Genomic DNA, 918,793 nt, shown 5'->3' on the forward strand with positions numbered 1-918,793 from the left:
AGGAGTTCCTGGCACTTCTGCGACAGACGGCCGAAAGCCCGCCACAGCCGGTGGTCCCGGTCGTCCACCAGGGCCGCGTCCTCGGGCAGGCCGTACTGACTTTCCAGTTGTTCCGCCAGCTCGTCGCTCAGCGCCGCTTCGCGACGAGCCGGTGTCCAGGTCCGTTGTGCCTCTCGGCGGGTCGCGACGACGAGCCACCCGGCGAGCGCCCGTGGCTCGATCAGCCGGTCGAGGTGGCGCAGCAGCGCGAGCCAGACCGTCTGCACCACGTCCTCCGCGGTGTTGCGGTCCAGCCCGTGCCCGCGCGCGACGTGCCACACGAGCGGCGTCAGGTCGGCGATCAGCACGTCGAGCGCCCTGCGGTCGCCGTCGCGCGCGGCGACGACGCAAGCGGCGTGCCGGTCCGTGCCGTCCAGACCTTCCCACGGTGGGCGCTCACCGGCCGTGCGCAGTTCTCCCACGTCGTCACCTCCTTCTCGGCGTCCCCCAGCCGAAGCTGATCGTCACACACCACCATCGCCGGCGGTGCGGTGGCGGTCCGCGATGCCCCCTCGCACCGCGGACCGCCTCCCCCCTCACTGCGGGCGACTCCCGATCGGCACCCCTCGAAGCCGACCGGGGCAACCCTTCCCCCAGCGGTCTCAGTCCGGCTCCCGGATGCCGTCGCGGACGGCGTCGAGCCGCACACCAGACGGAGTGGCGCTCATGCGTTCTCCTCTGTCGGGGTCGAGACCGGTCATCAGATAAGGAGTGAGTAGTTCTACGCTGGATACACAGCGGCCCTTTAACAGTTCACCGTTCGCGTCGGCGGGACGCGTGGTCGCAGGCGTGCTGGGCCGGCAAGATCACCCGGACGAGCTAACCGCGTCGCACCCCGCTCGGTATGGTCTAGACCATGCTTGAGGTCATTGCCCTGGACGCCGCCGACGCCGAGGCCGCGCAGGCCGGCGGGGCGCACCGGTTGGAACTCGCCGTCGACATGGGCGCGGACGGGTTGACGCCGCCCGTCACCGTGCTGCGCGACGTGCTGTCCGCGACCGACCTGCCGGTGCGGGTCATGCTGCGCGACGCCCCCGCTTTCGCACCCGGCGACCTCGACCGGCTCCGGCGGGACGCGGCGGCGCTCCGGGACGCGGGGGCGTCCGAGTTCGTCTTCGGCTTCCTCGACGCGCAGCGCTGGGTGGACGAGGCGGCGTGCGCGGCGCTGATCGGGGAGTTGGACGGCTGCGCGTGGACGTTCCACCGCGCGCTCGACAACTCCGCCGACCCGGAGGCGGCCTGGACGGTCGTCGGCCGGCTGGGCTGCGACACGGTCCTCGCGGCCGGGAGCGCCAAGGGTGTCGCGGACGGGTTCCCGGTGCTGGAACGGCTGGCCGCGCGGCAGGACGAGGTGCGGCTGCTGGTCGGTGGCGGGCTGAAGGCCGCGCACGTGGCGCCGTTGAAGGCGGTCGGTGTCACCGGGTTCCACGTCGGGAGCGCGGTGCGGCCGGACGGGTGGAACGGCCCGGTCTCCGCCGACGCCGTCCGGATCTGGGCCGATTTGGTCTAGACCGCTCGCCGATCCGGACATTAGCATCGCCGTTGCTTCCCGTGGAATAGCCGTTGCGTATTGCGCAACAGCGGACGAAGGGTGGGGCGAGGATGCGGATCGCAGTGGCAGCGGCAGCGGTGGGCGCCGTCGTGCTGGCCGGGTGCGCCCCGGTCCAGTCCGGCTCGGCGCCCACCGGCGGTGACGAGCGGACCGGGCAGCTCCGGGTCTGGCTGTTCGACGAGGTGAACCGGGGCCCGAAGGAAGCGGTCGTCCGCGAGGCGGTCACCGAGTTCGAGCAGGCGCACGAGGGCGTGACCGTCGACGTCCAGTACATCCAGGTGCAGACCCGGGCCGAGCGGTTCAAGGCCGCGTTCAGCGATCCGGCCAGCGCGCCGGACGTCGCCGAGTTCGGCAACACCGACCTGGCCGGCTACGTCGCGGGCGGCGGGTTCGCCGAGCTGGACCTCGGCCAGTGGCCCGACGCGAAGGACCTCCTGCCCGCCGTCCTCGACACCGGCAAGGTGGACGGCAAGGTCTACGGCGTCCCCTGGTACGTCGGCGTGCGCGCGCTCTACTACCGCACGGACGTCTTCGAGGAGCTGAACCTCGATCCACCGACGAAGATCGACGAGATCGCGCCGCTGGCCAGGCGGATCCGGGCCGCGAAGCCGGACATGCTCGGCATCTCCGCCGGTGGCAAGTACACCTACGGCGCCCTGCCGTTCGTGTGGGCCAACGGCGGCGACATCGCCCGCAAGGACGGCGACGAGTACGTCTCCACCATCGACAGCCCCGAGGCCAAGGCGGGCCTCCGCCAGTACACCGAGCTGATCGCGGACGACATCTGCCCGCCGCCGCAGTGCGCGGGCAACGGCGGTGACGCGAGCGTCGAGGCGTTCCGCGCGGGCAAGGCGGCGATGGTGGTCGGCGGCGACTTCAACCGCAAGTCGGTCGACGCGTCGAGCGCCGCCGGGAAGTACGCGGTCGTGCCGCTGCCGGGGAAGCAAGCCGGTGACATCGCGCCGGCGTTCGCGGGCGGCAACCTGCTCGGCGTGCTGAAGGGCAGCGAGCGCCGGACGTTGGCCGACGAGTTCGTCCGGCTCCTGGGTGGCAAGGCGTACCAGCGCAAGATGTTCGACGCGATGGGCAACCTGCCGACGTTCGGGGACGTGCAGGCCGAGGTGGCGAAGGCGAACCCGGCGCTGGAGCCGTTCATCGAGACCCTGGAGGCGGGCACGCGGTTCGTGCCGGTCACCCCGGACTGGGCGAAGATCGACGCCCAGGCCGTGCTGCCGACGCTGTTGCAGCAGGTCGCCGCCGGTGGTGAGGACCTCGACCGGGCCGCCGCGCAAGCCGCCGAGCAGATGAACGCCGCCTTCGGCGGATGATGCCGACGAGGAAGGGCGACGGGCGGATCGCGTTCGCCTATCTCGCCCCCGCGCTGCTGGTGCTGGCCGGGTTGATGGGCTACCCGGTCTACCAGCTCGTGCTGATCTCCCTGTTCGACTACGGCCAGGAGCAGGTCAGCGGTGGCGCGCCGCTGACGTTCCTGGGCCTGGGGAACTACGCGAAGCTCCTCCAGGACGACCGGTTCTGGGCGGTGCTCGGGCAGACGGTCGGGTTCGCGGCGGTGTGCGTGGTCGGGACGCTGGTGGTCGGGGCGGTGCTGGCGGTGCTGGCCACGAGGGTCCGGACGTGGGCTCGGATGACGTTGTTCCTCGCCGCCCTGGGCGCGTGGGCGACACCGGCGGTGGCCGGGTCGACGATCTGGCTGTTCCTGTTCGACGCCAACTTCGGGTTCGTCAACGAGGTCCTGGGCACCACCGGGTTCTCCTGGACCTACGACAAGTGGGTGGCGTTCGGGCTGGTCGCGGCGCAGGTGGTGTGGTGCTCGTTCCCGTTCGTCATGGTCACGCTCTACGCGGGCATCAAGTCGATCCCCGGCGAGGTGCTGGAGGCGGCGGCGCTGGACGGCGCGTCGACCGCGAAGACGGCGACGAGCGTGATCCTGCCGCTGCTCCGGCCGCTGCTGGTCGTGGTGACCATCCAGTCGGTCATCTGGAACTTCAAGGTGTTCACCCAGATCTACATCATGACCGGCGGCGGCGGGATCGCCGGGCGGAACCTGGTGCTCAACGTCTACGCCTACCAGCAGGCGTTCGCCGCGTCCGAGTACGGGCTGGGCGCGAGCATCGGCGTGGTGATGACGGTGCTGCTGCTGGCCGTCACGGTCGGCTACCTGCGGGCGTTGCGGCGGAGCGGGGAGGTGCTGTGAACCGGCGGGTGTCGCGGGGCGTCGCGGAGGCCGTCACGGTCGTGGTCGCGGCGGTGGTGGCGTTCCCCCTGTACTGGATGGTGCTGACGGCGCTGAAGCCCGAGGCGGAGGTGATCTCGGCCGATCCCCGGCCGTGGACGCTCGCGCCGACGCTCGACAGCTTCGTGCGGGCGCTGACCGTGCAGAGCTTCGGCCGCTACCTGCTGAACAGCATCGTGGTGGCGGTCGTCGTGGTGCTGCTGAGCCTGCTGATCTCGTTCCTGGCGGCCACCGCGCTGACCCGCTTCCGGTTCCGCAGCCGGACCACGTTGCTGGTCATGCTGCTGGTGGTGCAGATGGTGCCGGTCGAGGCGTTGACCATTCCGCTGTTCTTCCTCATGCAGTCGGTGCGGGACGTGGCGCCGGTGTTCGGGCTGAACCACCTGGGTTCGCTGGTGCTGGTGCACCTCGCGTTCAGCCTGCCATTCGCGATCTGGATGCTGCGCGGGTTCGTCGCGGCGGTGCCGGTGGAGCTGGAGGAGGCGGCCACGCTGGACGGCGCGTCCCGGTTCCGGTTCCTGTGGCAGGTGCTGTTCCCGCTGGTGGCGCCGGGGCTGGTGGCGACGAGCGTGCTGTCGTTCATCCACGCGTGGAACGACTTCCTGTTCGCCAAGACCTTCATCATCTCGGCGGCGGAGAACCAGACGCTGCCGCTGGCGTTGCAGGTGTTCGTGAAACCCGACCAGAACGACTGGGGCGCGATCATGGCAGGTTCGACGTTGATGACGATCCCGGTGCTGGTGTTCTTCATCCTGGTGCAGCGGCGGCTGGTCGCGGGCCTGGCGGGGGCGGTGAAGTCGTGATCCTGCCGCGTCCGGTGTCGTTCGTCCCGGGTGAGGGGGCGGTCGAGTTCGACGGCACGGTCCACGTCTCGCGGGTGGCCGGGCCGGCGGAGGGGTACCGGCTGTCCGTGGCGCGGGACGGCGTGCGGGTGTGGGCGTCCGACGACGCGGGGGAGTTCTACGCGCGGCAGACGGTGCGGCAGTTGAGCGGGCCGGGGGCGTTCCGGGCGGTGCCACCGGGTCGGGTGACGTTGCCGGTGTGCGAGGTGGCGGACCACCCCCGGTTCGGCTGGCGCGGGGTGATGCTGGACGTGGCGCGGCACTTCCTGCCCAAGCACGACCTCCTGCGGTACGTCGACCTGCTGGCCGCGCACAAGCTGAACGTGCTGCACCTGCACCTGACCGACGACCAGGGTTGGCGGTTCGAGTCGCTGAGGTTCCCCCGGCTGCACGAGGTCGGCGGGTGGCGGGCCGACTCGCGGTTCGGCGACCGGCGGTCCGGCGGCCTGGCCGGACGTCCGCACGGCGGCTACTACACCCAGGACGACCTGCGGGAAGTCGTCGCGTACGCGGCGGCGCGGCACGTCGCGGTGGTGCCGGAGATCGACGTGCCGGGGCACAGCCAGGCGGCCATCGCGGCGTACCCGTCGCTCGGGGTGTCGGCCGGTGGGGTGTGGACGGACTGGGGGATCAACCCGAACGTCCTGACGCCCGACGAGTCCGCCGTGGACTTCTACCGGCAGGTGTTCGACGAGGTGCTGGACGTGTTCCCCGGCGAGGTGATCGGGTTGGGCGGTGACGAGGCGGAGGGCGGCGACGGCCGGTTCGTGCGCCTGATCGCGCAGCACCTCCACCGGCGCGGGCGGCGGCCGTTCGGGTGGGACGAGGTGCTCGACCGCCCGTCGGGCAGCACCGCCGGCCCGCTGCCCACCCGCACGATCATCGCGTCGTGGCGCGGCGAGGAGCCGGGTCTGGCGGCGTTGGCGCGGGGGCACGACGTGGTGATGTGCCCGGAGCAGCACCTGTACCTGGACTACCGCCAGTCCGACGACCCCCGTGAGCCCATCCCCGTCGGCACGGTCACCACGCTGGAGGACGTCTACCGGTACGAGCCGCCGACGGACCGGGTGCTCGGCGCGCAGGCGAACCTGTGGACCGAACACCTCGACTCGCCGAGGCGCCTCGACTACGCCGCCTTCCCCCGGCTGAGCGCGTTCGCCGAGGTCGTGTGGAGCCCCGCCGGGCGTGACGTGGCGGAGTTCCGGACCCGGCTGGCCGAGCACCACCTGCCCCGGCTCGACGCGCTGGGCGTCGAGTACCGCCCCCTCGACGGTCCCCGGCCGTGGCAGGAGCTCCCGGGCGTGCCCGGCTTCCCCCGGTAGGCCTCAGTCCTCTTCCGGCATGATGATCCACGCCGCGATGTAGAAGACGGCGCCGGCGCCGAACCCGAAGAGCGTGGCGGCGACCAGCAGGACGCGCAGCAGCGCGGCGTCCACGCCGATGAGCTTGGCGACGCCGCCGCACACGCCGGCGACCATCTTGTCGTTCCGGCTGCGACGGAGCTTCTTGATCTTGTCGGTGGCTTCGTTGAGCACGTCGTTCGTCATGCCTCAAGAGTGCTCTGCCAGGCGTTTCGGGACATCGGGGACGCACCCTGACTTCCCCCGGACCCCCGTTCTCAGGGTTCGGCCCTCCTGTGGTCGGCCCTTCGGGGTTCGACGAGGACCTTGCCCTGAGGTCGCCCGCTTCGGCGCCCGTAGCCGACGACCTCGTCCGCGCCCAGCTCCCGCACGACGTCGGCGCTGCGGGGGGACGCGGTGGCGGTGCCGTGCGCGCCCGCGTACTCGGCCGGCTGCACGGCCAACCCGCCGATCCCGCCGCGTTCAAGCGGGCGCGCGGAACAGCGCCGGGCCGCTACCGCCGCTTACCCTCGGAGCTGTGACGCCTGACGCACCTGAGGAGCTGGCCGCCGAGCTGGACCGGGTCGGCTACCTGCCGGACGCGGGCATCGCGACGGCGGCCTACCTGGCGCTGCGCATGCACCGCCCGCTGTTCTGCGAGGGCGAGCCGGGTACCGGCAAGACGTCGCTCGCGGTGGCCCTCGCGCAGGCCCTGGACCTGCCGTTGATCAGGCTCCAGTGCCACGAGGGCATCGACGCGACGCAGGCCCTCTACGACTGGGACTTCCCCCGCCAGCTCCTGCACCTGCGCGCCCTCGAAGCGTCCGGTCCGGTGGACGCGGAGGAAGCCGAGGCGTCCCTCTACACCCGCCGCTTCCTCCTCGCCCGGCCGCTGCTCCAAGCCCTCGAAGACGCGCCGTGCGTGCTGCTGGTGGACGAGGTGGACCGGGCGGACGACGAGTTCGAGGCGTTCCTGCTGGAGGTGCTGGGCGAGAACTCGGTGACGATCCCCGAACTGGGCCGCATCACCGCGACGACCCCGCCGCTGGTCGTGCTCACCTCCAACCGCACCCGCGAGGTGCACGACGCCCTCAAGCGCCGCTGCCTCTACCACTGGCTGGAGCACCCCGACCTGGCCCGCGAGGTGGCGATCCTGCGGCGTCGGCTGCCCGGCGTCACGGAGCGCCTCGCGCACCAGGTGGCGTCCGCCGTGCGGCGGTTGCGCGACCTCGACCTGATCAAGCAGCCGGGCGTCGCCGAGTCCCTCGATTGGGCGGAAGCCCTGCTCACCCTGGGCCGCACCGAACTGGACGCGGAAACGGCGGCCACCACGCTCGGTGCCGTCCTGAAGTACCGGGAAGACGCCCGACGCGCCCTTTCCTCCGGTGTGCTGACCGGCGTGGGCGGGAGCACAATCGTGGGATGACCGGAGCCGGCGCGACGACCGGGCTCGTGGGGTTCGCCCGCGCGCTCCGGCACGGCGGCGTCGCGTGCGGGCCGGAGCGGGTGCAGGCGTTCGTGGCCGCCGTGGACCACGTCGACCTCGCCGACCAGGGCCAGGTGTACTGGGCCGGGCGGCTCACCCTCTGCTCCGAGCCGGACGACCTGCCCCGGTACGACGCGGCGTTCACCGCCTGGTTCGGTGGGGTGCCCCCGCAGCAGCCGGGCAAACGCGCCCGGCAGACCAGCCACCTGGCCGCGCTCGGCGAGGGCGCGGCGCGGCGGAACGGGCGGGCGCCGACGCTCAAGGCCGCCGCCAGCGACGTGGAAGTGCTGCGGCGCAAGGACATCGCCACGCTCAGCCCGGCGGAGAAGCGGCACCTGCGAGAGCTGCTGGCCGCCCTCGAACCGGTCCCACCGACACGCCGCGCACTGCGCCGCGCCCCCTCCCGTCGAGGCGGGATCGACCCGCGCCGGACCCTGAAGGACGTGCTGGCCACCGGCGAGCTGACCAGGCCGCGCCACCGGAGCAGGAAGACCCGGCCGCGCAAAGTGGTCCTGCTGATCGACGTGTCCGGCTCGATGAAGCCCTACGCCGACGCCCTCCTCCGCTTCGCGCACGTCGTCGCCCGCCGGATGCCCGTCGAGGTCTGCACCCTCGGCACCCGGCTGACCAGGGTCACCCGCCAGCTCCGCCACCGCGACCCCGAGCAGGCCATGGCCGCCGCCGCCCGCGCCGTCCCCGACTTCGAGGGCGGCACCCGGCTCGGTGAGACGATCAAGGTGTTCCTGGACCGGTGGGGACAGCGCGGCGCCGCGCGGCGGGCCGTGGTGGTCATCTGCTCGGACGGCTGGGAGCGCGGCGACCCGGCGCTGCTCGCCGACCAGGTGCAACGGCTGGAACGCCTGGCGCACAAGGTGGTCTGGGTCAACCCGCACGCCGGCCACGACGGCTACCTGCCCGTCCAGTCCGGTATCGCCGCCGCCCTCCCGCACCTGGACCGGCTGCTCGCCGGCCACAGCCTCGACACCCTGCAGGCCCTGTTGGAGGAGGTACGACTTGCGTGACGTCCTGACCGAGCTGGCCCGTCGCGTCGACCGGGGGGAGACCGTCGGCGTGGGCACGGTCGTCGCCACGTTCAGCTCCGCGCCCCGACCGCCCGGTGCGGCGATGCTCGTCGGCGCGGACGACGAGGTGGTCGGCAGCGTCTCCGGCGGCTGCGTCGAAGGCGCCGTCTACGACCTGGCCAAGGAGGCCGTCCGGACCGGCGAGCCGGTGCTCCAGCGGTACGGCGTCAGCGACGACGACGCGTTCGCGGTAGGTCTGACCTGCGGTGGGATCATCGACGTCTACGTGGAGCCGATCAACCGGGACTCGTTCCCGGAACTGCCCGAGGTGCTGGAGGCGGTCGAGGCGCGCGAGCCGGTCGCCGTCGCCACGGTCGTGGAGCACCCCGAGTGGGTCGGCCGGCGGCTGGTCGTCCGGCCGGACCGGGCCATCGGGGACATCCCCTCGGACCGGGCCAGGGACGCGATCACCGACGACGCGCGCGGCCTGCTCGCCACCGGCCGCAGCGGCACCCTGCACTACGGGCCGGACGGCCAGCGGCGCGGTGAGGGCATGACGGTGTTCGTGAACTCGTTCGAGCCGCCGCCCCGGCTGCTGGTGTTCGGCGCGATCGACTTCGCCGCCGCCCTGGCGAAGCTGGGGGCGTTCCTCGGCTACCGCGTCACGGTGTGCGACGCGCGCCCCGTGTTCGCCACGAAGAGCCGGTTCCCGGAGGCCGACGAGGTGGTCGTGGACTGGCCGCACCGCTACCTCGCGGCGCAGGCCGACGCCGGGCAGGTGGACGAGCGCACGGTCGTCGCCGTGCTGACCCACGACCCGAAGTTCGACGTGCCGCTGCTGGAGGTCGCGTTGCGGCTCAAGCTCGGCTACGTCGGCGCGATGGGCTCCCGCCGCACCCACGACGACCGGCTGCGGCGGCTCCGCGAGGCGGGTCTGACCGGCGGCGAACTGGCCGGGCTGGCGTCCCCGATCGGCCTCGACCTGGGCGCCCGCACGCCCGAGGAGACGGCGGTGTCGATCGCGGCGGAGATCATCGCGCTGCGGTGGGGCGGGGGAGGTGAGCGGCTGGCCCGGACGGGCGGCTCCATCCACAAGTGAGGGGGTTGTTCGACATGACGACGAAGAGCAGGCTCGGTTGTGACTCCCATCACCACCACTCAGGGAGGGTCGGTCAATGAGGATCACCGTCACGGTCGACGGAGTCGACTACAGCGACGAGGTCGAACCCCGCACGCTGCTGGTGCACCACCTACGCGAACGACTCGGCAAGACCGGCACCGTCGTCGGCTGCGACACCAGCAACTGCGGCGCGTGCACGGTCCACCTCGACGGCCACAGCGTGAAGTCGTGCGCCGTGCTCGCGGTGCAGGCGGACGGCCGCGAGGTCACCACCGTCGAGGGGCTGGCCCGCGAGGGCAAGCTGCACCCCGTCCAGCAGGCGTTCCACCGGAACCACGCCCTCCAGTGCGGGTTCTGCACCCCGGGCATGATCATGCAGGCGATCGACCTGCTCGCGGACAACCCCGATCCCGACGAGGACGAGGTGCGGCACGGCCTGGAGGGCAACCTCTGCCGCTGCACCGGCTACCAGAACATCGTCCGCGCGGTCCGCGACGCGGCGCGGCAGATGCGCCCCGGCGCCGGCCCCGAAGCCGAGCGGGTGGACGAGACGACGCTGGTCGACCGCGCCCCGACGCACGCGGGCGGTGGTGGGGAATGACCGCCACCGCCGAACCCGAGGCCGGTCGCGAGGTCGGCAAGGCGAGGCTGCGCAAGGAAGACGCCCGGCTGATCACCGGCGCCACCCGCTGGACCGACAACATGCAGCTCACCGGGATGCTGCACATGGCGTTGCTGCGCAGCCCCGTCGCACACGCCCGGATCACGTCGATCGACGTCACCGAAGCCGTGAAGATGCCCGGCGTGCTGACGGTCCTCACCGGCCAGGACGTGGCCGCCGACCAGGGCAGCCTGCCGTGCGCGTGGCCCATCACCGAGGACATGCTCGCCCCGCCCGCGCCGTCGCTCGCCGTCGACCGGGTGAACTTCGCCGGTGAGGCGGTCGCGCTGGTCGTCGCCCGGAGCGCGGCCGAGGCGCACGACGCGCTGTCCGCGATCGACGTCGACTACGAGGACCTGCCGGTCGTGCTCGACATGGAGCGGGCCATCGCCGACGACGCCGACCTCGTGCACCCCGACCTGGGCACGAACAAGAGCGCCACGTGGGTGTTCGACTCCGCCGAGGCGGGCACCGGGTCCGACGTGGACCAGGCCCTCGCCGACTCGGAAGTGGTGGTGGAACGCACGTTCCGCCAGCAGCGGCTGATCCCGGCGTTCATGGAACCGCGCTCGGTCGTGGTGGACCCGGCGCCCGACTCGGTGACCATGTGGTCCGCCACCCAGGTGCCGCACATCCTGCGCTGGATGCTGTCCGCCGTGCTCGGCATCCCCGAGCAGCAGATCCGGGTGATCGCGCCCGACGTCGGCGGCGGCTTCGGCGGCAAGCTCCAGGTCACCCCCGAGGAGGTGCTGACGCTGCTCGTCGCGCGGCGGCTCGGCAAGCCGGTCAAGTGGACCGAGACCCGCACCGAGTCGATGCTGTCCGCGCACCACGGCCGCGACCAGCTCCAGCGCATCACCATCGGGGCCCGCCGCGACGGCACGGTCACCGGCCTGAAGGTGGACCTGCTCGCCGACATGGGCGCCTACCTGCGGCTGATCACGCCCGGCGTGCCGATCCTCGGCGCGTTCATGTTCAACGCGATCTACAAGTTCCCGGCCTACCGCTTCACGTGCACCAACGTGTTCACGAACAAGGTGCCGACCGACGCGTACCGGGGCGCGGGCCGGCCCGAGGCGACGTTCGCGATCGAGCGGATCATGGACGAGCTGGCCGCCGAGCTGGGCCTCGACCCGATGGACCTGCGCGAGCGGAACTGGATCAAGCACGAGGAGTTCCCGTTCACCACGGTCGCCGGCCTCACCTACGACTCCGGCAACTACGAGGCCGCCACCGACAAGGCGAAGGAGCTGTTCGGCTACGACGCGCTGCGCCGTGAGCAGTCCGACCGCCGCGCCAACGGCGACCCGGTGCAGCTCGGCATCGGCATCTCCACCTACACGGAGATGTGCGGGCTCGCCCCGTCACGCGTGCTCGGCGCCCTGCGCTACGCGGCGGGCGGTTGGGAGCACGCGGCCCTGCGGATGCTGCCCACCGGCAAGGTCGAGCTGATCACCGGCACCTCGCCGCACGGCCAGGGCCACGTGACGGCGTGGAGCCAGATCGTCGCCGACCGGCTCGGCGTGCCGTTCGAGGACGTCGAGGTGCTGCACGGCGACACGCGCGTCTCGCACCGCGGCATGGACAGCTACGGCTCCCGGTCGCTGGCCGTGGGCGGTGTGGCCGTCGTGCTGGCGGCGGAGAAGGTGCTGGCCAAGGCCCGCACGGTCGCCGCGCACCTGATGGAGGCGGGCGAGGAGGACGTCGAGTTCACCTCGGGCGAGTTCACCGTGCGCGGCACGTCCACCACCCTGTCCCTGGGTGACGTCGTGGTCGCCGCGCACGTCGCGCACAACCTGCCCGACGGCGTGGAACCCGGTCTGGACGCCGAGGCCACGTTCGACCCGGACAACTTCTCCTACCCGCACGGCACGCACCTGTGCGCCACCGAGGTCGACACGCTGACCGGCGCGGTGAAGATCCGCTCCTACGTGTGCGTGGACGACGTCGGCAAGGTGGTCAACCCGATGATCGTGGAAGGCCAGGTGCACGGCGGCCTCGCGCAGGGCATCGCCCAGGCCCTGTACGAGGAGGCGGTGCACGACGAGTTCGGCACCCTCACCACCGCCACCCTCGCCGACTACCTGCTGCCGTCCGCCGTCGACCTGCCGCACTTCACCACCGACCGCACCGAGACACCCGCGTTGAGCAACCCGCTCGGCGTGAAGGGCGTCGGCGAGGCGGGCACCATCGCGTCCACTCCGGCCGTGGTCAACTCGATCGTGGACGCTCTGCGGCACATGGGGGTCGAGGACGTGGAGATGCCGTGCACCCCGATGCGGGTGTGGAAGGCCATCCACCGCCGTGGCGACGAGGTGCCGGCGACACCCGGCGCGGGCGGCGGTCTCGGTTCCGTGAACGTCGACGATCAGGCGTACGCGCGGGGAGGTGCGGAATGATCCCGGCCGCGTTCGACTACGTCGCGCCCACCACCGTGGACGAGGCGGTGCGCGCGCTCGCCGCCGGCGGCGAGGACGCCAAGGTGATGGCCGGCGGGCAGAGCCTCATCCCGGTGCTGCGGATGCGGCTGGCCGCGCCGACGCTGGTGGTCGACCTGTCCGGGCTGACCGAGCTGACCGGCGTGCACGACGACGGCGACTCGCTCCGCATCGGCGCGATGACCACGCACTACGAGGTGCGGCGCGACCCGCTGGTGCGCGAGCACGCCAAGCTGCTGTGCCTGGCCACGGACACCGTCGCCGATCCGCAGGTCCGGCACCGGGGCACGTTCGGCGGCTCGCTGGCCCACGCCGACCCGGCCGGCGACCTGCTCGCGCCCGCGTCGGCGCTGGACGCGGTGATGGTGTGCGCCGGGCCGACCGGGACGCGGGAGGTGCCGGCGGCGGAGTTCTTCGTCGACTACTTCACCACCGCGCTGGCCCCGGACGAACTGCTCACCCACGTGAAGGTGCCCAAGCTGACCGGCTGGGGCGCGCACTACGAGAAGTTCAACCGGGTCGCCCAGGCGTGGTCGATCGTCGCGGTCGCGGCGGCGGTGCGGGTGTCCGGCGGCCGGATCACGGCGGCACGGGTCGGCCTGACCAACATGGCGTCCACGCCGGTGCGGGCACGCGGGGTGGAGGAGGCGCTGGTCGGGCAGGAGGCGACCGCCGAGGCGATCACCGCCGCCGCCACCCGCGCGGCCGAGGGGGCCGACCCGCCCAGCGACGGCAACGCCGACGCCGAGTACCGGTCCCACCTGGCCCGGGTGCTGACCGAACGCGCGGTGAGGGCCGCGGTGAGCGCATGAAGCTGGAACACAGGTTCACCGTTCCCGCGCCCGTGCCGGACGTGTGGGCGGCGCTGCTCGACCCGGTGAGGGTGGCGCCCTGCATGCCGGGCGCCACCCTCACCGGGGTGGACGGGCAGCGCTTCACCGGCACCGTCAAGGTCAAGCTCGGTCCCGTCACGCTGCTGTACAAGGGGACCGGCGAGTTCACGTCCGTCGACGAGCGGGTGCACGCGGCCGTGCTGAAGGCGTCCGGGAAGGACACCAGGGGCAACGGCACCGCGTCCGCCACCGTGTCCGTGGCCCTGACCCCCACCTCCGCCGAAGGCGCTTCCGGCGGTTCAGGCACGTCAGGCACCGAGGTGTACGTCGTCACCGACATGAACATCACCGGCCGTCCGGCGCAGCTCGGCCGGGGTCTGATCAACGAGGTCAGCGGTCGGATCATCGGAGAGTTCGCGGAATGCCTGGCGACACGGCTCGCGCCGGCGGAAGCTGAGGAGGTGACTCCAGCCGAGACCGCCACCCCGACCGCCCGGCCCGGGCTGCACGCCGTGCCGGACGAGCCGATCGACCTGCTCGACACCGCCGGCCTGCCCGTGCTCAAGCGGGTGCTGCCGATCGCGGCCGGGCTGCTGGTGCTCGTGCTGGTGGTGCGCAGATTCCGCGGACGGCACCGCTGAACGGACGTGGCGGGCGACCGGTCCTCGGGCTGGTCGCCTGCCTGTCCGTCCTGGCGGCCTGCACCGGGTCGCCGGTGGTGATCACGTCGCCGCGTCCGCCGACGACCACCACGTCCGCGGTCCCCGAGCCGCCGTCGTTCACGCTGGCCGCGGGCGGGGACATCCTGATCCACCCGGCGCTGACCGAGCAGGCGGACCGCGACGGCGCGCGCAACTTCGTGCCGCTGCTGGAGGGCCTGCGCGAGGCGATCGACGCCGACGTGTCGATCTGCCACCTGGAGACGCCGCTGTCCGCGCCCGGCGAGCCGACGTACGGCTACCCGGCGTTCAGCGCGCCGCACGAGGTGGCGCACGCGTTGAAGGCCATCGGCTACGACAGCTGCTCGACCGCGTCCAACCACACCCTCGACCGGGGCGCGCCCGCGATCAAGACGACGCTGGACGTGATGGACGAGGCCGGGTTGAAGCACACCGGCTCGTTCCGGTCGCCGGAGGAGTCGGCGACGCCGCTGCTGCTGGACGCGGGCGGCGTGAAGGTCGGGCACATCGCGTTCACGTACGGCTTCAACGGCGTTCCGCTGCCGAAGCCGTGGATGGCGAACCAGTTGTCGACGGGAGGCGTGCTGGCGGCGGCACGTGCGGCGCGCGAGGCCGGTGCGGAGGTCGTCGTGGCGAGCCTGCACTGGGGCGACGAGTACCAGCACGAGGCGACGCCGCAGCAGCGGGAGATGGCACGGGCCGTGCTCGCCGACCCGGCGGTGGACCTGATCATCGGCACGCACGTGCACGCCGTGCAGCCGATCGAGCAGATCGGCGGCAAGTGGGTCGTCTACGGCATGGGCAACGAGGTGGCCAGGCACTCCGAGCCGCGCGGCATCACGGAGGAGGGCATCGTCACCCGCTTCAAGTTCGTCAAGGGCCCGGACGGCTGGGCGGTCCAGGAGGCGTCCTACATCCCGACCCTGGTCGAGCTGGGCCCCCCGATCCGCGTGGTCGACCTGACCCGCGTCCCCGCCAACCCCCGCCGAACCGAAGCCCTGACCCGCACGGACGCCATCGTCCGCAGCCTGGGCTCCACCATCACCCACCCCTGACCGGCACTGCCGCAACGACCCGCACGTGTGACCGTCAGGCACGGCCTGCCCCACTGGTACCGCCGTAGGATCACATCCGTGCAGCGCCGGAGGGGGTGATGTGGTGGTCGACAGGTTCCATGACCCGTTGCTGACGACGAAGGAGACCGCCCGCCACCTCTTGATCCCGCAGCGGACGCTGAACCACTGGTTGGCCGAAGAAGCGGGCGGTGCGCCTTTGGTGCACAGGGTGGATCCGGAGCGGCGAGGGTGGCCGACGGTTCCGTTCATCGCGGTGATCGAGGCCTACGTCCTGCGGTCGCTCCGCGATCTCGGCCTGACGAAGCGGAAGATCAGGGACGCGGCGGCGGCCGTGCGCGGCGAATTCGGCACTGCGTACGCCCTGGCGACGAAGAAGATCGTCACCGACGGGGTCGACATCTTCCTGGAGTACGCCGACGGCGACCTGGCCAGGGTGGGGGACCAGCAGCGCCCGATCAGGGAAGTGCTCGACGGCTACCTGCGCTACATCGAGTGGGACGCGGGCGACGAGTTCGCCTCGTCGTTGCGGCTGCGCCAGTACCCGGACATCGCTCCGGTGGTGATAGATCCCCGGTTCGGGTGGGGTGCGCCGGTCATCGAGCAGAACCGCGTCCCGGTCGACGCGATCGTGGAGATGTGGCTGGCGGGCGACTCGCTGAAGGATGTCGGGTACGAGTACGACCTGGACCCCGACCAGGTCGAAGCGATCTGCCGGGCCGCGCAGCGTGTCCCAGCCTGAGTTCTTTCTCGATCGCGGACTCGGACGCGGTGTGGCCGATGGTCTGCGTGCGCACGGCTGGCTCGTGCACCGCATAGCCGAGTACTTCCCCGACGACGCGCAGTGCGTAGCCGATGAGGACTGGCTGTCGTACGGGCTGGAACGTGGCTGGGTCCCGTTGTGCAAGGACGGGCGGATCAAAGGGCGCAACCACGAGCGCGAACCGCTGGTGGTCCACTCCGCGGTGCTCTTCTACCTGAACAACCAGCAACTCCGGCGGGACGAGATGGTCGCCCGCTTCCACCGGGTCCGATCGGCGATCGACCACGCCGTGGAACGAGGCGGACCGGCCGTCTACGCAATCGGCGAATCGGCCATCCGGCGAACCTGGCCCTGAACCACCACCCCCGACCCCGCGCGAGTCCTACGTTCGAACGCGTGAGTCCTACGTTCGAACGCGTGAGTCCTACGTTCGAACGCGTGAGTCCTACGTTCCGAACGACCGTGTCCTACGTTCAGAACCCCCGAGTTCAACGCTCAGAACGTGCGACCAGCCGGTTCGAGCACACCCCGGACCCGGTCCAGACGGGCCAGCCACCGGGCCGTGGTCTTCTCGTCCGCCGCGAACTCGGCGTAACGGTCGGGCACGGGGGCGTGAGCGGGCACGGGGAGCCAGCCGTCCACCGGGCGCAGCGAGTCGACCGCCACGTCACCGTCCAGCAGCGCCAACGTCCCCAGCCCGCACGCGAAGTCCAGCTCCGGCAACGCCCCCGCCAACGCCAGGCCGGCGGCCATCCCCACCGACGTCTCCACCGCCGACGACACCACGCACGGCAGCCCGCACGCCTCCGCCACGGCCAACGCCCGCCGCACCCCGCCCAACGGCGCCACCTTGATCACGGCCACGTCCGCCGCGCCGGCCACCGCCACCCGCATCGGGTCCTCCGCCCGGCGGATCGACTCGTCCGCCGCGATCCGCACGTCCACCCGCCGCCGCACCGCCGCCAACTCCTCGATCGACCGGCACGGCTGCTCGACGTACTCCAACCCGCCCGCGGCCCGCTCCAACGCGCGGATCGCGACCACGGCCCCGTCCACGTCCCAAGCCATGTTCGCGTCCACCCGGATCGCCCCCGCCGGACCGAGCGCGTCCCGCACCGCCGCCACCCGATCCAGGTCCGAGGACAGCACCGACCCCGGATCGGCCACCTTCACCTTCGCCGTCGAACACCCCGACGCCGCCACGATCGCGTGCGCCCGCTCCGCCGACACCACCGGGACCGTGCAGTTCACCGGGATCCGGGACCGGACCGGCGCGGGCCACCCGTCGTGCGCGGACTCCAGGGCGCACGCCAGCCACGGCGCGGACTCGGCGTCCGAGTAGTCCTCGAACGCGCAGAACTCACCCCACCCGGCAGGGCCTTCCACCAGCAGGCCCTGCCGGACGGTGATGCCGCGGAACCGGTTGCGCATCGGGATCGAGTAGACCAGCACCACCCGATCGTAGAGCGGGCCCGGGAACCCGATCAGGGACGCATGGCGCGCGAATCCGGCACCCGGTGCACGACGGGCCGCTCCCGGCGTTCCGGCGCGGTCATCCGCTCGACCACGGCCGTGGGAGTTCACGACAGCCCAGTGAAGAGGCACCTGGGAGGTGAGGCGGGACGCCCTACCGTAGCGGGTCCAGTGAGGCGACGCGGCGCAGCGCGCTGTCCGTGAGGTCGGGGTCGGACTCCTCGACCACGATCCGCAACGCGTCCTCGAACTGGTCCAGCCGCCGGTCCAGCTCGGCCAGCTCGCGGGTCGTCTCGGCGATCGCGGCGGCCAGACCAGGCCGGTTCTCCGCCCGCCGCAACGCCTCCCGCACCACCAGGCTGTCCCGCAACGCCACCAGCGCCCGCCACAGCAGCCGTTCGACCTGCGTCACCCGCTGGGCTTCCAGGCCGCGCAGCCCGTCGAAGTGCGCGCACAGCCGCCCGGCCCGCCGACGCTGGACCGGGTCGGTGAACTGCCCGCAGTGCACGACGTCCCGCGCACCGCCCGCCAGCACCACGTCCCACTCGGTCAACCGGACGGGTAAGACCGCGACGAGCGCCAGGATGAGCAACGGCACGCAGGCCAGCCCCATCGACCACCACAACGTCGGCGCCATCACCGCCAACGTCGCCGCCGGCACCACCGCCAGCACGGCGAGAGGTCGGATCCGGTCGCGGCGGGCCCGGCGGGTGGCGGCACGTCGAGCGGGCCCCACCTCGGCTTCCGGACGCCACATCCACCAACGGGGTAACGGCAGTACCTGGTTCATGTCCACCTATCAGCGGGTCGCGAGGAACGCCCTGAACGCTTTGGGGGAGAAGGAAAGCACAGGGCTCGCGTCGCCGAGCTCGGAGTCCCGCACCGCGACCGCAGTGGGGGTGGAACCCACTTCGGCACAGCCGTTCGCCGACTCGCTGTACGACGACTCGCGCCACTCGAACCCCATCGCGATCACAACTCCTTCGTAGCCTTCTCGGCCCAGGCCGGGAAGTCTTCCGGCCTGTCGGTCCGGACACGCAACCGGGTCAACGCGTCCCGGTACGCCATCACCCGAGCAGGCTCCTCGTAGCGGACGCCCTTGACCCGGCTCTCGATGTAGGCACAACCGGGTCGTGTTCCGACTCGCTGGGGAAGGACAACACGATGAACCCGCCGTCCACGCCAGTGTGGGCACCGGCCGACGCGGGCAGTGGCGGCATCTCGATGTTCGGGTGCTCGCGCAGTTCGACCAGCGTTCCAGCTGCGCCCGGACGATGGCGGGACTGCCGACCCGGAGTCGTAGCGCGGCCTCGGAGATCACCGCCCACACCTGTGGCGCGTCCTCCAGGTCGAGCACTTCGTCCTGGCGCGCCATCCGCAGCTCGACCCGCTTCTCCACTCCGGTGGCGGGAACCCGGTGCGGCTGTACGGCTGAGAGAGGGGTGTCCATGGTGTTCACGAATGGTGGAATCGCGGTCCGACTCGTGGGTTACGGCCTGGAGCAGGTGGTCGAGCACTTCCAGCGAGCGCTCGACCGGTTCCGCGCGGCGGCGTCAGCTGATGTCGGGCAGCTTGGGACCGAGTAGGTCGTCCGCGTCCACGATCTTGTACGCGTACCCCTGCTCGGCGAGGAACCGCTGCCGGTGCGCCGCGTAGTCCGTGTCCAGCGTGTCCCGCGACACCACCGAGTAGAAGTGCGCCTGCCGACCGTCACCCTTGGGCCGCAACAACCTGCCGAGCCGCTGCGCCTCCTCCTGCCGTGACCCGAACGTCCCCGACACCTGCACCGCCACCGACGCCTCGGGCAGGTCGATGGAGAAGTTCGCCACCTTCGACACCACCAACGTCCGCAGCTCGCCGCGCCGGAACCGGTCGAACAGCGCCTCGCGCTCCTTGTTCTTGGTCGAGCCCTGGATGATCGGCGCGTCCAGGGCCTCGCCCAGCGACTCCAACTGGTCCAGGTACGCCCCGATCACCAACGTCGGCTCGTCCGGGTGCCGGTCGAGGATCGCCTTCACCACGGCCAGCTTGGTCCGCGCCGTGGAGCACAGCTTGTACCGCTCCTCCGGCTCGGCCGTCGCGTACTCCAGTCGCTCGTTGTCCGTCAGCGTCACCCGCACCTCGGTGCACTCGGCCGGCGCGATCCAGCCCTGCGCCTCGATGTCCCGCCACGGGACGTCGTACCGCTTCGGCCCGATCAGCGAGAACACGTCGCCTTCCTGGCCGTCCTCGCGCACCAGCGTCGCCGTCAGCCCGAGCCGGCGCCGTGACTGGAGGTCGGCGGTCATCCGGAACACGGGCGCGGGCAGCAGGTGCACCTCGTCGTAGACGATCAGGCCCCAGTCCCGCGAGTCGAACAGCTCCAGGTGCCGGTACTCGCCCTTCGACTTGCGGGTGATCACCTGGTACGTGGCGATCGTGACCGGGCGGATCTCCTTGCGCTCGCCCGAGTACTCGCCGATCTCGTCCTCGGTCAACGTGGTCCGCGCGATCAGCTCCCGCTTCCACTGCCGACCGGCGACGGTGTTCGTCACCAGGATCAGCGTGGTCGCGCCCGCTTCGGCCATCGCCGCCGCCCCGACCAGCGTCTTGCCCGCCCCGCACGGCAGCACGACCACGCCCGAGCCGCCCGCCCAGAACGCCCGCGCGGCCAGCCGCTGGTAGTCGCGCAGCTGCCAGCCGTCCTCGACCAGGTCGATCGGGTGGGCCTCGCCGTCGACGTACCCGGCCAGGTCCTCCGCCGGCCACCCGATCTTGAGCAGCAGCTGCTTGAGCCGGCCGCGCTCGCTCGGGTGCACGATCACGGTGTCCTCGTCGACCCGCTCGCCGAACATCGGCTTGACCTTCTTGTGCCGGAGCACCTCCTCCAGCACCGCGCGGTCCAGGGAGTTCAGCACCAGGCCGTGGGTCGGGTGGTTGGTCAGCTGGAGCCGGCCGAACCGGCCCATCGTGTCCACCACGTCCACCAGCAGCGGCTGCGGCACGGGGTAGCGGGAGAACCGGACCAGCGCGTCGACCACCTGCTCGGCGTCGTGGCCGGCGGCACGGGCGTTCCACAGCGCCAGCGGCGTGACCCGGTAGGTGTGGATGTGCTCGGGGGCGCGTTCCAGCTCGGCGAACGGCGCGATGGCGGTGCGCGCGTCGTCCGACAGCGGGTGCTCGACCTCCAGCAGCAGGGTCTTGTCCGACTGGACGATCAAAGGGCCGTCGGTCACTGGTGCGCACTCCTGTCGCTTGGCGGTTCTCCCAGTGTGCATACCGGGGGCAAGTCGGTGGCGGACGGTGTCCGCGCGACCACCGGGCGCTTACGGACTCGGTTGGGTAAAGCCGTACCCGAACGCATGATCAACTCGTGATCGGCTCGGTAATTTCCCTGCGCCCCGCCACGCGACCATACGCGCGGACCTCCGGGGCTTCCCGGATGAACGAAGGTCTTCATGAGCACGGACACGCCCGCGTCCGCCCCGCAGTACCAGAACGCCCCGCAGCCCGAGCCGATTCCCGAGGCCCCGAAGAAGCCGAGCGTCATGTCCCGCATCCTGCGGGCCGTCCTCGCCCTCGTGGTCGCCGGCGCGGTGATCTACGGCTTCAACTACTTCACCAGCGACGCGGCCCAGTCCGAGGCGGGCGACTGCGCCAGCGTCACCGGCACGACGGCGAAGCCCGAGTTGGCGGTCGTGGACTGCGGCGCGGCCGAGGCGAACTACACCATCGGCAAGGTGCTGGGCTCCGCCACCGAGTCGTGCCGGGGCGACTACAACGAGTACACCGAGACCAACCGCCGCGGCCCGGACTCGAAGCTGTGCCTGATCCCGAAGCTGGTCGAGGGCTCCTGCTACGACCCCGCGACCACCGGCGTGGGCTTCGCCGCCGTCGACTGCACCAAGTCCGGCGTGGTCAAGGTGGTCAAGCACCTGCCGGGCACCATGGACGAGGCCGCGTGCGGCGAAGACGAGCCGTGGGTGTTCCCGGAGCCGAAGCTGACCGTCTGCTTCGGTGCGCCCGACAGCGCCTGACCCGCCTCGCGGGTGCGCGTGACGCGGCCGACGTGCCGTACCTTTCGGGGCGGTCACGCGCACCCGTCCAGCAAGGATGATCATGAGCGACGAGTCGAACCAGCCCTCCGGTGACGCAGCCCCGGCCCGGCCGGGCGGCAGCGTGAAGAAGATCCTGATCGGCGTGCTCGCCGTCGTGGTGATCGCCGCCGCCGTGTACGGCGTGCGCTACCTCACCAGTGACGCCGCGACCGCCGAGGCCGGCGACTGCGTGGGCGTCGCCGCCGAGGCGGACGGCCGCGCCGACGTCACCACGCTCGACTGCGACGCCGACAAGGCGTCGTTCAAGGTCGGCAAGGTCCTCGACGCGACCGCCGACACCTGCCCCGAAGAGGGCATCTACACCGAGATCGTGCCGAACGGCCCGGTCGGCGACGGCTACAAGCTGTGCCTGATCCCGAACATGGCCGAGGGCGCCTGCTACGGGCCCGCCGAGGGCAGCGGGTTCGACCGGGTCGAGTGCACGGGGCCCGAGACGTTCAAGGTCACCAAGGTCGTCCCGGGCTCCACCGACACGACCGCGTGCCCGGCCGGCTCCGGCATGGCCTACCCGGAACCGGCGGTCACGTACTGCCTGGCCCCCGCGGAGAGCTGAACCCCCGGAACGCCCGGAACGCCCGGCACGCACCGGGGGGACGACCCGGTCCGTGCACACGCGCGGGTGAACCTGCTCAACCAGGCCCGCGACCGTGCCGATGCCCTGTTCCATGCGGAAGATCGGGTGGGGCGTGGTGGCGGTCGGGGTGCTGGTGGCGGGCGCGTTCGCGTTCACGCTGCTCGGCGGCGGCCCCAAGAGCCCCGAGCCGGGCGTCTGCGGGCACATCGAACGGGCGGACGAGGGCGCCGGCGCCCTGTACCGGGCCATCGACTGCGGGGCCGAGCACGCCAACGTGCGGGTCGCGAAGGTCGTCGAGGAAGCCTCCCAGTGCCCCACCGGCGGCTCGCCGTACACGATCTTCACGCGGTCGGCGACGTTGTGCCTGATCCCCAACTTCGTCCAAGGTGCCTGCTACGAGGGCGACAAGACCGTGGGCATGCGGAAGGTCGACTGCACCAGCGCCGAGGCGGTCCGGGTGACGAGCGTCGCCAAGGGGCGCGGCGAGTGCGCGAACGGACACAGGGTCACCTATCCGGAGCCGGCCGTCACCTTCTGCCTGGTCCGGGTGGCGGAGTTGCGCTGAAGCGCGTTGCCGATTCGAGCGCCACTCACAGGCGTGGTGAAGCTCTCCGGGGGCGGGGCGGCGAGAACGAGTGCGGTAGTGCGAAATCGTGTTCGCCTACTCACGCAACGCGACCGCGATCCGCGAGACCGAGCAGTGATCGCCGCGTAATCGATCCATAAAAGCGGAAAAAAGAAGGGCCTTCCCGCAATGGGAAGGCCCCTCTCGCTAAAGCCGAGTGCTGACGGTGGGTCAGTTGGTGGTTCCGGGCGGCAACAATCCGCCGACGTCCAAGCGCTCCGGAAGCACCTCTTCGGTGTCCATCATGTCGGCCACGCGCTGCAACCGGACCGGGTTCAACGACAGCGGGAACGTGCCCACCGACACCAGCGCCGCGGTCTGCTGGTCGACGTCCATGTAGCCGGTCAGCGCGTTCTGCACGGACAGCTTGTCGTTCGACGCCGCCTCCTGCGCGTCCCGCAGGACCTGCCGGAACAGGGCCAGCGTGCGCGGGTTGGCGTCGGCGAACTTCTTGCTCGACGAGTACCCCGACATGGGGAAGTCCTTGGTCGGGCCGACCGCCGTGTCGGTGAGGATGCGGGCGCCGGCGTCGCGCTGGGCCTGGGTGATGTACGGCTCGGTCATCCACGCCGCGTCGACCCGTCCGGCCCTCAGCGCGTCCACCATCTGCGTGAACGGCATCTCCTCGGGCTTGATCCGCTGCTTCTCCACGCCCGCCGTCTTGAGCACGGCCTTCGTGGTCAGCGCGCCGACGTCGCTGCTGGACGGCACCGCGATGCGCGGGCTGGGCAGCTTGCCGGGGCTGTCGTACGCCTCGTCCAGCGTGACCAGCGCCATCGTGTTCGTGCCCGCCTGGTAGGCCTCGCCCTGGAGCTGGAGCTCGGTGCCCTCGGCGAAGCTGCGGAACAGCGTCACGTGCGTCGACCAGGTCAGGTCGAGCGTCGTGTCGAGCTGCTTGATGCCCTCGACCTCGCTGTTCAGCGGCACGAGCTGCACCTGGAGCCCGGCCTTCTCGAACAGCTTGTTGTTGTAGGCGAGGCGGAGCGGCGCCACGTCCACCACGGGCAGCACACCGATGCGCAGAGTGTTGCGTTCCACCTCGGGGCGGTCGTTCCCGTCCGAGCCGGGAAGGAGTCCGCACGCCGTCAAGGTGGCGGCACAAGCGAACAACGCTGCCGCACGTCGCAGAACACGCGCTGGGGTAGGCATGGCACCTCTCGCCGGGATGACCTAGAGAGCGGGGTCTATTTGATCAACGAATTCTCGACGCAGTTGTCGATGCGGGGGATCGTAACCACCCAGAGGTATGAAACGACAGCCCTGCTCCGATACGGTGAGTGCTTCCGGAGTCTTCCCCGACGCCGGGGTCGAGCACTACGCTCCCCGCCTGGTGGCACTGGTCGTCGCTGACCGTGGTGTCCCTGTGCGGGGTGGGGTGGCCTAGCCGGCACCACCGGTCCTGTGCTGCAATTCGGCCCGATTTCGAGTCCATGCTTCGGTCCGCGGGGGAGAGGCCGGGGAACACTGCTGCCGGAAGAGGAAGCCCAGGGTGGCCCGTCGAGAGAGAGGTCCCAGCCAGACAGGCGTGGGGATTACACCGCGCTCCGAAAGGCCCGGAACGGGTGACGGACTGGCTGCGCAGAGTGATGGAATGGTGACCGAGTCAACGGGTGTCCGGCCGAGTCCGGCGAGCAGGGCCGCGGCCGACCGCGAGGCGGCGAAGACCCGCGGCGGTGCGGGCTGGCGGCTGCGCAACTGGCGGCTGCCCACCAAGCTGACGGCCGTCCTGCTGATCCCCACCATCGCCGCGGTCGCCCTCGGCGGCCTGCGGGTGAACTCGGACCTCGCCGACGCGACCGACCTGAACCAGCTGGCGAACCAGATCCAGCTGGAGGCCGCGGTCGCCGACCTGGTGCAGCAGCTCCAGCGTGAGCGCGACCTCAGCGCGAGCCACGTGGCGTCCGGCAAGCAGCTCGACCGCGTCGTGCTGGACCGCCAGCTGCGCCGCGTGCAGGACACCGTGCAGGCGCTCAACGGCAGGATCGCCGAACTCAGCGCCGACCTGGACGACGAGGTGGTGACCCGGTTCCGCCGGGCGTCCAGCCAGCTCGACCGGCTCAACAGCCTGCGCAACGCCGTCCGCGACACCCAGTACCCGTCCGACGCCGTGATGCGCACCTACTCCGAGTCCGTGGAAAGCCTCCTGGACCTCGGCGAGCAGGCCATCGCGGGCATCAACGAGCCCGAACTGGTGCGGCTGCACCTGGCCACCAACGCGATCGCCCGGATCAAGGAGCAAGAGTCGCGCAAGCGCGGCATCATGCTCGACGTCTTCCAGGGCGGCGTCTTCGGACCGGGCCAGGAGCGCCAGCTGCTCGCCGCGAACGCCGAGCTGGACGCGGCCCGCAACGACTTCCGCAAGTCCGCGACCGCCGACCAGGCCAAGATCTACGACGACACGGTCACCGGTCTGATCGTCGACACCGCGAACGACATGCAGGAGACGGCGCTGAACCTGGCCGCGGCCGGGAAGCCCATGACGTCGCTGCGTCCGGAGAAGTGGGACATCGCGTCCACGCTGACGGTGAACCTGACCCGTGACGTGGAGAACCTGCTCCTGGAGCAGCTGCAGACCCGCACCGACCAGCTGACCGGCGCGGCCCGTGCCGCCGCCTTCCGCGACTCCGGCATCGTGCTGGGCGCGCTGCTGCTGGCGTTGATCATGGCGCTGTTCGTGGCCCGCTCGATCCTCAACCCGCTGCGCATCCTGCGCCGCACCGCGCTGGAGGTGGCCGACCACGGCCTGCCCGAGGCGGTCGGCCGGATCCTGGTGGACCCGAACCCGCACGAGGCGGCCAAGACGGCCATCGCGCCGGTGCCGATCACCACCCGCGAAGAGGTCGGCCAGGTGGCGCGGGCGTTCGACGCGGTGCACGGCGAGGCCGTGCGGCTGGCCGCCGAGCAGGCGCTGCTGCGCGACAACGTCAACTCGATGTTCGTCAACCTGTCCCGCCGCTCGCAGGCCCTGGTCGAGCGCCAGCTGAACCTCATCGACCGGCTGGAGCAGGACGAGCAGGACCCCGACCAGCTGGCCAGCCTGTTCGAGCTGGACCACCTCGCCACCCGCATGCGGCGCAACAGCGAGAACCTGCTGGTCCTGTCGGGCACGGACCTGTCCCGCCGGCTGACCCGCCCGGTCCCGGCCGCCGAGGTGCTCGGCGCCGCCGTGTCCGAGGTCGAGCAGTACGCCCGCGTGCAGGTCGGCCAGACCCCGGAGCTCACCGTCCAGGGCCGCGCGGTCAACGACCTCGTGCACCTGATCGCGGAGCTGCTGGACAACGCCACCGCGTTCTCCGACCCGGTGACGAAGGTCACCGTGCGCACCGCCCGCACCCGCAACGGCGAGCTGGCGATCGAGATCCAGGACCGCGGCGTCGGCATGGGCGAGCAGGAGATCATCGACGCCAACGTGCGGTTGGCCGACCCGCCGGACGTGGACGTCGCGGTTTCCCGCCGCATGGGCCTGTACGTGGTCGCGCGGCTGGCCAAGCGGCACGACATCCGGGTGCGGCTGCGCGCCAACGAGGACATCGAGGGCGGCACCACCGCGCTCGTCGTCGTGCCCGACACGCTGGTCCAGTCGCCCGGCGCGATGGGTTCGCCGATGGGCGCCGAGCCCAGCCCGGTGTTCGGCGACTCCGGTTTCGGGGACGCGGGCTTCGGCGACTCGGGCTTCGGCGGCGACCAGGCGTTCGGCGAGTCCGGTTTCGGGCACACGGCGCAGCGCGCGTCCGGCATCGCCGGGGCGTTCGGCACCGGCACCCTGTCCCGCCTGGACGACGACGCGAGCTTCCCGAGCATCCCGCGCGTCGAGGACGAGCCGGCGTTCCCGGTGAGCTTCGTGCAGGGCGAGGGCGACCACGACCCGGTGCGGATGCCCGCCTTCGGCGACACGCCGACGTTCGGCCAGACCCCGTCTGAGACGTCGGGCGAGCTGTCCCAGTGGCTGCCGATGGGCGAGGACCGCGACGTCGAGCGCGAGCCACAGGGCTCGTTCGGCGAACCGACACTGTTCACCGCCTACGAGGACCGCGGCGAGCACGACGCCGCCTACGAGCACGGGTTCGAGACGACCCAGTTCGCGCCGGCGCTCGACCAGGGCTTCCTGGTCGACCCCGACCCGGAGCCCGCGCACCTCAACGGCTCGGTCACCGAACCCGCCGCCGAGTCGTTCACCGAGTCCGTCACGGAGTCGGCGCCGCAGCGCCGGATCGAGCACGACGACGCGCCGACCGAGCGGCTGCCGATCTACGAGGCCGTCCTGTCGCAGTGGTTCCAGTCCGTGGGCAGCGAGACCTCGGCGGCGAACGCGCAGGCAGTGCCGCCGGCGGCCGAGCCGGAGCCCGTCGCGCAGGAGGCGCCGGCAGCGCGCGAGGAGTCGGTGCTGCCGACCCGCACGCCGCGTCCCGTGCCGCCGGTCGCGCCCACGACGTCCGACGACGCGCTCCCCCAGCGCGGCTCTCAGGCCCCGCTCGCGGGCCGCCTTTCCGCGCGGGAGACCGGAAGCGAACTCCCGCTTCGGGGCGAGGTCGCCGCGACGCGTGCGGAGGGCACTAGTCTGACCGAGGGCGGGCTGCCCAAGCGGCAGCCCGGCTCATCCGACAATCTGCCCAAGCGCGCCGCGGAGGTGCACCGCGTGACCGAGCCCGAACCGGTCGCCGAACCCGAGCCGGCCGCGCCGGCCGAATCGGTGTGGGAGTCCCCCGCCGACGAGGGTTGGCAGGCAGCGCAGTCCTTGCTCAGCAAGGAACCAGAGACCACGACACAGGCGGGGTTGCCCAAGCGGGTGCCCAAGGCTCAGCTTGTGCCGGGATCCGCCGCACCGAAGCCGCAGGTTTCGGAGCGGCAACCGCAGCGGCCCCCGCTGCCACCACGATCGGCTGACGCGATCCGTGGACGCATGTCGAGTCTTCAGCAGGGCGTCCGTCGAGGGCGACACGCTTTGATCGACGCTTACGCTGGTGACATGTCGAGCCGGCAAGACGAGGAGCAGGAGTGACGACCGCAGCTCAGCCAGGCAGCTTTGGTTGGCTTATCACCGACTTCGTGCGCCGGGTTCCCGGTGTGGCACATTCCGTGGTCGTGTCGGCGGACGGGCTACTGCTCGCCGGCTCGCAGGGTCTGCCCCGCGACCGCGCCGAACAGCTGTCCGCCGTGGCATCCGGGCTCGTCAGCCTCACGGCGGGCGCGGCACGGTGCTTCGAGGCGGGCACGGTCAACCAGACCGTGGTCGAGATGGAGCGGGGTTACCTGTTCCTGATGTCGATCAGCGACGGGTCGTGCCTCGCGGTGCTCGCGGCGCCGAACTGCGACATCGGCCTCGTCGCGTACGAGATGACGCTTCTGGTCGAGCGCGTGGGCCAGCAGCTCACCCCGGAGCTGCGTGCGCAGCTCCAGGGTGTGGTTCGGCGGTAGATCCTCATGAGATCGTGGGGGTGAAGGCAGATGGCTGAACGATCTGGCGGCGGCGGCCGACGCTTCGGTAGGAACTTCAACTACCAGGAGTGGGCGGCCGGGGGCTTCCAATTCGCTGAGCCGGATGCCGACCCCGCACAGGACGAGGAAGCCGAGGACGTACCCAACTCGTGGTCCGGCCGCCGGGCGGAGCAGGCGCAGCGGCCACGGGTCGAAGGCACAGGGCAGGGGCAAGGCGATATGTCTCAGCGTGAGGTTGACGACTCGTCGTACGACTACGACGACGTTCCCAACCGGTTCGACATCGACGGGTACGGCAGCGGCCTGTTCGGAGGTCCGGGAGCCGATCTCTTCGGTGCCCACGGCCTGCCCGACAGCGTGCCGGAACAGGTGCCTTACGCGACCGGTCCGCAGCCGGTCGTGCGGCGCGAGGAGAACCCCGCGGCCGAGTCCGGGTCCCTGGTCCGCCCGTACACCAGGACCGGTGGCCGCACCCGGCCCGATTACGACCTCGCGATCGAGGCGCTGATCTCCACCAGCGAAAAGGGTCTCGACCGCGACGCGGCGGTGCTGCCCGAGCACCGGTCGATCTGCGGGCTGTGCACCGACACCAGGTCGGTGGCCGAGGTGGCCGCTCACCTCAGGCTCCCGCTCGGCGTGGCCAGGGTGTTGATCGGCGACATGGCGAGCATGGGTTTGGTTTTGATTCATCAGGGTGGCCTGGTCGTGGGGGACCGGCCGTCCATTGATTTCCTTGAGAGGGTGCTCAGTGGGCTTCGCAGGCTCTAGCCCCAACGCGGCCGAAGGCGAACGGAAGCCGACGACCTCCGCGAAGATCGTGGTGGCCGGTGGCTTCGGCGTGGGCAAGACTACGTTCGTCGGTTCCGTGTCGGAGATCGTTCCGCTGACCACCGAAGCGGTGATGACCGAGGCCAGCGCCGGGGTCGACGACCTCTCGGCCACGCCGAACAAGGTCACGACCACGGTGGCCATGGACTTCGGCCGGGTGTCGCTGGACCAGGATCTGATCCTGTACCTGTTCGGCACACCGGGCCAGCACCGGTTCTGGTTCATGTGGGACGACCTGGTGCGGGGCGCCATCGGCGCGATCGTGCTGGTCGACACCCGCCGGTTGGCCGACGCGTTCGCGTCGATCGACTTCTTCGACGACCGGCAGCTGCCGTACGTCGTCGGCGTCAACTGCTTCGACGGCCTGCTGCACCACCGCATCGAGGACGTCCGCGACGCGCTCACCATCGACCAGTCCGTGCCGATAGTGACGTGCGACGCGCGCAACCGGCAGTCGACCAAGCAGACGCTCATCACGCTGGTCGAGCACGCCATGCGCCAATGGATGTCGGTCCGCGCGGGCTGATCGTCCCCCGGGGTCGACGCTTCCGCTGATCCGACGGCTGACGCGCCGAAGGGCGGTCTCCTCACGGGAGGCCGCCCTTCGGCGTCCTCGGGGTCAGGCCGTGGCGGTGGTGTGGTCGTGGGTCCGGTCGATCTCGCTGGTCGAGGCCGTCACGTCGTGGGTCGTCGAAGTCGGTGACCACGCCGAGGTGACCACCCAGTGCGGTGATGCAGCGGTGGGGTCGACCGTGATCTTGCGAGTGAAGCACTGCCGGGTCGTGCTGTCCGGCAGTGCTGCCCGGTCGTCTTACGCGCGGTCGTCTTCTACGAGGGCGGCGGACGTGATGCGGTGCAGGGGGAAGCGGCGGACCTCGCCGTAGCTGACGTCCACGCCCTCCAGCACGCCGCCGCCGACGAGCTGCGGCGTGATGACGCGGCGGGCGGCGGTGCCGTGGCTGTCCACGAAGTCCACCAGGACGCTCCGGCCGCTCCGCGCGGCCTGCTGCAGCAACGCGAGCGTGGCCGACGGCCCGGCGCCCAGGTGGCCGGGCACGGAGATCCGCGCGCCGCCCGTGGTCGTCGCCGCGCGGTCGCCCGCACGGACCATCCGCACCAGCTCGTCCAGCTGCTCGTCGGACGGCGTGCTCGGCTGCACCTGCCGGCGGCGGCCCTTCCCGGCGATCCGGCGACCGCCGACCCGCAGGTTCAGCACGTGGCCGTCCGGGCCCTCCGCGGCGGGCGCGAACCCGGCCGCGCGCAACCCGTCCAGCACCTCGGCCAGCGGCAAGGGGCTCACCACCACGGTCGGCGCGATCTTGCGCAGCGCCAGCCGTTCCGCCGCCGCGTGCGACAGCACCTCGGTGATCAACACCGGGTCGTCGCAGCGCAGGAACGACCCGGCCGAACCGCCGCGCAACCGGCCGTGCCGGCGGGCCGCGTCGTCGATCAGGTAAGTCAACGCCTGCGGCACGGGGGTGCGCGACCGGGTCTTGAACAGCTCGTGCAGGTCGGCGGCGCTGCGGCCGGCGTCGAACGCGCGCCGCACCGACCCCTCGCGCACCCGGTACACGGTGGCGCTGCCCACCGACTCGACGTCCGCCACCAGCGCGATCTCGTCGGCCAGCTCGGGGTCGAGCCGGCCGGGGGCGACGACGGTCAGGTCGGCCTGCACCAGCACGTGGTCGACGGGGGCGGGCAACGCGTCGCCGAGCCGTTTCGCGGCCGGGCCGGGGCCTTCGGTGAGCAGCGTGCGGCCCTGCGCGGTGATCGCGTTGTGCGCGAGGACACCCATCTTGGTGCCCTCTTCCACGGTCCAGCGCACCAACTCGTCACGCAGCCGCCCGCCACGCCTCGGCGCCCGCCACGCCAGCACGGCGGCCAGCTCGTCCGGGTCGGTCACGGCGGTGCCGGGCTCCAGCGCGGCCAGGGCTTCGAGGATGCGCCGGCGGTCCCTGGGCGCGCCCGGCCGGTTCAGCTCGGGGGCCAGCGGGTTGAGCAGCCGGTCCCGCTCGTCGCGCTGCCCGATCAGGCCGGGCAGCCGGGGCAGGTCGAGCCACGCCTGGGCCAGCGCCGCCCACCGGTGCTCGGGCGCGGCGACCAGCCACGGGTCGGCCTGCGTGGTCGGCACCCACTCGGGCTCGACGCCCTCGGTGTCGGCGACCAGGCCCGCGTTCACCACCAGTTCCACCAGCAGCGCGGCCTGGCGGTCGTCCACGTCCAGGTCCTTGGCGAGCTTGCGCAGGTCGCGGACGCCCACGCCACCCGACCGCAGCACCGCCGGCGGGTCCTCCGACCAGCTCTTGAGCAGCGTCTCCACGTGCCGCGACAGCTCCAGCGCCTCACCGCCGCCGGTGTGGTCGATGCCGGACGGGTCGCGGCGGACGGTGGCGAGCGGCGGTTCGGTGGTCTGGATCGAGCCCAGCGGCCGGTCGCCCCGGACCTTCAGGCCGACCTCGCGGGGGAGTTCGACGGTCAACGAGTCACGGCGGACCAGCAGGCCGCGGGCCAGGAGCTTCTGGATCGGCGTGCGGGCGTTGGCCAGGGAGACGACCTGCGCGGCGTCCTTGGTCTGCCCGACCGGCGGGCCGTCGGCGAGGGTCCGCAGCACGCGCAGCTCGTCCGGCTCCAACGGCGACAGGTCGACGTCGGCGAGGCTCGGCACCGACCGGCCCAGGCCGCACGGGAACGGGTTGACCGCGTCCCTGGTGGCGGGCGGGGTGGAGAGAGCGTCGTCGTCGCCCCACAGCAGGGCGCGGGCGCGCAGGCCGTCGACGGCCGGTCGGATGTCCGTCGCGCCGAACAGCTCCTGCACCGCGGACCTCGGCACGGGGGCGACGTCCGCGTCCAGCACGAGCAGCGCTTCGAGCACCGTCAGCGTCAGCGTGTCGAGGTCTTCGCAGGCGCGCGCCACCGAGGCGCGCGACCCGATGCGGGTGGCGAGCACGGTCGTGTCGGCCGGTGGGGGCGTCGCCAGGTCCGGCCGGGCGCGCAGCAGTGCCACGAGCGCCGTGTCGTCCTGCGCCCGCAGCCACTCGGCGAGGGTGGTGCCGGACATCCCCACCACGGTATATGCCGACCACCCGGCCCGCGCTGACCAGCCCCTGAAACTCACCCCGGGGACCTTCGGCCCGACCCCGCCCACCAGTCCGTTCGTCAGCGGCGGGTGCTGCGTGCCCGGTGGTCCTGGAGGTACGCGTCGGGCGGCGTGGTGGGGGTGGACGGCCAGGCGTCGCGGTCGGCCAGGTGGAGGACCAGTGCGGCGATGTTCCAGGCGTCGTCGTCGCCCCGGTGGTGCCTGCCCTCCAACGGGAGGCCCGCGACGGTCAGGGCGCGCGCCATCCCCGGCCGCTTGCGCAGGCCGTGTGCCTGCGCGAACACGAGCTTCACGTTCCAGTGCCGCCGCCCGAACGGGTACCGCACACCGGTCGCCCGGCACTGGCGGGTGAACTGCTCCCGGTCGTAGTCGCCCCAGCTCGCCCACGGGCGCACGCCCGCCTCGTGCTCCACCTCCAGCAGCCGGCACGCCTCGGCGAACGTCACCCCGGTGTCGACCTCCGCCTGGGTCAGCCCCGTCAGCTCCGTGCAGAACGGACTGACCGCGGACCGCTGCGGGCGCACCACGACCCGGTGCTTCCCGACCCGCTCGCCCGCGGCCAGGTCGACCGTCGTCAACCCGACCTCGATGATCTCGTGCACCTGGCCGGGAGGCGGCTCGCCGTCCCAGCACGTCGCCTCGACGTCGACCACGTTGACCAGCGCTGCCGGAGTGCTCACCCGGACGAGGGTAGGGATGAGGCACACTTGTGCCGACCGCAGGCATCACCGAGGAGGAACCGTGGCCAAGGCCCGCCCCGAGCGCATCGACCCGCACTGGCCGGAGCCGCCGGTCGGCGAAGAGCACCCGGTCACCGAGCTCACCAGCCACCTCCAGGGCGCGCTGTCCCCGTTCGGCACGACGACCTTCCCGCTGCCGGTCGAAGAGCTGGGCTACCGCCACCCCGTGACGGAGATCAACCGCTAGCGACCGCCGGCAACCGCCAGGCACCCGAGAACGCGCGTGGCCGTCGAGCCGCGCGCGTTCCGCATATCCGCGCGGACTACTCTCGAATCCTCTTGAGCTGTGCTGTTCTGGGAGGTTCGATGCCGGTCCCCGGCCCTGGTTACTCGATCACCGTCCGGCTGGAGGCCCCGCCGTCGGCGTCGGCCGCCGGTGACCTCACCTCGGCGGTCGGCCGGGCCGGCGGTGTGATCACCGCGTTCGACGTGGTGGAGTCGCACACCGACCAGGTGATCATCGACCTCACCTGCAACGCGCTGTCGGCGAACCACGCCAAGGACATCACCGACACCCTGGAGCTGCTGCCCGGGATCGTCGTCCGCAAGGTGTCGGACCGGACGTTCCTGGTCCACCTCGGCGGCAAGATCGAGGTCTCGTCCAAGGTTCCGCTGCGCAACCGCGACGACCTCTCCCGCGCCTACACGCCCGGTGTCGCCCGCGTCTGCATGGCGATCGCGGAGAACCCGGACGACGCCCGCCGGCTCACCATCAAGCGGAACACGGTCGCCGTGGTCACCGACGGCTCGGCCGTGCTCGGCCTGGGCAACATCGGCCCGGCCGCCGCGCTGCCCGTGATGGAGGGCAAGGCCGCGCTGTTCAAGAAGTTCGCCGGCGTCGACGCCTGGCCGGTCTGCCTGGACACCCAGGACACCGAGGAGATCATCCGCGCGGTCGAGCTGATCGCGCCGGTCTACGGCGGCATCAACCTGGAGGACATCGCCGCGCCGCGCTGCTTCGAGATCGAGGCGCGGCTGCGGGAGAAGCTCGACATCCCGGTGTTCCACGACGACCAGCACGGCACCGCGATCGTGGTGGTCGGCGCGCTGCGCAACGCGTTGCGCGTGGTCGGCAAGAAGATCTCCGACTGCAAGGTCGTGGTGTGCGGGGTGGGCGCGGCCGGCTCGGCGATCATCCGGCTGCTGCTCAAGCAGGAGCCCGGTGACGTCGTGGCGGTCGACGTCGACGGCATCGTGCACCGCGACCGGCCCGGCCTGGACGACAACCTGAAGTCCGTCGCCGCGTCGACCAACAAGGAGAACGTCAGCGGCCGGCTGCACGACGCGCTGGTCGGGGCGGACGTCTTCATCGGCGTGTCCGCGCCGAACCTGTTCGGTGCCGAGCAGGTCGCCACGATGAACAGCGACGCGATCGTGTTCGCGCTGGCCAACCCGGACCCGGAGATCGACCCGATGGAGGCGCAGAAGCACGCCGCCGTCGTCGCCACCGGCCGCAGCGACTTCCCGAACCAGATCAACAACGTGCTGGCGTTCCCCGGCGTGTTCCGCGGTCTGCTCGACGCGCACGCCCGGACCATCACGGACTCGATGTTGATCGCCGCCGCCATGGCCATCGCGGACGTGGTGGACGGCGACCGCCTCAACGCGTCGTTCATCGTGCCCAGCGTCTTCGACTCGACCGTGGCGCCGGCCGTCGCCGAGGCGGTCCGGAAAGCCGCGACCGAAAGCGCCTAGATCGGGACTCGACCACCACGGGCGGTCACGTCGATCGTTCGCGCGCCGCGAGCGGTCGGCTTCCGGGCGACCGAGCCCGCCGTCTGCGAAGCAGCGGCGATCCGACACCGCCTAGCATCGGTCTCATGAACCAGTTCACCCACTTGGACGCCTCCGGCGCGGCGCGGATGGTCGACGTGTCGGAGAAGGAGCCCACCGCGCGGACGGCGGTCGCCTCCGGTGTGCTGCGCACGACGGCCGAGGTGGTGGGGTTGCTGGGGAGCGACACCCTGCCGAAGGGCGACGCGCTGGCCACGGCCCGGATCGCCGGGATCATGGCGGCCAAGCGGACGTGGGAACTGGTGCCGCTGTGTCACCCGATCGCGCTGTCCAGCGTGAAGGTGGACCTGGTGCTGGGCGACGCCGAGGTGCGCATCACGGCGACCGTCCGCACCACGGACCGCACGGGGGTGGAGATGGAGGCGTTGACGGCCGTCTCGGTCGCCGGGCTGACGCTGCACGACATGGTGAAGGCGGTCGACCCGGCGGCGTCCCTGGACGCGGTGCGGGTGGAGCGCAAGGAGGGCGGCAAGACCGGCCTCTGGGAGCGGACGTGACACCCGCCGACGTACGTCCGGACCGGGAGGTGGCAGTGCGGGCAGCACGGGTGATCACGGCGTCGAACCGGGCTTCGGCGGGGGTGTACGCGGACCGGGGCGGTCCGATCATCGTCGCCTGGCTGCGCGAACGCGGCTACGACGTGCCGGAACCGGTGGTCGTGCCGGACGGCGAGCCGGTGGCGGAGGCGTTGCGGGCGGCCGTCGCGGACGGGGTCGCGGTGGTCGTCACGACCGGCGGCACGGGCATCAGCCCCACCGACCGCACCCCGGAGGCGACCCGCTCGGTGCTGGACTTCGACGTGCCGGGTGTGGCGGACGCCATCCGCATGTCAGGCTGGCCGCGGGTGCCCACCGCCGTGCTGTCGCGCGGGGTGGCGGGCGTCGCGGGCCGCACGTTCGTGGTGAACCTGCCCGGCTCGACCGGCGGGGTCCGGGACGGGCTGGACGTGCTGGCGACCCTGCTGGAGCACGCCGTCGACCAGGTTGCCGGAGGTGACCACGCATGACCGAGGTCCTGCGCGCGACCGTCAGCGATCAGCCGCTGTCGGTGGAGGAGCACGCCAAGCTCGTGGAGCACGCGGCGGCGGGCGCGGTGGTGACGTTCGCCGGGGTGGTCCGCGACCACGACCACGGGCGCTCCGTGCGCGAACTGGAGTACGTCGGCCACCCGACGGCGGGCGCCGTGGTCGCCGAGGTGGTGGCGGACGTCGTGGCCCGGTTCGAGGGCGTCCGCGCGGTCGCCGTGTCGCACCGGGTCGGGCCGCTGGCGATCGGGGACGTCGCGCTGGCGTGCGCGGTGTCCTCCGAGCACCGGGCCGAGGCCTTCGCGGTGTGCTCGGAACTCGTCGACGAGGTGAAGCGGCGGCTGCCCGTGTGGAAGCGGCAGGTCTTCACCGACGGCACCGACGAGTGGGTCAACATGCCCTGAACGGGTTGGGGACCCCGGACCGCCGAGGAAGGCGGTCCGAGGTCCCTGTTCCGTGGTGCGCCGGCTCTCGCCGAGCACAGGTCACTTGGTGGCGATCTTGTGACCCGGCATGATCAGGTCGGCGTTCGGGATGAACGCCTTGTTGAGCTCGTGCAGCTTGGCCCAGCCGCCCTCGACCTTCAGCTCCTCCGCGATCTTCGACAGGCTGTCGCCCGCCTTGATCTCGTAGTCGCCGTTCGGGTTGGTGGACGGCAGCGCCACGGTCACGGGAGCGGGCGCCTGCTTGACCGGTGCGGTCTGCACCGGGGCCTGCTTCTGCGGCACCTGCTTCTGCGGCGCGGGGGCCGCCTGCCGGGGCGCGGGGGCCGGAGCCTGCCGCGCGGGCGCCGGGGCGCCGCCGAGGCCCTTGGGCCCGCAGACGGGCCAGGCGCCGATGCCCTGGGTCTTCATGACGTTCTCCGCGACGCGGATCTGCTCCTCGCGGGAAGCCTGGTGGGGCATGCCGGAGCCGCCGTGCGACGTCCACGTGGACGGCAGGAACTGCAGGCCGCCGTAGTAGCCGTTACCGGTGTTGATGCTCCAGTTGCCGCCACTCTCGCACGCGGCGACAGCGTCCCAGTTGACGCCGGACTGCGCGTTGGCGGTGCCGGCGGCCATGGCCAGGGGTGCGCCCACGATGACGCCGGCGACGGCGACCTTCGCGATGCGACGGCTGGTGACGCTGGTGGTCGGGCGGTGCTTGCCTCGGTAAGAAGCCATTTCCCTCTCTGCCACCCGCACCTGCCCAGGCGACTCGGGTTCGGGCCCGGTACGTCGTCTGGCTTGTCCTGTCCGGCGGTTGTCTCTCGCTCGGGGGTTGTTCCGGGACACCCTTGGACAGGTTCGGTGCGTGGCGTCCCGGTGTAGCTCTGGTCGGTCGGGGCCGACCAGAGAGCGACGGTACGTAACCGGGAGCCCCATGCCAAACGTTCTTGTCTGTGACGGACGTCACTGTAACGCGGGCGGGTGACGCCGCGAACGTTGTGTTTACCGAGGTCAAGGCACCGTTATCGGTCTGTTTCCGTACCGAGATCCACCGAGATCAATCACTTTCGGTGAGGTATAGCTCACGCGCTAACCCGTCCGTGGAGGACGATCTCATCCCCCGGCGAAGGGCGGCAACACGTCCAGTTGCGCACCGGCCGACACGGGCGTGTCGTGATTCCGGACGGCCACCCCATCGAGGAGGAAGCTGCACGCGGGCAGGACGCGCCCCAACCGGTCCCCGTGACGGCGCCGCAGGACCTCGATCGCGGACGCCACGGTGGCCCCGTCGCCGGACAGCTCGACGCTCTCGTCGGCGACCCCCGCCGCCGCCCGAGCCCCCGCGAAGTACCGCACCGTGAGCCGCACCCCAGCCTCCGATCGCACCCCAGCCTCCGATCGCACCCCAGCCTCCGATCGCACCCCAGCCTCCGATCGCACCTCAGCCCCCGATCGCGCTCATGGGCCGGTCCGGCTGGCTGAAGCCGGCCTCGTCGATGCCGTGCCCGGCCGCCTTCGCCCACGAGTTCCCGCGCCACAGGTCGGCGATCTCCTCGTCCGACGCGCCACCCCGCAGCAGCGACCGCAGATCCGTCTCCGACCGGCTGAACAGGCAGTTCCGCACTTGGCCGTCGGCGGTCAGCCTGGTCCGGTCGCAGGCGGAGCAGAACGGCCGGGTCACCGACGCGATCACGCCGACCACCGCCGGGCCGCCGTCCACCAGCCACCGCTCGGCGGGCGCGCCGCCCCGCTCGCCCGGCTCGGGCGTCAGGGTGAACCCGGTGCGCAGGGCGGCCAGGATCTCCTCGGCCGTCACCATGTCGTCCCGGTTCCAGCCGTGCTGCGGGTCCAGCGGCATCTGCTCGATGAACCGCAGCTGGTAGCCGTGGTCGAGGCAGAACCGCAGCAGCGGCACGGCCTCGTCCTCGTTCACGCCGCGCATCAGCACCGTGTTCACCTTGACCGGCGTCAACCCGGCCTCCCGTGCCGCGGCCAATCCCGCGAACACGTCCGACAGCCGGTTGCGCCTGGTCAGCGTGAGGAACCGGGCCGGGTCGAGGGTGTCCAGCGAGACGTTCACCCGGTCGAGGCCCGCGGCCACCAGCCCGGCGGCCCGCCGCGCCAACGTCAACCCGTTCGTGGTCATCGAGATGCGCGGTCGGGGCGTCAGCGCCGCGGTCGCCGCGATCACGTCGTCCAGGTCGGGCCGCAGCAGCGGCTCGCCACCGGTGAACCGGATGTCGGTCACCCCCAGGCGGGTCACCGCGACGCCGATCAGCCTGGTCAGCTCGGCGTCCGTGAGCAACTCCGGCTTCGGCAGCCAGTCGAGGCCCTCGGCGGGCATGCAGTAGGTGCAGCGCAGGTTGCAGCGGTCGGTCAACGACACGCGCAGGTCGGTCGCGATCCGGCCGAACCGGTCGACCAGGAGCGGTGAGCCCGGACGTTCGGAGGTGTCGGACTCCGCGGTGCCCGTCTTGCCGCGCACGGCGGGTAGACCCAACTCGACAGCTGTCACCCCTACCAGGGTAATCGTCCGACACTTGTGGGTGCTGGGGGAAATGGGGGATGGCAGGACGCGGAGAGGTGGACGAAAATGCCGGTCCCGGTGCACCGAACGCTAAATTGCCCGACATGACGAGGGAGCACGACGTGCCCGCCGACGTGCTGGACCGGTTCAGCGCCTACGTGAGGGAGACCAGCGCGCTCACCACCCTGTTCCACAGCCGGGTGGCGGAGCAGCTGGGCCTGTCGCCGACCGACGGGAAGTGCCTGGACATGGCGATGCGCGCGGACGGCCCGATCACGGCCGGCCGGATCGCCGAGCTGTCCGGCCTGTCCACCGGCGCGGTGACCGGCGTGATCGACCGGCTGGAGCGCGCCGGGTACGTGCGGCGCGTGCGCGACCCGCACGACCGGCGGAAAGTGCTGGTCGAGGTGACCGTCGGGGACGAGGGGGAGTTCGACCACCTGTTCGCCGGCGCACAGGAGGCCCTGCGCGAGGTGCTGTCCCAGTTCACGCCGGAGGAGCGGGACGTGCTGGAGCGGTACAACCAGATCCTCGTCGAGACGTTTCGCCGGCGCGTGATCGGGGCCTGAGCCGGCAGCATTGCCCGCATGGCCGCTCAGTGGAACTACCTGATGGACATGGACGGCGTGCTCGTGCACGAGGAGCACCCGATCCCCGGCTCCGGCGAGTTCGTCGCCGAGCTGACCGCGAACGCCATCCCGTTCATGGTGCTCACGAACAACTCCATCTACACCCAACGGGACCTGCGCGCCCGGCTCGTCCGCACGGGGCTGGACGTGCCCGAGGCCGCGATCTGGACCTCCGCGCTGGCCACCGCGAAGTTCCTCGACTCGCAGCGGCCCGGCGGCTCGGCGTACGTGATCGGCGAGGCCGGCCTGACCACGGCGCTGCACGAGATCGGGTACGTCCTGACCGACCGCGACCCGGACTACGTGGTCCTCGGCGAGACCCGCACCTACAGCTTCACCGCGATCACCAAGGCGATCCGGCTGGTGGAGCAGGGCGCGAAGTTCATCGCGACCAACCCGGACGCCACCGGCCCGTCCCGCGAGGGCTCGCTCCCGGCCACCGGCTCGATCGCCGCGCTGATCGAACGCGCCACCGGCCGCGCGCCCTACTACGTGGGCAAGCCGAACCCGTTGATGATGAGGTCGGCGCTGCGCGCGCTGGGCGCCCACTCCGAGACCACGCTGATGATCGGCGACCGGATGGACACCGACGTGCGGGCCGGCCTGGAGGCGGGGTTGCGCACGATCCTGGTGCTGACCGGCATCTCGGCCGAGTCGACCGCCGAGCTGTACCCGTACCGGCCGACCCGGGTGGTCAAGTCGATCGCGGACCTCGTCGGCCACTCCGCCGACCCGTTCCCCGAAGCGGTCTGACGGCGGCGGTCCGGCCCCACCCGGCCTGCCGCGGCACGGTCCGCCGCCGGCACCCGGTTGATCCGTTCGGCCGACCGCCCGGCCCGGTCGCGCGGAAGCTCCGCGCGTCCGGTGACGGGGCCGTCGCACGCGGCGCCCAGGCGGTCCAGCAGGTCCGCCTGGAGCCGCAGCCGGTCCCCGTGCTGCCACGGGTGCCAGGCGTGCCCCGCTTCGGCGGCGATGGCCACCACCGCCTCGTCCGGTTCGCCCGCGACCGGTTCGAGTTGCTCTCTCACGGGCAGGAGATGCCGCCGCGCGCCGCTCATCCGGCACGCCGTCCAATCTCCCCCGCCAGGGGGAGATGTCCGGTCCGAGGCCGAAGCCGCCTGGCGCACCGCTGATCGTCTTGTGCGCACCACACCCGCGCGTCGCTTATCGTCGCGGGTGTGGACAGACCGCTCTTCGTGGTCGGCGACGTGCACGGGCACCTCGCCGAGCTGACCCGCGCCCTGCACGCCTCGGATCTGGTCGACGCCGAGGGCGACTGGTGCGGCGGCGACGCGGAGCTGTGGTTCCTCGGCGACTTCGTGGACCGGGGCCCGGACGGCATCGGCGTGATCGAGTTCGTGATGCGGCTCGCCGAGCAGAGCGAAGGCCGGGTCGACGCCCTCATCGGCAACCACGAGGTGCTGCTGCTGGGCATGCACCGGTTCGGCGACCGGAACGTTCCGGGTGCGCCGACACCGCGCAGCTTCGCCCGCAGCTGGCAGCTCAACGGCGGCCTGCGCAGCGACCAGGACCGGCTCACCGGCGCGCACATCGACTGGCTGACCACCCGCCAGGTGCTCACCGAGGTGGACGGCCACCTGCTGATGCACTCCGACACGCTCGCCTACCTGGAGTGGGGCGACACGATCGACGAGGTCAACGAGGCGGTGTGGGACGTCCTCAAGGGCGACGACCTGGACCACTGGTGGGAGTGCTGGCGCAAGATGACCACCCGCTACGCGTTCCGCGGCCCGGACGGCGCGGCGGTGGCGGACGAGCTGCTCGAAGTGCTCGGCGGCCGGGAGGTCGTGCACGGCCACAGCGTCATCGCCGACCAGCTGGGCGTGGCGCCGCCGGAGATCGACGGCCCGCTGCGGTACGCCGACGGCCGGGTGCTGGCCATCGACGCGGGCCTCTACAGCGGCGGCCCGTGCCTGGTCGTGGAGCTGGACCACGACGACTAGACGAGTAATGCGTAAGTCGAGGCGGTAGCCGAAGACGGACGAAGGGTGTTCAAGATCAGTTTGTGACGACCGACCTGAACACCCTTCTCACCGCACTCTACGTCAAGATCGACGACCACCTCACGGGCAGGCGCCGGCCGGGCCGGCCACCGAAGCTGACCGATGCGGAGCTGGTCACCCTGGCCGTGGCCCAGGCGCTGCTCGGCTTCACCTCCGAGGCCCGGTGGCTGCGGTTCCTGCCCGTCCGGATGCCCGGCGCGTTCCGGTACCTGCCCGGCCAGTCCGCCTACAACCGCCGCCTGCGCGCCGCGTTGCCACTGGTCAAGCAAGTCATGCGCATGTTGGCGGCCGACACCGACCTGTGGACCGACACCACCTGGATCGTCGACTCCACCCCGGTCGAATGCGGACGCTCCCTGCCCACCGTGAAGCGCTCGGAACTGGCCGGCTGGGCCAAGTACGGCTTCTGCCGCTCACACTCGCGCTGGTTCTGGGGCTTGCGCCTGCACCTGGTCTGCACCCCGGCAGGACTACCCGTCACATGGGCGTTGGCCGACCCGAAGATCGACGAGCGACAGGTGCTCATGGCCATCTGCGACCACGAACCCCACCTGCTCGCCGACCGCCCCGGCCTGCTGATCATCGCCGACAAGGGCTACGTCTCCCACGAACTCGACCACTACCTCGCCGAGCGCGGAGTCCGACTGATCCGGCCGTCCTACCGCAACCGGACCCCGCATCCCGGCGAGCCGCTGCTCAAGTCCGTCCGCCAGCTCATCGAGTCGGTCAACGACACGCTCAAAGGACAGCTGGACCTGGAACAGCACGGCGGGCGCACCATCGAGGGCGTCGGAGTCCGCATCGCCCAACGACTCCTGGCCCTGACCGCCGCCATCTGGCACAACCGCGCCACCGGCCAACCCGTCACCCGGTCCCTGACCGCCTACGACCACTGACCGAGTTACGCATTACTCGTCTAGGCACCAGGGCGGGGACTCCTAGGGCAGGGGGACGATCTCCTTGCCCAGGGGCATCAGCGACACCGGCACCATCTTGAAGTTCGCGATGCCCAGCGGGATGCCGATGATCGTCACGCACAGCGCCAGGCCGGTGACGACGTGGCCGATGGCGAGCCAGATGCCCGCGACCAGAACCCACACCACGTTGCCGATCAGCGACGCGCCGCCCGCGCCCGGCCGGTCCACCACCGTGCGACCGAACGGCCACAGGGCGTAGTTCGCGATCCGGAACGACGCCAGCCCCCACGGGATGGTGACGATCAGCACGCAGCAGATGATGCCGGCGACCACGTACCCGACGGCCAGCCAGAAGCCGCTCAAGACCAGCCAGATCAGGTTCAAGATGATCCTCACGCGTTCATCTTGCCCGATTAAGCTCCGGTCCCGTGCCGAACAAACTCCGCTGGGGCGTCGTCGCGACGGGCGGCATCGCCGACGTCGTCACCGGCGACCTCCGCCTGCTGCCCGACGTCGAAGTGCTCGCGGTGTCGTCCCGCGCGCTGCCCAAGGCCGAAGCTTTCGCGGCCAAGCACGAGATCCCCCGCGCCTACGGCGACTACGCGGACCTCCTCGCCGACCCGGACGTGGAGGTCGTCTACGTGGCGACGCCGCACGTGCAGCACCACGAGGTGACGCGTGCGGCGCTGGAGGCGGGCAAGCACGTGCTGTGCGAGAAGCCCGCCACGCTCACCCTGCCGCACCTCCAGGACGTGGTGGACCTGGCGCGCGAGCGCGGCCTGTTCTTCATGGAGGCCATCTGGAGCCGGTTCAACCCGCTCACCGCGAAGCTCCGCGAGGTGGTCGCGGAGGGCGCGGTCGGCGAGCTGCGATCGGTTCGGGCGGACTTCGGGTTCACCCTCGAACGCGACCCGGCGCACCGGCTGTGGAACCGGGCGCTCGGCGGCGGATCGCTGTTCGACCTGGGCATCTACCCGGTGTCGTTCGCGCACATGCTGCTCGGCGAGCCGGAGACCGTCGCCGCGCACGGTTCCCTGGTCGACGGCGTGGACGCCGAGGTCGGGATGCTGCTCGGCTACCCCGGCGGCGAGCACGCGCTGTTGGCGTCGTCGCTGGTCAGCCCTCTGCTGTCGAGGGCGGTCGTGTACGGGACGCGTGGCCTGGTTGAGCTGCCGGGCATGCACCACGCCCCGACCGCCATCATCGTGAACGGGGTGGAGCACCGGGCGGAGATCGAGGGCGCCGGGTACGTGCCGCAGTTGCGGGAGGTCGTCGCGCGGGTGAAGGCGGGCGAGGTGGAGAGCCCGACGATGTCGCACGCCGAGTCGCTGGCCATCCTGCGGACCATGACCAAGGTCGCCGACCAGGTGGGCCTGAGCTACGACCAGGACCTGACCGGCCTGGCTCCCTGACCGGCCCGGCTACCTGGTCGCCTGCCCCGACCCGGCGTGCCCCGACCTGCCTGCCTGCTCCGAGCTGTCCGCCTGGCCCGACCGGCCGGCGGCCAGCAGCGCCTCCGTCACGTGCACGACCGCCTCGACCCGGCGGCTGCTCGGCGTGAGCAGGTGGCTCAACGCCACCCGCACGATCGTCTCCGCGACCAGGTGCACCCGCCGGTCGGGCAGGTCGGGCCAGTGCCGCCGGATGTGCCGGCCGAACACCGTGGTGGCCTGGGTGAGCACCGGTCGGCCCCTGGTGGTCAGGAACGGGAGCATGTCCTCGGCGTTCGCCCCGGTCAGGACCGACCTCGCCAGCTCGTCCTCGTCCGCCAGGTCGAACGCGAACCGGATGCCCTCCCGCAGCCCTTCGAGCGGATCGGGCGTGCCGAGCAACCGCTCGCGCACGCCGTCCAGGAACTCGGTGGTCTTGTGCAGCGCCACGGCCTGCACCAGCCGTTCCTTGTTGCCGAACTCGTTGTAGACGCTCTGCCTGCTGACGCCCGCCCTGACCGCGACCTCCGCCATGCGCAGGCCACGGGATCCGTGTGCGGCCAACAACTCGGCCGCCGCGTCGAGCAGGGCACGGGTGAGTTCCGTCACGGCGCAGAGCTTTCCACAGCGCCTAAAGTGCGGTCGTGCCGCTGACCGTCGGATTCGACCTCGACATGACCCTGATCGACCCCAGGCCCGGCATGGCGGCGGTGATGGACGCGGTGGCGGCGGAGAGCGGCTACCCGCTCGACGGGGCGCACTTCGCGGCGAACCTCGGCCCGCCGCTCGACATGGTCTACCGCGAGTCCGGCGTGCCCGAGGCGGACATCCCCGACCTGGTCGCCCTGTTCCGCGCGCTGTACCCGGAGGTCGTCATCCCGGCCACGGTCGCCCTGCCGGGCGCGGCGCAAGCGCTTGCCGTGGTGCGTGAGCTGGGCGGCACGACGATCGTGGTGACCGGCAAGTACCGGGCCAACGCGGCGCTGCACCTGGCCGCGCTCGACTGGGAGGTGGACCACCTGTTCGGCGAGCTGTGGTCGACCGGCAAGGCCGAGGCGCTGAAGATGCACGGCGCCGCCGTCTACGTCGGTGACCACGTGGGCGACGTGCGGGGTGCGAAGGCGGCCGGCGCGGTGTCCGTCGGCGTCGTGAGCGGGCCGTGCAGCGGTGACGAGCTGGCCGCCGAGGGCGCGGACGTGGTGCTGCCGGACCTGACCGCGTTCCCGGACTGGCTGCGGACGAACGCCTCGCGGCTCACCGCCGGGTCCGGGACTCCCGCACCGCGCTGAACACGCCCAGCGCGAGCCCGGCGGGCGCGAGCAGCCAGCCGGCGGCGAACACCCAGACGGGCAGGCCGCGTTCGCCGACGATGAACATCGCGACGATGGCCACCACGCCGAGCGCGAACAACGCCATGGCGAGCGGCATCAGCTTCGGGGTCGTCGACATGCGTGGGATCGTAGTCGCGCTTTCGGAGGTGCCCCGGCGGCGGTGTTCTGGATAGTCTGGTGGGACGCGCCCTGGGCACGCCCCGGGCGCGTTCGTCGTGTGATCGCTTAAGGATTGGTGAGAACGGTGCCGACCGGCAAGGTCAAGTGGTACGACACGGAGAAGGGCTTCGGCTTCGTCACACAGGACGGTGGCGAAGACGTCTACGTGCGGAAGTCCGCGCTGCCTCCGGGTGTCGAGGGCTTGAAAGCCGGTCAGCGGATCGAGTTCGGCATGGCCGAGGGCAGGCGCGGTCCCCAGGCGCTGTCCGTCCGGCTGATCGACCCGGCGCCCTCGGTCGCGGAAGCCCGCCGCCGTCCCGCGGAGGAGCTGCACGGGCTGATCGACGACATGATCAAGCTGCTGGAGGTCAAGGTGCAGCCGGACCTGCGCCGTGGCCGCTACCCGGAGCGGAAGAACACCAAGCTGATCGCCGACGTGGTCCGCGCCGTCGCCCGGGAGCTCGACCCGTAAACCCGTGGACCCGCGGTCCGCGCTGCGGGGTGACCACCACCCGCGCGAGGTCGCGAACGGTCGACTTCCAGGCGACCGAGCCGCTGCCTGGGCAGCGGCAATCAAACACGGTCGTCCACGGACAGGACCCAGGTGCCACGGGCGACGAAGTCGAACGCGCCCGTGGTGCTCGTCTGGATGCGCGCGCCGTACTGCTGGACCTCGACGCTCTCCAACTGGTCGTCGGGGTTCGGCAGCACGAGCGTGTACGCGTACCGGGGGTCGCGCTCGGTGAACAGCTTGCTCCGCAACGGCTCCTGCGGCTCACCCCGCCCGTTGCGGTAGGTGAACTTCACCGACCAGGCGCTCCCGGCCAGCTCGCCCGGCACGGAGATCTGCACCGGCTTGCCCGGTCGCACCCGCAGCACGCCGGCGGCGTCCGGGTCCGCCTCGCAGTCCTCCGACTGCAGGTCGCAGTACTGCGTCGGCTTGACGTTGATCGCCTCACCGTCGGCGTAGAACGTCACCTCGGGGTCGACGGGGGCCGCGCAACCGACCAGGACCAGCAGCAACAGGGGAAGCAGAACTCGGCGCACGGCAGTCGAGCCTACGTGCCCGCCCGGGGCGCGACGGGCGCGGCCCGCAGCGGTCGGTCGCCGCGCAGGCCCGGGATCAGCGTCGTGCCGCGCCGCGTCTGGATCGTCTGCGCCAGCCCCACCGCGAGCAGCACCGACAGCACGGTGAACCCGACCCAGTACTCGGTCGGCAGCAGCACGCCCAGCGCGCCGCCGAACACCCACGCGAGCTGCAGGATCGTCTCCGACCGGCCGAACGCCGACGCCCTGGACTCGTCCGGCACGTCGTCCTGGACGACCGCGTCCAGCGACACCTTCGCCAGCGAACTCGCCGTCGCCCCGATCAGCCCGACCGCCGCCGCCGTCAGCAGACCCGGCAGCACCGCCGCCAGCACCGTCGACGCCAGGGCCGCCGTCAGGCACCCGATCACGACCTGGTCCGGCACGCCGAAGTGCAGCCGCGCGCCCACGATGTTGCCCAGGAAGCTGCCGACACCCGCCGACGCCGCGATCACGCCCAGCAGCAGCACCTGCATGAACGCGTCACCCTCGGTCTGGGCGCGCACCACGAACGCGGCGAACAGCATCAGGAACCCGGTCAGCATCCGGATCGCGCCGTTGCCCCACAGCGCCACCACGACCGTCCGGCCCAACGGCTGCCGCTTCGGCTTCGGGCTCGCCCGCAGCGACGCCGGCACCTCGCCCTCGGTGACCTCCACCCACGACGGGATGCGCAGGCAGTAGTAGGCGTTCGCCAGGCACAGCAGAGCGGTGAACCACAGCGCGCCCGGTGACCCGAACAGGTTCGCGAGCCCGGCCGCGACCGCACCGAACACACCACCCGCGGCCAGGCCGAACACCGTCATCCGGGCGTTCGTCTTGGACAGCGTGATGTCCCGCGGCAGCACGCGCGGGGTGATGGCGGCCTTGAGCACGGTGAACGACTTGGACAGCACCATGCTGCCCAGCGCCGCCGGGTACAGGCCCCAGTTGTCGAAGTTCAGCGCCATCACGATGGCCAGGAACACGCGCAGGATGCACGACGCCGCCAACGCCACCCGCCTGCCCTGCTGGATGCGGTCCAGGGCCGGGCCGATCACCGGGGCGACCAGCGCGAACGGCGCCACCGTGATCAGCAGGTAGAGGGCGACCTTGCCGCGGCTCTCGCCGGTCGCGGCGGAGAAGAACAGGGTGTTGGCCAGCGCGACCGCCATCGCCGCGTCGGCCGCGTAGTTCAGCATCACCGCGTACGTCAGCGACGACAGGCCGGACTGCTTGGCGCCGTCGGCGTGCGCGGCCTTGCGGAACGCGGCCAGCGCCTGGCCGGTGAGCTGCCTCGTGCGGAACCACACGACCCGGGTGACGGTGAGCTTCTTCGGCAGCGTCGGCGCGGTCGGCTTGTCATCGTCCGGCGGCGGCGCGAAGCGGGCGGACTCCCGTTCGTCGCGCGGCTGGTGGGTGCGGTGCTGGTCCGTCGGCTGGTCGTGGGGTGGCGGTGGTCGCCGACCGGGCGGCGGTGGCGGCTGGTTGTGCGGTGGCCTGCCGTGCGGCGGCTGGTTGTGCGGCGGCTGGTTGTGCGGCGGCGGCTGGTGGCGCGGCGGCGGGTCGTCGTGCGGCGGTTGTCCGGGCACCGGGTACGGCCGGGTGCGCGGCTTGTACTCGTCGTCCTCCCACGGGTACCGCCGCGACGGGTCTTCCGGCCGAGGGGGTGTCACACCCCAATCCTGCCTCACCCGGTGCGGGCTGTCCCGCAGTTGCGCCCGGCGGCGCGCGGTGGTGTCCCGCACCCCGACCACGTCCGACGCGCGTTCAGCCCCGGTTCGGCGCAGGTTCAGTCGCCGGGGAACCGCACCCGGAAGATCGTCGGCCAGTTCTTGCCGGTCACCAGGAACTCGTCGGTGCCCGGCACGGCCGCGATGCCGTTCAGCACGTCGCTCTTCGGCACGCCGTCCGGCCGCAGCGAGCTCAGGTCGACGGTCGCCGTCACCCGACCGGTCCCCGGGTCGATCCGGACCACCTCGTCCGAGTGCCACACGTTCGCCCACACCTGCCCGTCGACGCACTCCAGCTCGTTCAACCGGTCGAGCGGCTGTCCGTCGCGCCGCACCGACACCGACCCCGTCTCGGCGAACGACCCGGGATCGCGGAAGGTCAACCGGTCCGTCCCGTCGCTCATCACCAGCCGGCCGGCGTCACGGCACAGCCCCCAGCCCTCGCCCTCGTACGTGACGCGCCTCACTTCTTCGAGGGTGGTCCGGTCCCGTTCGATGGCCACGCCATCGCGCCAGGTGAGCTGCCAGATCCGGTCGTCGACCACGGTGATGCCCTCGCCGAACATCGTCCCCGGCAGGTCGACCCGCTGCTCCACTTCACCCGTCTCGGGGTCCACCCGGCGTAGCGACGACTGCCCCTCCAGGCCGGTTCCCTCGTAGAGCACCCCGTCCACCAGCTCCAGGCCCTGTGTGAACGCGTCCGGGTCGTGCGGCACCGTGCCGAGCACTTCGAGCCCCGTCGGGCCGCTCGGCGGAGTCGAGCACGCCGCCGACAGGACCAACACGACCGCCATCAGGAGCCACCGCACGTCCAAAAGGGTGGCACGTGTGCACGGGGCTGCGAAGACGTGCGGCACAATTCACCTGTGACCGCCACGCCGACCCAGCAGCCCAACCCAGCGCTCGCCGATCCCGAGGCAGTCCGGTTCGCCCGGGCCGCCGCACAAGAGGAGGCGGGCGCGGACCGCGTCGGCGACCACGTGGGCACGGTCGCCGAGGACCAGGTGTCGGCCACCCACCTCTTCGAGGCCTACCAGTCCGGCTACCGCGGCTGGAACTGGGCCGTCACGCTCGCCTTCGCGGGCCCCGGCACGCCGCTGTCGGTGAGCGAGGTCGTGCTCCTGCCCGGCGACGACGCGCTGGTCGCGCCCGAGTGGGTGCCGTGGCACGAGCGGGTCCGCGCCGGCGACCTCGGTGTCGGCGACCTGCTGCCCACGCCCGACGACGACCCGCGGCTCGCGCCCGCGTACGCCGGCTCGGACGACCCGGCGGTCGAGGAGACCGCGCTGGAGATCGGCCTGGGCCGGGTGCGCGTGCTGTCCCGCGAAGGCGTGCTCGACGCCGCCCAGCGCTGGCACGGCGGCGACTTCGGGCCGCGCAGCGAGATGGCCCGCAGCGCCCCCGCCACCTGCGGTACCTGCGGTTTCTACACCCGGATCGCCGGTTCCCTCGGTGCCGCCTTCGGGGTGTGCGCGAACGAGATGACGCCTGCGGACGGGCACGTCGTGCACGTCGAGTTCGGGTGCGGCGCGCACTCCGAGACCGAGGTCGAGGGCGGCCCGCTGGTGCCCGTCGCCGAGGTCGTCTACGACGACGCGGAACTCGACGTCGAGGTCAACGCGTCCCCGGCCGACGAGAGCGGGAAGTGAGCGCGGACCCGTTCGGCACCGAGGCGCTGCGCGAGTCGGTCCTGGCCGCGTGGCGCGGATCGCCGACGAGGTTCCGGGAGGACGCCAACGCCGAGGAGGACCTGAGGCTCGGCGGCTACCGCGACCGGCTGCTGGTCGAGCTCGCGCAGAACGCGTCCGACGCCGCCGGCGACACCCCCGGCGTGCTGCGACTGTCCCTTGTGGACAACGAACTGCGCGCGGCGAACACCGGCGCGCCGCTGGACGCGGCCGGTGTGGCGGCTCTGGCGTCGCTGCGCGCGTCGTCGAAGGTCTCCGACACGGTCGGCCAGTTCGGTGTGGGTTTCGCCGCCGTCCTGGCCGTGACGGAAGAGCCGCGCGTGGTGTCGCGGTCCGGCGCGGTGGCGTTCTCCGCCGCACGCACGCGTGAGGCGGTGCCGTCGCTGGCGTCGGCCCGCGGCGGTGACGTGCCGGTGCTGCGGCTGGTGTGGCCGTCCGACGAGACGGACGTGCCCGACGGGTTCGACACCGAGGTCCGGCTGCCCCTGAAGTCGCACGCCGACGGGCTGCTCGCCGAGTTCGCCGCGCAGGCGCCCGACCTGCTGCTGGCCCTGCCCGGCCTGCGCCGGATCGAGGTCGGCTCCGAGGCGTGGGAGCGGACCGAGTCCGACGGCGTCGTGGTGCTGACCGGGCCGTCCGGCGCGCAGCGGTGGCTGGTGCACCGCGTCGGCGGCGAACTGCCGTCCTCGCTGGTCACGGGCGTCGAATCGCGTCCGCACTGGTCCGCGTGCTGGGCGTGGCCGATGGACGAGCCGCTGTCCGGCGACGTCCTGCACGCGCCGACGCCCACGGACGAGAAGCTGTCGCTGCCCGCGCGGCTGATCGCGACCCTGCCGGTGGAGCCGTCCCGGCGACGGGTGCTGGCGGGCTCGGCGGCGTCGTTCGTGCTGGACCAGGCCGCGTCGGCGTACCCGGCGCTGGTCGCCTCGCTGCCCGCGATCGAGCGGACGTCCCTGGTGCCGCTGCCCGGCTTCCCGCTGTCCGAAGTGGACGACCAGCTGCGGACCGGCATCCTCGGGGCGTTGCGGACGGCCTCCTGGCTGCCGCTGGCGGACGGCGAGTGGACCGCGCCGTCCACCGCGAAGGTGCTGGACCTGGCGTCGTTCGAACTGGTCGAGCTGCTGGAGGACGTGATCCCCGGCCTGCTCGACTACGAGCTGACCCTGCCGCCGCACGCGAAGGCGCTGGCGGCTTTGGACGTGCCGCGCCTCGGCGTGGCGGAGGTGGTCTCGGCGCTGGCCGGTGTCGGCGGCGACCCGGCGTGGTGGCACGAGGTGTACGACGCCCTGTCGCCCGTCGCGGACGTCGACTCGACGGCGCGCGAGGCGATGGGCTCGCTGCCCGTGCCGCTGGTCGACGGCCGGCTCGTGAGCAGCCCGCGCGGTGTGCTCGTGGGCACCGACTCGGAGCTGTTCTCCGTGCCCGGCCTGCGCATCGCGCACCCCCACGCCGCCCACCCGCTGCTGCTGCGGCTCGGCGCGACCGAGGCCGGTGCGGATGAGCTGCTGGATTCAGAAGCCGTGCGCGAGGCCGTGCACCGGAGCATGGACGACCCCGAGCTGGACGGGCCGGAGCTGGTGCGGACCGTGCTGCGGCTGGTGTCGCGGGCCGGTGGACGGCCGTGGCTGGCGGAGCTGGCGCTGCCCTCGACGGACGGCGAGTGGCGGCGCGCGGACGAACTCGTGCTGCCCGACTCGGCGCTGCTGACGGTGCTGGAGTCCGACGCGCCGTTCGGGGTGCTCGACGCGTCGGTGGCCGAGGAGTGGCCGCGTTCGGTGCTGACGGACGTCGGCGTGATCGACGGGTTCAGCGTGGTCGAGGACGACTCGCCCACCGAACCGGACCACGACCTGGCCGACGAGGGCTACTGGTGGGACACGTTCGACGTGCCGCCCACCCGGGTGCTCGGCATCCGGGACCTCGACCTGGTGGCGAGGGACAAGTGGCCGGAGGCGCTGGCGATGATGGCCGCCGACCAGGTGGCGTGGCGCGCGGTGACCGAGCCGGACGGCTACACGGGCTGGTGGCTGGCCAGGTACGCGACCATCGAAGGCGTGCCGCTCGGGTCCTGGCGGTCGGCCGACGCGGACGGCCTGGAAGGCCTGTACGACGTGGTCCCGCCAGTCGACCTCCCGCCGCACGTGCTGGCGGCGGCCGGGGTGCGGACGTCGTTGAGCGTGGTGGACGAGGACGACGTCGCCGATCTGCTGGCTCGCCTGGGTGATCCGGCGCGCAAGCTGTCCGACGCTCTGGTGCTGCGCGTGCACGCGTTGCTGGCCGAGGTGGCGGACTCCGTGAACGTCGAACCACCGGACCGCGTGCGCGTGCTGACCGGCGCCGCCGAATCGGCCGACGACGTGCTCGTGCCCGACCTGCCGTGGTTGCTGGGGGTGCTGGAGCCCTCGCAGGTGCTGGCGGCCTCGGGCGCGCCGGCGGAACTGGCCGAACTCCTGGCCCTGCCGCTCGCCTCGGAGGAAGTGTCCGGGGCGGTGGTCGGTGAGGGCGACGAGGTGGTCTGGTCGGAGCTGGGTGCCGTGCGGCTGGCGTGCGACCTGCTCGGGGTCGAGCTGCCGGGCGGTTCGCTGATCGTGCACGACGACTTGGTGGTGGCGGCGGAGGGCGCCGAGCACTCGGTGTCGTGGTGGGTGGACGACACGGCGGCGGACCAGCCGGTGCTGCACGCCGCCGACACCCCCGAGGGCTTGGCGCGCGCCCTGGCGTGGACGACGGGACGGTGGGACGACCGGCACACCTTCGCCGCCCTGATCGCCGACCCGACACCCTCCGTGCTTCTCGGCTGATCTGCTCTCCAGCCGGCAGCGGTGAGCAGGGCTTGTCTTCGGAGGGAGACCGGCCTGGCTGGTGAGGATTACCACGCCATGCGGAGCAATTCACGCGTCCGTGCGGGCCGATAACGGAATGTGTCGTTATCGGCCCGTTTTCCGTACCTGCTCGGGTGATGATGTGCGAATGCTTGTTCGACTATTGTTCTGGGTATGGGTGTTGTGCCGGTGTTGTTGACCGAGGATGACGTGTTCGCCGCCGTTGCGGAGGTTGAAGCGTCCATTCGGGCATTGCACCGGCGGCGGTTGGAATTGCTCGCCGAGGTGGTGCGCTGCGGGTACGACCTGGATTCGTACCGGCGGTCGGTTCGGGTGAATCCGGTGGAATTCAAGCAGTGGGTCGCGCAGGTGGGGTTGTTCCTGCCGTCGGTCGCGCCGACCGGGCAGTCGTTGCCGCCGCCGTGCCGGGTGGCGGGTGCGGCGTTGGCGGAAGGTGTGTTGTCGGAGGGGCATCTGCGGGAGTTGGCGCGGGCGGTCGGGACGCTGAAGCTGCCCGACTGGTCGGAGGAGGTCCTGGTCGAGGCGGCGCGGTCGGTGGAGCCGAAGGTGGTCCGGCAGCTGGCGGACCGCATCCGCGACCGCGTCGAGCAGGACGCCGTGGACGAGGTGGACGAGCCGGCGGCGGAGCCTGCGGATGTGGTGTACCTGCGGGATTTGCCGGGTGGACGGGTCGAGTTCTGGGGTGAGCTGTCGGCGGAGACCGGTGCTCGGTTCACCGCGATGCTGGAGCCGTTGTCCGTGCCGCGTCCGGAGGGACCGAAGGACCTCGCGCACCGGTTGGGTGAGGCGTTCGCCGACGTGGTGTCGCTGGCGTCGCGGTCGGGAGACCTGCCGTCCGAGGCCGGGGAACGTCCGCACATCAGCGTCACCGTGGATGTGGAGACGCTGCGGCGCGGGGTGGGACACGCCGTGCTCGACGGCGACCACTACCTCAGCGCCGCTCAGGCGCGGCGGATCGCGTGCGACGCGAAAGTCATCCCTGTGGTGCTGGGTGGCGATTCGGAAGTGCTGGATCTGGGGCGGACGAAGCGGACGGTGAGTGTGGCGCAGCGCAAAGCGTTGCACGCCCGCGACCGGGGATGCGCTTTTCCTGGGTGTTCACGGCCACCGAAGTGGTGCGACGCGCACCATGTGCGGCATTGATCGGACGGCGGGGACACCGATCTCGGGAACCTCGTTCTTTTGTGCCGCGCGCATCACACGCTGGTGCACCACTCACCATGGCGGATCACCATGACCGGAGGCATCCCGACGTTCATTCCGCCACGACACGTCGACCCGGCCCAACGGCCCCGGCAGAACCTGCTCCACCGACCACCCCTGCCCCTCGCGGCCTGACCACCCACGCCACACCAGCGCCTCTGCGCAGGTCAGTCCAGCCCTTGGCCGTGCTGGGCCGTGCGGCTGCCTCGGCGGGCGGCGGACCGTTGCCAGGTGAACACGCCGTAGCCGATGATCCCCAGCAGCCCGCCGGTCAGGCACGTCCACACCAGTACCGTGTCGCCCCGGCCGAACAGCAGCACACCGGCCAACCCCAGGAACCACAGCACCGTGCCCGCCACGATCGCGGGCACCGGGTCCGCCAGCTTCGGCGGTAGCGGCGGCGGGGGCGGGAGGGGTGTTGCGTCCTGTTCGGCCACGTCCGGCAGGCTACCTCGCCGAAACACGGGTGAGGCACGCTCTGCCTGCTCAAACCTCAGCCGCACCGATCAGATCCAGGAGATGCGATGGCCACCGCCGAGACACCCGCCGCCGACACGCCCGCCGGTGGCCCGGCCCGGTCCAAGCTGGACGGGTACTTCAAGATCTCCGAACGCGGCTCGTCGGTCGGCCGGGAGGTGCGCGGCGGGCTGGTCACGTTCGTGACCATGGCCTACATCGTCGTGCTGAACCCGCTGATCCTGGGCAGCTTCGCCGCCGACGACCCCAACGCCAAGGTCGACGTGCTCGGCAACATCCTCACCATCCCGCAGGTCGCGGCGGTCACGGCGCTGGTCGCGGGCGTGATGACGATCCTCTTCGGACTCGTCGCCAACTACCCATTCGCGCTGGCCACGGGCCTGGGCATCAACTCGTTCGTCGCCGTCACGATCGTGCCGCAGATGTCCTGGCCCGAGGCGATGGGCCTGGTCATGGTCAACGGGCTCGTGGTGCTGCTCCTGGTCGTCACCGGCGTCCGCACGGCCGTCTTCAACGCGGTGCCGGCGGAGCTCAAGGCGGCCATCGCGGTCGGCATCGGACTGTTCATCTGCTTCATCGGCCTGGTCGACGCCGGTTTCGTGCGCCGCCTGCCGGACGCGGCGGGCACCACGGTGCCGGTCGGCCTCGGCATCAACGGCTCCATCGCCTCCTGGCCGACGCTCGTCTTCGTCGTCGGCCTGGTCCTCACCGGCATCCTGGTCGCCCGCAAGGTCAAGGGCGCGATCCTCATCGGCGTCCTCGCGGCGGCCGTGCTGTCCATCTTGATCGAGGCCATCGTCCAGGTCGGCCCGTCGAAGGGCGTCAACCCCTCCGGCTGGAACCTCGGCTACCCGGCCCTGCCCGAGCAGGTCTTCGGCCTCCCCGACCTCTCCCTCCTCGGCGACGTCTCGTTCGGCGCGTGGACCAGGATTCCCGCCCTCGCCGCCGCGCTGCTCGTCTTCACGCTGGTGCTCACCGACTTCTTCGACACCGTCGGCACGATGACCGGCCTCGGCAAGGAAGCCGGCGTCATCGGCAAGGACGGTCAGCTGCCCGGTGTGTCGAAGGCGCTGTTCGTCGACGGCCTGGGTGCGGTCGCGGGTGGGGCGGCGTCCTCGTCGTCGAACACCGTCTACATCGAATCGGCGTCGGGGATCGCGGAGGGCGCGCGGACCGGGCTGGCGAACGTCGTCACCGGCCTGCTGTTCCTCGCGGCCATGTTCCTCACCCCGCTGTACGCGGTGGTGCCGATCGAGGCGGCGGCACCCGCGCTGGTCATCGTCGGCGCGTTGATGATCATCCAGATCAAGGAGATCGACTTCACGGACTTCTCCGTGGGCCTGCCCGCGTTCCTCACCATCGTGGTCATGCCGTTCACCTACTCGATCGCGAACGGCATCGGCGCGGGGTTCGTCAGCTACGTGGTGCTGCGCGCGCTGACCGGTCGGGCGCGCAGCGTGCACCCGCTGATGTGGATCGTGGCGGCGGCGTTCGTCGTCTACTTCGGCATCGGCCCGATCCAGGCCGCTCTCGCCGGCTGAATGGGCGATTTCACATCCTGGGCGGCGAGATCGTGAGGTATGCTAACTACGTGGCGGAGACCGAGGCTGAAGCAGGACTGGCAAGCCGGCTGCGGCTGGCCGTGGTCCGGCTCACCCGTCGGCTCCGCGCGCAGCGGGTGAACTCCGCGATCTCGCTCACCCAGGTGTCCGCCCTCTCCACGCTGCACAAGTGCGGGCCCCTGACGCCGGGCGAGCTGGCCGCGAAGGAAGGCGTCCAGCCACCGTCGATGACCAGGGTGATAGCGGCTCTGGAGGAGTACGGGTTCGCCACGCGCCGACCGCACCCCACGGACGGTCGCCAGGCCATCGTGGAGCTGAGCGCGTCGGGGCTCGACTACATCAACGAAGAGGTGTCCGCCCGGGAAGCCTGGCTGGACAAGCGGCTGGCCGAGCTGACACCGGACGAACGGGCGGTGCTGTCGCGCGCCGCCGAGATAATCGACAGGATGGCGGGGCAGTAACGACGTGCCGGCGTACGCGGGTGGGGCAGAGAACGATCAGCTCGATCGCAACACCGCCGCACCCCCGCCCGAGCACGTCGGACCTCCGCCCGAGCACGCCGCACCCCCGCGTTCCCGGATGTTCGGTTCGCTGCGCGTCCGCAACTACCGCCTGTACGCGTCCGGCCAGGTCGTCTCGCTCATCGGGCTGTGGATGCAGCGCGTCGCGCAGGACTGGCTGGTGCTGGAGCTGTCCGACGGTTCCGCCGTCGCGCTCGGCGTCGCCGCCGCGTTGCAGTTCGCGCCCACGCTGTTCCTCTCCCTGTGGGCCGGTGTGCTGGCCGACCGGATGGACAAGCGCAAGCTGCTGCTGTTCCTGGAGAGCGCGCTCGCGCTGTGCGCCCTCGCCCTCGGCCTGATCGACGTCACCGGGGTCGCGCAGTTGTGGCACGTCTACGCGCTGTGCCTGCTGATGGGCACGGTGAGCGCGGTCGAGACGCCGGTCCGGCAGAGCTTCGTGGTGGAGATGGTCGGCCGCGACCAGCTCACCAACGCGGTCGCGTTGAACTCGATGACGTTCAACCTGGCCCGGATGGTGGGCCCGGCGGTCGCCGGTCTGCTGATCGTCGTGATCGGCACCGGCTGGGTGTCCATCATCAACGCCGTCACGTTCGCCGGCGTGATCCTCGGCCTGCTGCTGATGAACGCGTCCAAGCTGTACCGGGCCGCACCGGTGCCGCGCGAGAAGGGCCAGCTGCGCGAGGGCCTGCGGTACGTGCGGCAGCGCCCGGACCTGGTGATCCTGCTGGTCCTGGTGTTCTTCATCAGCACGTTCGGGTTGAACTTCTTCGTCACGCTGGCCGTGCTGGCCCGCAACACGTTCGGTGGTGACGCCGACGCGTACGGGCTGCTGTCCACGATGCTGGCCGTCGGCACGTTCGCCGGTGCGACGCTCGCCGCCCGGCGCAGCACGCGGGGCAAGCCCCGGCTGCGGTTGCTGATCATCGGCGCGCTGGCGTTCGGCGTGCTGGAGGTCGCGGCGGGCCTGATGCCGACGATGTGGCTGACGGGGGCGATGCTGATCCCGGTCGGCATCGGCATGATGACGTTCACTACCACCGCGAACGCGACCGTGCAGCTGGCCGTCTCACCCGAGATGCGCGGCCGGGTCATGGGCCTGTACATGCTGGTCTTCCTGGGTGGCACGCCGGTGGGCGGCCCGGTCATGGGCTGGCTCGCCGAGCACTTCTCCGCCCGCGCGCCGATCGTGTTCGGCGGCGTGGTGTCGATCGTGGCGGCCGTGATCGGCGGGATCGTGCTGGCCCGGCGGGGTGGCTTCACCCTGCCGACGCGCCGCCTGGGTCTGCGCCGCCGCCGCGCTCGCGCCTGAACCCACGCGCGCCTGAACCCACGCTCGGTGCCGACGCGTCCGACAATGTCCGGGTGGTGATCGCGACGGACTGGGTCCGGCTGCTCGTCGTCTGCCTGATCTTCACCGCGGTCGCGGGCGCGGTGGTGTGGTGGGCCGGGTTGGCGTCGCCGCGGCCGGTGGTGCGGGCGGCCGTGCGGGCGGTGGCTCAGCTGGCGGCGGTGTCGGCGGTGATCACCGCGGTGCTGGCGTCGCTGCCGTTGACGGCGGGTTTCCTGGTGCTGATGGCGGCCGTGGCCACGGGCACGTCGGCCGCTCGCACGAAGACGGGCCGACGTGGCGCGTGGGTGGCCGTCGCCATCCTCGCCGGGACGGCGCCGGCGATCGCGGTGCTGGTGGCGAGCGGACTGGTGCCGTTGCGGGGAATCGCGCTGGTGCCGGTCGGCGGCATCCTCATCGGCGGCGCGATGACCGCCACCACGCTGTCCGTCCGCCGGGCGCTCGACACGCTGCGGGACCGGCACGGCGAGTACGAGGCCGCGTTGGCGCTCGGGTTCACCGAACCGGTCGCGGTGCGGGAGCTGATCCGCAAGCCTGCCGCCGAGGCGCTGATCCCGGCGCTCGACCAGACCCGGACGGTGGGCCTGGTGACGCTGCCCGGCGCGTTCGTCGGGATGCTGCTCGGCGGTGCGCCGGTGTGGCAGGCGGGGGCGTTGCAGCTCGTCGTGCTGCTGGGTCTGCTGGCGGTCGAGGCGGTGGCGATCGCGGTGGTGGTGGAGCTGGTCGCACGCGGTCCTGTGCGCAGGACTGGTGCGCCGACAGAAGTTAGGCTAACCTAAGTCTCGTCGCTTCGTGGTGGGAGCGGCAGTCAGTTCGGGAACAGACGGGCCCCGCCCTCCGGTCGTACCACCGGGAGGCGGGGCTCCGTCGTACCCGGCGGCGCCCGCGGCGTCGCACCCGGCGGTGCACCCGGAAACTCGCGTGCCGACAGCGGGCGTTCCTGTCACGATCTGATTGTGTTGACAGCCCGGAACGTGACGCTGTCGTTCGGCCCCCGGACCGTGCTCGCGGAGGTGGATCTCGATGTTCGCGCAGGTGAACGCGTAGGCCTGGTCGCGCCGAACGGGGTGGGCAAGTCGACCCTGCTGCGGGTGCTGGCGGGCGAGCTGGCCCCGGACGCGGGCACCGTCGCCGCGCGCGGGGTGGTCGCCCACCTGACCCAGGAGACCGACATCCGGCCGGGCGAGTCGCTGCGGGACCACCTGGCCCGCCGGACCGGCGTCGACTGCGCCGTGCGCGAGTTCGAGGCCGCCACGCGGGCGTTGGCCGAGGGCGCGCCGGGAGCCGAGGACGTGTACGCGCGGGCGTTCGACCTGTGGACCGCGTCCGGCGCGGCCGACTTCGCCGAACGCGCCGACGAGGTGTGCGACCGGCTGGGCCTGCCCGCGACCCTGCTGGACGAGCGCGGCTCGGGGGAGCTGTCCGGCGGGCAGTCGGCCCGGCTCCGGCTGGCCGCCGTGCTGCTGACCACGGCGGACGTGCTGCTGCTGGACGAGCCGACGAACGACCTCGACCTCGCCGGGCTGGACCTGCTCGAATCGCACGTCCTGCGCAGCCCGGCCGGCATGGTCCTGGTCAGCCACGACCGCGAGTTCCTGGCCCGCACCGCCACCGCGATCGCCGAGCTGGACGAGTTCGGCCACGGCCTGACCGTGTTCGGCGGGGGGTGGGACGCGTACCTCCAGGAGCAGGCCAACGCGCGGCGGCGGGCGCAGGAGGAGTACGAGGCGTACGCGGCCAAGCGCGACGCGTTGACGCAGCGGGCGCGGCAGACGCGGGAGTGGTCGCGGCAGGGCGTGCGGCGCAACGCGAAGTCGGACGAGAGCGACAAGCTCATCAAGTCCGCCCGCAAGCAGGGCGCGGAGAACCTGACCGCGAAGGCGTCCATTGTGGACCGACAGCTGGCCCGGCTGGAGGCGGTGGAGGAGCCGCGCGAGCCGTGGGAGCTGCGGTTGACGCTGCCCGGCGCGGGCCGGGGCAGCCAGGTCGCCTTCACGTTGCGCGGCGCGGTGGTGAGCCGCGGTGACGTGGCGCTCGGGCCGATCGACCTCACCATCGGCGCGGGGGAGCGGTGGCGGATCACCGGCCCCAACGGTTCCGGCAAGTCCACGCTTCTGGGGGCGTTGCTGGGACGCCTGCCGCTCGACGCGGGCGACCGCAGCCAGGGGCCGGCGGTCGTGGTGGGCGAGGTGGACCAGGTCCGCGCCGACTTCGCCGTGGCCGAGACCGTGCTGGACGTCGTCACCGCCCACACCGGTCTCGCGGAGGTGGAGGCCCGGACGCTGCTGGCGAAGTTCCGGGTCGGGGCGGACGCCGTGCTGCGGCCCGCCCGTTCGCTGTCGCCGGGTGAGCGGACCAGGGCGGGGCTGGCCGTGCTCCAGGCCAGGGGCACGACGTGCCTGGTGCTGGACGAGCCGACCAACCACCTCGACCTGGCCGCGATCGAACAACTCGAACAGGCGCTGGGGGACTACGAGGGCACGCTGCTGCTGGTGACCCACGACCGGCGGCTGGCTTCCGCCGTGGGGGTTGACCACACCTTGGACGTGCGGAGCCTGGCAAGATAGGCGCATGGGCACCGAGGAGGACTGGCCGATCGAGCAGACCTGGTCACTGCGCAACACACATTGGCACGCCTATGTGGAGCACACCTCTCTCGACCACGCCTCCCCGCGCCAGGAGCGCCTGGAGCGGACGCCGGAGGAGGTCCTGACCACGCCGACCGAGGTCGCGGCGTGGCTGGAGGTCAACCTGCGGAGCGCGACGAAGCCGGAGGAGGCCGGGAAGAAGCGCGCCAAGGACGAGCGGGACTTCTCCGACTCGAACCGGGTGCACGCGTCCCTGGCGTCCGCCGGCGAGAGCATCTACACCGGCGTGAAGGGCATGTTGACGCTCGCGGTGGAGGCGGTGACGCCCGACGAGTGCCGCAGCTCGCACGACGGCGCCGACGTCGCGCCGCTGAAGGCCGGCCGCCGCCGCTGACCCACTGCGGCTGATTCGCTGTCGCCGACTCCCTGCGGCTGACCAGCCGGGGTGCCCCGCGAGGCACCCCGGTCGGACCGGGCTACAGGCCGACGGGCCAGGTGTGCACGGGCTCGCCGGCGTGCGACAGCTCGACGTAACGCCCGAGCATCGCGCTCAGCGCCGCGTCCCGGTCGGCCCCGCGTTCCTCCAGCAGCGCCACCGTGTCGCGCTGCCACTGCGACCCCGTGCGCCGCGCCAGGCACCGCGCCTCGATCACGCCCAGGTAGCGCTCGCGCGCCGCGTCCGACACCCCGCACGCCTTCAGCCCTTCGTGCGCGAGCGGCAGCAGTCGGCGCAGGACGAGTTCGTCCGGTGGCACCCAGCCGATGCCCGGCCAGTAGAGCTGCGCGCCCATGCCGTGCCGCGACCCGGCGTACAGGTTCTCCTCCGCCGCGTGGAACGACATCTGCGTCCACAGAGGACGTTCGAGGGTGGTGAGGGCGCGCTGGGCGCCGTAGAAGAACGCGGCGTTCGCCATCGTGTCGAGCACCGTCGGCCCGGCCGGCAGCACCCGGTTCTCCACCCGCAGGTGCGGCACCCCGTCGACCACGTCGTACACCGGCCGGTTCCACCGCCACACGGTCCCGTTGTGCAGCCGCAGCTCGGTCAGCGACGGCGTGCCGCCCGACCCGAGCACGTCCAGCGGGTCCTCGTCACCGGTCTCCGGCAGCAACGCCGGGAAGTACCGCACGTTCTCCTCGAACAAGTCGAAGATCGACGTGATCCACCGCTCGCCGAACCACACCCGTGGCCGCACGCCCTGGTTCTTCAGCTCCTGCGTGCGCGTGTCGGTGGCCTGGAGGAACAGCGGGATCCGGGTTTCGTGCCACAGCGCCCGACCGAGCAGGAACGGCGAGTTCGCCGCGATCGCCACCTGCACCCCGGCCAACGCCTGCGCCACGTTCCAGTGCGCCGCGAAGTCGTCCGGCGCGACCTGCAGGTGCAGCTGCACGGACGTGCAGGCGGCCTCCGGCATGATGGATTCCGCGTAGCTGGACAACTTCTCCCCGGCCCGCCCCGGCAGCGGCGCGCCGTCCATCGACAGCACGACCTCTTCGCCGCGCGCCGCGATGATCTGGTCGTTCAGCGTCGTGTACCGCGCCTGCTGCGACAGCCACCGCCGCTCGAAGTGCTCCTGCCGCAACGTCGGCAGCACCCCGATCATCACGATCGACGTCCCGGCGTCGTGCGCCTTGTCGTCGGCCGACGCGAGCGTGGAGACCAGCTCCCGCTCCAGGTCGAGGGTCTCGTTCCCGGCCAGCTCGCGCGGCGGGACGTTGACCTCCAGGTTGTGCTGACCCAGTTCCAGCGTGAACGACGGGTCGTCGATCTTCTCCAGCACCTCGGAGTTGGCCATCGCGGGCCGACAGGCGTCGTCGACCAGGTTCAGCTCGATCTCCAGCCCCATCTGCTGCCGGGGGAAGGAGAAGCTCTCCTCCGCGAGCATGGTCCCCAGGGCGTCCATGCACCGCTGCATGCGCTCGCGGTAGCGCTGGCGGTCCTCTCTGGTGAACGTCCGACTGGACACATCCGTACCCATGCCGCCTCCCAATCGGTAAGGGCTGCTCCGGCGGGCTTAGCGGAGGCCAACCGTGACACAGCAAGTACCGGCCCGCCAGCGCCCAAATCGGTGCTCTCTGTCACATGCCGGTAACAATCAGCGAGAACATGCTGGTTATCACGGTGTGGGAGACTTTCGCCGTGATCGAGATCGACGACCCGGCCGACCCCCGGCTGGACGACTTCCGGGACCTGTCGACGGCCGACCGCCGGCCGGACCGCCCCGGCGGGCGGGGACTGGTGATCGCCGAGGGCGTGGTGGTCGTCGAACGCCTGCTCCAGTCGCCCTACCCGGTGCGCGGGCTGCTCGGCGTCCGCCGTCGCGTGGAGGCGCTGGGTGAACTCCCGGCGCCCGCGTACGTCACGTCCGCCGAGGTCATGGCCGAGGTGGTCGGCTTCCACCTGAACCGGGGCGTGCTGGCCGCCGCCGACCGCGCACCCCAGCCGGACGTCGCCGACCTCGTCGCCTCGTCCCGCCGGCTCGCCGTGCTGGAAGGCGTCGGCGACCACGAGAACCTGGGCTCGCTGTTCCGCAACGCCGCCGCGCTCGGCATCGACGGCGTGCTGCTCGGGCCGGGGTGCGGCGACCCGCTGTACCGGCGCAGCGTCCGCGTCTCGATGGGGCACGTGCTGCGCGTGCCGTTCGCGTCGGTGCCCGACCTCACCGAGGGCTTCGACCTGCTGCGCCACAACGGTTTCACGGTCGCCGCCCTCACCCCGCGCGCCGACGCGACCGGCCTGGCCGACGCCGGGCTGCGCGGGCGCAAGGTGGCCGTGCTGCTCGGTTCGGAAGGGCCGGGCCTCACCGACGAGACCATCGCGGCGGCCGACGTGGCCGTCCGCATCCCCATGGCGGGCGGTGTCGACTCGCTGAACGTGGCGACGGCAGCGGCGATCGCCTTCTACGCGATCGCGTGAACCGCTACGTTCTGACCGAGCAGAGGAGGACGTAGGTGGAACTGCGGGTCCAGGACGGCAAGGCCGTGCTCGCTGGTCGCGACGACGCGGGCGAGCGGGAAGTCGACCCCCACGCCCTCCCGCTCGGCGCGGGCCTCGCCGAAGCGTTGCACGAGTGGGCGAAGGTGGCGGACGCGGTGACGCGCACCGACACACCGTCCGACGACGCCGCGAGCGCCCTCGTGACCAGGCGCGGACGCCAGTTGGCCGGTCGGTTGGCCGCCGACATGCGCACGTCGGTCGAGTACACCGACCCGGTGACCGGTGACCTGGTCGTGGTGGACGTGCCCGCCGACTCCGGGGCGGAACCCGACACCGTCGAGGCGCCGGAGGCCGAGCCGGTGCGGCCGGAGCCCGAGGAGGCGACCCCCTGGGGCACCGGCCTGACCGTCACCGTGATCGTCGCCGCCGTGGTGACGTTCACCGTGTACACCCTGTCCGTCGGCCTGGGCGAAACCAGCCAGTGGCTCGCGCTGCTGGCGAACGCGCTGGTGGTCGGCGGCATCGCCCCGTCCGTGTGGCTGGCCCGCAAGACGCCGGTGTGGCGGTGGGTTGCCTACGGCGTCGTCGCGGGCGTCCTCGCGGCCTGGCTCTCCCTGCTGCTGACCACCCTGCTCTAGCCGGTCACGCCAGGGACTCCCGCCACGCGGTGTGCAGGGCGGCGAACCGACCGCGCCCGCCGATCAGCTCCTCCGGCGTGCCGTCCTCCACCACCCGGCCGTCGTCGAGCACCAGCACCCGGTCGGCGATCATCACCGTCGACAGCCGGTGGGCGATGATGAACGCCGTCCGGTCGGCCAGCACGGTCTCCAACGCGCGCTGCACCGCCCGCTCGGTCGGCACGTCCAGGCTGGACGTGGCCTCGTCGAGCACCAGCACCGCCGGGTCGGCCAGGAACGCCCGCGCGAACGCCACCATCTGCCGCTGCCCGGCCGAGAGCCGCCCGCCGCGCTTGCGCACGTCGGTGTCGTAGCCCTCGGGCAGCGACCGGATGAACTCGTCCGCGCCGACCGCCAGCGCCGCCGCCTCGATCTCCTCCCGCGTCGCGGCCGGCCGGCCCAGCGCGATGTTGTCCAGCACCGACCCGTCGAACAGGAAGTTCTCCTGCGTCACCATGACGACCGCGCGCCGCAGGTCGGCGTCGGCCACGGACCGCAGGTCGATCCCGTCCAGCAGCACCGCGCCGGACGTCGGGTCGTAGAACCGCCCCACCAGCTTGGCCAGCGTGGTCTTGCCCGCGCCGGTCGCGCCCACCAGCGCCACGGTCTGCCCGGCGGGCACGGCCAGGTCGAACGTCGGCAGCACCACCGGCGTCGTGTCCGAGTAGCGGAACACGACCCGGTCGAACCGCACCGAGCCGCGCACGTCGCCGAGCGGCGTCGGCTCCTCCGGTTCGCGCACCTCGGGCTGTTCCTCCAGCAGGCCGGAGATCTTCTCCAGCGCCGCCGTGGCCGACGCGTAGGCGTTGGCGAACATCGCGAGCTGGTCGAACGGGTCGTAGAACCGCCGCACGTACAGCGTGAACGCGGCCAGCACACCCAGCTCCAGCTGCCCGTCCGCGACCCGCAGCGCGCCCCAGGCGAGGATCACCGCCAGGGACAGGTTGCCGATCACCCGCACCAGCGACGTGAACGCCGCCATCACGCCCATCGCGTCGGTGTTGGCGTCGCGGAACCGGGTGTTCAGCTCGCCCATGATCTTCTCGTTGCGGCGCTCGCGGCGGAACGCCTGCACCGCGCGGATGCCGTTCATGGTCTCCACGAACTGCACGATGATCTTGGCGATCGCGCCGCGGGTGCCCCGGTAGGCGCGGGCCGAGCGGCGGTTGAACCAGCGGGTGAGCAGGATCAGCGGCACGAACCCGGACAGCACCACCAGCGCCAGCGGCACGTCCAGGTACAGCAGCACCACCGAGATGCCCAGCAGCGACAGCATCGACGTGAAGAACCCGTCCAGGCCCTCCTCCACGAGGTCCTGCAACGAGTCGACATCACTGGTCAGCCGGGAGATGACCTTGCCGGACGTGTACTTCTCGTGGAACGAGACGGACAGCCGCTGCACGTGCCGGAACACGCGCTCGCGCAGCACCAGCAGCATGTCCTGGCCGATCCGGCCGGTGAGCCGGACGAACGACCAGCGCAGCAGCGTCGCGGAGATCGCCGCCACCACGTACCCGCCGACGCACCACGCCAGGGTGTCCGGCCGGCCGTCCAGCGCGGCGGGCACCCCCGCGTCGATGGCCGCCGCGATCAGCAGCGGACCGGACAGGTTGACCAGGTTCTCCGCCACCACGATCACCAGCGCGAGGATCGCCGCCCTGGAGTGCGGGCGGACCAGCTCGCCGAGCAGCCGCCGCGACCGGGCCTGCAACTTCACCCCGGTCGCGTGGTCCACGTCGACGTCCTCGGCGGCGACGCCCCGCCACGCCTCCTCACCCGGCACCGGCTCCTCGCCCCGCGCCGTCGGCTCCACCGTGGTCACGCCGCCACCCCCTCGTCCTCCATAGTGGACAGGAGGTTCCGGTACTCCTCGTTGTCCGCCAGCAGTTCCGTGTGCGTGCCGGTGGCCGCTATCCGGCCGTCGACCAGCATCGCCACCCGGTCGGCCAGCTGCACCGTGCTGGGCCGGTGCGCGACGACCAGCGCCGTCACGCCCTTGAGCACGCGGCGCAGCGCGGCCTCCACCTCGGCCTCGGTGTGCACGTCCAACGCGGACAGCGGGTCGTCGAGCACCAGCACCGCCGGGCGACCGACGACCGCCCGCGCCAGCGCGAGCCGTTGCCGCTGACCGCCGGACAGGGACAGGCCCTGCTCGCCGATCCGGGTGTCCAGGCCCCACGGCAGGGCGTCCACGAACTCCTCGGCCCGCGCGACCTTCAACGCCTCGCGGACCCGCTCCTCCGTCTGGCTGCCGTCCCCGTCGCCGGGTCCGACGTCCGTCGAGCCCAGCGCCACGTTCTCGGTGACGCTCGCGGAGAACAGGATCGGCTCCTCGAACGCCGTGCCGACGACCCGGCGCAGCTCTTCCAGGTCCAGCTCGCGCACGTCCACGCCGTCGAGCGTGACCCGGCCGGCCGTGACGTCCGCGAGCCGTGGCACCAGCGCGGTGACGGTCGTCTTGCCCGAGCCGGTCGCGCCGACGAGCGCCACCGTCTCACCCGGCCGGATGTCCAGGTCGACCCCGCGCAGCACGTCGTGCTCGGAGCCTGGGTGCCGGTAGTGGACGCCCTCGAACCGGACGTGCCCGCGCACCGGGGTGGCCGCGGGCTTCGGGTCGGCCGGGCTGGTCACGGTCACCTCGGCGTCGATCACCTCGAAGTACCGCTCCAACGCCGACGCGGTCGAGTTCGTCTCCGCCAACAACCACCCGATGGAGTCGATCGGCCAGCGCAGGTAGGCGCTGACCGTGATGGCCGCGACGAGCGTGCCGACGGTGACCGTGCCGTCCGCGATGCCGATCGAGCCGAACGCCAGCTGGCCCGCGATGCCCAGCTCGGGCAGCACGATCAGCACCGCCCACAGCGCGGCGAAGATCCGCACCTTGGCCAGTTCCGTGTCCCGCAGCTCGCGGGCCTGCCGGAGGAACCGCTTGGTCAGGTGCGGTCCGCGGCCGAACGCCTTCAGCACCCGGATGCCCAGCACCGACTCCTCGACCACGGTGGTCAGGTCGCCGGACTGGTCCTGCGCCCGGCGGGCGACGACCTTGAACTTCGACTCGAACAGGTACGACAGCGCGACCAGCGGCAGCGTGCTGGCCAGCACGATCAGCCCGAGCACCGGAGAGAGCCAGAACAGCACGCCCAGCCCGACCACCACGATCAGGCTGTTGACGACGAGGAAGATGACGGCGAAGCCGACGAACCGCCTCACCTGGGTCAGGTCGGTGGTGGCCCGGGACAGCAGCTGCCCCGACTGGTAGCGGTCGTGGAAGGCCACCTGCAACCCCTGCAGGTGGTGGTACAGCTCGGCCCGCATCCGCGCCTCGACGTCCGACGCCGGTCCGGCGATCAGCTTGCGGCGGGCGTAGAACAGTGCCGCCTCGGCGCAGCCGAGCAGCCCGACGATGCCGATGAGCAGCGGCAACGTGTCCAGGTCGCGGTCGGCGATCGGGCCGTCCACGATCTGTTGGGTGATCAGCGGGATGCCCAGCCCGCACATCATCGCGAGCATGGTGGCGGCCATTCCGAGCCCCACCGGTGTGCGCACGGGTTTGAGGTACGGCCACAGCCTGCGCAGTGTCGCGGCTGTGGAAGTACGGTCTTCCGACACGAGTCCCCCTCCGGTCCACCCTGACGGTACGAAGGTGGACCGACAATCGGCATCCGGTTTTCCCTCGTCCGACCCTGCAAGCTCGACTTAGGTGGAGGTGTCAAGATGGAGGTGCGTTTCCTGCGCGCCGAGCCGACGATGGCGTTCCCGCGAGGCAGGCTCCTGGCGGTGCGCGGCGGGCGGTTGCACGTGCTCGCGCCGGACGGCTGGGACGTGGTCGGCGGCGCCCGGCCCGAGGGCGCGCGGCCGATCAGCCGGGAGGACGCCGCCGAATGGTGCGGGTACGAAGGGGCGGACGCAGCGGTGCTCGACACCGTCCCGTCACCCGAGTAGCTACTTCTTGCGCAGCATGGTCGGCGCGGTGATCAGCCCGGCCACGCCGTAGCTGACGCCCGCGAACAGGGTCAGCACGGTCCACTTGTCACCGACGTCGGTGAACTGGCCGGGCAGCTCGAAGTAGTGCGCGAGGCCCAGCAGGATCGGGCCGGTCAGCACGATCGGCCACACCGGGCGGACCTTCAGCGCCCACAGCACCGGCCCGGCCAGCAACGCGCTGACCAGCAGGGCGATCGGCAGGCCGATCACGACCAGCAGGATGAACGCGCCCAGGCTCGTCTCGTTGACGACCCGGTCGAGCAGCCCGGCGCGGTAGGCCCAGATCCAGGCGATGAGCAGCCCGGACCCGACGGCGGCCGACACCAGGACGCGCACGAGCACCTTGAACGCGAAGCCGCCTGCCGTGGTGCGCGGGGTGTCAGTCACGGGCAGAAGTGTGGCCGACCGGGTGCCGTGCTGTCACCGGTGCGGCCAGCACGAAGCCGATGACACCGGCCAGGACCGCACCGGCGGGCACCGACACCCAGATGGTCAGCAGGGTGAGCACGGCGGTGAACGTCACGCCGACCGTCGCGAACCCGAGCGGGCGTTCCTGGTGGGCGGCCTTGAGCACGGCCCAGCCGACCAGCACGCCCACCACCATGCTGATCGGCATCGCGAACAGGCCCATCGCCAGGCAGTCCCAGTCGTCCTTCGAGCAGATCGCCCCGGACGCGATCAGCTCCCGCAGCCCCCACCAGGCCGCCCCCGAGCCCGCGCCCAGCGCCGCACCGACGACCACTCGTCCCAGCATGACGCCCGGATACCCCCTTGATCACCTCCGGCAAACCCGTCCGGTCGCCACCAGGCCGCCCATCAGCGAGGACACCGAGCGCATCGCGGCGAGCAACACCGGTCCGGGCAGCTCGGAGCCGTCGTGGGCCGGCTTGGCGCCGACCACCAGGACCACGACCGCGATCAGCAGCCCCACCCCGAGGCCCGCCACCGCGGTGACGCCCGACCGGTCCACGCCCAGGCCGCGCAGCGCGAGCCACGCGCAGCGCGAGCCAAGCGACCAGGGCGCTCAGCGGGGGCAGCAGGGGCGCCAGCAGCAGCGCGACGGCCCCGCACCCGTGCTCGACGGGTCCGCACGCCTCTCCCAGGAGCCAGGACCACAGTCACCAGCGGAGACCCGCGAACCCGCCCACCACCGCCGTCGCGCCGTGCCGCCCGGTGGACCGGCGGAGCGCTCGCCCGGTGTTGTCGGCCGGTGTGCTCAGCCGCGGTTGGAGCGGACGCCCAGCAGGACGTCTTCCCACGACGGCACGATCGGGTGGTTCTTCTTGCCGCGCTTGGGCGGTGCTTCCTTGCGGGCCGGCTGCTTGACCCCGGCCCCGGCAGCGGGCTGCTGCTGGGGCGGCGCGGTCGGCGCGGCCGGCTCCTCGGCCGCCGGTGCGGGCTCCGGCTCCACCACGGGCAGCGGCTCCGGCGCCGGCGGGGGCTGCGGAGCCGGCTCCTGCGCGAGGATCTCCGGCTCGTCCAGCTTCTCCAGCTCCAGCGCCTGGCGGGCCAGCCGGGTCACCGGCCGGACCGTGCGCAGCGTCCGGTTGGGGTTCGGGTCCATGAGCTCCATGGCGCCGTCGTCCAGCGCGGTCACCGTGCCGCCGTGCGCGCCGGGGTGGAACGCCCAGTGCGCCAGGTTGTCCGACCTGCCCGCGGTCCAGTGCAGCTGGACGACCCACCGGCCGTCCTCGCCGCGCCACGAGTCCCAGCTCACGTCGGCGTACTCCTGGCCGCGCAGGCCGAAGGAGTGCGCGACCACCTCCCCGAGCGTCTGCACGTCCGGCCCGTCCTCGCGGACGGGGTGCGCGCGCTGCGCCAGGTCCGCGGTGCGGGACCGCTCCAGCAGCACCGGGTACGCGTACCGCTCCACCCGGTGGGCCGGGATGCCCGCCGCCGCCGCGACCTGCGCGACCGATTCGCCGGCGCGGATGCGGGCCTGGATCTCCCGCGGCCGCATCTGGCTCTCCACCTCGATCTCGATCTGGCCGAGTCGGGTCAGGTCGCCGCGCGCCGCCGCGCGGAGCCGTTCGTCGGCCGGGAGCGCGAAGCGCTCGCCGCGATCCGGGTCCTCTAGGATGACGGTCTTGCCGTCGTCTTCGAGCCCGATGACTCGCAACGCTCGCATCATGGCCTCCCGGATGACTCACCTCGCCAGGTACTGACGTTAATGCGGCGCGCCGCCTTGACGTGGGCGACTCGCCGGGTCCACCGATATCTTCGTGTGATCTTGCCGTATGTCGTCGGCGTCCGCACCTTCGTTACGGAGAGTTCATCCGGCGCGCAGCCGCCGGAGCGGCTCGAACAGGCTTGGCAGCACGTCATCGGGCGGGACGGGACGTGGCCCCGCGCCGGGTGCGGTTTCCCGAAGTGCACGGTCGGTCAGCGGCGTCGTGACACCGCGTGAAGCACAGCGGGGCCCGCCGTGGTCGGCGGGCCCCGCTGCGGGAGACGTGGTGCGGGTCGGTCAGAGCTTCGACACGACCCAGTCGACGGCCTTGGTCAGCGTGCTCACGTCGGTCGGCTCGACCGCCGGGAACATGGCCACCCGGAGCTGGTTGCGGCCCAGCTTGCGGTACGGCTCGACGTCCACGACGCCGTTGGCGCGCAACACCTTGGCGACCGCCGCGGCGTCCACGGCGTCGTCGAAGTCGATGGTGCCGACGACCTGCGAGCGGTGCGCCGGGTCCGCCACGTACGGCGACGTGTACGAGGTGGACTCGGCCCACGAGTACAGCCGCGACGACGAGTCGGCGGTGCGCTCCACGGCCCAGGACAGGCCGCCGTTGCTCAACATCCACTCGATCTGGTCGTTCATCAGGAACAGCGTGGCCAGCGAAGGCGTGTTGTACGTCTGGTCCTTCGTGGAGTTGTCCAGCGCCGTGGTCAGCGACAGGAACTCCGGCACCCAGCGGCCCGACGCGCCGATCTCCGCGACCCGCTCCAGCGCGGCCGGGGACATCAGGGCGATCCACAGCCCGCCGTCGGACGCGAAGCACTTCTGCGGCGCGAAGTAGTAGACGTCGAAGTCGGTCGCGTCGACCGGCAGGCCGCCCGCGCCGGAGGTCGCGTCGATGGCGACGAGCGCGCCGTCGGAGCCGGCGGGCCGGGCCACGGGCACCGCGACACCGGTCGACGTCTCGTTGTGCGCCCAGCCGACCAGGTCGGCGCCCTCGGCGTAGGCGATCTCGGGCGCGCTGCCCGGGTCGGCCTTGACCACGATCGAGTCACCCAGGAACGGCGCGTCCGAGGTGACCTTCGCGAACTTCGACGAGAACTCGCCGTAGGTGAAGTGCTGGGCCCGCTCACGCACGAGGCCGAACGCGGCGGCGTCCCAGAACGCGGTCGTGCCGCCGTTGCCCAGGACCACCTCGTAGCCCTCGGGCAGCGAGAACAGCTCCCGCAGACCGGCGCGCACCGAGCCGACCAGGGACTTCACCGGCTTCTGCCGGTGGGAGGTGCCCATCAGCGCGGCGCCGTCGGCCGCGAGGGCCGCCAGGGCCTCGGGACGGACCTTGGAGGGCCCGCAGCCGAACCTGCCATCGGACGGCAACAGGTCGGAGGGCAGGACCAACGTGGTCGGGTCGGCGGTCTGGGTCATCGCGAAGCCTCCGGTTACCGGGGAGGGGGACGGCACGACCGGCGCCGTTGCCGGGCCCTCAGTGTTGCAGCCGCGTGGCCGGGCGGTGACAGCCGGGTGTCGCTGGTCACGTCGGCGACGACCGGCACGTCCCGTCAGGCGATCTCGTCCCAACCCTCCACCTCGGACGGTGTGCGCGGGCCGGGGCCGACGTACTTCGCGGCCGGGCGGACCAGCCGGCCGGTGCGCTTCTGCTCCAGGATGTGCGCCGCCCACCCGGCGGTCCGGGCGCAGGTGAACATCGCGGGCATCATGTGCGGCGGCACCTCGGCGAAGTCCAGGATGACCGCGGCCCAGAACTCGACGTTCGTCTCGATGGCCCGGTCCGGCCGGCGTTCCCTCAGCTCGGCCAGCGCGGCCTGCTCCAGCGCGTCGGCCGCCTCGTACCGGGTGGCGCCCAGCTCCAGGCACGTCCGCCGCAGCACCCGCGCCCGCGGGTCCTCCGCCCGGTACACCCGGTGGCCGAAGCCCATCAGCCGCTCGCCCCGGTCGAGGACGCCCTTCACGAACCCGCGCGCGTCGCCGGTCCGCTCGACCTCCTCGATCATCGGCAGCACCCGCGCCGGCGCGCCGCCGTGCAGCGGGCCCGACATGGCGCCGATCGCGCCCGACATGGCCGCCGCGACGTCCGCGCCGGTGGAGGCGATGACCCGGGCGGTGAAGGTGGAGGCGTTCAGGCCGTGCTCGGCGGCCGACACCCAGTAGGAGTCCAGCGCCTTGACGTGCGCCGGGTCCGGCTCGCCCCGCCACCGGGTCAGGAACCGCTCGGTGACGGTGGTGCACTCGTCGATCCGGTGCTGCGGCACGGCGGGCCGCCCGATGCCCCGCGCGGACTGCGCCGCGTACGACAGGGCCATCACGGACGCCCGCGCCAGCTGTTCGCGCGCCTGCTCGTCGGTGATGTCCAGCAGCGGCTGGTAGCCCCAGATCGGCGCCACCATGGCGAGCGCGGCCTGCACGTCCACCCGCACGTCACCTGTGTGCACCGGGATGGGGAACGGCTCGGCGGGCGGCAGGCCGGGGCCGAACCGGCCGTCGACCAGCAGTGCCCACACGTTGCCGAAGGTGACCTGGCCGGCCAGGTCCTCGATGTCCACGCCCCGGTAGCGCAGGGCACCGCCGTCGCGGTCGGGTTCGGCGATCTCGGTGCGGAAGGCGACCACGCCCTCCAGACCTGGCCGGAAACCGTCGTCCTCGGTCTGCACCACGTTGTGCGCTCCTTCTCGGCGGGAGTGAGGGTTGACAGCACCTTGCTCCCGTTCCGACGTGCAGGCAATCGCGGCCTCGCGTGTCGTCGGTCACGATCAAGGAACCGATTCAGCGCGAGCGGCCGGCGACTTCGCGCCCGGCCCGGACGGCGTGCGCCCGCCGAACGGGTTGGAAGATCGCGTTAAGCCATTGTTTCGGATCGGCGGTGGGGCGTGTTTCGCGTGGTAGACCACCGGTCATGCACCTGGCGCCGCACGAGCGGGACAAGCTGCTGGTCCACGTGGCGGCCGACGTCGCGCGCAGGCGGCTCGACCGCGGCGTGGTCCTGAACTACCCGGAAGCGGTGGCGCTCATCACCGACCACGTGCTCGAAGGCGCTCGGGACGGTCGGACGGTCAGCGAGCTGATGGACAGCGGCCGGCACGTGCTCACGCGCGACCAGGTCCTCGACGGCGTCCCGGAGATGATCGAGTCCGTGCAGGCCGAGGCGACCTTCCCGGACGGCACCAAGCTCGTGACCGTGCACCACCCGATCGTGTGAGGAGCAGCCCGTGGTCCCTGGCGAGATCGTCACCGGCGACGAGCCGGTCGAGCTGAACCCGGGCCGCCCGCGCACCACGCTGGTCGTGGTCAACGCCGCGGACCGCCCGGTGCAGGTCGGCTCGCACTACCACTTCGCCGCGGTCAACCCGGGCCTCGATTTCGACCGCGAGGCCGCGTGGGGCAAGCGGCTGGACGTCCCGGCGGGGACGGCGGTCCGGTTCGAGCCGGGCGTCGAGCGCGAGGTCACCCTGGTCCCGCTGGCCGGCGCGCGCCGCGTGCCCGGTCTGCGGCCCGAGTTCGCCGGCGAGCTGGACGCGCGGGAGCCGGGCGCGGGGAAGTCGGGCGCGGGGAAGTCGGACGCGGGGGAGCTGGACGGGTGACCCGCATCGGCCGCGACCGCTACGCCGACCTGCTCGGCCCCACCACCGGCGACAGGATCCGGCTCGCCGACACCGACATCCTGATCGAGGTCACCGAGGACCGCAGCCGCGGCGCGGGCGCCGGCGACGAGGTGATCTTCGGCGGCGGCAAGGTGGTCCGCGAGTCGATGGGCCAGGGCGTCGCCACCAGGGCCGAGGGCGCGCCGGACCTCGTCATCACCGGCGCGGTCGTGCTCGACCACTGGGGCGTGGTGAAAGCGGACATCGGCGTGCGCGACGGGCGGATCGTCGGCATCGGCAAGGCCGGCAACCCCGACACCATGGACGGCGTGGACCCGGCGCTCGTCATCGGCCCCGGCACCGAGATCGTCTCCGGCAACGGGAAGGTCCTCACCGCCGGCGGCATCGACTGCCACGTCCACTTCGTCTGCCCGCAGATCGTGGACACCGCGATCGCGTCCGGCCTGACCACCCTGATCGGCGGCGGCACCGGGCCGGCCGAGGGCACGAAGGCCACCACCGTCACGCCCGGCTCGTGGAACCTGGGCCGGATGCTCGCGTCGATGGACCACATGCCGGTGAACGTCCTGCTGCTGGGCAAGGGCAACACCACCCGCGAGGACGCGCTGCGCGAACAGCTCCGGGGCGGCGCGGGCGGGTTCAAGCTGCACGAGGACTGGGGCACCACACCCGCCGCGATCGACGCCTGCCTGCGCGTCGCGGACGAGTCCGGCGTGCAGGTCGCGATCCACACCGACACGCTGAACGAGGCCGGTTTCGTGGAGTCCACCCTGGACGCCATCGCCGGCCGGTCCATCAACGCCTACCACTCCGAGGGCGCGGGCGGCGGGCACGCGCCGGACATCATCCGGGTGGTGTCCGAGCCGAACGTGCTGCCGTCCTCGACCAACCCGACCCGCCCGCACACCGTCAACACGCTCGAAGAGCACCTCGACATGCTGGTGGTCTGCCACCACCTCAACCCGTCCGTGCCCGAGGACCTGGCCTTCGCGGAGAGCCGCATCCGGCCGACCACCATCGCGGCCGAGGACGTCCTGCACGACCTGGGCGCGATCTCGATGATCAGCTCGGACGCGCAGGCCATGGGCCGGGTCGGCGAGGTCGTCATCCGCACGTGGCAGACCGCGCACGTGATGCAGCGGCAGCGCGGTGGGATGCCGGACAACCTGCGCGCCCGCCGCTACGTCGCCAAGTACACGATCAACCCGGCCATCGCGCACGGCATCGACCACGAGGTCGGCTCGGTGGAGGTCGGCAAGCTGGCCGACCTGGTGCTGTGGGAGCCCAAGTTCTTCGGCGTGCGGCCGGCCCTGGTGCTCAAGGGCGGGTTCATCGCGCACGCCGCGATGGGTGACGCGAACGCGTCCATCCCGACGCCGCAGCCGGTCTTCGCGCGGCCGATGTTCGGCGCGCACGCGGCGGCGCGCACCAGCGTGCACTTCGTGTCGCAGCAGGCGATCGACGCGGACCTGGCGGACATGCTGCGGCTGGCCCGGCCGCTCGTGCCGGTCGGCGACACGCGTGGCGTGACCAAAGCGGACATGGTGCTGAACGACGCGATGCCCAGGGTCGAGGTGGACCCCGACAGCTTCGCCGTGCGCATCGACGGCGACCTGGTCGAGCCGCGGCCGGTGGCGGAACTGCCGATGGCCCAACGCTACTTCCTGTTCTGATGAACCTCGCGGCGTTGATGCTCGCGGACTCCCGCTTCCCCGGCGGCGGGCACGTCCACTCGGGCGGGCTGGAGGAAGCCGTCGCACGGCGGGTGGTCGCCGACGAGGAGTCGTTGCGGTCGTTCCTGATCGGCCGGCTGCGCACGGCCGGGGCGCTGAGCGCGGTGTTCGCGTCCGCCGCGACCCGCGGCCGGTACGCGGAACTGGACGCCGAGTTGGACGCCCGCACGCCGTCGCCCGCCCAGCGGAACGCGTCCCGCGTCCAGGGGCGCGGGATCGCCCGTGCGGCGAGGAGAGCGTGGCCGTCACCCGCGTTGGCCGAACTGCTGGGCGTCACGCCGCGGCCGCACCACCCGGTGATCGTCGGCGTGCTGGTGGGTGACCCGTTCGAGGCCGCGCAGACCGTGGCGTACCACGCGGTGACCGGCCCGGCGACCGGCGCGATCCGGCTGCTCGGCCTCGACCCGTTCGGGGTGAACGCGGTGCTGGCCCGCCTCGCGCCCGACATCGACGCGGTGGCCGGCATGGCGGCGGACCACGCCGACACCGCGCCCGAAGACCTGCCCGCGCCGAGCGCGCCCGGCCTCGACCTGCTGGCCGAGGCCCACGACCGCCACCACTCGGAAGAGGTGCGTCTCTTTGTCAGCTGACCACGTGCACCCGGTGAACTTCGACCCCACCGACGCCGGCCACGACCCGCACGCCGACCACGAGCACCGCGCCGTCCGACTCGGCATCGGCGGCCCGGTCGGCAGCGGCAAGACCGCGCTGACCGCCGCCCTGTGCCGCGCGCTCGGCGGCAGCGTCGACCTCGCCGTCGTCACCAACGACATCTACACCACCGAGGACGCCGACTTCCTGCGAGCCGCGGGCGTGCTCGACACCGACCGGATCGAGGCCGTGCGGACCGGCGCCTGCCCGCACACCGCGATCCGCGACGACATCACCGCCAACCTGGACGCGGTGGAGCTGCTGGAGCACCGGTTCCCCGGGCTCGAACTGGTGATCATCGAGAGCGGCGGCGACAACCTGACCGCCGTGTTCAGCCGCGGCCTGGTGGACGCCCAGGTGTTCGTGGTGGACGTGGCGGGCGGCGACAAGGTGCCGCGCAAGGGCGGCCCCGGCGTGACCACCGCCGACCTGCTGGTGATCAACAAGACCGACCTCGCGCCGTTCGTCGGCGCCGACCTCGGCGTCATGACCGCCGACGCCCACCGGATGCGCGGCGACCTGCCGGTGATCAGCCAGTCCCTCGTGGACACACCGGACGCGCCCGCGGTGGCCGCCTGGGTCCGCGCCCGGCTCCGGTGAGGGCACGGGCCCACCTCGCGGTGGAACTCGACCCGAACGGGCGGACCGTCGTGCGCGAGATGAGGTCGATGGCCCCGCTGCGCCTCGTGCCGCGCCGTTCGGCCCACCGGGGGCCGGTCGTCGTGCACCTGGTGAGCGCCGTGACCGCCCCGCTCGGCGGCGACGACCTGGAGCTGCACGTCCGCGTCGGACCGGGCGCGTCGCTGGAGCTGCGCGGGGTCGCCGCGACGCTCGCGCTGCCCGGTCACCGCCCCGGTCGCAGCCGTGCGCTCGTCCACGTCGAGCTGGCCGGTGGCGCGTCGCTGGCCTACCTGCCCGAGCCGACCGTCGTCACCGCGCGTGCGCGCCACGAGGCTGTTCTCGTTGCGCGGATGGCGGAAGGCGCGAGACTGCGCACGCGCGAGATCCTCGTCCTCGGACGGGTGAACGAGCGGTCCGGTTCGCTGGACACCACCTTGGACGTCCGCCGTGACGGCCCAGGGGCGAATGGCTCCGTGGTGAACGGCCCGGTGGTGAACGGCCCGGTGGTGAAGCAGACGACCCGCATCGGAACGCCCGAAGTGGACGAAAGCCCCGCCGGCCTGGCGGGGCGGCGGGTGCTCGGCACCGAGCTGCTGTGCTGGGGCGACGACCTGCCGGGAGCGGTTTCGGGGGACTGGTGGTCGCTCGTCCCGCTGGCGAACGGCGGCAGTCTGACGACCGCCGTGGCCGACGACGCGGTGACCGTCGAACGGGCGTTGGACGCGGCGCGTGCGCGGCATCCCGGATCGGGTGACCCGTCTGACTCGATCTCGTGCTCGATTCCGAGCTGGAGGTCACACCCATAGTCACGGATCGGGTGGCGGTCGTCACCGTGCGGGCGGTTTCGCGCCGGCCGGGAAACCCGTACGGTCGCTGGATCGCTAGGCGCCACAAGTGCCTTGGCCAGGCCGAAGTACGCTCCGGGAGGTCGGGATGTCGGAGACGACGAACATCGCGTTGCCGTCGATGCGAGTGTCCTACGAACACGGCTCGCTCACAGAGAGCGACCTGGCGGCCACTTGGCACGAACAGCTCCAGCTGTGGTTGGACCAGGCGGCGGGCGCGGGTCTGCCCGAGCCGAACGCGATGGTCCTCGCGACCGCCGACCCCGAGGGCCGGCCGTCGTCCCGCACGGTCCTCGCCAAGGCGCTGGACGAGCGCGGCGTGGTGTTCTTCACCAACTTCACGTCGGCGAAGAGCCACGACCTGATGGCCACCCGGTACGCGTCGGCCACGTTCCCGTGGTTCGCGATGCAGCGGCAGGCCCACGTGCGCGGCACGGTCGAGAAGGTCGGCGCCGCCGAGACCGCGCGGTACTGGGAGAGCCGGCCGCGTGGTTCGCAGATCGGGGCCTGGGCGTCACCGCAGTCCCGGGTGGTCGGCGGGCGGTCCACTCTGGACAGCGCGCTGCACAAGATCGAGCGGCAGTTCGCCGACGCCGAGCGGGTACCCGTGCCGCCCCACTGGGGCGGCTGGCGCATCCGGCCCGAGGAGGTCGAGTTCTGGCAGGGCCGGCGCGACCGGATGCACGACCGCCTCCGCTTCCGCCTCGGCCGGGACGGCTGGGAGATCCAGCGGATCGCGCCCTAGCCGCGGCGCAGCAGGATGCGGCGCAGCAGGATGACGTGATCGGCCTCCGCCACCACTCGATGCGTGGCGGAGGCCGTTCTCACGAGCCGGGCTTCCTCGTCGGCCGCGACCGGCCGGGACACGGCCACCAGCCACTCGGCGTCGAGCACGCGCGGGAACAGCGACACCCCAGGATGTCCGGCGCGATCGCCTCGTGGTCGAGGTCTCCCGGAAAAACCTGTTAGTTGCCGTACGCTAACGACCGTGCGGAGAGTGCTGGGGAAGATCACCATGGACACCCGGCCGCTGAAGGTCGTGGCGTTCCGGCGGTTGTGGCTCTCCACCATGGTCACGGCCATCGGCAGCCAGTTGACCGCGGTGGCCGTGCCGAAGCAGGTGTACGACCTGACCGGGTCGTCGGGCTGGGTCGGTGTGTCGGCCGGCGTGGCGCTGGTGCCGCTGCTGGTCTTCGGCCTGTACGGCGGGGCCATCGCGGACGTCGTGGACCGGCGCAAGCTGCTGATCGTCACCAACACCGGCATCGCGGTGACGTCCGTGCTGCTGTGGGTGCAGGCCGCCGTGCACGCGGACTCGGTGTGGCTGGTGATCGCCCTCCTCGGCCTGCAACAGGTCTTCTTCGCCGCCAACGCGCCCGCCCGCACCGCGTCCATCGCCCGTCTCGTGCCCGCGGACCAGATCCCGGCGGCCGTGGCGCTGGGTGCGACGGTGATGATGTTCGGCGGCGTCTTCGGCCCCATGCTCGCCGGCATGCTGATGCCGGTGGTCGGTCTGTCGACGCTGTACCTGGCCGACGCCATCGCCCTGACGCTGACCATCTGGGCGGTCTGGAAGCTCCCGCCGCTGCCGCCGTTGAGCGGCACGACGCGGCGCGCCGGGGTGCGGGACGTCGTCGACGGGTTCAAGTACCTGGCGCTGCACAAGATCGTGATGGCGAGCTTCCTGCTGGACATCATCGCGATGGTGTTCGGCATGCCGCGGGCGCTGTTCCCGGAGATGGCGGAGACCACGTTCGGCGACCCGCCGGGCGGCGGCCTGGCGCTGGGCCTCCTGTTCGCCGCCATGCCGTTGGGCGCGATGCTGTTCGGCCTGACCTCGGGCTGGACGTCCCGCGTGCACCGGCACGGCATGGGCGTCGTCTACGCGATCGTGGCGTGGGGCATCGCGATGGTCGGCTTCGGCCTGTCCCACGCGCTGTGGCTCGCCGTGGTGTTCCTGGCCATCGGCGGCGCGGCGGACATGATCAGCATGGTGTTCCGCAGCGCGATCCTCCAGACGGCCGCGCCGGACGAGATGCGCGGCCGGATGCAGGGCGTGTTCATCGTCGTCGTGGCCGGCGGCCCACGCCTGGCGGACCTCCTGCACGGCACGACCGGCGCCCTGATCGGCCCCGGCACCACCACCGCCCTGGGCGGTGTCCTGGTGGTCGTGGCCACCGGCCTCGCCGTCCTGGCGATCCCCGCGATCCGGCGTTACCGCTTCACGCCCGAGGCCGCCGGTCCGGTGGACGTCCGCGGGTGAGGCCCTGCCGCGCCGAGGTCAGACCGGGGTCTGGGGCGCTTGGTCGGGATCGCCGTGCCGGTCCTGCGCCGAGCGCAACCGCAAGCGGTCCAGCAGCCTTATCGACGGTGTCGCGGTGACGCCGTGCAGGACGATGGAGCCGATCACGACCAGGCCGACCACCCGCCAGATCGCGTCCTGGTCGGCGAACTGCCCGTGCTCCAACCCGTAGGCGACGTAGAACAGCGAGCCGACGCCCCGCACCCCGAAGAACGAGATGACGGCCCGCTCACGGGGGCCCGTCTTGCCCCGGGCCAGCCCGATCAGGCCGGCCACCGGCCGCACCACGAGCAGGATGGCCAGCGCCACCAGCACGTCCCGCCACCCGGTGCCCGCCAGCAGGCCGGTGACCGCCGCACCGCCGAGCAGGAAGACGATCAGCACCGTGAGCATCCGCTCCACCTGCTCGACGTACTGGTGCAGCACGCGGTGGTAGCCGTGGGAGCGCTCGCCCGCCCTGATCGTGCAGGCGCACACGAAGACGGCGATGAAGCCGTACCCCTCGGCCAGCTCCGTGAGGCCGTAGGCCAGGAAAGTCGCGGCGAGCGCGACGAAGCCCTCCGCGTGCTCCGCCAGCCGGAGCTTCCGCGACGGTGCGGCGAAGAACAGCTTGCGCAACATCCACCCGGTGAGCAGGCCGACGAGCGTGCCGCACGCCAGCCTCCACAGCAGGTCCACGGCGAGCCACTGCGGCAGCCAGGCGTCCGGCGCCGCGCCGACGATGCTGACGGCCACGGCGGCGTAGGTGAACGGGAACGCCAGCCCGTCGTTGAGCCCGGCCTCGGACGTCAGCGCGAACCGCGCCTCGTCCTCGCCCTCGCCGGGGTCGTCCGGGTTCTCCGCGGGCTCGGCGACCTGCACCTCGCTGGCCAGCACCGGGTCGGTGGGCGCCAGCACGGCCGCGAGCAGCAGCGAGGAGGCCAGGCCCAGGCCCAGCGCGCCCCACCCCAGCAGACCGACGGCCAGCATCGACACGGGCATCGTGATGCCCAGCAGCCGCCAGGTCGTCGACCAGCGGCGCAGGCCGACCGGCCGGTTCAGCGCGAGGCCCGCGCCCATCAGCGAGATGATCACGCACAGCTCGGTGAGGTGCAGCGTGAGCGTGCCGTGCTCGGTCGGATCGGGGTCGGGCAGCGCGTCCACGACGGTGAACGCGACCGCGCCCGCGCCCAGGAAGATCATCGGCATCGAGATCGGCGCGCGACTGATGACGCGGGGCAGCAGCGCGGCCAGGAGGGTCGCGACACCGATGCCGGTGTAGGCCACGGCGGTGGGACCCACCAGCAGGGCTCCTCTCGGTCAGCCAGCGGTCGAACACCGATTCGACCGGGAGCCCTCCTCAGGTACCCCCGCTCGGTGGCGCCAATCCTCGGTGGTCCGGCGCGGCCGGGAGCGACTGCGAGAACACCCCCGGGTGGTGGCGCCGGCCGGAACGGACTCCCGGGCGGCAGCCCGAACCCGAACCTCAAGCCTTGCCCAGAAGAGCGGCGGTCCGACTACCCGGGCCCACTGTGATCCGGCACACTCAGGCGGCATGGCGGAAGCGACGCAACCGGAACTGAAGCGGGCCATCGGCCCCAAGTTGCTGCTGTTCTTCGTGGTCGGTGACATCCTCGGCACCGGCATCTACGCCCTCACGGGCAACGTCGCGGGCAAGATCGGCGGCGCGCTGTGGCTGCCCTTCCTGGTCGCGTTCGCGGTGGCGTTCCTGACCGCGTTCAGCTACCTGGAACTCGTCGGCAAGTACCCGAGGGCGGCAGGCGCCGCCCTCTACACCAATCGCGCGTTCAAGATCCAGTTCCTCACCTTCATGGTGGCGTTCGCGGTGATGAGCTCGGGCATCACCTCGGCGTCCTCCGCCGCCCTCGCGTTCGGGCGCACCTACCTCCAGTCCGTCATCAGGGAGTTCTTCTCCGACACGTTCACGGTGTCCGCGACGCTGGTCGCGATCCTGTTCATCATCGGCCTCGGCCTGATCAACTTCCGGGGCGTCTCGGAGTCGGTCAAGGCGAACGTCGTGCTGACCTGCATCGAGCTGTCCGGCCTGCTGATCATCATCGCGATCGGCGTGTACGCGGTGGCGGCCGGCGACGGCGACCCGAGCCGGTTGACGCAGATCGACCCGGCGCCCGACCAGCACGCGCTGGTCGCCATCACGTCCGCCACCGCGCTGGCGTTCTTCGCGATGGTCGGGTTCGAGGACTCGGTGAACATGGCCGAGGAGACCCGCGAACCGGTCCGCATCTTCCCGCGCGCGATGCTGTGGGGCATGGTGATCGCGGCGGTCATCTACGTGCTGGTCGCCATCACGTCGTCGTTGCTCATCCCGGCCGACGAACTGGCCGAGGCCGGGTCGTCGGCGCTGCTGAGGGTGGTGACGGTGGGCGCGCCCGGTTTCCCGCTGTGGGTCTTCTCGCTGATCGGCCTGTTCGCGGTCATCAACTCGGCGCTGATCAACATGCTGATGGCCAGCCGGCTGATCTACGGCATGTCGAACGAGCGGATCATCCCGAAGGTCTTCGGCACCGTGCACCCGTTCCGCCGCACGCCGTGGATCTCGATCATCTTCACGTCGGGCGTCGCCATCATCCTCGTCTCCACCACCGACATCGCGAAGCTGGGCGGCACCACGGCGCTCCTGCTGCTGATCGTCTTCACCATCGTCAACATCGCTGTCCTGGTGCTGCGCAAGGAGAAGGCGGACCACAAGCACTTCCGCGCGCCGACGTGGGTGCCGGTGCTGGGCGCGATCACCTGCGCGTACCTGGCCAGCCCGCTGTCGGGCCGTCCGGCCGCCGACTACGAGATCGCCCTCTACCTGCTCGCCGCCGGCGTGGTGCTGTGGGGCATCAACCGGATCGTGCACGGGAAGGTGGTCTTCGACCCGGAGAAGCTGGCCAAGTGACCCGCTGAACGGGTCGGTCGTCGAGTCGGGCGAGCACGGCGACGAGTCCCCGGCGCCGCTCCTCGTCCCGCTGGGCCTGGTGGTCGCCATCCCCGACCCGGGGGTGGCGGCATCGCCGTCGACCAGGTCCAGCAGCGGGGCGGCGTCGGAGCCGTGCCGGTCGCCCGGCAGGTTCCGCGGTCGACCAGGGGTCACACCGGTTCCACCCGGTACGGGTCGTGCTCGGCGAGCAGCTTCTCCAGCCTGGCCTGGTCGACCCGGCTCACCACGTACGTCTCCTCCTGCCGGTCCCGGACGCACTTGGCCAGGGTGAAGGCGGACGTGACGGTGAACAGCAGGCCCAAGGCCAGGAACGCGCGCACCCAGCCGTTCACCGGCAGGTAGGCGACGCCCAGCCCCACGGCGATCAGCGAGGTGGCGAACGACGCCACCGCCTGCGCGTAGAAGGCGGTGGTGGTCGGGGAGTGCGGCTTCGCGGTCGAGGTCATGGACGAAGGATCCGGTCTGAGCGGACCGGTGTCATGAGTACCGCTACTCACATCACGCCGCTACTCGGATCACGCCGCCAATGCCGGACTTGCCCGGCCGGGTCGCCGCCGACAGCTCCTCCGCCGCCAGGTGCACCCGCGTCCGCGGGAAGTCGCGCAGACCGCCGCGGTGGTCCAGGTCCAGCCGGAAGCAGGAACCCACGCCGGTGACCAGCTTGCCGCCGAGCGTGCGCATGGTGCCGGGGTTGAGGTGGTGGACCTTCCCTAGTCGGGTCTTCCCAGGAGGACGCCCAGGCGGGCGCCGACGGTGCGCAGGGGAGCGAGGGAACGTCGGGTGCGGGCGAGCAGGAGCGCGCCCTCGATGGCGGCGAGCACGACCGTGGCGAGGCCGTCGTCACCCACCCGGGCGGCGATGACGGACTGCCACGACTCGTAGGCCTCCTCGCAGGCCAGCCGGATCGGCTCGCTGTCCGCCGCCGCGTCGAGCGCCACCGTGGCGATGGGGCACCCCTTGCGGAAGCCCGATGCCAGCAGGTCCTCGCCCAGGAGTTCCAACGCCTGGGCAAGGGCTTTCACGGGGTCGGGCTCGGCGTCCAGCACGGCGGCCAGCGCGTCGCGGAGGTCGTTGCCCGCCAACGAGATCGCCTCGACCGCCAGCTCCTCCTTCCCGCCCGGGAAGTGGAAGTACAGCGACCCCTTGGGGGTGCCGCCCTCGGCGAGGACCTGGTTCAAACCGGTCGCGTGGTAGCCCTGCGACCGGAAGAGCTCGGCGGCGGTGCGGACCATGCGCTGCCGGGTGTCGGTGCGTCTTGGCATGGTTTTACTATAGAGACCGGTCTACTGGGAACGTCGAGGGGATACGCTCTTGTTCCATGCTGGAGATCGCCCACGGCGCGGCGCGCGCCGTCATCGCACCAGAGGGTGCGGGACTGAAGTCCTACGAGGTCGGCGGCGTGCCGTACGTGGAGACGTACGACGACGAACCGCCCATGGGCAGCGGCGGGGTGCTGGTGCCGTGGCCCAACCGGACGGCGGGCGGGCGCTGGACGCTCGACGGCGTCGAGCAGCAGCTCGAAGTGACCGAGCCGGCCCGCGGCAACGCCATCCACGGCCTGGTGCGCCGGGTGGTGTGGGACGTGGTGGAGCACACCGGCGGCCTGGTGTCGCTGGAGGCGTCGGTCGCCGGGTTCGGCTGGCCGGTGCCGCTGCGCACGACCATCACCTACGCGCTGGACGAGAACGGGCTCAGCGTCTCGCACGGCGTCACGAACGTCGGTGACGCGCGCACGCCGTTCGGCGTCGGCACCCACCCGTACCCGAGGGCGGGCGCCTCGCTGACCGACGAGACGTCGCTGTCCCTGGCCGCGACGACGGTGCTGCCGGTCGACGCCGACACGATGATCCCGAACGGCCCGGCCGAGCCGGTGTCGGGCGACTACGACTTCCGGGTGGCCCGGCTGCTGGAGGGCGTGGAGCTGGACACCGCGTTCGGCGGGTGCGAGCCGGTGGACGGGCTCGTGCGGCACGTGCTGAAGGGCCCGGCCGGCGGCGTCGAGGTGTGGGCGGACCCGGACTTCAAGTGGGTGCAGGTCTACACGCCGGACAACTTCCCCGGCCGGGGCCGTGCGGTGGCGATCGAGCCGATGACGTGCCCGCCGGACGCGTTGAACAGCGGGGTGGACCTGCTGTGGCTGGAGCCGGGCGATTCGTGGGCCGGCCGTTGGGGTTTGCGCCCGTTGTCCTAGGCCGTTAGCGTCGCTAACTATGAACGTCGCAATCACGGGTGGGTACGTCGTCCCGGTGGCCGGTGAGCCGATCGACGGCGGCACGGTCCTGATCCGGGACGGGAAGATCGTCGCGGTCGGCGCCGACGTCGAGGTGCCGGACGGCGTCCCGGTCGTGGACGCGGCGGGTGGCTGGGTGCTGCCCGGCTTCGTGGAGGCCCACGGCCACCTCGGCGTGTTCGAGGAGGGCGAGGGCTGGGCCGGGCAGGACACCAACGAGATGACCGACCCGAACGGCGCCCGGCTGCGGGCCCTGGACGGGCTCAACGCCGCCGACCAGGGTTTCGCCGACGCCCTGGCCGGCGGCGTCACGACCGCGGTGGTCAAGCCGGGGTCGGGCAACGTGATCGGCGGCCAGACCGTGGCCGTGAAGTGCTGGGGGCGCACGGCGGACGAGATGCTGGTGCGCAACCCGGTCAGCGTGAAGAGCGCGCTGGGCGAGAACCCGAAGCGGGTGTACGGGGAGCAGAAGAAGCTGCCGTCCACCCGCCAGGGCGTGGCCGCGGTGATCCGGGACGCGTTCGTCAAGGCGCAGGACTACGTGGCGAAGCGGGACGCGGCGGACGGGCCGTTCGAGCGGAACACCACGTCCGAGGTGCTGGCCCGGGTGCTGTCCGGTGAGCTGCCGTGGTGCCAGCACTGCCACCGCGCGGACGACATCGCGACGGCGCTGCGGCTGGCGGAGGAGTTCGGCTACCGGCTCATCGTCAACCACGGTACCGAGGGTCACCTGATCGCGGACCTGTTGGCGGAGCGCGACATCCCGGTGATCATCGGGCCGCTGTTCACCAGCCGGTCGAAGGTCGAGGTGCGGCAGCGGTCGTTGCGCAACCCCGGCATCCTGGCGCGGGCGGGCGTGCGGATCGCGATCACCACGGACCACCCCGTGGTGCCGATCCACTTCCTGGTGCACCAGGTGACGCTGGCGGTGAAGGAAGGGCTGGACCCCACCACGGGGTTGGAGTCGATCACCACCAACCCGGCCGCCATCATGGGGCTGGACGACCGGGTCGGCTCGCTGCGGCCGGGGCTGGACGGTGACGTGGTGATCTGGTCCGGCGACCCGTTGGACGTGATGAGCCGGGCGCTGAAGGTGTTCGTGGAAGGCCGCGAGGTGTACCGGTTCGAGGACGGCGAGGAGATCGTCGCCAACCCCTTCTACGCCGAACCCCAACCGTGAGCCCTGCGTTCCGGACGTAGGGCTCACGGGGGTCAGCGGCGGAGGTCCCGGGCGATCACCACGCGCTGGATCTGGTTGGTGCCCTCGAAGATCTGGAGCACCTTGGCCTCCCGCATGTAGCGCTCCACCGGGAAGTCGCGCGTGTAGCCGGCGCCGCCGAGCACCTGGACGGCGTCGGTGGTCACCTTCATCGCGGTGTCGGTGCAGACCAGCTTCGCGATCGCGGCCTGGCGGTGGAACGGGAGGCCGCGATCGCGGCGGCGGGCGGCGTCGAGGTACGTGGCGCGGGCGGAGCCGACGGCGGCGGCCATGTCCGCGAGCAGGAATTCGAGGCCCTGGAAGTCGATGATCGCGCGGCCGAACTGGGTGCGTTGCTTCGCGTACGCGACCGCCTCGTCCAGGGCGGCTTGGGCGAGGCCTACAGCGCACGCGGCGATGCCGAGCCGGCCGGAGTCCAGCGCGGACAGCGCGATCTTCAGGCCGTCGCCTTCCGCGCCGATCAGGCGGTCGGCGTCCACCCGCACCTCGTCGAACTGCAGCTGCGCGGTGATCGAGCCGGTGAGGCCCATCTTGCGCTCCGGCTTCGCCGCCGTCAGGCCGTCGACGTGGCCGGGTGCGAAGAAGCAGCTGATGCCCTTGCCGCCGTCGTCCGACGTGCGGGCCATCAACGTGTAGAAGTCCGCCACGCCCGCGTGCGTGATCCACGCCTTGGTGCCGTTGACGGTGTAGTGGTCGCCCTCGCGGACCGCCCGGGTGGACAGCGCGGCGGCGTCCGACCCGGCGTGCGACTCCGACAGCGCGTACCCGCCGAGGCGGTCTCCCGCGACGACGTCCGGCAGCCAGCGCGTCCGCTGCTCCTCCGTGCCGAACGTCGCCAGCGCGTAGCTGGACATGACGTGCACGGACAGCCCGACGGCGACCGACATCCACGCCGACGCCACTTCCTCCAACGCCTGGAGGTACACCTCGTACGGCTGCTCGGCGCCCCCGAACCGCTCCGGGTACGGCAGCCCGAGCAGGCCCACCTTGCCCAGCAGCCGGAACTTCTCGCGCGGGAAGACCTCGTGCTCCTCGGCCTCGGCGGCGTGCGGCGCGAGTTCGTCGCGGGCGATCTCGCGGACCAGCGCGAGCAGGTCCTCGGCCTCGGTGGTGGGGAGCAGGCGCTCGGCGGGCATCGTCGACCTCCGTACGGCTTGTGGCCGCTTCTTCGAAGTACTGGCACCAGTACTGTAGGACGTACCACAGTACTGGTGCCAGGCGCTGTGACAGAGTTGTGGACTATGACCTCGACCGCGCACCGGCCGCTGACGCCACGGCAGGTGGAGCTGCTCGGCCGGCTTGAGGCGCTGGTGCTCGCCGAGGGGTTCGCCCACTTCACGCTCGACGGTCTGGCCGCCCGCCTGCACTGCTCGAAGTCCACGCTGTACGCGCTCGCGCCCAGCAAGGAACAGCTCGCCGTGCGCGTCGTCGGCCGGTACTTCAAGGGTGCGGCCGAGCGGATCGAGCAGCGGGTCGCCGGCGTCGGCGACGTGCGGGTCCGCGTCGGCACGTACCTGGCGGGCGCGGCGGAGGAGCTGAGGCGGGCGTCGGCGCAGTTCATCACCGACGTGTCCGCGTTCGCCCCCACGCGCCGCACCTACGAGCGCAACGCGCGTGCGGCGGCCGAGCGGATCCGCGAGTTCATCCAGGAAGGCGTCCGCGACGGCGTCTTCCGGGACGTGCATGCGACGCTGATCGCCGAGATGGCCGGTCTGCTCATCGAGAGCATCCAGACCGGTGTGCTGCCCCGGCGCGCGGGGGTGTCGGACGCCGAGGCGTTCACCGCGCTGGGTGAACTGCTGCTGGACGGGTTGCGGAGAGAACGGAGCCAGACGTGATCGTCGTTGCTGGTGAGGCGCTGGTCGACCTGGTGCCCACGCCCGAGGGGAACCTGGCGCCCCGGCTCGGCGGCGGGCCGTACAACGTGGCGGTGGCCGCCGGCCGGCTCGAAGCGCCGGTGGGCTTCCTGTCCCGGGTGTCGTCCGACCTGTTCGGCGACCGGCTGATCGAGCGGCTGCACGCGTCCGGCGTGCGCACCGACCTCGTGCAGCGCGGCGACCAGCCCACCACGCTGGCGGTGGTCGGGCTGACCGACGACGGGTCGGCGCGCTACTCGTTCTACGTGGAGGGCACGGCGGACCGCCAGGTCACCGATCCGGGGCCGCTGCCCGCCGGCACGCGGGCCGTCTCGTTCGGCACGCTGTCGATGGTGCTGGAGCCGGGCGCGAGCACGTACGAGCGGGTGCTGTGGCGGGAAGCCGAGCGCGGCGCGCTGACCGTGCTGGACCCGAACATCCGTGCGGGCCTCATCCACGACCCGATGGCCTACCGGGACCGGTACGACTCGTGGCTGCCGCACGTGGGCTTGCTGAAGGTGTCCGTGGACGACGCCCGGTGGCTGGCCGAGCTGCCCGAGGACGCGTCCGAGGACGAGGTGCTGGACGTCGTGCGGGACTGGCAGGGCGCCGGGCCGGCCGCGGTCGTGCTCACCCGCGGTGGTGACGGGCTGGGCGTGCTGACCGCCGGCGGCGACGTGATTCGCGTCCCACCGACGCCTGTCGACGTGGTCGACACCATCGGCGCGGGGGACACCGTGCAGGGCGCCCTGCTGGCCTGGCTGCACGGCCACGACGCCCTCTCCGTCGACGCCGTCCGAGGTCTGGACGCCGGGAAGTGGCGCGAGGCGCTGGCCTACGCGGGCGCCGCGGCGGCCGTCACGTGCTCCAGGGCGGGCGCGGAGCCCCCCTTCAAACGCGAGCTCGAGATGACCTAGCTCTCACCTCGCGCGAGGTGGATGAACAGCCCGAAAGGGCTACGGTGGTCGGACGCACGCTAGCCACCCATGCATCCGGATGTGATGCCGGTCCCATCTCGCAGAATCGGTTCACACCGCGGCTGTGTGGCGGGTCGTCCGCTGACTAGCGTGGGAGAACTGACAGGACCCCAACGGGGTGGTGCTGCGGCGCGAGGCGGTCTGACGCTCGCGCGCGCAGGCGTGCGAGACCCGCACTTGCCGCCTCGTTCTAGCGTGAGAGGGACTCTGCATGCCCGACGCGACGACTGCGCCGAACGACACCACCGTCGCGCTGCGCCATCCGGGCGGAGAGCACGAGATGAAGGTAGTACCGGCCACCGAAGGTGCGCCCGGTGTCGATCTCGGCAAGCTGCTGGCCACCACCGGCTTGGTCACCCTGGACAGCGGGTTCGTCAACACCGCGTCCTGCTCCTCCGAGATCACCTACATCGACGGTGACGCGGGAATCCTGCGCTACCGCGGCTACCCGATCGAGCAGCTCGCCCAGAAGTCGAACTTCCTCGAGGTCAGCTACCTGCTGATCTACGGTGAGCTGCCGACCCAGGCCCAGCTGGAGGAGTTCTCCTCCAAGATCAACCGGCACACGCTGCTGCACGAGGACCTGAAACGGTTCTTCGACGGCTTCCCGCGCGACGCCCACCCCATGCCCGTGCTGTCCTCGGCGGTCTCCGCGCTGTCGACGTTCTACCAGGACAGCCTGAGCCCGTTCGACGCCAACCAGGTGGAGATCTCCACGATCCGCCTGCTGGCCAAGGTGCCCACCATCGCGGCGTACGCCTACAAGAAGTCCGTGGGCCAGCCGTTCCTGTACCCGGACAACTCCCTGGGTCTGGTGGACAACTTCCTGCGCATGACGTTCGGCTTCCCGGCCGAGCCGTACGACGTCGACCCCGACCTGGTGAAGGCGCTCGACCTGCTGTTCGTGCTGCACGCCGACCACGAGCAGAACTGCTCCACGTCGACCGTGCGGCTGGTCGGGTCGTCCGAGGCGAACCTGTTCGCGTCCATCTCGGCCGGCATCAACGCGCTGTTCGGCCCGCTGCACGGCGGCGCGAACTCCGCGGTGCTGGAGATGCTGGAGAAGATCCGGCGCGACGGCGGTGACGTCACCGCGTTCGTGAACAAGGTCAAGAACAAGGAGGACGGCGTCCGCCTGATGGGCTTCGGCCACCGGGTCTACAAGAACTACGACCCGCGTGCCGCGATCATCAAGACGACGGCGGACGAGATCCTGGGCAAGCTCGGCGCCTCGGACGAGCTGCTGGACATCGCGAAGAAGCTGGAGGAGACGGCGCTCGCCGACGACTACTTCGTCGAGCGGAAGCTGTACCCGAACGTCGACTTCTACACCGGTCTGATCTACCGGGCGATGGGCTTCCCGACGAAGTTCTTCACCGTGCTGTTCGCGCTCGGCCGGCTGCCCGGCTGGATCGCGCACTGGCGCGAGATGATCCAGGACCCGGCGACCAAGATCGGCCGCCCGCGGCAGGTCTACGTCGGCGCGGCGGAGCGCGACTTCGTGCCGCTCGACCAGCGCTGACCCCCGTTCCACCTACCTTCGCGAAGGCCCGCACCCCTCGGTGCGGGCCTTTCCGTCGTGCGTGGTCCCGGTGGCGCTCCTAGGGTCGGTCCGTGGACTCCTCGACCGTGGTGTGGTTCCGGCGTGACCTGCGGACCCACGACCACCCGGCGATCCTGGCCGCGGCCGGGCGGGCGTCCCGGGCGCTGGCGCTGTTCGTGCTCGACCCGGTGCTGCTGCGGGTTTCGGGTCGACCTCGGACCGAGTTCCTGCACCGGTGCCTGCGGTCGCTGGACCGGGAGCTGGGCGGGCGGCTCGTCGTGGTCGGGGGCGATCCGGTGGAGGTCGTGCCCCGGGTCGCCGCGGCGGTCGGGGCGTCCTCCGTGCACGTCTCGGCGGACGCCGGTCCGTACGGGAGGGTGCGCGACGCGGCGGTGGCGGAGCGGGTCGAGCTGGTGCGGGTCGGGTCTCCGTACGCGGTGACGCCGGGCCGGGTCACCAAGCCGGACGGGACTCCGTACCGGGTGTTCACGCCGTTCTACACGGCCTGGCTGGACCACGGTCGGCGTCCGCCCGCCGACACCGACGCGTCCACTGTGGACTGGATGCGGCCGGACAGCGTGCCGCCGGACGTGATGCAACCGGGCAGCGTGCGACCCGAGTTCGGGCGCGGGCTGCCGGCGGGGGAGGCGCTCCCGGACGTGCGGGAGCTGTGGGAGGCGTTCCGGGACGAGAAGCTGCCCTCCTACGCCGCCCACCGCGACCGGCCGGACCTCGACGGCACCAGCAGGTTCTCCGCGTTCCTGAAGTGGGGCGTGGTGCACCCCCGGACGCTGCTCGCCGACCTGGGACGCGGCGCGGGCGCGGAGGCGTTCCGCACCGAACTCGCGTGGCGCGACTTCTACGCCGACGTCCTGTGGCACCGGCCGGAGTCCGCGCGCCGCAACTACAACCCCGTGTTCGACCGCATGCGGCTGGACGACGACCGCGAGCGGTTCGAGGCCTGGTGCCAGGGCCGGACGGGCTACCCGTTCGTGGACGCGGGGATGCGCCAGCTCTTGCGCGAGGGCTGGATGCACAACCGCGTCCGGATGGTCGTGGCGAGCTTCCTGGTCAAGGACCTGCACCTGCCGTGGTGGTGGGGCGCGCGGCACTTCATGCGCCACCTGGTGGACGGCGACCTCGCCTCGAACCAGCACGGCTGGCAGTGGGCCGCCGGCACCGGCACGGACGCCGCGCCGTACTTCCGCGTCTTCAACCCCGTCACCCAAGGCGAGAAGTTCGACCCGAACGGGGACTACGTGCGCGAGTATGTCCCCGAACTGCGCGGCATCCCCGGCAAGGCCGTGCACCGGCCGCGCGATCCGATCGTGGACCACGCGCACGAGCGCCGGGAAGCACTCGCGCGCTACGCGGCCGTCAAGGACTAGCGCCCGTCAGCCAAGCCCGTCAGCTCGGCCCGTCAGCTCAGCGCCTCGGCTCGGTCCGTCAGCGCAGCGCGTCGCGCAGCCGGACGCGGGCGCCGGTGCGCAGGACGGCGTTCGAGTAGACCCGGCCGGCCAGCCACGTGATCACGGCGACGGCGGCGAGCGCGAGGACGATGGCCAGCACCACCTGCCACGGCGGCGCGACGCCCATCGCCATCCGCCCCGGCATCAGGATCGGCGCGAACGGCGGCAGCAGCGACAGCACCGTCACGGTGGTGCCCGTCGGGTCGGTGATCATCAGGTTGATGCCGAGCACGAACGCCACCACGATCGACATGCTGATCGGCGTCAGCACCGACTGCAGCTCCTCCTGCCGCGACACCAGCGACGCCGCCGCCGCGAAGATGGTGGCGTACAGGAAGAACCCGAGCAGGTACCAGAGCAGACCGGTGGCCAGCGCCCCGCCGGCCACACCCGCGACGTCGATCACCCCCGACACCGACGACAGCACCAGGCCGATGCCGCCGATCAGCAGGAGTTGCAGCAGGCCCACCGCGCCCAGCCCGAAGACCTTGCCCAGCAGCAGCTGCCACGGCCGCAGCGTGGCCAGCAGGATCTCCACCACCCGGCTGGACTTCTCCTCCACCACGCCCTGCGCGACCATCGTCCCGTAGACGAGCAGCGAGTAGTACAGCAGCGCCGCGATCACCAGGCCGATCGCCAGCCGCTGGCCCTTGCGGTCGTCCTCCGGCTCCAGCGCCACCACGTCCACGCCCGCGCGTTCGACGTTCCGCGCCACCACCGCCGGGTCCAGCCCGGCCTCGGCCAACTGCGCGTCGAGGACCTGCTGCTTGACGATCAGGTCGATCGCGTTGCGCAACTCGTCGCTCAGGGACTCCTTCACCACCACGCGCAGCGCGTCCGGCGCGCCGGTGACCAGGGCGTCCAGCTCGCCGGACCGCACCCGTTCCTCGGCCGCCGCCGCATCGGGGGCGTCGACCGTCTCCACCTCGCGGCCGAACGACCGGGCGGTCTGCTTCAGCGGCTCCGCCAGCACGGTGGCCTGGCCGCTCAGCGCGACCCGGTCGCGGCCCGCGTCGTCGAACAGCACGGCCTGCAGCAGCACGTACCCCGCCATCACGGCGACGATCACCAGGGTGCCCCACAGGAACGACTTCGTGCGCACCTTGCCGAGGAACTCCCGGCGTGCCACCAGGAACACGGCCCGGCCGGGGGTGAGGCTGCTCATGCCGCGGACTCCTCGGTCACCACGCTGCGGAACAACTCGGTCAGCGACGCCCGCTGCCGGGAGAACTCGTGCACCGGTCCCGTCTCCAGGGCGGCGCGCAGCACCACCTGGTCGTCGGCGTCCGGGGCCAGGTCGACGACCGTGCGGCCGGACGACGTGTGCGCGGATCGCACGCCCGGCAGGTGGTCGGCCCAGCCGAGGGGCGCCCGCGGGGCGTCCACCACCAGCTTCGTCCGGCCGCCGGCGCGCAGCTCGTCCACCGGGCCGCAGGCGACGAGCGTGCCGCTGCGCACGATGCCGACCCGGTCGCACAGCCGTTCCACCAGGTCCAGCTGGTGGCTGGAGAACACCACCGGCACGCCGCTCGCGGCCTTCTCGCGCAGCACCTGGCTCATCACGTCCACGGCGACCGGGTCCAGGCCGGAGAACGGCTCGTCCAGCACCAGCACGTCCGGCTCGTGCACCAGTGCCGCCGCCAGCTGCACGCGCTGCTGGTTGCCGAGGCTGAGCTTCTGCACCTCGTCGTGCGCGCGGTCGCGCAGGCCGAGGCGGGCGAGCCAGTTGTCGGCCGAGCGGTGCGCGGCGTTGGTGGACAGGCCGTGCAGCTCCGCCAGGTAGACCAACTGGTCGTGCGCCTTCATCTTCGGGTAGAGCCCGCGTTCCTCGGGCATGTAGCCGATCCGGCGGCGGGTCTCGAACGTGATCGGCGCGCCGTTCCAGCGGACCTCGCCCGAGTCGGCGGCGAGGACGCCCAGCGCGATGCGCATCGCGGTCGTCTTGCCCGCGCCGTTGCTGCCGACGAACCCGAACAGCTCGCCCGGCCGCACGTCGAAGGTCATCCCGTCCAGCGCGACGACCTCCCCGTAGCGCTTGGAGACCCGGTCGATCTCCAGCACACCCTGTGCCACGGTGTTCTCCTCCTGACGCGACCAGCGGTTCCCGGCGTGCACGGCGGCAGACCCGGGCCTAGCGGTAAACCTGGGTGGACAGCGGTTGGAACGGCGCCCGGCTGAACACCGCCTCGACCGGCAGGCCGAACACGGCGCAGATCCGCAGCGCCAGGTCGAGGCTCGGGTAGTGGTCGCCCCGCTCCAACGCGCCGATCGTCTGCGGGTTCACCTCCACCGCCTCGGCCAGTGCCGCCCTCGTCATACCCCGCTCGACCCGGAGCACCCCGATCCTGTTGTGGATGGGCTGCCCGGAACCCCGGCGCACCGGACTCATGCTACGAAGTGTTGCGAAAACCCAACAGATCGGCAAGTAAACAATTCACAGAATAGGCCGGATGGCGGTAACCGCTGGTTGCGGGCCCGGAAATCACGTTTCGGTGAAACGATACGTCGCCGGGAACCGAATCGACTGTCGACGGGTCGGATGCGCAGTAGGGCCGCAAGCCCCGTTGCCGTGAGGGGTGAACATGGAGCCGGACCAGTGGCTCGCGCAATACGGAGAGAAGATCGAGCAGGCCAAGCGGAACGCCGCCCAGGCCGAGTCGCAGCTCGGTGGTGTCGGCGGCAGCGCCACGTCGCCGGACGGCCTGATCACGGTCGGCGTCAACGCCTCGGGCGCGTTGACCGACCTGGTCCTGCGGCCACAGCTGCGCGGTGAGGACCCGGAGCGGATCTCGGCCGCGATCATGACCGCGGTGGCGCAGGCCCAGCGCGCCGCCGCCGGCAAGGTCGTCGAGATCATGACGGAGTTCGTCGGCGACAGCCCGGCGCTGGACTTCGTGAAGTCCACGATGCCGAACGGCTATTCGGGTGACGAGGCGGACGCGGTGGAACCGCAGCCGGAGATCCAGCGTCGAGACACCAGGCCCGACGACGACTACTTCACCAACCCACCCGAAGTCATGGCCTGAGCAGGGGGTAGATGACCATGTTCGACTCGTTCAACGTGAACCCGGCGGAGGTCCGGGCGCACGCAGGCACGGTCGACCAGCTGACGCAGCGGATGCTCGCGGCCACGAACACCGCCGACCCGTCGCTGTCGACCGACGCGTTCGGCGTGTTCGGCTCGTTCCTGGCCGAGTTCCTGCTCAAGGCCGCCGGGTCGTCCCAGGACATCCTGGGCCAGGCCACGGAGACCGTCGCCGACATGTGCCAGGGGCTGCGCGAGGTCGCCGACCTCTACGAGAACGTCGACCTCGACAACGCGTTCGGCTTCACCGGAAGGGCACGCGGATGAACGCTCAAGCCACCACCGGGAACGCCGCCGGGCAGGGCCGCGACCCGGCGCACCTGATCGGCGACGTGCGGGGCACCGTCGCGGCGGTCGAGCGGGGCGACTGGGTGCAGGCCGGGCTGGGCATGGCGAACACCGCCATGGGCATCGTCGGCATGGCGAGCAACCCGCTGTCGGGCTTCCTGTCCGCCGGGTTCAGCTGGGCCATGCAGCACGTCGACTTCCTGCGGGAGCCGTTCGACGCGCTGCTCGGCAGCCCGCAGGCGATCCGGAAGATGTCCGACAGCTGGTCGTCCGCGGCCAAGCAGATCGAGGGCATCGTCGCCGACTACCGGCGCACGTCGGTGGAGGAGACCCGGACCTGGCACGGCCGATCGGCCGACGGCTACCGGGCGGCGAGCGCGAAGCACGCGTCCGGGCTGGAGACGCTGGCCAAGGCGTCGCAGGGCATCTCGCGCGCGGCCAAGGGCGCGGGCGAGCTGGTGGCGACCGTCCGCAAGAAGATCATGGACCTGATCAGCCAGGCCGTGTCGGACATGGTCATGAAGATCATCCAGTGGCTCTCGGCGTCGTTCCTGACGTTCGGCGCGGCCATCGGGGCGGCCATCGCGGACATCGTGCGGATGGCGTGCGACTACGCCAAGAAGCTCGCGGACTTCCTGCAGAAGCTCGGCAACTCGCTCAAGAAGCTGATCGACCTGATCAAGTCGGTCGCGCAGATCGCCCAGACCGCCAAGCAGATCCTGCAGGCGATCACCGCGATGACGTCGTCCAACAAGGGCGGGTCCGGCGGCGGCGGGGCGGGGCCGAGGTTGACGCGGGGCGGTGTCGGGCTGACGGAAGAGCAGTTGGCCGACATGGACCGCGACGCGAACCGGCGCTACACCACGCTGCCGGCCGGCACGACGAACCCGTCCGGTTCCGGCGGCGGCGGCACGGGTGGACCCGTGGTGAGCCGTCCGCCGACGGTGGGCGCGGGTTACGGGCCGGGCACGGACGAGCCCCGCTACTACGCCGGTGGTCCGAGCGGGCCGGTGGTCAGCCGTCCGCCGACGGTCGGCGGAGGGTCGGGCGGCTCCGGTGGTTCTGGTGGCGGTGGCCGCTGGGAGCCGGGTCGCTGGGTGCCGGACGGTGGTTCGACCGGCGGCCGTGTGTCGACGCCGCCCGTCGTGGGCGGGACGACTTACGCGACCGGTGGCGGCGCGCCGACCGTTCCGGGCGTGCCCCCGACCGTGCCGCCGGTGCGCCCGATGGGTGACCTGCCGCCGATGCCCGGTGGTGGGTCCGGTGGCGGTGGCGGCTTCGCCGGTGGTGGTGGCGGTGGCTTCGCGGGTGGTGGTGGCGGTGGCGGTGGCTTCGCGGGTGGCGGTGCTTCCGGTGGCGGCGGCGCCGGTGCCGGGTCGACCCTCCAGGCCGGCGGCGGGTCCGGTGTGCTCGGCGCCGCGGCCGGTCCTGCCGGTGGCGCGGGCGCGGGTGCGCCTGCCGGCGGCGGTGGCCGTCCCGGTGGCGCCGGCGGCATGGGCATGATGGGCGCGCCGATGATGGGCGCTCCCGGCCAGGGTGGCGACGGCAAGGACCACCAGCGCAAGGTGCGGCTCGAGGGCGAGCCCCTGATCGAGGAGCCGCCGAAGGCGGCGAAGCCGATCATCGGCGAGTGACCTGAACGCGAAGGGGGGACCTCCACACCGGAGGTCCCCCCTTCTTCGTCGAGCGGGTCAGGTGGGCAGGGCGGCCAGGTGTTCGGCCACCTGGCGGCTCACAGCCGCTTCGGCTTCGGCGCGGTCGGCGGCGACCAGGCCGACGCGGGTGCGGCGGTCCAGGACGTCGTCGGCGTCCAGGGCGCCCTCGTGGCGGACGGCCCAGGCGACCTCGCCGATCTCGGCCACCTCCGCCGCCTCGGTGCCGTACCGGGCCACCAGGTGTTCCGGACCGGTGGCCAGGCCCGCGCCGATCAGCGGCAGGCGGTCGGTGCGGGAGCGGACCGCGGTCAGGGCGGTGGCGTCCACCGCGTCGGCGGCCATGCGGCGGTAGGTGGTGAGCTTGCCGCCGACGATGGTGGTGACGCGGTCCCGGGTGAGCACGGCGTGGCGGCGGGAGAGGTCGGCGCTGGGCCCGTCGCCGCTGTCCAGGAGTGGTCGCAGGCCGGCGAACGAGCCCAGGACGTCGGCCTGGGTGAGCGGGCGTTCCAGGACCGTGGACGCGACCGACAGCAGGAAGTCCACATCGGACTGCGGCACGGTCGGCACGTCCGGGATCGGGCCGTCCACAGGTTCGTCCGTCAGTCCTATGTAGACGCGGCCGTCCCGCTGGGGCAGCAGCAGGGCGAAGCGGCTGAAGGTGCCGGGCACGCGGACGGTCAGCGCGGTGTTGGCCAGGCCCACGGTGGACGCCGCCACGACGAGGTGCGAGCCGCGTGACGGGCGGAGCTTCACGTCCACCAGATCACCCGCCCAGACGCCGGTCGCGTTCACCACCGCCCGCGCCTTGATGTGCAGGGAAGCGCCGGTCAGGCCGTCCACGACGTGCGCGCCGTCGCCGGTCAGGGACGTGGCGCGGGCGCGGGTGATGATGCGCGCGCCCAGTCCGGCGGCGGTGCGGGCCAGTGCCACGACCAGTCGGACGTCGTCGATCACCTGGCCGTCGAAGCTCAGCAGGCCGCCGCTCAGGTCGCCCCGGCGCAGGCCGGGGGCCAGGGCCAGCGACTCGACGGCGGACACGTGCCGCGGACCGGGCAGGACGCGGGACGGGGTGCGGGCCATGCGGCGCAGCACGTCGCCGGCGCGCAGGCCGGCGGTGACGACCAGGTCGTGCTGCCTGCCGTGCAGGGGCATCAGTTGCGGCAGCGCGCGGACCAGGTGCGGCGCGGTGCGGGTCATCAGGATGCCGCGTTCCACCGCGCTCTCGTACGCCAGCCCGATCTCGCCCTTGGCGAGGTAGCGCAGGCCGCCGTGGATGAGCTTGCTGGACCAGCGCGACGTGCCGAACGCCAGGTCGTGGGCCTCCACCAGGCAGACGGACAGGCCGCGCGATGCGGCGTCCAGGGCCGCGCCGGCGCCCGTCACGCCACCGCCGACGACCAGCAGGTCCACTTCGGAGGAGGCCAGGTGGTCCAGGTCGGCGCGGCGGCGGGAGGCGTTCAGCGAGGTGTTCGGCGAGGTGGTCGGCGAGGTGGTCATGAGAGGGCCGCGTTCAGGTAGGCGGCGAGTTCGGTGAGGAGCTCGTCGAAGTCGAGGTCGGTGGTGGCGGGTCGGATCGACAGGACCAGCGACTGCGTGGTGAGCAGGACCAGGCGGGCCTGGGCGGCGGCGGAACCGGCGCGGATGGAGCCGTCCGCGTGGCCCGCCTCGATCTGCGCCACCAGGAAGGTCTCGACCAGCCGCTGCGTGCTGCCCAGCCGCTGCACCAGGTACGGCAGCATCAGCTCGGCGTCCAGGTCGAGCACGCGCCGCATCAACGGGTCGGCGGCGAGCAGTCGGATGCCCGTGATGGCCTGCGCCACGAGCCGCTGCCTGGCGTTGTCGCCGCTCGGCGTGATGCGACCCAGGAGCGCGGTGAACTCCCTGGTCATCAAGGCCCTGACCAGGGTGCCGACGTCCGGGAACCGGCGGTAGAGGGTCATCCGGCTCACGCCGGCGCGTTTGGCGATGTCCGTCAGCGTGGTGCGGCGGACCCCGACTTCGACCACGCAGTCGCGGGCGGCGTCGAGGAGCGCGTCATCACTGTGACGTTGAGACGTCATGTGTCACACTGTAGCGGTGACCGAGCGCATCGACCACACCCTCCGGGGCAGTTGGACAACGACCACGGGCTCGATCCCGCCGCACGCGCTGAAGTGGCTGCGTGCGCGTATCGGACTCGTGGACGCCCGAGCGGATGACCGGGCGGATGACCGGGTGGGAGCACGCACGGCGGGCAGCGGGGAGTCCGCGTTGTCGGGGGCCGCGCACGCGGCCCTGGACGCCGTCGTCGGGCCGGGCTACGTCCGGGTGGACCGCGACTCGCGGCTCGGGCGCGCGGGCGGCCTGTCCTACGTGGACCTGTTGAGGCAGCGTGGCGCGGGTGACCTCGCGGTGCCGGACGCGGTGGTGCTGCCCGCGTCGCCCGAGCAGGTCACCGGAGTGCTGGAGGTGTGCGTCGAGCACGACGTGGCCGTGGTGCCGTTCGGCGGCGGCACGTCCGTCGTCGGCGGGGTGACCGCGTTGCGCGGCGACAAGGCGGCGGTGATCGCGCTGGACCTCAACCGGCTGGACGAGCTGGTCTCGGTCGACCCGGTGTCACGCCTGGCCGTGCTCCAGGCCGGTCTGCCCGCGCCGCGGGCCGACGAGCTGCTCGCCGCGCACGGGCTGACGATCGGGCACGTCCCGCAGTCCTACGAGCGCGCCACCGTCGGCGGGTTCGCCGCGACCAGGTCGGCCGGTCAGGCCTCCTCCGGCTACGGCCGGTTCGAGGACATGGTGGAGGGCCTGCGGCTGGCGACCCCGGTCGGCGAGTGGCGGCTGGGCCGCGCGCCCGCGTCCGCCGCCGGGCCGGACCTGAAGCAGCTGGTGGTGGGCAGCGAGGGCGCGTTCGGCGTGATCACCGAGGTGACGCTCCGGGTGCGACCGCGGCCGGAGGTCGAGCGGTACGAGGGCTTCGTGGTCGACGGCTGGGCGCGCGGCTCGGCGGTGGTCCGGGAGCTGGCGCAGCGGCGGGTGCTGGCCGACGTGACGCGGCTGTCCGACGTGGACGAGACCGAGGTGTCGCTGGCGCTGGCCGGCGGGTGGAAGACCGACGCGCTCAAGGCGTACCTGAGGGCGCGCGGAGTCCGTCAGCCCTGCTTGCTGATCCTCGGCTGGCACGGCGCCACGAAGGGCGAGGTCAAGCGCAGGCGGGCGGAGACGGTGCGCGGGATGAAGGCGGTGTCCCTCGGTGCGGTGCTCGGCGAGAAGTGGCGGCACGGCCGGTTCAACGGGCCGCGCCAGCGGGACGCGCTGATGGGGATCGGCGTGTGCGTCGAGACGTTGGAGACGGCCACGCACTGGTCGAAGGTCTCCGGGCTGCGCACCGCCGTGCGCGAGGCGCTGGTCGACGCGCTGGGCGAGTGCGTGGTCATGTGCCACATCTCGCACGCCTACGAGACCGGCGCGTCGCTGTACTTCACCGCCCTGGCGGCACGCGACGCGGCCGACCCGATCGGGCAGTGGCAGGTCGCGAAGGCCGCCGCCAGCGAGGCCATCGCGGGCCTGGGCACGATCAGCCACCACCACGCGGTGGGCGCCGACCACGCGCCGTACCTCGAAGCGGAGATCGGCGGGTTGGGGCTGGAGGTGCTGGCGTCCGTCAAGCGGACGCTCGACCCCACCGGGGTGCTCAATCCCGGCAAGCTCATCGCTGGCGACTTCAATCCGGCGGGGCTAGCGTCGCCTGGTGACCGGTGACCTGCTGATCCGTTCCGTGCGGCCGTGGCCGAACCTCCCGGGCGCACCCGTGGTCGACGTGCTCTGCGAGGGCGGGCACGTCGCGGCGTTCGCCCCGGACCTCGACCCGCCACCTGCCGTGCCGGTGGTCGACGGCCGGGGCGGCGTGCTGCTGCCCGCGTTCACGGACGCCCACGCCCACCTGGACTCCACCCGGCTCGGCCTGCCGTTCCGGCCGCACACCGCGGGCGCGGGGCTGGCCGACCTGATCGAGAACGACCGGCGCAACTGGCGGTCCGCCGAGTCGTCCGTCGCGCAGCGCGCCACGTACACGCTCGCCCGCACGATCGCCGGCGGCGCCACGCACGTCCGCAGCCACGCCCAGGTGGACGTCGACTCGGGACTGGAGAAGCTGGAAGGCGTGCTGGCCGCGCGGGAGGAGCACCGCGGTCGGGCGCACGTCGAGGTGGTGGCGTTCCCGCAGTGCGGCATCCTGCGGGAGAAGGGCACGGCCGAGCTGCTGGAGGCGGCGCTGCGGGCGGGCGCGGACCTGGTCGGCGGGCTCGACCCGGCGGGCTACGACCGCGACCCGGTGCGGCACCTGGACGTGGTGTTCGGGTTGGCCGAGAAGCACCAGCGCGGGGTGGACGTGCACCTGCACGACGGCGGGACGCTCGGCGCGTTCCAGCTGGAGCTGATCTGCGAGCGCGTGCGGGCGCTCGGGATGCAGGGCCAGGTGACGGTCAGCCACGCGTTCGCGCTGTCCACTGTGGACGGCGATCGGCAGCGGGACCTGGTGGAGCTGCTGGCGGCGCACGACATCGCGGTCACGACGGTGGCGCCGGGCGTGCGGGAGCCGTTGCCGCTGCGGGAACTGCGGCGCGCGGGCGTGCGGCTCGGGCTCGGGCAGGACGGCATCCGCGACTACTGGTCCCCGTACGGCGACGGCGACATGCTCGACCGGGTGTGGCAGCTGGCCTACCGCAACGGGTTCCGCCGCGACGACCACGTGGAGATGTGCGTGGACATCGCCACCAGGGGCGGGGCGGCCGTGATGGGGCGGACGCTGGGCCTCACCGAGGGCTCGCCGGCCGACCTGGTCGTGGTGCCGGGCGACACGGTGACCGCCGCCGTCATGGACCGCGCCCCGCGCACGCTGGTCGTGCACGCGGGACGGGTCGTGGCCGCCGACGGCGAGATCGTCTGAGTCGCGGTCGCGGCCGCGGGTGGATCAGTAGCCTGCGCGCATGAGTGAGGACACCTGGAACGCCCTCAAGGCGACCCCTCTCGCCGAGGTGCGCCGGCGTGCGGCGATCGTCAACCGGCTCGCGGACATCCCGCCGGTGGTGGTGGACGGCGCGGAGCGGTTCGCGTGGAACGACGGCGGCGGGCAGTCGGCCGTCTGGTACTTCACGCCGGACGGCCGCGCGCTGCTGCTGACCTTCGACCACGAGTCGGACCTGAACCTGTACGCCGAAGACGACTACGCCCTCCAGGAGTCGCTGTACCGAGGGGTGCCCGAACCCCTGGTGGGGCTGGTGCGGAACCGCCCGGAGAACTACGAGTCGCTGAACCTCACCGACCCGGAGACCGGGCGCACGATCCACTACGCCGGTGGCGTCTTCTGGTTCGACGGGGAGGGGTGGCGGGCGGCCGAGGGCTTCCTGGACCACTGCGAGCGGGAGGACCTGGCCCCGCTGACCGACTCGGGGTTCGACTACTGCCTCCGGGCGTACGCGTTCGGCCGGGAGTTCACCGGCGACGCCGCGCTGGTCGAGGGCCCGGAGGTCGTCGACGGGCACGCGGCGTCGCCGCCGGAGGCGGTACCGCCCGCGCGGGGTTAGAGGGTGACGAGGGCCTTGCCGGTGTTCTCGCCGTTCAGCATGCCGATGAACGCCTCCGGCGCGCGGTCCAGGCCCTCGGTCACGGTCTCGCGGTAGCGGAGCTTGCCCTCGGCGATCCAGCCGCCGACCTCCTGCACGAACTGCTCGCGCAGGTGCTGCAGGTCCCAGACCAGGAACCCGCGCAGCGTCAGCCGCTTGCCCACGGCGAGGCCGATGTTGCGCACGCCGGTCGGGGTCTTGGTGTTGTAGTTCGAGATCGAGCCGCAGAGGGCGACGCGGCCGAAGACGGTCAGCGCGTCGATCGCGGCCTCCAGGTGCTCGCCGCCGACGTTGTCGTAGTACACGTCGATGCCGTCCGGCGCGGCCTTCGCGAGCTGTTCCCGGACCGGGCCGTCCTTGTAGTTGAACGCCGCGTCGAAGCCCAGCTCCTCGACCAGGTACTTCACCTTCGCGTCGCTGCCCGCGCTGCCGATGACCCGCTTCGCGCCGCGCAGCCGGGCCACCTGGCCGACGACCTGCCCGACCGCGCCCGCCGCGCCGGACACGAACACCGCGTCGCCCTCCTTGAACGCGGCGATCTCCAGCAGGCCCGCGTAGGCGGTGAGGCCGGGCATGCCGAGCACGCCCAGGTACGCGCCGAGCGGCGCCGCCTCCGGGTCGACCTTCACCGCTTCCGCCGCGTCCACCGCGCTGTACTCGCGCCAGCCCAGGAAGTGCAGCACCGTGTCGCCGACCGCGAACCCCGGCGCGTTCGACGCCACGACCTCGCCGACCGCCTCGCCGGTGAGGGGCTCGCCGAGCCCGAACGGCGGCACGTACGACTCGCCCTCGTTCATCCGGCCGCGCATGTACGGGTCGACGCTCATGACGACGTTGCGGACCAGCAGCTGTCCTTCGCCGGGGGTGGGCACGGGCACGTCGACCAGGTCGAAGTTGTCGGCGGTCGGGAAGCCTTCGGGACGGGAGGCGAGGCGGATCTCCCGCGCGGTGTTCGGGAACGTCATATGGATCACGACGACGCGGGACCTCACCGCTATTCCCGGCCGGGCCGATTCCCACCCGTTCGAATACGGGTGACCGGAGTCATCGCCGAGGCGTACCGTCGCCGGATGGACATACGCGTGGTCACGTCGCTCGACGCGGTCGTGGCCGCCGGTCACCTGTTCGACGACGTGCCGCGCGAGGACGCCACCCGGGCGTTCCTGGCCGACGACCGGCACCACCTGCTGATCGCGTACGTCGACGGCGAGCCCGCCGGGTTCGTGTCCGGTGTCGAGACCATCCACCCCGACAAGGGCGTGGAGATGTTCCTCTACGAACTGGGCGTGGACGACGCCCACCAGCGCCGGGGCATCGCCACCGCGCTGATCGAGCGGCTGATCGGGCTGGCCCGGGACCGCGGCTGCACCGGCGTGTGGACCGGCACCGAGAAGGACAACGCCGCCGCCCTGGCCACCTACCGCAGCGCCGGCGCCGAACTCGACTTCGACACCGTCGCCGTGTCCTGGGGCTTCTGAGGGCTCTTGCCGGGCTCCCGCGGGGCTTTCGGGGCTTCTGCGGCGGTTCCGGAAGGCCCTAGGAGCCCTTGCGGCGCAACAGGGTGCGTTTCTGCAACGACTCCTCCAACGCCTGGTAGGCCAGGTCCATCGCGGTGTTGTACTCGCGCTGGTCGCGCGGCGGCACCGACTCGTCCGGGCCGGGCACCGGGGTCATCGCCATCCACCGCTCGTCCCACAGCAGCTCGACCGCGGCCTCCCAGTGCACCGCGACGATCAGCTTGACGAGCTGCTCCTGCTCGATCACCTCGGCCATCCGGTCCTGCGACGCGGCCAGCCGCGCCAGCAGGTCGCGCACCCTGGCCCGGTCGGCGGCGCGCATCCGCTCGACCGACTCGTCGGCCAGCGCGACGATCTCCTTGTACCGCTCGACGGCCGTGACCGTCTCGGCTTCCGGCGGAACGCCGTCACCGCTGGTGCGCTGCGGGGGAACTACCGAGATCCGGCTGGTCATTATTCCTCCCCGGTGTCGAACGGGATGACGACCTGCGGCCGTGAGTGCTCGAACCGGTCGAAGAACAGCCCCCGGCGGGGTCGCGGTGACCACGCCATGACCTGTTCCGGCCCGAACGGGAGCAGCTCCTTCCCCTGGATGTCGAACGCCACCCACGCGCCGATGTCGTCGTAGACACCGGGCGACAGGCTGTTCTTCAGCCGCTGCGCCCCGCGCCACCAGCCCAGCACGTGGGTGCGGTTCTCCGGGCCGTGTTTGAGCACTGTTCGCAGGTTGTCCACCCCGGAGACGCGCGTCGTCGGGTTCTTCGCCTCCAACAGGGTGTGCGCCGCGTCCACCGCGTAAACCACCACGTAGTGCGGTTGCATCGGGGCGCCCGTCTCACCGGTCATGCTCCGGGTGATCCGAGCGGCCACGTCCTCGACCAGCGACCTGATGCCGTCGAGGCCCAGCAGGTCCACCGCTTGGCCCGCGCCGCGCAGCTGCTTGACCAGCTTCTCCGCGTGCGGCCAGGCGTCCTCGGCCAGGCACGCCAGGGTGAACTGGGCGTCACCCGGTTCGTGCTGCCGGGCCAGCGACAGCGCCGCGCCGCCGAGCACGTCCGCCGCGTCGTCGGCCAGCGACCCGAGCACGGCGATGTTCCGGCCGGGCGTGCGGGCGAAGCGGACCTTGGCCGCGCTGCCCGCCACGTCGATCACCTGGCCGAGCAGCACGGTCGGGTTGCCCGTGCCCGATGTGAGCGCCCGGAAGTCCGGCAGCGCCTGCAGGGCGGGCACCTTGCTGCCGTCGAACAGGATCGGCTCCGCCAGGTCCGCCGGCCGCCGGTGGTGCAGCTCCGCTTGCAGCGCGTCGAACGTGCCCTTGGCGGTGGCGTCCGGGATGCGCGCGATCTCGTTGCCCGGCCGGACACCGGACTCGTGGTTGACCACCGCGTGCCAGCGCGGCAGCTCCACCGCGGCGTCGTTCTGCGGCTCGGCCAGCACCCGGCGGGCCTTCGGCAGCGCGATGCGCACGGTGAACTGCTCGAAGATCGCCGACTTGCCCCAGAAGCCCTCGATGCCGGACACGTCCTGGCTCGACAGCACCAGGTGGATGCCCTGCGACCGGCCGCGCCGCGCCACGTCCTCCAGCAGCTGGGTGGCCTTCGCGGTGACCTGGTCGCGCTCGCCGAACAGGTACTGGAACTCGTCGATCACCGCGACGATCCGCGGCCAGTGCCCTCCCGGGTCCTCCTCGCGCAGCTGCTCCAGCTTGGTGACCTCGTGCCGCTTGGCCGCGTCCGCCCGCCGGCGCATCTCGTCGGCCAGGAACGCCAGCAGCGCCACGCCGAACTCGCGGTCGGTGTTGACGTTCACGCCGACCAGCCGCGCGTGCGGCAACCACGTCGGGTCCTTGCGGCCCGGCGCGAACTGGGCGAACGACACGCCCTCCTTGAAGTCCAGCAGGTACAGCTCCAGCTCGTCCGGGTGGTACCGGGCGGCCAGGCTGCCGAGCATGGCGTAGAGGAAGTTCGTCTTGCCCGAGCCGCTGGGCCCGCCGATCAGCGCGTGCGGCGACGTGTCGCCCAGCGCCACGTGCACCGGCTCGCCCTCCAGGAAGCCCACCGGCGCGACGACGCCCGCCGACGAGTCGTCCTGCCACAGCTCGCCCGGCAGCAGGTCCGCGAACGTGCTCAGCCGGTTCCGGCGCTCCTCCCGCTTGTCCGCGATGGCCGCGCAGGCGCGCGGGACCAGGGCGCGGGGGAACGGCGGGTCGAGCGTGACGGTCACGTGCTTGCCGGTCATCGTGCAGGTCGCGGTCTGGTCGGCGGCGATCGCGACGGTCTCGATCGGCGAGTTGACGGTGACCGGGATGTCGACGATGACCAGTTGGATGCCGGCCGCCAAACCGTTGCGCGCCACCCGTTGCAGCTGCTGCTGGTGCTCCTCCCGCAGCGCCTGCCGGTTGCCGAACAGCACCGCCACCCGCCACGGCTCGGTCCGCCGCCCGCCCGCCGCCGTCACCGACTGGTGGCCCTCGACCAGCACCCCGGTGTGCACCCGGCGGATGTGGTCGGACAGCTCGTCCAGCAGCTCGTGCAGCCGGGCCGGGTCGTGCACGGTCAGCAGGCCCGCGCGGGTCAGGGGGTAGAGGCCGGGCAGCGCGCCGGTGAGCTGGCCGACGTCCCACACGTGGACGTGCACCAGACCGGGCTGGAAGTGGCTCAGCAGCCGCAGCAGCAGGTTCTCCACCAGCCCCTCGGCCGCGGGCCTGCTCTCGTACGTGGAGGACACGTGCAGGTGCGCGTGGTCGAGCAGCGGCACCGCCACCGTGAACCGCTGCGGCTCGGGCGCGCTGCGCACCACACCGGTGCCGATGCGCCACAGCTCCGGCACGCCCTCGGTCGCCTCGGCCGTGCCCGGAGTGCCCAGCCACCGCTGGTGCTCCCACGACGCCGGACCGTCGGCCACCGCGTCGACCAGGCCGGTCAACGCGTCCGGCCCGTGCTCCGACCAGTCCCGGAACGCGTCCACCCGGTCGATCAGCGCCTTCGCCACCTGCTGCCGGAACAGCGGGTTCTCCATCGCCCCGGCCAGCAGCGGGTCCTCCCGCGCCCGGTCGACGCCCTGCCCGCGCACCATCACCTCGAACATGTCGCGGGCGCGTTCGTCGGCGAGTTGGCGCTGTTCGCGCGAGGCGTTGCCCAACGCGGCGGCAACCGCCCCGCGGAACTCCTCGAAGGAGCCCTCGATCCTCTTCCGGCGCTCGTCACGCCTGCTCACGTCACAGCTCCACGGCTAGGCGTTGGACCAGTTCGAGGCTGACGACGATCAGCTCCAGCTCGTCGGCGAACCGCTCACCCGCCTTCACGAACCCGGCGGGCACCAGGGACTCGTGGTGATGGGCGCTCGCCGCGACCAGGATGTCGACCGCCTCGTCCACCGCGTGCTGGGCCTCCCGGACGCTGCGGTAGGCGTCCCGGAGCAATTCGCAGCTCTGCTCGAGCGCGATCCTGACCTCGCCTACCGACGTCACGTCACAACCTGGAATTGATGCTCTCGGCCTGCGCGATCCCGTGGCCGAGGTGCTGTTGCAGGTCGGAGACGCCGTTGACGACCTCGGCGAAGCTGGCGTTCGCCTGCTCCACGTCGGCCTGGTTGCTGCCCTGGGTCGCCGTGCTCAGCAGGGCTTGCGCTTCACCGGCCAGGTCGGCGGCCTGTTGCAAAGCCTTGATGCCCTGGTCCGCCTTCTCGACGGCCTGGGCGATGGCGGCGCGGACCTCTTCGATGCTGGCCATGTCGGATCCCGACCCCTCCCGCGCGGTGTTGGCGTTCCTATAGTTGAAAGTAGTACCTAAAGAACCACGATTCACAAGCAAGATCGGCTGACCGGGTGGCGTGTTAATCCACTCGATCGGGTCAGCGTTGTGGATCTCAGTCCGGCACCGTCCACACGAATGCCGAGGCCGGTGTCGCTGTCAGTTCCAGCGCGGCGATCCCCGCCGGCGGCACGGGTGTCGCCGACCAGCGAACGGAGCCGGCGCCGTTCGCCCACTCGACCGCGGACCATCCCGAACGGCCCAGTGAGGCCACCGCGTCGTGTAGCGCGACAGCGGGTGAATTTACGCTCGATCCAAGGTCTACGTGCACGCTCAGTAGGTGCCCAAGGGGAGCCACTCGGGTGATCTTGCCATTCCGCGCGACGCGGCTCGCTACCGCCCGTGCCTGCCATTCGGCACCCGCGGACCGGTCCGTGGCCACGTCGACGCGCAACGTCAGCCTGGCGGCGGGTCCGGGCACGTCAGCGGCGTCCGCGCCGGGCTCCGCGACGGCCGGTGCGGGTCGGTACTCGGGGCTGTTCCCGGGTGGCGGGGCGTCGCTGTGCGCTGATCCGGCGTGCTGCGCGCCGGTGTGCTGAGAGTCGGTGTGCTGAGGGTCGGTGTGCCGGGGTGCGTTGTGCTGCGGGGTGTTGCGCTGGGGGTCGCCGCCGGCCCACGCCTCCACCAGCAGCCGCTCGCCACCGGGCACCGGGCCGTCGAGCAGCGCCGGGTCCTCCAGCACCGTCCACGCGGTCGGCGGCTCGCACGCCACCCGAGGCATCGGGAACTCGTCGCCCAGCTGCCGGACGAACGCGCGCACCGCGCGGGCGAGCGCGCCGGCCACGTTCTGCGTCGCTCGCTCGCCGCTGACCCCGCTGATCGTCACCGACCAGCAGCCCGGTTCCTCGTCGGAGCAGTCGACGGCCCGCACGACCCGCCCGCGGACCTGGTCCAGCAGTCGGGTGCAGGCGGCGCGCGCCTGCTGCTCGTCGTCGGCCGCCACCACCGCGGTGATCAGCAGCTCCAGGTCTTCTCCCACCATCTCCACGGATTGTCCACGACGGCGTGGTGGCGCGTATGGGTACCCGATGTCACCCATAAGCAGGGGCTCGCGCGCACCCCTTGTGATGTCCGCTGATCAGACCGTTTTCGCCGGTTCAAACCGGCGGTCACACGATGCGGTCGACACCGCCCCGCGATCCGCCGGCCGAGGTAACGATATGGGAGCAAGGTCAACCAATCCCAGGAGGTTCCACAATGCGCAGCATCATCCGAGCCATCGTCGCAGGGGCTCTCGCGCTTCCGATCGTCGTCGGGGCTGCGGGCATCGCCTCGGCCGACACCGAGTACGAGCAGAACCACGCGGCTGCCACCCACTACGGCGCCATGGTGTACGACCAGGGGTCGGCCGCCGATGACGACGGCAACGCGTACTTCTACGAGGTGTGGCAGGTCGCCGGCCCGGATGGCGCGGGCTCGCTGCTGGTGGCGTCATGGGTGTACGACGGCGATGCGGGCTACTACGACCAGTACACCTGGTCGGATTCCCACGGTGCGTGGACCGGCTCGACACACGCGACCGCCGACAGCCCGGACTACCACGACAACTGACCCGCGACCGGGTGGGGCGGCCCGCGTCGGCCGCCCCACCCACGCTGGTCGACCGGGCCAGGTCGGGCCGGGTCAGGTCGTTCGGGGCAGGTCGAGCACCCGGCGGACGAACTCCGTCACGTCGGCCAGGACCTCGGCCGAGTTGGTCTCGTTGAACACCTCGTGGCGCGCGCCGGGGTAGACGCGTTCCTCGAACAGCAGGCCGCGCAGGCGGTCGGTGCCGGTGCGGGTGTCGGCCAGGGGCACCAGATCGTCGGCGTCCCCGTGCAGCCACAGCGTCGGCAGGTGTTCCAGCGCCGGCCCGTAGTTGACGTCGTCGAGCGCGCGTTCCAGCGCCTCCAACGTCTCCCGCCGGTACGGGCCGTGCCACACCAGCGGGTCGGCCGCGTACCGCTTGCCGACCTCCGGGTCGCGCGACAGCAGGTCCGGGTCCAGCGGCACGTCCGGGACCTCCGCGCGGCCCAACAGGTCCAGCCCCTGCCAGGTGCCCAGCACCGGCGCGGACAGCACCAGCGCCGACAACGGGTTCCGCTGGGCGTACCGGGCCGCCACCAACCCGCCTTCCGCGTGCCCGACCAGCACCGTGGGCAGGTCGGACGCGGCCGAGCTGACCGTGGCGCCCACGTCCGCCACCACGCCGTCGAAGTCGGTGATCAGCGCCCGTTCGCCCTCGGACCGGCCGTGCCCGACGTGGTCGGCGGCCACGACCAGCGCGCCCGCCTCCACCAGCGCCTCGGCGACGTGCCCGTATCTGCCGCTGTGCTCGCCGTACCCGTGCACGAGCACCGCGAGCCAGCGGGCGTCCAGGTTGGGCCAGGTCCGAACCGCGAGTTCACCGGCGTGGCCGGGGACGTTCGACTCGATCACCTAGCCAGCGTAGAACGCGCTGATCTCGATCTTCCCGCCGCCGCACACCGGACCCAGGCCCCACGCGAAGTTCACCGGCTGGGTCTCGTCCGGCGGGATCGCGGCGGCGCTCGCGGCCTCCGGCCGGCACGGCTTGTCCACCGGCTCGCCACCGGTCGGCACGACGGTCCAGTGGAGGTTCGCCGACGCCGCCGCGCCGGGCGCGAGGGTCACCGGGGAAGGGCCGGGGTCGGCCACGCGCTGGAGGTCCGTCGGCAGCGGGTTGCCGGCCGCGTCGAGCAGTTGCAGGCCGCTGTAGCCGTTGAGGGTGCACGGCGTCGAGCCGTTGTTGGTCATCACGAGCTCGCCGTACCGGTTGCCCGCGCCCGCGTCGGTCGTCTGCACCGAACCGGCGAGCACCGCGGCCGTGCACCTGGTCGACCCCACCGCGTCCGGGGGCTGCGACGGCGGCACGGGCTGCCCGGCCGCCGGCGGCGTCGTCCCGGAGGTCGTCCGGGAGGCCGAGTCCGAGGCCGAGGCCGAGGTCGAGGTCGGTGGCGCGACCGCGAGGGTCGACTGGTCAACCGCTGGTCGAGGGCTCCCGCACGCGGTGAGCGCGACCGTCAGGGCGCCGAACGCCACGAGTCGCCTCATGTCCACCTCCTGGCTCGGATACGTGGTCCCTATCAGGAGGACGTACCCAACCCGGGATCGGTTGGGTGGGTCGGCGAAGAATTCACCGGATCGGGCGCGTCATTGGCGGTTCTCGACCCAACCATCCGGGAGCACCGGCATCCGGCCCACCCCGGCCGTCCACAGGTAGGTCCAGCAGACCTGCCCGTCCGGCAGCGTGACGCGGATCCGGCGGTACTCGTCGCCCTCGTACTCGTCCAGGACGGGCAGGGCGTCCTCGGGGTTCTCCAGCCGCAGCACGTGCCCCGGCACTCCCGGTCCGTCGCCGGGTCGCAGCGCCGGGTAGCCCCGGCCGGTGTCGTGCAGGGTGCCGGGCAGCGCGGCGGGCGCCGGGTCGCCGACCACGAACGGCGCGACCAGGTTCCACGCGCGCATCCCCGGCTGGAGGGTGCCGTACGCGAAGAGGCGGTCCGGCCAGTCCTCCGGCACGGGCTCGCCGTGCACCGGCGTCACGTCCAGGCCGTCGCCCTCGGCGGGCCGTCCGCCCAGCCGTCGCGCGCCGCGCTGGTCCACGTCCGAGCAGCGCACCGGCTTGCCGTTGACCAGGAGCGGCATCCTCCGGGTGCCCGCGCCGGTGTACGCGAGCACGGAGTCGACCACACCGCCGTCGAACAACGTCACCCGGCCGGTGTGCACCCGGACCAGCCGGTACCGCAGGCCCCGGCCTTCGCAGCGGTCGAGCACCCGCAGCTGTTCCGCGGTGGCGAACCACACCGCGTGCTCTTCTTCGACGCCGGGCGCCGCCGCGAGGGTGGCCGGCCGCTGGCCGTCGGTCTTGCGCAGTCCCGCGGCCCAGACGGCGGCGAGGCCGGTGCAGCGGGCCCGCAGCACGACCGCCGGGCCGGTCAGGCCGAGTTCGTCCCGCAGCCACGTCACCTTGGCGGGGTTGGCGTTGGAGCCGTAGGCCAGCACCGGCATCCGGCCCGCGAGCGGCGGTTCGCCGTGCTCCGCGAGCCAGTCGTCGAGGTCCTGGCCGTCCGGGGCGACGCGCCACCCGGAATCGGCGCCGGGGTCGGGGGTCACCGGCCAGCCCGCGCCGTCGAGGTGCACGAAGCAGTGTCCCGGCCGAGCTCCCGGGTAGGGCTCGGCCGGGTGACTATCGTCCGTGAAGGGCTGAGTCATGAATCCCATACTGGCAAACCTCACCTGGAATTCACCCGGCGTTGGGTTCGGGGGGTGACGCGTCACACGTCCACCCGTTCCCGTCGCTCACGCCTCCTGCGCTCACGCCTCCTGGGCGCGCCGGGCGTCGTACTCGTCCTGCGCCGCGCGGAAGTTCGGGAGGTTCTCCTCGATCCACCCGAACAGGTCCCTGATCCGCTCTGCCGCGTGCGTGCCCAGCGGGGTCAGGGAGTACTCCACCCGCGGCGGGATCACGGGGTGCACCTCGCGGTGCACCAGCCCGTCCCGCTCCAGCGCCTGCAACGTCTGGGCCAGCATCTTCTCGCTCACCCCGGCCACGTCCCGGCGCAGTTCGCCGAACCTCCTCGTGCCGTCGAGGAGCTTGCAGAGGGCCAGGCTGCCCCACTGCCCCGTCGCGTGGTTGGCGATCACCCTGGACGGGCAGTCGCGGTTGTACACGTCACCTCGCTGCACCATGACAGCGACTCTACCTGGACACTTCCTGGATGGTCAGTACCTGACGTTCAGGTAGGTACTGTCGAATAGTTAGCGAGCCACCTAGCTTGGGCCGCATGACGACCTTGATCACCGGTGCGACCGGCCACCTCGGCTCCCTGATCCTGGAGCACGCCCTCACCCGCCTCCCGGCGGACCGGCTGGCGGTGTCCGTCCGCGACCCGGAGAAGGCGGCAGGCCTGGGCGTCGAGGTTCGGCAGGGCGACTTCGGCGGCCCGCTCACCGACACGTTCGCCGGGGTGGACACGCTGGCACTGGTGTCCGTCGACGGGCCGGACGAAGTCCGCGCCGCACTGCACCTGAACGCCGTGCGCGCGGCGGCGGAGGCGGGCGTCCGGCACATCGTCTACACGTCGGTGTCGGACGCGGACACCTCGCCGCTCGGCCTGGCCAAGGTGCACAAGGCGACCGAAGAGGCGATCCGGGCGACCGGCATCCCGTTCACGTTCCTGCGCAACGGCATGTACCACCAGAACTACCTCCCGCAGTGCCCCGGCCCGATCGTCCGGGCCGCCGGCGACGGGCGGGTCGCGAGCGCGGCCCGGGAGGACCTGGCGCTGGCCGCGGCCGTCGTGCTGAGCACCCCCGGCCACGAGAACGCGGTCTACGAGCTCACCGGCCCGCGGGCGTGGAGCTTCGACGAGCTGGCCGAGCTCACCGGCACCACGCACACGAAGGTGAGCCCGGAGGAGCGCGTCACCGGTCTGAAGGGCCTCGGCCTGCCGGACTTCGTCGCCGGGCTGCTCACCGACATCGAGGTCAACATCGGCCGCGGCGTGCTCGCGGAGGTGCGGCCCGACCTGGAGGAGCTGATCGGCCGCGCGCCCACCACGATCGAGGAGGCCGTCGGGAACCGGTGACGTCGCGCGACGTGCCGGGTGCGCGCGGTGTGGGTAGCGTCGCGGTATGGCAGTAGTGGACAGCCCCGTCGGCTGGGTGAAGAAGCACATCCAGAAGTACGTCGAGTCGGGCGGCACCGAGGGCCACGAGTGGCGGCCGGGCGTCTTCACGCTCCTGCTGACCACGACCGGCCGGAAGTCGGGCGAACCGCGCCGCACCGCGTTGATCTACCAGCCTCACGGTGACGCGTACGCGGTCGTGGCCTCGAACGGCGGCGCGCCGGAACACCCCTCCTGGTACCGGAACCTCCTCGCGGAGAACCGGGCCGAGGTGCAGGTCGGACCGGACGTCTTCCCCGCCACCGCGCGCACCGCCACCGGTGAGGAGCGGGCGAAGCTGTGGAAGCTGATGACCGAGGTGTGGCCGGACTACGACGACTACGCGAAGAAGACCGACCGCGAGATCCCCGTGGTGGTGCTCGAACGCGCTCAGTCCTGACCGGGCTCAGTCCTGACCGGGCTCAACCCTGATCGGGGATGGGCACGGCCGCGCCGGTCACGGTGACGCGCGGGTCGTCGGGTGACACCTCGATCGTCAGCACGCTGGGCCGGCCCATGTCGTCGCCCTGGTGGATGGTGATCGTCCGCGGTCGGGTGACCGCGCCGATCGCGCGCAGGTAGCCGCCGAACGCCGCCGCGGCGGCCCCGGTCGCGGGGTCCTCCACGACCCCGCCGACCGGGAACGGGTCGCGCGCGTCGAACACGTCGCCAGTGGAGCCGTCGCCGCCCCGCTGGTGCACGAGCTGCGCGGTCAGCGCGTCGTTGGCCCGCAGCAGGTCGCCGAACGCGTCGAACTCGTAGTCCAGCGCGGCCAGCCGTTCGCGCGTCCGCACCGCCAGCACGAGGTGCCGCGCGCCGCCGTACGCCCAGTGCACGGGGTAGCGCGGGTCGAGGTCGTCGGCGGACCACCGCAGCGCCCGCAGCGCCTCGGCGACGTCCGCCTCCGACGCGGGCGTGGAGGACGTCGGCACGCTGGTCAGCGTCGCCGTGCCGGGTGTCGTGACGATCTCCACCAGCCCGGCCCTGGTGTGGAACCGCAGCGTGCCCGGCCGTTCCAGGGCGACGGCGGTGGCCACGGTGGCGTGACCGCAGAACGGGACCTCCACCAGCGGGCTGAAGTACCGCACGTCGAAGTCGCGCCCGCCGGTCCGGGGGAGTACGAAGGCGGTCTCGGAGTAGCCCAGGTCGGCGGCGATCTCCAGCATCCGGTCGTCGGCCAGACCGGTAGCGTCCAGCACGACACCGGCCGGGTTGCCGCCCGCCGGGTCGGTGGTGAAGGCGCTGTAGCGAAGGACTGCCGGTTGTGCGTCGTTCATGCGTACAGCGTGTGCCACCACCCCCATCGAGTCCAACGATTTCCTGCGATGCATTCGATCGGTATTGTCGATCCGGTGGACACCCGCCTCCTGCGCACGCTCCTGGCGCTCGCGCGCACGGGCAGCTTCACCGCCACCGCGGCGGAGCTGCACCTCGTGCAATCCACGGTGACGAGCCAGGTCAAAGCCCTGGAACGGCACCTCGGCGCCCGCCTGTTCGACCGGCTGCCCAGCGGCGCCCGGCTGACGGAGGCCGGCCGCCAGGCCGTCGAGCACGCCCGGGAGGTGCTGTCGGCCGAACAACGCCTGCGTGACGCGGTGCGCGGGAGCACAGCCGTGGAGGGCGACGTGCGGATAGCCGCGCCCGAGTCGGTCTGCGCCTACCGGCTGCCGCAGCGGATCGCGGACGTCGCCCTGCGCTGGCCGGGGATCTCCGTGCACCTCTCGCCGTCCGGCACCCGGCAGGCGATCACCGGCGTCCGCAACGGCACGCTGGACCTGGCGCTGGTGCTGGAGGACGCGGTGGTCGCACCGGGTCTGAAGGTGACCGCGATCGGGGCCGAGCCGATCGAGCTGGTGTCCGCGCCGGGCGTGCTGCTGGACGAGCGGTACTTCCTGCTGGAGGAGGGCTGCTCGTACAGCGACAGGTTCGTGCGGGAGCTGCCCGCGACGCCGAGCATCACCCGGTTCGGCAGCATCGAGGCCGTCCGGTCGTGCGTGGTGGCGGGCCTGGGGTGGACCGTGCTGCCCCGGGTGGCGGTCGCCGACCAGTTGGACGCGGGCACGCTCCAGCGCGTGCGCGAACTGCCCGACAGCACGCTGTTCCTGATCACGGACCCGCGTCGGACGCCGTCGGCGGCGGTCCAGGCGGTCGCGGCAGCCCTGGACTGAACTGAACTCGCCCAGCTCAGACGAGCTGGGCGAGCATCCCCTCGCAGCTGCGCACGACCACGGACGCGGCCCGCCGCTGCCCGTGGTCCAGCGCCGGGTCCACCGAGTGGTCGCGCCAGCGGCCCAGGGTTTCCAGCACTGCGAGCCGCAGCTCGCTCCCGGTCGGCTCGTAGTCCATCCCCAGCCGCACCACCGGGTTCGTGCCCAGGCCGCCGACCAGCCGCGACGCCTCGGCGTCCAGCTCGCCGGGCAGCCGGGTGCGCCCGCCCTGCAACGCGGCCAGCAGCCGGAGTTCCCGGAAGTCGTGCGTGGAGGAGAGGATCCGCTCCACCGCCGTGGCCAGGCCGATCGAACCGGGCCTCGGCTCGTTGCGCAGCACCACGTCCAGGCCCAGCAGCGCGGCCCGTGCCTTCAGCACCTCGCGGCGTTCGGTGAAGTAGATGCCGACCGAGTCGCGCAGCTCGCCCAGTCCGCTGCGCTGCACCAGCTGGCCGGTCAGCTTCACCTGCGTGTCGAAGCCCTGCCGGATCAGCGTGGTCGTCAGCCGCACGCCGAAGATGCCGAACCGGTCCACCAGGCCGCGGCGCACCGCCGGGTCGAGCCGGAGCGGGAAGTCCTCGGCCACGAACCGGTCCGCGGACAGCAGGTGGTGTTCCAGTTCGTCGCGCCCCAACGACGCCAGCGCGGCCAGCGCGGCGAACTCGTCCGCCCGCACGGTCCGCGCGGCCACCGCCAGCAGCCCCGCCACCGCGACCACGTTCTGGCACAACGGGGTCACGGTCGCCTCGCGCCGGTAGCGGCGGGCGATCTGCTTGGCCGACGACAGCGCGTCGATCCGGCCGCCGCCGACCTCGTCCGCCCGCGCCAGCACCAGCACCGTGTTCACCGGCGCGGCCCGCGCCACCGGGTGGTCGTGCGCGGCTTGGAGGTAGCGCACGTCCGTGGTGTGCATGTGCCTGGTCAGGTACAGCACCGCGTCGGCCTCGCCGTAGACCTGCTCGACCGGCGCGCCCGCCGGCGTGTCGATCAGGACGAGGTCGCGCAGCGAGCGGGACGGCCACTCGACCAGGACGCGCTCGGCGTCCGGCGCGTCCACGAACGCCTTGCCGTCGCGGCGGGCCACCGGCACCTCGTACGGGCCGACGTGCGCCTTGGCCTGCGGCCCGTCCTGGTACCAGGTGGTGCCGCCGGTCGACACGAACTCCTCGCCGATCAACGCGCTGACCACGGTCGACTTGCCCGATCGCGGTGATCCGGCGACGGCGACGCGCACCGGTTCGCGGAACCTGGCCTGGTGCCCGCGCAGCCACGCGACCGCGCGCGGGCTGTCCCGGTAGACGGACAGGGCGTCGTCGAGCAGCGCCCAGACCTCGTCGTCCAACGTGGTGCTGTCGAACATCAGGCGCTGATCCCCAGTGGCGGCGCCTGACCCCCCGCGAGGGCCTGGACCCGCTGGTAGAGCGAGACGAGGTGGTCCAGCTCGCGCTTGGCCTCCAGGCTGCGGCGCTCGCGTTCGGAGTTGTCGTCCTGGACGGCGCGGCGCGCGCTGCGCGCCGACTCCAGCAGGGTCTCCTGCAACTCCTCGGCCAGCGTGGAGAAGTGGTTGCGCAGGCTGCGCTGGATGTGCCGGGCGGCGTCCCGGCAGTCCTTGCTGAACTTGATGAAGAAGTCGTCCACGTGCCGGGCAGCGGCGGCCTTCGCGGCGGCCTGCCGGCGGCGCAACCGCTGATCGCTCTCGTCGATGATCGACTTGCCGCCGAACAGCGCGCCCGCGCCCAGCGAGATCGCGTTGATCAGCGGCATCCCGGCGAGGCTGGTGGCGAGGCCGAACATCAGCACGCCGCCGTAGGAGCCCTTCAGGCCGGTGAAGGCCTTCTGCATCACGTTGAACTTCTCGATCAGCGGCTTGTCCATGGGCGCCACCCGGTCCAGCACGTCGTCCGGGAAGATCGACTCGGGCAGCAGGTCGTCGCGGACCACCGGGAAGCTCTTCGCGACCTTCTCCGCCACCCACTCCGACCGGTCCAGCAGCCAGGCGAAGTTCGTCGTGGCGGCCTCGGTGAGGCTGGCCTCCAGCCAGGACTCGAACTTGTCCCAGCCCAGCGCCGGGTCGGCCGTCTCGAACGTCCGGTCCACCTCGCGCATGATCTTGCGGGTCCGGTCGCGCAGGTCGTACTCGATGTCGGACACCAGGTCGGCCATCTCGTCGGCCAGCACCGTCTGCCAGCGCGCGGACCGGCGGCGCAGCTCGTCGATGCGGCGCTGCGCCTCGTTGAGCGCGGCGATGGTGCTCTCCGGGCCGCCCTTCGAGCCGCGGGCGGTCAGCTCCTCGCGCACCGGCGCCACCAGCTGCTTGATCGCCGACGCGGCGGTGACGGCGACCGTGCGGCGGGCCAGCAGGTCGGCGGCGGCCACGATGTCCTGCCGCACGCACGCCAGCAGGTCGGGGAAGCCGGACTCGGCGTTGAGCTCCTTGTCGCCGGTCTTGGCCGCGCGCAGCCGCAGCGCGGCGGACACCGGGATCAGCTTCGCGGCCACGCCCGCGCGGGCCAGGTGCGCCCGGTTGCGCTCGACCACGCGCCGCCACTGCGCCGCGATGTCGATCTTCGTGAGCACCACGATCACGTTGGGGCAGGACGTCATGACCTGCTTCAGCAGTTCCAGCTCCGAGCCGGTCAGCTCGGCCGTCGCGTCGGAGACCATCAGCACGGCGTCGGCCTGGAGCAGCGCGGCGAACGTGCTCGCGGTGTGCGCGGGCCGCAGGTCGCCGACGCCCGGCGTGTCGATCAGCACCAGGCCCGAGTCGAGCAGGGCGCGCGGGATGCCGACCTCGGCGCGGACCAGGTCGCCGCCGTGGCCCTGGTTCGCGCTCACCCGGCTGGCGAGCTGGTCGATCGGCACGGGGATGCGCTCGGTGGGGGTGTTCGCGATGGACGCGCCGCGCACGAGGGCGGCGGACGGCGTCTCCGCGTGCTGGACGAACGTGGGAACGGTGGTGGTGGCGTCGTCGCCGACCGGGCACACCGGTGCGTTCACCATCGCGTTCACCAGCTGGCTCTTGCCCTGCCCCGGCTCGCCGATCACGAGCACGCGGAGCTTGGGGTCCAGCTGGCGGGCGCGCTTCTCGCGCAACCGCTCGGCCAGGTCGGGCCGGTTGTGCGCAGCGCAAGCCCGGATCGTGTCGTCGAGCACGTCGAGCCAGGGCGCGGACATCACTCGGCAGAGTGTGCCGGTAAAACCCGTTCGGGTGAAAGTCCCGGGCACCGGAGAGGGCCGGCGCCGCCCAGTGGACAGCACCGGCCCTCCGGTGGTGGGTCAGTCTCAGAAGAGCAGGTCGTCCACGCCGAGCGAGTTCACGACCGGGAGGTCGAGGCCTCCCGCGGTGCCGGTGACGTTGCTCACCAAGCCGCCCACGCCCGCGGTGTCCGCGACCCCCGCGACGGTGTCCGTGGCACCGGACAGCGGAGCGTTGCCGTGGGACTCGAACTGGGCCGAGCCGTGCGCGGAGCCGGAGACGCCGAGCGAGTCGCCCACGCCGCCGACGACCGGCAGGGTGCCGACGCCGGGCAGGTCGCCGACGCCCGGCAGGTTGCCCACGCCGGGCAGGTTGCCGGTGAGGCCACCGGTCACGTTGCCGACCACGCCGGTCAGCGTGTCGACGGAGCCGAACGCGGTGCTGGTCAGGCCGTCCGCGTCCGGCAGCGAGCCGGTGACCCCACCGGCCGTGGCGAGGGCACCGTCCAGCGTGCCGGTCGCCGTGCCGGCCAGGTCGTCCGCCGGGCCGGAAACGGTGGCCAACGTGCCGTCCAGGGTGTCGGTCACGTCACCCACCGCGGAGAAGTCGCCCTCGACGTGGAGCTTCGCCGAGCCGGTGATGTCCAGCAGGTCCCAGCTGGACACGCCGCCGAAGACGGACAGGCCGTCGGCGTCCGCGCTCAGCGTGCCCGCCACCGCGGCCTTCACGTCGCCCGCACCGGTCGCGCCCGACACCGCGAGCTGGTCGGTCACCGCCTTGAGCTTGAAGATCGCGCCGGCCTGACCGGCGTCGAGCACGTCGAGGGGCAGGTCGTCGAGCACCGAGCCGTCGAGAGCGGGCAGGCTCCCGGTCGGCACGTAGTCGAGGACCAGCGGGATGACTTCCTGCACGTCCAGGGCGCTGATGTCGCTCAGGCCCGCCCTCGCCAGGGTGCCCTCGGCGTCCGCCTGGAAGTCGGCCAGCGCGGTCGGGTCGCTGAGCAGGTCGAGAACGAAGTCGTGCAGCGTGGTGGGGCTGGAGCCCATGATGGATTTCTCCTGGTCGAATCGGACGCGGGGAGCGGGACCGGCAGGGGTGGGTCCGGCCTGGTGATCAAGGTAGGGGCGGGGGGATCACCGGCCATCGGGGATTACTCCCAGTAGATGCCGCAACCACGATGGGGTGGTTCTCGTTCACTCCCTAGGGGGTTAGGGGATGACCTTGTGACCTTCTTGTAACCCGTGTAGGTACTGCCCGTACTTCGATCACGGCCGGTACTGCGATCAGGCGAATGAGGAGGCGTACGAGTTGCCGTATGTGCTCGGGGTCGACGTCGGCACCACGCGCACGGCGGCGGCGGTGTGCAGGCTCGGCGGCGCCGGGCGGGCCGAACCCGAGCCCGTGGGCCTCGGCGGTCCCGGCGGCGGCGTGGCGTCGGCGCTGCACCTCACCGCGGACGGCGTGTTCGCGGTCGGCGACCCGGGCGACCCCCGGTGGACCGCCACCGGCTTCAGCCGCCGCGTCGGCGACACCGTGCCGATCGTGCTCGGCACGGAGGCGGCGGGCGTCCAGCCCTGCCCGGCCGAGGAGCTGACCGCGCTCATGGTCATGTGGGTGGCCGACCAGGTGGCCGCCCGCGAAGGCGAACGGCCCGAGCACATCGTGCTGGCGCACTCCCCGGGCTGGGGGTCGCACGCCAAGGGGCTCGTGCACCGGGCGCTGCGGTCGGTGGGGGTGGAGGCGACGCTGGTGCCCGAGCCGGTCGCGGCGGCCGAGAACCACGCGTTCAGCCGGTCGCCCGTCGGGTCGCTCGGCGTGTTCAGCCTGGGCAGCCACGCGTTCAGCGCCTCCGTGGTCGGGCGCGGGTCCGACCTGGTCAACTCCGTCGAAGGCGTGGACCAGGACGCCGGGGCCGATTTCGACGACGCCGTGTTCGCGCACGTCCGGACGTCGCTCGGGCGCGCGCTGACCGAACTGGACGCCGACGACCCGCGCACCCGCGGCCTGTACGGCCGGCTGCGGCGGGACTGCGAGGCGGCCAAGCGGGTGCTGTCCGGCGCGGTGGAGACGTCGATCCCGGTGCACCTGCCGTCCGGGCCGGTGGACGTGCCGATCACCAGGGCGGCGTTCGAGGAGCTGATCCGGCCGGCCGTGGACCAGGCCGTGGCCGCGTTCGCCAGGGTCGCGGCCGGCGTCGAGATGACCGTGCTGGTCGGCGGCAGCGCCCGCATCCCGCTGGTCGCCGCGTCGGTGCCGGGCCGGGTGGTGCTGGATCCCGCGCCGGAGACGTCGGTGGTGAAGGGCGCGGCGCTGACGGCCCGCCGGCTGGTGCAGGGGCCCGACCGCGAGCCCGAGCCCATCGAGACCTCGGTCATGGTGCGGGACGACGACCCGCTGCTGAGGTTCCCCGTGGGTGGTCTGGAGCCGCCGGACGCGGAGTTCACCGCGCCGCCGCCCCGGCCGCCCGTCGACATCACACCGCTGGACCTGCCGGAACGACGTTCGGTGAAGCGCGTCGTGCGCGGGCTGGCGTTGACCGGTGGGCAGCGCCGTGCCCGTGACTCCGAGGATGGCCGTTGACCCCGAGCATGACCGCGCACCCGGTGTTGTCCCGGCAGGTCTCGCAGGTCCTGGCCGCCGTCGCGGCGACCGCCGCCGGCTCCGGGGCGGTGGTGCGGCTCGGGGTCGTCGCGCCCGGCGGCTACGGGAAGACCACCGTGCTGCGGGAGGTGGAGCGGGCGTTCGAGGACGCCGGCACGTCCGCTTCCGTAGTGGACGACGCGCACCTGCTGCCGGACGCCGACCTGCTGGCGCTCCGATCGCGGGTCGAGCGCGGCGACGAGAACGTGGTGGTCGCCTACCGGCCCTGGCCTCGGTCACGGGCGCTCGCGGCGTTGGCCGAGTCGCTGGGCCGGGCCCGGCCGACGGTGACGCTGGAACCGTTCACCCGCGAGCAGGTGCGGGCGGTGCTGCCCGCGTCCGCGCGGGGGCTGGTGGACTTCGTGCACCAGCAGACCGGCGGCGTGCCGCGGTTCGTGCGGCGGCTGGCCGGGCTGACCGCGGCCGAGGTGACGCCCGAGGTGCTGGCGTCGTTCCGACCCGACCTGGACTGGCTGGACCCGGACGTGCAGAAGTACCTGCTGGCCGCCGAAGCCGGTGCGGCGCTGCGGCTCGACCTGCTCGGCGGGCTGCTCGGCGGTGACGCGGACGCGGTCGGCGACGTGATCGAGGCGGGCCGGGCGACCGGGCTGGTGGCGGCGGACGGCACGTTGCCGCCGATCGCGCGGACGGCCGTGGCGGCGCTGACCCGGGCTGACCGGCGGATCGCGGTGCGGCAACGGCTGGCCGAGCTGCAACTGCGGTCCGGCGGACCGGTCCTCGAGCTGGTGCGCCCGCTGGTCGGGCTCGCCGGGCCGGAGATGGCGGCGGCGTTCCGGGCGGCGGCCGACGAGGCGCTGGCCACCGACCCGGCGCTGGCGGAACGGCTGCTGGCGTCCATCGGCACGCCGAGCGCCGAGGTGGCCGTGCGGCGGGCGACGGCGGCGGCGATGGCGGGCGACCTCGACGCGGCGATGCGGCTCGCGGACCAGGTCATCTCCAGCGGCGACACGGCGCACCGCGGCACGGCGGCGGAGGTGGCCGCGATCGCGTTGGCGCACCGGGGGCAGTTGGCCCGGAGCACCGAGCTGCACCGGTGGTCGCCGAGTTCGACGTCCGCGGCGTTCGCGGTGATCGGTCGGGTCGGGACCGGGCGGCTGCCCGAGGAGGCGTTGCCGGTGGCGCCGCCGACCATGCTCGACGGCGGTGCTTCCCTCATGGCGCAAGGAGTCGTGGAGTCCGTCACGTCGTCCGCGACCACGTCACTGTCCACTCTGGTCCGCGCGGCGGGGTTGCTGGAGCCGGCCGGCAAGGCCGTGCTGCTGCCGGACACGCCCGCCGCGTTGGCCGCCCTGGTGGCGCTGCACAGCGGTGAGCCGGGGGTCGCCGAGTCGGTGCTCGACCGGGCGGTGGCGACGTCGTCGGGCGGCGTGCTGATGGCCGTGCGGCACCGGCTGCTGCGCGGGTGGATCGCGATGCAGCGCGGCAACCTCGGACAGGCGCGGGAGACGGTGGTGGCGCTGCGGAAGGTCGGCCGGCCGCTGGAGCCGCGGGACTGGCTGTTCGCGGTCGCGCTGGAGATCGGCATCGCCCGGCGCGACAGCGACCTGGCGACGTTGAAGCGCACGTGGGAGCAGGCGTGCGAGGCGGTGCTGAGGCATCCCGTCGACCTGTTCACGTTCCTGCCGCTGGGCGAGTTCGCCACCGCCGCCGCCCGGCTGCGCGACCAGCACCGGCTGGCCCCGCACCTGCTCGCGGCGCGGAACCTGTTGCGGGACCTGGGTGAACCGGGCCTGTGGGCCGTGCCGCTGCACTGGAGCGCCCTGCACGCGGCGATCATCGCCGAGGAGACCCCGGTCGCCGAGGAGCACGCGGCCTCGCTGGCGGCGTGCCGGGACCGGAGCCGGTACGCCGGGATCGTGTCGGTCGCGGCGGAGAGCTGGCTGGACGTGCTGGCGGGCAAGGTGGACGCCGACCAGGTGGAGGAGGCCGCGCGCGGTCTGCACGCCGTCGGCCAGTGGTGGGACGCCGCCCGCCTCGCCGGCCAAGCGGCGATCCGGACGTCGGACCGGCAGGCGATGGTCCGACTGCTGGACTGCGCGCGGCTGCTCCAAGGCCGGGCCACGGGTGTGACGCGCAAGCAGCCCGAGCCGGCGGCGGAGGCCGACGCCGGGAAGCTCAGCGACCGTGAGCGCGAGGTGGCCGAGCTGGTCGTCGGCGGGCTGACGTACAAGCAGGTCGGCGACCGGCTGTTCATCTCGGCGAAGACCGTCGAGCACCACGTGGCCCGGATCCGGCAGCGGCTGGGCTGCGGCAGCCGGGCGGAGCTGCTGGACCAGCTCCGCCAGATCGTCGGCTAGCCCCTTGCTGCCGGCGACTCACGGCTGCCACAGCGCGAACGCCGGGTCCGGACGAGCCCGGGGTGTGCTCACACCCCCCCCGTCATCGTTCGGCAGCGGCGCTCTCCGACGGGTGGACCGCGCGGGACTTGCTCGCGTGCAGCAGGACCAGTCCGAGGGCGGCGACCACGAAGTTCTGGAACGCGGCCGACAGCCCGTTCCAGTCCTTCGACTGCCACATGACGAACCACTCGCCGCCGATCGCGATGAACCCGCCCCCGAACAGCAGCACCTGCATCACCCAGCCCGTGGACGACAGCCGCCGCGCGGTCTCCTCCCGGCCGCGCAGCCACGCCACCAGCCCGGCCATCAGGACCACGGCGGTGACCACCTCCCACAGGATGATCAGCACGTACGCGATGGTCACGAGCGTCGGGCTGGTGATCGCCCGCCACATCGTGTTCGGCGAGCCGAACGTCGTGTCCATCGCGAAGACGTGCTGCACGAACGCGTGATTGGTGTCGTAGTCGGTGATGTTCCCGAACGCCACAAGACCCATGTACAGCGCGGTGATGCCGGTCAGCGCCGTGATCGCCGCCTGTGGGCTCCCCACCCTGGCAAGTAAACGCATGATCTGCAGAACCTAGTCGTGAACCGGCGGAAGTCCACCGGTTCACGGGCACGGTGGTTCGTAGTCCAGCTGCGGTAGGTGCTCGTGCCACCGCCCTTCCGGCAGCACGCCCCTGGTCCGGTCGCAGATCCGCCGGATCGAGTGGTCGAGGTCGAGGTCCCACAGCCGCACCGTGCTGTCCGAGCTGGTGGACGCCAGGGTGCGACCGCCGGGGCCGAACGCGAGGTCGCGCAGGCCGCCGTCGTGGCCGGTCAGCACCTGTCCGAGCGGCGCGGCGCGGTACAGGTCGTGCACGTCCCACAGCCGGATGGCGCGGTCCTCGCCGCCGCTGGCCAGCGTCTGCCCGTCAGGGCTGAACGCGACCGCCACCGCGCCCTCGACGTGGCCGGTGAGCGGCGCGCCGATCGGCTTGACCCGGCTCGGCGAGGTCAGGTCCCACAGCCGGATCGTCCGGTCGTCGCCCGCGGTGGCCAGGGTGCGGCCGTCGGGGCTGATGTCGCCCGCCCGGACCGCCGCCGTGTGCCCCGTCAACGGCTGCCCGAGCGGCTGGACGGCGGCCGGGTCGGTGGCGTCCCACAGCCGCACGGTCTGGTCCGCGCCCGCCGTGATCAGCGTCTTCCCGTCCGGGGTGAACCCGGCGTAGTGCACGTACTCGCCGTGCCCGACGAGCGGGAGCCCGAGCCGCTTCGGGCGTTCGCGGTCCTGGATGTCCCACAGCTGCACGGACTTGTCGTCGTGCCCGGTCAGCAGCACCTCGCCGTCCGGCCGGAACGCGATCGGCGAGCTGTACCGGGTGCCCACCGCGATCGGCTCGCCCAGCGGCCGGGGGCGGTCCGGGTCGGTGAAGTCCCACAGCCGCACCGCCTTGTCGCTCACGGTGGCCAGCGTGCGGCCGTCGTCGCTCAGCGCGAGCGCCCACACGCCCGCGCCGTGGCTGAACACGGCGGACGACTCGGGGTCGTGCGGGTCGGTCGTGTCCCACGTCCGGATCGAGTGGTCCTCGCTCGCCGACACCAGCCGGCCGTGGTCGGGTGTGAAGCGGGGTCCGATGGTGCGGGCCGAGTGGCCGACGAGCACCCCGCGCGGCAGCGACCACAGCCGCACGACGGCGTCGTGGCTGCCGGTGGCCAGGGTCTCGCCGTCCGGGCTGAACGCCACCGCGTACATGATGCCGTTGCGCCCGGCCAGCGGCTTGCCGAGCGTCAGCGGGTGGGTCGGGTCGGTGACGTTCCACATCCGGGTGGTGCCGTCGGCGCCCGCCGCGGCGAGCACCCGGCCGTTCGGGCTGAACGCCACCGACCACACGCCCTCGGTGTGGTCGGTCAGCGGCCGGCCGAGCGGCTTGGGCAGCGCCGGGTCGGCCATGTCGAACAGCCGCACGTGGTGGTCCTCGCTGCCGCTGGCCAGCACCCGGCCGTCCGGGCTGAACGCCAGCGAGCGGACCGTGTTGTCGAACCCGGTGATCGGTTCGCCCAGCGGCTCCGGGTTGTGCCGGTCCCGCACGTCGAAGACCGCCACGGTCCGGTCGTCGCCGCCGGTGGCGAGCAGAGTGCCGTCGTGGTTGAACGCCACCGACCGCACCTGCCCGGTGTGCCGGCCGAGCGGGGTGCCCAGCCGCTTCGGCGCGGCCGGGTCGGCCACGTCCCACATCCGGGCGGTGTGGTCGCCGTTGGCGGTGACCAGCGTCCGGGAGTCCGGGGTGAACGCGAGCAGGTAGACCGTGCCGTTGTCGCCGTTCAGCGGCTGACCGAGGGAACGCGGGCGTTCCGGGTCGCTGACGTCCCACAGCCGCACCGTCTTGTCGTCGCCGGCGGTGGCCAGCGTCCGGCCGTCCGGGCTGAACACCGCCGACGTCACCCAGCTGGTGTGGCCGGCCAGCGGCGAGCCGAGCGCCTTCGGGGCGTTCGGGTCGCGCAGGTCCCACAGCCGCACGGTCTGGTCGAAGCTGGCGGTGGCCAGGGTCTTGCCGTCCGGGGAGAACGACGTCAGGTACACCGGCCCGGTGTGCCCGGCCAGCGGCGTCGCCAGCGGGGAGGTCTGGGTGGACAGCAGCCGGGTCCGCACGTCGCGGTCGTCGGGCCGCATCCGGTGCGCCACCAGGGCCAGCTGCGCGGACAGCGACGGGTCGGCCTCCTTCAACCGGTCCGCCTCGGCCACGACCTGCCGGAACACCGCGTCGTCGCGCTGGCGCACGGCCAGCACGGCGGCGGTCGCGGCGATGAGCGCGAGCACGACGACGCACGCCACCGCCGCGCGTCGACCCCACGCGGCGCGCCTGCGGGACTGCATCGACACCGCGAGGAAGTCCTGGGCGGTGCCGGTCAGCCCCTGGGGGCCCGCCGCGTCCGCCCAGTGCCGCGCCGTCTCCAGCCGGGCGCCCCGGTAGAGCAGCGACGAGTCGCGGTCCTGGCCGGCCCACGTCGCCGCGTCCTCCTCCAGCCGCTGCCGCAGCAGCTGCCCCTCCCGGTCCTGGTCGATCCAGCTGCGCAGTCGCGGCCACGCCTGGAGCAGCGCCTCGTGGGTGATCTCCACCGAGCCCGCGTCGAGCGTGACCAGCCGGGCGCGGGCCAGCACCTCCAGCGCCTCCTCGCCCGCGGCCCGGTTCGCGGCCTGCTCGACCAGCTCGTGCCGGGTCGAGCGGCGGCGGGTGTCCTGGGTGTCCTCGCCGACGCGGACCAGTCGCAGCAGCAGCGGCCGCGCGGCCTGCTGCGCGTCCGGCGCGAGCTCCGCCCACGCCCGTTCGGCGGTGGCCGCGACCGCGCCCTGGATGCCGCCCGCCGAGCGGTAGCCCGCGATGGTCAGCTTGCCCGCCTGCCGGCGCTGCCAGGTCGCCAGCAGGGCGTGCGACAGCAGCGGCAACGCGCCCGCGTCGTACGCGCCCTGACCCGCCCTGGCCTGCGCCCGACCGCTGCGCACGCCCAGGTCGCGCAGCATCAGGTCGATCAGGCCGGGCTCCAGCTGGAGGCCCGCCGCCTTCGCCGGCCGCGACACCGCCTCCCGCAGCTCGGCCGACGTCATCGGCCCGAGCACCATCTGCCGGTCCTGCAACGCGTCCGCGAGCTCGGGGAACGCCAGGCAGCGGCCGTAGAAGTCGGCCCGCACGCCGACCAGCACCACCGCGGGCGGCGTGCCGCCGGGGACGGCCGGCGTGCAGGCCACGTGCAGCGCCTGCACGAACACCTGCAGCCGGTTCTCGTCCGAGGAGAGCGTGAACGCCTCCTCGAACTGGTCCACCACGACCACCACCCGGTCGCCGCCGTGCCGCTCCGCGTACGCCGTGAACGCCGTCCGGATCTGCGCGGCGAACCGCAGCACGCTCATCAGCGTCTGCCCCAGGAACGTGTCGGGACCGTGCCCGGACGCCACCAGGTCCTGGTCCATCCCGTCCAGGGCGAGCGCCATGTCGAGGATGTCGGACAATTCCGGCACCTGCCGGACCAATTCGCGCACCGGATCGGCACCGGGCGTGATGACGACCGACGGCCATTTCGTGGAACCGGGCAGCGCCAACGCGCCGTCCCGAATGGACGGGATGACGCCCGCGCGCACCAATGACGATTTCCCGGCGCCCGAAGCCCCTACCAGCATCACGATTCCGCCGGTTTCCGCGGCACTGCCCAATCGGGACACCAACGCGGCCGTGCTGCGTTCCCGGCCGAAGAACCAACTCGAATCCTCCGGCTGGAACGCGGCCAATCCCCGGTAGGGGCACACGCCGATGCCGTCGGAACTCGGCGGGTCCTCGTCCTCGCCCGTCGACGCCGGGCTGGCCAACGCCTCCTCCCACAGCGCGCGCCACGCGTCCAGGTCGTACAAGCCGGCCGCGGGCGGTTGCGGGCGGGTCTTGCGGGCCTCGCCGATGAGGACTTCCAGCACTACGGAGAGTGCCGAGAACCGGGCCGGCACGTTCCGCCCGCGGCGCCAGTCGCTGACCCGTTGGGCGGTCGCCCGAACGGGTCGGCCTCGTTCGTCCGTGCGCCGGGCACGGCCGACCGACTCGGTCACCTTCTTCAGCGGCGGGTCGCCCGCTTCCGCGTAGAGCAGCGCGAACCGCTCCGCGAACACGATGCGGGGACCCGACCCCTGTCCGGAACCTGCCATCCGCAGCGTGCCTCCTCAGGTCCGGTGTTCCGGACCGGAAAACCGGATGTGAGCGCGTGAACAGGTCGTTTGCCGACCGGTGGAGCTCTGGGCAGTCCACCCTAACGACTTGCACTGCCAAGCTGACCAGGACGTTCCGGTGACGTCGTCAAGTTGTGCGAAGGGACCGGTCAAAGTGGTTTCGCAGGCAACTACCGCGAGTGGCAGCGCGTTCTCGGCTGAGGAGTCCTGGGGGTCTTCTCAGCGCTGTGCGCCGAACCGGCCCGGTCGGTGGAACGGTGCGGCGACCTGCCATGCCGACCGGGGCTGACGGTGAGCGGACCGGCCGCGCGCCGGTCACGGCCCGTGAGGACCGGGGCGTTCCCGGTGAAGCACGGGTCTGCCGGATCCTGCGGACGGTGCTGGACGGCCACCGGCGCGACCGGGCCGAGGTGAGGTTGGACCTGCTGGCCCGGCTCGCCGAGCCGCCGGTCGCCTCGGCGTTCACCTAGACCGGGTTCGATCCCCTTCGGGTAGTGCCGCACACCGCGGTGTGGCACTACCGGGCCGGGCACCCCCGGCGCGGCGTTTTCCTCCCTGTCGCATTTCCGCCGGCCACCGGTCGGTCCGGTGACCGATGCTGGTGTCGTGCACGAAGACGCGGAACGCTGTGCGAGGGCCGTCCGGTCGAAAGACGCCCGGTTCGACGGGTGGTTCTTCACCGCCGTCCTGACCACCCGTATCTATTGCCGGCCGAGTTGTCCGGTGGCGCCGCCCAAGGCGGAGAACATGCGGTTCTACCCGAGTGCGGCGGCGGCCCAACAAGCCGGATTCCGCGCGTGCAAGCGGTGCCGCCCCGACGCGTCGCCCGGATCTCCACTGTGGAACCACCGCGCCGACTCGGTGGCCAAGGCGATGCGGCTGATCGCGGACGGCGTGGTGGACCGCGAGGGCGTGCCGGGCCTGGCCGCCCGACTCGGCTACAGCGTGCGTCAGGTCGAACGGCTGCTGCTCGCCGAACTGGGCGCCGGACCGTTGGCGTTGGCCAGGGCGCAGCGCGCGCAGACGGCGCGGCTGCTCGTCGAGACCACCTCGCTGCCCATGGCGGAGGTCGCGTCGGCCGCCGGGTTCGCCAGCGTGCGGGCGTTCAACGAGACGGTGCGCGAGGTCTTCGGGCTGTCGCCGACCGAGCTGCGCACCCGCCGGCGGCCCGCACCCGAGACGCCCGGAGCGCTGTCGCTGCGGCTGCCGTTCCGCGCGCCGCTGCGGCCCGACAACCTGTTCGGCCACCTCGCGGCGACCGGCGTGCCGGGGGTGGAGGAGTGGCGTGACGGCGCCTACCGGCGGACCCTCCGGCTGCCGCACGGGCACGCGGTGGTGTCGCTGAGCCCGCAGGCCGACCACGTGGCGTGCAGGCTGGCGTTGAGCGACCTGCGGGACCTGTCGATCGCCATCGCCCGGTGCCGCCGGCTGCTCGACCTCGACGCCGACCCGGTCGCGGTGCACGACGAACTGCGGTCGGACCCGGTCCTCGCGCCCGTGGTGGACGCGGCGCCCGGACGGCGCGTGCCGGGCACGGTGGACGCCGCCGAGTTCGCGGTCCGCGCGGTGCTGGGGCAGCAGGTGTCCACGGCCGCCGCCCGCACCCACGCCCGCCGGCTGGTGGAGGCGGTGGGCGACGCGGTCGAGGACGTCGGCCTCACCCACCTGTTCCCGACCCCGTCCGCGCTGGCCTCCCTCGACCCGGCGGTCCTCGCCGTGCCGAGGTCCCGCAGGATCGCGTTCCGGGCGTTGGTGGAGGCCCTGGCCGACGGCTCGCTCGACCTGGGCGTCGGCGCGGACTGGGCGAAGGCGCGGGCGGACCTGTCCGCGCTGCCCGGGTTCGGGCCCTGGACGGTGGAGGTGATCGCGATGCGGGCGCTGGGCGACCCCGACGCGTTCCTCCCCACCGACCTGGGCATCCGGGCCGCCTCCCGCGCCCTCGGCCTGCCCGGCACCCCTGCCGCCCTCGTGCGGCGTGCCCAGCGGTGGCGCCCCTGGCGGGCGTACGCCGTCCAATACCTCTGGGCGACCGGTGACCACGCGGTCAACCGGCTGCCCGCGTGAAGGGAAGACCGGGATGAGCAAGACCACGGTGGACAGCCCCGTCGGACCGCTGACGCTGGTCGCGCACGACGGCGTGCTGTCCGGGCTGTACATGACCGAGCAGCGGCACCGGCCGGCGGACGAGACGTTCGGCTCCGAGGACCCCTCGCTCTTCGCGGACGTGGCCGCGCAGCTCGCCGAGTACTTCGACGGCACGCGGACGTCGTTCGACCTGCCGCTGGACCTGATCGGGACGCCGTTCCAGCGGAGCGTCTGGGAAGCGCTGTGCGAGATCCCCTACGGCACGACCGTGTCGTACGGAGAGCTGGCCCAGCGGCTCGGCCGGCCCTCGGCGGCCCGCGCGGTCGGGCTGGCCAACGGGCGCAACCCGATCGGGATCATCGTGCCGTGCCACCGGGTGGTGGGCTCGACCGGCGGCCTCACCGGGTACGGCGGCGGGCTGGAGCGCAAGCGGCACCTGCTCGACTTCGAGCGCGGGGCGCACGTCGACCGGCTGCCGCTGGGTTGACGTCACGCGCGGCGCTCGGCCCCTCTCACCGACAATTTGAGTTGTCTTGACAAATGGAATTGTCGGTGCGACAGTTCTCCCATGCTTGACGTGGCGGTGATCGAGGACCCGGCGACCGCCGAGGTCTCGTTGGACCCGGTGCGGGCGAGGCTGCTGGCCGAGCTGGCCGAGCCGAACTCGGCGACCGCGCTGGCGGCGAAGGTGGGCCTGCCCCGGCAGAAGGTCAACTACCACCTGCGCACCCTGGAGCAGCACGGCCTGGTCGAGCTGGCCGAGGAGCGCCGCAAGGGCAACATGACCGAACGCGTCATGCGGGCCACCGCCGCGTCCTACGTCATCTCGCCCCTCGCGCTGGCCGCCGTGCAGCCGGACCCGGAGCGCGCGCCCGACCGCCTGTCGGCCCGGTGGCTCCTCGCCGTCGCCGCGCGCCTGGTGCGCGACGTCGGCGCGCTCCTCACCGGTGCGGGCAAGGTGGGCAGGAAGCTGGCCACGTTCGCGCTCGACGGCGAGGTGCGCTTCGCCACGGCGGCCGACCGCGCCGCCTTCGCGGAGGAGCTGGCCACCGCCGTCACCGGCCTGGTCGCCAAGTACCACGACGAATCCGCGGCCGGCGGACGGGCGCACCGCGTCGTCGTCGCCGTCCACCCCAGCATCCCGAAGGAGTGACGATGGGCCACGCGTTCGAAGGCGTCAACGAGGTCGAGCTGGCCGGCGTCACGCCGGAACAGGTCTGGGAGGCTGTCGCCACCGGCCCCGGCATCGACTCGTGGTTCATGGGTGCCAACGAGGTCGAGCCCGGCGCGGTGGTGAAGCAGGCCTTCGGCGACTACCGGCCCGTTCACCCGATCACCGCCTGGGAGCCCGGCAAGCGCCTCGCGTACGGCGGCGACGAGGAGCCCGACGGCCGGTTCATGGCCTACGAGTTCCTGATCGAGGGCCGGGACCGGGGCAGCACGGTCGTCCGGATGGTCACCGCCGGCTTCCTGCCCGGTGACGACTGGGAGGACGAGTTCGAGGCCATGACGGCGGGCGGCGCGATGTTCTGGCAGACCCTCGTCACCTACCTCCGCCACTTCGCCGGCCGCACCGCCCGGCCCGTCACCGTCGTCGGACCATCCACTCAGGACTGGCCCGCGACGTGGGCGCGGCTCGGCCGCAAGCTGGGCCTCGACGCCGCGCCGAAGACCGGCGACCGCGTCGACCTGGACGACGGCGTCGTCTACTACGCCAACCCGCAGACCGTCGGCATCCGCACGGAGAACGCGATGTACCGCTTCTTCCGAGGATCTCCCGGCGCCCTGATCGCCATGCACCACGTGTTCACCGACGACCACCGCGACGAGCGGACCTGGTCGGCCTGGATGGGAGACCTGTCGTGATCACCGCGGACACCAAGGGACAGGCCGTCTCCGAGGACGGCACCACGATCGCCTACACCCGCGTCGGCGCGGGACCCGCGCTGATCATCGTGGACGGCGCGCTGTGCTACCGCGAGTTCGGGCCGTCCAAGGCCCTGGCCGAAGCGCTGTCCGAGCACTTCACCGTCTACACGTACGACCGGCGCGGCCGGGGCGGGAGCGGTGCGGGCGCCGGGTGCGACGTCCGGCGCGAGGTCGAGGACATCGCCGCGCTGATCGGGGTGGCTGGCGGGTCGGCGCACCTGTTCGGCATGTCCTCCGGCGGCACGCTGGTCGCCGAGGCGGCGCACCGGGGCGTGGCGACCGGGCGGATCGCGATCTACGAGTCGCCGATGGTCGTCGACGGCACGCGCGCCCCGATGGAGGCGGACTTCCCGGCACGGGTGGAGCGCGCGGTGGCCGAGGGGCGTCCGGGCGACGCGGTGAAGCTGTTCATGCGGTACGTCGGCACGCCGGGCTTCGTCGTCGCCGCGCTCCGGCTCACGCCGATGTGGAAGAAGCTCAAGGGCGTCGCGCCCACGTTGCCGAACGACTTCGCGGTGGTGGGCGAGTTCCAGCGCGGCACGCCGCCGCCCGCCGACCGGTGGGCCGGCGCCGACGTGCCCGCGCTCGTGATCGCCGGCGGCAAGAGCCCCGAGTACATGCGCAACGCGCAGCAGCACCTGGCCGCGGCCCTGCCGCGGGCCGAGCTGACCGTCCTGCCCGGACAGACCCACATGGTCAAGCCCAAGGCGACGGTCCCGGTGCTGGTCGAGTTCTTCCAGCGCTGAGGCAGGCCGAGCTGTGAGCAGGGTGGAACCGGTGGTGGACCGCGGTCCACCACCGTGATGTCCACACCGGACTCCGGCCCCGCGCCGCCCCCGCGGGGCACGAGGCCGGAACCCCTACGGCTTGCGGGCCACGCCGCCGGCGATGCAGTAGCTGACCGCGTCCAGCTCCTTGAGCCGCGGTCCGTCCGGCCACCAGTTGGCGCAGATCACCAGGCCCGGCTCGACCAGCTCCAGGCCGTTGAACAGCTCGTGCAGCTCGGCCATCGTGGCGAACCGCCCGCTGCCCATCGGCGAGTGCAGGAAGGTCTCCTCCATCCTCCGCGCGATGGCCGAGTGCTCCTCGGTCTGCGGGTCGAGGAAGTGCGAGATCGCCACGTACGAACCGGACGGCAGCGCCTCGATGTACTCGGCCATGATCTCCGCCGACGTGGGCGCGTCACCGTTGTAGTGGTGCAGCGTACCCAGCTGGAAGAGCGCCAGCGGTTCGTCGAAGTCGATGTGCTTGCGCACGACCTCGTCGTTCAGGATGTCCTGCGGCTTGAAGATGTCCGCCGCCGAGAAGTGCGTTCGGTCGTTCTCCTCCAGCAGCGCTCGGCCGTGGGCCAGCACCACCGGGTCGTTGTCGACGTACACGACTCGTGCATCCGGGTTAATCCGTTGCGCCACCTGGTGTGTGTTCTCCGCGGTGGGCAGACCGGACCCGCAGTCCAGGAACTGGTCGATACCCGTTTGGCTCGCGACGAAGCGGGTGGCGCGGATCAGGAAGCTGCGGTTGTCCACCGCGAGGGTGGCCGCTTCGGGAGCGACCTGCTGCACGCGTCGCAGCACTTCACGGTCGATCTCGTAGTTGTCCTTGCCGTTGAGGAACGCGTCGTAAACCCTGGCGATGCTGGCTTTTGTGGTGTCGATGTAGACGGGGGCGGCGGCGTCCGAGGACGTACCCGGCATTGTGGTGACCTCGCATTTACGGGGGGAGTAGGGCTGGTGCCTGTGCACCGCGTCACAGTCCGCTCAGCGTAAGGGTATGGGCTAGGTGCGGGAGCGGACCGCGTGCGGCTGACCGGGCAAGATCATGGGTGTACGTTCAGTGACGATGCGAGTTGGCCCCACCCGGGCGCAACCGCTGTTCGGGTGGACGGGCATTACGGTCGGGAGGATCGGCGATGGCGACTGGCGAGCCCGCGCCCGAGCGGGAGAGCGGCCCCACCGCGCTGCGCATCGTGCTCGGCGCCCAGCTGCGCAGGCTGCGCGAGGCCGCGGAGATCAGCCGCGCGGACGCGGGGTACGCGATCCGCGGTTCCGAGTCGAAGATCAGCCGGATGGAGCTGGGTCGCGTCGGCCTGAAGGAACGCGACGTGAGCGACCTGCTGACCATGTACGCGATGAACGACGAGGACGCCAGGGCGAAGTTCCTGGAGATGGTCCGCCGGTCGAACTCGCCGGGGTGGTGGCACCGGTACACCGACCTGATGCCCGACTGGTTCCAGGACTACGTCGGCCTGGAGGAGGCGGCGTCCCGGATCCTGACCTACGAGACGCACTTCGTGCCCGGTCTGCTGCAGACCGAGGCGTACGCGATGGCGATCGCCAGCCACGGCCGGCCGGAGCTGGCCACGCCCGCGGTGCGGCGGCGGGTGTCGTTGCGGATGCAGCGGCAGAAGATCCTGGCCCGTCCGGGCGCTCCGCGGGTGTGGGCGGTGATCGACGAATCGGTCCTGCACCGGCCCATCGGCGGCCGTCGGGTCCTGCTCGACCAACTCGATCACTTGCTCAGCGTGACCAAGGACGGGCCTGTCACTCTGCAGGTAGTGCCCTTTCCGTTGAGCGGCTACGCAGCGGAAGGACCGTTCACGATGCTGCGGTTCAGTGAGCCGGACCTGCCGGACATCGTCTACCTCGAACACCTCGCCGGCGCGCTCTACCTGGACAAACTCGAAGAACTGGAGATCTACAGCCGGGTTTTCGACCGGCTGACGGTGGACGCCGAGACGCCTGACCGCAGTCGCCAGATGCTCGCCAAGATGCGAGCTGACCTCTAGTTTTCCTCCTTCCGGATGAGATTCGAATCCTGCATCTGCACGTGCATTTACCCGTGCGCCACTCAGTGCTACCGTCCGTGCACAGTCAGATGCACGTGCAGCTGCATCACTCTTGGTTGGAGGGCTGATGTCGATGGCCAGCAAGGTTCACAACGGCATGTCCGCTGCCGACTTGTCGGACGTGACATGGCGCAAGAGCGTCCGCAGCGGCGCGCTCGGCAACTGCGTCGAACTCGCCGTGCTCCAAGGTGACGCCATCGCCATGCGCAACTCCCGGTTCCCCGACGGCCCCGCGCTCGTCTACACCCGAGCTGAGGTCGCGGCCTTCGTGGCCGGGGCGAGGGACGGGGAGTTCGATGACCTCCTCAACTGACCACTCCACGCGGACGACGGTCCAGCTGCGCGAGCTGATAGCGCGCGGCTTCCAGTTCCTCCACCCCCGCGATGCCCGGGGGGAGCTGGCGGCGGTGGTGGGCGTGCGCGCGCACGACGCCGTCATCGACGTCGTACGGCTGCACACCGAGGACGACGCGGTCGCGATGCGGATGCCCGCCGACGAGGTGAACGTGTTGTCCCCCAGCCGTTTCTCGTGGCGGCGCCACGGTCCGGCCGCGCACGTGCTCGAAGAACTGCTCGACCTGCCCGACGAAGACCGGGTCCCGTGACGGCCGGACGTCGTCGCATGGCAGCACGGCGTCGCACGGCAGCAGGCTTCCCGTCCGCGTCCGCGGTGGTGGACGGGTGGAGGAGGTTCGACCCTCCTCAACGGCGAACCTGACCTGGAGGCGCAGCGGGAGTCGGCTCCGCGCCGGTTGTCGACACCACGCTCGGAGCGCAACTCCGTGTTCGTCGCGTTGTACGGCGCGGAGGCCGAGGTCGGCTTCGGCCTCCGCACCGGTCGTGAGCAGCGGTCGTCAGGACCGGTCTTCAACGTTGCTCAGGAGCGGTTCTCGGGGGCCGATTCCCAGCGGCCGGTCTCAGGGGCGTCGCAGGCCGCTGAGCACGACCTCCAATCCTCGGCGGAACTCCACGTCCGAGGGGATCCCCTTGGCCACCCCGGCGGTTTCGACCAGCAGCGGGTACTTCTCCGCCATCCCGGACATCGCGTCGGTGCCACTGCCGACCAGCGGGCCGCGGTGCTCCATCTCGGTCGACCCGATCAGGTAGCCGAGCACCGCGCGCAACGCGATCACCCGCTCCTCGCCGGTGAACCCGGCCCGGGTGAGCACGCCCAGCACCGCCTCGCTCCACCGCAGCACGGTCGGGCAGCGGTGCCGGTGCGCCATGGTGAGCGGCACCGCGTTGGGGTGCCGGCCGATCGCCGCGCGGACCCGTTCGACCAGGACCGCGACCTGCTTGTCCCACAACGCCTTCTTCGGCGGCTCGACGTCCACTCGGGACAGCACGTGCTCGACCGCCAGGGCTTCCAGCTCGTCCCGGTCGGCCACGTAGCGGTACAGGGACATGGTGCCCACGCCGAGTTCCGCGGCGACGGCGCGCATCGACAGCGCGGCCAGGCCGTCACGGTCCAGCACGGCGAGCGTGGCGGTGGCCAGCGCGGCCGGGGTGAGTGACTTCGGGCGGGGCATGGCCTTGACAGCGTACAACATACGCGCATAACGTGCGTAAGCGTACAGTGCACGCTCACGCCGGAGGGGGAACGAACGTGAAGGTCGGCGCACGTGAGTGGGAGGCCGTCCTGGGCGGCACGGTGCGGGTGCCCGACCCGGACCGCCTGGTGCACCTGCAGTTCCGCCGCTTCGCCGGTTGCCCGGTGTGCAACCTGCACCTGAGGTCGGTCGTGCAGCGGCACGACGAGATCACCGCGCACGGGATCATCGAGGTCGTGGTGTTCCACTCGACGGCGGACGAGCTGCGCCCGCACGTCGCCGACCTCCCGTTCGCCGTGATCGGTGATCCGGGCAAGAGGCTCTACGTGGAGTTCGGCGTGGAGTCGGCCCCGCGGTCCCTGCTCGACCCCCGGGCGTGGGGTGCGATGGTCGTCGGTGTCGTCCGCGACCTCGGGCCGGTGCTGCGCGGTCGGCGCCCGCTGCCCAACCCGACGAACGGGCGGCTGGGGCTGCCCGCCGACTTCCTCATCGCGCCGGACGGTCGGGTCGTCGCCGAGAAGCTGGGGCAGCACGCGTACGACCAGTGGTCGGTGGACGAACTGCTCAGTCATGCACAGGCGTTGACCAGCAAGGACTGAGTTGTCCACAGGGTTGTCCCCAGTTGTGGACGGATCGAACATGCGTTCGATGAGCGCTCAGCGCGACGTCTTGGGCGCGTCGTCACGGGTCGAGACCACTTCGAAGAGGTCGTGGAACTGCATCGGGGCCAGTGCGGTCAACGCGCCGCCGATGAACGCCGCGCCGGGCTGGAGCTCGCCGCCGAGGACGCGCGCGACCGTCGACCGGTTGACGTCCATCGCCTTGGCCAGCGCGTAGTCCGACGTGAACCCGGCGAGCCGCGCGGCCCTGCTGAAGACGTCGGTGCGGAGCTTGATCTTGTTCGGCATGATCCGCCTTGTGTTGTGCGCACCCAACGGCTGGTGTGTGCGCACAACGCTAGCAGTGTGCGGTTCATTCGCAACCGATGTTGTTCGCACACAACGCGCAGGTCAGGCGCACCTGGGGGGAGTGCGCAACACGCGTTGCGCCCGCGCGCGTACGATGGTGCGGGTGACCACAGACGAGAGTGCGGACTCGACCTGGTGGGAGTGGGTGGAACGCCAACTGGAGGACCGCGCCATGACCCCGGCGGACCTCAGCGAGCGGACCGGCCTCGACCGAAGCTGCTTCACCAGGTGGCGCAAGGGCGAACGCCCCAACATGGACACGGCACGCCTGGTGGCCAGGGCGTTCGGCATGAGCCCCCTGGAGGTCATGGTCAAGGCCCACCTCATCACCGCCCAGGAAGCGGACATGCGGGCCCCCGCCCCCGACCCCTCGGCGCTCACGGACCAGCAACTGCTGGCCGAACTGGGCCGCCGCCTGAAGCGCAGATCCTGACGCAGGGGCGGCCGACCGCGAACCGGGTGCCGGCCCGCCGACCACGGGAGCCGGTTCCGCCAGTAGCGGAAGCGGGTGCTGTCGCCGTCGACCCGCAGCAGGAGCCCGGTGATCGGCGTTCCGCCATCGCTCGCCGCCGCCGCGCCTCTCGGGCGCGGGTGATGAGGGCCGGCTGCCTGGCGTCGGCGGCAATCCCGGTGCTGCGACGACGGGCGGTCGGTCGACGGCCACCGGGACTGCCCGCCGTCCGCGCCTGTACCAGGCCCGACTGAGGGTAAAAGATCAGGCCCCGAGCGCGTTGCCGCTGCTCAGGGCCTGATTCACCCGGCGAAAGGTGAGTGCCCCCGGCAGGATTCGAACCTGCGACACACGGTTTAGGAAACCGATGCTCTATCCCCTGAGCTACGAGGGCGCGTGGGGGAGCCTACCGGGTGGGGAGTGCGGGTCCAGGTGGTGGGGTTGTCACTCGGTGGGCGTAGGAGCATGCACCTTGGGTGAGCTGACCGGCCCTCCCGCATCGGCTGTCCGAGGGAAGTGGGCGACCTCATCTGTTCCGCATCGGTCCAGTGAGGTACAGAAGGGGACATCTGGGCATCTCACCTCCGACGAAAGCCATCCCATGAGCAGTAGACCCTGGCCTGACTTCCGTCCCGGCCCGCTGGGCTCCCTCGCCGCCTGGTGGCGTCGGCGCCGCACCCCCGACCACGACGAGCAGTACACGTTCGTCCCCGCACCGACCGCCCACGAGCACCCCTTCGAGACGCCGCTCCCCAGCGCCGTCTACGGCCTCGACTTCCGCGCCCGGATGACGATCCACTGGCGGGTCGACCTGACCTCCGGCGCACGGCACGCCGCACCGCGCAGCGCCGCCGTCAACGACATCATCCACCGGGCCAAGACGCTCACCGAACGGTCGATGCTCGTCCACCACGCCCCGCTCCAGCACCAGCTCGGCGCGGAGCTGGCCGCGGAACGGCAGGTAGAGGGGACGCACGTCTGGGCGCGTGCGGACGGGATCGAGCTGACGGTCGACGAGCCGGACCTGGAGATGGCCCGCAAGCACATCGAACTCCTCCAGACCACCACCATGCGCCAGGCCGAGCGGGACGCCGAGCGCGCCGAGATCAAGTACCTCCGCGACGAAGTCCTGACCGACCTCTCCACCGCCACGATCTGGTGGCTCGTCCGCAACGGCTACGAGGTGGAGCAGGCCGTCGCCCTGAGCCGGCACCTGGCCGAACTCGTCGGCATCGCGTCCCAGCGCCGCGACCACCACTGGGCCGACGCCCTGGTCACCTCCTTCGAGAGCGCCCTGCCCCGCCTGGACGACGGGCACCGCGCCGACGTCCGCCTCCACCTCGCCAAGGCCCTCGGCATCTACGGCGGTTCGACGGTCGCTGCGGAGTTCGCCGCACAAGTCGGGCTCCAGAACGGCGCGAAGCCCCTGACTCCGCCCGAAATCCGACCCAGTCCCTAACCTGGTCACCGTGACCCACAACCTGACCGAGGTGCGCGGCGCGGCCGTGGCGGGCGCGTTGCGCGTCCTCGCCCGGCTGACGCCGTTCGTCGAACCCGAGCTGATCGGCCTGCCGGACGTGGTGCGACCCGGTGACGTGTGCGTCGACATCGGCGCCGCGCTCGGGCTCTACACCGTGTCGCTGTCGCGCCTCGTCGGTCCACAGGGGACTGTGCACAGCATCGAGCCGCTGGTGTTCGCCCACCCGACGCTGTCGTACCTGCTGCGCCCGCGCGAGGCCCGGAACGTGGTGCGGCACTCCGTAGCGCTCGGCGTCACCGAGGGCAGGGACGTGATGAGCGTCCCCGTCCGCCACGGCACACCGGTCACGGGCCGCTCGTTCCTCACCGCCGGCGCGGACGGGTTGGGGTCCAACGCCGAGTTCGCCGACCACCTCGAAGTCGTCGTCCGGACGGACACCCTGGACCGGTTCTGCGCGGCCAACGCCATCGACCGGCTCGATTTCGTCAAGGCCGACGTGGAAGGCGCGGAACTCCGCGTGCTGCAAGGCGGTTCCGCGACGATCGAGAGGTTTCGGCCGAAACTCCTCCTGGAAATAGAGGAACGGCACGTGCTGCGCTTCGGCTACCGCGCGCGGGACGTCCAGGACTGGCTCGCGGAACGGGGCTACCGCATGCACGTCTGGCACCGGAACGCCTGGCGGCCGACCGATCGGATCGACGACCGCGTGCGCAACTACCTGTTCCAGGCCCGGTGACTCGGGCCAGATGACCCAGGTCCGATGACCCAGGTCCGGTGACGAAAGCCGGAAAGGCGGAAGACCCCGGTCCCTGGGGGTGGACCGGGGTCTTCCTGCGGACCGGTCTACGTAACGTAGACCTCAAGTTCGTAGATCGAGTATCCGTAACCGGTGCCCCGTTGGATACCCGTCATTCGTACGAATCGTGCCGCACCGGGCGTGAAGGACGCAAGGTCCCGGCCACCATCGCCCACGGATGTCGTATAGACGGTCCGCCAGGTGCTGCCATCGGTCGACAGCTCTATGCGATACGCCCTGGCATACGCCGCTTCCCAGGACAGCACGACCCGGCCGACGGTGCGCGTCGAACCCAGGTCCACCTGCAGCCACTGCGGGTCCGACCAGTCGCTGGCCCACCGCGTGTCCGGTTTGCCGTCGACCGCGTTGGACGGTGGCGACGGGAACCAGCCGCGCTCGTGGCTGCTGGCGGACGCGGTGGCGCCGGCGGCGAGGTTGGCCAGGTTCGTACCGCGGCGGGACGGGAACTGCACGACCTGCTGGTAGGTGGGCCGGTTCTGCCAGTTCACCTTGTCGTGCGTGATGCCGCCCATGGACCGGTGGACGATGGTGTCCGCGCACCACTGGTCGCCCGCGGCGCAGGACGCGTCACCGGGGTAGACCGAGGTCGCGGGCTTGGCCGCCGCCGCGCGGAGGCTGTCCAGCAGCACCTGGCGGCACGCGGCGAGCGAGCCGCCGCCGCAGTAGCGGGCGCCCAGCGGACCGTCCACGCGGTCGCCGAGCACCGCCCGCAGGTCCTTGTCGACGTAGCTCCACCAGCCGTACTGGAACGAGGAGCCCTTGTGCGGCGCGGTGCCGTGCGCGTCCGACGGCGGTTCGCCCACCTGGAGCGCACGCGTCAGCTGCGCGTACAGGCCGTCACCCAGTCCGGGCTTGAACTGCGCCTCCACCAGCATCGGCCACCACGCGTCCAGCACCCGGATCGCCTCGGCGTGCCCGTACGCCTTGCTGCCGCGCGACGTCTCCTTGCGCAGCGAGCCGGACCGTTGCCAGTCCCGCAGCTTCGCCACCGCCGACGCCACCGCCGGATCGGTCACCGCGGCCGTGTCGATCACCCGCAGCAGGTCCGGCAGCACCTGCTCGGCACGCAGGTCGGCCACGCCCGCCTCGGCCATCGCCCGCGTCAACGACGCCCGCGTCACGGGACCGCGTGCGATCAACGCCCGCACCCGGTCGTCCAGCAGGTCGCCGCGGTGCACGGAGCCGTTGCCGTAGCCGGACGCCGAGTAGTCCAGCGCCTGCTTGTTGTTCCAGCTGATGTAGTAGTCCTGGTTGATCGAGTTCGGGTGCTGCGCGAACGGCGTGTACGTCGCCGTGTTGCGGTCGGCGTTCCAGCCCTCCCACTCGTACGCGGGCTCGGCCTTCACCGGCAGGTGCGGGTCGACGGACGCCTTGCGCACCGGGTTCGCGCCGGAGTTGAAGTACGCGGTGTCGCGGGAGTCCACGTAGAACCAGTTGAACGCGTACCCGATGTGCTCGGCGGCGCGCTGGAAGTCCGCCGCCGACCGGATCGCGTCGGGGTCGTTGAACTCCTGGAACCCGATGATCGAGTCCACCTCGTGCAGGTAGGTCGACCGCAGGGACGTGTACGCGACGAACTTCCCGTCCACCTTCGCGCGGCTCTGCACCAGGCCGTACTTCGTGCGGTGCATGACGAGCGTGTACGAGCCGGCGGGCGTCGGGTCGGCCACCGTGGGCTTCCAGGAGTTCTTGCGCTCCAACCGCTCCATCGGCAGGCACTGCCCGTGGTAGCGGTAGTGCAGCGACGACGCGGACGGAGGCGCGCCGGTCGGCTCGCACAGCTCCACGGCGTACGTGTCGGTGATGTCCTGCCCGGCGGACGTCGCGCTCCACGCGTAGTCCAGGCCGCGGCCGAGCTGCACGTACATCGAGACGCCGGCGAACGACACGCCGCGCGCCCGCAGGCCCGGACCGTGCAGCTCCTGCAACATCAGCAGCTGCGGCGCGAAGTACCCGGTCTGCGGACCCCACACGGCGATCGGGTTGCCCGTGTCGGTGTGCGCGCCGGACACGACCAGCGCGTTGGACATGCCCTGCTTCCTGCTCAACAGGTCGCGCGGCAGCACGCCGTCGGCGAAGAGCCCTTCCACTGCCTTGAGGTTCGCGGGAACATCCACAGTGGACTGACCGGTCGACGTCCGGTCGTGGACCATCGGCTCGGGCGTCACCACGCCGCCGTCCGGAAGCGCCACGCCCTGCGGTGACGCGGGCGTCGTCCCGTACGGGAAGCGCTGCCCGTCGTGCAGGGTGAGCACCGCCTCGGGGTCGTTCTGCTCGCGGAACGACCGCCACACCTGCTCGCCGACGACGGCGCCGTACCGGTTCTGCGCGGCCAGCTTCACCAGCGCGTTCTGCACCTCGCCGCCGCCGCCCGCGCCGAACAGCCCGCCGACCACGGCGGCGATCGCGACCAGGTCGGTCGGCTGGAACGGCTTGATGTCGTTCCAGTTGGTGATGGCGTCGGCGTGCCCGGTGAGCACGTACTCGCCCGGGAACGTCCGGCTGCTCACCGACGCGGTGATGTAGGCGTTGATGCCCGCGATGTAGTCCTTGACGTCCTGGAACGCCTGCGCGCCGCGCGGCCCCTGGGACGCGACCTGGTCGATCTGCGCCTGGAGGTCGGCCTCGGTGTAGGGGATCTGGTTGTAGAAGCTCTGCTCCAGCACCCGGTTGCCCTCGGCGCCGCCGGCGAACCCGGACAGCTGGCCGCGGCCGAGGTGGCGGAACAGGTCCATCAGCCAGAGCCGGTCCTGCGCGGCGGCGTACCCCGCGCCGAACTCCGTCCCGGAGCGGGTGGTCCCGTAGATGTGGGGCATCCCGATGGCCTTGTCGCGCACGATCGTCACGTCCGCGCGCGGCTTGATGGTGCTCTCGACCTGGTCGGCCGGGACGCCGAACGAGGCGTCGTTGAAGAAGGTGCCCAGCTGCTCGTTGGTCAGGCCGCCGTAGCCGGCGACGAGGGAGTCGTAGCGGCCGAGCTGGTCGGCGGAGTGCGCCGGACGGGTGCCGAGCGCCTGGTGGGCCAGGATCTCGGCGAGGGTCGCGTTCCCGTTCTGGCCGGGCGGCAGCACGTCGTGGCACTGCCCGAGGCAGTGGTCGTCCGGCGTGAACGCGCTGGTCTCGACCTGCGCCTGAGCGGTGGTGGGGACGGTGAGGACGGCCGCGGTGAGGAGGGTGACCACGGCTAGCGATCGGGCGGCTCTCCGCATCACGCGAAGCTCCTTCCAGGCAGGGATCGTGTGACGCACGTTACTGTCAGGTACCGATTCGCGAAAGTCCTTCGCGTTTGAAATTCCGCCGACCGGGTGTGAACTCTTGACCTATCAGTCGGATATTGGGAAAAAGGTCCACATGGTGCGACGTCGATCGCTGTTCACCGGTCTGGCCGGCGCGGGTGTGCTCGCGGGTCTCGGCGCGTCCCCCGCCCTGGCCGCTTCACCCGTCCTGCCCATCCGGAGCTGCGCCGACTGGGGCGCACGGCCGCCGTCCGCCTCACCGACCGTTGTGAACGAGCGGCCGGTCCGCATCCTCATCCACCACACCGCGTCCGCGAACGTCGACGACTACTCGCAGGCGGCGGCGTACGCCAACGCCCGGTGGATCCAGGACCTGCACATGGACCGCAACGGCTGGCTCGACTCCGGCCAGCACTTCACCAACAGCCGCGGCGGGTTCCTGATGGAGGGCAGGCACGGCAGCCTGGCCGCCCTGCGCGGAGGTGACCGGGTCGTGGTCGGCGCGCACTGCCCCGGCCAGAACACCGCCGCCATCGGGATCGAGAACGAAGGCCTCTACATGGACGTGGAGCCGCCGACGCTGCAATGGGACACGCTGGTGTCGTTCTGCGTGTACACGTGCGAGCAGTACGGGATCTCGCCATCGGCGATCCACGGCCATCGGGACTACCGGGACACGCTCTGCCCGGGCGACAAGCTCTACGCCCTGTTGCCGCGGCTGCGCCGGGAAGTCGCGCAGGTGTTGAGCTGACCTCGGGTATTTCCTGGCAACTGTGAACGGGCGGCGCCTGCGTCTTTCCGTGGTGAGATAACGGTGAATTAACATCAGCTTGCGTGTTCGTGCGCGATGCTGGGCGAGTACGAACACGAAACGCCAAAGCGGGGAGGCGTCGTGATCAAGGTGATGCTGGCCGATGACGAAGACCTCGTCCGGTCCGGCCTTCGCATGATCCTCAACAGCGCCGGCGACATCGAGGTCGTGGCCGAGTGCGACGACGGGCACCTGGTGGCCGAACTGGCCCGCCGGCACCGCCCGCACGTCGTGCTGCTGGACATCCGGATGCGGTCGAACGACGGGTTGATGGCTCTGCGCAGGCTGCGCACCCTGCCCGACCCGCCGAAGATCGCCATGCTGACCACGTTCGACGTGGACGAGTACGTGTCGGAGGCGCTGCGGCTGGGCGCGTCGGGCTTCCTGCTCAAGGACACCGAGCCCGAGCAGCTGGTCCGGGCGGTGCGCGACCTCGCCCTCGGCGGAGCCGTGCTCGATCCCGGTGTGGCGGCGCGGGTGCTGGCGGCGGTCGCGGACGGTGAGCGCGCCGCCGAGCCCGCGCGCCGGCTGCTGGCGTCGTTGTCCGAGCGGGAGCGCGAGGTGCTGGTCCTGATCGGACAGGGCATGTCGAACGCCGAGATCGGCGGCACGCTGCACCTGTCGGAGGCCACCGTGAAGGGCTACGTCTCGTCGGTGCTGGGCAAGATCGGCGCGGTGAACCGGGTGCAGGCCGCCCTGGTCGCCTTCCGCGGCGGCCTGATCGCCTAACCCCACCCCGCGCGAGTCGTCCACTCAGGCACCGCGAACCTTCCGTTCGGACACCGCCAGCCGGTACGAACGCGTGGTTCGGCGTGCCTCAGTGGAGTGTTCGGGGTGCGCGAGTGGACGACTCGGGGTGTCTGGGTGGAGGGCTCGCGCGGGGGTCAGGGGCCGGAGACGGTTTCGGCGGGGACGTCCACGTGGGGCTCGACTTCGACGCGGTTGCGGCCCTGGCGCTTGGCGCGGTAGAGCGCCATGTCGGCGGCGGCGAACAGCTGGTCCAGCTTCGCCGGGCCGGCGGCCACGCCGATGCTCACCGTGGGCCGCCGCGTCGTGCCCAGGACGACGGTCCAGTCGTGGCCGTCCACCGCCGCCCGGATGCGTTCGGCGACCGTCGGGCCGACCTCCGACGAGTTGCCGCCGGGATCACCGAGCAGCACCACGAACTCGTCACCGGCCCACCGCGCCACCAGGTCGGCGGACCGGCACTCGCGCCGCAGCAGCTGCGCGATCTCGCGCAACGTCGCGTCACCCGCCGCGTGGCCGGCGTCGTCGTTCACGCCCTTGAACCGGTCCACGTCCACCAGCACCAGCCATGGCACCCGGCCCCGCGCGGCGGTGCTCTCCAGCAGGCCGGCCGCCGCGCGCTCCAGCCCGAGCCGGTTCGCCAGCCCCGTCAGCGGGTCGCGCGCCGCCGCCTCCTGCGCCGCGACCGCCAGCCGCTGCGCCTGCACCGCCACCCGGCGCTGCTCCAACGCCTGCGCCAGCCCTTCCTGCAGGGTCTCGGTCGCCGTCTTGCTCGCCGCGACCGAGCAGCGCAACGCCGTCGCCTCGCCGACGTGGTCGCCCATCTCGGCGCAGATGTCCGCCAGGTCCAGCGAGAACCGCAGCAGCAGCGAAGGGTCGTTGATGGACTCCGCCGCGGCGACCGCCCGGCTGGCCAGCGTGCGGGCCTCGACCAGCTCGCCCTGCTCGCGCCGGACCACCGCCAGCACCCAGCCGGCCACCGCCGTAGCCCACTTGTCGCCGGCGTCCCGACCCTGCCGCAACGTCTCGGTGGCGTTCTCCTCGGCCTGCTCCAACTCGCCGACGCCCGCCAGCGAACGGCTGTACGCGGCGAGCAGCGCCCGCCGCATCTGCCCGTCCTTGGCCAGTTCCAAGCCCTCTTTGAGGTACTCGCGCGCCTCCGCGAAGATCGCCGGCGCGCGCTCCGGCGGTGACGAGATCGCCCGGAAGTTCAACGTGCCGCCGAGGCCCTGGAGGCAGTGGCCCAGCACCTCGGTCCCGGCTTCGGACGTCTCCGCCGCCTTGCGCGCGACCTGCACCGACAGCCGCAGCATGTCGACCGCCGCACGCCGGTTGCCGATGCCCTCCAGCAGGTAGGCGAGCGCGTGCATGGCCTGCGCGGCGGCGGCGTTGTCCGCGTGCTCGCCGTCGAGGTCGGTCCAGCCCTCCGCGGCCAGTTCCAGCGCCAGCGGGATCCGGCCGAGCCGCCACGCCAGCTTGGCCCGGTTCACCAGCACGGCCGACCGCTGCCACCGGTCCGCGCCGGGTGGCACGCGGCTCACGACCTGGTCGAAGAGGGTGTTGGCCTCCGGTAGGCGGCCAGCGTTCAGCAACGCCTTGACCTCAAGGTCGAGTTGCGGCACCTGCCCCGCTACCAGCGGATCTCGCTGCTCCACTCGTGCTGACACTCCATTCCGACTCGGCGAGGCGGTACGCGGGCCCGCTCGCCGCCGGCACGGCTACCACAGGCTACCGGCCCGAACGCCGGGTGTACCGCTCCTCGTGGAGTACGTCCTCAAGGGGCATCCGGTTCCGCCAGCCGTGCCGCTCCAGGTCGGGTGTCTCCGGGAGGGAGGCGACGGGGCCGAGGCACAGCCACGCCACGGGACGCAGCCGGGACGGGATGTCCAGCAGCCGGCGCAGCACGTCCTCGCGGTAGAAGCTCACCCAGCCGACGCCCAGGCCCTCTGCCGTCGCGGCGAGCCACAGGTTCTGGATGGCGAGGCACACCGAGTACAGGCCGGCGTCGGCGATCGCGTGCCGGCCGAGCACGGCGGGGGAGCCGCGGTCGGGGTCGTACGTGACGACCACGCCGAGCGTCGACTCGAGGATTCCCTCCACCTTGATCCTGGCGAACAGCTCGGCCTGCCGCGGGTCCAGCTCGGAGGCGAAGACGCTGCGCTCGGCCTGGACGTGGTCGCGGAACGCGCGGCGGGTGTGCCCGTCCCGCACGACGACGAAGTCCCACGGCTGGGACAAACCCACGCTGGGCGCCGCGTGCGCGGCCGTGAGCACCCGGCGCAGCACGTCGGGTGGGATCGGGGCGCCGGTGAACTCGCCCCTGGTGTCCCTCCGGCGGTGCAGGACGTCGTAGAAGCTCATTCGCAGGATCGTGCCTCACGCGATCCGGTGAACTTGACCGTCGAGGGCGTGGCGTGTGTCTCAACTGGGCTTGAATGGCCGGTCATGGTCGGAACTGTGCAGGGGTCCGCGCTGGGCTTCGCGGGTGGCGTCGGCGTGACCGCGGTGGCCGCGAAGTGGCCCGTGTTCGCCCTGGTCCTGCTCGTCGTGGTGGTGGCCGCGGTGTCCTGGTGGACGACCGTGCCCGGTGCGGTGCTGACCGCCGTCCAGTGCTGGGGCCTGTACGCGAGCTTCGTCGTCGGCCACGAGGGGCAGCTGGCGCCGGACTGGCCCGCGCTGGCGGTCCTGGTCGTGGCCAGCACGGTGTCGTTCGGCAGCCTGGCGCGGGAGCCCTCACCCGCCCGGTCCTGACCGTCCACCGCGGACCGTCGGCGACGTGCTGGTCGACCTTCACCCCGGGTGAAGCGCCACGGTGGGTTCGGCCGGGCCACGGACCCGGCCGAGGGGGCCTGCTGACACCCGCCCGGGTCGACCCGGTGTCGGGCTACCGGCTGTACGCGCCGGACCAGCTCGACCGGGCCCGGCTGGTGGCGTGGCTGCGCAGGATCGGCATGCCGCCGGCCCGCACCCGGCTGGTGTGCCCGCTCGACCCGGCGGACGCCGCCGACGAGGTGCGCGCCTACTGGGCGCAGGTCGAGGCGGACACCGCGGCCCGGCGTGCCCTGGCCGCCTCCCTCGTGGAGCGACTGTCCGGGAAGGACACGACCATGACCCTCGCGCTCAGGTGCGCCGTGCGCACCGATCGCGGACTCGAACCAGGACCGCGGCTGCGCGGGGGAGCGTCTGCTCACCGTGGCCGACGGGTTCGGCGCCCGCGGCGAGCCGCTCAGCCCGATGGCCGTCGACGCGCTCGCCCCGCTGGAGGTGCTGGTGTCCGCGGCCGACCCGGAGGAGGCGACGCGGCGGCTGGTGACCTGGCCAACGCCAACGGCGGTCCGGACGACGTGGTCTGCGTGGCCGCCGACGTGGCGCCGGGTCAGGAGGTCGCGATCGGGCCCTGGGTCTCGCCGTCCGGGGACGGTCGCCACTGGGTGAACGGTCGGTCCAGGTGCCAGGTCCTGCCGTTGTGCGTGAGCACGCGGTGCTCGCAGGTCTCCAGGTTCGACAGGGACTCGAACAGCTCGATGCTCCACCCGAACAGGCGGCGGCAGAGCAGGCGGATGGTCAGCCCGTGGGACACCACCAGCGCCGTGGACGGGTGGGCGGGGTCGTGCATCCGGGTCTCCAGTTCGGTCAGGAACGCGGCCAGCCGGTCGTCCACGTCCGCGCCGGACTCGCCGTTCGGCAGCCGGAAGAAGAAGTGGCCGAACGCGTGCCGCTGGTGCTTCAGCACCTCCTGCTGCACGGGGTCCTGGAGGTTGCCCCAGTCCTGTTCCCTCAGCCGCGGCTCGGCCACCGTGCGCTCGACCTGGTCGCCGAGGTCGAGGTTGCGGAGGGTGGCCCTGGTCCGCACGTACGGGCTCACGTAGACGGCCGCCGGGTCGCCGTTCAGCAGTCCCTTGATCCGCGGGCCGGCGGCCTTGGCCTCCTCTTCGCCCACTCCGGTCAACGGTAGGGCGTGGTCGGGGACGCGGCAGTACTCCGACTCGTCGACGTTGCCCAGGCTCTGCCCGTGGCGCAGGAGGATGATCCGCACCGGTCCATGGTGCCGGTGTTACAGTCACTCGCGAAACCGGACGGAAGGTGTCACATGGTCAAGTATGTCGCCCTGTACCGGAAACCGGCCGACGTCGAGGCGTTCGACGAGGCCTACTTCACGTCCCACCTGCCGCTGGTCGAGCAGACGCCGGGACTGCTGCGGGCCGAGGTGGCCAAGGTCTCGCGGGTCTTCGTGCCCGGCTTCCTCGGTGCGAACGAGCCGCACCTGGTGGCGGAGATGTACTTCGAGTCCATGCAGGCGATGAAGGACGCGTTCGGCTCTCCCGAGTGGCAGGCCGCCGGGGCGAACCTCTCCGAGATCGGCGGGGTCGAGCTGGTGGCCATGTTCGCGGCGGAGGTCGTGGACCGATGATCTCGGTGGTGATCGGCGGCGGCACGATGGGCGCCGGTGTGGCCCACCTCTTCCTCGCGGGCGGGCACGAGGTGGTGCTGGTCGAGGCGGGCGCCGATCGGGCGTCGGCCGCGCGGCGGGCCGTCGAGGCGTCCTTGGCCAAGGCGGCGGAGCGGGGCAGGCTCGACGCCGTCCCGCACGAGCTGCTGAAGCACCTGACCGTCGTGGGACGACTGGACGACGTGGGTGCCGGGGCGTCGCTCGTGGTCGAGGCCGTGCCCGAGGACATCGAGCTGAAGCGGCAGGTGCTCCAGGCCGCCGCAAACGCTTGCCCCGACGCGGTGCTGGCGTCCAACACGTCGTCGCTGTCGATCTCCGCGCTGGCCGAGGGGCTGCCCGGCGAACGCGTGCTGGGCATGCACTTCTTCAACCCGGTGCCGGTCCAGCAGTTGGTCGAGCTGGTGCGCCACGACGGGGTGTCCGCCGAGGTGGTGACCCGGGTCCGGGGCTGGGCCGAGGAGCTGGGCAAGACCGTCATCGAGGTGCGGGACGCGCCGGGCTTCGCCACCTCGCGACTCGGGGTCGCGGTCGGCATGGAAGCGATCCGGATGCTCGAAGAGGGCGTCGCGAGCGCCGAGGACATCGACACCGGCATGCGGCTCGGCTACGGCTGGCCGATGGGCCCGCTGCGGCTGACCGACCTCGTCGGCCTGGACGTCCGGCTGGCCATCGCCGACCACCTGGCCGCCGAGCTCGGCCCCCGCTTCCAGCCGCCCGCGCTGCTGCGCGAGAAGGTCGCGGCCGGACACCTGGGGCGGAAGACCGGCCAGGGCTTCTTCACCTGGTAAGCAGGACCACGTGCTGATCCGCGAACTCGCCGAGGCCGACGTGGAGCACGCCGACCGGTTGCGCCGGGTGGCGTTCGGCAGCATCGGCGAGCCGTCGTTGCGGCCCGGCCGCCGCGGGCTGGCCGCCGAGCTGGACGGCCGGATCGCGGGCGTGCTCACGATCAAGGAGTTCCACCAGTTCTACGGCGGCTCCACCGTGCCCATGGGCGGTGTCGGGGGTGTGGCCGTCGACCAGTGGGCGCGCGGGCGCGGGGTGGGCGGCGCGCTGCTCGACGCGGCGTTGCGGGACATGCGGGAACGCGGCCAGGCGGTGTCCGCCCTCTACGCCACCGTGCCGTCGGTCTACCGGGCGCGCGGGTGGGAGCGGGCCGGGGTGCTGGAGTGGCTGGACTGCCGGCTGGACCGGATGCCGGCGGCCGACCGGGTGTCCTCCCGGCCTGCCGTGGAGGGTGATCTCCCAGCCGTGCACGCCTGCTACAACGACGTCGCGTCCACGGTGGACGGGCTGGTCGACCGGAGCGCTCCGACGTTCGACGTGGCCGAGCTGCTCAAGCTGGACGTCGTGTCGGTCGTGCCGGGCCACGACGGCGAGGTGCGCGGGTACCTCGCGGCCGAGCGCGGCGCCGCCGGCCTGCGGGTGTTCGACCTGGTCGGACGGGATGCCGCCACCCAGCTCGGGTTGCTGCGCGAGCTGGGCAGCTGGGCCGGGGTGCTGGACCGGGCCGCGCTCCGGGTCACCGACCCCGCCGTCACCGGCCTGCTGACCGACCAGGCGATCGAGTTCACCGTGACCACGTCCGCGTGGCTGCTGCGGGTGGTGGACCTGCCGGCGGCGGTCGCGGCACGGGGGTGGCCGGCGGCCGAGTGGCTGAAACCGGCGGCGGTGGACCTCGAAGTGGTCGACGAGCACGCGCCGTGGCACGCGGGACGGCAGCGGCTCGTCGTGGAGGACGGTCGGGTGCGGGTCGAGCCCGGCGGCAGCGGCGCCGTGCGGCTGCACGCGCGTGCGCTCGGCCCGTGGTTCAGCGGCATGCAGGACAGCCACGCGTTGCGCCGCGCCGGGCTGCTGGACGGTGACGCGGCGTTGCTGGACCGGCTGGTCGGCGCACCTGGCGTGCCGCGCCTGGCGGACTACTTCTAACCTGCGAACCGTGCTGCTCGCCGTGGTGGACCAGGTCGGGATCGCCGCTTTCGCCGCCTCCGGGGCGATGGCGGCGGTGCGGGCGCGGCTGGACGTGTTCGGGGTCATCGTGCTGGCCCTGACCACCGCGCTGGGCGGCGGCATCATGCGGGACGTGCTGCTCGGCGTGCACCCGCCGGTGACCCTGGTGAGCTGGCCCTACCTCGCCGTCGCCGGTGTCACCGGACTGGTGGTCTTCTGGTTTCACCCGACCGTGACGAAGCTGTGGCGGGCGGTGCAGCTGCTGGACGCGATCGGGCTCGGGCTGTTCGTCACGGCGGGCACCACCGCGGCTCTCAAGCTGGGCGCCCCGCCGTACACGGCGTGCCTGGTCGGGATGACGACGGGCATCGGCGGCGGTGCGCTGCGGGACGTGCTGCTGCGGGAGATCCCGCTGGTCCTGCGCCGGGAGATCTACGCGGTGGCGGCCTTGTGCGGCGCGGTCGTGGTGGCGCTGGGCGACCACCTCCGCCTGCCGGCGGGACCCGTCGCGCTGGTCGCGTCGGCCTTGATCGTCGGGCTGCGGCTGGTGGCGCTGTGGCGGCGCTGGAACGCCCCGGTGGCCCGTGACGTCAACGGCGAAAAACTTGACGGGTAGCTCACACTCCCTTCTCAGGCGGCTCTCAGGACCAGGGGCGAGACTGGGCCCCATGCGCATCCTCGTTGTCGACGACGACAGGGCCGTGCGTGAGTCGCTTCGTCGCTCACTGCAGTTCAACGGCTACCAGGTCGACCTGGCCGGCGACGGCCAGCAGGCTCTCGAATCCGTCGTCTCCCAGCGTCCCGACGCGATGGTGCTGGACGTGATGATGCCCCGGCTCGACGGGTTGGAGGTGTGCCGCCGGCTGCGCAGCACCGGTGACGACCTGCCGATCCTCGTGCTCACGGCCCGTGACGCGGTGTCCGACCGGGTGTCCGGGCTGGACGCCGGCGCGGACGACTACCTGCCCAAGCCGTTCGCGCTGGAGGAGCTGCTGGCCCGGTTGCGCGCGTTGCTGCGGCGGGCCGCCTCGGACGCCGAGGAGCCGGCCGGCGCCACGCTGAGGTTCGCCGACCTGGAACTCGACCCGAGCACCCGGGACGTGCGGCGCGGCGAGCGGCCGATCAGCCTCACCCGGACCGAGTTCGCGCTGCTGGAGCTGTTCCTCGGGCACCCGAAGCAGGTGCTGACCAGGGGGCGGATCCTGGAGGACGTCTGGGGCTACGACTTCCCGACCTCCGGCAACGCGCTGGAGGTCTACGTCGGCTACCTGCGGCGCAAGACCGAGGCCGAGGGCGAGCCGCGGCTGCTGCACACCGTGCGCGGGGTCGGGTACGTGCTGCGGGAGACGCCTCCGTGATCGGTGCCGCCAACGGGCGACTCCAGCGGGTGTCGCTGCGGGCACGGGTGACCCTGCTCGCCGCGTTCTGCGTCGCCGGGGCGGTCGCGGTCGTGTCGCTCGGCGCGTACATGACGGTGAGCCGGAACCTGCACGACCAGATGGACGAGACCCTGCGGCAGCGGGCCGAGGCGGCGGTCAACGCACCCAAGGTCAACAACGACGTCACCGAGATCCCCGGCGCGTTCCTTGCCGCCGGGGACGTCCGGATCGGCGTGCTGGACGTGAGCGGGCGGATCCTCTACCCGAAGGGCACGATCGCGCCGCCGACCCACCCCGCCGACCTGGACGTGGCGCGCGGGACGCGGTCGGAGAACTTCTGGACCGACGAGCGCACCGACTTCCGGGTGATCGCGGTGCCGTACGGGGACGGCCAGGCGATGCTGATCGCCCAGTCGACCAAGCCGCTGAACGTGTCGCTCGGCAAGCTGTCCGTGGTGCTGTTCGTGATCAGCGGGTTGGGGGTGCTGGTCGCGGCGGCGGCGGGCACGGCGGTCGCGCGGACCGGGCTGCGGCCCGTGCAGCGGCTGACGGAGGCCACCGAGCGGGTCGCGATGACGGGTGACCTGCGGCCGATCCCGGTGTCCGGTGACGACGAGCTGGCACTGCTGTCGCAGCGGTTCAACGCGATGCTCGGCGCGGTGGCGGAGTCGCAGGAGCGGCAACGCCGGCTGGTCGCCGACGCGGGCCACGAGCTGCGCACGCCGTTGACGTCGATGCGGACGAACCTGGAGCTGCTGCTGGCGTCGGAGAAGCCGGGCTCGCCGACGTTGTCCGACCAGGACAAGGCGGAGATCAACGCCGACGTGCGGGCGCAGCTGGACGAGCTGACCACGTTGATCGGGGACCTGGTGGAGTTGGCGCGGGAGGACGCGCCGCAGGTCGTGCACGAGCCGGTGGACCTGGTCGAGGTGGTGGAGCGCGCGCTGGACCGGGCGAAGCGGCGGGCGACGGACGTGCGGTTCGTGGTGGAGCTCCAGCCGTGGTCGCTGCTGGGTGATTCGAGCGCGCTGGAACGCGCCGTGCTGAACCTCCTCGACAACGCGGTGAAGTTCAGCCCCGCGAGCGGCGTGGTCCGGCTGAGCCTCAAGCAGTTGGGCGACGGGAGCGCGGTGGTCGAGGTGGCGGACTCCGGTCCCGGCATCGCCGACGCCGACCTGCCGCACGTGTTCGAGCGCTTCTACCGCTCCTCCGAGGCCCGCACCCTCCCCGGCTCCGGCCTGGGGCTGGCGATCGTCAAGCAGGTGGCGGAACGCCACGGCGGCATGGCCTACGTGGGCCGGGCTCCCGAGGGCGGCGCCATGTTCACCCTCCGCCTCCCCGGCCGCCCCAGCCCTGTCCCCACCTCGCACTGACCCCCACCACCGCGTGAGTCCTGCGTTCTGATCGCAGGACTCACGCGTCTTGGACGTAGGACTCACGCGGTGGGGTCAGCCCTTGGTGGAGCCGAGGGTGAGGCCGCCGATGAACTGGCGTTGGAGGACGAAGAAGACGACCAGCGTGGGCAGCGCGACCAGCAGGGAGCCGGCGGCGACGAGGTTGTTGTCCACGAAGAACGTGCCCTTGAGGTTCTGCAGCGCGGACGTGATCGGCATCTTGTCGCCGGTCTGGATCAGCACCAGCGCCCACAGGAAGTCGTTGTAGATCCAGGTGAACTCCAGCGTCGCCAACGCCGCCAGCGCGGGACGGCACAGGGGCAGGATCACCTGCCAGTACTGCCGGAACACCCCCGCGCCGTCCACCCGGGCCGCCTCGGTGAGCTCGTGCGGGATCGTCTTCATGTAGTTGCTCAGCACGAACACGCAGAACCCGGACTGGAACGCCACGTGGATCAGCACCAGCCCCAGGTGCGAGTCCAGCAGCACACCGCTGTCGCTCAACCACTCCGGCACCGGCGTGAGCAGGAACATGCGCCACAGGGGCGTCACGATCACCTGCTGCGGCAGCAGGTTGCCGGCCGTGAACAGCATCAGCAGCACCAGGTTGAACTTGAAGCTGAACCGCGACACCCCGAACGCCACCATCGAGCTGAACAGCAGCACCAGCACCAACGCGGGCACCGTCACGATCAGCGTGTTCAGGTAGTAGTGCGGGAGGTCGGCCTGCGTCCACGCGTTGGTGAAGTTGTCCAGCGTCAGGCCCTCGGCGACCGAGAAGTACCCGTTGCGCGCGGTGTCGTCGTACGTGCGCAGCGACGCGTAGAGAGCCCACAGCAACGGGGCGAGGGTCACCAGGCACGTGACGATCAGGAACGCGTGCAGGGCGACGCGGGGCAAGGAGATGCCGGCCGAAGAGATGCCGGCCGAAGAGATGCCGGCCGAAGAGATGCGGGGCTGAGAAGCGCGTGCGGGTCGGGACTTCACGCCCGTTCCTCCTCGCGGAACACCTGGAACAGGTAGGTGATGATGAACCCGAGCGAGATCAGCAGCAGGATCACCGCCAAAGCGGAACCCCACCCGATCCGGCTCGACTCACCGATGATGTTGTCGGTCACCAGTACGGACAGCAGCTCCAGCCCGTTGCGGCCCTTGTTGATCACGTACACGATGTCGAACGCCCGCAGGCCTTCGATCACGGTGACCACGAGCACCACCACGTTCACCGGCTTGAGCACCGGGAACGTCACCTGGAAGAACGTCTGCCGCGCGTTCGCGCCGTCCAGCGCGGCGGCCTCCTTCAGCGCCGGGTCCACCGCCTTCAGCCCGGCCAGGTACAGCAGCATGATGTACCCGGTGTGCCGCCACCCGGCGGCCACCAGCACCGCGTACAGGTTGATGTCCGGATCGCCCAGCCAGTTCACCGGGTCCGTCGAGGCGGTGCCGAGCACGTTGTTCAGCAGCCCCTGCTCGGGCTGGTAGATCAGCTGCCAGATGAACCCGACCAGCGCGAGCGACAGCACCATCGGCAGGTACAGCGCGCTCTGGTAGAGCCGCCCGAACCGCAGCTGCCGGTCCAGCAGGACGGCGAGCAGGAGCCCGGCGACCGTCGGCACGACGATCAGAAACAGCAGCCAGATCAGGTTGTGCTGCACCGCGGGCCAGAACCGCGGGTAGCGGGTGAAGATGTCGGCGTAGTTCTGGAAGCCGACCCACTCGATGTCCTCGAACCCGCCGATGCCGTCCCACCTGCTGAACGACAGCGCGATCGAGCCCATCGCGGGCACCCACACGAACGCGAGGTGGAGCAGCGACGGGATGCCGAGCATCAGGCCGAGGACGAGCTTGTCTCGGGGCGCGAGCGCGGTGGCGCGCCGCCTGCCGCGCCGGGGCGACGGGGAGGGGTCCGTCGTCCCGGCCGGCTCCGGGGGAGACTGCAAGGCGGTCACGCGGTCACTCCGTGAAGATCGTCTTCGCCTGGTCGGCCATGCCCTTGAGGATCGCGTCGATGTCGTCGGGGTTCTGGATGAACGCGTTGATCCCGTTGGTCGCCGCGTCGCTGGCGAACCGGGGGTCGGTGTCGCGGTCGAGGAACTGCGTGATGTGCGCGGCTTCCTTGATGACCTGCGCGGCCTTCTTCTGCAACGAGTTGTAGCCGGACGTGTCGGCCTTGTTCGACGCGGCGACCTGCGTCGGGTCGGCCTTGAGGTACGCCAGCTGCGCGGCGGGCGTGGACAGGAACTCCAGCAGCTTGCTCGCGCCCTCGGGGTTGCCCGGCTTCTTCGACATCATGTAGCCGTCGATCGGGGCTTCCACGGTGTCCTGCCCGTGCTCCGGGTTGATCTCCGGGTACGGGAAGAAGTCGAGGTCGTCCTCCTGTCCCTTGAACTGCTGGGCGACGAACGTGCCGAGCAGGAACATGCCCGACTTGCCCTGCTGGAGGGACTGCGCGGCCTCCTGCCACTCGCGGCCGAGGGCGTTCTCCTGGTGGAACGGCAGCAGCCGCTTCCAGGTGTCGAACACCTCGCGCACCTTGGGGCCCTGCCAGTCCTCCTTGCCGGCCATCAGGTCGACGTGGAACTGGTAGCCGTTGATGCGGAAGTTCAGCTGGTCGAACGTGCCCATGCCGGGCCAGCCCTGCTTCTGCGCGAACGCGATCGGCGCCAGGCCGTCGGCCTGCATCCGGGTGGACAGCGCGACCATCTCGTCCAGCGTCTTCGGCACGGTGTACCCGCGCTGCTGCCAGACGCTCTTCAGGTAGAACATGCCCCACGGGTACTGCACGAACGGGATCAGGTACTGCTTGCCGTCCGAGGCGGTGGACGCCTCCTTCAGCCCGGGCTCGTAGTTGTCGGAGACCTTCGACCACACGTCGCTCAGGTCGCCGGTCAGGCCCTTCTCGGCGAAGAACCGCATCCGGTAGCCGGCGAACCACGCCAGCACGTCGTCCGGCCTGCCCTGCAGGTAGTTGTTGATCTGCTCCTGGTACTGCTCGTGCTGCTTGGTGTTGATCGCGACCTTGAGGCCGGACTCGCCCTCGAAGGACTTCAGCACCGCCGTGATCGCGTCCTTCGGCACCTGGTCGGACAGGTTGTTGCCGAACGACACCGTGTCGGTGGAGCCACCACCACCGCCGTCACCGGAGCCGCACGCGGCCAGTCCGGGGACCGCGGCGATGCCCGCACCGGCCAGGACGGCCTTCAGCAGGGCACGCCGCCCCATGAGGGGATGGGGACTGGCGGAGAACCTCGTCATCGTCGCTCCTACAGGGGACATTCGACCGAATCAACCGAACACCGACACCAAGTCCAACAAGAGTGATCACAATGTGGTGTGCGGCACACGGGCTGTCAAGCGCCGTTATCGAGCCGTTAATGCGGCTGGACCTTGCTGAATCGAGCTGAACTGGTGTACCACCACAGCATCTCGATCTTGTACCGCCGAACAGAGGTAGTCGGGTGATTTTGTTGGACTGTGTTGACGTTTGCCATGACGGTCCGTCACGCTTGCGCGCATGACGACGTGGCCTGACGGCGTGCGCGGCCTGGCCTGGGGCGCCGACTACAACCCTGAGCAGTGGCCGGAGCAGGTCTGGGCCGAGGACATCGAGCTGATGCGCCGGGCGGGCGTGAACCTGGTCAGCGTCGGGATCTTCTCCTGGGCGCTGCTGGAGGTCGAGGACGGCCGGTACGAGTTCGGCTGGCTCGACCGGGTGCTCGACCGGTTGCACGAGGGTGGTGTCCGGGTGGACCTGGCCACCGCGACCGCCGCACCGCCGCCCTGGCTGACCACGGCCCACCCGGAGATGCTGCCCGAGACCGCCGACGGCGTCCGCCTCTGGCACGGCTCGCGCCAGTCCTACTGCCCCAGCTCGCCGGTCTACCGCGCCAAGGCCGTCGCGCTGGCCCGCGCGCTGGCCGAGCGGTACCGCGACCACCCGGCGCTGTCCGCGTGGCACGTGGGCAACGAGTACGGCTGCCACGTCTCGCGCTGCTACTGCGACCGGTGCGCGGTGGCGTTCCGCACCTGGTCGCAGGCCCGCCACGGCACCCTGGACGTGCTGAACGAGGCGTGGGGCACGGCTTTCTGGAGCCAGCGCTACACCGCGTGGGACCAGATCCTGCCGCCGCGCACGTCACCGTCCACGAACAACCCCGGCCAGCTGCTCGACTTCGACCGGTTCTCGTCCGACGCCCTGCTGGAGCTGTACAAGGCCGAGCGGGACGTGCTGCGCGAGGTCACGCCGGGCGTGCCGGTGACGACGAACTTCATGGCCGCCGCGTTCGCCCAGCTGGACTACTGGAAGTGGGCCGCCGAGGTCGACTTCGTGTCCAACGACCACTACACGTTCGGCGAGAACCCCGACCGGCACATCGACCTGGCGTACTCCGCCGACCTGGTGCGCGGGCTTGCGGGCGGCAAGCCGTGGCTGCTGATGGAGCACTCCACGTCGGCGGTGAACTGGCAGCCGCGCAACATCGCGAAGCAGCCCGGTGAGCTGCGGCGCAACTCGTTCACGCACATGGCGCGCGGCGCGGACGGCACCCTGTTCTTCCAGTGGCGGCAGTCTCGGGCGGGCGCGGAGCGCTACCACTCGGCCATGGTGCCGCACGCCGGGACGGACACGAAGGTGTTCCGCGAGGTCGAGCGGGTCGGGGCGGAGTACCGGCGGATCGCCGAGATCGTCGGGTCCACAGTGGACGCCTCGGTCGCGGTGGTCTTCGACTGGGAGTCGTGGTGGGCGCTCAAGCAGCCCGGCCACCCCACGTCCGACTTCTCGTACCCGGACACGGTCTTCGGGCTGTACCGCGCGTTGTGGCGGGCGGGGGTGACGGTTGACTTCGTGCGGCCGGGCGCGGACCTGTCCGAGTACCGGCTGGTCGTCGTGCCCGCGCTGTACGCGGTGGACGACGCGACGCCGTACGAGCGGTACGTCGCGGGCGGCGGGCACCTGGTCGTCACCTACCTGTCCGGCGTCACGGACACGCGCGGCCACGTGCACCTCGGCGGTTACCCCGGCGCGTTCCGCGACCTGCTCGGCGTGCGCACGGAGGAGTTCTACCCGTTGCGCGCGGGCGAGGTCGTGGCGCTCGACGACGGCTCGTCGGCCACGGTCTGGACCGAGCACGTGCACGCGAACGGCGCGGAGGTCGTCGCCTCCTACGTGGACGGCCAGTTGCCGGGCGTCCCCGCCGTGACGCGGAACGACCACGGCGACGGCGTGGCCTGGTACCTGGCGTGCGGCCTGACCGGCGACGGGCTGGACCGGGTGGTCCGCGGCGCGCTGGACCTCGCGGGCGTGGCCACGGGCCCCGAGGACGTCGAGGTGGTTCGCCGCACCGGTGAGGTGGCCGGGACCGCCGTATCGTGGCTGGTCGCGGTGAACCACGGCGACGGCGACGCCGAGCTGCCCGCGGTGGGCGTCGAGCTGCTGTCCGGCGCGCGTGCGTCGGGCCGCGTGGTCGTGCCCGCCGGTGGCGTGGTCGTGGTCAGGGAAGAGGTGTGACGTGCTGGCACGCCAGCGGCAAGCGGTGATCCTGGAAGAGGTCCGGCGCACCGGCGCGGTCCGGGTGAGCGACCTGGTCGTCCGGTTGGGCGTCTCCGACATGACCGTGCGCCGCGACCTCGACGTGCTGGCCGCCCGCGGCCTGGTGGAGAAGGTGTACGGCGGCGCCACCTCCGTGGTCGGCCGCAGCACCGACGAGCCGGGCTTCGAGGCGAAGTCGGTGCGGCAGCTGCCGGAGAAGGAGGCCATCGCCGCGTTCGCCGCGGGCCTGGTGCGCCCGGGCACGGCCATCGGCCTGTCCGCGGGCACCACCACGTGGACGCTGGCCCGGTTCCTGGACGACATCCCGGACCTGACCGTGGTGACCAACTCGATCCGGGTCGCCGACGTCCTCCAGCAGAGCGGGCGCACGGACCGGACGGTGGTCCTCACCGGCGGGGTGCGGACGCCGTCGGACGCGCTGGTCGGGCCGGTCGCCGTGCAGGCGCTGCGGTCGCTGCACCTGGACGTGGTGTTCCTGGGGGTGCACGGCATGGCCGAGCGCTCCGGCTTCACCACGCCCAACCTGAACGAGAGCGAGACCGACCGCGCGCTGGTGGACGCCGCCGGCCGGGTCGTCGTGGTTGCGGACAACACCAAGTGGGGCACCGTCGGCATCTCCACCATCGCCGCGCTGGACGAGGCGGACGTGCTGGTGTCCGACGAGAGGTTGCCCGAGGCCGCGCGGGCGGTCCTCGGCGAGCAGGTCGGTGAACTGGTCCTGGCGCACGTGCCGGGCCGCGGAGAGGAACTGGCGTGAGGCGCACGGCTGGGGAGCTTGCCGATGGTCGGGAGATCATCTACTTCGACGACACCCCGGATCCGCCGCCTCGGCAGGCGGTGGACACGCGCGACCTGCCGCGCGCGCAGGCGCTGTCGGAGGTGCGGCGCGACCCGTTGACCGGCGAGTGGGTGGCGATGGCCGCGCACCGGCAGACGCGCACGTACAAGCCGCCGGCCGACCTGTGCCCGCTGTGCCCGTCGACACCGGGCAAGCCGACCGAGATCCCCGAGTCGTCGTACGACGTGGCGGTGTTCGAGAACCGGTTCCCGTCGTTCGCGCCGGACACGCCGGAGCTGCCGTCCACTGTGGACGGGATGCCGATGGTGGCGCGGGCGGCCGGGCGCGGCCGGTGCGAGGTCGTCTGCTTCACGTCCGACCACAACAAGTCGTTCGGCGCGCTGCCCCCTTCCCGGGTGCGGACGGTGGTGGACGCGTGGGCGGACCGCACCGAGGCGCTGAACGCCACTCCGGGCGTCGAGCAGGTCTTCCCGTTCGAGAACCGGGGCGAAGAGATCGGCGTGACGCTGCACCACCCGCACGGGCAGATCTACGGCTACCCCTTCGTGACCCCGAAGACGGAACGGATGCTGGCCGCTGCGGCGGACTACCAGGCGTCACACGGCCGTCCACTGATGGGTGACATCCTGGCGGCCGAACGGGCCGCCGGCACGCGGGTCGTGGCGGAGAGCGAGCACTGGACGGCGTTCGTGCCGGCCGCCGCGCGGTGGCCGGTCGAGGTGCACGTCGTGCCGCACCGCCAGGTGCCCGACCTGCCCGCGCTGGCGGACGCCGAGCGGGACGACTTCGCGGGGTTCTACCTGACCGTGCTGCACCGGCTGGACGCCCTCTACCAGCGCCCGCTGCCGTACATCGCGGCGTGGCACCAGGCTCCCGTCCGCGTCGGGCGTGACCTGTCGTGGCTGCACCTGCAGGTGTTCTCGGTGCTCAGGGCGCCCGACAAGCTCAAGTACCTGGCCGGGTCCGAGTCCGGCATGGGCGTCTGGATCAACGACGCCACGCCCGAGCAGATCGCCGAAAGGCTGCGCGCGGCGGTCACCGGGTGAGTCGATCCCCGGGGTGATCGGGTGAAGGTTCGCGCGGACTCACACCTGATGCCCAGATTCGTTTAAGGCTGCTCTCAGGCGGGCACCGCACAGTTGTGGACATGACCGAGAACGAGCAGCCGAAGCAGCCACACCAGTCTCCGCCGCCTGAGCAGCAGAGCCCGTGGGCACGCGGAGGCGCCGGTCCCGGTCATGGCGACGCCGGTGGTGTCGGTGCTGTGCAGGGCGGCGCCGGCGCACCGGAGTCCACCGGAGCGCGGGGTGCCTGGCAGGGAGGCCCGGCGCGACCGGAGGACGTGGCCGACGGATCGGCGGCAGGGGTCGATCGGTCGGACGTCGGGTCGGCGGGTGCTTCGCAGGGGAGCACCGGCCGACCCGCCAGCCCCGAGGCGCAGAGCGGTTCGGACGCCCGGACCGGCCAGGACGCGCAGGCAGGCACGCGGAGCGACGCCGACCAGGCCGCTTCGGGTGTGGTGGGTGAACCTCAGGACCGGGGCCTCTACCCGGACAGCGTGACCACGACACCGGCCGAGGCCGGTCGTCCCTCGGACTTCGGCTCGCCGGGCGCTCCTCAGATGAGCGCGGGTCAGCCGGGAACCGGTCAGCCCGGCGCCGTGCAGGGCGGCGTCGGCTCGACCGGAGCAGGTGTGGCGGGCGGCGTGCAGGGCGCCGCCGGTCAGGCCGGAACCGGCGGGTTCGGCGCCGTGCAGGGCGGCGCCGGCCTGTCGGGTTCCGGCTCGGAGGCCTGGCAGGCCGCCTACCGGCGTCCGGAACAGGGACAGTCGGAGCACGGCCGGCAGGCACACGGACAGCAGATGCTTGGCCGGCACGCACACGACCAGCAGGCGCACGGGCAGCAGACCAACCCGTTCGGCGTTCCCCGGCAGGCCGGCGCGCCGGACCACGCCGGCCCCGCGCAGCCGGGCTACCCCGGCGCGCCCTACTACGCGCAGCCCGGACAGGTCCCGGAGCAGTCGCGGCCACGGGGGCGCAACAAGGTCGCCGCCGGTGTGGCCGCGCTGGTGCTCGCCGTGGGCGGTCTCGCGGGTGGGGTCGGCGGCTACGTCGGCTACCAGGCGGCCGAGTCGGCCGGACCGGTGACCAACGCGCTCAACCAGGCGCCACCCGCCCAGCAGACGTCCGACGCGCCGGAGGGCTCCATCGAGCAGGTGGCCCAGAAGGTTCTGCCGACGGTGGTCCAGGTCCAGGTCACGGGCGGTGCGGGATCCGGGTTCACGCTCAGCTCCGATGGCCTGGTGCTGACCAACAACCACGTGGTCGAGGCCGCCGCGTCCGGCGGTCCGATCAAGGTGCAGCTCCAGGACGGCCGCTCGTTCGACGCCAAGATCGTCGGCCGCGACCCGTCGTCCGACCTGGCCGTGGTCAAGATGGAGGGCGTCTCCGGCCTGCCCACTGCGGAACTCGGCAACTCCGGCGACCTGAAGATCGGCCAGGACGTGGTGGCCGTGGGCTCCCCGTTCGACCTCAACGGCACGGTCACGTCCGGCATCGTCAGCTCGCTGAACCGGCCGGTGCGCGCCGGCGGCCGGCAGGGCACCCCGGACACCGTGCTCAACGCCATCCAGACCGACGCCGCGATCAACCCCGGCAACTCGGGCGGCCCGCTGGTGAACATGCGCGGCCAGGTCGTCGGCATCAACTCGGCCATCTACAGCCCGAACTCCGGCGACTCCACCCAGGGCGGCTCGGTCGGCATCGGCTTCGCCATCCCGATCGACCAGGCCCGCCGCACCGCCAAGGAGCTGTCGGAGACCGGCAAGGCCACCCAGACGGTGCTCGGCGTGCAGGTGGGCGACGCCCCGACCGGCGGCGCCGTGGTCCGCGACGTGACCGCGGGCGGCGCGGCCGAGGCGGCGGGCATCAAGAACGGTGACGTGATCACCAGGTTCGGCGACCGGCGGGTGGAGACCTCGGACACCCTCGTGGCCGCCGTCCGCTCCCGTGCGCCGGGCGAGAAGGTCCAGGTCACCATCGGCAACGACCGCACGGTCGAGGTCACGCTCGGCAGCCAGACCGTGGAGCCGCGCTAGCCACCCCAGCACCCCGGTACCCCGGCTCACGTGCCCCGAGCCGGTCGACGAGGCCGCGTGCCGACAGGTCCCCTTCACCTGTCGGCCCGCGGTCTCGTCAGCGTCACGACCAGGACGCCGACCCAGACGACGGCCACCGCCACCAGCAGGCCGACCAGGTAGTCCCGGTCGTTCAGGCCGGGGTTGGGCGGGCCGGCGAACGGTCGCCACAGCAGCGGGACGGCCAGGGCGAGCAGCACTCCGCTGAGCACCCCGCCGACCCGGACGGGGGCGCGCCACCGTTCCGGAACCCAGCGGGCGGTGAGGAGTCCCAGCCCGCCCAGGAGGGGCGCTAGCAGGAGGTCATGCAGGACCGGGCCGCCGATGAACCACAACGCCAATTCCACGTCGACCAGCGGCAGGAGCAGGAACGCGCCCGAGCGCGGCGGCGGCGACGTCGGCCGCCTCACCGGGCGTCGCGGGCGGGCAGAGCCGGGTCTCGGCCAGGTCGGGCACCGGGGCCTTGGCCACCACCAGCAGGCTCGCGCGCGTCATCGCAGCACCGCCGCCATGTCCCGCACGGCGCGGACGGTGCCGCGGACGGAGCCGGACACCTTGGACTTCGTGCCCGCCGCACGCGGCCCGTAGCGCACGTCCCGCTCGACCACCCGCCACCCGGCCGCCGCCGCGCGCAGCAGCAGCAGTTCCAGCGGGTAGCCGAACGCGCGGTCCTCGACGGCCAGGTCCAGCAGGTCCTGCCGGCGGAACGCGCGCATCGGCGCGATGTCCCGCACCGGCAGCCCCTTGTGCCGCAACAACGCGGCCAGCACCGCGTTCCCGGTCCGCGCGTGCCACGGCCAGCTGCCCGCCTCCGGCACCCGACGCCCCACCGCCAGGTCGGCCCGCGCGAGCAGCGCCACCAGGTCGGGCAGCTCACGCGGGTCCAGCGAGCCGTCCGCGTCGAGCACGCACACCACCTCCGCGCCCAGCGACCGGGCGATGACCGGCGAGCCGTCCCGCGATCCGTTGTCCACCACCAGCGGCCGGTAGCCGGCGGGCATGGCCCGCAGCACGCCCGGCAGGGCCGCCGCCTCGTCCAGGCAGGGGAGCACCACGTCGACTTCGTCCACGAGCACCAGGACGGTCCGCCCCGGACGGTCGGGAACCGTTGTGCCGCTTACCGAATCCTGACGTGTGAACCAGTTCTTACGGACCGCTGACGGATGGCGCCGTGACCGCGCGGCCCCGGCGACGAGGGCTCTACGGTGGGCGTGTGCTCCGTGTCCTGGCCGCCGTGGCCCTGGTCGCCTCGGCCGCCGTGGTCGGCGTGCTCCTGGGCGGTGAGCGCACGTTCGCGGGCGCGCCGCCCCTGTTCGCCGGGTGGTTCCCGCACGTCGGCATCGGCACGCCGTTCGCGGTGCTGGTCGCGCTGCTCGTGGTGGTGTGGGGGCCGGGCCTGGCCGGGCGGCTCCCGTGGCGGGCGGCGTTGGGCGCCGGGTACGCGACGGCGGTGGCGTGGATCTCCTCGCTGGCGGTGGTGGACGGGTGGGAGCGCGGGTTCAGCGGTCGCCTGACCACGTCCGACGAGTACCTGCACGAGGTGCCGGGCGTGACGGACGTGGGCGTCATGCTGCGGGAGTTCTCGTCGCGCATCCTCGACTTCCAGCCCGACTCGTGGACCGTGCACGTGTCCGGGCACCCGCGGGGCGCGCTGCTGGTGTTCGTGGGGCTGGACCGGGTCGGGCTCTCCGGTGGCGCGTGGGCGGCGGCGTCGGTCGTGCTGGTGGGCGCGTTGACGGCGATCGCCGTGCCGGTGACCGTGCGTGCGCTGGTGTCCGAGGAGCACGCACGGGCCGTGCTGCCGTTCGTGGCGCTGTTCCCCGGCGCGGTGTGGATCGGGGTGTCGGCGGACGGGCTGTTCGCCGGTGTGACGGCGTGCGGGATCGCGTTGCTGGCCACACGCGGGCGCTGGCCGGTGGCGTGGTGCTGGGCTTCTCCGTGTTCCTGTCGTACGGCCTGGTGCTGATGGGTGTGCTCGCGCTCGCCGTGCTGTGCTCTGATCCTCTGGGGCGGATCCTCTGGGGCGCGACTGGCGGCGGATCGGCGTGCGGTGCTGGGCGCGGTGGGGGTGGTGGCGGTGTTCGCGGTGCTCGGGTTCTGGTGGCTGGACGGCTACCACCTCGTGGTCGAGCGGTACTACCAGGGCATCGCGTCGTCCCGCTCCTACGGCTACTGGGTCTGGGCGAACCTGGCCGCCGCCGTGCTCGCGTGCGGTTTCGCGCCATTCGCCGCCCGGTGGCGTGGGCCTGCCCTCACACTGGCTGCTGCCGCGGCGGTGGCCATCCTGGTGGCCGACGTGTCCGGTTTGAGCAAGGCCGAGGTGGAGCGGATCTGGCTGCCGTTCACCGTGTGGCTGGTGGTGCTCGTGCCGGACCGGCGACGGCCCTGGCCGGCGGCGCAAGCGGTGACCGCTCTGGCGGTCAACCACCTCCTGTTGACCAACTGGTGAGGCGCGACGTGGAAGAGACGACCGGGCGGGTCCTCGTCGTGGACGACGACGTGACCGTGCGCGATGTGGTGCGCCGGTACCTGGAGCTGGCCGGGCACGAGGTGGAGCTGGTCGGCGACGGCGAGAGCGCCCTGCGCCGGTTCGCCGAGCGCGAGCCGGACGTGGTGGTGCTGGACCTGATGCTGCCCGGCGTGGACGGGCTGGAGGTGTGCCGCCGGCTGCGGGTGCGCAGCGCGGTGCCCGTGGTGATGCTGACCGCGCTGGGCGAGGAGGAAGACCGGATCGCCGGGCTCCGGCTCGGCGCGGACGACTACGTGACCAAGCCGTTCAGCCCGCGTGAGCTGGCGCTCCGGGTCACGTCGGTGCTGCGCCGGTCGCGGGTGGCGGCGTCGCGGTCGTCGTCCGTGCTGGAGGACGGCGGGCTCCGGGTCGACGTGGGCGCGCGCTCCGCGTGGCTGGACGGGCATGACCTGTCGTTGACCACCCGCGAGTTCGACCTGCTGGTGTTCTTCCTCACCCACCGGGGCACCGCGTTCAGCCGGGGCGAGCTGCTGTCCCGGGTGTGGGGCTGGGAGTTCGGCGACCAGTCCACCGTGACCGTCCACGTGCGACGGTTGCGGGAGAAGGTGGAGGTCGACTCGGCCCGGCCGGTGCGGATCTCCACCGTGTGGGGCGTGGGCTACCGGTACGACGGCGGCGCGTGATGCTGGTCGAGATCTACCACATCCTGCCGTTCGCGGTGCTGTTCTCGCTGCCGCTGGCGCTGCTCGGGGCGGTGGTGCTGCGGAGGCTGTCGAGCGGGTCGCTGGCCACCGCGCTGACCGTGCTGGCGATCGTGCCGGTGGTGGCGACCATCGGCGGGGTGCTCGCGGTGAGCGGGTTCATGTTCACCCCGATCCTCACCACGACCCTGCTGGTGTGCCTGCTGGTGGCGCTGGTGACGGTGCCGACGGCGGTGCTGCTGGGCCGGGCGCTGGCTCGGCGGAGCGTGTGGGAGAGCGAGGCGCGGGAGCGGGAACGCGCGGCGGAGGCGTCGCGGCGCGAGCTGGTCGCGTGGATCAGCCACGACCTGCGCACGCCGCTGGCCGGCATCCGGGCGATGGCCGAGGCGCTGTCGGACGGCGTGGTGTCGCGGCGGGACGAGGTCGCCGAGTACGCGGGCCGGATCTCCGCCGAGGCCGAGGCGTTGTCCGGGATGGTGGACGACCTGTTCGAGCTGTCCCGGATCACCGCGGGCGCGTTGCGGCTGACGTTGTCCGAGGTGCCGCTGGCGGACGTGGTGAGCGAGGTCGTGGCGGCGGAGAGCCCGGTGGCGTCGCGCAAGGGCGTCCGGCTGCGGGCCGACGCGGTGACGTGGCCGGTGGTGCTGGGCAGCGACCCGGAGCTGGCGCGGGTGGTGCGGAACCTGCTGTCCAACGCGATCCGGCACACGCCGCCGGACGGGACGGTGGCCGTGCGGGTGGACGTGGACGGGACGTCGGCGCTGCTGCGGGTGGACGACGGGTGCGGCGGGATCCCGGAGGCGGACCTGCCCCGCGTGTTCGACGTGGCGTTCCGCGGCACGCCGCACCGGCAGCCGGTCGGCGGCGGGCTGGGGCTGGCGATCGCGCGCGGCCTGGTCGAGGCGCACCAGGGCACGATCGACGCCCGCAACCACGGGCGCGGCTGCCGGTTCGAGGTGCGGTTGCCGCTCAGCGCAGGGGATCAGCTGCGAACTGCTTGACGCCCGCCGCGAACGACGTGGCGGCGTGGAAGCCGAGTAGTCCACGCGCCTTGGCCGGGTCGGCGACGACGTGCCGGACGTCGGCCGGTCGTGCGCCGCCGACGATCCGCGGCCCGGGGCCGCCGCACGCGTCCGCCAGGTGGGTGGCGAGGTCGCCGACGGTGTGCGGCTCGTCGGAGCAGACGTTGAGCGCGGTGAGGGCGCCGGGCGTGCCGGGGCGGTGGAGGGCGAGGACGTTCGCCCGCGCCACGTCGGTCACGTGCACGAAGTCACGGCGCTGCCGGCCGTCTTCGAGGACGGTGGGCGCCTCGCCGCGTTCGAGCGCGCTGCGGAACAGGCTCGCCACGCCCGCGTACGGGGTGTTCTTGGGCATCCTCGGGCCGTACACGTTGTGGTACCGCAACGCCCACACGTCGCCGCCCGTCTGGCGGGCCCACGCCGCCGCGTAGTGCTCCTGGGCGAGCTTGCCGGCGGCGTACGTGCTGCGGGGGTCCAGCGGGGCGTCCTCGGGGACCAGGCGCGGTTCCAGGGGGTCACCGCAGTGCGGGCAGGGCGGTTCGTAGCGGCCCTGGTCGAGGTCGGCCTGGCGGCGTGGCGCGGCCCGGACGACGCCGTGCTCGGCGCACTCGTAGGGGCCCTCGCCGTACACGACCATCGACGACGCCATGACCAGGCGCTTCACGCCCTTCTCGTGCATCGCGGCCAGCAGCACGGCGGTGCCCAGGTCGTTGTTGAGCGCGTACAGCGGCGCGTCGGACGGGTCGAGGCCGTGGCCCACGACGGCCGCCTGGTGGCACACCACGTCCACACCATCGAGGAGGTTCTTCACCGTGTCGAGGTCGGTGACGTCCCGGGCCCCGTCCGGTCGGGTCCGGTGGGCCTGGGGGAGGTAGGCGTCGAGCACGACGACGTCGTGGTCCTGGTCGGTCAACTGGTCGGCGATGTGTGAGCCGATGAACCCGGCCCCGCCGGTGAGGAGAACGCGCACGTCACCGAAGTTAGGGGTGGTTCGGCGGGAGTGCCCGGCGCGGCAGCGTGACGTCATGGAACCGCCAGATCCTCCGATTGACTACGGTGGCGGTCATGGAACGCAGCGCGCAGCGACTGGGACGCGCCCTTGTCGTGATCGTGGACGACCGGGTGGCGCACGGTGAGCACGACGACAGCACAGGACCGCTGGTCACCGAGTTGCTGGAGGAAGCAGGGTTCATCGTCGACGGCACGGTGGCGGTGGAAGGCGAGGTCGTGGGCATCCGCGCCGCGCTGAACACAGCGGTCATCGGTGGTGTCGACCTCGTCGTCACCGTCGGCGGCACCGGTGTGTCGCCTCGCGACGTCACACCGGACGCCACGCAGGGCGTGCTCGACCGGCCCATCGCCGGGATCGCCGAGGCGCTCCGGGCCTCGGGGCTGGCGGCGGGTGCCGTCGACGCGGGCATCTCGCGGGGGCTGGTCGGCGTGTCCGGCAGCACCCTCGTGGTCAACCTGGCCGGCTCGCGGTCGGCCGTGCGTGACGGCATGGCGACGCTGTCGGCGCTGGTGCCGTACGTGATCGACCAACTGTCAGGACTCGACGAAGCGTGACCGGTCCCGACGACGCCGACACCGCCTCCTCCGCTGCCGCCGCTGCGTCCGCCGCCGCTGCCGCATCGGCGGAGGCGGCGCGGCGTCGTCGGCTGGCCGAGGTGTTCGGCGACGTGCTGCCCGAGGGTTCGTCGGACGAGCCGAGCCCGGCCGGGCGCGACGACCGGTGGTACGAGGAGAACCGGCCGCCGCACCACGGGGGGTAGCCCGGCGCGGGTCAGTGCTGGCGCTGGGAGGCGAGCAGGTCGCGGATCTCCTTGAGCAGCTCGACGTCGGTCGGCTCGGAGGGGCCGGCTTCTTCGCCGCGCTTCCGGCGTTCCTTGAGCTTGTTCATCGGCAGCACGAAGATGAAGTAGACCACCGCCGCCACGATCAGGAAGTTGATCACGGCGGTGATGATCGCGCCGAAGTCCATGACGGTCTTCTCGTTGTCGCCGAGCTGGACGGCCAGGCCGTTGACGTTGCTGCCACCGAACAGCGCGATGATCGGGTTGATCAGGTGCGACGTGAACGCGGTGACGATGCCGGTGAAGGCCGCGCCGATGACCACCGCCACAGCGAGGTCGATCACGTTGCCGCGCATCACGAAGTCCTTGAAGCCCTTGAGCACGGGTGGCTCCTCCGTTCGGGGGTAGTGGGGGGCCAGCGGAGGGTAGCGGTAGCGGGCTCCGGTGATCACTCAGCGGGTACGTGTGTCGCGGGGAGTCCGAACAGGTCGAACATCGCCGGGCCGAACGTGGTGACCTCCGCGATCTTGTCGCCCTCGACGCGCAGCACGTCGAGCTTGAACGCGCGGAACACCGCGTCGCCGTGCCTGCGCAGGTAGCTGGCGGCGGAGGGCATCCGGTTCGCGCTGGTCGGCACGAGCAGCCAGTCGCCCTCCCGGTCCGGGCCGAAGCTGCGGGCGAGGAGCTGGGCGACCTGGTCGACGCCGTCGAAGCACAGCGGCGCGGGCGGCATGGTGATCCGCAGGTCCTCGGCGGCCACCGCGACGGCCGCCGCCGCGTCACAGCGCTGGTGGGCGTCGATGAACCGGCTCAGCAGCTCGCGTTCCCGGGGGCTCGGTTCGCGGGCGGTCCAGTCGTTGCGGTGGGACGGCAGGTGCTGCCTCATCGTGGTGCGGGCGCGCTGGAGGGCGCTGTTGGCGGCGGGAACGCTGATGTCCAGCAGGTCGGCGGTCTCCTGCGCGGACATGCCGAGCACTTCGCGGGCGAGCAGGGCGGCGCGCTGTCGAGCGGGGAGGACCTGGAGCGCCGCCAGGAAGGCGAGCTCCACGGTCTCCCGCGCGACCGCGACCACGTCCGGTTCGTCGTCGGTCGGCGCGACCTGGTCCAGCAGGCGGTCCGGGTACGGGGTGAGCCAGCTGATCCCGGTCTGGGTCCGGGGCGTCCGGGCCTTGGCGCGGATGAGGTCGACGCAGGTGTTGGTGGCGATCTTGTAGAGCCAGGCGCGGACGTTCCTGCCGTCGAACGTGTCCCAGGCCCGCCAGGCCCGCAGGAACACCTCCTGCACCGCGTCCTCGGCTTCTTCGTAGGAGGCGAGCATGCGGTAGCAGTGGACGTGCAGCTCGCGCCGGTGTTGGCGGGTGGCCTGCTCGAACATCAGCGGGCCGGGCGCTTGACCTGCTGAACGGCCCACGTGTTGCCGTCCGGGTCGTCGAAGAAGATGAACGAGCCGTAGTCCTGGTCCTGCGGGTCCGGGCCGGGCGCCATCGCGCCGTTCTCGAAGTGCTGCGGGCCGGAGTTGGCGACGCCGTTCGCTTCGAGGTGGGCGTGGGCGGCGCGGATGTCGGAGACGACCAGCTGGCAGCCCTTGAGCGAGCCGGGGGCGCTGCTGCTGCCCATGCCCTTGCCGAACACGAGGGAGCAGGCGGAGCCGGGCGGCGTGACCTGGACGACGCGGAACGAGTCGCCCGCGCTGTGGTCGGTGTCGACGGTGAAGCCGAGCGTGTCGGCGTAGAAGGCCTTGGCGCGGTCCACGTCGGACACGGGGACGATGACGACTTCCAGCTTCCAGTCCACTGTGCTCTCCTAGGTCGGGGCCTTCCGGCCACCCTGCAATGCCTTGTAGCCGGTGGAACGACAGGCGCGCCGAAAACTCATCGGTGGACCGATGACTTTCTGTCTGCCCAGCTCACAACCCCTCTCCCGCCCAACCGCCCAGCCCAACCGCCCAGCCCGACCGCCCAGCCCGACCGCCCAGCCCGACCGCCCAGCCCGACCGCCCAGCCCGACCGCCCAGCCCGACCGCCCAGCCCAGCCCTCCATTCCCTCTGGCCTCGCCCAACCACCCCTACGCCCAAGCCGCGGGCCGCCCCGCCCGCCGCCCATCCACCCCGCCCCGTCCATCCCGCCAACCCTCCCGCTGGCCACACCCTCCGCCCGGACCCGACCACGGCCCCACACCGCCGCCCGCGACCGCCCCGCCCGCCTCGCCGCCGCCCGGTTGCCCTGCCGCCCGGTTGCCATGCCCACCGCCGCCGGCCGGCCGCGCTGCGGCCTGGTTGCTCTGCCGCCCGCAGTCCCACCGCCGCCGGCCGCGCGGTTGCACGGGCCGGCCCGCCCTCCACTGCGCGGCCCCGTCCCACCTCTTCGTCGATGCGTGGCCGCCTGGCTGTCCGGCCGCTTGATTGGCCCGCTGCCCCACCGCTCCGCTGCTCAGCCTCGCCGCCCGGATACCTCACCGGCCGCCGCCCGGCCGCGCCCCTCGCTCGCTACCGCCCTACCTCGACCGCCACCCTTGCCCGCCCGCTGCCCGCCGCCCGCCGCCCTCCAACCCCCGCTCCACCGCAGCTCACCGGCTCCCACGCTCAGCCCGTGCGTCGGCCACCCGTGGTGCTTCAGACCTGGCCTTCAGACTCCCGGCCTTCAGACTCCCGGCCTTCAGACTCCCGGCCTTCAGACTCCCGGCCTTCAGACTCCTGGCCTTCAGACTCCTGGGCGGCGGGCTGTTGGCGGTTGGCGGTGGGGCTGGTGGCTCGTGCTGTCGGCTGCTGTCAGCGCAACGTCACGGCGACCGGGTTGGCCAGGGACTCGGCGGCGATCCGGTGGGCAGCCTCGCGGTTCGCCGAGATCACCACCACCTCGCCGTCCCGCACCGCGACCACCGAAGCGTCCGCCGCCAGCACGTGCGACCCCGCGCCCACCACGTCCACCCGGCTCCCCGGTCGCAGCAGCCCGACCACCCCGGCGTCGGCCAATCGCACCGCTACCGACGACACGTCCGGGTCGACCGGTGCCAAGCGGGCGTCGGTCAGGGGTTCGCCGGCTCTCGCCGCGCCTACCAGTCCACGGCCTAAGGCGTCGGCCGCCGAGACCGTCCCGACGGGTGACAGAGAGGGCGGCATGGCGACCACCCGCACGTCGTCCACACCCAGCGGCACGCCGGGCGCCAAGTCGTGCGCGGCTACCAGGACGTCGACCGTCGGGCTGCCGGGCAACACGGCCAGACCCACGGCTACGAGGGCCAGCAGGCCCGCCAAGATCCTTCTGAGGTGGAGGAGCATGGCTTCGACGTTAGGGACGGATCAGGGGCCGGGACAGCACGAACCCCCGAGCTGTGGACAACTCGGGGGCTTGTGGACGAGCGACGACTTCAGGACGCGGCGGCGGCCGGCGTGGAAGACGAAGACGAAGAGGAGGACGAAGACGAGGTAGAAGTCGAGGATGAAGACGACTCTGCCTTCGCGGGCGTCGAGTCGCTCTTCGCGGCAGCCGGGGCGCCGGAGGACGACGAACGGCTGTCCGTCCGGTAGAACCCGCTGCCCTTGAACACGACTCCGACCGCGCCGTACAGCTTGCGCAGCCTGCCGGAGCACTGCGGGCAGTCGGTCAACGCGGAGTCCGAGAAGGACTGCACCGCGTCGAACCGGTGGTCGCACTCGGTGCAGGCGTACTGGTAGGTCGGCACGGTGGGCCCTCCACGAGTCCTGGTTGGCACTCCTCCGTCACGAGTGCCAACCACGATGATGCGCCACCTGGCATACGTGGCGCAAATATCACAGGTCAACGTCACAACGGCAGTCGAACCAGCCCCGATCCGGGCGTCAGCACCGCATCCATCCGGACGTCGTGCGGTTCGGCGGGCAGGGACGGCACGAACTCCTCGTCCCGCACAAGGGCCACCAGCGGACCTGTGGACAACGTCAGGGCGCGGTCGTAGTAGCCGCCGCCCTTGCCCAGCCGCACCCCCGAGTGGTCCACCGCCAACGCCGGCACCAGCACCAACGCCGCCGACCCGACCACCGCCGCACCCAGCAACGGCCCCACCGGCTCCCCCAACCCGAACGCCCCCGGACGCAACTCCCCGGCGTGCACGGCCCAGTCCAGCGACTCCCCGACCACCACCGGCAGCAGCACCCGCAACCCGCGTGACCGCAGCACCTCCACCATCTCCACCGACCCCGGTTCGTGGGCCGAAGCGACGTACGCGCACACAGTCCCGCCCGGAGGAACGCCGAACGCGGCAACGGCGAGGAGCACCTCGGCCGCCATCGAAGGCATGACAGCACTGCGCCGCGCGGCCCGCAGCCGTGTGCGCAGCGTGTTCTTCCGATCACTTACACCGGACGTCATGGCAGGTCACACTAAGCGCGACGTTAGGCTCGCAGGTCATGAGCGCCTTCCAGACAGCAATCGTGCCCGCGGCAGGCCTGGGCACGCGCTTCCTCCCGACCACCAAAGCGGTGCCCAAGGAACTGCTGCCGGTCGTCGACACCCCGGGCATCGAACTCGTCGCGGCCGAAGCCGCCGAAGCGGGTGCGACGAAGCTCGTGATCGTGACCTCACCCGGCAAGGACGCGGTCGCGGAGTACTTCCGCCCGCAGCCGGAGTTGGAGGCGACGCTCGAACGACGCGGCAAGACGGACCTGGTCGCCAAGGTCCGCCGCGCGCAGAACCTGCTCACCGTGGAGACCGCCATCCAGGACCAGGCACTCGGCCTCGGCCACGCGGTCGGCTGCGCCGAGGGCAACCTGACCGGTGGGGACGAGGCCGTGGCCGTCCTCCTGCCCGACGACCTCGTGCTGCCCACGGGCGTGCTCAAGAAGATGGCCGCGGTCCGCGAGGAGTTCGGCGGCAGCGTGCTGTGCGCGTTCGACATCCCCAAGGACCAGATCTCCGCCTACGGCGTCTTCGACGTCCGGGACACCGCGGACGACGACGTCAAGAAGGTCGTCGGCATGGTGGAGAAGCCGAAGCCCGAGGACGCGCCGTCCACGTTCGCCGCGGCCGGCCGCTACCTGCTCGACCGGGCCATCTTCGACGCGCTCAAGCGCATCACGCCGGGCGCGGGCGGCGAGCTCCAGCTCACCGACGCCATCGCACTGCTGATCAACGAGGGCCACCCCGTGCACGTGGTCGTGCACCGCGGTGGGCGACACGACCTGGGCAATCCGGGTGGATTCATCAAAGCTGCGGTTGACTTCGCACTTGAACACCCGGACTACGGGCCCGAGCTGGGGGTGTGGTTGCGGGAACGCCTCGGCAACTCCTGAACGAGGGTCGACACATGAGGTCAGTGGATGAGCAGCTCGCCAGGGTGGTAGCCGCCGCGGTGCGGCCCGCCCCCGTGCGCGTGGCGATCTCCGAGTCGCAAGGCCTGCTCTGCGCCGAGGAGGTCGTCGCCGAGCGCGCGTTGCCCGGGTTCGACCAGGCGGCGGTGGACGGCTACGCGGTGCGCAGCGTGGACGTGCAGGCGGCGAACGAAGAACCCGTGCAGCTCCCCGTGGTGGGCGAGATCCCGGCGGGGTCCCGCCAGCCCAGGCGGTTGCAGCCGGGCCAGGCGGTCCGGGTCGCGACCGGCGCGCCGCTGCCCACGCTGGCCGACGCCGTGGTGCCCCTCGGCTACACCGACGGGCACGCGGCGAAGGTGACCGTGCAGCGTTCGGTGCCGTCCGCGGCGTTCGTCCGGCGCACCGGCGAGGACGTGCAGACCGGTGACGTCGCGGTGCGCCGCGGCTCGTCCATCGGCGCTGCCCAGGTCGGCCTCCTCGCCGCGGTCGGCCGGAACAAGGTGCTGGTCCACCCCAGGCCGCGGGTGTCGGTGATCTCGATCGGCGAGGAGCTGGTCGACGTCGACCGCACCCCCGGCCAGGGGCAGGTGTACGACGTGAACTCCTACGCCCTGGCCGCCGCCGCGCGGGACGCGGGCGCCGAGGTCAGCCGGGTCGGCATCCAGTCCTCCGACCCGCGCCGGATGCGCGAGGTCGTCGAGGGCCGGCTGCTGCTGTCCGAGATCGTGGTCGTCGCGGGTGGCGTCGGGGGCGTCATCGGCGACGAGGTGCGGGCGGCGCTGGCCGACCTCGGCGACGTCGACGTGACCCGGGTGGCCATGCACCCCGGCTCGGTGCAGGGCTTCGGCCGCCTCGGGCCGGACGCGGTGCCGACGTTCCTGCTGCCCGCGAACCCGATGAGCGCGTTGGTCGTCTTCGAGGTGCTGGTGCGTCCGCTGATCCGGGCCGCGCTGGGCAAGCGCAACCCGTACCGGCGGGCGGTCAGCGCGCGGCTGCTGTCGCCGTTGACGTCGACCAAGGGGCGGCGCGGCTACCTGCGGGGCCAGCTGCTGCGCGACGCGGACACCGGCGAGTACCTGGTGCAGCCGCTGGGTACCTCCGGGTCGCACCTGCTCGCGTCGTTGGCCGAGGCGAACTGCCTGATCATGGTCGACGAGGACGTGACGGACGTGTCGGTCGGTGACGAGGTGACCGTGTCCTTCTTGGCCCAAAGAGGATGAAGCAGGGTTGGGGATAGATGAGCCACGCGTGGGAAGGCGGTCGACGTCCCGGCTGGCCCGCGCGGCTCGGACCGCTCCGGGTGGCCGCCGGTCTGGTGGCGCTGCGCCCGCCCAAGCTGCTGGACGCCACGGCCTGGTCCCGCACCAGGCTCCGCGACCAGGCGTACCTGGAGGACTGGGAACCGACCGCGGTCGAGGGCTGGCAGGAGCGCAACGCGCCGCTGGCGTGGCCCGCGCAGTGGTCGTCGCTCAAGTCGCTGGCCCGGCGCGGCCAGGCCCTGCCGTTCGTGATCACCGTGGACGGCGTGCTGGCCGGGCAGATCACCGTGGGCAACGTCGTGCGCGGCTCGCTGCGCTCCGCGTGGGTCGGCTACTGGGTGGCGGCCGACCGGGCGCGGGGCGGCGTGGCGACGGCGGCGCTGGCGCTCGTCGTGGACCACTGCTTCGGCGACGGCGGCCTGCACCGGCTGGAGGCGACCGTCCGGCCGGAGAACCGGGCCAGCCTGCGGGTGCTCGCCAAGGCCGGTTTCCGGGAGGAGGGCCTGTTCCTCAGGTACCTCGACGTGGCCGGTGCCTGGCGTGACCACCTGTGCTTCGCGATGACCGCCGAAGAGGCCTCGCCGGAAGGGCTGGTACGCCGGTTGGTCGCACGCGGATACGCCCGAACTGCCTGATCCGAGGGCCGTATGGCTTATTCGTATCACCCAAACGTGGGTGTTACACCACACTTTGGTACGCACGCTGGTCGGCGTGCCTCCGACACAGGTGTGACTGTTGTGACTAGCGTGGCACGTGCACCGAGCGCGTCGCGGGGTAGGGGGAGGTGACGGGGATGCCCAGCTCGCTGATCGTCGTGGGACTGGTCGTGGCCTGGTTGGTCGTCCTCGTGCCGATGGTCGCGCGCAAGCGCGCCGACGCGACGCGCGGCAGCATGGAGGAGGAGTACGACGCCATGCCCGAGGTCGACGCGGAGTTCGAAGCCGAGTTCGAGGACTACGACGAGTACGACGACGAGCCGGACGAGTTCGTGCCGCCCCGGGCGTTCCGCCCGGGCCGTGGCGGCTACGACCCGGAGACCGCGGCGATCGTGGCGCAGGCGAAGTACGCCTTCCGCCGCCGCGTCGTCGGCACCCTGCTGCTGACCGCCCTGGTCACCGGTGTGATCGCGGGCGTGCTCTACCCGCTGGCGTGGTGGGTCCACGCGGCGGTGGACGCGACGCTCGTCACCTACCTCGGCTACCTGCGCCGCCAGGTGCGGATCGAGGAGGACATCCGCGCGCGCCGCCAGGCCCGGATGGCCCAGGCCCGCCGCCGTTCCGCGCGCCGGTCCGGCGAGCCGCAACCGCACCTCGTCGGCCGGCAGTCCGCGCCGTCCGCCGACGGCGAAGCGGCTCGCGACCAGCCCCGCCTGGCCCCGCAGCCCCGGTTCCAGCACCAGGTCCGCCCCGGCACCGTCGTGGTGGACGTGGACGACGAGGACCCGGTGTTCGTGGAGCTGGACGGTCCCGAAGCCCTCCCGTACCGGCGGGCGTCCGGCGAGTAGAGGGGGGTGGCGGAACCACCCCCCGGCTACTGATATGCTTCCCCCCGCACGACAACAGAACACGGGGCTGTAGCGCAGTTGGTAGCGCGACTCGTTCGCATCGAGTAGGTCAGGGGTTCGATTCCCCTCAGCTCCACGGCCTCGGCCGACCCATGTTCGCGGAATGCGCGAACCGGGTCGGCCGTAATGCTTTGTGGGGGTGCGACCCCCACGCCCCGCCCGGCGGGCTTCGCCCCGGACCCCTCATCCGTAGGTGGTTGTGTGTGCGGGAGTGAATGTGCGAAGGGTCCCACCGGGGGTGGGTAGGGGCTGTCATTCTTCGTTGCGGCAGGGACTCGCACGCGATGTGGTCGTTGTCGCTGTCGCGCCTGTGGACGTTACCGATCGCCTGGTGCCAGGTCGGACATGTCCAAGACCATCACCGCCTCGATCGTGAAGCGGTCCAGGTCGTCGAGCCAGTCCGCGTGACCGCCCCTGGTGGTGAAGAACCTGACCGTGGTGCCGTGGGTCGAATAGTCGTCGTCGACGCCGGTGCTGAGCAACGCCGCGAGTTCGTCGCTGCCCGGCATGCCCTCGGCCGCCCGCATCGCGGTCTTCGCGAAGCGCACCGCCCGTGACGCCACCGCGCGGAGGAAACCGGCCTTCTCCTCCTCCTCGATGTCGTGATCCGGGATTCTGATGTCGTTGACCTCGTACTCCCGATCGCCCACCTTCTCCCCGTCACACGGCCAGGACTTCGCGTGCGAGCCGGTCGCTCGCAGCAGGAGCGCTCCGCAGTCGGCCGTGTACCATCCGGCGCGGAGGATGTCGGTGAGTTCTTCGGGGAGGGAAGGCTCGACCTCCTGGCCGGATACCCGCATCAGCGCTCGCATCGCCGAGTTGTTCTTCACCGCACCTTCCGATCATTCGAGTGCCCGGTTGACGTACTTTGGTCCATCTTTCTCGCCGCCCCTGGGTATGAGCGTCGCGGCTGTTTCCGAGATTCAATTGTGCATCGAGGAGCTCTGCGGGCCGGGAGCGCTTCGAGGTGATCCGACCGCACACGCGAAATTGGCTCCGTGACTCGATGGACATGCCCATATCGCACTTGTGTCGATGGTGGGGGCCGGGGTGAGACCGGCCCCCACCATCGCGTCATGTGATAGGTGAGTCCCAGGTCGCCCGCAAGTCGGCGCACTGGACGAAGATCGTGCCTCCGGCGGTACGGCCTGGGGAGCCTAGCTACCACCACGGTGGCCAACAGCCTTGATCAGCTGCTCAGGTCCCTGAGCAGCCACTGCAGCGTTCTCATGCTGTGTAGTCAGGTCCACAACTGACACAGCATACGAAGAGCGGTACCCGGTGAGCCGGGTACCGCTCTTTCGCGTTCGCCGCGTCGAGGTCGGTGGCACCGGCCATCCCCGTCGACAGCCCTGGGACCAGGGCGCGCAGTGGACGCGCTCCCCGGGCCGCAGGAGTCGTCTTGTTGCCCGAAAGGTGTGGGACAGCAGCCCGCCCATGTGGTCAACGCGGGGCACGACAGGTACGAGGTGCCTAGAGGTGCACTCGAAGGTGGGGTTTTCGCCGATCAGCACATGAATGGTTCCTTCGACGGTACCCAGGGACCTGAACAACGATCGCCCGGATGGAGATGACATGGACACCGCGAAGCGGCTCATGGCTGTACTCGTTCTCGGTGCAGCCCTCGCCGGAGTTCCAGCGGCTTCGGCGCTCGCCGACGATGCTGCGCCGCGCGCCACGGCGGTGGTGACGGCTCAGGACGACAACAACAACGAGGACAGCAGTGGCAACTGGGGCTTGCTGGGCCTCCTGGGTCTGCTGGGCCTGGCAGGTCTGGCGGGACGGAAGCGGAACCAGGCCACCGATCGCACCGTGGGCCGGTGACGCGGGCGGAGCCGGCAGGGGCGGGAGTCGGTCATGCGCTGACGAGTCACCCGAGGTGGGCGGCGTGTGGTTCACCCCCGATTGCCCGTCGTCGCGATCACCTGTCCGATCCGGCGTCTGACGGTGGCGCACCGGGCGGGGTGGAGCCGCATGTGCGCTTGACGCGGAAGCCCACGGGTGGGATCAGCAGCTCAGGCCCCTGAACGGCCACCGGAGAGTTCTCATGCTGTGGTGTCAGGTCCACACTTGACACAGCAGGCGAAGGACGGGAACCGGGTCACCGGTTCCCGACCTTCTGCGTTGGTGGCCCCTGAATGCGCGGTGCGTTTTGGGTGGGCTTCTGATTCCGCCGGGGGCGAACTGGTCGATGTCGTCCGGGGCGTCCTGGGCAGAGCCACATGACAGTTCTCATGCTGTGTAGTCAGCTCCACAGTTCTCGGGCTGCTCCGATAGCACCAACGACCGAGTGGTGGCCTGAGTGTGGATTCCTCGCTGCGGCGAGGGCCGTGCGGGCTCGGTGTCGATCAGTCACTACGATCCGGCCGGTGCGCTTTGTGGCGGATCTCCACATCCACTCCAAGTACTCCCGGGCCTGCAGCCGCGACTGCGATCTCGAACACCTGACCTGGTGGGCCCGGCGCAAGGGGATCTCGCTGGTCGGCACCGGCGACTTCACCCACCCCGCCTGGTACGACCACCTGACCGAGTCGCTGGTCGAGGCCTCCCCGGGTCTCTTCCGCCTGCGCGACGACCTGGACCGCGACATCGACCGCAGGCTCCCGCCCTCGCTGGCGGCGACCCCGGTGCGGTTCATGCTGTCGGTGGAGATCTCCACGATCTACAAGCGCGGTGACCGGACGCGCAAGGTGCACCACCTCGTCTACATGCCGGACCTGGAGTCGGCGGCGCGGTTCAACGCCCGGCTGGCCAAGATCGGCAACCTCGGCTCGGACGGGCGGCCGATCCTGGGGCTGGACTCGCGCGACCTGCTGGAGATCACGCTGGAGTGCGGCGGCTACCTGGTGCCCGCGCACGTCTGGACGCCGTGGTTCGCGGTGCTCGGGTCGAAGTCCGGGTTCGACGCCATCGACGACTGCTACGTCGACCTCGCGTCCCACATCTTCGCCGTGGAGACCGGGCTGTCCTCCGACCCCGCGATGAACTGGCGCGTGTCCGGACTGGACAAGTACCGCCTCGTCAGCAACTCGGACGCGCACTCGCCGCCCGCCTTGGGGCGTGAGGCGACGGTGTTCGACGCGGACCTGGACTACTACTCGGTGCGGCGCGCGCTGGAGACCGGCGACGGGTTCGCCGGGTCCATCGAGTTCTTCCCCGAGGAGGGCAAGTACCACGTCGACGGGCACCGCAAGTGCGGCGTCCGGATGGAACCGCGCGAAACGTTGGCGCACAACGGCATCTGCCCCGAGTGCCGCAAGCCGTTGACGGTCGGGGTGCTCAGCCGGGTGGAGGAGCTGGCCGACCGGGAGCACGGGGCGTCGCCGGCGGGCGCTGCCGGGTTCACCAGCCTCGTGCCGCTGCCGGAGATCGTGAGCGAGATCGTCGGCACCGGGCCGAAGAGCAAGAAGGTGCTGGCCGAGGTCGACCGGCTGACGTCGGCGCTCGGCCCGGAACTGGTGATCCTCCAGGACGTCCCGGTGGACGACATCGCGGTGCACTCGACGTTGCTGGGCGAGGCGGTGACCCGGCTCCGGCGCGGTGAGGTGGTGCGCGACTCGGGGTACGACGGCGAGTACGGCGTGATCCGCGTGTTCGAGCCGGGCGAGCTGGAGCGGCGGCGGTCCGCGTTCTCGCTGTTCGACTGCGCCGCGCCGGCCAAGTCCACTGTGGAGCGTCCACGGCCGGCGCCCGCCGACCCCGTGGCCAAGGCCGACGTCGCGACGCCGGTCGTGGTCAAGGGGTCGCTGCTGGACGGCCTCGACCCCGAGCAGCGGGCGGCGGCCGAGGTGGACGGCGGGCCGCTGCTGATCATCGCGGGGCCGGGCACGGGCAAGACTCGGACGTTGACGCACCGGATCGCGGACCTCGTCACGTCACGCGGCGTGCCGGCCGGCGAGTGCCTGGCGATCACGTTCACCCGCCGTGCGGCGGAGGAGATGGCCGAACGCCTCGCCGTGCTCGCGCCGGAGGCCGACGATCTGACCATCGCGACATTTCACTCGCTCGGCGTGCTGATCCTGCGTGAACACCACTCGTCAGTGGGATTGTCGGCGTCGTTCGGCATCGCGGACCCCGACCGGCAGCTGGAGGTGGCGCTCTCCTTCGTCGCGGACAAGAAGGAGGCGCGGGCGCTGGTCGACGCCGGTGACGAGCGGTACAAGAAGGCGTTGCGGTCACTCGACCTGGTGGACTTCGACGACCTGATCTCCTTGCCGCCGGCGTTGCTGGAGGGCTCGCCCGACCTCGTCGCCGCCTACCGCTCGCGGTGGCGCTGGGTGTCCGTGGACGAGTACCAGGACGTGGACGAGCAGCAGTACCGGCTGCTCAAGCTCCTCACGCCGCCCGACGGCAACCTGACCGCTATCGGCGACCCGGACCAGGCGATCTACCGGTTCCGAGGCGCCGACGTCGGCTTCTTCCTGCGGTTCCAGGAGGACTTCCCCTCGGCCCGGACCGTGCACCTGACCAGGAACTACCGGTCGTCGTCGGCCGTCGTCACGGGCGCGCTGGAGGTGATCGCGCCCTCGTCCCTCGTCCCGGGGCGGGAGCTGCGGCCCATGGTCGACCACGGTTCCGCGCCGATCGGCGTGCACCACGCGTCGTCGGAGGCGGCCGAGGCGGCGTTCGTGGCGCGGACCATCGAGCAGGTGCTGGGCGGCGCGTCGTTCCACGCGTTCGACAGCGGACGGGTGGTCTCCGACGGCACCGAAGGCCTCGGCTTCTCCGACTTCGCGGTGCTGTACCGGACGGACCGGCAGTCACGGGCGTTGGTCGACGCGCTGACCCAGTCCGGCCTCCCGTTCCAGAAGCGCTCGCACGACCGCCTGGCCGACCGTCCCGGGGTGGCGCGGATCGCGAACGACCTCAAGTACGCCTCCGGCGACACGGTCCTGGAACGCGTGCGCGCCGTCGCGGGAGAAGACCACACCGCCTACGAACTGCTGAAACCGTTGGCCGCCACCTGCGACACCGAGTTCGAGCGCTTCCACACCGCGCTCGCGCTGGGCGTCGAGGTCGACACCTGGGACCCGCGAGCGGACCGGATCTCGCTGCTGACCCTCCACGCGTCCAAGGGTCTGGAGTTCCCGGTCGTGTTCATCGTCGGGTGCGCGGACGGCCTGCTGCCGCTGCGTTGGCCGGGAACCGACGACCAGGAAGCCGTGGACGAGGAACGCCGCCTGCTCTTCGTCGGCATGACCAGGGCGCAACGACACCTGTTCCTCAGTCACACCACCGGGCGACCCCGGTCCCCGTTCCTCGCCGCGCTCAAGGCCTACGACCAGGTCGGGGACGCGCAGCCGCGCCGCAAGCGCAAGGGCACCCAGCTGAGCCTGCTCTGAGCTGCCGGACCCCTTGTCCGCGGCGAGCGCATGGCGCACACCGTCGGCCTGGCCGACCCGGAGGGCGACGAGCCCCGCGTCTGCCGACGGCGACCACAAGATCACGAGTGGACTGGACCATAACGTGGTGTTATGACGTGACTGGCATATCCGCCCGGCTCTCCTGCCGCCTAGCGTTGGTGTCACGGCCCCGCATCCCGTGTCACCACCCCTGCAAGGAGACAAGCGGATGACTCGACGCACCGTCGCCGCTGTCGCCGTGGCGCTGCTGGGCGCTGCCGGTCTGGCAGCAGCCCTCACCACCACCGCGACCGCCGACCCACCACCGAACCCGACCGCGGACGGCGGCATGGTCGCCGCCATGGCGCGCGACCTGCACCTCACCCCGGAGCAGGCCCGCGCCCGCATCGACCGGGAGGCCGGCGCGGCCCGGACCGAGAGCACCCTCAAGGCCCGCCTCGGCCCGGACTTCGCGGGCGCCTGGATGAACGCCGACGCCACCGAGCTGGTCGTGGGCGTCACCAGCGCGTCCCAGGTCCGAGCCGTCGAGGCGGCGGGCGCGCGGGCGGAAGTGGTCCGGCGTTCGCTCGCCGACCTGGACGCGCTCAAGGTCAAGCTCGACCGGAACGCCCGCAGCGCACCGGGATCGGTGCCCGGCTGGTACGTCGACACGCCCACCAACACCGTCGTCGTCCTCGCCCGGGACGTGGCCGACGCGGAGGCGTTCGCGCGGGCCAGCGGCCTGGGCGAGGCGGATGTGAGGATCGAGCGGTCCACCGAGCGACCCCGACCGCTGATCGACGTGATCGGCGGCAACGCCTACTACATCGGCAGCGGCTCCCGGTGCTCGGTCGGGTTCGCGGTCAACGGCGGCTTCGTCACCGCCGGGCACTGCGGCCGGACCGGCGCGTCCACCACCCAGCCCAGCGGCACGTTCGCCGGGTCCAGCTTCCCCGGCAACGACTACGCCTGGGTCCGCACGGCCGCCGGCAACACGGGCCGCCCGCTGGTCAACCGCTACCCCGGCACGGTGCCGGTGGCGGGCTCCACCGAGGCCCCGGTGGGCGCCTCCGTCTGCCGGTCCGGCTCCACGACCGGCTGGCGCTGCGGCACCATCCAGCAGAAGAACGCCTCCGTGACCTACCCCGAGGGCACGATCACCGGTCTGACCCGCACGAACGCCTGCGCCGAACCCGGCGACTCCGGCGGCTCGTGGCTGACCGGTGACCAGGCGCAGGGCGTCACCTCCGGCGGCTCCGGGAACTGCAGCACCGGCGGGACGATCTACTTCCAGCCGGTCAACGAGATCCTCCAGGTCTACGGCCTCCAGTTGATCGTGAGCGGCGGCACGCCCCCGACCAGCACCACGTCGCCCACTACGACGACGACGGACCCCGGCCAGACGACCTGGCAGCCAGGCGTCGCGTACGCGACCGGCTCCCTCGTGACGTACGGCGGCGTCGGGTACAGGTGCTTGCAGGGGCACACGTCCCAACCAGGCTGGGATCCGCCGACGGTGCCGGCCCTGTGGCAGCGCGTGTGAGTGGCTAGCGGCGGGCGCACACGCGCGGGGGTCCGGCTCGCGATCAGCGAGCCGGACCTCGTCGCGTCACGAGGCGTGTCACAAGCGGGCTCCGCCGGTCGCGTCGAGCCACGCGCCCGTCATCCAGCGGGCGTCGTCGGAGGCCACGAACGAGACCACGTCGGCGATGTCGCCCGCGCGGCCGATCCGCCCGACGCCGAGCGCGCCGCCATCGCCGCCTCCGCGTCCGGGTCGCCCCGGACGAGATGTTCACGATCCGCCCACCGTCCCGGAGCAGCGGCACAACTGTAGCGGGCGTTATAGAATGAGCGCCATGGTGGGTCGCAAGCGCGGGTTCGACCGGGACGAGGTGCTGGACCAGGTCACGCGCGCCTTCTGGCGCGACGGCTTCCACGGGACCTCCGTCGCCGACCTCACCGAGACCACCGGCGTGAACCCGCCGAGCCTCTACGCCGCGTTCGGCGACAAACGCGCCCTCTTCGCCGAGGCCGTGGCCCGCTACCAGGCGACCTACGGCGCGTTCACCGCGCGAGCCCTCGCAGAGGAGCCGACCGCGCGCCACGCCGTGGAGCGGATCCTCACCGAGGCGGCGGTCGAGTACACGACCCCGGAGCGGCCCAAGGGCTGCCTGGTCCTCAGCGCTCCCGAGCTGCACGGCCCCCGCGACCAGGCCAGGCAGGCGTTCGAGGCGAAGGTCCGGCACGACGTCGCCACCGGCGTCCTCCCCGCCGGCACGGACGCGCACCGCCTGGCCCTGTTCGTCGCGGCCACCGTCCGCGGCATGTCGTCCCTGGCCCGGGACGGCGCCACGCGGGGGGAACTGCACGACGTTGCCCGGACGGCGCTGTCGGCGTGGCCCGCACCCGTACCCTGAGAGTCGACGAGAAGGGGTGGTGCGGGTCGTGGAGCTGGCCGAGTCGCTGCTGGCGTGGCTGCACGACTTGTTCGGTGTGCCCCTCTGCCCCGGCGACTGGGCCTGGACGGCGACCGCGTTCGGCGCCCTGATCGGCGTGCTGCCGACGATCGCCGCGCTCATGGCGATCACCGTCCGGCGGGTGGTCGGCAACTCCTACGGCCCGGTCACCGGCGCGATCTTCGCGGTGCTCGGCGTGGTCAGCACGCTGGTGCTGCCCTGGATGGCGTTCACGGCCACGTTCAAGCTGCTCCGGAACCGCGCCGCGCCGGGCATGGAGACGCTGGACTCCGCGCCGTGCCTGGCGTTCGGCCAGTTCGACTACCTGGTCCTCGCCCCGCCGTTCACGGAGGCGGTCAGCGGCCGGCAGGTGGAGTACCTGATCGCGTCCGGGGTGACGGCGGTCCTGGCGCTGCTGTGCCTGCTGTTCGTGATGCTCCAGGCGGGTTCGGCGTTCCGGCTCGGGCCGAGCTGGCCGCGCCGGGTGTTCTGGCCGCCGTTCCTGGTCCTGCTGCTGTCCACGTCCGCCCTGCCGGTCACGCTGGTGGGCCACCTGCTGCTCGGGTTCTTCCCGATCTCGTTGCTGGGCTCCCTCGTGGTGCGGGTTTTCGGGTTGACTACGGCCATGCTGAACCGCCCCGGTCGCGATCGCGGGAACCAGAGCCCGCAACCCGCGGTGTCGAGAACGCCGCCGCACCAGCAGCCGTCCCCGAAGCCCCATCAGCAGTCGCGCCCGCAGCAGCACCAGCCGCCGCAGTCGCACCAGCCGCCGCACCAGCAGTCGCACCAGCAGCCGCGTCAGCCGACGCAGGGGCAGCCGCACCAGCCGCCGCCCTACAAGGTGGAGAAGCCGCCGCCCTACCAGCCCGCGCACATCCCCCCGTACCAGCCGGTCCCGCCCTACCGGCCGACCCCGCCGCAGCGGCACTACCCGCCGACGCGGGTCGCCGACGTGCCCGTGGAGGCTCCCAAGCCGACCAGGGTGGACCAGCCGGCGCCGCTCGCCGACACCCCCGGTCCGCTGCCGTTCGGCCTGGGCGGCGGCGGTACCGGAGGCAGCGGTACCGGAGGCCCCGGCACGGGAGGCACCGGCGGGGGCACGAGCACGCAGAAGGCCGCGTCGGACTCCGGCACGCTGTGGAACCCGGCCGGCGGTCGGTTCCGGCGGATCCGCCAGCTCGGACGCGGCGGGTTCGGCACGGTGTGGCTGGCGGTGGACGAGCAGCTGGCCCGCACGGTCGCGGTGAAGCTCGCGCACGCCCCGGACAACGAGACCGAGCAGCGCATGGTGCGTGAAGCGCGCGCTCTGGCCGCCGTGCGGCACCCGAACTGCGTGCGCGTGTTCGACATCGTCCAGGACCCGGACGGTCTGGCGATCATCATGGAGTACATCGACGGGCAGCCGCTGTCCGACGTGGTGCTCAAGAGCGGTCTGCTCGCCGACACGCTCGCCGCCCGGCTCTGGGTGAACATGGCCGACGCGCTGGCCGCCGCGCACGAGCAGGGCGTCCTGCACCGGGACGTGAAGCCGTCCAACGTCATCGTGGACACCCAGGGCACCGCGCACCTGATCGACTTCGGCATCGCCCGGTCGAAGGGCGACAGCACGCTCACCGCCACCGGGATGATGGTCGGCACGCCCGACTTCCTCGCCCCGGAAACCGCGCGCGGTGAGGCGGCCAGCCCGGCGTCGGACGGGTGGCAGCTGGCCGCCACGGTCAGCTACGCCCTCACCGGCCACCCGCCGCGCGGGTCGCGGGAGAACCCGATCTCGTCGCTGATGGCGGCGGCGCAGGGTGAGCCGTGCGTGAAGCTGCCGCAGCACAGCGCGCACTCCCGGCTGCTGACCAGCGCGTTGGACGCCGACCCGGCCAAGCGGCCGACGTTGGCGGCGATCCGGAACGAGCTGAGCACGTGGCTGTCGCAGGCGGGGCTGAGCAAGGAAGGCCCGGTCACGAGGATGATCGACCGGCCGGAACCGCCGACCCGCCCCGTGCGCTGAGCCTTCCCACGACGAGCACGACGACAACGACGACGGTGGCGGCCGGTCCGCCGCCGTCGCTCACACCATCAGCGGCAGCTTGCGGGTCAGTCGGCTGACGTCCGCGCGGGGGCCGTAGAGGGCGACGGCGACGAACTCGGGGTCCTCGGCGGTGGCGAGTGCTTCGAGGTACTCGGGGTAGCCGCGGGACCGGCGGGCGACCTCCGTGAACCCGATCTTCAGCACGCCTTCCGCGCGGTGCAGGGCCTTGAGGGTGTCGCCCGGCGCGGTCAGCACCGGCACCGGGTGGGTGTTCAGGCCGAGGTGGACAGTGCCTTCGGCGTCCTTGGCGTCGTCGCCGAGCAGGTCGGGCAGGCGGCCGCCGAGGGTGAGGCCGAGGACGACGGCGGCGTTGGCGGCGAGGTTGGCCGGCAGGTCGTCACGCAGGACCAAGGCCAGTTTGGTGGGCAGCACGGTCGGATCCATTCCGTTCGGTGGAGTGAGGTCACAGTTGTGCACCTGAACGGTGCGGTCCAGCGGTTCCGAACTTCGTTCGGCGCGGTCTGCCATGATCGGATCGTGGACGAACTTGATTCGGCGATCGTCGGGAACCTGCAACTGGATGCGCGGTTGACCAACCGCGAGCTGGCCAGGCGTCTCGGCGTGGCGCCGTCGACGTGCCTGGAACGCGTGCGCGCCCTGCGCGAGCGCGGCGTGATCAAGGGCTACCACGCGAACGTGGACCTGACCGCCCTCAACCGCCCCGTCCAGGCCTTCGTCGCCGCCCGCCTGCGCCCGATGAGCCGGGTGGTGATCGACAACTTCAAGGCCGCCATCGGCGCCCTCCCCGAAGTGACCGCGATGTACGTCGTGGCGGGCGACGACGACTTCCTCATCCACTTGGCCGTGCAGGACCTGGAACACCTGCACGCCTTCCTCATCGACCGCCTCAGCGAACGCCGTGAAGTCATCAGCTTCCGCAGTTCGGTGATCTACGAGAGCATCCGCAACCCGGTCCTCACCGAGCTGCCGGGCTGAATTCGCGGCCTGCACCCGACTGGATCGAACGGGTGAACGCGAGTCGCGTCGGTAACAAGCGCTCCGCCGCTGCCGAACTACGGCTTGATCCGTTGTGGCAGAAATCGTCAGCGAGGTGGCTTGGTGTCGTCCGAGGAGAGCTGGCACGCGGCGCGGTTGATTCCCACCTCCGGGATCAACGGCGCGGATGAACAGGAACGACGGGCGACCTCGGCATTGCTGGCGGTGATGTCCGCGGTGCGCGAATTCGGCCGCGCGCTCACGCAGCCCCTGGGCGCGCCCGCCGCGTCGGTGCAGACGTTCATCGAGGTGCCGTTCGAACTCGACGGCCGCAAGCTCATCCCCGACGGGTTGATCCGAGTCGTGCGCGGGCAGCGGTCGTGGACCGCGCTGGTCGAGGTGAAGACCGGGGCCAACGAACTGCGGGCCGAGCAGCTCGACGACTGCCTGGACGTCGCCCGGGACCGCGGTTTCGACGCGGTGATCACCATCTCCAACGAGATCCCGGCGCTCCCCGGCCTGCACCCCACGGCGGTCGACCGGCGGAAGCTGAAGAAGGTCGCCCTGCACCACTGGTCGTGGACCGAGGTGCTGTGCGAAGCCGTGATGCAGAAGGAGCACCGGGGCGTCGCGGACGCCGACCAGGCGTGGGTCCTCGGTGAGCTGATCCGGTACCTGGAGCACCCGCGATCAGGCGCGATGGCGTTCGAGGACATGGGTGCGGCGTGGGTTCCGCTGCGCGAGTCCATCCAGGCCGGGACGTTGCGCGCGACCGACAAGACCGCTCCCGACGTCGCGTTGCGCTTCGACGCGCTGGTGCGGTTCGCGTGCCTCCAACTCGGTCGCAGGCTGGGCGCGGAGGTCACGCCGGCGTTGACCCGGAAGGAGCTGGCCGAGCCCCGGACGCGGGTCGCCAGGCAGGTCGGCCAACTCGTCGCCGACGGGCGGTTGAGCGCGGGGATCCACATTCCCGGCACGGTCGGGGTGCTCCAGGTGACGGCGGACCTGCGCGCGGGTCAGGTCTCCTGCCACGTCGACCTCGACGGGCCGAGGGAAGGCCGGCCCACGACCCGCGTCAACTGGCTGGTGCGGCAGTTGAAGGACGCGCCCGACACCGTGCGCCTGGAGGCTTTCGCATTGCACGGCCGCGGCGCGGGCGCCTCGGAATTGATGCGCACCGTGAAGGACAACCCGATGGCTCTCGTGGTGGACCCCGCCAAGGAGATCCGCGGATTCCGGGTCGCCAACTCGACGCCCCTGGGCAGCAAGCGCGGAACCGGTCGGAATTCGTTCATCGACTCCGTGCTCGCCGCCGTGACGGGTTTCTACGAAGAGGTCGTGCAGAACCTCAAGCCGTGGGCCGCCGCACCGCCGCGGATCCGTCCGGAGGAAGCGTTCGCGCCGCCCGCCGAGGTGCCGGAGGACCTCGTCTCCACGGCGCCGTCCTCGCAGGACGGGCCTGAGATCAGTTCCAGGACGGGAGCCACTTCTGTGCGTCCCACATCTCCGGGGTGATGGGTATGCCGTTCAGGATCGGCCACAGCCACACGAAGTTGGCCACGACGAGGCCCACGTAGAGCGACACGGCGAGCAGGCCGGTGCCGCGGCGTTCCTTGCCGTCCGTCCGCTTCCCGAGCATCTCGCCCAGCGCCAGCGCGATGCCGAGCACCAGGAACGGCGCCATCGGCGTCACGTAGAAGAAGTACATCTGCCGGTCCACGTTGAGGAACCACGGCAGGAAGCCCGCGCCGTACCCGACCAGCACCGCCGCGTACCGCCAGTCCAGCCTGGTGATCGACTGCCACAGCGCCCACGCCAGCACCGGGAACGCCAGCCACCACATGGCGGGCGTCCCGATCAGCATGATCGCGCCCACGCACGTCGCCGCGCCACAGCCCTGCACCGCGCCCTCGAAGTAGTAGAGCATCGGCCGCAGGCCCATCGGCCACGTCCACGGCTTCGACTCCCACGGGTGCTTGTTCGTCTCCGACGTCACCAGCTTGGTGTGGAAGTCCAGCACGTTCCCGCTGTAGTACCAGAGCGCACGCAACGGGTCGGGGATCCACGAGTCGTCCGGCAGCTTCCCGCCGACCACGTGCCGGTCGATCGCCGTCTCCGACGTGAACCACGCCCACCACGTCGCCAGGTACGCCAGCACCGGGATCACCAGCAGCGCGAACAACGACGGCAGCAGGTCCTTCGCGAACGACCCCAGCCACGGCCGCTCCACCCCGGCGGCACGGCGGGCGGTGGCGCTCCAGAGCACCGACAGCACGCCGAAGAACGCGATGTACCAGACGCCGGACCACTTCACGCCGCACGCCAGGCCGAGCGCCACGCCACCGGCGAAGCGCCACCACCGGAAACCCAGCCACGGGCCGAGCGGCGAACTCGTCGCCCAGCCCTCGCGCACCGCGACGGCCAGCCGTGACCGCACCTGGTCCCGGTCCACCACCAGGCACGCGAACGCCACCACCACGAAGAACGCCAGGAAGATGTCCAGCATCCCCATCCGCGACTGCACGTGGCTCACGCCGTCCGCGATCAGCAGCACGCCGGCGATCGCGCCGATCAGGTCCGACCGCGTCAGCCGCCGGGCGATCCGCACCACCAGCAGGATCGTCAACGTGCCCACGACCGCCGACGCGAACCGCCAGCCCACGGCGTCGTAGCCGAACAGCCACTCGCCGATCGCGATCAGCTGCTTGCCCAGCGGCGGGTGGACGATCAGCTCGTAGCCGGGGTTGTCCTCGTACCCGCCGTTGCGGAGCACCCCCGCGCTCTGCGGCACGTAGTGCTTCTCGTCGAAGATCGGGGTGCCCTTGTCGGTCGGGAACCCGAGGTTCCAGAACCGCACCACGCCGCCGATCAGCGCCACGGTCAGCGTGACGAGCCAGCCCCTGAGGGCGTTGCTCAGGGGGCCGGGTTCGAGCTGGCGTGCCCGCTCCTCGCGGTCGTTGCCCGGAGGGGGGCTCGCCGGCGGAACCTCGCCGGCCTCGACCACGTCGTCTGCGGACTGCGGTGCGATCAGGCTCACGTCGCCGATCGTAGGGTGAGAGGTGTGAGACCTGTATCTGGATCAGGCCGTTTGGTGCTGGCGGCTACTCCGCTCGGCGACGTCCGGGACGCTTCGGCGCGCCTGGTGGACGCCTTGGGGACGGCCGACGTGATCGCGGCGGAGGACACCCGGAGACTTCGGTCGTTGGCCTCGGCGCTGGGGGTGACCCCGTCGGGGCGGGTCGTCAGCTTCTACGACCAGGTCGAGACGGCCCGGCTGCCGAGGCTGCTGGAGGCGCTGCACGAGGGGCAGACGGTCGTGCTGGTGACCGACGCCGGCATGCCCAGCGTGTCCGACCCCGGCTACCGGCTCGTGGCGGCGTGCGTGGCAGAGGACATCCGGGTCACGTGCCTGCCCGGACCGTCCGCGGTGACCACGGCGCTGGCGCTGTCCGGGCTGCCGTCGGACCGCTTCTGCTTCGACGGCTTCCCGCCGCGCAAGCAGGGGGAGCGGCAGCGGTGGTTCGCGGCGCTGGCGGACGAGCCCCGGACGTGCGTCTTCTTCGAATCACCCCATCGGCTGGCGGACACCCTCGCCGACGCGGCTTCGGTGTTGGGGAACGACCGGCGGGCGGCGGTGTGCCGGGAGCTGACCAAGACGTACGAGGAGGTCAAGCGGGGTGGGCTCGGCGAGCTGGCCGAGTGGGCGGCCGAGGGGGTGCGGGGCGAGATCACGGTCGTGCTGGCGCCCGCCGAGACCCGCGAGAGCCCGCCGATGGAGGCGCTGGTCGCCGAGGTGAAGCAGCGGGTGGCGGCCGGGGAGCGGACCAAGACGGCGGCGGCGGAGGTCGCGGAGGCGGCGGGCGTGGGCAAGAAGGCGCTCTACGACGCGGTGATCAGCAAGAGCTGACCCGGTGGGTGGCGCGTCCCGGTCGGCGGGACGTGCCACGGGCCCCGGGCCGGATCGGCGGGCACGACCTCGGGACGGCTCGGGCGTTCGCCTCGAAGTCCTCCGACACCCGCGCTCCCGTGCCGACGGAGGATGACCTCGCGCGGGGCCTCCGGACGGTGCGACCCGGCCGGGTGGGTGACGTCTCCGGCCGACGCCGACCTGCCCGACCCGCGAAAACCCGCTGGAAGCACCTCCGTAGGCTTGGCCCATGAGTGCCTCCGTGCTGACCGCGGTGGCGTGGCCCTACGCCAACGGCCCCCGCCACATCGGTCACGTCTCCGGTTTCGGTGTCCCCTCCGACGTGTTCTCCCGCTACATGCGCATGTCGGGCAACCGGGTGCTGATGGTCTCCGGCTCGGACGAGCACGGCACGCCCATCTCGGTCCAGGCCGAGAAGGAGGGCATGTCCACCCGCGAGCTGGTGGACAAGTACCACCGGGTCATCGCGAACGACCTGCAAGGCCTCGGCCTGTCCTACGACCTGTTCACCCGGACCACCACCGGCAACCACCACAAGGTGGTCCAGGAGCTGTTCCTCGCCCTCTGGCGCAACGGCTACGTCGTCCCCAAGACCGAGATGGGCGCGATCAGCCCGTCCACCGGCCGCACCCTGCCCGACCGCTACATCGAGGGCACCTGCCCGATCTGCGGCTACGACGGCGCCCGCGGCGACCAGTGCGACAACTGCGGCAACCAGCTCGACCCCATCGACCTGAAGAACCCGCGCTCCCGCATCAACGGCGAGGTGCCGAAGTTCGTCGAGACCGAGCACCTGTTCCTGGACCTGCCGCAGTTCATCGACGCGCTCGGCGGCTGGCTCCAGACGCGCACCGAGTGGCGCCCGAACGTGCTCAAGTTCAGCCAGAACCTCATCGCCGACCTGCGTCCCCGCGCCATCACCCGCGACCTGGACTGGGGCATCCCCATCCCGCTCGACGGCTGGAGCGAGCAGCCGATGAAGCGCTTCTACGTCTGGTTCGACGCGGTCATCGGCTACCTCAGCGCGTCGGTCGAGTGGGCCCGCCGGTCCGGCGACCCGGACGCCTGGAAGGAGTTCTGGACCGGCGACGCCCAGGGCTACTACTTCATGGGCAAGGACAACATCGTCTTCCACTCGCTGATCTGGCCCTCCCTGCTCCTCGGGCAGAACGGCCAGGGCGCGAAGGGCGGGCAGCCGGGCGCGTTCGGCGCGCTGAACCTGCCGACCGAGGTGGTGAGCTCCGAGTTCCTGACCATGAGCGGCTCGAAGTTCTCCACCTCGCGCGGCACGGTCATCTACGTGACGGACTTCTTGAAGGAGTTCGGCCCGGACGCGCTGCGCTACTTCATCTCGGTCGCCGGCCCGGAGAACCAGGACACCGACTTCACCTGGGAGGAGTTCGTCCGCCGGACCAACTTCGAGCTGGCCAACGAGTGGGGCAACCTGGTCAACCGGTCGATCTCGCTGGCGCACAAGAACGTGGGCGCCGTGCCGAAGCCGACCAACCCCACCCAGGCCGACCACGAGCTGCTGGAACTGAGCCGCAAGGCGTTCGACGTGGTGGGCGCGAACCTGCGCCGCTCCCGGTTCAAGCAGGCGTCCAGCGAGGCGATGAAGGTCGTCGGCGCGGCCAACCGCTACCTGTCCGACCAGGAGCCGTGGAAGCTCAAGGACGACCCGGAGCGCCGCGACACCGTGCTGCACACCGCGTTGCAGGTCGTGCAGGACGCGAACTCCCTCCTCACGCCCTTCCTGCCGCACTCGGCGCAGAAGGTGCACGAGGCGCTGGGCGGCACGGGCGTGTGGGCGGCGCAGCCGGAGATCACCGAGGTCGCCGACCTGGACGTGCCCGACCGCGAGTACCCGGTGCTGACCGGCGACTACGCGGGCGAGCAGGCGACGTGGGCGTCCACGCCCATCGAGGTGGGCCGGCCGCTGGCCAAGCCCGCGCCGCTGTTCGCGAAGCTCGACCCGGAGCTGGGCGAGACCGGCCCGGAGTGGGCCCCGATCGTCAAGTGACGGCCCGCGAACGATGACCGAGCGATGACCGAGCGATGACGGAGCGATGACGAAGCGCCGTGGCGAACGACCACCGGTCCCGGAGACCCTTCCGGCGCCGGTGGTCGACGCCCACACCCACCTGGACGCGTGCGGCGCGGAGACGCCCGACCAGGTCCGCGAGATCCTGGACCGGGCCGCTCACGCCGGCGTCGACCGCGTGATCACCGTCGCCGACGACCTGAAGTCGGCGCGCTGGGCCGCCGAAGCCGCCACCTGGGACGACCGGGTGTTCGCCGCCGTCGCCCTGCACCCCACCCGCACCTCCACGTTCGGCGAGGCGGAGCAGACCGAACTGGCGGAGCTCGCCGAACGGCCGCGCGTCGTCGCGATCGGCGAGACCGGTTTGGACTACTACTGGGACTACGCGCCGAAAAGCGCCCAGCACGAGGCTTTCCGGTGGCACATCGACCTCGCCAAGCGGGTCGGCAAGGCGCTGATGATCCACGACCGGGACGCGCACGACGACATCCTGAAGGTGCTGGACACCGAAGGCGCGCCGTCCACAGTGGTCTTCCACTGCTTCTCGGGCGACCTCTCCTTCGCGCGCGCGTGCGTGGAACGCGGTTTCGTGCTGTCGTTCGCGGGCGCGGTGACGTTCCGCAATGCCCAAGCCCTCAGGGAAGCGGCCCGGTGGGTGCCCGAGGACCACGTGCTGGTCGAGACGGACGCGCCGTTCCTGACCCCTCACCCGTACCGGGGTCGCCCGAACGAACCGTATTGCGCGAACTACACCCTCCGGGACTTGGCGACGCTGCGTGACGTAGATCCGGCCGATCTTGCGTCCAAGATCACTCGAACCGCCGAACGAGTCTTCGGCCTTGGTGACGCGACGGAGTCGTAATCCCCTTTACGACGAATGGCGGACACACCTGCTCCGCTGACGGAGTGACTGAGGTCACAAGGTTTGTGAGGGTGTTTGCACAACCCCCGGACACCCGTTACGGTCCCGTGACCGTGCCCCGAGTTCCAGTTCGGGGCGCACCCGCAGTCGGGGCGGGTCACCTAGGCACCAGAAGCGAGAAGACGAGCGGACGCGCAGGAGTTGCCGGAGATCACCAGCTGACCACCGACATCGAACGTGCGCGCAGCCGGACTTCGCGCCTTCAGGAGGTATGGCACCCCGTGAACTCGTTCAACGAGGACACCGACTGGTTTACGCCCGTGCAGGTGGCGCCGACAGGCGTCGACGTCCTGGACAGACCCGGGCCGCCGTCCGAATGGGACACCGCGGTGTTCACCATCACGCCCGACGACGTGCTCGAAGTGCTCGGCCCGGACGCGGACGAGCTGCTGGCCGGCGCGAACGTCGACGTCGACGAGCTGATCCGGCTCATCAACGCCGAGACCACGTTCCTCCCCCCGATCACCATCCCCGACGAGGTCTCCCAGGACCGGGTCGCGGGCAGCATGGCCGCCGAGCAGCCGAGCGCCCCGCCCGCCGCACTGGTCGAAGCCGCGGGGAAGTGGAAGCGCCGCTTCCTGAAGGCCGCGGTCCTCACCGTGCTGGTGACCGTGTCCGGCGGTGGCGCCACCGCCATCGCGCTGGACAAGTCCGTCACGGTCGACGTCGACGGCGAGTCCAAGACCGTCCGCACCTACGAGTCCACCGTCGGCGAGATCCTCGCGGACGAGGGCATCACGATCGGCGCTCACGACACGCTCAGCCCGCGGCCCGAGGCGAAGGTCGGCGACGGCGGGAAGATCTCGCTGGACCGCGGCCGGCTGGTGAAGATGACGGTCGACGGCGAGCAGCGCGAGGGCTGGGTCCGCTCGGTCACCGTGGACGAGGCGCTGGACCAGCTCAAGGTCGACGACGAGGGCGCGTGGCTCTCCCACGACCGCAACATGGACGTGCCGCTCCAGGGCATCTCGCTGGAGGTCAAGAGCCTCAAGACCGTCACGGTCTACGACGGCGGCAACCCGCCCCGGCAGGTCCGGACGACCGCTGTGACCGTGAACGAGCTGCTGAAGAGCGAGAACCTGTCGCTCGGCCCGGACGACAAGCTCGAGACGGCGCTGGACCTGAAGGTCACGAGCGGCGCCGAGGTGCACATCACCCGCACCGGCGTGTCGGTGGTCAACGCGACGGAGGCCATCCAGCCGCCCGTCGAGGAGATCAAAGACGACACGATGATGAAGGGCCAGAAAGAGGTCGTCGAACCGGGCGAGGCCGGCGAGCAGATCGTCACCTACCGCGTCACGGTGAAGAACGGCGCCGAGACCGGCCGCGAGCGGCTGGGCGCGAAGGTCACCAAGGAGCCGAAGGCCAAGAAGGTCAAGATCGGCACCAAGGTCCCGCCCGACGGCGCGGTGTGGGACCGGCTGGCCCAGTGCGAGGCGACCGGCAACTGGGCCATCAACACCGGCAACGGCTACTACGGCGGCCTCCAGTTCAACAAGAGCACCTGGGACGCCTACGGCGGCAGCCAGTACGCCGCGTACCCGCACCAGGCGAGCCGCGAGCAGCAGATCGCGATCGCGACGAAGCTCCGCGACGCCCGCGGCGGCTACTCCGCGTGGCCCCACTGCCAGCAGAAGCTGGGCTTGCCGTAAGAATGCGTCCGTGACTGAGGATTCGACGTCGGCCGGATCGGGGAGCCACCTCCTCGGTCCGGCCGACGTCCGTCGGCTGGCGGCCGAGCTGGACATCCGGCCCACCAAGAAGCTCGGGCAGAACTTCGTGCACGACCCGAACACGGTGCGGCGGATCGTGGCCGCGGCCGGTCTGCGCGCCGACGACGTGGTGCTGGAGGTCGGCCCCGGCCTCGGCTCGCTGACGTTGGCGTTGCTGCCGTCGTGCCGGGCCCTGGTGGCCGTGGAGATCGACGGGGTGCTCGCGGACCGCCTGCCGGTGACGGTGGCCGAGCGCGCGCCCACGCTCGCCGACCGGCTGAGCGTCGTGCACGCCGATGCGATGCGCGTCACACCGTCCGACCTGCCCGTGGAGCCGACCGCCCTCGTGGCGAACCTGCCGTACAACGTGGCCGTGCCCGTGGTGCTGCACCTGCTGGCCGAGCTGCCGTCGTTGCGCACGGGCCTGGTGATGGTGCAGTCCGAGGTGGCCGACCGGATGGCCGCCGGGCCGGGCAGCAAGGTCTACGGCGTGCCCAGCGTGAAGCTCGCCTGGTACGCGGACGCGCGGCGGGCCGGTCCGGTGCCGCGCTCGGTGTTCTGGCCGGTGCCCAACGTGGACTCGGCGCTGGTCGCCTTCGAGCGGCACCCGCCGCTGTCCGGTGTGGACCAGAAGCAGCTGTTCTCGTTGGTGGACGCGGCTTTCGCGCAGCGGCGCAAGATGCTCCGGGGCGCCTTGTCCGGTTGGGCCGGTTCGGCGGCCGAGGCGCAGCGGCTGCTCGTCGAGGCGGGCGTCGATCCGGCGGTGCGCGGCGAACAACTGGGCGTCAGTGACTTCATCCGGATAGCCGAGGCCGCTTCCGCCCGCTAGACGATGATCTTTCGGCTGAAAGTGTGATCTGCCGGACGATCCCGTTTCAGGCTTGCGTCGATCGGGTCTCGTCAGGTCTACTCGTGTTGCCATCCCGAGCGGCTGAGAGACCTGGCTCTACGACGCCGCAGCAACCACCCCTCCACGGGGGCAGGTGCTTCCGCCAGGATCGATGGAGGATCACGTGCCCAGGATGCGAATGCTCACCCGCCGGCGGGTAGTCGACCACGGCCGCCGCACGTCTTCGGCCTGTCGCAGCTTCGCCAAGCCCTAGGCGCCTTCGAATCCTCGCGTCCTCTCGCGGGACACCCTTCTGAGCTGAGCCGCCGGTCCGGCACGCCCTGAGCGTGCCCGGCCGCCCGCAGTCGTGGAGCGAAACGTGATCACTGTCGAGAACCTCACCAAGACCTTCCCCGGGAGTACCGGGCAGGTTCGCGCGCTGGACGGCGTGAACCTGGACGTCGCCGCGGGCACCGTCCTCGGTGTCGTCGGCCCCAGCGGTTCGGGCAAGTCCACCCTCGCCCGGTGCGTCGGGCTGCTGGAGCGCCCGGACAGCGGCTCCATCCGCGTCGACGGCACCGACCTCGTCTCGCTCGACGGCATCGCGCTGCGCGCCGCCCGCCGGCAGATCGGCGTTGTGCCGCAAGGGGATTCCCTGCTCCGCCAGCGCACCGCCGCGGGCAACGTCGCGCTGCCGCTGGAGGCCGCGGGCGTCGCCGGGCCGCAGCGCCGCAACCGGGTCGCCGAACTCCTCGACCTGGTCGGCCTGACCGACAAGGCCGGCGCGTACCCGGACCAGCTGTCCGGTGGCCAGCGCCAGCGGATCGCGGTCGCCAGGGCGCTCGCCGCGTCGCCGTCCGTGCTGCTGGCCGACGAGCCGACGTCCGCGCTCGACCCCGACACCACCGGCTCGGTGCTCGCCGTGCTGGACCGGGCACGGGCCGAACTGGGCGTCACGGTGCTCGTGGTCACGCACGACATGGGAGTGGTCCGGCGGATCTGCGACGACGTCGCGGTGCTGGAGAACGGCCGGGTCGTGGAGCACGGCAAGGTGCTCGACCTGGTGTCCGACGCCGCCAGCCGCACGGCCGCCTCGCTGCTGCCCGCCGTGGACCAGAACCCGGCTCTCGAAGGCTCGTTCGACCGGGTCGCGGACATCGTGCTCGTCGGCTTCGCGGCCGTCGGCGCCCTGCTGCCCGAGGCGACCAGCCGGTTCGGCGTCGACCTGAACCTGTTGGGCGGCGGCCTGACCAGGCTGGGGGAGACCCCGGTCGCGCGGTTCCGGGTCGGGCTGAAGGGCGAGCGCGCGGACTCGGCGCTGGAGTGGATCTCGGAGGCGGGCGGCTCGGTGCGGCGGACCCTGGCAGGACCTCAGGGAGTAGCTGCGTGAGGTCCGCAACACCCTGGTCGGAGGTCTTCGACCAACTGCTCGTCGCCACCGGTGAGACGTTGTACATGGTGGTGGTCTCCACCGTCATCGCGGTCCTGCTCGGCACACCCGTCGGCATCTGGCTCCAGCTCACCGCCCCCGGTGGGCTGAGGCCGAGGCCGGTGCTCCACAAGGTCCTCGGGTTCGTGGTGGACCTCGGCCGCTCCATGCCGTTCCTGGTCCTGCTGGTCGTGCTCACGTCGCTGACCAGGCTGCTGCTCAGCAGCACGATCGGGCCCACGGCGGCGATCGTGCCGCTGTCGGTCGGCGCGATCCCGTTCGTCGGCCGGCTGGTCCAGAACGTGCTGTCCGAGGTGCACGTGTCGGTGGTCGAGGCCGCCGTCACGACCGGGTCGTCCACGCTGCGGATCGTGCGCAGCGTGCTGCTCCGCGAGTCGGCCCCCGCCCTGGTCAACGCCGTGGGCGTGACGGCGATCGCGCTGCTCGGCTACTCGGCCATGGCCGGGGTGGTCGGCGGCGGCGGACTCGGCGACCTCGCCGTGCGGATGGGCTACCAGCGGTTCAACGACCGCTACCTGTGGAGCACGGTCGTCGTGCTGGCCGTCATCGCCACCGCGATCCAGCTCGTCACCAACCGCGTCGCGCGCGGCGTCGACCGCCGGCGCACCACCTCTGTCTGAATCTCTTCCCGCAAGACTCTCCCAAAAGGAACGACATGCGTATTCGTGCTGCCCTCGTCGCCGTGCTGCTGACCGCGGTGGGCTGCGGAAGTGGCGACACCGGCGCCGCCTCGGACCCGGACGCGGCCCTGAGGATCGGCGTCAGCCCCGTCCCGCACGCCCAGGTGTTGCGCTACGTGGCGGACAACCTGGCCGCGTCGAAGGGCTTGGAGATCGAGGTCGTCGAGTTCACCGACTACGTGCAGCCGAACACCGCGCTGGTGGACGGGTCGCTCGACGGCAACTACTTCCAGACCGTGCCGTACCTGGACACCTTCAAGGCGGAGAGCGGCGCGGCGCTGGAGTGGATCGGCCCCGTGCACGTCGAGCCGCTGGGCGTGTACTCGAAGAAGCACGAGGCGCTGGCCGACCTGCCGTCCGGCGCGCGGGTGGCCGTCGCGAACGACGCGACGAACGAGGCGCGCGGGCTGAAGCTGCTCCAGGACCACGGCCTGATCAAGGTGAAGCCGGGCACGGAGAAGACCGCGACCATCCGGGACATCGCGGAGAACCCGAAGAACCTGGAGTTCGTGGAGCTGGAGGCGGCGCAGCTGCCCCGGTCGCTGGACGACACGGACGCGTCGGTGGTCAACGGCAACTACGCCATCGACGCCGGTCTCAAGCCCGCGTCGGACGCGTTGGCGCTGGAGCGGGCCGAGGGCAACCCGAACGCGAACGGGCTGGTCACGCGGGTGGAGCTGAAGGACGACCAGCGGGTGAGGGACCTGCTCGCGCTGCTCCAGTCGCAGGAGGTCGAGGACTACATCGAGAAGACCTTCGCGGGCTCGGTGCTCGCGGTCTGACGGTCCGGCAGCCTGGTGGTCCGCCGGTCCGCCGGTCCGGAGGACCGACCGCATCGCTTCGCAGGGGTCCTCGCCCAGGGGACCCCTGCTTTGATCTTGCCGGCTTGGTCGGACGACGGCCTGCGGCCGGCGCGCCCCTGTGGACAACTCGCCGGCCTGTGGACAACTGCCGGGGCCAGCCGCGCCCAGTGCTCCGGTCGCAGAGTTCAGCAGCAGGTCAAGGGTCGGTAGGAGCGGACAACCCGGAAACGCCCGTACGCTTCATGGCGTGCTCGCTGTCGTCCCACCCCCGGTCACCGTCCGCGTCCCGGCCAAGGTCAACCTGCACCTGGCTGTGGGGGATCTACGCGCGGACGGCTACCACGACCTCGTGACGATCTTCCAGGCCTTGTCGCTCACCGACGAGGTCACCGTCGCCATCGCCGAGGAGCCCGGAGTCGAGGTGCACGGCGAAGGCGCCGACGCCGTGCCCACCGGCGCCTCCAACCTGGCCTGGCGGGCGGTGCGGGTGCTGGCCGAGCACGTCGGCCGCGACCCGGACGACCCGAAGGTCCGGGTGGTGATCCGCAAGGCCATCCCGGTCGCCGGCGGCATGGCGGGGGGCAGCGCGGACGCGGCGGCGACGCTCGTCGGCCTCGCCTCGCTGTGGCGCCTGGAGATCAGCCGCGACGACCTGGCCACGCTGGCGGGCAAGATCGGCGCGGACGTCCCGTTCGGCATCTACGGCGGCACCGCGCTGGGCACCGACCGGGGCGACCGGATCGTGCCGGTGCTGTCCCGCCACACGTTCCACTGGGTGCTCGCGTTCGACCGGCGCGGCCTGTCCACCCCCGAGGTGTTCGACGAGCTGGACCGGCTGCGCGTGGACGGTGACCCACCGCGCGTCGGCGAGGCGGAGGCCGTGCTGGAGGGCCTGTCGTCCGGCGACCCGCGCCAGCTCGCGCTGCTGCTGGGCAACGACCTTCAGGCCGCGGCCGTGTCGCTGCGGCCCAACCTGCGCCGCACGCTGCGCGCGGGCGTGAACGCGGGCGCGTTGGCCGGCATGGTGTCCGGGTCGGGGCCTACCTGCGCGTTCCTGTGCACCGACGGCGACTCGGCGGTGCGGGTGGCGGCCGAGCTGGCCGGCGCGGGCGTGTGCCGGACGGTGCGCGTGGCGCAGGGCCCGGTGCACGGCGCCCGCGTCGTCGGCACCGAAGAGGCGCCCCGGCCGACCCCGCCCGAGGTGCACGCGTGACCTACTCGCCGTTCTTCCTGGCCGACAGCAGCACCTCGGTGTCGCAGGGGACGACCTCCCCGGCGGCCGGGGTCTGCGCGGTCGTGGTCCAGTTCCGGTCCAGGACCAGCACGCGCCCCTGACCGGTGGCGTCCTGCTCGCGCAGCACGTAGAGGCCCGCGGCCTGCATGGTGTCCTGCGCGGTCTGGTGGATCATGCCGACGACGTTCGGGACGGTGCACGTCTTGGCGGCTTCGGTGGCCGGTGCGGTCGTGGCCGCCGGTTCGGTGGCTGTCGGTTCGGTGGTGGCCGGCGCGGTGGCTGGTGGCGTTGTGGCGGCCGGCACGGTGACGGTGGTGGTGGCGGGAGGCGTGGCGCCGCATCCCGCGACGACCAGGGCCATCACCGCGCCGGCGACCCACTTCAGCTGTGACATCGGACTCCCTGGCTCGGTTCACCGCCGGTACGACGAGTCGGGGCGGACCGTCGTCACCGGAGCGGTAGCTAGGCTGGCGTACTGCGGATAACCCTGTCTCTCGATGAAGGTGCTGGTACATGGCCAACTTGGTCAACTTGGAGTCCGTCTCCAAGTCGTTCGGTGTGCGTCCGCTGCTCGACGGCGTGTCCCTCGGCGTCGCCGAAGGCGACCGCATCGGCGTCGTGGGCCTCAACGGCGGCGGCAAGACGACGCTGCTGGAGGTCCTGGCCGGGCTGGCCGAACCCGACGAGGGACGGGTCAGCCAGAACCGGGGGCTGCGGATGGCGGTCGTCACCCAGCGCACCGAACTGGCCGAGGGCTCGACCGTCCGCAACGCCGTGATCGACCCGCTCGGGTTCGACGCCGAGCACGAGTGGGCGGCCGACGCGCGGGTGCGGTCCATCCTCGACGGCCTCGGCATCACCGGGTTCGGGCTGGACTCGCCGGTGGGCACCATGTCCGGTGGCGAGCGGCGGCGGGTGGCGCTGGCGGCGGCGCTGGTGCAGGACCTGGACCTGGTCGTGCTGGACGAGCCGACCAACCACCTGGACGTCGAGGGCGTGCGCTGGCTGGCCGAACACCTGCTGGCCCGCCGCACGGCGCTCGTCGTGGTGACACACGACCGGTGGTTCCTGGACACGGTGTGCAGCCGCACGTGGGAAGTCGTCAACGGCAAGGTCGAGCAGTACGAGGGCGGCTACGCGGACTGGATCTTCGCCCGCGCCGAGCGCGCCCGGCTGGCCGACACGATCGAGGAGAAGCGCCGCAACCTGGCCCGCAAGGAGCTGGCGTGGCTGCGCCGCGGCGCGCCCGCCCGCACGTCCAAGCCGCGCTACCGGATCGAGGCCGCGGAAGAGCTGATCTCCGACGTGCCGCCGCCGCGCGACTCGGTCGAGCTGCTGGCGTTCGCCAAGCGCCGGCTCGGGCGCACGGTGCTGGAGCTGGAGGACGCGACGCTGACCGTGCCCGGCCGGGTGCTGGTGCGCGACCTGACGTGGCGGATCGGGCCGGGCGACCGGATCGGGATCGTCGGCATCAACGGCTCGGGCAAGACGACGCTGCTGAAGGCGTTGGCCGGCGAACGCGAGCTGGAGACCGGCCGGCGCATCCAGGGGCAGACGGTGAAGCTCGCGCACCTGAGCCAGGAGCTGCACGACCTGGACGGGTCGATGCGGGTGCTGGAGGCCGTGGAGGAGATCGCGCGGCGGGTGGTGCTGGGCAAGCAGGAGATGTCCGCGTCGCAGCTGGCCGAGCGGTTCGGGTTCTCGTCGCAGAAGCAGTGGACGCCAGTCGGCGACCTGTCCGGCGGTGAACGGCGTCGGCTGCAGCTGTGCCGGCTGCTGATGGCGGAGCCGAACGTGCTGCTGCTCGACGAGCCGACGAACGACCTGGACATCGACACGTTGCAGCAGCTGGAAGACCTGCTCGACTCGTGGCCGGGGACGCTGGTGGTGATCTCGCACGACCGGTACCTGGTGGAGCGGGTGTGCGACAAGGTCGTGGCGTTGTTCGGCGAGGGTGGGCTGACGGACCTGCCCGGCGGGATCGAGGAGTACCTGCGGCGGCGGGACCGGCAGAAGGAGACCGAGACCGCGGCGCCCAAGGCGGCCTCGTCCTCCGCGCCGTCGTCGGCGGCCGACCAGCGCGCGGCGCGCAAGGAGCTGTCGCGGCTGGAACGGCGGTTCGAGGCGTTGCAGAAGAAGGAAGCGCAGCTGCACGCGGCGCTGGCGGAGGCGTCCACCGACCCCGAGCGCCTGATGGCCCTCGACGCCGAGCTGAAGGCCGTCCTGGTCGAGGTGGAGAGCGTCGAGACCCAGTGGCTGGCGGCAGCCGAGAACGCCGAAGGCTGACCCACCCCTCCGCGCGGGTCCTGCGTTCCCGTCGCGTGAGTCCTGGGACTCACGCGTTCCGGACGCAGGACTCACGCGCGGGGGTCAGCGGCCTCGGCGGCGGAGTTCGGCGACGAGCAGGGGCATGAGTTCGTCGACGAACGCGCAGTCGTAGCCCTGGCCGGCGATCAGGGACGTGGCGAACCTGGTGCTCGCCACCTCCGCCGACGAAGCGCCGACCATGCCGTCGAGGGTGATGCCGACCTCCTCCAGCACCCGGTCCACCTGGGACGTCCGGTACCCGCACTGCGCCGGCCCGGCCGTCGGGATCCTGATCACCCGCAGCTGCTTCCACGACGTGATCGGCGGCAGCGCGACCGGCCGCAGCCCGCCGGGCTTCGGCGGGTCGTCGAGCAGCTGCTTCTCGACCCGTCCCAGGAACGCGTCGACCTCGGTCTCGTCGTACCCGCGCCGACCGAACATCGGCCGGCTGAACCGGGCTTCACGCACCTCGCGCGCGGTCAGGTCGTCCTGACCGAGCAGCGTGCTCTCGATCCGGTCCAGGAACTTGTCGACCTGCGTCTCGTGGTAGCCGCGCCGGCCGCGTGGCGGTTTCCCGAAGGCAGCGGTGCGGACGTCACGGGCGGTCAACGGGCGGCTGCCCGGTCCCGGACGCGGGCGCACGGGCGGAGGCGGTGCGGGCGAACGCTCCAGCGCCACCAGGGGCGAGCGCTCCAACGTCACCACGACCAGGTCGAGGAACGTGTCCACGTCGTCCTCGTCGTACCCGATCTGCCCGGGCGGGGCCCAGCTGAACTCGAAGTCCTGCACTTCCTGCGCGGTCAGGTCGTCCCGACCCGCCAGGGTGTTCTCGATCCGGTCGAGGAACGCGTCGATCTCGCCCTCGTGGTACCCGCGGTTCCCCGGTCGGGGCTTGTGGAACCGCACGGCCCGCACGTCCTGCGGTGTCAGCCCGGCGGCTGCGGGACGCATCCCGGTCGACGTGGCGTGCGCGCCCTGAGCAGGGGCGGAAGCCTGCTGCCGCTGCGGCGTCGAACCGAGCGTCTCGGCGACGAGGTCCATGAACGAGTCGACCTCGATGGCGTGGTAACCGGGCCGGCCGGATCTGAACCGCACCTGCCGCACGTCCTGCTCGCTGACGTCGTCCCGGCCCAGCAAGGTCTCCTCGATGCGGTCGAGGAAGGCGTCCACCTGCCCCTCGTCGTACCCGGGGCGTCCCGGAGGAGGGCGGTGGAAGGAGACCTGCCGCAGGTCCTGCGCACCCACCAGCGGCGCCGGATGTGCCGGCAGTTGTCGCCGCGCGTCGAACCCGGTCACCCACTACCTCCTCCGTGTGCGTACCGGGGAGTATCGCCGGACGGCGGCCCGGTTGTTTCGCCCTATCGGCTCAATGCTTGAAGATCGCTCTACCCTGTTCGACATGAGCCGGTTCGTGGACACGATGGTGGCAACCGCTTCGGGTGCCGGAGGACGGGCGCGGGGCATGACCACGGGGGAGCCGAACGCTCCCGTCCGCAGGTCGTGGGCGGAGGTGCACGAGCAGGCCACCCGCATGGCCGGTGCACTCGTGGCAGACGGGGTCGCGGGGGGTGAGTCGGTCGCGGTGCTCGCGGGCGACCCGGCCATGATCGCGCCCGCGGTGCAGGCGGTGTGGCTGGCCGGCGGGAGCGCGACCATGCTGCACCAGCCGACGGCCCGCACGGACCTCGGCGAGTGGGCCGCGGACACCCTGCGCGTGCTGGGCATGATCGACGCGAAGCTGGTGCTGCTGGGCGCGCCGTTCGACGCGCTGTCGGGCGTCCTGGACGAGCACGGCGTCGCCTACCGCAAGCTGGACGAGCTGACCGGCGAGCCGCTGGCGGCGCCCGTCGCCGTCGACGAGGACATGCCGGCGCTGCTCCAGCTCACCAGCGGGTCCACCGCCGACCCGAAGGCCGTCCGCATCACGCACGGCAACCTGTGGTCCAACGCCAAGGCCATGGAGACCGCCGCCGAACTCGACCCGGAGACCGACCGGATGGTCTCGTGGCTGCCGCTGTTCCACGACATGGGGATGGTCGGCTTCCTGACCGTGCCCATGCTGTTCGGCATCGACCTGGTCAAGGTCACCCCGGTCGACTTCCTCAGCCGGCCGACGCTGTGGCCGGACCTGATCAGCCGCTACCAGGGCACCATCACCGCCGCGCCGAACTTCGCCTACGCCATCGCCGCGCGCCGCATGAAGGGCGTGGACGACGGCGCGTTCGACCTGTCGAAACTGCGGATCGCGCTGAACGGCGCCGAGCCCATCGACCCGGGCGCGGTGAAGTCGTTCACCGACGCGGGCGAGAGGTTCGGGCTGCGGCCGGAGTCCGTGCTGTGCGCGTACGGCATGGCGGAGACCACGCTGGGCGTGGCGTTCGCGCCGGTGTTCAGCGGTATCGCGGTGGACGTGGTGGACCCGGAGCAGCTGGAGGCCGGCCACCGGGCCGTGCCGGTGCCGGCGGACAGCCCCAACGCGCGGGCGTTCCCGCTGCTCGGGCCGCCGCTGCCGGGTTTGGAGGTGCAGGTCGTGGACGCCGAGGGCGCGGTGCTGGGCGAGCGCGAGGTCGGGCAGCTGCGGGTGCGCGGCGAGGCCGTGACGCCCGGCTACCTCACCGTGGACGGCCCGGTGGCCACGCAGGACGACGACGGCTGGCTCGACACCGGTGACGAGGGCTACGTGGTGGACGGCCAGGTCGTCGTGTGCGGGCGGCGCAAGGACGTGATCATCATGGGTGGGCGGAACATCTACCCCACGGACATCGAGCGTGCGGTGGCGGCCGTCGAGGGCGTGCGCGCGGGCAACGCGATGGCCGTGCGGCTGGACGCGGGCACTCGGCGCGAGCGGTTCGCCGTGGTGGTCGAGTCGAAGCTGGCCGGCGAGGCCGACGCGGTGCGGGCGTTGACCAAGGAGATCAGCGCGCGGGTCGTGGACGCGGTGGGCCTGCGGCCGTACTCGGTGGTCGTGCTCAAGCCCGGCAGCCTGCCCAAGACCCCGTCCGGCAAGCTCCGCCGCTCCGCGGCGGCTGCTCTGGTGCCCTCCGGCTGAGATGTCCTGGGCGGAACGCGCGCTCCGGCACGTCCGGGCGCGGTCGACCGGGCCACCGCTCGACCGCGCCTTGCGCGTCACCCTCCACTTCCACCCCGAACGAGTGGTCGCCGCCCTCGCCGACACGGGGCGTTATGTGTCGCAGTTCGTCACCGGGACCGGCAACGGCGGCCTGACCGCGTTCACCGGGGGCGACCGGTGGCGGTGGGAGAACCGGATCTTCGGCGGCGCGTACGACGAGGCGCCGCCGGAGGACCGGCCGGTGTACGGCGGGCTGGACTTCCGGCTCAGCCCGTACGGCGCGGCACCGCGGTTCGGGTCGGCGCACCTGCGGCTCGGCGCGGCGGCGTTGTCGCGCACCACGTTCTGCTACCCGGACAGCTTCCTGGAGCCCGAGCACTTCGGCACGGCGGACCGCATGGCGCTGATCGAGATCGCGCGGGCGGACGACCGGGACCTGCTGGACGACTACGTCGAGGCGCACGTCCACGGCCCGGTGTCGGTGGCGGCCGACGCGGAGGCGCTGGTGCTCGACCCGAGCTACCGGGGCACGGCGGTGGAGGACGACGCGTCACGCCTGCCGTGCGCGGTCGAGTGGCATCCCGGGTTCCGGCTGACCGCGGCCGAGTTGCGGCGGCACGGCGACTACCGGGGCCGGCGGTACGTCGACCTGGGGCTGGAGATCGCGGTGGACGGCGTGCTCACGCCCAAGATCATCGGTGAGGCCCGCGTCCGCTACGACCAGCAGGACCTGAAGAAGGTCTGGCACCTGCTCGCGCGCTTCGGCCGGCTCTGACGCCCGTCCAGCCGGAAGCCGTCTCTTAGGACTCGTTGCCCAGTGGAAGTCGTGCTCAGTGGATCTTATTCTGGGCGGCTTCCAGCCCAAGCTCCAGCCACGCCTCCACGGCGTCCGCCGCGTGGTCCAGCTCGAACGCCAGCTGCTTGCGCTCCACGAGCGAGAAGTCGCGCAGGACGTAGTCGGCCGGGTCCATCCGTCCCGGCGGCCGGTCCACCCCGAACCGCACCCGGTGGTAGTCACGGGTGCCCAGCGACTTCGTGATCGACCGCAGCCCGTTGTGCCCGTTCTCGCCGCCGCCGAGCTTCAGCCGCACCGTCCCGAACGGCAGGTCCAGCTCGTCGTGCACCACGATGATCGACCCGGGCGGCGTCTTGTAGAAGTTCGCCGTGCCCGCGACCGGCCCGCCCGAGGTGTTCATGTAGCCGCGCGGCTTCGCCAGCACGACCCGGCGCCCGGCCAACCGGCCCTCCAGCACCTCCGCGCCGCCCTTGTGCGCCTTGAACTTCCCGCCCACCCGCGAAGCCAGCTCGTCCAGCACCAGGAACCCGACGTTGTGCCGGTTGCCCTCGTACTTGGGACCGGAGTTGCCCAGCCCGACGACCAGGGCCACGTCATCGACCACGGAACCGCAACTCCTGCTCAAGCTCGTCCAACAGGGCGTCCACCGCGCGCACCTGGTACCCGCGCCGCAGTCCGGACGTGGTGGTGAACCTGGTGTGGCGCACCTCGCTGGAGGTCATCCGCCCCCTGCCGTCCAGCGCCGCGGCGGCCCGGCCGAGGAACGCGTCGACTTCGCCGCGATCGTAGCCGTTGGGTGATCGGGGCAGCTTCACCGCCAGCACGGCGTCCCCGGTCTGCAGGGACGTCGGCGGCACGTGCCCGGACCGGAGCTGGTGCTCCAGCGCGGCCAGGAAGTCGTCCACGGTCCGCTGGTCGTACCCGCCCGCGATCTCGGTGAACACGACCGTCCGCACCTGGTCGGGGTGCAGGCGGGTGCGTCCGGCGAGGGCGTCGGCGATGCGCAGCAGGAACGCGTCCACCTGCGCCGGGTCGTACCCCTTGCCCCTCTTCCGGGGGAACGAGGTGGACCGCACCTGCGCGGGGGTGAGAAACGGGAACGGCACGCCACCCCAGCCGTGAGGCGGGGGAGGCGTGCCGTTCGAGTTGCCCGACGTGATGGGCTCAGCCTTCTTCGGAGGCCTCGGTGTCGGAGGCCTCGGCCTCGCCACCGTCCAGCTCGGCGGCCGTCGGCGCGGCGTTGACCGCGAGGACCATCGCCTCTCCGTCGGTCACCAGCGTGGTGCCGGCGGGCAGGACCAGGTCGGACGCGTGCACCTGGGTGCCCGCGACGAGACCGGCGATGGAGTACTCGACCTGCTCGGGGATGTTGAGCGCGTCGGTCTCGACCTGGACCGAGGTGAGGTCCTGGGTGAGGAGGGTCGCCGCGGCGGCGTCGCCGGTGAGGACGATCGGCACCTCGACGGTGACCTTCTCGCCCCGCTGCACGAGCAGCAGGTCGACGTGCTCGATGTAGTTCTTGATGGGGTGCGTGGTGACAGTCTTGGTCAGTGCCAGCTCGGTGGAGGACTCGATGTCCAGCGTGAGAACTGCGTTCTGACCGTGCTCGCGGACAACACGGGCGAACTCGAGCGCCGGCAGGGCCAGGTGCTTCGGGTCGGAACCGTGGCCGTAGAGCACCGCGGGGATCTTGCCGGCGCGGCGGGTGCGGCGGGCGGCGCCCTTGCCGAACTCGGTGCGCTGCTCTGCGGCGAGACGGACCTCGGACACGGTGGGGCTCTCCTAACGGTCTGGCCAGGTATACGTCGGCGGGTACGTCGGGCGGGGCGAAGCGGGGGTTGGCCTGCGGCGGCGGGCGGCGCGGAGGGTGAACACGCGCGGCATCACAACCGCCGCGTCGATCACGCCGAGCGTGATGCTCGCCCTCGCCGAGGCAACCTGAACAGTGTAGGACGACCCGTTCGACATGGCCTAATCGGGGTTGGTTACCGGCCTTGGGCTACCCCACCGGCGCCGTCTCGAACGCTCAATTCGAGTGTTCCGGAGGCAGGACTCACGCGGCCTGAACGCAGGACTCGCGGAACGACCGGTCGGCTGAAGGGGGCCGACCGGTCAGTTCGCGGTGCGCGAGCGGAGGACTCGCGGGGGTCAGGCGTTGCCGTCGAAGAGCGAGGTGACGGAGCCGTCCTCGAAGACCTCCTGGATCACGCGGGCCAGGAGGGGGGCGATCGGCAGCACGGTCATCGCGTCGAACCGCTTCTCCGCCGGGATCGGCAGGGTGTCGGTGAACACGACCTCGCGCGCGCCGCAGTTCTGCAGGCGCTCCACGGCCGGACCGGACAGCACCGGGTGGGTGGCCGCGATGACCACGTCCGACGCGCCCTCGGCGAGCAGCTGGTCGACCGCCTTGGTGATGGTGCCGCCGGTGTCGATCATGTCGTCGATGACCACGCACAGCCGGCCCTCGACCTGCCCGACCACCCGGTTCGCCACGACCTCGTTCGGCCGCAGCGGGTCGCGGGTCTTGTGGATGAACGCGATCGGCGTGCCGCCCAGCGTGTCCGCCCACTTCTCGGCCAGCTTGGTGCGGCCCGCGTCCGGCGACACGACCGTCAGCTCACGGCCGGCGTACTTGCCGCGGATGTGCTCCGCGAGCAGCGGCATGGCCCACAGGTGGTCCACCGGGCCGTCGAAGAAGCCCTGGATCTGCGACGTGTGCAGGTCGACCGACACCAGCCGGTCCGCGCCCGCGGTCTTGAACATGTCCGCCACCAGGCGCGCCGAGATCGGCTCGCGCCCGCGGTGCTTCTTGTCCTGCCGCGCGTACGGGTAGAACGGCATGATCACGGTGATCCGCTTCGCGGACGCCCGCTTCAGCGCGTCCACCATGATCAGCTGCTCCATGAGCCACTGGTTGATGGGCGCGCAGTGGGACTGGATGACGAAGGCGTCGCAGCCGCGCACGCTTTCCTCGAATCGCACGAAGATCTCGCCGTTGGCGAAGTCGTACGCCGACTGCGGGGTGACCGAGACGTTGAGGTGCTTGGCCACCTGCTCGGTCAGCTCGGGATACGCGCGCCCGCCGAAGAGCATCAGGTTCTTCTTGGGTGTCCCGGACATCGTGGGGTTCACGGTCAGCGCCCTTCTTCGGTTGTGCCTGCATTCTCGGGCGTCTGGGCACGTTCCGCCGCTTCGGCGGCGGCCGTTCCCGGCCTCCGGGAGACCACCCAGCCTTCGAGGTTCCGCTGAGGTCCGCCGGACACCGCCAGCGCGCCGGGCGGCACGTCGCGCCGCACCACGGTCCCGGCGCCGGTGTACGCGCCGTCCCCCACGGTGACCGGCGCGACGAACATGTTGTCCGAGCCGGTGCGGCAGTGCGACCCGATCACGGTCCGGTGCTTCTTCACACCGTCGTAGTTCACCGTGACGCTGGCCGCGCCGATGTTGGAGTGCTCGCCGATGGTGGTGTCGCCGATGTAGCTCAGGTGCGGCACCTTGCTGCCCACGCCGATGTCCGAGTTCTTGACCTCGACGAACCCGCCGATCTTGCCGTCCGCGCCGAGCCGCGTGCCCGGCCGCAGGTAGGAGAACGGGCCGACGGACGCGCCCGCCCCGATCTCCGCGCCGGAGCCGTGCGTGCGGACCACCGACGCGCGAGGGCCGATCACGCACGCCGACAGCGTGGTGTCCGGTCCGACGACCGCCCCCTCGCCGACCGTGGTGCCCGCGCGCAGCTGCACGCCCGGCTCGATCAGCACGTCCCGGTCGAGCCGCACGTCCGCGTCCAGCCACGTGGTGGCCGGGTCGACCACCGTGACGCCGGAACGCATCGCCCGCTCCACGAGCCGCCGGTTCAGCTCCGCGCCCAACCGGGCCAGCTGCACCCGGTCGTTCACGCCTTCCACGAGCCACTGGTCCGACGTGACCAGGGCACCGACCCGCCTGCCGTCGCCGCGGGCGATGGTCAGCACGTCGGTCAGGTACAGCTCGCCCTGCGCGTTGTCGGTCGACAGCCGGGAGAGCCCGTCGCGCAGCACCGCCGCGTCGAACGCGTACACCCCCGAGTTGATCTCGCCGATCTCCCGCTGCGCGGGTGTGGCGTCCTTCTGCTCCACGATCGCCTCGACCGAGCCGTCCGCGGACCGCACGATCCGCCCGTACCCGGTGGGGTCGGCGACCACGGCGGTCAGCACGGTCACCGCGTTGCCCTGGCCGCCGTGCTCGGCGAGCAGGCCGAGCAGCGTGTCGGAGTCGAGCAGCGGCACGTCGCCGTACGTGACCACGACCGTGCCGGACAGGTCGGCGGGAAGTTCCGCCAGGCCGCAGCCGACCGCGTGCCCGGTGCCCTTCTGCTCCTCCTGCACCGCCACGGTGACCTTGCGGTCCAGGGCTGTGGACACGTGGTCGAGGTGTTCGGCCACGGCCGCGCGGCCGTGGCCGACGACGACCGCGAGGTGGTCCGGGCCGGTACCGGCGGCGGCACGCACGGCGTGCTCCACCAGGGAACGGCCGGCGATGCGGTGCAACACCTTCGGAGTGGCTGAGCGCATGCGGGTGCCTTCACCCGCTGCGAGGACGATCGTGCTGACTGGGGTGGGGACACCCTCGAGCATCAGCGCTCTCCCTAGCTGAGTGCGTGCTTCCAGCGGGAGGGGCCTGGCTTCCCGCCAGGTGCTGATACTAAGCGTCTGAGGAAGGCTCGACTTCCACCGCGGCAACCTGGCAGCCACCTCGCCGTTTCGCCACGTACATCGCCGAGTCGGCGCGGGCCAGCGCCGCGTGCGCCGCCTCGCGCGGGCGCACGGAGATCACGCCCACGGACAGCGTCACGCCCCTGGACAGGTCGGATGGCAATCCGGCGACCGCGTCCACCGCCCGGGCGAGGGCCGCCTCGGCGGCGTGCAGCGGCGCGCCGGGCAGCAGCACCACGAACTCGTCACCGCCGTACCGGGCCACCAGGTCGTCACCCCGCAGCGCCTGCCGGAGTGTGCTCGCAATCACGCGGAGGACGTCGTCGCCCTCGGCGTGCGAGTGCTTGTCGTTGACCACCTTGAACCCGTCGAGGTCGACCAGGGCGATGGCCATCGGGTGGGTCTGCGCGCCGATCAGCGCGGCCAGCCGGTCGTCCAGGGCGCGCCGGTTCGGCAGTCCGGTCAGCGGGTCCTGCAAGGCCTGCTGCGCGATCGCGCCGTGCGCCCGGGTCAGCCGTTCGTGGTCGCGCCGGGTGAGCAGGGTGGCGGTGCGGGCCTCCTGCATCAGCCACAGCTCCACCTCCAGCGCGTTGGCGTAGGTCTGCAACGCGGAGTTGGTGCGCTCGCCGTGCGGGCCGGACATCCGGGCGTACTCGCGGGTCAGGCACAGCATCAGGGTGGGTTCGGAGGTGTCGTGCTCCAGCCGCTCGCGGGCGTCGTGCAGCACCTGCAACGCCTGCTGCGGCAGGTCCTCCATGTCCAGGCAGCGGGCCAGCGCGATCGACACGATGATCAGCTCGCGGGCGTACATGGCCAGCTCGCGCAGCGACCACAGCCGCGCGATGTGCTCCGCGCCCGGCTTGGCCAGCGCGTGGGCCGCGCCGATCACCGGCACCTGCTCGGCGGCGGTGCGGTCGCGCCGGCCGGGGTGCAGCGACTCGCGGAAGGGGCCCTCGACGGCGGTGGCGATGGCGGACGCGGTGGCGAACCGCTCGGTGGCCTCGTCGAAGTTGTCCACCCGCTCCAGCCGCAGGCCCCAGCCGATCAGCAGCCGGGTCCGGTTGAGCAGGTGCACGTAGATCTGGTGCGGGTTGGCGCTGTCCCGGATCGCGTTGTGCGCCCGCGCCAGCACGTCGTCCGCCATCTCGTAGACGCCCAGCTGGGTGAGCACGAGCCCGGTCGACTGCAACGAGGACGCGAGCAGCCGGTCCCAGGTGCGCTTGTCCATCATCGGGTCGGGGCTGAGGTCTTCCTCCAGCATCGCCAGGCCGCCCGCGACCTCGCTCAACGCCTTGTCCTCGAACCCGCCCAGGAGGTAGCGGCGACCGCGCAGCGCGTGCGCCTCGGCCTCCAGCACCAGCAGGCCGTGCCGCCGGGTGTGCGCCAGCATCTCGTCCAGCACGCTGTCGGACAGGTCGACCAGGCCGGGGGTGACGATCCGGACCACCGCCGCCGCGCGCAGGAGCTGGCCGACGATCCGCGGCTCGCCGCGGCCCTGCGCCTCGGCCAGGATCTCGTCGACCTCGTGCGCCGCGTCGAGCTGGTCGGACAGGTGGCTGCTCTGGGCCACGGCCACGAGCTCGCTGGCGCGGCCGACCAGCCACGCGTCGGACATCTCGTGGAGAGCCGGAGTCGCCACGTTGCCCTGCTCGTCGACCGCTTCCTCGTGCAGCGACTCACACCCCCATGCAGACGCAGGGCGGCCGGGACCTTGGTGGCCCGGCCCTCTCGCTCCGCCACCAGGATTCGAACCTGGACCATCGGAACCAAAATCCGAGGTGCTGCCTTTACACCATGGCGGAACGGTCGGGGCTCGCCCCGACCGCGCGAACACATGTTGTCACGAGTCTCCCGAGAAGGTCAGCAGCACCACTCAAGTGGCGGCAACCGGTGGGTAACTCGATCATGACACTGCGTGTTATCCCAGTTCAGCGGCTTGGAATTCGTGCCTTAGGTCACGGTCGGGTGAACGTGTCATGCCCGCATGTCGACACTGAGCGGGTCCGGCGGGGGGCCGCGGGACGGCGAACCGGCATGATTTCGTGCGAAACAATCATCGGTTCAACTACCAACGGTAGCCAACCGTGCACTATCCGGGCGACGCCCGATCGAGGTCTCCGGACGGCGGTCGCGGCGCCTGCGGCGGCTGTCGGGTAGGGGCTACCGGATGGCGGCCACCGAATCGAGGAACTCGGTCACCGTGCGCTCGTACGCCTCGGGGTCCACGTTCCACGCCGCCGTGTGCTCCGCCGCCGGCACCTCGACGTACCGGAGGGGCCAGTCCAGCCGTCCCGCCGCGGCGGCCAGGTCGCGCGACGCCTGGACCGGCACGCTGCCGTCCGCGCCGCCGTGGAACAGCAGCGTCGGCGGCCGGTGCGCGGGCGGGTGGACCTGGAGGTCGAAGCGGCCGAACTCCAAGCCGACCCGCCAGTCCGAGACCAGCTCGGCGATCGGCACGAGCTGCTCCGGCACGCCCCGGTTGCCCGACTGCAGCTCCAGCGTCCTGGTCCAGCTCACCACGGGCGCGTCCAGCACGACGGCGGCCACGTCGCCCGCCTCCGCCGACCGCGCCAGGAACTGGCCGACGATCGCGCCGCCCATGGACCACCCGTAGAGCACGACGTTCCGCGCGCCGCGCTCCCCGGCGTACCTCACGGCCGCCTCGACGTCACGCCACTCGGTGTCGCCCAGGTGGTACAGGCCGTCCGGCGACCGAGGCGCGCCCTCGTCGTTCCGATAAGTCACGGCGAGAACGGGTAACCCGAGTTCGTGCAGTGCAGGCATCACCCGCAAGGCCTCGGCCCTCGATCCGCCTCTCCCGTGCACCGCGACGACCCACGTGGACGACGTAGCGGGTACCAGCCACGCCGGTGCGTCACCGAACTCGGTGGAAATCCGCACTTCCGTGTACTCCAGGTCGTGCGCGGCGGCGGGGTCGGTGGTCCACACCGCCGTCTCCAGCCGCACCTGCGTGCCGTCCGGGGGCGCTTCGCCCCGCAGTTCCCGCACCACCGTGCCGGCGGACCGCTCGGTCACCGCGCCGACCTCCGCGCCGCCGCCCGGCCACACGAGGCCCCATGTGCCGGGCAGCACAGTGACCCTGGACTCCACCAGCGAGACGGTCCCGGACGTCGACGAGATGACCGTGTCGCGGTAGCCCGGACGGGCGTTCTCCGGCTCAAGCAGCTCACCGCTGTAGTACCAGCCGAACCCCAGCAAACCGCCACTGATCAGCAGCAACACCACCAGCAACGAGACGAGCGCGATGCGCAGCCGGCGTCTCGGCCGAACGTTCGGTGACCCCATCTCCGCATGATGCCCCGGCGGTGATCGACACGCCCGGCCGGCTGAGAACACGCCATGACTTTCGCCCAGGCTATGGCGGGACCGCGCCCGACTAACTTACGCTGCCGTAAGTTACGGTCCCGTAGGTAGCCCCGAACACACAACGAGGTACATGTATGACCAGCACCCTGGAGAGCAGGTCCACGCCGCGAGGTCCTGAGGACCGCGGACCCAAGCCGATCATCGACGGACGGCGTGGGCACGTCGAGCAGTTCAGCGTGTACGTGTTCGTCATCGTGCCGTTCCTGGCTCTGCTCGCGGCCGTTCCGCTCGCTTGGGGCTGGGGGCTGGGCTGGGTGGACGTCGCGCTGTTCGTGGCGTTCTACTACGTGGCCGGCCTCGGCGTGACGATCGGTTTCCACCGGTACTTCACGCACGGCTCGTTCAAGGCCAACCGCGCGCTCAAGATCGGCCTCGCCATCGCCGGCATGATGGCGTTGCAGGGACCGGTCATCGTGTGGGTGGCCGACCACCGCCGTCACCACGCGTTCTCCGACCGCGAGGGCGACCCGCACTCGCCGTGGCTGTTCGGCAGCGGCCCGGTCGCGCTGGCCAAGGGCTTCTGGCACGCCCACATGGGCTGGCTGTTCGACCGCGACCAGACCAACGCTCAGCGCTTCGCCCCGGACCTGCTGGCCGACAAGGACCTGGTCCGACTCGACAAGCTGTTCCCGCTGTGGACCACCATCAGCCTGCTCATGCCCGCCGTCCTCGGCGGTCTGATCACCATGTCGTGGTCCGGCGCGCTGTCCGCGTTCTTCTGGGCCGGCCTGGTCCGGGTGGCGTTCCTGCACCACGTGACGTGGTCGGTCAACTCGATCTGCCACATGGTCGGCGAGCGCCCGTTCGCGGCGCGCGACCGGTCTGCCAACGTCTGGGCGCTGGCGATCCTGAGCTTCGGCGAGTCGTGGCACAACCTGCACCACGCCGACCCGACGTGCGCCCGGCACGGCGTGAAGCGCGGCCAGATCGACACGTCCGCGCGCCTCATCTGGGTGTTCGAGAAGCTCGGCTGGGCGACGAACGTGCGGTGGCCGAACCCGGAGCGACTGGCGCGCATCACCGCCAAGAAGTGACCGTCGGCCCGGTGCTCCACCCCTCCTTCACCTGCCCCTCGCCTCGCCGGCGAGGGGCAGGTGTTTAGGGTGGCGTGGGTGGCGGGAAGACGGCGCGGCGACCGGACACCGGTGCCGCGCGTGCGGATGACCGGCAAGGAGCGGCGCGAGCAGCTGCTCGACGTCGCCCGTGCGCTGTTCGCCGAGAAGGGCTTCGAGGTCACCTCCGTCGAGGAGATCGCGCACCGGGCCGGCGTGTCCAAGCCCGTCGTGTACGAGCACTTCGGCGGCAAGGAAGGCATCTACGCGGTCGTGGTGGACCGCGAGATGCAGTACCTGATGGACCACATCGTCAACGCTCTGTCCGGCGGGCACCCGCGGGAGCTGCTGGAACAGGCGGCGTGCGCGTTGCTGGACTACATCGAGGGGTCGACGGACGGGTTCCGGATCCTCGTGCGCGACTCGCCGGTGGCGTCGTCCACCGGCACGTTCTCGTCGTTGCTGAACGACATCGCGTCCCAGGTGGAGTCGATCCTGGGCCTGCACTTCTCCCGCCAGGGCTACGACCGCAAGCTGGCCGCCCTGTACTCACAGGCGCTGGTCGGCATGGTCGCGCTGACCGGGCAGTGGTGGCTGGAAGTCCGCAAGCCGAAGAAGGACGAGGTGGCCGCCCACCTCGTCAACCTGGCCTGGAAGGGCCTGTCCCACATGGACCACAAACCCCGCCTCCGCACCCGCTGACGGGTCGGTTCACGCGGTGGTCGTGACTTTCAGTATCTTGTCGTCGGTGCCGTTCGAGGTCGTCACGTAGAGGGCGCCGTCCGGGCCCAGCTCGGCCCCGCGCAGGCGGCCGTGGGTGCCGTCCAGTTCCGGCGGGACGGCCACGGCGTCCACGCCGCCGTCCTGGCGGACCGTGAACAGCAGCACCTTCGACCCCTTCAACGCCGTCACGGCCAGCACGCCGTCCAACGCGCCCCACTGCTCGCCGACGAGGAACGCCGCGTCGCAGATCGCCTCAGTCGGATCGCCGGACGACCACACCGCGGGCACGGCGTCCGGGAACCGCTCCAGGTCGGTCATCGGCACGTCCTCGTCGTAGCCGCCGACCGTGCCGCCCTGCGACGGGTCCCAGCCGTAGTTGCCGCCAGCCTCCAGCACGTTCACCTCGTCGTCGACGTCGGGTCCGTGCTCGGCGGTGAACACCACGCCGTCCGGCCGGACCGCGATGCCCTGCACGTTGCGGTGCCCGTAGGTGTGGATCCGGTCGCCGAACGGGTTCCCGGGCACGCCCTCGCCGGTGTCCAGGTCGATCCGCAGCACCTTGCCGCCCAGGCTGGACCTGTCCTGCGGCACGTCGCCGCGCGCCGTGTCCCCGGTGCCGACGAGCAGGTGGCCGTCCCGGTCCAGCGCCATCCGACAGCCCGAATGCCGACCGCTCGGGTTCGTCGGCAGCCCGGAGACCAGCGGGTCCTCGACCCGGGTCGCCTTCGTGCCCTCCAGCCGCCACGTCACCAGCCGCACGTCCGACGCGGTGTTGAAGCACGTGGTGAACCGCTTGCTCGTGGTGAAGTCCGGGTGCACGACCAGGCTCATCAGTCCGCCCTCGCCCCGCGCCGCGACGTCGCCGAGGTCGGCCTCCACGTCGGCGGCCCGGCCGTCCTCGACCACCGCGATCCGCCCCGGCCGCTGCGGCACGAGCATCCGCCCGTCGGGCAGGAACCCCACGTCCCACGGGTGGCTCAACCCGGCCACCACCACCTCGACCCGCAGTCCCTCGGGCGCCGGGGTCCCGGGAGCACTGCCCCCCGCACCGTCCGACGAACACCCGGCCAACACCGCCACGGCGGCGAACCCGACAACGCGACGCATGGGGACCAGCATGCCGACACGCCTGTGTGCTCGGTGTTCACGGGAACGCTGTTCACCGGAACGGTGCTCAAGGGAACGGGTAGGGCCGTTCCGCCGGCAGCAACGCCCGCGCGCCGTCCAGGTCGCCGGCCCGCACCAGCCCGTGGACCTCGTGGGCGAGCGCCGTCACGTCGGTCAGCCCCACGACCCACTCGTCCACGTACCGGCGCGACGCGTCACCCGCCAGCCCCAGCTGCAACGACCGGTGCGGCAGCGGGTTCAGGTGCAGGTCCCGCTCCGGGTCCCACTGCACCCGCACGTCCGGCTTGCGGCCGACGACCTCGTTGCCGGGCACGGCCTCGCGCACCGCCCGGTCGAATCCCGAACGGGTGATCCGCACGGCCAGCACGCACTCCTGGTCCGGCTTCGTCCCCCACCCGGACCGGTACATCATCCACAGGAACGACGGCTTGACCCACGTCATCCGACCGGCCTTGAACGGCGGCACGAACCGCCCCGCGGCCAGCGCCGGACGGGCCACGAGGGGCGAGTACGCCTGGTACACCGTGACGTGCCGATCGTCGTAGTCGGCCCTGATCTGCTTGATCTCCACTCCGGGGGCAATCTCCACGTACCCAGCGTCACGCCCCCGTCAACCGAAATCACGGAGCACCCCGCTCGCGGGAGCCGTAGGCTGGTGGACGAGAACCCCTCCGGTGGCCGTTCAGTCCCGGGCAGGGGTCTGCCTTCGTTGACCCCCAGGGGAGCCATCGCAATGCCCCAGCCCGGCCCGCTGTCCGGCCTGCTGACCGCTGTCCTGCCCGACAAGGCGCTGCGCGCCCTCGCCGATTCGGTCGGTGTGCCGGACCTCGCACTCGAAGGCCCCCCGGCGGCACGTCCGCTGGTCGCGGCGGCCCTCGCGAACAGCGCGCCCGTGCTGGCGGTCACCGCCACCGGCCGCGAGGCGGACGACCTGAAGGCCGTCCTGTGCGACCTCATCGGCCCGGAGCAGGTCGCCCTGTTCCCGTCGTGGGAAACGCTGCCGCACGAGCGCCTGTCCCCGCGTGCGGACACGGTCGGCGCGCGGCTCCAGGTGCTGCGCCGGCTGGCCCACCCCGAGGGCAACCCGCTGAAGGTCGTCGTCACGACGGTCCGCAGCCTGATCCAGCCGATGGCGCCCGGCCTCGGCGACCTCACGCCCGTGCACCTCGCCGTGGGCTCCGAGCACGACTTCGAAGCGCTGCTCGCGAACCTGACCGAGATCGCCTACACCCGCGTCGACATGGTCGAGAAGCGCGGCGAGTTCGCGGTCCGCGGCGGCATCCTCGACGTGTTCCCGCCGACCGCCGAGCACCCGCTCCGGGTGGAGTTCTGGGGCGACGAGGTCAGCGAGATCCGCCCCTTCGCGGTCGCCGACCAGCGCTCCCTGCCGCAGGAGGTCGAGGCCTTCACCGCGGCGCCGTGCCGCGAGCTGCTGCTCACCGAGCAGGTCAAGGCCAAGGCCGCCGCGCTGGCCGAACGGCACGCCGCCGACGCCCACCTGCACGAGCTGCTGGAGAAGGTCGCCAACGGCATCCCGACCGAGGGCATGGAAGCCCTCATCCCGGCGCTCTGCGAGGGCGAGCTCCAGCTCCTGACCGACGTCGTCCCCGAGGGCACGCACGTCCTCCTCAACGACCCGGAGAAGATCCGGGCCCGCGCCGGTGACCTGGTGCGCACCGGCCAGGAGTTCCTGGAGGCCTCCTGGATGGCCGCGGCCGGCGGCGGCCAGAGCCCCATCGACCTGGACGCCAGCGCCTACCACAGCCTCGCCGACGTGGCCCGCTCCGCGAAGGCCGGCAACCGGCCGTGGTGGCGGCTCAGCCAGCTCACCACCGAGGGCGGGGACGTCGTCCGGCTGGAGCTCAAGCAGGTCGAGGCGTACCAGGGCGACATCGACCGGGCGTTCGCCGACCTGCGCGCGCACACCGTCTCCGGCGGCACGGCGGTCCTCGTCGTCCCCGGCGCGGGCACCGCCCAGCGGGCCACCGAGCAGCTGCGCGAAGCGGACGTCAACGTCGTCCTCCGGGACGTCCTGGACACCGCGCCCAAGCAGGGCGCCGTCACGGTCGTCCGCGGCGCGCTGGAGGACGGCTTCTCGCTGCCCGAGCTGGCGCTGGTCGTGCTCACCGAGACCGACCTCACCGGCGGGCGGCACGGCACGTCCACCAAGGACATGCGCCGGATGCCCAGCCGCCGCCGCAACGCGGTGGACCCGCTGGCCCTGCGCCCCGGCGACTACGTGGTGCACGAGCAGCACGGCATCGGCAAGTACGTCGAGATGGTGCAGCGCACGGTGGCCGGCGCGACCCGGGAGTACCTGGTCCTGGAGTACGGCTCCAGCAAGCGCGGCCAGCCCGGCGACCGCCTGTTCGTGCCGACCGACCAGCTGGACGAGATCTCACGCTACGTCGGCGGCGAGCTGCCCACGCTGAACAAGCTCGGCGGCAGCGACTGGAAGAACACCAAGGCGAAGGCGAAGAAGGCGGTCAAGCAGATCGCCGCCGAGCTGGTCCAGCTCTACGCCGCCCGCCAGGCCGCGCCCGGTCACGCGTTCGCGCCGGACACGCCGTGGCAGCGCGAGCTGGAGGACGCCTTCCCGTTCACCGAGACGCTCGACCAGATGGCGGCCATCGACGAGGTCAAGGCCGACATGGAGCGCACGGTCCCGATGGACCGGGTGATCTGCGGCGACGTCGGCTACGGCAAGACGGAGATCGCGGTGCGGGCCGCGTTCAAGGCGGTGCAGGACGGCAAGCAGGTCGTGGTGCTGGTGCCGACGACCCTGCTCGCCCAGCAGCACCTGAACACGTTCACCGAACGGATGCGCGCGTTCCCGGTGAACATCAAGGGCCTGTCCCGGTTCACCGACGCGCTGGAGGCCGAGCAGACCATCACCGGCCTCGCCGAGGGCGACGTGGACATCGTCATCGGCACGCACCGCCTGCTCCAGAAGGGCCTGCGCTACAAGGACCTCGGCCTCGTGATCGTGGACGAGGAGCAGCGGTTCGGCGTCGAGCACAAGGAGCACATCAAGGCCCTGCGCACGCACGTGGACGTCCTCACGATGTCCGCGACGCCGATCCCGCGAACGCTGGAGATGTCGCTGGCGGGCATCCGCGAGATGTCCACCATCCTCACCCCGCCCGAGGAGCGGCACCCGATCCTGACCTACGTCGGCGGCTACGACGACAAGCAGGTCGGCGCGGCCATCCGGCGCGAGCTGCTGCGCGACGGCCAGGTCTTCTACGTGCACAACCGCGTGTCCTCGATCGAGCGCGCCGCCCGGCACATCCGCGAGCTGGTCCCCGAGGCCCGCGTGATCACCGCGCACGGCCAGATGAACGAGGACAAGCTGGAGAAGATCATCCAGGGCTTCTGGGAGAACGAGTACGACGTGCTCGTGTGCACCACGATCGTCGAGACCGGCCTGGACATCTCCAACGCCAACACCCTCATCGTGGAGCGCGGCGACATGCTCGGCCTGGCCCAGCTGCACCAGCTGCGCGGACGCGTCGGCCGAGGCCGGGAACGCGGCTACGCCTACTTCCTCTACCCGCCCGAGTCCCCGCTGACCGAGCACGCGCACGACCGGCTCGCCACGATCGCCCAGAACACCGAGCTGGGCGCGGGCATGGCGGTGGCGATGAAGGACCTGGAGATCCGCGGCGCGGGCAACATCCTGGGCGCCGAGCAGTCCGGCCACATCGCGGGCGTCGGCTTCGACCTGTACGTGCGGCTCGTCGGCGAGGCCGTGGAGGCGTTCCGCAAGCACGCGGGCGCGGACGGGGAGCTGGAGGAGGAGCTGGCCGAGGTCCGCGTCGACCTGCCGGTGGACGCGCACATCCCGCACGACTACGTGCCCGGCGAACGGCTCCGGCTGGAGGCGTACCGCAAGATCGCCGCCGCGGTCGACGGCGAGTCGCTGCAGAGCGTGTGGGACGAGCTGAAGGACCGCTACGGCACCCCGCCGCTGCCCGTCGAGCGGCTGCTGGCGGTGGCCCGGTTCCGGCAGACGTGCCGGGCGCACGGCGTCACGGAGGTCGCCACCCAGGGCGCCACCATCCGGTTCGCGCCGCTGGAACTCCTGGACAGCCAGCTGGTGCGGATGCGCCGGCTGTTCCCCAAGGCGGTCTACAAGCCGAACACCCGAACGGTCAGCGTGCCTCGGCCGACCGAGGGCGCGGCGGGCGGCCGGATGGGTGCACCGGAGCTGCGCGACCAGGAGCTGCTGGACTGGTGCGCCGGATTCCTGCGGTCGTTGGCGGGGACTCCCGTGAGCGGCGTCACGAGGACGTGAGAAGGTACTGGTCGTGAGGACTGTGCAGAGGCGCTTCACCCGGATCGGCGCGGCCGTCGCCGCGGTGGCACTGCTGGTGGCGGGCTGTGGCAACGGCCCGGCCCAGGTCGGCTCGGCCGCGATCGTCGGCGACACCGTGCTGCCGCTGGAGCAGGTGCAGCAGCGGCTGGACATCGTGCTCAAGAAGGAGCCCGAGGCCCAGAAGCTGCACGACCAGCGCAAACTCGACCAGGTGGCCCGTCAGCTCGTGACGCTCGGCGTGCAGCACGAGCTGATCGCGCTGGCCGCGGAACGCGAGGGCGTCACGGTGTCGGAGGAGGCGGTGACCGAGTCCGTCGAGCAGGCCGGCGGCGCGGACATGGCCTCGCAGAACACCGTGTACGACGCGACGACGTTCCGCGAGCGGGCCAGGGACCAGTTGCTGCTGGTCGAGCTGGCGCGCAAGTACGCGGACCGGATGGAAGTCACGTTCGACTACTTCTTCGCCAAGGACAACGCCGAGGCGGTCGAGAAGGCCAAGCAGGTCGCGAAGGACCCGGCGAAGATGGCCGAGTTCGTCGCCGGCGCCCCGAAGAGCGCCCAGGGCCAGACCCTGTCGGAGAAGGGCCAGCGGGTGCGCTCGGCCGAGTCGCCGCAGGCCGCCCAGTCGCCGCTGTTCGGCGTCCCGGCGGGCACCGTGGTGGCGTTCGCGCCGGACCCGAGCAGCGCGCAGTGGATCGTCGCCCACGTGACGGATCGCAAGACGGACGTCCGGGCGACCGGCGAGTCGTCCACCGGGCAGCTCACGCCGCAGCTGCTGGAGCAGATCGGGCTGCGGCTCGTGCAGTCGCTCGCGGGTGACCCGGAGATCCAGATCAACCCGAGGTACGGGACGTGGGACAACACGGCGATCGCGCTCGCGCCCAGCGAGGGTGAGTTGAGCGGCTACCAGGCGACCGTCCGGGAATCGAACTCGTGACGGTTGTCCTCGTCGGCACCACCCCGGTACTCCCCGCCGCCGCGCTTCCCGCTCTGCGGGGCGCGGCGGCGGTGTACGCGGGGGAGGGCGTGGACGCGTCGACGTGGTCGGCCGAGCCGGTCTCCGCTTTCTCGGCGGGCCCGTCGGTCGTGCTGCTGACCACGAACCCGGACGAGCCGGCGGCGCGCGCGTTGATCGAGGCCGGCGCCCCGGTGATCCGCACCCCGGCCGTGCCGCTGCTGGACGCGGCGGCCGTGATGGACCGCCTGCGGTCGCCCGGTGGCTGCCCGTGGGACGCCGAGCAGGACCACAAGTCGCTGCGCCAGTACCTGGTCGAGGAGACGTACGAGCTGCTGGAGGCCATTGAGGACGGCGACCGGGCGGCGTTGCGGGAAGAGCTCGGCGACGTGCTGCTGCAGGTCCTGTTCCACGCCCGGATCGCGGCGGAGGACGCCGAGGAGCCCTTCGGCATCGACGAGGTCGCCGGCGACCTGGTCGCCAAGCTGGTTGGCCGCCACCCGCACGTGTTCGAGGGCCACGACCCAGCCGTGGATGACGCCGCGGTGCACGACGCGACGTCCCAGCAGCACCGGTGGGAAGAGCTGAAGCAGGTCGAGAAGCAGCGGGAATCCAGCGTGGACGGCGTGGCGACCGGGCAGCCGGCGGTGGCGTTGGCGGGGAAGCTGGCGCAGCGGGTGGCGCGGGCCGGGTTCCCGGTGGACCTGCTGCCCGAGGGCGACGACACCGGCACGACGCTGTTCGCGGTGGCGGCGCTGGCGAAGCTGGCCGGCGAGGACCCGGAGACCGAGCTGCGGGCGGTGGCCCGCAGGTTCGAGGCGAACGTGCGCGCGGCCGAGCGGTCCGCCCGCGCGGCCGGTGTCACCAGGCTGTCGGCGGCGGACTGGCGCGCCTACTGGCCTGCTTGAGCCCTTACCAGCTCGGCGAGGGCGGCGGAGCCCGTCCGGACCAGGTTCCGCAGGCCACCTTCGGTGACCAGCAGCACGAGCCCGTCCGTGCCGCCGATCGTGAACTCGGCCTCCTCGTGCAGCGCCGTCTACTCGATCGTCGTATCGCGGCGGATGTGCGCCCAACTCCGCACGTCCACACCGCCCGTGCCGATGGCTGCGAGACCCATGCTTCCTCCTCGGTCGTGGTCTGGCCCAAGCTTGCTCCTTCCTGGGAATTCCCACCAGACCTCGTTTGGGTGAAGCCCTAAGCTGATCGCATGGAGAGCAATGCGCGGGCTCGGACCCTCGGCGCGGAACTGCGCGACCTGCGCAAGGGGAAAGGGCTGAGCATCGTCGAACTGGGCGCGCTGGTCGGCCTCAGCAAGAGCATGCTCAGCCGCGTCGAGCGCGGCGAACGCCTCCTCAGTGAGACGGAACTGGCCTCGGTCCTGGGCGCGATGGGCGTGATCGGGGCGAAGCGCCGGGAACTGCTCGCGGTCACCCGCGATGCCGCCAAGTCGAACTGGCTGGCCACCGGCGCGGAGTTGCCCCGGCAGCTCAAGGCCCTGGTCGAACACGAGCAGGTGGCCACCTTCATCACCGAGGTCGGGCCACTCCTGGTTCCGGGCTTGCTCCAGATAGCGGACTACACCCGCGCGATCATGACCGAGGGTGGCCTTCCCCACGCTGATGTCGAAGCGCGGGTGAAGGTGCGGCTTGATCGGCAACAGGTGCTCACGCGGCGGAACCCGGTGCCGTACCTGGCGATCATCGATGAGTCGGTGCTGTCGCGCCCTCTGGGCGGACGATCGGTGATGGTCGCGCAGGCACGCCACCTGCTTGCCATGGGGGAGCGTCCCAACGTGGCCATTCGTATCGTGCCGAAGGATCGCGGTTGGCACCCGGGCCTGTACGGGTCGTTCTCCCTGCTGGAAGCTGCACGAACCAGCCCTGTGGTGCACTTGGAGCACCTCCGGTCCAACGTGTTCCTGGACAAGGTGGAGGATGTTCAGGCATACATGGACATAAAGCCCACCCTGCTGGCCGCAACCGCCAGCGTCGAGGATTCGGTCGGGCTGATCTCCGAGTATGCGAAGGGGTACCAGTGACCGTGTGGCGAAAGTCCAGCCGGAGCGCGACCGAGACCGCGTGCGTCGAGGTGGCGCATGTGGGTCGTGGGGTGGCGGTGCGGGATTCGAAGAACCAGGCGGGGCCGGTGTTGACGTTCGGGTCCGGTGCGGCGGCGGGTTTCCTGAGGTGGGTCAAGCGCGGCTGATTTCGTTGGGCTGATCTCCGAGTATGCGGAGGGGTACCAGTGACCGTGTGGCGCAAGTCCAGTCGGAGCACCACTGAGACCAACTGCGTCGAGGTGGCGCGTGTGGGTCGTGGGGTGGCGGTGCGGGATTCGAAGAACCAGGTTGGGCCGGTGTTGACGTTCGGGTCGGGTGCGGCGGCGGGGTTTCTGAGGTGGGTCAAGCGCGGCTGAGCGTTCTCCGGTCCGGTGAAGTCCGGGCGCGATGCCGCAGTGAGCTTCGCGGCCCGGGGCAACCGGGAGTGAACGGCGCGCTAACGTCGAGCGGGTGACCGAGGCCTACCTCCGCTTCCCGCACCTGCACGGCGATCTCGTGACGTTCGTGGCCGAGGACGACGTGTGGCTCGCCCCACTGGACGGCGGCCGTGCCTGGCGGGTGACCGCCGACCAGGTGCCGGTGTCGTTCCCCCGCTTCGACCCGACCGGCACGCGGCTCGCCTGGACCAGCCGCCGTGACGGCGCGCCCGAGGTCCACCTGGCGGCGGTGGACGGCGGCGAGGCCACCCGGCTCACCTACTGGGGCGACTACTCGACCGCCGTGCGCGGGTGGACGTCCGCCGGCGAGGTCGTCGCGGTGACGGCCACCGGCCAGGCGTCCTCGAACCGGCAGTGGGCGCACGCCGTGCCGACCGACGGCGGCCCGTCGCGCCGGCTGCCGTTCGGCTGGGTGGACGACGTGTCGTTCGGCCCGTCCGGCCAGGTCGTCGTCACCTCCGTCTACGGCCACGACCCCGCCTGGTGGAAGCGCTACCGGGGCGGCGCGGCGGGCAAGCTGTGGGTGGACACCGCCGGTGACGGCGAGTTCGCCCGCATCCTCCCCGAACTGACGTCGTCGCTGACGTCGCCGATGTGGATCGGGAACCGGATCGCGTTCCTGTCCGACCACGACGGCATCGGCAGCGTCTACTCCGTGCTCCCGGACGGGTCGGACCTGCGCCGGCACACCGAGCAGCAGGACTTCTACGCGCGGGTCGCGTCGAGCGACGGCGAGCGGGTCGTCTGGCAGCAGGCGGGTGAGCTGTGGGTGCTCGACGACCTCGACGGCGCGTCACCGCGTCGGCTGGAGATCGTGCTCGGAGGCCCTCGAACGGCCCGCCGGCCGCGTCCGGTGTCGTCCCGCCCGGAGGACTTCCACCCGGACAAGACCGGCCGTGCGAGCGTGGTCGAGGTGCGCGGCACCGTGCACTGGGTGACGCACCGGGACGGTCCGGTGCGCGCGTTGGCCGAACAGCCGGGCGTGCGGGCACGGCTGCCGCGCGTCGTCGGCGACAACGTCGTGTGGGTGACGGACGCGGACGGCGAGGAGGGCCTGGAGTTCTCGCCGGTCGGCGGCGTGGAACCCGGCAACGAACCGCGCCGCGTGGCCGTCGGCAAGCTCGGCCGCGTGCTGGAACTGGCCGTCGCGCCGGACGCCCGCCGCCTCGCCGTCGCCACCCACGACGGGCGGCTGCTGCTCGTGGACGTCGAATCCGGCGAGGTGCGCGAAGTCCTGAAGGGGGCGAACCCGCACGTCAGCGACCTGGCGTTCTCCCCGGACTCGAACTGGCTGGCCTGGTCGCACCCCGGCCCGCGCCCGCTCCAGCACATCCGGATGACCAACACCACCGACCTGTCCGTGGTGGACGTGACGCCGCTGCGGTTCTCCGACTTCTCGCCCGCGTTCACGGAGGACGGCCGCTACCTGGCGTTCCTGTCGGTCCGCAGCTTCGACCCGGTGTACGACGCGCACGTGTTCGACCTGTCGTTCCCGACCGGCTGCCGGCCCTACCTGCTGCCGCTCGCGGCGACCACCCCGTCACCGTTCGACCCGCTGCGCCTGGGCCGGTCCGTGGGCGACGACTCGCACGACAAGGACAAGGACAAGGACGACGAGAACCCGATCACCGTCGTCGACCTGGAGGGCCTGGCCGACCGGGTGGTGACGGTGCCGGTCGCCGCCGCCCGCTACTCGGCGCTGACGGCGGCGAAGGGCGGGCTGCTGTGGCTGCGGTCGCCGTTGCGCGGTGTGCTGGGCGACAACCTGGCCGGCGCGACCGCCCGTCCGCCCCGGGCCTTGCTGGAGCGGTTCGACCTGGCCAAGTCGCGCACCGAGACGCTGGTGGACGGCGTGGACGCGTTCGACGTGGCCGGTGACGGGCAGCGGATGGTCGTGCAGGACGGCGGCGACCTGCGGGTCGTGCCGACCGACCGGAAGGTCGACTCGGACGACAGCGACTCGGTGAACGTCGACCTGTCCCGGATCCGGGTCGTGGTGGACCGGGCGGCCGAGTGGCGGCAGTCGTACGCAGAGGCCGGTCGGCTGATGCGGGACCACTTCTGGCGCACCGACATGGGCGGCGTGGACTGGGCGGGCGTGCTGGAGCGCTACCGGCCGCTGGTGGACCGGCTCGGCAGCTACAGCGACCTGGTCGACCTGCTGTGGGAGGTCCAGGGCGAGCTGGGGACGTCCCACGCCTACGTCATGCCCGTGCACGGCGGGCCGCGCGGACGTGCGGTCGGGCTGCTCGGTGCGGACCTCGAACGGGACGAGGCGGGCGCGTGGCGGGTCGTGCGGGTGATCCCGGGCGAGACGTCGGACCCGGCGGCGCGGTCGCCGCTGTCGGCTCCCGGGGTCGCGGTGCGGACCGGTGACGCGATCGTGGCGGTCGACGGACGGCAGGTGGACCCGTTGACCGGCCCCGCGCCGCTGCTGGTCGGTGCGGCGGGGAAGCCGGTGGAGCTGACCGTGCGGCCGGGCCGCGGCGGCGAGCCGCGACGCGTCGTGGTGGTGCCGCTGCGGGACGACGAGCCGCTGCGGTACCACGCGTGGGTCGCCGACCGGCGTGCGCGCGTGCACGAGCTGACCGACGGGCGGGTCGGGTACCTGCACGTGCCGGACATGATGGGCGCCGGCTGGGCGCAACTGCACCGCGACCTGCGGGTGGAGCTGGCGCGTGAGGCGGTGGTGTTGGACGTGCGGGAGAACGGCGGCGGGCACACGTCCGAGCTGGTGGTGGAGAAGCTGGGGCGGAAGGTCATCGGCTGGTCGGTGGCCCGCGGGTACACCACGGCCGTCAGCTACCCCGGTGACGCGCCGCGCGGGCCGGTGGTGGCGATCGCGGACGAGTTCGCCGGGTCCGACGGGGACATCGTGAACGTGGCGATCAAGGAGATGGGCATCGGGCCGGTCGTCGGCACCCGCACGTGGGGCGGGGTGATCGGGATCGACATGCAGTACAGCCTGGTCGACGGCACCATGGTCACGCAGCCCCGGTACGCGACGTGGTTCGCCGGGCCGGGGTGGGGCGTGGAGAACCACGGCGTCGACCCGGACGTCGAGGTCGTGATCACGCCGCAGGACAGGGTCGCCGGCCGCGACCCCCAACTCGACACCGCCGTCCGCCTGGCCTTGGAGGCACTTTCCGAACGCCCGGCCGCCACCCCGCCGTCCCTGCCGCCGTTGGGCTGAACGCCCGCCTCCCGGACGTCGAGCGGAGGCGGAGCCCGGGGTGACCCAGCGGTACGGGGACGTAGTGCTGCGTGATCGTCGTCTTCGCCGGCGCGAAGAGCACGTAGCCTGGCTTCGTGGTCGTCCCGCCCCCGCCGAAGACCGAGCCTCGCCCTCCGGGTCGTGGCGATGCCGGCAACCTCGTCGGACGCCTGGCGCTCGTGCTGCTCCTGCTCGCCTTCGTGGCGGGCGGGGCCTGGGCGCTGGGCACGTTGAACCGGTCCGGGCCCAGGACGGCCGTGGACCCGCCGTTCCCCGTGCCGTTCCAGGAGGTGCAGCCCGGTGCCGCGGCGCCGGGGGCGGGCGGCCAGGTGCCGACGTCCGGCGAACCGCAGGCCTCGCCCACCCCCGGTGTCGAACCGCTCGACGAGTGGGCCGCGTCGCTGTCGGACAAGATCGACGTCCCGGCCCGCGCCCTGCGGGCGTACGCCGTCGCGGACCTGATGATGCGGGCGGAGGACCCGGCGTGCCGGATCTCGTGGGCGACGCTGGCCGGTATCGGCCGCATCGAGTCGCACCACGGCACCATCGGCGGTCGGGAGCTCGGTGAGGAAGGACGGCCGTCGAGACCGATCGTCGGCATCCCGCTGGACGGCTCACCGGGCGTGAAGGCGATCGCCGACAGCGACGGCGGCGTCCTCGACGGCGACACCACGTGGGACAGGGCGGTGGGGCCGATGCAGTTCATCCCGACCACCTGGGCGCGGTACGCGGTCCGGGCGAACGGGGACGGCCGGAACCCGGACCCGCAGAACATCGACGACGCGGCGCTGGCGGCGGCGCGGTACCTCTGCTCCGGCGGCCGTGACCTGGGCACCGGCGCGGGGTGGTGGTCGGCCGTGCTGGACTACAACAACTCGACCGAGTACGGCCAGAACGTCTACAGCGGCGCCGACGCCTACGCCCGCGCCAGCCTCACCGGCTGAGTCGACCACGACAGCCGGGTCGAGCACGCCTGGAGCGGTCGATCAGGGCGGTAGCGCCGGTCTTGCCGGGGTCTACGTGCGAGGGTCGGCGGGCGGGACCGGGGTCGGGGTGACCGTGAGGCCCAGGTCCGGGAGGCCCAGCCAGTCGAGGTCCACCGAGGCCGCCTTCGCGCGATCCGCCAGCTCCAGCCGCACGCGGTACACGCTCAGCAACAGGGCCTGCAAGGAGTCGACGCCGAACGACGCGCCGACGGTCTCCTCGCCCAGCCCCACGATCTGGTGCGGGCAGCGCCAGTCACCGTGGGAACTCAGCGGGTCCGGGTGGGGCCTGCCGATGCGGACCACGACCTGCGTGCGGCTGCCGTCACCGGCGGCGCACTCCACCTGCCGTTCGGCCACGACCTCGCCGAGTTCGTACGTCATCGGTCCCGTTCCACCGCGAGTCGTGCGCTGACCTCGCCCAGCGCCTCCTGGTACTCCGGTGACGGGTTCATCGCCGCAGCCATCCTGAGCTGCGTCAACGCCTCGGTCAACCGGTTCTGCCGCTGCAACGTCCGGCCCAGCGCGAACCGCGCGTAGTGGTCGCTCGGGTCGAACTCCAGCACCTTCAGGAACGCCGCCTCGGCACGCTTGAACTGGGCCGAACCCAGGTAGGCCCGGCCCGCGAGCAGCTGCACGCTCGCCCGTTCCGGCGCCGCTTCGAGCACGACGCGCAGCTCCCGCAGCGCCTCCAACGGGCGCCGGTCGGCGAGCAGCGCCTCGGCTCGGCGGAACGCCTCGAAGGTGCTGTCCGTCATGGTTCGATCAACGCTACCCGCGCACCCCGCCGCAGTTCGACAGCCGACCGGATGACGGGATCGGCGTGTCACCCCATGAGCCACCCACGAGTCACCCGACCAGCGCGGCGTGCAGCCGGTCGAGCACGGGCTTGATCGACGCGGGTCGCTCCACGTGGGCGTTGTGCCCCACTCCAGGCAGGACCATCCCGCTCGCCTGAGCCTCCCTCAGGTGCTCCGGCGGGCACATGTGGTCGGCCTCGCCCGCGGCCAGCACCACCGGCGCCTTCGCCACCGCCAGCAACCCCGCCACGTCCGGCGCGCCCACCCCGAAGGCCGCCGGATCCAGCGCCGCCCGCCACCCGGCCTCCCCACCCGAGCCCACCTCGACCACGCCGTCCTCCAACGGCACACCGGCCAGCTTCCCGGCCCACGCCGACGCCTCCGCCCGCGTCCCGAACACCCGCGCCGGCCGGGCCGCCATCGACGCCGCCCGCTCCAGCTCCTCCGCCGTCCACCGCAGCTTGATCCCCACCCCGCCGGCGGCCCGCACGTCCACCCCGAACCACCCGCTGGCCAGCGTCAACGCCACCACGCCACCCAGCGAGTGCCCCAGCACGGCCACCGGTCCGGCCGGGACCACCGACGCCACGGCAGCCGCGAACGCCCCGAACGAGTACCGGTCCAGCGCCGGAGACCTCCCGTGCCCCGGCAGGTCCACCGCCAACCACGACCCCGGCCACGACTCCGCCGCCCCGCGCCACACCGATCCGGTCGCACCCAGCCCGTGCAGCAGCACCAGCAACGGCCCGTTCCCACCCCGCGTCACGTGAACCACGCGTGAAACCCCTTCCCGCTGACGCCCCGACGAGCGAGCCGGGGCCGTTCCACACCTTGCACCAACTAGGCTCGGCGCAGATGCACAGATGGTCTGACGAGGGAGCGCACGTGGCGGTCATCGAGCAGGTCGGCGCCCGCGAGATCCTGGACTCGCGCGGCAACCCGACCGTCGAGGTTGAGGTCGCGCTGGACGACGGAACGCTGGAGCGCGCCGCGGTGCCGTCCGGGGCGTCCACCGGCGAGCACGAAGCGGTGGAGCTGCGGGACCGCGACGCCAGGCGCTACCTCGGCAGGGGAGTGGAGCGCGCGGTCACGGCCGTGCTCGACGAGATCGGTCCCGAGCTGGTCGGCATCGAGGCAGTCGAACAGCGCGTGGTGGACCAGAAGCTGGTCGACCTGGACGGCACCCCCGACAAGTCCCGCCTGGGCGCGAACTCGATCCTCGGCGTGTCGCTGGCGGTGGCGAAGGCGGCGGCGACCTCCAGCGGCCTGGAGCTGTTCCGGTACATCGGCGGCCCGAACGCGCACGTCCTGCCCGTGCCCATGCTCAACATCCTCAACGGCGGCGCGCACGCCGACACCGACGTGGACATCCAGGAGTTCATGATCGCGCCGATCGGCGCGGAGAGCTTCCGCGAGGCCCTGCGCTGGGGCGCCGAGGTCTACCACGCCCTGAAGTCGGTGCTGAAGTCCAAGGGCCTGTCCACCGGCCTGGGCGACGAGGGCGGCTTCGCGCCCGCGCTGTCGAGCAACCGGGCCGCGCTCGACCTGATCCTGGTCGCGATCGAGAAGGCCGGCTACACCCCCGGCCGGGACGTCGCGCTCGCCCTGGACGTGGCCGCCACCGAGTTCCACTCCGACGGCGCCTACACGTTCGAGAAGACCAAGCGCAGCGCCGAGCAGATGACCGGCTACTACACCGAGCTGGTCAACGCCTACCCGCTCGTGTCGATCGAGGACCCGCTGTCCGAGGACGACTGGGACGGCTGGGTGCAGCTGACCGCGGAGCTGGGCGAACGCGTCCAGATCGTCGGCGACGACCTGTTCGTGACGAACCCGGAGCGGCTGGAGGAGGGCATCTCCCGGCGCGCGGCGAACGCGCTGCTGGTGAAGGTCAACCAGATCGGCACGCTGTCCGAGACGCTGGACGCGGTCTCCCTGGCCACCTCGTACGGCTACAAGTCGATGATGTCCCACCGCTCCGGCGAAACCGAGGACACCACGATCGCCGACCTCGCGGTGGCCACCGGCGTCGGCCAGATCAAGACCGGCGCGCCCGCCCGCGGCGAGCGCACGGCGAAGTACAACCAGCTCCTGCGCATCGAGGAGGCCCTGGGCGACGCCGCGCGGTACGCCGGCGACCTGGCCTTCCCGCGGTACACGCCGGAGAGCTGATGGCGCCGCGGGAACGGGATCCTCGGCGTGGCCGCGACGCCACGCCGAGATCCAGCCCTGCCGCCGGCCGGGACCGCAAGGCAGCCGATCGCAAAGCCGGTGACCGCAAGGCGGCCGATCGCAAGTCGGCAGGCGGCCCGGCAGCGGGCCGGAAGGCAGGGGACCGCAAGGCCGGGGAGCGCACCGCCGCCGAGGGCGGAACCGCTGGTCGCAGGGCTCACGGCGCGAGTCCGGCCGACCGCGGGACCGGGCGGGCCGGCTCGGCGGGGCGCAAGGCCTCCGGCGCCAAGGCCTCCGGCACGAGGCCGCAGGCCCGGCCGCCCGCGCGCAAGCCGCAGTCGAAGGCCCGGACCAGGGCCGGCGCGGGCACCGGCGGCGCGTTCGGCATGACCGGCACCCGGCGGGCCGCGCTGCTGGCGATGGTGGTGTGCGCGCTGGCGCTGAGCATCGCCGTGCCGCTGCGGACGTACCTGGCGCAGCGCGAGGAGCTGCGCGGGATCACCGCCTCGCACGAGACCCTGCGCGCCGAGGTGGCCCAGCTGGAGCAGCGCAAGCGCGAACTGGCCGACCCGGCGCACGTGGAGGCCGAGGCACGGCGCCGGCTGCACTACGTGCGGCCCGGTGAGACCCCCTACATCGTGCAGCTCCCCGGCGACGCGGAGCGCGAACTGGACGAACAACGACCGGCCGCGAAACCGGCCCAGGACAAGGCGTGGTACGAGCAACTGTGGGATTCGGCGGCAGCGCGATGACGGTCAGTGACGAGGACAGGGCGGCGGTGACGGCGCAGCTGGGACGCGCGCCGCGGGGGATGCGGGAGGTCGCCGCGCGGTGCCCCAGCGGGCACCCGGCGGTCGTGCAGACCAACCCGCGGTTGGAGGACGGCACCCCGTTCCCGACCCTGTACTACCTGACCTGCTCGCGGTTGAACTCGTTCGTCAGCAGGCTGGAGGGCGCCGGGCTGATGAAGGAGATGACCGACCGGTTGGCCGCGGACGAACAGCTGGCCGAGCACTACCGGCGGGCGCACGAGCTGTACCTGGCCGAGCGCGACGCGATCGAGCCGCTGGGCACGACCGTCACCGCGGGCGGCATGCCCGACCGGGTCAAGTGCCTGCACGTCCACGTGGCGCACTCGCTGGCAGCGGGCCCCGGCGTGAACCCGTTCGGCGACGAGGCGCTCGACAGGCTCGCCGAGTGGTGGCCGAGCGGTGACTGCGCGTCAACGGTGAAGAACTGACTCCAAGGGCAGTTCTTCGGACATCCGGGGGCACACGGCAGTGACACCGCCGTTCGGATCAGGCACTCTGGGTCTCGGCGGGTAACGACTATTGGGGAGTTCGTGGCTGTGCCGAAGAGCAAACGTCGCGTGCGGAAGCGGGCCAAGGTCCATCCGGGCACGATGACGCCACGGCAGTGGGGGTTCGCCGCGACGGCGACCGCCGCCATGCTCATCCCCGCCCTCCTGCACGGCGCGACACCCGTCGACTGGGTCAACCTGTCGAACCAGTCCGGCGTCGAGGCCATCCCACCCGGCTCCGGTGACGTGCTCGGCACGCTGGCGCTGAAGGACGGCGACGGCCTGGGCGCGACCGGCCGACTGCCCGAGACCGACGAGCTGAGCGCGGCGCTGCTCGACGCCGCCGACGACCCGTCCGAGTTCGAGGACGAGCTGCCCCCGTTGGACGGCGGCTTCCTGCGCGAGGGCCAGCACGGCATCCCCGGCGTCATGCTCGAGGCCTACATGCGCGCGGCGGACCGGCTGGCCCGCACGACGCCCGGCTGCAACCTCGACTGGCCGCTGCTGGCGAGCATCGGGCGCAGCGAGTCCGGGCACGCGCGCGGCGGCCGGGTCACCGAGGACGGCACCACGGTTAGCCCGATCGTGGGGCCGGTGCTCGACGGCTCGCCCGGCGTGGCGGCGATCCCGGACACGGACGGCGGCCGTTTCGACGGTGACCGGACGTGGGACCGGGCCGTGGGCCCGATGCAGTTCATCCCGTCCACGTGGGCCGGCTACGCGGCCGACGGCAACGGCGACGGCCAGAAGAACCCGAACAACATCTACGACGCCACCGTCGGCGCGGGCAACTACCTGTGCGCGTACGGCTCGGACCTGAGCGATCCGGTGCAGCGCGCGCGTTCGGTGTTCCGGTACAACCACTCCGAGGAGTACGTGCGGACGGTGCTGTACTGGGCCGACGCCTACTCGAAGGGCATCACCCCGCTGCCGGACATGGTCGGCTCGGACGACGACTACGGCCCCGGCCCCGGCAACCCGGCGTACAACCCCGGGCGGCCCGGCGCCACGCCTCCCGGCACGACACCCCCGGGCACGACACCCCCGGGCACCACGCCTCCCGGCACGACGCCGCCGTCGCACGGCACGACCACCCCGCCGACGACCACGACGCGTCCCGGGACGACGGTGCCGCTGACCCCGACGCCGCCGTCGTGCCCCACGACGCCGACGGAGACGACGACCACCACGCCCACGACCACGCCGACGACGACGACGCCGCCGACCACGACGACACCCTCCGTGCCGCCGGGCTGCCCGACGCCGACCACCACCACGACGCCCACGACGACTGAGCCCACGACGACGACCACGCCGACGACGACCGGGTCCAGCTCCCCGTCGGCGACGTCCGAGTCGCCGGTGACCACGTCGTCCGCGGTGACGACCACGGAACGGACGACCTCGGCCGCCACGACGACGCCGGAGTCCACGACTCCGCAGGCGACCACCCCAGAGGCGACCACCCCAGAGGCGACCACGGCGGGCAGCAGCACGCCGGCCGGCACCTCCGGCGACCCGGTCACCTCCGCCGAGCCGTCGCCGACCACCTCGTCCATGCAGCCGAACTGAGCCGTCCCGGAGCCGCCAGCCCTTCCCGGACCCGCTCACCCGGCCCAGCCGAAGCCGGACCCCGGCGGCCCGCGTCACGGGCAGGTCCGGGCCGTGCGGCGACTACTGTGCTGGGAGCAGCACCCACCGGCAGGGAAGGAAACCGGGCATGGCACGCGTGGCCGCGATCGATTGCGGGACCAACTCGATCCGGCTGCTGGTCGCCGACGTGACCACTTCGGACAGTGGCGAGCGGTGGCTGCGCGACGTGCACCGCGAGATGCGGGTCGTCCGACTGGGACAAGGGGTGGACGCCACCGGCGAGCTGCACCCCGACGCCATCGCCCGCACCCGCGCCGCGCTCCTCGACTACACGAACGTCCTGCGCCGCAAGGGAACCGAGCGCGTCCGCATGGTGGCGACCTCCGCCACCCGGGACGCCGCCAACAAAGACGCGTTCTTCGACATGACCCGCGAAGTCCTGGGCGTCGAAGCCGAAGTCATCACCGGTGACGAGGAGGCCCGCCTCTCGTTCACCGGCGCGGTGTCCGACCTGGACGCGGACGAAGGCCCCTTCCTCGTCTCCGACATCGGCGGCGGGTCGACCGAACTCGTCCTCGGCACGTGGAACGGCGTGCGCGGCGACGTCGAGGCGGCCCGGTCCGTGGACATCGGCTGCGTGCGGCTCACCGAACGCTGCCTGCGCGGCGACCCGCCGACCGAAGCCGAAGTGGACGAAGCGGTCCGGGTGGCGCGCGACGTCCTGGCCGAGGCGTTCGAGGCGGTCCCCACGGCGAAGACCAAGACGTGGATCGGCGTGGCCGGCACCGTCACCACCCTCGTCGCGCTCACCAAGGACCTGCCCCGGTACGACCCGACCGAGATCCACCTGGCCCGGATCGGCCTCGACCGGATCCGCGAGACCACCGCGAAGCTGCTCACGATGAGTCACGACGAGCGCGCGGCATTGGGGCCGATGCACCCCGGTCGGGTGGACGTGATCTGCGGTGGCGCGTTGATCGTCCGCGCGCTGGCCGACCACCTGGAGTCGCGCGGAGTGACGGAACTCGTCTCCAGCGAACACGACATCCTCGACGGCATCGCGTTTTCCGTCGCCTGAAGCTGTCAACTGGGATTGATCGTGATCAAGCCGTGACGCCGTCACCGGTATGGCCCACGTCACCGTCCGAATAGCGTTCCTCTCACGCTGTGAAAGCGGTCGACTCTGCTCGGTTACACCCGATCAGGTGGGAGGACCCATTGTCACGTGCACGATTAGTCCCCGCCGCCGTCGCGGTCGCTCTGGCCGCGACCGCCTGCGGCGCGGCAGACACCCCGGCGGCCTCGAACACCGAAGCCGGCATCACCATCTTCAACACCGAGCCGGAGAACCCGCTCGTCCCCGGCAACACCACCGAGGTCGGCGGCAGCCGGGTCCTCGACCCGATGTTCACCGGCCTGGTCGAGTACCGCGCGGAGGACGCGCAGCCGGTGAACGCGATGGCCGAGTCGATCGACACCACCGACTCCAAGGTCTTCACCGTCAAGATCAAGCCCGGCTGGCAGTTCCACGACGGCAGCGCCGTCACCGCCAAGAGCTTCGTGGACGCCTGGAACTGGACCGCCTACGGCCCCAACGCCACCCAGGGCGCCAGCTTCTTCGCCCAGATCGACGGCTTCGACGCCGTCCACCCGAAGGACCCGGACGGCCCCGACGGCCCGCAGGAGCCGCCGGCCCCGACCGCGGAGACCATGTCCGGCCTGGAGGTCGTGGACGACCACACGTTCACCATCACCCTGTCCGAGCCGTTCGCCGTGTTCCCGGTGACCATCGGCTACGAGGTGTTCGCGCCGCTGCCCGAAGCGTTCTTCGAGGACCGCGAGGCCTTCGAGGAACACCCGATCGGCAACGGCCCGTTCAAGTACGTCTCGCGCACCGTCGGCACCGACATCAAGCTGACCCGCTACGACGACTACAAGGGCAACGACAAGCCCAAGTTCAAGGACCTGACGCTGAAGGTCTACCAGAGCCGTGAATCGGCCTACGCGGACCTCGTCGCGAACAACCTGGACTTCCTGGAGGAACTGCCGCCCAACGCGCTGGCCGGCCGCCAGTACGAGACCGACCTGGGCGAACGGGTGGTGCAGCGCGAGACGCTGAACAAACAGACCATCGCGTTCCCGCTGTACCTCAAGCCCTACGACAACGTCGAGCTGCGCCGCGCGATCTCCATGGCGATCAACCGCGAGGAGATCACCCGGGTCATCTTCGAGGGCACCCGCAAACCCGCCGACGGCTGGGTGCACCCGCTGATGAAGGGCTACCAGCCCGGCCAGTGCGGCGAGTTCTGCACGTTCAACCCGGAGAAGGCCAAGGCCGCGCTCGCCAGGTCCGGCTACACCGGCGAGGTCGTGCTGCTGTCCAACACCGACAGCGGCCACACGGAATGGGCCGAGGCGGTGGTCAACAGCCTCAAGAACACCCTCGGCATCGAGGCCAGGTTCGTGCCGTCCACCAGCTTCGGCGAGTTCCGGCAGAAGGTGAACGCGCACGAGATGACCGGCATGTACCGGGCGGGCTGGATCGCCGACTACCCGTCGATCGAGAACTGGCTCACGCCGCTGTACCGGACCGGCTCGTCCTCCAACGACGGCGGCTACTCCAACCCGGCGTTCGACGCCAAGCTCGCCGAAGCCGACAAGGCGCCCAGCGAAGAGGAAGCGATCGAGCTGTACCTCGAAGCCGAGCGGATGCTCGCGGAGGACCTGCCCGTCCTCCCGCTGTGGACGCAGAACACCATCGCCGGCCGCTCCGACCGGCTCAAGGTGGCGAACCTCGACCCGTTCCGCACGCTGGACCTCTACACGGTCGAAGTGGCCTAGCACCAGGGGTTCCGCGCACCGGGGTTTCGCACGGGCCGGTCCGGGTGGCAGGCCACCCGGACCGGCCCCGCCCGAGGGGAGTGCTCGTTGGGGCGTTACGTCCTGCGCAGGCTGCTGCAGATGGTGCCGGTGTTCGCCGGCACCACGTTCCTGATCTACGCCCTGGTGTGGGCGGTGCCGGGTGACCCGTTCGAGGGCAAGTGCGGTGAACGGGACTGCCCGGCCTCGTACGTGACGGCGATGCGGGAGAAGTTCAACCTGGACGACCCGCTGCTCGTCCAGTACGGCAAGTACCTGCTCGGCCTCGTCCAAGGCGACTTCGGCGTCACCTCGTCCGGGCTGGAGGTCGGCGACCGGATCGCGGCGGCGTTCCCGGTGACGGTGAAGCTCGCCCTCGTGGCGCTGCTGGTCGAGGCCGTCATCGGCATCACCGCCGGTGTCGTCTCGGGCCTGCGCAACCGCGGGTTCCTGGACAGCCTGGTGCTGGTGTCCACGCTGTTCCTCATCTCCATCCCGGTGTTCGTCACCGGGTACGTGGTGCAGCTCGTGTTCGGGCTGCAACTCGGCTGGATCTCGCCGACGGTCACCACGCCGACGTTCGGCAACCTCGTCGTGCCCGGGTTCGTGCTGGCGAGCCTGTCCATGGCCTACGTGGCGAGGCTCTCCCGCGCGAGCATCGCGGAGAACCGGCGGGCCGACTACGTGCGCACCGCGTTGGCGAAGGGCCAGCCGACGCGGCGGGTGGTGGGCGTGCACCTGCTGCGGAACTCGCTGATCCCGGTGGTCACGTTCCTGGGCACGGACCTCGGCGCGTTCCTCGGCGGCGCGATCGTCACCGAGGGGATCTTCAACGTGCCCGGCGTCGGAGGCCTGGTGTTCCGGTCGATCCTGACCAAGGACGGCGCGATGGTGACCGGCGTGGTCACCGTGCTCGTGCTGGTGTACCTGCTCATGACGTTGCTGGTGGACCTGCTGTACGCGGTCTTGGACCCGAGGATCCGCTATGACTGACCAGATCGCTTCGCTGGTGGCGGAACGGCCGCGCGGGCTGTTCGGGGACGCCTGGCACACGTTGCGGCGGCGGCCGTTGTTCTGGGTGTCCGTGTCGTTGATCGCGCTCATGCTGTCGATGGCGCTGTTCCCGGGGCTGTTCGCGTCCGGCGACCCGAACCTGGCCGACCTGTCGCGGTCGCGTGGCGCGCCGTCCGCCCAGGCGTGGTTCGGGTACGACAACCAGGGCTACGACATCTACACGCGCGTCGTCCACGGGGCACGGGCGTCGATCGTCGTCGGTGTGCTGGCGACGTTGGGCGTGGTGCTCGTCGGGGCGTCGGTCGGGATGCTGGCCGGGTTCTACGGCGGGTGGCTGGACGCCGTGGTGTCGCGGATCGCGGACGTGTTCGTCGGCGTGCCGTTCGTGCTGGGCGCGATCGTCATCCTCACCACGTTGAACGCCGGCGGTCACGCGGGACCGGTGCGGATCGTGGCGCAGGTGGTGCTGTCGATCTCGGTGCTGTCGTGGCCGGTGGCGATGCGGATCATGAGGTCCACGGCGATCGCGGCCAAGCAGCAGGACTACGTGAAGGCGGCGCGGGCGCTGGGCGCGTCCTCGGCGCGGATCATCGGCAAGCACATGCTGCCCAACTGCGTCGCGCCCGTGCTGGTGTACTCGACGATCGCCTTGGGGGCGTTCATCGGGGCCGAGGCGACGTTGTCGTACCTCGGGATCGGGCTGCGGCAGCCGGTCGTGTCGTGGGGCGTGATGATCAACAGCGCCAAGGACTACCTGCGCGTCGCGCCGCACGCGTTGCTGTTCCCGGCCGGTTTCCTGACCGCGACCGTGCTGGCGTTCGTGATGCTGGGCGACGCGGTGCGTGAAGCCCTCGACCCGAAGCTGCGTTGATCTGCTGGGACTGGATCCTTCTGGGGAGGTTTTTGTGCTGCTGGAGGTCGAGGACCTGCACGTGGAGTTCCGGACCCGGGACGGGGTGGCGCGCGTGCTGAACGGCGTGAGCTACCACGTGTCGGCGGGCGAGACGTTGGCCGTGCTGGGCGAGTCCGGGTCGGGCAAGAGCGTGACCGCGCAGGCGATCATGGGGATCCTCGACACCCCGCCGGCTTTCGTGACGCGGGGGTCGGTGCGGTTCCGCGGTGAGGAGCTGCTGCCGGCCTCCGCCGAACGCCGTCGTGCCGTGCGCGCCTCAGGCGTGGCGATGATCTTCCAGGACGCGCTGTCGGCGTTGAACCCGGTGTTCACGGTGGGGTTCCAGATCGAGGAGCAGCTGCGGGTGCGGCGCGGGATGAGCCGGGCCGACGCGCGGGCGCGGGCGATCGAGCTGCTGGACCTGGTGCGGATCCCCGGTGCGCGGCAACGGGTTCGGGAGTACCCGCACCAGTTCTCGGGCGGGATGCGGCAGCGGGCGATGATCGCGATGTCGCTGGCGCTGGACCCCGAGGTGCTGATCGCGGACGAGCCGACGACGGCGCTGGACGTGACCGTGCAGGCGCAGATCATGGACCTGCTGGCGGAGATCCAGCGCGAGCGGCGGATGGGGTTGGTCCTGATCACGCACGACCTCGGGGTGGTGGCGGAGGTGGCGGACCGGATCGTGGTGATGTACGCGGGGCGGATCGTGGAGCACGCGGACGCCGTGTCGCTGTTCCGGTCGCCCGGCCACCCGTACACGGCGGCGTTGATGCGCTCGCTGCCCCGGTTGGACTCGAAGGGGACGGCCCTGGAGACGATCCGCGGGCTGCCGCCGAGCCTGCTGCGGATCCCGCCGGGATGCCCGTTCCACCCCCGGTGTCCGCGGGCGGAGGACATCTGCGGGACGCACGTGCCGTCGGCGGTGCGGCTCGGGTCCGGGCGGACCAGCGCGTGCCACTTCGCGGAGGAGGTCGTGGCGGGATCCGGTGTCGCGGGATCTCGTGGAGCCGGTGGTTCTGGTGGTTCTGCTGGAGCTGGTGGGGCCGGGGGAGTCGGTGGTCCTCGTGCCTGAGCTGCTGGAAGTGGTGGACCTGGTGAAGCACTTCCCGGTGACGCGGGGGGTGGCGTTCCGGCGGACCATCGGGCAGGTGCGGGCGGTGGACGGCGTGTCGTTCACGTTGGGCGCCGGGGAGACGCTGGGGGTGGTCGGCGAGTCGGGGTGCGGCAAGTCGACCCTCGCCCAGGTCCTGATGCGCCTGGAACCGCCCACGTCCGGGGCGGCGTACTTCGAGGGTGAGCCGATGTTCTCGCTCCGGGGCGCCGCGCTGCGGAGGTGGCGGCGGGAGATGCAGATCGTGCTGCAGGACCCGTACACCTCCCTGAACCCGCGGATGACCGTGGGGGACATCGTGGGTGAGCCGTTCGAGATCCACCCGGAGGTGGCGCCCAAGGCGTCGCGGGCCGGGCGGGTGCGGGAGCTGCTGGACGTCGTCGGCCTGAACCCCGAACACCTCAACCGGTACCCGCACCAGTTCTCGGGTGGGCAGCGGCAGCGGATCGGGATCGCGCGGGCGTTGGCGCTGCGGCCGAAGGTGATCGTCTGCGACGAGCCGGTGTCGGCGCTGGACGTGTCGATCCAGGCGCAGGTGATGAACCTGCTGGCGGAGCTCCAAGGTGAGTTCGGGCTGTCGTACGTGTTCATCGCGCACGACCTGTCGGTGGTGCGGCACCTGTCGGACCGGGTGGCGGTGATGTACCTGGGGAAGATCGTCGAGCTGGGGACCGAGGAGGAGATCTACCAGCACCCCACGCACCCGTACACGCAGGCGCTGCTGTCCGCGGTGCCGGTGGCCGACCCGACCCTGCGCGGCAGGCGGGACGTGATCCGCCTGACCGGCGACGTTCCGTCCCCCGTGAACCCGCCCTCCGGCTGCCGCTTCCGCACGCGGTGCTGGAAAGCGCAGGACGTGTGCGCCGCGGAGGAACCGGCCCTGATCACCCGCGTGGGCGGGCACCCGAGCGCGTGCCACTTCGCCGAGGAACGCTCCGTCGTCCCCTGACCACGGCCTTTCCCGGCCGCCCAGACCGCCGTGCCCCCGACCGCCTTGGCCGTCAACTCGTCCGGTCCGCCGGGTCGCGCGGTCGTGAGCCTGGTCCCTGCCCGGCCGATCTCACTCCGGTCGACCGGGCAGGGACCGGGGCGGGTTCGCGGTGTTCGGCGGGTGTCCGCTGTGCCTGGTCCGCTATCCCTGCCTACCGCTACCGCTACCGCTACCGCTACCGCTACCGCTGTCGCCTGTTCTCCTACGGGTCCGCCGTGTGCGCCGCCTCCATGTTTCCGGCAACGCATCGGATGATGCCATTCATACCGCCCGCGCCCGGTTTAACACGTCAGGGTGATCTCGAGGAATCCTGCGGACTCCCTTCACACCCTGGGCGTGTCCCGCGCGACCTAGCGGTTCGAAGACCTAGCGGTTCGAAGCGGATTGGACGAAATCGGCCAGGTCCTTCGACTGCTGCACCCGCGACGGCTCATGGACGTACATCATGTGTCCCGCGGGGTAGTAGGCGGCTTCGATGTTGGCGTGCAGTTCGTCCGGGATCTTCAGGTGTGCCACCACGTGCTCCGCAGCGTAGTACGGCGTCGCACCGTCGAGGTGCCCGTACGCGATGTGCACCCGAAGGTGCGGGTTGGCGCGCATCGCCGATGCCAACTTGTCCGCCACCGTCACGTGCACCCCCTCGAACTCCTTGAAGGACCAAGGCCGCACGTTCATCGTCAGGATCTCGTACGGCAGATCGTTCTCGTACTCCAACTCCGCCCGCACGTAGTGGTTCAAAGCCGCCGTGTAAGGCCCGAGGATCGCCGAGTACGACGGGTCCTCGCCGAAGTGCTCCCGCCCGTAATCCGCGTCCGGCCCGGTGAACCGCGAGTCCAACCGCCCGACGACCTTCCGCTCCGACCGCAGCAACTCGGTGAAGAACCGCACGTGCTCGATCCGCAGGTTCACCCGGTCCACGTAGTCCTCGCTCAGACCGGTGAGCGCGGCCAGCCGCGCCACCACGTCGGCACGCTCCTCAGTGGACAGCCGGTTACCGCGCGCCAACGCCCACGGGTAGTCCCGCGACGCGAACTCCTCCGCCTCCGCCAGCACGTCATCGAGCTCACGCGACCCGTGCAGCCCGTGGTAGTGCGCGATCGCCGCGTACGTCGGCAGGAACAACGTGTGCGGCAGGTCGTTGCCCTCGCTGAAGTCCAGCGTGGCGAAGTCCAGCACCGACGAGATCAGCATCAGCCCGTTGAGGTACATGCCGTACCGGGACTGCAGGTACTCGGCCAACCCGGCCGCCCGCGTCGTCCCGTACGACTCGCCGGCCAGGAACTTCGGCGACATCCAGCGCCCGTTGCGCGACGTCCACAGCCGGATCACCTCGCCGACCGACTCCAGGTCGCCCTGGAACCCGTGGTACTCGCCGGGCTTCTCGCCCTTCACCGCCCGCGAGTACCCCGTGGACACCGGGTCGATGAACACGAGGTCGCTGTGCGCGAGCAGCGTCTCGGCGTTGTCGACCAGGTCGTACGGCGGCGGCGCCATCTCGCCGACGTCACCGGACACGACCCGGCGCGGCCCGAGCAGCCCCAGGTGCAGCCACACGCTGGACGACCCCGGCCCGCCGTTGAACGCGAACGTCACCGGCCGCTTCGCCGGGTCAGCCCCGTCCAGCGTGTACGCGGTGACGAACACCTCCGCCTTCGGCTGGTGCCCGTCGAACTTGCCCTCGGTCAGCACCTCCTGCCGCAGCACCACCCGACCGGTGGTCGTGGTGTAGTTCAGCTTGCGGCGCTTGACGGTAATGCTGTGCGAGGTGGTGACGAGGTCGTCGGCCGGGAGGTCCCGCTCGTCGCCGGGCTGGTCCTTGGCGTCCTTGGCGGCCTGCTCGTCGCCGTTGTCCTTGTCGGTCATGCTCGAACTCTACGATCGGAGTCGCGCTCCTTGCTCCCGCTGTCCGCTCTTGACGAACGGGTTACCAATTGCCGCACCTGCCCGCGGTTGGTCGCGTGGCGCGAGGAGGTGGCGAGGGTGAAGCGGGCGGCGTTCCGGGACCAGGAGTACTGGGGACGTCCGGTGCCCGGCTTCGGTCCGGCGGACGCCTCGCTGGCCATCGTCGGCCTGGCCCCGGCCGCGCACGGCGCGAACCGCACCGGCCGCATGTTCACCGGCGACCGCTCGGGCGACTTCCTGTACGCGGCGATGTACGAGGTCGGGTTGGCGACGCAGCCGACGGCGACCCACGTCGGCGACGGCCTGGAGCTGATCGGCACCCGCATCACGGCGCCGGTGAAGTGCGCGCCGCCGGAGAACAAGCCGACCCCGGAGGAACGCGACAACTGCCGTCCGTGGCTGATCAGGGAACTCGAACTGCTCCGCCCGACACTGCGCGCGGTGCTCGTGCTGGGCGCGTTCGGCTGGCAGGCGCTGCTCCCGGTGCTGGCCGCGTGCTGGCAGGTTCCCCGTCCACGTCCGGTCTTCGGCCACGGTGTCCGGGTCGCGCTGCCCGCCCAGGACGACGGCCCGCCCCTGCACCTGTTCGGCTGCTACCACGTGAGCCAGCAGAACACGTTCACCGGCAAGCTCACCCAGTCCATGCTCCAGGACGTCCTGCGTGCGGCGTCGGAGGCCGCAGGCCACCCGAAGAGGTGACACCAGGAACGCAGGCGTCCGCGGTTCCGCGAAGTGCGCTGTTCCGTGTGCACCTGGCCCACCCCGGAGATCCCTGCCGGGTAGGCCAGTCGGTCGTCTTCGCGCGAACCGCACGCGCCGACCCGGAGGGACCAGGCATCCTGGGCTCATGAAGCCCCGCCTCGCGCTCGTCCTCGCGGTGGGGTCGGCGCTCGTGCTGGTGGCGCTCGCCGCGCGCGGGACGTCGCCGGTCCGGTTCGCGGAACGGCCGGTCGACGTCGACGAGACGGCCGCGCCGCCCGCCGCGTCGGTCGACCCGTTCGACACCGAGGTGGGCGGGTCGACGGCGGCCGGGTCGCTGCTCGTCGTCCTGATCGTGCTGGTCGTGGTGGCGGTGATCGGCGTGGTGGCGCTGCTGCTCTCGTTCGGCGTGTTCCGGCGCGAGCGGCGGCGGGGGGTGGGGGTGGCGGTCGACGCGCCCGAGCTGGAGGACGGCCGGGCGGAGCCGTCGGTGATCTTCGTCCGAGGTGCGGCGGACGCGCTGGAAGCGTTGCGCGACCAGGCCGGCCCGCCCGGTGACGCGGTGATCGCCGCCTGGCTCAGCCTCGAACGGGCCGCCGAGGACAGCGGCGTGCCACGCCGGGACCACCAGACGCCGACCGAGTTCACCGGCGACCTGCTGCGCCGCTACCGGGTGGACGAGGCCGCGGCGGGCACGCTCAAGGGGGTCTACCAGCGGGCGCGGTTCGGGACGGCCGAGGTGTCGGCGGCGGACGCCCGCACGGCCACCGAAGCGCTGGCGCGCATCGTCCGGGACCTCCGGTGACCCCGCTGGTCGGCATGGCCCGAGCGACGACGCTGGCGGTCGCCGTCGCCGCTGTCACCGCGTTCGTGCTGAACCGCGTGGGCTCGCCGTGGCACTGGGCGGTGCTGATCGCGTTGCCGGTCGGCGCGCTGGCCCTGCTCGTGTCCCGCCTGCCCCGCGCGACCGACGTCGTCTGGACGCCCCTGCCCGCGACCGTCTCCACCGCCACGTCCGTGCAGGCCGGCACGCTCGCGAGCCGGTTCGCCGAGGCCGCCGTCGACCAGGACCGGTTCGTCACCCGCGTCCAGCCCCGGCTCCGGCGGCTCGCGGAGGCGCGGTTGCGCCAGCAGCACGGCGTGCACGGCCTCCAGGACCCGCGGGCGCGCGAAGTGCTCGGCGCCGACCTGCACCGCCTGCTCACCGACCCGACCGCACCGCTGCCCGAGCCGTCGAAGCTCGCCGACCTCTTGGAGAACCTGTGACCCCGGGCAACGAATCGACCGCGGGCAACGCGGAGAACGCCGAGAACGCCGAGAACGCGGAGAACCAGCAGCACGCGGAAGTCGAGACGATCGCCGCCGAGGCGAAAGCGGTGCTGGCCGCCGTCGGCACGGTCGTCGTGGGGCGGGAACGGTCCCTGCGGCTGGCGTTGGCGGCGGTCCTCGCGGGCGGTCACGTGCTGCTGGAGGACGTGCCGGGCCTGGGCAAGACGCTGATGGCGCGGTCGCTGGCGCAGGCGTTGAAGCTGGACTTCAAGCGACTCCAGTGCACCCCCGACCTGCTGCCCGCCGACGTCACCGGCTCGTTCCTCTACAACCCGGGCGACCGCGAGTTCACGTTCCGCGAAGGCCCGCTGTTCACCGGCCTGCTGCTGGCCGACGAGATCAACCGGACCCCGCCGAAGACCCAGTCCGCGCTGCTGGAGGCCATGCAGGAACGGCAGGTGACGGTCGAGGGCCGCACGTTCCCGCTGCCCCGCCCGTTCCACGTGCTGGCGACCGCGAACCCGGTGGAGTACGAGGGCACGTACCCGCTGCCCGAGGCGCAGCTGGACCGGTTCCTGCTCCGGCTGGACATCGGCTACCCGCCGCCCGACGAGGAGGTCGAGGTGCTGCGCCGCAGGCTCACCCGGCAGCGCGAGGAGACCGAGGTGGGGGCGGTGCTGGACGCGCGACGGCTCCTGCGGCTACAGCACGGCGTGGAGCAGGTGTCGGTGGACGACGACGTGCTCCGGTACTGCGTGGACCTGGCGTCCGCGAGCCGCCGCCACACCGCGGTCGAGGTCGGGGCGTCACCGCGCGGCGCGCAGGCGTTGGTGCTGGTGGCGCGGGCTCTGGCGGTGCTCGACGGGCGGGACTTCGTGCTCCCCGAGGACGTCAAGGAGTGCGCCGTCGCGGCTCTCGCGCACCGCATCACGCTGCGCCCGGAGACGTGGACGTCCGGCGTCACCGGAGTGGAGGTCGTGACCGAGCTGCTGGGTCGCGTGCCCGGCCCGGCGAGCACCCGCTCGTCATGACGAGGGCGCAGCGGCTCCGCGAAGCGCTCACCAGCGGGCGCGGGGCGCACTGGCACCCCACCGACGCGCTGGTGCGCGGTCTGGCGCTGGGCGTCGGGATGGTGGTGCTCGGCGGGCTGCTGCACGAGGTGGTGCTCGTCCTGCTCGGCGCGCCGCTGCTGATCTCCACGCTGCTCGCCCTGGTCACGCCGGTCACGGGCACGCCGGCGGTCACGGTCCGCGGCCTGCCCCGCACGGGTGAGATCGGCGCGGCCAGGTCGCGGGTCTCGGTCGACCCGGGCGCGGGCGCCGAGGTGCTGGCGATCCGGCTGCCGGACCCCGCGGCGGGCGGTGTCGGCCCGGTGCACCTGATGCCCGCGACGGCACGGGAGATCGACGTCGTGCTGCGCCGCGACGCGTGGGGCGAGGGCGTCGACCTGCGACCGGACCACCTGGTGGCCGGGCCGGACGCGTTGTTCGTGCACGGTCCGATCACCGCCGTCGAACGCGGTCGGGTGATCCTGCCGCCGGTGGAGGCGCTGCCCGCCGGTCTGCTGCCCGCGCGGGCCGTGGGCCTGGTCGGCGCGCACCGGGCGCGGCGGCCGGGCGACTCGGTGGAGCTGCGCGACATCCGGGCGTTCCAGCCGGGCGACCGGCTGCGGCGGATCGACTGGCGGGTGTCGTTGCGGAACAGCGCGATGGCCGGCACCGCCGAGGGCACGAACCTGCACGTCCGGGAGCACCACGCGGAGGCGGACGCGGACGTGGTGCTGGCGTTGGACACGCGGCAGGACGTCGGCGCGGAGCTGGGGGAGTGGGCTACGCCGGCGCGGGCGACGACCGTTCACGCGCCGGGCAGGTCGCTCGGGGAGTGGTCGCCGGCGTCGCGCGGGACGACGGTCCGCCCGGGAGGCAGCCTGGACCTGTCGGTGCGCGCGGCGGCGTCGTTGGCGGCCGGGTACCTGCGGCAGGGCGACCGGGTGAGCCTGGTCGACCTGGGCCGGCCGCAGCTGGGCGCGCGTCCGGGCGTCGGGCGGCGGCAGATGCTGCGGCTGCGCAACCAGCTGGTGGTGTGCGCGCGGTCGGCGGGGTGGGCTCAGCGGCCCGTGCTGCGGCCGGAGCAGGTGCCGCACGGCGCGCTGGTGGTGGTCCTGTCGCCGTTCTTGGACGCCGAGGTGGTGGAGCTGGCGGTGCACGCCGCGCGGCGCGGGAACCTCGTGCTGGCGGTGGACGTGCTGCCGCAGCCGTTGCGGCCCGATCCGGAGACGCCCTGGGGCGCGAGCGCGTTGAAGGTGATCAGGCTGGAGCACGACGTGCGGCTGGAGGCGATGCGGCAGCACGGCGTGGCCGTCGTGCCGTGGGGCGCGCCGATCGGCGGAGTGCTGCGGCAGGTCCGGACCGGGCGGCGGCTGTCCCGGTGACCCCGGCCCTGCCCGTGACGCCGCCGCTGCCCGTGACGCCGCCGGCGAACCCGGCCGTGTGCCCCTGCCTGCCCACTCCCCGGGCACCGCACCGCACACCGCCGTCGACCCGAACGGTGATCTCGGGGTGCCGCACCGGACGACTCGCGGTGCCCGACCGGAGGACTCGCCGGTGAGGGGCGGGATGCCCGGGTGGGTGCTGCGGGCGGCCATGGGAGCCGCCGCCGGCGCGGCGGGCGGGGTGCTGGCGCTGCACGGCGTGGAGTGGCCGGCGCTCGCGCTGTACGGGCTGCTGGTGGCCGCGGCGGTGGTGATCCCGGCGTCCGCCGCCGTCGCGCTGGTCATCGGCTACCCGGCGGCGGCGATGGTGGTCGTGGGCGACGACCGGTCGTGGGCGGGCGTGTTCGCGCTGGTCGTGCTGCTGCACCTGGTGCACGTCCTGGCCGCCTACGCGGCGATCGTCCCGATCGGATCACGCGTGCACCTGGAAGCACTGAAACCACCCGCGAAGAGGTTCGCCGCCGTTCAACTCTCCGTGCTCGTCGGCGCCGCGGTCGTCCTCCTGCTGCCGGGCGGCCGAACGGACGCCGCGGTGGAGGTCGTGGGCCTCGCCTGTGCGGTCGGACTGGTCCTCGGAGTGGTGTTCCTGATGCGTCGCGGAGACTGAGGAACGGCCCGTCCGACCTCAGCCCGAACTGAGCGTCTGGATCGTTCCTCTCAGCACGTTCACCGCGGTCCGCTGGTCAGCGCGGGCGTGTTCGTCATCACCCGGCGACTGTGGTCACAACGGGCCCCGTCGATGCGCCGGAACACCCCATCCGGTGCGACCATATGTGTATGGCTGCTGTGAAGTCGCAACCCACACGCATCGTGATCGTCGGCGGTGGCTACGTCGGCATGTACACCGCGCTGGGATTGCAGAAGAAGCTGCGTTCCGGCGAGGCGTCCGTCACGGTGATCGACCCCCAGCCGCACATGACCTACCAGCCGTTCCTCCCCGAGGCGGCGGCCGGTTCCATCGAGCCCCGCCACGTCGTGGTGCCGCTGCGGAAGGTCCTCAAGCGCTGCCACGTGGTCACCGGCCGCGCCACCCGGATCGAGCACGAGCGCAAGGCCGTCACGGTCGAGCTCGCCGACGGCCACGTCGAGGAGTTCGAGTACGACGTGCTCGTCTCCGCCCTGGGCGCGATCTCGCGCACGCTGCCCATCCCCGGCCTGGCCGAGGTCGGCATCGGCATGAAGACCATCGGTGAGGCCATCTACCTGCGCAACCACGTGCTGTCGCGGCTCGACCAGGCGGCCAGCACGAACGACCCGGAGCTGCGCAAGCGCCTGCTGAGCTTCGTGGTCATCGGCGGCGGCTTCGCGGGCATCGAGACGCTGGCGGAGCTGGAGGACATGGCCCGCTACGCGCTGCGCTACTACGAGGGCCTCAAGCAGGAGGACATGCACTGGGTCCTGGTCGAGGCCACCGGCCGGATCATGCCCGAGGTGAGCGCCCGGCTCGGCGCGTGGACCGTCGAGCAGCTGGAGAAGCGCGGCATCACGTGCTACCTCGACACGCGCGTCAAGAGCATGGAGGGCGGCCACGTCGTCCTGGACGACGGCACCGAGTTCGACTCGGACACCATCATCTGGACCGCGGGCATGAAGGCCAACCCCATGCTCCGCAACACCGACCTGCCGCTGGACGAGCGCGGGCGGGTGCGGTGCACGGCGGCCATGCAGGTGGTCGGGCTGCCGGGCGTGTGGGCGGCGGGCGACTGCTCCGCCGTGCCGGACCTGTCGCAGACCGAGCAGGACCCGACGGCGACGTGCGTGCCCAACGCGCAGCACGCCATCCGCCAGTCGAAGCTGCTGACGAAGAACATCCTCGCCACCCTGCGCGGCAAGCCGACCAAGGACTACTTCCACAAGTACCTCGGCTCGGTCGCGGGCCTCGGCCTCTACAAGGGCGTGGCGGACGTGTTCGGCCTGCGGTTCAAGGGCGTCATCGCCTGGCTGATGCACCGCAGCTACCACGTGATGTTCATGCCCACGTTCAACCGCAAGTTCCGGGTGTTCGTGGACTGGACGCAGGCGCTGTTCTCGGGCCGCGAGGTCGTCGCGCTGGGCCAGATCCACGAGCCGAAGGCCGAGTTCGACCGGGCCACCAAGAGCTGACGCGAACGGCCGCCCACCTGCTGCTCCGTTCGGCGCGGCGGGTGCGGGGCCGTCCGGCGCAGCCATCTCACTTGCGCCCCCGGACGGCCTAGCGACACGCCGGTCACCTTGACATTGCGTAACGTGAACCCGAGAATACAGCTGGTGTATCGCCTGAATGTGTGATGCATCAGTGGGGAGAGAGGTGACCGCGATGTCTCTCGAGGAGCTGGCCGCACAGCTTCGCCGCGGTGAGATCGAGGATCGTACCCTGGCGGAGTACTCCGCGGAGTACGCCACCGCCGAAAAGCGTTTTTGCAGCAAGAAAGACGACTGAGCCATGACCGTCTCCGGGTGGGGGAACGAGCTCGTTCCCCCACCCGAGGCAGCCAGACCCGCGAAACCGACCCCGCTGCTGCTCCAAGGTCAGGACTACCTGTTCCGGTCGCAGCCGAAGTGCCTGGACTTCCAGGAACAGGTGCACCGCCTCGGCATGGTCGACGAGGGCGACGGCAGTCCGGTGCCCTGCGTGCTGGTGCTCGCCCGCGCCGCCGACATGGAGATGAACGAGCTCTCCATCGCGCTCGCCGAACGCGGCATCCGGATGGCGCGCATCGACGCCGACCGCTCCGTCGACCTGCCGCTCACCGTCTACACCGACCAGCCGCTGCTGGAACTCGACCGCTGGCTGCTGCGCCCGCTGCTGGTGTGGCGCAGGCACTTCGAACTCTCCGCGGTACCCCTCGAACCCGGCACGCTGGCCGGCGCCTACGCCGTGGACCAGTGGGGCGCCGTCGCCGACTGGCTGTCCAGCCGGGGCGACTGGGCGCACGTCAACCCGAGCCGCAACACCTCGCACCTCAACCGGCTGACGCAGCTCGCCGACGCGTCCGCGTTCGGCCTGCGCGTGCCGCGCACGACGGTCACCACCCGACCCGGCCGCACCAGGCCGGGCGGCGGGCAGTGCATCGTCAAGACCTCCGGCCGGCACCTGCTGGAACCGCGCCCCGGCATGCAGCACGGCCTGTTCCCGCGTCCGCTGGAGACCAGCCGGTCCGGTGACGTGCCCGAGTCCGCGCCGGTGATCGTGCAGGAGTACGTGCCGTCGGAGACCGAGCTGCGCGTGTTCGTGGTGGGCGAGCGGTGCCTGGCGTTCCAGGTGGACAAGCTGGACCCGGCGCAGCTGTGGGTGGACCCGGAGGCGGTCCGCGTCACGCCGGTCGACGTGCCGTCCGGGCTGACCGACCGGCTGCTCGCGCTGGCCAGGCACTGGCGGCTCCAGGTGGCCGCGTTCGACCTGCTGGTCTCGGGCGGCGACCACGTGTTCCTGGAGGTCAACGTCAACTGCGACTGGCGCTGGTTCGAGCACCGGGCGGGGGACGCGCGGGTGTCGGTGGCCGTGCACGAATGGGTGGCGGCCCGCTTCGAGGAGCTCCTGGGTGCGGGCAAAGGTCGCTGAGCACGCGACGCTGTTCTACCAGGACGGCGCCGTGGTGTGGGACGACTACCTCCACCACCGGCAGTTCGCCATCAGCGAGACCGCGGAACTGCTGTGCCGCAAGTTCACCGAGTTCACCGACGTCGACGCGCTGCTCGCGCCGCTCGGCGAGGAGGACCGCGCCGCGCTGCGCAAGGTGCTGGACGAGCTGGTCGACGCCGGTGTGCTGATCGTCGAGGGCTCGCCCCGGCACGAGGAGGAGCGCCGGCTGCTGGCCGGCTGGCGCGCGTGGGGCGTCTCCGCGCGGCACTTCCACTTCGCCAGCCGCACCCTCGCCGACGCCCCGTACCAGGGTTCCGACGAGCACGACGCGGTGCTGGACGCCAAGCTCGTGACGTCGCCGCCGCCACCGCCGTTCCGCCGCCTCGGTGGCGAGGCCGTGCCGCTGCCGCCGTTGCCGGACGAGCCCGAGTGGGCCGGGTCCGGCCTGTTCGACGTCCTGCTGGAGCGGCGCACGACGCGCGAGTTCGGCACGTCCGGTGTGCCGCTCGCCCGGGTCGGTGAGCTGCTGGCCGTGCTGGCCGGGCCGTCGCCCGCGCGGTCCCGGATCGGGCGGTCCGGCACGGTGTTCAAGACCAGCCCGTCCGGCGGCGGGCGGCACCCGGTGGAGCTGTACGCGCACGTGCGCGACGTGCCGGGGCTGGAGCCGGGCTGGCACCACTACGACGGGCTCGCGCACGCGCTGGAGCCGATAGGGGTGCGCTGGGGGCCGGAGGAGATGGCCGCGGCGGCGGGGGACCAGGACTGGGTCGGGCGGGCCCCGCTGGTCCTCGCGTACACCGGGGTGCTCGAACGGACTCGATGGCGTTACGACACCTCGCGTGCATACCGCGTTGTGCAAATGGACGTAGGACACCTATCCCAAACGGCTTATCTGGTTGCTACGGCAATGGGTTTGGGTATCGGCTTCACCGCAGCATTGCGGGATCAGCTCGTCGAACAAGCACTCGACTGTGATGCATATCACGAGGTTGTACTCGGCTTGAGCGCCTTGGGGCCATTACCGAATGAGCGCAATAGCGGTTCGCATTGAGCCGTGCGGGGGACTTCTTCCGAACCTGCCCCACGAACGCTCGGTAACCGCTTAGGCTCCCCGCTGCCCCCGTAGCCCAACCGGTAGAGGCAGGCTCCTTAAAAGAGTCACAGTACGGGTTCGAATCCCGTCGGGGGCACGTTCGGTGCCGCATTGGCTTCACCCATCTGCGGGGTGAACACGAACGCGCATGCGCGTTCGTCACCCACTCGAGTCACCCGGTCGGACCTGCGAACGGTTCGGTAGCCGTGAACCGGCGTACCCGAACGGACGACTCGCGGTGTCCGACCGGACGACTCGCGCGGATCAGGGGTGGTGCGTGCGCGCCCACTCCGAGACGACCTCGTCCAGCACGGCCAGCGGCAGCGGCCCGCCGCCGAGCACGACGTCGTGGAACGCCCGGATGTCGAAGCGGTCGCCCAGCGCCTCCTCGGCCGCTGCCCGGATCCGCAGGATCTCCAGCCGGCCGACCATGTACGCCAGTGCCTGGCCCGGCGCGGCGATGTACCGGTCCACCTCGTTCTCGATCTCGATCAGCGCCATCGGCGTGTGCTCGCGCAGGTACTCCACGCCCTGTTCCCGGCTCCAGCCGTGCGCGTGCAGGCCGGTGTCCACCACGAGCCGCCCGGCGCGCAGCGAGTCCGTCACGAGCATCCCGAGCCGGGCCACGTCGTCCGAGTACAGGCCCATCTCGTCGGCCAGCCGCTCGGTGTAGAGGCCCCAGCCCTCCAGGTACGCGGTCACGCTCGCGACCCGGCGCAGCATCGGCAGGTCGGTCAGCTGCTGCGCCAGCGTGATCTGGAAGTGGTGCCCCGGCACCGCCTCGTGGAACGCGATCGCCTCGGCCTGGTACCGGAACCGCTCCTGCACCCGGTGGGTGTTCGCGTAGTACGTGCCCGGCCGCAGCCCGTCCGCCGACGGCGGCGCGTAGTACGCGGTCGGTGCGCCCGGCGCGTCGGCCGCGGGCACCGGCTCCACCTGGCAGCGCTGCTCCGGCACCCGGCCGAACCAGCGCGGAGCGGCCTCTTCGGCCCTGGTCACCGCCTCGCGGGCGGCGTTGATCAGCTCTTCCTCGCTGTTCCAGCGCAACGCCGGGTCGGTGCGCATCCGCTCCAGCACCGTCGCCACGTCCGACGTGCCGAACACCCGCTCGCCCAGCTCGGCCAGCTCGCGCGTCAAGCCCGCCATCACGTCGAGGCCGGTCCGGTGCAGCTCCTCGGGCGTGCGGTCGGTCGTCGTCTGGACCCGGGCCAGCGCCGCGTACATCGCCTCACCGCCGGGCAGCCGGTGCAGGCCCACCTCGTCGGTGGGCCGGCCCTCGATCCCCGCGATCGCGTCCCGGTAGGCGGCGAACGCGGGCCGCACCGCGTCGGCCAGCAGCCGTTCCCGTTCGGCGGTGAACACCTCGCCGCCGACCGGGCGGGCCAGGGGGTCCTCATCGGCGGCGAGGTAGCGGTCGACGTGCGCCACGGCGGCGTCGACCAGGTGCTGCACCGGCGTGCGGCCGGCAGCCGCACCCGCGAGCTGCCGGTCGGCCACCCGGCGCAGGAACTCGGGCACGGCGGCGAGCCGGTCCAGGTACGCGGCCTCGGACTCCGGCCCGGACAGGCTCGTCATCGGCATGACCGTCAGCAGCTCGCCCGCCGGCGCGAAGAACGAGTCGGTGATCGTGTACTCCACGCCGCGCGCGTCGACCAGGTCCACCACCGCCCCCGCCTGCTGGACGATCACCGCACGGGTCACCGGGTCGTCGTCGGCGGGCAGCGCGTGCGCCCGTTCCACGATGTCCAGGGCGCGGGCCCGGGTCGACTCGTCGGTCTCGGCCCGGTGGTCGGTCAGCAGGTGGTCGTACCCCGGCACGCCGTAGACCGTGGCGGCCATCGGCGCCTGCGTGAACATCAGGTCGAGCAGTTCGTCGGCCAACTCCGCCGTCGTGCCCATGCGCACCCCCGGATCGTCGTCAAAGGCAAGATGGTACTTAGCCTAAGAAACGATTTACACCCCGTCCAAATAGGCCAGCACCGCGAGCACCCGCCGGTTGTCGTCCCCGGACAACGGGAGGGCCAGCTTGCCGAAGATGTTCGCGATGTGTTTGCCGACCGCTTTCTCGGTGATGAACAGCCGCCCGGCGATCGCGCCGTTGGAACGGCCCTCGGCCATCAGGGACAGCACTTCCCGCTCACGCGGGGTCAACGTGGCCAGCGGCTGGTCGCGCGCGCCGCGGGCGAGCAGTTGGGTGATGACCTCGGGGTCCATCGCGGTGCCGCCCGCGGCGACCCGCCGAATGGCGTCCACGAACTGCCGGACGTCCGACACCCGGTCCTTGAGCAGGTAGCCGACCGCGCCGCCGCGGTCCGACAGCAGTTCCCGCGCGTACAGCTGCTCGACGTACTGGGAGAGGACCAGGACCGGCAGCCCCGGCACCTGCTCGCGGGCCTCGATGGCGGCCCGCAACCCCTCGTCGGTGAACGTCGGCGGCAGCCGCACGTCGACCACCGCCACGTCGGGGCGGTGGTCGACCAGGGCCTTGAGCAGGGCGGGACCGGAGTCGACCGCTTCCACCACGTCGAAGTCGTAGGCCTGGAGGAGCCGGATCAGACCGTCCCGGAGGAGGACGAGGTCTTCACCGAGGACAACGCGCACGGCAGCTCCATGGTCACGATGGTCGGCCCGCCGACCGGGCTCGCGATGCCGAGTGTGCCGTCGAACGCGGTCAGCCGGCGCTCGATCCCGCGCAACCCGCCGTTCTCGGACGCCGCCGCGCCGCCGCGCCCGTCGTCGCCGATCATCAGCGCGAGCCTGCCGTCGTCGTGCCGCACCCGCACCCACGCGCCGGTCGCGCCGCTGTGCTTGGCCACGTTCGTCAGCGTCTCGGCCACCGCGAAGTAGGCGGCCGACTCGACCGGCGCCTCCGGCCGGCCGGTCAGCTCGATGTCGACCTCCACCGGCAGCGGGTGCGCCAGCGCCAACGCGCGCAGCGCGCCGTCCAGCCCGCGGTCCGCCAGCACCGGCGGGTGGATGCCGCGCACCAGGTCCCGCAGCTCCGCCAACGCCTGCGTCGACGACTGGCGTGCCTCGGCCAGCAGCTCCTGCGCCGCCCGCGGGTCGCGCGCCAGCAGTTCCTCCGCCATCCCGAGGTTCAGGCCCAGCGCGACCAGGCGGGCCTGCGCGCCGTCGTGCAGGTCCCGCTCGATCCGGCGCAGCTCGGCGGCCTGCGCGTCCACCGTGTCGGCCCGTGAGTCCGCCAGCACCCGCACCCGGTTGGTCAGCGAGGCCTTGGCGCTCGGCGCGAGCAGCCACTTCACGACCGTGGCGTGCAGCCGCACGATCCGGGGCGTCGCCCACCACGCCGTCACCAGGAAGGCGATGCCGATCATGGGCGCGAGCACGAAGTTCCCCGGGGTGTCCCAGTCGACCCCGAGGTAGTCGACGCTCCGCGCGCCGGACAGCCACAGGAACGGCATCACGAACCCGAGCACGCCGTTGACCCACAGGCCGACCGGCAGCATGCCGCAGAACACCCCGGCGATCGCGTTGACCGGCAGGAACGCCAAGTCGCGCCACGTCGCCGGGTCGGTGGCGACGGTGCGGATGCGGGTCATCGGGCCGCGGTTGGGCGGCAGCCGGTACGGCGCGGGGATCTCCACCTGGAGCTCGCGGGACGCCCACCGGCGGAACAGGCCGGTGTACTGGCGGGCCAGCGCGGTGAACAGCAGCACCATCGGCACGCCGACGGTCACCAGGATCAGCGGGTAGGCGTACAGCTGGAGGGGGACCAACATCAGCCCCACCACGCACAGCGGCGTCCGCGCCACTCCCAGCGCGGTCTGCGTCAACCGAGCACGTGCACCGCGCACCAGGTCGTGATCCGTCATGCCGACGATTCTCCCGACAAGCCGCCCCCGGCGGAGTGGGCTTAACCCCCCAACTCCGCGCCACCGGACTCCGTGCCGTCCGATCTCCCGCCGGCGGTCAGTTGCGGGCGGCGGGCATCCGGCGCAGCTGCTCCAGCACCACCGGGTCCTGGAGCTGCATCCACTGGATCACCTCGGTGTACGTGGCGCACGCCGTCTCCGGCCGCACGCACACCTCGCTCAGGAACTCCTCCACCGCCTTGCTGAACGCGCCGCCCGCCCACTCGTTGAAGTGGTTGCCGATCACCATCGGGGCGCGGTTGCCGTTGAACGCCGCCTGGTACACCGACCGGTACGTGTCCAGCACGATCCGCGTGTAGTCGGCGGCCTTCTCCGGCTCCTCCTTGGCGCCGTTGAGCGCGTACCAGAGGTTGAAGTCCATCATCACGACCTGCTTGCCCAGCGCCGGCACCCGCACCTCCGGCATGGGGAACTCCCACATCCCGTCCCGCACGAACGGCCACACCACGCCGAGGCTCACGTGACTGGTGTCGTAGGCCAGCCCGTGCGCGCGCATCGCCGGGAACGCCTGCCCCCAGTCGCCCTCCAGGCACGGCGTCCGCCCGCCGCGCACGGCCGCCGGGTCCAGCTTGAACCCCTGCTGCCGGGCCTTCTCCACGATCGCGAAGAACTGGTCGATCTCGACGTTCCACTGGTCGGTGGTCCAGGTGCCGACGTTCGGCTCGTCACCGACGCAGAAGTGCCCGTTGTAGTGCGTGCCGATCTCGTGCCCGGCGTCGATGGCCGCGTTCAGGTACCCGATCCGCAGCTCGACGTCCGCGCGGCTGCCGCCGAACCCGATGGACGACCGGCCCCGGCCGTGCCCCGGCCCGGTGTACATCGCGGCGTCGTCGTCGGCCACCAGGTACACGCCCGACAGCAGCCCGGTGACGTGCGCGTTCGCCTGGCGCGCCAACGGCATGATCCGGTCCCAGTGCGGCTTGGACGCCGCGCCGTCGAACGAGAACAGCACGAACTGCGGTGGCTTCTCGCCCGGCAGCATCCGCCGCATCCACGACGGCGGCGACGTGGACGGCGGCACGGTCAGCGGTGCGGCGGCGCCCGCGTCGCCCGCTTCGCCGCTCGTCGTGCGCGGCGCCATCGGCATCGGCGCGGCCAAGTCGCCCACGTCGTGCCCCGGTCTGGGTTCCCGCGCGCCCAGGACGGCCAGCACCACCAGGGTGAGTGCCAGCGCGACGACCGTGCTCAGCCGACCCCATCGCTTCACACCCTCAATGACGACGGGCGGTAGCCGGAGGTTGCCCCTTCGTCACGACCGGCCGACGTCCACCGGCGGACGGGCGGTCAGGGGACGGGGGTGGCGATCACGACCTGGTTCTCCTCGTACCCGGTGTCGCCGCCGACCCACCGGCCGCCGCACGTCACCAGCACCAGCCGGTGCCCGCCGCGCGGCCCGAACAACTCGACCGCCCGCGCCGGCAGCGCGTCCTTGCGCACCGCCTCCACCCGGCTGACCTCGAACCGGAACGACGTGCCCGCCGTGTCGACCACGGTCACGTGCTGCCCGACCGCCGTCCGCCACAGCTCGTCGAACGGCCCGGTCATGCCCTTCCAGTTCACGTGCCCCGCCAGCACCGTCGCGCCCTCGGCCGCGCCGAGGTCCACGCCCCACCACGTCGCCTCGCCGACGCCTTCCGGCACCGGCAGCACGCCGTCCGCGGTGACCTCCTCGCGCACCAGCGTGGCCAGCCCGCCCGCGGGCAGCCGCACGGTCCCCGGCTGCTGCTGCGGCGGCGCGACCGGAGGCGGCGGGGGAGCGGGCGTGGCCGTGGTCGTGGCGGCCGGCGGCGGCGCCGAGGGCGGGTTCGCGCCGACCGGCATCCCGGCCAGGTCCACACCGCGTCCGGAGCGCGCGCTGTCGCCCAACGGGTGCGGCACCACGGCGTCACCGGGCGTCGCGGAGCCCGCCAGCACGACGTCCGGCGACCGCGTCACGACGAGCGCGGCGGAGGCGAGCAGAGCCGCCACCGCCGCGAACGTCACCAGAGCCTTCACCGACGTGCCTTCACCGGCGTGCGGTCGCCCGTCGCCGGACGAGCAGGCCGATCAGGGCCGCGCCGACCAGGGCCATGCCGCCGAACCCGACCAGGGCGCCGGTCGACGCCTCGGTGGTGAACGACGCCTTCGCCACGACCCCGGCGCCTTCCGAGCCCGCCGGGATCGTGATGGGCACGATCGGTTTGTCCGGTTTGTTGGTCAGCGCGAGCGCCAACGTCTGCCCCGGCTCGACGGTCCCGCACACCTTGGGCGGCGCGTTCGGGTCGAAGAACTCCTCGTAGCCCTTGACCGGCGCGACCTCGACCACGCAGATCTCCTGCGGCGTGCGGAGGTCCGGCACGACCGCCGTGCCGTCGGCGGTGGTCTGGAGCACGATCGGCTGACCCTCGGGACCGGTCAGCCCGGTGTCGTCCTGCCGCTTCGCGGGCGACGTGCCGTCGGCCGCCGTGACCCGCAGCGACACGCCCGCGATCGCCTTGCCGGTCTCCTCGTCGGTCTTGGCGACCTTGACCGAGCCGGGCGCCGTCTTCGCCGTCGTCGTCGCGTTCGCGGCCAGCTTCTTCTCGCCGCCCGTGGTGACGATCCGCTGCATCGCCGCGTTGTTCCGCGGCACCTGGACCCTCGGCCGGTCCGCCGGGCTGTCCAGCTTCACCGTGAACGACGGGTTCGGCCCGGTCGGCACCACCTTCACCGCGAGCGCCTTGCCGTCCCCCGGCGTGGTGAGGTCACCGGTCGGCTTGCCGCCCTCCAGCTCCGCGTCGGTCAGCTCCACCGTGACCGGGACGCCGGCGACCTGCGCGCCGTCGGGTTTGGTGATGTCCACCACCCACGTGTCGGGCGTGCCGATGACCTGTTCCTTCGTCGGCGCGCTGACCTTCGCCGCCCACGGCCCGCGGTTGGCCTTGGCGTCGGCGCGCAGCCGGTCGACGGCCTGCTGCGCCTGGCCGAAGGCCGCCAGCTGGTCGTAGTGGAACTTTTCGTCGTACGCGATCTCCTGGAAGCCCTTGGTCGGGTCGAGGTGGACGTGGTTCTCGGGGTCCGGGTAGGCCGTCCACGAGTGCAGCAGGTGCGCGAGCGCGGCGGCCTCGTCCGCGGACTCGGTGCCGGAGTGGCGCAGCAGGAGGTAGGAGATGTTCGCCGCGACCTCGTCGGACAGCGGCACACCGCCCTTGGACAGCAGTTCGTCGCCGTCCTGGTACTCCTGGCCGCTGTCCGGCGCCTTCAGCGAGTACTGCACGCACCACACGCGCTGGCCGCGCCAGACGTACGAGCCGAGCCAGTCACCGCCGGGGGGCTTGTCCTTGTAACCCTGTGCCGGCACCTCGTGCCCGAGGCCTTCCTCGACCTGCGCGCCCGCCGTGACCGGCACCGCCAACAGGGCGACGCCGGCCGCGAGGACCGCGGCTGCGAGTCGCTTCCAACCCATGATCGTCCACTACCCCTCGGCGCGTCTGTGGAGAGCTGCCGCAGTGAGCCTTACGGCTACGGGATCATGCCGACAAGCCGCCAGGGGAGTGGAGTCCGACTACGCTCCGCAGCGCGGGCGGTGGATTCGAGATCGACTGCCCGGGTAAAGTCGCTTTTACCCGACGGGAACCGATCGACTCGTGTGGTCGTTGAACCCCGTGACGGCGTCAGCACGCCACAGGAGGACGAGGTGCGTACCACCAGCAACCCCGCGTTCCGCAACCTGCCGACCAGCGGCGGTAGCGGTAACTACGCAGGCTTCGGCCAGCCCTACGAGACGCAGCAGCACGGCGGCTACCAGGGTGCACCGCCGACCACTGGCGAGCGCCCCATCACGATCGACGACGTGGTCACCAAGACCGCCGCGACGCTCGGTGTGGCACTGCTCACCGGCTTCGTGTCGGCGTGGCTGGTGCTCTCCGGTCAGATCGCGCCGATGGCGCTGATGCTGCCCGGCATGATCATCGGTCTGGTCCTGGCCCTGATCATCATCTTCAAGCGCATGGCGAGCGGCCCGATGGTGCTCGCCTACGCGGCGGCCGAGGGTGTGTTCCTCGGCGCCATCACCGGTGTGTTCGAGGCGATGTTCCCCGGCAGCGGCATCGCCTGGCAGGCGATCCTCGGCACGTTCGGCGTGTTCGGCGCGATGCTCATCGTCTACAAGACGGGTGCGATCCGCGTCACCCCGCGCCTGACCAAGTGGATCATCGGCGCCACCGTCGGCGTGGTCGTGCTCATGCTCGGCAACCTGGTCTTGGGCATGTTCGGCGTGAACATGGGCCTGCGTGACGGCGGCACCCTGGCGATCGTCTTCAGCCTGGTCGTCATCGGCATCGCGGCGTTCAGCTTCCTGCTGGACTTCGAGGCCGCCAACGAGATGATCCGCGGCGCGCTGCCCGCCAAGTACGCCTGGCTGGCCGCGTTCGGCCTGATGGTCACCCTGGTCTGGCTGTACCTGGAGATCCTCCGCCTGCTGTCGTACTTCCAGAACGACTAGCGGCACCCGCCACACCGCGAAGGGCGTCCCGGTCCAACCGGGGCGCCCTTCGCGCGTCAGTCGTGCAGTCGCGAGTGGGTCAGTCGCGCCAGTCGCCGCGGTCCTCCATGGCCGAGCCCACCTCGACCAGGCACGGTACGCACAGCGCGCCACCCTGCGACCGGACCACGAACTCCGGCGGCACCGAGTGGGCGCACGCGGCCTCGAAGTACACCTCCGAAGCCTGTGCCACGGAGAACGCGTGGCACAGCCGGTCGTACCCGCTGTGCCACCACACGTACGGCATCGCCACCCCGACCTCCCTACTTTTACGTAGGACGCGCGGTAACAGTAGCCGTGACGCGACTCAGCTCAGTCGCTCGACCACCATCGCCATGCCCTGGCCCCCGCCGACGCACATCGTCTCCAGCCCGAACTGCTTGTCGTGGAACCGGAGCGAGTTGATCAGCGTCGTGGTGATCCGCGCACCGGTCATCCCGAACGGGTGGCCCACGGCGATCGCGCCGCCGTTGACGTTCAGCCGGTCGAGGTCGATCCCCAGGTCCCGGTAGGACGGGATGACCTGCGCCGCGAACGCCTCGTTGATCTCCACCAGGTCGATGTCCGACACGGACAGCCCGGCCAGCGCCAGTGCCCGCCGCGACGCCTCGACCGGCCCGAGCCCCATGATCTCCGGCGACAGCCCGGACACGCCCGTCGACACGATCCGCGCCAGCGGTGTGATGCCCAGCTCCCGGGCCTTCACGTCGCTCATGATCACCAACGCCGCCGCGCCGTCGTTCAGCGGGCAGCAGTTCCCCGCGGTCACCCGCCCGTCCGGCCGGAACACCGGCTTGAGCCCCGACACGCCCTCGATCGTCACGCCGGGCCGCGGACCGTCGTCGGCCGACACGACCGTGCCGTCCGGCAGCGTGACGGGCGTGATCTCGCGCGCCCAGAACCCGTTGGCGATGGCCTTCTCGGCCAGGTTCTGCGACCGCACGCCGAACTGGTCCATCTCCTCGCGCGACACGCCCTTCAGCAGCGCCAGGTTCTCGGCCGTCTGCCCCATGGAGATGTAGATGTCGGGCAGCTGCCCGTCCTCCCGGGGGTCCACCCACTCGGACGCGCCCGACTGGCCCACCGCGGCCGTCCGCGCCTCGGCGTCGGCGAACAGCGGGTTGTGCGTGTCCGGCCACGAGTCGGACGACCCGCGCGCGAACCTCGACACGGTCTCCACGCCGGCGCTGATGAACACGTCACCCTCGCCCGCCTTGATCGCGTGCAGCGCCATGCGGGTCGTCTGCACGCTGGACGCGCAGTAGCGCGTGACCGTCGTCGCCGGCAGTTGGTCGAAGCCGGCCAGCACGGACACCACGCGTCCCAGGTTGAAGCCCTGCTCGCCGCCGGGCAGGCCGCAGCCGAGCATGAGGTCGTCGATGTCGCCCGGGTCGAGCTGCGGCACCTTCGCCAGTGCCGCGCGGAGGACCTGGACGGTCAGGTCGTCGGCGCGCATGTCCTTCAGGGAACCCTTGCCCGCGCGCCCGATGGGCGACCTGGCGGTGGAGACGATCACGGCCTCAGGCATTACGGAACTCCTTCGTTTTGCCGCAATGGGTGTCGTGCAGCCTAGTTAACGCCCGTTCAGCGCGGCCACCACTCGTGACGAACGACGCCGCACAGCGGAGCGAGCAGGACCGACGTCGTCGCCTCGTAGCCGGCCGCGCTCGGGTGGAACTGGTCCTGGCTGAAGTAGTCCACCCGCCGCGCGTGGAACTCCGCCGCCAGCAGGTCGCCCATCGGCACCGCCACCCCGCCGGCCCGCTCCACCTCGACCCGCTGAGCCCGCGCCAACCCGCGTGACCACGTCCGCGCCACCGACCGCAGCGGCTCGGCGATCGGCCGCACCGTGCCCAGGTCCGGGCACGTCCCGACGACCACCCCCACCCCCGCCGCGCGCAGCCGCCGCACCTGCGCGCCCAGCAACGCCGCCGACGCCGGCACCGGCAGCCGCGTGGTGACGTCGTTCGCGCCGATGATCACCAGCGCCACGTCCGGCGGGTCCGCCACCACCCGGTCCACCTGCGCCGACAAGTCGCGCGTCGTGGAACCCGAGAGGGCGAACGTCTCCAGCCGGACCGGCGCGCCGACCTCCTCGGCCAGCCCGGTCGCCAGCACCACACCCGGCAACTCGGCCGCGTCGTCCACCCCGAGACCCGCCGCCATCGAGTCGCCGAGCACGGCGAACCGCACCGGCGTCCCGCCACCCGCCCCGTACACCCCGTCCGCGCGCGGCGGCGGCGCGTCCAGCACCCCGATCACCACCCGCGCCCGCCGGGACTGCTCGGTGAACAGCCCGTACGCCACGCCGGTCAACCCGCCCAGCACTCCCGCCACCACCGCCAGAACCCGGAACCCCCGCATCGAGACCCCTTCCCCGAAGTCCCCATCGTCCACCGGGCCGCGCACCGCGCCACCCATATACGCTCATCGAGTCATCTCAAGAAGTGGAAGGTCCGTCGTGGAGTACGTCGAGAGCGTCGTAGACCTGGTCGGTAACACGCCGCTGGTGAAGCTGAACGCGGTGGCCGAAGGGCTCCAGCCGCTCATCCTGGCCAAGGTCGAGTACCTCAACCCCGGTGGCAGCGTGAAGGACCGGATCGCGCTGCGCATGGTGGAGGCGGCCGAGCGCAGCGGCGAGCTCAAGCCCGGCGGCACGATCGTCGAACCCACGTCCGGCAACACCGGCGTCGGCTTGGCGCTCGTGGCCCAGCGCAAGGGCTACAAGTGCGTCTTCGTCTGCCCCGACAAGGTCAGCGTGGACAAGCGCAACGTGCTCAAGGCGTACGGCGCCGAGGTCGTGGTGTGCCCGACCGCGGTAGCGCCGGAGCACCCCGACTCCTACTACAACGTCTCCGACCGCCTGGTCGCCGAGATCCCCGGCGCGTGGAAGCCCAACCAGTACGCCAACCCGGAGAACCCGGCCAGCCACTACCACGGCACCGGACCCGAGGTGTGGCGGCAGACCGCGGGCCGGATCACGCACTTCGTCGCGGGCGTCGGCACCGGCGGCACCATCTCCGGCACCGGCAAGTACCTCAAGGAGGTCTCCGAGGGCCGGGTGAAGGTCATCGGCGCGGACCCGGAGGGCTCCGTCTACTCCGGCGGCAGCGGCCGGCCGTACCTGGTGGAGGGCGTCGGCGAGGACTTCTGGCCGGACGCCTACGACCGCACGGTGTGCGACGAGATCGTGGCCGTGTCCGACGGCGACTCGTTCGAGATCACCCGGCGGCTGGCCCGCGAGGAAGGCCTCCTCGTCGGCGGCTCGTGCGGCATGGCCGTCGCGGCGGCGCTGCGGGTGGCCGAGAAGGCGGGCCCGGACGACGTGATCGTGGTGCTGCTGCCCGACGGCGGGCGCGGCTACCTGTCCAGCGTGTTCAACGACAAGTGGATGGCGCAGTACGGCTTCCTGTCTCCCGACACGTCCGGCGCCACGGTCGGCGACGTGTTGCGGCGCAAGGACGGCACCATGCCGGACCTCGTGCACGGCCATCCCAACGAGACGGTCGCCGAGGCGGTCGCGATCATGCGCGAGTACGGCGTGTCGCAGATGCCCGTCGTCAACGCCGAGCCGCCCGTGATGGCCGCCGAGGTCGCCGGCGCGGTCAACGAGCGGGACCTCCTCGACGCGCTGTTCACCGGCAAGGCGCAGCTGACCGACCGGCTCGAGCGGCACATGTCGCTGAAGCTGCCGACGATCGGCGCGGGCGAGTCGATCACCTCCGCGATGCAGGCACTGTCCTCAGCGGACGGTGCTCTGGTGCTGGAGGACGGGAAGCCCGCGGGCGTCGTCACCCGGCAGGACATCCTGGGTTTCCTCGCAGGTCGCTGAACGGGACGGGTTGCCCGGTTGCCGGTCGACAGGCCCACGCCATCCGCTAGCGTGGGCCACCGACTCATACGCCTACGGCCCGTGCCAAGGGGGTTGGAAACTCCGATGAACGCTCCGCAGCCGCCAGAGAACCAGCAGCTCGGCGGTCAACACCAGCAGGAGCAGGGGCAGGGTGCCCAGCCCTCGAATGCCGACGCGACCCAGGTCGTGCCGACCGGCGGTCAGCCCCCTGCTTTCCCGCCGCAGGAGACGACCCAGGTCGTGACCTCCGGCCAGCAGCCCGCGTCGAACCCGGACGCCACGCAGGTCGTGTCGCCGGGCGCGACCCAGCAGCCGCAGTCCAACCCCTACGGCCAGCCCCAGCAGCAGCCGGGCTCGGGCGCGTTCCCGGCGCAGCAGCCGCCGCCCGGCTACGGCCAGCAGCCGCCCGCGCAGTACGGGCAGCAACAGCAGTACGGCCAGCAGCCCTACGGCCAGCAGCCGCAGCAGCAGCCCTACGGCCAGCAGCCACCGTCCAGCCCGTACGGTCAGCCGCAGGCGAACCCGTACGCGCAGCAGCCGCCGGCGAACCCGTACGGCCAGCAGGCTCCGTCCAACCCGTACGGTCAGCCGGTCCAGCAGCAGGCGTGGGGCGCCCAGCCCGGCTACGGCCAGCCGGCCTTCCCGCCGCCGGCCGGTGGGTACGCGGAGTGGGGCAGCCGCGCGGTGGGCGCGTTGATCGACTACGGCGCGCCGGGCCTCCTGGTCATCCTCATGGTCGTCATCGGCACGGTGGCCGGCGACCCGACGGTCGCGATCATCCTCGCCGTCGTCGCCTGGGTGGGCAGCCTCGGCTTCATGATCTACAACTCCTGGTACCTGGCGGGCACCACCGGCCAGTCGATGGGGAAGAAGGTCGCGAAGGTCAAGCTGATCAACGAGGCGACCGGGCAGCCGGTCGGCTTCGGCAACGCCTTCGTCCGCTACCTGTGCCACTTCGTCGACTCGATCGCCTGCTACGCGGGCTGGTTCGCGCCGCTGTGGGAGCCCAAGAAGCAGACGTGGGCCGACAAGATCATGGGCACCGTCGTGGTGAACGCCCCGGAGGCCGCGGCCCCCGGCGGCTACCCCGGCGGTGGCGGGTACGGCCAGCAGCAGCCGAACCCGTACGGCCAGCAGCCCGCGTCCAACCCGTACGGACAGCCGCAGCAGCAGAACCCGTACGGCCAGCAGCCGCCCCAGCAGTGGTGACCTGCTGACGGTATCGATTCACCTGTTCGACCCGTCTCCCGCGAACGCCCGTCGGCCCTCCAGCCGGCGGGCGTTCGCCGTTCCGGCCGCCGTACCCTGGGCACATGACGGACACCGGCCACTACGGTTTCGCGACCAGGGCTATCCACGCCGGGCAGGACCCCGACCCGACCACGGGCTCGGTCATCGTGCCGATCCACGCCACGTCCACCTACGCCCAGGACGGCGTCGGCGGACTGCGCGGCGGCTTCGAGTACTCCCGCACCGGCAACCCCACGAGGGCTGCGCTGGAGGAGTGCCTGGCAGCGCTCGAAGGCGGCCGACACGGCCGCGCGTTCGCCTCCGGCATGGGCGCGACGGACACCGCGCTGCGGGCGATGTGCCGCCCCGGCGACCACGTCATCATCCCGAACGACGCCTACGGCGGCACGTTCCGGCTGATCGACAAGGTGTTCTCGCAGTGGGGCGTCGAGCACACGCCGGTGGCGCTGTCCGACGTGGACGCGGTGCGCGCGGCCGTGCGGCCGAACACCAAGGTCGTCTGGATCGAGACGCCGACCAACCCGCTGCTCAACATCGCCGACATCGCCCTGCTGGCGCAGGTCGCGCACTCGGCCGGGGCGCGGCTCGTGGTCGACAACACGTTCGCCTCGCCGTACCTGCAGAGCCCGCTGGAGCTGGGTGCGGACGTGGTGCTGCACTCGACCACCAAGTACGTCGGCGGGCACTCGGACGTCATCGGCGGTGCGCTGATCACGTCGGACGACGACCTCGACGCCCAGTTCGGCTTCCTGCAGAACGGCGCGGGCGCGGTGCCGGGGCCCTTCGACGCGTGGCTGACGCTGCGTGGCATCAAGACGCTCGAAGTGCGCATGGAGAAGCACTCGGACAACGCCGAGAAGGTCACCGAGGCACTGCTGCGGCACCCCAACGTGACCCACGTGTACTACCCGGGCCTGCCGGAGCACCCCGGTCACGAGGTCGCGGCGAAGCAGATGCGCCGGTTCGGCGGCATGGTGTCGTTCCTGGTCAAGGGCGGTGAGGAGGAGGCGCTGCGGGTCTGCTCCCGCACCAAGCTGTTCACCCTGGCCGAGTCGCTCGGCGGCGTCGAGTCGCTGATCGAGCACCCGGGCCGGATGACCCACGCCAGCACCGCCGGCTCACTCCTCCAGGTCCCCGCCGACCTGGTCCGCATCTCGGTGGGCATCGAATCCGCCGACGACCTGGTCGCCGACCTCACCGCCGCCCTCGACTAACCGCGAGTCCTCCACTCGGACACCGCGAGTCCTCCGGTCGATACACGCGAACCCCGCGCCCAGCCAGCCCGAGCGCGGGGTTCGCGGTGCCCGACCGGAGGACTCGCGGGTTCTGGAGGCGGAGCGTCAGCGGGGGCCGTAGCGAACGGCGGCACGTTCCTTCGCCTTGGCCGCCTCGACCTCGCGGTCACGCGGCGGGGCCTTCGTGACCAGCGACTCGAGCAGCACGCGGGTGGCCTCGGCGACCGCCTCGACAGCGGCGTCGAACGCCTCCTGGTTCGCCGCCGCCGGATGGGTCGAGCCGCTCACCTTGCGCACGTACTGCACGGCCGCCGCACGGATCTCGTCCTCGGACGCGGGCGGCTCGAAGTTGTGGAGGACCCTGATGTTGCGACACATGGTTCCACTATCGCCCACGAGGTCAAGGCTTGACGTCGTACCGCGCGTTCTCCACCCGCGGCACGGCGGGCAGGTCGCTGCCGTCCACGCACCCGCCGACGAACTCGACGACGCCGTCGCGCTCCACGAACCGGCCACCCTCCGCGCAGCCCGCGTGCGCCACCGTGAAGAAGGCCGCGCCGGTCAACGCCATGGCCGTGGCCACCGCTCCGACGAGCGGGATCACCGCGGTGACCCGTGCCGCGAGCGCCATGCCACCCTCCAGGTGAATGCTCTGTGAGATGCCCCCGCTCCGAGAGTACCGGTCCCGGCGCACCTGGTAGGGCATCATCAGCGTTCCGACAGGAACGGGCCGGCCCGGGGGTGCCCGGACCGGCCCGTTGTCGGCACAACGTCGGAGGCGGCCCCGACAGTTCCTGACGCCGCCCCCGATCACCGCCCCGAGCAGTCGCTAGAGGTTGCCCCGGCGGTCCTGCTCGCGCTCGATCGCCTCGAACAACGCCTTGAAGTTGCCCTTGCCGAACCCGAGCGACCCGTGCCGCTCGATCAGCTCGTAGAACACCGTCGGCCGGTCGCCGGTCGGCTTGGTGAAGATCTGCAGCAGGTAGCCGTCCTCGTCCCGGTCGACCAGGATCCGGTGCTCCTTCAGCACCTCGATCGGCACCCGCACCTCACCGATGCGCGCCCGCAGCTCCGGGTCGTCGTAGTACGAGTCGGGCGTCTCCAGGAACTCGACCCCGGCCGAGCGCATCGCGGTCAACGTCGCCACGATGTCGTTCGTCGCCAGCGCGATGTGCTGCACGCCGGCGCCCGAGTAGAACTCCAGGTACTCGTCGATCTGCGACTTCTTCTTCGCCACGGCCGGCTCGTTGAGCGGGAACTTCACCCGGTGGTTGCCGTTGGAGACGACCTTGCTCATCAACGCCGAGTAGTCGGTGGCGATGTCGTCGCCGACGAACTCCGCCATGTTCACGAAGCCCATCACCCGGTTGTAGAACTCGACCCAGTGGTCCATCCGGCCCAGCTCCACGTTGCCCACGCAGTGGTCGACCGCCTGGAACAACCGCTTCGGCGCACCTTCCGGCCGCACGACCGTGCTCTTCCGGACCTCGTACCCCGGCAGGTACGGACCGGTGTACTTCGACCGGTCGACGAGCGTGTGGCGGGTCTCGCCGTACGTCGCGATGGCGGCCACCCGGACGGTGCCGTGCTCGTCGGTGAGGTCGTGCGGCTCTTCGAGGACGGTCGCGCCCTGCGCCCGCGCGTGCGTGACGCACCGGTCGACGTCGGCGACCTCCAGCGCGATGTCGACCACACCGTCACCGTGCTTGCGGTGGTGGTCGAGCAGCGGGCTGTCCGGCCGCACGCCCCCGTTGATCACGAACCGCGCCGAGCCGGACTTGAGCACGAAGGACTTGTGGTCCCGCTGCCCGGTCTCCGGCCCCGCGTACGCGACGAGCTCCATCCCGAACGCCACCTGGTAGAACCACGCGGTCTGGGTCGCGTTGCCGACCACGAAGACCACGGCGTCCAACGAGCGGACGGGGAACGGGTCGCGCGTCCCGTCGTAGTCGACCAGGCCCACGAGTTGGCGGAGCTGGTCGTAGCTCACGTCGTCAAGCTGCTGCGTCATACCTCACAGGATGTGCGCGCTGGTCAGGGTGAGCAACAGCCGTCCGTTTCACTGGTCGTTTTGTACAGTGACCTATGCCTTCGGACTCGCAAGCTGAACACTCTGACCAGGCCGTCGACGCTCTGGACGCACGGCTGTTGCTGCTGCTCACCGACGAGCCGAGGCTGGGCGTGCTGGAGTGCTCGCGACGGCTGGGCGTGGCGCGCGGCACCGTGCAGGCCCGGCTGGACCGGCTGGTGGCGCGCGGCGTGCTGACCGGGTTCCCGCCGGCGCTCGACCTGGCCGCGATGGGCTACGGGCTGACGGCGTTCGCCGTGCTGGAGATCGCGCAGGGGCGGCGGCACGAGGTGTCGCAAGGCCTGGCGGCGATCAACGAGGTGTGCGAGGTGCACGCCACCACCGGGCCGGGTGACCTGTTCGTGCGCGTGGTGGCGAGGTCGAACGCCGACCTGCAGCGGGTGATCGACTCGATCGTCGACGTGCCGGGCGTGCAGCGCCTGTCCACGTCGATCGCGCTCTCGACCCCGGTCCCGCCGCGGGTCCGGCCACTGCTGGAGCACATCGTGTGACGCCGGCGCCGGAGGTCCGACCCGTGCGACAGCAGAAGGGCGGCCACCCCGCGTGGTGGCCGCCCTCCCGATGTCTTGGGGTCAGCCGGAGTACGGCACGGCCTTGATCAATGTGACCTTCATCGTGCTGCCGTTGGGCAGTTCGTACTGGCGGGTTTCACCCTCCTTGGCGCCGAGCAGCGCCTTGCCCAGCGGAGACGAGGGCGAGTAGACCTCCAGCGCTCCGTGCGCGCCCTCCTCGCGAGTGGCGAGCAGGAACTCCTCGGTCTCGTCGTCACCTTCGTAACGCACGGTGAGTACCATGCCGGGTGCCGCGACGCCCGAGACCGTGGGCGCCTCGCCGACCTTGGCGACCCTCAACAGCTCCTGCAACTGCCGGATGCGGGCCTCCTGCTTGCCCTGCTCCTCGCGGGCCGCGTGGTACCCGCCGTTCTCGCGGAGGTCACCCTCTTCGCGACGCGCGTTGATCTCCGCAGCAATGACCGGGCGATTCTCGATCATCTCGTCCAGCTCTCCCTTGAGCCGGTCGTAGGCCTCCTGGGTCAGCCAGGTCACCTCAGTGTCGCTCACGGTCACCAACTCCTTGTCTTGCTCCGGCCCACGGCGTGGGCTGGCAGTTCCCGGGCGCACCAGCCCGGAACGGAAAAACACGGCCCGCGTCGGGGCCGTGCTGATAGGCCAGAGTAACACGCAGGCAACGTTCCACGACGGCGTTTTGTTCCCCGGGCGGCCACTAAACCCCCAGATCACCCGCTTGGCCGCTACCTCGTGGACAGGTACGCCGGAACCTGGTAGGAGCAGCCGAACACCTCACCGGTGACCGGGGGTTTGGACGTCTTCAGCACCGTGGTCGCGCGCACCGTGCCGGCTCCGGGCCGCACCAGGACCTCCCGCCGGCCCGCCTCGTCGCCGTCCTGCGAACGCGCCCGCACGATGCACACGACGGGTTGGTCCGGTGTCTCCCGCACCACCTCGAAGGTGATCTCCACCGCGCCCTCGTCCAGCACCTCGAACGCGGTCTGCTTGGCCTCGACGGGCATGGTGCCGAGATTGCGGTAGCCGACCCACGCGACGACCGCGCCCACCAGCAACGCGATCACGGGGAGTGACCAGCGGGCCCAGCGGGGCAGCGGGCGCCGGGGTTGGCCGTACCGGCCCTCGGGCAGTGCCACTTGCCGACGCCTTCCTGCCCGTGGGGAACAATGTCGCTCGACTGTCGCGTTGAGTGTCGCAGGGGCTGGACCGGTCAGGTCCGGCAGGGGCAAGGAGGAGCACCACCGTCATGGTTGAGAAGCTGCGCCTGATGGCGGTGCACGCGCACCCCGACGACGAGTCCAGCAAGGGTGCCGCGACGATGGCCCGCTACGTGGCCGAGGGCCACGAGGTCATGGTCGTGACCTGCACCGGAGGTGAGGCGGGGAGCATCCTCAACCCCGCCATGGACCGTCCCGAGGTGCTCGCGGACATGGCCGAGGTCCGGCGCGCCGAGATGGCCCGCGCCGCCGAGATCCTGGGTGTCCGGCACCGCTGGCTGGGCTTCGTCGACTCGGGCCTGCCCGAGGGCGACCCGCTGCCGCCGCTGCCCGAGGGCTGCTTCGCCCTCGTGCCGCTGGAGGAGTCCACGCCGCCGCTGGTCGAGGTGATCCGCGAGTTCCGCCCGCACGTCGTCGTCACGTACGACGAGAACGGCGGCTACCCGCACCCCGACCACATCCGCTGCCACGAGGTGTCGGTCGCCGCGTTCGACGCGGCCGGCGACCCCGACCGCTACCCCGACCTGGGCGAGCCGTGGCAGCCGCTGAAGCTGTACTACTCGCACGGGTTCTCCCGCGCGAAGCTGATGGCGTTCCACGAGGCGCTGGTCGCCAAGGGCATCGAGTCCCCGTACGCCGAGTGGCTGGCGGGCTGGGACAAGGACAAGCCGGACGTCATCGAGCGGGTCACCACCCGGGTCGAGTGCGCCGACTACTTCCCGGTGCGCGACGAGGCCCTGAAGGCCCACGCCACCCAGATCGACCCCGAGAGCCGCTGGTTCGCCGTGCCGCTGGAGATGCAGCGCGAGGTGTGGCCGACGGAGGAGTACGAGTTGGCCCGGTCGCTGGTCGACAGCACCGTGCCCGAGGACGACCTGTTCGCGGGCGTCCGGGAGAGGGTGAGCGCGTGACCTCGTTCGACCCCGTGCCGTGGGAGCAGACGACCTCGGTCGTGGTGGTCTCCCAGCCGTCCACGGAGAAGGACCCGGGCGGCCAGCAGGAGGACTTCGGCAAGTCCTCCCCGCTGGGCCTGCTCGTCCTGGTGCTGTTCTTCATCGCGGTGGTCTTCCTGGTCAAGTCGATGAACAAGCACCTGAGGAAGCTGCCCGCGTCGTTCGACAAGCCGGACGCCGAGGCCGATGGTGCTGCCGACGCCGACGCCGACGCCGACGCCGCCAAGCCGGGTGCGAAGCAGGGCGCGAAGACCAAGACCAAGCCGAAGTCCGAGGGTGCCGGCGGCGAGAAGGAGTAGGCCCGCCTACTGCCGGTACCAGACGCGGCGGGCGGGCACGGACGCGATCTCGCGTTCGGGGTAGCGCAGGGCGGTGAGCCTGCCGCCGAACACGCAGCCCGTGTCCAGGCACAGCGTCCCGTTCACCCATTCCGGTTCCTCGACCGGCGTGTGTCCGTAGAGGACCATCGCCGCGCCCCGGTAGTCCCGCGCCCACGGGTAGCGGATCGGGAAGCCCCGGGAGTCGTGCCGGCCGGTGCTCACGCCCCACAACGCCAACGACCGCGTCCGCGCCGACTCACGGCCGTGGTAGCTCTCGGGCAGCCCGGCGTGCGCGATGACGAGCTTGCCGCCGTCCAGCACGAAGTGCGGCACCAGCGAGTCGCAGAACGCCAGCACCTCGGCGCGGAAGCCGGCCGTCTCGCCGGCCAGTTGCTCCATGGACTGCTCCAGCCCGTGGTTGAGCTGGACGGCGTGGCCCTTCAGCGCGCGCACCAGCTTCTCCTCGTGGTTCCCGCGCACCGAGAAGGCGTTCCCGGCCGCCGCCATCGCCATGACCAGCCTCAGCACGCCCGGGGTGTCCGGGCCGCGGTCCACGAGGTCCCCGACGAACACCACCTTGCGCCCGTCGGGGTGGACGCCCCCGCTGGAGTAGCCGAGTTCACGCAGCAGGTGGACCAGTTCGACGTGACAGCCGTGCACGTCGCCGACCACGTCGAACGGGCCGGTCTCGTGGCGGAGGTCGTGCGGTAAGGGTTCGTCGGAGGGCTCCATGCGCACAGTCTGGTCGACCGGCCGCGAGCCATGAGGGAATTGCCGCCGCGAATTACTGTGGAGTCATGAAGAACCGGCTCGCGTCCTCGACCAGCCCGTACCTGCTCCAGCACGCCGACAACCCGGTGCACTGGTGGCCGTGGTCGCCGGAGGCGTTCGAGGAGGCCCGCGAGCGCGGTGTGCCGGTGCTGCTGTCGGTCGGGTACGCGGCGTGCCACTGGTGCCACGTGATGGCGCACGAGTCGTTCGAGGACGAGGCCACCGCGGCGTACATGAACGAGCACTTCGTCAACGTGAAGGTGGACCGCGAGGAGCGGCCGGACGTGGACGCGGTGTACATGGCGGTCACGCAGGCGCTCAGCGGGCACGGCGGGTGGCCGATGACGTGCTTCCTCACGCCCGACGGCGAGCCGTTCTACGCGGGCACGTACTACCCGCCGTCGCCGCGCCAGGGCATGCCGTCGTTCCGCCAGGTGCTCGCCGCCATCGACCACGCGTGGCGGGAGCAGGGCGACGAGGTGCGCGAGTCGGCGGCCGGGATCGTGTCGCAGCTGGCGTTCAAGCCGCTGCCCCAGTCCACTGTGGACGAGGACGTGCTGGCGGGTGCGGTGGTGTCGCTGCTCGGGCACTTCGACCGGGTGAACGCCGGGTTCGGCGGCGCGCCGAAGTTCCCGCCGTCGATGGTGCTGGAGTTCCTGCTGCGCCACCACGAGCGGACCGGGTCGGTGCAGGCGCTGTCGATGGCGCGGGCGACGTGCGACGCGATGGCGAACGGCGGGCTGTACGACCAGCTGGCCGGCGGGTTCGCGCGGTACAGCGTGGACGCGGCGTGGGTGGTGCCGCACTTCGAGAAGATGCTGTACGACAACGCTTTGCTGCTGCGCGCCTACACGCACCTGAGCCGCCGTGACGACAACCCCCGGTACCGGGCGGTGGTGCGGGAGACGGCCGAGTTCCTGCTCCGGGACCTGGGCACGCCGGAAGGCGGGTTCGCGGCGTCGCTGGACGCCGACACCGAGGGCGTCGAGGGGTCCACGTACGTGTGGACGCCCGCGCAGTTGGTCGAGGTGCTGGGGATGGCGGACGGAGCGCGCGCTGCGGCGCTCTACGGCGTGACCGACGAGGGCACGTTCGAGCACGGGTCGTCGACGTTGCGGATGCTCGGCACGCCGGACCCGGAGATCGCCGCCAGGCTGCTGGAGGCGCGTGACCGGCGGCCGCAGCCGGGGCGCGACGACAAGGTCGTGACGGCGTGGAACGGGCTGGCGATCGCGGCGCTGGCCGAGGCGGGCGCGGTGTTCGGCGAGCCCAGGTGGGTCGAGGCAGCGGCGCGGGCGGCGTCGTTGGTGCTGGACGCGCACCTGGTCGACGGGCGGCTGCTGCGCACGTCGCGCAACGGTGTCGCGGGCACGGCGGCGGGCGTGCTGGAGGACTACGGCTGCTTCGCCGACGGCCTGCTGGCGCTGCACCAGGCGACGGGGGACGTGCGGTGGTCCACGGTGGCCGGCGAGCTGCTGGACACCGCGCTGGCCAGGTTCGCGGGGGACGAGCCGGGCGTCTACTACGACACGGCGGACGACGCGGAGGCGTTGGTGCAGCGGCCGTCCGATCCGTCCGACAACGCGAGCCCGTCCGGTGCGTCGTCGTTGGCGTCGGCGCTGGTGACGGCGTCCGTGCTGGGCGGACCGTCGACCTACCGCGACGCGGCCGAGGCGGCTGTCTCCCGGGCCGGGCTCCTGGCCGCCCGTGAGCCCCGGTTCGCCGGGAACTGGTTGGCCGTCGCCGAGGCGATGGCCCTGGGGCCGGTGCAGGTCGCCGTGGTCGGTGACGCACCGGACCTCGTCACCGCCGCGTGGGCCGGTGTGCACGGTGGCGGCGTAGTGGTGGCCGGCGCCCCGGACTCCGCGCCGCTGCTGGCCGACCGCCCCCTGGTGGACGGCGCGCCGGCGGCCTACGTGTGCCACGGCTACGTCTGCGACCGGCCGGTGACGACCGTCGAGGCCCTGACCGAGGCCCTGACCGTCCACCCCTAGCGAACCAGGATTCCGTTCCGGGCTTCCCGGCGTAACGTCGGCATCGACGTAATCATGTAATCAAGGGCGGTGGTTCCGGTGCGACGTGGATGGGGAGGCCGGGGCGGTTGGCAGCAGGCCGACCAGCCCCCGGCGGACGACGCGGCGGCCTGGTTCGCCGGCAGGCTGCCCGACGAGTGGTTCACCGAGGCGCCGGAGGTCACGGTGGACCGCGAGGAGATGCTGGTCGTGGGCACCCTGCCCCCGCTCGCCGGGGAGTTCGCCGACGACGCGGAGCGCGCCGCCGCCGAATCGGGCCGCATCAGCCGGTTCCGCGAGCAGACCAGGGACGAGCGGATCGAGATCGCCCGCCAAGCGGAGCACCGCTACCAGCGGAAGGTCGCTTGGGGTGCGCGGATCGGCGGCACGGAGGAACTGTTCACCACGCTGGCCGTGCCGGTGATGACGCGGCTGCGGCAGCCCGAGCGCAAGGTGCTCGACACCCTGGTGGCGGCCGGTGTGGCCAGGTCCCGTTCAGAGGCCCTGGCGTGGGCCGTGCGCCTGGTGGGCGAGCATGCGGACACCTGGCTCACCGAACTGCGCGAGGCCATGACCAAGGTGGACGACCTCCGAGCCCAAGGCCCCGACCTGACCTGACCCGACGACCCTGCGGTCCCAGATTCTGCGGTCCCAGACCCTGCGGTCCCAGACCCTGCTGGGGCGGTCAGGAGTAGATCGCGAACCAGATGGCGATGTAGTGGCACAGCGCCGCGAGCACCGTCGCCGCGTGGAAGAACTCGTGGTAGCCGAAGACGGCCGGCCAGGGGTTGGGCCAACGGGTCGCGTAGAACACCGCGCCGACCGTGTACAGCAGACCGCCCACCAACAAGAGGACCAGTGCTGCCACGCCCACGTGGTGGAGGAGGTCGGGGAGGACGAAGACCGCCACCCAGCCCAGGGCGATGTAGATCGGCACGCCCAGCCACCGCGGGGCGTGCGGCCAGGCGAGCTTGAGCGTCACGCCGCCCAGGGCGCCGGCCCACACCACGAGCAGCACGACGTTGCCGGTGCCGGGGTCCATCGCGAGCAGTGCGAACGGCGTGTACGTGCCGGCGATGAACACGAAGATCATCGAGTGGTCGAGGCGTTTCATCCACGTCCGCGCCCGCACGCTGACCCAGTTCACCCGGTGGTACAGCGCGCTCACCCCGAACAGGCCGAGCACCGTCGCCCCGTACACGGACGTGGCCAGCGCGGCCTTCGCGGACACGGTGGCCGCCGCCAGGGCGATCAGCGTCGCGCCCGTCGCCACGGAGACGACGAACGACCAGAGGTGCAACCAGCCGCGCAGCCGTGGCCGCAGGGCGGGCTCGGGGGGCTGGGGATGCGGCGACGCGGTCACGCGTCCGAGGTTACGGGAGCGCCGCCGGCCAGGTCAGCACACGACGGCGTGACCGAGCCCACCCGGCGTACGCTCTTCCAGCGTGGGTCTTCGCGAACGGGTCAAGAGCGTCCTGCTCAAAGGTTACGAGTTCCGCCTCAACCGCTGGCTCGACGGCAAGCAACGACCACGCCACGTCGGCGTGGTGCTCGACGGCAACCGCCGCTGGGCGAAGGAGGCGGGTTTCACCGACGTCGCGCACGGCCACCGCGCGGGCGCCCGCAAGATCCTCGAACTGCTCAGCTGGTGCCGTGAGGCCGAAGTCGAGGTAGTGACGCTGTGGATGCTGTCCACGGACAACCTCGACCGCCCGGCCGAAGAACTGGTGCCGCTGCTCGACATCATCGCCGACATCGTGGACGAACTGGCCGAGCCCGGTAACCCGTGGCGCATCCGGCACGTCGGCGCGCTGGACATGCTCCCGACCGAGACCGCCGCCCGCCTGTCCGCGGCCGCCCTGCGCACCAAGGGCCGCACCGGCCTGGAGGTCAACGTCGCGGTCGGCTACGGCGGCCGGCAGGAGATCGCGGACGCCGTCCGCAAGCTGCTCCAGAAGCACGCCGAGTCCGGCGGCACGATCGAGGAACTGGCCGAGGTCCTGGACGTGGACCACATCGCCGAACACCTCTACACGTCCGGCCAGCCCGACCCCGACCTGCTCATCCGCACGTCGGGCGAGCAGCGGCTGTCCGGGTTCATGCTGTGGCAGTCCGCGCACTCCGAGTTCTGGTTCTGCGAGGCCTACTGGCCCGAGTTCCGCCGCACGGACTTCCTGCGCGCCCTGCGCGACTACGCGATCCGGCACCGCCGCTTCGGCTCGTAGCGCCGGCCGGGGAGGTGCCCCGCCAACGCCGAAGAGCGGCGCTCCCCGGTTCGGGAAGCGCCGCCCTTGGCGGACATCAGCGCTGGCTCAGTGGCCGGTGCCCTGACCGTGCTGGTCGTTGTCGTCGTTGTCCGTGTTGACGCACAGGTTCTCGTCGTTGTGCGACAGGATCGGCACAGCGATGACGTTGACCTCGATGTTGCAGACGTTGAGGTTGCTCAGCAGGTCGGAGTCGTTGCCGAAGTTGATCAGACCGAACTGGTCGGCGTAGTCCCCGCCCTCGGCGTCCTCGTAGTACTCGTTCTCCAGCTCGCCGATGGCGGTGTAGTAGTCGCTGCCGTTGTCCGAGTGGTGCGGGGTTGCGAACGCGGGAGAGCCCAGCATCATGAGACCAGCCGCGGCGATGGCGACGGCGCCTGCCTTCTTCAACATGTAGAACACACTCCTCTAGTGGGAATTGATGTGACGCCCAGAACCTCGCTCGTACATTTCGAGAATTCGGGAGTCTGGCGGCTCAGGCGGTTAGCCCTCGCTTCGGTAATTTACCGGCTTGTGTTGCGGATTGCATCCGACCGACACTATCGTGTGAACGCAATATTTTTCCGGTTTAGTTATCGGGCTTGTTCCGGACAACGTGGCACCTGCTCGCGCCGTCCATTGACCGGTATTGCGCACCGGGTATTCCCCGCAGTGGTGTGCGAGCCGCAACCGGTGCACCGGCTGCGGTCCACGGCTCTGGTGCCGACTCAGTTGCCGGTGCTCTGACCGTGCTGGTCGTTGTCGTCGTCGTCCGTGTTGACGCAGAGGCTCGGGTCGTCGTTGTGCGACAGGACCGGAATGGCGATGACGTTGACCTCGATGTTGCAGAGGTTGATGTTGCTCAGGAGGTCGGAGTCGTTACCGAAGTTGATCAAACCGAACTGCTGGGCGTGGTCTCCCTCGTCGTCGTCGGCCCAATCCTGCCAGTGAGCACCCCCGTGCCCCGGGTCGTTCCAGTCGTCGTGGTCGTGCGGCTCGCCGGCGAGGGCGAATGCCGGAGCACCGACCATCATCAGCCCGGCCACGACCGCGGCGACGGTGCTTGCCTTCTTCAGCACTTCACACTCCTACTTTGTGGGTTCCCCCGTCGATCCAGCGCTGCTGGAAGCCCGGATGTGGGTGTCTGACGGGCAAACTACCGAACCAGTTGCCCCGGATGGATCTCCATAACACCATTGTGTGATCCACTGGAGGTGACTGTCCCTCGTTACGGTGTCTTTGTTGGCCACAATTCGTCGGTGGGGTTCCCGTGTGGTAAACCGAGCGGTCATCTCGTATGGTCTTCAGTCCGTGGATGGCGACCGGATCGTGCGCGAGTACCTGCTGCTCTGTTTGCGGCTGGACCGCCTGTCGCCCGGCCTGGTCGACTCGTTCACCGGGGACCGGGCGCTGCGCCGTGCCGTCGACAACGAGTCGAAGCCGCACCCGGCCGCGCTGGCCGACCGCGCCGCGCTGCTGCGCCGCGAGCTGCGGGGCGCCGACCTGGAGCCTGAACGCAAGCGGTTCCTGGACGCACACCTGGTGGCCGCCGAGACCTCCGCGCGCAAGCTCGCCGGGGTGCGGGTCGGCTTCGTGGACGAGGTGCGGGCGTACTTCCAGGTCGACATCCGCCCCGGCCACCCCGACACCTACCGCCGGGCGCACGCCCAGCTGGACGAGCTGCTGCACGGCCCCGGCACGGTGGCCGAACGACTCGCCGACCACCGCGCCCTGGACGCCGTGCCGCCCCACCGGCTCAAGGCCACCGTGCACGCCCTGTCCAGCGCGCTGCGCGACCGCGTCCGGCAGCGGTTCGAGCTGCCCGCGAACGAGGTCGTGGAGTACGAGGTCGTCACCGACAAGCCGTGGAGCGGCTTCAACTACTACCTGGGCGACTTCCGCTCACGGGTGGCGGTCAACGCCGACCTGGGCCACCGGATGTCGAACCTGCCGCACCTCGTCGCGCACGAGTCCTACCCCGGGCACCACACCGAGCACTGCCGCAAGGAAGTCGGCCTGGTCGGCAAGCGCGGCCACGCCGAGCAGTCGCTGTTCCTGATCAACTCGCCGCAGTGCCTGACCGCCGAGGGCATGGCCGAACTCGGCCTGCACGCCGTCGTCGGCGCCGGCTGGGGCCGGTGGACCGAGGGCGTCATGGCCGACCTGGGCCTGCGGATGGACGGCGAACTGGCCGAACGCGTCGAGGGCGCGCTGTCCGGGCTGCTCACCGTGCGGCAGGACGCGGCCCTGATGCTGCACGACCAGCGCGCCCATCCGGATGACGTGGTGGCCTTCCTGTGCCGCTGGCTGCTCGTCCCGGAGCGCCGTGCCCGCCACATGCTGCGCTTCCTCGGTGACCCTCTGTGGCGGGCGTACACGACGACGTACGTGGAAGGCGTGCGCCTGGTCCGCGCCTGGCTGGACTTGCGTGCACCCACGGACACGCTGGGTGACCGGTATGTGAGACTCCTCGATGAACCGCTGACCCCGGCCGCGTTGGCGGAGGAAGTCCGAACGGGCGTGTCCCGGCTGTCCCGCGACCCTGGGTGACGACGCCGTCCACCTTCGGCCGTACGGCTTCTGAGCTGCGTGGACGACCCCGTGTTGCGCCGATGTGACGGCTCCGGTCACCCGCGGGAACCCCACGTGGCCGTCTTTCGGCAGTTTTGCGGCGAAGTGACGAATTGGCGAATCACCTGTGTGGCTGCCTGCATAAGAGGGACCTGCGGAGGTAACTTCCGGTTGGCGGACCGCGTCCACTGCGGGCCGCGCAGGGAGGCCCTGATCGTGGCTGTCGTCGAGTTGCCGGTTCCGCCGGCGGTGATGAGCGCGAGGGGGCCGGCACCCGGCCCTCGTGGTCGGCACGCCTGAGCTAGCGGGGCGTGCCGGTCGATCGGGGTGGTTGCCTGGCCCAGCGAGGAGCGGACGCGGGTGCCGCGTTCGTGAGGGAGTTGCCGTGAACGCACGACGACCCGCGAGCCGTTCCTCAGGCTCATCGCGCAGCACTTCCCGGCGCCGAGGCGCACCGACGAACCACACGTACGTGGTGGACACGTCCGTGCTGCTCTCCGACCCCCTGGCCACCACGCGGTTCGCCGAGCACGAGGTCGTGCTGCCGCTCGTGGTGATCAGCGAGCTGGAGGGCAAGCGGCACCACCCCGAACTGGGCTGGTTCGCCCGGGAGGCGTTGCGACTGCTCGACGACCTGAGGCTCCGGCACGGCAGGCTGGACCACGCGGTGCCGATCGGCGACCAAGGCGGCACCCTGCGCGTCGAGCTCAACCACTCCGACCCGGAGGTGCTGCCCGCGGGCTTCCGCACGGACTCCAACGACGCCCGCATACTGGCCTGCGCGCTCAACCTCGCGGCCGACGGCGACGTCGTCACGCTGGTCACCAAGGACATGCCGCTGCGCGTCAAGGCCGGTGCCGTCGGCCTCGCCGCCGAGGAGTACCGCGCCCACGACGTCACGCTGTCCGGTTACTCCGGGATGTCCGACGTGGACGTGGACCAGTCCGTGGTGGACGCGCTGTACCGCGAGAACGTGATCGACCCGTCGCTGTTCGACCTCGCCCACGTCGCGGAACTGCCGTGCCACAGCGGCCTGCGCATGCTGGCGGGCACGTCGAGCGCGCTGGGCCGGGTCACGCCCGACAAGCAGGTCAGGCTGGTCCGGGGCGACCGCGAGGCGTTCGGGGTGCACGGCCGGTCGGCCGAGCAGCGCGTGGCGCTCGACCTGCTGCTCGACACCGAGGTCGGGATCGTCTCGCTGGGCGGACGCGCCGGCACCGGCAAGTCGGCGCTCGCGCTGTGCGCGGGCCTGGAGGCGGTCATGGAACGCCGCCAGCACCGCAAGGTCGTCGTCTTCCGCCCGCTGTACGCGGTCGGCGGGCAGGAGCTGGGGTACCTGCCCGGGTCCGAGAGCGAGAAGATGCAGCCGTGGGCGCAGGCGGTGTTCGACACCCTCGGCGCGCTGGTCAGCCAGGACGTCGTCGAGGAGGTCATGGACCGCGGCATGCTGGAGGTCATGCCGCTGACCCACATCCGCGGCCGGTCGCTGCACGACTCGTTCGTCATCGTGGACGAGGCGCAGTCGCTGGAGCGCAACGTGCTGCTCACCGTGCTGTCGCGGCTGGGCACCAACTCGCGGGTGGTGCTGACGCACGACGTCGCGCAGCGCGACAACCTGCGCGTCGGGCGGCACGACGGCGTCGCGGCGGTCATCGAGAAGCTGAAGGGCCACCCGCTGTTCGCGCACGTCACGCTGACGCGGTCGGAGCGTTCACCGATCGCCGCGCTGGTCACCGAGATGCTGGAGGACTACGCGTCCTGACGTCCGGACCCGGACGGAACGCCTCCCCGGTCCCCGTGACCGGGGAGGCGTTCCGTCCTGTTCCCCAGGCAGGTGTCGTTCAGGCCGGTGTCGGCCTCAGCTTGGCGTCCAGGAGCTTCGCGACCAGCGCGAGGACGACGGCGACGACCAGCACCAGCAGCGCGTTGCGCAGCGCGACGGCGAAGCCCAGCGCGGTCGCGTCGAGGAAGGGGTACGGGTACCAGCCGGTGATCGCGCCGTGGACGAACGTGTAGGCGATCCACAGCACGGGCCAGAGGAGCAGCGCCCTGGCGACGGTGGCCCGGTCGACGCGCGGACGCGGGCCGAACAGCAGCCACCCGAGCACGGCCATCAGCGGCGCGAGGCGGTGGAAGCCGAGGTTCACCCACCAGGCCACACCGACCGGGTGAACCAACGGCGCGAGCACGAGGTCGAACACGATGCCGGTGATCGCGATGCCCAGCAGGGCGTCCAGCCGGGCCACCCGCCAACCACGACCGTCCCGCCGCGGGTTCAGCACCAGCGTGAGCGACACGGCGAGCACGAACAGGTTGCTCTGGATGGTGAAGTAGCTGAACAGGCGCAGCAGCCGGACACCGAGCGGAGCCTGCGCCTCGGCGTGACCCGAGTTGACGTCCGCCCCACCGGTGAACAACAGCACCAGTTGGGTGATCAGGGCCGCGGCGATCACCGCAGCCAGCACCGCGTGCCACACCCGTGAGCCGGTGCGCCAAGCGGCGGACGTCCGTGGCGCACCGGTGCCCGCGTGGGCGGCCCCTGTGCTCATCGCCCGATCATCCGGCCGGGAGCGCGGTCCTGCTAGTCGAGCGCCCGGCGCATGAAGCCGCGGATGCCCAGCGCGCCGAAGCCCAGGATCGCCCCGACCAGCACCAGGAAGCACACCCACAGCGGCATGTGCTCGACGTGCGGCACCAGCACGGCACGCATGCCCTCGCTGACGTAGGTGAGCGGGTTCAGCGCGCACAGCACCTGGAACCAGCGCAGGTTGTCCAGCGCCGGCCACGGGAACTGGGCCGAGCCGGTGAACAGCAGCGGCGTCAGGATCACCGCGAACATCACGGTGATGTGCCGCGCCGGCACCGACGTGCCGATGACCATGCCCACCGCAGCGCCCGCCAGCGAGCCCAGGACGATCACCACGAAGGCCATCGGCAGCCCGGACACCGGCCAGTCGATGTCCAGCATGAGGAACCCGATCGGGACCATCAACACCGCCGCGAGCAGCCCGCGCACCGCGCCGAACACCATCTTCTGCACCGCCACCAGCGGGATCGGGATGGGCGCCAGCAGCCGGTCCTCGATCTCCCGCGTCCACGAGAAGTCCAGCACCAGCGGCAGGGTCGTGTTCTGCAACGCGCCCAGGAACCCGTTCATCGCCACGATGCCGGGCAGCAGCACGGCGGCGAAGTCGTCCTGCACGTACCCGATGTCGCCGAGCACCTTGGCGAAGATGAACAGGATGAAGAACGGCTGGATGATCACCTGTGCGAGGAAGCTCGGCAGCTCCCGGCCGGTGACGAAGACGTCCCGCCACATGAGGGCGTTGAACGTGCGCAACGACGTCATCGCAGCTCCCGGCCGGTCATGTGGATGAAGACGTCTTCCAGGCTCGGCGTGCCGATGGACAGGTCCGTGACCGGTGTGCCGAGCCGTTCGAGCGTGCGCAGCACCTCCGGCAGCGCCACGGGGGGCGCGACGTCCGTGTAGAGGCGGAACATGTTCTCCACGTGCTCCACGCGTTGCACGCCCTCCACCTTGGCCAGCCCTTCGGTCACCGGATCGGGTCCGGTGCCGTTCAGCCTGACGGTGACGCTGAGCGTCGTGCTGCCCGGCAGGGTCTTGGTCAGCTCGCCGGGGGAGTCCAGCGCGAGCAGCTTGCCGTGGTCGACGATGCCGACCCGGTCGCACAGCTTCTGCGCCTCGTCCATGTCGTGCGTGGTGAGCACCACCGTGACGCCGTCCGCGCGCAGGGCGGCCACCCGGTCGTGCACGAACAGCCTCGCCTGCGGGTCCAAGCCGGTCGACGGCTCGTCCAGGAACAGCACCTTCGGCCGGTGCATCAGGGAACGGGCGATCATCAGCCGCTGCGCCTGGCCGCCGGAGAGCTTGTCCACCAGGCTCGTCGCGTGGTCCTTCAGCCCCATCCGGTCCAGGACGTCGTCGGCCAGCCTGAGCCGTTCGCCCCGGCCGATGCCGTGGTAGGCGGCGTGGAACAGCAGGTTCTGCCGGACGTTCAGCGCCCGGTCCAGGTTGTTGCGCTGCGGCACCACGGCGAGCAGTTGGCGGGCCCGCTGCGAGTCCGCGACCACGTCCACGCCTTCCACCAAGGCCCGGCCTGACGTCGGCCGGACCCTGGTGGTCAGCACGCCCACGGTGGTCGTCTTGCCCGCCCCGTTCGGACCGAGGAGGCCGAACACCTCACCCCTGCGGACCGCGAAGCTCAGCCCGTCCACCGCCGGTGTCCGGCCCTTCTTGTAGACCTTCACCAGGTCCGTCACCGCTACGGCTTCGTCCACCGCGCCAGCCTAATCGGGGTGGTCCGGTCACCAGCCGGACGGGAGCGGGCGGCCCTCGGCGAACCCGGCGGCGCTCTGGATGCCGAGGGTCGCCTTCGCGTGGAACTCCTCCAGCGTCTGGGCGCCCGCGTAGGTGCAGGCGCTGCGGACACCGGCCGTGATGGAGTCGAGCAGGTCCTCGACGCCGGGGCGGATCGGGTCAAGGCGCATGCGCGAGGTGGAGATGCCCTCCTCGAACAGGCCCTTCTTGGCGCGCTCGAAGACGTTGTCCGTGCGGGTGCGCGCGGACACGGCCCGCTTCGACGCCATGCCGAAGGACTCCTTGTAGAGGCGGCCCTGTTCGTCGCGCTGGAGGTCGCCGGGGGATTCGTAGGTGCCCGCGAACCAGGAGCCGACCATCACGCTGGCGGCGCCCGCGGCGAGGGCGAGGGCCACGTCGCGCGGGTGGCGGACGCCGCCGTCGGCCCAGACGTGCTTGCCGAGCCTGCGCGCTTCTTCGGCGCACTCGGCGACGGCGGAGAACTGCGGGCGGCCGACGCCGGTCATCATGCGGGTGGTGCACATGGCGCCGGGGCCGACGCCCACCTTGACGATGTCCGCGCCCGCTTCGACCAGGTCGCGGACGCCTTCGGCGGTGACGACGTTGCCGGCGACGACCGGGACGGTGGGGCGGGCCTCGCGGACGGCCTTGAGGGCGGCGATCATCTTCTCCTGGTGGCCGTGCGCGGTGTCCACCACGAGGGTGTCGACGCCGGCCTGGAGGAGTTGCTCGGCCTTGGCGGTGACGTCGCCGTTGACGCCGATGGCGGCGGCGACGCGAAGCGTGTTCGCGTTGTCGAGGGCGGGTTGGTAGACGTCGGCGCGGAGGGCGCCCAGGCTGGTCATCACGCCCCTGAGGCGGCCGTCGCCGTCGACACCGAGCGCGACCCGCTGGGTACCGTCGTGGAGCCGTTCGAAGACGTCACGCGGAGGGGTGTCCAACGGGAGGGTGACGATCCGGTCGTCGGCCACGTCGTGCAACCGCGTGAACCGATCGACGCCCGCGCACGCCGCCTCGTCCACGACGCCCGTGGGGCGGCCGTCGTCATCGACCACCACCACCGCCCCGTGCGCGCGTTTGTGCAGGAGGTTGACGGCGTCGGCGACCGAGTCGTCGGGGTGGAGGGTCAGCGGGGTGTCCCAAACGGGGTGGCGGGCCTTCACCCACTGGACGATCTCGGCGACCGCCTGCGGCGCCACGTCCTGGGGCAGCACCACCAGCCCGCCGCGCCGCGCCACGGTCTCCGCCATCCGGCGTCCCGCCACCGCGGTCATGTTCGCGACCACGATCGGGATCGTCGCCCCCGTGTTGTCCGAGGTCGACAGGTCGACGCCGAACCTCGACTCCACGGCCGACCGGCCGGGCACGAGGAAGACGTCGTCGTAGGTCAGGTCGTAGCTGGGCCGATGCCCTTCGATGAACCGCACGAGACCTTGATACCCGCGTCGGGGCGAATTCGCCCCGGTTGTGCGCACCAAAGCGCCGTCGCTACGGGGTCTGCGGTTGTCGATTCACCCAAAGCCCGCATTACGGCGGCTCCGGTTGGCACGCGGGGTTGCGGTGCGCGTGCGGGTAGTGAGGCCCGTGCGGTGTGGCCGGTGCGGGTGTGAGGCGGGTGTGGCGGACGTGCTGCGGGCGTTGGGTGCTGGATGCGGGTCGGCAGGGCGGCGGCCCCGTCGAGGCGCTTGGGCCCGGCGGGCGCGGTGCGACAGGTCCGGTGCGGCGGGCGCGGTGCGGCAGGTCCGGTGCGGCAGGCGTGGAGCGGTGGGCCGGGCAGTGCTGGGTGAGGTGGCGGTCGTGCCGCGGTCGCGGTCGTGGGTGGGCCGTGGCTAGTGGTCCGTGGAGTGGTGGTGGTGCCGTGGAGCGGGTGGGTGCCGTGGGGTGAGGTGTGTGGCGGGGTTGGTTGGTCTCCGTCTCGTTCAACCGAGGTGTGGTAACGGTGTTTCCGTACATTTCCGGGCGATGATCACCCGATCGTGTTTGGGTCTGCCTGGGTCTCCGCACGTCGTGGCAAGAGCGAGCGGACTGCGTCGATCGTGTCCGCCTCGCCCGCGTCCTTGTCCGGCCGGTACCTCAGGACCCGTGCGAACCGCAGTGCCACCCCGCCAGGATATCGAGGGCTGACCTGCGCACCGTCCAATTCGATCTCTATCACCAGGTCGGGTCTGACCATGACCACCCAGTCCGACTTCTCCGTCGCCCTCGCCATCAGCTCGCGCGTCTGCCACGCCAGCAACTCGTCCGTCAGCCCCTTGAACGTCTTCCCCACCATGATCGGCGGCCCGCCGTCCGGATCGCGCGCCCCCAGGTGCAGGTTCGACAGCAACCCCTTCCGCCGCCCACTACCCCACTCGACGCCCAGCACCACCAAGTCGAGCGTGTGCACCGGCTTCACCTTCTGCCACGCCCGCCCACGCCGCCCCGCCGCGTACACCGACTCCAGCGCCTTCACCATCACGCCCTCGTGACCGGCGGCCAGCGACTCCGCCAGCACCTCCGCCGCCTGGTCGTCCGTCGGCCCCACCACACCGGGGATGACGTGCGAGCCCGCCACCGAGCGCAACGCGTCCAAGCGCGTGCTCAGCGGCTCGTCCAGCAGGTCGACCCCGTCCAGGTGCAGGCAGTCGAAGAAGAACGGGCTCAGCAGCAGCTCCCGAACGTCCTGCGCCCCGAACCTGCTCATCGTCTCCTGGAACGGCCGGGGCTTGCCGTCGTCGTTCAGCGCCAGCGTCTCCCCGTCCAGCACCACCGACCGGCACGGCAGCCCGCGCGCCAGCGCCACCAGCTCCGGCACCGTCCCCGTGATCTCGCGCAACGTCCGCGTGAAGATCCGGACCTCGTCCCCCGACCGGTGCACCTGGATCCGCGCGCCGTCGAGCTTGTGCTCCACCACGCACGGCCCCGTCTCGACCACCGCGTCGGTCAGCGACTCCGCCGGCGACGCGAGCATCGGCCGCACCGGACGGCCCACCTCCAACCGGAACGCACCCAGAGCCTCCTCACCTGCCATCGCGGCCACGGCGGTCTCGGGCAGCGAGCCGGAGAGCATGAACGCCCGCCGCACCGCCTCGCCGGGTACGTCGGCGGCACGGGCGATCGCGTCCAGCATCACCCCTTCGAGGGCACCTTGACGCAGTTCCCCGGTCAGCAGCCGACGCAGGAAGTCCTGTTCGACCTCGGTGGCTCTGCCGAACAGGTCGGTCAGCAGAGCCGCGCGCCTGGCCGTCGACCCCTTGCCGCTCGTCGACGCGATCGCGCCCAACGCCGAGTCCACGTCGGACACCGTGAGGGAAGGCTCCTGCGCAGGCGGAACGGCCAGGTCGAACACGGTGCGCCAGCCCGCGCCGATACGCCCCTGGCTGGGCACGCCGACCAGGAACGACACCACCGCGGACGTGGTCATCCGGCGCACCAGTTCGGCCAGGGCGGCGACCTTGGCCAGGCGGGAGCGCGTCGCCGCCACCGCGGCGGACGTCTCGACGACTTCGCTGAACAACACGTCGACCATGGTGCACCCGACCACCGACAAAAACCGGCCGGCACCGGGTCAGGCCGCGGCGCGCAGCTCCCGGACGGCCTCCCGCAGCCGGTCCGGCGTCAGCGCCGCGTACCCGAGCACCAACCCGGGGAACGTCGGCGTGCGGGCGTAGTTCGCCAAGGCCGGCGCGTTGACCCCGCGCCGCGCCAGCCGGGCCTGCAACCCACGGTCGTCGGTCCCCTCCGGCAGCCGCACGACCACGTGCAGACCGGCCGCCACGCCGATCGGCTCCCAGTCCGGCAGAACGCCCCGCAGCTCGTCCAGCAGGGCGTCCCGCCGCGCCCGGTACAGCTGACGCGTCCGGCGCAGGTGCCGGTCGTACCCGCCGGTGCCGAGCAGCCGGGCGAACGCCGCCTGGTGCAACGTGCCGGTGCCCAGGTCGTCCAGGCGCTTCCGCTCCACCACGACGTCGCGCAGCGCGGCAGGCAGCACCAGCCACCCCAGCCGCAACGCCGGCGCCAGGACCTTGCTCGCACTGCCCTGGTACACCACGCGCGTCGGGTCGAGCGCCTGCATCGCACCCAGCGCCGGCCGGTCGTACCGGTGTTCGGCGTCGTAGTCGTCCTCCACCACCACCCCGTCGCACGCGCGCGCCCAATCGAGCAGGGCACGCCGACGCGTCGGGTGGAGCACGACACCCAACGGGAACTGGTGCGCGGCCGTGACCAAGACCGCACGGCAGTCCGTTGTGGACAGGACGTCGACGCGGAGTCCCTTGTCGTCGACGGGGATCGGGCGGGTGGTCAAGTCGTGTGACGTCAGCATCGCCGCCGCGCCGGGGTGGCTCGGCTCCTCGATCGCCACGCTGCGGTGCCCGGCCGCGTGCAGGACCCGTCCCAGCAAGGAGATCCCCTCGGCCGCCCCGTTCGTGACGACCACTTCGGACGGTCGCGCCGCCACCGCCCGCACCCGGCCCAGGTAGTCCGCCAGCTCGCGCCGCAACGGTCCGAAGCCGGCCGGATCGGGGTAGCCGAGGTCGTCCGCGGACAGGTCCGCCAGCGCCGTCTTCTGCGCCTGCAACCACTCCTCGCGCGGGAACGCGCTCAACGCGGGCACGCCGGGCCGCAGGTCGTACCGGAACTCGGGGGCGGCTGCCGGTTCGTCGGCGACCGCGCCCGGCCACGTGCAGGTGGCCGCGACGGTGGTGCCCGAGCCGCGCCGCGCGGTCAGGTAGCCCTCACCGACGAGCTGCTCGTACGCGGACGTGACGGTGCCGCGGGCGACGCCGAGCTGGGCCGCGAGGTCCCGGCTCGACGGCAGGCGGGTGCCGGGCGCGAGCCGGCCGTCCCGCACCGCACGGCGCAGCTCGGACTCCACCGCGCGCCGGCCGTTCGCGGCGGGAAGGAGGAGTTCGCGGTAAGTGGTCCAGTTGGTGGCCATCGAAGTGGAGCTTAAACCTGGACCACTGGTCGAGCAGAGTCGTCCACCATGAGAACCGCGTCGATGAGGACCACGTCCGTGAGGACCACGAGGAGCGCGATCGCATCCGGTGCCCTGACGTCGGTGATCGTGGGCGCGTCCGTGCCGGTGACCGGGATGCTCCAGGCGTACCCGCTGCTCACGGGGCAGGCGATGCGCTACGCGCTGGGCGCGGTGGTGCTGCTCGGGTGGATCCGGCTGCGGGGCGGGCGGCTGCCGGTGCCGGGACGGCACGACTGGCCGGCGCTGATCGGGCTGGTGACGACCGGGATGCTCGGCTTCACGGCGTGCGTGCTGTACGCGCAGCGGTACGCCGAGCCGGGGTTCGTCGCGGCCATGCTCGGTGCGAGCCCGTTGGTGCTGGCGCTGGTCGCGCCGCTGGCGGTGGGGCGGAGACCGGCCGTTCCGGCGGTGGTGGGGGCGCTGGTCGTGGTCGGCGGGGTGGTGGTGCTGTCCGGCGGCGGGTCGTGGCACGGGCCGGGGTTGGTGCTGGCGCTGTTGACGATGGCGGGCGAGGTGTCGTTCACCCTGTTCGCGGTGGGGGTGGTGCGGCGGCTGGGCGGGGTGGCGGTCGCGACGTGGTGCTGCCTGCTCGCGGCCGTGGCCGGTGCGGTGCTGGGGACGGTGTTCGGCGGGTGGCAGGTGCCTACGGTGCGGGAGGGCGCGGCGCTGGCGGTGCTCGGGGTCGTGCTGACGGCGTTGGCGTTCGGGCTCTGGTACTTCGCGGTGGCGCGGTTGGGCGCGGACCGGGCCGGGGTGCTGATCGGGTTGATGCCTGTGGCGGGGCTGGGGGCGTCGGTCGCGTTGGGGGCGCAGGAGCTGACGGCGGTGGCGTTGCTGGGTGCGCTGGTGGTGGCGTGCGGTTGCGTGATCGGGCTGCGGGGGCGGTCGGCCGCCGACCGACCGCCCCTGACCGACCCGGACGCCCGGCTCGCGCGTTCCGAGCGTTGAACCCGGGTGTTCCGAACGCAGGACTCACGCGACGGGAACGGAGGATCCGTGGTGTCTGAGTGGGGGACTCGGGGTGTCTGAGTGGAGGACTCGCGGGTGGTGGGGTTAGCGGTTGCCGTTGGCCATGCGGAGGACGTCGAGGGCCTCGTCCAGCTGGGCCTCGGTGAGCTTCGCCGGGACGTGGCCGCGCTCGATCACCACCTCGCGGATCGTCTTGCGCTCCTTGAGGGACTGCTTGGCGATCGACGCGGCCTCCTCGTAGCCGAGGTGGCGGTTCAGGGGGGTGACGATGGACGGGGACGACTCGGCGTACTCGCGCATCTGCTCCACCTGCGGCGCGGCGCCGACGAGGACCTTGTCCGCGAGGAGCCGGGCCACGGCGGCGAGGAGGCGGGACGACTCCAGGACGTTGCGGGCGATCACGGGCAGCATCACGTTCAGCTGGAAGTTGCCCTGCGACCCGGCGAACGCCACCGCCGCGTCGTTGCCAATCACCTGCGCCACCACCATCATCGCGGCCTCGGGGATCACCGGGTTCACCTTGCCCGGCATGATCGACGAGCCCGGCTGGAGGTCGGGCAGCGCCAGCTCGCCCAAGCCGGTGCGCGGCCCGGAGCCGAGCCAGCGCAGGTCGTTCGCGATCTTGTACAGGCCCACGGCGGTGGCGCGCAGCTGGCCCGAGATCTCCACCACGCCGTCCTGCGTCGCCTGGGCCTCGAAGTGGTCGCGCGCCTCGGTCAGCGGCAGGCCGGTCACGGACGCCAGTTCGGCGGAGACGGCGGCGCCGAAGCCCGCCGGGGCGTTCAGGCCGCTGCCCACGGCCGTGCCGCCGATCGGCAGCTCCGCCAGCCGGGGCAGCGACGACGCCAGGCGCTCGACGCCGTAGCGGACCTGGGTGGCCCACGCGCCCGCCTCTTGGCCCAGGGTGATCGGCACCGCGTCCATCAGGTGCGTGCGACCCGACTTCACCAGGGACGTCCAGTCCGCGGCACGGGCGTCCAGCACCGAGAGCAGGTGCTCCAGAGCCGGGATCACGTCCCGCGCCACTGCCTCCGTCGCCGCGACCCGCAACGTCGTGGGGAACGTGTCGTTGGACGACTGCGACGCGTTGACGTGGTCGTTCGGGTGCACGTCGCGGCCCAGTGCGCGGGTGGCGAGGGTGGCGATGACCTCGTTCGCGTTCATGTTCGACGACGTGCCGGACCCGGTCTGGAACACGTCCACCGGGAAGTGGGCGTCGTGCTCGCCGGCGGCGACGGCGTCGGCCGCCGACGCGATGGCCGAGGCGACTTCGGGGTCCAGCACCCCCAGCCGCTCGTTCACCCGGGCCGCGGCGGCCTTCAGCAGGCCGAGCGCGCGGATCTGGGCGCGTTCCAGGCCTCGGCCCGAGATCGGGAAGTTCTCCACCGCGCGCTGCGTCTGCGCACGCCACAGCGCGTCGACCGGCACCCTGACCTCGCCCATGGTGTCGTGCTCGACGCGGTACTCCTGTTCAGCCATGCCACCGAGTCTGGACCGGCCCGCCCCGCCCGGCCCGACACGGGGTGGGAAGAGTGGGCTCGAACACCTAAGGTCGACACATGGAGCTTGAGGTCGACCTGCTCATCGTCGGTGCGGGCCCTACGGGCTTGTTCGGGGCGTATTACGCGGGGTTCCGGGACCTGTCGGTGGCGGTCGTCGACGCGCTGCCCGAGGCGGGCGGCCAGATCACCGCGATGTACCCGGAGAAGATGATCTTCGACGTGGCCGGGTTCCCGGCGATCCGCGGCCGGGAGCTGGTGACGGCGCTCGTGCAGCAGGCCGACCAGTGGAAGCCGACCTACCTGCTCGGCCGCCAGGCCCGCACGCTGTCCGATGTGGACGGCCGGCTGGAGGTCGGCCTGGCCGACGGCGGCGTGGTGCGCGCCGGCGCGGTGCTCATCACGGCCGGCATCGGCGAGTTCCGCCCGCGTCCGCTGCCCGCGGGCGACGGGTGGCTGGACCGGGGCATGGTGCACTTCGTGCCCAAGCTGAGCGTGCACACCGGCCAGGACGTGGTGGTCGTCGGCGGCGGCGACTCGGCGTTCGACTGGGCGCTCGCGCTGCACCCGATCGCGGCCAGCGTCACGGTCGTGCACCGCCGCGCGACGTTCCGCGCCCACCCGCCGACCGTGCGGCAGGTGCGGGACCTCGGCGTGGAGATCATCACCGACGCCGAGGTGCTGGAGCTGCGCGGCGACCCGGACCTGGCCGAGGTGGAGCTGGGCATCAAGGGCGGCGACCGCAAGGTGCTGCCCGCGCAGGCGGTCGTCGCGGCCCTCGGCTTCACCGCCGACCTGGGGCCGATCGAGACGTGGGGCGTGGAGCTGGACCACCGGGCGGTGCTGGTGGACACCACCATGCGCACCGCCCGGGACCGCGTCTACGCGGCGGGCGACGTGGCCCAGTACCCCGGCAAGGTCAAGCTCATCGCCACCGGGTTCGGCGAGGCGGCGACGGCGGTCAACAACATCGCCGTGCTGCTCAACCCGGAGGCCCACCTGTTCCCGGGGCACTCCAGCAACGCGAGTTAGGGCACTACCTGGACCTGCTCGCCGACGAACAGGTTGTCGAAGAACGTCACGGCCGCGTCGTGCGACAGGTGCACGCAGCCGTGCGACAACTCCGTCAGGCTGCCCTCGTGGAACGCGATGCCGCTGGTGGTGAAGTACACCGAGTACGGCATGGGCGCGTTGTAGGGCACGCTCCAGTCGTCACGGACCTTCCGCAGGACGGGGAACGTGCCGACCGGTGTCTCGTAGCCGGGCTTGCCGTGCGTCACCGGGACGGGGCCGTAGCTCGCGTTGCCCTGGTAGACGAGCCAGGCCTGGTTGGTGGACAGCTTCAGGCACGCCCCGTCCGTGATGGAGCAGGGTGTGCCGGTCGAAGCGCTGACGGGTGCCGCGAGGCCTAACAGCAGGGCGGACGCGGCGAGGACGGTGCCGAACGTCTTCTTCATCGCGAATCACTCCTCGCCCCCCGGTTACCCGATCGTGGAGTGATTCACCCCATCCAGTTACGCGACGACCTGAACCTGGTCACCGACCCGCAGGGTGTCGAAGTACCGCGACGCCGCCTCGCGGGACAGGTGGATGCACCCGTGCGACTGCTCGGTGAGGCTGCCCTCGTGGAACGCGATGCCGCTGCGGGTGAAGTACGTCGAGAACGGCATCGGCCCGTCGTAGGGGATGCTCCAGTCGTCGCGGACCTTCCACAGCACCGGGAAGTAGCCCACGGGCGTCTCGTAGCCGGGCCGGCCGGACGTGGTCGGCACCGGGCCGTAGCCGATCCGGCCCCCGCTGATCAGCCAGGACTGGTTGGTCGAGAGCTGGACGCACGCGCCCTCGGTGATGTCGCACGGCGTGCCCGGCACGGTCATCGGAGGGGGCGGCGGCGCGGGCTGCGGCTCCGGTGACTTCGACGTGGGTTCCGCTGCGGGCTCGGGTTCCGGCGTCGGCGCGGCAGGAGGTGAGGCCGAAGGTGGAGCTACAGGCGAAGAAGACGACGTCGTGGGCGACGGAGCCGGTCCCGCCGCCTGGTCCGACGTTCCGCAGGCCGTGGCCAGGAAAGCGATTGCCACCAGTGCTGTCCGACGCATTGCGCACCCCCAGGATCATGCTGTTCCGACCCTGGAGACGCTGTCCGCGAGCGCCGGGTTGTCGCCCGCCCGGTAACGAATCGATCAGGGCCGCCCCACCCGGAAGCGGGACGGCCCTTCGAGCGGTTGGGCTGACGGCCTAGACCGCGCCCGCGTACTGGCTGATCCACGAGCGGAACGCCGGCACGTCCATGTAGATCGACGGGCCGGTGGCGCAGGTGGAGCTGCTGTTGCCCGCGCGGCTGGTGGCGCCGATCAGCTGCCACGTGCCGTTCACGGACTTGACCTGCGGGCCGCCCGAGTCGCCGTAGCAGGCACCCGAGTTGCCGTTCGGGTTGTTCGTGCAGATCTCCACCGAGCCGTAGATGCCCAGGCAGCGGCTGTCCGCCACGATGGACGTGTTCAGCTCCTGCAACGTGACCGGCGCGCCACAGCCGCCACGCGGGGCGCAGGTCTGGCCCCACCCGATGATGCGGGTGGCGGTGCCGGCCGCACCGGACGTCGACGCCACCGAGATCGGCGTCTGGCCCACCGACGTGGACAGGCGCACCAGCGCGATGTCGTACGACGAGTGGGTGATGACCTGAGCGCCGGTCGCGACCGTGCCGCCGCTGGTGCGGTTGGTCGTGCCGATGCGCGCCCGGATGGAGGACGCCGAACGGCCCTGCACGCAGTGCTTGGCCGTGACGACCCAGTTGGACTTGATCAGCGAGCCGCCGCAGAAGTGGCTGCCCGTGGTGCTCTGCAGGGACACCATGAACGAGTAGGTCTGCGTCGCGTTGCCGCCACCCACGATGAACGGGGTGATGTCGCCGTCCGCCGCCGGGGCCGCCGCCGCCCCGGCCGCCGTGGCGAAAGCAGCTCCTACCGCCACCGCGAAGGCGGTGAACAGGGTACGAACCTTCATCGCTTCCTCTCCGTCCCCGGCGCAGGGATGCTCGGGGACGGATCGGAAACTAGGGATGGTCGCCCGTCGACCACCACAGCCGATCGGCCGGTAACCCGAGGTTGACCGTTGACAGCGATGCGTGGCAAGCGGACTACGGACAGCGAACGGGCCGGACTACGGCAGCGGCGGCAGGGCGTCCTCGCCGGTCGGCGGGATGTCGAAGTCCACCGACGAGTACTCGCGCAGCTTGGTCAGCCGGTGGAAGCCGTCGATCATCCGGACCGTGCCCGACTTCGACCGCATCACGATCGACTGGGTCGTGCAGCCGCCGGCCCGGTAGTGCACGCCGCGCACCAGGTCACCGTCCGTGACGCCGGTCGCGCAGAAGAACACGTTGTCACCGCGCACCAGGTCGTCGGTCAGCAGCACGCGGTTCAGGTCGTGGCCCGCGTCCAGCGCCCTCTGCCGCTCGTCGTCGTCCTTCGGCCACAGCTTCGCCTGGATCGAGCCGCCCATGCACTTCAGCGCCGCCGCCGCGATGATGCCCTCCGGCGTGCCGCCGATGCCGACGAGCATGTCGATGCCGGTGTTCGGGCGGGCCGCCGAGATCGCGCCCGCCACGTCGCCGTCGGAGATGAAGTGGATCCGTGCGCCCGCCGCGCGCACGTCCCGCACCAGCGTCTCGTGCCGCGGCCGGTCCAGGATGCACACCGTCACGTCGGACACGTCGCTGTGCTTGGCCTTCGCCACCCGGCGGACGTTCTCCGCGATCGGCGCGGTGATGTCGATGACGTCCGCCGCCTCCGGGCCGGTCGCCAGCTTCTCCATGTAGAACACGGCGGACGGGTCGAACATGGCGCCGCGCTCGGCCACCGCCAGCACCGCCAAGGCGTTCGGCATGCCCTTGGCCATCAGCGTGGTGCCGTCGATCGGGTCGACCGCGACATCGCAGTCGGCGCCCTCGCCGTTGCCGACCTCCTCGCCGTTGAACAGCATGGGCGCCTCGTCCTTCTCGCCCTCGCCGATCACCACGACGCCGCGCATGGTGACGGTGCCGATCAGCTTGCGCATGGCGTCCACCGCCGCGCCGTCGCCGCCGTTCTTGTCGCCGCGGCCGACCCAGCGCCCGGCGGCCATCGCGGCGGCCTCGGTGACCCGGACGAGTTCCAGCGCGAGGTTGCGGTCGGGTGCCTCGCGGCGGCGCTCGGACGGGCTGCTGCCTGTGACCATGACGTTCCTCCTGCGATTACCGGCCGGTAGACCAATCCTCGCACGACGTCACGCCTCGGCCACGTCCTCCTCGGTCACACTGAGTGCTTGATCGATCCGCTCCCGGGCGCCCGCGAGCTGTCGTTCGCAGGTCTTCGCCAGGGCCTCGCCGCGTTCCCACAGCGCCAGCGACTCCTCCAGCGACAGGCCGCCCGCCTCCAGCCTGCGGACCACCTCCACCAACTCGTCCCTGGCCTGCTCGTAGCCCGGCTCGCTCACGTGGACAACTTCCCCAATCGGTTCTGGACGTGCACCACGACGGTCGCGACCGCCTGGTCGTAGCCGATGAACGCCTCGGCGAACTCGGCGCCGTCACCCTCTCGCACCGCGTCGTCGATCCGGTGCTCGGCCGCGGTGACGCGCCTGCGGTGGACCGAGCCGCGGCCCAGCCACCACGTCGTCCCGGCGTAGCCGGAGGTGGCCTCGGACAGGTCGTGCAACCGGTCGACCAGCGTCCGCCCGCTCGACTCGCAGCCGGCGACCAGCGACAGCCAGCAGTCGGCGGCGGCCCGGTCCGCGGACTCGGCCCTGCCGCGCACCGCGAGGGCGCCTTCGTCGTCCGCTCTTCCCGCGGCGGCCATCGTCAAGGGCAGGAACGTGGGCTCACGTGCCGGATTCGGCACCACCGCCTCCTTCCACCGCCGGATCGCCGTCCTCTGTCGGATCACCGACATCGCTGGTCACTAGCGCGTGCACGGCGCCGTCGGCCACGCGCACCCTCAGCCGGGTGCCTGCGGGAGCCTGGGACGTCGACCGGAGCACGCCGTCGACCCCGTCGGGGGTCACGAGCTGCACCACCGCGTACCCGCGCGCCAGCGTGGCCGCAGGCCCGAGGGTCGTCAAGCGCGCCGTGGTGGCGATCAGCCCGGACGTCTCCGAGTCGAGGCGGTTCCGCACCGCGCGACGGGCCCGTTCACGCAACCGGTCGATGTCCTCCGCGCGCCGGTCCAGCGGACCGTGCGGGTCGGAAAGCGCAGGTCGGGTGCGCAGTGCGGCGAGCAGCTTGCGTTCCCGGTCGACCCAGCCGTGCAGCGCGCGGCGGCTGCGGTCGCGCAGTTGGCGGATCCGCTCGCCCTCCTCCGCCACGTCCGGAACCACCCGTTTGCCGGCATCGGTCGGCGTGGAGCAGCGGACGTCCGCCACGTAGTCCACCAACGGCGTGTCCGGCTCGTGCCCGATCGCCGACAGCACCGGCGTGCGGCACTGCGACACCGCCCGGCACAGCGCCTCGTCGGAGAACGGCAGCAGGTCCTCCACGCTGCCGCCGCCGCGGGCCAGCACGATGACGTCCACTTCGGAGTCGCGGTCCAGGGTCGACAGCGCGGTGAGGATCTGCGGTACGGCCAACGCCCCTTGCACCGCAACGGTGATCACGCGGAACCGCGCGCCCGGCCAGCGGGCGTGCGCGTTGGTCAGCACGTCCCGCTCGGCGGCCGACGCACGTCCCGTGATGAGGCCGATCTTGTTCGGCAGGAACGGCGGTGTGCGCTTGCGGCGCGGGTCGAACAGGCCTTCGGCGTTGAGCAGCTTGCGGAGGCGTTCGATCCGGGCCAGCAACTCGCCGATGCCGACCTGCCGGATCTCGTCCACCCGCAGGCTCAGCGTGCCGCGGTTGGGGAAGAAGTTCGGCTTGCCGTGCACCACGACCCGGCTGCCCTCGGTCAGCTGCAGCTCGCGCACCATCGCGACCGGCGCGGTCAGCTGCATCGACATGTCCACCGACGGGTCGCGCAGGGTGAGGAACGCGGTCGACGTGCCCGGTCGCGCGCTCAGCTGGGTGACCTGGCCCTCGACCCACACGTCGCCGAGCCGGTTGATCCAGTCGAAGATCTTGCGCGCGACCGTCCGCACCGGCCAAGGGTGCTCGGGGCTGGACTTCTCCGCAGCGGTCGGCTTCTCCGAGTTCACCGGTTCTCGAGGTTCGCGATGCGACGGGTGAGCATCCCGGTGAACTCGGGGCGGGCGGCGTGCGTGCGCTCGTGCGCCAGCAGCTGCTCCAAGTCCTCCGCGCTCAACGTCCGCAGACGGGCCCTGAGCTGCGCCAACGACAGCTCGTCGTAGTTCGGCAGCGCGGCGGGCGGCTCGGCGGCCAGCGCCTGCTCCTCCTCGGCCCACGGGTCGTCGGCGCGCACGGGCGGCGTCTCGGGCTCGTCCTCGTCGAAGGTGGCCCACTCGGGTTCCGGCTCCGACTGCTGGAGCACGGCCAGCACCTCGTCGCCCCTGATTGCGAGTTCCGTCACCTCCTGCTGGATCCGCATCGACAGCCGCATGGCCTCGCTGATGACGGTGACCGGCAGGCCCGCGAGTTGCATCGGAAGCTTCCGGACCTGCTCGACGGCGGTGACCGCCAGTCCCGCGGCGAGGCGGACGGTCAGCGGCAGTGGCTTCATGCCTACAGCCTGCCGCAGTCGGAGGTCCTATGCCTACATTCGGCACGCCGTACGCTGAGAGCGGCCACGCCGTACCCTGGGCGCCATGGACAAGCGAGTGCTCCTGGCGAAGCCGCGCGGCTACTGCGCAGGCGTGGATCGTGCGGTCGTGACCGTGGAGAAGGCGTTGGAGCAGTACGGCGCCCCGGTCTACGTGCGCAAGGAGATCGTCCACAACAAGCACGTCGTGGAGACGCTGTCGCGCCGCGGCGCGATCTTCGTGGACGAGACCGACGAGGTCCCCGAGGGCGCGCTCGTCGTCTTCTCGGCGCACGGCGTGTCGCCCGCGGTGCACGAGGAGGCCGAGGCGCGGCAGCTCCGCACGATCGACGCCACGTGCCCGCTGGTGACGAAGGTCCACAACGAGGCGAAGCGGTTCGCCCGTGAGGACTACGACATCCTGCTCATCGGCCACGAAGGACACGAAGAGGTCGAGGGCACCTACGGCGAGGCGCCGGAGCACATCCAGCTCGTGGACACCGCGGAGGACGTCGACAAGGTCGTCGTGCGCGACCCGTCCAAGGTGATCTGGCTGTCCCAGACGACGTTGTCGGTGGACGAGACGATGGTGCGGGTGCGTCAGCTCCAGGACCGGTTCCCGGACCTCCAGGAGCCGCCGTCGGACGACATCTGCTACGCCACGTCCAACCGGCAGACCGCGGTGAAGACCATGGCGCCAGAGTGCGACCTGGTGCTGGTGGTCGGGTCGAAGAACTCGTCCAACTCGGTGCGGCTGGTCGAGGTGGCGCTCCAGGCCGGGGCGCGGGCGTCGTACCTGATCGACTACGCGAACGAGGTCGACCTGGCGTGGCTGGAGGGCGTGACCACGGTCGGTGTGACGTCGGGCGCGTCGGTGCCGGACATCCTGGTGATGGAGCTGCTGGAGTTCCTGGCCGAGCACGGCTACGGGAACGTCGAGGAGATCACCACGGCGAACGAGAAGATCGCCTTCGCCCTGCCGCGCGAACTGCGCAAGGACATGGTCCGCTAGGACGGTCGACCAGGACGGTTTACTTACGGGAAGCGCCCCACGCCGGTGTTCTGCGGCGGGGGGCGCTTCGTGGTTCTGCCGTCGTCACGCCGTGCCGTCGAACCCGCCGTTCTTGGCGGCGGTGACGAACGCGGCCACCGTGCCGGGCGCGAACGCCAGGATCGGGCTGTCGTCGCCCAGTTTGCTGTCCCGGACGCCGACCGACGCCGTCGAGTCGCCGGCGCCGATCTCGACGCACTCGCCGCTCGTTGCCGATCGGGATGACTTCCGCCATGACCAGGTGGTGGTCAACTCAACTCCTCTCGAACCTCGTGGATCATCGACGCCGACTCCGATTCGGGGAGCGCCAGCTCCAGCAGCCGATCTACAACGGCGGCGTACTCGTCGATCTCCTCAGTATCGTCCCGGTAGCGACCGCCGATTCGATCTTCGACGTAGACGACGCCCGGATCGCGTTCGATGGGGAACTCCAGCATCGTGAACGACCCGTGCAGAGCCGGGTGCACGCCGACGCTGTAGGGCAGCACCCTGACCGTGATGTTCGGCTGCTTGGTGGCGACGAGCAGATGGTCGAGTTGTCGAACGAGCACATCCGAGCCGCCGATTCGCCGGCGCAGGACAGCTTCGTCGATCACCGTGACCAACTCCAGCGGCGACTCATCCCGTTCGAGTGCGCCTTGTCGCCGCATCCGCAGGTCGAGTTGGCGCTGGACATCGTCGTCGGACGAACCAGGGTCGTGGCCGCGGAACAAGGCCTCGGCGTACGGCTCGCACTGCAACAGGCCGGTCGGTGTCATCGCGCTGTAGGACACGATGCGGCTCGCACCCTGTTCCAAGCCGAGGTAGAGGTCGAAGCCCGGTGGGAGGGTCATCGACTCGTCCCACTCGAAGACGGGAGCGGCGGTGCGAGCCTGCAAGATCAGCTCGCGGAAGCCGGAGACCAGGTCGTCCGCGCCGTAGAACGGCAACAGCAGCTCGACGTCGGTCAGCTTCGGCAGGTTCCGGCCCGATTCGAAGTGCGTGATGCGGGACTTCGACGTGTCCAGCCGCTTCCCGGCGTCGAGCTGGCTCTTGCCCGCGTTCTCGCGGAGGCGTCGCAGCTCGAACGCGATGTAGCGGCGGAGCACCGTGGGCGTGGTCGAGAGCGCCACGAGAAATCCCTTCACCCGATCGTAGGTCTAGACAGTAGTCGGTTACACGGTAACGTCACACATAGCGTTGAGTGACGATGTAACCGCGCTGAGCAAGATTCGCACACTAGGGGTTGATCAGGTGAGCTGGGTGCCGGAAGGCGTTGTGACGAGTCTCGGACTGAAGCTGGAGACCGGGGTTCCGGTGCGCTTGCGCGGAAGGCTGGACAAGACGGCGTTCCTGACGTTGGGCGACGCGATCGAGATCGTCCTCGCCCGGGAGCACGTGGAGGCGTTGCGGGAGCAGACCGCGACCGCGTTGGGTGACATGGCGCGGGTCGAGGCGGCGGAGACGCTGGTCTTCGGCACCTTCGACGCCGGGGTGCAGGCGCGGACGGCGGGTGAACGGGCGTTGGCTCAAGTCGAGGCGGCGGAGCGCGCGGGGGCCACCGAGCAGGCCGAGTGGGCACGCCGGGCGGCGCGGGCCGCGATCGAGGCGGCCGAGCAGGCCGAGCAAGCCGTACGAGTCGCGGGCGTGGCGATGGACTCCGCCGAGGAAGCCGCCGACGAGGCCGCGCGGGCGGCCGATGCGGCGATAGCTGCCGGGTGGATCACGGGGAAGAGCGAGGAGCCTGCGTTGACCTGAAGACGACAGTCGGCGCAGGTCGGCTCCGCTCGATCGGGCGGACGCGCCCGGCGGGTATCACGTGTCGGCTGACAGGGGTCCTCGCCCAGGGGACACCTGCTCTCATTCTGCCGGCGGGGTACGACAGTGTCGGGACCGGCGACGGCTGAGCTGCGCTGACGGTGAAAGCGGTTGGCGGGGTCGGGGCGTTCGCGTTTGCTGGGTGGATGAGCGTTGGAGCGACGAGCACCGTGCTGATCGGGGTGGAGAACGTCGCCACCCCCAAGTGGGCCCGTCGTCGGGGTGGGACGTCCGTCAGCCTCGGCAAGGCGCTGCGGAGCCTGCCGTCGGCCGTGTCGATGGTGGTGCGGCTCGCCTGGCGCACCTCGCCCCGGCTGACCGTGCTGGCGGGCGTGGTGCACGTGCTGTCCGGCTGCGTCACCGCGTTCGGGCTGCTCGCCACGGCCGACGTGTTCTCCGCCCTGCTACGCGAAGGCCCCACCCCGCAGCGGATCACCGAAGCCCTGCCCGCGCTGGCGGTCGTGGTGGCGTCGTTCGTGGTCCGGGCGTTGCTCGACACGGCGGTCGCGGCGGTCGAGAGCTCGTTGCGGCCCAGGGTCACCCGTGAGGCCAACGACGAGGTGACGGCGGTCCTCGTGCGCGCGTCGCTGCTCGCGTTCGAGGACGCGGACTTCCGCGAACTGGCCCGGCAGGGCGGTCGGCGCGGGGTCCGCTCGCTGGAGAGCAGCCTGCGCTACCTGGCGGACCTGGTGTCCGGCGGCATCTCGCTGATCGCCGCCGTGGTGACGGTAGGCCTGCTCGACCCGTGGCTCGCCCCCGCCCTGATGCTGGCCGCGTTCGCGAACGCCTGGGCGTCGGCGCGGGCGTCGAAGCTGCGGTACGAGCACTTCCTGGACTCCGTCACCCGCAACACCCGCAAGGGCGTGGTCGAGGAGGTCGCCACCCACCGCGACTTCGCCCTCGAACGGCACGCCCTGACGTTGCAGGAACGCCTGCTCGGCGAGCACCGGCGCATCGCGGACAGCCTGGTGGTGGACGAGATCCGGATGGCCCACCGGACGAACCTCGTGCGGCTGACCGGGCGCGCGTTGGCCGGTGTCGGCACCGCCATCGCCTACGTCGTGCTCGGTGTCCTGCTGCACACCGGCGGCATGGAGCTGGCGCTCGCGGGCACGGCGGTGCTGGCCATGCGCACCGGGTTCTCGTCGCTGGCGTCCACGACCCGGGCGGTGAACTCGCTGTACGAGGACTCGTTCTACATCGACTTCTACCGGAAGCTGCTGGTGGAGGGCGCGGAACGGGCGCAGGGCAGCTCACCGGTCACGGCGCCGGCCGACCCGTCCCGGATCACGCTGACCGACGTCTCCTTCACCTACCCGGGTGCTCCCAAGCCCGCGCTGCGCGAGGTGAACCTGACCGTGGCCAAGGGCGAGGTCGTCGCGCTGGTCGGGGAGAACGGGTCGGGCAAGACCACCCTCGGCAAGGTCCTCACCGGCCTGTTCCCGGCCTCGTCGGGCACCGTCGCGTGGGACGGCGTGGACCTGGCGACGGCGGACCCGCACTCGGTGCACTCGTCCATCGCGGTGATCGCGCAGGACCCGGCGCAGTGGCCGATGACCGCGCGGCACAACGTGACGGTCGGCCGGCTGGAACGCGACGACGAGGACGCGTGGCGGGAGGCGGTGGCGAAATCCGGCGCGGACGAGGTGCTGGCGTCACTGCCCGCCGGGCCGGACACGGTGCTGTCGCGGCAGTTCAACGACGGGCAGGACCTGTCCGGCGGGCAGTGGCAGCGGATGGGCATCGCGCGCGGCATGTACCGCGACGCGGCGGTGCTGGTGGCGGACGAGCCGACGGCCGCGCTGGACGCCAAGGCCGAGGCGCGCGTGTTCGAGGGCCTGCGGCAGGCGACCGCGCGGCGCACCACGATCCTGGTGACGCACCGGCTGGCGAACATCCGCAACGCCGACCGGATCGTCGTGCTCGACCGCGGTCGGATCGCGGAGCAGGGCACGCACGAGCAGCTGATGGCGTTGCGCGGCCACTACTTCGAGCTGTTCGAGCTCCAGGCGTCCGCGTACCGGGGCGGGCTGCTCGCGACCTAGGCCGGCCCGACGACCACGACGAGACGGCCTGGCCGGTGAGCACGCCACCGGCCAGGCCGGCACGGATCAGGCCGTCAGTTCCAGCGACGAACCCTCACGGGCCTTGCGGACGCGCAGCCTGGTCGGGATGCGCTGCCGCAGCTCCTCCACGTGCGAGACGAGGCCGACGACCCGGCCGCCGGCGCGCAGTTCGTCCAACGTGGTCATCACCAGTTCCAGGGTCTCGGCGTCGAGCGTGCCGAAGCCCTCGTCGATGAACAGCGTGTCCAGCACGGCGCCCGCCGCGACCACGTCCGCCAGACCCAGCGCCAGCGCCAGCGACGCCAGGAACGACTCGCCGCCGGACAGCGTCTTCGCCGGCCGCTGCTGCCCCGAGTAGTCGTCCACGACGTCCAGCCCCAGACCGCCCCTCGTGCCGCGCGGACCGGCTTCGATCGAGTGGACGAACCGGTAGCGGCCCTGGCTCATGCGTTCCAGGCGCGTGCTCGCGGCCACCGCCACCTCCTCCAGCCGGGCGGCCAGCACGTAGGTGCGCAGGGTCATGCTCTTGGAGTTCTGGCCCTGGCCGTTGATCACGTCGGTCAGCGCGTCCAGCTCGGCGTACTCGGCCTCCACCGGTTCCAGCCGCAACCACGCGGCCCTGAGCTGTTCGGCCAGCGCGGCGGCGCGGAGGGCCCTCGTGCGGGCGTTGGTCCACGCCGTGGTGGCCTCCGTCGCCAGTTCCGTCGCCCGGCGGAACCGCTCCTCCGTGCCCGTCACGTCGACCTCGGTGTCCGGGTCGACGTCGGGCAGCTCGGCCAGCGTGCTCTCGGCGGCGGTCCTGGTCTTCTCGACGTCGCGGATCCGGGTCTCCAACCCGGCGACGGCGGCGGCCGGGCGTGCGGCGGCCAGGGCGTCCGCCACGTCGGCGAACCCGGCGTCCGACGCCAGGCGCGCCACTTCGAGGCGCTGGTCGGCCAGGCGTTCCTCGTGCTCGGCCACGGCGGCACGCCGCGTCGCCAACGCGGTCAGCGCGTCGGCCAGGTCGCTGAGGTGCGCCCGGCGCGTGACCACGTCCGGGAAGTCGCCGCGCGCCTCCTCCAGCCGCGCGCCCCGCTCTTCGACGGCTTCCGCGAGCTGCGTGCGCTGGGTGCGCGCCTCGGTCAGCTGGCGTTCCAGCCTGCTGCGCTGGTCAAGCGCGCGCTGCACGTTGTTCTCCAGCTCCGCCAGCGCGGCCTGCCTGCTCTCCAGCTGCTCGGCCAACGCCACGACGGACCGGTGTTCGCGTTCCAGCTCGGCCGGCGGCCGGTCGCCCAGCTGCTCGCGCAGCAACCCCAGCCGCGCTTCGAGCCCCTGCGCCTCGTGCTCGGCGCGCTGCCGCACGTCGAGCGCGCGCTGATCCTCTTCGGCGGCGCGCTCCTCGTGGGCGGCCGTCACCGAACCCAGCATCGGCTGCGCGGGCGACGGGTGCTCGGCCGAACCGCACACCGGGCACTCGTGGCCCGCGCGCAGCTGCCCCGCCAGCTCGACGGCCATGCCGTCCAGCCGTTCCCGGCGGATCCGCAGCAGCGTCTCGCGGGCCTTCTGCTGCGCGTCCACCGCGACCCGCCGCGCGTCGTCCGCCTCCCGGAACGCCCGCTCGACGCGGGGCAGCTCGGCCGCGGCGGCGGCCAGACCGGACACCTGCGCCAGCCGCGCGGCGGCCTCGGCCGACTCCTCGACGTCGGTCTTCGCGCGGGCCAGCTTGGCCGGCACCTCGTCCAGCTGGGTGACCAGCGCGGCCAGCTGCCGCGACGTGGCGGCCACGTCCTTGTCCAGCTGCGCGATCCGCCGCTGGTCGACGTGCTGCCGCTCGGCCTCGGCCGCCAGACCGGTCAGGCTGCCGGCTTCCTCGCGCAGGCGCTCACCGTCGCCGCGCAGGTCGGTGCCCCGGTAGCCGAGCACTTCCACCGCGCCGGCCGCGGCGACCTCGTGGGCGACGGCGGCGGCCAGCTCGCGTTCGAGCTTCACCGCCCGTTCCTGCGCGGGCACCACGACGGCGGCCTGACGTGCCGCGTCACGTTCGGCGATCCACGCCCGCAGGCTCGGCTCCACCTCGGCGTACCGGTCGAGGTTCCGCCGCGCCTGCCGCACCCGCAGCACCCGGTCGTGCCGCGCCCGCGCCTCCTGCCAGTCCTTCTCGGCGCCGGCCCGCACGGCGCCCGCCTCGGCCGCCAGCTGGTCGGCGTCGCGCTCGGCCTCGTCCAGCCGCTTGAGCAGGGAGCTCAGCCACTCCTGGTCGCCGCCTGCCTCCGGCGGCTCCTCGTGCGCGGCCTCGGCGACCCGCTGCACCAGGTCCCGGTGCGCCAGCCCGAGCTGGTCGACCTCCCGCTTGCACTCCTTGCGCCGCTCGCGGAACCACTTCTCCACGTCCAGGAAGCGTTCGGTGCCGAACAGCTTCTCCAGCAGCTTCTCGCGCTCGGCCGTCTCCGCGCGCAGGAACCTGGCGAACTCGCCCTGCGGCAGCAGCACCACCTGGAAGAACTGCTCGGCCGTCATCCCGAGCAGCCCCTCGACCTCGCGGGCCACGTCGTCGATGCGGCTGTGGCCCTCGCCGGTCCAGCCGCTGATCCACGTCAGCGACACCTGGGCCTGCTGCCGGGTCGCGCCGTCACCGCGCTTCTTCGGCCGCTCGTACTCGGGGCTCCGCTTGATCCGGAACCGCCGGCCGCGCACGGTCAGCTCGAGGTCGACGTACGTCGGGGTGTCGCGGTGGGCGTAGTCGCAGCGCAGCCGCTTCACGTCGCCGCGCGCGCCGGGCACCTTGCCGAACAGCGCGAACGCCACCGCGTCCAGCAGCGTCGTCTTGCCCGCGCCCGTGTCGCCGTGCAGGAGGAACAGGCCGTCCGCGCCGAGGACGTCGAAGTCGACCTCCTCGTGCCGCGCGTACGGGCCGAACCCGCTGACCGCCAACCGGTGCAGCTTCACGCCTCACCCTCCCGGGCAGCCGCCGCGAACGCCTCGCGCAGCAGGTCCAGCTCACGCGGACCCGGCACGTCGCCGCGCACGTCCTCGATGAAGCAGCAGGCGATCTCCTCGTCGGTGCGCCCGCGGACCCGCTCGGCGAACCGCAGCTCGCCCGTCCGCCCGCCCTCCGGCCGCCACTCCACGTGCACCGCGTGCGGGAACCGCTTCTGCAGCCGGCGCAACGCGTCCAGCGGGCGCACCCGGTCGGTCAGCGTGACGGAGAGGAAGTGGGCTTCGACCGGCTCGTGGTCCGGGTCGAGCAGCAGGTCGTCGAGCGCGCCGTTCAGCGTCGACAAGGCGCGGGGCACGGGCAGCGAACGCCGCTCCACCCCGGCGAGCCCACCGGCGTCCAGCTCGACCAGCCACACCGACTTGTCGTGGCGGGCCTCGGAGAACGAGTACGCCACCGGGCTGCCCGAGTACCGCAGGTGATCGGCCAGCGTCTGCTGCCCGTGCAGGTGGCCCAGCGCCACGTAGTCGACCCCGGCGAACACCGCGCCGGACACGTCCTGCACGCCGCCCACCGCGATCGTGCGCTCCGACTCGCACGGCTCGCCGCCCGTCACGAACGCGTGCGCCAGCACCACCGACCGCGTGCCCCGCCGGGCCGCCAGGTCGTCCCCGATCCGCCGCATCGCCTCGGTGAGCACACCGCCGTGGCCCTTGGCGTCCACGCCGAGCGCTTGCCGCGCCGTCTCCGGTTCGAGGAACGGGATCCCGTACACCGCCACCGGGCCGTGGTCGTCGGCGAACAGCACCGGCTCGTGCAACTCCGCGATCCGCGTGCGCAGGTGCAGCCCGCCGGCCTCGGTGAACGCGCCCAGGAAGCCCAGCCGGGCGGCCGAGTCGTGGTTCCCCGGCGTGATCACGATCTGGGCGCCCGCCGCGCGGATGCGCCTGAGCACGCGGGAGCACGCCGCGACCGCCTCGGCGTTGGGCACCGCCCGGTCGAACAGGTCGCCGGCGACCACGACCACGTCGATCCGCTCGTCCGACACCGCGTCCGCCAGCCCGCCCAGCACCGACTCCTGCTCCGGCAGCAGGTCCCGGCCGTGGAAGGTGCGCCCCACGTGCCAATCGGACGTGTGCAGGATCTTCACGCCGGCCACGCTAGGGCCGTGCGGGCGCGAAGCCCGGAACCCCGCTCGGCGTGTCGCTCGAACGCGTGGTCGGACGGCGTCCCGGGCGGATCCGGGGTTGCGCGATGATCGGGGGATGACAGCGGTCCTCAGCACGGCGGCGGTGGTCGTGGCGCTCCTGCTCGCAGGTGCGCTGGTGTTCCTGTGGCGGCTCTACCAGGACAGCGTGCGGCGCACGGACGCCGCGCTGGCCGCGGTGAGGTCCGAGCGGGAGCGCGGCGACGCGCAGTGGGTGGCGTTGCAGCGGTACGAGGTGGCGTTCTCGTCGGTCAGCGGTCGCGGTGAACTCGGCGAGAAGGTGCTGGTGGAGACCGCGCGGGCGCTGGGCCTGCGCGAGGGGATCCACTTCAGCCTCCAGGTCGACGTCGCCGGCGGCGGTTCGGTGCGGCCGGACCTGGTGCTGAACGTCGGTGGCGGCCGGCAGGTGCCGGTGGACGCGAAGATGAGCATGGCGACGTGGGCGGAGGCGGTGGAGACCGACAACCCGGCCGAGCGCGTCGACGCGTTGCGCGTGCACGTGCGGAACATCCGATCGCGCGCCGCGGAGCTGGCGGGCAAGGGCTACCAGCGGTGGGCGGACGCGATCTACGGGACGATCATGTTCGTGCCGAACGACGGCGCCGTGGTGGCCGCCCTGGACACCGATCCCGAGTTGCTGCGGTGGCTGCTCGACCGGCGGGTGTTCCTGTGCGGGCCGACCGGGTTCGCGGTGATCGCGTCGGCGGCGATGTTCGCGGTGACCGACCGGGCGCTGGCGGACGACGTGGAGCAGGTGCGGGCGGCTTCCTCCCGCGCCCACCGGGCCGCGGACGGCGCCATCGAAGCGGTGAACCTGTCCAGCACGCACCTCCAGCGGTTCCTGTCCGCGCGTCGGCGCGAGCTGGAGGCGTTGGAGGGGTTCCGGGCGGCGGTCGAGCCGTTGAGCCACGCGTCGTCCGACGTCACGCCGCTTCCGCTGGTGCGGCGGGCGGACGAGGCCGGCCTTGGTGCACCCTTGGACGCCCGGGAGGCGTAATAGAGTGTGTCGGGACTGAGCCGAACGAGGAGTGTGCGTGACCGCTGCAACGCGTGACGACCCGCACAGCGAGTCGGAAGACGAGCCGGTCGCCGTCCGCTGGAACGACCGCGCCATGTTCGGCAGCTTCCGCGGTCTGCCCTGGTGGGCGGCGGTGGCCATCGCGTTCGTGGTGGCGATCGTCGGCACGTGGGTGGACCTCGGCTCGGCCGAGCGGCCCGTGCCGACCGTGGGCTGGGTGTTCGCCATCACGTTCTTCATCGGGTGCGTCGGCGCGGTGGTGTTCGTCGAGCGGCGCTCGATGTTCGGCCCGATCGTGCAGCCGCCGCTGATCCTGGCGATCGTGGTGCCGCTGCTGGTGGCGGTCACGCAGGGGGTGCCCAGCGGTGGGCTGGCGTCGGTCGGGCTCAAGCTCGGCAAGCCGCTGATCGACGGGTTCCCGGCGATGGCGCTGACCACGGCGGTCACGGTGGTCATCGGGATCGTGCGGGTGATGACCCAGAAGGACCCGAACCGGCTGACGAAGGACGAGATCCGCGAGGCGAAGCGCCGGCCCGACAAGCCGCGCCGCGCCGACGGTCCGGACCGCGCGGACCGCGCCGAGAAGCCGTCGTCGGAGGACCGCCCCAAGCGCCCTCGCGGTGACCGTGCCGACCGGGGTGAGCCCGCCGCCGAGCGCCGTCGTCCGGCCGCCCCGCCCGCCGACGAGGACCGCCCGAAGCGCCCCCGGCCACCGGCTTCGGGCTCGGGCGACCGTCCCCGCCGTCCCGCGCCGCCCCGCGAGGGCGGCCGTCCCGCACGCCGTCCCCGCCCCCCGCGCGACGAGGACTGACCGGCGGTTCCGGCGTCCGCCAGGACGTCAGGACTCGTGGTCCAGGAGCCGGCGCTTGATGTCCGGGCCCCAGCGGAAGTTGCCGATCGCGCCGCCCGTCCGGATCACGCGGTGGCAGGGGACGAACAGGGTGGCGGCGTTCCGGGCGCACGCGGTGGCGGCGGCGCGGACGGCAGCCGGGCGTCCCGCCAGGAGCGCGTAGTCGGCGTAGCTGACCGGCTTGCCCGCCGGGACGGTGCGGAGGGCGTCCCACGCCTGCTGGAGGAACTCGCCCGAGCGCTGCCGGACCGGGATCTCGGTGATCGCGTCCAGGTCGCCCCCGTGGTACGCCCGGATCGCCCTCGTCACCGCGCCCAGGTCGCGGCGGGTGGTGAGGGTGGTCGGGCGCAGGGACGGGGAGATCTGGGGGAGCAGGTCGTCGGTGCTCGCGGTCCAGCCGCTGGCCAGCACGGCGCCGTCCATGGCGACGATGGCGGTGAAAGGGCTGATCGGGGTGTCGATGGTCGACACGTGGCCGGTGCTCACGCGGTCCTCCTGAGGTGCATCGCGGCGTAGGAGCGCCAAGGGCGCCACGCGGTGTTGTCGCTGGTCAAAGGGATGTCGGGGGCGCCGAGAACGCGCATCACGACGTACGAGGCGACGGACGGGCCGATGCCGGGGAACGCCGACAGCTCGTCGTGCAGCTCGTCGGCGTCACGGCCCACGTCCACCTTCAACGTGCCGTCCGCCAGTGCCCGTGCCACCGGTGAGTCGATCGCCGACGGCGCCGGGTACAGGTGCGTCACCGGGCCGTCCGGCCGCTCCAGCCGTTCACCCGGCGTGGTGTGGCCGAGCGCGCGGAGCAGGGTTTCCGCGCCGTCGACGCTGCCCGGCAGCCGCACGCCCGGCCGTGCCAGGACCGAGGGCCGCAACGTCGGGTCGGCGGACAGGAAGTCGTCCACGGCCACCGGGTCGGCGTCCAGGTCCAGCAGGCGGCGCACGCGGCTCACGGCGCTGCCCAGGTCACGCAGGTCGGTCAGCCGCAGCGAGCACGACACGTGACCCGCCGCCGGTTCCAGCCGGACGGTCGCCTGGCCGTGCGGCAGGCGCAGCGACCGCGCGTAGAGCTGGTCCGTCACGTGCTCCACACCCGGGATGGCGTTGGCGCGGAAGTAGGCGAGCAGGCCGGCGGCGTCGAACGGCGGCCGGTACGGCAGGCGGAGCGTGATGCGGCCCGCCGTGGTGGAGGCGGTCCGGGCCGAGCGCATGGTCGACGGGGTGGCCGCGAACACCGCGCGGATCGTGTCGTTGAACTGCCGCACGCTGGCGAAACCGGCGGCGAACGCGATGTCGGCGAACGACAGGTCCGTCGTTTCGATCAGCAACCTCGCGGAGTGCGCGCGGTGGGCGCGGGCCAGTGCCAGCGGGCCCGCGCCCAGTTCGGCGGTCAGGACGCGGGTCAGGTGGCGTTCCGAGTAGCCGAGCCGGGACGCCAGTCCGGGGACGCCCTCGCGCTCCACCACGCCGTCCGAGATCAGGCGCACGGCGCGCGCGGCCAGGTCCGCCCGGAGGTTCCACTCCGGTGAGCCGGGCACGGCGTCCGGCAGGCAGCGCCGGCACGCCCGGTAGCCGGCGGACTGGGCGGCGGCGGCGGTCGGGTAGAACTCGACGTTGCGGCGCTTCGGCGTCATGGCGGGGCACGACGGGCGGCAGTAGATGCGGGTGGTGCGCACCGCGAGGATGAAGCACCCGTCGAAGCGGGCGTCGCGGGCCGCGACGGCCCGGTAGGCGCGTTCGTCGTCGAGGAGCATGCCGACCACTCTGCCAGCGGCGGGAGGTCCGGTCTCGCGGGAATCGGACACGACGTCGGGGGCGCGTAGACTCACCCACCGTGAGTTTGACCCTCGGCATCGTCGGCCTGCCCAACGTCGGCAAGTCCACCCTGTTCAACGCCCTCACGCGCAACGACGTGCTGGCGGCGAACTACCCGTTCGCGACCATCGAGCCGAACGTCGGCGTGGTGTCGCTCCCCGACGACCGGCTCGGCAGGCTGGCGGAGATCTTCGGCTCCGAGCGAGAGGTGCCGGCGGTGGTGTCGTTCGTCGACATCGCGGGCATCGTGAAGGGCGCGTCCGAAGGCGCCGGGCTGGGGAACAAGTTCCTCGCCAACATCCGCGAGGCCAACGCGATCTGCCAGGTCATCCGGGTGTTCGACGACTCCGACGTGGTGCACGTCGACGGTCGCGTCGACCCGGTGTCCGACATCGAGACGATCAACACCGAGCTGATCCTCGCGGACCTCCAGACCCTGGAGAAGGCCATCCCGCGGCTGGAGAAGGAAGCCCGGACGCAGAAGGACCGCCGTCCGGCGCTGGAGGCGTCGCAGAAGGCGCGCGACATCCTCGACAGCGGGCGCACGCTGTTCTCCGCACAGTCCGAAGTGGACGGTTCGCTGCTGCGCGAGCTGAGCCTGCTCACCTCGAAGCCGTTCCTGTACGTGTTCAACGCCGACGAGGCCGTGCTCACCGACGAGGCGAAGCTCAAGGAGCTGCGCGAGCTGGTGGCGCCCGCCGACGCGGTGTTCCTCGACGCCAAGGTCGAGGCGGAGCTGCTGGAGCTGGACGAGGAGTCCGCCCGGGAGCTGCTGGAGTCGATCGGCCAGCACGAACCGGGTCTGCACGGCCTGGCCCGCGCCGGTTTCCACACCCTCGGCCTCCAGACCTACCTCACCGCAGGCCCGAAAGAAGCCCGCGCGTGGACCATCCCCAAGGGCGCGACCGCCCCGCAGGCCGCCGGTGTGATCCACACGGACTTCGAGCGCGGCTTCATCAAGGCGGAGGTCGTCTCCTTCACGGACCTCGTGGAAGCCGGTTCCATGGCCGCCGCGAAGGCCGCCGGCAAGGTCCGCATGGAGGGCAAGGACTACGTGATGGTCGACGGCGACGTGGTCGAGTTCCGCTTCAACGTCTGACCGGTGGGTCCCGGCGCAGCACCGGGGTCGACCTCGGACGACACCCGGGACCGCAGACCCGGAACGGCCTCGGGGCGGCGCGTTGAACGCGCCGCCCCGAGGTAGTGTGCTTGGCGTCAGCGCACCTGGTCGCGGTTGTAGCGGGCCAGGGCGAAGACACCTCCCGCAGTGGCGAGCATGCCCAGTGCGGCGACGGTGAACACGACGATGTCGGCGGTCATGCGGTTATCCCCTTGCGTTGATCTCCCACTCGTCTTGACGTCCGGGTACCCGGTTGCGTGGCCTGACAGTCGTGTAATTCACACATTCGTGGAGGTACGAGGGTGAGACTGCGTGCACTGGAGGGGCGGGCACTCACGTTCGCGCCGTGGGTGTTCGGCCTCTCCCTGCTCGGGCACCTGGCGATGGTCGCCTTCCAGACGAAGATGACGATGGTCGACCTCATGGTCTACCGGAACGCCTCACCCGAGCTGTTCACGGGTGCCCTCTACGAGTGGCGGCTCAAGGAGTTCTCCGACCAGTTCGCCCTCCCGTTCACCTACCCGCCGTTCTCCGCGCTCGTCTTCGTGCCGCTCTCGTGGGTGCCGTGGGGCGCGGCGCGGTGGTTCTGGCAGCTGGTCAGCCTCGCCTGCCTGTGGTTCATCACCCGGAAGTCGTTGCAGCTGGCGGGCAGCGCCGACCCGCGCCGCGCGCTGCTCTGGACCGGCCTGTTCATCTGGGTCGAGCCGGTCCGCACCACGCTGAACTACGGCCAGATCAACCTCGTGCTCGCGGCGCTGCTGCTCGGCACGATGGTCAGCGCGCGCAGCTGGGCGCAGGGCGCGGGCGTCGGCATCGCGGCCGGGTTGAAGCTCACGCCCGCCATCTCCGGCCTGTACTTCCTGGTCACCCGCCGGTACAAGGCGGCGGTGTGGTCGATCGCGGCGTTCTTCGGCACGGTCGGCCTCGGCTACCTGGTCTCGCCGAGCCTGTCGAACCACTACTGGTTCCACCTGCTCGGTGACGCGAGCCGCGTGGGCCCGGTCGGGTCGGCGATCAACCAGTCGCTGCGCGGCGCGCTGTCCCGCACCGTCGGCTACGACGTGGAGACCGGTCCGGTGTTCCTGGCCGGGGTCGCGGCGGCCGTCGTGCTGACCGGGTTCGCGCTGCACGCGGCGGTCAAGGCCCGGGACGCGCTGGCGATGATCGTCACGGTGCAGTTCCTGGGCCTGCTCGTCTCGCCGATCTCGTGGAGCCACCACTGGGTGTGGGCGGTGCCCGCGCTGATGTGGCTGGTCTACCGGGCGGAGCACCGGCTGGCCACGATCACGGCGGTCGCGTGGCTCCTGGCGATCGGCAGCTACCTGATCTCGTTCCTGCTCAACGCCCAGCCGTCGATCTGGATCATCCCGCGCCCCTGGCACCACGCCGCGCTCGGCTGGGTGTACCCGGCTGTGGGCGTGCTCACGCTCGTCACCATCGCCGTGGTGCTGAGCCGGGCCAGGCGGTCAGAGGAAGACGTCGAGCACCCCGTCGATCTCCTCCGCGAGTGACACGTCCAGCGCGGTGATGCCGCCGCTGGAATGCGTGGTGCACCGGAACGTCAGCGTGCGCCAGCGGATGTCGATGTCCGGGTGGTGGTTGTCGTTCTCCGCGATCTCCGCGACGCGGTTCACCACCTGGAGCGCTTGGGAGAAGCTCTCCAGCTCCACCGTGCGCACCAGCGCGGCGTCCTGGGCCATCCACGAGGGCAGGGTGGTCAGTGCGGCGGTCACCTGGTCGTCGGTCAGCAGTTCGGCCATGGGCCTGATCGTCCCACCGCGCGGGGTAAGCTGCGCGTTCGCCACGGGAGTCCGGTGCTGCGCCGGGCTGAGAGGAAGGCGCGCGAGCCTTCGACCGTCCACACCTGATCCGGGTCATGCCGGTGTAGGGAGAGATGATGTTTCGACGAGTGCTGACCACGGTGACCGCGTTCGCGCTGCTCACCGCCTGTTCCGTGACGGCTTCGGACACACCGCCGCCGGGGGAGCGGGTGGTCACGCTGGTGACGCACGACTCGTTCGCGCTCACCCCCGAGCTGCTGGAGAAGTTCAAGGGCGACACCGGCATCACGATCAAGCCGCTGGCCAGCGGTGACGCCGGCGAGGTGACCAACAAGCTGGTGCTCACCAAGGACGCCCCGATCGGCGACGTCGCGTTCGGCGTCGACTCCACGTTCGCCTCGCGCGCCCTCAAGGAGGGCGTGTTCGCCGAGTACGCGAGCCCTGAGGCGCAGCACGGCGCGCACCGCTACCAGCTGGACCCGCCGAACCGGCTGCACGCCGTGGACGTCGGCGACGTGTGCCTGAACATCGACGTGGCCGCGTTCGAGGACATCGGTGAGCCGAAGCAGTACGCCGACCTGGCCGACCCGAAGTACAAGGACATGCTGGTGGTCGAGGACCCGGCCACGTCCTCGCCGGGCCTCGCGTTCCTGCTCGGCACGATCGCCACGTTCGGCGAGCAGAACTGGCAGGACTACTGGGGCCAACTCCGGTCGAACGGCGTGAAGGTCGTCAGCGGCTGGGAGGAGGCCTACACCCAGGACTTCTCCGGTTCCAGCGGCAAGGGGTCGCGGCCGATCGTGGTGTCCTACGCCTCCTCGCCCTCTGCGGAGATCGGTGACGACGGCACGCCGCGCACCAAGGCGCTGCTGGACACGTGCTACCGCCAGGTCGAGTACGCGGGCGTGCTGAACGGCGCGAAGAACCCCGAGGACGCGAAGAAGGTCGTGGACTTCCTGCTCGGCGAGCAGGTCCAGGCCGACGTGCCGGGCCAGATGTACGTCTACCCGTCGCGGGAGGGCGTCGCGCTGCCCGAGGCGTGGACGAAGGCCGCTCCGCTGCCGGCCACCGCGCGGTCGCTGCCCGCCGCCGAGGTCGACGCGAACCGCGAGCGGTGGGTGCAGCAGTGGCGCACGTTGGTCCAGGGCTGAGTCCCAGGCCGAGTGCGGGGCTGGGTGCGGGACCGGGCGCGGGGCCGGGTGCACGGCTGGGTGCGGGGCTGACCCCTCGGCTGGGCTGGTCGCTCGCCGCGCTGCTGCCCCTGGCGTTCCTGGGCGTGTTCTTCGCCTGGCCCGTGCTGGCGATCGTCGCGCTCGGCCTGGACGAGGGCGGTGTGCTGACCGCCCTCGCCCGCGCCGACACCTGGGACCTGGTCGCGTTCACCCTCGGCCAGGCCGCAGGGGCGACGGCGTTGGCGCTGGTCACGGGCATGCCGGTGGCGTTCCTGCTGGCCCGCTGCCGGGTCCGCGGCACGGGGGTGGTGCGGGCGGCGGTGATGGTGCCGTTCGTGCTGCCGACCGTGGTGGTGGGGCTGGCGTTCCGGGCGTTGTGGCCGGACGGCGGTGTGCTGCCGATCGTGCTGGCCAACGCGTTCTTCAACGTCGCCGTGGTAGCCCGCACGGTCGGCGGCCTGTGGGCACGGGTGGATCGGCGTGCGGAGGACGCGGCCCGTGCGCTGGGCGCGTCCCGCGTGCGCGCGTTCACGTCGGTGGTGCTGCCGTCGTTGGCCCCGGCGATCGGGTCTGCGGCGTCGGTGGTGTTCCTGTTCTGCGCCACCAGTTTCGGGGTGGTGCTGGTGCTCGGCGGCGCGCGCCACCGCACGTTGGAGACCGAGATCTACCTGCGCACGGTGCAGCTGTTCGACCTGTCCGGCGCCGCCGCGTTGTCGCTGGTGCAGTTCGCCGCCGTGGTCGCGGTGCTGCTGATCGGCGGTGCGGCGCGCCGGAAGCGGGAGAAGGCGCTGCCGCTGCGGATCGAGCCCCCGCGTCGGCCGACCGGCGGTGAGTGGGGCGTGGTCGTGGCGGCGTGGCTGGTGGTGCTGGCGCTGCTCACGCCGGTGGTGGGGCTGCTGGTGCGGTCCCTGGCGACCGCTGACGGGTGGAGCTTGGCCGGGTACCGGGCGCTGACGGGCACGGGGGAGCGCGGCACGCTGGCGGTGTCCGGGCTCGACGCCGCGATGAACTCGGTGCGCACGGCCACGGACGCGACGGTGGTGGCGCTGCTGGTCGGCGTGGTGTCGGCGGTGGTGCTGGTGGGGCTGCGACGGCACCGTTCGTGGTTCGCGGAGACGCTGGACACCGCGTTGATGCTGCCGCTGGGCGTGTCCGCCGTGACGCTCGGCTTCGGCTACCTGATCACGATGGACGCCCTGCCCGGCGATTTCCGCACGTCGCCGCTGCTGGTGCCGCTGGCCCAGGCGTTGGTGGTGACGCCGTTGATCGTGCGGATCGTGCTGCCGGTGCTGCGTGCCGTGGACGAGCGGCTGCGGCAGGCGGCGGCGACGCTGGGCGCGAGCCCGTGGCGGGTGTGGCGGGAGGTCGACCTGCCACTGGCGTCGCGGTCGTTGCTCGCGGCGGCGGGGTTCGGGTTCGTGGTGGCGCTGGGCGAGTTCGGCGCGACGAGCTTCCTGGCCCGGCCGGACGCGCCGACGTTGCCGGTGGTGATCGCCCGGCTGATGTCGCGGCCGGGGGAGCTGAACAGCCAGATGGCGTACGCGGCGTGCGCGTTGCTGATGGTGGTGACGACCGTGGCGGTGCTGGTGATCGAGCGGCTGCGGGCGCCGAGCGGCGGGGAGTTCTGATGTCGTTGCGCATCAACGGGTTGACCGTCCGCTACGGTCCGGTGGCCGCTGTGTCCGATGTGGACTTGAGCATCGCGGACGGCGAGGTGGTGGCGCTGCTCGGGCCGTCCGGGTGCGGCAAGTCGACGTTGCTGCGCGCGGTGGCCGGGCTGGAGCCGGTCGGCGCGGGCGTGGTGTCGTGGGACGGGGTGGACCTGGCCGGGACGCCCGTGCACCGGCGGGGTTTCGGGCTGGTGTTCCAGGACGGGCAGCTGTTCCCGCACCGGGACGTGGCGGGCAACGTGGCGTTCGGGCTGCGGATGCACCGGGTGGAGCGGGAGGCGCGCGAGAAGCGGGTGTCCTCGCTGCTGGAGCTGGTCGGCCTGGCGGGCTACCGGAAGCGGCGGGTCGCGTCGTTGTCCGGTGGAGAGCAGCAGCGGGTCGCCCTGGCCCGCGCTCTGGCGCCACGGCCCAAGCTGCTGTTGCTGGACGAGCCGCTGTCCGCGCTGGACCGGGCGTTGCGCGAGCAGTTGGCGGTGGACCTGGCGCGGCTGCTGCGGGAGACCGGTGCGACCGCGCTGGTGGTGACGCACGACCACGACGAGGCGTTCACGCTGGCCGACCGGGTGGCGGTGATGCGGGCGGGGCGGATCGTGCAGGTCGGTGTGCCGACGGAGGTGTGGCAGCGGCCGGCGGACGTCGAGACGGCGCGGTTCCTCGGGTGCGGCAAGGTGTTGCCGGCCGCGGCGGCGCGGGCGTTGGTGGGGGTGGACGCGCGGGTGGGGCTGCGGTCGACAGCCCTGCGCGTCGACCCGGGCGGTGTGGTCGAGGCGGAGGTGCTGGAACGCGTGCACCGCCGTGACCACGTCCGGCTGTTGGTGCGGGTGGGTGGCGAGGAGTTCGAGGCCGTGGCGCCGGTCGCCGAGCCGCCGTCGCCGGGGGACCGGGTCAGGCTGTCGGTGGACCACGACGGGGTCGCCGTCATCGGTTGACGGGAGCGGGGCCCCGGGCGGGGCCCCGCGAAGCGTCGCCGGCGGGTCAGCTCGGACCGGAGATCTTCCAGTAGCCCAGCGTCGGCAGGGTGTCCGGTCCGACCGGTCCCCTGCCCCAGAAGTAGTCGTCGAAGTTCGCGATCCACGAGTTGCCGATCGGGCCCATGGTCGCCCAGCGCACCCACGACGGCTGGGTGTCGATCGACGCCTGCGCCCACGCCGCGCGCACCTTCATCGGCCGCAGGAAGTTCGTGAACGGCCTGCGCAGCAGGTAGTTGCCGTACCGGGAGCCGAACAAGCTGTTCTGCACCACGCCGGTCTCGAAGCTGTTGATCTGGTGCAGCCCCCGGAACGCCGGGCCCCACCGCTGCCACCACGGCTGCCCGCTCGCCGTGACCTGGAGCAGGTTTGGCGTGTGCAGGCTCATCCACTCGGAGTCCCGGTTGCCCCAGCGCGCCTCGGTGTTGCTCAGCGTGCTGTCGGTGACGGCGCTGCACCCGGCGAACGACAGGCCGAACGCGCTGCCCCGCCCGTGGAAGTAGGTCATGTCGACGTCGTCGGTGTACAGGCTGTCCTGACCGCCGGGGAACGCCGGGTCCTTGAAGTCCTGCTCCCACGAGTTCGGGCCGGTCCAGCTGAACTGCACCGGGACGCCGGCGCTGGTGAACCGGTTGTTGAAGCCGGTGATGTCGGCCGGGACGCCGGGCAGGAACTGGCACGTCCCGGTGCCGGAGCTGCCCACGTCGATCCGCGTGGTCCACTGCGCGCCCACTCCGGCACCCGCGTCGGCGGCGGTCTGTGTCCGCGGCGGCACGAGCGGGTCCGGTGTCGGGGCGGGGCTGTCGAGGGCGGCGGGCAGGTAGAACACGGACGACCCGCCCGACGGGTCCAGGACCCGGCAGCGGAGGACCGCTTCCAGGCGGTCGTAGACCGGGCCGCGCACAACCCAGGGCGGGGCCCAGTAGATGTAGTCCGCCAAGCCCAGCGGCAGGGGGTACGCGGCCCGGCGGCACCTGTTGTAGCGCTCGTTGTAGGGCAGGACCCGCATCGTGCCGGCGGGGGCGAGGACGCTGGTGGCGTAGGTGAGCTGGGTGACCGCGCCCGCGCCGTCCAGGGAGACCCGCACCTTCGAGCCGGGACCCTCCAGCGGGAGGCCGCCGAGCTGGAAGTCGAACGTCACCGTGGTGTCCAGCGGGGCGCTGACCACCGCATTGCCGTTGGTGTCGGTGATGTCGAGCGTCGAGTGGGACGCGCTCGCGGTGGCGTCCGCGGGCAGTAGGCCGACGCCGCGCAGGGTCTCGGTGACGCGCTTGGTGGCGTCGGCGAGGGGCATGGCCCTCAACCCGCGGATGGCGGTGAGGTCGAACTGGGTCTGGTTGGTCGCCTGGCCGCTCTCGTCGTGTGCCCCCGCGCCGCGGTCGATGCCGGGCACGCGCAGGTGGCGGTCCTCGTCGGTGAACGTGACGACGCCCTCGGCGGTGCGCTCGACGGTCTTGAGGCCGAACGCCTGTTGCAGGGCCGTCGCCTGCTCCTGGGTCAGGCCCTGTGACCGCACGGCGTACACGGGCAGTTCGTCGTCCGCGGAAGCGGTGCCGGCGGTGGCACCGGTCAGCGCCGCCGCACCCAGCATCCCGGACAGGGCGAGCACCATCGCTCCCCGTCGTCTGGTGGACATGCGTTTCCTCCTTCTGCGCCGCGGAGCAGGGTCTGCGGCACGTGCGGAGGACTCCCCGGCAAGGAGCTTGATACCGAGCCGGCCCGACATCCACTCGAACGGCGTCAATCCGGTAACACCGTTGGCGCACAAGGGACTTAGGCGGAGGGGTCTGCGCTCATGCGCTCCCCGACAGCCCGGACGGCGCACCGGGACGGAGGTCGAGGGCGTATTCCACGTCGCCGTGCTCCGCGCCCTCGATGTAGTCCGGCCACTCCTCGTGGAACGTCCGCACGTACCGGAGCCCGGCCTTCTCCAGCACCCGCCGCGACCCGGTGTTCACCGCCATCGCGTACGCCACGATTCGCGTCAGCCCTACCGACGAACCATGCGCGACCAGCGCGGACGCACCCTCGGTGGCGTAGCCGCGCCCCCAGAAGTCCGGGTGCAGCCGATACCCGAGCTCGGCCACCCCCTCGCCGACCGGGCTCAGCTCGAACCAGCCGATGAACGCGCCCGAAGCCTTCTCGTGCGCCGCCCACCAGCCCGGTCCGCCCAGCACCTTCGGCAGCACGGCCCGCTCCACCTCGGCCCGTGACACCGGCTTGCCGTCCTCGATGTGCCGCATCACCCGCGGCTCGCCGAGGAGCCATGCCAGCGAGTCCACGTCGGACGCGGTGAAGTCGCGCAACACCAACCGCTCGGTCTCCGGGAACACGGGTCTAGTTGTCCTTGGTCGCCAACCGCATCGCCGCCAGCGACAACCCGATCAGCACGTAGCACCCGGCCACCACCGTGCCGCGCCACAGCTGCGCCGTCGGCAACGGGTCGCGCATCACGTCGATCATGCCCTCCCACGCCGACGTGATGAGGTACGGGTGCAGCCAGTCCAGCGCGCTGAACAGCCCCAGCACCGCGAACACGATCACACCGGCCATCGTCGCGGCCATCACCACCAGCGGGTGCTCGGTGCACGCCGAGATCGCCATCGCGATCGCCGCCACACCCCACACCTGCACCGTGACCAGCAGGATCGTCAACCCGATCCGTCCGAGCCCCTCGCCGAACGACAGCGTCGAACCGGACAGCGTGAGCATCCCCCCGCCGCCGAACAGCACCACACCGGTGATGACGCCGACCACCGCGATCAACGTGACCGCCACCAACGACATGAAGGCCACGCCGAACGCCTTGATCGCCAGCAGCCGGACCCGCCCCACCGGCGAGAGCAGCAACCCGCGCAACGTGCCGTGCTGCGCCTCCCCGGCCAGCCCGTCCGCCGCCCAGATCGCCCCCACCAGCGGCAGCAGCAGGGGCAGGGCCAGGAACAGGGTGAACACCGGCAGCACCAGGCCGTTGCCCGAGATGATCGCCGCCAGACCGGGTCCGGCGGGTCCGTCGCCGTCGGTCGCGAACCACAGCCCCACCCCGGCCAGGATCGGCACCAGGCACAGCGACGCCAGCCCGATCACGGTCCGCGGCCGGCGCAGGATCCAGCGCAGCTCCGAGCGCAGTTGCCTGCCCAGCGGAGCGCGTACCGCCACCAGCGCGGTCATCGCGAGCCCTCCTCGATCGTGTCCACCGCGGACATGCTGTGCTCGGACTCCTCGGCCTCGGTGAGCCGGGCGAACAGGTCCTCCAGACCCGTCCGGTGCCGACGCGCCTCGTGCACCGCGACCCCCGAGTGCACCAACGTCTCCAGCACCACGGGCGCGGTCGTGCCGATGAGCTCGACCCGCACGCCTTCCGCGAACGGCCGCGCCGAGATCCGGCCCGCGCGCAACGCGCTCAGCGCGTCCTCCACGTCCGGCGTGACGATCATCAGCGAGCTGCTGTCCGAGTGCAGCAACTCGGCCAGTTCCCCTTGCGCCACCACGGTTCCCCGGTGCAGCACGGCCACGTGCGTGCACGTCGCCTCGATCTCGCTCAGCAGGTGCGACGAGACGACGACGGTGCTGCCCGCCGCGTGCAGGTCGGCGACCACCTTGCGCACCTCGCGGGTGCCCGCCGGGTCGAGGCCGTTGGTCGGCTCGTCCAGCACGATCAGCTTGCGCGGCACGAGCAGCGCCGAGGCCAGCCCCAGCCGCTGCTTCATGCCCAGCGAGTAGCCCCGGTAGCGCCGGTGCGCGGCGGCGGCGAGACCGACCCGCTCCAGCGCGTCCTCCACGGCCTGCCGGATGTCGCCGCTCGCCAGCAGCGGCTCGAACGCCGCCACCCGCCGCAGGTTCTCCCGACCGGACAGGAACGGGTGGAACCCCGGACCCTCGACCAGCGCGCCCACGTGCGGCAACGCCTGCGCGGCGCCGTCGGGCAACGCCTTCCCCAGCAGCTCGACCTCACCCTCGGTCGGCCGGACGAGCCCGAGCAGCATGCGGATCGTGGTGGTCTTGCCCGACCCGTTGGGGCCGAGCATCCCGAGCACCGCGCCCCGCGGCACGTCGAGGTCCACCCGGTCCACCGCGACCGTGCGCCCGTACACCTTGCGCAGCCCCCGCGTCCGGGCCGCGAGGACCGGGGTGGAGCCGGCCGCCGAAGCGGCCGACCCCACCCGCGCGCTGGTCGAGGTGGTCACTTGACCTGACCGATCGCGTCCAGCAGCACCTGCTCCGTCACCGCACCGGCGACGACACGGCCGTCGTCCGCGACGAGCACGCCACCGACCCTGGTGGTGATGAGCGTGCCCGAACCCCAGTCGCCGCTGACCTGCTTGCCCAGCTGCTTCAGCAGGCCCTCGACGTCGACGTCCTCGCCTCCACCGTGCTGCGGACGGCCTGCGCCGCGCTGCTCCTGCTGCTCGGCGAGCCCGGCCAGGGCGGCCTGCGGCGTGCGCGCGGCCAGCACGACGTCCCAGCCCTCACCGATGACCTGCGGCTTCGCCTCGGCCAGCGCCTGCTCAGCGGCGGCCTCGTCCTGCGCCGTCGGCTTCTCGAACTCCGGCTCGTTCACCTTCGCCCCGGCGGGCGGGGTGAACGCGAACAGCGACGCGTCCTGCGGGCCGACGTTCAGCTCGGAGAACCCGACCTGCATGGCGGGCGCGCTCGTGCCGTTGGTCAGCACGGCCATCCGCAGCGGCACCCGCAGCTCCGAGTCGACCGCGATGCGCACCTCGCGCAGCACCGTCCTCTCGGTCGGCTTCGGGGTCAGCACCAGCTCGTACGCGGGCCGGTTGGCGACCCGCGCGGTGCCGTCTACGGTGACGTCGCTGTACTGCTGGATCGCCGCCACCACCTGCCGCGACATCGTCACCGGGTCGGTCGGCGCGTCGTGCCGCTCACCCAGCTCCAGCTCCTGGTGCTCGAACGAGCCGTGCGGCATCTTGGCCACGGTCTGCTCGGCCGAGTCCCACAGCCACGCCGTCTGACCGTCGTCCACGAACGTGCGCTCCGAGTTCGCGCCAGGCAGCTGCACCCGCACCTTGCCCGTGCCATCGGTCCACATCCGCAGCGTGCTCGCGCCGTCCGACAGCTGCGGCACACCGGCGAGCGCCGGGATGCCCAGGTCGTTGTTCACCGCGACCGAACCGCCGAACGCGGCCGGCTCGGCGTTGAGCACCGACTCGACCAGCGCCTCGGCGCTGACGTCCGGCAGCACCGGTGCGGGCCCCGCGCCGGCCGGCATCGCGAGCACCCCGAGCCCGGTTGCTCCGGCGATCACGCCGACCGCCGCCGCCGCGACGGTCACCCTTCTCCGGTCCATGTCCCCTCCTCCTACCGGGCAGCCCCTTGCGTCCCGACACCCCAGACACTGCTCCGCCGGCCCTGAGACCCCGCTGAGAGGCTGAGACGGCGCTGAGAGCCTGAGAGCGCACTGAGACTCCCGCGCCGATTGTCCTCCTCACCAGGCATGCTGTGGGCGTGAGACCACGGGTGCTGGTTGTGGACGACGAGATCGGCGTGCGACGCGCGCTGGAACGCGGCCTGTCCGCGGAGGGCATGGAGGTGGTCACCGCCGCCGACGGCCCCAACGCCCTGCGGGTGGCGCTGACCGGCGCGTTCGACGTCGTGCTGCTCGACATCATGCTGCCCGGCCTGTCCGGCTACCGGGTGTTGCAGCGGATGCGGGCGGACGGCGTGCGCACGCCCGTGCTGATGGTGTCGGCCAAGGACGGCGAGGTGGACCAGGCGGACGGCTTGGACCTCGGCGCGGACGGCTACCTGGTCAAACCGTTCTCGTTCGTGGTGCTGGTGGCGCAGGTCCGGGCGCTGCTGCGGCGGAACTCGGCCGACTTGGCGCGGCGTCGGCTCAAGCTCGGCGAGCTGGTGGTGGACCGGGCGACGCGTGAGGTGAGCTGGGCCGGCGAGCACGTGGCGCTGTCGCCGCGCGAGTACGCCGTGCTCGACGTGCTGGCCAGCCGGGCCGGGTCCGTGGTGACCAAGGACGAGCTGCTGCGCACGGTGTGGGGCGATGAGCAGGCGGCGACCCGCAACGCGGTCGAGGTGTACGTCGGCTACCTGCGGCGCAAGCTCGACGCGATGGGCGCGGGCGAGGTCGTGCGGACCGTGCGCGGCCACGGCTACCTGGCGTCGACGCCCGACCTCGACGCGGCGCTGGGTTCGGCGGGGACCAGGCGCAGGTGAACCCCCGCTGGTGGCTGCGGCGGACGCTGCGGTTCCGGATCACCGTCGTGGCGACCGGCGCGGCCCTGCTGTGCCTGCTGGCGTTCACCCTCCTCGCGCCGTTCCTGATCGGATCGGTGCAGGTCAGAGCGGTGGACGGGGAGCTGCTCAAGGCGGAGAACGTGCGCGTGCTGGACACCGCGGGCACTCCGTTGGACGGCGGGCCGAGGCCCGACCTGACCGCGGCCGAGATCCGGCAGCTCAAGTCCGGTGAGCCCGTGCTGCGGATCGAGGGGCCGAGCGCGCAGCGGTGGATCGGACAGGTGGTGTTCGCGCCGGACGGCACGCCGCGGCTGCACGTCGCCGGTGACACGCTGCTCGGCTACCGGGAGGCGAACGTCCTCGGCACGCGGTGGCTCGCGTTGGCCGCGGTGCTGGTCGCGGGCCTGGTGGGAATCGCGACGTGGCTGGCCGTGCGGTTGTCGTTGCGGCCGGTGGAGCGGATGCGGGTGGCCGCGGCGGAGCTGCCGCGCGGTCAACGCCTGCCCGTGCCGGCCGCGCGGGACGAGCTGCAAGCGCTTGCGGTCGCGTTGAACGCGCTGCTCGCCCGGCGTGACGAGGCCACCGAGCGGCTGCGCCGGTTCACCGGTGACGCCGCGCACGAGCTGCGGTCGCCGGTGACGTCGGTGCGCGCACAGGCGGAGGTGGCGGTCGCGCACCCCGACCCGGACTTCTCCATCGAGGTGCTGGAATCGGTGGTGGAGGAGTCCGAACGGCTGTCCGCGCTGGTCGACGCGTTGCTGATCCTGGCGCGGGCGGACACCGGCGAGCTGCCCCGGGCGGAGCCCGTGGACCTGGTGCTCCAGGCGCAGGCCGCGGTGGACCGGCTGGGTGAGAAGGAGCTGCTGGTGCAGCTCGCCGCGCCGATCAGCGCGTGCCTCATCTCGGCCGCCCGGACCGAGGTCGAGCTGGTGCTGGACAACCTGCTGCGCAACGCGGCCCGGTACGCCCGGACGTTCATCCGGATCTCGGTGCTGCCGGCGGCGCGGGAAGTGCGGCTGCTGGTGGACGACGACGGCCACGGCATCCCCGAGGCACACCGCGAGAAGGTGTTCGACCGCTTCTACCGGGTGGAATCCGACCGGGGACGGGCCACCGGCGGGTTCGGGCTGGGGTTGGCGCTGGTCGCGCACCTGGTCCGCCGGCGGAAGGGCACGATCCGCGCGGGCGAGTCACCCGAGGGCGGCGCCCGGCTGGAAGTGCGCTGGCCGCTCTACCGGTGACCTCTCTCCTGCCGGCACCGGACGCCGTCACCGACTCGCTCACTTCCTGACCTACCGGCTAGTCGACTTACTGACTTCGCGTCGACACCTGCTCCGGCGGTAATTGTCCCAACGGGCCTCGGCCGAGGCGCCGTCGCTCGCGGTGTCCTTCACCCACCACTTGTCGCCGTAGTGCGCGAAGCAGGCCATTGCGCCGGTCAGGAACACGCAGGGTAGGCCGGACGGAGGAGCCCCGGAATCCGGCTGGCTCAGCTCGACGCGGCCACCATGACGTCACCCGCCTTGCCTGCGGACCATGCGACGTCGGACTCCTCGGCCGACGCGACCGAGGGGAGTAGTGATATCAGCGGAGCGGTCAAGCGGTGAAAGCCATGATCCGTGCTTTTGCCATGCGACCTCCGGAAGGTCTGGGAATCGGCCTTGACGGGACGGCCCTATCGGCGGTTCGGGGAAATTCGTCGATCGGCGTTGGATTCCACGCGGCATCGCATGTGATTCATCGGGCTTGGTCCCCTGGTCGGAGACAGCCGCACGGCACGCAGTGGGACCTGTGCCCCGTAATGGGTGGCAGGATCACGGCCGTGCCCGCGCTCAGGATCACCACGCTGGTGGACGCCCCGCTGCGGACGGTCGCCGCCGCGTTGCTGGACGCCCGACTGCTGGCCCGTGCGGTCCGCGGGCTGGGCGTGCGGATCTCCGGTGGGCCGGTGCTTTTCGCCGGGGCGACGCTGGACGGGTCGGTCGGGCCGGTCGACGGGACGTTGTTCGTGACGCGGGCCGACACCACCGGTGTGTCGGCCGAGCTGGTCGGTGGCCCACTGCCCCGGTTCTCGCTGGTCACCGACTTGCTGCACACCGGCGGCGGCACGATGGTGGTCGACTCGGTGGAGTGGTCGAGCCCCGGCGGCCCGTTCGGGCGGCTGGCGGACGTGCTCGTCGGGCGCGGGTTGGCGTTGAAGGTGCTGCAGGCGCGTGCCGACGCCGTGTCCGCGCGGAGCGTCGAGCTGCTGAGCGCACGCGTAGTGGTGGGTGCGGTGATCATCCGTGACGGGCTGCTCCTGGCCCAGCAGCGCTCGTACCCGCCCGAGGCCGCGGGCAAGTGGGAACTCCCTGGTGGACGGGTCGAGCCGGGCGAGACCGACCACGTCGCGGTGGTCCGTGAGTGCGCCGAGGAACTGGGCGTCACCGTGACACCGGACGACCAGATCGGCCCCGACATCCCCCTGCGCGCGGACCTCGTGCTCCGGGTGTACGCCGCCCACCTCACCGGTGGCGAACCGGAAGCGGTGGAGCACCGCGCCGTCCGCTGGCTCACCGCCGCCGACCTCGACACCGTCGAGTGGCTCCCGGCCGACCGCGTCCTCCTCCCCGCCCTGCACCCCCTCCTGACCTGACCCGCGTGAGTCCAACGCTCAGAACACGCGAGTCGTCCGGTCGGACACCACGAACCCCGCGCTCGGGATGACTGAGCGCGGGATTCGGGTGTCCTGAGCGGTGAACTCGCGCGTTCTGGACGTAGGACTCGTGGGAAGGGGTCAGGTGAGGCCGGACATGCGGAGGGCGGCGTCCAGGCGGTGGCGGCAGCGTTCGCGGGAGCGGTCGGCGCCGTGGGCTCGCGCCCGGTCCAGTTCGGCCGGGTCGTCCAAGAGCCGCTGGGTGCCCTCGCGGACGGGGCGCAGCTCCTCCACCACGGCCTCGGCAGTGGTCTCCTTCAGCTCCGCGTAGTCCTTCAGCGTGCCGGCCAGCTCCTGCGGGTCCTTCCGGGTGCACGCCGCCAGGATCTCCAGCAGGTTCGTCACGCCCGGCTGCTCCTCCGGCGCGTAGCGCACCTCGCCCCGGTCGTCCGTCACCGCCCGCCGGATCTTGCGCAGCACCAGGTCAGGCGGGTCGAGGACGAACACCGTGCCGGCGGCGTCCTTCGCGGTCTTGGCCATCTTCCGCGACGGATCCGCCAGGTCGCGGACCCTCGCCGCGGTGGGCGGCACGACGGCGCGCGGCACCACGAACACGTCGCCGTACGTGCCGTTGAACCGCCGCGCCAGCACCCGCGCCAGCTCCACGTGCTGCCGCTGGTCGTCGCCGACCGGCACCTCGTGCGCCCCTTGCAGCAGGATGTCCGCCGCCATCAGCACCGGATACGTGAGCAGGCTCAACCTGACCGACGACCGGCCCGCCGACTTCTCCTTGAACTGGATCATCCGGGCCGCCTCGCCGTACGTGCAGGTGCACTCCAGCACCCACGTCAGCGCGCCCAGCTCGCGGACCAGGTCGGACTGCACCGCCACCGACCTCGGGTCGACGCCGGCGGCGATGAGCACCGCCAACTGCTCCCGGGTCAACGACCTCAGCCTGGACGGGTTGTGCGACGCCGTCATCGCGTGCAGGTCGCTGATGAAGTAGACGTCCTCGTCGGTGCCCTCGGCGGCCCACCGCCTGATCGCGCCGAGGTAGTTGCCCAGCTGGACGGGGCCGGACGGGGTGATCGCGGACAGCCTGATCATGGTGATCCCTTCGGGTGTGCCCGCCCGACCGGACCCCCGAAAGCACGAAGGCCGCCCCAGCGGGCGGCCTGCGTCGTCTGCGCGCAGTTCAGGGCCGCCGGAAGGCGGACCACCAGAACGTGTGAAGAGTGCGCACGCCCGAGATCCTAGCGTGTTGCCGCAGCCTGTCACGGGTCTACATTCCACCCATGTACGTCGTGCTGCTGGAGTACACCGCACCGCTGGACGAGGTCGATTACGCGCTCCCGGACCACATGGAGTGGCTGCAGAAGCAGTACGAGGCCGGGTACTTCCTGGCCTCGGGTCGTCAGGTGCCCCGCGTCGGCGGCGTGATCATCGCCCGGCCGATGGTGCGCGGGAAGCTGGACGCGCTGCTCGCCACGGACCCGTTCGCCATCCGCAAGCTGGCGAAATACCAGGTGGTGGAGTTCCAGGCCACCCGGACGGCGCCCGAACTGGCCAGGGTCAACGAAGCGGTGCCGGGCTGACCGGGGGTTCGACCCGCGTCCCACCCGGCGCAGGCCGGGCGGTGGACCTCACGCGGCCGTCTCGCGGCCCGTCCGGCGGTCCTTCCAGCGCCTGCTAGCGCCCCTTCTCGCGCCCCTTCTTCCCGTCGTTCTTCCCGACGTCCTTCCGGTCCTTCTCGCGGAGCCCCAGTTCCTTCCGCTCCTGCTTGGCGGCCTTCTTCGCCGCCTTCTCCCGGGCCTTCAGCAGCACCACCACCGGGCAGCTCTTGCACCTCGGCGTCGAGCGGCAGCACTTCTTCTTCACCTTGACCTTGCCCATGGTGCGTGCTCCACTCATCCGGGTGTCCACAGAGTAGGTGAGGCTGACCTCACCTGCGGTACGTGTGTGGTAAGGGCGATCCGCCCGGTAGGCTGTTGTCAGGCTGCGCGCGATCTAACGTCCGGCGCCTGGCTTCCCTCGCACAGACAGCTCTAGGAGTTCCGCGTGCCCACGGCCACCGCGTCGATCAAGGAAACGCTGGTCCGCAACGACCTGCGCAACGTCGCGATCGTCGCGCACGTTGACCACGGCAAGACCACCCTCGTCGACGCCATGCTCCGCCAGTCCGGCGCCTTCTCCGCTCGAGCCGAGCTCGTCGACCGAGTCATGGACTCGGGCGAGCTGGAGCGCGAGAAGGGCATCACGATCCTCGCCAAGAACACCGCGGTCCGCCGCCACACCCCGGACGGGCCGGTCACCATCAACGTGGTGGACACCCCCGGTCACGCCGACTTCGGTGGTGAGGTCGAACGCGGCCTGTCCATGGTCGACGGCGTGGTCCTGCTGGTGGACGCCTCCGAAGGCCCGCTCCCGCAGACCCGGTTCGTGCTGCGCAAGACGCTGGCCGCCGGTCTGCCGGTGATCCTGGTGGTGAACAAGGTCGACCGCCCCGACGCCCGGATCTCCGAGGTCGTCGAGGAGGCCCACGACCTGCTGCTCGACCTCGCGACCGAGGTCGGCGCCGACGACTCGGTGCTGGACCTGCCGGTCGTCTACGCCTCCGCGCGCGCCGGCCGGGCCTCGCTGACCCAGCCCGACGACGGCGGCCTGCCCGACGAGGAGAACCTCGACGTCCTGTTCGAGGTCCTGTTCAACCACATCCCGGCCCCGCTGGGTGACGCCGACGCGCCGCTGCGCGCGTTGGTGACGAACCTCGACGCGTCGTCGTTCCTCGGCCGCATCGCCCTGTGCCGGATCGAGTCCGGCACGATCCGCAAGGGCGAGACGGTGGCCTGGTGCCGTGAGGACGGCTCGATCCAGAAGGTCCGGATCACCGAGCTGCTGATCACCGAGGCGCTGGACCGCGTGCCCGCCGACGAGGCGCGCGCGGGTGACCTGGTCGCCATCGCCGGCATCCCGGAGATCACCATCGGCGACACGCTCGCCGACGTGGACAACCCCGAGGCTCTGCCGCGCATCACGGTGGACGAGCCGGCGATCTCGATGACGATCGGCGTCAACACGTCACCGCTGGCCGGTCGCGGCGGCGGCACCAAGCTGACCGCCCGCGTGCTCAAGGCCCGGTTGGACTCGGAGCTGGTCGGCAACGTGTCGGTGCGGGTCCTGCCGACCGAGCGCCCCGACACCTGGGAGGTGCAGGGCCGCGGTGAGCTGGCGCTGGCCATCCTGGTCGAGCAGATGAAGCGCGAAGGCTTCGAGCTGACCGTCGGCAAGCCGCAGGTGGTCACGAAGACGGTCGACGGCAAGCTGCACGAGCCGTTCGAGCGGCTGACCATCGACGCGCCGGAGGAGCACCTGGGCGCCATCACCCAGCTGCTGGCCAACCGCAAGGGCCGGATGGAGAACATGTCCGGCCACGGTTCCGGGCGGATCAAGCTGGAGTACGTCGTGCCGTCGCGCGGCCTCATCGGCTTCCGCACCGAGTTCCTGACCGAGACGCGCGGCACCGGCATCGCGAACGCGGTGTCCGACGGCTACGGCCCGTGGGCCGGCGAGATCCGGACCAGGCACAACGGTTCGCTGGTCGCCGACCGGTCCGGGTCCATCACGGCGTACGCGATGACCCAGCTGGCCGACCGCGGCACGTTCTTCGTCGAGCCGGGCGCGGACGCGTACGAGGGCATGGTCGTGGGTGAGAACCCGCGGGCGGAGGACCTCGACGTCAACGTGTGCCGTGAGAAGAAGCTGACGAACATGCGGATGTCGTCCGCCGACGTCATGGAGACCCTGGCCCGGCCGCGGAAGCTGTCGCTGGAGGAGGCGCTGGAGTTCTGCGCCGCCGACGAGTGCGTCGAGGTCGCGCCGGAGGTCGTGCGGGTGCGCAAGGTCATCCTGGACGCCAACCAGCGCGGCCGGGAGCGCAACCGCAACAAGCTGCGCGGCTGAGCGACTGCTCCTTATATATAGGGTGTGCTGAAGGGCACCTCGGGCTTCGGCCCGGGGTGCCCTTGGGTTTACCGCCGAGTACCGCGTGGTGGGGATGGGGAGTCGTGGGACCTGGGCGCCGGTGGTCAGCGTCGTCTGGCACGCTCGTACCCATGGGCACGCGAAAGGTACTTGCGGTGGTGGCTGCGTTCGCCCTGGTGGGCTGCACGGCGACGCCTCCGCCACCCCTGGTGCCGTCGACGCCGGGGATGACGGTGGTCCCCAAGGAGAAGCAGAACGAGATCGTGGTCGGGATGGACGACATCAGGGGCGGCTACAACCCGCACACCCTGGCCGGCCAGAGCACCGTCACCACGGCCCTGGCCTCGCTGCTCCTGCCGTCGACGTTCCGCACCGACCCGGACGGCAGCCCGCGGCTCGACCTGGACCTCCTGGTCAGCGCCGAGGTGACCAGCGCGGAGCCGTACACGGTCACCTACACGCTCCGCCGGGACGCCAGCTGGTCCGACTCCGCGCCGATCGCCGCCGAGGACTTCGTCTACCTCTGGCAGCGGATGCGGGAGGAGCCGGGGGTGATCGCCCCGGCCGGGTACCGGCTCATCGACGACATCTCCAGCCGTGAGGGCGGCAAGGTGGTCGAGGTCGTCTTCACCGAACCGTACCCCGGATGGCGGAGCCTGTTCCGCAACCTCCTGCCCGCCCACCTCCTCAAGGACGCCCCCGGCGGCTGGAGCGCGGCCCTCGCGGACAGCTTCCCTGCCACGGCGGGCCCGTTCGCCGTCCGCACGCTCGACCAGCCGCGCGGCGAGATCGTGCTCGAACGCAACGACCGGTTCTGGGAGCAGCCGCCCGCGCTCGACCGGCTGGTGCTGCGCAGCGCCGGACAGCACGACACGATCGAGGCGCTGAACACCGGTGACGTCCAAGTCGCCCTCATCCGCGCCGACTCGATCGTGACCAAGGACATCGCGGAGCTGGCCAAGACCACGCCGCTCGTCTCGGTGGCCGTGCCGAGGCCGGAGGTCGTGCAGCTGCTCCTGCGCCCCGCGTCACCGCGAATGCAGGACGTCCGCGTCCGCACCGCCGTGATGAACGCGCTCGACCGGGACGAGCTGATCGACAGCGGCACCCGCAGCGGCCCGAGCGCGAACCTCCGCGCCGACGCCCTGGTGGTCCCGCCGAGCAACCCCGGCCACACCCCGACCATGCCGCCGCAGACCGGTGACCCCGTGCAACTGCTCACCGAAGCGGGTTACACCCGACCGGATGGCGGTCAGTGGGGTCGGGACGGAACGACGTTGGAGTTGACCATCGCCGCACCGGCCGATGTCGGCCCGTACGTCGCCATCGCGAACCAGGTTCAACGTCAACTGTCATTGTCCGGAATCGCCGCACGCGTCCTTACAACGCCGCCCAATCAGTTGTTCGGCCAAGACCTGTCGGATACGGCCGCTTCCAAAGAGACCGTCGACATTGCCGTCGTGCCGCGTGTCGACACCGGTGATTCGGCGGCCGTTCTGGCTTCCGCATTCGGGTGCCTGCCGTCACAGGAGGACGGCGGTACACCCATTCCGGCGAATCTCCTCGGTTTCTGCGACCAGACCGTCCAGCCGGTGATCGAACAGGCCCTCAGTGGCGAAGTGCTGCTCACCGACGCGTTGGCGGTCATCGAGCCGGTGCTCTGGCAGCACGCCGTCGTGATGCCGTTGTTCCAGGTAGCGGACCTGCTGGTGGTCCTTCCGGAGGCCGTGAACGTGACCGCGGGTGCCCCGTTCGCCGGTCCGCTCAGCACCGCTCGCACTTGGCGTCGTGAAGATCGTTGACCGTTGACCGCGGGGAAACACCGCGTTCAAGATGCGTTCGCGGTGCAGTATTGACAGTATTCCCCGTGTCCGGTTAACGAACGCTCCCACGCGGTAACGGCGGAGTCGCGTGCTGCGACCAACGTGTCACCCTTTGGTCACGATCGGCCGATGGGCAGTGACCGTGCGCCGCGCGGGTTCTTATCGTGCTGCAACGGTGTGTCGGTTCGGGGCGCGTTTGGCACATCACGGTTATGGGTGGAGTTCGGCTCAAACAGTCGTTCCAACCCAGTGCTAGGAGGGCACGTGTCGATGAGGAGATCAAAAGCTGTCTCGGCGCTTGCGCTGTTGACCAGTGCCGCGCTGGTGCTGAGCGCTTGCGGTGGCGGTGGCACCGGCAGCGACGGCCAGGGTGGTCAGCAGGACGCCGATCCGGGCGCGGTCGGGGGCGCGGACGAGCTGTTCAAGCGTCCGAAGGTGGAGGACATCGGCGAGATCGCCATCGCCGTGGAGGAGGGCTTCAGCCACTACCAGAACTTCATCGGCGCGACGAACAGCTTCGCCCACACGATCGCGTTGTCGAACGTGGCGCCGTCGCCGTACATCGTGGACTACGTCGATGGCAAGCTCGTCATCAAGGTCGACGGCGACCTGATGGAGTCGATCAAGGTCACGTCCACCGACCCGCAGACGATCGAGTGGAAGGTCCGCAAGGAGGCCGTCTGGTCCGACGGTGCGCCGATCGGCTGCAAGGACTTCCACCTGAAGTGGCTCGCGGGCGCCAGCAAGGCGACCGTCAAGAGCGACGACGGCCAGGAATCGTCGATCTTCGACGCCTCGCCGACCGGCTACGAGGACATCGAGAAGCTCGAGTGCTCGGACGACGGCAAGACCATCACCACCACGTTCTTCAAGGACAAGCCCTACGCCGACTACCGGGGCATCTTCTCGCAGCCCGGCAGTGACGGCCTGCTGCCCGCCCACATCCTGGAGCAGCAGACCGGCGTCGCGGACATCACCGCGGTGAAGCCCGACCAGAACGACGAGACCGTCAAGAAGGTCGCCGAGTTCTTCACCAAGGGCTGGCTGGGCTTCGACGCGAAGCTCGCCCTGTCCGGTGGGCCGTACACCATCGCCTCCACGGACCTCAAGGACCAGACGGTCCTGGAGCGCAACCCGAAGTGGTGGGGCAACCCCGGTGGCCCGTCCCGGGTCATCCTGAAGACGAACACGGACTCGCAGTCCGCCACGCAGCAGCTGCAGAACAAGGAAGTCCAGGTCATCGCCCCGCAGGCGGACCCGGCCGTGGCGCAGCAGCTGTACGGTGACAGCGCGTTCAAGGTCTTCGCCCAGGGTGGTCAGACCTTCGAGCACGTCGACTTCAACATGGCCCGCCCGTTGTTCAAGGACAACAAGGAGCTGCGCCTCGCGATCGCGCAGTGCTTCGACACCCAGGGCCTGGTCGACAAGCTGATCAAGGACGTCGACCCGAACGCCAAGCCGCTGAGCAGCCTGAACTTCATGCCGAACGAGGTCGGCTACGAGCCGCACTACGACGACATCGGCAAGGGCGACGTGGCCGCGGCCAAGAAGACGCTCGAGGACGCCGGCTGGACGCTGGGCGCCGACGGCGTCTACACCAAGGGCGAGTTCCGCGCGTCCTTCAAGCTGGGCCACAAGATCGTCCAGCGCCGTTCCGACACGGTCCGCATCCTGCAGGACAAGTGCAAGCAGGCCGGTATCGAGATCATCCAGGACCAGTCCGACGACTTCAACGCCAAGCGACTCCCGGCGAGCGAGTTCGACGCGGCCCTGTTCGCGTGGGTCGGCCAGCCGCTGAAGGCCGGCTCGTACGGCAACTACGCGTCGAAGGACGCGGGTGGCTCGGGCAACTACAACAACTACTCGAACCGCCAGGTGGACGAGAAGTGGAAGGCCGCCAACGGCGAGCTCGACTACCAGAAGCGCATCACCATGATGAACGAGATCGACAAGCTGATGCGTGACGACCTGCACAGCATTCCGCTGTTCCAGCTCCCCGACTTCGCGGCGCACACCGCGGAACTGGGTCCGATCAGCTACGTCGGTGTCGGCGGCGGTGTCACGTGGAACCTCTACGCGTGGCAGAAGAAGTAGTAGCGCAGTAATCGGAGCTGGCTTGTCCACGCTCTAACGACCCGTCCGGTCGGGGGGTCGGTGCCACAAGCGCCGGCCCCCCGTACGGCGTCCGCGTCCGGTAGGCTCGCCGGCCGCTACGGCGTTGCCCAGGAAGACAAGAGACTTGTCATGCTCCGTTACATAATCCGGCGATTGTTGATCTCGATCCCGTTGTTGATCGCCGCGTCCTTCCTCTGTTTCGGACTGACCACCGCGATGGGCGACCCCCTGGGCGAGTGGAAGCTCCAGAAGGCGCGCACACCGGCCGAGATCTCTGCCGCGTACGAGCGAACCGGCTACAACAAGCCGTTCCTCGACCGCTACGTCACTTGGGCGGGCGAATTCGTGACCGGTGACTGGGGCGAGTCCGTCGTCCCCGGCAACGCGGGCAAGCCGGTCAAGGAAGAGCTGTTCAAGGCGTTCACGATCACCCTGCGGCTCATCATCGCGGCCGAGATCATCGCGTTGATCCTGGGCATGGCGGTCGGTGTCGTCGGGGCGGTCAAGCAGTACTCGCTGTTCGACTACACAGCGACCGGAATATCGTTCGCGATGTTCTCGATGCCGCTGTTCTGCGTCGCCCTCATCATCAAGACCGGCGGTATCCAGCTGAACAACTGGCTGGAGACCATCGGCGCGGGCCGGTGGATCACCACCGCCGGACCACCGGGCGACGGGTTCAAGGGCAGTTTCGGCGAGCAGTTCTACCAATACACCGGCGCTTACATCCTGCCGACGCTCTGCCTGGTCGTCATCCAGTTCGCGCTCTACAGCCGCTTCCAGCGGGCGTCGATGCTGGAAACCCTGAACGCCGACTACGTGCGGACCGCGCAGGCGAAGGGCATCTCCCAGGGTCGGGCCATCTTCCGGCACGCGTTCCGCAACGCCCTCATCCCGATCATCACCGTGTCGTCGCTGAACTTCGGCGCGAACTTCGGTGGCGCGGTGATCACCGAGACCGTGTTCGGCTGGTCCGGCATGGGGAAGTTCCTGATCGACGCGGTCACCAAGCTAGTGCCGCATCAGGCAACGTTCGCCCTGACCTGACACGCCGCTCGGGTCCTGTTCCGGGCGGTGCGTGTCCGTCAGGCTGGGTGAGTGGCAGATCGGGTACGTGTCCGCGAGATCGATGACGGCGAGGGCAGGCGCCTGCTACGGATCGTCCGCCGGGGTACCGGGTCGGTGGTGACCTGGCGGCGGGCGCAGATGGTGCTGTTGTCCGCGCAGGGCATGCCGGTGGCGAGGATCGCCGATGTGACGTTCACCAGCGCGGACCGGGTCCGGGACGTGATCCACAACTTCAACACCGACGGTTTCGACTCGCTGTATCCGAAGTACAAGGGCGGCCGGCCGAAGACGTTCACGCTGCCCGAGCGCCGCGAGATCAAGAAGATCGCCAAGTCCGGGCCGGTCGAGCACGGCCTGCCGTTCTCGACCTGGAGCCTGGCCAAACTGGCCGACTTCCTGGTCGCCGAGGGGGTGGTCGACGACATCAGCCACGAGGGCCTGCGCATCCTGCTCCGCGAGGAAGGCGTCACCTTTCAACGCGTGAAGACCTGGAAGACCTCCCGCGACCCGGACTACGAGGCGAAGAAGGCACGGGTGGAACACCTGTATGCGATCGCCGACGGCGAGGTCGTCCCCGAGGCGGGCGAACCGGAGGTGGTGTTCTGCCTGGACGAGTTCGGGCCGCTCAACCTCCAGCCCCATCCCGGCCGGCAGTGGACCGAACGCGGCGGCAGGCACAAGGACCCCGACCGCGGGCCCAGACCACGGCGGCGGGCGACCTACACCCGCCCGCACGGGGTCCGGCACCTGTTCGCCGCCTACGACCTGGCCGCGGACAAGCTCTACGGCCACATCAAGAAAACCAAGAACCGGACGAAGTTCCTGGAGTTCTGCCGCTACCTGCGCACGCTGCACCCGCCGACGGTCCGCCTGGCGATCGTGTGCGACAACTACGCCCCGCACCTGACCACCAGGGTCGACCGGCGCGTGGGCGAGTGGGCCGAGGCCAACAACGTCGAGATCGCCTACACCCCGACCAACTCGTCGTGGCTCAACCGCATCGAGGCCCAGTTCACGGCCCTGCGCTACTTCACCCTCGACGGCACCGACCACCCCAGCCACAAAGAGCAGGGCAGCATGATCCGCCGCTACATCATCTGGCGAAACAAACACGCCCAGGACGAACACCTACGCGCAGTCGTCAACAGGGCGAACGTTGCCTGATGCGGCACTAGAGCCCTACCAGGTGCTCGGCTTCATGATGCTCACCGCCGTGTTCATCATCGTGTTCAACCTGCTCGCGGACGTCCTGTACGCGTTCCTGGACCCGAGGATCCGCCTTGCCTGAGACTGGTACCCCCGTGGCGCCGCCATCCGAGCGCCCCTCGGCCGAGACGAGTCAGTTCGACACCGCCACCCGCAAGCAGTCGACGATCATCTTTCGTCGGTTCCTGCGGCACCGGGCGGCCGTCGCCGGGCTCGTGACGTTCGTCGTGCTGGTGCTGTTCGCCTTCCTGGGCAGCGCGTTCTGGTCGTACTCCTTCACCGAGCTGGGCTTCACGCGGTACCTGCCGCCCAGCGCCGATCACCCGTTCGGCACCGACCGGCTGGGCGGCGACATGGTCGCCCTCGTCATCCGCGGCACGCAGTTCTCGTTGCAGATCGCCATGGTCGTGGCATTGCTGTCCACGGTGATCGGCGTCGTGCTCGGCGCGCTCGCCGGCTACATGCGCGGCTGGGTCGACAGCCTGATCAGCCGGTTCATCGACCTCCTGCTGGTGATCCCGAGCATCGTCATCGCGGCCGTCCTGGTGCGCAGCAGCTTCGTGGTCTCGGTCACCGGCGGCGGCAACAGCAACTGGCTCGTCGTGGCGCTCTACCTCGGCCTGATCGGCTGGCTGTCCATCGCCCGCGTGATCCGCGGCATGGTGCTGTCGCTGCGCGAGAAGGAGTTCATCGAGGCCGCCCGCGCGCTGGGCGCGTCCACCACGCGGATCATCTTCCGGCACATCCTGCCGAACACGGTCGACGTGATCATCGTCAACGCCACGCTCGCGATCGCCCAGGCGGTGCTGCTGGAGGCGGCGTTGTCGTTCATCGGTCTGGGCGTGCAGTCGCCCGACACGTCGTTGGGCCTGATGATCAGCTTGAACAAGAACGAGTTGACGCTGCACCCGTGGCTGTTCTTCATCCCGTTCACCTTCATCGTGTTGATCTCGCTGTCGGTGAACTTCATCGGTGACGGCCTCCGGGACGCCTTCGACCCGCGGCAGAAGAGGGTGAAGGCATGAGTGAGGTGGACGTGATGAACGCACCCGAGTCCTCGGCGTGGGGCGACCAGGGCGGCACGAGCGCGGAGAAGCTGCTCAGGGTCGAGAACCTGTCGGTGGACTTCCCGACCGACGACGGCACCGTGCACGCCGTGCGCGACGTGTCGTTCACCCTCGGCGCCGGCGAGGTGCTGGGCGTCGTCGGCGAGTCGGGTTCCGGCAAGTCGGTGTCGTCGATGGCGATCATGGGCCTGCTGCCCAAGACCGCGAACGTCTCCGGGTCGATCAAGTTCAAGGACCGCGAGCTGGTCGGCTTGAACTACAAGCAGATGCAGCCGGTCCGCGGCAACGGCATCTCGATGATCTTCCAGGACCCGATGACGTCGCTGAACCCGGTGTACACGGTGGGCTGGCAGCTCGCCGAGGCGTACCGGGCGCACCACGACGTGTCGAAGAAGGCGGCCTTCGCCAAGGCCGTCGACGTGCTGGAGCTCGTCGGCATCCCGCAGCCGGACCGCCGTGCGTCGCAGTACCCGCACGAGTTCTCCGGCGGCATGCGGCAGCGCGCGATGATCGCCATGGCGATCATCAACGACCCGGACGTGATCATCGCGGACGAGCCGACGACGGCGCTGGACGTGACGGTGCAGGCGCAGATCCTGGACACGCTGCTGCGCATCCGGGACGAGACGAGCGCCGGCATCATCGTCATCACGCACGACCTCGGCGTGGTGGCGGGCATGGTCGACCGCGTGCAGGTCATGTACGGCGGCACCGTGGTCGAGCAGGGCACCGTGGACGAGGTGTTCGAGGCGCAGCGGATGCCGTACACGGTCGGCCTGCTGGGCTCCATCCCGAACCCGAACATGCTGGGCAAGCGGCTCACCCCGATCAAGGGCGCGCCGCCCTCGCTGATGAACCTGCCGCACGGCTGCACGTTCTCGCCGCGGTGCCCGCTGGCGATCGACGAGTGCCGTGAGACCGAACCGCTGCTGCTGGAGACGGACCGGTCCGGTCACTTCGCGCGGTGCCACCGCTCCGCGCACCTGGCCACCATCGAGAACCCGCAGCGGCTGTTCGCGCACGACGAGATCGGCGTGGTGGAGAACCCGGCGTCGCTGACGGAGGCGAACCCGGGCATGCCCGTGAGCGAGGACCTCGACGTGGTGGAAGCGCGACTGCACGAAGGGGAGAACCCGACCTCATGACGTCCACCGATGTGAACCCACAGGCGGGTGGCCTCGACTCCGGCCGCGCGGGCGAGACCCCGCTGCTGGAGGTCAAGGACCTGGTCAAGTCCTTCCCCGTGCGCGGCGGCGGCATCATCCCGCGCACCGTCGGGCAGGTGCAGGCCGTGTCCGGCGTCAGCTTCGACCTGTACCCGGGGGAGACCCTGGGCCTGGTCGGCGAGTCCGGCTGCGGCAAGTCCACCACCGGCCGGGCCATCCTCCAGCTGCACAAGCCGACGTCCGGCTCGGTGAAGTTCGAGGGCCGCGAGCTGACCACGCTGCGCGGCAAGGGCCTGCGGTCGGTGCGCCGGGACATGCAGATCGTGTTCCAGGACCCGTACGCGTCGCTGAACCCGCGCTGGCAGATCAACGAGCTGATCTCCGAGCCGTTCAAGATCCACGGCATGCCGGCGGACGGCGGCGGCAACGTGCAGCACCGGGTCAACGAGCTGATGGAGATCGTCGGCCTGAACCCGGAGCACCGCGGCCGGTACGCGCACGAGTTCTCCGGCGGCCAGCGCCAGCGCATCGGCATCGCCCGCGCGCTCGCGCTCAACCCGAAGCTCGTGGTGCTGGACGAGCCGGTGTCGGCGCTGGACGTGTCGGTGCAGGCGGGCGTGGTGAACCTGCTGGAGGAGCTGCAGGAGCGCCTCGGCCTGGCGTACCTGTTCGTGGCGCACGACCTGTCGGTCGTCCGGCACATCTCCGACCGGGTCGCCGTGATGTACCTGGGCAAGATCATCGAGATCGGCGACCGGGAGGACATCTACGCCCGGCCGATGCACCCGTACACGCAGGCGCTGCTGTCCGCGGTGCCGGTGCCGAACCCGAAGGTGGAACGCGGGCGTCAGCGGATCGTGCTCACCGGTGACGTTCCGTCGCCGGTGAACCCGCCGTCGGGCTGCCGCTTCCGCACCCGCTGCTGGAAGGCGCAGGACATCTGCGCCGTCGAGGAGCCGAAGCTCGAACGGCGCGGCGACGGCCAGGGCACGCTCTCGGCGTGCCACTTCGCCGAAGTGGTGCCCGCGCTCGTCGGGTAGTCCGAGCAGGCGCTCAGCCGCCCTCGGGGCCGCCGGTTGTCCGGTGTCCCCGAGGGCGGGCGTGACTGCCCCTCTACTCTGATCCGGTGACGCTCACTGCTCCACCACGGTTGCTGCTGGTACACGCACACCCCGACGACGAGAGCCTCTGGACCGGGGGCACCATCGCCCGCTACTCGGCGATGGGCGTGCACGTCACCGTGGTCACCTGCACCCTCGGCGAGGAGGGCGAGATCATCCCGCCGGCGCTCCAAGAGCTGACCGCGGACGCCGCCGACCAGCTCGGCGGGTACCGGGTCGCCGAACTCCGCTCCGCCTGCGCGGCGCTGGGCGTGACCGACCACCGGTTCCTCGGCGGCATCGGCCGCTGGCGCGACTCCGGGATGACGGGCGTCGAGGCGAACAACCACCCGCGCGCGTTCGTGAACGGCTCGTTCGACGAGCAGGTCGCCGCGCTGTCCGAGATCATCGCGTCGGTGAAACCGCAGGTCGTCGTCACGTACGACGCGTTCGGCGGCTACGGGCACCCCGACCACATCCGGGCGCACGAGATCACCACGGCGGCGGCCGTCGACGTGGACCGCGTCTTCCACGCCGTCACGTCCCGGGCGGCGACCGAGGCGGGCGCCGCCGCGCTGGCGGAGATGGCCGACCTGCCGTGGCGGCTGCCCGCCGAGGGCGAGCTGCCGGTCACCGACGACGCCGTCATCACCACCACGATCGACATCTCGGAGCACCTGGTCGCCAAGCTGCGGGCGCTGCGGGCGCACTCCACGCAGATCAGCGTGTGGCAGGACGGCTCGGGCCGGGCCAGCTACGCGCTGTCCAACGGCATCGCGCAGCCCGTCGTGCACGCCGAGTACTACGTGCTGGCCAAGGGTCCCGCGGAAGGTGCGGAGACCGACTTGTTCGGAGGGCTGGATTGAGCGATCGCCTGGCACTCGTCGGGATCGCGGTCGCGGCGTTCGTGCTCGCGGTGCTGGAGCTGTTCTTCCTGCCGCTGCGGTTCGACGGCACCCTGCTGCCGCGGGCCGGGGACTGGCCGTTCCCGATCACGGTGGTGCTCGCGATCGTGACCACGCCGATGCTGGTGCTCGCCGCGTCCCGGCACGCGCACGGCATGCTCGCCGCCGTGTCGCCGCTGCTCGTGTGGATCGGTACGTTGCTGTTGTTCGGGCTTTTCGGCCCGGGCGGCGACGTGGTGCTGCTCGGCGACTGGCGGACCCTGGTGCTGTTCGCCGGCGGGACGCTGCCCAGCGCCATCGCCGTGGGCGCGCACATGGGGAGGAAGGCCGGTGCCCGAGACGATCACTGACCGGGACGTGGTGCGGGCGCTGCGGCCGTTCGTCCGGGCCACCGGGCCGCTGCTCGACACCCTCCGGGACGTGAACCTCCTCGGCCTGCGCGACCGCGAGGCGGAACAGGGCGCGGACCGCGGGCGCGTGGACAAGCTGTGGGACCAGCTGGCCGCCGTGAAGGTGCCCGGCACGGCCGCGTGGGCCCGCATGGACGTGGAGCAGCGGGACGAGTTCTGGCTCAACCGGGTGGGCCGGCTGGTGTCGCTGCTGGCCGCGCTGCCGGGCATCGGCGGCGTGCTGGCCGACCGGCTGCCCATCCAGTCCGCGCTGGGCGCCGCGGGGCAGGGGCTGCTGCTGTCCGCGATGGCCGGCGAGCACGGGTTCACGTCGACCGAGGACCGGGTGCGGCTGCTCGCGCACGTGCTGTTCCAGCGTTCCGTCGACGGGCGCGCCGTCGACCCCCGCGAGGACGCGCAGACCGCCGAGCTGACCGAGCAGCTGAGGGGGAGGTCCACGTTCCGGGCCATCGGCTCGACGGTCTGGAAGCTCGCCAAGGTCCTCTGGAAGCTGGAGGACGAGCTGGACAAGCGGCCCCAGGGCCGGTTCTACCACCAGGCGCTCGGCATGCTCCCGGTCGTCGGCGTCGTCGGTGACTACTTCGGTGAGCGGTCGGCGTTGAAACAGGTCCGCACGACCGCCTACGAGTGGTTCGAGACCCAGTAGCGGTAGCGGTGGTGCTCGACGCACCCCAGCGACTCGTAGAGCGTGATCGCGGGCTTGTTGTGCTCGGCCACCTGCAACGCGCACGTCGTCGCGCCCCGGTCGCGGCCCCACGCCGCCAGCCCCGCCATCAGCAGGCGGGCCAGGCCCAGGCGGCGTGCCTCGGGCCGCACGGCGAGACGTGCCACGTGCAGCAGGTCGCCGACGACGGCGCCGCGCACGACGGCCAGCACCTCCCCGTCCCCGGTGACGGTGCCGAACCCGACCGCGGCGCCGGACGCCAGCACGTGCCGCTGGGCCGGGGTGGGGTCCGGTTGCGCGGCGAGCTCCCACCATCCGGGAGGCGGGGAGTCGGAGACGATGACATCTGCGGACTTCGGAGTGGCGTACCCATTCGGCGCAGCCGTGCGGACGTCCAGCGGACCTGTCATCACGAGCGACTCGGCCCCGCCCGGGTGCTCCAGGTCGATCCGCCAACCGGCCCTCTCGACCCCGGCCTCGGAAGGTGACCCGATCACCACGTGGGCGGCCGGCTCGATGCCGTGGACGGCCGCGAAGCTGATCACCTCGGCCAGTGCGTCGGCGATCGGCAGACCGGGGTTTCCCGTGGTCAAGGCACTGTTGGCGCGCCCGGTGAAGCCACCCGCGGCGCGCAGTCGCCACTGCCCGAGGGGACGGTCGACCAGTGCCGGCCAGGCGTCCGCGCACCGTCGTTCCAGCTCGGCGATGTGGTCCACCCACGCATAGTGCACCGCACCGGGCGGAGCGCCGTCTGTGAGGTGGAGCACGGTGCCGAAAGGCCGGCCTGAGCGTCGGGCGGGCGACCCCGCCGCGTATTCTCCGGCTTGCGCGGTGTGGACCAGAACAAGAGCAGGAGAGCGCAATGACCTATGTGATCGCCCAGCCGTGCGTGGACTTGCTCGACAAGGCGTGCATCGAAGAGTGCCCCGTCGACTGCATCTACGAAGGCGACCGGATGCTCTACATCCACCCTGACGAGTGCGTCGACTGCGGTGCGTGCGAGCCGGTGTGCCCCGTCGAGGCCATCTACTACGAGGACGACGTGCCGGACGAGTGGAAGGAGTACACGAAGGCGAACGTGGACTTCTTCGACGACCTCGGCTCCCCCGGTGGCGCCTCCAAGGTCGGCAAGGTCAGCGCGGACCCCGCGTTCGTGAAGGCTCTCCCGCCGCAGGCGTCCCACGAGTGACTTCGGGCCTGTCGAATCCGGGCGCCTCGAATAGGAGGCTCCCGGATTTCCCCTGGGATTCGCTGGCAGACCACGCAGCCAAGGCGCGCGCGCACCCCGGCGGCGTGGCCGACCTGTCCATCGGCACGCCGGTGGACCCGGTCCCCGAGGTGATCCAGCAGGCCCTCGCCACGGTCGCCGACCAGCCCGGCTACCCGACCACTCACGGTGTGCCGGAGCTGCGCGAGGCCGTGGTGGGCGCGTTGACGCGACGGCACGGCGTGCCGCCGCTCGATCCGGTGGCCGTGCTGCCGACCATCGGGTCGAAGGAGCTGGTGGCCTGGCTGCCGACGTTGCTGGGCCTGGGTCCGGGCGACGTGGTCGCCATCCCGGCGTTGGCGTACCCGACGTACGAGGTGGGCGCACGGCTGGCCGGTGCGACCCCCGTGCGACTGGCCGACGGCGAGCCGCCGCCCGCCGGGACGGCCTTGGTGTGGCTGAACTCGCCGTCCAACCCGACCGGTCGGGTGCTCGACGCGGCGCGGCTGACGCAGGCCGTGGCCGACGCGCGTGCGGTCGGGGCCGTTGTCGCGTCCGACGAGTGCTACCTGGCGCTGTCGTGGACGGCGGAGCCGGTGTCGGTGCTGCTGCCCTCGGTGAACGGCGGGAGCCTGGACGGGCTGCTCGCGGTGCACTCGCTGTCGAAGTCGTCCAGCCTGGCCGGGTACCGGGCGGGGTTCGTCACGGGTGACCCGGCGCTGGTCGCGTCGTTGCTGGAGGTGCGCAAGCACGCGGGCATGATCATGCCCCGGCCGGTGCAGGCGGCGATGACGGCGGCGTTGAACGACGACGCGCACGTGGCGGAGCAGCGCGAGCGGTACCGCGTGCGGCGCGACGTGCTGCTGCCCGCGTTGACCAAGGCCGGGTTCACGGTGGACCACTCGGAGGCCGGCCTGTACCTGTGGTCGACCCGGGACGGCGAGCCCGCCTGGGACACCGTCGCCTGGCTCGCCGATCGCGGCATCCTCGCCGCTCCGGGCACGTTCTACGGCCCCACCGGCGACCGGCACGTCCGCATCGCCCTCACCGCGACGGACGACCGCATCGCCACCGCCGCGGACCGCCTGCTCTCCTGACCTCACCGCGCGACTCGCGGTGCCTGACCGGACAACTCGCGGGCACCCGCGAGTCGTCCGGTCGCGCACCGCGAGTCGCGCGGTCGGACACGCTGAAGCGCGCGCTCGGGTCAGTCGTTGGCGTGCAGGGCGGCGTTCAGCTCGATGCCGGTGCCCTTGCGGGGGAGGACCTTGACCACGCCGGTGGTCGAGTCGCGGATGAACAGCAGGTTCGACATGCCGGACAGCTCGCCCGCCTTCACGACCGCGTCGTCCGCGCCGGTGACCTTGGTGCCCGCCGTGATGTAGAGGCCGGCCTCCACCACGCAGTCGTCGCCCAGCGAGATGCCGACGCCGCCGTTCGCCCCGATCAGGCAGCGCTCGCCGATGGACACGACCTGCTTGCCGCCACCCGACAGCGTGCCCATGATCGACGCGCCGCCGCCGATGTCGGAGCCGTCGCCGACGACCACACCGGCCGTGATGCGGCCCTCGACCATGGAGCTGCCGAGCGTGCCGGCGTTGAAGTTCACGAAGCCCTCGTGCATCACGGTCGTGCCCGACGCCAGGTGCGCGCCGAGCCGCACCCGGTCCGCGTCCGCGATCCGGACCCCGCTGGGCACGACGTAGTCGACCATCCGCGGGAACTTGTCCACCCCGTACACGCTCACCTGGCCACGCGTCCGCAGGCGCAACCGGGTCTGCTCGAACCCGTCGACCGCGCACGGCCCGAAGTTCGTCCACACCACGTTGTTGAGCAGCCCGAACAGGCCGTCCAGGTTCGCGCCGTGCGGCCGGACCAGCCGCGACGACAGCAGGTGCAGCCGCAGCCACACGTCGTAGGTGGACGCGGGAGCGTCGGCCAGGGAGCCGATGCCCACCCGGACGCCCACGACCTCGACGTCACGCTCGGCGTCCACACCGAGCTGCTTGGCGGCGGCCTCACCCAGCTCGGCCGAGACCTCGGCGGACGACAGCGGCGTCACGCCCGGCTCGGCGTCCCCGAGCGACGGGGACGGGAACCACGTGTCCAGGACAGCGCCGGTGGGGGTGACGGTGGCGAGTCCGACGCCGTACGCGCCGGTGGGGTTTGCGGTGCTCACGGGTACCAACGGTAACGTGCGCCGGGTGGCCGACACCTTGCACCTCGCCTCCGATCCCGTCGAGCTGACCGCCGCGCTGGTGGACGTGCCGAGCGTCTCCGGCGACGAGGCCCGCATCGCCGACCTCGTGGAGCGGTCGCTGAAGGACCAGACCGCGCTCGACGTCACGAGGTCCGGCAACACCGTGCTGGCCCGCACGAACCTCGGCCGCCCGTCCCGCGTCGTGCTCGCGGGCCACCTGGACACCGTGCCGATCAACGGCAACCTGCCGTCCCGGCTGGAGAACGACGTCCTGCACGGCTGCGGCACGGTCGACATGAAGGGCGGTGACGCGGTGATGCTGCACCTCGCCGCCACCGTCCAGGACCCGCGCCACGACCTGACCTTCATCTTCTACGACTGCGAAGAGGTCGACGCGGTCCGCAACGGCCTGGGCCGCGTCGAGCGCGAGATGCCGGAGTGGCTGCGAGGTGACCTGGCGATCGTGTGCGAGCCGTCCAACGGCGTGATCGAGGCGGGCTGCCAGGGCACGATTCGGGTCGACGTCCGCACCAAGGGCGTCCGCGCCCACCCGGCCCGGTCGTGGATGGGCGTGAACGCGATCCACGCCATGGGCGAGGCGCTGCGCCGCTTGGAGGCCTACGAGTCGCGCCAGGTCGAGATCGACGGCTGCCTCTACCGCGAGGGCATGCTGGCGGTGAGGATCACCGGCGGCGTCGCGGGCAACGTCGTCCCGGACGAGGCCGTGCTCCAGGTCAACCACCGCTTCGCCCCCGACCGCACGCCCGAGCAGGCCGAGCAGCACCTGCGCGAGCTGTTCGAGGGCTACGAGGTCACGGTCACCGACGTGTCGGCGGGCGCCCTGCCCGGCCTCGGCGCGCCGACCACCCGTGAGCTGATCGAAGCCGCCGGTGGCACCCCCGTCGCCAAGCTCGGCTGGACGGACGTGGCCCGGTTCGCCGCCCTCGGGATGCCCGCGGTCAACTACGGGCCCGGTGACCCGCTGCTCGCGCACACGCAGCAGGAGAACGTCCCGGTGCACCAGATCCAGCAGTGCGTCGACGTGCTGCGCCGCTTCCTGAGCTGATCCGCCGCTCCCCTCTAGACTCCCGCCAATGACGGAGAACGAGGTGGACGAGCACCCCAAGGAGAAGCGGCGCGGGCCGGTCGTCCTGCGTCGCGGACGCCGCGACGAGCTGACCACCACGGATCAGCGGCTGCTGGACTCGCGCGGCCCCAGCGCCTGGGTGCACACGGACCCGTGGCGCGTGCTGCGCATCCAGGCGGAGTTCGTCGAGGGCTTCGGCGCGCTGGCCGAGGTGCCGAGCGCGGTGACCGTGTTCGGCTCCGCCCGCACCGGCCGCGACCACCCCGAGTACGAGACGGGACGCAAGCTGGGCGGCGCGCTGGCCGAGGCCGGGTTCGCGGTGATCACCGGCGGCGGTCCGGGCGCGATGGAGGCGGTCAACCGGGGCTGCTCGGAGGCGGGCGGGTTCTCCGTCGGCCTGGGCATCGAGCTGCCGTTCGAGCAGGGCCTGAACCCGTGGGTCGACCTGGGCGTGAACTTCCGCTACTTCTTCGTGCGCAAGACCATGTTCATCAAGTACTCGCAGGCGTTCATCTGCCTGCCGGGCGGGTTCGGCACGCTGGACGAGCTGTTCGAGGCGCTGACCCTGGTGCAGACGAAGAAGGTCACCAAGTTCCCGGTGGTGCTGTTCGGCAAGGCGTACTGGCAGGGGCTGTACGACTGGGTGCGCGACTCGGCACTGGCCGGCGGCAAGGTCGGCGAGAAGGACCTGGACCTGCTGTACCTGACCGACGACATCGACGACGCGGTGCGCGTGGTGAACGACGCGCACAAGGCCTGGGCGGACGCACATTGACCACGGTGACGGTGTACTGCGGGTCGTTGCGGACGGTCCCGGACAGCTACCTGAAGTTGGCGGCGGACGTGGGCACGCGGATCGCGGCCCGCGGCTGGGGGCTGACGTGGGGCGGCGGTCGGACGTCGATGATGGGCGAGGTGGCGCGGGCGGCCCGTGAGGGCGGCGCCCGCACCACCGGCGTGATCCCGCGCGGCCTGGTGGACCGGGAGCTGGCCGACTCGGACGCCGCCGAGCTGCTGGTGGTCGAGACGATGCGCGACCGCAAGGCGTTGATGGAGGCGCACGGCGACGCGTTCCTGGCCCTGCCGGGCGGGATCGGCACCTGCGAGGAGCTGTTCGAGGTGTGGACGTCGCGGGTGTTGGCGATGCACGCGAAGCCGGTGGTGCTGCTCGACGTGGACGGCCACTACCGGGGGCTGCTGGAGTGGCTGACCGAGCTGCACGGGCGCGGGTTCGTGTCCCGTGCCGCGCTGGACCTGCTGGTGGTCACGGACGAGGTCGAGGCCGCCCTGGACGCTTGTGCCGGGTAGTCGGTAGCCGCCGGCCATGGTGGCGAGGCCGGGTCGCTGGTGCGGGCAGGTCGCCGGTCAGCTGACGCGGGCCTCGGCGAGGCCTCGGGCGGCGGCGAGCCGGTCGGCTTCCTCGGCGAACATCCCGACGTCCAGCGGCACGAACGGCGAGAGCTTCACGTCCAGCCGGCCGGCCGTCGCCTTGGCCTGCCAGGTGCCGAGGACCTCGCCGTCCACCAGCAGCGCGCCGCGTCGGCCCAGGATGCGCCACACCTGCTTCTGGTGCGCCTTGTCCGGCACCAGCAGGTCGCGGTCGCGGGCGTTGAGGTACGGGTCGAGCGGCGGCAGGAGCCGCACCACCTCGGGCTGCGGCGGGTGCTCGAACGCCTCGATCCGGTCGGCGGGCAGCCACGCCCGTGTGGAGAGGGCGACCAGGTCGTCCGGCCACGCGTCCTTCACGTCGCGCACGGGTGCGCCGAAGTAGTTCGCCACCTCGGACGGTCCGGCGGGGCCGTGCAGCCGGAGGTAGTCGGAGATCAGGGCGTCGAAGCCGCGCGAGGCGTCGGGGACGTCGTGCCGGTTCTCCAGCGGCACGAACGTCACCGTCTTCTCGGCCGGGTCGAACCGCAGGCCCGCCGGCAGCACGGCGAGCCGGAAGACCGGGTCCAGCACGTGCGTGGCGTCGCAGCCGCGGCACCAGCCGGTCAGTTCGGGACGGACCCTGGCCGTGAGCCGGGACGACGCCTCGCCCTTCGTCATCGGCTCCGTCACCACTTCGCGCAGCGCGGACGCGACCTCGTGCAGCGCGGCACGGCCGTCTTCCACGGGCGGGCGGTTCATCCGGGCCACGGCGTCGGCGTCGCTCAACGGCCACAGCCGGGCGGCGAGGTCCGGCACCTCGTCGGGGCGGTGCCAGTGCGGCGCGCCCCGGACGCTCCACGTGAGGGTGAACGTGGTCGGGTCGGGCACGCGGTCCAGCCGGGCGGCCAGCGCGGGCACCGCCGACCGTTCCGAATCCTGCAGGCCGAGGTCGAACACGCGCAGGTCGGACGCGGCGGCGGTGGTCCGGTCGAACTGGTGCGCGGCGACCCGGTAGGCGATCACCCGTACGCGGTCAGCCAAGGTCGTGCTCCAGGGTGATCAGCTCGTGCTCCAGCCGGGCCGTGCCGGAGATCCCGGCCAGCTCGCCGGTGCCCGATCCCGGCACGACGTGACCCCAGAACCGCGCGCCGTCCGCCGACATGACGGCGCCGTGCTGGAGGACGAACGTCCCCGACTTGCCGTCCACCGCTCCGGTGAACCGCTCGGTGCCCACGTAGCCCGCCGAGCCTTCCGACGGCTGGCACGTCGTCAGCTCGGCGGTGCTCGTGCCCTCCATGACGCCGGTGTACACCTTGTCCACGAGCACCCGGCCCAGCTGCGGCTCAGCCTCGTCGTACACCGCCTGGTCCCACCGCGTGATCTTGAACGTCGACTTCGATTCCATGCCGGCGATCCTCGCAGCAAATCCTGTCAGCTGCTGTCAGCTATGTGGACTGATCGGAGTTGTCCACAGCCCCGGCCCGCGCGCCCGCGCGCGTCGGTCCTGTGTGGAAGGGTCGAATCAAGGGATCCCCTTCGCGGGGGACTCCTGCGGAGCACGCGGGCCGGTGCGTGGGTCAGCTGCGCGGCAACTCCAGCCAGGAGTCGGCACCGAACGTCACCGTCGAGCCGAGCGTGCTGGAACTCCGGTAGCGGGCGTCGAGGGTGTCCACGACGAGCACCAGCCGGTTGCCCGCCGCCACGGTCCACACCGCCGGTTCCAGGTCCAGGTCCACCGCCCGCGTGCCGGTCCCGGTGAGCGTCACCGGCTTGTGGGTGATCAGCGCCCCCAACCCGAACGCGTTCACCTCGTACAAGTACGCGTACAAGGTGGTCTTGGTCGCGCTCGGCGTGACGGTGAGGTGCACGCGGGGCGTGCCGCTGACCGTGGTGGACGTCCAGTGGATCGGCCCGCGCCAGACGGCGGCGGCGTTCCGGTCGATCAGCGGGGTCGAGACGCCGACCGGGATCTTCAGGAAGCCCTGCAGCGCACCGGACACGATGACCGTGCCGCTCTCCGCGACGGTCGGCCACCCCGCGCCGATCCGGTCCGCCGTCAACGGCACCGTGTCGGTCCGCGCCGTAGCCGCGGCCCACGACGGGTACGAGCGCCAAGCGCCGCCGTTGTTCGGCTTGACCTGCACCGGCTTCTCCCGGTCGATGCCGTTGTCCACGCCCTTGAGGTGGTGGTCGAACCAGCGCCCCACGGACGTCCAGACCTCGTTCGGCAGCCCGGCCGCCCCGAACAGCTCGGCGGTGGCGTGGTCACCGGGGGACAGCATGAGCCGCTTCGGCGTGCTCAACGCGCCGAAGAAGTCGGTGATCTGGCTCGGCGCGAACAGCCCGTCGTTCCACGCGTTGCCGATCATCACCGCCGCCTTGATCGACGAGACGTGGGAAGCGGGCGATCGGGGCGGCGAGATGGGCAGCACGTCGGCGAACCTGTTCTCCCGGTAGGCGGCCTCCGCCTCACGCAGCACCGGCCCCGGCCGCCCGGTCAGGTGCCCGGCGGCCAGCAGCAGTTCGACGGCCTGCGCGCTGACCGTCTCGTTCGGGTAGAGCGACCGCCCCAGGTCGGTCCACGTGCTGAGCGCCGTCACGGCCTTGATCCGCGGGTCGGCCGCGGCGGCGAGCAGGGCTTGGCCCGCGCCGTACGAGATGCCGCCGACGCCGATCCGGGCGGGATCACCGGCGGCCCGCGCCAGGCCCCAGTCGATCACCCGGCTCACGTCGGCCACGGTGTCCGGCCCGGCCACGTCGATCTCGCCCGCCGAGTCGTGGAAGCCGCGTGACGTGTAGCTGATCACCGAGTAGCCGGACTGGTAGGCGAGCTTGGCCGCCGCGCCGACGTACTCGATGTTGTTCACGCCCCAGCTCGACGGCAGCACGATCAGCGGGAACGGTCCGCTGCCGCGTCCGGTCGGGGTGACGACCAGGGCCTTGAGCGGGGTGCCGCCCTGGCCGGGGATCGTCTCGTAGGTCACCGCGAAACCGGGTGTGGCCCGGGCGGGTGGTGCCAGGACCAACGCCACGAGGGCGGCGAGCAGCAGGGGAAGTGATCGGCGCACAGGGTCCTCCTTGACCGTGACCTTGATCACGCAGGGTGTTACCGGCGAGTAAACACGACCTGTACTCGCCAGTAGCAGTTGTCTGTGACGCAGCTCACCGCCATGCGTGACGTGGCACGATGCGGTCATGCGGTTCGGGTCACGAGAGGTCGCCGGAGATCGCGCGCTGGTGATGGCCATCGTCAACCGGACGCGCGACTCCTTCTACGACCGCGGCGCCACGTTCGAGGACGACGCCGCCCTCGCCGCCGTGGACCGGGCGGTCGCCGACGGCGCGGACATCGTCGACATCGGCGGCGTCAAAGCCGGCTCCAAGGGCGAGGTGGTGGACGCCGCCGAGGAGGCGCGGCGGGTCGTGCCGTTCGTCGCGGCGGTCCGCGAACGGCACCCCGACCTGGTGATCAGCATCGACACCTGGCGGCACGAGGTGGGCCGGGCCGTGTGCGAGGTCGGCGCGGACCTGATCAACGACACGTGGGCGGGCGCGGACCCGGCGCTGGCCGAGGTGGCGGCGGAGTTCGGCGTGGGCATCGTCTGCTCGCACACCGGCGGCCTGGAGCCGCGCACCGACCCGCACCGCGTCCGGTACGCCGACGTGGTGGCGTCCGTGGCGGCGGAACTGGTCGAGCGGGCCGAGCGGATGGTGGCGCTGGGCGTGCCGGCGGCCGGCGTGCTGATCGACCCGACCCACGACTTCGGCAAGAACACCTGGCACGGGCTGGAGCTGCTGCGGCGGCTGGACGAGCTGGTGGCCACCGGGTGGCCGGTGCTGATGGCGTTGTCCAACAAGGACTTCGTCGGCGAGACGCTGGGCGTCGAGGTGCGGGACCGGGTGGACGGCACGCTGGCCGCGACGTCGGTGGCCGCGTGGACCGGCGCGAAGGTGTTCCGGGCGCACCAGGTGCGGCAGACCCGGCGGGTGGTGGACATGGTGGCGAGCATCGCGGGCACGCGTCCGCCGGCACGGGTGCTGAGGGCGTTGGCCTGATGCCCGACTGGTTCACGTCCAACACGTGGCAGAGTCCGCGGTGGACGGTGGCGGAACTGGTGGCGTGCAAGGGGAGTCGCACGGTCAGCGTGGTGCTGCCCGCGTTGGACGAAGAGGCGACGGTCGGCGACGTCGTCCGCGTCGTGCGCCCGCTGCTGGGCGGTCTGGTGGACGAGCTGGTGGTGGTGGACTCCGGATCGGTGGACGACACCGCGGGGAGAGCCGCCGAAGCGGGCGCGCGGGTGGTGCACCGGACGGACGTGCTGCCCGAGCTCGAACCCCGGCCGGGCAAGGGCGAGGTGCTGTGGCGGTCGCTCGCGGCCACGTCCGGCGACGTGGTGGTGTTCCTGGACTCCGACCTGGTGGACCCGGACCCCGGGTTCGTGCCCGCGCTGCTCGGCCCGCTGCTGACCCGGGACGTGCACCTGGTGAAGGGCTTCTACCGGCGGCCGTTGCGGCTGGAGAGCACCGGCGGCGGCCGGGTCACCGAGCTGACCGCCCGTCCGCTGCTCAACGCCCTGCGGCCGGAGCTGGCGGGTGTCGTGCAGCCGTTGGGCGGCGAGTACGCGGGGACGCGCGAGTTCCTGGAGTCGGTGCCGTTCGCGCCCGGTTACGGCGTGGAGATCGGCCTGCTGCTCGACGCGCACGCCCGGTACGGCCTGGCCGGGATCGCCCAGGTCAACCTGGGTGTCCGCAAGCACCGCAACCGGGACCTGCGCCAGCTCGGGCCGATGGCGGCTCAGATCATGGGCACCGCGCTGCGGAGGTGCGGCGTGCCGGTGGCGTCGTCCACGCTGACGCAGTTCGTGCCGTTCGACGGCGAGTGGCTGCCGTCGCCGGTGGACGTGCCGGCGGAGGACCGGCCCGCCATGCGCTCGGTGCTCCAGCGGTCGCGGTAGTAGCCGGGGACGGCGAGCAGCTCGGCGTGGGTGCCCTGCTGCGCGATCCGGTCTTCCTCGAACACCAGGACCCGGTCGAAGCCGACCAGCGGCGCGAGCCGGTGCGTGACCGGCACGACCGTTCCGCGCGCTTCGCCGAGCGCGTCGCCGTCCTCGCCGACGGCGGTGTCCCACGGCACGTCGAGGTCCACCAGTGCGGCGACCCGGTCCAGGTCGTCCTGCGGCGCCTCGGGGCGGGCGAACCGGACGTTGGCCCCGACGGTGGCCGGGCTCCTCGTCGGACGACACCGGTCCGCGCCGAACCAACCGGGCGATCAGCACCCAGTCGGCGACCGCCGGCACCGCGAACACGGCCGTGAACGCGACGAACGACACGAGCATCTGGTCCCGGCTCACGTGCGACACCGCGTCCGCGGTGGTCAGCAGCCCCTGCACCAGCCACGGCTGCCGCCCGACCTCGCGGAACAGCCACCCGCCGATCGCCGCGACGAACGGCAGCGGGATGCCGAGCACCATCAGGTACAGCGGAACGCAGCCGCACCACCCAGTCGCGGAACATCAGCGGCACGGTCGCCCAGCTCACGAGCAGCAGCACGAACCCGATCCGGATCATGAACCCGAGGCCCGCACCACGCCCAGCCGCAGCGACCGGCGGAAGAAAGGTGACCTCGGTGGTGCGCCGGATGAAGTGGTAGGCGCTGACCCCGGTCACGAACACGCCGCCCGCGGTCAGCGCGGCGAAGCACACGTGCAGGAACGCCGTCACGAACGTCGGGTTGGCGAGCAGCGCGGAGAAGTCGACCACCCGCAGCACGCCGTCCGGCAGCCGTGCCCGACCGGGTTCTGCAGGAACGCGTTCGCCATCATGATCCAGAACGCGGACGCGAACGCGGTCAGCGCCACCAGCCAGATCAACGCCAGGTGCACCCACTTGTGCAACCGGTCCCAGCCGAAGATCCGCAGGCCGAGGAACGTCGACCCCAGGAAGAACGCCACCGGCGTCTCCATCGCCGGCGGCGCGCCGAACACGTCGCCCGCGTAGGTCGACAGGCCCGACCAGTTCAACCCGAACTGGAACTCCATGACGATGCCGAGCGCGATGCCGAGCGCGTGGTTGACCACGTGGAGCGGGCCCCAGAAGCGCGTCATCCGCGCGTGCACCGGGTCGGCGGACAGCGCGGCCCGGGTCTGCGTCACCGCGGCCACCGTCACCAGTCCGAGCGTGAGCAGCACGAACAGGAAGTGGAACGAGGTGGTGGTGGCGAACTGGAGCCGGGCCAGTCCCAGAGCATCCATAGGTAGGGACCGCATATGTAGGAAGACAACGCAACATCGGGGATGTCCCCGATGTCGACCCCGGTCCGGAATCCGTAGAGTCACCGACCATGAAGTCCGACGCGCTGCGAGGCCACCTCGACGGGCTCCTGCTGGCCACGCTCGACGGCGGCCGGCTGCACGGCTACGCCATCATCGAGGCGTTGCAGCGGCGCAGCGGCGGCGCGCTCGACCTGCCCACCGGCACCGTCTACCCGGCCCTGCGCCGACTGGAGACGGCCGGCCTGGCCGCCAGCGAGTGGAGCACCGTGGGCGGGCGGCAGCGCCGCACCTACCGACTCACCCAGGCCGGTCAGCGCGCGCTGACCGCCGAGCGCACCGCGTGGCGCGAGTTCACCACCGCGATCGAAGGCGTGCTGGGAGGTGGACCGCGGCCGGCGCAGGCCTGATAGACGACTATTGCGTCACCGCGCTGGACCGGCGGCTGCGCGGCCCGGAGCACGTGAAGGACGACCTGCTCGCCGAAGCGCGGGACAGCCTCCACGACGCCGCCGCGGCGCACCGGGACGGCGGGCTCGCCGAGGACGCCGCGCAACGCCGCGCCGTCGCCGGGTTCGGGGCGGTCAGCGCGATCGCCCGCGAGTACCGGGGCGTGCTCGGCCTGGCGCACGGCACGCGCACGCTCCGGGCGGTGATGCTGGTCGTCCCGCTCATCCACGTCATGTGGGAGCTGAACCGCAGGTTCTGGATCGGCGCCTGGAACGACTTCGACGCCCCGCCGCCCGACTGGTACCTGGTGATCGCCCGCCTCAACGACACGTCGGCGTGGGTCGTGGCCGGTGTGGCGGTGCTCGCGCTGCTCGTGGGCCGACTGCTGGCCCGCACGGCGCTCAGCACGGTGACCCTGGCCAGGCTCGCGGGCGCGGTCGCCGCCGGTGGCCGTCGCGACCGCCGTGTCGTTCGCCGTGGTGCTCCGGCTGGCCGTACTCGCACGTCGGTGTGTGGTGTTCTCGTCGGTGTGACCCGCGGATGTGTCACGATCGTGTCGTGACCTCAGCGCTCATCTACATAGTCGTCATGGCACTCGTGGCGGCCGTGGTGTTCCTGCTGGCCGCGCTGGTGTTCGGGCGCGGCGAGGAACTGGCCCCGCTGCCGCCCGGCGCGTCGCCGACCCGGCTCCCGGCCGAGGACGTGACCCCCGGCGACGTGCGCGACCTGAAGTTCCAGCAGGTCCTGCGCGGTTACAAGATGACCGAGGTGGACTGGGTGCTCGACCGCCTGGCCGGCGAGGTCGAGCGGCTGCGCGGCCGGATCGACGAGCTGGAGGCCGAGCTGGGGACGGGTCGGCAGGGGGGACCCGAACCCGACGGGGAACCCGAACCCGACGGGAGGCCCGGACCCGAGGTCGCGCGGGAGCGCGAACTCGACCGGGAACTCGACCGGGAGCCCGAGCGTGACCCGGCTTGACCTGCGCGTCGAGGTCGAGGCGCCGGCCGCGACCACGTGGGCGGCGCTCACCGACTGGCCGCGGCAGAGCGAGTGGATCTTCGGCACCACCGTCCGCGTGACGAGCGGTGACGGCGCGAGCGAGGGCAGTGAGCTGGAGGCGTTCACGGGGTTCCGCCCGCTCGGCTTCACCGACACCATGCGCATCACCGCGTGGGAGCCGCCCGTGCGCTGCGCCGTCGCGCACACCGGCCGGCTCGTGCGCGGGACCGGCGAGTTCGTCGTCGTCCCCCGCGGTGACGCGCGCAGCGAGCTGGTGTGGTCCGAGGACATCCCCCTGCCGCTCAACCTGGCCTTCGCGCCCGGCGTGATGTGGTCCCTGCGCCGGTTCGCCGCCTTCGCCCGGGAGTACCCCGCATGACCGACCCCGTCCGCTGCCCCTGGGGCGCGAGCACGCCCGACTACGTCGACTACCACGACACGGAGTGGGGCGTCGAGCTGCACGGCGAGACGGCCATGTTCGAACGCATGTCGCTCGAATCGTTCCAGTCCGGCCTGTCCTGGATCACGATCCTGCGCAAGCGGGAGAACTTCCGGACCGCGTTCGCGGGCTTCGTGCCGGAGGTGGTGGCCGAGTTCGGGTCGGACGACTTCGACCGGCTGATGGCCGACGCGGGCATCGTCCGCAACCGGGCCAAGATCAACGCGACGATCAACAACGCGCGCGCCGTCGCCAAGCTCGACGTGCCGCTGGACGACCTGCTGTGGTCGTTCGCGCCCGAGCAGCACGAACGGCCCGCCACCGCCGCCGACGTGCCCGCCGTCACGCCCGAGTCGAAGGCGATGGCCAAGGAGCTGAAGCGCCGCGGCTTCGTGTTCCTCGGCCCCACCACCTGCTACGCGTTGATGCAGGCCACGGGCATGGTCGACGACCACATCGCGACCTGCTTCCGCGCCGCGGCTACCGCCCCGTGAACTTCGGCTTCCGCTTCGCCACGAACGCGGCGACCGCCTCCCGGTGGTCCACCGTGGCGCCCGCCTCGGCCTGCGTGCGGGCCTCGACCTCCAGCGCGGCGTCCAGCGCGCCGGAGAACGCCATCGCCTCCTTGATCTTGGCGTAGGCGGTGGTCGGCCCGGCGGCCAGCTTCCGGGCCAGCGCCTGCGCCGTGGACAGCACCTCGCCGTCCGGCACGACCTGGCCCACCAACCCGATCCGCAACGCCTCCTCCGCGCCCACCGGCTGCGCGAGCAGCATCATCTCCATCGCCCGGCCGTGCCCGATCAGCCTCGGCAGCGTCCACGACGCGCCCGAGTCGGCGGTCAGGCCCACGTTCGCGAACGCCATCAGGAACTTCGCGCCCTCGCCGGCGACCCGCAGGTCGCTCGCGAACGCCAGCGACGCCCCCGCGCCCGCCGCCATGCCGTTCACCGCCGCGATGACCGGCTTCGGCATGGCCACGATCGCCTTGATCAGCGGGTTGTAGTGCTTCTCCACCGTGTGCAGCGGCGCCGGGTCGCCCGCCTCCAGCAGCGCGGTGTGCTCCTTCAGGTCCTGACCCGCGCAGAACGCCTTCCCGGCGCCGGTGATGACGACCGCGCGCACCGAGTCGTCCGCGGCGGTCTTGACCACGGCCTCCAGGAACCGCTCCTTCAGCGCCACCGTGAACGAGTTGAACGACTCGGGCCGGTTGAGCGTGAAGGTGCGAACGCCGTCAGCGTCGTCGATGAGGAGTTCGGACACGTGGGGACCTCCGGTCAGTCGTTTCACCCGGTCAGTGCTGGGCAAGGCTGTCGTCGACGAACTTGGCCACCGCGGGAGCGAGGCGGTTGGTGTGCCGGTCGAAGAACGCCGCCGCGTCCGTGCCCGGCCAGTCGGCGGGCAGCAGCTCACGCGGCAGGCCCGGATCGCGGAACAGGAACTTGCGCCAGGCGTGCAGGAACCGCTGCGAGGCCGCGAACGCCTCCGCCGGCGACGTACCGTCCACAGCGGACACCACGGGCTCCCACTCGGCCACGAACCGGGAGTAGTCGCGGCCCAGCGTCGCCAGGTCCCAGGCGCGGGCCGCCAGCTCCGTCGGGTCGCCCTCGTGCTCGCCGTGGAACGTGCTCGCCCGCACGCCCTCGCCGGCCAGCACGTCCGCCAGCTCGGGGGAGGGGCGCGGCGCGATCCACGTCACCGGGCCGAGCGCGCCGTAGCCGAGCAGTTGCAGCGAGGAAGCGAGCCGGTCCCTGGCCTCCCGGGCGGGCAGCTCCTCCAGCACCACGACGTGCCAGCGACCGTCCCAGGTGGACGGCCGGGTGCGGTAGATGCGGGCTGCCGCCTCGTCCAGCCGCCTTTCCGCGCGAGGTGTCATCGCGTAGCCGGGACCGTCCGGCAGGCGGACGGGTTCGAGCCAGCCCTGCCGCACCGTGCGCGACACGGCGGTGCGCACGGCGGGCGCGGCGAAGTCCAGCGGCTCCAGCAACCGGACGAGCGCGGCGATCGTCGCGGCGCCACCCCGCTCGCGGAGGTGGCCGCCGTAGACGTCGAAGAGCGCGGAACGGGCTCGCACGAGAGCCGAGTCTGTCAGGGCGACCCCGCGACACGCCACAAAGCGGCAGAGGGTCACGACCGGGTGACGGTCGGCGGCGGGTCCGGAAGTCGTTGGGACACGGTGATCCTGGCGGTGCTCCGCGGCTTCCTGAAGATCGCCAACTAGGCCCGGGAGGGCTGGAAAGATCGGTTCGGTTTCGCTGCCGAGTCCGCATAGGGGAGAATGGGTCGCGTATCCGGCCCTGGTCGGACGGGGAAGATGTTGACGGAGGGAGCACGCGATGGCGGCCATGAAGCCCCGGACCGGCGACGGTCCCCTCGAGGTGACCAAGGAGGGGCGTGGCATCGTGATGCGCGTTCCGCTCGAGGGTGGTGGGCGCCTCGTCGTCGAGATGTCGGCGGATGAGGCCAACGCCCTGGGCGATGCCCTCAAGGCAGCCGCCGGCTGACCAGCCGGACCGAGAAAGCGTCGAGGCCCCGGTTTCCACTGTGGAACCGGGGCATCGCTACGTCCCGACGCGCCCGGCCGGCCGGTCTCCGGCGGACCCGATTCGACGCCCTGTTCTTAACCGGGCTTAACACCCGTTCAGCGGCCCTTTTCCCACTTTTCCGATCGAATTTTCCGCCCCTGTCCGGCCCTTCGGAGGTCTTCCGTGCGAGCACCCCTGCCCACCCCGCTGGTCACCGTCGAGGTGGCCGACACCCTCCGGCGAGGTGTGCCCGCGGTGCTCGTGGCCTTCCCCGGTGACCCGGTGCGGCTGGGGCCGGGCGCGGAGGACCTGGACGTCGCCGACGTGAGCGGCAAGGCGGGGGCGACGTCCAAGCAGGGGCGGACGTGGGTCGTCGGGGTCGGGGACGGTGAACCCGGTGACTGGCGCAAGGCCGGGGCGTCGCTGGTGCGGGCGTTGCACGCGGACGCGGAGAAGTCCGGGACGACGTTCGACGTGCGGTTGCCGGCGGACGTGACGGCGGCGGCGGTGTCGGCGTTCACGCTGGGTGCGGCGGTGGGCGGGTACCGGTTCAAGGTGACCGGGGAGGAACCGCCCCAGCGGGTGAAGTCGTTGCGGCTGGTGGCCGGGGACCAGGCGTTCGCTGAGGTCGTGCGGAAGGCGAACACGCTGGCCGCGGCGACGTCGTTCAGCCGTGACCTGGCGAACATGCCGTCGAACGTGAAGGACCCGTCCTGGCTGGCCGCGGCGGCGGTCAAGGCTGGGCGGGCGGTGCCGGGCCTCCAGGTCGACGTCCGGGACGAGGAGTGGCTGACCGGGCACGGGTTCGGCGGGGTGCTCGCGGTGGGCGGCGGCTCGTCCCGGCCCCCGAGGTTCATCGAGCTGACGTGGCCGGGCACCGGCGCCGGACAGCCCCACCTGGTGCTGGTGGGCAAGGGCATCACGTTCGACACCGGTGGTATCTCGATCAAACCGGCCGACGGCATGCACCTGATGCGCACGGACATGTCCGGTGGTGCCGCGGTGATCGCCGCCCTGATCGGCATCGCCAAGCAGAGCCTGCCCGTCCGGGTGACGGGCCTCGTGCCCGCCGCCGAGAACCACGTGTCCGGCTCGGCCTACCGGCCGGGTGACGTGATCACCCACTACGGTGGGACCACCACCGAGGTGACGAACACGGACGCCGAAGGCCGGCTGGTCCTGGCCGACGCCCTCGCCTACGCCGTGCGCAACCTGGCGCCGGACGTCCTGGTGGACGTGGCGACCCTGACCGGTGCGATGAAGGTGGCCCTGGGTCTGCGCACCGGTGGCCTCTTCGCCACCGATGACGACCTGGCGACCCGCGTGGCCCAGGCCGGTGCCGAGGTGGGCGAGCGCTGGTGGCGCATGCCGCTGCTGGAGGACTCGGCGGAGGACGTGCGGAGCACCATCGCCGACGTGCGGCAGTGCCCGCCGGGTCCGGGCGGCATCACGGCCGCGCTGTTCCTGCGCGAGTTCACCGGCACCGTGCCGTGGGCGCACCTCGACATCGCCGGCCCGGCGCGGGCCGACAAGGTGTACGACGAGGTGGTGGCAGGGGCGACGGGCTTCGCCGCCCGAACCCTGATCGAACTGGCCGAGACCTACGGCCGGACCCCGGCGAGCACGATCGGGTGATCATGGCCGGGAAATGTACGGAAACACCGTTACCGTCCCTCGGTTGAATCGAGGAACCCAACCCGCCGACCACCACCGCTCCCACCGCCGTTCCCGGCGCCGCTCTCGGCACTGCTCCCGACACCGTTCGCGGGACTGCTCCCGACACCGTTCCCGGCCACCGGGAACCCCTTGGCGATGAGCAGGACGCCCAGGGCGATCTCGAAGAGCCCGCCGGGAACGGACAGCGCCACGCCCACCCCGTACCCGAGGACTTCGAGGACGGCCCCCAGCAGGAAGACGGCGTACCCGACCAGCCCCCAGGCCGCCATGAACCGCGGCACCAGCCGCGCCCGGAACAGGACCCGGCAGAACACCACGCCGACGACACCCACGGACATCATCGCGACCTGGTAGCTGTAGTGGTTGCCGGCCACCGCGACCCGCGCCACCGCGGCCAGGGCGGACCCGGCGTCGGCGTCCGCGCCGGCGTGCTCCCGGGCGAGCGGCACCAGGAGCAGCAGGAAGACGACCCCCACGGCCAGCAGGGCCGCTTCGACCACCCGGCCGATCAGGTACGCGTGCGCCGAGATCTCGCCGTGCGGCCTCAGCACCGGCAGCGCCAGCACGCCGATGCCGGCGACGACGGCCGAGTTCACCAGCATCAACAGCGCCCCCACCGCCAGTCGCGCCGGATCGTCCGCGACGCCGGCCAGTACGTCGCCGCCCGTCGACCCCGCGCCGACCAGGGCGCCGCCCCCGGCGTACACGACGAACGCCAGCAGGAACAAAGTTCCCATGGTCCGCCCGACAGTTCTTGATGACATGGGTCTTCCCCTCACCGCGGGCGATCGGGCCCGTTCCCGTACTAAGTACGGCGCACGGTAACGTACTAAGTACGACCGTGCCACCACTGGAGGAGTCCGCATGCCCCGGAACGTCGGTGACCGCAGCCGGGACCGCACGGCGCTGAGTCGGGACCGCGTCCTGCGCGCCGCCGTCGCGATCGCCGACGCCGGCGGGCTCGGGTCGTTGACGATGCGCTCGCTCGCCGCCGAACTCGGCGTCAAGCCGATGTCGCTCTACCACCACGTGGCCAACAAGGACGAGATCCTGGACGGGATCGTCGACCTCGTCTTCAGCCGGATCGAGCTGCCCTCACCGGGCGGCGACTGGCGCCGGGAGATGCACCGGCGTGCGGCCTCGGCCCGCCGGGTGATCGGCAGCCACCCCTGGGCGATCGGACTGCTGGAGTCGCGGACCACCCCCGGTCCCGCGACGCTGCGGCACCACGACGCGACGATCGGCACCCTGCGCCGGGCCGGTTTCTCGGTCGCGATGACCGCGCACGCCTACGCCCTGCTCGACAGCTACGTGTACGGGTTCGTCGTCCAAGAGGCCTCGCTGCCCTTCCAAGGCCCGGACACCGCCGCCGAAGTCACCGAGAACATCGCCCGGCAGCTCTCCGCGGACGAGTACCCGTACCTGCTGGAGATGGCGACCGAGCACGTCCTCCAACCCGGCAACGACTTCGCCGACGAGTTCGAGTACGGCCTCGGCGTGATCCTCGACGCCCTCGCCGGGTGGATCTCCGAGGACGGGTCGCCGACCGGACCTCGTCACCCGCCCAGCGCGTGATCGCGGAACGCGCGGACGGCGAGCGGGGAAGGGGTGCCGGCGAGCCCGGGGCGATCTTCCGCGCGGCGAGGGCGAGCGTGAAGCCCGCCGCGGCGCACGGGTCCGGGTGCTGCGTCGGCAGCCGTCGTCGCCGCCGGCCGGGTGCGCCGGGCGGAGCAGGGGTCAGAAGTCGAGGGGTACCTCCACGCCGCCCCCACCGGTGACCGCGACCGTGCCGAGCTGCGGCAACGTCACCGTCCCCGACGTCACCGAGAACGTCACCGACCGCACGTCCTCCGGCACCTCGTAGACACCGGCCACGGGGAACGTCTCACCGCCGTACCGCGCGCCGACCTGCCGCGCCGCCGTCCCGTCGGGCAGCACCACGGACAGCAGACCGGCCGTCTGCCACGACCCGACCACGGCCGGCACCCCGTGCCCCACGAACCGCAGCTCCAGCAACGCCGTCCCAGGACCGGCCGTGGCCAACTCGTACTGCCCGTCGGACCACACCGGCCGCTGCCGCCCCAACCGCGCCCGGACGACCTCCACCGACCCGACCGGCTCGGGCGCACCGACCGACACGGGCGCCGACACCGACATCGCCTCCGGCCCGGGGCCACGCCGCAGCACCGCCGGCGCCTCACCGAACACCTGCCCGGAGGGCACCGCCACCCGCTGTTCCAGCGACTTCGCGCCCACGGTGTTGAGCACCAGCGCCTCCGGCCCACCCGCGACCGGCACGGTGTAGACGATCAGCACCGTCCCGTCGTCCGGCAGCCGGTCCGCGGGCAACGGGTGCCGCCGCCCCGGCACGTCGAGCGCCGGCTCCGGCGGCTGGGGCAGCCAGCGGTGCCACGGCGTCTGCAGGAACGCCGAGTCGACCTCGCCGTGCCGCAGCACCCGCAGCCGCAGCACCCGCAACTCCACCCCGTGCTCGGCCCGCAGATCACCTTCGGGGGTCGGCCACACCGCCGGCGACGAGTACCCCGTCACGTGGAGTTCGAGCTGGTCGTCCCGGACCGTCGCGGACGCCGGGTCGAGCGCCTGGCCCTCGTCGGGCAGCACGGCCAGGAAGTCGGGCCCGGCCTTGCCGACGCCCTGGTCGGCCGACGCCTCACGCCCGTCGGTGCGCACCAGCTTCCCCACCGGCGTGCTCCGGTTGCCCTGCGTCGGGACCTGGGGCGGCTGGACCTCCAGCCGCACCCCGGACCCGGTCCGCTCGACCTCCTTCAACGGCACCGGCACCCAGTCGGTGGCGGCGGCCGTGCCCGGCACCTGCACGGGACCGCACCACAACCGGGTGTCGACCTCGAACGCCGCCCCCGTCCGGGCGAACCAGCAGCTCACCGGGTCCGTGCCCATCCGGGCCACGTACCCGAACGACAGTGTGTAACTCAGCTCGGCCTCGGCCTGCGCCTGCAGGGCCGGCGCGTCCAACACCGCCCTGCCGTCCATGGTCAAACCGACCTGCTCGGCGCTGAACGCGGGCGTCGCGCACCCACCGGTCACCAACGCGAGCAGGAGCACCAGCCACCGCATGAAGTCCCCCAGTAGTTGCTCCTACTGGTTACATGCCGCTGCCGTCCCGTGGGGTTGCCGGTATTTGATGTGATGGGTATCACAGTGAGGGAAGATCACAGTCCCAGGGCCGCCCGGTAGACGGCGACCGTCTGATCGGCCACCGTCGCCCACGAGAACTCCTCCACCGCCCGCTCCCGACCGGCCGCGCCGAACGCCGCCGCCCGCTCCGGGGAGCCCAGCACCTCGTTCACGGCGTCCGCCAGGCCCGCCCGGTACGCCTCCACGTCCCTCTCGTCGTAGTGCACGAGCAGCCCCGTCCGCCCGTGGTCCACGACCTCCGGGATGCCGCCGACGTCGGACGCCACCACGGCCGTCCCGCACGCCATCGCCTCCAGGTTCACGATCCCCAGCGGCTCGTACACCGACGGGCACACGAACACCGTCGAACGGCTCAGGATCTGCCGCACCTCGGCCGGCTGGAGCATCTCCCGGATCCAGAACACCCCCGGCCTCGCCGCCGCCAGCTCAGCCACCGCGAGCCGCGTCTCCTCCGCGATCTCCGGCGTGTCCGGCGCGCCCGCGCACAGCACGATCTGAGCGTCCGGCGAGATCCGGTGCGCGGCGGCGACCAGGTGCCCGACGCCCTTCTGCCTGGTGATCCGCCCCACGAACGTCACGATCGGCCGTTCCGGGTCGATACCGTGCCTGACCAGCGCGTCCGTTTCGGAAACGGGGTGGTAGGCCGTCGTGTCGATCCCGTTCTTCACCACGTGGACGCGCGCCGGGTCCAACGCCGGGTAGCAGTCCAGCACGTCGGCCCGCATGCCCTCGCTCACCGCGATCACCGCGTCCGCCGCCTCGTACGCGGTCCGCTCCACCCACGACGAGATCCGGTAGCCGCCGCCCAGCTGCTCGGCCTTCCACGGCCGGCGCGGCTCCAGCGAGTGCGCGGTCACCACGTGCGGGATGCCGTGCAGCAGCTTGGCCAGGTGGCCGGCCATGTTGGCGTACCAGGTGTGCGAGTGCGCGAGCTGCACCCCACCCAGCGCGGCGGCCATCTCCAAATCCACCGACAGGGTCGCCAACGCGGCGTTCGCCTGCTCCAGCCCGTGCGCCGGGTTGTGCGCCGTGGCGTCCGCGCGCGGCCCGCCGAAGGCGTGCACGTCCACGTCGACCAGTTCGCGCAGCCTCGGCACCAGGAAACCGACGTGCACCCCCGCCCCGCCGTAGACCTCCGGCGGGTACTCCCGTGTCAGCAGTCCAATTCGCACGCCGCTCACCGTAACCCCGGCACGGGGGCAGCCGGGTGAACGAGGGGAGTTCGTCTTACTTCGCCGTTGGTGGGCCGGTGCTCACCCGGTTAGGGTCGTTGCTGTGAAAGGGCAACCGCATGTTCTAGGAATTGTGCTCGCCGGTGGCGAGGGCAAACGGTTGTGGCCGTTGACCGCCGACCGGGCAAAGCCGGCGGTGCCCTTCGGCGGTAACTACCGGTTGGTGGACTTCGTGCTGTCCAACCTGGTGAACGCGGGTTTCGTGAAGCTCTGCGTGCTCACCCAGTACAAATCCCATTCCCTGGACCGGCACATCTCGACCACGTGGCGGCTGTCCAATGTGCTCGGCCAGTACGTCACGCCGGTGCCGGCGCAGCAGCGGCTCGGGCCGCGCTGGTACACCGGCAGCGCGGACGCGATCTTCCAGTCGTTGAACCTGGTCAACGACGAGCGGCCGGAGCACGTGATCGTCTTCGGCGCGGACCACGTCTACCGGATGGACCCGGGTCAGATGGTGGACCAGCACGTCCGGACCGGCGCGGGCGTGACCGTCGCGGGCATCCGGGTGCCGCGCGCCGAGGCCAAGGCGTTCGGGTGCATCGACTCGGACGAGTCCGGGCTGATCACCAGGTTCCTGGAGAAGCCGTCGGAGCCGCCGCACGTGCCGGGCGACCCGGAGGTCACGTTCGCGTCGATGGGCAACTACGTGTTCACCACGGAGGCGCTGCTGGAGGCGTTGCGGGCGGACGCGGCCAACCCCGACTCCGACCACGACATGGGCGGCGACATCATCCCGATGCTCGTCGGCCAGGGGCGCGCGCACGTCTACGACTTCGCCGACAACGAGGTGCCGGGCGAGAGCGACCGGGACCGGGGCTACTGGCGCGACGTGGGGACGATCGACGCGTACTACGAGGCGCACATGGACCTGGTGTCGGTGCGGCCGGTGTTCAACCTCTACAACCAGGCGTGGCCGATCCGGACGGCGACCCCGCCGCTGCCGCCGGCGAAGTTCATCGCGGGCGGCAGTGCGGAGGACTCGATGGTGGGGCCGGGGTCGATCATCTCCGGCACCGTCCACGGGTCGGTGATCAGTTCGGACGTGGTGGTGGAGGCCGGGTCGGTGGTGCAGGGCAGCGTGCTGCTGCCCGGGGTGCGGATCGGGCGCGGGGCGGTGGTGCGGCGGGCGATCCTGGACAAGAACGTGGTGGTGCCCGACGGGGCGCTGATCGGGGTGGACCCCCCGACCGACCGGCAGCGCTACACCGTGTCGTCCGGCGGCGTGACGGTGCTCGGGAAGGGCGTGACGGCCCACTGAGCCGGCGGCGCGGTGGTCTCTGCCCGTGTGGCGGGTCCGGCCGGGCCGGCCGGCGGTGGGTCCGGCGGGTGGGTCCGGCGGGGTGGGTCCGGCCGGGCAGTGGGACCTGCCGGGTCCGGCCCGGTGGGGCGGTCCGGTGGGGCGGTCCGGCGGGGCGACGGGTCCGGCCGGGTGGTCGGGCCTGGCCACGTGATCAGGCCCGGTGGGCCGGTGTGCTCCGCTGGGCGGGTGTGGCCGGCCTGGCGAGCCTTTCGTGGCGGTCCCGGACGGTCGGCGGGCGCGCCGGGCCGGGTTCCGCCGGCCCACGGCCGTCGAGTTGTCCACAACCGGCCGAGTTGTCCACAGTCGACCTCTGACCGCGCCGAATCGTCGGCCCCAGCCGGCAAGATCAAAGCAGGGGTCCCCTTGGCGAGGACCCCTGCGAAGCCGGTGCCGGGTTGCCGAGCGGTCCGCGTCGAGGGCGTCAGAACACGCATCCCGGTCCGGGCGTGTCGACCGACCCGGACGGTCGGGTCGGCGCAGTCGGCCCAGACGGCTCGTCCCGGACCGCTCATCCCGGACCGGTCAGGCCGGATGGGTGGTCAGCCGACCTTCGCGGCCACGAGCAGGCCGTCACCCAGGGGCAGGATCACGGGCACGAGCCGATCGTCGTCCCGCACCGCCCGCGCCACCTCCCGCATCGCCACGGTGTCCGGGTCCCGGTGCGCCGGGTCGACCACCCGCCCGTGCCACAGCACGTTGTCGAACGCGAGCACCCCGCCCGGCCGCAGCAGCCGCACGCCCTCTTCCAGGTACTTCGGGTACTCCGCCTTGGCCGCGTCCACGAACACCAGGTCGTACGCGCCGTCGGTCAGCCGGGGCAGCACCTCCAGCGCCCCGCCCATGATGAGACGGGTGCGCGACACCGCGATCCCGGCCTCCGCGAACGCCACCCGCGCCGCCCGCTGGTGCTCGGCCGCCACGTCGATCGACGTCAGCACCCCGGCCGCGGGCATGCCGCTGAGCAGGTACAACGCGCCGACACCGGCACCGGTGCCGATCTCCACCACGGCCTTGGCCTGCAGCGCCGCGGCGAGGAACCGCAACGCCGCCCCACCACCGGACCCGATCGGCACGCACCCCAACTCGACGCCACGAGCCCTGGCGGCCGTGACCACGGCGTCCTCGGGCAAGTAGCGCTCCACGTACTCGCGCGTCGGCGCATCCACAGCACGAAGGCTAACGCCGCCGGCGGCAATTCGGGTGAATCTCGGGGACGACCGGGATTCTCAGGCTGTTCTCAGCCGACTCTCACGATGGTTATAAGGGAACCCGTCAGGCTGGGGCCACGGCAGGACCGGCCGAGGCCGGCGAGACCCCAGGCGAGACGACAGGCAAGACCCCGAGGCAAGACCCGCAGGACCAAGGCAACACCCGCAGGACCAACGGGAACACGCAGGCCCGGCCGCGCGTTGAACCCGTGCAGCAGGGCAGCCAGCCCAGTGGAGGTGCTTAACCGCCCGATGCCAAAGCAGCCGACCGCCGCACTGACCGCGCCCATCGACGACGTGGAGTGGATCCCGCCTTCGTGGGATGAAGTCGTGCGCGAACACGCCGACCGGGTGTACCGGCTGGCCTACCGCCTCACCGGCAACCAGCACGACGCCGAGGACCTCACCCAGGAGACGTTCATCCGGGTGTTCCGGTCCCTCGCGTCGTACAAGCCCGGCACGTTCGAGGGCTGGCTGCACCGCATCACCACGAACCTGTTCCTCGACATGGCCCGCCGCCGCTCGCGCGTGCGCATGGAGGCCCTGCCGGAGGAGACCGACCGCATCCCGGGCGACGATCCCACCCCGGAAGAGATCTACGACGACACCCACCTCGACCCGGAGCTCCAGGCCGCGCTCGACGAGCTGCCGCCCGAGTTCCGCGCCGCCGTGGTGCTGTGTGACGTGGAAGGTCTCTCGTACGAGGAGATCGGCGCCACCCTCGGCGTCAAACTCGGTACCGTGAGAAGCAGGATCCACCGGGGCCGCCAGGCCCTGCGGGTCGCACTCGAACGCCGTCGGGGTCTGGCCCAGGAGGACTCTGCATGACCGACCTGCGAGGTTGGCAACTGCCCGAGCAGCACCTGCTGCCCGACGCGGTCGTCGCCTTCGTCGACGGCGAGCTGTCCGCCTCGGCGCACTCACGGGCGTCCGCGCACTTGGCGCGGTGCCCGTTCTGCGCCGCCGAGGCGTACTCGCAGCAGCAGGCACGTTCCGCGGTGCGCGCGGCCGACGCGCCGTGCGCCCCCGCCGGCCTGCTGGCCAGGCTGGGCGCGATCCCGCAGGAAGTGGAGCTGCCCAGCGCGCCCGACGGCCTCGCGGTCACCGAGGACGGCCAGCTCGTCACCGTGCAGCGGCCCGACCGGGTCGCGTTCGGCGGCGGTCCCGTGCTGGGGCAGAGCCGCCCTTTCGGAACAGGCGGCGGAAGCCGCTTCGGAGGTAGGCGGGCCCGCCACGGCGCGGGTGTCGTCGTCTCCGGTCTCATGCTCGGCGCCCTCGCGCTCGTCGCACCGGGCAGCGAGGACACCGCGCCGCCGCCCGCCCAGGGCAACACCCCGCAGCCGACGCCCGCCGTCGCGCCGTCGCTGGCGAGCACCAGCCACCAGCAGATGGGTGTGCTGCGCCCCGTGGCGGACACCGGCCTCGGCCGCTGACACCCGCTGACGGCGACTTCACCGGTCACCAGGCACGATTGACCCCGGACAACATGGTGTGACGACGTGCGGGGAGCGATGGGCGAGCCAGAGCAGGGCAACGGGATCCCGCGGTCGGGCATTGACGACGGGGCGCACCGCAGGCTCGCACCCCGCCCGCTCACCCGCCCGCCGGTCGACCCCGGCCAGACGGCCGTGTTCGGTCGGCCGCAGGGCGTTGCGGGCGCGTTCTCCGCCGACCGGCCGAGCCTCGACGGCAACGGCTCCGTCCAGTTCGCCCCGCCGCCGCCGGAAGCGCTGTCGACGGCGTTCGGCCGGCCACAGGGCGACCCGGACACCCGCCTGCAGCGCCCGCCGGTCGACCTCGACGACGAGCCCGAGGCGGAGCCCGTCTTCTGGGAGGGCAAACCGGCGGGTGACGCGTGGCGCGACCCGGGCGCGTCGGCCGTCATCGGCCCGCCCGCCGTCACCGAGCAGCCCGACACCGGCCCCAAGGCCGAGCCGCCGCCGGGCCCGCAGCTCAGCATCCCCGAACTGCTGTTCGGCCGGCGCGTCAAGCCGATGGCCCTCGTCCTGCTGATGGTGACCGCGCTGCTCATCGGCACGGGCGGCGGTGTGGTCGGCTGGCTGCTGGGCCGCGTCGGCAACCCGCTCACCGACGGCGGCGTCACGCTCGCCGAGGTCAAGCCCGGCAAGGAACGCCCGGTCGGCTCGGTCGCCGAGATCGCCCAGCGGGTCACGCCCAGCGTCGTGTCGATCGAGTTCAAGGGCTCGAACGTGGCCGGCGTCGGCTCCGGCGTGGTGATCGACGGCGAGGGCTACGTGCTGACCAACGACCACGTGGTGGCGCCCGCCGTGCAGGACACGTCCGCGAAGCTGACCGTCGTCTTCACCGATGGCAAGCGGGCCGTGGCGCAGGTCGTCGGCCGTGACTCGAAGACGGACCTCGCGGTGATCAAGGTCGAGGTGGACAACCCGACCGTGCTGCAGTTCGGCGACTCGGACGCGCTCGCCGTGGGCGACACGGTGCTGGCCATCGGCTCGCCGCTGTCCCTGTCGAACACCGTGACCGAGGGCATCGTCAGCGCCCTGCACCGCCCCGTGACGGCGGCGGGCGACAACGGTGGCCCGCAGATCACCTACGACGCCATCCAGACCGACGCGGCCATCAACCCCGGCAACTCGGGCGGCGCGCTGGTCGACTCGTCCGGCGCGCTGGTGGGCATCAACTCGTCGATCCGGACGGAGACGGGCGGCTCGGTCGGCCTGGGCTTCGCGATCTCCGGCAACTACGCGCGCAAGGTGTCGCAGGCGCTGATCCGCGACGGCGAGGTCAAGCACGCCGACATGAACGTCAACGTGCGGTCGGCCTCGGCGGAGACGGCGGAGGGCGCGCAGGTGCAGAACGTCCCCGAGGGCGGCGCGGCCGACGCGGCCGGCATCGAGGAGGGCGACGTGATCACCCGCGTCGGCGACCGGATGGTGCGCAACGCCGCGGAGCTGACGGTCGCCGTGAGGAACCACGAAATCGGCGAGACGGTGCCGGTCGTGCTGGCCAGGCAGGGCCGGGAGCTGACCGTGCAGGTCACCCTGAGGTCCGACTGACGGCTACGCTGGCAGCCAGGGCCAGGTCGCGGAAGGTGGGGCACGCGGGTGTTCGACAGCATCGGTTGGGTTGAAATCCTCCTCATCATCGTGGCGGGCCTGTTCATCCTGGGTCCGGAGCGACTGCCGGCGGCGGCCGGTTGGGTCGGCAAGACCGTCCGCCAGGTCCGCGACTACGCGACCGGCGCGCGCGAGCAGTTGAAGCAGGAGATGGGCCCGGAGTTCGAGCAGCTGCGCAAGCCGCTGGAGGACCTGCGGGAACTGCGCAACTTCGACCCGAAGCGCGCCATCACCAAGCACCTGTGGGACGACAGCCCGGCGGACAAGCCGAACGGCCACCCGGTGACGCCCCAGCCGACCGTGGACCGCGAACGCCCGTTGCAGCAGGGTGAGCGCCCGCCGTTCGACCCTGACGCGACCTGACGCGACCTGACGCGCCGAAGGCGCCTGAAGGTGACCCCGCCTCGCGCGCAGCCGGGCATCCCGGTTGACGCAACCAACTGGTTTCCATATTATGGCAACTGATTGGTTGCTACTTTGTGGAGGCTGGGCATGGGTTTTCCTGACCGCATCGAACGGACCGTGGACCTCGCCGGGCCGCCGTGCGACGTGTGGGCGGCGCTGACCACGGCCGAGGGCTTGGGCACCTGGCTCGGCAACAAGGGGGCGACGATCGACCTCCGTCCGGGCGGGCTGGCCACCATCGACTGGAAGGACGGCCCCGCCGCCACGCTGAGGGTCGAGCGCGTCGAGGAGCCGACGTCGTTCGCGTTCACCTGGCGCGTCCACGGCATGCCCGACGACGACCCGCGCCGCACCTACGTCGAGTTCACGCTCGAACCGGTCGGCACGGGCACCCGGTTGAAGGTCGTCGAGTCCGGCTTCGCCCAGCTGCCCGAGGACGGCCACGACCGGGCGTACCAGGCCCACGGCGAGGGGTGGACCCACGAACTCGGGGAACTCGTCGCCTACGTCGATGCCGCCTGACGCGGAGGCGGTCGCCGAGCAGGTCTTCGCCGCCCTGGCGGACCGGACCCGACGCTCCATCCTGGCCGCGCTGGCCTCCGCGGGTCCGGCCACGGCCACGGACCTGGCCGCCCGCCTGCCGATCACCCGTCAGGCGATCGCCAAGCACCTGGCCCTGCTGTCCGACGCCGGCCTGGTCACGGCCGAACCGGGGGAGCGGCGCCGGGTGCGGTACCGGGTCCGCTCCGCCCCGATGCGCGTGGCGCAGCAGTTCCTCGCGCTGCTCGCCCGCGATTGGGACAGCGCGCTCGACGCGTTGAAGGAACACTTCGAGCGGAATGCCGGCGCACCGACGACGGACCCGCCTGACGAAACCAGAGGATCCGATGGTTGACCGCACGTCCACCACGATGAAGACGCCCCCGATCGTCACGCCGCAGGAGTGGGAGGAGGCGCGCCAACGGCTGCTGGTGCAGGAGAAGGAGCTCACCCGCGCCCGGGACGCGCTGGCCGCGCAGCGCCGCCGGATGCCGTGGCTGGAGGTGCAGGAGCAGTACGAGTTCGACGGGCCCGGTGGCAGGGTGAGCTTGCTCGACCTGTTCGAGGGGCGCCGCCAGCTGATCGTCTACCGCGCCTTCCTGGAGCCGGGTGTGTTCGGCTGGCCCGACCACGCGTGCCGCGGCTGTTCCATGGTGGCCGACCAGGTCGCCCACCTCGCCCACCTGCACGCCCGGAACACCAGCCTCGTCTTCGCCTCCCGCGCGCCGCAGCCCGACATCCGGCGGGTGAAGGAGCGGATGGGCTGGACGATGCCCTGGTTCACCATCACCGACGACTTCGACGCCGACTTCGGCGTGGACGAGTGGCACGGCACGAACGCGTTCATCCGCGACGGCGACCGCGTGTTCCGCACCTACTTCGTCAACGCCCGCGGCGACGAGGCGATGGGGAACACCTGGAGCTACCTCGACCTGACCGCGCTCGGCCGGCAGGAGGAGTGGGAGGACTCGCCCGAGGGCTACCCGCAGGAGCCGCCCTACCAGTGGTGGAACTGGCACGACGAGTACGGCGACGCCGAGGTGGCGCCGGAGTGGCTGGCCAAGGTCGAGCTGTCCGGAGCCCGCGGCGGCGGGCGGGCCGAGACCAAGCCCGTCGAAGCCGGGCAGGCGGGGTGCGGCTGTTCGCAATGACCGGTGCCGACCGGACAACGCGCTGGTCGGCTGGTCCTGATCGTCCACTCCGCGCCGCCCGTGCGGTTCGCGCGTCCGGCAAGTGGAGTGTCGCGCCGACACGCATCCGCTCGTGCGGTCCTGCCCGCGTGCCCCGGAACCCGATCGTTACCGAGGGTGTTCGCACTCCCGGGAACGATCGGCGTTCGGCACGGCGGAACGAGAGAGCGGTCAGCGCCCGGCCGGGGTGACGTTCAGCAGCCGCCCGGCGAGCCCGCGCGACCGGGTGGTCAGCTTGGCCGCCACGGACGTCAGCACCTGGCCGGCCGCCGAGTCGGGGTGCGCCAGCACGATCGGCGTGCCCGAGTCGCCCTGCTCGCGCAGCCGCGGGTCGAGCGGCACCTGGCCCAGCAGCGGCACGTCCGCGCCGATGGCCTGGGTGAGCGAGTCCGCCACGGCCTGCCCGCCACCGGCGCCGAACACGTCCATCCGCGTCCCGTCCGGCAGCTCCAGCCACGACATGTTCTCGATGACGCCCGCCACCCGCTGCCGCGTCTGCAACGCGATCGCCCCGGCCCGCTCGGCCACCTCGGCCGCCGCCTGCTGCGGCGTCGTCACGACCAGGATCTCCGCGTTCGGCACGAGCTGCGCCACCGAGATGGCGATGTCGCCGGTGCCCGGCGGCAGGTCGAGCAGCAGCACGTCGAGGTCACCCCAGAACACGTCCGCCAGGAACTGCTGCAACGCCCGGTGCAGCATCGGGCCGCGCCACACCACCGGCGCGTTGCCCGGCGTGAACATGCCGATCGAGATCAGCTTCACCCCGTGCGCCTGCGGCGGCATGATCATCTTCTCGACCTGGGTGGGCTTGGCGTCCGTGCCCAGCATCCGCGGGATCGAGTGACCGTAGATGTCGGCGTCCACCACGCCGACGGACAGCCCGCGCGCGGCCATCGCGACGGCCAGGTTCACCGTCACCGAGGACTTGCCGACACCGCCCTTGCCCGACGCGACGCAGTACACCCGCGTCAGCGAGCCGGGCTGCGCGAACGGGATCACCGGCTCCTCGACGCCACCGCGCAGCGACTTGCGCAGCTCCGTGCGCTGCGCGTCGCTCATCACGTCGAGCTCGACGCGGACACCGGTCACGCCGTCGAGCGCGGACACGGCGGCCGTCACGTCGGCGGTGATCTTGTCGCGCAGCGGGCAGCCGGAGACGGTCAGGAACACCGCCACGTCCACTACCCCGTCGTCACCGACCACGACGCCCTTGACCATGCCGAGGTCGGTGATGGGGCGCCGGATCTCCGGGTCCTGCACACCGGCCAACGCCTTCTGCACGTCGTCAACGGAGGGAAGAGTCACTGGGAACGCCTTCGGAAGATGTGGTGGGACCGCCATGCTACGGCGGGCCGTGCACCTCCAAGCTACCGGTCGGTCACCCCTGTTCCGGGGGCAGCGGGAAGTCGGTCGCGTGCTTTCCGTAACATCGGTATCCGTGCCGGAAACCGGATCTGCCCGGTTGCCCACCCGTACCGAGCTGGGGGTGTGGCGATCCTTCCTCCGGGCGCACGCGAGGCTCACCAGGGTCCTGGAAGCCGAACTGCTCGCCGAGCAACGCCTGTCGCTCGCGGCCTACGACGTCCTGGTCCAGTTGGCGGAGGCGCCGCTGTACCGACTGCGGATGACGGAGCTGGCGGACGCCGTGCTGCTGTCCCGCTCCGGCGTGACGAGACTCGTCGACCGCCTCGAACGCGCGGGCCTGGTGCTGCGGGAACGTGCCGACGGCGACGGGCGCGGCGTGGTGGCGGTGCTCACCCCGCAGGGCGTGGACCGGCTGCGGACCGCGTCCGGCACGCACCTGGCGGGCGTGGCGCGGCACTTCGCCGAGGCGTTCGACCAGGCGGAGCTGGAGGCGTTCGGCCGGACGTGCGACCGACTCGGCACGGCTGAGCCCTGACCCCGCCCGGTCCTCGACCCGGCTGATCCCCGACCCGGCTCAGGGCGACACGTCGTCCTTCGCGGACTCCTCGGCCTTGCCGTCCTTGCCCGAGGCCTTGCCTTCTCTGCCGGAGTCCTTGCCGCCGGACCCCTTGCCGGACTCCTTGCTGCCGTACTCCTTGCCGGAGCGCTTGCGGTCTCGGAACACGCGTTCCAGCTCGCTGCGCAGGTAGTCCCGGGTGGCCACCTCGCCGACCGCGATCCGCAGCGCGGCCAGCTCGCGGGCCATGTACTCGGTGTCGGCCTTGGTCTGCGCGGCCCGCGCCCGGTCCTCCTCCAGCGACACCCGGTCCCGGTCGTCCTGCCGGTTCTGCGCGAGCAGGATCAGCGGCGCGGCGTACGCGGCCTGGGTGGAGAACGCCAGGTTGAGCAGGATGAACGGGTACGGGTCCCAGCGCAGCGTCACCGCGAACAGGTTCAGCGTGATCCACACGATCACCATCAGGGTCTGCCAGAACAGGAACTTCCCGGTGCCGAGGAACCTGGCCAGCCGCTCGGAGAACCGCCCGAAGGCCTCCGGGTCCAGCGACAGCCGGAAGCGGCCGGGTGTGCGCGGCTGGTCGAGCCGCCGGCGCGGCAGCAGCTCAGGCATGGGTCAGCCCCGTCTCGCGCCAGTTCGCCGGCAGCAGGTGGTCCAGCACGTCGTCCACGGTGACCGCGCCGAGCAGGTGGTCGCTCTCGTCCACGACCGGCCCGCAGACCAGGTTGTACGCGGCGAAGTAGCGGGTCACGTCGCTCAGCGACGCGTTCGGCGACAACGTGGCCAGGTCGAGGTCCAGGACGCCCGCCACCAGGCTGGACGGCGGTTCGCGGAGCAGCCGCTGGATGTGCACGCAGCCCAGGTAGCGGCCGGTGGGCGTGGCCGTCGGCGGACGGCACACGAACACCATGCTGGCCAACGCGGGCGTGAGGTCCGGGTTGCGCACGTGGGCCAGCGCCTCGGCCACCGTCGCGTCCGGCGCGAGGACCACGGGCTCCGGCGTCATCAGGCCGCCCGCGGTGTCGTAGCTGTACTCCAGCAGCCGCCGGACCGGCTCGGACTCCTCCGGCTCCATCAGCTCCAGCAGCCGGTCCTTCTCGCCCTCGGGCAGCTCGGACAGCAGGTCCGCCGCGTCGTCCGGGTCCATCGCCTCCAGGATGTCCGCGGCGCGCTCGTCGTCCAGGTACGCGAGCAGGTCCTTCTGGTCCTCCTCGCCCAACTCCTCGATCACGTCGGCGAGCCGTTCGTCGTCCAGCGCCTCGGCCACCTCGTAGCGGCGCTTGAACGGCAGGCTGTGCAGGGCCAGCGCCACGTCGGCCGCGCGCATCGTCTCGAAGACCGCGACCAGGTGCTGCGCGCCCTGCGGCTGGCCGGCCAGCTCCGTCACCGACAGCCCGGTCAGGTCCTCCCAGTGCAGCACCTGCACCGGTCCGCGCCTGGCCAACCGCCCGGTGCGCTCGCGGACGGCGACCCTGGTCATCCGCCAGTCCCGGGTGCGGCTGGGTTCCATGGCGGCGTCCACCAGCACCGCGGCCCTGCCGTCGGCGAGCGTGACGCGGGCGTCCAGCAGTTCGCCGACGACCAGCACCTCGTTGGTGCGCTGGTGGAACTGGCGCAGGTTGACCGAACCAGTGGCGAGCGTCACCGCGTTCGGCTCGATCGAGGTGACCCGCAGCATCGGCACGAAGATGCGGCGGCGGGTGGCCAGCTCCAGCACCAGGCCGAGGACGCGGGGCGGCTGGCGGTCCACTCGCAGGCCGATGACCAGGTCACGGACCTTGCCGATGGATTCCCCGTCGGGTCCGAACACCGGCAGCCCGGCTAGTTGGGCGGCGAAGACCCGGTTCACGGCGACCACGTGATCAGGTTAGTCCGCCGACCGGCCCGCCGCTGCGTTCCACTGTGGACGGGATGGCGGAGATCACGGGCGCAGGGCGCGGGCGATGGCCTCGCAGGTCGCCGCCATGCCGACCGCGTCGACGTCCAGGCTCCACAGCCAGCTGTCGATCGCGCGGTAGAACGTCCAGCCGCGGGCGCGCTCGACGTCCAGCCCGGCGATGTCGCACAGCGCGGCGAACCGGTCGCGCACGCCGCGTTCGCCGTCCATCTCGCCGAACCTGTTCCAGAGCAACGGGATCACGCCGAACTCGGGGTCGCCGGACAGCGGTTTCGGGTCGATCATCACCCACGGCTCGCGGTCGCCCCGCAGCACGTTCTCGTAGTGCAGGTCCTCGTTGACGAGCGTGTCGCCGGCCGTGCCGGCGAGCGAACGGCCCAGCTCCTGGGCCAGGTGGACGAACGCGTCCGGCACCGGTCGGCCCAGTCCGGCGTTCTCCTCGACCAGGTCGTCCGGGAGGTGGCGGCGGAACTCCGGGCCGGCCGGGACGCCCAGCCGGCGGAGCAGCCCGCCGGTGACGGCCAGCGCCTCCTCGATCGGCACGTCGTTCAGGGTGCGGGTGTGGTCGAGGCGTTCGAGCAGGAGCGCGCCGTGCTCGTCGTCGTGGTCCAGCAGGTCCACCACGCCCCGGCCGCGCCACCTCTCCAGGGCCAGCGGCTCCTGCCGGGTCTCGGTGTCCAGCCAGGTGAGCTTCAGGGCGGCGGGGTGGCCGTCGGGGCGGCGGACCGGGAGGACGACGGCGACGTGGCCGTTGAGCAGGGGGCCGTCGGGGGTGAGGGACCAGCGGGCGCAGAACTTGGTGGCCAGGGAGGGCAGTGTGGCGCGCCAGGTCAGCGCGTCCTCGCCGAGGGTGAGGGCGAAGTCGTCGGGGACGGTGATCACGCGATCTCCAGGCGGTAGACCGATTCCCACTCCGGCCGGGCGTTGAGCCGGGCCGCTTCGAGTGCCTTGGCGGTGTCGTCGTCGGGTTCTGCCAGGTGCGCGGTGGCGGCGACGTCGACCAGGTGGGAGTGCGTGGTGGGGGAGCGGACGGTCACCGTGCAGGCGACGCCGTCCTCCAGCCCCGGGACCACCTGTTCCGTGCCGCCGACCGCCACCAGCACCGCGCCGTCGCGCCACAGCGCCCACACCAGCCTGGGTGCGTGGCCGGACGGCTCGACCCAGATCGCGGCGGCTTTGCGCAGCGCGTTGTCCAACACCTGCTCGATCTCCACCGGTTCAGCCTGCCACGGGCCTGTGAATCGGGACTCACGAAATAGCGGGCGGAACAGGTGCGTGCCACCCTTCGCACAACAGGAGTTACCGGCCGGTACGAGGAGGTACCCACAGTGGTCGACCAGCAGCGTCCCCGTCGCTCGTGTCTGGCCGTGCCCGGCTCGAGCCAGAAGATGATCGACAAGGCTCGCACGCTGCCCGCGGACCAGGTGTTCCTCGACCTGGAGGACGCGTGCGCGCCGCTGGCCAAGCCGGACGCGCGCAAGACCATCGTGGCGTCGTTGAACGAGGGCGGCTGGGGCTCGCGCGCCCGGGTGGTCCGGGTCAACGACTGGACCACCGAGTGGACGTACCGCGACGTCACCGAGGTCGTCGAGGGCGCGGGGGCCAACCTGGACTGCATCATGCTGCCCAAGGTGCAGACCGCGGAGCAGGTGCACGCGCTCGACCTGCTGCTGACGCAGATCGAGAAGACCATGGGCTACGAGGTCGGCCGGATCGGGATCGAGGCGCAGATCGAGAACGCCCTCGGCCTGATCAACGTCAACGCGATCGCCACCGCCTCGCCGCGGGTCGAGACGATCATCTTCGGGCCGGCCGACTTCATGGCGTCGATCAACATGAAGTCCCTGGTCGTCGGCGAGCAGCCGCCGGGCTACGACGTGGGCGACGCGTACCACTACATCCTGATGCAGATCCTGATGGCGGCGCGTGCGCACGACAAGCTGGCGATCGACGGCCCGTACCTCCAGATCCGCGACGTGGACGGCTTCAAGCGCGTGGCGGGTCGGTCGGCCGCCCTGGGCTTCGACGGCAAGTGGGTGCTGCACCCCGGCCAGATCGACGCGGCGAACGAGGTGTTCAGCCCCAAGCAGGACGACTACGACCACGCCGAGAACATCCTCGACGCGTACGACTACTTCACGTCCGAGGCGGGTGGCAAGCGCGGTGCGGTGATGCTCGGCGACGAGATGATCGACGAGGCGTCCCGCAAGATGGCCCTGGTCATCTCGGCCAAGGGGCGTGCCGCCGGCATGACCCGCACGAACGTGTGGTCGCCGCCGGAGGAGTGACTTCGGGTGCCGGTGAGGTCACGTGCCGTGGCCTCACCGGTGAGCATGCGCACAAGTCGTGGCCGCGATTGGCGATCACGGGGTGTCGCGTGTGCATGGTGGTGGGCGTGTCCAGACATCGAGCCCACCGCCGGCGGTGGTTCCAGCGCCGCCGTGACGACCTGCTGGAGCGCAGCTTCCGGTCCTGCCCGGCCTGCTCCGAGGAAGTCCACGTGTTCGCCGAGGTGTGCCGCCACTGCGGCGGCGCGCTGGAGCTGATCCGCGCCTGAGCAGCCGGACGTCCACCTGCCCCCGGTAGCGAGGGGGTGCGTGGTGTCCCGGTCCGGCCCGTGGCGACTGACCTCAGCGCGGGGCCGGCAGGTTGCCGACTTCCCGGTACAGCCACACCATCAGCACGACCCACAGCACGAACGCCAGCGCCCAGAGCACGGTCAGCACGACGCCGATGACCAGGCCGGCGGTGGCCATGCCCCAGCCCTCCTCGCCGGTCCGCCGGATCTGGTTGCGCGCCACGAAGCCGAGCGCGATGCCGACCGGGGCGCACAGGACCGCGGTGACCAGCGCGGCGATCGCCATCCCGTTGGTGCGCCTGGGCGGGTGGTAGCCGGGCTGCTGGTAGTGCGGATGCGACATCTCGGTCCCCCTGGCGGTCGATGCGGGCGCACAGGCTAACCCGCTGTTTCGGTTCAGCGGGTGGCGATGAGCACCTTCGTGGCGCGAACGCGCGTTAACCGGTCCATACTCGCCGGTAACCCGAGAGCTACGAAGGGAAAACGCGATGGCGCGCCTGGCCCGGACCGCAGGACTGACCGACGTCCAGGAGGAGATCCTGTCGACGGTCCGCACCTTCGTGGACAAGGAGATCATCCCGCACGCCCAGGCGCTGGAGCACGGGGACACCTACCCGGCCGACATCGTCGAGGGCATGAAGGAGATGGGCCTGTTCGGGCTCACCATCCCGGAGGAGTTCGGCGGGCTCGGCGAGTCCCTGCTCACCTACGCGCTGGTGGTCGAGCAGATCGCGCGCGGCTGGATGTCCGTGTCCGGTGTGATCAACACCCACTTCATCGTGGCGCACATGCTCAAGCAGCACGGCACGCCCGAGCAGCAGCAGGCGTACCTGCCGAGGATGGCGACCGGCGACGTGCGCGGCTCGTTCTCCATGTCCGAGCCCGAGCTGGGGTCCGACGTGGCCGCGATCCGGACGCGCGCGACGCGCGACGGCGACGACTTCGTCGTCAACGGCCAGAAGATGTGGCTCACCAACGGCGGCACGTCCAACCTCACCGCCGTCCTGGTCAAGACCGACGAGGGCGCGGAGAAGGCGCACCAGAACCTGACCACGTTCCTGGTGGAGAAGCCCGAGGGCTACGGCGAGGTCCTGCCGGGCCTCACCATCCCCGGCAAGATCGACAAGATGGGCTACAAGGGCGTCGACACCACCGAGATGGTGTTCGACGGCTTCAAGATCGCCGGCTCGCAGGTGCTCGGCGGCACGACCGGACGCGGTTTCCGGCACATGATGGACGGCGTCGAGGTCGGCCGGGTGAACGTGGCGGCGCGGGCGTGCGGCATCGCGTTGCGGTCCTTCGAGTTGGCCATCGAGTACGCCCAGCAGCGCAAGACCTTCGGCAAGCCGATCGTCGAGCACCAGGCCATCGCGTTCAAGCTGGCCGAGATGGCCACCAAGGTCGAGGCCGCCCACCTGATGATGGTCAACGCGGCGCGGCTGAAGGACTCCGGCGCGCGCAACGACGTCGAGGCGGGCATGGCGAAGCTCATCGCGTCCGAGTACTGCGCCGAGGTGACGCAGGAGGCGTTCCGCATCCACGGCGGCTACGGGTACTCCAAGGAGTACGAGATCGAGCGCCTGATGCGAGAGGCCCCGTTCCTGCTCATCGGCGAGGGCACCAGCGAGATCCAGAAGACGATCATCAGCCGGGGCCTGCTCCGCGACTACCAGTCCCGGGGCTGACGCGTCCGGGGGTCGCCGCGCGCACCCGGCAGCCCGACGAGCCGGGTGGACCGGGGGCGGTGGCTCGCGGCGGCCCGGACCTGTCGGGCGCCGTCCACTGCCGGACCGCGCCTGTGGGAAGCGGCGCGGAGCGACGGCGTAGCGTTGCGGCGTGGTGCTGCGACAAGCGCCCACATCACGTTCGCGTCAGTTTCGCGCGAACCCGTTTCGCGCTGGTCGCCCGGTGTTGGCAGGATGGGGTAGATCAGCACCGCGAAGAGGTGGTCACCGTGACGAGTTCCTTCTCCGGCCAGAACCGACCCGGGGCCCCGCCCCGCCTGCCCACCCCACCCACCGGTTGGCCCATCGGCTCGTACAGCACCTACGAGGAAGCGCAGCGGGCGGTCGACTTCCTGGCCGACGGGGACTTCCCCGTCCAGGAGGTCACGATCGTCGGCGTCGACCTGATGCTCGTCGAACGCGTCACCGGCAAGCTCACCTGGGGCCGCGTGCTCGGCACCGGCGCGGCGTCCGGCGCCTGGTTCGGCCTGTTCGTGGGCGTCCTGCTCAGCCTGTTCAACACGAGCCCCGACGCGAGCCTCGGCCCGATCGTCGCCGGCCTGGTCGTCGGTATCGCGTTCGGCCTCATCTTCGCCGCCGTGGGCTACGGCTCGGCGCGCGGCAAGAGGGACTTCCAGAGCGCCAGCCAGCTCGTCGCCGGCCGGTACGACGTGCTGTGCCAGCCCCGTTCGGCCGAGCGCGGCCGGGACCTGCTCGCCAAGCTCGCCCTGCGCCCCTCGGACGCCAAGCAAGACTGAGGTTTGGATGTCGACACCATCGGGTAAGGCCGTTCCGGGCTCCGGTGGTTGCGGCACCTGATCACCGGGCCTACGTTCGTTCCACCGGATGGCCTAGAGCCGTCCGGTGGGGCACGACGAGGTGCCGGGCGCTGCGGTCTGGCTCCTCCGTTGTCGGGAAGGAGGCAGGACCGATGAGGGGCAAGGGTCATCGGTTGGCCGCCGCAGGGGGCGCCGCGCTGATCGCGACGTCCGTGCTGGCGGGCTGTGGTTCGGGTGACGGCGGGATCACCATCAACGTCTACAAGTACCCGCAGGAGAACTTCCAGCAGATCGTCGACAACTGCAACGGGCAGGCCGACGGCTACCGGATCGTCTACCACAAGCTGCCGCGCGAGGCGGACGGCCAGCGCGAGCAGATGGTCCGCAGGCTCGCCGCCGGGGACACCGGCATGGACGTGCTGGCGCTCGACGTCACCTGGACCGCCGAGCTGGCCAAGGCCGGCTGGGTCAAGGAGTTCACCGGCGACGTCAAGGAGCAGGTCGAGGACGGCACGCTCGAGACGCCGCTGGAGACGGCCCGGTACGAGGGCAAGCTGTACGGCGCGCCGGACAACACCAACGTCCAGCTCCTCTGGTATCGCGGCGACCTCGTCCCCACGCCACCGAAGACGTGGGACGAGATGATCGGGACGGGCTCGGCGCTCGTCGCGGACGGCAACCCGGACACGCCGGGCCTGGTGGCGGCGCAGGGCAAGCAGTACGAGGGCCTCGTCGTCCTCTACAACACCCTCGTCCAGTCCGCCGGAGGCCGGATCCTGGACGAGAACGGCACGACCGCCGTGATCGACGACGGCGCGGTCCGGGCGCTGGAGGTGCTGAAGAGGTTCGCCACCTCCGACGTGGTGGACCCGTCGTTCTCCAACGCCGCCGAGGACGACGCCCGGCTGGCGATGGAGCGGGGCGACGCCGCGTTCATGCTCAACTGGCCGTACGTCTACGCCGCCGCGCAGGAGAAGCCCGACTTCGCGAAGAACCTGCGGTGGGCGCAGTACCCGTCGATCAACCCGGGTGAGCCGGCCGAGGTCACCGTCGGCGGCATCAACTACGCGGTCAGCGCGTTCACCGAGCACGCGGACGAGTCGTTCGACGCGGTGCTGTGCCTGCGCAACGCGGAGCACCAGAAGTTCGCGGCCATCAACGACGGCGTGCCGCCGACGATCGAGTCCGTCTACGAGGACCCGGAGATGGCCGAGCCGTACCCGATGAAGGAAGCCATCCTCGAGACGTTGAAGAACGCGAGCGCGCGTCCGGTCACGCCCGCGTACCAGAACGTCTCCACCGTGATCTCCACGATCCTGTCGCCGCCCGCGGACATCGACCCGCGGCGGACGGCGGACCGGCTGCGCGAGGAGCTCCAGGACGCGCTCGACTCGAAGGGGGTGCTGCCGTGAGCCACGCGCTGAACACCGACGCGGACGCCGATCCCGCCGGTCCGAAGCTGTCGCCGAAGGCCAAAGCCGCGGTCAGCGAGGGCAAGAAGGCCGAACGGCGGCTCGGCCTGCTGCTGTGCGCGCCCGCGATCCTCATCATGGCCGCGGTCGCGGGATGGCCGATCCTGTACTCGTTCTGGCTCTCGTTGCAGCGCTACGACCTCAAGTTCCCCGACCGGCGCGAGTTCATCGGCTTCGACAACTACGTCACCGTGCTGTCGAACACCTACTGGTGGAACGCGATGTGGGTGACGGTCGTGATCACCGTCGTGTCCGTGCTGATCGAACTGGTGCTCGGCATGGCGCTGGCGCTGATCATGCACCGCACCCTGGTCGGCCGGGGCATCGTGCGCACGTCCACGCTCATCCCGTACGGCATCGTCACGGTCGTCGCCGCGTTCTCGTGGCGCTACGCGTGGACCCCCGGCACCGGCTACCTGGCCGAGCTGGCGGGCGGCGACCCGGTGCTCACCGAGAAGATCCCGGCGCTCGCGGTCGTGATCCTGGCGGAGATCTGGAAGACCACGCCGTTCATGGCGCTGCTGCTGATGGCGGGCCTGGCGCTGGTCCCCGACGACCTGCTCAAGGCCGCCGCGATGGACGGCGCGTCCGCGTGGCAGCGGTTCACCAAGGTCATGGTGCCGGTGATGAAGCCGGCGATCCTGGTGGCGCTGCTGTTCCGCACGCTCGACGCGTTCCGCATCTTCGACAACCTGTTCGTGCTCACCGCCGGCTCCCAAGGCACCTCGTCGGTGTCGATGCTGACCTACAACAACCTGATCAAGGGGCTGAACCTGGGCATCGGCTCCACCATGTCGGTGCTCATCTTCATCGCGGTGGCGATCATCGCGTTCCTGTTCGTGAAGCTGTTCGGCACCGCTGCCCCCGGCAGCGACGGCGGGGGGAGGCGCTGATGGCGGGCATCGGCGGAGCCGTGACCACGGGCCGCAAGACGCGCTGGACGATCCTCAACGTCCTGGTCGTCGTGTACGCGCTGTTCCCGGTGCTGTGGATCGTGTCGCTGTCGTTCAAGACCAAGGAGACGCTGGCCGACGGCAACTTCATCCCGCGCCAGTGGACGTTCGACAACTACAAGGCGATCTTCTCCACCACGGAGTTCGTCCGCGCGCTGGTCAACTCGATCGGCATCGCGCTGATCGCCACGGCCGTCGCGGTCGTGTTCGGCACGATGGCCGCCTACGCGATCGCCCGGCTCGACTTCCCCGGCAAGCGCCTGCTGGTCGGGGTGTCGCTGCTGATCGCGATGTTCCCGCAGATCTCGCTGGTCTCGCCGCTGTTCGAGATCGAGCGGTCGCTGGGGCTGTTCGACACGTGGCTCGGCCTGATCCTGCCCTACATCACGTTCGCGCTGCCGCTGGCGATCTACACGCTGTCGGCGTTCTTCCGCGAGATCCCGTGGGAGCTGGAGAAGGCGGCGAAGATGGACGGCGCGACGCCGGGGCAGGCGTTCCGCCGGGTCATCGCGCCGCTGGCCGCGCCGGGCGTGTTCACCACGGCCATCCTGGTGTTCATCTTCTGCTGGAACGACTTCCTGTTCGCGATCTCGCTGACCTCCACCGAGCAGTCCCGCACGGTGCCGGTCGCGCTGTCGTTCTTCACCGGCAGCTCGCAGTTCGAGGACCCGACCGGGTCGATCGCCGCCGCCGCGGTGGTGATCACCATCCCGATCATCCTCTTCGTGTTGTTCTTCCAGCGTCGGATCGTCGCCGGGTTGACCTCCGGCGCCGTCAAGGGGTGAAGCAATGGCCGAGATCGTTCTGGACAACGTGACCAAGCAGTACCCCGACGGCGCGGTCGCCGTGCGGGACGTGGACATCGAGATCGCCGACGGCGAGTTCATCATCCTGGTCGGCCCGTCCGGCTGCGGGAAGTCCACCACCCTGAACATGATCGCCGGCCTGGAGGACATCACGGCCGGAGAGCTGCGCATCGGCGGCGAGCGGGTCAACGAGCGGGCGCCGAAGGACCGCGACATCGCGATGGTGTTCCAGTCCTACGCGCTGTACCCGCACATGACGGTGAAGGAGAACATGGCCTTCCCGCTGCGGCTGGCCAAAGTGGACGACACGACCGTGGAGAAGAAGGTCCGGGAGGCGGCGGAGATCCTGGACCTGATCCAGCACCTGGACCGCAAACCGTCCAACCTGTCCGGTGGTCAGCGGCAGCGGGTGGCGATGGGGCGGGCGATCGTGCGCAGCCCCAAGGCGTTCCTGATGGACGAGCCGCTGTCCAACCTGGACGCCAAGCTGCGCGTGCAGATGCGCACGTCGGTGTCGCGGCTGCAGAAGCAGCTCGGGACGACCACCGTGTACGTGACGCACGACCAGACCGAGGCGATGACGCTGGGTGACCGGGTGGTGGTGATGAGGGGAGGCGCGGTGCAGCAGATCGGCGCGCCGCAGTTCCTCTACGACAACCCGGCCAACCTGTTCGTCGCCGGGTTCATCGGCTCGCCCGCGATGAACTTCGTGCCGGCGTCGCTGGAGGACGGGATGCTGCGCACGGCGCTCGGCGACGTTCCGCTCACCGACCGGGTGCGCGGGTTGCTGGCCGGCGCCAAGGCGCCCGGTGAAGTGATCATGGGCTTGCGGCCCGAGCACTTCGAGGACGCCCGGTTGGTGGACGACACCGTTCGATCGAGCGGGGTCACCTTCACCAACCACGTGGACGTGCTGGAGTCGATGGGGTCGGACAAGTTCGCCTACTTCAGCCTGTCGGGTGAGCAGGCGACCTCGGCCGAGCTGGCCGAGCTGGCGGCCGACGCGGGCTCGGCCGACGTGCCCGGCGGCGGCGTGTCGCTGGTCGCCCGGATCTCCGCGACGTCCACCGCCGTGGAGGGCGAACCGGCCGAGATCTGGTTCGACGCGGACAAGGTGCAGCTGTTCGACCCGGGCAACGGGCGGAACCTCACCTACCGGGGCTGAAAGGGTTGCCGAAGGGCCGTTCACACTCGTCGGGGACGGCCCTCCGTGCTTCCAACGGGGGTCACGGGCCGTGGCCGACCAGTCGGGCGCATCGGCTCGGACGAACTCCATAGGCCATTCAGCGCAGCAAACCCACACCTCGCCGCAATTGTCCCGCCGATGCCGTCGCCGATCCCCACGCTGGGCGGAGGCGGGGACGACTCCGGCCGTAACGCGCCGGGGCAGGGGAATCCGCCGAGCACAGAGAAGAGCGCGAGATGGGGATTCTTGACGGCAAAGCAGTCGTGATCACCGGGGCGGGGCGGGGTCTCGGTGAGGCCTACGCGATGCACGCCGCGCAGGCGGGAGCGGCGGTCGTGGTCAACGACATCGACGCTGACCTGGCCGAACAGGTCGCCGAGCACATCCGGGCCTATGGCGGACGTGCGGTGGCGAGCGCGCACACGGTGGCCGACCCGAGCGAGGCCGAGAAGATCGTGGGAATGTGCCAGGCGGAGTTCGGCCGGGTGGACGGCCTGGTCAACAACGCGGGGCTGAACTACGAGGCAGTGCCCTGGGAGGACGAACCGGAATCGATCCGACGGGTCGTCGAGGTCAACCTCCTGGGGGTCATATACACCGGAATGGCGGCGATGCGGGTGATGCGCGAGCAGGGTTCCGGTTCGATCGTGAACATTTCGTCCGGGGCGTTTCTCGGCCAGCGCAAACTCGCCACCTACGCGGCGACCAAGGGGGCGGTGACGTCGCTCAGCTCGTCGTGGGCGCTCGACCTGGAAGCGGAGAACATCCGGGTGAACGCGGTGTGCCCGGTCGCGCACACCCGGATGGTGTGGAAGTCGGAGCGCTCCCTGCGGGCCATCCCCGCCGACCGGACCCCCGGCAAGGTCGCGCCGCTGGTGCTGTTCCTGCTCAGCGACGCTGCGGAGGGGATCACGGGCCAGATAGTCCGGTGCAACGGGCGGCAGCTGCACCTCGTCGGGCACCCGTACTTCAAGCAGCCGATCCTGGAGAGCGACACCTGGGACACCACGTCGGTGAAGCGCGCGTTCGACGGCGTCCTCCAAGCCCACCTCGAACCGTTCGGCCTGGAGAAGCGCATGCCGCCGCGCCTGCGCGAACTGGTCGAGCCCGGCCGGACGGCGTGAGACCGGCGGGGGAGTGCCGCCTCGCGTGGCACTTCCCCCTTCGCAGCTCCCGGATGACGCGGGAGGGGTTGCCGGCGGCCAGGACCCGTGGCGGGAGGTCCCGGGTCACCACGCTGCCGGCGCCGACGACGGTGTTCTCGCCGATGGTGACGCCGGGGCAGACGATGACGCCGCCGGCCGGCCACACGTTGTCGCCGATGGTGATCAGGTGGCGTAGTCGCACTGGAACCGCGGCATGACCCGGGAACCTCGCCGATCCGGCGAGCATGCGTTGCTTGTGATCAACCACGCGTCCCGGGGGTGGCCACGAGCGCTTGTCGGGGAGAGTTCACCTGATTGCCGAAACCCCCAGGGGCAAAACGAGACTGATCACTCCTTCGGGTGATCGCCCGATCGTCGGACCCCCCTGCCACCATGCTTGACATGGGTGCGCGCACTCCTCGGGTCACGGACTGGCGGCTGGTCGTGCAGTCGCGGCTGGACCGCGTCCGCGCCGACCTCGCCGCCCTCGGCGCCCCCGATCCGCTCGACCCGGAGAGCCGGGAGTGGCGTGCGGTGGCGGAGCAGGAGGCCGCCGTCGTCGAGGACATGATCACGCGCACCGAGTCGCGGTGGCGCGCGGTCGCGTCCTGGTGGTCCGGGTGGCACATCGAGCGCGCTTGGCGGTCGCTGCACGAGGCCGAGATCGCGGTCGTGGCGGCGGGCAACGGGTTCCTGGGTCGGCTGCCCGGCCTCAAGGCCCGCGTGGCGGAGAACCTGCCCGAGGACGACCCCCGCCGGGTCGCGCTGGAGGAGCTCCGGCCCGGCGAGTACCCGCTGGCCATCGAACGCGAACTCGTCATCGACGCGCTGCGGGCGGCGTTCGACGCGTCGGACTTCGCCCACGCCGGCTCGCGGGCCCTGCGGAACAAGCTGATCGCGACGTCGGTGGTGCTGTTCGTGGTCAACACCGTCCTGGGCGTCCTGGGCCTGGTCGAACCCGGGCTGATCCCGATGTGCGTCGGCTCGGAGAAGCTGCCGACGGTGTGCCCGTCGGGCAAGGGCGAGGCCGGCACGGACGTGTGGCTGATCCAGGTGCTCGGCGCGTTCGGGGCGGTGCTGTCGGCCGTCGTGCTGCTCCTGCGGCGGCGTCCCAGCCTGTCCCCGTACGTCATGGTCGGCTACCAGGCGCTGATCAAGGTGCTGCTGGGCGCGGCGCTGGCGGTGGTCGGCATCCTCGCCCTCGGCGCCGGCGTCACGACCGGCCTCATCGGCGTGGCCTCCCAGGCGGCCCTGCTGCTCTGGGCCGTGATCCTCGGCTACGGCCAGCAGGTCGCGACCCGCCTGCTGGACACCTACACGGACCGCGTCATGGACCAGGCCCGGCCACTGCCCAAGCTGGAGAGCCAGCGCTAGACCTCGTCGGCCTCACCGGCGCGAGCGGAGCGTCGAGATGACGTCCTGGTCCCACCGGTGCGTGCGGATCAGGCGGTAGCGCTCGGCGGCGACCCACATGTACGCCTCGGTCTCCGTCCGGTCGCCGACCAGCGCCGCCTGCCGCAGCATGTCCACCACCGGCACGTACTCCTCCTCGTACCACCGCTTGGCCACCGTCGCCCGGTCGAGGAGCGCGCCCTCGTCCTGCATCAGCCGGAACCCCCACGCCTCCACGTGCTCGCCGAGCTGCGCGTACTCCCACGGGTCCGTCAGCACCACCGCCGCCCGCGCCTCCCCGCCCAACGGCACCCGCTCCAGGAACAGCCGCCGGTAGTCCTTCACGATCAGGTCGCCCCGGTGCCGGATGCCGTGCGCCGGGATGCGGGTGACGACCTCCGTCACGTACGCGTCGATGACCTCCAGCCCCAGCGCGTGCGCGACCGACACCCGGTGGTGCCCGTCGTGGACGAAGTGCAGGTCACCGACCCGGTACACCTCGATGGGCGGCACCGCCTCGCCCCGTCGCTGGGCCAGCGCCAACCGCTGCCACCGCTCCCGCACCCGCGCCGACGTGGGCCGGAACCGGCGGTCGAAGTCACGGGTCCGGTCCACGCTGCCGACGATCGAGTCCAGCCTGATCGTCCGCAGCCCCAGCCGCCGCTCGCTGAGCATCCCCAGCGACTCCACCACCTCGTGGAACGGCAGCATGATGTTCACGTTGTCCGGCTCGCGGCGCAGCCACGTCGCCAGCCGCGACAGCACCTGGCGACGGCGGGCGCGCAGGAAGTCGTTCTCCGCGTCCGCCCGGGGGAAACCGGTGTCACGGGGCACGGCACTCCTCCAATACGACCGGGTCGAGCTATCCGGGGCGGTTGCCGGGCGGGATGTCCAGCACCTTGTAGCCCACCACGTTCACCACACGGGTCGAGTCCAGCACCCGGTCCTCCTTCAGGGCGCCGTGCGGGTGGATGTGCCCATGCAGCATCAACGGTGGGCGCAACCGCCGCACGACGTCGTGCAGGCACGCGAACCCCCGGTGCGGCGGATCGGGCTCGTCACCGCAGTTCAACGGCGGCGAGTGGGTCAGCAGCACGTCCACCCGGCGCCCGTCGCGCAGTTCCCGCCACCGCGCTGTCCGCACCACCCGCCGCGCCCGCCGCGCCTGCCGGCGCTCGGTCCACTGGTTCGGCCCGCCGCTGTACCGGATCGATCCACCGAGCCCCGCGACCCGCAACCCGGCCACGTCCACCACCCGCTCGTCCGCGTTCACCCAGCCCGCCGGGCCGGGCCAGCGCGCGGGGATGCCCGCCTGCGTCCACAGGCCCCGGACCTTGGCGTACCCGGTCAGGTCGACGTCGTGGTTGCCCGGCACGAACACGCACGGCCGGTCCAGCGCGCTCGCCAGGAACTCCAGGTAGTCGAACGGCAGGTCCCCGGCCGCGACGACCAGGTCCACCTCGTGCCGGCGCACCCCGTCGGTCCACAGCCGCTCGACGACCTCGTCCGACACCGCGAGCACCTTCGGCATCCACCGAGCCTAAGCGCTCCCGCCTGCCGGGACACCTCGTCGGTGAAGGGGTGAAACCACCCTTCTCCTCCTGCCGCACAAGGGAAACCGGGTTAACGTCACGGTGTGCTGGCCGAGTTGTTCCTCGACGCGTCCCGCGCCTGCCACGTCCACAGCCCGCTCACGCACTCCCTGCTGGTGTCGGCGGCGGACGACCTGGCGCGCGGCGGCGTCACCGCGCGGGTGATGGCGGGCGCCGAGTGCGACCGCCACGGCACCGTGCCCGGCCTCCGGTTCGCGGGCGCCCTGCACCGGCTGGTCCTGGAGGGCCGGGCGCCGACGCTCGCCAAGCACTACCCGACGGCGGGCGGCAGGCCGGACCTCGACACGGTGTGGGAGGACGCCCTGCCGGTGCTGCACGAGCACACCGACGAGCTGCACGCCCTGGTCACGTCCACCGTCGTGCAGACGAACGAGCCGGGCCGCAGCGCGCCGCTGTTCGGCGGCCTCCAGACCGCCACCCACCTGGCCGCCGCCGAGGCCGGCCGCCGGGCCACGTTCCCGATCCGGCTGCTGGAGGTGGGCGCGTCCGGCGGCCTGAACCTCCGGCCGCACCGCATCGCCTACCGCGTCGACGGGGTCACGTTCGGCGACCGGGACAGCCCGTTCGCCCTCGACCCGAGGTGGACCGGCCGGCCACCGGTCGACTTCGCCCACAACCTGCGCCTGGTCCGGCGGGCCGGCTGCGACGTCAACCCGGTGGACGTGTCCACAGAGGACGGGCGGCTGCACCTGTCGTCGTTCGTGTGGGCCGACCAGCTGCCCCGATTCGAACGCCTCCAGGCCGCCTTGGAGCTGGCCAGGCTCGACCCGGTCCGGGTGCAGCGGGCGACCGGCCCGGAGTGGCTGGCCGACCAGCTGGCCCGGCCGGAACGCGACGTGCTGACCGTCGTCTGGCACTCGGTGGTCTGGCAGTACGCGTCACCCGCCGACCGGGCCATGGGCCGGGCCATCCTCGCCGACGCCGCCGGCCGGGCCACCCGGATGGCGCCGCTCGCCCTGCTCGTCTACGAGCCGAGGCGCACGCACATGGCGGACAAGTACGAGTTCCAGCTCCTGCTCAAGCTGTGGCCGGCGGGCGTCTCGCTGCGCCTGGGCACGGGCGTCGGCCACGGCATCCCGTTCTCGTGGGACACCCAACCCTGGAGTTAGCCCTCAAGCACCGTTGGCGATGAGGACGGTGACCGTGGTGAGCCAGCCGAGCAGGAAGGTGAGCACCCAGAAGCGGGGGTTGAAGAACATCCTGGTCATGTCGGAACATCCCGTCGCGTGCAGGGGAAGGGGGACTCAGAGCCAGCGGTTGCGACGGAATATTCGGTACAGGGTGAGGCAGACGGCGATGATCATCGAGATCACCATGGGGTAGCCGTAGCGCCAGCGCAGCTCCGGCATGTGGTCGAAGTTCATGCCGTACACGCCGACCACCATGGTCGGCACGGAGATGATCGCCACCCACGCGGCGAGCTTGCGCATGTCCGAGTTCTGCTGGAGCGTGATCTTCGCCAGCACCGCGTTGACCAGCGTGGTCAGCAGCTCGTCGAAGTTGATCACGCGCTCGGACACCTCGGTGAGGTGGTCGTCGACGTCGCGGAAGTACGAGCGCACGTGCTCCGGGATCAGCGGCGTGTAGCCCTCCGCGAGCCGGCGCAGCGGCACGGCCAGCGGCATCACCGCCCGGCGCAGCTCCAGCACCTCGCGCTTCATCAGGTAGATCTGGTCGGCGCTGACCCGGCTGCGCGGCTGGAAGACCAGCGCCTCCATCTGGTCGATGTCGTCCTCGATGTGGTCGGTCACGTCGAGGTAGTTGTCCACCACGTGGTCGGCGATCGAGTACAGCACCGCGGCCGGACCGCTGCGCAGCCGCTCGGTCTCCTCCTCCAGCTCGCGCCGCACCGCCGCGAGCCCCGAGTGGTTGCCGTGCCGCACCGTCACCACGAAGTCCCGGCCCAGGAACACCATGATCTCGCCGCTCTCGACGATCTCGTTGGCCGTGTCCGGCGACTCGTTCTGGATGTACCGCACGGTCTTGAGCACCATGAACAGAGTGTTGTCGTAACGCTCCAGCTTGGGCCGCTGGTGGGCGTGCACGGCGTCCTCGACGGCCAGCTCGTGCAGCCCGAACGTGTCCGCGACGCCCTGGATCTGCTCCTCGTCGGGCTCGTGCAGCCCGATCCAGACGAACCCGTCGCCGCGCCTGCGCACCTCTTCGACCGCGTCGGTGTGCGTCCACAGCCCCGGCAGGCGCGCGCCGTCGACGTAGACGCCGCAGTCCACCACGTACGCCGACGGCGACAGGGGGACCGGCGCCACCACGGGGCGTTCCGGGACGCGGCCTCTCAGGCCGCCGAGTGAGGGCAAGCTGCGCACAGGGTCCTCCAGGTGGGGAGCGTCGACTCGACGAACGACGACGGCACGTCCCCGACCGGTACCGCTGGGCCTAGCTGTGGAAAGCCGGCTCCCCGATGAGGACGCGCGAGGTACTCGCAGGATGGGGGTCGTTGCTCATCGGTGGTCCTCACCTCCTCGGGTCGGCTGTCCGCGGCGGTGTAGTCGCTCACAGACCAGTTGCCGAGGGTACTCCCCCGGTGCTCACACTGTCGTCCCGGTCGAAGGGGTCTTCGATCACACGGGGAACAGCCAGCCAACGGAGGCGTGCGTGCAGTTCGGGCGTTACTACGAGGAGTTCGAGGTCGGCGCGGTCTACAAGCACTGGCCCGGGAAGACGGTCACCGAGTACGACGACCACCTGTTCTGCCTGCTGACCATGAACCACCACCCGCTGCACATGGACGCGCACTACGCGGCGGAGACGACCGACTTCGGCAAGAACGTGGTCGTGGGCAACTACGTCTACTCGCTGCTGCTGGGCATGTCCGTGCCGGACGTGTCGGGCAAGGCGATCGCGAACCTGGAGGTCGAGTCGCTCAAGCACATCAAGCCGACCTTCCACGGTGACACCATCTACGGTGAGACCGAGGTGCTGGACAAGACGCCGTCGAAGTCCAAGGACGACCGCGGCGTGGTCTACGTCGAGACCCGCGGGTACAAACAGGATGGAACGGTCGTCTGCGTGTTCCGCCGGAAGGTCATGGTGCCCAAGCGCTCCTACGGCGAAGCGCGCGGCGGCGAGCAGCCCGGCAGGCCCGAACCTTCCGCCGGCTGAGCCGGCAATCGGACAAAAGGAGTGAAGTGACCTCGCTGGATCTGGTGCGGCAAAGACTGGCCGGGTTCGCCCAGCGGGAGGCGCACGGCGTCTCCCCGCTCTACGAGCACCTGGCCTCGCACGCCGCCGACGATCCGGAGGTGGCCGGTCTGCTGACCGCCGCCCCGGAGCGGTTCGCGCACGCGACCCTGCTCCTGGCGGCGGCGCACCGGCTGGTGCAGGCCGAGCCGTACCAGGAGCTGTCCAACTACTACCCGTCCCTCGGCGGGACGTACGGCGCGGACGAGAACACGTGGCCGATGTTCCGCACCTTCGTGCTGGACCGGGCGGACAAGATGCGGGCGCTGATCGCCAACCGCACCACCCAGACCAACGAGGTGCGCCGCGCCGCGCTGCTCTACCCGGCGTTGGCGCAGGTCAAGGGTCCGATCGCGCTGTTGGAGGTCGGCTGCTCGGCCGGTCTGCTGCTGGGGCTGGACCAGTACGGCTACCGCTACCAGACCGAGCAGGCCGGGCAGCTGGTCGCCGGACCGGCGAAGGCGGCGCTCGGGCTGCACTGCGCGTTGGAGCCGGCGCCCGGCGCGGAGCTGCCGAAGATCCCCAAGACGGTGAAGGTCGCGGCGAAGGTGGGGCTGGACCGGGCGCCCGCCGACCTGACCGACGAGGACACGTACGCGTGGTTGGAGGCGTGCGTGTGGGCGGACCAGCCGGAGCGGCTGCGGCTGTTCGGCGTGGCCGCGAGCGTGCAGCGGAAGTCGCCGCCGGAGTTCGTCGTCGGCGACGCGGTCGCGGACCTCGGCAAGGCCGCCGCGCGGGTGTCGACGGACCTACCGCTGGTGGTCCTGACCAGCAGCGTCCTGCCGTACGTGCCGGGGGAGGAGTTCGTCCGGGCGCTGCGCGCGCTGGACCGCCCGGTGTGGTGGTTGAGCCACGAGGCGTACGCGGCGGGGCTGGTGCACGTGCTGCCGGGGCGGGACGACCTGCGGCCCGGTCCGGACGAGCCGGCGTACGGCGTGGTGGGCCTGGTCCGGGTCGAGGACGGCGAGGTGCGGTCCGCGCGGGCGCTGGCCAAGACCGCGCCGTACGGTCAGCGGCTGACCTGGCTGGCGTGACCGTGTCGCCCGATCGGGCGAAGTCGATCAGCTCCGGGGGAGCTGGTCCCACGCCCTGAGGGTGTCGTGGAGCATCTCGACCAGTGGAAGTGTGGCCAAGATCGCAGCGTCGGCCCAGCAGGCATCCGATGCGTCGTCCCCCGCCCGGAGGACGCCGGATCGCACCTGGCAGGCGTAGTCGCGGATCTCGTAGCGACCGCGTGGCGCCGGACGGGTGACGGTGCCGATCAACGCCCCGACGGTCACGGAGAGTCCTGTTTCCTCCAGGAGTTCCCGCACAATTGCGGTCTCGTCGGACTCGCCGTGCTCAACTCGGCCGCCCGGCAACGACCATAGTCCCTCACCTGGGGGATTGCTGCGACGCACGAGCAGTAGTCGCCCGTTCGAGTCATGCACGATGCCCCCGACACAGCGGATCGCGGGTTCCCGTTCGGCCGTCACAGTTACGAAGCGTAGTCACACCGGGTTGGCGGTGCAGCACGCTGACCCAAGTGCGGTACAAATCTCCCGACGTGTCGCGGAGTGCGGTACAACGGTTTTCACTGGCGCCAAACGGGTGCGGTAGCGAACGGGAGTTGATCACCGTGAATCTGAAGAAGATTCTCACTTTCGCCGGGGTCGGCTTGGTCCTGTTCTTCCTCATCGCGGAACCTCAGCAGGCGGCCCAACTCGTGCAGAACATCCTGGGCACCCTCCGGACGGCCGCTGAGGCGCTCATCACCTTCGTGAAACAATTGTTCTGAGTCGCCCGACTCCTCCCCCACGGCGAGAGGTCGCAGGCATGTTCGCACCACGTGACCCCGACGAGTACCTGCTCCCCACGGAGCGTCGGGTCATCCGGGTACGCAGGCACTGGAGCAGTCTGCTCTGGGATCTCCTCGAAGCAGGCGCACTGCTGGCCGGCGCGATGATGATCTCGTACCTGCTGCCGGACAACGCGGGCATCATCCAGAACATCCTCTGGTACGCCTCGCTGTTCGTGCTGCTCAGGCTGGCCTACTTCGTCATGGAGTGGTGGGTGGAGCGGATCGTCGTCACCGACAAGCGGTTCATGATCTCCTCGGGGGTGTTCGAGACCAGGGTCGCCATGATGCCGATCAGCAAGGTCACCGACCTGACCTACGAGCGCACGGTGCTCGGGCGCATGTTCGGCTTCGGCACCCTGGTCGTGGAGTCGGCCGGTCAGATCCAGGCGTTGAACCGGATCGAGTACCTGCCGAACCCCGAGGAGGTCTACGACGCCATCTCGGAGCTGACCTTCGGCGACAAGAAGGCGCAGGCCGAGCGGTTCTCGATGATCAAGGCGCAGCGGGCGGCGCGCGGCAAGAAGATGGTGCCGTGAGGCGGCTGCCGTAGTGGGCGGTGTGTCGTAGTAGAGACTGGCGGGGTGCGCATCGACCTGCACACCCACTCGACCGAGTCCGACGGCACCGACACGCCCGCGGAGCTGGTGACGGCTGCCGCCGCCGCCGGCTTGGGCGCGATCGCGCTCACCGACCACGACACCGCCGCCGGCTGGGCGGAGGCGGCCGACGCGCTGCCACCCGGCTTGAAGCTGGTGCGTGGCGCGGAGCTGTCCTGCGCGTCCGACGACGGCCGGGGCCGGGTCATCACCGTCCACCTGCTCGCCTACCTGTACGACCACACCTCGCCCGCGTTGGTGGAGGAGCAGTTGCGGCTGCGCCTCGAACGACGGCACCGGCTGCGCCGGATGGCCGAGCGGATGGTCGCCGACGGATTCCCGATCGACCCGGACGAGCTGATGGCGTCCATGCCGGCCGACGCGCCCGCCGGACGTCCGCACCTCGCCATGGCGCTGATCAGGGCCGGTGTGGTGACCACGGTGAACGAGGCGTTCGCCCGGTACCTGACCGGCGGCCGGTACTACGTGCCGCGGACCGACACGCCCGTGGCGCGGGCCATCGAGATGATCACCGAGGCAGGCGGGGTGACGGTGCTCGCGCACCCCTTCGCGCTGTCCCGGGGGCCGATCGTCACCGACGAGGTGGTGGCGGAGCTGGCGGGCCTGGGACTGGCCGGGGTCGAGGTGGACCACCCCGATCACGACGCGGAGACGCGGGTCCGGTTGCGCGGGCTGGCGGGGGAGCTGGGCCTGCTGACCACCGGGTCCAGCGACTACCACGGCACGAACAAGACGGTGCGGCTCGGCGCGGAGACCACGTCACCGGAGGTCTTGGAGGCCATCGCCGACAGGGCGACCGGCTGCAAGGTGATCGTCGGCTGAGTGTGTCGGACGGCCGCTGCTCCGCAGACGAAGAGTCGGTCGCCGGCAGTCGAACGATCGACGCGACCCATGAGGCGTGATCGGACGCGGCGCCACCCGCGAGGTCGCGTCGATCGTTCGGGTCTGGTTTTCCGGCGATCACGCCCTCCGATCGTCGGAAAACCAGACCCGAGCGGTCGACTTCCAGGCGACCGAGCCGCCGTCTGCGGAGCAGCGGCCTCCAACACTGTCGGACCCCCTGAGTAGCGTTGGGGTCGTGCAGGAGCAGTTGGGGTTCGACTTCGGCGCGATGCCGAAGAAGCTGGTGCGGGTGACGCCGGCGAAGCTCGCCACGTGGGCCGACTGCCCGCGTCGGTTTCGCATGGCCTACCTGGACCGGCCGTCGCCGCCGCGCGGTGGGGCGTGGGCGCACAACACCCTCGGCGCGGTGGTGCACAACGCGTTGAAGGCGCTGTTCGACCTGCCCGTCCAGCGGCGCACCCCGGAGCAGGCCGTGGCGCTGCTGCACCGGCAGTGGAAGAACGAGGGCTTCAAGGACGCCGAGCAGGCGGGCGTCTACCGCGACCGGGCGGTCGGGTGGGTGCGCGACTACGTCACCGGGATCGACACGTCGATCGAGCCGGTCGGCATCGAGCGGTGGGTGTCCACGCCCACGTCCAAGATCGTCGCCGAGGGCCGGGTCGACCGGATCGACCTGCGCGACGGCGAGCTGGTGATCGTCGACTACAAGACCGGTCGGCACGCGCTGACCGTGGACGACGCGCGGGGTTCGCAGGCGTTGGCGCTGTACGCGCTGGCCGCGCGGCGGACGTTGCGCAAGCCGTGCAACCGGGTGGAGCTGCACCACCTGCCGTCGGGCTCGGTGGCGGTGTGGGAGCACACCGAGGAGAGCCTGGCGCGGCACGTGGCGCGGGCGGAGGAGGCGGCGGACGAGTTGGCGTTGGCCACCGACACCCTCGCCGCGGGCGGTGACCGGGAGATCCTGTTCCCGCCGCGCACCGGCAACCAGTGCACGTGGTGCGACTTCCGCCGTTCGTGCCCGGAGGGTCAGCGGGCGTCGCCGGCGATCGACCCTTGGTCGTTGCTCGCGCCGTAGAGTTGGGCGGGTGACGATCGTGGACAGCAGACCCGAACCGCGCCTGGCGAGGCTGTGGCGAGGCGTCAGCGGCGCCCTGGCCGTCGGCTTGGTGCTGCTGGCGTTGGCGATGATCGGCGTGCAGGTCTACGCCGGCACCCGCGACCTGCCCGGCCCCGGCTTCGGCGTGGTGGTGGGGCACGTGGTGGCGGCCGTCGCGGCGGTGGTGGCCCAGGTGATCGCCGACCGCCGCAAGGGCTGGCTGGTGGCGGTGTGCGGCCTGGTGGTCGTGCTGCTGACGGCCGTGACGCTGTGGGTGTTCTGGTGGGCGTGACCCCGCGCTAGCCGGCGGCTCAGCTCAACCAGGCGCGCCAGGTCGGCAGGAGCGTGGCCAGCAGTGCGTCCGGGGCCTCGGTGTTCGGCGAGTGCATGACGCCGGACAGCACGGCGAAGTCGGCGTCGAGGCGTTCGGCCATGTCCCGCTGGCTCGCCGCCGACCAGGCGTCGTCGAACTCGCCGCACACCACGAGGCAGGGGATGCCGGACGAGCGCGCGACGCGCGCCAGCTTGGCGACCAGGTCGGGTTCGGTGCGCAACGCCTCCCCCATGCCCAGCAGGCCGACGGGGGACGAGCGGACGAACCGTTCGTGGTAGAAGTCCTTGAGCTCCTGCGGGATGACCTGCCAGCGCGGGTTCAGCGCCTGGCGCGCCTCGTTGACCTGCTGCGACGCTTCGACGCCTTGTTCGCGGAGCACCATCTCGCCGTAGTCGAGGGCGGTGCGGCGTCCGCCCGGCGGCAGCTCGGACGGACCGGACGAGAGGAGCGTCAGCCCCGACACCGGCGCACCGGCCAGCACCGCGCCGCGGGCGACCAATCCACCGAACGAGTGACCCAGCAGCAGCACGCGCCGACCTTCGGTGGTCAGCTTCGCGACCAGGTCGGCGATCACCGTGCCGAGGACGGCGGGGCGGTAGTCGGATTGCGCCGTCGGGCCGACCGATTCGTACTGGCCGGGCAGGTCGACGGCGACGACCTCGATCCCGGCGTCGGCGATCGGGTCGACCAGCGGCGCGAAGTCCTCTTTGGACCCGGTGTAGCCGGGCACGAGCAGCGCGGTGGCGCCGAGGTCACGTCCGGCGGCGGGCGCGCGGAGGGCCGCGATCGGGCCGTGCCGGCCGGGCAGGTCCACGCGGTCCGCGCGATGGGGGCTGAACTGCGAGTGCACGTCTCGCAGTCTGCCCCACCGGCCGCGCCGGCGCTGAAGCCTCACCGCGGTGGTTGCGCGCTGTTCACCGCTCTCGCGGTCTTCGGGGCATCCGGGGCCTTGGGGCCTTCGGCTTCAGCGCAGGGCGACGAGCGTGTCGCCGCGCTGCTCCAGCACGATCGGGCCTTCGGTGGCCATCCCGATCGGCCCGGTGTAGCCGCCGCGGTCGACCGGGATCGCGCCGACTTCCTGGCCGGTGAGCTGGTCGAGCACCTTGAGGCCGTCCGCGACCGGCAGCAGGAGGTGGCCGGCGAGCGTGGTGCCCGGACCGCGGGTGCCGTCCACGGTCCAGAGCGGGTTCAGCTCGACCGGCGACAGCGCGATCGTCTTCGAGCCGGTGAACCAGTAGACGTTCGCGGTGCTGGTGAAGGTCGACACCACCCGGCCGGGTGGGTCGCCCGCGAGTTCGTCGGCGCTGACGTCGACCGGGTAGTCCGCCACCAGGGCGCCGGTGTCGGCGTCGAAGACCACGATCCGGCCCGGCACGGCCACGGCGACCCGCGTTGCCGTCACCGCGATCACCCGGCTGCCCTTCTCGCCGACGATCGTGGTGGTGATGACCTGCGGTTCGTCGGCCTTCTCCGGGTTCGGCTTGAGCACCGTGATCCGGTCGGACGGGTCCAGCTCGGGGCAGCGCTCGATCAGCGCGATCTTGCCGCCGGTGACCGCGAACGAGCCGTACGTGCAGCCGGTGCGGGGCTGCTTGTTCGGGTTGACGATGGCCCGCAGGGTGCCGTACTCCAGGGAACGGACCAGGTCGTCGCGGCGGTAGACCTCGACGAACTTCTCGCCGGTGGTGAGGACGTGCGAGCCCTCGTTCAGCAGGCGGGTGCCGAGTTCGGCGTCGCCGTTGCGCTGCGGGCCGCGCTTGCCGGAGCCGATTTCGAGGGTGGTGACCTCGGAGCAGTTGGTGTCCTTGCGGTGCACCGCGAACACCCGGCCCCAGGCCGTGGTGACGGTGCACAGGGGCCAGTCGCGGGCGTAGCGCCAGCGGACCTCGCCGCTCAGCGCGTCGCGGCCGACGACCTCGCCGCCCTCGCCCGTGACCACGACCGAGTCGAGGTTCACCGGGACGGGTGTCACGTCGCTGGGGGCGCGCCAGCTCTCGGACAGCGACGGCGGCATGGCGGTGACCGGGATCAGCGGGCTGACCTCGGTCGGGCCGGTCTGGCTGATGGTGTTGTGGGCGTCGCCGGTGAACCACAGGACCAGGCTCGCGACCAGCGTCCCGACCACGACCAGGGCCACGCCGATGAAATCGCCCCTGGTGCGCCACGACCGGGCCGGCAGCGGTTCCGGGGTGTCGTCGTCCTGCGGGTCGACGGGCTCCGCCAGGACGTCCTCGTCCAGCACGACCTGCCCGTTCGACTCCGCCTGCTCCGGCTGGCCCACTGCCCGGCTCCCGATGGTCGGTGATCTATCGCGTTCGTCTGGCGACATGCTGCCACCACGGGGAAGAGGTCGGTGTGAGGCGGCGGCAGGTTCGCGCCTGAACTGGCATCCGGCCGCAGCTGGACCGGCGTCGGACCAAGCGCCGGGCCTGGCACCCGGCCACGCCCGGCCTGGCGGCGGATCCCGCCCGGCCTGGCGTCACGTCGGTCCGCGCCCGGCAGGGCGTCGGGCAGGGCGTTCACCGTCGCCCGTGTCCTGGTCCCGTGGTCCCTGGTGCTGTCCCGCTGGGTGGGGCGTTCCAGGGGGCTTCGGGGTGGTTCGGGGCGCCTCGTTCCAACCGAGGTACGAGAACAGCGTTTCCGTACATTGTCTTCCCCGCTCGGCCGCCCTGCTCGGTGCTGCCCTACTCGGCGGAAGCGGACTCGCCCGGGTCGCCGTCGCCCGTCGTGCGCCTGCGCCTGCGCCTGCGGGGACGGTCGCCCTCCGCCGACGGCACCGAAGACGCCGACTCGGTGGAGGCCGGCGCACCGGCGGTCACCTCGGCCGACGCCTCGGACGTCTGCCCACCCTCGACCGGCGCGACACCCGCACGGCTGCGGCGGCGACGGCGCGGACGGGTGCCGCCTTCCTCGCCCGAACCGGAGCCCGTGGTGCTGCTACTGCTGCCCGCGCTGGAACTCGTCTCCGGCGCCGGCGCGGCGTCTCCGCCTGCCCTGCCGGTGCGCTTGCGCTTGCGCGTCTTCTTGTCGCCCTTGAGGTTCTCCTCCGGCTCGGCGTCCAGGCCCGCGCGCGTGCGCTGGCCCATCGGCAGCCGACCGGTCGAACCCGAGGGGATGTCCAGCTCCGCGAACAGGTGGTCCGACGTCGAGTACGTCTCCACCGGCTCCGGCTTGCCCAGGTTGAGCGTGTCGCTGATCAGCTTCCAGCGCGGCATCTCGTCCCAGTCCACCAGCGTGACCGCGACACCCGTGCGCCCCGCGCGACCCGTGCGGCCGATGCGGTGCACGTACGTCTTCTCGTCCTCGGGGCACTGGTAGTTGATCACGTGCGTGACGCCCTCGACGTCGATGCCGCGGGCCGCCACGTCGGTGGCCACCAGCACGTCGATCTTGCCCGAGCGGAACGCCCGCAGCGCCTGCTCACGCGCGCCCTGCCCGAGGTCGCCGTGCACCGCCGCCGCCGCGAAGCCGCGCTCGACCAGGTCGTCCGCCACCTTCTGCGCGGTGCGCTTGGTGCGGGTGAAGACCATGGACAGACCGCGCTCGCGGGCCTGCAACGCGCGCGCCAGCAGCTCCAGCTTGTCGAGCGCGTGCGCCCGGTAGACGAACTGCTCGGTGCGCTCGTGGATCGCGCCCGCGTCGTTCTCCTCGGCCCGCACGTGCGTGGGCTGGTTCAGGAACGTCCGCGCCAGCGTGATGATCGGCCCCGGCATGGTCGCCGAGAACAGCATGGTCTGCCGCTCGTCCGGCACCATGCGGAGGATCCGCTCGATGTCCGGCAGGAAGCCCAGGTCCAACATCTCGTCGGCCTCGTCCAGCACCAGGTTGCGCACCTTGCCGAGCACCAGGTGGCGCTGCTCGGCCAGGTCCAGCAACCGGCCCGGCGTGCCGACGACCACGTCGACGCCCTTGCGGAGCGCCGCGATCTGCGGCTCGTACGGCCGGCCGCCGTAGATGGCCAGCACGCGCACGTTGAGGTGCTTCGCCGCGTCGGTCAGGTCGTGGGTGACCTGGAGGCACAGCTCACGCGTCGGGACGACGACGAGCGCCTGCGGCGTGCCGTCACCGGGGACGATGATCCGCTGGAGCAGCGGGACGCCGAAACCCAGGGTCTTGCCCATGCCGGTGCGGGCCTGGCCGATGACGTCGTCGCCGGCCAGCGCCAGCGGCAGGGTCAGCTCCTGGATCGCGAACGTGCGGTGGATGCCCGCCTCGGCCAGGGAGCGCACGATCTCCTCGCGCACACCCAGCTCGGCGAACGTGGGCGATTCGTTCTTGACCGGGGCGTCGGCCACGAGCGGGTGCGAGGTGTCCTCCGCGGGCACACCCGCCTCGCTGTGCTCCAAGGCCACCGGGTCGATATGGGTCTCTTCGTTCGTCGCGGTCAGGGTGATCGCCTCTCTCGTACCAGCGCGCACGGCCTGTACGGGCCGCTCGACCGCGTCCACCGCCACTCGGCCGTCGCAAGGGGCCGGGCGGGTGTCGCGGGAGGGCCAGCGAGGTATGCGCGCACCCTCTCCTGGCGGCACGGTGCCGCCGCAGTTCAGCCTTCGGCACCGCTGCGAGCCCCCATTGGGCCGCGCCGCGCACGGGCGTCAACTACCAAGTCTACCCGCCGCTTGGTCCGATCGTGCTGGAACGAGAGGTCGACTGCGGTTTCGCGTGCCTGGGGTGTAGCGCACGACACGCGACTAGGCTCGTGCGCATGAGCGACCCAGGAGTGGATCGAGCGGCGGGTCAGGTGGTCGAGGTGGGTGGGGAAGGCCCTCTGGCCGAGGGCATCGTGGACCTGCTGGGCGCGCTCGCGTACGGCGAGCTGTCGGCGTTCGACCGGATGGCCGAGGACGCGCGCAGCGCTCCCACGCTGGCGGGGCGGGCCGCGTTGGCGCAGATGGCGGCGGCCGAGATCGGGCACTACGCGCTGCTGGAGCGGTACCTGGCCGACCGCGGTCACTCGCTGGAGGAGGCCATGCGGCCGTTCGCCGCGGGGTTCGACGCGTTCCACGCCTCCACCGCGCCGCGCTCGTGGTCGGAGTCGCTGGTCAAGGCGTACGTCGGGGACGCGCTGGCGGCCGACTTCTACCGCGAGGTCGCGGAGTGGCTGGACGAGCCGACCAGGGAGCTGGTGCTCGCGGTGCTGGCGGACACGGGCCACTCCGCGTTCGCCGAGCGCGAAGTCCGGGCCGCCTGCGCCGCCGACCCGACGTTGCGCGACCGGCTCACGCTGTGGGGTCGCCGGCTGCTCGGCGAGGCGTTGACGCAGGCCCAGTACGTGGTGGCGGAGCGGGACGGGCTGGCCGAGCTGATCGTGCGCGGCTCGGGTGACCTGGCGGGTATCGCGGCGCTGTTCCGCCGGCTCCAGCAGAGCCACACGAGGCGCATGACGGTGCTCGGGCTCGGCTAGGGTTGGGCTTCGAAAGCATTCAACGCCGCACGGAGGTCAGCGTGGAGGTCAGGGTCGGGATCGCGGACAGCCCGCGGGAGCTCGTGGTGTCCAGCGGGCTCACCCCCGAAGAGGTCGAGTCGCAGGTCGCGGACGCGCTGAAGGCGGGCACGGGCCAGCTCGTGCTGGTCGACCAGAAGGGCGCCCGCTACGTGGTGCCCGCGGCGCGCATCGCGTACGTGGAGATCGGTCCGAGCGACGCCCGGCGGGTCGGTTTCATCTCCGGCGACTGAGCGTCCCGGCGACCGGTCCGGTGACTGGGCGGGCGCGGCTCCGGAACACGAGAAGGGGCACCCGATCGGGTGCCCCTTCCGCATTTCTCGTCCGTGGTCAGCCGACCGTGAACGGCGGGGTCGAGGTCCCCGCCACCCGGTAGCGCCGCCAGGGGTCGGGGTCGGTCAGCGACCCGGTCGCCGTGCCGTCGGGCGTGCGCAGCAGCGCCGTCCGCGCACCGCCCTCCACCAGCTCGGTGACCTGGTCGTTGGCGCCGACCCGGCCGTACCAGTGGTAGCGGCCGTCGATGGGCTGGAAGTAGCCGCGCAGCTCGACGTCCACCGGCACCTCCCGCTCGTCGAACACCAGCACGGCGCTGCCCGTGTACCCGTCCTCGTGGTGCTCCTCGGACATCAGGCCTCCTCGGTGTTGTCATCGGGCTTGACGTCGGCTTCGGCGCCGACGAGCCGCAGGCGGGGTTCGTCCAGGAGGTCCGCTCCCGGGAAGTCCGTGGTCAGCGGCGCGTCCGGGTCGAGTTCCACGCCGGCGGAGCGGAGCAGGCCGTCGAGGGCGTGCCAGATGATCGTGGTGAGGTAGCCGCTCAGGCTCGCCCGCGTCATCGACTGCCGGTCCAGCCACCAGTCGCCCGCGTTCTGCACCATGCCGACCAGCGCGTGCGCCCACGGCTCGGCGCCGCCGGAGTCCATCCCGAACCCGCGCAGGTAGTCGCCGAGCAGCCGGGCCAGGGCCGCCGCGATGAGCTGCTTGTCCTGGTCGACCACGTCCTGCTCGACCGGCCGGTCGGTGAACGACTTGCGCACCACGAACCGGTACAGGTTGGGGTGCTCCTCGATCACGGACAGGTACGCGTCGACGATGCGCTTGATCCGGACGCGGAGGGGGCCGTCCTCGGCGATCGCGGGGCCGAGGCGGTCCATCAGCGTCTCGGTGCCGCGCTGCCCGACCGCGAGGTACAGGTCGGACTTGTCGGCGAAGTGCCGGTACAGCACCGGCTTGCTGACGCCCGCCTCGGCGGCGATCTCGTCCATGCCTACGTCCGGGCCGTGCTTGGCGACCGCGCGGATGGTGGCCTCCACGAACTCGGCGCGCCGCGCCTCGCGGTGGCCCTTCCACCGCTCGCGGCGTGCGTCCGTGCCGCCCTTGACAGTTCGAGCCATGTCACGCACGCTACCAGAAGTAACCGTTACCTCAAGTTACACATACCGAACCCGGGGAGGGACCCGATGACCAGGACCTCGAAGGTCGCGGATCGTGAGAAGACCGCCGAACGCCTGCTCAACTCCTCCGCCGACAAGTTCTACGACCCGGAGGTGGACATCGACTGGTCCGCGCCTCTGGTGGACGGCCTGCGGTACACCCCCGAGCACCGGTGCTCGCTCTACGGCACCGAACTGTGGGACCGGATGAGCCCGGAGCAGCGGATCGACCTGTCGCGGCACGAGGTCGCCAGCATCGCCAGCGTCGGCCTGTGGTTCGAGATCCTGCTGATGCAGATGCTGCTGAAGGAGGTCTACCGCTCGGACCCGACGACCAAGCACGCGCAGTACGCGCTGACCGAGATCGCCGACGAGTGCCGGCACTCCACGATGTTCGCGCGGATGGTCGAACGGATCGGCTGCCCGCCGTACGGACCCGGCCGGCGCGTCTACCACCTCGGCAAACTGCTCCCGGTGATCGGCTACGGGCCCGCGCTGTACGGGTCGATCCTGGTCGCCGAGGAAGTCCTGGACCGGTTGCAGCGCGAGGCGATGGTGGACGAGACCGTGCAGCCGCTGGTGCGGATGGTCAACCGGATCCACGTGCTGGAAGAGGCGCGGCACGTGCGGTTCGCCCGGGAGGAGGTCGTCCGGGGCATGGCGAAGCTGACCAAGAAGGAGATGGCCTACCAGCGGTGGCTCATCGCGACGACGTCGATGTTCATCACCCGGTCGATCGTCAACCCGGAGGTCTACGCGGCCGTCGGGCTGGACAAGGCCGAGGCGTACAGGGCGGCGGTGACGAACCCGAACTGGCGGGAGACGATCCGCTGGTCGGGCGAGCGGATCATGAAGTTCCTGGACGAGGTGGACCTCATCGGGAAGCCGGGGATGCACGCATGGCGCCGGTCGTTCCTGCTCGGGTGAGCCGGGCGGACCCGCCGTGGGCGGCGGACCGGCGGTTCGTGACGTCGGACGGCACGGCGCTGCACGTCGTGGACACCGGGCCGCGCGACGCGGAGCTGACGACCGTGCTGCTGCACGGCTGGACGCTGGACCACACGTCGTGGGACCTGGTCGCCCCCGGGCTGCCGGGTCGGGTGCTGCGGTACGACCACCGCGGTCACGGCGGGTCGGGGCCCGCGCCGGTCGGGTCGGCCACCATCGCGCGGTGTGCCGACGACCTTGCCGAGGTGATCGCGGCACGGGTGCCCACGGGGCGGATCGTGCTGGTCGGGCACTCGATGGGCGGCATGACGATCATGGCGTTGGCCGAGCAGCACCCCTCGCTGCTCGACCGCGTCGCCGGCGTCGTCCTGGTCGCCACGACTTCGGGTGAGCTCGCCGGGTCGACGCTGGGGCTGCCCCCTGTCGTCGGGCGGGCGTTCATGGTGGGGGAGAAGGCGGTGAACCGGCGGATCGCCCGGCTGCGGCGGGCGGAGCTGCTGCGCCGGACCGGGGTCGCCAGACCGGGACTGCGGTGGCTGCTGTTCGGCAAGCGGCCGTCGTGGCGGCACGTCGCGTCGACGGCCGCGATGGTCGGCCGGTGCCACCCGGTGAGCATGGTCGGGTTCCGCGACTCGCTGAACGAGCACGACCGGCGCAAGGCGCTGGCCGAGTTCGCCCGCGTCCCGGCGGTGGTGCTGGCGGGCACGGAGGACCGGCTCACGCCGTTGCGGCACGCCAGGGTGCTCGCCGAAGAACTGCCGCACGCCGAGCTGGTGCTCTACCCGGGCGCCGGCCACATGCTGCCCTTCGAGAGGGCGGACGAGGTCGCAGCGCACGTACGGGCACTGCTGTGACGACGAAGTGGGGGTCGCCGTCGGGGACGGCCCCCACTTCGCGTGCTCGGTGCCGGGACTAGGGCCGGGACTCGGGCTGGTGCTCCGACTGGGACTCCGGCTCGAACTCGGACCGGGGTTCGGCCTGGTGCTCCGGGTGCTGGAGCGGGAAGCCGCCGCCGATGCCGCGCCAGGCGAGGTTCGAGATCAGGGCGACCGCGTCCTCCTTGGCGAGCTGACGGTCGTCCGCGAGCCACGCACGTGCCGTGACCTGCGACAACCCGACCAAGCCGACCGCGAGCAGCCGGGCCCGGTGCTCGTCCAGGCCGGCGTCGGCGGTGATCGTGTCGGTGATGGCCTCGACGCTGTCCGTCGTCGCGCGCTCGACCGCGCGCGCCACCGCGGGCTCGCCGCGCAGGTCCGACTCGAACACCATCCGGAACGCCTGGCCCTCGCCGTCCACGAAGTCGTAGAACGCGGCGACGGCGGCCTTCACCCGCTGCTTGTTGTCCGTCGTGGACGCCAGCGCACCGCGCACGCGGTTCACCAGCTCGTCCACGTGGGACTCCAGCAGCGCCATGTACAGCTCCAGCTTGCCGGGGAAGTGCTGGTAGAGCACCGGCTTGCTGACCCCCGCGCGCTCGGCGATCTCGTCCATCGCGGCGGCGTGGTAGCCGTTGGTCACGAACACGTCCTGCGCCGCGGCCAGCAACTGGGCACGTCGAGCGGTGCGTGGCAGCCGTACACCCCGCCCCGCCGCGCCGCCGTGGTGCCCGACCGCAGTCTGGGCCGTCTCCGTCATGGTGCCTCCAGCCAACCAACTCATCACGGAACCGGAAAGGGGTTGCCCTCACGGCTCGTCGGCAACCTTACTCGCTGGTAGCAGCGTTCCGGGAAAGCTTCCCGTTTCGTAGGACGCCTGTGCAGGCATCCTTGAGGCGTGACCGAGACGTTGGAGGCGCGCAGAACCGCCATCACCCACGTGCCCCTGTCCACCGCCCCGCTACCTCCGCTCGACACAACGATCGAACCGTGGCCTGGTGACTGCGTCGAGATCGCCGGGCACGGCCTGCACGTCCGGCGCACGCCCGGTCCGGCCGACTCCACCGCCGTCTACGTGCACGGACTGGGTGGTTCGTCGACCAACTGGACGGACCTGTCCGCGCAGCTGCGCGAGCACGTCGACGGGCACGCGCTGGACCTGCCGGGGTTCGGCCGGTCCGAGCCGGTCGACGGCTACGACTTCCGGATGGCCACGCACGCACGTGTCGTGATCGAGTACATCGAGTCGCTCGGCCCCGGCCCGGTGCACCTGTTCGGCAACTCCATGGGCGGCGCGATCACGCTGATGGTCGCCTCCGCCCGCCCCGACCTGGTGCGCACCCTGACCCTGGTCTCGCCCGCCGTGCCGGACCTGCGGCCGAGCCTGCGCCGGGTGTCGGACCGGCGGCTGCCGCTGGCGTTCCTGCCGGTCGTCGGGCAGCGGGTGCAGGAGCAGCTGGCCGCCGTGACGCCGCGTGAGCGGACTCACCAGATGCTCCGGCTGTGCTTCGCGGAGCCGCACTCGGTGCCGGAGCACCGCATCGCGCAGAGTGACCGCGAGTACACCGAGCGGTCCGCGCAGGCGTGGGCGGGCAACGCGCTGAGCCGCAGCACGGTCGACCTGATCCGCACCTGGCTGGTGCCGCGGTCCAAGTCGATGTGGCTGCTGCCGCCGAAGATCACCGCGCCGACGCTGGTCGTCTGGGGGACCGAGGATCGACTGGTCAGCGTGCGCAAGGCGCCCAGGGTGGCCCGGCTGATCCCGCGCGGGCGGCTGCTCGTGCTGCCGCGCACCGGGCACGTGGCGCAGATGGAGCGGCCGGTGTCGGTGGCCCGTGCCGTGCTGGGCATGTGGGAGGCGGTCGAGCGGCAGGAGTGGTGACGGTCGGTGAGGCGCACCGGATCGGCTGCTCGCTGACGCGTGGGTCACCTGGAATCCGCCGCACGGGTGTGGTTGTGGCACCCTGGTCGGCGTGAACCGGACGTCGCAGGGCGAGCGTGACGCGCCGCCGTCCGCTGATGACCGGCCGCCGCTGTCCGAAGACCGCTACCGCCGCGGGGCGCGCCGCACCGCCGCCGAGCCGCTGGCCGCGTCCTGGGAACCGGCCGGTCCGAGGCACCGCAAGCGCCAGAAGGGCATGCGCGGGCTGATCGCGAGCTACGGCTGGCGGATCTACGCCGTTCCCGTGCTCCTCGTGCTCACGGCGCTGGTCGTGCTGGACACGGCCGCGCCGACGACCGGCAACGAGTTGGCCGGCGGGCCGATCGACGCCGCCTCCGGCGCACCGGCGCCGAGCTCCACCCCCGGTCCTCCGGAGGCCACCGAGAGGCCGCCGCCCGCGATCGACCTGGCGAACTTCCCGACCGCGCAGCTGCCGGACGGCCCGAAGTTCTCCGAGCAGGGCGCGGGCACGTTCGCGGTGGTCCCGGGCACCACGCCGCAGGTGGGCACCGGGAAGCTGTACCGGTACGACATCGCCGTCGAGGACGGCGTCGAGCCGTCCGACTACGGCGGCGACCGCGACGCGTTCGCCCGGACGATCGACGGGTTCCTGGCCGACCCGCGCAGCTGGGTCGGCACCGGCACGGCCGCCCTGCAGCGGGTCGAGGGCGGCGACGTCGACTTCACCATCGCCCTCACCACGACGAACACCGCCCACGCGGTGTGCGGGTTCTCGATCCAGTTCGAGGCGTCGTGCTGGCACCCGTCGAGCGGCCGGGTGATCATCAACACGGCCCGCTGGGTGCGCGGTGCGAAGGCCTACGGCAACGACATCAGCGGCTACCGCACCTACGCGATCAACCACGAGGTCGGGCACGCGCTCGGCAACGGCCACGTGGGCTGCGCGGTCGAGGGCGGCTTCGCCCCGGTGATGATGCAGCAGTCGTTCGGCGTGGCCAACGACTACGTCGCGCAGCTCAACTCCGTCCCCGGCGGCGACCGCGCGGCCGTGGTGGCGGACGGCAAGGTGTGCAAGCCGAATCCATTCCCGGTCGCACCCGAGTAGACGGTCGCGTCCCGCGCTGTGGGACGACTTCCCATCGGGGAAGACGGACGGGCAGGCTGGCGTTGTCCGTCTGTACAGGACATGTTTCGTCGAGGAGGACTCAGATGGCGCTTCCGCCGCTCGTGGAGCCCGCAGCGGAGCTGACCAAGGAGGAAGTCGCGCGGTACAGCCGCCACCTGATCATCCCGGATGTCGGGGTCGACGGGCAGAAGCGGCTGAAGAACGCGAAGGTCCTGGTCGTCGGCGCGGGCGGGCTGGGCAGTCCGGCCCTGCTGTACCTGGCCGCGGCGGGTGTCGGCACGCTGGGCGTGGTCGACTTCGACATCGTCGACGAGTCGAACCTCCAGCGGCAGGTCATCCACGGCCAGTCCGACATCGGCAAGCCCAAGGCGGAGTCGGCGCGGGACTCGGTGGCCGAGATCAACCCGTTCGTGAAGGTGGTGCTGCACCAGACCCACCTGAACTCGGAGAACGCGCTCGACATCTTCCGCGACTACGACCTCATCCTGGACGGCACGGACAACTTCGCCACCCGGTACCTGGTCAACGACGCGGCCGTGCTGCTGGGCAAGCCGTACGTGTGGGGCTCGATCTTCCGGTTCGAGGGCCAGGTCAGCGTGTTCTGGGAGGACGCGCCGAACGGCCAGGGCCTGAACTACCGCGACCTCTACCCCGAGCCGCCGCCGCCCGGCATGGTGCCGTCGTGCGCCGAGGGCGGCGTGCTGGGCGTGCTGTGCGCGTCGATCGGCTCGATCATGGTGACCGAGGCGATCAAGCTGCTGACCGGCATCGGCGACCCGCTGCTCGGCCGGCTCATGGTCTACGACGCCCTGGAGATGTCCTACCGGACGATCAAGATCCGCAAGGACCCCGAGAGCATCAAGATCACCGAGCTGATCGACTACGACGCGTTCTGCGGTGTGGTGTCGGACGACGCCCAGCAGGCCGCGGCGGGCAACACGATCACGCCGCTGGAGCTGAAGCAGAAGCAGGACGGCGGGGAGGACTTCCTCCTGGTGGACGTCCGCGAGCCGCACGAGTACGAGATCGTGAAGATCCCGGGCTCGGTGCTCATCCCGAAGGACCGCATCCTGTCGGGTGAGGCCCTCTCGGAGCTGCCGCAGGACAAGCAGGTCGTGCTGCACTGCAAGTCCGGCGCCCGTTCGGCGGAGGCGCTGGCCGCGCTGCACAAGGCCGGGTTCAAGGACGCCGTGCACGTGGGCGGCGGCGTGCTCGCCTGGGCCCGCGAGGTCGACCCCTCGCTGCCGACGTACTGATCCCACGCACTGATCCACGCACCAGACGCCGGGGCCGCCTCCACGGGCCGCCCCGGCGTCGTGCGTCCTGCGGCTCGCTCACCTCGGCCAGGAACAGCAGCAGGCCGGTCCTGCGGTGGCGGACGGCCAGCAGGAACGGCCGGTCGAACCGCACCACCAGGGCCTCCCGCGGGTCGTGCGACCCCATGAAGGCGATCACCGCCGTGGCCGCCGCACCCTCGACGCCTTGCTCGTTGACCCGGAGCGTCGCCTGGTGCAGCACCTTCCCGACCATCAGCCACGAGTCGAACAGCGGTCCGGCGCCGAGCGCGCGCAGCGGGGCGGCGAGTTCGGAGGCGGCGGTCAGGTCCACCTTGGGCAGGTACAGGTCGACCTCGGTGAACCGCGCGCCCGTGAGCAGGTCGGCGAACGTCTCCCCGTCGAGTTCCGCCGTGGCCAGTGGTGCGTCGGGCATGAGGGCGACCACGTCCATCGCCTCGTCGCACGGGATGAGCAGGGCCTGCCGGCCCTGGCGCGCGGTGTGGCCGAAGGCTCCGACCCGGTGCATCGTCGGCACCACCCGCTTGCCCGAGGGTGCGCGGAACTCGCGGGGACGGGTGTCCTCGGCGGGGAACTCCTCCACCCACGCGGCCTTCGCGCATGGTGTCGGTCGACGTGACGGCGTCCTCGCCGGCCGCGATGGCGAGCAGCTTCGCCATCCGCTCGACGTCGGCGCGCAGCACCTCGGCCACCGCGGCCCCGGTGTCGTCGCCCGCCGCGCCGGCAGCGGCTGCACAGCGCCGCCGCCACCGAGAACGGCGACCAGCAACCGGTTGCCGGCGGGCAGCTCGCGGTGCAACCCCAGCGCAAACGCCGCATGAGTGATGTCGGTCATAATTTCCCCCTGGCGCGAGGTCGATTTCCAGGCGACCGGGCAACCGTCCGCGGAGCAGCAGCCATCCAACCCAGACCGCAATATTGCGGTTGGGCCAAATGCGTGGACACCGCGCGTTTCGGCGCCGGAGGTCCACCAACGGAAGCCCTCGTGCAGGTAGCGTGCCGGCGTGACCCCATCTCCGGAGCCGCCACCGTCGCACGTGCGTGCTGCGTTCGGCGCGCGGGACGCCGAGCCGGAGTTGATCGACGGGGGCCCGGTCTGGCGGTGCGGTGACGCGGCCATCCGCCCGGCGGGCAAGCCGGCCGAGGCCACCTGGGTCGCCAAGACCCTCGACGCGCTCGACGTCGAGAACCTGCGCGTGGCCCGCCCGCTGAGGTCCACCGACGGCCGGTACGTCGTCGGCGGCTGGGCGGCGACCAAGTACCTGTCCGGCCGGGCCGAGCCGAGGCACGACGAGGTCGTGGACGTCGCCGTGAAGCTCCACCGGGCGACCGCCGAACTGCCCAAGCCGCGGTTCCTGGACGCCCGCACCGACCTGTTCGCCACCGCCGACCGCTGCGCGTGGGACGAGGAGAGGGCCGACCTCGACCCTGACCTGGGCGGCCGGCTGTTCGAGCTGTGCGCGGCCTACCGCAAGCCCGTCGCGCTCAAGCCCCAAGTGGTGCACGGCGACCTGTTCGGCAACGTCCTGTTCGCCGGCGACGCCGCCCCCGCGATCATCGACTTCGTCCCCTACTGGCGTCCCGGCACGTACGGCGCGGCGGTCGTCGTGGTCGACGCGCTCGCCTGGGGTGGCGCGGATCACGGCATCCTCCAGCGCTGGGCGCACCTGGAGGAGTGGCCGCAGATCCTCCTGCGGGCGACCCTGTTCCGCCTCGCGGTCCACGCCCTGCACCCCCGTTCGAGCAGACAATCTCTTGTCGGGCTGGAGCGGATGGCCGCCAGGGTCGTCGAGTCGCTGTGACCTCACCCTCGACGCAGGCGTGCTGAGCAGTCAAGTTCGCGCGGACGAAACATCACGCGTTCCGCCGTTAACAGGGTGTTCTTACCGTCGGACGCGTGACCGACTCCCCCAGAATCGACACGCACTGCCCGTACTGCGCGCTCCAGTGCGCGATGACGATCGACAACGGCAGGGTGTCGCCGCGGGAGTTCCCCACCAACCGCGGCGGCCTGTGCCAGAAGGGGTGGACGTCGGCGGAGCTGCTGACGTCGCCCGCGCGGCTGACCACACCGCTGGTCCGCCGCGACGGCGAGCTGCGCCCGGCGTCGTGGGACGAGGCGCTGGACCTCGTCGCGGACAAGCTGCGTGAGCTGAGGGAAGTCCACGGTCCGGACTCGGTCGGCGTGTTCGGCGGCGGCGGGCTGACCAACGAGAAGTCGTACCTGCTGGGCAAGTTCGCCCGGGTCGCGCTCGGCACCTCGCAGATCGACTACAACGGCCGGTTCTGCATGTCCAGCGCGGCGGCGGCGGGCATGAGGGCGTTCGGGCTCGACCGCGGGATGCCGTTCCCGGTCACCGACCTGGACGACGCGGGCGCGATCCTGGTGGTGGGCGGGAATCCCGCGGAGACGATGCCGCCGTTCGTCCAACACCTGCGGAACGCCGAGCTGATCGTCATCGACCCCCGCCGCACCCCCACCGCGGAGCTCGCGACCCTGCACCTCCAGCCCGCCCCCGGCACGGATCTGGCGCTGGCGCTGGGCCTGCTGCACACCGCCGTCGCGGACGGCTACCTGGACAAGCGGTATCTGGCGGACCGCACCACCGGCTTCGACGACGCGTGGCGCATCGCCGCGACGTGGTGGCCGGAACGGGTGGAGCGGGTCACCGGCGTGCCGGTCGCCGACCAGCGGGCCGCCGTGCGCATCCTGGCCGAGGCGGGCAACGCCTACATCCTCACCGGCCGCGGCACGGAGCAGCACGCCAGCGGCGCGGACACCGTGTCCGCCTGGATCAACCTGGCGCTCGCGCTCGGCCTGCCCGGCACGAAGGGCTCCGGCTACGGCTGCCTCACCGGCCAGGGCAACGGCCAGGGCGGGCGCGAGCACGGCCAGAAGGCCGACCAGCTCCCCGGCTACCGCAAGATCGACGACCCGGAGGCCCGCGAGCACATCCAGCACGTCTGGGGGGTGGACGACCTCCCCGGACCGGGTCGTTCCGCCTACGAGCTGCTCGACGCCCTCGGTCAGCCGGACGGCCCGAAGGCGCTGTTGGTGTTCGGCAGCAACGTGATCGTCTCCGCGCCGCGCTCCCAGCACGTCGCCGATCGGCTCCAGGCGCTGGACCTCCTGGTGGTGGCCGACCTGGTCCTGTCCGAGACGGCCGCGGTCGCCGACGTCGTGCTGCCGATCACGCAGTGGGCCGAGGAGAGCGGCACGATGACCAACCTCGAAGGCCGCGTCCTGCTCCGGCAGGTGGCCGTCGAGCCGCCCGAGGGCGTGCGCAGCGACCTCGACGTGATGCAGGGCCTCGCCACCCGGCTCGGGCAGCCCGCCGAGCGGTTCCCGACCGAGCCCGAGGTGGTGTTCGAGGAGCTGCGCCGGGCGTCGGAGGGCGGCCTGGCGGACTACTCCGGCGTCACGTACGAGCGCCTGCGTCGGGGGGAGGCGCTGCACTGGCCGGTGGTCGAGGAGAGCACCCCGCGCAACTTCCTGGACCGCTTCGCCCACCCCGACGGCCTGGCGCGGTTCATCCCGGTGGAGCACCGGGGGCCGGCGGAGGCGCCGGACGCCGACTACCCGTTGCAGGCCACCACGGGCCGGGTGCTCCAGCACTACCAGTCCGGCGCGCAGACCCGGCTGGTGCGCGAGCTGAACCAGGCCGAGCCCGAGGCGTACGTGGAGGTCCACCCGGACACCGCCGTCCGCGCGGGGCTGGGCCACGGCCACCTGGCCGCGGTGGTGTCGCGGCGCGGCCGGACCGTGGCACGGGTGCGCTGCGTGCCGTCGATGCGGATCGACGTGGTGTTCCTGCCCTTCCACTACGCGGGCGAGGGCCGGGCGAACCTGCTGACCAACCCGGTGCTGGACCCGACGAGCCGGATGCCCGAGTTCAAGGTGTGCGCGGTCCGATTGGAGTCGGTATGAGGAACGTTGTCATCGTGGGCTACGGCATGGCCGGCGCCCGGCTGGCCGACGAGATCCGCCGCCGCGACCCGAAGGCGGAACGGGTGGCGGTGACCGTGCTGGGCGACGAGCCGCACCCCGCGTACAACCGGGTGCTGCTGTCCAGCGTGGTGGCCGGGTCGCTGACGCCGGAGGCGGTGCGGCTGCACGAGCCGGACTGGGCCGCCAGGCACCACGTGGACCTGCGGCTGGGCGGCTCGGTCACCAAGATCGACCGGACCCGGCGGGTCGTGCACGTGGACGACGACGAGGTGCCGTACGACGCGCTGGTGCTGGCCACCGGCGCGCGGTCGTGGGTGCCGCCGACCGACGGGCTGCTGGACGGCAACGGAGACCTGGCGTCCGGTGTGGTGGCGTTCCGCTCGCTGGACGACTGCGCCCGGATCGTGGCGAAGGCCTCGCCGGGGACGCCGGTCGCGGTGCTCGGCGGCGGGCTGCTCGGGCTGGAGGCCGCACGCGGTCTGGCCGGCCGGGGCTGCCTGGTCACGGTCGTGCACCCGGTCGGGCACCTGATGGAGCGGCAGCTCGACCCGGGCGCGGGCCGGGTGCTGGCCACCACGTTGCGGGGCCTGGGCATCGAGTTCCGGCTCGGCGTGCTGGCCACCGAGTACACGCCCGGCGAGGGGCTGGAGCTCAACGACGGCACGCACGCGCCGGCGGACCTCGTCGTCGTGTCGGCGGGCGTGCGCGCGGAGACCGGGCTCGCCGAGCAGGCGGGCATCGACGTCGACCGGGGCGTCCTGGTGGACGACGCGCTGCGCACCAGCGACCCCAGGGTGCACGCCATCGGCGACTGCGCCCAGCACGTCGGCATGGTGTCCGGCCTGGTCCAGCCCGCGTGGGAGCAGGCCGCCGTGCTCGCGGACCGGCTCACCGGCGTCGCGCCGGCCGCCCGGTACGCCGGGACGACCGTCGTGACCAGGCTGAAGGCCCGTGACGTCGACCTGGCCGCGCTGGGCGACGTCCACGTGGGCGTCGACTCGGTGGACGACGAGGTGCTGTGCTTCCAGGACCCGGCGCGCGGCCGCTACGCGAAGCTCGTGCTGCGCGGGGACAAGGTGACGGGCGCGATCGTGATCGGCGCGCCGGACGCCGCGGCGGCCATCACCCAGCTGTTCGACCGAGGTCTGCCCGCGCCCACCGACCGGCTCGCGCTGCTGCTCGGCCGTGCGCTGCCCGCCGAGAACGAGGCCAGCCCGGCCGACCTGCCCGCGTCCGCCGTGGTGTGCCGGTGCAACACGGTCAGCAAGGGGCAGCTCGTCAGCGCCTGGAGGGGTGGCGCGACGACCACGTCCGCGATCGCGGAGGTCACCCGGGCGAGCACGGGATGTGGCGGCTGCAAGGACGCCGTGTGCGGGATCGTCGACTGGCTGGCGGCCTCACAGCCGCAATCGGCGTGATGTGCGGTGGTGTTGCCGGCGGCGACACCTGCCCGAACGTCGGGGTAACGGACCGTTCTTACGGTTCCGGCAACGGGAAATCGGTGTCCGGGAGGGTCCAATGAGCACAGTGGTGGAGACCGAGAGCGTGATGCCGCAGGGGAAGCGCCGCGGTCGGTGGATCGACAACTGGGAGCCGGAGGACCCGTCGTTCTGGGAGGCGACCGGTCGGAAGGTGGCCCGCAAGAACCTGATCTTCTCCATCCTGGCGGAGAACCTGGGCTTCACGGTGTGGAGCCTGATGAGCATCGTCGTGGTGAGCCTCGGCTCCGTCGGGTTCGGCTTCACCGTCGGCCAGACGTTCTGGCTGCTGATCGTGCCGAACCTGGTCGGCGCGGTGCTGCGCATCCCGTACACGTTCGCGGTGCCGAAGTTCGGCGGGCGGGCGTGGACCACGATCAGCGCGGGCCTGCTGCTGATCCCGTGCACGATGCTGGCGATCGCGGTCACCAACCCCGCCACGCCGTACTGGTTCTTCCTGCTCACGTCGGCCGCGATGGGCTTCGGCGGCGGCAACTTCTCGTCCTCGATGGCGAACATCTCGTTCTTCTACCCGGAGGGCAAGAAGGGCCTGGCGCTCGGGCTCAACGCGGCCGGCGGCAACCTCGGCGTGGCGATGGTGCAGCTGGTCGTGCCGATCGTCATCTCCCTCGGCACGGGCATCAACCTGGCGTACGCGGCGCTGTTCTGGATGCCGTTCGTCGTGGTCGCCGCCGCGTGCGCGTGGTTCCTCATGGACAGCCTCACCCAGGCCAAGCCGGACGGCTCGTCGTACAAGAAGGCGATGTCGAACAAGCACACGTGGGTGATGTCGTTCCTCTACATCGGCACGTTCGGCTCGTTCATCGGCTTCTCGTTCGCGTTCCCGTCGCTGATCAAGCTGAGCTTCGTGGAGTACAAGGGCTTCGTGGCGCTGGCGTTCCTCGGCGCGCTCATCGGGTCGGTGACCAGGCCGCTCGGCGGGTGGCTGTCGGACCGGTTCGGCGGCGCGCGGATCACCATGGCCGTGTTCCTCGGCCTGGCGGTCGGCACGGTCGGCCTGCTGGCCGGCATCGAGATCGGCAGCTTCGCGCTGTTCTTCGGCTCGTTCATCGCGCTGTTCGTGCTGGCCGGCGTGGGCAACGGCTCCACCTACCGGATGATCCCGGCCATCTTCGCCGCCCAGACCGACGACGTGCGCTCGGCGAAGCGGCAGGCCGCGGCGGTGGTCGGCATCGCGGGCGCGATCGGCGCGTTCGGCGGCGTGCTGGTGAACCTGGTCTTCAAGTTCTCGCTGGAGGGCAGCAAGACGCTCGCCCCGGCGCTCACCGCGTTCCTCGTGTTCTACGGCCTGTGCATGGCCACCACCTGGTGGTTCTACATGCGCCGCAGGGTCTTCGCGCGGCGTCCGAGCCTCGCATATGCCGGTGTGTGACGCACACAACGCCCTGAAGTGCGGCGTGAGGCTGCTTTAACACCTGCGCAACATTCGCGACCTTGGCACGACACGGTGCCCGGTGAGCATTGACCCGGGCAGAAGGAGGGATTGGTCCCATGACGCGAACGCTGGTAGTCGCCGGTCACGGCATGGTCGGTCACCGGCTCGTGGAGGCCCTCCGCGAGAAGGACGTCACCGGCCAGTGGCGGATCGTCGTGTTCGCCGAGGAGTCCCGTCCCGCTTACGACCGCGTCGCGCTGTCGTCCTACGTGGACAGCTGGGACGCCGGGTCGCTGAGCCTGCCGCCGCACGACGACACCGTGGAGCTGAACCTGACCGACCAGGTCGTGCACATCGACCGGGTCGCCAAGGTGGTGCGCACGGCGAGCGGCCGGGTGCAGCGGTACGACGCGCTGGTCCTGGCCACCGGCTCGGTGCCGTTCGTGCCGCCGGTGCCGGGTCGTGACCTGCCCGGGTGCCACGTGTACCGGACCATCGACGACCTGGACGGCATCCGCGCCACGGTGGAGTCGGCCCGCGGCAGCGGCCGGCACGCGGGCATGGTGCTCGGCGGCGGCCTGCTCGGGCTGGAGGCCGCGAACGCGTTGCGAGGCATGGGGATCTCGCCGCACGTGGTCGAGCTGGGCCCGCGCCTGATGCCGCTCCAGGTGGACGAGGGCGGCGCCGGGCTGCTCAAGCGGCTGGTCGAGAAGCTGGACCTGACCGTGCACACCGGCACGTCCGCGTCGTCCATCGAGGAGGACCGCGGCCGGCTCATCGCCAAGCTGTCCAACGGCGTCGAGCTGGACCTGGACGTCGTGGTGTTCTCCGCCGGCATCCGGCCGCGCGACGGGTTGGCCCGCTCGTCCGGCCTCGATGTCGGCCCGCGCGGCGGCATCGTGGTGGACAAGGCCTGCCGCACGTCCGACCGGGACGTCTACGCCATCGGCGAGTGCGCCAACCTCGACGGCATGGTCTACGGCCTCGTCGCGCCCGGGTACTCCATGGCCGAGGTGGTGGCCGACCGCCTGCTCGGCGGCGGGGCGGAGTTCCCCGGCGCCGACATGTCCACCAAGCTGAAGCTGCTCGGCGTGGACGTGGCCTCGTTCGGCGACGCCCACGCGAAGGAAGAGGGCGCGCTGGAGGTCGTCGTCAACGACGCCGTCGCCGGCACCTACGCCAAGCTCGTGGTGTCCGACGACGCGAAGACCCTGCTCGGCGGCATCCTCGTCGGTGACGCGTCGAAGTACACGTCGCTGCGGCCCCTCGTCGGTCGTGCCCTGCCCGGTGACCCGGTGGCGCTGATCGGCCCGGAAGGCGGCGTCGAGCTGACGCTCCCGCACGACGCGCAGGTGTGCTCGTGCCACGCGGTCACCAAGCAGCACATCGTGGACGTGGTGGACTCCGGCGACGCGGTGGACGTGCCGGGCATCAAGGCGTGCACCAAGGCGGGCACGGGCTGCGGCTCGTGCGTGCCGATGCTGAAGAAGCTGCTGTCCGAGTGCGGTGTCGAGCAGTCCAAGGCGCTGTGCGAGCACTTCGACCAGTCCCGCGCCGAGCTGTTCGAGGTCGTCCGCTCCACCGGCATCACCACGTTCACCGACCTGATCACCCGGCACGGCCGCGGCCTCGGCTGCGACATCTGCAAGCCCGCCGTCGCCTCGATCCTCGCGTCGCTGGACAACGGGCACGTGCTGGAGGGCGAGCAGGCCACCCTCCAGGACACCAACGACCGCTTCCTGGCCAACATGCAGCGCAACGGCACCTACTCGGTCGTGCCGCGCATCCCCGGCGGCGAGATCACGCCGGAGAAGCTGATCGTCATCGGCGAGGTCGCCCGCGACTACGGGCTCTACACCAAGATCACCGGCGGGCAGCGGATCGACCTGTTCGGCGCGACCGTCGACCAGCTGCCGGCGATCTGGAAGCGCTTGGTGGACGCCGGTTTCGAGTCCGGGCACGCGTACGGCAAGGCGCTGCGCACGGTGAAGTCGTGCGTCGGCACCACGTGGTGCCGGTTCGGCGTGCAGGACTCGGTGTCGCTGGCCATCGAACTGGAACTGCGCTACCGGGGCCTGCGGTCGCCGCACAAGCTCAAGTCCGCCGTGTCCGGCTGCGCGCGTGAGTGCGCCGAGGCGCGGGGCAAGGACTTCGGCATCATCGCGACCGAGAACGGCTGGAACCTCTACGTCGGCGGCAACGGCGGCTTCACGCCTCGGCACGCCGACCTGATCGCGTCCGACGTGGACACCGAGACCCTGATCAGGCTGATCGACCGGTTCCTGATGTTCTACATCCGCACGGCGGACCGGTTGCAGCGCACCTCGACCTGGATCGAGTCGCTGGAAGGCGGACTGGACCACCTGCGCGACGTCATCGTGGACGACAGCCTCGGCATCTGCGCCGACCTGGAGGCCGCGATGGCCAAGCACGTGGACAACTACGCCGACGAGTGGCGCGGCGTGCTGGAGGACCCGGAGAAGCTGTCCCGCTTCACGTCGTTCGTCAACGCGCCCGACACGCCCGACCCGACGATCTCGTTCCGCGAAGAGCGCGGCCAGAAGGTGCCGGTTCTGTTGGGTGTTCCCGCTTTCGGTGAGGCGGAGAGTCCGGAGGTTTCCCGATGACACCTGTGTGCGAGTTGAGCGCCCTCCGGCCGGACCAAGGGGTGGCGGTCCTGCTGCCCGACGGTTCCCAGGTGGCGGTGTTCCTGACCTCGGCCGGGACGGTGCACGCGTTGGGCAACATCGACCCGTTCAGCGGCGCGGCGGTGCTGTCGCGCGGGATCGTTGGCGACCGGGGCGGTGTGCCGGTGGTCGTGTCGCCGGTCTACAAGCAGGCGTTCGAGCTGACCACGGGCAAGTGCCTGGACGACCCCTCGACCGGGGTGCCGGTGCACCCGGTGGTCGTGGCCGACGGCGTCATCCAGGTCGGGTCGCCGTGACCGCCGCCCCGCTGGCCGGGTACACGGTCGGTGTGACCGCCGCCCGGCGGGCCGACGAGCTCTCGGCGTTGTTGGAGCGCAAGGGCGCGACCGTGCTCCAGGGTCCTGCCATCCGGATCGTGCCGCTGCCCGACGACGCGGAGCTGCTGGCCGCGACGCGGGCCGTGGTGGAGGAGCCGGTGGACGTCGCCGTGGCGACCACCGGCATCGGCTTCCGCGGCTGGGTCGAGGCGGCCGAGGGCTGGGGGTTGGGCGCTCGGCTGCTGTCCCGGCTGTCCGGGGCGCACGTGCTGGCGCGGGGGCCGAAGGCTCGGGGAGCGGTGCGCGCCGCCGGTCTGGTGGACGCGTGGTCGCCGGAGAGCGAGAGCAACGCCGAGCTGCTGGACTACCTGATGCGGGCCGGTGTGTCCGGCAAGCGCATCGCCGTCCAGCTGCACGGCGAGCCGCTGCCGGAGTTCACGTCGACGCTGCGGGCGGCCGGCGCCACGGTCGTCGAGGTGCCGGTGTACCGGTGGACCGGGCCGTCCGACCCCGCGCCGCTGGAACGCCTGCTGGAGGCCGTGCTCGCGGGCCAGGTGGACGCGCTGACGTTCACCAGCGCCCCGGCCGCGGCCTCCGTGCTGCGGGTCGCGGACGCGTCGGGGAAGCTGGCGGAGCTGGTGTCGTTGCTGCGGCGGGAAGTCCTGGTGGTCGGCGTCGGCTCGATCACCGCCGGGCCGCTGGTGGCCGCCGGTGTCCCGGTGGTGCAGCCCGCGCGCGCCCGCATCGGCGCGTTGGCGCGGGAGCTGACCCTCGAACTGCCCGCGCGGGCGACCCGGCTGCGGATCGCCGCCCGTGACGTCGAACTGCGCGGCCAGGCCGTGGTGGTGGACGGCGAGCTGCGGCCCGTCCCGCCCGCGCCGATGGCCGTGCTGCGCGTCCTGGCCGCCGCCCGCGGTCGGGTGGTGTCCCGGCGCGAGCTGTTGGCGGCCCTGCCCAGTGGTGGCGAGGAGCACGCCGTGGAGACCGCGATCGGCCGCCTCCGCACGGCTCTGGGCGAGCCCCGCATGGTGGCGACGGTCGTGAAGCGCGGTTACCGACTGGCCATGGACCCTGCCGGAGTGGCGGTATGACGCTGGTTCTCGTCGCGCACGGCACCCGTGACCCCTCCGGGGCCGTGGTGGTGGAGGAGATCGCTTCCCTGGTGAGCGCCCGGCTCGGTGGCGTGCCGGTGCGGGTCGCGTACGCAGACGTTCGGCAGCCGGACGTGACCACGGTGCTGTCCTCGGTCTGCGGGCCTGCGGTCGTCGTGCCCGCCTTCCTGGCCGCCGGGTACCACGTCCGGGTGGACATCCCGGCGCAGGTGGAGGCGTCCGGGCACCCGGACGCGGTGATCACGGACCCCATCGGCCCCGCGCTGCTGCCTGCTCTCCTCGCCCGTCTGACCGAGGCCGGCTGGACTCCGGGCGACTCCGTCGTCCTGGCCGCCGCCGGCTCTTCCGACCCGCGCGCCCTCGCCGACGTCCGCGCGGTCGCCACGGCGCTGTCCCGCCGCGTCGGCCCCGTGACCATCGGCTACGCCGCCACCGCCACCCCTCACATCTCGGACGTCGTCGCCTCCGCGTCCGGACGCGTGGCCGTCGCCTCCTGGCTCCTCGCCCCAGGTCTCTTCCACCGGGCGGTCGTCGGGTCGGGAGCGGCGGTCGTCGCGGCGCCCATCGGCGCCCACCTGCGGGTCGTGGAAGCCGTCCTCCTCCGCTACTACGAGGCCCGCTGCTTCCAAGACGTCGCGTGAGCCGGGTCCGGCCGGCCGTCGCGGTGACGGAATAGTTGACGCTTCAACTAGGTTGACGCGGGTGAGACCGCTGAACCCAGGCGGTCCGGTCCGAGGAGGCCGTCATGCCCGCCATCACCGCCGACACGCTCACCCTCCCGCGTCTCCCCGAGCTGCCCGAAGCCGCCACGGCGTGGCGCAAGGTGCGGAAGGTCGTGCGGGCGCGGAAGTTCCTCGAAGGCGAGGGCTTCCAGGTCCGCCGCCCGTTCCCGGGCGTCGACCTGGCGCTCGCCGACCCGTTCCTGCTCCTCGACCACATGGGCGCCGTCGAGTACGGCCCCGGTGAGGCGAAGGGCGCGCCCTGGCACCCGCACCGCGGCTTCGAGACCGTCACCTACATGATCGACGGCGCGTTCGTGCACGAGGACTCGTCCGGCGGCGGTGGGCTGATCACCGACGGCGGCACGCAGTGGATGACCGCCGGCAGCGGCGTGCTCCACTCCGAGCTGCCCTCGCAGGACCTGGTGGCCAAGGGCGGTCTGCTCCACGGCGTGCAGCTGTGGGTCAACCTGCCGAAGGCCGCCAAGTGGACCCCGCCTCGCTACCAGGACATCAGCGCTCGGGACACCAAGCTGCTGTCCAGCGACGACGGTGGCGCGCTGGTCCGAGTCATCGCCGGTGAGGTGGCGGGCCACCGCGGCCCCGGCATGACGCACACGCCGATCACCTACCTGCACGCCACCCTCAGCCCGCACGCCCGCCTGACCCTGCCGTGGCCGACCGACTTCACCGCGATGGTCTACGTGCTGTCGGGCCGCGGCACGACCGGCGCGGAGCAGCGACCGCTCGAAGAGGGCCGGTTGGCCGTGTTCGAGAACGGAGGCGACGCGCTCACCATGAAGGCCGACACGACGTGGGACGTCCTGATCCTGGGCGGCCTGCCGCTGGACGAGCCCGTCGCGCGCTACGGGCCGTTCGTGATGAACACGCGCGCCGAGATCCTGCAAGCCATCGAGGACTTCCGAGCCGGGCGACTGGGCCGCACACACGTCCCGCACGTCACCACGGCGGACGAGGAGTTGTCATGACCGACGTTGTGGAGCTGCTGCGCAAGGGACGTGAGTTCCGTGCGGCGGGCGACCCGAGCAGCGCTGCCCGCTACCTGGTCCAGGCCGCGGAGGAAGCGCCGCGCGACCGGACCGTGCTGACGGAACTGGCGTTGGCGCACTTCCAGTCCGCCGCGCTGGGCAAGGCCGAGGGCGTGCTGAACACCCTGGTCGACCTCGACCCGTCGGACGGTTACACCCGCCTGCTGCTCGGTCGCACGCTCAGCCGGCAGAGCCGGAACGACGAGGCGCTGACCCAGTTGCGCCTGGCCGCGGCGCTGACCCGTGACGCGGAGATCGAGGACGAGATGGCGCGGGTGGAGGCGCGGGTCACCAGAGACCGGGAGGCTCCGCCTTCTCCTTGACCGCGTCCTGCCAGCGGTACGTGCGCAGGTCGACCTTGCCACCGTCGGCCAGCACGCCTTCTTCGCGCAGCAGTTGGAGCTGCCGGTCGGCGATGTGCGGCGCGCACGTGCCGTTGGCGCGCAGCACCCGTTGCCACGGCAGGTCGTGCCCGTCCTGGTTCAGGACGGCGCCGACCAGCCGGGGTGACGGCGCGCGGGCGATGTCGGCGACGTCACCGTAGGTCGCCACCTTGCCGCGGGGGATCCGCCGCACCACCTCGCGGATCATCTCGTGCAACTCCTCGTCCACGGCGCCAGTATGGCCGCTGCTCCGCAGACGGCGGCTCGGTCGGCCGGAAGTCGACCGCTCGCGCCCATTTTGCGACGATCGAAGGGCGTGATCGCCGGAAGATGCGCCGCAACGATCGACGCGACCTCGCGGCGGTGGTCCGGTCGTGTCGGGGGGCCGTGGTTCCATGCTCCCGTGGCAGTGAAGCGGGCGCCGTTGTTGGTGCGCCGGGTGCGGCAGGAGGAGCCCCGGCGTGAGTGGGACGCGCCCGGACGCGCTGTGTTCGACCACGTCGGCGGGCCGTTGCGGGTGCTGGGCGGTCCCGGCACGGGCAAGACGACGTTGCTGGCCGAGGTGGTGGCGCAGCGGGTGCTGAACGGCGTGCACCCCGAGAACGTGCTGGTGCTCACCTCGAACCGGCGCGCGGCGGAGGCGATGCGGGCGGACATCACCCGGCTGCTGACCGGTGCGACCGACGAAGGCGCGTTGCCCACGACCCAGGAACCGCTGGTCAGAACGGTCCACTCGTACGCGTTCGCCGTGCTCCGGGCGCAGACCGTGCACCTCGGCGAGCCCGCACCCCGGCTGCTCTCCGGCCCGGAGCAGGACGCGGTGGTGCGCGAACTCCTCGCCGGTGACGCGAGCGTGGGCGCCCGGAAGTGGCCCGAGCGGCTGCGGCCCGCGTTGACCCTGCCGGGCTTCGCGCACGAACTGCGCGACCTGATGCTGCGCGCCACCGAACGCGGCCTCGCCCCGGAGGACCTGACCGAGCTGGGCCGCAAGCACTCCCGCGAGGAGTGGGTCGCGGCCGGCCTGTTCGCGACCCAGTACGAGCAGGTCAACCTGCTGGCCAGCAGCGGCCAGGGGCACGCGCCGTCGTTCGACGCGGCGGAGCTGGTGGGCAGCGCGCTGCTGGCGTTCCAGACCGAGCCGGACGTGCTGGCGGGCGAACGGCGGCGGGTGCGGCACCTGCTGGTGGACGACGCTCAGCACCTCGACCCGTTGCAGTTCGAGTTCATCCGGGTGCTGGGCGAGGCCGCGCAGGAATTCATCCTGGCGGGTGATCCCGATCAGGCGGTGTTCTCGTTCCGCGGCGCCGATCCGACGCTGTTGGCCGATGCGGACGGGCCGGCGGTCGTCCTCACCACCGGCTACCGGATGGCGCCGGAGATCCGGGCCGCCGTGGGCCGGCTGGCCGGCCGGCTGCCCGGCTCGTCCCCGACCCGCGCGGTGTCGCCCGTGGACGGCGAGGGGAACGTGCAGGTCAGGCTGTTCGCGTCCGCCGCGCAGGAGGCGAGCTGGGTGGCGGACCAGCTGCGCCGCGCGCACCTGATCGACGAAGTGCCGTGGTCGCACATGGCGGTGGTGGCGAGGTCGGCGACGAGGTCGCTGCCGGTGCTGCACCGCGCGTTGTTGGCGGCGGGGGTGCCGGTGGCCGTGCCCCGGGACGAGCTGCCCCTGGCCAGGCAACCCGCGGTGATGCCGTTCCTGGCGTTGCTGCGGTGCGCGGCCGTGCCCGGCAGCCTGGACGAGGACACCGCGGCGATGCTGCTGTCGTCCCCGCTGGGCGGCGCGGACCCGTTGGCGCTGCGGCGGTTGCGGCGTGGTCTGCGCCGGCTGGAGCTGGCCGCGGGCCGGGACCGCCCGAGCGGTGAGCTGCTGGTCGAGGTGATCGAGTCGGACGACCGGCTGGCCGCCCTGGAGGACGCCGAGGCGCTGCCCGCGCGGCGGATCGGCGGGCTGGTGCGCAAGGCGCGCAAGGGGATCGCGGACGGGCTGACCGTCGAGCAGGTGCTGTGGGAGCTGTGGCAGACCACCGGTCTGGAGCTGCGGTGGGTGGCGCAGTCGGCCCGTCGCGGCACGGTCGGCATGCAGGCGGACCGCGACCTGGACGCGATCGTGGCGTTGTTCGAGGCGGCGGCGAAGTACGTGGACCGGCTGCCGGGGTCGAGCGCCGAGGGCTTCGCGGACTACCTGGCCGCGCAGGAGATCGTCGGTGACACGCTGGCGGCGTCCGCCCCGGTCGGCGAGGCGGTGTCGGTGCTGACCGCGCACGCCGCCACCGGTCGTGAGTGGACGGTCGTGGCCGTGCCCGGCGTGCAGGAGGGCAGTTGGCCCGACCTGCGGCTGCGCGGGTCGCTGCTCGGTGTCGAGCGGATGGTCGACGTGGTGGCGGGCGTGTCGTCGGAGACGGTGTCCGCGGTCGCGCCGATCCTCGCCGAGGAGCGCCGGCTGCTGCTCGTCGCGGCGAGCCGGGCCAGGCGGACGTTGCTGGTCAGCGCGGTGCGCGGGGAGGACGAGCAGCCGTCGCGGTTCCTGGACGAGATCGAGGAGCTGTCCACCGACCAGCCGGAGCGGCCGACGTTCACCCCCGAGCGCGGTCTGGTGCTGGCGGAGCTGGTCGGCGAGCTGCGCCGGGTGGTGTGCTCGGACGACGAGCCGGCGGAACGGCGTGAGCGCGCGGCCGTCCAGTTGGCGCGGTTGGCGGCAGAGGGCGTGCCGGGCGCGCACCCGGATTCCTGGTACGGCTTGGCGGACGTCACCACGGACCGTCCTCTGTGGACAGAGGAGCACACGGTCAGCGTGTCGCCGTCCACGGTGGAGATCCTGGCGAAGTGCCCGCTGAGGTGGGTCGTGGAGCGGCACGGCGGGCAGGACCCGGCGGAGCTGGCGTCGATCACCGGCACCCTCGTGCACGCGCTGGCGCAGGCCGCCGCTACCGGCGCGGACGAGAAGGAACTGCGGGTCAAGCTGGACGAGGCGTGGGCCGCGGTGGACGCGGGCGCGCCGTGGTTCTCCCGGCGCGAGCGGATCCGGGTGGAGCGGATGCTGGACACGTTCCTGGCGTGGCTGGCGTCCAGCCGCTCCCAGCTGACCCAGGTCGCGGTCGAGGAGGAGATCTCGGTCGAGGTGCCCAAGCAGGACGGCGGCCCGTTCCTGCGGGTGCGCGGCCGGGTCGACCGGCTGGAGACCGACCGGGAGGGGCGGCCGGTCGTGGTGGACGTGAAGACCGGCAAGACGCCGGTGAGCAAGGACAAGGCGCAGGAGCACCCGCAGCTCGCGGTCTACCAGCTGGCGACGGCGCTGGGCGGCTTCACGCACCTGGGCCTCGGCACCGACCCTGGCGGCGCGCGGCTGCTGTACGTGGCCAAGGAGGACCGCAAGACCGGCGGTGTCGAGCGGGAGCAGGTGCCGCTGGACGAGCAGGGCGTCCGGGTGTGGCTGGAGGCCGTGCAGCTGGCCGCCGGGTCCAGCGTCGGCCCCGAGTACCGGGCGGAGGAGAACGCGGACTGTGATCGCTGCCCGGTCCGCACGTCCTGCCCGGTGCACTCGTCCGGCCGGCAGGTGAGCCACTAGGGGCGGTCTGACCAGGGATTACCGCGGCGGCCTGCGGGTCGCCGAAGCAGCCGCGGCCCGACAACGGAGAATGCGGGACGTGGTCGTGCCGAGCGGGGTCGAACGTGCGGGTGAGCCGATGGCGCTCGCCGGTCCGTTCGAGGTCGCGGAAGCGCTGGGCCTGCCGAAACCGACTCCCGAGCAGGCCGCGGTCGTGGCCGCGCCCACCGCGCCGGCGCTCGTCGTGGCCGGGGCCGGGGCGGGCAAGACCGAGACGATGGCCGCCCGCGTGGTGTACCTGGTGGCGAACGGCTTCGTCACCCCCGAACGGGTCCTCGGCCTGACGTTCACCCGCAAGGCCGCGCGCCAGCTGTCCGACCGGGTTCGGCTGAGGCTGCGCCGGCTGGGCGGCTCGCCGCTGCTCGACCGGCTCGACCCGAGCGGTGAACGCCGCGCCGCCGTGCTGACCACCGAACCGGTGATCCTCACCTACCACGCGTACGCGGGTCGGCTCGTCGGCGAACACGGCCTCCGGCTGCCGGTCGAACCGGGCGTGCGGCTGCTCACCGAGACGGCGGCGTGGCAGCTGGCGCACCGCGTCGTGTCGACGTGGGCGGAGGACCTCGACACCGACAAGGTGCCCGCCACCGTCACCGGCTACCTGCTCGCGCTGGCCGGCGAACTGGGGGAGCACCTGGTCGAGCCGAGCGCGCTGCGCGAGCACGCCGAGTGGCTGTGTCACGTGATCGAGTCGGCGCCCAAGACCAAGCGGCAGGGCGACGGCCTGCCGCAGTCGTTGCAGGCCGTGATCAACGCCCAACGCCTGCGCGTCAACCTGCTCCCGCTGCTGGAGGCCTACCAGGCGCGCAAGCGGCGGGAAGCGGCGATGGACTTCGCCGACCAGATGTCCCTGGCCGCACGGCTGGCGTCCGAGCACCCGGAGGTCGTGCGCGGCGAACGCGAGCGCTACGGCGCGGTGCTGCTGGACGAGTACCAGGACACCGGCCACGCGCAACGCGTGCTGCTGCGGTCCCTGTTCGGGCGCGGCGAGCCGATGGCCGTCACGTCGGTGGGCGACCCGGCGCAGGCGATCTACGGCTGGCGCGGCGCGTCGGCGGCGAACCTGCCCCGGTTCGTGCACGACTTCCCGCCGGCGAGGAAGTTCGGCCTGCTCACCAGCTTCCGCAACCCGCCGGAGGTGCTGGCCCTGGCCAACGCCGTCTCCGCGCCGCTGCGCGCCATGGGCCTGGACGTGGAGGAGCTGCGCGCCCGTGACGGCGCGGGTCCGGGCGACGTGCGGGTGGGCCTGTTCGACGACGTGCGCGAAGAGCTGGACTGGGTGGCCGACACCGTCGCCGCGCAGTGGGAGGCGCACCTCGACACCAGCGACGAGCCGCCGACCGCCGCCGTGCTGGTGCGCCGGCGGTCGGACATGGCGAACATCGCGGCCGCGTTGCGGGAACGCGGACTGCCGGTGGAGGTCGTCGGGCTGGGCGGCCTGCTGGACGAGCCGGAGGTGCGCGACCTGACCAGCGCCCTGCGCGTCCTGGTCGACCCGCTGGCCGGCACCGCCGCCGCCCGACTCCTCACCGGTTCCCGCTGGCGGGTCGCCGCGTACGACCTGGCGGCCCTGTGGACGCGCGCCCGCGACCTGGCCGGCGCGCCGAGCCGTCAGTCCGTGGTGGACGACCCGCTGGCCGTGCTGGCCGACGCCCTGCCCGGTGAGCACGCCGAACTGGCCGGTCTCGCGGACGCGCTCGACGACCCGGGCGACCCGACCGCGTACTCGGCCGAGGGGTACCGCCGGATCCGCCGGCTGGGCGCCGAGCTGTCGGCGCTGCGGAGACGCCTGGACCAGCCGCTGCCCGAACTGGTCGCCGACGTGGAGCGCACCCTGCTGCTGGACATCGAGGCGATGGCCCGGCCGGGCGGCGTCGGCCGGGCGCACCTGGACGCGTTCGCCGACGTGGTGAACGACTTCGCGGCGGCCAGCCCGTCCGCGACCCTGCCGGCGCTGCTCGACTACCTGTACACCGCCGAACAGGCCGAGGACGGCCTCGAACCCGGCGAGGTGGAGGTGGCCGAGAACCGGGTTCAGGTGCTGACCATGCACTCGGCGAAGGGACTGGAGTGGCACATCGTCGCCGTGCCGCACGTGGTGAAGGACGTGTTCCCGGGGCGGAAGAAGTCGTCGAGCTGGCTGCGCGCGGTGGCCGAGCTGCCCGCCCACCTGCGGGGTGACGCCGAGGACCTGCCGGAACTCCGCATCGCGCCCGACGCCAACCGCAAGGAGGTGGAGGAGGCGCTGATCGGGCACGAGGAGGACTTCGACGCCCGGCGGTTGGTGGAGGAGCGCCGGCTCCTCTACGTCGCGCTGACCAGGTCCGAGCACAGCCTGCTGGTGTCGGGGCACTGGTGGGGCGAGACGGGCGACAAGCCCAAGGGGCCTTCGGCGTTCCTGACCGAGATCCGGGAGTCGGTGCTGGCCGCCGACCACCCGCCGGCCGACATCGCGCACTGGGCGCCACGCCCGGCCGAGGACGACCCGAACCCGCTGGCGTCCCAGACGAAAACCGCCCAGTGGCCCACCGACCCGCTCGGCAAGCGCCGCGCGGCCGTCGCCGAGGGCGCCGAGCTGGTCCTGGCCGCCCTGGACCGCCACCTGGCCACCCCACCCGCCCCCCACCCCCAAGACCCACGCGAGTCGTCCACTCAGACACCGCGAGTCGACCACTCGGACACCCCGAGTTCGCCGTTCGAAGATGATCCCGAGTTCCCGGTGGAGCCCGAGGACCCCGAGGACCCCGAGGACCCGGGGTTTTCCGAGGACCCCCAGGAGCCCGGGGAGCCCGAGGACCCGGCCGAAGCTGATCAGCCCGAGGACGACCCTGACGGCTGGGCGCGGGACGTCGACGTGCTCCTCGCCGAACGTGCCGCCGCCGCGGACCGCCGGGAACGCGTCGTCCTCCCCGACCACCTCTCGGTCAGCCAACTGGTCGAACTGGCCGCCGACCCGGACGGCCTCGCCCGCCGCCTGCGCCGCCCCCTGCCGTTCCCGCCCAACCCGCTGGCCCGCCGCGGCACGGCGTTCCACACCTGGCTGGAACAGCGGTTCGGCGCGAGCCGCCTCTTCGACCTGGACGAACTGCCCGGCGCGGCCGACGAGGGCGCCGCACCGGACGCCGACCTGGCCCGGCTCCAGGAGGCGTTCCTGGCGAGCAGCTGGGCCGACCGCGTCCCGCACGACGTCGAGGTGCCGTTCGAAGCGAAGATCGACGGCTTGTCGGTGCGCGGCCGGATGGACGCCGTGTTCGCCGACGACGACGGCGGCTGGACGGTGGTCGACTGGAAGACCGGCGCCGTGCCGGAAGACGACCGCCTGCCCGCGCTGTCGGTGCAGCTCGCGGCCTACCGGCTGGCGTGGGCGGCGTTGACCGGGACGCCGGTGGAGAAGGTGCGGGCGGCGTTCCACTACGTCCGCCAGGACCACACGCTGCGCCCCGCCGACCTGTTGGACGCCGACGGCCTGCGCGAGCTGATCCGCTCGATCCCGGACTAGCCGGTCGCCCCGGGGCCGGCGGAGGGGCCTAGGCCTGGCTGTTCACCCGGTCGTGGGCGGGGACTTCCTTCAACACCCGGTCGTAGAGCACTTCCAGCAGCCAACGCCCGAACAGCGACGGACCGAACTCGGTCGACCGGTCCTCCGGCGGCACCATCAGCTCGGCCGCGCCCGACGCGTCCACCGAGACCACGCCGATGCCGTAGTAGTCCAGCTCGATCAGCGGCCACGACTGCGTCCCCTGCGGCGCGGGCAGCACCACCGAGCACGGCGCGAGCGTCATCAACGTCCCGCACGACTGCAAGGCGCGATCCACCGTGGACTCGCCCACCAGGACCCCCACCAGCTCGACCGCGGGCACCGGCAGCTGGTCGTGCGCGGCCGGCTCGAACCACGAGCGGAACCAGGACGGGTCGGCTTGGGGCGGCCAGCCGTTCGCGCTGCGCCACTCGTGCACGTCGGCACGGACCCGCACGACAGCCGACACCTGGTGACCCAGCACGGCGACGTCGGGAACGACGATGCCGCGCCAACCCAGCGCCGACGCGGCAAGGAGGAGCGGTTGCACTCGGGCATCCTAGGACTTGTTGCGGTTTCAATGACAGTCCCTCGGCCGCGCTGGGTGTCGAACCCAGTGCCGAGAGTGATCAGGGAGTTGAGCTCCCCACGCGCAAGGCCCACAGGACGAGCGGCACCTGGAGCGGCAACCGGCCGTAGGCGATGGCCTTCACCTTGGGTGACTTCGTCCGGTAGTCGTAGGCCATCTTGACGTTGGCCGGGAACACCGCCGTGAAGAATCCCGCCGCGAGCTTCCCGCCGACACCGCGCGTGCGCGGCACGGCGATCGCCGCGGCCAGCGCCAACTCGACCGCCCCGGACAGATAAGTCCAGGTCCGGGGCTTGCCCGGCAGTGCGCGCGGCACGATCGCGTCGAACGGCTTCGGCTTCGCGAAGTGCGTGACCCCCGCGGCGCCGAGCAGCCCGGCCAGCGCCAACGCCGACCAGGGACGGGAACGAGTGGGTTCCATGGGACCACCCTGTCACGTCGACCACCGCGTGGCGCTTCCAGGGTTATCCTCCCGCATCGTGAGCGGTGATCCCGAAAATCCGGAACATCCCGAGCGGGCCGCCGTGGCCGCGCTCGCCGACGACTTCCTGGTCGACCTGCGCGAATGGTTGGCCATCCCGTCGATCGGCGCGGACCCGGCGCACCACGGCGACGTGCGGGCTTCCGCGCACTGGCTCGCCGAGGCCTTGCGGCGCGACGGGTGGCCCGACGTCCGGGTCTGGGACGAAGGCCCCGCACTGCCCGCGGTCTACGCGTGCCGGCCCGCCGCATCCCCGGACGCGCCGACCGTGCTGGTCTACGGCCACCACGACGTGCAGCCGGTCGACCCGGTCGAGCAGTGGCACCACCCGCCGTTCGAGCCGACGCTGATCGGCGAAGAGCTGTTCGGGCGGGGTGCGAGCGACGACAAGGGGCAGGTCGCGATGCACCTGCTCGGGGTGAGGGCGCACCTCGCGGCGACCGGCGCGACCCAGCCCGCGGTGACGCTGAAGCTGATCGTCGAGGGCGAGGAGGAGTCCGGCTCGCCGCACCTGACCGCGCTGCTCGACCAGCACCGGGACGACCTCGCGTGCGACCTGGTCGTGTTCTCCGACACGCCGCTGTACGGGCGTGACGCGCCGACGGTCTGCACCGGGCAGCGCGGCGTGTACGGCGCGGAGGTCGTGTTCACCGGGGCGACGTCGGACGCGCACTCCGGGCGGGTCGGCGGCAGCGTGCCCAACCCGGCGACCGCGATCGCCCGACTCGTCGCGGCCCTGCACGACGACGACGGCCGCGTGCGGCTGCGGGACTTCTACGCCGATGTGACGGAGCCGACGGAGACCGAACGCGCCGACTACGCCGCGTTGCCGTTCGACGAGGCGGTGTGGCTGGCGAACGCGGGCGGCGCGCAGGGGCTGGCCGGCGAACCCGGCTGGTCCACGCTGGAACGCGTGTGGGTGCGCCCGACCGCCGAGGTCAACGGCATCCACGGCGGGTACACCGGGCCCGGCCTGAAGACGATCGTGCCGGCGCAGGCGTCGGTGAAGCTGTCGTTCCGGCTCGTGCCCGACCAGCGGCCGGAGCGGATCGCGGACGCGTTGCGCGAGTTCGTCGTCAAGCACACGCCGGACGGGCTGCACGCCGAGGTGATCGCACGCGGTGACGGTGCGCCGCCCTACGCGGTGGACGTGTCGCACCCGGCGGTGGGCGCGGTGCGTGACGCGGTGCAGGCCGTGTTCGACGAGCCGGTGCGGTTCAGCCGCACGGGTGGCTCCGGCCCGGCGGCCATCCTGCACGGCTGGCTCGGTGTGCCGGTCGTGTACCTCGGGGCGACGTTGCCGGATGATCGCATCCACGCGCCGAACGAACGCGTCGTCGTGCCACTGCTGCTCCGCGGCGCCGAGGCCGCGGCCAGGCTGTGGCGGCTACTCCCGGAGAGGTTGTCATGATCCGCCGGTTCAACGCGGGCGAGACGCTGGCCAGCCGGCCGGGGCACTCGCTGGTCGGTGTGATCAGGATGCCGGACGTGGTGCGAAGCCCCGTCCAGGCGATCCTGAAGCGCATCATCGGGGCGCTCACCGCGTTGATCGCGACCGTCCTGATCGTCTACATCGACCGCGACGGCTACCGTGACGTCAACGGTGACGGACTGTCCTTGTTGGACGCCGTCTACTACGCCACGGTGTCGCTGTCGACCACCGGATACGGTGACATCGCGCCCGCCACTTCGTCGGCGCGGCTGATCAACGTGCTGGTGATCACCCCGTTGCGGGTGCTGTTCCTGATCGTCCTGGTCGGTACGACCCTCGAAGTGCTCACCGAGCGTTCGCGGCAGGCGCTGCGCATCCAGAAGTGGAGGACCAAGGTGCGGGACCACGTGGTCGTCGTCGGGTACGGCACGAAGGGCCGGTCGGCGGTCAGCGCTCTGATGGGGGACGGGGTGGAGCCCGGTTCGATCGTCGTGGTGGACACCACCCAGGAGTCCCTGGACGCGGCGTCCGCCATCGGGTTGGTCACCGTGCACGGGTCGGGCACGAGCAACGACGTGCTGCGCGTGGCCGGCGTTCCCCGTGCTCGGGCCGTGGTCGTGGCGGCGAACCGCGACGACACGGCGGTCCTGGTCACGCTCACCGCGCGTGAGTTGGCGCCGAAGGCCCAGATCGTGGCGTCGGTGCGGGAGCGGGAGAACGAGCACCTGCTGCGCCAGTCCGGTGCGGACTCGGTCGTGGTGTCCAGCGAAACGGCGGGCCGGTTGCTGGGCATGGCGACGGCCACGCCGTCCGTGGTGGACATGGTGGAGGACCTGCTCACGCCGGACGCGGGGCTGGCGATCGCGGAACGGGACGTGGAGCCGGCCGAGGTCGGTGGGTCGCCGCGGCACTTGCCGGACATCGTGCTGGGTGTGGTGCGCGACGGGAAGCTGTACCGGGTGGACGCGCCAGAGGCGGACGCCGTCGAAGCGGGCGACCGACTCCTCTACATCAAGAAGGTCACCCCACCCAGGGACGCCTGACCCACCCGCTCTACCTGCGACGAACGGGGCCGCCCTGGGTTGGGCGGCCCCGTTCGGGTCTCAGTTCGGGTCTCGGTTGTCCTTCCAGGTGAAGCCGCCGATGCGGTCAGCCAGGTCCTGCGAGCCCCCTGTGGCCGAGTGCGCGTACCGCTTGGCCATGTCGATGGTCGACCAGCCCATGACCACCCGCTCCGGTACGCCGAGGATCAGCAGCACCGTCGCGGCGGTGTGCCGCGCGTCGTGCAGCCGCGCATCTCGCGCTCCGGCCGTCTTCAGGACCTCTTTCCACTCCTCGCGGTCATTGCTGGAATCGATCGGGAGGCCGTTGGGCTGAGCGAACGTCCAGCCGCACCCGTGCCGTCCACCACCCGCTAGCTCACGTCCTTCCGTCTGCGCCCCAGGTCAGTCGGTGACCAGGTCGGCCCTCGGATCCCCGTGGAAGTATTGGACAATCGGCGCGTCCGGCAGCAGTTGCGCCGGTGCGACCACCCGCTGGGTGACCTTGTTCTGCAACTGCATACCGCTCATGCCGTCCACCCAGCGCCACCACTGGTCGTCCCACTCCGGGTGGCACTCGTACTGGATGGCGTGGGCCTCCGGGTCGCCGTGGGGGATGGCGAGGCAGTAGCCGGACGCCCGGTTCCGCAACTGGAAGAAGCCCTCGCTCTCGCCGTCCTGGAGCCAGATCTGATCACCGGTGTGCTCCCAGCGCTCCGTCCGCACTTGGGTGTACGGGACGGCCGTGAACGCGTACGTGGTGTCCCGGGCCGGAAGGATCCCGTAGGCGGCGCTGTCCGCCTCGGCCTGTGCCGATCCCGTGGTGGACATGATGCTGGCGGCCGCCAGCGCGGCCACCGCCAAACTGCGAAACGACATGATGATCACCCTTCTTGTTGCTCGAACGGGATTTCGGACGCTATGTGCTCTCTTCGGAGCCCACAAGAAGTGCCATGCTTCAGGGTTGGCGACGTCCTTCGACCAGGTGTGGAGAGACGTTCAAACGGTCACTTTCCGGTTGCAGGACAGGGGCCGTTCCCCCTACTCGGGCGACCGCGCCGGGCGGCACCTGCGGTCGAATCCGGCCTGGTGAGCCTCCGCCTTCGCGAGCGGGGTACCGCGAGGGATAAGCGATCACTCATCCTGTCAAGGATGGGTCGGTCATTCGGTACGGCATCGCTCAACCCGTCCCCAGCTGTCGCAGCCACAGCTTTGACCAAGCCGAACGTCCGTTCCGGACCGCAGGACCTACTCCGCGAGCGGGATGCGCACCAGGAAGGCCGCGCCGCGATCCACGCTGACCGGCTGACCGGCCGGCCCTTCACCACCGTGCGCGCCCGTGCCCGTATCGCCGACGCCCGCCGCCGTGCTCCTGCTGCCCGGCGAGCCGGCTGCCGGCCCTGACCTCATACCCGCCTCTGGTCCTGTGCCGGTTCCGGTGCTGGCGGCCGGTGAGTCGGTGCCGTGTGGTGCGCCGTGGTGGTACCTGCCGCCGACACCGACCTCCGCCGGTGCGACGCAGGTCAGCTCGCCGCCGTGTGCCCGCACCACGCCGCGCGCGATCGGCAGCCCGAGACCCGAGCCCCCGGAACGCCGGTCCCTGGCCTCGTCCAGCCGCACCAACCGGTGGAAGACGCGCTCCCGGTCCTCCGGCGGCACGCCCGGCCCATCGTCGGACACGACCAGCAGCGCGAAGCTGCCCGCCCTCGACACCAGCAGCCGCACCCGACCGGTCGGCCCGGTGGCCTGCCGGGCGTTGTCGGCCAGGTTGGCCAGCACCTGCGCCAACCGCTGCGGGTCTCCCGAGACGTGCACCGGCTCGCCTTCGGCCGCGATGTCGAAGTCGGGCGCGAGCAACCGCGTCCGCGCCACCTCCGACTCGGCCAACGCCAGCAGGTCCACCCGTTCCCGGTGCAGTTCGAGACCGGCCTCGATCCTGGCCAACGCCAGCAGGTCGTCCACCAGCCGCCCGGCCCGCCGCGACTCCCGCACCAGCAACAGGTTCAACCGCTCCCGCTCCTCGGCGGTGGCGGTCTGCATCAGGGCCTCGGCCACCGCCTGCACGCCCGCGATCGGTGTCCGCAGCTCGTGCGCCGCATCGGCGACGAACCGCTTCGTCCGCTCCTCCGATCCCTCCAACGAGTCCAGCATGTCGTCGAACGCGGCAGCCGTCCGACCGAGTTCGTTGTCCGCCCGCGACGGGTTGAGCCGGTGCCCCCGGTCACCGCGCGCGATCGAGCGGGCCAGTGTGGTCATCGCGTCCAACGGCGCCAACGCCCGCCGGACCGACCACACCAGCGCCGCGGCCGTCACCGCGAGCGCGCCGAAGCCGACCACCAGCAACAACCGCCGCAGCCGCGTCTGCGCGGCGGTGATCACCGACGACTCGGCGTACACCGTGATCTCGGACCCGTCGATCAGCTCCCTGCTGACCTCGTTCGCCACCTCCTCGGCCGGTGCCTTCCCGAACACCGTGCCGTCCGGCATGACCAGCAGGACCTCCACGCCACGGCCTTCCAGCCGGTGCACCAGGTCCATGCCGCGCACCCGTTGCTCGACCAGCTGCTGCGCCACCCGCGACTTCTCCACCAACGCGGTGTCGACGTCCCGTTTGGACTGCGCCGCGAACAGCGCGTCCACCGACAACACCACCCCGGTCAGCACCACGCCCAGCACACCGATCGCGGAGAGCGTGACCCGCCGGCGCAGCGAGACGGTCCGCAAGTTCACGTCTCGTCCGCTCTCAGGACGTAGCCCAGCCCGCGCACGGTGTGCAGCAACCGGGGACCGTGCTCCTCCAACTTCCGGCGCAGGGCACTGACGTGCACCTCCACCAGGTTCGGGTCGTAGTCCTCGTAACCCCACACCGCGGTGAGGATCTGGGTCTTCCCCACCACCCGCCCGCGCTGGGCGGCCAGGTACCGCAGCAGCCGCAGCTCGGTCGCGGTCAGCTCGACCGCCACGTCACCCCGCAGCACCATCGCAGAGTCGGCGTCCACCACCAGATCACCGATCTGCACGGTCGACGGCGTCCGCCCGAGCCGCCGCAGCACCGCACTGACCCGCGCGACCAGCTCGGCCAGCACGAACGGCTTCACCACGTAGTCGTCCGCGCCCCCGTCGAGCCCGCGCAGCCGATCGGACACCCCGTCCCGGGCGGTCAACATCACCACCCCGGCGCCACTCGTGCGCCGGATGACCTCCAGCAGCATGAAACCGTCCCGACCGGGCAGCATCACGTCGAGCACCACCAGATCGGGGCGGAACCGGGTCAACTCGCCTTCCAGCTCACGCCCGTCCGGACGGACCTGAACCTGGTAACCCGCACCCCGCAGCGCGGAACTCACCGCGGCGCTGATCGCCTCCGCGTCCTCGATCACCAGCACCCTGGCAGCAGTCGACACCTCCACATTCTGCGTCTTGAGCGGTGCCACGGAGGCGGATCACGCAGGTGAATCACGGCGGCAGTCGAGGTCGTGGCCGGCCTCCACCGATGTCGGCGCGGACGGGCGGAGGCCGGCGTCCACAGGAGAACGGCGGAGTCCGTCGTTCTCGGTCGGCGCCACGGCAGCACCTGGGGACGGTGGCCGGTAACGACCAGCAGCGGGAAAGCACGGACCGTGCGGATCCGATGTGGACTGGATCGGCTCCCGGCTGCGGTCGACTCGCGGCGAGGGTGGTCACCCGCCCCGCGGTGGCCCGGGACCGGGCGATCTCGATCGGATCCGGCGTGGGCGGATCCGGCGGCTCCACCCGCGCTCGCAGCTTCTCCACCACGGTGAGCCCGCCCATGGACGGACATCCCGACGACGTGCCCGATAAGGCATCCGGCGATAGGTCGGAGGGCGGGTGGGCTCAGTGGCTTTGACGGTCGCTTTCGAGCTGAAGTCCATGAATCCAGTGTCGAACAGGCGTTCGAGGTGTGCAAGATCACGATCGAGTGATGTTTCAGTCGGCGGACAACAGCCGACGCCCCCACGACGACCGGTCACCCCGTCTGCGACCATCCACGCTGTGGCGGTTCCGCGAAGCCCGGTCGCACGGGCGCTGGTGCTGCTGGTCGTGGGTCTCGCAGGCGTCGCGGCAGCGGTCGCGTTGTGGTGGCCGCACACGTCCACCGGAGTCACGAGGGTCTCCGCGACCGTCGTCACCCCGGCGTCCTGCGGCGACGCGGAAGCCTACGACCGGGTCGAACTGGAGATCGGGGACCGGACCCGCACCGCGAGGCTCGACGCCTGCGGCCACCGGCGGGACGAGGTCGTGGAAGTCGTCGTCCCCGCCGACACGAGCGGCGAGCTCACCGTCCAGGCCGCCGCCAGCGCCCCCGAGGGCATGCCGTTCGAAGCCAGGCTGACGGTGATCCTGATGTGCCTGAGCGGCCTCGCGGGCGGGCTCTACGCCCACCTGTGGACCAGGCGGGGTCAGCCGACGTCGTCCGCGGAAGCGGCGTAGGTGTTGCACGACGACGTGACGCCCGTGGTGAAGCCGTACGACGCCCACATGCCCTGGTTGTCGGGGCTGCCGTGCGCGTTCTTCTCCGGCGGCTCCTCCATCGCGTAGTGGAAGTCCTCCGACGCCTCCTCGGCCAGCCCCGGCTCGATCGACTCGGAGGCCGCCACCAGGAACATCCCGGCGAAGCAGTTCGCCTGCAGCTCGATCCGCCGCGACATCTCCAGGCCCGCCGGCGTCTGCTCGCCCGCGTCCAGGATCTTGCTGTCCGCCGCGCGCAGCATCCCCGTCAGCGCCTGCACGTGGTGCCCGTACTCGTGCGCCAGCGTCGCCAGGTGCGACCCCGCACGCTCGCCGCCGCCGTTGTTGCGCAGCCGCCGCGTGGGCATGTAGATCGTCCTGTTGCGACCGCAGTAGTACGCGACCGCCTCGCTCTCGGCGGGCGCCGTGCCGCACGGGCCGTCGGTCAGGTCCGGCGCCGCGTCCAGCGCGGGCGGGTCGAACGGCAGGTTCGCCTGCTCCAACGCCGGCTGCCACGCCTGGTCCAGGCACGTGACCCCGGCTTCGTAGTACGCGGACAGCTCCGGGTCCGACAGCCCGAAAGCCGGCAGCGCGCACGTCACCGCCGGCAACGAGACGGGTGTGGTGAGCAACGGGTGGTCGGCGAGCCGGTGCACGGCGCGCGGACGGGGCTGTTCAGGCGTGGTGGTCTGCGCGGCCGGTCCACCCGCCGCCACCGCCCGGCCGCTGATCCGCCGGGACGTTTCGAGCTGCGTGATCCCGCCGAGGCCCAGCACGCACAACACGATCAACGAGAACACGCCGATGAGGACGATCGGGTTGTTGTTCTCGGGCTCCTCGGGCGTGTGCACGGTCCTCCAGTCGGGTCAGCTGACGTCCGCCGCGCTCGCTACCCAAGTGTTGCACGCGCTCGTCTCGTTGTTTTTGAAGCCGTGGTTCACCCACGCCGCGTTCCGCTCGGGCGCGCCGTGGTCCCGGTTGGGGTAAATCGGGTAGTCACCACGGTTACCGGCGTCCGCGAGGGCCACCGAGATGACGTCGGCGGGCACCGCGCCGTGCGACAGGGGCGCCAGCGTCATGCCGCCGAAGCACGTCGCCTGGAGCTCCTTGCGCCGGTTGAGGTCGAGGCCCGCCGGGGTGTCCCAGCCGCCCTTGTCGTACTGGGCCTGGCCGGACGCGCGCAGGATGCCGGACAGCCACTGGACGTGGTGGCCGTACTCGTGGGCGAGCTGCCCGAGGTACTTGCCGGGGTGGTTCGGGTTCGCCGCGCCCTGCTCGTTGGCGTAGTGGTTCGGCGTCCAGTAGATCGTGCCCTCGCAGTACATGGCGGTGCGGTCCGGGCCCATGGAGCCGCACGTGTTGGTGATCTGGGACGTCACCATGACCAGCTCCACCGGCTGGTAGGGCAGGTTCGCGCGCTGGAACGACGGCTTCCACATCGCCTCGATGCACGGCAGCGCGGCCCGCAGGAACCGGTCCTGGCCGGCGGGCGAGTAGTCCATGGCGGGCAGCGGGCAGCCGTCGATGTTGAACGCGCCCAGCCCGTCCGCGTGGATCGGGTTGTCACCCAGGGCGATGACGGCCTTGGGACCGGCCTTCGGCTCGCCGGCCGGCGTGGACCGCCCGCTGCTCGCGGTCGTGGTCGTCGTGGTGGCGCCGGCCGTCGTCGTCCTCCTGGTCGGCTCGGGCTCGTACGTGTAGCTGGAGTACCCGGCGTTGCCCGGATCCGCCAGCTCGGAGTCGCGGTTGGCGGCGATGATGCCGACCGCGGCGATGCTGATGACGAGGAAGCCGATCAGCAGCATCGCCACCAGGGGGCCGCCGCTCTTCTTCCGCGGCATCGGCGGGTACGGCGTCGGCGGCGGACCCCAACCCGGCGGCGGTCCGGGCGGCGGACCCCAGTTCGCGGGCGGTGGGTGCGGCGCGGCGACCGGCGGCGGAATCACGGGCGCCTGCTGCGGCCACGGGGTCTGCCCCGGCCACGACGGCTGCTGGTGCGGCTGGGGGCCGGTCTGCGGGTACTGGGGCTGCGGACCGGGTCGCGGGTACTGCGGCTGGGGTTGCTCCGCCGGTGGTTGCTGCGTCGGCCACTGGCGCGTCGGCTGCGGCTGCTGGGGTTGCTGCGGCTGCTGCGATGGATGGGCGTGATGGGGCTGCTGGGGGTGCAGCGGAGCGGCCATCGGCGGCGGTCCGACCGGACGTGGCGGCGGCCGGCCGCCTGGCGGCGGTGGTTGCGTCATCGCTGGTGGTCCCCCGTATCGCGGATGCCCGAATCAGCACAAGAGCTTAGGGGAACTCCGCTATTCTCCGCGGCCGTGTTGAAAAACTGGGGAGCGGCGGCCACGTGCGCGGTCGCGCTGTGCGCGGGCATCGGCACGGCGTCGGCGCAACCGGTCAGCACCGCCGGTCTGCCCGGGACGGTCGGCGCCGACGTGCGGCTCAAGCTGGAGCGCGACGGCAGGCTGACCGTCACCGAGGTGGTCACCGTCCCCGACGGCGCGACGGCCACCCGGGTCGTCCCGCTCCGCGTCCCGGTCGGCGACCACCGCGACCGGGTGTTCGAGGTCGCCGACGTGTCCGTGGACGGCAACGGCACGGCCGACGCCTCGGCCGACGAGCTGACGATCGCGCTCCAGGCGGGCACGTCGACCGTCACGTACTCGGTGGTGGGCACGGTCGCGAAGATCGGTGACACGCTGGAGCTGCGCTGGCAGCCCGCGAGCGGTTGGGACACCGCGTTGGACTCGGTGAAGGTCTCCGTGATCACACCGGACGTGCCGAAGGCGGTGAGCTGCCTGGCCGGCGAGCCGGGCACCGCCAAGCCGTGCACCAGCGCCGACCTGGGCGACGGCCGGGGTGTGCGGGCGACCGAGATCGGCCTGGGCGCCGGTGAGCGGGTCGACGTGACGGTCGGGCTGCAGGAGGGCGCCGCGCCCGCCAACGCGCGGGTCGAGGAGACGTCCGGGCTGCTGGCGGCGTTCGCGCTGACGCCGGCGACCGGCGGCGGGCTCGGTGGGCTGCTCGTGCTGCTGCTCGCCGGCGGGGCGTTGCTGTGGTACCTCCGCGGCCGTGACGCGCGGGCGCTGGCCGGTGCGGTCGGACCGGTGGACGTGCTGGTCACCGACGGTTCGGGGCGGATGGCGTTCGCCTCACCGGACGGCGTGCTGCCGGGCCAGGTGGGGACCGTGGTGGACGAGCACGTGGACGTGGTGGACGTGACCGCCACGATCGTGGACCTCGCGGTGCGCAACTACGTGTGGATCGAGGAGGCGGACGGGCACGACTGGCGGTTCGTGCGGCGCAACCCGGCCGACCCGTCGCTGTCCGGGTACGAGCGCGCCGTGTACGAGACGTTGCTGCCCCACGGGGTGGACGTGGTGCTGCTGTCCGAGCTGCGGGGCAGGCGGATCGACCTGTCCCGGGTGCGGGACGAGCTGTACGCCGACGTGGTGGCGAAGAACTGGTTCGCCCGGCGGCCTGATGCGGAGCGCAACCTGTGGTGGTGGGCCGGGATCGCGCTGGGCGCGGCCGGCGTGGCGCTGACGGTGGTGCTGGCGCTGACCGGGGCGGCGGCGCTGTTCGGGCTGGTCGTCGTGGTCGCCGGTGTGGCGCTGGCGTCGGGCGCGCGCTCCATGCCGGCGCGGACCAAGCGGGGCAGTGCCCTGCTGGAGCACGTGCGCGGGTTGCGCGGGTACCTGCGGACGGCCACTCCGCAGGACATCCCGGACGGCGACCGGGAGATGGTGTTCTCGCGGTCGCTGCCCTACGCGGTGGTGCTGGGGGAGACGGAGCGGTGGCTGGCGGCGTTCGCCGGCACGCGTCCGGGGCTGTACTGGTTCGGCGAGGCGGAGGAGGGCGGGGACCTGCGGCGGTTCGCGCAGCGGTTCCCGGCGTTCCTCGGCGCGCTGGACGGCGTGCTGGCCCAGGCCGGACACCTGAGATCGCTGCGTTGAACTGCCGCTGTGTGGGATTGCCGCTGCTCCGCAGGCGGCGGGCTCGGTCGCCTGGAAGTCGATCGTTCGCGGCCCATTTTCCGACGATCGAAGGGCGTGATCGCCCGAAAATGCGCCGCGAACGATCGACGCGACCTCGCATGGTGGGCCGGTGCGGCCGGGGGGTGGGCCGAGGTGTGGGGACGGTGCGCGGGTCGGGTGTGGGTTGGTCGTGGCGGGGTGCATGTCGGGTGTTCGCGCTGGGCGTAGCGGGGTGTCGGTGAGGGCGGGTGACCATCGCGCCCGGTGACGGGGTGAACCCGTAGGCTGCGTGCATGGCGCTACCCGAACTGCACAGGTTCACGCTCCCCAACGGACTGCGGGTGGTGCTCGCACCCGACCGCAGCGCCCCGGTCGTGGGGGTGAGCGTGCACTACGACGTGGGCTTCCGCTCCGAACCCGAGGGCCGGACGGGGTTCGCGCACCTCTTCGAGCACCTCATGTTCCAAGGCAGCGAGAGCCTGGAGAAGCTCGCCCACTTCCGGCACGTGCAGTCGTCGGGCGGCACGTTCAACGGGTCCACCCACCCGGACTACACCGACTACTACCAGGTGCTGCCGTCCGCGGCGCTGGAGCGGGCGCTGTTCCTCGAAGCGGACCGGATGCGGGCGCCGAAGATCACCGAGGAGAACCTCCGCAACCAGATCGACGTGGTGAAGGAGGAGATCCGGCTCAACGTGCTCAACCGGCCGTACGGCGGGTTCCCCTGGATCCTCCTGCCGCCGGTCCTGTTCCAGACGTTCCCGAACGCGCACAACGGCTACGGCGACTTCACCGACCTCGAGAACGCCACGGTGGACGACTGCGCCGCGTTCTTCGACACCTACTACGCGCCGGGCAACGCCGTGCTGACCGTGGCGGGCGACTTCGACCCGGAGGGCGCGAAGACCCTCGTCGAGCAGCACTTCGGTGACGTGCCGGCCCGTCCGGTGCCGGTCCGGCCGTCGTTCGCCGAGGCCGCGCCGAAGGGCGAGCTCCGGGCGGAGCACGTCGACCAGCACGCGCCGATGCCCGCCATCGCCCTGGGCTACCGCATCCCCGACCCGGTGAACGAGGTGGAGGCCTACCTCGCCTACCTGGTGCTCGCCGGCGTGCTGACCGACGGCGACGGGTCGCGGCTCCAGCAGCGGCTGGTGCACCAGGACGCGATCGTGGTGGACGTCGGCGCCGGGTGCGGCCTGTTCGGGCCGTTGGAGGCGCGCGACCCCGACACGTTCAGCATCACCGCGATCCACCCGCCGGAGGTCACCTCCGAGCAGGTCGTCGCGGCGGTGGACGAGGAGCTGCTGCGGCTGGCCGAGGAAGGCCCGAGCGAGCAGGAGCTGGCGAAGGTCACCGCGCGCTGGGTGTCGACCATGCACCGTGAGCACGACCGGCTGACCAGCCGGACGCTGGGCCTCGGGTCGGCCGAGCTGCTGTTCGGGCAGGCCGAGCTGCTGTACGACCTGCCGGAGAAGATCGCCGGCATCACCACGGACGAGGTCGCCGCGGCGGCCAAGGCGCTGCGTCCCGACTCGCGCGCCGTGCTGATCCTCAAGCCCGCACAGACCACTGCCGACGGAGGTACCGAGTGAGCGCCCCGACCAAGCACCGCAGCGCCGAGGAGATCGGCCGTACGGCGCTCGGGCCTCGCCCGTTCCCGGAGCTGGGCGAGCAGCGGGCCGCCGCCGACATGGAGACCGTCGACACCACGCTGGCCAACGGCCTGCGCGTGATCGCCGTGCGCCGGTCGTCAGTCCCGATGGTGGAGGTCCGGCTGCGCGTCCCGTTCGGCGACCCGGCGCCCAGCAGCGTCGGCTCGACGCACTCGGCGCGGGCGGAGGTGCTGGCGAACACGATCCTCACCGGCACCGCGACCCGCAGCCGGGTGGACGTCGACACCGAGCTGGCGCTGGTCGGCGGCGAGCTGGACGCGGTGGTCGACCCGGAGCGGCTGGCGCTCTCCGGCAACGCGCTGGCATCCGGTTTCGACACCGTGCTGGACGTGCTGCGGGACGTGCTGACCGGCGCGACCTACCCGGCCGGCGAGGTCGAGCGCGAGCGGGCGCGGTTGGTGGAGCGGATCCGGCTGGCCCGGTCGCAGCCGAGCGTGATCGCGCGGGAGGCGTTGCAGAAGCACCTGTACGGCGACCACCCGTTCGCCAAGGAGATGCCGGAGGCGGACGAGGTCGCGGCGGTGTCGCAGGACGACGTGCGCGCGCTGCACGCGTCGGCCGTGCTGCCGCGCGGTGCGGTGATCGTCGTCGTGGGCGACATGGAGCCGGACGCCGCGGTGCGCGCGGTCGAGGGCGCGCTGGGCGGCTGGACCGGCGAGGGCACCGCGGTGACGTTGTCGCCGCTGCCCGTCGTGCGCGGCGGCGACGTGCTGCTGGTGCACCGGCCCGGCGCCGTGCAGTCGCAGATCCGGCTGGCCGGGCGCGGCCTGGTGCGCACCGACGAGCGGTACCCGGCGCTGCAGCTGGCGAACCTGGTGTTCGGCGGGTTCTTCTCGTCCCGGCTGGTGGAGAACATCCGCGAGGACAAGGGCTACACGTACAGCGCGCGCTCGCACCCCGAGTTCACGCCGGGCGGTGCGACGCTGCTGGTCGACGCCGACACGGCGAGCGAGGTGACCGCGGCGGCGCTGCTGGAGACCCGGTACGAGCTGGGCCGGCTCGGCCTGGTGCCGCCGTCGGAGTCCGAAGTGGACACCGCGCGCCGGTACGCGATCGGCTCGCTGCTGACGGCGACGTCGTCGCAGGGCGGGTTGGCGTCGTTCCTGATGAACCTCGCCGGTCTGGGCCTGGACATCGAGTGGTTCACCGGGCACCCGGCCAGGCTCGCGGCCGTCACCGTGCAGCAGGTCACCGAGGTGGCGTTGGAGTTCTTCGCGCCGACCGCGTTCACCGGCGTGCTGGTCGGCGACGCGGACCTGCTCGCCCCGCAGCTGCGGGCGTTGGGTGGCGTGGCCCTGCCGTGAGCTTCGAGCTGGTGGACCTGCCGGCGCTCTCGCGGTTCACCGTGGACCGACAGGAACCACTGCGCGGCGACGTGCGGCGCATCGCGCAGCTGTGGCCGAAGGCGCGCGTCATCACCGTGGACGCGCGGGGCCGCACGTTGGTGGCCGACCAGGCGACGCGCCTGGTCGACCACCCCGCGCCGGAGTTCGGCGACGGTCCGCCGGACACCGCCGTGCTGCTGGGCGAGCAGGACGGCGTGGCGTACTGGGCTGTTCCGCTGACCGAGGACGAGACGGACGTCAAGGCGCCCACCGGCCGGGCGTGGGGCGGGCCCGAGCTGACGGACGAGCCGCAGTGGATCGACCTGCGGGCGTGCGGCGCGTTGCTGGACGACACCGGCGCGGGCCTGTTCACGTCGGCGGTGGCGTTGTTCCACTGGCACCGGTCGGCGAAGTTCTGCGCCGCGTGCGGCGGGCCGACCGACTCGATCAAGTCGGGGTGGGCGCGGGCCTGCGAGCACTGCGGGCGCGAGGAGTACCCGCGCACCGACGCGGCGGTGATCTGCCTGGTGCACGACGGCGCGGACCAGGTGCTGCTGGCCCGGGGCGAGGGGTGGCCCGAGTCGCGGTACTCGGTGCTGGCCGGGTTCGTCGAGGCGGGCGAGTCGCTGGAGGCGTGCGTGGCGCGGGAGATCGCCGAAGAGGTCGGCGTCGAGGTCGGCGGCATCCGCTACCTCGGCAGCCAGCCGTGGCCGTTCCCCCGGTCGTTGATGGTGGGGTTCGAGGCCGTGGGCGACCCGACCGAGCCGCTGCGGCTCGCGGAAGGCGAGATCGCGCAGGCCAGGTGGGTCAGCCGGGCCGACGTGCGGCAGGCGCTCGCCGAGCCGGGCAGCGTGCCGGACCTCCTGCTCTCGCCAGGGGCGTCGATCGCCTACCGGATGATCCAGTCGTGGGCCGCTGTCGGCTGACCGGGGACCTGTTGCTGAGGTGATCGCGCCGTGGCGAACCGCCGGCGGCACTCGGCGAACGGGTCACCAAGCGGTGCGCAACCGACTAACGTCGGAAGTTCGACACGCCCGTGTGGCGGCCGTTTCGTCCAACTCGCCCGATGGGGGTCGCCGTGCACCGCAAGCTGACCGTGCGCGACCTGCGTGCCGGTAACCGGGCGCGGGTGTTGCGCGCGCTGTACTTCGACGAGCCGCGCAGCCGGCAGGACATCGCGGGCGTCACCGGGCTGAGCCAGGCGTCGGTCAGCACCGTGGTCGCCGAGCTGATCTCCGACGGCGTGGTGGTCGAGGCCGGTCAGGTGGACTCGGACGGCGGCAGACCGCGGGTGCTGCTGCGGGTCAACCCGGCTTTCGCGGCGGTGGTGGGTGTCGATGTCGGCGAGACGCACGTGCTGGTCGAGGTGTTCGACCTGACGTTGCGGCGCCTGGCGGAGGCGACGTTCCCGATGGAGCCGGACGTGCACTCGGTGGACGACGTGGCGCGGCGGGTGCTCGAAGGGCTCGACCGCTGCCTGGCGGACAGCGGCGTGGGCGATGTGCTCGGTGTCGGCATCGGCGTGCCCGGTCAAGTCGAGCGCGGCCTGGTGTACGCGCAGACCGTGGGCTGGCACGGGGTCGCGCTGGAGCGGATGCTGAGGGACGGCACGGACCTGCCGCTGTTCCTGGACAACGGCGCGAACACGTTGGGGCAGGCGGAGGTCTGGTTCGGCGCGGGCCGCGGCACGGCTGACGCGGTGGTGGCGTTGATCGGGTCGGGTGTCGGCGCGAGCGTCATCGCGGGCGGCGTGCTGTACCGGGGTTCGTCCGGTGGCGCGGGGGAGTGGGGCCACACGACCATCGCGCTGGACGGTCGCGCGTGCCGGTGCGGTGCGAACGGGTGCCTTGAGGCGTACATCGGCGCGTCTGCCGTGGTGGACCGTTATCGCGCGGTGAAGGCCGACGCGCCCGCCGAGCAGGAGGCGGCGCTGGCGGCGCTCGTCGTCGACGGGTCGGGGGATGCCCGGACCGTCCTCGCCGAGACCGCCCGGTACGCCGGGGTGGGGATCGGGAACCTGATCAACCTGTTCAACCCGTCCCAGGTGATCGTGGGCGGCTGGGCGGGCCTGCTCCTGGGTCCGAGGATCCTGGACGACGTGCGCGCCGAAGCCGCCCGCCACGCCCTGCACCGGCCGTTCGAGCAGGCGTCCATCACCTTGTGCGAACTGGGTCCGGAGTCCGTGGCCCTCGGCGCGGCCACCCTGCCGGTCGCCGCGTTCCTGACCTCGGGCGGCGCCCGCCACCGCACCCCCACCCGCGTGCTCTAACGACGGGGCCGGCCGAGGCTCCGGCCGGCTCCGGTCAGGCGGTGTACTCGTACGCCGGGTAGGTGAGGTAGCCCGCGTCGCCGCCCTGGTAGTACGTGTCCGGGTCGACGGGCGCGATCGGGACGCCGGTGCGGAGCCGTTCCACCAGGTCGGGGTTGGCGATGAACGCACGGCCGAAGCTGATCAGGTCCGCGCCCAGGCCGAGCCAGTGGTCGGCGGAGGTCCGGTCGGTCTGCTTCGGGCCCATCGGGACCACCGGGTTCATGATCAGGCCGCCCGGCCACGCGCGGCGCAGCCCGACCAGCACCTCCTCGTCGGCAGTCGCCTCCACGTGCACGTAGGCGAGGTCGAAGCGGGCGAGTTCGGCGAGCAGCGCCCCGTACAGCTCCGGGATCCCGGTCTCCTCGACGCCCCAGAAGGTGCCGCCGGGCGAGAGCCTGATTCCGGTGCGGGCCGCGCCCACCGCGTCCACGGTGGCGGCGACCGCCTCGACGGCGAAGCGGATGCGGTGGGCGATCGGTCCGCCGTAGGAGTCGGTGCGCAGGTTGGCGTTGGACGACAGGAACTGCGAGATCAGGTAACCGTTGGCGCCGTGCAGTTCGACGCCGTCGAACCCGGCCTCGACGGCGCGCCGGGCGGCCTCACCGTACGAACGGGCGTGGTCGGGCACCTCGGAGGTGTCCAGGGCGCGGGGGACCGGCGCGGGCCGTGGTCCGTTCGGGGTGAACACGTCGCCCACGGCGGCGACGGCGGACGGCCCGACCGGCTGGAGACCGGTGGTGTCGGGGTGCGAGACCCGGCCGCCGTGCATGATCTGGGCGAAGATCCGGCCGCCGTTGGTGTGCACGGCGTCGGTGACGGGTCGCCAGGCGGCCACCTGCTCGTCGGTGTGCAGGCCCGGGGTGCCGGGGTTGGACTGCCCGACCGTGCTGGGCTGCACCCCTTCGGAGACGATCAACCCGGCGGTGGCGCGCTGCGCGTAGTAGGCCGCCATGGATGGGGTCGCGAGGCCCCCGGCCGCGGCCCGCACCCGGGTCATCGGGGCCATCACGACCCGGTTGGGCAGGTCCAGACCGCCGAGGCGGTAGCGGTCGAACAGCGTGGTCATGTCGGAACTCCTCGGTACTCGTCAAGGCCCGCGGCGGGCCTGACGGGTACGCTAAAACCTGACATCAATGTGAGGGGCAAGCCGTGCGGTCGGGGTCACAGCAGGGAGGGCGGATGCGGATCGGCGAGCTGGCGGCGAGGGCCGGGGTCAGCGTCCGTTCGCTGCGGTACTACGAGGAACAGGGACTGCTGACCAGCACCCGCAGCGCCGGCGGGCAGCGCCACTACACGGAGGACGACGTCGAGCGGGTCGCCTTCGTCCAGCGCCTGTACGCGGCCGGGCTGTCCAGCCGCACGATCATCGAACTGCTGCCGTGCCTCGACTCGCCCAGCGACGAGAACTCGGACGCCGCGATGGAGCGCATGGCCAAGGAGCGCGACCGGCTCTCCGCCCACATCGAAGAGCTGCTGCGCACCCGCGACGCGCTGGACGTCCTGATGGTCACCGCCCAGGCCCACCGCGACGCCCGCCACGTGTCCCGCCAGGTCCCCGCGTGACGGGCGGGCCCCGCTAGGGGTCGACGCGGTCCAGGGCGGCGCCGTCCCAGGTTGTCTGGGTGCAGGCCACGCCGCGCCCGTTGCGGGGGCGCAGCACGTCGTAGATGTGCATGCGCGGGATCTTGTCGGAGACGCCCCAGCCGCTCGGCCAGGTGATCACCCAGTCCATGTCCAGGTCGACCAGCAGGCCCAGCATGCGGGCGATGGTCGGGTCGTCCAGCCGTTCGAACGCCTCGTCCAGCAGCACGAGGCGCAACGGTGAGAACTCCCCGCTCACCGCGTCGTAGAACGACGCCGCGGCGGCGAACAGCGTCACGTAGGAGATCAACCGGGTCTCGCCGGACGACAGCTGCCGGAGCCGGCGCTCACGCGGACCGCCGTCCGGCGCGGTGTCGGCGACGGTCACGGTGAACTGGTGCCACGTCCGGTAGTCCAGCGCACGGGACAGGACGTCCGCGTAGTTGCCGCTGTGCCGGTCCCGCTCCTCCTCGATCCGCTCCGTGAACACCCGGCGCAGCGTCGCGTCCTGCTCGGGCGTGCGCTCCGCGTAGGGCAGCCGGACCAGCGTCAACGCGTCACGGGTCGCCTCGTCCAGCGCCGCCGAGTGCTTCCACGCCAGCTTGACGTGCACGCCCTGGCTGGACCGCGCCCGCGACAGCACGCCGTTCATCCGCTTGCACAGGTCCTCGGCCACCGCGATCTGACCGCGCAGCCACTCGGCCAGGTCCCGGATCAGGTAGTCGGCGAAGATCACCTGGTACTGGCTGTCCAGCAGGCCGCGCTGCTCGCCGAGCTTCGTCGTCACCTGACGTGCCGCCGCCGCGACCGGCCGGGCGCCTTCCTCGCCGCCGACCATCACCGTCAGCAGACCCGCGTGCTGGTCGGCGGTGATGTCGTGGGTGCCGGCCAACGACGTCTGCAACGTCTGGAGCTTGGCGATCACGGTCGCCTCACCCGCGCCGCGCCGGTCGCTCCCGACCAGCGCCTCGCGCACCGACGGCACGTCCACCGGCCCGTCCGGCAACGCGGCGGCCAGCACACCGGGCGCGTCGAGAGCCGCCTTGAAGTGCTCCGCCGCCCGCGCCGACACGTCCCGCGCACCGGCGAGCTGCTCCGCCGCCGTCTCGATCTGCGCCTTGAGCTTCGCCGCCTCCTCGCGCGCCGACGCGACGTCCTCCCGCACGCGCTTCAAGTCGGCCCGGATCTCCAGCCGGGAACGCTCCACAGCGGACAACTGCTGGGCGATCTCGCGGGCCTCGCCGCCGATCGCGTCGGTCAGCTCGGCCAGGGTCGACGCCTGCGTCCCGTAGTCGCGGCACCGCGCCTCGGCCTCGGACTCGGCCGCCGCCCGGTCGTCCACGGCCGCGTGGTACCGGTGCGTCGCGTCGGTCAGGTCCCGCACGGTCGCCTGGCACTGGCGGCGCACCACGTCACCGAGCCGGTCCGCGATGCGCTGTGCTTCGGCCGCGTCGCTCTGCGCGCTCCGGAGCCCTTCCGTGTCGGCGGGCAGCTCGGCGTCACCCGCCTGCCGGACCACGGCCGCGCGCGACGCCTCGTAACGCCCTTGGGCGGCTTCCAGCTCGGAACGAAGCTTCTCCGCGTGGGCGGCGGCGCGATCGGCCGTCTCCCGCGCCGTGTGGAGCCGTCCGTGCCGCGCCAGCAGGTCCCGGTCGGACGGGAACCGGTCGACGTACCTCTCCCACTCGTCGACCAGACCGCGTGCCGCCAGCAGGTCCGCCGCCGCGACCCCCAGTTCGGCGCGCAGGCCCGACAGCTCGTCCTCCAGCTCGGCGATCCGCCGCTGCCGGGCCGCTTCCCGCGCACCGGCGCCGATGAACTCGGCCACCTCCTTGCGCCACGCACCCGTCAGCACGCCCGCCTGCCACCGGCCGTCGACCGACACGGCGAACGCGCCCTGGTCGAGCGACACCGACGCGAGCAGGTCGGCGACTGCCGAAGGGGGCACCGGCGAGTCCTGCTCGGCCGTGGGGACCAGGACGGACGCCAGCGACGGCCCGGTCACGGGGGCGGTCGCCACAGCGACGACGTCACCGTCGACCACGCCCGACGGCCCGACCCACGCGTCCAGCAGCCCGGACGCCTCCAGGGCCGCCTCCAGGCCGGCGCGCTGCTCGACGTCCGCGGTCGGCTGGAAGTCCACCAGCCGGTAGAACGGCGCGCCCGTCGCCGGATCGCGGTCGGCCGACGCGAAACGCCCGCGCGCGGGCACCTGCGCCGTGCCCGACCGGAGACCGGTCAGCTCGGCGTCCCGCGCGTCGATGGTCCGGCTCAGCTCGGCGTTCCGCTGCCCGATCGCGTGCGCGCGCTCCCGTGCCGCCGTCACCAGAGGTCCGACCCACTCGCGGGCCGCACCGGCCAACGCCCGCGCCGTGGACGGGTCCACCGACGTGGGCAGCTCCAGCGCGCCTTCCGGCCGGGTCGGTCCGGCGTCCTGCCACGCCTCCACGTCCGCCAGCCACGCCTGCGCGACCTCGGCCAGCTCCTGCGCTTCCTGGTTGCGCAACGCCGCCGCTTCCGTCGCGGCCCGCTGAGCGTCCCGCGCGGTCAGCTGGAGCGCGTCCACCTGGCGCTGCGCGGTGTCCAGCTCGGCCGCCTGCGCCGCCAACGCGAGCGCCAGAGCACCCCGCTGCCGGGCGGAGGACGCGATCGACGACGTGCGCGACGCGAGGTCGTCCAACGCCATCTCGTCCACCGCGGGAGGCACGCGCCGTTCGATCGGCAACGGCTCGGCTTCCGGATCGGGCTTGGCCCGCACGGACTCCGTCCGAGCGGAAGCGTCCAAAGTGGACACGCGAGGGATGTCCGGCACCGCGGAAGGCGACAGGCCGGCCGCCCGCAGGTGGTGGCGCAGCGGCTCCACCAGCTCTTCCGCCGCTCCCAGGTCCTCGGCCAGCCGGCGCAGCAGCCGCAGCACGCCGTCGACCGCGCCGTCCTCCTGCACCCGCTGCCTGTTCGCCATGTCCAACGCCGCCACGGCCGACGAGCGCTTCTCCGCCACCAGCTTCTCGCGCGTCTGCAAGTCCTGGAGGTCGCGGAACGCGGGCAGCTCCTTCAACGCCCCGATGGTCTCCTCGGCCCGCTGCTCACCGGCCTCCAGCTCCGACAGCGACCGCTCCGCCGCCGACCGCGCCGCCAGCGTGCCCGTCAAGGACGACGACAGCCGGGCCGACGCCCGTTCCAGCTTCCGCACCGCGTCCTCGGCCGCGCCCAACCGCTCGGCCGCCGTGCGCAACCCGCCGAACGCGTAGTCCGAGTACGTCTTCAGGAACGTCCCCAGCGCCGCGTCCGCCGACGAGAGCCGGGTGATGTTCTCCCGGATCGACTCCAGGTCGTCGAACGACGTCGCCAGCTGCTCGACCATCACCTGGTCCAACGGCGGCAGCGCGTCGGACAGGATCTGCTCCAGCTGCCCTTCCAGCACCTTCAGCCCGACGTCCGGGTTGCGCAGCGTCCGCTGGAGGTGCAGCAGGTCGCCGTACCGGGCCGCGGGCACGCCGTACACGGTCTCCGCCACGCGGGCCCGGAACGCGGCCTCCTCCAGCACGCGGTCCGCGCCGACCAGGTCACGCAGCTGCACCGGCCCCAACGGCGTCCGGTCCGCACCCACCAGCGCCAGGTCGTGCCCCACCCGGAGGGACGTGATGAACCGCCACGAGTCGGTGATCGCCTGTGACGTCTTGGACGCCTTCACGCCCAACCCGCAGGTCAGGAACTCGCCGTCGCGTTCCAGCTCGACCCACGCGTACCCGATGCGGTTCGGCCCGCCGTCGTAGTCGTCCAGCATGAGCCGCCGCAGCGACACCGTGTCGAAGCCCTTGGAGCCGACCTGCCGCAGGTCGCCGTCCAGGCACAGCGGGAGCAGCAGCTCCAGCGTGCGCGACTTGCCGGAGCCGTTGGTGCCCTGGAAGATCGCGCGCCCGCCGGAGAAGTCGAACGCCTGCTCGGTGTACTGCCAGATGTTGACGATGCCGCCCCTGTGCAGCCGCCACCTGTTCACGCGGTCTCCTCATCGAACAACGACCAGCTCGGCACTTCCGGGACGACGACGGGCTCCGCTTCACGTTCCGGGTCGCCGTCGGGCTCCGGTATCCAGCGGTGCGCGGCGGCGTTGAGCAGCCACCCGTCGTCCGTCGGCACCGCCAACCCCATGCGCCGCAACAGTTCCAACACCTCTGCGGTCAGCCGGTCCAGGTCTTCGGTGAACTGCTTCGACCACGCGGCCGGGTAGTCCTCCACCAGCCGCTCGCACACCTCGCGCAACTCCCCGCGCACGACCACGTGACGGCCGTCGGGGCGTGGGTCCGAGGACAGCAACTCGGGCAGCGCCAGCAACGCGATCCGCGCGACCGTGGACGTGCCGGGGAAGTACAGGTCGGTCAGGTAGTCCTCCGGGTCGGCGGCCAGCACGCCTTCCACCCGGCACTCGGTGTGCAGCCCGAAGCACGTCTCCAGGAGCGCGGACTCCTTGCGCTGGTGGCGCCGCAGCCAGTCCGCCTGCTCGGCCGGCAGGTCCGCGTACAGCACCACCGGGTTCTCCACCAGCTTGCGCCGCACCGCGTGCTCGACACCGCGCGGACCGGGCCGGGCCGCCAACTCCACCAGCCGATCGGGTGACGTGGCCTCGGCCACCGGCCCGGTGAGCAGCTGCCCGAGCAGGTCGGTGTCGATGGTGATCAGCGCCTCGGCCTGGTGCACGTCCACCGTGCCCTCGGTCTCGTGCAGCACGCCCAGCGACACCAGGTGCCGCAACGCCGCCGTCAACGCGCGCCGGTCCACCACGTCGTCCACGACGGCGATCCCGGCCTCCACCGCCGCCGCCCGGATGTCCGCCACCAGCCGCGACAGCAGCGTCTGCCGCCCGATGCCGGTCAGCACCGCCATCGTCAGCGCCACGTACGCGTACCCGCGCGGGGACATGCCGAGCACGCCGCGCGAGTCGTCACCGCCCGGCCCGGACTTGTAGAGCCTGGCGAACCGCCGCTCCACCACCAGCCGGTACCCCAGCGTCCGGGCGAACAGGTCCTGCAACGCGGCCCGGTGCCGGTAGACCAGCGTCAGCAGCTCGCCGTCCGGCCCGTCCGCGCGCAGCAACGGCCGCCGCAGGAGGGTGCGGGCGCACCGCACCGCGTTCGCCGCGTCGATCTCGGAGAGGTCGTCGAACATCAGTCGAGCACCAACGTCGAGTCGTGCAGGGTCAACGTGCCGGCGGCCGAGCGGATCCGCGTCGCCTGCCCCCGGGCGTGCGCCACGGTGACCCGCAGGCCGCGCACCGGGTCCGTCGCCGAGCCGGGGTCGGACGCCGTGTCCCGCTGCGCCATGGCCAGCGTCAGCAGCTCGCACAGCACGCCGAGCGCTTCACCGGACAGCGTCGCCTCCGCCAGCCTGGGCGCCGCCGCCGCGAGCTCGGCCACCGACGCGGCCCGCCGTTCGTCCGCCTCCCGCGCCTCGGCCAGCAGCGACTGCTCGGTCATCGGGTCGTCCAGGATCCGCGACGTCCGCCCGCGCGCGCCGCGATCACCACGGGTGCGCACGCTCACCGTGACGTCGACCACCGGCCCGTCCCGCCACGGCGTGCGCTCGTTGTCGCTGTCGTGCTCGGGCGCGGGGGAGACGTGCCGGGCCGAGTACAGCCCGAACGCCGCCGCGTACAGCTCATGGGCCCGCTCGCGCGACCCGGAGTCGAACCACGCGGCCAGCTTCAGCAGCTCCGCGCGACGGCTCGGCAGCAGCCCGCCACCGGACGTGGCCCGCTTCACGCTGGCCAGCAGCGACCCGATCGCCCGCGCGGTGGCCTCGCGCAACGCCGTCACCTGGCTCGGCCGGCCGGGCCGGTCCACGAACCAGTCGGTCAGCTCCTGCCAGTCCTCGGCGGACCGCCCGCGCGCGCGTTCCACCTGCTCGCCCAGGTCGGCGCGGCCCAGCAGCCGGAGCAGCTCCGACCGCGCGGAGTTCACCCGGGCCAGGGCGTCCGCGATGGCCGGGGTGTGCCGCAGCACGTCTTCCACGACCATCTGGATGTACTCCACCAGCAGGTTCCGGAACCCGGAGATCTCCTCCGGGTCCAGGTGGTGCCGCGTCACGACCTGCCCCAGGTACGCGTAGAAGTCGCGCACGGTCGCGGCCAGCTCGGCGTGCTGCAGGAACAGCGTGGTGACCTGCTCGGCCAGCACCTCGCGCGGCCGGCGACCGCCGCTGATCACCGCCTCCGACAGCGACTGCCCCAGCTGCCCGAGACCGCGTTCGACGGCGGGCAGCAGCTCGCGGGACACCTCCCGCGCACCCTCGGGCACGCGCAGCAGCTCGTCCACGTCGCGCTGCACCCGGACCGCGAGCTTGCTGACCTGGTAGCGCACGCTGCCGTGCTGGAACTCGGCGATGCTCGACGCCACCACCTCGCGCCGGCCCTGCACCAGGTTGCCCCACTCGACCAGCTGCCGGAGCCGGTTGAGGACGTTCTCGATGCGGGACTCGCCCGGCTCGACCCGGCCCTCCCGCTCGGCGCCGGCCAGGGCTCCCGCGACCTCGCCCGCGGACAGGTCGGCCAGCAGTGTGGACGTGAACAGCCGCATGATCGCCAGGTACGTGCGCTGGTGATCGCGCGCGTCCAGGTAGGCGTACAGCTTGAGGCGGCCGGCTGGTTCCACGGTGGGCCACCCTAATGCGGCGGTCCGACACCTGCGGGCTACCGTGCCGGTGTGAGTCTGGGGCGGGCGGTGGGGTTGGTCCTGGGGGTGGCCGCCGATGCGGTGTTCGGCGACCCCCGCAAATATCACCCGGTAGCGGGATTCGGGCGGGCGGCGGCGGCGCTGGAGCGCACGTTGCACCGCGACCACAAGGCGGCGGGCGTCGCGCACGCGGCGGCGTTGGTCGGCGGCACGGTCCTGGCCGGTGTCGCGGTGGAACGGCTCGGCCGGCGAAGCCAGGTGGCGCAGGTCCTGACCACGGCCGCCGCGACGTGGATCGTGCTGGGCGGGTCGTCGCTGGCCGAGGAGGGCACCGCGATGGGCCGCGAGCTGGACGGCGGCGACCTCGACGCGGCGCGCAATCGTTTGCCCAACCTGTGCGGGCGCGAGCCGCTGAAGCTGGACACGCTGGGTCTGGCGAAGGCGACCGTCGAGTCCGTGGCCGAGAACACGTCCGACGCGGTGGTGGCCCCGCTGTTCTGGGGCGCGGTCGCGGGCGTGCCCGGCCTGCTCGGCTACCGCGCGGCGAACACCCTGGACGCCATGGTCGGCCACCGCAACGAGCGCTACCTGCGGTTCGGCTGGGCGGCGGCACGCTTGGACGACGTGGCGAACCTGCTGCCGTCGCGGCTGGCCGCCCTGCTCACGGCGGCGGGCGCGCCGGTCGTCGGAGGGTCCGCCGGTGAGGCTTGGCGGACGTGGCGGCGTGACGCGGCGGCGCACCCCAGCCCCAACGCGGGTCAGGTGGAGGCGGCGTTCGCGGGGGCGTTGGAGGTACGGTTGGGCGGTCGGACGGTCTACGCGCACGGTGCGGAGGACCGGCCGGTGCTCGGGCACGGCCGCAACCCCGACGCCGGTCACGTGACGCGGGCGGTGGAGCTGTCCCGGGTCGTGGGCGCGTCGGCGGCGGCCGTGACCGCGGTCATCGCGCTGGTGCGGCCTCGTCTTCGGCGAGCTGCTCGGCGACGGACTTCCGCCTGACCTTGGCCTTGTCGGTCTTGTCCGCGTCCTGCTCGCGCAGCGCGCCGCCGGGCCGGACCTCGCGGACGGTGAAGTACAGCCAGCCGCCGAGCGCCATCGCGCCGAACGCGATCCACTGCAGGGCGTAGGAGAAGAACGGTCCCGCGTCCAGCTTCGGCAGCGGCAGCGACTCCTCGACACCGGGCTGCCCCTCGGTGAGCTGGAAGTAGCCCGGCCGGATCTCCAGCCCGGCCGCCCGGCCGACCACGGCGGAGTTCACCGAGTAGACCTGGCGGTGCCGGTCCTCCTGGAACGCCTCGCGCTGGTCCGATTCCTCCCGCCTGGCCAGCGCGACCAGGGTGACCTCGTCGGTCGGCACGGCCTTCAGCTCGGGCACCCTGATCCCGTTCACCGGCCGCACGTAACCCCGGTCGACCAGCACGATCGGCCCGTCGGTCAGCTGGAACGGGGTCAGCACCTCGAACGCCGCCTCGCCCTGGACCGTCCGCAGCCGCGCCACCGCCTGGCCCTCGGGAAGGTAGCGGCCGGTCAGCGTGACGCGCTGCCACTCGATGTCGGCGTTCGGCCGGTCGAGCACCGTGGTGACGGGCACCGGATCGGTGCGGACGGACGAGGTGACCGCGTTGTTCTGCGCCGCGCGCTCCACGTCGCGGCTGAACTGCCAGGGCGCGAGCAGCGTGAAGCACGCGCCCGCGAACACCCAGACCGCCAGCGTCAAGGCCAGCCACCCGGGTTGCAACAGGAACTTCAACCGCACATGACCACGGTAAGCCCTAGGCCGTTGTGACCTGCACCCGGTCGAAGCGCGCGGTGAACCCGGGGCCGGTCGGCGCCGCCGCCATCACGCCCACCAGCGCCTCCACCTCGGGCGGGAAGTAGGCGAGGCGCAGCATGGTCGTCGGCTCGGCGTCACCCATGCCGTAGCGGACGGTCACCGCGTCGCCCTCGCGCACGGCGGAGATCGTCGCCCGCTGCACCGGGCCGCCCGACACCACGGACCAGTCCGACAGGTCGCGCGTGACGACCGTGCTGACCTGGAACTCGTCGTCCACCAGCTCGACGCCCGCCTTGATCCAGTTCCGGTCGTCGATCCACAGCGCGATGCCGGCCTGGTCGTACTGGGAGGCGTAGTCGGCGGTGAACGAGGCGACGATGGTGAAGTCGTCGGTCAGCGGCACCCCGAGCACGTGCCCGCTGTCGCGGACGTAGCCGTAGTGGGTGGTCCGCCACAAGTCGGTGTCCGGGTCGCTGGTGATGGCCAGCCCGTCCTGGTCGCTCCAGGTGCGCGGCTCGTTGAGCCACCGCCAGTCGTCGCGGTCGAACGCCTTGATCCCCATACGGGGAATCATGTCAGCGAACGCGCCGTTGACAACGCCTGTTGTGCGTAACCGCGGCCGGACCGGGCGGCGTTGACCGCACGCGCCCCGCGCAGTGGGAGGTGCGGCGAAAGCCCAGGTGATCGCCGGACCAGGTCATCGCCGGTCCGCTGATCGTCGGGCCACGGCGTCACAGCCGTTCGCGCACCCACGCGAGCAGCCCGGGCACGGCAGCCTCGACCATCTCCACCACCGCGTCGAACCCGGCCTTGTCGCCGTAGTACGGGTCCGGCACGTCCACCCCGTCCGCCTTCGGGTCGAACGACCGCAGCAGCCGCACCCGCTCCGGGTCGGCGACCATCCGCCGCAACGCCCGCGCGTGCCCCGAGTCCAGCGCCACCAGCAGGTCCGCGTCGAGGTGGTTCTCGTCGACCTGCGCGGCGGAGTGGTCGGTCGGGTAGCCGTTGTCGACCAGCGACTTCGCCGCGCGCGGGTCGGCCGGGTCGCCCACGTGCCAGCCCCCGGTGCCCGCGCTGGTCACCTCCACGAGATCACCCAGGCCGGCCCGGCGCAGGTGATCGCGGAATATGATCGCGGCCACGGGGGAACGGCAGATGTTGCCGGTGCAGATGAACGAGACGGTGAGCGCCACGGCGGGTGAGTCTGCCAGGTGGGCGCCTCGCCGCGACCGTCGAATCGACCGGCGTTCGTGGGGGTCCGCATGTCGGGGGTGCTGGTCGGTGTCGTCGTGCTGCTCGCGGCGGTGGCGGTCGCCGTGGCGGTGGTGCGCCGCCGGTCGTGGCCCGAGACGCCCGCGTTCGCCCGGCCCCGTCCCGTGACGTCGCCCGGCGGACCGGTCCACGACCCGAACGCCGGGTTTTTCACCCACCGCGGTTTCCTGTTCCGGAAAAGGCATTTCTTCGTCGGCACGGGTTGCCCGCCGGCCCTCGTCACCGATTTCCCGTCACTCGACGTGTCGCGTCGGGAACAGCCTGTGCGCATTGCCCGGCACGGCATTCGCACGTGGTGGTGGTACCGGGACGAGTTCTATCGCGAGGCGGCCGGGCTGGGCCCCGACGACGTGCTCGCCTGGGTCCGTGAGCGGGACCGCAGGCTCCTGGCCAGGCAGGACCGGGCTCGGCTGCTGTCCGCCGCGGAGCGGAGCCTGCGCGAGCGCGACAACGGGTAACGAACGGGCGGGCAATTCCGACGCCATTCGTGGGGAATGCGTCGGGAAGGAATGTGAATGACTCGCACATGTGTCGTGCGCCGGGTTCGTCCGTCCTATTCGGAGCGAGTGGCTCCGGGGCGCGCCGGGGTGTCCGGCCGCCCGAGGAAGGCAGGGGACCGGTGATCGAGCCGTCGCCGTACCGGTGGACCGGGTGTGAAGTGCCCTCGCTCACACACCTCGTCCTGAGCCTCGCCATGGTGTTCTTCGCCATGGCCGGCTCGGTGGTCTGAACGGCCACCGGCACTAAACCCGCAGGTCCGGGCTTTGTGGACGGCTGAAACCGTTCCCGGCCGCTGCGCTGTCGATGCCTTCGGGTTTCGGCAATCTCAGTGCGCTCTCAGGTCCGACGCGAGACGATCAGCGCGTGTCCACCGTGAAGCCGTCGACCATGCCGACCATGCCGGCGCTCGCCCGGGCGCTGCCGAGGGTCGAAGACGAGATCCGGGCCTTGGCGACGTCGTCGTCATTACCGATCGTCAACACCTACACCGGTCGCATCACCGCGGCCGGCGGCAAGCGACTGCGCTCCGTGCTGATCCTGGCCGGCGAGCTGGCCGCGTCGGGCATGATCACCGACAAGGGCATCACCTCCGCCGCCTGCGTCGAGCTGCTGCACGCCGGCTCACTGGTGCACGACGACCTGATGGACAACGCCGAGGAACGCCGCGGGGTGCGCACCGTCAACGCGGACTGGGGCGTCGGTCCCGCCGTGCTCGTCGGCGACTTCATGCTGGCCCGCGCCAGCCAGGCCGCGCTCGACAGCATCTCCCCGTTCGCCGCGAGCCAACTCGCGCAGTCGGTGACCAACCTGGTCGAGGGTCAGGTGCTGGAGGTCCTCGACCTCTACAACGCGCACCGCACCCCGGACAACGCCCTGCGGTCCATCGAGCTGAAGACCGGCGCGCTGTTCGAGGTCGGCTGCGTGCTGGCCGCGCACTGCGCCGACGCCGACGACGCCACCTCGGCCGGGCTGTCCCGGTTCGGCGCGCTGTTCGGCCTGATGTTCCAGATCCTCGACGACCTGCTGGACCTCGCGTCCACCGCGGAACGGCTGGGCAAGCCGGTCGGCAACGACATCCGCCAGGGCGTCTACACGTTCCCGCTGCTCACGGCGATGACCTCGGACCAGCGCGCGCTGCTGGAGAAGCGGGGCCGCGACCTGGCGGACGCCGAGCTGGACAACCTGCTCATGGAGCTGCGGGAGACCAGCCTGGTCGCCGACACGCTCGCCCACTGCACGTCGCTGGCCGCGCAGGCGGTGCGCGCGCTGCCGGACCTGCCCGAGTCGGAGGCGCTCGACGTGCTGCGCGAGCTGCCGGGGGCCTACCTGGACTGGGCGGCGTCCCAGATCGCCTAGACTCGCGGCGATGACCAGCCAGGATTCCGGCCGGGCGCTCCTGCGCCACCACGGGGACGTCGACGCCGCGCCCGGACTCGCGGACTTCGCGGTGAACGTGCGGATGCCCGCGCCGCCCGCGTGGCTGCGCGACCGGCTGGTCGCCGCGCTGGACCACCTGGGCTCCTACCCCGCCGCCGCCGCCGACGAACGCGCCCGCGCGACCGTCGCGGCGAGGCACGGCCGGGCCGCCGACGAGGTCCTGGTCCTCAACGGCGCGGCCGAGGGCTTCGCGCTGCTGCCGAACCTGCACCCGTGCCTGGCCGCCGTCGTGCACCCGTCGTTCACCGAGCCCGAAGTGGCGCTGCGGGACGCGGGCGTGCCCGTGCACCGGGTGCAGCTGTGGCCCGAGGACGACTACGCGCTGCGCGTCGACCTGGTGCCCGACGAGGCCGACCTGGTGGTGCTGGGCAACCCGACCAACCCGACGTCCGTGCTCCACCCGGCCGAGGTCGTGGCGTCGCTGAGCCGGCCCGGCCGGGTGCTGGTGGTGGACGAGGCGTTCGCCGACGCCCTCCCCGGTGAACCGGAGTCGCTGGCAGGCCGCGCCGACGTGCCGGGTCTGCTGGTGCTGCGCAGCCTGACCAAGACGTGGGGCCTGGCCGGCCTGCGCGCGGGCTACCTGCTCGGCGCGCCGGAGCTGCTGGCCCGGCTCGCGCTGCCCCGCCCCCAGTGGCCGGTGGGCAGCCTGGTGCTCGAAGCCGTCACGGCGTGCTGCGAGCCGGACGCCGTGGCCGAGGCCGAGGCGTTGGCGCGGGAGGCGCGCGAGCACATCGCGCACGCCGTCGCGCGGCTGGGTGACCTCGTGGTCGTGCCGCCGGACGCGCCGTTCGTGCTGCTCCGCGTGCCCGAGGGCGAGCGGGTGCGGCAAGCGTTGCGGGACAAGGGGATCGCGGTGCGGCGTGGCGACACGTTCCCCGGCCTGACCCCCGACCACCTCCGCGTCGCGGTCCGCCCGCCGGAGGAGTTCGAGTCCCTCGTGGACGCCCTGCGAGTGGTGCTGGAGGACCGGTGACGACGCTCGGCGACGTGCTGGCAGCCCTGGAGGCCGCCTACCCGCCCGCGACCGCCGAATCCTGGGACGCCGTCGGCCTGGTCTGCGGTGACCGCGCCGAACCGGTGTCCAGGGCGCTGTTCTGCGTGGACCCCGTGGAGTCCACAGTGGATGAAGCGCTGGAGGTGGGCGCGCAACTCCTGGTGGCGCACCACCCGCTGATGCTGCGCGGCGTCACGGGCGTGCCCGCCGACGACCCGAAGGGCGGGCTGGTCCACCGCCTGATCCGGTCCGGCGTCGCCCTCTACACCGCGCACACCAACGCCGACACGGCCAATCCCGGCGTCTCGGACGCCCTCGCCCAGGCCATCGGACTGCGGGTCACCGGCCCGCTCGTGCCCCACCCGGACGCCGGACCGCCGTCCGCGCCCGCCGACACCGACAGCGCCACCGGCACCGGAATCGGTCGGATCGGCGAGCTGGACCGGCCCGAACCGCTGCACGAGTTCACCCGCCGCGTCGCCGACGCCCTGCCCGTGACGGCGTGGGGCGTGCGCGCGGCGGGCGACCCGGACCGCCTCGTCCGGCGGGTCGCGGTGTGCGGCGGCGCCGGCGACAGCTACCTGTCCGCAGCCTCCCGCGCCGGCGTCGACGCCTACGTCACCGCCGACCTGCGCCACCACCCGGCGGGCGAGCACCTGGCCGCGGGCGGTCCGGCCCTGGTCGACGTGGCGCACTGGGCCAGCGAGTGGCCGTGGTGCGCGCAGGCGGCAGACGTCGTGCGCGCCGCGCTCGGCGGTACGGTCGAAGTCCTCGTCTCCACCCGCCGGACCGACCCGTGGACCGTCGGCGTGACGAGCCGAACAGGAGGATCATCCAAGTGAAAGCCGATCCCGCCGTGCAGCGCAGGCTGCTCGACCTCGCGCAGGTCGACGCCGAACTGTCGCGCGTCCTCCATCGACGCCGCACGCTGCCCGAGATCGCGGAGATCGCCGAGGCGGAGAAGCAGTTCCGCGCCAAGCAGGACGCGCTGACCACGATCGAGACCACGCTCGGCGATCTGAACCGCGAGGTCAAGCGACAGGAGACCGAGATCGACCAGGTCCGCGCCCGCGAGGAGCGCGACCGCAAGCTCCTCCGGGAAGGCACGGTCGGAGCCAAGCAGCTGACCGACCTGGAGCACGAGCTGGCCACCCTCGGTCGCCGCCGCGGCGCGCTGGAGGACGACCTGCTGGAGCTGATGGAACGCCGCGAAGCCGTCGAGGCGGACATCCAGCACGCCCGGGTCGCGCTGGAGAAGGCCCAGGAGGCGCTGTCCGACGCGGCGCGCCGCCGGGACACCGCGCTGGCCGACCTGGAGTCGACCGAGACCAAGCGCACCTCCGACCGCAAGCTCATGGTCGGCCAGTTCCCCGCCCCGCTGCTCGCGCTGTACGACCGGGTGCGCACGCACAAGGGCATCGGCGCGGCGCTGCTCCAGTCACGCCGCTGCGGAGCGTGCCGCATCGAGCTGGACCGCAACGCGTTCGCCAAGGTCAAGGAGTCGGCGGCGGACGAGGTCATCCAGTGCGAGGAGTGCGACGCGATCATGGTCCGGACCGGGGAATCGGGTCTGTGAGGGTCGTCGTCGAGGCTGACGGCGGCTCGCGCGGCAACCCCGGGCCCGCCGGGTACGGGGCCGTGGTGCTGGACGAGTCCGGCGCGGTGCTGGCCGAGCGGTCCGAGGGCATCGGCGTCGCGACCAACAACGTCGCCGAGTACCGAGGGCTGATCGCCGGGCTGCGGGTCGCGGCGGAGGTCGGCGCGACCGTGGTGGACGTGCGGATGGACTCCAAGCTCGTGGTCGAGCAGATGTCCGGCCGGTGGAAGGTCAAGCACCCGTCCATGCAGCCGCTGGTCGCGCAGGCCCGTGAGCTGGCGCGGGCGTTCGAGCGGGTCGACTACGAGTGGATCCCGCGCGAGCGCAACCAGCGTGCCGACCGGCTGGCCAACCAGGCGATGGACGACCAGGCGGGCGTGGGACAGCCGGGCAAGCAGACGCCGGAGAAGGACGCCCCGGCGCGGCCGGAGCCTCAGCAGCCCGACGTGGCCGCCACGCAGTCGCCCACGTCGTGGACCGGCGCGGTCGGCGAGCCGACCAGGCTCTACCTGCTGCGGCACGGGCAGACCGAGCTGTCGGTGGCCCGCCGGTACTCCGGGCGCGGCAACCCGCCGTTGACCGAGGTCGGGCGTGGGCAGGCGGAGGCGGCGGCACGTCGGCTGGCGAAGGTGGAAGGGTTGGCGGCGGTGGTCTCGTCGCCGTTGGGCCGCGCGCAGGAGACCGCGCGCGCCGTCGCGGCTGCCACCGGGGCCGCGCTCACGTGGGACGAGGACCTGATCGAGACGGACTTCGGCGCGTGGGAGGGCCTGACGTTCACCGAAGCCGCCGAACGCGACCCCGAGGTGCACCGGAGGTGGCTCGGCGACCCGTCCGTGCCCGCGCCGGGCGGGGAGAGCTTCGACCAGGTGCACCACCGGGTGCGACGGGCGCGCAACGCCATCGTGTCCCGGTTCGGCGGTGCGAACGTCGTCGTGGTCAGCCACGTCACGCCGATCAAGTCGCTGCTCCGGATGGCCCTGGACGTCGGCCCGTCCCTGCTGTTCCGGCTGCACCTGGACCTGGCGTCGTTGTCGGTGGTCGAGTTCTACCCCGACGGGCACGCCTCCGTGCGGCTGGTCAACGACACGTCGCACCTGGGCTGACCGGCCTGGTTCCACCGCCGGGTGACCCGCCGGTATCCTGGTGGCGCGGATGAGTCGGCAGGGCGGCCGCGTCGACGGATTCCGGTCCGTCGCCGAGGAAAGTCCGGACTCCACAGGGCAGGGTGGTTGTCAACGGCAACCAGGGGCGACCCTCGGGACAGTGCCACAGAGAACAGACCGCCTCGGCGCGAGCCGGGGTAAGGGTGAAACGGTGGTGTAAGAGACCACCAGCGTTCCCGGTGACGGGAGCGGCTAGGTAAACCCCACCCGGAGCAAGGCCAAGAGGGTGCCCCAGGGCACCTGCGCAGGCGATCGAGGGCGGCCCGCCCGATGCCTGCGGGTAGGCCGCAAGAGCCTGTCGGCAACGGCAGGCCGAGATGGATGGCCGCCGAACGGGACCGCCGCGAGGCGCCCGGGAACAGAATCCGGCTTACATGCCGACTCATCCGCCCCTTCCCACCCGGCCCCGGCCTGCCGTCTTCCGGCCCTCGGCCCGATCTCATCCTGCCGGCCAGGTCCGACAATTCCACTCGGCGTGGGCCGCGACCGCCCGATCGGGCTACTCGTCCGCCTGTGAATCCCTTGCGCGCCACCGTTGTTACACAAGTGAGGCCGTTCGGGTGGTTCCTCGTATCAACCCGGTCCGGCCCGGATCCTCCCCCCAGACCACGGGCCCTGCCCCGCGGTACCACGAGGAGGGAATCCCATGTCCACAACGACGAGGCGCGCCACCACCTGGCTCGCCCTGACCGGCCTGCTGGGCGCCGCGGCGATCACCGGGTCCGCCGCCACCGCCACGGCGGCATCGGCGGAGCTGCCGGTGTACGGGGTCCGGTCCGCCGGGCTCAGCCCGGACCAGGCCGCCGCACTGCAACGCGCGTTCGGGCTCAAGGACGTCCACCTGGCCGACGACGGCTCGGTCGCGTTCGCCGACGAGTCGACCTACCTCCACGTCCCCGGACTGGACAAGGGCGCGGGCAAGCCGGACGAGGACGGCAGCGAGACCACCCAGACGGCGCTGGACGTCGACGCCCTGCGCCGCCTGACCGCCATCCCCGTCGAGGACGCCACCAGGAAGGCCCTCGGCACCCTGCGCGGGATCGGCCTGCTGCCCGCCAACGCCACCCCGACCGCCCAGCAGACGACGTTCGAGGTCGTCGACGCGTACGACAAGCCGGTGCTCACCGCGCCGCTGGACACCGCCGTCTCCTTCGCCTTCACCCTCGACGGCGTGCCGCTGGAAGGACCGGGCGCCAAGATCCGGATCGCGTTCGACGGCCAGGGCGCCGTCGCCGGCCTCAGCTACAGCACGCGTGACGTGGTCAAGGTCGGGACCGTGGCCGTGCTCAGCCTGGACGAAGGCCGGGAGCGGTGCGCCAAGGCGCTCGGGTCGAGCGTGCGGACGACCGGTGTGTCCTATGTGTACGAGGCGCCGGCGCTGGCCGACAAGGTCGACAAGCTGGAGCCCGGCTTCCGCTGCGACGGCGTCAACGCCGACGGGGCCGACGTCCAGTCCGTCATCGTGGGCGCGACCGTCGACGCGCGGCTGCCGCAGCCGGACCCGGTGCAGCCGCCGCGTTCGGAGAGCGCTTTCAGCCCGCAGTGGACGAACCGGGTCGACGTCGGCAGCGAGGGCACCGGGTCGTGCTCGGGCCTGCCGTTGACGGGCAACAACCTCGCCTCGTTCAACAACCGGTTCACGGCGGCCGGCGTGCCGGTGCAGTTCAGCTGGCTCAACGGCAACGCGTGGGAGCGCGACTTCAAGGACCCGGCGTTCGTCGGCGGCCTCGACCAGGTGTACGCGGACGACGTGGACATGACCTACTGGCAGGGTCACGGCTCGCCGACGGGGTTCTCGTTCGCCGGGTGCAGCAACAACACCGACACGTTCCTGTCCAACAACGACGCCCGCTGGGGCAACCGGGACGTCGAGTGGATGAGCCTGTTCACCTGCTCGATCCTGAAGGGCACGTCGGGCGGGCTGAGCTGGGCGCAGCGCTGGGGCAAGTCGTTCAGGGGGCTGCACCAGATCAACAGCTTCGACACCGTGTCGTACCACAGCGGTGTGCACGGCGGGCGGTTCGCCAACTACCTGGTGCGGACGCCGTTCCTGTGGTGGAACAAGCCGATGAAGGTCCGCAGCGCGTGGGCGCAGGCGTCGATCGACACGCAGCCGGCGCAGGTCAAGTGGGCGACGATGGGCCCGATCGGCACCGGCGGGCTCGCCAACTTCAACGACTACTTCTGGAACAAGGGCCCGGTCGGCCCGGACACCCTGCCGACCAGCGGCTTCTGGCGCATCTCCGGCTCCAGTTGATCCACCGCGCCGAGAGGGTCCCTTCCGCCCCTGGGGGTCGGAGGGGGCCCTTTCCGTGCTCCGCCGGCAGGTTCGCGGTGTCCGAGTGGCCGACTCGCGGTGTCCGACCGCGCGACTCGCGGTGCCCGAGTGGTCGACTCGCGCGTGGGTCAGGTGCGGCGGGAGGGGCGGCCGGGGGGCATGCGGAAGACCGGGCGGAACGCCTCGCCGTCGTTGTAGCGGCGTTCGAGGTCGGCCACGTAGGCCTCGACGGCCGGGTTGACGATGTCGGCCAGGCTGCGGACCCCGGCCTCCGCCTCGTACGCCGCCAGGTAGGTCGCCGCCGCCCGTGCCCGCTCCAGCACGTCCTGGTCGAAGTTCACCGTCCGCTGCACCCGCCGCCCGGTTTGCCGGTCCGCCCCGGTAACCTGATCATTGTCCGCAACGGTCACGGAGACGGTGATTTCGTTCACTCCGGCGGCTGGTTCGGGCACGGCCTCGGGCGGCTGGGTCATCGGCGAGCCTCCTCGGCGTCGTCACTCCGGGCTGCGGTCCGTTCGGCCTTCGCCGCTCGACCGGACGGTCTAGCCCGGAGCGTCGGCGGGAAGAGGGCTGGAGGTCGTGCGCACTGTGCGTGACCAGGAGGTTCGCAGTCGGGTGAACTATCTCAGCAATCGGGAGAATCCGGGAACGTCGGTTCTCCACCGGCTTCCCCGGAACCATGATGTCCGTGGCCAGATTAGACGTAATCGACTGCCAGGGGAACGGTTATTGATCTACCCACCGCTAGCCGACCGATACACCTCGTGACGAAGACGTGTTCTACTCGATAGCGCACCAACCGGACGGGCACCCCTCGGCTCGCCCGGCGAAGTCCTGCGTACTCAGGAGTACGAGATGACCGCCCAGACCCTGGTAACACTCGCGCAGCAGCAACCGCTCGCGCCCGGCACAGGCGGCTTGCGCCAGTGGATCCTCGACAACCTGGTCCCGCTGCTCTTGCTGACGGTGGCGATGCTGCTGCTCTGGCTCGGCGGCGGCAAGGGTGACAACGCTGGGGTCATGCGCCGTCTCGGCGGCGTCATCATCGCGCTGGCGATCATCGGACTGGCCGTCACCACGAACGCTGCCTCGGGCATCGGCCAGTGGATCGCCGGCCTCTTCACCGGCGGGTGACCCTTGCGGGTACGCACTGACGACGAGGTCTACCGGGTCGACGCCGTCTGGCTCGGCCCGCCCAAAGCGACCTTCCCGTGGCGTGCGCGTTACGTCGCGTGGGGTGTCGGCATCGTGGTGTTCCTGCTGGTCACGGCTGTCCAGCGGCAGATCGGCTTCGGTTTCGACTTCATCAACACCGGCTGGGGCTTCGTGATCACGATCGCCCTGACCAGGGTCATCTGCTCGCGGATCAGCCACGAGCGCCCGCTGTCGTCGGTCCTGACGATGTGGGGGCGCGAGCTGACCGCGCCGCGGGAGACGACCGCGGGCCGGGGCGGCGCGGCCAGCGCCGCCCGGATCCGGGCCAGCCCGCACCGCCCCCGCAAACGTCCCAAGGGGGCGAAACGCGCGAGCGCCGCCGCCCGATCCCAGCACCGCAGGCAGCAAGACAGCCGTCAGAAGGAGGTGCGCGGTGTTCGGACGCCGGCGTGACCGTGACCGACGATCCGCTGCGCACGTGGCACAGCACGCCGCCGCCGCGCGCGACGACCGCAAGGTGTACAGCAAGCGCGGTCGCCGCCTGCCGGGAGAGCAGGCCGTGCCCAGCTACACACCGTCGATCTCGGCCCGCAGCATCGACGGCCACCTGCTGCGCACCGGCCAGGAGGTCTACGCCTGGTACCGGCTCGCGCCGCAGCGCTGGTCGTTCCGGTCGGACTCGCAGCGCCAGGACCTGATCGCGGCGATCGCGGGCCAGTACGCGGAGCTGCAGGGCCGCTGGATGCACCTGCGCGTGACGACCCGCCCGTACCCGATCCGGATGTGGGCCGAGGCGCACGTCCACAACGCGGTGCGCCGGCTGCCCGACACGCCCGGCACGCTGAGCTTCGACGACTACATGGTCGGCGAGCAGCAGCAGCTGATGGGCCGGTCGATGGCCGAGAAGGAGGTCTACCTCGGCGTCCAGGTGCAGACCCGCAACATGATGGACCGCGCGGTCGAACGCGCCGCCCCCGTGCTGCGGAAGGTCTTCCCGGACGCGGTGGACGCGGAACTGGTCGCCATCGAGTCCGAGATCGACCACCTCGACCAGGTGATCGGCTCCGCCGGCCTCGAAGGGCGTCCGGCCACGGCCGAGGAGATGTCCTGGCTGATGCACCGGTCGTGCTCGCTGGGCCTGCCCGCGCCGCGCAACCTCCCGGCCGTCCCCGGCGCGCCCTGGGAGCCCGAGGACCTGGCCAGCTTCACCGACGCGGCGGACTTCCACCAGGAGCCGTACTCGCCGACCGTCACCGTGCGTGGTCGCACGGGCTCGAACGCGGGCATCAAGCGGCACGTCGCGGTGCTCACCGTCGGCCTGATGCACGGCCTCCAGATCCCCGAGGTCGACGACCCGTGGATGCAGCGGTCGGACCGGCTGCCCGCCTCCGTGGAGTGGTCCGCGCGGATCTACGTGCGGCGTCCCGAAGAGGTGGCCGGCGAGCTCCAGCGGCAGATGAGCAAGGTCCGCTCGCAGGTGCGGCACTACACCGACGAGCACGAGCTGGACCCGCCGCAGTCGCTGGCGCGCCAGGCGTCCCGGGTGCTGGAGATCGACGACGAGATGACGTCGGGCTTCACCGCGCTGGGCACCCGGGTGCGCAGCTGGTGGCGGCTCGCGGTGTCCGGCCCGACCGAGCGCGACGCCCTGCGCCTCGCCCAGGGCCTGCTCGACCTCTACAAGCCGAAGGTGGCCATCGAGCACCCCGAGGCGCAGTACGCGATCGCCCGCGAGTTCATCCCCGGCGAGCCGCTGTCGTCGTCGGCCTACCTGCGGCGCGGCTCGGTGCTGTGGGCGGCGTCCGCCGTCCCGACCGCGACCGCCGAGGTGGGCGACCGGCGCGGCATCCTGCTGGGCGAGACGGTCACCGCGACCCGTCGCCCGGTGGCGTGGGACCCGTGGATGGCGCAGGAGCTGCGGGACTCGTCCGGCCTGACCGCGATGGTGGCGGGCCTCGGCGCCGGCAAGTCGTTCCTCGGCGGCGGCATCGTCTACAAGACGCTCCGCGCCGGCGCGCACTGGACGCTGCTCGACCCGTCCGGTCCGCTGGCCGCGCTGTGCGAGCTGCCCGAGCTGAAGCCGTACGCCCGGCCGATCAACCTGCTCAACGCGCAGGCGGGCATCCTCAACCCGTACCGGGTGGTGGCCGAGCCCCAGCTGGAGCACTTCATCGACGAGGAGGACCCGGAGCGGGCGTGGCGGCGTGAACGCGCGCTGGCCGCGGCCACCCGCCGTCGCCTCGTGCTGGACGTGCTGTCCGGCCTGCTGCCGTACGAGGTGGCCCGGCTGCCGCAGACCCGGATCGTGCTGCTGCGCGCGGTCCGCACGGTCGGCGGCCGGCCCGACGCGCACCCAGGCCAGGTGTTCGAGGCGCTGCGGCGCGACGCTTCGGAGCACCACGAGCACGCCGTCGTCGTCGCCGACTTCCTGGACGAGATGCGCGAGCGCATGTCGCTGCTCATCCCGGAGAAGGACGCGGACCCGTACAACGAGGCGCGCGACGACCGGCTCACCGTGCTGACCATGGCGGGTCTGAACCTGCCGAAGGACGGCGTCGGCCGCGAGCACTGGACGGACGCGGAAGCGCTCGGAGTGGAGATGCTGAACCTCGCCGCGTGGCTCACCCAGCGGTCGATCTACGAGCGGCCCAAGGACCTGCGCAAGGGCGTCTGGATCGACGAGGCGTTCTTCCTGTCCGAGGTGCCGACGGGTCGCGTGCTGATGAACCGCTTCGCCCGCGACTCGCGCAAGTGGAACGTTCGCGTGCTGCTCTCGTCGCAGATCCCGGCGGACTTCCTGAAGATCCAGGGCTTCGTCACCCTGCTCGACTCGGTGTTCGTCGGCCGGCTGGACGACGACTCGGCGCAGGCGGACGCGTTGCGGCTGCTCAAGGTGCCGATCGGCGCGGGCTACGAGCAGGTCGTGGCGTCACTGGGCCGTCGTCCCGGCGGCGTCCGCACCAACCTCGAACGCGACCGCGCGCCCCGGCAGTTCATCTTCGCCGACGGAGCGGGCGGCGTGGAGCGGATCCGGATCGACTTCTCCGGACCGCACCTGGAGCACCTGCGCAACGGCCTCGACACCACCCCGGACGCGCTGCGCGAGGGTGCGGAGTCGACCGACGTCGAGGTCTCCTCCCCGCCGCAGGACCCGTTCGCGTACGCCGAGCAGTACAGCGACGACTACGACGACGAGCTGGCCGCCGACCTGGAAGTGGGCCTGGCCGACGAGCTGGTCGACTCCGCACACGGCGAGGGAGGAAACCGCCGACCGGGCCGGGAAGGCGCGGCATGAGCGGGCAAGCGGGCGAACCGACCGGCGAGGGGAATCGCGCTCACGTCACGGGGCACTGCGCCTCCAGCACGCCGCGCACCACCACGCTGGGCACCTCGCCACGCCCTGGCGAGGTGCGGACATGAGCACCCTCTTCTTGGTGGCGCTGGTCGCCGTCGCGCTCTACGCGCGGCGGCGTTTCAGACGCGCTCAGGAACACTCGGTCGTGCACGGCAGACCCGGCCGTGCCCGGTGGCGCGCGATGGCCGTGGTGGTGGCGATCGTCGGCCTCCAGGCCGTCATCGGCGCCACGCCGGCCCACGCCGCGCCGTGCGGTGAGGCGCCGAACCCCGAACGCCCCGGCTCGGGCATGGTCGGCGCGATCGACCCGCCGATCGGCAACGGGATGCCGGACACGCCGTACCTCACCTACGGGTACGCGGGCATGGTCTGGCACACCTACCAGGAGAAGTGCCTGATCCCCAACGCCACCCCGGTGCTCGACACCTGGATGGGCAACGAGCTGTTCAACGTCGGCAAGAACATCGTCGGCGCGACGAACGCCCTGCACTACACGGTCGTCGGCCAGGGCCTGCTCCAGCCGCTGGACGAGGCGGTGAAGGAAGGCGTCCAGAAGGTCTACGACAACGTCTACCTGCGCTGGTTCGGCCTGGTGGCGCTGATCCTGGCGGTGTTGATGTTCCGCCAGATCTGGCAGGGCGACCTGGCGTCGATCAGCAAGCGGGGGCTGTGGGCGCTGGCCGCGATGTGGCTGGCGACGTCGACCCTGGCGCTGCCCCAGTTCTACGACCTCCTCGACAGCACGCTGGTCAGGAAGACGTCCGAGATCCAGGCCGGTTTCATCGACCTGGACGACGGCCAGGACAACCTCGACGTGCTGCCGTCGCGGCTGCACGACTCCGTCGTCTACCAGAGCTGGCTGCGCGGCGAGTTCGGCGCGCCGGAGGCGCCGCAGGCCACCGAGTTCGGCCCGAAGCTGCTGGCCGCGCAGGCGTGGACGGTGCAGGAACTCGGCGAGCACAAGGACGGCGACCAGGCCGCGCTCGACGCCAAGAAGGCCGAGTACAAGAACATCTACGCGCAGCTCGGCCCGACGAAGGGCTACTTCAGCGGTGAGGACGGCGGCCGGACCGGCGCCGGGTTCCTGTCGCTGCTGCAAGCCGTCGCGTTCTCCTTGTTCCAGCTCTTCGCGAAGGCGGCCGTGCTGCTGGCGCAGCTGCTGCTGCGGGTGCTCACGCTGGCCGGCCCGCTCATCGGCCTGGTCGCGCTGCTCCACCACGACCTGCTGCGCAAGGTCGCCCGCGCGGCGGCCGTCACGGTGTTCAACGTGCTGCTGCTCGCGGCGTTGGCGGGCGTGCACGCGGTGCTGCTCCAGGCGATCTTCAACGCGTCCGGGTTGTCGCTGCTGACGAGGACGCTGCTCGGGCTGATGCTGACGGTCGTCTGCTTCATGGTCGGCAAACCGCTGCGCCGGATGTGGCAGATGGTCGAGATGTCGATCGGCTCGGCGAGCAACGCGCTGCCGATGCGCGGCGGGGTCCTGTCCCGGCTGCGCAAGAGGCAGGAGGGCTCGTCGCCGCAGGAGCAGTTCTGGGACACCGTGCGCGACACGGACCCGGACGGCCCCGAGGCGCCGCAGCGGGATCGGCGGCGGGTGCGGCCGGAGGCGGCCAACCCGGTCGTCGCCACCGCGCAGCGGTTGGACCGGGCCGGGAACAGCGGCGGGAACGGCGTGGGGGAGCTGGGCGCTGGTGCCGGCCGGACCGGCGCCGCGGCGCTGCCCGTCGGTGCGCACGGCGGGCCGCAGGCGGCGCTGCCGTCCGGGCGGTCGCGGGTGGTCGACGTGTCGCCCGTCTCCGACCGGAACTACGACCGGGTGGACGACGCGGTGCTGGTGCCGTCGCGGACCAACGGTTTCGGCCGCGTCGCGGAGGCGCCGGTGCTGCCGGGGCCGCGTCGCGCGGAGACGGAGGTCGTGGCGGGCAGGCAGGTCCACGTGATCTACCGGCCGTCACGCGGGCTTGAGGTCAGGGACAGCTGATGCCGATTCGGACCAATCGCGGCCGGGCGGCCGTGTACCGACGCCTGTGGGGCTGGCCGTTGCGCTCGCCCAAGCACCTGGCGGCGACGATCGTCGGCGTGATCGCGCTGATCACCACGATCAGCGTCGTCATCCCGAACGCGGTCAACCAGCGGCCCGCCGGCCAGGGCGCCACCACGTCCACCACGCAGGCGGCCACCGGCGGTGGCAACCAGATCGGCGTGCTGCCGTCCGCCACGGCCACGCCGCTGCCGACCAAGGCGCCGAGCCCTGTCCCGGCGCCCCCTTCGGTGACTGCGGACCCGACCGTGCAGATGATCGCGGACATGTGGGTAGATGCGTACGCCTCCTTCGAGCCGGGCAAGACCACCAAGGAGGAGTGGCTGAAGGGCCTCAAGCCCTATACGTCGAAGGAGCAGTTCCCCCGATTGGAGTCGATCGCGCCGGAGAACGTGCCCGTGGTGATCGTGAAGGCGGTTAAAGCGGTCAAGTCGGTCGCCGGTTCGGCGGAGTTCGAAGCGGAGCTGGAGGACGGCAAGCTCTTCGTGACCGTGGTGGAACTCCCTGAGGGTTGGCGCGTGCACAAGTTCGACAGGACAGGGGGGTGACATGCTGAAGATCGGGCTCGCCGCTGCCGCGGTGGTGGCTGTGATCGTCGTGGCCGTGACCAACGGCGTTTCCACCGTGATCAACGAGAACACCCCGTCGGAGGAAGCCGCCAACATCAGGATGGCGAGCTGCAACGCCTCGATCGGCCCGTGGACGGCCGGCGGTGAGGAGAAGGGCCGCCGCGAGGCGGAACGGCTCACCGACGAGCAGCTGACCACCGTCGCCAACATCATCTCCATCGGCCGCGAGCGCCAGTTGCCGCCGCTGGCCTGGCAGATCGCGATCCAGGCGGGCATGACCGAATCCGGCCTGCGCAGCCTCGACTACGGCGACCGCGACTCGCTGGGCATCTTCCAGATGCGCCCGTCGATGGGCTGGGGCACCCCCCAGCAGGTCACCGACCCCCACTACGCGATCAACAAGTTCTACGACGTGCTGCTCAAGCTCCCGAACTGGGAGGAGCAGCGGCCCGGCGACTCGGCCCAGGACGTGGAGCGGTCGGCGTTCCCCGACCGGTACCACAACTGGGAGGCCATGGCCGCCTTCCTGATAGGCAAGGAAGGCGACGTCACGGACCCGTCCGGCTGCGGCGAGGGCGCGGGCGACTACCTGCTGGCGTCGAACGCGGCGGGCACGGCCATCGAGTTCACCAAGGAGCAGCTGGGCGAGCCGTACCTGTGGGGCGGCAACGGCCCGGACCAGTGGGACTGCTCCGGCATCCTGGTCAAGGCGTTCGCCAAGGCCGGGGTGAAGATCCCGCGTGTCGCGAACGACCAGTACATGTCCGGCGGGGCGTTCCTGCCGGTGCGCGAGGCCAAGGCCGGTGACCTGATCTTCTGGGCGACCAACCCGGCGAACCCGGTCACCGTGCACCACGTGGCCATGTACCTGGGCAACGACGAGTACATCCACGCGCCGCAGACGGGTGACGTGGTGAAGATCAGCAAGATCAACTGGGATTATCACGAGTTGATGCCGCTGGCCGTCCGGCCGGGCGTGTAGGGAGGCACGACGGTGTTCAACCACGAACCCATCCAGCGCCCATCGGGGCCGCCCGCGTCGAGCACGCCGACGCGGGACTACCTCAACACGAGGCCGCCGGGCACCGACCGGTCGTACGCGGTGCTGCCGCGGTCGCTGGTCGAGGCGATGCCGCTGCCGTGGCAGCAGCAGATGGCGCACCTGCTGGCCGACTTCCACCGCGCGTACGCGCACCTCGACTGGCCGGTGTACCGGGTGGTGCCGTCCCGGATGGAACGGCTGGTCGACCTGGACGAGGAGCAGCTGGCCGAGGTCGGCGCGATCGCGGAGATCGACGCGGACGGCGAGCTGGTGTACCGGGACCGCAGCGGCGCCGTGATCACGGATCCGGAGCACAAGACCGTGCTGGTGTCGGTGCTCGACCCGATCCCGGGCGACCTCGCCAACGCCAACCAGAACACCCCGCCGCGCGGCTTCCCGCAGCCGCCGGTGGTGCCGCAGCCGACGTACCCGCAGTCGGGGCCCCTTCCCGTGCAAGCACCGCCGGTGCAGGCGCCTCCGCCACCCCGGTGGTGAACATGACATGCGCTCCGGCGCATGGAAACCTGGAGGCATGGCTTCTGATCCGAACGCTTGGTACTACTGCCTGACCCACCAGACGGTCGAGCGCGGCGTGGGTTGCCGGGGCGCGGACCGGATGGGCCCCTACCCGGACCAGGCCTCCGCGCAGCACGCGCTGGACCTGGCGCGGCAGCGGACGAAAGCCGAGGACGAAGCCGATACGGAGTGGGACGAGCGCTGAGGCCGGCCTAGGGTGCAGCACATGGTGATCCGCACCGGCCGAGCGGACCTGGACTTCGCGGGCGTCCGGTCCGAGTTCGGCCTGCCCGAGGAGTTCCCGGCCGCGGCGCTCGCCGAGGCCCAGGCCGCCGTGTCCCGCGACATCGGCACGGCGGGCCGCGAGGACGCCACCGCCCTGCCGTTCGTGACGATCGACCCGCCGGGCGCGAAGGACCTGGACCAGGCGCTGCTCGTGGAACGGGTCGGCGCCGGTTTCCGGGTGCACTACGCGATCGCCGACGTGGGCGCGTTCGTGGTGCCCGGCGGCGCGCTGGACGCCGAGGTGCGCAAGCGCGGCCAGACCCTGTACCTGCCGGACGGCAACGTCCCGCTGCACCCGCCGGTGCTGTCCGAGGGCGCGGCGAGCCTGCTGCCCGGCCAGACCCGGCCGTCGGTCCTGTGGACGTTCGAGTGCGGCTCCGACGGCGAGCCGGTCGACGTGCGCGTGCGCCGTGCGATGGTCCGCTCCACCGCCCAGTTCGACTACGAGACCGTCCAGGCGTCGTTCGAGGCCGGGAACCCGCACCCGTCGATCGAGGCCCTGCCGGACTTCGGCCGGCTGCGCCGGGAACGCGCGGTCGAGCGCGGCGCGGTCGAGCTCCAGCTCCCGGAGCAGGAGATCGTGCCGAACGGCGACGGCGACTGGAAGCTCGCGGTCCGCCCGCGCGCCGACGTCGACTCCTGGAACGCCGAGGTCTCGCTGCTCACCGGCATGGCCGCGGCGAAGATCATGCTGGCGGCGAAGGTGGGCGTGCTCCGCACCCTGCCGGACGCCGACGACGGCGCCGTGGAGGCGTTGCGCCGCACCGCGCACGCCCTGGGCGTGCCGTGGCCGGACGGCATGACCCCGTCCAAGCTGCTGGCGGGCCTCGACCCGAGCCGCCCCGAGGCGCTGGCGTTGTTCGTGGACGCGACCCGCCTGCTGCGCGGCGCCGGGTACACGGCGTTCAACGGCGAGGTGCCCACCATCTTCACGCACGCCGGCCTGGCCGCGCCCTACGCCCACGTGACGGCTCCGCTGCGCCGCCTGGTCGACCGCTTCGGCATCGAGGTGTGCCTGGCCGTCACCGCCGGCGAGGAGGTGCCGGAGTGGCTGGTGAAGGCGCTGCCCCAGCTGCCGGGCCTGATGGGCGGCTCGGACGCGCTGGCGAGCAAGGTCGACCGGGCGTGCCTGGACCAGGTCGAGGCGTGGGTCCTCGCCGACCGGGTGGGCCAGCGGTTCGAGGCGGTCGTGCTGCGGGCGGACGCCAACGACGCGGACGTCTTCGTGGCCCAACCGCCGGTGATGGGCCGCTGCACGGGCGAGAACCTGCCGGAAGGCGAACGCATCGCGGTGCGGCTGGTGGAAGCCGACCCCGAGCGCCGGAAGGTCGTCTTCGAACGCGTGTGACGTGCGCGTGTGACGAACGCGTGTGATGTGCGCGTGTGATGTGATGGCCTGGTGACTGATATTCGTGAGCTCACCGTCGGGGTCCTGGGTGGTACCGGTGCGCAGGGCAAGGGCTTGGCGCTGCGGTGGGCGAAGGCCGGGTTGAAGGTCGTCATCGGGTCGCGCAACGCCGAACGCGCCGAAGCCGCCGCCGAGGAGGTGCGCGGGCAGGCCGGCGTCGGCCACGTCAGCGGCGCGGACAACGAGGGCTGCGCGGCGCAGGCGGACGTCGTGCTGATCGCGGTGCCGTGGGACGGGCACGCGGACACCGTGGCGTCCCTGCGCGAACCGCTCCGCGGCAAGGTCGTGATCGACTGCGTGAACCCGCTCGGCTTCGACAAGCAGGGCCCGTTCGCGCTGCCCGTGCCGGAGGGCAGCGCCGCCCAGCAGGCCGCCGCGCTCCTGCCGGACTCCCGCGTCACGGCCGCCTTCCACCACGTCTCGGCGGTCAACCTGGCCGATCTCACCATCGCGGAGGTCGACAACGACGTGCTCGTCCTCGGCGACGACCGCGAGGCCACCGACCTGGTCCGCGCGCTCGCCGAGACGATCCCCGGCTTCCGCGGCGTCTACGGCGGCCGGCTGCGCAACGCCCACCAGGTCGAGGCGTTCACCGCGAACCTCATCGCGATCAACCGCCGGTACAAGGCGCACGCCGGCCTGAAGATCACCGACATCTGATGCTGCCCGTGGACGACCTCGGCGAGCCGGTCGTGCTGCCCGGCCCGCCGAGGCGCGTGGTCAGCCTGGTGCCGTCGCTCACCGAAGCCCTGGTCACCGACGCGGTCGACCCGGCCGTGCTGATCGGCGCCACGGACTACTGCGCCCACCCGCCGGACCTGGACGTCACGCGGGTGGGCGGCTCGAAGTACCCGAGCGTGGACCGGGTGCTCGCACTGCGGCCGGACCTCGTGCTGGCGAACAGCGAGGAGAACCGCCACGAGGACGTCGAACGCCTCCGCGCGGACGGCGTCCCGGTGTGGGTCACGGCCGCGCCCGCCACCGTCCCCGCCGCCCTCGGCTCCCTGCGCCGCCTGCTCGGCACGGCGTGGGACGTGGAACCGGACTGGCTGGTCGAGGCGGAACACCTGTGGCGCGAGGTGACCCCGGCGTGGACGCGCGCCGTGATCCCGGTGTGGCGCAAGCCGTGGGTCGTCCTGGGCCGCGACACGTTCGCCGGCGACGTCCTGCTGCGACTCGGGGTGGTCAACGCCTTCGCCGACCACCCCGAGCGCTACCCGCGCCCCCACCTCGACGAGCTCCAGGACGCCGACGTCGTCGTGCTGCCCGACGAGCCGTACCTGTTCACCCCCGACGACGGCCCGCAGTTCTTCCCGGGCCTGCGCCCGGTGCACGTCTCCGGCCGCTACCTGACCTGGTACGGCCCGTCGCTGGTCGAAGCGCGCACCGCCCTGGAAGCCGCGTTCAGGCCCTGAAGTGCTCAGGCCCTGAACCGGTCGGTCGCGGCCAGCAGCGCGCGCAGGATGCCCGGCTCGTCGAACGCGTGCCCGCCGTCCGGCACCACCACCAGCTCCGACCCCGGCCACGCCCGGTGCAGTTCCCAGGCCGACGTGACCGGCGTCGCCATGTCGTACCGGCCCTGCACGATCACGCCCGGGATGCCGGCGAGCTTGCCCGCGTCACGCAGCAACTGCCCTTCCTCGAACCACCCCCCGTGCCGGAAGTAGTGGTTCTCGATCCGCGCGAACGCCAGCGCGAACCGGGGCTGCGTGAACTCCGCCACCAGCTCCGGCCGCTCCACCAGCGTCACCGTCGACGCTTCCCACCCGCTCCACATCACCGCGGCCGTCTCGCGCACCACGGGATCGGGGTCGTGCAGCAGCGCGCCGTAGGCCTCGATCACGTCGGCGCCTTCCGGCACCAGCGCCGTGACCCGCTCCCACAGCTCCGGGAACACCACTCCCGCCCCGCCGCGGTAGATCCAGTCGAGTTCCTCGCGCCGCACCGTGAAGATGCCGCGCAGCACCATCTCGGTGACCCGGTCCGGGTACGTCTCGGCGTACGCCAGGGCGAGCGTCGACCCCCAGGAGCCGCCGAACACCTGCCACCGGTCGACGCCCAGGTGCTCGCGCACCTTCTCCAGGTCGGCCACGAGGTGCCAGGTGGTGTTCGCGGACAGGTCGGCGGCCGGTTCGGAGGCGTGCGGGATCGACCGGCCGCAGCCGCGCTGGTCCAGCAGCACGATCCGGTACACGGCCGGGTCGAACAGCCTGCGGTGCGCGGGTTTGCAGCCGCCGCCGGGGCCGCCGTGCAGGAACACCACGGGTTTGCCGTAGGGGTTGCCGCACACTTCCCAGTAGACGCGGTTGCCGTCGCCGACGTCGAGCAGGCCCTGGTCGTGAGGCTCGATCTCGGGGTACATGCGTACCACTCTGCCGCAACGCACCACGACGCCGCGCGGACCCGGAAGCCCACGCGGCGGTCCTCACGCGGACGTCAGTGGAACGTGTGCTCCGGGCCGGGGAACTGGTGGCCCTTCACCTCGGCCGCGAACTGCTCCGCCGCCGACTTCATCACGCCCGCCACGTCGGCGTACCGCTTCACGAACCGCGGCGCACGGCCACGGCGCAGGCCCATCATGTCCTGCCAGACCAGCACCTGCGCGTCCGTGTCCGGTCCCGCGCCGATGCCGACGGTCGGGATGCGGAGATCGTGCGTGATCTGCTTGGCGACCTCGCCGGTCACCATCTCCAGCACCACGGCGAACGCCCCGGCCGCCTCGACGGCGTGCGCGTCCTCCACGACGGCGTCGAACGCGTCGCTGCGGCCCTGCACCCGGTAGCCGCCGAGCTGGTGCTCGCTCTGCGGGGTGAACCCGATGTGCGCCATGACCGGGATGCCCGCGCGCACGATGGCCTCGATGTGCGGTGCGAAGTGCTTCCCGCCTTCGAGCTTCACCGCGTGGGCGCGGCCTTCCTTCATGAACCGCACGGCGGTCGCCACGGCCTGCTCCACCGACACCTGGTAGGAGCCGAACGGCAGGTCGGCCACGACCAGCGAACGCTTCACCGACCGGGTCACGCTCCGGACCAGCGGGATCAGCTCGTCCACGGTCACGGGCAGCGACGTGTCGTAGCCGTAGACGTTGTTGGAGGCGGAGTCGCCGACCAGCAACACCGGGATGCCCGCCTCGTCGAAGAGCTCGGCGGTGTACATGTCGTACGCGGTGAGCATGGGCCACGGCTCGCCGCGTTCCTTCATCTCCCGCAGGTGGTGGATGCGCACCTTCTTGCCGGTCGGGGCGCCGGAGGCCCCGTTCCCGTAGGGCGCGGTTACCTCGTTCGAGGTCATGTCGACCGTCCTCCCTCGGGGCCTGCGTCGTCGCGGGTCCCCGGGCCTTGTTGCACGGTTACCCGCCCAGCGTGACACCCACTCAAGGGGAATTGCGCGGAGTGCGAGGTGCTTCACACGCACCGCGTTCGGTGCCGGTTCCGACTGCACCGATCCCGAGAACCGGCACCCCGCCGCACCCCGCGCAACGCCCTGGTGAAACCGGCGCTGGTCAGACCTGCCTGGGTCAGACCTGCTTGGGTCAGACCTGCTTGGGTCAGACCTGCTTGGGTCAGACCTGCTTGGGTCAGACCTGCTTGGGTCAGACCTGCTTGGGTCAGACCTGCTTGGGTCAGACCTGCTTGGGTCAGACCTGCTTGGGTCAGACCTGCCCTGGTCAGACCTGCCCTGGTCAGACCTGCCCTGGTCAGACCTGCCCTGGTCAGACCTGCCCTGGTCAGACCTGCACTGTGGGCAGCACCACGATCTGCCGCAGGTTGACCTGCTTCGGCCGGCTGGTGGCGAACCCCACCACGTCGCCGATGTCGGCCGGGTTGAGCGGCGGCACCTGCTCCCGCCACGCCTCCAGGTGCGCGTCCACGTCCGGGTTGTCCATGTGGTCGCCCAGTTCGGTGCCGACCAGGCCGGGCTCGACGTTGGTCACCCGCACGCCCAGCGGGCCGAACTCCGTGCGCAGGTTCGCCGACAGGTGCGTGACGGCGGCCTTGGTCGCGGTGTAGACGCCGTAGTTGGGGAAGGTGATGTGCGCGCCGACGGACGAGATGTTCACCAGGTCCGCCGTGCCCTCCGCACCGGCCTCGACCAGGTCTCCCGTGAACGCCTTGGTCACGTTCAGCAGGCCCTTGACGTTGGTGTCGATCATCCGGTGCCACTCGTCGTCGCGGCCCTCGGTGATGGGGTTGGCGAGCATCACGCCCGCGTTGTTCACCACCAGGTCGACCCGCCCGAAGGCGGCGTGGACGGTCTCCACGGCCTCGGTGAGGTCACCGGTCACGTCGGCGGCCACCGCGAGCGCCCGCCCACCCTCGGCGGTGATCTTCTCGGCCAGCTCGGTGAGCCGGTCCGCGCGGCGGGCCAGCAGCGCGACCTTCGCCCCGGACCGGGCGAGGACGAGGGCGATCTCGGCGCCGATGCCACTCGCGGCACCGGTGACAACGGCAGTGCGGTTGTTCAGGTCGTAGGTCATGGACAGAACACTGGACCTGGTCGGCGCAGGTATCAGAGGCCCTGCGCCACCTGTGGAGAGCCGTTCCCTAGGTCTGGCAGTACCCAGGCTGGGCACGGCTCGGGCACCCATACTGGGAAGGTGAACCACGACCTCGGCGAATTCCTCCGCAGCCGCCGGGCTCGCGTCCGCCCGGACGACGTAGGCCTGCCCGGCGGCGGCCGTCGCCGCGTCCCCGGCCTGCGCCGCGAGGAGCTGGCGCTGCTGGCAGGCGTGAGCGTGGACTACTACATGCGCCTCGAACAGGGCCGGGCACCCGCGATCTCCGATTCCGTCCTGGACGCCGTCGCCCGCGTGCTCCGGCTGGACGAGACCGAACGCGCCCACCTGCGCAACCTCGTCCGCCCGACCTCTTCGAAACGCCCCGCGCCCCAACGCGTCCGCCCTGGTCTGCGGCGGTTGCTCGACATGGCCGACGACGTGCCGGCGTTCGTGATGGGTCGCCGAGCGGACATCCTGGCGTGGAACCCGCTGGCCGACGCCCTCTACGGCTTCACCGGCCAGGTGCCGGAGGACCGCAACGCCGCCAGGCACACGTTCCTGCGTCCGGAAGCGCGCACGTTCTACCGGGACTGGCCGACCGTCGCCGAGGACATGGTGGCGTTCCTCAGGCTGGACGCGGGGCGGTACCCGGACGACACCAGGCTCGCCGCGCTGGTGGGGGAGCTGTCGGTGAAGGACGAGTCGTTCCGCCGGCTGTGGGCGCAGCACAAGGTGATGGAGAAGACCCACGGCACCAAGCTCATCCACCACCCGGTGGTGGGCGACCTGGACCTCGACTACGAGACCCTGCAACCGACCGGCGACCCGGACGTGGTCCTGGCCATGTACACCGCGCGCGTCGGCTCGCCGACCGAGGAACGCCTCAAGCTGCTGGCGAGTTGGGCCGCAGTCCCTTCAGGAACGCCCTCAGAGCAGCAGGCCTGAACTCCAGCGCCGGCCCGTCGACGTTCTTGGAGTCGCGCACGGCACCGAGCCCGCTCCGGACCTCGACGCACTCGCCGCCGCTGTTGCCGCTGTAGCTGCTCTTCCGCCAGGTCATGCCCCAACGCTATCAAGCACATCCGTGCGTGAAACCGCCAACAGCTCCCGGAAAACCGCCTCGTAGTGGGAGATCCGGCTCTCCTCGTCCACCAGCAGCCCGTCGGTCAACGTCTCGACGTACACCGTCTTGGCCCGGTCCTCGGGTGGCGTGAGGGTCGAGAACGGGAAGTACAGCGCGCTCGTCAGACCGATCTCGTCCGGGACGACCCGGATCGTCACGTGGGGCTGCGCGGACAGCTTCTTGAGGTGCTTCAACTGCTCGAACCGGGTTTCCGGCGATCCGACCGGCGCCCGCAGCACCGCTTCCCTGACCACCATCGTGAATTCCGGCGGGTTCGGTCCGAACATCCGCGCCTGCCTGGCCATCCGCGCCTGGACCAAGCGGGCGACGTCCTCCCGGCGCAGTGCCGAGTTCGTCTCGATCACCGCCCGCGCGTAGTCCTCGGTCTGCACCAGCCCGTGCAGCAGGTCGGGGCGGTACGACTCGATCCGCCGCGCGGTCTCCTCGGTGTTGAAGAACTTCCGCAGGCGGTCGGGGATGGCCGAGCCCCACGGCGTCTTGGGCCGTCGCCGACGTGCCTCTTCGCCCAGGTGCAGGAGATCCGCGCGCTCCTCGCCCTCCACGCCGAAGAGATGTCATGTCCCTGCCGCATGTCTTCCGGATCACCAAGTACGACCCGGCTGATCGCGACGGCTACGGCCGGTACCACGGGCCCGAGGACGTCACCTGCGATCACGGCGTGGTGGAAGCGGCCTACCTCGCCGCCATGGCCGCCTTCGCCGAGGACACCGGGGTCACGCGCCTGGCCATTCGTGAGCCGCTGCTCCCGGGCATCGTCACCTTCGGCGTGGAGGCACCGATCGACGGGTACGGGCTGGCAGGGCTGTTCCCGCCGGACCTGACCGGCTTCCACGACGGCGCGGAGGTGGACCTCGCCACCGGGCTCGAACTCCTGAGGGCCATGCTGCGCGACAACGGCGCCTCGTGCGACCTGGAGGTGGACGGGAGGTTCTTCGCCCACGTCGGCTTCGACCAGTACATGTACATCGGAGTGCGGAGCCCTGCGAGAACGCGATCGCCCGCACCAGGTCACTCGGGCTGTTCCCGGAACTGGTGGACTCCGCCGACTACGAGCGGAGCCTCGACCGACCCCCTCCGCCACCGCCCGCCGACGACGACTTCTGGGCTGAACTGGCCGACCTGGCCACCCGTCGCGGCGCGGTGGTCCTGGAAGAGGGCTACGTCCTCAACGCCTCCCGCTGGCATCGCCTCCACGGCTCCGACGCAAGCACGATCAGAACCCGGCTCACCCTGCGGTCGAGGCTGTGGGTGTGGCCGGACCTCGACTACGACGTGGCCGCCGTTCTCCGCGCACTGCCGGAGGAGGGCAGCTTCGAGATTGTCTGGGAGCACCGGGACGGGCGGATCACCAGCTTCGACGCCGACGACGAGGACTACCCGGAGTTGCCGGCGCGACTGGCCGAGGCCCGCGCGGCGATGGCGATCTCCTCGTACGCGGATGAGCGCAACCCGCTGCTCGCCGCCGTGCTGCCCGATGACGACGGGGTCCTGCGCGCCCGATGGGACCTCTGACCGATCCGCACGGCCCGTGACCACGCCGTCGAAGCGGACCAGCGCCTCCTCGACCGAAAGCCGGCAGTCGGTTCCGGCAGTCGGTTCCGGCAGCAGGGCTACGAGCAGCGCTTGCCCTCGGCCGGCAGCTCCAGGTTGATCAGGTACTCGTGCCCGGCGTCGTCCACGCACTCGTTGCCGTGCAGGTACACGGTGTGCTGGTTCCCCTCGAACGTCAGCAGACCGCCGCCCAGCGTCTTCGCCAGGCTCGCCCCCGCCTCGTACGGCGTGGCCGGGTCACCGGTGGTCGAGATCACCAGCACCGGCGGCAGCCCGGACACCGGCTCGTGCTCCTGCACGCTCGGCGGCACGGGCCAGAACGCGCACGTGTCCAGCGCCGCCGCGGCCGGCTGACCGTCGTCCAGGAACGGCGCCGCCTCCTTGTACCGGCGCGCCAGGTCCTCCAGCACGGCCTTGTCGGTCACCCGCGGCTCGTCCACGCACTTCACCGCGGTGAACGCGTCCGTGATGGTCGAGTACCGACCTTCCTTGTCGCGGTCGTAGTAGTTGTCCGCCAACAGCATCAGCACGTCACCGCGGTTGTTCTTCAGCTCGGTCAGCGCGGTGTTCAGCGGCGCCCACAGCTCCTCGGTGTACATCGCCTGGATGACGCCGGTGATCGCGTCGTTGTACGACAGCTTCCGGTCGCCGACCGCCACCGGCCGCTGCACGAGCGGCAACGTCAGGTCGCGGAACACCTGGTTGGCCTTCGACGGGTCGTTGCCCAGCGCGCAGTCCTGCCGCGTCGCGCACCACGCCGCGAACGAGTCGAACGACTGCTGGAACCCGGCGGCCTGCGCGATCAGCGACTCGACCTGCCCCTGGGTCGGGTCCACCGCGCCGTCGAGCAGGAGCGCCCGCACGTTGCCCGGGAACGCCTGCGCGTACGCGGCGCCGATGTGCGTGCCGTACGAGTACCCCAGGTAGGTCAGCTTCTCGTCGCCGAGCGCGGACCGCATCACGTCCAGGTCGCGCACGACGTCCCTGGTGCCGACGTGGGCCAGCACGTCGACCCCGGTCGTCGCGGCGCACTTCTCCGCGTACTGCTTGTTCTCCGCCTCGGTCTGCGCCACCCCCGCCGGCGACGTGTCCAGGTCGTCGTCCAACCGGTCGGCGTCCCGCTCCGCGTCCGTCAGGCACCTGACCTGCGGCTGGCTCGCCCCGACACCGCGCGGGTCGAACCCGACCAGGTCGAACACGTCGCCCAGCTCGGACGACTTGACCTCCGAGCCCAGGCTCGCCGCCGCCGCCATGCCGGACGCGCCGGGACCACCCGGGTTGATGATCAGCGACCCGATCCGCTCACCGAGCGCGCGTTGCCGCAGCAGCCCGATCCTGATCGTGCGCCCCTCGGGCTGGGCGTAGTCGAGCGGCACCTCCAGCCGGGCGCACTCGATCGACTTCTTGGTCTTGTACAGCGTCGTCGTGGACCCGGTGGTGGCGTAGGGCGCGCAGTCCTCCCAGCCGACCTGCTGCCCGTAGAACCGCTCCAGCCCGGCGGGCACGGCCCCGGCCGGCCCTCTCTGCTCCAACGCCGTCCCGGCGCTGGGCGACCCGGTGACCACGCTCGTGCACGAGGCGAGGAGCGGGAGGGCGAGGAACAGCATCATCCGACGGCGCACGGTTCGATCGTATGGTGACTCGTCGGCCACAACGTCCTCCACGGCTGCTCGGTGTGAGCGAGAATGCCTTCATGCCACAGCTCCGACTCGCCCTCGCCCAGGTCAACGCCTGTGTCGGCGACCTGGCGGGCAACACCGAAATCGTCGTCGAGTGGTCCCGCAAGGCCGCCGAGGCGGGCGCCCACCTGGCGGTCTTCCCCGAGATGGCGCTCACCGGGTACCCGGTCGAGGACCTGGCCCTGCGGGTCTCGTTCGCCGAGGCGTCCAAAGAGGCGCTGACGAAGCTCGCGACGAGGCTGGACGAGGTGGGGTGCGGCGAGCTGGTGGTGTTCGTCGGCTACCTCGACCGCGACGAGCGCGGGATGCGCAACGCCGCCGCCGTGCTCCACCGGGGCGAGGTGGTGGCGCGGCAGAACAAGCACCACCTGCCGAACTACGGCGTCTTCGACGAGCGCCGCTACTTCACGCCGGGCGACACGCTGGACATCGTCCGGGTGCACGGCCTCGAAGTCGGCATGGTGATCTGCGAGGACCTGTGGCAGGACGGCGGCCCGATCGCCGCCCTGGGTGAGGCGGGCGTGGACCTGGTGGTCTCGCCGAACGCCTCCCCGTACGAGCGCAAGAAGGACGACGCCCGGCTGCCGCTGGTGGCGCGCCGCGCGGCCGAGGCCGGCGCGCCGCTCGCCTACGTGAACCTGATCGGCGGGCAGGACGAGCTGGTGTTCGACGGCGACACGATGGTGGTCACCGCGGACGGCACGCTGATCACCCGCGCGCCGCAGTTCGTGGAGCACCTGGTGGTCCTGGACCTGGACCTGCCCGGCGGCGCACCGCGGACCGAGGGTACCTACGGCGGCTTCGCGGTCCACCGCCGGACGTTGTCCGAGGACGCGCTCCCGGCGTACGAACCGCTGCCCGTGCCGCAGGCCGCCGAGCCGCTGTCGGACGAGGCGGAGGTGTGGCACGCGCTGGTCACCGGCCTGCGCGACTACGTGCACAAGAACGGCTTCCGCTCGGTGGTGTTCGGCCTGTCCGGCGGCATCGACTCGGCGGTCGTCGCGGCCCTGGCGGTCGACGCCCTCGGTGCGGACCACGTCTACGCCGTGTCGATGCCATCGGTGTACTCGTCGGACCACTCGAAGTCCGACGCGCACGACCTGGCCCAGCGCACCGGCTGCCACTACTCGGAGCAGCCGATCGCGGACATGGTCAGCGTCTTCGTGGACCAGCTCGGGCTGACCGGGCTGGCGGAGGAGAACGTCCAGGCCCGCTGCCGCGGCATCACGTTGATGGGCCTGTCGAACCAGCACGGCCACCTGGTGCTCGCCACCGGCAACAAGACCGAGCTGGCGGTCGGCTACTCGACCATCTACGGCGACGCGGTCGGCGGGTTCGCGCCGATCAAGGACGTGCTGAAGACGCTGGTCTGGGACTTGGCGCGCTGGCGCAACGCGCAGGCCGAGAAGCTGGGCGAGCTGCCGCCGATCCCGGAGAACTCGATCACCAAGCCGCCGTCGGCCGAGCTGCGCCCCGGTCAGGTCGACACCGACTCGCTGCCGGACTACGAACTGCTCGACTCGGTCCTGGACGACTACGTCGAGGGCGACAAGGGCTACCGCGACCTGATCGCCGTGGGCTTCACGCACGAGCTGGTCGACAAGGTCCTGCGCATGGTCGACAAGGCCGAGTACAAGCGCCGCCAGTACCCGCCGGGCACCAAGATCACGTTCAAGGCCTTCGGCCGGGACCGTCGCCTGCCCATCACCAGCGGCTGGCGCGAAGGCTGACCCGAACGGCTTTCGCCGTTCGGGCTGGAACGCGTCTGCTGATCGCTACCCTCTGTGTCCTCGACCGGACAGCGAGGGAGCTTCGGTGGTGACGGAGTCGTCCGAGGACAGGTCATCGGCACGTCTGCTGCCCCAGGGCATCGGGATCGCGGCTGACGTGGCCGCCGTGGCGGCATTGGTGATCGCGGGCGGAAGTCCCCTGGTGTCGGCCGCGGGCGCGTTGGCCGTGTTCACCGGCGTGTACGTGGTGTGGAAGCGGTGGGGGAAACCCGTCGACCGGACGCTCGCCGCCGCGGTGGCCGTCGCCGCGCTGGGCGCGGGCGTGCTGGGCTACTCGATCAAGGCGTCGTCACCCGGCTCACCGGCCAAGGTCGACACCGCTTCGCCGGCCGGCGAACGCACCACGCCGACCACGACCACAGCCACGACCACGACCACAGCCACGACCACGACCACGACCGTTCGCAGTGCCGTACCCGTCGTGACATCGCCGCCGGCGCCGACGACCACCGGCCCGATCATCCGCAAGCCGTACAACTCCGGCAGCGGTCGGGAGGTCCTGCGGATCGACTTCGACGACGACAGCTTCTCCGGGGAGGACATGACGATCGGCCGGGTGTCCTTGGACTCGAAGAACACCGCCCAGTTCGCCCTGCTCCCACCCGGTGCGCCGGACCCGGACTACGGCGTGTGCGCCGCCTTGCCGGAAGTCGACTGGCGGACCACCGTGGCGCTCGCGGAGTTCCGCCACGCGGTGCGCGTCTTCTGCGTCCGCACGGACGAGGGAAGGCTGGGGTTCGTCGAGGTGAGCGACGTGCGGATGGAGACCGCCGACCTCATGGACTCGGTGTACCTCCGCTGGACGATCTGGGAGTAGCGCTCCCCGCCCGGCCTGACGACCACGGCGCGGTCGTGGTCGTCACCGGCCCGGATCGGCGGCCGAACCCGCCCGGCCGGGCAGGAGCAGCGACGTCACCGCGCCCACCGCGCAGATCACCGCCGTGATCCGGAAGATCTCGTGGTACTCCGTCAGCAGCGCGTCCGTCAGCGCTGTCCTGTAGGCCGCTGCCTTCTCGGCGAACTCCTCCGGTGACATCCCGAACGGCAAGGGGGTGTCCAGGTCCGCCGTCAGCTCCTGGAACCGGTGCAGGCCCCAGGCCGACAGCCCGGCCACACCGACCAGCATCCCGGTCATCCGCGCGACCACCACGGCGGCCGAAGCGACACCGTGCTGCGCGGCCGGCACGACCCGCAGCACCGCCGCCGACACGGGCGCGATCACCAGCCCCAGGCCGAACCCGGCCACCGCCAGGTCGCGCCCGATCACGAACGACGACACCGTGGCCGGCCACTGCGCGATCAGCACGTAAGCACCCGCGGCGACGGCCAACCCGGCGAACGACACCCACCGGTCGCCGACCCGCGCCGCCAGCCACCCGCCGACCACCGCGCCCACCGGCAACGCGATCAGGAACCGGGCCAGCATCGCCGCCGCCTCGCCCGAGTCACGCCCCAGCACGGTCTGCGCGAACAGCTCCACGTCCACCAACGTCACCATCAGCGCCGCACCGGCCGCCAACGACACGCCCAGCGACGCCAGGAACGGCCGCATCGCCACCCCCGCCGGGTCCAGCAGCCGCACCGGCGACCGCCGCTCCCACCACACGAACGCGACGAACACCACGGCGGACGCACCCAGGACCGGCAGCCCCCACGACGGCAGCACCGCACGTGCCGGATCGGGGTTGTAGAGCCCCACGACCAGCAACGACAGCGCCAACGCGAGCAGCCCGCCGCCGACGAAGTCGATCCGCACCGCCGTCCGGACGGACCGCGGCACGGTCAGCTGCACGACCACCATCGCGATCACGGCCAGCGGCAGGTTCACCCAGAACACCCACCGCCAGCTCTGCGGCTCCACCGACTCGAAGAACGACCAGGCGTTGAACAGCGACGCCACGCCCACGCCGTACAGCGTGCCCAGCACGCTGCCCAACTCCTGCGCGGCACCGACCACGCCCAGCGCCGAAGCCCGCCGATCCGCCGACCACAGGTCCGCCACCAGGGCCAACGTCACCGGCAGCAGCGCCCCACCGGCCAGCCCCTGCACCACCCGCCCGGCCACCAGCAGCGGCAGGTCACCGGCGAGCGCCGTCACCGCCGAACCGACCGCGAACCCGACCAGGCACACGTGCAGCACCAGCCGCCGCCCGAACCGGTCCGACAGCTGACCCAGCAACGGCATCCCGGCGACGTACCCGAGCAGGTACCCCGTCACCACGGGCGTGGCGCGTTCCAGGTGGTTCACCGGGATGCCCAGGTCGCGCACCATGTCCACGAGCACGCCGACGACCACGTACGCGTCCAGCGCGCCCAGCAGCACGGCGACCGCGCCGGCGCCGATCGCCAGCCGCCGGGCCTTCACCGACCCCGGCACAGCCACCGCCGCACCCTCCGCAGCCGGACCTCCCGCAGCCGAACTCACGCGGGCGGCGAAACGGTGACGGGCTTGTTGAAGTCGGACAGGTCGATGGTGACCTTCGCCCCGCTCGGCAGCTCGAACACCGCCTGCTCCAGCTTGTCGTCCCGCACCGAGAACGTGGACGCCACGTCGGCGTCGATCCCCGGCACCAGCCCGGCCACCACGTCACGCGGAACGGTGCCCGTGACGACCGACACGCCGTCCTCCGAGCTGACCGTCTTCGCGTCACGCGCGTCGGCCAGCACGCGGGCCACGCCCGTGTCCGGGTCGAGGATCGTGGTCGGGTCGTACACCTGGCCCGCGAGCGTCGCGGGCAGCTTCGTGTAGCCGCCGGTCGGCCCCTTGAAGTGCAGGTCCTGCCCGACCAGCACGTACTCGACCTCGATCAGCTGGCCGAACTGCTCGACGGTGGCCCGCCCCTCCGACTCGCCCTCGGCGTTCAGGTCGCCCTCGGCGGACTTCACCGGCACGCCGGGCAGCTCACCGTCGACCTTGATCGAGAAGTGGGTGCTGGTCACCGACTTCATGCTCTCGGCGGCCTTGTCCAGCAGTTCCGGCCCGGCGGGCAGGCCACCGCCGCCACCGGACGACGTGCAGCCCGCCACGACAGCGAGCACGAGCGACCCGATCAGGGCGCGACGAGGGAGCATGGGTGAATCGTAGATCCCGCCGGCACGGGCCACGGCGAAACGGCCGAGCAATGCCATGACCTGCGGTTTGTGACCGGGGCGGCAAACGGTCGAGTGCGTTCCGCCGAGTCGCCAACGCGCGGCCGAACGTCCTTACCTAGGCTGCAGGTCATGAACCGCCAGCAGGAGTTCGTGCTCCGCACCCTTGAGGAACGCGACATCCGGTTCGTCCGGCTCTGGTTCACGGACGTACTGGGCTTCCTCAAGTCGGTGGCGATCGCCCCCGCGGAGCTCGAAGGCGCCTTCAGCGAGGGCATCGGCTTCGACGGCTCCGCGATCGAGGGCTTCGCCCGCGTGTACGAGTCGGACATGGTGGCCAAGCCCGACCCGGCCACGTTCCAGGTCCTGCCGTGGCAGACCCCGGACAAGAGCCACTACTCGGCGCGGATGTTCTGCGACATCGCGATGCCGGACGGCTCGCCGTCGTGGGCCGACCCGAGGCACGTCCTGCGCCGGACCCTGGCCAAGGCCAGCGAGGCGGGCTTCACCTGCTACGTGCACCCCGAGATGGAGTTCTTCCTGCTTAAGGGGCTGCCGGACGACGGCAGCGAGCCCATCCCGGCGGACAACGGCGGTTTCTTCGACCAGACCAGCCACGAGACCGCGACCCACTTCCGCCGGCACGCCATCGAGGCGCTGGAGGCCATGGGCATCTCGGTCGAGTTCAGCCACCACGAGGGCGCGCCCGGCCAGCAGGAGATCGACCTCCGCTACGCCGACGCGCTGACCATGGCCGACAACGTGATGACGTTCCGGTACGTGATCAAGGAAGTCGCGATCACCCAGGGCGTGCGGGCCTCGTTCATGCCGAAGCCGTTCACCAACCAGCCCGGCAGCGGCATGCACACGCACGTCAGCCTGTTCGAGGGCGACCGGAACGCGTTCTACGACGCCGAGGACCCGTACCAGCTGTCCGACACCGGGAAGATGTTCGTCGCCGGGCTGCTGAAGCACGCCCGTGAGATCTCCGGTGTGACCAACCAGTGGGTGAACTCGTACAAGCGCCTGATCGTGGGCGGTGAAGCGCCGACGGCGGTGTGCTGGGGCCACGCGAACCGGTCCGCGCTGGTGCGCGTGCCGATGTACTCACCGGGCAAGTCGTCGTCCCGCCGGGTCGAGATCCGCTCGCTGGACGCCGCCTGCAACCCGTACCTGGCGTACTCGGTGATCCTCGCGGCCGGCTTGAAGGGCATCGAGAAGGGCTACGAACTCCCGCCGCCCGCCGAGGACGACGTGTGGTCGCTGACCGACCGCGAGCGCCGTGCCGCCGGGTACGACAACCTGCCGCAGAACCTGGGCGAGGCGTTGACCGAGATGGAGAACTCGGAACTGCTCCCCGAAGCGCTGGGCGAACACGTGTACGACTTCTTCCTGCGCAACAAGCGCACGGAGTGGGACGCGTACCGCCGCAGCGTGACGCCGTACGAGTTGCGCACCCTGCTGCCGGTCCTGTGACGAAGACACCCGTGCGGGTGGTCCACACCGGGCACTCGGAGAAGCTAGGTTTGCAGACCGTGACCGAGGTGCCCGGACGTTCGGAATCCCGTCCCACGTTCATCGCCTGCACGGTGGCCACCGCCGCCGAGCTGCCCGCGGTGAAGGTGCTGTCCAGCTCGTTCCTGGCGAACCACCCCCAGGCCAGGTTCATGGCGCTGGTGGTCGACGCCCTGCCGGAGAAATCCGGTCCCGGCCTGGTCACCCCCGCGGACCTGGGTGTGGGCGCGGAGGAGCTGGCCGAGCTGGCGACCGGCTGCACGGCGTCGCAGCTGTGCGGCGTGCTGCGGCCCAAGCTGCTCGAACAGCTGCTGGGCCAGGGCGTGCCGGTCCTGTACCTGGACCCGTGGGTGCAGATCCTGCACCCGTTGACGGACCTGGTCGAGTCGGCCGTCCGACGCGGCCCCCTCGTGCTGCTGCCCAGGTCGCTGCGGCCGTTGCCGGACGACGGCCTGCGGCCGACCCCCACCGAACTCCTCGAAACGGGCGTCTTCGACCCGGGTTTCCTGCTGGTCGCGCCCGGCGCCGAGCCGTTCCTCCAGTCCCTCGGCGAGCAGCTGCGCCGGACCCCGGACGCCACCAAGGCCGTGCTGGACATGGCGCCCGCGCTGGTCAACCTGCACGTCCTGCGTGACGCGACGGTCGGCCTCTCGGTGTGGAACGCCCCGCAACGAGACCTCCACCGAAGCCCCGACGGAACGTTGACGACCCTCGGCGAACCCGTCCGCAGCGTGCACTTCGCCGGCTTCGACCCCCATCGCCCGTGGCTGCTGTCAGCCGACTTCGCCGACCGACCGCGCGTGCTGCTGTCCGAGCACCCGGAACTGGCCGAGCTGTGCACGGCGTACCGAGCGGAACTGGTGCGCAAGGGCCACACGCCGCAGCGGGTGCGTTACGGCTTCGGGCAACTCGCGGACGGCACCCAGATCCCGGACGCACTGCGCGCGGACTACCGGGACGCCACCCGAGCCCACGCCGGCTCCGCGTTCAGCCCGACCTCCTCCCTGCGGGGTCCGGAACAAGCCTCCACACCGGAAGACTCCCCACCGGAAGACTCCGCACCGGTCTCGGTCTCGGGGTCGATCCCGACGGACGCCGCGCTACCGGCCACCGGAGCACCGGCCGACATCCCAGCCGACCCGGACACCGCGCCGACCTCGGCCGACACCGCGAAACCCGGCCCGGACGCCCCGAACGACGTGGTCGCGACGGAGACCCCGGAGGCCCCTGGGGCACCGGCAACCGCCACGGCAGCGGATGCCACTGATGGCGTGGTCGCACCTGACGTCGTGGTGGCTCATGTCGAGCCGGGAACCGTGGCCGTCCCGGAGACCTTGACCGGCCCCGCCGTCCCCCTCGCGCCAGAGGTGTCGGACGCCCCGGAGCCGCCGGTCGTCCCACCCGCACCCACCGAGCCGCCCGCGACCACCCCCGCAGTCGTCGCCGCGCCGGCCCCCACTCCGACCCCTGTCCCGGCACCGACCGTGGTCGCCCGCACCACCCCGCCTCCGGCCTTCGGCCCGGACGGCGGAGCGGGGTTCGTGGCGTGGGCGAGCGAGCCGGCGCCCGACCTCCCCGGCAGCACCCGCTGGGCCGCCGCGCTCTGGCGCTCCGACGAGGCCCTCCGCACCCAGTTCCCCGACCCGTTCGGCGCCGACGTCGCAGCCTTCCGCGACTGGTGCGCCTCCGTGGGCGTCGCCGCCGGCCGGCTGCCCGTGACCGCGGTCCCGAACTCCCGCCCCGAAGGCCCCGTCCTGCACGACCAGCTCGGCGTCTCCGTCCTCGGCACCGGCCCCATCGCCGAACTCGTCCACGCCGCCGCCCGTGCCTCCGGCCTGCCGACCTCCACCACCGCCGGCTACCCGGTCGTGGTCCGCGTCGGCACCACCGAGAAGGTCCCGGACAGCCGTTTCGTGGTCGACTACGTCCTGGACGACGAGCTGCCCGCCGACGCCAACGAGATCTGGGTCCCCTCCGAAGCGACCCGCGCCGCCCTCGAACGCCAAGGCGGCCCGGCCGTCCGCGTCCTCCCGCTGCCGGTCCCGGAAGCCGACCCGAACGACCCGGAACCACACGACGGGGTCATCTTCGGCGCGCTCGCCGACCACGCCTCGGACCGCGCGGGCAACGTGCTCGGCGCCGTCTCGGCGTTCTTCTCCGCCTTCCCCGATCGCACCGACGTGACGCTGCGCATCGAGGTCACCAACGCGCACGCCCACCCCGAGGCCGCCGAACGCCTGCGCCTCGCCACGTCCGCCGACCCGCGCATCGAGCTGGTCGACACCCTCGGCACCGTCGACTGCCTCGTCCACCTGCACCGGGGCGGAGCCTGCGACCGGATCGCGCACACGCTCGCCCGCCACGCGGCCGGAGCGACGCCGATCCTCACCTCCGACCACGGCGCGGTCGCCGAGCTGTTCGACAAGTCCGCGGTGATCTTCGTACCGTGCCGCCAAGGCGTCGAACCCGACGTCCACGCCGCCGTCAAGCTCATGCGCGCGCTCGCCGACGACCTGCCGGCGGCGATCGCGATCGGCATCAAGGGGCGCGACCACATCCGCGCGACCCGTGACGTCACGCAGGTGGGTGAACTCCTCCGCGACCGCGTCGAGCACGCCTACCGCGGCTGGCGCGCCCGCCGGGCCAAGCCCGCACCGACCGTCGACCCGATGAAGGCCCTGCACTCGGCGAAGCACGCCCTGCTGCGCCAGCCGGACGTCGGCACCGCCAGCCGCACGCCCATGGCGCCGCAGCTGCGCAAGGTGGTCCTGCGCGTGCTCGACCACTACGACAACCACATGCGAGACGTGCTCGCGTCCCTCATCGACGGGGTCGAGCGCACGGTCTCCGAACTGGTCCGCCGCCAGGACGACATCTCCACCGGCGTCGGCCTCGGCGAACTGGAAGTGCTGCGCGCCGAGATCGAGCAGCACGCCGACCACCAGGGCCACCTCGCCGACCAGCTCGTGGGCATCGACGACAGCGTGGTCCGGGTCCGCGCCGACATGGCCGGCCAGGGACGGCGGCTGCGCGAGATCGAGGACGCCGTCGTCGGGGAGGCCGGCAAGCGCGCCAAGCAGGGCGACGCACTGGCCCAGCGGATCGACAAGCTCACCGTCGCGCTGGAACGCACCCTCGACCGGATCGACTCGCTGGAGTCCAAGGTCGTGGACGCGCTCCGCGAGCGCGACACCAAGATCGACTCCGGGGTCCGCGCCGCCACCCAGGCCCAGCAGACCGCCGACGCCCTGCGCAGGGTCGTCGTGCGCGAGCACGAACGGCACAGCGACACCGTGCCGCGCAGCTCACTGGTGCTGACGGACGTCGGCCTGCTCCGCCTGCCCTCGGACGACGCGTTCATGCTGCCGATGCTGTCCAGCAACGGGGTGTGGGAGACCGAGCTGTCGGAGCTGATCGACTCGGTGGTCGAGCCGGACGGGATCTTCCTCGACATCGGCGCGTACGTCGGCTACCAGACCGTGCGCATGCTGAGCCGGTTCGGCACGGGCGGCGCGGTGGTCGCGGTCGAGCCGTGCCCGTCCTCGCGGGCGCTGCTGCGGCACAACGTCGACGTCAACCTGCCCGAACGGCTCGCCCAGCAGCTCGTCCTGGTCGACGCCGCCGCGTGGGAGGCCTCCGGTGAGCTGGCCGCCGAACCCGCGTTGACCGGCGGTGTGTCGGTGACGCCGTTGCCCGAGGACTCCGGGGACGACGTGCCGAGGGTGCGCGCCGCCAGGCTGGACAAGGAGCTGGAGGCCGTGCCGACGTTGCAGGGCCGCAAGCTCTCGGTCGTCCGGGTGGATGCCCCCGGTCGTGGTCACCGGGCGTTGGCCGGTCTCGTCCGCCTCCTGCGCCGGGATCGCCCGCACGTGTTCCTGGAGTTCTCCGCGACGACGACGGAGGGTTTCGGCGACGATCCGGTCACGGTGCTGAAGGAGTTCCGCATCTGGGGCTACGACCTGGTGCCGGTGGCGACCCGCGAAGCGGCCTCGCCGGAGCAGATCGTGGCCGCGATGCAGGGCATGCGGACCATCTCGCTGTGGCTGCGACCCCGTCCTGTGGCGCCCAAGGGACCCGGTCCGCAGGTCGCCGCGCCGGCCAAGGTTGCTCCAGCAGCCCGCTGACCAGGCGATTTGACACCAGCCAAGGTCATGAGTAACTTTTGTCGAGTCGCCAGCAAGGACCTCGGAACGAGCGGTTGACACCGCGAATCGGGCCGAGTAGACTACTGCGGCGTCAAGCCTCCAGAAACGAATAAGCAGCACGACGTGCTGCCTCCGCTCTGGGAACCAGAACAAATTGAATGCTAAGCGAGTTCGTCGCGGAGCCGAGAAGCCGAAACCGGCCGATTTGACACCGAGAAAACGAACCAGCTAAGCTTTCGACAGAACGAAAACACAAAGCCCCGGAATGAACCGCGGTAAGACGCGGAACAAGATGGTGAGCGCGTGTTCTTTGAGAACTCAACAGCGTGCCGAATAGCCAGTAAATTTATGAACCTCGTCAAGAGGTTTCCTTTGAGATTGTTACTGGACAACTGACATTATTGTCAGTGTTGTTCGGAGCGATCAAACATTCCTTATTGGAGAGTTTGATCCTGGCTCAGGACGAACGCTGGCGGCGTGCTTAACACATGCAAGTCGAGCGGTAAGGCCCTTCGGGGTACACGAGCGGCGAACGGGTGAGTAACACGTGGGTAACCTGCCCTGTACTCTGGGATAAGCCTGGGAAACTAGGTCTAATACCGGATATGACCTGCCTCCGCATGGTGGTGGGTGGAAAGTTCCGGCGGTACAGGATGGACCCGCGGCCTATCAGCTTGTTGGTGGGGTAATGGCCTACCAAGGCGACGACGGGTAGCCGGCCTGAGAGGGTGACCGGCCACACTGGGACTGAGACACGGCCCAGACTCCTACGGGAGGCAGCAGTGGGGAATATTGCACAATGGGCGAAAGCCTGATGCAGCGACGCCGCGTGAGGGATGACGGCCTTCGGGTTGTAAACCTCTTTCAGCGGGGACGAAGGGCAACTGACGGTACCCGCAGAAGAAGCACCGGCTAACTACGTGCCAGCAGCCGCGGTAATACGTAGGGTGCGAGCGTTGTCCGGAATTATTGGGCGTAAAGAGCTCGTAGGCGGTTTGTTGCGTCGGCTGTGAAAACTTCACGCTTAACGTGGAGCCTGCAGTCGATACGGGCAGACTTGAGTTCGGCAGGGGAGACTGGAATTCCTGGTGTAGCGGTGAAATGCGCAGATATCAGGAGGAACACCGGTGGCGAAGGCGGGTCTCTGGGCCGATACTGACGCTGAGGAGCGAAAGCGTGGGGAGCGAACAGGATTAGATACCCTGGTAGTCCACGCCGTAAACGGTGGGTGCTAGGTGTGGGGGACTTCCACGTCCTCCGTGCCGCAGCTAACGCATTAAGCACCCCGCCTGGGGAGTACGGCCGCAAGGCTAAAACTCAAAGGAATTGACGGGGGCCCGCACAAGCGGCGGAGCATGTGGATTAATTCGATGCAACGCGAAGAACCTTACCTGGGCTTGACATGCACTGGAAAGCCGTAGAGATACGGCCCCCCTTGTGGCCGGTGTACAGGTGGTGCATGGCTGTCGTCAGCTCGTGTCGTGAGATGTTGGGTTAAGTCCCGCAACGAGCGCAACCCTCGTTCCATGTTGCCAGCGCGTAATGGCGGGGACTCATGGGAGACTGCCGGGGTCAACTCGGAGGAAGGTGGGGATGACGTCAAGTCATCATGCCCCTTATGTCCAGGGCTTCACACATGCTACAATGGCCGGTACAGAGGGCTGCTAAGCCGTGAGGTGGAGCGAATCCCACAAAGCCGGTCTCAGTTCGGATCGGGGTCTGCAACTCGACCCCGTGAAGTCGGAGTCGCTAGTAATCGCAGATCAGCAACGCTGCGGTGAATACGTTCCCGGGCCTTGTACACACCGCCCGTCACGTCACGAAAGTCGGTAACACCCGAAGCCCGTGGCCCAACCCGTAAGGGGGGGAGCGGTCGAAGGTGGGACTGGCGATTGGGACGAAGTCGTAACAAGGTAGCCGTACCGGAAGGTGCGGCTGGATCACCTCCTTTCTAAGGAGCATTCCTCACCGGTTCTCTTCTGGAGGGCCTGTGGAGAGCCTCGCGATCGGCGGATGATCGATCGGTGGTTGCTCAATGATGTGGATGCTGGCTACATGCAGGACCTCGGGTTGTCGACGGTGTCAGTACTGTCCGTAAGGGCGTGGAAGGGATCGTCGGGGGTTCAGGGTTTCTGTTCGGCACGCTGTTGGGTCCTGAGAGAACACGTGAGTGTTCGATCAGCGGGAAACGACAGGACGGTCTCCGTCCGCGAACCGCCGGCTCCGGTCGGTAGGCGTGGGCAGTGTGGGATGGTGTCTGGTTGTTCTTTGAGAACTGCACAGTGGATGCGAGCATCTTTGTGGCAAGTTATTAAGGGCACACGGTGGATGCCTTGGCACCAGGAGCCGATGAAGGACGTAGGAGACTGCGAAAAGCCTTGGGGAGCTGTCAACCGAGCTGAGATCCAAGGGTATCCGAATGGGGAAACCCGGCCCCAGTCATGTGGGGTCACCCACGCCTGAACACATAGGGCGTGTGGAGGGAACGCGGGGAAGTGAAACATCTCAGTACCCGCAGGAAGAGAAAACAACCGTGATTCCGTGAGTAGTGGCGAGCGAAAGCGGATGAGGCTAAACCGTATTCGTGTGATACCCGGCAGGGGTTGCGTGTGCGGGGTCGTGGGACCTGTTCGTCAGTTCTGCCGAGCTGGCAAGGAGTTATAAAACGGTGTTGTTAGCGGAACGCGTCTGGAAAGCGTGGCCGTAGAGGGTGAAAGTCCCGTACGCGAAAACTCACCGTCTTCTTACAGTGTTCCCAAGTAGCAGCGTACTCGTGAAATTCGCTGTGAATCTGGCGGGACCACCCGCTAAGCCTAAATACTACCTGGTGACCGATAGCGGACTAGTACCGTGAGGGAAAGGTGAAAAGTACCCCGGGAGGGGAGTGAAATAGTACCTGAAACCGTGTGCCTACAATCCGTCGGAGCCTTTAGGGGTGACGGCGTGCCTTTTGAAGAATGAGCCTGCGAGTTAGTGCTGCGTGGCGAGGTTAACCCGTGTGGGGTAGCCGTAGCGAAAGCGAGTCCGAATAGGGCGGTTGAGTCGCGTGGTCTAGACCCGAAGCGGAGTGATCTAGCCATGGCCAGGGTGAAGCGCGGGTAAGACCGCGTGGAGGCCCGAACCCACCAGGGTTGAAAACCTGGGGGATGAGCTGTGGTTAGGGGTGAAAGGCCAATCAAACTCCGTGATAGCTGGTTCTCCCCGAAATGCATTTAGGTGCAGCGTCGTGTGTTTCGTGCCGGAGGTAGAGCACTGGATGGTCTAGGGGGCCCACAAGCTTACCGAAATCAACCAAACTCCGAATGCCGGTACGTGAGAGCGCGGCAGTGAGACTGCGGGGGATAAGCTTCGTAGTCGAGAGGGAAACAGCCCAGAACGCCGGCTAAGGCCCCTAAGTGTGTGCTAAGTGGGAAAGGATGTGGGGTCGCCCAGACAACCAGGAGGTTGGCTTAGAAGCAGCCACCCTTTAAAGAGTGCGTAATAGCTCACTGGTCAAGTGGTCCTGCGCCGACAATGTAGCGGGGCTCAAGCACACCGCCGAAGCCGTGTCATTTCAGTGTAACGCTGGGATGGGTAGGGGAGCGTCGTTCAGCCATTGAAGCGCCGGAGTGATCCAGGTGTGGAGGCTGGACGAGTGAGAATGCAGGCATGAGTAGCGAAAGACGAGTGAGAAACTCGTCCGCCGGATGACCAAGGGTTCCTGGGCCAGGCTAATCCGCCCAGGGTAAGTCGGGACCTAAGGCGAGGCCGACAGGCGTAGTCGATGGACAACGGGTTGATATTCCCGTACCCGTGTGAACGCGCCCATGGCGAACCTTGTGATACTAACCGCCCGAAGCCCGCTCTGTCCCTTCGGGGGCGGGGTGACGTGGAGCGCGGGACCTGAACTTGTAGTAGTCAAGCGATGGGGTGACGCAGGAGGGTAGCTCCGCCAGTGAGTGGTAGTACTGGTGTAAGCGTGTAGGCCGTCTGGTAGGCAAATCCGCCAGGCATCAAGGCTGAGACGTGATGCATAGCCGATTGAGGCGAAGTAGAGTGATCCCATGCTGCCGAGAAAAGCCTCTAGTGAGTGTTCATGCGGCCCGTACCCCAAACCGACACAGGTGGTCAGGTAGAGAATACCGAGGCGATCGGGCGAACTGTGGTTAAGGAACTCGGCAAAATGCCCCCGTAACTTCGGGAGAAGGGGGGCCGAGGGATTTGAAGCCCCTTGCGGGCTAGGATTTTTCGGCCGCAGAGACCAGCGAGAAGCGACTGTTTACTAAAAACACAGGTCCGTGCGAAGTCGCAAGACGATGTATACGGACTGACGCCTGCCCGGTGCTGGAACGTTAAGGGGACCGGTTAGTCTTTCGGGGCGAAGCTGAGAACTTAAGCGCCAGTAAACGGCGGTGGTAACTATAACCATCCTAAGGTAGCGAAATTCCTTGTCGGGTAAGTTCCGACCTGCACGAATGGCGTAACGACTTCTCGACTGTCTCAACCACAGGCCCGGCGAAATTGCATTACGAGTAAAGATGCTCGTTACGCGCGGCAGGACGGAAAGACCCCGGGACCTTTACTATAGCTTGGTATTGGTGTTCGGTTCGGCTTGTGTAGGATAGGTGGGAGACTGTGAAGCGCTGACGCCAGTCAGTGTGGAGTCGTCGTTGAAATACCACTCTGGTCGTACTGGATGTCTAACCTCGGTCCGTGATCCGGATCAGGGACAGTGCCTGGTGGGTAGTTTAACTGGGGCGGTTGCCTCCCAAAGAGTAACGGAGGCGCTCAAAGGTTCCCTCAGCCTGGTTGGCAATCAGGTGTCGAGTGCAAGTGCACAAGGGGGCTTGACTGTGAGACCGACAGGTCGAGCAGGGACGAAAGTCGGAACTAGTGATCCGGCCATGGCTTGTGGAAGCGTGGTCGCTCAACGGATAAAAGGTACCCCGGGGATAACAGGCTGATCTTGCCCAAGAGTCCATATCGACGGCATGGTTTGGCACCTCGATGTCGGCTCGTCGCATCCTGGGGCTGGAGTAGGTCCCAAGGGTTGGGCTGTTCGCCCATTAAAGCGGTACGCGAGCTGGGTTTAGAACGTCGTGAGACAGTTCGGTCCCTATCCGCCGCGCGCGTAGGATACTTGCGGAAGGCTGTCCCTAGTACGAGAGGACCGGGACGGACGGACCTCTGGTGTGCCAGTTGTCCTGCCAAGGGCATTGCTGGTTGGCTACGTTCGGAAGGGATAACCGCTGAAAGCATCTAAGCGGGAAGCCTGTTCCTAGATGAGGTATCCCACCCCTTTGTGGGTTAAGGCCCCCAAGAGACCATTGGGTTGATAGGCCGGAGATGGAAGGTCGGTAACGGCTGGAGTTGACCGGTACTAATAGGCCGAGGACTTGTCATGAAGACGCTACGCATCCACTGTGCGGTTCTGAAAGAACCGAACCGGACCATCTGGTCCACCCTGTGTTTCGGGGGTGGGTCGGGTGCCTACGGGTTGGTAATTTCATAGTGTTTCGGTGGTCATAGCGGTGGGGGAACACCCGGTCCCATTCCGAACCCGGTAGTTAAGCCTTCCAGCGCCGATGGTACTGCACTCGTGAGGGTGTGGGAGAGTAGGACGCCGCCGAACATTCTTCGCCTTCAGGGGCACTCGTGATCGAGTGCCCCTGAAGGCTTTTTTGCGTTACGGTCCGACTCGTGGCCGAGCTGATCAAGCACGATGACCTGGCGGAGTTCTGGGCACGGACCAAGGACTTCTTCAACGCCGACCCGGTGGTCCACACGATCCCGGTCGCGACCGTGGACCGCTGGCTCAACCATCCCGACCCGGAAGACGAACCGCCGCTGCTGGTCACCGTCACCGAAGACGGCGTGCTGGTGGCCGCGGCCTTGCGCACTCCGCCGTGGCCGTTGACGCTGAGCGGTGTCCCGCCGAGGTGGACGGAAGCCGTGGCCGATGCGCTGGCCGGCGACGTCGAGCTCCCGGCCGTCAACGGCCCGCGGGACGCGGTGGAGGCGTTCGTCGCGGCCTGGACCGCCCGCACCGGGTGCAGCGCCCACGAGCGGAGGGCGATGCGCCTCTACGAGCTGAAGGACCTGGTGCGACCGGACATCCCCGGTCGGGCCCGCCTCGCCACGATGGACGACCTCGGCCTGCTGTCCCGCTGGCGCGTGGAGTTCGGAGCGGAGGCCGGGGGCGAGGACCAGGACGAGGAGGCCGAGGACCACGCGGAGCGGTTGCTGCGGGTCAGCCTGGAAGCCGGGTACGGCAACCTGATCTGGTGCGTCGGCGACACCCCCGTGTCCTGGGCGTCGGCGAACACACCGGCGTCCGGCATGGCCCGCATCGGCCCCGTCTACACCCCGCCGGAGCACCGCAGGCACGGGTACGGCGCGGCGGTCACCGCGGCCTGCGCGCAGTGGGCGCGGGACCACGGCGCCGAGCACGTCGTGCTCTACACCGACCTGGCCAACCCGACCTCGAACTCGGTGTACCAGCGGATCGGGTTCCGGCCGCTGGTCGACTCGGCCGAGTTCGTGTTCACCCGGGCCGGTGGCTGAGCAGGTCGCCCGGCCGGCAGCGGAGCACCTCGCACCGGGTGGTGAGCGTGCTGGACCGGATCCTCCTGGCGCGGCCGTTCTTGAGGACCGACAGGTCGACCACGGTGACGCCCACATCATGGCCAGGGACAGCATGCTCAACCCGGTGGCCAATGCCCACCACGGCCGGGACGGCTCCAACGGGCTGTCCCCCGACATGACATGCCCCCCGCATGTCGATTGTCGGCGTTATCGAGGATCCATACCGTCGAAGATCGCCCGCGTCACCGGCCGGTTCCGGGCGTGCGAGGAGAACACCAGGGACGTGGTCGTGTCGCCGTACCGCTGGGCCTGCTCCACGAACTCCTCCAGCTCCACCATCGACCGGCACACGACGCGCAGGAGCCAGCAGTCGTCCCCGGTCACGTGGTCCGCGTCGCGCACCTGCGCCAGGGTTACCACCCGTTCCCGGAACCGGGGTGTGTCCAGGCTGCGCACCCGCACCCGGACGATCGCCTCGATCGGCAGCCCGAGCCGCTGCGGGTCGACCACCGCGACGTACCCGGTGATGATCCCGACCTGTTCCAGCCGCCGCACGCGTTCGGTGGCGGCGGGCGCGGACAGCGAGACGCGCTTGGCCAGCTCGGTGAACGTCATCCGCCCGTCCCGCTGGAGCAGCTCCACCAACTTCCAATCCAGATCGTCCAGTTCCACCGTGGAATCGTAAGCCGGACCGGCCCGACACCTGGAGTTCCGCATGGGGAAGAACACGCTGGTCAGCCACCATTTACCCATGACCAACACGCTCCGCTTCCCCGCCGCCGACCCCGCTGCCGCCGCCGCGTTCTTCGCCGCGGAACTGGCCTTCGAGGCCGACCCGGACGACGTGGTCCGCGACCTGGAGGCAGGTGACACCGAGGGCTTCCAGCTCGTCGAGACGCGCAGTGCCGAGGCGTTCGCACGGGTGCGCATCCCCGGCGCGATCAACCTCCCGCACTGGGAGGTGGACGGGAAGACGACCGCCGGCTGGGACCGCGACCTCGTCTACGTCTGCTACTGCGAGAGCTTCGAGTGCAACGCCGCGACCAAGGGCGCGCTCGCCTTGTCCCGGCTCGGGTTCAAGGTGAAGCGGCTGGCCGGCGGCATCACCACCTGGCGGGCGTCCGGCTACCCCGTCGACGGTGCCGAGGTGGACGGTGTTGCGGGAGTGGGCGGCGCTGTGGTGGAAGGCGCGGGTGGGGACCGGGCCGGGGCGGGCGGATCCGCCCTGAACGGCATCCGCTGCGACTGCTGATCTACTCTCGGTCGGGTGACGCGTCTGCTCGTGCTGCAACCCGACCGCGACGACCCGCCGGCCCGCCTCGGCGAGTGGCTGACCGCCGCCGGGGCGGTGCTGGACGTGGTCGAACCGTACGACCGGCCGGTGCCGGAGACGCTCGACGGCTACCAGGGCATGGTGTGCCTGGGCGGTGCGATGGGCGCGCTGGACGACGCCGAGCACCCGTGGTTGGCCGACGTGCGCAAGCTCCTGTCCCGCGCGGTGTCCAAGCGGGTGCCGGTGCTCGCGGTGTGCCTGGGCGCGCAGCTCCTGGCCGCGGCCACGGGTGGTCAGGTGCGGCGCAGTCCGCACGGCACGCGGATCGGCCTGGACCTGGTGGCGAAGCGGGACGCGGCGAGCGGTGACCCGCTGTTCGGCGAGCTGCCGTGGACGCCTGACGTGTTCCAGTTCCACACGGACGAGGTCGCGCTGCTGCCGCCGACCGCGTTGCTGCTCGCGTCGTCCCCGAAGTGCGCCAACGAGGCGTTCCGCGTCGGTGACAAGGCCTACGGCGTGCAGTTCCACATCGAGACGACGCCGGACATGGTCGAGCGCTGGGCGGCCTCGGACCCGGACGCCGTGGCCGCCGCACGTCCCGGCGTGCTCGACGCGGACCGGCTCGCGCAGGGCCACGAGGACATCCTTGAGGTGTGGCAGCCGTTCGCCGAAAGATTCGTGCGTCTGGCGTCCGGTGAGCTGTCGATCCTGCGGAGCCTCCCGCTGGTGTGACGAACGTCTGACGCAGTGATCATTCACCTTCCGGAAAGGTAGCGTTCACCTTCGACTGTGTCGGTTCAGCCGGAGGAATCAGCGTGGATGCCTCGCTCCTCGTCATCGTCGTGGTCGTGACCGCGTTGGTGTTCGACTTCACCAACGGTTTCCACGACACCGCGAACTCGATGGCGACGTCCATCGCGACCGGCGCCATGCGGCCGCGCACGGCCGTCGCGTTCTCCGCGGTGTTGAACCTGGTGGGCGCGTTGTTGTCGGTGGAAGTCGCCAAGACCATCTCCGGCGGGCTGGTGGACGACGCGAGGATCACGCCGGCCATCGTGTTCGGCGGCCTGATCGGCGCGATCATGTGGAACCTGGTGACCTGGTACGTCGGGTTGCCGTCCAGTTCCTCGCACGCCCTGTTCGGCGGGCTCATCGGGGCCACCTGGATCGCGGCGGGCGCGGACGCGGTGCACTTCGCGAAGGTCGTGGACAAGATCGTGGCGCCCGCGATCGCCGCGCCGCTGGTCGCCGGGATCGTGGCGATGCTGGCCACCTACCTGACCTACCGGCTGACGAAGCGGGCGCGGAAGTCGGTGACGGACAAGGGCTTCAAGGCGGGCCAGATCGCGTCCGCCGCGCTCATGTCGCTGGCGCACGGCACGAACGACGCGCAGAAGACGATGGGCATCATCACGCTGACGCTGATCACGGCCGGAACCCTCGCGCCGGGTGCGGAACCGCCTCTGTGGGTGATCCTGAGCGCCGCGATCGCCATCGCGCTGGGCACCTACCTGGGCGGGTGGCGCATCACGAAGACCATGAGCACGGGCCTGACCACGATCGAGGCGCCGCAGGGCTTCGCCGCGCAGACGAGTGCGGCGACCGTGATCATGGCGTCGTCGCACCTGGGGTTCGCGCTGTCCACCACGCACGTCGCGTCCGGCGGCATCATGGGCTCGGGCCTGGCCCGGCAGCGCGACGGCGTGCGGTGGGGCGTGGCGGGGCGGATGGCGGCGGCCTGGGGGCTCACGCTGCCGGCGGCGGGCCTGGTCGGTGCGCTCGCGGGCTGGATCGCGTCGCTCGGCACGTGGGGTGTGGTGGCGGTGGCGGTGGTCGGGATGGGCATCTCGCTGGCGATCTGGTTGATGTCGCGCCGAGAGCCGGTGCGGCCGGAGCACGTGGTGGACGAGATCGCGGCGCAGGCCGAGACGCACAAGGTGGCGCTGTGAAGATCGACTGGATGGCGCTCGGCGCCGTGTTCGGGGTCAGCCTCGCGGTGGTGCTGGGGCTGGTCGTGCTGTTCTCGGGTGGCCTGCGCGCGTTGTCCGCGCGGGAGGTGGCGCAGGAACGTCAGGCGTCGACCGTGCTGCCCGCGGCGGCGGCGGTGGCCTGCATGCTGGCGTGCGTGACCGTGGTGTTGTTCGGCATCTACTTGATCGTGGCGGGCTGAGGCTCCCCGGCGCGTCCCGGCGGACTACGGTGTTCGTCGATGACCGATCCAGCTCGACTGCCCACGTCCCCCGCACGGTTCGGCCTGACCGAGGCGCGCAGCGGTGAGCACCTGCGTGCCGCCGGGTGGTGGGAGGGGCGACGGCCGAGCGAGGGCAACGAGCCGATCCTGGTGGCGTTGTCCCGCAGCCCCGACCCGGACCTGGCGCTGCTCGGCGTGGACCGGCTGCGGGTCGCGCTCGGCGACCGGTGGGCCGGGCTGGACCAGGCGTTGCGGGACAGCGAAGCGTTGCGCGGGCGGTTGTTGGCGGTGCTCGGCGGGTCCACCGCGCTGTCGGACTTCCTGATCGCGAACCCGGACCGCTGGCGCGACCTGGCCATCGCCGACCCGGTGGACGCGGAGGCGTTCACGCCCGCTCTCGTCGCCGCGGTGGACGGGTTGACCGGCGCGGACGCGGTGCGCGCGTTGCGGCTGGAGTACCGGGCGCTGCTGTGCCGGATCGCCGGCGCCGACCTGGCGCACGTGGTGGAGCCCGACCAGCTGTACGTCAGCTACGACGAGGTCGCCGCGCTGCTGTCGGACCTCGCGGTGGCCGCGTTGCGGGCCGCGCTGGACGTCGCCGAACGTCAGGTGCCGCGGGCCGACGAGTGCCGGCTCACGGTGATCGCGATGGGCAAGTGCGGCGCGCACGAGCTGAACTACGTCAGCGACGTGGACGTGGTGTTCGTCGGCGAGGGCGACATCGGGGTGGCGACCCGGCTGGCCAGCACGGTGATGCAGGTCGCGGGCCAGGCGTGCTTCGAGGTGGACGCGGCGCTGCGGCCGGAGGGCAAGGCGGGCGCGCTGGTGCGCACGCTGGACGGCCACGCCACCTACTACGAGCGGTGGGCGCGGACCTGGGAGTTCCAGGCGCTGCTCAAGGCCCGGCCGGTCGCCGGTGACGAGGAGCTGGGCCGGCGGTACATGGACGTGGTGCGCCCGCTGGTGTGGACGGCCGCCGAGCGGGAGAACTTCGTGCCCGACGTGCAGGCCATGCGCCGCCTCGTCGAGGACCACGTGCCGGCGGGCCTGACCGACCGGGAGCTGAAGCTGGGGCGCGGTGGGCTGCGGGACGTCGAGTTCGCCGTGCAGCTGCTCCAGCTCGTGCACGGGCGCGGTGACGAGGAGCTGCGGATCACCACGACGACGCAGGCGTTGGCCGCGTTGGGCCGTGGCGGGTACGTGGGCCGCACGGACGCCGCCGACTTCGGTCGCGCCTACCGGTTCCTGCGCACGTTGGAGCACCGCTTGCAGTTGCAGCGGATGCTGCGCACGCACCTGTTCCCGGCGGACGACGACGTCAGCGGGCTGCGGTGGCTGGCGCGCGCGGCGGGGTTGCAGGCCGAGGGCGGGCTGTCGGAGAGCCAGGTGCTGCTGGCCGAGTTCCGCAAGCGTGCGAACCAGGTGCGCAGGCTGCACGAGAAGCTGTTCTACCGGCCGTTGTTGCAGGCCGTCGCGAACGTGCCGACGGAGGCTCTGCGGCTGACCACGTCCCAGGCCGCGGCCAGGCTCGCCGCGTTGGGCTACGCCGCCCCCGACGGCGCGTTGACGCACATCGAGGCGCTGACCAAGGGCGTTTCCCGGCGGGCGCGGATCCAGACGGCGCTGCTGCCGGTGCTGCTGGACCTGTTCGCCGCCACACCGGACCCGGACCGCGGGCTGCTGGCGTACCGGCGGGTGTCGGAGGCGCTCGCCGAGACGCCCTGGTACCTGCGGCTGCTGCGGGACGAGGGCACGGTGGTCGACCGGCTGGCCGCGTTGCTGGGCACGTCGAAGTTCGTGCCGGACCTGCTGGTGCGGGCGCCGGAGGTGCTGCGGCTGCTGGCCGACACCGAGGCGTTGATCGGTGGCGACCCGATGGCCATCGGCAACCCGCTGCGCAGCACCGTGTCCCGGTACAGCGACCTGGGTCGTGCGGTCACCGCGGCACGGTCGTTGCGCCGCCAGGAGCTGCTGCGGGTGGCGTCGGCGGACCTGCTGGGGTTGGTGCCGCTGCGGACGGTGTGCGTGTCGCTGTCCGAGGTGTGGGTGGCGGTGCTGCGGGCGGCGTTGGACGCGGTGGTGCGGGGTTCCGGCGAGCCGCAGGCCACGATCGCGGTCATCGGCATGGGCCGGCTCGGTGGGCGTGAGCTGGGGTACGGGTCGGACGCCGACGTGATGTTCGTGTGCGAGCCCGCGCCGGGCGTGACGGACTCGGATGCCGCCCGCTACGCGTCGTCCGTGGTGGAGGAGGTGCGGCGGCTGCTCAGCGCGCCGAGCCAGGACCCGCCGTTGCAGGTGGACACCGACCTGCGGCCGGAGGGCAGGCAGGGGCCGCTGGTGCGCACGCTGGAGTCGTACCGGGCGTACTACGCGCAGTGGGCCGAGCTGTGGGAGGCGCAGGCGTTGCTGCGGGCGCGGTTCATCGCGGGTGACGAGGAGCTGGGCGCGCGGTTCATCGGGATGATCGACCCGGTGCGGTACCCGGCCGGCGGCTTGGACGCCACGGCGGTGCGGGAGATCCGGCGCATCAAGGCGCGCGTGGAGGCTGAACGGCTGCCGCGCGGCGCCGACCCGTTCACGCACACCAAGCTGGGGCGGGGTGGGCTGGCGGATGTCGAGTGGACCCTGCAGCTGTTGCAGTTGCAGCACGCGTCCGAGGTGCCGGGGCTGCGGACGCCGTCGACCGTGCGCGGGCTGCGTGCGGCGACCGAGGCGGGGCTGATGGCGCCGGAGGACGAGTCCGCGCTGGTGGAGGCGTGGATGATGGCGACCAGGGCGCGGAACGCGGTGGTGCTGGTCCGGGGCAAGGCCGGTGACCAGCTGCCCACGGCGGGGCGTGACCTGGCGGCGGTGGCGTCGGCGATGGTGCACGGCACCGACCAGGGGGAGTTCCTGGACTCGTACCGGCGCACGACGCGGCGGGCGCGAGCCGTGGTCGAGCGCATCTTCTACGGTTCCTGACCAGCGCGTCCCCCGCGGTTCCTGAACACTGGAGTGCGTGAAAGCGATCGCGCAGAGCCGATTCGGAGATGCCGACGTCCTCGAGCTGCGGGAGCTGCCGGACCCGCCGATCGCCCTGGACCAGGTGTTGGTCGAGGTCCGGGCGGCCGGGGTGAACCCGGTGGACCGACTCGTGCGGATGGGGTACGTGGCGGGTTCGGTGCCGCACCACTTCCCGCTGGTCCCGGGCTGGGACGTGGCCGGCGTGGTGCGTGCCGTCGGGCCCGCGGTGGACGGGTTCGCGGTCGGCGACGAGGTGTTCGGCTACCAGCGCAAGGACCACGTGCAGCACGGGACGTACGCGGAGCTGGTCGCGGCGACCGAGCGCGGGTTGGCGCACAAGCCGGCGACGCTGTCGTTCGAGGAGGCGGGCGGGCTCGCGTTGACCGGGCTGACGGCGTTGCAGGCGTTGCGGAAGGTCGGGGTGTCCGCCGGTGACACGGTGCTCGTGCACGCCGCCGCCGGTGGCGTCGGGCACCTCGCCGTGCAGGTGGCGCGGATCCTGGGCGCTTCGCGGGTGATCGGCACGGCGTCACCGCGCAACCACGCGTTCCTCCGGTCGCTCGGTGCTGATCCGGTGGCCTACGGGGACGCGCTGGTGGACAACGTGGCCGAGCTGGTCGGCGGCGACGGACTGGTCGACGTGGCGTTCGACTGCGTCGGCGGTGCGGCGCTCAACGACTCGCCCGCGCTGGTGCGCGACCCGGCCCGCATCGTGTCCATTGTGGACACCAATGTGCTGGAGCTGGGCGGGCGCTACGCGTACGCCAAGCCGGTGGCCGCGGACCTGGACTGGTTGGCCGGGCAGGCGGGCTCGGGGGCGCTGAAGGTCGAGGTGCAGCAGACGTTCCCGCTGGCGCTGGCCGCGGAGGCGCACCGGCTGCTGGAGGGCAAGCACGTGCGCGGCAAGGTCGTGCTCACGGTCTGACGGTCCGGCTGTGCGGCGGTGCGTTTGGTGAAGGGCCCCCGTCGACGACGAGGGCCCCTCGGCTGTCTCACTCCTCGTCGACGGTCGGGACCGAGGTGAGCAGTTCGACGATCCACTCCTCGACGAGCGTGTCGTCGGACTCCTCGTCCTGGACGAGGCGGTTCGACACCCGGACGCCGAGGCCGAGCACGTCGGCTGCGCCGATCGCCTCGATCGCCTCGGAGGCGGAGTCGAAGATGTTGGTGGACAGCACCTGGGCGGTGTTCGCGACGTCATCAGACACGGCGTGACCCTAACCGGCGGCCACGACCGGTGCATGGGCAGCCCCGGTGTCGACGGTGTGTCCACTGAGGGCTACGCAGGGTCGATTCAGGGCCGCTGCGCATTGACTATTGGTGTTCCGTATGTCGAGACTGTCGACACTAATGGGGGATCTTCCCGTTCGCACGCGTGCGCCCGGACGAAGGACGTCATGGACGACGAGAACCAGACCCACCGCAAGAAGAGCAGCGCGGTACTGAAGGTCGGCATGGTCATGCTCGGCGTGCTGGTGCTGCTCGGTGTCATCCAGGCGGTGACCGCCGGCACGGTCGGTGTCGGCCCCTTGAGCGTCACCCTGCGCGAAACCCCTTCGACGGTCCCGACGACGCCGTCGTCCCCGTCCTCGTCCGCTGATGAACCGGTCAGCCTGGACGGCGCCGTGGGGTCGGCCCCGACCTCCTCCTCGCCTTCGGACGACGACGCGCCGCCCAGCGCGGAGACCAAGACCGTCAGCGGGTCGTGGAAGCAGGCGCGGGGCCTGCTGACCGTGGAGGTCACCAAGGTCGAGAACGAGGGCGGCCGGCTGAAGGTCTTCGTCACCGCGATCAACGCCAGCACCTCGAAGATGGACCTGCCGGTCGTGTCGATCTCGGCGGTGGACGACGCGGAGCGCGAGTACGCCGCGTCCCTGTCGACCAGCCGGTGGCCGGCGTCGATCGGGAAGAACTCGGCCATCAACGGTTTCGTGGTGCTGGACCGGACGGCGAGCGCGGCCGGGACGACGTTCTCGCTGACGTTCTCCGGGATCATCGGTCAGCTGGCGCCGACCGGTGGTGAGGTGACCGTCACCGGCGTCCCGATCCCGAAGTAGGTGGACGTCCTCCTCGGCGTGGCGCTGGGTCTGCTGGGCCTGTGGTCGGTGCTGCTCCTGGGCCTGTTCCTGATCCGACCGCGGGGCAGCAACGCCCTGGCCCTGGCGATCCGCCTGCTACCCGACGTCCTGCGCCTGGTCACCCGCCTGGCCCGGGACGACCGCGTCCCCCGCCCCGCCCGCGTCCGGTTGTGGCTGCGGAACTCTGGCCGGGGACGCCGGACGGCCTGGCCGTGGTGCGCAGGCTGACCAGGACCTGATCCCGAGGGCTTCGGCGTGGTCAGTCCCGGGGGTTGAAGGGCGTTTCGCGAGAACGACCGAGGGCCGGGTGACTGTGGTAGTCACCCGGCCCTCGGCCTCCGATCCGGACGGCCTCTCCAGCTCACACGGCCCGGAGACGGCCTGCGCGGGGCTTCAACCGTGGAACGGCTGGTCAAGCCCCGCGCCGATCACACGTCGTAGTACAGCGCGAACTCGTACGGGTTCGGGCGCAGGCGGAGGGGGTCGATCTCCTGCTCGCGCTTGTACGAGATCCAGGTGTCGATGACGTCCGGCGTGAAGACGCCGCCCTCCAGCAGGAACTCGTGGTCCGCCTCGAGGTTGTCCAGCACCGCGTCGAGGGTGGCCGGCACCTGCTTGACGTCGCGGGCCTCCTCGGGCGGCAGCTCGTAGAGGTCCTTGTCGATCGGGGCCGCCGGCTCGATCTTGTTCTTCACGCCGTCGAGGCCCGCCATGACCATCGCCGAGAAGGCGAGGTACGGGTTGCCCGACGAGTCGGGGCAGCGGAACTCGATGCGCTTGGCCTTCGGGTTGTTGCCGGTGATCGGGATGCGCACGCAAGCCGACCGGTTGCGCTGGGAGTAGACCAGCGACACCGGGGCCTCGTAGCCCGGCACGAGGCGGTGGTACGAGTTCACCGTGGGGTTGGTGAACGCCAGCAGCGACGGGGCGTGGTGCAGGATGCCGCCGATGTAGTGCCGCGCCATGTCCGACAGGCCCGCGTAACCGGACTCGTCGTGGAACAGCGGCTGGCCGTCCTTCCACAGCGACTGGTGCGTGTGCATGCCCGAGCCGTTGTCGCCGAACAGCGGCTTCGGCATGAACGTGACGGTCTTGCCGGCCTGCCACGCGGTGTTCTTGATGATGTACTTGAACAGCATCAGGTCGTCCGCGGCGTGCAGCAGCGTGTTGAACCTGTAGTTGATCTCGGCCTGGCCGCCGGTGCCCACCTCGTGGTGCGCGCGCTCGACGGTGAAGCCCTGGTCCTGCATGTTGAGGACCATCTTGTCGCGCAGGTCGGCGTAGTGGTCGGTCGGCGTGACGGGGAAGTAGCCGCCCTTGTACTTGACCTTGTAGCCGCGGTTGCCGCCCTCTTCCTCGCGGCCGGTGTTCCAGGCGCCCGAGATCGCGTCGATCTCGTGGAAGGAGGCGTTCGCGGTGGTGTCGAAGCGGATCGAGTCGAAGATGTAGAACTCGGCCTCGGCGCCGAAGTACGCGGTGTCCGCGATGCCCGACTCGGTGATGTACTGCTCGGCCTTGCGCGCGATGTTGCGCGGGTCGCGGCTGTAGGCCTCACGCGTGAACGGGTCGTGCACGAAGAAGTTGACGCACAGCGTCTTCTCGATCCGGAACGGGTCGAGGCGCGCGGTGAACAGGTCGGGCAGCAGCAGCATGTCCGACTCGTGGATCGACTGGAAGCCGCGGACCGACGAGCCGTCGAACGCGAGGCCCTCGGCGATGGCGTCGGCGTCGAACGCGGAGGCGGGGAGCGTGAAGTGCTGCATCACGCCGGGCAGGTCGCTGAAGCGGACGTCGACGAACTTCACGCCCTCGTCGGAAATGAACTTCAGGACCTCGTCGGGATTCTTGAACACCCTCGTCGACTCCTCTGCTGCGGTGGGGGCGTGGTTCTACGCCGCTGCGGTGTGCGGCCGGCCATCGTGGCGAAACTATGACCGTGTTGTTGCCCAGCCATCACCCCGGTGTTTCGCCAGTGTTAACGGGGTGCCCGAGCCGGGCAACCCGGCCGCCGCTCCTCACCCGCTGAGCACGGCCCTTACTCTGGTGGGGTGAGCAAGTGGACCGGTTCGTGGCTGTCTGGACCTCGCTCGGCGCTGGAGCCCGGCGCCGACTCCGGTGACGGTACCGGGCAGCGATGGCGTGGTGAACGTCTCGGACTGTCGCAGTCGGGCCCCGGCTCGATCGCGTCCACCGGTCGGCGGGCGTTCGCGATCCTGGTCGACTTCCTGCTCTCGGCGGGTGTCGCGGGCCTGTTCACGATGCCCGACCTGCCGCAGAACTGGAGCCTGCTGGCCTGGTTCGCCATCACCGTCGTCGGCGTCGGCTTCTTCGGCTTCACCCCTGGTCACGCGCTGTTCGGGCTGCGGGTCGCCCGGCTGGACGGCGCGGGCGTCGTCGGCGTGCCCCGGGCCGCCCTGCGGACGGTGCTGATCTTCCTCATCATCCCGGCGGTGGTGTGGGACGCCGACGGTCGGGGTCTGCACGACAAGGCGGCGGGCACGGTCGTCATCCGCGTCCGCTGACCGCGCCGGCCGCGTGAACTGCTGAGACTGGGCCGCGGTCAAGAGCGACTGCGGCCCGGAACGACTCCTGGCACGAGAACGACTCCGGCACCGTGCCGCGGTGTGCGGTTCACGGTGCCGGAGTGGACGACTCGCGGTGTCCGAGTGGACGACTCGCGCGGGGTCGGGAGGTCAGCGGCGGCGCATGGCGCGCTGCACGTTGCGCATCTTGGCGCCCTGGGGCATCGGGCCCTTGGGCAGTGCCGCGCCACGGCTGGCCAGCGCGGCGAGCCGGTTGTCGATCGTGTCGACCTGGGCGGTCGAGATGTTGCGCGGCAGCTTCATCAGGTGGCCCTGCAGCTTGCGCAGCGGGACCTGGCCTTCCTCCGTGCCCACGACGAGGTCGTAGATCGGCGTCTCGCCGACCACGCGCGCCACCCGCTTCTTCTCCTGCGCGAGCAGGCCCTTGACCCGGTGCGGCGCGCCCTCGGCGACCAGCACCACGCCCGGCCGGCCGAGCACCCGGTGCACCATGTCACCGCTCGTCGTGCCCGCGACCGCCTGGGTGACCCGCCACTTGCCGCGCAGGTTGTCCAGCGCCCACGCCGCCGCGCCCGGCTGCCCGTCCGCCTTCGCGTACACGGTGCGCTGCACCCGGCGGCCGAACACGATGACGGCGAGCAGCGCGCCCACCGCGATGCCCATCGGCAGCAGCACCCAGTGCATGTCCCAGATGAGGCCGATCAGGAACGCCGCGGCCGTCGCGCCGAGCAGGCACGCCAGCATCAACGGCACGAGCGCCTTGTCCTCGCGGCGCTGCATCTTGAACGCCTCGAAGATCTGGCTGCGCTTCGCCTTCGATGCCGCGCGCCGAGCCTTCGCCGCTTCCTTGGAGGCCGCCTTGGCAGCCGCCTTGTCCTGCTTACCAGCCATACCCACCAGGATACGGCGCGCCGTGTCGCCCCATCACGGGAGGACTCGCTGTGCTCTGCGAGGATGCAGCGCATGGACCGGCTGCTGGAGGGACTGGACCCGGAACAGCGTGCCGCCGTGGAAGCTCCGCGCGGCCCGGTGTGCGTGCTCGCGGGGGCCGGCACCGGCAAGACCCGGACGATCACGCACCGGATCGCCTACCTGGTCCAACGTGGGCACGTTTCCGCTGGTCAAGTCCTCGCCGTCACGTTCACCGCACGTGCCGCGGGTGAGATGCGGACCCGGTTGCGGGCGCTCGGCGCGCACGGCGCGCAGGCCCGCACGTTCCACGCCGCCGCGCTGCGCCAGCTCCGGTACTTCTGGCCCAGGGTGGTCGGCGGCGAGCAGTGGCAGCTGATCGACCGGAACAAGCTGCGGCTGGTCGCGCAGGCCGCCAACCGGGCGGGGCTGTCCACCGAGTCCGATTCGCTGCGCGACCTGGCGGGCGAGATCGAGTGGTCGAAGGCGTCGCTGATCTCGCCCGAGGACTACCCGGTCGAAGCCGGCCGCACCAGCCGGGACACGCCCGCGCCCGTCGAGCAGGTCGTGCAGGTCTACCGGACGTACGAGGAGCTGAAGAACCAGGCGCAGCTGCTCGACTTCGACGACCTGCTCCTGCACACGGCGGCGGCGCTGGAGGAGCACGGCGAGGTCGCCGAGGAGTTCCGCGACCGGTACCGGTGCTTCGTGGTGGACGAGTACCAGGACGTCACACCGCTGCAGCAGCGTGTGCTGAACGCGTGGTTGGGCGCGCGCGACGACCTCACCGTGGTCGGCGACGCGAACCAGACCATCTACTCCTTCGCGGGCGCCTCACCGCGTCCGCTGCTCGACTTCCAGCGCCGGTTCCCCGAGGCCGTCGTGGTGCGGCTGGAGCGCGACTACCGGTCCACCCCGCAGGTCGTTGGCCTCGCCAACGAAGTGATCAAGTGGGCGCGCGATCGCCCCGCCGGGTCGCGGCTGCGGCTGATCGGTCAGCGGCCGGACGGTCCGCGACCGTCGTTCACCGAGTTCGACGACGAGCCGCTGGAGGCCGCGGCGGTCGCCCAGCGGGTGAAGGCGCTGCTGGACGAGGGCGTGGCGGCGAGCGAGATCGCCGTGCTCTACCGGGTCAACGCGCAGTCGGAGGTCTTCGAGCAGGCGCTGGCCGAAGTGGGCGTGCCGTACCAGGTGCGCGGCGGCGAGCGGTTCTTCCAACGGGCCGAGGTGCGGCAGGCGATGGCCGCGCTGCGGTCGGCGGTGGCGCACGAGCCGACCGGCGAGTTGCCGAAGGTGGTGCGGGAGGTGCTGGCCGGGATCGGCCTGACCGACGAGCCGCCCGCCGGCGGGTCGGCGCGGGAGAAGTGGGAGTCCCTGCTCGCGCTGGTCGAGCTGGCGGAGGAACTGGTCACCGCGGTCGACGGCGCGGACCTGCCGAAGTTCGTCGCCGAACTCGACCTGCGCGCCGAGGCCCAGCACCCGCCGACCGTGGAGGGCGTGACGCTCGCGTCCCTGCACGCGGCGAAGGGGCTGGAGTGGGACGCGGTGTTCCTGGTCGGACTGGTCGAGGGCACGCTGCCGATCCAGCACGCGGACGGCGACGACGCGGCGATCGAGGAAGAGCGGCGGTTGCTGTACGTGGGCGTGACGCGCGCCCGCGTGCACTTGTGGATGTCGTGGGCGTTGGCGCGTGCGTCCGGCGGACGTCGTTATCGGCGGCGCAGCCGGTTCCTCCACGGGCTGGTGCCGGAGGACCACCCGGCGTCGCGGGCGGCCAAGCGCGAGCCGCTGCAGAAGCGGCCCAAGCCGCAGTGCCGGGTGTGCGGGTCGGCGTTGGTCGACGCGCGGGCGGTCAAGCTCAGCCGGTGCTCCTCGTGCCCGTCGGACGTGGACGAGGAGTTGTTGGGCAAGTTGAGGGCGTGGCGGGCGGACCGGGCGCGTGAGCTGAAGGTGCCGGCGTACGTGGTGTTCACCGACGCGACCCTGGTCGCCATCGCCGAGCAGCGGCCCGAGGACGTCGCCGGGCTGGTGTCGATCTCCGGCATCGGCGCCGCCAAGCTCGACCGCTTCGGCGACGACGTCCTGGCCCTCGTGCGCGGCGGGCGTTGACGAGCGGACTGATCCACCGGCGCTGCCCGCGGGCCGTGATCGGCCGGCGGTGACGCGGCTGTCCCGCCGGCGGGCGGACTGGTCCGGACGAGTGTTCGCGTCCTAGCCTCTGTGCAGGGCAAACGCGGAATCTTCACTCGATCGACAGTTATTTGGAAAAACCGGTTGCACCTGCCGTGCGCCGAGTCATAACCTGCTCAGGCCGGGCGCGATGCGCCCGCTGGGGATTCAAGAGCTTGCAGTCGACAACAGGACGCCCGAGGAGGTGACCGGTGGTGAACACTCTCATGTGCTTCGAGACGCCCGGTTACCTGATGTCCGGGGTGGACCTGGTGTCCGGCGCTGCTCGTGTCGCGGGGGAGAAGTCTGCCCGCGATCGCCACGCCCTCGGTTGGGGCGGCGAGCGAGTTCAGCTGATTCAGCTGCCGGCGCTGCACGCGTCGACCTTTGTCCCGACTGAGAACGTTGCGCCGTCCGCGCGAGAGCGAAGTACCTGACCACCTCGTAGTCAGGCCACGAAGCTCACAAAGGCCGCGGACCCGTAACCGGATCCGCGGCCTTTGTGCTGTTCAAACCCGTTTTGCCGTACGCAGTCGCACCACCGAACCCCATGCAAGACCGTGACAGGAGTCCACTGATGTTGACCGTGACCGTCCCCATAAACGGGACGTTGTCCACCGAGTCGGAGTTCGTCGGAGCCGGAGTCGCATCCCTGATCGACACCGCGCCCGACGCCGGCTTGGAGCTTCCTTGCCGTACCAACAACCCTGACCTGTGGTTCGCCGACGCGCCGGCGGAGTTGGAGGAGGCGAAGAAGTTCTGCGCCACCTGCCCCGTGATCGCCGAGTGCCTGGCGGGCGCGATCGCCCGCCACGAGCCCTGGGGGGTCTGGGGTGGCGAGATCTTCGAGCGCGGAGCTGTGATCGCGCGGAAGCGTCCCCGTGGACGTCCGCGCAAGGACGCAGCACCCGTTGTGCCCGCGGCACCTGCCGCGACCGTTGTGCCCGCGGCGCCTGCCGCGACCGTTGTGCCCGCGGCGCCTGCCGCGACCGTTGTGCCCGCGGCGCCTGCCGCGACCGTTGTCCGGGGGGCTAACGACCAGGAGGCCGCCGCGTGACCACGTACCGATCCACCACTGACGAAACGATGCTCACCGAAGTGAACCCCAAGGGGAACCCCATGCTGCTCGAAGAAAATCTTGCCAGATCCCGAATGTATGACGCGGAGATATTCGCGCGACAGCATCGGCTGGCCCACCGGCTCGTCGTCGCCCGCAGGTGGCGCCGGCTGGCCGGATGGGCCCAGCGCAGGGCCGCTCTGAAGGCTCACGCGATCTGATGCACGCCGCGGCCCTCCATCCCCGCCCACGCGGGGATGGAGGGCCGCGCTGTATCGCGTGGGCGGAGATAACGGGCGCACGGCACTCGGCGTACGGCAATCCGGCACGCCATCCCGTTGGGGCGGCGGGATTTCGGTGGGAGGGTTTCGCCCGTTCTGGGTACGGTGCGACTTGTGGCCGTTCACTCACACAACCATGCCCATACCCACGACGGGATCGACTGGTCGTCCCAGCTGAAGGCACGGCGCCATGCCGACGAGCTGGACGCCGAGGCCCACCGCGTGGTCGCGCGCAGACTCGTCCACACCCTCCCCGACAACCCGACCGTGCTGGACGTGGGCTGCGGCACGGGTGGGATGAGCGTGGCGCTGGTCGAAGCCCTGTCCGCTCGCGGTGGCGGCCAGGTCGTCCTGGTCGACGCGGTGCCCGAGATGCTGGACGCCGCGACGGGGTCGGCCCGGTCGGCCGCCACCTACGAGACCGACACGACCAGGGCGACCGTGCGCATCCGGCCGGTCCTCGCCGACCTGGCCACCGAACGGCCGGCCGAGATCGCCGGGGCCGCCCAGCTGGTGTGGGCGTCGAACGTGGTGCATCACCTCCCTGATCAGCGTGCGGCGGTGTCCGGGTTGGTCGAGGCGGTCGCGCCCGGTGGGTGGTTGGCGCTCGCCGAAGGCGGGTTGTCGGGCAAGTTCCTCCCGTTCGACCTGGGGGTCGGCGACCCCGGTTTGCAGGATCGGCTGATCGCCGCCCGTGCCCAGTGGTTCGTGCGGATGCGGGAGAACATCACCGGCGCCGTTCCCATGCACGGCGGCTGGAACCTCGCGCTCGCCGACGCCGGTCTCGTGGACGTGACGGCGTTCAGCTACCTCATCGACCACCCCGCGCCGGCCAAGCAGGCGGTGCGCGACTGGGCGGTCAACCACCTGGAGTGGTACGAGGAGGCCGCCGGCGACCTGCTGCACCCCGCCGACCGCCGCACCGTCCGGCAACTGCTCGACCCGCAGGACCCAGCCTTTCTCGGGCTGCGCGACGACGTGTTCATGCTGATCGCCAACACCGTGTACCTCGGCCGCAAGCCGTGACCGACGCCTGCGCCAGGTGTGGTCGGACGCGGTCCTCGGTGACCGATCCGGCCGCGCTGTTGGCGTGGGTGCGCGAGCGGGAACGCGGAGTCGACCGGTGGCTGTGCCCCGACTGCGCGCGAGCCCATGTCCGGGACATCGAGGGCAAGCTGCCCAGCGACTACTGGTCCCGCTGACGACCGGGTCCCGGCGACCCGCACACCCCCACAGTGGCTACCTCGCCTGCGGTGACGAACGCGGCGCGGTGACCAGCACATGCCGCCGTGACGACCAGCCACCGTGCCCACCGGGCGTGGTGGTGGGAGGTCGGGTGTGGTGGCCGGTGGTCAACGGAGCAGGGCGGACAGCAGGCGTAATGCCGATCTGGCGGTGGCCGAGCCTCGCCTGTTGCCCGCGTTCAGCTCCGCCGTCAGACCGTCGACCGTGCACAGGCCCGACCGGACCGCTGTCGCCAGCATGTGGTGTTGGCGCAGGGCGTCCGGCTCGTGCCGGGCGGCATCGACCACCGCCCGGTTCGGCTCGGCCAGCGGCAGGCCGTCCCGGAAGACCACGGCCGGCGGTCTGGTGGTGCGTTCCAGCAGCACCTGGTCGGCGCCGGAGCGGCGACTGGCCGCCGGTTGCAGCAGGTGTATCCGCGCCGGCGGCGGTAGGGCACGGAGGCCGTGGGCGTGGAGCGCGTCCATGCCCGTGACCACCGTGCCCGGCCCCGCGTAGGCCAAGGCCGCACGCACGCGCTGCGCCCTGGTCGGCGGGCCGGCGCCGAGCAGCAGCACACCCGGCAGGATGCGCTGCCACGGCCCGCCGGGGCGGCACTTCAGGTCGATCACGTAGCCCGGCACGCCGGTGGCCCTCAGGTCCGTCGCCTTGATCACTTGGTCCATGGGTCGATCTTCCGGGGGTTCCGGGGACCGGGCCATGGGCCGTCGGTGATCTGTGGACAAGTCGGCGTGCTGTGGACAACTCAGTCGTCGAAGCCCGGCTGCCACCGCGCCACAATGGCCCTGGCCTGCACGTTCGCGTCGAGCTGGCAGAGGATGCCCGTCGCGCCGAGCGTGACCCTGTGGATAAGCAGGTACTGCGGGGGCAGGTTCAACCACCTCCCGGCTTGCGACTCCGGGTTCTGGAAGTCGCTCACGCGCTCCGCCTCGGACTGCAGCCACTTGCGGGTGAAGTGGAACGTCTCGGTCCGCAGCGGCTCGACGAACGGCCCCAGGTAGTTCATCAGGTCTTCGGGATCCATCTCCGTCCCGGGGCGGATGAACCGCTCCGCCCGGAACAGCTCCACCAGGTCCTCCGACCGACCTTCCAGCGCCATCCTGGTGATCACGCCGAGCGTCTTGGGCAGCCCGTCGGGCAGCCGCGCGACCGCGCCGAAGTCGATCACCCGCAGCCGCCCGTCCGAACCGAGCATGAAGTTGCCGGGGTGCGGGTCGGCGTGCAGCAAGCCGGACCGGCTCGGCGCGGAGAAGTGGAACTCCGACAGCAACTGCCCGGCCAGGTCCCGATCGGCCCGGTCGCCGTCACGGATGATCTTGGACAGCAGCGTGCCCTCGGTCCACTCGGTGACCATCACCTTCGGCGAGCTGGCCACCACCCGCGGCACGGACACCCGGTCGTCACCGTCGAACGCCTTGGCGAAGATCCGCTGGTTGTCCGCCTCGGTCCGGTAGTCCAACTCCTCCAGGTAGCGGTCCCGCAGTTCCTCCAGGAGCGGCTTCACCTCGATCCCCGGCGCCATCACCTGGAAGACCCGGCTGAACCGCAGCAGTTGCTTCAGATCGGCCTGCAACGCCTCGTCCGCGCCCGGGTACTGCACCTTCACCGCCACGTCGCGGCCGTCGTGCCACACCGCCCGGTGCACCTGCCCGATGCTCGCCGATGCGGCGGGCGAGTCGTCGAACGACGAGAAACGCTTCGTCCACGCCGAACCCAGCTGCTCGGTCAGCACGCGGTGCACGGTGCGGATCGGCATCGGCGGTGCGGACGTCTGGAGCTTGGTCAACGCCTCGCGGTACGGCCCCGCGAGCTCGTCCGGCACCGCGGCCTCGAACACGCTCAAGGCCTGGCCGAACTTCATCGCACCGCCCTTGAGCTGCCCGAGGACCGCGAAAACCTGTTCCGCGGTCTTCGCCGTCATCTCGGCGTTGACCTCTTCGGAACTGCGGCCTGCAAGGCGCTTCCCCCAGCCGCCCACCACGCGGCCCGCCACCCCGAGGGGAAGGCTGGCCAGCTTGGCGGTGCGGTGCGCTGCCTTCCGTGGGATCTCGCTCACCCGGTGATTCTCCTCCCCGACCGTTCGCGTGGTCGCGGCAATGCCCGCCACCACCCAAAACCTACACAGGCCTCCCTGAGGGTGGATCACAGCGCGGAACGGCACTCGCAACGCGGGTGCACCGGCGCGATCCGGTGCTCCACCGAGCCGGTGAACGCGTCGACCTCCAGTGTCGCGTCCCAGGTCGGCGGCCTGGTCGAGGACTCCTCCGAATGGTCCAGAGCCAGCAACGCCTGGCCCACCGCGACACCCGCGGTGGCCGTGACGGTGGCCAGATCGGCGTGCTGCGGCCGGTCCACGAGTTGGGCGGCTATCAGCGGCCACGCCGGGTCCAGGTCGGCCTGGTGGCGGTCCGCGCACCTCAGGCAGCTGCTGCGGCCCGGCACCACCAGCGGACCCACCACGCCCAACCCTTCGCGAACCCGCACGGCGAGGTGCGGGGTGCGGGCGGAGGCGAGTTCGTGCAGCAACTCCGGGGCGGGCACCAACGCGTCGGCCAACACCACCAGATCCGTGCCACGACCCACCGGCCGCACGGAGCCGCACGCCCGCCGGACCGCGTCCCGGGCGGCGTCGGCGCGCATCCGACCGATGTCCGACTCGATGTAGCCCGATCCGGTGTCCTCAGGCCCGACGCGTCCCCGGGCTATCACCCGAACGTGTGCCACACCGGAGGCCGCCAGGAGCGCCGCGACGGTCACCGCGAGCCGCCCCTCGCCGTGCACGACGACGGATCTGGCGGCACGGGCGGCAGGCAGCCGGACCGCGGAACGACGGGTGCGCAGCGCCCAGCCCGTCACCTCCGCGGTCAGCCGGGCGTGCGGCGCGGGCACCGATTCCTCGACCAGGCCGGCGCGCGCCAGACCGTGCAGGACGCCGGTGAACTCGGCCGCCTGGTCACCGTGGCCGTCGAGCCGTTCCCGCAGGTCGGACAGGGTGTGCTGGCCGGTGAGGCCGAGCAGCACGGACGACATGGGCTCGGGCACGTCCTCGACCAGCATGGCGTGTCGGGGGTCGGTGCCGATCTGCACGACGTCGTCCCGGCGGCGCAGCAGCGGCAGGCCGGGCAGCACCCTTGGGCGGTTGGGGAGGTCCACACCGGCAGCCTGCCCACAGTCGGCGGTATGGCAAAACGCCTGTCCACAGGCTTACCGGTTGTCCACAGAAGACACGAAGGGCCTTGACGGGCGGCCGGGCGTCCGCAGCCCGGCCGCCCGTCGGGGGGTCAGACCTTCGCCTTGCCGAGGATCCGGGTCACCGTGGTTCCGCAGACCGGGCACTTGCCCTTGGCCATCCTGCGGTTGTTGCTCTCGTGCACCTCGCCCGTGAAGTCCCGCTTCTCACGGCACTTGACGCAGTAGCCGTTGTAGGTCTCGGCCACGGCTTCCTCCCTTGTTTCGAGAGTCCGGCGCGATTTGCGCCACACTCGGGGGTTGCGCTGCACGCTACCTCCGCAAACCCCGGTCCGCTGCACGCCGCGTCCAGCGTGTCCAGCCGCCTTTCGGCGGAATCTGCTGGGCCGTCCCTCCACACGCCGCCGCTTGGCCGCCGCGGATTGTCGGTCCCTGGCCTTACCGTGAACGCCATGCCCGAACCGCAGGTGGAGGTGCGGCGCAGCGCCCGGCGCCGTCGCATGGTGAGCGCGTACCGCGAAGGGGACACGGTCGTCGTCCTGCTGCCGGCCCGTATGACCAAGAGCGAGGAGAAGCACTGGGTCGCGGAGATGCTGAGCCGCCTCCAGCGCAGCGAGACCCGCAGGCGTTCGCCGACGCGCACGTCCGACGCGGCGTTGCTGGCCCGGTGCGAGGAGCTGGCGGACCGCTACCTGAACGGCGTGCGGCCCAGCAGCGTGCGGTGGGTGCCGCCGATGCGGACGCGGTGGGCGTCGTGCACGCCGAGCGAGGGCACGATCCGGATCAGCGAACGCCTGCGGGACGTGCCCGCTTGGGTGCTCGACTACGTGCTGGTGCACGAGCTGGCGCACCTCGAGGTGCCCGGCCACGGCAAGGACTTCTGGCTGCTCGTGCACCGGTACCCGAAGTCCGAACGGGCCATGGGGTACCTGGAGGGCATCTCGGCCGCGGCGGGCCTGGGCATCACCGCGGAGGACTAGCGGCACCGCGGGAACACCCCGCGGAGCCGCTGCGGCCAGGACCCGTGCCCACCGGTCGGCCCACCGCGCCTGAGCGCGCGACTCGCGGTGTCCGACTGGAGGACTCGCGGGTGCTGGGTGCGAGGGTCAGGCGTCCTTGTCCTTGTCCTTGTCCTTGTCGTCGGTCGAGGGCTCGTCCGGCTGGTCGGACTGGTTCTCGGGCTTCTCGCGGAGGGTGCGCTCCAGCTCGGCCATCGGGTCCTCCAACGCCTTGCGCGTGTGGCCGAACCGCTCGGCGAACTCCATCGGGTCGTCCAGGTCCTCCGCCGTGGGCACGAGGTCGGGGTGGTCCCAGACGCTGTCGCGCTGCTCCATCCCGTGCTGGTCGGTCAGCAGCTTCCACAGCGCCGCCGCCGACCGGTGCCGGCGCGGACGCAGCTCCAGGCCGACCAGCGTGGCGAACGTCTGCTCCGCCGGGCCACCGGACGCCCGCCGCCTGCGCAGCGTCTCGCGCAGCGCCTCGGCGCCGGGCAGCCGCTCGCCGACCGCCTCGTTCACCACCACGTCCACCCAGCCCTCGACCAGGGCCAGCAACGTCTCCAGGCGGGTCAGCGCGGCCTTCTGCTCAGGCGTGGTCTGGGGTTCGAGCATCCCGGACTTCATCGCTTCTTCGATGCTCGCCGGGTTCGACGGGTCGATCTGACCGGCCAGGCTCTCCAGCGCGGACGTGTCGACGGTGATGCCGCGGGCGAACTCCTCGACCGTGTCCAGCAGCCGCTGCCGCAACCACGGCACGTGGCTGAACAGCCGCTGGTGCGCCGCCTCGCGGGCGGCCAGGAAGACCAGGACCTCGCTGGCCGGCCGCTCCAGGCCCTCGGTGAACTTCTCGATGTTCTCCGGCAGCAGGGCCGCCGTGCCCTCGGGCCCCAGCGGCAGCCCGACGTCGGTCGACGTCAGCACCTCGGCGCCGAGCTGCGCCAACGCGCCACCCAGCTGGGAGCCGAACGCCATGCCGCCCATCTGCCCGAGCATCGACAGCAGCGGGCCGGCGGCCTCCTTGGCCTCGGCGGGCATCGCCTCGACCCACGCGCCGGACACGCGCTGCGCCACCGGGTCGCACAGCCGCTGCCACGTCGGCAGCGTGCGCTCCACCCAGTCGCGCGCGCTCCAGCCCTGGGCCGTGCGCGCGCCCGCGGGCAGCGCCGTCACCGGGTCGAGCCACATCTCCGCCAGGTGCACGGCGTCGGCCACCGCGCGGTTCTGGTCGGGGCCGAACCCGGTGGTCGAGCCGCCCCTGCCGGCGAGCTGCTGCAGCGCGATCTGCTTCGCCAAGTCGTAGTTGACCGGCCCGGACGACGTGCCCGCATTGCTGAACATCGCACCGAGCTGGCTCAGCATCGCGCCGAGCTGGTTGAAGTCCAGGGGGTTGTCCCCTTGGTCACCTGGTTTGCGGTTGCGGTCGTCGGGGTCCTGCGGGCCGAACCCGAAGGGCTGGTCACTCATGCCTCCACGGTACGCGGGACACCGCCGGGAGGCGGAGCCGACAAACCGAATACCGGCGTGCGGGACCGGTTCGCCGGTAGCTGAACCCGGGGGTCGTACCCTGTCGGGCGTGACCGAAGGCACCGACACCGTCGTGGACCAGGCACCGACACCGCACGCGCCCCGGCGCGGCCTGACCCGGCGGACGTGGACCCTCGTGGTCAGCCTCTTGGTCGTGCTGGCGCTCGGGCTCCTCGGCGGGTTCGCCCGGGTGCCCTACGTCGCGCTCGGGCCTGGACCGACCTACGACACGTTGGGCCAGGTCAACGGCGGTGACGTGGTGTCGGTCGAGGGGCAGGAGACGTTCCCGACCGGCGGTCGGCTCACGATGACGACCGTGTCGCTCACCGACGACGTGTCGCTGTTCGGCGCTCTCGGCCTGTGGATCAGCGGCCGGTACGCGCTCGCGCCGCGGGAGGAGTTCTTCCGGCCCGGCGAGTCCGAGCAGGAGGTCCGCGACCAGAACGTGAAGGCGTTCCAGGACTCGCAGACCAGCGCCGAGGTCGCCGCGCTGCGCTACCTCGACTACCCGATGAAGGTCGTCGCCGCCGAGATCACCGAGGGCAGCGCCGCGGACGACGTGCTGGAGCCGAACGACCGGCTGCTGGAGGTCAACGGCAAGCCGATCTCCAGCGCGGAGGACGTGCGGCCCGCGCTGGAGAACTCCAAGCCGGGCGACCAGGTCACGCTGACGTTCCAGCGCGACTCCGAGCGCAAGACCGCCACCGTCACCCTCGGCCGGACCGAAGGCCGCGAGAACGGCTTCCTCGGCGTGCTGCCGCTGGACCGCGCGGACGTGCCGTTCGAGATCAAGATCAGCCTGAGCGACGTCGGCGGCCCGTCCGCGGGCCTGCTATTCGCGTTGTCGATCGTCGACAAGCTCACCCCCGGCGAGCTGAACGGTGGCAAGTCCGTCGCGGGCACCGGCGAGATCAACGACAACGGCGAGGTCGGCCGCATCGGCGGCATCGGGTTCAAGATGGTCGCCGCCCGCGAGGACGGCGCCACCGTGTTCCTCGTGCCCGCCGGCAACTGCGACGAGGCCAGGCAGCACGCCCCTGAGGGCCTGCGCCTGGTCAAGGTCGAGAAGCTGGACGACGCGGTGACGTCCCTCGAATCGCTCAGCAAGGGCGGCGAAGCGCCCAGCTGCTAGGCGCGCAGGGTTTCCAGCAGGGCGTGGGTGAGGTTCGGGGCCAGTTCGGGGTGCTCCACGACTTCCTCGGGCACCTCCACGCTGCCCCGCAGCCGCAGCACGCACGCCGCCGAGCCGTCCCGCAGCACCGCCGCCACCAGCCTGGCCTCACGGCGCTGGGGGTGCTCGGCGGCGAACCGGCGGGCCTCCTCGTCGTCCAGCTCCTCGGCGGTCAGCTGGGCCTCCGCGTCCGGCGGCAGCACGACGATCTCCTGCGACAGCGCGCACCCGTGCACCAGGTCCGGCCACACGATCCCGGCCAGCGCCAGGTCCAGCTCGGAGTCCGGCAGCGAGTCCTGGGCGATCGGTGTCAGCGGTGACGCGTCCGGATCGAGCTGGCCCGCCAGCTCCGGCTGCCGCACCAGCAGCTCCGACGTCGGGACCAGCGCGAACAGCTGCATCGGCTGGTTCCACCCGGCGGTGGACACGAACTCCTCGACCTCGCGGGCGACAGCGGGCAGCACCACGGGCGGCGTTTCACTGGCTGACACGTGCGCCATCGTCGCATCACCACCGGCCGAGCGGGCAATCAGCTCCTAACGGAAGACCGGGCGGGGAACCCTGAGCGGCCTCCGTAGAGTTGGACAGAACGTACGAACGCCACTACCGCGATCCAGGAGCGTGCCCCGTGGCCACACGGCCCCCGGTCGGACTGCCCAGTCTGTCCCGTCGCAGCCGCATTCTGCTCATCGTCGGTGCGGTGGTCCTGGCCGGTCTGATCACCGGCTCAAGGCTGCTCGGCACCTACGTCAACTGGCTCTGGTTCGGTGAGGTCGGCTTCCGCAGCGTCTACGCCACGGTGTTGGGCACCCGGTTCGGGTTGTTCTTCGTCGCGGGACTGCTGGTGGGCGGCCTCCTCGCCATCAACCTCATCATCGCCTACCGATCCCGGCCGGTCTTCGTGCCGGTGTCCGGGCCGGACGACCCGGTGGCCCGCTACCGCGCCGTCGTCGGCAAGCGGATGAAGCTGTTCGCGATCGGCCTGCCGGTCCTCATCGGCCTCATCGCCGGCACGTCGGCGCAGGCCGACTGGCAGGTGCTGCAGCTGTTCCTCAACGCCACCGAGTTCGGCGTGAACGACCCCGAGTTCGGCCTCGACATCGGCTTCTACGCCTTCCAGCTGCCGTTCTACACGTGGATCATGTCGTGGCTGTTCATCGCCACGGCGGTCTCGTTCGTCGGCGCGGTGGTGGCGCACTACCTGTTCGGCGGCATCCGGCTGGCCGGCCGCGGCGGGCAGCTCTCCGGGCCCTCGCGCACCCACCTGGCGATCGTGGCCGGCGTGTTCATCCTGCTCAAGGCGGTCGCGTACTTCCTCGACCGGTACACGCTGCTGTTCTCCGACCGCAACGCCAAGTTCAACGGCGCGAGCTACACCGACCTCAACGCGGTGCTGCCCGCCAAGCTGATCCTGCTGTTCATCGCGGTCTTCTGCGCCATCGCGTTCTTCGCGGGCGCGGTGCTGCGGAACCTCCAGCTGCCGGCGATCGCGACGGTGCTGCTGGTGCTGTCGAGCATCCTGGTCGGCGCGGCGTGGCCCGCGGTGCTGGAGCAGTTCTCGGTGAAGCCCAACGCCATCGAGAAGGAAGCCGAACCGATCGACCGGAGCATCCAGGCCACCCGGCAAGCGTTCGGGTTGACCGAGGACAAGGTCGAGAGCAAGCCGTACGCGGGCAAGCAGAACGTCTCACTGGAGGAGCTGAAGAACGACCAGGCGACGCTGGGCAACGTCCGGCTGCTCGACCCGGCGGTCATCTCCAAGACGTTCACCCAGTTCCAGCAGCTGCGGCCGTTCTACGGGTTCCCGGACAAGCTGGACGTCGACCGGTACAAGGTGAACGGCCAGCTCCAGGACTACATCGTCGCGGTCCGCGAGCTGAACACCGCCGGCATCCCGGCGGGCCAGCGTGACTGGATCAACGAGCACCTCATCTACACCCACGGCAACGGCATGGTGTTCGCCGAGGCCAGCAGGGTGAACTCGCCCGCGAACGAGGGTGTCGACGGCGGCAACGGCGGCTACCCGGTGTTCGAGGTGGCCCAGGTGGGTCAGGACGGCAAGGTCCAGCCCGGCCCGTTCGGGGTGGAGCAGCCGCGCACCTACTTCGGCGAGATGGGGACCAAGGCCGACTACGCCATCGTCGGCGGCCGCGGTGAGGGCGCGCCCGGCGAGTACGACACCGACAACTCGTCGTACACCTACGACGGCGAGGGCGGTGTGCGCATCGGCGGGCTGTTCAACAAGCTCGTCTTCGCCGCCGCCTACGGCGAGCGGAACATCCTGTTCAACTCGGCCGTCGACGAGGAGTCGCGGATCATCTTCAACCGCAACCCGCGCGACCGCGTCGAGACCGTGGCGCCGTGGCTGACCGTGGACACCGACCCGTACCCGGCCGTCGTGGACGGGCGCATCACGTGGATCGTGGACGGCTACACCACGCTCGACAACTACCCGTACTCGCGCCGCACCGCGCTGGGCGACGCGACGAACGACTCGCTGCCGGGTGTCGCGCAGCAGCCGAACCGGGAGATCAGCTACATCCGGAACTCGGTGAAGGCCACTGTGGACGCCTACGACGGCACGGTGACGCTGTACGAGATGGACCAGCAGGACCCCGTGCTGAAGGCGTGGATGGGTGTCTTCCCGGGCACGGTGACGGCGAACAGCGAGATGTCGCAGTCGCTGCGGGAGCACCTGCGCTACCCGGAGGACCTGTTCAAGGTCCAGCGCGAGATGCTGTCGCAGTACCACGTGGACAACCCGCGTGACTTCTACTCGGGCGTCTCGTTCTGGGACGTGCCGTCCGACCCGACCGTCGACAACGCCACGACCGTCGAGGCGCAGCAGCAGAGCATCCAGCAGCAGCGGGACCGGCAGCCGCCGTTCTACGTGCTGGCGGGTGACCCGACCGGTGACGCGAACAAGGTGAGCTTCCAGCTGACCAGCGCGCTGGTGCGGTTGAACCGCGAGTTCATGGCGTCGTACGTGACGGTCAGGTCAGACCCCGACAACTACGGCAAGATGAGCGTGCTGACGCTGGACAACGAGGTCAAGGGTCCGCAGCAGATCCAGACCACGTTCCTCACCAACGGCGAGGTCAGCGGTGAGCTGAACCTGCTCGCCCAGCGGCAGACGAAGGTCGTCTACGGCAACCTGCTGACCCTGCCGGTCGGCGGCGGCCTGCTCTACGTCGAGCCGATCTACATCGAGCGGGCCAGCCAGAACACCCAGTTCCCGCAGCTGTTCAAGGTGCTGGTCAGCTTCGGCGACAAGGTGGGCTACGCGCCCACGCTGAGCCAGGCGCTGGAGGAAGTGCTGACCGGCGCCGCGGCCCAGGTGCCCGGTGAGGACAACACCGGGCAGCCGCCGACGTCCACGCCGACCTCGCCGCCGGACACCCCGCCGGCCGACGGCCAGCAGGGCACGGAGCTGGAGCAGGCCGTGAAGGACATCCAGACGGCCCTGGCGCGGGTGAAGGCGGCGCAGGCGAGCGGTGACTTCGCCGAGCTGGGCAGCGCGTACAAGGCGCTGGACGAGGCGACCAAGCGGTTCAACTCGGCCGGTGACGGCTCCACGCAGCCACCGTCGTCGGTCCAGCCGTCGCCCACACCGACCGGCTGACCTGCACTGGTATTGCGATCGGGTGGCCCGGGACACGTCCCGGGCCACCCGATTTGCATTCCGGTCAACCCCCGGCGTAATGTTGTCCTCACAGCGCGGGGTGGAGCAGCTCGGTAGCTCGCTGGGCTCATAACCCAGAGGTCGCAGGTTCAAATCCTGTCCCCGCTACAAAGTGGAAAGCCCTGTTCGCGGATTGCGCGAACAGGGCTTTTTCGCATTTGTACCGGAGATTCCGATCCTCGGGCCTCGGGTAGGCGGGCTCCGTCCCTCGCGGCTCCGACCAGGGGTTGTGCTCTCGGGCCCACGGTGACCTGCGCGAACGGGGTTGGGGGACCCCGGTGAAACGGGGTTTCCAGGGCGTGTATAGTTGTCCTTACAGCGCGGGGTGGAGCAGCTCGGTAGCTCGCTGGGCTCATAACCCAGAGGTCGCAGGTTCAAATCCTGTCCCCGCTACTACGTGAAAGGCCCCCGGATTCCGATCCGGGGGCCTTTTGCGCGTCCGCTGCTCAGGTCATGTTCTCGGCCCAGTACTGGGCGCAGGTGAGTGAGCACACCCGGCCTTCGCCGCTGACCGTGCGGTGCCTGCGGATCTGCTTGCCGCACACCATGCACTCGTCCTTCCCCGCCTGCTCGGGGATCGTGCCGGACGCCCACGCGCGGGCGTTGCGGACCACCTTGGTCCCCGTCGTCCATTTGATGCCCACAGCTGACCTCCCAGTCGAACATGCCAGTCGAACGACAACCCGCCGTAATGGTCCCACCACCCGACGTGTTTGCCAGGTCGCGGACGCGACATCACCGGGTTGTGCTATCGGTCGGGGACCTCGTTGGGGCGTGCCGGACGCTCCGCGTGACACCGCGCTGCCGTTCGAGTGAACGCAAAAGTGCGGTTCCCGTTGTGGGTCAATGAATTTCCACCCGGCGTGGACAGCCGCGGTCAAGGGGCCGAACGCGTGGTGTTGATCAGCGGGCGGTTACGCAGCGGTGCTTGTCGTTGCTCCGCATGGCCCAACTCCGCTAGCCCGTGATCAGCCACAGTGGACAGAACGGCTGACCATTGTGGACAGCGACCGGTGAGCGTGGCACGGTTGGTGGTGTGTCGGACCTGAATGCGACGGCGGCTGCCCTGCTCGGGCTGCTGCACGACGGACCCAAGACCGGTGGCCAACTCGTGGCTGAGGCCGGAGAGCGCTTCGGCGCGTTCTTCAGCGTCACCCGCAGCCAGGTCTACCGCGAGCTGCCCGCGCTGGCGGATGCGGGCCTGCTGCGCCTCGGCAAGCAGGGCCCGCGTTCCAGCCAGCAGTACGTGCTCACGGCGGCGGGCAAGAAGGCCTTCAAGAACTGGCTGCTCTCCGAGCCGGGGCCGGACCACCTGCGCAGCCCGCTGATCCTGCGGCTGGTGCACGCGGGCTCCCTGACCGTGAAACAGCGGCAGGGACTCGTGGACGCCGCCCGCGCGAGCTACGGCGCCGAACAGGAGGCAGCGAAGACGGCCGTGAAGACCGCCGAGGACGCCTACGCCAAGGCGGTCGCCGAATTCGGCCTGGCCCACGCCAAGGCCGTGCTGAAACTGCTCGACGCCATCCCCACGGCCTGAAGCGCGCGCACCGGTCGCGCTCCGCGACCGGTGCCGGCGTAATCTTTGGACGTGAACCCCGACGTCGAAGCAGACATCAAGGACCTCTCCGCCACGCTTTCGAGCATCGAGGCGGTGATGGACCTCGATTCGCTGCGCGCCCAGGTCGCGGACCTGGAAGAGGCGGCGGCCCGGCCCGACCTGTGGGACGACCAGGAGCAGGCGCAGAAGGTCACCAGCCAGCTCTCGCACAAGCAGGGCGAGCTGCGGCGCATCACGACCCTGCGGGAACGCCTCGACGACCTGTCGATCATGTACGAGCTGGCCGAGGACGAGGGCGACGAGGGCAGCCTCGCCGAGGCGGACACCGAGCGCGCCAAGCTGCGTGACGAGATCTCCTCCCTGGAGGTCCGCACGCTGCTGTCCGGCGAGTACGACGAGCGCGACGCGCTGGTCACCATCCGGGCCGAGGCGGGCGGCATCGACGCGGCGGACTTCGCCGAGATGCTGCTGCGGATGTACTCGCGCTGGGCCGAGCGCCACGGCTACGGCGTCGACGTGTTCGACACGTCCTACGCCGAAGAGGCGGGCATCAAGTCCGCGACATTCCGCATCTCCGCCCCGTACGCCTACGGCACGCTCAGCGTCGAACAGGGCACGCACCGCCTGGTGCGCATCTCGCCGTTCGACAACCAGGGCCGTCGGCAGACGTCGTTCGCGGGCGTCGAGGTCGTGCCGGTGGTCGAGCAGACCGACCACGTCGACATCGACGAGAAGGAACTGAGGGTCGACGTCTACCGCTCGTCCGGCCCCGGCGGCCAGGGCGTCAACACGACCGACTCGGCGGTGCGCCTGACGCACATCCCGACCGGCATCGTGGTCTCCTGCCAGAACGAGCGCTCCCAGCTGCAGAACAAGGCCACCGCGATGGCCGTGCTCCAGGCGAAGCTGCTGGAGCGGCAGCGCCAGGAGGAGCAGGCCCGGATGGACGCCCTCAAGGACACCGGGTCGAGCTGGGGCAACCAGATGCGGTCGTACGTGCTGCACCCGTACCAGATGGTGAAGGACCTGCGCACGGAACACGAGGTCGGCAACCCGTCCGCGGTGCTCGACGGCGAGATCGACGACTTCCTGGAGGCCGGCATCCGCTGGCGCAAGCAGCGCCAGTCCTGATCGGTCAAGCTGTCGTCAAGCCGCCGTCCGGCTGCGGGAGCCAGGGCGAGACGGAGGCTTTACCCACGCCGCGAGTACACTCGCCCCTCGTGATTCGCCTCGAACACGTGTCCAAGGTCTACAAGAGCTCCGCACGCCCCGCGCTCGACAACGTCTCCGTCGAGATGGGCAAGGGCGAGTTCGTGTTCCTCATCGGGCCTTCCGGTTCCGGGAAGTCCACGTTCCTGCGGCTCCTGCTGCGGGAGGAAGTGCCCAGCAAGGGCCGCGTGTACGTGTCGAACTTCGACGTGGCCAAGATGTCCCGGCGCAGGGTCCCCCGCCTGCGCCAGTCCATCGGCTGCGTGTTCCAGGACTTCCGGCTGCTGGCCAACAAGACCGTGGCGGAGAACGTCGCGTTCGCGTTGGAGGTCATCGGCAAGCCGCGCAACACCATCGTCAAGGTGGTGCCCGAGGTGCTCCAACTGGTCGGCCTCGACGGCAAGGCGGACCGGATGCCGCACGAGCTGTCCGGTGGTGAGCAGCAGCGGGTGGCGATCGCCCGCGCGTTCGTCAACCGGCCGCTGGTGCTGCTCGCCGACGAGCCGACCGGGAACCTGGACCCCGACACCAGCCAGGACATCATGTTGCTGCTGGAGCGGATCAACCGCACCGGCACGACGGTGCTGATGGCCACCCACGACCACTCCATCGTCGACTCCATGCGCCGCCGGGTGGTCGAGCTGGACAACGGCCGGATCATCCGCGACGACGCGCGGGGTGTTTACGGCGTGGGCCGCTGAGCCCGAGGCCGACGGACCCCCTCATCCCCCGACCCTGAGGAACGTTCCCCCCGATGCGTACCAGCTTCGTGTTCAGCGAGGTCGTCACCGGCCTGCGCCGGAACGTCACGATGACCATCGCGATGATCCTCACGACCGCGATCTCCCTCTTCCTGCTCGGTGTCGGCCTGCTGGTCGTCAACATGGTGGGCAAGATGCAGGACGACTACCTCGGCAAGCTCGAGGTGGCGGTCCACCTCACCAACGACATCAGCGCCAACGACAAGGACTGCACGCAGCAGCCCTGCGCCGGCCTGCGCACGCAGCTGGAGAGCACGTCCGGCGTCGAATCGGTCGTCTACGACAACCGCGACAAGGGCTACGAGCGGTTCAAGAAGGTCTTCGAGTCGCAGCCGGAGCTGGCCAAGCTGGCCCGCCCGGAGGCCATCCCGGCCATGTTCCGGGTGAAGCTGGTGGACGCCGAGCGGTCCGACGTGATCGTGCAGGCGTTCAGCGACAAGGCCGGCGTGAAGAAGGTCGACGACCAGCGCCAGGACCTGGACCGGCTGTTCGGCTTCCTCAACGGCGTGCGTGACGCGGCGCTGGCGCTGGCGCTGCTCCAGGCGTTCGCGGCCTTGATGCTGATCTCCAACACCATCCAGGTGTCGGCGTTCACCAGGCGCACGGAGGTCGGCATCATGCGGCTGGTGGGCGCGACCCGCTGGTACACGCAGCTGCCGTTCCTCATCGAGGCGGTGGTCGCGGGCATCATCGGCGCGGTGCTGTCGATCGGCCTGCTCGTGGTGACCAAGCTCTTCCTGCTCAACCGGGTGCTGGGCGACCTGTTCGCGTCCAACATCATCCCGGAGGTGAGCATGATCGAGATCCTGTTCATCTCACCGATACTGGTGGGCGTCGCGATCCTGATCTCGGCGCTGACGGGCTACGTCACCCTGCGCCTCTACGTCCGCCTGTAGCCGCGGCCCGCAGCCGTGGCTGTGGCTCCGGGCAGCCGATAACCGCTGGCATGCTCACGTAAGGTTTCGGTCATGGTCAAGGAACGCGGTCAGAAGGTGATCGCGTCGAACCGCAAGGCTCGGCACGACTACACCATCCTCGACACCTTCGAAGCGGGTGTCGTGCTCGTCGGCACCGAGGTGAAGAGCCTGCGCATGGGCCGGGCGTCCCTTGTGGACGCCTTCGCCCAGGTGGACAACAACGAGATCTGGCTGCACGCGCTGCACATCCCCGAGTACGTGGCGGGCACCTGGACCAACCACGAGGTCCGGCGCAAGCGGAAGCTGCTGCTGCACCGCGGCGAGATCGAGCGGCTGATCGGCAAGACCAAGGAGAGCGGTCTGTCGCTGATCCCGCTGTCGATGTACTTCAAGGACGGCTACGTCAAGGTCGAGCTGGCGTTGGCGCGCGGCAAGAAGTCGTACGACAAGCGGCAGGACCTGGCCAAGCGGGACGCGGATCGGGAGATCCAGAAGGCGCACGGCCGGGCGTTGAAGGGGCGCTACTGAACGGCGTCCCCGGGCTCGTCGACGTGCACGTGCACTTCATGCCGCAGCGCGTGCTGGACAAGGTGTGGGCGTTCTTCGACGAGGCGTCCCGGCACTACGGCGTGGACTGGGCGATCCGGTACCGGCTGTCCGAGGAGGACCGGCTGGCGGCGCTGCGGTCGTTCGGGGTGGTCGGGTTCGCGCCCCTCGTGTACCCGCACAAGCCGGGCATGGGCGAGTGGCTGACGGACTGGGCGCTGGAGTTCGGGGCACGGGTGGACGGCGCCGTGCCGACGGCCACGCTGTACCCGGAGCCGGGCGTCGAGGCGTACGTGTCGCGGGCTCTCGCGTCCGGCGCGCGGTGCTTCAAGGCGCACGTGCAGGTCGGCGGCTACGACCCGCGTTGCCTGGACGGCGCGTGGGGGCTGCTGGCCGAGGCGCGGGTGCCGGTGGTCGTGCACTGCGGGCACGGGCCGGTCCCGGGCGCGCACACGGGGCTGGACGTGTTCGAGGACGTGCTGAGGCGGCACCCGTCGTTGGTGGCGGTGCTGGCGCACGCCGGGATGCCGGACTACGTGGAGGCGTTGGACCTGGTCGGCCGGTACGACGGGGTGCACCTGGACACCGCGATGGTCGGCGTGCCGTTCACGGAGGCGCAGGCGGCGCTGCCGCGGGACTGGGCGTCGCGGCTGGTCGACGTCGGCGATCGGGTGGTCTTGGGCTCGGACTTCCCGAACATCCCGTACGACTACTCCGTGCAGCTGGACGCGATCGAGGGCTGGGCCGCCGCCGACGACCGGCTGGGCGAGCCGTTCCTGCGGGCCGTGCTGCACGACAACGGCGCCCGGCTGCTGGGCATCAGCCCAGGTTGAGGTAGGCGAGCACGGCCCGCACGCGGCGGTGCTCCGAGGTGCTGGGTTCGAGGCCGAGCTTGGCGAAGATGTTGCCGACGTGCTTCTCCACCGCACCGTCCGACACGACCAGGGACGCGGCGATCGCGCCGTTCGACAGGCCCTCCGCCATCAGCCCCAGCACCTCCCGCTCACGCTGGGTGAGCGAGTCGACCGGGTTGCGCCGTGACCGGGCCATGAGCTGCGTGATGACCTCGTGGTCGATGCTCGTGCCGCCGTCCGCGACCCGGCGCACCGCGGCGACGAAGTCCGACACGTCGGCCACCCGCTCCTTGAGCAGGTAGCCGACGCCGTTCGCGCCGCCCGCCAGCAGCTCCACCGCGTACCGCTCCTCCACGTACTGCGAGAGCACCAGCACCGGCAGGTCGGGGATGCGCTTGCGGGCCTCGATCGCGGCGCGCAGGCCCTCGTCGGTGAACGTGGGCGGCATCCGGACGTCCACGAGGGCCAGGTCGGGCCGGTGTTCCTCGATCGCGTCGAAGAGGGCTTCGCCGTCCTCCACCGCCGCGACCGTCTCGATGCCCTCGTCGGCCAGCAGTCGCTGCACGCCCACCCGCAGGAGGACCGAGTCCTCCGCGATCACCACGCGCACGGCAGCTCCGTCCGGATCACTGTCGGCCCACCGAGCGGGCTCACCACCACGACCACGCCGTCAATCGTCGCAGCACGGTCCGCGAGCCCCGCGAGCCCACCTCCCGGACGCAACTCCGCGCCGCCGCGGCCGTTGTCCGTGACCTCGACCACCACGGAGCTCTCGGTGCGGGCCACCTTGACGTGCGCCTCGGTCGCGCCGGAGTGCTTGGCGATGTTGGTCAGCGTCTCGGCGACGGTGAAGTACGCGGCGCTCTCCACGGCTGTCGGCGGGCGCGGCTCGACGTCCACGTCCACGGTCACCGGGATCGGGCACCGCGCGGCCAGCGACGACAGGGCCGGGTCGAGGCCGCGGTCGCCGAGCACCGACGGGTAGATGCCGCGGGCCAGGTCGCGCAGTTCGGAGATGGCCAGCTTGGCGTCGGCGTGCGCCTCTTCGATCAGGTCGCGGGCGGCGTCGGGGTCGGTCTCCATCTTGCTGCGCGCCCGGCCGAGTCCCATGGCCACCGACACCAGGCGCTGCTGCGCGCCGTCGTGCAGGTCGCGCTCGATGCGCCGGCGCTCCGCCTCGGCCGCCTCCACGCCCCTGGCCCGGCTGGCGCTCAGGCGCTGGGTCTCAGCGGACAGCACGCTGTTGCGCGACGGGCCGAGCATGGCCCGTGCGAACCCCGCGTGGCCCCTGGCCATGGCCTTGAGCAGCCGGTACGCGATGACGCCGAGCAGCAGGCCGAGCAGGCTCACCGGGAGTGCCTTGGCGAACGAGTCGATCAGCCACACGGTGCCGCCGCCGAAGTCGACCTCCCACGTGGCGGGCAGCCAGTGCAGGTAGAACGGCAGGAACACGGTGCCCAGGACGGTCGACCACAGCGTCACCGTGAGCGCGAACTCGAACGCGCCCAGCGGCAGCATCAGCAGCCAGTAGGACAGGTCGCGCCACGTCGCCGGGTCCTTCACCAGGGCTTTCGCGCGTCCGGTGAGGCCGCCGGGGAGCGACCGGTAGGGCGAGGGGATGTCGACACCCAGCGTGGCCCGCAGCCACCCCCGTTCGGCGGTCGCCGCACCGCGCGCCAGGACCATGGTCAGCACGCCCAGCGGCACGCCGACCCAGATCACCGCGGTGCCGAGGCTGACCGCGCCCAGGGTCACCAGCAGGACGAACCAGAAGATCCCGGTGACCAGGTTGAGCAGGAAGTACCCGCTGATCCGGGCGATGTCCGGGTTGACCCGCGTCGTCATGTTCCCCACCTTCAGGCTGATGTACCGGACCAGCATCGCCCGTTCGGGGGGCCGGAGACCATGAGGTGCGCCGGTCAGCGGGGGGTGGGGACAGCCCTACCGGCCTAATGGGAATGAACCGGGGCGCGCGGGGCGTTATGCTGTGCGTGGCAGTACCCACGACACGGGGGTGAACGGTTTCGACTTTGTGCGTTGATTCAAGGGAAGCGTGCCGGTGCAGGCGAGAGACCACCGTAAGCGTCATCGCAAACCAATAAGCGCCGAGTCTAACGACCAGCGCGCGTTCGCCCTCGCCGCCTGAGGCTAGGAGCGACGCTGTCGGCCCGGAGGCGCCTCCGCTCCGGTCGCCGGCATCAGCTAGGAGGCTCACCGCCGTCCCCGGCCACGGGGAACGGTTGGGACACCCACAGTGGCTGGGCTCATCACGGTGACTTGTCCGCGTGATCACCGGGGCCGAGTAGAGATGTAGCGGACTGCGCACGGAGAAGCCTTGATGATGCGGCAGAGGACCCGGGTTCGATTCCCGGCACCTCCACGGCCTCGGCCGACCCATGTTCGCGGATGACGCGGACCGGGTCGGCCGTTGTGCTTCGTGGGGCTCGACCTCCACGTCCCGCCCGGAGGGCTTCCCCGGACCCCGCCCGTGTGGCTGTGTGGTGCGGTGGCGGGCTAGCGGGCGTCCAGGTAGTCCTTGACCAGGGCGGCTACCAGGGCCGGGTGTTCGGAGGCGACGGCGTGCGAGGCGTCCATGCGGACCACTTCGATGTTCGCCGGCAGGGTGGCCAGGTCCCGGAGCAGGCCTTGGTGGTACTGCTCGAAGAGGGCTTGGCCCGGCATCGGCTTGGTCGCGACGGCCAGCAGCATCGGGCATCGGACGTCGTGGAAGACCTCGAAGCAGTCGAGTTCCTGGATCGCCTGCTGGAGTTCCGGTTGGCCGAAGTCGCGGAAGACCTCGCGCAGGGCGGTGATGTCGTCGGCCACCGCGGTCGGGTCCAGGTAGCGCTGGTGTTGGGTGGGCACGCCGTGGCCGTCGATATCGATCACTGCCGGGCATTCCGGGTGCCGTCTGCCCCACAGCGCCGCGACCATGCCGCCCAGCGACATGCCGAGCACGGCAGGGTTGTCGGTGGCGTGTGGTTCGATCCGGTCCAGGACGGAGTCCCAGTCCCACGGGCCTTCGAGCGGCAGCGGGACGATGTCGTGGGCGCCGTCGAGGGCGCCGACGATCGGGTCCCAGTCCGCCGGTGAACCACCGGCGCCGTGCAGTGCCAACACCTTCATGTCGTCAACCTCGCCCTCACCGAGTCGACGGTCACGCCGCCGCCGTCCGCGTTCCGCGACAACTTCCCGCGCCGCACGAGGTCGTGGACGCCCTGCTTGGTGACGCCGAGCATCGCGCCGGCCACCGAGTACGACACCGCCCGCGCCGCCGGGTGCCCCACCCGCCGCGCCACGACCTGGCCCAGCGGTGTGCGCCACCAGCCGGCGGGCGGGTCGAACGGCGCGTCCCCCGGGTAGAGGGCGCCGACGACCCTGGCGATGGCGTGCGCGGCCGCCGCGTCGTCGTCCCCCTCCATGGCCGCCGCCAACCCGCTGGCCACCGCGCCGGCGCGGGACGGGAGGTCGCCGACGTCGTCGAAGAGGATTTCCAACGGGTCCAGCAGCCGGGTGCGGATGATCGTGCCGATCTGTTCTGCGAGCACGCGAGCACCTCCTTGACGGCTATCGTCAAGTGCTTGACGCCTGCCGTCAAGTAGCTAGCGGCGGGCGGGACGCGCGGTCATCGGGTCCTCGGGCCAGCGGTGCTTCGGGTAGCGGCCCCGCAGTTCGGACCTGACCCGCGGGTACCCGGTCCGCCAGAACGACGCCAGGTCGCCCGTCACGGCGGTCGGCCGGCCCGCGGGCGAGAGCAGGTGCAGCACGACCGGCACCCGTCCGTCGGCCAGCCGGGGCGTCTCGGTCCAGCCGAAGACCTCCTGCACCTTCACCGGCAGCACGGGCTCGGACGCCGAGTAGTCCACCCGGACGCGTGAACCCGAAGGCACTTCCAGCCGATCCGGTGCCAGTTCGTCGAACCGGGCCGCCGCCGGCCACGGCAGCAGCCGCCGGACGACCTGTTCTCCGCTGATCCGCGCCAGGTCCGCCTTCCGGCGCGCGTCACCCACGTCCACGACGGCGAGCAGCGACTCGTCGTCCACCGCCGGCCACGGATCGCCGATCACGCGGTGCAGGAAGGCCATCCGCTCCCGCGTGCGCAGGCCGTCCGCATCCCACCGGAGCAAGCCCAGACCCTCCGTGCGCAGGCCTTCCGCCAACGCCCGGCGGATCGCGTCGCGGTCGTGCAGGGGCTTGCTGGACAACGTGATGGCGCCCAGCTTGCGCAGCCGGTTCGTCACCACGTCGCCGTCCCACCGGACGTCGTCCTCCCACGCCAGGAGGGACGACGCGGCCCTCACCGCCAGCTCCTCGTCCGCCCGCACGGCCAACCTGATCCGACCGTGGGTGCGGCCCGGCTCCCGGTCCGCGATCGCCACCGCCAGCCACTCGGCGTCGGCCAGGCCACTGCCCGGCGGCAGCTCCACGGCCGTGCCACCGGCCATCAGGTACACCGGCGAGCCGGGGGAACGCCTGCGCGCCAGCCGTTCCGGATAGGCGAGAGCGACCACGAGAGCGGGGTCGGAGGCTTTCGGGGCCGGTCGGTCGTCGACCATCGCGGCCAGTCGGCGCACCTCGCGCGGGTCGGCGTCACGCACCGCCAACTCGATCCCGGAGTTCGACCGGTCGTCGTCCAGCAGGGCGACCACCGACGCCGCCTGACGCGCGCCCACGGCCGCCGCGCCGTCCAGCAGCGCCCGTGCCAACCGGGGGTGCAGGCCGAGGTCGGCCATCTTGCGGCCACGGTCGGTCGCGCTGCCCTGCTCGTCCAACGCGCCCAACGCCCGCAGCACCGAGCGGCCCGCGTCCAGCGCTCCCGGCGGCGGGGCGTCCCACCAGTTCAGGCCGGAACCGTCCGGCACGCCCCAGCAGGCCAGTTCCAGCGCCAACCGGGTCAGGTCGGCGGTCCGGATCTCCGGCTCCGGGTAGCGGGGCAGCGTGCTGTGCTCGTGCGCGGGCCAGCACCGGTAGACGCGGCCCGGCGCCTCACGGCCCGCACGTCCCGCGCGCTGGTCGGCGACGGCGGCACTGACGCGCACCGTGGCCAGGCCGGACAGCCCGCGTCGGTGGTCGACTCGGGGCACGCGCGACAGCCCCGAGTCCACCACCGCCCGCACCCCCGGCACGGTCAGGCTCGACTCGGCGATCGCGGTGGACAGCACGACCCGTCGCCGGTGGCCGGGCCGCAGGGCGTCGTCCTGCGCGGTGGTGGTGAGCCGACCGTGCAGCGGCAGCACGTCCACGTCGTCGCCGAGCAGCGCCGCGCACCGCCGGATCTCCGCCACGCCGGGCAGGAACGCCAGCACGTCACCGTCCACTTCGGACAGCGCCTGGCCGATGGCGCGGGCCACGGTGTGCTCGACCCGTTCCCGGCGCACCGCCGGGACGTGCGCGACGTCCACCGGGAACGTCCGCGCCTCCACCCTGATCACCGGCGCGTCACCGAGGAGCTGCGCCAACCGGTCGGCCGCGACGGTCGCGGAGGTGGCCAGCAGCTTCAGGTCCGGCCGCAGCCCGGCGCGCGCGTCGAGCAGCAACGCCAGCAGGAGGTCCGCGTCCAGGTGCCGTTCGTGGCACTCGTCCAGCAGCACCGTGCCGACGGCCGCCAGCTCCGGGTCGTGCTGCAACCGCCGCACCAGGAGCCCGGAGGTGACCACCTCGATGCGGGTGTTCTTCGACGTCTTCCGGTCTCCCCGCACCGAGTAGCCCACGGTCTGCCCGACCGGTTCGCCGAGCAGGCTCGCCATCCGCGCGGCGGCGGCACGCGCGGCGAGGCGGCGCGGTTCGGCCACCACGACGCGACCGTCCAGCGCCAACGGCACCAACGTCGTCTTGCCCGTTCCCGGCGGCGCGACCAGCACCGCCGAGCCGTGCGCCGTCAGCGTGTCCGCGATCTCGCCGAGCACCGGCCGGATCGGGAGGTCCGGCAGGTTCGGCAGGTCCGAGGTGAGCCAGTGTCGTCCCATAGGTGTGTGCCATTGTGGACCAATGGGGAAATGGGGTGTCCTCGGCGCGACGGTGACTCTGGCCCGCGCGGCCGTGGCGATCAAGGTCTGGCACGAGGTCACGAGGCTGCCCGCCTCGACGGTCGACGCCGGACCGGTCACGGTCGTCGTGCCCGCCCGCAACGAAGAGCGCACGATCGACCGCTGCCTCACCGGCCTGCGCAAGCAGGACTACGCGGACCTGCGGATCCTGGTCGTGGACGACGCGTCGACCGACCGCACCGCCGAGGTCGTGCGGCGGCACGCTGACGAAGACCCCAGGGTGCGGCTGGTCACCAGTTCCGGGCCGCCGTCGGGGTGGGCGGGCAAGGTGCACGCGCTGCACGTGGGCTGCGCCGACGTGGACACCGACTGGCTGCTGTTCATGGACGCCGACACCGAGGCCGCTCCCGACCTGGTCGGACGGCTGCTCGCGGGCGCGCGGCGGGACGAAGTGGACCTGGTCTCCACGTCCGGCCGCGGCACCAGGCCGAGCGCCGGGTGGTGGCTGCTGCTGCCGCCGGTGAACCAGCTGCTGTTCGAGACGACCACCGTGGACGGGCGGCGCGGGATGGCGCTGGCCGTCGGGCACTGCATCCTGGTCAGCCGTGCGGCGTACGAGCGGTCGGGTGGCTGGGCCGCGATCGCAGGCTCGCGCGCGGACGACGTCGGCTTCGCGACGCTGGTCCGCGACACCGGCGGCCGGACGCGGTACGTGGACGGGGCCGACTCGCTGACCACGTCGGGGATGGACACGTTCGGCGACATGTGGGCGTCGATGCGCAAGAGCATGGTCGCCGGCACGTCGATGTACGCGAAGGGGCCGGCCACCGCGTTCCTGTCGCTCGGGTCGACCGGGCTCGCGCACATCGCGTACGGGGCGGTGCCGGTGGTGACGGCGCTGCGCGGGTCCAAGCTCGGGATGCTGGCGTGGCTCGGCCAGTCGGCCGCCGGGTGGATCTTCCTGCGGCGCGCCCGGCAACCGCAGTCCGCCGCCGTGCTGGCGCCGTTGTCCTACGTGGTGTTCGGCGCGATGTCGTTGGAGGCGGCGTGGCACGCGTTGCGCGGCACCGCGAAGTGGAAGGGCCGGGACGTGCGAGGCTGAAGGCGTGGTCGACCCGCTGCGAGACCCGGATGATCCGGACCTGCTCGACCCGTACCGCGCCCGTGAGCTGGCCGTACTGGTGGAGGCCGCCCGGCTGGCGTCGGGCGCCGTGCGGTACGGCAAGGTGGGCCGGGTCGGCGTCGCGCAGGTCGTGGTGAACCGGGACAACCCGCTGCCCGGCGGCAACCACGCGTGCGCGGTGTACGGGTCGTCGGCCGAGGTCGCGGGCACGTTGATGCAGTTGGAGCAGACGTTCGCCGACGTGGGGCGGGCGGAGGCGGTGCTGTACGCGTCACCGACGACGGTGGCCGAGATCGAGGGCATCGCCGACGACACCGGGTGGCACGCCGTGGAGGAGGCGCTCGCCGTCGTGCACCGCGGTGAGGTGCAGCGGTCGCCGCTCGTGCGGCCGGCGCGGGACACGGACCTCGAAGGCATCGCCGAGCTGCTGGCCGACGACCTGGGCGTGGACGGTCCCCGGCTGCTGCGGCACCTCGGGCAGCGGCTGGACGACCCGCGGTGCGTGTTCGTCGTGGTCGACGACGGTCCGGCCGGCGACCGGATCGGCGGGTTCGCGTCCGGGTTCGGTGAGCGGCGGGTCGGGCTGGTGGAGCACGCGGTCGTGCGTCCGGCGCGACGTCGTCGTGGACTCGGCGGGGCGCTGGTGGGCGGTGTGGTGACGGCGTTGCGGGAGGCCGGCGCGATGCTGGTGGCGTCGCACGTGGCCGAGGGCGGTGCGGGGGAGCGGTTCGTGGAGGCCTGCGGTTTCGACGTCGGCTACCCGGTGACCGCCTATGCGCGCAGGGTCGACGAACTGCTCGATTGAGTAATTAGTTGCCGTACCGCATATCCTTAGCACAGCTAACGGAGATCGGAAGGGGCGCACAGTGCTGGGGTCCGATGCGATGGTCAAGCCCCGGCTGCCCGGCGAGGTGTGGGTGCTCGTCGTGGCGAGCTTCATCATCGCCCTCGGCTTCGGGATCGTCGCGCCCGTCCTGCCCGCGTACGCCAAGAGCTTCGACGTCGGCACGTTCGCCGTATCCGCCGTGGTCAGCTCGTTTGCCCTGGTCAGGCTGCTGTTCGCGCCGATGAGCGGTCGGCTGGTGAACCGGTTCGGCGAGACGTGGGTCTACATCGTCGGCATCCTCATCGTGGCGCTCGGCACCGGCGCGTGCGGCTTCGCCACCGCTTACTGGCAGCTCATCGTGTTCCGGTCGTTCGCGGGCATCGGGTCCACGATGTTCACCGTCGCCGCGGTCGGGCTGCTGATCCGGATCACGCCGGCGGCACTGCGCGGGCGGGCGTCCGGGCTGTGGGCCACCGGGTTCCTGCTCGGCAACATCGGCGGCCCGATCGTCGGCGCGGCGCTGGTCGAGATCTCCATCCAGGTGCCGTTCGTGACGTACGCGGTGGCGCTGGTGGTGGCCGCGCTGGTCGTCTGGTGGTACCTGCGCAAGTCCACGCTCGCCGCGTTGGACAGCTCGAACGAGAACGCGTTCATGCCGATGCGCGCGGCCGTGCGGCTGTCCGCGTACCGGGCGGCGTTGGCCTCCGGGTTCGCCAACGGCTGGGCGGTGTTCGGCGTGCGGATCTCGTTGGTGCCGCTGTTCGTGGTCGAGGCGCTGCGCAGCACACCCGCCATCGCGGGCATCTCGCTGTCGGTGTTCGCGGCCGGCAACGCCGCCGTGCTGATGATCTCCGGGAAGCTGTCCGACTCCATCGGCCGCAAGCCCGTCGCCATCGCGGGCCTCGCCGTGTCCGCGATCGGCACGGTGTGGCTCGGCTTCAGCGGCAACGTGCCGATGTTCATGGTGGCGTCGCTCGTCGCGGGCATCGGCGCGGGCCTGCTCAACCCGCCGCAGAACGCCGTCGTGGCCGACGTGATCGGCACCAAGGCCAGGGGTGGTCCGGTGCTCGCCGGGTTCCAGATGGCCGCCGACTGCGGCGCCATCATCGGCCCGCTGCTCGCCGGCGTGCTGGTGGACCAGTTCTCGTACCAGGCCGCGTTCACCCTGACGGGTGCGATGGCGGCGGTGGCGCTGGTGTTCTGGGTCTTCGCCCCCGAAACCCTGCCGCGCGACGAGGAGACGCACGTCGCGGCGGAGGTGGCCGGTGAATCGGGGTGCCTGGACGAGGGGCCCGAGGTGCCGGTCGGCGAGCGCATGGCAGGCCGTCCGCGTCAACCGGACGCGTGACCGCCCACACTCCGCTCAGGTTCCGCTCAGCATCGCTCGGTAGCCTCGCGCGAGGGTGACCGGGAGGATTTGGCTGTGGGTGGCGCGGAGCGCAACGCTCGGAAGAAGAAGCAGCAGCAGCGGGCAGCGACTACGGCGGTGAGCGCGGCGCGCGGGTCGTCGTCCGGTGACCGTTCCAAGGTCGTCATCGGGATCGTGGTCGTCGCGGTGCTCGCGGTGGCCGTGATCGGTGGCGTGATCTGGTCCAAGTCCGGCGGGAAAGAACCCCTGGCCGTGCCGCAGGACGTCACCGGCGTGTCCGCGCCGATCGTGCGCGAGGGCGGCGCCGTCGTGGTGGGCAAGGACGGCGCCAAGGCCACCGTCGACCTGTACGAGGACTTCCTCTGCCCGGCGTGCGGCACCTTCAAGAAGGCCTACGGCGACGAGATCAAGCGGGAGATCGAGGCGGGCACCCTCAAGGTGAGGTACCACGCCCTGCCGTTCCTGAACAAGTACTCCGACCCGGAGGGCTACTCGCGGGACTCGGCGAACGCGGCGCTGTGCGCGGCCGACGAGGGCAAGTTCTGGGAGTACCACGAGACGTTGTTCGCGAAGCAGCCCGAGGAGGGTGGTCCGGGGCACACCAAGGAGGAGTTGGTGAAGCTCGGCACGGACCTCGGGATCACCGGTGAGGCGTTCAAGCAGTGCGTGGAGAGCGGGGCGCACGAAGACGAGGCGCAGGCCGAGTTGGACGCGGTGAAGGCGGGCGGCAACTTCGGCGGCACGCCGACCGTGATGCAGGACGGCAAGATCGTGGACTGGGACGACGAGGACTGGCTGGCCAACCTCGTCAAGTAGGACCGGGCGCACGCCGTCTAGCTGCCCGGATGCGGTGAACGACCCCCCGATTTCGTCCGTGCGGGGGCGATGTTGTACGGTATTGCCACACGAGAACGGCGGCCCCAACCGCCGGGAAACGTGCAGGCACGGGGCTGTGGCGCAGCTGGTAGCGCATCACACTGGCAGTGTGAGGGTCAGGGGTTCGAGTCCCCTCAGCTCCACAATCGAATACAGCATACGAATCGCCCGCTGACCTGCGGTAATGCAGGTGGCGGGCGATCTTGCTTTTGTGTCCACTGTGGACTGCGGTGGCCGAGCTGGAGCAAATCTGGAGCAGGCGGTCGCTCCAGACGAAATGTTGTCAGCGTTGTGCTCCAGGTCTTGGTCATCCGGCCGGGTGGATCTGCTCAGGGACTTCTCGGCAGCCGTAGCGTCGGCCGATGCCTGGCTCCGGTGTACCAACCGCAAACGGTCCCGGACGGCCGTCAACGGGCGCGTAGGGCCGTGTTGTCGTTACGCCGGTCCGATCGTTGACCGATTCCTGGTACCCACGGACGGGCGCGGTGGCGGGTTTCTGTCATGACACCGGAATGTCTGCCACGACATCGTCGTGGGCGATGTCATCGCTCACGGTGACAGGCTTGTCAGCGCGGTTGTCGCCGCTGAAGCAGTAGTAGGTCCCTGGGACCTGCCGCCCTCCTGGCTGGTCGATCACGGCCCCACTGCCGCTACAACCCGGAGGACCGGCACAGCTCCGCGCTGTCCCACGCCCTGTCGCGCGGGGGCGAGGCACCGCCACCGTGCTCCCGACCCGAACGGCGGCATGTGGCCAGTGGTCGGGCAGCGATGACCCTGCCGAGTGGCACACCGCTCGGCGCAGTCCCTGCGCGGTTGTCAGCCTTGCGGTTGAGCCGGCCGTCGCCCTGTGGTCGGACGCGGCCGCGGCGGGTCGACGGATAGAACTGTGGCCGCAGGCCGCTTCTCCGCGATGCCTGTTCGACGACGGATTCGAGGATTCACATGCCCGGCATCACCCAGGCGGTTTCCGCCATCACGTTGGCGGTGGCGGGATCGATATCCGCGACGCCCGCGATGGCGACCGCGCACGGACCGACCGTGCGGTGGGAGGTCTGCGACCGACCGGTGCAGGAAGGGGTCGAGTGCGGTGACATCGCCGTGCCGGTCGACTGGTCGCGGCCGACCGGAGGGTCGATGTCGGTGCGGGTGTACCGGTTGAAGGCCGACGACCGGAGCGCGGTCAAGGGCACGATCGCGAACTTCCCGGGCGGTCCCGGCGCCACCGCCGACATCGCCTTCGCCGGCCTGCGGGCGGCGGCGCCGGGCTACGACCTGATCGGTGTGGACCCGCGCGGTGTGGGCGGCAGCGGCCCCCTGACCTGCGCGCCGGACGGCCTGGTCCTCCCACCGCTCGTCCCGCCGAGCACCGAGGCCGGGTTGAGCGGGCTGCGCGCGGACCAGCAGCGGTTCCGGGCCGCCTGCGCGGTGGAGCCCGCGTCTGCGGTGACCCACCTCGATGCCACCAGCGCCGCCAGGGACGTGGACCACCTGCGCCGGGCGCTGCGCCTGCCGCGGATCAACCTCTACGGCCACTCCTACGGCACCCTGCTCGCGGAGAGGTACCTCGCCCTGTTCGGCGGTTCCGTGCGGGCCTCGGTGCTGGAAGGGGTGATGGACCCCGCCCAGGGCCGCCGGGGCTTCGTCACGACCGCGGCCGCCGCGAGCGAGGCCCTGTTCGCCACCTTCACCCGCTGGTGCGCCTCCACCACCACCTGCGCCGTCCACGGCCAGGACCCGGCCGCGGTCCTCCAGCGTGCACAGGCCAACGCCGACGCCGGGGTGATCCCCGGTGACTTCTACGGCAGGCCGTGGCAGGCGGCCACGGTCGTCTACCTGTTCGAGATCGAGGCGAGCGGGAACCGCATGGCGTCCTTCGCCCGGCAGCTCCTCCAGCTCGCGGAGGGAGAGAACCCGGTACCGACCAGCGGTGGAGCGGACGCCACCGCCGCCGAGGAGCGGTTCCCCTACACCGACCCGATCGTGTGCCAGGACTTCCCGCTGGCGGTCCGGCGCGCCGACGACCCCGCCGGCGACCTGGCCGCCGCCCGTCGGGCCGCCCCGACCGTCGGGTACAACGTCAACGCCCACCAGTACACCTCCGCGTGCGTGGGCTGGCCGGGTCCGGTCAGGGGATCGGGCGCCCCCGTCACCTCCGGCAGCGCGCATCCGGTGCTGCTGGTCGGCAACAGCGGTGACATCGCGACCCCGGTCGCATGGGCCGAGTCGGTGAAGCGGCAGCTCGGCGGCAAGGCGGCGCTGCTCACGGTGGACCGGATCGGTCATTCGCAGAGCGTCGACAGCCCGGGGTGCGCTCAGCGGGTCATCCTCGACTACCTCGACACGCTGCGGCCGCCCACGGGGACGACGCGGTGCCCGGCGCCACAGCCGGGAACCGGCTGAGCAACCGCTCTCCGCCGGGTGGCACGGCGTCGTGGTCGGCAGCGGGCCCGCCCGGTGCCGACCGCTCGTCGGTCACCCGGCCGTGGCCTGCACGTGGTGAGCTTGCCGCGCTGGGGTTCGACGGCGAGGTGCGCGTCGACCGCCTGCGGGGGTAGGACGCGGAGTCCGTGCCATGGCCTCCGACTCGTCTGCGCTGTGCGGGCAGTGCGTGACGGGAAGGTCGCTGTTGCCGCGGACGGCTCGGTGTAGCCGTGCGTGTTTTCGCGTTGGCTGCCGGTGGGTAACGTGCGGCTTGCTCCGCTTGTCGAGATCCTGAACGCGCCACCATGCTGGCGACGGCGACTGCGTTGGCCGGACGGTTCGCGCAACGACCGGTGTCGCCGTGTGTGCCGAACATGTGCGACCCGCAGTGCGGCCGAGTTGTGGCCCGGCGTGCAACCCTGCGGGCGACTGCACGCCCAAGGGGAAATGCATCCCGACCGAATACTGATCAAGGACAGCCCATGCTTGCCCGCCGCGCGTACATCCCCGACGACCTACTGCCCTCTGGCCTTCCGGATTCACGACCGTGGCCGCTCACCGTGCCGTGCGTGGCGCAGATGGCCGAGGAAGGCATGGTCTTCGAGCGGCCGGTCACCTTCCTGGTCGGGGAGAACGGTTCGGGGAAGTCGACCCTGGTCGAGGCGTTCGCCGAGGCGTGGGGACTGGACGCGCGTGGCGGGCGAGCGGGTCGCAAGTACGTCAACGACCGGCCGAGAACGGTGCTGGGTGACCTGCTCCGCTGGGAGACCACGCCGCGGGTGCCCGGCACAAGAGCGGGCCGCGGGCCAAGCGCCGGGGGTACTTCCTGCGGGCCGAGACGGCGTTCGGGTTCATGGAAGCCGTCAGCGGAATGCGCGGCTACTGGGAAGAGGACACCAGCGAGATGAGCCATGGCGAGGGCTTCCTCACCGTGCTGGCGAACATGTTCCGTGAGCCCGGCTTCTACCTCATGGACGAGCCCGAGGCGGCGCTGTCGTTCACGTCCTGCCTACGTCTGGTCAACCTCCTGCACGACCTCGGTGAATCCGGCGCGCAGGTGATCTGCGCGACGCACTCGCCGATCCTCGCCGCCACCCCAGGCGCCGACATCATCGAGGTGGGCGACCACGGGTTCCGGCGGACGAAGTGGGAAGACCTCGCACTGGTCAACCACTGGCGCCGGTACATGAACAACCCGGCCGCCTACCTGCGATACGTCACCGAACAGTGAAAGGAGCGAGATGCCGGTCGACACCAGCGAAGCCAACGCGCGGTTCCGGCAGTGGATGCGCGGCAACCTCGACCGCGCTGCCGAACACTTCAGCGTGGTCGTGAGCGGGGACCCGCCTCGCCGAGGACCTCATGGATCTCGACGAACAGGCCCAAGCGCACATCGGCATCGCCCACGCAGCCACCCGTGCGCGCGAACCTCACACCGCTGGCGAACACCACCGTGCGGTGGTGCTACGCGCCAGGCTCGACATGCCTCCACCTGCGACGAGGCGAAGCGGCGCGGCTGTCCGATCAGCCCGTTCCGCGAGGGTCGGGGTACTCGGAAGACAGGCTCGGTCCCACCCGTCGATGCCGACGATGGCGAACGCGAGGTGCCAGGGCCGAAGCGGCATCGAGGGCGGGCTTGGTGGGGAGTCGGTCCTTCGGCTCGGCCTCGGTGAGGTGGGCCGAAGGACCGCGTGGTGCTATTCGGTGGCGAGTCGGTCCTCGGCGCGGGTGAGTACTCGGGTTGCCCAGTCCTCCCGGTTGTCGCCGCCCGCGCGCAGGCTCTCCGCCTCGGGGTCGCCCAGGGCACGGGCGAGTGCTTCCAGGGCGACCCGCCGCTGCACCGGGTCGTCGTCATCCGGTTGCGCGAGCTCGATCAGCCGCGCGAGGAGTCCGGTGTCGGTGTGGTCGCGCAGGTGCTCGCCTGCGGCGGAGGTCGCGACCAGGCGGGTGTCGCCCGAAGGGTCCCAGGGGACGCCGTCGAGGAACGTCCGCACGGAGTCCAGGTAGGACTCGGTCAGGCCCCAGTGGGTGCAGAGGATCTGCAGGGCGAGCTTGGCGAGCTCCGCGTCGTCGCCCCGCAGGAAGCCCGACACGAGCTCCTCGTGCTCCGTCGCCGACGAACGGCCGATGACGTACAGGAGGCGGTACGCCCGGGATTCGTCCTCAGTGGACGCCAGCTCACGCGCGAGTTCGGCGACCTCTCGCTTGTCGACCCTGCCTTCTTTCGCCCGGTTGACGAGTTCATCGAGGTTTGTGCGCACGTCACCCCCTCGGCACGAACTGCTCGGACAGGTCCAGCATCTTACTGGCCCTGGTCAGGTCCGCCTGGGCGGTGACTTCCTGCGCGGCGCTCTGCGGTGGAGCTGTCGAGCACCTTCTTCGAGGCACGGTCGTGGCGGATCTCTCCGACAACTCGTTCGTGAATCCGCCACGCCGGCCGATCTCCCGAGACGATGGAGCGGTCTCGGCATCATGGGTGGCTGTCAACCGGCCCCAGGGAGCTCGCTGTGATCGTGTCCTCGGTGATGACCGACCATCCCTCCTGGCTGTCGGCAGGCGAAACCGCCTATCGCGCCGTCCGTTCCGGAAGCTCTACCTGGGTGTTGACCTGTACGCCCACGGAGACCGGTGGCAACCGGACGGAGGCACACCCGGTGCGGGGCGAAGAGGACGGTCCCGTGCTCGATGTCGTCGACCCGGACGGGCTGACCGGCACCGATGAGGTGGTGGACGTGCTGCGCGCTGCTGGCACGGTGGGACGTTGGCGCAATCCGGACCTGTGGGATGCCCTGGCGACCTCGATCGTCCGGCAGGTGATCCGAGCGGGTCAGGCCCGCAAGCTCTACCGGGCGTTCTGCGAGGCGCACGGCGAGGAAGTCCTCACACCCCACGGGCCGGCGTGGCTGTTCCCGACACCGGAAACCGTCCTCGAACTCCCGGACGACGAGTTCACCGACCTGGGGATGGCCTTTAAGCGCCGTCCGCTGAAAGCCGCAGCCGAGGCGGTGCTGGACTTCGGCGCGAAGTGGGCCGAAGTCGACCCGGCCGTCCTGCGAGACGAGGTGCAGGGCGTGTCTCGCATCGGCCCGTGGACCGCGGGTGCGACCGTCGCCGATCTCACCAACGACTACTCGCTGTACCCGTACGCCGATCTGGCGGTGCGCACCTGGGCAGACCGCCTACCGACCGGGCGGACCTGGCCCGAGACCGAACCGGAGTTCGCCCGCCTCTGGGCGCGGTTGGCGGGCAAGGACCTGTCCGCCTGGACGCTGCTCACACTCGCATGGGGAGTTCGTCATGCCAATATCTCAGGAGCCGTCGCCATCTGACCTGTCTCCACCATTCATCACCGGCGCAGACCGACTTCTGCCCAATGACGCAAAGCTGCTGGCCCGGTTCTACCCGCAAGGACCCGACCTCAACAGACTCGTGTTGCGGTCGATCCGGTTCGAGCGCCGAGGCCCCGGCTGCACGCTGCGCGTCGACCTGCCGGTCGTCTCGGACGTGCTCGGCTACAGCCGCGTGCAGGCGCACCTGGGATTTCTTGCGGTCGAGGATGTCCGGCTGTCCGGTGACGCGGTGCTCCCGGCGACTGTGTCGGTCGAGTTCGCGCAACGGCCGAGGGCAAGGCTGGCCGTGTCTGTGACCGGTGAGTCGCTGCGCCTGACGCTGACGTGCGCCGAGCAGTTCCGCTTCGGCAGGATCAGTGCCCACAACTCGCCGCCGGACGCGGTGGACGACGGGCCGCACGAGTTCACGAGCAGGCTGGACCAGCGGCTGTACACGGCGGTCCCTGGACCGGAGATCGACACCTACCATGAGCACATCTGACCTGTCGGCGTTCGAGCTCTACGCCCTGCACTGGGACGAGCGCAACCAATCGATCACCGCGTCCTTCGAAGGACCGCTGGACGAAGCCGCCCGTCTGACGTGGGAGGCGCCGCCCGAGCACGACTGGGTCCGGTTACACCTCAGGTTCGCCGCGGTCGACGACGTGGAGGTGCGCGGCTGGAGCCACCAGCTGCCCACCAGGATGGAGCAGGTACCCGTAGGTGAGCGGGTGTCGGTCACGGTGGCCGGGAAGGGCACCGACGTCCGATTCACCTCCGCCCCCGCCACCTGGGTGGGGAGTCGAACGTCCAAAGCAGGCTGGGCGGGCAGGTAGCAATCTCTTGCCCAACCTAGTACCGCACCCTATAACCGCTGTTCAGTGCCTCGGCGAGGTAGGAGATGTCTGGTGACGTCGCCTCGCGCCGGCGCGGTCAGTTTCGATGTACAGATCAGGCCGAGCCCCACCCGAGCCTCCGTCTACGCGCGTGTCGCCTGTCGCACGTCCGCCTGGCAGCAATACCCGCGACGGCCGGAACACGCCGCAGCGGCACCGTCAGCGGCCAACACACAACACTCGGTGGGACCAGTACACGAGCCATCGAGTCCTTTAGGGGCACACCGAGGAGTCCCGCTGCACTCCCTCTGAACTCCGAGATCAATCCCAGGGGACATGCATCCGCTGGCTTCCCGCGCCGCCGCCAGCCTCGATGTTGCTCATGTGCTTGCGGCCAAGCGAGTCTGGGATACCAGCGGAACCCCTTACAGGAACCTTGAGCTGCTCTTACCTTGGCCGCAGGGGGTGGCGTTCTAGCACGAACCCCAAGATGATCCCCAATGTGATCCCCCGTATGAACCCCCAATGGAAGTGACCGTACGGAGACCTGATCAAGGCTCGGAGGGTGGCGGGGTGTCCCAGATGTGGACTCTCGTGCCGGCCTTGAGCGGCTTGTCGGCCGGACCCTTGATATGGGCGGGCACGATCTGCTCCTCGTGCTCGCAGCCACCGCTGGCGTGGAGCCTGGAGTTGAGGCAGGTGTTGCGCCGGTAAGCGCGGACCGGCCACCGACTACTCCACCGTGGCGCCTCGCGTTCGCCCGAAGCAGCGTTCCGGTGGCGGGCATGGACACGAACCAACAGGACAGTACCTGCATCCTCGACACCTGCGCGTTGATCCCGTTTGCGCCCGTATCGGGAACGAGGAAGGTCCTCAAGTTCGCTGAGCTGAGCGCTACCGCTCTGCGTCATGAGCTGCCAGGCGGTGTAGACGACGTGCGCCCACCTCTTACCAAACACTGACCGAAGAGGTACCAAAGGCTGTCCGAACGGCAACACCGACTCCGCGAGCGGGACGAGCTGCGGTGTCCAGTAGGTCAGCCAAACACCATCGAACTCCGGGTGCAGTGGCACCGCACCGCCGGGCGTGTTCAGACTCCAGGTGATCAAGCCAGGCCCGTCATCGCGATCAAGGTGCTGTGGCGTCCAGTGGGACCAGGACACGGCCGCGATCTGCTCATCGTCTTCGCCATCGATCGACTCGCTGAACACCATCAGACCCGCCTCGGCAGGCATCCGGCGTGCCGTAACCGGCTCTCGAGGCGGACGGTCCGCGGCAGCAAGCGCCAGCGCGGTCATGTCGCGATCGACCCAGTAGAGCTGCGCTTCACTCAAACGGCGCGCCTCACAACGAGCCATGAGCAGCGCGCCGGTGACAGCGCTCGCTCGCCGGATCTCCGGCGGACCGACCAGCCGAGGCGTGACCGCGCTCTTACCCGCGTTGAGGCGTCGGACGACCTCGTGACCGCACTCCGAGGTCATCACCCGCTCACGCATCCGCAGCCGCAGGTCGGGCAACTCGGCAGGGTCGGCGATCATGATCGGTCCTCGGTCGGCCGAACGACGTGGACGATCTCGAAGAGGTCCTCGAACTGCCTCCGCAGCGCGGTCAGGGCCCCACCGATGAACGCCGGGCCCGGCTGGAGTTCGCCTTTGAGCACACGGGTCACGGTGGAGCGATTGACGCCCATCGCCCGCGCCAGGGCGTAGTCGGAGTGCAAGCGCGCCGAACGCGCAGCCTGCACGAACTCGAACGCACGAAGCTTGATGGTGTGCGGCATCGACGATCTACACCTGATCTTGGAGCGTCACTGAACGGACACGTCGGGGACCGGAGGCAACGCCTCCCTGACGAGGGAACGGCAAGATGCCCTCAGCAGCTCGCCACGCCGCATCGCAGTCCGGACAGGTAGGCCAACACCACTCCGACTTCGTCGGCGGATCAGCCGGAATGACGAGCTCCTCACCGCACAGGGTGGCGGCCTGGTCGCGAGCCACCAGGTCCGCGTCGACGGCGTGGCGTCGACCCTCATGGGGAAGCCAACGGAACGGACGCAGTGCCATCAGCGCGCATTCCGGTCGTAGACGTCAGCCCACCGCGCGAAGACCGCTCGTGACTGCTCAACGCTCAACGCCAACCGCTTCAACTGCCGCATCTTGGCCTCGTAGGCGCCGACGACGTGCGGATCGTCATGAAACACGGTGGCCGCGTCGTTCTCGGTGTAAGCCACAGGCTTGACCGGCTCTGCGAAGGTCAACAGCCCTGCTGTCCCTCGCAGGACAGCGCCCGCCACAGCCGAGAATGGCACGAGGCGAACACTCATACGTTCCCAGCCGCACATCATCGTCAGGCGCAGCATCTGGTCGCGCATGACCTCCGGGCGACCAACCACCAGCCGGATCGCGGCCTCGTGGATGTAGAGGACCGCGTCCGGTCCACCCAGTCGTCGCAACACCTCCTGACGCGAGAGGCGCGCCTCCACCACCTCCTTGCCGCTCAGCGCACAGGCGTACTCCTCTGTCTGCGCCAAGCCGGGGATGGTCAACGGCTCGTAGACAGCGACGCTCAACGCCATCTGTTCGTGCAGGGACAGTGCCAACAGCGAGTCCGGAGCGCCGCCGTGCAGCCGCAGAAAGCTCCCGGTGTCAGGCTCGTTGACGACGGACATTACCCGCTCCCGCGTCACGTTGTCCGCACCACAGCGCCCCAACAGCGTGCCGATCTCCCACGCACTCGTACCGCGGCTGCCGGTCTCCAGCTTGCTCAACTTGCCCAACGACCAGCCCAACGCCTCAGCCAGCAACGCCGACGACACCCGCGCCCGATGCCGCACCCGACGCAGTTCCTCCCCCAGCTCCCGACTACGAGCCGAACTCAACCTGACCGGCTGCTTCTCCTCGACAACGGTCTCCACGGCTTCCCTCCGTCATAGGAACGGCTTGCCGAGCCATGAGATCGTGTGTGTCAATGGCCATTTGTTCTTCCCCATAGACGGCCAGGAGTTCTCCCCGCTGGTGGCCACCCAGATCTCCCCAACGGCGGCCAGATAGTTCCCCGCCCTGGGTTGGGACTCGGTCAGCTCAACGGCATCACGCCCTTGCCGGAGGTGGCCTGCGCGAGCCGGAAGCTGTCACCTTGGGTGACGACGACATGGGCGTGGTGCAGCAGCCGGTCGACGGTCGCGGTGGCCAGGGTCTTGGGCATGATCTCGTCGAACCCGGACGGGTGCAGGTTCGAGCTCACCGCCAGCGCCCGCCGCTCGTAGGCGGCGTCGACCAGGCGGTAGAAGCCCTCGGCGGCGTCCGGGCTGACCGGCAGCAGCCCGATGTCGTCGATGATGATCAGGTCGGTGCGGATCAGCCGCGTCATCGCTCGGGTGATCGAGTCGTCGGCGCGGTGCCGGCGGACCAGGACACCGAGGTCCTCGATGGTGAACCAGGCGACGGTAAGCCCGGCCTCGACCGCGGCCTGCCCGAGCGCTTCGCAGAAGTGCGACTTCCCGGTGCCCGACGGACCACAGACACACAGGTTCTCCCTGCGCTGCACCCATTCCAGCGTCTTGAGCGCGTCCTGGGTCGGGCGCGGGATGGTGGATGCCTGCTCGTCCCAGTCGCCGAAGGTCTTCCCGGCCGGGAACGCGGCGCGTTTGCGGCGGGTGCGCAGGTTGGCCGCGTCGCGTCCGGCGGCCTCCTCGGCCAGCAGGACGCGGACGACCTCGGCGGGATCCCAGCGCTGGGCCTTGGCGGTTGGGATCAGATCGGTCAGCGACCGCCGGATGTAGGGCAGTTTCAGGCGTTTGGTCAGTTCGATCGCCTCGGCCAGCGGGTCGCCGCCCGAGCCCGCGACGGTGCGCAGCGGTGCCGCCATCACACCTCATCCCCTTCCGTGGTGATGCCGAAGTTGGACCAGGCCGAGGTGCCTGGTTGCAGGCTGTGCGCTTCACCGGCTCGGGTGGGCTCGGCCTGCTCCCTGCCGCCCTGGTGGGCCAGGATGCGGATCAGGTCGTTCTCGGCGAACCGGCCGGCGATCGCCGCCGTCCCGAGCGCCTGGTCGACTTCGGCGGCTGGGTGGAGCTTGGCCAGCGCGACCGCCTCGGCCATCTTCGGCCGGATCCGCCGGGCTCCGGCCGCAGCGGCTTCGACCAGCCAGGACGCCGCGCCCGGCCCGAGCGCGAGGAACGCCGCTTCCTCGGCCGAGGTGGCCTTCGGGACGCGGTCACCGTCCTTGTCCTCGCGTGGTGGGTAGTGCTCGTCGCTGATCACCGGGGTGCCCGGCGTGGACCGGGTATGACGGGCGACCTCGGCCGGGCCGTCCTGACCGACGGTGGTGACGATCAGCTCGTCGCCGTGGAACCGGGCCCAGACCCGGGTGTCGACCAGCTCGTGCGGCACCGAGTAACGCACCCCTTCTACGGAGATCGTGCAGTCCCAGTTCACCCGCCGCGTCGTTCCGAAGGCGACCGTGAACGCCTGGCCAGGCAACGGATGCAGCCGGGTGCGTTCCTCGGACAGCGCCTCGACCGGGCGGCGCCGGGTCTCCCGATGCGGCCGGTCGTTGACCTGCTCGCAGAACTCCCGGCAGGCCGTCTCCAACTCGCCGAACTTGCGGTACTCGTCCAGCAGGTTCGCCTCGGTGGGCACGAGATCGGCCTTGGCGATCCGCACCGTGGCCTCCGACCCGCCCTTGGACTGCGGGTCGGCCGGGACACAGGTGCGGATGGTCATCCCGTAGTGCCGGCCGACCTCGACGATCTCCGGGTTGCGCACCGCGATCCGGGCGACATGGTCGACCGACACGGTCTTCTCGTTGTCGGTGAGCGCATAGGTCGGCACCCCGCCGATCCGCCGCAATGTCGTGTCCAAACAGGACACGATCGTGGGCAACGTCTTGTCCCACACAGGGATCACCACCCGGAACCGTGACCATGCCAGCCACGCGCACCACAGGCTCGTGCGCCGCCCGCCGATACGAGGACCCTCGCCCCAGTCCCACTGCAGCCATAGCCCCGGCTCGGTGATCCAGGGCCGGAACACCCGCCGCTGCCCGGCCTGGAACCGCTGCTTGACCCGCGCGACCTCCCGGCGGGTGGTGCGTTCCCCGCCGGCGAAACCCATCGCGCTGATCCGCTCGTGCACCACATCCGCCCGGACCCGCCCACCCGAGCGGACCACCAGCTCCTCGATCTTCTCCAGATACTCGTCGATCGGACGAGCCCGATGCTCACGGGCCACCGGGCTCTGCCCGGCCTCGCGCAGCTGCACATAGCGCGCCACGGTGTGGTGGTCACACCCGGCCAGCGCGGCCGCCGCGCGGTAACTCCCCGTGAGGTCGTATGCCTCAAGGATCTCCATGATCTCCCTGCTCGTCTTCACCGGTCGACTCTTGTTGACCGGTGGCCCGGACTACTCACCGGGGAGATATCTGGCCACCAGCGGGGAGATCGCCGGCCGTCTATGGGGCGGTAAGTGGCCGCCTATGGGGATCTTTCACTGGCCGCCGACAGTGTGAACCGCATGCACGGCAGATGACATTCGATGACATCCCGGAAAGGGCCATTCGAGTGATCCGCAACATCACCATCACAGGAACACGAGCCGTCGACGCCAACGACGCCGACCGCCTGAACGCACTCTTCAACGACTACCTGGCACCATTCGCCGCTGCGCACTTCTACATCGGAGGCGCCGCCGGCATCGACACCGCCACACTCGACTGGCTCGCCGAGCACACCTCGGCACCTCTGACCGTCGTCGTCCCGTGTACCGTCGCTGACCAGCCAGAAGCCGCCACGTCATCGATCGCATCCTGGCGCGCACTCAACAGACTGGCCGAAGTCGTCGAGCTGACCGCACCCACACTCGGCACCTCGGCCTACCACGCCCGTAACCGCTACATGGTCGACCGAAGCGACTTTGTCATCGGCTTTCCCCGAGGGGTCGACCAGACCTCCGGCACCTGGTACACGCTCAACTATGCATCCGATCAGGGAAAACCCCGATTGGTCGTACCCATCTAACGCGGAATCAATGCTGTAATGCCCTCATGACCACCGCGGAAGGGGAACTAGGGGCCGCAACCCTGCGCAGACTGCGCGAATCACGCGGCTGGTCCTGGACAGATCTGGCTCGAGTCCTACGCGACACCGCCCGCGACCTGGGCATGGCATCGCCGGGCCACCTCCCAGTCGCCAGCATCCAACGCACCGTCGCCCGCTGGGAGAGCCCGACCGACCGCACCAAGCCCGGCGACCGCTACCAGTACCTCCTCGCACGGATCTACGCGAAGACCTCAACGGGGTCCTGGGCACTCGGCACCGGTTCCGACTTCGCCGTCCTCATGGAGGCGCTCCGCCACTTCGGTACCTCATCCCAACGCATCGACCGGCTTGTCGACTCCATCACCCACGCCCGAAACGCACCCACACCCACCCCAGCACGCCCCACCGAAGACCTGGTCGACCACTTGGCCGTCACCGTCGCCACCCTCAACCAAGAGGTCGGCTCCACCCCATTCGTCCGCCTACAAATCCAACTCGCACCAGTCCTCAACACCTGCCGCAAGCTGCTGACCCAGCCCAGCCCCACCACCGACCTGCTGACCACAGCCGCCAACGCGTACGCCCTGGCCGCCCGCCTGGCCTTCGAAACCCGCGACGACGAAACCGCCATGGCGCTCTACCAAAACGCCGAAACCACCGCCGCACGCCTACCCGACCACAGCCACCTGGCAGCCGTGCGCACCAGCCACACCATGGTCACCCTGCACGCCACCAACAACCTCACCGCCGCCCTTGCCCTGGCCCGCGGCGCCACCCACGACGCCCACCGCGGCCCCAGCCACGCCATCCGAGCCCGCGCCCACGCCGTCCACGCCGAAGTCCAAGCCCGCGCAGGCAACCCCACCGCCGCAGCCACCGCCCTCGACCGAGCTTGGAAAACAGTGGAGCAGCTCTCGCCAGACGACCCCTTCGCCGCCTTCAACGCCGACCGCGTCAGCGGCTTCGAGGGCCTGTGCGCCATCTACAGCGGCCAAGCCCAGCGCGCCGACGACCTGCTCACTCGCTCCCTGTCGAGCCTCACCGGTTCACGCGACGCAGTCCAACGAGGCATCGGCGCCACTGACCTGGCCCTGGCTCGCCTCAGTCTTGGTGACGCGACAGCCTGCGTCGCCTTCCTCCACGAGGCAGTGGACATCACTGCCACCACCGGAGGCCGAGTCCCGGCTCAACGCATCCGCCGCGCACGCAACCACCTGCGCCCGTGGCGCAATGAAGCCTTCGTCGCCGAATTGGACGACCACATCCACGACACCTTGATAGGTCGGTAAGCATGACCGCAGACGTCGGCCGCTTCGCAACCCCGCGGATGGCTGCCGGAGCGCTGTTCGTCGACAACCAGGACCGGATCCTGCTGGTGCACAAGACCTACCGCAACGGTTGGGACATCCCTGGTGGCTACGTAGACATCGGAGAGTCTCCAGCAGCGGCCTGCCGACGGGAACTACGCGAGGAACTCGACCTCGACCGCGAGCCGCAACGCCTGCTCGTCGTGGACTGGGCGCCCAAGGACCGCGAAGGCGACAAGGTGCTCTGGCTGTTCGACTGCGGAACGCTCGGCGACGACGAACAGCGGATTGTCCTGGACGACTCCGAATTGGACCGCTGAGGATGGCTCCGGTGAGCAAGATCGACGACTACGTCATCCCCATGCTTGCCCGCAGACTAAACCAAGCCCATAGTGCATACGTTCATGGAGGTCCGGTTTACCTGGAGTACGGACAACCACCTGGTCGATGACATCCGGCGGCATCCCGAAAAGTGGCTCTCATGTGATCCAGGCATCGTCATCATTGGAGCGCGCTCAATCCCTACTGCGAATAGTGAGTGCCTGAAGCCTCCCTCCCCGTAACTATCTTCATCCGTTCTCTGCGATCAGGTCACGCGCCAACTCCTAGACCGCCGCCGCGATCTTGCCCACGATGGTGACCACAGCACCCACGCCGTCGCCTATCCGCGACGCGCAGCGCGGCGGCCACCTCCACCGCTTGCGCCCGGTACACGTCGCTGGCAGTGTCGATCCACCGGACCGTGCATTCGCGGAACGTGGTTCCCAACTCCCCGGCGGCGCGTATCACGCCTTCGCCGATGTTCTGCCGGGTTCGCGCGTAGGCGCGGATCGCCGGAGGCGTCCTTGCCGGGTCGTTCGACATGCTCTGCAGCGGCTGGACGTGCTCGATCAACCCGCCGGCCCGTAGGCCAGCGTGCCGACCGGGGCTATGTAGACGCCGTAGACGCCGAGCGCCTCCAGTCCGACACCGACCATCCCGAGCCCGACAACGTGTCCACTTCCCACTGGTCGATCGGATCGAGCAGCATGGCGTACGGTGTGGCACACCACGCCGTACGCGTCGGATGGCATCGACACTTGCCGCGTGCTGTCCAGCGCCTGTGCGAGCACCGCTCGGTCTTGGACCTCAGTCGCGTGTTCGCGCAGCTCCTCAGGGGCAACCTCGAACGCCGCTGGACCGTCCGTGTCTCACCGGTGATACGACCAGGGATCCTCGCACGCGACACGAGGATTAGTGCTCCCGAAGTCCAGAGTGCGTAACCCGATCGGTCGAATTGGCTCGACATGTCCAATCGAATGGCTCTTGACATCCACCGACGGTGTGTCTTCCCTGTTTTTCGGATTACCCGTCGGCTGTACAGACAGTAAAAGTCGTCATCGGTTTTCCTGGAGATCTTGGTCTTCCCCCGCTTAACGGGAGCAGTCAATGCCTACTCCTCGTACGCCGCACCCCAGGGCCGACCCCATCGACTTCGACAAGGTCATCGCCGCGTTCGGTCGCGAAGTGACCAAGAAACTGCGGACCCGCGAAGGTTCACCCGAAGACCACCTTCGTGGACCTTTCGAACACATGGTGTCCAAGATCGCTGACGGCCTGATCCTCACGGTCACGATGATCGGCGAGACACGACTGCCTGACCTGTCCGTACGCCCGGACTATGCGGTCAACGTCGACAAGGCCCGCATCGGGTACGTCGAGTTGAAGAGACCCGGCTATGGCACGCCGGAGAGTTGGACTGCCCCGACCAAGCACGACCGCAAGCAGTGGGAGGCGCTGCGCCTGTTACCCAACGTCCTGTACACGGACGGGGAGAGCTTCGCCCGCTACGCCTACGGCAAGCTCCAAGGCAGGGTCGCCCGCCTCGAGCCTGGCCTCGACCGAGCAGGCGGCAAGCTGCACACGGTCGGCACGGACTTCGCGCAGGTGATGACCGGCTTCCTGCTCTGGCATCCCCAACCACCGCGCTCCCTGGACGACATGGTGCGCGTGATCGCCAACCTGTGCCGCCTGCTCCGCGACGACGTCGCCGCGGAGTTGGAGCGCGAGCAGCGCGGCCAGTCGAACAGCGGCACATTCAGCGGACTCGCCATGGACTGGCGCCAAGCGCTCTTCCCGAGCTTGACAGACCAGGAGTTCGCCGACCAGTACTCCCAGACGGTGACCTTCGCCCTCCTACTCGCCCGAGTGGAGGGAGTGGACTTCAACGGCAAGCCGATCCGCGAGATCGCCCGGCTGCTGGGCAAGAAGCACTCTTTGATGGGCCGAGCCCTCGCCGTTCTCACCGACCAGCCTGAAGAGGAGCACAGCGTCGCGTTGACCACCATGCTCCGGGTGCTGGAGGTGGTGGACTGGACGCAGTTCCCCGACGACTCCTACGCGACGCTGTACGAGAGCTTCCTGTCCGAGTACGACCCGGAGCTGCGCAAGAAGAGCGGCGTCTACTACACCCCAGCGGAACTGGTCGCCTTCACCACCCGGTTCGTTGACGAGGTACTGCGCTCCCACCTCGGCCGCAGTAGAGGCTTCGCGGAACGCGACGTCATCGTGGTCGATCCGGCGATGGGTACCGGCAGCTTCCTCGCCGAAGTGGTCAACACCGTGGCACGCACCGTCGAGGCCGAAGAGGGGCCGGGAGCTGTCGCACCCCATCTGCGCGAGTTCTCGGATCGCCTGATCGGCTTCGAGAACCAGGCCGCCCCCTACGCCGTCGCCGAACTGCGCATCCACAGTCTGCTCAAGAAGCGCCACCAGGCCGAGGCTCCTGCCAAGGAGCGCCGCTTCCTCGCCGACACCCTGGACGACCCCCGCGTGCAGCACCTCAATTTGGGCAGCGTGTACGAGCCGTTGGAGACTTCGCGGCGCGGGGCGAACCGGGTCAAGCAGGAGGCGCCGGTCATGGTGGTGATCGGCAACCCGCCGTACGTCGACAAGGTGCGCGGCACGGCACCGTGGATCGAAGGGAAGTCGGAGAGCAAGGTCGCGGCACCCAGCCTCGATGCGTTCCGCACGCCCGGTCAGGGCAGCCGCGAGTACACGCTGCACAACAAGTACGTCTACTTCTGGCGCTGGGCCACCTGGAAGGTCTTCGACGCACACCCTCAGCACCCAGCAGGCATTGTCGCGTTCGTCTGTTCCGCGGGCTTCACCACGTCCCCCGGACTCGCCGGCATGCGTCGGTACCTGCGAGAGACCGCTGACGAGGGGTGGATCATCGATCTGACCCCGGAGGGGCACCAGCCGCCGGTCAACACACGATTCTTCCCGGGCAACCAGCAACCCATCTGCGTAGCCGTCTTCGTCCGCCGGGGCAAGATCGAGGCCACCACGCCGGCGCGCGTCCACCGGACCTCGGTCACCGGGGCCGTCGCCGATAAAATCGCAGCACTCGGCACCCTGCGCGCGGATTCATCCGAGTGGCAGCAGTGCTCCGACGGCTGGCACGACCCGTTCCAGCCGGCCGGCCGCACGCAGTGGTTGTCCATGCCGGCCACGACCGATCTCGTGCCGTGGGCGTCTCCCGGCGTCAAGCCCAACCGGACCTGGGTCTACGCACCCGACCAGGAGACCCTCGCCCAACGCTGGCACCGGCTGATCTCAGCACCCGCCGCGACGAAAGCCGTCCTCTTCCAGGAGAACCAGTACTTCGACCTGAGACGGATCACCCCACCTCTTCCGGGCTTCCCGCGCAGCAACACCGTCCTTGCCCAAGAACAAGGCGAAATGTCCTCGCCGATTCGCGTCGGGTTCCGCGCTTTCGACCGGCAGTGGCTGATCCCCGACTCCAGGCTGATCGCCAGACCCAGGGCAGGGCTGTGGTCCACCCTCGGCAGCAACCAGATCTTCGTCGTGGAACAGCACGCGCACCCGATCGATGCCGGACCGGCGCTCGTGTTCACCTCATTGCTGCCCGATATGCACTACCACTCGGGCAGGGGCGGCCGGTCGCTGCCCCTGTACACAGACGCCAAGGCAACCCACCCCAACATCACCCCAGGACTCCTCACCCACCTGACGGAGCAACTCGACAAGCACGTCAGCGAAACCGACCTGATCGCCTACCTCGCCGCCGTCGCCGCCCACCCAGGCTTCACCAGGCACTACGCCGCGGACCTCACAACAACCCCCGGTGTTCGCATTCCCCTGACCCGCGACCCGCACCTGTGGGCTGAGGCTGTGCGTGTCGGGGAAGAAGTCGTCTGGCTGCACACCTACGGCGAGCGCTTCGTCGACCCAGCTGCGGACCGTCCGGCCGCTGCCCCGCGCAACCCTCGTGAACGACCGCTGATCCAGGTCGCGATCCCGGACACCGAGCACGGCATGCCGGACCGCATGACCTATGACGAGGGCAGCAGGACACTGCACGTCGGCTCCGGCAGCGTCGCCCCGGTCGCACCCGAGGTGTGGAACTACGAGGTCGCTGGCATGCGGGTGCTCAAGCACTGGTTCGGCTACCGCAAGAAGAACCCCTCCGGCAACCGCAAGTCCCCACTCGACACCATCGTCCCAACCACCTGGACGCCGTCGGCCACCACCGAACTGCTCGACCTCATCCACGTGCTCGGACGACTCGTGGCACTCGAACCGTTCCAGGACCAGCTGCTCCACCGCATCCTCGAAAGCCCGCTGATCACGGTCGAGGATTTGACGAGCGCCGGTGTCCTGCCGGTGTCGCCTGCAGCGAAGAAGCCGACGAAGGAGGACACCCAGCCGGACCTGTTCTCGACGGACTAGGAGTTCGAGCCCACGGCAACAGGCCGGCGGCTACGGCACTGTGCGGAGCGCGGCCACGAGGTGTACCAGGTCGACCTGCAACCGATCGGCGATCGGCGAGGCGGATGACCTCGTCCACCTCCGATTCGTGCGCTGCTGCCACGTCAGACCACCGCGATCGGCATCGAAGTCCGTCATACGTACGCCTCGTCGATCACACCATCGGCTGTATTCATGCTGTCGACCTTGGCGTAGCGGAGGTCGTCAAGGTCGAGGGTGACCCGGATTGCATTGAAGTGGCACTCGGCCGCGTAGACCTTGCCCTTCTCGACCGGACGCAACAGCTCGGGGTCGATCGAGCCTTTCGTCTCGAAGACCAAGTAGCGGCTGCCGTCGGAGCGTTCGACGACGACTGCCCAGTCCGGATTGTAGTCGCCAAGTGGTGTCGGAATGATGAAAGCCGCAGGCAGCTTTACAAATGTCCTAACGTCGTTGCGCTGCTTGAGTGCGACGGCGAAGGCGCGCTCAACAGCAGAGTCGACGACGATGTATTTGTATGGTGACTTGGCATCGAATTCGAGCGGCTCGCCGTCTTCCCCAGTGACGATGTTTCCGCCCGGACCGGTGTAGCCGGCGAGGTCCGCCTCGGCGAAGATCGAGAGCGGGTACCGACGAGCAACTTCGGGCCTGGCATCATCGACGAGTTCGTAACGGAGGCCGGTGACGAGCAACTGTTCCTTCGCACTGTTGATCGCCTGGGTGGCCTTGTCGACATAGACCTGCGGGTTCTTTCGAAACTGCACCAGCGTGCCCGACTCTGTCAACGCCTGGGCGAGGGTCCGGCGTGTGAGCTGGGTGCGGTCGGCGAGGACGGACAGGATGTCTGGCAAGTCGTCGCGGTCCGCGTAGACCACGTCGACCCGCTCGCTGCGCATGGTTGTGCTACGCAGGCCGCCCTGGTCGATGTCGTTGACGAGGGTGGTCTCCCACACGCCCTTGCGGTCCGGCATCGGAGGCAGGGCACGCAACGCTGAGACGATGGCTGCCTGCAGCCCGGCTTCGTCGACGATGACGCGAAACTGGGTGCGGTGCTTGATTCGCTCCCACAGTGCTTGGAACTCCGGGCTCTCCAGGCGCTCGCCGACCACTGGAACGGAGACCCGGTTGCCGGCCTTCTTGACGTCGATCGGTTTAACGAGCCGTTTGATGAGGCGCTGGACGACAAACCGAGCCGTCACGCTGGGAACGGCCGCGGCGACGAGCGCGCGCAGCTCCTCGGTGTCGCCTGCCACGGCCTCACGCAGACTGTCCTCGACCTTGGCGACGCCCTTGCCGGTAGGCTTGACGTACCGGGCGGCGGCCAGCGCCTCGAAGAGGGCGCGGGCGATCCCGTCCCCGACCGGCACCGGCTTGGCACCGGGTGCGGGTTTGTAGGTGAGGCGCGCGAAGCCGTCGACGCTCACGCGGCCGAACTCGATGCCAAGATCGTCGGCGAGCTCGCGCTGGAGCTGCTCCGCGAACTCCTCGTACGACTCATTCGCGATCACGGTGAGGCGGTTGACGTCGAAGCCGGGGACGCGTTTGCCGTCGCCGTCAACGCAGATGCGCAAGCCTCGGCCGATACTCTGCCGGCGCCACCGTTCAGTGCCCATGGTGCGCAGCACGCAGATTTGGAAGACGTTCGGGTTGTCCCAGCCCTCCTGCAGCGCTGAGTGGGTGAAGACGAAGCGGATCGGGGTGCCGGGAGTGGTCAGCCCGACCTTGTCCTTCATGATCTGCTCGTAGGCCAGGCTCGCCTGCTGGCGGCCCTTGTCGTTGGTCTCCGAGGTGTCCACAAGCCGCTCGGACTTGCCCTTGGACCGGTCGATGGAGAAATAGCCCTGGTGGGCGCGAGCTGCGACCGCGTCGGCGGGATCGGCCCCGAGAAGGCTGCGGAACTCCGGCACGACGGCGATTCTCGCGTACTCCTCCTCGAACATCCGCGCGTACTCGCCCGGCTGGGCGTCGCCGTTGCCGTCGTAAACGCGGTACTTCGCGACTGAGTCGACGAAGAGGAGGCTGAGCACCTTGATCGCCTTGCCCGCGACGGCGAACTCTTGCTCCTTGCGCAGGTGCTGCCGGATCGTCTGGGCGATCATCTGCCGGGCACGCTCGTCGACGCTGATCTCGGCACCGACAGCGTCATGGACCTTCAACTCGACGAGGTCACCGAAGCGGACCGATTCTGACCCGGGTACCACGCTGACCGAGTCGAGGGTGAGGTTGCGGTAACGCGCGCGGCCGGTGACGTCCTCAAGGTTGGCCCCAACAGGCACGTCGACAGCCTTGCGCTTGATCTGGTTGCCGACCTCGACGTCGACCTCCAACCGGGCCTTCATCACGGAACCGGACCGCTTGGTCTGGAGCAGGCGGACGTATGGCGCGGCGCCACTCGTCTCGGTGACCAGGGAGTCGACCTCGATCTGCTTGACGAGGGCCTGCTCGTATGCGGCGATCGCATCGAGGCGGTAGACGAGATTCGCCTTGTCGTACCGGGGATGTGTCGCTGAGTAGCGCAGCACCGCCGTGGCATGCATGCCCTTTGCCAGGGACTGCTTGCCGACGGTGCTGTCTTCTCTGGTCGGCACGCGGCCCTCGATGGCGACTCGACCCGCACCCTTCGTCTTGCGGGGATTGCCGTCATCGCCGTAGACGCTCTGCGGCTCGTCGACGATGACGATGGGGCGGGTGGCGCGGATCAGGTCCATCGGGATCTCGAAGCCAAGGTCCTCAACCTGTTGGTGCACTTTGTTGGCGGCCTTGTTGATCGCGGCAGCGGTGGTGATCATCACCTCGATGCCGGATGAGGTGGCGAAGGAGCGCACCCGCGAGAGGTTGCCGCCGTCGAGTCGGAATGAGGAGAGGCGCTGGCCTGGGTAGAGCGCCTCAAAGTGCTCGCGCAGCAGAGCGATCGAGGTAGTCACGCCCTCGCTGATAGCGACCGAGGGCACCACGATCACAAACTTCGTGAACCCGTAGAGCTTGTGAAGCTCGTGAATCGTGCGCAGGTAAACGTAGGTCTTGCCGGTGCCGGTCTCCATCTCGATGGTGAAGTTGACCGACGTGAGCTGCTCCTCGTGGGCGAGGCCCGCGCGGTCCTGCACGGTGTGCAGGTTGGCCAGGATGACGTCGGTGTGCAGGCGTAGCCGGTTGCCGACACCGAGAGTCTCCACTCCCAACTCGGCCTCATCCAGGCCGGGCAGCATGTTGGCGTCCGGGGTCTTACGGGCCTGGACGGTGAACTGGCCGGTGAGTGAGTCCTGCCCGCGGAAGAGATCGGTGACGGCGTCGATGGCGGCGCGCTGGTAGTCGAGGTTGGCCTCGAAGTTGAACTTCACGCTTGCCTCAGATGCTGCGTAGGGTCGTGACGCCGGCCTGCCGCAGCGCTGCGGCGAGGTTCAGCTTGGCCCCGGAATCGCGGAAGCCCGTGTCCCGAACCACGACGGTCACTTCGGAGTCGACCGGATCCTCCTCCCGCCACCTGACGATCGCCCTCGCAACCTCGTCCGCCTTCGCGACGTCCAGATCGCTACCAAAGAAGGCGTACAGCGTGCCAGCGAGGCTGTAAAGGGTGGATCCGGCGACCTCTCTGGTCGCGACTGGTGTCACCAGATCGATGCCCAGCCGTAGCATCATCTCCACTAGCAGATCGTCCGTGCCGCGGCCGCCGACGAGGTTGTCGACGGACTCAAGTAGGTTGAGCTCAGCTGTCCCGTCCCAGGGCTTGACGTTGGAGTCAGCCAGCTTATAGGAGCGGAAGCCGGTATCGATGTCTTGCGCGTCCAGCGTTCGCTGCTGTGCAATCTGCGCACCCGCGCGACGCAGCCGCTCGCGGGTAATGTCGGCGATCGTCGTGTAGCCGTCTTTGTTCACCGGCTCGTCGAGCTGGACCAGAATGTATCGGCGGTTGCCGCCGTCGGCGGCGTTAAGATCCATTACCGCATGACCGGTCGACCCAGAGCCGGCGAAGAAATCGAGAACGAGAGCATCAGAGTTCGACCGCGTGACGAGTTTGATCCAGCGGGCGAGCACCGTCTCGTCCTTCGGGTAAGTGAACACATCTGCGCCTAGAAGGCGCTCAAGACGCTTAGATGCTGCGCGGCGATCCATGTAAAAATTTGGGAGCACACTCTGTGTGCTCGTCTCGTCAAGATAGCGCTTGAACGTCGGCCGCAGGGACTCGTCCTTGCCGAACTTGATGCGGCCTTCCTTGAGAAGCTGATTCATCCGCGGCCGTTCATAAACCCACCCGTTCGGATGCATGTTGACCGGCTTTCCTGTGGCCGGGTGCATGATCTCGTACTGAAGGTTGGGTCGCGGATTGGGACTTCTCAGGTCGCCGGCAAAGTACACGACTCCCGGTCGACCATCCTGTCCGTCTATCTCATTGTAATGTGCCGAGGCCCTGCGCGGATCATCCGCCGGCAAAGATGACCACCACTTCTTTATGAGTCGGGTAGCCTCAATGGAATTCCCGCCTGAGTCATCCCAGGCTTTCCGTCCCGCTGCCAAAATTGATTCCAGCCCAGGCTTCGGTTCGCGCCACTTAATATCTGCGAGCGCTCCCGCATTCTTGACGTAGACCAACATGTAGTCTATCGAGGGCGAGACGAACTGTGCATCGTTCTTTCGGCCGCCCTGCCACACAAGGTTGGCGATGAAGTTCTCGGCACCGAAAACTCGGTCAAGTGTCAGTCTCAAGCGAGCATGCTCAATGTCATCGATCGCAACAATTATCACACCGGTTTCCTTGAGTAGGTGGTGTGCGAGCATCAGGCGAGGATAGATCATGGAGAGCCATTTTGAATGGCGAGATGACCCGGCTCGACGATCCGCGGATAGATTAGATGCGGCACCGCTCTCCAATGTGCCGTTCTCATCGCGAAGGCCCGCAGTAGTCTCGATCTCGGCGCGGGAAGATCTAAATCTGTCGTCGTAAACGAAATCGTTCCCGGTGTTGTACGGCGGGTCGATGTAGATGACATCGACCGCGCCGGTGTAACTGCGGCGTAGCAGGCGTAGAATCTCTAGGTTGTCGCCCTCGATCACGATGTTGCGGGTGGTATCCCAGTCCACCGACTCGTCCGGGCGCGGGAGCAGCGTCTGAGTAGCTGGCTGGGCCGAGAGCCTACGAGCCTCGTTCATGCCGGGCCAGCGCAGGCCGAAGCCCTCCGCGCCACTCCGGTCGGTCTTCTGGCCGATCAGGTCGGCCAGGACGTCGAGATCGACCGTCCCGTCGACGACGGCGTCGGGGAAGAGCCGGGCAAGGGCGTCGATGTTGCCCTGCACCTCTCCGGGACCGTGGTGGTCGCGCTTGTCGCTGATCGGCTCGAACGGGGTGCTGTCCGCGGTCACGTCGTTGTCTCCCCTGGGGGCGTGCATCGGCGATGAGAGGTCTCGCCGGATCACTGCGATTGGTCGGCACTGTATAGGTCCGTGCGTACGGTAGCGATCTGCTGTCTCAACACTTTGGCCGTGGTGTTGAGTGCGATGCGAGACTGCTGCGACCTCGCACGTTTCGCCTCCCGTGCGACGGCGTCGAGCTCCGCACGGAGAGCGGCAAGCCGATGGTGCAACTGCACCGCCTCATCGGCCCCAAGTGCGGCCGACGCGGGACGCCCTGCGGTCGCGACGATGCGCACCAGGTCGCGATAGAGCGCCCACAGGTCGGTGCGGTCACAGCGGGTGATGTCGAGAACGCCATTGGGTAGCTCAGCCACCGGGACGGTGATGGTTGCGTCGATAACCGAGGTCCGCTTCTCTGGATCGGTGCGGTTCACGTGAGTGAGAGCGAGGGCCAGCTCACCCGGCAGGTCTGGGCCGTCGAGGAAGAGCACTACGGGCCGAGGCATGGCCCGCTGGACCAGTTCGACTAAGCGCCGTCGGTCGGACGGGGTGATCTTCGCGTTCAGCCGTAGGTGCAGGACGGCGATGTCGGAAATCTCGCTGTCACCGGTTCCATCGCGACCGTGGTCGCGATATACGGGTACGAGGATCGTCTCCGGGCGGAGGATTCCGACCACTTGCGCCGAGGCGACGGCCCTGTCGACGAGCCTGCGGTCCGGTGCGCTCCTCGTGTCGCCGCCGACCTGGTCTCGCAACAGCCGTTTCGTAAGCCGCTCGGAGAGCCTGGCTCGTTCAGGTAGACCCAGGACCTCCGCAGGGTTGAGAGGAGTCTCCTTGTTCACGGCACCACCGCCAACCAAGCGACGACATCGACGGCGTCAAGACCGGCGGCGCCGTCGCTGATGCCCAGGATCGAGGGCCCTGGCGAGAACAGAGAGCCCACGGCGGTCTCTGTCGCCTGTCTGGAGGCTGCCCTGACGGCTACGTCGAGCAGGCCCTGGTAGTGGGTCATCCGGTCGCCGTCCATGGTCGCCCGATTGAACGCTGAGAGAGCGGCCTCGTCGGGCTCGGTGCGGTCCAGGCAGTGGCGGCGCAGGACGTCGAGGGCGAGCTTCGGTTCGTCGATGGGGTGAGCCAGCACGCCGTCAGCCCCGACGTAGGCCAGCAGGTGGGGAGCCAACGGGTAGGAGCCCGGTATTGCGATTGCGTCCCCCCGAACCCGAAGTAGGAAGACTGCGCCCGGTGTGAGCCCGTCGGCGGCGAGTGTCTGATCGAAACGGGTCACGCCGAACAGCGCCAAGGGCCAGCCGGCCAGATCTTTGCGCTGCCGCCATGGACGCGAAGCGGCATCCATGCGGAAATCACCCAAGGTGAGATCGGTGATGCTCAGCCCTCCGGCAAGGTCCTCCATCGTCGGAGCGAAGTTCTGCATCTGCTCGAGCTGCTTGCGGCGGTAGTCCAGGTCGTTCATCGCATCAGCATCGAGGATGTTCTCCTCACCGGTGGCCGACACGTCGAGGAGGGTCATTCGGCTGGAGACGCGCTTCTCCAGGTTGATGTAGGTGTCCAGGTCGATGTCGGGCCAGAAGTTGACCAGCTGTACGGACGTGTTGGTGGTGCCGATGCGGTCGACGCGGCCGAAGCGCTGCACGATGCGAACCGGGTTCCAGTGGATGTCGTAGTTGACGACCATGTCGCAGTCTTGAAGGTTCTGCCCCTCGGAGATGGTGTCCGTGGCGATGACGATGTCGATCTGCTCAGCAGCGGGGTCGCGCCCCTTCGAGCGGGGCGAGAACGCCATCAGCAGACTATGCATGTCGTTTCGCGTGTCCAGAGTGCTTTTGTTGCTGGTGCCGGTGATGAGTGCGGAGTGCAGTCCGAGTTCCGCACGCGCCCAGCTGGATACTTCGGTGTAGAGGTAGTCGGCAGTGTCGGAGTAGGCAGTGAAGACTAGTGCCTTCCGATTTCCCTCGTTGGTGGGCTTCTCGGCCTTCTGTCGGAGCACGTCCTTGAGTGCCAGGAGCTTGGCGTCACGATCGGGATCAACGGCCTCGATGTCGGTCAGTACCATGCGCAGCCGGTCCCGGTCGTCGCGGAGATCCTGTAGCCAGGCAGCGCGGTCGATGTCGGCCAGCAGCACCTTCAGAGTGCTGCCGATGACGTCCTCCAACTCTTGATCATCGAGATCGGCGACATCGTCGAGGCTCTCGATGGAGACACCGGTGCCGCCCGCAGCGTCGTACTCCTCCACCTTGGCGACCACTGCCTCAACCTTGCCGAGGATCTTCGCCACAGTGCGGGTGAGCGATGCCACCGACGACTCAAGTCGCTTCAGCAGTCCGATGCGAAGGAGGTGAACGACGTTGGCGTCACGGTCGGACTGCCGCCAAACCCGGGCGCCACCAGTACGGAGTTGCTGGTCGTAGAGTTCGGCGTACTTCTTCGCCTTGCTGGGCAGCACATATGAGGTCGGTCGGTAGGCGGCCAGGTTGAGCATGAGGAGCGCATCGTTGAGCTGTTCGGGTCGCATCAATCGACCATCGACATCGATCGGCGGTGAAAGGTTGACCGGTGCAAGTCGCTCAGGGAACTTTCCGACGTCTGCCGTGCCGTAGTACTTCTCGATATGCTTGCGAGAGCGGGCGATCGTGACCAGGTCGAGCAGGCGGATGTAATCCATGCCGAGCACACCGACCAGTGACTTGGCCGACCTGGTCGCGGCGTCACTCTTCTGCCAGGTCGTGAATCGCATCTGCGCCTTGCGCAGTGTCTGCTCAATAGAGCTAATGCCGCCGCCCGCGAGAGCGTCGTCGACACCTTCGGTGGCGAAGAGGACCTGGTTCTTCAGGTCGGCCAAGCGGGTATTGACTGGGGTGGCGCTGAGCATGAGAACCTTCGTCCTCACTCCTGCTTTGAAGACTTCGTTCATCAGCCGCTGGTAACGGGTGACGTGGCCCTTCAGCGGCGGGTTATTTCGAAAGTTGTGGGACTCGTCGATGACGACCAGGTCGTAGTTGCCCCAGTTGACATGGGTCAGGTCGATGTCACCCGACCTGCCGTCGGCGCGGCTGAGGTCGGTGTGGTTGAGCACGTCGAAGGCGAACCTGTCGGCGATCAGCGGATTGCGGGCGTCGTTGGCGCGGAAAATCGTCCAATTTTCCCGCAGTCGTTTCGGTGCTAGCACGAGGACGCGATTGTTGCGCAGCTCGTAGTACTTTATGACGGCCAAGGCCTCGAAGGTCTTACCAAGGCCCACGCTGTCGGCGATAATGCAGCCGTTATGGAGTTCCAGCTTCTCGATGGCGCCGAGTACGCCATCACGCTGGAACTTGTAGAGCTTTTGCCACACCTCGGTGTTGAAGAAGCCGGTCTTTCCTCGCTCCTCGGTCTCGTCGCCTGCCTCGCTCACGAAGTCGGAAAAAAGCGTGATCAAAATTCGCAAATAGACTGACTCGGGCGGGTTGTCCCGATAGAGCAGATCGATCCCTGCCAAGAACCGCTCGTGTGCCTCCTCGCTGGCGTGCTCGTTGCGCCAGATCTTCTCAAAGTTCGCGGCGAGCCGCTTGGCGTCGGCAACATCGCTGATCTCTTCCGGAAAAATCAGATCGTCCGACGGCACCAGCCCGAGCCCTTCGGCGTCGAGACCAGACCCACTCACGGCGTACGGGAACATTCCATTGACGCTTACCCACGATTGCCGTGTACGCTTCGTCAACCTGCGGACCTGCAGCCGTTCTCTGGCCCACTCGGCACAGCCCCTGGCGATTCGATGCTGATCTAGTCTCGCGCGGAGCCGGTGCTCATTTCCCAGGCCATTGAGCGGGTACGTGTCCAGCGATCCATCCCATAGGAGCAGGCGGCACGGAATGTCTGAGGCATCCTTCATAATAGCGTCGTATACATACACCGAGAACGACTCGCTCAACGCGTCTACCCTCGCCGCTCCGGTGAGGTGGCGACGAAGACTGTCGACGATCGGTCCAATGGCTCCTGCGTCTGCCACGTTAGTCCTCACCGCTGCTGGAGTCTTGACCAACCGCCACGGTTCGCGCGGGTGGCGTGGACACCGATCCTAGGGGTTCCTAGTTCGGTGGGTGACGACGCTCATCATGCACAGAGAGAGCCCTTCATCGTGACAGTGCAGTTCACAAGGCAGGCTGAGTGGCGGGAACGGGGCGGGCGAGGCGAGCCTGGGCTCGAAGATCCATGTCGTGACCGACTGCGCGGGGCTGCCGCTCGCTGTCGGTGTCTCGGCCGTGAACCTGCACGACAGCCAGATTACCGCTCCATGAACACCCTCTTGGCTTCCGGTGAGTCTGGAGTCGAAACGTACGCTTGGCCAACGGACAATTTTTCGAGAGCCAATGCCATGTCCTGGCCTGCTCGGCCACGGAGAAATCCCGCGACTGTCTTGCTCTGTGGGAAGTTACAACGGAACGCCACTTTCGTGCCTGCGTTGCCGAGTACGTCTCGGTGGAAGTCGTCGACACCTTGGCTGGCGACCACAACCGTCATGCCGTACTTGCGGCCTTCCTTCATGATCTTCGGCAGGGTGACGTCCTTGGCCAACCGGTGTGCCTCGTCCAACACCACGGCGAGGCGCAGCTCGTCGGTCTTTCCCCAGTGGAACATCTCCTGGTAGACCTTGCGCAGCACGAACGCGGCGGCTGCCAGCTGCACCTGTTCCATCAGCGTGTGCACGTCCAGCACCACGCCCCCGTCCAGGAGCTTGCCGAAGCGCCCTTCGCCCGCGTCGTCCCGGAAGAGGCCGAAGTCGCTGAGTGGACGGGTCCGTGCGGCTACGTTACGTCCGCGTCCGTTGCTTTCCATCTGCTCGAGGAGCGCGGAGAACTCGGCCATGGTAGGCAGCCCGGTAGGGCCGGCCGCTGAGCCGAACCCGTGCCGCTGGTAAAGCTCACGTAGCGCCTCGTACACCACGTTCCGCTGGATCTCACCCAGTCCGCTCACGTAACCGATGACCTCGGAGAGCTCCCACGCTGCCTGGGCATACTTCTGGTGGTCGACGTCGGCTCGGAGCTCGAACGGTGAGAAGTCCAGCCCGTCGGCGGCGTCCACCACTGTCGCGTTGGCCGCCGGATCGGCCGCCATGTCGCCGTGGAAGTCCACGACCAGAGCCGGCAAACCCTGGTCGGCGAACGAGTTGAGGATCCGCCGGGTCGTCACCGACTTGCCTTGCCCGGGAATGCCGAGGACGAACATGTGCGGGCTGCCGGACGTGCTGATCCGCCAGTTCACCTCGGCGGAGTGGGCGTCGCGACCGAGCATCACGCGGATCTCGCCGGGGTGGTCCGGGCGCTTCGGCTCCGGCTCTCCACGCTCTGATGGTCCCGGTCGCGCGAATGGTGGCACCGGTTGAGTCGCCACGACGTTCGACGATGACGGCGGTTCTTTCGGTACAGGTTCGGGGACCGGCTCCGCGGAGGGTTCTGGAGCTGGTTCGGCTGACGGTGTGGTCGGGGGTTGTGGCGCCACAGGCTGGGGTGATCCGACTGCGGCGATATCGGCCTTGCGGAGGTCCGCCGGGGTCAACACCTCGATCGCGACTCCGCGATACTCCCCGGGAATGTCCTGCTCGCTGTCCAGGTTGATGACGTAACCCTGCTTGGTGATCTCCGGGTTGGTACCGTCCTCGATCCTCGCGAACTGACGTTCCGCGGCGGCCAGACGTCCTTCGCTGAGCATGCCCATGGCGAACGCGCGATTCGCGTGATGACGCAGGATTCCAGCCAACCGTGCCCGTTGCAGTTCGACGTCCAAGCGCGGTGGATCACTACGGAGGAAACCGTTCTCCAGCATCGAGACCGTCGCGTCGAGCTGCTCCACGATGTCCTCAGCCACCTGTTCCGGCGGCGTCACGCCCCTCCGCAGCTTGACTTCGACGCACTCGAGCCGAATGGTCTGCCTGGTGGCATGCACCAGGATCAGGTCGCAGAACCGCGTGTTCCCGGCAGCGACGCCGAACACCTCTTGGTGCACGTCCACGGGAACGATGATCGTGTCGGCCAACTCACCGCGACTCTCCAGCGAAGCCAGCAACGCGGCAAGGCCGACTGCCTCGACGGCCAGGTCCGACCTGCCGATTAGGCGCAGCGCCAATCGCCCGGACACCATCTGCATGAAGCGCAGAGCGCTGCGCACCGACTGGGTGTCGTTCGCGAAACTCAGCTCTCGCATCGTGGCCGACAGCAACCGCTCGATCTCGTCCTGGTGCTTGGTGGTGACCGTGAGACGTGGCCCAATTCCTTCGAGGAAGTCCGGCGCGTAGTCCAAGATGTACGGACGGTTCGCGTCGGTGCTCGACGAGTACCACTCCAGTCCGAGATTGCGGTCGATCGACAAGACCCAGTCGGCCCGTTCATGGGCGGCCTCCAGAGCCTCGATCTCCCTGTCGCCGACCGTGACCCTCAGGGCGATGCCATGCTCCGCCGGGTATCCTTGTGCGACCGCGAGCGTGGCTTGGTGAGCCCGGTGTGCGTCGACGGCGTCCGCCGCACCGTCCTTGTTCTTCCCGTCACGGCCTTCCCGCAGCCGAACAGCGGGCCTGATCTCCCAGTACCGCCCGTCAGAGGTGTCCACGGGCCGGTTGCTGGTCGGGGTCAACAAATTGCGGAAGGACGCGGTGGAATCCGTCGTCGCCGATCCTCCGACGGCATCCACCACGGCAAGGTCGTTGACCACGCTCAGGTGCACTGGTGCGTTGTCCTTGGCAAGCCGGTCGAACGGCCTAACGCTCAGACCGAGCGGCGGCTTGAGGTAAGACCGCGTGCTCCCCGTGCGGTATCGGCCGACTGCCTGTTGCAGGTCGGTCAACGCGGGCAGCGGGTCCGTGCTGGACAGTCGGGTGCTGTAGGTCACGACCTCGGCCCGCCCTGCGAGCTCGGCTACGTCGGTGTCCGCTTCTTTCTGCTTCAGCACCGCCTGGCGCAGCGCTTGGGCCAGCAGCTCACCGGAGCCGGGGTTGATCGCGAGCAGTCGGATCGCGTCCGGGTGGGAGTGCGTGTCCCGGTAAGTCGCGATGCGTTCGGCGAGCATCGTCGGCGGCACGTCGGTAGCTACGTCCCGCCGGTCGATGCCGAGCACGTCGAACACCGCCTGGACCGCGATACCAGGCTCCCGCTCGTCTGGCGCAAGGTAGATCCCGGTACCGACTGTCGCCTCGCGTGCATGTACGAAAACGCCTCTCGGCGCAGGACCGGGTACGGCGAACGGCAGGTTGGCCGGGCTTACGCGCCGGACCAGATCGGCGTCCACCATCGCGCGTCGCCGTGCCTTATCCGACCCGCCGGCCAGTTCGGTCGCCCACCTGGTCAGCGTCCGGTCGTATTCGGACAGCCACGACAACCGCAGTGGGTGGAAGGGCAGCACCACAACCGCCTGGATCGGCTTGTCGCCCGCGATCGTGATGTCCAGGGTCAGGGTGTCCATCGCCAGCAGGGCGCTGCGGTGAGTGGGATCGGTGGCTGCTTTGTCGAGTGCGCGAGTGTAGGACTGGCAGTAAGCCCGGACCTTATCCCGCAGTTCGTCGTTCCATTCCAGGGACTCGACGAGGTCGCGTGGCTTGCGATCGCTGAGAAGCGCGTACAGCTCCCGGCGTTGCTTATCCAGCGCTTGAGGAAGCTTACCCTCAACCTCCTTGACATCACCGGGGTCCAGTACGGTGCCCATGCGCCCGGAGGCGGTGAACGCTGTGACCGGATTCCCTTGCTCGAACAGGTCGCGTTGTAGTTTCACCAGTGCGGGACTGACCCCGAGCAGCACAGTGCGGCGTCCGCCCAACCGCAGCGACACCGCGGAGTGCGTGTCGTTCAGGCTGTAAGCGTCCTCGGTGAGGTCGTCCTGCCCGCCGAGCACCGCATCGAGTTTGCCGAGGGCGAGGGCCCAGGCTGATGCCCGCCTGGTGTCCCCGGCGATCAGGTCGGCTTCCCATCGCACGGTGAACTGCTGGCTTTCGTCGCTGGCGATCTCATTGTCACCGGTCTGCAACAGCACCGGCTGGCCGGCGGCGTCCAGTCCGGTCACTCGTACGACGAACAGCGAGCCCTGCTCCAGGTCGGCCTCGTCCAGGTCGATGGTCACCGTGGCGGTGCGGCGGGCGCCGGCGATGGTCATCTTCGCTTTCGGCTCGAAGTCCTCTTCGTCACCCCGCATGTCCTTCGGCGGCAGCACCTCGATCTGCCAACGACTGATCGCGTCGGTGTTCGCGGGCACGGTCTTCCAGCTGACCCTCACCACACCGGGGGTATCTTCGCCTGCTTCGGTGTACGGCAGGTCGCCAACCTGATCCTGCTTGAGACGTGAGTTCCGCACCACCGTGCCGTTCACTCTCAGGAACGGCTCGACCCGGATCTGGTCCACGGCTACGGTTTCCGGTTCGGTCAGCGGCCAGTGCTCGAAGGTGAGCCCGGACTCGGCGGCCAGCTCGGCGGTCCACGTGCCCGGATTCGACAGGTCCCGCTGCGGACTGGACAGGAAGTCGAACAGCCGGGTGCGTACAGGGCTGTCCGTCAGCCTGGCCTTGCTGAGCCGGTCGGCGACCGGAGCGACGGCCCTGGCCGGCCGGGTGATCTCCTTGACGCACTCGCTGTTGCGGGCCAGCCGGTCGACCAGTTCGGGACCACCGAGGTCGGGGATGAGGCCGACCACGGGTAGCACGGCGCCGATCGTGTGCCAATCCGGCGCAAGGCTGACCTCGGCGACGTAGCGAGCCCACGCCTCCACCGGTCGTCTCGCGCCGAGCACCTTCGCGATCTTCGATAGGCCCGCTCGCAGGCCGTCCTCGTCGGGAAGCTCGCTGACGAGCGCCGTGCTCGCCTCTCGCAGCAAGTCCACGACGTCCTGGCGTTCGAAGCTGTTGTCCAGCGAGCTGGCCGCTGCGCCGGTTCCGACCGGCACGAGCAACACCAGCTGACGGCGTTTGCGATTGCGCAACTCGACCGCGCGCTCAGCCGGAATCAGCAAGTCGTCATCAGCCTGCTCGGGCCGGTCGACGAGCACGTGCACGTCGGCCTGACCAACGGTGAGATCCCTGCGCAAGGCGCGAACCAGCCGCTCGGCGTCGCCCTGGCGCAAGTTGTCCACCCGCACGCAGTGGCCGGGTTCGTGCTGCCCGAACTGCGCGGTCAACGCGGCAGAGATCCGATCGACGATCAGGTCCGGCAGAAGGGTACCGGCAGGCTCAGACATCACGATCCCCCAGTGGGTGACGAACGATTTGTTCGGAGAAGTCGTCGGACAGGCTGTCGAAACAGCCGAGCAGCTGCAGCCTGCGCTTGAACGCGGCAAGGTTGGCCGCCGCCGCCGCTCGTGCCTCGGCACCATCGAGGAACGCGGGAGGTCGATCGACCAGGATGCCGAACCGGTGGCGCAGCTCGTCCAGGAGCTGCTGCAGCGGCATCGTGGGCCGACAGGCTCCATGATCGCGGACGAACACAGCCAGCAGCAATATCTGCAACAGCTCGTCGCTCGGTGCATATCTCCATGAACGCCGGTTCTGGGAGGCGCCTGTCAGGATTCCGTACGGTTTGCGAAGACCGCCCACCGAATGGAACCACGAAACCGTGTTCCGGGTTGCCTTGTCGTGGTTGACGAACTCCAGAACGTCAAGCAGCCTGTCCAATTCACTCTTGTCGGATCGTTTTACGTTGTCGAGGAAATTGGCTTCATCCTCAGTCAGGCTTTCGCTGTCGCGCGGATTGATCGCGTCGATCTCGTACAGCTGGCTCATGGCGAAGAGCTCGACCTGTTGATGTTCGCGCAGCTCGGCGAGCTGAACCAACTTCTCTGGACCTGAAAGGTGATGGCGCCGCTCGCGCTCACTCACGATCCGCTCGATGGCCTTGTCGGCGATCATGAACGTCATGCGGTCCCGGAAGACGAGTCGTATCTGGTTGAGGTCGCGCTCCACGCACTGTCGCGAGATCTTGTCGGACTCATCGTCAATACCGCCGGTGAAATCACAATAGAGCTCGAGCGGGGAATTCGGATCCGCCTCGGCCATGTCTGCGGGAGCCCTCCCGGTGCGCAGGAGTTGTTGTCCCGCCGCGTTGATGCGCAGGCTCAGGGTGAACAAGCCGAGGGCCAGGAGCCCGGCAAAAGTGGACATCAGCGCCGCGGTCGGCAGCCGCCCGGAGTACACGAGCAGGTGTGCGAGCAGCATTTTGCCCAGCTTGTCGGTGACTCCGGGCAGTGGGCTGTTGAGTACCTTCGATCCCGACTTGAACTCGCGCACCTCGCCCATCTCGAAGCCTTCGAGGAAGCGGAATTCCAGCAACGCACTGATGTCCAGCTTGTCCGGCTCGATCAGCTCGGGTTCCCACTTGGGAGGAGGGCCGATCCGCAAGCCGTGACCGAGATTCTCTCCGATTATTCGACGGAGCGCGCCGTCCGGATTCGCATCAGGGGTCTTCCGGGCCACTTCGGCCCGTAGTAGCTGGTACGTGACGTCGTCGATGAAACGGTGCCGGGATCGAGTCCTCGGTACGCCGGCACGATATGCTGCCAATGTTATCGGGGCGACCGACAACATCTGCTCCTCGCTGTGCGACTTGCCGACCGTGCCCATGTCGATGATACAAGACCGCAGCCAGCCGTCTACCAACGCAGACGCGTCCGGCGATTCGAATCCCACCATTTGATCACTGGCCAGCAACGTGGCCAGATATCCTGGGTAATTTCGCGCGTCCGTGTGGATCCGGGTCGGCCGTCCTCCCTTGACACAGGCTTCGAACAGATGTGGCAGGACACGATCGACATCGGTATCCGCCGTCGTGAAGACGGTCAAGGGCGGGTACAGGTAAGTTTTTACGGTCTTCGGCAGCTCGATGGTCATGACGCGCCCTCCCTCACGATTCTGCCGTCCACGGCCACCGCCTTCAGTGAACGGCCGGAGCCATCGATCACCCGCACCGCATGGGCTGGCTCTCGGCGCAGCCGATTGCCGAATCCGGTGACCTCCTGCCGGATGGCCTCGGAGGCGAGGTCGCCCAGGATCTCGCCGTCGGCCGCGCGCAGCAGCACTTCGGCGGTGTCCAGGTTGATGCGCAGTTCCGCACCAGAGGTGTGGCGGAGCACCAGGAGATCCGGGAATGACTCGATGTACGGCGAGCGGGCACCGTCAGTGGTCAGTGTGAAGTTCGCAGCGGCCAGTTCCTTGATCACGACAATGGCCCGCACCGCTGGCGCGTCGTATGACTGGTCTCGCAGTGCCAGGTCTGTGCCGTCGTATCCGACGAATCCGAGCACCCGGGAAAGTCCTGCGATGAACCTGGGCAATGCCGTGTCCGGTGCGGACAGCGCGGCGAGGTATTCGGTAAAGTGTCGATAGCCGCGCACCTCGGCGCGCCCCGCTTCGCTGCCCCATTGGCCAAGGAACAACGCCCGCTTGAGCCTCCGCATGTCCGGTTCAGTGATCTCGTGCAGATCCGGCAGGACATCGACCCTGGCGCGTGCCGTGCGGATCGCGCCGGGTGCGGGCAGCTCCGCCGGATCCAGTTCCGCCCACTCCTGTAGCAGGTTGTCACCGCTGGCACCGCCGAACGCGAGGGCGGGCAGCAGCCTGTCGGTGGTGGCTGGATCTTTGCCGTCATCCCGCTCGCTGTGGATCTGCTCGCAGGACAAGTCTCCGGTGATGAGCCAGGCGAATGCGGACCGGACGTCGCGTACGGTCGCGCGCCGTCGACGACGCAGATGGCTGGTCAGCACCAGCTCCTTGACCGCTGCCGCGGTCGAACTCGTCCGCAAGTCGGCGGCATTGCGCCGGATCGGGCAGCTGTACAGTGCCGCGCAGCCCGTGCACGCCGACCACCGCTCCTCGGCGGTGAACAAGTCGAGGATGGCTTCGGCCAGGCTGGGGGTCTCACTGCCCGGTATGGCCAGCGCACGGCGTTTGAGATCCACCAGAACCACTCGGGAGTTCGAGTCCGTGTCGGCTCGGCGTTGTCGAAGCGTTTGCTCGGCGATGTTCGGGTAGAGGTCCTCGTGGTCGGTGAAGAACTGCGTGACGCGGCCGTCGTTCGCGGCGATCAACACTGTCCGTCGGTCCGGGTCCTCGCCGTCACCGGGATCGATCGCTTGCCTCAGCATTTCGTCCGAGGACAGTGGGCCGTTGGACTCGGACGCGTCGTAGACCGCGATGAACGTGTGGCCGTCGAGTTGTTTGCGCCAGCCAGCCTCGTCGTCGTGCAATGTGTCCGCTCGCGCATCGTCCAGGGCGTTCCCCACTTTGACCAGAAACGAAGTCTTTCCGTCGCCTGGGTTTCCACTCAGCACAACGACGTCCAGCTTCCGGTCAAGGATCGCCGGAAGCAGTCTGTCGTCCAGCCAGCTTCGTGCGTAAGTGTCGTACGCGAACGCGTCATCGAGACCACGGTTTCCGCTGTTGCCGATACCGCTTTCTCGGTACAAGCCGCGGAGGTGGGCGACCGTTGGGTTCGTCCGGCGCTGTCCCGCTTCCGACGGCACACTTGGTGCCTTCAGCAGTCGTACGAATTCTGCCGCGCTTTGCGGCCGCTCCGCCGGGTTGTACGCGACGCCGAGGTACAGCGTGTTGAGCACGGCGTCACCGAATCGCTGACGCTGTTCTTCGCTCGGCGGGACCAGCGTTTCGCGCCCGGCCAAGTCCGGGCTGACGTAGGGGTAGCGACCGAGCATCGAGGTCAGGACGGACGAGGCAGCGCTGTAGATGTCGGCAGCCGGTGACCAACTACCTCGTGCCCACACCTCCGGCGCGGTGAACGGTGGCGACCCGACCGCTGAGCGGGCGCTGGCGGCACGGGAGGCCAGTCCGAAGTCGATCAGCCGTGCGCCGCCGTCATCCCGCACGATGATGTTGGACGGGCTGACGTCGCGGTGGTAGAGATCTTGCTGATGTGCGTCGTCGAGGCCTGAGAGCACATCGATCGCGATGCTCCGGAACTCTTCGCCGGTCATCACCTTGTCCGCCGCGATTTCCTTCAGCGTCGCTCCGGCGACGTACTCCTGAACCAGTACGCCTGGCGCGGGGTTCGGCAGGAGGTCGTACACCCGTGCGCAGTAGCGGCTGCGCAGCAGATCTGTGTTGTTGAACTCCGTCAGGGCCTGCGCCGGTGAAACACGGCCCTGCCTCAGGTACTTGAGCGTGCGCTCTCCGGGTAGCTGCTCGTCTGTGGCCAGCCACGTTACTGCCCAAGCGCCCTCGCCGAGCTGGCGGTGCAGTCGGTACCGGTCGAAGGCCAACATGCCGGTGATCGGACCTGAGGCTTGGGCGGCCGCTGCTGCCGCGGTTGTGGCGTCGGGTGCCGTGATCGAGGCAACCTCCGCCGCCTCTGGTCGGCCGTCATACTCAGGGCGAAGGCACTGTTCGAGCACTCGGCCGATCTCGGGGCAAGCGGCTGCCCGCTGCCTCGCCAGGTCGTGATCGGGGCTCTCGTTCTGGTCACCGTGGATCCACTGAACCAAGCACAACGCCAGGCTGTAGACGTCGTCCCTGGTGCCGAAGAACTCCATGGTGCAGTCGGGGGCACGGTACGGAGTCGACGGATGGTCGTCGAAGAGGTCCGGGGCGATGGTCTCCGTCGTGGGTATCCTGGCTCGGCTGAAGTCGCGGAACCGGATCCGGTTGTCCCCGGTGATCTCGACGTACCGCGGTCGAAGTGCTCGGTGCATGATTTCCTTGGCGTGCACCGAGGCCAGCGCGGCAAACGCGTCGTGGACGACGGGCGTGGCGATCTCCGGCGGTATCCGCCCGTCCGCGTCGGTCGCCGTCCGCCGATCACCGGTGAGCTTCCACAGGCTGGTCCCGCTCAGGTCGGGCACGACCGGGGTGACGCGGTAGCCGTTCCAGTCGAACCAGTCGCGTACCTGCCACGTGCGGTCTTCTCTGGCCAGCAAGGCAAGCGCGGCGTGCTCACGGGTGGCCAACCTTTCGGCCGCAGTGCGATCGGTGGCGTTCACGGTGGGAACGCAGTACAGGAACGTGAACTCGCCCGCCGGATTCTGCCCGGCATAGACCTGGGCGTTCCCTTCGACTCCGGCCAGTCCGACAACCTTGTACTGCATGATTTGTTGTGGCGCCTCGTTCGGCCTCCGCTGATCGAGACCGAGCAAGTAACGCATCACCTGCGACCGCAAGCCGGCCATCGCCGGCGGTAGTGAGGCATCTCGGGAAACCAGCATGGTGCTCGCCGCAGTCAGCTCAACCACCTTGTCGACACCAAGATCACCGGGCAGCGACAAGTCGATCGACGAGTGCGACATGATCACATGGCCCGTGACGGGGTGAACGCCGCGCGGCAGCGTCGACTGGGCCGAAGACCAGCCGGTGATCTTGGTGCGCAGGCGTCCAGCCAACACTCGGGCCGCGTGTGCGACCTGATCGATGGGGTTCGACCGCTGCTCGCCATTGACAAACCAGATCACTTCGCCGGCGTCGACGTGCGGGCCCCACGACTTCTCCTCGCAGGCATAGACGCCGTGGTGGCCCACCACGATCAGGTCGAGGTCAACCGGATCGGTACGTGTGGGAATCTGGCGCCCTGCGATAACATCCCAGTCGCTGGGCAGATCTCGAGCGAGCCGGTGAGCGGTTTTCTCCTCGCCGGGCCCGTGCCAGTCGCCGAGCACATGCAGCTGTGCCATTCAGCTCATCTCCGCGCTTCGTTGTGCTGGTAGTCGTCCGGCCAGGTCGAGGATCTGACCAATGCGCCGAGGGTCGTAAGGCGATCGATGTGGACCGTCGGCTTCGTATGGGTGATTAATAGTTGGTCTTGGGCTCGGGTGGCGCCGACGAACCCGACTCGCTCGCGCCGTCTTGTCGGATAGTCCGTTCCGGCCGGCAAGGTTTCCAGTCCGACGAGGAAAACCACCGGAAACTCGTACCCCTTGCCGGAGTGCACGGTGATGACCTTCACCGTCGACGTACTCGGATCGAATCCGGTGGCATTTTGCTTGTCGAACACCTCGAATGGAACGCCCGCGTTGCTCAACGCCGCACGAAGCTTGCTCAATCCTCGCCATTGGGTGAGTAAGATTGCGATCTCACCAGGTTGCCGTCGACCTTTGGACAGCATCGCGCCGATTTCCCAGACAATACATTCGATCTGCGCGTCTCCCGAATCCGCCCAGATCAGGTCGACAGGCTCCCCGTCCGGCGCGCGTTCGGATCCGGCTACCTGCTGCCCGGTCAACGCGGCAGCCGCGTTCAGGATCTGTTTCGTGCTGCGGTATGGACGGGTGAGCGTGTAGCGGACGATGTCGTGGCCGGGCAGGACTGCACTCGGATCGCCATCCCTGTATAAGCCCTGTGCCTGGTCGCCGACGAGCAACGCGCCGCCTCGCCCTGGTCGGACGGTGGCCAGGGCAAACCGCAGCCAAGCCGGGTCGAAATCCTGTAGCTCGTCGACCAGTAAGGCGTCGATCGTTTGTGGGATCCCCCTTTCCTGTGCCCGCTGGAAGTCCAGGGCCGCCTTCTCTCCGCCCTGGAGATCCATTCGGAAGCCGAGCTGGTAAGCGAATTTTCCCAAGGTAGTCACCGTGACCGCCGGATCGTGCACCAGTCGCGTCACGTACGGCACAAGCGCGCGGTTGTACACCAGGACGGTCACCCGCCATTCGGGGTGGACTCGGCGCAGTTCGCGCGCACGGGCGGCGAGCAGCAGTGTCTTGCCACTGCCGGGCGGTCCGGTCGCCACTGTGACGTCGGAAACCGGCGTCAGCGCCATCGCAGCCTGTGCGGCGTCTAGTTGGATCCGGGTGGTAGCGCGGTCCGACATCCCTGGATCGATGGCTCCAGTTCGCGGCTGCTTGCTGAAGACCACTGACGGCGCCAGGCGATCAACGACGGCCGTGAAGTCGGCATCAGGGATCGCACGCGCCGGTAGGTGACTTGGCCAATCAGGATCGGTGATGTCCTGACGCGACAAGACGACCCGCTCCTCGCGCTGCCGGGCAACATCGATCTGGCGCTCATCCGGTGCGCCAAACACCACAGCAGCACCGATCGAGGGCTCGTCCAGCCCTCTTAGGGTTTCCCGCAGTTCGGCACGCTTCCTATTTAATGTCACCCATGGTCGCCGATCATCGAGTGTCATCGCGTCTGAGGCGAAGTCGATCGCGTACAGCCCAACCTGCCGGTCGATGAGCACCAAGTCGGGGCGGTCCGGCCCGTCAGCCACCACGACCACCGTGCCTGGGCGCCCGGAGACCACTGATGCGGCTTGCGTCAATACCGGATCGGTCGTGATCATCGACGGCCTTTCGAATGTTCGCTACGCACTAGTTGGCAGCCCGAACAGCTGTTGCTCTTCGTTCAAGGTGGACAACAGGGCGGCGATATCGTTACGTTCCTCGCGGTCTCTAGGTGCAAGTTGATTAAGCTCGTCTTGAATCGCTTCGCGAGCTGTTTCGTGATCCACGGTTTTCCCGATACCGGGCAAGCCGGCGCCCATCCGCACGAGGAGCTCAGTCAGCCTGTGGCGCCGCATATCCCGCGTTGTCTGCAAACGCGGGCTTCCTGTCGATGGCACCCCGGCAAGCGCATCGAGTACGACGATTAGAACTCGAAGGGTGTCCACACGTACCGATCGAGTCCCGAGCACTCGCAACCATGCTGGCCAGAAAGACAACGCCAAGAATCCACGAGCAGGGAGAAGGCTCGTCGTCAGTGCTGGCACTACCCACGCTGACCTCGTGCTGCTTTTTGCCCGGTAGGCACGTAGCTCGTCACGGCGAATACTAGCCAGCGAGCGCGGTGCCAAGTCCGACCCGAAATTTGCGCGGTGAAATTCGGCAATCAACGCCGGGTTCGAAGGTACGCCCAACTCGCTCAAGGCGTCAACGGCTTGCTGGCGTGCCGGCGTCGCGGTAGCGCCAGCAAGTGACGCACGTACGGTCAGATCCGCAGCACTGAGTGCTGCGCCCACTCGGGCGACCGTCTGGTGGTCGAGGTCGCGAGTCTCGGCGAACGCAGCTAGCTGTCGTAGCAGCTCGTCTACGTCCAGAGGGTCAGGAGCTTCCTGCATCTTCCAGACTCTACCATACTCTTCCAGCTGGAGTAAGCGCCTTCGCGGGGCGTTGCAACGGGTGGGTGCGCCGGTCAGCGTCATGTCATGTCGGTGAGTCGCTCCGACATCGAGACCCGTTACATGGACCCCTTGCCCAAGCTTGCAAACGGCTCCCGCAGATTTGCGATGCTGAGACGCTCCGATTGTGATGAGGGCTGGGAGCGCGCGGTGCGCCTGGTTCGAGAGCACCGTGACGTGTTGGTGCAGACGTTGGATCTGGCGCGGCAGGTGTCGATGCCCTCGGATGTATACGGAGTGCTGTGCTCTAGCGGTTCAGCGCCGCGGTCAACAGGCGGACTGCTTCAGAGGGTCGGTCGAGGTCGATGAGTGCGTTGGCTGTGTTGTTGGCGGAGACGGCGAGCCGGTAGTCGTCGCCCAGTTCGACCGCGATCTCACCGGCGCGCCGGAAGAGGCCGAGTGCCGCTCGCGATTCGTGGCCGCGCAGGAGCGCTAATCGTCCGTGTCCGTTTCGCGCGTGCCTTCCGTGGGCCACTCGTGCACGCCGTATCGATGACGTGCTTCATCGGCGAGGTCCGAGTGTTCGTGGCGGTCCAGCAGATCTGCTAGGTGGTGACCGAACAGGGTGTTGTGCTCGTCACCCGGGCGGGGCAGCAAGTCGTCCGGGGAGTTAACCGGCTCGGCGTGGTTGTCGACGGTGCCCGAGCTGTCCACGACGAACACCGCCTGACCGTTGGAATCGCCGGAGCTGCCGATGGTCGGTTCGAAGGGGATCTCGTGTTGTGCCAGTGCAGGTGCCGGCCGCAGGTGTTCGGGCAGCAGGTGCTGGAACGCGCCGTTCACCTTCGCATCGTTGGCCGCAGCCGACAGTTGGGCGAGTGTGCCGATCAGGTCGACTGTTTCCCGGACCCTTGTCCGGTCTTGGGCCAGCCACCACACCACGGTGCTGCCGACGCTGGTGAGGACCTCCTCTCCCAGGTACGAGCGCACCATTCGCTCGTTGTCGATCCGCAGCACGTCGAGCTGTCGCTGCCTGCGCAAAGCCGACAAGTCCTGCAGGTGGGTGCGGTGTTCCTCACCAACGGTCAGTTTGTTCGACGTCGCCCACGCCGTGACCAGGTTCGTGCCGTCGGGCGCCGGGTGGCCCAGTGCGGACGCCAGCACGAGCGCAGCGGCGACGCTGTCCTCCGGATGGTGCAGTTCGGTTACCTGGCCGGCCCTCTTGAGCACCGCTTGAACGGCTAGAGCTGCGGGTTCCGCGTGCGTGGTCCCGGAGTCGTACCCCTGTGGGAGCCAGTGCACGGTGCAGGCGAAGGCGAAGGGGATTTCGTCGACTGAGCTGGGCAGACGCACGTGGGTGATCGCCGTGGTGGCAGGGGGCGCAGGTGTCGGTGGTGGTTCGGGCGGCGGCGCCTGCTGCTCGGCGCGCTCCTGTTCGTGTTCATACCGCCACTGCTCGGCCAGCGTGCTCTGCTGGACGTGGTGCTGACGGCGACGCAGCACCATTGCTGCGGTGGCGGCGAGCAAGACGATCACCACCACGGTGGTGATCCAGACGGCCCACTCGAAGAACACACCCGCCCAGATCGGCAACAACAGGGAGACCGCTGCGCCTGCTGCTGCCTCCTTCATGCTCCTGTCCATCCTTGTCCCTTCGATCCACCGATGTGCAGTGCTGTGTTGATGTGCCGCAACAACGTTCGGGCACGTTCGACGGCCGTGCCCCGTGCCTCCGCGTCCTCGGCGTGTCGTACCCGAGCCCGGGCCAGCACGAAGAGCTCGTTGAGCAGGGCCGCACGACCGTCACATGCCTCCACCACCAGTGCGGGATCCGTGCCGATCCACTCCCACAACTTCGCGGGTGGGACGTCGTGCGTGGTGGCGCTGAACAACTGTCGCCACAGGTTCAGCAGGTTGCGCCTCGTGTGGTACTCGTGCGCCATGCGCGAGGGCACATCGAGGTCGAGCAGGATGTCGCGGTCGGTTCCTTTCAAGTCACCTCGGGCCAACCGGTAGAGCAGCCAGCGCTGGAACCCGTAGCGCTCCACGGAACCGATCAGCGCGTCATGCGCGGCAGACCGCACCGACCTGTCGTTGTGACGAGTGAAGTGGTGCAGCCGGACCAGCGCCTGCGGCGGTTGGTTCGGAGCGATGTCGTCCACGCACACGGCTATCAGCACCTGGGCGAACGCAACCGGCAGGTTGGGCTCGCGAGAGCGGAGGTAGACGTAATCCCTGAACCTCTTCGACCACCTGTCATGGCGCAGTCCGATCGCAAGTGCCTGTGTCGCCAATTCCGTCTTGGGCTTGGCGTCGCTGGTCCACGTGCGTGCCAACTTCATCAGCGGCTCAGGGGGACCTGTGATCAGCAGCAGTTCGGCGAACCGGTCCAGCAGGTCGGCTGCGGCCTGGTACGGCATGGTCGGCAACGAGGGGACGGCCTGCACCCACTGCTCCACCCGGTCGCGCAGGTCCGGGAAGTAGGTCCAGAAGTATGTGCGCAGGGCGCTGTCCATGGCGAGGTCGGTGAACTCCACCGTGCGACGCCCGTCGGCCCGCAGGCTCACCTGTGCCATGCGCTCGGCCAAGTGGGTGCCGTCCAGGACGTGCCGGTCCTCCCTGGGGAGCTTCACCATTCTGCCGAAGACAGCTTCGGCCGAGACCATGGCTTCCAGTGGTGCTCCAGGGAGGAAGGCAGCGACCACCAGCAGGGCCCGCATCGAAGCGCGTTGTTGGTCGGTGAACAGCTTCGCGGCCTGGGTAGCCCGTTCCAGCTGGGCTCCCAGTGCTGCGGACAGCCACTCCGGCAGGCTTGTGCCGCGTCCCGTGTCACGTGCTTCGACCGTCAGCCGAGCGAGGGTAGCGATAGCGCCCACCGCAGAATCCCGCAGATAATCACGCAACCGGTCTGCGGCGGGCAACGGGTCGGAGAGGCTGATGCCGTCGGGAGCCAGGTGCGCCCGCAGGACCGCGGTGCCGTCGGGACGCTCGAACCTCACGACGAGCGCGGACAGGGAATCCGCCAAGTGCTCGACTTGGCCGGGATGCACCACTACGACCAAGCGGGCCTTCTTGTCGGCCACGGCCGTGCGGTAGAACTCCAGTTGCGGCTGCAGTTCGCGGAAGCGGCCCTCGTCCGTCTCGCACAAGTCGAGCAGGAGCGGCTCACCCGGGCGCAGTTCCTCGACGTCGAAGGCGGGGTTGTCCGGATCGTCGGTCCTGTCGTCCAGCACCCGCAGCCGGTCCACGTCGTTCTTGCCGACGTCGGTCAGCAGCATGAGCGCCGTGGTGCGCCTACCTGATCCGTCCTGACCGGTCAGGACGGCCGTGTTCGACCGGGTGAACACGTCGAACGGGAACCGCTCCGGTCGGACGAACCGATCGGCCAGGCGACGGATCTCCTCGCCTGCGACGACACGCAACTCGCGACGTCGCCGCAACGGGATGTGGATGTAATTGTTCTGCGTGCCGCTGCCGCTGTTGACGTTGCCCGTGCTGTGGAAGTCGTAGCTGGTGGTCCTCGGCGCGTCGACGTTGGTCATCACGACCCGCGCTTGTCGTAGTACCGGGTATCGGCGCCGTTGAACTGGGTACCCGGACCACTGTTGACGTTGCCCGCGCCGTGGAATGTGTAGTTCGTGTTTCCCTGGTTGACGTGGTCGCGACTTTGGGTGAGGTTCCCCTGCACGTCTTGAGCGCTGTTGGCCGTGGAGCCGACTGCGTGCGCGCGGTCTTCGGCGCTCACGTGCTCGTCGACGCCGCCTTCGTCGGGTTCGGCGCGTGGCAGGAACCCGCTGTGCAGCAGGTCGCCGGTCGGTGACGGAACTCTGAGGTACGCCAGGTCGGTCAGCTGCTTGACCTGTACCGGTGCCGGTACGTAGAGATCCTGGGGCTCTGCGGTGTAGCCATTGGCCACGACATCCTGGAAAACCCGGGCGGACACGATCGCCGCGACGCGGGTAGCAGGCCCGGAACGGGTCAATAGGTCGCGCACAGGTTTGGCGTCCAGTAGCCGGTGAGTCTCCACGCGTGACGCCCCGCTGCCCTCGCTGATCAGCTCACGACCGGAATCGGTGACCGCGCCGACGTTGACGCTGACCCGCATCCGGAGCGGCACCGGGTCGGCGTGTACTTGGGCGCGGTAGTCCAATTCGTCTTGCAGGGCTTGGAGGAACGGGGTCAGCAACAGCGGGAGCACCGCGGACGGGAAGCCCAGCGCGCAACCGTCACCGGTGCTGATGATGAAGCGCTTCCCGGACCACACCTCGGTCAAGCCGCAGCGTTCGAAAGCCGACCGCAGGACCACCGGCGCCAGCTCGGTCACTTCAGCTTGATGCCGCCCTGGCACACCGCTGAAGTCCTTGATGTCCACCACCAGCAGAGCGCGGTAGGGCGGCAGTTCGGACGCCTCGTGGACCACGTCTTCCTCCTCGTTGTGTGCTTGGCGAGGAGCTTGGCGATCGTGGATCGGAAGTGATGTCCACCGTCGGACAGTTTGAGTATGTCGTGGGTCACAGTCCGGCAATGGCCTTCAGGTGGTCTGGATCCGCCACCGAAAGGCGCGGACCGGCTCGCAAAGCTCCGCAGGCTTTGAGACGTCGCACGTAGTACGCGACGGTGCTGCGAGCCATGCCCAGGGAGTCGGCGACCTCCTGTTGGGAGAACGGCACCCGCTCAGGGTCCGAGGATGCCTCGTCGGCCAGCGCGACGACTTCCAGCAACAGGCGCGCGATCTTGCGCTCGGGGCTGAAATGAACCAGCTCTACCTGGTAGGGGACTGTCTGGGACAGTTTTGCGATCGAGTAGTCGGTCAGAGCGGCTTCACCGTCTTGTTCCTGAAGGAAGGTGTTGAAGCGATCGGCCGACAGCATGCGGACAGTGCACCGATCGATCGTCTCCACGGTCGCCGTGCGGGGTGAAGCGGAGCGAGCTGCGATCTCGCCCAAGAGGTCTCCTGCGCCGCGCAAGGCGAGCAGCACACGCCCTCCATTTCGCTCGGTGCCGAAGACCTTCACTCGTCCGGAGACCACCGCGAGGACCGTCGTCCCAGGGTCTCCTTGTCGTAGGAGCGGGACTCGAGGGCCGTGGACACGATCTACACCCTGCTCGAGCAGGTGCGCCCACTTCCGCTCTCCGAGCAGGCTGCGGAAGCCCCTGGGAGGCCGTGGCATGACGATTTGCACTGTGGATGCATACCGTAGGTGTCGGGTCGAAAGCGCTACGTCATAGGCATGTCACTCGATCGCCTCGAACTCCGCCATCGCGGTGGTCCTCCGTCGACTCGAGTTGGTGCTGACCTGCTGTGCGAGGTGCTCAGGAATAGACAACCGTTCGTTCGCGGATCAGGTCCCACACGGTGACGTCCAGCTCGGCGAAGACGAGCAGCTCATCGACCGAGTGGAAGGGGACGGGTGCTGTTGGCGGGCGCGGTTGATCTGCTCGGCGGCGCGGTGGTCGAGTCCGGAGCACTGCGCGATGACGGACGGTGGTGCGGTGTTGATGTCGACCAGGCCGCCGTCGTCGTACTGCCGCGGCAGGTCCGGTCGGCCGATTCGGAGGCCCCGTGCGAGTGCCGGGTCGCGTGCGACGAGCGCGCGGGCTTCCTCTCGTCTGGCCCGCAGGGTCAGCGCCGCGGCGACGGCGGGCTCTGCAGCCCAGGGCTGCGGTGGCTGCTGGGACGGCCGGACGGGATGGGGAAGCCCGTGGACGTCGTGCCGAATGCCGCTGAGCTGGATGCACGCCGCGACCATGATCGCGATGACTCCGATGACGCCGATCGTGCTTGAGGAGTTCCAGACCATCTACGATCCGGCGGGCTCCGGGTTTCCGGACGAGGCGACGGCCGCGGCATGGCGCGAGCGGGGCGCACGACTGGCCGGGCGGTTGGCGTCGGCGCAGCGGGTACGGATTGAGTTGCACACCGCGCGTAGGGCACGCATGTTCGAGGTTTGAGATCGGCTTCTGCTGCCATTCATGCTGCGGTGTGTGGAGCAAACTGGAGCAGGCGGTGGAGTCGAATGACGCGCTACGGCTCCGAACGGCGGTGGACGACATCGGCTGACGTGCGGGTTATCTGTTTGCGCTGGTCAGGGGAACGGCCGGACCATGCTGGCAGTGTGAGGGTCAGGGGTTCGAGTCCCCTCGGCTCCACAACTGACACAGCATACGAAGAGCGGGAACCAGTCCACTGGTTCCCGCTCTTCGGTGTTGGTGGCCCCTCGAGGGGCGGTCCGCTACGGGGTGTGCTCCCGGTTCTGCGGGGGCGAACCAGTTGATGTCGCCCAGGGCGTCCTCGGCTGTGCCGCCCAGGACGGGATCGGACAGCAGGGTGCGCAAGGTGGGCACCACGGTGCTCCTGGTGATCTTGCCGTGGATGCGTGCCAGGTGTCCGAGGCAGGTCGTGGCCAGGCGGCGCAACTCGATGTCGTACTGCGGCGCCAGGTGTTCCAGCAGGATCGGTTCTACCCACTCGCCGTCGGGGTCGTCGTAGGTCAATTCGAGCAGCGCCGTCGTCGCTACCTGAATGTCGCCCGACCCGATGGCGGCGAGCATCTCGGCACGCCAGCCCTCGTCGAGGTCGACCGAAGGGTCCGTCTCTGAGGTCACGGGGCGATTCTGCCCTCGCGGTCCGTCCCTCGGCCGGTTCCACGCGGGTTGACGGTCTTGATCAGCAGTTCGGGTCCCTGAGCAGCCACAAGAGAGTTCTCATGTTGTGTAGTCAGGTCCACAATCGAATACAGCATACGAATCGCCCGCTGACCTGCGGTAATGCAGGTGGCGGGCGATCTTGCTTTTTCGTCCACTGTGGACTGCGGTGGCCGGGCTGGAGCAAATCTGGAGCAGGCGGTCGCTCCGAACGAAATGTTGTCAGCGTTGTGCTCCAGGTCTCTGTGACCCGACTGGGTGGATCTGCCCAGCGACTTTTCGACGGCCGTAGCGGCTGCCGATGCGCGGCTCCGGTGTACCGACCCTGCGATGGTCCCGAACGGCCGTCAACGGGCGCGGCATTGCCGAGCGGTTCGCGCAACGACCATTGTCGCCGTGTGTGCCGAACATTGTGCGGCCCGCAGTGCGGGCCGAGTTGTGGCCCGGCGTGCAACCCTGCGGGCAACTGCACGCCCAAGGGGAAATGCGTCCCGACCGAGTACTGACCGAGGACAGCCCATGCTTGCCCGCCGCGCGTTCATCCCTGACGACCTGCTGCCCTCCGGTCTTCCGGATGCACGACCGTGGCCGCTCACCGTGCCGTGCGTGGCGCAGATGGCCGAGGAAGGCATGGTCTTCGAGCGGCCGGTCACCTTCCTGGTCGGGGAGAACGGTTCGGGGAAGTCGACCCTGGTCGAGGCGTTCGCCGAGGCGTGGGGACTGGACGCGCGTGGCGGGCGAGCGGGTCGCAAGTACGTCAACGACCGGCCGAGAACGGTGCTGGGTGACCTGCTCCGCTGGGAGACCACGGCCGCGGGCGCCCGGCAGAAGAGCGGGCCGCGGACCAAGCGCCGGGGGTACTTCCTGCGGGCCGAGACGGCGTTCGGGTTCATGGAAGCCGTCAGCGGGATGCGCGGCTACTGGGAAGAGGACACCAGCGAGATGAGCCACGGCGAGGGCTTCCTCACCGTGCTGGCGAACATGTTCCGTGAACCCGGTTTCTGCCTCATGGACGAGCCCGAGGCGGCGCTGTCGTTCACGTCCTGCCTACGGCTGGTCAACCTCCTGTACGACCTCGGTGAATCGGGGGCGCAGGTGATCTGCGCGACGCACTCGCCGGTCCTGGCCGCCACGCCGGGCGCCGACATCATCGAAGTGGGCGACCACGGGTTCCGGCGGACGAAGTGGGAGGACCTTGCACTGGTCGACCACTGGCGCCGGTACATGAACAACCCGGCCGCCTACCTGCGCTACGTCACCGAACAGTGAAAGGGGCGAGGTACCGGTCGACACCGGTGAAGCCGACGCGCGGTTCCGGCAGTGGATGCGCGACAACCTCGACCGCGCTGCCGAACACTTCGGCGTGGTCGTGACCGGGGACCCGCTGCTCGGCTGGCACGACCGGTCGATCAGCACCCCCGTCCGCAAGGGCGACGCCGAGTACTGGCTGCGCGTCGTGTCCGAGGACAAGCAGTGGATCGCCGGCGACTTCTGGACGGGCAACCTCGACGCGAACGTCCTCGCCGACCTCGCCACACCGCACGTCCTGGACGTGGTCGAGTGGGAGGAATGGCGACAGCATCGCGCCGAACTCATGACCCGCATGCCTGGCCAACCCTGCTCACCCGCCGACGCACTGCGCGCCGAGGTCGAACTGTCCGACGAGTGGTGGGCCGAGCTGCGCCGCACCACCGACACCGTCGCGGCGACACCGACCGCGCGCGTCAACAGCAGCCAGGACAAGATCACCGACCGGATCGTGCAACGCTTCGGCGACGCCGTCGACCCCACTGTGCCCGAATGGGAGACCGTCCACGGCGATGTCCACTGGGCGAACCTGCTGTGTCCGAGTTTCGGCCTGCTCGACTGGGAATGGTGGGGACGCGCACCCGCGGGCACCGACGCGGCGACCCTGCTGTGCTACAGCCTCCTGACGCCCACCATCGCGCACGGTGACGGCCTCGTCGTGGTAGCGGTGCGCGGTGGCCCTGCTGATGCCGAATCCGGCGCCGGGTACGGCCAGGTCCTCGGGCTTGCGGAACCACACCACCACGAGCAACGCCTGATCCCACCAGGTCAGCGCCCGGCTCCCGCGGCGGGTGCCACATGCCCCGCGTTCGGCGGCCGGCAACCGCGACACGTACCCGACCAGTTGCGGAGAACGTCGAGCATGGCTCGATAGGCGATCACGTGGAGTCCTCCGGTTCGTCCGTCGCGCATGTCGCTTCCACCTATGCCATGTGAATCGAGGCTCGAGCAGCTCAGCCGGGCCGACCGTTGGCGGGTTCCGGGCGTACATCACGGCCGGGTGCGGCTGCGGGTGGCCAGGATGTCGGTCAGGACGTCGTCGAGGGTGGCCTCGGAGTGCATGGTGACCAGCTCGTCGGGGGCGTGCGGGTCGGGCGATCGAGGAAAAGCCGAGACGGCGCGGCACCGTCGGTTCCGGAACTGGCGGTTGCCGATGGGGGCACAGTCGGAAGTCCGCCCCATCGGTGGAGCCAACGGGGATCCTGGACCGGGACCGACGTCAACGGCGGTAGGGCGTCAGATCTATCCCGGGGTACAGGACGGCTGTGCCCTCCAAGGTCTCCTCGGTCCAGTAATCACTGCCGACGGCAGGGAAGCCGAGCAGTTCGCGGCGGTGCGGGTCGGCGCTCTCAATGAGCCGCCGCACGGCCGGTCCGTCCGGTGACGCAGGCGACCCGGGCCAGCCCTGCTTGTCCAGCCACACCGAACGGGCCGAGTGGAAGTTGAGGAACTGGGCGAAGCGGTGGCCGTGCGGCGCGCGCACGGCGGAGCCCCGGTGCACGGTGTACCCGCTGAACAGCAGCACGCTGCCCGCCGACGCGGTTACCGGCGTCTCGTGCTGGTACAGGTGCGGGTACTCGGACCGGTCGTAGGAGGACTCGCCGGACGCGGTCAGCAGCGGCACGTCGCCGGTGATCTTCCGCGGCACCACGTAAGTAGGCGCGGTGTCCGCGTCAACGTCCGTGAGGTAGACGATCGCGAACACGCGCTGGTACTCGCGCCGCCTCGGAGGGTGCACCAGGGTGTTGCGGCCCCAGGCGTCGTTGTGCAGCCGCTGGTCCTTGACCGGACCGAAACCGGGCCCGTACTTGGCCTGAAGCAGAGAGTCCCCGAGCCGGACGTCCGTGGCGCCCAGCACGCGTTGCACGAACGACTGCAGGTCGGGGTGGGTTGAAATGTCGTTGAGCACGTCCTGCCGGTACGGGAACCCGGCCGAGCGGCGCAGGCCCTGGTAGCGGTGCGGCGCGTCGGCGTACTCGGCCCCGGTGGGGAAGTACGCGGCCACGGCGCGCCGGCACTCGGCAAGCGTGTCGGCGTCGAGGAAGTCGGGGACCAGCGTGTACCCGTCCTCCTCGAGCCGGGCCACGTGATCGGCGGAAATGGCCATTCCATGCTCCTTCGCCAAGTCTGAGGGATTCGGCGCGGCATTCGACGCCGGTAGCTGAAACTAGCACCCGACACCGTCGCGGGACTGTAGGTGATCGCCCCTACGGGGAACTCTTTCAGTAATTTTCTGGATTGTGCGTGTGCCGCAATCAGGAAAACATGGTTGTCGAGCGTGGCGCCGCTCTCGAGGTTGACTTCCGAATACAGACCCCACGAAAGGGGGTGCGATCATGCAGGAAAACCTGGTTGACACCGAGATCGAGTTCGTGGGTGAGCTCGAGGACGTGACCATGGGGTGGACCGGTCCGACCGACGACTTCTTCGACGGCGACTGGACTCCCTGATGAGGTGAGCGGCTGGGCTACCGGCCCGCCGCAGACCCGATGCGACGTGGCCGTCCCGGATGTCGGGGCGGCCACGTCTGTTACCCGGAAAGGTCCTGAGGTGGACATGGCGACTACTTCCGTGCCGCGTGGATCCTCCCGCAGCCGGCGGTTGTGGACTCGTGATGGCGGACGCGACGCGCTCCGCACGCTCATGGTGGGTGTGACTGCGTCCCCGGCGAGCCTGCCGGTGCGCGATGCGGAATTGCCGAAAGCGACGCTGGAATACCTGCGGATTGGACGGGTGTTCCGAACGAAAGGGCTCGCCGCGGCGTTGCGGGTCATCCCGTCCCGCCGTCCGCACCCGGTGCGCGGTGGTGTCGACGCCATCACCGCTTTCCACGCCCGCGACGCCGCCTGGCGGATCATGGGCTTGGCCCGCACGTTCGGTGGACGCCACCTGTGCCTGCACGAGTCCCTGGGCGCCTGCGCTGCACTGCGCGGCCTGGGGTTCGACGCGCAGGTCGTCATCGGCTACCCCGTGATCGAACTCGCCGACGGCAGCGACGAGTTGCACGCCTGGCCCGCACTGGGGCCGATGCCGCTGGTCGGTCGCCCCGGCGGACAACCGCTCGGCTACGTCGAGCTCGAACGCTATCCGGAAGGGTGAGGTGTCATGCCGCTGACCGCGTTCGGGATGGCCGGTGTGGTGCGAGTGCCTGGTCCGACCCACGCCGACGTGCGCTTCCAGGAGGGCGCGGTGCCCCCGGTGTGGGACATCGACCCCGGTTCGGACGTCGTCCTGTGCCAGGGGCCGTTCGGTGAGCCGGGACGGCTGCCCGCGGACCGGTTGCTGATCACTGGCTGGATCGACCTGCCGCACCACGACGATTCGGCCGCCGCGCTCCAACGTGCGCTGGACGAGCGCGGCGCGGCGGCGGTGCGCGACCTGCGCGGTGACTTCGTGCTCGCGCACGTGTCGCCCGACCGGAGCGTGCTCCGGCTCTACCGGGCGGTGAACGCGCTGGTCCCGCTGTTCTGGCGAACTGATGGCGAACACCTGGCGTGGTCGGCGGAGCCCGCGCACCTGCTCGCCGGCGGCCGCCCCCGGTTGGGTGACGTCGATATCGACGTGCTGCCGATGGTCATCGCCGAACGAGGGTTCCCGCACGACCGCTCATGGTTCGCCAACGTGCGACGGCTGCCGCCCGGTGACTGCCTGACCCTGCGGGCAGGCGAACGGCCCACCACGGCTCCGTTCGACGAGTTGCGGCCGGTGCCGAACGCGCCGGCTTCACTGGCCGAGGCCGCACGCGGGGTGCGGGACCGGCTCGCTGTGGCCTGCGACCGGATGCTCGTCGACCAGCCGGCGTCGCTGGTGGCGTTGAGCGGCGGCATCGACTCGGCTGCGGTCGCCTGGGAGATCGGCAGGCAGCCCGGCCGTGGGTCGGCCATGCACTACACGCTGGAGTCGTTCCCGGGGTTCGACGGCGACCGGCTGGTCGCCGAGGAGATCGCCGAGGTGTGCGGATTGGCGTGGGCCGTCTACGAAATGTCCAAGCACACCCGTTCCGGCGGGGACTACCTGCAGGTACCCGACCACGGCGGACTGCCCCAGACCCACGTGCCCACGCAGGGCGTGACCGCCGCGGTCGAGCAGGCGGAGGCGGTCGGCGCCACGTTCGTGCTCTCCGGGCTGCTGGCCGACCAGGTTTTCGCGCATGACGTCAACCGCGGCCTGTTCGAGGTGGCAGGGTGGCGAATGCTCGACCCCAGGGTGGCGGGTGAGCCGATCTGGCAGGCGCTCGCCGGCGCGGCGGCGGCCACGTTCTCCACGTCACCGCGCGGTGGTCGGCTGCGGTACCTGCGCCGCCTGCTCAGCGCAGACCCGACGACGGCGCTGCCGCCGCGCGACGTGATCGTGCACCCCGTGGGGTTCACCGGGGACGCCGCGGACCGGGTCACCAGGGCGCTGCAGGAGGCCGCCACCCGTGCGGAAAGGGGCCTGCGCTCGGCGATGCGCCGCAACGGGTGGTCCGCGCGTACGCTGCCGACGGGCATCACGTCGCTGTTCCTGCTCGCCGAGGGCTTCAACACGGCGAACCTGCAGGCCGCGTGGCTCAACCACTGCCTGCCGAAGCGGAAGTTCTTCACCACCCCGTACGCCGACCGCGACCTTATCGAGTACGCGCTCGCGCTGCCCACCGCGCACCGGATCGGCTTCGGGCACGGCACGACGGTCGACAAGTTCGCACTGCGCACGGCGTACGCGGGCGCCGGCCTGCCCCGCCACGCGGGGTCGCGGATGCAGCAGGCGCGGATCGACGCGATCTCGGCGGTGTTCGCCAACCAGAACTTCGACACCTGCCGGGACTTGCTCGGGCCGGACTCGTTGCTGCGCCGGTTCGGTGTGCTGAGCGGTGAGTTCGCGGACGGGCTGACGCCGGGGCGGATCCACCGCAACGGCGAAGAGATAGCGCGGCTGTGCGTGGTCGAGAAGTGGCTGAGGGGGTTGTCGTGAGGGTCGCGTTGTCCGACGGCGTCCTGTTCCAGGAACTGCCGTTCGGCGGCGTGTTGTTGGACCGGCGGAAGCTCGCCGTGCACCGGTTGTCCCAGCGGGCCGCTGGTGTGCTGCGCCGCGCGTTGCGAGGTGAGCACACGGTGAGCCCGTACGAGTCGGTGCTGCCGACCCCGGAGACGACCGACGAGCTGCGCGACAGCGTGCTGCGTGCGTTGGCACAGCGCGGGCTGGTGCGGGGCGATGTGTGACGAGCGCGCCGACGTGGAGCGAGGGCTGGCGTGGATCACCGGCCGCCTGCCGTCGTTCGCGCCGTGGGGGGTGCCGGGAGGCCGCCCGCCGGAGGACCGGTCACGGCTCAAGCCCTTGGGGGAATTGGCGATGACCGCCACCTACCTCGGTCGGTGGCACGCCGACAGCGCACTGGCCTGGCCCGCGTTGGACACCGCGCTGCGGCGGTGGCGCGAGTTCGTGACCGCCTGCTGCGCCGATGAGCGCTACCTCGCACTCGCGCGCGGCGACACCGAGCACGGTGTGTACCGGGTGCAGCCCTACGCGTGGCTGCGGGCCGGTGGCGTGCGGATGGCGGAGGCGGAGCAGGTCGTGCGGGACCTGTGGCGCGCGGGCTGCAGACCGACGTCGGTCGGACAGGTCCACTCGCTGGCCAAAGCCGGGTTCGTCCGCGACGCGCCGCGCTGGGACGACCTGTTCCGCAGGTGGCTGTTGCGTCCGGAGTGGTCGGACGCCGAGCTGGATCGCGAGGTGTACCGGATTACCCACGCGGTGTTCTACGCCACCGATTTCGGTGACCGGCGGCCCGACTTGACCGACGGGGAGCGGAGCACGGCCTTGGCGGTGCTGTCCAGGTTGGCCGAACGGTCCCGGCGGTCCCGGCACTGGGACCGGCTCGTCGAGACGACCATCGCGGTGCGGAGCCTGGGCGGCACGCCGTGCGCGGACGATCGTCGCCAGGTGCGCGGGGCCCGGCTCGCGAGCGGCGCCGTTCCCCGTGACGCCGATGTGGGCGGGGAGTCCTTTGCGGCCTGCTACCACGCCACGCTCGCGGCACTGCTCGACGGCGTCCGCCACGAAGTCGACCGGCACCGGGCGGGGCGCGCCGCATGACCCGGCACGAGGACACGGAGGTCGTCGTCGTGGGCGCCGGGCCGGTCGGGTTGTTGCTGGCCTGCGAACTGCGGCTCGCCGGAACGCGGGTGGTCCTGCTGGAACGCCAGACCGCGTTCGACACACGGCTACGTGCTCCGGGCATCACCGAGCGAACCGTCGAGGCACTGGACCGGCGCGGCCTGCTCGACCCGCTCATCGACGCGGTGGCGGAGGTGGTCGAGCCGGTGATGATGACCCGGCGCGGCCCGGACGGCTCGGCGCCCGCCATGCTGCCGATCCGGCCGGAAGTGCTCGAACGGGTGCTGTTCGAGCGCGCGACAGGGCTCGGGGTGGTGGTCCGGCGCGGCCTCGACGTGCACGGCGTGCGGCAGGACGACACCGGCGCCGAGGTGGTGGCCACCGACGTCGACGGCCGGTCGCACGTCTACCGCGGCCAGTACGTGGTGGGGTGTGACGGCGGGCGCAGCGCGGTACGCAAGTCGGCCGGGATCGTGTTCCACGGCGGTGATACCGGTCTGGTGGGCTACCAGGCCGTCGCCGAGGTGGAGGGTGCCGAACGGCTCGGCCGGGAGTGGCGGCGCACCCACGGCGGTGTGGTCGCCTATGCGCTCGGACCCAGCCGGGTCGTGACGATCGAGTTCGACACGGCAGTCGCGCACAACGGATCGGTGACGGTGGCCGAGGTCGAGGCGAGCCTGAGGCGCACCAGCGGTGTCGACGTCCGGTTGGTCGAGCCGCGGTCCTTGACCCGGTTCACCGACAACTGCCGGCTCGCCGGGACCTACCGCCGCGGGCGTGTCCTGCTGGCGGGAGACGCCGCCCACGTGCACCCGCCGTTCGGTGGTCAGGGCCTGAACCTCGGCATGCAGGACGCGGTGAACCTCGGTTGGAAACTCGCCGCGATGGTCACCGGCCGCGCCCCCGCCGACCTGCTCGACACCTATGAAGCCGAACGCAGACCTGTCGCCGAACGCGCCATCCGGAATTCCCGTGCCGCCGTGAGCATCCTCAGGCCCGGCGCGGAGAACACGCCGCTGTTCGAGCTGTTCTTCGGCGAGCTGATGAAGCTCGGCGAGGTTCGGACCCGGATGCATGAGCTGTTCTCCATGACCGACGTGCGGTACCCGACGTGCGGCGACCACCCGATGGCGGGCACCGCGGCCCCGGACCCGCTGCTGCGGACCGACGCCGGGGAGATCCGGCTCAGCCGACTGTGCGCCGACGGCCACGGGGTGCTGCTCGACCTCGCCGACGACGCGGAACTGCGGGACAGCGCGGTGAAGTGGTCGGACCGGGTGGACGTCGTCACCTGTCAGACCGATGCCTTCCCCGGCGTGGACGCGGTGCTGCTCCGGCCGGACGGGTACGTCGCCGAGGCTTGGCCCACCGGCGAGGCGGGTGCCCGGTGCTCGGCCTCCCTCGCGCGCTGGTTCGGCGCTGCCTGACCCCGGCCTGGTCCCACGACCGATCAAGGAACGTCGGGCCGCCGGAAACCCCGCACCGCCAATACCCCGCTGACACCGAGCACCACGCAACTCGCCACCAGAGCCGCCGCAACCGTGCCGGGGGAGTCCCAGTCGAGCAGCAACGCACGGGTGGCCTGCATCGCGTGGGTCATGGGATTGACCGCGGCGACCACGCGCAGCCAACCCGGGAGAGCGTCGACCGGCGCGAACGCGCTGGAGGCGAACATCAGTGGGAACACCACGACGAAGGCGATGCTCTGCATCACCTCGACGTCGCGCAGCCACGCCCCGAGGGCGAGGAACACCCAGATCAGCGTCCAGATGACCACCAGCGCGACCAGCAGCGCCAGCACCGCGCCGCGCAGGCCACCGGGCGGGCGGAACCCGAACGCCACCACCGAGAACAGCAGCAGCACGACCAACTGCCCGGCCACCCGCGCAAGGTCGGCCAGGCTGCGCGCGAGCAGCACCCAGTGCAACCCCACCGGCAGGGACCGGAACCTGGTCAGCATGCCGCCACCCATCTCGCGGACCAGTCCTCCGCCGGAGTTGGCCGCCGGGCCCATACCGGCCGTGACCAGCAGTGCCGGCAGCACGTAACCGACGTAGTCGACACCACTGGGCAACCGGTCGGCGTCGATCAGGTTGCCGAACACCTGGGTGAACAGCACCAGCATGATCGCCGGCTGGACGAGCCCGAACACCAGCAGCCGGCGGTTCACCACGTGAGCGCGCACTGCCCGCTCCACGAGCACACCGAGCTGGGCCACACCGACGCGCAGCCGTGCGACATCCCCGCGCGCCACGGTTACCGCGACCCGTTCATCGCGTCACGCCCGGAGGCCGCCGTGTCGCGCGCAATTGCCAGGTAGACGTCGTCCAGCGTCGGTTCCGCGACCGTCATCCCGTCCGTGCCCACCTCCGCCGCGTCGAGCGCGTGGATCAACCGCACCAGGTCGTCGGAACGTTCGACCGGCACGCTCAGTTCACGGCGCGAGGCATCGCCCGCGGCAGCCAGACCGGCGGCGCGCAACGCGTCGGCCGCACGGGTGAAGTCGTCCGACGCTTCCGTGACGGTGAGGTGCGCCGTGCGCACGCCCACCCGCCGTTTCAGCTCGGCCGGCGTGCCCTCGGCCGCGATGCGGCCCTCGGCCAGCACCACGACCGCGTCGGCGAGCCGGTCCGCCTCCTCCAGGTACTGGGTTGTCATCAGCACAGTCGCGCCGTCCGCCACCAAACCGAGCACCACCTCCCACATCCGCGCCCGGCTCTCCGGGTCGAGACCGGTGGTCGGCTCGTCGAGGAACAGCACCTCGGGTCGGCCGGCCAGGCTCACCGCCAGGTCGAGCCTGCGGCGCATCCCGCCCGAGTAGGTGCGCACGGGTCGGTGCGCCACCGCGGTAAGGCCGAACTGCTCCAGCAGCGCGTCCGCCTGAGCCCGTGCCCCGGCCCGGCGCGCGCCAAGCAGCCGGGCGACCAAGCGCAGGTTGTCGGCACCGGTGAGCTGGTCGTCCAGGGCGGCGAACTGGCCGGTCAGTCCGATCCGCGACCGGACCGCAGCCGCTTCCCGAACCACGTCGAACCCGGCCACCGTGGCCGTGCCGGACGTCGGCGGCAGCAGGGTGCTGAGCACGTTGACCAGCGTGGTCTTGCCCGCGCCATTGTGGCCGAGCAGTCCGAGTACGGTGCCGCGGGCCACTCGCAGGCTCAACCCGTCCAGCGCCTGGACGCCGGCGAAGTCGCGGCGGAGTTCCCGGGTCTCGATTACGAATTCACCCACGGTCGACCGCCCAGGCCCGACGAAGGGCGCAACGGACAGCCGCCGGCCGTCGACCAACCATTGATTTCCCCCACCTGGGTACGCGATGCGCTCCACGGGCCATCGACTTTACGGAGGAGTCTGGACACCGTCAAACCAGAAGCACTCCATGGATTCCACTAACACCCAAGAGTTACGCTGATCGGCGGCTTGCGACTGCCGTCGGGCGTCGGGCGCGTCACCTTGACGTCATCGAAGGTCTGCGCGTAGCGTCGAAAAACGGGAAGGGACTATTGCAAGTCAGGTCGAATTGGGCTGGGGGGATGATTTTGCTTTTCGAATCCTTTTGCTCCGAGGCCGTCGGTCGGTTTCCGGAGGTTTCCCGCTGATGCGCACAAGTCCGCGGCAGAAGGAGATACTGACCTTGGTCGCGCACGGCATGTCCAGCAAGGAGATCGGCAGACTGCTGGCGATCTCGCCGAAGACGGTCGAGTCCCACCTCCAGCGGTTGTTCGACCGCTACGGCGTGCGGAACCGGGCCGGACTGGTGGGCAGGTGGCTGTCGTCGCAGGAGGCGGGTGAGGTGGTGGTGGAGCGCGACGTGGTGGAGTCGAGGCGCGACTTGCGCTGACCAGGCTCACTCCGGCTGAACAGGTAGTTCCGCCGGCGGTCGTCGACGCGCCGCACTTCACGCCAGGCGGTGCCGTCCCAGGCGGACATGCGGTAGCCCCGGTCGACGAGCCAGTCCCGGATGGTGTCGGGCGCGCGGTGGAAGCGGCTGAGGTGGCGTTCCTCGATCTCCAACAGCAGGGTCGGCGAGTCGCGCCCGATCAGGTCGGCCCCGCCGCGCAGCACGTCGAACTCGGCGCCCTCGACGTCCACCTTGATGAAGTCGACGCGGTGGAGGCTGGTCCGGTCGGCGAACTCGTCGAGCGTGACGGTCTCCACCCCCACCTCGACCTGGTCCTCGAACTCCGCGTTGGAGCCCAGGCCGTGCGCGCCGTCGGTGAGGAAGGACCGGCCAGTCACGAATCTGCCGTTGCGCAGGGGGACGCTCATGGGCGACGTGCCGGCTTTCGCGCCCAGCGCCAGTCGGTGTCGGCGCACGTTGCGGCGGTTGCGCAGGCCGAGCAGTCTCGAAGGCGTGACGTGCGCGAACGGCAGGGGCTCGATGCTGTGCACGGTGCCGGACGGGCCGACCAGCCGGGACAGTTCGGCGGTGTAGAGGCCCAGTGCCGCGCCGACGTCGAGGCACACATCACCGGGCCGGACCAGGCCGCGCAGCCCCAGCAGTTCCGGCTCCACCCACCTGTCGGCCCTGGCCAACGCACGGATGCCGCCGTCCACCAAGCGGTCGCGCAGTCGAGGCAACGCCCCTCGTGCCCACCGTGCGGAGGTAGGCGGAGCGGGGACGGATTCAACCGACATGGGTGCCCTTCAACCTTCCAGGGTCCGGGAGTCCGGGAAAATGACTTGCACCAGGAAGCTACACGGTGCAACGCAGCACCTGCGTCACCCGCCGGGACTATTTCTTCGACCCTCTCAGGAGGGAGGGGCGGCCCGTGTAGCTCTTAGGAGCCATTGTCGATTAACTCTCTGCGGTGACGCGTCGGCAGGCACTCTCTTCGTACACTCGGGCCGATCGCAGCGGAGACATCGGCCAACAGTTTCGCCGGACCAGGGGAAAGGCGGCCACGGCGATGACGCAAACGCTCAGACCAGACCCGACGAGCCGGTTCCGGCCTGTTTTGAAACGCGACACCGCTGTTTATGCGGGATGTGCCGCGTTCGCCGCCTTGGTGACCCAGACCGGTATGCCGAATCACCGCGTGTGGGCGTGGTGGGCTTTGTGCGCCTACCTCACGGCGACGGTGGTCCTGCTCGTTCGGCGCGAGCGCCCCGCCTACGGCGGCCACGCGCTGGTCGGTCTGGTCACCGTGGGAGCGCTCGTGGGCCCGCTCGTCCAGCTGGCCTCGACCGGTCAGGCGCAGAACGAGGTGGCCGTGGTGTTCGACGCGGCCCGGCGGCTGCTCGACGGACAGCCGCTCTACCCGGTGGGCGCCGACCTTGCCGATGCCGTGGCCAGGTCGGGTGTCGACGCGTACTTCCCGTACCTGCCGGCGATGGCGGTGCTCGGCGTGCCTGCGGTGTTGGCCGACCGGGCAGGACTCGGACCGGTACCCGCCGACCCTCGGCTCACCTTCGCCCTGCTCTACACGGCCGCCGTGCTGGTCGTCGCACGCCGCACGGGCGATCGTTCGCCGGGGACGTGGGTGGTCTTGGTGGCGTCCCCGCTGGCGGCGCTGCCGTTGTCCGCGGGCGGTGACGACCTGCCCGTGGTCGGCGCGCTGCTCGTCGCCCTGGTGCTCTCGCGCGACGACAGGCCGGTGGCCGCCGGTCTGGTGGCGGGACTGGCGTGCGCGGCGAAGCTGACCGCGTGGCCGCTCGCGGTCGTCCTCGCCGTCGTGCACCTGCACCGGCGCGGACGTAGAGCTGCGCTCGCGTTGGCGGGCAGTGCGGCCGGGGTTGTCGCGGCCTTCGTCCTGCCCGTACTGGGGACGTCCGCGTCCGGGCTGCTGGTCCACGACGTGCGGTTCCCCGCCGGGTTGGAACCCGTGCCGTCGCCCGCGGCGAGCCCGTTCCCCGGCCACCTGATCGCCCAGCACGTGCCCGACGGACGGGTGCTGACGTTGTTGATGCTCGGCGCGGCGGTGGCCGCCATGGTGGTCTTGCTGCTTCGGCGTCCCCCGCGCACCGTGCACCAGGCGACGCTCCACTACGCCCTCGGCCTCGGGCTCGCGACGGCGCTCGCCCCCGCCACCCGAGTGGGCTACCTGGTCTACCCACTGGCGGTGCTCGTGGTGGGGTGGGCGTTGCGGGAGAATCACGTACCGCCACGAGGGGAGATGAGCGCCACCGATGCGGGGAGACCGGATCAGTGACCTGCGGGAGCGGATCGGACCTTGGGCCACGCGCGCCGTCGTCGCGCTGTTGTTCGGTCTGGCCGCCTGGGCGTTAGTGCGCCGCGTCCTGCCCGAGGACTGGTCGTTGGCCGGCCGGCTCGCGGTGGGACTCGCCCTGGCCGCGAGCCAGAGCGTGCCCGTGCTGTGGTGGCGGCGGAAGCCGGTGGTGGCGTGGGCGGCGTTGTTCGCCGCGTGCGGTGCCGCGCACCTGGTCGAGCTGTGGCTCGGTATGTCCACCGGCAGCCTGTTCACGCCGGGGCAGTTCGGCATGGTCCTGGTGCTGTACGGGCTGGGGTTCACCCAGCGGCAAGTGGTGGCGGGCGTGATCGCCGCGGTGACGCTGGTCTGCGCGCTGCTCGTTCAGGTCAGCCGCACCGAGGTCGTGGTGCTGGCCGTGGTGACGGCCGTGCTGCTCGGCGGGTCGCGGGCGGCGCGGGTGGAGATCGCGCGGGCGTTGGCGGTGCGGGAGGAGCGGACCAGGATCGCGCGCGAACTGCACGACGTCGTGGCGCACCACATGTCGGTGCTGGCGGTGCAGGCCGAGACCGCGCCGTACCGCCTCGACGGGCTGACCCCTGAGGCCGAGCAGCAGTTCCGTGAGGTGGCGGCGAAGGCACGGGCGTCGCTGAACGAGATGCGCGGCCTGCTCGGCACGCTGCGCGGCGGCGAGTCGGTCGAGCTGAGCCCGCAACCCACCCTCGACCAGGTCGAGTCGCTGGTCGAGTCGGTGCGCCGGGTCGGCACGCCGGTGGCGTTGGAGTTCGACGAGAGGCTGCGGCAACTGGAGCCGTTGCGCGGGCTGTCGATCTACCGGATCGTCCAGGAGAGCCTGAGCAACGCTCTCAAGCACGCCGCCGGGCAGCCGTTGGACGTCCGGGTCGTCCGTCACGGCGGGGCGGTCCACGTCCACGTCCGCAACCCTTTGCTCACGACCGTCGGCGGAGCCGGGCAGGGCATCTCCGGTATGCGCGAACGGGTCGACCTGCTGGGCGGTACGTTGGTGGCGGGACCGGACGGCGCAGGGCACTTCGTCGTGGACGCGCTCATCCCCGACCCAGGAGGAGCCCGATGATCCGCATCGTCGTGGTGGACGACCAGGCGATGGTCCGGGAGGGTTTCACCGCGCTGTTGGACAAGCAGCCCGACATGACAGTGGTCGGCGCGGCGGGCGACGGCGAGCACGCGGTGGCGTTGTGCCGGCGCGAGCAGCCGGACGTGGTGCTCATGGACATCCGGCTGCCGATCATGGACGGCCTCGCCGCGACCAGGGTGCTGCTGGGCGAGTCGGACCGCATGAAGGTGTTGGTCCTGACCACTTTCGACCTCGATGAGTACGTGTACGACGCGCTCCGCTCCGGTGCCAGCGGATTCCTGCTCAAGGACGCCCGTACCGACGAGCTTGTCAACGCGGTCCGCGTGGTCGCCGAGGGCTACGCCCTGCTCGCGCCCCAGATCACCGGCAGGCTGATTGAGCGGTTCGTCGAGCAGTCCCCGGTCCGCCCGGCGCGGCCGCGTGAACTCGCGGTCCTCACCCCGCGAGAGGTCGAGGTGCTGGGCCAGATCGCGAGGGGCCTGTCCAACGCCGAGATCGGCACCCGGCTGTCCATCGCCGAGGAGACGGTGAAGACCCACGTCGGACGTATCCTCACCAAGCTCAAGCTCCGCGACCGCGTGCAGGCCGTCGTGCTGGCGTACGAGAGCGGACTGGTCACCGGCGGGCGCCGCTGACCGGTGGCGCAAGGCAATGGCTGGACCATGCTGGCAGAGTTAGGCTCAGCTTGGTTGCACTTCGCCGTAGTTGCCATGGATTGGCGGTTGTTGAGCGCAGTCGTTGACGTGGTGCGGGTTCGTGCGTCTCGGGTGTGACTGCGGCGCACAGCGGCGACATCAGCACGCTCGGCGGGGCGTTGTTGGAGTTGGGGCGCGTTGAGTTCACCGGGCCGCGGCTATGGCAGTGATCGCGACGGTGCGGCGGTCATCGTCGCAGAGGCCGAGAACGCAGCGGGCAGGCGATTCGACCACGGCACCTCGACGCCCCCTCGCGGCGAGCGACGATGGGACGCGATGCGGCGCTGGGAGAGCTGGCGGGGTCAGCGGCCTGTGGAGCGTCCGTCCGGGCCGGTCATGGTTATGGCGCCGCCGCGCACCTGCAGGACCACGTCCGCGCGGTACTCGCCTTCGGCGAGCGCGGCGAGTTGTCCGAGGCTGACCATCCGCACGGCTCGCCATCACGCTGGAACACCAGCTCGCGTGGGATTGGTGGCTATGTCGTCCTCGATACCGGTGGCGACGGTGATGTTGGTGTTGAGCGGTGTGGTGCCCCGGTGGAGCAGGAATGTGGCAGCACAGGACGCCGCGGTGGTCGTCGATCGTCTGGCTGACGACGACGTCACCACGTTCGCGACGAGGCTTATCAAGGCGGCGGAACAATCCGTACACCGTTCGAGTGCCACTCCGTGCGATCACGGCTGTCAGGAGGCCGGAAGGCGGTCAACCGGCCACGCCCGCGTCCGCGCACTCGGCGGACGCGGGCGTGTCACTGCTCGAAGCCGGGAAGGACCTGACCGGGCTGCGCTGCTGCCACCCTGAGCCACGGCGCCGCCCAGTGAGCGGTCCAGCGTGCGGGGCTTCTACTTCGTGGCGCACAGAGCCTTGTCGAAGAGGGCGATGACCTCGTACTGGTGGACTTCGTCGTTCGTCCCGGCGACGGTGACCGCCCGGCCGTCGGGGGTGATGGCGGTGCGGGTCTGGAAGCCGTCGGCGTCGCCGCCGTGGCCGTACGCGGTAATCCCGCAGCTGAGCTTCATCTCGATGACGCCCAGACCGTAGCGCCAACCATCGAAGAGGCCGGGCGCTTCCACCGTCTGACGCATCTCCGCCAGCCGACCGGGCTTGAGCAGCCGACCGTCCTGCAGGGCGACCAGGAACTTGTTCACGTCACTCGGGGTGGCGATCATCTGCCCCGCGGCACCGGCGATCGACGGGTCGAACCGGGTGATGTCGATCAGGTCACCGGCGATCGGCTCGCCCTTGTCGTCCTTGGGCAGCAGGTAACCCCGCGGGTGCGGGGCGCGGATGTCGCGGTCGCCCGGACCAGGGTAGTACGTCTCCTTCAGCCCGATCCGGTTGATGATCTTGTCCGTGACCACCTCGGCGAAGGGTCGTCCCGTCACCTTTTGCGCCACCAGGCCAAGCACCATGTATCCGGTATTGCTGTACGCCCACACCCTGTCCTGTCCCGGAGCGAACGTCGGTGCGTGCGTCAGCGCTTCGTCCAAAACCTCCCTGGTCTCGAAGTACCGGTCCTTGATCGGCAGGATCCCCTTGCCCATGAAGGGGATTCCGGTGGGCATCCCACTGGTGTGGTTCAGCAGTTGCCTGATCGTGATCGCCCGACCGTCGATCGCCGCACCGTCGCCGGTGCCCCGCACCACGCCCGGCAGGAACTTCTCCACCGTGTCGTCCAGCGCGAGCTTGCCCTCGTCGGCCAACTGCAGGATCGCCACAGCGGTGAACATCTTCGTGTTGCTGGCGATCCGGACGTAACCGTCCGTCGGCACCTTCGACTTCGTCCGGATGTCACCCACCCCGGCGGTGTAGTTCGTCACCCGCCCATTCCGGTCTCGCACCGACATCAGCATCCCGGGCAGCGACCCGTCGGCGACCAGCGCCTCCAGGCCCGCCTGCAGCGTCTTGTCGTGGCCCGACCTCGACCTGTCACCCGAGGCACCGGCCGACGTCACAACCGTCAGCGTGAGTCCGGCAACCGCTACTGCCGCCATTGCCGCAGCGACCGCACCACGACGCCGGCGCGCGGGGCCCGGTCGGGTTTTGGCCGGACGACGGAGATCTTTCGACAAAGGACACTCTCCCATTGACGCTTTGCACTGACGCCACTCAGTGTTGTCACCGTCCCAACGCCCCACGACCCCCCGTGCTGGACACCTCCGGTACAGCCAGCACCACCTCCGACGATCCTTGATCGACGGGCTGCGCCCAGGGGTACGACAACGGCGAGGGCTCGGGCGTCAGTTCGCGCACAGCGCGGCGTCGACGAGTGCGCCCCGGTCCGCGGCGACGGAGTCGTCCTTCACCGACCCGGTGAGCGAGGTGACCACGACGGTCGCCGCACGACCGTCATCGGTGGCCGCGTTGGCGGTCGAGTAGCCCGGGATGTCACCGCCGTGCCCCCACGCGACCCCTCCGCAGCTCAACGGCATGCTGAACAAGCCGAGCCCGTACTCCGGGCCCGACTCCGGGCCCGACTGCGGGCCCGTCGGGATGGTGGTGCGCATCTGGGCCAGCTGGGCCGGTTCGAGCAACTTCCCGTCCAGCAGCGCGCGCAGGAAGGTGGTGAGGTCGCCCGGCGTGGAGAACAGGTGACCGGCCGCCCAACCCCAGCTCGGGTCCATCCGCGTGAAGTCGACCAGCTCGTCGGTCGCCGGATCGCGCTGGTAACCCCTGGGGTGCCGGCCGCGGATGTCCTGTTCGCCGACCGCGGGCGCGTGCGTGTCGCGCAGACCGATCCGCTGGATGACCCTGGTGGTCACCAGCTCGTTGAACGGGCGGCCGGTGACCCGCTGGGCGATCAGGCCGGCCAGGAGGTAGTTCGTGTTGCTGTAGGACCAACCGCCGCCGGCGGCACGCCCGTCCTCCCTGGCGTTCGCCAGGCCGAGCAGTTCCCGGGGTTCGAAGTAGACGTGCTGGTACAGCAGGAAGTCGCCCCTGGTCTCGAACATCGAGTCGGTGTAGTTCGGCAGGCCACTGTTGTGCTGGAGCAGTTGGCCGACCGTGATCCTGGTGGCGTCCACACCTTCGCCCCGCACCAGGCCCGGCAGGTACTCCTCGATCGACGCGTCGAGTTACACCCTGCCCTCACCGACGAGCTGCAGCACGACGACGGAGGCGGACATCTTGCTCGCGCTGCCGATCCGCACCCTGCCGTTCGTCGGCACCTTGCCGCCGGTCCCCAGGTCACCTACCCCGGCCGTGTAGTGGTGGGTTCGACCGCGCCGGTCCCGAACGGCGGCCAGCGCCCCGGGATGCCGGTCGGCACCGACGAGCTTGTCCATGCCCTGCTGGACCGCATCACGGCGGGGCTCGGCCTGCGCGGTCGGGATCGGGTCGGTGAACGCGAGAGCACCCGCCGCGAGCACCACCGCCGCCGTTGCGGTGACCACGCGGCGGTACCGCCAGGAGGAAGGTCGATCTGCTGGTAAGGGGACGTGAACAAGGCAGAAGACTCCTGGGCTCGGCGGACGTCGGTCTTGGGATGACCGGCTGGATCCAAGCTGCTCACCTCCACCCGAGTGGACAATCCAGCCCGCTGGACAACCGGGGTGGTGGTGGCGCCCGAGGCTGTCGTTCAAACGGGCAAGCCACGACGGGCGGCTCGATTCGCGTGCTCCACGGGGTCGTGTTGATCGGTTCAGGTTCGGCCGGGGGTGGCATGACACAGGTGCGGAAGCGCCTGCGGGCGTCGTTCGACGCTATCGCGCGCTTGGTCGGCGGCCTCGGCACAGCGCTGCTCGCGCTGGCCGTCCTGGTCTGGCTCGGCGTGCACATCCGCAGCATCTTCGCGAAGCTCGACCTCGTACCCGACGACCGGGCCCACCGACGCGTCACCGCCGTCCTGCGCTACTCCAAGGCGCCGAACCGAAGTAACGCCGCTGCGCCACCGGTCGGTCTGCCGGCCCGTGGCTGGAATGGGCCGTCGATGGCGCTCGGGAGCCAGGCGCTCTGTTCCACTGCAGGTGGGCACCTCCTAGACGGACCGGTGCCGGTTCGTCGGCCACCACGCAGAGCGGAGCCACGCCGCGGCGGTCGATCATCGGGACGGGTGATGCCGGCGACGGGTCGTCGGCCGGGTCACAGGTTCACGCGTGCCAAGCGGGCGATGAGGCTGGGCTTGTTGTGGTGCGCCTGTCGGAGGGCTGCGTGGCGTCGGGCGAAGTCGTGCGGTCGGTTTTCGCGGTCGGCCACGGTTTGCAGGTCGACGAGGAGTGCGACGGCGGCGTCGTAGTCCTTGGGTTTGCGGGTGGCGATCAGGGCGTCGACGCGTGTCCAGGCGGCTTGCTCGTCCTGTGCCAGCTTGTCCAGCCGCTGTTCGCGGGCGAGGGCTCGATCGCGCTCGTGACGGGCGTTCTCCTCGGCGCGCTCGGCCTCTTCCCGTTGTTGCCGTTCGGCACGCCTGCGCGCCGTCTCGTCCAGGAGTTCGCCCACGGTGCGCCGCTGTGGTTCGGCGGCAGGCCGGGTGGTGCGGTCGCGAAACCGGCGCAGCAGTTCCATGCGCACGGTCGCGGCCTGGTCTTGGAGAACGCGCAGCAGCAGGCGGTCCTTCTCCGCACCGGGTAGCTCCGCCACCCAGGCGGCGAGGCGTTCGGGGTCGTCTGTGGTCTCGTTCAGTGGTGGGCTCGCTTCGGCGGCGACCGCGAGCAGGTCGTCGTCGAGACGGAGGAAGTCGGCCAGCCCGCGCTGTGCCGCGGTGAGTGCGCGCAGTCCGGCGGGTACGGGCGGTTGCGGGTCGTCGTCGGCGTCACGGTCGAAGGCGTCCTCGTCGCGTTCCCAGCTGCCGTACCCGGCAAGCCATGCCAGGTACAGCGCGCGGTGGTCGCCGGCGGCGAGTTCGTTCCGGACGCCGATGATGGCGGACAGTGCTCCCTGCGGCTCGTAGTCCCAGTCGCCGGTCTCGTCGTGGTTGTGCAGGTCGAGGATGAGATGCGTGTCCGTTGTCCAGGCCTCGACCTGCTCGTCGACGAGGTACGGCCCGACCGCGTCCAGGTCGAGCAGACCGCTCGGCAGCCGCAGCAGGAGGCGTCGGGTTCCCCAGTTGGCGAGGTAGAGGTGCGCGTCGTAGTGGCGTTCCACCAGTCGGTTTGGGTCGCCGCGGAAGTCGCCCCACTCGTACTCGTTGACGAAGCTGGTGGCGGTGATCCGCGCACGGGTGGACAGCGCGCGCACCTCGGCCTGCGCCTTCCCGCCGAGCGGCCGGTCCAGCGCGACGAACTCGTAGTACTGGTACTCGCTCAACGCCCGCCTCGCGCACCGGTCCCGGGGAATGGCGTCGCGCGGAAGCCCGAGTCCTCTCCCATGTGGATGAACAGGTGCCCGGTGAGCGTGCGGTCTTCGGCGAGGACTGCCCAGCCGCGCCCACTGGCAGGGTCCGTCTCGTCGTTGCCCTCCCAGGTGAACTCGACGAAAGGCCGGCCGTCACGCTCGCTCCAGCGGCAGTCCATCGCGCCGCGGACGGCGATGAAGCCGAAATCGCCGGTCCCGGCTCGCGTGAACTCGATGAAACCGGGCTCGATGAGGTCGATGGCGTTCTGGTCCCACTGGCCCATCTCCACGATCCGCCACCGACCGGTCACGCACCCCGCGGACTTCACCACTCGTCGTCCCTTCGAGTCGGAGTCGCTCTATGCGGGCCGAATCGCCTTCCGGCGCCGTGCCGAGGTGAGGGTAACGTCGAGCCGCTGGGCGGCGGCCGGGTGGCTGCGCCATTCAGGGTGGCCAGGCGACGACCGTTCTGCCGGTGATGTTGTGCAGGATCAGGACGCTGCCGGACCGGGCACGCCGGGAGAAAACCGTCCGTCCGGCGGTTGTCGGGCGCAGTTGGTTGATGTGGTGCGGTTCGTGCGTCTCGAGTGTGACTGCGGCGCTCGGATCGTCAGGCGGGACCGGGCCCTGGTGGGCGTCCTGAACCGCGCACCCTGATTCGCGGGGCGGTGGTCAGGTCGTGGCCTCGGATCCAGTCGGTTCGGTAGACCTCGTGCCGGCACCCTCGCTCTTCTCGCCGGCCTCGATGGAGGCGTGGCGCCGCCGTTGAAGCTCATCGCGTTCAGCGTCCGGGATGGTCATCGACTCGGCGAGTACGGCGGCGAGCGCGTCCACTTGAGTGTTGTCGATGTCGGTGTGGAAGAGCCACCGGATGTTCTCGTCGCGCGTGATGAGGTCGATCGCCAAGCGCGAGCTCTGGTCCGGCGAGGTTGTCGCTCGGACGTACCGCACCTGGTCGAGCGGGATGTCCTGACGGATCTCGGCTTGCTCCAGGAACGCATTTGTCCTGGCCGTGATGATGCGGCGATCCGTGACGGCGACCAGCGTCTTCGTCGGAGCCTTGTCCGTCGCTGAGGCCAACATCTCCATCGCTCCGCCGACGATCGCGGAAATGGGATCGAGGGTGTCGAGCTGGTCCGAGAAACCGAGGACGCGCAGCGCCTCACCGTCCTCGAAGAGCCATCGCAGGATGCCGAGGTACGGCTCTGGATCCAGCGATTCGGGTGCGCAGACGACGCCCGGAGCCTGGAGCGGAGGGGCCGGCGGGTGGAGGGCGTCGGCAAGAGGCTGGATCGCCTCCAGGAGCCGGGCGGAGACTTCGCGGACTGCCTTCACGTCCTTCCGCTTTCCCAACAGCGGCCATGCGTCGGGGCCGCGGAGCTCGGCGGTGATCCGCAGCTCCCGCGTCAGCGCGTCGACGAGGCTCGTCGTCTCGGCGAGAGCGGAGTCGAACTCCGCGCGGGTGTCGCGCGCGATGACCTCGGCGTACTGCGCCTCGGCGGCGTCTTCGCGCCCAGCGGCTCTCGCCCTTGCGGCGCGAAGCGCGTGATACCCGGTCCATGCGTTGAGGGAGGACAGGAGGGCGTGGACGTCGAAGGCGATCGCCTCGCCGTTCGTCTGCAGATAACCGCGGTGGCTGCGTGCGTCGGCCCGACCGGTTTGCCCGACGTGGTCGCGGACGTTCGCCCGGTAGAGCTCAAGCTGCTTCTGCACCAGTGCTCCACTGCCCGCGACGTCCTCCCACAGGGACGTCGGGACCGACTCGATCTCTCGCGCCTGGTCGACCGCGCGGTCGATGGCGGCGACGAGCCCCGTCAGCTCGGCCCACTGGTCCTTGCGGATGGTGGTGAGGAGCTGATTCGTCACCGCGAGGTTGGTCCTGACGAGGCCCGAGACCTCACTCAGCATCATCTGAAGGGCGACCATGGCCAGCGCCGGCCCGACCGAGGCCGCGATCTTCGCCTTGCTCACCGCACTCACGGAGTAGAAGCGGGCCTGATGCACGATGCGGCCGGAAACCATCACCGCTCCGAGATTCCCGCCGTCCTTGACGGCGAGCGTCGCGCCGTTGACCAGCATGGTCCGTGCCGTGGCGCCGATCCTGTAGAGCCCCTGCACGCCGGCGGACGCGTTTCCGAGATTGCCGACCACGGTCGATGCGTTCCCGATCGAGGCGAGGATCGCCGAGATCTGCTTGCGGTCGGCAGCCGGCACGATCCCGAAGTCGATCAGATCGGGCTTCAGCTCCGGCGGGACCTCACCGGCGACGACAGCCACCCCTGGGAGCACTTCCACCAGGACCGTCGCCGTCGCCGTCGAGTCGATGTCCGAGTCGGACGTCGACTCGTCGACAACAGGTGAGTCGGTGGTATCGCTCGGCCCGTTCTCCGCAGGCTCGGTGATCTTCATCGAGTCCGAAGGGTCCTGCATGCGATCTCCTCCCGCAGGGCGCGCGCCACAGCCGGACCTCGTCGGCGTTGACCGCCGGAGTCTACGGCGCAATGCCTTGCGGACAGCGAATCCGCCGGCGTCGCATCCGGACTGGCTGCTGCCGGGCATGGGTGCACTCGGCGGCGCAGAACGCTCCCCGCGCTGCTTGGGGCGGGAGAAGTGCCGGCTGGGGGTATGCCGGAGTGGGGAGGGCGGGTTCGTGGGCGTCGGCATGCTGCTGCGGGCGGCAGGTGTGAGGAACGGCGTGATCTCGCCGCAGGACCGGAATAACCGTGCGACCGGACGTCAAGCCTCGAAGATCAGGTGGTCGTGTTCGTACGCGTCCGTTCTCGTCGACGGTGATCCAGCCGGATTCGTAGAGCGCGTCGCAGCCGAACGTGCACGCGAGCATCGCTACGTTGGCGAGGTCACGGCGTTCTGCATCAGTGCACGCGGCCCGCTTCTTGATGTGGGCGGCGACGAGGGCGCCCAGTGGGAACGAACGAATCGCCGCAGAGGGCGCACTGCGCGGATGCCCGGTGCTCGGTGCTCGGCGAGCAGGCTGCGCAACCGACGCTGTTCCAGCCTGATCTCGACCTGGGCAGCCGTGTCAAGCCGGCCGTTGTGGTGTTCGCGAGCGATGTCGTCGACCGACAACTCGTCGAGCACCACCACAGCGGGTTTGCCGGTGAACCGCGCGCGGGGTAGGACTGCCGGCACAGCACCCGGATCACAGTGCTCCGCCGGATCCGCTACCAAAACCGCACCTCGTGGTGATCGCTCATGACCGCGTGTTCGATTCACTCGGGTCAGGGAGGTGCGGCACTCCCGGTGTGACCAAGACAGTGGTGCGTAGTCCGGAAGTGTGTCGCCCGTATGGAGGGGCGAGAGTCGGCAAATGCGCTCGATGCTGGTGACGTCCGTCGATCATGTGTTCCAACTGCGCTGTGCAGTAGTCCCATCTTCGGTGGATTGACGCTGCATCCGCATTTATGCGGACTGGCGCGATGTGATGCTCACTAGCATCGGTTGTCAAGTGGGTGAAGTTGCCCGTACAGGGTGTCGCCATGCAGTGTTTCCGGGATCACCTCGAATGCAAGGGGATTTCATGAGTCGCCCTTGGGAAGCCGACCCCGTCGCGCACTTCGCCAAACGACTTGGCAGGTCAGCCGCCCAGTTGGGCGTCACCAACGACGACCCCTCCTGCCCGGACATCTGGGAGCTGGCCAACGGCGACATCGCGGTCATCGGCCGAGACCTCACAGCGGACTACGCATCCCGCTTACCCGACGGCGTCCACATCGGCGCGGACGAGAAACTCGTCGTGATCCCCGGTGTCATGCTGCGAGCAGCCAAGACGGACATCGCCGATGAGTGACCCCGAGCCCGTCCTGGGCGGCACCAGGCTGAGCGTCGACGAGTACCTCGACGACTTCAAGGACAACTTCTGGCACGACAACAGCGGTGTGAACTGGAAGCTGGAACGGCGTCAGGAGTTCGTCGAGTCCTCCAACGAGAGCTGGGAGGCGTCCAGGCGCAACGACTGGCGGAGGTCGCTCGACCTGCTGGAGGAGGGACGTGCCAACGTCGCCGCCTACGAGCGCAGGATCAGCGACATGGGTATGGAGGTGCGTCGTGTGCGGGTGGTGGAGAAACCGATCACACCGTACCTGCTCTGGGAGTTGACCTCGCTCCACGTCCGCCACCAGGTAGGCGGGAAGATCCGGGTGGTCGAGCGCGACCGGGTTCGCCCGCTCGAAACCGGCGGCACGGTGCTCCCCGAACTCTTCCTCCTCGGCCGAGCCATCGCCTACCAGGTCCTTTACGACGACGAAGGCGTGTTGAGCGGTGCGGTGAGGTGCACGGTTCCCGAAGAAGTCAGGCACTGGGGCCACATCGTGGCCTCCCTGTACGACCAGGGTGAAGAACTCGGCTCGTTCTTCGACCGCGAGGTGGCCGGGAAATTGCCCTTGGCGGGCTGACGGGGTCATGACCAGACCCGACAGGCACGGCCGGGGTGAATCGCACAACGACCTGAGCGGATCAGCAGAAGACGTCGTCCAAGCCCGTGATGTGATCGGCGGTGTGCACTTCCACCGGTCCCGACGCCCCACTACCCCGATGCCACGACAGCTGCCTGCCGACGTGCGTGGTTTCGTCAACCGTTCCGCCGACCTCCAATTGCTGACGCTGACATCGGCGGAAGTGGCGGACCGGGTCGTGGTGTGGGTGGTGGTCGGCACCGCCGGTGTGGGCAAGACGTCGCTGGCCGTGCGGTGGGCGCACCAAGTCGCCGGAGACTTCCCGGACGGTCAGCTCTACGTGAACCTGCGCGGTTACGACACCGGGCTGCCGATTGGCCCGGACGAGGCACTCGACCGCTTCCTGCGCGCGTTGGGAGTGCCCGGCAACCTCGTGCCGGCCGACCTGGACGCGCGCTCGGCGTTGTTCCGGTCGCACCTCGCGGGACGCAGGTTCCTGATCCTGCTGGACAACGCGGTCTCACCTGCCCAGGTGAGACCGCTCCTGCCGGGTACCGCCGGCTGCCTCGTGCTGGTCACCAGCCGCGACAAGCTCGCCGGCCTGGTGTCCCGGGACGGCGCGCGTCGGCTGCGATTGGACATCCTGCCCCTCGATGAAGCCGTGTCGTTGCTGCGGGACCTGATCCAGGAGTACCGCCCCCAGGACGACGACGAAGACCTGGCACAACTGGCCAGGCTGTGCGCACGTCTGCCGTTGGCGCTGCGCATAGCGGCGGAGCGGGCGATCGGCAAACCGCAGACGTCCCTGGGGGACATGATCACCGAACTGCGCGACGAGTCCAGCCTGTGGGACGCACTGGGATCGGACGACAGCGACGCCGTCCGCACCGTCTTCGCGTGGTCCTACCGGGCGCTGTCCAAGGGAGCGAGCCGGCTGTTCCGAATGCTCGGCCTGTACCCGGGTGACGACTTCGGCCCCGCGGCTGTCGCGGCGCTGCTCGGCGAACCTGTGCCCACCGTGCGGCGCCTGCTCGACGACCTGGCCGGCGCGCACCTGCTGGAAAGCACGGCAGCAGACCGCTACGAGTTCCACGACCTGCTCCGGCTCTACGCGCAGGACCAGGCGCGAACCGAGGAACCGCCGGAAGCGGCGGCGGCGGCGCTGGAACGCCTTGCCGCCTGGTACCTGCACGCGGTGTGGAACGCGGTCCGGGCGCTCATCCCAGAGGCCGCTGCCCGCGAACTGCCGTCGCTGCCCCCGGAAGTATCCGCCCCGGTCTTCGTGAACCACGAGGACGCCTTCGCCTGGTACGAACGCGAGCGCCGGAACCTCCGCTCGGTGATCGGCGTCCTGGAGGAGCGGGGGCGGGACGAGGCGGTGGCGCTCCTGGCCGACGTCCTGCGCGAGATCTACGCTCGCCACAACCACTTCGACGACTGGATCACGACCGGCGTGGCGGGCCTGGAAGCAGCGCGCCGATCGGGGAATCGCCGCGGCGAAGCGGACGCGCTGGAAAGTCTCGGCAAGGCGCACACGCAACAGGGAAACCGGACCAAAGGGATCGAACACCAAACACTGGCGCTGGCGATCAGGCAGGAGATCGGCGACCGGCGGGGTGAGCTCGCGTCCACCAACGCGCTCGGCCTGGCGCACCTGCGCAACCACGAACCGGACACGGCGCTGCGGCACTTCCGGCGATCCCGGCAGATCGCGGACGACCTCGCGGACGGTTACTGGACAGCAGTGGCGTCCAACAACATCGCCAACGCCCTCATCGACCTCGACCGTCCAGAGGAGGCCATCCCCCTGCTCCACGCCGCACTGACCGGGTACCGGCGCCTGTCGATCCCCGGTGGCGAAGGCGACGCGTTGCGAGGGTTGAGCCACGCGCACCGCATGCTCGGCATTCCGGACCGAGCACACCGCTTCATCGGCGACGCGCTGTCGATCGCGAGGGATCGCAAGAACCAGGCGTGGGAGGCGTTCTGGTCACTGGAGGCCGGACAGGTGTACCTGGCCCTCGGCGACCCCGAGGAAGCCTTGGTCCTCTACCAGCGCGCGGTGTCGCTCCAGCGGCAGTTGGGCGATCAGGTCCGGGAAGCGGCTGTCCTGGACGCCACCGGCGAGGCGTACCAGCGGTCTGGGCGACCTGCGGATGCCGCCGCGTTCCACCGGTACGCGGTGGACGTGTTCCGTCGATCCGGTGAGAAGTGGCGGTTGGCCGTAGCCCTTCGGAACCTGGGGACCGTCCTGATCGCCACGGAAGGCGCGCGTGCCGCGGCGACCGTCCTCGACGAGGCCGCAGCCCTGTTCACCGGGTTCGACGACCCGGCCGCCCACCGCCACCGCGCCGAGGTCGACGCACTCCGCCGAGGCGGAGGAGGCGATCCTTAATGCTCCAACCGGCTCGCACGCGCCGGCGGAACGGGATCACGGTCGTGACCCTGTACTGGGAGTGCGGACCGACTTCACGCCGCATAGGGAGACGCCAGGGCGTTGATGTCGACGTCGGGTCGGCTGAGGTAGTGGATCGCGGGGGAACCCAGTCGGTGTTGTCCAACAGGTTCAGCCAGCGCAGCAGGTGGTTGACGGAGTCGGCTCCGGCTGTCGCCTTGTAGTCGGCGCGTCAGAGGTCCTCCTCCTCGGACCCCACTTCTTGGTGTAGGCGTCCTGGTCCGGTTCGGAGACCTCGCCGATGATCTCGGACTTGAGGATGTCCGTGTGGGTGAGGTCGAGACCGCGCTCGTTCAGGACGGTGAAGATCCGGTAAGCGGATTCGAAGTCCTGGGTCGAGACGACGACCAGGTAGGTGTGCCGGTCGATGAACGAGACCAGCCGATGGCAGTCCTCGGCGGCGAGGTCGGACAGGCGATCGAGGAACAGGGTCGCGTTCGTGACGAGGTTGCGCCGGCTGTCGGGAAGCGTGTCGGTGGCCACCGATGCCAGTCCGGCGATCCCGGCGCGCTCCTGGATGTGCTTCTCGAAGAACGCGTGGTCACGTTCGCGCAGGGTGAGTCGAGGTTGGTCGACCGTTCCCTTGATTGGGTCGCCCTTCTGGAACATGCGCCCGTCCAAAGACGCCGCGAAGGCGTCGACCACGCAGTGCGCTGAGCAGCAGGGTCAGGGGTCGTCAGTCGTTGCTGACCGTCCACGACTTCGGCGCGGGCGTCGTTGTCCGCCTTGACCAGGACGATGCTGCCGAGGAAGTACGGATCGGCCGCGTCGAGCGGGGCCCTGTCGGATGTTGCTGCCAGCAGGTCGTCGAACATTTCGCCCGCCACCAGCTGCTCCTCGCGTGCTCACCCGCTGCCACGGAGACGACGTCGTGGCGGGCCTACTCTTCGTGCGACGTGGCGTTCACCCCCGTCCTGATCTCACCGCACGTGATCCGGCTTGTGCCGTCTCCGCTGGACGGCGCATTCTCGACGCCGACATCACCTTCCGCGAACCCGCACCTCACGAACGGCGTGCCACCGACTCGATATCCGCCTTGCACAGCGGCGAAAGAAGGGATTGTGAATTCCCGCTGAACTTCGAGAACTTCTCGGACGGTTCCGGCCTTCCCGCGTTCGTCAGGCTCGGGCACTGGTGTCGAAAAGGGGCTTGAGCAGGACTCCGACCAGAACGCCCATCAGGCAGTGCGCTCCGGCGGCGAGGGCGATGCAGTCCCACATCGACAGGTCCGGGCGGCCGGAGGTCAGCAGGGGCATGGCGGCGGAGAACACGGCCGTCCCGGCGAGCCCGGCCAGCAGGGAGACGGTGAACGACGGAGTGAACCGGTCCACCACCGCCACTACCAGGCGGAACCCGACGAAGGGCCACGCGACCGGCACGAGCGCCTCCAGCACCGTGTCGCCCCGGGTCTGCGTCCCGACCACGACGACGACCATGGCCAGGACCAGTCCCGCCGTCGTCAACCCGGCGACCACCTTCGGCGACGCGCCGGGAATCCGGTTCACGCCGTGCGCGAAGAGGAAAGCGCTCAGCGCGGCGACCGGAACGCCGATCAGGATCGGCCAATACCACTGCGGGAGCAGCGGGTCCACGAGCACCATCGCCGCCACGCCCATGAGCGTGCCGGCGAGCGGGGTCCCCCAGGTGCCTCTCATGAGAGCTTTGTACAGAGTGGGCGTAGCCGCTCACAATCCGCCATCACGGTGGCATCGGCGTTAATTCCGACTGGGGGCGACCGTATTCGGTTGCCGGCTTGTCGGATTCGACGGGGCTGTTTCATGTCCGGGTGATTGTGGGGCGATGGCGCGCGGGCAGGGTCGTTCGAAAGCGGACCTCATCCCCGCCGTGAGCCACCGTGGTGCCACAGTGAGCCAAACTGGCTTGTGTGTGGTGCCAAGACGTGTCAGAGTGGTGCCATGGACCTGACGCCGTACGTGGATTCCCTCGGTCGCGAGTTGCTGACCGTCGCGGAGACCGGTGGTGACGACGCCGCCGCGCTGATCGAGCGGTTGACCGTGTCGATGGAGTCGGCGATCCGGCTCGCGCTGCTCGAAGCGCTGTCGGCCGCTGCCGACGAGATCACCCGCGACCTGGCTCCCGGCTCGGTCCAGGTCCGACTGCGTGGCCGCGACCCGAACTTCGTCGTGACGGTGCCGCAGGTCGAGCAGCCGGTCGAAGACACGACCGACTGCGCCGCCGCGCCGGCCGACGACGTGGCGGCCGGGCTGGAGGACGGTCCGGCGGTGCGGTTCAACGTCCGACTGCCGGAGCAGCTCAAGGCCGCGATCGAGGAGGCGGCGGCGAAGGAGGGCCGGTCCCTCAACGCGTGGCTGGTCCGGGCCGCCTCGGCCGCCCTCCAGGCCCCCGCGCGCGACCCCGGCCCCGAGCGGCGCGGCAAGCGCGCTGCGCAGCACTACACCGGCTGGGTGCGCTAGCCCTTCACGCGGCCGTACCTTCACGCGGCCGGCCCTTCCGCCGGCCACCTCCAGCCACTTCACCTCAACGTCCCCACCTGCGGGGATGTCCTTCCGACTCATCCTGATGGGACAGCCATGCCTGTTTTCGCCACTCCGGAACCGATCACCGTCACCATCGAACTCCGCGCCGGGGACGTGCAGATCATCGCGACCGACCGGGCCGACACCCACGTCGAGGTGCGGCCGAGCGACGAGTCCGACGAGTCCGACGTGGAGGCCGCGCGGAAGACCCGCGTCGAGCACGTCGACGGCGCGCTGCTGATCCGCGGGCTGAAGTCCCGCGCCCTCGACTTCTCCAAGAAGACCAGGTCGGTCGACGTGCTGATCGAACTCCCCGCCGGCTCGCAGGTGCACAGCGAGATGTCCGTCGCGGACGTCCGCAGCACCGGGGTCCTGGGGGAGTGCCGGTTCAAGGCCTCGGTCGGCCACTACCGACTCGACCGGACCGGTCCTCTGCGGCTGGAAACCCTCGGCCACGTCACGGTCGACGCCGTCGACGGCGACGTCGACATCGCCACGGGCACCGGACGGGTGCACATCGGTGCCGTCGTCGGCACCGCCGTCGTCAAGAACTCCAACGGCCACACCGACATCGGCACGGTCACCGGCGAGCTGCGGGTGCGCTCCGCCAACGGCGACATCTCGGTCGGCCGGGCGGACGCGAAGGTGGACGCCAAGACCGCCAACGGCAGCATCCGCGTCGGCGAGATCGCGCGCGGCGCGGTCACGCTGAACACCTCGACCGGTGACCTGGAGATCGGGATCGCCGAGGGCACCGCCGCGTGGCTCGACCTGAAGACCGGGCACGGGCGGGTGCGCAACTCGCTGGACGACGTCAGCCCAGGACCGGAGAAGTCCGAGGAGACCGTCGAGGTCCGCGCGAACACCTCCTACGGCGACATCACCGTCCGCCGTTCCTGACCTGATCTCTCGAGGGGACACCCCATGGCCACGCCAACCCGACCGGCGATCACGGTGACCGGACTGCGCAAGTCGTTCGGAGACCACGTCGTCCTCGACGGGATCGACCTGAACGTCCCGAAGGGCACCGTCTTCTCCCTGCTCGGCGCCAACGGGGCCGGCAAGACCACCGTGGTCAAGATCCTGTCCACCCTGATCGGGTCCGACGGTGGCAGCGCGAGCATCGCGGGCCACGACGTCGCGGCCGATCCCGACGCCGTCCGCGCGGCGATCGGCGTCACCGGCCAGTTCTCCGCGGTCGACAACCTGCTGACCGGCCACGAGAACCTGATCCTGATGGCGGACCTGCACCACCTCGGCCGGGCGGCGGGCCGGCAGCGGGCCGCCGAGCTGCTCGACCAGTTCGACCTGGTCGAAGCGGCCAGGAAGACGGCGAGCACCTACTCCGGCGGCATGCGGCGGCGGCTCGACCTCGCGATGACCCTGGTCGGCTCACCGCAGGTGATCTTCCTGGACGAGCCGACCACCGGCCTCGACCCGCGCAGCCGCCGCGGCATGCGGCAGATCGTCCGTGAGCTGGTGGCCGCCGGCGTCACGATCTTCCTCACCACGCAGTACCTGGAGGAGGCGGACGAGCTCGCGGACCGGATCGCGGTGCTCGACCACGGTAAGATCGTCGCTGAAGGCACCCCCGACGACCTCAAGCGGCGCATCCCCGGCGGCCACGTCCTGCTGCGGTTCACCGACGCCCGTGAACTCGAGTCCGCGGCACACGTCATCGGCCGGGCATCCCGCGACAGCGACGCGCTCGCCCTCCGGGTTCCGCACGACGGCAGCCTCAAGTCGCTCAAGGCACTGCTGGACCGACTCGACGACAGCTCGGTCGAAGTCGAGTCGTTGAGCGTGGACACCCCTGACCTGGACGACGTCTTCCTCGCCCTGACCGGCAAGCCCGAGAACGAGGAGGTGACCGCGTCGTGAGCACCCTGTCCTACGCACTGACCGACTCGGCCACGATGCTGCGCCGCAACCTCACGCGCATGGTGCGGTACCCGTCGATGACGGTGACGCTCGTGATGATGCCGATCATCTTCCTGCTTCTGTTCGTCTACGTCTTCGGCGGCACGCTCGGCGCCGGGCTCGGCGGTGCTTCCGCCGGACGCGCGGAGTACGTCGACTACGTCACCCCCGCGATCATCCTGATGACGATCGCCTCGGCGATCCAGGGCACCACCATCTCGGTCGCCATGGACATGACCGAGGGCATCGTCGACCGGTTCCGCACCATGGCCATCGCCCGCGTGTCCGTCCTGACCGGACACGTCGTCGGCAGCCTCGTCCAGGCGATGCTCAGCGTCACGGTCGTCATCGGCGTCGCGCTGCTCGTGGGCTTCCGGCCTTCGGCGGGGGTCGGCGACTGGTTCGCCACCGCCGGTGTGCTGGTGGTGATGTCCTTCGCGTTCATCTGGTTGGCCGCCGCACTGGGCCTGGCCGCCAAGAGCGTCGAGTCGTCGGGCAACCTCGGCACACCGCTGCTCCTGCTCCCGTTCCTCGGCAGCGGGTTCGTCCCGACCGACTCGATGCCCACCGCGCTGCGCTGGTTCGCCGAGTACCAGCCGTTCACCCCGCTCATCGAGACCCTGCGCGGCCTGCTGATGGGCACGCCGATCGGGAACAACGCCGTCCTCGCGCTCGGCTGGTGCGTCGTCATCGGACTCGGCGGCTACCTCTGGGCGAAGAAGCTCTTCAACCGCGAGTCCACCCGCTAGCGCCTTGCTCCGAGGGGGAGAAGTCATGCAGCACCACCAGGTTCCGCAGGAAGACAGCAGGGGCAACGAGATGACCCGGACGGTTCCCGTCCCGCGTGGACTGCCGATGGAGCGCGACGCAGGCCCTTTCGACCCGCCCCGCGACATCACCCGGCTCCGTGACGCACGCCCGGTCAGCCCCATGCTCTTCCCCGACGGCCACGAGGGCTGGCTCGTCACCGGCTACGACGAGGTCCGCCGGCTCTTGGCCGACACCCGGTTCAGCTCCCGCCAGGACATCGGCATCATCCACGTGCCGTTCGAGACGCCGGGGATGCCGGCGCAGACCGAACCGTCGCCGCAGATGCCGGGCCTGTTCATCTCCATGGACCCGCCGGACCACACCCGGCTGCGGCGCATGCTCACCGGCGCGTTCACCGTCAAGCGCGTGAAGCAGCTCGAAGAGGGCATCATCGACATCGTCGAGCGGCAGCTGGACGGGATGTCGCGGCTGATCCCGCCGATCGACCTGGTCAGGGAATTCGCGCTGCCGGTGCCCTCACTGGTGATCTGCGAACTGCTCGGCGTCCCCTACGCGGACCGGGGGACGTTCCAGTCGAACTCCTCCAAGTTCATGGAGAAGGACGTGACGCTGGACGACAAGATGGCCGCGTTCGGCGCGATGACCGCGTACCTGGGCGACCTGGTCGCGCGCAAGCGCGCCGAGCCCGGCGAGGACATGCTGTCCGACCTGGCCCGCCACGACGACCTCACCGTCGAGGAGCTGACCGGGATCGCCTTCCTGCTGCTGCTCGCGGGGCACGAGACCACGGCCAACATGCTGTCCCTGGGCACGTTCGCGCTCTTGGAGCACCCCGAGCAGGCGGCCGAGTTGCGGGCCGACCCGGAGCTGGTGCCCGGCGCCGTCGAGGAGCTGATGCGCTACCTGGCCGTGGCCGACATCTTCTACCGCTACGCCACGGAGGACGTCGAACTGGGCGGCGAGACGATCACCAAGGGGTCGACCGTCGTCTTCTCGCTGCCGGCCGCGAACCGCGACCCCCGGCGCTTCGACGACCCCGACACCCTGGACGTCCACCGCGCGGCTCGCGGCCACCTGTCCTTCGGACACGGTGTCCACCAGTGCCTGGGGCAGCAACTGGCCCGCATCGAGATGCGCGCTGCGTTCGAAGGACTGCTGCGCCGGTTCCCGACCCTCCAGCTCGCCATCCCGGCCGGCGAGGTGAGGCTCCGCACCGACATGAACATCTACGGCGTCCACGAGCTTCCGGTCACCTGGTCGGCCCGGTGAGGCCGTCGCCCGTCGGCCCTGTCCCCACAGGCCGACGGGCGATGTCGGGTCTCAGTCGCCGCGGCCCCGGTCGTCCAGCACGAGCGGGGCACGGCCCTTGACGCGGTAGCGGATGTGCGTGACGTCCGGGGTGTGCAGGACCCTGGTCGGGGTCAGCTCGATGCCTTCCTTGACGCCGAGGCGGAGGTCGGCGTCGAGCAGCCGCATCCCGGTGCCCAGCACGACCGGCACGACGTGCAGCTCCAGTTCGTCCAGCAGACCGGCCGCCAGCACCTGCCGCACCAGGCTGCCGCCACCGGCCACCGCGACGTTCTTCCCGCCGGCGACGGCCTTCGCCTGTTCCACCGCGCTCTCGATGCCGTCCGTGACGTAGGTGAAGCTGGTCCCGCCCTCGCGCACCAAGGTCGGGCGCGGGCGGTGGGTCACCACGAAGACGGGCGCCCGGAACGGCGGCTCCTCGCCCCACGGCACCTCGCCGCCATCGGCCATGCGCCGTCCCATGACGTACGCGCCTGCGGCGTCGAACGTCTCCTGCACGACGTCGGAGTTGACGTCAAGCTCCCCACCGGCGAAGCCCTGCCGCTCCCGCCACGCCATCGCGTTGATCACCCAGTGGGTGACGCGGTAGAACGCGGCGGCCTCCGCGGACTCCAGCCAGCCGCCGCCGCCCTCGTGGCGTGGTCCGGCGTAGAAGCCGTCGAGGGACACCGACATCTGCGCGGTCACGTTGGTCATGGCCGTTCCTTCCTCCCGGCGACGCCCGGCGGGCTCGCTCGGGAGGGGATCGGAGCCGCCGGCCCGATTTCTACACCGCTCCTTCGAAGGGTCGGCCGACGTCATCCGGTGGGCGCGCAGCGGGCCGCCCGGAGCAGCAGGAACCGCTGCTCGGGCACGTTGCCGGCCAGTCGTGCGGCCCGGCGGAACGACTCGCTCGCGGCGGCCGGGTCACCCGCCTGTTCGAGCAGGTGGCCGCGCACGGCGAACAGCCGGTGGTTGCCCGCCAGCACACCCCGTTCCAGCTCGGCGACGATGTCCAGGGCGGCACGGGGGCCGTGCACCTCGCCGACTGCGACGGCCCGGTTCAGCGCGGCGACCGGGCTGGGCGCCAGGCGTTCCAGCACGTCGTACAGCGCGAGGACCTGCGGCCAGTCGGTGTCCTCGGCGGAGGCCGCCTCGCAGTGCACCGCCGCGATCGCCGCCTGGACCTGGTACGGGCCGACGGCGTTGTCCGTCAGGCTGCGGGTCACCAGGTCGGTGCCCTCGGCGATCGCGGTCCGGTCCCACCGGGACCGGTCCTGGTCGGCCAAGGGCACCAGGACGCCGTCCGGTCCGGTGCGGGTCGCGGCACGCGCCTCGGTCAGCAGCATCAGGGCGAGCAGCCCGGTCGTCTCGCCGGAGTCGGGCAGCCGGCGGTGCAGCTCCCGCGTCAGCCGCATCGCCTGGTCGGTGAGGTCGGGACGACGCAGCGCCGGCCCGGCACCGGCGCTGTACCCCTCGTTGAACAGCAGGTACAGCACGTGCAGCACGGTGCCCAGCGCCGGTCCCCGCTCGTGGTCGGGCGGCAGCTCGAACCGCGCGCCGACCTCCCGCAGCCGTTGCTTGGCGCGGGAGATCCGCTGGCCCATCGTCTTGTCGGGCACCAGGAACGCCGAGGCGATCTCGGTCGTGGTCAACCCGGCGACGGCCCGCAGCGTGAGCGCCATCTGCGCGGTCGGGGTCAGCGCGGGGTGGCAGCACAGGAACAGCAGCTCCAGCAGGTCGTCGCGCACCGGTTCCGCGTCCGGCGGCGGCGCGAGCAACCGGTCGCGCGGCACCGCGTCGAACAGCGCCTGCTCCCGGCGCTCCCGCGCGGCGTCGGAACGCACCTGGTCGACGTAGCGGCGTGCGGCGACCGTGGTCAACCAGCCCAGGGGGTGCTCCGGGACGCCGTCGCGCGACCACGTGGCGGCGGCGTCGATCAGCGCTTCCTGCACGGCGTCCTCGCACCGGGCGAAGTCGCCGTGCCGGCGGACGAGGATGCCGAGCACCTGCGGTGCCAGTGTGCGGAGGACGTGCTCGACCGGGTCGCCGGAGGTCAAAGGTCGCCGCCGCCCCGCTCCATCAGCGGCCACACCTCCAGTCCGCCGCCCAGACCCCGGCTGTAGCGCAGGGCCGGGTACGACTTCGCGATCTCCAACGCGCGCTGTTCGCTGTCGACGTCGACCACGAAGTAGGAGCCGACGTGCTCCTTCGCCTCCAGGTACGGGCCGTCGGTCACGACCGGCACGTCTTCGACGACGCGCACCGACCGCGGCCGGGACACCAGGCCTCGGGAGTCGACCAGCTCACCGGACTCCCGCAGGGCGGCGTTGAACCCGTCCACCTCGGCGACCAGCGTCGCGAACCCGTCCGCGTCGACGCTGTTCCAGACCTCTTCGTTGCCGTAGATCAGCATCAGGTACTTCACCGCGGAGCCTCCCACCGGTCCGGTTCGGACAGTTGATTCTGCCTGAGGCGCCGCGTGCGCCGCCGGCTGTGAATATGGTGACGAGCATGGGCATGTACGTCGCCGTTCGGGGCTGGATCGAGTTCGACAACAAGCAACGGCGCCAAGTCGAGGAGATCCTGGCCGAGCACCGCGACCACGCGCTCACCTGGACCATCCGTGACGGCCTGGTGGGCGAAGCCCCGGCGCCCGGGGAACTGCGCTGGTTCGCCGAGCGTCCGTGACGCCACGACACCTGATGCGGGCGGAAGAGTGCTTCCGACAGCTCGCCGCGACGCCACGACAGCCCCACAAAGGACGCCGTGTCCCGCCGGCGAGCACGTGATCGAGGACACCTCATGTTCGGTCGGATCGGCGTCCTGACGTGTAACGCGGGGTCTTTCCGCTGTTCACGCCGAGTGTCGACCATTCGGGTGTCCGCTACGCGCCGTGTTGCCGACCCGTTCTCCGTGGACGGTCGGTAATTGCTCCGTTCGGCCGATCGCTCCCGTGGCGAAAGGCGGTCAACATTCCCCGCTGGGTCAGGGGGGACGTCCCTGAGCTGTGGTTACGCGGCACAGGGAGGATTCATGATGCGTGCGCGCAGATCCGCGGCGGGCGCCGGCCCGCGCGCTTGCGGGGTGGGGTTGGTGGCGGCGGTCGTCGCGGGCCTGTTGCTGCCGTCGGTCGCCGCGGCCGAGCCGGTGGTGCCCGACTCCGCGCCGGACGAGGTGACGGCCGTCCGGTACGCGCAGGAGGCCGGCAAGTCGGTCGTGGTGGACTCGGCGACCACCGAGACCGACGAGGTGCGGGCGCACCCGGACGGCACCCTGACGCTGGTCCAGCACGTGCAACCGGTTCGGGTGCGGCGCGGCGAAGGGTGGGCGCCGGTCGACCTGACGTTGGAGCGCAAGCCCGACGGCTCGTTCGGCCCGAAGGCGTCCACGGTCGAGGTCGCGTTCTCGCCGGGCGGCAAGCGCGCGGCGGACGAGCCGTTGGCCAAGGTCGTCCAGGGTGGGCGCGAGGTCGGCCTGCGGTGGGACGGCGCACTGCCCGAGCCGGTCGTGGACGGGGCGACGCTGACCTACCCGGACGTGCTGCCGGACGTGGACCTGCGGGTCGAGGCGCACCACGAGGGCTTCAGCGAGCTGCTCGTGATCAAGACGCCGGACGCCGCGCGGAACCCGGCCCTGGACACCGTCACCTTCCGCACCCACGCCAAGGACGTCAGGGTCGAGCACGGATCGGCGAAGCGCGAGGGCGACCTGCTGGTCAAGGACGCGGCGGGCGCGCCGGTGTTCGTCGGCGACGCCTCGCAGATGTGGGACTCGTCGGGCAAGGCTCCTCGTGGCCGCGAGGGCGATCCCGTGCACGGCGACCGCCAGGCCGAGATGGACGTCGAGATCACCCCGGACGCCGTGGCGATCACGCCCGACCAGGCGTTCCTCGAAGACCCGGCGACGACGTACCCCGTGGTGCTCGACCCCGAGTACTACTGCACGAACTGCGGCAAGGTGCACCACGCCGTGGTGCAGTCGCCGTGGGGGAGCGCCCGCAACTTCGACGCCACCGGTGGCCAGCTCGGCGACCTCAAAGCGGGTTACCTCAACAAGACCTCGCTGGGCTCGAACTTCCACGGCGTGTCCCGGTCGTACCTCCAGATGAACACCCAGCCGATCGTCGGCAAGCACATCATCAGCGCCACCCTGCACACCAAGGTGATCCACACCTACTCGTGCGCGCCGTCGGCGACCGAGCTGTGGACGGCGGGGTGGATCGACGCCAACACGACGTGGGACAACCAGCCCGGCTGGAGCCAGTACCAGTCGGAGAGCAACGTCCGCAACAACGCGGCGCACTGCCCGACTGACGGCGGCGCGGGCTTCACCGCCACCAGCGCCGTCCAGGCCGCGGCGTCCGGCTCGTGGGGCTGGACGACGTTCGTGCTCAAGGCGAAGCACGAGGACCAGCTGGACACCTCGTGGCGGCGGTTCGACCTCAACCCGTACCTGGAAGTCCGCTACAACAGCTACCCGAACCAGCCGCAGGACATGGGCATCGAGGGCTGGGGTCCGGACGTGGCGGACGCCCTGCCGTGCCGCATCGGCGCGGACCGGGCGCGAGTCGGCACGAAGGTGCCGCGGCTGCGCGCGAGGCTGTCCGACCCGGACGGCGGCCGGATGGACGCGGGTTTCCGCCTCCTGCACGGTCCTCACAACTCCTACACGTGGAACGGGCACGACCTCCACACCGGTGACGTCTGGTCGGGGAACTTCGCCGAGGTGCAGGTACCCGCCGGGTGGATCACCGCCGACGGCGTCTACACCTGGCACCTGTGGTCGGGTGACTACCAGCTCAGCAGCTGGTCGCCGAACTGCGAGTTCGAAGTGGACACGACAGCGCCGAACGCGCCTTCGGTGACCTCCGCGGACTACCCGACGGGGACCGACAGCGCCCACGGCAGCATCGGCCGGACCGGTCTGTTCACGTTCACGCCCGTCACACCCGCGGGCCAGACGATGGACGTGGCCGCCTACAAGTGGTCGCTCGACAACAGCGCGATCCTGACGCACACGACACCGGTCTCCTCGGCCGACGGCAGGGCGGTCGCGGCCATCACCCCGACCCAGGTGCTGAACAACGACCTGTACGTGGCCGCCGTCGACAAGACGGGCAACCAGTCACCGCCCGTCAAGTACTCCTTCAAGGTCGCCGAGCCCGCGGGCCACAAGGCGGCGTGGTCCTTCAACCACTCCTCCGGCACGGTGGCGGAGGACTCGACCAACGGCAACCGCGACCTCACCCTGACCGGCGGCGCGTCGTTCGCCCCCGGCTACGCCTCGAACGCGCTCGTGCTCGACGGCGTCGCGGGTCACGCCGCGTCGGCGTCGGCGGTGGTGAACACGTCGCGGGCGTTCTCGGTGTCGGCGTGGGTGAAGATGGACCGCAAGGACCGGCACCTGACCGTGGTGGGCCAGGACGGCAACCGGGCCAGTGCCTTCTACCTCCAGTACGCGGGCGACGTCGACCGCTGGGCCGTCACCACGCCAAGTTCGGACGCCGACGCCCCGGCGTCCTACGCCCGGGTCACGTCGATCGACCCGGCCCAGGTGGGTGTCTGGACGCACCTGCTCGCCACGTACGAGCCGAACAGCCGGGCGCTGGCGCTCTACGTCGACGGCAAGCTCCAGGGCTCGACGACCGCGACGGTGGTCGCGACGAGCGGCAGCCTCACGGTCGGCCGGGCCAAGTCGGCCGGTGCGCACTCGAACCACTTCCCCGGCGCGATCGACTACGTCCAGGTGTGGGACCGCCAGGTGTCCGCCGACGAGGCCGCGAACCACGCGAACATGGCCGTGATGCGCGCGCGCTTCGCGTTGGACGAGCAGACCGGGACCACGACGCTGGAGCAGGTGTCCAGGCAGCAGGCCACGATCTCGGGCGGCGTCACGTGGGCGGGCACGCCGGTCGACCCGGACGACCCGAACCAGGTCCCCACCGGGGAGGACAAGTGGGTGAACTTCGACGCGTCGTGGACGGGGGAGGTCGCCGCGCCCGGCCCGGCGAACTTCCGCACCGACCGCTCCTACACGGTGTCCGCCTGGGTGCGGCACGGCGGCTTCGACGCCGCGTCACGCGCGGCCGTGGCTCTCGGGGACGCGCAGCACTCGCCGTTCATGCTGAGCTACCGGGGGAACACCGGCAAGTGGGGCTTCCTCATGAGCAAGGGGCCCGCGGGTGACGGCTGGTTCGCCGTGTCCGACTTGGGGGCGGTCCAGGGCGAGTGGGTCCACCTGGTGGGTGTCTACGACGCGCCGAGGGGGCAGATGAGCCTCTACGTCAACGGCGACAAGCAGGAGTCGTTCGTGGGAACGGCGGCGGGCGGCACGGGCGTCACCGGCTGGCGCGGCGCCGGTCCGCTGTGGGTCGGACGCGCCATCTGGACCGGGAAGAAGTCGGACGTGTGGAAGGGCGACGTCGACGACGTCCGCGTCTACTCCGGCGTGCTGAGCGACAACAAGATCGACGAGTTGCGCCTCTCCACGCATCACCAGTGACGACACCGGAACGCCCATAGCGGCTGAGGGGACTTGTTGTGGGATCCGCCCTGCGGAAATCAGTGGTCAAGGCAATAGCGGTCGGTGTCGTGGCGGTGTTGACGGTGTCGACCGGCCAGGCGTTCGCGGCGGCGCCCGACAAGTCCGAGTGGACGTTGCGGGAGTTGCAGCGGGAGAAGTCGGTGCCGACTTCCCCCGTCCAGCCGGACCGGCCGGCGGACGCCCCGGCTCCGGCCGTGGTGGCGAGCCCTGGTCGGTCGGACCGCCCGGCGCCCGCGAAGAGCGAGGTCGACTTCGCCGGCAAGGGCGGCACGGCGCGGGAGGTGGCTGCCCGCGCGCTCGGCAAGCCGATCCCCGCGGCCGGGACGCCGGTCGCGGTCGGTCTCGCCGGCGAAGCCGCGGCGTCCGCGCGGCGGTCGCGCGCGGGCAAGGTCCGGGTGGAGGTGCACGGCGAGAAGACGTCGCCCGGTGCGGTGGTGTTCAGCCTCTCCGACGCCGGTGGCGCCCGGGAGAAGCCGCTGGAGGTGACGTTCGACTACGCGTCGCTGACGGGGGCCGGCGGTGACCTCGGGTCGAGGTTGAAGCTGGTGTCGCTGCCCGCGTGCGCGCTGAGCACGCCGGAGAAGTCCGAGTGCCAGGTGGCGACGCCGGTGGAGGACGCCCGGAACGACACCGGGTCGAAGGTGCTGTCCGGCCGGACGACGATGAGCTCGTCCGAGCCGGTGGTGCTCGCGGCGGCGGCTTCGACGGGCAGCGCGTTGGGCACGTACTCGGCGACGTCGTTGGCCCCGGCGGGGTCGTGGAGCGCCGGCGGGTCGTCGGGCGACTTCACCTACGGCTACCCGATGCGGGTGCCGCCCGCGATCGGTGGCGCCGCGCCGTCGGTGTCGCTGGGGTACTCGGCGCAGAGCCTCGACGGCCGGACGTCGGCGACGAACAACCAGGCGTCGTGGGCGGGTGACGGCTGGGACATCTCGCCGGGCGGGTTCATCGAGCGGCAGTACAAGCCGTGCGGGCTGGACCTCGGCGGCAGCAACGGTCAGACCAAGACCGGTGACCAGTGCTGGGCCACCGACAACGCCACGATCAGCCTCGCCGGCGTGTCCGGCAAGCTGATCAACATCCCCGGCACGAACACCTACCGCGCCCAGAACGACGACGGCGCACGGGTCGAGCGGCTGACCGGAGCGGTCAACGGCGACAACGACGGTGAGCACTGGAAGGTCACCACGACCGACGGCACCCAGTACTTCCTCGGCCTGAACCGGCTCCCGGGCTGGACCGCCGGCAAGCCGGAGACCCGGTCGGCGTGGACGGTCCCGGTCTACGGCAACAACGCGGGCGAGCCGTGCGCGGGGTCGACGTTCGACACGTCGTGGTGCCACCAGGGGTACCGGTGGAACCTCGACTACTCGGTGGACGCGCGCGGCAACGTGATCACCTACTACTACAACCGCGAGCTGAACCACTACGGCCGCAACGCCGACGCGGCCAAGGGCACCGAGTACGTGCGCGGCGGCTGGTTGGACCGCGTGGAGTACGGCCTGCGGTCGGACGCGGTGTTCGCGCAGCCCGCGGCGAAGATCGTCTTCGAGACCGCCGAGCGGTGCGTGCCGGGCGGCGCGGTGACGTGCGCCCCGTCGCAGCTCACCGCGTCCACCGCCGGTTCGTGGCCGGACGTGCCGTTCGACCAGATCTGCAACGCGGGCGAGCAGTGCACGCACCGGCTCACCCCGACGTACTTCACCCGCAAGAAGCTGACCAAGGTGACGACCCACGTCGCCAACGGGACGTCGTCTTTCCAGGCGGTGGACTCGTGGTCGCTGGCGCACGAGTTCATGGCGACGGGTGACGGTCTCGCGCCGTCGCTGAACCTCAAGTCCGTCACCCACACCGGACTCGTCGGCGGCTCGATCACCCTGCCCTCGACCACTTTCGGCTATGAGGCGAAGGGGAACCGGGTCGACACGAGCGTCGACCACAGGCCGCTGACCCGCCACCGGTTGACGGTGATCACCAACGAGGCGGGCGGCCGGACCGGGATCACCTACAGCGGCGCGGACTGCGTGCCCGGCACCCGGATGCCGTGGGTCCCGGAGTCGAACGCGCTGCGGTGCTTCCCGACGTGGTGGACGCCGGACGGCGCCTTGGAGCCCCGGTTCGAGTGGTTCCACAAGTACGTCGTGGTGTCGGTGATCGACACCGACGTGACGGGCGCGTCCGCGCGGATCCCCACGACCTACGAGTACGTCGGTGACGCCGCGTGGCACTTCGACGAGGCCGATTTCGCGGACCCGGAGCGCCGGACGTGGTCGCAGTGGCGTGGTTACGGCACCGTGCGGGTGAAGAAGGGCGACCCGGCGGCCGGTCCGCAGACCGTGACGGAAACGGTCTACGGGCGCGGCATGGACGGCGACAAACTCCCGTCCGGCACCCGTGAGGCGTGGATCCACACCAGCGAGGGCGAGCCCGTCCGCGACGTCGACCGCTTGCGCGGGTACGTACGGGAGACGCGGCAGTACGACAACGGCGTCCTGGTGTCGGCGTCGGTGCGCGACCCGTACCTGCCCGACACGCCGACCGCGACCGACTCCCACGGCAACAAGGCGTTCGTCAACGGCGATGCCGCCGTGCGGGGCCGGACGCTCCTGGAGAACGGCACGTGGCGGCGCACCAAGGTCGAGAAGACGTTCAACGCCGAAGGCGCGGTGGAGCGGGTCGAGGACCACGGCGACGTGGACGTGACCGGCGACGAGACCTGCACGCGCACCACGTACGCGCGCAACGAGACCGCGTGGATCCTGACCGCGGCGTCGCAGGTGGAGACCGTGATCGGCACCTGCGCCGTCACGGCGTCGGCCACCACGATCCAGTCGCTCGCGCGCTCGTACTACGACGGCCAGGCGCACGGCGTGGCGCCGACGAAGGGCCTGATCACCAAGGCCGAGGTGCTGGACAAGTGGGACGCCGCCGGTCAGACCTGGGTGACCGCGTCCACGGCCACGTACGACGGCTACGGCCGCCCGCTGGAGGTCGTCGACGCACGCGGTGAGAAGACCACCACCGGCTACACCCCCGGCACGGGGCCGCTGACGCAGATCACCAGCACCAACCCGCTCGGGCACGTGTCCCACGAGTACCTGAACCCCGCGTGGGGCACGTCCATCGCTTCGGTGGACGCGAACGGCCGGCGTGCCGACCTGGCCCACGACGCGCTGGGACGACTGGTCCGGGCGTGGCTCCCGGGCCACGACAAGGCGTCGGCGAGCGCGGACGCGCAGTTCGAGTACCACTACAACACCGGCAAGCCGGTCGTCGTGGTGTCCAAGCAGCTCCAGGACAACGGCACCTACCTGGCCGGGTACACGCTGTACGACGGCTTGTTCCGGCAGCGCCAGTCCCAGGTCCCCGCTCCGGGGCCGGACGGCGGTCGCCAGATCTCGGACACCTACTACGACTCGCGCGGCCTGCCGCACAAGGCCAACGGCGTCTACTGGAACAGCGGCGCCGCCAACGGCGAGTTGACCGGCGCGTACGACTGGGAGGTGCCGGGCCAGACGATCACCGAGTACGACGGGATGGAGCGCCCCACGGCGGCCGTCTTCAAGAAGCTCGGGGTCGAGCAGTGGCGCACCACCACGTCCTACGGCGGCGACCGGGTGCACGTCACGCCCCCGAAGGGCGACACGGCCACCACGGTCGTCACCGACGCGCAGGGCCGCACGCTGGAGAAGCGGCAGTACACCAACGGTCTCGGCAGTTCGTTCGACAGCACGCGCTACGCCTACGACCACGCCGGTCTGCTGAAGTCGGTCACCGACCCGGCGGGCAACCAGTGGCGCTACACGTACGACCTGCGTGGCCGCGTGGTGGCCGTGGACGACCCGGACGCCGGGCGCTCGACCACCACCTACACCGCGGCCGGGCAGGTGCTCTCGACGACCGACGCCGAGGGCAGGACCATCGCCAACGCCTACGACAAGCTCGGACGACTGGTCGGCAGGTACCTGGGCTCCACGGCCGGGACCAAGCTCGCCGAGTGGGAGTACGACACCGTCGCCACCTCGAACGGCCTGGGCATGCTCAAGGCGTCCCGGCGCTTCGACGGCGACGCGACGTACTTGCAGTACGTCACGGGTTACGACGCCGCCGGTCGGCCCACCGGGCAGAAGGTCGTCATCCCGTCGGCGAAGGAAGGCGTGCTAGGGGCGACCTACGAGCTGAAGCAGACCTACACGTACACCGGGAAGCCGGACGTCACCACGTACTCGGCGGTCAACTCGGGCGGTCGCCAGATCGTCGCGGGCGAGTCGATCGGCACCAAGTACAACGCGTTCGGGCAGGCCGAGAAGCTGATCGGCCAGAGCGTCTACGTCGGCGCGACCGCGTACTCCAGCTTCGGCGAGGTCCTGCGGGTCCTCAACGGCAGCGCCGACCACGGCGTGGAGAAGAACGTCGCGGTCACCCACACCTACGAGATGGGCAGCCGTCGTCTCGCGGGCACCGTCGTCGAGCGGGAGACCGCGACCGACATCGAGCTGTCCGACCGCGCGTACAGCTACGACCCCGCCGGGAACGTCCTGAAGGTCGCCGACACCCCGCAGGGCCGGGCGGCGGACACCCAGTGCTTCGCCTACGACCACCTGCGCCGGATGACCGAGGCGTGGACGCCGTCGTCGGGTGACTGCGGCGCTACCAAGTCGGCCACCGCGCTCGGCGGGCCCGCGCCGTACTGGCAGTCGTGGGCGTTCGACAAGACCGGCAACCGGCTGACCGAGACCCAGCACACCGCGGCCGGTGACACGGTTCGGGAGACCAAGTACCCGCCGGTGGGCGCGGCCCAGCCGCACACGGCGCAGTCGGTCACCACCAAGGGGCCCAACGGGACGGCGCTGGACACGTTCGCCTACGACCTGACGGGGCGGACCACGTCCCGGAAGATCGGCGGCAACGAGCAGAAGCTGGAGTACGACGCCGAGGGCAGGGTCGTCCGGATCACCAACCCGGACGGCAAGGAGTCGAAGTACCTCTACGACGCCGACGGCAACCGCTTGATCAGCCGTGAGCCGTCCGCGACGACGCTGTACGTGTTCGGTCAGGAGATCCGGCTGGACACCGGGACGACCACCCCGTCGTGGACCAGGCACTACGCCCACAACGGCCAGGTCGTCGCGGTGCGCAACAGCGTGACCGGCCTGAAGTGGCTGGCGGGTGACCACCAGGGCACCAGCCAGCACGCGGTCACCAAGGACACGCTGCAAGCCGTCCAGCGCCGCCAGACCCCTTACGGGGCTTCGCGCGGCACGGTGCCGGCGTGGCCGGACAAGCTCGGGTTCGTCGGCGGGCGCAACGACGAGTCGGGCCTGACGCAGGTCGGCGCGCGCTTGTACGACAACGCCTCGGGCAGGTTCCTCTCGGCCGACCCGATCATCGACAACAACGACCCGCAGCAGCTCAACGGGTACGCGTACGCCAACAACAGCCCGGTGACGTTCAGCGACCCGACGGGCCTGCTGCGCGACTGCGGCCCCGACGGCGTGTTCTGCGGCTACGACCCGCGGCTCCACCAGAACGAGGAGCAGTACAAGAAGGAGAAGAAGGCCCACCAGGACCACAGGCGCAACGCCCAGCAGCAGCAGGCCGAGGTCGACGCCGCCGTCAAGACCGCGATGGCGAACGAGGGGATCAGCCGGGAGGACTACGAGCGCGCCTTGGCCGATGCCCACAAGACCAAGTGGGACGTGATCAAGGAAGTCGCCTGGGAGGTCCTCAAGGACATCTCCGGGTGGAACGACATCGTCGACTGCTTCACCAAGGGCGACATCTGGGGCTGCGCGGGGGTGATCACCGGACTGGTCCCGTGGGGCAAGGTCGGCAAGATCCTGGAGGCCGGCTACAACGCGGTCAAGGCCGTCAGCCGCCTGTCCGGGATCGTCGACAAGGCCAGGGGCGTGCTGCGCCGGGTGCAGTCGATCACCGAGTCGGCCGGCCGGGCTGTCATGGAGAGGTTCCAGAAGGTCCGGTCGAGTGGTTCGTCGTGCAAGTTGCACAGCTTCGTCGGCGGAACACTGGTGCTGATGGCGGACGGTTCGACCAAACCGATCGCCGAGGTCGACATCGGGGACGAGGTCAAGGCGACCGACCCGTCGACCGGCGAGACGACGGACCGCGAAGTCGTCGGCACCATCGTCCACGACGACGAAGGTGACATGACGCGCTTGACGGTCGCGTCGGAGGACGGCTCGACCGGCACCGTGGACGCGACGTCCTGGCACCCGGTGTGGGTCGACGCCGAAGGCCGTTTCGTCAAGATCGGTGACCTGGAGGAGGGCCAGCGGCTCACGTCGGTCGACGGCACGTCACCCGTCGTGTCGGCGGTCGACCGCTACACCCGCTTCGAACCGGTCTACGACCTGACCGTCGACGGCGTCCACACGTACTACGTGGTGGCGGCAGTCACGCCGGTGCTCGTCCACAACTGCGGCAATGCGGCCACTCACGATGTCGAGAACCTTGTCGAAAATCTTGATGACGATGTGTACTTCCATTACACGAGTGCGGAAGGGCACAGCGGTATCCTGGCTGACGACGGCAGTCTCAGGATCGGTGCCAACTCGGCCGGAAAGGTTCATGTGACGCAGGAAATCGGTAGCCCCGTGGAAATTGAACGGAATGTCATGATCGGCAACCCGTTGTTCGCCGGGAAGGCTGACTATCTGCTCGCGTTCCGAATGCCTCAAGGTGTCGAGCTCGGTCCGGGGTCACAGCCGAACGAGCTTATTGCGCGAGGCTCGTTGAGGATCCCGGCTGGTAATGTTCTCTTTCACGGAAGGAACCCCTTCTGATGTCAGAACTGGTCGAGTTCGATGACTTCGCCCAGGTGGAAGCGTTGCTCCGCGCCGGCATGGAACTCAAGTTCGAGTACTCCGACGACACGGAGGTGCTCAACGGGAGCCCCATCTACGCGTCGGCGCTGAACCACCTCCGCGAAGGGTTGATATCCGGACTGCGTTCGACCTCAACGCCGGGACAGGCGGAGAAGCAGGCTGCCTGGTATCAACTGTCGCATCACCGGCAGCGCTGGGCGGTCGTCGCACGAAGGGCTGTCTTGCACCCGCGTTGGCGAGAACTGGATGAGGTCGAGCTGCGTCAATGGATCGAAACGCTGGCAGCGCCACTCGCGGTGGACGATGACGTGCTGGAAGCCATCAAGGCGGCGGCCGAAGAAGTGCTTGGTCGGGACTGACGCGGAGTCCTTCGCCTCGTGCGCTTGTCGAGCACGAAGGTTCGATCGGGTGGCAACCGCCTCGACCTGACGAGGTGGACCTGGATCGCGGGTCGGGATGTCGTTCCCGACCCGCGATCGTCCTGGACGGTGGCCACGCTTTCCCGGGTCAGCGCTCGATCACCACTGGCGGTCTTCGAGGGCGGACGTGATGTCTCGGAGGACGGCCAGGTAGTCGGAGTCCTCGAAGATGGAGAGCGACTGGATCGCGCGGTCCAGGTGTTCGGCTGCCAGGGTCTTGCCCTGCTTCAGGACCGGCTCGGAGCCCAGGAGCGCCACCAGGTCTTCCTGCTCCGTGGCGGTGACGGCGCCGGACGAGAAGTAGCGCTGCAGGAGTTCGCGCTCGCCGTCGGTGCCCTGCTCGTTCGCGATGACGACCGGCAGGGAGGCGCGGCACGAGCGGACGTCGCTGAGCGGGTCCTTGCCGGCGGTGTCGAGGGTCCCCACGTACGCCAGGACGTCGTCCTGCATCTGGAACGCCATCCCCAGGTTCTCGCCGAACGTGCGCAGCTGCGCGCGTTGCACGGGACTGGCGCCGGACAGCACCGCCCCGAGTTCCGTGCACAGCCTGATGTACGACGCCGACTTCAGGTAGATGACCCGCCGGTAGGTGTTCCAGGTCAGGTCGGCCGTCCTGGTGGCTTCGGCCTCGCAGGCCTGGCCCAGGCACAGCTCGTGGCCGACCTCGGCGATCGCCTTCACGGCTTCCACGGTCGCGTACGGGTCCGTGTTGGACTCCGTGACGGCGCGGAAGAGGGCGAAGAACAGCGCGTCGCCGGCCAGGATCGCGGTGTCGGTGCCGTAGCGGTGCCACACGGACGGTCGACCGCGGCGGATCTCGTCGCGGTCGATGATGTCGTCGTGGACCAGGCTCGCGGTGTGGCCGACTTCCAGCCCTACCGCGACGTTGAGGACTTCGCGGGGATCACGCCCGCAGAGGGCGACGGACGCCGCGAAAAGGGTGGGGCGAACGAGCTTCCCGGCCGGGAAGCAGGCGTAGCGCATCGTCTCGACCAGCAGATCTCCCCCTTCCGAGGGGAGCGTCCGCAGAAACGAGTCCAGAGCATCGGTTACGTTCGTAGCCAGCTCTAAATATGCGGTGTTGGCGATGGTCTTCATCATGCCTCCTCCTGGCCTTGACCAAATCTCAACGGTGACCTTGTGGTCATCTAATTCACCACGCCGCGCAGTGGCCGTAGTTCGACGTTCACGCGACCCGCGACCGAGCCAAGAGGCGCGTAGCTGTGACGGAAGTGCATCTTTCCCACCGGCAGGATTCGGGCCTGCGAGAGCAGCGTCCGGTAGACCATCTTCACCTGGTGACCGGCCAGCAGGCCGCCCACGCAGGCATGGGCGCCGAGGCCGAAAGGCGAGAAGATCCCCGGCCTGGAACGGTGCTCGGACCGGTCGGGCGAGAACCGGTCCGGGTCGAACGCCGCCGGTTCCGTCCACGATTCCGGGTGACGCGCCGGTGGTCCGAGCAAGGCGAAGACCAGCGTTCCGGCGGGAATCTCGTGACCGCCGAGTTCGGTGTCGACGAGGTTGCGCCGCATCACGTGGGAACTCACCGGGAAGAGCCGCATGGTCTCGTTCCAGACGCGTTCGGTCTTCTCCATGCGGCCGAGGGTCTGGACGCTCGGCTCGTGCCCGGAGGCTTCCACCGCCTCCTCGCGGAGTTGTTCCTGCCAGTCGGGGTGGTGCGAGAGGAGGTGCGCCATGCTGCTCATCGACAGGGTGTTCGTGTCGAAGGCGGCGAGCATCGTCGAGATGAACGTCCGCGCGAGCGCCTCGTCGTCGGTCCACTCGATCTCGCCCCTGGCCCGGCAGAAGCGGCTGAACAGGTCGGTGCCCCCGGGCGTGCGGTTCTCGGCGATCCGCGCCGTCAGCGAACGCAGCAGACCGCGGTACGACTTGAGCATCCGGTGGCGGACCGCGCCGAGCGGGAGGCCCACCGCGGGCGTGAAGCTGGCCAGCCAGACGTCGCGGATCGTGCGGTCGAGCCGCTCGGCCTCACGCGGGTCTTCCACGCCCATGAAGATGAGCGCGGAAATGCGCACCAGCAGCCTCCGGATGGCGGCCTTGGCCTCGATCCGGCCGCGTCCCACCCAGGTGGCGACCTCTTCCTCCACCAGCTTCTGGCAACTCCGCGCATACGATTCGAGCGCGTCCGGGCCGAACGCCGGCGACAGGAGGCGGCGCACGTCGCGGTGCGGCACCTGGTCGAGGGTGAGGATCCCGTCCCAGCCCTTGATGGTGTCGTCCATGCCGGAGAGGTAGTAGCCCCAGGCCACTCCGGACGACCACACCTTGTCCCTGTTCCGGCCGACGAGGGAGACCGCGGCCGGGTCGGCGACGCACACGATCGGATCGACCCCGAACATGTGCCGGTAGACCGGTCCGAAGCGCTCGACCTGCTCCCGGAGGTGGTCGTCGCCGCGACGCACCCAGCCGGCCAGGTTGCGGTACCCCGCGAGCGCCCCGGACTTGCCCGGCAGGTGGTCGAGCCGGTTGGTCAGCGGTATTCGGGCGATCCGCCGGATCGGCGCGCCGACGTCCGGGAGGGTCGCACTGACCGGGTCGCTCTTCATCGTTACCTTCCTCGCCGGCGGAGGCATTGGGCTCCCGCCGACCGTGAAATGTGGAGTGGGTTCAGCTCACGCGGCGCGGGCGAAGGTGAAGACACGGTTCTTGGCCAGGAAGGAGAGCGCCGGGAGAGAGGTGATGGCGGTCAAGGCGAACAGCGCGATCAGCGCCGTGGCGCCGGCCGCCTGCGGCATGTCCCGGAAGCCGTACGACACCACCAGACCGAGGGCGGTGAGCACGAAGTTCCGGTAGACGAAGAAGCTCTTCATCTTCCGCATGAAGTACTCCGCGTCACGCCACCGGGACATGAACATCCCGGTCTCGACGAGGTTCAGCAGCACGCCGGGGAGCACGAAGGCGAACGCGAGGTCGCCGACGACCAGCCACGCGGCGAGCGCCGCGATGATCAGCGAGGTGACGAAGGGGACGCGCGACGCGTAGGTCTTGCCGAACCGGACGACCAGCGTCCGCTTGTTGCCGGCCTTGTCCTCGTCGTAGTCCAGCATCTCCTGGATGTGCAGGCTGCCGAACCAGATCGTGCCGAGGATGAGCGATTCGACCAGCACGGTCTCGCTGACGAAGCCGAGCAGGTTCCAGTTCGCGGCGTCGGCGGGCGAGGGCGACGCGCCGAGCCTCAGCGCGAGGTACGCGGAGCACACCAGGATCGGGCCGAACGAGATGAAGTTCGAGAACTCGCCGAGCCCGATGTACGACAGCTTCAGCTTCGAGTTGTACCCGAACATGAAGAACATGCCGGCCGCGACGCACAACAGGAACCGCCACCCTACGAAGTGGATGATCCCGCCGAGGACGACCACGTAGACCGCCAGCAACGTGTAGAAGAAGCGCCAGACCTGCGGCACGGTGAGCAACCGGCCGGTCAGGACTCCGCTGCCACCGGAGAACAGGGTGGGCGGCTGGGCGACTTCCGAATAGACGTCCTGGCGGTAGTTCGAGTAGTCCTTCAGCTCGTCCCACACCTCCATGACGGCGTGTTGGATGAACGCGGCGCCGACGACGAGTGACGCCAGCCCGACGTGGGAGTAACCCTCGGACCACGCCTGGAGAATGCCGACCATCACCGCGAGCGTGCTGGCGATCGTCCAGTGCGGTCGGACCAGCCTGAAGTACGCCATCGGCTGCTTAAAGCCCGCCATCGGACGACACCCCTCCGGACTGGTTCTTCTGCGCGACGATGAAGATCTCGGTCGGCTCTTCGGACACGTCGATCACGGCCGCGTCCTCGGCGGCGAGGAGTTGAGTGATCTCGTGGGCGATCTGCTTGGGGCGCTCGGCGTCGATCGTGCCGGTTTCGTAGGAGAACATTCCCTGAACGGCCCTGGGCTCGCCGCGGTCGCCCATGTGGATGTACCCGTTCGAAACGGAGTAGATCAGGATTCCCCCGGCTTTGACGAGGGCCACGGACTTCCGCACGCACGACTGGAGGTCGATCGACGTGCTGTTGAGCGTCCGCAAGGAGAAGAAGAGGTCGTACTCGGCGGACTCGGGCTTCCAGTCCTCGAACGAGCCGACGAAGCTGCGGACGTTCGGGTAGGCGCTGAGCTGCTTGGCGACCTGCCGGATCGCCTCGGAGCTGATGTCCAGCAGGTCGATGTGCAGGTTCCGGTTCTCGAAGAGCTGGCGCACTTCGCGACCGTCGTTGACGCCCACGCCCAGCACGGTCGCCTCCGGCGCGAGTGACGACGCGAACGGCGCGATCTTCTTGTACCAGGTGTCCTGGTAGAGCGCCCTCAGGTCGTTGACCTGGTCCCACTGGCCGTACTTCTGGTTGTACGCGTACTGCAAGGAGAGGAAGGCGTCCTCGACGAACTGGTCGAAATCGACGTCGATGCGGTGGCTGCGCCACACCTCGTGGAGTCGGAGGGCCGATGCGGCTTTGTCGGCGGTCACCTGCACGCCGGTGTCATAGCGGCGGGAGAAATGCGTCTGGAACAGCAGTTCAATGCTGTCTTCACGATGTTCGAGTGATGCTAAATCGTGGTTGTGCGCGCTGGCGTCTTCGTCTTGCTCCACCGGTGTAGCTCCTTGGGGGTATCGAGTCTCACGTGGCAGCATAGGTACTCGCCTGTGTGCCCGGCGTGCGAACGTGAACATTGTTAACGCGACGTTGAACGGATATCCGAAGTGACTTGACGGGCGGGTCGAAAATTATCTCCGAAAGCGGGACACCCTGTGGTACCATCCTGCGCCTTTGGCTACCGGCGGGTCGTATGTGCAGGCTGGATGCGTGCGATCGCAATGCGTGACGGTGTGCATCGGCTATCGTTCGTGCGACAAGGTCGCACGAGAATGCGGAGGGGCAGTGATCCGGACTGAATTCGGGCCGTTAGAGCTGTTCGGTGTGCCGGCGCCGACGATGTTCACCATTGTTTCGGGAGTCGGCACGCTGTTCTGGGTCGCCGCGTACGTGCTCATCATCAGGAAGGGGTTCCAGGACCGCAGTTTCGGGATGCCGATCGCGGCGCTGTGCGCGAACATCTCCTGTGAGGCTATTTTCTCTTTCGTCTACCCGGCCGAAGGACTGCTCCGGCTGTCGAACTACACGTGGTTCGCGGTGGACCTGGCGATCCTGTACCAGATCCTGAAGTTCGCGCCGGTCGAATTCCCCCACCGCAGTCGGGTGGCGATCTGGGCGCAGGTCGCGGTCGGGATCGTGGTGGCGGGCTGGTGCCAGATCGCGTTCATCCGGGAGTTCAACGACTACGGCGGCGCCTACGTGATCTACGGCGTCAACCTGCTGATGTCCTCGGTGTTCATCGCGATGGTGCAGCAGCGGCGGTCCGCCCGCGGCCAGTCGATGGGCATCGCGGTCTCGAAGATGGTCGGCACGGGGCTGTTCTCCGTCACGCTGTTCCTCTTCTCGCGCGACGACTTCGCGAGGGGCGGGCTGCTGACGTTCCTCTACGTGGCCTGCTTCGCGCTGGACCTCATGTACTGCGTCATCCTGCGTCGCTACATCGTCGCCGGTCGGACCGGGCGAGAGAGCCACGCGGTGGAGGAGAGCGACAAGGTGTTGGCTTCCTGACCGTCGATCTCCGGGGCCGGCGCGACGTCGAGGGCCGGCCCCGGAGACGGTCCTGGGCGACGCCGGTCCGGCGCTACCCCTCCGGAACGACCACCTAGCCGCTGCCGAGGCAGACGAACGGGCGCCGCAACGGGTCCGCGGCGATGGCGTCGGCCAGCGCCACGGCCGGTCGGGCCCCGGCGGCCAGGCTGCGGTGGTAGTCGTCCATCGCGGCGGCGCAGGCCTGGTCGCCCACCCGGCTCAGCGGGGCCACCACCATCTGCGAGCCGCTGGCCAACAGCGCGCTGGCGAACCCCAGGGGCTCGTCGCCGGGGCGGATCCGGTTGAGGGCCAGTTCGCAGGCGGCCAGCACGACCTGGCGCGGCGGGTTGACCAGGCCGGTGATCTCGTGCGCGTAGAGCGGTCCGTCGCTGAGGTCCAGCCGGGAGAACAGGGCGTTCTCGGGCTCGTGGACGCCGTGCGCGGCCAGGTGGGCGATCTCCGCGCCGTCCAGCGCCTCCAGCACGGAGGCCACCGTCGCGTCGTCGCCGGACATCAGCGCGGCGGTGCTGTAGTGCGCGCCCAGCTTGTCGATCTCACCGACCGCGGCGGGCAGCCCGGGACCGCGGACCAGCACGGTGGGACCGACCGGACGGCCTTCGGCGCGGTTCGCGGCCAGCCAGGCGGTGGCGGACGGCGCGACGACCGTCGGACGTGCGCGCAGCGTCGGCAACACGCCCCACGGCACCGCGTACAGCGCGCCGGTCGGCACGATCACCAGGTCGCGGTCGCCGATCAGCTCCGCCAGCGGCTGGACCAGTTGCGCGTCGAGCCGGTCCGCCTGCTTGCGGGCGGACGCCGACATCACCCGCACCAGCGGTTCCGGCAGGTGGTCCGGGGCCAGGGCGTTGAGGTCCGCGTTCAGCATCCGGGCGCTCTCCGCCGCCACTTCGGCCGAGCCGAGCCGGGCCAGCCGGACGGTGGAGTCCACCACGACCACCGCGACCAGGGCGTCCTCGGACGACGCGAAGCTGACCAGGGCGCGCTCGCCCAGCTGCTTCACCACCTCGGCCGGCCCGGCGACCGGACGCGGCTTGCCCCACCGGCCGCTGTGCCAGCCGAGCCGGTTCGCCTCACGCAGGCGTTCGGCGTGGCGGGCGCGCAGGCCGGCGGTGGAGTGGCCGTCGTGCTCGGCCTGGTGGATCGACTGGGTGAGGCTGCGGACCTCGGCGATCCGCTCGGCCAGCTCCGGGTTGTCGACCCTGGTCAGCGGTTCGTAGCGGTACGTCTGCGCCCGGGTCCGCTCCAGCCAGGTGAACAGCCTGCGGGCGTTGCCGCCGGCCAGGACCAGGTGCACGGCCAACTCGGTCAGCTCACGGCCGTGCAGCGCGGTCCCGGACAGCAGCTCCAGGCCGCCCATGCGGTCGCGCACGTGGTCGAGGTCCGTCAGCCCGGCCCTGATCTCGGTCAGCGCGGTCACCCGGTCACCACGGGCGACGGCGAGTTCGGCGCGGCAGAGGCGGCGCAGCAGCCGGTGGTCGATCGGTGTCAGCTTCCCGGGCCGGGGGACCAGGTCGAGGATCCGGGCGGCGGCGTCGACGTCACCACGCCGGATCCGCAGGCGGACCGCCAGCATCCGCGCCGACGCGGCCTGCTCGGCCAGCCGGGGCACGGGCAGTTCGTCGGCGAAGGCCAAGGCCCGCTTGGGCAGGGACTGGGGGACGCGTCCCGACCGCAACGCCACCACGGTGTCGATGCGGAGACCGACCAGCGTCGCGTTGGCGACGCACGTGTCGCAGCCCCACCGCCGCATCCGCTGCCGAGCCGACGACGCCATGCTGCGGGCCAGGTCGAGGTCGCCGGTCATGTACGCGGCCACCGCCCGGTACAGCTCCACGTTGCCGAAGTTGCGGGTGATGCTGTGCTCGGCGCGCAGGGCGTCGAGCACGCTGTCGAGTTGCGTGCCCGCTTCGTCCGCCAGCCCGGCGGCCATCAGGGCCTGCGCCCGGTCCAGACCGAGCATGACCGGCACGTCGAGGGCGTGCTCGCGGTACGAGCGCTCGGTGTTCTCGTAGCGCCGCAGCGCGGACGGGACGTCGCCGACCCTCAGGTCCAGGATGCCGAGGCTGTTGTTCGCGTCGGCCGCCCGGTCGAGCAACCCGTGCTCGCTCGCCAGCGCCGCTGCCCTGGTCAAGTCCTGCCGCGCTCGGCCCACCGACCCGAGGCGGGTGTGGGCCGTCCCCCGGCTCCACAGGGTCTTCACGATCGGCTCGACCAGCGACGGCCCCGGTTCGCCCGCCGCCAGCCGGTGCTCCTCGTGTTCGAGCGCGGCGTCGAGGACGACGACGGCGTCCTCGATCAGACCTGTGTTGAGGAGCAGCAGGCCGCGGTTGTGCTCGACGCTCCCGAGCAGTTCCGCCTTCACGACGGGATCGGCCACGTCCTCGACCAGCCGGCGCACCTCCGCGAGCCCTTCCAGGGCCGCGGTGGGACCTGCCGACTCCGCCAGCAACGTGGACAGCGTCGAAGACAGCCGGATCCGCGTCACGAGCCACTCGGCGCGGGTGTCCGGGTCGGTGGGGTCGATCGAGTCGGCCAGGCTCCGCCCGCGGCGCAGCAACCGCAACGCTTCGTGATGCCGTCCGGAGCACGACGCGTCCACACCGGTGCGGTGCAGCTCACGTGCTTCGCGGATGACAACGGCTTCGTCGCGGGAAGCGGGCACAGGCACTCGTCTATGACAGCACAGAACGCACCCGTCGAAAGCCCGCCGACCGGGAGGGAACCCGGTCGGCGGGCATGATCACGTTTGACAGCTCAGACCGTCACCTTCTGCACGCAGCCACCGCCCGTGCACATCGGCTCCAGGTCGCCGTCGTCGTGGGTGTGGTCGGGCTTGGGCTCCCGGCCGGGCAGCTGTTCCTGCTCGCCCAGATCGGACTCCGGCACGACCGGCAACGGGGTGGCGTCCATTGGGACGTCGTCACCCGGGTATTCGGTCTTGGTGGTGTTAGACATAGCGATCTCCTCCCCTGATGATCGTTTAGCCCGTACTGCCAACCCAGTCGGATGCGCTGGGTCATGCTCGGCGGACCCCTCGTACCGCACGAACAGAGCAATGGTGGCACAACGGCGTAACCATGGGGGAGCGAATTCGCACATCGGGTAGCAGCAGGTCGCTGTCCTGCTGAAACGGCCGAACGTTCACCCTTCCGAGTATTGGACGACTACTCGCTGGGATAACCGGCAGTAGCCGGCCCGTGCCGTGGCGTGCTCAGGTCGGAGACGGGCCGGCGGGTTCCGCGCGAAATGATCTATGTCGGCTGGGAATCCGGAGGTGGGAAAGCGGAAATCGTCAGGTCGTCGGGGTGGCTGCCGTAGTGGGGACGATTGTCGTGGTCGGGACCGGGCCGGTGGTCGGGACCGAATCGGTGGTCGTCGGCGCGGTCACCTGAGGCGTGGTGGTCGCTTCGGGCACGCTCGGGATGACGATCGTGAAGGGCGGGAGGCCGGGGATCTCCCGGCAACCGTTCTCGTCGTGCTCGATCCGCGGGCGTGGGTACTGGTTGTCCTTGCGGTACTCGGAGTCGCCGCAGCCGTACCACGGGGTGTCGAGCGGACGGCCGTCCTCGTAGTACAGGTGCACGTCCGTCAGCGGCTTGCCGTCCTTGTCGAACACGTAGATGTTGCTCGGCACCGGAGCCGGGGTCTGCGTGGCGTAGGAGACCGGGGCGGCGGGCCGGTAGTGGAGCCAGGGCGTGACCGAGCCGAAGACGAGCAGCAGCCCGCCGATGGCGAAGCCGGTCGCGGGCAGGCTGATCCACAGCCACCGCCGGTCGGTCCTGGCCTTGGGCCCGGCGAGCAGCGACAGGGCGGCGAGCACCATCATCACCAGGGCGATGGGCGACACCAGGCGGAACGCCAGCACGCCCGCCGCCGCGATGAGCAGCGCACGACCCACCCACCACACGGGTTGCAAGGTGCGGAGGGACACGAGGAACCGTTGCGAGTCGGACCGCTCGGCGCGCTGGAGCGCTTCGTTCAGCGCCACGGTCTCCGGCAGCCTGGCGACGTCCGCCAGGAGGCCGCTCTGCCGGAACACCAGCAGAGTGGCCGCGGCCGAGCACAGGCCGATGAGCGCGGTCAGTTCCTCGCCGTCGCCCCCGGTGGCGGCGAAGGAGAACGCCATGACGGTGCCGGCGACGAGGCTCCACAGCGCGAACCGCGCCATGAGCGTCGAGCGGGCGCCGGCGGCCCCGGCGGGGGTGGGGGAGGGGTAGCCGGCGGCGGTGCGCAGCTCCTGCGCGTACGCCTGCGGCGTGCCCAGCCGGTCGGTCAGCGCGGCGAGGCTGAACTCGTCGCCCATCTCGTCCGCGACCTCGACCACGTGCGCGCCGGCGTCGTCCACGATCTCGGCCACCTCGGTGGCGGGCAGGTCGGACAGAGCTTCGCGCATCGCGTCCAGGTAGTGCTGGACCTCGGTGTTCGCCTGCGTGTTCATGCACCCTCCCCCAACAGGTCGTCCAGCGTCTGCGCGAACGACTTCCAGGTCTTGCCCGAATCGAGCAGCCGCGCGCGGCCGGGCTCGTTGAGGCTGTAGTACTTGCGGTGCGGGCCCTCTTCGCTGGGGACGACGTACGACGTGAGCAGGCCGGCGTTGTACAGCCGGCGAAGGGTCCCGTAGACCGACGCGTCGCCGACGCCGTCGAGACCGCCTTGCCTCAGCCTGCGCAGCACGTCGTAGCCGTACCCGTCCTCCTTGCGCAGCACTGCGAGGACGGCGAGGTCCAGCACCCCCTTGAGCAGTTGACTGGTGTCCATGCGGTTCTCCCCGGTGGTGTGCGATGGATGGTACTACGTAATGCGGAGTACCGTGCACGAAGGGGTAGCGCGACGACGACCGGGCGCGGGGTCGCCGCACCCGGTCACCGGGACGTCAGCGGTTGAACGCCGCGATGGCGGGCAGTGCCCGGCCGGACCAGTCGAACAGGGCCTGGTTGTCCCAGCCGCTGCCGGTCGACGGGTCGTACGGGTCCCAGTTGTTGCCGGGCACGGCGTACCAGGTCGGTTCCCAGTACACGGCGCCGAGCCCACGACCACCGGGCACGGCCTGCACGACGGTCAGGACGTCGCGGAAGTTCGCCGACTGGCCCTCGGACGTGGCCGGGTAGCCCGGCACCAGCCGTGACGCGTCGCTGAACGCGTTCCCCTCGTAGTCCGCGTCCGCCATGGTGAACGGGTACGCGGTCTCCACGACCAGGACGTCCTTGTCGTACCGGGACGCAGCCTCGAACATCGTCCGCTGCAACTCGCCCAGCGTCCCGTGCCAGTAGCCGTAGTACGACAGGCCGATGACGTCGAACGGCACGCCGCGCGCGACGGCCGAGTCGTACCACCACCGGACGGCCCCGGTGTCGGTGCCCTTGGCCACGTGCAGGACGACCCTGGTCGACGACGACACGGCCTTGACCGCGCTGACACCGCTCTTGAGCAGCGTGGCGAACCGGTCCCAGTCGTCCGTGGAACCGTCCGGCCACAGCATCCCGCCGTTGATCTCGTTGCCGACCTGCACCACGTCCGCCGTCGTGCCCTGCGCCTTGAGTGCGTTGAGCACGTCGTACGTGTGGTCGTGGACGGCCTGCGAGAGGCGTTGGAAGCTGTAGGACGCCCACGCCGCCGGCTTGTCCTGCCGACCGGGGTCGGCCCACGTGTCGGAGTAGTGGAAGTCGACCATCAGCTGGAGGCCCTGCGCCTTGACCTTCCTGGCCATCGCCAGGACCTTCGCCTTGTCGTTGTAGCCGTCCGCCGGGTTCACCCACACCTTCAGTCGGACCAGGTTCATCCCGTTGGCCTTCAGGATCTGCAAGGCCTCCTGCTGCTGCCCGGACGCCGTGCGGTACACGGCGTCCAGGTCCTCGGCCTTCTTCAACGTCGACACGTCACCGCCGCGGATCGGCAGGGACGTCTGCCCGGGGTCGAACCGGACGTCGTCGAAGTTGGCCCAGTTGCCCGCGCGCGCGTTGGAGGACAGCACGACCGTGCACCGGCCGCCGGTCACGTTCGCGGTCACCGCGAGCTGGATCCACAGCTCGCCCGCGCTCACGGGCACGTGCGTGCGCTGCTCGGCGCCGCCGCACCCGCGCAGCGCCACGGAGGACTGGACCTGCCCGCCGCCGGAGCGGACCCAGACCCGTGCGGTGAACCGGCCGTTCGCCAGGCCGGTGAGCGTCTGCGTGGTCTCGACCTGGTACGCCGACGACGACCAGTGGGACAGCCGGTAGCCGCCGGACCGGCCACCCGGTTCGGTGAACGACGCGGCCTGCGTGCCGTTCGGTGACGACGTCGTCCAGCCGGACGTGCCGGACTCGAAACCGCCGTTGGCGATGCTGGACGCGGCCGAAGCCGCCGGTGCGCCCGCGGCGGCGACGGCGAGGACCGCCGCCGCCGCGTACCACCGGGCGAGGAGTTTCTTCCGACCTGGCACTTCGTCCTCCTCGTTGAGAACGCGCTGGGGATGGGGAACCCGCTCAGGACCTGAGCACGGCCGTGCCGCCCGGGGGGACGCACAGCTCGGACTCGCAACGCAGCCCGGTGAGCAGCTCGGTGCCCGACGCGGCGAGGCGCACCTCGGCGTCGGTGTGGTTGAGCACGAACAGGTAGTCGGCGTGGGCCCCGCACCGGCGGACCACCTCCACGTCACGCGGCACGTCGTCGCGGACCTCCACGCCCGCCCGCGAGCAGACCTCCCGCAGCACGTGGTCGAGCGCCGCGCCGCGCAGCCGGGTGGACACGTACCAGGCGTCGCCCGCGCCGAACCGGTGCCGGGTGACCGCCGGGCCGCCCGCCGCCGGACCGTCCGCGTAGGAGTGCACGCTCTCGGCTCCGGTGAGCCGGATGTGCTCCGCCCACACGTCACCGCGCAGGCCGCCGTCGAGCCCGACCTCCTGGCCCTCGCGCAGCGGCAGGAACTCCTCGACCTCCAGGCCGAGCACGTCGCGCAGCGCGCCGGGGTGGCCGCCGGGGTGGACGGCGTCGTTGGCGTCGACGATGCCGGAGAAGTACGAGACGACGAGCGTGCCGCCACCGGCCACGTAGTCGTGCAGCACCTTCGCCGCCGCCGTGGTCGTCAGGTACAGCGAGGGCACGACGACGAGCCGGTACCCGCTCAGGTCGGCTTGCGGCGCGACGAAGTCCACGGTCAGCTTGGCGTCCCACAGCTGCTCGTAGAACGCGCCCACGCGCTCCCGGTAGGACAGGTCGACGGACGGCCGCCAGTCCAGCTCCAGCGCCCACCACGACTCCCAGTCCCACAGCACCGCGACGTCGGCCCGCACCAGGCTGCCGCGCACCTCCTCCAACGCGGCCAGGTCCGCGCCGAGCCGCACGACCTCGTGCCACGACCTGCTGCGCGTGCCCGAGTGGGGGACCATCGCCGAGTGGAACTTCTCCGCGCCGAAGCGGGAGGCCCGCCACTGGAAGAACATCACCGCGTCCGCGCCGCGCGCCACGTGGGTGAGGCTGTTGCGGCCCATCTCGCCCGGCCGCTTGGCGATGTTGCGCGGCTGCCAGTTCACCGCGCCGGTGGAGTGCTCCATGAGCATCCACGGCTGCCCGCCCGCCACCGCGCGGGTCAGGTCCGCCGACATGGCCAGGTCGATGTGGTTCCGGTCGGCCTCGGCGGTCAGGTAGTGGTCGTTGGCCACCACGTCGACCTCGCGGCCCCAGCGCCAGTAGTCGATCGACTTGCAGTTGGTCGTCATGAAGTTCGTGGTCACGGGCACGGTGGAGTGGGCGCGCAGGATGTCGCGCTCGGCGGTGTAGCAGGCCAGCAGCTCGTCCGAGCAGAACCGGGCGAAGTCCAGCTCGTGCGCCGGGTTGCCGGTCGTGCCGGACACGCGGGGCGGCTCGATCTCGGTCCACTCGCCGTAGTGCTGGCCCCAGAAGCTGGTGCCCCAGGCTTCGTTGAGCGCGTCGAGCGAGCCGTGCCGGGCGCGCAGCCAGCGCCGGAACGCGGCGGCCGACTCGGGGCAGTAGCACGCGCCGACCGGTGCGCCGTACTCGTTGTGCACGTGCCACAGCGCCACCGCCGGGTGCTCGCCGTAGCGCGCGCCGAGCTGCCGGGTGATGCTCGCGGCGGCCTGGCGGTAGGCGGGCGCGCTCGGGCAGAACGTCGCACGTGAGCCGCGTTCCAGCTCGGTGCCGTCACGGGTGACCGGCCGGATGCCGGGGTGCGCGCGGTAGAGCCACGCGGGCGGCACCACGGTCGGGGTGGCCAGGTTGACCGCGATCCCGGCGCCGTGCAGCAGGTCGAGCAGCCGGTCCAGCCAGCCGAAGTCGAACTCGCCGGGCCTCGGCTCAAGCCGCGCCCACGCGTGGATGGCGACGCTGACCAGGTTCACCCCGGCCTGCCGCATCAGCTCGACGTCCTCGACCCACACCTCCTCCGGCCACTGCTCGGGGTTGTAGTCCCCGCCGTAGACGAGTCCGTCCACGCCTACCGGCATCCGCGGCGGGAAGGGGTCCGCCACGGCCTGCCCCTCGGACTGGCGAGGCACCACGAACGTCATGAACACTCCTGCGGCTGTGAACGTGCACGGTCTGACAGCAGATTACTTGCCAGATGAAAGCCCGTGTCAAGTAGTTGACAGGGCGGACAGTGGTGCAACTACTGTGCACGTTCACAGCGCGGTTCTCGCTGGCAGTGGCGTCAGCGACGCGGAACCCCCGGAGACCCCATGCGACTCGACATCGCGAAGAAGGCCGTGGCAGTCGGCCTCGGCCTCGTCCTGCTCGCCGGTTGCGGCGGAGGTGGCGAGCAGGAAACCGAAGGACCGGTCGAACTGACCTTCTGGGCCTGGGCGCCCGACATCGACAAGGTGGTGGACAAGTGGAACGCCGACCACCCGGACGTCAAGGTCGTGGTGAGCAAGCAGGCCCAGGGCGACGACCTGGTCACCAAGCTCATGACCAGCGCCAAGGGCGGTAACCCGCCCGACCTCGCGCAGGTCGAGTTCCAGGCGTTGCCGACCCTGGTCAGCAACGACGTGCTGGCCGACATCTCGGAGTGGGCGGGTTCGGCGAAGGACCAGTTCGCGCCCGGCATCTGGGACCAGGTGACCCTCGGCGGCGCCGGTGTCTACGCCGTGCCCCAGGACTCCGGCCCGATGATGTTCTACTACCGCGCCGACCTGTTCGAGCAGTACGGCCTGAAGGTGCCGACGACGTGGGACGAGTACGCGCAGACCGCCCGTGACCTGCGGGCCAAGGCGCCGGACAAGTTCCTCGGCACGTTCTCGGCCAACGACCCGGGCTGGTTCGCCGGGCTCGTCCAGCAGGCCGGCGGCTCGTGGTGGTCCGTGGACGGCGACGCGTGGAAGGTGTCCGTCGACGACGCCGCGAGCAAGAAGGTGGCCCGGTACTGGAGCGGCCTGGTCGCGGAGGGCGCGGTCGACAAGGCCCCGATGTACACGCCGGAGTGGAACAAGGCGCTCAACGACGGCACCCAGGTCGGCTGGCTGAGCGCGGTGTGGGCACCGGGCGTGCTGAAGGGCAACGCGGAGGGGACGGCGGGCAAGTGGGCGATGGCCCCGATGCCGCAGTGGGACGCCGCCGAGCCGCGCACCGGCAACTGGGGCGGCTCGACCACGGCGGTGACCGCGGCCTCGAAGAAGCAGAAGGCGGCGACCGAGTTCGCCGTCTGGCTCAACACCGATCCCGCTGCCGTCGAGGCGCTGGTGACCGTGAGCGGGATCTACCCGGCGGCCACGTCGGCGCAGGAGGCGCAGGCCGAGCCGCCCGCCTTCTTCCCGAACCAGCCGGACTTCTACACGCAGGCCGCGAAGATCGCCGCGACGTCCTCCGGGTTCACCTGGGGACCGAACGTCAACGTCACCTACACGGCGTACAAGAACGCCATGGGCGAGGCGATCAGCGCCGGCGCGGACCTGGTGCCCGCGTTGACGAAGATGCAGGCCGCGACCGTGGACGACATGAAGGCCAACGGCTTCACCGTCGGCGGCTGAGGAGAGCACCCGTGACGACTCGTGTGTCCGGGCGGGGTGGTGCGGCGCCGAAGGTGGCGCCGTACGCCTTCGTCGCCCCGGCGGTGGTCTTGTTCCTGCTGGTGTTCGCGCTGCCGATCGCCTACACGGTGTACCTGAGCCTGTTCCGGACCGAGGTCAAGGGCCTCGGGCTGGGCAAGGGCAGCCGGTCCGAGGTGTTCGTCGGCCTGGACAACTACTGGCGCGCGCTCACCGACTCCGAACTCGGCGCGGGCACGTTGCGGGTGTTCGGCTACGGCGCGATCCTCGTGCCGACGATGCTCGGGCTGGCGCTGGTGTTCGCGCTGCTGCTGGACGAGGAGCGGGTCCGCGCCCGCGGGTTCAGCCGGATCGCGATCTTCCTGCCGTACGCGGTCCCGGGCGTCATCGCGTCGCTGCTGTGGGGGTTCCTGTACCTGCCGGGGACGAGCCCGTTCAACCAGGCGCTGCGCGAGCTGTCGCTGTCCGAGGTGGACTTGCTGTCGCCGACCGGGATCTACTTCGCGCTGGCCAACATCGCGGTGTGGGGCGGCGTCGGCTACAACATGGTGGTCCTCTACACCGCGTTGCGTTCGATCCCGCGCGACCTCTACGAGGCGGCCCGGATCGACGGGTGCACGCCGTGGCAGATCGCGCTGCGGATCAAGATCCCGTTGCTGGCGCCGGCGCTGGTGCTGACGTCGTTGTTCTCGATCATCGCGACGCTCCAGGTGTTCGCCGAGCCGACCACGCTGGCGCCGTTGACCAATTCGCTCTCGCTCACCTGGACCCCGCTGATGAAGGTCTACCAGGACGCGTTCGGTCGCGGTGACCTCTACTCCGCCGCCGCGACGTCCGTGCTGATCGCGCTGGTGATGTTCGTGATCTCGTTCGGGTTGCTGCGGCTCACCCGGTCGCGGGCGTTCGGGGGTGAGCGGTGAGCGCCGTGCTGGACCGCGTCGTGACGCCGACGCCTCCCGCCCGCAGGCGTTCGGTGGTGTCCGCGCTGGGCGCGTTGCCGACGGTCGTGCTGCTGCTCGGTGCGGTGTACTGCCTGTTCCCGGTGGCGTGGGTGCTGATCGCGGCGACCAAGAGCACCGGCGAGCTGTTCTCCACGACGACGTTGTCGGTCGGCTCGTCGCTGGTGGCGAACCTCGGCGAGCTGGCCGGGTACCGGGACGGGATGTTCTGGCGGTGGATGGCGAACTCCGCGCTGTACGCGGGCGTGGGCGCGCTGCTGTCGGCCGCGTTGTCCGGGGTCACCGGGTACGCGCTGGCCAAGTACGCGTTCCGGGGGCGGACGCTGATCTTCAACGCGCTGATCGCCGGTGTGCTGGTGCCGGCCGTGGTGCTGGCCATCCCGCAGTACCTGCTGATGTCGAAGATCGGGCTGTCCGACACGTACATCTCGGTGCTGCTGCCGAGCGTCGTCAGCCCGTACGGGATCTACCTGGCCCGCATCTACGCCGCCGCGTCGGTGCCGGAGGACGTGATCGAGGCGGCCCGGACCGACGGCGCGAGCGAGCTGCGCATCCTGGGGTCCATCGCGTTGCCGATGATGGTCCCCGGGCTGGTCACCGTGTTCCTGTTCCAGTTCGTGTCGATCTGGAACAACTTCATGCTGCCGTACATCATGCTGGCCGACGACGGGAAGTTCCCGGTCACCCTGGGCCTCTACACGATGCTCAAGCAGGGCAACAGCATGCCCGCCCTGTACACCCTGGTCGTGACCGGATCTCTCGTGTCGGTGCTGCCCTTGATCGCCCTGTTCCTCACCTTGCAGCGATACTGGCGCATCGACCTGCTCTCCGGAGCGGTGAAAGCATGAGGGAGTCATGAGCGTCGAGCGCAGCAAGGCGTCGCGGCACCGGCCGACCATCCACGACGTGGCGGCGGCCGCCGGCGTGTCGCGGGGCACGGTGTCGCGTGCGCTGAACGGCGGGCGCAACGTCAGCCCTGCCGCGTTGGAGGCGGTGCTGAAGGCGGTCCGGACCACCGGGTACGTGGCCAACCCGGCGGCGCGCAGCCTCGTGACGCAGCGGGCGCACTCCGTGGCCTTCGTGCTCACCGAGCCGCAGCAGCGGCTGTTCGAGGACCCGAACTTCAGCATCCTGCTCCAGGGCTGCACGCAGGAGCTGGCGGAACTCGACGTGCCGGTGCTGCTGATGACCGCGAGCACGGAGGTGGAGCGCAAGCGCACCAGCCGGTTCATCGCCGCAGGTCACGTGGACGGAGTGCTGCTGGTGTCGTCGCACACCGGCAACCCGCTGATCGACGACCTGCACGACTCGGGCATCCCGGTGGTCGCGTGCGGCAAGCCGATCGGGTTCGAGAACCGGGTGGCGTACGCGGCGGCGGACGACCGTTCGGGCGCGCGGTTGATGGTCGAGCACCTGCGGTCGAGGGGGAGGCGGCGGATCGCCACCATCACCGGTCCGCCGGACACCCCCGGTGGTGTGGAACGGCTCGCCGGGTACCGGGACGTGCTGGGCGCCGACGCCACGCCGGAGTTGATCGCGCACGGCGACTACAGCCGGGTGGGTGGCGAGACGGCGATGGCTTCGCTGCTGGAGCGCGCGCCGGACCTCGACGCGGTGTTCGTGGCGTCCGACCTCATGGCGGCGGGGGCGCTCAACGTCCTGCACGACTCCGGCCGGCGGGTGCCGGAGGACGTCGCGGTGGGCGGATTCGACGACTCCAGCATCGCCACCTCGACCCGGCCCGCGCTGACGACGGTGCGGCAGCCGTTCCAGCGCATCACCCGCGAGATGGTCCGGCTGCTGATGGAGCAGATCCGGGGTGAACCGCCGGCGGCGGCGATACTGCCGACCGAGTTGGTCGTGCGCGCGTCGACGTGACCCAGCGGTCGCGCCAGGCGAGTGGCGAGAAGGTCACCGCGTCACGGACCGCTTGGCGTGACCAGGGTCGCGGCGTCGCCCGACACGTCGGGATCGCCTTCCGGGACGGTCGTGAGGTTGTCGGGTCGGTTGTGGCCGACCCGCCCCACGACCGCCGGGACCGACCTGGGTCAGTGGCCGAACTCGACTTCCAGCGCGCCGCGACGGGCGGTGACGTCGGTGGGGTCGTCGCCGTAGACCAGGAGTTGCAGGGTGCTCAGCACGACCGGGTTGTCGGTGCGGGTGGTGTCGTGGCCCGAGGTGATGAGGACGCCGCCGGCGGTCAGGTGGGGGCGCATGTGGTCCAGCAGGTCGGTCAGGGGCGCGGCCACCGTCAGCTTCACGGACTCGGCGTGGCCGTCCAGGGCGTCCGGGCGGACGGACTGGAGCGCCAGCAGCGGGATGGAGCCGCTGGTGATCCGGAAGTTCAGGTCGAGCATGACCAGCTGCCCGTCCCTGGTCTCGGCGCAGTCCAGGCTGCACAGGCCCCGGTAGCCGACGTCCGCCGCACGCTGGGTGATCGCCAGGCACTCCGCGAGCAGGTCCGCCGGAGGCGGGCTGACCTGGCCGAACAGGCCGCCGACGTAGACGCCGGTCGCGTCCACGCGCTGTTCCGTGACGGCCAGCAGCCGGGCCACGGCGTCCTGCCCGACGTACAGCTGGATGCCCCAGTTGCGCGCGATGTGCAGGTACTCCTCGACCACGAACTCGCCGAGCACGTCGGTGAACGCCGGGAACTCCACCAGCTCGCCCGCCTGGTGCAGGTACACGTCCAGGCTGCCGCCGTGCGCGTCGTTCGTCGCGGCCTTCAGCACCCACGACTTCTCCGCCGGCGCCGCCTCGGCCAGTTCGTCCCGCGTCACGACACTGCGCCGCGCGTGGAACCGGGGGTCGACGAACGTGCTGATGCTGGCCTTGTTGTTCAGGAACCCGACCAGCTGCCCGGTCTTCACCATCCGCTCGTCCGGGCACAGCGCCGTGGGCAGCGGGTACTCCGCCGAGAGCAGCAGGCCGTCCGCCATCGCCTCGGTGACGCGCGCCGTGAACCCCGCCTCGTCGCGGAACGAGCGCAGGTCGTCGCCGACCGGCAGGCCGCCGTCGCGCAGCAGCGCCAGCAGCGTCGGGTCCGTGCCGCCCGCGCTGCAGATCACCGGCGTGCCACCGGCCACGGCGATCGGTCGGGCGGACAGCGCGTCGACGGTGTTGCGGTGCCGGTTCGCCGCGATGCCCGCAGCCGGCCGTGCGCACACGGCGACGCCGGGGCCGTACACGTCTGCGAGTGCGCGAGGCGCGCTGACGGCCGGCGACAGCGGAGTGGAGATGCTGATGACGTGCTCCCGTGGGGATGAGTCGGGACGGCCGCGACCGCCACACGGGTGGTGTGGACGGGGCGCCGCAGGGACCGCGTGGTGCGGGTGAGACCGAAGAACGATCAAGTGCCGTCGAGAGGCGGCGTCCACTGCGTGCCGGTCGATGCTCGGGAGCCGGATTCGTGAACCGTGGGCGAAACTGCCCGGATGCGGGCTGTATGACCCCAGAGTCTCACGTCTTCGCCGCGTCACCCAAACGCCGCACCCCCGGGGTGTCGCGGACCACCCCGTCGGATCGGTGTTCGCCGGGGTCGGAGGCTTGGAGCGGGTGTGGGGACCCCACCCCGCGCGGCGCGCGAACCGTGCGCGCTCACGGCCCGCTCGGGTCCCAGGCCCCGACCGCGTGCCGTGACGAGCCGGATCGGTGGAGGCGGGCTAGTCGGCCGCGAACACGTCCACTTGGGGCAGGTGGTGACCCATCCGGTCGCGTTTCGCGGTGAGGTAGCCGATGTTGTGCCGGTTCGGGCGCATCAGGTGCGGCACGCGGGCGGAGACCTCGATGCCGTTGTCCTCCAGCGCCCGGATCTTGTCCGGGTTGTTGGACATCAACCGCACCGAGGCGACGCGCAAGTGCTTGAGGATCCGGGCGGCGGGGGTGTAGTCGCGGACGTCGACCGGGAGGCCCAGGGTGGTGGCGGAGTCGAGCGTGTCGAGGCCCTGCTCGTCCTGGAGCACGTGGGTGCGCACCTTGGCGACCAGGCCGATGCCGCGCCCTTCGTGGCCGCGCAGGTAGACCAGGACGCCGCTGCCCTCGGCGACGATCCGGTCCAGGGCGGCCTCCAGCTGGTCGCCGCACTCGCAGCGCATCGCACCGAAGATGTCACCGGTCATGCACTCGGAGTGCACGCGCACGAGCACGTCCTCGCGCGTGTTCGTGCGCCCGAAGACGAGGGCCATGTGCTCGTGCCCGTCCGCCCGGAACGCCACCGCGCGGAACGTGCCGCGGCGGGTGACCAGGTCGGACTCCGCCACGTCGTCGTGGTCGAAGGCCTGGATCTCCTCGACGTCGTTGATGGCTTGCTCGCGCATCCGGCTCCCTCGTCACCCGACACCGGTCGGACGTTCACTACGCTCGACCGGAACTGCACCGTAGCTCGCTCACTCGGCGGAGGTCACCCTGTTCAGCATCACCGTTCGCGATCACGTGATGATCGCCCACAGCTTCCGCGGTGACGTCTTCGGCCCGGCACGACGCCTGCACGGAGCAACGTTCGTGGTGGACGCGCGGTTCAAGCGGGCCGAGCTCGACGCGGACAACATCGTGGTCGACATCGGACTCGCGACCGAGCGGCTGCACGCCGTCCTCGGTGGACTCAACTACCGGAACCTGGACGAGGTGCCCGCGTTCGCCGGGATCAACACGTCGACGGAGTTCCTGGCCAAGCACATCGCCGACGAGTTGGCGGACCTGGTGCACGGAGGTGAGCTAGGTGACGGTGCCCGCGGGCTGGCCGCGATCGAGGTGACGTTGCACGAGTCGCACGTGGCGTGGGCGAGCTACGAACGTCCGCTGTGACACCGCACTTCGTGCTGCCGGGCGGCGTGGACGATCCCACGTCGCCCAGCGGTGGCAACGTCTACGACCGACGGGTGATCCAAGGGCTCCGCTCACTGGGGACGACCGTGCACGAGATCGCCGTCGCCGGTGCCTGGCCGCAACCTGAGGCCAACGCCCGCGACGACCTGGCGAACGCACTGGCCGCGCTGGACGACGGCGCGGTGGTGCTGCTGGACGGCCTGGTTGCGTGCGGAGTGCCCGAGATCGTCGTGCCGCACGCCCGGCGGCTGCGCCTGATCGTCCTGGTGCACCTGCCGCTGGCCGACGAGACCGGCCTCCCTCCCGTCGTGGCCGCCCGCCTGGACGCCGCCGAACGCCGGTGCCTCCGTGCGGCCGGCGCCGTCGTGGCCACCAGCCCACGCGCAGCACGGCACCTGGCGGACCACCACGGCCTGCCGGAGGTCCACGTCGTCACCCCCGGCACCGACCCCGCACCGCTCGCCACCGGCACGGACGGCGTGTCCCAGATCCTCTGCGTCGCCTCCCTGACGCCGCGCAAGGGCCACGACGTGCTGGTCGAAGCCCTGGCCGCCGTCGCCGACCTACCGTGGAGCTGCACCTTCGTCGGCCCCGGCCGTTCCACCGAGGTCCGCCGCCTGATCACCCGCCACGCCCTGGCCGGCCGAATCCACCTGACCGGCCCCCTGACCGGCGCTCCGCTGGACGACGCGTACGCCACAGCCGACCTGTTCGTGCTGCCGTCCAGGGCCGAGACCTACGGCATGGTCGTGACCGAGGCCCTGGCCCGGGGGATTCCCGTCATGGCGAGCGCCGTGCCGGACGCCCTCGGCAACGGCGGCCTCCACCTCCCGCCCGGCGACGTCACCGCCCTCGCCCAAGCCCTCCGCCGCTGGCTCACCGACGAGCGCCGGCGCCAAGCCCTCCGCGCCCGAGCCCGGATCCGCCGCCTTGGACTGTCCACTTGGGACGACGCAGCAGCGGCCCTGGCGAGCGCGGTCCTCAACGGCTGAGAGAACACGCGGTCCGCGCCGAGCCGGTGTGACAGCAGCGCTGCGTTGTAGCCGGCCCTCGTGCCGATCTCCGACACGCGGTGTTCGTCGCGGACGTCCAGCAGCTCCGGCACCCGCACCATGGGGTCGGGTTCGGTGCTGGACGACACCGCGCGGCCTTCGTCGCCGAACTCGGTGACCGGGGTGGTGGTCGAGTACGCGGCCCTCAGACCGGGGCCTTCGATGGCCGGGCGGTCAGTGGTCGAGCAGGGTGAGGCGGACGGCGCGTCCTCCGTGGACGGCGGTGTCGGCGTGGGTGGACGCAGGTGGCGAGGATCTCGGCGAAGGGCAGGCTGTTGCGGCCGACGCCGATGGTGATCACATCGGTGTCCTCGTCGAGCCCGGCCCGCACCACCCGCGGGTCCACCGTCACAGCTCGAGTACACCAAGTGGTGAAACGTGCGACCGAAAAGGGGCCGGCTAGTCTGCGGCCCATGAGCACCTTCGCCCCGGAATGGCTGGCACTGCGCGAGAAGGCGGACGCGGACGCCCGCGCGGGCGACCTGGTGGACCTGCTCCGCAAGATCCAGCTGAACCGGACACCCCTCGTGGTGCGTGATCTGGGGTGTGGAACGGGATCGTTGGGACGGTGGCTCGCCGGGCGGCTGGACGGTCCGCAGCACTGGGTGCTGCACGACCGCGACCCCCGGCTGCTCAGCATCGCGGCGGCGACGGTGAGCGGCGTCACGGTCGAGACCCGGGAAGGTGACCTCACCGCGCTCACCGCCGCCGACCTGGCCGGCACGTCGTTGGTCACCGCGTCGGCGCTGCTCGACCTGCTGACGGAGGACGAGGTGGACCGGCTGGCCGGGGCGTGCGTGGACGCGGGCTGCCCGGCCCTGCTCACGCTGTCCGTCGCGGGCCGGGTGGAGTTCGACCCGGCCGAACCGCTGGACACCGCGTTCGAGGCCGCCTTCAACGCCCACCAACGGCGGGTCGTCGCCGGTCGCCGGCTGCTCGGGCCGGACGCCACCGAGGCCGCCGTGGAAGCGTTCGAACGGCGGGGCGCGACCGTCGTCACCAGCCCGAGCCCGTGGCGGTTGGGGCCGGACCAGTGCGCGTTGGCCGCCGAATGGCTGCGCGGCTGGGTGGACGCGGCGGTCGAGCAGGAACCCGCGCTCGCCGCCGAAGCCCCCGAGTACGTGCGGCGCAAGCTCGACAACGGGCCGCACGTCGTCGTGCACCACACCGACCTGCTGGCGATACCGGAGTGACCCGGCTCTGGGCCTGGCTGAGGCTGCTCGGCGCGATCGGCATCCTGGTGGCGCTGGGGTGGCGGCTGGGCTCCGACGCGTTCGTGGCCGGTCTGCGCGCGGTCAACGGCTGGTCGGTCGTCGCCGCCCTCGGTATCGGGCTGCTGACCACGGTGTTCAGCGCGTGGCGGTGGTGCCTCATCACCCGTCGCCTCGGCCTGCCGCTCACCCTCGGCAGGGCCGTGTCGGACTACTACCGAGGACTGCTGTTCAACGCGGTGCTGCCCGCCGGCGTCCTCGGTGACGTGCACCGGGCGGTGAGCCACGGACGGCAGGCCGGTGACGTCGGGCGCGGTGTGCGGGCGGTGCTGTTCGAGCGGTTCGCCGGCCAGGTGGTGCTGGTGGCGCTGGGTGTGGCGGTGCTGATCACCGCGGGGGTGCCGGTCGCGCTGCCGGCCCGGGGCGTCCTGGTGACGGCCGTTGTGCTGGCCGCCGTTGCCGTGGTCGCCGGTCGTTCCGCGCGGGTGCGCGACCGGCTGAGGACGACGTGGGCCGACGCCCGCGCCGGACTGGTGAACGCGGAAGTCCTGCCGAAGGTCGCGCTGCTGTCGGTGGCGACGGTGGCCGGTCACGTGACGCTGTTCGTCGTCGCGGCACGAGTCGCGGGGGTGGACGCGCCGCTCGGCCGACTGGTCCCGCTGATCGTGCTCGCCCTGCTGGTGATGGCCGTGCCGGTGAACGTCGGCGGCTTCGGGCCGCGCGAGGCGTTCCTCGCGGTGGCGTTCGGCGCGGCCGGTCTGGGCGCGGCCCAGGGATTGACGACCGGCGTCGTCTACGGGGTGTTGGCGCTGGTCAGCAGCCTCCCCGGCGTAGTGGCGATGTTCCGACGCGGCTCAACCAACGAGAGCGACGCGAGCAACCCGCAGCACGGCTCAACCGAACAGCACGGCTCAACCGAACAGGGCGAGGTAGGACCCGAACGACGAGACGAGCCCCGCGAGCACGTCCCGGCCCTTGTCGGCTGACGCCGTCGAAGGACGCCCGACGACCCCGGACGACGTGTACGGCGCGAGCCCCAGCGTGAGCATGTGCGGCCGGTCGTCGGCCAGGTGGTCACCGGTCTCATAGCCGGGTTTCACCAGCTCGGGGTGGGCGTGCAGGAGGATCGACGTCTCCAGCTCGCCCGCGTGCATGTCGCTGCGGGACGACGTCTCCAGCCCGGCGGCGGCCCGTGCGGCGGCCCAGTCGGCGCTGCTCGGGAACAACGCCATCCCCTCGGACTCCTGCACGACGTTCGACAGCACGTAGTTGCCGCCGTGCGCGTTGACCAGCACCAGGTTCGGCACACCGGACCGGCGCAACGAGTCCGCGACGTCCCGCACCACCGAGTACAGCGTCCGCGCCGAGATGCTCACCGTGCCCGGCCAGTCGGCGTGCTCGTGCGAGCACGAGATCGCGATCGGCGGCAGCAGCCGGACGGGGTGCGCGTCCGCGACGGCCCGCGCGATAGTGCAGGCGATGACCGTGTCCGTCGCCAACGGCAGGTACGGGCCGTGCTGCTCGTGGCTGCCGATCGGCAGGACCGCCACGGTGGCCGCCCGCACGTCCTCGGTGGTGTCAGGCAGGTACATGGCCGGAACCGTAACGAACCCGCCGGCACAGGGACGGGATCGCACCGCTCGCCAACTCGGGCAGCACGGACGGCAGGTCTTCGAAGTCGCTCTCGCCGGTGATCAGCGCGTCCAACACGGGGTCGGCGAGCAGGTCCAGCGCGAGCGCCATCCGCTCGGCGTAGGTCCGATCCGGCCGTGCCACCACGCCCACCTGGCTGCTCCGCAGCCGCAGCCGGCGGGAGTGGAAGAACTCGCCCAGCGGCACGCTCACCTGCCGGTCCCCGTACCAGCTCAGCTCCAGGACCTCGCCCTCCGGCGCGAGCAACGCCAACGACCGCGCCAACCCCGCCTCCGTCGCACTCGCGTGCACCACGAGGTCGCAGTTCCCGGCCGCCCGGCCAGGCGGTGCGAAGTCCACGCCGAGCGCGGCGGCCACCGACGCGCGGGCCGGGTCGGCGTCCACCAGTTGCAGCCGCACGCCGGGGAAACGGGCCAGCACGGCGGCGACGGCGCACCCGACCATCCCGCCGCCCACCACCGCGATCCGGTCGCCGATCAGCGGTCTGGCGTCCCACAGCGCGTTCACCGCGGTCTCCACCGTGCCGGCGAGCACCGCGCGCGATGCCGGCACCGCGTCCGGCACGGGGGTCACCGCGTCGGCCGGGACGACATAGTGTGTCTGGTGTGGATAGAGGCAGAACACCGTGCGACCGAGGAGCGGACCGTGTTCGACCACACCGACGTTGAGGTAGCCGTACTTCACCGGCCACGGGAAGTCGCCCTCCTGGAACGGCGCCCGCATCACGTCGTGCTGGTTCACCGGCACACCGCCGCGCAGGACCAGGCTTTCCGTGCCGCGGCTGATGCCCGAGTAGAGCGTGCGGACCAGGACGTCGTCGGGTCCGGGCGACGGCAGGTCGACCGGACGGATCTCACATTTTCCGGCTGAGGTGAACCAAAGAGCCCTCGCAGAGCGTGTCATCTGTACAAACCTCCGGACAACGAGGCCCACCGCCACAGAGGGGCACGATGACCACACTTCAGCACAGTGCGGCGCTGACGAACACGGAGACCACCGCTTGGGCGGCGGTGCAGGTGTTCCTGCTCGGCGTGCTGGAGTGCGCGGTCGGGCTCGGCCCGCTGGGCTGGCTCGCGGGGATCGCGTACGCGGTCGCCACGCAGGCGTTGCTGAGCGGCGCGTTGCAGCGGACCCCGACCGGTGTGCTCGGCCCGGCCGACCGCGTGACGCTGGCCAGGGGGCTGCTGGTCGGCTGCGTCACGGCGATGGTGGCCGACGGTTCCGATCACACCGCGCTGCTCGTCGTGCTCGGTGCGGTGGCGTTGTCGCTGGACTTCGTGGACGGTCAGGTGGCCCGCCGCACGGGCACGGCGTCGCCGATGGGCGCGCGGTTCGACATGGAGGTCGACGCGTTCCTCATCCTGGTGCTGAGCGTGCACGTGGCGTTCGAGTTGGGGCCGTGGGTGCTGGTGATGGGCGCCCTGAGGTACGCGTTCGTGGTGGCGTCCTGGGCCTTGGCCTGGCTGAGGGGGCCTTTGCCGCCCAGCTACGCGCGCAAGGTGGTGGCGGCCGTGCAGGGGATCGTGCTCGTCGTGGCCGCGTCCGGGCCGGCGCCGCACTCCGGTGTCCTGGTCGCGCTCGCGCTGGCCGCGCTCATCTGGTCGTTCGGCCGTGACACCGCCTCGTTGTGGCGCGGTGCCGCGGTATCGGTGGAGGGAGTGCGCGATGTCTGAACCTGCGATGTCCGAGTCGGCGAGGTCCGGTCCGGCGAGGTCGAGCCGGCTGAGCGTCGGGAACGTCCTGCTCTGGGCGTTGCAGGTGCTCCTCGCCGCGTTCATGGTCTACAGCGGGTGGTCGCTGTTCGGCGACCAGTTCGAGGGCAAGTTCGACGAGATCGGGTTCGGGCAGTGGCTGCGGTACGTGACCGGTGTGCTGGAGATCGCCGGCGGGCTCGGCCTGCTCGTGCCGCGCCTGTGCGGGCTCGCCGCGCTGGGCGTGGTGGGCGTGATGGCGGGTGCGGTGGCCACCGAGCTGGTCGTCCTCGGCGACCCGGCGGGCGCGGTGCTGCCGGCGGTCGTGGTGGTGTCGGCCGCCGTGGTGGCGTGGTTTCGCCGCGACACCGTCACGGCGCTGCTTCAGACCTTCGGGAAGTAGCGCAGCACGGCGACGTCGCCGAGCTTGGTCACCTCCTCCAGGTGGAAGCGGCGGGCCGGGCCGCCGGGGAACTCGGCCGGGTTGACGAACCGCGGCGCGGTGGCCTGGCCGATCAGCATCGGCGCGACGGCCATCCGGATCTCGTCGGCCAGGCCGGCGGCCAGGAACGCGGTGTGGATCCGACCGCCTCCCTCCACCATGAGGCGGTCCACGCCGCGCGCGCCGAGGTCGTCCAGCAGCGCGCCGAAGTCGACCGAAGGGCCGAGCGGGACGACTTCCGCCAGCTCGCCGACCGCCGCGCGGGCCGGCTCGTGCCCGGCATCGGTGGTGTAGACGAGCTTGTCGCCGCCGTGGTGCCAGAACCTGAGCGCCGGGTCGAGGTCGCCGCTGCCGGTCACGGTGACCTTCACCGGGTACTCGGGACGGCCGGCGGCGACCCGTGCGGCACGCCGTTCCGCGCTGTTGACCAGCAGGCGCGGGTTGTCCCGGCGGATCGTCGCGGCGCCGACCAGGATCGCGCACGACTCCGCGCGCACCCGGTCGACGTGGTCGAAGTCCTCGGCGTTGGACAGCGGGAACCGCTCCGCACCCCGGTCGTCGATGTAGCCGTCCACGCTGACGGCGACGCTGAGCAGGACGTGCGGACGGATCACGCCCCCACCGTACCGACGCGTGAACCGGAGGCGGTTGATCACGCGTTACCCCCGACGAGGGGCCGATCGACCGCGGAGGACGTATGACGGGGAGTGTCGTGGACCATCGTGGCCGTCGCGTCGCGGTCACCGCCCTGGCGTCGCTGTTCGTGGTGTTCGTCCTGCTGGCGCCCGGCGACTTCGACCGGTTCACGGTGGCCGCGTTCCTCCGCCTCCCGCTGGAAGGCCTGCTCGGCCTGGTGCTGGTGCTCGTGCTGCCGGCGCGGGCGCGGCGGGTGGCGGCGGTGGTCGGCGGGGTGGCGCTCGGCGTGCTGCTCCTGGTGAAGGCGATGGACATCGGGTTCGAGGCGGTGCTGCACCGGCCGTTCGACCTGGTGCTCGACTGGCCGCTGCTGGGTCCGGCGGTGAACTACGTGCACGTGACGGTCGGGTGGTTCGCGGCGGTCGCGGTGGTGTTGGCGGCCGTGCTGCTCGGGGCGGCGGTGGTGTTCCTGGCGACGCGGTCCGTGGTGCGGTTGACCGGGGTCGTGGGGCGACACCGGCTGTTCGTCACGCGTGCCGTCGCCGTGCTCACGGTCGTGTGGATCACGTGCGCCGCACCGGGCCTGCAGCTCGCGCCCGGTGTGCCGATCGCGTCGCACAGCACGGCGGAGTTCGTCTACGACCACGCGCGCCAGGTGCGCGCAGGTCTGGGCGACCAGGAGCGGTTCGCGGAGGTGGCGGCGGTGGACGCGTTCCGCGACGCGGCGGGCGAGGAGCTGCTGACGGCGTTGCGCGGCAAGGACGTCGTGCTGGCGTTCGTGGAGAGCTACGGGCGTGCCGCCGTGGAGCACCCGGAGATCGCGCCGCACGTCGGCGCGGTGCTGGACGCGGGCACCCGGCGGCTGGTCGACGCCGGGTACGCCTCGCGCAGCGCGTTCCTCACCTCGCCGACGGCCGGCGGCGGCAGCTGGCTCGCCCAGGCCACCCTGCTGTCCGGGCTGTGGGTCGACAACCAGCAGCGCTACCGCACGCTCGTCGCCGGCGACCGGTTGACGCTGGGCGGCGCGTTCCGGCGTGCGGGCTGGCGCTCGGTGGGCGTCATGCCGGGCATCACCGAGGCGTGGCCGGAAGGCGAGGTCTTCGGCTACGACCGGATCTACGCGTCCGGCGACCTCGGCTACGAGGGGCCGCGCTTCGGCTACGCGACCATGCCCGACCAGTTCACGCTGTCGCGGTTCCAGCGGGCCGAGCGGGCCGGTGAGCACGCGCCGGTGATGGCGGCGATCCCGCTGCTGTCCAGCCACGCGCCGTGGTCGCCGTTCCCGTCCGCGGTCGGCTGGGACGACGTCGGCGACGGCTCGGTGTACCACGCGATGCCCTCGGGCGAGGCGCCGGCGGAGGACATGTTCGGCCGGGAACCCGCACTGGTGCGGGCCGACTACGCGCGGTCCGTCGAGTACTCGCTGAACACCCTCGTGTCGTACGTCGAGACCTACGGCGACGACGACTTGGTGCTCGTGTTCCTCGGCGACCACCAGCCCGCGCCGTTCGTCACCGGCATCGGCGCGGGCCGGGACGTGCCGATCACCATCGTGGCCCGCGACCCGGCGGTGCTGGACCGGACCGCCGGCTGGGGCTGGACCGATGGCCTCGAACCAGGTCCGCAGGCGCCGGTCCGCCCGATGGACACCTTCCGCGACCAGTTCCTGACCGCGTTCCGGTAGGTCTTGTTCGGGTCGTTCCCGTCACGCAGAGGTGATAAGTGCTCTACGGTCGGTGCGGCTCTGGCAATCGACTTCTGGGGGAGTGCAATGGGACGTTTCCGACGCGGGCTGCTCACCGCCACCGCAGTGGTCGCCGCAACAGCCCTGGTCAGCGCTCTGACAACGGTGTCTTCCGCCGATGCGGAGGGCGGTGGCGCGGAGGGCGGCGGCGCGGAGGGCGGCGGCGCGAGCGCCCGGCTCGCCGAATCGCTGCGGCGCGCCGTGGTCGCGCAGGACTTCGAGGACGTGCTCGACCTGACCCCGCCGGACCTGGTGGCGGCGTCCAAGGCCGGCGCGCCGGAGAAGTACGACTCGGTGCCCGCCGGGGACGTCGCCCGGTTGGGCGTCGCCGACGCCAAGCCGCTGCACCAGACCCCGAACCTGGACCTCGCGGTGATCGAGCTCGACGGCTTCGGCCGGCCGGTCGCGATGGCCGACGTGCTGCTCAGCCCGCAGTACCCCAACGGTGTCGTCGTGCCGCTGGACCGGCGGGAGTTGGCCACGGACGAGGTGCGCTACCGGTGGTGGGACGACACCGAGTGGGACGTCAACGGCGGCCGGGGCACCCGGGACGTGCTCGCCGGCCGGGAGGACGCGCCGATCGACTTCTCGTCCCCGTACCCGGCGTCGGTGCTCAAGCTGATGGTGGGCTTCGGCGTCCTGCGGCTGGCCGATCAGGGCCGGGTCGACCTCGACGCCGTCTACGACTACCGGCCGGTGACGATCAACCCGGCGTGCGGTGGCGAGTCGAGCGAGGTGATCCGGCGGCACTTCGACGAGATGATCACCAAGTCGCGGAACGAGTCGACCTGCGCGCTGATCAAGGTGATCCACGACCTCGGCGCGTGGGACGAGGTCAACCGGATGTTCGCGGACCTCGGGATGCCGACGCTGATGGTCACCGGCACCAACCCGGGCAACGGCGGCCGGTGGATCGGCTCGAACATGAGCAGCATCGACACGGCGAAGCTGCTCCTGCTGGTCAACGGCGGTTTCGGCGTCCTGTGGACCACCGATTCGGGCAAGTTGGTCACCCGCCACGAGCTGAGCGCGGCGTCCCGTGCCCAGTTCCTGGGGTCGCTGGGCGACCAGGGGCACAACGAGATGCTGTCCACCACGAACTGGTGCGGGCGCGACTACCCGGCGCAGGGCATCCCGCAGCGCACGCCCCCGCGGTGGATCCAGCCCGATGGCACGGTGAAGGTCGGTGACGCCGTGTACGACCGCGACGTGCGGCCGTGCGACGCCGCCGCCGAGGTCGCGTTCGGCCACAAGACCGGCTGGGTCGACACCACCGGCAGCGACGCGGGCATCGTGAAGTCGTTGCCGGGCAAGGAGAAGCGCAACTACATCGTGGTCCTGTTCGGCAACCTGGGCACGGACTACGTCGACACCCACCGCCCCGCCGACCCGCCCGGCGTCTTCCCGGTGCTGTACACCGAGAAGTACGCCAAGCTGGGCGCGGCGGTCGACCGGATCGTCACGTCGCTGCGCTGATCCCGGACGTCTCGCTCAGCGGAACGCCGCCAAGTGGTCCTGGACCCAGGTGGCGAAGCTCGTCGCCGGGTGGCCGAGGACTCCGGCCACGTCCTCGGCCACCACGGCGTTGTGCCCGCCCGCGCCCACTCGACCCCCGTGAGCACGGCGTCCACGGCCTCGCTGTCCACGCCGCGACCGAGCATGTCGGCCCGTCCGGCGTCCGCCGGCACGTCCGCGGTCCCGACCGGCCTGCCCAGCGCGGCGGCCAGGATCGCGGCCTGGTCGGGGACGCTCAGCGCTTCGGGCCGGTCACGGAGTACGTCTGTCCGTTGTGGACGGACAGACGCCGCCGCGTCGAGCACCGCCAAGTCGTGGTCCGGCGTGGGCTTCGCGGGAGCCGTGAGCAGGAACAACGCCCCACGCCCGTCATCGCGCGGCGCAGCGTGGCAGGGTCGTCGAAGTCGGCGCGAACGACGTCGAGGTCCCGCGACAGCTCGGCTCAGCCGTCCGCGGGCCTCAGGTGCGCATCTCCCGCGTCCGCCACAGCACCAGCACGAAGTACGGCGTGCCGATCAACGAGATCACCAACCCGGCCGGCACCTGCGCGGGCGCGATCACGGTCCGCCCCACCGTGTCCGCGATCGACACCAGCACCGCGCCCAGCGCCGCCGCCACCGGGAGCACCCGCGCGTGCCGGCCACCGACCAGCGACCGGGCCAGGTGCGGCGCGACCAACCCGACGAACGCCACCACGCCGATCGCCGACACGGCCGTCGCCGCCAGCACGCCCGCCGCCGCCAGGATCACCAGCCGCGACCGCTCCACCCGCATCCCCAGCACCCGGGGCGTGTCCTCGTCCAGGCTGTGCAAGTCCAGCTCGCGGTGCTGCGCCCACAGCAACGGCGTCAGCAGCGCCAGCGCCAGCACGGTCGGCACCACCTGCTCCAGCGTCCGCCCGTACGTGGACCCGGACAGCCAGGTCAGCGCCTTCGCCGTGTTCCACGGGTCCGACGTCACGATCAGCAGCGTGATCAGCGCCATCCCGCCGGACCACATCGCGATGCCGATGACCACCAGCCGGTCCGAGTCCAGCCCGGACCGCCAAGCCAGCCCGTAGACCAGCGCGAACGCCACCATCGCGCCGACACCGGCCGCACCGGCGATGTGCCACGCCCCGGCCAGCGGCACGACCGTAATCAACGTGATCGCACCGAGCCCCGCCCCCGCCGTGATGCCCAGCAGACCCGGTTCCGCCAACGGGTTCCGGCTCACCGACTGGATGCCGCACCCGGACACCGCCAACGCCGCACCGGCCATCAACGCCGCCAGCACGCGCGGCAGCCGCTGGTCGATCACGAACGTCAGCGCCGTCCCCGAACGCCCGGCCAGCCAGTTCGCCAGGTCGCCCAGCAGCACCAGCCGGTCCCCGAGCATCAGCCCCGCCACCGGCGCCGCGACCACCAGCACGACCAGCACCGCCGAGGTCACCACGAGCCGACGCCGCGACCCCGCCACCCCGACCCGACCGGCCGGCGCCTGCCGCGGCGTCCCGCTCGACCGCCCGCGCCGAGCCATCCAGATCAGCACCGCCGCACCGAGCAGCGTCGTCGTGACACCGGTCGGCACGCGGATCGCCGACGCGGATCCCATCACCGCGCGCAGCAGCACGTCCGCGCCCAGCACGATCAGCACGCCGACCAGCCCCGACACCGGCAGCAACGCCCGGTGCCGGCCCAACCCGGGCACGAACGGCGTCAGCAGCCGCGTGATCACCGGCGCGCTCAGCCCGACGAAGCCGACCGGCCCGGCCACCGTCACCGCCGCCGCCGTCAGCGCCACGGTCAGCAGCACCGCGCCGACCCGCGTGCGCCGCACCTTCAACCCCAGCACGGTCGCGCTGTCGTCACCCAGGGCCAGGACGTCCAGCGACCGCCCCATCACCACCAGAGCCGCCACCGCGACCACCACGACCGGCGTCATCTGCGCGGTCGCGTTCAGGTCGCTCACCGTCAACGACCCGCTGCCCCACCCGAACAGCCCGGTTGTCTCCTCCTCGTACATCAGCAGCAACAGGATCGTCGCCGACTGCAACGTCAACGCCACCGCCGACCCGACCAGCACCAACCGGGGGCTGGTCGAACCGCCGCCGGACAACCCGAGCACGACGACCGCCGCCGCCAACCCGCCCACGAACGCCGCCCCGCCCGCCGGCAGCGTCGGCAGGCTCACCCCGAACGCGGCGATCGACACCACGGCCAGGTGCGAGCCCGCGTTCACCGCGAGCGTGTCCGGTGACGCCAGCGGGTTGCGCGCCACCGACTGCATCCCGGCGCCGGCGACGCCCAGCGCGACACCGATCAGCAGCGCGGCCAGCAGGCGCGGCACGCGCGAACCCTCCAGCACGGCGAGGGTCTGCGCGTCCCCGTCGCCCACCAGGGCGGCGAGCACGTCGAGCACACCGGTCGACGCGGTGCCCTGGGTCAGGTGGACGGCGGAGAGCACGGCGATGGCCGCCACGATCCCCGCCGTGACGGCGGCGGTGCGCATCAGGCGGTGACGGCCTTCACGAACTGCTCGGCGACGTGCACGACGGACTTCGGGCCGCCGAACGTCCACGTGCCCGGCTCCAGCTTGACCACCTTCTGCGAGACCACGAACGGCAGCCGCTGCCACACCGGGTTCTCCGCCAGGCCGGTGGTGAACACGTCGTCCTCGGAGGCGCTGTAGAACAGCACGGTCTTCGGGTCGGTGATGGCGGTCAGGCCCTCGACGTCGGTCGCGCCCAGGCCCCACTTCGCGTCGACCTCGCCGGTCCACGCGTTCACCAGGCCCAGCGCCTCGGCCGTGTCGGACACCTGCGAGCCCTTGCCGAACGGGCGGATGTTGACCGTGCTGCCCTCCAGCCAGCCGTCCGCCATCAGGAACGGCGTGCCGGTCGCGCCCTTGGCCTCGACGGCCTTCTTGCCCTCGGCCAGCGCGGTGTCCATCTCGGACAGCAGCTCGTCGCCCTCGGCGGACTTGCCGACCGTCCGCGCGATCATCTTCACGTCGTCGCGCAGCCGCTCCATGTTGCGCGAGGCGTCGCTGGCCTTGGTCACGACCACCGGGACGTACTTCTCCAGCTGCCCCACCATGGTCTCGTCCCGACCCGCGGCCATGATCACCACGTCCGGGTTCAGCGCGACGATCGAGTCGACGCTGGGCTCGTTGCGCTTGCCCACGTCCTTCACGTCCGCGTCGAGCGGCACGGACGCGTCCCACGTCTTGTAGCCGGCGGCGTCCGCAACACCCACCGGCATGACACCCAGTGAGGCGACGACCTCGGTCTCGGCCCATTCCAGCGTGACGACCCGCTGGGCGGGCGCCTTCAGCTCGACGGCCTTGCCGCGGGAGTCGGTCACCGTGACCGGGCCGCCCGCGGACTCGCTCGGCGCGGTCGCCGGTGTTTCAGTGGTGCCACAGGCGGACAGCAGCACGGCCGCCGCGATCAGGGCAGGGGTCGACAAGCGCATGGCTCGAACCTCTCAGCTTCAGGGGGAAGGTCAGACCGGGCGCGGTGTGTGCCGGCCCAGGGGGCGGCAGTGGATCGCGCCGGTCACCGGGTCGTCGGCGACGTGCACCGCGACGCCGTAGGCGTGGGTGAGGTGGTCACCGGTGAGGACGTCGCGGACCCCGCCCGCCGCGACGACCCGTCCCTCGGACAGCAGCACGACCTCGTCGGCGATGATCGCCGCGTGGTCGAGGTCGTGCAGCACGACGCCCACCGCGACGTCGTGGTCGTTCGCCAGGTCGCGCACCACGTCCAGCACCTCCACCTGGTAGCGCAGGTCGAGGTGGTTGGTCGGCTCGTCCAGCAGCAGCACGGAGGTCTGCTGCGCCAGGCACGACGCCAGCCAGACGCGCTGCAGCTCGCCGCCGGACAGCTCGTCCACGCCGCGGTCCGCCATCGCGGTGACACCGGTCAGCTCCATGGCGCGGGTGATGGCGGCGTTCCCCTCCATGTCCACGCCACGCCACCCCGTCCGGTACGGGTACCGGCCGTAGGAGACGACGTCGCGCACCGACACACCGGACGGCGTGGGCCGCTGCTGGGTGAGCAGGGTGACGTTGCGGGCGAACTCCTTGCCGGACAGCGCGGAGTGCCCCCACACCGGGCGCTCGCCCAGCCGGACCTGGCCCGTGCGGGGCCGGTGCAGGCGCGCCAGCGACCGGAGCACGGTCGACTTGCCGGACCCGTTGGGGCCGACGAGCGCCGTCACGACGCCCGCGCGCAGTCCGAGCGAGACGCCGTGCACCACAGCGCGGTCGTGGTGCGCCAGGACCAGCTCGTCACCGGCGAGCAGCGCGTCTCCCTTGGACATGAGGGGAGCCTAACCTAAGGCGGCAATTCACCCGTATGGGCGTGACCTACTGCACTTCGCCGGCGATTGCCGCAACGCGGCGCTGTCGCGGCGGGGTCAGCCGCCGAAGTGCCGGCGCGTGTCCGAGACCACCGACGAGAACACCGACGAGAACACCGCCGCGCTGATCCCGCCGCCGAACTTCACCGCGGGCTCGTAGGCGAACGTCCACGTGAGCCGGCACCCGTCGTCCGCCCGCTCCACCAGGTAGTCCTCGCCGAACCGGCGGAATACCGGCAGGTTGGCCCGCTCCGCCCGGAACGACTGCCGCCGCCCCTCCTCCCACCGGAAGAACACCTCGTGCAGCCGCAGCACGCCCAGCACCGCCGTCCTCCGCGCCGTGCCCACCCCGAACGGGCGGGGTGACGTGTACTCGGCGGTGGACAGCAGGCGGCACCACCACAGCGGGTTGGACGCGGTCAGGCCACGCCACACACGATCGGGTGACACCGGCAGGTCCAGCACGTAGCTGCGGCGCTGCGGTGCCGAGTCGAAGAAGTCCAGGTCGAACGGCTCCAGGCGGGGCACGTGTTCCAGTGTGCCGCTTCCGTGGCGGTTCCACCGCACACCGCACGAGTCAGGCCGCACCCCGGCGGCCACCGACAGCAGTACCGCCTTGCGCCACTCGGGGGGACACTCCGCTCGAACGTGTGGATCAACCCCGCCGACCCTTGGCCCGCACGGTCCCGCACTGGTTGCGTACACGGGTAACCCACGCAACCGAGAGGTGCCACCAGATGCAGCCGTTCCAGTTGCCGGATTTCTACATGCCACATCCGGCACGGCTGAACCCGAACCTCGACCGCGCGCGGGCGCACACCAAGGCGTGGGCGCACGAGATGGACATGATCGACGTCCCGCAGCACGGCACGGTGATCTGGACCGACGAGGACCTCGACTCGCACGACTACGCGCTGCTCTGCGCCTACACGCACCCGGACGCGTCCGGGGACGACCTCGACCTGGTCACCGACTGGTACGTGTGGGTCTTCTACTTCGACGACCACTTCGTGGAGCTGTACAAGCGCAACCCGGACGTGGCGGGCGCGAAGGCGTACCTCGACCGGCTGCCGCTGTTCATGCCGGTCGACGGGCAGATCACCGAGGAGCCGACGAACCCGGTCGAGAAGGGCCTCGCCGACCTGTGGACGCGCACCGTCCACTCCCATTCACCCGATTGGCGGCGCCGGTTCGCGGACAACACCAAGCACCTGCTGGACGAGTCCATGTGGGAGCTGCTGAACATCTCCGAAGGCCGGCTGTCCAACCCGATCGAGTACATCGAGATGCGCCGCAAGGTGGGCGGCGCGCCGTGGTCGGCGAACCTGGTCGAGCACGTCACGGGGATGGAGGTGCCCGCCCGGATCGCCCTCACCCGCCCGATCGGCGTCCTGCGCGACACGTTCGCCGACGCCGTGCACCTGCGCAACGACCTGTTCTCGTACGAGCGCGAGGTGCTGGACGAGGGCGAGCTGAGCAACGGCGTCCTGGTGCTGGAGAAGTTCCTCGACATCCCCACGCAGGAGGCCGCCGAGGCGGTCAACGACCTGCTCACGTCCCGGCTGCACCAGTTCGAGCACACCGCCGTGACCGAGGTGCCCGCGCTGCTGGACGACAACGCGATCGACCCGGCCGGACGGCTGGCCGTGCTGGCGTACGTGAAGGGTTTGCAGGACTGGCAGTCCGGCGGCCACGAGTGGCACGCCCGCTCCAGCCGCTACATGAACGAGGGCGCGGTCACCGCGAACCCGGTGCTGGGCGGACCGACGGGCCTCGGCACGAGCGCCGTCCGCTCGCTCATCGCCACCGCGCCGCAGCGCCTGCGCAGCTTCAGCCACGTGCCGTTCGAAGAGGTCCCGTCACTGCCGGAACCGGCCCTCGACATGCCGTTCGCGCTGAAGCTGAGCCCGCACTGGCACGACGCGAAGGAGAAGAGCGTCGCCTGGGCGCGCGCCATGGGCGTCTTCGACGACGTGCCGCGCGTGTGGACCGAGAGCAAGCTGCGCGACTACGACCTCGCGCTGTGCTCGGCCGGCATCGACCCGGACGCCACACCGGAGGAGTTGGAGACCTCCGCGATGTGGCTGACCTGGGGCACCTACGGCGACGACTACTACCCGGCCGTCTTCGGCCGCACGCTGGACATGCCCGCCGCGAAGGTCACCACCGACCGGCTGAAGCAGATGATGCCCCTCGAAGGCCGGCCGCCCACGCCGGTGACCCCGATGGAGCGCAGCCTCGCCGACCTCTGGCAGCGCACCACCGCCCCGATGCCGCCGGACAACCGGCAGCAGTTGCGGCGCGCCATGGACCTGATGCTGGACAGCTGGCTGTGGGAGCTGAAGAACCAGCACGAGAACCGCGTGCCCGACCCGGTGGACTACGTCGAGATGCGCCGCAGCACGTTCGGCTCGGACCTCACCATGAGCCTGGCCCGGTTCGGCCACGGCCGGCTGGTGCCGGACGCGATCTACCGCACCCGGACCATCCGGAACATCGAGAACTCGGCGATCGACTACGCGACCCTGCTCAACGACCTCTACTCGTACCGGAAGGAGGTCCAGTTCGAGGGGGAGGTGCACAACATGGTGCTGGTGGTGCGCAACTTCCTCGACGTGGACCTGGAGCGCGCCTACCAGGTCACGACCGACCTGGCGAACGCGCGGCTCAAGCAGTTCCAGCACTCGGTCGCGGTCGAGCTGCCCGCGCTGTTCGAGGAGTTCGACCTCGACCCGGAGGTGCGTGACGCCCTGACCACGCACGTCGCCGAGCTGGAGGACTGGATGGCCGGGATCCTCAACTGGCACCGCGAGGTCGTCCGCTACCACGACGCCGACCTGGCCAAGCACTTCGGCGACCGGGAGATCGTCCCGCAGTCGCTGCACGGCCCGACGGGCCTCGGCACGTCCTCCACCCGGATCCTGGCGCGCCACAGGTGACCGCCGACTGGTGAAACGGGCCGGGGCGCGCACGCTCCGGCCCGTTGTTCACTTGCCGTGCTTGAGGAACCCGGTCCAGGCGTTCGGCGGGAAGGCGAGTTGAGGACCGGTGGGGTTCTTCGAATCACGGACGGCAACCGGGCCGTCCGCCGGGAACTTGACGGCGACACAGCTGCCGTTGTCGGCGCTGTAACTGCTGGTACGCCACATAGCGGACTCCTACGTGATCAACGATTCGATCAGGGTCGCGCTCTCAACGGGCGACAGCGCGACTCGTTCCAAGCTCTGCGTACTCAGCGTATAGGTCCGAACCCGATCGGGTTCACCCACGAAGACGGCCGCATCCTGAATCTCGATGTAGGCGATCGGTCGGGCGTCGGCGAAGTCGAGCAGCACGAACTGCCCGGTGTTCGCGGCGTGCGGTCCTGCCTCGGGCAACACCACCTGCAAGGTGACATTCGGCAGCTCACCGAGCTTCAAGAGGTGTCGGTACTGCTCGTTCATCAAATCCTGTTCGCCCACTCGAAGCCGCAACGCCTGCAAGTTCAGCACCGCGTGCAACTCCAGCGGCTCCTCCTTGAGCAGCAACCGCGCCCGCTGCATCCGGAACTCGACCAAGCGACCGGCTGCGTCCGACTTCACCCTCGGTGACGCGTTGGTCAAGGCCCTCGAGTAGTCCTCGGTCTGGAGGAGGCCGGGCAGGACGATCGGTTCGAAGACGAACTCCCGCCGTGCCAACGACTCCAGCCCGACCATGGTGCGCAGCCAGTCCGACACGACATCGGTCCACGGCCCCACCCACGAGGCGTCGTCGGCACGGCTGCTCAGCAGCACCAGCCGGTCGATGTTCTCCCGCTCGACGTGGCAGGCCTTGAGGATCTTGCGGATGTCACCCGGGTACTGTGTGCTCCGGCCGGTCTCCATGTGGCCGAGCTTGGGCTTTCCGATCCCGCAGGCCGCCGACAGTTCCGTGAGCGACAGGCCCGCCTCGTTCCGGTAGCGCGCGAGTTCGACACCGATCAACCACTGGAGCGCCGAGGGCGCGGCCAACTCGAACATGATCAGACTGTAGCCAGGTCGCCTCGATAAACGTATCACTCGATCGTGTACTGGTCGGTCGTAGACGTATAGCCCTACCGTTGGCGACCATGCACATCAACGACAATTCCGTCTACAGCCACACCTACGTCGAGGTCGCCCCGGCCGCCGTGATGAGCGTCGAACTGCTGGCTGACGATCAGGTCGAGGTGTTCGTCGGCGAGCGCAGCAAGGTCCTCGGCGTGGCCAACGGCGTGACCCTCGTGCTCTGCGAAGAAGCCCTGGAGCACCTGGCGGGCACCCTGTCCCAAGGCCGGGACCACCTCAAGGGCCGGGCCGCGTCGTCCTGAGCGCGACCGATCCACGGGGGTCGCCCACAACTACCCGGGTGGGCCCTTCCAGACCGAGGACCCGCACGCGGCCACCGAGCCGGACGGAACCGCGAAGAGCCGCACGTTCAGCTCCTTCAGCGCTGCCGCCGGGGAGAACGCGTTGAGCCGGCTGTAGCTCGGCGTGCACTGCCGCTTCGACGGCGACCTCGACGGGCTCAGCCTCGGTGACGAGGTGGCCGCCGCGGTGGTCTCGGACGTCGAGGTGCCGGAGTCGGTGTTCCCACGGGCACCTCGGGGACTTCGACCTCGACGGCAAGGCCGATGTCCTGGCGCGGAAAAGAACCGGAGCACTGCCGCTCTACCCCGGCACCGGCGCCGCAGGTTTCAAGGCGCCCTATTCGATCGGCGTGGGCTTCAACATCAACAACTTATGGCCGACATCGACTGAGCCGGACAGGCCCGTGCCGCCGGCCGCCGGGGGCACGGGCGACCGGTCGGATCCGTCAGGTGACCAGTCACGTGACAGATGCCCGCCGCGCACCCCCCTCATAGCGTCGACACCGACACGACCGAGGGGAAGGAACACCGTGATCAAGCTGGCGATCATCGTGGGGAGCACGCGGAAGGGCCGGTTCGCGCCGGTGGTGGCGAACTGGTTCGCCGACCGCGCCAAGCAGCGCGACGACCTGAGCGTGGACGTGCTGGACCTGGACGACCTCGACCTGCCGGACCGGCTGCACGGCTTCGGCGAGGAGCCCGCGCCGGAAGTCGCGCTCGTCTCGCCGCGCCTGCGTGACGCGGACGCGTTCGTGGTCATCACGCCCGAGTACAACCACAGCTTCCCCGCGCCGTTGAAGAGCGCCATCGACTGGCACTTCACCGAGTGGCAGGCCAAGCCGGTCGGGTTCGTGTCGTACGGGGGCGTCGGCGGCGGGTTGCGGGCGGTCGAGCAGTTGCGGCAGGTCTTCGCCGAGCTGCACGCCGTGACGGTGCGGGACACGGTCAGCTTCCACGGGGCGTGGGACCGGTTCGACGACGCCGGGAACCCGGTGGGGGCGGACGAGGTGAACAAGGCCGCGACGACCGTGCTGGACCAGCTGGTCTGGTGGGGGACGGCGTTGCAGGAGGCCCGCGTGAAGCGGCCTTACGGGGCCTGACGTGCGTGCCATCCGTCTGCACGCGTTCGGCTCGGCGGACTCGCTGCGGTGGGAAGAGGTCGTGAACCCGGAGCCGGGGTCCGGCCAGGTGCGGATCGCGGTGCGTGCCGCGGGCGTGCACCTGGTGGACGCGGTGATCCGGCGTGGGTGCGGGACGTGGGTGCCGTTGCCCGACCTCCCCACCACGCCGGGCAGTGAGGTCGCGGGCGTGGTCGACGCGGTCGGCCCCGGCGTCGACCCTTCGTGGCTCGGCGTTCGTGTGGTCACGCAGCTCGGTCTGGCCAGCGGGGGGTACGCGGAGCTGGCGGTGCGGGAGGTCGGCGCTGTGCACGTCGTTCCCGCTGGGCTCGGGTTCGCGGCGGCGGTGGCGATGATCTGCACCGGCGGCACGGCGTTGGGCGTGCTGGACGCGGCGGCGGTCTGTCCCGACGACGTGGTCCTGGTGACCGGTGCCGCCGGTGGTGTCGGGACGTTGCTGGTGCAGGGGGTTTCGCGGGTCGGGGCGGTCGTCGTGGGGCTGTTCGGGTGCGGGGAGAAGCGGCGGGCGGTGCTGCGGGCCGGTGCGGGGATCGCGGTCGACTACCAGCGGGACGGGTGGCAGGGCGACGTGGTGGCGCAGCTGGGTGGGCGTGAGGTGAGCGCGGTGCTGGACGGGGTCGGCGGCGAGGTCGGGCGTGGCGCGCTGGACCTGCTCGCGCCGGGTGGACGGCTGGTCATGTTCGGGGGGTCGTCGGGGGAGTTGGTCCGGGTGTCGACCGCCGACCTGTTCGAACGCTCCCTCACCGCGACCGTCGCCGTCGGGCCGCACGTGGCGAAGCGGGCCGGTGGGCTGCGGGCGTTGGAGGCGCGGGCGTTGGCGGAGGCGGCGAGCGGACGGCTGACCCCGGTCGTGCAGACGTTCCCGCTGGCCGAGGCGGCGCGGGCGCACGCGGCGATGGAGGACCGGCGGACCATGGGCAAGGTCGTCCTGGTCCCGGACGCCGGCTAGGGTCGGGACCATGCTGCACGGCAGGTCCGCAGAGCTGGCGGTGGTCGACGGTCTCCTGGCCGACGCCCGCGCCGGTCGCAGCGGTGTGCTCGTGGTGCGCGGCGAGGCCGGCATCGGCGTGTCCGCCCTGCTCGCCCACGCCGCCCTCCAAGCAACCTCGGACCGCCCCGGTGGCGGGAATGGTGGCGGTCGGGCCGGGTTCCGGGTGTTGCGCGGCACGGCGGTCGAGCCGGAGTCGGTGGTGCCGTTCGCCGGGTTGAACCTGCTCCTCCGCGGCGTCATGGACCGCGTCGACGCCTTGCCGCCCAACCAGTCCGCCGCCCTGCGCGGCGCACTCGGCCTCGCCCCTTCCGATGGCGGCGACCACTACCTGGTCGGCCTCGCCGTGCTCACCCTCCTCGCCGACCTGGCCGAGCGAGGACCCGTCCTCTGCCTGGTCGACGACGCGCACTGGCTGGACCAGGGCTCCGCGCAAGCGCTCGTCTTCGCCGCACGCCGCCTCCAGGCCGAAGGCATCGCGATGATCTTCACTGCCCGCGACCTGCACGCACCGCCGTTCCCCGCGCCCGGCCTCCCCGAACTGCGCCTCACCGGACTCACCCCCGAGCACGCCACCGCCCTCCTCGAAGAGCACGCCGCCGACCTGCCGCGTTACGTCCGCGACCGGATCGCCCACGAAGCGCGCGGCAACCCGTTGGCGCTGCTGGAACTCCCCGCCGCCCAACGCGAAGGCCACCTGCCCGCCGCGCACGCCTACCGCGTCGCCGCCCTCCCCATGCACAGCCGCATCCAGCAGACGTTCGCCGACCGCATCGGCACCCTGCCCGAACGCACCCGCACCCTCCTCCTGGTCGCCGCCGCCGACGACACCGGCGATCCGGGCGTGGTGTTCGAAGCCGCCGGCCTGCTCGGCGCGTCGTTGGACGACCTCGAAGTCGCCGAGCAACGCCAACTCCTGCGCTCCGACGAAGGCCGGCTGACGTTCCGCCACCCCCTGATCCGCGCCGCCGCCTACCAGAGCGCGTCCCTGGCCCACCGCCTCGCCGTGCACGAGGCCCTGGCCAAGGCGCTGGCCGACGTGCTCGACGACGACCACCGCAGCGCCTGGCACCTCGCCGCCGCGACCACCGCACCGGACGAGCACGTGGCCGCCGCGTTGGCCCGCACCGCCGAGGACGCACGCGGCCGGGGCGGGTACGTGGCGGTGGCGTCGGCCTACCAGCGCGCGGCCGAGTTGAGCCCGGACCCGGTGCGGCGCGGACAGCGGCTCGCGGCGGGAGCGGGCGCGGCCGGTGCGGCGGGCCAGTTCGACCGCGCGGCCGTGCTCGCCGACCAGGCGTGGGACCTGATGACGGACCACGTCGACAAGGCGCGGGTGGCGCGCGTCCAAGCCAGGTTGGCGAGCGAGCAGGGACGTCTGGCGGAGGCGTCGCAGCAGCTCGTCCGCGCCGCGATGTGCGCCAGGCCGACGGAACCGGACCTGGCGGGGGAGATGCTGTTCTTCGCCGCCCAGCACGCGTGGGCCGGTCGTGACCTCGACGCCGTCCGCGAGATCGCGTCACTGGCGGACGGTCTGCCCGGCGCCGAGGACACGCGCCTCACCGCGCGGGCGGCTGTGGGCCTGGACGGCGGTGACGTGCCCGGTGGCATGGCGGCGCTGCGGACGCTGCTCGGCTCGCCGTACGTCGGCGGACCGGGCAACGCGCTCACCGCGTGGTGGCACCTCGTGCTCGGCGACGACCAGGCCGCCTACGACTGGGCTTCCCAGCTGGAACGCCAGTCCCGCGCCCAAGGCGCACTCGGCGTCCTGCCCCGGGCGCTCGCCTACCTGGCACGTGGTCGCCTGCACCTCGGACAGCACCGCGACGCCCGTGCCGCTGCCGAGGAGGGCATGCGGATCGCGGCGGACATCGGTCAGACGTTCAGCGTCGGCTACCTGTCCAGCGTGCTCGCCGAACTGGCCGCCATCGAGGGCGACGACGCCCGGTGCGAGGAACTGGTGGCGACGCTGACCGGCGGCCCACCCCAGTCGGTGCGCGCCGCCTGCGCGCTCGCCTTGCTGAACCTGGGTTCCGGCCGTCACGACGCGGTGTTGGACCGGCTGGCCGACGTCGCCGCCGGCGCGCACCGCCTGTACGCCCTCTCCAGCCTGCCCGACCTGGTCGAAGCGGCAGTCCGGGTGGGCAAGCGCCCCACCGCCGAGGACGCCGCCGGCTGGTACGACGAGTGGGCGCTGAACACCGGCCGGCGGTGGGCGCAGGGCGTCGCGGCGCGCTGCCGTGCGTTGATCACCGACGACGAGCAGTGGTTCACCCGAGCCGTGGACCTGCACCGCGCCGACGCTGGCCGCCCGTTCGAACGCGCCCGCACCGAACTGCTGTACGGCGAGTGGCTGCGCCGGGCGCGGCGCAAGACCGACGCCCGCACCCACCTGCGTTCCGCGTCGGACCTCTTCGAGCGCCTGGGCGCCACCCCGTGGGCCACCCGCGCCCGCACGGAACTGCGTGCCACCGGCGAAAGCCGAGCCGTCCCCGGCCCGGACCCGCTGAGCACCCTGACCCCGCAGGAACTCCAGGTGGTCCGCCTGGCCGCCGAAGGCCTGAGCAACCGCGACATCGGCGCCCAGCTCTTCCTCAGCCCCCGCACCGTCGGCTACCACCTCTACAAGGCCTACCCCAAGCTCGGCGTAACCACCCGCACCGCCCTGTCCCGCCTAACCCACCCCTAACCCCGCGAGCCCTCCACTCCGGCACCGCGAGCCCTCCACTCAGACACCGCGAACCTCGCGTTCAGGCACCCTGGGCCACGCTCGGAAACCCGACCGGCAGGTTCCCGGTGTCCGACTGGCAGGTTCACGGTGCCGGACTGGACGACTCGGGGTGCCGGACTGGACGACTCGCGGTGTCTGAGTGGAGGGCTCGCGTGGGTCAGGCGAGTACGCGGGCGGCGGCGACCGGGCGTTGGGCCGTGGTGAACGTGCCGGCGGACGACGTGTTGACGCTCCACCGGTAACGGGCGAACCCGCCGGTGGCGTCGGAGGCGTAGAACATCATGTGCCCGTAGCCCGCGCCGTCCGTCTCGGCGGTCGCGTTGAAGATCCGGTTGTCCGGGAACCGGGAGTAGTTGCCCACCCCGAACACCCCGTGCGGCTCGGACGTGCAGTCGACGACCTCCACCGCGTACTGGGTCTCGCCGGTGAAGTTCAGGCTCGGGCTGGGCGCGGTGTAGACGCCCTTGACCGACCGCACCATCACCACGTGCCCGGTGTTGGTGTCCTGGTCGTTGCGGTAGTCGATGGCGATCAGGTCACCCGGGCGGAGGTCCGCCACCGCCGTGACGGGCTCGAAGTGCGGGATCTCCCGCTCGGCGAACGCCAACCGGTAGTCGCGCGCGAACGGGCTGGCGAAACCGAAGTGCCGGCTGAAGAACCGCGGCGTCGCCCACCGGTACGTCCGCCTGAGCACGGCGGTCAGGAACGACGCGCACTGGCTCTGGTTGACCCACCCGGACGCGTCACCGGGCGAGCCCCACCGGACCACGTTCGGCTGGTCCGGCTCCTTGTACGTGTTGTTGCCCAACGGGCACGCCGGCAGCGACAGGTAGCCGACCAACTGCTCGGCTTCCAGCAGGTGCGGTGTGGACGTCCGACGTGGACCCGGAGCCGTGGCCTCGGCCAACGCGGCCGTCCCGAGGGTCGCGGTCACCCGGACGGCGACCGCCGTTCCCCCCGGGAACGATCTGCGCGACAGGTCCATCGTGCGACTCCCCTCCGATACGGGCCCGCATACCGTAGTCGAAGGGGTGAGCCGCACGCGGCGGTTCAGCGCGCGTAGACCAGCAGCACGGTGGTCATCACGGTGCACAGGGCGAGCATCGTGGCGAGCCCGGTCATGGCCGCGCCGGCCGACAGGAGTACCCGGGTCAGCATGCCGAGAACTCGGCGGAGGAGTTTCGCCAGGCCCAGGACCAGCGCCATCGCGCCCATCATGACCATGACGACGATAGGGGACCACTCGGTGGTCCCGGACGTGTGAGCTAACGCGGTGAGCGTGTTCATAGCGACCCCCGGATGGCTTCCTGGGTGAACTTCACCTCTAATCGCTGAAGTTGACTGAACCTCAGTAACTTGAGGGTAAGGTGGCTGTACATGACTGACAACCCCCCTTCTGGGGTATAGGGGCGTGACTTTTCGTCGCAGTCGTGTATGTTTCCCTCTTCAGTTCATGCGCTGAAGTTCACTGAAGGGGCGCTCGCGTGTCGGACGTGGCCGTGACCGGGGATTCCCAATTGTTGGCGCACCGCCTCCGCGCCCTCCGCGAGGAACAGTGGCCCGACGTCCCGATCACGCAGAGCGACCTCGCCGAGGCGTTCAGCGCCGAGAAGCCGGCGAGCGTCCCGCTCCTGTCGTCGTGGGAGAGCCGCACCAAGCCCAGGACGCCCCCGCTGCACCGCCTGGCCGCCTACGCCACGTTCTTCGCCACCAAGCGCTCCGTCGCCCACCGCCCCTACCGGCTGATCCCGGTGGACGAGCTGACCGCCGACGAACAGCGCCGCCGCGAAGAGCTCCTGCGCGAGCTCACGGACCTTCGGGCAGCCGAACGACGCGAAGCCGGCGGCACGTCCCCGGCGGACCAGCCCAACCGCGGCTTCTGGTACTTCGACGACCGCCACGTCATCACCATCGTGGTGGCGCAGCTGCCGGCCGACATGCGGGCGAAGATGCCCTACTCGGACCCGACCCAGCCGGACTACGTCGAGCTCTACACGTACGCCGACCTGGACGCCCTGATCGAACTGCACGGCCACATCCGCGCGATCAACCCGCGCAGCCAGGTCAACTTCCGCATCGCCTCGGACCTGGAACCGGACGACTACACGACCCACCTCGTGCTGCTCGGCGGCGTCGACTGGAACGTGCTGACCCGCGAACTGCTGGCGCGGGTCGACATGCCCGTCACCCAGGTCGCCCGGCACGACGAGTCCGAGTCGGGCGGGTTCGTCGTGCACGCGGAGGACGGCGCCGAACGCCTCTTCGCGCCGAAGCTGGCCGAGTTCCGCGGTCGCGAGACCCTCCAAGAGGACGTCGCGCACTTCTACCGCGGCACGAACCCGTTCAACCACAAGCGAACGGTGACGATCTGCAACGGCATGTACGGCCGGGGGACCCTCGGCGTCGTGCGGGCGCTCACGGATGGCCGGTTCCGCGACCGCAACGCGGACTACCTGGAGCAGCGGTTCCCCGACCTCGAGTCGTACGGGCTCCTCACGAGGGTGTCCGTGGTGAACGGCCAGGTGGTCACGCCGGACTGGAACACGCCCGAGTCACGACTTTTCGAATGGCCGGAGGGCCGGAGTTGAACGTCGCAGCCACGGCGCTCGTGGGACACGAGCCGCACGGCTCCCGGTCCGCGAACCACAGCGCGTCCCACCGGCACCTGCTGGCCCGGGACGCCGTCGCCGAGCCGGCACGGGTGGACGCCATCATCGTGCCGACCTCGCGGCCCGCGGCCTACCTGGAAACGGTCGTCGCGCTCGCGAAGCACCACCGCTGCACGCTGGTCACGTTGTGCAGCCGCCACTCGTCCGCCGACGCCGCCACCGCGCTGGCCGAACGGGAAGGTGTCGAGATCGTCGCCGTCGACATCGCGGAGGTGCCCGCCGACCTCCTGCCGGAGTTCCGGACGACGACGATGCTGCGCGCGGGCGGCGGCAAGTTCGACCGCCGCACCGACACCAGCCTGAAGCGCAACCTCGGCCTGATGCTGGCGGCCGTGGCCGGGTGGGAGCGGATCGTCTACGTGGACGACGACGTCGTGATCCCGCGCCCGGACGACCTCGCCGACGCCGTCGGACTGCTCGACCGCTTCACCGGGGTCGGGCTCTCGGTCAGCGGGTACCCGGACAACTCGGTCGTGTGCCACGCCTACCGCGAAGCCGGCGGCGCCCAGGACACGTTCATCGGCACCGGCGCACTCGCCGTCGGCCGGCAGTCGTTCACGTCGTTCTTCCCGAACATCTACAACGAAGACTGGTTCTTCCTGCTCGACGACAACGGGTTGGCCCCGTCCGCGGTGACGGGGAATGCCGTCCAGCGACCGTACGACCCGTACCGGGACACCATGCGGGCCCGCACCGAGGAACTCGGCGACTGCCTCGCCGAAGGGTTGTTCGGGCTGCTCGACACCGGACACGCCCCGGCCGACGCCACGGTCGCGTACTGGCGGCGGTTCCTCGGTCGGCGCAGGCGGTTCATCGACGAGGTCATCGCCATGGTCGGCGACGCCGAGCTGGACGCCGCCGACAAGGCCAGGATGATCGCCGCTTTGAAGGCCGCCGGTGGGCGCAACCGGCTCATCGAGCCGCAGTTGTGCGTGGACTACCTGGCCGCCTGGCGAGAAGACCGCCGGCTGTGGCGCGACCACGTCGAGGCCCGGCAGCGGCGGCACGGCGGTCGACCCGTTCAGAAGCTGTTGGCCGACCTGGGTCTCCTGCACCGCTACCGCCCCGGTCGTCCCGCGAACGGGTAGCGGTGACGTCAGCCTCGCAGGTCAGCCATCCGGCGACGGACTTCGTCGGCTTCGGGAGCACCGAGGTCGACGTAGATGTTCAGCGCCTGTTGCCATCGTTCCAGGGCTTCGGTCACGTTCCCCGACGCTTCATGCGCGCCGGCGAGGCCCTCGTGGGCCTGCGCCTGCTCGTGGCGGTCCCCGATGTCCAGGGCGATGGCGAGCGCACTTTCGTGGAGCTCCAGCACCGACTCCGCGGAACCGGCCCGCCGGGTGGCGTTTCCCAGGCCGTTGAGCGCTTCCGCCTCCAGCGCTCGATCGTGCGTGGCGCGGGCGAGGGCGAGGGCTTCCCGGTGGTAGACCAACGCTTCCGGATAGCTCTCCATGTGCTGGAGCGCCACACCGATGTCGTTGAGGGCGTACCCCTGCCGGGGGCGGTCCTCGGTCTCCCGGAACAGCGCGAGCGCCCGCTGGGTGGACTCGACCGATTCCTCGTGCCGTCGCAACCGGTCCAGCACGAGTCCCATGTTGTTGAGTACCTGTCCTTGACCCGTCCGGTCTTCCTCGCTCTCGAACAGCCGCAAGGCGCGTGCGTCGCACTCCAATGCCTCGTCGTACCGGCCGAGGAGCATGTGCACGTGGCCCAGATCGGCCAGCGCCAACGCGTGCACCTTCGGCAGGTCGATCCGCCGCAGCACGTCGATCGCCTCCTCCAGGTGCTCACGGGCGTCCGAGTAGCGGCTGAGGCGCTGGTAGACGGCCCCGAGGTTGTGCAACGCCCGCCCCACCACCGCTTTGTCGTCCTGCTGCCGACCCACTTCCAACGCGAGGTTGTGCAGGGTGACGGCATCGTCGAAGTGACCGTGGCTGTCCAGGAACCGGTAGAGGGTCGTGGACAGCAGGCTCGCGTAGACCGCCCAGGTGGTGTGTGTGGTGCGGGCCGCCACGGCCGAGAGCGTGGTCCGCTCCGCCTCCAGCCAGCGCACCGCGTCGTCATCGTCGACGAGGTCGACCCGAGGACCGTCGGCTGTGGGCAGCGCCGGTCGGCGATCCCGCTCCTGGGGGAACAGAATCTCCATGGCGAGCGACGCGGTGTGCAGGAAGAAGTCGAACAGCCGGCGCAGGGCGGCCTCCTGTGCTTCTTCCGACTCCTCGTGCGCCACGAGGTCGGCCGCGTAGACGCGAAGCAGGTCGTGCATCTGGTAGCGGCCGATCCTGGTCCGCTCCACCAGGTGCGCCCGCACCAGCGCGTCGAGCAGCCGACGTGCCTGCGCGGGCGTGCACGAGATCAGGGCCGCGGCGCCGACCGGCTCGAAGTCACGACCTGGGTGCAGGCCGAGCAGGCGGAACGCGCGTGCCTGCGCGGGTCCGAGGTTCCGGTAGGACCAGGAGAGCACGGCACGCACCGCCGTGTACGGGTCATCACCGGCGTCGAGCAGGTCGAGCCTGTTCTCCTCGTCCGCGAGGTCGGCGACCATCTCGGCGAGCGTCGCCTCCGGGCTCGTGGTGACCAGGTCGGCCGCGATCCGCAGCGCCAGCGGCAGCCGGACGCAATGCCTGACGAGCGCGTCGGCGGCCTCCGGTTCGGCATCGACGCGGGGTCCGATCAGCATGCGCAACAGGACCACGGCCTGGGCGTGCGGCAGGAGGTCGAGGTTCACCCGACGGGCGCCGTCGCGGGACACGAGGCCCGGCAGCGCGTCGCGGCTGGTCACGAGCACCAGGCACGAAGACGTACCCGGCAGCAGTGGCCGGACCTGGTCGGCGGAACGCGCGTTGTCCAGCACGATCAACAGTCGCCGACCCGCGGCGATGCTGCGGAACCTGGCCGCGCGTTCGTCCGCGTCGTGCGGGATGTCGGAGTTCGCCACGCCCAACGAGCGCAGCATGCCCGCGAGGGCTTCCTCGGGCGGCACCGGCTTGGCCGGACCGTATCCGTGCAGGTTGACGTAGAGTTGCCCGTCGGGAAACCGGTCGCTGACCCGGTGCGCCCAGTGGGTGGCGAAGGCCGTTTTCCCGACACCGGCCGTGCCCGAGACCGCGGAGATCACGACTGCCGCAGTGGACGGCGGTCCTTCGGTGGACGCGAGGAGCAGGTCCATCTCGGCGAGCTGCTCCAGCCGGTCGGTGAACGCGTGCACGTCGGGTGGCAACTCGTGCGGGGGCGGGAACGCGCCCGAGCGGGTGGAGTGCAGGTGCACGTCCCCTGTGATGGACCCCGCCTGAACGACCGCGCCCGGCCCACCGGTCGCGGTCGAAACGGTGTTGGCCGTGTCGGCCCGATGCTCGTTCGACATTCAACGCCCCCTGGAGGCGGAGCCTATCGACGGGTGGCCATGGCCGAGTACGCCCAAAGCGGGTCTCGCCGACCCGATCAGGGGAACTTCCTCTTCGAGTGGCCGGAGGACCTGCGTTGAACGCCATCGTGCCTTCATCAGTGGAGCAACACGCCTCGCACAGCAAGCTGCTGACCGCTGTGGACATCTGCGACTGCCCGCCCGGTGCGATCGACGCCATCATCGTGCCCACCAACCGGTCTTGGCGCTACCTCGAGCAGGCGGTCGACGCCGCTGTCTCACTTGCTCGGCCTCTGGTGGTGCTGACCAGCGGCGACGCCTCACCTGAGCGGACGGCGAAATTGGCTCGGACCAGGGGCGTCGAGATGCTGGTCATCGACATCGAGAGGTTGCCGAGATGGCTCATGCCCCAACTGGCTACGACGAGGGTTCTGCGCTACACGGAGTTCGAGGTCCACACGGACATCAGCTTCAAGCGCAACCTGGGCCTGCTGGTGATGCGTGTGCTCGGCTGGGAAAGGGTGGCGTTCCTGGACGACGACATCACCGTGCCGAGACCCGTCGACCTCGACGGGGCAGCCGGTCTCATCTCTGCGGGTTATGCGGTCGTCGGGCTGAACCAAGTTGGTTTTCCGGACAACTCGGTGGTCTGCCACGCTTATCGCGAGAGCGGCGGTGCGCAGGGCACGTTCATCGGCGGCGGCGCGCTCGTGATCGGCCACGAGTCGATAACGTCGTTCTTCCCGACGATATACAACGAGGACTGGTTCTTTCTCCTCGATAACTGGGGCCTTCGCCGGTCAGCCGTAACCGGTGAGGTGCTGCAGAGGCCGTACGACCCGTTCGCCACTGAGTTGCGGGCACAGATGGAAGAGTTCGGTGACTGCATCGCAGAGGGTGTTTTCACGCTGCTGGACGACGATGGCGCCGTCGATTTCGCGATGGATGAGGACTACTGGTGGGAGTTCCTGCTCGGCCGGGTGCAGCTGATCGACCACATCCTGGAATGGATCAGGTCGAGTGCTCGGCAGGCCGACGAGGCGTTGCGGATGGAGGTCGCGCTGCGGGCCGCGCGGAAGCGGTGTGAGGCAATTCCACCGTCCCTCTGCGTGCGGTACCTGAAAGCGCTCGCGCAGGACCGGCGGACGTGGGCCGCGCACGTCGAGGGCTTCCAGCGGGGCGCGGTCGGATTGCGGAACTCGATCGAGGTGCTGGGACTGGCCGGCCACGGGATGTACGTGGCGCGCTGACCGGCAGGTGTCCATGTGGCGGAACGCTCAGTTCCGCGCGCTCGCCGGCGATTAGGCTCGCCTGCTGGAACGCGGACGAGCGGGAGGCGTGGGATGACGAGCACCGATGGTCGGCAGAAGTGGCTGACCGTCGCCGAGGAGCTGGCCACGGCGTTGCGGGTGGACGCGGCGGAACGGGATCGGCGCGGTGCGGAGCCGGTGGCCGAGGTCGACGCGCTGCGGCGGTCCGGTGTGCTGGCGATCGGCGACTGGGCCACCCAGCAGGCGGTCACCCGGGTGGTCGGCGCGGCCGACGCCAACGTCGGGCACCTCCTCGGGTACCACTACCTCCAGGTCTGGCGCAGCGGACTGTTCGACCGCGCGTCCGTGCCGGTCGGGGACGTCGTCGTCACTGTCGACGTCCACTCCGCCGACGTCCACTCCGCCGACGTCTGCTCAGCCGACGTCTACTCGGCTGACGTCTTCTGGGCAGGGGTCAGCAACCCCCTGGACGCGGCGCTGGAGCTGCGGCCCGTCGACGGCGGCTTCGAGGTCACGGGGCGCAAGACGTTCGCCACCGGCGCCTCGGTGGCCGACCGGCTGGTGGTCAGCGCCACCCACACCGGGACCGACGAGAAGATCACGTTCACGCTCGACGCGAGAGCCGACGGCATCACCTACGCCCGCGACTGGGACAACATCGGCCAGCGCCTCACCGCCAGCGGCGGCGTGGTGTTCGACCACGTGCACGTGCCCGCCGAGCAGGTCCTGGGCGTGCACGACGAGACCAGCCCGCGCCTCTCCCTCGCCGGCCTGGGCTTCCAGCTCGTGCTCGCCCAGCTGTGCGTGGCGATGGCCGAGGGCGCGCTGGCCGAAGCCGCCCAGTACACCCGCACGACCACGCGCCCGTGGTTCCTCAGCGGCGTGGACACGGCCACCTCGGACCCGTACGTCCTCGGCGCCTACGGCGAGCTGGTGTCCGAGACGCAGGCCGCCGGCTTCCTCACCGACCACGCCTCGGACCGGCTGCACCGGGCGTCCGAGCGCGGCGTCGAGCTGACCAGGACCGAACGCGCCGAGACCGCCGCCGCCATCTCGTCGGCCAAGGTCGTCGCCACGAAGGTGGCCAACCAGACCACCAGCCGCGTGTTCGAGCTGTGCGGCGCCCGCGCCACGGCGGCCGGGTACGCGTTCGACCGGTTCTGGCGCAACGCCCGCACGCTCACGCTCCACGACCCGGTCTCGTACAAGGCCCGCGAGGTCGGTGCGTACTTCCTCACCGGCGAGCACGCCCCGTACACCGGGTACAGCTGATGGAACCGTTGCTCGCACGCAGCGTGCGCCTCGAAGACGATGGCGTGCACATCCTGGACCGGCGGAACTTCCCGTTCGAGCGGACGTGGGTGCGCTGCGGCACGGTCGCCGAGGTCGCGAAGGCCATCGAGGACATGGTCACGCAGTCCTCCGGCCCGTACTTCGCCGCCCTGTGGGGCATGGTGCTGGCCGCCCGCGAGGCCCGCGGCTTGCCGCGTGACCAGGCCCGCGCCTCCCTCGACCAGGCCGGACAGCTCCTCATCGCCACCCGCCGCACCAACAACCACCTGCGCAAGGCCGTCGCCGCCGTGCTGGCGGGCGTGGCCGAGGACGACGACGTCGAGGCCGGCGCGCTCAAGGGCGCGAAGGCGGGGGACGAGCGGTACCGCACGCGCAGCCGGAAGCTGGGCGAGCACACCGCGGAGCTGCTGCCGGACGAGGGCGCGGTGCTGACGCACTGCTGGGCCGACCTCTACCTGACCGAGACCGTGACCGCTGCTCAAGCCATGGGCAAGCGTTTGCGGTTCGTCTGCACGGAAACCCGCCCGTACCTCCAGGGCGCCCGCCTGACCGCGGAAACGCTGGGTGAGATGGGCGTCGACACGACCCTCATCACCGACGGCATGGGCGCGGCCGTCATGTCGACCGGCCAAGTGGACGTGCTGCTCACCGCCGCCGACCGCGTCACGATGGACGGGCACGTGGTCAACAAGGTCGGCACGCTCGGCCTGGCGGTCGCCGCGCACGCCTTCGACGTGCCGTTCCTGGCCATGGTGCAGGCGCCGGACCGGCTCGCGCCCACCGCCGCCGACGTGCCGATCGAGTACCGGTCGGGCGACGACGTGCTGCGCACCCTCGGCCGCCGCACGGCCACCGGACGGGCCCGCGGCCTGTACCCGGCTTTCGACGTCACGCCGCCGCGGTTCGTGACCTCGGTGGTGACCGACCGCGGTGCGTACGCTCCGCACGGCCTGGCTGACTACTACGTTGAGGAACGTCCATGAGTGAGTGGGTTGTGCTGGACATCGAGGGCACGCTCAGCGCCACCGACCAGGTCCTGGTCACGCTGTACGACTACGCCCGGCCGCGGCTCGGCCCGTGGATCGACGAGCACCCCGACGACCCGGCCGTGGTCGAGGCCGTCGCGCAGATCCGCGAGCTGTCCGGTGTGGACGGCGGCACGGACGAGCTGGTGCGCGTCCTGCACGGCTGGATGGACGCCGACCGGAAGGTCACGCCGCTGAAGACGTTGCAGGGCCTGATCTGGCAGCGGGGTTACGCGGGAGGCGACCTGGTGGCCGAGTTCTTCCCGGACGTGGTGCCCGCCCTGCGCAAGTGGCACGACGAGGGCAAGGACCTGGCGGTGTTCTCGTCGGGTTCGGTGGCAGGCCAGGTGGCGTTCTTCGCGCACACCGCGGACGGCGACCTGACCTCCTTGTTCCAGTACCACTTCGACACCGTCAACGCGGGCCCGAAGCGCGAGGCGGCGTCGTACCTGAAGATCGCGTCCGTGCTCGACTCCGGTGACATCACGTTCTACTCGGACGTGCCCGCCGAACTGGACGCCGCCGCCGAGGCGGGCTGGCGGACGGTCGGCGTCGCGCGTCCCGGCGAGCCCTACGGCGACGCGGACTTCGGTCCACACCGGACGGTGGCCGCCCTGTGACGCCGGGTGAGGCACTGGCCGCCGAGTGCGCCCGGTACACCGCGATGGGGTGGATGCGCGGCACGTCGGGCAACCTGTCCGTGGTCGTGGACCGCGACCCGCTGCGGCTCGCGGTGACGGTCAGCGGCAAGGACAAGGGCGAACTCACGCCCGACGACGTGGTGGTCGTCGACGCCGAGGGCCGCACCGAGGACCCGGTGCGCGTGCCGTCGGCCGAAGCGGGCCTGCACGGGCGGATCGCGGCGGTGGCCGGCGCGGGCGCGGTGGTCCACGTGCACGCCCTCGCCCCCGTGGTCGCGGCCGAGCACTGGCCGGACGGCGTCGCGCTGAGCGACCTGGAGATGCTGAAGGGCTTCGGGCGGCAGGCGCACGAGTCGGTCCTCGTCCCGGTCGTGCCGAACAGCCAGGACATGCGGGTGCTCGGTGACGCGTTCGAGGCCGGCTTCCGCGCGGACGTGCCGGCCTTGATCGTGGCCCGGCACGGGGTGTACGTGTGGGGTGACGACCTGCGCCAGGCCCGGCACCGGCTGGAGTGCCTGGAGTGGCTGTTGCGCTTCAAGGTCGAGACGAGGGGGTAAGACGCGATGACGTTGCTGACCGTGTGGCCGGACACCGACCCGGAGACCGTGGTGGTGCGCACCGCCGACCCCGACGAGATCGCCGCGGAGCTGGAGCGGCTGGGCGTCCGGTACGAGCAGTGGCCGGTCGTGCCCGGTGTGACCGGCGAGAACGCGCTGGAGGTGTACGCCGAGCGGGTCGCCCGCGTCACCGAGGCCGAGGGCTACACCCTGGTCGACGCGATGGAGATGACCCCGTCGGACGACCCGGCGTGGCTGGAGTCGGCCGGTCAGGCGCGGCTGAAGTTCCTCGCCGAGCACACCCACGACGACGACGAGGACCGGTTCTTCGCGCGCGGCTCCGGGGTTTTCTACCTGCACGTCGACGAGCGGGTGCACGCGATCCTGTGCGAGGCGGGCGACCTGCTGAGCGTGCCCGCGAACACCACGCACTGGTTCGACATGGGCACCCGGCCGGACTACGTGTCGATCCGGTTCTTCCACGACGACGACGGCTGGGTCGGCAACTTCACCGGCAGCGACATCGCCCGGTCGTTCCCGACGTTCGACGCGCTCACCGCGGGTCACCGAGCGAGCTGATCTCGACGGCGAGGTTCGCCTTGGCGCGGGCCTCCCACCGCTCACGCGCGTGCGGCGTGACGTAGAGCGGGTCGCGCTCGGCGAGGGTGCGCAGGACCTTCGCCCGGCCGACCCGCCACGCGTCGTCCGGGACGTGCGCGTACTCGGCGCGCACGGCGGTCCGGTAACGCTGGTAGGTGACCGGGTCGGAGCCGAGGACGGCCAGGTCCGCGTCCAGGAGCAGGCACGTCAGCGGGTCGTCCGAGGCGTGGTCCACGGTGGCCAGCACGAGCCGCGCCACCTGGTCCGCCTCGGGGAGCCCGGCGAGCCGTGCGCGGACCCACTGGGCGCTGAGGCGCTCGTCCTCACCCGGCTTGCCGTCGTACACGACGTCGTGCGCCAGGGCGGCGAGCGCGAGGACGGCCCGTTCACGCGCGGTGCGGCGGTCGGCTTCGGCGAGGACGTCCACGTCGCGGACGACGGCCAGCACGTGGTCGGTGTTGTGGTAGCCGCGATGGGGCTCGGCGTAACGGTCGGCGAGGTCGCCGGGGCCGTGCGCGCCGCCCAGCTCGCGGACCGCCTCGTGCCACCGGGCCTCCAGTTCTCGCTCAGTCAGCTCGCGCATGGGGCAACCTCACGTGAAGGCCGCGCCGCCCTCGGGCGCGGGACCGGCGTCGATCGTGCCACCCGGCCTGGTCACCAGACCGCACAGCACCAACCCGATGCCCGTGCCGACCCGACGCCCGCGCCGACCGGCTGCCGAGGCGCTCTGATCAGGGCCGCGAGGACGGTCGGGTCCGGTGGACCTCCCGCACCCCGGTCCAGCACTCGCCGTGCAGCGCGCGCAGCTCCAGCCAGAACGCCAGGTCACCCGACCGGACCGCGCCAGGCGTCCTCGAAGTCGTTCCACACCGGACCACCCGGGTGATCAGGACGTTGCGGGCGCGCGAGTCGCCGTGCAGCGGCTGCGCCGGCCGGCCCAGCACCGACAACGCCGAGTCCACATCGGACAAGGGCCCGAATCCGGGTGGTGGTCCGGGATGGTGCGGCAGCTCGGTGTGCAGCTCGGCCGGCATCGCCGCGAACGAGGCCCACCCCGACCCCACGCGGCACGACGGACGTTTCCACGCCTGCCACCTCATATTCCACCCGGACGTGTCATAACGGATCGGCATCAAACGGATGCGTCCAAACGGAGGGCGTCGATAGTCCAAACGGCGGATCGAACAGATCGGCCGGACAGTTCATCGAGTCACGTGGGAGCGTTCATGTGCACGGCACCTCGCACTCTGTTCGGAACAGCACTCCTGTTGGCCACGCTCGCGGCGGGAGTGCTCGCCGCCGGCGCATCGGCCCAGCCGGCACCCGAGTCGGGCGATCCACGCGCGACCGCCGTGGCGGGCAACGTCGACATAGGTCAGCCCGGCAACGCCTGCGAGGTGGTGGGCCTGCCCGGCACCGAAGCGACGATGCCCGAAGGCACGTTCACCAGCGACGGCACCTACATCGACATCACGGCGTTCCCGCCCGGCACGGTGGTCACCGGTGTCGTGGTGAAGGGCGGCCCCGCCTACAACGTCTACCCGGCCGGCAACCTCGGTCCGCTGCCCTGGCTCGACCTGCACTCGCCGCTGAGCGGGAGCGGCAAGAACCCCGCCGCGATCAGCCACTGGTTCGTCTGCGTGGACGTTCCCGCCACGACGACGACGGCCCCCACCACGACGATGCCGACGACCATCACGACGGCGCCGACCACGACGACCGCCCCGACCGTGACGACGACCTCGCCGGGCGTCACCACGACCACCCATCCCGCCACCACCACGACGACCACGCCGGCCATGGCCACCACGACCACGACGAAGCACGCGGGCGTCGGCGTCCCCGGCTCGGACGACGACCTCGCCGCCACCGGTTTCAACGCTCTGTGGCTCCTCATTGGAGGGTCGGCCCTGGTCGCGACGGGTGGAGCGGTGCTCCTGGCGTCGAAGTTCCGCCGCCGAGCGCGTCGCTGAGTCCGAAAGGGAGAGACGGTCGACATCACTGATGCATAACGATCGGGCGGCAACCCGTTTCATGCGAACGGGCTAACTCGATAGAGGGGTGGCCGATGCGGTTCGATCCATCGGTCACCCCTCGACCCCTGCGGAGCAGCACCCATGCGCATGAACCCCCGCCGCCTTCTCGGAGCAGTGACGCTACTCGCCGTCACCACCAGTGGTCTTCTGCTGGGCAGCACGGCCTCGGCCACGCCGACCCCCGTCGACCCCGACCCCCGCGCGGTCATCGTCGAGGGCAACCTCGAATGGGACCACGACAACGTCTGCGAGAAGGCCGGCCTGCCCGGGACCGCGATGGACGGCGACCTCCCGCCCGGCTCCACGAAGTCGACGTTGCCCCACACCGCGGACGGCAAGCGGTCGATCACCATCACGGGTGGCCTCGACGGCTACGTCGTGACCGGTGTCGTCGTCAAGGGCGGTAAGAACTCCAACGTCTACACCGCTGAGAAGCTCGGCGACCTGGACTGGGAGAAGCTGGTCGCGCCGAACAACTCCAGCGGCGGTCCCGCGGACATCAGCCACTGGTTCTTCTGCGTGGAGGAGGACGACTCGGTCACCACGACCCCGTCCACCCCGGTGACCACCACCACGCCGTCCGCCCCGGTGACCACCACGACCGAGGCGCCGGGCGAGACGACGACGACCACGACCACGACCACCGCGCCGGCGACCACGACCGAAGCCCCCGCGACGACCACGACCACCGAGGCCCCGGCCGCGGGGACCGGTCCGGATGAGGACGACCTGGCCAACACCGGTTTCGACGGCGGCTGGATGCTGATCGTCGGCCTCGGCCTGGTCGCCGCCGGCGCCGCGTTCGTCGCGTCGCCGAAGCTGCGCGGCCTGCTGCGTCGCTGACCGACGTCGATCCGGCCCGGGAATCCGGCGTAGGCGCCGACGCACGGCGCCTACGCCGGAGCCCGGCGTAGGAGTCCGACGCAGGAGCCGGCACAGCGCCGAGGGCCGCCCCCGCAACCCGCGGGGGCGGCCCTCGGTGTGTGTGACCTGCGCTACCTCACTTGATCCAGGGGGCGGCCCAGCGCGGACCCCCGTGACACCGCCGTCTACGATCCGATGAGCCGGCGGCGCCACCCACCGGCAATGCCAGAACCAGACAGTGCAGGAGGCACCGTGACGGCCGTAGCCCCGCAGCCGATCGCGACGCGGCCCTTCGGGACTCGCGACGCGGTCAAGGGTTCGTTCCTGCTGCGGATGTTCCGCACCACGGACCACAAGCAAATCGGGATCATGTACCTGGTCACGTCGTTCGCCTTCTTCATGGTGGGCGGCGCGATGGCCATGCTGATGCGGACCGAGCTGGCACGCCCGGGTATGCAGTTCCTGTCGCAGGAGCAGTTCAACCAGCTGTTCACCATGCACGGCACGGTGATGCTGCTGCTCTACGCGACCCCCATCGTGTTCGGCTTCGCCAACTTCATCCTGCCGCTCCAGATCGGTTCGCCGGACGTCGCGTTCCCGCGGCTCAACGCCTTCTCGTACTGGCTGTACCTGTTCGGCGGCCTGATCGTGATGGGCGGCTTCCTCACGCCGGGCGGCGCGGCCGACTTCGGCTGGTTCGCCTACACCCCGCTGTCGAACGCCATCCACTCGCCCGGCGTCGGTGCCGACCTGTGGATCACCGGCCTGATCGTCGGCGGTCTGGGCACCATCCTCGGCGCGGTCAACATGATCACCACCGTGGTCTGCCTCCGGGCGCCCGGCATGACCATGTTCCGGATGCCGATCTTCACCTGGAACATCCTGGTGACGTCCGTGCTGGTGCTGCTGGCGTTCCCGATCCTGACCGCCGCGCTGTTCGGCCTGCTGGCCGACCGCCACCTCGGCGCCCACGTGTTCGACCCCGCCAACGGCGGCGTGATCCTGTGGCAGCACCTCTTCTGGTTCTTCGGGCACCCGGAGGTCTACATCGTCGCGCTGCCGTTCTTCGGCATCGTCTCGGAGATCTTCCCGGTGTTCAGCCGCAAGCCGATCTTCGGCTACAACGGCCTGGTCTACGCGACCCTGGGCATCGCGGCGCTGTCCGTGGCCGTGTGGGCGCACCACATGTACGCCACCGGCGCTGTGCTGCTGCCGTTCTTCGCGTTCATGACGTTCCTGATCGCGGTGCCCACCGGGATCAAGTTCTTCAACTGGATCGGCACGATGTGGAAGGGGCAGCTGACGTTCGAGTCCCCGATGCTGTTCAGCATCGGCTTCATCGTCACGTTCCTCTTCGGCGGCCTGTCCGGCATCCTGCTGGCCGCGCCGGCGATCGACTTCCACGTCTCCGACACGTACTTCGTGGTCGCGCACTTCCACTACGTGCTGTACGGCACGATCGTGTTCGCCACCTTCGCGGGCATCTACTTCTGGTTCCCGAAGATCACCGGCCGGATGCTGGACGAGCCGCTGGGCAAGCTCCACTTCTGGACCACCTTCCTCGGCTTCCACGCCACGTTCCTGGTGCAGCACTGGCTGGGCAACGAGGGCATGCCGCGCCGGTACGCGGACTACCTGGCCGGCGACGGCTTCACCACGCTGAACATGATCTCGACGGTCGGCGCGTACATCCTCGGCGCGTCCACGCTGCCGTTCATCTGGAACATCTTCAAGAGCTACCGCTACGGCGAGAAGGTCACGGTCGACGACCCGTGGGGCTTCGGCAACTCCCTGGAGTGGGCCACGTCCTGCCCGCCGCCGCGGCACAACTTCACCGAGCTGCCGCGCATCCGCTCGGCCCGCCCGGCGTTCGAGCTGCACTACCCGCACATGATCGAGCGGCTGCACGACGAGGCGCACGTGACGTTCACCGGCAGGGCGATCGCGCACGAGGACGCCAAGCGCGCGCCGTCCGAGGTGGCCGCGGGCGCTGTGCAGTCCGGCACACCCTCGGCGGACACCGAGGGCGACCACAAGTGACGCTTGTAACCTGAGCGCAGGTTCAACGACGAGCCCCGACGACCGTCCTGGTCGCCGGGGCTCGTCGCTGTCTGGCATAGGAGCCATCAGTGACCAAGCCCAGTGGGATCAAGATGAGTGGGATCAAGATCAGCGCCACGCCCGTCCTGATCACGGTCACCGGACCGGACAAGCCGGGGGTGTCCTCGGTGCTGTTCGCGGTGCTCACCCGGCACGGCGTGGAGATCCTCGACGTCGAGCAGGTCGTCATCCGCGGCCGGCTGGTGCTCGGCGTGCTCGTCGCCGCAGAGCACGACCCGGAGGGCCTGCAGGAGGCCGTCGAGCAGGCGATGGCGACGGTGTCCATGCACGTCGAGGTGGAGATCGGCGCCGACTCGAAGCGCACCGCCCGGCTGGAGTCCAGCCACGTGCTGATCCTGCTCGGCCGCCCGGTCACCGCCCGCGCGTTCACCGAGGTGGCGCGGCGGCTGGCGTCCCTCGGGGTGAACATCGACGCGATCCGTGGCGTGGCCGACTACCCCGTGACGGGTCTCGAACTGCGGGTTTCCGTAGCCGACGACACGCCGGAGAGCGACGCGCAGCTGCGGTCGGCGCTGGCCGAGGTGTCGGTGCGCGGTGGGCTGGACATCGCGGTGGAGCGGGCAGGGCTGACCAGGCGGGCGAAGCGGCTGGTGGTGTTCGACGTCGACTCCACGCTGATCCAGGGCGAGGTGATCGAGATGCTGGCCGCGCACGTCGGGGTGGAGCCGCAGGTCAAGGAGATCACCGACCGGGCGATGCGCGGCGAGCTGGACTTCACCGAGTCGCTGCGGCAGCGGGTGGCGCTGCTGGAGGGCCTGGACGAGTCGGTGCTGGACGAGGTCGCCGAGTCGTTGGAGCTGACGCCCGGCGCCCGGACGACCATCCGGACGTTGAAGCGGCTCGGGTTCCGCTGCGGTGTCGTGTCCGGTGGGTTCACCCGCGTCATCCAGCGGCTGGTGGACGACCTCGGGTTGGACTTCTGCGCGGCCAACGAGCTGGAGGTCGTGGACGGGAAGCTGACCGGGCGGGTCGTCGGCGAGGTGGTGGACCGGGCGGCCAAGGCGGTCGCGCTGCGGCGGTTCGCGGACGAGCAGGGCATCACGCTGGCGCAGACGGTCGCGGTCGGTGACGGCGCGAACGACATCGACATGCTGGGCGCGGCCGGGCTGGGCATCGCGTTCAACGCCAAGCCCGCGTTGCGCGAGGTCGCGGACACCGCGTTGTCGCACCCGTTCCTGGACGCCGTGCTGTTCGTGCTCGGCGTGACGCGTGCGGAGGTGGAGGCCGCGGACGCGGCGGACGGGCTGGAGCTGAACCGGCTGTGAACCCGATCCTGCGGATGCTGGTGGAGCGGCACTACTCGACCGACGCCGAGGACCCGGAGTCGGTGCGGGCGATGCCGGTGGTGCTGCGGATCGAGAAGTCCGCGCCGCCGTCCCGGACGGAACTGCTGGAGGCCGCGGCGGCTGTCGCCATCGCGGTCTGCCTGGACGAGCGCGCCGAGCCGGGCGGGGAGTGGCACGACGACCTGGTGGAGTGGGTGCGCGGGCGGATCCGGAAGGTGACGCGGCGGGCTCGTGGCGCGCACTGGGAGGCCGTGCAGGCGTTGCCGGGCGTGACGATCACGGTGGGCGACGCGTCGGTGCGGGCGTTCGTGCCGGGGCGGGTCGTGGACCTGCCCAAGGAGCTGAGCCGGTTGCAGATCTCGGGCAGCGAGCTGCCGCCGGACGAGCCCGGCCCGGTGCCCGCCGGGGCGTACGAGCTGTGGCTCAACCCCCGGGTCGAGATGACGGCGGGCAAGGCGGCGGCCCAGGTCGGCCACGCGTCGATGCTGCTCGCGCCGCACCTGACCGAGGCCGAGCTGAAGGAGTGGGCGGCGGCCGACTACCGGTGTGCCGTCCGCACACCGCCGGTGGCGGCGTGGAACGCCCTGGTGGCCAGGCCGGACGTCGTGCTCGTGCGGGACGCCGGGTTCACCGAGGTGGCGCCCGGAACCGCCACCGTGGCCGTGAACCGACGTTTCGGCTGACCGATTCGCGGTAACCATCCCCGACGTGGGCCTGTTGGACGTGCTGGACGCCAAGCTCGGTGACGGGCTGGAGAGCCTGATGTGCGCGCACCACGCCCGGCGGCTGCGGAAGCTGGGGTGGGGCTCGGTGCTGGAGCCGGGAACCGGCTGGTGGACGCCCAGTCGGCCGGTGCGTTCCGGCAACCGGGTCGAGGTGCTGATCGACGGGCACGAGCTGCTGCCCGCGATCGCGTCGGCCATCTCGTCGGCGCGGCGGTCCGTGCACATCGCCGGGTGGTGCGCCAGCCCGGACTTCCGCCTGACCCGGTCGCCCGGCTCGCCGACGCTGCGCGAGTTGCTGGCGTCCGTCGCGGAGCGGGCATCGGTCCGGGTGCTGCTGTGGGCGGGTCCGCCGCTGCCGCTGTTCGAGCCGACCCGTGCGCGGGTGGAGGAGGCCCGGCGGGAGTTCATGCGCGACAGCGCGGTGTCGTGCGTGCTGGACGCGCGGGAGCGGACGTTCCACTGCCACCACGAGAAGATCGTGGTGGTGGACGACGAGGTGGCGTTCGTCGGCGGCATGGACCTGACCGCGCTGGAGGGCGACCGGCACGACTCCGCGTCCCACCCGCCCCGGGAGCAGTTGGGCTGGCACGACCTGGGCACGCGGCTCGAAGGACCGGTGGTCGCGGACGTCGCGGAGCACTTCCGGCAGCGGTGGCAGGAGATCGCGGGGGAGCCCCTGCCCCGGCCGACGCCGCCGGCCCCGGTCGGGTCGTCGTCGGCGCAGCTCGTGCGGACGGTCCCGGAGCGCACCTACGAGTTCGCCGACCGCGGTGACTTCAGCCTGCTCGACTCGTACCTGCGGGCTTTGCGCTCGGCCACCCGGCTGGTCTACCTGGAGAACCAGTTCCTGTGGTCGCCGGAGATCACCGAGGTGCTGATCGAGAAGCTGCGCACCCCGCCGGACCCGCGATTCCGCGTCGTCATGGTTCTGCCGCGCAAGCCGACCAACGGCGCCGACACGACCCGTGGCCAGCTGGGCCGGCTGCTGGACGCCGACGACGGCAGCCGTCGCCTCGTCGCCGGCACCCTCACCTCGCACGACGGCGAGACGTCCTCCTCGGTCTACGTGCACGCCAAGCTGGCGATCGTGGACGACCGCTGGGTGTCCGTCGGCTCGGCCAACCTGAACGAGCACTCGCTGTTCAACGACACCGAGGTCAACGTGGTGACCGACGACGCCGGGATCGCCCGCGACACGCGCCTGCGGCTGTGGTCGGAACACCTGCAACTCCCGGAGTCCGAGGTCTCCGGCCCACCGCACGACGTGGTCGACACCCTCTGGCGCCCCACCCTGAGCGCCCCCGGCAAGCACCGCATCACCGCCCTGCCCGGCGTCTCCCGCCGAGCCGGCCGCCTGGAAGGGCCACTGCGCGGCCTGCTGGTGGACGGCTGACCCGGCGCGAGCCGCGGAACGCGGTCAGTTGTTGGCCGCGTCGAGGCGCTTCAGCGCCGCCTTCACGACCTCCGGGTCGTACGTCGTCCAGAACGGCGGCAGCGACGCCCGCAGGAACCCGCCGTAACGCGCGGTCGCCAGGCGCGGGTCGAGGACGGCCACCACGCCCTTGTCGTTCATCGACCGCAGCAGCCGCCCGGCGCCCTGGGCCAGCAGCAGAGCCGCGTGGGTCGCCGCCACGGTGAGGAAACCGTTGCCGCCCCGGGACTCCACCGCCTTCTGCCGCGCCGACGCCAACGGGTCGTCCGGTCGCGGGAACGGGATGCGGTCCATCACCACCAGCGACAGCGCCGGCCCCGGCACGTCCACGCCCTGCCACAGCGACAGCGTCCCGAACAGGCACGTCTCCGCGTCCTCGGCGAACCGCTTCACCAACTGCCCGGTGGCGTCGTCACCCTGGCACAGCACCGGGTAGTCGACCTTGCCGCGCAACGCCTCGGCTGCCGCCTTCGCCGCGCGCATGGAGGAGAACAGCCCCAGCGTGCGCCCGCCCGCCGCGTTCACCAAGCCCTCGATCTCGTCCACGTAGGACGGTGGCAGGCCGTCGCGCCCCGGCGGCGGCAGGTGCCGGGCCACGTAGAGGATGCCGCTGGTCCCGTGCTCGAACGGCGACCCGACGTCCAGCCCGCTCCACCGCGGCCCGCTCGTGTCCGAGGGCGGTTCCTTGTCGGTCGCCGTCCCCTCGGCCTTCTTCGCTCCGGACGCCGCCGGCAGCCCCCACTGCCGCGCCAACGTGTCGAACGTGCCGCCCAACGTCAGGGTCGCCGACGTCAGCACCGTGGTCCGCTTCCCGAACAGCCGCTCGCGCAGCAGCCCGCCGACCCCCAACGGCGCCACCCGCAGCGACGGCGGCTTGTTCCGGTCCGCGAAGTCGCCCGACACCCACACCACGTCGTGGTCCTCGTCGAACGCGCCCAGGATCCGCGCCGCGCAGTCGTGCACGTCGTCCAGCAGCGACAGCGCCAGCTTGCGGGACGTCGCGCCGTCCACGTCCTCCTTGCGCTCCGGCCCCAACGACGTGATGCACGCGTGCGCCGCGTCCTTCGTGGCGCGCACGGCGCCCGCCAACGCCTGCGGCAGGCTGTCGAGCCGACCCACCGGCAGGTCCTCCAGGACCATCGCCAGGCCGTCGCTCGCCTCGGCCATCCGGTCGGCCACGCCCTGGTCGATGAGCCGCCCGCACCGCCGCGCGGCCGTGGCGACGAGGGACGCGCTCAGCTCCTCGGTCGCCACCGACGTCACCCGGTCGACCAGGTCGTGCGCCTCGTCGATCACGACCACGTCGTGGTCCGGCAGGACCTGGTAACCCTCCAGCGCGTCCACCGCGAGCATCGCGTGGTTCGTCACCACGACGTCCGCCTTGCCCGCGACGGCCCGCGCCTTCTCCGCGAAGCAGTCGACGCCGATCGGGCACTTGTTCACGCCCAGGCACTCGCGCGCCGTCACCGAGACCTGTCGCCACGCCTGGTCCGTCACGCCGGGCACGAGTTCGTCGCGGTCACCGGTCTCGGTGTCGGACGACCACTCGTGCAGGCGCTTGACCTCGCGGCCCATCTTGGACACCGCGAACGGGTCGAACAGGCCCGCGTCCTCCGGCTCGTCCGGCGCACCGGTGTGCAGGCGGTGCATGCACAGGTAGTTGCGGCGGCCCTTGAGGATGGCGAACCGCGGCTCGCGGCCCAGCTCCTTGCGCAACGCCTTGGCGAGCCTGGGCAGGTCGCGGTCGACCAGCTGGCGTTGCAGCGCGATGGTGGCGGTGGAGATGACGACCGTGGACTCCTCGGCCACCGCGTGCCGCAGGGCCGGCACCAGGTACGCCAGCGACTTGCCGGTTCCGGTGCCCGCCTGGACGGCCAGGTGCTCGCCCGTCCGGATGGCCCGCTCGACCGCCTCCGCCATGTCCACCTGACCCTGGCGTTCGGCTCCGCCCACCGCCTCCACGGCAACGGCGAGCAGCGTCCGGGTGTCGGGGATGGCGGTGGTGGCGGGCACGGCGAAGACCGTACCCGCCCACACCGTCATCCCGGTCCGGGACTCTCGCGGTCACTTGCGGTTGATCAGCGCCCACGCGGCGGGGAGGAGACCGGCGGCGAGGGCGATCTTCAGCGCGTCACCCAGCAGGAACGGCGTCACGCCCAGCTGCAGCGCCTTGCCGAACCCGACCCCGGCCGCGGCCATCAGCCACGGCACGCCGCACGCGTAGATCGCCAGGTTGCCCGCCGCCATCGTGCCGACGGTGCGCAACGGCGTCCGGTCACCGCCCCGCGCGGCGAGGTGGCCGACCATCGCGGCGGCGAACACGAACCCGACCACGTACCCGAGCGACGCGGGCGTGCCCGACGACCCGCCCTGGAACCACGGCACACCCGCCATGCCGGCGATCAGGTAGAGCACCATCGACGCGCCACCGCGCTGCCACCCGAGGGCGGCGCCCACCAGCAGGGCGGCGAACGTCTGGCCGGTGAGCGGCACGGGGCTGCCCGGCACGGGCAGCACGACCTGGGCAGCCAGGCCGGTCAGCCCGGCGCCCGCGACGACCAGGGCGATGTCACGCGCGAGGGCGCCCGGTACCAGGTCGGCGAGCACCGCGCGGCGGCCGGGAACGGCGAGGACGGACACTTGTGGACCTCCCAGAGGATCGACTTCTCCGGGAGGTTAACCGCCGGTCACCGGTCCGGTCTTCGTCGAACCCCGACAAAGTCGGGCACGTCACGCCGGACCCCGGGACCACGCCGCACGACGTCAGCGGTCGAGCGCCACCTTGCCCGTGATCCGTTCGGTGTTCCGCCGGGTCTTGGTCCACCCGTTGCGCCCGCGCGCCAACCGGACGACCGCTCGCCACGACGTGATGTAGAACGTGTAGATGTAGATCGCGTACACGAAGCCGTAGCCCACCGCGCGCCACAAGCCGAGCGAGGGCTGGCATCGCTTGCGGTACACCGGTCCCCACAGGACGAACGGCAGCAGGCCGAACATCCCGTACACCGCGAACAGGATCCACGCGCCCTCGACGAACCACGCCCACACCTCGCCCGGCTCGCTCGCCGCGCGGTGACCCAGCAGGATCAGCGGGATGGGGTAGATGAGCGTCCCCAGCAGCTGCATCCACGGCTGGGCCAGGTAGTACATCATCTCCGCCGCGCCCAACGTCGACAGGTGCGGCGAGGCCCAGATCCGCCGCACGTAGCGCATGCACTGCATGGTCCCCTGCCCCCACCGCGTGCGTTGCGCGAGGAACCTCCGCAGGCTGTACAGACCCTCCTGGTGCACGTGCGTGTCCATGGTGAACCCGGTGCGCCACCCGGCGGTCAGCAGGTGCACGCCGAGCTCGAAGTCCTCCAGCAACGACCCGCGCCACGGCCGGCCGGCCGGCCCGGCGATGGAGTCGAGCGCCGACAGCCGGGTGAACTGCCCGTTGCCGCCCATGGAGATCGTGCCGGTCACCCCGCGCGACAGCTGGATCGCCGCGATCGCGGTGCGGAACTCCAGGTCCTGCATCCGCACCAGCAAGCCGCCGACCAACCGCCGCCACCCCGGCACGCCCTCCTGCCGCACGCCCGCGTTCACCATCCGCACGTCCACCTGCACCGCGCCGATCGTGGCGTCGCCGAACAGGTGGTCCGCCGCGCACACCTCCAGGCAGTTCGGCGCGGGCCGCCCGTCGGCGTCCACCACGACGGTGACGGCGCGGTCGGTGTCGGCGTGCCGGCCCATCCACAGCTTCAGCGTCCGGTAGGCGTCGTTCAGCGCGTCGCCCTTGCCGGTGCGCGCGTGCGGCCGGTGGCGGCGCACGAGGTGGATGTTCGGGTCGTCCCGGAAGCCGTGCACGACGGCCACCGTGCCGTCGTCGGAGTCGTCGTCGATGACCCACACGTGCGCGGTGGGGAAGGCTCCCCGCAGGTACCGGACCGTGTCGCCGATGACGGCCTCCTCGTCCCGGCAGGGCACCAGGAAGTGCCACTCGAACGCGCCGGCCCGGCCGACCGGCTGCGCCTCGTGCCGCAGGTACGGGACGACGATGAGGAACACGTACGTCACGAACGCCACGCTCATCGTCAGCGCCAACGCCTGGGTGAACCCCAGCAGGACGTCGAGGGTCACCTCCGCGTCGCCAACCACACGAACGCGACCAGCGCGGCAGCGCCGCCGAACACGCTCACCATCGAGCCGAGCAGGGTGTGGCCCCAGTAGTAGCCGGTGTCCACGCCGAGCCACTTGACCAGCCCGACCAGCGTCAACACCCGGAACTGGTTCACCAGGACCACCGCGAGGGCGGCCACCGCCAGCGCGAACAGCACCCGCCGGGTGATCCGGGGCCGCAACGCGATCATCACCGCGCCGACCACGAGCAGCGGCAGGACCAGGAACGCCGACGTGCACTCCGGCGTCATCCGCAGGCCGAGCGGGCTGTCCGAGCCGAGCCCGAAGTACACGGTCTGCCGCGACGCGACGACCTCCACGCCGTCCGAGCCCAGCGCGTCGAGCAGCAGCCCGGACAGCACGATCTCGGCCGTCCGGTAGGCGCGGTGGGCCAGCACGAGCCCGGCCGCAGCCGCTACCAGTGCGATGACGATCACCCGATTGAGAGGTTCGGTGCGGGGTACGGCGCACGCCACTGAACGGGTCCTTTCGTTCGAGTTGGTCCGAGTTCGCGATCGATCGGGGATCGCCCGATAGGGCTGCTTGGAGGTCATCGGAGCGTCATAGAGCGAACTTCACCCCCGGATCGAGTGACGGTTCACCGGATTTCCGGGCAGTTGGCCCACGTTCGGTGGTGTCGATTGGGCGATTCGAGTGGACGCAGTCCCTCTTTACGGTCAGTAACCCTTAATCCGACGGGAGGAACGCCGATAGGAGCAATTACTCGCAAGATAACGTTTCGAGAAAGGACCCCCATGCGTGTGCGAATGACGCGTCGCGCCGCGGTGGCCGCACTGGTCGCCGTCGCGGCGCTGGTGGTCGGCGCCGCGCCTGCCTCGGCGGCACCCGGAGACGCCTCGGCCTACGGCGTGAAGCTCGACCTGTCGCTGCTCGGCAGTGACGCCGTGTCGGCCGGACCGTTCGCCGCCGCCGACGCGAACGGACCCACGTCCAACACCTTCGTGGGTGTGGACCTGCCGGACGTCCTCAGGACCGGTGTGATCAACGCGTCCGCGTCCAGGGACGACGACACCGGCGGCGTCCACTCGAGAGCCTCCACCGCCGACGTGCGGCTGGAGCTGCTCCAGGCCGTCACCGGCGGTGTGTCCGCCGAACTGGTGGAAGCCGAGTGCGACGCCACCCAGGCCGGCGTGACCGGCAGGTCGAAGCTGGTCGGGCTGGACCTCGGCCGGCTGGGCGCGGTCGACGCCGAGCCCGCGCCCAACACCACCGTGCAGGTCGACCTCCTCGGCGTGGACATCGCGAAGATCGTCTTCAACGAGCAGGTCCGCAACGCGGACGGCAGCCTGACGGTCAACGCCGTCCACGTCACCCTCCTCGGCGGCGTGCTCGGCTCCGTCGGCACCGGCGACCTGGTGGTGTCGTCGGCCACCTGCGGCCCGGCCGGCCTGCCCATCCCGATGGCCTCCGGCGCGGGGCTGTGGATCGGGCTCGGCCTGCTCGCCCTGTTCGGCGTCCCCGTCGCCGCCGTGGCACTCCGCCGCCGGCACGACCTCCGGGCGGTCTGAGGCATGTACAAGGTCCCCGGCAGCGGCGTCGCGGTCGGCACCGGAATCGGCTCGTTGGCGGCGACCGGCGCCGGCGTCACGTGGTGGGTGGTGGCCGGCGTGGTGCTCCTCGTGTCCGGCCTGTTCCTGACCCACGCGGTGCGCAGGCGACGACCCACAACCGACGAGTAGCGGGCGAGTGCCCCGGCGCGCGCCGACCCCCAGTCGTGCGCCGGGGCACCGCACTCCCCGAACCCACCCGACATCCGGTGAAGCCGCCTGGAGCACCTGAAGGCGTTTCGAGCGAAGGGAGCAAGGTGAAGGAAGTCGTGCTGCTGGCGGGCACCCGACCCGAGGCGGTGAAGATAGCGCCGGTGGCGCTCGCGCTGGCCGACCACCCGGTGCTCCGACCCGTGATCATCCACAGTGGACAGCACGCGGGCATGGTGGAGCAGGCGCTGCGCGCGTTCGGCCTGGTCGTGAACGTCGAGTTGGACGTGCCCCGGCTCAGCGGCAGCCAGGCCGAGCTGGTGGCCCGCCTGGTGCCGGAGTTCGACCGGGTGCTGTGCACGCGCGGCCCGGCCGTCGTCCTCGTCCAGGGCGACACCACCACCGCGCTGGCCGGCGCGCTCGCGGCGTTCTGGCGCGGCATCCCGGTGGCCCACCTCGAAGCCGGTCTGCGCACCGGCGACCTCGCGGGACCGTTCCCGGAGGAGGGCACCCGGCAGATGATCGCCCGGATCGCCTCGCTGCACCTCGCGCCGACCGACGACGCCGCCGCGTCGCTCGTCGGCGAGAACCTGCCGGACCGCGAGATCGTGGTCACCGGGAACACGGTGGTCGACGCGGTGCAGGGGATCGCCCTCGCCGACCAGCCCGCCCGCGACCCGGCCCTGGCGCTGCTCGAACGCGTGCTGGACGAGCGCTCCGAGCGCCTGGTGCTGGTCACCGTGCACCGGCGCGAGTCGTGGGGCGAGCCGCTGGAACGCGTGCTGCGCTCCGTGCGGGCGATCGCCGACCGGCACCCCGACGTGCGCGTGCTGCTGCCCGTCCACCCGAACCCGGTCGTCCGGGCGGCGGCGCGCGACGTGCTCGGCGGGCACGACCGGATCGTGGTGACCGAGCCGTTGGACTACTCGGACCTGGTGCGGGCGCTGCGCCGGGCCGCGCTGGTGCTGACCGACTCCGGTGGCATCCAGGAGGAGGCGCCGTCGTTCGGCGTGCCGGTGCTGGTGCTGCGCGACACGACCGAGCGGATGGCCGCGGTGGACGCGGGCTGCGCGTGGCTGGTCGGGACCGACCCGATCCGGATCATCGCCGAGGCCGGCTGGGTGCTCGGCTCCCGGCTGCGGCTGCCGCTGGGGCACAACCCGTTCGGCGACGGCTCCGCCGCGTCCCGGGTGCGCAGCGCGTTGGAACGACTGGTCGGTCTGCCGAGTGATTTCTCCACCTCGCCGCTGCCGCTGCGCATTCCGTGCTGAGCGCAGACCGTTATTCATCACTCGACCGGGTATTGGTTTTCCCCTTGCGGGTGGTGTGTGGCCGAGATTGTTAGCGCTCGGGCACGAAGTTCGGTAGTTCCTGGGGCCTGGGTTCGCCAGGTCCTGGTGAAAGCGAGAAGGGCAACACCATGAAGCAGATCCGAGCGCGCCGGGTCGGGGCGCTGACCGCGGCGCTCGTGCTCGGCCTCGTCGCCGCACCGCCCGCGTGGGCGGCCAACCCGGCGGGGGTCGCGTCGGTCGGCTCGGCCGAGTTCACCAAGGCAGGCACGCTGGTCAGCGTGCCGCCGCTGGCGCCGTGCGCGGTGGACGGCACGACGTCGAACCAGTCCGAGGCGGTGGTCCGACAGGGCGTCCGGTTCGGCGCCGGCACGTCCACGTGCACCACGGCGGTCGTGGACGAGGCGAACGGCACGACCACCACGACGTCCGAGGCGATCGGCACCGATTTCGAGCTGTCCGCGCTGCTGTCCGCGGGTGGTCCGCGGCTGCGCGTGGCGAACTGGAAGGTCACCTGCACCGGCACCGAGTCCGGCACGCACGCGGGCTGGTCGATCGGCGGCCTGCGCGGCTTCCCCGGCCTGCCCCAGGAGATCCCGCCCAACTACGTCCACCAGGTCACCACGTCCGACGGCACCGTCCTGGCCACCGCGACCTTCGGCGAGACGGTCCTGCCCGACCCGAACGACGGCAGCATCGCCATCACCATGCTGCACATCCGCTTCACCGAGGCGTCCACCGTCACCGGCGAGGTACGCCTAGGCGAAACCGCCTGCTCCCCCACCCCCTGACCACAAGAGCCCAACGCTCACAACACGCGAGTCCTCCACTCAGGCACCGCGAGTCGCCCACTCAGACACCGCGAGTCGCACGGCGGGGCACCTCGAACCACGGTTCGAGGTGCCCCGCCGCGGTACGTCAGCCGACGCGCGGCGTCCCCGCCAGCGTCACGCCCGCCTCGTCCAACCGCGTCAACGCGCTGTCCACGGACCCCTGCGCCACACCCGCCGTCAGGTCCAGCAGCACGGTCGTCGTGAACCCGGCCTCGGCGGCGTCCAACGCGGTCGCCCGCACGCAGTGGTCGGTGGCGATGCCCACCACGTCCACCTGCTCGACCCCTCGCGCCCGCAGCCAGTCCTCCAGCGACTCACCCGCCCCGGACGAGCCCTCGAACCCCGAGTACGCCGCCGCGTAAGCGCCCTTGGAGAACACCGCCTCCACCACCGTGACGTCCAGCTCCGGGTGGAACGACGCCCCCGCCGTCCCCGCCACGCAGTGCACCGGCCACGAGTCCACGAAGTCCGGCGTCTCGCTGAAGTGCGGCCCGGGGTCCACGTGGTAGTCCCGCGTGGCCACCACGTGGTCGTACGACGACGAAGCGACGTGCGCCGAGATGGCCGCCGCCACGGACGAACCGCCGGCCACCGCCAGCGAACCGCCCTCGCAGAAGTCGTTCTGCACGTCCACCACGATCAGCGCCTTGCTCATCGGAGCCCCCTTCACAGGAACGTCGTCGGAATCGCGGGCTCGCCGCGGGACAGCTTCAGGCCCTCCCACGGCACGGTCACCAGGGCGGCACGAAGTCGTTCCCGGCTCTCGGACAGGGTGTCCAGACCGTCCACCCGTTGTCCAGCACGGATCAGCGGCACCGCGAGCAGCCGGTCGTGCGGACCCGTTTCCGGCACCGAGTCGTGCGAGAACACGACCTCCTCCAGCGCCGTCCCGGTCTCCTTGTGCCGACGCAGCGAGCTCTTGCGCCCACCCCGAGACTCCTTGTGCGAACTGCGCTTGGCGACCGCCCGCCCGTCCACCTCGACCAGCTTGTAGACCATGCCCGCGGTCGGCGCGCCGGACCCCGTCACCACGGACGTGCCCACGCCGTACGCGTCCACCGGCTCGGCCCGCAGCATCGCGATCGAGTACTCGTCCAGGTCGCCGGACACCACGATCCGGGTGTTCCGCGCCCCCAACGAGTCCAGCTGCTCCCGCGCCTGCCGCGCCAGCACACCCAGGTCACCGGAGTCGATCCGCACCGAGCCCAGCGACGGTCCCGCGACCCGCACGGCGGTGTTGATGCCGTTCGTGATGTCGTAGGTGTCCACCAGGAGGGTCGTGTCCACGCCCAACGCCTCGATCTGCGACCGGAACGCCGACTCCTCGGTGTCGTGCACCAGCGTGAACGCGTGCGCGCACGTCCCGGCGGTCGGGATGCCGTGCCGCCGTGCCGCCTCCAGGTTCGACGTGGCCGTGAAGCCCGCCAGGAACGCGGCGCGGGCCGCCGCCACCGCCGCCTCCTCGTGCGTCCGGCGCGACCCCATCTCGATCATCTGCCGACCGTTGGCCGCACCCACCATCCGCGCCGCCGCCGACGCGATCGCGCTGTCGTGGTTGAGGATCGAGAGCGCCAGGGTCTCCAGCACCACGCCGACGCCGAACGGCGCGCGCACGGACAGGATCGGCGAGCCGGGGAAGTACAGCTCACCCTCCGGGTAGCCGTCCACGTCCCCGGTGAACCGGTAGTGCGCGAGCCAGGACAGCGTGGCCTGGTCGACCACGTTCGTGTGCTCCAGCAGTTCCAGGTCACGCTCGGTGAACGTGAAGTCGGCGATCGCGTCCAGCAGCCTGCTGGTGCCCGCGACCACCCCGTACCGCCGGCCCTCGGGCAGCCGCCGGGCGAAGACCTCGAACACGCACGGCCGCTCGGCGGTGCCATCGCGCAGCGCTGCGGCGAGCATCGTCAACTCGTAGTGGTCGGTGAACAGCGACGTCGACATGGAGCAGAGCCTAAGGCGTGGAGACAGGTGGCCCTGCGGGCTCCACCGCCGAGCGGAACATGACACCATTGGCGGTATGACCACGCCCGTCGAACAGGAGCGGACGCAGGTTGACCCGGCCGGCGAGGAGGTCCGCACCGAGGACCGCCCGTGGCAGACCCTGGTCTGGAACGACCCGGTGAACCTGATGTCCTACGTGACGTACGTGTTCCAGAAGCTGTTCGGTTACAGCCGCGACCACGCCACCAAGCTGATGCTGGACGTGCACCACAAGGGCAGGGCGATCGTGTCGTCGGGGAGCAAGGACAAGGTGGAGGCCGACGTGGCCAGGCTGCACGCGGCCGGGCTCTGGGCGACCATGCAGCGTTCGTCGTGAAGAAGTGGACGCGCACCGGCGACCAGGTGCTGGGCCGGTTCGACCGGCAGGAGGCCGCGGTGGTGCGCGGCCTGGTGAGCCAGATCCAGGACATGCTGCTGGCACGTGCGGAAGAAGCGCCGCAGGACGAGCTGGCCGAGCTGACGGGCATCCGCACCGGCCCTTCCACGCCGCCGGACGACCCGATCCTGGGCAGGCTGCTGCCCGACTTCCACCGGTTGGACCCCGACGCGCCGGACCCGGCGGAGGTCGATTCGGCCAACGCGCTGCGGTCGTTGCACGAGCCTGAGCTGCTGGACCAGAAGACCGGTGTGGCGGCGGTGGTGCTGGAGACGTGCCCGCCGGACGGTGGCGAGGTGCGGTTGGCGTTGGAGCAGGCCGAGGCGTGGCTGTCGGCGTTGAACGACGTGCGGTTGGCGTTGGGGACGGCGCTGGACGTGCAGGACGAGATGCCGGACGAGCTGCCGCCGGACGACCCGCGATCGCCGCACCTGGGCGTGTACCACTGGCTGACGTGGGTGCAGGAGACGCTGGTCGAAGCGGTCATGACCTGATGCTGCTCGGGCGTGCGCCGGGGGTGGCGGTGGTGCTGACGCCCGCCGGTGCGGTGGCCGGGGTGGACGTGCGCGGCGCGCCGGTCGGGACGCGTGAGCTGGACTTGCTGGACCCGTCGACGTTGGTGCAGCGGGTGCACGCGGTGGTGTTGGCCGGTGGTGACCTCGTTTGTGCTGACGGGGTCGTGCGGTGGCTCGCATCGCGGGGGCACGGGTTCCCGGTGGGGGCGCGGCCGTTCGAGGTGGTGCCGATCGTGCCCGCGGCGGCGGCTCTCGGGCTTGCTCCGGGGGACGGTCATGCGGCGTGCGAGGCCGCTTCGCCGTTCGACGTGCCGGCGTTGGCGGTGGTCGGTGAGACCGCGGTGGGTTTCGTCGTCGTCGATGCCGAAGTCGGGCCGGCCGAATGCCGAAGGGTCGCGATGTCGGCGCACGACGGGTTCGCGCGGGCGGGCGTGACGGTGCCGGCGACCGTGTTCGCGGTGGCCACCGGACGTCCGACCGGCACCCCGCTGAATGACCTCTGCACCACCGCCGCCGACGCCCTCGAACGCGCAACCCACCCCGCCTGACCGCACGACTCGCGGTGCCCGACCGCGCGACTCGCGGTGCCTGAGTGGAGGACTCGCGCTGTTGGGACGTGCGCCTGGGTGTGAGCGGGGTGGGGTGGGTACCCCGGGGACATGGTTGGTGTGGACAGGGCGGTTCAGTGGATGCGGAGCGGTCCGGCGCTGGACAAGGCGGCCGGGGCCTTGGCCGAGGTCGTGCCGGCGGCGCTGCGGCGACGCGAGGTGACCGAGCTGCTGGGCGTGCGGGCGTGGGGCAAGCCGGTGCACCCGGCGGTCGTGGCGCTGCCGATCGGGCTGTACGCGGCCTCGGCGGCGCTGGACCTGATGCCGGGCAGCAGCAAGGCGGCACGGGCCGTGATCGGGGCCGGGCTGGCGGCGGCGCCGGTGTCGCTGGCGACCGGGCTGGCCGAGTACGGGACGTTGGACGAGCGGCAGCGGCGCACGGCGTTCGTGCAGCTCGCGGCGAACGCGGCGGCGAACGTGTGCTACCTCACGTCGTTCCGGCTGCGCGGGCACGGGTTCGGCGTGGTGGCCAGGGCGGTCTCGGCGCTGGGACTCACGGCACTCGCCGCGGGAGGGCTGCTGGGCGTCCAGCCGACGCACCCGGCGAAGGCCGGGACGGCGGCGCGCCGGCACCAGCCACAGGAGGGCACGGGAGGCGTCCGCGAACCGGTGTAGTGCGAGTTCTCACACCGCGGGACACCTTCCACCACCACGTAGGATGAAGGCGTGCTGGTGATTCGCCGTGACCTCGTGGACGCGATGGTGGAGCATGCCCGTCGCGACCACCCGGACGAGGCATGCGGGATCATCGCGGGCCCCGAGGGCTCCGACCGCCCGGAGCGGTTCGTCGCGATGGACAACGCCGAGCGCTCGCCCACCTTCTACCGCTTCGACTCGGCCGAGCAGTTCCGGGTGTGGCGCGAGATGGACCGCAACGACGAGGCTCCGGTCGTCATCTACCACTCGCACACCGCGACCGAGGCGTACCCGTCCCGCACGGACGTCTCCTACGCCGGTGAGCCGGAGGCGCACTACGTCCTCGTCTCCACCCGGGACCCGGAGCAGCACGAGCTGCGCTCCTACCGGATCGTGGACGGCGTGGTGACCGAAGAACCGGTCGAGGTCGTGGAGTCGTACATGTTCGCCCACACCGGCACGGACGACACGCCCGACTGTCCCTGAGCCGAGTCTTCGTCCCAGCCCTCACCACCCGGTTCCTCGGAGGTTCCAGCATGGCCGTCATCGTCTCCATCCCCACGATCCTGCGCACCCACACGGGCGGGCAGAAGTCGGTCGAGGCCGCGGGCGCGACGCTCGCCGAGGTCATCGACGACCTGGAGACCAACCACGGTGGCCTGAAGCAGCGCCTGGTCAAGGAAGGCGCGCTCCACCGGTTCGTCAACGTCTACGTCAACGACGAGGACGTGCGGTTCGCGGGCGGTCTCGAAGCGGCCGTCAAGGACGGCGACACCGTGACGATCCTGCCGGCCGTCGCGGGCGGCTGACCGACTCCGGAGGACGCATCGTGGCCCGCTACGAGTCACTGCTCGACGCGGTCGGCGGCACGCCCCTCGTGGGCCTGCCCCGGCTGTCGCCGTCGAAGGACGTGCGGCTGTGGGCGAAGCTGGAGGACCGCAACCCGACCGGCTCGATCAAGGACCGCCCCGTCCTGACGATGATCGAGGAGGCCGAGCGGACCGGGGTGCTCACGCCGGGCTGCACGATCCTCGAACCGACGTCCGGCAACACCGGCATCGCCCTCGCCATGGCCGCCAAGCTCAAGGGCTACGGCCTGGTGTGCGTGATGCCGGAGAACACCTCCGCCGAGCGCAAGCAGCTGCTCCAGGCGTACGGCGCGCGGATCGTGTTCTCGCCCGCTGCCGGCGGCTCGAACCAGGCCGTGGCGCTGGCGAAGGAGCTGGCCAAGCAGAACCCGGACTGGGTCATGCTCTACCAGTACGGCAACCCGGGCAACGCCGGCGCGCACTACCACGGCACCGGGCCGGAGATCCTGAAGGACCTGCCGACGATCACGCACTTCGTCGCGGGCCTGGGCACCACCGGCACGCTGGTCGGCGTCGGCCGGTTCCTGCGCGAGCACAAGCCGGACGTGCAGATCGTCGCGGCCGAGCCGCGGTACGGCGAGCTGGTGTACGGGCTGCGCAACCTCGACGAGGGTTTCGTGCCCGAGCTGTACGACGCCTCCGTGCTGACCGGCCGCTACTCGGTCGGCTCGTACGACGCGCTGCGCCGGACCCGTCAGCTGCTGGAGGTGGAGGGCATCTTCGCGGGCATCTCCACCGGCGCGATCCTGCACGCGGCGCTGGCCGTGGCGGAGAAGGCGGCGGCCCGCGACGAGTCGGCGGACGTGGCTTTCGTGGTGGCGGACGCGGGCTGGAAGTACCTGTCCACCGGCGCCTACGCGGGCACGCTGGACGAAGCCGCGGAACGGCTCGACGGCCACCTCTGGGCGTGACATCGGGACGTGAACAGCGAGAAGGGCCCCGCGGCGACGCGGGGCCCTTCTCGTGTCAGCCGGTTCTGTCGTGTCAGCCGATCGTGCAGGGGCCTCCGTTGAGCCTGAACGAGCTGGGCTTGCCGGTGTTGCCGCCGTGCGTGGCCTGGAAGCCGATCGAGACCGATCCGCCGGGGCTGATGACGGCGTTGTAGCCGACGTTGGTCGCGTTGACGATGCCGCTGGTGGGCGAGTAGGTCGCGTTCCAGCCGCTGGTGATCGTCTGCCCGTTGGCCAGGCCGAACCCGAGCTGCCAGCCGTTCACGGCCGCGGTGCCGGTGTTGACGATCGTGATGTTCGCCGTCAGGCCGGTGTTCCAGACGTTGTCGACGTAGGTCACGCGGCACCTCGGCACCGGTGAGGTGGTGATGGTGCCGGTCGTCTCGGTCGTCGTCCGCGTGGTGGTCGTGGACGACGTGGTGGTGGTCGTGGTGCCGGTGGTCGTCGTGCCGGTGGTGGTCGACGCCGTGGTCGTGGTGGTCGTGTCGCCCGGCTTGTCGAGGCCGAAGAACTGGATGGCGCGCAACGCCATGCCCGACGACATCAGGTTGTGGCCGACGCCCTGGAGGGAGATGGCCTCGACCTTGTCGCCGTAACGCGTGCGCGTCCAACCGGGCTGCGGGCTGTCGGTGGACGTCGGCGTGGTGGACAGCCCGTGGACGTTGGTCCACTGGTCGATCTGCTCGCCGAAGTTCGGGTACCGCAGGGTGTCGTCCGCGGTGCCGTGCCACGTCTGCATCCGCGGGCGGGCGCCGGTGTAGCCGGGGTACGCGGCGCGCGCGATGTTGCCCCACTCCTGCGGTGTCCTGAGCACCTGGCCGTTGGCGCACGCGCTGTTCCAGCCCGAGCCGTCGGTGGTGGCGAAGCAGCCCGCGGGCACGCCCGCGAACGCCGCGCCGGCCTGGAACACGTCGGGGTAGTTGGCCAGCATGACGTTCGTGGTCATCGCGCCGGACGAGACGCCGGTGACGAACACCCGGCCGGTGTCGCCGTTGTGGCGCTGGAGCACGTACCGGACCATCGACATCAGGCCGACGGGGTCGCTGCCGCCGTCACGCCGCAGCGCCTGCGGGCTGGACACGTCGAAGCACTGGCCGCTGCGGGTGGCCGACGGGTAGATCACGATGAACCCGTACTGGTCGGCCAGCCGGGCGAAGTCCGTGCCCGAGTGGAACGCCGGGCCGGTGCCCGTGCAGTAGTGCACCGCCAGCAGCACCGGCGGCCTGGCCTGCGTCCGGTCCGGCACGTACAGGTGCATGCGCAGGTTGCTGGGGTTCGTGCCGAAGCCGGTGACCTCGGTCAGCGTCGCCGCCGAAGCCTGCGGTGCGGCGACGAACGCCAGCACGAAAGCCGCTGCTGCGGCCAGGGAAGTCACGATCGCGCCGAGCGCCTTCATGGAGCCACCACCCGTCCGGTGTTGTCGATGCGGCCGGGGCGCAGGCCCTTGGCCCGGAGGCCTCGGACGATCTGCGACACGGCGTTCACTGTCGTCTCGTAGCCGGCGTGCGTCAGGACGATGCCGCCGGCGGTGGCCCCGGTCGCGGTCCTGATCGCGTCCGACGTGGTGGACGGCTCCGAGGCCGGCTGCGGTGCGGCGCACAGCGGCGCCACAGCCGGAAGGTTTCCCAAGACCATCCCTACTCCTTGAGGATCACGGCGAGAGTTGTCGTCACTATCTGTCACGCCCCGGCTCCGGACAATGAGTTTCGTGGATGTTGCGAGTCTCAAATGGCCCGTTGAGCTGCGGGAACGTTCCGTGCGTCCGTTCGGTCCCATGGTTGCGCGGTGAAAGTTTCGACCGGCTGCCCGGCGCGCTCGACCATTCGGCGTCAACGGTCGCTCCGGACCGCGCTCCGGTCATCGATGCAATTCTTTGAATATGTATTCGATGCATTCCCCTGAGTCCGGGTTGAGACATCCGAGTGAACCCGCACGGTATTCATTGTCGGCCCTTGTCGCGTGCGGTATTCCGCATTTTCTGCGAGTGTCGGGCTGCTATCGTTCGGCCCATGCAATTGACGGTGCTCGGGTGTTCGGGCAGTGCGCCGGGGCCTGATCTACCCACCTCCGGGTACCTGGTGGAGGCGGGCGGCGTGCGGATCGTGGTGGAGCTCGGCAGTGGCGTGTTCGGCGCGCTGATGCGGCACTGCGATCCGTTCGACCTCGACGCGGTGTTGTTGTCGCACCTGCACCTCGACCACTGCGCCGACTTCAGTTCGCTGACCGTCTACCGGCGTGAGCATCCCGAACCGCCTTATGACGTGACCGAGCGCCGGCTGCCGGTGTTCGCGCCGTCGCACGCGCCGTCCCGCCTCGCCGCCGCGCACGCCGCCGATCGCGCGTCGTTGGCCCGGACGGACCTGTCCGAGACGTTCGACTTCGTGCCGCTCGCGCCCGGTCGGTACGCCGTGGGGCCGGTGGACGTCGAGGTGGCCGCCATGCGGCACATCTGCGAGGCCTACGGATTCCGCATCACGTACGAGGGTGTGTCGCTGGTGTTCTCGGGCGACACGGTGCCGTGCCCGGAGTTGGTGCGGCTGGCCCGGGGTGCGGACCTCCTGCTGGCCGACTCGGCGTGGCGGGCACAGGCGGGGCGCGCCAACTACCTGCACATGAGCGGCCGGGAGGCGGGCGAGGTCGCCACCTCCGCCGGTGTCGGACGGCTGGTGCTCACCCACGTGCTCCCGTGGTCCGACCGCGAGGGCGTCCTGGCGGACGCCACGGAGGCCTTCTCCGGCCCGGTCTCCCTGGCCACCCCCGGCGCCACCTACACCCTCACCCCGTGAGTCCTACCTCCAGAACGCGTGAGTCCCACGTCCGGAACACCCGAATCCCACGCTCGGAACGGCGGGCGCTCAGCCCGCGAACGCCGAGGACGGAAGGCCTTCGCCCACTCCCGGCAGCACCAGCACCGAACCGGCCAACTCGCTCAACGAGCCCTCGCTCAGCCCCACGCGAGCCGTCGTCACGTACAGATCGGTGAAGTCCGGCCCGCCGAAGCAGCACGCCGTCGGCTGGCCGACCGGGAGTTCGATCTCCAAGTCGAGGTCGCCGTCCGGCGTGTACCGGTGCACCGCCGCCCCGCCCCACAACGCGACCCAGATCGCCCCGGACGCGTCGACCGTGAGGCCGTCGGGCAACCCGCGGTGCACCCGGGCCAGCGGACGGCGGTTCGTCGCCTCCCCGGAACCCTCGTCGAAGTCCAGCACGTCGACGCGCCGCTCCGCCGAGTCGATGAAGTACATGCGGGTGGCGTCGGGGCTCCAGCCGATGCCGTTGCTGACGCCCACCTTGTCCAGCACGACGTTCGCCTCGCCGGTGGGCTTCACCCGTGCGAGCCAACCGTCCGGCTCCTCGTCGTAACGCATCGTGCCGGCCCACAGCCGGCCCGCCGGGTCGACCGCGGCGTCGTTGCCCCGCACGCCGTCCCGCGCCCAGTACACGAGCCACGTCTTGGCGCCGTCCCGGTCGATCAGGGCCACGCCGTCACGCAGGTTCACCACCAGGCCACCGGCGGTCCGGGGCTTCGCGGCCCCCACGTGCTGCGGCATCTCCAGGACCGCGTCGTCGTCGCGCCACGGGCTGTAGCGGTGCACCTCACTGCCGAGGACGTCCACCCAGAGGAGTGTTCCGCTGGCGTGGTCCCACGTGGGGGCCTCACCCAGCGCGGCTTCGGCCCGCACCGCCACTTCGATCGACACCGGCACAGCCTACGGTCACCCGCTCACCCCCCACCCGCAATTCGCGAGTCCTCCACTCAGACACCGCGAACCCGCCGCTCAGGCACCGCGAACCGACCGCTCAGGCCGTTGGACAGCCCGCTCGAACGCCCGCGCGACGCGTAGCCTGGATCACGTGGACCCCTTCACACCGTCACCCGAGGTGGTCGCCGCGCCCGAACGGGCCAAGCCGCCGGCCAAGCGCGTCGTGCCGCCCAAGCCCGTGCTGTCGGCCGTGGTCGTGCTGGGCTTCGTCGGCCTGCTGTACGTGGTCGAGGCCGTCGACACCGTCCTCGGCGGCGCGCTGGACGACGACGGCGTGATCCCGCGCGACTTCGACCAGTGGGACAACATCCTCTGGTACCCGCTCCTGCACGGCGACTGGACGCACCTCACCGGCAACGCGGTGCCGCTGGTCGTCCTCGCCTACCTGGCCACGTCCGGCGGGATCAAGCAGTTCTTCCAGATCACCGCCGTCATCTGGCTGACCAGCGGACTGGGCGTGTGGATCTTCGGCTCCTACGGCAGCCACATCGGCGCGTCCGGCCTGGTGTTCGGCTTCCTCGTGTTCCTGCTGGTGCGCGGTGCGTTCGCGCGCAGCCCCCTGCAGATCGTGCTGGCCGTCGTGGTCTTCGCCCTGTACGGCGCGGCGCTGTGGGGCGTGCTGCCCGGCCAGCCCGGCATCTCCTGGGAAGGCCACCTGTTCGGCGCGCTCGGCGGCGTGCTCGCTGCCTGGGGCGTCGCCCGGGACGCCCGGAAGGACGCCCGGACTACGCTCGTCGCGTGACCGTCACCGCCGATTCGCCCATCGGGATCTTCGACTCCGGAGTCGGCGGGCTGACCGTCGCACGGGCGATCATGGACCAGCTCCCCGGCGAACGCATCCGGTACGTCGGGGACACGGCGAACTGCCCGTACGGCCCGCTGCCGATCGCCCAGGCCCGCGAGTTCGCCCTCGAAGTCACCGACCGGCTGGTCGCCGACGGCGCGAAGCTGCTGGTCATCGCGTGCAACACCGCCTCGGCGGCGTGCCTGCGCGACGCGCGGGAGCGTTACGACATCCCGGTGATCGAGGTCGTGCTCCCCGCCGTGCGCCGTGCGGTCGCCACCACCCGGACCGGCAAGGTCGGGGTCATCGGCACGCACGGCACCGTCACGTCCGGCGCGTACCAGGACGCGTTCGCCGCCGCACGCGAGATCGAGGTCACCGCCGTCGCGTGCCCGAGGTTCGTGGACTTCGTGGAACGCGGCACCACGTCCGGCCGGCAGGTGCTCGGCATGGCGCAGGCCTACCTGGAACCGCTGCAGCGCGCCGGAGTCGACACGCTCGTCCTCGGCTGCACGCACTACCCGTTGCTGACGGGCGTCCTGCAGATCGTGATGGGTGACGGCGTGACGCTCGTCTCCAGCGCGGAGGAGACCGTCAAGGACGTGGTCCGGGTGCTGACGGAGCAGGACCTGTTCCGCGACGGCGACCCGGATCAGCGGTTCGGCTGCACCGGACCAGTGGAGCAGTTCGGCCGCCTGGCCCGGAGGTTCCTGCCCGGCCTGGAGAACGCGACCTTCCACGCCCACGGTTGACCTGGCACGCTCCACGGGTGCTGTTGACCATCCTCGGCTGCTCGGGCAGCCTGCCGGGACCGCACGGGCCCGCATCCGGCTACCTCGTCGAGGCGGATGGCTGCCGGCTCGCGATCGAACTGGGCAGCGGTGCGCTGGCCGCCTTGCAGGCGCACCACGACCAGTTCTCGTTGGACGGCCTGCTGTTCTCCCACCTGCACCCGGACCACTGCAGCGACTTCACCACCCTGGCCGTCACCCGCCGCTACCACACCCATCCGCCGTACGACACGCGTGAACACCGGCTGCCCGTGCACGGGCCGTCCGAAGCCGCCGACCGGTTCGCCCGCGCGTACGCGGAGACGGCCGACGAGCTGCTCACCACCGACCTGTCCGACGTGTTCGACTTCCACACCCTCACCGACGGCTCGGTGACCACGATCGGGCCGTTCGAGATCACCGCCGTCCGGGTCGACCACCCCACCGAGGCGTACGGGTTCCGCATCGCCACCGAGACCGCGTCCTTGGCGTACACGGGCGACACGGGGCCGTGTGACGCGTTGCTCGGGCTTGCCGGCGGTGCGGACGTGCTGCTGTCGGAGGCGACGTGGACGCACGCGCACGACCGGCCGCTCGGCCGGCACCTGTCCGGCGTCCAGGCGGGCCGGCTGGCGGCGGACGCCGGGGTCGGGCGGCTGCTGCTGACCCACATCGCGCCGTGGACCGACCGGGACGCCGTGCTGGCCGAGGCGCGCGACCAGTTCAGGGGGCCGGTGGAGGTCGTCGCCCAGGGGGACGAGTACGCGGTTGACGAGCCGGTGGTGCGGGTAATCGGCGGCCATGGCAACTGATGTCGTCGAGCTGATCCTGGCGGACCACCGCAGGTTCGAGGAACTGTTCCGCTCCCTGCGCGACCGGGAATCCGACCGGTCGACGCTCCTGTCGGAGTTGGCGGCGCTGCTCGTGGCGCACGCCGAGGCGGAGGAGTCGGAGGTGTACCCGGCGCTCAAGCGGTACAAGGAGGTCGACGACCACGAGGTCGACCACGGCGCGGAGGAGCACGCCGAGGGGCATCAGGCGCTGCTGGCGCTGATGGAGGTCGCCGACACGCAGTCCGAGGAGTGGGAGAGCAGGCTGGAGGAGCTGGTCCAGGCGCTCAACCACCACGTGGACGAGGAGGAGCGCACGATCCTCAACGACACCCGGCAGCAGGTGCCCGACGAGCGGCGGGAGGAGCTGGGCCGGTTGTTCGCGGAGATCCGGCAGGACAGGTTGGACGACAACTGCGGCGACCTCGCCTACGTGCGCAAGATCGCGGCGGCGACGGAGGACCGGATCGACTAGCGTCGATCGGGTGTCGGACGTCGAGGTGAAGCTGGTCGGTCAGCACGATTTCGTGGCCACGAACGGGCGGGGCGCGTCGGTGCGCGTCGGCCGGAAGGGCGCTCCAGGGGCGTTCACGCCGGTGGAGCTGTTGCTGGCGGCTGCGGCGGGCTGCGCGGCCGTGACGGCGGAAACCCTCGTCACCCGCCGCGTGGACGGTGGTCTGGTGGCCCGTGCCGACGACGTGCGCCCGGCCGGTGAGCACCAGTTGGACGCGATCCCGATCGCGCTGGACTACGACACCTCGCAGCTGGACGCCACCCAGCGCGCCGCCCTGGAGTCGGCCGTCCGCCGTGCGATCGAGCAGCTGTGCACCGTGACCCGAACCCTCAAGGCCACCCCGCCCACCCCCGTCACCCTCCCCACCTGATCCACGCACCACCCCAGACCCGCGTGCGTCCTACGTGCACGTGTTCCGAACGCAGGACTCACGCGGGGGTGGTGGCGACGCCGTCCCAGACGGCGGTCGAGCCGCTGTGTCCGATGCGGACGGTCTGGACGGTGGCGGCGGCGCCCGCGGCGACCACGAGGACGGAGACCACGACGGCGATCCGGCGCCAGGTCTTCGGAACGGCCGGGTCGTCGGCCGCGGCGGCGCCTTCGCGGTCGGCCAGGCGGCCGGCGACGAGCAAGGCCACGACGACCACGCCGAAGCCCAGTGCGAACGGCAGCAGGTCGTTGCCCAGCGACGCGTGCCGCTCGATCAACGGGTTGCCCAGACCCGCCATCCGCGCGTACAGCTGGTCGCCCGCCCACTGCGCCAGCGGCACCGAGCCGACGCCCAGCAGCGTCACGCCCATCAGGGGCCAGGCGTACTTCCGCCGCCACCGCGGCACGACCGCCAGAGCGGCGGCCCCCGCGGCCGCCATCGGGAGCAGCACCACCACCGCGTGGACCAGCAGCGGGTGCGCGGGAAGACCGAAGATCGTCACCAGGTCGTCTGCGAGTGCCATGCCTCTCCCTACGCCGGTGGGTCGCTCCCGGGTTCAGCGACATAGGGTAGTGCCGTGCTGAGGACCGATGGCAGGAACGACGACGTACTGCGCGACATCCGGATCACCCGCGGCTTCCAGCAGTGGCCGGCCGGGTCGGTGCTGATCGAGTTCGGCAACACGCGCGTGTTGTGCGCGGCCAGCGTGACCGAGGGCGTGCCGCGGTGGCGCTCGGGCTCCGGTCTCGGCTGGGTGACCGCCGAGTACGCGATGCTGCCGTCGGCCACGCACACCCGCAGCGACCGCGAGTCGGTGAAGGGCCGGATCGGGGGACGCACGCACGAGATCAGCCGTTTGATCGGGCGATCTCTGCGGGCGTGCATCGACCTGGCCGCGCTGGGCGAGAACACGATCGTGATCGACTGCGACGTGATCCAGGCCGACGGCGGCACCCGGACCGCCGCCATCACCGGCGCCTACGTGGCCCTCGCGGACGCCGTCACGTGGCTCGGCGCGGCGGGCCGCCTCGCCGACCCCCTGCCGCTCTCGTGCGCCGTGTCGGCCGTGTCGGTCGGCGTGGTGGACGGCCGCGTGCGCCTGGACCTCCCGTACGAGGAGGACTCGCGGGCCGAGGTCGACATGAACGTGGTCGCCACGGACGCCGGCACGCTGATCGAGGTGCAGGGCACCGGCGAAGGCGCCACGTTCGCGCGCTCGACGTTGGACAAGATGCTCGACCTGGCGCTGGCGGGCTGCGCGGAGCTCAACCGGATGCAGGCCGAGGCGCTGGCCCTGCCGTACCCCGGCGTGCTGCCCGAGCCGAGGGGGAAGCGGAAGTGAAGCTGCTCCTCGCTTCGCGCAACAAGAAGAAGCTCGGCGAGCTGCGCCGCATCCTGCTGGCCGAGGGCCTGGCCGGGATCGAGGTGCTGGGCCTGGACGACGTGCCGCCGTTCCCGGAGGCCCCGGAGACCGACCCGACGTTCGAGGGCAACGCCCTGGCCAAGGCGCGGGACGCGTTCAACGCCACCGGGCTGCCGTCGGTCGCGGACGACTCGGGCATCGCGATCGACGCGCTGAACGGCATGCCGGGCGTCCTCTCGGCCCGCTGGTCCGGCGTGCACGGCAACGACGTGGCCAACCTGGAACTGGTGCTGGGCCAGCTGCGGGACGTGCCGGACGAGCGCCGTGGCGCGGCGTTCGTGTGCACGGCGGCGTTCGTGGCGGGGTCGGACGAGGAGACCGTGGTGCGCGGCGAGTGGCGCGGCACGATCACCCGCGAGCCGCGCGGCGAGAACGGCTTCGGCTACGACCCGATCTTCCGCCCCGAGGGCCACGACGTGACGTCGGCCGAGCTGACCCCGGAGCAGAAGGACGAGGTCTCCCACCGGGGCCGCGCGCTGCGCCTGCTGCTGCCGCACCTGCGCGAGCTGGCCGGGTAGGGGCCCGCCGCCGACGAGCGGCGGGCGAACAACCGGGCGAAGCGGGTCGGGCTGGGTCGGTCGGACCGGGTCAGGCGGGCAGTTCGCGCAGCAGCTTGGCCACGTGGCCGGTGGCGCGGACGTTGTACATGGCCTTCTTGATCTTCCCCTCGGGGTCGACCAGGAACGTCGAGCGGATCACGCCCATGACGGTCTTGCCGTAGTTCTGCTTCTCCCCGAAGGCGCCCCACTCGGTCAGCACCTCGCGGTCCACGTCCGACAGCAGGGGGAAGTTCAGGCCCTCGGCCGCGGCGAACTTGGCCAGCTTCTCCGGCTTGTCCGGCGAGATGCCGACGACGTCGTAGCCGGACGACGTCAGGTCGCCGATGCTGTCGCGGAAGTCGCACGCCTGCTTGGTGCAGCCCGGCGTGCCCGCCGCCGGGTAGAAGTAGACGACCACGGAGCGGCCGGCGTAGTCGGAAAGCGAGACGGGCTTGCCCTCGCTGTCGGGCAGCGTGAACGCCGGGGCCTGGTCGCCCGGTGACAGGCGCTTCTGCTCGGTCATGGGCCCAGACGCTACAACCCGCCGCCCCGGGCCGATGCCACAGCCCGACGCCCAAGCCGACGCCCCAAGCCGATGCCACGGCCCGACCGGACGCCACCGGGTCAGGCGGTGCCCTCGAACGTCGCGCTCGGCTCCTGGTTCGCGCCGTTCGGCTCGACCACGAGCTGCAGCCGCACGGGATGGGCCGGCACGGCGAACGCGAGCGTCAGCACGGTCTCCGCGCCCGGCGCGACCTCGGTCACGGCGGCGGCGAGGCCGTTCAGCCCCTGCACGGAGTCGCGGACCTCGGCCACCGGCTCGCCGTCGACCACCGCGCGCACGGCGAGTTGGCTGGTCCGGTAGTCGGTCTTGGTCCCGTTGACGAGGGTCAGCGTGAACACCGCGGTGCGCGGCGATTTCGGGAACGACGTGTCGCTCGGCTTGAGCGAGGACGGCGGCGACACCGTCACGGCCATGCCGTTGGCCCACACCCGCTGCGCGCCGAACGCGGTGTACCCCGACGCGGACGGCGCGTCGCCACCTTGCTCGACCACCGCGGACGGTGCCGTGGGCGTGGAAATGTCGGAGGGGTCCGCACATCCCGCCATTGCCAGGCCTAGGCAGACGCCTACGGCCAGTCTGGCGAACTTCACGGACCTCCCCTTCCCGCCCCGGCGGTGGGCTTGACTGCGACTAGCCACCACCATGACGGTGTCGGAGGGTGCCGGGGGACCGATTCAGGGCCTTGATTCGCACCTGGTGCAGGCCTGTGGCCAAGCCGTGATGACGTACGGCTTCCCACGTGGGCGGCGCCACACCGCGCGTGGGCGGCGCCACACCGACCGGCCGGGATCGGGCGGATGTCCGCCCGGAAGTTGGGGAGCGCGTCGGGGGGCGTGCGCGCTCCACTCCGATCATCGCGGTCCGTGCGCCAACCGCTACACCTAGGCTTCGGTCTTCACCCGTTCGGCTGAGCGCCGGTCGGGTGAACGTCCGGCGATCTCGGCCAGGAGTTCGAACGAGCGGAGCACGTCCGACTGCTCGGCGACCATCGTCGTGACCATCAGCTCGTCGGCCCCCGTCTCCTCCAGCAGCCGCTCCAGCCCCGCCTCGACGGTCTCCGGCGAGCCGATGACCTGGGCGTCCAGCCGATCGTCGAAGATCAGCCGCTCGACGTCGGTGAACGGGTGGTCGGCGGCCTCCTGGTTGGTGGCCAGCCTGCTCGGCCGCCCGCTGCGCAGGTTGACGAACGCGAGCGCGCCCGGACCGGCGATCCAGCGGGCGTGCTCGTCCGTGTCCGCCACTATTACCGACGCGCAGACCAGCGCGTACGGCTGCTGGAGGCGTTCGGAAGGCCGGAACCGCTCGCGGTACAGGGCCAGCGCGGGCAGCGTGTTCTCGGCGCTGAAGTGGTGGGCGAAGGCGAACGGCAGGCCGAGCAGGCCGGCGACCTGCGCGCTGTACCCGCTCGACCCGAGCAGGAAGATGTCCGGCTTGTTGCCCTCGGCGGGCATCGCGTTCAGCGCTTCGGTGCCGTCGAAGTAGCCGGTCAGCTCGCTGAGCTGCTGCGGGAAGTCGTCCACGGACAGCGGGCCGGCGGTGCGGCGCAACGCCTGCGCGGTGCGCTGGTCGGTGCCGGGCGCGCGGCCGATGCCCAGGTCGATGCGGTCGGGGTGCAGGGCGGACAGCGTGCCGAACTGCTCGGCGACCACCAGCGGCGGGTGGTTGGGCAGCATCACGCCGCCGGACCCGACCCGGAGCGTCGTGGTGGCGTCGGCGACGTGGCCGATGAGGATGGCGGGGGAGGAGCTGGCGATACCGGGCATGTTGTGGTGCTCGGCCAGCCAGAAGCGGGTGAACCCGAGCTGTTCGACGTGCTGGGCCAGCTCACGTGTGTGCCGCAGCGCGGTTCGCGCGTCCGTCGCCGTGGTGACCGTGGCCAGGTCGAGCGCGGACAGCGGCACATCGCGAAGTCGGGTCATGCCGGGGTCAACGCGCGAGGCACCCCGTGTCTTCCTGGTGTGAGCACCGTGACGATCACAGTGGGAAGGTCGCGGCCCGCGCGCGCGTTGGTCGGGGTATGGACGTGGTGGTGATCGGTGCAGGTCAGGCGGGGCTGTCGGCCGCCTACTTCGTGAAACGTGCGGACCTCGACCACGTCGTGCTGGACGCCGGCGAAGGTGCGGGCGGCGCGTGGCGGCACCGCTGGCCGACGTTGCGGATGGCGACCGTGCACGGCATCCACGACCTGCCCGGCATGCCGTTCGCCGAAACGGACCCGACCGCGCCGGCCAACGAGGTGCTGCCCGCCTACTTCGCCGATTTCGAACGCCGCAACGACATCGCGGTGCGACGCCCGGTGCGCGTGCACGCCGTCCGCGATCACGGCGGACTGCTGCGGGTCGAGACCGATCGCGGCGTCTGGGAGACCAAGGCGCTGGTCAACGCGACCGGCACGTGGACGCGCCCGTTCTGGCCCCGCTACCCCGGCCAGGAGCTGTTCCGGGGCCGTCAACTGCACTCGTCGCAGTACCGGGGACCGGACGAGTTCGCCGGGCAGCACGTGGTCGTGGTCGGCGGCGGCACGTCGGCGGTCCAGCAGTTGCTGGAGATCGCGCGCCACGCCACCACGACGTGGGTGACCCGGCGCGAGCCGGAGTTCTCCGACGAGCCGTTCACGCCGGAACTCGGCCGTGCCGTGGTCGCGAAGGTGGAGGAGCGGGTCCGCCGGGGCCTGCCGCCCCGGAGCGTGGTCAGCGTGACCGGCCTGAGCCTCACCCCGGCCGTCCGCGACGCCCTCGGGGCCGGTGTGCTCGACCGCCGGCCGATGTTCGAGCGGATCACGGAGGACGGCGTGGTCTGGCCGGACGGCACGCACGAGCGGGTCGACGCGATCATCTGGGCGACCGGCTTCCGCGCCGCGCTCGACCACCTCGCGCCGTTGCACCTGCGCACGCCCGGCGGCGGCATCCGGCTCGACGGCACCAGGGTCGTCGCCGATCCCCGCGTGCACCTCGTCGGCTACGGCCCTTCGGCCAGCACGGTCGGCGCGACGCGGGCGGGCCGTGCGGCGGCGAAGGAGATCCGGGAGTCGCTGTCCCGCCGCGAGGCCGCCTGAGCAGCTGCCGACCTCGGCTAGCCTCGACCGGGTGCGAAGGGGGCTGCGCGTCGTCGCCGGGCTGGTGCTCGGCTTCCTGTCGGCGCTGCTCGACCTGCTCGTCGTGGTGTTCGCCCGGAACGCGGCCGTGGCGGTCGCGGGGCTGGAACGGCGGCGGCTGCGGTGGTTCCTCGACGTGGACAGCGCCGCGCCGACCAGGGCCCAGGCGGTGCGCTACCTGGCCGTCCGCGCGCCGGTCGGACTTCTCCGACGACTGGACGGACTTCGCGTGGGCCGGCCTGATCGGCTTGGTCCTGTTCTACATCGAGGTCCAGGGCATCATCGGCGTGGTGGCGCTGGAGGGGAAGGTCGCCCGCCGGTGGCTCGGCCCGAGCGAAGCCGAGTTGCTGCGCCTGCGCATCGACGAGTTGGCCGCGAGCCCGCCGCAACCCCGACCACGCGGGCGACCTGCTGGCCCAGGCGCACGAGGAGTCCCGGCACGTGCTGGAGGACCTGCGTGAGGTCGCCTGGCGGGTGTACCCGACGGCGTTGGACTCGTTGGGCCTGGTCGAGGCGCTGGAGGCGGTGGCGGACCGGTCCACGATCCCGGTGCGCGTGAGGTGCGCGCCGCTCGACATTTCGCCGCGGGCGCAGACGGCGGCGTACTTCGTCATCTGCGAGGCGGTGACCAACGCGGCCAAGCACTCGGGTGCGACGATGATCGACGTGGACATCACCGGGCACGGCGGGGCGGTGCGCGTGCGGATCGCGGACGACGGCGTCGGGGGAGCGGACCCGGCGGGCGGCGGGCTGGCCGGCCTGTCGCGGCGGGTGCTGGCGCTGGACGGCTCGTTCGACGTGAGCAGCCCGGCGGGTGGTCCGACCGTGATCACCGCGGAGGTTCCGTGCGGGTGATCCTGGCCGAGGACTCGACGTTGCTGCGCGAAGGTCTCGTGCGGCTGCTGGTCGAGGAGGGCCACGACGTCGTGGCGGCGGTGGGTGACGCGGAAGCCTTGGTGTCAGCGCGGTGGCCGCGTACCTGCCGGACGTGGTGGTGACCGACGTGCGGATGCCGCCGACGAACACCGACGAGGGGATGAAAGCCGCGCTGGAGATCCGCCGGCGGTTCCCCGGCGTCGGCGTGCTGGTGCTGTCGCAGTACGTCGAGCAGCGCTACGCCGTCGACCTGCTCACCGAGCACGCCGACGGCGTGGGCTACCTGCTCAAGGACCGGGTGGTCCAGGTGGAGGAGTTCCTGGACGCGCTGCGCCGGGTCGGAGAGCGCGGGGTCGCGTTCGACCCCGAGGTGGTGCGGCGGCTGCTGGCCCGCACCACGCACCCGCTGGGCGTGCTCACCGAGCGGGAACGCCAGGTGTTGGCGCACATGGCCGAGGGGCACACGAACAACGCGATCGCGTCACGCCTGCACGTGTCGCGCAGCGCGGTGGAGAAGCACATCAACTCGATCTTCGACAAGCTCGGTCTGTCCGGTGTGGACGGCTACAGCCGACGGGTGCTCGCCGTCCTGCGCTACTTGCGCGCCTGAGACCTCCGCTGGCTCACCCGTGAAGCGATGAAGAACACCACGGCCAGCAGCACGAGGCCGAGCACCACCTTCCCCACCACGCCCATGTACTGGTCGACGACGTGGTAGTTCTCTCCCAGGACGTACCCGGCGACGATCAGCGCGGAGTTCCAGATCAGGCTGCCCGCCGCCGTGAGCAGCACGAAAGCCGGCAGCGCCATGCGTTCCACGCCCGCCGGGATGGAGATGAGGCTGCGGAAGATCGGCACCATCCGGCCGAAGAACACGGTCGCCTTGCCGTGCCGGGCGAACCACTCCTCGGTCCGGTCCACATCGGACAGCTTCATCAGCGGCATCCGCCGGGCGATCGCCCTCATCCGGTCACGGCCGAGCAGCGCGCCGAGGTAGTACAGCGTGAGCGCGCCGGCCACCGACCCGACCGTCGTCCAGAGGATCGCGGCGACGAGGCTCATCTTGCCCTGGCTCGCGGTGAACCCGGCGAGCGGCAGGAACAGCTCACTGGGCAGGGGTGGGAACAGGTTCTCCAGCGCGATCGCGATCCCGGCGCCCGGCGCGCCGAGCGTTTCCATCAGGTCGATTACCCACGAGACGACATCCATGATGTTGAAGTTACGAACGCGCCGACACGGTCACCATGAAGCCGACCGCACGACCGGGTGTGGAAAACCTCAGTCCCCGCGCCCGGCGTGCTCCGCCAGTCCTCTGGCGTACCGCGTGATCACGGCTCGGAGCACGAGGCGGTAGGGCCACCCCGTTCCGCGTCTTCGGCTCGAACGACGAGTGCCGGCGGATCGCCGTGCCTCCCCCGTCCGGCGCGAGGTCGATGAACGCCCGGTAGTCGCGAATCGCGAGACCCGAGAGCAGGACGAGCCCACCCGTCGGTTCGGCGTCAGTTCGACGACCTCCTCCCTCGTGAGCGCCTTGCGGCCTTTGTTGTGGACTACCCGGACTTCGCCGACCCCACTCGCATCACCCGCGCGTTCCCGTTCGCACCGCACGACCGGCGACCACTCGGGCCACGTCGAACCGTCCGCTGCCAGGCGGTAAACCCGATCGTGAGACGCGCTGCTGCGCACCTGGACGTCCACTCTCTGTACCATGCGGTGCTCCCAGGGAACGACTCGTTCTGGAAGGTCCTCACGGACCCGGCCCTCCGCGCCCACGAACGCCTCGTCTTCGAGCTGTACGCCCAGGCCGCCCGAGGTCGACCGGGCACCACCTCGCTCCTGGACGGCGTAGTGGCGAAGTGGCTGGAACCGGTAGCCGCCCTGGAACGCGCCCGGGGCCACCCCCGGAAGTCGCCGTGACCGCCGCCATGGACCACTTCATCACCCTCATGCACCCCTGACCCCCGCGAGAAACGCGCGAGTCGTCCACTCAGGCACCGCGAGTCGTCCGGTCGGGCACCGCGAACCCGCCGGTCGGGACGGCACTAGGATCGGTCGACGTGAAGCGGATCCCGGTGATCGTGGTGGCGGGGTTCCTCGGCTCCGGCAAGACCACGCTGCTCAACCACCTGCTCGGCGGCAGTCGCGGCACCAAGGTCGGCGTGGTGGTCAACGACTTCGGCGCGATCGGCATCGACGCGATGAGCGTGGCGGGCCGGGTCGACTCCACGGTCTCGCTGAGCAACGGCTGCCTGTGCTGCGCGGTCGACGTCAGCGAGCTGGACGACATGCTGGCCAAGCTCGACTCGCTGGTGGACGTCATCGTCATCGAGGCCAGCGGACTGGCCGAGCCGCAGGCCATGGCGCGGATGGTGCTCGCGAGCGAGAACCCGCGCCTGACCTACGGCGGACTGGTGCTCCTGGTCGACGCGGCCGAGTTCCCCGACGATCTCGCCCGGCACCTGCGCGTGGCGGACCTGGTCGTGCTGAACAAAGTCGACCGCGTCGCCGACCCGACCGCGTTGGCGGCGGAGATCGACCGGCTCAAGCCCGGCGTGCCCGTGGTGCAGTCGTCGTTCGGGCGAGTGGACCCGGCGCTGCTGTTCGACCCACGGCCGCGCGAGCGGTTCGGCCAGCTGTCCTTCGAGGACCTGCTGGACGAGGAGCACGACCACGTGCACTACGACAGCGTCGAGTTCGCCACCGGGGAGGCGATGAACCCGGTGCGGCTCATGGCGTTCCTCGACGCCCGCCCGAAGGGCCTGTACCGGATCAAGGGCTTCGTCCGGTTCGACGTGCCGGGGTACCGGCAGCGGTTCGGCCTGCACACCGTCGGCGCGTTCCTGCGGTTCGAACGCTCGACGTGGCCCGGCCCCCGGCGCACCGAACTGGTGCTCATCGGCACGGGCCTGGACGTCGCCGCGATCCGCGCCGGACTCGCCGCCTGCGTCGAGCCGGACCCGGCGTCGGTGGACCCGCAGTCGATGCTGGAAGTCCTGCGCTACAGCGCGTGAGCGGCCCCCGGCGACGAAAGCGCCGAGGGCCGCTGGTGACGCGTGGGCTCGGAGAGACTCGAACTCTCACTGGCACGGACCTAAACCGTGTGCCTCTGCCAATTGGGCTACGAGCCCGGCGGTGCAAGCTTATCGGCAGCGTTCGGCGGCCCGGTGCCGAGGGACACGACGTTCCTCCACCCGGACCTCGCGCCGGACTTCACCTCGAATCAAAACGCTGTTCTGGAACCGTGGTCCGGCCGGTCCCGTCAACGGCGTTCGGGCGCCTCAACTACGGTTGTGGCCAGACCGCAGCTAGGAGGAGATGTGGCCCGCGATCCCGACACCATCCAGCGCGAGATCGAGCAGGCTCGCGACGCGCTGGCCGTGACCCTGGACGAGCTGGGGACCAGGGCGAATCCCCAGCGCTTCGTCGAGTCCGGCAAGGAGAGCGTGCGCGCGAAGCTCGACGAACCCAAGATCCGGTACTCGCTGATCGCGGTGGCCGTGCTCGTCGGGTTCGCCTTGCTGCGCAAGCTGTTCCGGTGACCTACTGCCCCTCGGCGACGAGGGGCAGTAGCACCTGATCCACCACGCGGTCCACGAACGGCAGGTCCAGCGGGTCGCCGGTGAGCATCAACCGGTAGATCAGGGCCGCGCCCGCGATCTCGACCGCCATGCCGCGCGGCGCGTCCGGGCGGAGTTCGCCGCGTTCGGCGGCACGATCGAGGATGCGGCGCAGCACGTCCCGCTGGGCGATCAGGAAGGTGTCGCGGAACGCCGTGGCCAGCTCCGGCTCGTGCGGCAGCTCGCCGACGAGCGCCTGTGCCGCCTTGCCGATCGGGCCGGACAGGAACGCCGCGAACGCGCTCAGGAACTCCCGGAGGTCACCGGCCAGCGAGCCGGTGTCCGGCTCGGCCAGGTTCTGCTGCGCGAGCCGCGTGCACGTGTCGATCACGAGGTCGAGCTTGGACTCCCAACGCCGGTAGATCGTCGCCTTCCCCGCGCGGGCGCGCGCCGCGACGGCGTCCATGGTCAACGCCCGGTAACCGACTTCCGCCATCACCTCCAGCGCGGCCTGTCGCAACGCGTCGTCCCGGGTGGCGTCTCTCGGTCTGCCCCGCTGCGGGGTCCGTGCCGCCCCGCTGTACACCGGTGTGGCCATGTCTGTGCTCCTGTCGCCTTTGGCCGGACATCCTAGGCCGGAGCTGTCGGAGTCAGACCTCGATCGCCTGCTCATGAGCGGTGCTCGCTTCGGATTCACCCGGTGGGGGCGGTGGGGTCAGACCCGCGCGGGTGTGCAGGTACGCCACCGAGAACGCGAACGCGTCGCCGTCCAGCATGTGCACGACGGCGCGGTTGGGCCGCCCGCTCGCGATCTCGTCCACCAACTGGTCGGCCGCGAGCCTGGCCGCGATCAGGCCCGGCGCGGTCGCGTCGAGTTCCTTCCCGTCGGCCCGCACGGCGACCGCCCAGTCGTCGCCGTCGCGGCGGTAGTTCGCGGTGATGGTGAGCTTGGACATGCCTCGCCTTCCAGTCGGTCTTGGCCTTATCTGACTCGTGTTTCGGCTTTGCCGCGTCCTGTATCCCTCTATCGAGTGAGTAATCACCCGGAATTGCCGCATTCGTCGGTTTCGCCGTTGGTTCGTCACACGAACGGTTGACCCACGAAAGATGAGCACACTCTGTGCGTCTTCAGTAACGCCATGCTACCGACATCCGATAGGCCGTTTGGAGCAACACCTATGGCTTAGGAGGTCTTTGTGAGGCGTCGAATGACCGTCGCGGTGTGCCTGGCGTTCGGGTTGCTGGTGGCGCCGGGCGCGGCGTTGGCCGATTCGCCGGGGGTGTGGGAGGGCCACGGCCGGGGCGACGTGTGCGGGCACCGCGGTGAGCCGCCGTGTCACACGACGACGACCGCGCCACCGGTCACGACGACGACCACGCCCTGCCCGACCACGACCGCGCCGCCGGCCACGACCGGCACCAGCACGTCGTCCACCGGGGCGACCACCACGACGACGGACGTGTCCGGCACGTCGGCGACGTCCACCACGACCCCCGGCTGGGTCACGTCGACGACCGCCGTCACGACGACCACGGACGTGGCCGGCACGACGGCCACGTCGCACACCGTGCCGCCGAAGACCACCGTGCCCGCCGGGCCGCCGGTGGCACGTCCGGGCTCGACCGCGACGCACGCCCTCGCCGACACGGGCGCCACGCCGCTGTGGACGGGTCTCGGTGGTCTGGCCGTGCTGCTCGCCGGCGCAGCGCTGCTGCTGGTCAGCCGCCGACGCGCGTGAGCGGTCAGGTCGTGAGCCTGGAGGCCACGCCCCGCCACACGACGTCCATGACGTAACCGGTCGCGAGCGCGGGCCCCACGTCGGGCCTGCGCTCGCACCACAGCGCCAGCCGTTCGGTCGCCCCCACCACGATCTCCGCGAACGCCTCGGCCTCGACCGGGTTCACGTCGGAGTCGAAGCTGCCGATCACGGCCGCGATCAGGTCCGTCTGCTGTCGCCGGATGCCCTCGACCTCCTCCACGGCCGACGGCACGGTGATCGCCGCCTCCTGCCGCAGCAACGACCACGACTGCTTGTGCTCGGCGATGAACTCGAAGAACGCCATCAGGCCGAGGCGGAGCACGTCCTCCGGCCCGTCCGCTCCGGTGATGGCCCGCTGGGTGCGGTCGAGCAGTTCGGCGCGCGCCCGGCGGATGCAGCCGATGAGCAGGCCCTCCTTGGAGCCGAAGTACTCGTAGAGCATCGGCTTGGACACCCCGACCCGTTCGGCGATCTCGTCCATCGACGCCGCCAGGTACCCGCGTTCGGCGAAGACGCCCTCGGCGATGTCGAGCATCTGCGCCTTGCGCTCGGCCTTGGGCATCCGCCGGCGGCGTGGCTCGGTGGTGGTCACGAAGTCCAGGCTACCGGAGGTAACTTACTTGCAGTAACCTACTGGGGAGTACGTAAGTAGTTGATCCCCTTGGGGTACGGAGGACGGGCATGCACCGAGAGGTCAAAGTCCTGGTCGTCGGCACGGGCTTCTCCGGCTTGGGCATGGCGATCGAGCTGAAGCGGACGGGTGAGCGGGACTTCGTCGTGCTGGAGAAGGAGGCCGACCTCGGTGGCACGTGGCGGGACAACTCGTACCCCGGCTGCGCCTGTGACGTCCCGTCGCACATGTACTCGTTCTCGTTCGAGCTGAACCCGCGCTGGTCGCGGATGTTCGCCCGGCAACCCGAGATCTGGGACTACCTCAAGCGGGTGGCGGAGAAGTACCGGCTGCGCGAGCACATCCGGTTCAACAGCGAGGTCAGCAGCGCGCGCTGGGACGAGGACGACAAGCTCTGGCACGTCACCACCGGGAACGGCGACACGTACACCGCGAAGTCGGTGGTGGCGGGTGTCGGCGCGTTGCACATCCCGAACGTCCCGACCCTGCCCGGCATCGACGCGTTCCAGGGCAAGGCGTTCCACTCCGCGCGGTGGGACCACGACTACGACCTCAGGGGCAAGAGGGTCGCGGTGGTCGGCACCGGCGCGTCCGCGATCCAGTTCGTGCCGCGGATCGCCGACGAGGTCGAACGCCTCACCCTGTTCCAGCGCACGCCGCCGTGGATCATGCCCAAGATCGACCGGGCCATCACCACGTGGGAGCAGAGGCTCTTCCGCGCCCTGCCGTTCACGCAGCGGCTCTACCGGAACTTCGTCTACTGGACGCGGGAGTCGAGCGCGCTCGGCTTCGCGGTGAACCCGAAGATCATGGAGTTCGCGCAGAACATCGCGCGGCGGCACATGCGCCGTCAGGTGCCGGACGAGGCGTTGCGGGCCAAGCTGACGCCCGACTACACGATGGGCTGCAAGCGGGTGCTGATCAGCAACGACTACTACCCGGCGCTGAGCAAGCCGAACGTGGACCTGGTGACGGACGGCATCGCCGAGGTGCGGGCGAACAGCGTGGTGGACCGCGCGGGCGTCGAGCACGAGGTCGACGTGATCATCTACGGCACCGGGTTCCACGTGGTCGACTCGTTCGACTACCTGGACGTCGCCGGGAAGGGCGGCGTCGACCTGGCCAAGCAGTGGCGGGAGAAGGGCATCGAGACGTACTACGGCATCACCGTCTCGGGCTTCCCGAACTTCTTCTTCCTGCTCGGCCCGAACACCGGCCTGGGGCACAACTCGGTGGTGTTCATGATCGAGTCGCAGATCCGGTACGTCCGCCAGTGCCTGGAGCTGCTGGACCGGCACCAGGCCGACGAACTCGACGTGCGGCCCGAGGCCCAGGCCCGGTTCAACCGCGAGTTGCAGCGCAAGCTGACCAAGGGCGTGTGGACCGAGGGCGGCTGCAAGAGCTGGTACCTGGACGCGCAGGGCGTCAACCGCACGGTCTGGCCCGGCTTCACCTGGCGCTACTGGATGCGCACCAAGACCGTCCGCGCCGAGGACTACACCCTCACCCGCGCCCGCCGAACCCGAGTCACGGCCTGACCGGCAGGTTCACCATGCCCCACCGGCAGGTTCGCGGTGTCGGAGTGGAGGACTCGCGGGAATGCGCGAGTCCTCCACTCAGGCACCGCGAACCTGCCAGTGCGGTCAGGCGGAGACGCCGGCGGCTTTGGCTCGTTCGGCGCGCAGGCGGGTCACGTCGGGGAGTTCGAGCGGGCCGGGCTTGGCGCCGGTGGCCCACTCGATCAGCAGGTCGGCGATCTGCGGGTTGCGCGGCAGGACGGGCCCGTGCAGGTAGGTGCACAGGATCCGGCCCTGGACGGCGCCCTCGACCGAGCCGTCGTTGCCGGTGCCGACCTTGACGTGGGCCAGCGGACGGGCGGAAGGGCCGAGGACGGTGCGGCCCTGGTGGTTCTCGAACCCGGTCAGCAGGCCCTCGAACAAGCCGCCGGCCGGGGTCGCGATGACCTCGCCGATGGCCCGGCTGCCGCCCGCGTGCGACGTGGAGTCGATCAGCCCGAGACCGGGGTGGGTCACCTGGTCGGCCCGGGTGAACGACTCGCCGAAGATCTGGATCCCGGCGCACACACCGAGGATCACCGCGCCGCGCGCCGCCGCGTGCTGCATCCCCGGGTGCTCCCGGAGGTGCCGCACGGCCAACGTCTGCGCGGTGTCCTCACCGCCGCCGACGACGTAGATGTCGCACGAGTCCGGCACCGGCTCGCCGAACTTCACGCTGATGATCTCGGCCGGGATGCCCCGCCACGTCATCCGCTTCTCCAGCACCACCGCGTTGCCGAAGTCGCCGTAGGTGCCCAGCAGGTCGGGCAGGACGAGTGCGATCTGGACCTTGCTCGTGCTCACTGGGCGGCCCTCGCGTTCAGGTCGCGGAACGCGGTGTAGTTCGCGATCACCTCGACCGGACCGGGCGGCATGGCGTCGATGGCCAGCAACGGGTCCGGCACGATCGTGTGCTCGACCTCGGCGTACGTCAGCCGGACCGCCAGGTCCGTGGCACGCTCGCCGGACGCGATCACCTGACGGCCGCGCATCCGCTCGAACGGCACGTCCCACAGCCAGGACAGGTCCCGCCCGTCGGCCTCGTGCGCGTTGATCACCAGCACCGCCGGGTGGTCGGCTTCCCGGACCACGGTCAACGTCTCGCTCCACCCCGCCGGGTTCTTCGACAGCAGCAACCGGGCCCGGTGCCCGGAACGCTGGATCGTCCGGTACCGCCCGGCCACGTTGGACACGCCGCGCAACCGCTGCACGGCTTCCTCCACGGGCACGCCCAGCGCCGCCGCGGCGGCCGTCGCCATCACCGCGTTCGCCTGGTTGAACTTGCCCGGCAACCGGAGCGACAGCTCGACCTTCGCGCCGTTCGGCGCGACCAGGTACCCGTCGCCGGTCACCCAGTGGGGCTCCGGCCGGGCCAGGTCGCACCCGGTGCAGTGCCAGTGGTCGGCGCCTTCCCACCGGATCGGGTCGCCGCAGCGCGGGCACGAGGCGGCGTCGTTGTGCCAGCCCGTCCCGGTCGCCACCCAGACCACGTTCGCCGAGTCGCGCGCCGCCGACGTCACCATGATGTCGTCGCAGTTCGCCACCACGACACCGGTCACGGACGACAGCGCCGTGCGCAGCGACCTCTCGATGGTGCGCACCTCGCCGACCCGGTCGAGCTGGTCGCGGCTGAGGTTCAGCAGCACCGCCACGGCCGGCGACGCGGCCCGGACGACCTCGGGGAAGTACCCCTCGTCGACCTCCAGCACCGCGTACGGCGCGTCGGGCTGCTTGGACAGCGCGGTCACGTGCCCGTCGGGCATGTTCGCGCCGCCGTGGTTGGTCGCGACCTCACCCAGGAACGACATCGCCCGGCTGAGCATCATCGTGCTGGTCGTCTTGCCGTTGGTCCCGGTCACGAGCGCGACCGAACGACCGGAGGTCAAGTGCGCCAACGCCTGCGGGTCGAGCCGCAGCGCGACCCGGCCGCCGATCATGCCACCGGCGCCCAGACCCATCTTCTGCGACAGCTTGGAACTCATGTTGCCCAGTCGCACGGCCGCCGCGGTGCGCAGCGGCAAGCGGGCTGGGTCTGCACCTGGAGTGTTCGGCAAGCGGACTTCCTGCATCGCTCAGGGGAGGGGGAAGGTCCGATGCTACCGGGGGCGGTGGTTGGCCAACTCCCGCAGGGTCCCGATCAGCTCCACCGTGCTGAGCTGGCACAACTGGGCCATGTACTCCAGCGCGGGCAGGTCGAGGTGCACCTCGGGGGGCTGGCCGGGCATGAGGTGGGCGAGCCGGCCCTGCGCCCAGCGGCGCAACGGCATCAGCTGCGGTCGCGTGTCGGCGACGACCGCGGCCAGGTCTACCGACAGGTGCCCGGTGGGCGCGTCCCCGAACACGCGTTCGTGCACGCGGGCCAGGACCTGGTGCGCCGGCACGCCCAGCGCGAAGCAGATCTCCACCAACCTGATCACCGAGCACTGGCGGGTGCCCAGCTCGTACGTGGCCAGCGTTTGCAGCGAGATTTCGCTCTGCAGTCGGCGGTTGAGCTCCTTGCGGGTCCATCCGCGCTGCTTGCGAAGGCTGCGGAGCTCATCACCGAGCACGCGTTGGTACGCCGCTGTGTCGATCTCCACCGTCAAGTCCTCCAGTCGCCGGGGCCCCGACAGACCCCACGGAGATGGAAGGCGCGACCGGGCGATTGCTGACGCGACTTGTCCGAATAATCGCCCGATCAGGCTAATCGACTGGTACTCACAGTAGAGTTTCAGCGCTCCAACGCGCTGGTCACGCCCGTCTCCCGTGGCCCGAGGAAGCGGGGGTCCCGCTTGGCCACCAGGCCGTCCCACATCGCCTTGCCCGCCGCGGCCGTCTCCCGGAGGTGGCCGTAGGCGGTGGTCCTCGTCCACCGCCGGGACGTGTCGTGCCCCACGCCGAACGCCTCGATGCCCGCCGAGCGGCACAGCGCCACCGCCCGGGGCAGGTGGAACTCCTGGGTCACCACGGTCGCCCGCTCGACGCCGAAGATCCGCTTGGCGCGCGTGCACGAGTCCCACGTGTCGAAGCCGGCGTAGTCGGTCACCACCAGCCGCTCGGGCACGCCCTGGTCGATCAGGTACGTCCGCATCGCGCTCGGCTCGTCGTACCCGGTCCGACCGTTGTCGCCGCTGACCAGCAGCACCCGGACCTTGCCGCGCCGGTACAGGTCGGCGGCCACGTCGAGCCGGCCGGCCAGGAACGCCGTCGGCGTGCCGGCGCTGGTCAGGCCCGCGCCGAGGACGAGCCCCACCGGCGTGTCCGGCACGTCCGCCGCCGTGTGCCGGTAGGCCGCGCTGCTCGTCTGCACCCACACCCACGGCGTGGCCGCGAGCACGGCCAGCAGGCCGAGCGCGATCAGCACCCGCTTCCAGCGCAGCCGCCTGAAGAACTTCCCCACGAGCGTTCCCCCTCCGACCCGGTCAGTTGACGCAGCGCACCCCGTCGGCGGTGATCGGCGGCTGGCTCGGAGTCGTCGTGTCGGGCTGCTGCTGCCGCGCGCCGTCCAGTCCGACGAGTGGCAGGCCGGCGAGGCTCTGCCTGCCCGGACCGGAGTAGTCGGCGCCCACGAACACCCGGACGTGGCCGGTCGGGATGTCGGCGTCCTCCTCCAGGTCCAGCTCGCCGCCCAGGGCCTCCACCACGGCCTCCGCGCCGGCCTCGCCGCCCAGCCCGTAGCGGACCACGGACGTGTCCATGAGCGCGGCGTTGTCGGTGCCGCCGTCGACGAACTTCTTCGCCACCAGCGACTGGAGCACCCGGCCGGCGAGCCCCGACGCGCCGGACGCGTTGCGCACCTCGACGGTCACGGTGGCGTTGTCGACGGGCGGCGCCGTGCTGGTCTGCGCGGTCGGGTCGGCGCTGAGGCCCTTGATGAACTTCTTCACCTCGCGCTCGTTCACCTCGACGGCCAGGCCGTCCTCGGGAGTCTGGAGCTCGGGGTTGCCGGTCGGGATCGTCTCGAACTTGAGGCTGCCGCCGGTGAGGTCCTTCATCTGGGTGGCGAACCGGAGCACGTCCCAGTCCTTGTCCAGCACGATGGACTTGCTCAGCGCGTCGATCAGGTCGCTGAGCTTGCCGGGGTCGGACAACGTGCCGGCGGACAGGATCTGCTTGGCCAGGCCCGCCATGAACACCTGCTGGCGCACGATGCGGTCGAGGTCGCCGCGCAGCAGCCCGTACCGCTGCCGGACGAACGCCAGCGCCTCGCGGCCCTGGATGCGCTGCGGTCCGGCGGCGAAGTTCGCGCCCGACATGTTGTCGCGGGTGGCCTGGTTGAGGCACACGTCCACGCCGCCGACGGCCTTGGTGATCTCGTAGAACCCGACCAGGTTGATCTCGGCGTAGTGGTCGACGGTGACGCCGGTCAGGTCCTCGATGGTGTTGATGAGGTTCTTCGCGCCCTTCTGCCGCGACTGGACCTCGAGTTGCTGCGGGTCGGTGACGCCCGAGCTCTTCAGCTCCTCGATCGCGTCGTTCTTGCCGTACCCGTACGCGGAGTTGAGCTTGTGCCGGCCGTAGCCGCCCGCGATCCGCACGTACGCGTCGCGCGGGAACGACACGGCGACCGCCTTGCCGCCGTCGTTGGGCACGTGCATCAGGATCAGCGTGTCGGTGTTCAGGCCGCCCGACGACTCGTCGCCCGCGTGCAACTCGTCCAGGATCTCCTGCGGCAGCGGGTTGCCCTTGGAGTCGGTGCGGCTGTCCATGCCGACCATGAGGATGTCGACCGAGCCGTCGGCCGGCTTCTCCCCGCCGCCCCCGTCGCTGATCACGTCGGTGGTGGCGATGTCGCTGACCAGCGACTGGTAGTTCGACCACGCGTAGCCGGTGCCCAGCAGCACGACGGCCGACAGCAGCGCGACGAACGAGCGGCCGGCGACGGAACCTCCGCCCGACCCGCGCGCGGGTGGACGCCGGTCCGGCGGACCGGTGCGCGTGGCCGGCGGACGAGGCCGCTGACCCGCTGCGGGGCCTGGACGAGCGGGGTTCTGACCAGTCGTCTTCTGGCCGGCGGGGTTCTGGGCAGTGGGTTTCCGGGCCGCGGGGTGCTGACCGACGGGACGGGGCTTGGCCCGGCCGGGAGGCTCGCCGCCGGCCCTGGCAGGTTCACCGGACCGGGGGACGCCCGCCGGACCCGACCGCGGCACGCCGGCCCGTCCGCCGGACCGGGGTTCACCTGGCGTGGGCCGGTCGGACCTGGGTGGGTTCACCCGGTCGGGCGCAGGACGCCTGGGCCGCTCAGCGGGCGCGCCTGCTCGCCCGCCGGTCGGCCTGCGCGGCGGCTCGGGTCGCTCAGGGGGCTCCGGGCGACGCGGCGGTTGCTGGCCGCGCGGCGGTTGACCTGCGGAATGGCTCCGTGGAGGAACAGGACGTCCGCGGAACCCCTCGGGTTCGCCTGGCCTCGGCGGCCGGTTGTCCACTCCCACTCCTCCTATGTACCCAGGTTCATCCCATTGGACGCACGAGGGGTCGCCCGGGTTGCGCGGACAGCGTGGCACAGCACCGCGCGCCTGGTGGTGATACCGGGTGTCGGCGCTGCTGACCAGGTCGGTTACCCGATTGTGAGGTCGCGTGCACCCCGTTCGTAGACTGCCACCGTGCTGACCATGCAGGATGCGCTGCTCGCGCTCACCAGGTACTGGACCGAACGGGGCTGCGTCGTCGTGCAGCCGTACAACACCGAGGTCGGCGCCGGTACGTTGAACCCGGCCACCGTGCTGCGGGTTCTGGGGCCGGAGCCGTGGCGCGTGTCCTACGTCGAGCCCAGCGTGCGGCCCGACGACGCCCGGTACGGCGAGAACCCGAACCGGTTGCAGACCCACACCCAGTTCCAGGTGATCCTCAAGCCCGACCCCGGCAACCCCCAGGAGCTCTACCTGGGCAGCCTCGAAGCGCTGGGCATCGACGTCCGGGCGCACGACGTGCGGTTCGTGGAGGACAACTGGGCCTCGCCCGCGCTGGGCGCCTGGGGCCTGGGCTGGGAGGTGTGGCTGGACGGGCTGGAGATCACCCAGTTCACCTACTTCCAGCAGGCCGGCGGCATGTCGCTGGACCCGGTGTCGGTCGAGGTCACCTACGGCATCGAGCGGATCATGATGGCGCTGCAGGGCGTCGACCACTTCAAGGACATCGCCTACGGTCCCGGCATCTCCTACGGCGAGGCGTTCGGCCAGTCCGAGTACGAGATGAGCCGGTACTACCTGGACGACGCCGACGTCGAGGCGAACAAGCGGCTGTTCGAGGAGTACGCCGCCGAGGCCCGCCGGATGCTCGACGCGCGCCTGCCGGTGCCCGCGCACAACTTCGTGCTGAAGTGCTCGCACGCGTTCAACGTGCTGGACGCCCGTGGCGCGATCAGCACCACCGAGCGGGCCCGCGCGTTCGGCCGGATGCGCGGCCTGGCCCGCGAGGTCGCCCAGCTGTGGGCGGCCCGCCGCGAGGAGCTGGGCCACCCGCTCGGCCTGGTCGAGGCGCCCGCCGCGGCCGTGCTGCCGAAGACGTTCGCCGAGGTCGCCGAGTCGAGCACGCTGCTGTTCGAGATCGGCACCGAGGAGCTGCCGCCCGCCGAGGTGACCCGGACCGTGGACGCGGTCGGGAAGGCCGTGGCGGACAAGCTGGGCGCGACCAGGCTGGCGCACGGCGTGGTCGAGGCGCACGGCACGCCACGCCGGATCGTGGTGCTGGTGCCGGACGTCGCGCCGCGCGAGCCGGACGCCGAGAAGACCGTGCGCGGCCCCCGCGTGTCCGCCGCCTTCGACGCGGACGGCAACCCCACCAAGGCCGTGCAGGGCTTCGCCCGCGGTCAGGGCGTGGACGTCGACGCGCTGGGCCGGGTCACCGAGAACGGCGTCGAGCACGTGGCCCTGGTGCGCACCGACCCCGGTCGCGGCGCGGTGGAGGTGCTCAGCGGGCTGCTCGGCGAGGTGGTGGCCGAGCTGCGCGCCGAGAAGAACATGAAGTGGAACGACCCGAAGCTGTCGTTCACCCGGCCGATCCGCTGGCTGCTCGCGCTGCTCGGGACCACCCCGGTGCCGGTCGCGGTGTCCTCGCTGGCGGCCGAGCCGAAGACCCGGGTGCACCGCACGGCCGCCACACCCGTGGTCGACGTGACCACGGCGGACGGCTACCTGGAGTTCCTGACAGAGCACGGCGTCGACGCCTCGGCCGAGGCCCGGAGGGCCGCGATCGTGGCGCGGGCCGAGGAGCTGGCGGCGTCCGTGGGCGGGGTCGTGGACTTCGAGGGCGTGCTGGACGAGGTCACCAACCTGGTCGAGCGGCCGACGCCGATCCTCGGCTCGTTCGAGGAGCGCTACCTGGAGCTGCCCGCGCAGATCCTCACCACCGTGATGCGCAAGCACCAGCGCTACCTGCCGGTGCGCGCCCAGGACGGCTCGCTGCTGCCGCACTTCGTCGCGGTGGCCAACGGCGAGGTGGACGAGGATCTGGTCCGCGCGGGCAACGAAGGCGTGCTGCGCGCCCGGTACGAGGACGCGGCGTTCTTCTGGCGGGCCGACCTGCGCACGTCGTTGGAGGACATGAAGGCCGGGCTGGAGAAGCTCACGTTCGCCGACAAGCTCGGCTCGATGGCGGACCGGGCGGGTCGGATCGCGACGCTCGCCGGGCGGCTCGCCGGAGAGGTGGGCGGAGAGGCCGGAGCGGCCGACGACACGCTGGCGCGGGCCGGTGCGCTGGTCAAGTTCGACCTCGGTTCGCAGATGGTGATCGAGCTGTCCAGCCTGGCCGGCGTGATGGCCCGCGAGTACGCCGAGCGGGCGGGGGAGACCCCGGAGGTCGCGCGGGCGCTGTACGAGATGGAGCTGCCGCGGTCGGCGGGTGACGCGCTGCCGTCGTCCACGCCGGGCGCGCTGCTGTCCCTGGCCGACCGGTTCGACCTGCTGGCCGGGCTGTTCGGCATCGGGGCCAACCCGACCGGCAGCTCCGACCCGTTCGGGCTGCGGCGGGCGGCGCTGGGCGCGGTGAGCGTGCTGCGGGCGTTCCCGGAGCTGAAGGACATCACGCTGACCAAGGCGTTGTCGCTGGCCGCCCAGGACCTCGACGTGTCGGCCGAGGCGCTCGATGTGGCCCGCGAGTTCACCGTGCGGCGGTACGAGCAGCAGCTGCTGGACGCCGGTCACGACCACCGGTTCGTCAACGCCGTGCTGCCGCTGGCCGACGCGCCGGCGGTGGCCGACACGACGTTGGCGGAGCTGACGGACCTGGCCGGTGACGCCGAGTTCGCCGGGCTGGTCGCCGCGTTGCAGCGGGTGCGGCGGATCGTGCCCGCGGACACCGTGGGCGAGTACGACCCGCAGGTGCTGGCGGAGCCCGCCGAGGTGGCGTTGCACAAGGCGCTGGACGACGTGCCCGCCGGCGTGACCGGTCTGGCCGCGTTCGTCGCCGCCGCGTCCGGGCTCACCGGGCCGGTGAACACGTTCTTCGACGAGGTGCTGGTGATGGCCGAGGACCCGGACGTGAAGCGGGCCCGGCTGGGGCTGCTGGCCGCGATCCGCGACCTGGCCGCGCCGGTGCTGGACTGGCAGGCGCTCGGCACCGCCCTCGGCCAGGGCTGAGCTCGGAGGCCCGACAGCCGAAATCCCCGCTCCGCCGGATGAACCGGTGGGGCGGGGATTCGTCGTGCATCGCTACATGTCGCGGTTGGACAGGCTGCTCGACCACGACTGGGCGAGCGTCTGCGAACTGTCGACGACGACGGTGTGGTCCGGCGTGACCTCTTCGGCGGCAGCCGGCCCGGCGCCCAGGGCGAGCAGTGCCGCTGCGGTCGCGGCCGCCAGCGCTGCGGGGATGATTCTCACGCTGCTTCTCCTCACACACACCCAGCCAGGGTTCGGCAGGCGACACCATCGCACAGAAAACGGTCCAACGGGAAGTCCCCTTTCGCGCGTGCCGGTTCAGTGACCAATCGGGTGCGGAGCGTGATAGGCCTGTTGTGCGGCGGTGACCAGCGAATACAGGGGTTGTCGAGGGGGTGGTCCCCTAATGGGGCGGCCCATTCGGCGTCTCACCGTTGCTACGTCTTGACGAACCCGCTCCCAGAAGGATGGAATTCCGCAACATTCCGTTTTCCGCCGTCGTCATCGATGTGCCGTGCAAGGGGTTGGCGAATGCGAAGGCTACCCAGAGCCGCGTCCTGCGGTCTGCTCGTCCTGCTGGTCGCCTCGTGCGGCACGCCGCCCGACCCGTTGGCGCCACCGACCGGCAGCCCGGCGCCGAAACCGGTCGTCGGCGTGATCCTGCCGGACCGGGCGTCGTCGGACCGGTGGGATGAGCAGGACGCGCCGCTGCTGCTGCAGGCGTTGAGCTTCGCGGGCGTCGAGGGCGTGGTGGAGAACGCCGACGGTGACGAGGCGAAGTTCGCCTCCATCGCCGACGAGATGATCGACCGCGGGGTGAACGTGCTGATGACGACGCCGCTCACCCCCGAAGGCGGCATCGCGGTGGAGCGCAAGGCCAAGGACGCGGGCATCCCGGTGATCAACTACGACCGGATCAGCCTGGGCGGCACGGCCGAGTACTACGTCTCGTTCGACAACATCAACGTGGGCGAGCTGCAGGCCGAGGGCCTGCTCGGGTGCCTGGGCGACAAGAACGCCGCCCAGATCATCGAGTTGCAGGGCGCCCCGACGGACAACAACGCCACCCTCTTCTTCGACGGCCAGCGCCGCCTGCTGGGCCCGAAGTACGACAGCGGCGCGCTGCGGCTGGTCGACAGCAAGCCCGTCGACCAGTGGGACGCGGCGATCGGCAAGGCCGCGTTCGAGCAGATGCTGGCGGCCAACGGCGGCGTGGTGGACGGCGTGGTCGCGGCCAACGACGGGCTGGCGGGCGCGGCGATCGAGGTGCTGAAGGCGAAGGGCTTGGCCGGACGGGTGCCGGTGACCGGTCAGGACGCCACGCTGGAGGGCCTGCGCGCGATCCTGCGCGGCGACCAGTGCATGACGGTCTACAAGCCGATCCGGGACGAGGCCGAGGCGGCGGCGAGGCTGGCCATCGCGGTGGCCCGCGGCGACCTGAGCGGCGCGGACGACCTGGCCACCGGCAACACCCGGGACCTGGTCGCGAAGCGGGACGTGAAGTCGGTGCTGCTGGGCGCCGAACTGATCACCCGCGACAACGTGCGGACGCTGGTCGCCGAGGGCGCGGTCAAGCCGGACGTCCTCTGCGAGGGCGACACCGCCGCCGCGTGCACCGAGCTGAACATCCTGGCGAACTAGGCGGGCGCGCCCGGACCCGGCAGCACGTCGATGTCGGTCGGGCCCATCGGTCCGCCGCACTCCGAGCAGTGCAGCTCGACGTGCGCGATCCGGCCGCACGCGTGGTGGCGGTAGAGGACGGGCGGACCTCCGTCGCCCGCGGCCCAGCGGTCGCCCCACCGCACCATCACCATCAGCAGCTCGACCAGCTCGGTGCCCTTCGGGGTGAGCGCGTACTCGTGCCGCGGCGGCTTGGCCGAGTACGCGCGCCGCTCCAGCACGCCCTGTTCCACCAGCCACTTCAGCCGCTCGGCGAGCACCTTGCGGGAGATGCCGAGCTCTTCCTGGAGCTGGTCGAAGCGGCCGATGCCGATGTAGACGTCCCGCAGGATCAGCGGTGACCAGGGCTCGCCGACGACGTCCATGGTGCGCGCGATCGAACACGCCATCTCACCGAACCGGGTCCGCTGCATGAACCCAGTCTAGCCCGGTGGGTTCCCTCAGGGAACTAGCTTCTGCTAGGTTTGAGTTCCCTGAAGGAACTTGGAGGTGCGTGATGGCTCGACCGACCGTTGTCCCGCCGCGGGAGTGGCAGGCCGCCCTGGAGGAACTGCTGGCCAAGGAGAAGGAGCTGACCCGCGCGCTGGACGCGTTGGCCGCCGAGCGGCGCAGGCTGCCGATGGTCCGGCTGGGCGCCGGCCACGAGTTCACCGCACCGGACGGCGCCGTGGTCGGCCTCGCGGACCTGTTCGCGGGCCGTCGCCAACTGGTCGTCTACCACCACATGCTCGCGCCGGGGCACGACCGGCTGTGCGAGGGCTGCTGCTCGTTCACCGACAACCTCGGCGACCAGGCCCACCTCAACGCCCGCGACACCACGTTGGCCCTGATGTCCCGCGCGCCGCGGGACGAGATCGCCGCCGTGCGCGAGCGGATGGGCTGGACCCTGCCGTGGTACACGGCCGGCCAGGCGTTCTACGACGAACTGGGGTTGGGCGGCGGCTTCGGGCTGAGCGTGTTCCTGCGTGACGGCGACGAGGTCTTCCGCACCTACTTCACCACCGGTCGCGGCGTCGACCGGCTGCGCCTGGACTTCAACCTCCTCGACCTGACGCCGTACGGCCGGCAGGAGACGTGGGAGGACTCGCCGGAGGGCTGGCCGCAGACTCCGGCGATGGAGTGGCTGCGCCTGCGTGACGAGTACGAGGTGTGATCGCCGGCTCCGCTACGCCGACTCCTCGTCGTCGTGGCGCCCGGAGATGAACTCCTGCACGCGGATCTTCACCCGGATGAGCGGTTGGCGGATGCGGGCCTCCCGCTGGTAGGCGCGGCGCAGCTTGCGCGAGCCCTCGGTGTACCGCCAGCGGGCCCACGGTGAGCCGGGACGGGCCAGCCGCAGCGCGCCGATCTCCGGCAGCACGGGCACCAGCAGCCCGAGCAGACCGGTCCACACCTTGCCCTTGAGGAGCGCCACTATGGCGAACCCGAGGTTCACCAGGATGATCAGCACGCGCAGGGCGACGTCGTCGCCGTAGAACTCGTCGTAGCCCAGCGGCCGGGCGCCGATCAGCAGCAGGCCCGTCATCCCGATCGCGAGGAACACCGCGTCGACCGACAGCCGGCCGTCCTTGGTCCAGTACACGTCCCGCAGGTGCAGGATCAGGGCGAACTCGTCGAGCACGAGGGCCGCGCCCACGCCGAACAACGTGGCTGCGGCAACCCGCACCCCGTGCTGGTGGTCCGGCGCGGCCAGGCCGATCACCCCGCCGAGCAGCAGGAACACCGTGCCGAACACCACGTGGTGGATGTGCGTGCCGTTGGACGTGATGTTGCCCGGCCACCAGCGGACCTTCGCCCTGATCAGGCGCACGCTGATGCGGATGAGGACGAAGGTGACCACCAAGCCGATGAAGAAGAACAGCAGTCGTGACTGGGGCAGGTGGAGCGTGTGCACGCCCCCATCTTCACCCGGCAGGGTCAGCTGAAGGTGATGTCGCCCTTGATGTCGCCCGCTTGCACGACCTGGACGACCTTGCTGCCCAGGGAGCCGGAGATCTGGTTGTTCACCCGGCCGGTCTGCGTCACGGTCGTGTGCTCGCGCAGGGCGGCCCCGAACTCGGGGTCGGCCCGCGCGGTCCGCTCCAGCACCTCGCCCAACGCCCTCACCTGCGGCGAGTCGGCGGGCGCGCCCTCGGCCGCGGTGAGCGCCGCGGTGGCGACGGGATCGTCGGCGAACTTCGCCCGGACGAGCTCGTAGAGCCCGGCGACGGCGCGTGAGGCGAGTGAGGCGGCGATGGAGAGCAGCACGGGTTCAGCCATCGGGGGACTCCCTGTGATCGCGGTCTCGCTCACGGTAGCAGTGCGACTCGCCGCATTGTTCCGCTCGACTGCCGGCGGGATCTCATGGTTGACTGTCTTCGGTCGTACCTTTCTGTGTTCGTGTTCCACCACGCTCGCGGATCGGAGTTGCGGGCGCCGAATCCTCCTTCGCCAGGAGGGGGCCGGGGCCCACGCTGACCCGGTGGTCGCAAGCGCGATCCGGCACCTGTTAGAGGAGAAGTAGCAAGATGGCAGTTGAGGGCACCGTCAAGTGGTTCAACGCGGAGAAGGGCTTCGGCTTCATCTCCCCGGACAACGGTGGCGCCGACGTGTTCGTGCACTACTCGGAGATCCAGAGCAACGGCTACCGCACGCTGGAAGAGAACCAGCGGGTGGAGTTCGAGATCGGCCAGGGCCAGAAGGGCCCGCAGGCGCAGTCGGTTCGACCGCTCTGACCTAATCCGGGTCACCACCAGGACCCGGATCTTGTCGGGCCGCCATCCCCTCCAGCGGGGGTGGCGGCCCGATTCGCATTCGCGGGGCCGGCGCTCAGGTGGTCAGCGCGGGAACCGGCACGACCTCTTCGCCGTAGACGCGCTTGCCCACCAGGCGCGCCTCGTCGAACACGAAGATCGCCGCCGTCCGGACCAGGAACGCCCTCCCGGTGGGCTCCTCGCCGCGGAGACTGCCCAGGTGGGTGCCCCGCAGCTCCAGTTCCACGATCACCGCGTCGTCGGCGTGGCGTAACTCCACCAGCCGGCTGCGCTGGTCCGGGAACGCGTCGCGGACGCGGGCGTAGTACCCGGCGACCTCGGCGCGGCCGTCGAACACCTGCCCGGTCGCCACGATCTCGCAACGGGGATGGTCGAACGTGCGGACAGTGGCGTCGAACTCGTGTTCGTTCTCCGACTCCAGGTGCTCCAGCACGATCGCCTCCCGCAGTGCCCGCAGTGCCTTGGACGCGGTCATGCGCGCGTTTCCCTCCGGTTCGTCGGTAGCTGACGACGAAACACGGGCGTGCGCGACCAGTCAAGACGCAACTCATTCACAGGCCCGCGTTCACCCACGTGCGGAGGTCGCAAGCGGCCGGTCGGAGTGATGGTGATTGGTGCCGTTGCCGGTGCCGGGCGTCCTCCTACCGGGCGTGCTCGATCGCTTACCTGCGGCTTCGCGGGTAAGGCGGCGGTGAACACCCCGCCGCCTTACCGCGGGCCTCTTATGGGCGCATTTCGTAGGCACCCGACAGCGCGGAGACCTCGTGCCACACGCGTTCGAAACGGGCCTGGTCGACAACGGGCTTGCGGACCTGGCCGAGTGCCCACTGCTGCTGCGCTTCGGTGGACGACGCCTTTCCGTGGAGCGCGACCGCGTACGCCGAGAAGTCGCGCACCAGCACGTCGAACACCTGGTCGAGCACGTCGGCGTCCAAGCCGGTGATCCCCGCCTGCTCCAGCACGAGCTGCCCGTAGACGACCAACGTGAACAGGTGCCCGAGGTTGAGCAGGAAGTCGAGGTCCTTCTGCTGCTCCTCGTCCGGCGCGGCCGTCGTGAGCAGCGTGCGCAGCCCCTGCGCCTGCTCGTGGAAGCGGGCCACGTTGGCCACGTGCGCGTGGTCGCGGTACGCCGCCTCCCAGTCGTGGAACCGGACCTGCCCGAGGCCGCGCGCCGGGCCCTGGCGCCAGAAGAACTCGTCGTCCGCCGGGTCGCGCCGGGTCGGGACCTCGGCGTACTCGGCCGGGTTGGCCAGGTAGTTCGGCATGAACTTGAGCACGAGGGCCAGGTTGACGTGGACGGTGCCCTCCAGCTTGGGCAGGGCGCGGATGTCGCGGGCGGCCATGGAGAAGTAGGTGTCCTTCTCGAAGCCCTTGGCCGCGATCACGTCCCACAGCAGGTCGATCACCCGCTCGCCCTCGCTGGTGACCTTCATCTTGGTGATCGGGTTGAACAGCAGGTAGCGGCGGTCGTCGGGGGAGGCGCTGCGGAAGTAGTCGACCGAGCGGTCGGCGAACAGCTTCATGGCCGCGAGCCGCGCGTAGGCGTCCACGAAGGACTGCCGGACGTGCGGGAAGTCGGTGACCCGCTTGCCGTACAGGATGCGGTTGTGGGCGTGCGTGATGCTCTCGTAGAACGCGTGCTCGCCGATGCCGATGGACGCCGTGCACAGGTTGAACTTGCCGACGTTGACGGTGTTGAGGGCGGCGCTGAACGCGTCCTGGCCGGTGTGCAGGACGTCGTCGGCGGTGACCGGGTACCCGTCCAGGCGGAACTCGCTGACGAACATCTGCGAGTCCACGATGTTCTTGACCAGGGCGAACTTCTCGTGCTGGGAGTCGACGGCGAAGAAGACGTAGCCGTCCGGGCCCTCGACGTCCGCGCGCCGGCCGAACACCGAGACCATGCCAGCGACGTTGCCGTTGCCGATGTAGTACTTGCCACCGGTCGCGGTGAAGCCGTCGGCGGTGGGCGTGAGCACCATGTCGGTGGAGTAGACGTCCGCGCCGTGCTCCTTCTCGGACAGCCCGAACGCGAAGACCGCGCCGTCGTCCAGGAGCTCGGCGGCCCTCTTGCGCGCCACCGCGTTGTCGCTCATCCAGATCGGCCCGAGGCCGAGCACGGTGACCTGCCAGGCGTACCAGTACTGGAGGCCGTAGAAGCCGAGGACCTCGCTCAGCGCGGCGTTGCGGGCGGCGTCCCAGCGCTTGTCGGGGGCGCCGCCGGCTGCGGACGCCGGCGTGCAGAAGGTGGCGAACAGCTTCTCGCGGCGGACGAAGTCCAGGAACTCGGCGTACCAGACCTTGGCCTGGTCGTCCGCGATCAGGCGGCGCTTGCCGCGCTCCTCGAACCAGTCGATCGTCGCCCGCAGCAGGCGGCGGCTCTCGGCGTCCAGGTGACCGGCGTCATAGGTGTCGGGGTGGAACAGCACCGGGGTTCTCCCTTCGTCGGCGCCGCACGCTACCAGTCGGTAACTTGTCCGGCCGGTCCCTTGCGGACGGCGGATGTCGGGCTCCGGGCGTACGGTGCTCCGCGTCACGGGATCGAGGAGTACGCCATGCACCTGCTCGCCATCGGCACCCGCAAAGGGCTGTGGCTCGCGACCAGCGAGGACCGGAAGTCGTGGAGCCTCGACGGACCGCACCACCCGATGACCGAGGTCTACGCCGTAGCGGTCGAGAACCGCCGCGACCGCCCGCGACTGCTGGTGGGCACGACGAGTTCCCACTTCGGCCCGACCGTCGTGACGAGCGACGACCTCGGCGCCACCTGGCAGGAGCCGGACCACGCGCCGATCGCGTTCCCGCAGGACGCTTCACTGGAACGGGTGTGGCAGTTGGCGCTGACACCCGACCCCGAGGTCGTGTACGCGGGCACGGAGCCGTCCGCGCTGTTCCGCTCGGAGGACGGCGGCCGGACGTACTCCCTCGTGGACGGCCTGTGGAAGCACCCGCACCGCGAGCACTGGGAGGCGGGGTTCGGCGGGCAGGCGATCCACACCGTGCTGCCGGACCCGGTCGACCCGCTGCGGCTGACCGTGGCCATGTCCACCGGCGGGGTGTACCGGACGTTCGACGGCGGGGCGTCGTGGGAGGCGAGCAACACCGGGATCACGACGCACTTCCTGCCCGACCCGTACCCGGAGTTCGGCCAGTGCGTGCACAAGGTCAGCCGGCACCCGGCCGTGCCCGAGCGGTTGTTCCTGCAGAACCACCACGGCGTGTACCGGTCCGACGACGCCGGGGCGACGTGGAGGTCGATCGCGGACGGCCTGCCCGCCGACTTCGGCTTCCCCGTGGTGAGCCACCCGCACAGGCCGGAGGTGGTCTACAACTTCCCGCTGGTCGCGGACGGCGACCGCTTCCCGCCCCGTGGCGAGTGCGCGGTGTACCGGTCCTCGGACGCCGGCGAGTCGTGGGAGGCGTTGCGGAACGGGCTGCCGGACGGGTTCTGGACGGCCGTGATGCGGGACGCGATGTGCACCGACGCGGCGGACCCGGCCGGCGTCTACTTCGGATCGCGGTCGGGCGAGGTGTACGCGAGCGCGGACGAGGGCGACAGCTGGCAGCGGATCGCCGAGCACCTGCCCGACGTGGTGTGCGTGCGGGCCGCGGAGGTGTGAGCGCGGTGCGAGTGCTCGTGCTGATCCCGGGGCCGCTCCGGCGGGCGGTCGGCGACCAGGCCAAGGTGGAGGTCGACGTGCCCGAGCCGGCCACCCTGGGCACCCTGCTCGACCACCTGGCCGCGTGGTACCCGTTGCTGGACCGGAGGCTGCGCGACGAGCGGGCCGGCCTGCGCCGGTACGTGAACTTCTACGTGGACGGCGAGGAGTGCCGTCGCCTGTCCGGCGCCGACACCCGGCTCGCCCCTGGCGCGGAGGTCCGGATCCTGCCCTCGGTCGCCGGCGGCTGAAGCGCTACTCGGCGATCACCCGGTACAGCGGGCGCAGCGCGTCCGTCACCTGGCGCCCGTCCACGACCAGCGGTTCGAGCTGGTCGAGCAGGGCGTCCGGGCGTCTGCGCACCGGCTCCGCGACGTCCGGCACCACCTCGGCGACCTTCGGCCGCACCCAGAACCGGTCGAAGGCCGGCTCTTCGTCCACCTCGCCGGGCGTCTCGGCGGGGATGGGCGCGCGCAGGTCGCGCAGCCGGTCCAGCAGGTCCTCTCGGGACCGGCCGCGCCAGGCCAGGATCTCGAACGGGTCGGTGTCGAACGACTCGGCGAGCAGGTAGCAGGTGGCGGCCAGGTGCTTGCACGGCACTTCCCAGTCCGGGCACGTGCAGTCCATGTGCAGCTCGCGCATCGTGCTCGGGAACAGGGTCAGCCCCAGGTCGGCGAACACGTCCTCGATCTCGGGCGGCATCTCGCCGGCGAGCAGCTTCGCCGCGAAGATCGCCCGGTCGGCCAGCGCGTGCTCGATGCGCCGCCAGTCCTCGTCGCTGAACTTCCGCACGCCGATCCGCGCCCGGTACGGCTCCGGGCGCGTGCCCGCCACCAGCGCCACGACCAGGCTGGTCGACAACGACATGGTCATCACCTGCCCGGACCGCGCGTACGTGCGGCCACGACTCAGGCGTGCGGCCATGCCGAACGACTCCAGCACCTCCAGGAACCGGCGTGACCACCACGTCTGCGCGATATCGCCGCGCTTGCTGCGCAGCGTCAGGCCGCCTTCGACCCGGATCGGGCGTGACGGCGGGTGCCAGTCAGTCACCGACTGCCTCCCCGGACAGGGCGAACAGCTCGCGCAGCTCGCCGGTGGACAACTCCGTCAGCCAGTCCTCACCCGCGCCGACCACGAGCTGCGCCAGCCCCCGCTTCTCCTCGATCATCCGGTCGATCCGCTCCTCCACCGTGCCGACGCAGACGAACTTGCGCACCTGCACGTGGTTGCGCTGGCCGATCCGGAACGCCCGGTCGGTCGCCTGGTCCTCCACCGCCGGGTTCCACCACCGGTCGAGGTGGATGACGTGGTTCGCCGCGGTCAGGTTCAGCCCGGTGCCGCCCGCCTTCAGCGAGAGGACGAAGATCGACGGGCCGTCCTCCTCCTGGAACCGCCGCACCATCTCGTCCCGTGCCCTCTTGGGCGTGCCGCCGTGCAGGTAGAGCACTTCGGTGTCGAACCGGGCGGCCAGGTGGGGGACGACCAGCGAGCCGAAGGCGGTGAACTGGGTGAAGCACAACGCCTTGTCGCCGTCCGCGAGGGCTTCGTCCAGGATCTCCTCCAGCCGGGCGAGCTTGCCCGACCGGCCGGCGATCCGCGAGCCGTCGCCGAGCAGCTGTGCCGGGTGGTTGCAGACCTGCTTGAGGCGGGACATCGTGGCCAGCACCAGGCCCTTGCGCTTGACGCCCTCCGACTCGGCGATCCGGGCCAGCATGTCGTCCACCACCGCCTGGTAGAGCGAGGCCTGCTCGGCGGTCAACGTGCAGAGCTGCTTGACCTCGATCTTGTCCGGCAGGTCGGTGATGATCCGCGGGTCGGTCTTGAGCCGGCGCAGCACGAACGGGCCGGTGATCCGGCGCAACCGGACGGCGGCGTCCTCGTCGTGGTGCCGTTCGATCGGCACGGCGAAGCGCGCGCGGAACGTGTTGATCGTGCCCAGGACGCCGGGGTTGACGAAGTCCATGATCGACCACAGCTCGGCCAGCCGGTTCTCCACCGGCGTGCCGGTCAGGGCGACCCGGTGCCGGGCGGGCAGGGCGCGCACCACCCGTGACTGCCGGGTCGAGCTGTTCTTGACGTTCTGCGCCTCGTCCAGCACCACCCGGTCCCACGAGACGTCGGCGAGCTTCCCGCCATCCCGCGCCACGACCGCGTACGTGGTGATCACCAGGTCGCAGTCGACGTCCAGCGCCCGGCCCGCACCGTGGTAGACGCGGACCTCCAGCCCCGGCGTGAACCGGGCCGCCTCGCGCTGCCAGTTGCCGACGACGGACATCGGGCACACCAACAACGTCGGCAAACGCCGCCCGCCCCGCCGGTTGTGGGCCTCCAACGCCAGCAGCTGAACGGTCTTGCCGAGCCCCATGTCGTCAGCCAGGCAAGCCCCCAACCCCAACCGGTCGAGGAAGGCGAGCCAGGCCAGCCCGCGCTGCTGGTAGGGACGCAACTCGGCCACCAGCCCAGGCGGCTGCGAGACCGGTTCGAGGTGGTGCTCCACCTCGCCGGACAGCAGGTCGCCGAGCCACCCGGTGGCCTCGACGCCGTTCAACGGCAACGGCAGGTCGACGTCGTCCGGATGCAGCCCGGAGTGCAACAGCACCTGCGCCGCCGTCATCTGCCCGCCACCGCGCTTGAGGAAGGCGAGCCCGGCAGCGAGCCGTTTCGGGTCGACGTGCACCCACTGGCCGCGGACCCGGATCAACGGCACCTTGGCCGAGGCGAGCGACAGCAACTCGTCCTCGGTCAACCGCTCATCACCGACCGAGAGCTCCCACCGGTAGTCCACCAGGACCTTCAGCCCCAGCTCGCTCTCCTTGGCCACCTCGCCCGCCGTGCCACGGCTGGTGGCGTTGAGCCGCAGCCCGAGCCGATGGGGCTGTCGCCACCACGAGGGCAGCATCACGCCAAAACCGGCCTCCGCCAGAACAGCGGCGTGCTGGAGGAAGTCGTAGGCGCCTTCGACATCAAGCTCCAACTCCACCGGTCGTCGAGCCGAGAGCGCCCGGTCCAAGGCCGGGTAGAGCCGCCCAGCGCGCCCGAGATCACCGAGCAGAACGTCCTCGGGTCGACCGACCCACCGACGAAGGACAGCGTCCTGCTTGTGCCACAACTGTTCCGCGGTAACCACCACGCTCGGCTCGTCCACGGCCTGCAGCAGGAACTCGACCCGCCACCCGTCCTTCACCGAGCCGCCCTGATCAGGTGAACTCAACCGGAAGCAGGTCCGCACAGGACTCTCCTGCAACCCACTGGCGCGCCAAGCAGCCAACTTCGACCGAAGAGCCCCGACTTCCCCTTGCACACGGGGGTCACCGACCAATGCGGCCAACCACCGACCAACAAGCCCCTCCCCGCCCACGGCAGTGCCCGCCAGCGCACCCCTGACCTCACGGTCAACCGCCCGATCCAAGACCTCGAGGACCAGGTCACCAGGCTCGTCACCGCCGCGGAACGACGCGGGAGCACCAGTCCGAAGCGCCGCGAACCGCAACGAGTCCACCCCGGACAAAGCAGACCGCCACCGAGCACACCCATCACCGTCGACAGCAGGCAGGACACGACCCCGCCGAACCAGGTCGCGCCCGAAGCCGAGGAGGTCGGCGAGGAACTTCCCGGAAGCCCCGACCCGGCAGTCCGGCAGCGCTTCAGCGGGCATCCCGTCCACCCGGACAACAGGAACCAACCACTCCCGCCACCGAAGCGCCCCGCGTCGAGATTCGACGGATTCCCGGACCAACTCAGGCGACTCAACCGGTCCACTCGCATAAGACGGCAGCCGAACGGACAGGACGCCGACCTCACCGGCCCCGAGCAACGAGGCCAAGGAGTCCCCGGGAACCGCGAACGGATGCCCGACAGCAACCCGAGGCAGCCGTCCGACAACCCGGGCAGGCATCAACGAGTCCTCAGCCCACAAAGCGACCCGCCCACCAGCCACGCCCAGCGCGTGCAGCACCAACACCCCTGCACTATCCGCCCAACCCCCACCTCACCCCCAACCGGGTCCACCTCACCCGCACCACACCCACACCACACCGGCAGTGGCCGACGAGGCCCGATGTGACATGGCTTCGGCCTGTCCGGGGTGCCCGTAAGGGCTCCATGTCACATCGAGCCGGACCGGTTCCAGCCGGACAACCACCCGAACCGTCACGCCCGCCGCAACACCCGCGCACCCTCGTCGGACAGCACCCGCCCGGGCACGTCCGGATCACAGCCGACCTTGGCCACCCGCGACCGAATCGAAGTAGGCGACCGCTCCAGCCGTGTGGCGATAGCGCGGATCAGATCGGCAGCCGGAACGTCCTGCGTCGCGGCCATCCACTCACTCCGCAGTTCGTCGTCCAACTCCCGCGTCCACGGCTGATTGGCGTTGGCCGGCCGATCCGGTCGGTCCGGCCGATCCCGGGACGAACCCGACGGTGCTCCGCTCAACCGAGCCAAAGCGTCGAGAACCTGCCCCAGCAACTTGCCGATCTTCACGCCCGCCTCGGCGGGCAGCCGGATCGACCCCTCGGCCACCAGCTCACCCGACCCGTCCACACCAGCCAGGTCGACCGACAGCGCAGGGTCCGCCGTAGCGACCAACTGGTAGGTGGTGGAGCCGATCCGGATCGAGTTCTCGTACGTAGTCGTCGTCATGATGACGACGCTAGACCAGGGGTCCGACAATTCCGCTCAGCCGCACAGCCGACAGCCCGACACACTCGCCCCGGCAACGCCGGCAGCGCGAGCAGCGCCGGCTTCCGCCGAGCCCGTCACCAAGTACGACTTCAGGTGCTCGGCAATGGCCCGCGCCAACCCGGGCGGGACGGCGTTCCCGATCTGCCTGGCCACCGAGATCTTCGACCCACACCACTCGAAATCGTCCGGGAACGACTGCAACCGGGACGCCTCCAGGTGCGTGATCGGCCGGTCGACCCGGTGCCCGTCCTCACCCGGCTCCCACTGCGGGTGGAGGTAGCGACCCTTCTCAGGCTTGTAGAACTCGGTCCGGATGGTCAGCGACGGCTGATCCCAGCGCATCCGGCCCATCACGTCCGTCGTGCCGGTCTTCTTCTCCCGCCAACACCGCGGCAGCAGCTCCACCGGCAGGTCGAACCGACCACCGCCGGGCGGGATGTGCCGGTACCGCTCCAACGACATCGGCGTCGGATTCCGCCCGATGTGCAGGTCCGGGCTCTTGAACGGCCCTGGCAGCTCACGCCCGAAGAACTCGACCACGGACCCGGGCAACGACGTCGTCAACGGCTGCTCGGGCAGACCGCGCAACACGTCACCAACGGTGTGCCAGCGCTCCCGCACGTGCGTGGGCGTCGGCAGCGGGATGCGCCCGACCCGCGAGCCGATCACGATCGTCCGCCGCCTCCGTTGCGGCACACCGAAATCGGCCGCGAGCAGGATGCCGTAGCTCAGCTCGTAGCCCTCGGTCTCCGCCTGGAGCAACGCGAACTCGGTCGACGCCAGGAACCGGTCGACGTTCTCGATCACGAACACCGCCGGTCGGGCCCGCCGCACGAACCGCAGGTACTCCCGCCACAGCGAGTTGCGCGGGTCGTCGACGTCCCTCGAGCCGAGGTTCGAGAACCCCTGGCAGGGCGGACCACCCACGATCACGTCGACCTCGGGGATCGCGTCGTCCGGCACCTCCGCGATGTCGGACCAGCGGATGTGGTCCTCACCGAAGTTCGCCGCGTACGTCGCCGCCGCGTGCAGGTCCCACTCGACCGCCATCACCTGCCGGTAGCCGCCCGCCGCAGCGAACCCGGAGGTCATGCCGCCACAGCCGGCGAACAGGTCGATCATGGACAGCACGGGGGTCAGGCTAGCCCATGAACAGCCACAGACTCAGGTGAGCGCGCCCCCGCCACTCCGCCCCTCGCCACTCCGCCCCCCACCACTGTGCCCGCGACGCTCCAACACCACCGCCCGAACCCGCCCCGCCGCGACGGCCGGGTCCTCGTGCTCCCAAACCCGCACCGCCAACCACCCCGCATCAGCCAACGCCTGATCGGTGTTGGCATCCCGAGCCTGGTTCGCCTCGATCTTGGCGCGCCAGAACTCGCCGTTCCGCTTGGGCCACGTGCCGTGCTCCGGGCACCCGTGCCAGAAGCAGCCGTCCACGAACACCGCGACCTTCGCCGGCCCGAACACCACGTCCGCCTCACGCCGCACCGCGCGCAGCGGACGCTGGTGCACCCGGTAGCGCAACCCCAGCCGGTGCAGCTCACGCCGCAACGCCACCTCGATCGCCGTGTCACGGGAGCGCTGCTTGCTCATCCGGGCGCGAACGTCGTCCGTCGTCTCCAGGCTCGACGCCCGCGGCTCCAGGTTCGGCACCCGGCCATGATGGCTCACGCGGGGTGCAGCACGTCCCGCAGCCTCCGCGCCGCCCGGTCCAGTTGCGCGCGCGACGGCAGCACCGCAGCCCCGACCCGCGTGAACTCCGTGACCCGGAGATCGGCGAAGAAGAACGGCGGCACCGCGTGCACCAGGAGGTCCTCCGACCGCTGCGGCCCGCCCCGCGGGTTGACGATCAACCGCTCCACCCACGCGTCGACCTTGAACACGGTGTCGGCCAACGGATGCACCCGCACGTCCAACCCATGCCCGCGCAGCACCGCCAGCACCCACACATCCCGCAGGAACCCCAGGAAATCGGACACGACCCGGTTGCGCAGCGCGGCACGCCCCTCCGCGCCCACCTCGGCGATCACCTCACGCGCCGGCGTCCACAGCATCGCCCGCGCCTTCTCGTCCGCCTCGCAGAACTGCTTGAACTCGGGCCAACGAGGTAATCGACCGAGCGCTTCGACCACGTGGTGCGCCACGTGCGTGAAGGCGAAATCAGGCCGCCAGCGCCGAACCTCCGGCACCTCGGCGACCCCGGGTCCCGGCACCGGCGCACTGCGGCACGCGGCCTCGACCTCGTCCGCGCTCACCCGGTAGACGGCATCGGACTCGTGCGCCATCACGTGCTCCACGACGTGCTTCCGCTTGCCGTACCAGTGGTTGAAGTGGAACCGCGTCTCCTGCGTCACGTTGAACAACCGACGCACGTCCATCGCCGTAGTCATGACGCAGAGAGTACGGACGACCACCGACAGTCCCGGAGAAACCGCAGGTCAGCTGATCGACAGGTTCGCCCGGTCCGCCGCCGACCGCCCCGCGTCCCACCCGGCCGCACTGCGCACCGGCGTGCTCTTCGCCACGGTCCGGGTGAACATCGCCCCGAAGTACTCCTCCACCGCCTTCTTCCGCTCCGCCAGCACGGGCAGCAGCCGGTCGTCGTCGGCCGGCACCTCGTTGACCGCCCGCAGCCGCTCCCCGATCCGGTGCGCGTACGACAGCAGGAAGGACTTCCGGAACGACGCCGACCGCGCCTCGTCACCCTTGCGGGCCTTCTCGCCCGCCGCGACCATCGCGCGCGTCGCCTGGACCAGCAGCGACGCCGACAGCAGCTCCACGATCTCCAGGTCGAGCTCCTCGCCGACCAGCGCCACGAACCCGAGGTCGTACACCACGGCCCGGCACCGGTTCGCCGTGGCGACCACGTGCACGACCTGCGCCTTGCCGTCGAAGTACCGCTTGTCCAGCCACAACCGCCGGGACGTCGTCGTCGCCACCTCGAGCGGCATCCGCTCCAGCGCGTGCCGCGTCACCAGCTCCTGCGCCTTGGCCGACAGCGCCTCGGCCTCCTCCGGGAACGCCGTCGACTCGGCCTTCGCCAGCAGCCCCCGCACCCGGTTGAGGATCCTCGGGTCCACGTGGTGGTGGTCGATCGCGGCCAACGGCGTGCCCGGCTTGGGCAGGATCACCGGCAGCCCCGGCAACATGATCAGGACCCGCAGCACCGCCACGGCCGCGGCGACGGCGTCGTCGCGCAACTCGATGTGCCGGCCGGCCCACTGGTCGACGTACGGCTGCGTGACGTCCCACCAGACCGTCGCCTCGATCTCCGCCAACTGCTCCAGCCACCGCGGGTGCAACGCCGAGTACCGCGAAGCCTCCGACGCCAAGGCGTCGACCAGGACCGACAGCGCGCGCTCGTCCTCGTTGCGCCGCACCACCTCGTACACGTCGTAAGGCAGCCAGCCGTGCTCCCACAGGTGCTCGAAGGCACGCCGAAGCGCCCACTGAACCGCGTCGTCCACTTCGGCCGGCGGAAGGGAGGAGGTGCGCGGCAGCCCGGCCCGGCGATTCGCCGCGGCCCGCCACAACGCCTCGCGTAGGGAGCTCACGACCGCCGATTGTCCCCTTTCGGGTGCGGTGTCGCCGCAGCCGGTGCGCGTTGCGACCCAGGACACACCCGGACGTGCCAGCCTCGCGCCGTGAGCCGGAAGACGCAGACCCCGAAACGGCGGCAGATCGTGGTGGTCCGCCGTCCACAAGGGACGCCGCTGACCGAGGAGCAGCAGCGGGTCGTCCACCGCTGCCGCGCCCTGCCGCAGCTGCTCGACCCGCTGGAGGCCGAGTTGACGGTCAGCACCGCCGTGGCCGACGTCCGGCCCGACGAGGAGTTCTGGGCGGGCCTGATCGACCACGCCGTCTCACTGCCCAGCCGCCGCAACCACGCACTGCTCCGCGTCCTGGCAGCCGCCCTCACCGGCCGTCCACGCGAGTGGGCCGCGAGTGCCGTAGCGCCCGCCCGTCCGGCGCTGAAGGTCGGCGGCGCCTGGATCTGCGACCGGTCCATCGACGCCGGCTACTTGGCCCTGATCTGCACTTACACGTTCGCGGACGACGAGCACGCGATGGTGTTCCTGATCGACGAGCTGTCCGGTGGCGAAGTGCGCACGGCCTTCGTGACCCGGGACGTCACCACCGCCCGCCACCGCCTGGCGGACCAAGGGCCCTTGACCCCGATCGGCCCGGAGGCCGCCCACTGGCTCCTGGCCAAGTCCTACGACCGCCTGGACCGCAACACGGACGCCATCGTGAACATCGAGGTCGAACGGACCCGCCTGCTGGCCGGCCGACGAATCGCACTGGCATTCGGGTGACCGCCAATTCATTATCGCGCCGTGCGGATCGGGTGAGACAGATATCACCCGGCCCCGTTGGTCCGAATGGGAGGCGAGTTCGCTCGACCGGGCAATACCGTGCCGGCACCCGCATACCGTACGGTCGTGTTGATGGTCGAATCGACACGCCACGGGGGTAGCGGATGTCGCGATCAGGTGAGGCGCAGTACGGCGGGGTAGACGTGGGCAACACCTTGTCCGGGTCGTCCTCGGGCGGTGCCGTGCAGGCCGGGGTGGTGCACGGGGACATCACATTCCACAACGCACCGTCCACTCCGCCTCCGGTTCCACGTCAATTGTTGGCCGCACCGGTGCATTTCACCGACCGCACGGTGGAATTGGCCGGACTGGACGCGGCGCTGACCGCGAGCAGGCAGGACGGATCGCGAATGTTCGCGGTGTTGAGCGGTCCGGGCGGCGTCGGCAAAACGGCGCTCGCGCTGCACTGGGCGCACAGCGCGCGGGACCTGTTCACCGACGGCCAGCTCTACGTCGACCTCGCCGGCTTCAGCGGGTCCAGCCCGGTGCCGCCCGAGGACGCGCTCGGCCTGTTCCTGCGCAGCCTCGGCGTGCCGTCCCGGGAGGTGCCGGTCGAGATCGCCGAACAGGCCGCCCTCTACCGCTCCCTGACCGCGGACATGAAAGTGCTGGTCCTCCTCGACAACGCCTACTCGGCCGCCCAGGTGCGCCCGCTCGCGCCGAACTCGCCGTCCAGCGCGGTGCTGGTGACCAGTCGCAACCGGCTCACCGGCCTGGTGGCCGAGGGCGCACGGCTGGTCGACGTCGCCCCGCTCGGCAGGTCGTCCGCGGTGCGGCTGCTGGCCAAGGTCGTGGGGAGCAAGCGGATCACCGACGAGCCGGAACGGGCGGAAGCGCTGGTCGGCATGTGCGGCGGCCTGCCCATCGCGGTCCGGGTGGCCGCCGCCAGGTTGGCCAGTCGTCCCCAGTGGTCGGTGCGGAAGGTGCTCGCCGAGCTGACCGACGAGCGCAGCCGGTTGTCGATGCTGTCGGCCGCGGAGCTGTCCGTGCAGACGACCTTCGACCTGTCCTACCGCGCGCTCCGACCGACAGCCGCCGCGCTCTACCGCCGGCTCTCGCTGCACCCCGGCCAGGAGTTCGGCGCCTCGGTGGCGGCAGCGGTCCTGGAGGACGCCTCCCCCGCGGTGTTGGAGGACCTGGTGGACGGGAGCCTGGTCGAGTCGGTCGGCGAGAGCAGGTACCGGTTCCACGACCTCCTGCGGCTGCACGCCCGGAGCAAAGCCGACTCAGAGGACGACGTGGACGAGCGGGCGCGGGCCGTGCGGCGGATGGTGGAGTGGTACCTGAGCGGCGCGATGGCGGCCGACCTCGTCGTGACGCCGCACCGGCAGCGGCTGGGGTACGAGTTCCTGGCCCCGCCCGAGGACGTGCCGGTGCTCGCCGACCGCGAGTCGGCCTTGGCGTGGTTGGAAGAGGAACGGCAGAACCTGATCACGTGCGGACGGGTCGCCGAGGAACGCGGCTGGTGGCACCTCGCCTGGCAGCTGTCCGACGTGCTGTGGCCGCTTCTGCTGCACCACAAGCACTACCGGGACCGACTGGAGATCGACCGGCGCGGGGTCGACGTCGCACGGAAGTGGGGCGACCGGTTCGCCGAGGCCGTCATGCTCAGGCGGCTGGGCATGGTGTGCACCACGGTGGGCCGGTTCGCCGAGGCCGAGGAGCACCTGCGCGCTTCGGCCGCGGTCGCCGAGGAGACCGGTGACCGGCGGGGTGCGGCAGACGCGGGGGAGGCGCTGGCGGTGCTGCACATGGCCCGTGGACGGCTCGCCGAAGCCGCCCGCCTGTTCGAGCGGTTGGCCGAGGTCAACCGGGAACTGGGAGCCAGGCGGAGCCTCGGCCTCACGCTGATCAACCTCGGCCGCGCGCTGACCGGGCTCGGCCGCAGCGAAGCGGCGCTGGAGGCACTGCGCGAGGCGACCGCCTTGTTCGGCGATCTGGAGCCACCGGACCCGTACAACCAGGCGCGAGTCGTGGTGGCCGAGGCGGCGGCGTACCTGCGTGCGGACGACCTCGAGTCGGCCGACAGCACGGCACGCGGCGCGTTGGAGGCGCTGAGCGCGCTCGGCTCCAAGCAGGGGATGGCGGAGTCACGTCACCTGCTCGCGGAGTCCGCCGAGCGGCAGGGGAACGCTGGGCAAGCCGCAGAGCACTGGGAACAGGCCCTGCGGCTCTACACCGACATCGGGTCCTCGAAGGCCGACGACATCGCTCGACGATTACGCGGCCTGGAGCACGACCCCGAGCCACCCGCACGGGACGGCTGACCGGCGTGCCCGGTGGTCCGCGCACCACACCGGCAGCCCACGACGGTGCAACGCGCTCAGGTCGAGTCGGGCCACGTGCCACGCGTACAGCGACTCGACCGCCGATCGCACGACCGCGTCGACGTCGAGGCAGCGCGCGTCCGTGGTCACGGGCGTCAGCTCGACCACGTGGCCGAGTTCGGTCCGCACCACCAGTCCGTCCGCCGACACGGCGACGGCCAACGCGGCGAACGGGTTGTCCTGCAGGAGCACCGCGGACACCCCGATCGCACTCCCACCGGACGCTTCACGCACGACGACGTCGGCCAGGCCGTCGGACCTGGTCGTCCACCGCACCACCGGTTCGGTCATCGCGGCTCTCCCGGTGTCGGGACGGGCGGCACGGCGCGGTGCCGTCCCGGCTCGGGGATGTCGAGCAGCCCGTACATCACCCGGCGCAGCTCGGCCGACGACCGGCCGGGCTGCGACGTCAGCCGCTCACGTACGGCATCGCCCAGCTCCGCGGCGCGCGCTGCGGCTTCCGAGAACTGTTGCCGCATGGGCCTTCCCGGCCGATACCGCGGCGCGGTGCGCCGCAACAGCTCCTGCGCCGACCCGGCAGAAGTGGCGATCCGGACCGGTGCGTCGACCAGCACCACCGGACGCCCGATGGCCGCCGCGTACACGCCCACCGAGCCGTGGTCCGCCACCACGTGGTCGGCGGCGATCAACGCGGCCCGCCAGTCCACGTGCGGACCGACCACCACCAGCCCCGCGTCCCGGCACTCCGCGAGCCACGCGTCCACCTGCCTGCGGCCGTGGCCGAACCACGCCGACGGGTGGACCAGCGCCACAACGCGGAACCCTTGCGGTGTCAGCTCTTCGAGCAGGGTCGGCACCAGGTCCTCGAACCGGGCGAACAACGAGTCCAGACCCCACGTGGAGCTGACCACCACGACCTGCTGCCCCGGTTCGGCGCCCAGCGCGGCCCGGTACCTGTCGCGGTGCGGCAGGCTCGCCACCAACCGGTCGTAGCACGGGTCGCCCGCCACGACCGCCACGTCGAGAGCCTGTGGGCACTGCCGGCGCAGCACCTCCCGCTCGTCCTCGTGGGCGAGCACCAACGCGCTCGCCAGCACGCGGCCGTTGTGCAGCAGCCGTTGCGCGTCCAACCCGTAGACCACCGGCTCCCCACCGGTGGTGAAGGACTTGCCGTACCCCGCGCCGTGCGGCAACAGGACCAGCGGCGCGTGCACCTCGTGCAGTCCGCCGTAGGCCGCCGCGACGGCCAGGTCGAACTTCTCCCGCGCAACCAGCTCCCACGGCAGCACGAGACCGCCGGTCGACTTCAGGAAGTCGGCCACTCCGTTGGCGAAGACATCGGGCGCCTGCGTGAAGACGACCTGCACCCTCGTGTCGGTCTCGATCAGCTCCACCGCCTCCAGCAGGCGTTGCCCGCTGGTGACCGTGTGCACCACGGCGAGCACCGATAGGTACCCGGCGCGGCTGACCCACTGCGGTGCGTCGAGCCCGATCGGCACCCGCGACCACTCCGTACGTGTCATGCACTCTCCCCCTCGCGCTCCGACCCTGGGAGAAGAGTGACGGCCCGGTTTGCCGGGAACTTGCAGTCCGCTTGCACCCCGCCGATCGCAGTCCGGCCACATGGGCAATTCGGACGAAAACGTGGAAAGAGACTGTGGAAGTGTCTCCAGTTGAAGCAGACTGTAGACACGGGCAGGTTGACCAGCGAAAGGGTGGCGCTGGTGGAGTTCAAGATCATCGGTAAGACGCGATTACACGTCGATGGGAATGATTACGACCTCGGTCCGGCCAAACACCGCAGCGTGCTCACAATGCTGCTGTACCACTTTCCGCGGTCGGTGCAAGTGGACATGATTGCGCAAGTTCTGTGGCCGGCTAGCACGTCCGACCAGGTGCGACGCAACCTGCAACCGATCATCAGCCGGTTGCGCTCGATTCTGGCCAAATCCGGGACAGGCGGATTCATCCGGAAGGAGGGCAACGCCTACCGGCTCGACTTGGAACCGCCGGGGGTGATCGACTACCATCGTTTCCGCAAATTGGCGGAAGAGGGCCGAATGGCCGCCGGCAGGGGTGACCACCTAACAGCCAAAGCCCTCCTCCGGGAGGCTCTGTCGCTGTGGAACGGTCGACCGTTGCAGGAGTTGGAAGGGGCTTGGGCAGACCATTGCCGTGACCAGATGGAGGCATTCGACCGGATGCCCGCCTTTCACACGCTGCTGGACAGCCAGCACCAGCTCGGCGAGCACCTGGAGGTCATGGCGGAAGCCGGGAGGCTCAACGCGACCCAGGCCCCGGACGAGGCGTTCGCAGGTCTGTACATGCGTTCTCTGGACGCCTTGGGGCGCTACTCCGCGGCCCTCGACTTCTACGGTGTGTTCCGCCGGCGGCTGGTCGAGCACGTCGGCGCTGAGCCGGGGCCGGAACTGCGGGATCTCTACCGGTCGATCCTGCGCAAGCAGGACAGCACGGCGTCTCCCGAGGTCGTGGCGCCGCACCAGGTGCCGTTGCCGGGCCGGAACTTCATCGGTCGGGAGGATCTGCTCGCCGAACTCGACGCATTGCTGGACGGTGGCGATCAGGGTCGGGTGGTCGCGCTGCACGGGATGCCGAGCGTGGGCAAGAGCCAACTGGCGCTGAAATGGGCCGCGCGGCACCTCGAACGGTTCCCGGACGGCAACCTGTACCTGGAGCTGCACGGCGCCGGGCCGGGAACGCCGATGGCGCCCGACGACGTGCTGGCGTTCCTGCTGCGGTCCTTGGACGTTGCACGAATACCGGCCACCGGCGTGGAGCGGCAGCGGGAACTGCGCCGGATCCTCGGCCGGCGGAAGATGTTGGTCCTGCTCGACGACGCGCAGGAGAGCGCCCAGGTGCGGCCGGTGTTGGCGGCGACCTCCAGCTGCCTCACCATCATCACCAGCCGCACCCGGTTGATGGGTCTGAACATCCTCGACCACGTCGACCTGAAGCTGGTGCCGCCACTGTCCACGGCGGAGTCGGTCGCGCTGCTGCGCAATGAGATCGGCCACCAGCGGTCGGACCGGACACCGGAGGCGCTGAGGGACTTGGCGGACTTGGTGGACGGCTTGCCCTTGGCGCTGAGGATCATCGCGCAACAAGTCGCCCACCGGCCGGGCACACCGGTCGGGGAGCTGGTCGCCGAGTTCCGCGACCAGGACGGACTCGGCGTGCTCGGATCCGTCTACGACAGCGACGACGCAAGCGCAACGCTGCCCGTCGCGTTCTCGTGGTCGTTCCGCTACCTGCCCGAAGGCACGGCGCGGATGTTCCGGTTGCTGGGACTGCACCCGACCGCCGAGTTCGGCCTCGACGCGGCGGTCGCGCTCCTGGGTGAGTCGGAAGACGTCGTGAGCGGCCACTTGAGCGCGCTCGTGCGGAGCAACCTCCTGGAGTACGGCCGTGCGCCCCGGAGGTTCCGCCTGCACGACACGCTGCACGGGTACGCCGAACACCTCGTGCGCCGGGACGAGCCCGCGCAGGCTCGCAGAGACGCGATGTCACACCTGCTGGACTGGTACTTGGCCTCGTGCGAGGTCGCGGCGCACCTCCTCGATCCGCAAACGTCGCCGGTGCCGCCGTTGCCCGGCATGTCCCCGAACGCGGTCCGGTTGACCGATGAGGCCGAGGCGTTGGCCTGGCTCACCCGGCACAGGTCGATCCTGATCGCTTGCGTGCCCCAGTCCGTGCGTCTCGGCTTCAACGAACACGCATGGCGTCTCTCGGCGAACTTCCACGAGGCTTTCGACCGGTCGTCGACGTTCGAGGACCTGCTTGTCGCCCACCGGGCGGCACTCAAAGCGGCCAGTGCGCTTCGCGACCCGGAGGCGTTGAGCGGCACGTACAGCAATATCGGTATGGCCTTATACCGGTTGCGCAGGCTCACCGAGGCGCGCGAGCACTTCGAGGCCGGGATGGCTATCGCGCAGACCGCCGGGCTCCGTGAGATCCAGCTGATCTGCGCGCACAACGTCGCCAGCACACTGGTCGAGTCGGGTGAGATCGCAGCCGCTATCAAACTATACCGGGAAACGCTGGAGTCCGTGCGTGAAATGGGCTACCGGGATGGGGAGGCTTATGCGCTGGACCAGTTGGCGAACGCTTATCGGAAGATAGAGCGCGACGATCTCGCACTCGACCACCACTACGCTGCCCTCGCCATTCGGCGATCCATCGGCCACGTCCGCGGCGAAGCGATAACGTTGACCGAACTCGGCAAACTGCACCACGAGCGGGGAGAGCACGAGGCCGCTCTGAATCGGCTGCGGGAAGCGCTTGCGGTGCACCCCCTCGGGGACCAGAGCCGGAGCGGCGAGGCGTTGGTGACCCTCACCGAAGTGGAGTACGACCTCGGCCGGTTCGGCGAGGCGATCGCCCACGCCGAGCAGGCTGTGGCGTTGTGCGCGGCCATAGGCGCACGTCACGACCTCGGCCGTGCGCTGCACCTCTGGGGGCATGCGCTCGTCGCTCTCGGAAACGTCGAAGAGGCCGAGGAGCGGTGGCACCGTGCCGTCGATGTGCTGCGTGAGGTGGCCGAGGTCGAGACGGCCGTGCTGCTTGATCACCTGTCGGACCTGAAAAGGGTTCGCGACTCCATCCCCGCGCCCCGGACAACCAGTCCGGACTTAAGTTCGTCGCCCTCGAAGGAGGTTACAGAACGTAATCCCTGAGTGGGACTTCCGGCACGTTCGAGTGAAAATTCGCCAACTTAACAAAGATCAAACCTGATGCCCGTCCTGCTGTGGCTTCACGGACGAGCGATCGATACCCACTGGAGTGGGAGGGGTCGCTCGCGGGACCGCCGGGGCGAGGTGCTTAGATTTGGCATGCCCCAAAGCACCGCCATCGCCAAAGCAGTCCGGCCTGCGGTCGTCGCGGCGGTCGCGGCCATAGCGCTGATCGGTGGCCCTGCCCGGGCGAACGCCGAGCCGGACACTTCCCGTGTCGAGTCGGTGGCCCAGGCGCTCCCCGACGTCGGAATCGGCCGTACGGCAGTCGGAATCAACTGGCCAGGACGCATCAATTCCGCGAACTGGTTCACGACTCTGGGCAGAGTCACCGGGTGGTGGCCCACCCTGCATTTCCTTCGCGTCGTGGCGGACCCGGAGCTGTCGATTCTCGAATGACCTGCCGAAGGCGGTCAGCGCGAAGTCGTGGCACGGTTCAGCGGCACGGTGACCCGGAAGGTCGTGCCGACGCCCTTGGTCGATCTCACGTCGACCTGCCCGCCGTGCGCGACCACCACCGACTCCACGATCGACAACCCGAGTCCGGCGCCACCACCGTCCCTGGCGCGCGCCGCGTCGGTCCGGAAGAAGCGCTCGAAAACCCGCGCGCGGTCATCGGGTTCCAGACCTGGACCGGTGTCCGCCACTTCGATCACCGCGTCTTCCCCCTCCGCGCGCACCCGCACCGTGGCCGACGATCCCGGCGGGGTGTGTTGCAGCACGTTGGACAGGAGGTTCGCCAGCACCTGGCGCAGTCGGCCGGTGTCGCCGAACACCACCACGGCGCCGTCCTGATCGACGCGCAGTGAACGTCCTGGCGCCCTGGCCGCCGCGTCGGCGACCGCGTCGGCGGCCAGCGCGGTCAGGTCCACGTGCTCGCGGTCGGCTGCCAGCCCCTGGTCGAGCCGGGCGAGCAGCAGCAGTTCGTCCACGAGCGTGCCCATCCGCTTGGCCTCGGACTCGATCCGGCTGGTGACCTTGGCCAAGTCGCCCGGACGTTCCGCCGCGCCGCGGTGGAACAGCTCGGCGTAGCCGCGGATCGTGGCGATGGGCGTGCGCAGCTCGTGGGACGCGTCGGCGATGAAGCGCCGCAACCGCGCCTCGGACGCCTCCTTGTCCCGGAACGCGGACTCGACCTGCCCGAGCATCGCGTTCAACGCCACGCCGAGCCTGCCGATCTCCGTTCCCTCCCGCTCGACCGGCACGCGCCGGGAGAGGTCGCCGGAGCCGATCTTGTCCGCGGTCGCCGCGATGTCGTCGAGCGGGCGCAGGCCGCGTTTGACCGCGAACGCGGATGCCGCGATCACCGCCAGCACGGTGCCGATGCTGGAGATGATCGCCACGCGAGCCACCCGGCTGGTCAGCTCGGCGTACTCCTGGGCGTGCAACTGCTCGGCCCGCATGCCGATCTCGGAGAACCGGGGGCCGTACTCGTCGGTGTCCCAGTCCTGCAGCGCACCGAACGTCGCGCCGACCGCCAGCCCGACCCCCAACGCGGAGAGGGCGCTGACGATCAGGATCAGCCTGGCCCGCAACGACATCAGGACCCACCTCGGCGCATGACGTAGCCGACCCGCGGGATGGTGTGGATCAGCGGCGGTTCGAAGACGTCCACCTTCCGCCGCAAGTACGAGATGTAGGTCTGGACGACCGCGTCGCTGCCGCCGAAGTCGTAGTTCCACACGTGGTCGAGGATCTGCTTCTTGGACAGCACCTTGCCCGCGTTGGCCGCCAGGTAGCGCAGCAGCTTGAACTCGGTCGGCGTCAGGTCGATCGCCCGACCGTGGCGGTGCACCGTGTAGGCGTCGTCGTCGATCTCCAGGTCGGCGAAGGCGACCCTGGTGGCCGTCCCGCCGGGCTTGGTCCGGCGCAGCACCGCGCGCACCCGGACCACCAGCTCCTCGAGGCTGAACGGCTTGGTCACGTAGTCGTCACCGCCGGCGGTCAGCCCGACGATCTTGTCCTCGGTGGCGTCGCGGGCGGTCAGGAACACCACCGGCGTGTCGTGCCCCGCCTGCCGCAGCCTGGCGCAGGTGTCGATGCCGGAACCGTCCGGCAGCATCACGTCCAGCACGATGAGGTCCGGTGCGAACGCGGCCACTTGTCGGACCGCCTCGGCACTGGTCCCGGCCGTCGCCGTGGCGAAGCCCTCGTACCGCAGCGCGGTGGCCACCAGGTCGGCGAGGTAGTTCTCGTCGTCGACCACGAGGACCCGTGTCGGCTGTTGTGTCACCCGGTCAGTCTGGCCGAGCCGGAACCGGATTGTTCTGTGAGTTCTCTGTGACAGGGGATTGCCGGCGGCGTCGAAGGGCGGTGGAAGATCGCGCTGCTGCACTGGGTCGCATGGAAAAGCTGTCGATCTTCACGCTGGCGCACCGGCGAGTGGTGGTCGTGATCACGGTGGCGCTCGCGCTGGCGGGCGGTGGCGCGCTCGCCTTGCTGCTGCCGAACGTCTCCGAGCAGTACGAAGCACCCGGACTCCCGGCCTACGACGCGAACAGCCGGATCGTGGACGCGTACGGCACCGGTGGCCGGGAGCGCCCGTACGTCCCGGTGATCACCCTGCCGGAAGGCGTCTCCGTCGACAGCCCGGGAGTGGCCGCGGCGTTGACGCGAATGTTCGACGCCGTGGAGCGGGACGCGCACGCGCGCGTCGCGTCGTACGTGAACACCGGAGACCGGCGGTTCGTCGGCGAGGGCGGCCGGGTCACCTACGCGCTGGTGTTCGGGAACCCGGTGGAGCAGGGCGGTATCCCGGGCAGCGCGCTCGGCGAGGGGGCCGAGTTGGACGGGCTCGTCGACGCGGCCATCCGCCCGCACCTGCCGCCAGGGGCGTCGCTGCGGATCACCGGTCTGGATCAGCTCGCCACCGGCGAGGACACCGGCGGGCTGAACGTGCCGGTCAAGCTGCTGGTCACGCTCATGGCCGCGATCCTCGTGCTGGCCTGGGTCTTCCGGTCGAAGCTGGCATTCGTGCCGCTGCTGATCGCGCTCGTCGCGATCCCGGTCTCCTACCTCGGCGTGCTGGTGATGAGCCTGTTCACCGACATCCACGAGACCACCGTGACGATGGCGCCGCTCTTCGGGATCGGCATCGCCATCGACTACGCGCTGATCATGGTGACCCGCTGGCGCGAGCAGCGGGCCGGTGGCGCGGACCCCGACGCGGCGGTGCACCAGGCCATGGCCACCGCGGGGAAGGCCATCGTGCTCTCCGGCCTGGTGGTCGCGGCCGGCCTGCTGACCATGGTGGTGCTGCCCATCCCGTTCCTGCGCAGTCTCGGCCTCGGCGGAATGGTGGTCACGGCGGCCGGCGCCCTGGTGTCGCTGACGTTGTTGCCGATCGTGCTGGCCCGCACCGGCAGGCGTCTCGACCGCGCGCACGTCGCCCGGGGCGCGGACCGGGACGCCGACGCCAGTCGCATGTGGACCTCGTGGGCGCGGAGGGTCGTGCGACACCGCGGGATCGCCGCCGCCGGTGCGATCGCGGTCCTGGGGACGCTGGCGGTCGTCGCGCTGGGGATCAACACCAACGTCCCGGTCACCGCGAACCTGGACCACGACGGTCCGGGGCACGACGGGCTCGTCGCGCTGACCTCGGTCGGCATCCCGTCCGGAACGCTCTACGCGTTCGACGTCCACGTGCCGCCGGGCACCAGCCCGGACTCGGTCGTCGCCGCCGTCGCCGCGCTGCCCGGCATCCACACCGTCGCCGCGCCCACCGGGCAGGCGTGGCGGCGGGACGGCTCCGCGGTCATCACCGTGCTGCCGGTCGACGACGGCGGCACGGAGGCGGGCCGGCGCACCGTCGAGCGGGTGGTCGACGCGGTGCCGGACGGTGTCGGCGTCGGCGGGTACACGGCCCAGCAGATGGACTTCGCGGACGTCACCTACGGCGCTTTCGGCTGGATGCTGGCCGTGCTGTCGATCGTTTCCTACCTCATGCTGGCGCGCGCGTTCCGCTCGCTGTTGTTGCCGCTGAAGGCGGTTGTGATGAACCTGCTGTCACTCGGCGCGGTGATCGGCTCGATGGTCGTGCTGTGGCAGTGGGGCTGGGGCACCGAGGCACTGCTCGGAATCCAGCCCGACGGCGTGATCGGCACGTTCCTGCCGGTGACGATCTTCGCGTTCCTGTTCGGGCTGTCCATGGACTACGAGGTGTTCATCCTCGCCCGCATGCGCGAGGAGTACGACCGGACCGGCGACACCGAGCAGGCGGTGATCCGGGGGATCGGGCGGACCGGCCGGCTGGTCACGGCCGCGGCGGCCATCCTGTTCTTCTCCTTCGCCGCGATGGCGAGCGGCGGTGAACTGGACGTGGCGATGTTCGCCTCCGGGATGGCGCTGGGAATCTTCCTGGACGCGACGGTGATCCGCTCGGTCCTGGTGCCGGCGACCGTGGCGATGATGGGCGATTGGAACTGGTGGCTGCCCGGGTGGGCCGCCAAGGTGCTCCGGGTGGAACCCTCACCACTGCGGAGCGGGAGAACTCCGGTGCACGCACCGCGGTGAATGCGGCACCCGAATTGCCGGCGGGCACTGACGGGAAATAAAAAAAGAACCAGGCCGGTGGCAATACCGGCCTGGTTCCTTATTGTGCGCCGCCAGGGACTCGAACCCCGAACCCGCTGATTAAGAGTCAGCTGCTCTGCCAGTTGAGCTAGCGGCGCTCGGACTCTCTTGCTCTGTCCGACGCGAAGAACATTAGCACAGCGTCTGACTCAGCTCCCAATCGCCTGGTCAGGGTGGGTGTGCCGCCCTGGTGCAGGGGGAACTTCGCCTTGGTAACGATCCAGCATCCTGGGCAACATCGTCAACCCTCGGAGCGTCCCCTAGTCAGGGGACACCAGTAGACCCCCTGCAATCGGGTGGTCTGGGTGTGCAGGGACGAACCGGAGGACGGGATGCACCGCAAGCGGGGGGCGCGTGGAGCGCTGGGGTTGGTCGCGATCGGGTTGGTTGCGATGTTGGTCACAAGTTGCTCGACCGGCTCGGCGTCCACCGAGGGCGCCGCCGGCGAGACCACGACCACCACTTCGTCCACGCCGCCGCCGAAACCCGTGGCGTTGACCACCGGCCCGGCGGACGCGGCGGTCGACGTGGCGCCGGGCGTGCCGGTCGTGGCCACGGCCACGGACGGCAAGCTCACCCAGGTGACGTTGACCAACCCGGAGGGCGTGGCCGTCGCGGGGCAGTTGACGCCCGACGGCACGCAGTGGACGAACACCGAGCCGCTGGGCTACCAGAAGACGTACACGCTGTCCGTGACGGGCGTGGGCACGGACGGGAACACCGTCACCAAGACGTCCAGCTTCACCACCGTCAAGCCGCGGACGTTGACCTACCTCTCGGTCAACCCGCAGGACGGCACCACGGTCGGCGTCGGCCAGCCGCTCGCGTTCTACTTCGACGAGCCGATCGCGGACAAGGCCGCCGCCGAGGCGATGATCTCGATCACCCCGGAGCCGCGCGTCGAGGGCGCCTTCTACTGGTACGACGAGAAGACCGTGCACTGGCGCCCGCAGCACTACTGGACGCCCGGCACGAAGATCACCATCAACGCGAAGATCTACGGCAAGCACGTCGGCAACGGCATCTACGGCGAGGAAGACCGCCTCATCACCACCACGATCGGCGACTCGGTCATCCACGAGGCGGACGGTCAGACGCACCAGGTGGTCACCAAGGTCAACGGCCAGGTCGTGCGCACCATGCCGACCTCGATGGGCGACGCGCAGAACCCCACGCCCACGGGCACCTACGTGCTCACCGAGAAGCACGCCCACATGGTGATGGACTCCCGCACGTACGGCCTGTCGCTGGAGGCGGGTGGCTACGTGACGCCGGTGGACTGGGCGTACCGGATGTCGAACTCCGGGATCTTCTTCCACAGCGCGCCGTGGTCGATCGGCGACCAGGGCCACCGCAACGTGAGCCACGGCTGCCTGAACCTGTCCCCGGAGAACGCCAAGTGGGTGTTCGACAACTCCAAGCCGGGCGACGTCGTGATCGTCACCAACTCCGGCGGCCCGGCACTGCAGTTCTGGGACGGCTTCGGCGACTGGCAGGTCCCGTGGGACCAGTGGGTCAAGGGCAACCGCTAGCCGCTACACGTCCGTGACACGACCCGCCGCCACCACCAGGCGGCGGGTCGTCCGCACGGCGTCCAGCATCCGCCGGTCGTGGGTGACCAGCAGCAGGGTGCCGGTGTACGAGTCGAGGGCGGACTCCAGCTGTTCGATCGCGGGCAGGTCCAAGTGGTTCGTGGGCTCGTCCAGGACCAGCAGGTTCACCCCGCGCGCCTGGAGCAGCGCCAACGCCGCACGCGTCCGTTCACCGGGGGAGAGGGACGCCGCCGGTCGCACCACGTGCGCCGCCTTCAGCCCGAACTTCGCCAACAACGTCCGCACGTCGGCCGGCACCAGGTCCGGCACGGCGGCCCCGAACGCGTCCAGCAACGGCTCGTCACCCAGGAACAGGCCCCGTGCCTGGTCGATCTCGCCCACGACCACACCGGAGCCCAGCGCCGACGACCCCGAGGCCAACGGCACCCGGCCGAGCAGCGCCCCCAGCAACGTCGACTTGCCCGAGCCGTTCGCGCCGGTGATCGCGATCCGGTCCGCCCAGTCCACCTGGAGGTCCACCGGCCCCAGCGTGAACGACCCGCGCGTCACCACCGCCGCCCGCAGCACCGCCACCACCGAACCGGACCGGGGCGCGGCGGCGATCTCCATCCGCAGGTCCCACTCCTTGCGCGGCTCCTCGACGACGTCCAGCCGCTCGATCAGGCGCTCGGTCTGCCTGGCCTTCGACGCCTGCTTCTCGGTCGCCTCGGTGCGGAACTTGCGCCCCGACTTGTCGTTGTCGGGGGCCTTGCGCCGGGCGTTCTTCACGCCCTTCTCCATCCACGCCCGCTGCGCCCGCGCCCGCTCCTCCAGCGAAGCCTTCGTCGACGCGAACTCGTCGTAGTCGTCCCGAGCGTGCTTGCGGGCGATCTCCCGCTCCTCCAGGTACGACTCGTACCCGCCGCCGTAGGACCGCACCTGCTGCTGCGCCAGGTCCAGCTCCACCACCCGCGTCACCGTGCGGGACAGGAACTCGCGGTCGTGGGAGACCAGCACGGTGCCCGCGCGCAGCCCCGTCACGAACCGCTCCAGCCGCGCCAGGCCGTCCAGGTCGAGGTCGTTGGTCGGCTCGTCCAGCAGGAACACGTCGTACCGGCTCAGCAGCAACGACGCCATGCTCGCCCGCGCCGCCTGACCGCCGGACAGCGCCGTCATCGGCAGGTCCAGCGACACCTCCAGCCCCAGGTCGGCCGCCACCTCCAGGGACCGCTCCTCCAGGTCCGCGCCGCCCAGCGCCAGCCACCGCTCCAACGCCTCGGAGTAGCCGTCGTCGCCGGAGCCCGTGGCCAACGCCTCGGTGGCCCGGTCCAGCTCGACCTGGGCGTCCGCCACGCCCGTGCGGCGGGCCAGGAACGCGCGCACCGTCTCGCCCGGCCGCCGGTCCGGCTCCTGCGGCAGGTGGCCGACGGTCGCGGTGGTCGGGGAGAGGCGGATCACACCCCGTTCGGCGGGCAGCAGCCCGGCCAGCGTCCGCAGCAGCGTCGACTTGCCCGCGCCGTTCGCCCCGACCAGCCCGATCACGTCACCGGGCGCGACCACCAGGTCCAGACCTTCGAACAGCACGCGGTCGCCGTGCCCGGCGGCCAGGTCCTTCGCGACGAGTGTGGCGCTCATGACAACTCCGCAGGGCACAGTAGGAGGCAAGTGGCACAGCAGGGGACAAAAAGAAGACGCCCCTCGACAAGGCTGTCGAGGGGCGTTCCGCTTGGGGTGAGTGACGGGACTTGAACCCGCGACACCTGGGATCACAACCCAGTGCTCTGCCAGCTGAGCTACACCCACCAAGACCGGCTGACCCGGCGGAAGAGAGCATACAGTGCCCTGCCTCCAGGTCTGAAACCGCCCCTAGTCGACCCGGTCGGCGGCCAGCAGTTCGGCGGCCACGGCCTGCGCCTGCTCCGACGTCGGCCCCGGCGGCGCGACGAACGCCGTCCGCCGGTAGTACGCCAGCTCCCGGATGGACTCCCGGATGTCGGCGAGCGCGCGGTGCGCCAGGCCCTTGCCGGGCTGTGCGTAGTAGATGCGCGGGTACCAGCGCCGGCACAGCTCCTTGATCGACGACACGTCGACCATGCGGTAGTGCAGGTGGGCGTCGAGTTCGGGCATGTCACGGGCGATGAACCCGCGGTCGGTGGCGATCGAGTTGCCCGCCAGCGGAGCGGTGCGCGGGTCCGGGACCCACTCCTTGATGTACGCCAGCACCTGCGCCTCGGCGTCGGCGAGAGTCACCGCGGACCGCCGGACCTCCTCGGTCAGCCCCGACTTGGCGTGCATCTGCATGACGACGTCCGGCATCGAGTCGAGCGCGGTGTCGTCGGCGTGGATCACCACGTCGACACCGTCGCCGAGCACGTTCAGCTCCGCGTCCGTCACCAGCGCCGCGATCTCGATCAAGGCGTCCTTGCCCAGGTCGAGGCCCGTCATCTCGCAGTCGATCCACACCAAGCGATCCATCACGCGGGCGAGCCTAGTCGCCCGGTCCGGCGGGCCCGCCGTCGCTTCGGGTGGCGGCCCCTACCGATCTCATTACGCTCATCGCAATGACGGCCCAGAGCGATATCGCTGCCGGTTACGCCTCGGAGGGCGCGGCCATCGAACTCGGCGCGGTGCTGGTGGGCGGTGCGGTGGAGCCGACCGCGCGCGTGCGGCTCCCGTTGGCGACGCTGAACCGGCACGGGCTGGTGGCGGGGGCCACGGGAACCGGCAAGACGAAGACGTTGCAGCTGATCGCCGAGCAGCTGGCGGCGGCGGGTGTGCCGGTGGTGATGGCGGACGTGAAGGGCGACCTGTCCGGGCTGTCACGGCCGGGTGAGGGCGGTGACCGGATCACGTCCAGGGCCACCGAAACGGGTGACGACTGGCAGCCGCAGGCGTGCCCGGTGCAGTTCCTGTCCCTGGGCACGGGGGGCGTGGGCGTGCCGGTGCGGGCGACCGTGACGAGCTTCGGGCCGATCCTGCTGTCGAAGGTGCTGGGGCTCAACGACACGCAGGAGTCCACGCTCGGCCTGATCTTCCACTGGGCCGACGCCCGCGGCCTGCCGTTGCTGGACATCAAGGACCTCCGATCGGTGATCACGCACCTCACCGGTGACGAGGGCAAGCAGGACCTGAAGGGCCTGGGCGGCGTCTCGTCGGCCACGGCGGGGGTGATCCTGCGGTCGTTGGTGAACCTCGAGGCGCAGGGCGGCGACACGTTCTTCGGCGAGCCGGAGCTGGACCCGCGCGACCTGATGCGCGTCACGGACGGCAAGGGCGTGGTGTCGCTGCTGGAGCTGGCCGACCTGCGGTCCCGGCCCGCGTTGTTCTCCACGTTCCTGATGTGGTTGCTGGCGGAGCTGTTCGAGGTGCTGCCCGAGGAGGGCGACCTCGACCAGCCGAAACTGGTGTTCTTCTTCGACGAGGCGCACCTGCTGTTCGCGGACGCGTCGAAGGCGTTCCTGGAGCGGATCACCCAGACGGTGAAGCTGATCCGGTCCAAGGGGGTGGGCGTGTTCTTCTGCACGCAGCTGCCGACGGACGTGCCGAACGCGGTGCTGTCGCAGTTGGGCGCACGGGTGCAGCACGCGCTGCGGGCGTTCACGCCGGAGGACCAGGCGGCGTTGGCCAAGACGGTGAAGACGTACCCGACGACGCCGCACTACGAGCTGGACGAGGTGTTGACCTCGCTGGGGATCGGCGAGGCCGTGGTGACGGTGCTGAGCGAGAAGGGCGCGCCGACGCCGGTGGCGTGGACCAGGCTGCGCGCGCCGCGGTCCTTGATGGACACCATCGGGGCGGACGCGATCAAGCAGGCCGCCGCGTCGTCCGAGCTGCACGGGAAGTACTCGGGGACGGTCGACCGCGAGTCGGCGTACGAGAAGCTGGCGGCCGGGGTGGCGCCCCCTGCCGGTGAAGCGGGACGGGAGGAGGCGCCCCGGCCGAAGCCCGAGCGTGCCGAGCCCGGTGTGGTGCGGCAGGTGCTCGGGAACACGGCGGTCAAGTCGTTCCTGCGATCAGCCGCGAGCGCCCTCGGTCGTGAGATCACGCGTGGGCTCTTCGGGATCTCCCGGAAACGCCGGTGAGCGCTTGACCTTCATGGACAGGAACGCGGCGCCGATGCTGAGCACGCCGGCGACGTACCAGGCGGGCGCGTAGTCGCCGAAGTGGTCGCGGGTGAGGCCGGCTGCGGTGGCGGCGATGGCGGCGCCGATCTGGTGGGAGGCGAAGACCCAGCCGAACACGACCGGCGCAGACAGGCCGAAGACCTCCCGGCACAGCGCGACGGTCGGTGGCACGGTGGCGACCCAGTCCAGGCCGTAGAAGACGATGAACACCAGCATCGACGGCTGCACCGAGTCGTGGAACAACTGCGGCAGGACGAGCAGGGACGCGCCCCGCAGCACGTAGTACACGGCGAGCAGGAGCCGCGGGTCGACCTTGTCGGTGAGCCAGCCGGACAGCACCGTGCCGACGACGTCGAAGACGCCGACCATGGCGAGCAGGCCGGCCGCGGCGGTGGTGGGCATGCCGTGGTCGTGGGCGGCGGGGATGAAGTGGGTGCCGACCAGGCCGTTGGTGGTGGCGCCGCAGATGGCGAACCCGGCGGCGAGGAACCAGAACGGCCCGGTGCGGGCGGCGCCGGTCAGGGCGCTGATGGCACGTCGGGCCGAGCCGCCGGACGTCGGCGGCACGGGCACGACCTCGTCACCGCCGTAGGGCGGCACGCCCAGGTCGGCGGGGTGCTCGCGGAGGAACAGCAGCACCAGCGGCACGACCGCGAGGGCCGCGAACGACACCATCAGCGACGCCGCGCGCCAGCCGGACCACTCGGACAGCGCGGCCACCGCCGGCAGGAACACCAGCTGACCGGTCGCGCCGCCCGCCGTGAGCACCCCCGTCACCAGACCCCGGCGCTTCACGAACCAGCGGCCGGTGATGGTGGCGACGAACGCCAGCGCCATCGACCCGGTGCCCAAGCCCACCAGCACGCCCCAGAACAGCACCAGCTCCCACACCGTCGTCATGAACACGGTCAACCCGCTGCCCACCGCGACCAGCGTCAACGCGGACGCCACGACCTTGCGCACGCCGAGGCGCTCCATCAGCGCGGCGGCGAACGGCGCGGTCAGCCCGAACAGCATCAGGTTGACCGACACGGCCAGCCCGATGGTGCCGGTGGACCAGCCGAACTCGCTCCGCAGCGGTTCGATCAACGCGCCCGGGGTGGCCCGGAACGCCGCCGCGCCGACCAGCGCGATGAACGCGACGCCGGCGACCACCCATGCCCAGTTCTGCTTGCTGCGAATCACGCCGGTAAGCGTCGGTGATCACCCGGACCGGACGAAAGTGGCTCAATGGCCATCATGTGCAAGAATCCGGCCATGGACCGCCGTCACCAGGTCGCCGTGCTCGCGCTGGACGAGGTCGTGACGTTCGACCTCGGCACGCCGACGCAGATCTTCAACGCCGCCCGCGACGAGGACGATCGGCGGTTCTACCGGGTCCGCATCTGCACGCCGGACGGCCCGGTGCGCACGTCGGCGGACTTCACCCTCGTCCCCGACCACGGCCTGGAGCTGCTGGTCGAAGCGGACACGGTGGTCGTGGCGGGCGTGCACTACGGCGCGCGGGTGCTGGAGGACGGCACGCTGGAGCCGCCGGTGCTGGAAGCCCTGCGCGCGGCGGCGGACCGGGGCGCGCGGATGATGTCGATCTGCACGGGCGCGTTCGTGCTGGCCGCCGCCGGTCTGCTGGACGGCCGCCGGGCCACCACGCACTGGGCGCACGCCGACAACTTCCGCGCGCTGTTCCCGGAGGTCGACCTCGACCCGGACGTGCTGTTCATGGACGAGGGCGACGTCCTCACGTCGGCCGGCGTCGGCGCGGGCGTGGACCTCTGCCTGCACGTCGTCCGGCACGACCACGGCAGCCGGATCGCCAACCTCGCCGCCCGCCGGTGCGTCGTGCCGCCGTGGCGGCCGGGTGGCCAGTCGCAGTACATCGTCCGCCCGATCCCGGACGAAGCCGACACGTCCACCGCCCCGGCCCGCGCGTGGGCGTTGGAACACCTCGACGAGCCGCTGGAACTGCGCGCCCTGGCCGCCCACGTGCGGATGAGCGTGCGCACGTTCACCCGCCGGTTCCGCGAGGAGACGAGTGTGAGCCCGGCGAAGTGGATCACGCAGCAGCGCGTCGAGCGGGCCCGTCACCTGCTGGAGACGACCGACCTGCCCGTCGACCAGGTGGCCCGGCGGTCCGGTTTCGGCACGGGCGCGGCGCTGCGGCAGCAGATGAGCGCGACGCTCGGCGTGGCGCCCAGCGTCTACCGCACCACGTTCCGCTCGGTGGTCTAGCGCTCCAGGAACGGCCGCAACAAACCGGGCACCGCCTCGTCGGCCAGCACCAGCCCGTCCGCCTCCCCCACGTCGATCACGTGGTACGCCCCGTCACCGGCGGCGGTGGTGGCGGAGATCGTGACCAGGCCCGCGCGGCGCTGGAAGAACGAGCGTGAGACGCGCCAGCCGATGATGCCGGTGCGTTGCAGCGCAACGGTTTCCCGGATCGCCGATCCCGCGCGGGCGAGCAGGTAGCGCTCGGTCAGCGCGTGGCCGAGCGAGCGGTAGCGGTCCCAGCCCAGTGCGGCGGAGAACGGCACCAGCGCCAGCACCACCTGCCAGGTCCAGCTCGGCGCGAACCACGGCAGCACCGCCGCGAGCACCAGCAACGGCACCACGGCGCGCACCATCCGGCGGCGCAGCGCGGCCACGGGATGGCGGCGCAGCGGGGTCCGCGTCGGCGACTCGGCCTGCCGCAGCACCTCCGCCGACACGTGGTGGGCTTCGGCGACCGGCGCGGGCGGCAGCAGGAGGTTGCTCTCGCCCTTGCGACCCAGGCCGGTGGTCACGGTCTTGGCGTGCGCGCCGCGCCCGGCCCGCAGCAGCAGCGGTTCGACCAGCTCGACGCCCCGGAGTCGTTGCTCCGCAACGGAAACCGAGCGCGTGGTGAGCAGCCCGCGACGCACCCGGACGGTGTCGTCCGGCTCACGGGTCAGCTGGTAGCCCCAGAACTGCACGACGTACACCAGCACCGAGCCGAGGACGGCGACCACCAGCACCACACCCGCGAACAGCGCGACGGTCAACGCGATCGGCTGCTCCACGACCCAGTGGGCGGCCTCCGTCATCGGGTCCAGCACCTCGATGTCCAGCTCCCGCGCGAAGTTCATCACGAAGCCGAACAGCGCACCGGCCGCCACCAGACCGGACAGCGTCAACGGCGCGTACCGCAGCCACCGGTTGTCCCACTTGGACAGCACGGCGCCCGGTCGTTCCTCGACGGCCTCGGTCGGCGTCTCCGCCTTCGCGATGGTGAGCAGCAGCACGCGCAGCCGCTCCGCCTCGGCCGACGACACCGCGTCCAGCGTCAGGCCGTCCTCACCGGGTTGGTCGCGCTGCCCGGTGCCGACCCGGATCGCGGACAGCCCGAACAGCCGGTGCCCGAGCTTCGCGGTGAGGTCGACGGTCCTGATCCGGTCGCGCGGCACTGCCAGGCGCTTGCGCACGAACAGGCCGGTGTGCAGCTCGACCTGCTCCGTGGTGATCCGGTACCGGGTGGTGATCCAGCGCAGCAGGCCGAACACCACGATCGCCACGATCACGCCGCCGCTGGCCAGGAACCGCCACGTCTCGCCCTTGCCGAGCACCAGCAGGCCGATGAACAGCGGGATCAGGCCCACCATCTCGTTCAGCGGGCGGACGACGAGCATGCGCACGTCCAGCCGGTGCCAGTCCACCACCGGCTCGACGTACTCGGGCGCGGAGGGCAGTTCGGGGGTCATGTGGCGTCGCCCGGAGTGGCCTGGGTGGTGGTGGTCAGCTCGTCCGCCAGCCGCACCGCCTCATCGTGGTCCAGGCCCTCGATGGACACGGGACCTGCCGCCGACGCGGTGGTCACGGTGACGGTGGACAGGCCGAGCAGCTGTTGCAGCGGGCCGCGCTTGGTGTCCACGGTCTGGATGCGCGAGACGGGCGCGATGCGCCACTCCTGGTTCAGCCAGCCGGCCAGCGTGTACACCGCGTCCGGGGTGGCCTCCCAGCGGTGCACCCGGTACCGCCATCGCGGCATCACCAGCGTGTGCGCGGTCCCGACCACCAGGGTCGCGATCGCGGCGGTGACCTGCAGCGGGGTAGCGGCGAAGATCAGGACGACGGCTTGCGGCACCAGCAGCACCGTCCACCCGATCAACGCGTGCAGGGTCCAGAGGGTGATCGACTTGCGGCTCACCTGGTGCCGCGGCGCACGCAGGCGCAACACTTCGCTGCTCACGCCGTCCACTGTGCCTCAAGCCCGGCGCCGCGTGCGGGGGAGCCCCGACCCTGAGAACTGCGTCACGACCGCACGGCACGCCTCACGGCTGGATCATGTACGGCGCCTGGAAGGCCTCGGCCACGACGCTCTCGCCCTGGACGGCGACAGCGGCGACGGGCACGCCCACGACGACCGCGAGACCGGCGCAGACGGCCAGCGCGGCCAAGATCTTGTGCAGGGAGTGCACAACCATCGTCGAACTCCGTTCATTCGTAGCGGCTCTCGTCGGCAGGGGGGAGCCGGGTCCGGTCCGCAGCGGACGCCCGGAGGCGTCCAAGCGGAGCATGGCACACAGGGGTCATCACGGTCATCACCCCACTTGTGACTAGGCCAACCAGGCGATACCTCCTGGAGCGGTCACCCCGGGCCGCCCTGCCACTACCGTCAACGAGCCCGGCGACGGGAGGTGACTGGGCTGTTCGGAGGCAGTCACGGCAGGTCCCGCTTCAGCACCTTCCCCGTCTCGTTGCGCGGCAGGGTGTCGAGGAACACGACCTCGCGCGGCACGGAGAACTTCGCCAGGTTGGCGCGCACGTGCTCACGCACCGCGTCCTCGTCCGGCACCCCCGGCTCCTCGCGCACCACGTACGCGGCGAGCCGTTGGCCGAACTGCTCGTCCGGCACGCCCACCACGGCCACTTCACGCACCCCGGCCAGACCCGAGAGCAGGTCCTCGACCTCGAGCGGGTAGACGTTCTCGCCGCCGGAGACGATCATCTCGTCGTCCCGGCCGGCCACGAACAGCAGGCCGGAGTGGTCTCGGTAGCCGACGTCACCGGTCGACATCAGGCCGTCGCGGACCTCTTTGCCGGCGCCGTCGGTGTAGCCGTCGAACAGCATCTCGTTGGCCACGAAGATCCGGCCGGTGGCGCCCGCGGGCACCGCACGGCCCTCGTCGTCCAGGATTTCCAGCCGGGTGCCGAACGGCGGCCGACCGGCGGTGTCCGGGTGCCGGGCCAACTCGTCCGGCCGGGCGATGCTCACCCAGGACACCTCGGTGGAGCCGTACAGGTTGTAGAGGACCGGTCCGAGGTCCCGCAGGCACCGCCGCGCCACCGCCGGCGGCAACGCCGAGCCGCTGGACGCGACGACGCGCAGGCCCGGCAGGCGTTCGCCCAGGTCGAGGAGGCGTTGCAGCATCACGGGAACGACGAACAGCGCGTCGCAGCGGTGTTCGCGCGCGTCGGCGGCGGTCAGCGCCGGGTCGAACCTGCGGCGCAGCACCAGGGTCGCGCCGAGCACCAGTCCGATCTGGACCGCGGCCAGGCCCCACGTGTGGAACAGCGGCGCCGCCACGGAGAACCGGTCACCGGCTCTCAGCGGGATCCGGGACAGCAACGCGGCCGCGGGCGTGAGGCTGGCCGGTTCCGGTCGCCGGGCGCCCTTGGGCGCGCCCGTGGTGCCCGAGGTCAGCACGATCATCCGGCCGCGCGGCGGACGTCCGGGCAGTGGCGTGGCGGGCGAGCCGGTGATCAGCTCTTCCAGCGTCCTGCTCTTGGTGGCGCCGTCCACCCACGCCATCACGCGGCGGACCTTGCGCGGCGCGTGGGCCAGCAGGCCGCGGAACTCGGTGTCGGCGACGACCACGGTCACGTCCTGCTCGCGCAGCACGGTCGCGATCTGGCCCGCGCTCAACCCCGTGTTGAGCAGCACGCTGTCCGCGCCGAGCTTCCCGCACGCGGTCACCGTCTCCAGGAAACCGCGGTGGTTGCGGCACAGCACCGCGACCTTCGACCCGGCCCGCACGCCGAGGTCGTGCAGCCCGTGCGCCAGCCGGGTGGTGCGTTCGTCCACGTCGGCGTAGGTGAGCGTGCCGCCGTCGTCGATGATCGCGGGTCGGTCCGGGTGCCGGGCGGCTCCGGTCGCGAAGCCGAACGCGAGCGTGAGGCCCCACTTCAGGTAGGCGTCCAGCACGCCGAGCAAGCGCACCGGCCCCATCGGGCGCACGACACCGACGCGAACCAGCGTCGCCACCGCGCGCAGCACTCCCACCACTCGGTTCAAGGCCGTCGCGCCGATGCCGGAGTAGGTAGTCACGTCCCGATCCTCGCACTACCTACCCGTCAGTAGGAAGACTGTGGGCGGGACTCAGTGCTCCGGTGTGCCCGACGCGTTCACGACGGCGTCGCGCAGAGCCGCCCGCAGGCGGCCCACCTCTAACGGGGTCAGGACGGCCGCCTCACCCGGCGGCACCGTCACCACGACGTGCCCCTGGCTGACGAAAACCGTCATGTCGCGGCGACGTGACGCGATGTCGCGGCACGAGATCTGCCACTCCTTGCCAGTGTTCACGGCCCCCAACCTCCCACTGTCTCGACCTGGGGCGCTCGGGCCAATCCGGGCGCTCATGAGGTGGAGACGCACGCGGGCTGGTGCCATGACGGGAGAATTCCCACCGGGCGACCGTGCCGAGCTATCGATAGCGTCGCACGCGGTAGTCACTCCAGTCACCTGGAAGGGCGTGAAAATGGCTGAACGGCAACGGATCGTGATAATCGGATCGGGCCTGGCCGGTGCCTCCGCCGCGGGAGCGTTGCGGGAACGAGGCTACACCGGTGACGTGGTCGTCTTCGGCCGGGAAGCGCACCAGCCGTACGAACTCCCCGCGCTGTCCAAGGAGTTGTTGCTCGGCGACACCGACTCGCCACACCCCGTGCGCGAGCCTGAATTCTACGAAAAGGGCCGAATCGAGCTGCGGTCGATTCGACCGGTGCAACGCATTCGTACGATCGGCTGATCCTGGCGACCGGCTCGACACCGCGTCGGTTGGCCGTCCCGGGTGGAGAGCTGCCAGGTCTGCGCACGTTGCGCACCGTCGACGACTCGCTGCCGTTGCACGCGGCGTTGACAGATGGCGCGGAAGTGGTCGTCGTCGGCGCGGGGTGGATCGGCTGCGAGGTGGCCGCCGCGGCACGGCGCACCGGTGACCGTGGTCGACCCGGTCGACCTGCCGCTGCGCCGCGTCCTGGGGCCGCGGATGGGGGAGGTGTTCCGCGACCTGCACTGCGCACGTCCGCGCCGGACGTCTTCGCGGTCGGAGACATCGCCGCGCACGACCACCCCCGCTACGGGCGACGGGTCCCGGTCGAGCACTGGGCGAACGCCAAGGGACCGGGGCGCGCACGTGGCGGGCACGGTGCTGGGAGGGCACGAGCCGTACGTGACCTCGCCGTACTTCTTCACCGACCAGTACGACCTGGGCATGCACCCAGAGGCAAACTTGGCCCAGAGGCAAACTTGGCCCAGAGGCGGACCTCTCCTAGAGGCAGGAGCCGCTGTCGGGGCGGTGGTCGGACGCGATCAGGCGTTCCAGCAGCGCGCGCAGGGCTTTGGCCTCCTGCGGGTCGAGGTCGGCGATGAAGTCGCGCTCCACCGCGTGGTGCAGCTTCTCGACCTCGGCCTGCACCACCCTGCCCTCCCCGGTGATCACCGGCACGCGCACGCGCCGGTCGTGCGGGTCGGGCTGCCGCACGATCAGGCCGGCGCGTTCCAGCCGGTCCAGCTCGGCGGTGAGCGTGGTCTTGTCCAGGCCGAGCGCGTGGCCGAGGGCGAGCTGGGTGCGCTCGGACCGCTCGCCGGCCAGTGCGGTCAGCACGATCTGCCCGCGCGTGGTGATCCCGTGCCGCCCCGCCGCTTCCTGCGCGACCGTGCCCAACTTCTGCGCCGCCCGGTGCAGCAGCCAGTTGAGGCTCGCGCGGAACTCGCACACGGGGTCGGCCGAGGCGTCCATGAGCGGATCATACGTCAGTACCAAGATATTCTCACTTGAGAACATCTTGACGCGGAACGCTGTCGCCAATACGTTCTCGACTGGGAAGTTCTCTCCCCGGGGCGACGGGCTGTCGAGGGGTCGGCCCGTCACCCGCTCGGGGAGGCTTCTCCGGACTGCCACACTGGTCGGCGAGGTCCGGGAGGTGCGATGCCCCAGTCGATCGCGGCGGCCGTGGTGCGCGCCGCCGAGTTGACCGCTCTCGGTCTGCCGCGCAAGGCCATCGAACTCCTCCAGCCCGCCCTCGCGGTCGATCCGCTGCACGGCGAGGCGTGGTGCCGCTTGGCCGCCGCCTACCTCGACGCCGGCGAACCCGACCCGGCCCTGGACGCGGCGAAGCGGGCGCTCGTCCTCAACGGTGATCACGCGTGGGCCCAGCGGCTGACCGCGTTGGCGTTGAGCGAACTCGGGCGGCACACCGAAGCGGTCGTCGCGGCACGGGAGTGCGTGCGCCGCAAGCCGCGTGACTGGCGGTGCCAGGTGGTGCTCGCGGAGGTGCTGGCGGCCACGCCGCAGGGGCTGCGGGAGGCGGTGGAGGTCGCGTGGGAGGCGACGCACCTCGCCCCGACCGAGGCCCGTGCGTTCCAGGTGCTCGGTGACGCCGCCCTGCGGGCGCGGGACTGGGGCATGGCCGAACGCGCCTACCGGACCGCGTTGCGCCTCGACCCCGGTGACGACGACGTGCGGGCGAACCTCGCCACCGTGCGGCGCAAGCGGGGCGGCGCGCCCATCCCGCCGCCGTCGAGCGAAGCGCTGCACGCCGCGCACGTCCTGGTGTGGCCCACGTTGTCACGGCTCGCCGCGATGCTGGTCGCGGGCGGGTTGCTGCTCCTGCTGGCGGGCATGCCGAAGCCGACGCCGGTGCTCGGCTGGTTCACCGGTCTCCTGGTCGTCGCCTGCCTGGGGGTCGTGGGGCTGCTCCTGCTGCGGGCACGGCGAGTGCGGTCCGCGGTGCTCCGGCTGCCCCGGCACCGGCCGAAGATCGCCGTGGTCGCCGTGTCGTTCGCGCTGTCCGTGCTCGTGCTGACGGGCTGGACGGTGGCCCTCCTCCTCGGTGCGACGACGATGCTGCCGCTGACGATCGCCTGGCTGTGCGCACTGCTCGGCGGAGCCGTCGTGGTTCTGGCCGGCGATCGCTAACCTGGACACCGGGAAGGGGGGCCGATGACCCGACGCGCGCTGCTCGCGATCCTGGCGTTGATCGCGGGTTTCGTCGTGTCCGGCCCCGCTCCGGCCGCGCCCGGTGACCTCGTCGCCATCTCGGCGCCCGTGGACGGCACCCACCAACCCGGCACCGCCACTCGCGGCGCGAACGCCGTGCACCCGGTGCAGGTCCACCTGGGTCAACCGCTGGACGGCGTCCAGCCCGCCGTGCACGTCACGCCCGCGCCGCCGGTGCGGGTGGACGTCGTCGACCCGACCCACCGCACCCCCGAGCGGAACGGCCAGACCCCGCTCGGCGAACGCGCACCGCCCTCGACCTCCGGTAGCTGAACCCACACCGTTCACCCTCGTCCGGAGGTCTCTTCACCATGCCGCGCTCCAGCGCGCGGCGAGCGCTGTTCATCCGTGGGCTGCTCGCCCTCGGTGTGCTCGCCGCGTCCACGTCCACCCTGCTCACCGTGCAACCGCGCCTCGGTCTCGACCTGCGCGGCGGCACCCAGCTCGTGTTGGAAACCCCGTCCGAAGCCACCTCCGAAGCCACCGACCGCGCGATGGAGGTGCTGCGCCGCCGGGTCGACGAACTCGGCGTGACCGAGCCCGTGCTGGCGCGGTCCGGCGAGCACCGGATCGTGGTGGAACTGCCCGGCCTCCAGGACCCGACGGAGGCCGTCGAAGTGCTCGGCCGCACCGCCCAGCTCCAGGTCCGGCCGGTGACCGGGCTCGGTGACGTGCCCACGCCGGAGGGTGACGCGGTCAGCCTCGGCGGCGTCGTGATGACCGGTGACGGCATCGAGGACGCCCGTGCGACGCCCAACCCGCAGGGCGCCGGCTACCTGGTCGGCGTCGACTTCCAGGGCGACGCCCCGCAGGCGTGGCAGAAGGCGACCGCCGAGGCCGCGTGCTCACCGTCGGGTGACCCCCGGCGGCGCATCGCGTTCGTGCTGGACGACGAGGTCGTCTCCGCGCCGCAGGTGGACGTGTCGACGGTGTGCGGCACCGGCATGATCGGTCGCAGCACGTCGATCACCGGGCAGTTCGCGCAGGCCGAGGCGGCGGAGCTGGCGCTGGTGATCCGGTCCGGCGCGCTGCCGGTGCCGGTGGAGGTGGTGGAGCAGCGGACGGTCGGGCCGACGCTCGGCGCGGAGGCGATCGAGGCCAGTGCCCGTGCGGCCATCATCGGCGTGGCGTTGACCGGGCTGTTCCTGATCTTCGTGTACCGGTTGGCGGGGCTCGTGGCGGTGCTGGCGCTGGGTGGTTACGCGGCGTTGGCGTACGCGGCGATGCTGGCGATCGGCGCCACGCTGACGTTGCCTGGGTTGGCCGGGTTCGTGCTGGCCATCGGTATGGCGGTGGACGCGAACGTGCTGGTGTTCGAACGGGCGCGGGAGGAGTTCGCGCGGCGCAAGCGCTTGCCCCGTTCGGTGGACGAGGGGTTCCGCGGGGCGTTGAGCGCGGTCGCGGACTCGAACGTGACGACGTTGCTGGCGGCGGGTCTGCTGTTCTGGCTGGCGACCGGTCCGGTGAAGGGGTTCGGCGTCACGCTGTCGATCGGTGTGCTGGCGTCGCTGTTCAGCGCGCTGGTGCTCAGCCGCGTGCTGTTGCACCTGGTCATGCCCCTGCTGTCACGACGTCCGTCCTGGAGCGGCCTCCATTCGCTCGGTCGGGTTCGCACGTGGCTGACCGCACGGGGGATCACCTTGTTCCGCCGGCCCGAGCGCTGGTTGCTCGCGGCAGGCCTGGTGCTGCTGGCGGCGGTCGCCGGCTTGTTCGTGCGCGGTCTGTCGCTGGGCGTCGAGTTCACCGGCGGCCGGATGCTGGAGTTCACCGCGTCCTCCGTGGACGCCGCCAAGGTGCGGGCGGAGTTGGCGTCCGCAGGCTTCGCCGATGCCGTAGTGGTGACCTCCGGCTCGGATGGCATCTCCGTGCGCACCGGCCCGATCGACTCTGCCGCCGCCGTGCGGCTCGGTGAAGCGGTCGACCGCGCGACCGGTGGGGCGGAGCAGGTGAGCAACGACCTGATCGGGCCGAGCCTGGGGTCGGAGCTGCGGCGCAACGCGTTGATCGCACTGGCCATCGCGGTGGCGGCGCAGCTCCTGTACCTCGCGGTGCGGTTCGACTGGCGGCTGGGCGTAGCCACGGTGGTGGCTCTGGTGACGGATGTGATGGTGCTGATCGGTCTTTTCGCGTGGCTGGGCAAGACCGCGGACGCCGTGTTCCTGGCCGCCTTGCTGACCGTCATCGGTTATTCGGTGAACGACTCGGTGGTGGTATTCGACCGAGTGCGCGAACTGCGGAAGACACGTGCGCCGTTCCCCGAGGTGATGAGTTCAGCAGTGCTCCAAACCCTGCCGCGAACCGTCAACACGGGAATCGGCGTGCTGTTCGTCCTGGCCGCCCTCCTGTTCCTGGGCGACGGCTCCCTGGCCGACTTCGCCACCGCTCTGCTGATCGGCCTGGTGGCCGGCACAACATCCACCATCCTGACCGCCGCACCGGTGGCGATCGCCCTGGAGAGCGGTCTGTCACCGGCGAACCGCCGGCTCCCGAAACGGGCGACCGTATAGCAAGGTGAACGCATGACCGGATTCGCCACGTACCAGAACGAGATCTTCTGAGTGCTGTCCTGGCTGACCAGTCCTCTTCGGACTAGGAACGCCTCTGACCAGCGCGAACCATCTCGTTAGTTCTCGGCGGTTCTGGTGACGCCCGACGTTGTACGGCCTGGTGACGGCCTGAAAGTTGATCACCACACGGGCGCTGCCCTTGATGCGAACGACGCGTCAGGGACAGCGCCCGTCGTGCATCTTGGGCCTGGTGCTCATCGCCGATGGCCTTCTCGACGGCAAGGCGGCGAAGCCGTCGCGGCAGCCGATCGCCGTGCCCAGCTCGACCAAGCCACGTGACCGCGCGATCGTCCCGACCGATGTCGTTCTGGAGCTGCTTGTAGTCGCGGCCTCCCTGTTGGCGCGCCGCTCCTCGACCACGTGCACCGGCTCCGCGCACGGCCGACGGGCCGAGCGAAGCGGGAGCCCGGCGTGCCGTGATGCGGGAGTCGGTGCCCACGTGCGCCGGACCCTGCACGCGCCGCCACAGGCGGCGCGCCTTGATCACCTATAGCCAAATTCGGCAACGAACTGTTAGGAAACTTCGCCAACATCCGCTACCGGAATTTTTGAAGCACTCTCCCAAGCTTTAATTCGCCTGAATACCTCCCAATGCTGCACTGACGAACGATCGGCAGATACCCGTAACATTCTGTCAAACACCGATACGGGAAGAGTAACCCCATGAAGTACATTGAGAACCACAACAAGAGCATCGACCAAGTCGTGCCCGTTGCAAAAAGACATCTGTTTACACGACACGCATTCACGACTGCCGTGCCGTCTGCAACGTTTGAGTTTTCCCCGACTGGCAAGAGTTAGCACATTTTTAGTGTCATTAACACTCCAGGCAACCAAAGAGCAAATCTCGTTTGCGGCTTTTTCGAAATCAAACGACAATAAATCAGCACGTGATCTTGGTCGTTGCAGGTCCGAGAAGCGAAATTTCCTCCGCTTCTGCGTTTTTCGATCGACAATGCGTGTAGGCAGACTTAGTTCATTAGCGGCCAATCGTGCTATACCTAGATTCGATGCAATCTCAACCGCGACGTGCAGCGTCTCTTCGGTTTTCTTGGACAATTCTTTCGGATCGTTCGAATCCAAGGCCAGGAGTTCAAATGCGACGCGATGAAGAGCCTTGAGCTCAATTAAAAGATCGGCCTCTAGATCGCGATTTTTAGTTATTACTAAGTCGCGATTCCCTTTGAGGTCTGGATCGACTTTGCCGTCGCAATCAAGAATGAATAGAACGCCGTCACGTAGCGGCACTTCCAAATCTCTGTAGGTGCGGATCACTTGACTGGAACTGCCGGCTGGAATCACTTGAACATTACTTGCAAGGAATGGGAAGAGCGCACGTTTATCCGTAGCGCCTTCAACGATCACGATCGGAATATGCGGAGGAAGAGCCCTTCTTCGCTGGCGTATCGACTGAACAAACGAAGCAGGGCTCGGATAGAAACTCATTCCTGAACCACCCGGCCCACCTGGTCCAGTGATCGCTCCAGTTCGGGGTGAGCGCCAAGGAGAACGGGTGAGTGAGAGGCCATCAGGAATTGAATATTGTTAGCCTCGCCCATGCTTGTCAAATTGTCAATTAGCGTATCTTGCCACAAGACATGCAACGAAATCTCAGGCTCATCCACGATTACGAGCGTTCCTTCACGCGCACGAAAAAGTATCTCATATGCAAGAACAAGCATCTGCTGCTCTCCGGAACTTAGCTGCCCTGGAGTTATAGAAGAGCCGTTGCTCAACTCGAATTTAAACCCGTCCTGCCGGTTCAAGGTCATTGTTTTTTGAGCAAAACGTTCGTCAAGGAACGCCTTGAAAATTCGCAACTTCTTCGACAGGTCTTCCAAAACCTCCAACTTTTTGATCGTAGATCGGAGGAATGCGGCGATAACTGGTCGAACGTGCTGCTGGTTCAAACTCTCAGTTGTCAGGTCTGGCTCGATATCCCTATCAATGTCGAGTAGACCTACTGCACGCAAACTTTCGCGTCGGGAGTCGACTTCGAAGAGAAGCTCTTGCAGAGTTTCCAAAGATATGTCATCCGCTTGGCTCATCGCATTTATTACGTCACGAGGAAAACTGCGGTCCTGCATTTGCGATGAACGTGCATAAACGGAGTCCAGGTGTCGCATTCGGTTTGCAATATCCGAACTTGCGGCTTCGACGGCCAACCTGGACAGACGTACCGTGTCTGATTTAGAAGAGGAGGGTGCCGCCTTCGACTCTACGACCAAACGTTGGTCAGTAATGAACAGAACTGGAAACTGTTCACTTAGAGTAGTAAGCCAGTCCGGCGGCTCAACGATCTCGTCCGTTCTGCCAGATAGGCGAAGTGATCGCGTCAGTGCCCTGAAATCGGCGAACCTAACTCCAGCGGCTCTCGCGGCTTCTGAGAGCAATTCCTCCATTTTCTTGTAAGTCACAAGAGGATTGCTCAACACGTCAACCGCCCAGTCCGGGATGTCTCCCGGTATCGTGAGCGGTTTGACCACGTCCGAGTATGGTCCCCACTCGATTTCGATTCCCCTGTCACTGGGAAGCCGATTCAAGATAAATGGAGGAATATCATTGAAATGCAGCTCGAATCCAGCGAGTGGGGCTGACAGCATGGTTGACATATCGCCAGATGAAACTGCGTTCACAAGCTTCAGCACTGTGGATTTGCCGGTACCGTTAGCTCCAGTAAGCACCGTAGGATGCTGAGCTTCTACTTCGATCTCATAATCGCGCAGCCCGAAGAGTTGCCTTACGATGATACCGCGCAAGCCTCCTGATAGTGTCACGGGTGCATACTAGTCTATCGATGACGTTCCCGCGAAGAGGCCTGAACACATCTGCAATCAAGCAGCAGGAAGGCCGTCTCCAGAATGCTCTGAGGTGGCTAACCATAGATGGACACTGCTGGACCACTTCATAGGGCTGACTGAATAACTTGCAGCAGCTCATCTTTCAAGGCTTTTGTTGTCACGACCGTCGAATTTGATGAAGCATCGTGCGGATCACCGTATATATCACAAACTTCCGCACCGGCCTCTTTGGCGATGAGGACTCCAGCTGCAACATCGAGTGTGTTGTTCGAAAGCATCACGGCAGCGTCAATGCGGCCCTCTGCGAGCCAAACTAGATCGTGCGCGGCTGAGCCAAACATTCGAATTCTTTCCACGATGTTGGCGAGCGACGCGGTTACAGCTACTCGTATCCCGTTTCTCTCAACCGCCCTATTCCCAATAGCGTAATCACCTAGTGCGACGATGGACTTAGACAGCGACGCTGTGTTGCTCACTTCAATGCGAGTGCCATTTGCGAATGCTCCGCACCCTTTGGCGGCAGAATAAATGAGATCAAAGTAGGGCAATGCAACTGCGGCGGCAACGGTTTGATTGTCCTTCATTAGCGCCAGGGAAACTCCGCAAAGTGGTACCCCGTGCACGAAATTGGACGTTCCGTCGATTGGGTCCAGTACCCACGCGAATTCTCTGCTAACAACCCGGCTTTGGTCCCCCTCTTCTTCTCCAATGAATGCAATTTCGGGGGTAGCTTCGACCAAATAGGCGCGCACCCTTCTTTCAATCCGCACATCAACATCGGTGTAGGTGTCGCGGTCGGATTTCTCGGTGACGGTCTGCGGGCGGGTATTCTTGATGAGGCTATTGCCGATGGCTACGGCTTTTTGTGCGATGTCCGCCAACTGGTCGAGTGGCCGCATCACGCGGTCTCCTTTGCGCGGTTCCACATGGAGTCGAACACCTGGGAGAAGGTGGCGAACAGGCCAGGTGCGGCGTCGTCCTTCTCGATCACGAGCGTAGGGGATTCGACGCCTCGGGCGTCGGGCAAGTAGGGCTGGACTATGCACTTCGCCTGGTCGGTGATGAGGATGTTGTAGCGGATCGGTTCGTCGTAGACGCGGATGTCGAGCTGCCCGCGCGCATCCGGCGAGATCTTCGCGCCGACTCGGCGTAGGGCTTCGATGTTGAGGCGGGTGAGCATGGAGAGGTGGCCTTCCGGTAGGCCTTCCTCGTGTTCGCGGGCGGTGATGTTGTGGCCGTTGGGGTCGAGGAATAGGGCTTTGATGGTGGTGCCGGTCTCGATGGAGTCGAGTAGGGCTTTGTCGGAGTACTGCTGACAGAGGACGTTGAGGGACAGGCCCGCGATGTGGATCTCTTGTGCGCCTTCGAACAGGTCGCGTGGGGTGACGTTGTGCAGGAACTCTGAGCGGCTGGGGTAGACGGCGGTGACGTCGGCCAGGCGGGCCTGTTGGGGCATCTGGACCGGGCGCGGGACCGGGTGGGTGGAAGCCGCAGTTCGCTGCGGTGGGGTGATGAGGCTGTCGGTGTCGCCTTCGTGTGGGGTGAGGAGTTGTTCGGCGGTCCAGCCGGGAAACATCTTTTCGAGGATGCGGCAGTGGTCGGCGTAGGGCAGGCCGAGTAGGTCGCCGGACAGCCAGCGGTAGAACTGGGCTTTGCTCGGGTACTTGCCGATCAAGTCGGTGTCTAGCTGCTTGGCGACGCGGTCGTACTCCTTGCAGAAGGTGCGGTAGCCCTGCATGTGGCGTTGCCTGAGCAGCACTCTCAACAGTGTTGACTCTGTGGCCATGTGGCCTCCCCCGCGTAGTGCGTTCGGTCGAGGCTAGCACCAAGACGAGACCAAGACGAGACTAGTTGAGTGCGACACGCGGTAGGCGTGCGGCAGGTGAGACTACGGCGGACCTGTGACGGGACCAATGGCCACCGACCCTGGATGGGTAAGCCGCGCAAGAGCGGCCCCAGTCAGAGGAGTTGACACCGATGGCGATCAGCAAGGGGTACCGGTTCCCGATCTCGTTCGATGACGCGTTCCCTCAGGGCCTGGTGATGGTCGGGGAGGTCATGCCGGACGTCGAGTACCAGACGCGGGAGGAGAAGGCGGCCGGTCGGCCGGTGCGTCAGCGGGTGGACGAGGCGACGGGCAAGCGTCAGTGGAAGGTGACGGTCACCGGCCCGCACGAGCCCAACGCCAAGCGCAAGAGCTTCGAGATCACCTTGTTGGGTGACGTTCAGCCGGTGCCGACCACGGGTGAGGTGTTGCCGGGGATGCGGCCGGTGGAGTTGGACGGGCTGACGGCTGAGCCCAGGGTCGCGGGCAACGGGGAGTTCAAGTACCAGTCGTTCCTCTTCCGGGCCACCGGGTTCCGGGCTGCGGGCAGGTCGACGGGTTCAGCTCCGGCCGGGGCCAAGCCGACCGGTGGCAGCGCCGACACCAAGGCCGCGTGAGCCGTGGTTGAGATGCAACTGTTGGTCGCCCAGTGGCAGGCGGCGTACCGGAGCTACACCGACGCGCACGAGGCCAACCGGTACGTCGCGGCGGATGACCCGGCGGCTGCGGCCCGGATCGGCCCGACCTATCGGCGGGTGGCGTGGCTGTGGCGGCAGCTCGCTGCCCTGGACAGCACGCCGTGGTGGGCGAAGGCGGCGGCGCTGCACGCGGCTGAGACGTTCGATCACCAGGCGGACGTCAACGAGCGGATCGCGGGCGGTGGGCAGGTGTCCGGTGCCCATCACGTTCACGCTCCCGTTGAGGCGGGTGAGCAGTCGTGAAGCAACGGCAGAAGGATCTGTGGGCCGTGGCCAAGGCGGTGAGCACGCTCAAGGACGCGCATGAGGTGCTGGGCAAGTTGTTCCCGGCTGCCGATGCGGCGCAGGACGTCTGGCGGGAGTTCTACCTGCGGTCGGCCGAGGTCTACCGCCGGGTCGCTGAGGTCGACCGGGGGCACCATCACGAAGCGCTGTACTGGGCGACGCGTGAGCGGGAGAAGGGCGAGGAGATCACCCGTGCCCTGGACGCTGGCGCGAACGGCGGAGGTGGGGCCTGTGAGTAGGCCCGATCCGTCGCAGCGGTTGTGGAGTGTGGGCGCTGTCCGGGTTCGGAACCGGAGCAAGTACACGGTGAGCCTGAGGAAGGACGTGTTCGGGCGGGCCGTGGAGTTGGCGGGGTTCCGGTCGGATTACGCGTTGGCCAGGGCGATGGGGGTCAACCGCTCGACTGTGGCGCGGGTGCGGTCCGGTGTGCTGCGGCCGGGTGCGCGGTTCATCAGTGGGGCGTTGACGGCGTTGGAGCCGATGGAGTTCGAGGACCTGTTCGAGGTCAAGGAGAAGGAGTGATCGCGCCGCGCTGATCGCGTGTGACGCGTGACCACTCGACAGAACCGCTGGTTGGTGTGTCGCGGGAAACAGGCCCGAGTCTTGGCGGGCTGAGCCTGTTTCCCGACGACCGCACTGACCGGATTTCGCGTGCTTTCGTTGACACACAAGGGGATTCCGGTCATGTTAAGGCTATCGGTACGTGGGGTGCGTGCGTCACGTCGGCGTACTGCCCCGTCAGTGTGGAAGCTTCCCAACGGTCGCCCCTGCGCCAATGCCGACGGTTCGGCCTGTACGGCCCCAACCAGCTCCTCTGCTGCTCCTGCCTGGGCTGGCTGCCGCTGATTTTCGCCCCCGTGGGGCGTGCGCGATGAACGGCGGAAAGTGGATCGACCCGGCTCCGTTCGAGGGTGTGCGACCTCGGGTGCCGTGGTGGGCGCTGGTGCCGGGCAAGGCCAAGTGGCTGGCCGCGCTGGTCGCTCTGGTGTGGCTGCTGCTGGTCGGCGTCGTGCGCCTGGTGCTGGTCGTCGTGCGCTATCCCGTGGTCACGGTGGTGCCGGTGTCGGCGGCTTGGTGCTGGTGGCGGTTCGGCTCTCGCCGTTGGTGTTGACGTTGTTGTCGCTGATCGCGGCACTGACGGTCTGGGCAGGGTACGACCGGGCGTCGTTCCTGCGGCACTGCTGGTACCGGCTGGTCACGGAGTGGCGGCGGGCGACGGTGTACGTGCCGAAGTGGCGGGCCGTCGTGCGCCTGGCGGACCTGGCCAAGCGGGACCGTGGCCGTGAGTACCGGCGTGGCAAGCCGGTCAGGCGGGACGGGTTCAACCAGTACGTGTGGACGCTCGCGCTCGAACGGGCGAAGGTCACGCGGGTGCTGAGGCAGGACGGTATGCACGCCCTGAGGCACTTCTACGCCTCCGTGCTCCTGGACGCGGGCGAGTCGATCAGGGCGCTCGCCGAGTGGTTGGGCCACTCCGACCCGGCCTTCACGATGCGCGTCTACACCCACCTGCTGCCCTCCAGCAGGGACCGCACCCGAAAGGCGGTCGATCGTGTCCTTGCGGGCGACGCGGACGAGCACGAGCATGATCCGCAGACCGACGACGTCGACGGTTCCGCAGACGGCCTGTAGACGGCCTGAGCGGGGGATGGGGCACAAAGTGACTGGTCAGTTCGCTGCCTACCAGAACGAGATCTACCTTCAAGGCCTGGCGGGGAACCTGCCGCCGTTCACCACCGATCCCGAAGGACTGGAGGCGTCGGCCCGGGAACGGTTGGGGCCTGGGCCGTTCTGGTACGTGGCGGGTGCGGCCGGTTCGGGGGCGACGGCTCGGGCCAACCGGGAGGCGTTCGACCGCTGGCGGATCGTGCCGCGGATGCTCACCGACGCCACCGAGCGGCACCTCGGTACGTCGTTGCTGGGCACCGACATGCCCGCACCCGTGTTGCTCGCGCCGGTCGGCGTCCAGTCGATCCTGCACCCGGACGGCGAGCTGGCGACCGCACGGGCCGCCGCCGAGTTGGGGGTGCCGTTCGTGCTGTCCACCGCTTCCTCGCACACCATCGAGGAAGTCGCCACTGCCGCCGGTGACGCCGCACGCTGGTTCCAGCTCTACTGGCCGAACGACCCCGACGTGGCCGCGAGCATCCTCGACCGGGCGCGCAAGGCCGGGTACCGGGTGCTCGTCGTCACGCTCGACACGTGGACGCTCGCTTGGCGCCCGCATGACCTCGACCAGTCCTACCTGCCGTTCGTGCGCGGAATCGGGACGGCTGTCCCGTTCTCCGACCCGACGTTCCGGGCGGGGCTCGCGGCGTCGCCCGAGGACGACCTGCCGATGGCGATCCTGCGGTGGGTGCAGATGTTCACGGGCACCGACAAGTCGTGGGACCGGCTGTCGTTCCTGCGCGAGCACTGGGACGGGCCGATCGTGCTGAAGGGCATCCAGCACCCGGACGACGCGCGCAAGGCCGTCGACGCCGGCATGGACGGGGTCGTCGTCTCCAACCACGGCGGCCGGCAGGTGGACGGTGCCATCGGATCGCTGGAGGTGCTGCCCGAGATCGCGGACGCGGTGGGGGAGCAGGTCGCGGTGCTGTTCGACTCCGGCATCCGCAGCGGGGCGGACATCGTGAAGGCGCTCGCGCTGGGTGCGAAGGCGGTGCTCGTCGGACGCCCGTTCGCCTACGGACTCGCGCACGGCGGGCAGCTCGGCGTGCGGCACGTGCTGCGCAGCCTGCTCGCCGACTTCGACCTCACCCTCGGCCTGTCCGGGCACCGCAGCCCGGCCGAGCTCAACCGCGAGGCACTGCGTCCGCGCTGAGCTGCCGCACCCTGTTCTGCAACGTCGTGAAGTCGGCCGGCTGCACGGTGATCCACGCGTGCCGTCGCCGCCGGGCGCCTTCGCCGACAAATAGTGACCGGTGATCGTGTCGAAGTAGGTCAGCGGGGCCGCGCACCGCTGCTTGCGGCCGAACCGGTCGCGTCGGGCGGCGTACAGCCGGCCGCCGCCGGTGCGTTCCTCGGCCAGCAGCCTCGCAGCTGCTGCGCCTCGCCGACGCGCGCTCCGGCCGGCCTGCTGACCTGCATAGACGACCCGCCGTCCTGGTCCGGCCGGTGCCGGTTCGGCTTGTCCGCCAACGCGTCCGCGGGCAGCGAGACCACGCCGCCACGGCCCGGCTTCACCTCCGGCAACGCCGAGATCAGCGACGGCACGGCGTCCTCCGCGCGCTGGCTCGCCACCAGGCCCGCACCGGCCGGGCCGCCGGCGACGGTGTCCGCCACGAATCCGATCTTCCTCGTGCCCCCGCCGCTCTCGGCGTCGAACACCTTGCCGTGCTCCCCTCACGCCGAACTCCCCGAAATGATGGTGGCACAGGGCCTCCGCCCCGTCGGGGTGTCGGCACGGTTCCTCCCAGTGGGGGATGGACGTCCGATCCGTTCAAGACCGCCGGCCCTCGGCGCGCCTACCGTCCACGCATGATCGAAGCAGCTCGTTCCTTCCTCTGGCACAACGCCCGCGTCCTGGAGCAGCGGCGGTTCCTGCACCTGTTCGACGGCGGTCCGGCGGCGCCCGTCACGGCGGCGGTCCTGGCTCATCGGAACGACGACGGCGGGTTCGGGCACGCGCTGGAGCCCGACGGGCGGGGGCCGACGAGTCAGCCGTTGCACACCTACACGGCGTTGTCCCTGCTGCACGAAGTGGGCGCCACCGACCATGCCGAGCAGGCGTGTGACTTCCTGACCACGATCACCAACCCGGACGGTGGGGTGCCGAACTGCCTCGCCACCGCACGTGACCACCCGCGAGCGCCGTGGTGGCAGGTGTCCGAAGACAGCGACCTGCTCATGACGGCACTGCTGGCGAGCGTCCTGCACAAGGCGGGCGTGGAGCACCCGTGGCGCGATCGGGCGACGGACTTCTGCTGGCAGCGCGTCGAAGACCTCGCCAAGTCCCACCCGTACGAGATCGGCGCCTGCGTCCGGTTCCTCGACCACGCGCCCGACCGGACGAGGGCCGAACGCCAAGCGGAACGGCTGGGTGCGCTGGTCCGCGAGCAAGGACTGGTCGACCTCGGTGACGGGCAGGCGCCGGAGGGGTACGCGGCGGGGGAGACGCACAAGCCGCACCACTACGCGTCGACCCCGGACAGCCTGGCCCGACGCTGGTTCGGCGACGACGAGATGAGCCGGGACCTCGACGCGCTGGCCGCCCAGCAGCAGGACGACGGCGGCTGGACGTTCCCGTGGCCCGCGTGGACGCCGGTGACCACTTACGAGTGGCGGCCGATCGTCACGATCGAGGCGTTGCTGACCCTGCGCGCCTACGACCGGATCAGCTGACCCAAGGACACGCCGGCCAGGTCGCGCACCTCGCGGGACAGGTGCGCCTGGTCCGAGTACCCGGTGCGGTGGGCGATGTCGGCGAACGGCACGCCCTCCCACGCCAGCTTGACGGCCCGGTCGAACCGCAGCACCCGGTGCAGCACCTTGGGGCCGTAGCCGAACGCGGCCAGGCTGCGCCGGTGCAGCTGCCGGGCGCTGAGCCCCAACGACCAGGCCAGGTCGCCCACGCTGGACGACGACACGGCCGACGCGATCGCACCGACCACCGGCTCCGGTGGCGTCTCCCGCAACCGCTCCAAGGCGACGGACGCGAGCACCGAACACGGATCGTCGGCAGACCCCAGCTCATCCTCCAGACGGGCGGACGGCCCCCACAGCTCCGCCAACGGGACCCGCTGGTCACGCAGTTCGACCGCGGGCACGCCGAACGCGGAGGGCCCCACGCCGGGACCGAAGCGCACACCGAACAACGCCCCCGGCGTCATCCGCGTGACGTGGCCGACCGTGTCCGGCCCGGCCACGGACACCTCGCCCGTCGCGGCCGAGTAAATGATGTCCGTGCACCCGTCCGGCACTACCCGACCCACGGCGGGCGACGACGTGGTCCGCCGCCACAGGCAGGCCAGACCGGGGAACGGGCGTTCCTCGTACACCTCCACGATGGTAGTGGCGGGCCGCGAAGGAGGAGGCGTCCGCGGCCCGCCACGGTCACTCACCCGAACCGGATCCAGTTCAGGCTCACGAACGCCGCCGGCTGGCCGCTGGTGAAGGTGATGTACACGTCGTGCGTCCCCGTGATCCCGGAGATGTTCGCCGGGACCGTGCGCCAGCTCTGCCAGCCGCCGGTGTTGGCGATGGCGAAGCTGCCGACGGGCGGCGCGGTGGGGCTGCCGAGCCGCACTTCGACCAGGCCGCTCACCCCTCCCGACACCCCGGACGCGGCCCGTGCGACGAACTGCGTGGCGGTGCGGGAACCGAACCGGACGCCGGAGAACCGCAGCGAGTTGCCGTTGCGCAGCTGCGCCACCGCCTGCCCGCCCTCGGCCGCCTCGATGACGCCGCCGGACCGCGCCGTGGCCTGCTCGGCCTGGATGTCGCTGAACGCGTCCCACCCGCTGCCGCCCGGCGGGGTGGTGGTCGTGGTCGTCGGCGGGTTGCTCCCGCCCGCAGACCACACGGCCACGTAGTCCACCAGCATCGAGTGGCCCGGTACGGTCGCCGCGGTGGGCGTGCCGTGACCCGCCACGCCGTTGGGGAACGCGCCGCCGATGGCCAGGTTCAGCAGCAGGAAGTAGCCCGCGTGGCTGGTCATGTTGTTCCACGTGGTCGCGTCGAACTGGTTCTGGTTGACGCTGTGGTACTGCTGCCCGTCCACGTACCAGCGGAAGGCCTTGGGCGACGAACTCTCGTCCCACTCGAACCGGTAGGTGTGGAACGCCGACTGGCAGGAAGCGCCGGGGCACGTTCGGCTCGCGCCGAGGCCGTTCGTCTCGTTGCACGGCCCGCCGGGGTTCACGCCGCAGTGCAGCACGCCCCACACGGAGTTGATGCCGTTGACGTTCTCCATGATGTCGAACTCGCCGATGGCGGGCCAGTTCCAGTAGTTGCCGCGGTAGGGCGAGCCGAGCGCCCAGAACGCGGGCCAGTAGCCGAGCGCGGCCTGGCCGGTGACGTTGGGCATCTGGATCCGGCCCTCGATGGCGAGCTTGCCGCCCGCCGGGGGCTTGAAGTTCGCCCGCTGGGTCTCGACGCGGGCGGACGTCCAGTTGCCCGCGCCGTCGCGCAGGGCGGTGATGCGCAGGTTGCCCGCGCCGTCGAGCTTGATGTTGCTCGTGCTGTTGGTGTAGTTCTGGATCTCGCCGGTGCCCCAGTTCCCGGGGCCGCCGGGGTAGCCGTGACCGAGGTCGATGATCCAGTTCGAGGACGACGGCAGGGTGTTCGCGGCGCCGTTGAAGTCGTCGCTCCACTGGAGCGTCCAGCCCGGCGGGGTCGGTGGCACGGCCGCGTCGGCCATCGTGGCGACGACCGCGAGCGGCACGGCGGTGATCAGGGCGGCGGCGGTGGCGAGTACGCGTCTGGTCCGGCTGAACTCCATGAGCGGTGACCTCCTTGTCACTGTTCCTGGTTCGGCACGGCAACAAATTGCCTCCACCCTATGAGAGCGCTCTCATGATGATCGTTCAAGGGACCGAACGGCTCAAAAGCCCCTACTTGGCGTCCGCGTAGCTGTCCACCGGCACCGCCTTGAGCGGGAAGCGGACCGGTGTCGAGCCGAACACCAGCCGCGACGCCTCCTCGCCCGCCGCCGTCACCTCCGCGCACACCACCTCGGCCAACTCCTCCGGGCAGTGCACCAGCACCTCGTCGTGCTGGAAGAACACCAGGTGAGAGCCTCGCGCCGACTGGTGCAACCGCCTCCGCAACGCCCCGAGCAGCGCCGCCGTCCAGTCCGCCGCGCTGGCCTGCACGACGAAGTTGCGGGTGAACCGGCCCCAGTCCCGCGCCGCCCGCCGCGACCGGCGCAGCGCGTCCTCGCCGACGTCCGCGTCACCGGTCGCCTCGCGCCACGCTTCGGACGGCGGCGGGCTCGTCCGACCCAGCCGGGACCGCACCATCCGCCCCTGCTCGCCCGCCAGCGCGGCGGCCTCCACGTACCCGACGGCGTCGGGGAACCGGCGGCGCAGCACCGCCATCGCCGGACCCGCCTCACCGCCCGTGCCGCCGTACATGGCGGACAGCATCGCGAGCTTCGCCCGACCCCGGTCGCCGTCGAACGCCTCCTCGGCCAGGGTCGTGTACAGGTCGTCGTCCCCGGAGACCTCGGTGAACCGGTGGTCGTTCGACAACGCGGCCAGCACCCGGGGCTCCAGCTGGGCCGCGTCCGCCGCCACCAGCTTCCACCCCGGATCGGCGCGGACGGCCGTGCGCAACGTGCGCGGGATCTGCAACGCCGCACCGCCGCGCGTCGCCCACCGCCCGGACACCACGCCGCTCACCACGTAGTCCGGCCGGAACCGGCCGTCCGCCACCCACGAGTCCAACCAGGACCAGCCGTGCGCCACCCACAGCCTGGCCAGCTCCTTGTACTCCAGCAGCGGCTCGACCGCGGGGTGGTCCACCTGCTTGAGCACCCACGCCCGCGCCGACGGGACGTCGATGCCCTCCCGCGCGAACGCGCGCACGATGCCCGGCGGGTGGTCCGGGTTGACCTGCTTCCCGCCGAACGCCGCCGTGATCCGGTCCGCCAACTCCGCGAGCCTGCGGGGCCGCACGCCGGCGGCCGGACGCGGGCCCAGCGTGTCCACCAGCAGCTTCTCGTGCACGTCCGCCCGCCACGGCAGCCCGAAGTGGGTCATCTCGGCGGCGGCCAACGCGCTCGCCGACTCGGCCGCGAACAGCAACCGGAGCCGGTCGGCGTGCCCGAGCGTCGCCACCACCCGCTGCTGCTCGCCGTGCACCGCGATCACCGCTTCGAGCGGGTCGGCGTCACCGGGCAGCCGCACCTGCTCGGGTTCGAACAGGGTCGGCTGGGTGTCCCGCTTGCGCGGCCCGTGGTCGTCCGGCACGGGCAGGCCGCGCAGCCGGGCGATCGCCGCACCCAGGCCGCGCGGCTCGCTGTGCCGACCCTGGTAGGCCAGCAACAGGTACTCGGCGTGCGCCAAGTCCTGGCACCGCTCCACCCGGACGCCGCGTGCCAGCAGCCCGGGGTAGACCTCGTTCGTCCCCGCCCACAGCCACCGGGGTCTGTGCCGGGCCTCCAGATCGGACACGGCTGCCGCCAGATCCGAAGTCTCGACCACAGACCCCTCGGGCGCCCCGGCGTCGGAGAGCACGCGCAACCGGCCCGCGTTCTCCGCGTGCGACACCAGAGCGATGAGCATGCCTCTGATTGTGCAAGGCGCCCCCGACAATTCCCGGGATCAGCTCGTGGTGATCAGGGAACGCAGGAAGAAGGCCACGTTCGCCGGACGCTCGGCCAGCCGCCGCATGAAGTACCCGTACCACTCGTTCCCGTACGGCACGTACACCCGCATCCGGTTGCCCGCCGCGGCGATGCGGCGCTGCTCGTCCGGTCGGATGCCGTACAGCATCTGGTACTCGTAGCCGGCCGGCGACCGGTCCCCGGCCAGCTCACCGGCGACCTTGATCATCCGCGGGTCGTGGGAGGCGACCATCGGGTAGCCCTCACCCGCCATCAGCACCTTCAGGCAGCGCACGTACGACCGGTCGACGTCGTCCTTGTCCTGGAACGCCACCGACGCGGGCTCCTTGTACGCGCCCTTGCACAGCCGCACCCGGGAACCGGCGTGAGCCAGGTCCCGGCAGTCCTGCTCGGTCCGCTTCAAGTACGACTGCAGCACCGCGCCCACCCACGGGAAGTCCACCCGCAGCTCACGCAGGATCCCCAGCGTCGAGTCGGTCGTGGTGTGGTCCTCCATGTCGAGGGTGACCGTGGTGCCCACCGCGTCCGCCGCCGCGCAGATGCGCCGCGCGTTCTCCAACGCGATCTTCTCGCCGTCCGAGGGCAGCATCTGCCCCACCGCGGACAGCTTCACCGACACCTCGGCCCGCGCGGTGTGCCCGGCCAGGTCGAGGCGTCGCAGGAGGTCCAGGTAGGCCTCGACGGTGGCGGTGGCCTGTGCCGCGTCACGGGTGTCCTCGCCCAGGTGGTCGAGCGTGACGTACCGGCCGTCGGCCAGCACCTCGCCGGTGGTGGCGACGGCCGCGTCGACGTCGTCACCGGAGATGAAGCGCCGGACCACCGGTCGGGTCAGCGGCGTGCGTTCGACCAGCCCGCGGATCGCCCCGGAGCGCGAGGCGGCGAGCAGCGTGGACCTCAGCACGATCAGCCCTGGTGGGGGTAGCGGTAGGAGGTCGGGGCGGAGAACGTCTCCTTGATCGAACGCGGGCTGACCCAGCGCAGCAGGTTGTGCACCGAACCGGCCTTGTCGTTGGTGCCCGACGCGCGCCCGCCGCCGAACGGCTGCTGGCCCACGACCGCACCGGTCGGCTTGTCGTTGACGTAGAAGTTGCCCGCGGCGAACCGCAGCTCGTTCTGCGCGTGCGCGACGGCCGCCCGGTCCTGGGCGATGATCGCGCCGGTCAACGCGTACGGCGCGGCGCTCTCCATCTGCCGCAGCACGGTGTCGTAGTCGGCGTCGTCGTACACGTGCACCGCCAGCACCGGCCCGAAGTACTCGGTGGTGAACACCTCGTGCGACGGGTTGGTGCCCAGCAGCACGGTCGGCCGCACGAAGAAGCCCTCGGAGTCGTCCGCCGTGCCACCGGCCACGACTTCCAGGTGGTCGTCGTCACGGGCGGACCGGAGGACGTGGGACAGCTTGTCGAACGAACGGCGGTCGATGACCGCGCCCATGAAGTTCGACAGGTCCGTGACGTCACCCATGGTCAGCGACTCGACGTCGGCCAGGAAGTCGTCCTTCATCCGGTTCCACACCGAGCGCGGCACGTAGGCGCGGGACGCGGCCGAGCACTTCTGGCCCTGGTACTCGAACGCGCCGCGGACCAGCGCCGTGCGCAGCACGTCCACGTCGGCCGACGGGTGCGCGAGCACGAAGTCCTTGCCGCCGGTCTCGCCGACGATCCTCGGGTACGACCGGTACCCCGCGATGTTCGCGCCGACCTGGCCCCACAGGTGCTGGAACGTCCGGGTCGACCCGGTGAAGTGGATGCCCGCCAGGTCCGGGTCGGCCAGCGCGACCTCGGACACGGCCAGGCCGTCACCGGGCAGCAGGTTGATCACGCCGGGCGGCAGGCCCGCCTCTTCCAGCAGCCGCATGGTGAGGTGCGCGGCGAGGGACTGCGTCGGCGACGGCTTCCACAGCACCACGTTGCCCATCAGGGCGGGCGCGGTGGGCAGGTTGCCCGCGATGGCGGTGAAGTTGAACGGGGTGATCGCGTAGACGAAACCCTCCAGCGGACGGTGGTCCGTGCGGTTCCACACGCCGGGGGAGGACTGCGGCTGCTCGGCCAGGAGCTGCCGGCCGAACGAGACGTTGAAGCGCCAGAAGTCGATCAGCTCGCAGGCGGCGTCGATCTCGGCCTGCACCGCGGTCTTGGACTGGCCGAGCATGGTGGCCGCGTTGAGCGTCTGCCGCCACTTGGTCGAGAGCAGCTCGGCGGCCCGGAGCAGGATCGCGGCGCGGTCGTCGTAGGACATGGCGCGCCAGCCGGGCGCGGCGTCCTTGGCGGCGGCGATGGCGTCCCGCGTGTCCTGCTGGGTGGCGCCGTGCAGGGTGCCGAGTACGGCACGGTGGTTGTGCGGCTGCACGACGTCGTAGCGCTCGCCACCGCCGACCCGCTGCTCGCCGCCGATGGTGAGGGTCAGTTCGGTGGGCTCCTTGGCCAGCTCGGCCAGCCTCGCCTGCAGCTGCGCGCGCTCCGGGGTGCCGGGGGCGTAGCCGAGAACGGGCTCGTTCACCGGTGCGGGGACCGTGGTCACGGCATCCACAAGCAGCTCCTAACGCCACGGGGTTGGTGCCCCAACGGTAGGACTTCCAACCATGCCTCCTTTTGTCCGGACGTCTAAGCTTGACCTTCCGCCGTTGTACGAATGGACGAAGAGTTGAGCCTGCGGCAGGTTTTGATCGCGCTCGGCGACCCGCTGGTCGAAGTGCAGGTGGCGCCGCACGGGCTGGAGGCCGACGTCCTGGACGTGGTCATCCTCGACCCCGATGATACGCCGGACGTGCGTCCCGGCGACCTCGCGTTGATCATCGGTGCCCGCGGTCGGGCGGCGTCGCCGCTGGTCAGGGCTGCTGCGGCCGGGGGAGCGGTGGCGGTGGCCGTGAAGCTCGACGCGCCGTCGCCGGTGCTGCGGCAGGCGGCGGCGGACGCGGGCGTGGCCCTGCTCGCGGTACGCCCCGAAGTCCGGTGGGAACACCTCGAAGCGCTCGCCCGGGGCGTCGTGCACAACGCCCGCGTGACGGCGGACGCGGGCGCGGGCGAAGTCCTCGGAGACCTGTTCGGCCTCGCCCAGACCATCGCCTCGCTGACCGGCGGCATCGTCAGCATCGAGGACACCGCCAGCCGCGTGCTCGCCTACTCGCGTTCCACCGACGAGGTGGACGAGCTCCGCCGGCTGTCCATCCTCGGTCGCCAAGGGCCGGAGCCGTACCTCAAGATGCTCCGAGAATGGGGCGTCTACCAGCGGCTGAGGTCCGGTGAGGAGGTCGTCCGGATCGACGAGCGCCCCGAACTGGGCATCCGCCGCCGGATCGCGGTCGGCATCCACGCGGGCACGCAGCCGCTCGGCACGATCTGGGTCCAGGAAGGGGACGCGCCCCTCGCCGAGCAGGCCGAACGCGCCCTCCTCGGCGCCGCCCGCGTCACCGCGCTGCACCTCGTGCAGCAGCGGGAACCCGCAGCGGCGTTCCGGGAGAACCTGCTCGCGTCCCTGCTCGACGGCCGGATGGACGCCGAGGCGATCGCCGAGCAGATCGGCGCCGACCCGGAGAAGCCCGCCGCCGTCGTGGTGTTCGCCCTGCGCGGCCAGGAGCACAGCGACCGCACCCAGCACGAGCTGCGCCGGGCCGAGATGACCAGCCTGATCTCCGTGCACGCCGCCGCGTACCGGCGCAGCGCCCTGGTCAGCCAGCAGAGCGGTCGCACGTACGCGCTGCTGACCGACCTGCCGCCGAAAGCGCCGCTGCTCGCGCTGACCAGGGAGATCGTGGCCGCCGCCCGCAAGCACATGGGCCTGCGGGTGCAGGGCGCCATCGGCTCCACGGTGCCCACGGTGGACGAGGTGATGATCTCCCGGGACGAGGCCGACCGCGTCCTCGACGCCATGTCCCGCGGCCTCGACGCCGACGTGGCGACCCTCGCGGACGTCCGGTCCCGGGTCCTGGTCGGCGAAACGCTGGCCCTGCTCGCCGAGCACCCCCGGATCCGCGACCCGAGGCTTGCCGAGCTGGATGAGGAACTGGCGCGTTCCCTATTGACCTACCTGGACGAATTTGGTGATGTGAGACGCGCAGCCGCAAAGCTGCACGTTCATCCGAACACCCTGCGATACCGTGTCCGACGTGCGGCGGAGGTCGGCGGGTTCACTTTGGACGACCCGCTGCTCCGGTTGTTCGCCCAGTTGCAACTAAGGCTGACCTGAGGCCGCACGGCATCGCGACGTACTCTCCGAGAGTGAGCACCCAAGCCCGCGGCAGCGACTTCGCTGAATTGTCCAGGTTGGTCAAGCAGCAAGGTCTGCTCGACCGGCGCATCGGTTTCTACATCACGTTCCTGGTCGGCTTGATCGCCGCACTAGGGCTCACCGTGGCCGGCATGGTGCTGGTCGGCGACTCGTGGTGGCAGCTCTTGCTCGCCGTCGTGCTCGCCGTCGTCTTCACCCAGCTCGCGTTCCTCGGTCACGACGCCGGCCACCGGCAGATGTTCGCCGGCGGCAAGGCCAACTACACCACCGGCCTGCTGCTGGGGAACCTCGGCGTCGGCGTCGGCATCGGTTGGTGGATGGGCAAGCACAGCCGCCACCACGCCAACCCCAACCACGAGGACGACGACCCGGACGTCGACATCTCCGTGCTCGCGTTCAGCGCCGAGCAGGCGCAGCGCAAGCGCGGTTTCTTCCGGCTCATCGTCAAGCACCAGGCGTTCCTGTTCTTCCCGCTCCTGCTGCTCGAAGGCCTCAGCCTGCACATCATCAGCACGTCCGCCGCGGTGCGCCGCGAGGTCAAGGGCTGGAAGCTGGAGCTGGCCCTGCTGGCCGCCCACGCCATCTGCTACCTGACCCTCGTCTTCATGGTGATGTCCCCGGTGAAGGCGCTCGTGTTCATCGCGGTGCACCAGGGCCTGTTCGGCCTCTACATGGGCATCTCGTTCGCGCCCAACCACAAGGGCATGCCGGTGCTCCAGGCCGGCCACCAGCTCGACTTCCTCCGCAAGCAGGTGCTGACCTCCCGCAACGTCAAGGGCGGCTGGTTCACCGACTTCCTGCTCGGCGGCTTGAACTACCAGATCGAGCACCACCTTTTCCCGAGCATGCCGCGACCGAACCTGCGGCACTCGCAGGCCCTGATCCGCGACTTCTGCCAACGCCAGTCGGTGTCCTACGCCGAGTGCGGCCTGTTCAGGTCGTACGGGTACGTGCTCCAGTACCTGCACGAGGCGGGAGCTGAACTGCGCGATGCAGGAAAGCTCGCTCCAGCAGGGTCCAGGTAGTCGTCGTCACGAGGTAGACCCCGGCCGCCAGGGGCAGCACGGCGGCGATGAGGACGGTGCCGAACGGCAGGAGCCGCAGCAGCCCCGCGAAGGGCGGCTGCGGCCCTCCGTTCTTCAGGGCAACCGCCGCCTGCCACCGCGAGGTCGCGTACGCCACCCCGGTGAGCACGGCGAACAGGGCGAGGAACACGGGCGTGTGCGCCCACACGCCGAACCAGTGCGCGCCCAGCGGAACGCCGAGCAGCGTGCCGTCCAGCAGCGGGTTGGGCGTGGTGACCAGCCGGTACATCACCATGAAGAACGGCGCCTGGACCAGCGCGGGCAGGCAGCCCGCGAGCATCGAGGTGCCGTTCGCCCGGTACAGCTCCAGTGACTTCTCCTGGAGCTTGGCCTTGTCCGCGCCGTGCTTCTCGGTGAGCCGGCGGATCTCGGGCGCCAACGCGGCGCGGGCTTTCTCGCCGCGCACGGCGGCACGGCTGAGCGGATGCATGAGCAGTCGGACGACGGCGGTGAAGGCGACGATGGCCAGGGCGGGCGTGGCGAACCCGGCCAGGGCTGAACCCAGGGCGTGGAACAAGGGAGAACTCCGTCCTCGGAGCGTGCGGAACAAGGGCCTCAGGAGCTGAGGCCGAGTCCGGGCGCTCGAGGACGGGGACGGCCCGCCGCGTCGGGGTCGCGCAGCCGCAGGAACGCGGCGCGCAGGGACTTCTCGCGGATCGAGAGGGATCGCACCCACGCGGGGGCGGCCCGCACGACCGGGGTCGCGGTGAGGAGCAGCACGACCAGCGCCACCGCCGTGACGGCGGCCAGCAGCTCGGTCGGCGTGGTCAGCAGGGTCAGCGCGTAGAGCGCGGGCAGGCACAGCGCGAGCAGCAACCGCAGCCTGGCCATACCCACCTCCCCCGTCTCAGGTCACTCTACCCACGAGCGCGGGCCTGGCGGGGTGGTCGTAGCGCACGGTCACATCGGCTTCCGGCTCGTAGGAGCGGTACGCGGGCAGCGTCCACCGCCACTCGTCCGGCAGTTGGCGCTCCAGCGCCCCCGGCGACAGCCACAGGTGCACGGTCAGCTCGGCGGGCAGCCACTTGTCCAGCAGCATCGTGCCGTCCACCAGGAGCACGCCGCCCGCGCCGAGCGTGACGTAGTCGGCCCGGTGCGCCCGGTCGGTCGCCGCGTTCCACAGCGCGGGCAGCACCCGTCCGGACCCGCCGGGGTCGAGCGGTTCCAGCACCTCGCGGATCAAGCCGCCGACGTCCAGCCAGGAGTCGCGGAACGAGTCAGGGTCCTCGTGGCCGTACTCCAGCCGCACCGACGCGGGCCGCAGGTAGTCCTGGGCCGACACCCGCAGCACCGGCCGGCCCAGCGCGCGCAACGGCTCCACCAGGGCGTCCGCCAGCTCACCGGGTCTGGTCGGCACCGCGCCGTCGACCAGGACCCGCGCCCACGTGCTGCGCGGCAACGCGTCGATCCGCCCGACCAGCTCGTCCACGAGGGTCCGCGGCGACAGGGGGACGACCTTCACGGCAGCGGGTGGCCCTCCCAGCCGTCCGGCAGCACCGGCACCGGCCAGTCGGGGTCCGGCTCCCACTTCGCCCACCCCCGGTCCCACCACGTGGTCCCGGCGGTCAGCATCGCCTCGACCTCCTTGGCGGTGCGCTGGATCGCCTCGGCCTCGGCGGCGTCGTACTTGCCGTCGGCGACCATCTCCTCGAACTCGTCGCGGTCCAGCTCCTGCCAGTCGCCGTCGACCGGCACCCAGAAGTCGAGCGCGTGGTCCAGCGTGTCGAAGCCGTGCGCGGTGCGCCGGAACGGGGCCTGGAGGTTGAGGTAGAAGCCCGCGAACCGGCGTTCCCGGCCCTGCCAGTACAGGTCGACCGAGTAGGCGTCGCCGGGGCGGTGGAGCTGGAGCTTGCCGGTGCCGGTCCAGCGGGTGCGGCCCGACTCCTGCCAGTGGTGGGTTCGCGGGTGCGGGAAGAAGCCGAACTCGGCGCCCGGCGCGGTGAACACGACGAGCAGGTCCGGTTCGTCCAGCACCACCCTGGTCGGCGTCACGGCCCACGGCTCGCCGTGCAGCACCTCGCGGCGCAGCGCCACGTCCCCCGGTCGGAAAAACCCCATGGGCCCAGATTAGGCGGTGGACCGGCAGCCCAAGACCGCCCTGGTGGAAAACCCCTGGTGGGAGGGGACGGTGCCACGCCCCCTCCCACTGGCGCTACCGCCAGGGCACCTGCGGCGACGGGTAGTAGTTCACGTCCATCACCCGCCACCGCTCGGCCTGCGCGGCCAACCGGACCTTGAACCCGTCCCAGTCGTGCGTCGACCACGGCGACCAGCCCAGCTCGGCGATCGCGGGCAGCCGCGGGAACGCCATGAACTCCAGGTCGGCGGTGTCCGTGATGGTCTCGCTCCACAGCGGAGCCTCGACCCCGCGCACCGCGTCCGCCGGCAGCCCTTCGATGTACGCGCCCGGGTTCCAGTCGTACGCGTCCTCCACGTCGGTGTACCCGGCCCAGCTCAACCCGAGCTTGGTGTCGGCGTCGTACTTCATGTCCAGGTACGCCTTGCTCGCCGGCGACAGCACGATCTTGCTGCCGCGCGCGGCGGCCTCGACCATGTCCGGCGCGACCGTCTTCGTGCCCCAGAACTGCGGCACCGCCGACGCGGGCGGACCGGACTTGACGAACTCGTGCCAGCCGGTGGCGGTCTTGCCGTGCTTGGCCACCAGCGGCAGCACCTTGTCCATGAACAGGTCGAAGTCCGGGTCCGTGGTGGCGTGCGCCTCGTCGCCGCCGATGTGGACGTACTCGCCCGGGGTCAGCGCGGCGACCTCGCGCAGCACGTCGTCCACGAACTTGTAGGTGATGTCCTTGTCGATGCACAGCGAGCTGAAGCCGACCTCGATGCCGGTGTAGAGCGGCGGGGCGACGCCGTCGCAGTTCAGCTCCGGGTACGACGACAGCGCGGCGTTGGTGTGGCCCGGCATGTCGATCTCCGGGATCACCGTGATGTGCCGTGCGGCGGCGTAGGCGACCAGGTCCTTGTACTGCTCCTGCGTGTAGTGGCCGCCGGGACCGCCGCCGACCTCCGTGCTGCCGCCGTGCGCGGTGAGGTTCGGCCAGCTCTTGATCTCCAGCCGCCAGCCCTGGTCGTCGGTCAGGTGCAGGTGCAGCCGGTTCACCTTGTACAGCGCGATCTGGTCGACGTACCGCTTGACCTCGTCGACGGTGAAGAAGTGCCGGGCCACGTCGAGCATCGCGCCCCGGTGCGCGTAACGCGGGTAGTCCAGCACCTGGCCGCCGGGCGCCGTCCAGGGTCCGGGCTGCTTGGTCTTCGCCTCCACCTTCGCGGGCAGGATCTGCCGGAACGTCTGCACGCCCGCGAACAGGCCCGCGGCCGTCCGCGCCCGGATCAGCACGCCCCGCCGCGTCACGTCGAGCTGGTAGCCCTCCTCTCCGACGCGGGCGTCCGCGCCGACGAGCAGCAGCGAGATGTGCCGCCCGGACGCGCCCGGCACGACCGGCAGCCGGTAGCCCGTGGACGGCCGCAGCACGCCCGCCAGGTACTCGCCGACCTGCTTCGCCGGTGCGGAGCCGGGCTGGGTGTAGATCTTGGTGTCGGCGTCGAGCGTGAACGTCACGCCCGGCCGCGGGGTCGCTGTGACGGGGGCGGGCACGATGTGCTGCAACGGCGTCTCCGGAGTCGCGTGGGCGGGAGCGGCCGGACCCATCGCGCCGACGAACAGCAACGCGACGAGTGCCCAGCCGATCCTCGGATGCCCGAACCCGCGTCGTCCGGCGCCTTCTGTGGGAAGCACTGACGTCCTCCTGGTCAGCGTGGATCACCGAGCGGCGGCTCGATTCACCGTTACAGCCGCACCAGGAGGTGTCAAGGTCCAGACCAATCAACTACAGCTTCGGCCGCCCCAGGCCCCTCCAGAGCGCGGGGAACCGAACCTCGACGTCCTGTGCCGACGCCTTCTCGAGACCGTGCAGGAGACCGAACGTGAAGCCGTTCCCGCCGTCGCCGTGCGCCTTCGCGCCGAGGTCCCGCAGCACCGGCCGCGCGACCACGCTGTCCTGGTGCTCGCCCAGCAGTTCCTGCACCGCCTTGAGCTTCTTGCGGTACTTCTTCGCAGGCTTGCCGAACTGCGGCTCGGACACCTCCACCGCGTACCGCAGCCGCTTCGCCGCCTTGCGCGCCTCGTGCAACCCGGTGTCGTCGTGCGCGCTCTCGGCACGCTTGGCGAGCCTGCGGTAGGTCTTGTCGATCAGCTCCGGCAGCACCTTCACGGCCTTCTTGCCCGCCAACGGCGTGAACGGCGGATCGGCGATCAGCGCGTCGACGGCGTCGAGCAGCGCGAAGTACCGACCGCTGTCCAACGCCGCCACGGCCGCCTTGTGCGCGGCGGTCTCCAGCGGCGCGAAGTACCGGGCGAGCTGGGCCTGGACCGGGCCGAGCACCAGCTCCGGTTCCAGCGACGCCAGGCCGTCCTCGAACCGGGCCCGCAGCACCTCCAGGTCGCGCGCCTCGCCGAGGGTGCCCGCGAGCCACTTCAGCTCGTCGGTCAGCTCACGCGTCTCCTCGCGCTCCACGATCGCGCCGAACGCCTGGAGCGCGCTGCGCATCCGCCGCGTCGCCACCCGCATCTGGTGCACGGCGTCGTCCTCTTCCCGCCGCACGCGCGGGTCTTGGTGCTTCAACGCTTCGGCCTGCGTGCGCAGGTAGCGCATCACCACGTCACCGGCGGACTTGCCGTAGGTCGCCGGCGTGGCCACGGGCATCCGGTCGGCCAGCAGCCGGGTCAGCTTCGCCGACGACGTGGACCGCCTGATCCCCGCGTCCGCCAGCCTGGCCTCGACCCGGTCGAGCATCGCGACGTCACCGTGTTCGCCGAGCTCCACCTCGATCTCCCGCCACGAGTCGACCGGCGAGCCGTCCGCCAGGGACTGCCCGGACACCTCGTCCTCGACCACCTCGGTGATCAGCCGGCCCTTCTCGTCCACCAGCTGCCAGCGCTGCCGCGTGGTCCGGATGCGCGCGACGGGCTCCAGCTCGTTGCCCCGGGCGTGCACCTGGACCAGCGAGCCGAGCTGCTTGGGCGGGCGCTTGTCCGCACGGCCCGGCGGCAGCCGCACCTCTTCGCGGGTGTCCACCCCGACCGGCAGCTTCAGGTGCCAGCCCGCATCGTCACCGCCCGTCCGGCGGCGCAGCGTCAACCCGGCCCGCGCCAGCCTCAGGTCCGCGGTGTCGTAGTAGACCGCTTCCAGCTGTTGCTCCTCCGGCCCGGCCACCGCGGCGACCCCGGGCAGATCGGCCAGGTGCGGTAGTGCAGTGCCACCAGCGGCCTCGTACTTGCGTTCCGTCTCGTTCACCGACCTCGACATGCACCAGGCATACACCGTTTGGCCCTACTTCAGTCGACATCACGCTGAGTGATCGGTTGTTAACCTTGCCGGGGGTTTGTGTCGGCCCGTACGCGTGGTCTTTCCGTTTCGTCCCTGGACAGGCCCTCGCGGTGCGGTTGGCTGGATCGCGTGCCCACTGAGAAGGAGCGGCTCGACGAGGTCGAGCCGACGGTCGCGGATCTCGTCGCCACCACCCAGGCGCTGACGGCCGATCTCGGCCGGGTGAGCGCCCGTCTGCTCGTGCTCGAACGCAGGCTGTCCGGCGCCGGCTCGGGGCCGGACGAAGACCTCGACTCGGTCGACGGCATCGGCGAGACGGTCGACGCGCTCCGCGCCGCGTGGGACGCGGAACAGGAGCTGCTGGCCGACTCGGTCCGCGCCGACCTGCGCGCCGAGGTGGCCGAGTACGAGTCGCTGAAGGAGCAGCGGGACGCGGGGATGGCGAAGCTCTCGGCCGGCCGCATGCCGCGCTTCGAGCGGGACGCGTTGCAGCACGAGGTGCAGAACCTGGAGTGGCGGGTCAACGCGCAGGAGGCCGACGCGATGGACGCCGCCCAGCGCCTGGCCGCCGACGAACTCGCCGCCGAGGAGCCGTGGCGCGCGCAAGCCGTGGTCGCGGGGGACAAGGCCCGGCAGGAGGTCCTGGACATCGCCCGCCGACGCCTCGAACGCGCCCTCGCCGCCGACACCCGTCTGCCGCTGTGGTTCCGCGTCGGCCTGGGCGAGATCACCAGCCCCGACCCGTCGCGCTGGGTGGAGGCCGCCGTCGCCCTGGTCGCCTACCGGCTCGAGTACGGCATCACCGACCCGATCTCACCGCTGGGCGAGATCCCGTCGGCCTCCTCCGGCTTCGCCGCCTGGGTCCGCCGGGCCGAAGCCCACACCGACATCGTCGACCAGTTGGAGTCCCTGCGCCCCTGACCCCGCGCGAGTCCACCACTCAGACCGCGCGAGTCCACCACTCAGAACGCGCGAGTTCTACGTTCGGGACAACCGTGTCCTAGGTTCAGGACCCTCGAGATCAGCGCTCAGCACGTCTTGAGCATCGCGGCGAGCGCGTCCCGCTCCGCCTGGTCCACCGTCAGCGCGTACAGCGTCTTCACCGACACGACGGACCGCGCGTACGTGCACCAGTACGCCTCCACCGGCGGCTTCCACTGCGCCGGGTCCTGGTCGCCCTTGGACCGGTTGCTGCGCGCCGTCACCGCGATCAGCTGCAACCCGCCCAGGTCGTTGGCGAACTTCTCGCGCTGCGCGTCGGACCACTTGTTCGCCCCCGAGCGCCACGCCTCGGCCAGCGCCACCGTGTGGTCGATGTCGAGATCGCCCGCGTCGGTGACCACGACCCCGTCGTACGCGCTGGTCCACGTCCCGGACGTGGCCCGGCACTGGCCGTCGGTCTGCACGTCCGCGCCCTGCCGCTGCAACACGAGTTCCCGCGTGTCGCAGGAGTTCCCGTGGCTGCTCCAGTGCGGGAACCGGTCACGGCTGTAGCCGGTCATCTTCCCCTCCGGCGCCACGGTCAACGCCTCCAGCTGCGCCGTCGGGTCGTCACCGGGCTCGGCCGGACCGGACGGCGCGGTGTTCGGCGGCGTGGTGGTCGACTCGTGGTATTGGCTCAGCCCGCAGCCGACCGCGACCAGGAGGACCAGTACGACGACGCTGATCAAGGAGGTCGACCGCTTGCCGCTCATGCACCCATGATCAGCGATGATCGCCTCGACCGGAACACCGGGGGCGAAATTCCCCGGGAACGATCCCGCATCTACGGGCGGCTGGTCAGGTACCCGCCCATGGTCGCGAAGTAGTCGGACGCGGCCAACTCCGTGCCGTCCTCCCTGCGCACCCGCTTGACCAGCAACGCGTGGTCGCGGCCACGGCGTGCCCCCGCGCCCGCGACGATCGCGACGCCGTCACCCTCGCGGTAGAAAATCCGGCCGGGCGTGCCGCCGTAGCGCTCCGCGGAGACTTCGGCCTCGACGATCTCCAGCCGCTCGCCCTTGTGGAAGCAGAACGCGCTCGGGTACGGCGCGCACTGGGCGCGCACCAGCCGGTCCAGTTCCTCGGCCGTCCACGTCCAGTCGATCCGCAGGTCCTCCTCCGCGCGCTTGTGGAAGAAGCTGGCCTTCGAGCGGTCCTGCTTGGTGAAGTCCGTGCGCCCCTTGGCGATTTCGGCGAGCCCGTCCACGGTGATCGGCCCGAACAGCTCGATCGTCTTGCGGAACAGGTCGGCGGTCGTGTCGCGCGGACCGACCGGAACGGCCCGCTGGAGCACGATGTCACCGGCGTCCAGCGTCTCGTCCATCATGTGCGCGGTGACGCCGACCTCCTTCTCGTCGTTGATCAAAGCCCAGATCAGCGGCGAGAAACCCGCGTAGGCGGGGAGCAGCGAGTCGTGCACGTTCAACGTGCCGTGCTTCGGGAGTGCGAAGACGTGCGGCGGGATCCAGGTGCGCCAGTTGGTCGCCACGATGACGTCCGGCTGGACCTCCTTGAGGCGCTGGAACAGCTCGTCGTCGTCCGGCCGGTTGCGGATGATCGTCTCGACGCCGTGCTCGGCGGCCAGGTCCGCGACCGAGTCGCTCCAGATGCGCTCGTAGGCGTGGTCGCTCTTGGGGTGCGTCACGACCAGCGCCACCTCGTGCTCGGAGTCCAGCAGCGCCTGGAGCGTGCGGTGGCCCCAGGTCTGGTAGCCGAACATGACGACCCGCATGGATCTCTCCTTGGATAGGCTCACCTAACTTACGGCACCCTAACCTAAATGCCGGTGGGCTAGCCTTCGACGGTGATCCTTGACCTGAAGTTGGTGGGCGGACGGGTCGTGACGATGGACCCGGCCCGGCCGGTGGCGTCGGTGATCGGTGTCTGGGCCGGGAGGATCGTCGGGCTGGACGACGACGTGGCCCACCTGCCCGCGCGACGGGTGGTCGACCTGGACGGCGCGGTGGTGCTGCCGGGTTTCGTCGACGCGCACAACCACCTGGCGTGGGCCGGGCGGGCGGCGCGGACGGTGGACGTGTCGTCGTGCGTGTCCGTCGACCAGGTCTTGGACGTGCTGCGCGGCGCCCACCGCTCGTCGGGGTGGATCGAGGTGGCCGGCTACGACCACCGCGCGCTGGACCGGCCGTTGACGTCACGCGACCTCGACCTGATCGGGCCGAGGGTCTACGTGCAGGACCTGTCCGGGCACGCGTGCGTGGTGAGCGGTGACGTGCTGGCGGTGCTGCCGGCTTCGGCGTTGCGCGGGGCGCAGCGGGACGCCTCCGGTGCGCTGACCGGGTTCCTGGCGGAGGGCGCGCAGACGGCGGTGCGGGCGTTGCGGCTGCCGTACTCGTTGGACGACATCGCGGCGGACGTCGAAGCCGGTGCGCGGCAGTGCCTTCGGGAAGGCATCGTGCTGGCGGCCGAAGCCGGGGTCGGCGGCGGTCTGATCGGCAGCAGCCCGCTGGAGGTCGAGGCCTACCACCGTGCCTCGCTGCCGATCCGCGTGCAGCTGATGGTGTCCGCGGACCGGCTGGAACCCGTGTCCGCCCACGTCTCCGACGGCATCCGACGTGCCGTGCCGCTCGGCCTGCGCACCGGGTTGGGCGATGACTGGCTGTCCATCGGGGCGCTCAAGCTGTGGACCGACGGCGGGATGATGGCCCGCACGGCCGCGTTGACCTGGCCGTACGAAGGGATGGAGACGGCCGGTCAGCTCCAGGACGACCCGGAGGTGATGCACGCGGCGATCATCGACGGGCACGCCGCCGGCTGGCAGCTCGCGGTGCACGCGATCGGCGACCGCGCGGTGGACTTCGCACTGGACGCGTTGGCGGAAGCCCAGCACGCCGTGCCTCGGCAGGACGCGAGGCACCGGATCGAGCACTGCGGGTTGGTGCGGCCGGAGCAGTTGGACCGGATCGCCGAGCTGGACGTGATCCCGGTGGTCCAGCCGACGTTCCTGTGGGCGTACGGCAACGACTACGCCGAGATCATGGGGCCCGAGCGGGCGCCGTGGATGTACCGGGGCAAGGGGTTCCTCGACCGGGGGATCGTGGTCGCGGGCAGCTCGGACCGCCCGGTGGCGGACGGGAAACCGATGCGGGCCATCCAGTTCATGGTCGAGCGGCTGTCGAAGGAAGGGCGGTCCATCGGCCCGGACGAGGCCGTGACGGTAGAGCAGGCGATCGCCGCCTACACGGTCGGCGCCGCGTACGCGTGCCGTCGTGAGGACGCGTTGGGCACCGTCACGCCCGGCAAGCTGGCCGATTTCGCCATCCTGGACGCGGATCCCCTGACGTGCGACGTCTCCGAGATCGGCGACATCGGGGTGCAGGCCACCGTCGTGAACGGCCTCTTCGCCCACGACCCGGCCCGCTTCACCGCCGACTGAACCGCCCGTTCCCGTCAGGCGCTCATCCTCCAGTGCACGACGTACCCGGCCGCCTCGGCCGCGATCAGCGCGTCCAGCTTCGCCAGGTTCGTCCGCCGCGACATCCGGAACGCCCGCCCGCGCCGCGCGTCCAGCACCAGCGGCTCCGCGCCGGGCAGCGTGTCGGGCACGGTCTGCTGCAGGATCCGCAGGCCGACGTTCGCCGCCTCCTGCGTCATCGGCGCTTCCTTGACGTACACCAGCACCGCCGACCGCGACCCGTCCGGAGCGCGCAACCCCAGGTGCGGCCGGACCCGTAACGTGAGGTCACCGGCCTGCCACCGGGCCGGCGCCGTCGGCACGCCCGTCGCCCGGGTCGACTGGAGCCAGGGCAGGAACCCCTCGCGCAGCTCCTCGAACGCCCGCGGCCGGCCCGCGCGCAGGTGCCGGTGCGCGCCCTGCACGGCCTTCTCCAGCTCCTCCGCCGGATCGGGCGAGTTCGCCGCCCGCCGCATCGCGTCCCGCATCGGGTTGTAGAACCCCGCCACCCACTGCTCCGACGACAGGTAGATGCGGCGCTGCTCGGACACGATGTTGATCCGGCCACGCTGACCGCTCATGACGTACTCGGTGAAGGACAGGGCGGTGACGCTGATCGGCTCCACGACAAGCTCCCCTCGCACGCGTCGAACTACTGTTCGATTCTACCGGCGGGGTACGACAATCCGCGGGCTGCGAACGGGCTACTCTCGGACCTTCTTCAGCAGCGGTCCGAGGTCGGGGTCGGCTTCCACCGCGTCGAAGATCCCGGCCAGCGTCCGCTCGTAGAACGGCAGCGCGGTGGAGTACACCTCGCGCCCCGCCGCCGTGACGCAGCTGAACACGCCCCGCCGATCGGTCTCGCACGTCTCGCGGGACGTCAGGCCGGACTGCTCCAAACGGGCGACGAGCCGGCTCACCGAACTCTGGTTCAGCCCGACGACCTCGGTCAGCTCCTGCATCCGCAGCTCGCCGTCCGGCGCTTCCGCCAGCGCGCAAAGAGCGGTGAACTCCGACATCCCGAAGTGGAACTGCCGCTGCAACGCGCGCTCCAGGTCGGCGTTGATCCGGTTGTGCAGCATCCGGAGGCCGGACCACGTCTCGCGTACGGACAACTCGACCCCCTGGAGTGCAGGTATGTCCCTGCATCTTAGGCCTGCGGCACGCGGTGGACTGCTATCCCGGCGGTTCGCACCTTCGAGTGACCGAGCCCCGTCGGCCACGGCGGGTGTTGTAGTTTTGTGACCTGGCAGGTGCGGCTGCCACCGAGGCTCCTCCTGACCCGGATGGAGTGGGTGCCTCCAGAGCGCGTCCGAACGACGTGCCCGCGTTTCCACCGGTTCCCGAGGTTCGGCACCGCGAACCCGGTGGCGTCGACCGGGCGGCGTCCACGGAGGTCCCTCGTGTCGACATTCTCCCCCCACCTGGTCAAACGCTGCTGGTGCACCGGCGAGACGCCGAACATGGTGCGCAGGCAACGAGGCGGCGCGAGCACGCGTGATTCGTCCCGGCCGGGTTCACCCCGATCGGGTCCGCCTCAACCGGCCTCACCTCTGCCGGGCGCCTCGACGTCCGGGCAACGCCGGTTCGAGGCGGCGTTCCTCGACGCGGCCTGCCGGGCGATGGCGGGCATGCGCAGGCGTGGCTGCGCGCTGCGCCCGACGTCCCTGGTGAGCAGGGTTCGACTGGACCCGGCGGCGCTCGCCCTCCAGGTGCACGACGCGGCGCTGGACCACCTGCTCGCCGAGGTGCTGCCGGTGGTCGTGGGCGGACGGCTGCGAGGTGTGCCGGGCCTGCGCGTCCACCCGAGGCGGGACCACCTGGACCTGCGTTCGCCCGAGGGGGAGCTGCGCCTGCTCGGCGTCACGCGGGAGCGGTGGCGGCAGGCCGTCGCCGCCGGTCTGCCGATCGACCTGGCGACGAGTGACGCCCTCGACCCGTTGGAGTCCGCTCCGCAGCACGTGCTGCCGGCCGACCTGATGAGCGGTGTGCTGCGGAGGCTGCCGCTGTGGCGCGGTGCGGCGTGGCTGGACGGCATCGCCGTCGACGACGTCCTGGAGCTGTACTGGCGGGGTGGGCCGTCGAGCGAGTCGGTCGCCGCCATCCTGGCCGGGTCGTCGTGCGGCATCCCCGGTTCGGCGGCCGTCCCGTACAGGTTCCGCAACGCCGTGCGCGGTGTGGCGCTGTCCGCCGGCGTGCCCGGCGTCGTCGTGTCGGCGGAACCGGAGTGGGCGTGGGCGGAATGGCTGGCCGCCACCGCGCCCGGACCGGCCGTGGACGAGCGGGCGGTGCGGCCGGTGCGGATCCGGACGGACGTGCCGGACGTCTGGGAGCAGCCCGAGATGCGTGCCGCCCTGGCGTTGCGCGACATCGGCGCCGTCTACCTGCTCCTGCTCCACCACGGCGTGCGGCCCGACCGGATCGCCACCCTGACCGGTCAACGGGAGGAAGACGTCGACCGCGTGCTGGCCGGCGCGAAGGTCGAGTCGTACGACACCCTGACGGACATCGCGAAGGGCCTGGGGGTGCCGTTGGGCTACATGGGCCTGGCGCACGACGAGCAGGCCGAGCCCGACGTCCCGTGCGGCTGCGCCGACCTCGACGAACGCGCGAAGCGCGACCGGTTCCTGGCACACGCCGCCCTGGTGACCATCGGCTCGACCGCCACGACCTGGGGCTGTCGCGCCACCACCTGCCGCTCCGCCCGTCCTGTGTAGCCCGACAGGATCAGGTTGTGGATCTGGAACCGGTGACCTCGGTGATGCCGAGTTACTCCGGTCGAGTGATGTTGTGGCTTCGAACTCGACCGACTGCCGGCGTGTCGGCTCCACCCTGCGGCCGGTCCTGCGGAAGGTCCAGCGGCCCGGACCCGCCGAAGTCGATCATGCGGGTGGTGTGGGCCGATCTTGAGGTAGATCGGCCCACACCGGTCCCACCAGTGCTTGAGTGCCCCCGGCAGGATTCGAACCTGCGACCTCGGGATTAGAAGTCCCTCGCTCTCTCCACTGAGCTACGGAGGCTGGAGGGGCTGTTGACCACGCGCTGTAGCAGCGTAGCCGCCCCACCGGACACATCGTCCGGAAGACTCGGTGCGTTTCCGTCGAGGCACCAGAAGGGTGATCAAGATGCCTAAAAAGTGATGTGAATCACTTCGGAGGGGCCGTCGAGTCGCGGGAAACTAGCGTGACCGCCAGTCTGGTGGGCTCTCCTGGTCTGCCGCCGTCGAGGAGGCGCAGGGCGAGTTCACCCGCGTGGCGCCCCTTCTCGGCAAGAGGTTGACGCACAGTAGTCAATGGTGGGTCTGCGTGTTCGGCGGCGGGCACGTCGTCGAAACCGGCCACCGAAACGTCGTCCGGCACGCGCAGCCCCAGATCCCGAACGGCCTGCAACGCGCCGAACGCCAACTCGTCCGAAGCGCACAGCAGCGCGGTCGGTCGCGGTGACTCCGACAGCAGCGCACGCGCTCCCGCCCGGCCCAGCTCGCGACTGCTCCGCGCGCACTCCCACACGGGCGTGTCCACCCCGGTCACGTCCAAGTAGCCGTGCAGTCGGTCCCGCGTCACCCGGAACGACGTCGACGCCTGCCGCGCGGGCGACACCGGCCCGTTGTGCCCGTCCGCGTGCAGCGCGAACGTCATCACCCCGAACCGCCGGTGTCCCAGCTCCCACAACGCCGACGCCGCCAGCCGCGCCCCGCCGAAGTCGTCCACCTCGACCCGCGCCGTGTCCGGCAGCACGGGCTGGTCGATCACCACCATCGGCAGCCCGCGCGCCCGCACGGCCGTCAACGCGGGGGCGTCGTCCGGCAGCGAGTACGCCACCACGACGTCCGCCTGCGCCCTCGCCACCGTCTCCGGTCGCGGTCCGCCCTTGTCCCGGCCGGGCATCAGCACCAGGCAGTGGTCGTGCCCGTCCACGGTCGACGCCAACCCGTCCAGCACGATCGACAGCGCGGCGTCGGCGAAGGACGCCGACAGCCCTTGCCCGAGCATGAACCCGACGGCCGCGCTGTGCCGGGTGGCCAGGCTGCGCGCCACCGGATCGGGTCCGGCGTACCCGAGTGACGCCGCCGTCTCCATGATCCGCTCGCGCAACGCTGCGGACAGCTGGTCCGGCCGGTTGTAGGCGTTGGACACCGTCGCACGCGACACACCGACCGCACCGGCCACCGTGTCGAGCGTCGGCTTGCGAGGGCGGTCCACGTGATGAGCGTAACCAGGTAATCGGTTGGACGTTCTGAAGCGCTCTAGTCACACTCGGGACCATGCCCACGCCTCGCCTCGCGGTCTTCGCGGTGTTCCTGTTCAACGGGGTGCTCTTCCTGTCGTGGGCGGCGCGCATGCCCGCCCTGTCGGCGCAGGTCGGCGCCACCGAGGGCACCCTCGGCCTGGCGCTGCTCGGCGCGAGCATCGGGCTGGCGCTGTCGGCGCCGGTCGCGGCCCGGACGTGCGCGAGGGTGGGCGCGCGGAAGCTGATCACCGTGGGCGTGGTGGGCACCGCTGTGGGCGTGCCCGGCCTCACGCTCGCGGACTCACCGCTGCAACTCGGCCTGATCCTGTTCGCGCTGGGTTCGTGCAGCGCGTCGATGGACGTGGGCATGAACGTGGCCGCGGTCGCCGTCACCCGCAGCCTGGACCGGCCGTTGATGCCGCAGTTCCACGCGGGCTTCAGCGTCGGCGGCCTGGTCGGCTCGCTGGGCGCGGCGGCGGCGGCGAGCGTGGGCTGGAGCCTGACCCGTCACCTCGTCACCGTCGCGGTCGTCGGCGCGGTCGCGATGGCGTGGGTGATCAGGGCCGTGCCGGGCGTGCGGGGGGAGACCGCCGACACGCCGAAGGACGACCGCCCGGTGCTCAAGCGGCCGTTGTTGTGGCTGCTCGCGGTGATCACGTTCTTCTCCGCGATCGCGGAGGGCGCGACGTCCGACTGGTCGGCGCTGTTCTTCGTCAACGAACGGGGTCTGGGCGAGGCCGCCGCCGCGGCGGCGTACGCCGGGTTCTCCATCGCGATGGCCGCCGCCCGCATGTTCGGCGAGCCCGTGCAACGCCGCCTCGGCCCGTACCGGCTGCTGGCGATGGGCGCGGTGGTCGCCGCGGCGGGGCTGTCGCTGGCCGTGCTGTTCGACGTGCCTGCCCTGGGCTTCGTCGGGTTCGCGTTCGTGGGCCTGGGCCTGGCGTTCGCGTTCCCGGTGATCATGGACCTGGCGGGTGACGCGGGCAGGCGCGCCGACGGCACGGGCGGCGAACGCGAGATCGGCCTGGTGACGACGGTCGCCTACACCGGTTTCCTGATCGGCCCGCCGATGGTCGGCGGCATCGCGCACGCCAGCAGCCTCTCGGTCTCGCTCGGCGTCGTGGCGTGCGTCATCGCCCTGATGGTGCCCGCCGTGCTGCTGGCGCGGCGCTCCCGTGCCCGGGAGATCACGCGAGCGGCAGTCGACCCAGCGCGGCCTTGAGCAGCGGTTGCAGCACGGCCAGCATCCGGTCGGGGACGCCGCCGGGCTGGGCCATCGCCACCAGGACGCTGCGGTTGGCGTTCACCGCCAGGGTCGCGGTGCACGCCATCTCGCTGCCGCTCATGTCGCACAGCACCCACGTCGAGTGCCCCTCCACGACCACCTCGTGCCCCTTGTCCTGCCGCGTCCGCACCTGCTCGTACGGCTGGTAGAGCGCGGCCACCACGGTCAGGCCCCTGGCGGTGCCGTCGTCCAGCACGTACTGGCACGACTCCTGGATCACGTCGTCCTTGCGCTCGGGCTCTTCCTTGTACGAGCCGAGCGACTTCAGGTCGTCCGCGTCGAGCAGCGCGCACGGCTCGACGCCCGCGACCCTGCGCGGCTTGGCGATCTTCGGCGCGTCCGACGGCGCGCCCGACCGCGTGGAACCGGACGTCGTCGGCGTGACCCCGGCCTGGGGCAGCGCGTCCCCGCGGACGGAGTAGCTGCACCCGGCCGACAGGAGCAGGACGAAGGCCGTCAGGAGCGCCGTGCGGGAGCTGGTCACGTCAGGCAACGGTAGTAGGTGTGATCTGTGCACGTCCGGCGGTTGGTGGCAGCACCACGGGGCCGCATACGCTCGTGGCGTGCCCACTGAAGCGCCCACCCGAACCCAGCGCACCGGCCTGATCCCCCTGCTGATCGTCGGCTCGACGGTCGCCGCGCTCGTCGCGGTGGCGCTGCTCACGATCACGGGTGACGACCGGCCGGCGCTGATCGTCGTCCGCGTGCTGACCGAGTCGGCGGCCGTGGTGGCCATCGGCTCGCTGCTGCTGGCGGCGTTCCTGGTCCCGCCGCAGGAGAACGGCACGCTGGCGGCGGACGGCTACGCGGCCCTGCGCACGGCGGGCTGGGCGGCGTCGGTGTGGACGCTGGGCGCGGTGCTCTCGGTCCCGTTCACGGTCGCGGACGCGCTGGGCCAGCCGGTGACGGCGCTGCTGTTCAGCAGGGCGGACGGGGGTTCGCAGCTGGACCTGTCGGTGCTGTTCCAGGTCGTGGGGCTGGTGGAGCAGGCCAAGGCGTGGATGATCACAGCGGTCGTGGTGGCGCTGCTGGCGCTGGGCTGCCGGCTGGTGCTGTCGTGGGCCTGGACGTCGGTGCTGTTCTTCGTGTCGGTGTTCGCCCTGGTGCCGGTGGCCGTGACGGGGCACTCGTCGGGTGGCGGCTCGCACGACGTGGCCACGGACAGCCTGCTGTACCACCTGATCGCGGCGGCGTTGTGGGTCGGCGGCCTGATCGCGCTGCTCGCGCACGGCCGGCGGGGCGGCGACCACCTGGCGTTGGCGACGACGAGGTTCTCCAAGATCGCGTTGGTGTGCTGGATCGTGATGGCGGCCTCCGGCGTGGTGAACGCGTGGGTGCGGCTGCCGCTGGACCAGCTCCTGGGCAGCGATTACGGCCTTCTGGTGCTCGGCAAGACGCTCGCGCTGGTCGTCCTGGGTGTCATGGGGTACTTCCAGCGCGAGCGGAGCGTGAAGCAGGTCGTCGCGACGGGCTCCGGGCGTTCGCTGCTCAGGCTCGCGGGTGTCGAGGTGCTGCTGATGTTCCTCACGATCGGCTTGGCCGCAGCGCTGAGCCGCACGTCCCCGCCGGTCGAGGGACGGGTGCTGCCCAGCGCGGTGGAACTGCGCATCGGCTACGACCTGCCCGGCGCGCCGACCGTGGCCCGGCTGCTGTTCGAGTGGCGGTTCAGCCTGGTCTTCGGCACGATCTTCCTCGCTCTGGCCGCCCTGTACGCGGTGGGCGTGTGGCGGCTGCGCAAGCGCGGTGACGTGTGGCCGGTCGGTCGCACGATCGCGTGGATCGCGGGCTGCCTGACCGTGGTGTTCGCCACGTCGTCCGGTGTCGGCCGGTACGCGCCGGCGATGTTCAGCGTCCACATGGAAGCGCACATGCTGCTGTCCATGCTGGCACCGGTCCTGCTGGTGCTGGGTGGTCCGGTGACGTTGGCGATGCGCGCGCTGCCGCCTGCGGGCAAGGGCAACCCGCCGGGGCCGCGCGAGTGGCTGCTGGCGGTCGTGCACTCGCCGGTGGCGAAGGCGCTGACGAACCCGTTCATCGCCTTGGCGCTGTTCGTGGGCTCGTTCTACGGCCTGTACTTCTCCGGCCTGTTCGACTGGGCGCTGGACTACCACTGGGCGCACCTGGCGATGAACGCCCACTTCATCCTGGTCGGCTACGTCTTCTACTGGCCGGTGATCGGGATCGACCCGTCGCCGAACCGGCTGCCGCCGCTGGGACGGCTGGGCCTGCTGTTCGCCTCGATCCCGTTCCACGCGTTCTTCGGCATCGTGCTGATGAGCTCGCAGACCGTGATCGGCGACAACTTCTACCGGTCGTTGGGCCTGCCGTGGGTGACGTCGCAGCTGGAGGACCAGCGGCTCGGCGGCGGTATCGCGTGGGCGGCGGGGGAGGTGCCGCTGATCGTGGTGATGGTGGCGCTGCTGGTGCAGTGGGCGAGGTCGGACAGCCGCGAAGCCCGCCGGTCGGACCGGCGGGCGGACGCGGACGGTGACGCGGACCTCGTCGCGTACAACGCGATGCTGCGCAAGATGTCCGGCAAGGACTGAACGCGGGGCTTCAGAACCGGGCTTCAGAGCGGCCGGCGGAAGCCCTTCACGGCCATGACCCAGCCCGCGACGGCCAGCACCGCGCTGGTCACGAGCGCCCCCACCACACCGGTGACGGGGTGGTCGAGCGCCAGCGAGCGCGCCGCGTCCACCGCGAACGTCAGCGGGTTGACCTTCGCCACCGCCTGGAGCCAGCCGGGCAGGCCGCTGATCGGCACGTACGCGCTGGACGCGAACATCAGCGGGAACATGGCCAGGAAGCCCACGGTCTGCATCAGCTCGGCGTTGCGCAGCCAGGCGGCGATGGCCAGGAAGATCCAGCCCAGGCCCCAGCCGACGGCCAGTGCCAGGGCAAGAGCCGCGGCGATGCCCATGACGCCGCCGGCTGGGGCGAAGCCGAACACGACGACCGCGAACACCAGCATCAGCAGCAGCTGCGAGGCCGTGCGGACCAGGTCCGACAGGCTGCGGGCGACCAGCACCGAGCCCGAGTGGATGGGCAGCGAGCGGAACCGGGCCAGGACGCCGTTCTTCATGTCCGTGACCAGGCCGACGCCCGCCTGGAGCGCGGACTGCATGGCCGTGTTGACCAGGATCGCGGGCATCAGGAAGTCGATGTAGGCGACGCCCTCCGGGAAGCCGGGGGTGGTGGCGATGCTGGCGAAGATCTGGCTGAACAGGGTGAGCATGATCAGCGGCTGGAGGATGCTGAACACGATCATCCGCGGGTCGTTGACCAGCGTGCGCAGCGACCGCTGGGTCAGCACGAGCACCTGCGTGCCGAAGCCTGTGCCGCGCCAGCGGGTCCGCGGCGCGGCGGTGAGGGTGGTGGTCATGCGAGGGCTCCTGTTCAGGCCGCGTGCTGCGCGAGGGTGAGGTACACGTCGTCCAGGGTCGGTTCGCCCAGGGCCAGCTCGGTGGCCTCCAGGCCGACCTCGTCCAGCGCGCGGACCACGACGGCGATCTCGCGGGACGACGTGACCGGCGCGGTCAGCGTGTTCTGCTTGGTCACGGGCTGCAGGCCCGCCCGCTCCAGGGCCGCGGCGGCCTGGGGGACGTCCGAGGCCTCGGCCAGGGTGACGGTGACCGTGCGCTGGCCCACCTGGGCCTTCAGCTCGGCGCTGGTGCCCGCGGCGACGACCCTGCCCTTCGACAGCACGGTGATCGAGTCGGCGAGGCGGTCGGCCTCGTCCAGGTACTGGGTGGTGAGCAGGACCGTGGTGCCGTCGGTGACCAGGCCTTCCACGATCTCCCACAGGCCGAGCCTGCTGGCCGGGTCCAAGCCCGTGGTCGGCTCGTCCAGGAAGATCACCTCGGGGTGGCCGACGAGGCTCGCGGCCAGGTCGAGGCGGCGCCGCATGCCGCCGGAGTAGCTGCGGGACTGCTTCTTCGCCGCGTCCGCCAGCCCGAACAGCTCCAGCAGCTCGTGGCCCCTGGCCCTCGCCTCACGCGGGCTCGCGCCGATCAGCCGGGCGATCAGGACCAGGTTGTCCAGGCCGGACAGCTGCTCGTCCACGGCGGCGAACTGGCCGGTCAGGCCGATCCGGCTGCGCACCTCGTGCCCCCGCGCGACGACGTCGAACCCGGCCACCCTGGCACTGCCGGAGTCCGGCGGCAGGGTCGTGGTGAGGACGTTGACCAGCGTCGTCTTGCCCGCCCCGTTGTGGCCGAGCAGGCCGAGCACGGTGCCCCTCGGCACGGCCACGCTCACCCCGTCGAGCGCCTTCTCCGCGCCGAACGACTTGCCGACGTCGGTCGCCTCGATCATCAGGTCTTCCACTGCTTCCCCCTCGGTCACTTCAGCACGCCGTGCAGGTAGAGCTCCACGAGCAGGTCGGCGTCGGCGGTGGAGTCGCCGAACCCCTCGCCCTGCATGCGGTTGGTGAACACCAGCCCGAGCAGCAGGCGCGCCGCCAGGGACGGGTCCACCCGCAGGTCGTCATCCGGCCCGAACAGCGACGCGACTCGCTCGGAGATCCGCTGCATCTCGGGCGGCGGTCCCTTCTGCTTGTGGTCGGCGTGCGGGTCGTAGCCCGAGTCGCGGAGCACGCTCATGAGCTTCCACAGCCGGTCGAGGTAGCTGGAGACGGCGCTGATCGCCCAGGAGAGGCGTTCGGCCAGGCTTTCCACCTGCCGCGCCTGTTCGATGAGCTCCAGCTCCGAGTCGACCGCGAGGACCGTCCGCGCGCAGGTGTGGATGAGCTCCTGCTTGTCCTTGAACGCCCGGAAGACGGTGCCCTCCGCGATGCCGGCCGCCTTGGCGATCTGGCTGGTCGTCACGTTGGCGCCGTGCTCGAAGAGGAGCGGGACGGTGGCGGTGACGATCGCGTCGCGGCGGTCCTCGGGACTCATCGCGGGCGCGCGCCGACGGCGTCGGGTGGTGTCCTCGGGCATGTCGCCAGCTTATGAGTGAGTCCTCACTCATGTCAACGAGTGAGCGCTCACTCACTTCATTATGCGTGTTTCACACAGTTGTCCACAGATCCCGGACCACCCCTGTCACCGCAGCTCCAGCCCCGGCAACCTGGTCCTCAAGCGATCGACACAGGAGGCGGAAATGGCCTACAACGAGTCCAGGGTCACCATCTGCGGCAACGTCGCCGGCCCGGTCACCCACAGCAAGGTCGGCACTGGCTTCAGCCGGGCGAAGTTCCGGCTGTTCACCGCCGAGCGGGTGTGGGATCCGGAGGACCGCGCGTGGAGCGACGGCGCGAAGATGTTCTTGACGGTCACCTGCTGGCGGATGCTCGCGGACAACGCGCACGCGTCGCTGAACAGGGGAGACCCGGTCGTCATCACCGGCCGGCTGGCGATCAAGGACATGGAGCACGACGGGAAGGTGCTCCAGATGGTGGAGGTCGAAGCCACCGCGATCGGGCCCAACCTCGCCCTGTGCACCGCCACACCGCTGCGGACGAGGGTCGCGCCGGACGCCATCGAGGCCCGCGCGGCGCCTGAGATCGTCGCGCCCCGCAAGGCGGACGAGTTGCCGCTGGTCTTCCCGACCTGGTCGGAGGCACCGGAGCCGGAGGTGCTGAAGGGGGCGGCGCCGAAGGAGGCGGCCGAAGTGCCGTTCTGAGCCGATCGGGCTACAAGGGGTTCCGTTCACCCGATCCGGGCGGAGAATGCGCGGGCAGTCGTCGCCGTTGCGAGCGTGGAGGAGGGAGGTCGTCGGGCCGGCGCCAGGGCCGGGTCCGCACGCAGGCATCGGGGTTTGACAGCGCACCGAGTTCACGCATCCGGTCGGAGTCGCTGGTCGCGGGGTCGCGCCAGGCGTGCCACCCGACCGCGTCACAGCCGGGCGTTACCCACGTTCGCGTTAACTCCGCGCTGCGCCCACGTCCGTTGCCGGCGTCCGAGGTTCGGACCCGATCGGCACCGCTCTACGATCGCGGGCATGGCCGAGTACGTCTACACCATGAAGAAGGTGCGCAAGGCGCACGGGGACAAAGTCATCCTGGATGACGTCACGCTCATGTTCCTCCCCGGTGCGAAGATCGGCGTCGTCGGTCCGAACGGGGCGGGCAAGTCGAGCGTGCTGAAGATCATGGCCGGCCTGGACACACCGGGTAACGGCGAGGCTTTCCTCTCGCCCGGCTACACGGTCGGCATCCTCCAGCAGGAGCCACCGCTCAACGAGGAGAAGACCGTCCTGGGCAACGTCCAGGAAGGCCTCGGCGAGATCAAGGTGAAGCTCGACCGCTACAACGAGATCGCCGAGAAGATGGCCGTCGACTACTCCGACGAGCTGATGGAGGAGATGGGCCAGCTCCAGGAGGAGTTGGACCACGCGAACGCGTGGGACCTCGACTCCCAGCTGGACCAGGCGATGGACGCCCTCCGCTGCCCGCCGCCGGACGCCGACGTCAAGACCCTCTCCGGTGGCGAGCGCCGCCGGGTCGCCCTCTGCAAGCTGCTGCTGAGCAAGCCGGACCTGCTGCTGCTCGACGAGCCCACCAACCACCTGGACGCCGAGAGCGTGCTGTGGCTGGAACAGCACTTGGCGCAGTACGCGGGCGCGGTCCTGGCCGTCACACACGACCGGTACTTCCTGGACAACCTCGCCGAGTGGATCCTGGAGATCGACCGCGGCCGGACGCACGTGTACGAGGGCAACTACTCCACCTACCTGGAGAAGAAGGCGGAGCGGCTGGCGGTCACGGGCAAGAAGGACCAGAAGCTGCAGAAGCGGCTGAAGGACGAGCTGGAGTGGGTCCGGTCGGGCGCCAAGGCCCGCCAGGCCAAGTCCAAGGCACGCCTCGGCCGCTACGAGGAGATGGCCGCGGAGGCGGAGAAGACCCGCAAGCTCGACTTCGAGGAGATCCAGATCCCGCCGGGCCCGCGTCTGGGCAGCGTCGTGGTCGAGGCGGACAAGCTCAAGAAGGGCTTCGGCGACCGGGTGCTGATCGACGGCCTGTCGTTCAGCCTCCCCCGCAACGGCATCGTCGGTGTGATCGGTCCGAACGGTGTCGGCAAGACGACGCTGTTCAAGACCATCGTCGGCCTGGAGGAGCCCGACGCGGGCAAGGTCCGGATCGGTGAGACCGTCAAGCTGTCCTACGTCGATCAGAACCGCGGGGGCATCGACCCGAAGAAGAACGTGTGGCAGGTCGTGTCCGACGGCCTGGACTACATCCACGTCGGCAACGTCGAGATGCCGTCGCGGGCGTACGTCAGCGCGTTCGGCTTCAAGGGTCCGGACCAGCAGAAGCCGGCGGGCGTGCTCTCCGGTGGTGAGCGCAACCGGCTCAACTTGGCGCTGACCCTCAAGGAGGGCGGCAACCTGATCCTCCTCGACGAGCCGACGAACGACCTGGACGTCGAGACACTCGGTTCGCTGGAGAACGCGCTGGAGCAGTTCCCCGGCTGCGCCGTGGTCATCTCGCACGACCGGTGGTTCCTCGACCGCGTCGCCACGCACATCCTGGCGTGGGAGGGCACGGACGAGAACCCGTCGCAGTGGTACTGGTTCGAGGGCAACTTCGAGGGCTACGAGAAGAACAAGATCGAGCGACTCGGTGCGGAAGCTGCGAGGCCGCACCGCGTCACCTACCGCAAGCTCACACGGGACTGAGAGCCGGGAACCTGCATCGTGGCGGCGAGGGGCGAGGCGCGAGCGGACGTCGAGGTGAGCACGCTGGTCGTGCCCGCCTGGCGGCTGCGTTGGCGGGCACCGGAGCTTGCTCTGGTGCTGGGCGAGCGCGCCGTCGCCCTCGCCTCGGCCCGCCGCGACGAGGCGGACAGGTTGCGCGCGGAGGCCCTGGTGGTCTTCGCGAGCAATCGCATGGGCAGGGGCGTCCGGACCGCGGACCGGGCGTTGGACGCCCTCAAGGCGGCCGAGTCCGGGTCCGAGCAGGAGACGGCCTGGCGGCTGCGCGTCGAACTGGCGGACAGCGCCAGGTCGGTAGGAGCACCCCTGACGGGCTTCGCCGCCGTCCGTCCCGTTCTCGAAGCCGAGAACGTCCCTCTGGGCCTCCGGGCCGCCGCGCTCGTCCAGGCCAGCGAGTGCCTGGTCTCGGTGGGGCGTGGCGAGGCCCTGTCCCGGGCCTTGGACGAAGCGGACCAGCTCTACCAGGCCGACCCGCTGCTGGACCACGACACGACCCTGCTGCACCGCGCATTGCTCCGTGCCGCCGCCGGTGGCCAACACCGCCGTTGGGGCGACCTGCAGGCGGCGACGGCGGCGTGCCGCGACGGCCTTGCCCTGCTGGACCGCCTGAAGGAGGCGGAGTCGGACAACGGCCAGGTGCGCGGCAGGCTCACCGTCGAGCTGGTCTGCGGCCTGCTGGACCTGAACAAGCCGGGTGAGGCGTCGGAGATCGGCACCCCGCTCCTGGAACGGCCGGTGCGAGCGCCGTCCGCGTCCACCACGGGCTGGCTGCGGCTGGCCCTGGCCACCAGGGTCCACCTCCCGGCGGGGCGGGTCGACCAGGCACGCGACCTGCTCCGCGACACGGCGGACAGCGCGGAGCGCCACCAGCTGGACCTGCTCCTGGCGGAAAGCCTCCTGGCTCTTGCGCACGTCCACGAGGTGGCCGGCAACCTCACGGAGGCGTTGGCCAACCTGCGCTCGGCCCACGCGGCCGAACGCAGGAGGGCGAGGGCCGTCTACGCGGTGCGGGCGAGGTTGGCTGCCGAGTTCTCCGGAGTCCACCGCCGGCCGGCCGGCAACCTGCACGACGAACTGGGAGCCCTCCTCCGCACCGGAGCCCAACCCGCACCGGCTCCCTCGGAGACCGAGCTGGCGCCCGAGGCCAAGCAACAACTCCGCCAGTGGCGCCCGGTGCAGATGCACCGCAACGAGGGCGTGCGCGTCAAGCGCTCCCGCCGTGCGGCGGAGGACATGACCGCGGAAGGCATCTCTGCCGCCAGGGCACACGCCGCCGACCGTTGGCGCTTGGTGCAGCCGTTCGGAGGCGGGGAGGCGTCGGGAGACGCGCAACTGTTCGGCGGCCCCGAAGAGGTGGAGCCGCAAGAGGTGAAGCTCCAGCCAGGAGGCCACCGCCAACCCGCAGGCTCGCAACCCAGCCAGCCGTTCCCGGCCCAGCCGGTTCCCGCCCCACCGTTCCCGCCCCACACCGCGCCCACGCAGGGACGGCCGGAACACGCGAGGAGCGGCCAGGCAAGGCCGGACTCACCCGTGTCTCCACCCCCCACCCCCGACCCCCAGGCCTCCGCCTTCGCCGGCGGCACCGGACCGACCCGCGACCCCGCGAGCCCTCCCGCGACTGCGGACGCCGGTGCCGATGCGGGCCCGAACGCCGATGCGGGCCGGAACGCCGACAGCACCCGTGACGAACCCGCCACACCGACCCCTGACCTAGTCGACACCGCGCGCCAAGTCGCTGCCGAGTCGGCCGGTGGCCCGACGACCGCAGCCCGCCAAGATCCCGCCGCGCCGGCCAGTAGTCCTGCCGGTGGTCTTGCCGGCGCTGGGGCCAACGGTCCCGCCATGTCGGCCACCGGTCCTGTCAGCGCGGCTCGCCGCGATTCGCCGGCGGTGGGCGATAGTCCTGCTGCTGCGCGCGACGACTCCGCCGCCCTGGCCGGTGGCCCTGTCAGCGGTGGACCCGGCGAGTCCGCAGCGTCGGCCGACGGCTCCGCCGGCGTTGCGCGCCATGAGCCCTCGGTGGTGGGCGGCGGGTTCGGTGGTGCTGTTCGTCAAGGATCGGCTGTGTCCGCGGATGGCCGTTCCGACGTTGCGCGCCATGATTTCCCCCCGCCAAGTGGCGGTCCTGCCGGTCCTGTCGGTGGCGGGCGCCATGGTTCCGCCGCGTTGACCGCGGGCACGTCCGGCGCTGTCGGTCGGGACCCTGCGGTGTCGGCCGATGGTCCTGTTGGTGTTGGTGGTGAGCATCCAGGCCCGGCTGCGTTGGGCGGGCGTCCTGCGTTCGCCGGTGGCTTCGTGGGCGGCACTGGGGCTGGGCTTGGTGGTGGCGGGGGATTCGGGATCGCGCAGGATGTTCCCGCCGCGCCGAATGCTGGTCAGGGCGGTGGCGCGGGGCTTGGCGATGGCCGGTTGGGTCGCGAGGTTTTGCCAGGCGTTGCCCCGCCCCCTGGTGGTGCTGAGACTGGTGCCGGTGGGGCTGGTGTCCATCCAGGCGGCGCGGCGGGGAGTGGATCCGGTGCGCCCGGTGTCGCGCGGCACGGGAACGCCGAGGGCGTTGGGTCTGGTGGCGGCGGGTTGAGAGGTGCGCCGCACGGCGGTGGTTCGGCCGGCGGTGGTTTCGCAGGTGGTGGTGGTGGTTCGGCCGGCGGTGGCGCTGGTGCCGGCGTGGTGGGGCGAGGGCCGTTGTCGGCTGGTGACTTGGAGTCGGCTGTGGCGGACCAATCCATCACTTCTTCCGGTTCGGCGGATGTCGGGACCGGTGGGGGAATTGGCGAGGCCTATTCGGACATTGCCGGAAGTGGGTTCAGCGGGAGGTCCGCGGACGGTGGCCAGGGGATTGCCGCTGGTCAATCCGGCGTCGGAAGCGAAGTGAGCGGAGCGGAGGCGGTGGAGGCCCCTCCTGCGACCGGGGGAAACGAGACTGGCGAGCGGAGTGTGCCCGCGGCCGGGTTGATCGCTGCCGCCGGAGTCGTGCGCAGCGGGCGTCGGCGGGCTCGTGAGGCCGCTGACGGTGAGGACGAGCGTTCCTCCGGCGACCAAGGGTCGGACGCCAACGTGCTGGACACGTTGAAGGCCGCCGGCCTCCTCGATTCGCACCGTGCCGGCGGGCGTCGGCGGGCTCGGGATGCCGAGGAGGAGGCCGCCGTTTCCGCCACGGGTCCTGAGGCGCAGCTCCCGGGTGGGGCTGAGGCACAGGCCCCGGCTGAGGCGGAGACTTCGGCGGTCATCGGGTCGGAGTCGGTGCAGTGGCGGGTGGAGGCGCCGCAACGGCTGCGCACCGAGGAACCGTCCATCGACATGTTCGACTCCCCGATGATGGTCCAGCCCGCCGCGCGCGACGACGTGCCGCCGGTGGGCCTTGGCGCGGCCTTCGTGAAGGGTCCGGTCATCCCCACCGCCCGGGTGCCCGATCCGCCCGACTACCCGGCGCCGCCCGTGCCGGACTTCGCGTCGCCGTCGCCGAACTTCCCGGCCATGGCGACGGTGCCCGAGCAGGACCAGTCCACGCCTGAGCCGGAACCTGAGCCGGACCAGGTGCCCACCGTTCCGGAGCCCGACCAGGTCCCGCCTGTGCCCGTTCCCGATCCGGTTCCGTCGAATCCGTCGCCCGAGGTGGCCCCGCCGTCGCAGGTCGGGTCTACCGGCTTCCTCAGCGCGGCCGACGTCGAGCACGACGACGCCCCGGTCGAGGCCCCGAGCACCGCTCCGAACACTGGCCCGAACACAGCCCTCAGCGCTGCCCCGAACGCAGAACCGGAGCCTGAACCGAACACCGCTTCGGCCGAGGTCCCGACCGGTGTCACGGCCGACGCCCCGACCGCCTCGCCGGCTGCCGACGTCCCAGCCGGAGACCCCGTCGCGGTCCCGGCCGGTGCCCCGGTCGACGGCCCGGCTGCCGAGACCCGTGCCAACACCTCTGTCGGCACCCCTGCGGTCACCCCGACCGAGGACCCGGCCCAGGCCGAAGACCCGACCAAGAGTCCGTTCGTCACCGCGGTCGTCGTCGGCGGCAAGACGATCGACCTCCCCGCCATCGTCGAACCGCCGCCGCCGGCTTCCGACTCACCCAGCGTCACCCGCGCCTCACGTCGCCACAAGAGCGACCTCAGCCTCGCCGAACTCCTGGCCGAAGCACTGGTCGCCTACGAGGACGCCCGCCGGGAGGACGAAGCCGCCGGCCGGGTGGACGAGGACACCGTGCCGATCACACCGGTCGGCCCCCCGCCCGAGTCCGCCGCCGAGACCACCGCCCCCATCCAGCGCGTCGAACCCGCACCCCGGTTCGACACCTGGACACTTCCCGGCTGAACAATTTGAGGTTCTAATAAGGTTTCCCGCGAGTAACAAAGCGGGAAATGACCCGACCTGTAGTCATTTTGCTACTTTCGGGCAAGTGGTTCGATTCAGTGTGAGGTGCGGCGAACGGGTTCGGGCCCGTCTGGTTTAGTGGTGCGCGGACCCGGTACACAGAGGTACCGGATACTGTGGAGCCGCGTGAACATGACCCCGACTGGAGTCCCGTCCCGATCCGAGCCAGCCGCCCGCCACGACGTCGGCGCGGCCCGCACGGCCAGTCCTGAACAGGCTCGTGACGAATTGATCGAACGGGCCGCCGCCAACGCCCCCGAGCTCGCCGACCTGATCCGCCTGTACTACCGCCACGTCCCCGCCGAGGAAGTCAACGACGACGACCCGGTGGACCTGGTGGGTGCGGTGCGCTCGAACTACCAGCTCGCCGAGACACGGGTGCCCGGCCGCCCGGTGGTGCGGATCCTCAACCCGACCCGCGACCACGACGGCTGGACGTGCCCGGCCACGGTGGTGCAGGTCGTCACCGACGACATGCCCTACCTGGTCGACTCGGTCGCCTCCGAGCTGACCCGCGGCGGTGTGCAGGTGCAGCGCGTGGTGCACCCGATCGTCGTGGTGCGCCGGGACGTGGTGACGGGCACCCTCCAGGAGGTGCTGCCGAAAGCCGACCCGGCCGACCCGCCGGGTGAGGCGATCGCCGAATCCTGGATGTACATCGAGGTCGACCTGCTCACCGACCCCGACCGGGCGCGTGAGCTGGAAGCCAAGCTGCACACCGTCCTCAACGACGTCCGTGAGGTCGTCGAGGACACCGACAAGATGGCCGGCACGGCCCTCCACCTGGCCGAGCAGCTGGAGTCCGACCCGCCGCCGCTGCCCGACCACGAGGTCATGGACGGCGCGAAGCTGTTGCGCTGGCTGGCGGACGACCACTTCACGTTCCTCGGCTACCGCCAGTACGAGCTGGTCCGCGACGACCCCGCGACGGAAGGCGAACCGGCCCAACGCGCGGTCCTGGCCAGTGGCCTGGGCGTGCTCAGACAGGACAGCCTCGCGGCACGCAGCCTCACCGCGGGCCCGGACGCGGGCGCGCAGGCACTGTCACCCGAACTGCTCGTCCTGACGCAGGCCAGCGCGCAGTCGAGCGTCCACCGCTCGGTCTACCCGTACTACGTCGGCGTGAAGACCTTCGACGCCGAGGGCAACGTGACCGGCGAGCACCGGTTCCTCGGCGTCTTCTCCACCACGGCGCTGCACGAGGACGTGCTGGACATCCCGGCCGTCGAGCGCCGGGTCCGCGACGTGATCCACCGCGCCGGTTTCCCGCTGCACTCGTACTCGGGCCAGCGGATGCTCGAAGTGATCCAGAACTACCCGCGCACCGAGCTGTTCTCGGTCGACACGGACACGCTGTACCAGACCGTCACGGGCGTGATCGCGCTGGCCGAGCGCCGCCGGCTGCGGCTCTTCCTGCGCCGCGACCCGTACGGCCGCTTCTACTCGTGCCTGGTCTACCTGCCGCGCGACCGCTACACCACGACGTCGCGGCTGGCCATGCAGGAAGTCCTGATCGACCAGCTCGGCGGCGTGAACCTGGAGTACAGCGCGCGAATCGGCGAGTCCGCGCTGGCCCGCGTGCACTTCACCGTGCACACCGACCCGGTCCGCCAGAGCGAGCCGGACACCGCCTACATCCAGCAGCTGCTGGCCGAGGCGGTCCGCACGTGGGACGACCGCATGGCCGAGGCGGTCGTGGAGGACCGCGGCGCCGGTCTGGGCACGGAGTCGTCGTCCGAGCAGGGCCAGCGGATCGCCGCGGCGTTCCCGGAGGCCTACAAGGAGGACTTCACCGCGGCGGACGGCCTGGCGGACTTCCGGCGCATCGAGGCGTTGCGCCCGGGTGACCTGGACCTGGCCTTCTACACGCCGCGCGACGCCGACCCGGGTGAACGGCGGTTCAAGCTGTTCCTGGTGGGGGCCCGGCTGACGCTCAGCGACGTGCTGCCGATGTTGCAGCGCATGGGCGTGGTCGTGGTGGACGAGCGCCCGTACGAGCTGTCCCGCGACGACGGCGTCGAGTGCTGGATCTACGACTTCGGCCTGCGCATCGACCAGGGCACGCTGGAGAAGCTGTCCATCGACGACATGGACTCGGTCCGCACCCGCTTCCAGGACGCGTTCGACGCGGCCTGGCGCGGTGAGGCCGAGGTGGACGGCTTCAACACGCTGGTGCTCAGGGCCGGCATCACGTGGCAGCAGGCGGCGATGCTGCGCGCCTACGCCAAGTACCTGCGCCAGGCGGGAACCCCGTACAGCCAGGACTACATCGAGGACGCCGTCCTCGCGCACACCGAGGTCGCCACCGCCCTGGTGCGGCTGTTCGAGACGCGGTTCGACCCGGGCCTGACCGACGAGGACCGCGCCGACCACACCGAGCACCTGGTCGGCGCGATCACGAAGATGATCGACGACGTGACCAGCCTCGACGCGGACCGCATCCTGCGCAGCCTGCTCACGTTGGTGCAGGCCACGCTGCGCACGAACTACTTCGTCCGCGACGACGACGGCAACCCGCGCCCGTACCTGGCGGTGAAGCTCGACCCGCGCGCGATCCCGGACCTGCCGCAGCCGCGGCCGAGGTTCGAGATCTTCGTGTACTCGCCGCGGATCGAGGGCGTGCACCTGCGGTTCGGCCCGGTGGCGCGAGGCGGTCTGCGCTGGTCCGACCGGCGCGAGGACTTCCGCACCGAGATCCTGGGCCTGGTGAAGGCACAGGCGGTGAAGAACGCGGTGATCGTGCCGGTCGGTGCCAAGGGCGGGTTCGTCGTCAAGAAGCCGCCGGCGACCACGGGCGACCCCGGTGCGGACCGCGAGGCGCTCCTGGCCGAGGGCATCGCCTGCTACCGGCAGTTCATCTCCGGCCTGCTGGACCTGACCGACAACCTGAACTCCGGCGCGGTCATCCCCGCGCCGCAGGTCGTCCGGCACGACAGCGACGACGCGTACCTGGTGGTCGCGGCGGACAAGGGCACCGCGGCGTTCTCCGACATCGCGAACGAGGTGTCGAAGTCCTACGGCTTCTGGCTGGGCGACGCGTTCGCGTCCGGCGGCTCGGTCGGCTACGACCACAAGGCGATGGGCATCACCGCCAAGGGCGCGTGGGAGAGCGTGAAGCGGCACTTCCGCGAGCTGGGCACGGACACGCAGTCGGACGAGTTCACGGTCGTCGGCGTCGGCGACATGTCCGGTGACGTGTTCGGCAACGGCATGCTGCTGTCCGACCGGATCCGGCTGGTGGCCGCGTTCGACCACCGGCACATCTTCATCGACCCCAACCCGGTCGCGGCCACCTCCTACGCCGAGCGCAAGCGGCTGTTCGAGCTGCCCCGCTCGTCCTGGGACGACTACGACCGCACGCTGATCAGCGAGGGCGGCGGCGTGTGGCCGCGTTCGATGAAGTCGATCCCGGTCCGCACCCAGGTCCGGGAGGCCCTGGGCCTGCCGGAGGACGTGGTGAAGCTGTCGCCGCAGGAGCTGATGAAGGCCATCCTGCTGGCGCCGGTGGACCTGCTGTGGAACGGCGGCATCGGCACGTACGTCAAGGCGCGCACCGAGTCGCACGCCGAGGTCGGGGACAAGGCCAACGACGCGATCCGGGTCGACGGCGCGGACCTGCGGGTGAAGGTCATCGGCGAGGGCGGCAACCTGGGCCTCACCCAGCGCGGCCGGATCGAGTTCGCCCGCTCGGGCGGGCCGGACGGGCACGGCGGCAAGATCAACACGGACGCGCTGGACAACTCGGCCGGCGTGGACTGCTCCGACCACGAGGTCAACATCAAGATCCTGCTGGACGAGCTGGTCCGCGACGGCAGGCTCGACCAGCGGCAGCGCAACGAGCTGCTGGGCCAGATGACCGACGAGGTCGGCGACCTCGTGCTGGGCGACAACTACTCGCAGAACTTCGTGCTCGGAATCTCCCGCGCCCACGCCGCGCCGATGCTCTCGGTCCACGCGCGGCTCGTCGCCGACCTCGAGAAGCGGGGCGCGCTCGACCGCACGCTGGAGGCGCTGCCCAGCGTGGCGGAGTTCAAGGCGCTGGAGAAGGCGGGTGACGGGCTGACGTCACCGGAACTGGCGACGTTGCTGGCGCACGTCAAGCTGGCGCTGAAGGAGGAGGTGCTCGCCAGCGACCTGCCGTCGATCGACGTGCTGGCCCGCAGGCTGCCCGACTACTTCCCCAGCGAGCTGCGGAAACGGTTCGCCGACGCCATCGCCAACCACCCGCTGGCCCGCGAGATCATCACCACGGTGCTGGTCAACGAGGTCGTGGACGGCGGTGGCGTGTCGTACGCGTTCCGGCTGGCCGAGGAGACCAGCGCGTCGGCGACGGACGCGGTGCGCGCGTACACGGTGGTGACGGCGATCTACGACCTGCCGACGGTGTGGCGGGAGATCCGGGCGCTGGACAACGTCATCCCGACCGACGTCCAGGACGACATGGTGCTGGAGACCCGTCGCCTGCTGGACCGCGCGTCGCGCTGGCTGCTGACCAACCGCCCCCAGCCGCTCGCGGTCGGGTCGACGATCAGCCGGTTCGCCCCCGTGGTCGGCGCACTGGTGCCGCGCACGATCGACATGCTCAAGGGGCACGAGAAGCAGACCGTGATCGACCACGTCGAGCAGTTGGTGGCGCACGGCGTGCCGGTGGGGCTGGCGCGTCGGATCGCCGGGCTGCTGTTCACCTACGGGCTGCTGGACGTCACGGAGGTCGCGGAACTCGCCGAGCGCGAGGAGGGCGAGGGTTCGACCGGTCGTGAGCGGACGCACGAGGAGACGGCCGAGCTGTACTTCGCGCTGTCCGAGCACCTGGACGTGGACCGGATGCTCAGCTCCGTGTCGAGCCTGGAACGCCTGAACCGCTGGCACGCGTTGGCGCGCCTGGCGTTGCGGGACGACTTCTACTCGTCGCTGCGCTCGATCACGGTCGACGTGCTGCGGTCGTCCGAGCCGGGTGACAGCGCGGAGGAGAAGATCGAGCAGTGGGAGCAGGCGAACTCGTCCCGCCTGGGCCGTGCCCGCGCCGCGCTCGAAGAGATCAACCGGGTGTCCAAGCTCGACCTGGCCACCCTGTCCGTCGCGGCCCGCCAGGTCCGCAGCTTGATCCGCTGACGACGACGGTCGGGCGTCCCGACGTGGGGACGCCCGACCGGTCAGCGGTTCAGCGGGTTCGGACGGTCAGCGGGTCAGCGGCTCAGCCCAGGAGCCACGGGCCGGTGTACTCGATCTCGTACGGGGTGTCCACGGGCGCGCCCGTGGGGCTGAAGCAGCGGACGTTGATGCCGGTGCTCGTGTTCCAGTGGTTCACCTTGCAGAACTCGCCGTCCCAGCCGGTGGCGGCCACTTGCACGTTGCCGGTGGCGAGGTCGGCGTTGGTGAACTTCATGGAGTAGTTGCCCGTGCCGGCACGGCTCGCGGTCGCGCCGCCCGACGGGACTTCGTGCTGGTAGGACAGGCTCGGCGTGTACGACGCGGCGGTGGCGTTGTTCGCCAGCGCGTAGGCGGACTGGTGGCCGTCCGGGTTGCAGCAGCCGTTGAGGCCGAGGGTGTTCGTCCGGTCGGTGAAGGTCATCGAGAAGCGCGAGTCGGTCGGGGTGCCGGCGGTGTTGAAGCACCGGATGTTGACCCGGATGGTCGAGGACGGCGTCGTCCAGCCGAAGTTCACGATCTTGCAGCGCGTGGCGCCGTAACCGGCCGCCGTCACCCGGGCGCGCCCGCCGCTGGTGGTGCGCCCGATCTCGGGCAGGAAGACGGCGTAGGTGCCGACGCCGGTGCGGGCGACCGTGTTGGTCATGCCCGCCGAGTTGAACTGCTGGTGGTACGGCGGCGTGGAGTTCGCGCTGGTGGCGTTGGTCGAGTGGACGTAGGCGCCGGGGTAGGTCTGGCCGTAGTCGAACCCGGGCCATACCCGCTTGTTGGTGAAGCTCGCCGTGAACATGCTGTCGACCGGCGCGCCGGCGAGCGTGAAGCAGCGGACGACGACGTTCTGGTCGCCGCCGGTCGCGACCCAGGTGTCGGGCTTGCACTGGTGCGTGTGGTTGCCGTAGGCGGTGGCGTGGGCGACGCCGCCGGACACCCCGAGCCTGGTGAAGCGCACCGTGTAGTGCCCGGTGCCGTGTCTCGTGATCGTGTTTCTGATCGTCGTGCCGACGCTGTTCATCTGGTACGTCGGGTCGGGCGTGTACGACGCCGCGGTCGGGCTGTTCGCCCAGACGTACCCGGCGCCGGCGACCGGGCCCGGGTCGGCGTTCGCGGTTCCCGCGGTCACGACGGCTGTCGCCGCGACCAGGGCCACCACCACCGGGGTGACGAGTCTGCGCATGTGCTCTCCCTTGTCCTGGGCCGGCCCTTGCCGGACCGGCCCTGAGAGTGCGGGCAGACCGCTCTGGTGGCGAGTCGGCGGTTCGGCCCTCATCGGCTGTCCGCCGGTCGACCCGCAGCCTTTTGGCGTCAAAGCCGATCGCCGGGGCCAACCGCGAGCCCTCTCGCGCGTCAAACGGGTGACAACAGCATGACAGGACGGATGGAGGCAGCGTGCCGGACGAGTGCGTGCCGATCGAGTTGGGGCTCGTCGACGACCACTCGATGTACCGCGACGGGGCGGCGCTCTGGCTGGAGGACCAGCCGGGCCGGCGGATCAGGGTGGTGGCGGCGGTGCGCTCGGTGGCGGACCTGGTGATCGGTGGCCGGTTGCCCGCTGTGGTGCTGCTGGACCCGTCGCCCGCCGACCCCGTGCAGGCGGTCTCCCGGCTGGTGGCGGCCGGTGTGCGGGTGATCGTGCACAGTGCCGACGAGACACCGCACGTCGTGCGTGCCGCTTTGGCTGCGGGAGCCAGGGGTTACGTGTCCAAGCGGGCGCCGTTGTCGGACTTGGTCGACGCGGTGGTGGCGGTGGCGGGTGGCGGGCACTACCTGACCCGGCTGTTAGCCCAGGGGGTCCTGCTGGCGGTGCCCTCGCGGCGGCCGGTCTTGTCGGAGCGCGAGGTGGAGGTGCTGCGCGGTGTCGCCGAGGGCCGGACCCGCCGCGCGGTGGCCCGTTCGCTGGGCCTGTCCGAGGGCACGGTGAAGACGTACCTGGAACGCATCCGCGGCAAGTACCGCGCCGCCGGCCGCACCGCGGGCTCCACAGTGGAGCTCTACCAACGCGCCCTCGAAGACGGCCTGATCGCCACAACCCGCGTCGCCTGACCCACCCGCCGCAAAGGCACCGCGAGTCCTCCGGTCCAGCACCGCGAGTCGCGCGGTCAGGCACCGTGAGTCGTCAGCTTGGGCGCTGAGAGTTGCCCACCGAGGTGCCCGGGAGTGCGCCACTGAGCCGGCTCCGGGGAACCGAAGCCCCGGAATTGTCGGACCCCGTCGGTAAAATCAAGACAGGGGTCCCTTGGCGGGGACGCCTGCGAAGCGCGCCCCCGCCAAGCTGGTGAGCCGTTGACTCCGGTGTGCCTGGTGAGCCGTTGAACAGTCGAGCCGTTGAGCCCGGCGGAGCTAGTTGCGCCAGGTGTCGGACAGCGCCACGGGGGCAGTGGCGGTGCGGTTCACCCCGCTCTCCCACGTCACCGCCCCGCTCGACTCCTTCCTGATGTACTTGTACTGGAACGAAGTCCCCGCCGGCAGCGACACCGAGCCCCGCCAAGTCGGGTACGTGGCGGACGACAGGGCCACCGCGTTGGCCGTGTTCCACGCGCCGAGCGACGCGTGGTCGCCCACCACGAAGATGTTCTGCCCCAACGACGTCGTGGCGTTCACCGCGAACGTCGCCGTCCCGGCGGGCGGCGGAGTGCCACCACCAGTCGCACCGACGTGCAGCGCCAACGCCTCACCCGCCGCCAACGTCGCCGTGAACTGGCCGTTCGACCCCACGGTCACCGCCACGCACCCGTCCCGCTGCACGTTGCAGTAGGACCCGGCGGGCAGCGAGGTCTGGAACGTCCGCGTCAACGACGAGGACTCCCGGTTGATCGCCACGAATCCCTTGCCACCCCGGCCGAACGCGATCGCGTCGCCGCCGTTGTCCCACCAGTTCACCACCGACGTCCCGGCCACCGCGTTCCGGAACTGCACCATCGACGAGATCTGCGTCCACCGGTGCTGGCACTTCCACCCCGACGTGTAGCACTCGGACCCCGAAGGCGGTCCGGCGTCGTGGTCCGAGAACTCGTACCCCGAGTACACGTTCGGCGAACCGTAGGGCCACGCCAGCATGAACACGTTCGCCAACGTGTAGGTGGACCCGTCCTTGTACGTCAGCGTCGACCCGTTGCGCTCGGTGTCCCAGTTGTCCACGAACGACCGCGCCTGCCCGCTCGGCAGGTAGCCCCACGACTGCCCGAACGTGCTCAGGTACGCCAGGTTCTCGTTGTTGAAGATCCGCTTGATGTCGTACGCGTACCGGAACTCGTCCACGTCACCCGACCCGGTGTACTCGCCGGGCTGCACCGCTTCGCCGGCCCCGTAGATCACCTCGTGCACCCAGTACACACCCGGGTTGCTCAGCCGCGACTTGATCGCGGACAGGTCTGCCGCCGGCATGTGCTTGGCCGCGTCGATCCGGAACCCGTCCACGCCGAGCGAGATCAGGTGGTTCAGGTGGGACGCGATCCGCCCCCGCACGTAGTCGCTGCCGGTGTCGAGGTCCGACAGCCCGACCAACTCGCAGTTCTGCACGTCGTAGCGGTTGCGGTAGTCGCTGATGCGCGACCGGCAGGAGTGGAAGTCCGGGTCGCTGTAGATGCCGGGGTAGTTGTACTTCGTGTACTGGGAACCGCCGGTGCCCGTGCCGGACCCGGCGCTCATGTGGTTGATCACCGCGTCCGCGATGACCTTCACGCCCGCCGCGTGGCAGGTGTTCACCATGTTGCGGAACGCGGTCTCGTTGCCGAGGCGTCCGGCGATGCGGTAGCTGACGGGCTGGTAGGTGGTCCACCACTGGGAGCCCTGGATGTGCTCGGTGGCCGGTGACACCTCCACGAACCCGTAGCCCTTCGGTCCGAGCACGTTCGTGCACTCGGCGGCGACCCGCGCGAACGGCCACTGGAACAGAGTCGCGGTGACGTCCTTGGCGGATGGGGGAGCCGCAAAAGTTTGCGGTACGGCCAACAGGCTGAACAGCAGTACGGCTATCGCGCACAAGGCGCGTCGGCTGAGGGAAACCACGATGTCTCCTCGCTGGCAGGGGTGTGCTTTAGGTCATACCAGCCGGCAGACTTGCTGAAAACACTTGCAAAGTATTTCATTGCCCACCGGCGCGGAACCGATCCGGAAGGACACACCCCATGACGCAGGACTGGTGGCGCGAGGCCGTCATCTACCAGGTCTACGTGCGCAGTTTCGCCGACTCGAACGGCGACGGCGTCGGTGACCTGCCCGGCATCCGCTCCCGGTTGCCCTACCTCGCCGAACTGGGCGTGGACGCGGTGTGGATCACGCCGTTCTACAAGTCCCCGATGGCGGACGGCGGCTACGACGTCGCCGACTACCGCGAGGTCGACCCGCAGTTCGGCACCACGCACGACGCGAAGGCCCTCGTGGACGACGCGCACGAGCTCGGCATCCGGGTGATCGTGGACATCGTCCCGAACCACACGAGCGACCAGCACGAGTGGTTCCGGCAGGCCCTCGAAGCCGCGCCGGGTTCGCCGGAACGCGCCCGCTACCACTTCCGCGACGGCCGTGGCGACCTGCCGCCGAACGACTGGGAGTCCGTCTTCGGCGGCCCCGCCTGGTCGAAGACCGCCGACGGCCAGTGGTACCTGCACCTGTTCGCGCCCGAGCAGCCCGACCTGAACTGGGACCAGCCGGAGGTGCGGGAGGAGTTCCTGGACGTCCTGCGCTTCTGGCTCGACCTCGGCGTGGACGGCTTCCGCATCGACGTGGCCCACGGGATGATCAAGGCCGACGGTCTGCCGGACGTCGGCACGCCCGGCCACCTCAAGCTGCTGGGCACCGAAGCGCTGCCGTTCTTCGACCAGGACGGAGTGCACGAGATCTACCGCGACTGGCGCAAGGTGCTCGACTCGTACCCCGGCAGCCGGATCGGCGTGGCCGAGGCGTGGACGCCGAGCCCCGAGCGCACCGCGCGCTACCTGCGCGCCGACGAGCTGCACCAGGCGTTCAACTTCCACTACCTGACCGCCGAGTGGAGCGCCGCCGACCTCAAGCAGGTCATCGACGACTCGCTCGCCGCGATGGCGCCGGTGGCCGCGCCGACGACGTGGGTGCTGTCCAACCACGACGTGCAGCGGCACGTGACGCGGTACGGCAGCGTGGCGCGGGCGCGGGCGGCTGCTCTGCTGATGCTCGCCCTGCCCGGCAGCGCGTACGTCTACCAGGGCGAGGAGCTGGGCCTGCCCGAGGTGCTGGACCTGCCGGAGGACGTCCTCCAGGACCCGGTGTGGGAGCGGTCCGGGCACACCGACCGGGGCCGTGACGGCTGCCGCGTGCCGATCCCGTGGACGCCGGACGGCCCGTCGTTCGGCTTCGGCGACGGCGGTTCGTGGCTGCCGCAGCCGGCGGACTGGGCGGGGCTCAGCGTCGCCGCGCAGCAGGGCGACCCGAACTCGGTGCTGGAGCTGTACCGCAGCGCGCTGCGCCTCCGGCACGAGCACCCGGACCTGGGCGCGGGCTCCGAGGTGGAGTGGCTGGACGTGCCCGAGGGCGTGTTGGCGTTCCGCCGTGGCGCTTTCACGTGCGTGGTGAACTTCGGTCCGGACGTGGCACGGCTGCCGGCGGACGGCGGCGTGCTGCTGTCCTCGGGTGGTTGCGCTACCGAGGGAACGGACGTCCTCGTGCCGGTAGACACGACCGTGTGGCTCTCGCGCCCGTAGAGTCACACGGTGTGACAGCGCGGCTGAGTGACATCGCGACCCAGGCAGGCGTGAGCGAGGCGACGGTCAGCCGGGTGGTCAACGGCAAGCCAGGCGTGTCCGCGACCACCCGCCAGGCCGTCGTCGCCGCGATGGACGTGCTCGGCTACGAGCGCCCGGCCAGGCTCCGCCAGCGCAGCGCCGGGTTGATCGGGTTGATCATCCCCGAGTTGAACAACCCGATCTTCCCGGCGTTCGCGCAGGTCATCGAGCAGGTGCTGACCAGCGACGGCTACACGCCGGTGCTCTGCACGCAGACACCCGGCGGCTCCACCGAGGACCAGCTGACCGACATGCTGGTGGACCGGGGCGTCACCGGCATCGTCTTCGTGTCCGGGCTGCACGCCGACACGACGGCGGACAAGGACCGGTACGTGAAGCTGGCCGGGCGCGGCGTGCCGTTCGTGATGATCAACGGCTACACCGACCAGGTGTCCGCGCCGTTCGTGTCGGTGGACAACCGGGTGGCTGCCCGGCTCGCCGTCACGCACCTGCTGGAGCTCGGCCACGAGGCGATCGGGCTGGCGGTCGGCCCGCCGCGGTTCGTGCCCGCCCAACGCATGGTGGAGGGCTTCACGCTCGTCCGCCCGCAGGCGTCCGACCTGGTCGAGCACTCCCTGTTCACGGTCGAAGGCGGGCAGGCCGCCGCCAACGCGCTGCTGGACCGCGGCTGCACGGCGATCGTCTGCGGCAGCGACCTGATGGCGTTCGGGGCGATCCGCGCGGCCCGCCAGCGGGGTCTCACCGTCCCGCGCGACGTCTCCGTCGTCGGCTTCGACGACTCGCCGCTGATCGTGTTCGCCGACCCGCCGCTGACCACGATCCGCCAGCCGGTCGAGGCGATGGGGCAGGCCGCCGTGCACGCGTTGCTGGAGGAGATCGGCGGCACGCCCGCACCGCACGCGGAGTTCGTGTTCCAGCCCGAGCTGGTGGTGCGCGGCTCGACGGGCGCCCGACCCAGATGACCGTGCTCGCCCAGCGGATGCGGGCGCAACGGCTCTCGCATCCGGCGGCCGACGTGACGGACCTCTTCACGTCCGTCTTCGCGTTGCAGGCCCAGGACATGCCCGCCGCACGGCTCGCCGCGCGCGCCAGGGGCGTCCGGTGCCTGGACGGTCCTCTGGTGCGCACGTGGGCCATGCGCGGCACCCTCCACCTGCTGCACGAGAACGACCTGTGGGTCGTGGACCTCCTCGGGCCGACCTTCATCGCCGCCGGACGACGTCGCCGCGACCAGCTGGGCCTCACCGACGAGCTGTGCCAGCGCGCGCTGCCGGCGCTCCGCGAAGTGCTGACGGAGCCGCTGGAACGAGCCGAACTCGTCCGCCGCCTGGCCGACGTCGGCATCGTGCTGGACCCGAAGTCGCAGGCGCCGGCCCACCTGCTGGCGTTCGCCGCGCACTCCGGTGTGCTGTGCCGGGGGCAGGACGACACCTACCGGCTCCTGCGCGTCGACTGCGAACCCCGGGGTGTGGACGAGCTGTGGCGGCGCTACCGGCGTGCCTACGGCCCGGCGACACCCGACGACTTCGCCGCGTGGAGCGGCCTGCCCAAGCGGCAGCTGAAGGACCTGCCCGAGGTGACCGGCGAACCGTCCGAGCCGAACGGCACGGTCCGCATGCTCGGCCACTTCGACCCCTACCTGCTCGGCTACCGCGACCGCTCCGCGGCGCTGGACCCGGAGCACGCGCCGCTCGTCCAGACCGGCGGCGGTTTCCTCACCCCGCAGGTCGTGGTGGACGGCCGGGTGGTCGCGGTGTGGCGGCGGGACGGGGCGACCATCGCCGTGCACCCGTTCGGCCCGCGGCCCGACCTGGCGGACGAGGTCGCCGACCTGGGCCGATTCCTCCAGGTGGATGCCGCCTTAACGTGGGTGTAGCACGTGGATAGGGTCACTGCCACCGCAACGAAACCGGGAGGCGCGTTCAAGTTGGGTGTGTTCGTCACAGGTGTGCGACCGCGCTGGTCGGACATGGACGCCTACGGTCACGTCAACCACGCCAACACGGTGACGTTGTTGGAAGAGGCGCGCATCGACCTGCTGTTCACCGAGGCGACCCGGCAGGGCGTGCCGGACATGGCGAAGGGCGTGGTGGTGGCCCGGCTGGTCGTGGACTACCTCGCGCCGCTGGTCTTCACCGGCGGTGAGATCGAGGTCGAGATGTCGGTGCGGGAGCTGAAGTCGGCGTCCTTCACGCTGGACTACGCGGTCCGCGAAGACCGCCGCGAGGGCAGCGCTGTCGTCACGAAGGCGGAGACCCTCATGGTCCCTTACAACCTGGCGGCCGGACGTCCGCGCCGTCTCCTCGAAGCCGAGCGGGACTTCCTCGCGGGCTGGCGTGCCGGAGGTAATGGTGCCTGAGTTGGTCCTCGCCGACCCCGCCGAGCGGGATGACCTCGGCGCTTTCGTCGCCCGAGCCGTGCGCTTGGACGCCCAGGCCGTGGTGCGGCTGCGCAACCGCGCGTCCGGCGACCTGGTGGACGCCTGGGTGGCGACGCCGTTCGACGCGCTGGCCACCCGGACCGTCGCCGGGCAGATCACCCCGGACGACGTCACGGTGTCCGGGACCGACCTGCTCACCGGCCTGGCCGTGGTGCGCAGCGAGACCGTCGACCCCGGTCCGGCGCGGGACATCATGTGGCGTTCGGCGCTGCCGCCGTCGACGGGCTGGCTGCCGGTGGACCGGCTGCCCGGCAGCGTCGTGGCGGAGTTGGCGGAGAAGGGCGTGGAGGTGGCGCGCGAGAACGCCGGTCCGCGCGGCACGCCGCCCGCGTCGCTGCTGGATCAGACGGTGCTCACGGTGAGCGGTTCGGGGCTGGACGTGAAGGTGCCGATGCGGTGCCTGTTCGCGTTGTCCGGCATGGGTTTCCTGGGCGGTGACGACGTGCGCATCACGGCCACCGACTCGTGGATGCGCATCGACGCCCGCTTCGGCGCGGTGGTCCGCCGCCGGCACTCCATGCTGCCCCTGCTGGTCTGATGGGCGGCAGCAAGCTCACGCAGGGGTCCCACCCAGGGGACCCCTGCTTCAACCCTGCCACAAGGGACCGACACTCCGTGGCGCTCGCGGGCTGCCTGTGGACAACCGCAGAACGACAACCGCAGAACGACAACCGCGGAGCGACGGCCGTGGCGCTAGGCGAGCCAGACGGCCGTGTCGGGCGGCAGCTGGTTGCCGTCCATCGGGCCGCTGGCCAGCAGCACCTCACCGGGCGGCAGCGGCACGGGGCCGCCGGAGGTGTTGAGCGCGCAGATCAAGCCGCCGCCCTTGCGCCGGAACGCGAAGCACCCGGCCGGCGCGCCGTACCACTCCAGCTCGTCACCGCTGAACTCGCCGCGTGATTTCCGCAGCTCCAGCGCGTGCCGGTAGAACGACAGCATCGACTCCGGGTCTTCCAGCTGCGACTCGGCGGTCAACCCCGCCCACTCGTTCGGCTGCGGCAGCCAGGTGGTGGGCGCCTGCGAGAACCCGAACGGCGGCGTGTCGCCCTCCCACGGCAGCGGCACGCGGCAGCCGTCACGGCCGCGCTGGGTGTGCTTGGACCGCAGCCAGATCGGGTCCTGCAACGCCCAGTCCGGCAGCTCAACGTCCGGGAGCCCCAGCTCCTCGCCGTTGTACAGGTAGACCACGCCCGGCAGTGCCAGCTCCACCAGCGTCATCGCCCGCGCCCGACGTGCGCCGATCGCGCCACCGCCGTACCGCGTCACGTGCCGCGTCACGTCGTGGTTGGACAACGTCCAGGTCGGCGGCGTGTCCAGCCCGCGCACCGCACCCAGCGAGTGCTCGATCGCCGTGCGCACGCCGTCCGCGTCGAACGGCGCCTCGACCAGCCGGAAGTTGAACCCCAGGTGCAGCTCGTCGGGCCGCACGTACCGGGCGAACCGCTCGTCGTCCTTGACCCAGACCTCGCCGACGGCCATCCGGCCCGGGTACTCGTCGATGACCTTGCGGATCATCCGGTGCACCTCGTGCACCCCGTCGTTGTCGAACCGGGGGTCCAGCGAGTTGTCGTGCATCACGCCGGCGCCCAGCTCGGCCCGCGGGTCGATGTTCGGCAACCCGTAGGGCTTGGCCATCCCGTGCGCCACGTCGATCCGGAACCCGTCCACGCCGCGGTCCATCCAGAACCGGAGCGTGCGCGCCAGGTCCGCCGAGACCTCGTGGTTGTCCCAGTTCAGGTCGGGCTGCTCGGGCGCGAACAGGTGCAGGTACCACTGCCCGTCCGGCACGCGCGTCCACGCCGGTCCGCCGAACTGGCTGGGCCAGTTGTTGGGCGGCACGGACCCGTCGAACCCGCCGCCGTCCCGGAACACGTACCGGTCCCGCTCGACCGACCCCGGCCCGGCCCGCAGCGCGGCCTGGAACCACGGGTGCCGGTCGCTGGTGTGGTTCGGCACGAGGTCGATGGTGACCTTGAGGTTGTGCTCGTGCGCCTCGGCGACCAGCCGGTCGAACGCGGCCAGGTCGCCGAACAGCGGGTCGACGTCGCGCGGGTCGGCCACGTCGTACCCGTGGTCGGCCATGGGCGAGGTGAAGAACGGTGTGAGCCACAGGGCGTCCACGCCGAGCAGTTCGAGGTAGCCGAGCCTGGAGCGGATGCCGTCGAGGTCGCCCACCCCGTCACCGTTGGAGTCGGCGAAGGACCGGACGTAGACCTGGTAGAAGACGGCGTCACGCCACCAGGCGGACTCGTCGGCGATCTCTGGTTGTAGATCGGAGGATCGTCGCACGAGACGTCATCCTGCCATTCGCGACGGACACCAAGACCACGTTCGGGCGATCAAGAATCACACCCAGGCATTCATCATGCTGTTGGCTGCCATCTCCAGATAGGCCCAGAGCTGCGCACGGTGCTCCGGGGAGAGATCAACAGAGTCGACCCCCACCTTGGCGCACCGCAGCCACGCGTCCCGCTCGATGGGACCGATCACGAACGGAGCGTGGCGCATCCGCAACCGAGGATGACCGCGGGTGTCGGAGTACGTGTGCGGCCCGCCCCAGTACTGCATGAGGAACAGCCGGAAACGCTCCTCGGCGGGGCCCAGGTCCTCTTCGGGGTACATCGGGCGCAGGACGGGATCGTGGGCCACTTCCTCGTAGAAGCGCGCGACGATCTTGTGGAACGTCTCGTACCCGCCCACTGCTTCGTAGAAGTTCTCCGGAGGAGTGGTCACCCCTCCATCCTGCCTCAATCCCGGACCGGAAGCCCACGCGCAGGGGCCTGGGCGGGGTCCGGGCGGGGTCCGGGCCGGAGGCCTACGACTTCAGCGAGATGCCCGCCTCTTCCAGCGCGGGCATCAGCTTGGCCCTCAGCGCGCGCTGGACCGCCCACTGCCTGCCCGGCCGCACCTTCACCGTGACCCGCATGGTGATGCCCTCGGGCGTGACCTTCTCCACACCGAGCACCTGCGGCTTGTCGATGACGTCCTTGGCCAGCGACTCCTCGTCCGTCGCCGCGATCACGGCCTTGGCCAGCACCTCGGCGGCCGAGGACAGGTTCGCCCCGTAGCCGAGGGGCAGGTCGACGACCGCCACCGCGAACCCCTGCGACGAGTTGCCGACCCGCAGGATCTCGCCGTTGCGGACGTACCAGACGGTGCCGTTGGTGTCGCGGATCGTGGTGATCCGCAGCGCCACCGACTCGACCGTGCCGGTCGCGGGACCGAGGTCGACCACGTCGCCGACGCCGTACTGGTCCTCCAGCATCATGAACATGCCGGACAGGAAGTCCTTGACCAGGTTCTGCGCGCCGAAACCGATGGCCACGCCGAGGATGCCCGCCGAGGTGAGGATCGGCGCGGGGTTCATGCCGATCTCGGTGAGGATCTGGATGAAGGCGATCCCGAACACGATGATCGTGATGAAGGACTTGAGCACCGAGCCGATGGTCTTGGCCCGCTGCTCGCGCCGCTCGGAGACCAGCGCGCCCAGGGTCTGCGGCGCACGCTCCCGCAGCGGCCTGAGCAGCTTGGGCTTCCGGCCGCCGTTGCCGCGGGTCATCCGGTCGATCAGCCTGCGGAGCAGGAAGCGGACAACCACCGCGATGACCACGGTCAACGCGATCCGCAGCCCGCCTTCCGCGATCTTCGGCCCGTTGACCACCCACCACTCGACGGCGAGGGTCGCCTCCACGTTCACCTGCTCTGTCCTCCACTCACAATTCGAGGCCGGTCGCCCAGGCCAGGAAGCTCAGCTGGTCCACGGCCAGGCCGACCGACCGACTCACCGATCGGCCCGCGTGCCCCACCTCGGTCTCGCGGCGGAGCAGCATTGGGTGCTTGGTCGGATCACTCGACGTCGCGTGCTGGAGCGCCGCGCACATCTTCCGGGCGTGGTTGGGGTCCACGCGGCTGTCCGACTCGAAGACCGTGAACAGGACCGAAGGGTACTCAACACCGGGTAGCACCCGGTGGTACGGGGAGTAGTCGAGCAGCCACGCCAGCTCCGACGGCACGGACGCGGACCCGTACTCCTCCGCCCACAGGCGTCCGAGCAGGAACTTCTCGTACCGCACCATGTCCAGCAGTGGCGCCGAGCACACCGCCGCCGCGTACAGCTCCGGTCGCTGCGTCACCGCCGCACCGACCAGCAGCCCGCCGTTCGACCCGCCGGTGATCGACAGCTGCTGCGGCGTGGTCCACCCGTCCTCGATCAGCTTCTCGGCCGCCGCGTGGAAGTCGTCGAACACGTTCTGCTTCCGCTCCCGCATCCCGGCCTGGTGCCATTCCTCTCCCTCCTCGTCGCCGCCCCGCAGCGACGCGTGCGCCCACACGCCGCCCGCCTCGACCCACGCCAACGTCGTCGCGCTGTACCCCGGCCCGCGCCCGACCGCGAACCCGCCGTACCCGGTGAGCAACGTGGGCCGGGGCAGGTCCGGGTGCTGTTCCCCGGACACCACGAACATTCGCACGACGGTCCCGTCGGACGACGTGTACGAGAGCTGTTGTGTGGATACCTGCGGCAGGGCGACCGTTCCGGGCGCCGCCTCCTCCAGCTCCGTCCGGCCGCTGGAGAGCGAGTACCGGTACACCGACATGGGCGTTGTGAAGTCGGACCACCCGAACCACAGGACGTCCCGGTCCGCAACCGTGAGCGCGTCGACGGTGGACAACCCGTGCAGCGACCCCGTCCCCGGCAACGGCACCTCCCGCAGGTGCGCGCCCGAGTCGGGGGAGTGCAGGTGCAGTTCCGACACCGCGTGCCGGGTCCGCAGCAGCACCAGCGCCCCGTCCAGCCACGTCACCGCGTCCAGCACCGAGTCCGGCTGCTCCGGCACCAGCTCGGTCCACTCGGTGGGCGCCTCCGGATCGGCCACGCACAGCCGGAACCGCGGCGCGTCCAGGCTGGTCCGCAGGTAGAGCCGACCGTCCGGGGCGACCCACGCCGCGCACTGCACGCCGTCGTCGTCCGACACCACCGGCTCCAGCTCGCCGGACCCGTGCAGGTCGGCGATCCACACCGAGTCCCGCCGCACGGTCCCCGGCACGCCGTTCACCAGGAGCCACCGCCCGTCCTCGGACAGGGACACCCCGTAGTAGTACGTGTGGTCGAGGCCGTCACCGTGCACGTTCACGTCGTCCGAGGCCGGCGCGCCGACCCGGTGCCGCCACACCCGCCGGTGGAACTGCCGCTCGTCCTCGGGCACCAGCGCCGGGTCGACCCGGCGGACGTAGAAGAACTCCTCACCGCCCGGCAGCCAGGCCACCGGCGAGTACCGGCAGCGGTCGACGGGTCCGTCCAGCAACTCGCCGGAGTCGACGTCCACGACGTGGAGCAGCGAGTGCTCGTCTCCGCCCACGGAGAGCTGGTAGGCCAGACGCGTACCTTCGAGGGAGGGCGACCACCGGTCCAGGGTGGTCCGCCCGGTCGGGTCGACCGTCGACACGTCCAGCAGCACCCGCTCCACACCGTCCACCCGCACGTACAGCACCGGGTGGTCCTGGTCCGGCCCCCGCCGGGTGTAGAACGACCGCCCGGCCCGCCACACCGGCGTGCCGACGGACCCGGTCCGCATCAGCTCGGCCAGCCGGTCGCCCAGCGCGGCACGTCCGGGCATGGCGTCCAGCCACGACCGGGCCAGCCCGTCCTGCTCGGCGGACCAGTCGGCGGTGCGGGGGTCGGTGGCGTCTTCCAGCCAGCGGTACGGATCAGCCACGGCGTGTCCGTGCAGGTCCTCGACGAGGTCGAGCCGTTCCGCGGCGGGATAGGTGATCGTCGCAGGCAGCGCTGCGGGGGAGGCCTCAGTCACCCCCGGGAGCGTAGCGGCCCTGATGAAAACCATCTTCGATAGGGGTGTGTTCACCCGATGTTTCGATCTCGGGTCCGTGACACGTCGCATATCACAGGTGATTTTTGGGGTCGATCTGTGGTCTGCTATTGCTGAACCGGTGGAGGTGGTCGCGTGCCAGACCGACAACCCACCCCGATCGGCGCCCTGGTGAACGCCGGGAACGCGTCGTCGGCCCCGTTCGGCCAAAAACAGCTCGCGGCCACGTCCGTGCACGCTGTGGTCGACGGGCAGGGAGCCGGTCAGGCGCCCGTGGTGTTGCCCTGGGGTAGACGCAAGGTCTTGCTGCTCAACGCCACGTTCGAACCCCTCACCGCGCTGCCGCTGCGGCGCGCGGTGGTCCTCGTGGTGTGCGGGAAGGCCGAGGTCGTGCACGGTGACCCCGCGGGGGCCGTCGTCCACTCCTCGACGTCCGAGGTCGTCGTCCCGTCGGTGATCCGGCTGGCGAACTACGTGCGGGTGCCCTACCGCGGTCGGGTCCCGCTCACCCGGGCCGGGTTGATGCACCGCGACCGGTACCGCTGCGCGTACTGCGGTGGGCGCGCCGAGACGATCGACCACGTCGTGCCGCGCAGCCGGGGTGGCCCGCACTCGTGGCAGAACTGCGTGGCCTGTTGCGCCAAGTGCAACCACCGCAAGGCCGACAAGCTCCTCTCGGAGCTGGGCTGGCGCCTGCGCGTGGTGCCGAACGCTCCCCGCGGGCCGCACTGGCGGCTGCTGGCCGGCGTCACCGAAGCCGACCCGCTGTGGCTGCCCTACCTGGGCGAGCCCGCGGCCTAGGCGTTCCGTCCGTCACGCCGCCTGGGTGAAGCCCTCGCGGTCCGAAGTGATGCGCACGGAGCCCGGCTCCGTCCCGGTGATCCGCACCGAGTCGCTGTCGCCGCCGGTGATCCTGACCGAGTCCGTCCCGTCGCCGGTGATCCGCACGGAGTCGCTGTCGTCGCCCGTGATGCGCACGGAGTCGTTGTCCGCGCCGGTGATGCGCACGGAGTCGCTGTCGTCGCCGGTGATGCGGACGGAGCCCGTGATCCTGACCGATCCGGTGATGCGCACCGAACCGGTGATCCGCACCGAAGCCGGGTCGGCGGAGGTGATCCGGACCGAGTCGTGGTCGTAGGAGGTGATGCGGACCGAGCCTCGCGCCGACGCCCCGGTGATCCGGGCGGAGTCGTCGGAGACCATCCGGATGGAGTCCCCGGACGTGATGCGCACCGACGCGGCTTGCTCGACGGGACGCTGATCGGTCGTAACGCTCTGCTCTAGTTGGGCGTACGACGAAAGGGTGAGGGCGGCGACCAGAGCAAGGTTCACGGTGTACATGTCGTGTCCTCCGAGACTCATCGGGCGGGAATTAGTATCCGGAATCGGATGCGCAAGACCCGTACAGGTGAAAAGCTAGAAGCCGAGTGGGCCCAGTGCAAGACGCCAAACCGGCCGCCATACGCCTCCGTATGGGGGAAGGCCGTCCGGGTGTACGCACTGCAACGATGGAGCGGTCCATCTAGTGCATCCGGCACCAATGGACACCCAGGGTGACATTGCCCCAGGTAGGGGTCGTGTAGATCACATCGACCATGTCGGGTGACGGGGGTCGTGCCGGTGGTGGACCCGGTGTCGCGGCCGGCGTCGCCATCCCACCCCGCGGTCACCGCCGAACACGGGATCGCTCCCCGCCCCGCCGCGCCCGCGTTCACAGATGGAGGGGGTGGCCGGACCGCGTCGCGCACCCCGCCGAGCCCGTGCGGGTGCGGGAACAGGTGCCCTCGCCCTCACGTGACCAGGACGATCGGTTACCGTAACCGCCGTGACCATCGTGGAGACCGTGCTCGTCTTCGCGCTGATCCCGCTGGCCATCTACGGCGTGATCACGCTACTGACGCTGAGGCCGAAGGCCACCCGCATCCAGCGGTACCGCCCGGGCCAGGAATGGAACTACGCCCCCGTCTGGTGGGGTGCGAACCCCGCCGGCCTGACCGGCGGCGCGCACGAGGCCGCCCCCACCGCGGCCGAGGGCCGTACCGCCAAGGGAGGTGCCCGTGGCAACTGGTGAGCTGTCGAAGACGCAGGTGGACCCGTCGACCCTGGAGGTCGGCGCGGCTGTCACCAGCAGCGGCCGGATTTCCGTCGCGAAGATGTACGAGCCGCACGCGCCGAGCCTGCCGTTCACGCCGGTCCAGCTGGCGAGCCTGGACGAGGCGGTGACGCTGGCCAGTCGGACCACCGGGCTGGACTACAGCGTGTACCTCGGCGAACTGGGCCCCGACGCGCGCGCGAAGGCCGAGGAGCTGCACGCGAGCACCCCGCGCCCGTCCCACGCCGTGCTGATCGCGGTGTCGCCGGGCGAGCGCGTGGTCGAGGTGGTGACGGGCGACGAGTCCCACCGCCGGATCGCCGATCGCGGCGCCAAGCTCGCCGTGATGAGCATGGTCGCGTCCTTCAAGGAGGGCGACCTCGCCGGCGGCTTGCTGAGCGGCCTGCGGATGCTGACGGACCAGGCGGGCAGCGCCCCCAAGCGGCGCTGAGCCCGACGAAGCGGGACTGACGGAGTGAGGGCCCCGGCGCTGAGCCGGGGCCCTTGCGTTCTACCGGGTCTTGAGCGCGTCCACGAACGCCCTCAACCGCGCCGGGTCGACACCCAGCACGACGTCCGGGTTCTTGCTGTCCCGGACCGCGCCCAGGTGGTTGCCCACCTCGACGCAGTCGCCGCTCAAGCTCCTGCTGGACTTCTTCCACCGCACCGTCATGCGACTCCTGTCGTCCGCTGCACCTCCTTGGCGATGATCTCGAAGGACTGCTCCGGGGTCATCGCGACGTCCACCAACTCTGGCACGCACGCCTCGAAGCCGGCCACCGCCTGGGGCTCCTGCACGAACACGGCGCTGACCGCGTTCTCCAGGTGCACGAAGGAGGTTCCGTCGCACTTGATCAGCTGGAAGGCGCCGCCGAGTCCTGCGTGCCAGCCGGTGGCGTTGGGCACGATCCGCAGGTCGACGTTCTCGTGCGCGCTCATCATCAGCAGATGGTCGAACTGCTCCGCCATGACCTCCTGGCCGCCGACCGTCTGGCTCAGCACACCCTCGCCGATCAGGGCGGTGTAGTGGACCGGGTTGCGGCGCGTGAGGATGTCGCGTCGTCCCATTCGGACCGCGACGCGGGTGGCGATCTCCTCGTCGGGGACGCGTCCGGCTTCCATCATGGTGCGGGTGTACGAGCTGACCTGGAGCAGGCCGGGGATGAGCAACGGTGACCAGCTCACCACCTCGTGGGCCATCTGCTCGACCTCGACCAGTGCGGCGATTTGGGCGCGCCGTTCGGGAAGTTCGATCACGTCGAGGGGAGATCCGGTGGTGTCCTCGGCCAGCGCGAGGATTTCTTCGCGTACACGATCGGGGATGTCCAGCGGGTCGAGGATGCGGAGGACCTCGGCCAGGGTCGGAACGCGTTGCCCGCTCTCGTTGCGTGAAAGCAGCGAATGGATGATACCGACTTTCCTCCCGAGTGCGCGCTGACTGAGATTATTCGCCTGACGCACGTTGCGCAGGAGCGCGCCCAAAGCGATGGCCTTCGAGGTATTGCGTTTCATGTTATGCAGCTTAAAGCGAGGCCAGTGGCCAAGTCTCTCGCCCGATAAGGGTATTGACCGACTGTTAGTCGCCGGACACTCTGTTGTGCAACACAGCTGCCGACCGGTCCGCACGCTGGTCGGACATGCGCGGCGGGTGGTGGAGCGCGCGAGGACTGCGCAGCGCCCACCATCCGCCGCGTCTCGCACCAAGGGGAGTCATGGAGTCCGAAGAACGGTCATCCGTCCGGCTGAGCACTGCCCGCAGTCGGGAATTGGGAGAGGAATTGCGTCGAGTCCGGCACCGGGCCCGGATGTCGTCGGGTTCCGTCGCCGAGGCGCTGGGGTGGTCGGTGGGAAAACTGTCGAAACTCGAAACCGGAAGTCGCGGCACGAGCCCGTGTGAAATCAGCACGCTGCTCGGTCGGTGCGGCGCCGACAAACCGACCCGCGACCGGATCCTGGCCATTGCCAGTGAGGCGGACACGGGCAGTTTCCTGCGCCTGCACGACTCGTCGCCGGACACGTTGACGGCGCTGTCGGTGCACGAGCACACGGCCCGCACGGTCACCGCGTACGAGCCGTTGACGGTGCCGAGCCTGGCGCAGACCGAGGACTACGCGTACGCGCTGACCAGGAACCGGGCCATCACCCAGGCCCGCATGACGCGTCAGGACGTGCTGCGCCGGACCGGCGGCCCGGAGACGGTGATCTACCTCCACGAGGCGTCGTTGCGCGTGGTCGTGGGGGATCCGAAGGTCATGCGGGACCAGTTGCTGCGCCTGACGCTGATGTGCGGTTGGGAGCAGTTCTCCCCGCGCGTCATCCCGATGAGCGCGTCGTCGCACGTGGCCCTGCGCCACCCCGCGACCCTGCTGACCTTCACCGCGCCCATCAAGCCGCTGGCCTACACCGAGACCGACACCGCCACCGTCTTCCACGACGACCCGGTCGCCATCGCCGCGTACCAGGCCAAGATGCGCTACCTGGAACGCCTGGTCCTGTCCCCGGCCCAGTCCCGCGACGTGCTGGTCCGCTGGGCGGACGCCTACGACCGCGACACCCGTTCCTGAGGAGAGCGCACTCCCGGCCGCTGTGGAGGGACGTGGTGGCACTGTGCGGCGCCACCACGTCCGACTCCACGACGGCTCAGGACCGGTCGAACTCCTGGGCCGCCAGGGCGCGCACGATGCCCGCGCGGCCCTCCGACACCAGCCGGCGCAGGGCGGGCGGGCGTTCCTCGGCCAGCCACTCGTCGGCCGCCGTCACCGTGCTCTTGGAGATCGACCACGACGGGAACAGGCCGACGACCATCGACTGCGCCCGTTCGCTCGACCGCCGCTCCCACACGTCCGCCACGTCGGCGAAGTACCGCGCCACGAACGGCTCCAGCAGCGCCTTCTGACCGGGGTGCTGGATGCCGGCGATGATCGCCTCCGACACCGCGTTCGGCAGCTCGTCGTCGTTCACCGCCCGGTCCCACGCCTCGTTCTTGGCCTCGATCGTCGGCCGCAGCGCCCGCGCCGACTCGGCCTTGCGCCGTCCGGTCGCGGTCGGGTCGCGCTCCTCCTCGGCCGCGACCTCCTCCAGGGACGCGGCGCCGTGCGCGACGAGCGCGTGCAGCAGCCGCCACCGCAGGTCCGTGTCGACGTCCAGGCCCGCCAGCGTGTCCGTGCCGTCCAGCCAGCCCCGCACCACGCCCAGCGTCGGCTCGTCCAGCACCGACCCGGCCAGCGCGTTCACGAACGCCAGCTGGTGGTCCGAACCCGGCTCGGCGGCGAGCGCCAGCGCCAGGACCCGGCTGGTGAACTTCCGCCAGCCCTCGTCCCGCCACGACGTGTCCGCGTACGACGACAGCGCCGTCTGCGCCTGGAGCAGCAGCCGCTGCACCACGCCGACCTCGGTCTCCGTGCCCAGCCCGCCCAGCACCAGGTTCACGAAGTCGCGGGCCTTCAGCTCCGCCTCACGCGTCATCTCCCACGCCGCCGACCAGCACAGCGTGCGCGGCAGGGGCTCGGCGATGTCGGCGATGTGGTCGATCAGCGACGCCAGGGAATCGGGGTCCAACCGCATCGTGCAGTACGTGAGGTCGTCGTCGTTGACCAGCACGAGCTTGCCGCGCGGCACGCCGACCAGCTCGGGCACCTCGGTGCGCTCGCCGGACACGTCCAGCTCCACGCGGTGCGTGCGCACGAGCTTGCCGTCCGCGTCCGAGTCGTAGACGCCGATCGCCAGCCGGTGCGTGCGCAGCTCGCCCGCACCCGGCCGGGCGCCGCCCTGGAGCACGGCGAACTCGGTGAACCGGCCCTCGGTGTCGACCGAGTACTTGGGGCGCAGCAGGTTCAGGCCGGTGGTCTCCAGCCACTGCGCGCTCCACCACGACAGGTCGCGGCCGGACGCCTCTTCCAGCGCGTTGAGCAGGTCGGCCAGGGTCGCGTTGCCCCAGGCGTGCTTGCCGAAGTACACCCGCAGCCCGGCCAGGAAGTTGTCCAGGCCGACGTACGACACCAGCTGCTTGAGGACGCTGGCGCCCTTGGCGTACGTGATGCCGTCGAAGTTGACCTCGACCGCCTGGAGGTCCGGGATGTCGGCGGCGACGGGGTGCGTGGACGGCAGCTGGTCCTGCCGGTACGCCCACGACTTCTCGATCTTGGCGAACGTGGTCCACGCCTGCCGGTACTCGGTCGCCTCGGCCTGCGCCAGCACCGACGCCCAGGTGGCGAACGACTCGTTCAGCCACAGGTCGTCCCACCAGCGCATGGTCACGAGGTCGCCGAACCACATGTGCGCCATCTCGTGCAGCACGGTCTCGGCGCGGCGCTCGTACAGGTAGCGGGTGACGCGGCTGCGGAAGACGTAGTCCTCCAGGAAGGTGACGCAGCCCGCGTTCTCCATCGCGCCCGCGTTGAACTCGGGCACGAAGCACTGGTCGTACTTGCCGAACGGGTACTTCACCCCGAACGCGCGGTGGTAGAAGCCGAAACCCTGCTTGGTCTCGGTGAACAGCCGCTCGTGGTCCATGTGCGGCGCGAGCGACGCCCGGCAGTAGATGCCCAGCGGGATCGTCGTCTCACCGTCGGTGAACTCGTCGCGCCACTCCGCGTACGGGCCCGCGACCAGCGCGACCAGGTACGTCGACATCGGCTTCGTGGTCCCGAAGACGTGCCGGTCGGCGCCGCCGTGGCCATCCACAGTGGACTCGATCGCCGCGTTGGAGACGACCTTCCAGTGGTGCGGCGCGGTCACCGCCAGGTCGTAGACGGACTTGAGGTCCGGCTGGTCGAAGCAGGCGAACATGCGCTTGGCGTCGGCCGTCTCGAACTGCGAGTACAGGTACACCTCGCCGTCGACCGGGTCCACGAACCGGTGCAGGCCCTCGCCGGTGTTCATGTACCGGCAGTCGGCCTCGATCGTCAGCTCGTTGACCTCGGCCAGGTCGGGCAGGTGGACGCCGTCTTCCTCGCGGTACCCGGAAACGTCCAGCTCGTGCCCGTTGAGGACGGCGCGGTGCACGTTGGCGGCCACGATGTCGACCCACGAGGACGCGCCGGGCGTGCGGCTGCGGAAGGCCACCGTCGTGATCGAGCGGAACGTGTCCGAGCCGGGCTTGCCGCCACCGTCGGTCAGGTCCAGCTCGATCCGGTAGGAGTCGACTTCCAGCAACGCGGACCTCTGCTGGGCCTGGTCGCGGGTGAGGTTGGGTGCCGCCACTGGTCACCTCGTCTGCCGGCGCCACGGGGATCTCGGCGCCGACGTCGTCGGAACGGGGAATGGTGTCGTGTCGGTGAACACGACAGTCGCATCCAATCACGTAGGACGCGGGGAAGTGGACTGGCGTCCGAGGGAAGACTGCGTGCGGTCGGCTGGTTGACCACGAAGGGACGCGCCGAACCTGGTGGCGCCCGGACACGCACAGCCACGGAAGGAACACCGCATGTCGACAGAGGGACGCACGAAGGTCGACTTCTACTTCGACCCGATCTGCCCGTTCGCGTGGATCTCGTCCCGGTGGATCCTCGAAGTGGAGAAGGAGCGGGACCTCGACCTCGACTTCCGCGTCATGAGCCTGTCGGTGCTCAACGAGGGGCGCGACCTGCCCGCCGAGTACCGCGAGCTGATGGACCTCGGCTGGGGGCCGGTTCGGGTCGCGATCGCCGCGGCCAAGCTCAAGGGCGACGACGTGCTGCGCGACCTGTACACGGCGCTCGGCACCCGCTTCCACAACGAGGGCAAGAGGGACTACGACGCGGTCATCAGGGAGTCCTTGGCGGAGGTGGGCCTGCCGGCGGAGCTGGCCGAGGCGGCGCACACCGACGAGCACGACGCCGACCTGCGTGCCAGCCACCACCGCGGCATGGACCCGGTCGGCATGGACGTCGGCACCCCCACGATCCACATCGAGGGCGTGGCGTTCTTCGGCCCGGTGCTCACCAGGATCCCGCGCGGCGAGGACGCCGTGAAGATCTTCGACGGCGCGCGGGCGCTGGCGAGCTACCCGCACTTCTTCGAGTTGAAGCGCACCCGGACCGGGGACCTGGACTTCTCCTGAGGCCATCGGTGTGACACTCTGAGGCTGCTTTCGTCTTAAAGTGTCACACCGTTCCCCGGGGAGTCGCAGTGATCGAGGTCGTCAACCCGACCACCGAAGAGGTCATCGGCACCGTCCGCGCCGGCACCGTCGGGGACGTGGACGCAGCCGTGACGAGGGCCGTCGCCGCGTTCCCGGAGTGGGCGGCGACGCCGTTGGAGACGCGGCTGGCGCTGGTGCGGCGGGTGGCCGACGCGTTGGTCGCGCGGACCGACGAGCTGGCCGCGACCATGACGGCGGAGATGGGCACGCCCATCACGTTCGCGTCCCGCGTGCAGGTGCCCAACCCCGTCGGTATCGCGCGGGGCGTCGCCGACGTGATCGAGGGCGGCTACTTCTCCGGTGAGGAGATCGGCAACTCGCTGGTGCTGCGCGAACCGATCGGTGTCGTCGCCGCCATCACGCCGTGGAACTTCCCGCTCCAGCAGATGGTCGCCAAGGTCGTGCCCGCGTTGGCGGCGGGTAACGCGGTGGTGCTCAAGCCGAGCGAGCTGGCGCCGATGACGGCGGACCTGCTGGCCTCGATCCTGTACGAATCCGGCGTGCCGCACGGTGTGTTCTCGTTGGTCCACGGCACGGGGCCGGTGGTCGGCGAGGCGCTGGCGGTTCACCCGATGGTGGACATGGTGTCGTTCACCGGTTCGACGCGGGCCGGTCGGCGGGTCGCCGCGGTGGCCGCCGAGACGGTCAAGCGGGTGGCGTTGGAGTTGGGCGGCAAGTCGGCGAACGTCGTGCTGGACGACGCCGACGTGACGCGCGCGGTGAAGATCGGCGTGGCGAACGCGTTCATGAACAACGGCCAGGCGTGCAGCGCGTGGACCCGGTTGCTGGTGCCGTCGTCCCGTCACGACGAGGCGCTGGAGATCGCGGTGGCCGCCGCGTCGAAGTACGAGCCGGGCGACCCGGCCGTGCCGACGACGCGCATCGGCCCGGCGGTGTCGGCCGCACAACGCGATCGGGTGGTCGGTTACATCCGCAGCGGTGTCGAGGAGGGCGCGAAGCTCGCCCTGGGCGGCCCGGATGCGCCCACCTCCCGCGGCTTCCACGTGGCGCCGACCGTGTTCGGCGACGTTCGTGCGGACATGACGATCGCGCAGGAGGAGATCTTCGGCCCGGTCCTGTCGGTCATGCCTTACACGGACGAGGACGACGCCGTGCGCATCGCCAACTCCACCATTTACGGGCTTGGCGGCGCCGTCTTCTCGTCCGACGAGGACCGTGCGCTCGCCGTGGCGAAACGACTGCGCACCGGTCAGGTGGACATCAACGGCGCCGCGTTCAACACCAGCGCCCCGTTCGGCGGCTACCGCCAGTCCGGCACCGGCCGTGAGTTCGGCCGACACGGCCTCGACGAGTTCACCGAACTCAAGTCCATCCAACGCTGACCCCGCGCGAGTCCTGCGTTCCGAACGTAGGACTCACGTGGTGCGGGCGTAGGACTCACGGGCTAGGTGTTCTGTCCTGTGAGGTTGGGTACGCGGGTGGCGGGTGGCTGGCCGCCGAGTGCGGTGTGGCCGCGGTGGTGATTGTAGGTGTGCAGCCATCGCGGCAGCGCCTCTCGCCGCTCGGTCTCGGACCGGTATGCCTGGGCGTAGGCCCATTCGTCGAGCAGGGTGCGGTTGAAGCGTTCGACCTTGCCGTTGGTCTGCGGCCGGTAGGCGCGGGTGCGTTTGTGGGTGATGCCGGACTGGGTGAGGGTGTCGCGCCACAGGTGTGAGCGGTAGCAGGAGCCGTTGTCGGTCAGCACCCGTTTCACCGTCACCCCGGCGGCCCGGAAGAACGCTTGCGCCCTGGTCCAGAACGCGGCGGCGGTCTGCTTGGTCTCGTCCGGGAGGATTTCGGTGTAGGCCAGGCGGGAGTGGTCGTCCACGGCGTTGTGCAGGTAGGCGTAGCCGAGGTTGGGACGGCCGTGGACCTTGCGCGGCCTGCCCGGGTCGCGGTGGGCGGAGCTGTTGCGCCCGCCGGCCTGCCGGCCGTGGACCTTGTGGCCGCCGCCGTCGGGGATGTTGCCCAGCTTCTTGATGTCGACGTGGACCAGGTCGCCGGGCGCGGCGTGTTCGTAGCGGCGCACCGGCACGGCGGTGGCCCGGTCCAGGTGCGCCAGGCGGGCCAGGCCGAAACGCCGCAGCACCCGGTGCACCGTGGAGGGGTTCAGGCCGAGCAGGTAGGCGATGCGGGCCGGCCCCCACCGACGCGCCAGACGCACCTTCACGATGCGGCGCTCGCGGCGGGTCGGCAGGCGGCGTGGGCTGCGGTGGGGGCGGCTGGAGCGGTCGACCAGACCCGCCTCCCCGTGCTCGCGGTAGCGCCGGGCCCAGCGCGCGGCGGTGGTCGGCGAGACCTGGAACCGCTCGGCCGCGCGTCGCAGCGGCCAGCCGTCCTGCACGACACACCGGGCCAGGCGCAGCCTGCCCGCCGGGGTCAGCGGTGCGTTAGCGTGGGTCACGAGGGCCTCCGTGGGCTTGGTGTAGACGTCGCAATCCACACCGAACCCGGAGGCCCTCCCTCATTCCAACATCATCCGACTACGTGTCGGACCGCCCACAACCTCCCAGGGCAGTACAGCTAGGCGGAGCCGACGCTGGCGTCGTCGGACACCGTGAGCCGGTGCGGCCGGCCGTCCCGCCGGCGGGCGGTGAAGGCGAATTCGGTATTGCGTCCAGTCTGAACAGGTCTGTCGTCACAAGAGTCGGACATGCTTACCCCCGGGTGATGTAACCACCACTTGTCGTCGGCTTCGTGTGCTCAGTCCGGGGCCGGTCGGGATTCGGCACGTGTCTCGCCGCGAATCCGGCCCGCGCCCCCTGGTCGCATGGCGCCTATTGCCGCCGGAGCGGCTCGACCAGCCGCGACCTCCGCCCTGCCCCCAAGACTCCTGGTCAGCATTCCGGCAGCGCACCGGATCCGCACCCCAGTGACTCCCGAATTCTCAGTTCGGGGGTGCGCCCGATACCCCTAGGGTGTGTGGTCGACCTCCTGGGAGGCGGACCGACGGACGTGGGGGTGGGGACGATGGCCACAGGTCGTGGACGGCTGACGCTGCCGGCCGCGGTCGGCGATCTCGTCGGGCGCGACGACCTGGTGCGCGAGACGGTGCAACGGGTGCTCGGCGTCGACCGGCTCGTCACGCTCGTCGGGCCCGGTGGCGTCGGCAAGACGGCGCTCGCCCTCGAAGTGGCCCGCCGGTGCCGCGACCAGCACGACGAGACGTCCACCGGACTCAGCCGAGAACCCGACGACCAGTACGTGGCCGTCGCCTACCTCGGGCACATCACCCGGCCCGACGAACTGCACCGCGAGATCATCCGCGCCGTGGGCATCACCGACCAGTCCAGCGACGACCCGGTGGACGTCCTGGTCGAACACCTGCGCGGCCAGGACAAGCTCCTCGTGCTGGACAACTGCGAGCAGCTGTGGGAAGCGGTCGGCGACCTCTGCGCGGTGCTGCTGGACGAGGCTCCGGAGGTGCGCGTGCTGGCCACCAGCCGCCACCACCTGGGCATCGCCGGGGAGCACGCCACGCTGGTGCCGCCGCTGTCGGTGCGCTCCGACGACAGCTCGGCCGAGCCGTCGGACGCCATGCGCCTGCTGCTCCGGCGCGCGGAGGCCGCCGGCCGGGTGGTCGAGGAGGGCGAAGACCTGGAGGCGTTGGCCGAACTGGTCGACTGGTCCAGCGGTCTGCCGCTGGTGCTGGAGCTGGTCGCGGTCCGGCTCGGCGGCGGCATGTCGCCCCGCGAGGTCCTGACGAGGCTGGACGGCGGCCGTCTGCTGGCCACCCGCACCCGTCGCGTGCGGTCGCACCACCGGACGTTGGAGCAGACCCTGGACTGGTCGCACGGCCTGTGCTCACCGGAGCAGCAGCGGTTGCTGGCGCGCATCTCCGCGTTCGCGGGCGGCTTCACGCTCGACGCCGCGGAACGGGTCTGCTCGGGGGGCGGCATCGGCGAGCACGAGGTCGTGGACCTGCTCGCCGACCTGGTCCGGCAGTCCTTGGTGGTGGCCCGCCCGAACGGCCGCTACCACCAGTTGCAGCCGGTGCGCGAGTACGGGCAACGCCGGCTGCGGGCGTTGGACGAGGAGCTGTGGGTCCGGGACGCGCACTGCGCCTTCTTCCGCGACCTGGCGGCCGAACTGGCCTCGACCTGGTACTGCGAGGACGAGGTGACCCTGCTGCGCCGCGCCCACGTCGAGATGCCCAACTTCCGGGCCGCGCTGCACCACTGCGCCACCACGTCCGGTCTCGCGGAGATCGGCCTGGCCATGGTCCACGACCTGGCGCGACTGCGCGTGCAGTTCTTCTTCGCGCAGCTGGGCGAGTTCACGACGTGGTTCCAGACGCTGCTGGACCGCGCGCCGGTCCGCCCGACGCCCGAGCGGATCGGGTCCGTGGCGCTGCTCGGGTGGATCAAGCTGTGCCAGGGCGCGCCCCGCGAGGTGGCCGTGCAGCTGGAGCACTGCCGCGAGCTGGTGTCCATGCTGGACGAGGACGCGCAGGTCGCGCCGCTGTACTTCCTCGAAGGCGCCCACGCCCTGCTGGCGGTGGGCAACCCGCAGTCCGTCGAACCGCTGCACCGGGCGGTGGAGCTGTTCGGGAAGATGGGCCCGGAGTTCCGCGGCGACTGCGGCAACACCAAGCTGATCTGGGCGTTGGCGGCCGGTTTCTACGGTGACGAGGCGTCCGCGATCGACGCGGCCGAGGACTGCCTGAACGACGCGCGTCAGGCCGGGGCGGAGTGGGCGATCAGCTGGGCGCTCTGGGCGCGCGGCCTGGCTCCGTTGCGGCACGGCGCACCCGAGGAGGCCGTCGCCTGGTTCCGCGCGGGGCTGGAGATCCAGATCCGGCTGCACGAGCAGTGGGGCAGCACGTGGGCTTCCGAGGCGATCGCCTGGGCACTGGCCGCGGTGGCGCGGGACACGGCCGCGGGCGAGGACCTGCTGGAGATCGCCGCCGAGCTGCTCGGCGGCGCGGTGGCGATGCAGAAGGTCACCGGCGTCGCGATCGCCGGGCTCGCCCCGTTCGGCCGTGAACGCGACAAGGCCCGTAACGCCATCGTGGCCCGCCTGGGTGACGAGCGGTACCAGCGCGCGTACGGCCGCGGCACCGCGTTGCCCAGCCGGGAAGCGGTGTACGCGCTGGCCCTCGGGCCGAGGGTCGAGGCAGGCGGGCGGCGTGCGCCCGACTGCGGTTGGGACCAGCTGTCACGTCGGCAGCGCGAGATCGCCCTCCTGGTCTCGCAGGGCATGACCAATCACGCGATCGCGCGCGAGCTGCACCTGTCCGTGTCGACGATCGAGAACCACCTCACCGCGGTCTTCGCCAAGATCGGGGTGGCCAACCGGGCCGAGCTGAGCACGTGGGTCGGGGTCCAGCTCGCCCAGCGCAGGGACTACTCCTGAGGCTCAGCCCCGCCAGCGGACCGGCAGGGAGACCACACCGCGCAGGACGCCGAACGTCCGCGCCGGCTCGAACCCGGGCTCCAGCGAGAAGTCCGGGAGGGTCGCCAGCAACTCCTCGATCACGATGCCGACCTGCAGGCGGGCCAGGTGCATGCCGAGGCAGCGGTGCGCGCCGGCGCCCCAACCGAGGTGCGGCGCACGGGGGCGGTCGATGTCGAAGCGGTCGCCGTCGGGGAAGCGCGTCGCGTCCCGGTTGGCGCTGCCCCACAGCAGCAGCACGCGGTCGCCCGGGGTCAGCTCCACCCCGTCGAGCGTCACGTCCGCACGCACCGTCCGCCCGGTCGCCGCGACCGCCGACTCGTGCCGCACGCTCTCCTCGACCAGCGCGGGGATGAGCGACGGGTCCTGGGCGACACGGCGCTGGAGCACGGGGTCCGTCGCCAGCGTCAGCGCCGTGTTGGCGATGGTGTCGGTCGTGGTCAGGTGCCCGGCGGCGACCATCAGGAACGCGTGCTTGAGCAGCTCGTCGTCCGAGGCCGGGCAGCCGTCGACCGGGGTGTTGACCACGGCGGTGAGCACGTCGTCCCGGTCCTCCCGGCCACGCCGTGCCGTCACCTGGGCGTGCAGGAACTCGGCGAACCGCTCACCGGTCCGCTGCGCGTCCTCGGCCGACTTCGAGGTCACCAGCGTGCGGGCCAGCCGGCTGAGCTCGGGCCGCTGGTCGACCGGCACGCCGAGCAGCCCGGCGGTGACCATCGGCGGGACGCGGCTCGCCAGCTCCGCCACCAGGTCGGCCTGGCCGCGCGGGCGCAGCTCGGCCAGGACCTCCTTGGTCAGCGCGCGGATGTACGGCTCGTGCGCGGCCACCGCCTGGGGCGTGAAGAACGGCTGCATGGCGCGCCGCCAGACGGTGTGCTGCGGCCGGTCGGTCTCGAAGAGCGGCGCCTCGACCTTCTCCAACGCGGGCAGCACCATCGTCGCGCCCAGGCCGTCGACGGCCGCGCTGAACACGTCGTCCCGCTTGGCCGCGTGGTCGATCTCCTGCCACCGGCTGAGCACGTGGAAGCCGCCGTACTTCTCGCTGCGGGCCACCGGGCACCGGCTCCGCAGCTGCCCGGTCAGGTCGTGGATGTCGGCCGCGACAGCCGGATCGAGGTGGTCGAAGTCGCGCATCCGCGCCGTCGGATCGCCGTCCACGCCGTCCCCCTGGGTGTGCACACTGCGTGTTCGTGTCGCCACGAGTCGTCAGGCGAGAACCAAACCAGATGAACGACCTGGTGTCACGCCTGTGGCCGGAGCACGCCGTCCCGCAGGAGCGGCACGGCGGTGCTCACGTCCACCTCGGAAGCCAGCTCCACGTCACCCCTGTGACCTGCGGCGATGAGTTCACGGCCGGAGACGCAGCCCGCCAGCACGTCCTCCACCGGCGAGCGCGCGTACATCTCCGCGGCCACCGCGGCCTCCACCGACGCCGAGCCGTAGCCCAGCAGCGACGCCATCACCGCGCCCGCGCCGAGCAGGTCTTCCACCGCCGGACGCAGCGGTCCGGCGTCCGCGGTGCCAGTGGCGATGTTCACACCCCAGCGCTCGCCGGCGGGCACCACGCCGATCGGCCCGCCCGCCGCCAACGACCGCGCCGCCGCCCCGACCGCGCCGGCGTTCCGCAGGCACCCTGCCAGCACGATCGCCCCCGTGGACGCGGCCAGGTCGCACAACGTCGCGCCGTTGGCCGACGCCAACTCCAGCACCGTCCCGGGAGGCACCGCCACCAGCGACGACGGCCGCAACGTCCACGACGGGTCCGGCGGAGCAGCCGCCGAAGACCGGTCCGCCCACCGCACGGGCCGCACAGCGCCCCCACGCCCGACCACGACGTCCACCGCCGTGGAGAACGACAACACGTCCACGATCACGAGCACCGCGCACTGCTCGCCCAGGACGGCAACGCCCTCCGGACCCCACTCCAGCCGCAGCCGGCAACCCTCTTGTCTGAACACTCTTCCCAAGATGGCAGACTTGCTGACGTGCGCGTTTACCTGGGATCGGACCACGCGGGCTTCGAGCTGAAGACCCACCTCGCCAAGCACCTGACCGACGCGGGCCACGACGTGGTCGACGTCGGCCCGGCGGTGTACGACGCGGAGGACGACTACCCGCCGTTCTGCATCGAGGCGGCCCGCCGCGTCGTCGCGGACGCGGGCAGCCTCGGCGTCGTCATCGGCGGCTCCGGCAACGGCGAGCAGATCGCCGCGAACAAGGTGCCCGGCGCCCGTGCGGCGCTGGCCTACAACGTGGAGACGGCGGAACTCGCCCGCCAGCACAACGACGCCCAGCTGATCGCGCTGGGCGGCCGGATGCACTCCACCGAGGAGGCGTTCGCGATCGTGGACGCGTTCCTCGCCACCCCGTTCTCCGAGCAGGAGCGGCACGCCCGCCGCATCGGCATGCTCGCCGAGTACGAGCGCACCGGCGAGGCTCCGGCCCTGCCCTGATGCCCGAAGGCCACACCCTCCACCGCTTGGCGAAGCTGCACCAACGCCGTTACGCGGGCTCGACCGTCCGGGTGTCGAGCCCGCAGGGCAGGTTTGCCGCGTCCTTTGTGGACGGTCGGCGGTTCCTGCGCGCGGAAGCGCACGGCAAGCACCTGTTCCACGTGTACGGCCCGGACGCGACCGTGCACGTGCACCTGGGCCTCTACGGCACGTTCGCCGAGGCGGCGCACCCGGTGACGGAACCGGTCGGCCAGGTCCGGATGCGGCTGGTCGGCCCCACCCACTGGACGGACCTGCGCGGACCGACCCGGTGCGAGATCCTGACCGACGTCGAGGTCGCCGCGCTGCGCGCCCGTCTCGGGCCGGACCCGTTGCGCCGTGACGCGGAACCGGACGTGGCCCACGCCCGCGTCGCCCGGTCCCGGCAGTCGCTCGCCGTGCTGCTGATGGACCAGACGGTGCTCGCGGGGGTCGGCAACGTGTACCGGGCGGAGGTGCTGTTCCGGCACGGCATCCACCCGCTCGTGCCCGGCAACAAGGTCGACCGGGCGCTGTGGGACGACCTGTGGCTGGACCTGACCGTGCTGATGCGCGCGGGCGTGAAGACCGGCCGCATCGACACCGTGCGGCCGGAGCACATGCCCGACGTCACCGGCAGGGAGCCGCGCGAGGACCGGCACGGCGGCGAGGTCTACGTCTACCGCCGCACCGGTCAACCGTGCCTGGTCTGCGGCACTCCCGTCGCGGCCGCCGACCTGGCGGGCCGGAACCTCTACTGGTGCCCGACCTGCCAACCGGCCTGACCCCGCTCGGCCCGATCAAGCCGGGCTTGATCGAGCCCGGCTTGATCAAACCGGGCTCGGTCCGGCGTGGCTCGGTCCGTCGCGGTCAGAACCCGCCGAAGTCGCCGCCGCCGAAGTCGCCGCCCCCGAAATCACCACCGCCGAAGTCGCCACCCGCGTCGCCGCCCTCACCGCCGGCGTCGCCACCGTCACCGGCGTCCCCGCCCGCGTCCTCGGACGCGACCGCGGCCGGCACACCGACCATGCCCGAGAACATCGCGCTGAACAGCAGCATCGAGCCGAAGCCCCACGCGCCGGCCACCAGAGCGGGCTTCCACCACGGCTCCGAGTACCAGCCCTGCGGCACCGGCCGGCCCGCGACCACGCCACCGGGGTAGTAGTGCGGCGTGCCCGAACCGGGCCGCGGCGAGGCGACGTACCGGTGACCCTCCACCGTGACGTCCCGGTCCTCCATGACCTTGCCCGCACGGCTCTGACCGGTGAGGTCCGGCAGCTCCGGACCGGGGTCCAGGTCCATCGCGATGCGCGCGGCCCGCACGTAGTACAGGCCTTCCATCGCGGTCTGCGTGACCAGGCGGCACTGCTCCACAGTGCGCGCCTGCTCCATCTGCGACCCGGCGGCGGTGAACCGCTCGGACGCGTCCGCCAGCGCCTGCTGGGAGGCGACGTCCGAGCCGGTCAGGTTCATCACCTGGCCGCCCAGCCGTTCGACCCAGCGCCGCGCGTCGGCCTGGGCGTCCTCCAGCTCCCGGCGGCGCTTCTCGGCGGCGGACCTGGCGAAGAACCAACCGGCGCCCACCACCAGAACCAGTAGCACGAGCAACACGATCGTGGTGGTCATCGACCCTCCTGGTGCCTGTTGCCCGGAAAACGACCCGCGACCGGCGGAGGTTCCCGAGACCTGTCAGAAGATCTCCGGACAGTGTGGGTCGCGATCACCCGAAAAGGTGTGCGACAAGGCGTTGACGACACCCTTCGTGACCTCCTGGACCCGCTGGGCGCGTGCCAGGGACGTCAGCCTGGTCCCACCGAGGTACACCGCGCCCAACGCGTTCACGTCCAGCACGACGTCCGGGTCGTCGTCCACGCGCTGCACGGTGGCCGTGCCGTCCTTCACGGTGAACCGCCACCGGCCGGCGTTCCACGGGCAGAACCCGTCGGCGACCTCCAGCACCGCGTCCACGTCCGAGTTGTAGCGGCGCAGGGTCAGGGCGCGGTCGACGTCCACGACGCGCACCCACACGGAGTCGAACCTGTTCCGCAGGGCGAGGCGCGAGTCCTCCAGGAGGTGGGTGATCGGGTCGTCGGACGCGGTGAAGAACTTCAGCTCGCCGACCATGTCGAGGTCCAGCAGGTACCGGTAGAGCGCCGCGTACGCCTCGTCGTCACGGGCCGCGATCTCGCGCACGTGCAGCTCGTTGCGCGGGCCGCGGTCCACCCAGTGCGACTTGACCCGGTAGACCGCGTAGCCGTGCGGGTGCAGCGCGTACCGGTAGGCGCTCAACCCGTCGCGGTCGCGTTCGGTGTCGGCGAGGTGGCAGTCCCAGTTCGCGTCCGACCTGCTCAGCCAACCCGTGCGGACCGGCCGGATCTCGTCGTGCAAAGCCTTCATCACCGGCATGGCCTCGTCCCGCGAGACTTCGCGCACGCGGTCGCCGCCCACCGACACACCGGGCCGGAACGTCGCCCTGGCAGGCACGTCGAGCTTGCAGAACTCCGCCGCGAGCCCGTAGCCGAACCGGGGGTAGATCGCCGCCTCCGACGCCCACAGCACGGCCAGCGCCTCGCGGCCCTCTTCGTGCAGGCCGTGCAGCTGGGCCCTCATCACGCGCGTGAGGGCGCCCCGGCGGCGGTGCCCCGGTTTCACGGCCACCGACGTGACGGCGGCGACCGGCTGCGGGCCGGCGCCGGGCAACGTCATGTCCCGGGTCTGGATGCCGCCGCCGCCGATCAGCTCGTCGCCGTCGAACACGGCGTGGTGGCGTTCCGGCTCGAAGATGTCGCGCCACCGTTCGAGCTGGTCTTCGGCGGTGTCGGACAGGAACGCGGCGTCGAAGACTCGCTGGAAGTCGGCGAGGTCGCCCGCCGTGAGGGTGCGGATGGTGAGCGCCATTGCACGTTCATACGCCGTCCGTCGGGTCGGCGCGAGCCAAAATCAGGGGTCGCGTACGGGTGACGGGTTCGGTGGTGCCGTGCTGATGGACGCCCACTCGTTGGCGAGAGCGCTCCGCGTCAGGGCTTCCGCCTCGCTGATCGCCGTGCTCGACCCAGCGCGCGCTGCTGCTCCTGCGGCGACGTGGTGCCCGTGGGACCGCACGCCCGGCTTCTGGTTACGCCGCATGGCGCATGAGACAGCTGTGCACCGCGTCGACGCGCAGGCCGCGATCGGCTTGGCCGCGCCGTTGGAGGCGGGATTAGCGGCACGGCATCGACGAGGTGGTCGGGCCTGTGGCTGGGCTGCCACCTACCGCCCGCTGCGCACACGTCCGGCCAGGCCGTGACCCTCCGCGTACCCGGCCGCACGTGGACCGTGGCGTTGCACTCGGGGGTGCCCAACGCCGATCATGCGCGGTGGTCAGCGGGTCACAGTCGGCGGTGGACCTGTGGCTGTGGGGCGGCTGGGGGAGGAGCACCTGTCGGTCGAGGGCGACGTGGCTTTGGTGCGCTCGTCGCGTGCCGCTGTGGCAGCCGCAACAGGCTGACTTCCTGAGGGGCGCGGCGCACACTGTGCGTCGTGACCAAGCTGCGCATGATCCTGAGATGCATGGTGACGTTCACCATCGGCTTGCTCATGGTGGTGCTGGCGATTCGCTTCGGCGAGGCCCTGTGGCGGGTGATGACGTCCTACGGGCGGTAGGGAGCGGGGCGGACGAAGCAGAACTCGTTGCCGGCGGGATCGAGGAGGACCTGGAAGCTGCCCTGCTCGTCGGTCTGCAGTTCACCTTGCGCCGTGGCGCCCAACGCGGTGGCCTTCTCCGTGGCTTCGCCGACGTCGTCCACGACGATGTCCAGGTGGAGCCGGTTCTTCACCGACTTCGGTTCAGGGACGGGCTGGAACGACATGCGGGGCCACCCCGGCGGGGCGACATGAGCCCACCCAAGCTCTCGCTCGACCGGCTCCCCACCCAGCAACGCAGCCCAGAAGCGCACCAGCCGTGAGGGTTCGAGGCAGTCCACCACGATCTGATCCAGACGCATGGTCCACATCATCCTCGAACCCCGGGTGCCGGAAAGTCCTAAGTGGACTTCCGATGTGCCCGCGAGCGCTTGCCTCATGAGCCAGTGCAGACAGCCGGCGGGACCAGCCGATCCCCACCGACGATCCACCCGTACCGGCCCGGTCTCGCACAAGCCCACTCCACCTGCGTGGCCCTCCGACACGTACCGACGCGCGACCAGTGGGCGTGATCGTGAGATCGCCGACAAGCTGAGCGAGTGCGTGATGGCGAGTCAATCGCACGCCAATCGCACGACGTGATCAAGAGACACGACAGCGCTGCTGCCCGAGGATGGGTGGCACCGCTGTTGACCTGCAAGGGAAGTCCGAGAGCGGGTGACGGGAATCGAACCCGCATGACCAGCTTGGAAGGCTGGGGCTCTACCATTGAGCTACACCCGCACCGCGCCTACCGGGGTGGGCGCGGGAGTAGCTTAGCTGGTCGCGATAGGGTGGGGTGGACCGGGGCGTGGCGCAGCTTGGTAGCGCACCCGCTTTGGGAGCGGGGGGTCGCAGGTTCAAATCCTGTCGCCCCGACGGTCGCCCTGGCCGACCTTCGTGGTTGGTCAGGGCTCCTTCCCGGGTATCCGGTCCGCATGACCACTGCACCGTTCGAGCCGAACCCCGAGTTCGGGAAGCCCCGGATCGCCGCTGCCGACCCCGGGACCGGAGCGCCTGAGCAGGCGCCCGGGTTCGGAGTCGAGAGTGAAGAGCCTGACGTGATCCAAGAGCCGGAAGTGCCCGAAGAGCCTGAGGACGACGACAGCTAGGCGCCCAGGTCGTTCACGGCCGTCGACACGATCGCGGCCTGTCGCTCCAGCTCTTCGTCCGGCGAGGTCTCGTCCACGCCTCGGGCCAGGAGTTCCGCTCTCGACAGGAGCAGCAGCGCACCGCGGTAGCGGTCGGTGTCCAGGTCGTCAACCTGCACCACTTCCAACCGTCCCTCGATCAGGACCAGGTTGGGGTCCGGCAGTGGGGAGTCCAACAACCCCCGCAGATCACTTGCCTTGACGCTCATTGGTACGGCCTACCCGACACGCCGCGTAGTGAAACGCGGGCCGTTCTTGAGCACACCCGCGCCCGGGCGCTCAAGAACGGCTCCCCAGTCATGCCGGTGTGGCCACCTGCTCGCTAACCACCTGCGCCGCCGCCGACACGAGTGCCGTCACGGACGGGTTGGTGGAGTTGTCCCTCCGCCACGCGAACTGGGTGTACACCCTGAACGGCGGGACCCAGGGCAGGCGGCACAGCCTGCCGTCGGCGAGTTCCGTCGCGACCGTCACCTCGGGGACGAGCGAAATCCCCAGACCCGAGGCGACCGCCCGCTTGGCGGCGTCGATGGAGTCGAGCGCCAGCACCGGCGACTTCGACTCCGTCTCCTGCAAACCCAACGCCTGCTCGAACTGCTCGTAGTAACTGGCGCCGTTCTCGGCCCGGATGAGCGTGCTTCCGCGCAACTCGTCCTCGGTGATCACCGAACGCCTCGTGAGCGCGTGGCTGGGACCGGCGACCATGGCCAACGGCTCCGGGCACAGCACCGTCGTCTCCAACCCCTCGCGGGGCTCCACGGAGCCGATGAAGAAGGTGCAGTCCAGCCGCCCCTCACGCACCGAGGTCAGGTTCGCCTGGGTGTTCCGCGAGTGGAGCGAGATCTGGACGCTCGGGTAGCGCCAGCACATGTACTCGATCAGTGGTAGCAGACGGTAGTCGGTCAGACTCTGTGCGCTGCCGATGACCAGCTTGCCGTGCGGCTCGCCGTTCATCGTTATGGCTTTTCTCGCCTTGTCGGTCAGGGTGATGATGTTGCGTGCGAACGGTAAGAGCTCGACACCGGCAGAGGTCATCTGGATGCCGCGCGGAAGTCGCCGGAACAGGGGCACGCCGAGGGTTTCTTCGAGTGCCTTGATCCGGGTGGTGATGGTGGGCTGCGAGCAATTCAGCGTGGCGGCTGCCTTGGTGAAACTGCCCGTTTGAACCACAGTTGTGAACGCCAAAAGTTGACGCGTCTCCATGGAGCTCCCCAACGGTGCGGATAAGTGGTCCACGAGAGGCCGGTGTAGGACGGCGTCGTGATCTCTTGTGCATGGCGGCAGCCGACCCTGGCTGCGCTTATGCGTGCGCGCGGCCGAGGTCGATCAACATCGCCGCACTACCGTGAGGGATGGCACCCGGTGGCCGGGCGGTATACCCGCCACCTGTACGACACCGGCGGCACAGCCGGTGCCCAGCGATGATCCTGGTTTTGTGTTCGGCAGCGGCGGAATGGATCTCATCGGGTCATCGGCACCTTGTCTGGTAGGTGGTTAAAGAGCTCGATGACATTGTCTGGCTCGTTCCTGTCGGTCCCGGTTGCCGGTTGCGTCCGCTGCTGACCCCCCAGAACGTCCGGCAACACGAATTATTCCTGGTCGAACACGCGGGTCCGGGCGTCACGCTACCTGAAACCCACACTAATGGACTACGGCGACTGGAGTCATCTCGACAAGTGAAAACTTTCTGTCGGGTGCTACTCCAAACGGCCCTAATTCACTCCTTGTGCCCAACCCCTTCCCTGTAGTGGTTGCTCACCGTCACCTGCCGTTACGCCATACGTGTTACACGACCGGTGGGTGGCTTCGCTCGGTGATGACGCGAGGAGCTATACCCGTGGATCCCAGTGTCACTCGAATGGCCTAGCGATTCGGAGGGCAGATCGGCCACATGGCGGTGTCGATACAGCTGAACGGCCTACCGACGAGACCGAAAAGTGCGGTTCACGCCGCGTGCGCACCCGTTGGCGCATCGGTGGTCGGTCGTGGTCAAGCCCCGGAACGAACCCGGAACATGGCCGGAACGCGCCCGGAACGCGTCCGCCGGTCACTCGCCGCCAAGACCGCACTTACCGTGCTTTGTTTTATAGCCACTGTTGTGATTTTCGACGCGTTGCAGGTTGCGCGCGCCATGTGGCCAGTGGAGGGGGCGTGAGGGGTAACCCAAGGGCATCCGCAGGGCTGCATTTGGGAGCGTTCCCGGCGACGAAACCCGCCGACACCAAGAATTCCGCGGACCGCAGCCGGAATGTGATTCCCGCTCACCCCGGATTGCCGCGACAATGTCCGGATGCCCTGGCGGCACCGCCGTCGCAGCCCCTTGCGGCCCCCGGACCCGGGGTGCTAGCGCCCCCGCCCCGGCGGACCGCCTAGACTCAGGCGGAATCCCGGCGCACCCAGACGCGTTCCCGGGATGTTCCGCACGTCGTGCCCGTTACGAGGAGACCACGTTGAAGAGCACCGTCGAGCACCTGAGCCCGACGCGGGTCCGGATCAACGTCGAGGTGCCGTTCGACGAGCTCAAGTCGGACTTCGACCGCGCGTACCGGAAGCTGGCCAAGCAGGTCCGCATCCCCGGCTTCCGCCCCGGCAAGGCCCCCGCCCGCGTGTTGGAGAGCCGCATCGGCCGCGCGCCCGTCCTGGACGAGGTCGTCCAGGAGGCCATCCCGGCCAAGTACCTGGAGGCCGTCAACTCCGGTGAGCTGCGCACGCTCGGCCGCCCCGACTTCGAGGTGACCAAGATCGAGGACGGTGAGTCCCTGGCGTTCACCGCCGAGGTCGACGTCCGTCCCGAGATCACCGTCCCGGCCTTCGGTGACCTGACCGTCAGCGTCGACGACCAAGAGGTCACCGACGAGGACGTGGACACCCAGCTCGACGAGCTGCGCGCCCGCTTCGCCACCCTGACCGGCGTCCAGCGCCCGGCCGGGAACGGCGACTTCGTCGTGGTCGACCTGTCGGCGACCGTGGACGGCGAGGAGGTCGAGGAGGCCAGGACCGCCGGCCTGTCCTACGAGATCGGCTCCGGCCAGCTCGTCGAGGGCATCGACGACGCCCTGATCGGCGCCTCCGAGGGCGAGTCCAGGAACTTCACCACCACCCTGGTCGCCGGTGAGCACGCCGGCCGCGACGCCGACGTCACCGTCGTGCTGACCTCGGTCAAGGAGCGCCAGCTCCCCGAGCTGGACGACGAGTTCGCCCAGCTCGCGAGCGAGTTCGACACCCTGGACGAGCTGAAGGCCGACCTGCGCACCCGCCTGGCCCGGGTGAAGAAGATGCAGCAGGGCGTCCAGGCCCGCGACAAGGTGCTGGAGGCGCTGCTGGCCAGCGTCGAGGTGCCGCTGCCCGAGGCCGTCGTCCAGGGCGAGGTCGACGCGCGTGCGCACGACGCGATCCACGCCCTCGAGCACGACGAGTCGCGCTTCGCCGACTGGCTGGCCGAGCAGGGCCAGACCAAGGAGGAGTTCGACGCGGAGCTGCGCGAGACCTCCGAGCAGGCGGTCAAGACCCAGCTCGTGCTGGACGCGATCGCCGACGCCGAGCAGCTCAGCGTGACCGACGCCGAGCTGACCGAGCGGATCATCTACCAGGCCCAGCGGTTCGGCGTGAGCCCGGACGAGTACGTCAAGCGGGCGCAGCAGTCGGGCCAGCTCGGCGCGATCTTCGCCGACGTGCGCCGCGGCAAGGCGCTGGCCACGGTCGTCCGCCAGGCCACCGTCACCGACGCGGCCGGCAACGCGCTCGACCTGGACGAGCTTTTCGGTGAGGCGAAGCCCGAGGCCAAGTCCACTGAGGAAGCCGCCAACGCGGAGTGAAGCCCTGAGCGAACGCGGGCGGTGTCGGGACGTCGACGCCGCCCGCCTTCGTTAAGGTCGTTGCTACGAGACTCTTTTCGGCACAGCTAGTCGGCAAAGTTAGGCAGGCAGACGTGACGCAGCATTCCTTCCCGACGCCCGAGATGCGAGCGGCCACGGGGATGAACCTCAACGACTCGGTCTACGAGCGCCTGCTCCGTGAGCGGATCATCGTGCTGGGGTCGCAGGTCGAAGAGGGCATCGCCAACCAGATCACCGCCCAGCTCCTCCTCCTCGCGGCCGAGGACCCGGAGAAGGACATCACGCTCTACATCAACTCGCCCGGTGGCTCGGTGACCGCGGGCATGGCGATCTTCGACACGATGCAGCTCATCGAGCCGGACGTGGCCACCTACGCGATGGGCCTGGCCGCCTCGATGGGGCAGTTCCTGCTCTCCGCGGGCACGCCCGGCAAGCGGCACGCCCTCCCGCACGCCCGCATCCTCATGCACCAGCCCTCGGCGGGTGTCGGCGGCACGGCGGCGGACATCGCGATCCAGGCGGACATGCTCACCAAGACCAAGCACGAGATGGCCGAGCTGATCGCGGAGCACACCGGCCAGCCGGTCGAGCGCATCATCGCCGACTCGGACCGCGACCGCTGGTTCACCGCCCAGGAAGCCCTCGAGTACGGCTTCGTGGACAAGGTGATCAGCCGCGCCAGCCAGGCGTCGACCAACTGACCGCGAGCAGAGCACCAGGAGACCTGAAGTGAGCCAGTTCCACGCGCCGCAGTCCCGGTACGTGCTCCCCTCGTTCGTCGAGCGCACCAGCTACGGCATCAAGGAGTCCAACCCGTACAACAAGCTGTTCGAGGAACGCATCATCTTCCTCGGCGTGCAGGTGGACGACGCGTCGGCCAACGACGTGATGGCACAGCTGCTCGTGCTGGAGTCCGAGGACCCCGACCGCGACATCCTGATGTACATCAACTCGCCGGGTGGCTCGTTCACCTCGTTGATGGCCATCTACGACACCATGCAGTTCGTCCGCCCGGACATCCAGACCTACTGCTTGGGCCAGGCGGCCTCGGCGGCGGCCGTGCTGCTCTCGGCGGGCACCCCGGGCAAGCGGCACGCGCTGCCCAACGCCCGGATCCTGATCCACCAGCCGGCCACCGAGGGCGTCTACGGGCAGGTCTCCGACCTGGAGATCCAGTCCAACGAGATCCAGCGGGTGCGCAGGCTGCTGGAGACGACCCTGGCCCGGCACACCAACCAGACGCCCGAGCAGGTGCGCACGGACATCGAGCGCGACAAGATCCTCACCGCCGCGGAGGCGAAGGACTACGGCCTGATCGACAGCGTTCTGCCGTACCGGAAGCTCTCGGCGAAGTAGCACCGGCGTGGCGTCCGACACGCCGAGCTGACCAGGGGTCCTGTTCAGTTCGGCGTGTCGGGGGCACGCTGGTCCTCCCGCACAGGCGGGTAGGACAGGTACCGTCGAGGGGAACGGGCGGACCCCGCATCCAGCGGGCACTCGCCACATCAGCAGTCAGGCGCACTTCACCAGGTCGTGTGCCGGAGGGGACAGAGGTCAGCGGTCATGGCACGTATCGGTGACGGCGGCGACCTGCTGAAGTGCTCTTTCTGCGGTAAGAGCCAGAAGCAGGTGAAAAAACTCATCGCCGGCCCCGGTGTCTACATCTGCGATGAGTGCATCGACCTCTGCAACGAGATCATCGAGGAAGAACTCGCGGAGGCCGGTGACGTCAAGCTCGACGAGCTGCCCAAGCCCGCCGAGATCCACGAGTTCCTCGACCAGTACGTGATCGGCCAGAACGAGGCCAAGCGCACGCTCTCGGTGGCGGTCTACAACCACTACAAGCGCATCCAGGCGGGTGACCGCGGGCGTGAGGGCCGCGACGACGGCGTGGAGCTCGCCAAGTCGAACATCCTCATGCTCGGCCCGACGGGCTGCGGCAAGACCTACCTGGCCCAGACGCTGGCGAAGATGCTGAACGTGCCGTTCGCCATCGCGGACGCCACGGCGCTGACCGAGGCCGGCTACGTGGGTGAGGACGTGGAGAACATCCTCCTCAAGCTCATCCAGGCGGCGGACTACGACGTCAAGCGCGCCGAGACCGGCATCATCTACATCGACGAGGTCGACAAGATCGCTCGAAAGAGTGAAAATCCGTCGATCACCCGCGATGTGTCGGGCGAGGGCGTGCAGCAGGCGCTGTTGAAGATCTTGGAGGGCACCACGGCCTCCGTGCCGCCGCAGGGCGGTCGCAAGCACCCGCACCAGGAGTTCATCCAGATCGACACGACGAACGTGCTGTTCATCGTGGCGGGCGCGTTCGCGGGCCTGGACAAGATCATCCAGGACCGGGTGGGCAAGCGCGGGCTGGGCTTCGGCGCCGAGGTGCGCACCAAGGCCGAGGTCGACGCGGCGGACTACTACGCCGACTCGATGCCCGAGGACCTGATCAAGTTCGGTCTGATCCCCGAGTTCATCGGCCGGTTGCCGATGGTCGCGAGCGTCACGAACCTGGACAAGGAATCACTCGTCCGGATCCTGACCGAGCCGAAGAACGCGCTGGTCAAGCAGTACCAGAAGCTGTTCGAGATGGACGGCGTCGAGCTGGAGTTCACCCGGACCGCGATGGAGGCCGTCGCCGACCAGGCGATCCTGCGCGGCACCGGCGCCCGCGGCCTGCGGGCGATCATGGAGGAAGTCCTGCTGCCGGTGATGTACGACATCCCGAGCCGCACGGACGTCGCCAAGGTCGTCATCACCGAGCAGACCGTGAAGGACAACGTCAACCCCACGATCGTGGCCCGGCAGCCCTCGCGCCGGGAGCGCCGCGAGAAGTCGGCGTGAGTTGTCCCTCCCGCACACGCTGATCCTGCACGGCCTGGGTGGTTCCGGGCCGACGCACTGGCAGAACTGGCTGGCAGGCGAACTGGCCCACCACGGTGGGGCGGTGGACCTGCCCCAGTTCAGCACCCCGGACCAGCCGGAGCTGCCGGTGTGGCTGGACGAACTGCGGGCGCACCTGGCTGCCATGCTCGCAGCCGGTCCGGTCGAACGCGTGGTCGTCGCGCACTCGCTCGCCGGGCTGCTGTGGCTGCACCACGCGGCCGGCCCGTTCGATGAGGCGCTGCGGGTGGACCGGGTGCTGCTGGTCGCGCCGCCCGCCCCGGACTACGCCGATGAGCCGTTGATCTCCGGCTTCCTGCACCCCGTGCTCGACCCGACGGCGGTGCGGCGGGCGGCCGTGTCGACCCGGCTCGTGGTCGGCGAGGGTGACCCGTACTGCACGTTGTCGCAGGCCAAGGAGTTGGCCGAGGCGTTGCGGATCGACCTGGACGTCATCGTGGGCGGCGGTCACCTCAACGTGGACGCCGGCTACGGGCCGTGGGGCGCGGTGTTGAAGTGGGTCCGCAGCGGCCGAGTGCCCCTCACTCCGCGCTGACCACCACCCTGAACAGGGTGAACGTGGCCAGGAACGGGCCGGTCGCGAGGTCGGCCAACCAGGTGTCGGCGGCGCGGCGGGTGATGCGGCCCGCCTGGACGGCGCGGTGGGCGTTGCGGGTGAGGCCGAGGAGTTCGTCGGCGGTCGGGAAGTCCCGGAGCACGGGTGCTTCGGTGTCGACCGCCACGACGGTCAGGCCCTCTCGCACCGCGAGGCGCGCCAGTTGGCGGCCGACGACGGGGTTGCGCACGATCCGGTCGCAGACGAACCGGTTGAACGCGAGGTTCGTGGCCACCGAGCCGGGGTCCACCGCGAGGGTTTCCCAGTCGGGTTGGGCGAGCGCCGCACGTCCACCGGAGCGCAGGACTCGGCGGAGTTCGGCCAGGACGGCGGCCGGGTCGGTCACCTGGTGCAGGACCCGGTCCACACGCGCGCGGTCCACGCTGTCGTCTTCGACGGGGAGCGCGTGGGCGTCGCCCGGCCGTACGTCCACGGCGAGTCCGGCGGTGCGCCGTCTCGCTTCCTCGACCATGGTCGGGTCCAGGTCCACACCGATGACGGTGCCCGCGCGTTCGGCCATGGCGGGCAGATCCGTGCCTGGGCCGCAGCCGACGTCCAGGGCGGTGTGGTGTGGCCGGAGGTCCAAGGCGTCCAGCAGGCGCCGCTTGTAGGCGCGGCCGGCTTCCGCCACGTGGTCCAGGTAGGTGATGGGGTCCGGTCGCGTCGGCATGAGACCAGGCAACCACAGCGGTGTGGAGGTCCTGTGGAAGTCCTGTGCGGGGTCAGCGGGGACGCGGGGTCAGCGGGGGACGCGTTTGCCGAGGAAGCGGATGACGTCGGGGACGATCTTGCGGTAGAAGGTGTCGTCGTGGCCGCCGGGGGTGATGGAGCCGACGGCGAGCTTGGTGCCCGCGATGAACTTCCGCGTCCCCTCGATGAACCGGTCCCGGTCGCCCGTCCACACGCCGATCGGGGTGGTGCCGAGCTTGTCCAGGTTCTTCAGCGGATCGAGTGAGGCCCACTGCTCCGGGCCGGTGAACGCGGCCCGCTTCGACATCTCGGCCCACTCCGTGATGAGGGCGGGGGCGATGGCGGCGACGGCCCTGGCCGGATCACGCCGCTCGTGGCGTCGGCGTGCGTAGAGCAGCGCCCCGAAGCCGCCCATCGACACCCCCGTGCAGGCGAACGGCGCGCCGTAGCCGCGTTCGGCCAGCCACCGGGGCACCTCTTCCAGGAGCATCGCCATCGGGTCGTCACCAGGGACGTTCTCGTGCCAGTAGTGGTTGTCGCCGTCCACCGCGACGAACCCGAACGGCGGGATCTGGCCCCGACCGACGGCTGCCACCAGCACCTCGGACATACCGCCCACGGCGGCCAGGCGGGCCGTGCCGTAGCGGCCGTGGAGGAGGATCGACATGGGCAGGCCCTCGGTCGGCACGCCCGGCGGGACCATGGTGAGCAGGTCCACGTCACGGCCTCGGAACTCCGAGCGCACCCGTTCGACGCGCACGACGGCGCGCTGCACCGCAGGCACTGGACCGGCCACGCCCACAGCATGCCGCAGCGCCTCACCGAACGGCGTGTCCCCGTCCGACGCCGCTGCGATCCCCACCGTGGCCGCGACGCCTGCCCCCAGCGCGCCGAGCGCGGTCCGCCTGCTGATCATGTTCTCCCCCAACCGATCCCTCCGTCACATCGCGCGAGGTGGACCGGGTGTTTCGTCAGATGGCCGACTCCGCCCGAAGTTCCGCGATCCGTTCCGCGGAGTAGCCGAGCCCGCGCAGTACGTGGTCGGTGTGCTCGCCCAGAGCGGGCACCGAACCCGGCGTCCACTCCCAGGCGGTGGAGTCGACGGGCGGGCGGAGGACGGTGATGCCGCCGTCGGGCACCGGCACGTGCGCGAGCCGGTCGCGGGTGGTGAGCTGGGGGTGGTCCGGCAGGTCGGCGACGCTGCGGGTGCGGGCGGCGGGGACGTCGGCGCGGTCCAGCGCGTCGATCAGGTCGGCGGCCGGCCAGGCGGTGAAGTCGAGTTCGGCGTGCAGGGCGGCGCGGTTCGCGACGCGGGAGCTGACGGTGCCGAACCGCGGGTCGTCGGCCAGGTCCGGCCTGGTGAGCAGCGCGCACAGCCGACGCCACTGCGGGTCGTTCTGCACGGCCAGGTGCACGGCGCCGTCCGCGCACGGGAACGGGCCGTACGGGGCGATGCTCGGGTGGTGCGCCCCCGTGCGTGGCGCGGCCTGACCGGTGCCCACCGCGTACAGCATCGGCTGGTGCATCCACTCGGTCATCGCCTCGAACAGCGACAGCCGCAGCGTGGCGCCCTCACCGGTGCGGGCCCGGTGCAGGAGGGCGGCGAGCACGGCCGACTGGAGCTGCACGCCCGCCGCGATGTCGGCGACCGAGATGCCCGCGCGTGCGGTCACGTCACCCTCCCCGGTCAGCTCGACCAGCCCGGCCTCGGACTGCACGAGCGCGTCGAACGCCTTGCGTGACGCGTACGGGCCTTCGTCGCCGTAGCCGGACAGCTCGCCGACCACCAGATCGGGTTTCGCCGCACGGAGTGAGGAAGCGTCCACACCCAGTCGACGCGCGGCGGCGGGTGAGAGGTTGCACAGGACCACGTCGGCGGTCGGGAGGAGGCGGTCCAGCACCTCGCGGCCCGCCGGGTGCTTCAGGTCCAGCGTCAGCGACTCCTTGCCGACGTTCGTCCAGGCGAAGTACGAGGACACCGAGCCGCAGGCGGTGTCGTAGTGGCGGGCGAAGTCGCCGCCGTCCGGCCGCTCGACCTTGACCACGCGGGCGCCGAGGTCGGCGAGCAGCCGGGTGGCGTACGGGACGGCGACGGCCTGTTCGAGGCTGACGACGAGCACGCCGTCCAGCGGTCTCACCCGACGACCCTGTCGGCGCCCGTGTAGACGTTCATCGAGTCGCCGCGCAGGAAGCCGATCAGCGTGACGCCCTGCTCCTCGGCCAGTTCGGCGGCCAGCGACGACGGCGCGGACACGGCGGCGAGCACCGGCACACCGGCCATGGTGGCCTTCTGCACCAGCTCGAACGACGCACGCCCGGACACCATCAGCACCGTCCCGCCCAGCGGGATCCGGTTCTGGAGGACCGCCCAGCCGAGCACCTTGTCCACCGCGTTGTGCCGGCCCACGTCCTCCCGCACGACCAGCGCCTCACCTGATGTGGTGAAGAGCCCGGCGGCGTGCAGGCCACCGGTCGAGGCGAACACCTTCTGCCGTTCGCGCAGCTCGTCCGGCAGTGTCGACAGCACGTCGACGCCGATCGTCGAGGTGTCGGCGGCGGGGGAGAAGCGGGTCTTCAGCTTCACCGCGTCCAACGCCGCCTTGCCGCACACGCCGCAGGACGACGTCGTGTAGAAGTTCCGCTCCACGCCCACCTCGGGCGGTGCGACACCGTCGGCCAGAGCCAGGTCCAGCACGTTGTACGTGTTCAGCCCGTCCGGCCCGGTGCCCTCGCAGAACCGCGCCACGGCGACGTCCTCCAGACCGCCGATGACGCCCTCGCTGAGCAGGAAGCCGTGTGCCAGCTCCACGTCCTGACCCGGCGTGCGCATCGTGACGCTCAGCGCCTTGCCACCTACCCGCAGTTCCAACGGCTCCTCGGCGGCCAGCGCGTCGACCCGCTTGCGGAACTCCCCTCGCGCGTAGGTGACCACTGGGCGACGCACCGTGACTCGCCCCATGTGAAGCTCCTTCGCTCGTGTGCCCGCTGTCCAGGTTACGGAGGTGGCTGCGTGATCTTGGACCTGGTTAGAGTCGGCCGGGTGGATACCTACGACGTGGTGGTGGTCGGCGGCGGGCACAACGCGCTGGTGGCGGCGGCGTACCTGGCGCGGGCGGGACGCGCGGTGCTCGTGCTGGAGAAGCTCGGCCACGTCGGTGGCGCGGCCGTGAGCTCGGAGGCCTTCGCGGGGGTCCAGGCGCGGTTGTCCCGGTACTCGTACCTGGTCAGCCTGCTGCCGGACCGGATCGTGGCGGACCTGGGGCTGCGGTTGTCACTGCGGTCGCGGGCGGCGTCCTCGTACACGCCGGCGGGGGACTTGCTGGTGGAGCGTGATCCGGGCGAGGCGACGGCGGCGTCGTTCCGGGCGTTGACCGGTTCGGACGCCGAGTTCGACCGGTGGCGGCGCTGGTACTCCTCACTGGAGGCGCTGGCGGGGGCGGTGTCCTCGACGATGTTGGCGCCGTTGCCGTCACGCGGGGATTTGCGGCGGCGGGTCGACCCGGTGGTGTGGGACCAGGTCGTGGAGCGGCCGTTGGGCGAGGCGTTGGAGTCGTTGTTCGCGCATGACGTGGTGCGCGGGGTGGTCGCTACGGACGCGTTGATCGGCACGCACACGTCGTTGCACGACCTGAAGGCGAACCGGTGCTTCCTGTACCACGTGATCGGGAACGGCACGGGGGAGTGGCAGGTGCCGGTCGGCGGGATGGGCGCGGTGACGGCGGAACTCGTGCGGGTGGCTCGTGCGGCCGGGGCCGAGATCGTGACCGGCGCGGAGGTCACGCGGGTCGACGCGGACGGTGTCGCGGGTGAGGTCGAGTACGACGGGCGCACGGTGGGCGCTCGCTTCGTGCTGGCCGGGGTGGCCCCGGCCACTGTGGACCGGTTGCGCGGTCGGTCTTCGCCGGGGGTGGCCGAAGGCTGCCAGGTGAAGGTGAACATGCTGCTGGAGCGGCTGCCTCGGTTCCGGAGCGGGGTGGACGCGCGGGTGGCGTTCGCGGGGACGTTGCACCTGGACGAGTCGTACGGGCAGTTGGAGGCGGCGTACCGGGAGAGCGCGGCGGGGCGGGTGCCGTCCGTGCTGCCGGCGGAGATGTACTGCCACACGTTGACCGACCCGTCGATCCTCGCGCCGGAGTTGGTGGCGCGGGGGTGGCACACGTTGACGTTGTTCGGGCTGCACACGCCGGCGGCGTTGTTCGAGCGGGACAACGTGACGCTGCGGGGTGAGCTGGTCGGGCGTTACCTGGCCGGGTTGAACGCGTACCTGGAGGAGCCGATCGAGTCCTGCCTGGCTTCGGATGCCAACGGGGAACCGTGCTTGGAGGCGCGCACGCCGTTGGACCTGGAGGCGGAGCTGGGGCTGCCTCGCGGCAACATCTTCCACGACGAGCTGGCGTGGCCGTTCGCGGAATCCGAGGACGAGGTCGGCCGGTGGGGCGTGGAGACGGACGTGGCGAACCTGTTCGTGTGCGGGGCGGGGGCGCGGCGGGGTGGTGGGGTCAGCGGGATCGGCGGCCACAACGCGGCGATGGCCGTGCTGGAGCGGTCCGCTTGACGTGAGCGTTGGACTCGCGAGTTCTGAGTGGTGGACTCGCAGGTTCTGAGTGGTGGACTCGCGGGTTAGAGGCGGGCGAAGAGGTCGCTGATCAGGTGTTGGGCCTGGTCGGCGTTCGCGTTCGAGGTCACCGTGATCTTGACCGTGCCTCGGCGGGCCACGACGGCGGTGTGGACGACCTCGCCGGTGACGGCGGTGGCGCGGTAGGCCTCGTCGTGGAAGTCCGGCAGGTCGGTGGCGCGGGCGTGCTCCTCACGGCCCTCGGCGAACGACGCAGCGTCCGCGCCGGTGTCGAACCGGACCTCCGTCATGCCGCCGTCGTACGAGCAGCGCACGACGGTGCCGGTGATCGTCTGGCGCGGGTGGTTGAGCTTCAGCCCCAGCGCCGCCCCGACCACGTCCTCCGGCGCGTCTTCGCAGTTCACCCCCGCCGAGTCGGTGGCGGTCGGCGTCGGTGGCTGTTCGGTGGAGGGCGGGGGCGTCGGGGTCGGCGGGGTACCGGTGCATGCGCCGAGCGCCAGCAGCGCCACGGCGGCGAGCACGGTCCTGATCACGCGGGACTCCCTGCGGGTCGGTTGCCCGTAGGTTCGCCCGAACGGGCGCGGACGTTACGGTCCCCGTCCGGGCCCGGTCGGGGCCGACTGGCGGGTGGCGCGGGAACACCGCGCCCCCTCGTGGTTCCGCGCCCGCCCGGCTCAGGTCTCGATCTTCTCCAACCGCACCACGATCGACTTGGACGTCGGCGTGCCCGACACGGTGGCCGTGGAGTCCAGCGGCACCAGGGAGTTCGCCTCGGGGAAGTACGCCGCCGCGCAACCGCGGGCCGTCGGGTAGGACACCACCCGGAACCGCTCGGCACGCCGTTCGGTCACGCCAGTCGGGTCGTCCGGCCACTCGCTGACCAGGTCCACGTGCTGCCCGTCGAGCAGGTCGAGCGCGTCCAGGTCCTCCGGGCTGACGAACACCACCCGCCGGCCGTCCTTCACGCCCCGGTAGCGGTCGTCCAGGCCGTAGATCGTGGTGTTGTACTGGTCGTGGCTGCGCATGGTCTGCAACAGCAGCCGACCAGGCGGCACCCGCAGCACCGTGAGGTCGTTCGCGGTGAAGTGCGCCTTGCCGGACCGGGTGCCGGTGAACTCGCGGGCGTCGCGCGGCGCGTGCGGCAGCACGAAACCGTCCGGCCGGCGCACCCGCTCGTTGTAGTCCTGACAGCCCGGCACGACCCGCGCGATCCGGTCCCGGACCAGGTCGTAGTCCTTCTCGAAGTCCTCCCACGGCACCGGGTGGTCCGGGCCGAGCACCGCCCGCGCCAGCCGGCACACGATGGACACCTCGGACAGCAGCCGGTCGCTCGCGGGCGCCAGCCGGCCGCGGGACCGGTGCACCACCGACATCGAGTCCTCGACCGTGACGAACTGCTCGCCGGTGTGCTGGAGGTCGCTTTCCGTGCGCCCCAGGGTGGGCAGGATCAACGCCGTGCGCCCGTGCACCACGTGCGACCGGTTGAGCTTGGTCGACACCTGGACGGTCAGGTCGAGCTTCCGCATGGCCGCCTCGGTGACCGACGTGTCCGGGGACGCCGCGACGAAGTTCCCACCCACCGCGAAGAACACCTTGGCCCTGCCGTCGCGCATGGCCCGGATCGATGCCACCGTGTCGAACCCGTGCCGGCGCGGGACCGGGATGCCGAACTCGGTTTCCAGGGCGGCCAGGAACTTCTCCGGCATCTTCTCCCAGATGCCCATGGTCCGGTCGCCTTGCACGTTCGAGTGGCCGCGCACCGGGCACAGGCCCGCGCCCGGCTTGCCGATCATGCCGCGCACGAGGGCTACGTTCGCGATCTCGCGGATGGTCGGCACGGAGTGCTTGTGCTGCGTCAGCCCCATGGCCCAGCAGAAGATCGTGCGCTCCGACTCGGCCAGCATCCGGGCCAGCAGCTCGACCTGGGCGCGAGGCAGGCCGGTGGCCACGTCGACCGAGTCCCAGTCCAGCCGGCGCACGTGGTCGGCGTACTCGGCGAACCCGTTCGTGCAGCCCTCCACGAACTCCTCGTCCACCGCGTCCCACGACAGCAGCAGGTTGCCGACCGCCTGGAACAGCGCCTGGTCGCCGCCGAGCCGGATCTGGAGGAACTCGTCGGCCAGCTGCGTGCCCGCGCCGATGAGCCCGCGCACGTTCTGCGGGTTCTTGAACCGCAGCAGCCCGGCCTCCGGCAGCGGGTTCACCGCCACGATCTTCGCGCCGTTGCCCTTCGCCTCCTCCAGCGCCGACAGCATCCGGGGGTGGTTCGTGCCGGGGTTCTGCCCCACGACCACGATCAGGTCGGCCCGGTTGAAGTCGTCGATGCTGACGGAGCCCTTCCCGATGCCGGTCGTCTCCGACAGCGCCGCGCCGGACGACTCGTGGCACATGTTCGAGCAGTCCGGCAGGTTGTTCGTGCCGAACGACCGCACCAGCAGCTGGTACAGGAACGCGGCCTCGTTGCTCGTCCGGCCGGAGGTGTAGAACACGGCCTCGTCCGGGGTCGCCAGCCCGTTCAGGTGCGTGGCGATCAACGAGAACGCGTCCTGCCACTCGATCGGCTCGTAGTGCGTGGCACCCTCGCGCAGCACCACCGGCTCGGTGATCCGGCCCTGCTGGCCCAGCCAGTAGTCGGTCTTCCCGGCCAGGTCGGCGATCGGGTGCTCGGCGAAGAACTCGCGCCCGACCCGGCGCCGGGTGGCCTCCTCGGCCACCGCCTTCGCGCCGTTCTCGCAGAACTCGGCGATCTTGCGGTGACCCTGCGGCTCGGGCCACGCGCAGCCGGGGCAGTCGAAACCCTCACGCTGGTTGAGCAGCCGCAACGTGGCGGCGGTGCGGGTCACGCCCATCTGCTCGACCCCGCGCTTGATCGACACCGCGACGCCGGGGATGCCCGCCGCCCACCGCTTGGGTTCGCTGACGTCGAGTTGCGACTCGTCGATGTCGTGCCGTGGAGGCTTGCGTTCCATACCCCATAGTGTGCCGCCGGCGCACCCCGCGCGAGCACGCCGGCGGTCTGTCCGATCGCCGGTCGAGGTCAGGTCGACGCGGGACCGCTGTCACGGGCCCCAAGGGGTTGCGAACGGCCCGTGAATCCGGCCTCCCCACCTGCGACGACGACCGGTGATCGACGTCAATTGTGAGCGGCGCCACTATCGAACGAATCGTCCGAACGGGTGACCCGTCACTCTTGGCAGTCGTCGGGGACGGTCGTCAGGGACCGATTCGGGTCGAAGGGCCCCTCACGGTCGTCGACCGTGCCTGCGTCGCTGGTCTTCCGGTCGGCGATCCAGGGCGCGAGGAAACCTCGTTCCGCCGCCTCGCACGACATCGAATAGGTGTACCCGTTGGACTCGTCGGTCCAGAGGCCGTGGCTGGCGTCGCGGAACTCCGGGCCGGAGCGCAGCACGTAGCTCGTGTCCTTCCGGCTGACCGCGACGATCTCCATCGGGTCGGTCAGCCTGCCCGGCTCGTCCGCGGCGAACGCGTAGGCGATCACGTAGTTCGTGTGCACGAACAGTTCACCGGCCTTGCCGGCCTCGGCGCGCATGGTGCCGTTGACCTTCGGCTCGGCGGGCAGCAGCTTCCAGCCCCGGTCCACCCGCGTCACGACCAGGCTCGCCTCATCGTCATGGCGACCGTCGAACAGCGGGCGCATGTGGTCTTGGAGGTCCGGCGCGAGCAGCCCGAGGAACGGCTCCACGTCGTGCTGCTCCACCACCCGCCGGTCCAGGCGTGAGGTGATCACGGCCTCCCGCACCCGGCCGTAGGCCTGCGCGACCTGCTCGGCGGAGAACTCGCCGACCGCCACCGCCTCGGGGGCGACGACCCCGGCCTCGCCGTCCGCCCAGCCCTCGGCGGGCGTGCCCCTGAACGGCCGGTCCAGGTCGATCCCGAACACGGCGTTCGGTTGTGAGGCGTCCCGGCCGAACCCGCTCCACAGCGACACCCCGACCAGCATCGCCGCGACGAGTGCCACCGCGGTGATCGTCCTGGTCCGGCCGCCGGGCAGCCGCAGCCGGCGCCGGCGCTTGGGCCGCATCGCGCGGGCCTCCTTCTCGGCCCGCCGGGTCGCCTCCCTGATCCACTCCTGGTCGTTCAGATCGGGGTGGTCTTCCAGCCCGTACGCGTCCACAGTGCCCCCACGCTCGATCGGTGCTCTCACTCGATCGGACTAGGGATCGTCCGCGTTACTACGCCGGACGGCCGAGTCAGTCGGGGCAGCCGTCGGCCGGTGACGACGGCGTGCCGAGGTCGAAGTCGAGGCCCGGGGGCAGCGACGGCTCGGCGAACGCGGGCGCGAGGTAGCCGCGCTTGGCGGCCGAGCACGCGATCGAGTGAAGCGAGCCCGCCGACGCGTCCGCCCACAGCCCTTCCACACCGGGACCGCCCGTCCGCACCGCGTACCGCACCTGGAACCGCGAGAACGCCACCACGTCCATCGGCCCGCGCACCGCGTCCGGCTCGGCGGGCACGAACGCGTAGGCGAACGTGTAGTCCGTGAGCACCGCCAGCTCACCTTCCGACCCGACCTCGGCGACCATCTCGCCGCGCACCTTCGGCTCCGCCTCCGCGAGCCGCGAGCCCTTGTCCACCCGCGTCGCGGCCAGTGCCGCCTCACCGTCGTTGCGGCCGTCGAACAGCACCCGCAGCGAGTCGCGCAGGTCCGGTGCGAACAGCGCGAAGAACGGCTCCAGGTCGTGCTGCTCCACCACCCGCCGGTCCAGCCGGGCCGCGATCACCGCCTCGCGCACCCGCTGGTAGGCCGCCGCGACCTGGTCGGCGGAGTAGGCGCCCACCTGCTGCGCCTCCGGCACCACCACCCCGGCGTCGCCATCGGCCCAGGACGCCGCCGACGTGCCCGCGAAGGGCTCGTCCAGGTCGACCGCGCGCTGTCCCGCCGGCGAACCGGACTCCGTCTCGAACACCGCCCACGCCAGCAGCAGCGCCGCCACCACGATCGCCGACCCGATCCAGAACCGCCGCCGGGGCCGCCTCGGCAACGACTTCAGCCGCCGCACCCGCGCCTCGCGCTCGGCCCGCCGCACGGCGTCGCGCGCCCACCCGTTGCCCTGGAGGTCCGGATGGTCCTCGATGCGGTACTCGTCCACGTGCCACCCCAGTCCTCCCCGCGACCCCGGTCGCGAAGCCTCACCGAAACCGCTAGCAGGTATCTGGTGAGAAGTCGATACCCGCTCCTCCGTAGACTTCGACCGTGACTGAGACGCCCACCGCACCGCAGCGATCCGAACTCCCGTCGGCGTGGAACCCGGCCGAGGTAGAGGCCGGACTGTACGAGCGGTGGGTCGAGCGCGGCTACTTCACGGCCGACGCCGCCAGCGACAAGCCGCCGTACACCATCGTCCTCCCGCCGCCGAACGTCACCGGCAGCCTGCACATGGGCCACGCGCTCAACCACAGCGTGATGGACGCCCTGACCCGCCGCCGCCGCATGCAGGGCTACGAGGTCCTGTGGCTGCCCGGCATGGACCACGCGGGCATCGCGACGCAGAACGTGGTCGAGCGCTCGCTCGCCGGCGAAGGCATGTCCCGGCACGACCTGGGCCGCGAGAAGTTCGTCGAGCGGGTCTGGGAGTGGAAGGCCGAGTACGGCGGCAAGATCCTCAACCAGATGCGCCGGCTCGGCGACGGCGTCGACTGGTCCCGCGAGCGCTTCACCATGGACGAGGGCCTGTCCCGGTCCGTCCAGACGATCTTCAAGAAGCTCTACGACGAGGGTCTTGTCTACCGGGCCGAGCGGATCATCAACTGGTGCCCGCGCTGCCAGACCGCGCTGTCCGACATCGAGGTCGACCACTCCGACGACGAGGGCGAGCTGGTCTCGATCCGCTACGGCTCGGGCGAGAGCTCGATCGTGGTCGCGACCACGCGCGCCGAGACGATGCTCGGTGACACCGCCGTCGCGGTCCACCCGGAGGACGAGCGGTACCAGCACCTCATCGGCACCGAGGTCGAGGTCCCGCTGACCGGCCGGTTCGTGCCGGTCGTCGGCGACGAGCACGTCGACCCGGCGTTCGGCACCGGCGCGGTCAAGGTGACCCCTGCGCACGACCCGAACGACTTCGAGATCGGCCAGCGCCACAACCTGCCCGCGCTGACCGTGATGGACGGGCGCGGCGTGATCACGGTCAACGGCCCCTTCGACGGCCTGGACCGGTTCGAGGCGCGTCCCGCCGTCGTGGCCGCGCTGCGCGAGATGGGTCGGATCGTCGCCGAGAAGCGGCCGTACACCCACTCGGTCGGCCACTGCTCGCGCTGCGACACGGTCGTCGAGCCGCGCCTGTCCATGCAGTGGTGGGTCAAGGTCGAGCCGCTGGCGAAGGCCTCCGGCGACGCCGTCCGCGACGGCCGCACCACGATTCACCCGGCCGAGCTGTCCAAGCGCTACTTCGACTGGGTGGACAACCTGCACGACTGGTGCATCTCGCGCCAGCTGTGGTGGGGCCACCGCATCCCGGTCTGGTACGGCCCGAACGACGAGGTCCTGTGCGTCGGCCCGGACGAGGAGGCCCCCGGCGAGGGCTGGGTGCAGGACGAGGACGTCCTCGACACGTGGTTCTCCTCGGCGCTGTGGCCGTTCTCCACGCTGGGCTGGCCGACGCAGACCGGCGACCTGGCGAAGTTCTACCCGACCAGCGTGCTGTCCACCGGCTACGACATCCTGTTCTTCTGGGTCGTCCGGATGATGATGTTCGGCCTGTACGCGATGGACGGCAAGCAGCCGTTCGACCACGTCTTCCTGCACGGTCTCATCCGCGACCAGCACGGCAAGAAGATGTCCAAGGCGCGCGGCAACGGCATCGACCCGCTCGACTGGATGGACACCTACGGCGCGGACGCCACCCGGTTCACGCTGCTGCGCGGCACCAGCCCGGGTTCGGACCTCGCCGTGGCGGAGGAGTGGGCCGCCGGCTCCCGCAACTTCACCACGAAGCTGTGGAACGCCACCCGCTTCGCGTTGAGCAACGGCGCGACCGTCGACCGCCCGCTGCCGCCGCGCGACGAGCTGACCGACGCCGACCGCTGGATCCTCGACCTGCTCGACCAGCTGGTGTCCGATGTGGACGGGCAGTTCGAGTCGTTCCAGTTCGCGAAGCTCAGCGAAGGGCTCTACCACTTCACGTGGGACGAGTTCTGCGACTGGTACCTGGAGCTGGCCAAGGTCCAGATCGCCGAGGGCGGCGCGCGTGCCGAGGCCACCCAGTCCGTGCTCGGCCACGTGCTCGACGTCGTGCTGCGGCTGCTGCACCCGCTCACGCCGTTCATCACCGAGACGCTGTGGACCACGTTGACCGGCGGCGAGTCGCTGGTGGTCGCGGACTGGCCGAAGCCGACCGGGATCGCGCGCGACGAGGTCGCCGCCACCCGGATCGAGGGCCTGAAGAAGCTGGTCACCGAGATCCGCCGGTTCCGCTCCGACCAGGGCCTCAAGCCCGCCCAGAAGGTCGCGGGCAAGGTGCGCGGCGCGTGCTGCGTCGACCTGACCGACCAGGTGGCGGCCGTGCGGACGCTGTCCCGGATGACCGAGCCCGGCGACGACTTCTCGGTCACCGTGTCGCTGGACGTCGGCCTGCCCGCCGGCACGGTGAAGGTCGAGCTGGACCTGTCCGGCACGGTCGACGTGGCCGCCGAGCGCAAGCGGCTCGCCAAGGACCTCGCCGTGGCGGAGAAGGAACGCGCCCAGTGCGAGGGCAAGCTCGGCAACGCCGCGTTCCTGGACAAGGCGCCCGCCGAGGTGGTCGCCAAGATCCAGGCCCGGTTGGCGGCGGCCAACGCCGAGATCGACCGCATCCACGCCCGCCTCGAGACCCTGCCGCAGGGGCAGCAGTCGTGAGCGGGTTCGAGACGGGGGCGCTGGAGGAGCTGCGCCAGGTCGAGCTGGAGCTGAACACCCGCTGGCCCGAGACGAAGCTGGAGCCCAGCCTCGACCGCATCCGGGCGTTGGCGGACCTGCTCGGCGACCCGCAGCACACGTACCCGGTGGTGCACGTCGGCGGCACGAACGGCAAGACGTCCACCTCCCGGATGATCGACGCGCTGTTCACCCGGATCGGGCTGCGCACGGGCCGGTACACCAGCCCGCACCTCCAGCTCGCCACCGAGCGGATCTCCGTGGACGGCGCGCCGGTCACCCCCGAGCGGTACGTCGAGATCTACCGCGACATCGAGCCGTACCTGGCCCTGGTGGACTCGCGCGGCGACGTGCCGATGAGCAAGTTCGAGGTGCTCACCGGGATGGCGTTCGCGGCGTTCGCGGATTCGCCGGTGGACGTCGCCGTGGTCGAGGTCGGCATGGGCGGGTCGTGGGACGCGACGAACGTCGCCGACGGCCGGATCGCGGTCATCACGCCCATCGGGCTCGACCACGTCGAGTACCTGGGCAGCGACCTGGCGGGCATCGCGGAGGAGAAGGCCGGGATCATCAAGCCCGGTGCGGTCGCGTTGCTGGCCCAGCAGGACCCCGCCGTCGAACAGGTGCTGCTGAAGCGGTGCGCCGAGGTGGACGCGTCCATCGCGCGGCTCGGGTCCGAGTTCGGCGTCATCCAGCGGGATGTCGCGGTGGGCGGGCAGATGCTGCGGCTGCAGGGGCTCGGCGGCGAGTACGACGAGGTGTTCCTGCCGCTGCACGGCGCGCACCAGGCGGCGAACGCGGCGTTGGCCCTGGCGTCGGTGGAGGCGTTCTTCGGTGCGGGCGCCGACCGGCGGCTCGACGTGGACGCGGTGCGCGAGGCGTTCGCCACGGTCAGCTCGCCGGGCCGGCTGGAACGCGTCCGGTCCGCGCCCACCGTGCTGGTGGACGCCGCGCACAACCCGCACGGCGCGGAGGCGTTGGCGAAGGCGCTGGACGAGGAGTTCGGCTTCCGCAAGCTGGTCGCCGTGGTCGGCGTGATGCAGGAGAAGGACGCGGTGGGGATCCTCAGCGCGCTGGAGCCGGTCGTGCAGGAAGTCGTGCTGACGGCCAACTCCTCGCCCCGCGCGATGGACCCCGACCTGCTGGCCGGGGTGGCGATCTCGATCTTCGGCGAGGACCGGATGGTCGTGCGGCCACACCTGGACGACGCGATCGAGGAGGCCGTGCGGCTGGCCGAGGAGAGCGACGACGGTGACGTGCTGCCCGGCGGCGGTGTCGTGGTGACCGGCTCGGTCGTCACGGCGGGCGACGCGCGGGCGCTGTTCGGCAAGGAGCCGTCATGACCTCCGCCGCCACACCGGCGCCGGCGCCGAAGAAAGACCCGATGAAGTCGTTCCGCGGCATCATGGCGGGCACGCTGATCCTGGAGGCGATCGTCGTCGCCCTGGCGCTGCCGGTGGTGGCGAAGCTGGGCGGCGGTGTCGGCACCGGCACCGGGTACCTGGTGCTCGGGCTGATCGCCGCGCTGATCGCGACGTGCGCGCTGTTGAAGCGCTCGTGGGCGGTGTACGTGATCGCGGCGATCCACGTCGTGATGGTGGCGTCGTGGTTCACCCTGACCGCGCTCGGCGGCATCGGCGTGGTGTTCAGCCTGGTCTGGGTGTACCTGCTGTGGCTGCGGCGTGACGTGGCGAAGCGCATGGCCGAAGGTCGGCTGCCCAGCCAGCAGCAGGGCTGACGTCAGCGGCCCGCCCCGGGCCCCGCCGAGACCGGGGTCGGCGGTGATCGGGCGTCCGACCGCGCCGATGTGGTCACAACGGGTACAGCCAGCTGCCAGACGCGGTCACGGTCTCCGTACCCGGGGCCGGCTTCGCCTGTCGTACCGGGGTACCGGTCAGGCCCGTACCCCGGTACGACAGGTCGCTCCGCACTGGGCCTGTGCACGACGGGCTCCGTTCACCCGGAATTCGGCTTCACCGATTACAAACCCGCCCATGAGCGATGGTGTGGTGAACCGGCGGACGCTGCTGCGCGCCGGTGCGATCGGCACGGCCGCGGCGTTCGTGCCCGGGGGTCTGGCGGTGCCCGGCGGTGTGGCGTTGGCCCGGGGTGGCGACCGGCCGGTGCTCACGCACGGCGTGCAGTCCGGTGACGTGACGTCCGACGGCGGTCTGGTGTGGACGCGGGCCGACCGGCCGTCGCGGATGGTGGTGGAGTTCTCGTCGGACCCGGCGTTCCGGCACTCGAAGACCGTGCGCGGGCCGCTGTTGACGCCCGAGTCCGGTGGCACGGGTCGGGTGCGGCTGCGTGGCCTGCCCGGTGGGCGGGAGGTGCACTACCGGGTCGTCGCCGAGGACCTGGACGGTCGCACCCGCAGTGAGGCCGTGACGGGCAGCTTCCGCACCGCGCCGCACGGCCGTGACGACGTTCGGTTCGTGTGGTCCGGTGACGTGGCGGGGCAGGGCTGGGGCAGCAACCCGGACCTGGGCGGTATGCCGATCTTCGGCGCGATGGCCGCCCGCCGGCCCGACTTCTTCATCAACAGCGGCGACACGGTGTACGCGGACGGCCCGCTGAAGGAGTCCGTGACGCTGCCCGACGGGCGCGTGTGGCGGAACCTGGTGATCCCGGAGAAGCTGAAGGTCGCCGAGACGCTGGACGAGTACCGCGGCCAGTTCGCCTACAACCTGCTCGACCCGCAGTACCGGGCGTTCGCCGCGCAGGTGCCGATGATCGTGCAGTGGGACGACCACGAGGTGACCAACAACTGGTACCCGGGCGAGATCCTGACCTCGCCGCTGTACACCGAGAAGAGGGTGGACGTGCTGGCCGCGCGGGCGTTCCGGGCGTTCCACGAGTGGCAGCCGATCGACCCGCGGCAGGCGGTGGACGGGCGGGTGTACCGGAAGTTCGCGTACGGCTCGCACGTCGAGGTGTTCGTGCTGGACATGCGGTCGTACAAGGACGCCAACACGTCACCGCGCGACGGGCGGGGCGTCGTGCTCGGCGAGAAGCAGGCGAAGTGGCTGGTCGACTCCCTGGACCGCAGCCGGGCCACTTGGAAGATCATCGCCGCGGACCTGCCGATCGGCGTGATCGTGCCGGACGGCGCCGACATCGAGGGCGTGGCGAACGGGCTGCCGGGCGCGCCGGGCGGACGTGAGCACGAGCTGGCGTGGGTGCTGAGCGAGCTGAAGCGGCGGCGCGTGCGCAACACGGTGTGGCTGACCGCCGACGTCCACTACACCGCCGCGCACCACTACTCGCCGGCGCGGGCGTCGTTCCAGGACTTCGACCCGTTCTGGGAGTTCGTCTCCGGTCCGCTGAACGCGGGCGCGTTCGGCCCGAACGCGCTCGACCCGACGTTCGGCCCGGAAGCCGTCTTCGTCAACGCCCCACCGGCCGCCAACACCACCCCGTTGGACGGGTTCCAGCACTTCGGCGAGGTCGAGGTGTCGCGTGACGGGGAGCTGACCGTGTGGCTGCGCGACATCAAGGGCGCGTCGCTGTGGAGCAAGACCCTCCGACCCGAGCGCCGCTGACCGGGCGTGCGACGACGTCGGGCTCCTCACGCCCGACGTCGTCGACCCGGCGTCGGGCTACCGGCGCTACCGGCGCGAACAGGTGCGCCGCGCCCGGTTGATCCTGGCGCTGCGCTGCCTGGACGTTCTCCCGGTGCAGTCAAGCTCGCCGTGGACGATCCGACCGCGGCGGTGGAGTCCTACGCGGCACGAGCACGTTCGGCCTGCTCGTGCCGGCCCTGGACGAGTGCCACGGGCATGCCGCGGAACTCCGCCGTGAAGGACCCGTGGGGGACTGGATCCGGCCGTACCGGGGTTGACGCAAGGTTCTGCAAGGACTTGCAGCCGTCTGGGCCTTGTTCGCGCCGCGATCGTCGTGGTTTTGTGCACCTCGCCCCGGCTTCCCGTCGGGGTGTGGTTGCAAATTCTTGCGACAAGGAGGTCGCGATGCGTCGGGCCGTCGCCGCGCTCATCGCCCTGGCCGTTGTGCCGTTCGTCCCACTACCCACAGGCGCCGCGGCCGAAGTCCAACGGCTCGCCGTCGGCGCCGTCACGGACATCGCGCCAGGCGTCCAGCGCACCGACAAGGCGCTGGCCAAGGACGCGCTGCGGGCCGACATCACGGGTGAGCGGTTCTACTTCGTGATGCCGGACCGGTTCGCCAACGGCGATCCGCGCAACGACCGGGGCGGCACGACCGAGACCGACCGGCTCAAGAGCGGCTTCGACCCCACCGACAAGGGCTTCTACCACGGCGGCGACCTCAAGGGCCTGCACGACAAGATCGACTACCTGGACGGCATGGGGATCACCGCGATCTGGATGACCCCGATGTTCCAGAACCGCTGGGTGCAGGGCTCCGGTGACGACATCTCGGCCGGCTACCACGGCTACTGGACCACCGACTTCACCAAGCTGGACCCGCACTTCGGCACGACCGAGGACATGCGGCGGCTCATCCGCGAGGCGCACCGCCGCGACATCAAGGTCTTCTTCGACATCGTCGCCAACCACACCGCCGACCTGATCGACTACGCCGAGGGCGAGTACGGCTACATCGGCACGGGCGCCCAGCCGTACCTGGACGAGCAGGGCAACCCGGTCGACATCGCCGCGATCGCCGGGCAGGAGGACTTCCCGAAGCTGACCGCGCCGTACACGCCGGTCGTCAAGGGGGAGAAGACCCCGGCCTGGCTGAACGACCCGCAGCTCTACCACAACCGCGGCGACTCGACGTTCAGCGGCGAGTCCAACGAGTACGGCGACTTCTTCGGCCTGGACGACCTGATGACCGAGCACCCGACGGTCGTCGAGGGCATGAAGGGCATCTTCACCAGTTGGATCGACACGCTGGGCATCGACGGCTACCGCGTGGACACCGTCAAGCACGTCAACATGGAGTTCTGGCAGGCCCTCGCCCCGCACGTGAAGCAGTACGCGGAGATGCGCGGCAAGAAGGACTTCTTCGTCTTCGGCGAGGTGTTCGACGCCGACCCGGCGCGCACCTCCCGCTACACCACCACCGGCAGGATGCAGGCCACGCTGGACTTCCCGTTCCAGAGCGGCGCGGCCACGTTCCTGTCCGGCCAGGGCGCGGCGCGCCTCGGTGAAGTGCTGGTGGACGACGACCGCTACACCGACGCGGACTCCAACGCCTCCTCGCTGCCGACGTTCCTCGGCAACCACGACATGGGCCGCCTCGCGTGGATGGTCCGGCAGAGCCGTCCGGGCATCTCCGAGGACGAGCTGCTGGACCGGCTGGAGCTGGGCAACGCCCTGATGTACCTGTGGCGCGGCAACCCGGTCGTCTACTACGGCGACGAGCAGGGTTTCGCGGGCACCGGCGGCGACAAGGTCGCCCGGCAGGACATGTTCGCCTCGCAGACCCCCGAGTACGCCGCCGAGGACCTGGTCGGCAGCGACCGCACCGGCGCGGTGGACAACTTCAACCCCGACCACCCGCTGTACCGGCAGCTCAAGGGCCTGGCGAAGTTCGTGGACGCCGACCCGGTGTGGCGCGACGGCAACCAGACGCTCAAGGTCGCCCAGGGTGACGTGATCGCGTTCAGCCGCACGGGCCGCACCCAGCAGGTCGAACACCTGGTCGTGGCCAACGCCGGCACCGCGCCCGCGACCGTCGACGTCCCGGCGGCCGGCAAGGGCTACCGGCCGATCTGGCCCACCGCCGGGTCGCAGGTGAAGCCGGTCGACGGCAAGGTCACCGTGACCGTGCCCGCGTTGTCCGCCCTGGTGCTCAAGTCGACCGGCAAGCTCAAGGCCGCCGCGCCCACGCCCACGTTGGCCGTGCCGCCGGTCGGCACCGTGCTGGACGACCGGGTCGAGCTGCGCGCGGACGGCATCACCTCGCCGTACGCGCAGGCCACGTTCGCCGCGCGGGTCGCGGGTGAACGCGACTGGCAGGTGCTCGGCACCGACGACGCCGCGCCGTACCGGGTGTTCGCCGACCTCGCCACGCTGCCGGGTGCGGCGGTGGGCAAGGACGTCGAGGTCAGGGTCGTGGCCAAGGACGCCAAGGGCACGTTGGGCGCGGACGGCGCCCGGATCGGCCTGGTCGCCGCGCCGGAGGTCGAACCGCCCGGCGCGGTGACGTCCGACTGGCTGGTCGTGCACTACAACCGCCCGGCCGGCGACTACGACGGGTGGGGCCTGCACGCGTGGGGCGACGTCGAGAACGCGCCGACGTGGGACGCGCCGCTGCCGTTCGCCGGTGAGACGCCGTACGGCCGGTTCGCCTGGATCAAGCTCAAGCCGGGCGCGAGATCGGTCGGGATCATCGCCCACCGCGGCGACGAGAAGGACACCGAAGGGGACCGGTTCATCGACCCGAGCGTGACGCCGCAGGTGTGGCTCAAGCAGGGGCAGGCCGCGGTGCACGCCACCGAGGTCGCCGCCACCGGCCAGGCCGTGGTGACGCACACCGGTGACGCCACGGGGCTCGTGGTGCGCGCGGGCGGCGCCGACCACCCGTTCGACGGGGGAGTGGCGACCATCCCGGCGACCGCGCCCGTCGAGTTCTCCGTGCTGCGCGGCGGGACGGTCGAAGCGTCCGGCAGCACGGCCGGGCACGCGTGGGTCGCCGGCGACGAGGTGTTCGCGAGCCTCGCCGCCGCGCAGAACCGCGCGGTGATCCACTACAACCGCCCCGCCGGCGACTACGCCGACTGGACGCTCTACCACTGGACCGGCTCGCTGGAACCGAGTCCGGGCTGGAACCAGTCACGCGTGCCGGACGGCACGGACGGGTTCGGCGTGTACTGGTCGGTGCCGTTGGAGCCGGGCGCGGCCGGGCTGAGCAACATCATCCACAAGGGCGACGCCAAGGACCCCGGCCCGGACCAGTTCCTCGACGTCACGGGCACCGGCTACGAGGTCTGGTACGTCTCCGGCTCCACCAGGCCGGACGGCTCGATCTCCTACGTGCTGCCGCCTTCGGGCGGTGCCGGCGTGGAGGACGACCTGACCAGGTCGAAGGCCGTCTGGGTGTCGAAGGACCTGGTGGTGTGGGACGTGCCGGTGGTGGCCTCCGACGGTTACCGGCTGGAGTACGGCGGCAAGGTGCTGCGGCTGGAGCCGTCGTCGGAGGCCGTGCCGGCGAAGTTCCCGCACTTGCGGGGCAAGCCGGTGTTCCGGGTGCGTGACGGGGCACGGCTGGACGAGGCGTTGCGGGGCAAGCTGTCCGCCGTGCACGTCGACGCCGGCGGTGGTCTGCGGCACCGCACGGGCGTGCAGATCGCCGGTGTGCTGGACGACCGGTTCGCCGACGCCGCCGCGCGGTTGGCCTACGGGCCGACGTTCGACGGCGACAACGTGACGGCGCGGCTGTGGGCGCCCACGGCGTCGTCGGTCAAGCTCCAGGTGTCCGACGAGCCCGGCTCGGCGGCCACGACCGTGGACATGGCGCGGGACGACGCGTCCGGCTCGTGGACGGCGTCCGGGGCGTGGCGGGACAAGTTCTACCTGTACGAGGTGACCGTCGCCGGACGCACGGTGACCGTGACCGACCCGTACTCGGTGGCGTTGGCGGTCGACTCGACGCACTCGCAGTTCGCCGACCTCGGCGACGCGCGGACCATGCCCGCCGACTGGGCCGGGCACGTCGCCCGCGGCCTGGACGACGACCCGACCGAGCACGGCATCACCGAACTGCACGTCCGGGACTTCTCGATCGGTGACGCGTCCGTGCCCGAAGGCGACCGGGGCACCTACCGCGCGTTCACGCACTCGTCGTCCACCGGCATGACCCACCTGCGGGAGCTGGCCGCCGAGGGCCTGGACACCGTGCACCTGCTGCCGACGTTCGACATCGCCACGATCCCGGAGAAGCGTTCGGACCAGCAGCGGCCGTCGTGCGACCTGGCGTCGTTGCCCGCCGATTCCTCCGCGCAGCAGGCGTGCCTGGCCGAGGTCGCCGGGAAGGACGGCTTCAACTGGGGCTACGACCCGTACCACTACGACGTGCCCGAGGGCTCCTACGCCACGGACGACGCGCAGACCGGGTGGGCCCGCTCCAAGCAGTACCGCGAGATGGTGAAGTCGTTGCACGACAACGGCAACCGCGTGGTGGTCGACGTGGTCTACAACCACACCGCCGCCTCCGGTGACGCGCGGACGTCCGTGCTGGACAAGGTGGTGCCGGGCTACTACCAGCGGCTCGACCTCGACGGCGCCGTCGCCAACTCCACGTGCTGCGCGAACACCGCCACCGAGAACGCCATGATGGGCAAGCTCGTCGTGGACTCCGTGGTGCGGTGGGCGAAGCTGTACAAGGTGGACGGCTTCCGGTTCGACCTGATGGGCCACCACCCGAAGGCGAACATCCTGGCCGTGCGGGCGGCGCTGGACGCGTTGACCGTCGCCGAGGACGGCGTGGACGGCCGGAAGATCCGCGTCTACGGCGAGGGCTGGGACTTCGGCGAGGTCGCCGGCAACGCCCGGTTCGAGCAGGCCACGCAGGCCAACATGGCCGGGACGGGCATCGGCACGTTCAGCGACAGGTTGCGCGACGCGGTGCGCGGCGGCGGTCCGTTCGACGCCGATCCCCGCGTGCAAGGGCTCGCGTCCGGTCTGGCGGGCGACCTCAACGGCACGCCCGAGAACGGCGACGTGGCCGCGCGGCTGGCGAACTACAGCGACCTGGTGAAGCTGGGCATGGCGGGGAACATGGCGTCGTACCGGTTCCAGTCCACGTCCGGTGGCGTGGTCTCCGGGCGTGACGTGTCGTACAACGGATCGCCCGCGGGGTACACGGGCTCGCCCGCCGACGTGATCACGTACGTGGACGCGCACGACAACGAGACGCTGTTCGACTCGCAGGTGTACAAGCTGCCCGCGACCACCTCGATGGCCGACCGCGTCCGGATGCAGAAGGTCGCCCTCGCACCCGTGCTCCTCGGCCAGGGGCAACCGTTCCTGCACGCGGGTGCGGAGTTCCTGCGCTCGAAGTCGTTGGACCGCAACAGCTACGACTCCGGTGACTGGTTCAACCGCTACGACCCGTCGTTGCGGGACAACGGTTTCGGTCGGGGCCTGCCCCCGGCGGCGGACAACGAGGACAAGTGGCCCTACGCCGCCCCCTTGCTGTCCAACACCGCGCTGAAGCCCTCCACGGCCGACATGCGAGCCGCTCTGGGCAACACGGTGGAGCTGCTGCGCATCCGCAAGTCCTCACCGCTGTTCACCTTGAACGACGCGGGACTGGTGCAGCAGAAGCTGTCGTTCCCGGCGGCCGAGCCGGGCGTCGTCGCGGCGTTGCTGGACGACACCGCCGGCCCGGACACCGACCCGGCCCTGGACGGCATCCTGGTGATCGTCAACCCGTACCCGGCGGAGAAGTCCGTCGCGGTCGAGGGCACGTGGCAGAACCACGCCTTGACCGGCGACAAGGCCTCGGTCGCCAACGGCTCGGTCACGGTCCCCGCCCGCTCGGTGGTCGTCCTGACCCGGTAGTCCGGGCGACGGCCCTCGGCGCGCAGGCCGCGGAACCCCCGCTCCTGCGCGCCGAGCGCTTCCCGACCCGGTGGCCACGGCGGGCGTCGGGGTGGCTGCGGCTACCCTTGAGCCAGTTGCACAATCCCGTACGAAGGAGTACTGACCGCCGTGAGCGAGCGCACCCTGGTCCTGGTCAAGCCCGACGGCGTCAGCCGCGGCCTGGTCGGCGAGGTCATCTCCCGCATCGAGCGCAAGGGCCTCACCCTGGCCGCTCTCGAACTGCGCACCGTGGACCGCGCGACCGCGGAGCAGCACTACGCCGAGCACGACGGCAAGAGCTTCTACAACGACCTGGTCGACTTCATCACCGGCGGCCCGCTGGTCGCCATGGTGGTCGAGGGCTCCCGGGCGATCGCCGCGTTCCGCCAGCTGGCCGGCGGCACCGACCCGGTCGAGAAGGCCACGCCGGGCACGATCCGGGGCGACTTCGGCCTGGAGGTCCAGTTCAACCTGGTGCACGGCTCGGACTCGCCGGAGTCCGCCGAGCGCGAGATCAAGCTCTGGTTCCCGAACCTCTGACGGACCCGGCGGACGGCCCGGACCTCGCCGGAGGTCCGGGCCGCTCGCCATTCCGACCGACCTGGGCACGCGCCGGTGACGAGCCGAGGCCGCCGGGGGCCGAGCCGTGCAGCACGACACCCTCGCGGTGGCCCAACGGCAGGTACATGCGGACGTCGTCGAACCGCACGTCGCCGACCGAGATCGCGTTCGGCAGCCGCCCCCACTCGCGGAAGCCCAGGCTCTCGTACAGCTGGATCGCACCGTGGTTGTTGCCGCGCACGCCGAGCGTCAGCACCTCCAGCCCGGCCGCACGGGCGTGCTCGATCACCGCGCCCACCAGTCGCGAACCCAACCCGAGCCCGCGCGCCGCCGGGTGCGCCGTCACCCGCCGCAGCTCGGCCATGTGCGCGAACACCTCGCTGTTCGACCGCTTCCACGTCGCCGTCCCGCGCACCACACCGTCCACACGGGCCACGACGAGCGCTCCGTCACCGGGCGAGCCGAGCACGCGGTCCAGCCACGCGTCGGTCTGCGCCCGCACGGGCGGGTCCACCCAGCCGATCGCGCCGCCCGCCGCCACCACGGCGTGCAGCACCTCGTGCACTTCGGACCGAAGTCGTTCGTCGGCCGTGATCGGCCAGGTCAGGTCGATTTCCACGGCACCCAGCCTAAAAGCGTTCCGGGATTGTCGGACCCCGCCGCTACCGTGACGCGCGTGACCCCCACCCTCGTCCACGCCAAGGGCCTGACCAAGCACTTCGGCTCCTTCGAAGCAGTCCGAGGCATCGACGTCGAAGTCGGCAAGGGGGAGGCGTTCGGCTTCCTCGGCCCGAACGGCGCGGGCAAGTCCTCGACCATGCGGATGGTCTCCTGCGTCTCACCGCGCACCGGCGGCGAGCTCAGCGTGCTCGGCATGGACCCGGACGTGGACGGCCCGAAGATCCGCGCCCGGATCGGCGTGGTGCCGCAGCAGGACAACCTCGACACCGAGCTGACCATCCGGCAGAACCTCCAGGTCTACGGCCGCTACTTCGGCCTGTCCCGCGCCGCGGTGCGCGAGCGCGCGGTGGAGCTGATGGAGTTCGCCCAGCTCACCGACCGCGCCG

General features: G+C 70.9%; 850 protein-coding genes, 13 tRNA genes, 3 rRNA genes, 2 other RNA genes, 14 pseudogenes and 1 riboswitch (2 of these 883 running past the window's edge). Of the genes and pseudogenes, 496 read left to right on the forward strand and 386 right to left on the reverse strand.

Translation table 11 applies throughout. The features are described from left to right. Nucleotides 1-461: the 5' portion of an RNA polymerase sigma factor gene (locus ACRAKI_RS02240; RefSeq protein WP_447005381.1), read on the reverse strand. Its footprint begins 145 nt before the window's first position; only the first 461 of its 606 coding nucleotides appear in the window; its start codon is at nt 459-461; its stop codon lies off the left edge, out of view. Between the two features lie 434 nt (nt 462-895). Here ACRAKI_RS02240 and ACRAKI_RS02245 point away from each other — a divergent pair, with 434 nt between their 5' ends. The 5 genes from ACRAKI_RS02245 (at nt 896) to ACRAKI_RS02265 (ending at nt 6,009) form a co-directional block, all read left to right on the forward strand. After that, the gene (locus ACRAKI_RS02245; protein WP_447005382.1) at nt 896-1,549 is read left to right on the forward strand and encodes a copper homeostasis protein CutC; all 654 of its coding nucleotides are present in this window, start codon (nt 896-898) and stop codon (nt 1,547-1,549) included. A gap of 92 nt (nt 1,550-1,641) precedes the next feature. Beyond that, nucleotides 1,642-2,919: an extracellular solute-binding protein gene (locus ACRAKI_RS02250; protein ID WP_447005383.1), complete on the forward strand. Its 1,278-nt coding sequence runs from the start codon at nt 1,642-1,644 to the stop codon at nt 2,917-2,919. Further along, a complete protein-coding gene (locus tag ACRAKI_RS02255; RefSeq protein WP_447005384.1) occupies nt 2,916-3,806 on the forward strand; it encodes a carbohydrate ABC transporter permease in 891 nt (296 codons plus the stop codon). Before ACRAKI_RS02250 ends, ACRAKI_RS02255 begins: the two co-directional genes overlap by 4 nt. After that, the gene (locus ACRAKI_RS02260) at nt 3,803-4,648 is read left to right on the forward strand and encodes a carbohydrate ABC transporter permease (RefSeq protein ID WP_447005385.1); all 846 of its coding nucleotides are present in this window, start codon (nt 3,803-3,805) and stop codon (nt 4,646-4,648) included. The genes ACRAKI_RS02255 and ACRAKI_RS02260 overlap by 4 nt, the downstream gene beginning before the upstream one ends. Beyond that, entirely contained in the window at nt 4,645-6,009 is a 1,365-nt protein-coding gene (locus ACRAKI_RS02265) for a beta-N-acetylhexosaminidase (protein WP_447005386.1), read from the forward strand. Before ACRAKI_RS02260 ends, ACRAKI_RS02265 begins: the two co-directional genes overlap by 4 nt. A 3-nt stretch (nt 6,010-6,012) precedes the next feature. Here the strand turns inward: ACRAKI_RS02265 and ACRAKI_RS02270 are convergent, their stop codons facing one another. Together ACRAKI_RS02270 and ACRAKI_RS02275 are read right to left on the reverse strand one after the other, a co-directional pair. Next, nucleotides 6,013-6,234 carry a PspC domain-containing protein gene (locus tag ACRAKI_RS02270; protein ID WP_447005387.1) on the reverse strand — a complete coding sequence of 74 codons (222 nt, stop codon included), beginning with the start codon at nt 6,232-6,234 and terminating at the stop codon, nt 6,013-6,015. Nucleotides 6,235-6,305: 71 nt separating this feature from the next. Then, nucleotides 6,306-6,491: a hypothetical protein gene (locus ACRAKI_RS02275; RefSeq protein ID WP_447005388.1), complete on the reverse strand. Its 186-nt coding sequence runs from the start codon at nt 6,489-6,491 to the stop codon at nt 6,306-6,308. 74 nt (nt 6,492-6,565) lie between these two features. On the opposite strand from ACRAKI_RS02275, the gene ACRAKI_RS02280 reads away from it, so the two are divergent. From ACRAKI_RS02280 to ACRAKI_RS02325, 10 genes are all read left to right on the forward strand, one after another. Further along, complete coding sequence (locus ACRAKI_RS02280) at nt 6,566-7,453, forward strand: AAA family ATPase (RefSeq protein WP_447005389.1); 888 nt, start codon at nt 6,566-6,568, stop codon at nt 7,451-7,453. Continuing rightward, the gene (locus tag ACRAKI_RS02285; RefSeq protein ID WP_447005390.1) at nt 7,450-8,535 is read left to right on the forward strand and encodes a vWA domain-containing protein; all 1,086 of its coding nucleotides are present in this window, start codon (nt 7,450-7,452) and stop codon (nt 8,533-8,535) included. Before ACRAKI_RS02280 ends, ACRAKI_RS02285 begins: the two co-directional genes overlap by 4 nt. Then, complete coding sequence (locus tag ACRAKI_RS02290; RefSeq protein ID WP_447005391.1) at nt 8,528-9,634, forward strand: XdhC family protein; 1,107 nt, start codon at nt 8,528-8,530, stop codon at nt 9,632-9,634. The genes ACRAKI_RS02285 and ACRAKI_RS02290 overlap by 8 nt, the downstream gene beginning before the upstream one ends. Before the next feature lie 76 nt (nt 9,635-9,710). After that, nucleotides 9,711-10,256, forward strand: coding sequence for a (2Fe-2S)-binding protein (locus ACRAKI_RS02295; RefSeq protein ID WP_447005392.1), 546 nt, complete (start codon nt 9,711-9,713; stop codon nt 10,254-10,256). Continuing rightward, entirely contained in the window at nt 10,253-12,715 is a 2,463-nt protein-coding gene (locus ACRAKI_RS02300) for a xanthine dehydrogenase family protein molybdopterin-binding subunit (RefSeq protein ID WP_447005393.1), read from the forward strand. The genes ACRAKI_RS02295 and ACRAKI_RS02300 overlap by 4 nt, the downstream gene beginning before the upstream one ends. Then, nucleotides 12,712-13,566, forward strand: coding sequence for an FAD binding domain-containing protein (locus ACRAKI_RS02305; protein WP_447005394.1), 855 nt, complete (start codon nt 12,712-12,714; stop codon nt 13,564-13,566). Before ACRAKI_RS02300 ends, ACRAKI_RS02305 begins: the two co-directional genes overlap by 4 nt. Beyond that, nucleotides 13,563-14,228, forward strand: coding sequence for an SRPBCC family protein (locus ACRAKI_RS02310; protein WP_447005395.1), 666 nt, complete (start codon nt 13,563-13,565; stop codon nt 14,226-14,228). Before ACRAKI_RS02305 ends, ACRAKI_RS02310 begins: the two co-directional genes overlap by 4 nt. A 74-nt stretch (nt 14,229-14,302) precedes the next feature. After that, entirely contained in the window at nt 14,303-15,322 is a 1,020-nt protein-coding gene (locus ACRAKI_RS02315; RefSeq protein WP_447005396.1) for a CapA family protein, read from the forward strand. A 103-nt stretch (nt 15,323-15,425) separates the two neighbouring features. Then, entirely contained in the window at nt 15,426-16,082 is a 657-nt protein-coding gene (locus ACRAKI_RS02320) for a DUF433 domain-containing protein (protein ID WP_447005397.1), read from the forward strand. 31 nt (nt 16,083-16,113) lie between these two features. Further along, on the forward strand, nt 16,114-16,458 hold the full coding sequence (locus ACRAKI_RS02325; RefSeq protein ID WP_447005398.1) for a PIN-like domain-containing protein: 345 nt from the start codon (nt 16,114-16,116) through the stop codon (nt 16,456-16,458). Nucleotides 16,459-16,598: 140 nt separating this feature from the next. Here ACRAKI_RS02325 and ACRAKI_RS02330 read toward each other — a convergent pair whose 3' ends face one another. The 5 genes and pseudogenes from ACRAKI_RS02330 to ACRAKI_RS02350 form a co-directional block, all read right to left on the reverse strand. Beyond that, on the reverse strand, nt 16,599-17,555 hold the full coding sequence (locus ACRAKI_RS02330; RefSeq protein ID WP_447005399.1) for an o-succinylbenzoate synthase: 957 nt from the start codon (nt 17,553-17,555) through the stop codon (nt 16,599-16,601). 175 nt (nt 17,556-17,730) lie between these two features. Beyond that, nucleotides 17,731-18,333, reverse strand: coding sequence for a hypothetical protein (locus tag ACRAKI_RS02335; RefSeq protein WP_447005400.1), 603 nt, complete (start codon nt 18,331-18,333; stop codon nt 17,731-17,733). A 42-nt stretch (nt 18,334-18,375) separates the two neighbouring features. Further along, nucleotides 18,376-18,543, reverse strand: a complete 168-nt coding sequence (locus tag ACRAKI_RS02340) for a DUF397 domain-containing protein (RefSeq protein WP_447008310.1) — start codon at nt 18,541-18,543, stop codon at nt 18,376-18,378. A gap of 267 nt (nt 18,544-18,810) precedes the next feature. Beyond that, nucleotides 18,811-19,026 (reverse strand): annotated as a pseudogene (locus tag ACRAKI_RS02345) (Scr1 family TA system antitoxin-like transcriptional regulator); the annotation flags it as partial. A gap of 103 nt (nt 19,027-19,129) precedes the next feature. Then, nucleotides 19,130-20,791, reverse strand: a complete 1,662-nt coding sequence (locus ACRAKI_RS02350; RefSeq protein WP_447005401.1) for a DNA repair helicase XPB — start codon at nt 20,789-20,791, stop codon at nt 19,130-19,132. A gap of 222 nt (nt 20,792-21,013) precedes the next feature. On the opposite strand from ACRAKI_RS02350, the gene ACRAKI_RS02355 reads away from it, so the two are divergent. The 3 genes from ACRAKI_RS02355 to ACRAKI_RS02365 all read left to right on the forward strand — a co-directional run bounded on the left by ACRAKI_RS02355 (nt 21,014) and on the right by ACRAKI_RS02365 (nt 22,812). Then, nucleotides 21,014-21,592, forward strand: a complete 579-nt coding sequence (locus tag ACRAKI_RS02355) for an LppU/SCO3897 family protein (RefSeq protein WP_447005402.1) — start codon at nt 21,014-21,016, stop codon at nt 21,590-21,592. Nucleotides 21,593-21,674: 82 nt separating this feature from the next. Then, on the forward strand, nt 21,675-22,226 hold the full coding sequence (locus ACRAKI_RS02360) for an LppU/SCO3897 family protein (RefSeq protein ID WP_447005403.1): 552 nt from the start codon (nt 21,675-21,677) through the stop codon (nt 22,224-22,226). 112 nt (nt 22,227-22,338) lie between these two features. Continuing rightward, complete coding sequence (locus ACRAKI_RS02365; RefSeq protein ID WP_447005404.1) at nt 22,339-22,812, forward strand: LppU/SCO3897 family protein; 474 nt, start codon at nt 22,339-22,341, stop codon at nt 22,810-22,812. Nucleotides 22,813-23,043: 231 nt separating this feature from the next. Here ACRAKI_RS02365 and ACRAKI_RS02370 read toward each other — a convergent pair whose 3' ends face one another. After that, the gene (locus ACRAKI_RS02370) at nt 23,044-23,910 is read right to left on the reverse strand and encodes an ABC transporter substrate-binding protein (RefSeq protein ID WP_447005405.1); all 867 of its coding nucleotides are present in this window, start codon (nt 23,908-23,910) and stop codon (nt 23,044-23,046) included. Nucleotides 23,911-24,463: 553 nt separating this feature from the next. Here ACRAKI_RS02370 and ACRAKI_RS02375 point away from each other — a divergent pair. The 4 genes from ACRAKI_RS02375 to ACRAKI_RS02390 are packed head-to-tail and all read left to right on the forward strand — an operon-like array spanning nt 24,464 to nt 29,662. Continuing rightward, nucleotides 24,464-27,871, forward strand: a complete 3,408-nt coding sequence (locus tag ACRAKI_RS02375; RefSeq protein ID WP_447005406.1) for a sensor histidine kinase — start codon at nt 24,464-24,466, stop codon at nt 27,869-27,871. Then, nucleotides 27,868-28,287 (forward strand): roadblock/LC7 domain-containing protein, encoded by a 420-nt coding sequence (locus ACRAKI_RS02380; protein ID WP_033442969.1) that lies wholly within the window; start codon nt 27,868-27,870, stop codon nt 28,285-28,287. The genes ACRAKI_RS02375 and ACRAKI_RS02380 overlap by 4 nt, the downstream gene beginning before the upstream one ends. 30 nt (nt 28,288-28,317) lie before the next feature. Then, the gene (locus tag ACRAKI_RS02385; RefSeq protein WP_447005407.1) at nt 28,318-29,076 is read left to right on the forward strand and encodes a DUF742 domain-containing protein; all 759 of its coding nucleotides are present in this window, start codon (nt 28,318-28,320) and stop codon (nt 29,074-29,076) included. After that, a complete protein-coding gene (locus tag ACRAKI_RS02390; protein WP_033442971.1) occupies nt 29,057-29,662 on the forward strand; it encodes a GTP-binding protein in 606 nt (201 codons plus the stop codon). Before ACRAKI_RS02385 ends, ACRAKI_RS02390 begins: the two co-directional genes overlap by 20 nt. Before the next feature lie 285 nt (nt 29,663-29,947). Here ACRAKI_RS02390 and ACRAKI_RS02395 read toward each other — a convergent pair whose 3' ends face one another. Both ACRAKI_RS02395 and ACRAKI_RS02400 read right to left on the reverse strand, forming a co-directional pair. After that, complete coding sequence (locus ACRAKI_RS02395) at nt 29,948-32,194, reverse strand: helicase-associated domain-containing protein (RefSeq protein ID WP_447005408.1); 2,247 nt, start codon at nt 32,192-32,194, stop codon at nt 29,948-29,950. Between the two features lie 98 nt (nt 32,195-32,292). Continuing rightward, nucleotides 32,293-32,913, reverse strand: coding sequence for an exonuclease domain-containing protein (locus ACRAKI_RS02400; RefSeq protein ID WP_447005409.1), 621 nt, complete (start codon nt 32,911-32,913; stop codon nt 32,293-32,295). A gap of 61 nt (nt 32,914-32,974) precedes the next feature. On the opposite strand from ACRAKI_RS02400, the gene ACRAKI_RS02405 reads away from it, so the two are divergent. The 5 genes from ACRAKI_RS02405 (at nt 32,975) to ACRAKI_RS02425 (ending at nt 36,195) form a co-directional block, all read left to right on the forward strand. Continuing rightward, nucleotides 32,975-33,160, forward strand: coding sequence for a hypothetical protein (locus ACRAKI_RS02405; protein WP_447005410.1), 186 nt, complete (start codon nt 32,975-32,977; stop codon nt 33,158-33,160). Between the two features lie 119 nt (nt 33,161-33,279). Then, complete coding sequence (locus ACRAKI_RS02410) at nt 33,280-34,668, forward strand: malic enzyme-like NAD(P)-binding protein (RefSeq protein ID WP_447005411.1); 1,389 nt, start codon at nt 33,280-33,282, stop codon at nt 34,666-34,668. Between the two features lie 125 nt (nt 34,669-34,793). Then, nucleotides 34,794-35,264, forward strand: a complete 471-nt coding sequence (moaC, locus tag ACRAKI_RS02415; protein WP_447005412.1) for a cyclic pyranopterin monophosphate synthase MoaC — start codon at nt 34,794-34,796, stop codon at nt 35,262-35,264. Next, the gene (locus ACRAKI_RS02420; protein ID WP_447005413.1) at nt 35,261-35,773 is read left to right on the forward strand and encodes a MogA/MoaB family molybdenum cofactor biosynthesis protein; all 513 of its coding nucleotides are present in this window, start codon (nt 35,261-35,263) and stop codon (nt 35,771-35,773) included. The genes moaC and ACRAKI_RS02420 overlap by 4 nt, the downstream gene beginning before the upstream one ends. Further along, a complete protein-coding gene (locus tag ACRAKI_RS02425; protein WP_447005414.1) occupies nt 35,770-36,195 on the forward strand; it encodes a molybdenum cofactor biosynthesis protein MoaE in 426 nt (141 codons plus the stop codon). Before ACRAKI_RS02420 ends, ACRAKI_RS02425 begins: the two co-directional genes overlap by 4 nt. Nucleotides 36,196-36,276: 81 nt before the next feature. On the opposite strand, the gene ACRAKI_RS02430 is transcribed toward ACRAKI_RS02425, so the two are convergent. The 3 genes from ACRAKI_RS02430 to moaA form a co-directional block, all read right to left on the reverse strand. Beyond that, nucleotides 36,277-36,954: a transglycosylase family protein gene (locus ACRAKI_RS02430; RefSeq protein WP_447005415.1), complete on the reverse strand. Its 678-nt coding sequence runs from the start codon at nt 36,952-36,954 to the stop codon at nt 36,277-36,279. Nucleotides 36,955-37,332: 378 nt separating this feature from the next. Then, nucleotides 37,333-37,605: a MoaD/ThiS family protein gene (locus ACRAKI_RS02435; RefSeq protein WP_447005416.1), complete on the reverse strand. Its 273-nt coding sequence runs from the start codon at nt 37,603-37,605 to the stop codon at nt 37,333-37,335. A gap of 55 nt (nt 37,606-37,660) precedes the next feature. Then, nucleotides 37,661-38,719: a GTP 3',8-cyclase MoaA gene (moaA, locus tag ACRAKI_RS02440; protein WP_447008311.1), complete on the reverse strand. Its 1,059-nt coding sequence runs from the start codon at nt 38,717-38,719 to the stop codon at nt 37,661-37,663. A 131-nt stretch (nt 38,720-38,850) separates the two neighbouring features. On the opposite strand from moaA, the gene ACRAKI_RS02445 reads away from it, so the two are divergent. The 4 genes from ACRAKI_RS02445 (at nt 38,851) to ACRAKI_RS02460 (ending at nt 42,295) form a co-directional block, all read left to right on the forward strand. Then, nucleotides 38,851-39,315 carry a MarR family winged helix-turn-helix transcriptional regulator gene (locus ACRAKI_RS02445; RefSeq protein WP_447005417.1) on the forward strand — a complete coding sequence of 155 codons (465 nt, stop codon included), beginning with the start codon at nt 38,851-38,853 and terminating at the stop codon, nt 39,313-39,315. An 18-nt stretch (nt 39,316-39,333) separates the two neighbouring features. Beyond that, nucleotides 39,334-40,128, forward strand: coding sequence for an HAD-IIA family hydrolase (locus ACRAKI_RS02450; protein WP_447005418.1), 795 nt, complete (start codon nt 39,334-39,336; stop codon nt 40,126-40,128). A 425-nt stretch (nt 40,129-40,553) separates the two neighbouring features. Then, nucleotides 40,554-41,339, forward strand: a complete 786-nt coding sequence (locus tag ACRAKI_RS02455; protein ID WP_447005419.1) for a metallophosphoesterase — start codon at nt 40,554-40,556, stop codon at nt 41,337-41,339. A gap of 62 nt (nt 41,340-41,401) precedes the next feature. Beyond that, nucleotides 41,402-42,295, forward strand: coding sequence for an IS982 family transposase (locus ACRAKI_RS02460; RefSeq protein WP_447005420.1), 894 nt, complete (start codon nt 41,402-41,404; stop codon nt 42,293-42,295). 42 nt (nt 42,296-42,337) lie between these two features. Here the strand turns inward: ACRAKI_RS02460 and ACRAKI_RS02465 are convergent, their stop codons facing one another. Beyond that, a complete protein-coding gene (locus ACRAKI_RS02465; protein WP_447005421.1) occupies nt 42,338-42,712 on the reverse strand; it encodes a YccF domain-containing protein in 375 nt (124 codons plus the stop codon). Between the two features lie 32 nt (nt 42,713-42,744). On the opposite strand from ACRAKI_RS02465, the gene ACRAKI_RS02470 reads away from it, so the two are divergent. After that, nucleotides 42,745-43,728 (forward strand): Gfo/Idh/MocA family protein, encoded by a 984-nt coding sequence (locus tag ACRAKI_RS02470; RefSeq protein ID WP_447005422.1) that lies wholly within the window; start codon nt 42,745-42,747, stop codon nt 43,726-43,728. A gap of 9 nt (nt 43,729-43,737) precedes the next feature. Here the strand turns inward: ACRAKI_RS02470 and ACRAKI_RS02475 are convergent, their stop codons facing one another. Then, complete coding sequence (locus ACRAKI_RS02475) at nt 43,738-44,355, reverse strand: TetR family transcriptional regulator (RefSeq protein ID WP_447005423.1); 618 nt, start codon at nt 44,353-44,355, stop codon at nt 43,738-43,740. 35 nt (nt 44,356-44,390) lie between these two features. Between ACRAKI_RS02475 and ACRAKI_RS02480 the strand changes: the two genes are divergently transcribed. After that, nucleotides 44,391-45,035, forward strand: a complete 645-nt coding sequence (locus ACRAKI_RS02480) for an HAD family hydrolase (protein WP_447005424.1) — start codon at nt 44,391-44,393, stop codon at nt 45,033-45,035. On the opposite strand, the gene ACRAKI_RS02485 is transcribed toward ACRAKI_RS02480, so the two are convergent. Continuing rightward, nucleotides 45,001-45,195 (reverse strand): hypothetical protein, encoded by a 195-nt coding sequence (locus ACRAKI_RS02485; protein ID WP_447005425.1) that lies wholly within the window; start codon nt 45,193-45,195, stop codon nt 45,001-45,003. The two genes, ACRAKI_RS02480 and ACRAKI_RS02485, sit on opposite strands and share 35 nt — an antisense overlap. A 126-nt stretch (nt 45,196-45,321) precedes the next feature. Here ACRAKI_RS02485 and ACRAKI_RS02490 point away from each other — a divergent pair, with 126 nt between their 5' ends. Then, nucleotides 45,322-45,708, forward strand: a complete 387-nt coding sequence (locus tag ACRAKI_RS02490) for a cold-shock protein (protein WP_447008312.1) — start codon at nt 45,322-45,324, stop codon at nt 45,706-45,708. A gap of 101 nt (nt 45,709-45,809) precedes the next feature. Here ACRAKI_RS02490 and ACRAKI_RS02495 read toward each other — a convergent pair whose 3' ends face one another. The 3 genes from ACRAKI_RS02495 to ACRAKI_RS02505 all read right to left on the reverse strand — a co-directional run bounded on the left by ACRAKI_RS02495 (nt 45,810) and on the right by ACRAKI_RS02505 (nt 48,828). Beyond that, nucleotides 45,810-46,283, reverse strand: a complete 474-nt coding sequence (locus tag ACRAKI_RS02495; protein ID WP_447005426.1) for a DUF2771 family protein — start codon at nt 46,281-46,283, stop codon at nt 45,810-45,812. A gap of 11 nt (nt 46,284-46,294) precedes the next feature. Further along, entirely contained in the window at nt 46,295-47,977 is a 1,683-nt protein-coding gene (locus tag ACRAKI_RS02500) for an MFS transporter (protein ID WP_447005427.1), read from the reverse strand. 116 nt (nt 47,978-48,093) lie between these two features. Next, entirely contained in the window at nt 48,094-48,828 is a 735-nt protein-coding gene (locus ACRAKI_RS02505; RefSeq protein ID WP_447008313.1) for a glutaminyl-peptide cyclotransferase, read from the reverse strand. 72 nt (nt 48,829-48,900) lie between these two features. On the opposite strand from ACRAKI_RS02505, the gene ACRAKI_RS02510 reads away from it, so the two are divergent. The 3 genes from ACRAKI_RS02510 (at nt 48,901) to ACRAKI_RS02520 (ending at nt 53,708) form a co-directional block, all read left to right on the forward strand. Next, the gene (locus ACRAKI_RS02510) at nt 48,901-49,683 is read left to right on the forward strand and encodes a DUF3027 domain-containing protein (RefSeq protein WP_447005428.1); all 783 of its coding nucleotides are present in this window, start codon (nt 48,901-48,903) and stop codon (nt 49,681-49,683) included. Then, nucleotides 49,680-52,523, forward strand: a complete 2,844-nt coding sequence (locus ACRAKI_RS02515; protein ID WP_447005429.1) for a sacsin N-terminal ATP-binding-like domain-containing protein — start codon at nt 49,680-49,682, stop codon at nt 52,521-52,523. The genes ACRAKI_RS02510 and ACRAKI_RS02515 overlap by 4 nt, the downstream gene beginning before the upstream one ends. Before the next feature lie 195 nt (nt 52,524-52,718). Continuing rightward, entirely contained in the window at nt 52,719-53,708 is a 990-nt protein-coding gene (locus ACRAKI_RS02520; RefSeq protein WP_447005430.1) for a DUF222 domain-containing protein, read from the forward strand. A 227-nt stretch (nt 53,709-53,935) separates the two neighbouring features. On the opposite strand, the gene ACRAKI_RS02525 is transcribed toward ACRAKI_RS02520, so the two are convergent. After that, nucleotides 53,936-54,205 (reverse strand): DUF2530 domain-containing protein, encoded by a 270-nt coding sequence (locus tag ACRAKI_RS02525; RefSeq protein WP_447005431.1) that lies wholly within the window; start codon nt 54,203-54,205, stop codon nt 53,936-53,938. Between the two features lie 87 nt (nt 54,206-54,292). Here ACRAKI_RS02525 and ACRAKI_RS02530 point away from each other — a divergent pair, with 87 nt between their 5' ends. From ACRAKI_RS02530 to ACRAKI_RS02555, 6 genes are all read left to right on the forward strand, one after another. Then, on the forward strand, nt 54,293-55,786 hold the full coding sequence (locus tag ACRAKI_RS02530; protein ID WP_447005432.1) for an NCS2 family permease: 1,494 nt from the start codon (nt 54,293-54,295) through the stop codon (nt 55,784-55,786). A gap of 50 nt (nt 55,787-55,836) precedes the next feature. After that, on the forward strand, nt 55,837-56,268 hold the full coding sequence (locus ACRAKI_RS02535; protein ID WP_447005433.1) for a MarR family winged helix-turn-helix transcriptional regulator: 432 nt from the start codon (nt 55,837-55,839) through the stop codon (nt 56,266-56,268). A 118-nt stretch (nt 56,269-56,386) separates the two neighbouring features. Beyond that, entirely contained in the window at nt 56,387-57,637 is a 1,251-nt protein-coding gene (locus ACRAKI_RS02540) for an MFS transporter (RefSeq protein ID WP_447005434.1), read from the forward strand. A gap of 53 nt (nt 57,638-57,690) precedes the next feature. Beyond that, on the forward strand, nt 57,691-58,455 hold the full coding sequence (locus ACRAKI_RS02545; protein WP_447005435.1) for an ABC transporter permease: 765 nt from the start codon (nt 57,691-57,693) through the stop codon (nt 58,453-58,455). Nucleotides 58,456-58,626: 171 nt separating this feature from the next. Continuing rightward, a complete protein-coding gene (locus tag ACRAKI_RS02550) occupies nt 58,627-60,243 on the forward strand; it encodes an ABC-F family ATP-binding cassette domain-containing protein (RefSeq protein WP_447008314.1) in 1,617 nt (538 codons plus the stop codon). A gap of 4 nt (nt 60,244-60,247) precedes the next feature. Further along, nucleotides 60,248-60,658, forward strand: a complete 411-nt coding sequence (locus tag ACRAKI_RS02555; RefSeq protein WP_033443353.1) for a hypothetical protein — start codon at nt 60,248-60,250, stop codon at nt 60,656-60,658. Nucleotides 60,659-60,740: 82 nt separating this feature from the next. On the opposite strand, the gene ACRAKI_RS02560 is transcribed toward ACRAKI_RS02555, so the two are convergent. Further along, nucleotides 60,741-62,240, reverse strand: a complete 1,500-nt coding sequence (locus ACRAKI_RS02560; protein WP_447005436.1) for a glutamate-cysteine ligase family protein — start codon at nt 62,238-62,240, stop codon at nt 60,741-60,743. Nucleotides 62,241-62,368: 128 nt separating this feature from the next. Here ACRAKI_RS02560 and ACRAKI_RS02565 point away from each other — a divergent pair, with 128 nt between their 5' ends. Both ACRAKI_RS02565 and ACRAKI_RS02570 read left to right on the forward strand, forming a co-directional pair. Continuing rightward, entirely contained in the window at nt 62,369-63,178 is an 810-nt protein-coding gene (locus ACRAKI_RS02565) for a TrmH family RNA methyltransferase (protein ID WP_447005437.1), read from the forward strand. 35 nt (nt 63,179-63,213) lie between these two features. Beyond that, nucleotides 63,214-63,837, forward strand: a complete 624-nt coding sequence (locus tag ACRAKI_RS02570) for a DUF2537 domain-containing protein (protein ID WP_447005438.1) — start codon at nt 63,214-63,216, stop codon at nt 63,835-63,837. 4 nt (nt 63,838-63,841) lie between these two features. Here the strand turns inward: ACRAKI_RS02570 and ACRAKI_RS02575 are convergent, their stop codons facing one another. Next, on the reverse strand, nt 63,842-65,698 hold the full coding sequence (locus tag ACRAKI_RS02575; protein WP_447005439.1) for an ABC transporter ATP-binding protein: 1,857 nt from the start codon (nt 65,696-65,698) through the stop codon (nt 63,842-63,844). Beyond that, nucleotides 65,695-67,422 carry an ABC transporter ATP-binding protein gene (locus ACRAKI_RS02580; protein WP_447005440.1) on the reverse strand — a complete coding sequence of 576 codons (1,728 nt, stop codon included), beginning with the start codon at nt 67,420-67,422 and terminating at the stop codon, nt 65,695-65,697. The genes ACRAKI_RS02575 and ACRAKI_RS02580 overlap by 4 nt, the downstream gene beginning before the upstream one ends. Nucleotides 67,423-67,590: 168 nt before the next feature. Here ACRAKI_RS02580 and ACRAKI_RS02585 point away from each other — a divergent pair, with 168 nt between their 5' ends. Next, nucleotides 67,591-67,818 (forward strand): hypothetical protein, encoded by a 228-nt coding sequence (locus tag ACRAKI_RS02585; RefSeq protein WP_447005441.1) that lies wholly within the window; start codon nt 67,591-67,593, stop codon nt 67,816-67,818. Here the strand turns inward: ACRAKI_RS02585 and ACRAKI_RS02590 are convergent, their stop codons facing one another. The 6 genes from ACRAKI_RS02590 to ACRAKI_RS02615 form a co-directional block, all read right to left on the reverse strand. Then, nucleotides 67,819-68,247: a hypothetical protein gene (locus ACRAKI_RS02590; RefSeq protein ID WP_447005442.1), complete on the reverse strand. Its 429-nt coding sequence runs from the start codon at nt 68,245-68,247 to the stop codon at nt 67,819-67,821. Next, the gene (locus ACRAKI_RS02595) at nt 68,240-68,614 is read right to left on the reverse strand and encodes a hypothetical protein (protein WP_447005443.1); all 375 of its coding nucleotides are present in this window, start codon (nt 68,612-68,614) and stop codon (nt 68,240-68,242) included. Before ACRAKI_RS02595 ends, ACRAKI_RS02590 begins: the two co-directional genes overlap by 8 nt. Before the next feature lie 21 nt (nt 68,615-68,635). Beyond that, nucleotides 68,636-68,830: a hypothetical protein gene (locus ACRAKI_RS02600; protein WP_447005444.1), complete on the reverse strand. Its 195-nt coding sequence runs from the start codon at nt 68,828-68,830 to the stop codon at nt 68,636-68,638. 246 nt (nt 68,831-69,076) lie between these two features. Beyond that, nucleotides 69,077-69,988 carry a septation protein SepH gene (gene sepH, locus ACRAKI_RS02605; RefSeq protein ID WP_447005445.1) on the reverse strand — a complete coding sequence of 304 codons (912 nt, stop codon included), beginning with the start codon at nt 69,986-69,988 and terminating at the stop codon, nt 69,077-69,079. Between the two features lie 339 nt (nt 69,989-70,327). Beyond that, nucleotides 70,328-71,461, reverse strand: a complete 1,134-nt coding sequence (gene serC / locus ACRAKI_RS02610) for a phosphoserine transaminase (RefSeq protein ID WP_447005446.1) — start codon at nt 71,459-71,461, stop codon at nt 70,328-70,330. 134 nt (nt 71,462-71,595) lie between these two features. Continuing rightward, entirely contained in the window at nt 71,596-72,708 is a 1,113-nt protein-coding gene (locus ACRAKI_RS02615) for a citrate synthase 2 (RefSeq protein ID WP_447005447.1), read from the reverse strand. A gap of 239 nt (nt 72,709-72,947) precedes the next feature. Here ACRAKI_RS02615 and ACRAKI_RS02620 point away from each other — a divergent pair, with 239 nt between their 5' ends. From ACRAKI_RS02620 to pdxH, 7 genes are all read left to right on the forward strand, one after another. Beyond that, complete coding sequence (locus tag ACRAKI_RS02620) at nt 72,948-73,250, forward strand: urease subunit gamma (protein WP_447005448.1); 303 nt, start codon at nt 72,948-72,950, stop codon at nt 73,248-73,250. A gap of 10 nt (nt 73,251-73,260) precedes the next feature. Further along, nucleotides 73,261-73,632: an urease subunit beta gene (locus ACRAKI_RS02625; protein ID WP_447005449.1), complete on the forward strand. Its 372-nt coding sequence runs from the start codon at nt 73,261-73,263 to the stop codon at nt 73,630-73,632. Continuing rightward, entirely contained in the window at nt 73,629-75,326 is a 1,698-nt protein-coding gene (locus tag ACRAKI_RS02630) for an urease subunit alpha (protein WP_447005450.1), read from the forward strand. The genes ACRAKI_RS02625 and ACRAKI_RS02630 overlap by 4 nt, the downstream gene beginning before the upstream one ends. Further along, entirely contained in the window at nt 75,326-75,976 is a 651-nt protein-coding gene (locus tag ACRAKI_RS02635) for an urease accessory protein UreF (RefSeq protein ID WP_447005451.1), read from the forward strand. The genes ACRAKI_RS02630 and ACRAKI_RS02635 overlap by 1 nt, the downstream gene beginning before the upstream one ends. A gap of 4 nt (nt 75,977-75,980) precedes the next feature. Beyond that, a complete protein-coding gene (gene ureG, locus ACRAKI_RS02640; protein ID WP_447008315.1) occupies nt 75,981-76,637 on the forward strand; it encodes an urease accessory protein UreG in 657 nt (218 codons plus the stop codon). Beyond that, a complete protein-coding gene (locus tag ACRAKI_RS02645; RefSeq protein ID WP_447005452.1) occupies nt 76,634-77,464 on the forward strand; it encodes an urease accessory protein UreD in 831 nt (276 codons plus the stop codon). Before ureG ends, ACRAKI_RS02645 begins: the two co-directional genes overlap by 4 nt. A 127-nt stretch (nt 77,465-77,591) precedes the next feature. Then, nucleotides 77,592-78,248, forward strand: coding sequence for a pyridoxamine 5'-phosphate oxidase (pdxH, locus tag ACRAKI_RS02650; protein ID WP_447005453.1), 657 nt, complete (start codon nt 77,592-77,594; stop codon nt 78,246-78,248). Here the strand turns inward: pdxH and ACRAKI_RS02655 are convergent. Beyond that, nucleotides 78,245-78,415, reverse strand: a complete 171-nt coding sequence (locus tag ACRAKI_RS02655; protein WP_447005454.1) for a hypothetical protein — start codon at nt 78,413-78,415, stop codon at nt 78,245-78,247. The two genes, pdxH and ACRAKI_RS02655, sit on opposite strands and share 4 nt — an antisense overlap. A gap of 103 nt (nt 78,416-78,518) precedes the next feature. Between ACRAKI_RS02655 and ACRAKI_RS02660 the strand changes: the two genes are divergently transcribed. Continuing rightward, on the forward strand, nt 78,519-79,766 hold the full coding sequence (locus ACRAKI_RS02660) for an MFS transporter (protein WP_447008316.1): 1,248 nt from the start codon (nt 78,519-78,521) through the stop codon (nt 79,764-79,766). Between the two features lie 18 nt (nt 79,767-79,784). Here the strand turns inward: ACRAKI_RS02660 and ACRAKI_RS02665 are convergent, their stop codons facing one another. Then, entirely contained in the window at nt 79,785-81,086 is a 1,302-nt protein-coding gene (locus ACRAKI_RS02665) for a cation:proton antiporter (protein ID WP_447005455.1), read from the reverse strand. Between the two features lie 253 nt (nt 81,087-81,339). Here ACRAKI_RS02665 and ACRAKI_RS02670 point away from each other — a divergent pair, with 253 nt between their 5' ends. Continuing rightward, nucleotides 81,340-82,710, forward strand: a complete 1,371-nt coding sequence (locus tag ACRAKI_RS02670) for an APC family permease (RefSeq protein ID WP_447005456.1) — start codon at nt 81,340-81,342, stop codon at nt 82,708-82,710. 191 nt (nt 82,711-82,901) lie between these two features. Here ACRAKI_RS02670 and ACRAKI_RS02675 read toward each other — a convergent pair whose 3' ends face one another. From ACRAKI_RS02675 to ACRAKI_RS02685, 3 genes are read right to left on the reverse strand one after another with little or no spacing between them, the layout of a single operon-like run. After that, nucleotides 82,902-83,198, reverse strand: coding sequence for a YiaA/YiaB family inner membrane protein (locus ACRAKI_RS02675; RefSeq protein WP_447005457.1), 297 nt, complete (start codon nt 83,196-83,198; stop codon nt 82,902-82,904). Between the two features lie 52 nt (nt 83,199-83,250). After that, nucleotides 83,251-83,433: a hypothetical protein gene (locus tag ACRAKI_RS02680; protein WP_447005458.1), complete on the reverse strand. Its 183-nt coding sequence runs from the start codon at nt 83,431-83,433 to the stop codon at nt 83,251-83,253. Nucleotides 83,434-83,462: 29 nt separating this feature from the next. Further along, nucleotides 83,463-84,014, reverse strand: coding sequence for a TetR/AcrR family transcriptional regulator (locus tag ACRAKI_RS02685; RefSeq protein WP_447005459.1), 552 nt, complete (start codon nt 84,012-84,014; stop codon nt 83,463-83,465). A gap of 56 nt (nt 84,015-84,070) precedes the next feature. On the opposite strand from ACRAKI_RS02685, the gene ACRAKI_RS02690 reads away from it, so the two are divergent. After that, nucleotides 84,071-84,943, forward strand: coding sequence for an aldose 1-epimerase family protein (locus tag ACRAKI_RS02690; protein ID WP_447005460.1), 873 nt, complete (start codon nt 84,071-84,073; stop codon nt 84,941-84,943). A 19-nt stretch (nt 84,944-84,962) separates the two neighbouring features. Beyond that, a complete protein-coding gene (locus ACRAKI_RS02695) occupies nt 84,963-86,162 on the forward strand; it encodes an amidohydrolase (RefSeq protein WP_447005461.1) in 1,200 nt (399 codons plus the stop codon). A gap of 32 nt (nt 86,163-86,194) precedes the next feature. Here ACRAKI_RS02695 and ACRAKI_RS02700 read toward each other — a convergent pair whose 3' ends face one another. After that, nucleotides 86,195-87,337: an acyl-CoA dehydrogenase family protein gene (locus ACRAKI_RS02700; RefSeq protein ID WP_447005462.1), complete on the reverse strand. Its 1,143-nt coding sequence runs from the start codon at nt 87,335-87,337 to the stop codon at nt 86,195-86,197. A 105-nt stretch (nt 87,338-87,442) separates the two neighbouring features. Between ACRAKI_RS02700 and ACRAKI_RS02705 the strand changes: the two genes are divergently transcribed. From ACRAKI_RS02705 to ACRAKI_RS02720, 4 genes are all read left to right on the forward strand, one after another. Next, nucleotides 87,443-88,039 carry a TetR/AcrR family transcriptional regulator gene (locus ACRAKI_RS02705; RefSeq protein WP_447005463.1) on the forward strand — a complete coding sequence of 199 codons (597 nt, stop codon included), beginning with the start codon at nt 87,443-87,445 and terminating at the stop codon, nt 88,037-88,039. Next, nucleotides 88,036-88,974: a carbohydrate kinase family protein gene (locus ACRAKI_RS02710; RefSeq protein WP_447005464.1), complete on the forward strand. Its 939-nt coding sequence runs from the start codon at nt 88,036-88,038 to the stop codon at nt 88,972-88,974. The genes ACRAKI_RS02705 and ACRAKI_RS02710 overlap by 4 nt, the downstream gene beginning before the upstream one ends. 271 nt (nt 88,975-89,245) lie before the next feature. Then, a complete protein-coding gene (locus ACRAKI_RS02715; RefSeq protein WP_447005465.1) occupies nt 89,246-90,556 on the forward strand; it encodes a citrate synthase in 1,311 nt (436 codons plus the stop codon). A 92-nt stretch (nt 90,557-90,648) separates the two neighbouring features. Continuing rightward, nucleotides 90,649-91,965 carry a cryptochrome/photolyase family protein gene (locus ACRAKI_RS02720; RefSeq protein ID WP_447005466.1) on the forward strand — a complete coding sequence of 439 codons (1,317 nt, stop codon included), beginning with the start codon at nt 90,649-90,651 and terminating at the stop codon, nt 91,963-91,965. Nucleotides 91,966-92,023: 58 nt separating this feature from the next. Here ACRAKI_RS02720 and ACRAKI_RS02725 read toward each other — a convergent pair whose 3' ends face one another. Genes ACRAKI_RS02725 through ACRAKI_RS02735 form a run of 3 tightly spaced genes read right to left on the reverse strand, consistent with a single transcriptional unit; the run spans nt 92,024 to nt 94,435 of the window. After that, nucleotides 92,024-93,211: an ABC transporter permease gene (locus tag ACRAKI_RS02725; protein ID WP_447005467.1), complete on the reverse strand. Its 1,188-nt coding sequence runs from the start codon at nt 93,209-93,211 to the stop codon at nt 92,024-92,026. Beyond that, nucleotides 93,208-94,119 (reverse strand): ABC transporter ATP-binding protein, encoded by a 912-nt coding sequence (locus tag ACRAKI_RS02730; protein ID WP_447005468.1) that lies wholly within the window; start codon nt 94,117-94,119, stop codon nt 93,208-93,210. Before ACRAKI_RS02730 ends, ACRAKI_RS02725 begins: the two co-directional genes overlap by 4 nt. Before the next feature lie 58 nt (nt 94,120-94,177). Further along, entirely contained in the window at nt 94,178-94,435 is a 258-nt protein-coding gene (locus tag ACRAKI_RS02735) for a helix-turn-helix transcriptional regulator (protein ID WP_447005469.1), read from the reverse strand. Between the two features lie 193 nt (nt 94,436-94,628). Here ACRAKI_RS02735 and ACRAKI_RS02740 point away from each other — a divergent pair, with 193 nt between their 5' ends. From ACRAKI_RS02740 to ACRAKI_RS02750, 3 genes are read left to right on the forward strand one after another with little or no spacing between them, the layout of a single operon-like run. Further along, nucleotides 94,629-95,072, forward strand: coding sequence for a YbaB/EbfC family nucleoid-associated protein (locus ACRAKI_RS02740; protein ID WP_447005470.1), 444 nt, complete (start codon nt 94,629-94,631; stop codon nt 95,070-95,072). Nucleotides 95,073-95,083: 11 nt separating this feature from the next. After that, the gene (locus ACRAKI_RS02745; RefSeq protein ID WP_447005471.1) at nt 95,084-95,398 is read left to right on the forward strand and encodes a type VII secretion target; all 315 of its coding nucleotides are present in this window, start codon (nt 95,084-95,086) and stop codon (nt 95,396-95,398) included. Further along, nucleotides 95,395-97,053 carry a WXG100 family type VII secretion target gene (locus ACRAKI_RS02750; RefSeq protein ID WP_447005472.1) on the forward strand — a complete coding sequence of 553 codons (1,659 nt, stop codon included), beginning with the start codon at nt 95,395-95,397 and terminating at the stop codon, nt 97,051-97,053. The genes ACRAKI_RS02745 and ACRAKI_RS02750 overlap by 4 nt, the downstream gene beginning before the upstream one ends. Before the next feature lie 57 nt (nt 97,054-97,110). Here the strand turns inward: ACRAKI_RS02750 and ACRAKI_RS02755 are convergent, their stop codons facing one another. Both ACRAKI_RS02755 and ACRAKI_RS02760 read right to left on the reverse strand, forming a co-directional pair. Then, a complete protein-coding gene (locus ACRAKI_RS02755; protein WP_447005473.1) occupies nt 97,111-98,571 on the reverse strand; it encodes a glycerol-3-phosphate dehydrogenase/oxidase in 1,461 nt (486 codons plus the stop codon). Next, nucleotides 98,568-99,134: a TetR/AcrR family transcriptional regulator gene (locus ACRAKI_RS02760; protein ID WP_447005474.1), complete on the reverse strand. Its 567-nt coding sequence runs from the start codon at nt 99,132-99,134 to the stop codon at nt 98,568-98,570. Before ACRAKI_RS02760 ends, ACRAKI_RS02755 begins: the two co-directional genes overlap by 4 nt. 16 nt (nt 99,135-99,150) lie before the next feature. Between ACRAKI_RS02760 and ACRAKI_RS02765 the strand changes: the two genes are divergently transcribed. Genes ACRAKI_RS02765 through ACRAKI_RS02775 form a run of 3 tightly spaced genes read left to right on the forward strand, consistent with a single transcriptional unit; the run spans nt 99,151 to nt 102,635 of the window. Further along, nucleotides 99,151-100,812 carry an FAD-binding oxidoreductase gene (locus tag ACRAKI_RS02765; RefSeq protein ID WP_447005475.1) on the forward strand — a complete coding sequence of 554 codons (1,662 nt, stop codon included), beginning with the start codon at nt 99,151-99,153 and terminating at the stop codon, nt 100,810-100,812. Further along, nucleotides 100,802-101,998, forward strand: coding sequence for an amidohydrolase (locus tag ACRAKI_RS02770; RefSeq protein WP_447005476.1), 1,197 nt, complete (start codon nt 100,802-100,804; stop codon nt 101,996-101,998). Before ACRAKI_RS02765 ends, ACRAKI_RS02770 begins: the two co-directional genes overlap by 11 nt. 40 nt (nt 101,999-102,038) lie before the next feature. Beyond that, nucleotides 102,039-102,635, forward strand: coding sequence for a hypothetical protein (locus tag ACRAKI_RS02775; RefSeq protein ID WP_447005477.1), 597 nt, complete (start codon nt 102,039-102,041; stop codon nt 102,633-102,635). Here ACRAKI_RS02775 and ACRAKI_RS02780 read toward each other — a convergent pair. After that, the gene (locus tag ACRAKI_RS02780; RefSeq protein WP_447005478.1) at nt 102,632-103,639 is read right to left on the reverse strand and encodes an NADP-dependent oxidoreductase; all 1,008 of its coding nucleotides are present in this window, start codon (nt 103,637-103,639) and stop codon (nt 102,632-102,634) included. The genes ACRAKI_RS02775 and ACRAKI_RS02780 overlap by 4 nt on opposite strands. A 105-nt stretch (nt 103,640-103,744) precedes the next feature. Between ACRAKI_RS02780 and ACRAKI_RS02785 the strand changes: the two genes are divergently transcribed. Then, nucleotides 103,745-104,152: a GNAT family N-acetyltransferase gene (locus ACRAKI_RS02785; protein WP_447005479.1), complete on the forward strand. Its 408-nt coding sequence runs from the start codon at nt 103,745-103,747 to the stop codon at nt 104,150-104,152. 58 nt (nt 104,153-104,210) lie between these two features. Here the strand turns inward: ACRAKI_RS02785 and ACRAKI_RS02790 are convergent, their stop codons facing one another. From ACRAKI_RS02790 to ACRAKI_RS02810, 5 genes are all read right to left on the reverse strand, one after another. Then, nucleotides 104,211-104,645, reverse strand: coding sequence for a hypothetical protein (locus ACRAKI_RS02790; protein ID WP_447005480.1), 435 nt, complete (start codon nt 104,643-104,645; stop codon nt 104,211-104,213). After that, a complete protein-coding gene (locus ACRAKI_RS02795; protein ID WP_447005481.1) occupies nt 104,645-107,407 on the reverse strand; it encodes an FtsK/SpoIIIE domain-containing protein in 2,763 nt (920 codons plus the stop codon). Before ACRAKI_RS02795 ends, ACRAKI_RS02790 begins: the two co-directional genes overlap by 1 nt. Nucleotide 107,408: 1 nt before the next feature. Further along, entirely contained in the window at nt 107,409-107,660 is a 252-nt protein-coding gene (locus ACRAKI_RS02800) for a hypothetical protein (protein ID WP_447005482.1), read from the reverse strand. A gap of 1 nt (nt 107,661) precedes the next feature. Next, nucleotides 107,662-107,922, reverse strand: a complete 261-nt coding sequence (locus tag ACRAKI_RS02805) for a hypothetical protein (protein WP_447005483.1) — start codon at nt 107,920-107,922, stop codon at nt 107,662-107,664. Between the two features lie 136 nt (nt 107,923-108,058). Further along, nucleotides 108,059-108,985: a hypothetical protein gene (locus ACRAKI_RS02810; protein WP_447008317.1), complete on the reverse strand. Its 927-nt coding sequence runs from the start codon at nt 108,983-108,985 to the stop codon at nt 108,059-108,061. A 215-nt stretch (nt 108,986-109,200) separates the two neighbouring features. Here ACRAKI_RS02810 and ACRAKI_RS02815 point away from each other — a divergent pair, with 215 nt between their 5' ends. Beyond that, nucleotides 109,201-109,554 carry a hypothetical protein gene (locus ACRAKI_RS02815; protein ID WP_447005484.1) on the forward strand — a complete coding sequence of 118 codons (354 nt, stop codon included), beginning with the start codon at nt 109,201-109,203 and terminating at the stop codon, nt 109,552-109,554. 72 nt (nt 109,555-109,626) lie between these two features. Here ACRAKI_RS02815 and ACRAKI_RS02820 read toward each other — a convergent pair whose 3' ends face one another. The 4 genes from ACRAKI_RS02820 to ACRAKI_RS02835 form a co-directional block, all read right to left on the reverse strand. Continuing rightward, nucleotides 109,627-110,421: an alpha/beta fold hydrolase gene (locus ACRAKI_RS02820; RefSeq protein WP_447005485.1), complete on the reverse strand. Its 795-nt coding sequence runs from the start codon at nt 110,419-110,421 to the stop codon at nt 109,627-109,629. Continuing rightward, nucleotides 110,422-111,054, reverse strand: a complete 633-nt coding sequence (locus ACRAKI_RS02825) for a DUF4232 domain-containing protein (RefSeq protein WP_447005486.1) — start codon at nt 111,052-111,054, stop codon at nt 110,422-110,424. Nucleotides 111,055-111,153: 99 nt separating this feature from the next. Then, complete coding sequence (locus ACRAKI_RS02830) at nt 111,154-112,215, reverse strand: gamma-glutamylcyclotransferase (protein ID WP_447005487.1); 1,062 nt, start codon at nt 112,213-112,215, stop codon at nt 111,154-111,156. Between the two features lie 102 nt (nt 112,216-112,317). Next, complete coding sequence (locus ACRAKI_RS02835; RefSeq protein ID WP_447005488.1) at nt 112,318-112,692, reverse strand: winged helix-turn-helix transcriptional regulator; 375 nt, start codon at nt 112,690-112,692, stop codon at nt 112,318-112,320. Between the two features lie 95 nt (nt 112,693-112,787). Between ACRAKI_RS02835 and ACRAKI_RS02840 the strand changes: the two genes are divergently transcribed. Then, complete coding sequence (locus tag ACRAKI_RS02840; RefSeq protein ID WP_447005489.1) at nt 112,788-113,591, forward strand: SDR family oxidoreductase; 804 nt, start codon at nt 112,788-112,790, stop codon at nt 113,589-113,591. 46 nt (nt 113,592-113,637) lie between these two features. Beyond that, the gene (locus tag ACRAKI_RS02845) at nt 113,638-114,069 is read left to right on the forward strand and encodes a nitroreductase family deazaflavin-dependent oxidoreductase (RefSeq protein ID WP_447005490.1); all 432 of its coding nucleotides are present in this window, start codon (nt 113,638-113,640) and stop codon (nt 114,067-114,069) included. A 22-nt stretch (nt 114,070-114,091) separates the two neighbouring features. Here ACRAKI_RS02845 and ACRAKI_RS02850 read toward each other — a convergent pair whose 3' ends face one another. Continuing rightward, a complete protein-coding gene (locus ACRAKI_RS02850) occupies nt 114,092-114,946 on the reverse strand; it encodes a PhzF family phenazine biosynthesis protein (RefSeq protein WP_447005491.1) in 855 nt (284 codons plus the stop codon). Nucleotides 114,947-115,021: 75 nt separating this feature from the next. On the opposite strand from ACRAKI_RS02850, the gene ACRAKI_RS02855 reads away from it, so the two are divergent. Then, nucleotides 115,022-115,837 carry a LysR family transcriptional regulator gene (locus ACRAKI_RS02855; RefSeq protein WP_447005492.1) on the forward strand — a complete coding sequence of 272 codons (816 nt, stop codon included), beginning with the start codon at nt 115,022-115,024 and terminating at the stop codon, nt 115,835-115,837. Nucleotides 115,838-115,853: 16 nt separating this feature from the next. On the opposite strand, the gene ACRAKI_RS02860 is transcribed toward ACRAKI_RS02855, so the two are convergent. The 3 genes from ACRAKI_RS02860 to ACRAKI_RS02870 form a co-directional block, all read right to left on the reverse strand. Continuing rightward, nucleotides 115,854-117,236, reverse strand: coding sequence for a GTPase domain-containing protein (locus ACRAKI_RS02860; protein WP_447005493.1), 1,383 nt, complete (start codon nt 117,234-117,236; stop codon nt 115,854-115,856). Continuing rightward, nucleotides 117,236-119,050, reverse strand: coding sequence for a dynamin family protein (locus ACRAKI_RS02865; protein ID WP_447005494.1), 1,815 nt, complete (start codon nt 119,048-119,050; stop codon nt 117,236-117,238). Before ACRAKI_RS02865 ends, ACRAKI_RS02860 begins: the two co-directional genes overlap by 1 nt. A gap of 108 nt (nt 119,051-119,158) precedes the next feature. Continuing rightward, nucleotides 119,159-120,118, reverse strand: a complete 960-nt coding sequence (locus ACRAKI_RS02870; RefSeq protein ID WP_447005495.1) for an IniB N-terminal domain-containing protein — start codon at nt 120,116-120,118, stop codon at nt 119,159-119,161. A 271-nt stretch (nt 120,119-120,389) separates the two neighbouring features. Between ACRAKI_RS02870 and ACRAKI_RS02875 the strand changes: the two genes are divergently transcribed. Then, on the forward strand, nt 120,390-121,652 hold the full coding sequence (locus tag ACRAKI_RS02875) for an Hsp70 family protein (RefSeq protein ID WP_447008318.1): 1,263 nt from the start codon (nt 120,390-120,392) through the stop codon (nt 121,650-121,652). After that, the gene (locus tag ACRAKI_RS02880) at nt 121,649-124,030 is read left to right on the forward strand and encodes a LuxR C-terminal-related transcriptional regulator (protein WP_447005496.1); all 2,382 of its coding nucleotides are present in this window, start codon (nt 121,649-121,651) and stop codon (nt 124,028-124,030) included. The genes ACRAKI_RS02875 and ACRAKI_RS02880 overlap by 4 nt, the downstream gene beginning before the upstream one ends. An 82-nt stretch (nt 124,031-124,112) precedes the next feature. On the opposite strand, the gene ACRAKI_RS02885 is transcribed toward ACRAKI_RS02880, so the two are convergent. Continuing rightward, a complete protein-coding gene (locus ACRAKI_RS02885; RefSeq protein WP_447005497.1) occupies nt 124,113-124,622 on the reverse strand; it encodes a DUF2165 domain-containing protein in 510 nt (169 codons plus the stop codon). 60 nt (nt 124,623-124,682) lie between these two features. Further along, nucleotides 124,683-128,741 (reverse strand): nSTAND1 domain-containing NTPase, encoded by a 4,059-nt coding sequence (locus ACRAKI_RS02890; RefSeq protein ID WP_447005498.1) that lies wholly within the window; start codon nt 128,739-128,741, stop codon nt 124,683-124,685. A gap of 293 nt (nt 128,742-129,034) precedes the next feature. On the opposite strand from ACRAKI_RS02890, the gene ACRAKI_RS02895 reads away from it, so the two are divergent. From ACRAKI_RS02895 to ACRAKI_RS02920, 6 genes are all read left to right on the forward strand, one after another. Beyond that, the gene (locus ACRAKI_RS02895) at nt 129,035-129,232 is read left to right on the forward strand and encodes a hypothetical protein (protein ID WP_447005499.1); all 198 of its coding nucleotides are present in this window, start codon (nt 129,035-129,037) and stop codon (nt 129,230-129,232) included. 136 nt (nt 129,233-129,368) lie between these two features. Then, complete coding sequence (locus ACRAKI_RS02900) at nt 129,369-130,826, forward strand: DNA-3-methyladenine glycosylase 2 family protein (RefSeq protein ID WP_447005500.1); 1,458 nt, start codon at nt 129,369-129,371, stop codon at nt 130,824-130,826. 13 nt (nt 130,827-130,839) lie between these two features. Next, nucleotides 130,840-131,334, forward strand: a complete 495-nt coding sequence (locus ACRAKI_RS02905) for a methylated-DNA--[protein]-cysteine S-methyltransferase (protein ID WP_447005501.1) — start codon at nt 130,840-130,842, stop codon at nt 131,332-131,334. A gap of 81 nt (nt 131,335-131,415) precedes the next feature. Next, on the forward strand, nt 131,416-132,000 hold the full coding sequence (locus tag ACRAKI_RS02910) for an ArsR/SmtB family transcription factor (RefSeq protein WP_447005502.1): 585 nt from the start codon (nt 131,416-131,418) through the stop codon (nt 131,998-132,000). Between the two features lie 2 nt (nt 132,001-132,002). Then, entirely contained in the window at nt 132,003-132,713 is a 711-nt protein-coding gene (locus ACRAKI_RS02915; protein WP_447005503.1) for an SRPBCC family protein, read from the forward strand. Further along, nucleotides 132,710-133,522 carry an alpha/beta fold hydrolase gene (locus ACRAKI_RS02920; protein ID WP_447005504.1) on the forward strand — a complete coding sequence of 271 codons (813 nt, stop codon included), beginning with the start codon at nt 132,710-132,712 and terminating at the stop codon, nt 133,520-133,522. Before ACRAKI_RS02915 ends, ACRAKI_RS02920 begins: the two co-directional genes overlap by 4 nt. Before the next feature lie 114 nt (nt 133,523-133,636). On the opposite strand, the gene ACRAKI_RS02925 is transcribed toward ACRAKI_RS02920, so the two are convergent. Then, nucleotides 133,637-134,470, reverse strand: a complete 834-nt coding sequence (locus ACRAKI_RS02925) for an SAM-dependent methyltransferase (protein WP_447005505.1) — start codon at nt 134,468-134,470, stop codon at nt 133,637-133,639. Nucleotides 134,471-134,685: 215 nt separating this feature from the next. On the opposite strand from ACRAKI_RS02925, the gene ACRAKI_RS02930 reads away from it, so the two are divergent. The 3 genes from ACRAKI_RS02930 (at nt 134,686) to ACRAKI_RS02940 (ending at nt 136,226) form a co-directional block, all read left to right on the forward strand. Next, nucleotides 134,686-135,561: a helix-turn-helix domain-containing protein gene (locus tag ACRAKI_RS02930; protein ID WP_447005506.1), complete on the forward strand. Its 876-nt coding sequence runs from the start codon at nt 134,686-134,688 to the stop codon at nt 135,559-135,561. Between the two features lie 133 nt (nt 135,562-135,694). After that, complete coding sequence (locus ACRAKI_RS02935; protein ID WP_447005507.1) at nt 135,695-135,934, forward strand: DUF397 domain-containing protein; 240 nt, start codon at nt 135,695-135,697, stop codon at nt 135,932-135,934. Next, nucleotides 135,918-136,226: a hypothetical protein gene (locus ACRAKI_RS02940; protein WP_447005508.1), complete on the forward strand. Its 309-nt coding sequence runs from the start codon at nt 135,918-135,920 to the stop codon at nt 136,224-136,226. Before ACRAKI_RS02935 ends, ACRAKI_RS02940 begins: the two co-directional genes overlap by 17 nt. Before the next feature lie 312 nt (nt 136,227-136,538). Here ACRAKI_RS02940 and ACRAKI_RS02945 read toward each other — a convergent pair whose 3' ends face one another. Continuing rightward, complete coding sequence (locus ACRAKI_RS02945) at nt 136,539-137,171, reverse strand: TetR/AcrR family transcriptional regulator (protein ID WP_447005509.1); 633 nt, start codon at nt 137,169-137,171, stop codon at nt 136,539-136,541. Between the two features lie 56 nt (nt 137,172-137,227). Between ACRAKI_RS02945 and ACRAKI_RS02950 the strand changes: the two genes are divergently transcribed. After that, entirely contained in the window at nt 137,228-137,770 is a 543-nt protein-coding gene (locus ACRAKI_RS02950) for a peroxiredoxin-like family protein (protein WP_447005510.1), read from the forward strand. A 57-nt stretch (nt 137,771-137,827) separates the two neighbouring features. On the opposite strand, the gene ACRAKI_RS02955 is transcribed toward ACRAKI_RS02950, so the two are convergent. Continuing rightward, complete coding sequence (locus ACRAKI_RS02955; protein WP_447005511.1) at nt 137,828-138,079, reverse strand: transcriptional regulator; 252 nt, start codon at nt 138,077-138,079, stop codon at nt 137,828-137,830. Between the two features lie 163 nt (nt 138,080-138,242). On the opposite strand from ACRAKI_RS02955, the gene ACRAKI_RS02960 reads away from it, so the two are divergent. Continuing rightward, nucleotides 138,243-138,572 (forward strand): helix-turn-helix domain-containing protein, encoded by a 330-nt coding sequence (locus ACRAKI_RS02960; protein WP_447005512.1) that lies wholly within the window; start codon nt 138,243-138,245, stop codon nt 138,570-138,572. 339 nt (nt 138,573-138,911) lie between these two features. Here the strand turns inward: ACRAKI_RS02960 and ACRAKI_RS02965 are convergent. Beyond that, nucleotides 138,912-138,984: transfer RNA gene (locus ACRAKI_RS02965), tRNA-Arg, on the reverse strand. A gap of 207 nt (nt 138,985-139,191) precedes the next feature. Here ACRAKI_RS02965 and ACRAKI_RS02970 point away from each other — a divergent pair. Next, entirely contained in the window at nt 139,192-140,049 is an 858-nt protein-coding gene (locus ACRAKI_RS02970; RefSeq protein ID WP_447005513.1) for a hypothetical protein, read from the forward strand. A gap of 10 nt (nt 140,050-140,059) precedes the next feature. Further along, nucleotides 140,060-140,806, forward strand: a complete 747-nt coding sequence (locus ACRAKI_RS02975) for an FkbM family methyltransferase (RefSeq protein WP_447005514.1) — start codon at nt 140,060-140,062, stop codon at nt 140,804-140,806. A gap of 107 nt (nt 140,807-140,913) precedes the next feature. On the opposite strand, the gene ACRAKI_RS02980 is transcribed toward ACRAKI_RS02975, so the two are convergent. Beyond that, on the reverse strand, nt 140,914-144,096 hold the full coding sequence (locus tag ACRAKI_RS02980) for a penicillin acylase family protein (protein ID WP_447008319.1): 3,183 nt from the start codon (nt 144,094-144,096) through the stop codon (nt 140,914-140,916). A 142-nt stretch (nt 144,097-144,238) separates the two neighbouring features. Between ACRAKI_RS02980 and ACRAKI_RS02985 the strand changes: the two genes are divergently transcribed. Continuing rightward, nucleotides 144,239-144,874, forward strand: a complete 636-nt coding sequence (locus ACRAKI_RS02985) for a peptidoglycan recognition protein family protein (protein ID WP_447005515.1) — start codon at nt 144,239-144,241, stop codon at nt 144,872-144,874. Nucleotides 144,875-145,015: 141 nt separating this feature from the next. Beyond that, entirely contained in the window at nt 145,016-145,663 is a 648-nt protein-coding gene (locus tag ACRAKI_RS02990; RefSeq protein ID WP_447005516.1) for a response regulator, read from the forward strand. 155 nt (nt 145,664-145,818) lie between these two features. Here ACRAKI_RS02990 and ACRAKI_RS02995 read toward each other — a convergent pair whose 3' ends face one another. Next, nucleotides 145,819-147,336 (reverse strand): diguanylate cyclase, encoded by a 1,518-nt coding sequence (locus ACRAKI_RS02995; protein WP_447005517.1) that lies wholly within the window; start codon nt 147,334-147,336, stop codon nt 145,819-145,821. Nucleotides 147,337-147,409: 73 nt separating this feature from the next. Beyond that, nucleotides 147,410-148,042, reverse strand: a complete 633-nt coding sequence (bluB, locus tag ACRAKI_RS03000; protein ID WP_447005518.1) for a 5,6-dimethylbenzimidazole synthase — start codon at nt 148,040-148,042, stop codon at nt 147,410-147,412. 84 nt (nt 148,043-148,126) lie between these two features. Here bluB and ACRAKI_RS03005 point away from each other — a divergent pair, with 84 nt between their 5' ends. Continuing rightward, nucleotides 148,127-148,432, forward strand: a complete 306-nt coding sequence (locus tag ACRAKI_RS03005; RefSeq protein ID WP_447005519.1) for a hypothetical protein — start codon at nt 148,127-148,129, stop codon at nt 148,430-148,432. Between the two features lie 625 nt (nt 148,433-149,057). Here the strand turns inward: ACRAKI_RS03005 and ACRAKI_RS03010 are convergent. Next, entirely contained in the window at nt 149,058-149,717 is a 660-nt protein-coding gene (locus tag ACRAKI_RS03010) for a histidine phosphatase family protein (protein ID WP_447005520.1), read from the reverse strand. A gap of 54 nt (nt 149,718-149,771) precedes the next feature. On the opposite strand from ACRAKI_RS03010, the gene ACRAKI_RS03015 reads away from it, so the two are divergent. From ACRAKI_RS03015 to ACRAKI_RS03040, 6 genes are read left to right on the forward strand one after another with little or no spacing between them, the layout of a single operon-like run. Beyond that, complete coding sequence (locus ACRAKI_RS03015) at nt 149,772-150,092, forward strand: EthD family reductase (protein WP_447005521.1); 321 nt, start codon at nt 149,772-149,774, stop codon at nt 150,090-150,092. After that, a complete protein-coding gene (locus ACRAKI_RS03020; RefSeq protein ID WP_447005522.1) occupies nt 150,089-150,919 on the forward strand; it encodes a 3-hydroxyacyl-CoA dehydrogenase family protein in 831 nt (276 codons plus the stop codon). Before ACRAKI_RS03015 ends, ACRAKI_RS03020 begins: the two co-directional genes overlap by 4 nt. Before the next feature lie 10 nt (nt 150,920-150,929). Further along, nucleotides 150,930-152,060, forward strand: coding sequence for a GNAT family N-acetyltransferase (locus tag ACRAKI_RS03025; RefSeq protein WP_447005523.1), 1,131 nt, complete (start codon nt 150,930-150,932; stop codon nt 152,058-152,060). 10 nt (nt 152,061-152,070) lie between these two features. After that, entirely contained in the window at nt 152,071-152,697 is a 627-nt protein-coding gene (locus ACRAKI_RS03030; protein WP_447005524.1) for a trimeric intracellular cation channel family protein, read from the forward strand. A gap of 52 nt (nt 152,698-152,749) precedes the next feature. Further along, nucleotides 152,750-153,439, forward strand: a complete 690-nt coding sequence (locus ACRAKI_RS03035; RefSeq protein ID WP_447005525.1) for a response regulator transcription factor — start codon at nt 152,750-152,752, stop codon at nt 153,437-153,439. Then, nucleotides 153,436-154,833 carry a HAMP domain-containing sensor histidine kinase gene (locus ACRAKI_RS03040; protein WP_447005526.1) on the forward strand — a complete coding sequence of 466 codons (1,398 nt, stop codon included), beginning with the start codon at nt 153,436-153,438 and terminating at the stop codon, nt 154,831-154,833. The genes ACRAKI_RS03035 and ACRAKI_RS03040 overlap by 4 nt, the downstream gene beginning before the upstream one ends. 75 nt (nt 154,834-154,908) lie before the next feature. Here ACRAKI_RS03040 and ACRAKI_RS03045 read toward each other — a convergent pair whose 3' ends face one another. From ACRAKI_RS03045 to ACRAKI_RS03055, 3 genes are read right to left on the reverse strand one after another with little or no spacing between them, the layout of a single operon-like run. After that, nucleotides 154,909-155,841, reverse strand: a complete 933-nt coding sequence (locus ACRAKI_RS03045) for a carbohydrate ABC transporter permease (protein ID WP_447005527.1) — start codon at nt 155,839-155,841, stop codon at nt 154,909-154,911. Then, nucleotides 155,838-156,803, reverse strand: a complete 966-nt coding sequence (locus ACRAKI_RS03050) for a carbohydrate ABC transporter permease (RefSeq protein WP_447005528.1) — start codon at nt 156,801-156,803, stop codon at nt 155,838-155,840. The genes ACRAKI_RS03045 and ACRAKI_RS03050 overlap by 4 nt, the downstream gene beginning before the upstream one ends. A gap of 4 nt (nt 156,804-156,807) precedes the next feature. Further along, nucleotides 156,808-158,109, reverse strand: coding sequence for an ABC transporter substrate-binding protein (locus ACRAKI_RS03055; RefSeq protein WP_447005529.1), 1,302 nt, complete (start codon nt 158,107-158,109; stop codon nt 156,808-156,810). Nucleotides 158,110-158,368: 259 nt separating this feature from the next. Here ACRAKI_RS03055 and ACRAKI_RS03060 point away from each other — a divergent pair, with 259 nt between their 5' ends. The 4 genes from ACRAKI_RS03060 to ACRAKI_RS03075 all read left to right on the forward strand — a co-directional run bounded on the left by ACRAKI_RS03060 (nt 158,369) and on the right by ACRAKI_RS03075 (nt 164,298). Then, nucleotides 158,369-160,360, forward strand: a complete 1,992-nt coding sequence (locus tag ACRAKI_RS03060; protein ID WP_447005530.1) for a beta-galactosidase — start codon at nt 158,369-158,371, stop codon at nt 160,358-160,360. A gap of 1 nt (nt 160,361) precedes the next feature. Continuing rightward, nucleotides 160,362-161,159, forward strand: coding sequence for a DeoR/GlpR family DNA-binding transcription regulator (locus ACRAKI_RS03065; protein ID WP_447005531.1), 798 nt, complete (start codon nt 160,362-160,364; stop codon nt 161,157-161,159). Beyond that, entirely contained in the window at nt 161,156-162,247 is a 1,092-nt protein-coding gene (galT, locus tag ACRAKI_RS03070) for a galactose-1-phosphate uridylyltransferase (protein WP_447005532.1), read from the forward strand. Before ACRAKI_RS03065 ends, galT begins: the two co-directional genes overlap by 4 nt. A 101-nt stretch (nt 162,248-162,348) precedes the next feature. Next, entirely contained in the window at nt 162,349-164,298 is a 1,950-nt protein-coding gene (locus ACRAKI_RS03075) for a trypsin-like peptidase domain-containing protein (RefSeq protein WP_447005533.1), read from the forward strand. A gap of 74 nt (nt 164,299-164,372) precedes the next feature. Here ACRAKI_RS03075 and ACRAKI_RS03080 read toward each other — a convergent pair whose 3' ends face one another. From ACRAKI_RS03080 to ACRAKI_RS03090, 3 genes and pseudogenes are all read right to left on the reverse strand, one after another. Continuing rightward, nucleotides 164,373-164,747, reverse strand: a complete 375-nt coding sequence (locus ACRAKI_RS03080) for a hypothetical protein (protein WP_447008623.1) — start codon at nt 164,745-164,747, stop codon at nt 164,373-164,375. Further along, a pseudogene (locus ACRAKI_RS03085) lies at nt 164,716-164,832 on the reverse strand (glycosyltransferase); the annotation flags it as partial. The pseudogene ACRAKI_RS03085 and the gene ACRAKI_RS03080, both read right to left, overlap by 32 nt. After that, the gene (locus ACRAKI_RS03090; protein ID WP_447008320.1) at nt 164,829-165,407 is read right to left on the reverse strand and encodes a glycosyltransferase family 2 protein; all 579 of its coding nucleotides are present in this window, start codon (nt 165,405-165,407) and stop codon (nt 164,829-164,831) included. The gene ACRAKI_RS03090 and the pseudogene ACRAKI_RS03085, both read right to left, overlap by 4 nt. Nucleotides 165,408-165,550: 143 nt before the next feature. Here ACRAKI_RS03090 and ACRAKI_RS03095 point away from each other — a divergent pair, with 143 nt between their 5' ends. The 4 genes from ACRAKI_RS03095 to ACRAKI_RS03110 all read left to right on the forward strand — a co-directional run bounded on the left by ACRAKI_RS03095 (nt 165,551) and on the right by ACRAKI_RS03110 (nt 168,509). Beyond that, nucleotides 165,551-166,303, forward strand: a complete 753-nt coding sequence (locus ACRAKI_RS03095) for a hypothetical protein (RefSeq protein ID WP_447005534.1) — start codon at nt 165,551-165,553, stop codon at nt 166,301-166,303. Nucleotides 166,304-166,387: 84 nt separating this feature from the next. After that, complete coding sequence (locus ACRAKI_RS03100; RefSeq protein WP_447005535.1) at nt 166,388-166,786, forward strand: hypothetical protein; 399 nt, start codon at nt 166,388-166,390, stop codon at nt 166,784-166,786. An 8-nt stretch (nt 166,787-166,794) separates the two neighbouring features. After that, entirely contained in the window at nt 166,795-167,490 is a 696-nt protein-coding gene (locus tag ACRAKI_RS03105; RefSeq protein WP_447005536.1) for a response regulator transcription factor, read from the forward strand. Then, nucleotides 167,490-168,509 (forward strand): sensor histidine kinase, encoded by a 1,020-nt coding sequence (locus tag ACRAKI_RS03110; RefSeq protein WP_447008321.1) that lies wholly within the window; start codon nt 167,490-167,492, stop codon nt 168,507-168,509. Before ACRAKI_RS03105 ends, ACRAKI_RS03110 begins: the two co-directional genes overlap by 1 nt. Here ACRAKI_RS03110 and ACRAKI_RS03115 read toward each other — a convergent pair. After that, entirely contained in the window at nt 168,478-169,497 is a 1,020-nt protein-coding gene (locus ACRAKI_RS03115; RefSeq protein ID WP_447005537.1) for an NAD-dependent epimerase/dehydratase family protein, read from the reverse strand. The two genes, ACRAKI_RS03110 and ACRAKI_RS03115, sit on opposite strands and share 32 nt — an antisense overlap. Nucleotides 169,498-169,592: 95 nt before the next feature. Here ACRAKI_RS03115 and ACRAKI_RS03120 point away from each other — a divergent pair, with 95 nt between their 5' ends. Further along, a complete protein-coding gene (locus ACRAKI_RS03120; RefSeq protein WP_033441321.1) occupies nt 169,593-170,093 on the forward strand; it encodes a MogA/MoaB family molybdenum cofactor biosynthesis protein in 501 nt (166 codons plus the stop codon). Next, nucleotides 170,090-170,299 carry a hypothetical protein gene (locus ACRAKI_RS03125; protein ID WP_447008624.1) on the forward strand — a complete coding sequence of 70 codons (210 nt, stop codon included), beginning with the start codon at nt 170,090-170,092 and terminating at the stop codon, nt 170,297-170,299. Before ACRAKI_RS03120 ends, ACRAKI_RS03125 begins: the two co-directional genes overlap by 4 nt. Nucleotides 170,300-170,310: 11 nt before the next feature. Here ACRAKI_RS03125 and mscL read toward each other — a convergent pair whose 3' ends face one another. From mscL to ACRAKI_RS03155, 6 genes are all read right to left on the reverse strand, one after another. Further along, nucleotides 170,311-170,703 carry a large-conductance mechanosensitive channel protein MscL gene (mscL, locus tag ACRAKI_RS03130; RefSeq protein ID WP_447005538.1) on the reverse strand — a complete coding sequence of 131 codons (393 nt, stop codon included), beginning with the start codon at nt 170,701-170,703 and terminating at the stop codon, nt 170,311-170,313. A 65-nt stretch (nt 170,704-170,768) separates the two neighbouring features. Further along, nucleotides 170,769-171,731, reverse strand: a complete 963-nt coding sequence (locus ACRAKI_RS03135; RefSeq protein ID WP_447005539.1) for an RNA polymerase subunit sigma-70 — start codon at nt 171,729-171,731, stop codon at nt 170,769-170,771. Then, nucleotides 171,695-172,114 carry a glyoxalase superfamily protein gene (locus tag ACRAKI_RS03140; RefSeq protein WP_447005540.1) on the reverse strand — a complete coding sequence of 140 codons (420 nt, stop codon included), beginning with the start codon at nt 172,112-172,114 and terminating at the stop codon, nt 171,695-171,697. Before ACRAKI_RS03140 ends, ACRAKI_RS03135 begins: the two co-directional genes overlap by 37 nt. Before the next feature lie 974 nt (nt 172,115-173,088). Then, on the reverse strand, nt 173,089-173,598 hold the full coding sequence (locus ACRAKI_RS03145) for an SAF domain-containing protein (protein WP_447005541.1): 510 nt from the start codon (nt 173,596-173,598) through the stop codon (nt 173,089-173,091). 89 nt (nt 173,599-173,687) lie between these two features. Then, nucleotides 173,688-174,002, reverse strand: coding sequence for an FmdB family zinc ribbon protein (locus tag ACRAKI_RS03150; protein WP_447005542.1), 315 nt, complete (start codon nt 174,000-174,002; stop codon nt 173,688-173,690). A gap of 101 nt (nt 174,003-174,103) precedes the next feature. Beyond that, the gene (locus tag ACRAKI_RS03155; RefSeq protein WP_447005543.1) at nt 174,104-174,667 is read right to left on the reverse strand and encodes a 5-formyltetrahydrofolate cyclo-ligase; all 564 of its coding nucleotides are present in this window, start codon (nt 174,665-174,667) and stop codon (nt 174,104-174,106) included. 38 nt (nt 174,668-174,705) lie between these two features. Between ACRAKI_RS03155 and ACRAKI_RS03160 the strand changes: the two genes are divergently transcribed. From ACRAKI_RS03160 to ACRAKI_RS03180, 5 genes are all read left to right on the forward strand, one after another. Beyond that, entirely contained in the window at nt 174,706-175,587 is an 882-nt protein-coding gene (locus ACRAKI_RS03160; protein WP_447005544.1) for a UTP--glucose-1-phosphate uridylyltransferase, read from the forward strand. 14 nt (nt 175,588-175,601) lie between these two features. Beyond that, nucleotides 175,602-176,825 carry a molybdotransferase-like divisome protein Glp gene (gene glp / locus ACRAKI_RS03165; RefSeq protein ID WP_447005545.1) on the forward strand — a complete coding sequence of 408 codons (1,224 nt, stop codon included), beginning with the start codon at nt 175,602-175,604 and terminating at the stop codon, nt 176,823-176,825. Nucleotides 176,826-176,842: 17 nt separating this feature from the next. After that, nucleotides 176,843-177,499, forward strand: a complete 657-nt coding sequence (locus ACRAKI_RS03170) for a GNAT family N-acetyltransferase (protein WP_447005546.1) — start codon at nt 176,843-176,845, stop codon at nt 177,497-177,499. A gap of 158 nt (nt 177,500-177,657) precedes the next feature. After that, on the forward strand, nt 177,658-178,368 hold the full coding sequence (sepX, locus tag ACRAKI_RS03175) for a divisome protein SepX/GlpR (protein ID WP_447005547.1): 711 nt from the start codon (nt 177,658-177,660) through the stop codon (nt 178,366-178,368). 63 nt (nt 178,369-178,431) lie between these two features. Then, nucleotides 178,432-178,504: transfer RNA gene (locus tag ACRAKI_RS03180), tRNA-Ala, on the forward strand. A gap of 241 nt (nt 178,505-178,745) precedes the next feature. Here ACRAKI_RS03180 and ACRAKI_RS03185 read toward each other — a convergent pair. Further along, nucleotides 178,746-179,258 (reverse strand): hypothetical protein, encoded by a 513-nt coding sequence (locus ACRAKI_RS03185; RefSeq protein ID WP_447005548.1) that lies wholly within the window; start codon nt 179,256-179,258, stop codon nt 178,746-178,748. A 745-nt stretch (nt 179,259-180,003) separates the two neighbouring features. On the opposite strand from ACRAKI_RS03185, the gene ACRAKI_RS03190 reads away from it, so the two are divergent. The 5 genes from ACRAKI_RS03190 (at nt 180,004) to ACRAKI_RS03210 (ending at nt 188,228) form a co-directional block, all read left to right on the forward strand. Continuing rightward, a complete protein-coding gene (locus ACRAKI_RS03190; protein WP_447005549.1) occupies nt 180,004-180,252 on the forward strand; it encodes a WGxxGxxG family protein in 249 nt (82 codons plus the stop codon). Nucleotides 180,253-180,797: 545 nt separating this feature from the next. After that, nucleotides 180,798-183,770, forward strand: coding sequence for a UvrD-helicase domain-containing protein (locus tag ACRAKI_RS03195; protein WP_447005550.1), 2,973 nt, complete (start codon nt 180,798-180,800; stop codon nt 183,768-183,770). A gap of 229 nt (nt 183,771-183,999) precedes the next feature. After that, nucleotides 184,000-185,313: an alpha-lytic protease prodomain-containing protein gene (locus tag ACRAKI_RS03200; protein ID WP_447005551.1), complete on the forward strand. Its 1,314-nt coding sequence runs from the start codon at nt 184,000-184,002 to the stop codon at nt 185,311-185,313. A 313-nt stretch (nt 185,314-185,626) separates the two neighbouring features. Beyond that, nucleotides 185,627-186,187: a TetR/AcrR family transcriptional regulator gene (locus ACRAKI_RS03205; RefSeq protein ID WP_447005552.1), complete on the forward strand. Its 561-nt coding sequence runs from the start codon at nt 185,627-185,629 to the stop codon at nt 186,185-186,187. 16 nt (nt 186,188-186,203) lie between these two features. Beyond that, the gene (locus tag ACRAKI_RS03210) at nt 186,204-188,228 is read left to right on the forward strand and encodes a serine/threonine-protein kinase (protein ID WP_447005553.1); all 2,025 of its coding nucleotides are present in this window, start codon (nt 186,204-186,206) and stop codon (nt 188,226-188,228) included. Between the two features lie 60 nt (nt 188,229-188,288). Here the strand turns inward: ACRAKI_RS03210 and ACRAKI_RS03215 are convergent, their stop codons facing one another. Continuing rightward, complete coding sequence (locus ACRAKI_RS03215) at nt 188,289-188,681, reverse strand: DUF2000 domain-containing protein (RefSeq protein ID WP_447005554.1); 393 nt, start codon at nt 188,679-188,681, stop codon at nt 188,289-188,291. Between the two features lie 105 nt (nt 188,682-188,786). Between ACRAKI_RS03215 and ACRAKI_RS03220 the strand changes: the two genes are divergently transcribed. Next, nucleotides 188,787-189,245: an Lrp/AsnC family transcriptional regulator gene (locus ACRAKI_RS03220; RefSeq protein ID WP_447005555.1), complete on the forward strand. Its 459-nt coding sequence runs from the start codon at nt 188,787-188,789 to the stop codon at nt 189,243-189,245. A gap of 123 nt (nt 189,246-189,368) precedes the next feature. Beyond that, nucleotides 189,369-190,760, forward strand: a complete 1,392-nt coding sequence (locus ACRAKI_RS03225; RefSeq protein ID WP_447005556.1) for a hypothetical protein — start codon at nt 189,369-189,371, stop codon at nt 190,758-190,760. On the opposite strand, the gene ACRAKI_RS03230 is transcribed toward ACRAKI_RS03225, so the two are convergent. Further along, nucleotides 190,711-192,282, reverse strand: a complete 1,572-nt coding sequence (locus ACRAKI_RS03230; protein ID WP_447005557.1) for a dolichyl-phosphate-mannose--protein mannosyltransferase — start codon at nt 192,280-192,282, stop codon at nt 190,711-190,713. The genes ACRAKI_RS03225 and ACRAKI_RS03230 overlap by 50 nt on opposite strands. Before the next feature lie 24 nt (nt 192,283-192,306). Here ACRAKI_RS03230 and rsmI point away from each other — a divergent pair, with 24 nt between their 5' ends. The 9 genes from rsmI (at nt 192,307) to ACRAKI_RS03275 (ending at nt 202,823) form a co-directional block, all read left to right on the forward strand. After that, entirely contained in the window at nt 192,307-193,152 is an 846-nt protein-coding gene (rsmI, locus tag ACRAKI_RS03235; protein WP_447005558.1) for a 16S rRNA (cytidine(1402)-2'-O)-methyltransferase, read from the forward strand. A gap of 250 nt (nt 193,153-193,402) precedes the next feature. Continuing rightward, nucleotides 193,403-195,193, forward strand: coding sequence for a methionine--tRNA ligase (metG, locus tag ACRAKI_RS03240; RefSeq protein WP_447005559.1), 1,791 nt, complete (start codon nt 193,403-193,405; stop codon nt 195,191-195,193). Nucleotides 195,194-195,239: 46 nt separating this feature from the next. Then, entirely contained in the window at nt 195,240-196,076 is an 837-nt protein-coding gene (locus ACRAKI_RS03245; RefSeq protein WP_447005560.1) for a TatD family hydrolase, read from the forward strand. Between the two features lie 281 nt (nt 196,077-196,357). After that, the gene (locus ACRAKI_RS03250) at nt 196,358-197,788 is read left to right on the forward strand and encodes a transglycosylase family protein (RefSeq protein ID WP_447005561.1); all 1,431 of its coding nucleotides are present in this window, start codon (nt 196,358-196,360) and stop codon (nt 197,786-197,788) included. 10 nt (nt 197,789-197,798) lie between these two features. Beyond that, on the forward strand, nt 197,799-198,677 hold the full coding sequence (gene rsmA / locus ACRAKI_RS03255) for a 16S rRNA (adenine(1518)-N(6)/adenine(1519)-N(6))-dimethyltransferase RsmA (RefSeq protein ID WP_447005562.1): 879 nt from the start codon (nt 197,799-197,801) through the stop codon (nt 198,675-198,677). An 86-nt stretch (nt 198,678-198,763) separates the two neighbouring features. Beyond that, nucleotides 198,764-198,856: riboswitch (SAM riboswitch) on the forward strand. 200 nt (nt 198,857-199,056) lie between these two features. Further along, nucleotides 199,057-200,067: a methionine ABC transporter ATP-binding protein gene (locus ACRAKI_RS03260; RefSeq protein WP_447005563.1), complete on the forward strand. Its 1,011-nt coding sequence runs from the start codon at nt 199,057-199,059 to the stop codon at nt 200,065-200,067. Further along, nucleotides 200,064-200,747 (forward strand): methionine ABC transporter permease, encoded by a 684-nt coding sequence (locus ACRAKI_RS03265; RefSeq protein WP_184927594.1) that lies wholly within the window; start codon nt 200,064-200,066, stop codon nt 200,745-200,747. Before ACRAKI_RS03260 ends, ACRAKI_RS03265 begins: the two co-directional genes overlap by 4 nt. A 35-nt stretch (nt 200,748-200,782) precedes the next feature. Further along, nucleotides 200,783-201,589 (forward strand): MetQ/NlpA family ABC transporter substrate-binding protein, encoded by an 807-nt coding sequence (locus ACRAKI_RS03270; RefSeq protein WP_447005564.1) that lies wholly within the window; start codon nt 200,783-200,785, stop codon nt 201,587-201,589. A 268-nt stretch (nt 201,590-201,857) separates the two neighbouring features. Next, complete coding sequence (locus ACRAKI_RS03275; RefSeq protein WP_447005565.1) at nt 201,858-202,823, forward strand: 4-(cytidine 5'-diphospho)-2-C-methyl-D-erythritol kinase; 966 nt, start codon at nt 201,858-201,860, stop codon at nt 202,821-202,823. A 1-nt stretch (nt 202,824) separates the two neighbouring features. Here ACRAKI_RS03275 and ACRAKI_RS03280 read toward each other — a convergent pair whose 3' ends face one another. Then, nucleotides 202,825-203,238: a PASTA domain-containing protein gene (locus tag ACRAKI_RS03280; RefSeq protein ID WP_447005566.1), complete on the reverse strand. Its 414-nt coding sequence runs from the start codon at nt 203,236-203,238 to the stop codon at nt 202,825-202,827. A 119-nt stretch (nt 203,239-203,357) separates the two neighbouring features. Here ACRAKI_RS03280 and ACRAKI_RS03285 point away from each other — a divergent pair, with 119 nt between their 5' ends. Next, the gene (locus ACRAKI_RS03285) at nt 203,358-205,130 is read left to right on the forward strand and encodes an ABC-F family ATP-binding cassette domain-containing protein (protein ID WP_447005567.1); all 1,773 of its coding nucleotides are present in this window, start codon (nt 203,358-203,360) and stop codon (nt 205,128-205,130) included. 84 nt (nt 205,131-205,214) lie between these two features. Here the strand turns inward: ACRAKI_RS03285 and ACRAKI_RS03290 are convergent, their stop codons facing one another. Further along, nucleotides 205,215-206,447, reverse strand: a complete 1,233-nt coding sequence (locus tag ACRAKI_RS03290) for a DivIVA domain-containing protein (protein ID WP_447005568.1) — start codon at nt 206,445-206,447, stop codon at nt 205,215-205,217. A 103-nt stretch (nt 206,448-206,550) separates the two neighbouring features. Here ACRAKI_RS03290 and ACRAKI_RS03295 point away from each other — a divergent pair, with 103 nt between their 5' ends. Both ACRAKI_RS03295 and ACRAKI_RS03300 read left to right on the forward strand, forming a co-directional pair. Next, a complete protein-coding gene (locus ACRAKI_RS03295) occupies nt 206,551-208,200 on the forward strand; it encodes a fatty acyl-AMP ligase (protein WP_447005569.1) in 1,650 nt (549 codons plus the stop codon). Nucleotide 208,201: 1 nt separating this feature from the next. Further along, nucleotides 208,202-208,996: a DUF3626 domain-containing protein gene (locus tag ACRAKI_RS03300; protein ID WP_447005570.1), complete on the forward strand. Its 795-nt coding sequence runs from the start codon at nt 208,202-208,204 to the stop codon at nt 208,994-208,996. A gap of 55 nt (nt 208,997-209,051) precedes the next feature. Here the strand turns inward: ACRAKI_RS03300 and pth are convergent, their stop codons facing one another. The 8 genes from pth to ACRAKI_RS03340 all read right to left on the reverse strand — a co-directional run bounded on the left by pth (nt 209,052) and on the right by ACRAKI_RS03340 (nt 217,014). After that, nucleotides 209,052-209,621, reverse strand: coding sequence for an aminoacyl-tRNA hydrolase (pth, locus tag ACRAKI_RS03305; RefSeq protein ID WP_447005571.1), 570 nt, complete (start codon nt 209,619-209,621; stop codon nt 209,052-209,054). Beyond that, nucleotides 209,611-210,123: a DivIVA domain-containing protein gene (locus ACRAKI_RS03310; RefSeq protein ID WP_447005572.1), complete on the reverse strand. Its 513-nt coding sequence runs from the start codon at nt 210,121-210,123 to the stop codon at nt 209,611-209,613. Before ACRAKI_RS03310 ends, pth begins: the two co-directional genes overlap by 11 nt. Nucleotides 210,124-210,181: 58 nt before the next feature. Further along, entirely contained in the window at nt 210,182-210,787 is a 606-nt protein-coding gene (locus tag ACRAKI_RS03315) for a 50S ribosomal protein L25/general stress protein Ctc (protein WP_447005573.1), read from the reverse strand. A gap of 378 nt (nt 210,788-211,165) precedes the next feature. Further along, complete coding sequence (locus tag ACRAKI_RS03320; RefSeq protein WP_447005574.1) at nt 211,166-212,137, reverse strand: ribose-phosphate diphosphokinase; 972 nt, start codon at nt 212,135-212,137, stop codon at nt 211,166-211,168. Nucleotides 212,138-212,151: 14 nt separating this feature from the next. Further along, complete coding sequence (gene glmU / locus ACRAKI_RS03325) at nt 212,152-213,630, reverse strand: bifunctional UDP-N-acetylglucosamine diphosphorylase/glucosamine-1-phosphate N-acetyltransferase GlmU (protein ID WP_447005575.1); 1,479 nt, start codon at nt 213,628-213,630, stop codon at nt 212,152-212,154. Between the two features lie 67 nt (nt 213,631-213,697). Then, a complete protein-coding gene (locus ACRAKI_RS03330; protein ID WP_447005576.1) occupies nt 213,698-215,347 on the reverse strand; it encodes a GGDEF domain-containing protein in 1,650 nt (549 codons plus the stop codon). A 92-nt stretch (nt 215,348-215,439) separates the two neighbouring features. Further along, nucleotides 215,440-215,510: transfer RNA gene (locus ACRAKI_RS03335), tRNA-Gln, on the reverse strand. Between the two features lie 358 nt (nt 215,511-215,868). Then, nucleotides 215,869-217,014 carry an alpha/beta hydrolase family protein gene (locus ACRAKI_RS03340; protein WP_447005577.1) on the reverse strand — a complete coding sequence of 382 codons (1,146 nt, stop codon included), beginning with the start codon at nt 217,012-217,014 and terminating at the stop codon, nt 215,869-215,871. Between the two features lie 155 nt (nt 217,015-217,169). Here ACRAKI_RS03340 and ACRAKI_RS03345 point away from each other — a divergent pair, with 155 nt between their 5' ends. Both ACRAKI_RS03345 and ACRAKI_RS03350 read left to right on the forward strand, forming a co-directional pair. Then, complete coding sequence (locus ACRAKI_RS03345) at nt 217,170-218,129, forward strand: acyl-CoA desaturase (RefSeq protein WP_447005578.1); 960 nt, start codon at nt 217,170-217,172, stop codon at nt 218,127-218,129. Nucleotides 218,130-218,255: 126 nt separating this feature from the next. Further along, nucleotides 218,256-218,849 (forward strand): TetR/AcrR family transcriptional regulator, encoded by a 594-nt coding sequence (locus tag ACRAKI_RS03350; RefSeq protein WP_033441238.1) that lies wholly within the window; start codon nt 218,256-218,258, stop codon nt 218,847-218,849. A 9-nt stretch (nt 218,850-218,858) separates the two neighbouring features. Here the strand turns inward: ACRAKI_RS03350 and ACRAKI_RS03355 are convergent, their stop codons facing one another. Both ACRAKI_RS03355 and ACRAKI_RS03360 read right to left on the reverse strand, forming a co-directional pair. Further along, on the reverse strand, nt 218,859-219,977 hold the full coding sequence (locus tag ACRAKI_RS03355) for a PQQ-dependent sugar dehydrogenase (RefSeq protein WP_447005579.1): 1,119 nt from the start codon (nt 219,975-219,977) through the stop codon (nt 218,859-218,861). 67 nt (nt 219,978-220,044) lie between these two features. Further along, a complete protein-coding gene (locus ACRAKI_RS03360) occupies nt 220,045-220,587 on the reverse strand; it encodes a DUF4291 domain-containing protein (protein WP_447005580.1) in 543 nt (180 codons plus the stop codon). A 144-nt stretch (nt 220,588-220,731) separates the two neighbouring features. On the opposite strand from ACRAKI_RS03360, the gene mfd reads away from it, so the two are divergent. The 8 genes from mfd (at nt 220,732) to ACRAKI_RS03400 (ending at nt 231,925) form a co-directional block, all read left to right on the forward strand. Beyond that, nucleotides 220,732-224,295 (forward strand): transcription-repair coupling factor, encoded by a 3,564-nt coding sequence (gene mfd / locus ACRAKI_RS03365; protein WP_447005581.1) that lies wholly within the window; start codon nt 220,732-220,734, stop codon nt 224,293-224,295. A 13-nt stretch (nt 224,296-224,308) separates the two neighbouring features. Then, the gene (locus ACRAKI_RS03370) at nt 224,309-225,253 is read left to right on the forward strand and encodes a SurA N-terminal domain-containing protein (protein ID WP_447005582.1); all 945 of its coding nucleotides are present in this window, start codon (nt 224,309-224,311) and stop codon (nt 225,251-225,253) included. Continuing rightward, nucleotides 225,250-226,179 (forward strand): MazG family protein, encoded by a 930-nt coding sequence (locus tag ACRAKI_RS03375; protein WP_447005583.1) that lies wholly within the window; start codon nt 225,250-225,252, stop codon nt 226,177-226,179. The genes ACRAKI_RS03370 and ACRAKI_RS03375 overlap by 4 nt, the downstream gene beginning before the upstream one ends. Before the next feature lie 299 nt (nt 226,180-226,478). Further along, complete coding sequence (locus ACRAKI_RS03380; RefSeq protein WP_447005584.1) at nt 226,479-227,309, forward strand: helix-turn-helix domain-containing protein; 831 nt, start codon at nt 226,479-226,481, stop codon at nt 227,307-227,309. Then, the gene (locus tag ACRAKI_RS03385) at nt 227,306-227,476 is read left to right on the forward strand and encodes a DUF397 domain-containing protein (protein WP_447005585.1); all 171 of its coding nucleotides are present in this window, start codon (nt 227,306-227,308) and stop codon (nt 227,474-227,476) included. The genes ACRAKI_RS03380 and ACRAKI_RS03385 overlap by 4 nt, the downstream gene beginning before the upstream one ends. 45 nt (nt 227,477-227,521) lie before the next feature. After that, complete coding sequence (locus tag ACRAKI_RS03390) at nt 227,522-227,686, forward strand: DUF397 domain-containing protein (RefSeq protein WP_447008322.1); 165 nt, start codon at nt 227,522-227,524, stop codon at nt 227,684-227,686. Nucleotides 227,687-227,780: 94 nt separating this feature from the next. Continuing rightward, nucleotides 227,781-230,960, forward strand: a complete 3,180-nt coding sequence (locus ACRAKI_RS03395) for a S41 family peptidase (RefSeq protein WP_447005586.1) — start codon at nt 227,781-227,783, stop codon at nt 230,958-230,960. A 116-nt stretch (nt 230,961-231,076) separates the two neighbouring features. Continuing rightward, the gene (locus ACRAKI_RS03400) at nt 231,077-231,925 is read left to right on the forward strand and encodes a lytic transglycosylase domain-containing protein (protein ID WP_447005587.1); all 849 of its coding nucleotides are present in this window, start codon (nt 231,077-231,079) and stop codon (nt 231,923-231,925) included. 72 nt (nt 231,926-231,997) lie between these two features. Here ACRAKI_RS03400 and ACRAKI_RS03405 read toward each other — a convergent pair whose 3' ends face one another. The 3 genes from ACRAKI_RS03405 to ACRAKI_RS03415 all read right to left on the reverse strand — a co-directional run bounded on the left by ACRAKI_RS03405 (nt 231,998) and on the right by ACRAKI_RS03415 (nt 233,539). Next, complete coding sequence (locus ACRAKI_RS03405) at nt 231,998-232,348, reverse strand: DUF6968 family protein (protein WP_447005588.1); 351 nt, start codon at nt 232,346-232,348, stop codon at nt 231,998-232,000. Further along, a complete protein-coding gene (locus ACRAKI_RS03410) occupies nt 232,345-232,722 on the reverse strand; it encodes a tetratricopeptide repeat protein (protein ID WP_184927613.1) in 378 nt (125 codons plus the stop codon). Before ACRAKI_RS03410 ends, ACRAKI_RS03405 begins: the two co-directional genes overlap by 4 nt. A 91-nt stretch (nt 232,723-232,813) precedes the next feature. Next, a complete protein-coding gene (locus tag ACRAKI_RS03415; protein ID WP_447005589.1) occupies nt 232,814-233,539 on the reverse strand; it encodes an alpha/beta fold hydrolase in 726 nt (241 codons plus the stop codon). Between the two features lie 110 nt (nt 233,540-233,649). Here ACRAKI_RS03415 and eno point away from each other — a divergent pair, with 110 nt between their 5' ends. From eno to ACRAKI_RS03465, 10 genes are all read left to right on the forward strand, one after another. Then, nucleotides 233,650-234,936: a phosphopyruvate hydratase gene (gene eno, locus ACRAKI_RS03420; RefSeq protein WP_447005590.1), complete on the forward strand. Its 1,287-nt coding sequence runs from the start codon at nt 233,650-233,652 to the stop codon at nt 234,934-234,936. After that, a complete protein-coding gene (locus ACRAKI_RS03425) occupies nt 234,936-235,688 on the forward strand; it encodes a septum formation initiator family protein (RefSeq protein WP_447005591.1) in 753 nt (250 codons plus the stop codon). The genes eno and ACRAKI_RS03425 overlap by 1 nt, the downstream gene beginning before the upstream one ends. Beyond that, nucleotides 235,685-236,176, forward strand: coding sequence for a DUF501 domain-containing protein (locus ACRAKI_RS03430; protein ID WP_447005592.1), 492 nt, complete (start codon nt 235,685-235,687; stop codon nt 236,174-236,176). Before ACRAKI_RS03425 ends, ACRAKI_RS03430 begins: the two co-directional genes overlap by 4 nt. Before the next feature lie 162 nt (nt 236,177-236,338). Continuing rightward, a complete protein-coding gene (locus tag ACRAKI_RS03435; RefSeq protein ID WP_447005593.1) occupies nt 236,339-237,808 on the forward strand; it encodes a lytic murein transglycosylase in 1,470 nt (489 codons plus the stop codon). Between the two features lie 148 nt (nt 237,809-237,956). Continuing rightward, entirely contained in the window at nt 237,957-238,907 is a 951-nt protein-coding gene (locus ACRAKI_RS03440) for a Ppx/GppA phosphatase family protein (RefSeq protein ID WP_447005594.1), read from the forward strand. Between the two features lie 140 nt (nt 238,908-239,047). Then, on the forward strand, nt 239,048-240,670 hold the full coding sequence (locus ACRAKI_RS03445) for a peptide ABC transporter substrate-binding protein (RefSeq protein WP_447005595.1): 1,623 nt from the start codon (nt 239,048-239,050) through the stop codon (nt 240,668-240,670). Nucleotides 240,671-240,757: 87 nt separating this feature from the next. Further along, complete coding sequence (locus ACRAKI_RS03450) at nt 240,758-241,681, forward strand: ABC transporter permease (RefSeq protein ID WP_447005596.1); 924 nt, start codon at nt 240,758-240,760, stop codon at nt 241,679-241,681. Beyond that, nucleotides 241,674-242,573, forward strand: a complete 900-nt coding sequence (locus ACRAKI_RS03455) for an ABC transporter permease (protein WP_447005597.1) — start codon at nt 241,674-241,676, stop codon at nt 242,571-242,573. The genes ACRAKI_RS03450 and ACRAKI_RS03455 overlap by 8 nt, the downstream gene beginning before the upstream one ends. A 34-nt stretch (nt 242,574-242,607) precedes the next feature. After that, entirely contained in the window at nt 242,608-243,669 is a 1,062-nt protein-coding gene (locus ACRAKI_RS03460; protein ID WP_447005598.1) for an ABC transporter ATP-binding protein, read from the forward strand. Then, nucleotides 243,662-244,657, forward strand: coding sequence for an ABC transporter ATP-binding protein (locus ACRAKI_RS03465; RefSeq protein ID WP_447008323.1), 996 nt, complete (start codon nt 243,662-243,664; stop codon nt 244,655-244,657). Before ACRAKI_RS03460 ends, ACRAKI_RS03465 begins: the two co-directional genes overlap by 8 nt. A gap of 408 nt (nt 244,658-245,065) precedes the next feature. Here ACRAKI_RS03465 and ACRAKI_RS03470 read toward each other — a convergent pair whose 3' ends face one another. Continuing rightward, nucleotides 245,066-246,562, reverse strand: a complete 1,497-nt coding sequence (locus ACRAKI_RS03470) for a S10 family peptidase (RefSeq protein ID WP_447005599.1) — start codon at nt 246,560-246,562, stop codon at nt 245,066-245,068. A gap of 30 nt (nt 246,563-246,592) precedes the next feature. Between ACRAKI_RS03470 and ACRAKI_RS03475 the strand changes: the two genes are divergently transcribed. The 11 genes from ACRAKI_RS03475 (at nt 246,593) to ACRAKI_RS03525 (ending at nt 255,812) form a co-directional block, all read left to right on the forward strand. Then, a complete protein-coding gene (locus ACRAKI_RS03475; protein ID WP_447005600.1) occupies nt 246,593-247,300 on the forward strand; it encodes a uracil-DNA glycosylase in 708 nt (235 codons plus the stop codon). Nucleotides 247,301-247,448: 148 nt separating this feature from the next. Then, the gene (locus ACRAKI_RS03480; RefSeq protein WP_447005601.1) at nt 247,449-248,105 is read left to right on the forward strand and encodes a DUF4129 domain-containing protein; all 657 of its coding nucleotides are present in this window, start codon (nt 247,449-247,451) and stop codon (nt 248,103-248,105) included. After that, nucleotides 248,102-248,566, forward strand: a complete 465-nt coding sequence (locus ACRAKI_RS03485; RefSeq protein WP_447005602.1) for a hypothetical protein — start codon at nt 248,102-248,104, stop codon at nt 248,564-248,566. Before ACRAKI_RS03480 ends, ACRAKI_RS03485 begins: the two co-directional genes overlap by 4 nt. Nucleotides 248,567-248,655: 89 nt before the next feature. Then, nucleotides 248,656-249,600 (forward strand): AAA family ATPase, encoded by a 945-nt coding sequence (locus tag ACRAKI_RS03490; RefSeq protein ID WP_447008324.1) that lies wholly within the window; start codon nt 248,656-248,658, stop codon nt 249,598-249,600. Further along, the gene (locus tag ACRAKI_RS03495; protein WP_447005603.1) at nt 249,597-251,000 is read left to right on the forward strand and encodes a DUF58 domain-containing protein; all 1,404 of its coding nucleotides are present in this window, start codon (nt 249,597-249,599) and stop codon (nt 250,998-251,000) included. The genes ACRAKI_RS03490 and ACRAKI_RS03495 overlap by 4 nt, the downstream gene beginning before the upstream one ends. Before the next feature lie 172 nt (nt 251,001-251,172). Next, nucleotides 251,173-251,667, forward strand: a complete 495-nt coding sequence (locus ACRAKI_RS03500; protein WP_447005604.1) for a hypothetical protein — start codon at nt 251,173-251,175, stop codon at nt 251,665-251,667. Between the two features lie 170 nt (nt 251,668-251,837). Next, nucleotides 251,838-253,163: an NAD(P)/FAD-dependent oxidoreductase gene (locus ACRAKI_RS03505; RefSeq protein WP_447005605.1), complete on the forward strand. Its 1,326-nt coding sequence runs from the start codon at nt 251,838-251,840 to the stop codon at nt 253,161-253,163. A 193-nt stretch (nt 253,164-253,356) separates the two neighbouring features. Further along, a complete protein-coding gene (locus ACRAKI_RS03510) occupies nt 253,357-253,479 on the forward strand; it encodes a hypothetical protein (RefSeq protein WP_269321641.1) in 123 nt (40 codons plus the stop codon). 3 nt (nt 253,480-253,482) lie between these two features. After that, entirely contained in the window at nt 253,483-254,601 is a 1,119-nt protein-coding gene (locus ACRAKI_RS03515; RefSeq protein WP_447005606.1) for an ATP-grasp domain-containing protein, read from the forward strand. After that, nucleotides 254,582-255,673 carry a SagB/ThcOx family dehydrogenase gene (locus ACRAKI_RS03520; RefSeq protein WP_447005607.1) on the forward strand — a complete coding sequence of 364 codons (1,092 nt, stop codon included), beginning with the start codon at nt 254,582-254,584 and terminating at the stop codon, nt 255,671-255,673. Before ACRAKI_RS03515 ends, ACRAKI_RS03520 begins: the two co-directional genes overlap by 20 nt. A gap of 65 nt (nt 255,674-255,738) precedes the next feature. Further along, nucleotides 255,739-255,812 (forward strand) — tRNA-Leu (locus ACRAKI_RS03525). 167 nt (nt 255,813-255,979) lie between these two features. Here ACRAKI_RS03525 and ACRAKI_RS03530 read toward each other — a convergent pair. The 6 genes from ACRAKI_RS03530 to ACRAKI_RS03555 all read right to left on the reverse strand — a co-directional run bounded on the left by ACRAKI_RS03530 (nt 255,980) and on the right by ACRAKI_RS03555 (nt 263,032). Continuing rightward, complete coding sequence (locus ACRAKI_RS03530; RefSeq protein WP_447008325.1) at nt 255,980-257,614, reverse strand: DUF885 domain-containing protein; 1,635 nt, start codon at nt 257,612-257,614, stop codon at nt 255,980-255,982. Nucleotides 257,615-257,668: 54 nt separating this feature from the next. Continuing rightward, complete coding sequence (locus ACRAKI_RS03535; protein WP_447005608.1) at nt 257,669-258,316, reverse strand: LuxR C-terminal-related transcriptional regulator; 648 nt, start codon at nt 258,314-258,316, stop codon at nt 257,669-257,671. After that, nucleotides 258,268-259,548 (reverse strand): sensor histidine kinase, encoded by a 1,281-nt coding sequence (locus ACRAKI_RS03540; RefSeq protein WP_447005609.1) that lies wholly within the window; start codon nt 259,546-259,548, stop codon nt 258,268-258,270. Before ACRAKI_RS03540 ends, ACRAKI_RS03535 begins: the two co-directional genes overlap by 49 nt. A gap of 97 nt (nt 259,549-259,645) precedes the next feature. Beyond that, nucleotides 259,646-260,815 (reverse strand): polysaccharide deacetylase, encoded by a 1,170-nt coding sequence (locus tag ACRAKI_RS03545; protein ID WP_447005610.1) that lies wholly within the window; start codon nt 260,813-260,815, stop codon nt 259,646-259,648. Between the two features lie 77 nt (nt 260,816-260,892). Beyond that, nucleotides 260,893-261,603, reverse strand: coding sequence for a class F sortase (locus tag ACRAKI_RS03550; protein WP_447005611.1), 711 nt, complete (start codon nt 261,601-261,603; stop codon nt 260,893-260,895). Between the two features lie 10 nt (nt 261,604-261,613). Then, a complete protein-coding gene (locus ACRAKI_RS03555; RefSeq protein ID WP_447005612.1) occupies nt 261,614-263,032 on the reverse strand; it encodes an MSCRAMM family protein in 1,419 nt (472 codons plus the stop codon). Nucleotides 263,033-263,263: 231 nt separating this feature from the next. Here ACRAKI_RS03555 and ACRAKI_RS03560 point away from each other — a divergent pair, with 231 nt between their 5' ends. Beyond that, a complete protein-coding gene (locus tag ACRAKI_RS03560; RefSeq protein ID WP_447005613.1) occupies nt 263,264-264,070 on the forward strand; it encodes a Bax inhibitor-1/YccA family protein in 807 nt (268 codons plus the stop codon). A 79-nt stretch (nt 264,071-264,149) separates the two neighbouring features. Here the strand turns inward: ACRAKI_RS03560 and ACRAKI_RS03565 are convergent, their stop codons facing one another. Genes ACRAKI_RS03565 through ACRAKI_RS03575 form a run of 3 tightly spaced genes read right to left on the reverse strand, consistent with a single transcriptional unit; the run spans nt 264,150 to nt 266,473 of the window. After that, nucleotides 264,150-264,362, reverse strand: a complete 213-nt coding sequence (locus tag ACRAKI_RS03565) for a hypothetical protein (RefSeq protein ID WP_447005614.1) — start codon at nt 264,360-264,362, stop codon at nt 264,150-264,152. 54 nt (nt 264,363-264,416) lie between these two features. Then, entirely contained in the window at nt 264,417-265,637 is a 1,221-nt protein-coding gene (locus tag ACRAKI_RS03570; RefSeq protein WP_447005615.1) for an acetyl-CoA C-acetyltransferase, read from the reverse strand. A 56-nt stretch (nt 265,638-265,693) separates the two neighbouring features. Beyond that, on the reverse strand, nt 265,694-266,473 hold the full coding sequence (locus tag ACRAKI_RS03575; RefSeq protein WP_447005616.1) for an SGNH/GDSL hydrolase family protein: 780 nt from the start codon (nt 266,471-266,473) through the stop codon (nt 265,694-265,696). Nucleotides 266,474-266,570: 97 nt separating this feature from the next. On the opposite strand from ACRAKI_RS03575, the gene ACRAKI_RS03580 reads away from it, so the two are divergent. From ACRAKI_RS03580 to ACRAKI_RS03590, 3 genes are all read left to right on the forward strand, one after another. After that, nucleotides 266,571-267,941: a cystathionine beta-synthase gene (locus ACRAKI_RS03580; RefSeq protein ID WP_447005617.1), complete on the forward strand. Its 1,371-nt coding sequence runs from the start codon at nt 266,571-266,573 to the stop codon at nt 267,939-267,941. 105 nt (nt 267,942-268,046) lie between these two features. Next, nucleotides 268,047-269,171, forward strand: coding sequence for an RDD family protein (locus ACRAKI_RS03585; protein WP_447005618.1), 1,125 nt, complete (start codon nt 268,047-268,049; stop codon nt 269,169-269,171). 104 nt (nt 269,172-269,275) lie between these two features. Further along, on the forward strand, nt 269,276-270,427 hold the full coding sequence (locus ACRAKI_RS03590; RefSeq protein ID WP_447005619.1) for a cystathionine gamma-synthase: 1,152 nt from the start codon (nt 269,276-269,278) through the stop codon (nt 270,425-270,427). A 126-nt stretch (nt 270,428-270,553) separates the two neighbouring features. Here ACRAKI_RS03590 and ACRAKI_RS03595 read toward each other — a convergent pair whose 3' ends face one another. From ACRAKI_RS03595 to hppD, 3 genes are all read right to left on the reverse strand, one after another. Continuing rightward, nucleotides 270,554-270,826 carry a DUF2277 domain-containing protein gene (locus tag ACRAKI_RS03595; RefSeq protein WP_447005620.1) on the reverse strand — a complete coding sequence of 91 codons (273 nt, stop codon included), beginning with the start codon at nt 270,824-270,826 and terminating at the stop codon, nt 270,554-270,556. Between the two features lie 22 nt (nt 270,827-270,848). Continuing rightward, nucleotides 270,849-271,079: a hypothetical protein gene (locus ACRAKI_RS03600; RefSeq protein WP_447005621.1), complete on the reverse strand. Its 231-nt coding sequence runs from the start codon at nt 271,077-271,079 to the stop codon at nt 270,849-270,851. Between the two features lie 198 nt (nt 271,080-271,277). Further along, nucleotides 271,278-272,459: a 4-hydroxyphenylpyruvate dioxygenase gene (gene hppD / locus ACRAKI_RS03605; protein WP_447005622.1), complete on the reverse strand. Its 1,182-nt coding sequence runs from the start codon at nt 272,457-272,459 to the stop codon at nt 271,278-271,280. A gap of 74 nt (nt 272,460-272,533) precedes the next feature. Here hppD and ACRAKI_RS03610 point away from each other — a divergent pair, with 74 nt between their 5' ends. Continuing rightward, the gene (locus ACRAKI_RS03610) at nt 272,534-273,028 is read left to right on the forward strand and encodes an Lrp/AsnC family transcriptional regulator (RefSeq protein ID WP_447005623.1); all 495 of its coding nucleotides are present in this window, start codon (nt 272,534-272,536) and stop codon (nt 273,026-273,028) included. A gap of 81 nt (nt 273,029-273,109) precedes the next feature. Here ACRAKI_RS03610 and greA read toward each other — a convergent pair whose 3' ends face one another. Then, the gene (gene greA, locus ACRAKI_RS03615) at nt 273,110-273,598 is read right to left on the reverse strand and encodes a transcription elongation factor GreA (protein WP_447005624.1); all 489 of its coding nucleotides are present in this window, start codon (nt 273,596-273,598) and stop codon (nt 273,110-273,112) included. 191 nt (nt 273,599-273,789) lie between these two features. After that, nucleotides 273,790-274,200 carry a DUF4307 domain-containing protein gene (locus tag ACRAKI_RS03620; protein ID WP_447005625.1) on the reverse strand — a complete coding sequence of 137 codons (411 nt, stop codon included), beginning with the start codon at nt 274,198-274,200 and terminating at the stop codon, nt 273,790-273,792. A 110-nt stretch (nt 274,201-274,310) separates the two neighbouring features. Between ACRAKI_RS03620 and mca the strand changes: the two genes are divergently transcribed. Continuing rightward, complete coding sequence (mca, locus tag ACRAKI_RS03625; RefSeq protein WP_447005626.1) at nt 274,311-275,192, forward strand: mycothiol conjugate amidase Mca; 882 nt, start codon at nt 274,311-274,313, stop codon at nt 275,190-275,192. Continuing rightward, nucleotides 275,189-275,533: a hypothetical protein gene (locus ACRAKI_RS03630; protein WP_447005627.1), complete on the forward strand. Its 345-nt coding sequence runs from the start codon at nt 275,189-275,191 to the stop codon at nt 275,531-275,533. Before mca ends, ACRAKI_RS03630 begins: the two co-directional genes overlap by 4 nt. A 15-nt stretch (nt 275,534-275,548) precedes the next feature. Here the strand turns inward: ACRAKI_RS03630 and ACRAKI_RS03635 are convergent. Further along, nucleotides 275,549-276,271: pseudogene (locus tag ACRAKI_RS03635) on the reverse strand (metallophosphoesterase); the annotation flags it as partial. A gap of 80 nt (nt 276,272-276,351) precedes the next feature. On the opposite strand from ACRAKI_RS03635, the gene ACRAKI_RS03640 reads away from it, so the two are divergent. Together ACRAKI_RS03640 and ACRAKI_RS03645 are read left to right on the forward strand one after the other, a co-directional pair. Further along, a complete protein-coding gene (locus ACRAKI_RS03640; RefSeq protein ID WP_447005628.1) occupies nt 276,352-278,319 on the forward strand; it encodes a thioredoxin domain-containing protein in 1,968 nt (655 codons plus the stop codon). Between the two features lie 78 nt (nt 278,320-278,397). After that, a complete protein-coding gene (locus ACRAKI_RS03645; protein WP_447005629.1) occupies nt 278,398-278,955 on the forward strand; it encodes a hypothetical protein in 558 nt (185 codons plus the stop codon). Between the two features lie 67 nt (nt 278,956-279,022). Here ACRAKI_RS03645 and trhA read toward each other — a convergent pair whose 3' ends face one another. Beyond that, nucleotides 279,023-279,700 (reverse strand): PAQR family membrane homeostasis protein TrhA, encoded by a 678-nt coding sequence (gene trhA / locus ACRAKI_RS03650; RefSeq protein ID WP_447005630.1) that lies wholly within the window; start codon nt 279,698-279,700, stop codon nt 279,023-279,025. An 82-nt stretch (nt 279,701-279,782) separates the two neighbouring features. Between trhA and ACRAKI_RS03655 the strand changes: the two genes are divergently transcribed. Then, nucleotides 279,783-280,562 (forward strand): isoprenyl transferase, encoded by a 780-nt coding sequence (locus ACRAKI_RS03655; protein ID WP_447005631.1) that lies wholly within the window; start codon nt 279,783-279,785, stop codon nt 280,560-280,562. Between the two features lie 87 nt (nt 280,563-280,649). Here ACRAKI_RS03655 and ACRAKI_RS03660 read toward each other — a convergent pair whose 3' ends face one another. Both ACRAKI_RS03660 and ACRAKI_RS03665 read right to left on the reverse strand, forming a co-directional pair. Beyond that, nucleotides 280,650-280,994 (reverse strand): hypothetical protein, encoded by a 345-nt coding sequence (locus tag ACRAKI_RS03660; RefSeq protein WP_447005632.1) that lies wholly within the window; start codon nt 280,992-280,994, stop codon nt 280,650-280,652. 314 nt (nt 280,995-281,308) lie between these two features. Then, nucleotides 281,309-281,659 (reverse strand): hypothetical protein, encoded by a 351-nt coding sequence (locus tag ACRAKI_RS03665; protein ID WP_447005633.1) that lies wholly within the window; start codon nt 281,657-281,659, stop codon nt 281,309-281,311. A 232-nt stretch (nt 281,660-281,891) separates the two neighbouring features. On the opposite strand from ACRAKI_RS03665, the gene ACRAKI_RS03670 reads away from it, so the two are divergent. Next, entirely contained in the window at nt 281,892-283,130 is a 1,239-nt protein-coding gene (locus ACRAKI_RS03670; protein ID WP_447005634.1) for a DUF885 domain-containing protein, read from the forward strand. Nucleotides 283,131-283,623: 493 nt separating this feature from the next. Then, nucleotides 283,624-284,913, forward strand: coding sequence for a PhoH family protein (locus ACRAKI_RS03675; protein ID WP_447005635.1), 1,290 nt, complete (start codon nt 283,624-283,626; stop codon nt 284,911-284,913). A 79-nt stretch (nt 284,914-284,992) separates the two neighbouring features. Here the strand turns inward: ACRAKI_RS03675 and ACRAKI_RS03680 are convergent, their stop codons facing one another. The 6 genes from ACRAKI_RS03680 to pdxR form a co-directional block, all read right to left on the reverse strand. Continuing rightward, complete coding sequence (locus ACRAKI_RS03680) at nt 284,993-285,700, reverse strand: Pr6Pr family membrane protein (protein ID WP_447005636.1); 708 nt, start codon at nt 285,698-285,700, stop codon at nt 284,993-284,995. Nucleotides 285,701-285,732: 32 nt separating this feature from the next. After that, nucleotides 285,733-286,500 carry an ABC transporter permease gene (locus ACRAKI_RS03685; protein ID WP_447005637.1) on the reverse strand — a complete coding sequence of 256 codons (768 nt, stop codon included), beginning with the start codon at nt 286,498-286,500 and terminating at the stop codon, nt 285,733-285,735. Continuing rightward, the gene (locus ACRAKI_RS03690; protein ID WP_447005638.1) at nt 286,497-287,450 is read right to left on the reverse strand and encodes an ABC transporter ATP-binding protein; all 954 of its coding nucleotides are present in this window, start codon (nt 287,448-287,450) and stop codon (nt 286,497-286,499) included. The genes ACRAKI_RS03685 and ACRAKI_RS03690 overlap by 4 nt, the downstream gene beginning before the upstream one ends. Before the next feature lie 27 nt (nt 287,451-287,477). Continuing rightward, complete coding sequence (locus ACRAKI_RS03695; protein ID WP_447005639.1) at nt 287,478-288,917, reverse strand: GuaB1 family IMP dehydrogenase-related protein; 1,440 nt, start codon at nt 288,915-288,917, stop codon at nt 287,478-287,480. Between the two features lie 539 nt (nt 288,918-289,456). Then, complete coding sequence (locus ACRAKI_RS03700; protein WP_447005640.1) at nt 289,457-290,989, reverse strand: ATP-dependent DNA ligase; 1,533 nt, start codon at nt 290,987-290,989, stop codon at nt 289,457-289,459. A 48-nt stretch (nt 290,990-291,037) separates the two neighbouring features. Next, nucleotides 291,038-292,408, reverse strand: coding sequence for a MocR-like pyridoxine biosynthesis transcription factor PdxR (pdxR, locus tag ACRAKI_RS03705; RefSeq protein WP_447005641.1), 1,371 nt, complete (start codon nt 292,406-292,408; stop codon nt 291,038-291,040). 78 nt (nt 292,409-292,486) lie between these two features. On the opposite strand from pdxR, the gene ACRAKI_RS03710 reads away from it, so the two are divergent. Further along, nucleotides 292,487-293,398: a DMT family transporter gene (locus ACRAKI_RS03710; protein WP_447005642.1), complete on the forward strand. Its 912-nt coding sequence runs from the start codon at nt 292,487-292,489 to the stop codon at nt 293,396-293,398. 105 nt (nt 293,399-293,503) lie between these two features. Here ACRAKI_RS03710 and ACRAKI_RS03715 read toward each other — a convergent pair whose 3' ends face one another. Further along, nucleotides 293,504-294,898 carry a class II fumarate hydratase gene (locus tag ACRAKI_RS03715; RefSeq protein WP_447005643.1) on the reverse strand — a complete coding sequence of 465 codons (1,395 nt, stop codon included), beginning with the start codon at nt 294,896-294,898 and terminating at the stop codon, nt 293,504-293,506. 80 nt (nt 294,899-294,978) lie between these two features. Between ACRAKI_RS03715 and ACRAKI_RS03720 the strand changes: the two genes are divergently transcribed. Next, nucleotides 294,979-295,950 (forward strand): NAD(P)/FAD-dependent oxidoreductase, encoded by a 972-nt coding sequence (locus ACRAKI_RS03720; protein WP_447005644.1) that lies wholly within the window; start codon nt 294,979-294,981, stop codon nt 295,948-295,950. On the opposite strand, the gene ACRAKI_RS03725 is transcribed toward ACRAKI_RS03720, so the two are convergent. From ACRAKI_RS03725 to ACRAKI_RS03760, 8 genes are all read right to left on the reverse strand, one after another. Further along, the gene (locus tag ACRAKI_RS03725) at nt 295,947-296,375 is read right to left on the reverse strand and encodes a L,D-transpeptidase (protein ID WP_447005645.1); all 429 of its coding nucleotides are present in this window, start codon (nt 296,373-296,375) and stop codon (nt 295,947-295,949) included. The genes ACRAKI_RS03720 and ACRAKI_RS03725 overlap by 4 nt on opposite strands. Before the next feature lie 57 nt (nt 296,376-296,432). Further along, nucleotides 296,433-296,795, reverse strand: coding sequence for a L,D-transpeptidase (locus ACRAKI_RS03730; protein WP_447005646.1), 363 nt, complete (start codon nt 296,793-296,795; stop codon nt 296,433-296,435). Between the two features lie 358 nt (nt 296,796-297,153). Next, nucleotides 297,154-297,921 (reverse strand): S1 family peptidase, encoded by a 768-nt coding sequence (locus ACRAKI_RS03735; protein ID WP_447005647.1) that lies wholly within the window; start codon nt 297,919-297,921, stop codon nt 297,154-297,156. Nucleotides 297,922-298,077: 156 nt separating this feature from the next. Continuing rightward, nucleotides 298,078-299,133, reverse strand: a complete 1,056-nt coding sequence (glpX, locus tag ACRAKI_RS03740) for a class II fructose-bisphosphatase (protein ID WP_447005648.1) — start codon at nt 299,131-299,133, stop codon at nt 298,078-298,080. A 48-nt stretch (nt 299,134-299,181) separates the two neighbouring features. Beyond that, a complete protein-coding gene (locus ACRAKI_RS03745) occupies nt 299,182-299,391 on the reverse strand; it encodes an exodeoxyribonuclease VII small subunit (RefSeq protein ID WP_053719410.1) in 210 nt (69 codons plus the stop codon). After that, nucleotides 299,388-299,795 (reverse strand): sugar ABC transporter substrate-binding protein, encoded by a 408-nt coding sequence (locus ACRAKI_RS03750; protein WP_447005649.1) that lies wholly within the window; start codon nt 299,793-299,795, stop codon nt 299,388-299,390. The genes ACRAKI_RS03745 and ACRAKI_RS03750 overlap by 4 nt, the downstream gene beginning before the upstream one ends. Continuing rightward, the gene (gene xseA, locus ACRAKI_RS03755) at nt 299,776-301,080 is read right to left on the reverse strand and encodes an exodeoxyribonuclease VII large subunit (protein ID WP_447005650.1); all 1,305 of its coding nucleotides are present in this window, start codon (nt 301,078-301,080) and stop codon (nt 299,776-299,778) included. Before xseA ends, ACRAKI_RS03750 begins: the two co-directional genes overlap by 20 nt. Beyond that, nucleotides 301,077-301,562: a lipid droplet-associated protein gene (locus tag ACRAKI_RS03760; protein ID WP_447005651.1), complete on the reverse strand. Its 486-nt coding sequence runs from the start codon at nt 301,560-301,562 to the stop codon at nt 301,077-301,079. Before ACRAKI_RS03760 ends, xseA begins: the two co-directional genes overlap by 4 nt. Before the next feature lie 85 nt (nt 301,563-301,647). On the opposite strand from ACRAKI_RS03760, the gene ACRAKI_RS03765 reads away from it, so the two are divergent. Next, nucleotides 301,648-302,592, forward strand: a complete 945-nt coding sequence (locus ACRAKI_RS03765) for a 4-hydroxy-3-methylbut-2-enyl diphosphate reductase (protein ID WP_447005652.1) — start codon at nt 301,648-301,650, stop codon at nt 302,590-302,592. A gap of 84 nt (nt 302,593-302,676) precedes the next feature. Here ACRAKI_RS03765 and ACRAKI_RS03770 read toward each other — a convergent pair whose 3' ends face one another. Together ACRAKI_RS03770 and ACRAKI_RS03775 are read right to left on the reverse strand one after the other, a co-directional pair. Beyond that, complete coding sequence (locus ACRAKI_RS03770; RefSeq protein WP_447005653.1) at nt 302,677-302,883, reverse strand: DUF397 domain-containing protein; 207 nt, start codon at nt 302,881-302,883, stop codon at nt 302,677-302,679. After that, nucleotides 302,880-303,743, reverse strand: coding sequence for a helix-turn-helix domain-containing protein (locus ACRAKI_RS03775; RefSeq protein WP_447005654.1), 864 nt, complete (start codon nt 303,741-303,743; stop codon nt 302,880-302,882). The genes ACRAKI_RS03770 and ACRAKI_RS03775 overlap by 4 nt, the downstream gene beginning before the upstream one ends. A gap of 145 nt (nt 303,744-303,888) precedes the next feature. Between ACRAKI_RS03775 and ACRAKI_RS03780 the strand changes: the two genes are divergently transcribed. Continuing rightward, nucleotides 303,889-304,368 (forward strand): hypothetical protein, encoded by a 480-nt coding sequence (locus tag ACRAKI_RS03780; RefSeq protein ID WP_447005655.1) that lies wholly within the window; start codon nt 303,889-303,891, stop codon nt 304,366-304,368. A 206-nt stretch (nt 304,369-304,574) separates the two neighbouring features. Further along, a complete protein-coding gene (locus ACRAKI_RS03785) occupies nt 304,575-306,473 on the forward strand; it encodes an ABC transporter ATP-binding protein (protein ID WP_447005656.1) in 1,899 nt (632 codons plus the stop codon). Between the two features lie 66 nt (nt 306,474-306,539). Here the strand turns inward: ACRAKI_RS03785 and ACRAKI_RS03790 are convergent, their stop codons facing one another. Beyond that, on the reverse strand, nt 306,540-309,419 hold the full coding sequence (locus tag ACRAKI_RS03790; protein WP_447005657.1) for an AAA family ATPase: 2,880 nt from the start codon (nt 309,417-309,419) through the stop codon (nt 306,540-306,542). After that, nucleotides 309,416-310,558: a metallophosphoesterase family protein gene (locus tag ACRAKI_RS03795; RefSeq protein WP_447005658.1), complete on the reverse strand. Its 1,143-nt coding sequence runs from the start codon at nt 310,556-310,558 to the stop codon at nt 309,416-309,418. The genes ACRAKI_RS03790 and ACRAKI_RS03795 overlap by 4 nt, the downstream gene beginning before the upstream one ends. 115 nt (nt 310,559-310,673) lie before the next feature. Between ACRAKI_RS03795 and ACRAKI_RS03800 the strand changes: the two genes are divergently transcribed. Together ACRAKI_RS03800 and ACRAKI_RS03805 are read left to right on the forward strand one after the other, a co-directional pair. Next, on the forward strand, nt 310,674-311,612 hold the full coding sequence (locus ACRAKI_RS03800) for a DNA recombination protein RmuC (RefSeq protein ID WP_447005659.1): 939 nt from the start codon (nt 310,674-310,676) through the stop codon (nt 311,610-311,612). Nucleotides 311,613-311,649: 37 nt separating this feature from the next. After that, nucleotides 311,650-312,444 carry a DUF6542 domain-containing protein gene (locus ACRAKI_RS03805; RefSeq protein ID WP_447005660.1) on the forward strand — a complete coding sequence of 265 codons (795 nt, stop codon included), beginning with the start codon at nt 311,650-311,652 and terminating at the stop codon, nt 312,442-312,444. Between the two features lie 27 nt (nt 312,445-312,471). On the opposite strand, the gene ACRAKI_RS03810 is transcribed toward ACRAKI_RS03805, so the two are convergent. Together ACRAKI_RS03810 and ACRAKI_RS03815 are read right to left on the reverse strand one after the other, a co-directional pair. Further along, entirely contained in the window at nt 312,472-312,969 is a 498-nt protein-coding gene (locus ACRAKI_RS03810) for a methylated-DNA--[protein]-cysteine S-methyltransferase (RefSeq protein WP_447005661.1), read from the reverse strand. Continuing rightward, nucleotides 312,966-314,234 (reverse strand): DNA-3-methyladenine glycosylase 2 family protein, encoded by a 1,269-nt coding sequence (locus ACRAKI_RS03815; RefSeq protein ID WP_447005662.1) that lies wholly within the window; start codon nt 314,232-314,234, stop codon nt 312,966-312,968. Before ACRAKI_RS03815 ends, ACRAKI_RS03810 begins: the two co-directional genes overlap by 4 nt. Nucleotides 314,235-314,314: 80 nt before the next feature. On the opposite strand from ACRAKI_RS03815, the gene ychF reads away from it, so the two are divergent. Both ychF and ACRAKI_RS03825 read left to right on the forward strand, forming a co-directional pair. After that, entirely contained in the window at nt 314,315-315,394 is a 1,080-nt protein-coding gene (gene ychF, locus ACRAKI_RS03820) for a redox-regulated ATPase YchF (protein WP_447005663.1), read from the forward strand. A 323-nt stretch (nt 315,395-315,717) separates the two neighbouring features. After that, nucleotides 315,718-316,926 (forward strand): mannosyltransferase, encoded by a 1,209-nt coding sequence (locus ACRAKI_RS03825; protein ID WP_447005664.1) that lies wholly within the window; start codon nt 315,718-315,720, stop codon nt 316,924-316,926. Here ACRAKI_RS03825 and ACRAKI_RS03830 read toward each other — a convergent pair. Further along, nucleotides 316,882-317,175, reverse strand: a complete 294-nt coding sequence (locus ACRAKI_RS03830; protein ID WP_447005665.1) for a 4a-hydroxytetrahydrobiopterin dehydratase — start codon at nt 317,173-317,175, stop codon at nt 316,882-316,884. The two genes, ACRAKI_RS03825 and ACRAKI_RS03830, sit on opposite strands and share 45 nt — an antisense overlap. Nucleotides 317,176-317,312: 137 nt before the next feature. Here ACRAKI_RS03830 and ACRAKI_RS03835 point away from each other — a divergent pair, with 137 nt between their 5' ends. From ACRAKI_RS03835 to ACRAKI_RS03845, 3 genes are all read left to right on the forward strand, one after another. Then, nucleotides 317,313-318,347, forward strand: coding sequence for a thiamine ABC transporter substrate-binding protein (locus ACRAKI_RS03835; protein WP_447008326.1), 1,035 nt, complete (start codon nt 317,313-317,315; stop codon nt 318,345-318,347). Between the two features lie 101 nt (nt 318,348-318,448). After that, nucleotides 318,449-319,996 (forward strand): ABC transporter permease, encoded by a 1,548-nt coding sequence (locus tag ACRAKI_RS03840; protein ID WP_447008327.1) that lies wholly within the window; start codon nt 318,449-318,451, stop codon nt 319,994-319,996. Next, nucleotides 319,996-320,967 (forward strand): ABC transporter ATP-binding protein, encoded by a 972-nt coding sequence (locus tag ACRAKI_RS03845; protein WP_447005666.1) that lies wholly within the window; start codon nt 319,996-319,998, stop codon nt 320,965-320,967. The genes ACRAKI_RS03840 and ACRAKI_RS03845 overlap by 1 nt, the downstream gene beginning before the upstream one ends. Nucleotides 320,968-321,013: 46 nt before the next feature. On the opposite strand, the gene ACRAKI_RS03850 is transcribed toward ACRAKI_RS03845, so the two are convergent. From ACRAKI_RS03850 to ACRAKI_RS03870, 5 genes are all read right to left on the reverse strand, one after another. Next, nucleotides 321,014-322,642: a DUF6345 domain-containing protein gene (locus ACRAKI_RS03850; protein WP_447005667.1), complete on the reverse strand. Its 1,629-nt coding sequence runs from the start codon at nt 322,640-322,642 to the stop codon at nt 321,014-321,016. A 157-nt stretch (nt 322,643-322,799) separates the two neighbouring features. Then, nucleotides 322,800-323,339 carry a GNAT family N-acetyltransferase gene (locus ACRAKI_RS03855; RefSeq protein ID WP_447005668.1) on the reverse strand — a complete coding sequence of 180 codons (540 nt, stop codon included), beginning with the start codon at nt 323,337-323,339 and terminating at the stop codon, nt 322,800-322,802. A 4-nt stretch (nt 323,340-323,343) separates the two neighbouring features. Further along, nucleotides 323,344-324,177, reverse strand: coding sequence for an ABC transporter permease (locus ACRAKI_RS03860; RefSeq protein WP_447005669.1), 834 nt, complete (start codon nt 324,175-324,177; stop codon nt 323,344-323,346). Continuing rightward, complete coding sequence (locus ACRAKI_RS03865; RefSeq protein ID WP_447005670.1) at nt 324,174-325,193, reverse strand: ABC transporter ATP-binding protein; 1,020 nt, start codon at nt 325,191-325,193, stop codon at nt 324,174-324,176. The genes ACRAKI_RS03860 and ACRAKI_RS03865 overlap by 4 nt, the downstream gene beginning before the upstream one ends. Continuing rightward, nucleotides 325,190-326,317 carry a LolA family protein gene (locus ACRAKI_RS03870; protein ID WP_447005671.1) on the reverse strand — a complete coding sequence of 376 codons (1,128 nt, stop codon included), beginning with the start codon at nt 326,315-326,317 and terminating at the stop codon, nt 325,190-325,192. The genes ACRAKI_RS03865 and ACRAKI_RS03870 overlap by 4 nt, the downstream gene beginning before the upstream one ends. A gap of 158 nt (nt 326,318-326,475) precedes the next feature. Between ACRAKI_RS03870 and ACRAKI_RS03875 the strand changes: the two genes are divergently transcribed. The 3 genes from ACRAKI_RS03875 (at nt 326,476) to ACRAKI_RS03885 (ending at nt 329,854) form a co-directional block, all read left to right on the forward strand. Continuing rightward, a complete protein-coding gene (locus ACRAKI_RS03875) occupies nt 326,476-327,198 on the forward strand; it encodes a response regulator transcription factor (RefSeq protein ID WP_156077165.1) in 723 nt (240 codons plus the stop codon). After that, nucleotides 327,195-328,460, forward strand: coding sequence for a sensor histidine kinase (locus ACRAKI_RS03880; protein WP_447005672.1), 1,266 nt, complete (start codon nt 327,195-327,197; stop codon nt 328,458-328,460). Before ACRAKI_RS03875 ends, ACRAKI_RS03880 begins: the two co-directional genes overlap by 4 nt. 581 nt (nt 328,461-329,041) lie before the next feature. Next, a complete protein-coding gene (locus ACRAKI_RS03885) occupies nt 329,042-329,854 on the forward strand; it encodes an NUDIX domain-containing protein (protein ID WP_447005673.1) in 813 nt (270 codons plus the stop codon). Nucleotides 329,855-329,995: 141 nt separating this feature from the next. Here ACRAKI_RS03885 and trpS read toward each other — a convergent pair whose 3' ends face one another. Then, nucleotides 329,996-330,961, reverse strand: coding sequence for a tryptophan--tRNA ligase (trpS, locus tag ACRAKI_RS03890; RefSeq protein WP_447005674.1), 966 nt, complete (start codon nt 330,959-330,961; stop codon nt 329,996-329,998). 188 nt (nt 330,962-331,149) lie between these two features. Here trpS and ACRAKI_RS03895 point away from each other — a divergent pair, with 188 nt between their 5' ends. Continuing rightward, a complete protein-coding gene (locus ACRAKI_RS03895; protein WP_447005675.1) occupies nt 331,150-331,449 on the forward strand; it encodes a YciI family protein in 300 nt (99 codons plus the stop codon). Between the two features lie 94 nt (nt 331,450-331,543). On the opposite strand, the gene ACRAKI_RS03900 is transcribed toward ACRAKI_RS03895, so the two are convergent. Further along, complete coding sequence (locus ACRAKI_RS03900; protein WP_447005676.1) at nt 331,544-331,765, reverse strand: hypothetical protein; 222 nt, start codon at nt 331,763-331,765, stop codon at nt 331,544-331,546. A gap of 147 nt (nt 331,766-331,912) precedes the next feature. Here ACRAKI_RS03900 and typA point away from each other — a divergent pair, with 147 nt between their 5' ends. From typA to ACRAKI_RS03955, 11 genes are all read left to right on the forward strand, one after another. Then, nucleotides 331,913-333,814 carry a translational GTPase TypA gene (gene typA / locus ACRAKI_RS03905; RefSeq protein ID WP_447005677.1) on the forward strand — a complete coding sequence of 634 codons (1,902 nt, stop codon included), beginning with the start codon at nt 331,913-331,915 and terminating at the stop codon, nt 333,812-333,814. Nucleotides 333,815-333,966: 152 nt separating this feature from the next. Further along, nucleotides 333,967-335,637, forward strand: a complete 1,671-nt coding sequence (locus ACRAKI_RS03910) for an ABC transporter family substrate-binding protein (RefSeq protein WP_447005678.1) — start codon at nt 333,967-333,969, stop codon at nt 335,635-335,637. 291 nt (nt 335,638-335,928) lie between these two features. Then, the gene (locus ACRAKI_RS03915) at nt 335,929-337,752 is read left to right on the forward strand and encodes an ABC transporter family substrate-binding protein (RefSeq protein ID WP_447005679.1); all 1,824 of its coding nucleotides are present in this window, start codon (nt 335,929-335,931) and stop codon (nt 337,750-337,752) included. 174 nt (nt 337,753-337,926) lie between these two features. Continuing rightward, nucleotides 337,927-338,820 carry an ABC transporter permease gene (locus tag ACRAKI_RS03920; protein WP_447005680.1) on the forward strand — a complete coding sequence of 298 codons (894 nt, stop codon included), beginning with the start codon at nt 337,927-337,929 and terminating at the stop codon, nt 338,818-338,820. Between the two features lie 51 nt (nt 338,821-338,871). Then, a complete protein-coding gene (locus ACRAKI_RS03925) occupies nt 338,872-340,005 on the forward strand; it encodes an IS630 family transposase (RefSeq protein ID WP_447001894.1) in 1,134 nt (377 codons plus the stop codon). Between the two features lie 116 nt (nt 340,006-340,121). Beyond that, nucleotides 340,122-341,072, forward strand: a complete 951-nt coding sequence (locus ACRAKI_RS03930) for an ABC transporter permease (RefSeq protein WP_447005681.1) — start codon at nt 340,122-340,124, stop codon at nt 341,070-341,072. Then, entirely contained in the window at nt 341,069-342,259 is a 1,191-nt protein-coding gene (locus ACRAKI_RS03935) for an ABC transporter ATP-binding protein (RefSeq protein WP_447005682.1), read from the forward strand. The genes ACRAKI_RS03930 and ACRAKI_RS03935 overlap by 4 nt, the downstream gene beginning before the upstream one ends. Continuing rightward, nucleotides 342,256-343,320, forward strand: coding sequence for an ABC transporter ATP-binding protein (locus ACRAKI_RS03940; RefSeq protein WP_447005683.1), 1,065 nt, complete (start codon nt 342,256-342,258; stop codon nt 343,318-343,320). Before ACRAKI_RS03935 ends, ACRAKI_RS03940 begins: the two co-directional genes overlap by 4 nt. Nucleotides 343,321-343,406: 86 nt before the next feature. Then, nucleotides 343,407-344,246 (forward strand): N-acetyl-1-D-myo-inositol-2-amino-2-deoxy-alpha-D-glucopyranoside deacetylase, encoded by an 840-nt coding sequence (gene mshB, locus ACRAKI_RS03945; RefSeq protein ID WP_447005684.1) that lies wholly within the window; start codon nt 343,407-343,409, stop codon nt 344,244-344,246. Then, nucleotides 344,243-344,635 carry a hypothetical protein gene (locus tag ACRAKI_RS03950; protein WP_447005685.1) on the forward strand — a complete coding sequence of 131 codons (393 nt, stop codon included), beginning with the start codon at nt 344,243-344,245 and terminating at the stop codon, nt 344,633-344,635. Before mshB ends, ACRAKI_RS03950 begins: the two co-directional genes overlap by 4 nt. Continuing rightward, nucleotides 344,616-345,341, forward strand: coding sequence for a hypothetical protein (locus tag ACRAKI_RS03955; RefSeq protein WP_447005686.1), 726 nt, complete (start codon nt 344,616-344,618; stop codon nt 345,339-345,341). The genes ACRAKI_RS03950 and ACRAKI_RS03955 overlap by 20 nt, the downstream gene beginning before the upstream one ends. Here ACRAKI_RS03955 and ACRAKI_RS03960 read toward each other — a convergent pair. Then, a complete protein-coding gene (locus tag ACRAKI_RS03960; protein WP_447005687.1) occupies nt 345,317-346,075 on the reverse strand; it encodes a GNAT family N-acetyltransferase in 759 nt (252 codons plus the stop codon). The two genes, ACRAKI_RS03955 and ACRAKI_RS03960, sit on opposite strands and share 25 nt — an antisense overlap. A gap of 146 nt (nt 346,076-346,221) precedes the next feature. Here ACRAKI_RS03960 and fdxA point away from each other — a divergent pair, with 146 nt between their 5' ends. Together fdxA and dapC are read left to right on the forward strand one after the other, a co-directional pair. Beyond that, nucleotides 346,222-346,548, forward strand: a complete 327-nt coding sequence (gene fdxA / locus ACRAKI_RS03965; protein ID WP_447005688.1) for a ferredoxin — start codon at nt 346,222-346,224, stop codon at nt 346,546-346,548. A gap of 8 nt (nt 346,549-346,556) precedes the next feature. Beyond that, nucleotides 346,557-347,663: a succinyldiaminopimelate transaminase gene (dapC, locus tag ACRAKI_RS03970; RefSeq protein WP_447008328.1), complete on the forward strand. Its 1,107-nt coding sequence runs from the start codon at nt 346,557-346,559 to the stop codon at nt 347,661-347,663. Between the two features lie 110 nt (nt 347,664-347,773). Here the strand turns inward: dapC and dapD are convergent, their stop codons facing one another. Further along, nucleotides 347,774-348,745, reverse strand: a complete 972-nt coding sequence (gene dapD, locus ACRAKI_RS03975; RefSeq protein ID WP_447005689.1) for a 2,3,4,5-tetrahydropyridine-2,6-dicarboxylate N-succinyltransferase — start codon at nt 348,743-348,745, stop codon at nt 347,774-347,776. A gap of 25 nt (nt 348,746-348,770) precedes the next feature. Between dapD and dapE the strand changes: the two genes are divergently transcribed. The 3 genes from dapE to ACRAKI_RS03990 are packed head-to-tail and all read left to right on the forward strand — an operon-like array spanning nt 348,771 to nt 351,161. Then, nucleotides 348,771-349,832 (forward strand): succinyl-diaminopimelate desuccinylase, encoded by a 1,062-nt coding sequence (gene dapE, locus ACRAKI_RS03980; RefSeq protein ID WP_447005690.1) that lies wholly within the window; start codon nt 348,771-348,773, stop codon nt 349,830-349,832. A 28-nt stretch (nt 349,833-349,860) separates the two neighbouring features. Then, a complete protein-coding gene (locus ACRAKI_RS03985) occupies nt 349,861-350,628 on the forward strand; it encodes an LOG family protein (RefSeq protein ID WP_447005691.1) in 768 nt (255 codons plus the stop codon). Nucleotides 350,629-350,633: 5 nt separating this feature from the next. Beyond that, nucleotides 350,634-351,161: an LOG family protein gene (locus ACRAKI_RS03990; RefSeq protein ID WP_447005692.1), complete on the forward strand. Its 528-nt coding sequence runs from the start codon at nt 350,634-350,636 to the stop codon at nt 351,159-351,161. Between the two features lie 57 nt (nt 351,162-351,218). Here the strand turns inward: ACRAKI_RS03990 and ACRAKI_RS03995 are convergent, their stop codons facing one another. From ACRAKI_RS03995 to ACRAKI_RS04005, 3 genes are all read right to left on the reverse strand, one after another. Then, entirely contained in the window at nt 351,219-352,262 is a 1,044-nt protein-coding gene (locus tag ACRAKI_RS03995; protein WP_447005693.1) for a DNA glycosylase AlkZ-like family protein, read from the reverse strand. Beyond that, nucleotides 352,255-352,626, reverse strand: a complete 372-nt coding sequence (locus tag ACRAKI_RS04000; protein ID WP_447005694.1) for a DUF3224 domain-containing protein — start codon at nt 352,624-352,626, stop codon at nt 352,255-352,257. Before ACRAKI_RS04000 ends, ACRAKI_RS03995 begins: the two co-directional genes overlap by 8 nt. A 172-nt stretch (nt 352,627-352,798) precedes the next feature. Then, a complete protein-coding gene (locus ACRAKI_RS04005; protein ID WP_447005695.1) occupies nt 352,799-354,289 on the reverse strand; it encodes a CocE/NonD family hydrolase in 1,491 nt (496 codons plus the stop codon). Nucleotides 354,290-354,416: 127 nt separating this feature from the next. Here ACRAKI_RS04005 and folP point away from each other — a divergent pair, with 127 nt between their 5' ends. After that, nucleotides 354,417-355,277 (forward strand): dihydropteroate synthase, encoded by an 861-nt coding sequence (gene folP, locus ACRAKI_RS04010; protein ID WP_447005696.1) that lies wholly within the window; start codon nt 354,417-354,419, stop codon nt 355,275-355,277. Beyond that, nucleotides 355,277-356,176, forward strand: coding sequence for a glucosyl-3-phosphoglycerate synthase (locus ACRAKI_RS04015; RefSeq protein ID WP_447005697.1), 900 nt, complete (start codon nt 355,277-355,279; stop codon nt 356,174-356,176). Before folP ends, ACRAKI_RS04015 begins: the two co-directional genes overlap by 1 nt. Before the next feature lie 300 nt (nt 356,177-356,476). Here the strand turns inward: ACRAKI_RS04015 and ACRAKI_RS04020 are convergent. Together ACRAKI_RS04020 and ACRAKI_RS04025 are read right to left on the reverse strand one after the other, a co-directional pair. Continuing rightward, nucleotides 356,477-356,692 (reverse strand): annotated as a pseudogene (locus ACRAKI_RS04020) (cytochrome ubiquinol oxidase subunit I); the annotation flags it as partial. Nucleotides 356,693-356,903: 211 nt separating this feature from the next. Beyond that, nucleotides 356,904-357,487, reverse strand: a pseudogene (locus tag ACRAKI_RS04025) (cytochrome ubiquinol oxidase subunit I); the annotation flags it as partial. Between the two features lie 74 nt (nt 357,488-357,561). Between ACRAKI_RS04025 and ACRAKI_RS04030 the strand changes: the two are divergent. The 5 genes and pseudogenes from ACRAKI_RS04030 (at nt 357,562) to ACRAKI_RS04050 (ending at nt 359,872) form a co-directional block, all read left to right on the forward strand. Next, a complete protein-coding gene (locus ACRAKI_RS04030; protein WP_447005698.1) occupies nt 357,562-357,900 on the forward strand; it encodes a PadR family transcriptional regulator in 339 nt (112 codons plus the stop codon). Further along, nucleotides 357,834-358,502 (forward strand): permease prefix domain 1-containing protein, encoded by a 669-nt coding sequence (locus ACRAKI_RS04035; protein WP_447005699.1) that lies wholly within the window; start codon nt 357,834-357,836, stop codon nt 358,500-358,502. The genes ACRAKI_RS04030 and ACRAKI_RS04035 overlap by 67 nt, the downstream gene beginning before the upstream one ends. Then, nucleotides 358,499-358,795 (forward strand): annotated as a pseudogene (locus ACRAKI_RS04040) (DivIVA domain-containing protein); the annotation flags it as partial. The gene ACRAKI_RS04035 and the pseudogene ACRAKI_RS04040, both read left to right, overlap by 4 nt. A gap of 109 nt (nt 358,796-358,904) precedes the next feature. Further along, nucleotides 358,905-359,318, forward strand: coding sequence for an SRPBCC family protein (locus tag ACRAKI_RS04045; RefSeq protein ID WP_447005700.1), 414 nt, complete (start codon nt 358,905-358,907; stop codon nt 359,316-359,318). Beyond that, the gene (locus ACRAKI_RS04050) at nt 359,315-359,872 is read left to right on the forward strand and encodes a DNA-3-methyladenine glycosylase I (protein WP_447005701.1); all 558 of its coding nucleotides are present in this window, start codon (nt 359,315-359,317) and stop codon (nt 359,870-359,872) included. Before ACRAKI_RS04045 ends, ACRAKI_RS04050 begins: the two co-directional genes overlap by 4 nt. Here the strand turns inward: ACRAKI_RS04050 and ACRAKI_RS04055 are convergent. Further along, on the reverse strand, nt 359,859-360,638 hold the full coding sequence (locus tag ACRAKI_RS04055; protein ID WP_447005702.1) for an enoyl-CoA hydratase-related protein: 780 nt from the start codon (nt 360,636-360,638) through the stop codon (nt 359,859-359,861). The genes ACRAKI_RS04050 and ACRAKI_RS04055 overlap by 14 nt on opposite strands. Nucleotides 360,639-360,669: 31 nt before the next feature. Continuing rightward, on the reverse strand, nt 360,670-361,449 hold the full coding sequence (locus ACRAKI_RS04060; RefSeq protein WP_447005703.1) for a PaaX family transcriptional regulator: 780 nt from the start codon (nt 361,447-361,449) through the stop codon (nt 360,670-360,672). Between the two features lie 262 nt (nt 361,450-361,711). Between ACRAKI_RS04060 and ACRAKI_RS04065 the strand changes: the two genes are divergently transcribed. Further along, nucleotides 361,712-361,879 (forward strand): DUF3117 domain-containing protein, encoded by a 168-nt coding sequence (locus ACRAKI_RS04065; RefSeq protein WP_012783412.1) that lies wholly within the window; start codon nt 361,712-361,714, stop codon nt 361,877-361,879. 204 nt (nt 361,880-362,083) lie between these two features. After that, nucleotides 362,084-363,535 (forward strand): leucyl aminopeptidase family protein, encoded by a 1,452-nt coding sequence (locus tag ACRAKI_RS04070; RefSeq protein WP_447005704.1) that lies wholly within the window; start codon nt 362,084-362,086, stop codon nt 363,533-363,535. Between the two features lie 29 nt (nt 363,536-363,564). Here ACRAKI_RS04070 and ACRAKI_RS04075 read toward each other — a convergent pair whose 3' ends face one another. After that, entirely contained in the window at nt 363,565-364,314 is a 750-nt protein-coding gene (locus tag ACRAKI_RS04075; protein ID WP_447005705.1) for a DUF4386 domain-containing protein, read from the reverse strand. Between the two features lie 127 nt (nt 364,315-364,441). Here ACRAKI_RS04075 and ACRAKI_RS04080 point away from each other — a divergent pair, with 127 nt between their 5' ends. Further along, nucleotides 364,442-365,152, forward strand: a complete 711-nt coding sequence (locus ACRAKI_RS04080) for a TetR/AcrR family transcriptional regulator (RefSeq protein WP_447005706.1) — start codon at nt 364,442-364,444, stop codon at nt 365,150-365,152. Nucleotides 365,153-365,314: 162 nt separating this feature from the next. Here ACRAKI_RS04080 and ACRAKI_RS04085 read toward each other — a convergent pair whose 3' ends face one another. Both ACRAKI_RS04085 and glgA read right to left on the reverse strand, forming a co-directional pair. After that, nucleotides 365,315-366,673, reverse strand: coding sequence for a hypothetical protein (locus ACRAKI_RS04085; RefSeq protein WP_447005707.1), 1,359 nt, complete (start codon nt 366,671-366,673; stop codon nt 365,315-365,317). A 95-nt stretch (nt 366,674-366,768) separates the two neighbouring features. Further along, the gene (gene glgA / locus ACRAKI_RS04090) at nt 366,769-367,926 is read right to left on the reverse strand and encodes a glycogen synthase (RefSeq protein ID WP_447005708.1); all 1,158 of its coding nucleotides are present in this window, start codon (nt 367,924-367,926) and stop codon (nt 366,769-366,771) included. Nucleotides 367,927-368,029: 103 nt separating this feature from the next. Here glgA and glgC point away from each other — a divergent pair, with 103 nt between their 5' ends. Further along, nucleotides 368,030-369,244, forward strand: a complete 1,215-nt coding sequence (gene glgC, locus ACRAKI_RS04095) for a glucose-1-phosphate adenylyltransferase (RefSeq protein WP_447005709.1) — start codon at nt 368,030-368,032, stop codon at nt 369,242-369,244. 581 nt (nt 369,245-369,825) lie between these two features. Here the strand turns inward: glgC and ACRAKI_RS04100 are convergent. Further along, nucleotides 369,826-370,452, reverse strand: a complete 627-nt coding sequence (locus tag ACRAKI_RS04100) for an O-methyltransferase (protein ID WP_447005710.1) — start codon at nt 370,450-370,452, stop codon at nt 369,826-369,828. A gap of 294 nt (nt 370,453-370,746) precedes the next feature. On the opposite strand from ACRAKI_RS04100, the gene sigE reads away from it, so the two are divergent. From sigE to ACRAKI_RS04135, 7 genes are all read left to right on the forward strand, one after another. After that, nucleotides 370,747-371,322 carry an RNA polymerase sigma factor SigE gene (gene sigE / locus ACRAKI_RS04105; RefSeq protein ID WP_447005711.1) on the forward strand — a complete coding sequence of 192 codons (576 nt, stop codon included), beginning with the start codon at nt 370,747-370,749 and terminating at the stop codon, nt 371,320-371,322. Next, complete coding sequence (locus ACRAKI_RS04110) at nt 371,319-371,927, forward strand: zf-HC2 domain-containing protein (protein WP_447005712.1); 609 nt, start codon at nt 371,319-371,321, stop codon at nt 371,925-371,927. Before sigE ends, ACRAKI_RS04110 begins: the two co-directional genes overlap by 4 nt. A gap of 78 nt (nt 371,928-372,005) precedes the next feature. Continuing rightward, nucleotides 372,006-373,532 carry a S1C family serine protease gene (locus ACRAKI_RS04115; protein WP_447005713.1) on the forward strand — a complete coding sequence of 509 codons (1,527 nt, stop codon included), beginning with the start codon at nt 372,006-372,008 and terminating at the stop codon, nt 373,530-373,532. 48 nt (nt 373,533-373,580) lie between these two features. Next, nucleotides 373,581-373,955 carry a Sec-independent protein translocase protein TatB gene (gene tatB / locus ACRAKI_RS04120; RefSeq protein WP_447005714.1) on the forward strand — a complete coding sequence of 125 codons (375 nt, stop codon included), beginning with the start codon at nt 373,581-373,583 and terminating at the stop codon, nt 373,953-373,955. Between the two features lie 129 nt (nt 373,956-374,084). After that, nucleotides 374,085-374,519, forward strand: a complete 435-nt coding sequence (locus ACRAKI_RS04125) for an SRPBCC domain-containing protein (protein ID WP_447005715.1) — start codon at nt 374,085-374,087, stop codon at nt 374,517-374,519. Then, nucleotides 374,509-374,892 carry an ArsR/SmtB family transcription factor gene (locus tag ACRAKI_RS04130; RefSeq protein WP_447005716.1) on the forward strand — a complete coding sequence of 128 codons (384 nt, stop codon included), beginning with the start codon at nt 374,509-374,511 and terminating at the stop codon, nt 374,890-374,892. Before ACRAKI_RS04125 ends, ACRAKI_RS04130 begins: the two co-directional genes overlap by 11 nt. Then, entirely contained in the window at nt 374,885-375,688 is an 804-nt protein-coding gene (locus ACRAKI_RS04135; protein WP_447005717.1) for a DUF899 domain-containing protein, read from the forward strand. The genes ACRAKI_RS04130 and ACRAKI_RS04135 overlap by 8 nt, the downstream gene beginning before the upstream one ends. A gap of 210 nt (nt 375,689-375,898) precedes the next feature. On the opposite strand, the gene ACRAKI_RS04140 is transcribed toward ACRAKI_RS04135, so the two are convergent. After that, nucleotides 375,899-377,032 carry an Mrp/NBP35 family ATP-binding protein gene (locus ACRAKI_RS04140; RefSeq protein ID WP_447005718.1) on the reverse strand — a complete coding sequence of 378 codons (1,134 nt, stop codon included), beginning with the start codon at nt 377,030-377,032 and terminating at the stop codon, nt 375,899-375,901. A gap of 133 nt (nt 377,033-377,165) precedes the next feature. On the opposite strand from ACRAKI_RS04140, the gene ACRAKI_RS04145 reads away from it, so the two are divergent. Then, a complete protein-coding gene (locus ACRAKI_RS04145) occupies nt 377,166-377,627 on the forward strand; it encodes a MarR family winged helix-turn-helix transcriptional regulator (protein WP_447005719.1) in 462 nt (153 codons plus the stop codon). Between the two features lie 39 nt (nt 377,628-377,666). Here ACRAKI_RS04145 and ACRAKI_RS04150 read toward each other — a convergent pair whose 3' ends face one another. The 4 genes from ACRAKI_RS04150 to ACRAKI_RS04165 all read right to left on the reverse strand — a co-directional run bounded on the left by ACRAKI_RS04150 (nt 377,667) and on the right by ACRAKI_RS04165 (nt 380,759). Continuing rightward, nucleotides 377,667-378,260: a DUF1003 domain-containing protein gene (locus ACRAKI_RS04150; protein WP_447005720.1), complete on the reverse strand. Its 594-nt coding sequence runs from the start codon at nt 378,258-378,260 to the stop codon at nt 377,667-377,669. After that, nucleotides 378,253-379,506 (reverse strand): magnesium transporter MgtE N-terminal domain-containing protein, encoded by a 1,254-nt coding sequence (locus ACRAKI_RS04155; RefSeq protein WP_447005721.1) that lies wholly within the window; start codon nt 379,504-379,506, stop codon nt 378,253-378,255. Before ACRAKI_RS04155 ends, ACRAKI_RS04150 begins: the two co-directional genes overlap by 8 nt. A gap of 63 nt (nt 379,507-379,569) precedes the next feature. Then, nucleotides 379,570-380,427, reverse strand: a complete 858-nt coding sequence (locus ACRAKI_RS04160; RefSeq protein WP_447005722.1) for an aminoglycoside phosphotransferase family protein — start codon at nt 380,425-380,427, stop codon at nt 379,570-379,572. Then, the gene (locus tag ACRAKI_RS04165) at nt 380,424-380,759 is read right to left on the reverse strand and encodes a hypothetical protein (RefSeq protein WP_447005723.1); all 336 of its coding nucleotides are present in this window, start codon (nt 380,757-380,759) and stop codon (nt 380,424-380,426) included. Before ACRAKI_RS04165 ends, ACRAKI_RS04160 begins: the two co-directional genes overlap by 4 nt. A 114-nt stretch (nt 380,760-380,873) precedes the next feature. Between ACRAKI_RS04165 and ACRAKI_RS04170 the strand changes: the two genes are divergently transcribed. Next, nucleotides 380,874-381,833 carry an HpcH/HpaI aldolase/citrate lyase family protein gene (locus ACRAKI_RS04170; RefSeq protein ID WP_447005724.1) on the forward strand — a complete coding sequence of 320 codons (960 nt, stop codon included), beginning with the start codon at nt 380,874-380,876 and terminating at the stop codon, nt 381,831-381,833. 107 nt (nt 381,834-381,940) lie between these two features. Then, nucleotides 381,941-382,102, forward strand: a complete 162-nt coding sequence (locus ACRAKI_RS04175; protein ID WP_447005725.1) for a hypothetical protein — start codon at nt 381,941-381,943, stop codon at nt 382,100-382,102. A 73-nt stretch (nt 382,103-382,175) separates the two neighbouring features. On the opposite strand, the gene ACRAKI_RS04180 is transcribed toward ACRAKI_RS04175, so the two are convergent. After that, entirely contained in the window at nt 382,176-382,466 is a 291-nt protein-coding gene (locus tag ACRAKI_RS04180) for a DUF4190 domain-containing protein (RefSeq protein WP_447005726.1), read from the reverse strand. Nucleotides 382,467-382,611: 145 nt separating this feature from the next. Between ACRAKI_RS04180 and ACRAKI_RS04185 the strand changes: the two genes are divergently transcribed. The 7 genes from ACRAKI_RS04185 to ACRAKI_RS04215 all read left to right on the forward strand — a co-directional run bounded on the left by ACRAKI_RS04185 (nt 382,612) and on the right by ACRAKI_RS04215 (nt 390,167). After that, nucleotides 382,612-383,808 carry an acyl-CoA dehydrogenase family protein gene (locus ACRAKI_RS04185; protein WP_447005727.1) on the forward strand — a complete coding sequence of 399 codons (1,197 nt, stop codon included), beginning with the start codon at nt 382,612-382,614 and terminating at the stop codon, nt 383,806-383,808. A 269-nt stretch (nt 383,809-384,077) separates the two neighbouring features. Then, the gene (locus ACRAKI_RS04190) at nt 384,078-384,605 is read left to right on the forward strand and encodes a general stress protein (RefSeq protein WP_447005728.1); all 528 of its coding nucleotides are present in this window, start codon (nt 384,078-384,080) and stop codon (nt 384,603-384,605) included. 173 nt (nt 384,606-384,778) lie between these two features. Next, nucleotides 384,779-386,038: an ABC transporter substrate-binding protein gene (locus ACRAKI_RS04195; protein WP_447005729.1), complete on the forward strand. Its 1,260-nt coding sequence runs from the start codon at nt 384,779-384,781 to the stop codon at nt 386,036-386,038. An 8-nt stretch (nt 386,039-386,046) separates the two neighbouring features. Continuing rightward, nucleotides 386,047-386,991, forward strand: coding sequence for a carbohydrate ABC transporter permease (locus tag ACRAKI_RS04200; protein WP_447008329.1), 945 nt, complete (start codon nt 386,047-386,049; stop codon nt 386,989-386,991). Then, the gene (locus ACRAKI_RS04205) at nt 386,991-387,836 is read left to right on the forward strand and encodes a carbohydrate ABC transporter permease (RefSeq protein ID WP_447005730.1); all 846 of its coding nucleotides are present in this window, start codon (nt 386,991-386,993) and stop codon (nt 387,834-387,836) included. The genes ACRAKI_RS04200 and ACRAKI_RS04205 overlap by 1 nt, the downstream gene beginning before the upstream one ends. Nucleotides 387,837-387,840: 4 nt before the next feature. Continuing rightward, complete coding sequence (locus tag ACRAKI_RS04210; RefSeq protein ID WP_447005731.1) at nt 387,841-389,022, forward strand: ABC transporter ATP-binding protein; 1,182 nt, start codon at nt 387,841-387,843, stop codon at nt 389,020-389,022. A gap of 257 nt (nt 389,023-389,279) precedes the next feature. Continuing rightward, nucleotides 389,280-390,167, forward strand: a complete 888-nt coding sequence (locus ACRAKI_RS04215) for an SDR family NAD(P)-dependent oxidoreductase (RefSeq protein WP_447005732.1) — start codon at nt 389,280-389,282, stop codon at nt 390,165-390,167. A gap of 43 nt (nt 390,168-390,210) precedes the next feature. Here ACRAKI_RS04215 and ACRAKI_RS04220 read toward each other — a convergent pair. Further along, nucleotides 390,211-390,372, reverse strand: a pseudogene (locus ACRAKI_RS04220) (sugar O-acetyltransferase); the annotation flags it as partial. A gap of 218 nt (nt 390,373-390,590) precedes the next feature. Between ACRAKI_RS04220 and ACRAKI_RS04225 the strand changes: the two are divergent. Then, nucleotides 390,591-391,562, forward strand: coding sequence for a hypothetical protein (locus ACRAKI_RS04225; RefSeq protein ID WP_447005733.1), 972 nt, complete (start codon nt 390,591-390,593; stop codon nt 391,560-391,562). Nucleotides 391,563-391,574: 12 nt separating this feature from the next. Here the strand turns inward: ACRAKI_RS04225 and ACRAKI_RS04230 are convergent, their stop codons facing one another. Continuing rightward, nucleotides 391,575-392,414, reverse strand: coding sequence for a chromosome partitioning protein ParB (locus ACRAKI_RS04230; protein WP_447005734.1), 840 nt, complete (start codon nt 392,412-392,414; stop codon nt 391,575-391,577). A gap of 28 nt (nt 392,415-392,442) precedes the next feature. Next, nucleotides 392,443-393,111 carry a metallophosphoesterase family protein gene (locus ACRAKI_RS04235; protein WP_447005735.1) on the reverse strand — a complete coding sequence of 223 codons (669 nt, stop codon included), beginning with the start codon at nt 393,109-393,111 and terminating at the stop codon, nt 392,443-392,445. A gap of 105 nt (nt 393,112-393,216) precedes the next feature. Here ACRAKI_RS04235 and ACRAKI_RS04240 point away from each other — a divergent pair, with 105 nt between their 5' ends. Next, nucleotides 393,217-394,302, forward strand: a complete 1,086-nt coding sequence (locus tag ACRAKI_RS04240) for a DUF2332 domain-containing protein (RefSeq protein WP_447005736.1) — start codon at nt 393,217-393,219, stop codon at nt 394,300-394,302. Nucleotides 394,303-394,437: 135 nt separating this feature from the next. Here ACRAKI_RS04240 and corA read toward each other — a convergent pair whose 3' ends face one another. Continuing rightward, entirely contained in the window at nt 394,438-395,517 is a 1,080-nt protein-coding gene (corA, locus tag ACRAKI_RS04245; RefSeq protein ID WP_447005737.1) for a magnesium/cobalt transporter CorA, read from the reverse strand. A 289-nt stretch (nt 395,518-395,806) separates the two neighbouring features. Between corA and ACRAKI_RS04250 the strand changes: the two genes are divergently transcribed. Beyond that, nucleotides 395,807-396,313, forward strand: a complete 507-nt coding sequence (locus tag ACRAKI_RS04250; RefSeq protein ID WP_447005738.1) for a MaoC family dehydratase — start codon at nt 395,807-395,809, stop codon at nt 396,311-396,313. Between the two features lie 26 nt (nt 396,314-396,339). Beyond that, complete coding sequence (locus tag ACRAKI_RS04255) at nt 396,340-397,425, forward strand: DUF2332 domain-containing protein (RefSeq protein ID WP_447005739.1); 1,086 nt, start codon at nt 396,340-396,342, stop codon at nt 397,423-397,425. A gap of 27 nt (nt 397,426-397,452) precedes the next feature. Here the strand turns inward: ACRAKI_RS04255 and ACRAKI_RS04260 are convergent, their stop codons facing one another. Beyond that, nucleotides 397,453-397,866: an NUDIX hydrolase gene (locus ACRAKI_RS04260; RefSeq protein ID WP_447005740.1), complete on the reverse strand. Its 414-nt coding sequence runs from the start codon at nt 397,864-397,866 to the stop codon at nt 397,453-397,455. A 143-nt stretch (nt 397,867-398,009) separates the two neighbouring features. Here ACRAKI_RS04260 and ACRAKI_RS04265 point away from each other — a divergent pair, with 143 nt between their 5' ends. The 5 genes from ACRAKI_RS04265 (at nt 398,010) to ACRAKI_RS04285 (ending at nt 401,079) form a co-directional block, all read left to right on the forward strand. After that, nucleotides 398,010-398,168, forward strand: coding sequence for a hypothetical protein (locus tag ACRAKI_RS04265; RefSeq protein ID WP_360453817.1), 159 nt, complete (start codon nt 398,010-398,012; stop codon nt 398,166-398,168). Between the two features lie 38 nt (nt 398,169-398,206). Next, on the forward strand, nt 398,207-398,767 hold the full coding sequence (locus tag ACRAKI_RS04270; RefSeq protein ID WP_447005741.1) for a PH domain-containing protein: 561 nt from the start codon (nt 398,207-398,209) through the stop codon (nt 398,765-398,767). A gap of 45 nt (nt 398,768-398,812) precedes the next feature. Then, nucleotides 398,813-399,670, forward strand: coding sequence for a PHP domain-containing protein (locus ACRAKI_RS04275; RefSeq protein ID WP_447005742.1), 858 nt, complete (start codon nt 398,813-398,815; stop codon nt 399,668-399,670). Between the two features lie 256 nt (nt 399,671-399,926). Continuing rightward, the gene (locus ACRAKI_RS04280; RefSeq protein WP_447005743.1) at nt 399,927-400,766 is read left to right on the forward strand and encodes a RecB family exonuclease; all 840 of its coding nucleotides are present in this window, start codon (nt 399,927-399,929) and stop codon (nt 400,764-400,766) included. Between the two features lie 10 nt (nt 400,767-400,776). Next, nucleotides 400,777-401,079 carry a hypothetical protein gene (locus ACRAKI_RS04285; protein ID WP_447005744.1) on the forward strand — a complete coding sequence of 101 codons (303 nt, stop codon included), beginning with the start codon at nt 400,777-400,779 and terminating at the stop codon, nt 401,077-401,079. 19 nt (nt 401,080-401,098) lie between these two features. On the opposite strand, the gene ACRAKI_RS04290 is transcribed toward ACRAKI_RS04285, so the two are convergent. From ACRAKI_RS04290 to ACRAKI_RS04300, 3 genes are all read right to left on the reverse strand, one after another. After that, the gene (locus ACRAKI_RS04290; protein ID WP_447005745.1) at nt 401,099-401,971 is read right to left on the reverse strand and encodes an alpha/beta fold hydrolase; all 873 of its coding nucleotides are present in this window, start codon (nt 401,969-401,971) and stop codon (nt 401,099-401,101) included. 114 nt (nt 401,972-402,085) lie between these two features. After that, the gene (locus ACRAKI_RS04295; protein WP_447005746.1) at nt 402,086-403,402 is read right to left on the reverse strand and encodes an Rv3212 family protein; all 1,317 of its coding nucleotides are present in this window, start codon (nt 403,400-403,402) and stop codon (nt 402,086-402,088) included. 403 nt (nt 403,403-403,805) lie between these two features. Then, nucleotides 403,806-405,473, reverse strand: a complete 1,668-nt coding sequence (locus ACRAKI_RS04300) for a DEAD/DEAH box helicase (protein WP_447008330.1) — start codon at nt 405,471-405,473, stop codon at nt 403,806-403,808. A 353-nt stretch (nt 405,474-405,826) separates the two neighbouring features. Here ACRAKI_RS04300 and ACRAKI_RS04305 point away from each other — a divergent pair, with 353 nt between their 5' ends. Then, nucleotides 405,827-406,525: a ferritin-like fold-containing protein gene (locus tag ACRAKI_RS04305; RefSeq protein ID WP_447005747.1), complete on the forward strand. Its 699-nt coding sequence runs from the start codon at nt 405,827-405,829 to the stop codon at nt 406,523-406,525. Nucleotides 406,526-406,566: 41 nt separating this feature from the next. Beyond that, nucleotides 406,567-406,797, forward strand: a complete 231-nt coding sequence (locus ACRAKI_RS04310) for a DUF3107 domain-containing protein (RefSeq protein ID WP_447005748.1) — start codon at nt 406,567-406,569, stop codon at nt 406,795-406,797. A 97-nt stretch (nt 406,798-406,894) separates the two neighbouring features. Here the strand turns inward: ACRAKI_RS04310 and ACRAKI_RS04315 are convergent, their stop codons facing one another. Both ACRAKI_RS04315 and ACRAKI_RS04320 read right to left on the reverse strand, forming a co-directional pair. Beyond that, nucleotides 406,895-407,191 (reverse strand): DUF4873 domain-containing protein, encoded by a 297-nt coding sequence (locus ACRAKI_RS04315; RefSeq protein ID WP_447005749.1) that lies wholly within the window; start codon nt 407,189-407,191, stop codon nt 406,895-406,897. Then, nucleotides 407,191-407,955, reverse strand: a complete 765-nt coding sequence (locus ACRAKI_RS04320; RefSeq protein ID WP_447005750.1) for a TetR/AcrR family transcriptional regulator — start codon at nt 407,953-407,955, stop codon at nt 407,191-407,193. The genes ACRAKI_RS04315 and ACRAKI_RS04320 overlap by 1 nt, the downstream gene beginning before the upstream one ends. Before the next feature lie 66 nt (nt 407,956-408,021). Between ACRAKI_RS04320 and ACRAKI_RS04325 the strand changes: the two genes are divergently transcribed. Together ACRAKI_RS04325 and ACRAKI_RS04330 are read left to right on the forward strand one after the other, a co-directional pair. Next, complete coding sequence (locus tag ACRAKI_RS04325) at nt 408,022-408,921, forward strand: AurF N-oxygenase family protein (protein WP_447005751.1); 900 nt, start codon at nt 408,022-408,024, stop codon at nt 408,919-408,921. Beyond that, on the forward strand, nt 408,894-409,796 hold the full coding sequence (locus ACRAKI_RS04330) for an alpha/beta fold hydrolase (RefSeq protein WP_447005752.1): 903 nt from the start codon (nt 408,894-408,896) through the stop codon (nt 409,794-409,796). The genes ACRAKI_RS04325 and ACRAKI_RS04330 overlap by 28 nt, the downstream gene beginning before the upstream one ends. 58 nt (nt 409,797-409,854) lie before the next feature. On the opposite strand, the gene ACRAKI_RS04335 is transcribed toward ACRAKI_RS04330, so the two are convergent. After that, a complete protein-coding gene (locus ACRAKI_RS04335) occupies nt 409,855-410,577 on the reverse strand; it encodes a TetR/AcrR family transcriptional regulator (RefSeq protein ID WP_447005753.1) in 723 nt (240 codons plus the stop codon). 138 nt (nt 410,578-410,715) lie between these two features. Here ACRAKI_RS04335 and ACRAKI_RS04340 point away from each other — a divergent pair, with 138 nt between their 5' ends. The 3 genes from ACRAKI_RS04340 to moeZ all read left to right on the forward strand — a co-directional run bounded on the left by ACRAKI_RS04340 (nt 410,716) and on the right by moeZ (nt 414,102). Further along, nucleotides 410,716-411,699, forward strand: a complete 984-nt coding sequence (locus tag ACRAKI_RS04340; protein WP_447005754.1) for an alpha/beta fold hydrolase — start codon at nt 410,716-410,718, stop codon at nt 411,697-411,699. A gap of 91 nt (nt 411,700-411,790) precedes the next feature. Then, a complete protein-coding gene (locus ACRAKI_RS04345) occupies nt 411,791-412,825 on the forward strand; it encodes a DUF3152 domain-containing protein (RefSeq protein ID WP_447005755.1) in 1,035 nt (344 codons plus the stop codon). A gap of 104 nt (nt 412,826-412,929) precedes the next feature. Then, nucleotides 412,930-414,102, forward strand: a complete 1,173-nt coding sequence (gene moeZ / locus ACRAKI_RS04350) for an adenylyltransferase/sulfurtransferase MoeZ (RefSeq protein WP_447005756.1) — start codon at nt 412,930-412,932, stop codon at nt 414,100-414,102. On the opposite strand, the gene ACRAKI_RS04355 is transcribed toward moeZ, so the two are convergent. Beyond that, nucleotides 414,026-414,724 (reverse strand): serpin family protein, encoded by a 699-nt coding sequence (locus ACRAKI_RS04355; RefSeq protein WP_447005757.1) that lies wholly within the window; start codon nt 414,722-414,724, stop codon nt 414,026-414,028. The two genes, moeZ and ACRAKI_RS04355, sit on opposite strands and share 77 nt — an antisense overlap. 421 nt (nt 414,725-415,145) lie before the next feature. Between ACRAKI_RS04355 and ACRAKI_RS04360 the strand changes: the two genes are divergently transcribed. The 10 genes from ACRAKI_RS04360 to ACRAKI_RS04405 all read left to right on the forward strand — a co-directional run bounded on the left by ACRAKI_RS04360 (nt 415,146) and on the right by ACRAKI_RS04405 (nt 427,132). Next, on the forward strand, nt 415,146-415,943 hold the full coding sequence (locus tag ACRAKI_RS04360; protein WP_447005758.1) for a TIGR02569 family protein: 798 nt from the start codon (nt 415,146-415,148) through the stop codon (nt 415,941-415,943). A gap of 152 nt (nt 415,944-416,095) precedes the next feature. Next, nucleotides 416,096-418,069 (forward strand): molybdopterin oxidoreductase family protein, encoded by a 1,974-nt coding sequence (locus ACRAKI_RS04365; RefSeq protein WP_447008331.1) that lies wholly within the window; start codon nt 416,096-416,098, stop codon nt 418,067-418,069. After that, nucleotides 418,066-419,508 carry an FAD-dependent oxidoreductase gene (locus ACRAKI_RS04370; RefSeq protein WP_447005759.1) on the forward strand — a complete coding sequence of 481 codons (1,443 nt, stop codon included), beginning with the start codon at nt 418,066-418,068 and terminating at the stop codon, nt 419,506-419,508. Before ACRAKI_RS04365 ends, ACRAKI_RS04370 begins: the two co-directional genes overlap by 4 nt. 100 nt (nt 419,509-419,608) lie before the next feature. Next, nucleotides 419,609-420,961, forward strand: a complete 1,353-nt coding sequence (locus ACRAKI_RS04375; RefSeq protein WP_447005760.1) for an MFS transporter — start codon at nt 419,609-419,611, stop codon at nt 420,959-420,961. Between the two features lie 119 nt (nt 420,962-421,080). Further along, nucleotides 421,081-423,591 carry a nitrite reductase large subunit NirB gene (gene nirB, locus ACRAKI_RS04380; protein WP_447005761.1) on the forward strand — a complete coding sequence of 837 codons (2,511 nt, stop codon included), beginning with the start codon at nt 421,081-421,083 and terminating at the stop codon, nt 423,589-423,591. Beyond that, the gene (gene nirD / locus ACRAKI_RS04385) at nt 423,588-423,908 is read left to right on the forward strand and encodes a nitrite reductase small subunit NirD (RefSeq protein WP_447005762.1); all 321 of its coding nucleotides are present in this window, start codon (nt 423,588-423,590) and stop codon (nt 423,906-423,908) included. Before nirB ends, nirD begins: the two co-directional genes overlap by 4 nt. Continuing rightward, the gene (locus ACRAKI_RS04390) at nt 423,905-425,020 is read left to right on the forward strand and encodes a uroporphyrinogen-III synthase (protein WP_447005763.1); all 1,116 of its coding nucleotides are present in this window, start codon (nt 423,905-423,907) and stop codon (nt 425,018-425,020) included. Before nirD ends, ACRAKI_RS04390 begins: the two co-directional genes overlap by 4 nt. Continuing rightward, nucleotides 425,017-425,682: a sirohydrochlorin chelatase gene (locus ACRAKI_RS04395; RefSeq protein WP_447005764.1), complete on the forward strand. Its 666-nt coding sequence runs from the start codon at nt 425,017-425,019 to the stop codon at nt 425,680-425,682. The genes ACRAKI_RS04390 and ACRAKI_RS04395 overlap by 4 nt, the downstream gene beginning before the upstream one ends. A gap of 104 nt (nt 425,683-425,786) precedes the next feature. Beyond that, nucleotides 425,787-426,749 carry a pirin family protein gene (locus tag ACRAKI_RS04400; protein ID WP_447005765.1) on the forward strand — a complete coding sequence of 321 codons (963 nt, stop codon included), beginning with the start codon at nt 425,787-425,789 and terminating at the stop codon, nt 426,747-426,749. After that, entirely contained in the window at nt 426,746-427,132 is a 387-nt protein-coding gene (locus ACRAKI_RS04405; protein ID WP_447005766.1) for a tetratricopeptide repeat protein, read from the forward strand. The genes ACRAKI_RS04400 and ACRAKI_RS04405 overlap by 4 nt, the downstream gene beginning before the upstream one ends. On the opposite strand, the gene ACRAKI_RS04410 is transcribed toward ACRAKI_RS04405, so the two are convergent. Next, nucleotides 427,098-427,421 carry an MGMT family protein gene (locus ACRAKI_RS04410; protein ID WP_447005767.1) on the reverse strand — a complete coding sequence of 108 codons (324 nt, stop codon included), beginning with the start codon at nt 427,419-427,421 and terminating at the stop codon, nt 427,098-427,100. The genes ACRAKI_RS04405 and ACRAKI_RS04410 overlap by 35 nt on opposite strands. 174 nt (nt 427,422-427,595) lie before the next feature. Between ACRAKI_RS04410 and ACRAKI_RS04415 the strand changes: the two genes are divergently transcribed. Next, the gene (locus ACRAKI_RS04415; RefSeq protein WP_447005768.1) at nt 427,596-430,757 is read left to right on the forward strand and encodes an ATP-dependent helicase; all 3,162 of its coding nucleotides are present in this window, start codon (nt 427,596-427,598) and stop codon (nt 430,755-430,757) included. Between the two features lie 118 nt (nt 430,758-430,875). Next, the gene (locus tag ACRAKI_RS04420; RefSeq protein WP_447008332.1) at nt 430,876-434,295 is read left to right on the forward strand and encodes an ATP-dependent helicase; all 3,420 of its coding nucleotides are present in this window, start codon (nt 430,876-430,878) and stop codon (nt 434,293-434,295) included. Nucleotides 434,296-434,323: 28 nt separating this feature from the next. Here ACRAKI_RS04420 and ACRAKI_RS04425 read toward each other — a convergent pair whose 3' ends face one another. Continuing rightward, nucleotides 434,324-434,863, reverse strand: a complete 540-nt coding sequence (locus ACRAKI_RS04425) for a hypothetical protein (protein WP_447005769.1) — start codon at nt 434,861-434,863, stop codon at nt 434,324-434,326. A gap of 79 nt (nt 434,864-434,942) precedes the next feature. Next, on the reverse strand, nt 434,943-435,323 hold the full coding sequence (locus ACRAKI_RS04430) for a DoxX family protein (RefSeq protein ID WP_447005770.1): 381 nt from the start codon (nt 435,321-435,323) through the stop codon (nt 434,943-434,945). A 58-nt stretch (nt 435,324-435,381) separates the two neighbouring features. Between ACRAKI_RS04430 and ACRAKI_RS04435 the strand changes: the two genes are divergently transcribed. Further along, a complete protein-coding gene (locus ACRAKI_RS04435; protein ID WP_447005771.1) occupies nt 435,382-436,794 on the forward strand; it encodes a M20/M25/M40 family metallo-hydrolase in 1,413 nt (470 codons plus the stop codon). Further along, nucleotides 436,791-437,858 carry a potassium channel family protein gene (locus ACRAKI_RS04440; protein ID WP_447005772.1) on the forward strand — a complete coding sequence of 356 codons (1,068 nt, stop codon included), beginning with the start codon at nt 436,791-436,793 and terminating at the stop codon, nt 437,856-437,858. Before ACRAKI_RS04435 ends, ACRAKI_RS04440 begins: the two co-directional genes overlap by 4 nt. A 60-nt stretch (nt 437,859-437,918) precedes the next feature. On the opposite strand, the pseudogene ACRAKI_RS04445 reads toward ACRAKI_RS04440, so the two are convergent. The 4 genes and pseudogenes from ACRAKI_RS04445 to ACRAKI_RS04460 form a co-directional block, all read right to left on the reverse strand. Next, a pseudogene (locus ACRAKI_RS04445) lies at nt 437,919-438,191 on the reverse strand (tyrosine-type recombinase/integrase); the annotation flags it as partial. A 69-nt stretch (nt 438,192-438,260) separates the two neighbouring features. Next, a complete protein-coding gene (locus ACRAKI_RS04450; RefSeq protein ID WP_447005773.1) occupies nt 438,261-438,734 on the reverse strand; it encodes an RICIN domain-containing protein in 474 nt (157 codons plus the stop codon). A gap of 369 nt (nt 438,735-439,103) precedes the next feature. Further along, the gene (locus ACRAKI_RS04455; protein ID WP_447005774.1) at nt 439,104-440,585 is read right to left on the reverse strand and encodes a sensor histidine kinase; all 1,482 of its coding nucleotides are present in this window, start codon (nt 440,583-440,585) and stop codon (nt 439,104-439,106) included. Then, nucleotides 440,582-441,259 carry a response regulator transcription factor gene (locus tag ACRAKI_RS04460; protein WP_447005775.1) on the reverse strand — a complete coding sequence of 226 codons (678 nt, stop codon included), beginning with the start codon at nt 441,257-441,259 and terminating at the stop codon, nt 440,582-440,584. Before ACRAKI_RS04460 ends, ACRAKI_RS04455 begins: the two co-directional genes overlap by 4 nt. 610 nt (nt 441,260-441,869) lie before the next feature. Here ACRAKI_RS04460 and ACRAKI_RS04465 point away from each other — a divergent pair. Then, nucleotides 441,870-442,307, forward strand: coding sequence for a hypothetical protein (locus ACRAKI_RS04465; protein WP_447005776.1), 438 nt, complete (start codon nt 441,870-441,872; stop codon nt 442,305-442,307). Here the strand turns inward: ACRAKI_RS04465 and ACRAKI_RS04470 are convergent. After that, on the reverse strand, nt 442,277-443,176 hold the full coding sequence (locus ACRAKI_RS04470) for a neutral zinc metallopeptidase (RefSeq protein WP_447005777.1): 900 nt from the start codon (nt 443,174-443,176) through the stop codon (nt 442,277-442,279). The two genes, ACRAKI_RS04465 and ACRAKI_RS04470, sit on opposite strands and share 31 nt — an antisense overlap. Before the next feature lie 15 nt (nt 443,177-443,191). After that, complete coding sequence (locus tag ACRAKI_RS04475; protein ID WP_447005778.1) at nt 443,192-444,565, reverse strand: neutral zinc metallopeptidase; 1,374 nt, start codon at nt 444,563-444,565, stop codon at nt 443,192-443,194. Nucleotides 444,566-444,640: 75 nt separating this feature from the next. On the opposite strand from ACRAKI_RS04475, the gene ACRAKI_RS04480 reads away from it, so the two are divergent. The 5 genes from ACRAKI_RS04480 to ACRAKI_RS04500 all read left to right on the forward strand — a co-directional run bounded on the left by ACRAKI_RS04480 (nt 444,641) and on the right by ACRAKI_RS04500 (nt 451,566). Then, complete coding sequence (locus ACRAKI_RS04480) at nt 444,641-446,278, forward strand: DUF2207 domain-containing protein (protein WP_447005779.1); 1,638 nt, start codon at nt 444,641-444,643, stop codon at nt 446,276-446,278. 314 nt (nt 446,279-446,592) lie between these two features. Continuing rightward, nucleotides 446,593-447,891, forward strand: coding sequence for a M16 family metallopeptidase (locus ACRAKI_RS04485; RefSeq protein WP_447005780.1), 1,299 nt, complete (start codon nt 446,593-446,595; stop codon nt 447,889-447,891). After that, nucleotides 447,888-449,276 carry a M16 family metallopeptidase gene (locus tag ACRAKI_RS04490; RefSeq protein ID WP_447005781.1) on the forward strand — a complete coding sequence of 463 codons (1,389 nt, stop codon included), beginning with the start codon at nt 447,888-447,890 and terminating at the stop codon, nt 449,274-449,276. The genes ACRAKI_RS04485 and ACRAKI_RS04490 overlap by 4 nt, the downstream gene beginning before the upstream one ends. Continuing rightward, nucleotides 449,273-450,223 carry an NAD(+) diphosphatase gene (nudC, locus tag ACRAKI_RS04495; RefSeq protein WP_447005782.1) on the forward strand — a complete coding sequence of 317 codons (951 nt, stop codon included), beginning with the start codon at nt 449,273-449,275 and terminating at the stop codon, nt 450,221-450,223. The genes ACRAKI_RS04490 and nudC overlap by 4 nt, the downstream gene beginning before the upstream one ends. 140 nt (nt 450,224-450,363) lie before the next feature. Further along, nucleotides 450,364-451,566, forward strand: a complete 1,203-nt coding sequence (locus tag ACRAKI_RS04500) for an ROK family protein (RefSeq protein ID WP_447005783.1) — start codon at nt 450,364-450,366, stop codon at nt 451,564-451,566. A 34-nt stretch (nt 451,567-451,600) separates the two neighbouring features. Here the strand turns inward: ACRAKI_RS04500 and ACRAKI_RS04505 are convergent, their stop codons facing one another. Then, entirely contained in the window at nt 451,601-452,674 is a 1,074-nt protein-coding gene (locus tag ACRAKI_RS04505) for an alkene reductase (RefSeq protein ID WP_447005784.1), read from the reverse strand. Nucleotides 452,675-452,787: 113 nt separating this feature from the next. Between ACRAKI_RS04505 and ACRAKI_RS04510 the strand changes: the two genes are divergently transcribed. Continuing rightward, entirely contained in the window at nt 452,788-453,171 is a 384-nt protein-coding gene (locus ACRAKI_RS04510; protein ID WP_447005785.1) for a MerR family transcriptional regulator, read from the forward strand. A gap of 13 nt (nt 453,172-453,184) precedes the next feature. On the opposite strand, the gene ACRAKI_RS04515 is transcribed toward ACRAKI_RS04510, so the two are convergent. Genes ACRAKI_RS04515 through ACRAKI_RS04525 form a run of 3 tightly spaced genes read right to left on the reverse strand, consistent with a single transcriptional unit; the run spans nt 453,185 to nt 459,836 of the window. Continuing rightward, entirely contained in the window at nt 453,185-457,189 is a 4,005-nt protein-coding gene (locus ACRAKI_RS04515) for a TIGR02680 family protein (protein WP_447005786.1), read from the reverse strand. Next, complete coding sequence (locus tag ACRAKI_RS04520) at nt 457,186-458,355, reverse strand: TIGR02678 family protein (RefSeq protein WP_447005787.1); 1,170 nt, start codon at nt 458,353-458,355, stop codon at nt 457,186-457,188. Before ACRAKI_RS04520 ends, ACRAKI_RS04515 begins: the two co-directional genes overlap by 4 nt. Beyond that, nucleotides 458,355-459,836 (reverse strand): DUF2397 domain-containing protein, encoded by a 1,482-nt coding sequence (locus ACRAKI_RS04525; RefSeq protein WP_447005788.1) that lies wholly within the window; start codon nt 459,834-459,836, stop codon nt 458,355-458,357. Before ACRAKI_RS04525 ends, ACRAKI_RS04520 begins: the two co-directional genes overlap by 1 nt. 51 nt (nt 459,837-459,887) lie before the next feature. On the opposite strand from ACRAKI_RS04525, the gene ACRAKI_RS04530 reads away from it, so the two are divergent. Continuing rightward, nucleotides 459,888-460,856 carry a cobalamin biosynthesis protein gene (locus ACRAKI_RS04530; protein ID WP_447005789.1) on the forward strand — a complete coding sequence of 323 codons (969 nt, stop codon included), beginning with the start codon at nt 459,888-459,890 and terminating at the stop codon, nt 460,854-460,856. On the opposite strand, the gene ACRAKI_RS04535 is transcribed toward ACRAKI_RS04530, so the two are convergent. The 3 genes from ACRAKI_RS04535 to ACRAKI_RS04545 all read right to left on the reverse strand — a co-directional run bounded on the left by ACRAKI_RS04535 (nt 460,798) and on the right by ACRAKI_RS04545 (nt 462,824). Next, on the reverse strand, nt 460,798-461,613 hold the full coding sequence (locus tag ACRAKI_RS04535) for an SURF1 family cytochrome oxidase biogenesis protein (RefSeq protein ID WP_447005790.1): 816 nt from the start codon (nt 461,611-461,613) through the stop codon (nt 460,798-460,800). The genes ACRAKI_RS04530 and ACRAKI_RS04535 overlap by 59 nt on opposite strands. 16 nt (nt 461,614-461,629) lie before the next feature. After that, nucleotides 461,630-462,193, reverse strand: coding sequence for a DUF1349 domain-containing protein (locus ACRAKI_RS04540; protein ID WP_447005791.1), 564 nt, complete (start codon nt 462,191-462,193; stop codon nt 461,630-461,632). A gap of 169 nt (nt 462,194-462,362) precedes the next feature. Beyond that, a complete protein-coding gene (locus tag ACRAKI_RS04545; protein WP_447005792.1) occupies nt 462,363-462,824 on the reverse strand; it encodes a low molecular weight protein-tyrosine-phosphatase in 462 nt (153 codons plus the stop codon). Nucleotides 462,825-462,893: 69 nt separating this feature from the next. Between ACRAKI_RS04545 and ACRAKI_RS04550 the strand changes: the two genes are divergently transcribed. The 8 genes from ACRAKI_RS04550 (at nt 462,894) to ACRAKI_RS04585 (ending at nt 470,852) form a co-directional block, all read left to right on the forward strand. Further along, nucleotides 462,894-463,361: a hypothetical protein gene (locus tag ACRAKI_RS04550; RefSeq protein ID WP_447005793.1), complete on the forward strand. Its 468-nt coding sequence runs from the start codon at nt 462,894-462,896 to the stop codon at nt 463,359-463,361. 406 nt (nt 463,362-463,767) lie between these two features. After that, nucleotides 463,768-464,760, forward strand: coding sequence for a polyprenyl synthetase family protein (locus ACRAKI_RS04555; protein ID WP_447005794.1), 993 nt, complete (start codon nt 463,768-463,770; stop codon nt 464,758-464,760). Between the two features lie 10 nt (nt 464,761-464,770). Further along, on the forward strand, nt 464,771-465,814 hold the full coding sequence (gene cobC / locus ACRAKI_RS04560) for an Rv2231c family pyridoxal phosphate-dependent protein CobC (RefSeq protein ID WP_447005795.1): 1,044 nt from the start codon (nt 464,771-464,773) through the stop codon (nt 465,812-465,814). Continuing rightward, nucleotides 465,811-466,677, forward strand: coding sequence for a Nif3-like dinuclear metal center hexameric protein (locus ACRAKI_RS04565; RefSeq protein WP_447005796.1), 867 nt, complete (start codon nt 465,811-465,813; stop codon nt 466,675-466,677). The genes cobC and ACRAKI_RS04565 overlap by 4 nt, the downstream gene beginning before the upstream one ends. Next, entirely contained in the window at nt 466,674-467,411 is a 738-nt protein-coding gene (locus ACRAKI_RS04570; RefSeq protein WP_447005797.1) for a zinc ribbon domain-containing protein, read from the forward strand. Before ACRAKI_RS04565 ends, ACRAKI_RS04570 begins: the two co-directional genes overlap by 4 nt. Next, a complete protein-coding gene (locus tag ACRAKI_RS04575) occupies nt 467,408-468,535 on the forward strand; it encodes a bifunctional RNase H/acid phosphatase (protein ID WP_447005798.1) in 1,128 nt (375 codons plus the stop codon). Before ACRAKI_RS04570 ends, ACRAKI_RS04575 begins: the two co-directional genes overlap by 4 nt. A gap of 50 nt (nt 468,536-468,585) precedes the next feature. Then, nucleotides 468,586-468,984, forward strand: an RNA gene (gene rnpB, locus ACRAKI_RS04580) — RNase P RNA component class A. Nucleotides 468,985-469,241: 257 nt separating this feature from the next. After that, nucleotides 469,242-470,852 carry a DUF6345 domain-containing protein gene (locus tag ACRAKI_RS04585; protein ID WP_447005799.1) on the forward strand — a complete coding sequence of 537 codons (1,611 nt, stop codon included), beginning with the start codon at nt 469,242-469,244 and terminating at the stop codon, nt 470,850-470,852. A gap of 149 nt (nt 470,853-471,001) precedes the next feature. Here ACRAKI_RS04585 and ACRAKI_RS04590 read toward each other — a convergent pair whose 3' ends face one another. Continuing rightward, complete coding sequence (locus ACRAKI_RS04590; RefSeq protein ID WP_447005800.1) at nt 471,002-471,346, reverse strand: ParB family protein; 345 nt, start codon at nt 471,344-471,346, stop codon at nt 471,002-471,004. 382 nt (nt 471,347-471,728) lie between these two features. Here ACRAKI_RS04590 and ACRAKI_RS04595 point away from each other — a divergent pair, with 382 nt between their 5' ends. The 11 genes from ACRAKI_RS04595 to ACRAKI_RS04645 all read left to right on the forward strand — a co-directional run bounded on the left by ACRAKI_RS04595 (nt 471,729) and on the right by ACRAKI_RS04645 (nt 482,659). Continuing rightward, nucleotides 471,729-472,007 carry a hypothetical protein gene (locus tag ACRAKI_RS04595; protein WP_447005801.1) on the forward strand — a complete coding sequence of 93 codons (279 nt, stop codon included), beginning with the start codon at nt 471,729-471,731 and terminating at the stop codon, nt 472,005-472,007. 3 nt (nt 472,008-472,010) lie between these two features. Continuing rightward, on the forward strand, nt 472,011-472,481 hold the full coding sequence (locus ACRAKI_RS04600) for a hypothetical protein (RefSeq protein WP_447005802.1): 471 nt from the start codon (nt 472,011-472,013) through the stop codon (nt 472,479-472,481). Between the two features lie 25 nt (nt 472,482-472,506). Continuing rightward, nucleotides 472,507-475,323 carry an ATP-binding protein gene (locus tag ACRAKI_RS04605; protein WP_447005803.1) on the forward strand — a complete coding sequence of 939 codons (2,817 nt, stop codon included), beginning with the start codon at nt 472,507-472,509 and terminating at the stop codon, nt 475,321-475,323. A 121-nt stretch (nt 475,324-475,444) separates the two neighbouring features. After that, entirely contained in the window at nt 475,445-477,364 is a 1,920-nt protein-coding gene (locus ACRAKI_RS04610) for a hypothetical protein (protein WP_447005804.1), read from the forward strand. Next, nucleotides 477,364-477,972 (forward strand): hypothetical protein, encoded by a 609-nt coding sequence (locus tag ACRAKI_RS04615; protein ID WP_447005805.1) that lies wholly within the window; start codon nt 477,364-477,366, stop codon nt 477,970-477,972. The genes ACRAKI_RS04610 and ACRAKI_RS04615 overlap by 1 nt, the downstream gene beginning before the upstream one ends. A gap of 1 nt (nt 477,973) precedes the next feature. Then, on the forward strand, nt 477,974-478,975 hold the full coding sequence (locus ACRAKI_RS04620) for a C40 family peptidase (RefSeq protein ID WP_447005806.1): 1,002 nt from the start codon (nt 477,974-477,976) through the stop codon (nt 478,973-478,975). 12 nt (nt 478,976-478,987) lie between these two features. Next, on the forward strand, nt 478,988-479,530 hold the full coding sequence (locus ACRAKI_RS04625; RefSeq protein ID WP_447005807.1) for a hypothetical protein: 543 nt from the start codon (nt 478,988-478,990) through the stop codon (nt 479,528-479,530). Nucleotides 479,531-479,567: 37 nt separating this feature from the next. After that, nucleotides 479,568-479,756 (forward strand): hypothetical protein, encoded by a 189-nt coding sequence (locus tag ACRAKI_RS04630; protein ID WP_447005808.1) that lies wholly within the window; start codon nt 479,568-479,570, stop codon nt 479,754-479,756. A gap of 21 nt (nt 479,757-479,777) precedes the next feature. Further along, a complete protein-coding gene (locus tag ACRAKI_RS04635; RefSeq protein ID WP_447005809.1) occupies nt 479,778-481,184 on the forward strand; it encodes an RNB domain-containing ribonuclease in 1,407 nt (468 codons plus the stop codon). 51 nt (nt 481,185-481,235) lie between these two features. Further along, complete coding sequence (gene npdG / locus ACRAKI_RS04640) at nt 481,236-481,904, forward strand: NADPH-dependent F420 reductase (RefSeq protein WP_447005810.1); 669 nt, start codon at nt 481,236-481,238, stop codon at nt 481,902-481,904. Then, nucleotides 481,904-482,659 carry a helical backbone metal receptor gene (locus tag ACRAKI_RS04645; protein ID WP_447005811.1) on the forward strand — a complete coding sequence of 252 codons (756 nt, stop codon included), beginning with the start codon at nt 481,904-481,906 and terminating at the stop codon, nt 482,657-482,659. Before npdG ends, ACRAKI_RS04645 begins: the two co-directional genes overlap by 1 nt. Nucleotides 482,660-482,664: 5 nt before the next feature. On the opposite strand, the gene pip is transcribed toward ACRAKI_RS04645, so the two are convergent. The 3 genes from pip to ACRAKI_RS04660 all read right to left on the reverse strand — a co-directional run bounded on the left by pip (nt 482,665) and on the right by ACRAKI_RS04660 (nt 485,721). Next, nucleotides 482,665-483,606, reverse strand: a complete 942-nt coding sequence (pip, locus tag ACRAKI_RS04650; protein ID WP_447005812.1) for a prolyl aminopeptidase — start codon at nt 483,604-483,606, stop codon at nt 482,665-482,667. Between the two features lie 74 nt (nt 483,607-483,680). Continuing rightward, complete coding sequence (gene panB, locus ACRAKI_RS04655; RefSeq protein ID WP_447005813.1) at nt 483,681-484,535, reverse strand: 3-methyl-2-oxobutanoate hydroxymethyltransferase; 855 nt, start codon at nt 484,533-484,535, stop codon at nt 483,681-483,683. A 436-nt stretch (nt 484,536-484,971) separates the two neighbouring features. Continuing rightward, nucleotides 484,972-485,721: an SDR family oxidoreductase gene (locus ACRAKI_RS04660; protein ID WP_447005814.1), complete on the reverse strand. Its 750-nt coding sequence runs from the start codon at nt 485,719-485,721 to the stop codon at nt 484,972-484,974. 120 nt (nt 485,722-485,841) lie between these two features. Here ACRAKI_RS04660 and ACRAKI_RS04665 point away from each other — a divergent pair, with 120 nt between their 5' ends. Continuing rightward, entirely contained in the window at nt 485,842-486,687 is an 846-nt protein-coding gene (locus tag ACRAKI_RS04665) for a helix-turn-helix transcriptional regulator (protein WP_447005815.1), read from the forward strand. Here the strand turns inward: ACRAKI_RS04665 and ACRAKI_RS04670 are convergent. Both ACRAKI_RS04670 and ACRAKI_RS04675 read right to left on the reverse strand, forming a co-directional pair. Next, the gene (locus tag ACRAKI_RS04670; RefSeq protein ID WP_447005816.1) at nt 486,626-486,802 is read right to left on the reverse strand and encodes a DUF397 domain-containing protein; all 177 of its coding nucleotides are present in this window, start codon (nt 486,800-486,802) and stop codon (nt 486,626-486,628) included. The genes ACRAKI_RS04665 and ACRAKI_RS04670 overlap by 62 nt on opposite strands. Beyond that, complete coding sequence (locus ACRAKI_RS04675; protein ID WP_447005817.1) at nt 486,799-487,428, reverse strand: DUF5753 domain-containing protein; 630 nt, start codon at nt 487,426-487,428, stop codon at nt 486,799-486,801. The genes ACRAKI_RS04670 and ACRAKI_RS04675 overlap by 4 nt, the downstream gene beginning before the upstream one ends. 490 nt (nt 487,429-487,918) lie before the next feature. On the opposite strand from ACRAKI_RS04675, the gene ACRAKI_RS04680 reads away from it, so the two are divergent. Next, the gene (locus ACRAKI_RS04680) at nt 487,919-488,398 is read left to right on the forward strand and encodes a hypothetical protein (protein ID WP_447005818.1); all 480 of its coding nucleotides are present in this window, start codon (nt 487,919-487,921) and stop codon (nt 488,396-488,398) included. Nucleotides 488,399-488,496: 98 nt separating this feature from the next. Here the strand turns inward: ACRAKI_RS04680 and ACRAKI_RS04685 are convergent, their stop codons facing one another. Then, complete coding sequence (locus tag ACRAKI_RS04685) at nt 488,497-490,044, reverse strand: alpha/beta hydrolase (RefSeq protein WP_447008333.1); 1,548 nt, start codon at nt 490,042-490,044, stop codon at nt 488,497-488,499. Nucleotides 490,045-490,130: 86 nt separating this feature from the next. On the opposite strand from ACRAKI_RS04685, the gene ACRAKI_RS04690 reads away from it, so the two are divergent. Continuing rightward, nucleotides 490,131-491,846, forward strand: a complete 1,716-nt coding sequence (locus ACRAKI_RS04690) for an NAD+ synthase (protein WP_447005819.1) — start codon at nt 490,131-490,133, stop codon at nt 491,844-491,846. Nucleotides 491,847-491,934: 88 nt separating this feature from the next. Continuing rightward, nucleotides 491,935-492,723 (forward strand): hypothetical protein, encoded by a 789-nt coding sequence (locus ACRAKI_RS04695; protein ID WP_447005820.1) that lies wholly within the window; start codon nt 491,935-491,937, stop codon nt 492,721-492,723. 42 nt (nt 492,724-492,765) lie between these two features. Here ACRAKI_RS04695 and ACRAKI_RS04700 read toward each other — a convergent pair whose 3' ends face one another. After that, nucleotides 492,766-494,289: an MFS transporter gene (locus ACRAKI_RS04700; protein WP_447005821.1), complete on the reverse strand. Its 1,524-nt coding sequence runs from the start codon at nt 494,287-494,289 to the stop codon at nt 492,766-492,768. Between the two features lie 38 nt (nt 494,290-494,327). Next, a complete protein-coding gene (locus ACRAKI_RS04705) occupies nt 494,328-494,978 on the reverse strand; it encodes an LppX_LprAFG lipoprotein (RefSeq protein WP_447005822.1) in 651 nt (216 codons plus the stop codon). 150 nt (nt 494,979-495,128) lie between these two features. Here ACRAKI_RS04705 and ACRAKI_RS04710 point away from each other — a divergent pair, with 150 nt between their 5' ends. The 6 genes from ACRAKI_RS04710 to ACRAKI_RS04735 all read left to right on the forward strand — a co-directional run bounded on the left by ACRAKI_RS04710 (nt 495,129) and on the right by ACRAKI_RS04735 (nt 507,199). After that, the gene (locus ACRAKI_RS04710) at nt 495,129-496,472 is read left to right on the forward strand and encodes a glutamine synthetase family protein (RefSeq protein WP_447005823.1); all 1,344 of its coding nucleotides are present in this window, start codon (nt 495,129-495,131) and stop codon (nt 496,470-496,472) included. 59 nt (nt 496,473-496,531) lie between these two features. Next, on the forward strand, nt 496,532-500,635 hold the full coding sequence (locus ACRAKI_RS04715; protein ID WP_447005824.1) for an FkbM family methyltransferase: 4,104 nt from the start codon (nt 496,532-496,534) through the stop codon (nt 500,633-500,635). Between the two features lie 455 nt (nt 500,636-501,090). Further along, nucleotides 501,091-502,607: ribosomal RNA gene (locus ACRAKI_RS04720) — 16S ribosomal RNA — on the forward strand. A gap of 350 nt (nt 502,608-502,957) precedes the next feature. Continuing rightward, nucleotides 502,958-506,039 (forward strand): 23S ribosomal RNA (locus ACRAKI_RS04725). Nucleotides 506,040-506,150: 111 nt separating this feature from the next. Beyond that, nucleotides 506,151-506,267: ribosomal RNA gene (gene rrf, locus ACRAKI_RS04730) — 5S ribosomal RNA — on the forward strand. The 16S, 23S and 5S rRNA genes sit together here, the layout of an rRNA operon. 68 nt (nt 506,268-506,335) lie before the next feature. Beyond that, entirely contained in the window at nt 506,336-507,199 is an 864-nt protein-coding gene (locus ACRAKI_RS04735) for a GNAT family N-acetyltransferase (RefSeq protein ID WP_447005825.1), read from the forward strand. Here ACRAKI_RS04735 and ACRAKI_RS04740 read toward each other — a convergent pair. After that, nucleotides 507,180-507,413, reverse strand: a complete 234-nt coding sequence (locus ACRAKI_RS04740) for a helix-turn-helix domain-containing protein (protein ID WP_447005826.1) — start codon at nt 507,411-507,413, stop codon at nt 507,180-507,182. The genes ACRAKI_RS04735 and ACRAKI_RS04740 overlap by 20 nt on opposite strands. Before the next feature lie 14 nt (nt 507,414-507,427). Continuing rightward, nucleotides 507,428-507,892: an Lrp/AsnC family transcriptional regulator gene (locus ACRAKI_RS04745; protein WP_447005827.1), complete on the reverse strand. Its 465-nt coding sequence runs from the start codon at nt 507,890-507,892 to the stop codon at nt 507,428-507,430. Between the two features lie 79 nt (nt 507,893-507,971). On the opposite strand from ACRAKI_RS04745, the gene ACRAKI_RS04750 reads away from it, so the two are divergent. The 6 genes from ACRAKI_RS04750 (at nt 507,972) to ACRAKI_RS04775 (ending at nt 514,612) form a co-directional block, all read left to right on the forward strand. Beyond that, the gene (locus tag ACRAKI_RS04750; RefSeq protein ID WP_447005828.1) at nt 507,972-508,472 is read left to right on the forward strand and encodes a rhodanese-like domain-containing protein; all 501 of its coding nucleotides are present in this window, start codon (nt 507,972-507,974) and stop codon (nt 508,470-508,472) included. A gap of 15 nt (nt 508,473-508,487) precedes the next feature. Continuing rightward, nucleotides 508,488-509,225 carry a type 1 glutamine amidotransferase gene (locus ACRAKI_RS04755; RefSeq protein ID WP_447005829.1) on the forward strand — a complete coding sequence of 246 codons (738 nt, stop codon included), beginning with the start codon at nt 508,488-508,490 and terminating at the stop codon, nt 509,223-509,225. 83 nt (nt 509,226-509,308) lie between these two features. Continuing rightward, entirely contained in the window at nt 509,309-510,442 is a 1,134-nt protein-coding gene (locus ACRAKI_RS04760; RefSeq protein ID WP_447005830.1) for an anion permease, read from the forward strand. Continuing rightward, nucleotides 510,439-510,663, forward strand: a complete 225-nt coding sequence (locus ACRAKI_RS04765; RefSeq protein WP_447005831.1) for a hypothetical protein — start codon at nt 510,439-510,441, stop codon at nt 510,661-510,663. The genes ACRAKI_RS04760 and ACRAKI_RS04765 overlap by 4 nt, the downstream gene beginning before the upstream one ends. Before the next feature lie 39 nt (nt 510,664-510,702). Continuing rightward, nucleotides 510,703-513,645, forward strand: coding sequence for a bifunctional [glutamine synthetase] adenylyltransferase/[glutamine synthetase]-adenylyl-L-tyrosine phosphorylase (locus ACRAKI_RS04770; protein ID WP_447005832.1), 2,943 nt, complete (start codon nt 510,703-510,705; stop codon nt 513,643-513,645). A gap of 37 nt (nt 513,646-513,682) precedes the next feature. Continuing rightward, a complete protein-coding gene (locus ACRAKI_RS04775; RefSeq protein ID WP_447005833.1) occupies nt 513,683-514,612 on the forward strand; it encodes an NADP-dependent oxidoreductase in 930 nt (309 codons plus the stop codon). 67 nt (nt 514,613-514,679) lie between these two features. On the opposite strand, the gene ACRAKI_RS04780 is transcribed toward ACRAKI_RS04775, so the two are convergent. Further along, nucleotides 514,680-514,895, reverse strand: coding sequence for a hypothetical protein (locus ACRAKI_RS04780; RefSeq protein ID WP_447005834.1), 216 nt, complete (start codon nt 514,893-514,895; stop codon nt 514,680-514,682). Between the two features lie 189 nt (nt 514,896-515,084). Between ACRAKI_RS04780 and ACRAKI_RS04785 the strand changes: the two genes are divergently transcribed. Together ACRAKI_RS04785 and ACRAKI_RS04790 are read left to right on the forward strand one after the other, a co-directional pair. Beyond that, nucleotides 515,085-515,744 (forward strand): hypothetical protein, encoded by a 660-nt coding sequence (locus ACRAKI_RS04785; RefSeq protein ID WP_447005835.1) that lies wholly within the window; start codon nt 515,085-515,087, stop codon nt 515,742-515,744. Further along, complete coding sequence (locus tag ACRAKI_RS04790; RefSeq protein WP_447005836.1) at nt 515,745-515,993, forward strand: hypothetical protein; 249 nt, start codon at nt 515,745-515,747, stop codon at nt 515,991-515,993. It abuts the gene before it with no gap. A gap of 200 nt (nt 515,994-516,193) precedes the next feature. Here the strand turns inward: ACRAKI_RS04790 and glnA are convergent, their stop codons facing one another. Further along, a complete protein-coding gene (gene glnA, locus ACRAKI_RS04795) occupies nt 516,194-517,618 on the reverse strand; it encodes a type I glutamate--ammonia ligase (RefSeq protein ID WP_447005837.1) in 1,425 nt (474 codons plus the stop codon). Nucleotides 517,619-517,813: 195 nt separating this feature from the next. On the opposite strand from glnA, the gene ACRAKI_RS04800 reads away from it, so the two are divergent. After that, nucleotides 517,814-518,287, forward strand: coding sequence for an RDD family protein (locus ACRAKI_RS04800; protein ID WP_447005838.1), 474 nt, complete (start codon nt 517,814-517,816; stop codon nt 518,285-518,287). A 171-nt stretch (nt 518,288-518,458) separates the two neighbouring features. Here ACRAKI_RS04800 and ACRAKI_RS04805 read toward each other — a convergent pair whose 3' ends face one another. Then, nucleotides 518,459-519,199, reverse strand: a complete 741-nt coding sequence (locus tag ACRAKI_RS04805; protein ID WP_447005839.1) for a DUF4191 domain-containing protein — start codon at nt 519,197-519,199, stop codon at nt 518,459-518,461. Nucleotides 519,200-519,262: 63 nt separating this feature from the next. On the opposite strand from ACRAKI_RS04805, the gene ACRAKI_RS04810 reads away from it, so the two are divergent. From ACRAKI_RS04810 to ACRAKI_RS04835, 6 genes are all read left to right on the forward strand, one after another. Further along, nucleotides 519,263-521,326 carry an ATP-dependent DNA helicase UvrD2 gene (locus ACRAKI_RS04810; RefSeq protein ID WP_447005840.1) on the forward strand — a complete coding sequence of 688 codons (2,064 nt, stop codon included), beginning with the start codon at nt 519,263-519,265 and terminating at the stop codon, nt 521,324-521,326. A gap of 275 nt (nt 521,327-521,601) precedes the next feature. Continuing rightward, the gene (locus ACRAKI_RS04815; RefSeq protein ID WP_447005841.1) at nt 521,602-521,823 is read left to right on the forward strand and encodes a hypothetical protein; all 222 of its coding nucleotides are present in this window, start codon (nt 521,602-521,604) and stop codon (nt 521,821-521,823) included. Between the two features lie 140 nt (nt 521,824-521,963). Then, nucleotides 521,964-522,443, forward strand: a complete 480-nt coding sequence (locus ACRAKI_RS04820) for a WhiB family transcriptional regulator (protein ID WP_447005842.1) — start codon at nt 521,964-521,966, stop codon at nt 522,441-522,443. Then, nucleotides 522,440-522,664 (forward strand): hypothetical protein, encoded by a 225-nt coding sequence (locus tag ACRAKI_RS04825; RefSeq protein WP_447005843.1) that lies wholly within the window; start codon nt 522,440-522,442, stop codon nt 522,662-522,664. The genes ACRAKI_RS04820 and ACRAKI_RS04825 overlap by 4 nt, the downstream gene beginning before the upstream one ends. A 174-nt stretch (nt 522,665-522,838) precedes the next feature. Next, nucleotides 522,839-523,750: a class I SAM-dependent methyltransferase gene (locus ACRAKI_RS04830; protein WP_447005844.1), complete on the forward strand. Its 912-nt coding sequence runs from the start codon at nt 522,839-522,841 to the stop codon at nt 523,748-523,750. 38 nt (nt 523,751-523,788) lie between these two features. Further along, complete coding sequence (locus ACRAKI_RS04835) at nt 523,789-523,926, forward strand: hypothetical protein (protein WP_447005845.1); 138 nt, start codon at nt 523,789-523,791, stop codon at nt 523,924-523,926. A gap of 150 nt (nt 523,927-524,076) precedes the next feature. On the opposite strand, the gene ACRAKI_RS04840 is transcribed toward ACRAKI_RS04835, so the two are convergent. From ACRAKI_RS04840 to ACRAKI_RS04855, 4 genes are all read right to left on the reverse strand, one after another. Beyond that, the gene (locus tag ACRAKI_RS04840; protein WP_447005846.1) at nt 524,077-524,631 is read right to left on the reverse strand and encodes a hypothetical protein; all 555 of its coding nucleotides are present in this window, start codon (nt 524,629-524,631) and stop codon (nt 524,077-524,079) included. A gap of 80 nt (nt 524,632-524,711) precedes the next feature. Next, nucleotides 524,712-526,022 carry an ABC1 kinase family protein gene (locus tag ACRAKI_RS04845; RefSeq protein ID WP_447005847.1) on the reverse strand — a complete coding sequence of 437 codons (1,311 nt, stop codon included), beginning with the start codon at nt 526,020-526,022 and terminating at the stop codon, nt 524,712-524,714. Nucleotides 526,023-526,108: 86 nt separating this feature from the next. Beyond that, complete coding sequence (locus tag ACRAKI_RS04850) at nt 526,109-527,119, reverse strand: TOMM precursor leader peptide-binding protein (RefSeq protein ID WP_447005848.1); 1,011 nt, start codon at nt 527,117-527,119, stop codon at nt 526,109-526,111. A gap of 128 nt (nt 527,120-527,247) precedes the next feature. Next, nucleotides 527,248-527,403 (reverse strand): DUF5679 domain-containing protein, encoded by a 156-nt coding sequence (locus ACRAKI_RS04855; RefSeq protein ID WP_015098458.1) that lies wholly within the window; start codon nt 527,401-527,403, stop codon nt 527,248-527,250. A gap of 204 nt (nt 527,404-527,607) precedes the next feature. On the opposite strand from ACRAKI_RS04855, the gene ACRAKI_RS04860 reads away from it, so the two are divergent. Next, nucleotides 527,608-528,135, forward strand: a complete 528-nt coding sequence (locus tag ACRAKI_RS04860) for a M48 metallopeptidase family protein (RefSeq protein WP_447005849.1) — start codon at nt 527,608-527,610, stop codon at nt 528,133-528,135. Between the two features lie 126 nt (nt 528,136-528,261). Here ACRAKI_RS04860 and ACRAKI_RS04865 read toward each other — a convergent pair whose 3' ends face one another. Continuing rightward, nucleotides 528,262-529,617 (reverse strand): zinc-dependent metalloprotease, encoded by a 1,356-nt coding sequence (locus ACRAKI_RS04865; RefSeq protein WP_447005850.1) that lies wholly within the window; start codon nt 529,615-529,617, stop codon nt 528,262-528,264. A 109-nt stretch (nt 529,618-529,726) separates the two neighbouring features. On the opposite strand from ACRAKI_RS04865, the gene ACRAKI_RS04870 reads away from it, so the two are divergent. Then, on the forward strand, nt 529,727-530,809 hold the full coding sequence (locus ACRAKI_RS04870) for a YlbL family protein (protein ID WP_447005851.1): 1,083 nt from the start codon (nt 529,727-529,729) through the stop codon (nt 530,807-530,809). Here ACRAKI_RS04870 and ACRAKI_RS04875 read toward each other — a convergent pair. Continuing rightward, nucleotides 530,806-531,348, reverse strand: a complete 543-nt coding sequence (locus ACRAKI_RS04875; RefSeq protein ID WP_447005852.1) for a PPA1309 family protein — start codon at nt 531,346-531,348, stop codon at nt 530,806-530,808. The genes ACRAKI_RS04870 and ACRAKI_RS04875 overlap by 4 nt on opposite strands. Before the next feature lie 128 nt (nt 531,349-531,476). Here ACRAKI_RS04875 and ACRAKI_RS04880 point away from each other — a divergent pair, with 128 nt between their 5' ends. From ACRAKI_RS04880 to ACRAKI_RS04890, 3 genes are all read left to right on the forward strand, one after another. Beyond that, nucleotides 531,477-534,470, forward strand: a complete 2,994-nt coding sequence (locus ACRAKI_RS04880; RefSeq protein ID WP_447005853.1) for a UPF0182 family protein — start codon at nt 531,477-531,479, stop codon at nt 534,468-534,470. Between the two features lie 94 nt (nt 534,471-534,564). Beyond that, nucleotides 534,565-534,638 (forward strand) — tRNA-Met (locus ACRAKI_RS04885). Nucleotides 534,639-534,849: 211 nt separating this feature from the next. Next, nucleotides 534,850-534,923, forward strand: a tRNA-Met gene (locus tag ACRAKI_RS04890). A gap of 53 nt (nt 534,924-534,976) precedes the next feature. Here ACRAKI_RS04890 and ACRAKI_RS04895 read toward each other — a convergent pair. After that, nucleotides 534,977-535,174, reverse strand: a complete 198-nt coding sequence (locus tag ACRAKI_RS04895) for a hypothetical protein (RefSeq protein WP_053717392.1) — start codon at nt 535,172-535,174, stop codon at nt 534,977-534,979. A 392-nt stretch (nt 535,175-535,566) separates the two neighbouring features. On the opposite strand from ACRAKI_RS04895, the gene ACRAKI_RS04900 reads away from it, so the two are divergent. From ACRAKI_RS04900 to ACRAKI_RS04925, 6 genes are all read left to right on the forward strand, one after another. Further along, nucleotides 535,567-536,067 (forward strand): PadR family transcriptional regulator, encoded by a 501-nt coding sequence (locus ACRAKI_RS04900; protein ID WP_447005854.1) that lies wholly within the window; start codon nt 535,567-535,569, stop codon nt 536,065-536,067. A 51-nt stretch (nt 536,068-536,118) separates the two neighbouring features. After that, a complete protein-coding gene (gene prfB / locus ACRAKI_RS04905) occupies nt 536,119-537,219 on the forward strand; it encodes a peptide chain release factor 2 (RefSeq protein ID WP_447005855.1) in 1,101 nt (366 codons plus the stop codon). Nucleotides 537,220-537,308: 89 nt separating this feature from the next. Next, nucleotides 537,309-537,998: a cell division ATP-binding protein FtsE gene (gene ftsE / locus ACRAKI_RS04910; RefSeq protein ID WP_033442048.1), complete on the forward strand. Its 690-nt coding sequence runs from the start codon at nt 537,309-537,311 to the stop codon at nt 537,996-537,998. Nucleotides 537,999-538,051: 53 nt separating this feature from the next. Continuing rightward, nucleotides 538,052-538,954, forward strand: coding sequence for a permease-like cell division protein FtsX (gene ftsX, locus ACRAKI_RS04915; RefSeq protein ID WP_447005856.1), 903 nt, complete (start codon nt 538,052-538,054; stop codon nt 538,952-538,954). Between the two features lie 72 nt (nt 538,955-539,026). Beyond that, nucleotides 539,027-539,503 carry an SsrA-binding protein SmpB gene (gene smpB / locus ACRAKI_RS04920; protein WP_033442046.1) on the forward strand — a complete coding sequence of 159 codons (477 nt, stop codon included), beginning with the start codon at nt 539,027-539,029 and terminating at the stop codon, nt 539,501-539,503. Continuing rightward, nucleotides 539,500-540,354 (forward strand): amidohydrolase family protein, encoded by an 855-nt coding sequence (locus ACRAKI_RS04925; RefSeq protein WP_447008334.1) that lies wholly within the window; start codon nt 539,500-539,502, stop codon nt 540,352-540,354. Before smpB ends, ACRAKI_RS04925 begins: the two co-directional genes overlap by 4 nt. Here the strand turns inward: ACRAKI_RS04925 and ACRAKI_RS04930 are convergent. Together ACRAKI_RS04930 and ACRAKI_RS04935 are read right to left on the reverse strand one after the other, a co-directional pair. After that, nucleotides 540,341-540,985 carry a response regulator gene (locus tag ACRAKI_RS04930; RefSeq protein ID WP_447005857.1) on the reverse strand — a complete coding sequence of 215 codons (645 nt, stop codon included), beginning with the start codon at nt 540,983-540,985 and terminating at the stop codon, nt 540,341-540,343. The two genes, ACRAKI_RS04925 and ACRAKI_RS04930, sit on opposite strands and share 14 nt — an antisense overlap. Then, nucleotides 540,973-542,220: a sensor histidine kinase gene (locus ACRAKI_RS04935; RefSeq protein WP_447005858.1), complete on the reverse strand. Its 1,248-nt coding sequence runs from the start codon at nt 542,218-542,220 to the stop codon at nt 540,973-540,975. The genes ACRAKI_RS04930 and ACRAKI_RS04935 overlap by 13 nt, the downstream gene beginning before the upstream one ends. A gap of 165 nt (nt 542,221-542,385) precedes the next feature. Here ACRAKI_RS04935 and ssrA point away from each other — a divergent pair. Next, nucleotides 542,386-542,758, forward strand: a transfer-messenger RNA (tmRNA) gene (gene ssrA, locus ACRAKI_RS04940). A 131-nt stretch (nt 542,759-542,889) separates the two neighbouring features. On the opposite strand, the gene ACRAKI_RS04945 is transcribed toward ssrA, so the two are convergent. The 3 genes from ACRAKI_RS04945 to hrpB are packed head-to-tail and all read right to left on the reverse strand — an operon-like array spanning nt 542,890 to nt 546,341. After that, nucleotides 542,890-543,501 carry an alpha/beta fold hydrolase gene (locus tag ACRAKI_RS04945; protein WP_447005859.1) on the reverse strand — a complete coding sequence of 204 codons (612 nt, stop codon included), beginning with the start codon at nt 543,499-543,501 and terminating at the stop codon, nt 542,890-542,892. Next, nucleotides 543,498-543,923: a hypothetical protein gene (locus tag ACRAKI_RS04950; RefSeq protein WP_447005860.1), complete on the reverse strand. Its 426-nt coding sequence runs from the start codon at nt 543,921-543,923 to the stop codon at nt 543,498-543,500. The genes ACRAKI_RS04945 and ACRAKI_RS04950 overlap by 4 nt, the downstream gene beginning before the upstream one ends. A 54-nt stretch (nt 543,924-543,977) precedes the next feature. Further along, nucleotides 543,978-546,341 carry an ATP-dependent helicase HrpB gene (gene hrpB / locus ACRAKI_RS04955; RefSeq protein ID WP_447005861.1) on the reverse strand — a complete coding sequence of 788 codons (2,364 nt, stop codon included), beginning with the start codon at nt 546,339-546,341 and terminating at the stop codon, nt 543,978-543,980. Nucleotides 546,342-546,363: 22 nt separating this feature from the next. On the opposite strand from hrpB, the gene ACRAKI_RS04960 reads away from it, so the two are divergent. The 8 genes from ACRAKI_RS04960 (at nt 546,364) to ACRAKI_RS04995 (ending at nt 554,208) form a co-directional block, all read left to right on the forward strand. After that, the gene (locus tag ACRAKI_RS04960; RefSeq protein ID WP_447005862.1) at nt 546,364-547,464 is read left to right on the forward strand and encodes a glycosyltransferase; all 1,101 of its coding nucleotides are present in this window, start codon (nt 546,364-546,366) and stop codon (nt 547,462-547,464) included. 4 nt (nt 547,465-547,468) lie between these two features. After that, a complete protein-coding gene (locus tag ACRAKI_RS04965) occupies nt 547,469-548,290 on the forward strand; it encodes a GNAT family N-acetyltransferase (protein ID WP_447005863.1) in 822 nt (273 codons plus the stop codon). 79 nt (nt 548,291-548,369) lie between these two features. Further along, nucleotides 548,370-549,659, forward strand: coding sequence for an MFS transporter (locus ACRAKI_RS04970; protein WP_447008335.1), 1,290 nt, complete (start codon nt 548,370-548,372; stop codon nt 549,657-549,659). 75 nt (nt 549,660-549,734) lie between these two features. After that, nucleotides 549,735-550,496: a DsbA family protein gene (locus tag ACRAKI_RS04975; RefSeq protein ID WP_447005864.1), complete on the forward strand. Its 762-nt coding sequence runs from the start codon at nt 549,735-549,737 to the stop codon at nt 550,494-550,496. Between the two features lie 130 nt (nt 550,497-550,626). Next, nucleotides 550,627-550,699 (forward strand) — tRNA-Ala (locus tag ACRAKI_RS04980). Between the two features lie 799 nt (nt 550,700-551,498). After that, nucleotides 551,499-552,956 (forward strand): alpha/beta fold hydrolase, encoded by a 1,458-nt coding sequence (locus ACRAKI_RS04985; RefSeq protein ID WP_447005865.1) that lies wholly within the window; start codon nt 551,499-551,501, stop codon nt 552,954-552,956. 614 nt (nt 552,957-553,570) lie between these two features. Beyond that, complete coding sequence (locus ACRAKI_RS04990) at nt 553,571-553,885, forward strand: AAA family ATPase (RefSeq protein WP_447008336.1); 315 nt, start codon at nt 553,571-553,573, stop codon at nt 553,883-553,885. Then, nucleotides 553,831-554,208 (forward strand): AAA family ATPase, encoded by a 378-nt coding sequence (locus tag ACRAKI_RS04995; protein ID WP_447005866.1) that lies wholly within the window; start codon nt 553,831-553,833, stop codon nt 554,206-554,208. The genes ACRAKI_RS04990 and ACRAKI_RS04995 overlap by 55 nt, the downstream gene beginning before the upstream one ends. A gap of 466 nt (nt 554,209-554,674) precedes the next feature. Here ACRAKI_RS04995 and ACRAKI_RS05000 read toward each other — a convergent pair whose 3' ends face one another. Then, the gene (locus tag ACRAKI_RS05000; protein ID WP_447005867.1) at nt 554,675-555,238 is read right to left on the reverse strand and encodes a hypothetical protein; all 564 of its coding nucleotides are present in this window, start codon (nt 555,236-555,238) and stop codon (nt 554,675-554,677) included. Between the two features lie 246 nt (nt 555,239-555,484). Here ACRAKI_RS05000 and ACRAKI_RS05005 point away from each other — a divergent pair, with 246 nt between their 5' ends. The 3 genes from ACRAKI_RS05005 (at nt 555,485) to ACRAKI_RS05015 (ending at nt 557,142) form a co-directional block, all read left to right on the forward strand. Further along, on the forward strand, nt 555,485-556,306 hold the full coding sequence (locus ACRAKI_RS05005) for a hypothetical protein (protein ID WP_447005868.1): 822 nt from the start codon (nt 555,485-555,487) through the stop codon (nt 556,304-556,306). A 100-nt stretch (nt 556,307-556,406) separates the two neighbouring features. Beyond that, nucleotides 556,407-556,808: a hypothetical protein gene (locus tag ACRAKI_RS05010; protein WP_447005869.1), complete on the forward strand. Its 402-nt coding sequence runs from the start codon at nt 556,407-556,409 to the stop codon at nt 556,806-556,808. Beyond that, nucleotides 556,795-557,142: a hypothetical protein gene (locus tag ACRAKI_RS05015; protein ID WP_447005870.1), complete on the forward strand. Its 348-nt coding sequence runs from the start codon at nt 556,795-556,797 to the stop codon at nt 557,140-557,142. The genes ACRAKI_RS05010 and ACRAKI_RS05015 overlap by 14 nt, the downstream gene beginning before the upstream one ends. Nucleotides 557,143-557,693: 551 nt before the next feature. On the opposite strand, the gene ACRAKI_RS05020 is transcribed toward ACRAKI_RS05015, so the two are convergent. From ACRAKI_RS05020 to istA, 6 genes are all read right to left on the reverse strand, one after another. Further along, complete coding sequence (locus ACRAKI_RS05020; protein WP_447005871.1) at nt 557,694-558,680, reverse strand: hypothetical protein; 987 nt, start codon at nt 558,678-558,680, stop codon at nt 557,694-557,696. Next, entirely contained in the window at nt 558,677-558,922 is a 246-nt protein-coding gene (locus ACRAKI_RS05025) for a transcriptional regulator (protein ID WP_447005872.1), read from the reverse strand. The genes ACRAKI_RS05020 and ACRAKI_RS05025 overlap by 4 nt, the downstream gene beginning before the upstream one ends. 7 nt (nt 558,923-558,929) lie before the next feature. Continuing rightward, nucleotides 558,930-559,205, reverse strand: a complete 276-nt coding sequence (locus ACRAKI_RS05030; protein ID WP_447005873.1) for a zinc finger protein — start codon at nt 559,203-559,205, stop codon at nt 558,930-558,932. After that, entirely contained in the window at nt 559,205-560,056 is an 852-nt protein-coding gene (locus tag ACRAKI_RS05035; RefSeq protein WP_447005874.1) for a helix-turn-helix domain-containing protein, read from the reverse strand. The genes ACRAKI_RS05030 and ACRAKI_RS05035 overlap by 1 nt, the downstream gene beginning before the upstream one ends. Before the next feature lie 161 nt (nt 560,057-560,217). Next, nucleotides 560,218-561,009: an IS21-like element helper ATPase IstB gene (gene istB, locus ACRAKI_RS05040; RefSeq protein ID WP_447002434.1), complete on the reverse strand. Its 792-nt coding sequence runs from the start codon at nt 561,007-561,009 to the stop codon at nt 560,218-560,220. Continuing rightward, nucleotides 561,009-562,514 carry an IS21 family transposase gene (gene istA / locus ACRAKI_RS05045; protein WP_447002433.1) on the reverse strand — a complete coding sequence of 502 codons (1,506 nt, stop codon included), beginning with the start codon at nt 562,512-562,514 and terminating at the stop codon, nt 561,009-561,011. Before istA ends, istB begins: the two co-directional genes overlap by 1 nt. Nucleotides 562,515-562,666: 152 nt before the next feature. Between istA and ACRAKI_RS05050 the strand changes: the two genes are divergently transcribed. The 4 genes from ACRAKI_RS05050 to ACRAKI_RS05065 all read left to right on the forward strand — a co-directional run bounded on the left by ACRAKI_RS05050 (nt 562,667) and on the right by ACRAKI_RS05065 (nt 569,220). Further along, nucleotides 562,667-563,158 carry a hypothetical protein gene (locus tag ACRAKI_RS05050; protein ID WP_447005875.1) on the forward strand — a complete coding sequence of 164 codons (492 nt, stop codon included), beginning with the start codon at nt 562,667-562,669 and terminating at the stop codon, nt 563,156-563,158. A 26-nt stretch (nt 563,159-563,184) separates the two neighbouring features. Further along, a complete protein-coding gene (locus ACRAKI_RS05055; RefSeq protein WP_447005876.1) occupies nt 563,185-564,468 on the forward strand; it encodes a hypothetical protein in 1,284 nt (427 codons plus the stop codon). Nucleotides 564,469-564,470: 2 nt separating this feature from the next. Then, nucleotides 564,471-564,806, forward strand: a complete 336-nt coding sequence (locus tag ACRAKI_RS05060; RefSeq protein WP_447005877.1) for an NUDIX domain-containing protein — start codon at nt 564,471-564,473, stop codon at nt 564,804-564,806. Nucleotides 564,807-565,992: 1,186 nt separating this feature from the next. Then, nucleotides 565,993-569,220 (forward strand): type ISP restriction/modification enzyme, encoded by a 3,228-nt coding sequence (locus tag ACRAKI_RS05065; protein ID WP_447005878.1) that lies wholly within the window; start codon nt 565,993-565,995, stop codon nt 569,218-569,220. Nucleotides 569,221-569,393: 173 nt separating this feature from the next. Here the strand turns inward: ACRAKI_RS05065 and ACRAKI_RS05070 are convergent, their stop codons facing one another. The 12 genes from ACRAKI_RS05070 to ACRAKI_RS05125 all read right to left on the reverse strand — a co-directional run bounded on the left by ACRAKI_RS05070 (nt 569,394) and on the right by ACRAKI_RS05125 (nt 596,770). Next, nucleotides 569,394-572,576 carry a restriction endonuclease gene (locus ACRAKI_RS05070; protein ID WP_447005879.1) on the reverse strand — a complete coding sequence of 1,061 codons (3,183 nt, stop codon included), beginning with the start codon at nt 572,574-572,576 and terminating at the stop codon, nt 569,394-569,396. Nucleotides 572,577-572,583: 7 nt separating this feature from the next. Further along, complete coding sequence (locus ACRAKI_RS05075) at nt 572,584-574,593, reverse strand: site-specific DNA-methyltransferase (RefSeq protein ID WP_447005880.1); 2,010 nt, start codon at nt 574,591-574,593, stop codon at nt 572,584-572,586. Between the two features lie 50 nt (nt 574,594-574,643). Further along, entirely contained in the window at nt 574,644-575,426 is a 783-nt protein-coding gene (locus ACRAKI_RS05080; RefSeq protein WP_447005881.1) for a DUF4391 domain-containing protein, read from the reverse strand. After that, the gene (locus ACRAKI_RS05085; protein ID WP_447005882.1) at nt 575,423-578,257 is read right to left on the reverse strand and encodes a helicase-related protein; all 2,835 of its coding nucleotides are present in this window, start codon (nt 578,255-578,257) and stop codon (nt 575,423-575,425) included. The genes ACRAKI_RS05080 and ACRAKI_RS05085 overlap by 4 nt, the downstream gene beginning before the upstream one ends. Nucleotides 578,258-578,862: 605 nt before the next feature. Next, complete coding sequence (locus tag ACRAKI_RS05090) at nt 578,863-583,788, reverse strand: helicase HerA domain-containing protein (protein WP_447005883.1); 4,926 nt, start codon at nt 583,786-583,788, stop codon at nt 578,863-578,865. Next, on the reverse strand, nt 583,781-585,433 hold the full coding sequence (gene mads7 / locus ACRAKI_RS05095; RefSeq protein WP_447005884.1) for a methylation-associated defense system protein MAD7: 1,653 nt from the start codon (nt 585,431-585,433) through the stop codon (nt 583,781-583,783). The genes ACRAKI_RS05090 and mads7 overlap by 8 nt, the downstream gene beginning before the upstream one ends. Further along, entirely contained in the window at nt 585,430-589,218 is a 3,789-nt protein-coding gene (locus tag ACRAKI_RS05100) for a protein kinase domain-containing protein (protein WP_447005885.1), read from the reverse strand. The genes mads7 and ACRAKI_RS05100 overlap by 4 nt, the downstream gene beginning before the upstream one ends. Before the next feature lie 5 nt (nt 589,219-589,223). Then, the gene (locus tag ACRAKI_RS05105) at nt 589,224-590,825 is read right to left on the reverse strand and encodes a 3'-5' exonuclease (protein ID WP_447005886.1); all 1,602 of its coding nucleotides are present in this window, start codon (nt 590,823-590,825) and stop codon (nt 589,224-589,226) included. A 1,266-nt stretch (nt 590,826-592,091) separates the two neighbouring features. Then, nucleotides 592,092-593,231 carry a hypothetical protein gene (locus ACRAKI_RS05110; protein ID WP_447005887.1) on the reverse strand — a complete coding sequence of 380 codons (1,140 nt, stop codon included), beginning with the start codon at nt 593,229-593,231 and terminating at the stop codon, nt 592,092-592,094. Continuing rightward, nucleotides 593,228-595,141, reverse strand: a complete 1,914-nt coding sequence (locus ACRAKI_RS05115; RefSeq protein ID WP_447005888.1) for a hypothetical protein — start codon at nt 595,139-595,141, stop codon at nt 593,228-593,230. Before ACRAKI_RS05115 ends, ACRAKI_RS05110 begins: the two co-directional genes overlap by 4 nt. After that, nucleotides 595,141-596,019 (reverse strand): hypothetical protein, encoded by an 879-nt coding sequence (locus ACRAKI_RS05120; RefSeq protein WP_447005889.1) that lies wholly within the window; start codon nt 596,017-596,019, stop codon nt 595,141-595,143. The genes ACRAKI_RS05115 and ACRAKI_RS05120 overlap by 1 nt, the downstream gene beginning before the upstream one ends. A 91-nt stretch (nt 596,020-596,110) precedes the next feature. Next, nucleotides 596,111-596,770 (reverse strand): Crp/Fnr family transcriptional regulator, encoded by a 660-nt coding sequence (locus ACRAKI_RS05125; protein WP_447008337.1) that lies wholly within the window; start codon nt 596,768-596,770, stop codon nt 596,111-596,113. Nucleotides 596,771-597,010: 240 nt separating this feature from the next. Here ACRAKI_RS05125 and ACRAKI_RS05130 point away from each other — a divergent pair, with 240 nt between their 5' ends. Then, nucleotides 597,011-597,385, forward strand: coding sequence for a hypothetical protein (locus ACRAKI_RS05130; RefSeq protein ID WP_447005890.1), 375 nt, complete (start codon nt 597,011-597,013; stop codon nt 597,383-597,385). Then, complete coding sequence (locus tag ACRAKI_RS05135; protein WP_447005891.1) at nt 597,366-597,551, forward strand: hypothetical protein; 186 nt, start codon at nt 597,366-597,368, stop codon at nt 597,549-597,551. Before ACRAKI_RS05130 ends, ACRAKI_RS05135 begins: the two co-directional genes overlap by 20 nt. A 171-nt stretch (nt 597,552-597,722) precedes the next feature. Here the strand turns inward: ACRAKI_RS05135 and ACRAKI_RS05140 are convergent, their stop codons facing one another. Continuing rightward, nucleotides 597,723-598,205: a hypothetical protein gene (locus ACRAKI_RS05140; RefSeq protein ID WP_447005892.1), complete on the reverse strand. Its 483-nt coding sequence runs from the start codon at nt 598,203-598,205 to the stop codon at nt 597,723-597,725. Nucleotides 598,206-598,763: 558 nt separating this feature from the next. Here ACRAKI_RS05140 and ACRAKI_RS05145 point away from each other — a divergent pair. Together ACRAKI_RS05145 and ACRAKI_RS05150 are read left to right on the forward strand one after the other, a co-directional pair. After that, nucleotides 598,764-599,513: an AAA family ATPase gene (locus tag ACRAKI_RS05145; RefSeq protein ID WP_447005893.1), complete on the forward strand. Its 750-nt coding sequence runs from the start codon at nt 598,764-598,766 to the stop codon at nt 599,511-599,513. 55 nt (nt 599,514-599,568) lie between these two features. Beyond that, nucleotides 599,569-600,426, forward strand: coding sequence for an aminoglycoside phosphotransferase (locus ACRAKI_RS05150; protein WP_447005894.1), 858 nt, complete (start codon nt 599,569-599,571; stop codon nt 600,424-600,426). A gap of 116 nt (nt 600,427-600,542) precedes the next feature. Here ACRAKI_RS05150 and ACRAKI_RS05155 read toward each other — a convergent pair whose 3' ends face one another. Together ACRAKI_RS05155 and ACRAKI_RS05160 are read right to left on the reverse strand one after the other, a co-directional pair. Then, a complete protein-coding gene (locus ACRAKI_RS05155) occupies nt 600,543-600,734 on the reverse strand; it encodes a hypothetical protein (RefSeq protein ID WP_447005895.1) in 192 nt (63 codons plus the stop codon). Between the two features lie 37 nt (nt 600,735-600,771). Continuing rightward, entirely contained in the window at nt 600,772-601,659 is an 888-nt protein-coding gene (locus ACRAKI_RS05160) for a phytanoyl-CoA dioxygenase family protein (RefSeq protein ID WP_447005896.1), read from the reverse strand. 449 nt (nt 601,660-602,108) lie between these two features. Between ACRAKI_RS05160 and ACRAKI_RS05165 the strand changes: the two genes are divergently transcribed. The 5 genes from ACRAKI_RS05165 to ACRAKI_RS05185 are packed head-to-tail and all read left to right on the forward strand — an operon-like array spanning nt 602,109 to nt 607,072. Continuing rightward, nucleotides 602,109-602,651: a lasso peptide biosynthesis protein gene (locus ACRAKI_RS05165; protein WP_447008338.1), complete on the forward strand. Its 543-nt coding sequence runs from the start codon at nt 602,109-602,111 to the stop codon at nt 602,649-602,651. A 6-nt stretch (nt 602,652-602,657) separates the two neighbouring features. Beyond that, nucleotides 602,658-604,502: an asparagine synthase-related protein gene (locus ACRAKI_RS05170; RefSeq protein ID WP_447005897.1), complete on the forward strand. Its 1,845-nt coding sequence runs from the start codon at nt 602,658-602,660 to the stop codon at nt 604,500-604,502. Beyond that, on the forward strand, nt 604,499-604,750 hold the full coding sequence (gene adfB / locus ACRAKI_RS05175; RefSeq protein ID WP_447005898.1) for an actinodefensin-associated protein B: 252 nt from the start codon (nt 604,499-604,501) through the stop codon (nt 604,748-604,750). Before ACRAKI_RS05170 ends, adfB begins: the two co-directional genes overlap by 4 nt. Further along, nucleotides 604,743-605,624: a DUF6895 family protein gene (locus ACRAKI_RS05180; RefSeq protein ID WP_447005899.1), complete on the forward strand. Its 882-nt coding sequence runs from the start codon at nt 604,743-604,745 to the stop codon at nt 605,622-605,624. Before adfB ends, ACRAKI_RS05180 begins: the two co-directional genes overlap by 8 nt. Next, entirely contained in the window at nt 605,621-607,072 is a 1,452-nt protein-coding gene (locus ACRAKI_RS05185; protein WP_447005900.1) for an FAD-dependent monooxygenase, read from the forward strand. The genes ACRAKI_RS05180 and ACRAKI_RS05185 overlap by 4 nt, the downstream gene beginning before the upstream one ends. 23 nt (nt 607,073-607,095) lie before the next feature. Here ACRAKI_RS05185 and ACRAKI_RS05190 read toward each other — a convergent pair whose 3' ends face one another. Both ACRAKI_RS05190 and ACRAKI_RS05195 read right to left on the reverse strand, forming a co-directional pair. After that, the gene (locus ACRAKI_RS05190) at nt 607,096-607,899 is read right to left on the reverse strand and encodes an ABC transporter permease (protein ID WP_447005901.1); all 804 of its coding nucleotides are present in this window, start codon (nt 607,897-607,899) and stop codon (nt 607,096-607,098) included. Nucleotides 607,900-607,901: 2 nt separating this feature from the next. Then, nucleotides 607,902-608,873 carry an ABC transporter ATP-binding protein gene (locus ACRAKI_RS05195; RefSeq protein ID WP_447005902.1) on the reverse strand — a complete coding sequence of 324 codons (972 nt, stop codon included), beginning with the start codon at nt 608,871-608,873 and terminating at the stop codon, nt 607,902-607,904. Between the two features lie 367 nt (nt 608,874-609,240). On the opposite strand from ACRAKI_RS05195, the gene ACRAKI_RS05200 reads away from it, so the two are divergent. Continuing rightward, entirely contained in the window at nt 609,241-609,483 is a 243-nt protein-coding gene (locus ACRAKI_RS05200; RefSeq protein ID WP_447005903.1) for a response regulator transcription factor, read from the forward strand. Here ACRAKI_RS05200 and ACRAKI_RS05205 read toward each other — a convergent pair. After that, nucleotides 609,372-610,223: an FkbM family methyltransferase gene (locus ACRAKI_RS05205; protein WP_447005904.1), complete on the reverse strand. Its 852-nt coding sequence runs from the start codon at nt 610,221-610,223 to the stop codon at nt 609,372-609,374. The two genes, ACRAKI_RS05200 and ACRAKI_RS05205, sit on opposite strands and share 112 nt — an antisense overlap. A 443-nt stretch (nt 610,224-610,666) precedes the next feature. On the opposite strand from ACRAKI_RS05205, the gene ACRAKI_RS05210 reads away from it, so the two are divergent. The 4 genes and pseudogenes from ACRAKI_RS05210 to ACRAKI_RS05225 form a co-directional block, all read left to right on the forward strand. Continuing rightward, nucleotides 610,667-611,794: a glycosyltransferase 87 family protein gene (locus ACRAKI_RS05210; protein ID WP_447005905.1), complete on the forward strand. Its 1,128-nt coding sequence runs from the start codon at nt 610,667-610,669 to the stop codon at nt 611,792-611,794. Next, nucleotides 611,772-612,887 carry a sensor histidine kinase gene (locus ACRAKI_RS05215; RefSeq protein ID WP_447005906.1) on the forward strand — a complete coding sequence of 372 codons (1,116 nt, stop codon included), beginning with the start codon at nt 611,772-611,774 and terminating at the stop codon, nt 612,885-612,887. The genes ACRAKI_RS05210 and ACRAKI_RS05215 overlap by 23 nt, the downstream gene beginning before the upstream one ends. Continuing rightward, entirely contained in the window at nt 612,884-613,543 is a 660-nt protein-coding gene (locus ACRAKI_RS05220; RefSeq protein ID WP_447005907.1) for a response regulator, read from the forward strand. The genes ACRAKI_RS05215 and ACRAKI_RS05220 overlap by 4 nt, the downstream gene beginning before the upstream one ends. A gap of 651 nt (nt 613,544-614,194) precedes the next feature. Beyond that, a pseudogene (locus ACRAKI_RS05225) lies at nt 614,195-614,414 on the forward strand (IS5/IS1182 family transposase); the annotation flags it as partial. A gap of 31 nt (nt 614,415-614,445) precedes the next feature. Here the strand turns inward: ACRAKI_RS05225 and ACRAKI_RS05230 are convergent. The 5 genes and pseudogenes from ACRAKI_RS05230 to ACRAKI_RS05250 all read right to left on the reverse strand — a co-directional run bounded on the left by ACRAKI_RS05230 (nt 614,446) and on the right by ACRAKI_RS05250 (nt 621,301). After that, a complete protein-coding gene (locus ACRAKI_RS05230; protein WP_447005908.1) occupies nt 614,446-615,558 on the reverse strand; it encodes a serine hydrolase domain-containing protein in 1,113 nt (370 codons plus the stop codon). Nucleotides 615,559-615,843: 285 nt separating this feature from the next. Next, nucleotides 615,844-616,887, reverse strand: a pseudogene (locus ACRAKI_RS05235) (serine hydrolase domain-containing protein). Nucleotides 616,888-617,683: 796 nt separating this feature from the next. Continuing rightward, complete coding sequence (locus ACRAKI_RS05240; RefSeq protein ID WP_447005909.1) at nt 617,684-618,844, reverse strand: hypothetical protein; 1,161 nt, start codon at nt 618,842-618,844, stop codon at nt 617,684-617,686. Beyond that, nucleotides 618,841-619,203, reverse strand: a complete 363-nt coding sequence (locus tag ACRAKI_RS05245; protein WP_447005910.1) for a hypothetical protein — start codon at nt 619,201-619,203, stop codon at nt 618,841-618,843. The genes ACRAKI_RS05240 and ACRAKI_RS05245 overlap by 4 nt, the downstream gene beginning before the upstream one ends. A gap of 340 nt (nt 619,204-619,543) precedes the next feature. After that, a complete protein-coding gene (locus ACRAKI_RS05250) occupies nt 619,544-621,301 on the reverse strand; it encodes a hypothetical protein (protein WP_447005911.1) in 1,758 nt (585 codons plus the stop codon). 546 nt (nt 621,302-621,847) lie between these two features. Here ACRAKI_RS05250 and ACRAKI_RS05255 point away from each other — a divergent pair. The 4 genes from ACRAKI_RS05255 to ACRAKI_RS05270 all read left to right on the forward strand — a co-directional run bounded on the left by ACRAKI_RS05255 (nt 621,848) and on the right by ACRAKI_RS05270 (nt 625,678). Continuing rightward, the gene (locus tag ACRAKI_RS05255; protein WP_447005912.1) at nt 621,848-622,009 is read left to right on the forward strand and encodes a hypothetical protein; all 162 of its coding nucleotides are present in this window, start codon (nt 621,848-621,850) and stop codon (nt 622,007-622,009) included. 400 nt (nt 622,010-622,409) lie between these two features. After that, a complete protein-coding gene (locus ACRAKI_RS05260) occupies nt 622,410-622,679 on the forward strand; it encodes a hypothetical protein (RefSeq protein WP_316037092.1) in 270 nt (89 codons plus the stop codon). After that, on the forward strand, nt 622,672-623,283 hold the full coding sequence (locus ACRAKI_RS05265; protein ID WP_447005913.1) for a DUF6879 family protein: 612 nt from the start codon (nt 622,672-622,674) through the stop codon (nt 623,281-623,283). Before ACRAKI_RS05260 ends, ACRAKI_RS05265 begins: the two co-directional genes overlap by 8 nt. 139 nt (nt 623,284-623,422) lie before the next feature. Beyond that, nucleotides 623,423-625,678 (forward strand): tetratricopeptide repeat protein, encoded by a 2,256-nt coding sequence (locus tag ACRAKI_RS05270; RefSeq protein ID WP_447005914.1) that lies wholly within the window; start codon nt 623,423-623,425, stop codon nt 625,676-625,678. A 171-nt stretch (nt 625,679-625,849) separates the two neighbouring features. Here ACRAKI_RS05270 and ACRAKI_RS05275 read toward each other — a convergent pair whose 3' ends face one another. From ACRAKI_RS05275 to ACRAKI_RS05285, 3 genes and pseudogenes are all read right to left on the reverse strand, one after another. Then, nucleotides 625,850-626,383: a GmrSD restriction endonuclease domain-containing protein gene (locus ACRAKI_RS05275; protein ID WP_447005915.1), complete on the reverse strand. Its 534-nt coding sequence runs from the start codon at nt 626,381-626,383 to the stop codon at nt 625,850-625,852. Between the two features lie 38 nt (nt 626,384-626,421). Then, nucleotides 626,422-626,553 (reverse strand): annotated as a pseudogene (locus ACRAKI_RS05280) (hypothetical protein); the annotation flags it as partial. A gap of 303 nt (nt 626,554-626,856) precedes the next feature. Then, nucleotides 626,857-627,393, reverse strand: coding sequence for a hypothetical protein (locus ACRAKI_RS05285; RefSeq protein ID WP_447005916.1), 537 nt, complete (start codon nt 627,391-627,393; stop codon nt 626,857-626,859). 261 nt (nt 627,394-627,654) lie between these two features. Between ACRAKI_RS05285 and ACRAKI_RS05290 the strand changes: the two genes are divergently transcribed. The 5 genes from ACRAKI_RS05290 (at nt 627,655) to ACRAKI_RS05310 (ending at nt 632,196) form a co-directional block, all read left to right on the forward strand. Continuing rightward, the gene (locus tag ACRAKI_RS05290; protein WP_447005917.1) at nt 627,655-628,173 is read left to right on the forward strand and encodes a YlcI/YnfO family protein; all 519 of its coding nucleotides are present in this window, start codon (nt 627,655-627,657) and stop codon (nt 628,171-628,173) included. Nucleotides 628,174-628,290: 117 nt separating this feature from the next. After that, nucleotides 628,291-629,136, forward strand: coding sequence for a DUF4097 family beta strand repeat-containing protein (locus tag ACRAKI_RS05295; RefSeq protein WP_447005918.1), 846 nt, complete (start codon nt 628,291-628,293; stop codon nt 629,134-629,136). Between the two features lie 24 nt (nt 629,137-629,160). After that, on the forward strand, nt 629,161-630,117 hold the full coding sequence (locus ACRAKI_RS05300) for an ATP-binding cassette domain-containing protein (protein WP_447005919.1): 957 nt from the start codon (nt 629,161-629,163) through the stop codon (nt 630,115-630,117). Continuing rightward, nucleotides 630,114-630,905 carry an ABC transporter permease gene (locus ACRAKI_RS05305; RefSeq protein WP_447005920.1) on the forward strand — a complete coding sequence of 264 codons (792 nt, stop codon included), beginning with the start codon at nt 630,114-630,116 and terminating at the stop codon, nt 630,903-630,905. The genes ACRAKI_RS05300 and ACRAKI_RS05305 overlap by 4 nt, the downstream gene beginning before the upstream one ends. Before the next feature lie 70 nt (nt 630,906-630,975). Continuing rightward, entirely contained in the window at nt 630,976-632,196 is a 1,221-nt protein-coding gene (locus ACRAKI_RS05310) for a cytochrome P450 (RefSeq protein ID WP_447008339.1), read from the forward strand. 51 nt (nt 632,197-632,247) lie between these two features. Here ACRAKI_RS05310 and ACRAKI_RS05315 read toward each other — a convergent pair whose 3' ends face one another. From ACRAKI_RS05315 to ACRAKI_RS05325, 3 genes are all read right to left on the reverse strand, one after another. Beyond that, nucleotides 632,248-632,931, reverse strand: a complete 684-nt coding sequence (locus ACRAKI_RS05315) for a dihydrofolate reductase family protein (RefSeq protein ID WP_447005921.1) — start codon at nt 632,929-632,931, stop codon at nt 632,248-632,250. 101 nt (nt 632,932-633,032) lie between these two features. Further along, entirely contained in the window at nt 633,033-634,274 is a 1,242-nt protein-coding gene (locus tag ACRAKI_RS05320) for an RNA polymerase sigma factor (protein WP_447005922.1), read from the reverse strand. Continuing rightward, on the reverse strand, nt 634,271-634,642 hold the full coding sequence (locus tag ACRAKI_RS05325; protein WP_447005923.1) for a YciI family protein: 372 nt from the start codon (nt 634,640-634,642) through the stop codon (nt 634,271-634,273). Before ACRAKI_RS05325 ends, ACRAKI_RS05320 begins: the two co-directional genes overlap by 4 nt. Nucleotides 634,643-634,728: 86 nt before the next feature. Between ACRAKI_RS05325 and ACRAKI_RS05330 the strand changes: the two genes are divergently transcribed. The 4 genes from ACRAKI_RS05330 to ACRAKI_RS05345 all read left to right on the forward strand — a co-directional run bounded on the left by ACRAKI_RS05330 (nt 634,729) and on the right by ACRAKI_RS05345 (nt 645,964). Further along, a complete protein-coding gene (locus ACRAKI_RS05330) occupies nt 634,729-634,905 on the forward strand; it encodes a hypothetical protein (protein WP_447005924.1) in 177 nt (58 codons plus the stop codon). A 348-nt stretch (nt 634,906-635,253) separates the two neighbouring features. Then, complete coding sequence (locus tag ACRAKI_RS05335; protein ID WP_447005925.1) at nt 635,254-638,718, forward strand: LamG-like jellyroll fold domain-containing protein; 3,465 nt, start codon at nt 635,254-635,256, stop codon at nt 638,716-638,718. A gap of 89 nt (nt 638,719-638,807) precedes the next feature. Next, the gene (locus ACRAKI_RS05340) at nt 638,808-645,563 is read left to right on the forward strand and encodes an RHS repeat-associated core domain-containing protein (RefSeq protein ID WP_447005926.1); all 6,756 of its coding nucleotides are present in this window, start codon (nt 638,808-638,810) and stop codon (nt 645,561-645,563) included. Further along, the gene (locus ACRAKI_RS05345) at nt 645,563-645,964 is read left to right on the forward strand and encodes a hypothetical protein (RefSeq protein WP_447005927.1); all 402 of its coding nucleotides are present in this window, start codon (nt 645,563-645,565) and stop codon (nt 645,962-645,964) included. The genes ACRAKI_RS05340 and ACRAKI_RS05345 overlap by 1 nt, the downstream gene beginning before the upstream one ends. 159 nt (nt 645,965-646,123) lie before the next feature. On the opposite strand, the gene ACRAKI_RS05350 is transcribed toward ACRAKI_RS05345, so the two are convergent. The 4 genes from ACRAKI_RS05350 to ACRAKI_RS05365 all read right to left on the reverse strand — a co-directional run bounded on the left by ACRAKI_RS05350 (nt 646,124) and on the right by ACRAKI_RS05365 (nt 650,620). Next, on the reverse strand, nt 646,124-647,125 hold the full coding sequence (locus ACRAKI_RS05350; protein WP_447005928.1) for a polyprenyl synthetase family protein: 1,002 nt from the start codon (nt 647,123-647,125) through the stop codon (nt 646,124-646,126). 47 nt (nt 647,126-647,172) lie between these two features. Then, on the reverse strand, nt 647,173-648,591 hold the full coding sequence (locus ACRAKI_RS05355) for a cytochrome P450 (RefSeq protein ID WP_447005929.1): 1,419 nt from the start codon (nt 648,589-648,591) through the stop codon (nt 647,173-647,175). Between the two features lie 66 nt (nt 648,592-648,657). Further along, nucleotides 648,658-649,743: a prenyltransferase gene (locus tag ACRAKI_RS05360; protein ID WP_447005930.1), complete on the reverse strand. Its 1,086-nt coding sequence runs from the start codon at nt 649,741-649,743 to the stop codon at nt 648,658-648,660. Beyond that, nucleotides 649,730-650,620 carry a methyltransferase domain-containing protein gene (locus tag ACRAKI_RS05365; protein ID WP_447005931.1) on the reverse strand — a complete coding sequence of 297 codons (891 nt, stop codon included), beginning with the start codon at nt 650,618-650,620 and terminating at the stop codon, nt 649,730-649,732. The genes ACRAKI_RS05360 and ACRAKI_RS05365 overlap by 14 nt, the downstream gene beginning before the upstream one ends. A 289-nt stretch (nt 650,621-650,909) precedes the next feature. On the opposite strand from ACRAKI_RS05365, the gene ACRAKI_RS05370 reads away from it, so the two are divergent. Further along, the gene (locus tag ACRAKI_RS05370; protein WP_447005932.1) at nt 650,910-651,632 is read left to right on the forward strand and encodes a transmembrane-type terpene cyclase; all 723 of its coding nucleotides are present in this window, start codon (nt 650,910-650,912) and stop codon (nt 651,630-651,632) included. Between the two features lie 94 nt (nt 651,633-651,726). Here ACRAKI_RS05370 and ACRAKI_RS05375 read toward each other — a convergent pair whose 3' ends face one another. The 6 genes from ACRAKI_RS05375 to ACRAKI_RS05400 all read right to left on the reverse strand — a co-directional run bounded on the left by ACRAKI_RS05375 (nt 651,727) and on the right by ACRAKI_RS05400 (nt 660,178). Continuing rightward, a complete protein-coding gene (locus ACRAKI_RS05375; protein ID WP_447005933.1) occupies nt 651,727-654,336 on the reverse strand; it encodes a CHAT domain-containing protein in 2,610 nt (869 codons plus the stop codon). A 92-nt stretch (nt 654,337-654,428) separates the two neighbouring features. Beyond that, nucleotides 654,429-654,629, reverse strand: a complete 201-nt coding sequence (locus tag ACRAKI_RS05380) for a hypothetical protein (protein WP_447005934.1) — start codon at nt 654,627-654,629, stop codon at nt 654,429-654,431. A gap of 337 nt (nt 654,630-654,966) precedes the next feature. Further along, entirely contained in the window at nt 654,967-656,112 is a 1,146-nt protein-coding gene (locus ACRAKI_RS05385; protein ID WP_447005935.1) for an HAAS signaling domain-containing protein, read from the reverse strand. Further along, nucleotides 656,109-656,432 carry a PadR family transcriptional regulator gene (locus tag ACRAKI_RS05390; protein WP_447005936.1) on the reverse strand — a complete coding sequence of 108 codons (324 nt, stop codon included), beginning with the start codon at nt 656,430-656,432 and terminating at the stop codon, nt 656,109-656,111. Before ACRAKI_RS05390 ends, ACRAKI_RS05385 begins: the two co-directional genes overlap by 4 nt. A 115-nt stretch (nt 656,433-656,547) precedes the next feature. Then, nucleotides 656,548-658,095: a glycoside hydrolase family 53 protein gene (locus tag ACRAKI_RS05395; protein WP_447005937.1), complete on the reverse strand. Its 1,548-nt coding sequence runs from the start codon at nt 658,093-658,095 to the stop codon at nt 656,548-656,550. Nucleotides 658,096-658,138: 43 nt separating this feature from the next. Further along, nucleotides 658,139-660,178 carry a beta-galactosidase gene (locus ACRAKI_RS05400; protein WP_447005938.1) on the reverse strand — a complete coding sequence of 680 codons (2,040 nt, stop codon included), beginning with the start codon at nt 660,176-660,178 and terminating at the stop codon, nt 658,139-658,141. Between the two features lie 168 nt (nt 660,179-660,346). Here ACRAKI_RS05400 and ACRAKI_RS05405 point away from each other — a divergent pair, with 168 nt between their 5' ends. The 4 genes from ACRAKI_RS05405 to ACRAKI_RS05420 are packed head-to-tail and all read left to right on the forward strand — an operon-like array spanning nt 660,347 to nt 664,488. Then, entirely contained in the window at nt 660,347-661,633 is a 1,287-nt protein-coding gene (locus ACRAKI_RS05405; protein ID WP_447005939.1) for an ABC transporter substrate-binding protein, read from the forward strand. Nucleotides 661,634-661,644: 11 nt separating this feature from the next. Then, the gene (locus ACRAKI_RS05410) at nt 661,645-662,571 is read left to right on the forward strand and encodes a carbohydrate ABC transporter permease (protein ID WP_447005940.1); all 927 of its coding nucleotides are present in this window, start codon (nt 661,645-661,647) and stop codon (nt 662,569-662,571) included. After that, nucleotides 662,568-663,458 carry a carbohydrate ABC transporter permease gene (locus ACRAKI_RS05415; protein ID WP_447005941.1) on the forward strand — a complete coding sequence of 297 codons (891 nt, stop codon included), beginning with the start codon at nt 662,568-662,570 and terminating at the stop codon, nt 663,456-663,458. The genes ACRAKI_RS05410 and ACRAKI_RS05415 overlap by 4 nt, the downstream gene beginning before the upstream one ends. A 7-nt stretch (nt 663,459-663,465) precedes the next feature. Then, nucleotides 663,466-664,488 (forward strand): LacI family DNA-binding transcriptional regulator, encoded by a 1,023-nt coding sequence (locus ACRAKI_RS05420; RefSeq protein ID WP_447005942.1) that lies wholly within the window; start codon nt 663,466-663,468, stop codon nt 664,486-664,488. A 170-nt stretch (nt 664,489-664,658) separates the two neighbouring features. Here the strand turns inward: ACRAKI_RS05420 and ACRAKI_RS05425 are convergent, their stop codons facing one another. Both ACRAKI_RS05425 and ribA read right to left on the reverse strand, forming a co-directional pair. Further along, nucleotides 664,659-665,798 carry a hypothetical protein gene (locus ACRAKI_RS05425; RefSeq protein ID WP_447005943.1) on the reverse strand — a complete coding sequence of 380 codons (1,140 nt, stop codon included), beginning with the start codon at nt 665,796-665,798 and terminating at the stop codon, nt 664,659-664,661. Nucleotides 665,799-666,272: 474 nt separating this feature from the next. Then, nucleotides 666,273-666,926, reverse strand: a complete 654-nt coding sequence (ribA, locus tag ACRAKI_RS05430) for a GTP cyclohydrolase II (protein ID WP_447005944.1) — start codon at nt 666,924-666,926, stop codon at nt 666,273-666,275. A gap of 88 nt (nt 666,927-667,014) precedes the next feature. On the opposite strand from ribA, the gene ACRAKI_RS05435 reads away from it, so the two are divergent. The 4 genes from ACRAKI_RS05435 to ACRAKI_RS05450 all read left to right on the forward strand — a co-directional run bounded on the left by ACRAKI_RS05435 (nt 667,015) and on the right by ACRAKI_RS05450 (nt 670,683). Further along, entirely contained in the window at nt 667,015-667,413 is a 399-nt protein-coding gene (locus ACRAKI_RS05435; RefSeq protein WP_447008340.1) for a 6-pyruvoyl trahydropterin synthase family protein, read from the forward strand. Then, nucleotides 667,410-668,426 (forward strand): glycosyltransferase family 4 protein, encoded by a 1,017-nt coding sequence (locus ACRAKI_RS05440; protein ID WP_447005945.1) that lies wholly within the window; start codon nt 667,410-667,412, stop codon nt 668,424-668,426. Before ACRAKI_RS05435 ends, ACRAKI_RS05440 begins: the two co-directional genes overlap by 4 nt. A 473-nt stretch (nt 668,427-668,899) precedes the next feature. Further along, on the forward strand, nt 668,900-669,679 hold the full coding sequence (locus ACRAKI_RS05445) for a class I SAM-dependent methyltransferase (protein WP_447005946.1): 780 nt from the start codon (nt 668,900-668,902) through the stop codon (nt 669,677-669,679). Beyond that, nucleotides 669,676-670,683, forward strand: coding sequence for a lysylphosphatidylglycerol synthase transmembrane domain-containing protein (locus tag ACRAKI_RS05450; protein WP_447005947.1), 1,008 nt, complete (start codon nt 669,676-669,678; stop codon nt 670,681-670,683). The genes ACRAKI_RS05445 and ACRAKI_RS05450 overlap by 4 nt, the downstream gene beginning before the upstream one ends. On the opposite strand, the gene ACRAKI_RS05455 is transcribed toward ACRAKI_RS05450, so the two are convergent. Both ACRAKI_RS05455 and ACRAKI_RS05460 read right to left on the reverse strand, forming a co-directional pair. Next, nucleotides 670,609-671,289: a creatininase family protein gene (locus ACRAKI_RS05455; RefSeq protein ID WP_447005948.1), complete on the reverse strand. Its 681-nt coding sequence runs from the start codon at nt 671,287-671,289 to the stop codon at nt 670,609-670,611. The genes ACRAKI_RS05450 and ACRAKI_RS05455 overlap by 75 nt on opposite strands. After that, a complete protein-coding gene (locus ACRAKI_RS05460; RefSeq protein ID WP_447005949.1) occupies nt 671,276-672,253 on the reverse strand; it encodes a zinc-dependent alcohol dehydrogenase in 978 nt (325 codons plus the stop codon). Before ACRAKI_RS05460 ends, ACRAKI_RS05455 begins: the two co-directional genes overlap by 14 nt. A 47-nt stretch (nt 672,254-672,300) precedes the next feature. On the opposite strand from ACRAKI_RS05460, the gene ACRAKI_RS05465 reads away from it, so the two are divergent. Both ACRAKI_RS05465 and ACRAKI_RS05470 read left to right on the forward strand, forming a co-directional pair. After that, complete coding sequence (locus ACRAKI_RS05465) at nt 672,301-673,023, forward strand: CDP-alcohol phosphatidyltransferase family protein (RefSeq protein WP_447005950.1); 723 nt, start codon at nt 672,301-672,303, stop codon at nt 673,021-673,023. Further along, nucleotides 673,016-673,444 (forward strand): DoxX family protein, encoded by a 429-nt coding sequence (locus ACRAKI_RS05470; RefSeq protein ID WP_447005951.1) that lies wholly within the window; start codon nt 673,016-673,018, stop codon nt 673,442-673,444. The genes ACRAKI_RS05465 and ACRAKI_RS05470 overlap by 8 nt, the downstream gene beginning before the upstream one ends. Here ACRAKI_RS05470 and ACRAKI_RS05475 read toward each other — a convergent pair. Further along, nucleotides 673,426-674,097, reverse strand: coding sequence for a RibD family protein (locus ACRAKI_RS05475; protein ID WP_447005952.1), 672 nt, complete (start codon nt 674,095-674,097; stop codon nt 673,426-673,428). The two genes, ACRAKI_RS05470 and ACRAKI_RS05475, sit on opposite strands and share 19 nt — an antisense overlap. Nucleotides 674,098-674,180: 83 nt before the next feature. Here ACRAKI_RS05475 and ACRAKI_RS05480 point away from each other — a divergent pair, with 83 nt between their 5' ends. Both ACRAKI_RS05480 and ACRAKI_RS05485 read left to right on the forward strand, forming a co-directional pair. Continuing rightward, nucleotides 674,181-675,803 carry a sulfatase gene (locus tag ACRAKI_RS05480; protein WP_447005953.1) on the forward strand — a complete coding sequence of 541 codons (1,623 nt, stop codon included), beginning with the start codon at nt 674,181-674,183 and terminating at the stop codon, nt 675,801-675,803. A gap of 165 nt (nt 675,804-675,968) precedes the next feature. Then, complete coding sequence (locus ACRAKI_RS05485; RefSeq protein WP_447005954.1) at nt 675,969-677,339, forward strand: serine hydrolase; 1,371 nt, start codon at nt 675,969-675,971, stop codon at nt 677,337-677,339. A gap of 498 nt (nt 677,340-677,837) precedes the next feature. Here ACRAKI_RS05485 and ACRAKI_RS05490 read toward each other — a convergent pair whose 3' ends face one another. From ACRAKI_RS05490 to ACRAKI_RS05505, 4 genes are all read right to left on the reverse strand, one after another. Beyond that, complete coding sequence (locus ACRAKI_RS05490) at nt 677,838-679,868, reverse strand: iron ABC transporter permease (protein ID WP_447005955.1); 2,031 nt, start codon at nt 679,866-679,868, stop codon at nt 677,838-677,840. Next, nucleotides 679,868-680,833 (reverse strand): ABC transporter substrate-binding protein, encoded by a 966-nt coding sequence (locus tag ACRAKI_RS05495; protein ID WP_447005956.1) that lies wholly within the window; start codon nt 680,831-680,833, stop codon nt 679,868-679,870. Before ACRAKI_RS05495 ends, ACRAKI_RS05490 begins: the two co-directional genes overlap by 1 nt. A gap of 30 nt (nt 680,834-680,863) precedes the next feature. Beyond that, nucleotides 680,864-681,682 carry an ABC transporter ATP-binding protein gene (locus ACRAKI_RS05500; protein WP_447005957.1) on the reverse strand — a complete coding sequence of 273 codons (819 nt, stop codon included), beginning with the start codon at nt 681,680-681,682 and terminating at the stop codon, nt 680,864-680,866. A gap of 96 nt (nt 681,683-681,778) precedes the next feature. After that, nucleotides 681,779-682,249 carry an SRPBCC family protein gene (locus ACRAKI_RS05505; protein ID WP_447005958.1) on the reverse strand — a complete coding sequence of 157 codons (471 nt, stop codon included), beginning with the start codon at nt 682,247-682,249 and terminating at the stop codon, nt 681,779-681,781. 209 nt (nt 682,250-682,458) lie between these two features. Between ACRAKI_RS05505 and ACRAKI_RS05510 the strand changes: the two genes are divergently transcribed. Next, complete coding sequence (locus tag ACRAKI_RS05510) at nt 682,459-684,660, forward strand: terpene synthase family protein (RefSeq protein WP_447005959.1); 2,202 nt, start codon at nt 682,459-682,461, stop codon at nt 684,658-684,660. Between the two features lie 48 nt (nt 684,661-684,708). On the opposite strand, the gene ACRAKI_RS05515 is transcribed toward ACRAKI_RS05510, so the two are convergent. Then, entirely contained in the window at nt 684,709-684,870 is a 162-nt protein-coding gene (locus tag ACRAKI_RS05515; RefSeq protein ID WP_447005960.1) for a DUF397 domain-containing protein, read from the reverse strand. 9 nt (nt 684,871-684,879) lie between these two features. After that, nucleotides 684,880-685,719, reverse strand: a complete 840-nt coding sequence (locus ACRAKI_RS05520) for a helix-turn-helix domain-containing protein (RefSeq protein WP_447005961.1) — start codon at nt 685,717-685,719, stop codon at nt 684,880-684,882. An 89-nt stretch (nt 685,720-685,808) separates the two neighbouring features. Here ACRAKI_RS05520 and ACRAKI_RS05525 point away from each other — a divergent pair, with 89 nt between their 5' ends. The 4 genes from ACRAKI_RS05525 (at nt 685,809) to ACRAKI_RS05540 (ending at nt 690,903) form a co-directional block, all read left to right on the forward strand. Beyond that, nucleotides 685,809-686,048, forward strand: a complete 240-nt coding sequence (locus tag ACRAKI_RS05525; RefSeq protein ID WP_447005962.1) for a hypothetical protein — start codon at nt 685,809-685,811, stop codon at nt 686,046-686,048. A gap of 569 nt (nt 686,049-686,617) precedes the next feature. Next, the gene (locus tag ACRAKI_RS05530) at nt 686,618-687,187 is read left to right on the forward strand and encodes an NADPH-dependent FMN reductase (RefSeq protein ID WP_447005963.1); all 570 of its coding nucleotides are present in this window, start codon (nt 686,618-686,620) and stop codon (nt 687,185-687,187) included. Between the two features lies 1 nt (nt 687,188). Continuing rightward, nucleotides 687,189-688,175, forward strand: coding sequence for a zinc-binding dehydrogenase (locus ACRAKI_RS05535; RefSeq protein ID WP_447005964.1), 987 nt, complete (start codon nt 687,189-687,191; stop codon nt 688,173-688,175). Nucleotides 688,176-688,185: 10 nt separating this feature from the next. Then, entirely contained in the window at nt 688,186-690,903 is a 2,718-nt protein-coding gene (locus ACRAKI_RS05540; protein ID WP_447005965.1) for a helix-turn-helix transcriptional regulator, read from the forward strand. 199 nt (nt 690,904-691,102) lie between these two features. Here ACRAKI_RS05540 and ACRAKI_RS05545 read toward each other — a convergent pair whose 3' ends face one another. Both ACRAKI_RS05545 and ACRAKI_RS05550 read right to left on the reverse strand, forming a co-directional pair. Further along, nucleotides 691,103-691,930, reverse strand: a complete 828-nt coding sequence (locus tag ACRAKI_RS05545) for a hypothetical protein (RefSeq protein WP_447005966.1) — start codon at nt 691,928-691,930, stop codon at nt 691,103-691,105. A gap of 65 nt (nt 691,931-691,995) precedes the next feature. Further along, nucleotides 691,996-692,151 (reverse strand): hypothetical protein, encoded by a 156-nt coding sequence (locus tag ACRAKI_RS05550; RefSeq protein WP_447005967.1) that lies wholly within the window; start codon nt 692,149-692,151, stop codon nt 691,996-691,998. Between the two features lie 278 nt (nt 692,152-692,429). On the opposite strand from ACRAKI_RS05550, the gene ACRAKI_RS05555 reads away from it, so the two are divergent. Further along, nucleotides 692,430-693,533, forward strand: coding sequence for an XRE family transcriptional regulator (locus ACRAKI_RS05555; RefSeq protein WP_447005968.1), 1,104 nt, complete (start codon nt 692,430-692,432; stop codon nt 693,531-693,533). Then, nucleotides 693,530-694,702, forward strand: coding sequence for a hypothetical protein (locus ACRAKI_RS05560; protein WP_447005969.1), 1,173 nt, complete (start codon nt 693,530-693,532; stop codon nt 694,700-694,702). Before ACRAKI_RS05555 ends, ACRAKI_RS05560 begins: the two co-directional genes overlap by 4 nt. Before the next feature lie 8 nt (nt 694,703-694,710). Here ACRAKI_RS05560 and ACRAKI_RS05565 read toward each other — a convergent pair whose 3' ends face one another. Beyond that, the gene (locus tag ACRAKI_RS05565; protein ID WP_447005970.1) at nt 694,711-696,978 is read right to left on the reverse strand and encodes an ATP-binding protein; all 2,268 of its coding nucleotides are present in this window, start codon (nt 696,976-696,978) and stop codon (nt 694,711-694,713) included. 116 nt (nt 696,979-697,094) lie between these two features. Between ACRAKI_RS05565 and ACRAKI_RS05570 the strand changes: the two genes are divergently transcribed. From ACRAKI_RS05570 to ACRAKI_RS05595, 6 genes are all read left to right on the forward strand, one after another. Next, a complete protein-coding gene (locus ACRAKI_RS05570; RefSeq protein ID WP_447005971.1) occupies nt 697,095-698,228 on the forward strand; it encodes a hypothetical protein in 1,134 nt (377 codons plus the stop codon). Between the two features lie 93 nt (nt 698,229-698,321). Next, on the forward strand, nt 698,322-699,521 hold the full coding sequence (locus ACRAKI_RS05575; protein ID WP_447005972.1) for an acyl-CoA dehydrogenase family protein: 1,200 nt from the start codon (nt 698,322-698,324) through the stop codon (nt 699,519-699,521). Then, complete coding sequence (locus tag ACRAKI_RS05580; protein ID WP_447005973.1) at nt 699,521-700,525, forward strand: s-methyl-5-thioribose-1-phosphate isomerase; 1,005 nt, start codon at nt 699,521-699,523, stop codon at nt 700,523-700,525. The genes ACRAKI_RS05575 and ACRAKI_RS05580 overlap by 1 nt, the downstream gene beginning before the upstream one ends. Next, nucleotides 700,522-701,187 (forward strand): acireductone synthase, encoded by a 666-nt coding sequence (gene mtnC, locus ACRAKI_RS05585; protein WP_447005974.1) that lies wholly within the window; start codon nt 700,522-700,524, stop codon nt 701,185-701,187. The genes ACRAKI_RS05580 and mtnC overlap by 4 nt, the downstream gene beginning before the upstream one ends. After that, nucleotides 701,184-701,765, forward strand: a complete 582-nt coding sequence (gene mtnB / locus ACRAKI_RS05590) for a methylthioribulose 1-phosphate dehydratase (RefSeq protein WP_447005975.1) — start codon at nt 701,184-701,186, stop codon at nt 701,763-701,765. Before mtnC ends, mtnB begins: the two co-directional genes overlap by 4 nt. Before the next feature lie 6 nt (nt 701,766-701,771). Then, complete coding sequence (locus ACRAKI_RS05595) at nt 701,772-702,344, forward strand: 1,2-dihydroxy-3-keto-5-methylthiopentene dioxygenase (protein ID WP_447005976.1); 573 nt, start codon at nt 701,772-701,774, stop codon at nt 702,342-702,344. Here ACRAKI_RS05595 and ACRAKI_RS05600 read toward each other — a convergent pair. Next, nucleotides 702,319-702,948 (reverse strand): HD domain-containing protein, encoded by a 630-nt coding sequence (locus tag ACRAKI_RS05600; protein ID WP_447005977.1) that lies wholly within the window; start codon nt 702,946-702,948, stop codon nt 702,319-702,321. The genes ACRAKI_RS05595 and ACRAKI_RS05600 overlap by 26 nt on opposite strands. Nucleotides 702,949-703,096: 148 nt before the next feature. Beyond that, complete coding sequence (locus tag ACRAKI_RS05605) at nt 703,097-703,399, reverse strand: hypothetical protein (protein ID WP_447005978.1); 303 nt, start codon at nt 703,397-703,399, stop codon at nt 703,097-703,099. A 234-nt stretch (nt 703,400-703,633) separates the two neighbouring features. On the opposite strand from ACRAKI_RS05605, the gene ACRAKI_RS05610 reads away from it, so the two are divergent. From ACRAKI_RS05610 to ACRAKI_RS05635, 6 genes are all read left to right on the forward strand, one after another. Further along, on the forward strand, nt 703,634-704,338 hold the full coding sequence (locus ACRAKI_RS05610) for a hypothetical protein (RefSeq protein WP_447005979.1): 705 nt from the start codon (nt 703,634-703,636) through the stop codon (nt 704,336-704,338). 177 nt (nt 704,339-704,515) lie between these two features. After that, nucleotides 704,516-705,244, forward strand: a complete 729-nt coding sequence (locus ACRAKI_RS05615; protein WP_447005980.1) for a hypothetical protein — start codon at nt 704,516-704,518, stop codon at nt 705,242-705,244. Between the two features lie 273 nt (nt 705,245-705,517). Continuing rightward, entirely contained in the window at nt 705,518-707,305 is a 1,788-nt protein-coding gene (gene ctaD, locus ACRAKI_RS05620; protein ID WP_447005981.1) for an aa3-type cytochrome oxidase subunit I, read from the forward strand. A 128-nt stretch (nt 707,306-707,433) separates the two neighbouring features. Next, nucleotides 707,434-708,651, forward strand: coding sequence for a phosphoserine phosphatase SerB (gene serB / locus ACRAKI_RS05625; RefSeq protein WP_447008341.1), 1,218 nt, complete (start codon nt 707,434-707,436; stop codon nt 708,649-708,651). Nucleotides 708,652-708,665: 14 nt separating this feature from the next. Next, nucleotides 708,666-709,355 (forward strand): peptidyl-tRNA hydrolase, encoded by a 690-nt coding sequence (locus ACRAKI_RS05630; protein WP_447008342.1) that lies wholly within the window; start codon nt 708,666-708,668, stop codon nt 709,353-709,355. 25 nt (nt 709,356-709,380) lie between these two features. Then, entirely contained in the window at nt 709,381-710,790 is a 1,410-nt protein-coding gene (locus ACRAKI_RS05635) for a phospholipase D-like domain-containing protein (protein ID WP_447005982.1), read from the forward strand. A 24-nt stretch (nt 710,791-710,814) separates the two neighbouring features. Here ACRAKI_RS05635 and ACRAKI_RS05640 read toward each other — a convergent pair whose 3' ends face one another. The 4 genes from ACRAKI_RS05640 to xrtP all read right to left on the reverse strand — a co-directional run bounded on the left by ACRAKI_RS05640 (nt 710,815) and on the right by xrtP (nt 715,427). Continuing rightward, complete coding sequence (locus ACRAKI_RS05640; protein ID WP_447005983.1) at nt 710,815-712,842, reverse strand: ATP-dependent DNA helicase; 2,028 nt, start codon at nt 712,840-712,842, stop codon at nt 710,815-710,817. Nucleotides 712,843-712,893: 51 nt separating this feature from the next. Further along, a complete protein-coding gene (locus ACRAKI_RS05645) occupies nt 712,894-713,469 on the reverse strand; it encodes a biotin transporter BioY (protein WP_447005984.1) in 576 nt (191 codons plus the stop codon). Nucleotides 713,470-713,592: 123 nt separating this feature from the next. Beyond that, a complete protein-coding gene (locus ACRAKI_RS05650) occupies nt 713,593-714,903 on the reverse strand; it encodes a glycosyltransferase family 2 protein (protein ID WP_447008343.1) in 1,311 nt (436 codons plus the stop codon). A gap of 44 nt (nt 714,904-714,947) precedes the next feature. Next, nucleotides 714,948-715,427, reverse strand: coding sequence for an exosortase P (gene xrtP / locus ACRAKI_RS05655; protein ID WP_447005985.1), 480 nt, complete (start codon nt 715,425-715,427; stop codon nt 714,948-714,950). A gap of 318 nt (nt 715,428-715,745) precedes the next feature. On the opposite strand from xrtP, the gene ACRAKI_RS05660 reads away from it, so the two are divergent. The 4 genes from ACRAKI_RS05660 (at nt 715,746) to ACRAKI_RS05675 (ending at nt 718,788) form a co-directional block, all read left to right on the forward strand. Continuing rightward, entirely contained in the window at nt 715,746-716,519 is a 774-nt protein-coding gene (locus ACRAKI_RS05660; protein WP_447005986.1) for a choice-of-anchor P family protein, read from the forward strand. Between the two features lie 3 nt (nt 716,520-716,522). Further along, the gene (locus ACRAKI_RS05665) at nt 716,523-716,690 is read left to right on the forward strand and encodes an LPXTG cell wall anchor domain-containing protein (protein WP_447005987.1); all 168 of its coding nucleotides are present in this window, start codon (nt 716,523-716,525) and stop codon (nt 716,688-716,690) included. 125 nt (nt 716,691-716,815) lie between these two features. Beyond that, nucleotides 716,816-717,979 carry a non-hydrolyzing UDP-N-acetylglucosamine 2-epimerase gene (gene wecB, locus ACRAKI_RS05670; protein ID WP_447005988.1) on the forward strand — a complete coding sequence of 388 codons (1,164 nt, stop codon included), beginning with the start codon at nt 716,816-716,818 and terminating at the stop codon, nt 717,977-717,979. A 149-nt stretch (nt 717,980-718,128) separates the two neighbouring features. After that, complete coding sequence (locus ACRAKI_RS05675; protein ID WP_447005989.1) at nt 718,129-718,788, forward strand: hypothetical protein; 660 nt, start codon at nt 718,129-718,131, stop codon at nt 718,786-718,788. 127 nt (nt 718,789-718,915) lie between these two features. On the opposite strand, the gene ACRAKI_RS05680 is transcribed toward ACRAKI_RS05675, so the two are convergent. Continuing rightward, complete coding sequence (locus tag ACRAKI_RS05680; RefSeq protein WP_447005990.1) at nt 718,916-719,485, reverse strand: nicotinamidase; 570 nt, start codon at nt 719,483-719,485, stop codon at nt 718,916-718,918. A gap of 11 nt (nt 719,486-719,496) precedes the next feature. After that, nucleotides 719,497-720,771, reverse strand: coding sequence for a nicotinate phosphoribosyltransferase (locus tag ACRAKI_RS05685; protein ID WP_447005991.1), 1,275 nt, complete (start codon nt 720,769-720,771; stop codon nt 719,497-719,499). 76 nt (nt 720,772-720,847) lie between these two features. Here ACRAKI_RS05685 and clpS point away from each other — a divergent pair, with 76 nt between their 5' ends. From clpS to ACRAKI_RS05720, 7 genes are all read left to right on the forward strand, one after another. Then, a complete protein-coding gene (gene clpS, locus ACRAKI_RS05690; protein ID WP_447005992.1) occupies nt 720,848-721,147 on the forward strand; it encodes an ATP-dependent Clp protease adapter ClpS in 300 nt (99 codons plus the stop codon). Continuing rightward, entirely contained in the window at nt 721,144-721,701 is a 558-nt protein-coding gene (locus tag ACRAKI_RS05695; protein WP_447005993.1) for a DUF2017 domain-containing protein, read from the forward strand. Before clpS ends, ACRAKI_RS05695 begins: the two co-directional genes overlap by 4 nt. Further along, entirely contained in the window at nt 721,701-722,270 is a 570-nt protein-coding gene (locus tag ACRAKI_RS05700) for a peptidase S58, DmpA (RefSeq protein ID WP_447005994.1), read from the forward strand. Before ACRAKI_RS05695 ends, ACRAKI_RS05700 begins: the two co-directional genes overlap by 1 nt. Nucleotides 722,271-722,411: 141 nt before the next feature. Continuing rightward, complete coding sequence (locus tag ACRAKI_RS05705) at nt 722,412-722,945, forward strand: DUF2231 domain-containing protein (RefSeq protein ID WP_447005995.1); 534 nt, start codon at nt 722,412-722,414, stop codon at nt 722,943-722,945. Between the two features lie 51 nt (nt 722,946-722,996). Then, complete coding sequence (locus ACRAKI_RS05710) at nt 722,997-723,452, forward strand: Mov34/MPN/PAD-1 family protein (RefSeq protein WP_447005996.1); 456 nt, start codon at nt 722,997-722,999, stop codon at nt 723,450-723,452. 50 nt (nt 723,453-723,502) lie between these two features. Further along, nucleotides 723,503-723,775, forward strand: coding sequence for a MoaD/ThiS family protein (locus ACRAKI_RS05715; RefSeq protein ID WP_158846499.1), 273 nt, complete (start codon nt 723,503-723,505; stop codon nt 723,773-723,775). 20 nt (nt 723,776-723,795) lie between these two features. Then, entirely contained in the window at nt 723,796-724,746 is a 951-nt protein-coding gene (locus ACRAKI_RS05720; RefSeq protein WP_447005997.1) for a PLP-dependent cysteine synthase family protein, read from the forward strand. 73 nt (nt 724,747-724,819) lie between these two features. Here the strand turns inward: ACRAKI_RS05720 and ACRAKI_RS05725 are convergent, their stop codons facing one another. Together ACRAKI_RS05725 and ACRAKI_RS05730 are read right to left on the reverse strand one after the other, a co-directional pair. Continuing rightward, nucleotides 724,820-726,181, reverse strand: a complete 1,362-nt coding sequence (locus tag ACRAKI_RS05725) for an extracellular catalytic domain type 1 short-chain-length polyhydroxyalkanoate depolymerase (protein WP_447005998.1) — start codon at nt 726,179-726,181, stop codon at nt 724,820-724,822. After that, nucleotides 726,178-726,420: a hypothetical protein gene (locus tag ACRAKI_RS05730; protein WP_447005999.1), complete on the reverse strand. Its 243-nt coding sequence runs from the start codon at nt 726,418-726,420 to the stop codon at nt 726,178-726,180. The genes ACRAKI_RS05725 and ACRAKI_RS05730 overlap by 4 nt, the downstream gene beginning before the upstream one ends. Before the next feature lie 374 nt (nt 726,421-726,794). On the opposite strand from ACRAKI_RS05730, the gene ACRAKI_RS05735 reads away from it, so the two are divergent. After that, nucleotides 726,795-727,571, forward strand: coding sequence for an MBL fold metallo-hydrolase (locus tag ACRAKI_RS05735; protein ID WP_447006000.1), 777 nt, complete (start codon nt 726,795-726,797; stop codon nt 727,569-727,571). 69 nt (nt 727,572-727,640) lie between these two features. Here ACRAKI_RS05735 and ACRAKI_RS05740 read toward each other — a convergent pair whose 3' ends face one another. After that, on the reverse strand, nt 727,641-728,486 hold the full coding sequence (locus ACRAKI_RS05740; RefSeq protein ID WP_447006001.1) for an SMP-30/gluconolactonase/LRE family protein: 846 nt from the start codon (nt 728,484-728,486) through the stop codon (nt 727,641-727,643). A 154-nt stretch (nt 728,487-728,640) separates the two neighbouring features. Here ACRAKI_RS05740 and ACRAKI_RS05745 point away from each other — a divergent pair, with 154 nt between their 5' ends. Genes ACRAKI_RS05745 through ACRAKI_RS05765 form a run of 5 tightly spaced genes read left to right on the forward strand, consistent with a single transcriptional unit; the run spans nt 728,641 to nt 731,817 of the window. Further along, entirely contained in the window at nt 728,641-729,291 is a 651-nt protein-coding gene (locus tag ACRAKI_RS05745) for a rhomboid family intramembrane serine protease (protein ID WP_447006002.1), read from the forward strand. Continuing rightward, on the forward strand, nt 729,288-730,085 hold the full coding sequence (gene murI / locus ACRAKI_RS05750) for a glutamate racemase (RefSeq protein WP_447006003.1): 798 nt from the start codon (nt 729,288-729,290) through the stop codon (nt 730,083-730,085). The genes ACRAKI_RS05745 and murI overlap by 4 nt, the downstream gene beginning before the upstream one ends. A 17-nt stretch (nt 730,086-730,102) precedes the next feature. Continuing rightward, the gene (locus ACRAKI_RS05755; protein ID WP_447006004.1) at nt 730,103-730,915 is read left to right on the forward strand and encodes an MBL fold metallo-hydrolase; all 813 of its coding nucleotides are present in this window, start codon (nt 730,103-730,105) and stop codon (nt 730,913-730,915) included. Continuing rightward, nucleotides 730,905-731,408 carry a hemerythrin domain-containing protein gene (locus tag ACRAKI_RS05760; protein ID WP_447006005.1) on the forward strand — a complete coding sequence of 168 codons (504 nt, stop codon included), beginning with the start codon at nt 730,905-730,907 and terminating at the stop codon, nt 731,406-731,408. The genes ACRAKI_RS05755 and ACRAKI_RS05760 overlap by 11 nt, the downstream gene beginning before the upstream one ends. A 10-nt stretch (nt 731,409-731,418) precedes the next feature. Continuing rightward, nucleotides 731,419-731,817, forward strand: a complete 399-nt coding sequence (locus ACRAKI_RS05765; protein WP_447006006.1) for an OsmC family protein — start codon at nt 731,419-731,421, stop codon at nt 731,815-731,817. Between the two features lie 58 nt (nt 731,818-731,875). Here ACRAKI_RS05765 and ACRAKI_RS05770 read toward each other — a convergent pair whose 3' ends face one another. Beyond that, the gene (locus ACRAKI_RS05770; RefSeq protein ID WP_447006007.1) at nt 731,876-732,400 is read right to left on the reverse strand and encodes a DUF2231 domain-containing protein; all 525 of its coding nucleotides are present in this window, start codon (nt 732,398-732,400) and stop codon (nt 731,876-731,878) included. Nucleotides 732,401-732,454: 54 nt separating this feature from the next. Here ACRAKI_RS05770 and rph point away from each other — a divergent pair, with 54 nt between their 5' ends. Together rph and rdgB are read left to right on the forward strand one after the other, a co-directional pair. Beyond that, nucleotides 732,455-733,219, forward strand: a complete 765-nt coding sequence (gene rph, locus ACRAKI_RS05775) for a ribonuclease PH (RefSeq protein ID WP_447006008.1) — start codon at nt 732,455-732,457, stop codon at nt 733,217-733,219. Continuing rightward, complete coding sequence (gene rdgB / locus ACRAKI_RS05780; RefSeq protein WP_447006009.1) at nt 733,216-733,818, forward strand: RdgB/HAM1 family non-canonical purine NTP pyrophosphatase; 603 nt, start codon at nt 733,216-733,218, stop codon at nt 733,816-733,818. The genes rph and rdgB overlap by 4 nt, the downstream gene beginning before the upstream one ends. A gap of 70 nt (nt 733,819-733,888) precedes the next feature. Here the strand turns inward: rdgB and bcp are convergent, their stop codons facing one another. The 3 genes from bcp to ACRAKI_RS05795 all read right to left on the reverse strand — a co-directional run bounded on the left by bcp (nt 733,889) and on the right by ACRAKI_RS05795 (nt 736,323). Next, entirely contained in the window at nt 733,889-734,362 is a 474-nt protein-coding gene (gene bcp, locus ACRAKI_RS05785) for a thioredoxin-dependent thiol peroxidase (RefSeq protein ID WP_447006010.1), read from the reverse strand. 101 nt (nt 734,363-734,463) lie between these two features. Then, nucleotides 734,464-734,895, reverse strand: a complete 432-nt coding sequence (locus ACRAKI_RS05790) for a hypothetical protein (protein ID WP_447006011.1) — start codon at nt 734,893-734,895, stop codon at nt 734,464-734,466. Nucleotides 734,896-735,285: 390 nt separating this feature from the next. Further along, entirely contained in the window at nt 735,286-736,323 is a 1,038-nt protein-coding gene (locus ACRAKI_RS05795; RefSeq protein ID WP_447006012.1) for an LLM class flavin-dependent oxidoreductase, read from the reverse strand. 98 nt (nt 736,324-736,421) lie between these two features. Between ACRAKI_RS05795 and ACRAKI_RS05800 the strand changes: the two genes are divergently transcribed. The 4 genes and pseudogenes from ACRAKI_RS05800 (at nt 736,422) to ACRAKI_RS05815 (ending at nt 738,984) form a co-directional block, all read left to right on the forward strand. Beyond that, complete coding sequence (locus tag ACRAKI_RS05800; protein WP_447006013.1) at nt 736,422-737,459, forward strand: NAD(P)-binding domain-containing protein; 1,038 nt, start codon at nt 736,422-736,424, stop codon at nt 737,457-737,459. Between the two features lie 287 nt (nt 737,460-737,746). After that, entirely contained in the window at nt 737,747-737,959 is a 213-nt protein-coding gene (locus tag ACRAKI_RS05805; RefSeq protein ID WP_447006014.1) for a hypothetical protein, read from the forward strand. Further along, nucleotides 737,940-738,353: a sensor histidine kinase gene (locus tag ACRAKI_RS05810; RefSeq protein WP_447006015.1), complete on the forward strand. Its 414-nt coding sequence runs from the start codon at nt 737,940-737,942 to the stop codon at nt 738,351-738,353. Before ACRAKI_RS05805 ends, ACRAKI_RS05810 begins: the two co-directional genes overlap by 20 nt. After that, nucleotides 738,344-738,984 (forward strand): annotated as a pseudogene (locus ACRAKI_RS05815) (response regulator transcription factor). Before ACRAKI_RS05810 ends, ACRAKI_RS05815 begins: the two are co-directional and overlap by 10 nt. On the opposite strand, the gene ACRAKI_RS05820 reads toward ACRAKI_RS05815, so the two are convergent. Together ACRAKI_RS05820 and ACRAKI_RS05825 are read right to left on the reverse strand one after the other, a co-directional pair. Further along, entirely contained in the window at nt 738,969-739,583 is a 615-nt protein-coding gene (locus tag ACRAKI_RS05820) for a DedA family protein (protein ID WP_447006016.1), read from the reverse strand. The pseudogene ACRAKI_RS05815 and the gene ACRAKI_RS05820 sit on opposite strands and share 16 nt — an antisense overlap. Nucleotides 739,584-739,652: 69 nt before the next feature. Next, nucleotides 739,653-740,084, reverse strand: a complete 432-nt coding sequence (locus ACRAKI_RS05825; RefSeq protein ID WP_447006017.1) for an SRPBCC family protein — start codon at nt 740,082-740,084, stop codon at nt 739,653-739,655. 3 nt (nt 740,085-740,087) lie between these two features. Here ACRAKI_RS05825 and ACRAKI_RS05830 point away from each other — a divergent pair, with 3 nt between their 5' ends. After that, nucleotides 740,088-740,291, forward strand: coding sequence for a hypothetical protein (locus ACRAKI_RS05830; protein ID WP_447006018.1), 204 nt, complete (start codon nt 740,088-740,090; stop codon nt 740,289-740,291). 140 nt (nt 740,292-740,431) lie between these two features. Continuing rightward, entirely contained in the window at nt 740,432-741,385 is a 954-nt protein-coding gene (locus ACRAKI_RS05835; protein ID WP_447006019.1) for a CobW family GTP-binding protein, read from the forward strand. 43 nt (nt 741,386-741,428) lie between these two features. Here the strand turns inward: ACRAKI_RS05835 and ACRAKI_RS05840 are convergent. Then, nucleotides 741,429-741,502 (reverse strand) — tRNA-Leu (locus tag ACRAKI_RS05840). Nucleotides 741,503-741,691: 189 nt separating this feature from the next. On the opposite strand from ACRAKI_RS05840, the gene ACRAKI_RS05845 reads away from it, so the two are divergent. Next, nucleotides 741,692-741,913 (forward strand): DUF3618 domain-containing protein, encoded by a 222-nt coding sequence (locus ACRAKI_RS05845; RefSeq protein WP_033438423.1) that lies wholly within the window; start codon nt 741,692-741,694, stop codon nt 741,911-741,913. Between the two features lies 1 nt (nt 741,914). Here ACRAKI_RS05845 and ACRAKI_RS05850 read toward each other — a convergent pair whose 3' ends face one another. The 3 genes from ACRAKI_RS05850 to ACRAKI_RS05860 all read right to left on the reverse strand — a co-directional run bounded on the left by ACRAKI_RS05850 (nt 741,915) and on the right by ACRAKI_RS05860 (nt 743,489). After that, nucleotides 741,915-742,529: a TetR/AcrR family transcriptional regulator gene (locus tag ACRAKI_RS05850; RefSeq protein WP_447006020.1), complete on the reverse strand. Its 615-nt coding sequence runs from the start codon at nt 742,527-742,529 to the stop codon at nt 741,915-741,917. 52 nt (nt 742,530-742,581) lie between these two features. Beyond that, the gene (locus ACRAKI_RS05855) at nt 742,582-742,887 is read right to left on the reverse strand and encodes a hypothetical protein (protein ID WP_447006021.1); all 306 of its coding nucleotides are present in this window, start codon (nt 742,885-742,887) and stop codon (nt 742,582-742,584) included. A 380-nt stretch (nt 742,888-743,267) separates the two neighbouring features. Then, entirely contained in the window at nt 743,268-743,489 is a 222-nt protein-coding gene (locus ACRAKI_RS05860) for a hypothetical protein (RefSeq protein WP_447006022.1), read from the reverse strand. On the opposite strand from ACRAKI_RS05860, the gene ACRAKI_RS05865 reads away from it, so the two are divergent. Continuing rightward, nucleotides 743,470-743,670, forward strand: a complete 201-nt coding sequence (locus ACRAKI_RS05865; RefSeq protein ID WP_447006023.1) for an LPXTG cell wall anchor domain-containing protein — start codon at nt 743,470-743,472, stop codon at nt 743,668-743,670. The two genes, ACRAKI_RS05860 and ACRAKI_RS05865, sit on opposite strands and share 20 nt — an antisense overlap. Nucleotides 743,671-743,674: 4 nt before the next feature. On the opposite strand, the gene ACRAKI_RS05870 is transcribed toward ACRAKI_RS05865, so the two are convergent. Continuing rightward, nucleotides 743,675-744,283 carry a TetR/AcrR family transcriptional regulator gene (locus ACRAKI_RS05870; protein WP_447006024.1) on the reverse strand — a complete coding sequence of 203 codons (609 nt, stop codon included), beginning with the start codon at nt 744,281-744,283 and terminating at the stop codon, nt 743,675-743,677. 89 nt (nt 744,284-744,372) lie between these two features. On the opposite strand from ACRAKI_RS05870, the gene ACRAKI_RS05875 reads away from it, so the two are divergent. Continuing rightward, a complete protein-coding gene (locus ACRAKI_RS05875) occupies nt 744,373-745,860 on the forward strand; it encodes a flavin-containing monooxygenase (RefSeq protein WP_447006025.1) in 1,488 nt (495 codons plus the stop codon). A gap of 105 nt (nt 745,861-745,965) precedes the next feature. Here ACRAKI_RS05875 and ACRAKI_RS05880 read toward each other — a convergent pair whose 3' ends face one another. The 5 genes from ACRAKI_RS05880 to ACRAKI_RS05900 all read right to left on the reverse strand — a co-directional run bounded on the left by ACRAKI_RS05880 (nt 745,966) and on the right by ACRAKI_RS05900 (nt 750,701). Further along, a complete protein-coding gene (locus ACRAKI_RS05880) occupies nt 745,966-746,682 on the reverse strand; it encodes a type 1 glutamine amidotransferase (RefSeq protein WP_447006026.1) in 717 nt (238 codons plus the stop codon). Further along, on the reverse strand, nt 746,679-747,899 hold the full coding sequence (locus ACRAKI_RS05885) for a MurT ligase domain-containing protein (RefSeq protein ID WP_447006027.1): 1,221 nt from the start codon (nt 747,897-747,899) through the stop codon (nt 746,679-746,681). Before ACRAKI_RS05885 ends, ACRAKI_RS05880 begins: the two co-directional genes overlap by 4 nt. A gap of 75 nt (nt 747,900-747,974) precedes the next feature. Next, on the reverse strand, nt 747,975-748,457 hold the full coding sequence (locus ACRAKI_RS05890; protein WP_447006028.1) for a helix-turn-helix domain-containing protein: 483 nt from the start codon (nt 748,455-748,457) through the stop codon (nt 747,975-747,977). A gap of 131 nt (nt 748,458-748,588) precedes the next feature. Further along, on the reverse strand, nt 748,589-749,257 hold the full coding sequence (locus tag ACRAKI_RS05895; protein WP_447006029.1) for a SanA/YdcF family protein: 669 nt from the start codon (nt 749,255-749,257) through the stop codon (nt 748,589-748,591). Nucleotides 749,258-749,279: 22 nt separating this feature from the next. Beyond that, entirely contained in the window at nt 749,280-750,701 is a 1,422-nt protein-coding gene (locus tag ACRAKI_RS05900) for an LCP family protein (RefSeq protein WP_447006030.1), read from the reverse strand. Nucleotides 750,702-751,466: 765 nt separating this feature from the next. Between ACRAKI_RS05900 and ACRAKI_RS05905 the strand changes: the two genes are divergently transcribed. Then, nucleotides 751,467-754,430, forward strand: a complete 2,964-nt coding sequence (locus ACRAKI_RS05905; RefSeq protein WP_447008344.1) for a glycine--tRNA ligase — start codon at nt 751,467-751,469, stop codon at nt 754,428-754,430. Nucleotides 754,431-754,502: 72 nt separating this feature from the next. Here the strand turns inward: ACRAKI_RS05905 and ACRAKI_RS05910 are convergent, their stop codons facing one another. Beyond that, on the reverse strand, nt 754,503-754,673 hold the full coding sequence (locus ACRAKI_RS05910; protein ID WP_447006031.1) for a hypothetical protein: 171 nt from the start codon (nt 754,671-754,673) through the stop codon (nt 754,503-754,505). Nucleotides 754,674-754,982: 309 nt separating this feature from the next. Between ACRAKI_RS05910 and ACRAKI_RS05915 the strand changes: the two genes are divergently transcribed. Continuing rightward, nucleotides 754,983-756,092: a sugar ABC transporter substrate-binding protein gene (locus ACRAKI_RS05915; RefSeq protein ID WP_447006032.1), complete on the forward strand. Its 1,110-nt coding sequence runs from the start codon at nt 754,983-754,985 to the stop codon at nt 756,090-756,092. On the opposite strand, the gene ACRAKI_RS05920 is transcribed toward ACRAKI_RS05915, so the two are convergent. Beyond that, on the reverse strand, nt 756,089-756,544 hold the full coding sequence (locus ACRAKI_RS05920) for a winged helix-turn-helix transcriptional regulator (RefSeq protein ID WP_447006033.1): 456 nt from the start codon (nt 756,542-756,544) through the stop codon (nt 756,089-756,091). The genes ACRAKI_RS05915 and ACRAKI_RS05920 overlap by 4 nt on opposite strands. Before the next feature lie 83 nt (nt 756,545-756,627). Between ACRAKI_RS05920 and ACRAKI_RS05925 the strand changes: the two genes are divergently transcribed. Then, nucleotides 756,628-757,284: a DUF899 domain-containing protein gene (locus ACRAKI_RS05925; protein WP_447006034.1), complete on the forward strand. Its 657-nt coding sequence runs from the start codon at nt 756,628-756,630 to the stop codon at nt 757,282-757,284. Nucleotides 757,285-757,296: 12 nt separating this feature from the next. Here ACRAKI_RS05925 and ACRAKI_RS05930 read toward each other — a convergent pair whose 3' ends face one another. Both ACRAKI_RS05930 and ACRAKI_RS05935 read right to left on the reverse strand, forming a co-directional pair. Next, entirely contained in the window at nt 757,297-758,025 is a 729-nt protein-coding gene (locus ACRAKI_RS05930) for a hypothetical protein (RefSeq protein ID WP_447006035.1), read from the reverse strand. Between the two features lie 23 nt (nt 758,026-758,048). Further along, nucleotides 758,049-758,390, reverse strand: coding sequence for a hypothetical protein (locus tag ACRAKI_RS05935; RefSeq protein WP_447006036.1), 342 nt, complete (start codon nt 758,388-758,390; stop codon nt 758,049-758,051). Nucleotides 758,391-758,638: 248 nt separating this feature from the next. Between ACRAKI_RS05935 and cspE the strand changes: the two genes are divergently transcribed. Next, a complete protein-coding gene (gene cspE / locus ACRAKI_RS05940; RefSeq protein WP_033438411.1) occupies nt 758,639-758,845 on the forward strand; it encodes a transcription antiterminator/RNA stability regulator CspE in 207 nt (68 codons plus the stop codon). A gap of 94 nt (nt 758,846-758,939) precedes the next feature. On the opposite strand, the gene ACRAKI_RS05945 is transcribed toward cspE, so the two are convergent. Then, a complete protein-coding gene (locus ACRAKI_RS05945; protein WP_447006037.1) occupies nt 758,940-759,359 on the reverse strand; it encodes an ester cyclase in 420 nt (139 codons plus the stop codon). A gap of 247 nt (nt 759,360-759,606) precedes the next feature. Continuing rightward, nucleotides 759,607-761,313, reverse strand: coding sequence for an acyl-CoA dehydrogenase (locus ACRAKI_RS05950; RefSeq protein ID WP_447006038.1), 1,707 nt, complete (start codon nt 761,311-761,313; stop codon nt 759,607-759,609). Nucleotides 761,314-761,439: 126 nt separating this feature from the next. On the opposite strand from ACRAKI_RS05950, the gene ACRAKI_RS05955 reads away from it, so the two are divergent. Together ACRAKI_RS05955 and ACRAKI_RS05960 are read left to right on the forward strand one after the other, a co-directional pair. After that, nucleotides 761,440-762,504, forward strand: coding sequence for a WD40/YVTN/BNR-like repeat-containing protein (locus ACRAKI_RS05955; protein WP_447006039.1), 1,065 nt, complete (start codon nt 761,440-761,442; stop codon nt 762,502-762,504). Nucleotides 762,505-762,509: 5 nt separating this feature from the next. Beyond that, nucleotides 762,510-762,794, forward strand: coding sequence for a MoaD/ThiS family protein (locus tag ACRAKI_RS05960; protein WP_447006040.1), 285 nt, complete (start codon nt 762,510-762,512; stop codon nt 762,792-762,794). A 4-nt stretch (nt 762,795-762,798) separates the two neighbouring features. Here the strand turns inward: ACRAKI_RS05960 and ACRAKI_RS05965 are convergent, their stop codons facing one another. The 7 genes from ACRAKI_RS05965 to ACRAKI_RS05995 form a co-directional block, all read right to left on the reverse strand. Beyond that, the gene (locus ACRAKI_RS05965; protein ID WP_447006041.1) at nt 762,799-763,596 is read right to left on the reverse strand and encodes an SWIM zinc finger family protein; all 798 of its coding nucleotides are present in this window, start codon (nt 763,594-763,596) and stop codon (nt 762,799-762,801) included. Then, entirely contained in the window at nt 763,589-766,441 is a 2,853-nt protein-coding gene (locus tag ACRAKI_RS05970) for a DEAD/DEAH box helicase (protein WP_447006042.1), read from the reverse strand. Before ACRAKI_RS05970 ends, ACRAKI_RS05965 begins: the two co-directional genes overlap by 8 nt. Before the next feature lie 254 nt (nt 766,442-766,695). Then, nucleotides 766,696-767,187: a hypothetical protein gene (locus tag ACRAKI_RS05975; protein ID WP_447006043.1), complete on the reverse strand. Its 492-nt coding sequence runs from the start codon at nt 767,185-767,187 to the stop codon at nt 766,696-766,698. Nucleotides 767,188-767,223: 36 nt separating this feature from the next. Continuing rightward, complete coding sequence (locus ACRAKI_RS05980) at nt 767,224-768,351, reverse strand: DNA cytosine methyltransferase (protein ID WP_447008345.1); 1,128 nt, start codon at nt 768,349-768,351, stop codon at nt 767,224-767,226. 42 nt (nt 768,352-768,393) lie between these two features. After that, complete coding sequence (locus ACRAKI_RS05985; RefSeq protein ID WP_447008346.1) at nt 768,394-768,825, reverse strand: very short patch repair endonuclease; 432 nt, start codon at nt 768,823-768,825, stop codon at nt 768,394-768,396. A gap of 74 nt (nt 768,826-768,899) precedes the next feature. After that, nucleotides 768,900-769,622 carry a hypothetical protein gene (locus ACRAKI_RS05990; RefSeq protein WP_447006044.1) on the reverse strand — a complete coding sequence of 241 codons (723 nt, stop codon included), beginning with the start codon at nt 769,620-769,622 and terminating at the stop codon, nt 768,900-768,902. Nucleotides 769,623-769,670: 48 nt separating this feature from the next. After that, nucleotides 769,671-770,786 carry a DUF2786 domain-containing protein gene (locus tag ACRAKI_RS05995; RefSeq protein WP_447006045.1) on the reverse strand — a complete coding sequence of 372 codons (1,116 nt, stop codon included), beginning with the start codon at nt 770,784-770,786 and terminating at the stop codon, nt 769,671-769,673. A 90-nt stretch (nt 770,787-770,876) separates the two neighbouring features. Between ACRAKI_RS05995 and ACRAKI_RS06000 the strand changes: the two genes are divergently transcribed. Together ACRAKI_RS06000 and ACRAKI_RS06005 are read left to right on the forward strand one after the other, a co-directional pair. Beyond that, on the forward strand, nt 770,877-771,548 hold the full coding sequence (locus ACRAKI_RS06000) for a hypothetical protein (RefSeq protein ID WP_447006046.1): 672 nt from the start codon (nt 770,877-770,879) through the stop codon (nt 771,546-771,548). A gap of 353 nt (nt 771,549-771,901) precedes the next feature. Further along, on the forward strand, nt 771,902-773,875 hold the full coding sequence (locus ACRAKI_RS06005) for a tetratricopeptide repeat protein (protein ID WP_447006047.1): 1,974 nt from the start codon (nt 771,902-771,904) through the stop codon (nt 773,873-773,875). Here the strand turns inward: ACRAKI_RS06005 and ACRAKI_RS06010 are convergent. Together ACRAKI_RS06010 and ACRAKI_RS06015 are read right to left on the reverse strand one after the other, a co-directional pair. Next, nucleotides 773,828-774,226, reverse strand: coding sequence for a hypothetical protein (locus tag ACRAKI_RS06010; RefSeq protein ID WP_447006048.1), 399 nt, complete (start codon nt 774,224-774,226; stop codon nt 773,828-773,830). The genes ACRAKI_RS06005 and ACRAKI_RS06010 overlap by 48 nt on opposite strands. Continuing rightward, nucleotides 774,223-775,419, reverse strand: coding sequence for a hypothetical protein (locus ACRAKI_RS06015; protein WP_447006049.1), 1,197 nt, complete (start codon nt 775,417-775,419; stop codon nt 774,223-774,225). The genes ACRAKI_RS06010 and ACRAKI_RS06015 overlap by 4 nt, the downstream gene beginning before the upstream one ends. Nucleotides 775,420-775,620: 201 nt before the next feature. On the opposite strand from ACRAKI_RS06015, the gene ACRAKI_RS06020 reads away from it, so the two are divergent. Next, entirely contained in the window at nt 775,621-778,590 is a 2,970-nt protein-coding gene (locus ACRAKI_RS06020) for a tetratricopeptide repeat protein (protein ID WP_447006050.1), read from the forward strand. A gap of 156 nt (nt 778,591-778,746) precedes the next feature. Then, nucleotides 778,747-779,046 carry a hypothetical protein gene (locus tag ACRAKI_RS06025; RefSeq protein WP_447006051.1) on the forward strand — a complete coding sequence of 100 codons (300 nt, stop codon included), beginning with the start codon at nt 778,747-778,749 and terminating at the stop codon, nt 779,044-779,046. A 14-nt stretch (nt 779,047-779,060) separates the two neighbouring features. Here ACRAKI_RS06025 and ACRAKI_RS06030 read toward each other — a convergent pair whose 3' ends face one another. Next, nucleotides 779,061-780,188 carry a sensor histidine kinase gene (locus ACRAKI_RS06030; protein WP_447006052.1) on the reverse strand — a complete coding sequence of 376 codons (1,128 nt, stop codon included), beginning with the start codon at nt 780,186-780,188 and terminating at the stop codon, nt 779,061-779,063. Continuing rightward, nucleotides 780,188-780,880 (reverse strand): response regulator transcription factor, encoded by a 693-nt coding sequence (locus tag ACRAKI_RS06035; protein WP_447006053.1) that lies wholly within the window; start codon nt 780,878-780,880, stop codon nt 780,188-780,190. The genes ACRAKI_RS06030 and ACRAKI_RS06035 overlap by 1 nt, the downstream gene beginning before the upstream one ends. A gap of 110 nt (nt 780,881-780,990) precedes the next feature. Between ACRAKI_RS06035 and ACRAKI_RS06040 the strand changes: the two genes are divergently transcribed. After that, nucleotides 780,991-783,159 (forward strand): MMPL family transporter, encoded by a 2,169-nt coding sequence (locus ACRAKI_RS06040; RefSeq protein ID WP_447006054.1) that lies wholly within the window; start codon nt 780,991-780,993, stop codon nt 783,157-783,159. 85 nt (nt 783,160-783,244) lie between these two features. Here ACRAKI_RS06040 and ACRAKI_RS06045 read toward each other — a convergent pair. Beyond that, a tRNA-Lys gene (locus ACRAKI_RS06045) sits at nt 783,245-783,317 on the reverse strand. Between the two features lie 294 nt (nt 783,318-783,611). Between ACRAKI_RS06045 and ACRAKI_RS06050 the strand changes: the two genes are divergently transcribed. Beyond that, complete coding sequence (locus ACRAKI_RS06050; RefSeq protein ID WP_447006055.1) at nt 783,612-784,751, forward strand: L,D-transpeptidase; 1,140 nt, start codon at nt 783,612-783,614, stop codon at nt 784,749-784,751. Nucleotides 784,752-784,754: 3 nt separating this feature from the next. Here ACRAKI_RS06050 and ACRAKI_RS06055 read toward each other — a convergent pair whose 3' ends face one another. The 3 genes from ACRAKI_RS06055 to orn form a co-directional block, all read right to left on the reverse strand. Continuing rightward, nucleotides 784,755-786,386 (reverse strand): ABC-F family ATP-binding cassette domain-containing protein, encoded by a 1,632-nt coding sequence (locus tag ACRAKI_RS06055; RefSeq protein ID WP_447006056.1) that lies wholly within the window; start codon nt 786,384-786,386, stop codon nt 784,755-784,757. Between the two features lie 92 nt (nt 786,387-786,478). Then, nucleotides 786,479-786,554: transfer RNA gene (locus ACRAKI_RS06060), tRNA-His, on the reverse strand. A 63-nt stretch (nt 786,555-786,617) separates the two neighbouring features. Continuing rightward, the gene (orn, locus tag ACRAKI_RS06065; RefSeq protein WP_447006057.1) at nt 786,618-787,229 is read right to left on the reverse strand and encodes an oligoribonuclease; all 612 of its coding nucleotides are present in this window, start codon (nt 787,227-787,229) and stop codon (nt 786,618-786,620) included. An 83-nt stretch (nt 787,230-787,312) separates the two neighbouring features. Here orn and ACRAKI_RS06070 point away from each other — a divergent pair, with 83 nt between their 5' ends. After that, entirely contained in the window at nt 787,313-788,833 is a 1,521-nt protein-coding gene (locus ACRAKI_RS06070; RefSeq protein ID WP_447006058.1) for a helicase HerA-like domain-containing protein, read from the forward strand. Here ACRAKI_RS06070 and ACRAKI_RS06075 read toward each other — a convergent pair. Next, nucleotides 788,765-790,060 (reverse strand): MFS transporter, encoded by a 1,296-nt coding sequence (locus ACRAKI_RS06075; protein ID WP_447006059.1) that lies wholly within the window; start codon nt 790,058-790,060, stop codon nt 788,765-788,767. The genes ACRAKI_RS06070 and ACRAKI_RS06075 overlap by 69 nt on opposite strands. A gap of 72 nt (nt 790,061-790,132) precedes the next feature. On the opposite strand from ACRAKI_RS06075, the gene ACRAKI_RS06080 reads away from it, so the two are divergent. After that, entirely contained in the window at nt 790,133-791,104 is a 972-nt protein-coding gene (locus ACRAKI_RS06080; protein WP_447006060.1) for a GlxA family transcriptional regulator, read from the forward strand. Here ACRAKI_RS06080 and ACRAKI_RS06085 read toward each other — a convergent pair. From ACRAKI_RS06085 to ACRAKI_RS06105, 5 genes are all read right to left on the reverse strand, one after another. Then, nucleotides 791,101-792,588 carry a PH domain-containing protein gene (locus ACRAKI_RS06085; RefSeq protein WP_447006061.1) on the reverse strand — a complete coding sequence of 496 codons (1,488 nt, stop codon included), beginning with the start codon at nt 792,586-792,588 and terminating at the stop codon, nt 791,101-791,103. The genes ACRAKI_RS06080 and ACRAKI_RS06085 overlap by 4 nt on opposite strands. Continuing rightward, entirely contained in the window at nt 792,585-793,076 is a 492-nt protein-coding gene (locus ACRAKI_RS06090) for a PH domain-containing protein (protein ID WP_447006062.1), read from the reverse strand. The genes ACRAKI_RS06085 and ACRAKI_RS06090 overlap by 4 nt, the downstream gene beginning before the upstream one ends. An 82-nt stretch (nt 793,077-793,158) precedes the next feature. Next, entirely contained in the window at nt 793,159-793,311 is a 153-nt protein-coding gene (locus tag ACRAKI_RS06095; RefSeq protein ID WP_447006063.1) for a hypothetical protein, read from the reverse strand. A 236-nt stretch (nt 793,312-793,547) separates the two neighbouring features. After that, nucleotides 793,548-795,155, reverse strand: coding sequence for an AMP-binding protein (locus ACRAKI_RS06100; protein WP_447006064.1), 1,608 nt, complete (start codon nt 795,153-795,155; stop codon nt 793,548-793,550). A gap of 51 nt (nt 795,156-795,206) precedes the next feature. Continuing rightward, a complete protein-coding gene (locus tag ACRAKI_RS06105; protein ID WP_033438385.1) occupies nt 795,207-795,410 on the reverse strand; it encodes a hypothetical protein in 204 nt (67 codons plus the stop codon). Nucleotides 795,411-795,585: 175 nt separating this feature from the next. Between ACRAKI_RS06105 and ACRAKI_RS06110 the strand changes: the two are divergent. Continuing rightward, nucleotides 795,586-796,320, forward strand: a pseudogene (locus tag ACRAKI_RS06110) (FAD-dependent oxidoreductase); the annotation flags it as partial. A 57-nt stretch (nt 796,321-796,377) separates the two neighbouring features. Here the strand turns inward: ACRAKI_RS06110 and ACRAKI_RS06115 are convergent. Next, the gene (locus ACRAKI_RS06115; protein ID WP_447006065.1) at nt 796,378-796,848 is read right to left on the reverse strand and encodes a MarR family winged helix-turn-helix transcriptional regulator; all 471 of its coding nucleotides are present in this window, start codon (nt 796,846-796,848) and stop codon (nt 796,378-796,380) included. A 189-nt stretch (nt 796,849-797,037) separates the two neighbouring features. On the opposite strand from ACRAKI_RS06115, the gene ACRAKI_RS06120 reads away from it, so the two are divergent. From ACRAKI_RS06120 to secD, 3 genes are read left to right on the forward strand one after another with little or no spacing between them, the layout of a single operon-like run. Then, nucleotides 797,038-798,027 carry a tetratricopeptide repeat protein gene (locus ACRAKI_RS06120; RefSeq protein WP_447006066.1) on the forward strand — a complete coding sequence of 330 codons (990 nt, stop codon included), beginning with the start codon at nt 797,038-797,040 and terminating at the stop codon, nt 798,025-798,027. A 24-nt stretch (nt 798,028-798,051) separates the two neighbouring features. Beyond that, complete coding sequence (locus ACRAKI_RS06125) at nt 798,052-798,381, forward strand: hypothetical protein (RefSeq protein WP_447006067.1); 330 nt, start codon at nt 798,052-798,054, stop codon at nt 798,379-798,381. A 38-nt stretch (nt 798,382-798,419) separates the two neighbouring features. Continuing rightward, nucleotides 798,420-800,615, forward strand: a complete 2,196-nt coding sequence (gene secD, locus ACRAKI_RS06130) for a protein translocase subunit SecD (protein WP_447006068.1) — start codon at nt 798,420-798,422, stop codon at nt 800,613-800,615. A 573-nt stretch (nt 800,616-801,188) separates the two neighbouring features. On the opposite strand, the gene ACRAKI_RS06135 is transcribed toward secD, so the two are convergent. The 4 genes from ACRAKI_RS06135 to ACRAKI_RS06150 form a co-directional block, all read right to left on the reverse strand. Further along, a complete protein-coding gene (locus ACRAKI_RS06135; RefSeq protein WP_447006069.1) occupies nt 801,189-802,040 on the reverse strand; it encodes a hypothetical protein in 852 nt (283 codons plus the stop codon). A gap of 77 nt (nt 802,041-802,117) precedes the next feature. Beyond that, nucleotides 802,118-803,452: an AAA family ATPase gene (locus tag ACRAKI_RS06140; RefSeq protein WP_447006070.1), complete on the reverse strand. Its 1,335-nt coding sequence runs from the start codon at nt 803,450-803,452 to the stop codon at nt 802,118-802,120. 128 nt (nt 803,453-803,580) lie between these two features. Then, the gene (locus tag ACRAKI_RS06145) at nt 803,581-804,375 is read right to left on the reverse strand and encodes an inositol monophosphatase family protein (protein WP_447008347.1); all 795 of its coding nucleotides are present in this window, start codon (nt 804,373-804,375) and stop codon (nt 803,581-803,583) included. After that, nucleotides 804,375-805,235 carry a DUF5919 domain-containing protein gene (locus ACRAKI_RS06150; protein ID WP_447006071.1) on the reverse strand — a complete coding sequence of 287 codons (861 nt, stop codon included), beginning with the start codon at nt 805,233-805,235 and terminating at the stop codon, nt 804,375-804,377. Before ACRAKI_RS06150 ends, ACRAKI_RS06145 begins: the two co-directional genes overlap by 1 nt. 218 nt (nt 805,236-805,453) lie before the next feature. Here ACRAKI_RS06150 and ACRAKI_RS06155 point away from each other — a divergent pair, with 218 nt between their 5' ends. From ACRAKI_RS06155 to ACRAKI_RS06185, 7 genes are all read left to right on the forward strand, one after another. Continuing rightward, nucleotides 805,454-805,918, forward strand: coding sequence for a hypothetical protein (locus tag ACRAKI_RS06155; protein WP_447006072.1), 465 nt, complete (start codon nt 805,454-805,456; stop codon nt 805,916-805,918). Between the two features lie 12 nt (nt 805,919-805,930). Then, nucleotides 805,931-806,242: a hypothetical protein gene (locus tag ACRAKI_RS06160; protein WP_447006073.1), complete on the forward strand. Its 312-nt coding sequence runs from the start codon at nt 805,931-805,933 to the stop codon at nt 806,240-806,242. After that, complete coding sequence (locus tag ACRAKI_RS06165) at nt 806,239-806,523, forward strand: AMED_5909 family protein (protein ID WP_447006074.1); 285 nt, start codon at nt 806,239-806,241, stop codon at nt 806,521-806,523. The genes ACRAKI_RS06160 and ACRAKI_RS06165 overlap by 4 nt, the downstream gene beginning before the upstream one ends. 67 nt (nt 806,524-806,590) lie before the next feature. After that, nucleotides 806,591-806,806, forward strand: a complete 216-nt coding sequence (locus tag ACRAKI_RS06170) for a transcriptional regulator (protein WP_447006075.1) — start codon at nt 806,591-806,593, stop codon at nt 806,804-806,806. Between the two features lie 349 nt (nt 806,807-807,155). Next, nucleotides 807,156-807,395 carry a hypothetical protein gene (locus tag ACRAKI_RS06175; protein ID WP_447006076.1) on the forward strand — a complete coding sequence of 80 codons (240 nt, stop codon included), beginning with the start codon at nt 807,156-807,158 and terminating at the stop codon, nt 807,393-807,395. Then, nucleotides 807,365-807,916: a tyrosine-type recombinase/integrase gene (locus ACRAKI_RS06180; RefSeq protein WP_447006077.1), complete on the forward strand. Its 552-nt coding sequence runs from the start codon at nt 807,365-807,367 to the stop codon at nt 807,914-807,916. Before ACRAKI_RS06175 ends, ACRAKI_RS06180 begins: the two co-directional genes overlap by 31 nt. 16 nt (nt 807,917-807,932) lie before the next feature. After that, a complete protein-coding gene (locus ACRAKI_RS06185) occupies nt 807,933-809,108 on the forward strand; it encodes a lactate 2-monooxygenase (protein ID WP_447006078.1) in 1,176 nt (391 codons plus the stop codon). A gap of 119 nt (nt 809,109-809,227) precedes the next feature. On the opposite strand, the gene ACRAKI_RS06190 is transcribed toward ACRAKI_RS06185, so the two are convergent. Then, nucleotides 809,228-809,614 carry an ESX secretion-associated protein EspG gene (locus tag ACRAKI_RS06190; RefSeq protein WP_447006079.1) on the reverse strand — a complete coding sequence of 129 codons (387 nt, stop codon included), beginning with the start codon at nt 809,612-809,614 and terminating at the stop codon, nt 809,228-809,230. Nucleotides 809,615-809,764: 150 nt separating this feature from the next. Here ACRAKI_RS06190 and ACRAKI_RS06195 point away from each other — a divergent pair, with 150 nt between their 5' ends. Further along, nucleotides 809,765-810,628: a hypothetical protein gene (locus ACRAKI_RS06195; protein WP_447006080.1), complete on the forward strand. Its 864-nt coding sequence runs from the start codon at nt 809,765-809,767 to the stop codon at nt 810,626-810,628. Here the strand turns inward: ACRAKI_RS06195 and ACRAKI_RS06200 are convergent. From ACRAKI_RS06200 to pruA, 5 genes are all read right to left on the reverse strand, one after another. Then, nucleotides 810,610-811,284, reverse strand: a complete 675-nt coding sequence (locus tag ACRAKI_RS06200) for a helix-turn-helix domain-containing protein (protein ID WP_447006081.1) — start codon at nt 811,282-811,284, stop codon at nt 810,610-810,612. The genes ACRAKI_RS06195 and ACRAKI_RS06200 overlap by 19 nt on opposite strands. Nucleotides 811,285-811,343: 59 nt before the next feature. Further along, the gene (locus ACRAKI_RS06205; protein WP_447006082.1) at nt 811,344-812,726 is read right to left on the reverse strand and encodes a carbohydrate-binding protein; all 1,383 of its coding nucleotides are present in this window, start codon (nt 812,724-812,726) and stop codon (nt 811,344-811,346) included. A 112-nt stretch (nt 812,727-812,838) separates the two neighbouring features. Beyond that, the gene (locus tag ACRAKI_RS06210; protein ID WP_447006083.1) at nt 812,839-814,512 is read right to left on the reverse strand and encodes a bifunctional 3'-5' exonuclease/DNA polymerase; all 1,674 of its coding nucleotides are present in this window, start codon (nt 814,510-814,512) and stop codon (nt 812,839-812,841) included. A gap of 39 nt (nt 814,513-814,551) precedes the next feature. Beyond that, nucleotides 814,552-815,475, reverse strand: a complete 924-nt coding sequence (locus ACRAKI_RS06215) for a proline dehydrogenase family protein (protein ID WP_447006084.1) — start codon at nt 815,473-815,475, stop codon at nt 814,552-814,554. Nucleotides 815,476-815,477: 2 nt separating this feature from the next. Further along, on the reverse strand, nt 815,478-817,103 hold the full coding sequence (pruA, locus tag ACRAKI_RS06220) for an L-glutamate gamma-semialdehyde dehydrogenase (protein ID WP_447006085.1): 1,626 nt from the start codon (nt 817,101-817,103) through the stop codon (nt 815,478-815,480). 102 nt (nt 817,104-817,205) lie between these two features. Here pruA and ACRAKI_RS06225 point away from each other — a divergent pair, with 102 nt between their 5' ends. Beyond that, the gene (locus ACRAKI_RS06225) at nt 817,206-818,759 is read left to right on the forward strand and encodes a PucR family transcriptional regulator (protein ID WP_447006086.1); all 1,554 of its coding nucleotides are present in this window, start codon (nt 817,206-817,208) and stop codon (nt 818,757-818,759) included. Between the two features lie 32 nt (nt 818,760-818,791). Further along, nucleotides 818,792-819,826 carry a fatty acid desaturase family protein gene (locus tag ACRAKI_RS06230; RefSeq protein WP_447006087.1) on the forward strand — a complete coding sequence of 345 codons (1,035 nt, stop codon included), beginning with the start codon at nt 818,792-818,794 and terminating at the stop codon, nt 819,824-819,826. Here ACRAKI_RS06230 and ACRAKI_RS06235 read toward each other — a convergent pair. From ACRAKI_RS06235 to ACRAKI_RS06260, 6 genes are all read right to left on the reverse strand, one after another. Further along, nucleotides 819,735-820,403: a YidC/Oxa1 family membrane protein insertase gene (locus ACRAKI_RS06235; RefSeq protein WP_447006088.1), complete on the reverse strand. Its 669-nt coding sequence runs from the start codon at nt 820,401-820,403 to the stop codon at nt 819,735-819,737. The two genes, ACRAKI_RS06230 and ACRAKI_RS06235, sit on opposite strands and share 92 nt — an antisense overlap. 38 nt (nt 820,404-820,441) lie before the next feature. Next, nucleotides 820,442-820,717 (reverse strand): DUF6412 domain-containing protein, encoded by a 276-nt coding sequence (locus ACRAKI_RS06240; RefSeq protein ID WP_447006089.1) that lies wholly within the window; start codon nt 820,715-820,717, stop codon nt 820,442-820,444. 16 nt (nt 820,718-820,733) lie between these two features. Beyond that, nucleotides 820,734-821,348 (reverse strand): uridine kinase, encoded by a 615-nt coding sequence (locus tag ACRAKI_RS06245; protein WP_447006090.1) that lies wholly within the window; start codon nt 821,346-821,348, stop codon nt 820,734-820,736. After that, nucleotides 821,345-821,944, reverse strand: coding sequence for a DUF402 domain-containing protein (locus ACRAKI_RS06250; RefSeq protein WP_447006091.1), 600 nt, complete (start codon nt 821,942-821,944; stop codon nt 821,345-821,347). The genes ACRAKI_RS06245 and ACRAKI_RS06250 overlap by 4 nt, the downstream gene beginning before the upstream one ends. Nucleotides 821,945-822,038: 94 nt before the next feature. After that, complete coding sequence (locus ACRAKI_RS06255) at nt 822,039-823,553, reverse strand: beta-N-acetylhexosaminidase (protein WP_447008348.1); 1,515 nt, start codon at nt 823,551-823,553, stop codon at nt 822,039-822,041. Nucleotides 823,554-823,731: 178 nt separating this feature from the next. Continuing rightward, nucleotides 823,732-825,210 carry a CYTH and CHAD domain-containing protein gene (locus ACRAKI_RS06260; RefSeq protein WP_447006092.1) on the reverse strand — a complete coding sequence of 493 codons (1,479 nt, stop codon included), beginning with the start codon at nt 825,208-825,210 and terminating at the stop codon, nt 823,732-823,734. A gap of 150 nt (nt 825,211-825,360) precedes the next feature. Here ACRAKI_RS06260 and ACRAKI_RS06265 point away from each other — a divergent pair, with 150 nt between their 5' ends. Then, nucleotides 825,361-826,152: a hypothetical protein gene (locus ACRAKI_RS06265; protein ID WP_447006093.1), complete on the forward strand. Its 792-nt coding sequence runs from the start codon at nt 825,361-825,363 to the stop codon at nt 826,150-826,152. A 107-nt stretch (nt 826,153-826,259) separates the two neighbouring features. Here ACRAKI_RS06265 and ACRAKI_RS06270 read toward each other — a convergent pair whose 3' ends face one another. Continuing rightward, a complete protein-coding gene (locus tag ACRAKI_RS06270; protein WP_447006094.1) occupies nt 826,260-826,925 on the reverse strand; it encodes an HNH endonuclease family protein in 666 nt (221 codons plus the stop codon). A gap of 71 nt (nt 826,926-826,996) precedes the next feature. Next, the gene (locus tag ACRAKI_RS06275) at nt 826,997-827,944 is read right to left on the reverse strand and encodes a methionyl-tRNA formyltransferase (protein WP_447006095.1); all 948 of its coding nucleotides are present in this window, start codon (nt 827,942-827,944) and stop codon (nt 826,997-826,999) included. Between the two features lie 72 nt (nt 827,945-828,016). Between ACRAKI_RS06275 and ACRAKI_RS06280 the strand changes: the two genes are divergently transcribed. Then, nucleotides 828,017-829,606 (forward strand): amidohydrolase, encoded by a 1,590-nt coding sequence (locus ACRAKI_RS06280; protein WP_447006096.1) that lies wholly within the window; start codon nt 828,017-828,019, stop codon nt 829,604-829,606. Nucleotides 829,607-829,620: 14 nt separating this feature from the next. Here ACRAKI_RS06280 and ACRAKI_RS06285 read toward each other — a convergent pair whose 3' ends face one another. Then, nucleotides 829,621-830,250, reverse strand: coding sequence for a hypothetical protein (locus tag ACRAKI_RS06285; RefSeq protein ID WP_447006097.1), 630 nt, complete (start codon nt 830,248-830,250; stop codon nt 829,621-829,623). Between the two features lie 78 nt (nt 830,251-830,328). Continuing rightward, a complete protein-coding gene (locus tag ACRAKI_RS06290; RefSeq protein WP_447006098.1) occupies nt 830,329-830,739 on the reverse strand; it encodes a MarR family winged helix-turn-helix transcriptional regulator in 411 nt (136 codons plus the stop codon). Nucleotides 830,740-831,027: 288 nt separating this feature from the next. Between ACRAKI_RS06290 and ACRAKI_RS06295 the strand changes: the two genes are divergently transcribed. Beyond that, the gene (locus ACRAKI_RS06295) at nt 831,028-832,341 is read left to right on the forward strand and encodes a hypothetical protein (protein WP_447006099.1); all 1,314 of its coding nucleotides are present in this window, start codon (nt 831,028-831,030) and stop codon (nt 832,339-832,341) included. A 230-nt stretch (nt 832,342-832,571) separates the two neighbouring features. Here the strand turns inward: ACRAKI_RS06295 and ACRAKI_RS06300 are convergent. Beyond that, nucleotides 832,572-832,644 (reverse strand) — tRNA-Arg (locus tag ACRAKI_RS06300). 126 nt (nt 832,645-832,770) lie between these two features. Continuing rightward, on the reverse strand, nt 832,771-833,826 hold the full coding sequence (locus ACRAKI_RS06305) for a LacI family DNA-binding transcriptional regulator (RefSeq protein WP_447006100.1): 1,056 nt from the start codon (nt 833,824-833,826) through the stop codon (nt 832,771-832,773). Between the two features lie 137 nt (nt 833,827-833,963). Between ACRAKI_RS06305 and ACRAKI_RS06310 the strand changes: the two are divergent. Further along, nucleotides 833,964-834,779 (forward strand): annotated as a pseudogene (locus tag ACRAKI_RS06310) (MFS transporter); the annotation flags it as partial. Between the two features lie 262 nt (nt 834,780-835,041). Here ACRAKI_RS06310 and ACRAKI_RS06315 read toward each other — a convergent pair. Next, nucleotides 835,042-835,623, reverse strand: a complete 582-nt coding sequence (locus ACRAKI_RS06315; protein ID WP_447006101.1) for a DUF3558 family protein — start codon at nt 835,621-835,623, stop codon at nt 835,042-835,044. Nucleotides 835,624-835,702: 79 nt separating this feature from the next. Between ACRAKI_RS06315 and ACRAKI_RS06320 the strand changes: the two genes are divergently transcribed. Then, nucleotides 835,703-837,685, forward strand: coding sequence for a cytochrome c oxidase assembly protein (locus ACRAKI_RS06320; protein ID WP_447006102.1), 1,983 nt, complete (start codon nt 835,703-835,705; stop codon nt 837,683-837,685). A 23-nt stretch (nt 837,686-837,708) separates the two neighbouring features. On the opposite strand, the gene ACRAKI_RS06325 is transcribed toward ACRAKI_RS06320, so the two are convergent. The 3 genes from ACRAKI_RS06325 to ACRAKI_RS06335 are packed head-to-tail and all read right to left on the reverse strand — an operon-like array spanning nt 837,709 to nt 840,079. Then, nucleotides 837,709-838,521, reverse strand: coding sequence for an ABC transporter permease (locus ACRAKI_RS06325; RefSeq protein WP_447006103.1), 813 nt, complete (start codon nt 838,519-838,521; stop codon nt 837,709-837,711). A gap of 14 nt (nt 838,522-838,535) precedes the next feature. Then, on the reverse strand, nt 838,536-839,465 hold the full coding sequence (locus ACRAKI_RS06330) for an ATP-binding cassette domain-containing protein (protein WP_447006104.1): 930 nt from the start codon (nt 839,463-839,465) through the stop codon (nt 838,536-838,538). 14 nt (nt 839,466-839,479) lie between these two features. Further along, nucleotides 839,480-840,079, reverse strand: coding sequence for a TetR/AcrR family transcriptional regulator (locus ACRAKI_RS06335; protein WP_447006105.1), 600 nt, complete (start codon nt 840,077-840,079; stop codon nt 839,480-839,482). A gap of 163 nt (nt 840,080-840,242) precedes the next feature. Between ACRAKI_RS06335 and ACRAKI_RS06340 the strand changes: the two genes are divergently transcribed. From ACRAKI_RS06340 to ACRAKI_RS06355, 4 genes are all read left to right on the forward strand, one after another. Beyond that, nucleotides 840,243-840,764 carry a single-stranded DNA-binding protein gene (locus tag ACRAKI_RS06340; protein ID WP_447006106.1) on the forward strand — a complete coding sequence of 174 codons (522 nt, stop codon included), beginning with the start codon at nt 840,243-840,245 and terminating at the stop codon, nt 840,762-840,764. Between the two features lie 318 nt (nt 840,765-841,082). Next, a complete protein-coding gene (gene ettA / locus ACRAKI_RS06345) occupies nt 841,083-842,759 on the forward strand; it encodes an energy-dependent translational throttle protein EttA (protein WP_447006107.1) in 1,677 nt (558 codons plus the stop codon). A 54-nt stretch (nt 842,760-842,813) separates the two neighbouring features. After that, nucleotides 842,814-847,103: a hypothetical protein gene (locus ACRAKI_RS06350; protein WP_447006108.1), complete on the forward strand. Its 4,290-nt coding sequence runs from the start codon at nt 842,814-842,816 to the stop codon at nt 847,101-847,103. A gap of 192 nt (nt 847,104-847,295) precedes the next feature. Then, entirely contained in the window at nt 847,296-852,275 is a 4,980-nt protein-coding gene (locus ACRAKI_RS06355; protein WP_447006109.1) for an NAD-glutamate dehydrogenase, read from the forward strand. An 82-nt stretch (nt 852,276-852,357) separates the two neighbouring features. Here ACRAKI_RS06355 and ACRAKI_RS06360 read toward each other — a convergent pair whose 3' ends face one another. Continuing rightward, nucleotides 852,358-853,485: a hypothetical protein gene (locus ACRAKI_RS06360; protein WP_447006110.1), complete on the reverse strand. Its 1,128-nt coding sequence runs from the start codon at nt 853,483-853,485 to the stop codon at nt 852,358-852,360. 212 nt (nt 853,486-853,697) lie between these two features. On the opposite strand from ACRAKI_RS06360, the gene ACRAKI_RS06365 reads away from it, so the two are divergent. Further along, nucleotides 853,698-854,351 carry a response regulator transcription factor gene (locus ACRAKI_RS06365; RefSeq protein ID WP_447006111.1) on the forward strand — a complete coding sequence of 218 codons (654 nt, stop codon included), beginning with the start codon at nt 853,698-853,700 and terminating at the stop codon, nt 854,349-854,351. 297 nt (nt 854,352-854,648) lie between these two features. Here the strand turns inward: ACRAKI_RS06365 and ACRAKI_RS06370 are convergent, their stop codons facing one another. Then, nucleotides 854,649-856,316 (reverse strand): carbohydrate-binding module family 20 domain-containing protein, encoded by a 1,668-nt coding sequence (locus ACRAKI_RS06370; protein WP_447006112.1) that lies wholly within the window; start codon nt 856,314-856,316, stop codon nt 854,649-854,651. A 119-nt stretch (nt 856,317-856,435) separates the two neighbouring features. On the opposite strand from ACRAKI_RS06370, the gene ACRAKI_RS06375 reads away from it, so the two are divergent. The 5 genes from ACRAKI_RS06375 to ACRAKI_RS06395 are packed head-to-tail and all read left to right on the forward strand — an operon-like array spanning nt 856,436 to nt 861,006. Continuing rightward, nucleotides 856,436-857,986 carry a glycoside hydrolase family 13 protein gene (locus tag ACRAKI_RS06375; protein WP_447006113.1) on the forward strand — a complete coding sequence of 517 codons (1,551 nt, stop codon included), beginning with the start codon at nt 856,436-856,438 and terminating at the stop codon, nt 857,984-857,986. An 11-nt stretch (nt 857,987-857,997) separates the two neighbouring features. After that, the gene (locus ACRAKI_RS06380) at nt 857,998-858,990 is read left to right on the forward strand and encodes a LacI family DNA-binding transcriptional regulator (RefSeq protein ID WP_447006114.1); all 993 of its coding nucleotides are present in this window, start codon (nt 857,998-858,000) and stop codon (nt 858,988-858,990) included. After that, the gene (locus ACRAKI_RS06385; RefSeq protein ID WP_447006115.1) at nt 858,987-859,904 is read left to right on the forward strand and encodes a DNA glycosylase AlkZ-like family protein; all 918 of its coding nucleotides are present in this window, start codon (nt 858,987-858,989) and stop codon (nt 859,902-859,904) included. The genes ACRAKI_RS06380 and ACRAKI_RS06385 overlap by 4 nt, the downstream gene beginning before the upstream one ends. 51 nt (nt 859,905-859,955) lie before the next feature. Beyond that, entirely contained in the window at nt 859,956-860,387 is a 432-nt protein-coding gene (locus ACRAKI_RS06390; RefSeq protein WP_447006116.1) for an acyl-CoA thioesterase, read from the forward strand. Next, nucleotides 860,380-861,006, forward strand: coding sequence for a hypothetical protein (locus tag ACRAKI_RS06395; protein ID WP_447006117.1), 627 nt, complete (start codon nt 860,380-860,382; stop codon nt 861,004-861,006). Before ACRAKI_RS06390 ends, ACRAKI_RS06395 begins: the two co-directional genes overlap by 8 nt. A gap of 155 nt (nt 861,007-861,161) precedes the next feature. On the opposite strand, the gene ACRAKI_RS06400 is transcribed toward ACRAKI_RS06395, so the two are convergent. The 4 genes from ACRAKI_RS06400 to ACRAKI_RS06415 form a co-directional block, all read right to left on the reverse strand. Further along, nucleotides 861,162-862,757: a glycoside hydrolase family 13 protein gene (locus tag ACRAKI_RS06400; protein WP_447006118.1), complete on the reverse strand. Its 1,596-nt coding sequence runs from the start codon at nt 862,755-862,757 to the stop codon at nt 861,162-861,164. A 57-nt stretch (nt 862,758-862,814) separates the two neighbouring features. Next, nucleotides 862,815-863,201: a globin gene (locus ACRAKI_RS06405; RefSeq protein WP_447006119.1), complete on the reverse strand. Its 387-nt coding sequence runs from the start codon at nt 863,199-863,201 to the stop codon at nt 862,815-862,817. An 82-nt stretch (nt 863,202-863,283) separates the two neighbouring features. Then, nucleotides 863,284-864,165: a mechanosensitive ion channel family protein gene (locus tag ACRAKI_RS06410; protein WP_447006120.1), complete on the reverse strand. Its 882-nt coding sequence runs from the start codon at nt 864,163-864,165 to the stop codon at nt 863,284-863,286. A 16-nt stretch (nt 864,166-864,181) separates the two neighbouring features. Further along, nucleotides 864,182-866,275 carry a prolyl oligopeptidase family serine peptidase gene (locus ACRAKI_RS06415; RefSeq protein WP_447006121.1) on the reverse strand — a complete coding sequence of 698 codons (2,094 nt, stop codon included), beginning with the start codon at nt 866,273-866,275 and terminating at the stop codon, nt 864,182-864,184. Between the two features lie 153 nt (nt 866,276-866,428). On the opposite strand from ACRAKI_RS06415, the gene ACRAKI_RS06420 reads away from it, so the two are divergent. Next, nucleotides 866,429-867,094: an HNH endonuclease gene (locus ACRAKI_RS06420; protein WP_447006122.1), complete on the forward strand. Its 666-nt coding sequence runs from the start codon at nt 866,429-866,431 to the stop codon at nt 867,092-867,094. A 12-nt stretch (nt 867,095-867,106) separates the two neighbouring features. On the opposite strand, the gene ACRAKI_RS06425 is transcribed toward ACRAKI_RS06420, so the two are convergent. Then, nucleotides 867,107-867,634, reverse strand: a complete 528-nt coding sequence (locus ACRAKI_RS06425) for a hypothetical protein (RefSeq protein WP_447006123.1) — start codon at nt 867,632-867,634, stop codon at nt 867,107-867,109. Between the two features lie 484 nt (nt 867,635-868,118). Here ACRAKI_RS06425 and ctaJ point away from each other — a divergent pair, with 484 nt between their 5' ends. After that, nucleotides 868,119-868,364: an aa3-type cytochrome oxidase subunit CtaJ gene (ctaJ, locus tag ACRAKI_RS06430; RefSeq protein WP_447006124.1), complete on the forward strand. Its 246-nt coding sequence runs from the start codon at nt 868,119-868,121 to the stop codon at nt 868,362-868,364. After that, nucleotides 868,351-868,836 carry a DUF5130 family protein gene (locus ACRAKI_RS06435; protein ID WP_447006125.1) on the forward strand — a complete coding sequence of 162 codons (486 nt, stop codon included), beginning with the start codon at nt 868,351-868,353 and terminating at the stop codon, nt 868,834-868,836. Before ctaJ ends, ACRAKI_RS06435 begins: the two co-directional genes overlap by 14 nt. A gap of 60 nt (nt 868,837-868,896) precedes the next feature. Here ACRAKI_RS06435 and ACRAKI_RS06440 read toward each other — a convergent pair whose 3' ends face one another. Together ACRAKI_RS06440 and ACRAKI_RS06445 are read right to left on the reverse strand one after the other, a co-directional pair. Next, nucleotides 868,897-869,058 (reverse strand): DUF397 domain-containing protein, encoded by a 162-nt coding sequence (locus tag ACRAKI_RS06440; protein ID WP_447006126.1) that lies wholly within the window; start codon nt 869,056-869,058, stop codon nt 868,897-868,899. Beyond that, nucleotides 869,055-869,867 (reverse strand): helix-turn-helix domain-containing protein, encoded by an 813-nt coding sequence (locus tag ACRAKI_RS06445; RefSeq protein ID WP_447006127.1) that lies wholly within the window; start codon nt 869,865-869,867, stop codon nt 869,055-869,057. Before ACRAKI_RS06445 ends, ACRAKI_RS06440 begins: the two co-directional genes overlap by 4 nt. A gap of 230 nt (nt 869,868-870,097) precedes the next feature. Here ACRAKI_RS06445 and ACRAKI_RS06450 point away from each other — a divergent pair, with 230 nt between their 5' ends. Further along, nucleotides 870,098-870,949, forward strand: a complete 852-nt coding sequence (locus ACRAKI_RS06450; RefSeq protein WP_447006128.1) for a helix-turn-helix domain-containing protein — start codon at nt 870,098-870,100, stop codon at nt 870,947-870,949. Between the two features lie 76 nt (nt 870,950-871,025). Here ACRAKI_RS06450 and pepN read toward each other — a convergent pair whose 3' ends face one another. Next, complete coding sequence (gene pepN, locus ACRAKI_RS06455) at nt 871,026-873,587, reverse strand: aminopeptidase N (protein WP_447006129.1); 2,562 nt, start codon at nt 873,585-873,587, stop codon at nt 871,026-871,028. Between the two features lie 223 nt (nt 873,588-873,810). Here pepN and ACRAKI_RS06460 point away from each other — a divergent pair, with 223 nt between their 5' ends. Together ACRAKI_RS06460 and ACRAKI_RS06465 are read left to right on the forward strand one after the other, a co-directional pair. Then, nucleotides 873,811-874,425 carry a mycothiol-dependent nitroreductase Rv2466c family protein gene (locus ACRAKI_RS06460; protein ID WP_447006130.1) on the forward strand — a complete coding sequence of 205 codons (615 nt, stop codon included), beginning with the start codon at nt 873,811-873,813 and terminating at the stop codon, nt 874,423-874,425. A gap of 68 nt (nt 874,426-874,493) precedes the next feature. Beyond that, on the forward strand, nt 874,494-875,849 hold the full coding sequence (locus ACRAKI_RS06465) for an aldehyde dehydrogenase family protein (RefSeq protein WP_447006131.1): 1,356 nt from the start codon (nt 874,494-874,496) through the stop codon (nt 875,847-875,849). A 62-nt stretch (nt 875,850-875,911) separates the two neighbouring features. Here ACRAKI_RS06465 and ACRAKI_RS06470 read toward each other — a convergent pair whose 3' ends face one another. Beyond that, entirely contained in the window at nt 875,912-876,910 is a 999-nt protein-coding gene (locus tag ACRAKI_RS06470; RefSeq protein WP_447006132.1) for an IS481 family transposase, read from the reverse strand. A gap of 566 nt (nt 876,911-877,476) precedes the next feature. Here ACRAKI_RS06470 and ACRAKI_RS06475 point away from each other — a divergent pair. Then, complete coding sequence (locus ACRAKI_RS06475; RefSeq protein WP_447006133.1) at nt 877,477-879,861, forward strand: LuxR C-terminal-related transcriptional regulator; 2,385 nt, start codon at nt 877,477-877,479, stop codon at nt 879,859-879,861. Nucleotides 879,862-879,864: 3 nt separating this feature from the next. Here the strand turns inward: ACRAKI_RS06475 and ACRAKI_RS06480 are convergent, their stop codons facing one another. Together ACRAKI_RS06480 and ACRAKI_RS06485 are read right to left on the reverse strand one after the other, a co-directional pair. After that, nucleotides 879,865-881,079, reverse strand: a complete 1,215-nt coding sequence (locus ACRAKI_RS06480) for a cytochrome P450 (RefSeq protein ID WP_447006134.1) — start codon at nt 881,077-881,079, stop codon at nt 879,865-879,867. Nucleotides 881,080-881,141: 62 nt separating this feature from the next. Beyond that, nucleotides 881,142-881,858: a 2-phosphosulfolactate phosphatase gene (locus ACRAKI_RS06485; RefSeq protein WP_447006135.1), complete on the reverse strand. Its 717-nt coding sequence runs from the start codon at nt 881,856-881,858 to the stop codon at nt 881,142-881,144. 27 nt (nt 881,859-881,885) lie between these two features. On the opposite strand from ACRAKI_RS06485, the gene ACRAKI_RS06490 reads away from it, so the two are divergent. After that, nucleotides 881,886-882,353, forward strand: a complete 468-nt coding sequence (locus tag ACRAKI_RS06490) for a ribose-5-phosphate isomerase (protein WP_447006136.1) — start codon at nt 881,886-881,888, stop codon at nt 882,351-882,353. Next, nucleotides 882,353-883,156, forward strand: a complete 804-nt coding sequence (locus tag ACRAKI_RS06495; RefSeq protein WP_447006137.1) for an Fpg/Nei family DNA glycosylase — start codon at nt 882,353-882,355, stop codon at nt 883,154-883,156. Before ACRAKI_RS06490 ends, ACRAKI_RS06495 begins: the two co-directional genes overlap by 1 nt. 85 nt (nt 883,157-883,241) lie before the next feature. Here ACRAKI_RS06495 and ACRAKI_RS06500 read toward each other — a convergent pair whose 3' ends face one another. Together ACRAKI_RS06500 and ACRAKI_RS06505 are read right to left on the reverse strand one after the other, a co-directional pair. Then, nucleotides 883,242-883,997 carry a hypothetical protein gene (locus ACRAKI_RS06500; RefSeq protein WP_447006138.1) on the reverse strand — a complete coding sequence of 252 codons (756 nt, stop codon included), beginning with the start codon at nt 883,995-883,997 and terminating at the stop codon, nt 883,242-883,244. Between the two features lie 63 nt (nt 883,998-884,060). After that, complete coding sequence (locus ACRAKI_RS06505) at nt 884,061-885,269, reverse strand: GNAT family N-acetyltransferase (protein WP_447006139.1); 1,209 nt, start codon at nt 885,267-885,269, stop codon at nt 884,061-884,063. A 621-nt stretch (nt 885,270-885,890) separates the two neighbouring features. Here ACRAKI_RS06505 and ACRAKI_RS06510 point away from each other — a divergent pair. Beyond that, entirely contained in the window at nt 885,891-886,013 is a 123-nt protein-coding gene (locus ACRAKI_RS06510) for a hypothetical protein (protein ID WP_447006140.1), read from the forward strand. On the opposite strand, the gene ACRAKI_RS06515 is transcribed toward ACRAKI_RS06510, so the two are convergent. Together ACRAKI_RS06515 and ACRAKI_RS06520 are read right to left on the reverse strand one after the other, a co-directional pair. Then, the gene (locus tag ACRAKI_RS06515; RefSeq protein ID WP_447006141.1) at nt 886,001-886,354 is read right to left on the reverse strand and encodes a VOC family protein; all 354 of its coding nucleotides are present in this window, start codon (nt 886,352-886,354) and stop codon (nt 886,001-886,003) included. The two genes, ACRAKI_RS06510 and ACRAKI_RS06515, sit on opposite strands and share 13 nt — an antisense overlap. A 350-nt stretch (nt 886,355-886,704) precedes the next feature. Further along, nucleotides 886,705-886,775, reverse strand: a tRNA-Gly gene (locus ACRAKI_RS06520). A gap of 61 nt (nt 886,776-886,836) precedes the next feature. Here ACRAKI_RS06520 and ACRAKI_RS06525 point away from each other — a divergent pair. Next, nucleotides 886,837-886,910 (forward strand) — tRNA-Pro (locus ACRAKI_RS06525). A 229-nt stretch (nt 886,911-887,139) separates the two neighbouring features. On the opposite strand, the gene ACRAKI_RS06530 is transcribed toward ACRAKI_RS06525, so the two are convergent. Next, nucleotides 887,140-887,391: a hypothetical protein gene (locus ACRAKI_RS06530; RefSeq protein WP_447006142.1), complete on the reverse strand. Its 252-nt coding sequence runs from the start codon at nt 887,389-887,391 to the stop codon at nt 887,140-887,142. 88 nt (nt 887,392-887,479) lie between these two features. Then, nucleotides 887,480-888,385 carry a LysR family transcriptional regulator gene (locus ACRAKI_RS06535; protein ID WP_447006143.1) on the reverse strand — a complete coding sequence of 302 codons (906 nt, stop codon included), beginning with the start codon at nt 888,383-888,385 and terminating at the stop codon, nt 887,480-887,482. Nucleotides 888,386-889,632: 1,247 nt separating this feature from the next. Here ACRAKI_RS06535 and tig point away from each other — a divergent pair. The 5 genes from tig to ACRAKI_RS06560 all read left to right on the forward strand — a co-directional run bounded on the left by tig (nt 889,633) and on the right by ACRAKI_RS06560 (nt 894,457). Then, a complete protein-coding gene (tig, locus tag ACRAKI_RS06540; protein WP_447006144.1) occupies nt 889,633-890,997 on the forward strand; it encodes a trigger factor in 1,365 nt (454 codons plus the stop codon). A gap of 113 nt (nt 890,998-891,110) precedes the next feature. After that, nucleotides 891,111-891,719, forward strand: a complete 609-nt coding sequence (locus ACRAKI_RS06545; RefSeq protein WP_081915524.1) for an ATP-dependent Clp protease proteolytic subunit — start codon at nt 891,111-891,113, stop codon at nt 891,717-891,719. Between the two features lie 28 nt (nt 891,720-891,747). After that, nucleotides 891,748-892,374 (forward strand): ATP-dependent Clp protease proteolytic subunit, encoded by a 627-nt coding sequence (locus tag ACRAKI_RS06550; protein WP_447006145.1) that lies wholly within the window; start codon nt 891,748-891,750, stop codon nt 892,372-892,374. 207 nt (nt 892,375-892,581) lie between these two features. Next, on the forward strand, nt 892,582-893,862 hold the full coding sequence (gene clpX / locus ACRAKI_RS06555) for an ATP-dependent Clp protease ATP-binding subunit ClpX (RefSeq protein ID WP_033438306.1): 1,281 nt from the start codon (nt 892,582-892,584) through the stop codon (nt 893,860-893,862). Between the two features lies 1 nt (nt 893,863). Further along, on the forward strand, nt 893,864-894,457 hold the full coding sequence (locus ACRAKI_RS06560; RefSeq protein ID WP_447006146.1) for an RBBP9/YdeN family alpha/beta hydrolase: 594 nt from the start codon (nt 893,864-893,866) through the stop codon (nt 894,455-894,457). Here ACRAKI_RS06560 and ACRAKI_RS06565 read toward each other — a convergent pair. From ACRAKI_RS06565 to fdhD, 4 genes are all read right to left on the reverse strand, one after another. Then, nucleotides 894,444-895,187, reverse strand: a complete 744-nt coding sequence (locus ACRAKI_RS06565) for a methyltransferase domain-containing protein (protein WP_447006147.1) — start codon at nt 895,185-895,187, stop codon at nt 894,444-894,446. The two genes, ACRAKI_RS06560 and ACRAKI_RS06565, sit on opposite strands and share 14 nt — an antisense overlap. Nucleotides 895,188-895,256: 69 nt before the next feature. Further along, nucleotides 895,257-896,123, reverse strand: coding sequence for an alpha/beta hydrolase (locus ACRAKI_RS06570; RefSeq protein ID WP_447006148.1), 867 nt, complete (start codon nt 896,121-896,123; stop codon nt 895,257-895,259). A 55-nt stretch (nt 896,124-896,178) separates the two neighbouring features. Next, complete coding sequence (locus tag ACRAKI_RS06575; protein ID WP_447006149.1) at nt 896,179-897,345, reverse strand: CaiB/BaiF CoA transferase family protein; 1,167 nt, start codon at nt 897,343-897,345, stop codon at nt 896,179-896,181. Further along, on the reverse strand, nt 897,342-898,166 hold the full coding sequence (gene fdhD, locus ACRAKI_RS06580; protein ID WP_447006150.1) for a formate dehydrogenase accessory sulfurtransferase FdhD: 825 nt from the start codon (nt 898,164-898,166) through the stop codon (nt 897,342-897,344). Before fdhD ends, ACRAKI_RS06575 begins: the two co-directional genes overlap by 4 nt. 81 nt (nt 898,167-898,247) lie before the next feature. Here fdhD and ACRAKI_RS06585 point away from each other — a divergent pair, with 81 nt between their 5' ends. Next, nucleotides 898,248-899,762 (forward strand): phytoene desaturase family protein, encoded by a 1,515-nt coding sequence (locus ACRAKI_RS06585; RefSeq protein ID WP_447008349.1) that lies wholly within the window; start codon nt 898,248-898,250, stop codon nt 899,760-899,762. Nucleotides 899,763-899,827: 65 nt separating this feature from the next. Here the strand turns inward: ACRAKI_RS06585 and ACRAKI_RS06590 are convergent, their stop codons facing one another. From ACRAKI_RS06590 to ACRAKI_RS06605, 4 genes are all read right to left on the reverse strand, one after another. Beyond that, nucleotides 899,828-900,316 carry a hypothetical protein gene (locus ACRAKI_RS06590; protein WP_447006151.1) on the reverse strand — a complete coding sequence of 163 codons (489 nt, stop codon included), beginning with the start codon at nt 900,314-900,316 and terminating at the stop codon, nt 899,828-899,830. Nucleotides 900,317-900,457: 141 nt separating this feature from the next. After that, nucleotides 900,458-902,752 (reverse strand): FdhF/YdeP family oxidoreductase, encoded by a 2,295-nt coding sequence (locus ACRAKI_RS06595; RefSeq protein ID WP_447006152.1) that lies wholly within the window; start codon nt 902,750-902,752, stop codon nt 900,458-900,460. A 215-nt stretch (nt 902,753-902,967) separates the two neighbouring features. Then, on the reverse strand, nt 902,968-903,948 hold the full coding sequence (locus tag ACRAKI_RS06600; protein WP_447006153.1) for a hypothetical protein: 981 nt from the start codon (nt 903,946-903,948) through the stop codon (nt 902,968-902,970). Between the two features lie 46 nt (nt 903,949-903,994). Beyond that, complete coding sequence (locus ACRAKI_RS06605; RefSeq protein WP_447006154.1) at nt 903,995-904,894, reverse strand: hypothetical protein; 900 nt, start codon at nt 904,892-904,894, stop codon at nt 903,995-903,997. 104 nt (nt 904,895-904,998) lie between these two features. Here ACRAKI_RS06605 and ACRAKI_RS06610 point away from each other — a divergent pair, with 104 nt between their 5' ends. From ACRAKI_RS06610 to ndk, 6 genes are all read left to right on the forward strand, one after another. Continuing rightward, on the forward strand, nt 904,999-907,638 hold the full coding sequence (locus tag ACRAKI_RS06610) for a valine--tRNA ligase (RefSeq protein ID WP_447006155.1): 2,640 nt from the start codon (nt 904,999-905,001) through the stop codon (nt 907,636-907,638). Further along, nucleotides 907,635-908,999 (forward strand): bifunctional tetrahydrofolate synthase/dihydrofolate synthase, encoded by a 1,365-nt coding sequence (folC, locus tag ACRAKI_RS06615; RefSeq protein WP_447006156.1) that lies wholly within the window; start codon nt 907,635-907,637, stop codon nt 908,997-908,999. The genes ACRAKI_RS06610 and folC overlap by 4 nt, the downstream gene beginning before the upstream one ends. Beyond that, entirely contained in the window at nt 908,996-909,394 is a 399-nt protein-coding gene (locus tag ACRAKI_RS06620; protein WP_447006157.1) for a DUF4233 domain-containing protein, read from the forward strand. Before folC ends, ACRAKI_RS06620 begins: the two co-directional genes overlap by 4 nt. A 256-nt stretch (nt 909,395-909,650) precedes the next feature. After that, a complete protein-coding gene (locus ACRAKI_RS06625) occupies nt 909,651-911,198 on the forward strand; it encodes an alkaline phosphatase D family protein (RefSeq protein ID WP_447006158.1) in 1,548 nt (515 codons plus the stop codon). Nucleotides 911,199-911,624: 426 nt separating this feature from the next. Next, nucleotides 911,625-917,144, forward strand: coding sequence for a pullulanase-type alpha-1,6-glucosidase (pulA, locus tag ACRAKI_RS06630; RefSeq protein WP_447006159.1), 5,520 nt, complete (start codon nt 911,625-911,627; stop codon nt 917,142-917,144). A gap of 150 nt (nt 917,145-917,294) precedes the next feature. Further along, on the forward strand, nt 917,295-917,705 hold the full coding sequence (gene ndk, locus ACRAKI_RS06635) for a nucleoside-diphosphate kinase (RefSeq protein ID WP_447006160.1): 411 nt from the start codon (nt 917,295-917,297) through the stop codon (nt 917,703-917,705). On the opposite strand, the gene ACRAKI_RS06640 is transcribed toward ndk, so the two are convergent. After that, nucleotides 917,680-918,444, reverse strand: a complete 765-nt coding sequence (locus tag ACRAKI_RS06640) for an N-acetyltransferase family protein (RefSeq protein ID WP_447006161.1) — start codon at nt 918,442-918,444, stop codon at nt 917,680-917,682. The two genes, ndk and ACRAKI_RS06640, sit on opposite strands and share 26 nt — an antisense overlap. Between ACRAKI_RS06640 and ACRAKI_RS06645 the strand changes: the two genes are divergently transcribed. Then, a protein-coding gene (locus tag ACRAKI_RS06645) for an ABC transporter ATP-binding protein (protein WP_447006162.1) crosses the window boundary here: on the forward strand, nt 918,403-918,793 show its start. The gene runs 530 nt beyond the window's last position; 391 of the gene's 921 nt are visible here — the first part of the coding sequence; it begins with the start codon at nt 918,403-918,405; the stop codon falls past the right edge of the window. The genes ACRAKI_RS06640 and ACRAKI_RS06645 overlap by 42 nt on opposite strands.

It is taken from the genome of Saccharothrix isguenensis (genome assembly GCF_052936305.1).

Coding starts and splice junctions, on each gene's coding strand:
- ACRAKI_RS02245 (WP_447005382.1), top strand. CDS start 896: ATGCTTGAGGTCATTGCCCTGGACGCCGCCGACGCCGAGGCCGCGCAG.
- ACRAKI_RS02250 (WP_447005383.1), top strand. CDS start 1,642: ATGCGGATCGCAGTGGCAGCGGCAGCGGTGGGCGCCGTCGTGCTGGCC.
- ACRAKI_RS02255 (WP_447005384.1), top strand. CDS start 2,916: ATGATGCCGACGAGGAAGGGCGACGGGCGGATCGCGTTCGCCTATCTC.
- ACRAKI_RS02270 (WP_447005387.1), bottom strand. CDS start 6,234: ATGACGAACGACGTGCTCAACGAAGCCACCGACAAGATCAAGAAGCTC.
- ACRAKI_RS02285 (WP_447005390.1), top strand. CDS start 7,450: ATGACCGGAGCCGGCGCGACGACCGGGCTCGTGGGGTTCGCCCGCGCG.
- ACRAKI_RS02295 (WP_447005392.1), top strand. CDS start 9,711: ATGAGGATCACCGTCACGGTCGACGGAGTCGACTACAGCGACGAGGTC.
- ACRAKI_RS02300 (WP_447005393.1), top strand. CDS start 10,253: ATGACCGCCACCGCCGAACCCGAGGCCGGTCGCGAGGTCGGCAAGGCG.
- ACRAKI_RS02305 (WP_447005394.1), top strand. CDS start 12,712: ATGATCCCGGCCGCGTTCGACTACGTCGCGCCCACCACCGTGGACGAG.
- ACRAKI_RS02310 (WP_447005395.1), top strand. CDS start 13,563: ATGAAGCTGGAACACAGGTTCACCGTTCCCGCGCCCGTGCCGGACGTG.
- ACRAKI_RS02335 (WP_447005400.1), bottom strand. CDS start 18,333: ATGTGGCGTCCGGAAGCCGAGGTGGGGCCCGCTCGACGTGCCGCCACC.
- ACRAKI_RS02340 (WP_447008310.1), bottom strand. CDS start 18,543: ATGGGGTTCGAGTGGCGCGAGTCGTCGTACAGCGAGTCGGCGAACGGC.
- ACRAKI_RS02355 (WP_447005402.1), top strand. CDS start 21,014: ATGAGCACGGACACGCCCGCGTCCGCCCCGCAGTACCAGAACGCCCCG.
- ACRAKI_RS02360 (WP_447005403.1), top strand. CDS start 21,675: ATGAGCGACGAGTCGAACCAGCCCTCCGGTGACGCAGCCCCGGCCCGG.
- ACRAKI_RS02365 (WP_447005404.1), top strand. CDS start 22,339: ATGCGGAAGATCGGGTGGGGCGTGGTGGCGGTCGGGGTGCTGGTGGCG.
- ACRAKI_RS02375 (WP_447005406.1), top strand. CDS start 24,464: ATGGTGACCGAGTCAACGGGTGTCCGGCCGAGTCCGGCGAGCAGGGCC.
- ACRAKI_RS02385 (WP_447005407.1), top strand. CDS start 28,318: ATGGCTGAACGATCTGGCGGCGGCGGCCGACGCTTCGGTAGGAACTTC.
- ACRAKI_RS02395 (WP_447005408.1), bottom strand. CDS start 32,194: ATGTCCGGCACCACCCTCGCCGAGTGGCTGCGGGCGCAGGACGACACG.
- ACRAKI_RS02410 (WP_447005411.1), top strand. CDS start 33,280: ATGCCGGTCCCCGGCCCTGGTTACTCGATCACCGTCCGGCTGGAGGCC.
- moaC (WP_447005412.1), top strand. CDS start 34,794: ATGAACCAGTTCACCCACTTGGACGCCTCCGGCGCGGCGCGGATGGTC.
- ACRAKI_RS02425 (WP_447005414.1), top strand. CDS start 35,770: ATGACCGAGGTCCTGCGCGCGACCGTCAGCGATCAGCCGCTGTCGGTG.
- ACRAKI_RS02430 (WP_447005415.1), bottom strand. CDS start 36,954: ATGGCTTCTTACCGAGGCAAGCACCGCCCGACCACCAGCGTCACCAGC.
- ACRAKI_RS02445 (WP_447005417.1), top strand. CDS start 38,851: ATGACGAGGGAGCACGACGTGCCCGCCGACGTGCTGGACCGGTTCAGC.
- ACRAKI_RS02450 (WP_447005418.1), top strand. CDS start 39,334: ATGGCCGCTCAGTGGAACTACCTGATGGACATGGACGGCGTGCTCGTG.
- ACRAKI_RS02485 (WP_447005425.1), bottom strand. CDS start 45,195: ATGTCGACGACCCCGAAGCTGATGCCGCTCGCCATGGCGTTGTTCGCG.
- ACRAKI_RS02505 (WP_447008313.1), bottom strand. CDS start 48,828: ATGGCGGTCGTGTTGGTCCTGTCGGCGGCGTGCTCGACTCCGCCGAGC.
- ACRAKI_RS02520 (WP_447005430.1), top strand. CDS start 52,719: ATGGGTGTTGTGCCGGTGTTGTTGACCGAGGATGACGTGTTCGCCGCC.
- ACRAKI_RS02530 (WP_447005432.1), top strand. CDS start 54,293: ATGGCCACCGCCGAGACACCCGCCGCCGACACGCCCGCCGGTGGCCCG.
- ACRAKI_RS02540 (WP_447005434.1), top strand. CDS start 56,387: ATGTTCGGTTCGCTGCGCGTCCGCAACTACCGCCTGTACGCGTCCGGC.
- ACRAKI_RS02555 (WP_033443353.1), top strand. CDS start 60,248: ATGGGCACCGAGGAGGACTGGCCGATCGAGCAGACCTGGTCACTGCGC.
- ACRAKI_RS02560 (WP_447005436.1), bottom strand. CDS start 62,240: ATGGGTACGGATGTGTCCAGTCGGACGTTCACCAGAGAGGACCGCCAG.
- ACRAKI_RS02565 (WP_447005437.1), top strand. CDS start 62,369: ATGCTGGTTATCACGGTGTGGGAGACTTTCGCCGTGATCGAGATCGAC.
- ACRAKI_RS02585 (WP_447005441.1), top strand. CDS start 67,591: ATGGAGGTGCGTTTCCTGCGCGCCGAGCCGACGATGGCGTTCCCGCGA.
- ACRAKI_RS02595 (WP_447005443.1), bottom strand. CDS start 68,614: ATGCTGGGACGAGTGGTCGTCGGTGCGGCGCTGGGCGCGGGCTCGGGG.
- sepH (WP_447005445.1), bottom strand. CDS start 69,988: ATGCGAGCGTTGCGAGTCATCGGGCTCGAAGACGACGGCAAGACCGTC.
- serC (WP_447005446.1), bottom strand. CDS start 71,461: ATGACCCAGACCGCCGACCCGACCACGTTGGTCCTGCCCTCCGACCTG.
- ACRAKI_RS02620 (WP_447005448.1), top strand. CDS start 72,948: ATGCACCTGGCGCCGCACGAGCGGGACAAGCTGCTGGTCCACGTGGCG.
- ACRAKI_RS02635 (WP_447005451.1), top strand. CDS start 75,326: ATGAACCTCGCGGCGTTGATGCTCGCGGACTCCCGCTTCCCCGGCGGC.
- pdxH (WP_447005453.1), top strand. CDS start 77,592: ATGTCGGAGACGACGAACATCGCGTTGCCGTCGATGCGAGTGTCCTAC.
- ACRAKI_RS02660 (WP_447008316.1), top strand. CDS start 78,519: ATGGACACCCGGCCGCTGAAGGTCGTGGCGTTCCGGCGGTTGTGGCTC.
- ACRAKI_RS02670 (WP_447005456.1), top strand. CDS start 81,340: ATGGCGGAAGCGACGCAACCGGAACTGAAGCGGGCCATCGGCCCCAAG.
- ACRAKI_RS02675 (WP_447005457.1), bottom strand. CDS start 83,198: ATGACCTCGACCGCGAAGCCGCACTCCCCGACCACCACCGCCTTCTAC.
- ACRAKI_RS02680 (WP_447005458.1), bottom strand. CDS start 83,433: ATGCGCACGCTCGGCGGCAAGCTGGTCACCGGCGTGGGTTCCTGCTTC.
- ACRAKI_RS02685 (WP_447005459.1), bottom strand. CDS start 84,014: ATGCCAAGACGCACCGACACCCGGCAGCGCATGGTCCGCACCGCCGCC.
- ACRAKI_RS02690 (WP_447005460.1), top strand. CDS start 84,071: ATGCTGGAGATCGCCCACGGCGCGGCGCGCGCCGTCATCGCACCAGAG.
- ACRAKI_RS02695 (WP_447005461.1), top strand. CDS start 84,963: ATGAACGTCGCAATCACGGGTGGGTACGTCGTCCCGGTGGCCGGTGAG.
- ACRAKI_RS02700 (WP_447005462.1), bottom strand. CDS start 87,337: ATGCCCGCCGAGCGCCTGCTCCCCACCACCGAGGCCGAGGACCTGCTC.
- ACRAKI_RS02705 (WP_447005463.1), top strand. CDS start 87,443: ATGACCTCGACCGCGCACCGGCCGCTGACGCCACGGCAGGTGGAGCTG.
- ACRAKI_RS02715 (WP_447005465.1), top strand. CDS start 89,246: ATGCCCGACGCGACGACTGCGCCGAACGACACCACCGTCGCGCTGCGC.
- ACRAKI_RS02725 (WP_447005467.1), bottom strand. CDS start 93,211: ATGAGCAGCCTCACCCCCGGCCGGGCCGTGTTCCTGGTGGCACGCCGG.
- ACRAKI_RS02735 (WP_447005469.1), bottom strand. CDS start 94,435: ATGAGTCCGGTGCGCCGGGGTTCCGGGCAGCCCATCCACAACAGGATC.
- ACRAKI_RS02740 (WP_447005470.1), top strand. CDS start 94,629: ATGGAGCCGGACCAGTGGCTCGCGCAATACGGAGAGAAGATCGAGCAG.
- ACRAKI_RS02745 (WP_447005471.1), top strand. CDS start 95,084: ATGACCATGTTCGACTCGTTCAACGTGAACCCGGCGGAGGTCCGGGCG.
- ACRAKI_RS02750 (WP_447005472.1), top strand. CDS start 95,395: ATGAACGCTCAAGCCACCACCGGGAACGCCGCCGGGCAGGGCCGCGAC.
- ACRAKI_RS02755 (WP_447005473.1), bottom strand. CDS start 98,571: ATGACCACCTCGCCGACCACCTCGCCGAACACCTCGCTGAACGCCTCC.
- ACRAKI_RS02760 (WP_447005474.1), bottom strand. CDS start 99,134: ATGACGTCTCAACGTCACAGTGATGACGCGCTCCTCGACGCCGCCCGC.
- ACRAKI_RS02775 (WP_447005477.1), top strand. CDS start 102,039: ATGAGTGAGGACACCTGGAACGCCCTCAAGGCGACCCCTCTCGCCGAG.
- ACRAKI_RS02780 (WP_447005478.1), bottom strand. CDS start 103,639: ATGACGTTCCCGAACACCGCGCGGGAGATCCGCCTCGCCTCCCGTCCC.
- ACRAKI_RS02785 (WP_447005479.1), top strand. CDS start 103,745: ATGGACATACGCGTGGTCACGTCGCTCGACGCGGTCGTGGCCGCCGGT.
- ACRAKI_RS02790 (WP_447005480.1), bottom strand. CDS start 104,645: ATGACCAGCCGGATCTCGGTAGTTCCCCCGCAGCGCACCAGCGGTGAC.
- ACRAKI_RS02805 (WP_447005483.1), bottom strand. CDS start 107,922: ATGGCCAGCATCGAAGAGGTCCGCGCCGCCATCGCCCAGGCCGTCGAG.
- ACRAKI_RS02810 (WP_447008317.1), bottom strand. CDS start 108,985: ATGGTGGGAGAAGACCTGGAGCTGCTGATCACCGCGGTGGTGGCGGCC.
- ACRAKI_RS02815 (WP_447005484.1), top strand. CDS start 109,201: ATGCGCAGCATCATCCGAGCCATCGTCGCAGGGGCTCTCGCGCTTCCG.
- ACRAKI_RS02825 (WP_447005486.1), bottom strand. CDS start 111,054: ATGAGGCGACTCGTGGCGTTCGGCGCCCTGACGGTCGCGCTCACCGCG.
- ACRAKI_RS02830 (WP_447005487.1), bottom strand. CDS start 112,215: ATGACTCAGCCCTTCACGGACGATAGTCACCCGGCCGAGCCCTACCCG.
- ACRAKI_RS02835 (WP_447005488.1), bottom strand. CDS start 112,692: ATGGTGCAGCGAGGTGACGTGTACAACCGCGACTGCCCGTCCAGGGTG.
- ACRAKI_RS02840 (WP_447005489.1), top strand. CDS start 112,788: ATGACGACCTTGATCACCGGTGCGACCGGCCACCTCGGCTCCCTGATC.
- ACRAKI_RS02845 (WP_447005490.1), top strand. CDS start 113,638: ATGGCAGTAGTGGACAGCCCCGTCGGCTGGGTGAAGAAGCACATCCAG.
- ACRAKI_RS02850 (WP_447005491.1), bottom strand. CDS start 114,946: ATGAACGACGCACAACCGGCAGTCCTTCGCTACAGCGCCTTCACCACC.
- ACRAKI_RS02860 (WP_447005493.1), bottom strand. CDS start 117,236: ATGTTCGACAGCACCACGTTGGACGACGAGGTCTGGGCGCTGCTCGAC.
- ACRAKI_RS02865 (WP_447005494.1), bottom strand. CDS start 119,050: ATGTCCGCGCCCTGGCTCGACGTGCTCGACGACACGATCCGGGCTTGC.
- ACRAKI_RS02870 (WP_447005495.1), bottom strand. CDS start 120,118: ATGGGCTCCAGCCCCACCACGCTGCACGACTTCGTTCTCGACCTGCTC.
- ACRAKI_RS02890 (WP_447005498.1), bottom strand. CDS start 128,741: ATGGCAGGTTCCGGACAGGGGTCGGGTCCCCGCATCGTGTTCGCGGAG.
- ACRAKI_RS02895 (WP_447005499.1), top strand. CDS start 129,035: ATGCCGACCGGGGCTGACGGTGAGCGGACCGGCCGCGCGCCGGTCACG.
- ACRAKI_RS02905 (WP_447005501.1), top strand. CDS start 130,840: ATGAGCAAGACCACGGTGGACAGCCCCGTCGGACCGCTGACGCTGGTC.
- ACRAKI_RS02910 (WP_447005502.1), top strand. CDS start 131,416: ATGCTTGACGTGGCGGTGATCGAGGACCCGGCGACCGCCGAGGTCTCG.
- ACRAKI_RS02915 (WP_447005503.1), top strand. CDS start 132,003: ATGGGCCACGCGTTCGAAGGCGTCAACGAGGTCGAGCTGGCCGGCGTC.
- ACRAKI_RS02925 (WP_447005505.1), bottom strand. CDS start 134,470: ATGCCGGGTACGTCCTCGGACGCCGCCGCCCCCGTCTACATCGACACC.
- ACRAKI_RS02930 (WP_447005506.1), top strand. CDS start 134,686: ATGGCGACTGGCGAGCCCGCGCCCGAGCGGGAGAGCGGCCCCACCGCG.
- ACRAKI_RS02935 (WP_447005507.1), top strand. CDS start 135,695: ATGGCCAGCAAGGTTCACAACGGCATGTCCGCTGCCGACTTGTCGGAC.
- ACRAKI_RS02940 (WP_447005508.1), top strand. CDS start 135,918: ATGACCTCCTCAACTGACCACTCCACGCGGACGACGGTCCAGCTGCGC.
- ACRAKI_RS02945 (WP_447005509.1), bottom strand. CDS start 137,171: ATGTTGTACGCTGTCAAGGCCATGCCCCGCCCGAAGTCACTCACCCCG.
- ACRAKI_RS02955 (WP_447005511.1), bottom strand. CDS start 138,079: ATGCCGAACAAGATCAAGCTCCGCACCGACGTCTTCAGCAGGGCCGCG.
- ACRAKI_RS02970 (WP_447005513.1), top strand. CDS start 139,192: ATGAGCAGTAGACCCTGGCCTGACTTCCGTCCCGGCCCGCTGGGCTCC.
- ACRAKI_RS02980 (WP_447008319.1), bottom strand. CDS start 144,096: ATGCGGAGAGCCGCCCGATCGCTAGCCGTGGTCACCCTCCTCACCGCG.
- ACRAKI_RS02985 (WP_447005515.1), top strand. CDS start 144,239: ATGGTGCGACGTCGATCGCTGTTCACCGGTCTGGCCGGCGCGGGTGTG.
- bluB (WP_447005518.1), bottom strand. CDS start 148,042: ATGAGCTTCTACGACGTCCTGCACCGCCGGAGGGACACCAGGGGCGAG.
- ACRAKI_RS03005 (WP_447005519.1), top strand. CDS start 148,127: ATGGTCGGAACTGTGCAGGGGTCCGCGCTGGGCTTCGCGGGTGGCGTC.
- ACRAKI_RS03015 (WP_447005521.1), top strand. CDS start 149,772: ATGGTCAAGTATGTCGCCCTGTACCGGAAACCGGCCGACGTCGAGGCG.
- ACRAKI_RS03020 (WP_447005522.1), top strand. CDS start 150,089: ATGATCTCGGTGGTGATCGGCGGCGGCACGATGGGCGCCGGTGTGGCC.
- ACRAKI_RS03035 (WP_447005525.1), top strand. CDS start 152,750: ATGCGCATCCTCGTTGTCGACGACGACAGGGCCGTGCGTGAGTCGCTT.
- ACRAKI_RS03055 (WP_447005529.1), bottom strand. CDS start 158,109: ATGACGAGGTTCTCCGCCAGTCCCCATCCCCTCATGGGGCGGCGTGCC.
- ACRAKI_RS03060 (WP_447005530.1), top strand. CDS start 158,369: ATGACGACGTGGCCTGACGGCGTGCGCGGCCTGGCCTGGGGCGCCGAC.
- ACRAKI_RS03075 (WP_447005533.1), top strand. CDS start 162,349: ATGACCGAGAACGAGCAGCCGAAGCAGCCACACCAGTCTCCGCCGCCT.
- ACRAKI_RS03110 (WP_447008321.1), top strand. CDS start 167,490: ATGCTGGTCGAGATCTACCACATCCTGCCGTTCGCGGTGCTGTTCTCG.
- ACRAKI_RS03120 (WP_033441321.1), top strand. CDS start 169,593: ATGGAACGCAGCGCGCAGCGACTGGGACGCGCCCTTGTCGTGATCGTG.
- ACRAKI_RS03145 (WP_447005541.1), bottom strand. CDS start 173,598: ATGCTCCTCCACCTCAGAAGGATCTTGGCGGGCCTGCTGGCCCTCGTA.
- ACRAKI_RS03155 (WP_447005543.1), bottom strand. CDS start 174,667: ATGACGTCCGGTGTAAGTGATCGGAAGAACACGCTGCGCACACGGCTG.
- ACRAKI_RS03160 (WP_447005544.1), top strand. CDS start 174,706: ATGAGCGCCTTCCAGACAGCAATCGTGCCCGCGGCAGGCCTGGGCACG.
- glp (WP_447005545.1), top strand. CDS start 175,602: ATGAGGTCAGTGGATGAGCAGCTCGCCAGGGTGGTAGCCGCCGCGGTG.
- ACRAKI_RS03170 (WP_447005546.1), top strand. CDS start 176,843: ATGAGCCACGCGTGGGAAGGCGGTCGACGTCCCGGCTGGCCCGCGCGG.
- sepX (WP_447005547.1), top strand. CDS start 177,658: ATGCCCAGCTCGCTGATCGTCGTGGGACTGGTCGTGGCCTGGTTGGTC.
- ACRAKI_RS03190 (WP_447005549.1), top strand. CDS start 180,004: ATGGACACCGCGAAGCGGCTCATGGCTGTACTCGTTCTCGGTGCAGCC.
- ACRAKI_RS03200 (WP_447005551.1), top strand. CDS start 184,000: ATGACTCGACGCACCGTCGCCGCTGTCGCCGTGGCGCTGCTGGGCGCT.
- ACRAKI_RS03205 (WP_447005552.1), top strand. CDS start 185,627: ATGGTGGGTCGCAAGCGCGGGTTCGACCGGGACGAGGTGCTGGACCAG.
- metG (WP_447005559.1), top strand. CDS start 193,403: ATGAGTGCCTCCGTGCTGACCGCGGTGGCGTGGCCCTACGCCAACGGC.
- ACRAKI_RS03245 (WP_447005560.1), top strand. CDS start 195,240: ATGACGAAGCGCCGTGGCGAACGACCACCGGTCCCGGAGACCCTTCCG.
- ACRAKI_RS03270 (WP_447005564.1), top strand. CDS start 200,783: ATGCGTATTCGTGCTGCCCTCGTCGCCGTGCTGCTGACCGCGGTGGGC.
- ACRAKI_RS03280 (WP_447005566.1), bottom strand. CDS start 203,238: ATGTCACAGCTGAAGTGGGTCGCCGGCGCGGTGATGGCCCTGGTCGTC.
- ACRAKI_RS03285 (WP_447005567.1), top strand. CDS start 203,358: ATGGCCAACTTGGTCAACTTGGAGTCCGTCTCCAAGTCGTTCGGTGTG.
- ACRAKI_RS03295 (WP_447005569.1), top strand. CDS start 206,551: ATGAGCCGGTTCGTGGACACGATGGTGGCAACCGCTTCGGGTGCCGGA.
- ACRAKI_RS03300 (WP_447005570.1), top strand. CDS start 208,202: ATGTCCTGGGCGGAACGCGCGCTCCGGCACGTCCGGGCGCGGTCGACC.
- ACRAKI_RS03320 (WP_447005574.1), bottom strand. CDS start 212,137: ATGTCCGGGACACCCAAGAAGAACCTGATGCTCTTCGGCGGGCGCGCG.
- glmU (WP_447005575.1), bottom strand. CDS start 213,630: ATGCTCGAGGGTGTCCCCACCCCAGTCAGCACGATCGTCCTCGCAGCG.
- ACRAKI_RS03340 (WP_447005577.1), bottom strand. CDS start 217,014: ATGGGGTCACCGAACGTTCGGCCGAGACGCCGGCTGCGCATCGCGCTC.
- ACRAKI_RS03345 (WP_447005578.1), top strand. CDS start 217,170: ATGACCAGCACCCTGGAGAGCAGGTCCACGCCGCGAGGTCCTGAGGAC.
- ACRAKI_RS03350 (WP_033441238.1), top strand. CDS start 218,256: ATGACCGGCAAGGAGCGGCGCGAGCAGCTGCTCGACGTCGCCCGTGCG.
- ACRAKI_RS03355 (WP_447005579.1), bottom strand. CDS start 219,977: ATGCGTCGCGTTGTCGGGTTCGCCGCCGTGGCGGTGTTGGCCGGGTGT.
- mfd (WP_447005581.1), top strand. CDS start 220,732: ATGCCCCAGCCCGGCCCGCTGTCCGGCCTGCTGACCGCTGTCCTGCCC.
- ACRAKI_RS03380 (WP_447005584.1), top strand. CDS start 226,479: ATGGAGAGCAATGCGCGGGCTCGGACCCTCGGCGCGGAACTGCGCGAC.
- ACRAKI_RS03405 (WP_447005588.1), bottom strand. CDS start 232,348: ATGACGTACGAACTCGGCGAGGTCGTGGCCGAACGGCAGGTGGAGTGC.
- ACRAKI_RS03410 (WP_184927613.1), bottom strand. CDS start 232,722: ATGACGGACAGCACCTTCGAGGCGTTCCGCCGAGCCGAGGCGCTGCTC.
- ACRAKI_RS03425 (WP_447005591.1), top strand. CDS start 234,936: ATGGCGCCGCGGGAACGGGATCCTCGGCGTGGCCGCGACGCCACGCCG.
- ACRAKI_RS03430 (WP_447005592.1), top strand. CDS start 235,685: ATGACGGTCAGTGACGAGGACAGGGCGGCGGTGACGGCGCAGCTGGGA.
- ACRAKI_RS03435 (WP_447005593.1), top strand. CDS start 236,339: ATGACGCCACGGCAGTGGGGGTTCGCCGCGACGGCGACCGCCGCCATG.
- ACRAKI_RS03440 (WP_447005594.1), top strand. CDS start 237,957: ATGGCACGCGTGGCCGCGATCGATTGCGGGACCAACTCGATCCGGCTG.
- ACRAKI_RS03455 (WP_447005597.1), top strand. CDS start 241,674: ATGACTGACCAGATCGCTTCGCTGGTGGCGGAACGGCCGCGCGGGCTG.
- ACRAKI_RS03470 (WP_447005599.1), bottom strand. CDS start 246,562: ATGACCGACAAGGACAACGGCGACGAGCAGGCCGCCAAGGACGCCAAG.
- ACRAKI_RS03480 (WP_447005601.1), top strand. CDS start 247,449: ATGAAGCCCCGCCTCGCGCTCGTCCTCGCGGTGGGGTCGGCGCTCGTG.
- ACRAKI_RS03495 (WP_447005603.1), top strand. CDS start 249,597: ATGACGAGGGCGCAGCGGCTCCGCGAAGCGCTCACCAGCGGGCGCGGG.
- ACRAKI_RS03505 (WP_447005605.1), top strand. CDS start 251,838: ATGGCTGCTGTGAAGTCGCAACCCACACGCATCGTGATCGTCGGCGGT.
- ACRAKI_RS03510 (WP_269321641.1), top strand. CDS start 253,357: ATGTCTCTCGAGGAGCTGGCCGCACAGCTTCGCCGCGGTGAGATCGAG.
- ACRAKI_RS03515 (WP_447005606.1), top strand. CDS start 253,483: ATGACCGTCTCCGGGTGGGGGAACGAGCTCGTTCCCCCACCCGAGGCA.
- ACRAKI_RS03530 (WP_447008325.1), bottom strand. CDS start 257,614: ATGGGCACGACGGCGGAGTTGGCCGACGAACTGCTCGACCTGATGTTC.
- ACRAKI_RS03540 (WP_447005609.1), bottom strand. CDS start 259,548: ATGACGGATCACGACCTGGTGCGCGGTGCACGTGCTCGGTTGACGCAG.
- ACRAKI_RS03555 (WP_447005612.1), bottom strand. CDS start 263,032: ATGGGTTGGAAGCGACTCGCAGCCGCGGTCCTCGCGGCCGGCGTCGCC.
- ACRAKI_RS03570 (WP_447005615.1), bottom strand. CDS start 265,637: ATGCCTGAGGCCGTGATCGTCTCCACCGCCAGGTCGCCCATCGGGCGC.
- ACRAKI_RS03575 (WP_447005616.1), bottom strand. CDS start 266,473: ATGCGGGGGTTCCGGGTTCTGGCGGTGGTGGCGGGAGTGCTGGGCGGG.
- ACRAKI_RS03585 (WP_447005618.1), top strand. CDS start 268,047: ATGAACGCTCCGCAGCCGCCAGAGAACCAGCAGCTCGGCGGTCAACAC.
- ACRAKI_RS03590 (WP_447005619.1), top strand. CDS start 269,276: ATGACGGACACCGGCCACTACGGTTTCGCGACCAGGGCTATCCACGCC.
- ACRAKI_RS03595 (WP_447005620.1), bottom strand. CDS start 270,826: ATGTGTCGCAACATCAGGGTCCTCCACAACTTCGAGCCGCCCGCGTCC.
- ACRAKI_RS03600 (WP_447005621.1), bottom strand. CDS start 271,079: ATGGCGCTCGCGGCACGGGTCACCGCGGTGATCCCGCTCGTCGGAGCG.
- hppD (WP_447005622.1), bottom strand. CDS start 272,459: ATGACGCAGCAGCTTGACGACGTGAGCTACGACCAGCTCCGCCAACTC.
- ACRAKI_RS03610 (WP_447005623.1), top strand. CDS start 272,534: ATGCCTTCGGACTCGCAAGCTGAACACTCTGACCAGGCCGTCGACGCT.
- mca (WP_447005626.1), top strand. CDS start 274,311: ATGGTTGAGAAGCTGCGCCTGATGGCGGTGCACGCGCACCCCGACGAC.
- ACRAKI_RS03640 (WP_447005628.1), top strand. CDS start 276,352: ATGAAGAACCGGCTCGCGTCCTCGACCAGCCCGTACCTGCTCCAGCAC.
- ACRAKI_RS03660 (WP_447005632.1), bottom strand. CDS start 280,994: ATGTTGAAGAAGGCAGGCGCCGTCGCCATCGCCGCGGCTGGTCTCATG.
- ACRAKI_RS03680 (WP_447005636.1), bottom strand. CDS start 285,700: ATGAGCACAGGGGCCGCCCACGCGGGCACCGGTGCGCCACGGACGTCC.
- ACRAKI_RS03685 (WP_447005637.1), bottom strand. CDS start 286,500: ATGACGTCGTTGCGCACGTTCAACGCCCTCATGTGGCGGGACGTCTTC.
- pdxR (WP_447005641.1), bottom strand. CDS start 292,408: ATGGCCACCAACTGGACCACTTACCGCGAACTCCTCCTTCCCGCCGCG.
- ACRAKI_RS03715 (WP_447005643.1), bottom strand. CDS start 294,898: ATGGCTGAACAGGAGTACCGCGTCGAGCACGACACCATGGGCGAGGTC.
- ACRAKI_RS03720 (WP_447005644.1), top strand. CDS start 294,979: ATGGAGCTTGAGGTCGACCTGCTCATCGTCGGTGCGGGCCCTACGGGC.
- ACRAKI_RS03725 (WP_447005645.1), bottom strand. CDS start 296,375: ATGAAGAAGACGTTCGGCACCGTCCTCGCCGCGTCCGCCCTGCTGTTA.
- ACRAKI_RS03730 (WP_447005646.1), bottom strand. CDS start 296,795: ATGACCGTGCCGGGCACGCCGTGCGACATCACCGAGGGCGCGTGCGTC.
- ACRAKI_RS03735 (WP_447005647.1), bottom strand. CDS start 297,921: ATGAAGGTTCGTACCCTGTTCACCGCCTTCGCGGTGGCGGTAGGAGCT.
- glpX (WP_447005648.1), bottom strand. CDS start 299,133: ATGGTCACAGGCAGCAGCCCGTCCGAGCGCCGCCGCGAGGCACCCGAC.
- ACRAKI_RS03760 (WP_447005651.1), bottom strand. CDS start 301,562: ATGAAGCCACTGCCGCTGACCGTCCGCCTCGCCGCGGGACTGGCGGTC.
- ACRAKI_RS03765 (WP_447005652.1), top strand. CDS start 301,648: ATGGACAAGCGAGTGCTCCTGGCGAAGCCGCGCGGCTACTGCGCAGGC.
- ACRAKI_RS03785 (WP_447005656.1), top strand. CDS start 304,575: ATGAGCGTTGGAGCGACGAGCACCGTGCTGATCGGGGTGGAGAACGTC.
- ACRAKI_RS03800 (WP_447005659.1), top strand. CDS start 310,674: ATGACAGCGGTCCTCAGCACGGCGGCGGTGGTCGTGGCGCTCCTGCTC.
- ACRAKI_RS03815 (WP_447005662.1), bottom strand. CDS start 314,234: ATGCTCCTCGACGACGAACGCGCCTACCGGGCCGTCGCGGCCCGCGAC.
- ACRAKI_RS03830 (WP_447005665.1), bottom strand. CDS start 317,175: ATGGCCGAACTGCTGACCGACGACCAGGTGACCGCCGCACTGACCACC.
- ACRAKI_RS03835 (WP_447008326.1), top strand. CDS start 317,313: ATGTTTCGACGAGTGCTGACCACGGTGACCGCGTTCGCGCTGCTCACC.
- ACRAKI_RS03845 (WP_447005666.1), top strand. CDS start 319,996: ATGTCGTTGCGCATCAACGGGTTGACCGTCCGCTACGGTCCGGTGGCC.
- ACRAKI_RS03850 (WP_447005667.1), bottom strand. CDS start 322,642: ATGTCCACCAGACGACGGGGAGCGATGGTGCTCGCCCTGTCCGGGATG.
- ACRAKI_RS03860 (WP_447005669.1), bottom strand. CDS start 324,177: ATGACCGCGCTGGTGGCGGTACGCGCTCCGCTGGGCAGGCAACTGCGC.
- ACRAKI_RS03870 (WP_447005671.1), bottom strand. CDS start 326,317: ATGGACCGGAGAAGGGTGACCGTCGCGGCGGCGGCGGTCGGCGTGATC.
- trpS (WP_447005674.1), bottom strand. CDS start 330,961: ATGATCAGGCTGTCCGCGATCACCCCGTCCGGCCCCGTCCAGCTGGGC.
- ACRAKI_RS03895 (WP_447005675.1), top strand. CDS start 331,150: ATGTACGTCGTGCTGCTGGAGTACACCGCACCGCTGGACGAGGTCGAT.
- ACRAKI_RS03900 (WP_447005676.1), bottom strand. CDS start 331,765: ATGAGTGGAGCACGCACCATGGGCAAGGTCAAGGTGAAGAAGAAGTGC.
- ACRAKI_RS03910 (WP_447005678.1), top strand. CDS start 333,967: ATGGGCACGCGAAAGGTACTTGCGGTGGTGGCTGCGTTCGCCCTGGTG.
- ACRAKI_RS03915 (WP_447005679.1), top strand. CDS start 335,929: ATGAGGAGATCAAAAGCTGTCTCGGCGCTTGCGCTGTTGACCAGTGCC.
- ACRAKI_RS03935 (WP_447005682.1), top strand. CDS start 341,069: ATGAGTGAGGTGGACGTGATGAACGCACCCGAGTCCTCGGCGTGGGGC.
- ACRAKI_RS03940 (WP_447005683.1), top strand. CDS start 342,256: ATGACGTCCACCGATGTGAACCCACAGGCGGGTGGCCTCGACTCCGGC.
- fdxA (WP_447005688.1), top strand. CDS start 346,222: ATGACCTATGTGATCGCCCAGCCGTGCGTGGACTTGCTCGACAAGGCG.
- ACRAKI_RS03985 (WP_447005691.1), top strand. CDS start 349,861: ATGACGGAGAACGAGGTGGACGAGCACCCCAAGGAGAAGCGGCGCGGG.
- ACRAKI_RS04000 (WP_447005694.1), bottom strand. CDS start 352,626: ATGGAATCGAAGTCGACGTTCAAGATCACGCGGTGGGACCAGGCGGTG.
- folP (WP_447005696.1), top strand. CDS start 354,417: ATGCGGTTCGGGTCACGAGAGGTCGCCGGAGATCGCGCGCTGGTGATG.
- ACRAKI_RS04015 (WP_447005697.1), top strand. CDS start 355,277: ATGCCCGACTGGTTCACGTCCAACACGTGGCAGAGTCCGCGGTGGACG.
- ACRAKI_RS04030 (WP_447005698.1), top strand. CDS start 357,562: ATGAAGTCCGACGCGCTGCGAGGCCACCTCGACGGGCTCCTGCTGGCC.
- ACRAKI_RS04050 (WP_447005701.1), top strand. CDS start 359,315: ATGACCGACCCCGTCCGCTGCCCCTGGGGCGCGAGCACGCCCGACTAC.
- ACRAKI_RS04065 (WP_012783412.1), top strand. CDS start 361,712: ATGGCGGCCATGAAGCCCCGGACCGGCGACGGTCCCCTCGAGGTGACC.
- ACRAKI_RS04075 (WP_447005705.1), bottom strand. CDS start 364,314: ATGGGAACTTTGTTCCTGCTGGCGTTCGTCGTGTACGCCGGGGGCGGC.
- ACRAKI_RS04080 (WP_447005706.1), top strand. CDS start 364,442: ATGCCCCGGAACGTCGGTGACCGCAGCCGGGACCGCACGGCGCTGAGT.
- ACRAKI_RS04085 (WP_447005707.1), bottom strand. CDS start 366,673: ATGCGGTGGCTGGTGCTCCTGCTCGCGTTGGTGACCGGTGGGTGCGCG.
- sigE (WP_447005711.1), top strand. CDS start 370,747: ATGCCAAAGCAGCCGACCGCCGCACTGACCGCGCCCATCGACGACGTG.
- ACRAKI_RS04110 (WP_447005712.1), top strand. CDS start 371,319: ATGACCGACCTGCGAGGTTGGCAACTGCCCGAGCAGCACCTGCTGCCC.
- ACRAKI_RS04115 (WP_447005713.1), top strand. CDS start 372,006: ATGGGCGAGCCAGAGCAGGGCAACGGGATCCCGCGGTCGGGCATTGAC.
- ACRAKI_RS04125 (WP_447005715.1), top strand. CDS start 374,085: ATGGGTTTTCCTGACCGCATCGAACGGACCGTGGACCTCGCCGGGCCG.
- ACRAKI_RS04130 (WP_447005716.1), top strand. CDS start 374,509: ATGCCGCCTGACGCGGAGGCGGTCGCCGAGCAGGTCTTCGCCGCCCTG.
- ACRAKI_RS04135 (WP_447005717.1), top strand. CDS start 374,885: ATGGTTGACCGCACGTCCACCACGATGAAGACGCCCCCGATCGTCACG.
- ACRAKI_RS04150 (WP_447005720.1), bottom strand. CDS start 378,260: ATGCCTGAGCTGCTGCCGCGCCGGCGGCTCGACCAGCCGCGCACACCC.
- ACRAKI_RS04180 (WP_447005726.1), bottom strand. CDS start 382,466: ATGTCGCATCCGCACTACCAGCAGCCCGGCTACCACCCGCCCAGGCGC.
- ACRAKI_RS04185 (WP_447005727.1), top strand. CDS start 382,612: ATGGCGCGCCTGGCCCGGACCGCAGGACTGACCGACGTCCAGGAGGAG.
- ACRAKI_RS04195 (WP_447005729.1), top strand. CDS start 384,779: ATGAGGGGCAAGGGTCATCGGTTGGCCGCCGCAGGGGGCGCCGCGCTG.
- ACRAKI_RS04205 (WP_447005730.1), top strand. CDS start 386,991: ATGGCGGGCATCGGCGGAGCCGTGACCACGGGCCGCAAGACGCGCTGG.
- ACRAKI_RS04210 (WP_447005731.1), top strand. CDS start 387,841: ATGGCCGAGATCGTTCTGGACAACGTGACCAAGCAGTACCCCGACGGC.
- ACRAKI_RS04215 (WP_447005732.1), top strand. CDS start 389,280: ATGGGGATTCTTGACGGCAAAGCAGTCGTGATCACCGGGGCGGGGCGG.
- ACRAKI_RS04225 (WP_447005733.1), top strand. CDS start 390,591: ATGGGTGCGCGCACTCCTCGGGTCACGGACTGGCGGCTGGTCGTGCAG.
- ACRAKI_RS04235 (WP_447005735.1), bottom strand. CDS start 393,111: ATGCCGAAGGTGCTCGCGGTGTCGGACGAGGTCGTCGAGCGGCTGTGG.
- ACRAKI_RS04270 (WP_447005741.1), top strand. CDS start 398,207: ATGTTCGCACCACGTGACCCCGACGAGTACCTGCTCCCCACGGAGCGT.
- ACRAKI_RS04305 (WP_447005747.1), top strand. CDS start 405,827: ATGAGCGACCCAGGAGTGGATCGAGCGGCGGGTCAGGTGGTCGAGGTG.
- ACRAKI_RS04315 (WP_447005749.1), bottom strand. CDS start 407,191: ATGTCCGAGGAGCACCACGAGGACGGGTACACGGGCAGCGCCGTGCTG.
- ACRAKI_RS04320 (WP_447005750.1), bottom strand. CDS start 407,955: ATGGCTCGAACTGTCAAGGGCGGCACGGACGCACGCCGCGAGCGGTGG.
- ACRAKI_RS04325 (WP_447005751.1), top strand. CDS start 408,022: ATGACCAGGACCTCGAAGGTCGCGGATCGTGAGAAGACCGCCGAACGC.
- ACRAKI_RS04330 (WP_447005752.1), top strand. CDS start 408,894: ATGGCGCCGGTCGTTCCTGCTCGGGTGAGCCGGGCGGACCCGCCGTGG.
- ACRAKI_RS04335 (WP_447005753.1), bottom strand. CDS start 410,577: ATGACGGAGACGGCCCAGACTGCGGTCGGGCACCACGGCGGCGCGGCG.
- moeZ (WP_447005756.1), top strand. CDS start 412,930: ATGGCGCTTCCGCCGCTCGTGGAGCCCGCAGCGGAGCTGACCAAGGAG.
- ACRAKI_RS04365 (WP_447008331.1), top strand. CDS start 416,096: ATGACGATCGACAACGGCAGGGTGTCGCCGCGGGAGTTCCCCACCAAC.
- ACRAKI_RS04370 (WP_447005759.1), top strand. CDS start 418,066: ATGAGGAACGTTGTCATCGTGGGCTACGGCATGGCCGGCGCCCGGCTG.
- ACRAKI_RS04375 (WP_447005760.1), top strand. CDS start 419,609: ATGAGCACAGTGGTGGAGACCGAGAGCGTGATGCCGCAGGGGAAGCGC.
- nirB (WP_447005761.1), top strand. CDS start 421,081: ATGACGCGAACGCTGGTAGTCGCCGGTCACGGCATGGTCGGTCACCGG.
- nirD (WP_447005762.1), top strand. CDS start 423,588: ATGACACCTGTGTGCGAGTTGAGCGCCCTCCGGCCGGACCAAGGGGTG.
- ACRAKI_RS04395 (WP_447005764.1), top strand. CDS start 425,017: ATGACGCTGGTTCTCGTCGCGCACGGCACCCGTGACCCCTCCGGGGCC.
- ACRAKI_RS04400 (WP_447005765.1), top strand. CDS start 425,787: ATGCCCGCCATCACCGCCGACACGCTCACCCTCCCGCGTCTCCCCGAG.
- ACRAKI_RS04405 (WP_447005766.1), top strand. CDS start 426,746: ATGACCGACGTTGTGGAGCTGCTGCGCAAGGGACGTGAGTTCCGTGCG.
- ACRAKI_RS04420 (WP_447008332.1), top strand. CDS start 430,876: ATGGCGCTCGCCGGTCCGTTCGAGGTCGCGGAAGCGCTGGGCCTGCCG.
- ACRAKI_RS04430 (WP_447005770.1), bottom strand. CDS start 435,323: ATGGAACCCACTCGTTCCCGTCCCTGGTCGGCGTTGGCGCTGGCCGGG.
- ACRAKI_RS04440 (WP_447005772.1), top strand. CDS start 436,791: ATGATCCGCCGGTTCAACGCGGGCGAGACGCTGGCCAGCCGGCCGGGG.
- ACRAKI_RS04450 (WP_447005773.1), bottom strand. CDS start 438,734: ATGTCGTTTCGCAGTTTGGCGGTGGCCGCGCTGGCGGCCGCCAGCATC.
- ACRAKI_RS04475 (WP_447005778.1), bottom strand. CDS start 444,565: ATGACGCAACCACCGCCGCCAGGCGGCCGGCCGCCGCCACGTCCGGTC.
- ACRAKI_RS04485 (WP_447005780.1), top strand. CDS start 446,593: ATGGCGCTACCCGAACTGCACAGGTTCACGCTCCCCAACGGACTGCGG.
- ACRAKI_RS04500 (WP_447005783.1), top strand. CDS start 450,364: ATGGGGGTCGCCGTGCACCGCAAGCTGACCGTGCGCGACCTGCGTGCC.
- ACRAKI_RS04505 (WP_447005784.1), bottom strand. CDS start 452,674: ATGACCACGCTGTTCGACCGCTACCGCCTCGGCGGTCTGGACCTGCCC.
- ACRAKI_RS04510 (WP_447005785.1), top strand. CDS start 452,788: ATGCGGATCGGCGAGCTGGCGGCGAGGGCCGGGGTCAGCGTCCGTTCG.
- ACRAKI_RS04520 (WP_447005787.1), bottom strand. CDS start 458,355: ATGTTCGACGACCTCTCCGAGATCGACGCGGCGAACGCGGTGCGGTGC.
- ACRAKI_RS04540 (WP_447005791.1), bottom strand. CDS start 462,193: ATGGGGATCAAGGCGTTCGACCGCGACGACTGGCGGTGGCTCAACGAG.
- ACRAKI_RS04550 (WP_447005793.1), top strand. CDS start 462,894: ATGTCGGGGGTGCTGGTCGGTGTCGTCGTGCTGCTCGCGGCGGTGGCG.
- cobC (WP_447005795.1), top strand. CDS start 464,771: ATGACCAGCCAGGATTCCGGCCGGGCGCTCCTGCGCCACCACGGGGAC.
- ACRAKI_RS04585 (WP_447005799.1), top strand. CDS start 469,242: ATGTCCACAACGACGAGGCGCGCCACCACCTGGCTCGCCCTGACCGGC.
- ACRAKI_RS04590 (WP_447005800.1), bottom strand. CDS start 471,346: ATGACCCAGCCGCCCGAGGCCGTGCCCGAACCAGCCGCCGGAGTGAAC.
- ACRAKI_RS04595 (WP_447005801.1), top strand. CDS start 471,729: ATGACCGCCCAGACCCTGGTAACACTCGCGCAGCAGCAACCGCTCGCG.
- ACRAKI_RS04610 (WP_447005804.1), top strand. CDS start 475,445: ATGAGCACCCTCTTCTTGGTGGCGCTGGTCGCCGTCGCGCTCTACGCG.
- ACRAKI_RS04615 (WP_447005805.1), top strand. CDS start 477,364: ATGCCGATTCGGACCAATCGCGGCCGGGCGGCCGTGTACCGACGCCTG.
- ACRAKI_RS04620 (WP_447005806.1), top strand. CDS start 477,974: ATGCTGAAGATCGGGCTCGCCGCTGCCGCGGTGGTGGCTGTGATCGTC.
- ACRAKI_RS04630 (WP_447005808.1), top strand. CDS start 479,568: ATGGCTTCTGATCCGAACGCTTGGTACTACTGCCTGACCCACCAGACG.
- ACRAKI_RS04635 (WP_447005809.1), top strand. CDS start 479,778: ATGGTGATCCGCACCGGCCGAGCGGACCTGGACTTCGCGGGCGTCCGG.
- ACRAKI_RS04645 (WP_447005811.1), top strand. CDS start 481,904: ATGCTGCCCGTGGACGACCTCGGCGAGCCGGTCGTGCTGCCCGGCCCG.
- pip (WP_447005812.1), bottom strand. CDS start 483,606: ATGTACCCCGAGATCGAGCCTCACGACCAGGGCCTGCTCGACGTCGGC.
- panB (WP_447005813.1), bottom strand. CDS start 484,535: ATGACCTCGAACGAGGTAACCGCGCCCTACGGGAACGGGGCCTCCGGC.
- ACRAKI_RS04660 (WP_447005814.1), bottom strand. CDS start 485,721: ATGACCTACGACCTGAACAACCGCACTGCCGTTGTCACCGGTGCCGCG.
- ACRAKI_RS04670 (WP_447005816.1), bottom strand. CDS start 486,802: ATGACCTGGCGGAAGAGCAGCTACAGCGGCAACAGCGGCGGCGAGTGC.
- ACRAKI_RS04685 (WP_447008333.1), bottom strand. CDS start 490,044: ATGCTGTTCCTCGCCCTCCCGCTCCTCGCCTCGTGCACGAGCGTGGTC.
- ACRAKI_RS04690 (WP_447005819.1), top strand. CDS start 490,131: ATGCCACAGCTCCGACTCGCCCTCGCCCAGGTCAACGCCTGTGTCGGC.
- ACRAKI_RS04705 (WP_447005822.1), bottom strand. CDS start 494,978: ATGCTCCCTCGTCGCGCCCTGATCGGGTCGCTCGTGCTCGCTGTCGTG.
- ACRAKI_RS04710 (WP_447005823.1), top strand. CDS start 495,129: ATGAACCGCCAGCAGGAGTTCGTGCTCCGCACCCTTGAGGAACGCGAC.
- ACRAKI_RS04740 (WP_447005826.1), bottom strand. CDS start 507,413: ATGCGGGGGGCATGTCATGTCGGGGGACAGCCCGTTGGAGCCGTCCCG.
- ACRAKI_RS04750 (WP_447005828.1), top strand. CDS start 507,972: ATGACCAACACGCTCCGCTTCCCCGCCGCCGACCCCGCTGCCGCCGCC.
- ACRAKI_RS04770 (WP_447005832.1), top strand. CDS start 510,703: ATGACCGATCCAGCTCGACTGCCCACGTCCCCCGCACGGTTCGGCCTG.
- ACRAKI_RS04785 (WP_447005835.1), top strand. CDS start 515,085: ATGGACGACGAGAACCAGACCCACCGCAAGAAGAGCAGCGCGGTACTG.
- ACRAKI_RS04805 (WP_447005839.1), bottom strand. CDS start 519,199: ATGGCTGGTAAGCAGGACAAGGCGGCTGCCAAGGCGGCCTCCAAGGAA.
- ACRAKI_RS04810 (WP_447005840.1), top strand. CDS start 519,263: ATGCAGCGCATGGACCGGCTGCTGGAGGGACTGGACCCGGAACAGCGT.
- ACRAKI_RS04820 (WP_447005842.1), top strand. CDS start 521,964: ATGTTGACCGTGACCGTCCCCATAAACGGGACGTTGTCCACCGAGTCG.
- ACRAKI_RS04840 (WP_447005846.1), bottom strand. CDS start 524,631: ATGGACCAAGTGATCAAGGCGACGGACCTGAGGGCCACCGGCGTGCCG.
- ACRAKI_RS04860 (WP_447005849.1), top strand. CDS start 527,608: ATGCCCGAACCGCAGGTGGAGGTGCGGCGCAGCGCCCGGCGCCGTCGC.
- ACRAKI_RS04865 (WP_447005850.1), bottom strand. CDS start 529,617: ATGAGTGACCAGCCCTTCGGGTTCGGCCCGCAGGACCCCGACGACCGC.
- ACRAKI_RS04875 (WP_447005852.1), bottom strand. CDS start 531,348: ATGGCGCACGTGTCAGCCAGTGAAACGCCGCCCGTGGTGCTGCCCGCT.
- ftsX (WP_447005856.1), top strand. CDS start 538,052: ATGCGTACCAGCTTCGTGTTCAGCGAGGTCGTCACCGGCCTGCGCCGG.
- smpB (WP_033442046.1), top strand. CDS start 539,027: ATGGTCAAGGAACGCGGTCAGAAGGTGATCGCGTCGAACCGCAAGGCT.
- ACRAKI_RS04935 (WP_447005858.1), bottom strand. CDS start 542,220: ATGACGACGCGGGTCAACCCGGACATCGCCCGGATCAGCGGGTACTTC.
- ACRAKI_RS04945 (WP_447005859.1), bottom strand. CDS start 543,501: ATGAAGGTGTTGGCACTGCACGGCGCCGGTGGTTCACCGGCGGACTGG.
- hrpB (WP_447005861.1), bottom strand. CDS start 546,341: ATGGGACGACACTGGCTCACCTCGGACCTGCCGAACCTGCCGGACCTC.
- ACRAKI_RS04960 (WP_447005862.1), top strand. CDS start 546,364: ATGGGGAAATGGGGTGTCCTCGGCGCGACGGTGACTCTGGCCCGCGCG.
- ACRAKI_RS04970 (WP_447008335.1), top strand. CDS start 548,370: ATGGTCAAGCCCCGGCTGCCCGGCGAGGTGTGGGTGCTCGTCGTGGCG.
- ACRAKI_RS04985 (WP_447005865.1), top strand. CDS start 551,499: ATGCCCGGCATCACCCAGGCGGTTTCCGCCATCACGTTGGCGGTGGCG.
- ACRAKI_RS04990 (WP_447008336.1), top strand. CDS start 553,571: ATGGTCTTCGAGCGGCCGGTCACCTTCCTGGTCGGGGAGAACGGTTCG.
- ACRAKI_RS04995 (WP_447005866.1), top strand. CDS start 553,831: ATGGAAGCCGTCAGCGGAATGCGCGGCTACTGGGAAGAGGACACCAGC.
- ACRAKI_RS05015 (WP_447005870.1), top strand. CDS start 556,795: ATGAGCACATCTGACCTGTCGGCGTTCGAGCTCTACGCCCTGCACTGG.
- ACRAKI_RS05020 (WP_447005871.1), bottom strand. CDS start 558,680: ATGATCGCCGACCCTGCCGAGTTGCCCGACCTGCGGCTGCGGATGCGT.
- ACRAKI_RS05025 (WP_447005872.1), bottom strand. CDS start 558,922: ATGCCGCACACCATCAAGCTTCGTGCGTTCGAGTTCGTGCAGGCTGCG.
- ACRAKI_RS05030 (WP_447005873.1), bottom strand. CDS start 559,205: ATGGCACTGCGTCCGTTCCGTTGGCTTCCCCATGAGGGTCGACGCCAC.
- istB (WP_447002434.1), bottom strand. CDS start 561,009: ATGGCGGCACCGCTGCGCACCGTCGCGGGCTCGGGCGGCGACCCGCTG.
- ACRAKI_RS05050 (WP_447005875.1), top strand. CDS start 562,667: ATGACATTCGATGACATCCCGGAAAGGGCCATTCGAGTGATCCGCAAC.
- ACRAKI_RS05055 (WP_447005876.1), top strand. CDS start 563,185: ATGACCACCGCGGAAGGGGAACTAGGGGCCGCAACCCTGCGCAGACTG.
- ACRAKI_RS05060 (WP_447005877.1), top strand. CDS start 564,471: ATGACCGCAGACGTCGGCCGCTTCGCAACCCCGCGGATGGCTGCCGGA.
- ACRAKI_RS05085 (WP_447005882.1), bottom strand. CDS start 578,257: ATGTTCCCGTACGCCGTGAGTGGGTCTGGTCTCGACGCCGAAGGGCTC.
- ACRAKI_RS05090 (WP_447005883.1), bottom strand. CDS start 583,788: ATGTCTGAGCCTGCCGGTACCCTTCTGCCGGACCTGATCGTCGATCGG.
- mads7 (WP_447005884.1), bottom strand. CDS start 585,433: ATGACCATCGAGCTGCCGAAGACCGTAAAAACTTACCTGTACCCGCCC.
- ACRAKI_RS05100 (WP_447005885.1), bottom strand. CDS start 589,218: ATGGCACAGCTGCATGTGCTCGGCGACTGGCACGGGCCCGGCGAGGAG.
- ACRAKI_RS05105 (WP_447005886.1), bottom strand. CDS start 590,825: ATGATCACGACCGATCCGGTATTGACGCAAGCCGCATCAGTGGTCTCC.
- ACRAKI_RS05110 (WP_447005887.1), bottom strand. CDS start 593,231: ATGAAGGAGGCAGCAGCAGGCGCAGCGGTCTCCCTGTTGTTGCCGATC.
- ACRAKI_RS05115 (WP_447005888.1), bottom strand. CDS start 595,141: ATGACCAACGTCGACGCGCCGAGGACCACCAGCTACGACTTCCACAGC.
- ACRAKI_RS05125 (WP_447008337.1), bottom strand. CDS start 596,770: ATGCCACGGCCTCCCAGGGGCTTCCGCAGCCTGCTCGGAGAGCGGAAG.
- ACRAKI_RS05135 (WP_447005891.1), top strand. CDS start 597,366: ATGACGCCGATCGTGCTTGAGGAGTTCCAGACCATCTACGATCCGGCG.
- ACRAKI_RS05145 (WP_447005893.1), top strand. CDS start 598,764: ATGCTTGCCCGCCGCGCGTTCATCCCTGACGACCTGCTGCCCTCCGGT.
- ACRAKI_RS05150 (WP_447005894.1), top strand. CDS start 599,569: ATGCGCGACAACCTCGACCGCGCTGCCGAACACTTCGGCGTGGTCGTG.
- ACRAKI_RS05155 (WP_447005895.1), bottom strand. CDS start 600,734: ATGGGGCGGACTTCCGACTGTGCCCCCATCGGCAACCGCCAGTTCCGG.
- ACRAKI_RS05160 (WP_447005896.1), bottom strand. CDS start 601,659: ATGGCCATTTCCGCCGATCACGTGGCCCGGCTCGAGGAGGACGGGTAC.
- ACRAKI_RS05165 (WP_447008338.1), top strand. CDS start 602,109: ATGGCGACTACTTCCGTGCCGCGTGGATCCTCCCGCAGCCGGCGGTTG.
- ACRAKI_RS05170 (WP_447005897.1), top strand. CDS start 602,658: ATGCCGCTGACCGCGTTCGGGATGGCCGGTGTGGTGCGAGTGCCTGGT.
- ACRAKI_RS05180 (WP_447005899.1), top strand. CDS start 604,743: ATGTGTGACGAGCGCGCCGACGTGGAGCGAGGGCTGGCGTGGATCACC.
- ACRAKI_RS05185 (WP_447005900.1), top strand. CDS start 605,621: ATGACCCGGCACGAGGACACGGAGGTCGTCGTCGTGGGCGCCGGGCCG.
- ACRAKI_RS05200 (WP_447005903.1), top strand. CDS start 609,241: ATGCGCACAAGTCCGCGGCAGAAGGAGATACTGACCTTGGTCGCGCAC.
- ACRAKI_RS05210 (WP_447005905.1), top strand. CDS start 610,667: ATGCCGAATCACCGCGTGTGGGCGTGGTGGGCTTTGTGCGCCTACCTC.
- ACRAKI_RS05215 (WP_447005906.1), top strand. CDS start 611,772: ATGCGGGGAGACCGGATCAGTGACCTGCGGGAGCGGATCGGACCTTGG.
- ACRAKI_RS05220 (WP_447005907.1), top strand. CDS start 612,884: ATGATCCGCATCGTCGTGGTGGACGACCAGGCGATGGTCCGGGAGGGT.
- ACRAKI_RS05250 (WP_447005911.1), bottom strand. CDS start 621,301: ATGCAGGACCCTTCGGACTCGATGAAGATCACCGAGCCTGCGGAGAAC.
- ACRAKI_RS05260 (WP_316037092.1), top strand. CDS start 622,410: ATGAGTCGCCCTTGGGAAGCCGACCCCGTCGCGCACTTCGCCAAACGA.
- ACRAKI_RS05265 (WP_447005913.1), top strand. CDS start 622,672: ATGAGTGACCCCGAGCCCGTCCTGGGCGGCACCAGGCTGAGCGTCGAC.
- ACRAKI_RS05270 (WP_447005914.1), top strand. CDS start 623,423: ATGCCACGACAGCTGCCTGCCGACGTGCGTGGTTTCGTCAACCGTTCC.
- ACRAKI_RS05285 (WP_447005916.1), bottom strand. CDS start 627,393: ATGAGAGGCACCTGGGGGACCCCGCTCGCCGGCACGCTCATGGGCGTG.
- ACRAKI_RS05290 (WP_447005917.1), top strand. CDS start 627,655: ATGGACCTGACGCCGTACGTGGATTCCCTCGGTCGCGAGTTGCTGACC.
- ACRAKI_RS05295 (WP_447005918.1), top strand. CDS start 628,291: ATGCCTGTTTTCGCCACTCCGGAACCGATCACCGTCACCATCGAACTC.
- ACRAKI_RS05300 (WP_447005919.1), top strand. CDS start 629,161: ATGGCCACGCCAACCCGACCGGCGATCACGGTGACCGGACTGCGCAAG.
- ACRAKI_RS05310 (WP_447008339.1), top strand. CDS start 630,976: ATGACCCGGACGGTTCCCGTCCCGCGTGGACTGCCGATGGAGCGCGAC.
- ACRAKI_RS05315 (WP_447005921.1), bottom strand. CDS start 632,931: ATGACCAACGTGACCGCGCAGATGTCGGTGTCCCTCGACGGCTTCTAC.
- ACRAKI_RS05330 (WP_447005924.1), top strand. CDS start 634,729: ATGGGCATGTACGTCGCCGTTCGGGGCTGGATCGAGTTCGACAACAAG.
- ACRAKI_RS05335 (WP_447005925.1), top strand. CDS start 635,254: ATGCGTGCGCGCAGATCCGCGGCGGGCGCCGGCCCGCGCGCTTGCGGG.
- ACRAKI_RS05345 (WP_447005927.1), top strand. CDS start 645,563: ATGTCAGAACTGGTCGAGTTCGATGACTTCGCCCAGGTGGAAGCGTTG.
- ACRAKI_RS05350 (WP_447005928.1), bottom strand. CDS start 647,125: ATGATGAAGACCATCGCCAACACCGCATATTTAGAGCTGGCTACGAAC.
- ACRAKI_RS05355 (WP_447005929.1), bottom strand. CDS start 648,591: ATGAAGAGCGACCCGGTCAGTGCGACCCTCCCGGACGTCGGCGCGCCG.
- ACRAKI_RS05360 (WP_447005930.1), bottom strand. CDS start 649,743: ATGGCGGGCTTTAAGCAGCCGATGGCGTACTTCAGGCTGGTCCGACCG.
- ACRAKI_RS05380 (WP_447005934.1), bottom strand. CDS start 654,629: ATGTCTAACACCACCAAGACCGAATACCCGGGTGACGACGTCCCAATG.
- ACRAKI_RS05385 (WP_447005935.1), bottom strand. CDS start 656,112: ATGAACACGCAGGCGAACACCGAGGTCCAGCACTACCTGGACGCGATG.
- ACRAKI_RS05390 (WP_447005936.1), bottom strand. CDS start 656,432: ATGGACACCAGTCAACTGCTCAAGGGGGTGCTGGACCTCGCCGTCCTC.
- ACRAKI_RS05400 (WP_447005938.1), bottom strand. CDS start 660,178: ATGACGTTCGTGGTGCCTCGCCAGTCCGAGGGGCAGGCCGTGGCGGAC.
- ACRAKI_RS05405 (WP_447005939.1), top strand. CDS start 660,347: ATGCGACTCGACATCGCGAAGAAGGCCGTGGCAGTCGGCCTCGGCCTC.
- ACRAKI_RS05420 (WP_447005942.1), top strand. CDS start 663,466: ATGAGCGTCGAGCGCAGCAAGGCGTCGCGGCACCGGCCGACCATCCAC.
- ribA (WP_447005944.1), bottom strand. CDS start 666,926: ATGCGCGAGCAAGCCATCAACGACGTCGAGGAGATCCAGGCCTTCGAC.
- ACRAKI_RS05445 (WP_447005946.1), top strand. CDS start 668,900: ATGAGCACCTTCGCCCCGGAATGGCTGGCACTGCGCGAGAAGGCGGAC.
- ACRAKI_RS05455 (WP_447005948.1), bottom strand. CDS start 671,289: ATGTACCTGCCTGACACCACCGAGGACGTGCGGGCGGCCACCGTGGCG.
- ACRAKI_RS05460 (WP_447005949.1), bottom strand. CDS start 672,253: ATGACACGCTCTGCGAGGGCTCTTTGGTTCACCTCAGCCGGAAAATGT.
- ACRAKI_RS05465 (WP_447005950.1), top strand. CDS start 672,301: ATGACCACACTTCAGCACAGTGCGGCGCTGACGAACACGGAGACCACC.
- ACRAKI_RS05470 (WP_447005951.1), top strand. CDS start 673,016: ATGTCTGAACCTGCGATGTCCGAGTCGGCGAGGTCCGGTCCGGCGAGG.
- ACRAKI_RS05480 (WP_447005953.1), top strand. CDS start 674,181: ATGACGGGGAGTGTCGTGGACCATCGTGGCCGTCGCGTCGCGGTCACC.
- ACRAKI_RS05490 (WP_447005955.1), bottom strand. CDS start 679,868: ATGCGCACCGCCGCCGTCACGGCGGGGATCGTGGCGGCCATCGCCGTG.
- ACRAKI_RS05495 (WP_447005956.1), bottom strand. CDS start 680,833: ATGCGCTTGTCGACCCCTGCCCTGATCGCGGCGGCCGTGCTGCTGTCC.
- ACRAKI_RS05500 (WP_447005957.1), bottom strand. CDS start 681,682: ATGTCCAAGGGAGACGCGCTGCTCGCCGGTGACGAGCTGGTCCTGGCG.
- ACRAKI_RS05510 (WP_447005959.1), top strand. CDS start 682,459: ATGCAGCCGTTCCAGTTGCCGGATTTCTACATGCCACATCCGGCACGG.
- ACRAKI_RS05515 (WP_447005960.1), bottom strand. CDS start 684,870: ATGTGGCGTACCAGCAGTTACAGCGCCGACAACGGCAGCTGTGTCGCC.
- ACRAKI_RS05520 (WP_447005961.1), bottom strand. CDS start 685,719: ATGTTCGAGTTGGCCGCGCCCTCGGCGCTCCAGTGGTTGATCGGTGTC.
- ACRAKI_RS05525 (WP_447005962.1), top strand. CDS start 685,809: ATGCACATCAACGACAATTCCGTCTACAGCCACACCTACGTCGAGGTC.
- ACRAKI_RS05540 (WP_447005965.1), top strand. CDS start 688,186: ATGCTGCACGGCAGGTCCGCAGAGCTGGCGGTGGTCGACGGTCTCCTG.
- ACRAKI_RS05545 (WP_447005966.1), bottom strand. CDS start 691,930: ATGGACCTGTCGCGCAGATCGTTCCCGGGGGGAACGGCGGTCGCCGTC.
- ACRAKI_RS05550 (WP_447005967.1), bottom strand. CDS start 692,151: ATGGCGCTGGTCCTGGGCCTGGCGAAACTCCTCCGCCGAGTTCTCGGC.
- ACRAKI_RS05565 (WP_447005970.1), bottom strand. CDS start 696,978: ATGTCGAACGAGCATCGGGCCGACACGGCCAACACCGTTTCGACCGCG.
- ACRAKI_RS05575 (WP_447005972.1), top strand. CDS start 698,322: ATGACGAGCACCGATGGTCGGCAGAAGTGGCTGACCGTCGCCGAGGAG.
- ACRAKI_RS05580 (WP_447005973.1), top strand. CDS start 699,521: ATGGAACCGTTGCTCGCACGCAGCGTGCGCCTCGAAGACGATGGCGTG.
- mtnC (WP_447005974.1), top strand. CDS start 700,522: ATGAGTGAGTGGGTTGTGCTGGACATCGAGGGCACGCTCAGCGCCACC.
- ACRAKI_RS05595 (WP_447005976.1), top strand. CDS start 701,772: ATGACGTTGCTGACCGTGTGGCCGGACACCGACCCGGAGACCGTGGTG.
- ACRAKI_RS05600 (WP_447005977.1), bottom strand. CDS start 702,948: ATGCGCGAGCTGACTGAGCGAGAACTGGAGGCCCGGTGGCACGAGGCG.
- ACRAKI_RS05605 (WP_447005978.1), bottom strand. CDS start 703,399: ATGCCGGCCGAGCTGCACACCGAGCTGCCGCACCATCCCGGACCACCA.
- ACRAKI_RS05630 (WP_447008342.1), top strand. CDS start 708,666: ATGCTGGTGGAGCGGCACTACTCGACCGACGCCGAGGACCCGGAGTCG.
- ACRAKI_RS05650 (WP_447008343.1), bottom strand. CDS start 714,903: ATGAGCGTGGCGTTCGTGACGTACGTGTTCCTCATCGTCGTCCCGTAC.
- ACRAKI_RS05660 (WP_447005986.1), top strand. CDS start 715,746: ATGCGTGTGCGAATGACGCGTCGCGCCGCGGTGGCCGCACTGGTCGCC.
- ACRAKI_RS05665 (WP_447005987.1), top strand. CDS start 716,523: ATGTACAAGGTCCCCGGCAGCGGCGTCGCGGTCGGCACCGGAATCGGC.
- ACRAKI_RS05675 (WP_447005989.1), top strand. CDS start 718,129: ATGAAGCAGATCCGAGCGCGCCGGGTCGGGGCGCTGACCGCGGCGCTC.
- ACRAKI_RS05680 (WP_447005990.1), bottom strand. CDS start 719,485: ATGAGCAAGGCGCTGATCGTGGTGGACGTGCAGAACGACTTCTGCGAG.
- ACRAKI_RS05685 (WP_447005991.1), bottom strand. CDS start 720,771: ATGTCGACGTCGCTGTTCACCGACCACTACGAGTTGACGATGCTCGCC.
- clpS (WP_447005992.1), top strand. CDS start 720,848: ATGACCACGCCCGTCGAACAGGAGCGGACGCAGGTTGACCCGGCCGGC.
- ACRAKI_RS05700 (WP_447005994.1), top strand. CDS start 721,701: ATGCTGCTCGGGCGTGCGCCGGGGGTGGCGGTGGTGCTGACGCCCGCC.
- ACRAKI_RS05705 (WP_447005995.1), top strand. CDS start 722,412: ATGCGGAGCGGTCCGGCGCTGGACAAGGCGGCCGGGGCCTTGGCCGAG.
- ACRAKI_RS05715 (WP_158846499.1), top strand. CDS start 723,503: ATGGCCGTCATCGTCTCCATCCCCACGATCCTGCGCACCCACACGGGC.
- ACRAKI_RS05725 (WP_447005998.1), bottom strand. CDS start 726,181: ATGAAGGCGCTCGGCGCGATCGTGACTTCCCTGGCCGCAGCAGCGGCT.
- ACRAKI_RS05730 (WP_447005999.1), bottom strand. CDS start 726,420: ATGGTCTTGGGAAACCTTCCGGCTGTGGCGCCGCTGTGCGCCGCACCG.
- ACRAKI_RS05735 (WP_447006000.1), top strand. CDS start 726,795: ATGCAATTGACGGTGCTCGGGTGTTCGGGCAGTGCGCCGGGGCCTGAT.
- ACRAKI_RS05760 (WP_447006005.1), top strand. CDS start 730,905: ATGGCAACTGATGTCGTCGAGCTGATCCTGGCGGACCACCGCAGGTTC.
- ACRAKI_RS05770 (WP_447006007.1), bottom strand. CDS start 732,400: ATGGCACTCGCAGACGACCTGGTGACGATCTTCGGTCTTCCCGCGCAC.
- bcp (WP_447006010.1), bottom strand. CDS start 734,362: ATGACCGAGCAGAAGCGCCTGTCACCGGGCGACCAGGCCCCGGCGTTC.
- ACRAKI_RS05795 (WP_447006012.1), bottom strand. CDS start 736,323: ATGACCCGACTTCGCGATGTGCCGCTGTCCGCGCTCGACCTGGCCACG.
- ACRAKI_RS05800 (WP_447006013.1), top strand. CDS start 736,422: ATGGACGTGGTGGTGATCGGTGCAGGTCAGGCGGGGCTGTCGGCCGCC.
- ACRAKI_RS05820 (WP_447006016.1), bottom strand. CDS start 739,583: ATGGATGTCGTCTCGTGGGTAATCGACCTGATGGAAACGCTCGGCGCG.
- ACRAKI_RS05825 (WP_447006017.1), bottom strand. CDS start 740,084: ATGGTACAGAGAGTGGACGTCCAGGTGCGCAGCAGCGCGTCTCACGAT.
- ACRAKI_RS05850 (WP_447006020.1), bottom strand. CDS start 742,529: ATGGCCACACCGGTGTACAGCGGGGCGGCACGGACCCCGCAGCGGGGC.
- ACRAKI_RS05855 (WP_447006021.1), bottom strand. CDS start 742,887: ATGTCCAAGCTCACCATCACCGCGAACTACCGCCGCGACGGCGACGAC.
- ACRAKI_RS05875 (WP_447006025.1), top strand. CDS start 744,373: ATGCACCGAGAGGTCAAAGTCCTGGTCGTCGGCACGGGCTTCTCCGGC.
- ACRAKI_RS05905 (WP_447008344.1), top strand. CDS start 751,467: ATGCAGGATGCGCTGCTCGCGCTCACCAGGTACTGGACCGAACGGGGC.
- ACRAKI_RS05915 (WP_447006032.1), top strand. CDS start 754,983: ATGCGAAGGCTACCCAGAGCCGCGTCCTGCGGTCTGCTCGTCCTGCTG.
- ACRAKI_RS05920 (WP_447006033.1), bottom strand. CDS start 756,544: ATGCAGCGGACCCGGTTCGGTGAGATGGCGTGTTCGATCGCGCGCACC.
- ACRAKI_RS05925 (WP_447006034.1), top strand. CDS start 756,628: ATGGCTCGACCGACCGTTGTCCCGCCGCGGGAGTGGCAGGCCGCCCTG.
- ACRAKI_RS05935 (WP_447006036.1), bottom strand. CDS start 758,390: ATGGCTGAACCCGTGCTGCTCTCCATCGCCGCCTCACTCGCCTCACGC.
- cspE (WP_033438411.1), top strand. CDS start 758,639: ATGGCAGTTGAGGGCACCGTCAAGTGGTTCAACGCGGAGAAGGGCTTC.
- ACRAKI_RS05945 (WP_447006037.1), bottom strand. CDS start 759,359: ATGACCGCGTCCAAGGCACTGCGGGCACTGCGGGAGGCGATCGTGCTG.
- ACRAKI_RS05955 (WP_447006039.1), top strand. CDS start 761,440: ATGCACCTGCTCGCCATCGGCACCCGCAAAGGGCTGTGGCTCGCGACC.
- ACRAKI_RS05970 (WP_447006042.1), bottom strand. CDS start 766,441: ATGCCTGCCCGGGTTGTCGGACGGCTGCCTCGGGTTGCTGTCGGGCAT.
- ACRAKI_RS05975 (WP_447006043.1), bottom strand. CDS start 767,187: ATGACGACGACTACGTACGAGAACTCGATCCGGATCGGCTCCACCACC.
- ACRAKI_RS05980 (WP_447008345.1), bottom strand. CDS start 768,351: ATGATCGACCTGTTCGCCGGCTGTGGCGGCATGACCTCCGGGTTCGCT.
- ACRAKI_RS05985 (WP_447008346.1), bottom strand. CDS start 768,825: ATGAGCAAGCAGCGCTCCCGTGACACGGCGATCGAGGTGGCGTTGCGG.
- ACRAKI_RS05990 (WP_447006044.1), bottom strand. CDS start 769,622: ATGACTACGGCGATGGACGTGCGTCGGTTGTTCAACGTGACGCAGGAG.
- ACRAKI_RS06010 (WP_447006048.1), bottom strand. CDS start 774,226: ATGACCGAACCGGTGGTGCGGTGGACGACCAGGTCCGACGGCCTGGCC.
- ACRAKI_RS06015 (WP_447006049.1), bottom strand. CDS start 775,419: ATGACACGTACGGAGTGGTCGCGGGTGCCGATCGGGCTCGACGCACCG.
- ACRAKI_RS06025 (WP_447006051.1), top strand. CDS start 778,747: ATGCCCCAAAGCACCGCCATCGCCAAAGCAGTCCGGCCTGCGGTCGTC.
- ACRAKI_RS06030 (WP_447006052.1), bottom strand. CDS start 780,188: ATGTCGTTGCGGGCCAGGCTGATCCTGATCGTCAGCGCCCTCTCCGCG.
- ACRAKI_RS06040 (WP_447006054.1), top strand. CDS start 780,991: ATGGAAAAGCTGTCGATCTTCACGCTGGCGCACCGGCGAGTGGTGGTC.
- ACRAKI_RS06050 (WP_447006055.1), top strand. CDS start 783,612: ATGTTGGTCACAAGTTGCTCGACCGGCTCGGCGTCCACCGAGGGCGCC.
- ACRAKI_RS06055 (WP_447006056.1), bottom strand. CDS start 786,386: ATGAGCGCCACACTCGTCGCGAAGGACCTGGCCGCCGGGCACGGCGAC.
- ACRAKI_RS06070 (WP_447006058.1), top strand. CDS start 787,313: ATGACGGCCCAGAGCGATATCGCTGCCGGTTACGCCTCGGAGGGCGCG.
- ACRAKI_RS06080 (WP_447006060.1), top strand. CDS start 790,133: ATGGACCGCCGTCACCAGGTCGCCGTGCTCGCGCTGGACGAGGTCGTG.
- ACRAKI_RS06085 (WP_447006061.1), bottom strand. CDS start 792,588: ATGACCCCCGAACTGCCCTCCGCGCCCGAGTACGTCGAGCCGGTGGTG.
- ACRAKI_RS06095 (WP_447006063.1), bottom strand. CDS start 793,311: ATGGTTGTGCACTCCCTGCACAAGATCTTGGCCGCGCTGGCCGTCTGC.
- ACRAKI_RS06115 (WP_447006065.1), bottom strand. CDS start 796,848: ATGGACGCCTCGGCCGACCCCGTGTGCGAGTTCCGCGCGAGCCTCAAC.
- ACRAKI_RS06120 (WP_447006066.1), top strand. CDS start 797,038: ATGCCCCAGTCGATCGCGGCGGCCGTGGTGCGCGCCGCCGAGTTGACC.
- ACRAKI_RS06125 (WP_447006067.1), top strand. CDS start 798,052: ATGACCCGACGCGCGCTGCTCGCGATCCTGGCGTTGATCGCGGGTTTC.
- secD (WP_447006068.1), top strand. CDS start 798,420: ATGCCGCGCTCCAGCGCGCGGCGAGCGCTGTTCATCCGTGGGCTGCTC.
- ACRAKI_RS06145 (WP_447008347.1), bottom strand. CDS start 804,375: ATGCGGCCACTCGACCAGTTGGCGGACATCGCACAAAAAGCCGTAGCC.
- ACRAKI_RS06155 (WP_447006072.1), top strand. CDS start 805,454: ATGGCGATCAGCAAGGGGTACCGGTTCCCGATCTCGTTCGATGACGCG.
- ACRAKI_RS06160 (WP_447006073.1), top strand. CDS start 805,931: ATGCAACTGTTGGTCGCCCAGTGGCAGGCGGCGTACCGGAGCTACACC.
- ACRAKI_RS06175 (WP_447006076.1), top strand. CDS start 807,156: ATGAACGGCGGAAAGTGGATCGACCCGGCTCCGTTCGAGGGTGTGCGA.
- ACRAKI_RS06185 (WP_447006078.1), top strand. CDS start 807,933: ATGGGGCACAAAGTGACTGGTCAGTTCGCTGCCTACCAGAACGAGATC.
- ACRAKI_RS06195 (WP_447006080.1), top strand. CDS start 809,765: ATGATCGAAGCAGCTCGTTCCTTCCTCTGGCACAACGCCCGCGTCCTG.
- ACRAKI_RS06205 (WP_447006082.1), bottom strand. CDS start 812,726: ATGGAGTTCAGCCGGACCAGACGCGTACTCGCCACCGCCGCCGCCCTG.
- ACRAKI_RS06210 (WP_447006083.1), bottom strand. CDS start 814,512: ATGCTCATCGCTCTGGTGTCGCACGCGGAGAACGCGGGCCGGTTGCGC.
- ACRAKI_RS06225 (WP_447006086.1), top strand. CDS start 817,206: ATGGACGAAGAGTTGAGCCTGCGGCAGGTTTTGATCGCGCTCGGCGAC.
- ACRAKI_RS06240 (WP_447006089.1), bottom strand. CDS start 820,717: ATGGCCAGGCTGCGGTTGCTGCTCGCGCTGTGCCTGCCCGCGCTCTAC.
- ACRAKI_RS06250 (WP_447006091.1), bottom strand. CDS start 821,944: ATGGGGTTTTTCCGACCGGGGGACGTGGCGCTGCGCCGCGAGGTGCTG.
- ACRAKI_RS06255 (WP_447008348.1), bottom strand. CDS start 823,553: ATGGGTCCGGCCGCTCCCGCCCACGCGACTCCGGAGACGCCGTTGCAG.
- ACRAKI_RS06260 (WP_447006092.1), bottom strand. CDS start 825,210: ATGTCGAGGTCGGTGAACGAGACGGAACGCAAGTACGAGGCCGCTGGT.
- ACRAKI_RS06270 (WP_447006094.1), bottom strand. CDS start 826,925: ATGAGCGGCAAGCGGTCGACCTCCTTGATCAGCGTCGTCGTACTGGTC.
- ACRAKI_RS06275 (WP_447006095.1), bottom strand. CDS start 827,944: ATGCGGGTCGTCATGTTCGGCTACCAGACCTGGGGCCACCGCACGCTC.
- ACRAKI_RS06325 (WP_447006103.1), bottom strand. CDS start 838,521: ATGACCACCACCCTCACCGCCGCGCCGCGGACCCGCTGGCGCGGCACA.
- ACRAKI_RS06335 (WP_447006105.1), bottom strand. CDS start 840,079: ATGCCCGAGGACACCACCCGACGCCGTCGGCGCGCGCCCGCGATGAGT.
- ACRAKI_RS06340 (WP_447006106.1), top strand. CDS start 840,243: ATGGCCTACAACGAGTCCAGGGTCACCATCTGCGGCAACGTCGCCGGC.
- ettA (WP_447006107.1), top strand. CDS start 841,083: ATGGCCGAGTACGTCTACACCATGAAGAAGGTGCGCAAGGCGCACGGG.
- ACRAKI_RS06355 (WP_447006109.1), top strand. CDS start 847,296: ATGACCCCGACTGGAGTCCCGTCCCGATCCGAGCCAGCCGCCCGCCAC.
- ACRAKI_RS06360 (WP_447006110.1), bottom strand. CDS start 853,485: ATGCGCAGACTCGTCACCCCGGTGGTGGTGGCCCTGGTCGCGGCGACA.
- ACRAKI_RS06375 (WP_447006113.1), top strand. CDS start 856,436: ATGACGCAGGACTGGTGGCGCGAGGCCGTCATCTACCAGGTCTACGTG.
- ACRAKI_RS06385 (WP_447006115.1), top strand. CDS start 858,987: ATGACCGTGCTCGCCCAGCGGATGCGGGCGCAACGGCTCTCGCATCCG.
- ACRAKI_RS06425 (WP_447006123.1), bottom strand. CDS start 867,634: ATGTACACCGTGAACCTTGCTCTGGTCGCCGCCCTCACCCTTTCGTCG.
- ACRAKI_RS06440 (WP_447006126.1), bottom strand. CDS start 869,058: ATGACGGTGCGGTGGAAGAAGTCCAGCAGGAGCTTGAGCGGCGACTGC.
- ACRAKI_RS06450 (WP_447006128.1), top strand. CDS start 870,098: ATGGAGTCCGAAGAACGGTCATCCGTCCGGCTGAGCACTGCCCGCAGT.
- ACRAKI_RS06460 (WP_447006130.1), top strand. CDS start 873,811: ATGTCGACAGAGGGACGCACGAAGGTCGACTTCTACTTCGACCCGATC.
- ACRAKI_RS06475 (WP_447006133.1), top strand. CDS start 877,477: ATGGCCACAGGTCGTGGACGGCTGACGCTGCCGGCCGCGGTCGGCGAT.
- ACRAKI_RS06495 (WP_447006137.1), top strand. CDS start 882,353: ATGCCCGAAGGCCACACCCTCCACCGCTTGGCGAAGCTGCACCAACGC.
- ACRAKI_RS06500 (WP_447006138.1), bottom strand. CDS start 883,997: ATGACCACCACGATCGTGTTGCTCGTGCTACTGGTTCTGGTGGTGGGC.
- ACRAKI_RS06505 (WP_447006139.1), bottom strand. CDS start 885,269: ATGGCGCTCACCATCCGCACCCTCACGGCGGGCGACCTCGCCGACTTC.
- ACRAKI_RS06515 (WP_447006141.1), bottom strand. CDS start 886,354: ATGCGTCTGGATCAGATCGTGGTGGACTGCCTCGAACCCTCACGGCTG.
- ACRAKI_RS06530 (WP_447006142.1), bottom strand. CDS start 887,391: ATGAGCGTCAAGGCAAGTGATCTGCGGGGGTTGTTGGACTCCCCACTG.
- ACRAKI_RS06535 (WP_447006143.1), bottom strand. CDS start 888,385: ATGGAGACGCGTCAACTTTTGGCGTTCACAACTGTGGTTCAAACGGGC.
- clpX (WP_033438306.1), top strand. CDS start 892,582: ATGGCACGTATCGGTGACGGCGGCGACCTGCTGAAGTGCTCTTTCTGC.
- ACRAKI_RS06565 (WP_447006147.1), bottom strand. CDS start 895,187: ATGCCGACGCGACCGGACCCCATCACCTACCTGGACCACGTGGCGGAA.
- ACRAKI_RS06570 (WP_447006148.1), bottom strand. CDS start 896,123: ATGATCAGCAGGCGGACCGCGCTCGGCGCGCTGGGGGCAGGCGTCGCG.
- fdhD (WP_447006150.1), bottom strand. CDS start 898,166: ATGGGGCGAGTCACGGTGCGTCGCCCAGTGGTCACCTACGCGCGAGGG.
- ACRAKI_RS06595 (WP_447006152.1), bottom strand. CDS start 902,752: ATGGAACGCAAGCCTCCACGGCACGACATCGACGAGTCGCAACTCGAC.
- ACRAKI_RS06620 (WP_447006157.1), top strand. CDS start 908,996: ATGACCTCCGCCGCCACACCGGCGCCGGCGCCGAAGAAAGACCCGATG.
- ACRAKI_RS06625 (WP_447006158.1), top strand. CDS start 909,651: ATGAGCGATGGTGTGGTGAACCGGCGGACGCTGCTGCGCGCCGGTGCG.
- pulA (WP_447006159.1), top strand. CDS start 911,625: ATGCGTCGGGCCGTCGCCGCGCTCATCGCCCTGGCCGTTGTGCCGTTC.